Here is a 902,955-nt window from a genome sequence, read left to right on the forward strand (position 1 = left end):
GCGGCGCTTGTTCGTCTCGGGGCGGCCTCGGGCGGCCAGCACGGCCGCCGCGGTTCGCAGGGCGGCGAGGTGCGCGGTGGCGTACCGCTCGTTCGGATCGTGGAGCACGGCGGCCTCTTCGAGGCCGGAGCGGGCCTTGGCGAGCAGTTCGAGAGCGGCGGGCGGCGCCGTGCCGCGGCGCGGCACGGGGTGGACATCGCCGGCCGGACCGGTCAGTGAGGGGGCAGGGCTGCCTGCGCGGCGCCGCGGGGCGGCGGCTGCGGACGAGCTGGCCATGACGAACCTCCTGTCGTCGTGTGACGGCTTCGTGGCCGTCTGTGTCCATGGTGGCGGCCCCCACTGACAATCACCCTCGCCACTCCCCTGACCTGCCGTTTTGCTTCGAGCGCGCGTTCGGTCTACCTTTTCGCACTGACTGGTCAGTTCAAAAGGGGAGGGTCTGTGGAGAGCCCGCACGGCGCGGCTGTCGCCGCCGAGGACTTCGGACTGGAAGGACCGCGCGGCCGGGTCTTCCGGAACGTGACGTTCACTGCCGAGCCAGGAACGCTGGTGGCCATCGAGGGACCGTCCGGATCGGGCCGCACCTGCCTGCTGCTCGCCCTGACCGGCCGGATGCGCCCCACCGGGGGCCGCGCCGAGACCGGCGGGCTGCGACTGCCCGAGCAGGCCGCCGCCGTCCGCCGGATCGCCGCCCTGGGGCCGGTCCCCGGAGTCAGCGAGCTGGACCCCGCCTTCACCGTCGCCGAGCACCTGGGCGAACGCGCCCTCCTCCAGGGCCGCTACGGCGCCTCCCTGCGCACCCTGCTGCGCCCGCGCGCCGAACGCCGGGCAGCGGCCCGGGCCCGGGTCGACGGGGCCCTTGAGGCCGCGGGGCTCGACCTGGCCGCCCTGCCCAAGGCGGGGCGCACCTCCGTGCGGGATCTGGAGCGTCTTGAGGCGCTGCGGCTGTCCGTCGCGCTGGCGCTGATCGGCCAGCCGCGGCTGCTCGCCGTCGACGACACCGATCTCAAGCTCTCGGACACCGAACGCGACCGGGCCTGGGAGCTGCTGCGCGCCGTGGCCGACGCCGGGACGACCGTGCTCGCCGTGTGCAGCGAGGCCCCCGAGAACACCCAGGTCGTGAGTACCGCGCCCGTCACCGAGGAACCCACCACCGATGAGGAGACGGCCGATGCGTTCGCCGAAGCTGGCCGCGCTTGAGTTGAAGCGGTTCGGGCGGGGGAGGCTGCCGGCCGCCGCGCTGGTGGCCCTGCTGCTCCTGCCCCTGCTGTACGGGGCCCTGTACCTGTACTCCTTCTGGGACCCGTACGGAAAGCTCGACAAGCTGCCCGTCGCCCTGGTCAACGACGACAAGGGGGCCACCAGTGACGGGAAGCGCGTCGCGGCCGGGGACGAGATCAGCGAGAAGCTGCTCGAATCCAAGGTGTTCGACTGGCACGAGGTGAGCCCCGCCGAGGCCGAGAAGGGCGTCGAGGAAGGTACCTACTACCTCTCGCTGACCATGCCGTCGGACTTCAGCGAGAAGATCGCTTCCAGCGGCGGGGACTCCCCCGAGACCGGCGCGCTCCAGGTGCGGACGAACGACGCGAACAACTACATCGTCGGGCAGATCTCCAGGACGGTCTTCGGAGAGGTGCGCGTCGCCGCCTCCACGAACGCCTCCCGGGGCTTCCTGGACCGCATCTTCATCAACTTCTCCGATCTGCACGACAAGACCGCGGAGGCGGCCAAGGGCGCCGACGACCTCAAGGGCGGCATCTCGAAGGCGAAGCAGGGTTCCAAGGACCTCGCGGACGGTCTCAAGGACTCCAAGGCGGGCAGCAAGAAGCTCTCCGACGGGATCGTCAAGCTGAACCAGGGCTCGCGGGATCTCGCCACGGGTTCCGCCCGGGTGGCCGGAGGCACCCAGGTCCTGGCCGACAAGGTCAACGGGATCGCCGATGACGTGCGCCCCTTCTTCCGGGACAACGGGAAGTCCATCCGCGACACGGCCCGGCTGGTCGCCGACACCTCCGGGGCCGTACGGCACAACCTCGACCTGCTGGTGAAGAGCGCGCCCACCGCCGCCGTCGGCGCCGAGGAGGCGGCCGAGGAGCTGACCGAGATCCATCGCACCCGGTGCGAGGAGGCGGAGGAGCCCGACGCCGCGGTCTGCCCCCCGCTGGAGCGCGCGAAGGTCACGGCCGTCGACGTCGCGAAGATCGCCGCCGATGTGAACACCCTGGTCACCAACCAGAACGGCGACCTGAAGAAGTTGAGCACCCAGTTGACCGCCTTCCAGAAGCAGGCCGACGACCTCGCGAAGCGCGCGCCGACGCTGGACGACGACCTGGCGTCGGCCGTGGCCAAGGTCAACGAGCTGAACACCGGCGCCCAGAAGGTCGCCAAGGGCGCGCGGGCGCTGCACACCGGACTCGGCGGTGCGCAGACCGGCTCCAGCGATCTGGACACCGGCGTCGGCAAGCTGAAGACCGGCGCGGAGAACCTGGACGGCGGACTCTTCCGGCTCGGCGACGGCTCGACCGAGCTGGCCCGGGGCCTCAACGACGGCGTCGACAAGATCCCGGACTACGACAAGAAGGACCGCGACGCGCGGACCGACGTCATGGCCGACCCCGTACAGCTGGCCTCCAAGTCACTGCACGAGGCACCCAACTACGGCACCGGCTTCGCCCCGTACTTCATCCCGCTCTCCCTGTGGGTCGGCGCGATGGTGGCGTACATGCTGATCCAGCCGCTCAACAAGCGGGCGCTCGCCGCCGGGGCCTCCTCGTGGCGGATCGCGCTCGCCGGCTGGCTCCCGGTCGCCGCCATCGGCGCGCTCCAGGTCGGCGCCCTGATGGCCGTCCTGCACTGGGGTCTCGGCCTCCGGATGACCCACGCCGCCGGAACGATCGGCTTCCTGGCTCTGGTGACCTGCTGCTTCGCCGCGATCGTGCAGTGGCTGAACGCCTGCTTCGGAGCGGCCGGGCGGATCCTGGTGCTGGTGGTGCTGATGCTCCAGCTGACGTCGGCCGGGGGCACGTACCCCGTCCAGACCAGCCCCGGCTTCTTCGGCGCGATCCACCCGTACCTCCCCATGACGTACGTCGTCGAGGGGCTGCGCAGGCTGATCACGGGTGGCCCTCTCGGCCCGGTGTGGCTGGGCTGCGCGGTGCTGGGGATCTTCACCGTCGGCGCGCTGGCCCTGACCGCGTTCACCGCCCGCCGCAAGCAGGTGTGGAGCCTGAGCCGGCTGCACCCGGAGCTGAGCCTGTGAACGGGCCGGGAGCCGCGCCTGCGAGCGCGGCGGGGCCTGAAAGAATCGGCGTCATGGAAAGCAGTGGCACCACGCGCCGCCAGGCCACCCGGCAGAGGCTCTACGAGGCGGCGGTGACGCTCATCGCCGAGAAGGGGTTCTCGGCGACCACCGTCGACGAGATCGCCGAGCGGGCCGGGGTCGCCAAAGGCACGGTCTATTACAACTTCAAGAGCAAGACCGAGCTGTTCGAGGAGTTGCTCCGGCACGGCGTGGGTCTGCTGACGGCCTCGCTGCGGGCCGCCGCCGAGGAGTCCGAGGAGCGCGGCGGCACCCGGGTCGAGGCGCTGGACGCGATGATCCGGGCCGGACTCGCCTTCATGGACCGCTACCCGGCCTTCACCCAGCTGTACGTGGCCGAGCTCTGGCGCACCAACCGCGCCTGGCAGTCCACGCTGCTGGTGGTACGCCAGGAGGCCGTCGCGGTCGTCGAGGACGTGCTGCGGGAGGCCGTGAGCAGCGGTGAGCTGAGCGAGGAGATCGACATCCCGCTGACGGCCGCCGCGCTGGTCGGAATGGTGCTGGTGGCGGCGCTGGACTGGCAGGCGTTCCAGCCGGAGCGCTCGATCGACGAGGTCCACTCGGCGCTGTCCCTGCTGCTGCACGGGCGGGTCAGCGGGCACTGAGGCCGGCCGGGAACACCCGGTCCTGGGCGTTCTGGCGTCCGGGGCGTTCCGGCCGTCCGGGTCCGGAGACGTACCGGGAAAGCCGAAGACGCCGGCCGCTGGAGTTCGCATCCCCCGCGAACCTCACCGGACCGGCGTCTTCCGTGCTTCCGGAAACCCGTTCCCCGTGACCCCGTGTCCCCCGTGGTCCCCGGGCCTCCGTCGTACACCCCCGTTGCGTCGGGGGAACCGCGCCGTTCCGCCGCCCCGTGCCGGCGGTCCTGGCGCAGCGCCCCTTCCGTGGTCATCACTCTGCCGTCCCCGCAGGTGGGGGCCTATCCGCACAGCTACTCATCTCCGTCCCTGAGTACGGGTACTCAGGGCCCCGCGCCGAACCCCACCCGGGTCCCGCGCGGGGTCGTTACGATCGCCTGCGTGTCGGTCATCCCCCTGGTGTTCACAAGCGGCTGGGCGAGCGGAATCAACGCGTACGCGGTGGTCCTGCTGCTCGGTCTGTTCGGCGCGACCGGCGTGTCCGACGAGGTGCCCGCCGCCCTGCAGCGCACGGACGTCCTGTTCGTGGCCGGTGTGCTGTTCCTCTGCGAGGCGGTGGCGGACAAGATCCCCTACGTGGACTCGGTCTGGGACACCGCGCACACCGTGATCCGCCCGGTGGCCGGGGCGGTGGTCGCCGCGCTGCTGGCCGGGGAGAGCGGTTCGCTCCCGGAGCTGGCGGCGGGTGCGATCGGCGGGTCCACCGCGTTGATGAGCCATCTGGTGAAGGCCGGCACGCGGATGGCCGTCAACACCTCCCCGGAGCCGTTCAGCAACGTCGGGGTGAGCATCGCCGAGGACCTCGGGGTCGCCGGAGTCATCACGTTCGCCCTGTTCAACCCGGTGGCGGCCGCCGTGATCGCGGCCGTGCTGCTGGTGCTCGGCATCGTCACCGTGCTCTTCCTCGCCTCGCGGATCCGCCGCTTCCTGCGCCGCCGGGCCCAGGGCCGCGAGGGAAGGTGGCCGGCGGGCACGGGCGGACCCCGGCCTCCCGGCTGAGCTGTCAGTGCCGGTCGATAAGGTCACCGGCATGGCACGAATTGCGGTGATCGGCGCCGGGACGGGCGCGATGGCGGCGGCCGCCCGGCTGGCCGTGGCGGGCGAGACGGTGACGGTCTACGAGCGGTCCGCGAGTTACGGCGGTTCGGTCGGCCGCCATGAGCACGAGGGCTTCGTCTTCGACACCGGGCCCGGGCTGCTGCATCTCCCCGCCGTCCAACGGGACCTCTTCGTGAAGACCGGCAAGGAGTCGCTGGAGCAGTCGGTGACCCTGACGCAGGTCGATCCGGCGAGCCGCCATCTCTTCGCGGACGGCACGGCCGTGTCCCTGCCCAACGCCTCCCGGGCCGGGGTGGCCACGGCCCTCGACGACGCCCTCGGGACGGGCGCCGGGGCACGCTGGAGCGCCTTCATGGACCGGGCCCGGGACGCCTGGGACCGGTCGCGGCGGCCGCTCCTGGAGGAGCCCCTGCGGGCGGACCACGAGGTACTGGGGCGCGATCCCTATCCGGCGGTGCGGCAGCGCCGCCTGCTGCGCGGTTCCCGACAGGCGGCCACGGTCGCGGAGATCGGCGCGTGGGAGCTGGCGGACACCCGGCTCGCCGCCCTGCTCGACGGGTACGCGCTGTCCCACGGCCTCGACCCGCGCACCGCCCCCGCGAGCGCCGCGCTGCTGCCGTACATGGAGCAGACCTTCGGCAGCTGGTACGTGATGGGTGGGATGCGCGAGCTGGCGCGGGCGGTGTACGAACGGTGCGTGGCCCGCAGGGTGCGGTTCGTCTTCGGGACCGAGGTGGTCCGGGTCGTCGAGAAGGACGGCCGGGCGGCAGGCGTGGAGCTGGCGGACGGTGAGGTGGCCGAGGCGGACCGGGTGGTGCTCGGGGTCCGGCCGCGCCCGGGCCTGGTGCCGGGTCAGCAGGTGTGGGGCGGAGGCGATGTGACGGTCCGGCCGGGCTCCGGCGCGGGCGCGGCGGGCCGGTTCACGGTGCTGCTGTCGCTGCGCGGCGCCCGGGAGGCGGACGCGGTGCACCGGACCGTGGTGCACGGTGCCGACGGGGCGGCGGAGCAGGAGGCGGTGTTCGGGGGGCGGGTCGCCGGGAGCCCCACGGTGACGGTGCTGCGCCCCGACGATCCGGCGACCCGTCCGGACGCGGCGCACGAGGCGGTGACGCTCACCGCGACGGTGGCTCCGCAGGGGCCGGTCGACTGGCGGGACGCCGGGGTGCGGCAGCGGTTCGCCGAGGTCCTGGTGGAGCGGGCGGCGGCGGCCGTTCCCGGGCTGCGGGAGCGGATCCTGCACACCGAGGTCCGCACGCCCGCGGAGACCGAGGACGGGACGGGGGCCGAGGGCGGCGCTGTGCCGCCGCCCGCGCTGGCCGGGGCCGACGGAGCGTTTCTGCACCCGGGCAACCTCACGCGGCTGCCGGGGCTGTATCTCGTCGGCGGCTGGTCGCATCCGGGCGGCGGGCCGGCCCACGCCGGGATGTCGGGGACGCTGGTCGCCGGGCTCGTCGTGGAGGGCGACGCCTTCCGCGGCTCACGCTGAGCGGAGGGGGCTGCGCGTGTACCGCTGCCGGTGGGCCCTCCCCCGGCAGCGGCGCGGCCTCAGTGGCGGTACTGCTCGTTCTGCCCGGTGTCGTAGCCGTTGGCGTACGGAGCGGGCGTCGCGGGCTGCTCCGTCGGCATCGGGGGGTACTGCTCGGTGTCGCGCTGCTGCGGGACCCACACGCCGCCGGGCGGGGTGTCGGCGGCATAGCCCTGGGCGTAGGGGTCGGGGTAGCCCTGCTGCACGCCCTGGCTGTCGTAGCCGTCGCCGCCATGACCGTAGGCGTCGTGACCGCCGTAGGAGGGGGCTCCGGTGGTGGTGCCGATGTACGGGTCGGAGTAGGCGGCGTAGCTCTGCGGGTCGGTACCGTAGTCGTAGGTCCCGGCGTAGGGGTCCTGGGCCGGGGGCTGTTCGTAGCCGGTGTACGGCTCGTACGCGGCGTACTGCGGCTGGGCCGAGGGGTCGGCCTCGTGGCCGTGGTCCTGTCGGACGCCGCCGTTCGCGTCGTAGCCCGGGTCGCCGTACACGCCGTACTGGCCGGTGTCGTCGGGCAGGGGCTGCGGTGCGTAGACGGACTGGGCGGGCGGGCCGGCCGGCGGCTGGTCGTACCCGGGTCCTGTGACCTCCAGGTCCGAGACCTCCAGCGTGGGTTCCTTCACGGCGGCGCCCTCGCCGACGCCCCTGCGCCGACGGCTCTCCCCCGGACTGCCGCCGATGGCCCAGCCGGTGGAGAAGCCGCGCCGGAAGGACAGCGTCACGAAGGTCTGACCCGTGGCGAAGGCGAGCGTCCCGACGACGATGACCGGAACGGAGGCCAGCAGCACCCCGACCACCACGCCGAGGAAGCCGGCGAAGGCGAGGAGCCGCCAGCGCAGTCGTGCCTTGTACTGCAACAGCACCTCGCCGAGCAGCCACAGGGCCACCAGACCGAAAGCGATGTAGAGGACCGTCCAGCCCACGCCCGCCCCCTCCTTCGGCCGTAGCCGCATCGGCGGCGGGTACGACCGGTCACGACTGCTTGTGCAGTCCGAGTTTTTCGTAGATTTCGAGCGTAGCCGTCGAGTTGTTGAGCGTGATGAAGTGCAGTCCGGGCACACCCTCGGACAGCAGCTTCGCGCAGAACTCCGTTGCGAACTCGATGCCAATGGAGCGTACAGCGGCTGGATCGTCCTTGGCCGCGAGGATGCGCTCTTTCAACGACGCGGGCACGGTCGCGTTGCTGAGCTGGGAGAACTTTTCCAGTTGCTTCACGCTGGTCAGGGGCATGACCTCGGGGATCACCGGCGTTTCGCAACCCGCGGCGACCACACGGTCACGCATCCGGAGATAGTCCTCCGGGCGGAAGAACATCTGGGTGATCGCATAATCCGCGCCCGCCCGGCACTTGTCCACGAAATGAGCGATGTCCGTCTCCCAGTCGGACGACCGGGGGTGCATTTCGGGAAAGGCCGCCACGCCGACGCAGAAGTCGCCCGACTCCTTGATGAGACGGACCAGGTCGGCGGCGTACTTCACCCCCTGCGGGTGCTCGACCCACTCGCCCATCGGGTCGCCCGGCGGGTCGCCGCGGACCGCGAGGATGTTCCTGATGCCCGCGTCGGCGTACTGCCCGACCATGTTGCGCAACTCGGCGACGGAGTGGTTCACCGCCGTGAGGTGGGCGACCGGGGTGAGGGTCGAGTCGGCGGCGATCTGCTGGGTGGCCCGGACCGTCCCGGCGCGGGTGGAACCGCCGGCGCCGTACGTGACGGAGACGAAGCTGGGACGGACCGCCTCGACGCGCCGGAGCGCGTTCCAGAGGTTCCGCTCGCCCTTCTCCGTCTTGGGCGCCCAGAACTCGAAGGAGTACGACGTCTTGCCGGTCGCTAGCAGGTCACGCACGGTGCGTGCGTGATCCGTCCTGGTGGAGGGTGTGCCATGGGCCATAGGGGGAGGTTAACCAGGGGGTGGGTGCTCCCCCAACCGGACCAACCGGCTTTGTCTCGTTTTGCCGGACTGTTGTCCACCCCTCGGACACGCGCCCGAGATGTCGCGCATCGGCGTGCGGGCCGACAGGGGAGTCGGGTACGCGGGGCGGCGCGACGGTCGGCCCGCTGGGCGGGGCGCAGAGCGTCAGAGCGCGCGGGCCCTGACGCGTCGGGCCAGCTCGGCGGTGGCGGCGGCGGGATCGTCGGCCCCGGTGATGGCCCGGACGACGACGACGCGGCGGGCTCCGGCGTCCAGCACCTGGTCCAGGTTGCCCGCGTCGATCCCGCCGATCGCGAACCAGGGCCGCGACCCGCCGAGGGAGGCGGCGTAGCGCACGAGGCCGAGGCCGGGGGCGTGGCGGCCTGGCTTGGTGGGGGTGGGCCAGCAGGGACCGGTGCAGAAGTAGTCCACACCGTCCTGGGCGAGCGCCGCTTCGACCTCGGCCTCGGCGTGCGTGGAGCGGCCGATCAGCCGGTCGGCGCCGATGATCGCCCGGGCGGCGGGGACCGGGAGGTCGCCCTGGCCGAGGTGGAGCACGTCGGCGCCGATGGCGTGGGCGACGTCGGCGCGGTCGTTCACCGCGAGGAGCTTGCCGTGCCGACGGCAGGCGTCGGCGAACACGGCGAGGTGCTCCAGCTCCTCGGCGGCCTCCATGCCCTTGTCCCGGAGCTGGACGATGTCGACGCCGGCGGCGAGCACGGCGTCCAGGAAGGCGGGGAGGTCACCCTGGAGCTTGCGGGCGTCCGTGCACAGGTAGAGCCGGGCGTCGGACAGCTGCTCGCGAGGCGTGGACATGGGCGGACTCCCCCGTGGTCGTGACGGTGCGCGGGCCGCGCCGGGCGGCCCGCGCTCCGCTTCCTGTCGTGTCGGTCAGACGGCGAGCGCCTGGGCGCGGCGCTTCACCTCCGTACCGCGATTCTCGCTCAGCGCCTGCGCGGGGGTGCCGGGCAGGGTCGGGTCGGGAGTGAAGAGCCACTCCAGCATCTCTTCGTCGGAATAGCCGTCGTCCCTCAGGAGGGTCAGGGTGCCGGAGAGGCCCTTGACCACCTTGTCGCCGTCGATGAAGGCGGCGGGCACCTGGAGCGCCCGGTTCTCACCACGGCGTACGGCGATGAGCTGGCCATCCCTGACCAGCTGCCGTACGCGCGTCACCTGGACATCGAGCATTTCCGCGATGTCGGGAAGGTGGAGCCAGGCGGGGACGAGAGCATCGGTCTTTGCGTCAATCTCGGTCACAGGGACAAGCGTGCCATCCCGGACCGACAGCCGGTAGCCGGGCCGACCGTACGGGGCGGCCCGGCGGGTCACCGGCCCGTCACAGGGCGGCGGACTTCAGCGGCACGGCGGGGTCGGCCACCTTCTCCGGGTCGAGGGCGGCCCCCGACTCGATGAGCCTGCGGCCCTGGGCCAGATCGCGCGGGCGGCCCACGGCGAGCACGGCCACCAGCGCGCCGGCGCGCAGCCAGCACACCGACCAGGCGGCGTCCGCCCCGTCGCCGCGCCACACCAGGGTGTCGGCGTCCGCGTGGTGGCCGGCGTACTGCACGAAGCGGCCGAACTGCTCGGACCAGAAGTACGGGACGGGGTCGTAGACGGGGAGCGGCCCCCCGTCCTGTACGGCCATGATCGCGGCTGCCGCGGTGCGCGGGCCCTGGAGGGCGTTGTCCCAGTGGTGGACCAGCAGGCGTGTCCCGTAGCGGGTGGAGGGGAAGGACGCGCAGTCCCCGACCGCGTACACATCGGGGAGCGAGGTGCGCAGCGCGCTGTCGGCGGTGACCGAGCCGTCCGGGCCGAGCGCGACCCCGGAGCCGGCGAGCCAGCGGGTGGCGGGGCGCGCGCCGATGCCGACGACCACGGCTCCGGCGGGCAGGACCCGGCCGTCGTCGAGGACGACGGCCCCCTCCTCGACGCGGTCGACCCGGGTCCCGGTGAGGAGTTCGGCGCCGCTGTCGGCGTACCAGGCGGCCATCGGGGCGGCCACCTCGGCGGGCAGGGCGCCCGCGAGCGGGCGGGCGGCGGCCTCGACGACGGTGACGGCGCAGCCCGCGGCGCGGGCGGCGGTGGCGAACTCCGCGCCGATCCAGCCCGCCCCGACGACGACCACGTCGTGCTGCCGGTCCAGGACGGGCCGCAGCCGCGCGGCGTCGTCGAGGGTGCGCAGCAGGTGGACACCGGGCACGCCCTCGGCGCCGGGCAGGGTCCTCGGCTCCGCGCCGGTCGCGAGGACCAGGGCGTCGTAGGACACCGGCCCGTCGGCGGTGTCCAGCACATGGTCGGCGGCGCGCAGCCCGGTGACGTCCAGGCCGAGGCGCAGGGTGATGTCCAACCCCTCGAAGTCGACGTCGAAGGCGGAGTCCTCGGCCTTGCCCAGCAGGACGGCCTTGGACAACGGCGGCCGGTCGTAGGGCTGGTGGGGTTCGGCGCCGATCAGGGTGACGGGCCCGGTGAAGCCCGCCTCGCGCAGGGCCACGGCGCTCCGCACGCCCGCCATGCCCGCACCGACGACCACGACGTGCCGTGGTGCCGCCCGCTGTTCCGTCTGCTCGCTCACTCGTCCACCTTAATCACCTGACGGGCCGTCAGGCAGGGGGGTGCCGGGAAGGAAACCAGGAAGCGACCCAGCAGGGAGCTCAGGAAGGAAGCTGTTCCACCACGCTGGTGCCGCTGCCCTCCTGGGACTCCCAGGCCCACCGCTCCTCCAGCCGCACCCGGCCGTCGGCGAGCTCGACGACCGTGGAGAGGCAGTGCCCGGACGAGGTCGTTCCGTCCTGCTTGAGCTGCACGTAGCGGAAGTCCAGCGCGTCCCCGTCGCGGGTGCCGACGAGATGACCGCGCTCCACGTCGCCACCCGCGTACTCGGCCCAGATCCGACCGTCCAGCTCGTGGTACGTGAAGCGGGTGCGGGTGCCGACCTGGCCCGGGGCCTGGTCGGCGACGGGCGACAGGACGAGTCCGTCGAGCGAACGGGCCATGGCGGGCGCTCCCTTACTGGCCGCGGGCGAGGGGGTCTAGGCTGGCCACGGTAGAACACTCGCGGGAGCCCGGACGCACCGGGCTGAGAGGGAGGCTGGCCGGCCTCCGACCGTACGAACCTGCTCCGGGTCATGCCGGCGAAGGGAGGGGCTGCACACTCATGCGCGTCTCGGAGAGAAGCTCCGGATCCGATGCCCTCGTCAAGAGAGGCTCCGGATCCGACGTCCTCGTCATCGGGGGCGGAATCATCGGCCTGGTCACGGCGTGGCGGGCCACCCAGCGGGGACTGCGCGTCACGGTCGCGGACCCGGAGCCGGGCGGCGGTGCCGCACAGGTCGCGGCGGGCATGCTGGCCGCCGTCACCGAACTGCACTACGGCGAGCAGATGCTGCTCGGGCTCAACCTCGCCTCCGCCGCCCGCTATCCCTCGTTCGTCGCCGAGCTGGAGGAGGCGAGCGGCCAGGACACCGGTTTCCGGACCTGCGGCACGCTCGCCGTCGCACTGGACTCCGACGACCGGGCGCATCTGCGCGAACTGCACGCCCTCCAGGAGCGTTCGGGCCTGGAGTCGGTCTGGCTGAGCGGCCGTGAGTGCCGCCGTCTGGAGCCGATGCTGGCCCCGGGCGTCCGCGGCGGCCTCCGGGTCGACGGCGACCACCAGGTGGATCCCCGCCGCCTCGCCGCGGCGCTGCTGACCGCGTGCGAACGGGCCGGGGTCGTGTTCCGCCGGACGACCGCCGAGCGGCTCGCCCTGGCCGGGGACCGGGCCGTCGGGGCGCTGCTCGGCGACGGTACGGAGTTCGCGGCCGATCAGGTCGTGCTCGCCGCGGGCAGTCTCAGCGGTCGGCTCGCCGGGCTCCCCCCGGAGCTCGTGCCGCCGGTCCGCCCGGTCAAGGGCCAGGTGCTCCGGCTCACCGTGCCCCGGGCGTACGCCCCCTTCCTCAGCCGCACGGTGCGCGCCGTGGTCCGGGGCGGTCACGTCTACCTCGTGCCGCGCGAGAACGGCGAGCTGGTCGTCGGCGCCACCAGCGAGGAGATGGGCTGGGACACCACGGTCACCGCCGGCGGGGTCTACGAGCTGCTGCGCGACGCCCACGAGCTGGTACCGGGCATCACCGAGCTGCCGCTCACCGAGACCCGGGCCGGTCTGCGTCCCGCCTCGCCCGACAACGCCCCGCTGCTCGGCCCGACCGCCCTGCCCGGTCTGCTGCTCGCCACCGGCCACCACCGCAACGGCGTCCTGCTGACACCCGTCACCGGGGACGCGATGGCCGACGTCCTGACCACCGGCGAACTGCCCGGGGCGGCCCGCCCCTTCACCCCCCGCCGTTTCGAACCCGCCGCCCTCGCCGCCCTCGTACCCCAGGAGCAGCCCGTATGACCCAGCAGCGAGCCGTACCGGAACCCGCCGCCACCGTCCCCGTGTCCGCCGCCCCCGTCTCCGTCTCGGTGAACGGGGAGGTCCGCGCCGTTCCCGCCGGAACGGACCTGGACGCCCTCGTCGCCACGCTGACCCCGGCCCGCTCCGGGGTCGCCGCCGCCGTCAACGAGAGCGTCGTCCCGCGCGGCCAGTGGGCCGCGACGAGGCTCGGCGAGGGCGACCGCGTCGAGGTCCTGACCGCCGTCCAGGGAGGCTGACCATGTCGGACGACGTCTTCACGCTGGGACCCGCCACCTTCGGCTCCCGGCTGATCATGGGCACCGGCGGAGCCCCCAGCCTGGAGGTGCTGGAGCGCTCGCTGATCGCCTCCGGCACCGAGCTGACCACGGTCGCGATGCGCCGGCTGGACCCGACCGTGCGGGGCTCGGTGCTCTCGGTGCTGGAGCGGCTCTCCATCCAGGTCCTGCCGAACACCGCCGGCTGCTTCACCGCGGGCGAGGCGGTGCTGACCGCCCGGCTGGCCAGGGAAGCGCTCGGCACCGACTGGGTGAAGCTGGAGGTGGTGGCCGACGAGCGGACCCTGCTGCCCGATCCGATCGAGCTGCTGGACGCGGCGGAGGTCCTGGTCGACGACGGGTTCACCGTGCTGCCGTACACCAACGACGATCCGGTCCTGGCGCGGAAGCTGGAGGACGTGGGGTGCGCGGCGATCATGCCGCTCGGCTCCCCGATCGGCAGCGGGCTCGGCATCCGCAACCCGCACAACTTCGAGCTGATCGTCGAGCGGGCCGGGGTGCCGGTGATCCTCGACGCGGGGGCCGGGACCGCCTCGGACGCGGCGCAGGCGATGGAGCTGGGGTGCGCCGCTGTGATGCTCGCCTCGGCCGTGACCCGGGCCCAGGAGCCGGAGCTGATGGCGGGTGCGATGCGTCACGCGGTGGAGGCGGGCCGACTGGCCCACCGCGCGGGCCGTATCCCCCGTCGTCACTTCGCCCGGGCGTCGTCCCCGGTGGACGGCCGGGCGACGCTGGACCCGGAGCGGCCGGCGTTCTGAGAGCCGGTACGGGTTCGGGGGCGCCGCCCCCGGGCCCTCTTCTCCTCGATCGCCGGAGGGGCGTGCAAGGGCCCTCGGATGGGTCGCGCGCCCGGGCGCGCGACCGCAGGGCGTGTCCCTGTCACGGATCGGCTGCAAGACGGCCCCGGGAACGCCCTCGCCAGTCCGGGGTGTCGGCGGCGGCTCGTAGACTCCCGGTGTGGACACGACCCTCCAGGACCCTCTCGTCGGGCAGCTGCTCGACGGCCGGTATCGCATTGAGGCGCGCATCGCCGTCGGCGGGATGGCCACGGTCTACCGGGCCGTGGACACCCGCCTGGACCGGGTGCTCGCCCTCAAGGTGATGCATCCGGCGCTCGCCACCGACGTCTCGTTCGTCGAGCGCTTCATCCGTGAGGCCAAGTCGGTGGCCCGCCTGGCGCACCCCAATGTCGTCGCGGTCTTCGACCAGGGCGCCGAGGGCGCGTATGTCTACCTCGCGATGGAGTACGTGGCGGGCTGCACCCTGCGCGACGTGCTGCGCGAGCGCGGGGCCCTGCAGCCCCGGGCGGCGCTGGACATCCTGGAGCCGGTCCTCGCCGCGCTCGGCGCCGCGCACCGGGCGGGGTTCGTGCACCGGGACATGAAGCCGGAGAACGTCCTGATAGGGGACGACGGCCGGGTGAAGGTCGCCGACTTCGGCCTGGTCAGGGCGGTCGGCACGGCCACCGACACGACCGGCTCCCTGCTGGGCACCGTGTCGTATCTGGCCCCCGAGCAGATCGAGCACGGCAGCGCCGACACCCGCAGTGATGTGTACGCCTGTGGGGTCGTTCTCTACGAGATGCTGACCGGCGTCAAGCCGCACACCGGCGAGAACGCCGCCCAGGTCATCTACCGGCACCTCAACTCCGACGTCCCCGCCCCCTCCGCCGTCGTGCCGGGGCTTCCGGTCGCGCTGGACAGCCTGGTGGCGAGCGCGACCGCCCGCAATCCCGAGGTGCGCCCGCACGACGCGGTGCTGCTGCTGGCCGAGGCGCGTGAGGCCCGTGCCACGCTGACCGACGCCGAGCTGGACGCCGTACCGCCGGGGGCCCTGTCGGATGCCCATGACGGCGCGGACGACCGTACGAGCGTGATCCCGCGGGCCCTCCCGGCGGACGGCGACGGGGCCGGAGTGCACCGCACCAGCCGACTGGTGATGCCGCCCGCGGACCCTGCCGCTCCCCGGCGCGGGACCGGCCGTCGCGGCCCGTTCGGCGGGCCGCACCGCAAGCTGATCACGGTGCTCGCCGCCGTACTGCTGACGCTGGGCGTCGGGACGGGCGTCTGGTACATCAACTCCGGGCAGTTCACCCGGGTCCCCTCGCTGTTGGGCCAGACCCAGCAGACCGCCGAGAAGCGGCTCTCCGACGAGGGGCTCGGGCTGAAGGGCGTGGAGCGGGTCTTCAGCGACACCGTCGAGCGGGGCTCGGTCGTGAGCAGCGACCCCTCCTCGGGCGACCGGATCCGGGGCAACGGCTCGGTGAAGCTCGTCGTCTCACGGGGTCCGGAGATCGTGCGGGTGCCCGATGTCGTGGGCCGCTCCCTCGCGGACGCCCGGCGCTCCCTGAAGAAGGTGGGCCTGGCCCCCGGGATGGTGACCAGGGAGTTCAGCGAGGACGTGGCCCGCGGCGAGGTGATCCGCACGGATCCCCGCGCGGGCACGGGCCGCAACCCGGACACGGCCGTGGCGCTCGTCGTCAGCAAGGGCGCCCCGATCGACGTCCCGGACGTCACCGGGCTCTCCGCCGAGGAGGCCACCGCCGAGCTGGAGGCCGAGGGGCTGAAGGCCGAGGTGCTGCCGGGCCGGGTCCACTCCGCCGAGGCCGAGGGCGATGTGGCCGAGCAGTCCCCCGGCGGAGGGACCGAGGCCGCCGAGGGCGACACGATCGAGCTGACCGTCTCCCAGGGCCCCCGGATGCTGGACGTCCCGGACGTCACCGGCCGGGACGTCGACGAGGCGCGGAGCACCCTGGAGGAGGCGGGCTTCGACGTGAAGGTCGACCGGCCGTTCCTCTCCTTCAGCGACACGATCGCGAGCCAGTCCGTGGACGGCGGCGAGCAGGCCCCCGAGGGGTCCACGATCACGATCAAGACCAAGGGGTTCTAGAACCAGATGCACACCCTGCGCAATCCGGTGGGCGGACACGTGCCGGTCGCCGGCGGCCTGGCCAAGGTCGGCCTGGAGTACGCCCGGGAGCTGGCGGCGGAGACCGTGCAGGTCTTCGTGGCCAATCCGCGCGGCTGGGCCACGCCCGCCGGTAACCCGGCACAGGACGAGCTGTTCCGGGCCGGGTGCCGGGCGGCCTCGATCCCGGCGTACGTCCACGCCCCGTATCTGATCAACTTCGGCTCGCACACCGAGGCGACGGTCGAGAGGTCTGTGGAGTCCCTGCGCCACTCACTGCGGCGGGCCCGCGAGATCGGCGCGCTGGGCGTGGTGGTGCACACCGGTTCGGCGACCGGCGGACGGCCGCGCGCCGAGGCGCTGGCCCAGGTGCGCGAGCACATGCGCCCGCTGCTGGACGAGCTGACCCACGACGACTCCCCGGATCTGCTGCTGGAGTCGACGGCCGGCCAGGGTTTCTCGCTCTGCTCGCGGACCTGGGACTTCGGTCCGTACTTCGAGGCGCTGGACTCCCACCCGAAGCTGGGCATCTGCCTGGACACGTGCCACATCTACGCCGCCGGGCACGATCTGGCCGGCCCCTCGGGGATGCGGCAGACGCTCGACCTGCTGGTGGACACGGTCGGCGAGGGGCGGCTCAAGCTGATCCACGCCAATGACTCCAAGGACGTCGTGGGCGCCCACAAGGACCGGCACGAGAACATCGGCGCCGGTCACATCGGGGTGGAGCCCTTCCGGGAGCTGCTCGCGCATCCGGCGACCGAAGGCGTGCCGCTGATCATCGAGACGCCCGGCGGCAAGGACGGGCACGCGGCGGACGTGGCCCGGCTGAAAGGGCTACGGGAGACGGGTCAGAGCTCGGGGCCGTCCCCGGGCTCCTCCTGATAGGAGTAGCGCTGCTCGCCCCAGGGGTCGCCGATGTTGTGGTAGCCCCGCTCCTCCCAGAATCCGCGCCGGTCGGCCGTCATGTACTCGATGCCGCGGACCCATTTGGGGCCTTTCCAGGCGTACAGATGCGGGACGACGAGGCGGAGCGGGAAGCCGTGCTCGGCGGTGAGGAGTTCGCCGTCCTTGTGGGTGGCGAACAGGGTGTGCTCGGAGGCGAAGTCGTCGAGGCGCAGGTTCGACGAGAAGCCGTACTCCGCCCAGACCATCACATGGGTGGCGTCGGGGGCGGGCGGCGCCAGTTCGAGGACCGTACGGGCGGGGGTTCCGCCCCATTCGGCGCCGATCATGCTGAACTTCGTCACGCAGTGCAGATCGGCGACGACCGAGGAGAACGGCAGCGCCGAGAACTCCTGGTGGTTCCAGCAGTGCTTGTCACCGTCGGCGGTGGCCCCGAAGACCCGGAACTCCCAGCGGTCGGGCTTGAACTTGGGAACGGGCCCGTAGTGGGTGACCGGCCATCCGCGTTGCAGTCGCTGTCCCGGCGGAAGCTCGGACTGCTCTGTCCCGCGGTTTTCCCGGCTTTCCGGCTGACCCATGCCTCCATGGTGACAGACAGGCAGGGGTGGTCATGACCAGGGAGTACCCCATCCGGGCAACTCGTACTAAGCGTGCACTTACTGGACGGCCGCCGGGCGCGGTGCGAGGATCTCGCCAACTCGCCAGATCGATCACCGGTTGGAAGGAGCCTTTGCCATGCAGGGCGACCCCGAGGTCCTTGAGTTTCTCAACGAGCAACTGACCGCCGAATTGACTGCCATCAATCAGTACTTCCTGCACGCCAAGATGCAGGACAACTTCGGATGGACGAAGCTCGCCAAATACACCCGGGCCGAGTCCTTCGACGAGATGAAGCACGCCGAGATCCTCACCGACCGGATCCTGTTCCTCGAAGGGCTGCCGAACTACCAGCGGCTCTTCCATGTGCGGGTGGGCCAGACGGTCACCGAGATGTTCCAGGCGGACCGCCAGGTCGAGGTGGAGGCGATCGACCGCCTCAAGCGCGGTATCGAGGTGATGCGCGCCAAGGGCGACATCACGTCCGCGAACATCTTCGAGTCGATCCTGGCGGACGAGGAGCACCACATCGACTACCTCGACACCCAGCTGGAGCTGGTCGAGAAGCTCGGTGAACCGCTCTACATCGCCCAGCTGATCGAGCAGCCGGAGAGCTGACCCGGGCCACCCCCGGGGCCGAGAGCTGTTCGCGGGGTGCGCGGGGCGGTCAGGCGGCGTCGGAGAGCGTCACGTCCCGGATCGCGCCGATGGCGGCCGCCGATGCCGCGACGGTCGCGGCGACCGGGTGGCCGAGGGAGGCGGTCGCGGGTTCCGGTCGCTGGTCGAGCAGCTCGCGGCGGGGGCAGTCCCCCCGGCCCAGGAGCGCCTGGATACGGCGTACACATCCACCGCAGTCCGTCCCGGCCTTGCAGGCCGAGGCGATCTGCCGGGGTGTGCAGGCTCCGGCGTCCGCATGCTTCTTGACCTGTGCTTCCGTGACGCCGAAGCAGGAACAGACGTACATGCGGTTCGCCTCCCTGCGGATCGGTCACGGGCGCCGCCCCGATTTTCACGGTGAGGCTAACCTAACCTTACCCGTCGCTCAACCGGCGTAAAAGCCCGGATACGCCTGTGGGGCACGGATCACATGGATCCGTGCCCCACAGGCGCGACTGCCGGGAATTCTCCCGGCCTCCGGACTACTGGTCGCGGTACATCTCGGCGACGAGGAAGGCCAGGTCGAGGGATTGGCTGCGGTTGAGCCGCGGGTCGCAGGCCGTCTCGTAGCGCTGGTGCAGGTCGTCCACGAAGATCTCGTGGCCGCCGCCCACGCACTCGGTGACGTCGTCGCCGGTCAGCTCCACGTGGATGCCGCCCGGGTGGGTGCCGAGGCCCTTGTGGACCTCGAAGAAGCCCTTGACCTCGTCCAGGACGTCGTCGAAGCGGCGCGTCTTGTGGCCGGAGGCGGCCTCGAAGGTGTTGCCGTGCATCGGGTCGGTCACCCAGGCGACGGTCGCGCCGGAGGCGGTGACCTTCTCGACCAGCTCGGGGAGCTTGTCGCGGACCTTGTCGGCGCCCATCCGGACGACGAAGGTCAGCCGGCCCGGCTCGCGCTCGGGGTCGAGGCGGTCGATGTAGCCGAGCGCCTCGTCGACGGTGGTCGTCGGGCCGAGCTTGATGCCGATCGGGTTGCGGATCCTGGCGGCGAACTCGATGTGCGCGCCGTCCATCTGGCGGGTGCGCTCCCCGATCCAGACCATGTGGGCCGAGGTGTCGTACAGCTCGCCGGTGCGCGAGTCCGTACGGGTCAGCGCCGACTCGTAGTCGAGCAGCAGCGCCTCGTGCGAGGCGTAGAACTCGACCGCCTTGAACTCGGCCGGGTCGGTGCCGCACGCCATCATGAAGTTGAGCGCGTTGTCGATCTCACGGGCCAGGGCCTCGTAGCGCTGGCCTGCGGGGGACGACTTCACGAAGTCCTGGTTCCAGGCGTGGACCTGGCGCAGGTCGGCGTAGCCGCCGGTGGTGAAGGCGCGTACCAGGTTCAGCGTGGAGGAGGACGCGTGGTACATCTGCTTCAGCCGGGCGGGGTCCGGGATCCGGGCCTCCTCGGTGAAGGCGAAGCCGTTCACCGAGTCGCCGCGGTAGGTCGGCAGGGTCACGCCGTCGCGGGTCTCGGTCGACTTGGAGCGCGGCTTGGAGTACTGGCCCGCGATGCGGCCGACCTTCACCACGGGCACGGAGGCCGCGTAGGTCAGGACGGCGCTCATCTGGAGCAGCGTCTTCAGCTTGGCCCGGATGTGCTCGGCGGACACGGCGTCGAAGGCCTCGGCGCAGTCGCCGCCCTGCAGCAGGAACGCCTCGCCCTTGGCGACGGCTCCCAGGCGGGCGCGCAGCTGGTCGCACTCGCCGGCGAAGACGAGCGGCGGATACGACGCGAGGTCCGCGAGCACATCGCGCAGGGCCTCGGAGTCGGGGTACTCGGGCTGCTGCGCCGCGGGAAGGTCTCGCCAGGTGTTGCCACCGGCGACGGAGGTATTGGCGTTCACGGTCACGAACACAACATTACGGGGTCGCAAGGGGCGTCCAGCCGTGCGCTCACCAGATGAGACACGCGCTCCGATGCCGGGACCGGTCCGCTAAGGTCGGGGCATGTCGACGCGACTGATCGAGATCTCGATCCAGAACTGGTGGTGGACCGCTCATCCGGCGGCCCGCTGACTCATCGCGCTGACACTTCGCGAAGGCCGCCCGAGGGGCGGCCTTTCTGCGTTGCGGAGCCGTTCCTCCCCCTGTGAATCCCGTACGGAATGCCGTTCGGGCCCTCCGGAAGGAACCTGCTCCCATGTCGCAGACCGCGTCCCGCTCCGCCTCCGGCCTCATCCGCCGGCTCCTGGCCGACGACGCCCCGCCGTTCGCCCTCCTGCGCCGGCGCACGCCCGGCCGTGACCACGATCACGTCGAACTGCTGATCGGGAGGGTGCGGGAGGCGGACCGGCTGGCCGACCTGCCGGTGGGCACGGCTCCCGCGCTGGCCCTGGTGCCGTTCCGGCAGATCGCCGAGCGCGGCTTCGACGTGCGCGACGACGGCACCCCGCTGAGCGTGCTGGTCGCCGACGAGACGCACGAGCTGGAGCTCGCGGAGCTGCTGGCGGCGCTGCCCGACCATGACGTGCGGGTGGAGGACCGGGGCTTCGACGTGGAGGACGCGGAGTACGCGGACATCGTGCGGCGGGTGATCCGGGACGAGATCGGGCAGGGCGAGGGAGCGAACTTCGTGATCCGGCGGACGTTCCGGGGCGAGATCCCCGGGTTCGGGCGGAAGGACGCGCTGGCGCTGTTCCGGCGGTTGCTGGCGGGCGAGCGGGGCGCGTACTGGACGTTCGTGGTGCATACCGGGGACAGGACGCTGGTGGGTGCGAGCCCGGAGGTGCACGTGCGGATGTCCGGCGGGACGGTCGTGATGAACCCGATCAGCGGGACGTACCGCTACCCGGCCGGAGGGCCCACCGCGACAGGCCTGCTGGCGTTCCTCGGGGACCGCAAGGAGAGCGAGGAGCTGTCCATGGTGGTCGACGAGGAGCTGAAGATGATGTGCACGGTGGGCGACATGGGCGGGGTGGTGGTCGGGCCCCGGCTCAAGGAGATGGCGCACCTCGCGCACACCGAGTACGAGCTGCGCGGGAAGTCCTCGCTGGATGTGCGGGACGTGCTGCGCGAGACGATGTTCGCGGCGACCGTCACCGGCTCCCCGGTGCAGAACGCGTGCCGGGTCATCGAGCGGTACGAGTCCGGGGGCCGCGGCTACTACGCGGGCGCGCTGGCCCTGCTGGGCACGGACGCGAGCGGGGCGCAGACGCTGGATTCGCCGATCCTGATCCGTACCGCCGACATCGCCCCGGACGGCTCGCTGAAGGTGCCGGTCGGGGCCACCCTCGTACGCCACTCGAACCCGGAGAGCGAGGTCGCCGAGACGCATGCCAAGGCGGCCGGGGTACTCGCCGCGCTGGGGGTGCGGCCGGCCCGGACCGGGGCGGAGGCGGACCGCCCGCGGCTGGCGTCCGACCCCCGGGTGCAGGCGGCGCTGGACGACCGGCGCGGAGGGCTCGCGCCGTTCTGGCTGCGGATGCAGGAGCGCACCCGGGATCTTTCGGGGCACGCGCTGGTGGTGGACGGCGAGGACACGTTCACCGCGATGCTGGCCCATCTGCTGCGGGCGTCCGGTCTTGACGTCTCGGTGCGCCGCTACGACGAGCCGGGGCTGCGCGAGGTGGTCCGGGCACACGACGGGCCCGTGGTGCTGGGTCCGGGGCCGGGCGATCCGGGCGATCTCACCGATCCGAAGATGCGGCTGCTGCGGGAGATCACCGCGGAGCTGGTGCGGGACCACCGGCACGGGCTGTTGGGGGTCTGCCTCGGGCACGAGCTGATCGCGGCGGAGCTGGGTCTGGAGATCGTGCGCAAGGCCGTGCCGTACCAGGGGGCGCAGACCCGGATCGAGCTGTTCGGCCGGCCGGAGACGGTGGGCTTCTACAACAGCTTCACCGGGCGGTGCGACGGTCCGGCCGCCGTCGAGCTGGCCGCGCACGGGATCGAGGTGAGCCGCGACGAGGACAGCGGTGAGCTGCACGCGCTGCGCGGCCCCGGCTTCGCCTCGGTGCAGTTCCACCCGGAGTCGGTGCTGACCGTGCGGGGCTCGGTGATCGTGTCGGAGCTGCTGGCGGGGCTGCCGGTGGTGCCGAGCTGAGGAGCGGCCTCACACCCGCGGCACGAGGACGTTCTCGCTGTGGCGGCGGGCCAGGTAGTCGGTGACGTTCTTGACGGTCGCGTCGATGATCTGGCCCACCGCGTCCTCGGTGTAGTACGCCTGGTGGGAGGTGACGACGACGTTGGGGAAGGTCACCAGACGGGCGAGGGTGTCGTCGTCGATGCCCTCCAGGGACTTGTCGAGGAAGAACAGCCCGGCCTCCGCCTCGTACACGTCGAGTCCGACGCCGAGGAAGCGGCCCGCGCGCAACTCGGTGACCAGGGCGGCGGTGTCGATGAGGCCGCCGCGGCTGGAGTTGACGAGGATCGCGTCGTCCTTCATCGCCTTGAGGGCGACCGCGTCCAGGATGTGGTGGGTGCTGGGCAGCAGCGGCACGTGCAGGCTGATCAGGTCGGCCTCGGCGAACAGCCGCTCCTTGTCGACGTACTCCATGCCCAGCTCGACGCAGGCCGGGTTCTGGGCCACGTCCCAGCCGAGCAGCTTCATGCCGAAGCCGTGGGCGATCCGGGTGAACGCCTCGCCGATCTTCCCGGTGCCGAGCACACCCACGGTCCGGCCGCGCATGTCCCGGCCGAGCAGCCCGTCCAGGCGGAAGTCGAAGTCCCGGGTGCGGCTCGCGGCGCGGATGATGCGCCGGTTGACGGCCATGGCGAGCGTCCAGGCGAATTCGGCGACCGAGTACGGCGAGTAGTACGAGACCCGGGCGACGCGCAGCGCGAGGCGCTCGGCGACCTCCAGGTCGATGTTGTTGAAGCCGGTGGAGCGCTGCGCGATCATCTGCGTGCCGCCCGCGGCGAGTGTCTGGAGCACCTGGGGGCCGAGGTCGGCGTTGACGCTGGTGGAGACGATCTCGTGGCCGGCCGCGATGGGGGCGGTGTCCCGGTTCAGGAAGACGTCCAGGCACCGGACCTGGTGCAGCCCCGCGAAGGCCTTCTCGATCAGGGGCTTCTCGTCGGACTGCACACCGAAGGCCAGGATTTCCACCGGTACTCCCTCTGTTTCCGCGGGCGGGCCGCACATCGCGCATATCCGGACATCGCGAAGGGGCCGGACATCGCGAATATACGGGTCCGTCCCCGGACCCGCCGGTCAGACGTCGTCGAGGCCGCGCTCGATGGCGTACCGCACGAGCTCAACGCGGTTGTGCAGCTGGAGCTTGCCGAGGGTGTTCTGCACGTGGTTCTGCACGGTGCGGTGCGAGATGACCAGGCGTTCGGCGATCTGCTTGTACGAGAGTCCCTTGGCTACCAGCCGCAGCACCTCGGTCTCCCGGTCGGTGAGCTGCGGGGCCTTGGGCTCGTTCGACGCGACGGGGACGGGGTCGGAGGCGAGCCGGCGGTACTCGCCGAGGACCAGGCCCGCGAGGCCCGGGGTGAAGACCGGGTCGCCGGCCGCGGTGGAGCGGACGGCGTCGGTCAGCTCCTGGGTGGAGGCGGACTTGAGCAGATAGCCGGTGGCCCCGGACTTCACCGCCTCCAGGACGTCGGCGTGCTCGCCGCTCGCGGAGAGGACCAGGACCCGCAGGCCCGGGTGGGAGCCGACGAGCTCCTTGCAGACCTGGACGCCGGGCATGCCGGGGAGGTTCAGGTCGAGGACCAGGACGTCCGGGCTCACGGCCTTGGCCCGGCGGACCGCCTGCGGGCCGTCGCCGGCGGTCGCGACGACGTCGAAGCCGGACTCGGCCAGATCTCGGGCGACCGCGTCGCGCCACATGGGGTGGTCGTCGACGACCATGACCCGGATGGGCCGGTCCGCGACCCCCTGCCCGTCCTGTGCCGCGTTTGCTGTGTTTGCCGCGTTCGGCGTACTCATCGGGCCGATCCTGCCTTCCCCCGGGAAACCTTCGGTGCTTTGGGAACCTTCAACTCGACCTCGCAGCCCTGTCCGGGCACCGAGATCAGCTCTGCCGTGCCGCCCAGGTCGCGCAGCCGGCCGCGGATGGACAGCGCGACGCCGAGCCGCCCCTCCCCTTCCGCCTGGGCGAGCCGCCCCTCGGGGATGCCGGGGCCGTCGTCCCGGACGGTGACGATCACCTCGTCCGGCTCGTCCTCGACCAGGATCCATGCCTGGGCGTCCGGACCGGCGTGCACGGTCACGTTGTCCAGGGCTGCGCTGACGGCGGCGGCCAGCTCACGGGCCGACTCGGCGGGGAGCAGCACCGGGGCGCCCGGCTCCGCGAAGCTCGTCCGGGACCCCGCGTACGGGGCGAGCAGGGCGCGCAGGTCGCAGGCGGCCCCGGCGACTTCGTCGTCCACGTCGACCGTGCGGACCACGGCCCCCTCGGCGGCGTCCTCGGAGACCCGGGTCGGTGGGACCAGGCCGCTGGAGACCAGGGTGCGCAGGGCGACCTCCTGCTCCCCGGCCATCCGGCCCAGCTCGGCCGCCTCGCCGCCGATGGCGGTGCCCCGGCGCTGGACCATGGCGAGGACCTGGAGCACGCTGTCGTGGATGTCGCGGGCGAGCCGTTCGCGTTCGCGGGTGGTGGCCTCGATCTCCAGGGCGCGGGCCAGGGTGCGTTCACTGGCGCGGGCGACCTCGACGACGTACCCGATGGCGATGGAGGCGACCCAGACCAGCAGGACGTTGTGGTAGGTGTCCCGGCTGGGCTCGCCGCGCTGGATGATGTTGGCGGCGGCGACGAACGTGGAGGCGAAGGCCGCCCACCGCCAGCCGCCCTTGATCGCGAAGGCGAGGACCGCGCCGGCCGTCCAGATCGACGGCAGCGTCGGGCCGTCGAACGACTGGGAGTCGAAGTCGGCGAGCGGGGTGAGCAGGATGCCGGTCAGCGCGACGACGAGGTCGGCGACGAGGAAGCGTTTGGTGCAGCTCGCGGCCGAGCGGACCTTCGGCAGCGTGGCGAGCGTCCAGACGAAGAGGAACGCCAGATACGCGACGGCCACCCAGGGCCGCTCGAACCTCTGCTGGCCGAAGTTGTCCTTCCCGAAGATCGCGAGCAGCACCGCGTAGAGCATCGTCAGGACGCGGTAGCCCGTCAGCGCGCGCCAGAGCGGCAGCTCGACCGACATGCGTACGACCCGCTCACGCTTGGCCATGGCCCCACACCCCCCGGACGGTGAACGACGCGGTTACGCGCCGGACCGTTCCGTTCCGTTCTCGTTGTCCGCGGCGGCCTGCTTCTGGGCACGCTTGGCCTCTTCGGCCAGGGCCTTCGCCTCCTGGGCCCGGGCCTTCGCCTCGTCGGCGATCTGGCGCTTGGCGGCGGTGGCGTAGACGTCCACGTACTCCTGGCCGGAGAGCTTCATGATCTCGTACATGACCTCGTCGGTCACCGAGCGCAGGATGAAGCGGTCGCCGTCCATGCCCTGGTAGCGGCTGAAGTCCAGCGGCTTGCCGATCTTGATGCCGGGGCGCATCAGCTTGGGCATCACCTGGCCGGGCGGCTGGATCTTCTCGGTGTCGATCATGGCGACCGGGATCACGGGCGCTCCGGTGGCCAGCGCGACCCGGGCCAGACCGCCGGGCTTGCCCCGGTAGAGGCGGCCGTCGGGCGAGCGGGTGCCCTCGGGGTAGATACCGAAGAGGCCGCCGCTCTCGACGACCTGGATGCCCGCCTTGATCGCCGCCTCGCCCGCGCCGCGGGCTCCGGAGCGGTCGACGGGGAGCTGGCCGACGCCCTTGAAGAAGGCGGCGGTGAGCTTGCCCTTGACTCCGGGGGCGGTGAAGTACTCGGCCTTGGCGATGAAGGTGACCTTGCGGTCCAGCACGGCCGGGAGGAAGAACGAGTCGGAGAACGACAGGTGGTTGCTGGCGAGGATCGCCGGACCGCGCTCGGGGATGTTCTCCAGGCCCTCCACCCACGGCCGGAAGGCGAGCTTCAGGGACCCGCCGATGGAGAACTTCATTGCGCCGTAGATCAACTCTTGTGCCTCCTGTGTGCTGTCGTGGAGACCTTAGCCTGTGAGGCCGTCGCGGCCTGTGCCCGGCCTGGGCGGACCGGCTGCCCGGGCGGGCCGTGCGGGGCGGCCGCGGGGGCCGTGACGGCCCTGGTCGGTGTCGGTCCGGTCGCGTACGGTGAAGTCATCCGTCAAGCACTCCCCCAGGTGCCCGCCCGCCCCGTCCCACGAACAGGAGACCCTGGTGCCGGTCCTCCCTGGAGCCGAGCCGTTCCGCCACGAGGGCGGAGAGGTCGGCGTCCTCCTCTGTCATGGCTTCACCGGATCGCCGCAGTCGCTGCGCCCTTGGGCGGACTATCTCGCCGAGCGCGGGCTGACGGTCTCGCTGCCGCTGCTGCCGGGCCACGGCACCCGGTGGGAGGACATGGCGGTCACCGGCTGGCAGGACTGGTACGCGGAGGTCGACCGGGAGCTGCGGGTCCTCGGGGAGAAGTGCGAGCGGGTCTTCGTCTTCGGTCTGTCCATGGGCGGCGCGCTGAGCCTGCGGCTGGCGGCCAAGCACGGGGACACGATCAGCGGTCTGGTGCTGGTCAACCCGGCCAACAAGGTGCACGGCCTCTCGGCGTACGCCCTGCCGGTGGCCCGTCATCTGGTGCGGACGACCAAGGGCCTGGCCGACGACATCGCGCTGCCGGGCTCGCACGAGGTGGGCTACGACAAAGTGCCGCTGCACGCCGCGCACTCGGTGCGGAGGTTCTTCCGGCTGGTCGACGGGGAGCTGCCGCAGGTGACCCAGCCGGTGGTGCTGCTGCACAGCCCGCAGGACCATGTCGTGCCGCCCGCGGACAGCGCGCGGATCCTGAGCCGGATCTCCTCGACGGACGTCTCGGAGATCCTGTTGGAACAGAGCTACCACGTGGCGACGTTGGACCATGATGCGGAGCGGATCTTCGATGAGAGCTACCGGTTCATCGGCCGTCTCGCACCGAGCGTCGGGATGAAGGGGAGCACGTCCGGTGGCTGAGCACGACGCGGAACGCACAGGCAGCGACGAGGAGCGCGAACCGCGCCCCACGGAGCCCGCGGCCGTCCCCGAGGGGACGAAGCCGGCGGGGGCGGAGGGAGCGGAGCAGGAGCCGGCGATCGACGAGGACGCGGCATGGGCCGCGATCGTCGAGGGGTACGGGGAGGAGCCACCGGACCCGCCGGGCGCCAAGCCGTTCAAGGCCGTCGAGGACCTGGCCCTGCTGGAGGACGATCAGCGCAATGTGGTGGGGCCGAAGGACGGCTCCGCCGGTGATCCGGCGGACAAGGGGTCGGGCAAGACGCCCCCGAAACCGCCGGAGAAGAAGCCGCTCGGCAGCTCCGTGGTCTTCGCGCCCGGTGTCGCCGGCCCCCGCGACTACGAGCTGCCCGAGTCCAAGGACGACGGCGAGGGCCGGCCGGACGACGGGGACGAGGGCCATTTCGTGCCCCCGGAGCCGCCGCCGCTGCCGGAGGCCGACGTCACGGCGAAGTTCGCCTGGCTCGCGGTGATCGGCGGGCCGGTCCTGATGCTGATCGCGGTGATGCTCCGCTGGGAGATGACGTGGTGGCTCACCACACTCTGCGTCGGCGGCTTCCTCGGCGGCTTCGCCACCCTGGTGGCCCGGATGCCGCACGACGACGATGACGACACCTACGGCGACCCGGGGCGCGGCGCGGTGGTGTAAGGACTGTCCCGCTGTTCTCGGCGGGACAGCCCTAGGCCCTGTCGCCGAACTCCCGTCCCGGAGGGCGACGACGGGAGTTCGACGACAGGACCTGGCCCGCGGGAATCCTGAGGGCGGCCAGGACCGGCAGGTGGTCCGTGGCCGCCCTCAGGTCGTCTCCGCTCACCCCGTCCAGCCCGCTCGGCACACCGCAGCCGAGCACCTCGATGCCGGGGGTCGCGAAGACGGCGTCGATGCGCTTACGGGGTTCGTCGGGCGGGAACGTCAGCTCGCCGCCCCACGGAGCGACGGCCCGGCAGTCCTGGAGGGGCCCGGCCAGGTGCCGGAACGCCTTGCCGGTCGGTACGTCGTTGAGGTCGCCGCCCGCCACGGCGTGGTCCACGCCCATCGCCGCCAGCCGTTCCAGCAACAGGCCGGCCTGGGCGAGGCGTTCGTCGCGCCGGAGGCTCAGATGGCAGCTCAGCACCCCGAGCCTGGCTCCGGCGATCCGCACCACGGCGGTGGCGAAGCCCCTGCGGTGCAGGCCGGGGGTGAGCGGCAGCAGGACGTCCTCGGTGCGCTCGACGGCCACCCGGAGCGAGCACAGCAGCAGTGGTCCGGCGGCGGTGGCCCCGCCGCTCAGCACCACCAGGCCGCTGCTCTTGGCGAGCCTGGCCGCGGCCTTGCGCCAGCGGAAGAAGCGCGGGGCCTCCTGGACGAGGACCAGGTCGGGTGCGCAGGCGCGGATGACGCGGGCCAGCGCGGCGGTGTCGTCGTGCATCGACCGGACGTTGTAGCTCAGCACTCTGATGACGGCTGAACCGTCCGGCTCGGTACGGGAGACGGGCAGGGGCGTCAGGACCATGCGGGCCACGATACGACGGACGCCCGCCGTGGCCCGGGAGGGCGACGACGGGCGTCCGGTGGGTCGGGTGAAGCCGTTCTCAGCCCTGGCGGGCCAGGTCTGCCGCGCCCACGAGCCCTGCCTTGCCGCCGAGTTGAGCGGCCAGCACCTGGGCGTGCGGGCGCCATTCGCCGCCGATCAGCCAGCGCCGGAACGACTTGCGGATCGGGTCGAGGACGAGCTCGCCCTCGTCCGACACGCCGCCGCCGACGATGAACGCGGACGGGTCGAACAGCGAGGCGAGGTCCGCCAGTCCGGCGCCGGCCCAGCGGGCCAGCTCGCGGAACGAGTCGACGGCCACGGGGTCGCCCTGGCGGGCGGCCGCGCTGATGTGCTTGCCCTCGATGCCGTCCACCGAGCCGTCGCCGAGGCCGAGCAGCACGGCGGCGTTCTCGGGGGTGGCGTTGGCGCGCTGCTTCGCGTACCGGACGAGCGCGCGGCCCGAGGCGTACTGCTCCCAGCAGCCCTGGCTGCCGCACCCGCAGAGCAGTCCGTCCGGGACGACCCGGATGTGGCCGAACTCGGCGGCCACGCCGAAGCGTCCGCGGCGCAGCTTGTTGCCGATGATGATGCCGCCGCCGAGGCCGGTGCCGAGCGTGATGCAGATGACGTCGTCGTGCCCCTGGCCGGCCCCGAAGCGATACTCGCCCCAGGCCGCGGCGTTGGCGTCGTTCTCGACGACGACGGGCAGGCCGACGCGCTGCTCGACCTTGTCCTTGAGCGGCTCGTGGCGCCAGTCGATGTTCGGTGCGAAGAGCACGGTGGCGCGCTTGTCGTCGACGTAACCGGCGGCGCCGATGCCGACGGCCTCCACCTCGTGCCCCTCGCTCGCGCCGGCCACCGCCGCGCAGATCGCGTCGACGATGCCTTCGGCCGTCGGCGGGGTCGCCACCTTGAACGTCGAGAGGATCCGGCCCTCTTCGTCGACCACTCCAGCCGCGATCTTCGTGCCGCCGATATCGACGCCGATGGTGAGTCCCATGAATCCCTCAGTTTCGGTCGAGCCCCGCTAGGGGCAACCGTACCCGAGGCGGGGCCCTGCCCGGCCGGGGCCGGTCGGTCCCGGCCGATGTGTCCGGTCAATACCGGCCGGTCGCCCGGTCAGTCCAGGTCGATGCGTTCGGTGCCGGAAGGGCCTTCGTCCCGGGGGTCGGACGGGTCGTCGGCGGCCTTCTTCGAGGGGTCGGCGGGGCGCGCGGCGCCCGACGCTCCCTCGGTGGTGCGGGTCCAGCGGCTCTCCTGGCCCTCGACCGCGGAGCGGTAGGCGGCCAGCAGCTCGCTGCCCGCGGCGGCGAGGTGGTCGAAGAGCTGCGGGTTGCGTTCGATGACCGGTTCGACGGCGGACTTCGCCTGCCGGATGGCCTGCTGGACCGCGCCCTGCGCGGCGGCGCCCAGCAGCGGGGTCTGGAGCGAGGAGACCTTGTCGGCGACCGCGTCGACCAGCTTGCGCAGTTCCTCGGCGGCGGATCCGGGCTGGGGGCCGTACTGGGCCCGGCGGCGGGCCTTCTCGGCCGCGAGGTCCTCGGCGCAGGCGTCGGCCCACGCGTCGCCGTCGACGGGACGATCGGTGGCTTCACTCATGGCGGACTCCTGCTACGCGGGGCGGCCGACGGTCGGCCTGCGGTACACGTACCACCGACGTTACCCGAATGGCCGCGGGCCGTTCAGGAGGTGCGCGGCCACAGGGCCGGATCGGGCGTGAACCGTACCCGCAGCACCCCGTCGGCCAGGGCCGCGCCGGAGACGGTGCAGCGGCGCAGCGCGGAGGCGATCCGCACGACGCGGTGGAAGAGGCCGACGGTCAGGAGCAGTTCGTCGCCCCGGCGGACCAGGCGCAGGTGCTCCTTGGCGGCCCCGGGCAGGGGCAGGCACCAGGTGAGGGTGAGGGTCCCGTCCTCGGCCTCCGGGTCCTCCTCGACCCACCAGGGGTCCTCGGCCCGGCCGGGCGTCCGGTGGTCGGGGGCGGGTATCTCCAGCGCGGCCAGGTCGTCCGGGCCCTGCGGGTCGCGGCCCAGGTGGAGGGCCTCGTGCACGGGGAGGTCCGGAGCCGTGTCCTGGTGCCAGTGGTCCAGGCACTTCTCCTGCTGGGCGGCGAGCGCGGCGAACCAGGGGTCGGGCGAGTGCCGGGGCAGCACGCGGGAGGCGACCAGCAGGTCGGCGCGGAGTCCGTGCAGGGCGAGGCCGGTACGGGCCGCGCGCAGGGCGTCCTCGCCGGCCGGGCCCGGCTCCGCGACCAGGCGGAGCGTGGTGGCCCCGTCCTCGATCAGGGCCTGGACGGCGGCCAGCTCGGCGTCCTTGCGGGCGGCGGCCTCGTAGAGCCACTGCGCGGGCATCGGGACCCCGGCGAGCTGGGCGAGGACCGGGCGCAGGGCGCGGGCGGCCTGGCGTTCGGCGGGGAGCAGTCGGCGCAGGTAGCGGCGCAGCTGTTCCGGCAGGGCGAGCAGGGACAGGGCTTCGGCGAGCGGCGGGAGGTCGACGACGAGGGTGTCGTAGCCGGACCAGTCGCCCTCGGCGGCCCGGCGCAGGGTGTGCAGCAGGGCGAGCTGCGGGGAGCCGGGGAGTTCGGTGAGCTCCTCGCCGTCGAGCCGGCCGGCGCCGAGCAGGTCCAGGACGCCGGAGGCGCGCTTCTGGAGCTCGGTGAGTTCGGCGCGGAAGTGCTCGCCGGAGTCGATGCGGGCGTGGTCGAGGCGGTCGGCGGCCCGGGTCGGTTCCGGGGCGGCCGGGAAGCCGGGTACGGCCTCGGCGGAGACCAGGAGCGTACGGCTGCCGCTCGCGGCCGCGGCCAGTGCGGTGGCCGCGGCGACGGTGGTGCGGCCCGCGCCGCCGGGGCCGGTGACCAGGACCGTACGCACGGCCCTCAGCTCCCCGGTGCGGACTCGACGCGCTTCTTCAGGCCGGCGAGGGCGCGGTCGATGATGACCTTCTCGGCCTTGCGCTTGATCATGCCGAGCAGCGGGATCTTGACGTCGACGGCGAGCTTGTAGGTGACCTCGGTGCGCTCGCCGCCGCCGAGCGGGGCCAGCGCGTAGGTGCCGTCCAGGGAGCGCAGCATCTGGGACTTGACGAGGCTCCAGCTGACCTCGTTCGGTCCGGTCCAGGTGTAGGAGAGGACGTGGTCGTCCTTGATCGCTCCGGCGTCCAGGACGAGGCGGACCTGCTCGGCGCGGCCCTGGTCGTCGGTGGAGAGGACTTCGGCCTCCTTGACCTCGCCGGTCCACTCCGGGTAGCGGGCGAAGTCCGCGATCACGCCCATGACGTCGGCCGGTGCCGCCTCGATCGTGATGCTCGAGCTGGTGTGTTCAGCCATCGCCGTGGCCCTCCAGTGCGGTGTAACCGGTCGCGTTCGGCAGGAGCCTGCCGCTGTGCAGGCTATCGCGTGCCCGGCGCGCTCCGGTCCACGCCCCGGCCGCCCGCGGTCACCAGCTCAGGACCCAGGGTGTTCCGGTCGAGGCGAAGTGGCCGACGTTGACGCACTCGGTGGTACCGATCCGCATCCGGCGGACCAACGGCTGATGAACATGGCCGAAAAGCGCGTATCGGGGGCGGGTGGCGCGGATCGCCTCCAGCAGGGCGCGGCTGCCGCGTTCGAAGCGGCGGGCGACGGTGTCGTACGTCAGCTCGGGGACCTCGGGCGGGATGTGCGAGCAGAGGACGTCGACCGGGCCGATCGCCTCGACCTTGGCGGCGTACTCCTCGTCGCTGATCTCGTACGGGGTGTTCATCGGGGTCCTGAGGCCGCCGCCGACGAAGCCGAAGACCCGGCCGCCGATCTCGACGCGTTCGCCGTCGAGCACGGTGGTGCCGGGGCGGGCGTACTCGGGCCAGAGGTCGGGGACGTCGACGTTGCCGTAGGTGGCGTACGTCGGGGTGGGGAAGGCGGCGAAGAGTTCGGCGTACTGCTTGCGCACCGCGCCGAGGATCTCGGTGTCGCGGTCGCGGCCCGCCCACAGCTCGCGGCCGAAGGCGCGGGCCTCGTCGTAGCGGCGGGCGGTGCGCAGGGCGACGATGCGGTCGGCGTTCTCCTTGCCGAACAGGTCGGGGAAGATGCCGCGCGCATGGTCGGCGTAGTCGAGGAAGAGCACCAGGTCACCGAGGCAGATCAGGGCGTCCGCGCCGTCCCCGGCGCGGGCCAGGGCCTCGGTGTTCCCGTGTACGTCGCTGACCACGTGGATCCGGGTCGATCCTCCGGCCCGGCCCCGGCTGTCCGGTTCGCTGCCTCGCATGGGATCACCCTAGGGTGCGGCTTCCGTCGCTGGTAGACCGTCCGGACCTGCGGTTACTTCCACGTCGGGACGGCAGTGGACTACTGTGCGCGAAAGGGTCATTTATATGTGTGATGCATAAGACATCTGGCCGGAACCCCCTATCCGGAACCGAGTACCGGTGGGTAACGTCCGGGCAGTCCAGTCGTGCTCACCCCACGGAGCACCCCAGTCTTGGACCGCAGCCGGTGCGTCGCACAGAGCCGTGGCACCGGAGCCCGATGAGGAGCAGCAGTCTTGCGCGAGTTCAGCCTTCCGGCCCTGTACGAGGTCCCGACGGACGGCAACCTGACGGATCTCATCCGCCGCAATGCCGCTCAGCATCCCGAAGTCGCGGTGATGAGCCGCAAGGTGGCCGGCGTCTGGACGGACGTCAGTGCCACGCGGTTCCTGGCCGAGGTGAGAGCCGCCGCCAAAGGTCTGATCGCCTCGGGCGTGCAGCCCGGCGACCGGGTCGCCCTGATGTCGCGCACCCGTTTCGAGTGGGTGCTGCTGGACTTCGCGATCTGGAGCGCGGGCGCGGTGACCGTGCCGGTGTACGAGACCAGTTCCCCCGAGCAGGTGCAGTGGATCCTCGGTGACTCGGGGGCGGTGGCGGTGGTCGTGGAGAGCGACGCGCACGCCGCCTCCGTCGCCTCCGTACGGGACGCGCTGCCGGAGCTGGAGCACGTCTGGCAGATCGACGCCGGCGCGGTGGACGCGCTGGGCAGGACGGGGGCCGAGGTCTCGGAGGAGACCATGGACCTGCGCACCCGCAGCGCCAAGGCCGACGACCCGGCGACGATCGTCTACACCTCGGGCACCACGGGCCGCCCCAAGGGCTGTGTGCTCACCCACCGCAGCTTCTTCGCGGAGTGCGGCAACGTGGTGGAGCGGCTGAAGCCCCTCTTCCGTACGGGCGAGTGCTCGGTGCTGCTGTTCCTGCCCGCCGCGCACGTCTTCGGCCGACTGGTCGAGGTGGCCTCGGTGATGGCCCCGATCAAGCTCGGCTGTGTGCCGGACATCAAGAACCTCACGGACGAGCTCGCCTCGTTCCGGCCGACGCTGATCCTGGGCGTGCCCCGGGTCTTCGAGAAGGTCTACAACGCGGCCCGCGCCAAGGCCCAGGCCGACGGGAAGGGCAAGATCTTCGACCGGGCGGCCGACACGGCGATCGCCTACAGCCGGGCGCTGAGCACCCCGCAGGGCCCCGCACTCGGGCTGAGGCTCAAGCACAAGCTCTTCGACAAGCTGGTCTTCGGCAAGCTACGCGCCGTCCTCGGCGGCCGGGGCGAGTACGCGATCTCGGGCGGCGCGCCGCTGGGCGAGCGGCTCGGCCACTTCTACCGGGGCATCGGCTTCACGGTCCTGGAGGGCTACGGCCTGACCGAGACCTGCGCGGCGACCGCGTTCAACCCGTGGGACCGGCCGAAGATCGGCACGGTCGGCCAGCCGCTGCCCGGTTCGGTCGTGCGGATCGCGGACGACGGCGAGGTGCTCCTGCACGGCGAGCACCTGTTCACCGGCTACTGGAAGAACGAGTCGGCCTCGGCCGAGGCGCTGGCCGACGGCTGGTTCCACACCGGGGACATCGGCACGCTCGACGAGGACGGCTACCTCGCGATCACCGGCCGCAAGAAGGAGATCATCGTGACGGCGGGCGGCAAGAACGTCGCCCCCGCGGTGATCGAGGACCGCATCCGCGCGCACGCCCTGGTCGCGGAGTGCATGGTGGTCGGCGACGGCCGTCCCTTCGTGGGCGCGCTGGTCACGCTGGACGAGGAGTTCCTGAGCCGCTGGGCCGAGGAGAACGGCAAGCCGGCCGGCTCGACGGCCCTGTCGCTGCGCGAGGACGCGGAGCTGCTCGCCGAGGTGCAGCGGGCGGTGGACGACGGCAACGCGGCGGTCTCCAAGGCCGAGTCGGTGCGCAAGTTCCGTATCCTGCCTGCCCAGTTCACCGAGGAGGCAGGCCACATCACGCCGTCGCTGAAACTGAAGCGGAACGTGGTGGCGAAGGACTTCGCGGACGAGGTGGAGTCGATCTACCGCTCCTGAGGGGTATGCCGCTCCTGAGGGGGTGTACCGCGCCTGAGCGGTGTGACGCGTACGGAGGGGCCCGCGCCCGGTGACCAGGCGCGGGCCCCTTGGTCGTACGGCGTGGTCACAGCAGGGTCTTGAGCTTCTCCGCCAGCAGGTCCCAGCGCCACTTCTCCTCGACCCAGGCCCGGCCCCGCTCTCCCATCCGCTGCCGCAGCTCCGGGTCGCCGAGCAGCGTCACGATCCGGTCCGCCGACTCCTCGGCGCTGCCGCCGCGCACCACCCACCCGGTCTCGCCGTCGAGCACCGCGTCCGGGGCGCCGCCCGAGTCGCCGGCCACCACGGGCAGCCCGGTCGCGGACGCCTCCAGGTAGACGATCCCGAGGCCTTCCACGTCGAGCCCCCGCCGCCGGGTGCGGCAGGGCATCGCGAAGACGTCCCCGGCCCCGTAGTGCGCGGGCAGCTCGGCCCAGGGCACCGGACCGGTGAAGCGCACCGAGTCCTGGACCCCGGTCTCCGCCGCGAGCCGCTCCAGGTCCTTCGCGTGCGGTCCGCCGCCGACGATCAGCAGCACCGCGTCCGGGATCCGCGCGAGGATCGCGGGCATGGCCAGGATCAGCGTGTCCTGGCCCTTGCGCGGCACCAGCCGGGAGACGCAGACGACCACCGGGCGGTCGGAGAGCCCGAGGCGGGCCCGGACCCGGTCCCCGCCGGACGCCGGGTGGAAGGTCTGCTCGTCGACGCCGGGCGGCAGTTGGACCATGCGCCCGGCGGCCTGGGGGGTGAGGGCCCCGGCGATCCGGGAGCGGGTGTACTCACCGAGATAGGTGATCGTGTCCGTGCCGTCGCCGATCCGGCGCAGCAGCTGTCGGGAGGCGGGCAGTTGCGCCCAGCCGGCCTCGTGGCCGTGGGTGGTGGCGACGAGCCGCCTGGCGCCCGCGCGGCGCAGGGCGGGGGCCATCAGGCCGAGCGGGGCGGCGGCGCCGAACCAGACGGAGGTGCAGCCGTGTTCGCGCAGCAGACCGGTGGCCCGGCGGGTGACGCGCGGGGTCGGCAGCAGCATCGTCGTCCGGTCGCGGACCACGAGGAACGGCTGCTCGGCGTCGAAGGCGGCGGTGGCCGCCGCGCCCTCCTCACCGCGCTTCCAAGTGGAGGCGTAGACGACGACCCGGTCGGGATCCAGGCGCAGCGCCATGTTGTGCAGGAACGCCTGGATGCCACCGGGGCGGGGCGGGAAGTCGTTGGTCACGATCAAGGTCTTGTCCATCGTCGCCGACAGTACCGAACGGCCGCGCTTCACCGCTGCCGCGCTCTCCCGACGGCATCATGAGCCGCCGGGAACCCGGCCGGACACGAGCGACGAAGAGGCGGCGATGACGGCGACGACGGCACGAGAACCCATCGGTGCCGGGCCGTGGCCGTACGCACTGTGGGCGCTGACCCGGGCCTGGCTGCTGGCCTGTGTGTTCAAGGTGGTCACGGTGCCCGGCCCGGACGTCACGGTGGACGTGTCGGTGATCTACCGGAGCTGGTACGAGACGCTGCTGACCGGCACGTATCCGCTGTCCGACGTCACCTGGCAGTACCCGCCCGGGGCCGCCCTGGCGATCCTCTCCCCCGCCCTGCTGCCGTTCCTGGAGTACGCGACCGCGTTCTTCGTGCTGGTGCTGCTCTGCGACGCGCTGGTGCTGGGGCTGCTGCTGTACGCGGGCCGACGGCCGGGGATAAGGGAGGCGGGCGCGTGGGTGTGGATCGCGGGGGTGCCGCTGCTGGGTCCGACGGTCTACGCCCGCTACGACCTGATGGTGACGGCGGTCGCGGTGGCGGCGCTGCTGGCGGGGGTGCGCCGGCCCCGTGCGCTGGGGGCGCTGGCGGCGTTCGGGGCGCTGCTGAAGGGGTGGCCCGCGCTGTTGCTGGCCGGGGTGCGCAAGGGGCGTCCGACGCGGGCAGCGTGGACGTCGGCTGCGCTGACGGCGGCCGGGCTCGCGGTGGCGTTCGCGCTGTGGATGCCGGGGGCGTTCGCGTTCCTGGCCTTCCAGCGGGACCGGGGCACCGAGGTCGAGTCCCTGGGGGCGCTGGTCTTCCACGTGGCGCGGCAGTTCGGCTGGGAGGGGCGGGTGGAGCTGCGCTACGGCTCGCTGGAGTTCGTCGGCCCGCACGTGGAGCTGGTGTCGACGCTGGCGTTGGGACTCGGCGTCCTGGCGCTGGGCTGGCTGCTGCTGTGGCGGCTGCGGGCCCGGACGTTCGCCGCCCGCACCCCGGCCGAGGCGGCGTTCACCGCGGTGCTGCTGTTCACGGTCACCAGCCGGGTGATCAGCCCGCAGTACGTGGTGTGGCTGGTCGGGCTCGCGGCGGTGTGCCTGGTGTTCCGGGGAGCGGCGATGACGTTTCCGGCGGTGCTGGTGCTGGTGGCGGCGGGGGTGACGCTGCTGGAGTTCCCGGTCGGCTTCGGCCACGTGGTGGCGAGCGACGCGTGGGGTGTGGCGCTCCTCCTCGTACGGAACGGGCTGCTGGTGGCTGCCTCGCTGGCCGCGGCGCGGCGGCTGTGGCGGTCGACGGTGCCGGGAAGACCGCGTGCCCGGGGCGCTCTTCTCGCGGGCGGGGATCAGCCGAGCCGGGTGGCGAGGTAGTCGCGCCAGTCGGCCGTGAACTGTTCGGGGGTGGTGTCGAGCACCGCTTTCAGCGCCTGCTCCACCGCCCCCTCGCGCCCGTCGTGCGCGCCGACGGCCTCGTAGAAGGCGATCAGCTTCTCCTTGCCCCAGCGTTCCGCGATCAGCTCGCAGGCCAGCCAGCCGCCCTCGTAGGCACCCGCGAGCTTCGCCGGGTCGCCGTCGAAGCCGAAGTCCGGGTCGGCGGGGAGTTCGGCGGGGGTCCGGCCGCTGCGGACGGCGTCGGCCAACTCGGGGGCGATGGTGGCGGCGGCGCGGTCCTCGCCCCGGTAGGCGGTCCAGTCGGCGAAGCCCTCGGAGAGCCAGACCGGGGTGGCGGTGGAGGTGCTGGTCCGGGTGGCGACATGGGTCGTCTCATGGGTCAGGACGATCCGCTGCCCGAAGCTGCCCAGGGTGGCGTACGCCTGCGGGTTGACGATCACCCGGTCGGCGATGGCCGGGCGCTCGCCGGTGCCGCCGACCTCGCCGGTGGTGACGGCGGCGATGCCCCGGTAGTTGGCCTCCGGCGAGCCCAGCAGCCCCGCCATGTCCTTGACGGAGTCCGGGACGAGGACGACCACCCGGCGGGTCCAGGGGCGCGGCCAGGCGTCCGAGACGGCCGGCACGGCGAGGTCCACGGTGTCGGCGACCTGGCGCAGCTCGCTCTTCGACCGTCCGACGCCCAGAACGATGCTGTGCTCGCCCTCGACGACCTCGACGTCCCCCTGCTGCCACAGCTGCCCGGAGGCGCCCTCGGCGGGCCGGTCGGCGGTGATGTACCAGCGCTCGCCGTCGCGCATCAGCTCCAGGACGCGGCGGGTGGCGACCGGGGCGGTGTCGTACCCGTCGATGCGGTAACGCAGCTCCACGTCGGCGGTGGCCCACTGCCCGTCCTGCTGGGTGATGTCCTTGACGTCGTAGGTCCAGGACTTCAGGGGCACGTCGGCGAGCCGGTCCAGCTCGGTGCGCTGGGCGGCCCGCAGCTTCGCGGCCTCCGGCGCGAGGCCGTCGACGTAGCCCGCCGGGTCGTGGGCGAGGACGGCCGCCGCGCGGCGTTCCAGGGTGGCGTCGAGGGCGCCGGTGGTGAGGGAGGTGTCCGTGTCGGCGGGGGCCGTGCAGGCGGCCGCGGTCAGGAGCACGGCGAGCAGCGGGCCCGCCGGGCGCCGTCTGCCCCGGGGGCGTCCCCCTCGCGCGTCACGTCCTCGTACGGCCACCCTGCCGATCGTACGGTCAGATCCGGTCGTACGGTCAGATCCGGGTCACCGAGGAGACGGGCATCATGCCGACCGGATCGTAGCGGACCGGGGCGCCCGGGTAGGGGGCGTGGATGACCTGCCCGTTGCCGACGTACATGCCGATGTGGCTGGCGTCCGCGCGGTAGGCGACGAGGTCCCCCGGCCGCGCCTGGGAGAGGGGCACCATGCGGCCCGCGTGGCGCTGGGCCTGGGAGGTGCGGGGCAGGCTCACCCCGGCCTGGGCGTAGGCCCACTGCATCAGGCCGGAACAGTCGAATCCGGAGGGCCCGTTGGCGCCCCAGACGTAGGGTCTCCCGAGCGCCCGGTGGGCGGCGGCCACGGCGGACATCGCGCGGCCCGAGCCGGGGGCGACGCCGGAGAGGTCGGGCGGTCCCTCGCGGCCGGAGCGGGAGGCCCGGTCGAAGTCGGCGCGTTCCTCCGGCGGCAGCGAGTCCAGCAGCCGGCGGGCCTCGCGGAGCTTGCCCTCGACGGCGTGCTTGTGGCGGGTGACGGCGGCCCGGTTGCGCTCCAGCTCGGTCAGGGTGCGGGTGGTCTCCGCGCGGGTCTGGGCGAGCTTGCGCTGCGCGTGCCGCAGCCTGTCCAGGGTCATCGCCTGCCGGGCGCCGGCCCGGTCGAGGGCGGCGGCCCGCTCCAGATAGGTGTCCGGGTCGGCGGAGAGCAGCAGGGCCAGGGCCGGGTCGACGGCCCCGCTGCGGTACTGCGCGCCCGCCATCGCGCCCAGCGCGTCGCGCATCCGGTTGACGCGTTCCTGGCCCCGGGCCGTGGCGTCCTGATAGCGGTCCGCCTCGCCGCGCAGCCGGTCCACGCGTTCCCCGGCCTCGTTGTGGCGCTCGGTGGCCTGCTCGGCCTCCCCGTAGAGGCGGTCGACGGCTGCCTTGGCGCTCTCCCGGGTCTCCTTCGGGTCGGCGCTCGCCGGGGCCCCGGTCAGCGTCGCGGCCGCGGTGGCGGCGGCCGCCGAGACGACCGTGACCCGGACGCCTCTGGTGAAGCCGGACTGTGTGGAACGGCGATGGGACACCACAGGTAGCCGCACTCCCTTCCGCTGACGCGGTCGTGCGCAGCCCCTGCCGCCCGGGACGGGCGGACGGAGACCGGGAGCTGCGCGGCAGCCAGACAGTAATCGCGCGACTACGCACCGGCAAAAGACCGCGCCGGTGGCGGCGGAGGGGCAGACGCCGCCGCCCCGCCGGTGACCTTGGTCTCCGGCGGGGCGGGGCGTCAGTGCGGTGCCCGGCGATTCCCTCGTTCGGGTGCGCCGCGGGCATGTCGTGACGTCAGATGCGGACGCCGAACTGGAAGGTGCCCATGTAGTCCATCGACTCGTAGCGGACGTTGGTGCCCGGCTTCGGGGCGTGCAGGACCTGGTTGTTGCCGGCGTAGAAGCCGACGTGCGCCAGGTTGTTGAAGAAGACCAGGTCGCCCGGCTTGAGCTGGCTGCGGCCGATCTTCGTGCCGTCGTTGTGCTGGGTGAACGTGGTCCGGGTGATGGAGACGCCGGCCTGGGCGAAGGCCCACTGGGTCAGCCCGGAGCAGTCGTACGAGTTGGGACCCGTGCCGCCGGAGACGTACGGCTTGCCGATCTGCGTGGCGGCGGCGGCCAGGGCGGCGGCTCCACGGCCGGACGCGGGGGACTCGTTGCCGAGTTCGACCCGGTCGCCGGCGGCGCGGCTGGCGCGCTGCTCGTCGCTCTTCATCTTGTCGCGCTCGGCCTTGGTCAGCGTGTTGAGCAGCTGCTGGGCGTCGGCCAGTTTGCCCTGGTACTTCTTCTTGTTCTCGCCGAGCGCCTTGCGGACGTCGGCGAGGTCGCCGAGCTTGTCCTGGGCTTCCTTGCGCTGCTGGGCGAGGGTGCGCTGCTTGGACTGGATCTTCTGCAGCGACTCCGTCTGCTTGACCGTCAGCTGGTCGAGCGCGGAGGCCTGGTCGAGGAAGCTGTCCGGGTCCGAGGCGAGGAAGAGAGCCACGGAGGGATCGATGCCGCCGGAGCGGTACTGCGCGGTGGCGATCGAACCGAGTTCGGTACGCAGCGTGTTGAGCTCGGCCTGGCCGCGCGCGACCTTGTCCTGGAGCGCGTCGACTTCCTTCTTCAGGTTGTCCTGCTGCTCCTTGGCCCCGTTGTACTTCTCGGTGGCCGCCTCGGCCTCGTGGTAGAGCTTGTCGACCTTCGCCTTGACTTCGCTCTTGCTCGGCTTGGGGTCGGCGTGGGCGGCCTGGGAGGTCAGGGCCACGGCCGCGGCGGCGGTCGCGGTGAGCACGGTCACGCGGGTGCGGCTCGGCTGCTTGGGACGACGGTGGGACGCCACGAAGGCGAGCTCCTTCTTCCTCAGAGCCGCCTACCGGGCTGTGGGGGAAAGATTCCCCGGCTCCGTGCACATGACGGACTCGGCGGTTCCTTCGCCGTCACCCCCGATGGGTGATCAACCGTGCGAAGGTTCGAGGCCCGACCCTAGTGACCATCTTGTGATCAGTTCAAATCCTCACAGGATTTTTCTCGTCACACCAGGCACTTCTTTACTCTCACCCCACCGCGTGTAGCGGCGACTTGACGGTACGTTCCCAGAAATGCGGCATGCCACACATGCCGAACATATCCCGCTAGACGCGCGAAAGGCGCTTGAGGAGCAAGACGGACGCGACCGGTCGCGCACCGGCCTTGGCCACGCCGTCCGCCACCTCCCGGTCGGTGGAGACGACCACCACGGGCCGCCCCGGCGGTTCCGCGCGGGCCAGCTGGCGGATCAGCTCGTCCGCCGTGACCCCGGCCTTGCTGAACAGCACCCGTACGCCCCGGGGCGGGGCCAGCAGCACCGGGGCGGCCAGCTCGGCCCCGTCGAAGACGCAGGTCATCTCGGCGCCGGTCTGCGCCGCGAGCACCGAGAGCCCGCCCAGCAACCGCAACCGCTGCTTCTCCAGCGGCATCTGGGGATAGCCGGTCTTGGTGACGTTGTAGCCGTCCACGATGAGGTGGGCCTGCGGCAGCGCCAGCAGCTGGTCGAGCAGCGCCGGATCGGTATCCGAAAGGGCCCTGGCCGCAATGTCCTTGGGCGACATCCGGCCGGGCTCCACCGCGTCCACGGTGTCGGCGGGACGTGTCGTCGCCGGGGGGAGCGCCAGCTCCCGCCGCAGCCCGGAGGCCGCGTCCAGCACCGTGTCCAGGAGCAACCGCAGCCGCATGTCCTCCACCGAGCGGCCCTCACGGGCGGCCCGGCGGCTCGTCTCCAGGGCCGCCTCGGCCTCTCCCAGCCGCCCCTTGAGCCGGCGCGACTCGCTCTCCGCGGCGGAGAGCTGGGCCGCCGACTCGGCGCGTACGGTGTCGGCCTCGGCGGCGCCGCGGCGCAGGGCGGCCTCGCCGCGCTTCACCTCGCTCAGGGCGCTGCGCAGCTTGCGGTGGAGCGACTCGGCCTCCTTGCGGGCCGCCTCCAGCTCGGTGCGCAGCCGCTCGGTCTCGGCGCGGGTGTGGGCGCGGGCCCGGTCCAGCTCCTCACGCAGGTGCTCCAGTTCGCGCCGGGTCTCCTCGTCGGCCCGTTCCGCGTCGGCGCGCTGGACCTCCTCGCCGGCCGATTCGACCAGCTTGACCCAGCCGACCGGGCGCAGCACGTAGGCGGCCGCGGCCACATCGAGGGGATCGGCTGCGGCGGGCGGCGAGCCCGCCTCCAGCGCGCCGGTGAGCTCGGGCTGGGACTGACCGAGCCGCTCCCCGATGCGCTGCCGGAAGAGGGCGTCGCTCTCCAGCGCGGCGGCCATCGCGTTCCCCGCGAACTTCGCCCGCCGGGTCGGGGTGAACCGGGCGTACTGTCGTAGCTGGGCGGGCAGTTCGGAGACGGTCAGGCCACCGAAGGCGTCCGAGACCAGCGCGATCACCCGCCGTCGGACACCCTCGGGCAGCGGACGGCCGAGCACCTCCGCACCGCCGTCGGCCTCATCGGCCGGTCCGGCGCCGCTGGTCGGCTGATCCACCGTCCGTCACCCCATAGATGTGTCGAAGGGTGCGCTCCCTCAGGAAGCGGCACCCGGCCTGTCCACCAGTTCGATCTGGTCCACCGCGTTGCACCAGCGACAGCGGACCGACTCGATGGTCTCACTGACGACCTCCCGCTCCTCGACACTCGACTCACCGGCCAGGTCGAGATGCACGTACTCCACGACCTTGGAGGAGCGGGTCACGTCGAAGCGCGTGAGATTGCCGCACAGCGTGCAGCGCCAGCGGGTCCCGTCGGTCGGCAGGGGAACCGTCGTCATCGTTGCGTCCTCTTTCGTCGTCGCCGGGAACCCGCGCCGGGCACGCCGCCGCGTCTCCACCTGTCTACGTCAAGGATCTCGCGGTGCGCCGTCGAACTGCGGAAGTCCTGGCGTAACCCTACGGCCTCGCGTATAGGCATCGGTACGGCGAGGCGCTCCGTCCGGTTCTCCACCGGTACGCCATGCTCTGTCCATGATCGATGGGCGGCAGGCCGACCGGCGGACCACGGCGGGCAGGATCCGGGACGCGGCGTCGAGCGGCGCCCCGGTCACCTACGGCCTGATCGCCGTCTGCGGTGTGATCTTCCTGATCGGCCCGCTCTCCGGGTTCGGCGGCGCCGGCTACGGGAGCGAGGACGCGCTCCTCGCCGCGCAGGCCGGGTACTTCGAGCGGTGGGGAGTGATCCCCGCCGAGCTGTGGGCGGGGTCCACGCATGCGCTGATCACACCGTTCACCGCGCTGTTCGTGCACGGCAGCTGGCTGCACCTGCTGGGGAACCTGTTGTTCCTGTACGTGTTCGGCGCGATGGCCGAGGAGCGCATGGGCCGGTTGCGGTTCGCCCTGTTCTACGTGGGCTGTGGCTATGTGGCCCTGGTCTGCTACGCGGCGGCGCACGCGGACTCCGGGCAGACGCTGGTCGGTGCGTCGGGGGCGATTTCCGCGGTGCTCGGCGCGTTCCTCTACCTCTTCCCCCGGACCCGGGTGACCAGCCTGTTCCCGTTCCTCTTCTTCCTGCCGTTGCGCTTCCCCGCCTGGATGGTGCTGGTCTTCTGGTTCGGGCTCCAGTGGTCGGCGGCGCAGAGCGCGGGCAGCGGCCCCGGGGTGGCGTACCTGGCGCATGTGGCGGGCTTCGCGGCCGGATTCCTGTGCGCCTGGGTGAGTTATGGACGGAGAGCTAGAGTGAAGGTTCCAGCCACCGAGGGAGACAGCCAGCCGTGATCACCGCGATCGTGCTCATCAAGACCAGCGTGGACCGGATTCCGGAGATCGCCGAGGCCATCGCCGCGCTGGACAGTGTCAGCGAGGTCTTCTCCGTCACCGGCACCTACGACCTGATCGCCATGGTCCGGGTCGCCCGGCACGACGACCTCGCCGACGTCATCCCCGGCCGGATCAGCAAGATCCCGGGCGTCGAGGGCACCGACACGCACGTGGCGTTCCGTACGTACTCCCAGCACGACCTGGAAGCGGCCTTCGCCATCGGCCTCGACGCGTAGGCACACCGGCGACGCACCTCGGCCGGGGACGGGCGGCGCGCCTGTCCCCGGCCGAGGTGTTTCATCAGAACGTGTCAGACCCGGGCGGCTTCGCCCCGGTCCGGGACGCAGCGGCCGTCCTCGGTGCGGTAGTTCCACCGGGCGCCCTCGCGGACCAGTTCGGAGACCGCCCGCAGGAACCGGTCGATGTGCTCGTCGGGCGTACCGGCGCCGAAGCTGACGCGGATCGCGTTGAGCGAGCGCTCCCCCGGCTCCGCCTCCGGCGCGCCGCACTCGCCCGGGTCCTGCGGGTCGCTGCCGAGCAGGGTGCGCACCAGCGGGTGGGCGCAGAAGAGGCCGTCCCGCACGCCGATGCCGTACTCGGCGGAGAGGGCGGCGGCGAAGTGCGAGCTGTTCCAGCCGCGCACCACGAAGGAGATGACGCCGACGCGGGGGGCGTCGTCGCCGAACAGCGAGAGCACCCGCACCTCGGGTACCTCGGCGAGTCCCTCGCGGACCCGGCCCACGAGGGCCTGCTCCCGGGCGACCAGGCCCTCGAAGCCGGCCTCGGTCAGGGCCTTGCAGGCGGAGGCGATGGAGTAGACGCCGATGACGTTGGGCGAACCGGCCTCGTGGCGGGCGGCCGTGGTGTGCCAGTCGACGTCCACTCCGCCGTCGGCGCGCCGGGCGACCTTGCGGGACGCGCCGCCGCCGGCGAGGTACGGCTCGGCGGCCTGGAGCCAGTCGGCCCGGCCGGCCAGGACGCCGGAGCCGAAGGGGGCGTACAGCTTGTGGCCGGAGAACGCGACCCAGTCGACGTCCAGTTCGGCGATGTCCACGGGGTGGTGCGGGGCGAGCTGCGCGGCGTCCAGGACGATCCGGGCGCCGTGGGCGTGGGCGGCGGCGGCCAGTTCCCGTACCGGCCACAGCTCGCCGGTCACGTTGGACGCGCCGGTGACGCAGACGAGGGCGGGGCCGTAGGGGTCGCGATCGGCGAGCGCGCGCTCCAGGGTCTCGACGGCCTGGGCCGGGGTGCGGGGCGCGTTGAGGTAGGTGACCTGGGCGTCGCGCCAGGGCAGCAGGGACGCGTGGTGCTCGGTCTCGTACACGAAGACCTGGCAGTCGGCGGGGATCGCGGCGGCCAGCAGGTTGAGGGAGTCGGTCGTGGAGCGGGTGAAGACCACCTGGTCGTCCGCGCGGCAGCCGAGGAACTCCGCGACCGTGCGGCGGCTGTTCTCGAAGAGGTCGGTGGAGAGCTGCGAGAGGTAGCCGGCGCCGCGGTGGACGCTGCCGTAGTACGGGGCGTACGCGGCGACGTCGTCCCAGACGCGCTGGAGGGCCGGGGCGCTGGCGGCGTAGTCGAGCGCGGCGTAGGTCACCTCACCGCCGGTGACGAGCGGGACCGTGACGTTCTGCCCCAGAACGGGCAGGGGGGCACAAACCGACGAGTCGAGGGCAGCGGCGGGGACAGACATGACGAACTCCCGTAACAGGCAGGCGAAATCCATGCGCCGGCAGTACGCGGCAGCGCAGGGAGGGGAAGGGAAAAAGGGTGCGCGGAAGGAGGGCGATCAGCCCTAGCGCATTCGCTTGCTCACAGAAGACTCCCTAGGGACCAGGACCCCGGGGGTTGGCATCCGCTGGATGCCGAGGGGCCCGCGCTTGCCGCAGACCTCGCTGCCTACGGCCTGGTCTTCACCCGGGGCACCCCGCCACGGACGGAGGGTTGCCGGACAGCGGGCCGGGGCCGTAGTCGCTGTCACTCATGACCTGCGCAGCATCTTGCCATACGTGTGCAGACGCGCAAGGGCGCAGTCCGGTATCCGGACTGCGCCCTGTGTCACACCGCGCGGGCCGCGGGCGGCTCCGTCGCGCGTTCAGGCGTTGCTGGCCACCACCCAGCGCTCCAGGGCCCGCTTGGCGGCCCCGGAGTCGATGGCCTCGGCCGCGACGAGGATCTTCGCCGCGAGCTGTTCGGTCAACGTGCCGGGGCCGGGGTCCAGGGCGACCAGGGCCGCCGCCGAGTTGAGCAGCACCGCCTCCCGGACCGCGCCGCCCTCGCCGTCCAGCAGCCGGCGGGCCACATCGGCGTTGTACGAGGCGTCGGCGCCGCGCAGCGCCTCGACGGGGACGATGGGCAGCCCGACGTCGCGCGGGTCGAAGGGCTCCTCGCGGACCGCGCCGTCGCGTACCACCCAGACCCGGGAGGTGGCGGTGGTGGTCAGCTCGTCGAGGCCGTCGTCACCGCGGAAGACCAGGGCCGAGTTACCCCGGTCGGCCAGCACGCCCGCGACGATGGGCGCCATCCGGGCGTCGGCGACGCCGACCGCCTGGGCGCGGACCCGGGCCGGGTTGGTGAGGGGTCCCAGGATGTTGAACGTGGTCTGCGCGCCGAGTTCCTTGCGGGCCTTGGCCGCGTACCGCAGGGCTGGGTGGAACTTCACGGCGAAGCAGAAGGTGATGCCCGCCGCTTCGGCGACCTCGACGACCCGCTGCGGGGTCAGCTCCAGATTGACGCCGAGCTTCTCCAGTACGTCGGAGGAGCCGCTGGCGGAGGAGGCGGCCCGGTTGCCGTGCTTGACGACCTTGGCGCCGGTGCCGGCGATGACGATCGCGGACATGGTCGAGATGTTGACCGTCCTGGCGAGGTCGCCGCCGGTGCCGACGATGTCGACGGTCCGGCCCGGCACCTCGATGGTGTTGGCGTGGGTGTACATCGCGCGGACCAGTCCGATGACCTCGTCGACGGTCTCGCCCTTGGCCCGCAGCGCGACGGCGAACCCCGCGATCTGCGCGTCGGTCGCCTCGCCGCTCATGATCCGGTCCATGGCCCAGGCGGTCTCCTCGGAGCTGAGGTTCTCGCCGCGCAGGAGGGGGTTCAGGAGGCCGGGCCAGGAACGGTCCGCCACGCTGTCGCCGCCGTTCGGGGTCACAACGTTCATGGTCCGCTCCAGGGTCCACAGCCGGTCAGGAAAGATGGCTCCACCCTATCCAGCCGGGGGGACCGCGAAGAGCCCCGTCCATCGAATGGACGGGGCTCTCACGGTGGCGATCGGTTCAGGTGATCAGTGGTGGCCGTGGCCCTCGCTGATCTCCTTGTACTCCTCGGGGGTGGCCTTGGGGATCTGGTTCCCGTCGGCGTAGAACCCCTTGCTGAGCTTGGCGCGCAGCTTCTGCACCGGGGAGATCTTGCGCTTGACGCCGTTCTCGTCGACCGCGGGGCCGAGGTCGAGCGGCTGGTACTGCTCGTGCGCCGTGAGCGTGTGCAGCTGCCCGGGGCTGAGCGGCTCGTGGACCTCGACGAACTCACCGTGCGGCAGGCGCTTGATGATGCCGGTCTCGCGACCGTGCAGCACCTTCTCCCGGTCGCGGCGCTGGAGGCCGAGGCAGATCCGCTTGGTGACGATGAACGCGATGACCGGTCCGACGAAGAAGAAGATCCGGACGAACCAGGTGATGGCGTTGATCGACAGGTGGAAGTGCGTGGCCCACAGGTCGTTCCCACCGCCGACGAGGCCGATGAAGTACGCCGTGATCCAGGCGACGCCGAAGCCCGTACGGGTCGGGGCGTTGCGCGGACGGTCCAGGATGTGGTGCTCGCGCTTGTCGCCGGTGACCCAGGACTCGATGAACGGGTACACCGCGATCGCGGTGAGGACCACGCCGAAGCCGACCAGCGGGATGAAAACGCCCAGGGCGAGCGTGTGGCCCCACAGGTTGATCTCCCAGCCCGGCATCACGCGGACCAGACCCTCGGCGAAGCCCATGTACCAGTCGGGCTGGGCGCCGGTGGACACCTGGTCGACCCGGTACGGGCCGATGGCCCAGATCGGGTTGATCGTGGCGATGGCCGAGATGGCCGCGATGACGCCGAAGACGAGGAAGAAGAACCCTCCGGCCTTCGCCATGTACACGGGCAGCAGCGGCATGCCGACGACGTTCTTGTTGGTCCGGCCGGGACCCGCGAACTGCGTGTGCTTGTGGTAGAAGACCAGGATCAGGTGCGCCACCAGCAGTCCGAGCATGATGCCCGGCAGCAGGAGGATGTGGATCGAGTAGAACCGTGCCACGAAGTCGTGGCCGGGGAACTCGCCGCCGAACAGGAACATCGAGATGTACGTGCCGACGATCGGCACGGACAGGATCGCGCCCTGGGTGAAGCGGACACCCGTACCGGAGAGCAGGTCGTCCGGCAGGGAGTAGCCGGTGAACCCGGTGAACATGCCGAGCACGAACAGCAGGAAGCCGAAGAGCCAGTTGATCTCGCGCGGCTTGCGGAACGCGCCCGTGAAGAAGACGCGCATCATGTGCACGAACATGGCGGCCAGGAAGATCAGCGCGGCCCAGTGGTGGATCTGCCGGACGAGCAGACCGCCGCGGACCTCGAAGCTGATCTTCAGGGTCGAGGCGTAGGCCTCGGACATCCGGATGCCCTGCATGGGCTCGTACGGACCGTGGTAGACGATCTCGCCCATGCTCGGCTGGAAGAACAGCGTCAGATACACACCCGTGAGGATGATGATGATGAAGCTGTAGAGCGCGACCTCACCGAGCATGAAGGACCAGTGGTCCGGGAAGATCTTGCGCATGTTGGCCTTGGCGAGGCCGTAGATGCCCAGTCGGCCGTCCGCCCAGTCGGCCACCCGCTCGCCGGCCGGAGCCTTGCGTCCGCTCGCCGGTCCGGCGGCGGAGGGGTTCTTTGTCGCAGTACTCATCCGCGCTCCCAGAAGGCAGCACCGACGGGCTCGTCGAAGTCGCCGAGCGCCTCGAGGTTGCCCTCGCTGTTGACACCGATCCGCAGCTGCGGAAGGGGGTGGCCGGCCGGACCGAAGATGACGCGAGCGCCGTCGGAGAGGTCGAAGGTGGACTGGTGGCACGGGCAGAGGACGTGGTGCGTCTGCTGCTCGTACAGGCTGATCGGGCAGCCGACGTGGGTGCAGATCTTGGAGAACGCGACGATGCCCTCATGGGCCCAGTCACGCTGGCGCTTGTCCTTGATGTCGTCCGGCTCGATGCGGACGATCATCAGGGCCGCCTTGCCCATCTGCGTCTGGAAGTCGTGCGACTCCGGGTCGAGCCCCTCGGGCATGGCGAAGGCCAGCGATCCGACGGTGATGTGCTCGGGGCGCAGCGGCTTCATCGTGTTCATGTTGATGAGCTGCTTGCCCTCGGCCCACAGAGTGGTGCGGAGCTTCTTCTCCGGCAGCGGACCGAGGTCGCGCAGCAGGACCACGCCGGAGAGCGGCACCAGGGCCAGCGCACCGAACATGGTGTTGCGGATCAGCTTGCGCCGACCGATCGCGGACTCCTCGGCGCCGGCCTTGAAGTCGGCCAGGACCTGCGCCTTGACCTCGGGCGGGGCCTCGATCGGGTGACGGTCGGCGGCGACCTCGACGTCGGACATCAGGGTGCGCGCCCAGTGGACGGCTCCCGCGCCGATGAAGAAGAGCGCCGCGCCCAGGGTGAGCCCCAGGGAGAAGTTCAGCGCGCTCACATGGCCGAAGGGCCAGATGTAGACGATCTTGTCCACCGGGAAGATGACGTAGGAGGCGATGAAGCCCACCGTCGCCAGCATCGAGAGGGTGAACATGAACGCGACGGCGCGTTCCGAGCGGTTCGCGGCGCGTTCGTCGAGGTCCTGGATGCGCGGCTGGTGGGCCGGCAGTCCCGGGTCGGCGAACGGGTCGTCGTGACGCTCCACCGCGCCGTGCGCGGTCTCCTGCACCACAGGCAGGTTGTCTTCTGGAATCTGTTGGCTACTCATGACTTCTTGGCCTTAGCGGTGTGGGCCGCGACCCAAACGGCGACTGCGACGAGCGCACCGAGTCCGAAGATCCACGCGAACAGACCTTCGCTGACCGGACCGAGACCGCCGAGGGCCAGGCCGCCGGGGCTCTCCGTCTCGTCACCGTTCACGGTCTCGATGTACGCGATGATGTCCTTCTTCTCCTGCTCCGGCATCGTCGTGTCGGGGAAGGAGGGCATGCTCTGCGGGCCGGTCTGCATGGCCTCGTAGATGTGCTTCGGGCTCACGCCTTCGAGGTCGGGGGCGTACTTGCCCTCCGTCAGGGCTCCGCCCTTACCGGTGAAGTTGTGGCACTGGGCGCAGTTGGTGCGGAACAGTTCGCCACCGTTGGCGACGTCCGCGCCCGCGGGGTCGACCTGCTTGTCGGTCGGCGTGATGGGACCGGCGCCGAGCGACGCGACGTACGCCGCGAGCTGGTCGATCTCCGCCTGGGTGTAGATGACCTTCTTCTTCGGTACCTGGGCGCCCGGCTGCTGCGCGGGCATACGGCCCGTACCGACCTGGAAGTCGACGGCGGCGGAGCCCACGCCCACGAGGGACGGCCCGTCGGTGGTGCCCTGACCGCCGGTTCCGTGGCAGCTGGCGCAGCCTACGGAGTAGAGCTTCTTGCCCTCTTCGATGGCGAGGGACTGGGCGGTTTCATCGGCCTGCGCCTTGCCCGCAGGCGCGAACGCGGCGTACAGCCCCCCGGTAGCCGCCAGCGCGAGGAGTAGTACGACGACCGCCGCCAGTGGATGGCGTCGTCGTGCGGAGAGCTTTTTCACGGATTACCCCGGTGTCAGGATCTTCTGCGTCGATGGTGGGCGGGTGCGAACCCGGTTACTTGATCATGTAGATCGTTGCGAACAGGCCGATCCATACGACATCGACGAAGTGCCAGTAGTAGGACACGACGATGGCGGCGGTGGCCTGATCGTGGGTGAACCTCTTGGCCGCGTACGTTCTGCCGAGGACCAGCAGGAAGGCGATGAGACCGCCTGTCACGTGCAGACCATGGAAGCCGGTGGTCAGGTAGAACACCGAGCCGTACGGGTCGGACGACAGGGAGAGCCCCGCGTCCTTGACCAGCTCGGTGTACTCCAGGACCTGGCCGCCGATGAAGATCGCACCCATCACGAACGTGATGATGAACCAGGTGCGGAGCTTCTTCACATCGCCCCGCTCGGCTGCGAAAACGCCGAGCTGGCAGGTGAGTGAGGAGAGCACCAGGATCGTGGTGTTCGTCGCCGAGAACGGGAAGTTCAGATGATCGGACATCTCCTTCCAGTAATCGGGTCCCATCACCGATCGCAGGGTGAAGTACATCGCGAAGAGGGCCGCGAAGAACATCAGCTCGGAACTCAACCAGATGATGGTTCCGACGCTGGTGAGGTTCGGTCGATTGACCGACGGGTGCGCGTGCCCGGTTTCTACTGTCGTTGCTGTCGCCACGACCGACATTATGTCGGTCGCTTATCCCGCCCTCACCCCGGGGGGTGCCGTTCGGTGTGTCCGTACCGTCTGCAGGGGTCGCACCCTGCGCCGAACGGCCCATCGGAAGGTCGTCATTACCGGTGCTGACGGGCGGTCGGGCGGAGTACGATCCGCGCATCGGTTCATGCCCCGAGAGCCCCGACGACGTCGATGTCACGGAGGAACAATGCAGGCGACCGCCACGGTCCTGGTCTACAGCGACGATGCCAACATCCGCGAGCAGGTGAGGCTGGCGGCCGGTCGCAGGCCTGCCGCGGACGTGCCACCGGTGGAGTTCCTGGAGTGCGCGACGCTCCCGGCCGTCCTCAAGGCGCTCGACGCCGGCGGCGTCGACGTCTGCGTGCTGGACGGGGAGACGGCTCCCATCGGCGGGATGGGCGTCTGCCGCCAGATCAAGGACGAGATCTTCCACTGCCCGCCGGTGCTCCTGCTGATCGGCCGCCCGCAGGACGCGTGGCTGGCCACCTGGAGCCGGGCGGAGGCCGCCGTGACGCTCCCGGTGGACCCGGTGGAGTTCGCCGACGCGCTGGCGGCGCTGCTGCGCCGTCGGCTCGCCGTGGACGCCTGAGGGGCCCCTGCGGCCCGCTGAGGGACGTTCCGCGCCGCGAGGCACTCCCGGCCCGGGATCAGACGTGGGGACGCAGGCGGGCGGCCTGGAGCGTTCCCGGGCTGTCCGGCGCCCCCTCGTGGAGGGCGCTGCCCTTCTGCCACTTCTCCCAGGAGAGGTTCCAGTCGCCGAACCCGTTGCCGAACGGGTCCATGTCCTCGCCCTCGCTGCCGACGACCTTGACGATGTCGCCCTCGCGCACGGTGTCGAAGAACCATTCGGCGTTGTCGGTGCTCATGCCGGTGCAGCCGTGGCTGACGTTGGCGTTGCCCTGGGAGCCGGTGGACCAGGGGGCGGCGTGGACGTACTCGCCGCTCCAGGTCACCCGGGTGGCCCAGTAGACCGGCAGGTCGTACGACTCCGACGAGCCGGCGGCGATGCCGATGCTCTCCCCGCGCATCCGGACGAACTGCTCCTTGGCGAGCACCACCTTGACCCCGTTGCGGGTGGAGAAGCCGGGCTTGCCGGTGGTGACCGGAATGGTGTTGATCACTTCTCCGTTGCGGAGCACCGTGAGGGTGTGGTCCGCGGCGTCGGTGATGGCCTCGATCCGGTCGCCGGTGGTGAGCTTCAAGGGCTTGGCCTCGGCTCCGTAGAGCGCGTTGGTCACCTTGATGCCCGCCAGGTTGGAGCGGACCTCGATGGTGGCGTTCGCGGGCCAGTACTCCTTCGGGCGGTAGTGCAGCTTCTTGTCGTCGACCCAGTACCAGGAGCCGGTGACCGCCGGGGTGGAGCGGACCTTCAGGGCGCGTTCGACGGTGGCCCTGGCCGCCTTGTCGGTGATCGGAGCGCTGAGTTCCGCCGTGACGGGCTGCCCGACGCCGTAGGTGCCCGCCTCCGGGCCGAAGGCGACCTTCAGCAACTTCTTGGGCGAGGAGGTGTCGAAGGACAGCGTACGGACCCCTGGGGCGCCGTCGCCGTTCTCCGTGGCGACCCTGACGGTGTATCCGGTGCCGGCCGCGAGCGGGGCGGTGCTGCGCCAGCGCCTCCCGTCGGCGGAGAGCTCCCCCGCGAGGTGGCGGCCGCCGGTGTCCACGGCGCTGACGTCGGTGATGCGCCCGTCGTCGCCCTCGACGGTGACTTCCAGGGGCTTGTCGGGGTCGGCCTTCTCCTGGTCGGAGGGGCCGTTGAAGGAGACCTGGTCGCCCGCGTCGTAAGGCTTCGTGGAGAGCGGGTGGTCGTCGGGCGAGCCACAGGCGGTCGCACCCGCGGCGAGGGTCACGACCAGCAGGGTGCAGCTCACTACGGTGCGGATGCGCGGCGTGTGGTTCATGCCGTCCACGCTAAGAAGATTCATCCGTTGCAGCGCGTTCAGTGACTGCAAACGAGCGAAGGGCCCGCGTCGCTGTCGGCGATGCGGGCCCTTCGTGGTGTAGCGCGTGTCACCCGGGGTGCGGTGTCACGGGGTGCGGTGTCACTGGGTGCGGTTCTCGCCCCGGTAGTACTCGAAGACCCAGCCGAAGAGGCCGATCAGGAGCAGGGGGGCGGAGAAGTACAGCAGCCACCAGCCGAAGACGACGCCCATGAAGGCGAAGGCTCCGCCGACCGCCAGGGAGAGGGGCTGCCAGCTGTGCGGGGAGAAGAACCCCAGCTCGCCCGCCTCGTCGGCGACGTCCGCTTCCTTGTTGTCCTGGGCCATGGCGTCGACCCGCTTGGCCGTGAAGGCCAGGTAGAAGCCGATCATGATGGACAGCCCGAAGGCCAGGAAGAGCGCCGTGGTGCCGACCGGCTCCTTGGACCACACGCCGTACGCGATGGCAACGGAGAGGATGAAGACGCTCAGCCAGATGAACATCTGTCCCTGGATCTTCACTTGCCTGCCTCCTTGCCGCCGGCGAGGGCCTTGTCCGACTCGGAGAGGTGGTCGAGCTGTTCGAGCGCCGTGATCTCCGGGTGGTGCAGGTCGAACGCCGGGGATTCGGAACGGATCCGCGGCAGCGTGAGGAAGTTGTGCCGCGGCGGCGGGCAGGAGGTCGCCCACTCCAGCGAACGGCCGTAGCCCCACGGGTCGTCGACCTCGATCTTCTTGCCGTACTTCGCGGTCTTCCAGACGTTGTAGAAGAACGGCAGCATCGACAGGCCGAGGAGGAACGAGGAGATCGTCGAGATCGTGTTCAGCGCGGTGAAGCCGTCGGCGTCGAGGTAGTCCGCGTAACGACGCGGCATGCCCTCCGCGCCGAGCCAGTGCTGCACCAGGAACGTGCCGTGGAAGCCCACGAACAGCGTCCAGAACGTGATCTTGCCGAGCCGCTCGTCCAGCATCTTGCCGGTGAACTTCGGCCACCAGAAGTGGAATCCGGAGAACATCGCGAAGACCACGGTGCCGAAGATGACGTAGTGGAAGTGCGCGACGACGAAGTACGAGTCCGAGACGTGGAAGTCCATCGGGGGCGAGGCGAGGATGACGCCGGTCAGACCACCGAAGGTGAAGGTGATCAGGAAGCCGACGGCCCAGAGCATCGGTGTCTCGAAGGACAACGACCCCTTCCACATCGTGCCGATCCAGTTGAAGAACTTCACGCCTGTCGGCACGGCGATGAGGAACGTCATGAAGGAGAAGAACGGCAGCAGCACACCGCCCGTGACGTACATGTGGTGCGCCCACACCGTCACGGAAAGGCCGGCGATGGCGATCGTCGCGGAGATCAGGCCGATGTAGCCGAACATCGGCTTGCGGCTGAATACCGGGATGACCTCGGAAATGATTCCGAAGAACGGCAACGCGATGATGTACACCTCTGGATGGCCGAAGAACCAGAAGAGGTGTTGCCAGAGCAATGCTCCGCCATTGGCCGAGTCGAAGATATGCGCACCGAATTTTCGGTCCGCTTCCAGCGCGAAGAGCGCGGCGGCGAGGACTGGGAAGGCGAGCAGGACCAGGACACCGGTCAGCAGGACGTTCCAGGTGAAGATCGGCATGCGGAACATCGTCATGCCGGGTGCGCGCATGCAGATGATCGTGGTGATGAAGTTGACCGAGCCGAGGATCGTGCCGAAGCCGGAGAAGGCCAGGCCCATGATCCACATGTCGGCGCCGACACCCGGCGACCGGACCGCGTCCGAGAGCGGGGAGTAGGCGAACCAGCCGAAGTCCGCCGCACCCTGCGGGGTGAGGAAGCCGGCCACCGCGATGAGCGAGCCGAAGAGGTACAGCCAGTACGCGAACATGTTCAGCCGCGGGAACGCCACGTCGGGCGCGCCGATCTGCAACGGCATGATCCAGTTCGCGAATCCGGCGAACAGCGGCGTCGCGAACATCAGCAGCATGATGGTGCCGTGCATCGTGAACGCCTGGTTGAACTGCTCGTTCGACATGATCTGCGTGCCCGGACGGGCCAGCTCGGCGCGCATGAAGAGCGCCATGAGTCCGCCGATGCAGAAGAACACGAACGACGTGACCAGGTAGAGCGTACCGATCGTCTTGTGGTCCGTGGTGGTCAGCCACTTCACGACGATGTTTCCCGGCTGCTTGCGCCGCACGGGCAGCTCGTCCTCGTACGAGTCGTCTGCCGGAGCGGCACCCTGAGGTTCGTTGAGGATGCTCACAGTTGGTTCTTCTCCGCATTCCTGGCCGGGTCCGTCTGCGCGATGCCTGCCGGCACGTAGCCCGTCTGACCCTTCTCAGCCAGCTCCTTGAGGTGCTGCTGGTAACGCTCCGGGGAGACGACCTTCACGTTGAAGAGCATCCGGGAGTGGTCGACGCCGCAGAGCTCGGCGCACTTGCCCATGAAGGTGCCCTCGCGGTTGGGGGTCACCTCGAACACGTTGGTGTGGCCCGGAATGACGTCCTGCTTCATGAGGAACGGCACCACCCAGAAGGAGTGGATGACGTCACGCGAAGTGAGGACGAAGCGGACCTTCTCCCCCTTCGGCAGCCACAGGGTCGGACCCGGGTTGCCGTTCTGCGGGTTGCGGGTCCCGGGGATGCCCACGTCGTGGACGCCGCCGGCGCCTTCGGGGAAGTCCTTCTGGTACTTGTCGGGGATGGCGTTGAGCTCCTTGGGGACCCCGGGGCCCGCCGCGGGCTGGCCATCCACCTTCTCGATGTAGTTGAAGCCCCAGCTCCACTGGAAGCCGACCACGTTGATGGTGTGGGCGGGCTTGTCGGAGAGCTCGAGGAGCTTCGACTCATCTCGCGCGGTGAAGTAGAAGAGCACCGAGACGATGATGAGGGGAACCACTGTGTACAACGCCTCGATGGGCATGTTGTACCTGGTCTGCGGAGGTACCTCCACCTTGGTCCTGCTACGCCGGTGGAAGAAGACGCTCCAGAGGATCAGTCCCCAGACAAGGACACCCGTGACGAGCGCTGCCGCCCACGAGCCTTGCCAGAGGGAGAGGATCCGAGGGGCCTCTTCCGTAACCGGAGTGGGCATTCCGAGGCGGGGGAAATCCTCCCAGTTGTATGAACAACCGGAGGCCGTCGCCAGGACCAGGCCCGCAGTCAGCACCTGCGGCAGCTTCCGCCGCATCGGGCGCCGCGACGAGCGGTCGGAGCCGTTGGGACTCACGTAGCGCCTTCCCGAGAGTCTCGCCCGCACGGTCGGCGCGCCCGTATGTCTCTGGTCGGTCGCCGGCCCTGACGCGGGCAGGGGTTTGGATGTTTATGCGGACCAAACCCTACTGGACGCTATTTGGGGTCGCGCGGGGAGGGTGCCCAACGCGCCGCCCGACACGCCCATGGGGTGGAATCCGGGCCTCCGGCCCCCATCTGACGGCCACTCGCCCGGCCGGGAGGAACGGCCCCCGGCGAGGTGGGGCCGGGTGCGGGCTAGCGTGGCGGGGTGCCCTACTTCGATGCCGCCTCCGCCGCCCCCCTGCACCCCGTCGCACGCCAGGCGCTGCTTGCCGCGCTCGACGAGGGCTGGGCCGATCCCGCCCGCCTGTACCGGGAGGGGCGGCGGGCCAGGCTGCTCCTGGACGCGGCCCGGGAGGCCGCCGCGGAGGCCGTCGGCTGCCGCCCCGACGAGCTGGTCTTCACCTCGTCGGGGACGACGGCGGTGCACGCGGGAATTGCCGGGGCCCTTTCGGGGCGTCGGCGTGTCGGCCGCCATCTGGCCCTCTCGGCGGTCGAACACTCGTCGGTGCTCCATTCGGCGGCGGCCCATGAGGCGGCGGGCGGCTCGTCCACCGAGGTCCCGGTGGACCGCACGGGGGCGGTGGACCCGGCGGTGTACGGCGGGGCGCTGCGCGCGGACACCGCGCTGGCCTGCCTCCAGTCGGCCAACCACGAGGTGGGCACCGAGCAGCCCGTCGCCGAGGTCGCCGCACGCTGTGCGGACGCCGGGGTGCCGCTGCTGGTGGACGCCGCCCAGTCGCTCGGCTGGGGGCCGGTCCCGGCGGGCTGGTCGCTGCTGACGGCGAGCGCGCACAAGTGGGGCGGCCCGGCCGGGGTCGGGCTGCTCGCCGTCCGCAAGGGGGTGCGGTTCGCACCCCAGGGCCCTGCCGGGGAGCGGGAGTCGGGGCGGGCGGCGGGGTTCGAGAACCTGCCGGCGATCGTGGCGGCGGCGGCCTCGTTGCGCGCGGCACGGAGCGAGGCGGCGGCGGAGTCCGTGCGGCTGCGCGCCCTGGTGGACCGGATCCGGGCCGTGGTGGCCGAGAGGGTGCCCGATGTCGAGGTGGTGGGCGATCCGGAGCGGCGGCTGCCGCATCTGGTCACCTTCTCCTGTCTCTATGTCGACGGGGAGACCCTGCTGCACGAGCTGGACCGGCGGGAGTTCTCCGTGTCGTCCGGCTCGTCCTGCACGAGCAGCACCCTGGTTCCGAGCCATGTGCTCAAGGCGATGGGGGTGCTCTCGGAGGGGAACGTCCGGGTGTCGCTGCCGACGGGCACGACCGGGGCGGACGTGGACCGTTTCCTGGAGGTCCTGCCCGGGGTGGTCGCCGAGGTGCGCGAGCGGCTCGGCGCCCCGGCAGCATCCCACTCGGCACCTCGCTCCCCCGGGCCCGCCGCGTCCCTGGTGGTCGACGCGCTGGGCCGTCGCTGCCCGATCCCGGTGATCGAGCTCGCAAAGGTGATCGGGGAGGTAGCGGTGGGCGCCACGGTGACGGTGCTCGCCGACGACGAGGCGGCGCGGCTGGACATCCCGGCCTGGTGCGAGATGCGGGGCCAGGAGTACGTGGGCGAGGAGCCGGCGGACCGCGGCTCGGCCTATGTGGTCCGCCGGCTCGGCTGATCACACCAGGTGCTGGCGGACCTCGGCGGCGGCCTCGTGGCCGTACGCCTTGGTGAAACGGTCCATGAAGGGGGTGCGGCGCAGGGTGTACTCCTGGGTGCCGACCGTCTCGATGACCAGGGTGGCGAGCATGCAGCCGACCTGGGCGGCGCGCTCCAGGCCGACGCCCCAGGCGAGGCCGGAGAGGAAGCCGGCCCGGAAGGCGTCGCCGACGCCGGTGGGGTCGGCCTTCGTGTCCTCCTCGGGGCAGCCGACCTCGATGACCGGCTCGCCGACCCGCTCGATCCGGACACCACGGGCGCCGAGGGTGGTGACGCGGTGGCCGACCTTGGCGAGGATCTCCTCGTCGCTCCAGCCGGTCTTGGACTCGATGAGCCCCTTCTCGTACTCGTTGGAGAAGAGGTAGGTGGCGCCGTCGAGGAGGATGCGGATCTCCTCGCCGTCCATCCGTGCGATCTGCTGCGAGAAGTCCGCGGCGAACGGGATGTTCCGGGAGCGGCACTCCTCGGTGTGGCGGAGCATCGCCTCGGGGTCGTCGGCTCCGATGGAGACGAGGTCGAGGCCGCCGACGCGGTCGGCGACGCTCTTCAGCTCGATGAGGCGGGCCTCGCTCATCGCGCCCGTGTAGAAGGAGCCGATCTGGTTGTGGTCGGCGTCGGTGGTGCAGACGAAGCGGGCGGTGTGCAGTACCTCGGAGATACGGACCGAGCCGGTCTCGACGCCGTGCCGGTCGAGCCAGGAGCGGTACTCGTCGAAGTCCGAGCCCGCGGCGCCGACCAGGATCGGGTTGGCGCCGAGCAGCCCCATCCCGAAGCAGATGTTGGCGGCGACACCGCCCCGGCGCACATCGAGGTTGTCGACCAGGAAGGAGAGGGAGACCGTGTGCAGCTGATCCGCGACCAGCTGGTCGGCGAAGCGGCCGGGGAAGGTCATGAGGTGGTCAGTGGCGATCGAGCCGGTGACTGCAATACGCACGGGGAGGTTTCTCCTGCGGAAGGCGAAGGGCCGTGAGTGCGCCCTCCGGGACGACGTGACAGTTCACGCTACCGGGTGAGCCGAAGGTCAGGAAAAGGGAAAACTACCCGATAGTAGGGCTTTCTACCTGAGCGCGGCCGTGGTTACGGTGCGGATATGTCGAAGCACACCGCATTGCCCGAGTCGGAATTGAGCCTGGCCGCACTGCGCGGTGACTGCGCGCGGATGGCGCCGCACTGGAAGACGCTCGCGAAGAGCGCTCCGGTCCCGGTGAAGCCGCACCTGATCAGCGGGGTGACGGTCCCGCCCTCGTCGGCGCGGCTGATCGACGCGATGTCCGAGTACGGCGACTGAGCCCCGCGGGCCCGGGCCGGAGACATCATCTTTCGGCCTTTCCGTGCGGGCTCCGCAGGCCCCCCGGCTCCCGCGGCCCGGTCGCCCCCCCGGCCGTGGGAACCGCACGCTCCTCCGCTCCGTCCCACCGGTGTTCCCGTCCGGGGACACGCGGCAGGCACCGCGACGGCAACGCAGTCGAAGGAGCGATCCGGTGAGCACCGAGCGACCCGACAACGACGTGACCGGCCCCCGGCGGCGGCGTACGCCGCTCGCGGTGGCCTCGGTGGCCGCGGCCGTGCTGCTGGCCGGGGGCGGTGGGGCGTACTGGGCCTCGACCGCCGGCGACGGCGGCGCGGCGGACAGCGGTTCGTCGGCGCGGGGCGAGGCCCTGCCGCTGGCCCTGGACGCCCCCGTGGGCGACGGTCCCGGCTCCACGTCCGCCGCCTCCGACACCCCTCCCCCGGGCATCGCACCCGGCGAACCGGATCCGGGCGGCCCGCCCGTGGTCTACCGGGCCGCGGGCGAACTCCCGGACGGCCCGGACGAGGCGGCGGTCCACCACGCGAAGGGCACGGTCGCGTCGGCCGACGTCGCCCGGCTGGCGAAGGCGCTGGGCATCCCGGGCTCGCCGCGCACCGAGGGCACGTCCTGGGTGGTCGGCGACGACGACGGGCCCGGGGCGCTCCTGAAGGTGGCGAAGCAGGCCCCGGGCACCTGGACGTTCGCCCGCACCACCCCGGCCAAGCCCTGTGAGCCGGGGACGATGTGCGCGAACGGGGCCTCGGAGCCGGGCGGCGGCCCGGTGAGCGAGAAGGCGGCGAAGGCGGCCGCGGTCCCGGTGCTCAAGGCGGCCGGGCAGGACGACGCGGCGCTGAACGCGGGCCAGCTGATGGGCGACGTCCGCGTGGTGAACGCCGATCCGAAGATCGACGGGCTCCCGACGTACGGCTGGTCGACCGGTGTCCAGGTGGGTCCGGACGGCGAGGTGACCGGCGGCAGCGGACATCTGAAGGCGCTGGAGAAGGGCGACACCTACCCGGCGGTCGGTGCGGACGAGGCGCTGAAGCAGCTGAACGCGGCGAGCCGGGGCAAGGGCGACGCCGACCGGGACGTCGGCGGCTGCGCCACTCCCGTACCGCACCAGGGCGAGCCGAAGCCTTCGGACCCCCAGTGCGTGCCGTCGAACGGTAAGCGGGCACCGGTGGAGCAGACGGTCGAGGACGCGGTGTTCGGTCTCGCGCTGAACTACGTGGACGGCCGGCAGACGCTGGTGCCGTCCTGGCTGTTCACGGTCCGACAGGCCCCCGGCGGACCGGAGAACACGGTCACGCAGGTCGCCGTGGACCCGAAGTTCATCGAGAAGCCGGAGACGCCCGCGCCCTCCGGGGACCGGAAGGTGACGTCGTACGGCGCGGACGGGCGGACCCTCGAGGTGACGTTCTGGGGCGGCGTGTGCAGTACGTACACGGCGAGCGCGAAGGAGAGCGCGGGCCAGGTGGCGATCTCCGTGACGGAGAAGCCGCAGGAGGGCAAGAAGGCCTGCATCATGATCGCCAAGGAGCTGACCCGGACGGTGACGCTGGAGAAGCCGCTGGGTGACCGCACGGTGGTCGACGCGGCGTCGGGCGGTGCGGTGCCCCGCGGCTGAGCGGACGCGCATGCTGAACGGACGCGCATGTGAACGGACGTACATACGGAGGCGGCCCCGGGATGATTCCCGGGGCCGCCTCCGTACGCCGTGTGTTCCCGCTCTCAGCGCCTAGCTGAAGGAGTCGCCGCAGGCGCAGGAGCCGGAGGCGTTCGGGTTGTCGATCGTGAAGCCCTGCTTCTCGATGGTGTCGACGAAGTCGATGGAGGCGCCGCCCAGGTACGGGGCGCTCATCCGGTCGGTGACGACCTTGACGCCGTCGAAGTCCTTCACGACGTCACCGTCGAGCGAACGTTCGTCGAAGAAGAGCTGGTAACGCAGGCCCGAGCAACCGCCGGGCTGAACGGCGACGCGCAGCGCCAGGTCCTCGCGGCCTTCCTGCTCCAGCAGGCCCTTGACCTTGGCGGCGGCGGCGTCGGACAGGAGGATGCCGTCGCTCACGGTGGTGGTCTCGTCCGATACGGACATCTGCTTCTCTCCCGGGTTGTACGGACTGCTTGCCGACGGTTCAACCGCCAGACCCGCGGATTCATTCCGGGCCAAGCGCTTGTCTGTTCCTTTTCATGCTCGCACACCGGACCACCCGGGGGATGCGTCACATCGACGCTATCGGCATCGTCAAAGTGACACGAAGCGGCTATGATAGATAGCGTCAAATAGACGAAAAGGCGAGTTCGCCGAAGCTCTTCGCGGACGTTCGCGGAGTGACCTTGAGTTCGCAGACTAGAAAGGGTGCGTGACGTGACCACGGCCCAGCCCCTGGACGTACAGCCGACACCGCTCGCGCTGCTGCTGCTCGGCCGCGAGGCCGACCCGAGGAGCGAGCGCGGCGTCGAATGCCCCGGCGACCTGCCCTCCCCGTCCGACCCTGACCTGGTGGAGCGCGCCCGCGCCGCGAAGGAGAAGCTCGGGGACAAGGTGTTCGTCCTCGGCCACCACTACCAGCGCGACGAGGTCATCCAGTTCGCGGACGTCACCGGCGACTCGTTCAAGCTGGCCCGCGACGCGGCCGCCCGCCCGGAGGCCGAGTACATCGTCTTCTGCGGCGTCCACTTCATGGCGGAGTCCGCGGACATCCTGACCACGGACGCCCAGGCTGTCGTGCTGCCCGACCTGGCGGCCGGCTGCTCGATGGCCGACATGGCCACCGCCGAGCAGGTCGCCGAGTGCTGGGACGTGCTCACGGAGGCCGGGGTCGCCGATCAGGTGGTGCCCGTCTCGTACATGAACTCCTCCGCCGACATCAAGGCCTTCACCGGCAAGCACGGCGGCACGATCTGTACGTCGTCGAACGCGAAGCGGGCCCTGGAGTGGGCCTTCGAGCAGGGCGAGAAGATCCTCTTCCTCCCCGACCAGCACCTGGGCCGCAACACGGCCGTGCGGGACATGGGGCTGAGCCTGGAGGACTGCGTCCTCTACAACCCGCACAAGCCGAACGGCGGCCTCACCGCCGAGCAGCTGCGCGACGCCAAGATGATCCTGTGGCGCGGGCACTGCTCGGTCCACGGCCGCTTCTCGGTCGAGTCGGTGGAGGACGTCCGGGCCCGGATGCCCGGGGTGAACGTGCTGGTGCACCCGGAGTGCAAGCACGAGGTCGTCGCCGCCGCGGACTACGTGGGCTCGACGGAGTACATCATCAAGGCCCTGGAGGCGGCCCCGGCCGGCTCGAAGTGGGCCATCGGCACGGAGCTGAACCTGGTCCGCCGGCTGGCGAACCGTTTCGCCGCGGAGGGCAAGGAGATCGCCTTCCTCGACAAGACGGTCTGCTTCTGCTCGACGATGAACCGCATCGACCTGCCGCACCTGGTCTGGACCCTGGAGTCGCTGGCCGAGGGCAAGCTGGTCAACCGGATCGAGGTCGACCCGGAGACGGAGAAGTACGCGAAGCTCGCGCTGGAGCGGATGCTGGCGCTGCCGTAGAGCCGCACAGGTCCCCGAGAACCGAGAAGCCCCGGTATGCCGCAGGTCGGCGTGCCGGGGCTTTCCCGTACGCGAGGATGTACCGGCGTAACGGCCTACCGTGCACCGCGCACCGCGCACCGCGCACCGCGCACCGGCAGGAACGTTCCGGTCGGGTCGGTTCTCCCATACGACGACCGATGACACCACCGCGTAACTACGCTGCTACTCACCGCAGCGCTTCTTCGCGCGCGGAGCCGGTGGGGCCCGATGAGGCCGATCGGCACGAACGGCGAGATCGATGGGGCGGGTATGGGTTACGAGGACCGTGGGACGGGCGTCGGCGACGAGCCGGTGGGAGCGGGCGCGGGGCACGAGGTCCGGCAGAACGACGCCGCCTCCGACGTGTCGGCGCGTGCGGAGCTGGCGCGTGCCCGGGAGGAGGTGAGCGGTCGGCGGGCCGCCGCCGAGGAGGACCCCGCCACCGGCCTGCCCGCGCTGGCCGGGGCCCTGCACCGGCTGTCGGACCTGCTCGCCGCCGCCGGGGACCGCACCGGCGCCCTGCCCCCGGCGAAGGAGGCCGCGCGGATCTACGCCGAACTCGGCATGAAGCGCCCCGGCGACTTCCAGGCGGAGCTGGCCCTGGCCATGGGCGCCCTGGGTGACCGGGTCGCCGACACCGGGGACCGGGCGTCCGCCGTGCCGTTCGCGAAGCAGTCCGTGCGGCTCCAGCGCGAGCTGGTCGAGGAGGAGCAGCCGGGCGCGTCCGTCCCGGCGCTCGCCGCGTACCTCCTGAACTACGCCGCACGTCTGGCGGGCACCGGGGAGGCCGTGGAGGCCGTGCCCCACGCCGAGGAGGCGGTCGGCCTCCTCCGGGGCCTTGCCGAGGAGGATCCGGAGGCCTTCCTCCCCCGGCTCGCCGCGGCGCTCCACGCCCTCGGCAACCACCGCGCGGCCGTGAGCGACGTCTCCGGGGCGGTCGAGGCGGCTCAGGAGGCGTGCGGCCGCTTCCGCGCGCTCGCCGCGCGGCGACCGGACGTCTACCGCCCGGAGTTGGCCGCGGCGCTCGACGGCCTGGCCGGTCACCTCAACAGGGCCGGTGACACAGGGGCGGGCCTCCGGGCGGCGGAGGAAGCCGTCGCGCTCTGCCGCGAGCAGGCCGCCCGTCACCCCGCCGCCCACCGCCCCGGCCTCGCCGCCGCGCTGCGCACCCTCGCCCGGAGCCTGGCCGGCACCGGCGACCCGCAGGAGGCCCTGCCCCCGGCGCGGGAGGCCGTCGACCTCCTGCGCGAACAGGGGGACGCCGCCCTGGCCGAGCTGGCCGACTCCCTCCAGGTGCTCGGCACGTACGTGGAGCTGAACGGGGACGCCGAGGGGGCGGTGGAGGCGCTCTGGGAGGCGGTGGCCCTCCACCGGTCGCTGGCGCTGGAGGCTCCCGGCGCCCCCGACACCTCCCTGGTCTCCGCCCTCGACGACCTGACCCGGGCGCTCGCCCGTACCGGCGAGCACGCGGCGGCGATCGAGGAGTTCGACGAGACCCTCAAGGAGTTCGCCGGGGCCGCGCCGGCGACCGCCCGGCGTCTGGCCGTGGAGCGGAGCGCCTTCCTGCTGCGCTGCCCGGACCCGTGGCCCACCACCGGGGTGAGCGAGCTGGTGAACTGGCTCGACGAGGACGCGGAGAGCACCGTCGGCGCGGACACCGTGACCGTACGGGCCCGGCAGGCGCTGCGCTCGTACGGTGACATCGCGGCGGTGCACACGGCCTGGGAGGACGAGACCTTCACGCCCGTGCCGGACTGGCTCGCCCTGTCGCCGGGGACGCTGGACCTCGTCAGCGCCTGGATGTTCGCGCCCAACTGGCCCCGCTCACGCGACTTCTGGTCCGAGCACGCCGAGGTCCTCGGCGGCGAGGAGGCGGCGACGGCCCTGGACGAGCTGGCCGTCCTGGACCCGCACGGTGCGCGGCGGCACGCCCTGCTCCGTGAGGCCGTCCTCGCCCACGGGGTGACCGCCGCCTACGATCCGCTGATCCTCCAGGAGCAGTTGGCCCAGTGGCTGGAGTGTGCGGACTGGACGGAGTCGCGGGCCTACCTGGAGGAGCACCCGCGCCTGCTGACCGTCCAGCCGCCCGACGACACCCCGTTGGCCCACGTCGCGATGCTCGACATCGGCCGCGCCGACGGCCTGGACGCCGCCTACCGCCTCGTCGAGGACCGCGAGGCCCTCCAGGCGTACGTGGACCGGGCGTTGGAGGCCGGGGACGGCGTCGCGCTGATGCACGGCGGGGGCATCGAGGGCCAGGTCTTCGGCGACCGGCTCTCCTCGCTCGCCCACGCACAGGTGGCCCTGGTCCTCGCGGGGGCCACCGAGGGCTTCGAGCCGGACGACCTGTCCGCGCTCCTGCACAAGGCCTCCGAGGAGACCCGGGCCCGGCTGGTGCGGGAGACGGCGGCCCTCAGCGCCCGGCTCCCCGACCAGCGGGTGAAGTCGTGGCACCGGATCATTCAGGCGCTGGGCGGGGAGGCCTGAGGGTCACGCGCACCCCGCCGACTGACGGGCGTCAGTCGGCGCTCTCCAGCCGCCCGCCCCGGCTCGCCGCGATCCGCAGGGTGTCTCCCAGCGACTCGGCGAGCCGGGCGCCCGCGAACCGCAGCTCCCGTTCCCCCACCGCCGACTCCGCCAGCAACTCCCGCGCCTCGGAGAGCACTTCCTCGGCCGAGGCGATCATGGCGGCCTCCAGTTCGTCCGCCATCCGGGAGACGCGACTGCCCGGGTCCGTCGTGCTGAGCCAGCACGGCCCCCCGAAGTCGTTGGTCCACTGGAGCAGTCGCAGGGCCCGGCCCTTGCCGTCGAACATCATCTCGGTCGCTACCTCCGGAGAAGGCCCTCTGGTGCACGGCACGAAAGGGCGATTACGGTGTGTGCCGCAATCGTCGCCCTGAGGAACCTGACCTCAACAGAGCGAAGCTGTCCCGGCCTTGGGAACGGGACACACGAAAGGCACGCACCGTGACGTTCAAGCCCCAGCCCCTCACGCCCTATGTGTCCGCCCGCCACTACTTCGGCTCCGAGCAGCGCCGCCACCGCGAGCGGGCGGGCCTGTCCCTCGTCCAGCTCGCGGGCATCGTGAACTCCAGCAAGAGCACGCTGGGCCGCATCGAGACGGCGGAGTTGATGCCGCCGCCGGACATCCCGAGCCGCCTGGACATCGCCTTCGGGACGGACAAGCACTTCCACGGGCTCTACGAGCTGGCCCGGCGGGAGATCCACCCGGACCAGTACCAGCGGTACATGGACTTCGAGTTCCGGGCGGAGGTGATAGAGCAGTACGGGGCGCAGGCGTTGCCAGGGTTGTTGCAGACGGAGGAGTACGCGCGGGGCCTGCTCCGCTGCCAGGAGGAGTTGAGCCCCGAACAGGTCGAGGACCGTGTCACCGCGCGGATGTCCCGGCAGGCGCGGCTGCGTTCGGACAATCCACCGCTCCGTTGGGCGATCATCGACGAGGCGGTGCTGCGGCGGCAGGTCGGCAGCCCTGAGTGCATGCGCGAGCAACTGGCTTCGCTGCTGGAGCAGGTGGACACGCCGAGCAGTAAAGTGCAGGTGATGCCGTTCAGTGCGGGGCCGCACTCGTTGCTGGGTGGCGCGCTCACTCTGCTGACTCTGCCGGATGGCACTTCGGTGGCGTACGAGGAAGGCATCCAGGCCGGTCATCTCTACGAAGACCCGGTCGCGGTGAAGAAGTGGCGGCGGCAGTACGACGTGCTGCGGGCCAACTCCCTCACGCTGGGCGAGTCGGCGGATCGAATCCGTACCGCGATGGAGGGCTACCGACCATGACCCACTCCCCCGAGCTGAGCACCGCCACCTGGCGCAGCAGCAGCTACAGCAACACGAACGGGGGCGAATGCGTCGAGATCAGCGACGACTTCCCCGGGATCGTCCCCGTACGCGACAGCAAGAACCCCACCGGACCCGCACTCGTCCTCCAGGCCACCGCCTGGGACGCGTTCATCTCCTCGGTCAAGTAGGCGGGAAACGCGGAAGGGGCCTGTCCCACGCACCCGCGTGGGACAGGCCCCTTCCGTCGTGTCAGGCCTTCGCGGACTCGGCCTCGCGGGCCTCCTCCGGCTCGGCACGGTCCGGTACGCCCGTCTTCGCGGCGCGCTTGGCCGCCTTCTTCTTGGCGCGGCGCTCCTTGCGGAGCTCGACCATCGCGTACAGCGTCGGCACCAGCAGCAGGGTCAGCAGCGTGGAGCTGATCAGGCCGCCGATCACCACGACGCCCAGCGGCTGCGAGATGAAGCCGCCCTCGCCGGTGACGCCGAGCGCCATCGGGAGCAGGGCGAAGATGGTCGCGAGTGCCGTCATCAGGATCGGGCGGAAGCGGTGGCGGCCGCCCTCGATGACGGCTTCCACGATGCCGAGGCCCTGGGCGCGGTACTGGTTGATCAGGTCGATCAGCACGATCGCGTTGGTGACCACGATGCCGATGAGCATCAGCATGCCGATCATCGCGGGGACGCCCAGCGGGGTGCCCGTGATGAGCAGGAGGGCCAGCGCGCCGGTCGCCGCGAACGGGACGGAGACCAGCAGGATCAGCGGCTGGACGAGCGACCGGAAGGTCGCTACCAGCAGCATGAAGACGATCGCGATGGCCGCCAGCATGGCGAGGCCGAGCTGCGCGAAGGCTTCGTTCTGGTCCTCGGTGACGCCGCCGATGGTGGCGGTGGCGCCCTCCGGGAGGTCCAGGGCGTCGATCTTCTTGGCGAGATCGGTGCTGACCGCGCCGGTGTTGTCGCCGACGGGCTTGGCGGTGATCGTCGCCGAGCGCTGTCCGTCGATCCGGGTCATCGAGACCGGGCCGGGGACGACCTCCACGTCGGCGATGTCGCCGAGCTTGACCGGGCCGAGCGGCAGGGCCTTCAGCTCGGCCATGGTGGCGGCCGGGGTGGAGGACCGGATGACGACGTCGCGCTCGGTGTCGTCCAGCGTCGCGGTGCCGGCCGGCGTGCCGCGTACGGCTCCGGCGACGATGCCGCCCAGCGTGGCGGAGTCGAATCCGGCGGCGGCCGCCTTGTCGTTGGCGGTGACCGAGATGCGCGGGACGCTCTGCGCCAGGTCGCTCTGGACGTCGGTGACGTCCTTGATGGTGTCGACCTCGGCGCGGACCGCCTCGGCGGCCTTCTTCAGGACGTCGCCGTCGGCGGCCTTGACCACGACGCTCAGGTCCTGGGAGCCGAAGCCGTCGCCCGCGGCGATGGTGGTGTCGCCGATGCCGTCGAGCTTGCCGAGGGCCTCGTCGATGCGGTCCTGGGCGTTCTCGTAGTCCGCGGCGTCCTTCAGGGTGACCTGGTAGGAGGCCTGGTTGGCGCCCGTGCCGCCGCCGAAGGCGGCCATGAAGCCGGAGGAGCCGACGGTGACCTGGTAGTCCTTGACGCCCTTGTCCTGCTCGATGACCTTCTCGACCTTGCGGGCCGCCTCGTCGGCGGCTTCCAGGCTGGTGCCGGGCGTCAGCTCCTGCTTGACGGTCAGGACCTCCTGCTCGCCGGCGTCGAAGAAGTTCGTCTTCAGCAGCGGGACCATGCCGAAGGTGCCGAGGAGCACGGCGACGGCGATGACGAGGCTGGTGACCCGGCGGCGGGTCGCGAAGCGCAGGACCGGGACGTAGATCCGCTGGAGCTTGCTGGCCGCCTCCTTCTCCTCCGCGAGGCGGCGGGCCTCCGCCGCGTCCTCGGGGGTGCCCTTGGGCGCGCGCAGGAACCAGTACGACAGCACCGGGACGACGGTGAGCGAGACCAGCAGAGAGGCCAGCAGCGCCGCGGTGATGGTCAGCGAGAACGAGCCGAAGAGCTGGCCGACCATGCCGCCGACCAGCCCGATGGGCAGGAAGACCGCGACGGTGGTGAGCGTGGCGGAGGTGACCGCTCCGGCGACCTCCTTGACTGCGGTGATGATCGCCGCGTGGCGCTCCTCGCCGTAGCCGAGGTGACGCTTGATGTTCTCCAGGACCACGATCGAGTCGTCGACGACCCGGCCGATGGCGATGGTGAGCGCGCCGAGCGTGAGCATGTTGAGCGACAGGTCGCGGGTCCAGAGCACGATCAGCGCGAGGACGATCGAGAGCGGGATGGAGACCGCGGTGACCAGCGTCGAGCGGATCGAGGCGAGGAAGACCAGGATCACGACGACGGCGAAGACCAGGCCGAGCGCGCCCTCCGTGGTCAGGCCCGAGATCGACTTGGAGACGGCGGGGCCCTGGTCGGAGACGACCGTCACCTCCGCGCCCTCGCCGAGGTCCTTGCGGAGGTCGGGCAGCTTGTCCTTGACGGCGTCCGAGATGGTGACGGCGCTGCCGTCCTTGTCCATCGTCGCCATCACGGCGAGGCTCGGCTTGCCGTTGGTGCGGGTGATGGAGACCGCCGTGGACGGCTCCTGCTTCACCTCGGCGACGTCGCCGAGGCGCACCGGCTTTCCGGGCGCGCCGCCCGCCGGGTCCTTGGCGACGACCTGGAGGTCCTCGATCTGCTGCAGCGAGGTGTAGGAGCCGCCGACCTGGATGGTGCGGCTCTTGCCGGACTCGGAGAAGGAGCCGGCCGGGACCGTGGCGCCGCCCGCCTGGAGGGCCTGGGCGAGCGTGCCCGCGTCCAGGCCGGCCGCGGCGAGCTTCTTGTCGTCGGGGACGACGGAGACCTGGAGGTCCCGCACACCGTCCACCGCGACCTGGCCGACGCCCTCGATGTCCTCCAGGGCCGGGACGACCGTGCGGTCGAGCTGGTCGGCCAGGACCTGCTGGTCCTTGTCGGAGGTGACGGCGAGGACCACGGTCGGGATGTCGTCCGTGGAACCGGCGATGACCTGCGGGTCGACGCCGTCGGGAAGCTGGGCGCGGGCCCGGTTGACCGCCTGCTGGATGTCCGCGACGAGCTGCTTGGTGCCCTCGTCGCCGAAGTCGAAGGTCGCCATGATGAGGGCGTTGCCCTCACTGGCGGTGGAGGTGATGCCCTCGACGCCGTCGACGGCCTTGAGGGAGTTCTCCAGCGGCTCGACGACCTGCTTCTCGACCACATCGGGAGACGCACCCTGGTAGGGCGCCAGTACCGAGACCATCGGCAGTTCGATGGTGGGCAGCAGCTGCTGCTTGAGCTGCGGGATCGCTATCGCGCCGAAGACCAGCGCGACGATCGAGATCAGCCCGATCAGGGCCCTTTGCGCGAGGCTGAATCTGGACAGCCAGGACATGGGTGGGTCTCTCTTCTGTGGCGTAAGCGGCAGAGGGCGGGGAGGGGGAAACGTCAGGGACCTGCACCTCCAGCCCAGTACTACGATCTCCGCTCCGCGCCGCCGAAACGTCGCCCCCCCGGGCTGCTTTCTTGTGCCGCGCATACCGCAGGTGGAGTACACCGCAGTACGCCGAAACCGCACCCGGTCACTCCGCCCGGGGACGCACCAGACCCGATTCGTAGGCGATTACCACCAATTGGGCCCGGTCCCGGGCTCCCAGCTTCGCCATCGCCCGGTTCACATGGGTCTTGACGGTGAGCGGGCTGACCGCGAGCCGCTCGGCGATCCGGTCGTTGGAGTGGCCGCCCGCGACCTGCACCAGCACCTCGCGTTCGCGGCCGGTGAGCGCCGCCAGCCGCTCCGCGTACTCCGCGCTGTCCGGCCCCTCCTCCGAGCTGCCGCCCTGGGCCAGGAACGTGGTGATGAGCCCCTTTGTCGCGGCGGGCGAGAGCAGCGCCTCGCCGGCCGCGGCGATCCGGATGGCGTTGAGGAGCTCCTCCGGCTCCGCGCCCTTCCCGAGGAAGCCGGAGGCTCCGGCGCGCAGCGACTGGACCACGTACTCGTCGACCTCGAAGGTGGTGAGCATGACCACCCGCACCGCGGACAGCTCCGGGTCGGCGCTGATCATGCGGGTGGCGGCGAGTCCGTCGGTGCCCGGCATCCGGATGTCCATGAGCACCACGTCGGCGCCCGTGGCGCGGGCCAGCTCGACGGCCTGGGCCCCGTCAGCGGCCTCGCCGACCACTTCCATGTCCGGCTCGGAGTCCACCAGAACCCGGAACGCGCTGCGCAGCAGCGTCTGGTCGTCGGCGAGCAGCACCTTGATGGGAGCCTGCTGCGGCACGGTCGCCGGTGCCGGTGCGGGTGCTGGTGCGGGTGCCGGTGTCCGTGTCGGTGCCGGAGTCGGTGCCGGTATCGGTGCCGGTGTCGGCTGGGTCATCGGCAGAGCCTCGTTCCGCCCGCTGTGCCCGGCCGCTCCGGTTCACCCTTGCGGGCCTCGACGGGAAGGATCGCATGGACCCGGAATCCGCCACCGTACCGAGGGCCCGCGGTGAGGGCCCCGCCGAGTGCGGTGACGCGTTCGCGCATGCCGACCAGGCCGTGACCGCCGCTGTCCAGGTCGTCGCCGGCTCCGGCGCCGGGCCGTCGGGCGGCGCACCCCCGGCCGTTGTCGAGCACGGTGACCTCAGCGGTTGCGCCCACCCGTACGACGCTCACCTCGGCCCTGGCCCCGGCGCCCGCGTGCTTGCGGACGTTGGTCAGGGCCTCCTGGATGACCCGGTAGGCGGCCAGGTCGACGGCGGCGGGCAGCCGGTTCCCGTGGTCGGAGCCGGCCACCTCGACGGGGAGCCCGGCGTTGCGGAAGGTGTCGACCAGCTCACCGAGGACGGCGAGCCCGGGGGCCGGTTCGGTGGGCGCCTCGGGGTCGCCCTGCTGACGCAGGAGGCCGACGGTGACCCGGAGTTCGTTGAGCGCGGAGCGGCTGGCGTCGCGGACGTGGGCGAGCGCTTCCTTGGCCTGGTCCGGGCGCTTGTCCATGACGTGGGCGGCGACCCCGGCCTGGACGTTGACCAGGGCGATGTGGTGGGCGACGACGTCGTGGAGGTCCCGCGCGATCCGCAGCCGCTCCTCGGCGACCCGGCGGCGGGCCTCCTCCTCACGGGTGCGCTCGGCCCGCTCGGCGCGTTCCCGGATGGCGTCGACGAACGCGCGTCTGCTCCGTACGGCGTCCCCGGCGGCCCCGGCCATCCCGATCCAGGCGAACACGCCGAGGTTCTCCTGGCTGTACCAGGGCGTCGAGCCGAAGACCATGGAGGCCGCCGTGAGCGCCCCCATGGTCAGCAGCCCGACCCGCCAGGTGGTGGGGCGGTCGGTGTGCGAGGCGACGGTGTAGAGGGCGATGACCGTGCTCATGACGACCGGGGCGGGCGGGTCCACCAGGATGTACTCGGCGGCCGAGAGGATCCCGGCGGCGGCGAGCACCGCCATCGGCCGCCGTCGCCGCAGGACCAGGGCCACGGCGGCGAGGACCATCAGGAGCACGCTGAACGGCTCGGGCGTGCGGGTGCCGAAGGTCGGCCCGTGTCCGGCGCCCGGGTCCGCGAACGAACCGGCGATCATCGCGACGAGGGAGCCGAGGGCGAGGGTCGCGTCGAAGGCGAGGGGATGGTCCCGGAGCCAGCGGCGGGCGCGCGCGAAGCCGGACGAGAGGGTGGTCACGTCCAGCTACGGTACGCGGCCCCGCTCGGCGACGGGAGCCTCTCCCGGGAGGGGCCCGGAGCACCGCCGCCCCGCGTCCGGCGGACCGGGCACGGGGCAGGGGTGCGGGGTGCTGGTGCGGCGATCCGCGGGCCCGCCGGGGCCGGCCCGTGGATTCAGTTGGGGATGAGCCCTCCGTCGCTGAGCATGGCGGTGACGTCTTCGAGGGTGGCGTCGGGCGCCGGCAGGATCAGCTCGGACGGCTCCAGGGAGTCGTCCGGCAGCGGAGTGCCGAGCTCGCGCACCTTGTCCAGGAGCGCGTGGAGGGTCGTGCGAAAGCCGGGGCCGTCGCCGCTCTCCATCTCCTTGAGCAGGACGTCGTCGAGCTCGTTGAGTTCGACGAGGTGACTGTCGGCCAGTTCGACCTGGCCCTCCCCCATGATCCGTACGATCATGACGCTGCCTTACTGCTTGTCGAACTTGTGCGGGGACGACTGCTGCGACTGCGCACTGTCCTGTGCGCCGCCCTCGATGGCCTGCTGCGAGGACGAGGAGCCACCGGCCAGCTCGGCCTTCATGCGCTGCAGCTCCAGCTCCACGTCGGTGCCGCCGGAGATCCGGTCCAGCTCGGCGGCGATGTCGTCCTTCGCCGTGCCGGTCGGGTCGTCCAGGGCGCCGGAGGCGAGCAGCTCGTCGATGGCGCCGGCCCGCGCCTGGAGCTGCTGCGTCTTGTCCTCGGCCCGCTGGATCGCGAGGCCCACGTCGCCCATCTCCTCGGAGATGCCGGAGAAGGCCTCGCCGATCCGGGTCTGGGCCTGGGCCGCCGTGTAGGTGGCCTTGATGGTCTCCTTCTTCGTGCGGAAGGCGTCGACCTTGGCCTGGAGGCGCTGGGCCGCGAGGGTGAGCTTCTCCTCCTCGCCCTGCAGCGTGGTGTGCTGCGTCTCCAGGTCGGTGACCTGCTGCTGGAGGGCGGCGCGCCGGGACAGCGCTTCGCGCGCCAGGTCTTCGCGGCCCAGCGCCAGCGCCTTGCGGCCCTGGTCCTCCAGCTTGGACGACTGGCCCTGCAGCTGGTTCAGCTGCAGCTCCAGGCGCTTGCGGGACGTCGCCACGTCGGCCACGCCGCGGCGCACCTTCTGAAGCAGCTCCAGCTGCTTCTGGTACGAGTAGTCGAGGGTCTCGCGCGGATCCTCGGCCCGGTCAAGGGCCTTGTTTGCCTTCGCGCGGAAGAGCATCCCCATACGCTTCATGACACCGCTCATGGGCTTCGCGCGCCCCCTTCTGACGGACTGGACTCCAGCACTCCCGATAGAACCCACAGTACGGGCCCTGTCTCTATTACCGCACTGTTCGGACGTCGATGTGCTCCTCCCCAAGGACGACTGCGCCCCGTGAACACTCCCGCCCAGGGTGTAGGTGAGGCCCTGGAACATTCTGGTGACGGGCGCGGGAACGGGCGGTTGACACCCGTATCGCCCCGTCGGGACACCTGGGGGGACGCCGTCCGTTGCCGGATCGTTCCCGCCCGGGTCTCCGGGCCCGCGCGCCGACCCCGTACCCTTGGGTTTTGTGTTCCGTAGCCGTGCCAAGACAGAGAAGGCCCCCACCGACAAGGTGACGGCGGACCTCTCCCAGCAGCCCCGCGACCCGCAGGCTCCCAAGGGTCGCCCCACCCCCAAGCGCAGCGAGGCCCAGACGCAGCGCCGTCGTGCCGCGTCGAGTGCGCCGACCGATCGCAAGGCGGCCATGAAGCGCCAGCGCGAAGCGCGGCGCACCGACCTGGCCCGGCAGCGCGAGGCGCTCGCCTCGGGCGACGAGCGCTACCTCCCGGTCCGCGACAAGGGCCCGGTCAGGCGCTTCGTCCGCGATTACGTGGACTCGCGCTTCTGCATCGCCGAGTGGTTCCTGCCGCTCGCCGTGATCATCCTGATCCTCAGCGTGATCCAGGTGCAGAACATCCAGAGCATCTCGTTGCTGCTCTGGCTCGGCGTGATCATCCTGATCGTGATCGACTCGATCGGTCTGTCGATGCGCCTGAAGAAGCAGTTGCGCGAGCGCTTCCCGGACACGCCCAAGCGCGGAGCCGTGGCGTACGGCCTGATGCGCACGCTCCAGATGCGCCGACTGCGGCTTCCGAAGCCGCAGGTCAAGCGCGGAGAGCGGCCCTGAGTACGGAAGCCTCCGGCTTCACCGGGGTCTCCTCGGCGTGGCTGGCAGGTCTCGGGGGCGTACGCGACCGGGTCCGCCAGGAGCTCGTCGCGCGGCAGCTGGACGAGCAGATAGCCGGACGGTTCCGGGTGGGGCAGCGGCTGCGTGTGCTGGACGTCGGCATGGGCCAGGGCACCCAGGCCCTGCGCCTGGCACGGGCCGGTCACTCGGTGACCGGCCTGGAGTCGGACGCCGGAATGCTGACGGCGGCCCGTGAGTCCCTGGCGACCGAGCCGGACGGCATCCGGGAGCGGGTCAGGCTCATCGAGGGCGACGGCCGGGACACCGGTGTGCACTTCCTGCCCGGCAGCTTCGACGTGGTGCTGTGCCACGGCGTCCTGATGTACGTCGAAGAGCCGGACCCGATGCTGGCCGGGCTCGCCCGGATGCTGGCCCCCGGCGGACTGCTCTCCCTGCTCGTACGGAACGCGGACGCGCTCGCGATGCGCCCGGGGCTCGCCGGAGACTTCGGCGCGGCCCTGACCGCCTTCGACACCGCCACATACACCAACCGCCTCGGCCTCACCGTGCGGGCCGACCGGCTCGACGCGCTGCGGTCCACGCTCGCGGGGATCGCCGCCCCGCTGCACGCCTGGTACGGGGTGCGGGTCTTCACGGACAACGTGGCGGACGGGACGGAGCTGCCGGCCGAGGAGCTGGAGCGGGCCCTGGCCCTGGAGGACCGGGCCGGGCGCACCGACCCCTACCGGGGGGTGGCGGCGCTGCTGCACCTGTGCGGCGTGCGCGGCTAGAACAGGCGTGACGGGGGCGGCCCGTTCGGCCCATCAGCACGGGCACCCGAACGGGGCGGGCCCCAGACTCCGGATATGGACGTATCCCCCTCCCGCAGCCGGGCGCGCGGGCTGCTGCTTCCCCTGTCCGCGGCCGTCTGCGCCATCGCCCTGGCGGGCGGCTGCTCCGGTACGAGTCCGGCGGCTCCCGCCCCCGAAGCCAGTGCGTCCGGTACGGCGCAGGGTGCGGTGAAGCGCGCCCCCGACGACCTGGAGAACGCCTACCAGGACGTCATCAACGACGTACTGCCGTCGGTAGTGCAGATCGACGCCTCGGAAGGCCTCGGTTCCGGGGTCGTCTACGACGACAAGGGGCACATCGTCACCAACGCCCATGTGGTCGGTGACGAGGAGAAGTTCAAGGTCAGCGTCGCCACCGGGGAGGCGGTGCTGAGCGCTTCGCTGGTCTCCTCCTACCCGGAGCAGGACCTGGCCGTGATCAAGCTCGACGAGGTGCCGGACGGGCTGAAGCCCGCGAAGTTCGGCGACGCGGAGAAGGTCGGGGTGGGACAGATCGTGCTGGCGATGGGCTCGCCGCTCGGCCTCTCCAGCAGCGTCACCCAGGGCATCGTCTCGGCGCTCGGCCGGACCGTGAGCGAGAGCCGGGCGGGCGGCGGCACGGGCGCGACGATCGCCAACATGGTGCAGACGTCCGCGGCGATCAACCCGGGCAACAGCGGCGGGGCGCTCGTCGACCTCGACAGCCAGGTGATCGGCATTCCGACCCTCGCGGCGACCGACCCGCGGATGGGCGACAGCGCGGCGCCGGGCATCGGCTTCGCGATCCCCGTCTCGATGGTGAGGACCGTCGCCGACCAGATCATCAAGGACGGCAAGGTCACCGATTCGGGCCGGGCCGCGCTGAACATCACGGGCCGCACGGTCGTCGACGACAGCTACCGCCCCGCCGGGGTGGCGCTGGTCAGCGTGGAGCGGGGCGGCGCGGCGGACGACGCGGGGCTGAGGCCCGGGGACACCATCACGAAGATCGAGGACAGCGAGGTCACCACGATCACCTCGCTCTCCGAGGCGCTGGCGGGTGACGAGCCCGGCCAGAAGGTGACCGTGACGTACACGCGCGACGGCGACAGCCGGACGGCGGAGGTCACGCTCGGGGAGATCTGAGCCCCCTCCGACCGGGGAAAGGGCGGTACGGGCCTCCCGTACCGCCCTTTCGTGTCGGCCGAACCTCAGGTGCTGTCCGCCTCCAGGCTCATCGGGCCGTAGATCTTGGTGGTGTCCTCGAAGAGCGTCACCTGAGCGGCGCCGCCCTCCAGGAGCTCCTTCCAGAACTCACCGATCCAGGACTCCGCGTCACCCTGGGTGGTGAACTCCTCCGGCTGCAACGCCGGCTCCGTCTCCGTACCGTCGGACTTCTCGAACCGCCACGTCCACGCCATGCCAGCCTCCTGGGTCACGTTGCTTCCCGAAGCGTAGCCGGACGCGCACCTCACGCGGGGACACGGGAGGATCAAGGTGTGGAACTGACTCTGCTCGGCACCGGAGCCCCCGACGGGCTGCCCCGCCCCTCCTGTCCCTGCGCGGCCTGCGCCTCGGCCCGCGGCCCGTGGGCGCGGGCCGCGACGGCGCTGCTGGTCGACGACGCGCTGCTGCTGGACCTCACCCCCGGGGCGGTGTTCGCCGCCGCCCGTGCGGGGCGTTCACTGGGCGCGGTCCGGCAGGTGCTGCTGACGCACCCGCACGACGGGCCCGCCGTCGAGCTGCCCGCCCTGCTGCCGCCGGCCGGTCGGGTGCCGGACGGCCAGGTCCTGACGCTCATCAGCGGGCACCGGGTGCGGGCGACGGCGATGGACGCCCCGGGGACCGGTTACGAGGTGACCGCCCCGGAGGGCGAGCGGCTGCTGTACCTGCCGCCGGGGGCCGCCCCCTCCGGCCTGCCCGAGCGGCTGGACCGGCCCCTGGACATGGTCGTCCTGGATGTGATCGGGCGGCCCGACGCGGTGGCCCGGCTGCGGGCGGCCGGCGCGGTCGGGCCGGCCACCGAGGTGATCGCGGTCCACCTGGACCACGACGCCCCGCCGGGCCCGGCGCTGGACCGGCGGCTGGCGGCGGCCGGTGCGCGGGCGGTGCCGGACGGGACGACGCTGGTGGTGGGCGAGTACCACGCGGTGCCGGACGTGCCGCGCCGGGTGCTGGTGACGGGGGGCGCGCGGTCGGGGAAGTCGCTGGAGGCTGAGCAGCGCCTGGAGACGTTCCCGGAGGTGGTGTACGTGGCGACCGGCGGCCGCCGCGACGGGGACCCCGAGTGGGCGGCCCGGATCGGACTGCACCGGGAGCGCAGGCCCGGCGCCTGGCGGACCGAGGAGACCTGCGAGGTCGCGGAGCTGCTGCGGGCGGACGGGCCACCGCTGCTGATCGACTGCCTGTCGCTGTGGCTGACCGACGCGATGGACCGGGTGGGGGCCTGGGAGGACGAGCGGTGGCACGGGGGCGGCGAGGCGGCGTTGCGGGAGCGGGTCGTGGAGCTGGTCGCCGCGGTGCGCGGGGCCCGCCGGCCCGTGGTGCTGGTGACCAACGAGGTGGGGTCCGGGGTGGTGCCGGCGACGTCGGCGGGGCGGCGGTTCCGGGACGAGCTGGGGCGGCTGAACGCGGCGGTGGCGGCCGAGTGCGAGCAGGTGCTGCTGGTGGTGGCGGGGCAGGCGCTGGTGCTGCGGGGGTGATGCCGCTGCCGGGGGCCGCCGTGTCCCCCAGACGTCGCACCCTCTCGCGGTCACGGCACGGTTGTCGGCGTGGGCCGACCGGTACTGTTCCGGCTGGGGCGGACACGCCCTGGGGGCCCGCCGCCGGGTTCCCGGACCGGACCCGACGTGACGACCCGCGAGGCAGACCTCCGTGAACCTGGACGACTTCTCCGACCTGATCCAACGCCCCGACGGGGGTGTGCGGCGCGATGCCGAGGAGCGGCGCGAGCGACTGACCGTGCCCCCGGGGGCGCTCGGACGGCTCGACGAGCTGGGCGAGTGGCTCAGCGCCGCGCAGCAGTCCGTGCCGGTCAGGGCCGTCGAGCAACCACGTCTGGTGCTCTTCGCCGGTGACCACGGGGTGGCGGAACTGGGCGTCTCCGGCCGGCCCGCGGGAAGCGCGCACGAGCTGGTGCGCTCCGCCCTCGACGGGGCGAGCCCGGTCTCGGTGCTGGCGCGGCGCTTCTCGGTGCCGATGCGGATCGTGGACGTCTCCCTGGACTGCGATCCGGAGCTGCTGCCCGAGTCCGTGGTGCGGCACCGGGTGCGGCGCGGTTCGGGGCGGATCGACGTCGAGGACGCGATCAGCGCGGAGGAGGCCGCGCAGGCGGTCCGCCTGGGCATGGCGATCGCCGACGAGGAGGCGGACTCCGGCACCGATCTGGTGGTGCTCGGCGACCTCAGCGTGGGCGGGACCACGGCCGCGGCCACCCTCGTCGCGGCGCTCTGCGGAACGGACGCCTCCGTGGTGACCGGTCGCGGCGGTGCGGGCATCGACGACCTGGCGTGGATGCGCAAGTGCGCGGCGATCCGGGACGCGCTGCGCCGGGCCCGGCCGGTGCTCGGCGACCAGCTGGAGCTGCTGGCGACGTCGGGCGGGGCGGATCTGGCGGCGATGACGGGCTTCCTGTTGCAGAGCGCGGTGCGCCGGATGCCGGTGATCCTGGACGGGGTCGTCTCGGCTGCCTGCGCGCTGGTGGCGCAGCGGGCGGCGTTCCGGGCGCCGGACTGGTGGCTGGCCGGTCAGGTCAGCGGGGAGCCCGCGCAGACGAAGGCGCTGGACCGGATGGCGCTGACCCCGCTGCTGGACCACGGCGTGACGGTGGGCGAGGGCAGCGGTGCGCTGCTGGCCCTGCCGCTGGTGCGGGCGGCCGCGGCGCTGGCCGCCGAACTGCCGGAGCGGGAACCGGGGAAGACCGTGGAGGCGAAGGACTCGGAGGGCGCGGAAGCGCCGGAGTCGGGGCCGGAGGCGGCTGCCCTCGACGGCGTCTGAGGCTCCGGCTCCCCACCGCGCGGACGGGGAACCGAAGGCGGCTGCCCTCGACGGGGTCCGAGGCTCCCGGCTCCCCACCACGCGGACGAGATCGGCATCACTCGGGCGGCGCTCAACCGCGCCGTCTCCCGGTCCGTCTTCGAGGGGGATCGCGGCTCGGCGCGCTCTCTCGCCGTTGCCGCGTACCGTCCGTCCGACCGACCGGGGACCCCTTCCATGCTGTTGTTCGAGAAGAGCGGATGAGCCGTCTCCCCGCCCTGCGCCGGGCGGCGGTACGGGAGTGGGGCCCGCTGTTCACGGCCGTACGGCGGGGGCTCGCCGGACGCGGTGCGCGGGCGCTCGCGCTGACGACGGTCGCGGTGGCGCTGACCGCGTCCGTGCAGGTGGCGCAGGTCCAGGCCTGGGGCTACGGGCCGGTGCAGAGCCTCGGAGCCGTACGGGCCGAGGACCCGCTCTGGCTCGCCCTGGCGCGTACGCCGCTGTCCCTGTTCGTACCCGCGCTCGATCTGCCGGTGTGGGGTGCGCTGGCCCAGATCCTGCTGGTGTTCGGCGTCGCGGAGCTGTGCCTGGGGCGCCGGCACACGCTCGCGGTGGCGTATCTGGCGACGCTGGCGGGGACGCTGTACGCGCGGATCGGCATCGCGCTCGGTCCGGAGACGTTCCTCGGGCTGCCCGCCTCCGACGCGCAGGTGGTGGACACCGGCCCTTCGGCGGCCGTCGTGGGGCTCGCGGTCTACGTCTGCCATCGGCATCGCGCCTGGTTGACCGGGGCGCTGGTGGTCCTCGCGATGGTCGTGGAGGTCCTGGTCAAGGACAACCTGGCGGGCCGTGAGCATCTGGCCGCCATCGCCGTCGTCCTGGTGGTGTGTGGCGTACGGGAGTGGCACGGGCGGCGGCGCGTTCAGGATCCGGGCGCGGTCGGCGGCGGGACGCGGTCCGGGGCGCCGCCGATGAGGTCCTGGAACTTCCGGCGCGGCCCGGCCCAGCGCGCGTCGTGGTGGTAGGCCCGCAGCAGAGCCCGGGAGCGGGCCCGGTGACGGTGGCGGTAGAAGCGCCTGGCCCAGGGTGAGGTGGGGCGGGCCAGCCGGATCGCGCCGACCAGGGCGACGAACGGGACGAGGGTGCCGAGCACCGCCATCCGCGCCTTGCCCTTGAACAGGGCGGTCAGGACGAAGCAGAAGTTGATCACGTAGGTCGTGATGAGGCCGAGCCGCCCCTGCTGCTCCTCGTCGGTGACGTCGTCGACGCCGAGCGGCGAGAAGCCCGCCAGGACCAGCGCCACCAGCGAGACGGTCAGCACGACCACCTCCACGCTCCGGCGGCCCTCCTCGGTCCAGTACACGTCGTCCAGATGCAGGATCAGGGCGAACTCGTCCAGCACCAGACCGGCCCCCACCCCGAAGACCACCGCGCAGATCCCCGCGGCCACACCGTGCCGCCCGCCGGCCACCGCGCCGAACCCGCCGATCACCGTCAGCACGACCCCGGGCACCACATGGTGGATGTGCACCCCGCCCGGGGTGATGTCGCGGAACGGGCCCTTCCCGGCGCGGATCATGCGGGTGACGGTGCGGGTGATCGCGAAGGTCAGGACGAAGGCGGCCAGCGCGAGGAGCAGCGGCGTCTTGCCCGGCTCCGCGATGTTGTCGTGCCACCAGTGACCCATGCCACCCACTCCCGTTACGTCAGGTTTCGCGGCGATTGGCGCGTTTCGCCCAATCTATCGGCGGGGCCCAGCGGCTAGCCTGCGCGCGGTGACCTCCCTGAACAGCCACGGCATACGTTTCGCCTTCGGCACCCTGACCGTGCTGCCCGTCCGCGTGACCCGCTGGGACCGCGCGACCGCCCGCTCCGGCATGCTCTGCGCTCCGCTCGCCGGACTCGTGGTGGGGCTGCTCGCCGGGACCCTCGGCTCGCTGTCCCTGCTGGCCGGCTCGGGGCCTCTGCTCGCGGCGGTCGCCTCCGTCGCGGTGCCCGCCGCCCTCACCCGGGGGTTGCACCTGGACGGCCTGGCGGACACGGCGGACGGCCTCGGCAGCGGGAAGCCGGCGGAGGACGCGCTGCGGATCATGAAGCAGTCCGACATTGGGCCGTTCGGTGTCATCACGCTGCTCCTGGTCCTGCTGGCCCAGGTCGCGGTCCTCTTCGAGCTGTACGGGGAGGGTTGGGCGCACGGGGCTCTCGGGGCCGTCGTCGCGGGCGTCGCCGCCCGTCTCGCGCTGACCCTGGCGTCCCGTCAGGGCGTCCCGGCGGCCCGGCCGGAGGGGCTCGGCGCGGTGGTGGCGTCCACGGTCCCGGGCGGGCGGGCGCTGCTCGCGGCGGTGGTGACGGTGGCGCTGTGCGCGGCGGCGGGGGCGCCGCTGGGCCCGTACGGGGCGCTGCGCCACGCGCTCGCGGTGCTCGTCGCGCTCGCCGCCGCCGAACTGCTGCTGCGGCACTGCGTGCGGCGGTTCGGCGGGGTCACCGGGGACGTCTTCGGGGGCGTCGGGGAGACGGCGGCGACGGCGGCCCTGGTGGCGCTGGCGCTCGGGACCTGACGGCGGGGCGCACCGGCCGCCGTGCTTCCCGAGAGACGTTCCGGACCGCCGCAACGGTCGGAGCAGGTCCCGGGAAGCCCCGCCGCCGTCCCGGAGCAGGAACCGCGCGCGTAGGCTCATTCCCGGCACATCGTCGGGGCGTCTACGATGCGCCGGGCACGGTCGGCCCACCCCTCGACCGAACTCGAACTCAACGGAAGCGAGATTTCACCACCGTGACTGCTCTCACTCTCAGCACTGCCGGTGCGGCGACGCTGCGCGCCGACGCACTCGTCGTCGGCGTCGCCAAGGGCGCTGGGTCCAAGTCGGGCCTGGTCCTCGCGCCCGGCGCCGAGGCCGTGGACAAGGCGTTCGACGGAAAGCTCGCCGCCGTCCTCGCGACCCTGGGCGCCACCGGTGCCGAGGGCGAAGTGACCAAGCTGCCCGCCGCGTCCGGCCTCAAGGCCCCGGTCGTCGTCGCGGTCGGTCTCGGTCCGGTCCCGGACAAGGAGGACGCCTACGACGCCGAGGCGCTGCGCCGCGCGGCGGGCACCGCGGCGCGTGCGCTGCACGGCTCCAAGAAGGCCGGCTTCGCGCTGCCCGCCGCCTCCGTCGAGGACGCCGCCGCCGTCGCCGAGGGCGCGCTCCTGGGCGCGTACGCCTTCACCGCCTACCAGGGCGGCGAGAACAAGCTCGCTCCCAAGGACGCGAAGTCCAAGGACAGTGGCCCGAAACTGCCGCTCGCCGAGGTGGCCCTGCTCGGCGCCAAGCCGCGCGACAAGGCCTACAAGGCCGCCGTCGAGCGCTCGCTGGCGCTGGTCGAGGAGATCAACCGCGCCCGCGACCTGATCAACACCCCGCCGAACGACCTGTACCCGGAGTCCTTCGCCGCCGTGGCCACCGCCGCGGGCAAGGAGCACGGCGTCAAGGTCACGGTCCTCGACGAGAAGGCCCTGGTCAAGGGCGGCTTCGGCGGCATCCTCGGCGTCGGCCAGGGCGCCGAGCGCGGCCCGCGCCTGGTGAAGCTCGCCTACACGCACCCCAAGGCGGAGAAGACCCTGGCCCTGGTGGGCAAGGGCATCACCTACGACTCGGGCGGCATCTCGCTCAAGCCGGCGGGTCACAACGAGACGATGAAGTGCGACATGGCCGGCGCCGCCGCCGTGTTCGCCGCCGTCGTCACCGCCGCCCGTCTGGGTCTCAAGGTCAACGTCACCGGCTGGCTGGCACTGGCCGAGAACATGCCCTCCGGCAACGCCACCCGCCCCGGTGACGTGCTCCGCATGTACAGCGGCAAGACCGTCGAGGTCCTCAACACCGACGCCGAGGGCCGGCTCGTCCTGGCCGACGCGCTGACCCGCGCCTCGGAGGAGAAGCCGGACGCGATCGTCGACGTGGCGACCCTGACCGGCGCGATGGTGCTGGCGCTCGGCAACCGCACCTTCGGCGTGATGGCCAACGACGACGCCTTCCGCACCTCGATCCACGAGATCGCCGAGGAGGTCGGCGAGCCGTCCTGGCCGATGCCGCTCCCCGCAGACCTGCGCAAGGGCATGGACTCCCCCACCGCCGACATCGCCAACATGGGCGAGCGGATGGGCGGCGGCCTGGTGGCCGGCCTCTTCCTGAAGGAGTTCGTGGGCGAGGGCATCGCCTGGGCGCACCTGGACATCGCGGGCCCGGCCTTCCACGAGGGCGCGCCGTACGGCTACACGCCCAAGGGCGGCACCGGCTCCGCGGTCCGCACCCTGGTGCGGCTCGCCGAGCGCACCGCCGCGGGCGACCTCGGCTGAGTTCCCGCCTTCCGTCACGTACGGCCCCGGGCATAGGTCCGGGGCCGTACGTGTTCTCGGAGCGTAAGCGGCAAGGATGAGCGGAACAGGCGGGATGGGCGACGAAGGGCGAGCGGGTTTCGCTCTCGACGAACACCGGCCGAAACCGTAGGTATCTACGCAGCAGTAACCCTCCGGGACGGACGATCATCCGTCCCGGACCCGGGCCCCGCGTCCCGCCCACCGTCGACAAGTGCGAAGATGGGTTCTCGGCAGGACAGGGCCCCCACCACAGGGCCGAAGACAAAAGCGGCCGCACACCAGCCGACCGGCCGGTCACACCCCAGCCATGGGGCCCGGCGTACGGCGCACATGCATGGAGGACGTGACGTGGCGAACGACGCCAGCACCGTTTTCGACCTAGTGATCCTCGGCGGTGGCAGTGGCGGTTACGCCGCGGCCCTGCGCGGAGCGCAGCTGGGCCTGGACGTCGCCCTGATCGAGAAGGGCAAGGTCGGCGGCACCTGCCTGCACAACGGCTGCATTCCCACGAAGGCACTGCTGCACGCGGGCGAGATCGCGGACCAGGCCCGCGAGTCGGCCCAGTTCGGCGTGAAGGCGACCTTCGAGGGCATCGACATGGAGGCCGTCAACAAGTACAAGGACGAGGTGATCTCGGGCCTGTACAAGGGTCTCCAGGGACTCATCGCCTCGCGCAAGGTCCACTACATCGAGGGTGAGGGCAAGCTCTCCTCCCCCACTTCCGTGGACGTGAACGGCCAGCGTGTCCAGGGCCGCCACGTGCTGCTGGCGACCGGCTCCGTGCCGAAGTCGCTGCCCGGCCTGGAGATCGACGGCAACCGGATCATCTCCTCGGACCACGCGCTGAAGATGGACCGCGTCCCGAAGTCCGCGATCGTGCTGGGCGGCGGCGTCATCGGCGTCGAGTTCGCCTCGGCGTGGAAGTCCTTCGGCACCGAGATCACCGTCGTCGAGGGCCTCAAGCACCTCGTCCCGGTCGAGGACGAGAACAGCTCCAAGCTTCTTGAGCGCGCGTTCCGCAAGCGCGGCATCAAGTTCAACCTCGGCACCTTCTTCGACAAGGCCGAGTACACCGAGGACGGCGTCCGCGTGACGCTCGCCGACGGCAAGACCTTCGAGGCGGAGCTGCTGCTCGTCGCCATCGGCCGCGGCCCGGTCTCGCAGGGCCTGGGCTACGAGGAGCAGGGCGTCGCGATGGACCGCGGCTATGTCCTGGTCGACGAGTACATGCAGACCAACGTCCCGACGATCTCGGCCGTGGGCGACCTCGTCCCGACCCTCCAGCTCGCCCACGTCGGCTTCGCCGAGGGCATTCTGGTGGCGGAGCGTCTCGCCGGTCTGAAGACCGTTCCGATCGACTACGACGGCGTGCCCAAGGTGACGTACTGCCACCCCGAGGTCGCCTCCGTCGGCATCACCGAGGCCAAGGCCAAGGAGATCTACGGCGCGGACAAGGTCGTCGCCCTCAAGTACAACCTCGCGGGCAACGGCAAGAGCAAGATCCTGAAGACCGCGGGCGAGATCAAGCTCGTCCAGGTCAAGGACGGTGCCGTGGTCGGCGTCCACATGGTGGGCGACCGCATGGGCGAGCAGGTCGGCGAAGCCCAGCTGATCTACAACTGGGAGGCGCTGCCCTCCGAGGTCGCCCAGCTCATCCACGCACACCCGACGCAGAACGAGGCGATGGGCGAGGCTCACCTGGCGCTGGCCGGCAAGCCTCTCCACGCCCACGACTGATCCCCCGGTCCCGGGCGCGACGACCGACCACTTCCGCATTTTCGTAAGGAGCAACTGAAACCATGTCGGTTTCCGTAACCCTGCCGGCGCTCGGCGAGAGCGTCACCGAGGGCACTGTCACCCGCTGGCTGAAGGCCGAGGGCGAGCGCGTCGAGGCCGACGAGCCGTTGCTCGAGGTCTCGACCGACAAGGTCGACACCGAGATCCCGGCCCCCGCGTCCGGTGTTCTGGCCTCCATCAAGGTCGCCGAGGACGAGACCGTCGAGGTCGGCGCCGAGCTGGCCGTCATCGACGACGGCTCGGGCGCTCCGGCCGAGGCCGAGGCCCCGGCTGCCGAGGCCCCGGCCGCCGAGCCCGCCTCCACCCCGGCCCCGCAGGCCGAGGAGGCGCCCACCGCCCCGTCGACCGAGACCGAGGCTCCGGCCCAGGCCCCGACCGCCGAGGCGACCACCGGCGCTTCCTCCGCCGGGGGCACCGACGTCACCCTCCCGGCGCTCGGCGAGAGCGTCACCGAGGGCACCGTCACCCGCTGGCTCAAGGAGGTCGGCGAGGAGGTGGCCGAGGACGAGCCGCTGCTGGAGGTCTCCACGGACAAGGTCGACACCGAGATCCCCGCCCCGGTCGCCGGTGTGCTGCTGGAGATCGTGGTCGGCGAGGACGAGACCGCCGAGGTCGGCGCGAAGCTCGCCGTCATCGGCGCTCCGGGCGCGGCTCCGGCCGCCGCTCCGGCGCAGCCCGCCGCCCCGGCCCAGGAGGCCCCGAAGGCCGAGGAGCCGAAGCAGGAGGCCCCCGCGGCTCCCGCCCCGGCCCCCGCCGCTCCGGCCGCCCCCCCGGCTCCGGCTCCGGCCGCTCCGGCCCAGGCCCCGGCGGCTCCCGCCGCCCCGGCTCCGGCGCAGCCCGCCCCCGCCGCCCCGGCGCCGGCCGCCCCGGCCGCGCCCTCCGGTGACGACGGCGCGTACGTCACGCCGCTGGTCCGCAAGCTCGCGTCCGAGAACAACGTGGACCTGAGCGCGGTCAAGGGCACCGGCGTCGGCGGCCGTATCCGCAAGCAGGACGTCGTCGCCGCCGCGGAGGCCGCCAAGGCCGCCGCAGCCGCTCCGGCCCCGGCAGCCGCTGCTCCGGCGGCCGCCAAGGCGCCGAAGCTGGAGGCGTCCCCGCTGCGCGGTCAGACGGTCAAGATGACCCGCATGCGCAAGGTCATCGGCGAGAACATGATGAAGGCGCTGCACTCGCAGGCCCAGCTGACCTCGGTCGTCGAGGTCGACATCACCAAGCTGATGAAGCTGCGCAACCAGGCGAAGGCCTCCTTCCTCGCCCGTGAGGGCGTCAAGCTGTCCCCGATGCCGTTCTTCGTGAAGGCGGCGGCCCAGGCGCTGAAGGCCCACCCGGTCGTCAACGCCCGGATCAACGAGGACGAGGGCACCATCACGTACTTCGACTCGGAGAACATCGGCATCGCCGTGGACGCCGAGAAGGGTCTGATGACCCCGGTCATCAAGGGTGCGGGCGACCTGAACATCGCCGGCATCGCCAAGAAGACCGCGGAGCTCGCGGGCAAGGCGCGCGGTGGCGGCCTGACGCCGGACGACATGTCCGGCGCCACCTTCACCATCACCAACACCGGTTCGCGCGGTGCGCTGTTCGACACCGTCATCGTGCCCCCGAACCAGGCGGCCATCCTGGGCATCGGCGCCACGGTCCGCCGTCCGGTGGTCATCGACCACCCGGACCTCGGTGAGACGATCGCGGTGCGCGACATGACGTACGTCGTGCTCTCCTACGACCACCGCCTGGTGGACGGCGCGGACGCCGCCCGCTACCTGACGTCGGTCAAGGCGATCCTCGAGGCGGGTGAGTTCGAGGTCGAGCTCGGCCTCTGAACACCCCGGCTGTAACCAGCCTCACCAGCGGCGCCCCCGTCCGGAACTCATCCGGGCGGGGGCGCCGCCGTATTGTCTAACCACCACAGAAGGCCTACGCCGCCGTGATGATGTAGGCAGCACCGGTCTGCCCTGAAGGAGCCCTCCATGACCCCGCCCGTCGTCCACTCGCTGCGCGAACAGATCCGCGAGCACATCGTGGAGGGGATCGTCAGCGGGCGCTGGAAGCCGGGTGAGCGGATCGTGGAGCGCCGCATCGCCACCGAGCTTGAAGTCAGCCAGACGCCCGTGCGCGAGGCGCTGCGCGAGCTGGAGACGCTGCGGCTGATCGAGTCGGCCCCCAACAAGGGCGTACGGGTCCGCAACCTCACCGCGTCCGATCTGGAGGAGAGCTACCCGGTCCGGGCCGGCCTGGAGCAGATCGCGGCGGAGCTGGCGGCCCCGCGGCTCGGCCGGGACTGCTCGGCGCTGGCCCCGCACGTGGCCGCGCTGTACGAGGCGGACCGGCTGGCCGACGGCGAGGCGCAGGTGCGGCACACGGTCGGTTTCCACCGGGAGATGGTGCGGGCGGCCGGGAACGCGGTGCTGCTGCACACGTGGGAGGGGCTGGGCATCGAGGTGTTCACCGCCCTGTCGATCCGCTGGCTGGGCACGGTCCAGAAGTCGTACGCGGAGGAGCACCAGGCGCTCATCGACGCGTTCCTCGCCGAGGACCCGGCGATCGGCGCCCTGGTGAAGGCGCACGTGCTGGGCTGCGCGCCCCGCGCCTGAGCGTCCGGCGCCTGCGAGCGGTTCCGGTGCCTGCGAGCTGTCGCGGTGGCCGTGCCTGACCACTTCTGCGAGGCTTCGATCATCTGGCGCGCGGTCTGCTCTTTCGTGCAGGTCAGTGCCCTATTTGCACGCTATTTCGCGTCACTCCGTGCCCCCTTTCGAGGCACCCCATGCCACTTTTCTTCGTATCGAGAAGTTTTGCCTTCAATCCTTTGATCGATCATCGATCAGCGCCTTACAGTTCATCCGCGGGCCCACCGGCCCCATCGCCCTGTCCTGCCAGCCAGGGCCTTCTCCACCCCCCTCCTCTCCGGAAGGCGGCGATCATGACCGACCCCGTAGGAAAGCTTCCGAGCGAGCTCGACCAGCTCCCGGACCGTGACCCCGAGGAGACCGCCGAGTGGGCGGCCTCCCTGGACGCCGTCACCCAGGCCGCCGGCCCGCACCGTGCCGCGTACCTGATGCGCCGCTCGCTGCAGCACGCCGAGGGCGCCGGTCTCGCGCTGCCCAAGCTGCTGGAGACCGATTACGTCAACACCATCCCGACCGCCGCCGAGCCCGCGTTCGACGGCGACCTGGAGATGGAGTCGAGGATCACCGCGTGGAACCGCTGGAACGCGGCCGCGATGGTGACCCGGGGCGCCCGGTACGGGGTCGGCGGCCACATCGCCACCTTCGCCTCGGCCGCCTGGCTCTACGAGACCGGCTTCAACCACTTCTTCCGCGGCAAGGAGGGGGACGGCTCCGGCGACCAGCTCTACATCCAGGGCCACGCCTCCCCCGGCATCTACGCCCGCGCCTTCCTCGACGGCCGGCTCAGTGAGCAGCAGCTGGACAACTTCCGCCAGGAGACGGGCGGCGACGGTCTGCCGTCCTACCCGCACCCGCGGCGGCTGCCCTGGCTGTGGGAGTTCCCCACCGTGTCGATGGGTCTCGGCCCGCTCTCGGCCATCTACCAGGCGCGCTTCAACCGCTATCTGACCAACCGCAACATCAAGGACACGGCCAACTCCCACGTCTGGGCCTTCCTGGGCGACGGCGAGATGGACGAGCCCGAGTCGACCGCGGCCCTCGCGCTGGCCTCCCGTGAGCAGCTCGACAACCTGACGTTCGTCATCAACTGCAACCTGCAGCGCCTCGACGGCCCGGTCCGCGCCAACTTCCGCGTGGTCCAGGAGCTGGAGGCGCAGTTCCGCGGGGCCGGCTGGAACGTCGTCAAGACGCTCTGGGGCAACGCCTGGGACGAGCTGTTCCAGCTGGACACCACGGGCGCGCTGCTGCGCCGCCTGCGCGAGGTCCCGGACGCGCAGTTCCAGACGTACGCCACCCGCGACGTCGCCTACATCCGCGAGCACTTCTTCGGCGCCGAGCCCGCGCTCGCCGAGCTGGCGAAGCTGCTCACGGACGCGAAGATCGGCGAGTGTTTCTACACCTCGCGCGGCGGCCACGAGGCCCGCAAGGTGTACGCGGCCTACCGCGCGGCCGTCGAGCACAAGGGCGCGCCGACCGTGATCCTGGCCCAGACGGTCAAGGGCTACACGCTCGGCAAGGGCTTCGAGTCCAAGAACGCCAACCACCAGATGAAGAAGCTGTCGATCGACGAGTTCAAGGGCATGCGCGAGCTGCTCGGCCTCCCGATTTCCGACAGCGCCTTCGAGGACGGTCTCGTCCCCTACGGCCACCCCGGCGCCGACTCCCCCGAGGTCCGCTACCTCCAGGAGCGCCGTGCCGCCCTCGGCGGCCCGGCCCCGGCCCGCCGGATGCACGCTTCCGCGCCGCTTCCGCAGCCCGAGGAGCGCGCGTTCAAGGCCCTGTACAAGGGGTCCGGCAAGCAGGAGATGGCCACCACCATGGCGTTCGTCCGCCTGGTGAAGGACCTGATGCGGGACAAGGAGACCGGCAAGCGCTGGGTGCCGATCGTCCCGGACGAGGCCCGTACCTTCGGTATGGAGTCCCTCTTCCCGTCCGCCGGCATCTACTCGCCGCTGGGCCAGACGTACGACCCGGTCGACCGCGACCAGCTGATGTACTACAAGGAGGCCAAGGACGGCCAGATCCTCAACGAGGGGATCACCGAGGCCGGGTCCATGGCCGACTTCATCGCCGCCGCCACGTCGTACGCGACGCACGGCGAGACGATGATCCCGTTCTACATCTTCTACTCGATGTTCGGCTGGCAGCGGACCGGCGACCAGATGTGGCAGCTCGCCGACCAGCTCGGCAAGGGCTTCATCGTCGGCGCGACGGCGGGCCGCACGACCCTGACGGGTGAGGGCCTCCAGCACGCGGACGGCCACTCGCACCTGATCGCGGCCACCAACCCGGCCTCGCTCAACTACGACCCGGCGTTCGCCTACGAGATCGCGGTGATCGTCAAGGACGGCCTGCGCCGGATGTACGGCCCCGAGGCCGAGGACGTCTTCTACTACCTCACGGTCTACAACGAGCCGAAGCCCCAGCCCGCGATGCCCGAGGGCGTCGAGGAGGGCATCGTCAAGGGCCTGTACCGCTTCAAGGAGGGCACGCCCGCGAAGGCGGACTCGCCGCGTATCCAGCTGCTCTCCTCCGGTACGGCGATCCACTGGGCCCTGGAGGCCCAGGAGCTGCTGGCCGCCGACTGGGGTGTCACGGCCGACGTCTGGTCCGCCACCTCGTGGGGCGAGCTGCGCCGCGACGCGCTGGAGGCCGACGAGGCGCTGCTCCGCGGTGAGCAGCGGGTCCCGTACGTGACGCAGGCGCTCTCCGGCGCGCCGGGCCCGGTGCTCGCGGTCAGCGACTGGATGCGCCAGGTCCCGGACCAGATCAGCCAGTGGGTGGAGCAGGACTGGTCCTCGCTCGGCACGGACGGCTTCGGCCTCTCCGACACCCGCGCCGCGGCCCGCCGCCACTTCGGCGTCGACGCCCAGTCGATCGTGGTGGCCTCGCTGGCCCAGCTCGCCAGGCGCGGCGAGGTCCCGGCCTCCGCGATCAAGGAGGCCCGGGAGCGCTACGGGCTCTGAGCCCGCTCCCGTACGGACCACTCCTGTACGAAGCCGAAGCCCCCGGTCACCGGAGCGCGCGCGTCCGACAACGCGCCCGCCCGGCGGCCGGGGGTTCCGGCGTAGGCGCCGGGCGGGTGGCGGGCGGTGGTTCCGGCGTGCTCGGACGTGCGACCGGGGTTCCGGCGCGGTCCACCGTGCCGGTGCCGCCACAATGGGCCCATGCGTGCTGCCCGGCTGATCAAGATGGTGCTGCTCCTGCAGGCCCGCCCCGCGATGACCGCCGCCGAGCTGGCGGCCGAGCTGGAGGTGTCGGAGCGTACGGTCACCCGGGACGCGCAGGCGCTCTCCGACGCGGGGGTCCCGGTGTACGCGGAGCGCGGCCGGGCCGGCGGCTACCGGCTCGTCGGCGGCTACCGCACCCGGCTGACCGGCCTCGCCCGGAACGAGGCGGAGGCGCTGTTCCTCTCCGGGCTGCCCGCCGCGCTGCGCGAGATGGGGCTGGAGGACGCGGCGTCGGCCGCCCGCCTCAAGGTGTCGGCGGCGCTGCTGCCCTCCCTCCGCGACGCCTCCTCATCCGCCACCCGGCGCTTCCACCTGGACGCGCCCTCCTGGTACCACGAGCCGGAGACCCCCGAACTGCTGCCCGTCATCGCCGACGCGGTCTGGGACGACCGGCTGCTGCGGACCCGCTACCGCCGGGGCGGGGGCCGCGAGCAGGAGGGGACGGAGGTGGCGCGGGAGCTGGCTCCGTACGGTCTCGTCCTCAAGGCCGGGGTCTGGTACCTCTGTGCCCGGGCGGGCGAGGACTTCCGGGTCTACCGGATCGACCGCTTCACCGCCGTGGAGACCGCCGACGAACGCTTCGACCGGGACGAGACCTTCGACCTGCCCGGGTTCTGGGAGGACCGGGCCGCCGGGTTCGCCCGGTCCCTGCTGCGTACCGAGGTGACCGTACGGGTGTCCGAGCGCGGGGCGCGGATGCTGGCGTACACCGGTGACCGGGCGGCGGCCGCCACCGCGCTCGCGGAGGCCTCCGAGCCGGGTCCGGACGGCCTGCGCACCCTCACGCTGCCGGTGGAATCGCTGGACGTGGCCTACGGCCAGCTGCTGGCTCTGGGGCCCGAGTTGGAGGTCCTGGCGCCCGATTCGCTGCGGATCCGGTTCGCGGACGCCGCCGAACGCCTGCGCGAGATGTATCGCTGAAAGGCTTCAATTCGGTGTCTGCGCGTGCGGGAGGCCCCGGCAGGCTGGATGCTGGACCCGTGATGGACGAAACGGAATTCTGGGAGATCATCGACAGCACCCGCGAGGCCGCCGAGGGCGACCCCGAGGACCACGCCGACCTGCTGGTGGAACGGCTGGTGCAGCTCGATCCCGATTCCGTGCTGGACTTCGCCCGGCACTTCGAGGCCCGCTACAACCGCGCCTACCACTGGGATCTGTGGGGCGCGGCGGCCGTGCTGCTGGGCGGGGCGAGCGACGACGCGTTCGACTACTTCCGCTGCTGGCTGATCGGCCAGGGCCGGGAGGTCTTCGAGGGGGCGCTGCACGATCCGGACGGCCTGGCGGAGCTGCTGGACGACTTCGACGAGCAGATCGACGGGGACGGCGAGGAGCTGGGCTACGCGGCCGACGAGGCGTACGAGCAGCTCACCGGTGTGGTCGCGCCGGATCTGGGGCTGCCGCCGCAGGCCGCGGAGCCGCTGGGCTCCCCGGTCGACTTCGAGGACGAGGAGGCGCTCGCCGCCCGCTTCCCCGAGCTGTGGGACCGCTTCGGGTCCCGGTAGCTCCCGTCCGCCTCCGGCGCTCAGGCGGGGCCGAGCGAGCGCCCCATGCAGACGTCGTCGACGTAACGTCCGTTCAGGAAGAACTCCCCGGGCAGCACCCCTTCGACGGCGAAGCCCTCGGAGACGTACAGGGCGCGGGCGGGGCCGTTGTGCGCGAGCACCCGCAGCGTGATCCGGTTGGCGTCCTGGCGGCGGGCCTCGGCGAACGCGGCCCGCAGCAGGGTCCGCCCCACGCCGGCCCCGCGCGCCCAGGTCGCCACGGCGAGGCCCCGGATCTGGCGGACATGGGCGTTGGCGGCGAGCGGGGTGGGCGGGACGAGACGTATGTACCCGGCGACACGGGGTGCGCCGCCCGCCGTCTCCGCGTCCGCCTCCACCACCAGGAAGTCCTCCGGCGGACAACGCTCCCCGAAGAAGGGGTCGTACGGGGGCGCCGGCCGGGGCAGGACCGCGTGCAGCGTCGACCAGGTGGACCGGTCGAGCTCGGCGAGCTGGTCGTCGTCGGCGGGCGCGGCGGTGCGGACGGGGCGGAGGGTGAGTGCGGCCATGGGGTCACTTTGTCACGCGGTGCCCCCGGTGTTCGAGGCAATTCATGGGGCAGGATGGGCCCATGCCGAGCTCCCGTATCGCCGTCAGCGGATCGTCCGGACTCATCGGAGCGGCGCTGGTGCGCTCGCTGCGCGCCGACGGGCGCGAGGTGGCCCGACTGGTGCGCCGCCCCGCCAGAACCGGCGACGAGGTCGAGTGGGACCCCAAGCGGAGTTACGTGGACGTGGCCGGCCTCGTCGGCTGCGACGCCGTCGTGCACCTGGCCGGGGCCGGGGTGGGCGACCACCGCTGGACCGACGCCTACAAGCGGGAGATCCGGGACAGCCGGGTGCTGGGGACCGCTGCCGTCGCCGAGGCCGTCGCCTCGCTCGACACCCCGCCCCGCGTGCTGCTCGCCGGGTCCGCCATCGGCTTCTACGGCGACACCGGGGACCGCCCCGTGGACGAGGGCGCGCCGCCCGGGGACGGGTTCCTGCCCTCGGTCTGCGAGGAGTGGGAGGCGGCCACCGCCGCCGCCGAGGAAGCGGGCGTCCGCACGGTGCACGCGCGGACCGGGCTGGTCGTCGGCCGCGAGGGCGGAGCCTGGGGGCGGCTGTTCCCGCTGTTCAGGGCGGGGCTGGGTGGGAAGCTGGGCAACGGCCGCCAGTACTGGAGCTTCATCGCGCTGCACGACCATGTCGCGGCGCTGCGCCACATCCTGGACACCCAGGCGCTGACCGGCCCGGTGAACCTGACCGGGCCGAAGCCCGTCACCAACGCCGAGGTGACCGCCGCGATGGGGCGGGTGCTGCGCCGCCCGACGCTGTTCACCGCGCCGGCGCCCGCGTTGCGGCTCGCACTCGGTGAGTTCGCGGAGGACGTGCTGGGCAGCCAGCGGGTGATCCCGGCGAAGCTGCTGGACTCCGGCTTCTCGTTCGCCTTCCCCGGCATCGACGGGGCGATCCGCGCCGCGCTGCGCTGATCCGGCCGCGCGTCCACCGGTCCCTCGCGGTCATGCGCCGTGTCTCGCGGGGCCGACCGGCCGCGGTAGCGGTTTCTCGCGGGGGCCACCGCACGCGCTCGTGGTTTCTCACGGGGCCGACCGGTGGCGCTCACGGTCTTCTCGCGAGGCCGACCGGTCGCGCCGGGGGCGCGTGTGCGACCCCGTGCCCCCGTGCTCCCCGGCACGCGCGTCTGACCGAGTATCAGCCATCCTCCTAGCTTCGATGCCAACTCCGGCATTCCGGGGGCCTGTTGGGGGCAAGAGCCCCCCACCAGTCGCACCGACTCGGGGAGGGGCACGTGCGCAGCACGGCACACCACGCAGACGTGGTCATCATCGGGGCCGGAATCGCCGGCCTGTCAGCGGCCCACCTGCTCGTCCGGGCAGGGCTCGGCGTCAGTGTCCTGGAGGCCGAGCCGCGGGTGGGCGGCCGGCTCACCACCGACGAGAGGGACGGGTTCCGGCTCGACCGGCTCGGCCCGCTCCTCTGCACGTCCTGGCCGGAGCTGACCGGTACCCCGGGGCTCGGCGCTTTGGAGCTGCGGGAGTTCGCGCCGGGCGTCCTGGTCCACAGCGAGGGCCGCCGCCAGCTCACCGGCGACATACGGAGCGCGAGGGGCGCACTCAAGGCAGTACGCACCCGTTCGAGCGCCCCCCGAGTCGCCCGGACTTCCCGCGCGCCCTGGGCGGCGCAGAGCGCGTACGGGCACGAGCACGGCGCCCCGGCGCGCGGGGGCGGCCGGGGCGCCGTGGTGACCGGTGCGATCGACCGGGCCCGGCTGGGCGCGGCGCTGTCCCGGCTGGCGGCCACCCCGGAGACCCGGCTCCTGGCCCGCCCGGAGCGGACCACCGGGGGCGCCCTGCCCGGCGTGGGCCTGCCCGCCCGTACGGTGGACGGCGTCCTGCGCCCCCTGCTCACGGCCCTGCTCAGCGACCCCGCCCTCACCACGTCGAGCCGGCGCTCCGATCTCACCCTGCGGGACTACGCACGCGGCGGCCTGTGCGTACCGGCGGGCGGGTCGTCCGCGCTGCCGGAGCTGCTGGCGGCCGCGCTGCCGCCGGGCACCGTCCGCACCGGGGTGCACGTCACGGCCGCCGACATCACCTCCGTACGCACCAAGGAACACGGTGAACTGGGGTGTCGCTCCCTGCTGCTGGCGACCGGCGCGGGGGCCGCGGCCGAGCTGCTGCCCGGTCTCCGGGTGCCGTCGTTCCGTCCGGTGACGGTCCTTCACCACACCGCGCCCGCCCCGCCGCCGACGGGCAGGTCGCTGGTGCTGGACGGCGACCGGTCGGGCCCGGTGGCGTACACCGCGGTGATGAGCGAGGTCGACCCCTCACGGGCGCCGGAGGGCCGGACGCTGATCACCTCCACGGTGCTCGGGGCCCCGCCGCCGGACCTGGACCGCTCGGTGCGGACGCACCTGGCGGCGCTGTACGGGGTGCCGACGGACGGCTGGGAGCTGCTGGCGGCCCATCACGACCCGGAGGCGGTGCCCGCGATGGAGGCCCCGCACGACCCGCGCCGCCCGGTGCGGGTGCTGGCCGGGCTGTACGTGTGCGGCGACCACCGCGACACGAGTACGGTCCAGGGCGCGCTGCACTCGGGGCGGCGGGCGGCCGAGGCGATCCTGACCGACCTGGCGGCCCCGGGCGCGCACGAGGGGAGCCCGCGCCTGCCGGAGGCCGCGTGACGCGCCCGGCCGCACCCCTGGCCACGCCCCGACCGGGTCAGCCGAGGGCGGCGACCCGGTCGCGGTAGCCGCGTACGGCGACCGCGTCCCGGTAGGGCTCCAGGCTGCGCTCGAAGGCGCGTACGTACTCGGTGGCGCGCACCGAGCGCATCTCGGCCGCCTGCTGGGCCGCCTCCGCGCCCAGCAGGCAGGCCTGGTCCAGCTCCCCCAGGCCCAGCCGGGCCGAGGCGAGGACCACCCGGCAGAACAGCCTGCTCCGGGCGTACGCCGGTGCGCGCAGCTGGAGCGACCGCTCGGCGTGCTGGGCGGCGGCCCGGTACTGCTGGAGGTCGCGGTGGCAGTGGCCCAGCTCGTCGGCGAGCTGCGCCTCGTCGAAGGTGCGGGCCCAGTGCGGCACCTCGTCGCCGGGACGTGCCGTCTCCAGGGCGTGTTCGGCCCGGGTCAGGGCGGCGGTGCAGGAGCGCGCCTCGCCGAGCACGCCGTGGCCGCGCGCCTCGACCGCGTGCAGCAGCGCCTGGACGAGGAGCGGGGCGGCCGAGCCGACGCCCTGCTGGGCCACGCGGGCGAGCTGGACGGCCTCCCTGCCGTGCCCGAGGTAGACCGCCTGGCGGCTCATCGTGATCAGGACGTAGGCGCCGTACGCACGGTCGCCGGCGGCCTGGGCGAGCCGCAGCGCCTGGACGAAGTACCGCTGGGCCAGGCCGTGGGCGGCGATGTCGTACGAGGTCCAGCCGGCCAGCCGGGTCAGGTCGGCCACCGCGGCGAACAGCCGCCGCCCGGTGGCCTCGCCGTACGTGCCCCGGAGCATCGGCTCGGCCTCGTGCTCCAGATACCGCACGAGGGCCTGCCGGGCGTGGCCGCCGCCGTAGGCGTGGTCGAGGGTGCGGAACAGCTCGCCGACCGAGCGCAGCGCGGCGACGTCCCCGCCGCCGACCCGCTGGCCGGGGCCGCGGTCCGTCTGGCGCTGGCGCGGGACCATGGGCAGCGCCCCGGCGGCGGGCGGCGCCCCGGCGGCGGGCGGATGTGTGGAGGGCGGATGCGTAACGGACGCGTGCGTGGCGGACGGGCCCGGGGGCGTGGGCCGCCCCGGCCCGGCGGCCGGGCGCGGGAGCACCCGCCCTTCGGCGCGCGGCGCCCCGTCCGGGCGGCCGGGCGAGGGGGCCGCGGCTTCTCCCCCGGCCCGGCGGGCGGAGGCTCCGTCCCGGGCCACCCATTCGTCGGGCCGGCCGATCAGCCAGTCACGGCTGGGAACGACGAGTCCGGCCGGGGTGAAGGCGATCTTGCGCAGCTCGACGTGGGTGCCGGAGTCCTTGCGCCAGAGACCGCTGACGATGTCGACCGCCTCGGCGGGGGTGGCCGCGAACTCCAGCCCCGCGTAGACGGGCGCGCAGGCGTCGAGCCCGAGGTCCTGCGCGGAGAGCCGCCGCCCGAGCCGCCGGGTGAACACCTCGGCGATCAGCGCGGGCGTGGTACCGCGCGGCTGCTGCCCCCGCAGCCAGCGAGTGACCGAGGTTTTGTCGTACCGCAGGTCGAGGCCGTGTTCGAGTCCGAGCTGATCGACCCGGCGGGCCAGGCCGGCGTGCGAGAAGCCGGCTTCCGCGATGAGTGAGGCGAGTCTGCGGTTGGGCGTGCGCTGCGGGGGTCGTTCCGACATCAGCTGTACGGTCTCCTGCCTTCGGGGCCGGACGGGCAGCCCTCATGGGAACGGCGCGAATTTAGCGGCCACCGGAGCGGTCACAGCCACCCTTTGCTCCACGTTCATCCGATCGTGTGAGGATTCCGGGCGGAGCTGACGGAAACGTCCGCCCCGTGGACGGTCCGGGCCAGGGCCGCGGCCGGCCCGGGGCCGGGCCGCGCACCTGCCCCCGCACCTGCCGGGGGGCTGTTCGGGCGACGGTCGTACAGTGGATGCGGGCGCGATCAGTGCAGGGTTCCGTCACCCCGGGGACACCCCTCCGGGCACGCGGGACCCACGTAGGGAGGCATCGGTGAGCGAACTGCGGTTCGTCCGGCTGGGCTTCGGCGAACAGGCCGTCGAGTACACGGAGGCTTGGCAGAAGCAGCGCGAGGTGCACGCGGACCGGTTCGAGGACCGGGTGCCGGACACCTGTCTGCTCCTGGAACACCCGCCCGTCTACACCGCGGGGCGTCGCACGGCGGAGAGCGAGCGTCCGCTGGACGGCACTCCGGTCATCGACGTGGACCGCGGCGGGAAGATCACGTGGCACGGCCCCGGGCAGCTCGTCGGCTACCCGATCCAGAAGCTGCCGCGCCCGGTCGACGTCGTCGCGCACGTCCGTCGGCTGGAGGACGCGCTGATCCGTACGGCCGCCGACTTCGGCGTGGAGACCTCCCGGGTCGAGGGCCGCAGCGGCGTCTGGGTGCTCGGCGACCCGGTCGAGCAGCGCCAGGCGCTGGGCGGCCTCTCACTGGACTTCGACCCTCGGCTCCAGGACGAGGAGTTCGACCCGCGGCTGAACGGCCCCGAGTACGCCCCGTCCAACGCCGGGCAGCGCCGCGAGGACCGCAAGCTGGCCGCGATCGGGATCCGGGTCGCCAAGGGCGTCACGATGCACGGCTTCGCGCTCAACGTGAACCCGGACAACACCTGGTTCGACCGGATCGTGCCGTGCGGCATCCGCGACGCGGGTGTCACGTCCCTCTCGAACGAGCTGGGCCGGGAGATCACCATCGAGGAGGTGCTGCCGGTCGCCGAGAAGCACCTGCGGGACATCCTGGAGAACGCGGAGCTCGCGCCGCGCGCGGTCGAGCGGCCGGAAGCCGCGTCCCCGGCTGCGGCTCCGGCCCCCGCCTAGGGGCCCCGGGCCGGGCCGGCCCCACCGGCCGTACCGACCAGTAGCCCCGACCGCCGCCACCGGCCGGGGAATAGTCCCCGTCGGCCGCAGGTTGGGCAGGCGTAAGGCCGTTTGATGTACGGGCGTACCCTGGTGTTCGCCAAAGAATCCCAAGTGATTCCCTCGCGCAACGCTCGCGCATCCCACGCGAACCCGACGCGAATCCAACGCAGCAGAGAGCAAAGGGGAGCCGGAGTGTCCGCTGTCGCACCCGACGGGCGCAAGATGCTGCGCCTGGAGGTCCGGAACAGCCAGACCCCCATCGAGCGCAAGCCCGAGTGGATCAAAACGCGGGCGAAGATGGGCCCCGAGTACAAGCAGCTGCAGCAGCTGGTGAAGGGCGAAGGGCTGCACACGGTCTGCCAGGAGGCGGGCTGTCCCAACATCTTCGAGTGCTGGGAGGACCGCGAGGCCACCTTCCTCATCGGCGGCGACCAGTGCACCCGGCGCTGCGACTTCTGCCAGATCGACACGGGCAAGCCGCAGGCGCTGGACCGTGACGAGCCGCGCCGCGTCGGCGAGTCGGTCGTCACGATGGACCTGAACTACGCCACCATCACCGGCGTCGCCCGCGACGACCTGGAGGACGGCGGAGCCTGGCTGTACGCCGAGACCGTCCGCCAGATCCACACGCTCACCGCGGAGCGGGAGGCGGGCGCGACCAAGGTCGAGCTGCTGATCCCCGACTTCAACGCCGAGCCCGAGCAGCTCGCCGAGGTCTTCTCCTCACGCCCCGAGGTGCTCGCGCACAACGTGGAGACGGTGCCGCGGATCTTCAAGCGGATCCGCCCCGGCTTCCGCTACGAGCGCTCCCTGGAGGTCATCACCCGGGCCCGCGAGGCCGGTCTGATCACCAAGTCGAACCTGATCCTCGGCATGGGCGAGACCCGTGAGGAAGTCAGCGAGGCGCTCCAGGACCTGTACGACGCAGGTTGCGAGCTCATCACGATTACGCAGTACCTGCGCCCCTCCGTACGGCACCACCCGGTCGAGCGCTGGGTGAAGCCGCACGAGTTCGTCGAGCTGAAGGACGAGGCCGACGCGATCGGCTACTCCGGCGTGATGTCGGGCCCGCTGGTGCGGTCCTCGTACCGGGCGGGACGTCTCTTCCAGCAGGCGATGGAGGCGCGCGGCGTCGCCGCCGCCGGAAGCGCTCAGGCCGCACAGGCCGTGTGAATCCGCTCACGAGCCGATACCGAGCAGTAACCGCACCGTCGAAGCGGTCCGGACGCTCCCCGCAGGTCGGGGACGCGTACGGACCGCTTCGGCGTGCGCGGCGCCGGAATCAAGGCTTCATTGGTGTTTGACCACCCGGTCATGCACTGGTAACACCAACCAGTGACCCTGGGTACACATACGGCAGCGACTCCAGCGGCCGCCGCCGTCACCGCTTCATCACACTCATCCGCGCCGCCGAGGCGCATCCGTTCCGAGGGGGAACACCACGATGCAGGCCGCACCGGTCCGCGCCCACGCCCTTCCGTCCGTCACCACCGCCCTGCGGGCCGTCGAGTCGCTGCTGCTGAGCAGCGGCCAGCGCACCGCCCGCCGCAACGCCTGGACGGCCGTCCTGGAGGACCGCCGCCGCGCCAGGGACCGGGTGGAGGTCCAGCACGTGCTGGAAGCCGTGGCCGACCAGCGTTCCTAGGTCGCTCCCACGCCACGTAAACTTCAGTACATGGCGAGGAAGGCAAAAACTGAAGGCGCGGACAGCGCCGAGAACGCAGGGCGGCTCAAGCAGATCGCCCTGACCTACAAGATGACCAGGCGGACCGACAGCAAGATCGGTCTTGTCGTCGCGGGTGTCGGAATCGTCACGTTCGGTGTCCTCCTCGGCATCGGCTTCGCGATCGGACACCCGGTCTATCTGGGCATCCTGGGCTTCGTCCTGGCCGTCCTCGCGATGGCGATCATCTTCGGCCGGCGCGCCGAGCGGGCGGCCTTCGGACAGATGGAGGGCCAGCCCGGAGCGGCGGCCGCCGTCCTGGACCGGATCGGGCGCGGCTGGACCACCACGCCCGCAGTGGCGATGAACCGCAGCCAGGACGTCGTCCACCGGGCGGTCGGCAAGGCCGGCATCGTCCTGGTGGCCGAGGGCAACCCCAACCGGGTGAAGAGCCTGCTGGCGGCCGAGAAGAAGAAGATGGCCCGCATCGTGGTGGACGTGCCGGTGCACGACATCATCGTCGGCAACGGCGAGGGCCAGGTGCCGCTGAAGAAGGTCCGCACCAAGATGCTGAAGCTCCCCCGCGTCCTGACCGGCCCGCAGGTGACCTCCACCAACGACCGGCTGCGCGCGATGGGCGACCTGATGAGCAACATGCCGCTGCCGAAGGGCCCGATGCCCAAGGGCATGCGGATGCCGCGCGGCGGGAAGATGCGCTGACTACGGCGACAGACGTGAAACGGGGCGGCCCCGGACCGGTGAACGGTCCCGGGGCCGCCCCGTTTCCGATGTCCGTACCGGGGGTGTCACATCCGGACCTGCACGGCATGCGACAGCCGGTCGTGCAGTCCGCGCCCGTCGCGGTCCCAGACCAGCGCGGGGATGACGAGCAGGAGCAGGACGGTCCGCACGACGACCCGCACGAACCCGAGCCGCCCGCCGTCGTCGGCGACCACCCGGACGCCCAGGAGACGCTTCCCGGGCGTGCAGCCGATGGTGCCGACGGTCAGCAGGCTCATCACGAGGAAGACCCCGAGCGCCCAGTTCCCCGCCGCCTGCTGGTCACCGCGAGCGAGCAGCCCGTATGCGATCACCATGCAGAGCGACCAGTCGATGAAGAGGGCCCCGAAGCGGCGCCCGAGCGGAGCGACCGAGCCGGGCCCCTCCTCGGGCAGCCCGAGTCCCTTGCCGCGGTAGCCGAAGTCGGCGCCCATCTCCTCGGCGGCCGCGCGGGGCCCCGAGAGCCACGATCCGATTGCTTGCCTGTTGTCCACCCGTCCACGGTACTGCGCCCGTGTTTGCCCCCGGCCGGGTGGGGCACCGGAAACAGTCGCGGAGATGCCTCCCGCCACCGCCCCGGTTAACTTGGGCGAAACAAATGGGTCACGCTTGAGAAATCACGCCTGCCTATGGTCGGGTCCAGCGTGCGCCACCGCACTGGCCGCACCACGAGCTACAACCCCGTCCCTCCCGGGCCGGGAGTAGGAGGAGTTGGATGTTCCAGAACGCCGACGAAGTGCAGAAGTACGTAGCGGACAACGACGTCAAGTTCATCGATGTCCGGTTCTGCGACCTGCCCGGGGTGATGCAGCACTTCACGATCCCGGCAGCGACCTTCGACCCGGCCGAGGAACTGGCCTTCGACGGTTCGTCGATCCGCGGCTTCCAGGCCATCCACGAGTCGGACATGGCGCTGCGCGCGGACCTGTCGACGGCTCGGGTGGACCCCTTCCGCCGCGACAAGACCGTCAACATCAACTTCTTCATCCACGACCCGATCACGGGCGAGCAGTACAGCCGTGACCCGCGCAACATCGCCAAGAAGGCCGAGGCGTACCTCACCTCGACCGGCTTCGCCGACACCGCGTACTTCGGCCCGGAGGCCGAGTTCTACGTCTTCGACAACGTCCGCTTCCAGACGTCGGCGAACGAGAGCTTCTACCACATCGACTCCGAGGCCGGCGCCTGGAACACCGGGTCGGAGGAGAACAACCGCGGCTACAAGGTCCGCTACAAGGGCGGCTACTTCCCGACCCCGCCGGTCGACCACTTCGCCGACCTGCGTGCCGAGATCTCCCTGGAGCTGGACAAGAACGGCCTCCAGGTCGAGCGCCAGCACCACGAGGTCGGCACGGCCGGCCAGGCCGAGATCAACTACAAGTTCAACACGCTGCTCGCCGCGGCCGACGACCTGATGCTCTTCAAGTACATCGTGAAGAACGTCGCCTGGCGCAACGGCAAGACCGCGACGTTCATGCCGAAGCCGATCTTCGGCGACAACGGCTCGGGCATGCACGTGCACCAGTCGCTGTGGCAGGGCGGCGTTCCCCTCTTCTACGACGAGCAGGGTTACGCCGGCCTCTCGGACATGGCCCGCTACTACATCGGCGGCATCCTGAAGCACGCCCCGTCGCTGCTGGCCTTCACCAACCCGACGGTGAACTCCTACCACCGCCTGGTCCCCGGCTTCGAGGCCCCGGTCAACATGGTGTACTCGCAGCGCAACCGCTCCGCCGCGATGCGCATCCCGATCACCGGCTCGAACCCGAAGGCCAAGCGCGTCGAGTTCCGCGCCCCGGACCCGTCCTCGAACCCGTACCTCGCGTTCTCGGCCCTGCTGATGGCGGGCCTGGACGGCGTGAAGAACAAGATCGAGCCGGCCGAGCCGATCGACAAGGACCTCTACGAGCTGGCTCCCGAGGAGCACGCCAACGTCCAGCAGGTCCCGACGTCCCTCCCGGCCGTGCTTGAAGCCCTGGAGGCGGACAACGAGTACCTCCAGGCGGGCGGCGTCTTCACGTCGGACCTGATCGAGACGTGGATCGACTACAAGCGCACCCACGAGATCGCCCCGATCCAGCTGCGGCCGCACCCGCACGAGTTCGAGCTGTACTTCGACCTCTAGGACCGCCGCAGGTCAGAGGGGTTCTCCTCGCACCTGGGCCGTCTGTGGGCCGTCGGCCGTATCCCTCCGGGGGTAGGGCCGACGGCCTTTTCTCCTTCCGTCGCACCGCGACGGGCACCGCACCGTCGTCGCCCTCGTCCTCGGCGGCCGGACGGCGCGGCCGGCAGCGTCTATTCGGTGGTCGGGAAGGCCTCCGTGATCGATCATGAGGGCATGCCGGAGCAGCCGATCAACACCCTCAGCCTGCGCCACGTCCTCCCGCCCGCGGGGGCGGACACCTGGGTCGAGGTACGTCCATTCGTCGACGGGACCTTCTGAAGGAGTTCTACCCCGCCGGACTGGGAAACTGCCGCCAGGAGTGGGACGGCCCGGCGGAGAAGTGGCCGTTGACGCCGACGCAGGATTCCGGGCTCGTCATCGTGGGCGAACCCGACTGCTGTCCGGGGTGCTGCGGAGCGCTCTTCGTCGATATCCGGCGTGCGGGCGACCGGGTGCTCTGGTCGTCCTGGAAGAACACCAGCAGCATCCACGCCGCGCTTCCGGACGACCTCCACTTCGACGCCGCCCAGTACGGCGCCGAACTGGCCCGCGCAGCAGCCGACTTGCCGTGGGAGGAGCCGATGGACACCGTCGCCCGACTACTGGGGAGGACGCTGGTGGACAGTGGCTGGTTCGAGGGATGGGGATGTGTCCTGGAGCGGGTGCAAGCCTCGCGCGAGGAGCCCTGCGGCGTCGAGGGCCAGTTCACGCAGGAGCGACGGCCCGGCGACCACCCCAGCCGATTCAGTTACGAACTGCCCGTCACGTGGACCGAGCCCGCCGAGGACCAGGCCCTGCGGTTCGCGGCGGCGATCCTGGCGGAGGACCCGCGCAGCACCGCCGAGCAGTGGGCCGACTGAAGCTCCCCGTACGGTCGTCCCTGGACGGGCCTACGCCGCCGGCGGCACCGCCTCACCGCAACGAAGGCCGTGCCCGTCCCGCCCAGTACTCGTCCGCCGTGATGCCCAGCAGGACCACGTCGTGGTACGCGCCGGCGAAGAACTCGTGCTGGCGCAGGCGGCCCTCCTCCACGAAGCCGAGTTTGCGGTAGAGGGCCAGGGAGGCGTCGTTGAAGGCGTAGACCTCGACCTCGCACTTGTGGGAGCGCTGTTCGGCGAACATGTAGGTGAGGACCAGTTCGGAGGCCTCGGCCGCATAACCCTGGCGGCGGTGTTCCCTGGTGACCTCGATGCCCGTACGGAAGCGGCCTGCCCGGGCGTCCGTCTCGCCGACCGAGACCGCGCCGACGAAGGCGTGCTCGAAGCGGGTCTCGATGACCAGTTGGTACGCGGCCGGGTTCGGGGTGCGGCCGGCGCGCTCGGTGGCCCAGGCGCGGAAGCTCTCGTCCGAGCGGGGTGGCTCGACCACATCGGCGTTGCGGGCGTCCACGGTGTGCAGGGCCAGGGCCCGGAAGCCCTCCCAGTCCTGGGGTTCGATGCCCCGCAGGCGTACCCTCTCGCCGGTCCACAGGTCGGTCATCTCGCTCCAGCCAGGTAGGTGAGGTGCAGGGGCAGGTCGGTCAGTCGGTCGGTCGGGCTACGTGGGCCGCGATGGCCCGTGCGCAGGCCAGGGACTCCGTATGTGTCGTGTCCACCTCCACGTCGTACGACACCCCTCGGTGCACCTTCTCCGCCTGCGCTGCGGCCATGCCCCTCGGGCGGTCGCCCCGGGCGATCTCGCGGGCCCCGGCGACGCTGCTCTCGCACCGGACGCCCACCCAGAGGACGTCCAGGCCCGTGAGCGCCTTGCGCCACGGCTCCTGGGAGGCCGGGCCGCCGAGGAACACGTCGTCGACGATGACCCTCGCGCCCGCCCGGGCCATCGCGGCGACGCCCTCGCGCCAGGCCGCCTCCAGCCTGCGGAACTGCTCGCCGACGGCCACACCGCCGTCCGGGGCGAACGCGATGCCCGCCTCCGTCGTGCGCAGCGACGCGGGCAGCGAGTCCACGAACGTGTCGATCGCGGCGGCGAGCCAGGGGTCCGGCAGCTCCGCCTGGAGGCAGCGGACGATGCCGGACTTGCCGGAGCTGGACCCGCCGTTCAGCACGATCACCTGGGTTGTCACCCAGTCACAGTAGAGGGAACCGGGGCGGTGTTCGACGCGTTTTCGGGCGACGCGGGTCGGTCACGCGGGCTTGATCGTGGCCAGTTGCGCGAGGAGCAGGACCAGCCGGTACGCCGTCGCGCAGTCGGGGGACGTGAAGGTGACCGTACGAGCGCCCCCGGCGCGTGAGACGCCCGGCACGAGGGTCGCCAGATCGATGGCGTGGGGGCTCGCGAGGTCGACCTCCACGTCCAGCGGGGCGGGGGCGAGCGTCAGGGGCTCGATGGCCGCGCGGACGTGGTAGCCGACGAACAGCGCCGCGTCGGTCCCCTCGTCGAGCCCGGCGAGCATGTTCAGCGCGCGCGGCTTGCCCCGGACCAGGCGGGCCCGGCGGTCGAGCCGTTCCGGCAGGAGGTTGCGGAAGGTCCCGTGCGCGTCGGCGACCAGTACCTCGGCCGTGGGTTCGGCGTCCAGGACGCCCGCGATCACCGCGTTCGCTTCTGCCGTCATCAACTCCCGGCCGCGCTGGTAGTCGTAGCGCTCGGGGTTCGTCTCGGAGGAGTGGACGATCCCCGAGATGCCTTCCATGTCGACCGAGATGAGTCCCTTCATGGGTTCGGGAGCCTACCGGGGGCGGGTGGTGGGGGGGCAGGCCTGTGCCCCCGGCCGGACAAGCAGGCCGGGGACACAGGGCGATCGACGGGCCGGGCTGATCCGCTCCGGTCAGCGGCCGTAGCGGATCAGGGCGCGGACCATGCGGCAGGTGGTGTCGGACGGCGGGTGGATGCCCAGGCGCTCGGCGGTGACCCGTATCCGGTGGTTGCCGGCGCTGGAGGGCTGGTAGACCCCGCTGTCGAGCAGGGCGATGGCCAGGCGCATGGCCTTCAGGCGGCGGTTGTGGGAGACGTACCACTCGCGGGGGCGGCCCGCGGGCAGTCGCTTCTTCGTCGGCGGGGCGGGAAGCGGCGGGTGGAAGGGCATCGGGAGCTGTCGGTCGAGCGGCTCGGTCGTGACTGTGGCAACAGCCATTCGGCATCCTCCTGGCAGCGTGGTGGAACCCTCACGAACTCCCTCCATTTTACTGCCCCCCACTGACAATCGCCCCTGGCCAGAGGCGTTTTCGGTAGTCCCTCGCGTACCCTTGGCCCCATGGAGATCTGGATCAATCCCGCCTGTTCCAAGTGCCGCAGCGCGGTGACTCTGCTGGACGCCGAAGGGGCCGACTACACCGTCCGCCGGTACCTGGAGGACGTGCCCTCGCCCGAGGAGATCCGGATCGTGCTGGAGCGGCTCGGTCTGGAGCCGTGGGACATCACGCGGACGCAGGAGGCGGCGGCGAAGGAGCTGGGGCTGAAGGAGTGGCCGCGGGAGGCCGGTTCGCGGGAGCGGTGGATCGTCGCGCTGTCGGAGCACCCGAAGCTGATCCAGCGGCCGATCATCACCGCCGAGGACGGCACGGCCGTGGTGGCGCGGAGCGAGGAAGCGGTGCGGGACGCGTTGGGGCGGTAGCGGTCCCCGTGCTCCGCTGGAAGTGACCTCGGCGCCCGGCGCCGATCCGGGCCCGGCCGCCCGGGGCGGCCCCCGGCGGGGGCCCTCAGCGTTCGTCCGTGCCCGCACGCTTGGCGGTGGACAGGGCTATGCGGTTCCAGGTGTTGATCGTGAGGATCAGGGCCAGCAGGTGGGCCAGCTCCTCCTCGTCGAAGTGGGCCGCCGCGCGGTCGTAGACCTCGTCCGGGACGCCGTCGTCCCCGATCCGGGTGACCGCGTCCGTCAGGGCCAGGGCTGCCTGTTCCCGCTCGGTGAAGAAGTGGTCCGCCTCGTGCCACACCGCGACCATGTGCAGGCGCTCCTCGCTCTCGCCCGCCTTCCGCGCGTCCGTGGTGTGCATGTGCAGGCAGTACGCGCAGCGGTTCAGGTGCGAGGCGCGGATCTGGACCAGTTCGACCAGGGTCGGGTCCAGGCCCGCGCGGGCCGCCGCGTCCAGGCCGATCACGGCCCGGAAGACCTTCGGGGCGCTCTTCGCGAAGTCGAGCCTGCCGGTGGCGTCGTTGCTCCGGACGGTGGTGGCCGGGGTGGCGGTGCGGTCGTTCGTCTTGATCTCCGTCGTCGTCATGGGTACGAATCTAGGGCGACGGGCGACTGGGTGTGGGGTGCATTTCCATGACGGATTCATGGGTCAATTCCGCGGAGATCCTGGGCAGCGATCTGCCGCTGGAACTCTCCGGCACGGGCAACCGCCGGGCCCTGCTGATGGCGGCGCTGCGCGAGGCCGTGCGCAGCGGGCGGCTCGCCCCCGGTACCCGGCTGCCGCCCTACCGTTCCCTCGCCGCCGATCTCGGCCTCGCCCGCAACACCGTCGCCGACGCGTACGCCGAGCTGGTCGCGGAGGGGTGGCTGGCCGCCCGGCAAGGCTCGGGCACGCGCGTCGCCGAGCGGGCCGCCCCGGTCACCCCCGTGCACCGGCCGCGCACCCCCGAGCGCGCCGCCCGCCCGGTCCATGACCTGGTCCAGGGCCAGCCGGATCCCTCGGTCTTCCCGCGCACCGCCTGGCTGGCCTCGGCGCGGCGGGCTCTCGCCGCCGCCCCCGACGACGCGTTCGGGCCCGGTGATCCGCACGGGCGGCCCGAGTTGCGGCGGGCCCTCGCCGGCTATCTGGCCCGGGTGCGGGGGGTGCGGGCGGCGCCGGAGCGGATCGTGCTGTGCTCGGGGGCCGCGCACGGGCTGCGGCTGCTGGCGGAGGTGGTGGGTGGTCCGTGGGCGGCGGAGGAGTACGGCCTGCCCTTCCACCGTGCGCTGCTCGCCTCCCACGGGGTCGGCACCCGGCCGCTTGGCGTGGACGCGGACGGCGCCCGGGTCGACGGGCTCACCCGCCACGACCGTGCCGTACTCCTCACGCCCGCCCACCAGTTCCCCACCGGCGGACCACTGCACCCCACGCGGCGGGCGGCCGTCGTCGACTGGGCCCGGGCCACCGGCGGGCTCGTCGTGGAGGACGACTACGACGGGGAGTTCCGCTACGACCGGCAGCCCGTGGGCGCTGTCCAAGGGCTCGATCCCGAGCATGTGGCGTTGGTCGGGTCGGTGAGCAAGAGTCTCTCCCCCACCCTGCGGATCGGGTGGATGGTGCTGCCCCAGCGGCTCGTCGGCCCCGTCGTCGCTGCGAAGGGCGAGCGGGAGCAGTTCTCCAGCGCCACCGAGCAGCTGACGCTCGCGGACTTCGTCGAGTCGGGCGCGTACGACCGGCAGGTCCGGCGGATGCGGCAGCGCCACCGCCGCCGCCGGGACCAGTTGGTGGCGGCCCTGGAGCGGCGGGCCCCGCACGTCCGGGTCACCGGGATCGCCGCCGGCCTGCACGCGCTGGTGGAACTGCCGCCCGGCACCGAGCGTTCGGCGGTCCGGGCCGCGGTCTGGCAGGGGCTGGCGGTCGAAGGCCTCGCCGACTACGCGCATCCGGGCGCGGGGCAGGTCGAGCGGGCGGAGGGCTCCCGGGACGGACTCGTCGTCGGGTACGCGACGCCCGCCGAATCCGCCTACCCGGAGGCGTTGGAGGCCCTGTGCCGGGCGCTGCCGCCGGGGTGAGCCGGTGGCGCGGGCCGCGGGGTGCCGCACGGCCGGAGCCGCTGGAGGCCCCGGAAGGCCCCGCGGCCCGGATGTCGTGGAGGCCCGGCAGTCCCGGGAGGCCCCGCCGCGGGGTGCCGCACGGCCGCGCCCCGCGCTCCTCGCCCCGCGCCCCTCGCCCCGCGCTCCTCGCCTCGCGCCCCGCGCCCCTGCCGGTCAGCCTGCCTGTGCCTGCGTCTCCGCCGCCACCAGCAGCTCCGTGAGGTGGAGGCCGAAGCGCGCGTCGCAGGCGTGCGGCACCCTCGTGCGTACCGCTTCGGCCAGCGCGTCCACCGCTCCCCGAAAGGCGGTTTCCGCACCGTCCCAGCCGGGGACCGACGCGGTGCCCCGCTCGCCCCGGAACTCGATCTCGACGCCCGCCGCGCCGGGCGGTGCGCTGAGCCCGAGGGTCACCGTGCTGGACGCGCCGGAGGTGTGGCGCAGGATCAGGTGTGTGGTGTCGGCCGGCCCCCGGGCGGCAGTGAGGTGCTCCACGTCGCCCAGGACCGGGATCAGCACGGAGAGCGCGTGCGGGCCGACGTCCCACAGGCCGCCCTTCTCGCGCCGCCACAGGGAGTCCGCGTACGCGCTGGTCGAACCCGCCGCGTAGAGCGATCCCAGCCACTGGGCGCGAGCCGTGAACCAGCCTCCCAGCGCGGCCTGTTCGGCGATCCACGCGGAGGTCTCGGGCGCGAACCGGAGCGTGCAGAAGACGACCGAGGCGACCCCCGCCGTCTCCGCCGCCCCGGCCACCGCACGGGCCCCCGCCACCGTCGTGGCCACCGGCTTGTCCATCAGGAGGTGGCAGCCCGCCTCGGCGGCGCGGACCGCGAGCGGGGCCTGCACGTCCGGCGGCAGCGCGAAGGCCACCGCGTCGCTCGTCTCCAGGAGCGCGTCGATGCCCTCCTCACCCGTGTACGCGCGGGTGCCGTGGGCGGTGGCAAGGGCGTCGGCCGCCTCGGCCCTGCGGCCCCACACCCCGCTCAGTTCGACGCCGGGATGGGCGGCCAGCGCGGGGGCCTGGGTGTTGTGCGCCCAGGGGCCGGTGCCGAGGAGGCCGATGCGGAGAGGGTTCGTGGTGCCGGCAGGTGAGTCCATGGGGCCAGTGTGCCGGGTGCGCCGGCCGGCCGTGCGGGGGCCCGGACGGGGGCCCGGCGTCCGCCGCCCGAGTACGCGCCCGCCCGGGCAGGGGGAGCCGGCTCCTCGCGCGGGGTGTCGCCGGGCGCCCGAATGCGGTGGCGCGGAGCGGCCCCGCACCGTTACGTTTCCGGGGCCGGCCGCGGGACTCCGGTGCGACTTCCGAGACGTGCCTATGAAGCGATGATTTCGTTGTTCGTGCCTTCATTCCCCGGCCGGCTTCTCTGTTTCTCCCGGGGGATTTCATGAACACGCCCGAGTCAGTACGCGCGGCCGAGTCCGTACGAGCGCCCGAGACCGTACGGGCACCCGAGACCGTACGGGCACCCGAGACCGTACGGGCACCCGAGACCGTGGGAGCTTCTGGCTCCGCAGGCGCGGCCGAGACCGTACGCGCGGCCGGCTCCGTAGCCGAACTCGTCGCCGCCGAGGACGTCCTGCTCTTCGTGAACGCGGCGATCACCGCGACCGGGCAGCGCGAGTTCCGCTCGGGCGCCGCCGACCAGCAGCTGTCCCTGGACTTCCTGCACACCTACGTACGGGTCAACTACCGCCGGGTGTACGCCGCTTCACTGGCCCTGGACATCAACCACCACAACGCGTCCCTCATCGTGCGCCGACTGCTGGAGACGGCGGGCGAGGCGAGCCCCGCGGAGCGGCGTACCGAAGGGCGGCTCATCGCCGCCCGGCTGGCGTCGCTGCCGCCGCCACGCGTCTACCGGCTCTTCGGCGAGCTGCGCCGCGGCAAGGTCAACAACCGGCGCACCCGGGCGATCATGCGGGACTGGCTGGCGGCCCGGCCCGACCTGGGCCATGACGCGGTGAAGTACCGGGCCGGGCTGAAGACGGCCGTCCGGCACATCCACCTGCCCTGCCCTGACGGGGGTGCACCGCTCGCCGAGGTCGGGGCGTTCCTGTTCCGGCCCGGCCGGCTGCCGCGCTACGAGCACGGGATGCTCGACGCCTGGCGGCGCGCCCACTACGAGCAGGGGGCCGTGGCCGAGCTGCCGTTCACGGTGGCGGAGGGGTTCGCCGCCAAGCACGGGATGAGGCGCGAGGTCTTCCTGAAGCGGGCCGCGCCCCGGATGACCCGGCTGGAGCGGCTGCGCACCCAGGAGCAGCAGGCCGCGGGCGGGCGGCGGGGCGCCCCGGCGGTACGGGTGGATCTGACCGTGATGCCGCTGACCCGGCTCGCCCTGTACGTGCTGTCGCTCGGCTTCGAGCAGCGTGCCGAGCGGCGGGCCGAGCTGACCGGCGCCCTGCGCGCGGCGGCCGGCCGGGCGGCGGGCGGGCACGCGGGGAGCTGGGGGCGGGTGCACGCGGTGCTGGACGACAGCTTCTCCTCGTCCGGTTCGGGGCAGAAGCGGCGGCGGCCCCTCGCCGTGGCGCTGGCCTGCCACCACCTGCTGGAGGTGCTCGCCGCGCCCGGCGTGTACCGGGGGCTGTGGACCTCGGGCGCGGGCGACGCGCTGCTCGTGCGCCCGTGGGGGCCGACCCCACTGGGGACGCGGGTCCTGGACGCGCTGGAGCCGGGGCCCGGCGGCGCGGCCCCGGACCGGCTGGTGATCGTCTCGGACGGCTGGGACAACGCTCCGGCGGGCCTGGCGGGCGAGGTGTTGCGGGTGTGGCGGCGCCGGCTGGACCCGGAGCGGCGGACGGCGGTGGTGCACGTCAACCCCGTATACGACGCGGAGGGTTTCGACGTGCGGCGGCTGGCGGCGGGGGTGGCTACGGCCGGGATCAGGGACGCGGAGGATCTGCCCGCGCTGGTGGAGATCGCCCGGTTCGCTGAGGGGCGCACGGGGCCGGCGGAGCTTTACGCGTATCTGGACCGGCGAGTGGCCCGGTTCACCGGACCAGGCGGAGAAGAAGGAGTGGCCCCGTGAACCGGCTGGAGCTGACCGGGCTGACCGCCCGGCCCTCGCAGGTGTGGGGCGGCGTCCGTCTCGTCCCGCTGGTCCGCGAGGCGCCGGTGGAGGGGCTGCGGCTGCACCGCGAGGTGTACGAGGGTCTCGGCGCGGGGATCGTCGAGCTCGGGCCCCGGGCCCACTACGTCTCGTACATCCCGCACGGTCTGGTCGCCGACTGGTCGGGGGAGGGCGGCCCGGCACCGGAGGCGGGCCGCCGCCGGTCGGCCGCGTACGGTACCCAGTTCGGCGGGGGCGGGGCGCCCCGGGCCGTCCCGCTGCCGCCGCTGCCGCACCACCGGATGGCCAGGCGGAGGCCCGGCGACCGGCTGCGGTTCCTGCCGTTGCACCTGGCGCTGGAGGGGTATCTCGCCCTGCACTTCGGCGGTCCGTCGACCGCCTGGGAGGAGTGGTCGCGGACGGCCCTGCGCGACGGGCTCTCACCGCGCGCCGAGGACGCCTACCTCGGGCGGTCGGTGCGCGGGCTCGCGGACGCGCTGCGGATCTTCGAGATCCACCCGGGCCAGTGCGGGGTGATGGTGTACGTCTCCGACGCGCTCGCCGCCGCGTTCGTCGTCCCGCATCCGGACGACTACCGCCTTCTGCACGCCTCGCTGGTGGAGGACCTCTACGGGGAGCTGGTGCACCAGTACGCGCTGTACGGGGTTCCGGTGCCTCAGGTGCCGGTGCGGATCGGGGGCGAGGAGCACATCCGGACGCTCGGCGAGCTGCGGTCGGCGGCGCGGGAGCGGACGCGGGCGTGGGAGGAGGCGCACGACACCCTGTTCGCGCGGGAGCTCCTGGACACCTCGTACGCGTTCGACCGGGTGTACCGGATGAAGTCCTTCACCCTCTGGCGCTTCCTGCCGCCGTTCGTCCGGGACGGGGGCGGGCAGCACATCGGGGAGACGATCACCGATCACCGGGGGCGGGTCGCCTACCTCAAGACGTTCCGGCTCTCCGACGCCCAGATCCGCCGGGGGCATCTCCTGCGGACCGTGGCCGGGGCCGGCTGGGAGCTGGATCGGGCGGCCGCCGCCCTGGGGTCGAGCCGCCAGGAGCTGGTCCGCCGGCTGCGGGCGGCCGGGTTCTCGGCCCTGCTCAAGGGCAGTGTCTGAGCGTCTCCCGAGGCAGCACCGCCGTCGGCGCCCGCCTCGACGCCGCCCGGGTCGCCGCCGTCGACGGCACCCTCATTACCGCCGGGCCATGGGCGACGGGCCCGGACGCGGGCCCCCGTAACGCGGGAAACCTCGGTAACACGGGGTTCACACCGGGGCAACGGACGGGAAATCGCGTCTTGCCAAGCTGCGGCGCATAGACCGCTGCACCCGCGAAGGATGGCGTCCGTGACGTTCAAGGCTGAGTACATCTGGATAGACGGCACCGAGCCGACCGCCAAGCTTCGTTCCAAGACGAAGATCATGGACGGCTCGCCGTCGGGGGACGTGGCGGATCTGCCCCTCTGGGGATTCGACGGCTCCAGCACCAACCAGGCCGAGGGCCACGCGTCCGACCGGGTGCTGAAGCCCGTCTTCACCTGTCCGGACCCGATCCGCGGCGGCGCGGACATCCTCGTCCTGTGCGAGGTCTTCGACATCGACATGACGCCGCACGAGTCCAACACCCGGGCCGCGCTGCGCCCGCTCGCCGAGCGGTTCGCGGGTCAGGCCCCGATCTTCGGCATCGAGCAGGAGTACACCTTCTTCGACGGCCACCGGCCGCTCGGCTTCCCCGAGGGCGGCTTCCCGGCCGCGCAGGGCGGCTACTACTGCGGTGTCGGCGCGGACGAGATCTTCGGCCGCGACATCGTGGAGAAGCACCTCGACAACTGCCTGGCTGCGGGGCTCGGCATCTCCGGCATCAACGCCGAGGTCATGCCCGGCCAGTGGGAGTTCCAGGTGGGCCCGCTGTCCCCGCTGGAGGTCTCCGACCAGCTGTGGGTGGCCCGTTGGCTGCTCTACCGCACCGCCGAGGACTTCCAGGTCTCCGCCACCCTGGACCCGAAGCCGGTCAAGGGCGACTGGAACGGCGCGGGCGCGCACACCAACTTCTCGACCAAGGCGATGCGCGAGGGCTACGACGCGATCATCACCGCGTGCGAGTCGCTGGGCGAGGGCTCCAAGCCGATGGACCACGTGAAGAACTACGGCGCGGGCATCGACGACCGGCTCACCGGCCTGCACGAGACCGCCCCGTGGAACGAGTACAGCTACGGCGTCTCCGACCGCGGCGCCTCGGTCCGCATCCCGTGGCAGGTCGAGCAGGACCGCAAGGGCTACATCGAGGACCGTCGCCCCAACGCCAACGTCGACCCGTACGTCGTCACCCGGCTGATCGTCGACACCTGCTGCACCGCGCTGGAGAAGGCCGGCCAGGTCTGATCCCGACGCCGACCGGGAAGGAGGGGTCCGCCGGTTCGCCGGCGGGCCCCTCCCCCGTGGGCGGTGACGGCCGGGCGTGAGGAACGTTACGCACAGGGCCCGTATCGACGGGTGGGAGGAGTCTGACGCACGGCCGCGATGTCTGCTTGAATGGAGCACATGGCCGGCTACCAGCACATCGCGTCGGGTCGCAGCGACCTCGAACCGTTCTGGCCTTCCCGTCAGCACCATGATTTCGACCGGGTGTGTTGCCGCGCGTGGAACGCGCAGGCCCACTAAAGCCGCTCACCCCGGCCTTCGGTCCGCGCGCACGACGTAAGTCCGTCCCTGACGACTCCTCGCGCGAAAGAGCTGACCCTCATGGCGAACACCCGTACCTTCTCCGCCGCGTCCGCCGCCACCGCGGCGTCCCCGGCGCCCGCTGCGGCCCGCCCCACCGCCCGCACCCTCCCCGCCCACCCGAACCGGCACCGGCTGCGCGCGGTCGACCGTGACGAGGTCGCCGGGCCGCCGGCCGACGTCACGGACTTCCTCCCGCCCGGGGCCACCTGGCTGCCCGCCCCGCAGCACACCCTGCCCACTCTTCCCGGTCAGCCGCCGATGATCGGTTACCTGGTACTCGTGCCGGCCGATCAGCAGCCGGCGCTCGCGGGGGCCGTCGCGGCCTCCCGGCTCCGGCCGGGCGGCTCGCCGTTCCCCCAGCAGCCGGAGCCCGACCGGGCGGTCGGCGAGGGGGCGCCCGTCGGTCCGGTGCGGATCGACGCCACCCGGCGTACGGCTTCCGTCGACGGTGTCGCCCTCGATCTCACGTACCTGGAGTTCGAGCTGCTGTCGCATCTGGTGGCGCACCCGCACCGGGTGCACACCCGCGACCAGTTGGTGACGACGGTGTGGGGTTACGGGCACGTGGGCGACGGGCGCACCGTCGACGTCCATGTCGCGCGGCTGCGCCGCAAGCTCGGTGCGCGGTACCGCCGTTCGATCCAGACGGTCCGGCGGGTCGGGTACAAGTACACGCCCTGACCGGCTCGGTCCACCCGGAACGTCCGGCGGCCCCGGACCACGGTTCCTCCTCACCGTGGTCCGGGGCCGTCCGGGCGTCTCAGAGCTGCTGCCGCCCCGCCGGGGCGGGGGTGCTCACCGGGCCGGCCGGCTCGTCGTGTCCCCCGTGGTTCTCCTCCTCGAGGCTCGGCAGGCGCGAAAGGCCGCGGGGCGTACGCCAGTTGCGCTCGCCCAGCAGCAGCATCACGGAGGGCAGCAGCACCATCCGTACGACGGTGGCGTCCAGCAGCACCGCGACGGCGAGGCCGACGCCCATCTGCTGCATGTCCTGCATGGACAGGGTGCCGAACACCGCGAACACCGCGACCATGATGGCCGCCGCTCCGGTGACCGCCCCGGCCGTGCTCCGGATGCCGGTCTCGATCGCGGCCCGGTTGTCGAGGCCGCCGCCGCGTGCCTCCCGGATCCGGGAGACGACGAACACGTGGTAGTCCATGGAAAGCCCGAACAGGACGACGAGGACGAACAGCGGCATCCACGCCTCGATCGCCCCGACCCCCTCCGAGCCGATGAGCGACGCGCCCCAGCCGTGCTGGAAGACGGCGGTCATCACGCCGTAGGAGGCGGCCACCGAGAGCAGGTTGAGGGCGATGGACGTCACGGCGATGACGTAGCTGCGGAAGCAGAACAGCATCAGCAGGAAGGTGACCGCGGTGATGAAGGCGAAGACCGGGACGATGCCGCGCCGGAGCTGATCGTTGAAGTCGACCGATCCGGCGGTCTCTCCGGTGACGTGGGCCCTGGCCCCGGTGCCGTCGAACGCGGCGGGCAGGCGCTTGTCGCGCAGTTCGGTGAGGTCGGCGGTGCCGCCCGGGAGGGGGATCTCGATCTCGGCGACGTTCTTGGCCCGGTGGACGGTGACGTCCTCGAATCCGTCGAGGGCCTTGGTGACGTCCGGGGCGGCGATGTCGGGCGCGGTGACGACGACGAGGGCGGGGGCGGGACCGCCGGGGAAGCTCTCGGTGATCCGGCTGTGGGCGATGGAGAGCTGCGAGTCGGAGCCGAACTGCTTCTCCAGGCCGAGGGATTCGGTCTTCATGCCGAGGGCGGGCGCGGCGAGCGCGAGGAGCAGGACGGCGGCGGCGACGGCGAAGGCACGGGGCCGGGCGAGTACGGGGCCCAGCACCCGGCCGACGATGCGGCCGCTGCCGGCCCGGCCGCGCTGGGCGCGGCGGTTGAGCAGCGGGATGCGGCCGGCGTCGACGCGGTCGCCGAGCCAGGAGAGCAGGGCGGGCAGGACGGTGACCGAGCCGAGCATGGCGATGAAGACGACGATGATCGTGGCGAGCGCGAACCCCTTGAACAGCAGGAGCCCGGAGAGGAACATGCCGCCCATCGCGACCATCACGGTGAGGCCGGAGACGAGCACCGCCCGGCCGCTGGTGGCGGCCGCGATGCGCAGGGCGGTCTCGGCGTCCCGTCCGGCGGCGCGTTCGTCACGTTCGCGGCGCAGGTAGAAGAGGCAGTAGTCGACTCCGACGGCGAAGCCCATCAGGAACATCACCGAGTAGGTGGTCTGGAACAGGTGCAGCTGGTGGCTGGCGATGGAGAGGAGACCGAAGGCGGCCATGCACGCGGTGAGGGCGAGCCCGACCGGGAGCAGGGCGGCGACGACCGCGCCGAAGGCGACGAGGAGGATGCCGAGGGCGAGCGGTACGGCGGTGAACTCGGCCTTCTTGAAGTCCTCGGCCAGCAGGTCGCCGAGCCACTTGCCCGCGCTGGCCTCGCCGAACTGGTGGATCTCGGTGTCCGGGTGGTCCTCGCCCACGGCGGCGACCGCGTCCAGGACGGGCTGGACCCGGTCGGACGAGGTGGCGGCCTCGCCCTTCATCTCGAAGGCGATCAGGGCCTCCTTGCCGTCCTCGGAGGCGACGGGCGGGGCGATGTTCTGTGCTTCGCCGGTCTGCCGTACGGCGTCGGCGAGGGCTTCGGCGGCCGGCTTCCAGTCGCCCGCGGCGGGGGCGGAGACCATGACGAGTTCGCCCGCGGGCTTGGCGAGTCCGGCGTCGAGGAGGATCTGCTCGGCACGGGCGGACTCGCCCGCGCCGTTCTCCGCGTTGGTCATCTCGACCATGCCGGTGGCCCCGCCGATGCCCGTGGCGAGCACGACGAAGAGCAGCCAGCCGAATACGGCCGTCTTGCGATGGTGGGTGCTCCACACGCCGATGCGTGCGGCGAGATTGCGCCTCGTGCGGTTTCTGCGCCTCATGCGGTTTCTCCCCCGGAGGTAAGCGTCAGGTAAGTGATCGGGACGCTTCGAATCTAGAAATCGGACGGGTTCCGCCCCAGCCGTCGGGGCCCCCGGTCGCGGAGGCGTAGGAGGCGGACGCGGGGGTGGTGCCAGGTACACCCCCTCCGGGTGGCGGACCGGCTGACGCGGCGGGGTGGCGCCGGGTGAGACTGGCACCCGGACCGGGACCTGCCCGGCTCCGGCGAGGGGGCGAGACCTGCGATGAAGGTGTTCTCCGGACGGCTGCGGCCGGCGGCGCTGGCGGCGGGGCGCGGACTGTTCCTGTCGGTGGCCGGCCTGGCGGCGTCCATCACTCTGTTCGTGCTCGCGGTGCTCTCGATCGCCTTCATCCTGCTGGGCGTCGGCGTGTTCACCACCCCGGTGGTGCTGGAGGCGGTCCGCAAGCACGCCAACCAGCGGCGGCTGTGGGCGGCGACCTGGTCGTACGTGCGGATTCCGGTCCCGTACCGGCCGTTCCCCAAGGATCTGCGGCCGGGCGTCACCGGTCAGGTGGAGCGCACCACGCTGTTGCTGAAGGACCCGGCGACCTGGCGGGACCTGCTCTGGCTGCTGATGGACATGACCGCCGGCACGGTGGTGGCGGTCCTGGCGGCGGCCCTGATGATCTACCCCGTCGAGGGGCTGGTCCTGGCGGCAGGCCTGTGGCGGGTGTTCCGGGACGATCCGTACTGGTACGGCTTCGTGCCGGTGGACAGCCAGGCGACGGGGTTCGCGGCCCTGGCGCTGGGAATCGTGCTCTTCCACGTCGGGCTGTGGGCGAGCCGGCCGCTGCTGCGGCTGCACTTCGTGCTCGCCCGGACGCTGCTGGCGCCCACCCAGGACCAGGAGCTGGCGCAGCGCGTCCAGCGGCTCACCGAGACCCGGCACGAGGCCGTGGACACCGCCGCGTCCGAACTGCGCCGCATCGAGCGGGACCTGCACGACGGGGCGCAGGCCCGGCTGGTCGCGATGGGCATGAACCTGGGCACGATCGAGGCGCTGATCGAGAAGGACCCGGCGCAGGCGAAGAAGATGCTGGCGATGGCCCGGGAGTCGTCGGCGGAGGCTCTCACCGAGCTGCGCGACCTGGTACGCGGCATCCACCCGCCGGTCCTCGCGGAGCGGGGCCTCGGCGACGCGGTCCGGGCGCTGGCCCTGCGACTGCCGGTCGCCTCCGAGGTGACGGTGGAGCTGCCGGGGCGGGCGGAGGCCCCGGTGGAGTCGGCGGCGTACTTCGCGGTCAGCGAGGCCCTGACGAACACGGTGAAACACGCGGGGGCGGAGCGGATCTACGTGGACCTGCACCACGCGGAGGGGATGCTCCGGATCTCCGTGACGGACGACGGCAGGGGTGGTGCGGTCGTCGGATCGGGCTCGGGGCTGAGCGGAATCGAACGGCGACTGGGTACATTCGACGGCATCCTGGCCGTCAGCAGCCCCGCGGGCGGTCCCACCATGGTGACCATGGAGATTCCTTGCGAGTTGTCCTAGCCGAAGATCTCTTCCTGCTGCGCGACGGTCTGGTGCGCATGCTGGAGGCGTATGGCTTCGAGATCGCCGCGGCTGTGGAGACCGGGCCCGAACTGACCAAGGCCCTGGCCGAGTTGGAGCCGGACGTCGCCGTCGTCGATGTCCGGCTCCCGCCGTCCCACACCGACGAGGGCCTCCAGTGCGCCCTGGCCGCCCGCCGGGCGCGGCCAGGGCTTCCGGTGCTGGTGCTCTCGCAGCACGTGGAGCAGCTGTACGCACGGGAGTTGCTGGCGGACGGCGACGGCGGCATCGGCTATCTGCTGAAGGACCGGGTCTTCGACGCGGACCAGTTCATCGACGCGGTACGGCGGGTGGCGGCGGGCGGCACGGCGATGGACCCGCAGGTCATCTCCCAGCTCCTGTCGCGTCGTTCGCAGGACAAGCCGATGGGCGGCCTCACCCCGCGCGAGCGGGAGGTGATGGAACTGGTGGCCCAGGGCCGCTCCAACGCCGCCATCGCCTCGCAGCTGGTGATCACGGAGCGGGCGGTGGCCAAGCACACGTCGAACATCTTCGGCAAGCTCGACCTGCCCCCGTCGGACGACGACAACCGCCGGGTGCTGGCGGTGCTGGCGTATCTGGACCACGGCTGAGCCGTCGCGCGTGGGCGGGGCGCGTGGGCGGGGCGCGCGGCCGGGGCGCGCGGCCGGGGCGCGCGGCCGGGGCGCGCGGCCGGGGCGCGCGGCCGGGGCGCGCGTGGCGCTGGTCAGCCCGTGAACCAGCCCGCCGCGTCCAGCCGGAACGCCCCGCCGGGGGCCATCGCGCGCAGGTCCCGCTCCAGGGCGGCCAGCCGCTCCTCGCCGAGCGTCCGGGCCCATTCCGCCCGCAGCCGGTCGAAGCCCTCGGCGGACCGGGCCAGCAGGTCGCCGCCGTGCGGGGTGAGGCGGATCAGGGTGCGCCGGCCGTCGGCGGGGTCCGGGGCGCGCTCCACGTAGCCGAGCGCCTCCAGCTTCTCGACGGTCTTTCCGGCGGCCTGTTTGGAGACCCCGAGCCGCCGCCCGATCTCGCTGATGGCCGCGCCGTCGTATCCCACCGCCTGGAGGGCGAAGCCGTACGCGGGCCGGGTCTCGGGGTGTCCGCGCTCGGCCAGGTCCCGGTGCAGGGCGTCGATGATCGAGCGGAAGCCGGCGAAGAGCAGCAGCGGCAACTCGAAGCCCTTGCCAGGATCGACAACCTGGTTTACCTTTTTTTCGTCAACCATATTGTCGATCGTAGCCGGCCTGCCCAATCCGCCCCCGCGTAGTGAGGCCCTGCCATGCCCTTTCCCGATCTCACCCCCGAGACCGCCCCGCCCGGCTCCCGGCGTGCCATGGAGGCGGTGACCGAGCGGCTGGGCTACCGGCCCGCCGCGATCGCCCGGCTCGCCGCCTCGCCCCACGCCCTGGACGGCTTCCTGAGGATCAGCGCGATCTTCGAGGCCTGCACCCTGGACCCGCTCTCCCGCGAGGTCCTGATCATGACGATGGCCACCCGCAACGACTGCCACCTCTGCGTCGCGATGCACACCGCGAAGCTGACCGCCCTGGACGCCGATCCGGCACTCGTCACCGCCCTGCGCGACCACGCCGGGGCTCCGCTTCCGGACGAACGCCTCGAAGCCGTGCGGCGGTTCACATTGTCGGTGCTCGCCTCGGCGGGCGCGGTGGACGACGCCACTCTGCGGGACTTCCTGGCGCACGGCTACACCGAGCAGAACGCCCTCGAAGTGGTCCTGGGAATCGGCGCGTACACCCTGTCGACCCTGGCCAACCGGCTCACCGGCGCCCCGGTGGACGCCCCCCTGGCCGCCTTCGCCTGAGAGTCGGCGGCCCGCCCCGCACCCGGGACGGGCTCAGGGGTGAGCTACGGCAAGACTCACGACGTAGGCGTCCTCGACCTCGCCGTCCGGGAACATCGCGGTGAGCAGGGCCCGTTCCCGGTCGAAGAAGTCGCGGACCTCGACCGGGTCGCCGATCAGGAAGTCGGAGTGGGTGGCCAGGGTGGCGATATGGGCGTCGACCGGTACGCGGCGGCTCCACGCCACCTGCCGGGTGCGGAAGTCGAGCCCGTCGGGCAGTTCGGCCCGGAAGCGGGCCTCGTGGGACGGGGCGGGAGGAACCTCCACCCCGAAGAAGACCCGCATCCGGTTCTCCTGGTCGACGAGCCATTCCACGGACGGGTCGCCGTCGTTCCACCAGAGCGCCAGCGCCCCGCCCGGGCGCAGTACCCGGCGGGCCTCGGGTATCGAGCGTGCCGGGTCGGTCCAGTGCCAGGCCTGGGCGTACGTGATCAGGTCCATGGAGCCGGTCCGCAGCGGCAGGCTGTTCCCGTCGCCCCGGACCAGCGGCACGTCCGGCAGGCTGCGGCGGAACTGCTCGGCCATCCCGTCGCCCGGCTCCACCGCCGTGACCCGGGCGCCGCGCTCGTACAGCCGTGCCGTGCCGAGACCGGTCCCCGCTCCGACGTCCGCGACCCGGGCTCCGGCGAGCGGCACTCCGGCCAGCTCCTCGACGGCGTCGAACAGCGCGGGCGGGTAGGAGGGGCGGTGCGCGTCGTAGGCGGCGGCGACCGCGTCGAAGGATCGGGCCTGCTCAGGTTTCGTCATACACGCAATCATCGCGTGGGGCCCGGCAGAACGACACGGAAATCCCTGCACGCCTCTGGTCGCCCCGCATACCCGTCAGTACATTGACGCCATGTCTAACACGCAGCCAGCGGCGGTCGCGTCGGAGCGGACGCCCCTCAAGGCCCGCAAGGTGTCCTTCGCCTGGGAGAAGACCCCCCTGCACTGGGTGCCGGGCGACCCGTTCACCACGCACACCATCAACGTGCTCCACCTGCTGCTCCCGGCCGGGGAGCGCTGGTTCATCCACGTCTACCGGCAGATACTCCCCTACATACACGACGACCGACTGCGCGAGGACGTCATCGGGTTCATCGGCCAGGAGGCCGTGCACGCGCAGGCCCACGACGACGTTCTGCCGCACCTGCGGGAGTTGGGCCTCGACCCGACCCCGTACACCGCGCAGGTCGACTGGTTCTTCGAGAAGCTGCTCGGGGACCGGACGCTGCCGCCGGGGCGGGCCTCGCAGTGGTGGCTGATGGAGCGGGTGGCGATGATCGCGGCGATCGAGCACTACACCGCGTTCCTCGGCGACTGGATCCTCAACGCCGAGGCCCTGGACCGCCGGGGAGCGGATCCGACGATGCTCGATCTGCTGCGCTGGCACGGGGCGGAGGAGGTCGAGCACCGGTCGGTGGCCTTCGACGTCTTCCTGCACGTGGACGGCGGCTACCGGCGGCGGGTGCGCACCTGGGCGGCGGCGTTCTCCGCGCTGGTGTTCCTCTGGCAGCGCGGCATCCGCTTCTTCATGGAGAACGACCCCACGCTGCTGGGCGGCAAGGCCTCGTTCAAGGCGTTCCACGCGAGCGGAAAGCAGGGCACGCTGCCCAGCACGGGCGCGATCCTGCGGTCCGTGCCGAGCTATCTCAGCCGGTCCTACCACCCCTCCCGGGAGGGCAGTACGGCCCAGGCCGTCGACTACCTGACCCGCTCCCCCGCCGCGCTCGCCGCCGAGGCCGTCATGACGGAAGGGGCCTGAATCATGGCGCTGCCCCGTCTGCGTACCGTCGCCCTCGTCTCCGCCGCCGCCCTGCTCACCCGGCGCGCCCTCAAGCGCCGGATCGCCCGGTCACCACTGTGGCCGCTGCCCGCCCTGCCCGAGCCGGTATCGGGCCACTCGGAGCGGCGCGCGACGTCGGCCCGACGGCTGCTCATCACCGGGCGGAGCGAGGTCGCCGACGGTGTCGTCCAGCTCCGGCTGGAGGGGGCCGGTCTGCCGCGCTGGGAACCGGGGGCCCATCTGGACCTGGTGCTGCCGTCCGGTCTGGTACGGCAGTACTCGCTGTGCGGCGACCCGGACGACACCGGTGCGTACACGGTGGCGGCCCGGCTGGTGGAGGGCGGCCGGGGTGGTTCGCGGGAGGTGCACGAGCAGCTCCGGGAGGGCCTGGAGATCGAGGTGCGCGGGCCGCGCAACCGCTTCCCGCTGACCGAGGCCGGAGCCTACGTCTTCGTCGTCGGCGGCATCGGGATCACCCCGGTCCTGCCGATGCTGCGCTCGCTGGCCGCGGCGGGGGCCGACTGGCGGCTGCTGTACGGGGGCCGGTCGCGGGGGTCGATGCCGTTCCTGGCGGAGATCGAGAGGCTCGGCGCGGACGGGGACCGGGTCACGGTCGTCGCCCAGGACGAGGCGGGCCACCCGGACGTCGCGGCGGCTCTGGGCGGCCTCGCCCCGGGCACGGCGGTCTACTGCTGCGGGCCCGGGCCGCTGATGGATGCCGTGGCCGCCGCGCTCCCGGAGGGACTCCCCCTGCGTCTGGAGCGGTTCTCGGCCGCGACGGGGGACGCGGCGGGCCCCGGTTCCGGGGCGTTCGAGGTGGAGTTGCGGCGCAGCGGGCGGACGGTGCCGGTCGCGGCCGGGCAGTCGGTGCTGGCCGCCGTCCGCGCGGCGGCGCCCCATGTCGCGTACTCCTGCGAGCAGGGGTTCTGCGGGACCTGCCGACAGCGGGTCCTGGAGGGCGAGATCGATCACCGGGACGATCTGCTGCCCGACGACGAGCGGGGCGGCTCGATGCTGATCTGCGTCTCACGGTGCCGGGGCGGGCGTCTCGTCCTGGACCTCTGAACGCTACGGCGGAGTCACCTTCTGCGTGCCTTTCGGCGCGGGCGGCCGCCCCGCATCTGTACGGCCTCGTACAGATGCGGGCCCGGCACGCATCTATACGATGTCGTACAGATGGGTGGCCGAAGCGGAGCGGAGCAGATCATGGCGGTGGCTCGCACCCCGCGTCACAGGTGGATCGACGAAGGACTGCGCGCGCTCGCGACGGGCGGTCCGGACGCCGTCCAGATCGAGACGCTGGCGAAGGCTCTCGGCGTCTCCAAGGGCGGCTTCTACGGATACTTCGCCGGCCGGCGCGCCCTGCTGGAGGAGATGCTCGACCGCTGGGAACGCGAGATCACCGAGGACGTGGAAGCACGTGTCGAGCAGGAGGGCGGCGATGCGAAAGCCCGGTTGCGCCACCTGTTCGCGATCGTCGACTCGGGGGACGGGCTCAGCACGGACATCACGACCGACCTGGCGATTCGCGATTGGGCCCGGCGCGATCCGGCGGTCGCGACACGCGTTCGGCGCGTCGACAACCGCCACATGGACTACCTGCGTTCACTGTTCCGCGCGTTCTGCGCCGACGAGGACGAGGTCGAGGCGCGCTGCCTGATCACCTTCTCCCTGTACATCGCCGACCGGTTCGTGTTCGCCGAGCACGGCGATCGCGGCCGTGCCGACATCCACGAACTGACGACGAGGTGGTTGCTCGACTCCGGCGGCGACTGACGGGAGAGGGAGGGGGCGTACACACCCCGGATAGGCTGTCCGTATGACGACCGGGGCGCGGCGCAGGATGGGCGTCGACGAGCGCAGACAGCAACTGATCGGCGTCGCGCTGGACTTGTTCAGCCGCCGCTCGCCCGAGGACGTGTCGATCGACGAGATCGCCGCGGCCGCGGGCATCTCCCGTCCGCTGGTGTACCACTACTTCCCCGGGAAGCGGAGCCTGTACGAGGCGGCGCTGCGGCGGGCCGCGGACGAGTTGGCGGCCCGCTTCCTGGAGCCACTGGAGGGGCCCCTGGGCGCGCGGCTGCTCCGGGTGACGGGGCGGTTCCTCGACTTCGTCGACGAGCACGGTCCCGGCTTCTCGGCGCTGATGCGGGGCGGGCCCGCGGTCGGTTCCTCGACGGCGAACGCGATGATCGACGGGGTGCGGCAGGCCGCGTACGAGCAGATCGTCACGCACCTCGGAGTGACCGAACCACCGGCCCGGCTGGACCTGGTGGTCCGCTCCTGGATCTCGCTCGCCGAGGCGACGGCGCTGATCTGGCTGGACGGGCGGCGCATCCCCCGCGCCGAGCTGGAGACGCAGTTGGTGCACGACTTCGCGGCGCTCGCCGCGGTCAGCGCCGCGTACGACCAGGAGATGGCGGACATCGTGCTGCGGGTGCTGTCCCAGGAGCCGGCGGACGGCCCGTTCGGGGAGCTGCTCGCGCGGCTCTCCGCGTTCGCCCCGGACATGCCCGCCGTTCCCGCGCAACGCCTGCCGCGCTGAGCAATCCGGGCCGGAAGCGGGGTCAGGCCGGCAGGCCGTTGCGGTGGGAGACGCGGCGGGCGGCGGCCAGCAGGGCGTGGATCTGCGGGCCCGCCTGGTCGATCTCGGTGACCGGGCGGGGGAACGGCAGCCGCACGTCCTCGTGGGTGCTGGGGTATTCGAGCCGCAGGGTCACCCCGAAGCGGTCCATCGCCAGCGGCACGGCCCGTGTCATGCCGCGCCCAGGGCGGGGGTGGACGAGGCGCAGGAGCAGCGGGACGAGCTCGGCGTGGTCGTCCACCAGATGCGTGAGCATGCCCGCCTCACAGGCGGCGATCGGGTCGGTCTCCACCTCTTCGAGCTCCTCCAGGGTGATGAAGGCGCGCCCCTCGGCGTCCTCCAGGACGGCCTGCCCGAACTCCATGCAGGTGCTCTGCTCGGTGTCGGTGGTGTACGGGGCGGCCAGCAGCCCGGTGACCGTGACGCGGGCGCGCAGCCGGTCGCGTACGGGAGTGGGGGCGATGTCCGTGAACTCCAGGCGTGCCGGAACGCGTTCGGCGCTCGGCGCGTGGCCGCCGTCGTTCGGGGCGTGCAGGTGGATATGGCCCATCGCACAGGTGCCGTCGAGGCGGCGGACTTCGGTGTGCAGTCCGTCGCTGACCACCGTCATGGAGTGGGCGACGGTCAGGATCGACCGGACGCGCTCGGCGCGGGTCGGCCGCGAGGCGCGGGGGCGGGAAAGACGCATCCGAGTTCTCCAGTGAGGGTCAGCGGAACCCAAGCAGCAACTTAGGTATGCCTAACCTTACCTACTTGGCCCGGGTGTTGGTAGTCCGGGGCTCCATCCGTGCACCGGTCCCGGCCACGCACGGGTCAGAGCTGTAGCTCGGTGCGGAGGGCGGCGGCGAGGCCGACCTCCGCGTTGTCCGACCGGCCGCGCTCGAAGGCCCGCTGGTAGGCCTCGTCGCCGACGGCCGCCCGCGCCTGGAGCTCGCACCTCGCGCGGACCGGCCCCAGCTCGGGCGTGCCACGCCGGGGATGGCCGACCATGCACCAGTACGCGTGGCCGGTGCCGTAGACCCGGGCGGCCTGCGCGCCCGCGCCCTGGGCGGCGATGGCGGCGGCCAGGATGTCCAGCCCCAGCGCGATGCCGAAGCTGTCGCGGAGCCGGTGCTTGCCCGCGAGCATCGACCGGGCGTGCGTGGCGGAGGCTTCTGGGCGGCCCTGGAGCAGGGCGATCAGGGCGAGTTGGTAGTCCGCGTAGGAGCGGGTCCAGTGTTCGCCGCCGCGTTCGCAGGCCCGGCGCAGCGTGGTGGCCGCGGCCTCGGACTCGGTGAGCCGGCCGAGCGCGGTGAGCGCGAAGACGGTGATGAGGTGGCAGCGCAGCCGGTGGGGCGAGTCCACGGGCACGCCCTCGGTCATCCGCAGCACCCGCCCGACCGCTTCCAGCGCCGCCTCGGGCTCCCCGGTCATCAGCTGGGTGACACCGGAGAGATAGGCCGCGCAGAGCATGCCCTCGCCGTCCCGGTCGAACAGCGCGCCGGCTGTGCAGAGCGCGCCGCACTTCTCGGCGGTCGCGAAGTCGCCCTGGAGCAGGGCCGCGACGCCGAGAACCCATTGCAGCCTGGTCCGGTGGGGCCCTTCGACCGGGCCCGCGTCCAGGGCTCGCCGGGCGTAGTTCCGGGCCTCGGAGAGGTGGCCGCAGCAGGCCCAGAAGAAGCCGACGCGGCCCGCCATCTCCTGGGCCCCGCCGACGTCGTGGACGAGCAGATGCTCCAAGGCGGCGCACAGGTCGAGGTGGGCGTCGGACACCTTGTGGTACCAGGACACCTGGTCGGGGCCGGTCCAGCCGTCGTGGGCGCGGCGGGCGAGACCGAGGAAGCTTCTCGCGTGCCGGTCGGCGGCGGCGCGGGCCTCGCCCAGCTCGGTGAGCCACATCCGGCCGTATTCGCGGAGGGTGTCGAGCATCCGGTAGCGGTCGCCGTCACGCTGGACGACCGACTGGGCGACGAGGCCCTGGAGCGCCCGGTCCACCTCGTCCGGGGTGAGCGGGCCGCCCGCGCAGACCTCGCGGGCGACCGCCTCGTCGAAGTCGGTCCGCAGCGGGGTGAGGCGGGCCCACAGGAGGCGCTCCAGCGGGGTGCAGAGCTCGTGGGACCAGCCGATGGCCGTGCGCAGGGTGCGGTGGCGGCGGGGCCACACCGTCGCGTCGGCCAGGAGGTCGAGGCGGGCCGTGCCCGGATCCTCGTCGAACCCGTCGACTCCGTCGGCCCTGTCCAACCCGTCGGCCCCGTCGGCCCCGTCGAACCCGGGTGCGCCGCCGTCCACGCCGGGTGCTTCGAAACCGGGGGCTCCCGGGCCGGGAGCGAGGGCCGGGCGGCAGCCCCGGCCGGGCGCGCCGAAGCCGGCGCTGCGGGCGTCGAAGCGGATGCCGATCCGGGTGGCGAGCTGGGTCACGCTGTGCCGGCCGATGCCCGCGGCGGCCAGCTCGATGGCGAGCGGGATGCCGTCGAGGCGGCGGCAGATCTCGGTGGCCGCCGCCTCGTCGCCGGGGGTGCCGAGTGCGGCCCCGGGGTCGGTGGCGCGCAGCCGGTCGGCGAAGAGCTGGAGGGCGTCGGGCGCGCCGTCCACCGGGAGCGGCGACACCTCGACCACGTACTCGCCCCGGGTACCGAGCGGCTGTCTGCTGGTGACCAGGACGGTCAGGCCGGACGAGGTGGTCAGGATCTCGGCCAGCAGATGGGAGCAGCCGGCGCGGAGGTGTTCGGCGGAGTCGAGGACCAGCAGGAGGCGTTTGTCGCCGAGCCATTCGCAGAGCACCTCGACGGGCATCCGCAGGGTGTGGTCGGCGAGTCCGACCGCGTCCGAGACGGTGGGAAGCAGCAGCCCGTCGTCGGAGAGCGGGGAGAGGTCGGCCCACCAGGCGCCGTCCGGGTAGCGGTCGGCGGCGGCGCGGGCGGCCCGGAGTGCGAGCCGGGTCTTGCCGACGCCGCCGGGGCCGATCAGGGTGGTCATCCGCCGGGCGGCCAACGCGTCTCCCAGCCGGGCCAGTTCGGCCCGCCTCCCGACGAAGCTGCTCATCTCGTCAGGGAGGTATCCCACCTTGGTCATCATCACCGTCCGGGCGCTGGGGCAGGGTGCGCCGGCGAGCCGACCGCCCCGGGCGGGGCTCCTGCCGCACGCACCGGGCCGGTCCCGCTCCCCGAGAGGGGGAGCGGGACCGGCCCGGTGAACCAGGACGGCTGTCGCGGCTCCATTGCCGACGTCTGCCGTCACCGTAGTGCTGCCGGAGGTCAGCGCAGCGTGAAGACGGCCGCCGTGCGTCCCGGGACGGTGAAAGTGGCCGATTTCCCGTCGTACCTGGCTCGTTTGACAGTAGGGTCCGCGCCCTTGGCCTGGACGGGGTGCAGTGCGTACGTCTTCCCCGCCGGCGCGGCGAGCCGCTGGTCGGCGGCGGTCGGCGCGGCGTTGAGGACGACGACCAGCTCGCCGAGGCGCATGGTGATCACGCCGGGGGTCTCGGCCGTGCCGGAGAGCGGGAAGGACAGGGCGGCCCGCACGTGGCCCGCGGTGCGCAGGGAGAACTCCTTCTCGGTGGAGCGGATGGTGAGCAGGTCGCGGTAGGCGGCCGAGGCCCCGTCGATCTGCGCGCAGTCCGGCGCGATGGTGCCGGCGACGGCCAGGAGCGGCTTCGCGTACGCCCATTTGTCCTGGTTGTCGGCGGCGGGCGGCAGGCCCCGGCCGAAGCCGTTGCCGTCGCGGCAGTCCCAGTGCAGGGCGTTGAACCAGTCGCCGCTGTCGTAGGAGTTGCGGTCCAGGGACTTGGAGCGCAGCAGGTCGGTGCCCGCCTGGGAGAGCGAGGGTCCCTGGGAGAGGACGGAGGCGGCCATGGCCACCACCTGGGCCCTGGCCCGTTCGGCGGCCGTGGTGGAGGCCGGGAGCTTGAAGGCGAGGGTGTCGAAGAGGGTCTCGTTGTCGTGGGCGTCGGAGTAGGCGAGGGCGTCGCCGGGTGCGGCCGCGTATCCGGCGGGCGCACCGTTGTAGTCGACCTCGGAGCCCTTGACGGTGCGGCCGGAGGTGTCGGTGAACGTGTAGTCGGCGAGGTTGCCGGTGAGGCCGACCTTGATCAGGTCCTGGTAGTGCAGCAGCCGGGCCCTCTGCTCGGCTCGGCTGCCGTTGGCCGGGGAGGAGTTGGGGTCGGTGTAGAGGCCGGTGGCGAAGCCCTGGACGCCGGGGTCCTCGTCGAAGGGGCCGCCGCCGCGCACGGCGTCGCGGGCCCGGTCGGAGAAGGTGGCGATGCCGGTGCCGGCCATGTTCTTCTGGGTGGCCTGGACGAAGCGGGCGTCGTCCGCGATCTCGCCGAAGTTCCACCCCTCCCCGTACAGGATGATCTTCTTGCCGTCGACGCCGTCCTTCGCGAGGGTCAGTCCGTCCAGCGCCTCGCGGACGGCGAGGATGTTGTCCTTGGGGTGGTGGCCCATCAGGTCGAAGCGGAAGCCGTCGACCTTGTACTCCTTCGCCCAGGTGACGATCGAGTCGACGACGAGCTTGCCCATCATGGTGTTCTCGGGCGCGGTGTTGGCGCAGCAGGTGGAGGTGGCGACGCTGCCGTCCTCCAGGAGCCGCTGGTAGTAGCCGGGCACGATGCGGTCGAGGACCGACTTGTCGTCCTGTCCGGAGGCGACGGTGTGGTTGTAGACGACGTCCATGACGGTGCGCAGTCCGGCCTGGTTGAGGCCCTGCACCATCTGCCGGAACTCGACCGTGCGCCGGGTGCCGTCCGGGTCGGAGGCGTAGGAGCCCTCGGGGACGGTGTAGTGGAGCGGGTCGTAGCCCCAGTTGAAGCCGTCCTTGGCTGCGGCCCTGCTGACGCAGGCCTGCTGCTCCTCGGAGTCGGGTGCGTGGACGTGGAGGTCGCAGGCGGGCTTCTGCTGGTCCTTCTTCTTCTCCGGGACCGTCCCGAGGTCGAAGACGGGCAGCAGGTGCACGTAGCTGGTGCCTGCGTCGGCGAGCTTCTTGAGGTGCTTCATGCCCTTCGATCGGGTGTCAGTGAAGGCGAGGTATTCACCGGGGTGCTTGGCCGTGCGGTCCGTGATGGAGAAGTCGCGGACGTGCAGTTCCTGGATCTGGGCGTCCCGCAGCGGGGTGGCGACGGGCTTCCTCAGGCCGGACCAGCCGCGCGGGGCGAGCTTCGGGTCGGTGAGGTCGACGACGAGGCTGTGGGCGGAGTCGGCGGTCAGGGCGGTGGAGTAGGGGTCGGTGACCTTATTGGTGACCATCTTCTGGACGGTGCGGGCCCAGACGGTCACGGCGTACCGGTAGGGCTTGCCCCGCCAGCTCTTCTTTCCGGTGACCGACCAGACGCCGGTGCGGTCGTCGCGCTTCATCGGGTGGGTGCGCCCGTCGAGTTCGAGCGAGACGGTGCGGGCGGTGGGGGCCCACACGGAGAGCGTGGGCGTCGACCTGCGGAAGACCGGGCCGAGTTCGGCCGAGGCCGCCTTCTTCCCGTACAGGTCGTCCAGGATCCCGGCGGTCTGTACGCCGGTGGCGGCGAGCAGAGCGCCGTTGGCGGCGCGCTGGGTGGCGATGATCTGGCCGCGCAGGGACGCGCGGACCCGGTCCCGGTCGCGGGCGTCCACGGTGAACGCCGGGTAGTCCTTGAGGTGCGGGTACTTCGCCTTCTGCGCGTCACTCAGGGCGGACCGCGTGAGCCGCAGCCACCGGCCCTCGTCGGAGAGCGCCCCGTCGACGACGGAGATGCCGCCCTTCTCCTCGTAAACGAGCTGCTGGCTGGTGGCGTCGGTGGCCTTCACCTTCCAGACGACGGTGTCCTTGTCGAGCCACTGGGCCTCGGCCTTGGACAGGTCGGGGGCCGCGCCGCCGCCGGCCTGCGGGAGGAGGTAGCCGGGCGTGCCGCCGAGCATCCAGACCTCGTGGCCGTAGGTGGCGAAGTCCAGGGACTGGTCGGTGGGCAGGTCCTTCTCGTCGCCCTTGTGCAGGATGTAGCTGAGGGTGGTGGCCCCGTCCACGAGCGGCACTTCGAAGGTGACCCCGTAGGCGTCCTTCTTCACGGGCATCAGCGGCTTGGACCAGTCGGTGGGCTCCTTGGCCCCGGCCCAGGTGTGCAGCCCCCAGCCGTCGTAGTTCCCGTCCGGGCGGTGGTAGTTGAGGACGGCCTTGCCGGTGTCCTGCGGCGGGGCCTCGGGCGCTTCGGCCCGCTGCCCGTCCTTGCCCTGCTCGATCCAGACCTGACCGGTCACGCCGAGGTCGACGGTCCGCTGCGGACCGTCCGCCGTGCCGTTCTTCTCGACGGTGTACGGGACGGAGTCGGCGCCCTCCTCCAGGTCGAGCCAGGCGAACGCGCCGTAGGCGTCCCGGCCGATGAACTCGGCGGTCTTTCCACCGGATTTCAGCTGCCAGCCCTCGTAGTCGCCGTCGGGGCGCTGGTAGTGGACGACCGCCCGGTCGCGCTCGACGGCGACGGGCTTGGGCTTCGGCGGGGTCGCTCCCGCGGTGGTCGCGGCGAGGGCGCCGGCGGTGCGGCCCGCCCGGTCGACGACGACGGCCTTGTAGCGCAGCGGCGTTCCCGCCGTCACGGTCCCGTCGAGGTACTGGGTGACCTTGTACGGGGCGTGGTCGGCCGAACCGAGCGTCTTCCACTTCCCGTCGCCCACCTGGGCGGCGAAGACGACCCGGTTGAGCTGGCCGCCGTCCACGTCGGCCGTGATTTCGACGGTGCCGGTGGCGCCGGCGGCCGGGGCCTTCAGTGCGATCGTGGGCTCGCCGGCCGGGGAGCCGGCCGGCCGGTCCGCCTTCAGCACGACGCTGGAGAGGGCGGGCACGGTGACGGTGACCTTCTTGTCCTGGCCACTGCGGACGGCACCGGAACCGCCGTACAGCGTCCGGAAGTCCATGCCGGCCGACTCGGTGTCGAGCTGGACCTTCCGCGGGCTCGTGCCGTTGTTGGAGGCGACGAGATATTCGTGGGGCCGCTCGGTGTCGATGCGTGAGGTGGCGTACACCGAACCTTCCGCGAACCGCTCGATCTGGGTGCCGTCGCGCAGGGCCGGGTGGGCCTTGGTGAGCTGGGAGAGGGCGGCGATGGAGCGGTAGACCGGGTGCTCCGTGTCGTACGCGTCCGAGGCGTGCGTCCGGTCGGTGCCGAGCTGGTCGTCGTCGAGGTAGTCGGCGGTCTTCGAGGCGAAGAGCGTCTGGCGGGAGTCCTTGTCGCCGCCGGCTCCGGTGAAGCCCTGCTCGTCGCCGTAGTAGATCACCGGGTTGCCCCGGCCGAGGAACATCAGCTCGTTGGCGAGCCGGGCCCGCTTCAGCAGTTCGGCGTCGTCGGCCTTCGGGTTGTCCTGCTTCAGGAAGGTCCCGACGCGGCCCATGTCGTGGTTGCCGAGGAAGGTGACCTGCTCGTAGGCGTTGGCCTTGCCGGTGGTGTAGCGGTAGTCGTTCCCGTACACGGAGGCGAGCCGGTCGGCGGGCGCGCCCTGGGAGGCGAACTGCCGGGCGGCGTCCTGGAACGGGAAGTCCAGCGTGGAGTCCAGGCGGCCCCGGGTGACGTACGGGGAGGTGACCTCGGTGTCGGCGGAGTAGACCTCGCCGAACATGAAGAAGTCGTCCCGGCCGCGCTTCGCGGCGTACGCGTCGAGCGCGGTGGCCCACTGGGTCCAGAAGTCCAGGTCGACGTGTTTGACGGTGTCGATGCGGAAGCCGTCGATGTCGAAGTCGCGGACCCACTTCTCGTAGATCTTCTCCATGCCCTTCACGACCTCGGGACGCTCGGTCCACAGGTCGTCGAGCCCGGAGAAGTCGCCGTACTCGTTGGACTCGCCGGCCCACGTCGAGTCGCCCCGGTTGTGGTACATGGTGGGGTCGTTGAGCCAGGAGGGGACCTTCTCGCCGGTACCGGGCGCCTTCACCGGGGTGTACGGGAAGGAGTCCCGGTCCACCTTCTCGACGCCGTCGCGGTCGTCGAAGGGGCGGCCGTCCTCGTCGAGATAGGGGAAGGCGCCCTTGGGCTGGTAGCCGTAGGCCTTCTCCGCGTAGTCGACGGTGTCGGCGGTGTGGTTGGTGATGACGTCGAAGAAGACCTTCATGCCCTTGGCGTGGGCCTTGTCGATCAGCCGCTCCAGGTCGGCGTTGGTCCCGAAGTGCGGGTCGACCTGGGTGAAGTCGGTTATCCAGTAGCCGTGGTAGCCCGCCGAGGCGTCCTTGCCGGTGCCCTGCACGGGCCGGTTCTTGAAGATCGGCGCCATCCAGATGGCGGTGGTGCCGAGCTCCTTGATGTAGTCGAGCTTCTGGCTGAGGCCCTTGAGGTCGCCACCCTGGTAGAACCCCTTGTCGGCGGGGTCGTAGCCATGCTCCAGCCGCGAACCGGTCAGCCCGCCCCGGTCGTTGGAGGCGTCGCCGTTGGCGAACCGGTCGGGCAGCACGAAGTAGAACTGCTCGCGCGTGAGATCGTGCCGGTCCGCCTCACGGGCGAGTTTCGCGTCCGATGGCGGGGCCGGCGGCCGGGACGACGCGGCGGCGGTGGCCGCCGGGACGACGGGCAGCAGCGCCGCGCACAGGGCGGCCACCGTCCATCGTCCGAGGATGGTTCGGGACACGGAGGGTGCTCCTCAGGGCTTGATCGGTGGGTCGAGCGGGGGGCGAGCGATGGGGTCGGGCCATGGGTCGGGCCATGGGCCGCTCAGGAGAAGCGGGCCGGTGGCGGTGCCACCGGCCCGCCGGAGGTCGAGGTCAGCCGCGCCAGACGTCGGCGGTCAGCGTGACCTTCCCGGAGGCCGGGACGGTGGCGGTGCGGTTGGCGCCGCTCTCCCAGGTGACGTTGCCGGACGCGTCCTTGCGGACGTACTTGTAGGCGAACGTGGTCCCGGCGGGCAGGTTCACGTCCAGCTTCCAGACGGGGTACGCCGCCGGGTCGAGCTTCGGCGCGCTCGCCGGGTTCCAGTCGCCGAGGGCGGCCTGGTCGCCGGTGACGTGGATGTTCTGGCCGGGCCGGGTGGTGGCGTTGACGCCGAAGGAGGCGCCGGAGGTGCCGTTGCCGGGGCCCGGGCCGGGGTTCGTACCGCCTCCCCCGCAGGTCCGGGCATCGGCGTGCAGGGCGAGGGCGGTGCCGGACGGAACGGTGGCGGTGAACTGGCCGGAGCCGTTGACGCTTACGTCCTTGCCGGACTGGACGTCGCAGTAGTCGCCGGCGGGCAGCGAGGTCTGGAAGGTCCGGGTGAGCGCGGAACCCTCGTGGTTGAGGGCGACGTACGCCTTGTTCCCGCGGCCGAAGGCGATCCGGTCGCCGCCGTTGTCCCACCAGTCGGTGACTCCCTGGCCGCGCGCGGTGTTGCGGAAGCCGACCATGGAGGAGATCTCGCGCCAGGCGTGCTGGCACGTCCAGCCGTCGCTGTAGCAGGCGTTCACCTGGCCGCCGTTGGGCGGTCCGGCGTCGTGGTCGCTGAACTCGTAGCCGGAGTGGACGTCCGGGGAGCCGTAGGGCCAGGCCAGCATGAAGACACTGGCGAGCGTGTAGGCGGAGCCGTTCTTGTAGTTGAGGGTGTCGCCGCCGCGCTCGGTGTCGTGGTTGTCGACGAAGACGGCGGACCTGCCGGACTCCATGAAGCCCCAGCCCTCGCCGAAGTTCTTCAGGTGGGCGAGGTTCTCGTTGAGGAAGACCTGCTTGAGGCTCCGCCCGTACCGGAACTCCTGGACGTCTCCGCTCCCCAGGTACTCGGAGGGCGAGACGGCCTCACCGGCCCCGAAGATCGCCTCGTGCTTCCAGTAGACGTTCGGGTTGCTCAGCCGGGACTTGATGTTGGCGAGGTCGCCGGCGGGCATGTGCTTGGCGGCGTCGATCCGGAAGCCGTCGACGCCGAGCGAGAGCAGGTCGTTGAGGTAGCCGGCGATCCTGCCGCGTACGTAGTCCTCGCCGGTGTCCAGGTCGGCGAGGCCGACCAGCTCGCAGTTCTGGACGTTGCCGCGGTCGTTGTAGTTGTTGATCTGGGACCGGCAGTCGTCCATGTCGGCGCCGGAGTAGAGGCCCGGGTAGTCGTACTTGGTGTACGCGGAGCCTCCGGTGCCGGTGCCGCTGCCCGCCGACATGTGGTTGATGACCGTGTCGGCGATGACCTTGACGCCGGCCGAGTGACACGTGTTCACCATGGCGGAGAAGGCGGCCCGGTCGCCGAGCCGGCCGGCGATCCTGTAGCTGACGGGCTGGTAGGACGTCCACCACTGGCCGCCCTGGATGTGCTCCTGGGGCGGTGAGACCTGGACGTAGCCGTAGCCCGCCGGACCGAGGGTGTCCGTGCAGGCCTTGGCTATGGAGGCGAACTTCCACTCGAACATCACGGCCGTGACGTCCTTGTCGCCCGGGGCGGCGGCCTGTGCGGTGCCTGCGGCGCCGAATCCGGTGGGGACGACGAGGGCGGCGGCGCCGGCCACCAGGGCGAGCGCGGCAGACAGGGATCTGCGTGCCATGTCTTTCCTCCTGCGGGTGGGGGAAGCGGGGATGACGGTGCAGCCTCAGTCGACAACGCGCCGTGCCCTCAAGGCTCCTGAAGGTTCTTGCTGCAAGAATGCAAACCTTGCCGCGGGGCAGACCGTACGAGCCCTCCCGTCACCGGTCAACCCTTTGGACATCTCCCGCTCACATCCGTGAAACAGCGGAGTCTTCTTCCCGACCCCTTCGGGATTTCTCCCTGCAAGGTCTTTCGCAAGATATTGCGAGCCTGTTACGTTTCATCCCGACTCCGGTCCGGTCGGCCGGGGGATCCGGCACCGCTTCACGTCGTCGGACCCCACGCGCCCGGCCGGCCGGACCGGTCACGGCAAGAGAGGCACCCGGAGTCGCTACAACTCCCCGCCGGCCCGTCCTGGGCCGACTCCTGGTGCCTCTCCTGTACGTGCCCGTGTCTGCGGGAGCCCGTCCCGCACGAGCCCGCTTCGCGGTCAGCCGTGGCGTACCGCCGCCGTCGAGCCCCGTACGACCAACTCCGGCTGGAAGACGTACTCGGTGCGCTGCACCGGGCTGCCCCCGATCTCCTCCAGCAGCGCGCCCACGGCGGCCGCCGCCATCGCCTGCACGGGCTGGCGCACCGTGGTCAGCGGCGGGTCGGTGAACGCGATGAGCTGCGAGTCGTCGAAGCCGACGACCGAGACGTCACGGGGCACCTCCAGGCCCCTCCCCCGGGCGGCGCGGACCACACCGAGGGCCATCAGGTCGCTGCCGCAGACGATGCCCGTGCACCCCGCGTCCAGCAGGGCTCCGGCCGCCACCTGGCCGCCCTCGACGCTGAACAGCGTGGAGCAGACGAGCAGTTCGGCCTCGGCCCGGTCCATGCCGAGCAGCGAGACGGCCGCCTCCACGAACCCGTCGCGCTTGCGACGGGAGGGGACATAGCGCTGCGGGCCTATGGCCAGGCCGATCCGGCGGTGGCCGAGCTCGGCGAGGTGCCCCAGGGCCATCCGTACGGCGGCGTTGTCGTCGGGCGAGACGAACGGGGCGCTGATGCGCTCGTTGTAGCCGTTGATCAGGACGAACGGCACGCCGCGCTCGGTGAGCGCGGCGTACCGGCCCGGGTCGGCGGAGGTGTCCGCGTGCAACCCGGAGAGGAAGACGATGCCGCCGACGCCCCGCTCGACGAGCTGCTCGACGAGCTCGTCCTCCGTCGCGCCGCCCGGCAGCTGGGTGCAGAGCACGGGGGTGTAGCCGTGCCCGGCCAGCACCTGTTCGACGGACTGGGCGAACGCCGGGAAGATCGGGTTGGTGAGTTCGGGCGTCACCAGGCCGATCAACCCGGCGCTGCGCTGCCGCAGCCGTACGGGCCGCTCGTAGCCCAGGATGTCGAGCGCCGCGAGCACCCGCTGACGCGTGGAGTCCGCGACGCCCTGCTTCCCGTTCAGGACCCGGCTGACCGTCGCCTCGCTGACCGCCGCCTGTCCGGCGATGTCGGAGAGGCGGGGCGCCGTCGTGGTCCTGGGCGCGGGCAGTGTCACACCGTCCACCACACCGTGGTGTCGGCGGGCAGCTCGGCCTCGGCGCCGTCCACGGCGACCGGGGAGCTGGCGAGCAGCACCCGGCCGCGGGCGGCGATCCGGACGGGGGCGCCGGTGGTGTTGACGGTGCAGACGAAGCCGGGGCGGGAGAAGACGAGGACGCCTTCGGGGCTGTCCAGCCACTCGACGTCCGTGCCCGCGCCGAGGCCGGGGTGCTCCCGGCGGGTGGCGATGGCGGCCCGGTACAGCTCCAGGGTGGAGCCCTCCACGCCGGTCTGCGCCTCGACGGACAGCTCGCCCCAGCCGGCGGGCTGCGGGAGCCAGCTGCCGCCGTCACCGAAGCCGTACGAACCGCCCTCGCGGGTCCACGGGATCGGGACGCGGCAGCCGTCGCGGAAGCCGTCCTGTCCGTCGGCGCGGAAGAACGAGGGGTCCTGGCGGGCCTCGTCGGGCAGGTCGGTGACGTCGGGCAGGCCGAGTTCCTCGCCCTGGTAGACGTAGGCGGAGCCGGGCAGGGCGAGCATCAGCAGGGAGGCGGCGCGGGCCCGGCGCAGGCCCAGCTCGCGGTCGCCGGGGGTGCGGATCTGGGTGCCGAGGCCCGCCGGGTTGGCGAAGCGGGTGGCGTGCCGAGTGACGTCGTGGTTGGAGAGCACCCAGGTGGCGGGCGCGCCGACCGGGCGCATCGCGGCGAGCGAGGTGTCGATGACCTCGCGCAGTTCGGCGGCGTCCCAGGCGGTGGCCAGGTACTGGAAGTTGAACGCCTGGTGCATCTCGTCGGGGCGCACGTAGTTGGCGGTGCGCTCGACGGTCGGGGTCCAGGCCTCGGCGACGGCGATCCTCTCGCCCGGGTACTCGTCGAGGATGGTGCGCCAGCTGCGGTAGATCGCGTGCACGCCGTCCTGGTCGAAGAACGGCATGACGTCGTTGCCGAGCAGCCTGAGCTGGTCGTGGGAGCCGAGGTCGGGCAGCCCCTCGGCCTTGACGAGGCCGTGGGCGACGTCGACGCGGAAGCCGTCGACGCCCATGTCGAGCCAGAAGCGCAGGATGGAGCGGAACTCGTCGGCGACGGCCGGGTGCTCCCAGTTGAAGTCCGGCTGCTCCGGAGCGAAGAGGTGGAGGTACCAGTCGCCGGGGGTGCCGTCCGGGTTCGCCGTACGGGTCCAGGCAGGCCCGCCGAAGATGGACTCCCAGTCGTTGGGCGGGAGTTCGCCGGCCGCACCCTTTCCGGGGCGGAAGTGGTAGCGCTCGCGCAGGGCGGAGCCGGGGCCCTCGGCCAGGGCACGCTTGAACCACTCGTGCTGGTCGGAGGAGTGGTTGGGGACCAGGTCGACGATGACGCGCAGGCCCAGGCCGTGGGCCTCGCGGATCAGCGCGTCGGCGTCCAGCAGGTTGCCGAACATCGGGTCGATGGCCCGGTAGTCGGAGACGTCGTAGCCCGCGTCGGCCTGCGGGGAGGCGTAGAAGGGGCTGAGCCAGACCGCGTCGACGCCCAGGTCCTTCAGGTGGGGCAGGCGGGCGGTGACGCCGGCGAGGTCGCCCATGCCGTCGCCGTTGCCGTCGGCGAAGCTCCGCGGATAGACCTGGTAGATCACCGCGTCCTGCCACCAGCCGGTGCGGTGGCCCGGGGCGTCGTCGGACGTGCCGGTGGAGGGGGCAGCGAGGTGCTGGGTCATGTCGTCCCTGGGTGTCTGGGTGGGGAGCGGCGCCGGGGACCGGGTCCGGGTTTCCGGCGCCGCCGTGACGGGTGCGGTGGTGCGTGCGGGTGCTGGTGCGGGTGGCCAGGGGGCCTCTCAGCCCTTGACGGCTCCGGCGGACATGCCGGTGACCAGGTGCTTCTGGGCGAAGAGGAACACCAGGGCGGCCGGGATGGCGATGAGCACGGAGGCCGCGGTCATGGGGCCCCACTGGGCTCCATACTGGTTGACGAACTTCTGGAGTCCGCCGGCCAGCGTGAGGTTCTCGTCGCCGACCAGGAAGGCGGAGGCGTACGCCACTTCGCCCCAGGCGGTGATGAAGGAGTAGAACGCGGTGACCGCGAGGCCCGGCTTGGCCAGCGGCAGGATGAGCCGGAAGAAGGTGCCGAACGGGGTGAGGCCGTCGACCTCACCCGACTCGTCGATCTCGCGCGGGATGGTGTCGAAGAAACCCTTCATCATCCACGCGCAGAACGGCACCGAGATGGTGAGGTAGGTGATGACGAGCCCGGTGGGCTGATTGAGCAGCCCCAGGGTCGACATGATGTTGTAGATCGGCACGATGAGGACGGCGACCGGGAACATCTGGGTGATCAGCAGCGTCCACATCAGCCCGCGCTTGCCGGGGAAGCGGAAGCGGCTCACCGCGTATCCGGTGGTGGCGGCGACGAAGACGCCGATCACGGTGGAGAGCGCGGAGATGATCACGGAGTTGGCGAACCAGTTGAGGAACTCCGTGTCGCGGATCAGGTTCGTGTAGTTGACGAACGTCGTCTCGCGGAAGAAGTCCATGGTGGTCGCGTACTTGGCGGGCTTCAGCGAGGTCAGCAGGACCCACAGCACCGGGAAGACCGCGATCACCGAGGCGATGATCAGGGTGAGGTGCAGGGCGACGGAGGCGAGCGGGGAGCGTTCGCCGCGCAGTCTGACCCTGGGCACGGCGTGCCGGGCGGGGGCGTCGGTCACGGTGGTCACCAGTTGTCTCCCTGGGAGCGCAGGACTCGCCGGTAGACCACGGCGAAGAGCATCAGGATGACGAGGATCAGCACGCCCCACGTGGAGGACTGCGCGTAGTCGCGCGGGCTGATCTCGAAGGAGAACTTGTACGCCTGGGTCACCAGGATCTGGGTCGCCTCGCCGGGTCCGCCGCGGGTCAGCAGGAAGATCACCGGGAACATGTTGAAGGTCCAGATGGTGGAGAGCAGGACCACCGTGGTGGAGACCGGGCGCAGTCCGGGCAGCGTGATGTGGCGGAAGCGCTGCCAGGCGGTGGCGCCGTCCATCTCGGCCGCCTCGTACTGCTCGGAGGGGATGGACTGGAGCCCGCCGAGGAGGGCGACCATCATGAACGGGATGCCGAGCCAGACGTTGACGGCGATGACCGCGAACTTGGCCCAGGTGGGGTCGTTCAGCCACGGCACGGCGTCGATGCCGGCGCCGCCGAGGACCTTGTTGAGCAGACCGCGCTCCTCGTTGTAGAGGAAGCGCCAGGCGAAGACGGAGACGAAGCCGGGGATGGCCCAGGGCAGGATGAGGGCCATGCGGTAGGCGGAGCGCCCGGCGATGCGGCGGTTGAGCATGTTCGCCAGGGCCATGCCGAGGACGAACGTGACGCTCACGCAGGAGACGGTCCACACCAGCGTCCAGCCGAGCGTCCCGACGAACTGCGAGCCGGTCAGCGCGTCGATGTAGTTGTCCGCGCCGACGAACTCGTAGGTGGCGGGGATCTCGTTGACGCCGATGGAGCGGGCGACGTTGCGCTCGTCGGCGTCCGTCATCGAGAGGAAGATCCCGCGGACCAGCGGGTAGCCGATGATCACGCCGATCACGATGACGACCGGGGCGACCATGGCCCAGGCGTACCAGTGGACCGACAGCGCCCGCCTCAGACGGCCGGGCTTCGGTGGTGGGGTGCCAGTACCGCGGCTCCGGCCGCGGGCGGTGTTCCCGCCCGCGGCCTTCACCACCGACTGGCTGGTGTGGACAGCCATCAGTCGGCCAACCTTCCTGTTACTTCCAGCCCTCGAGGAGCTTGCGGTAGGAGTCGCCGGTGGCCTTGGCGGCCTTCTCCGGCGTGGTCTGGCCGGTGAGGACCTTGGTGTACTCGACGCGCAGCGGCTCGAAGAGGCTGCCGCCCTCGGGGATCCAGGGGCGCTCGACGGCGGTCTCGACGACCGGCTTGAAGAAGCCGACGATCTCGCTGTCCACGGCCTCCTGCTTGGCGTACGCGGAGGTGCGGGTGGGCAGCAGGTTCAGCTCGCCGGCGGCGGTGGCCTGGCTGTCCACGGAGGTCATGTACTCGACGAAGGCGTAGGAGGCGTCGAGGTTCTTGGAGCCGGCGTAGACGGCCAGGTTGTGGCCGCCCTGCGGGGCGCCCTGGGCGGCGGAGCCGGCCGGGACCGGGGCGACGCCCAGGTTGTCCTTGTCCGTGAACTCCTTGCCGGTCAGGGTGTCGGCGACGGCCCAGGGGCCGTTGATCATCATCGCGACGTCGCCGTTCTTGAACGCCTGCATCATGTTCTCCCAGCCGTCCGAGGCATCCGTCTTCGCGGTGCCGTCGTCGACCAGGTCCTTGACCGCCTTGAACGCCTTGACGCCCTCGGGCTTGTCGATGGTGACGCTCTTGGAGGAGGCGTCGACCATGTCGCCGCCCTCGCCGTAGAGGAAGGAGAGGAAGTAGTACGGGTCGTCGCCGCGGAGGTAGAGGCCGGTCTTCCCGGTCTTGTCCTTGATCTTCTCGGCCACGGTCTTGAGGTCGTCCAGGTCGGCGGGCGCCTCGACGCCGGCCTCCTTGAACAGCTTCTTGTTGTAGAAGACGCCCATGGAGTCGATGACCTGCGGGACCGCGTACGTCTTGTCCTCGTACTTCGTGGACGCGACGGCCTGCTTGAGGAAGTCGTCCTGGTTCTTCAGGGCGGGGGTGCCGTCCAGCGGGGCCAGGTAGCCGAGGTTGGCGAAGTCCGGCGTCCAGGCGACCTCGGAGCGGATCACGTCGGGGGCGCCGTCGCCGGCCTGGGCGGCGTTCTTGAACTTGTTCTGCGCCTCGCCGAAGGGCACGTTGACGTACTTCACGTCGACCTTCGGGTGCTTCTTCTCGAAGCCCTCGGCCAGCTTCTTGAAGACCTTGTCCTCACTGCCGACGCTGGAGGTGTCCCACCAGGTCACCGTGCCGGAGAGCTCGCCCGAGCTCGTGCCGCCGCCGGACTTCTCGTCGCTGCCGCAGGCGGTCGCCGCGAGCGCCAGGGCCGCGACCAGGGCGGTGGCCGTTATGCCACGTCGCATCTGAACTCCTTCAACTGCCGTACCGCTCCGTCGCGGCGCCGGGTCGACGTGAACGTAACAAGGATGAAAGACGACCGAAAGACCTTGCGGAAGATTTCTGCAAGCCCTGGTGATCGTTACATTCGCGTGTCCTCAAGGTTGCCGTCAAGCCCCTTGACGAGAGTCACTCGTCCCTGGCAGGGGCAGGCGGGACACGGCATATCCACAGTGCGACGATCCGACCGCAGCCCGCGATCCGGGGCCGCAAGTCCTTGCAAGACGTTGCCGGAGAGCCCTCCGGCACCCTCCCCCGCGCCGCCCCGCACACGGTGGGCAATCCGACACGGGCCCGGTACAGTCCCATCCCATGACCGCACGGCTTGCCGATATCGCAACTCAGGCGGGGGTCAGCGAAGCAACGGTCAGCCGGGTCCTGAACGGCAAGCCCGGAGTCGCGGCGACCACCCGCGAATCCGTCCTCGCGGCGCTCGACGTGCTGGGGTACGAACGCCCGGTGCGGCTGCGCAGGCGCAGCGCGGGGCTGGTCGGCCTGATCACCCCGGAGCTGGAGAACCCGATCTTCCCCGCGCTGGCGCAGGTCATCGGCCAGGCGCTGACCCGGCAGGGCTACACCCCGGTGCTGGCGACCCAGACGCCCGGCGGCTCCACCGAGGACGAACTCACCGAAATGCTGGTGGACCGGGGTGTTTCCGGCATCATCTTCGTCTCCGGGCTGCACGCGGACACCTCGGCCGATATGCAGCGCTACGAGCAACTGCGCGGCCAAGGCGTCCCGTTCGTCCTGGTGAACGGCTTCTCCGCCAAGGTGCAGGCGCCGTTCATCTCCCCGGACGACCGGGCGGCGATGCGCCTCGCGGTGACGCATCTGGTGGCCCTGGGCCACACCCGTATCGGCCTGGCGGTCGGCCCCAAGCGGTTCGTGCCGGTGCTCCGCAAGATCGAGGGCTTCCACGCGACGATGCGGGAGCAGCTCGACCTCGCACCGGACGAGGTGGAGGAGTTCATCCAGCACTCCCTGTACACGCTGGAGGGCGGCCAGGCCGCCGCCTCCGCCCTGATGGAACGCGGCTGCACGGCGGTCGTGTGCGCGAGCGACATGATGGCGCTCGGGGCGATCCGGGCGGCCCGCCGGCTCTCGAAGGATGTGCCGCGCGATCTCTCGGTGGTGGGCTACGACGACTCGCCGCTCATAGCGTTCACGGACCCGCCGCTGACGACGATCCGGCAGCCGGTGACGGCGATGGGCCAGGCAGCCGTCCGCACGCTCCTGGAGGAGATCGGCGGAACCCCCGCACCGCACAGCGAGTTCGTCTTCATGCCTGAGCTGGTGGTTCGCGGCTCGACGGCCTCGGGCCCCGCAGGCGGCTCAGGGTCGCCCTCTCGTCCTTGAGGAGCAGAATGTGCGACCGGAACCCGACCGGAGGATGATCGGGGGCAGGGGAATCACTATGGAAGACTCTCTGCCTATGGGTGAAACACAGGTGACCACGCACGAAGGCCGGTCAACGGCCGATCCTTCACCCATCGCGGCCCAGGCGGCCCCGGAAGCCGCCACCTCTTCCCACCTCCCTGCGGCGTCCGGGAAAACCGGCCGGCTCTCCGTCCGCCTGGGCTCCCTGCGGATGCCCCGCCGCCCCCGGCTCTGGTTCGAGATCCTGCTCATCGCGGTCAGTTACTGGCTGTACTCACTCGTGCGCAACGCGGTTCCGGAGCAGAAGGCCCAGGCGCTGCGCAACGCGGACTGGATCTGGTCGGCGGAGAAGTCCCTGGGCCTCGCCTTCGAGGAAACGGTCAATCACGCGGTCAATTCCGTGACATGGCTGATCGTGTCGATGAACTACTACTACGCGACACTGCATTTCGTCGTGACCATCGGCGTCCTCGTCTGGCTGTTCCGCCGCCACCCGGGCCGTTACGCGGCGACGCGGCTGGTCCTCTTCGCGACGACGGGCGTGGCCCTGCTCGGTTACTACCTCTACCCGCTGGCGCCACCCCGTCTGATGAACGGCGCGAACTTCATCGACACCGTGCTCCTCCACGAGACGTGGGGCTCGATGGCCTCGGGCAACTTCAAGAACATGTCGAACCAGTACGCGGCGATGCCGTCGATGCACATCGGCTGGTCGCTCTGGTGCGGCCTGACGATCTTCGCCCTGGCCTCGGCGCCCTGGGCCCGCATCCTGGGCCTGCTCTACCCGACGCTCACCCTGGTCGTCATCGTGGCCACGGCCAACCACTTCTGGCTGGACGCGGTGGGCGGCATGGCCTGCCTCGGGTTCGGCTACGCGGTCTCCCGCGTCTGGTACGGCTCACTGCCGCACCGGCTGCCGAAGTGGGTACCGGTACCAGCCGGCAAGAGCCGCCTGACCGCCCTGCGGACCAGACTCCCCCGCCCGGCATCGGAGCCGGAGCCGGAGCCGGCACCGCAGACGGCGGGCTCGCGGAGGCCGTAGCGCCGGACCAGATCCTTGCAAGCCCGTCCGGCGCTTGGGGACGTCCTTCCCAGCCCCTCCGGCGCTTGAGGAGCGGGGCCCGGGGCGGAGCCCCGAGGGGGCCCCGGGGCCGAGCCCCGGGAGCACGCCCTCAGGACGCCGCCCCGTAGAACCGCTCCTCCACCACCGCCCGCGCCCGCCGCGTGATCCGCCGGTAGTCGTCCAACATGTCCCCGACATGCCCCGGCTCGTACCCCAAATACCGCCCGACCGCCGCCATCTCCCGCGGGTCGGACGGAAACGTGTCACCCGGTCGCCCCCGCACCAGCATCACCGCGTTGCGGACCCGCGTCGCCAGGACCCACGCCTCGTCCAGCGTCTGCGCGTCCTCCGCCGGAATCAGCTCCGCCGCACACGCGGCGGCCAGCGCCTCACGCGTACGCGTCGTGCGCAGCCCCGGCTCCGCCCACCCGTGCTGCATCTGCATCAGCTGCACGGTCCACTCGACGTCGCTCAGCCCGCCCCGCCCCAGCTTCAGGTGGAGCGTGGGGTCCGCGCCGCGCGGCATCCGCTCGGACTCCATCCGCGCCTTGAGCCTGCGGATCTCCCGTACGGCGTCCTCGCCGAGCCCTTCCACCGGATACCGCAGCGGATCGACCAGCTCGATGAAGTCGCGCCCCAGCTCCTCGTCGCCCGCCACCGGCTCGGCCCGCAGCAGCGCCTGGCTCTCCCAGGCCAGCGACCAGCGCCGGTAGTAGGCCTCGTACGACTTCAGCGTGCGGACCAGTGGCCCGCTCTTGCCCTCCGGGCGCAGGTCGGCGTCGATCAGCAGCGGCGGATCGGCGGTCGGCAGCTGAAGCAGCCGCCGCATCTCTCCGATGACCGTGTTGGCGGCCCGGGCCGCCTCCTCGTCGCTCACACCCTCGCGCGGCCGGTGGACGAAGAGGACGTCGGCGTCGGAGCCGTAACTCAGCTCGTGCCCGCCGAAGCGGCCCATGCCGATGACGGCGAACCGGGTCGGCAGGGTGTCGCCCCACTGCGCGCGGACGGCGGCCCGCAGCGCGCCCGCGACGGTGACGGCGTTGAGGTCGCTCACGGCCGAGCCGACACGGTCGACGAGGGCCCCGTGATCCTGCTCGGCGGGGTTGTCCTCGGTGCCGTACGAGCCGATGAGATCGGCGGCCGTCGTGCGGAACAGCTCGCGGCGGCGCACGCCCCGCACCACCGCGACGGCCGACTCCGCGTCCCCGGCACGCCCCACCGCGGCCAGCACCTCCTGCTCCAGGTGGGCCCGGGTGCGGGGCGTGAGCCCCTCCGGATCGCCGAGGATCGCCACCGCTTCCGGCGCCCGCATCAGCAGGTCCGGGGCGAGGCGGCCGGCGGAGAGGACCCGGGCGAGGTTCTCCGCGGCGGCGCCCTCGTCGCGCAGGAGCCGCAGGTACCACGGTGTCTTGCCGAGCGCGTCGGACACCTTGCGAAAGCCGAGGAGCCCGGCGTCCGGGTCGGCGGAGTCCGCGAACCAGCCGAGCAGCACCGGCAGGAGGGTGCGTTGAATGGCTGCCTTGCGGGAGACCCCCGAGGAGAGGGCCTCCAGGTGCCGCAGGGCGGCCGCCGGGTCGGCGTACCCGAGGGCCTCCAGGCGGATCGCGGCGGCCTTCGCGCTGAGCCGGGACTCGGCGGGGGCCAGCTGGGCGACGGCGTCCAGCAGCGGGCGGTAGAAGATCTTCTCGTGCAGCCGCCGTACGACGGAGGCGTGCCGCTTCCAGGCCTTGTTCAGCTCGGTCACCGGATCGGTACGCATCCCGAGCGACCGGCCGAGCCGCCGCAGATCCGCCTCGTCGTCGGGGACGAGGTGGGTGCGGCGCAGCCGGTAGAGCTGGATGCGGTGCTCCATGGAGCGCAGGAAGCGGTACGCCTCGTCGAGCTGGGCGGCGTCCGCACGCCCCACGTACCCGCCCTCGGCGAGCGCCCGCAGCGCCTCGAGGGTGGAGCCGCTGCGCAGGGAGGCGTCGCTGCGCCCGTGCACCAGCTGGAGGAGCTGCACCGCGAACTCGACGTCGCGCAGTCCCCCGGGGCCGAGCTTCAGCTCCCGTTCGATCCGGTCGGCGGGGATGTTGTCGACGACACGGCGGCGCATCTTCTGCACGTCGGGGACGAAGTTGTCCCGGTCGGCGGCCCCCCAGACGAGCGGCGACACCGCCTCGACGTACGCCGCGCCCAGCCCGGGGTCGCCGGCCACCGCGCGGGCCTTCAGCAGGGCCTGGAACTCCCAGGTCTTGGCCCAGCGCTGGTAGTAGGCGAGGTGGGAGCTGAGGGTGCGCACGAGTGGCCCGTTGCGGCCCTCGGGGCGGAGGTTGGCGTCGACCTCCCAGATGGTGCCCTCGGCGGTGGTCTCGGAGCAGATCCTCATCATGTGGGCGGCCAGCCGGGTGGCGGCCTGCATGGCCTCGGTCTCGTCGGCCCCGTCGTGCGCCTCTCCGACGAAGATCACGTCGACGTCGGAGACGTAGTTCAGCTCACGCCCGCCGCACTTGCCCATCGCGACGACGGCGAGCCGGCACCGGGCCGCGTCCTCGGGTGCGGCCGTGCGGGCGATGGCGAGAGCGGCGCTCAGGGTGGCGGTGGCGAGGTCGGCCAGTTCGGCGGCGGTCTGCGCCAGGTCGGTCGTCCCGCACACGTCCCGGGCGGCGAGGGTGAGCAGACACCGGCGGTAGGCGACCCGCAGCGAGTCCGGGTCGCGGGCGTCGGCGAGCCCGCGCTCGAACTCGGCGACCCCGGGGTTCAGGTCGACCGCCTCGTAGGTGACGAGTGCCTGCCAGTCCCGCGGGTGCCGGGCCAGGTGGTCGCCGAGCGCCTCCGAGGCGCCGAGGACCCCGAGGAGCCGGTCGCGCAGGGGCTTGGCGGTGACGAGGGTGCCGAGCAGCACCTGCCGCTCGCTCTCCGTCTCGGCCTCGGCGATCCGGACCAGGCCGCGCAGGGCCAGGTCCGGGTCGGCGGTGGCCCCGAGCGCCTCCAGGAGGACGGGGTCGGACCGTACGGAGGCCAGCGCGTCCAGGCCGAGTAGCTGGTCCGCGGCGGACGGGTCGGTGAATCCGTGCCGCAGCAGCCTGGTGAACGTACTGCTTCTGCGCCCCGGCGCGGTCGTCATCCCGTGCTCTCCTGCCAGCCGAACCCGAACTGCGTAGCGTGGTGTCGCGGCGGCGCGGCCACGTCGCCGCGTCACAGCGCTTCGAGCCTAGTCCTGTGCGGGTCCGTTCGGGGCGGCGGCGGGGTCCCCCCACGGAGGAATCCCCGACTGCTCCGCGGCCCCGGCGGGGACCGTCCCGACGAGGACGGTGGCGTACAACTCCTCGGATACCAGGACCCGGGGGCTCAGCCCGGCGGCGCGCAGGATGTCGCCCGCCGTGTCCCGTTGCCGCTCGCTCGCCTCCACGAGCAGGCTGCCGCCGGGCGCGAGCCACCGGGGTGCTTCGGCGGCGACCCGGCGCATGACGTCGAGCCCGTCGCCGCCCCCGTCGAGGGCGACGCGGGGTTCATGGACGCGGGCCTCGGCGGGCAGCAGCTCGACGTCGTCGCTGGGGACGTAGGGGACGTTGGCGAGCAGCACGTCGACCCGGCCGCGCAGCGTGACGGGAAGCGGGGCGAACAGGTCGCCCTCGTAGACGTGCCCCAGGTCGCCGATGTTGCGCCGGGCGCAGCGCACGGCGGCGGGTTCGACGTCGCAGGCGTGCAGTTCGGCCGTGTCCGAAGCGGAGGCGAGGGCGGCGCCGAGCGCGCCGGAGCCGCAGCAGAGGTCGACGACGACGGCCCGGCCGGGTGCGAGGGCGGCGGCCTGCGCGACGAGGAACTCCGTACGGCGACGGGGCACGAAGACGCCCGCGTCCACGACGAAGCGGCGGCCGCGGAAATCCGCCCAGCCCAGGACGTGTTCGAGCGGCAGCCCGGCGGCTCGGCGCTCGACGAGGGAGGACAGTTCGTCGACGGACGCGGCGGCCTCGTGGAGGAGACGGGCCTCTTCCTCGGCGAAGACGCAGCCGGCGCGGCGGAGGGCGAGGACGGTGGAGGGGAGGTGGCTCAACGGGTGAACCGGCATACGAGCGAAGCCTTTCGGGAAAACCGATGGGCGCTCCGCGATCGACTTATGCCGTCCGGTCGGCTGCTGCCGGTCGTACGACGCGATCGCGCGGGGTGAGCACCCAGCCTGATCCAGCGGTAATGGGTCTCACCTCCTCGGTCGAACTCGTCGATCCCCGTGGCGTACGGGGGTGGTAACAGTACAACAGCCCGCTCCCGCCCCCGTACGGGCGCGAGAACGGGCTGCCGGACCGCATCCCCGGATCCGCGCCGGCTACAGATCGACGCTGTCCCGCAGCTTGGTGGGCGTCAGGAACAGGGAGGCGATCACACCGATCACGGCGATTCCGGCCGAGATGAGGAAGATGTGGCCGGTGGCCTCCCCGTACGCGGCCCGCACGATGTCCTGGACCGGGGGCGGCATGGCGGCGACGTCGAGGGTGGAGCCGCTGGAGCCGGACGCGGCCGGGTCGACGCCGAGGCTCGTCAGTCCGTCGGTGATCCTGGTCGCGACCTGGTGGGCGAGGACCGCACCGAGCACCGAGACGCCCATGGTGCCGCCGAGGGAGCGGAAGAAGGTGATCGCCCCGCTGGCCGCGCCGATCTCGCTGAGCGGGACGGTGTTCTGGAGGACGAGCACCAGGTTCTGCATCGACAGGCCGACCCCGACGCCCACGCCCAGCATCCCCAGCGACACCAGGACGAGCGAGGTCCGGTGGTCGATGAAGGACAGCCCGAGGAAGCCGAGGGCGAGCACGATCACACCCGCGACGATGAACGGCTTGACCTTGCCGGTCTTCGACACGAGGCGCCCGGCGACGGTCGAGGAGACGAGTACGCCGGCCATCAGCGGGATGGTGAGCAGTCCGGCCTCGGTGGGTGAGTAGCCCCGGCCGATCTGGAAGTACTGGCCGAGGAAGACCGCGCCGCCGAACATGGCCATGCCGACGGCGAGGCTGGCGACGATGGCGAGGGCGGGGTCCCGGCGGCGGACGACGTGCATCGGGACGACGGGCTCCTTGACCCGGGTCTCGACGAGAACGGCCGCACCGAGGATGAGTACGCTCCCGCCGACCATGAGGCCGCTCTGCCAGGAGATCCAGTCGAAGTCGGTGCCGACGAAGGTGACCCAGAGGAGCAGGAGGCTGACCCCGGCGGCGATCAGCGACGCGCCGAGGTAGTCGACCTTGGTGTCGGTCTTGCGGACCTCGGCCAGGTGCAGGGTGCGGGCGAGGATCACGGAGGCGACCAGTGTGAAGGGCACGGCGACGAAGAAGCACCAGCGCCAGCCGAGCCAGGAGGCGTCGGTGATGAACCCGCCGAGCAGCGGCCCGCCGACGGTGGCGACGGCCATGACACCACCGAGGTAACCGTTGTAGCGGCCGCGCTCCTTCGGGCTGATCATCGCGGCGATGATCACTTGGACGAGCACCTGGAGCGCGCCCATGCCGAGCCCCTGTACGGCGCGGAAGGCGATCAACTGCTCGGTGGACTGGGCGAATCCGCAGGCGACGGAGGAGACGACGAAGAGCCCGATGGCTATCTGGAGCAGCAGCTTCTTGCTGAACAGGTCGGCGAGCTTGCCCCAGACCGGGGTGGAGGCCGTGGAGGCGAGCAGGGTCGCGGTGACGACCCAGGTGTACTGCGACTGCGTGCCGTCGAGGGACCCGATGATCTGCGGGAGCGCGACCGAGACCACGGTGCTGCTGATCATCGCCACGAACAGCACGATGAGCAGTCCGCTCAGGGCCCGCAGGACGTGCCGGTGGTCCATGGGTGCGGCGGCGGGGGCCCCGGCCGGGGCGGTGGCGGTGTCTGCTGCGCTCACGCGCAACCTCCGAAAGGTTCGTACGAGAGGCCCGTACGGGCGTCCGCGCCGGACGGCTGCGCAGGAAGGGCGTACGGGAGGGAGAAGACTTCACCATACATGCACTCTGGGCAATTTTGCCCACTGCGCAACAATTCTCCGCCCGGGGGATAATGCCCCCATGGACAGCAGCACTGCGGGACCGGGGCCGGGACCCGGGCTCCGGGAACGCAAGAAGGAAGCCACCCGACAGGCCGTGCACGAGGCGACCCTGCGCCTGACGGTGGAGCACGGCTTCGACCAGGTGACGGTCGAGGCGGTGGCGGACGCGGCCGGGATCTCCCGCAGGACGTTCTCCAACTACTTCACCAACAAGGAGGACGCCCTCCTCTACGGCGAGGAACAGCAGATCAGGGCCCTGGTCCGTACGGTGAGGGGCCGCCCCGCCGACGAACCCGCCTGGCCGGCCCTGCGCGCGGCGGTGGCCCAGTTCGCGGAACGCGTGGCGCCCCCGGAGCGCGAGTGGGCGGTGCGCACACGGCTGGCGATGCGCCACCCCTCGCTGCTGGCGCGCCAGTTGGCCAACCACGCCACCCTGGAACGCGACCTGGCCGAAGCGGTGGCCGCCCGCCCCGGCCCGGCCTCGGCCCCGGTCCGCCCGATCGTCCTGGCGGCGGGCTTCCTCTCCTCGCTCCGGATCGCGATGCGCATGTGGATCGAGGAGGACCTGGCCCGCGAGCCGGCGGCGGTGATCGACGAGATCCTGGACGAGATGGGGCGGGGGTTCGCGTGAGGGGGGCGAGCCGGCCCACGTGGCCTCCCCGCTCAAGACTCACACGTCAGCGCCCCCCGGCGACCCGTCGGCGCCCCCCGGCGACCCGTCGGCGCGCCGCACGGGACTCCACCGGGAGCCCAACCCTCCACCCCCGGCTCAGGAGTCCGGCTGGTCGACGCGGATCTCGTAGGCGATCTCCCAGCGGATGTCCGGCACGATGATGTCGGCCGTCTCCACGGGGCGCCCCTCGCGGTCGAAGTACGTGCGCTCCACCTCGATGACCAGGTCACCGAGGGAGATTCCGAGCAGATTCGCCTGTTCCCGCGTCGCGCGGGCCGGACGGGGAAGCTCGATGCCGGTGGCGATGTTCACGCCGATGGACCGCATCCGCTCCACAACGCCGATCTTGCCGTGCGGGCCCATCTCGGGGAGCAGGATCGGAGTGCCGTCGGTGATGGCCATCGGCTCCCAGCTCTTGGCGAGCTGTACGGGCAGGCCGTCGGCGAGGAACTCGTAGTCGGTCACGACGCAGAGGTCGCCGGGCTCGATCGCCAGCCGTTCGGCGATGTCCTCCGGCGCGGGAACGCGGGCCGTGCTGGTGCACTCCCAGTCGGCCTCGTGGTCGAGCTCGCTCATGTCCGAGGCGAAGGGACTGTTGCCGCGCTGCTCGCGGTGGCGTGAGCGGACCATGCGCCGGCGCTCGCGGGCCCGGCGGACGTAGGTGCCGGAGCCGGCGCGACCTTCGAGGATGCCCTCGATGATCAGGCGCTCCATGGCCCGCTGTGCCACGGACTGACCGACGCCGTACTCCTCGGCGAACCGGGCCCGGGACGGCAGCTTGTCCCCCACCGCCCATTCACCGGCCCGGACACGAGCCCGCAGAGCATCCGCCACCTGCAAGTACGGCGTATCACGTGGCATTTGAGCAGCTCCGTGTGTTCGGCGTCGATATGGGCGTCGCTGTTGACAAAGCTAACCCATCAGGTTGAAGCTGAATACTCAGCATTACATGGAGTGACATTCGGTTCATCAGGGGAGAAGTGTGCGCTCTGCACAAGCGCGGGTCGCGGCGCTGACCGGCATGCTCGTCGCCGCCACGGGCACCGAACCGCGCCTCACCGCCGGCCTGGACACCTTCCGCGTCGAGGCCGATCTCCCCTCCGAGTTGAGCGCCACCGCACACTCGGCCGTCCTGGCCGCCCTGGCCACGGCGGACCGCTACGGCCACACGCTCAGCCGCACCGCCGAGTACGTATGGGCCGAGATCAGCAGAGAGGCGAACGTGACCACGACCGAATCCCCGGACACGGCGTACCGCGCCCTGCTCGGCCACACCATGACCTGTACCGCGTGCCGGACCGGCACGATCTGCCCCGACGCGACGAAGCTCGTCCGCGTCTGGCGGGAGACCCGCCGATGAGACGCGGAGCGGAGCGCCGGCGGGAACGGGCCCCGGCCGCGACGAACCGACGGCGCGCGGCCGGCCGAACCCCTTGATCCGACCCGGCCCCGGCCGTCCACTCCTCGGCAGAACAACGGTCGGGCCGGGTCGCCGCCACCCCCGCACCAGAGACGGAGGCACCTGATGCGCAGGACCCACCAGGCATTACCGGCACCACCCGGGAGGCCAGGATGATCACCCGCTCCACGACGGACGTCCTCGACTGCGAGGCATGCTGGAACGCCCCGGTCACGGCCGCCCGCCACACCCCCACCGGCCGCGACCTGCTCTGCGAGCAGTGCGCGGAGGGCGACTACCCACGTCGCGTCGACCTCTTCCCGCCGTTCGGCATCTACGGCCTGACGCCCCGAAAGGTCCTGAACGACGGCAAACACGGCAGCGGCCCCCCGAAGACCCCACCCGACCAGGGCCCTCCGCTGCCCAACCCGCCACCGGCGCCATCACCACCGGGTACACCGCCGGTTTAACCCTTCCGGCCACGCCTGGCCCGCGCCCGCCCCGGATGCCGAAGATCTGGCCCGCTACCGCCCACCACAGGCTCGCTTGCACCCCGGGCCGGCCGATCCTGTGGTGGGTCGCCAAAGGGTTCGGACGCAAAAGGTCATCCCCTCGAGCATTACCAGGAGTCAGGCCACAGTGCGGCGGCGGGCGCGGAGGAGTTCGAGGCCCCTCACGGCGTAGACGACGATCATGAGGGCAAAGCCGGCGAGGAGGAGCCAGAACCAGGACGCCGCCACTGCGAGACTCAGCACCAGGCCGGTCACGAGCATCAACGTGCTGACGGCGTCCAGCAGTTCGAGACGCGCCATGGAGCGCACGGCGCGGTCGGATTCGCGCAACCGGCGAATAATCCGGACAAGAGAGGCCGTCTGCAAGACGGCAAAGCCGAGAACGGCCCAGAGGAACCAGTCGGGTATGTCCACGACACGGACTGTAGCGCCCGCACGCGACCTCGGGACCAGAATCCCGGCCGATGGACAGGCAGAGCGCGGGCCGCCCCGGCATCAGCAGAGCGCGTCGAGGCCGACGGTCCGCGTCCCGACGTCGTTGATGTCAGCTGTGGATGTCAGGCTGCCCCTCGATACGAACTACAGGCGGGCTGGTCACTGCGGATCGCCGGGCCTGGTTGAACGGCCTCTCGCGGGCGAGAAAGGTCGGCCGCGGTCGGACAGGTTGCCGTAGCTCCCTGTCGTACCGCGGTGGATGTCCGGTGCGAGCGTTCAGGAGAGCCGCGAAGACACTTACACCGAAGAGTGCGAATACAACAAACCGCTCCCCGTCGACACGCCCTGGCAGCAGACGGACTACGCCAACGCCTCCCCATACCGCCAGGGGCAGGCATCGGTCTCTCCGGTCGTGGTGAATTCAGATGACGATAAACAGGGCAACTATGATGACCAAGAAGGCGCACCAGAAAACCGCGCCCTGCCGACCCGTCAGTGGTTGCATCTGCTGTCCAGACTGCACCAGGGCAAACTGACGGCTGAGATACTGCGCAAAAATGATCCTCAGCACCACAAAGGTGAGCATGATGACCGTGAACCAGACCACTGGATAAGCACTTTCGTCTCCCGCTGTATCAATAAAGAGGAAGGCGCCGCCGGCAAGGGGTATCAGGGGCAGGAGCAGCTTCTTTTTCACGGTGGTCGCTATGGGGTGTACGGCTATCATTAAGGCAACGCCGGAGATGACGGCGCCTATCCACCACTGCTCAGGGGGCAGTGTCCTTGTCAGCATGACTTCTCCCTTTACTCGCTCTCGCCCAGGGAAATCCGCCCGAACGGTTTTTGCCTATCTGCTCAAAGTTGCGATGGAGCGTACCGCACTGGCCAAATCCCGCCTCAACCCACCACTCGCCCCGGCTCCCATCCCGTCCGCCTTCGACCCACACTCCGTGGAGCGGTCGTGGTTCAGGGCGTCAAGGTGGAGCGCGCCACTGTACGAACGACCTTGACGCCCTGAACCACGACCGCTCGGCTCTGCCTGGGTCGAAGGTGGACGGGATGGAACCCCCACAACGCTCGCCCCGCTCCGGCCGACACTCGCGAACGGTGCCCCGTCCATCCCGGAGTCTGAGCGCCCCCGCCGGAGGCATCGTCGTGAAGACGCGGGCTTGGTTCTCGTCTCATGCCCCACGGGCCTATCCACTGCGGGCGCGCGTCGGCGGCGGCAGCGCCAAGCGGGCCGAAGGCAGGAGCGCGGGCGCAGCCAGAGCCGGGACGCGCGCCCGGCGGAGCGGAGCGCAGCCGGGTGCCTTGATGAAGTAGAGAAACCCGTGACAACTCCGGGCGACGTGAGCAGTCAGGTGCCCGGCAGGGGGCTGATCGCCTGGGCAATGGCTTGCATGGAGTCGGTAACCGCTTCGGCTCCTGCCTCGACGAAGAGTCGGTGCTTGTGCGGTTTGTCGGCGAAGCCGATGGCTGCACCACCGATCGTGTGGGCGGCCTGGATGTCTGTCAGTGAGTCGCCGATCAAGGCGCACAAGGAGACGTCGACGTCCAAACGTTCAGCCGCTGCGATCAGCGAGTGAGAGTTCGGCTTCATCAGCTCCGGATGCCCTTCGGGCCTTCCAACGACTGTGAGCACGCGTTCCGACAACCCATGTCGATCAAGGAATGCCCTGACGGCCTCCGGCGGCTTCCGCGTCGGCCGAAACTTCCGCTACGACCCCGTAGACGTACGCACCTGGGTCGCCTCCCTGCTGGAAGGGGCTGCCTGATAGCCGGACACATCCAAGACCGCTGGTACAGGACCGAGCCCGGCCCCACCGGCGAGCCCGTACGCGCCAAGACCGACCGCTACGGCATCGGTCTGCGGTACCGCGCCCGCTACGTCGGTCCGGACGGCGCTGAGAAGTCCAAGAGCTTTCCCGATAAGCAGAAGCGCAAGGCGGAAGCCTGGTTGACCAAGACCGCTGCCGACATGGACAGCGGGCAGTACGTCGACCCGAAGTTGGCGCAGACCACCTTCCGGGAGTACGCCGAACGCTGGCTCCAGGCGCAGAGCTCAGACCCGACGTCTCGGGAATCGGTGATCTCTCAGGTCCGGCTGCACGCACTGCCTTACCTCGGCTCGCGCCCTCTCGGCTCGTTCAAGCCGGAGCACATCCGAGATTGGCTAGCCGAGCTGGAGCGGGCTATCCCGGCTATGTCATACCGGCGCGTCATCTTCTCCAGCGTCTCAGCGATCCTGAACGCCGCTGTGGACGACGAGTACATGCGCAAGAACTGTGGCCGACGCTTTGAAGAAGCATCTGGCCGACTTTTCCACCGTGGCCGTGACTCTGCCGTGGGCACGCCCGGACGGGAAACCGGTCACGAAGCGTCTTCTCTTCATCCGGCCGGACGGGAAGGCCGCGGTACGGCGTACCGACTTCAACACTCGGCTGTGGAACCCCGCTCTCGTCGCGGCCGACGTCATCCCGCCGGCCGAACCGGGCAAGCGCCATACGGCCGCGCGAGAGCACGGAATGCACGCACTGCGGTACTTCTACGCCTCCGTGCTCCTGGACGACCGGAGAGAGCACCAAGGCGCTCGGTACGTACCTCGGGCACACCGGTCCCGGGTTCACCCTGCGGACCTACACCCACCTGCTTCCGAGCAGCGAGGGACGGGCCCGCATCGCCATGGACAAGCTGTACTTGAGCCGCTCGTCCGGGCCTCACGGCCCCTGGACGGCCCAGAGCTGATCATGACTGCGGGCGGGTCGCTTCGGTTGAACCGGGAGACCCGCCCGCTTTGTGCTCTCTAAGCCGCTGATCTGCGGCTACAGCACCGGCAACAAGTTCTTCAGCTCGAAGGCCGTGACCTCACTGCGGTACTCCTCCCACTCCTGCTTCTTGTTGCGGAGGAAGAAGTCGAAGACGTGCTCGCCCAGTGTCTCGGCGACCAGCTCGCTCTTCTCCATCAGCGAGATCGCCTCGCCCAGGTTCTGCGGGAGCGGCTCGATGCCCATCGCGCGGCGCTCGGCGTCGGAGAGGGCCCAGACGTCGTCGTCGGCGCCGGCCGGGAGTTCGTAACCCTCCTCGATGCCCTTGAGGCCCGCGGCGAGCAGGACCGCGTACGTGAGGTACGGGTTGGCGCCGGAGTCGATGGAGCGGACCTCGACGCGGGCCGAGCCGGTCTTGCCGGGCTTGTACATCGGGACGCGGATGAGGGCGGAGCGGTTGTTGTGGCCCCAGCAGATGTACGAGGGGGCCTCGCCGCCCGCGCCGGCCGCTCGGGACGAGCCGCCCCAGATGCGCTTGTAGGAGTTGACCCACTGGTTGGTGACGGCCGAGATCTCCGCGGCGTGCGTCAGCAGGCCCGCGATGAAGGAGCGGCCCACTTTGGAGAGCTGGTACTCCGCGCCCGACTCGTAGAAGGCGTTGCGGTCGCCCTCGAAGAGGGAGAGGTGGGTGTGCATGCCCGAACCCGGGTACTCCGAGAACGGCTTCGGCATGAACGTGGCCTGCACGCCCTGTTCCAGCGCCACCTGCTTCATCACCAGACGGAACGTCATGATGTTGTCCGCCGTGGAGAGCGCGTCCGCGTACCGCAGGTCGATCTCCTGCTGGCCGGGGGCGCCCTCGTGGTGGCTGAACTCGACCGAGATGCCCATCGATTCGAGCATGGTGATCGCCTGGCGGCGGAAGTCCATGCCGACGTTCTGCGGCGTGTGGTCGAAGTAGCCCGAGCTGTCCGCCGGGGTCGGGCGGGTGCCGTCGACCGGCTTGTTCTTCAGCAGGAAGAACTCGATCTCGGGGTGGGTGTAGAACGTGAAGCCGAGGTCGGACGTCTTGGCGAGGATGCGCTTGAGGACGTAGCGGGGGTCCGCGAAGGACGGGGAGCCGTCCGGCATCAGGATGTCGCAGAACATCCGCGCGGTGCCGGGGGCCTCCGCGCGCCAGGGCAGGATCTGGAAGGTGCCCGGGTCCGGCTTGGCGATCATGTCCGATTCGTACACGCGGGCGAAGCCCTCGATCGCCGAGCCGTCGAAGCCGATGCCCTCGTCGAACGCCTGCTCCAGCTCGGCCGGAGCCACGGCGACGGACTTGAGGAACCCGAGGACGTCGGTGAACCACAGCCGCACGAAGCGGATGTCGCGCTCCTCAAGGGTCCTGAGGACGAATTCCTGCTGCTTGTCCATTGCCACATCCTTGCAGTTCAGACGGTCCGTGCACCACCGCCCGGGGTAGGGGGACACTTCAGTATCGCGACCCGGGATTTCCCCCAGATTACGCACACGGTGTGAGAGAGAGCACTCGGCCACCCACTACGATCGGCGACCGTGGCGCACGGGGGCGGCAGCCGAGCAGTGGCCGCCTTTCCGCCTGGCTTCGCTCCCGGCTTTCCGCCCGGTTTTCCGCCCTTCCGCGCGCATCGGTTCACGGACCGTCCCCCCTCCTCCCGGCCCCTTCGCAGAAGGACTCGACGACATGAGCTTCGACACCCGGTTCCCCCAGCCGCAGGCCCCCGACCCGCGCGCCCGCGCCACCCGCAACCGGGCCATCGCCATAGGGCTGAGCGCTGCCGTCGTGGCCGGTCTCGTCGCCTTCGGCTCGTACCTGCTGCTGGAGAACTCCGAGGCGAACGAGAAGTCCGCCGACGCCTCGGCGGCCCAGGACGGCAAGCACCCGGGCGGTCACGGCGACTCCCACGGCACCGTCACGGGCGGGGCCATCGAGGGGCTGAAGTCCTGGGACGCGGCGAAGCTCGGCCGCCGGCACGTGGCGGGTTCGGTGGACTATCCGATGAAGCCTCCGGTCGGCGGCGACCACAACCAGTCCTGGATGAACTGCGACGGCGACGTATACGAGAAGGCCCTCCCGGACGTCAACGCGGTGCACTCCCTGGAGCACGGCGCGGTCTGGGTCACCTACAACGGCAAGGCCGCCGACGCCGATGTCGCCGCGCTGGCCGAGCGCGTCAAGAAGACCCCGTTCACGCTGATGAGCCCGTACGCCGGCCAGGAGGGCGCGATCATGCTCAGCGCCTGGGGCAAGCAGGTGGCCGTCGACTCCGCCGACGACAAGCGGGTGGACCAGTTCCTCGCCCAGTACGTCCAGGGCGCGCAGACCCCCGAGCCCGGCGCGCCCTGCACCGGCGGGCTGGCCACGGTGCCGCAGTGACGGCCGAGAAGCGGGCGGCCGAGGAGCGGGCGGCCGACGACGACGACGTCGAGGCCCCGCACGCCCTCGTGGAGCGGCGGAAGACCCGGCGTGTCCGCCGGGCGGCCGGTGCCGCCGTGGCCCTCGCCCTGCTCTTCGCGGGGGCGGCCACCGTCGCCTCCGCGCGGGGCGACGGGGACGGATCGGGAGCGGGGGACGCGTCTGTTCGCGTTCCGGGGGCCTCGTCCGCCGACGCCGGGTTCGCCCGGGACATGGCCGTCCACCATCAGCAGGCCGTCGAGATGTCGTTCATCGTCCGCGACCGTACGGACGACGAGGACGTACGCCGTCTCGCCTACGACATCGCCAACACCCAGGCCAACCAGCGCGGCATGCTGCTGGGCTGGCTCGACCTGTGGGAGTTGCCGAAGGTCGCCCCGGGCGGGGAGCTGCCCATGGCGTGGATGGCCGGTACGGGCGGGCACGAGCACGGCGGGCACGGGTCGGGCGGCACCGAGGCGGGTTCCGGCGCCGGTGCGGACGGGGTGCTCATGCCCGGCATGGCGAGCCGCTCCGAGCTGGCGCGGCTCGGCCGTCTCGACGGTGAGGAGGCCGAGGTGTTCTTCCTCCAGCTGATGACGGACCACCACAAGGGCGGCGTCGACATGGCCGAGGCCTGTGCGTCCCTGTGCACGGTCCCGGCCGAGCAGCGGCTCGCCCGGGGCATGGTCGAGGGCCAGCAGTCCGAGCTGGGGCTGATGCGGGACATGCTGGCCGAGCGGGGTGCCTCGCCTCGGTCCTGAGTCGGGGTCCGGGCCTTGGGGCCTGAGCCTGTGGGGGCCCGCGGCCGCGGCCCGTGCGACGGGTGCGTCAGTTTGCGTCCTTGCGTCGGCGCACCCGAACGGGTGATTGCGGTCGCGCGGCCCCGGCGGGCCGGTGACGATGGGTTGCGCTCGGGGCCGTACGGCAGTGCCATCGGCACGCAGGAGGAAATCCCCCATGACGACCGCCAAAGACATCATGCACAACGGGGCCCGCTGGATCCCGGCCCACGAGACGCTCGACCGTGCGGCTCAGCTGATGCGCGAGCACAACGTGGGCGCGCTCCCGGTGTCCGCCAACGGCGACTCCGACCGGATGGTCGGCATCATCACCGACCGCGACATCGTGGTCGGCTGTGTGGCCAAGGGCCACGACCCGGCGAAGGTCACGGCGGGCGATCTCGCGCAGGGCACGCCCCGCTGGATCGAGGCGGAGGCCGATGTGAACGCGGTCCTGGAGGAGATGCAGACCCATCGCATCCGCCGGCTGCCCGTCGTCGAGAACAAGAAGCTCGTCGGCATGATCAGCGAGGCCGACCTCGCGCAGCACCTCACCGAGGAGCAGATCGCGGGCTGGGCCGAGAAGGTCTACTCCCGCAGCTGAGCGCCCGTACGACGATGGCCCGGCGCCCTCCCCCGCTCCACCCGCTCCGGGCGGAGTGGCGGAAAGGCGATCAGAAGGTGCCGGGCCGCCCCCACTCCGGAGGCGTATACCCGCCAGGGGTAGGGTGGCCCGCATGGCGGGCAGGACGCGGAGCAGGAGCGTGACATACGGGCAGCTGATGCTGTTCGCCGCTCTGCTGTTCGGCATCGTCACCATGCATACGGTCGGACATCCGGCGGAGCACGGCGGTTCATCGACCCCGCCCGCCGCCATGGCGGAGCACCTGGCCCAGGCCCCTGGCCAGGATCAGGCCGCAGGTCTCGCCCCGGCTCCGGGCGTCGCCGACGCTCAAGAGGCCCAGCGGTCCCAGCGATCCCAGCAGGCCCAGCAGTCACCGCACGACTCCCCCGGCTCCGGCGCGCCCATGAGCGGCATGGATCCGCTCTCCGTCTGCCTCGCCGTCCTCGGCGCCTGGGGCCTCGCTCTCCTCGGTTCCTGGCTGCTCGGCCTGCGCGCCGACGGACGGCCCCTCGGTACGCCGGTGGGTGGGGGGCTGCTGCGGGCCCTGCGGCCGATTCCGCCGCCCCGGATATCGGTGCTCGACAGCGTCTCCGTGCTGCGTATTTAGGAGTGGGCGTCTCACCTCCGCCCTCTCTCCCAGCAGTAGCAGACCTTCAGTTCCTCAAGTTCTTCAGTTCTTCAGAGGTGTATTCGGCATGCCCACGCAACCCACTCGACGCGCCGTGCTCGGCGCCGCTCTCGCCGTCGCCGGCACGGGAGCCCTCGCCGCCTGTTCCGACGGTGGCGGCGGCGATCACGGCGGAGGCCACTCCCCCGGCGGAGCCCCGGACTCCGGTACGTACGTCTCGCCCGGCGGAAAGGAAGTCGAGGCGGCCGAGGCGGCGCGCGGCTCCGGCCCCGTGCGCAAGGTCTCCCTCACCGCCACCCGTGCCCGGCTCGACCTCGGCGGCGGGCGGACCGTCGCCTCCTGGGCGTACGGGGACCGGCTTCCCGGGCGCGAGGTGCGGGTGACCGCCGGCGACACGCTCGCCCTGACCCTCGCCAACCACCTGCCGGAGCCCACCTCCCTGCACTGGCACGGCCTCGCCCTGCGCAACGACATGGACGGGGTCCCCGGGCTGACCCAGCGGGACATCGCGCCGGGGGCCGACTTCGCCTACCGGTTCGCCGTACCGCACCCCGGGACGTACTGGTTCCACCCGCACTCCGGCGTCCAGCAGGACCGGGGGCTGTACGCGCCGCTGATCGTCGAGGACCCGAAGGAGCCGTTGGCGTACGACAAGGAGTGGGTCGTCGTCCTCGACGACTGGGTCGACGGGGTGGACGGGTCCACTCCGGACGCCGTCCTCAAGGAGTTGTCCGGGGGCACGGGCGGCGGGATGGACCACGGCGCCCACACCATGTCGGGCGAGAAGGACGAGGGGGACGGGAAGGACACGGCGGACGGGAGCGGTGACGGGCCTTCCCGGATGATGATGGGGGCCACCAGCGAGTTGCTCGGCGGGGACGCCGGCGATGTGGCCTACCCGCACTACCTGGTCAACGGGCGGGTGCCGCAGGACCCGTCCTCCTTCTCGGCGCGGCCCGGTGACCGCATCCGGCTGCGGATCATCAACGCCGGTGGCGACACCGCCTTCCGGGTCGCGCTCGGCGGGCACCGGATGACGGTGACGCACACCGACGGGTTCCCGGTCCGGCACACCACGGGTGACGCGCTGCTGCTGGGGATGGGCGAGCGGTACGACGTCCTCGTCACCGCCGGCGACGGGGTCTTCCCGCTGACCGCGCTGGCCGAGGGGAAGAAGGCCGGGAAGAAGGAGGCGTCGGCGCTGGCCGTGCTGCGGACCGGGAGCGGGGCCGCGCCCGCCGCCTCCGTGCGGCCCGAGGAGCTGGACGGGAAGCTGGTGGAGGCGGGGCGGCTGGCGCCGGACCCGTCGGTCGCGCTGCCCTCCCGCGCGCCGGACCGGACGATCCGGATCCGGCTCACCGGCGGGATGGCGAAGTACGACTGGGCCTTCGACGGGCAGCCGTACAGCGCGAAGCAGCGGCGGCCGGTGGAGGCGGGCGAGCGGGTGCGGGTCGTCTTCGACAACGGGACGGCCATGTGGCACCCCCTCCATCTGCACGGGCACACCTTCGCGCTCGGCGGGAACGCCGCCGGGGCCCGTAAGGACACCGCGATCGTGCTGCCTCACCGGTCGCTGACCGTGGAGTTCGACGCCGACAATCCCGGGCTGTGGATGGTCCACTGCCACAACGTGTACCACGCGGAGGCGGGGATGATGACGGTCATCGGGTATCGCGGCTGACCCTGCGATCCTCGGTGGGTCGAGGCTGATAGCAGCTTTGACCTGCGGTTTCGGTGGGCCGGAGCAGATTTTGCCCGGCCCGCCGGGACATCGCGTCAGAAAGACGATTACACTGGGCTCCGTGCCTCAACTACGCCTCGCACTGAATCAGATCGACTCCACCGTCGGCGACCTCGCCGGCAACGCTGAGGCGATCGTCCACTGGACCCGGCACGCCGCCGAGCAGGGCGCCCACCTGGTGGCGTTCCCCGAGATGGTGCTGACCGGATACCCCGTCGAGGACCTGGCCCTGCGGTCGTCCTTCGTCGAGGCCTCGCGTCAGGCGCTCCGCGCGCTGGCCGCCCGGCTCGACGCGGAGGGCTTCGGCGAACTGCCGGTCGTCGTCGGCTACCTGGACCGCTCCGAGCACGCAGCGGCGCGCTACGGGCAGCCCGCCGGCTCCCCGCGCAACGCCGCCGCCGTGCTGCACCGCGGCGGGATCGCGCTCAACTTCGCCAAGCACCACCTGCCGAACTACGGGGTGTTCGACGAGTTCCGGTACTTCGTGCCGGGTGACTCGATGCCCGTCGTCCGGATCCACGGCATCGACGTGGCCCTCGCGATCTGCGAGGACCTGTGGCAGGACGGCGGGCGCGTCCCGGCCGCCCGGTCCGCCGGGGCCGGGCTGCTGCTGTCGATCAACGCCTCGCCGTACGAGCGGGACAAGGACGACACCCGGCTGGAGCTGGTCCGCAAGCGGGCCCAGGAGGCCGGCTGCACGACGGCCTACCTGGCGATGATCGGCGGCCAGGACGAGTTGGTCTTCGACGGCGACTCGATCGTCGTCGACAAGGAGGGCGAGGTCATCGCCCGCGCCCCGCAGTTCTCCGAGGGCAGCGTCATCCTCGATCTGGAGCTGCCCGCCGCCGAGGCCGTGGCGCCCTCCGGGGTGGTGGACGACGGGCTGCGCATCGACCACGTGGTGCTGTCCGACCGGCCCGTGGACGCGTACGCGCCGGAGCTGGCGGGCGGGTACGCGGAGCGGCTGGGCGACGAGGAGGAGATCTACTCCGCGCTGGTCGTCGGGTTGCGCGCGTACGCCGCGAAGAACGGTTTCAGCAGCGTGCTGATCGGGCTCTCCGGCGGCATCGACTCGGCGATCTGCGCGGCCATCGCCTGCGACGCGCTCGGCGCCCAGCACGTGTACGGCGTCTCGATGCCGTCGAAGTACTCCTCGGACCACTCCAAGGGCGACGCGGCCGAGCTGGCGCGGCGGACCGGGTTGAACTTCCGTACGGTGCCGATCGAGCCGATGTTCGACGCGTACATGGGGTCGCTCCAGCTCACCGGCCTCGCCGAGGAGAACCTCCAGGCGCGGCTGCGCGGCACGATGCTGATGGCCCTGTCCAACCAGGAGGGGCAGATCGTGCTGGCGCCGGGCAACAAGTCCGAGCTGGCGGTGGGCTACTCCACGCTGTACGGGGACGCGGTCGGCGCGTACGGGCCGATCAAGGACGTCTACAAGTCGTCGGTCTTCCGGCTGGCGAAGTGGCGCAACCGGGCCGCCGAGGAGCGGGGGCAGACCCCGCCGATCCCGGAGGCCTCGATCACCAAGCCGCCGAGCGCGGAGCTGCGGCCGGGGCAGGTCGACACGGACTCGCTGCCGGACTACGACGTCCTGGACGCGATCCTGGAGATGTACGTCGACCGGGACCAGGGTCTTGACGCCATCGTGGCGGCCGGGTTCGACGCGGAGCTGGTGGCGAAGACGCTGCGGATGGTGGACGCGGCCGAGTACAAGCGGCGGCAGTATCCGCCGGGGACGAAGATCTCGCCCAAGGGGTTCGGGAAGGACCGGCGGCTGCCGATCACGAATCGCTGGCGCGAGTCGTCGTAGCGGGGCGGGGCGGGCGGGCGGTTACCGGGGGGCGTCCGGTGGCCGCCTCTGTCCTCAAGCGCCGGACGGGCTGGGTTGTGCGGCGGCCACACGTGGCTGCCGGGTCCGTCCGGCGCTTCGTTCTGTCCTCAAGCGCCGGACGGGCTGGAACGGCCGGGCGGGCTCGCGCCGACGAGGGTGCGGGCCCTCCCGCCCAGGGTTCCGTCCTCAAACGCCGGACGGGCTTGGGTGGGTGCCGGGCGGGGTTGAGTGGGTGCCGGGCCGGGCAGCAGGCTGACCCGGGGCTACTCGGCCGCCTGCCCGTCCGCCGTAACGGTTCCGTCCTCAAACGCCGGACCGGCTGGAAGGTGCGGGGAGGCCCCGGCAACCACTCGCGACGTCTTCGACGCGTCCCGGTCCAGGTAGCCCGCTGTCACCGCCACCGCCAGGCCCGCCACCGCCAGGACCGCGCCGACCAGGGCCGGGGACGTCCAGCCCCAGCCCGCCGCGATGGCCACGCCGCCCAGCCAGGCGCCGCCCGCGTTGGCCAGGTTGAACGCGGAGTGGTTGGAGGCGGAGGCCAGCGTCGGGGCGTCCTTCGCCTTGTTCATCACCAGCACCTGGAGCGGGGTCGTCGTCATGAAGCCGACTCCGCCCAGCAGCACCACCATCACCAGCGCCGCCCACGGGACGTGCACCGTGGAGGGGAACACCACCAGGATCACCGCGAGCGCGCCGAGCGATCCGTACAGGGTCGGGCGCAGCGCCCGGTCCGTGAGGGGGCCCGCGGCCAGGGCGCCGAGCGTCATCCCGATGCCGAAGAGGGCCAGGACCAGGGTGACCGAGGATTCGCCGAAGCCCATCGCCTTCGTGGTCATGGCCGAGAGGTACGAGTACACCGCGAAGACCCCGGCGAAGCCGAAGACGGCGGTGAGCAGGCCGAGGACCACCTGACGGTTGCCGAGGGCGCGCAGTTCGCGGCGGACGTCCTGGTGTGCCTCGACGGGGATGTGGGGGACCAGGCGTGTGAGGGCCGCCATCGCGGCGAGGCCGATCGCCGCGACCACGAGGAAGGTGGCCCGCCAGCCGAGGTGCTGGCCGAGCAGGGTCGCCGCGGGGACGCCGACGATGTTGGCGACGGTCAGGCCGAGGAACATCGTCGCGACGGCCCGCGCCTGGCGGCCCTCGGAGACCAGCCGGGTGGCGACGACCGCGCCGACGCCGAAGAACGCGCCGTGCGGGAGGCCGGCGAGGAAGCGGCCCGCGATCAGCCAGCCGAAGTCCGGGGCGAGCGCGGAGGCCAGGTTGCCGACGGTGAACAGGGCCATCAGGAGCAGGAGCATCCGTTTGCGCGGGACCCGTGAGCCGAGGCCGGTGAGCAGGGGCGCACCGAGCACGACGCCGATCGCGTACGCCGACACGAGGTATCCGGCGGTGGGGACGGAGGTGCCCAGGTCGTCCGCCACGTTGGGCAGCAGCCCCATCATGACGAACTCCGTCGTGCCTATGCCGAAGGCGCTCACGGCCAGGGAGAGGAGAGCCAGGGGCATGGGAACGGGACCTTTCACCGAAACGGGAGGCTGCGGAGGCGCGGAGGCGTGGGAGGGCTCGCAGCCGGGACAGCGGGAAGAGCCGTTGTCCGGCACCCGGGGTGCCGGACAACGACTCACGCCATATGTAAGCTACCGGAACAAATTGTCGCGGATGTTTGTGCCGGGGCGCCCACCGGCAGGTGAACGGCTCGTTGCGGCCGCCCCACCGGTCTTACCCGGCCCGTCGGACCCGCCCCGCCCCGGATGCGTCACAGCTCCACGCGGGCCGCGATCGGGAGGTGGTCGCTGTCAGTTGCCGCGAGGGTCCAGGAGGCCAACGGCTCGACGCCCTTGACCATGATCTGGTCGATCCGGGCCATCGGGAACGAGGCCGGCCAGCTGAACCCGAAGCCGTCGCCCGCCGCGCCCTGGGTGGAGCGCATCTGCGCGGTGACCGCGTTCAGGGAGCGGTCGTTCATGGTGCCGTTCAGGTCGCCGAGCAGGACGACGCGCTCCACCCGTTCGTCGGCGATGGCCTCGCCGAGCGCGTCGGCGCTGTTGTCGCGCTGGTTGGCGGTGAACCCGGCGTGCAGCTTCACGCGGACGGACGGCAGGTGGGCCACGTACACCGCGACCTCGCCCTGCGGGGTCCTGACCGTCGAGCGCATCGCCCGGGTCCAGCCCATCTTGATGTCGACGGGCCGGGTGTCGGCCAGCGGATACTTGCTCCACAGGCCCACGGTGCCCTGGACCGAGTGGTACGGGTAGCGGTCGGCCAGCGACTTCTCGTACGTGGAGACCTGCCTGCCCGGGAGTTCCTGGAGGGCCACGACGTCCGCTCCGGAACCGGCGACCTGCTGGGCGGTGCCGTCGGGGTCGGGGTTGCCGGCGTTGACGTTGTGGGTGGCGACGGTGAGGTCGCCGCCGCCGCCGGACTTGTCGGTGAGCAGGCCCCCGAAGACGTTGAGCCAGACCACGGCGGGCAGCAGCAGCGCGATCACGGCGGTCGCCGAGCGCCGCAGCAGGCCGAGGATCAGCAGCACCGGAATGAAGAGCGCGACCCACGGCAGGAACGTCTCGACGAGGCTGCCGAGGTTGCCGAGCCGGTTGGGGATCTGCGCGTGGACGACCATCAGCAGGGTCAGCAGCACCGAGCAGAGCGCCAGCACGATCCCCCGCCGCCAGACGCCCCGGTCGGACCTCAGCCTGTCCCACAGGCCCCGGAGGCGGGAGCCGCCGGCCTCCGGCTGCCCCGCGCTGCCGTGGTCCGTGTCCGCTCCGTACGCCTGCACCATCGCGCTGTCCTCACTGCCTTGCCCTGCACATCGCCGCGCCCTCGACCCTAGGTGATGAGCGGCGTCTTTCCGTCCGTCGGCCCAGAGACCCGCCCGGCGTCCCACGACCGTACGGAGTGCCCGTACGGAAAGCAGGACGACGGAGGCGGGACGCCGGGTTCCGGGGCGGGGCCGGTCAGGGGGCTGCTGTGACAGAACGGTCACACGCGTAGGGGGACGAGCCCTCCCGATACGAGGCGGTCCCGTACTGTCGAACGTTTCCCCGTCGGCCGCCGTGAGAACACGCGTGCGGGCCCACTTCCCGAGTAGCGGGGCGGGATGCCACCATGGAAGGGATCCGGGGACGCCGTCAGGGCGCCTCGAGATGACGAAGGAGCCACCGGCCATGTCGCTTCAGGCTGCACAGAATCCGACTTCCCCCACGGGCACCTCCTCCCCCGCAGGCGCGTCCGCCGACAGCAGCAAGGCGCTGTACGGAGGGAAGTCCACCCGCCGCATCACCGTCCACGACATCGCCGCCGCCACGGAGCGCGGCGAGAAGTGGCCGATGCTCACCGCCTACGACGCGATGACCGCGTCCGTCTTCGACGAGGCCGGCATCCCGGTCATGCTCGTCGGGGACTCCATGGGCAACTGCCACCTCGGCTACGAGACCACCGTGCCCGTCACGATGGACGAGATCGCCATGCTGTCCGCCGCCGTCGTCCGGGGCACCAAGCGCGCCCTCGTCGTCGGCGACCTGCCCTTCGGCTCGTACCAGGAGGGTCCCGTCCAGGCACTGCGCAACGCCACCCGGCTGGTCAAGGAGTCGGGCGTCGGCGCGGTCAAGCTGGAGGGCGGCGAGCGGTCCCACGAGCAGATCCGGCTGCTGGTCGAGGCCGGCATCCCGGTCATGGGCCACATCGGCCTGACGCCGCAGTCCGTCAACGCGATGGGCTACCGGGTCCAGGGGCGCGGCGAGGAGGCCGCGCAGCAGCTGCTGCGCGACGCCAAGGCCGTCCAGGACGCGGGCGCGTTCGCCGTGGTGCTGGAGCTGGTCCCAGCCGAGCTGGCCGCCGAGGTCACCCGTACGCTCCACATCCCGACCGTCGGCATCGGCGCCGGTTCCGCGACCGACGCCCAGGTCCTCGTCTACACGGACATGGTCGGGCTGACCGGCGGCAAGGTGCCGCGCTTCACCAAGCAGTACGCGAACCTGCGCCAGGTGCTCGGCGACGCCGCGAAGGAGTTCGCGGACGAGGTCGTCGGCTCCACGTTCCCGGCGCCGGAGCACACCTTCCACTGATGCCCGCGCACTGACCCGCAGGCCTTCCGACGCGTTTTCGTCCCGCGCCCACCAGCCATTTCCCGCACCACCGACAGCCCGCCGACATCCCCCATCGGCGGGCTGTCGCCCGTCCGGCGTCCGGTCCGGACCGTGTCGGCGGCCTGTCGGTGCGCTGTCGGTGGGCGCTGGTCTGCTGGTGGACATGGAACGAATCGACAAGAACCCCAGCAGCGGCCGGAACGCCGTCGAGGTGCGGGGGCTGGTCAAGCACTACGGCGAGACCAAAGCACTGGACGGCGTGGACCTCGACGTCCGCGAAGGCACCGTCCTCGGTGTGCTCGGCCCCAACGGCGCGGGCAAGACCACCCTCGTACGCTGCCTGTCCACCCTCATCACCCCCGACTCCGGCCACGCGGTCGTCGCGGGCTTCGACGTGGTGAGGCAGCCCCGGCAGCTCCGCCGCACCATCGGCCTCACCGGTCAGTACGCCTCGGTCGACGAGAAGCTCTCCGCCTGGGAGAACCTCTACATGATCGGGCGGCTGCTCGACCTGCCCCGCAAGAAGGCACGCGCCCGCGCCGACGAGCTGCTGGAGCGGTTCTCGCTCACCGAGGCCGCCAAACGGGCCTGCATGGAGTACTCCGGCGGGATGCGCCGCCGGCTCGACCTGGCCGCCTCCATGATCGGCAGCCCCGCCGTGCTCTACCTGGACGAGCCGACGACGGGGCTCGACCCCCGGACCCGTAACGAGGTCTGGGACGAGGTGCAGCGGATGGTCGCCGAGGGCGCGACCGTACTGCTGACCACCCAGTACATGGAGGAGGCGGAGCAGCTCGCCAAGGAGCTGACCGTGATCGACCGCGGGAAGATCATCGCCCGGGGCGGGGTCGACGAACTGAAGGCGAAGGTCGGCGGACGCACCCTCCAGATCCGGCCCTCGGACCCGGCGGAGCTGGCCGCGATGGCGCAGGCGATCCGGGAGGCGGGCCTCGACGGCGTCGCCGGCGCGCAGGCCGTGCCGGACGAGGGCCTGCTGTACGTGCCGATCCTCAGCGACGAGCAGCTGACCGCCGTCATCGGGCTGCTGGGCGTCCGGGGCTTCTCGCTCGCCCATGTCTCCACCGCCCTGCCCAGCCTCGACGAGGTGTTCCTCGCGATCACCGGCGACAAGGCCACGCCCCTCTCCGACCAGGCTCCCCAGGAGGTCGCCGCATGAGCACCACGACACTGACCCCCGCTCCCGCCGGGACCGCGGGCGCCGCGCCGTCGAAGCGGGCGGTGGCCGACGAGGGCCGGATCGGTCTGCGGGCCAATCTGCGGCACATCGGGGCGCTGGCGCGGCGCAATCTGCTCCAGATCAAGAAGGACCCGGAGTCGATGTTCGACGTCCTTCTGATGCCGATCATCTTCACGCTGCTGTTCGTGTACGTCTTCGGCGGCTCGGTCGGCGGCAGCCTCGGCGGGGACCGGCAGGACTACCTGAACTATCTGGTTCCCGGGCTGATGGCGATGATGGGCATGAACATCGCCATGGCCGTAGGCACCGGGGTGAACGACGACTTCCGCAAGGGGGTCATGGACCGGTTCCGGACGATGCCGATAGCCCGCTCCTCGGTGCTGATCGCCAAGATCGTGGTCGAGCTGGGCCGGATGATGGTCGCCATCACCATCCTGCTCGCGATGGGCTTCGCCCTCGGCATGTCCCTGGGCACGTCCGTGCTCGGACTCCTGGCGGCGGTCGCGCTGTCGGCGGTGTTCGGCGCCGCCATCATGTGGATCTTCATCGTGCTCGGGCTGGCCATGAAGACGGCCCAGGCGGTCCAGGGGATGGGAATGCTGGTGCTGATGCCCCTGCAGTTCGGATCCTCCATCTTCGCGCCGCCCACGACCATGCCGGGCTGGCTCCAGACGTTCACCGACTACAACCCGCTGTCCAATCTGGCCGACGCGGTGCGGGGCCTGATGATGGGCGGCCCGGTCGCGAACTCCGTCTGGGTGACGCTCGCCTGGGCGGCGGGCATCACGCTGGTGATGGCTCCGCTGGCGGTGGCCAAGTTCCGCAAGAAGGCCTGAGCAAGCGGGCCTGAGCGGATGAGCCCGCGCAAATGGGCCTGGGCAGGGAGCCTGGGCCAAGAAGGCCCGGGCAAGTGGGCCCGGGCGCAGAAGCGTTACGCCGGAGGGCTGCGCCGGTACGTCTCCGCCAGGGCGGTGGCCTCGTCGAGAGTGAGGCCGCCGCCCTGCGCGTACGCCGCCGCGAACGCCGCGCCGTCGTCGAGCCGGTCCCGGGCGGCCTGCTCGGCGAGGACCAGACTGCGGTGCTCCATCATGCTCGGCACGTGCCCCTTCGGGAGGAGCGTCGCCTGGAACGCCAGCAGCCGGGCGGCGTCCTCCGCCGCCCGGGCGTCGCCCAGTCCGGCGAGCGCGTGAGCGATGGCCGTCAGATGGGCCGACGGCATCTGCGGGGCCACCATCATCGACAGCGGCTCCAGCGCACTCTCCAGCGCGATCAGCGCGTTGTCGAGGGCGGAGGCGTGGGCGCCGTCGAGGTTGTCCAGCCAGGCCAGCACGCCGTAGACGAATCCGCCGAAGATGGCGACATCGCGGGACCGGAAGTCCTCGCGGACCAGCTGCGCCTCCCGGCGCGCCTCGTCGACCCGGCCCTGGAGCCCGAGAACGAACCCCAGGTGCATACGGGCCATCGGCGTCGCCTCGTGGCCCAGCTCCCGCCCGTTCTCGGTGACGTCGCGCAGGATGGTCTCGGCCTCCGGGAGCCGGTCGAGCTCGATGAGGGCGCCGGCGTACCGGGCCCACAACAGTGCCGCCTGGCTCTGGGCGCCGATCTTCCGCGCGTACTCCACGGCGGCTCGGTAGTCGTCCAGGGCTGCCAGGAAGTCCCCCGCGCGTTCGTTGGCCTCCCCCCGCGCGGAGAGAGCCTCGGCAGCGCCCCAGTCGTCGCCCAGCCGGGTGTAGATCTCCAGGCTCTCGTCGGCGTCGGCACGCGCGTCCGCCACCCGCTCGGGACTGTTGGACAGGAGGTTGGCGCGGGTGTGGAGCGCGGAGCCCAGCTCCCACTCGCCGCCGTGGACCCGGGAGGCCCGGACCGTCTCGTCGAGCACCGCGAACAAGCGGTCCATGTCGCCGGTGAGCATGACCGCGAACAGCCAGAACGATCCGGGCATGCGGCAGGTCTGGGGCATGCCGGGCCGGTAGGTGTCCGCGATGATCTTCAGGCGCGCCTTGCCTTCGGGAGTCGACCACTGGCTGATCGCGTTGTCCACGCCGGCCAGTTGGATCAGCGCCACCCCGCGCCGCGCCTCCGCGAGCTGTTCGTCGTCCATCGGCGGCGGCCGGTCGGTGGCCCCTTCCATGAGCACCGGAGCCAGGACACCGGGCGGGGCGAACGGGTCGGGGCCGAGCGAGGCGGCGAGCTCGCTCCACTGGCGGGCGTCCGAGCGCAGGTCCCGCAGCATCCAGTACCAGGCCAGCGACAGCACGATGCACAGCGCCTCGTGCTCCTCCCGGGCGGCGACGGCGTGACGGAGCGCGGTGCGGATGTTCTCGTACTCACGCCGGAAGACCGCGATGGCCTCCCGCTGTCCGAAGCCGCGCATCCTCGGTCCGGTGATCCGGGCCAGCTCCCGGTAGTGGACCAGGTGGCGCCGCTCGACGGCGTCCCGTTCGGCGGCCTCCTTCAGGCGCTCCGCGGCGTATTCGCCGACCGTCTCCAGCAGCCGGTACCGCATCTCCTCGTCGTCGCCGGGCACGGCGACGACGAGGGACTTGTCGACCAGCGACCCGAGCAGGGCGGCGACGTCCGGGGAGTCGACGGCGACGCCTTCGGCCGGTGCGGGCAGGGCGCAGACCTCCTCCGCGGCGGCGAGGAAGCAGCCACCGGCGAAGACGGAGAGCCGACGCAGCACGGCGCGTTCGGCGACGTCCAGCAGGTCCCAGGACCAGTCGACGACGGCGCGCAGGGTCTGCTGGCGGGGCAGGACGGTCCGGCTGCCGTTGGTGAGGAGGCGGAAGCGGTCGTCGAGCCGGTCGGCGATCTGGCGCGGGGTGAGCATCCGCAGCCGGGCGGCGGCCAGCTCGATGGCGAGCGGCAGCCCGTCCAGGCGGCGGCAGATCTCGGCGCAGGCGGCCGCGGTCGCCCCGTCCGCGTCGGTGCGGAAGCCGGGGCGGGCCGCCGCCCCGCGCTCGGCGAGCAGGCGCAGCGCCATCGGGTCCGGCAGCGGGTCGACGGGGCGGACGAACTCGCCCGGCACGCCGAGGGGTTCGCGGCTGGTGGCGAGGACGGTGAGCTGCGGGCAGTGGGTCAGCAGCCGGTCGGCGAGGGCGGCCGCCGCCTCGACGACGTGCTCGCAGTTGTCCAGCAGGAGCAGCATCCGGCGCGGGGCGCAGTGCTCGGTGAGGCGTACGAGGGGGTCGGCGGCGGTGCGGTCGGTGGCCCGCAGTTCCTCGGCCCCCGCCCCGCGCAGCACGGTCTCACGGGCGCCGAGGGCGGACAGGACGGCTTCCGGCACGCTGTCCGGGTCGTCGACCGGGGCCAGCTCGGCGAGCCAGACGCCGTCGGGCCAGCTCGCGGCGGCGGCCTCCGCGGTCTCCTGGGAGAGCCGGGTCTTGCCCGCGCCGCCGGGCCCGAGCAGGGTGACGAGCCGGCTCCGGGCGAGGTCGTCGCGGAGCGCGGCGATGTCGCTGTCACGGCCGACGAAGCTGGTGAGGCGGGCCCGGAGGTTCCCGGGCGGGGCGGCCGGGACGGGGGGTGGGGTCGCCGGGGAGAGGGCCGCGCCCACGGCGGGCGGGGCGCCCCGGGTGGGGCGGGGCGCGGGCGGCGCGGCCGGTTCCTGGTGGAGCAGTTCGGTGTGCAGGGCCCGCAGGCCCGGGCCCGGGGCGGTGCCGAGGCGGTCGTCGAGCAGGGTGCGGACCTCCTCGTACGCGGCCAGCGCCTCGGCGGGGCGCCCGGCGTCCCGCAGGGCCGCGATGCGCAGGACCTGGAGCGGTTCGTCGAGCGGGTGGGCGTCGCAGAGCACGGCCAGCTCCGGCAGTGCCTCCCCCGCTCTCCCCAGGGCGAGGAGGGCCCCGGACCCGGCGCGTCGCGCGTCGAGCCTGCGGGCCTCCCAGCGGGACGCCTCCGCCGCGCGGTCGGGCAGATCGGCGAGGGCGGGCCCGTGCCACAGGGCGAGGGCCTCTCCCAGGAGGGTGAGGGCACGCGACGCGTCGCCGTCCTCCAGGGCCCGGCTCCCCTCCCCCGCCAGGCGTTCGAAGCGGTGCAGGTCCACGGCGTCCGGCGGTGCGGCGAGCCGGTAGCCGCCCGCCACGGACTCGACGGCGCTCCGGCCCAGGGCCCGCCGCGCCCTCCCGACCAGTGCCTGGAGGGCGCCGGCCGCGTCGGCGGGCGGGTCGCCGTCCCACACCTCGTCGACGAGGACTCCGGCGGGGACGGTCCGCCCGGGGCGCAGCGCGAGCACGGTGAGCAGGGCGCGCAGCCGCGCCCCGCCGAGGGGGACGGCCGTGCCGTCGTCGCGGATGGCCCGGGTGGTGCCGAGGATGCAGTAGCGCACGGGCCCATTGTCCGTGACGGAGGGAACCGCGGCGATGACCGGGTGGAACTCCACGAGCGGTCTCCGCCGTTCCCGTCCTGTCGGACCGTACGATCCCCCTTCCCGCCCCGCGGCCGGGCCACACGCCGTACAGTCCCTCCCCCGCCCCCTCACCCCAGGAGCCGATCGCCGATGACCACCGCAGCCACCCGCGGCGACCGGAGGATCAGCCCGGTCTTCCTCGGTATCGCCGCTGTCACCGCGGTCGCGGGCTGGGCGGTGTGGACGGGTTTCGCGGACGCCGCCGGCTTCGCGGTGTTCCTGTTCGTCACCGGGGCCTGGATCGTCTCGCTCTGTCTGCACGAGTACGCGCACGCCCGGACGGCGCTGCACAGCGGGGACCTCTCGGTCGCGTCCAAGGGCTACCTGACGCTCAACCCGCTGAAGTACACGCACGCCCTGCTCAGCGTCGTGCTGCCGGTGCTCTTCGTGATCATGGGCGGGATCGGGCTGCCCGGCGGCGCGGTGTACATCGAGCGCGGCCGGATCCACGGACGGTGGAAGCACAGTCTGATCTCGGCGGCGGGCCCGCTGACGAACGTGGCGTTCGCGGTGGTGTGCACGGCCCCGTTCTGGCTGGACGCGCTCGACGGGGTGCCGCTCGCCTTCCGCTACGCGCTGGCGTTCCTGGCGATGCTCCAGGTGACGGCGGCGATCCTGAACTCCCTGCCGATCCCGGGTCTGGACGGGTACGGGGTGATCGAGCCCTGGCTCTCGTACCGGATCCGCCGCCAGGTGGAGCCGATCGCGCCGTTCGGGCTGATCGCGGTGTTCGCGATCCTGTGGATCCCCGAGGTGAACGTCGTCTTCTTCGACGCGGTCCACGCGCTGCTGCGTGGCCTGGGCGTCGAGGAGTTCCAGCGGTACTGCGGTTACGACCTGTACCGCTTCTGGCGGGGCCTCTTCGACGAGCAGGACCCGGGCTGCGCGGTGGGCTGACGACGTGGCGCAGCGTTCGGGCCTGCTCGTTCAGCCCAGCTCGTTGAGCCGTCTCGTTCAGCCGTCTCGTTCAGCTCGCGTCGGCGGCGACGGCCAGGCGGTGCCTGCGGATGTAGAACCAGGTCATGTTCGACGAGAGCCCCGCGACGAGAACCCAGACGATCCCGAGCAGGCTGCCCTGCGCGAAGGAGACCGCGGCCGCCACGACGGCGAGGACGCAGACGACGAGGGCGTAGAGAGCGATGCGGGGCATGGGGGTCGACTCCTGTCGGGAACGGGTCGCGGTCCCGTCCAGTGTCCCCCATGCCCCGTTGTGCCCCGACCGGGCCCGGCGGGGCCGGTCAGACGTCGGTGGTGCGCAGTCCGGCGTGGGCCTTGTAGCGGCGGTTGACCGAGATCAGGTTGGCGACCAGCGACTCGACCTGGTGGGCGCCTCGCAGCCGGCCCGCGAAGATGCCCCGCATGCCGGGGATCCGGCCGGCCAGCGCCTGCACGAGGTCCGTGTCGGCCCGGGCCTCGCCCAGGACCAGCACGTCGGTGTCGATCTCCTCGATGGACTCGTCCTGGAGCAGTACGGCCGAGAGGTGGTGGAAGGCCGCGGTGACCCGGGAGTCCGGCAGCAGGGCGGCGGCCTGTTCGGCGGCGCTGCCCTCCTCCGGCTTGAGGGCGTAGGCGCCCTTCTTGTCGAAGCCGAGCGGGTTGACGCAGTCGATCACGAGCTTGCCCGCGAGCTCCTCGCGCAGGGACTGAAGCGTCTTGGCGTGGCCGTCCCACGGCACCGCGACGATCACGATGTCGCTGCGCCGGGCGCACTCCGCGTTGTCCGCGCCCTCGACGCCGAAGCCCAGCTCGGCGGCGGCCTGCTCGGCGCGGGCGGCGTCCCGGGAGCCGAGGGTGACCTTCTGTCCGGCGCGGGCGAGCCGGTAGGCGAGGCCGCGCCCCTGCGGGCCGGTGCCGCCGAGCACGCCCACGCTCAGGCCGGAGACGTCGGGGAGGTCCCAGGGGTCCTTGGCAGGGGGCTTGGGCGCGCTGCCGCTCTCCTGTGTAGTCATGGGCCCGACCCTACTGCCAGGTAGCCCCCGGGAGGCCGTCGCTGCGGGCCCCCGGTCCGTCGGGCGTGACGGAATACCGGCTTGCCCGAAACGCCCGGCAGTGCGGATCATGGCCCTTCGTGACCTCAGCACCTCCCTCGCCCTCCCCCTCGCCCTCGCAGCCGTCGGCCCGGCTCCGCGCCCTGCTGCCGGACCTCTCGCCGTGGCGCTCCTCGGCGGACTTCCGGCTGCTGTGGGTCCAGGGCCTGATCACGTACTTCGGCAGCTTCATGGCGCTCATCGCGCTGCCGCTCCAGATCAAGGACCTCACGGGCTCCCCGCTCGCGGTCGGGGCGATGGGCGCGGTGGAACTGGTGCCGCTGGTGGTCTTCGGGCTGTACGGCGGGGCGCTCGCGGACTCGGTGGACCGCCGCCGGGTCATCCTGCTCACCGAGGCGGGGCTCGGGGTGCTCGCCGCGATCCTGCTGGTGAACGCCCTGCTCCCGGAGCCGCTGCTGTGGCCGCTGTACGTGGTGGCCGGCGGCGTGTCCGCGCTCGCCGGGCTCCAGCGGCCCGCGCTGGACTCCCTGATGGCCCGGATCGTGCCGCACGCACAGCAGACGGCGGCGGCCGCGCTGAACTCGTTGCGCTGGCAGATCGGGGCCATCGCGGGCCCGGCGCTGGCCGGTCTGGTGGTGGCGTACGCCGGTCACGGCACCGCGTACGGGGTCACGGTGTGCACGTTCGCCGCCTCCGTCGTCCTCTGCCTGCGGCTCTCCCCGGCCCCGCCCTCGCAGGACGCGCGGAAGCCGTCGCTGCGCGGGATCGTCGAGGGGGCGCGGTACGCCTGGAGCCGGCCGGTGCTGCTGGGGACGTACGCGATCGACATGGCGGCGATGTTCTTCGCCTTCCCCAACACGATCTTCCCGTTCCTCGCGGACGATCTGGACGCGGAGTGGTCGCTGGGCCTGATGTACGCGGCGGGCTCGGTCGGCTCGCTGGCGCTGGGGCTGACCAGCGGCTGGACGAGCCGGGTGCGCAGGCACGGGCTGTTCGTGGTGTTCGGTGCGACGGCGTGGGGGCTGGCCATCGCCGCGGCGGGCTGGTTCTCCAGCGTGTGGGTGGTGCTGCTCTGCCTGGCCGTCGCGGGGGCGGGCGACATGCTGAGCGGGCTGGGGCGGTCGACCATCTGGAACCAGACGATCCCGGAGGAGCTGCGGGGCCGGCTGGCGGGCATCGAGGTGCTCTCGTACAGCGTCGGCCCGCAGCTGGGCCAGGTGCGGGCCGGGGCGATGGCGGGCTGGACCGGGACCCGGTCGGCGATCTGGACAGGCGGAGTGGCGTGCGTGGCGTCGGTGGTGCTGCTGACCGCCGCGCTGCCGAAGCTGGTGCGGTACGACTCGGAGACGGACGAGGACGCGGTGCGCAGGAGGGGGGCCCGGGGGGAGGCGTGAGCCGGGGCCGGCCGGGTGGCCTGGCTTCCGGGGCTCCGCCCCCTACCCCGCTCCTCAAGCGCCGGAGGGGCTGGAAAAGATGTCCTCAAACGCCGGACGGGCTTGGACTACCCTCCGGACGGGCCTGGGTTGTCCCTGGGCCGGCTTGGATTGCCCTTGTCCTCGTCGTGCCATTTGGGGTCGGTGTCCCATTCCAGGTTCCGGTCGCGTGCCGTGTCCATCGCGTGTTGTGCCGCCTCGCGGGAGGTGTAGGGGCCGAACCGGTTCTGCGCCGGGCACTCCGGGCCCTCCTCGACCTTCTTGTGCTCCAGGCAGTAGTACCATTCGCCCGGTTTGCCTACCGTGCGCTTCTTGAACAGGGCCATCGACGGCTCCTTTCCTTATCGCCATGGTGCCCCGGGGCCGCTGGTTAGACTCGCTGGCATGTCTGGCCAGTCGCTTCTCGTACCAGGGGAGATCACTCCCGTCCGTTCCGTCCCCGGAAACATCCGGCGTCCCGAGTACGTGGGGAAGCCGGCCCCGACGCCGTACACCGGCCCGGAGGTCCAGGACTCCGACACCGTGGAGCGGATGCGCGTCGCGGGCCGCATCGCCGCCCGGGCGATGGAGGAGGCCGCCAAGCACATCGCCCCGGGAGTCACCACGGACGAGCTCGACCGGGTCGCCCACGACTTCATGGTCGATCACGGCGCCTACCCCTCGACGCTCGGCTACCGCGGCTTCCCCAAATCGCTGTGCACCTCGCTCAACGAGGTCATCTGCCACGGCATCCCCGACTCCACCGTGCTGCGCGACGGCGACATCGTGAACCTGGACGTCACCGCGTACATCAACGGCGTGCACGGCGACAACAACGCCACCTACCTCTGCGGCGACGTCGACGAGGAGTCGCGGCTGCTGGTCGAGCGCACCCGGGAGTCGCTGAACCGTGCCATCAAGGCGGTCAGGCCCGGGCGCCAGATCAACGTGATCGGCCGGGTCATCGAGTCGTACGCGAAGCGGTTCGGCTACGGCGTCGTCCGCGACTTCACCGGGCACGGGATCAACTCCTCGTTCCACTCCGGCCTGATCATCCCGCACTACGACAGCCCGCACGCCACCACGGTGATGCAGCCGGGGATGACGTTCACCATCGAGCCGATGCTGACGCTGGGCACCCACGAGTACGACCTGTGGGAGGACGGCTGGACCGTGGTGACGAAGGACCGGAAGCGGACGGCCCAGTTCGAGCACACGCTGGTGGTCACGGAGACCGGAGCGGAGATCCTCACCCTCCCGTAGATCACCTCGAGAATTCGCAGGACAGGACTCCTCCCTCCCTCTGCGCGTAGCCTTTTACCGACAGACAGTCGGGAACCAGTTGACTTAGGTAAACCTAAGTAGGAGGATCGGGCGTATCGGCACGCGCCGCCGCACCCATGCGACGGCCGCTGCCGATATCTCCGTCTCTTTCTGGACTTCCCGTCCCCCTCGGTCCCCGGAGGCCCGCCTTGGACGCAACCGCCACCGTCACTCCCTTCTCGACGCTCATCCGCACCGCGTCGCACGAGCAGCACACCGAGGCCGAGACCTCGACCTTCATGAGTGACCTGCTCGGCGGGCGGCTGGGAGTGGACGCCTACACCCGCTACACCGAGCAGCTGTGGTTCGTGTACCGGGCTCTGGAGGAGGGAGCGGAGGCCCTGCGCGAGGACCCGGTGGCCGGACCCTTCATACAGCCGGAGCTGATGCGCTCCACCGAGCTGGAGCGTGACCTGGCGCACCTGCGCGGGGCCGACTGGCGCGAGGGCGTCGAGCCGCTGCCCGCCACCGCCGCGTACGCGGCCCGGGTCGCCGAGTGCGCGCGCACCTGGCCCGCCGGGTACATCGCCCACCACTACACCCGCTACCTCGGCGACCTCTCGGGCGGTCAGATCATCCGCGACAAGGCGGAGAAGACCTGGGGCTTCGAGCGCAAGGGCGACGGTGTGCGCTTCTACGTCTTCGAGGGCATCACCAACCCGGCCGCGTTCAAGCGGGGTTACCGCGAGCTGCTGGACGCGGTGAACGCGGACGACCTGGAGAAGCAACGCATCGTCGAGGAGTGCAAGCGGGCCTTCGCCCTGAACACCGCGGTCTTCCGCGAACTGGGCGAGGTCTTCCCGCTCAGCGCGTGACGGCGCGCGGGCGCGCGTGTCCGTGAGCGGGCGGCTCCACCGGCTTCCGGTGGAGCCGCCCGTGCGTTCGGGGCGAGGACGACCCGGCAGCGGGACGGCCCGTTCCCGTTTCAGCCCTGGACGGCCATCAGGACGCGGCCACCGACCTCCACCGTGCCGTCCGGCGCGGGTGCGGTGAGAATCTGGGAGCCGCGTCCTTGGGTGATGTTCAGGGCCCGGCCGAGTCGCGCGCTGAGCAGCAGGGCCGCCGCGCCCGTCGCCTCGTCCTCGACGATCGCCTCCCCGCGCCTCGGGAAGGCCCGTGCGCGCACCCGCCCCGCCGCTTCGTCCTCCCACGCCCAGGCGTAGAGCCACCCCTCGCCGGGCGGCGGGCCCGGCAGCGCCTCGATCTCGGCGGCGTTCCCGTACTGCTGGAGCGTGCGCGGCGGGACCCACTCGGGGCGGGCGGTGATCCAGGTGAACTCCCCGTCCTGGCGCGCGAACACGTCCCCGACCGCCAGCTCCAGGACCTCCAGGTCCAGCAGCCACGCGGTGCCCACCAGCGGGTGCCCGGCGAACGGCAGCCGGAGTCCCGGGGTGTGGATGTCCACCCGCCCGCGCTCCGGGTCGTCGACGAACACGGTCTCGCTGAAGCCCAGCCGCCGGGCGAGGAGTTGCCGGGAGGCCTCGTCGGGGTGGTCGCGTCCGTCGCGCACGACGCCGAGGGCGTTGCCGTACCGGCCGTCGGGTCCGCAGAACACGCGCAGGACGTCGATGCCCCGGGGTACGTCGTAGTCGCTCACGGGGGCATTCAAGCACTGCCGGGCGACGGGGCGGGAACCGGCGGGGTACGGCGGCGGCGGGGCCGTACCGGCGAGCAACCGCTGCCGCCGGTACGGCCCCGGGCCGTTCTGATGGTGCGGGGCGGGTCAGGCGGTTCCGTCACGACGACGGCGCGCCGCGATCACGACGCCCGCGCCGGCCGCCACGACGACGCCCGAGGCCGCGATCAGGGCGCCGGTCGGGACGTCGGAGCCGGTGGCGGCCAGGGCGCCGGAGCCGCCGACCGTGGAGCCGGTGGAGCCGCCGCCGACCGTGCCTCCGCCGCCGGTGGTCGAACCGCCCGCCGTAGAACCGCCGGTGGAGCCCGAACCGCCCGTGGAGCCGGAGCCGCCGGTGGAGCCGCCCGGGAGCTGGGCGTCCTTGTCCAGGGAGACCGCGACGTTCAGGGCGTCGAGCGCCTCGCCCTTCTCGTAGAAGCCGCTGAAGGCCTTGGCGCCGTCCGTGGTGAGCGTCGCCGGAATCTTCTCGAGGTTCACGATGCCGCCCTTGGCGGCGAGCGCGCCGGCGGGCACCTTGAGGTCGGCCAGGGGCAGGCCGGTGAACTTGCTGACCTTGCCGGTCTTCTGGTCCTTGGCGGAGACGTCGGCGAGGAGCGTGCCGGAGGTGCCCCTGATGTCGACCTTCAGGTTGCCGAGGGACAGGTCGAGGACGTACTCGCCCTTGGTCTCGTGGCCGAGGAAGCGCACCTTGCCCTGGAAACCGGCGTTCAGCGTGTTCTTGTCGGCGTCGAGGTGGCCGGTGGCCTTGCTGAAGCGGTAGCCGTCGGTGACGGCGGTCGCGCCGCCGCTCGTCTCGACCTTGCCGTGCGCGATCGGGCCGACGACGTAGGAGCGGAACTTCTCCCTGACGCCCCAGTTCAGGGTGCCGTCGACGACCGGGCCGGTGACGGGCGCCGCGGGCTGGGAGGCGGTGGGCGTCGGGGCGGTGCTCGGCTCGCCGGTGGGCTTGCCGGTGGCCGGGGGCGTGGCCGGAGGAGTGGCCGGCGGTGTCGCCGGAGGGGTGGCCGGGGGCGTGGCCGGCGGGGTCGCGGGGGGCGTCGTCGGGGGCTTCGTCGCCTGCTTGACGGAGAGCGTGGCCGGGTCGAGTTCGGCGCCCTTCTCGTAGAAGCCGGCGAAGGCCTCGGAGCCGTCGGCGGTCAGCGTGGCGGGGATGCCGGAGAAGACCATCGCGCCGCCCGCTCCGCCGCCCCGCTCGGCCTTGGTCATGTCCAGATCGGCGATCGGGGCGTCGTTCTTGGTGACGACGGTGCCGTCCATCTTCTTGCTGGTGAAGTCGGCGGTGATGACGCCCGTCTCGCGGCCCGAGGCGACCTTGACGTCGCTGAGCTGGACGTCGAGCAGCCCGTGGTGGCCCTCGAACCGGACGCTGCCCTTGAACGCGGTGTCGGAGACGTGCGTCGAGACGTCGTACGAGCCCTTGCCGTCGGTGAAGGTGAACACCCCGTTGCCGGTGGCCTGCTTGGCGCCCCCCGCGACGGTGATCTTTCCTCCCGCGATGGGGCCCGCGATGTACGTGCGGAAGGACTCCTTGATGCCCCAGTCCAGCGTGCCGTCGACCAGTTCCAGCTTCGGGGCGGCGGGCGCGGCCTCGGAGGAGCCGTCGGCGGCGAGGGCGGGAAGGGCGAAGGTCGCGCCCAGGACGGCGGCCGTGGCGACGGCCGCGGCGAGCGTTATGGGGCGGCGGGTTGCTGCCATGTCGGTGGGTCTCCTTGCGGAACAGGGGGAGGGGGAAGAGAGGCGTGGGGGGAGGGGGTGACGACCCATAAGGCGCTCATGGGTGCCGCGTCAGGAGGTCTTGGGGGCGTCGGGGCCCGCGGTGACGTCGGCGTCGGGGCCCTGCGCGGACCCGCGGCGGCGCAGGGCGAAGAACGCCCCGGCCGCGACGAGCAGCAGCACACCGCCGCCGATGGCCGCCCAGGCGCCGGCGCCCGGGCCGGAGTCGGAGGAGGCGGCCGCCGGCGCGGCGGAGGGCTCCTCGGCGGCCTTCTCCGTGGGCTCGGCGGCGGCTGTCGGCTCACTGCCGAGGTCCGGCAGTGCGGGCAGTTCGGCCTTCTCGTCGACGGCCACGGCGAGCGAGACCGGGTCCATCGCGGTGCCCGCCTTGTACAGGGAGCCGAACGCCTTGGCGCCGTCGGCGGTGAGGGTCGCGGGAGCCTCGGTGAGGGCGGCGAGGCCGTCCTTCGGCGCGAAGTCCTCGGCGGCGAAGGTGATGAGCGGGACGTCCTCGGTGGTCGTGCCCGCGCTGGTGACGTCGGCCGACAGGGTGCCCTCGCCCCGGGCGACGGAGACGGTGACGCCGGCGAACTTCAGGTCGAGGTCGTGGGCGCCGGTGAAGCGGATGCTGCCGCCGAAGTCCGCGTCCAACGTCTGCTTCTTCGCGTCGTACGTCCCCTTGCCCTGCGGGAAGCGGAAGAGGGCCCCGCCGTCCTGGGCGCCGTCGGCGAGCGTCCACTCGCCCTGGCCGATGGAGCCGGTGACGTACTCGCGGAAGGTGCGGCGTACGCCCCAGTCGACGGCGGCGTCCTCGAAGCGGCCCGCCCTCGCCTCGTCCTTCTTCTCCGCCTTCTCCTTCTCCTTCTCTTTCTCGTCCTTCTTCTTCTCCGGGGCGGACGGCTTCGGCTGGGCGGCCGCGCCCTTGGTGTCGACGGAGAGGCTGATCGGGTCGAGCGGGGTGCCCGCGGTGTAGTAACCGGCGAAGGCGGAGGCGCCCTCGGCGGTGAGCGTGGTGGGGACGTCGGTGAGGGCGACGGGGGTGGAACCGCCCTTCATGTCGATCCCGCCGAGGCCGAGCCTGGCCAGCGGGACCTGGGAGCGGTGGGAGACCTTGCCGCTCCCCCGCTCCTTGCTCACCATGTCCGCGTGGAGCATGCCGCTGCCGCCGCTGATCCGGACCGTGGGGCGGCTGATCGTGAGGTCCAGCTCGTTGGTGCCGTCGGGCTTCTTGTGGCCGGTGAAGTGCACGCCGCCCGAGAAGCCGGAGGTGAGCGCTCCGGTGTCCGGGTCGTAGGAGCCGGTCGCCGAGTGGAAGCGGAACTGACTGCCGCCGACCGTGGCCGCGCCACCGGTCAGACTCCAACTGCCGCCCGCGATGGGGCCGGTGACATAGCTCTGGAAGGAGGACTTGATGCCCCAGTCCAGCCGGCCGCCCTGCACCGTACGGCCGGCCGCTTGCGCGGTGGCGGCGGGGAGCAGGGCTCCCAGCAGAACCGCGAGGAGCGCGACGGCGAGCGCGCGGGTGGATCTGGACGACGGCATGGAGGCCCCTCCGAGGACTGGATACTCAGGTAAGGCTAACCTAAGGTATTCCCAGCCCGGGCCGGAACCCCCTCCGGTCACGCCGTTACCGGCGAACGGCCGACCGCACGCCGCAGAACGACAGGACGGTGCCCCGTGCACATCTCGCAGGCCTTCGCCACGCGGAGCCCCCAGGGCCCCGAGGGCCCGGACGCCGGACGGGCCTTTCCCCGCCGCCCGGCCCGGGGCAGGGCGGCCGCCGCCCTCACCGCCGCTGCCACCCTCGCCCTGGTCCTGACCGGCTGCGGCGGAAGCGGAAGCGGCAACTCCGCGCCGAAGTCCGCCGGGAGCACCGCCGACGCCGACCGGGTCGAGCCGCTGGCCGCCCCGCCCGCGCCGAAACTGCCGGTGACGGTCGACTCGGCGGACGGCACGAAGGTCACGATCGGTTCCACCGACCGGATCGTGCCGCTGACCGGGGCGCTGAGCGAAATCGTCTTCACCCTCGGTTTCGGGAAGCAGGTGGTCGCCCGGGACATCACCGCCACCTTCGAACAGGCCGGGAAACTCCCGGTGGTGACCCGGGCCCACGACGTGTCGGCGGAGAGCGTGCTCTCGCTGAGGCCGACGATCGTCCTCGCCGACACCACCACCGGGCCTGCCGAGGCGATCGACCAGATCCGCGACGCCGGTATCCCGCTGCTCGTCGTCGAACCCGCCAAGGAGCTCGCCGACGTCGGCCGCCGTATCGGCACCGTCGCCGAGGCCCTCGGCGTACCGTCCGCCGGCACGGAGCTCAAGGAGCGGACCGAGTCCCGGATCGCCGCCGTCCAGAAGTCCATCCCGGACCGGGCGGGCGGCGAGAAGCCCCGGGTCGCCTTCCTCTACCTGCGCGGCTCGGCCTCCGTCTATCTGCTGGGCGGCGCGGAGTCCGGGGCCGGTTCGCTGCTGGAGGCGGCGGGCGCGGTCGACGCCGGCAAGGAGTCGGGCCTGGACAAGGACTTCACCGCCATCACCAGTGAGGCGCTCGCCAAGGCCGCGCCGGACGCGATCCTCCTGATGACCAAGGGGTTCGAATCGGTCGGCGGCATGGACGGCCTGGTGAAGATCCCCGGTATCGCGGAGACCCCGGCCGGGATGGACCGCCGGATCGTCACCGTCGACGACGGGGTGCTGCTCAACTACGGGCCGCGCACCGACCGGGTGCTCGCGGAGATCGTCGAGCAGCTGTACGCGACGGGCGGCACGGGCCGGTGACCACCGCGTACGAGGAACGCACCGGGGCCGGTCCGCAGGCCCCGGGCGAGGGAGCGGACGGCGTCGCCACCCCCGAGTCCCCCCGGAGCAGGGCGTATCTGCTCGCCGCCGCGCTCTCCCTCGCCCTGCTCGTCGGCTGTCTGCTCTCCGCGGCGATCGGCGCGTACTCCATCCCGCTCGGCGACGTCCTGTCCTCCGTGCAGCACCGGATCGGGCTCGGCGGCCAGGAGCTGGACCGGGTCGGCGAGAGCGTCCTGTGGAACGTACGGCTCCCCCGGGTCGTCCTCGCCCTGCTCGTCGGCGCGTCCCTCGGCTGTGCGGGCGCGCTGATGCAGGGCGTGTTCGGCAACCCGCTCGCCGAGCCCGGCGTGATCGGCATCTCGGCGGGCGCGGCCGTGGGCGCGGTCGCCTCGATCGCGCTCGGCCTGAGCTTCTTCGGCAACTGGACCATCACCGTCTGCGCGTTCGTCGCCGGACTGGTCACGGTCCTGCTCGTCTACACGCTCTCGCGGTCCGGCGGCCGGACCGAAGTGGTGACGCTGATCCTCACCGGCATCGCCGTCAACGCGTTCGCGGGCGCGCTGATCGGCCTGTTCATCTTCTTCGCCGACAACGCGCAGATCACCCAGATCACCTTCTGGCAGCTCGGTTCGCTCTCCCAGGCCACCTGGCCCAAGGTGCTCGCCGTGCTGCCGTGCGCGCTGGCCGGGCTCCTCATCGCCCCCTTCTACGCCCGCAAGCTGGACCTGCTGGCGCTCGGGGAGCGGCCCGCACGGCACCTGGGCGTGGACGTGGAGCGGCTGCGGATCGTGCTGGTGCTGGTGGTGGCGCTGCTGACGGCCGCCGCGGTCGCCGTCGCCGGGATCATCTCCTTCGTCGGGCTGCTCGTCCCGCATCTGCTGCGGATGGCCAACGGTCCCGGCCACCGCTTCCTCGTTCCGGGCAGCGCGCTCGGCGGCGCCCTGGTCCTGGTGGCCGGCGACCTCGCGGCCCGTACGGTGGCGGCCCCCGCCGAACTGCCGCTCGGGGTGCTGACCGCGCTCTTCGGCAGCCCGTTCTTCTTCTGGCTGCTGCGCAGGACCCGTCGTAAGCAAGGTGGTTGGGCATGAGGACACTGAGAGACCTGTTCGCGGTACGCCCCCGGGAGCTGCCCTCGCCCGTGGCCCCCGGCTCCCCCGGCGTCGAGGCGGTCGGTCTTACGGTCCGGCTCGGGCAGCGGCAGGTGCTGGACTCCGTCGGTCTGACCGCGCACGCGGGCGAAGTGGTCGCCCTGGTCGGCCCGAACGGCGCGGGCAAGTCGACGCTGCTGGCGGCGCTGGCCGCCGATCTGCCCGCCGCGAGCGGCGAGGTACGGATCGACGGGCGGCCGGCCGCCGCGTGGTCCGCGCCCGAACTGGCGCTGCGCCGCTCGGTGCTGCCGCAGTCCGCCGCGCTGTCCTTCCCGTTCCCGGTGGAGGACGTCGTACGGATGGGGCGGGCGCCCTGGGCCGGTACGGAGCGGGAGGACGAGGACGACGCGGCGGTGGCCGCGGCGATGGCGGCCACGGAGGTGACGCGGTTCGCGGGCCGGCCGTTCTCGGCGCTGTCGGGCGGCGAGAGGGCCCGGGTGGCGCTGGCCCGGGTGCTGGCGCAACGGGCCCCGCTGATGCTGCTCGACGAGCCGACCGCCGCCCTGGACCTGCGCCACCAGGAGCTGGTGCTGCGGATCTGCCGGGACCGGGCCGCCGCCGGGGACGCGGTGGTGGTCGTGCTGCACGACCTGGGCCTCGCCGCGGCGTACGCGGACCGGGCCGCCGTCCTGCACGAGGGGCGGATCGCGGAACTGGGCTCGCCGGACGAGGTGTTCAGCGGTGAGCTGCTCGGTGAGGTCTACCGGCAGCCGGTGGAGGTCTTCCCCCACCCCCGTACGGGCAGGCCGCTGATCGTGCCGGTGCGCGGGGTCTGACATGGCTGCCTCCGCCGCCGGATCACGGTGTGGGCGCTGTATCCGGTCCCCCGCCGCACGCCGTGCGCCGCCCCGGTAGGGTTTCGACGGTCAGTGCGGGCGACGGATCAGAAGGCGCGGAAGCAACGGATGACGAGACACCCTGGGCTGGGTCGGCTGACGGCGGGGCTCGCGACGGCGACGGTGCTGTGCGTGACGGCGAGCGGCTGTGTGACGGTGCACGGGGAGCTGGAAGTGCTGCCCGGGGCGAAGAAGCCGGAGGCCGCACAGGCACTCAAGGACTTCACCGACGCCTACAACGCCGCGGACAAGGCGTTCGATCCGGCGCTGGACGCGGACCGGGTGACGGGTTCGCTCGGCGCGATCAACCAGGCCGGGCTGAAGGCGCGGCAGACGTACAACCCCGAGGGCAACAAGGCGCACAAGCCGCTGGTGCTGGACGACGCGACGTACGTCGTCCCCAAGAAGGCGGGGTGGCCGCGCTGGTTCCTCGCGGACACCGACTCCAACCGGGACCGGGACGGCGGGAAGCTGGACACCCGCTGGCTGGTGGCGTTCGTACGGTCGGGCCCCGACGCGCTGTGGAAGGCGGCCTACCTCGCGGTCGTCCCGTCGTCCCAGGTGCCGGAGTTCACCCTGGACGAGGAGGGGTTCGCCACTCCGGTGGAGCCCGGGGACGACGGTCTGGCCGTGGCGCCCGCAGAGCTGAGCACCTCGTACACCGGCTATCTGCAGAGTGGCGCCCCGGATGTGTTCACACCCTCATCGGCGACCTCGGGCTGGCGCGAGACACGCCGCACCACACGGCGGGCGGGGTTCTCGTACCAGTACGTCGACCAGCCACTGACGCGTGCGGCGTTCGCGCCGCTCGGACTGCGCACCGAGGACGGCGGGGCGCTGGTCTTCTTCAGCAGCAAGCACTTCGAGCGGCAGACCGCGGCGAAGGGGCTGCGCCCCGAGGTCAACGCGGATGTGAAGGCGCTGCTCACCGGCGAGGTGAACAGCAGTCTCACCAAGGAGCGGGTCTCCAGCCAGCTGGTGCACGTCCCGCCGCGCGAGGGAGCGGCCGGATCCAAGTCCGGTTCCGGTTCCGGTTCCGGCGGCAAGGTACGGATGCTGAACCGGCTGCCCGGTCTGGTCGCGGCGAAGGGCGAGTAGGCAGGGCAGCGGCTCGGGCCGCCGCGCCGCGGGGCGGCCCGGCGACGTCCGACGGCGCCCGGCCCTGCGGCCGGGCGGTCGCGCGCCGGACCGGTGAGCCAGCGGCTCAGCGGCTCAAGGGCCAGGCGATCGAGTCGTGGTCCAGCTCGCTCTGCTCGGCACTGCCCGCGTACCGCGCGCACGCGTCGGTGAGCGTCTCCAGCAGGGTCAGCGGATCGGGCAGCTCGTGCTCGGGGCCCCGCACCCAGTGGACGTCCAGCTCACCGGGGAGCCGGGCGGGCGGCAGCAGGACGTAGCTGCCCCGGCAGTGCCAGCGCAGGCCCGGGTGGGCGTCCATGGTCTCGGGGTGGCAGTCCAGCTCGCAGGGCCACCACTCGTCCTCGTCCTCGGGGGTGCCGCGGGTGGCGGTGAAGAAGAGCATCCGGTCCTCGCCGGACTGGGCGACCGGGCCGACGTCGATTCCGGCGTCGAGAAGGCGCTCCAGGGCGCCGCGGCCCGCGGTGAGCGGCACGTCCAGCACGTCGTGGATCATGCCCGTCGCGGTGATGAAGTTGGCCAGTGGCTGACTGTCCGCCCAGCGCTCGATCTGGGCGCGGTCGGTGGTCGACTGGGTCTGCCAGGCGAAGGAGATGGGATGCCGGGCGGGGGTGGGACAGCCGATGCGTTCGCACGAACATCGGTATCCGAGGGGGTGGGCGGCGGGGGCGATGGGCATACCCGCGTCGGCGACCGCCAGGAGCAGCGCGACCCTGGCCGACTCGTCGGCCTCGGCCCCCGGCGATTTGGGACGTCGCCGCAGCCACTGGGAGATCCTGCTCTCTGTGCCGCGGAAACGGCCGGAATCGGCGCCCATCTATCCCCTCACCTCAGCAGTTCACCTCAGCGTTGCCTCTCCATCGTCGCACCATCCTGCGGTTCGGGTGGCCAGAGTTCACCAGCGGGGCCGAGTACCACCGCACCGAGTGAGCACCATCACGCCCGATGTCACCCATATCGGACGTCTCTCACTCGTGCCGCTGGACCCCGGGCCCCCCGCCGGGCCCTCGGGGTCAGGGTCGCGGGGTGAGCCCGCCGAGGGCGTAGTCGACGATCGCGTCGGCGTACGTGTGGGTGAGCGGCAGGGTCCGCAGCAGCCAGCGGTGCATCAGCGGGCCGATGAGCAGCTCCAGGGCGATCCGGGGGTCGGCGTCGGCACGCAGGTCCCCGGCCTCCTGGGCGGCCCGCAGGCGTGTGACGTACAGCGCGAGCTGCGGTTCGAGCAGCTTCGTGACGAATTCGGCGCCCAGTTTCGCGTCGACGATGCCCTCGGCGGTCAGCGCGCGGGTGGGGACCTCCAGCGCCGGGTCGTTCAGCTCGTCGACGGTGGCCCGCAGGACGAGCTTGAGGTCGGCGGTCAGATCGCCGGTGTCGGGGATGCCCTGCGCGGCGTCGCCGGACTGCGGCCCGGCGTCCTCGGCGGCCCGGCCCGCCAGGGCGAGGAAGGCGTCCATCAGCACGGCGGCCTTGGAGGGCCACCAGCGGTAGATGGTCTGCTTGCCGACCCCCGCGCGGGCGGCGATACCCTCGATCGTCGTGCGCTGGTACCCCACCTCTCCCACGAGGGCGAGGGCGGCGTCGTGGATCGCGCGGCGGGAACGGTCGCTGCGGCGGCTGGAGTCGGGTGCCTTGGTGGGTGCCATGCGTCCAATCTAACGCCCACCGAACCGATACGTATCGTCTTGCGGCGGCTACGGGTCGTGGGCCGGGCAGCGGCACATCGGGGCGGCGCCGGAGATCCGGACGGCGCGGCGCGTCCGGACGGCGCGGCGCGTCCGAACGGCGCGGCGCGTCCGAACGGCGCGGCGCGTCCGGGCGGGGGCCGCGATCGGGGGGTCCGGTGAACCACCCGATCGATCGACTGCGGATCCGGCGCGCACGGCGCACCATGGGCTCACGCACAGACCGTGCGCATCCCACCGTTCCGCGGCCCGGCCGCCGTTCGCGAGGAGCCAGAGTTGAACCGTGACGCCACCCCTCGTCGCTACCTGATGTGCGCCCCGGAGCACTTCCGGGTCACCTATTCCATCAACCCGTGGATGGACCCGTCCAAACCCGTCGACCTGCCGCTGGCCCGGACCCAGTGGGAGGACCTGCGCGACCGCTACCGGGCCCTCGGCCACACCGTCGAGCTGATCGCCCCCCGCCCCGACCTGCCCGACATGGTCTTCGCCGCCAACGGCGCCACGGTGATCGGCGGCCGGGTGCTGGGCGCGCTGTTCGCGTACCGGGAGCGGTACGCGGAGGCCGGAGCCCACCGGGACTGGTTCCGGGAGCACGGCTTCACCGAGGTCCATGAGCCGGAGCACGTCAACGAGGGCGAGGGAGACTTCGCCGTCACCGCCTCGTACCTGCTGGCCGGACGCGGCTTCCGGTCCAGTCCGCTCTCGCACATGGAGGCCCAGGAGTTCTTCGGGATGCCGGTCATCGGGCTCGATCTGGTGGATCCGCGCTACTACCACCTGGACACCGCGTTGTGCGTGCTGGACGCGGCGGCCGACGAGATCATGTACTACCCGGACGCGTTCTCCCCCGGCAGCCGGGCGGTACTGCGCCGGCTGTTCCCGGACGCGCTGCTCGCCCGGGAGGCGGACGCGGCGGCGTTCGGCCTCAACTCGGTCAGCGACGGGCGCCACGTCCTGCTGCCGCAGGGGGCGACAGGGCTCCTGGACCCGCTGCGGGACCGGGGTTTCGAGCCGGTCCCGATGGACCTGGGCGAGCTGCTCAAGGGCGGCGGCAGCGTGAAGTGCTGCACCCAGGAGCTGCGGGCCTGACCGGCCGCCGGGGCGTCCCCGGCGGATCGTGACCGGGCCCCGTCCTGATCCGCCGGACACGCCCTAACGGTCCGTGCTCTCCGGCGGCCAGGGATCGCCCCAGGCGACGTCCCTGGCCGCCCGGTACAGCTCGCCGTGGCGCTTGGTGACCGTGGAGCGGGCCAGGCCGTCGTCGCGGGTGCACAGCTCCAGCAGCACCTGGCCCTTGCGGATCTGCGGCCTGCGGATGACCCGGGCGGGCGTCGGGGCGGTGGGGAAGCGGGTGGCGACCACGTAACTGAACTTCTCGTCCTCGTGGCTCAGCGAGCCGCCCTTGACCTGCCGGTGCAGCGAGGAGCGGCTGACCCGGGCCGAGAAGTGGCACCAGTCGGCCCCGGGGGTGATCGGGCAGGCGTCGCTGTGCGGGCAGGGGGCCGCGACGCCCATCCCGGCGGCGGTCAGCCGGTCGCGGGCCTCGATGATCCGGGCGTAGCCGTCGGGGGTGCCGGGCTCCACGATCACCACCGCCTGTCCGGCCGCCGCCGCCGCGTCGACCAGGTCGGTCCTGGCCCCGGCGGTCAGCTCCTTGAGCACATAGCTGACGGTCACCAGGTCCACCGGGGCCAGCTCCAGCGCCGCTCCGATCCGCGCCTTCTCCCAGCGCGCGTCGCGGAGCCCCGGAACCCCGGACGCCTCGGCGAGTTCGCGGCCGAGCGCGAGGGCCGGTTCGGCCCAGTCCAGGACGGTCGTGGCCGGGCCCTCCCAGACCCCGGCCACCGCCCAGCTCGCCGCGCCCGTGCCGCCCCCGACGTCGGTGTGGGTGGCGGGCGTCCAGTCGGGGGCGGCCCCGGCCAGGGCGTCGAGGGCGGACCGTACGGCTTCGTAGGTGGCGGGCATCCGGTACGCGGCGTACGCGGCGACGTCGGAGCGGTCCCGCAGGATCGGGGCGTCCGTCGGGGTCTCCCCCCGGTAGCTGGCGATCAGCCGGTCGACGGCCTGCGCGGCCTGTCTGGGCGGCAGTCCGTCGAGCAGCCCGGCCAGCGCCGCGCGCAGGGACTGTGCGGTGGGGAGGGTGACGTTCACCGCCGAATTGTAGGCGGAGGCGACCCGGTGCACGCATTCCGCTTCGCCGGGCCACGGGAGGGTACGGAGAGACGTGCGCGGGCGGCACGGGTCCGCGACGGGTGAGCGACGGGTCGGCACCAAGGCTTCACGTAACCGGTACGGAACGGGAATCCGGCGAACTCCACACCGCCGTGGGCCTGTTGCTACGCTGGCCCGCGCGTGGACGGCACCAGGTCAAGATGGTCCAGCAGGGGAGCCATGAGGCAGAAGATCGTGCGGTTGACGCTCGTCGGCGGGGTGGTCTTTCTCGCCCTGCTCCTGCTGCTGGCCACCTGTGGCGGCAGCCCCGACGAGGACGACCGGAAGAACGGCGCGGCGGCCGGGACGGCGAAACCGGTGCTGCCGAGCGCCGGGCCGGTGACCCGGCTGACCGTTCCGCCGCAGTACGCGACGGACCGGGGGTGGGAGATCATCGGCTCCTCCCCCGACGTGGCCGTCTCCCACGCGACGGGCCTGCTGGCCTATCTGGAGCGGTCGAAGGACAACCGCTACCGGCTGCGTACCGTCGACACGGCCACCGGCGAACTGGGCTGGCGCGGCAAGGCCTGGCGGCAGCCGGACCCGCTGCACTATCCGAGGCTCGCCACGGTCGCCAAGGGCGACCGGCAGTTCTTCGTGACCTGGTCCTACGGGAAGGTCGGCGACGGGCTGTCGCCGTCGAAAACCTTCATCGCGCTCGATCTGTACGACGTGACGAACGGGAACCGGCAGCGCGTCGAGGTGCCGTGGTCCGGCGCCCCGGATGTCAACACGACCGGGCCGTCCATCGTGATCAGCGACGCGAAGGCGAACAGCACCTTGGTGGACCCGGTCACGGGTGAGGTGTCCGAGCTGGGCGCGGACAAGCTGAAGTACCCCAAGGGCTGCCCGGCCTGCAAGCAGCTCACCGAGGTGCACGGGCAGACCGCCGAGGGCCTGCTGCTGGGCGGGGCGCGGGAGTTCTGGGTGCTCGGCGGCTGGTTCAGCCGGAACGTCGCGCCCAAGGGCGCCGACAGGGGCAGCGGTGTGGTGACGTCGACGACCCCGGACCAGGTGCTGGCGAAGTGGGCGCCCGCGAAGAAGACGAAGCGGGCGGCGACCCACGAGCTGTGGGCGGTGCACGACGCGGCGACCGGTGAGGTCCTCACCTCGGTGGAGTGCCACAAGCCCGCCATAAAACCGGGGCGTTTCCCGCAGGCGGTCCTCTCCCCCTCGGGCGATTACCTGATCGCCGGGAACCTGGCCTTCGATCTGGAGGCGAAGCAGGGCCGCTGCTTCGAGGACGAGGACGGCGCCGCCCATCTGACGCTGGCCACGGTGACGGACGACGGCATCGCGTACGGGGCCGAGAACGCGCGCGACGCCTCGGAGGCGCTGTCCGGCGGGGGGCTCCCGGTCGCGATGGACTTCGCGACCTGGAGCACCGAGCGGCTGTCGCGCAACGCGCGGCTGCCGGGGACGGAGACCACGGGCGTCGGGGTGTTCCGCTGGACCGACCGGCAGGACCGTACGCATCTGATCGGGTACCCGCGGTCCGGCTGAGTCCTGCGCGGCGGGCGTCGGGGCCGCGGTGGCTTCAGAGGCCGCCGGCCTCGCGGCCCGCTCGCTGCCAGGGGCGGCACAGGAGCAGGAAGCAGGCCACCGCCGCCACCGCGCACACGACCTGGACCACGGCCATCGGGACGGCCGTGTCCTCGCCGGCGATGCCGACCAGCGGGGAGGCGACGGCGCCGATGAGGAACGAGGACGTGCCGAGCAGCGCGGAGGCGGAACCCGCCGCGTGCTTGGTGCGCATCAGGGCCTGGGCGTTGGTGTTCGGCATCGCGAGGCCCATCGCCGACATCAGCACGAAGAGCCCGGCCGCGACCGGTACGAGGCCGACCTCGCCGAAGACGCCGGCCGTCATGAGCAGCAGCGCGACGGCGGCCAGCACGATCACCGCGAGGCCGACGCCGAGCACCTTGTCGAGGCTGATCCGGCCCACGAGCAGTTTGCCGTTGATCTGCCCGACGGTGATCAGGCCGATCGAGTTGAGCCCGAAGAGCAGGCTGAAGGTCTGGGGCGAAGCCCCGTAGATCTCCTGCACGACGAACGGGGAGGCGGCGATGTACGCGAACAGGACGGCGAAGGCGAGCCCGCCCGCGACCATGTAGCCGGTGAACACGCGATCGGCGAGCAGCCCCCGCATGGTGCGCAGGGCGTCGGCGACCCCGCCGGTGTGGCGGTCGGCGGGCGGCAGCGTCTCGTGCAGCCACTTCCAGACGACCAGGGTGAGCACGACGCCGACGGCGGTCAGCACGACGAAGATGCCCCGCCAGTCGGTGATCCGCAGGACCTGGCCGCCGATCACCGGCGCGATGACCGGGGCGACGCCGGAGATCAGCATCAGGGTGGAGAAGAACCGGGCCATCTCCACGCCGTCGTAGAGGTCGCGCACCACGGCCCGGGCGATGACGATGCCGGCCGCGCCGGCGAGCCCCTGGAGGAGACGGAAGCCGATGAGGAGTTCGGCGGTGGGGGCCAGGGCGCAGATGGCGGTGGCGATGACGTAGACGACCATGCCGAGGAGCAGCGGTCTCCGGCGGCCCCAGCGGTCGCTCATGGGACCGACGACGAGCTGGCCCAGCGCCATTCCGGCCAGGCACGCGGTCAGGGTGAGCTGCACGGTGGCGGCGGGGGCGCGGAGGGAGTCGGTGACGGCGGGGAGCGCGGGGAGGTACATGTCCATGGACAGCGGCGGCAGTGCGGTGAGTCCGCCGAGGACCATGGTGACCAGGAGGCCGGTGCGCCGGGCGGTCTTCGCCGCCGGCCCGGGGAGGCCGGCGGGGGCGGTGACCTGCGGGGCGGCGGGGTCGACGGAGAGGGCGCCCGCGTCGCCGTGCGGGATCGTCCGGTCGTCGGCCCCTGCACCGGTCCCGGTGGCGGGTATGTGTGCTCGCTGGGCCCGGCTGCCGCCGCTGTCCGGCATTCTCTTCTCCACATCGTTGAATACGCATCTATGCTCTCAGCTAGGCCGGAGTGGTCGATACCTTTTTCGGGCGGGCTGGGGTGGCGGGCATGGGTGGGACGGTGCGTTGGGGTGTTCTGGCGACGGGCGGCATAGCCGCGAGGTTCACGGCGGACGTACAGGGGCTCCCCGACGCCGAGGTGGTGGCGGTGGCCTCGCGCACGGAGGCCTCGGCGCGGGAGTTCGCCGAACGGCACGGGATCGGGCGGGCCTACGGCGGCTGGGCGGAGCTGGTCGCCGACGACGAGGTCGACGTGGTGTACGTGGCGACGCCGCACTCGGCGCACCACGCGGCTGCCTCGCTCGCGCTGCGGGCCGGAAAGCATGTGCTGTGCGAGAAGGCGTTCACGCTCAACAGCCGGGAGGCGGAGGAGCTGGTGGCGCTGGCCCGGGAGCGCGGCCTCTTCCTGATGGAGGCCATGTGGACCTATCTCAACCCGGTGGTCCGCCGCCTCACCGAGCTGGTCCGGGACGGGGCGATCGGCGAGATCCGTACCGTACAGGCGGATTTCGGCTTCGCGGGCGACTTCGCTCCCGGGCACCGGCTGCGCGATCCGGACCTGGGCGGCGGGGCGCTGCTGGACCTCGGCGTCTACCCGGTCTCCTTCGCCCACCTGCTGCTGGGCGAGCCGGACCGGGTCCGGGCCGACGCGCTGCTGTCCCCGGAGGGCATCGACCTGAACACGGGGATGCTGCTCGGCTGGGACTCCGGTGCGACCGCGCTGCTGTCGTGCTCGATCGTCGGCCACCATCCGACGGCGGCCACCGTCATCGGCACGGCCGGGCGGATCGACCTCCCGCGCGACTTCTTCCATCCGGACCACTTCGTGCTGCGGCGCGCGGGCGCGGAGCCGGAGACGATCACCTCGGGGCCGGGATGCCAGGGGCTCTCGGGCATGCAGTACGAGGCCGTCGAGGTGGCGCGGGCGGTGCGGGCGGGCGAGACCGAGTCCCCGCTCGTCCCGCTGGAGGGTTCGCTGGCGGTGATGCGGACGCTCGACGCGGTACGGGACCGTATCGGCGTCCGCTACCCGGCGGACCGCTGAGCCCGGAGCGTGCGTGAGGCCTCCGGTGCGGGCGGGAGGTTCTACGCGGGGGTGAGCCCCGGGTTCCCGGCCTCGGTGACGAAGGAGGCCGCTGTGGCGAGGGGCGCGCCGGGGGTCGTGACGGCCGCCACCGTACGGAAGTCGGCGCGGGCCTCCTTCGTTCCGAGGGTGACGAGCGCGTAGCCGCGCCGCCCGTTGTAGTGCTTGAGGTGCGGGTTGGCGCGGGTCTGGTTCTCCCAGTTGGCGGGCCGGTCCGCGCCGTCCTTGCCGCTGCTGATGGACGTGGTGACGATCTCCGTGCCGACGGTCCGCGAGGCGGGGTCGTCGAAGTCCTTCTTCAGGTCGAAGGCGTAGGAGACGTGGACGTCTCCGGTGAGGACCATGAGGTTGGCCACCCCGGCGGCCTCGGCCCCGGCCAGCACCCGCTGCCGGGAGGCCGGGTAGCCGTCCCAGGAGTCCATGGAGAGCTTGAAGGCGTCGGTGGGCACATCGCGCCGCCGCGCGAAGGTGACCTGCTGCGGAACGACGTTCCAGGTGGCGTTCGAGGCCCGCCAGCCGTCGGTCAGCCAGCGCTCCTGGGCGGCCCCGGTCATGGTGCGCGCGGGGTCCTCCGACTCGGGTCCCGGGGTGCGCCACCCGTCGCCGTACGCCTGGTCGCTGCGGTACTGCCGGGTGTCGAGGATGTCGAACTGGGCGAGCCGCCCGAACTTCAGGCGGCGGTAGAGCCGCATGTCGGGTCCGGTGGGGCGCTGCGGGGTGCGCAGCGGCTGGTTCTCCCAGTACGCGCGGTACGCGGCGGCCCGGCGCAGCAGGAACTCCTCGGGAGGCACGTCGTTCTCGGGGGTGCCGCCCGCGTAGTTGTTCTCGGTCTCGTGGTCGTCCCAGGTGACGACGAAGGGGTGGGCGGCGTGGGCGGCGCGCAGGTCCGGGTCGGACCTGTAGAGGGCGTAGCGCAGCCGGTAGTCCTCCAGGGTGACCGTCTCGCGGTTGTAGTGCGCGGGAAGTCTGCGGTCGGTGTAGCCGCGGGCTCCGCCGGTGGCGGTGACGGCGTACTCGTAGAGGTAGTCGCCGAGGTGGAAGACGACGTTGACGTCCTCGGCGGCGAGGTGGCGGTAGGCGGTGAAGTAGCCGTCGTGGTACGCCTGGCAGGAGACGGCGGCCAGGGCCAGGGAGCTGGTGCGGGCTCCGGGGGCCGGGGCGGTGCGGGTGCGGCCGACCGGGCTGGTCCAGCTGCCGGCGCGGAAGCGGTAGTAGTAGACGCGGCCGGAGTCGAGGCCCTGGACCTCGGCGCGGACGCTGTGGGCGAACTCGGGGTGGGCGGTGACCGAGCCGCGCCGCTCGATACGGCGGAAGCTCTCGTCGCGGGCCACCTCCCAGCGCACCTCGACCCGGCCGCGCGGCAGTCCGCCGCCCGGCTCGTAGGGGCGGGGCGCGAGCCGGGTCCAGACGAGGACGGACGCGGGCTGCGGGTCGCCGGAGGCGACACCGAGGGTGAACGGGTCCTCGGTGATCCGGCGGGCGTCGAGTTCGGCGGCGCTCGCCGTGCCGGCGGCGGGCAGGTTCACGGCGAAGGCGAGCGCGGCGGCGGCTCCGGTGACGGTCAGGAAGCGTCTGCGTCCCACGCCCGGTTCGAGCAGCCGTGCGGCGGCGCGGAGCTCGGTGACCCGTGTGCTCTGATCGGGCGTCATGATGGTTCCTGCGGCTGTCATATGCCCCTCCTCAGCCCGGATGCTGTCGGGGTTCATGGCAGCCGCACGCGACGACGCACCGTTGTCGCGTGCACAACATCCGCATGGCGGGTCGATGAGCACCGCGTGCTCCGTGCGCCGAGCCGTCCCGTACGCTGCCGGGCCATGAACACTGAGCAGACCGGCCGGAAAGTCGCCGTCGTCACGGGTGCGGGATCGGGGATCGGGCGGGCCGTCGCGCTCGCCCTCGCGAGCGCGGGCTGGTCCCTCGCGCTCGCCGGCCGGCGGGCCGAGCCGCTGGCGGGGACGGCGGCCGCCGCCGGGGACACCGACGCGCTGTGCGTCACCACGGACGTGACCGACGCCGACGAGGTCGGCGCGCTCTTCACCGCCGTACGGGAGCGGTTCGGCCGGCTGGACCTCCTGTTCAACAACGCGGGCACGTTCGGCCCCGGCGGCGTACCGCTGGAGGACCTGGCCGTCGAGGACTGGCGGGCGGTCGTCGACGTGAACCTGACGGGCGCGTTCCTGTGCGCGCAGGCGGCGTACCGGCTGATGAGGGAGCAGGACCCGCAGGGCGGCCGGATCATCAACAACGGTTCGATCTCCGCCCACGCGCCGCGCCCGCACTCGATCGCGTACACCGCGACCAAGCACGCGATGACGGGGCTGACGAAGTCGCTGTCGCTGGACGGCCGGGCCTACCGGATCGCCTGCGGGCAGATCGACATCGGCAACGCGGCGACGGAGATGACCGAGCGGATGTCGACCGGGATCCTCCAGGCCAACGGGGAGCTGGCGGCGGAGCCGGTGATGGCGGCGTCCGACGTGGCGCGGACGGTGGTGCACATGGCGGAGCTGCCGCTGGAGGCGAACGTCCAGTTCGCCACGGTCCTGGCGACGAACATGCCGTACGTCGGGCGAGGTTGAGATCGAGGTTGTGCCCGGACCTGATCAGGCTCGTTCGAACTAGCCATTAAATGGCCGAATTTGCGGATTTCTCCGCGCCCGACCGAGCAAGCGCGTGCTGACCGTATGATCGCATGCTGTTACGCCTTCACCAGAACACCACAGAAGGAACACCGCATGCGCATACGCACCGCTGCGCCGATCGCCCTGGCCGCCGCCACCGCACTGGCCGGCTCGCTCCTCGCCACGGCCGCACCGGCCGCGGCCGCCCCCCACCAGGGCGGGCTGCACTTCGGGACCGTGCAGTACGACGGCCCCGGCAAGGACAACCGGACCACGAAGTCGCTGAACGCCGAGTGGGTGAACATCCACAACAACGGCAAGAAGAAGGTCCAGCTCAAGGGTTTCAAGGTGAAGGACAACACCGGCTACACCTACACCTTCGGCAGCTACACGATCGGTGCGGGCAAGACGGTCAAGCTCCGCACCGGCAAGGGCAAGAACGTCTCGGGCACCGTGCACTGGAACCGGGGCTCGTACGTCTGGAACAACACCGGTGACAAGGCGCGGCTGATCAAGCCGAACGGGAAGCTCCAGGACTCCTGCTCCTGGAAGAAGTCCACCAAGGCGAACAAGGGCGTCAAGAACTGCCACTGACCCGCCCCGGGAGGGCCGGTCGCGGAACGGGGGGCCGCGACCGGCCCTCCCGGACGCCGTATCGCTGCACCCCTGCACCCCTGCACCGCCGCACCGGGCGGGGAATGCCGGGAGCGGCGGCACGGTTGGACCCCTGCATGACACCAGATCCCGCGCCCGAGGTCCTGCGCTACACCGCCTTCTCCGCCGACCCCGCGGGCGGGAATCCCGCCGGCGTCGTCCTGGACGCCTCCGGGATGGGCGAGGAGGCGATGCTCGCCGTCGCGGCGGAGCTGGGCTACAGCGAGTCGGCGTTCCTGACGGAGCGGACCGGCGGAGGCGCGTACGGGATCCGCTATTTCAGCCCGAAGGCCGAGGTGCCCTTCTGCGGTCACGCCACGGTCGCCACGGCGCTCGCCCTGGCCGAACGGGACGGGCCGGGTGAGCTGGAGTTCGCCACGGCCGCGGGTCCGGTACCGGTGACCGTCGTACGGGAGGGCGGCGAACTCCGCGCCACCCTCACCAGTGTGGCCCCACACGTCGAGGAGATCGCGGCGGCCGACCTGACGGAGGCGCTGACCGCTCTGGACTGGGCGGCCGCCGACCTCGACCCGGCCCTGCCGCCCCGGATCGCCTACGCGGGGGCCCGGCACCTGGTGCTGGCCGCCGCCACCCGGGAGCGGCTGGCCGACCTGGCGTACGACTTCGCGCGCCTCGAAGCGCTGATGCACCGGCTCGACCTGACGACGCTGCAACTGGTGTGGCGCGAGGGGCCCGGGGTCTTCCACGTCCGGGACCCGTTCCCGGTGGGCGGGGTCGTCGAGGATCCGGCGACGGGCGCGGCGGCGGCGGCCTTCGGGGCGTACGCACGGGAGCTGGGGCTCGTACCGGACACGGCCGTCCTGACGCTGCACCAGGGGGCCGACATGGGCCGGCCCGGCACACTCACCGTCGAACTGCGCGCGGGAGACGCCAGGATCCGGGTCAGCGGGACGGGCACCCGGATCGGCTGAACCGCCTTCCGGGGGCGGCGAACCCCGGGGCGGTCCAGCCGGTGCCTCCTTCGGACGGCGGTTCAGCCGGTGACCTCCTTGGCCGGGGAGACGTGGGCGTACCAGCGCTCCGCCTCCTCCGGGTCGAGCGCGCGCTCCAGCAGGGCGTCGCCGCGCATGCCGGGGAAGAAGCGGCCCGCGGGCCAGGTACGCCGGTAGGACGGCTCGTCCAGGACCAGCAGCCGGACGCCGTCGACGACGGGGATGTCGGCGGGGGCGCCCTCGTTCCAGATGAGTTCACCGTCCGGAGCCACCAGGTCGAAGGAGCCCACGGTGTCCACCTGGCCGGGGGTCTCCCGGCAGACAGCCGCCTCCTGCGCCGACGGCGCGTGGCCCTCCACATGGCCGCCGCCTATGAGCGCGTCGGCGAGCAGGGTGTGCAGCTGGAAGTTGTCCCCGATGCCGGAGAGGCGCAGGAGGTAGCCGGTGCCGCTCGACCGGTGGAGGGCGACGAGCGGTTCGTCGTCCAGCACGAGGAGCGCGTGGGCGAGGGACTTCAACTCCGTTCCGGAGGCCCGCTCCACCGCACCGAGCAGCCGCAGCGCCTCGCCCCGGAAGCCGGTGGCCCGCCGCACACCGGGGTGGTTCAGCAGCGCGACGGCGGCCATCTCCCACTGGGGAAGGGTCCACCAGCCGACGGCCGCGTCGGCGCCGGCCCGCTCCACCACGTCCGGGCCCGGCTCGCCGCCGTCCGGGACGGGGAACGCGCCGCCCCCGGTCCCGATCCACGCTTCGCAGAACACCAGAGCCTGCTCCAGCGCCCGTCGCAGCCCGGCCAGCACTCCCGGCGCGCAGCGCTCGGCGTCCGCGCCGCGCTCGACACAGGCCCCGACAAGCACGGCGACGACGGCACGGGGGCCGGGCGGGACCTGCTCCAGCACGGCGGCGAGCCGCGGCCCGCCGTCCAGCAGCTCCGCCTCACCGGCCTGCCCGAAGGTCTCCTGCAACCGGACGAACGCCTTACCGGAGCGCTTGGCGTCCTGTGCGGTCACCGCCGCCTCGAAGTCGGCGACGGCTCCCCCGAACCCGGCTTTACCGAATATCATTCCAGCACCTTAACGACGCGCCGCCGACGCCACGAAGCCGGTCGCCCCCCAGGGCTCCCCACGCCCCTCACCGCACGTAGACCCCTTCCCGCGCGGCGGCGACCGCGGCGGCGGCGGCCCGGTCGGCGGCCGCCTCGTCCAGCGGAGCGCCGCTGGCCAGCAGCCGGTAGTACAGGGGCGCCGACACCGCGGCGATCACCTCGCCCGGGACCGTCCCGGCGGGCAGTTCGCCGCGATCGACCGCCGCCTCGACACAGCCGGACCATTCCCCGATCCGTACCGCGTAGAAGCGGTGCAGGGCCTCGGCGGTCCGCGGATCGCAGGTGGCGGCGGCGATGACGGCCGCGAAGAGAGCACCCTGCCGGGAATCGGTCAGCGTCCGGACCACGAGCCGGGCGTTGGCCCGGAGGTCCTCGGCCAGGGACCCGGTGTCCGCGCGCGGCAGCGACTGCTCCGCCATGTCCGAGAGCAGATCGGCCACCAGCCCCGCGGGCGCGGACCAGCGCCGGTAGACGGTCGTCTTTCCGACCCCGGCCCGCCGGGCGACATCGGCCAGGTCGAGCCGGTCGAAGCCGTGCTCGACCAGCGCGTCCCCGGCGGCACGCAGCACCGCCTCCCGCACCCGGGCGGTGCGGCCGCCGGGACGCACGGTGCCGGGCTCCCCCCCGTCGGCGTCGAGGCCTCCAGAGCCTCCGGGACTCTCGGAGCTTCCGGAGCCTTCAGCACTTTCAGAAGTCATAACGGGTCTCCAGTTCCATTAACAACGCTCCCCCTGTTACGGTGACACCCACCTTAACGGAACCACAGAACCATTAAGGATCTGCCGCCCAGGAAGGCGCCCTGCCATGTCCCGTACCGCACCCGCACCCGCACCCGCACTCACCGGACCGACGACCGCCCCCCGCGCCGCCGGCCCACGCATGACGAGACGCCAGAAACTCGTACTGGCTCTGCTGCTCGGCTCCCAGTTCATGATCGCGGTGGACTTCTCGATCCTGAATGTGGCACTGCCCGTCGTCGGGGAGGGGCTCGGCTTCTCCCTCGCCCACCTCCAGTGGATCGCCACGTCCTTCGCGCTCGCCGCCGCCGGGTTCACCCTGCTCTTCGGACGCGTCGCCGACCTCGTCGGCCGCAAGAACCTGTTCATCGGCGGCATGGTCGTCCTCGGGCTCTCCTCCGCGCTCGGCGGCCTCGCCACCTCGCCCGAGGTCCTCCTCGCCGCCCGCGTGCTCCAGGGCCTGGCCACCGCGGCCGTCACCCCCGCCGGGCTCGCGCTGCTGACCACCGCGTTCAAGGAGGGGCCGCTGCGCGAACGGGCGCTGGGGCTCAACGGAGCCCTGATGTCCGCCGGGTTCACCGCCGGAGCGATCCTCGGCGGCCTCCTGACGGACCTGCTCTCCTGGCGCTGGGCCTTCTTCATCAACGTACCGGTCGCGGCCCTGGTCGTGATCCTGGCACCTTCCGTGATCACCGACTCCCGGCCGGAGCGGCGGCCCCGGCTGGACGTGCCCGGCGCGGTCACCGTCACCGGCGGGCTGCTGCTGCTCGTCCTCGGGCTCACCCAGGCCGGCGAGACCGGCTGGACCACCCCCACCACGCTGGCCCCCCTGGCCGCCGGCGTCGCCCTCCTGATCGCGTTCGTCCGCATCGAGCGGCGGGCCGCCGCACCGCTCGTCCCGATGCACATCCTGAAGCGGCGGAGCGTCGTCTGGGGCAACGCCGCCGGGCTGATCGCCTTCGTCACCGAGACCTCGCTGGTGTTCCTGCTCACCCTGTACCTCCAGGAGGTCCTCGGCTACTCCGCGCTGGCCACCGGCCTCGCGTTCGGCGTGCTGGGCGTCGGCACCGTCGTCGGCGGGATGCTCGGCGGACGGGCGGTGGGCCGGTTCGGCAACCGGCGCGCCATCGTGCTGGGCGGGGTCGTCCAGGCCGTCTCCACCCTCTCCCTCGTCGCTCTCGGCACCTCCGGCTCCTGGATCTGGCTCCTGCTGGCGGCCACCTTCGTCGGTGGTGTGGGCAACATGCTGATGATCGTCGGGTTCATGGTCACGGCCACCTCGGGTCTGCCCGACGAGGAGCAGGGGCGGGCCACCGGACTGGCGACGATGACCCAGCAGGTCGGCATCACCCTCGGCATCCCGGTGATGAGCGCGATCGTCACCGCCCGGACGGGAGCCGCGACGGGCCCGGAGGCCGTACTGTCCGGCGTGTCCATCGCCATCCTCGTCAACTCCGCACTGGTCCTGGCCGGCGCCCTGCTCGCCGGGCACTTCCTGACCGAGAGGAACCGGACGGCATCGGCGGAGAGGTGAGCGGAGCGGGACCCCCCCCGGGAGCCGCACCGGTCGGTCCCGGGGGGCGGGACAGCATCGGCAGCGGGATGACACGGACATGCCCGAGCCCGAGCCGCTGACCGTGTACACCCCGCTGAACACCGACGGGCCCGTTGATGGCCGGGCGGTAACCGCACACTGAACACCGAGGCGTTACGATCGCGGGCACCGCAGCCGACCAGCAGCCGCACGGCAGCCGAGCCCAGGAGTACCGAACTTGTCCGCACCACGCATCGGCGTATCCATCGTGACCATGGGAGACCGCCCGCAGGCGGTCGAGGCGCTGCTGGCGTCGGTCGCCATGCAGGATGTCCGGCCCACCCGGCTCGTGATCATCGGCAACGGGACGGCGCTCCCGGACTTCACCGCGTTCCCCGGCCTGGAGGACCTCGACGGCGGGGTGACCGCCATCGAGCTGCCGGAGAACCTCGGCTGCCCGGGCGGCCGGAACGCCGGTCTGCGCAGGCTCGCCGAGATCGGCGACGTGGACGTGGTGATCGAGCTGGACGACGACGGGCTGCTGGTCGAGAAGGACGTCTTCCGCCGGGTGCGGGACCTCTTCGCGGCCGACGACCGGCTCGGCATCGTCGGCTTCCGGATCGCCGACGAGCACGGCGAGACGCAGCGGCGCCACGTGCCCCGACTGCGGGCCGGCGACCCGATGCGCGGCGGCCCGGTCACGGCCTTCCTCGGCGGCGGGCACGCGTTCTCCATGAAGATGCTGGAGCAGACCGGGCCGTGGCCCGCCGAGTTCTTCTTCACCCACGAGGAGACCGACCTCGCCTGGCGCGCGCTCGACGCGGGCTGGAAGGTGCTGTACGAGCCCGAGCTGCTGCTCCAGCACCCCAAGACGTCCCCGGCCCGGCACGCGGTCTACTACCGGATGACGGCCCGCAACCGCGTCTGGCTGGCCCGCCGCAACCTGCCCCTCCCCCTGGTCCCCGCCTACCTCGGCACCTGGACCCTGCTCACCCTCGCCCGCACCCGCGACCCGAAGGGCCTGCGCGCCTGGGCGGGCGGCTTCGCCGAGGGCGTCCGCACCCCGTGCGGCGAGCGGCGCCCGATGCGCTGGTCCACGGTGTGGCAGATGACACGGCTGGGCCGGCCGCCGGTCATCTGACCCGCCGCCCGCGGGCTCAGCGGTCCCCGGGGGCCCAGCGGTAGAGCACGTCCGGCTCGTTCTCCTCGTTGCGGGCACCGTCGTCGAACGCGACGGCGGTGAACCCGTGCCGCTCGTAGAAGGCGCGGGCGGCGGCGTTGCGCTGGAACACGTACAGCGTCAGGGCCCCCTCCACCGCGCCGCGCACCTCCGCCAGCAGCCGGCTCCCGATCCCCCGCCGCAACGCGTCGGGCCGCAGGTAGAGGTGATCGAGCTCGTCGCCCCCGGCGAGCACGGCGAACCCGAGCAGCTCCCCGCTCTCCACCGTCTCCTCGGCCACCCACACCGCGGTGCTGGTGGGCAGCACGACATGGGTGATCCACGCGAGGGTGTCCTCGTCGCTGTGGACCCGGGGCAGATACGGCATGGCGGCGGCCCGGGAGGCCAGGAAGACCCGGGTGACGGCCTCCGCGTCGTCCGGCGTGGCCGGGCGCAGCCGTACGCCCTGCTGGTCCGGCCGCGCGGCTCCGGTGCTTTCCGCAACGCTCATCGTCCTGTGCCCCGTTTCCGTCGACTCGGCGCCCGCCGGTTTCGGCCGACCCTCGATCACCGGTGATCAGAACACGCCGGGAGCCTTCCACGCAGCTGGGATAACGCGCGACGGCACAACGCGCCGCGCCGTGAGCGTGCTGGGGCGCGCGCCGGCCCGGGACGGGTGAGACGGCAGACGAGTCGGGCTGTACGCCGGGTTCTGTCTCCCGGTCGCCTCGCGGCGGCCGGGGAGACGGCCATCCATCTAGGGCCGGCATTGCTGCCGGCCTCGTGCGGTCTACCCGTGAACTCGGGCGAGCAGCCCTCGAACGTTCACGCAGGCGCGTCCCATTTCTGGGGCGCCCCCTCTTGACCTTGCTCCGGGTGGGGTTTACCTAGCCGCCTGAGTCACCTCAGGCGCTGGTGGTCTCTTACACCACCGTTTCACCCTTACCCGGGACCGAGGTCCCGGGCGGTCTGTTCTCTGTGGCACTGTCCCGCGGGTCACCCCGGGTGGCCGTTAGCCACCACCCTGCCCTGTGGAGCCCGGACGTTCCTCGGGAGAACCCCGAAGGATCCTCACGCGGCCGTCCGCCCGGCTCGTCTGCCGTGATCGCCATCCTACCGGGCCCTGCGGACCGAGGGCCCTGCCGGTCCGCCTCAGCCGAAGTCGCCGGTCTCCAGGTCGAAGGCGAAGGGCTCGGGCAGCGGCAGACATGGCAGTGGTGCTTGGCCTCGCGGCCGGCCTGCGGCTCGGTGGAGGTCATCACATCACCTCCACCACCAGGGCTATGCCTTCGGGGGCCATCCAGGATGCGGCGCCGCGGAAACGGCGGGGTTCCAGAGGGGCGAAGGCGCAGGCATCGGGGGGGACCGGCCGTCCATGAGAGCGGAGTCCTTCCCCCCGATCGTGGCACAGGCCGACACGGCGTGGACGGAAGCGCGGGGAAGGAGAGCGGTGCTTGACCTTGTCGCGGCGTCAACGTTTCTACTGGCCGCATGCGTATCGGAGAGATCGCCGCGCTCGTGGGAGTCACTTCCCGGGCCGTCCGGCACTACCACCACATCGGCCTCCTGCCCGAGCCCGCCCGGCAGGCCAACGGCTATCGGGCCTACACCGTCCGCGATGCCGTGCTGCTGGCCAGGATCAGGCGGCTGACCGAGATCGGGCTCTCCCTGGACGAGGTGCGCGACGTGCTCGCCGACGACGCGGGGCGGGAGCTGGCCGAGGTGCTCGGGGAGCTGGACGCCGATCTGGCGCGGCAGGAGCGGGAGATCCACGAGCGGCGGCAGGTGCTGGCCGCGCTCCTGGAGGCGCCCCTCACCTCCGGCGGGCCGCTCTCCCCCGCCCTCGCCGCGCTGTTGGATCGCGCGCCCGCCACCACGTCCCCGGCCGCGGCGAAGGACCGCGAGCATCTGTCGTTGCTGGACGCGGCGGGCGACGGCGCCGGGGCCGAGATGTACGCCGCGCTGCGTCCGCTGGCCGAGGACCCGGGCGTTCTCGCCCTGTACGAGCGGCTCGACGAGCTGGCCGGGGCCGGGGTGGACGACCCGCGCATCGCGCCGCTGGCGGCCGAGCTGGTCGCCGCCGTACCGGACGAGGTCCTGGCGGTGATCCCCGACGGCGAGCCGTCGACGACGGGGATGGGGCGGGCGCTGCTCGACGACTACCCGCCCGCGCAGCGCGCGGTGGTGCGCCGGGTGATGGAGGCGCTGGCCGAGCGGGTGCGGGGGAGGAACACGTGAGTACCGGGAGGGCGGTGGGCCTGCGGGTGGCGCGGGTCGCGATGTGGGCCGTACTGCCCGGGGAGGTCGCGCTGGCGGTCTGTCTGGTGGCCGGGGTCCGGATACCGGGTGCGGTTCTGCTCATGGCCGAGGCCCTGGTGGTGGGCGTGCTCGCCCTGGAGGCGTACGTGATGTGGCCGCTGTACACGGCGCGGCGGCGGGCCGGGGACACGCGGCGGGAGGCCGGACTGTCCGCGGTGCGGGCCGTGGTGCCGGTGGCCGTGCGGCGGCTGGTGGTGCACGAACTCCGGGCGCTGCACAGTCTCGGGCTGTGGGTCCTGCGCCGCCGCCACCGGATTCCGGCGGGGGCCCGGCCGTTCTCGTACACCGAACCGCAGACCGGGATCATGTGGGCGTTCGTCCTCGTCTCCGTCGTGGAGACCGTGGTGCTGGCCCTGGTGATCCCCTGGCCGCTCGTCCACGCGATCCTCCTCGTGGTGGACGTGTACGGGATCGTCATCATCCTCGCCCTTCAGGCGGCCTGTGTGACCCGGCCGCATCTCGTGGAGGCCGACGGTTCGCTGCGGTTGCGCTACGGCGCCCTGTTCGACCTGCGGGCGCCCGCCGCCGTGATCGCCTCCGCCCGGGTGGACCGGCGCTTCCCGGACGGGGGGCTGGTCCGGGTGGACGCGGACGGGACGCTCGATCTGGCGGTGGGAAGCCAGACCACGGTGACGGTGGAGCTGACGGAGCCGGTCGAGTTCGTGCGGCCGCTCGGCCGGCGCGGGAGCGCCCGGACGCTCCGCTTCCACGCCGACGACCCACGGGCAGCGGTCGCGGCGCTCAAGAAGGGCGCGGAGGGCGCGGAGGAACGGGCAGCGTCCTGCCCGCTCACGCCGGAGCGAACAGCACCGTCCTCGACGCCGGACCCGCCTGGGTGAGCCGGACCCGCAGCCGCTCCCCCAACGGGAGCGGAGCCGTGCCGCCCTCGATCCGGCCGACGATCGCCGGGTCCCGGAGGTGGACCGTGCCGACGGCGGGGTCGCGGTCCCGGACGTCGACCACGTACGCGTCGAAGAGCTCGCCCACGCGCCCCTCCAGCAGCGCCGCCTCGACCAGGTCGACGCAGCCCCGCTCCACGGCGCCCGCGCGGCGCGTCCCCTCGGCCATCTCCTTCGGAAGGGCGGGGAGTGCCTCCCGTACCCACTCGGGAGGTTCCGTCCCGGCGGTCGCGGCGAGGCAGAGTTCGGACGCGTACCGGTCGACGAGACGGCGCAGCGGCGCGGTGCAGTGCGTGTAGAGGTCGGCGACCGCCGCGTGCACGGCGGGATCGGGGAGTTCGCCGTCGTCGAAGACCGTGTAGCCCGCTCCGCGCAGCAGGGTGGTGCACTCCTGGAGGAACGCCGCGTGGTCGCTCCGCGTCGGGTCGAGGGAGCGGACGACCTCCGCGTACGGGACGTGGTGCGGCCAGTCGACGCGCAGGGCGTGGGCGGAGCGCCGCAGCCGGGCCACGGCTCCGTCCGGGGCGATCGGCAGGGTGCGCAGGACGCCGGTGCCCGTGTCGGCCATGAGGCGGGCAGCGGTCATGCCGGTGAGCAGGGAGATCTGGGCGTTCCAGCCCTCGGCGGGGAGCGTGGCGCGGTAGGCGAGGCCGTAGGAGCCGTCCCGTTGGACGATCTCCTGTTCGGGGACGTTCAGCGAGATGCCGCCCCGGGCCCGTTCCTGTTCCTCGCGCAGCCGCCCGATGTCCCGGAGCAGGGCGAGGGGTTCCTCGGCCGTGCCCGCGTCGATCCGCCGTTGGACGGCCGCGTAGTCGAGCTTCGCGCGGCTGCGGACCAGGGCCCGGGTCACGTCGGCGTGGACGGCCCGCCCGTCGCCGTCCAGGTCGATCCGCCACAGCGCGGCCGGGCGGGTCTCGCCGGGGAGGAGGCTGGCGGCGCCCTCGGAGAGGACCGGTGGGTGGAGGGGGATCCGGCCGTCGGGGAAGTAGAGGGTGGTGACCCGGCGGTGGGCCTCGGCGTCGAGCGCGCCGCCCGGCCGGAGGAACGCGGCGACGTCCGCGATGGCGTAGTGCACCCGGAAGCCGTGCGCGCGGCGCTCCAGGTGCATCGCCTGGTCGAGGTCCGTGGAGGCGGGCGGGTCGATGGTGAGGAGCGGCAGGTCCGTGGCGTCCTCGTGGGCCGACAGGTCCGGGGCCCGCGCCGCCTCGGCCGCCTCCGCGAGCGCCCCGGGCGGGAAGGCGGCGGGCAGGTCGAGCTCGGTACGCAGCGCCCGCAGGGCGGCCCCGAGAGAGCAGTCGGCTGCACCGGTGATACGCAGGTGGCGGCGGGGCATGGCCCGAGCGTAGGCCGGGCGGGGGCGGGCGGCATCCGGGGCGCTCGCGCCTCCCGTGAGCACGGGAGGCGCTGCCGTCGCCGTAGGGGGACCCCCGCCCCGTCCCCGTACCCTTGCCGGGGACCCGGAGAGCCCGCACGCCGACCGGGTCCGCGCTTGTGCCGTACGTACGAAGGAGAACCGCCGTGCTCGTGCTGTTGCCGCCCTCCGAAGGAAAGGCCGCCTCGGGGCGCGGGGCTTCGCTGAAGCTTGAGTCGCTGTCGCTGCCGGGGCTCGCCCCGGCCCGTGCGACGGTGCTGGACGAGCTGGTCGAGCTGTGCCGGGCGGACGAGGAGAAGGCCCGTGAGGTGCTGGGGCTGAGCGTGGGGCTGCGGGGCGAGGTCGGCAAGAACACCGGGCTGCGCACCGCCGGGACCCGTCCGGCCGGGGAGCTGTACACCGGCGTGCTGTACGACGCCCTCGACTTGGCCTCGCTGGAGGCGGACGCGCGGCGGCGGGCGGCGACGTCGCTGCTGGTCTTCTCGGGGCTGTGGGGCGCGGTCCGGATCGGCGACCGGATTCCGCCGTACCGCTGCTCGATGGGGGTGAAGCTGCCCGGTCTCGGCGCGCTCGGCGCGTACTGGCGCACCCCGATGGCGACCGTGCTGCCCGAGGCCGCCGGGAACGGGCTCGTCCTGGACCTGCGGTCGTCGGCGTACGCGGCGGCGTGGAAGCCGGCGGGCGAGGTGGCGTCGCGTACGGCGAGCGTGCGGGTGCTGCACTCCCAGCTGGTGGACGGGGTGGAGAAGCGGTCCGTGGTGAGCCACTTCAACAAGGCGACCAAGGGCCGGCTGGTGCGCGATCTGCTGGTGGCGGGTGCGCGGCCGAAGGGCCCGGCGCAGTTGGTGGAGGTGTTGCGGGACCTCGGGTACGTGGTGGAGGCCGAGGCCCCCGCGCGGGCCGGGCGGCCGTGGTCGCTGGACGTGGTGGTGACGGACCTCCACTGACCGACCCCGAGGGGATGCCTTCGCGGACGGTGCGGCGGCCCCTTCGGAAGGTTGTTGCGTTCTGCGCAACGCTCGTTGCAGATATTGCCTTGGGCGCGGCAGGATGACCCCATGACCTCCTCTGCCGCGCCCTCCGCCCCGTCCGACGCCTCCGTGCTGGATCTCGCCCCCGTCGTCCCCGTCGTCGTCCTGCACGACGCGGCCGACGCGGTGCCGTTGGCGCGGGCGCTGGTGGCGGGCGGGCTCCCGGCGATCGAGGTGACGCTGCGGACACCCGCCGCGCTGGAGTCGATCCGGGCCATGGCCGCCGAGGTCCCGGGCGCGGTGGTCGGGGCGGGCACGGTGATCTCGCCCGAGCACGTACGGGACACCGTTGCCGCCGGGGCCCGGTTCCTGGTCAGCCCGGGGTGGACGGACACGCTGCTGGAGGCGATGAAGGCGTCCGGGGTGCCGTTCCTGCCCGGTGTCTCGACCACCTCCGAGGTGGTGGCCCTGCTGGAGCGCGGGGTGCGGGAGATGAAGTTCTTCCCGGCCGAGGCGGCGGGCGGCACGGCCTACCTCAAGGCCCTGTCCGCGCCGCTCCCCCAGGCCCGGTTCTGCCCGACCGGCGGCATCTCCCTCGCCTCCGCGCCGTCGTACCTCGCGCTGCCCAACGTCGGCTGCGTGGGCGGCAGCTGGATGGTGCCGGGCGACGCGGTGGCGGCGAAGGACTGGGACCGGGTGGCTCGGCTGGCGGCCGAGGCGGCGACGCTCGGCGCGTGATCCCGCGGACCTGAAGAGCCCCCTCAGGGCGGGAGCTCCACGGCGTGAGACCCCTCAGGGCGGGAGTTGCGCTGCGTGAGCCCCTCAGAGCGGGAGTTGCGCTGCGTGAGCCCCTCAGAGCGGGAGCTCCACGGTGTCAGGCCCCTCAGCGCAGGAGCTGCACGGCGTAAAGCCCGCCGACGCCGAGTGCCAGCATCCCCAGCAGCAGCCGCAGCGCCGTCTCCGGGAGGCGGGGCTGGAGGCGGGCGCCGAGGTACCCCCCGCACAGTCCGCCGAGCCCGCAGGCCAGGCCGAGGGACCAGTACGGCGCGATGTCGCCGGTGGTGGTCAGGGACAGCAGGGCGTACGTCCCCGCGCCGACGGCCGAGGTCACGAAGGTGGCGGCCAGCGCGGCCGGGGCGACCTTCGCCACCGGCATGCCGCGCCCCACCAGAATCGGGCCGAGGAGCGATCCGCCGCCGATTCCGTAGATCCCTCCGGCCACGCCGACCGCCATGGCCAGCCGGGTGACGGCGCGGGCCGAGGGCTCCCGGGCGGCGGCCGTGCGGGAGGCGCGGCGCAGGGTCCGCAGGCAGAGCCAGCCGCCCAGCGGCAGCAGCAGGACGGCGATGAGCAGCCGGAACACCGACGGGCCCGGCACCGCGAACACCCGGATCACCGCGCCGACGACGACGCCGGGAACGGTGCCGAGGACGAGCAGCCGGGTCAGCGGCCCCCGCAGGGTGCCGGCCCTGTGGTGCCGCAGCAGGGCGCCGGGGCCCGCCACCACGTTGTAGAGCAGGTTGGTGGGGGTGACCGCCGGGCTGGGCACCCCCAGCACGCTGATCTGGACCGGCAGCAGGAACACCGCGCCGGAGACGCCGACCGGCGCGGTGGCCGCGGAGATCAGCAGACCGGCGGCGAACCCGAGCAGCCCGGTCGACCCGTCCATGCCCGGCCCGCTGTCAGCGCAGGTGGGACGTGTCGTTGAGCAGGCGTACGGAGGCGTTGCCGTCCCCGTAGTAGGCGACCGTGGAGATCGAGGCCGCCGACAGCTCCATTCTGAACAGCGCCTCGGGCGGGGCTCCCAGGGCGAGCCGGACGAGCGTCTTGATCGGGGTCACATGGGTGACGAGCAGGACCGTGCGGCCGGCGTACCGGGCGACGATCCGGTCCCGGGCGGCCGCGACCCGCCCGGCGACCTCCGCGAAGCTCTCGCCGCCGCCGGTCGGGGCGGTGTCCGGGGAGGCCAGCCAGGCGGTGAGGTCGTCCCCGTACCGCTCCCGTACCTCCCCGAAGGTCAGGCCCTCCCACGCGCCGAAGTCCGTCTCGCGCAGGCCTTCGTCGATCCGGACGTCGAGGCCGAGGCGGTCGGCGACGGCCGCGGCGGTCTCGCGGCAGCGGCGCAGCGGGGAGCTGACGATCGCCTGGACGGCGCCCAGGGCGGCGAAGTGCTCGGCGGCCCGGGCGGCCTGGTCACGGCCGGTGGCGGAGAGCTCGGGGTCGGTGCCGCCGCTGCCGGAGAACCGCTTCTCGGGCGTGAGGGCGGTCTCACCGTGCCGGAGCAGGACGAGCGTGGCGGGTGCGCCCAGGTCGGGGGCCGATCCCCAGCCGGTCCGCGGTGGCCCGGCCGGCTTCTGCTGCGAGGAGCCGGCCCCCTCCGGCGCCGTTCCGGCCGGCTGACCGGGGCCCGGCGTTTCGGCCGGTGCGGCGGGGACCGTGACGTCCGGCACCCCGGGCTCCGGCACCGGGAAGAGGGTGTCGGCCGCCGGGGCGGACGCGCCACGTGCGGCGGCGAGGGCCGCACGGGCCCTGGCCGCGCCGGCGACCTGGTCGCCGGGCGGGCCCTGGGCGGGGGGCGGGGTGCTCACGGTGCCGCGCGCCGGGGTGTCGAGGGCGGCCGTCGAGGCGGTCGCCTCCCACTGCCGGCCGTCGCGGCCCGCGTCCATCGCCTCGTTGGCGAGCCGGTCGGCGTGCTTGTTCTGCGCGCGCGGGATCCACTCGTACGTCACCGAGGACGGCGGCAGGACCGCGGCGGCGCGGGCCGCCAGCGGCTTCATGTCGGGGTGCTTGATCTTCCAGCGCCCCGACATCTGCTCGACGACCAGCTTGGAGTCCATCCGGACGTGGACCCGCAGCGCGTCCCCCGCGTCCGGGAACAGCGCCTTCGCGGCCGTCAGGCCGGCGATCAGGCCCCGGTACTCGGCGACGTTGTTCGTCGCGACGCCGATGTACTCGGCGGCCTCGGCGAGGGGTTCGCCGGTGGCCGGGTCGATGACGACCGCACCGTAACCGGCTGGCCCCGGGTTGCCCCGGGATCCGCCGTCGGCCTCGACCACCACGTGGCGCGCGGCGCTCATTACAGGCCCGACTCCGAGGTGCGGACCAGAATGCGGTGGCAGTTCTCGCAGCGCAGGACGGTGTCGGGGGACGCGGCGCGCACGTCGCCGACCTCGGCCATGTTCAGCTCAAGACGGCAGCCCTCGCAGCGACGCTGGTAGAGCCGGGCGGCGCCGACCCCGCCCTGCTGGGCGCGGAGCTTGTCGTACAGCTTCAGCAGGTCGGCGGGGATGACCTCGGCGACGACCTGGCGGTCCTTGGTCACCGTGGCGGCCTCGGCGTCCAGCTCGGCGGTGGCGGCGTCGCGGCGGGCGGTGGCGTCGTCGACCTTGGCCTGGACGGCGGCGACCCGCTCGGTCAGCTCGGCGACCCGTTCCTGGGCGCCCTCACGGCGCTCCATGATCTCCAGGACGACGTCCTCCAGGTCTCCCTGGCGCTTGGCGAGCGAGACGAGCTCGCGCTGGAGGCTCTCCAGGTCCTTGGGCGAGGAGACCGCGCCGGAGTCCAGGCGCTGCTGGTCGCGGACGGCGCGCTGGCGCACCTGGTCGACGTCCTGCTCGGCCTTGGTCTGCTCGCGGGTGGTGTCGCTCTCCTCGGTGGTGGAGGCGACCAGCAGGTCACGCAGCTGGGCGAGGTCGCTGCCGAGCTGCTCGAGCTCGGCGTGCTCCGGCAGCGAGGTGCGCTTGTGGGAGAGCTGGGCGAGCCGGAGGTCGAGGGCCTGGACGTCGAGAAGTCGGATCTGGTCGGCGGGCGCGGCGTTCAGTTGGGGGCTCCAGAGGAATGGTGGGTGGTCCAGGGGTCGGTGACCTGCTTCGAGACATGGACCCGCAGGTCCCATCCGTGGCGGTCGGAAAGCGCGTCGAGCTGGGCGGCCGCCTGCTCGCACCAGGGCCACTCGGTGGCCCAGTGCGCGGCGTCGACGAGGCCGAGCGGCGAGTGCTGCACGGCTTCGGAGGCCGGGTGGTGGCGCAGGTCGGCGGTGAGGAAGGCGTCGACGCCCGCGGCGCGCACGGCGTCGAAGAGGCTGTCCCCGGAGCCTCCGCTGACGGCTACGGTGCGCACGAGCGCCTCCGGGTCGCCGGCCAGCCGGATACCCTGCGCGGTGGCGGGGAGCCGGGCGGCGGCCCGGGCGGCGAAATCGGCGAGGGTCTCGGGGTGGTCCAGTTCGCAGATCCGGCCCAGTCCGCGCCGGCCCTCGGGATCGGTGGGGTCGGGGACGAGGGGCCCGGTGATCCGCAGGTCGAGGGCGCCGGCGAGGGCGTCGGAGACGCCGGGGTCGGCGGTGTCGGCGTTGGTGTGCGCGACGTGGAGCGCGATGTCGTGCTTGATGAGGGTGTGGACGACCCGGCCCTTGAAGGTGTCGGCGGCGACCGTCGTCGTCCCGCGCAGATAGAGCGGGTGGTGGGTGACGATCAGCTGGGCGCCGAGTTCCAGGGCCTCGTCGGCGATCTCGCGGACCGGGTCGACGGCGAACAGCACCCGGTCGATCTCCGCGTCCGGGTCGCCGCAGACCGTCCCGACCGCGTCCCATCCCTCGGCCCGCTCGGGGGGCCAGAGGGCGTCGAGGGCGGCGATGACTTCAGACAGACGGGGCACGGGGGAAAGGCTACCTGTCCGGGGTGGTCCGTCGCCCCTGGCCGCCGGACCTGTACGCCAGGACCGGCGGCCGGACACGAATCGTTACTTCACCGCGTCGGCGCCGGGCACGTACCGCGTCGGCCTGGCGCACGTACCCCGTCGGCCCGGGGCCGGCTACTTCACCAGGTCCGCGCGGAGGTCGTCGAGGACCAGGCCGGCCGAGGTGACGCCGAGGCCCAGGTACCAGGTCTCGTCGGAGACGTCCTTGGCCCGGCCCTCCTTGACGGCCTTCAGGTTCTTCCACAGCGGGTTGGAGCGGGCGGTGTCGCGCTGGGTGGCCTTCGGGTCGCCGTAGACGCCGGTGAAGATCCAGTCGGCGTCCGCCTCGTCGATCCGCTCCGGGCTGATCTCGGCGGCGAGGTCGTTGATCTGCTGGTTCTTCGGCCGCGGCAGACCGACGTCTTCGAGGATCGTGCCGATGAACGAGGCCTTGGCGTAGAGGCGGAGACGGTCGGGCATGTACCGGACCATCGAGACGGTCGGCTTGTCGGGGCCGATGTCCTCGCCGAGCTTCTTCGCCTTGTCCTCGTACGCGGCGAGCGCCGACTCGGCCTGCTCCGTGCGGTCCAGCGCCTGGGCGTTGAGGAGGTAGTTCTCCTTCCAGGTGAAGCCCGGACGGATGGAGAACACGGTGGGGGCGATCTTGGACAGCTCGTCGTACTTGTCCGCGGCGCGGAGCTGGCTGCCGAGGATCAGGTCGGGCTGGAGGCCCGCGATGGCTTCGAGGTTGAGGCTGTTGATCGTGCCGACGCTCTTCGGCTCGCCCGCGCCCTTCCTCAGGTAGGACGGGACGGCCGCGTCACCCTCGCTGGGCGCGTAGCCGACCGGCTTCAGACCCAGCGAGACGACGTTGTCGAACTCGCCGACGTCCAGCACGACCACGCGCCGGGGCGCGGTCCTGATCTCGGTCTTCCCCATCGCGTGGGTGACCGTACGCGGGAACGCGCCGGCCTCGGCGTCGGTGCCGTAGGCGGCGGTCTTCTTCGCCGCGTCCGCGAAGTCCTTGCCGCCGGTGGCGACGGCGGCCTTCTTGTCGCCGCCCGCGTCGGTCTTCGCCGCGTCCCCGCCGTCACCGCCCCCGCAGGCCGACAGGGAGAGGGCGGCCGCCACGGCCAGGGCGACTGCGGCGGTACCGCGGGGTCGAAGGGACATCGCTTGCTCCAGAGGGTCCGCGTACGTGCGTGGGCACGGTTCTTGGTTAGGGCCGCCTAACCATAGACGCGGCCACCTCCACCAGCACATCCACCCCCTCCACCTCAGGAGAATCCGGGCATCACCACCCTTATGTGTGAAGTCAGGTGGCTCGTGTTGTTCGGCTGGAAGTGCGAAAACTAGCTTTCGTAGCCGGAGGTGACGAGTCCATGACTGCCTGTGCCATCGAGGGGGGATCCGCCGGGGCCGCCGCGGCGGCGGAACCCGAAGCGGAATCCGGAACGGAACCCGACCCGAAGGAGTCCGGAGCGGAATCCGGCCTGAGGGAGTACGGGGCGGAACCGGAACCGGAGGGGTCCGGCGGCCCCGTGAAGTCCGCCGGGGCGGAGGCCCCCGGCCCGCCCGGATTCCGCGCGGGCGAGCCCGGTCCAAAGACGTCGTCCGCCGTCGGCGTCCCGGCGACGCCGGCCGGTGACGCGCCGCTGCCCGGCGGCTTCACGCTCACCGCGGACGGGGCCTATGCCGCCCGGCTCACCGCGGCTCCCGGCCCGCCGGGCGAGCGCGCCTGGTACCCGGAGCGGTGGACGCTGGACGGACCGGAGCCGTATGCGGTGTCCCTCCCCCTCGATCAGCCCGAGGAGCCGGATGCCGAGGTGGCGCCGCTCGCCGACGGGCGGGTGCTGATCCGGCGGCGGGTGGCGGACCGGCAGCAGTTCTCCCTGCTCTACCCGACGGGGCCCGGGACCGGCGAACTCCTGCTGGGAGCGGTCGAGTTCGCGGAGATGACACTGTTGCCGCCGTCGCCGGACGGCCGGTGCGTCTACGCCCTGTCTGCCGGCGACCTCTACGCGTCGCTCTGGCTGGTGGCGGGCGGAGCGTGCGGGCCCGAGGAGGTCGCGCGGATTCCCGGGCGTTGTTCGGGCGGGGCCTGGCTGGACCGGGAGGGCCGGCTGCTGGCGCTGGACCGGCGCCCGCCGGGCGGCGGACCGGTCAAGGCGGTCGCCGTCGATCTGGGGCGGGCGGGCGAGGTGACGCCGCTGCTCCAGATCGCGCCGGACAGCGACGACCGGCTGCTGCTCGCGGACGCGGACAGCGGGCTGCTGCTGATCCGCTCGGACGCCCCGGGGCAGGACCGGCTCGGCTGGGGGGTGCTGGGGAGCTGTCTGCCGGTCAGGTTCCCGGAGTGCCTGCGCCTCGCCGGCGCGGCGGTGACGCCGTTCGCGGTGCAGCCGGGCCAGATGCTGATGCCGGAGAGCTGCGCGGTGGCGCTGCGGATCGACGGGGCGGCGGGCAGCCGGCTGGGGGTCTGGCGGCCGGCGGGACGTCGGCTGCACCAGTTCGCCGCCCCGCTGGGCTGGGTGCCGGGGGCCGGGTACTGGAGCCGGGACGGGGTGCTGCGTCTCCCTTACGCGAACGGGGCGACGTCCTGCGGCGTGGCGATGCTGGACGCGCCCGGGGACGTGGAACCCTCTTGCGAGACCGGCCGTCCGGGTGACGCGGAGGGCGGAACGCAACCGTCCGCCGCCGTCTCCGTTCCCGCTGCGTGTAAGCCCGTTCCGTTGGGGCAGGCGCCCCTGCACCGAGGCGCTCGTTCTGATTAGGATCGGGATCCTGGGCTGCGCGGCCGTATCGGGCGGGTACCGACGGTGACCACGTCGGATGGCGGCGGCGGGGCCGGCGACACACGTAGGCGCGACACACGTAAGCGATCACAACGGGGTGACTTCCCACATGTCCGAAGCACGGATCGACACGAACCAGCAGCGCCCGACGGGGGCGGGCCAGGGGGCCGGAACCGGCGGGTCCGGAAGGCACCGAGGGGGTGCGTCGGCGGAGAACACGTCGGCACAGCCGCACGGCCGCCACCGTCGGCCCGCCGACGAGGAGTCCAGGGCGGCCTGAGAGCCGCTCGGCAGGCGCGTCTCAGCACGACGGGAGGGCCCGGACCGGCGGATGGCCGACGCTGTTGACACCAACAGCGTCCGGCGGCCGGCCGGGCCCTTCCGTGTGCCGCCCTCCCCTGCTACCGCCGCTTCAGGCCGAGGACTTCGGCGGCGGCGAAGGTCTCGTTCGGGGGCCGGTCCGCGTAATACGGGGTGAGCAGCCCGTCCAGCTCCGCGAAGGTGAAGGTCTCCTTCACCGCGTCGAACCGGGCGGCCACCCGCGGCCGTTCCACGACGGCGACCATCCCCCCGTGCACGACGAGCAGTTGCCCGTTGACCCCGGCCGCCGCCGGTGAGGCGAGATAGCCGACGAGCGGGGACACGTGCTCGGGCGCCAGGGGGTCGAGGGCGCCGTCCGCCGGTTCCTGGAACCCCGCGAACACGTCCTCGGTCATCCGGGTGCGGGCGCGCGGGCAGATGGCGTTGGCGGTGACGCCGTACTTGGCGAGGGCGAGCGCGGTGGAGGTGGTGAGGCCGACGATGCCGCCCTTGGCGGCGGCGTAGTTGGGCTGGCCCGCCGAGCCCGCGAGGAACGCCTCCGAGGAGGTGTTGACGATCCGCCCGTAGACCGGTCCGCCCGTCTCCTTGGAGCGGGCGCGCCAGTGGGCGGCGGCGAAGCGCGTGGTGTTGAAGTGGCCCTTGAGGTGGACGCGGACCACCGAGTCCCATTCCTCCTCGGTCATCGAGAAGACCATCCGGTCGCGCAGGATGCCCGCGTTGTTGACCAGGATGTCGAGCCGGCCGTAGGTGTCGGTCGCCAACGCGACGAGCGCGCGGGCCTGTTCGTGGTCGGAGACGTCGCCGAGGTGGGCTGTGGCCTGCCCGCCGGCGGCGCGGATCTCGGCGGCGACCTCCTCGGCGGGGGCGGCGGACGCCTCGCCGGAGCCGTCGCGGCCGGGCTGCCCGTAGTCGTTGACGACGACGGCCGCGCCCAGGCGGGCCAGTTCCAGGGCGTCGGCCCGGCCGAGGCCGCGGCCCGCGCCGGTGACGATCGCGGACAGTCCGTCCAGCGGAAGGGGAAGTGACATGGGAGTCCTCAACGTCGTTGGCCGGGCGCCGGGTTCAGAGCTCTATGCAGGTACGCAGCGACTCGCCCGTGCGCATCTGGTCCAGGGCGTCGTTGACGCCGTCCAGCCGGACCCGGTGGGTGATCATCGACTCCAGGTCGATGCGGCCCGCCCGCCAGAGCGCGATGGCCCGGTCGAAGGAGCGCAGGACGTCCCCGCCGCCGTACAGGGAGGGCAGGATGCGCTTCTCGTCGAAGAACAGCTCGAACATGTTGACCTGGAAGCTGTCGTCCATGGCTCCGGCCCCGACGACGCACAGGGTGCCGCCGCGGCGGGTGTTCTCGTAGGCGGTGCGGGCGGTGGCGGACTTGCCGACGACCTCGAAGACGTAGTCGAAGCCCTCGCCGCCGGTGATCCGCTGCTTGGCGTCGGCCAGCCCGTCGGGGGCGACGGCCTCCGTCGCGCCGAAGCGGAGGGCGGCCTCGCGGCGGGAGGCGACCGGGTCGACGGCGATGATCTGCGCCGCGCCCTGGACCCGCGCGCCCTGGATCGTGGAGATGCCGACGCCGCCGCAGCCGATCACGGCGACCGAGGAACCGGCCTCCACCTTCGCCGTGTTGATGGCCGCGCCGAGGCCGGTGGTGACCCCGCAGCCGATCAGTGCGGCGATCTCGAACGGTACGTCGTCGGGGATCGGCACGGCGGAGCCCGCGCCGACGACGACCTCCTCGGTGAAGGTGCCGGTGCCCGCGAAGCCGAAGACGTCGCCGCCGGGGCGCCTGAAGTTCGGGGTGCCCGCGTTCATGAAACCGGCGAGGCACAGCTGGGTCTGGCCGCGCTTGCAGGACGGGCACTCCCCGCAGGCGGGCAGCCAGCAGACGAGGACCCGGTCGCCGGCGCTCAGCCCGGCCACCCCGTCGCCGACGTCGACGACCTCGCCGGCGCCCTCGTGGCCGGGGATGAAGGGGGCGGGCTGCGGGAGGACGCCGCTCATCGCGGAGACGTCCGAGTGGCAGAGGCCGGTGGCGCGGACGCGGAGCTTGACCTTTCCCGGGCCAAAGCCCACCGCCTCGACGTCGTCGAGGACTTCGAGCTTCTCCTGGCCTGTCTCGTGCAGTACGGCTGCGCGCATGGGTTACGGCTCCCCTCACATCGTCATCTACATCAGGGTTCTGCTGTGCTCAGGCGTGTTCGACAGCAGGCTTGTCCATCGTCAGGAGTGTTCGACGACCGTGTCGGCGAGGACCGGCGCGTCGTCCCGCTCGGCGGCGGCGACCGTCACCCGGACGCGGCCGGCCCCGGCCCACATCCGGATCCGGAGGGTCTCGCCGGGGAAGACGACGCCGGCGAAACGGGTGCGGTAGGCGGTGATCCGGGAGACGTCGCCGTCCAGCAGGGTGTCGGTGACCGCCTTCAGCGTCATGCCGTACGTGCACAGTCCGTGCAGGATCGGCCGGTCGAAGCCGGCGAGCTTCGCGAAGGCGGGGTCGGCGTGCAGCGGGTTCCAGTCCCCCGAGAGACGGTAGAGCAGTGCCTGGTCCTCGCGGACGGCCCGCTCCACCGTGCGGTCGGGGGTCCGCTCCGGCGGGGCGAGGCGGTCGGAGGGGCCGCGTTCGCCGCCGAAGCCGCCCTCCCCGCGTACGAAGATCTGGGCGTCGTTGGTCCACAGCGGCCCGTCGCCGTCGCTCGCCTCGGTACGCAGCACGATGACGGCGGCCTTGCCCTTGTCGTACACCGCCGCGACCTTCGAGGTCTGCACGGCGCTGCCGGTCACCGGGATCGGGCGGTGGACGCGCAACGACTGTCCGCCGTGCAGGACCGCGGCGAGGTCCACGTCGATCCCCTGCGCCCCCATGCCGCCGAATGCGGCCGTGCCGGCGCCCGCGACGGTGGCGAAGCTCGGCAGCACCTGGAGCCGGGACTCCAGGGTGTAGCGCAGTTCGTCGGGGTCGGTGGCGGGGCTGCCCGCGCCGAGACCGAGGTGGTAGAGCTGGACGTCCTTGTGGTCCCAGCCGATCTCGGCTCGGCGGGGTTCGGCGGCGAGTGCCGCCCGGGCATCAATGGGCATGACGGAGCAGCTCCTTGATGGTCCTGGTCGCTGGGAAGACCTCGGCACGGCCGTCCGCACCGCCGGCCGCACCGAGGTCGTGCGGTGACCGGCAGGGCACGCCCTTCTAGAACGCGTTCTAGCCGATGGCCCATGTATAACGCAGGCCAGGAAAGTTGGGAAGACTGCTGACGTCTCGTCAGATCCATGGATGGGGTCCGGGTCACCCCGCGGTCGGGGCCTCGACCGGAAGGTCCGCCGGCGGGCGGGGCCTGCGGTGGTTCGGCAGCCAGATCAGCATCACGACCACCCCGGCCAGCAGGACCCCGGTCGCGGTGCGGAAGGCCAGCGCGTATCCGGCGGCGACCTCGGCCGCGTCACCGGAACCCGCGGTGCGCGCGGCGGCGACCGTGGAGAGCACCGAGAGGCCCAGCGCGCCGCCCATGGTGCGCGAGGTGTTGACCAGGCCGGAGACGAGTCCGGCGTCCCCCGGCTCCGCACCGGAGGTGGCGAGGGTGGCGAGCGGGGTGGAGGCGAGACCCGCGCCGGCCATCATCAGGACGCCGGGCAGACAGATCGTGGTGAGGTAGGAGCCCTCCACACCCATCGTGGACTGCCAGCCGAAACCCGCGGCGGTGATCAGGACCCCGGCGACGGCGAGGCTCTTCGCCCCGGCGCGCACCATGAGGCGGGGGGCCAGCTTGGAGCCGATGATGACGGCGGCCGAGGTCGGCACCAGCGCGAGACCGGCCTGCAACGGCGTGTAGCCCAGGACGTTCTGGGCGTACACGGTCATGAAGTACCACATGGAGAACGTGGCCGATCCCATGAGCAGCATCGACACGTTGGCCGAGGACACCGCCCGTACGGAGAACACGCGCAGCGGGATCAGCGGGACGGCGGTCCGCGCCTCGACCAGCACGAAGGCGGCCAGGAGCACGGCCCCGGAGAGCAGCGGCACCAGGGTGGCGGCGGCCGTCCAGCCCTCGACCTCGGTCTGGACGATGCCGTACGCGACGGCGGCGAGGCCCGCGGTGACGAGGACCGCCCCCAGGAAGTCGATGCGGCGGCGGTCGCCCGCGCGGCCCTCGGTGATCCGCAGGGCGGCGGCGACCAGGACGAGTCCGCCGACGGGCACGTTGATCAGGAGGACCCAGCGCCAGGAGAGGGCGTCGGTGAGGATCCCGCCGATGAGCCCGCCCGCCGCGCCGCCGCCGGCGCCGACCGCCATCCACGTACCGATCGCCTTCGTCCGGGCCGGCCCTTCGGGCACCGCCGCGGTGAGGATGGTGAGGGTGGCGGGAGCCAGGACGGCGGCCCCGAGGCCCTGTGCGGCACGGGCGGCGAGGAGCTGCCAGCCCTCCTGGGCGAGGCCGCCCGCGAGCGAGGCGGCGGTGAAGACGCCGAGTCCGACGAGGAACATCAGCTTGCGCCCGTAGATGTCGGCGGCCCGTCCGCCCAGGAGCATGAACCCGGCGAACGCGATCGAGTAGGCGTTGACGACCCACTGGAGGCCCGCCGCGCTCAGCCCCAGGTCGGCCCGCATGGAGGGCAGGGCCACGTTGACGACGGAGACGTCGAGGACGACGAGGAACTGGCCGGTGCAGGCGGCGAGCACGACGGCCCAGGTGCTCGGACGTATTCGGGAGGTGATCGACGGGGCGGAGGCGGGGGCGGAGACGTCAGGCATGAACGTCATGGTCGCAGGCGACAGGTGGCCCGTACATCAGGTATCGGGAGCCACATCCGGGCCGCCGACCGCCGGACACCGATCGCCATGGTGGCACATCCCCCATATCGCCGCATACGACCCTCATAGTGGTGGGTTATGAGTACGGAGAACGCTGACGTGTCCCCCGGCCGGTCTCCCTCCGGCCCCGCGGATTCCGGTGCGGGCCCGGGGACGGACTCCTCGCCGGACCGGGTGGTGGTGACGATCGGAGTGCTGGGCGTCGTCGGGATCGTCCTGTGGGCGGCCCTCGGCAAGGACACCTTCCAGAGCGCTTCGGACGCGGCCCTCCCCTGGGTGCTCGACAACTTCGCGTGGCTCTTCGTCATCGCCGCCGACGTCTTCCTGGTGCTGTGCCTCATCATCGCCTTCAGCCGTTTCGGCCGGATCCGGCTCAGCAGGGACGACTCCCCGCCGGAGTTCTCGAACTTCTCGTGGATCGCGATGATGTTCAGCGCGGGCATGGGCATCGGGCTGATCTTCTACGGCGTCGGGGAGCCCGTCGCGCACTATCTGAGCCCGCCGCCCTCCAGCGGGGCCGAGCCGCAGACGGCGGGCGCCGCGAGCGCCGCGATGGAGTACTCCTTCTTCCACTGGACCCTGACTCCGTGGGCGATCTACGGCATCGTGGGCCTGGCACTGGGCTACGCGAGCTTCCGCATGGGCCGGGGCAACCGGTTGAGCTCCGTGTTCGTGCCCCTCGTCGGCGAACGCAGGGCGAACGGCGTCCTCGGCAAGGTCCTGGACCTGCTCGCCGTCTTCGCCACGGTCTTCGGCACCGCGACGAGTCTGGGACTGGGCGCCCTCCAGATCGCCATCGGACTCGATCTGACGGCAGGTCTCGAACAGGGCACCGGCGTCGAGCTGACGGTCATCGCCGTGCTCGGCGCGGCCTTCGTGGTCTCCGCCTTCACCGGGTTGCACGGCGGGGTGAAATGGCTCAGCTCGATCAACCTCGTCATCGCCGCGGCCCTCATGGTCTTCGTGTTCGTCACGGGCCCGACCGTCTACCTCCTGGACGTGCTGCCGTCCTCGGTCGGCGGCTACCTGAACGACCTCCTCCCCATGGCCTCGCGCACCGGCGCCTTCGGCGGCCAGAGCTGGCTGGGCACCTGGACGATCTTCTACTGGGCCTGGTGGCTTTCCTGGGCGCCCTTCGTCGGTACCTTCATCGCGCGCATCTCCAAGGGCCGCACGATCCGCGAGTTCCTCCTCGCCGTTCTGCTCGTACCGAGCGGGGCGACCGCCCTGTGGTTCGTGGTGCTCGGCGGGACCGGTATCCGCCTCGCCGAGACAGGCGTCGTCGACATGGCCGAGAAGGCGAAGGAGGGGACGGAGGCGACCCTGTTCGCGATGCTCGACGCCCTGCCGGTCGGCACGCTGACGTCGTGGGCCGCGATGATCCTGATCATGATGTACTTCGTCACCAGCGCGGACTCCGCCTCCCTGGTCATGGGTTCGCTGACCAGCAGGGGAGCCCTGCACCCGCGGCGCTGGCTCGTCGTCACCTGGGGACTCCTCATGGCGTCGGTCGCGGCGGCGCTGTTGGTGGCCGGCGGGCTGGAGTCCCTCCAGAGCGCGACGATCCTGGTGGCCCTGCCCTTCGTCGTGGTGATGCTCTTCCTGTGCTGGTCCCTCCTGCGGGAGCTGCGCGCCGACCCGGCCGGCGGCCCCAAGCGCAGCGAGGGTCTGCACGGTATGCGCGACGCGGTACGGGTCATGGTCGGCGAGGAGCTGAGCAACCAACCGGGGTCCCGCCACCGCCATCTGCGGCGCGCGGCCTCGGCCCGCACGACGAACGCCGAGGACGACCGGGACGGGGAGGGCCGCCAGGCGGGCGGGACCTCCGGGCGGGAGAGCTGACGAGCGGCCCCGGGGCCGGGGGGCCGCCCCCCGGGCCGGGGAACCTCAGCAGCGCCGCAACAGCGTGACCACCGCCGCTCCGCCGAGGCCGATGTTGTGGGCGAGGGCGGTCCGTGCGCCGGGCACCTGGCGGGCGCCGGCCTCGCCGCGCAGTTGCCAGGTCAACTCGGCGGCCTGGGCGATGCCGGTGGCGCCCAGCGGGTGGCCCTTGGAGATCAGCCCGCCGGACGGGTTCACCACCCACCGCCCGCCGTACGTCGTCGCCCCGGACTCGACGAGCGTGCCGGACTCCCCCTCGCCGCACAGGCCGAGCGCCTCGTAGGTGAGGAGTTCGTTGACGGAGAAGCAGTCGTGCAGCTCGATGACGTCGAGATCGTCCGGGCCGAGGCCGGAGGCCGTGTAGACCTGCTGGGCGGCGGCCCGGGACATCGGGGCTCCGACCGCGTCGATGCAGCTGCCGGAGGCGAAGGATGCCTCGGTGTCGGTGGTCATGGCCTGGGCGGCGATCTCCACCGCCCGCTCCCCCAGTCCGTGCCGTTCGACGAACCGCTCGGAGACGACGACGGCCGCCGCCGCCCCGTCGGAGGTGGGCGAGCACTGGAGTCTGGTGAGGGGGCGGTGGACGGTGCGGGCGGCGAGGACCTCCTCGACCGTGTACGGGTCCTGGAACTGGGCGTACGGGTTGTTGACCGAGTGCCGGTGGTTCTTGGCCCCGACCGCGGCGAGCTGCGCGGGCGTCGTCCCGTAGCGCTCCATGTGCTCGCGGGCCGCGTTGCCGAAGATCTGGGCGGTGGGCGGGGACATCTCGAAGCCGTGGGCGGCGGCCATGATCCCGTAGTGACGGGCGACGGGCGAGGCCGCGAAGTCGCCGCCGGCGTCCGCGCCGCCGCCCAGCGAGCCGCGGGCCATCTTCTCGAAGCCGACGGCGAGGACGCAGTCGCTGCCGCCGCCCTCGACGAACTGCCGGGCCATCATCAGGGCGGTGGAGCCGGTGGCGCAGTTGTTGTTGACGTTGTAGACGGGGACGCCGGTCAGGCCCAGTTCGTAGACGGCCCGCTGTCCGGCGGTGGAGGCCTGGAAGCAGTAGCCGACGGGGACCTGTTCGACCTGGTCGTAGCGGACGCCCGCGTCGTCGAGGGCTGCGGTGCCCGCCTCGCGGACCATGTCCCAGTACTGCCAGTCGCGGGTCTCGGGCTTCTCGAACCTCGTCATGCCGACGCCGACGATGCAGGCCTTCATGGTGCGGCTCCTTCTTGTCCGGTGCGGTGGGTCCGGGGGGACGCCGTGCGCGGTCAGTCCCTGGGGAGGCCGAGGATCCGTTCGGCGACGACGTTGAGCTGGATCTGGGTGGTGCCGCCCGCGATGGTCAGGCAGCGCGACATCAGGAAGCCGTGGAGGGCCCGCTCCCCCGCCGCCGGTTCGTCCACCGCGCCGTCCGGGCCGAGGAGTTCGAGGGTGAGTTCGGCGACCTTCTGCTGGTGGAGGGTCTGGACGAGTTTGCGGACCGAGGCCCCGGCGCCCGGTCCGCGGCCGGAGACCTGCTGGAGCGTGGTGCGCAGCTGGACGCAGGCGAGCGCGTGGGCCTCGGCGGCGAGCGCGCCGATCCGGGTGCGGGTGGCCCCGTCCAGCCCGGCCGAGCGGGCGATCAGGGCTTCCAGTCCGCTGTCGAAGGTCATCTGGTCGGCCATGTGGACGCGTTCGTTGCCCAGAGTGTCGCGGGCGACCCGCCAGCCGCCGCCGACCTCGCCGACGACGGCGTCGGCGGGCAGCAGGACGTCGTCGAAGTACACCTCGTTGAAGAGGGCCTCGCCGGTGATCTCCTTGAGCGGGCGGATGTCGATGCCTTCGGCGTTCTTCATGTCGACCAGGAAGTAGGTGAGTCCGCGGTGCTTGGGGGCGTCCGGGTCGGTTCGGGCCAGCAGGATGCCGTGGTCGGCGGTGCGGGCGGCGCTCGTCCAGACCTTCTGCCCGGTGATCCGCCACCCCTCTTCGGTGCGTACCGCGCGGGTGCGCAGCGCGGCGAGGTCGGATCCGGCATCGGGTTCCGAGAAGAGCTGGCACCACTGGAGGTCGCCGCGCAGGGTGGCCGGCAGATAGCGCTCCCGCTGTTCCTCGGTCCCGTACGCGATGAGGGACGGCACCACCCAGGTGGCGATGGACAGGTCGCTGACGCGGATGCCCTGTTCCCTCGACTCCTGCTGGATCGCCAGTTGCTGTACGGGTCCGGCGCCCAGTCCGTACGGGGCGGGAAGGTGCGGGGCAGCGTAGCCGGTGCCGGCGAGGGCGCGGCGGGCCCCGGCCGGTGTCAGGCCCCGGGCGGCGGCGAGGTGGGGGCGGGCTTCGGCGCGGTGGCCGGTGGCCTCGGCGGGGAGTTCCAGGGCGAGTTCGCGGCGGGCTCCGGCCTCGGCCAGGCGGGCGGCGCGCAGCCGGTGCGGGTCGGCGGTGCCGAGGAGCTGGCGGGCGAGGACGGCCCGGCGCAGCTGGAGGTGGGCGTCGTGCTCCCAGGTGAAGCCGATGCCGCCGAGGATCTGGATGGCGTCCTTGGCGCAGGTGTACGCGGCCTCCGGTGCGGTGGCGGCGGCGAGCGCGGCGGTGAGCCCTCGCGCCCCGGGCCCCGTGCCATCGGGCCGGGCGGATTCGTCGGCGGCGCGGGCCGCGTCCCAGGTGAGGGCGCGGGCCTGTTCGAGGCGGACGAGCATGTCGGCGCAGAGGTGTTTGACGGCCTGGAACGCCCCGATGGGCCGTCCGAACTGCTCGCGTACGGAGGCGTGCGCGACGGCGGTGTCCAGGCTCCGGGCGGCACTCCCGCAGGCGTCGGCGGCGAGGAGGACGGCGGCCAGGTCGCGGACGAGCGCGGAGTCCAGGGGCAGCACCCGGTGCGCCGGTACGGGCACGGCGTCGGCGCGCACTTCGGCGGTGGGCCGGGTCGGGTCGGCGCTGCGGTGCGGGCGCACGGCGAGACCCTCGGCCCCGGCGTCCACGAGGAACCAGCGCCGGCCGTCGGGCGTGGCGGCGGGCAGCAGGAGCAGGTCGGCCGCCCCGGCGGTCAGGACGGGCGGGGCGGTGCCGTCGAGCCGGTGGCCGCCTTCGGCGGGGGTGGCGGCGAGGGTGCCGGGCGCGAGGGCGAGGGCGGCGGTGCGGTCCCCCGCGGCGAGCTCCCGGAGCGGTCCGCCCAGCTCCTCGGCCCCGGCGGCCACCGCGTGGCGCAGCACGGCGGAGGTGAGCGCGGTCGCGAGGTAGGGGCCGGGCAGCGAGGCGTACGCGGCCTCCTCCAGGACGACGGCGAGGTCGAGGAGGCCCCCGCCGCCACCTCCGTACGCCTCGGGCAGATGGATGCCGGTGAGCCCCTGCGCCGCGAGCGCCTCCCAGTGGGCCGGGCGTACGCCGGGGACGGCCGGGCTCTCCGTGTCGAGGAGTTCGCGTACGTCGCCGGGGGGCGCGGCGCGGGCCAGCCAGGCCCGTACGGAGTGCGCCAGCGCGCGGTGCTCCTCGGTGATCCCGATGCCGGTGCCGATGCGTGTGCCTGCGCCTGTGCCTTTGCCGATGCCCATGCGGGTCCTCGCCGGTCGGGGCCGTTGGAACGGCGCAAGAGTAGAACACGTTTCAATCCGACGGAAGGTCAGGAGACCCCTGGATCCGGACCGGAATAGGGCACGGCCGGGAAGCGTTCACGATGCACGCACTTGGGGGGAGCCCGGGTGATGGACGCTGCCCGGAGGCCCCACGTATGCGACGGACGAAACAGATACGGCACACCGGGGAGCTCTCCGGGCCGCGGCAAGCGCGCTCCGGCCCCATCGTGCCCGTCCTCGCCTTCGCGGGCATCACCGTCGCGGTCATGCAGACCCTGCTCGTCCCGGTCATCAAGGACCTGCCGGTCCTGCTGAGCACCGACCCGGCCAACGCCACCTGGGTGATGACCGCCACCCTGCTCGCGGGCGCCGTCTCGACCCCGATCATGGGGCGGCTCGGGGACCTGTACGGCAAGCGGCGGATGCTGCTCCTCTCCCTCGCCGTCATGGTGGTCGGCTCGCTGATCTGCGCGTTCACCGACGACCTGGTCGTGATGATCACCGGCCGCGCGCTCCAGGGCTTCGCCATGGGCGCCATCCCGCTCGGCATCGGCATCATGCGCGACGAGCTGCCGCGCGAGAGGCTCGGCTCGGCGATGGCCCTGATGAGCTCGTCGATCGGGGTGGGCGGCGGTCTCGCACTGCCCGCCGCCGCACTGGTCGCCCAGCACGCCGACTGGCACGCGCTGTTCCTCGGCTCGGCCGGGCTCGGACTGCTCGCGATGGCGCTCACGTACGCGCTGGTCCCCGAGCCGCCGCCGCGCGCGCCCGGTACCTTCGACGTCGTCGGCGCCCTCGGGCTCTCGCTCGGTCTGGTCCTTCTCCTGCTGCCGGTCACCAAGGGCAGCGACTGGGGGTGGACCTCGGCCCCGACCCTCGGGCTGCTCGCCGCGTCCGCCGCCACGCTGGTGCTGTGGGGCCTGTACGAACTGCGCATCCCCGCGCCGCTCGTCGACCTGCGCACCACCGCCCGCCGCGAGGTGCTGCTCACCAACCTCGCCTCGATCATGGTCGGGGTCGCCTTCTACGCGGTCTCCCTGGTCCTGCCGCAACTGCTCCAGCTGCCCACGTCCACCGGCTACGGCCTCGGGCAGTCCATGGTCGTCGCCGGGCTCTGTGTGGCTCCGCTCGGCGTCACGATGATGTTCGTCGCCCCGCTGTACGCCCGGATCTCGGCCCGCCGCGGCCCCAGGACCACGCTGATGCTCGGCATGCTGGTCATCGCGGTCGGTTACGGGGCCGGGCTCGGGCTGCTCAGCGCCGCCTGGCAGACCGTGCTGATCGCGGTGGTGCTCGGCGCCGGGATCGGCCTCGCCTACTCCTCGCTGCCCGCCCTGATCATCGGGGCCGTCGACCCGTCGGAGACCGGCGCGGCCAACGGTCTCAACACCCTGATGCGGTCCATCGGCACCTCGGTGTCGAGCGCCGTCATCGGCATGGTGCTGGCCGACACCTCCGTGACGACGGGCTCGGTCCAGGTGCCGTCCATGGAGGGCTTCCGGATCTCGTTCCTGATCGCCATGGGGGCGGTGCTGATCGGCCTGGTGCTGGCGGCGCTCCTGCCCTCCCAGCGCCCCTCCGCGCACCCGGTGCTCCTGGCGGGCAGCGCGGACGACGCGCGGGCCGCGCAGACCGCACGAGCCGCCGGGCCGGGCTCGGTCAGCGCACCGGGGCGTCGAACCGCGGCACCGTCGTGAGCAGCCGGGACACGTCGGACCCCGGCAGGAGTTCCTGAGGCCCGGCCGCGCGGGAGAACAGCCGGGCGGGGCGGGCACCCTGGACGTGGGCCCGCTCCCCGTCGACGCGGAGCCAGGAGCCCTCGCGCAGCCCGAGCACGGGTACGTCGTTCTCCTCCAGGAACTCGGTGAGCCGCTCCTCGCGGGTCTCGCCCTTGTGGGTGCTGGCCGGGTCCGGGTCCAGGTAGTGCGGGTTGATCTGGAACGGAACCAGGCCCAGCGTCTCGAAGGACGGCGGCTGCACGATGGGCATGTCGTTGGACGTGCGCAGGGTCGGGGCGGCCATGTTGGTCCCCGCGCTCGCGCCCATGTAGGGCAGCCCGTCCCGTACCGCGTCGCGGACGGCCTCGCGCAGACCGGTGCGGTAGAGAGCGGCGAGCAGCCGGAAGGAGTTGCCGCCGCCGATGAACACCGCGTCGGAAGCGGCGAGTGCGGCGACCGGGTCGGGGTTCTCGTGGACGCCGCGCACGGTGATGCCGGACGGCTCCAGCGCCTCGCGGACCCGGGCGGTGTACGCGGTGTGATCGGCGAGCGCGTACGGGACGAAGGCGAGTCGCGCGTTCGCGGGGAGGAACGCGGTGACGGTGTCCAGGGCGTGTTCCAGGTAACCGCAGCCGTACTGGGTGGAGTTGGAGAGCAGCAGCAGATTCACGGGGTTCCTCGGGTACGTCGGGCACATCGGGTCGGTCAGGCGCGCCGGGTCGGGTGGGCGGGTCGGTCAGGCAGGGCGGGGCGGTCGGGTGGAACGGATCGGTCAGGTGGTGGTGCGGGGCCGCCGGGCGCGGGGCTTCGGCCGCTGCGGCGGGTGGGTGAGGCGCTGCTCCAGCAACTGGGCCGCGTGGCGCAGCGCGTCGAGCCGGTCCTCGGGCGCCCCGCGGAACCGGTCCTCCCCGCCACCGAGGCTGAGGCTTCCGTACGGCTCGCGCCCCAGGAACACCGGTACGGCGACGGTCGCGATCCCGGTGTCGTACTCGCCGACCGTCCAGGCGTAGCCCTGGGCCCGGATCTTCATGAACTCCCGTTCCAGCAGGTCCGGTTCGGTGACGGTGCGGTCCGTGAAGCGTGCCATGGGGCGGCCCCGGAAGAGCCGGTGGCGCTGGTCGTCGGGCAGATAGGCGTAGTAGGACTTACTGGTCGCTCCCGCGTGCGCCGGGTAGAGCTCGCCGACCAGCGGGTAGTAGCGCAGCGGCCCGGCCTCGCCCTCCTCGGCGGCCACGCAGCGCATGTGGAAGCTGTCGGGAAGGCAGAACAGGACCGTGTCGCCGGTGGTCCGGCGCAGCTCCTCCAGGACCGGACCGGCCAGCAGCTCCAGCGAGCCCGAGCGCTCCCAGAGCCGGCCGAGCCGCAGCACGGCGGGGCCGATGCGGTAGCGGCGGGTGACCGGATCGGAGACCAGGAAGCCCCGGCCCGCCAGGGTGGCGAGCAGCCGCTGGGCGGCGGAGGTGTCCCAGCCGAACTCCTCGGCGACCTCGGTGACGCCCCAGTCGGGCCGGGTGCGCTCGAAGGCGAGCAGCACCAGGAGCGCCCGGTCGACGGTTTGCAGCGCCCCGGCGGGCGTACGCCGGTCCAGATCGAATTCGGCCATCGTCATCTCACCATTCAGACCAGAATTGCATATAGCGGGAAACAGTTGCGCTCAACGCTATCCGATCCCGAATGTTGCCTCAGCACCCCGCCCCGCGCTCTCCCCCGTCGAGCGCCGGGCGGGTGTCAGGATCAGGAGAAAGAGCCCCCATGTTGAAGTACGTACTGGACATCGTCGAGCTGCTGGACGATCCCCAGGTCAATGGCAAGACGGTCGTCGAGTACCTCGACGCCGCAGCGGGGGCCGAGGGCTCGTCCGCGCAGGTCACCACCGTCACGGGTGATCAGGGCTCGACGGACTTCGTGCTCGTCCGCATCCCCGGCTCCCAGGGCCGGACGGCGGGCGGCAGCGCCCGCACCCTCGGTGTGGTGGGCCGGCTCGGCGGTATCGGCGCCCGGCCCGAGGTGACCGGCCTGGTCTCCGACGCCGACGGCGCGGCCGCCGCCATCGCCACGGCGGCCAAGCTGCTCGACATGCGCCGTCGCGGCGACGTGCTGCCCGGCGACGTGATCGTCGCCACGCACATCTGCCCGAACGCGCCGACCGAGCCGCACGACCCGGTGCCGTTCATGGGCTCGCCCGTGGACATCGCCACGATGAACCGGCACGAGGTGACCGCCGACATGGAGGCCGTGCTCTCCATCGACACCACCAAGGGCAACCGGATCATCAACCACAAGGGCCTGGCCCTGTCGCCCACCGTCAAGGAGGGCTGGGTACTCCGGGTCAGCGAGCAGCTCGGCGAGCTGCTGGCCGTGGTGACGGGTGAGCCGTTGGTCACCTACCCGGTGACCACCCAGGACATCACGCCGTACGGTAACGGTGCACACCACATCAATTCGATCCTCCAGCCCGCCACCGCGACCGCCGCTCCGGTCGTCGGTCTCGCGGTCACCTCGGCCGCCGCGGTACCGGGCTGCCAGACGGGCGCGAGTCACGAGAGCGACATCGCGTCCGCCGCCCGCTACGCCGTGGAGGTCGCCAAGGGCTTCGGCGCCGGGCAGCTGGACTTCCACGACACGGTGGAGTTCGACAACCTCGTCAACCGCTACGGGTCGCTGGCTCACCTCCAGACCCTCGGCCGCACCACCCAGGAGTCCTGATGGCATCCGCCCCGCAGGCCGGCGCCACGGCCCCCGAAGCCAAGAGCATCGGCAGCGACGACTACTCGCTCTCGCGGGTCCCGCGCGACAAGCGCTTCGGCTTCTGGTCCATGCTCCTTCAGTGGCTGGCCCAGTCCGGCTCGATCTCCCAGTTCACCCTGGGCGCCACCATCGGCGTGGGCATGACCTTCGGGGACGCGTTCCTCGCCTTCACGCTCGGCGCGGTGATCCTGGAGATCGTGATCTTCGCGATCGGTCTGGCCGGTATGCGCGAGGGTCTGGCGACCCCGATGCTCACCCGCTGGACGGGCTTCGGCCGCAACGGTTCGGCTCTGGTCAGCTTCGTCATCGCGGTCAGCCTGGTCGGCTGGTTCGGCGTCCAGAACACCATCTTCGGCAACAGCGTCTCGGCGCTGGTCGGCGGACCGTCCTGGATGTGGTGCGTGATCGCGGGCGTCGCCATCACGGGCCTGGTGATCTTCGGCTTCAGGTACATGGCCCTCTTCGCCAAGATCGTCACGCCACTGTTCTTCGGCATGGTCGCCTGGTCGATCGTCACGACGCTCAACGACCACTCGATCAGTGAGCTGATCAGCTCGCCGCCGCCCGGCGAGGCGATCCCGCTGGCCGTCGCCGCCACCGCCATCGCGGGCGGCTACATGACCGGTGCCATCGTCTCCCCGGAGATGACCCGCTACAACAAGAAGGGCTCGCACGTCTTCGTGCAGAGCGCCTCCTCGATGATCCTCTCCGAGTACATCGTCGGCATGGTCGGTGTGCTGCTCGGCCACCTGGTGAAGTCGAGCGACGTCTCCCACATCGTGCTCTCCACCTCGGGCGCCTTCGGGGTGATGGTGGTCCTGATGTCCACCGCGAAGATCAACGACTGGAACCTGTACGGCTCCTCGCTCGGCGTCGTCAACTTCTTCCAGGTCGTCTTCCGCAAGCGGCTGCACCGCGGCGTGGTCACCGTCGTCCTAGGCATCGCCGGCACACTCCTGTCCGCGGTCGGCATCATGACCCACTTCACGGAGTTCCTCTCCCTGCTGGGCGTGATGATCCCGCCGATCGGCGGCATCATCGTCGCCGAGTACTGGGTCGTGAAGCGGATGCGCAAGCCGCTGGACGACACCCGGGAGGCGGAGACCCTGCCGCTCACCTCGCCCACCTGGGTGCCGATGTCCCTGGTCATCTGGGTCGTGGCGTTCTGCGTCGGCAAGTTCTACGACGGCGGCATCCCGGCCCTCAACTCGCTGGCCACCGCCTTCCTGCTGTACTGCGCCCTCGGCCTGCTGGGCTGGGTCAAGCCGTACGGCACCTCCACCCTGGACGACGAGGGCGGCGGCAGCCCCGCCCCCGCCGCCCGCGCGACCACTCCGGCAGGAGCAGCATGAGCCTCACCCCCGCCTCCGAGCAGGCCCAGACCGAGGTCGTCGACCTCTGCGCCGCACTGATCCGGTTCGACACCTCCAACCCGACCAGCGACGAGCGCGCCGCCGCCGACTGGGTGGTGGACCGCCTCGACGAGGCGGGCATCGCGTCCGAGCTGGTCGAGTCCGCCCCGGGCCGGGCCAGCGTCATCGCCAGGATCGCCGGGAGCGACCCCACCCGGGGCGCCCTGCTGGTCCACGGCCACCTGGACGTCGTACCGGCCGACGCCGCCGAGTGGCAGGTGCCGCCGTTCTCGGGCGAGATCCGCGACGGTTACCTCTGGGGCCGCGGCGCGATCGACATGAAGGACACGGTGGCGGTCATGCTGGCCACCGCCCGGCACTTCGCCCGCACCGGTACGCGGCCGGCCCGCGACGTGGTGCTCGCCTTTCTCGCCGACGAGGAGGCGGGCGGAAAGTTCGGCGCCCACTGGCTCGTCGAGCACCGGCCGGACCTCTTCTCCGGGGTCACCGAGGCGATCGGCGAGGGCGGCGGCTTCTCCTTCGCCCTCGACGACACGCGCCGGCTGTACCCGATCGAGAACGCCCAGCGCGGCATGGCCTGGATGGAGCTCACCGCGAACGGCCGGGCCGGCCACGGCTCGTCGCCCAACGACGAGAACGCCGTCACCGACCTCGCCGAGTCCCTCACCCGGATCGGCCGCGAGACCTTCCCGATCCGGCTGATCGAACCGGTCCGCGCCCTGCTGGAGGAGGCCGCCCGGCTCTACGGCGTCGAGTTCGACGAGAACGACATCGAGGCGAGCCTCGCCCGTCTCGGCCCGGTCGCGGACTTCATGCAGGTGGTGCTCCGCAACTCGGCGAACCCCACCATGTTCACCGCCGGCTACCAGACCAACGTGATCCCCGGGAAGGCCACCGCCCGCGTCGACGGCCGGTTCCTCCCCGGTCACGAGCGGGAACTGATCGACACGATCGACCGGCTCCTGCTCCCCTCCGTCAGCCGTGAGTGGGTCAACCACGACATCGCGATGGAGACGACGTTCGACGGCCCGCTGGTCGACGCGATGTGCGACGCCGTCCGCGCCGAGGACCCGGACGGCCACCCCGTCCCGTACTGCAACCCGGGTGGCACCGACGCCAAGGCCTTCACCCACCTGGGCATCCGCTGCTTCGGCTTCAAGGGCCTGAAGCTCCCGCACGACCTGGACTACGGCCGCCTCTTCCACGGCGTGGACGAGCGCGTCCCGCTGGAGGGCCTGCGCTTCGGCGTCCGTGTCATGACCCGTCTCTGGCAGAGCTGCTGACCCCAGGGCCACAGTTCGCCGGGGGCCCCGCCCCGACCCGGGCTCACCCCCCGTACGCCCCCGCCGATCCCTTCGGCGGGGGCGTACGGCACGATGGGGCGCCGTTCCGCACTCACCCCGCCCCACCTGGAGGAACCCCGTGACCGTCGAGTCCGCAGCCGGGCCCACGCCGGAGATCCTCGCCGCGTTCGAGGCCGCCAAGGGCTTCATGCCGGTACACGAGGGTCTCGCCCTGTACGCCGCCGCCACCGAGGCCGGCGCGCTCGGGCTGCCGCTGCTGGAGGTGGGCACGTACTGCGGGCGGTCCGCGATCCTGCTCGCGGACGCGGCGCGCGCCGCCGGGGTGAGCGCGCTCACCGTCGATCACCACCGGGGCAGCGAGGAGCAGCAGCCCGGCTGGGAGTACCACGACCCGAGCGTGGTGGACCCGGAGGTCGGGCTGATGGACACCCTGCCGACGTTCCGCCGCACCCTGCGCCGGGCCGGCCTGGAGGACCATGTGGTGGCGCTCGTCGGGCGCTCCCCGCAGGTCGCCGCCGTGTGGGCCGGGCCGCTCGGGCTCGTCTTCGTCGACGGCGGCCACACCGACGAGCACGCGAACGCCGACTACGAGGGCTGGGCCCCGCATGTCGCCGAGGGCGGGCTGCTGGTGATCCACGACGTGTTCCCCGACCCGGCCGACGGCGGACAGGCCCCCTACCGGATCTACCTCCGGGCCCTGGCCTCCGGGGCGTTCGCCGAGGTGTCGGTGACGGACTCGCTGCGCGTGCTGCGCCGCACGGGCGCCGGGATCTGAGCCGTACGGGAGCGGGGCCCGGGTCGCGCGGGCCGCGGTCCGAGCCCTCCGGACAGCCGGGTGGGTAGCATCGCCGCGTGCCGTACGACGACAGCCCTCTCCCCACCCGCCGCGCCCGGCCCCACTCCGTGGCCGCCGCGCTGGCCGCCGTATGCCTGACCGCCGCCGGATGCGGCGGCGGCCCGGAAGCCGATGGGACCGGTGCGGCCCCGCCCCGGCCCGGCGCGGACGCCTCCTCCCCGACGGCTCCGGCACCGGCCGGAACCGCTTCCCCCACCGACTCCGCGAAGCCGCTGCCGAAGGGCCCGCTGACCGGCCGGACCGTGGTGATCGACCCGGGGCACAATCCGCGCAACCGGGACCACACTCGGGAGATCAACGAGATGGTCGACATCGGCACCGGCCGCAAGGAGTGCGACACGACCGGTACGTCCACCGATGACGGCTACGCGGAGGCCCGGTTCACCCTCGACGTGTCCCACCGGCTGCGCACGCTGCTGGAGGCCGAGGGCGCCCGGGTCCGGCTGACCCACGACGGCGACCGGCCGTTCGGGCCGTGCATCGACGAGCGGGCCCGGATCGGGAACGAGGCGAAGGCCGACGCGGTGGTCTCGGTGCACGCCGACGGGTCGGCCGTGGGCAACCGGGGCTTCCACGTGATCCTGCCCGCGGGGGTGAAGGGCGGCGGGGCCGACACCTCCGAGATCGTGAAGAGTTCGGCCGATCTCGGCGCGGGGATCGCCGGACACTTCGCCCGTACGACCGGAAGCGAGCCCTCCAATTACGTCGGCGGAAAGACCGGTCTGGACACGCGTAATGATCTCGGCGGACTGAATCTGTCGACCGTGCCCAAGGTGTTCGTGGAATGCGGCAATATGCGTGATCCGAAGGACGCGGCCCTGCTCACCAGCGCGAGTTGGCGGCAGAAGGCGGCCCGGGGCATGGCCGACGGCATTGCCGGCTACCTGAAGGGGTAGTTCTGCGGTGATATTGGGGGGATAACCGCTCATGATCCGGGCACGGGCACAACCCGCCCGGGCAGACGATAGATTCATCCGTACGATGGGGAGCCGCTCCCGAGCCATGAGCCGCAACGGCGGCAGCGACGACCGCCCCGACGAGACGACCGACTAAGGACCTTCACGTGAATATCCGATCCCTCACTCGAGGCGACGGCGTGGTGATCGGAGCAGCGGTCGTGCTGTTCATCGCCTCATTCCTCGACTTCTCCAGCTACGACTGCCCGCAGGGCGTCGACTGCTCCCGGTTCGACAGCCCGAACGCCTGGGACTCGCTCGGACTCCTGATGAGCGTCTTCCTCGCCGGAGTCATCGGCGCGGCGCTGCTGATCGTCAGCCGTACGATGCCGGGCCGCAAGGTCGTCGGCCTCGACCTCGGCCAGTTCGGTGCGGCGCTCACCGTCTTCGCGCTGTGGACCGCCTTCTGGACGATTCTCGACGTCAACAGCGCCGGCGCGGGCCTGATCCTCGGCCTGCTGGCCACCATCGTGCTCGTCGCGGGCGCCGTCGCAGGTCCGATGATCCCCGCGCTCAAGGCCCCGCTCGTCAGCCCGGCCTCCCCCGCGCAGGGCGTAGGGGCCGGACAGGCCCCGTACGGCGCGGGCCCCGGCCAGGGCTACGGCTTCCCGGCCGGCCAGCAGCAGCAGCAGCAGCAGCCGTACGGTGCCCAGCCGAGCCAGGGTTACGGCTACCCCGGCGCTCCGCAGCAGGGCGGGCCCGCCCAGGCCGACCCGGCGCAGGCGCAGCAGGCGCAGGCCCAGCAGCCCTCGCAGGGCGGCGCGGCCCCGGCGGGCGACTTCACCCCGTTCTGGTTCGCCGTTCCGGTGGCCCGCCCGCTGTACGGCGAGGACGGTTCGCCGAACCCGATCGCCGAGCTGGCGCCGGGCACCTGGTACCTCGCGGTGGAGCAGCGCGGCCAGAGCCTCATCGCCCAGACGCAGGACGGCCGTCGTGGCGTTCTCCAGGACACCACGGGCATCCAGCGCGGCTGATCCGTCCGCCGCAGCACACGTCACGGCCCCTCGCCCTACCGGGCGGGGGGCCGTTGTCGTACAGTCCAACCCGGTCGACCTACCTGACGCCTAGTCAGCTATGGCTGGAGGAAACGGAATGCGGCTCGGACTCGCGCTCGGATACTGGGGCCGCGGCCCGGACCCCGGCCAACTCGCCCTGGTCCAGGAGGCCGAGCGGCTCGGCTACGACTCGGTGTGGACGGCGGAGGCCTGGGGGTCGGACGCCTTCACTCCGCTGACCTGGATCGCCGCCCACACCTCCCGGATCCGGCTGGGCACCGGCGTCGTCCAGATGGCGGCCCGGACCCCCACCGCGACGGCCATGCACGCCCTGACCCTGGACCATCTCTCCGGCGGCCGGATGCTGCTCGGCCTCGGCCTGTCCGGACCGCAGGTGGTGGAGGGGTGGTACGGGCGGCCGTTCCCCAGGAGCCCGCTGACCGCGACCCGCGAGTACGTCGAGGTGATCCGGCAGGTGCTGGCGCGGCAGGCTCCGGTGGAGCTGGCGGGCCGCTTCCACTCCCACCCGTACACCGGCCCGGACGCCACCGGGCTCGGCAAGCCGCTGAAGCCGATCACGCATCCGCTGCGGGCCTCGCTCCCCGTCCTGCTGGGCGCGGAGGGCCCGAAGAACATCGCGCAGACCGTGGAGATCGCGGACGGCTGGCTGCCGCTGTACTGGTCGCCGCTGCGCACGGACGTCTACGGGGCCTCGCTCGCCGGACTCCGTGACGGCTTCATGATCGCGCCGATGGCCCGCGCGCACGTCTGCGACGACGTGGCCGACGGGCTGTGGCCGGTGAAGGCGATGCTCGGCTTCTACATCGGCGGGATGGGGCACGCGGCCCGCAACTTCCACGCCGACCTGATGGCCCGCATGGGGTTCGAGGAGGAGGCCCGGCGGATCCAGGAGCTGTTCCTCCAGGGCCGCAAGGAGGAAGCGGTGCGGGCGGTGCCCGACGCGTTGGCCGACGAGATCTCCCTGATCGGGCCGCGCGCCCGCATCGCGGAGCGGCTGGAGCTGTGGCGTACGGGCCCGGTGACGGATCTGCTGGTCACCGCCCCGGACCCGGACACGCTGCGAGTCCTGGCGGAGCTGAACTCCTGAGGGACAGCCCTCAGGGGCGCGCCCGGGTTTCGACGCTCAGCCGAACGAGGACCGGTCCAGCCAGAAGTCCAGCAGCGCGGCGTCGCCGAGCACCTCGACCCGCGGGCTCGTCGGCTCCAGCCGGCGGTTGAAGACGAGCATCAGGTCGGTGAGCGGTCCGCGCAGCGCGACCGTGGCCCTGTCGTGCGCGTGCCGCCAGGTGAAGCGGTCGTCGCCGAACTCGATCAGCCACTCGGCGCCGGGCACGTCGGTGGCGTGCAGATGCAACGAGCGTCCGCCTCCGACCAGTTCGGCCGCCTCCGGGTCGCCGCCCTCCTGCGAGAAGGAGACGATGCGCAGCCATTCCTCGATGGTGTCGGCGGCCACGTCGGCGTCCACCGTGTACGGGGCACGGGCGGCGAGCGCCGCGTCCGCCCGGTGCACCACGGTCTCGTGCGTCATGCGCCGCGCCCAGAAGGCGGCACGCCGCTCCCACGCCCAGGTCCACACCCCGGCGTCGGGCCCCGCCTCCCGCAGCGCGGCGACCGTGGCCGCGGCCCCCTCGGCGAGCCAGGCGTCCAGCGCAGCCGGGGCGTCACCGTCCGGGCCTGCGATGCCGGGCACCTTGTCCTCGGGGACGTCATCGGTGGCGCGGGTGCGGACGATCTCGCCGACCCAGCGGTGCGCGCCGCCGACGTGCACGGCCAGCTCCCGCAGGGTCCAGTCGGGACAGGTGGGGACGGTCGCGGTGAGGTCGGCGCCGGTCAGCACCGCGCGCAGGGCGTCGGTCTGGGCCAGGATCTCGTCGCAGTAACGGTCGTGGGAGAGAAGCGTCATGGGGCGCACCCTAACCGGCGGGGCCCGGGATGATCATCCGGATTCCGCAGGACGACCGTGAGTCGAAGAGCCCCCGCCGACGGAGAGAGAATGAGGGCGATAACTGCTCCCACGCCAACGTGCCGAAGCCATCGCGAAGAACGGATACGTGACCCATTGATGAGGTTCTCCCCCGACGACGTGGTCTGCCGCGTCTTTCTGAACCTGCGGCGGGTGCGCACCGCCGAGGAAGCGCTGCGCGCCTGGCTGCCGTTGGTCACCGAACTCCGGCCGGTGTCAATGGCGTTCGAGGCGGCTGGTCCTGACGGATTGCGCCGGGGCTTCCTCGCCGATCTCCTCGTGGTCTTCCGGCCTCCGGAGGGCGGGACCGCGGGCGACCGGTTGCTCGCCCCGGTCGACGAGCTCGCCCGACGGCTCGGCCTGGACCCGGCGGAGTTCGAGACCGACGAGGACGGCGTCGGCGGAACGCTGAGCGTGAAGGACGAGCACGACGGCTCGTCCTACGGCGCCTATCTGATCCTCGCCCTGACCGGTGCGGACCCTCTTCGTCCCGAGGGCGAGGAGATGGATTACGACGGCACGGGTGACGATCTTCCCTGACCCCGTCGGGACACGCGGAGGCCACCGGCCCCTCTCAGGGGGCGGCGGCCTTCTCGCCGCCGCGGTCCCCCCGGTCGGGAGGCGGAGGGGGCCGTGTCCTCCACCTCGGCGCCCGCGCGCGGGCGCGTCACAGTGAGTGACGAGGAGTCGGCACTCCCGCTCCGCCTGGCCCGCGCCCTGGACGGCCGCCACCCGGTGCGGTCCGTACGGGTTTCACCCTGCGTAAAGCGGCAACCAGAGTTCCATGTCTCCCAGAACCCGTTCAGGAAGCAGTTCAGCGGCTCGTGTCGTCGCCGTCGTGGCCGACATTCTGGCCTTCGTCATCATCCTCTGGATCCTGATGTACCTGCTGGACGCCAACCGCGGCAACGACTTCGTGCAGTGGGTGCACGACGCGGCCCGCTGGCTGGCGGGCTGGTCGTACGACCTGTTCACGTTCGACAGGGCGTGGGCGAACGTCGTCACCGGATACGGCCTGGCAGCCGTCGTCTACCTCTTCATCGGCCACGCGGTGGCGGGCCGGCTCCGCCGCGGCTGAACAGGCCTCGTCCCACGGCGTGTTCGGTGGCGGGCCGGCGCTTTCAGCGGCAGCAGTCCGGCTCCAGGCCGACCGGCAGCCGCTCGCCGCCGAAGACCGCGGTGGTCGCCTCGTCCCCCCCGAGCGCGGCCACCGCGAGCAGCAGGGAGCCCGCCGTCCAGGTGGTGAGCTCTTCGGGCCAGAAGGCGCGGTCGCCCTCGAAGACGTAACCCGTCCAGTACAGCCCGCCCTCGGCGCGCAGGTGCTGGACGGACTGGAGGATCTCCAGCGCCCGGTCCGACTCCCCCGTCATCCAGAGGGCCAGAGCGAGTTCGCAGCTCTCGCCGCCGGTCACCCAGGGGTTGGGCAGCACGCAGCGCACCCCGAGGCCGGGGACGACGAAGCGGTCCCAGCCCTCCTGGATGCGGGCGGTGGCCTCGGCCCCGGTGACGGCGCCGCCGAGGACCGGGTAGTACCAGTCCATCGAGTAGCGCCCCTTGTCGAGGAAGCGCTCGGGGTGGCTGCGGATCGCGTGGGCCAGCGCGCCGGTCGCCAACTCCCAGTCGGGCTGCGGCTCCTCGCGGCGTTCGGCGATGGCCAGTGCGCAGCGCAGCGCCTGGTGGATCGAGGACGAGCCGGTCAGCAGCGCGTCGCCCACGGGCGTTCCGTCGGGCTCGCGCTTCCAGCCGATCTGCCCGCCGGGCTGCTGGAGTCCGAGGACGAACTCGACGGCCGCGAAGACCGTGGGCCACATCCGGTCGACGAACGCGTCGTCGCCGGTGGCGAGGTAGTGGTGCCAGACGCCGACGGCCACGTACGCGCAGAAGTTGCTCTCCCGGCCCCGGTCGGTCGGCTGTCGCGGATCGCCGTCGTGGTAGGCGGCGTACCAGGATCCGTCGGCGTTCTGGTTGCGCGCGAGCCAGTCGTAGGCGCGGGCCGCCGCCCCGTGCTCGCCGGCCGCGTCCAGGGCCATCGCGGCCTCGGTGTGGTCCCACGGGTCGAGGTGATGGCCCCGGAACCAGGGCAGCGCCCCGTCCTCGCACTGCACGGCGGCGAGCGCGGCAACCGTCTCGTTGGCCTGATCCGCCGTCAGAACGCCCGGCAGGACGAGGTGTTCGGTCTGTTCGGGAGGAGTGCTCACGCCTCGGCCTTCGGCAGGTGCGGCTTGGTGGCGTAGGCGACGAAGCTCTTGCCGACGACCGGGTTGAGGAGCTGCTCGGCGACCCGGGTGGCGAGCGGCTTCTTCATGATGTCCCAGACCAGCAGCTTGTGGTACGCCCGCACCGGCAGCGCCTTGTCGTTGTCCACGCCGAAGGCGCACTTGAGCCACCAGTACGGCGCGTGCAGGGCGTGGGCGTGGTGGGTGCCGTACGGCTTGAGTCCGGCCTCGCGGATCCGGGCGAGGAGCTGATCGGCCTTGTAGATGCGGATGTGGCCACCCTCGACCTCGTGGTAGGCGTCGGAGAGGGTCCAGCAGACCTTCTCGGGGCCGTAGCGCGGGACGGTGATCGCTATCCGGCCGCCCGGCCTGAGCACCCGGACCATCTCGGCGAGGACGCCCTTGTCGTCCGGGATGTGCTCCATGACCTCGGAGATGATCACGACGTCGAAGGAGTCGTCGGGGAAGGGCAGGTTGAGGGCGTCTCCCTCCATCGCGGTGGCGGTGGCGCCCTCGGGGGCCTCTCCGGCCTCCTTCATCGCGGCGAACCACCTGGCGACCTCGCGGATCTCCTCGGCGTTCCGGTCGAGCGCGACGACCTGCGCGCCGCGCCGGTAGCACTCGAAGGCATGCCGGCCGGCACCGCAGCCCAGGTCGAGCACTCGGTCGCCGGCGGCGAGCGGGAAGCGGGTGAAGTCGACGGTCAGCACGGGGGCCTGCCTTCGAGGTCGGAGGTACGGGTTGCGACGATCGGGTCCGCGGTCGCCCGGGGGCCCGCGGTCACCTGCGGATTCCGCGGGCGGTGATCGCCTGACGGTACAGCTCGGCCGTTCCGGCCGCCGCCCGGGCCCAGGTGAAGTTGGCCAGCACCCGCTCGCGGCCGGCCGCGCCGAGCCGGGCGCGCAGCTCCGGGCCGTCCAGCAGCCGGGCCAGTGCTCCGGCCAGCGCGTCCGCGTCGCCGGGCGGGACCGCGAGGCAGGTCTCCCCGTCGCGGCCGGAGACCTCGGGGATCGCGCCGCCGGTGGTCGCGACCAGCGGGGTGCCGGTGGCCATGGCCTCGGCGGCGGGCAGCGAGAACCCCTCGTACAGGGAGGGCACGCAGGAGACCTGCGCGCCGCGCACGAGGTCGACCAGCTCGGCGTCGCTGATGCCCTTGACGAACTCAACGGCGTCCGCGAGCCCGTGGCGCTCGATCGCGCGGGCGACCGGGCCGTTCTCGGCGCGCTTGCCGACGACGACGAGGTGGGCGGCGGGGTTCTCGGTGCGGAGCTTGGCGAGGGCGTCGACGAGGTGGACGAGGCCCTTGAGCGGGACGTCGGCGCTGGAGGTGGTGACGATGCGGCCGGGCACCTCGGGAACCGAGGGATCGGGGGACCACAGGTCGGTGTCGGCGCCGATGTGGACGACGCTGATCCGGTCGGCGCGTACGCCGAGGTCCTCGACGATCTCGTCGCGGGAGGAGCCGGAGACGGTGAGGACGGTGTCCAGCTTGCGGGCGACCCGCTTCTGCATCCGGGTGAAGGCGTACCAGCGGCGTACGGAGGCGCGCCGGCGGCGGCTCGGCGCGGCCGCCAGGTCGAGCCTGCGGTCCACGGTGATGGGGTGGTGGATCGTCGTCACGAGCGGGGCCCCGAGGTCGCCGAGGAGCCCGTAGCCGAGGGTCTGGTTGTCGTGGACGACATCGAACTCTCCACGCCGGGCCAGTAGATGGCGTCGGGCGCGCAGGCTGAAGGTGAGCGGCTCGGGGAAGCCGCCGGTCCACATGGTGGCGACCTCGGCCAGGTCGATCCAGTCGCGGTACTCGCCGGGCTTCGGAGTGCGGAAGGGGTCGGGCTGTCGGTAGAGGTCGAGGCTGGGCAGTTCGGTGAGCGGAACGCCCTCGTCGAGCACCGGGTAGGGCTGCGCGCCGATCACCTCGACGCTGTGGCCGAGGCGGGCGAGCTCCCGGCCGAGGTGGCGGACGTACACGCCCTGGCCGCCGCAGAACGGATTGCCCTTGTAGGTGAGGAGTGCGATGCGCAACGGCCGGTCGCCGGTCCCGGTGGAGCTGCCGTCGCCCGTGCGGGGGCCTGTCTCTATGGCCTCAGCGGTCACACTCGGCCCCCTTCTGACTGCGTGTTCGCCGGAGCGTAACCGGTCGCGCTAATCTAGAACAAGTTTCAGACTTGATAGAACAGGTCGCATACTTGATCGTTCGACGTGCATCGAATCTACCGGCAGGTAGCGTCGGCGCGAGAGCCGGATCAGGTGATTCGCGCCACGACGGACGCCCTGGCATGCTGTGCGCGCCCGCCCGGACCGCTTCGTCGTTCCGGGCGCGGGATCAGGCCATGGATCACGGATCGTGGATCGGGGACAGCATGACCGCGGACGCCAGACCGGCAGCGCCTCCGCTGACCGAGCGCCAGGAGGCCCGTCGACGCCGCATCCTGCACGCCAGCGCCCAGCTGGCCGGCCGGGGCGGGTTCGAGGCGGTGCAGATGCGGGAGGTGGCCGAGGCCGCCGGAGTCGCGCTGGGCACCCTCTACCGCTACTTCCCGTCCAAGATCCATCTGCTGGTCGCGACCATGCAGGACCAGCTCCAGCACCTGCACACCACGCTCCGCAAACGTCCGCCGGCCGGCGACGACGCCGCCCAGCGGGTGGCCGAGACGCTGATGCGCGCCTTCCGCGCCCTGCAGCGCGAACCGCACCTCGCGGACGCCATGGTCCGCGCCCTCACCTTCGCGGACCGCAGCGTGAGCCCCGAGGTGGACACCGTCTCCCGGCTGACCACGGCGATCATCCTGGACGCGATGGGCCTGGAGGACCCGACCCCGGAGCAGCTCTCCGCGGTCCGGGTCATCGAGCACACCTGGCACTCGGCACTGATCACCTGGCTGTCGGGCCGGGCCTCGATCGCCCAGGTGAAGATCGACATCGAGACGGTCTGCCGCCTCATCGACCTGACGGCGGAGCCGGGCCGGAGCTGAGGAGCGGCCCGTCGGCGGGGTGGGCCGCTCCTCAGCTCCGGCCCGGCCCGTCGGCGCCCGCGAGGGCCACCACGGCCGCACGGCGGTGGTCCGTCCACTCCGTCAGCCGCGCGTCGTCCCGCCCGGCCTTGAACAGCGCCTCCCGCCGGACCCACAACCGCAGCAGCGCCGGGCCGGGGTCCGGCTCGGCGCGGGCGGCGTCCACCTCGGCCTCGGGCAGCAGCCGCCGCAGGACGGACGGGGGCCCCGGCCGGCGCGTCAGGGGTTCCACGTCGATACCGACCGGGCCGGGTCCGACCGCCGCCGCGGCGAGTCCGTCGGCATGGCTGAAGCTCGCCCCCAGGCCGGGGTGGTCCGGGAGATACGGCCGGCCGTGCCCGTCCCTCCCGCACCCGGGGCAGCGCTGGGCCGGCTCCACCGCGTCCGGCGACAGCCCGGTGGCCCGGGAGGCGCACAGCCGCAGCAGCAGGCGGGCCGCCACCACGTCGTCGCGGCGGCGCGGCACCCGGATCCCCGCGAGCCGCCGCCGCTCCCACGGGGCGAGCAGACGCTCGTCGAGCTCCGGGTGTGCCAGCACCTCCGCGGTGGTCGCCACCAACGCGAAGGTACCGGCGGCCGCCGACGGCGCGGTGGCCGTGCCCTGTTCGCGGGGCGGCGGGGGAGGGGTCACCGGCCCGGACTCACCCGGCGGGTGCCTCCGCCAGGTCGCCGACGTCGAGGAAGCGCTCCTTGACACGGGCGAGGGTGCGGAAGTCGTCGATGGTGACCTCCTGCAGATCGATGCCGCTGCCCGAGATCTCCTCCAGGAGGTCGATGAACTCCAGGAAGTCCATCGAGTCGATGAGGCGGGCCTCGATGAGGTCCTCCTCGACGCCGATCGGGCCGTCGAGTCCGGGGTTCTTCTCGTTGAGCCACGCTACGACACGTTCCATGGGAGAAGTCGCTCCTCTTGCTTCTGTTCGGGTGACGGCCGGTCGGCCAGGGCTGAGGATCGGGTCAGGCACCGGCGGCGCGGAGCCGCTCCAGGGCCTGCTCGGCGGTGCCGTGCGCGAGGATCATCGCGTGCACCCAGCGCTCCATGCCGAAGGCGACGCAGGAGCTGTACGCGGGACCGTGCGAGCCGGCCCGGATGCCCAGCCGCTCGCCGAAGAAGTTGCGGTGCCGGTTGACGGAGGCGATGGCCGTGCCGTCGGGGGCGCTGTACTCGTACTTCACCGGGTCCAGGGCCATCAGGCGGGCCCGCGAGCCCCCGTTGTCGTAGAACGGGTCGTCGGCCGCCGCCCGGGTCAGGGTCAGACCGAGCCGTCCCGCTACCTCCTGGACGAACTCCCCGCCGCGCTCCTGGTGTTCGGTGGCCCCGTCCTTGGTGCCGAGGTAGATCACCTCACGCATGTGGAATCCCCACAGGCGGCGCAGGCCGTCGTAGTGGGTCTCGTTGCGGAAGCAGCGGCCGACCGCCGAGAGCCTCAGCCCGTCCTCGCCGACGTCCTCGCCCTCCAGGGAGAGCAGCAGCCCGTAACAGGTCGCGGACGGCAGCACATGGCCGGTCGGGTGCAACGGCAGGTCCTGGGGCGACCCGCCGGAGGCCAGACCGTCGAGCGCCTCCGGGCCGAACCGCCCTGCGGAAACGCCGAGATGGGGGAAGTTGCGGAAGAAGTCGAGCCGCGCCAGCCCCTCGACGGACAGCAGGGGCGGCCCCACCACCTCGGGGGCGGCGAGCCGCGCGGCGAGGCCGGTCAGCAGATCGTCCAGGCCCCGCAGCAGTGCGGTGCGGACCGGGTCCAGCGTGATCAGCCCGGCACCGGGACTCTTCAGCGTGATACCCGGCAGGGCCGTGATGCTGGATGTGTTCATGGAACCGCGTCTTTCTCGGTGTGGGCCGGCAATCGGGACACCCCTCGGGCGTACGGACCACATCGCCGTTTCGTCGGCGGTCCCGAACAGGTCCGTGACTGTCCGGAGTACGGGCAGAAGTACAGGAGACAACCCGGCACGAACCCGACCGCGCCCTTGGACATTAGGCCCGTCGCTCACGTGTTGTCTAGACCAAAAAAACCGAACGGCAGGTATTGATTCCGTGGCAGACGGGTAGCGAACGGCATCTCATATCCCCATATGTGGTTGGCACTTGACAGGCCGGGCGGTCTGGACCAATCCTGCTGAGCGACGTGGTCATGGCTCCTCCCGCCACGGCACTGCCATCCGTCCCGCCGCCCGCGGCGACCCCGCTCCCCCGGGGTCGCCGCACGGCCGGCCGAGGAGAAGGACCTGCCATCAACCTCATGACGACCCCCGCCCCTCGCCGTCGGCCCCGCCTGCACCGCGCGGCATCGGACATCCCGTACTTCAGCGCGGACGGCGAGGCCTACCTCGCGCAGACCGCCCTGCGGGAGCTCGACAAGTCACGCCCGCTACGGGTGCTCTCCGAGGAGGACTTCGCCCACTGGCAGACGTACGGATACGTCATCGTCCGGGAAGCGATCCCGGCCCCGGTGGCGCGTCGACTGCTGGACTTCACATGGGACTTCCAGGGCCTGGACCCGGAGCGGCCGGAGAGCTGGTACGAGGACCGGCCGCTGCGCTCCGAGCTGGACCAGCAACTGCGCATCTACGGCTTCGTGGAGGCCTACCACCACCAACTCCTCTGGGACAACCGGCAGTCGCAGCGGGTCTACGACGCCTTCGTCGACGTATGGGACTGCGAGGAGCTGTGGGTCACCCTGGACCGGCTCAACCTCAACCCGCCCAACCGGGGCAACCGTGACCGCGCCCTGATCGAGCCGACGGACCGGGGCTTCGACATCGAGCTCCACTGGGACATCGACACCACGCTCGCCGTCCCGCCGCAGCGAGTGCAGGGCATCATCGCGCTCAACGACACCCGGCCCGAGACGGGCGGCTTCCAGTGCTGTCCGGAGCTGTTCCGGCAGTTCGACACCTGGAAGACCGGCCAGCCCGGGGACCGGGACCCGCTGCGCCCCACCATCGACCGCGACGAACTCCCGGTCGTACGACCGGATCTGCGCCCCGGCGACCTGCTCATCTGGAACGGACTGCTGGCCCACGGAGTGGCGCGCAACCTCTCCGAGAACGGGGTGCGGGCCGTGCAGTACCTGTCGATGATGCCCGCGCTGGAGGAGCACGAGCGGCTGCGCAAGTCCCGCGTGGAGTCCTGGCGCCACCTGCGCACCCCGCGCTGGAACCGGACCCTGGTCGGCGACCCCGTGCTGCCCGAGGCCAAGCGCTACCCCACGGCCGAGCTGAACCCCCTGGGCAGCCGGTTGCTGGGGCTCGCCTCGTGGCAGGACCCGGTCGAGGACGCCGAGGACACGGCACCCGCCGCGCGGAGCGGGGAGCCTTCGTGCGCCGCGTCTGTCTGACCCTGCCCACCCACCGGGCCTGCGCCGGCACCATCGCGGCGGTCGCCGAGGAAGCGGCCTACGGGGCACGACGGTTCGGCGTCGAGGTGCACTTCCTGATCCTGGACTCCTCCCCCGCGCCGGTGCTCGCCGAGCACCGGCGGGCGGTCGCCGCGCTGCCCCCGTCCCCCGGTGTGACCGTCCACCACCTCGACGAGGACGGGCAACGGGACTTCCTGCGCGCGGTGATCGACCGGTCCGGCGGAGACCGGCCGGACCGGCTGCTGGAACTGATGCTGCCGTCCCGCGTCTCCTACGGTGCCTGCACCAACCGGGCGTTCCTCATCGCCGAGGCCCTCGGCTGCACGTCCGTGCACCGCAGGGACTCCGACAGCCGCTACCAGCGGTTCGACGGCGCACCGGTCTACCCGCTCCACGAGGAACTCACCTACCTCGGCCAACGCGCCGACGACGTACGCGGGTCGGCGACCCGGAGCAAGCTGCCGCCGGGGGCCGGGGGTCGGCGGGTGACGATGACCGGCGGCTCCTTCGTCGGGGAGATGTCGGTGGACGTCGCGGAGATCCGCGACCTCGACCCGGCCACGTACCGCGAACTGATCGGCCTGTCGATCCCCGAGGGATACCCGGAGATCTGGCGCGGCCATCTGATCGACGAGTCCTTCCGGGGCGCCGGGGACACGACGTTCGACGGCGACCGCACCACGCTCGCCCCCGTCAGCCCGATGCGCGTGGACATGTGCAACATCGCACTCGACCACGAGGTCTACCGCCGTGTCCCGCTGCCGCCCGCCACCGACACCATCGGCAGCGACTACTTCCTGATCCACCTCCTCCACGACGCCAGGATGCCCGGCGTCCAGCACAGCCGGCACATCGTCAACTTCCACACCGAGGAACGGCGTACGGACGACGGCTTCCTCGCGTACCAGGTGCGCTTCGTGAAGTTCCTGCTGTCCAAGGCGTATCTCAACGCCGTGTACGCGAGGACGGCGGCGGCGGGTGACGCGCTGCTCGACGCCGAGGGCCACATCCGGGCGGGCGAGATCGCCGGGTTCGTCCGGGACAGCACCGGCCTCGACCGCGCGTCGAGCGCCCACCGCCTGGACGTCCTCGACGACGCCTACCGGCGGCTCGGCGACCGCTACAAGACGGTCGCCGACATCCTGGTCGAACGCCGCTCCCGGCTCCTGGACGAGGCCCGCGACGACATGGCCGACTTCGCGCTCCTGATGGACCACTGGGAGGCGTTGACCCGTGCGAGCGCGGACGTGGGCCTGGCCGTGACCCGATGACCCCCGCCGCCGGCAAGGACACCATGCACCAGAACCCCCCGCACACCACCACGACCACGGTCACCGTCGCCTACGCGGGCGGTGAGGAGCGCCGGGGCCCCCTCACCATGGGCCAGGCCAACATGATCCGCTGCATCCAGCGGGACGACCCCACCCACATCAACATCCACGATGTGTGGCCCGCCCCCGAGGGCACCACCGTGGAGGCCGTCACCGACGCCCTGCGGGCCCTGGCCGGGCGCCACGAAGGGCTGCGCACCACGTTTCCGCATGCCCCGGGGTCCGCACCGGTCGAACAGGTCGTGGCGGCCGAGGGCACGTTCACGGTGACCGTCCTCGACCACGCCGAGTTCCCCGCTGATCCGGCGGGGTACGCGGAGTCGGTGGCGCGGGCCGCGCGGGCCGGGCGCTTCGCCCTGGAGCGGGAGTTCCCGCTGCGGATCACCCTGCTCACCGTGGCCGGAGCGCCGGTCCACGTCGCGCTGGCGTTCAGCCACGCGGTGGCGGACGGCAGCGCGATGGCCATCCTGCGCGAGGAGTTCGCCGAGCTGCTGGCGGGCAAGGAGCTGCCGGGGCTCACGTCCCTCCCCCCGGTCGACCTGGCCGCCGTGGAGGCGTCCCCCGCCGGGCTGCGGAAGTCGGAGGCTTCCCTGCGGTACTGGGAGCGGATCATCCGCACCGGGCCGCAGGAGATGTTCGCGGAGCCGCGCGGCAGGAGGCCGGGGACCGACGAGGCGGCCCGGCAGCTGACGCTCCGCTCCCGCCGGGGCGGCCGGGCGCTCGCCGGGACGGCCCGCCGCACCGGGCACCCCGAGGCCACCGTGCTGATGGCCGCCTGGTGCGCCCTGGTGGCCCACCGGGCGGGCCAGGACAGCTGTGTCACCGCCGTCCCGAGCGCCAACCGGTTCCACCCGAGGGTCGCCCGTTCGGTGACCACCACGTCCCAGGACGCGCTGCTCCACCTGGATGTCCGGGCGCCCGGCTTCGACGCCCTGGTCGCCCGTACCTGGGGGGCGGTGCTCAACGCCTACCGGCACAGTCAGTTCGACTCCGTACGGCTGTGGGAGATGATCGACCGGGTCACCGCCGAGCGCGGCAGCCACTTCGGCCGGGACGTGGTGTTCAACGATGTGAGCGCCCTGCCCGCCCCGCTCCTGGGCACCGACACGCAGGACCGCGACGACGCCGAGCAGGAGCTGACCTGGGGGCCGCCCCAGACGCTGCCGACCCGGCTGCTCGCCTTCACGTACCGGACAGCGCCCCAGCTGCACATCTCTCTGTGGGCCGCCCCCACGCTCTTCACCCCCGAGGAGGCGGAGGGGTTCCTCTCCGGGCTGGTCCTGCTCCTGGAGGCGGCCGCCGCCGGGGACGTGCCGATGGAGGCACTGTCCGAGGTCACGGGAGTCCGTCCCGCCGAACGCGGGCCCACGTGGCTCCGCGTGGACGGCTGCTGGGTCTCGCCCGCCGCCGTGCGCGAGACCCTCGGCCGGGCGGCGGGCGGACTGCCGGTGCGGGTGGTCGAGGAGCTCGGACCGGACGGGACGGCGGACGCCACCGCGGAGGGGGCGGCCGGCGCGGAACCGCGCCTCACGGCTTACATCGCCCGTGGTGACACCTCGCTGACGCCCGAGGAGGCCCACCGGGCGCTGACCGCCCTCATCCCGGCCGCCGGTTCGGGGGTCCTGGCACCCCACCGCTACGTACTCGTCGAGAACCCACCCGCCGAGCAGGACCGGAGCGACGCCTGGCGTCGACTGGAGATCATCGAGGAAGGGACCGGCAGAGGCCGGCAGGTACGACATGAGCGTTGACGACTCGACCCTTCCACAGAAGCGGGAATCACTGCCCAGCCCCTGGCGGTCGACCCGGTTCCGGCTGTTCTTCACGGCCCGCAGCGCGTCGCTGCTGGCCGACGGCATGCTGATGGTCTCCCTCACCACGGCCGTGCTGGGAGCGGGCCACGGGGCGACCGGCGTCGGCTACGCGCTGGCCGCCTGGATGACCCCGATCGTCCTGCTGGTGCTTTTCGGCGGGGTGCTGGCCGACCGGTTCACCCCGCAGCTGATGATGATCTGCGCCGACCTGGTCCGGATGCTGGCCATGATCACGCTGGCGGCGCTGCTCTTCTCCTCCGACCGCGTCCCGCTGTGGCAGATCATGGCGCTGATGGCGCTCAGCGGCGCCGCGACCGCGATGTTCCAGCCCGGTATGGCGAGCATGGTTCCCCGGGTCGCGGAGGACATCCAGAAGGCCAACGCGCTGCTGCGCATCTCCGAGGCCCTCAGCACGCTGCTGGGCCCCGGTCTGGCGGGCGTCCTCGTCGCGTACTGGCAGGTGTCGGGCTCGTACCTGGTCATCGCGGCGGCGTACGCGCTCAGCGCGGCGGTCCTGCTGCCCCTGCGCAAGCTGCACACGGTCCGCGACGAGGGCGACGCCCCGATGTGGCGCAGGCTGGCGACGGGCTGGCAGGAGTTCCGGTCCCGCCAGTGGCTGTGGGGCGTCATCGCGGTCTGGTCCGTCTACGGCCTGTTCGTGTTCGGCCCCGCGCTGCCGCTCGGCGCGGCGCTGATGATCGAGCAGCACGGGGCGAGCGGTTACGGCTGGATCGCCTCGGCGGACGGTGCCGGGACGATCATCGGCGGCCTGATCGGCATGCGGGTCCGCCCGAGACGCCCGCTGGTGGCCGGGGCCCTGGCCATGCTCTGTTTCGCGCTCAACCCCCTGGCCCCGGCGCTCGAATGGTCCTTCGCGGCCACGGCGATCGCCCACGTGATCGCGGGTTACGGCTTCGCGTTCTGGGGCGTGATGTGGGCGACCAGCGTCCAGTCGCACATCCCGCTGACGGTCCTGAGCCGCGTCTCCGCGTACGACGTCGCCGGCTCCATCATGGTCATCCCGCTCGGCCGCGCGCTGGCGGGCCCGGCGGCGGACGCGTTCGGCGCGAACGAGGTGCTGATCTTCTCGTCGGTCATGTCGTTCGTCCTGCTGGCGGTGATGCTCAGCGTCCCGGCGATCCGCGCGCTGCGCAGGGCCCCGGAGACCCTGCTGAGCAAGCCGGAGGCCGAACCGGCGGTCTGACCCGGCGCCAACGATGGAACGACGTACCGGTCAGACCCGCATGACCGGTACGTCGTACCGCGGGACCCAGTCGTTCCGGGTGACGAGGGCCGGGCGGTGGGCCTACGCCTGAGCGACGAGCAGCGGGGCGAAGGGGTCCTCGCGACCGCCACCCGAATGGTGGGTTGACGGTGACGATCACTCCGGACGGCACGTCGGCCGCCTTTCGTTCCCGTGCCGTGTCCCTCACAGGGGCTCGTGGGGCTGGTGACCCGATCCGAGTAGTCACCGTTTCCTCCGGAGGTGCTCTTCCAGATCGCCGGCACAATACGAGCGGTTGGCAGCCGAGCGGTGTGGGCCCCCTCACTCCTCCGGCGGAAAAACCACCTCCCCCGACCCCGCCAGCGTCAGCGTGATCGCCTCCACCGGGCAGCCCTCCGCCGCCGCGAGGACCTCCTCGCCCGCGTCCCGGTCCTCGGCGGTCGGGTGGGACTGGCGGGCCGAGTCCAGGTGGAAGGCGTCCCCCGCGTGGTTGACGCACATGCCCGATCCGATGCAGACCGAGCGGTCGACCTCCACGTGCCAGCGGTCGCCCATCACGCCTCCCGGTAGCCGGCGGGCAGGTGGATCATCTTGTGCTCGAGGAACTCGCCGTAGCCCTCGGGGCCGAACTCACGCCCCAGGCCGGAGTTCTTGTAGCCGCCGAAGGGGCCGAGCATGTCGAGGCTGAAGGTGTTCACGCTGTACGTGCCCGTACGGACCCGGCGGGCCACGTCGATGCCGCGTTCCGTGTCGGCCGTCCAGACGCTGCCGCTGAGGCCGTACGGGGAGTCGTCGGCGATGTGGACGGCCTCGGCCTCGTCCTCGTACGGGATCAGGCAGATCACCGGGCCGAAGATCTCCTCGCGGGCGACGCGCATGGAGTTGTCCACCGAGCCGAAAAGGGTGGGTTCGACGTACCAGCCCCGCTCCTGGGAAGGGGGGCGGTTGCCGCCGGTGAGGATCTTGGCGCCCTCCTCCTGGCCCAGCCGGATGTAGTCGAGGGAGCGTTGTCGCTGGCGTCGGGACACCAGCGGGCCCAGTTCGGTCGTGGGGTCGAGGGGGTCGCCGACGCGCAGGGCTCCGGCCGCCGCCGCGAAGGCTTCCGCCATCTCGTCGTAGCGGGAGTTCGGGGCCAGGATGCGCGTCTGGGCCACGCACGCCTGGCCGTTGATCATCCAGGCGAAGGGGACGATGCCCGCCACCGCCGCCTCCAGGTCGGCGTCGGGGAGGATGACCGCTGCCGACTTTCCGCCCAGCTCCAGGGTGACGCGCGTGAGGTTGCGGGAGGCCACCTCCATCACGCGGCGGCCGGCCGCCACCGAGCCGGTGAAGGAGACCTTGTCCACGTCCCGGTGGCCCACCAGGTATTCGCTGACCTCGCGGTCGGCCGGGAGGATGGAGAGGACCCCGGGCGGCAGACCCGCCTCCGCCGCGATCTCCGCCAGGAGGTAGGCGTCCAGGGGGGTTTCCGGTGAGACCTTCAGGACCGCCGTGCAGCCCGCCAGCAAGGCCGGGGCCAGCTTGGCGGCGGCCGTGAACTGCGGGACGTTCCACGGGACGACCGCCGCGACCACGCCGACCGGTTCGCGGCGGACCAGGAGGGGGCCGAGGACGCCGTCGCGTCGTTCCTCGTGCGGGAAGTCGCGCGCCACCGTGATCGCCGAGTCCCAGACCATCATCGCGGCCAGCGCCTGCACCATGACGCTCGAACTGTACGGGGTGCCGTTCTGGGCGCTGATCAGGCGCGCGAACTCCTCGTGGCGTACGGCGAAGGCGTCCTTGATCCTGGTGATCACCGCGATCCGCTCGTCCAGGCCCATCCTCGGCCAGGGGCCCTCGTCGAAGGCGTGGCGGGCTGCGGCGACCGCCCGGTCCACATCGCCCTCGGAGGCGTGCGGCACGCGGCCGATGACCTGTTCGGTGTGCGGGGAGACCACCTCGATGACCTGGGTGCCGAGCGGATCGGTGAACTCCCCGCCGATGAACAGTTGTCCGTGTTCCACGAGCTCCGTGGGTTCCGTAAGTTCCGTCATGGCTGTCGCCTCCCGCGAACCCGTGCACCCGAAACTGACTGTTCGTCAGAATTGATATCAGTTCTCATTCGAGGAGTCCACGGCGCGGACCGTACCCGGGGGCGAATAGTTGGCAGACCTGGACTCCCACTGGAACGAGTTCTCGTTACAGTGGAGGCCGATACGGAGATGGGGAGCCCATGACGCAGGTGACGCAGGTGACCGACCACGGCGGGGGCGTCCACAGCATCGAGGTCCCCATCCCCGACAACCCGCTGGGCCACACCCTGGTCCACCTCGTCGACACCGACCGTGGGCCGGTCCTCATCGACACCGGCTGGGACGACCCGGCCTCCTGGGAGACCCTGGTCGCCGGGCTGACCGCCCTCGGCACCGCCGTCGCCGACATCCACGGCGTCGTCATCACCCACCACCATCCCGACCACCACGGTCTCTCCGGCCAGGTCCGCGAGGCGTCCGGGGCCTGGATCGCGATGCACGAGGCCGACACCGCGATCGTCCGGCGCACCAGGGAATCCGAGCCCGGCGCCTGGCTCGACTACCTCACCCGCAAGCTCGCCGCCGTCGGTGCGCCGGACGAACACCTCGCCCCGTTGCGCGCCGCCCGCAGCGGAGGGCGGCCGGGGACTTTGCCGGGCCTGCGCGCCGCCCTGCCCGACCGGGAGATCGTGCCCGGCGAGCTCCTCGATCTCGCCGGGCGGCGACTGCGAGCCGTCTGGACCCCCGGACACACCCCGGGGCACGTCTGCCTCCATCTGGAGGAGCGGCATCCGGCGGACCTGGCGGGGCACGGGCGGCTGTTCTCCGGGGACCACCTGCTGCCGGGGATCAGTCCGCACATCGGCCTGTACGAGGACCCCGACGACACGACGGTCACCGACCCCCTCGGCGACTACCTCGCCTCGCTGGAGCGGATCGGCCGCCTCGGGGTCGCCGAGGTGCTGCCCGCGCACCAGCACGCGTTCACCGACGCGGACGGGCGGGTGCGGGAACTGCTGGCCCACCACGAGGAACGGCTGACCGGCCTCCTCGCGCTGCTCGCCACGCCCCTGTCCCCGTGGCAGCTCGCGGAGCGGATGGAGTGGAACCGGCCCTGGGAACAGATCCCGCACGGCTCGCGGTCCATCGCCGTCTCCGAGGCCGAGTCCCATCTGCGGCGGCTCGTGAAGCTCGGCCGAGCGGAGGCCGTGCCGGGCGGGCCCCCGGTGACGTACACCGCCGTCTGACGTCGCCGTCCGATCACCACGGTCCGATCACCGCCGTCTGATCACCGCCGCGGCGCACGCCCCCGGCGACGTCCGCCGCCGTCCGGTCACCGCCGTGGCCCCGCCCCAGGCCACGCCCCCGGGCCCCGGCCGCGGACCGGTAGAGTGGGCAGGTCGTCATCATGCCCGTACAGGGGGAAGCCGGTACGCATCCGGCGCAGTGCCCCAGCCGTGACCCGTCCGCCCGACGGCAGCCGGACCGCCCGCCGCGGAGCGTGACCGGCTCGGGCCACCGGAACCCCGGTGGCCGGCACCGTCGAGGCATACGGGGCCGGAGCCCGGGGACCTCGTGTGCCCGGGGAGTCCGGCCCTCGCAGGAGAGGCCCAGCCAGCCATGACCGTACGCCGCAGCGCAGCCGCGCTCGCGACCACCGCCGTGCTCCTGGGCGCGGCCGCGCCTGTAGCGGTCGCCGCGCCGAGTCCCTCCCCGTCGGCGGAGCTGCCGGCCGGGCTCTACGGCACCACGGACCCCACGTACGACGGGGTGTGGCGGCAGTCGCTGGCCTTCCTCGCGCAGAAGATCGAGTACGTCACGCCGTCCACCGCCGCCGTCGACTGGCTGGTGGGCCAGCAGTGCGACAGCGGCGCGTTCACCTCGTACCGCGACGCCTCCAAGCCCTGTGACGCCTCCACGGTGATGGACACCAATGCCACCGCCGTCGCCGTGCAGGCCCTCGTCGAGATCAACCAGCGCCGCGACGACGCCAACAACGGGGCCGACTGGCTGAAGTCCGTACAGAACGAGGACGGCGGCTGGGGCTACAACCCCGGCAGCCCGAGCGACGCGAACTCCACGTCCATCGTGATCGGCGCGCTCGCCCGGACCGGCGTCCCGGTCGGCGAGCTGACCACCGCCGACGGCAGCACCCCGTACACCGCGCTCCAGTCCCTGGCCATCCCCTGCGGGGACGAGGACGGCGGCGCGTTCGCGTACCAGCCGGGCAAGAAGGGCGAGCTGACCGCCAACCTGGACGCCACCGCGGCCTCGGTGCTCGGCCTGATGGGCAAGGGCATCGCCTCCGGCACGTCCAACGCGGTGAAGGACCCCTCCTGCACGAAGGGCGACGACCTGAGCCCGGAGCAGACCGCCCAGAACGGCTCGTTCTTCCTCGCGGACACCTTGGAGAAGTCGCCGTACCTGGAGCAGGCCCCGATGCCGGGCGCCGAGGACACCGCGCCGCAGCCCGACTACGGCAACACCGCGGACGCGGTCGTCGCGCTCGCCGCCTCCGGGCACACGGACAAGGCCGAGGCCTCCGTCGCCTGGCTCCAGAAGAACGCCACCGACTGGGCGAAGCAGGGCGGCCCGGCCGCCACCGCACAGCTGATCCTCGCGGCGCACGCCACCGGCGCGGACGCCCGCAGCTTCGGCGGCGTCAACCTCGTCAAGCAGCTCAACACGATGGGCCCCGCCCCGGCCGCCACCGCCCTCCCCTCGCCCACGCCGACCGGCCCGCAGCCCTCCAGCGGCACCGACAGCGACGACAGCGGGCTGAGCCTGGGGTGGCTGATCGGCTTCGGTCTCGTCGCCGGGGCGGGCATCGGCTTCGTGCTGAGCATGCGCCGGAAGAAGCAGCAGCCGTGAGCCGTACGCCGGTCCCGGCACGACCGCGGAACCCCGCCGTCGCCCTGCTTCGAATCCCCGCCGTCGCCCGGCCGCGGAGCCCTCTCGTCGCGCTGCTGGCCGCCCTGGTCGCCGCCTCGGCCGTGCTCCTCGGCGCGGGCAGCGCCGAGGCCGCCGGTTACCGCTACTGGTCCTTCTGGGAGGGCAACGGCAAGAACTGGGAGTACGCCACCCAGGGGCCGTCGCTGCTGCGCCCGGACGACGGTGCGGTGCAGGGCTTCCGGTTCGCCGTGAGCGAGGACTCGGGCGATGCCGCGCAGCCGCGCCGCGCCCCCGACTTCGGGGCGATCTGCGCGGGCACCCCGGCGAAGGACGGGCAGAAGCGGGTGGCGCTGGTGATCGACCCCGGTACGGCGGCGGACGCCCCTGACGGGGAGAAGCCGCCCGCCCCGCGCACGGCGTGCGCGCGGGTCGCACCGGACGCCAGCAGCGCGGAGGCGCTCGCCGCGGTGGCGAAGCCGCTGCGGTACGACAGCAGCGCCATGCTCTGCGCGATCTCGGGCTACCCGAAGGCGGGCTGCGGCGAGCAGGTGTCCGGCGAGGACGGCAGCGCGAAGCCGTCCGCCCCCGCGGAGACGGGCGACGTGTCGACGCCCGCCGACGACTCGGGCGACGGGACCTCGGAGGGTGCCGACGGTCCGTCCGTCGGGCTCCTCGTCGGCCTCGCCGCCGTCCTGCTGCTGGGCGTCGCCGCCGTGATCCAGGCCCGCCGCCGCCGGTGACCGCCTCCCCCGCCCCGGCTCCGGCCCGGCTGCCGCACCGCACCCTGCGCGCCCCCGAGGCGGACCGCGGCAACGCGCTGCCCGCCGGGGCGTGGTGGCTGTGGGCGCTGGGTCTGGCCACCGCCGCGTCCCGGACGACGAACCCGCTGCTGCTCGGACTGCTGGTCGGGGTGGCGGGCTATGTGGTGGCGGCGCGGCGGACGGATGCGCCGTGGGCCCGCTCCTACGGCGCGTTCGTCAAGCTCGGGCTGGTCGTCGTGGTGATGCGGCTGCTCTTCTCCGTCTTCCTCGGGTCGTCGATCCCCGGCTCTCACACGGTGTTCGTCCTCCCCGAGCTCCCGCTGCCCGACTGGGCGCAGGGCGTGCGGATCGGCGGCCGGGTCACCGCCGAGCAACTGGTCTTCTCGCTGTACCAGGGGATGAAGCTGGCCGCGCTGCTGATCTGCGTCGGTGCGGCGAACGCGCTGGCCAACCCGGCGCGGCTGCTGAAGTCGCTGCCGGGTGCGCTGTACGAGGCGGGGGTCGCCGTCGTGGTCGCGATGACGTTCGCGCCGAACATGGTGGCCGACGTGGTCCGGCTGCGCACCGCGCGCCGGCTGCGGGGGCGGCCGACCGGAGGTGTGCGGGCCGTGGCGCAGATCGGGCTGCCGGTGCTGGAGGGGGCGCTGGAGCGGTCGGTGGCGGTGGCCGCGTCGATGGACGCGCGCGGGTACGGGCGTACGGCGCAGGTCCCGGCCGCCGTCCGGCACACCACCAACGTCCTCACCCTCGGCGGGTTGCTCGGGGTGTGCGCCGGCACGTACGGGTTGCTGGCCGCGCAGGGGGCGGTGTACGGGCTGCCTTTGCTGCTGGCCGGTCTGGTCATCGCGATGGCCGGGCTGCGGCTCGGCGGGCGGCGCTCGGTGCGCACCCGGTACCGGCCGGACCGGTGGGGCGTTCGGGCGTGGCTGGTGGCGTCATCGGGCGCGGCGGTCGCGGCGGCGATGATCTGGGCGGGCGCGGTGGACCCGGACGCGATGCGCCCGGGTGTCGTACCGCTGGTCGCGCCGGTGCTGCCGCTGTGGCCCGCCGCGGCGGTGCTGATCGGGCTGCTGCCCGCACTGGTGGCCCCCGTGCCGCCGTCCTCGCACGGGACCGGGAAGCCATCCGCGCACGGGACCGGGAAGCCGTCCACGCACGGGGCCGGGAAGCCATCCGCGCACGGGGCCGGGAAACAGGCTCGTATCGGCAAGGAGCAGGCGTGATCAGGTTCGAGCGGGTCTCCGTGCGGTACGAGGGCACGGAGCACCCCACGCTGTCCGACGTCGATCTCACGGTCCCCGAGGGTGAACTCGTCCTGCTCGTCGGCCCCTCCGGTGTCGGCAAGTCGACTCTGCTGGGTACGGTCTCCGGGCTCGTCCCGCACTTCACGGGCGGGCTGCTCTCGGGGCGGGTCACGGTGGGCGGCCGCGACACCCGTACACACAAGCCCCGCGAACTGGCCGATCTGGTCGGCACGGTGGGCCAGGACCCGTTGGCCCACTTCGTCACGGACACCGTCGAGGACGAGCTCGCGTACGGCATGGAGTCGCTGGGGCTCGCCCCCGACGTGATGCGCCGCCGGGTAGAGGAGACGCTCGATCTGCTGGGCCTGGCCGAGCTGCGCGACCGGCCGATCGCGACCCTGTCGGGCGGCCAGCAGCAGCGGGTGGCGATCGGTTCGGTACTCACCCCGCACCCGCGGGTGCTGGTGCTGGACGAGCCGACCTCCGCGCTGGACCCGGCGGCGGCCGAGGAGGTCCTCGCGGTGCTCCAGCGGCTGGTGCACGACCTGGGCACGACCGTGCTGATGGCCGAGCACCGGCTGGAGCGCGTGGTGCAGTACGCGGACCAGGTCGTCCTGCTGCCCGCCCCGGGTGCCGCCCCCGTGATGGGGCCGCCCGCCGAGATCATGAAGGTGTCGCCGGTACGGCCGCCGGTGGCCGAGCTGGGACTGCTCGCGGGCTGGGACCCGCTGCCCCTGTCGGTACGGGACGCCCGGCGCGGGGCGGGCGGGCTGCGGGAGCGGCTGGCGGCGGCGTCGCCGCCCGTGCCCCCGGGGGCGCCGTCCGGTCGGTCCGTCGCGCCCCCGCCCGTGGCGCGTGTCCCCCGGCCCGGCCGGTTGGCCCGGCTCCTGGGGCGTTCGGCCGACGCCCCGGCTGCCCCGGTCGCCGATCCGGTCACCCGGGTCGACGGGCTCGGGGTGCGGCGCGGCCGGGTCGAGGCGCTGCGACGGGTGACGCTCACCGTGGCCCCGGGCGAGACGGTGGCCCTGATGGGCCGCAACGGGGCCGGCAAGTCCACGCTGCTCGGCGCGCTCGTCGGCATGATCGAGCCGGCGTCGGGCACTGTGCGCGTCGGCGGCCTGGCCCCGGCCCGGACGGACCCGCGGGCGATGGTGCGCCGGGTCGGCCTCGTACCGCAGGAGCCGCGCGATCTGCTGTACGCGGACACGGTGGCCGCCGAGTGCGCCGCCGCCGACCGGGACGCGGGCGCGGCGGAGGGCTCCTGCCGGGCGCTGGTGTCGGAGCTGCTGCCGGGCGTCGGGGACGACACCCACCCCCGGGACCTCTCCGAGGGCCAGCGGCTCGCCCTGGCCCTGGCGCTGGTGCTGACGGGCCGGCCGCCGCTGTTGCTGCTGGACGAGCCGACGCGCGGACTGGACTACGCGGCGAAGGCCCGGCTCGTCGGGGTGCTGCGCGGCCTGGCGGCCGAGGGGCACGCGATCGTCCTGGCGACCCACGACGTGGAGCTGGCGGCGGAGCTGGCGCACCGGGTGGTGATCCTCGCCGAGGGGGAGGTCGTCGCGGACGGCCCGACCGGACAGGTGGTGGTCTCCTCCCCCGCGTTCGCCCCGCAGACGGCGAAGATCCTGGCCCCGCAGGAGTGGCTGACCGTGTCCCAGGTGCGCGGCGCGCTGGAGGCGGGCGTATGAGCGGGAAGGAGGCCGTCGTCCGGGAGCGGGCGGCCCGGCCGGTGCGGCTCGGGGCGAAGTCGGTCGCCGTGCTGCTGCTCACCAGCGCCGTCGGCGTCGTCGCCTTCGGGTGGCCGTTGCTGGCGGACACCGGGTCCGGGCTCGCGCACGCGCAGGACGCGCCGTGGCTGTTCGCGGCGCTGCTGCCGCTGCTCGTCGCGGTGGTGGTGGCGACGATCTCCGAGTCCGGCATGGACGCGAAGGCCGTCGCGATGCTCGGGGTGCTGGCGGCGGTCGGGGCGGCGCTGCGCCCGCTCGGCGCCGGGACGGCGGGCCTGGAGCCGATGTTCTTCCTGATGGTGCTGAGCGGGCGGGTGCTGGGTCCGGGGTTCGGTTTCGTCCTCGGTTCGGTGACCATGTTCGCCTCGGCGCTTCTGACGGGCGGGGTCGGGCCGTGGATGCCGTTCCAGATGCTGTCGATGGGCTGGTTCACGATGGGCGCGGGCCTGCTGCCGGGGCCCGACCGGCTGCGCGGGCGGGCGGAGCTGGCGATGCTCGCGGTGTACGGCTGCGTTGCGGCGTTCGCGTACGGCGTGGTGATGAACCTCCAGGGCTGGCCGCTCATCACGGGGATCAGTTCGGGGATCTCGTTCGACGGGGACGACCCGCTGCACGAGAACCTGGTGCGCTTCCTCGCGTACTACGTCACGACCTCGCTGGGCTGGGACCTGGGGCGGGCGACGCTGACCGTGGTACTGACGGTCGCGCTCGGCCCGACGCTGCTCAGGGCGCTGCGCCGGGCCACCCGCCGCGCCGCGTTCGACGCGGGGGCCGTGTTCGGGGAGCCGGAGGAGCCCGAGAGGCAGCCCCGGAAGCAGCCGGGGAAGCAGTCCGAGGGGACGGCCCCGGGCTCACCGTGAAGTGCCGTCACGGGGTCACAGCCGTTGGATGATCGTGCCCGTCGCCAGGGCCCCTCCCGCGCACATCGTGATGAGCGCGAACTCCTTGTCGCGGCGTTCCAGCTCGTGCAGGGCCGTGGTGATCAGCCGGGCGCCCGTCGCTCCGACCGGGTGGCCCAGCGCGATCGCGCCGCCGTTGACGTTGACCTTCTCCAGGCCGTCGAGGTCCGCCTCGAACTCCTGCGCCCAGCTCAGCACCACCGACGCGAACGCCTCGTTGATCTCGACGAGGTCGATGTCCCGCAGCGTCATGCCCGCCTTGCCGAGCACCGCCCGGGTCGCGTCGATCGGGCCGTCCAGGTGGAAGTGCGGGTCGGAGCCGACGAGGGCCTGGGCCACGATCCGGGCCCGGGGCCTGAGCTTCAGGGCCCGGGCCATGCGCTTGGAGGACCACATGATCGCGCAGGCCCCGTCCGATATCTGCGAGGAGTTCCCGGCGGTGTGGATGGCGCTCGGCATGACGGCCTTGAGCCCCGCGAGCGCCTCCATCGAGGTGTCGCGCAGCCCCTCGTCCCGGTCGACGAGCCGCCACATGCCCTGGCCGGCCGCCTGCTCCTCCTCGGTGGTCGGGACCTGGACGGCGTACGTCTCGCGCTTGAAGCGCTCCTCCGCCCAGGCGGCGGCCGCCCGCTGCTGGGAGAGCAGCCCGAGCGCGTCGACCCGCTCCCGGGTCAGGCCGCGCTTTCGGGCGATGCGCTCGGCCGCCTCGAACTGGTTGGGCAGGTCGACGTTCCACTCGTCGGGCCAGGGCTTTCCCGGGCCGTGCTTGGAGCCGCTGCCCAGCGGCACCCGGGACATCGCCTCGACGCCGCAGCTGATGCCCACGTCGATGACCCCGGCGGCCACCATGTTGGCGACCATGTGGGAGGCCTGCTGCGAGGAGCCGCACTGGCAGTCGACGGTGGTGGCGGCGGTCTCGTACGGCAGCCCCACGGTCAGCCAGGCGTTGCGGGCCGGGTTCATGGACTGCTCGCCGGCGTGGGTGACGGTGCCGCCGACGATCTGTTCGACGCAGTCGGCCTGGATGCCGGTGCGCCCGAGAAGTTCTCGGTAGGTCTCGCCCAGCAGATAGGCGGGGTGCAGATTGGCGAGTGCGCCTCCGCGCCTGCCGATGGGAGTGCGTACGGCTTCGACGATGACGGGTTCCGCGGCCATGAGCTCGTCCTCTCCTCGCGCTTCCGCAGGGGGCGTCCCGGCGCCCGCGGAAGGAACTAGTACGCGTTCTAGTTCTGCTAGCAGTCTCGTGACGGCGACCCCGCTGCGCAAGGGGCGCGCACGCACCGCGCACGCGCCCCTCCGGCGGCTCGACGGACGGGCATCGCCCCCCGGGAGCAAGGGATCCGGCCGCGACTCTTGCCACTTGTAGAACTCGTTACTACCTTGCGGTCAACTTCTGATGGAGCGTCAGACAGTCGCGGCCGCCGGACGGTTCGCCGGCTGGTCTGGAGTGGAGAGGTGCCCATGCGCTGCCCCCATCTGCCCGACGGGTTCGACTTCACCGACCCCGACCTCCTCCAAGGCCGCGTGCCCCACCCGGAGTTCGCGATGATGCGGGAGACCGCGCCGGTCTGGTGGTGCACCCAGCCCCGCAACGTCTCCGGGTTCGGCGACGAGGGCTACTGGGCCGTCACCCGCCACGCGGACGTCAAGTACGTCTCCACGCACCCCGAGTTGTTCTCCTCGAACACCAACACCGCCGTCATCCGCTTCAACGAGACGATCAGCCGCGACCAGATCGACGTCCAGAAGCTGATCATGCTGAACATGGACCCGCCGGAGCACACCCGGGTCCGCCAGATCGTCCAGCGCGGCTTCACCCCGCGCGCGGTGCGCTCCCTGGAGGCGGCCCTGCGCTCCAGGGCCCGCTCCATCGTCGAGACGGCCCTGGCGTCCGCCGATGCCGACGGCTCCTTCGACTTCGTGACGAACATCGCGGTGGAGCTCCCGCTCCAGGCCATCGCCGAGCTCATCGGCGTACCGCAGGAGGACCGTTCGAAGATCTTCGACTGGTCCAACAAGATGGCCGCGTACGACGATCCGGAGTACGCGATCACCGAGGAGGTCGGCGCCGAGGCGGCGATGGAGATCGTGGCGTACTCGATGAACCTGGCGGCGGCCCGCAAGGAGTGCCCGGCCCAGGACATCGTGAGCCAGCTCGTCGCGGCCGAGGGCCAGGGGAACCTGTCCTCGGACGAGTTCGGGTTCTTCGTGATCCTGCTCGCGGTGGCCGGGAACGAGACGACCCGCAACGCGATCAGTCACGGCATGCACGCCTTCCTCACCCACCCCGAACAGTGGGAGCTCTACAAGCGGGAGCGCCCGAAGACCACGGCCGAGGAGATCGTGCGCTGGGCGACCCCGGTCGTCTCCTTCCAGCGGACCGCCACTCAGGACCTGGAGCTGGGCGGTCAGCGGATCAGGAAGGGCGAGCGGGTGGGACTGTTCTACTCCTCGGCCAACAACGACCCCGAGGTGTTCGACGGACCGGAGGCCTTCGACATCACCCGCGACCCCAACCCGCACCTCGGGTTCGGGGGCGGCGGCCCGCACTTCTGCCTGGGCAAGTCGCTGGCCGTGATGGAGATCGACCTGATCTTCAACGCCGTCGCCGACGTACTGCCCGACCTGCGGCTCCTGGAGGACCCGCGGCGGCTGCGTTCGGCCTGGCTCAACGGGATCAAACAGCTCCAGGTGACGACGGCCGCGGCCACCTGACACCGGCCGCACGGCGCTGTCCGGGTGGCGGGCGGCACCGGGCGGGCGGACCATGGAGGAACGCGGCGATCCATGTCGAAGGGGTGCCGGGACGCGTTCCAGCTGTCCCGGCACCCCTTCAGCTTGCGGCTCCTTCGGCCTGCCGCTACTTGCCGCCCACTCTTTCGGCGGGTTCGCGCTCGGGCACGAGGGCGGGTCCGGCGGATTCCGCGGATTCCGCGGATTCCGTGGATTCCGTGGATTCCGTGGATTCCGTGGATTCCGTGGATTCCGTGGATTCCGTGGATTCCGTGGATTCCGTGGATTCCGTGGAATCAGTGGCCTTGGAGGTTTCGGAAATTGTGGAGGTCTTGGAGGCCTCGGCCGCCGGTGGCTCCGCCGGTTCCGTCGTCGTCCCGGTCACCTGCTCCTGCCCGGTCACGAGCTGCCGCGGCCCCGACAGCAGATACGTCAGCCCGAAGCCCGACGCCACGACGAGTGCGCCGCCGGCCGCGTCGAGCACCCAGTGGTTGGCGGTGGCCACGATCGCGGCGATCGTGAAGAGCGGGTGCAGCAGGCCGAGCGCCTTCATCCACAGCTTCGGGGCCAGCATCACGATGACCACCCCGCACCACAGCGACCAGCCGAAGTGCAGCGACGGCATCGCCGCGTACTGGTTGGTGACGGTGGTCAGCGTCCCGTAGTCGGGCTTCGCGAAGTCCTGCACCCCGTGGACGGTGTCGATGAAGCCGAGGCCGGGCATGAGCCGGGGCGGGGCCAGGGGGTAGAGCCAGAAGCCGACGAGCGCGAGCAGCGTGGCGAAACCGATGGACGAGCGGACCCAGCGGTAGTCGGCGGGGCGGCGCGCGTACAGCACACCGAGGATCGTCAGCGGGACGATGAAGTGGAACGTGGAGTAGTAGTAGTCGAAGAACTCACGCAGCCAGGTGATCTGCACGACCGTGTGGTTGACCCAGTGCTCGATGTCGATGCGCAGCCACTGCTCGATGGCGTGGATCTGCCGGCCGTGCTCCTCGGCGAGCGGACGGCCCGCCCTGGCGGCGAGGCGGACCTGGGCGTAGGCGTCGTAGACGACCCGGATGAGCAGGAGTTCCAGCAGCAGGTTGGGGCGGGTGAGGACCCGGCGCCAGAACGGCAGGAGCGGCACGCGTCTCCAGCGCGCGGCGACCGGTTTCGCGTAGTCGGTGGGGACCGGGTGCTGCCAGTACGGCGAGGTGCGGGGCACGAACGGGGCGAGGCAGGCCGCGCCGAGCGCCACGAGGAGCAGCACGTTGTCGCGGACCGGGAAGAGCGCCTCGATGTTCGGCAGCAGCATCGTGCCCGGCAGGGTGACGGCCAGCAGCACCACGGACGGCCAGACCAGCCGGTCGGAGGCCCGCTTGCCGACCTTTCCGACGACCGCGAGGAGCACCCAGAGCAGTTGGTGCTGCCAGGCGGTCGGCGAGACGGCGACCACGACGCAACCGGTCACGGCCACCGCGAGGAGCAGCTGCCCGTCCTGCGCGTACCGCACCGCGCGCCGCACTCCGACGACCACGACGGCGGCGGAGAGCACGAGGAACAGGGCGATCTCCACGGGGCCTTCGAGACCGAGCCTGAGCAGCGCCCCGTGCAGGGACTGGTTGGCGAGGCTGTCCGGTCGCTCCCCCAGTCCGGCGCCCGCGAGGTGGTGCACCCAGTACGTCCATGAGTCCTGCGGCGACGCGGCCCAGGCGGCGGCCGTGGCGAGGGCGAAGGTCACGCCCGCGCTCAGCGAAGCTTGCCGTCTGCCGGTCAGCCAGAGCAGGGCGGCGAAGAGCAGCAGCACCGGCTGGAAGGCGGCGGCGAGACCGACGAGGACGCCCGCCGCTCGGTGCTCCCGGACGACGAACCAGGCCAGGAGCACCAGGAGGACCGGCAGGATGCTGGTCTGGCCCAGGTGCAGGGTGTTGCGGACGGGCAGGGACAGCATGAGCAGGCTGATCGCGACGGGGGCCGCGAGCAGGGCCGTCCGGCGCCCCACCGGTGAGGGCAGGGCCCGGGCCGCGACGATGCCGAGGGCGACGACGAGCAGCAGGGACCCGAACGTCCACGCCACGCCCAGGGCCTCCTGGGCCGACGCGGTGAGAGGTTTCAGGACCAGCCCGGCGAAGGGCGTGCCGGTGAACCGGCCGCTGTCGTACAGCGAGCCCGTCACGTGCAGGACGCCGTTCTCCCCGATCCAGGTCTCCAGATCGAGGAGTCGTTCCCCCGGTGGCTGCCGGAGCACCACCGCCACCTGCCGTACCGCCAGCGCGGCCACGACCAGCCAGAGCAGGGCCCGGATCAGCCCGGTCCCCCCTCCCGTGTCCGTCGCCGCGTCACCGCGCACACTGTGATCCGCATTCACCACGCTGCGCCGACCCTCCCACCGTTCCATGCATCTCCCCTTCGAGTGGGGCCATGCCGGATGAAGCCTCGCATTGCCCTACGAGGTAGACACAATCAACCCCCTCTTTGCCTGACTGTCATCCTGCTTCGGTCCGGAAGAAGTCGTCCGCAGGGATGACGGGGGCCGCTGACAGGCCTCAGGCGTTCGGGCCGGCCGGGGCCTGTGCCTGCCAGGCGGTGAACAGCGGGGTGTCCTCGGTCCCGGCCAGCACGACGACGCCGAAGGGGCGGTCGAAGGCGATGTGGCGCACCCGCTGGGGCCCGGGAGCGGCGCCCGGCCGCATCGCGACCACCGTCACGGCCGTGGCCTCCACCCCGTCCTCGGCGACTTTCAGCACGGCTTCCTGGACCACGTCGGAGATGGCGAGGCGTTCGGGCGAGAGGCCCGAGAAGTCCGCGGCGTCCGTCAGGGCCAGCCGGATACCGAGGGAGGCGAGTTGCCCGGTGACGGGCACCCGCGTCCGCAGGGCGAGCCGGGGCAGCCCGATGGTCACCCGGTCGGTGTCCAGCGGGACGCCCTCGGCCCGGGGTGCCCAGCCCACGCGCAGCACCCGCCCGGCCCCGGCCCCCGGCTCCCCCAGGACGAGGCGGACCCGCGCCCCGGGGCCACCGCCCGGTTCCGTCGCACAGCGCAGCTCTACGACGTGCGCCCCGCCGACCGTCCACGCGTCGGCCCGCGGCACGTCCTTGATCATGGTCGGCACCGGGCCGATCTTCCCGGCCGCGTCGGTGAACAGCAGGTTCCGGGTCCGCCGGGCCTCGAACGGCTTCTCCCAGCGGGCCTTCAGCGCCAGGACGTTGACCAGGGCGAGCAGGGTCGCGTCGGTGATCTCCAGCGGCAGCCGTTCGATCAGCCCTCCGGTGGCCTCGCGGACCCAGGCGTCGACGGCCGCCGGGTCCATCGCGTCGAGGCGGACGTCCGGCAGCACCTCCCGGTACGCGGGAAGGACGGGCGCCCGGCTCCAGACCCGGGTGGCCACGCCCAGCGCCCCGGTCCGGGCCAGCTCGCGGGCGACCGCCGTGACGGCCGGCGCGGCCTCCCGGTCCGCCGTGCCGAGGAGGGCCCGCAGTTCGTCCGCGGTCGTGCCGCGCGCACCGGCGGCCACGGCGGCCAGGGCGAGCCAGAGCCCGGCGGGAGAGCACACGAAGCTGGTGCCCGTCCCTGTTCCCGTACCGCCCCGGCCGTCTCCTGCCGCCATGCCGTCCCGTATCCATCGCTCGGCGAGACGCTGGACGGCTCCGGTCGTGGCCGTGGTCGTGGTCGTGACCCTGGTCGCGGTCGCGGTCGCGGTCGCGGTTTCGGTTTCGGCTTCGGTCGCGGTTTCGGTTTCGGTCTCGGACACACCGGTCACTGCTGCCCCCTACAGGTAAATCGCGTCGTCGCTCAGCCGTGCGGCAGCAAGAATGCCCCACATGACCTGGACCGTGACCGTCGAACGATTCGACTCCCCCGACGCGAGCGCCCTGCGCCGTGACTACTACGACGAGGTCGCGAGCCGCTACTGGCAGCGGCCCGCGACCGCCGCGGAGATCGACGACGGGCTCGACGGCGACGGAGCCGAGCTGCTCGCACCGCCGACCGGGCAGTTCGTCGTCGGCCGGTACGGGAGCAGGGCGGCGAGCTGCGCCGGGCTGGTGCTGACGGAATCCGCCGGTCCGGGCACGGCGGAGCTGACGCGGGTATACGTGCGCCCGGCGTTCCGGGGCACGGGCGGTGGCGGGCTGCTGCTGGCCTCGGTGGAGGAGGCGGCGAGGGCGTACGGCGTACGGCTGCTGCGGCTGGACACCCGCAACGACCTGGTCGAGGCACGCGGGCTGTACACGAAGCACGGATACCGGGAAGTGCCGGCGTTCCACCGCCGCAATCAGTACGCGGAGCACTGGTTCGCCAAGGAGCTGTGACGCCGGCGTCCGGCCTGTCGAGCGGCGCCCCGGCCCGGGTTCCGGTGCTCGGGTGGGCGGGGGACACGGCCGTGATCGCTACAGGTCGCCGGATCGCCGGTCGTGGCCCTCGCGCTCGTCGAAGCGCCGTTCGTGGCCCTCGCGCTCGTCCTGGCGCAGGTGGGCCTCGTGGTCACGGGGCGGCTGCGGCGCGTGGGGGCGCTCCCTGGTCGAGCCGCTGACCTCGGCGGTCAGTTCGCTGACGATTTTGACCAGGTCGGTGGGGCGCTCGGGGCCCCACCAGTCGCCGAGGAGTTCGGCGAGGGAGTCCTCGCGGGCCTGCGAGAGCCGGACGACCGCCTCGGCCCCGGTGTCGGTGAGGATCATTTGCAGGCCCTCCCGCCGGGCCAGTCCGCGTTCCTCGACCTGCCGGGCCGCATCGGTGATCACGTGCAGCGGTACGGGTGCCGTCTCGGCGAGCCGGGCGGGTTCGACGGTGCCGTGCCGCTTGATCCGCAGGAGCAGCCAGCTGGCGGCGGGCAGCAGGTCGTACCCCGCCCGCGCGGTGATCCTCTCGTAGATCTCACGGCGGCCCTCCCGGGTCGCGAGCACCGACAGGGCGCGGGCGCACTCGTCGTACGAGGAGCGCTCGACGGGGTTGGAGGCGAGCGTCTGACTGGTGTCGGGGGCGGTCACCGAGCCCCGGAGCCTGTCCTCACGGAGGAACCAGGCGAGGACGAAGGCCAGGAGGACCACCGGGACCGCGTACAGGAAGACGTCGGTGATGGAGGTCGAGTACGCGCCGAGGACGGACGGCCGCAGATCGGCCGGGAGCTGCCCGATGGCCCGGGGATCGGCGGCCAGCCGCCCCGCGTCGACACCCGGCGGCAGCGGCTGCCCGGTGAGCGCGTCCGTGAGCTGCCCGGTCAGCCGGTTGGCGAAGATGGTCCCGAAGATGGCCACGCCGAACGCGGAGCCGATGGACCGGAAGAACGTCACGCCGGAGGTGGCGACACCGAGGTCCTGGTAGGAGACGGAGTTCTGGGCGACCAGGACGAGGACCTGCATCACCAGGCCGAGACCGGCGCCGAAGACGAAGAAGAAGGCGCTCATCAGCCAGGTGGAGCTGTTCTCGTCGAGCTGGTGGAGCAGCAGCAGCCCGACGGCGGTGATGGCGGTGCCCAGAACCGGGAAGACCTTCCAGCGGCCGGTGCGGCTGACGATCTGGCCGGAGCCGGTCGAGGTGATCAGCAGGCCGAACACCATCGGCAGCATGTGCACACCGGACATCGTCGGGGTGATGTCGTGGACCACCTGGAGGAAGGTCGGCAGGTAGGTCATGGCACCGAACATGGCGAAGCCGATGACGAAGCTGATCACGGCGACGAGGGCGAAGGTCCTGATCCGGAAGAGTTTCAGCGGCAGTACGGGTTCGGCCGCGCGCCGCTCGACGGCGATGAAGGCCACCAGCAGCACGACGGCGAGCACCGCGAGCCCGATGATCCGCGGGGAGCTCCAGGCCCAGGTCGTACCGCCGAGGGAGGCGACGAGCACCAGGGCGGTGGCGACGGCCGCGATGAGGAAGGTGCCGAGGTAGTCGATGGTGTGCTTCTCGCGGCGGACCGGGATGTGCAGGACGGCCGCGATGACGACCAGCGCGACGACGCCGATCGGCAGGTTGATGTAGAAGACCCAGCGCCAGCTGAGGTGTTCGGTGAAGAAGCCGCCGAGGAGTGGCCCGAGGACACTCGTCACGCCGAAGACCGCGCCGAAGAGCCCTTGGTACTTGCCGCGTTCGCGCGGTGTGACGAGGTCGCCGACGATGGCCATCGACAGCACCATGAGCCCGCCGCCGCCGAGTCCCTGGAGGGCCCGGAAGCCGATCAGCTGGGGCATGTTCTGGGCGACCCCGCAGAGGGCGGAGCCGATCAGGAAGATCACGATCGCGGTCTGGAAGAGCTTCTTGCGGCCGTACTGGTCGCCGAGCTTGCCCCACAGCGGGGTCGCCGCGGTGGCCGCCAGCAGGTAGGCGGTCACCACCCAGGACAGGTGGTCGAGGCCGCCGAGCTCACTGACGATCGTGGGGAGCGCCGTGGAGACGATGGTCTGATCGAGTGCCGCGAGCAGCATGCCGAGGAGCAGCGCACCGATCGCCACCAGAACGCTCCGGTGGGACTGTCCCTCACCGGGCGCCAGGGGTGACGGGCTCAGCTGCTGGGCCATGGGCGTCTCCTCGATCCGCTGCGTCCACTGATCCGCTGATCCGCTACACCCCCATCCTGGACGTTTCGCCCCGTTATGGCCTGTCGGGGGCGGGCCGGGCCCCAGCGGGCCGTTGGGCTTCCCCGGAGCGGGCTGCATAATCGCAGGCAGCTCAAGGGGAGGGGACCCACCATGACCGGACACGCATGCCCGGAGTGCGGGAGACAGACGGCCGGGCAGCCCGGCACGGAGCACCGGGTGCCGTGCCGGTGCGGCGTCGGCGCGCCGTCGCGGCGGCTCACGGAGGACGAACAGCGCGCCGCCCGTACGGCGGAGATCGCCGCGGCCGAGGACTTCGACCCGCTGCGCATCCGGCCGTACGTGACGCTGACGGACCTCGCCGGGGCGGGCGGAGGCGAGGCCGGGGGGCCTCGTTCCGGGCCCGGTACGCGGGAGGGCGCGGCCACCGGTACGCGGGAGGGCATGGCCACCGGTAAGTGGGACGGCGCGCGGCACTCCGGGATGCGGGACGACGCGGCTTCCCGTACGTGGGAGGGCGCGGCCGCCGAGTCCGGCCCGTCGGCGCCCGACGCCGAGGGGAACGCGAGGGCCGCGATCGATCCGGGGGCGGCGGCGAGCACCATGCCGCTGTTCCTGGGCGGCGACGGCCCGGACGGCGGCATGGGCGTGGGCGTGGGCACGGGCTCCGTGCCGGACGGCAGTGGCACCGCACCGGACGGCAGCCGGAGGCGGATCGCGGGCGCACCCCCCGTCTTCGCAACCGACCCCGTACGACCGCGCCGCAAACGCCCCCTCGGGGTGCTCGCCGTGGGGGCGGCCGTGGCCGCGGTGGTCGGCACGGCGGCCTTCGCCGGCGGGCTGTTCGGCGGCGACGACAGCAGGGACGAGGCACTGCCTGAGGCCACCACGAGCGTCCCGGACACCGAGGACGAGCCGGCCGCTTCGGTGGCCCCGTCCCCCTCCGCGTCGGCCACGTCGTCCCGTACCCGGTCCCCCTCGGCCACCCCGTCCGCGACACCGTCCGCGTCCGCCTCGCCGACGAGGAGCCGGGAGCCCGAGCCGACCGCCACCGCGTCCCCGTCCGCGTCGCCGACGGCGAGCGCGTCGACCAGCCCGGGCGGCGGCGCTCCGACGGCCGCACCGCCCGCAGCCGATCCGCCCCCAGGGCTGGCCGGCTCCTCGCTGCGCCCGGGCGACCGGGGCCCGGAGGTCGCCGAGCTGCAGGTCCGGCTCGCGGAGGTGTGGCTCTACTCGGGGCAGCCTGACGGGAACTACGACGACCAGGTGAGGAACGCCGTGGCGGTCTACCAGTCGTACAAGGCGATCCAGGGCGATCCGGCGGGCGTGTACGGGCCGAACACCCGGCGCGCGCTGGAGACGGAGACCAACGGCGGCGGGCGTCACCGAGCCCGCTGAGGGCGCTGAGCGCAGCGGGACCGCCACCGCACCGGGGGATTGGCGTTCCGGCCCCGGTTTTTGTATCGTGATGGAACAAAGTAGCTCCCGCCCGCACTCCCTGACCGGCGGGCGGGGGTTGCTCTGGTCACCGCACGTGGTACCGCACACCGTGTACCGCCTCCCTTCCCAGCCCGCGTACGTCACGCCCCGCGGCACGCGCACCCGGGCTGTTCGCACACCTCCCCGCGTTCTGGAGCAGCCGATGCCTCCCACCGTCCTCACCGCACGAGCCCTCCTGCTGGACATGGACGGCACCCTCGTGAACTCCGACGCGGTGGTGGAGCGCTGCTGGCGGCGCTGGGCGATCGAGCACGGGCTGGACCCCGAGGCCGCGCTGAAGGTGGTCCACGGCCGTCAGGGGTACGCCACGATGGCCGTCCTGCTCCCGGACCGCCCGGTGGAGGAGAACTACGCGGACAACCGCGTGATGCTGGCCGAGGAGACCGCCGACGTCGAGGGCGTCGTGCCGATCGGCGGGGCGGCCGCGTTCATGGCCGCGATCGCCGGACTGCCGCACGCACTGGTGACCTCCGCCGACACCCCGCTCGCGACGGCCCGGATGGGTGCCGCCGCGCTGCCGATGCCCGCCGTCCGCGTCACCGCCGAGCAGGTCGGGGCCAGCAAGCCGGACCCCGAGGGCTTCCTCAAGGGCGCGGCGGAGCTGGGCTTCGACGCGGCGGACTGCATCGTGTTCGAGGACTCCGAGGCGGGCATCGCGGCCGGCCGGGCGGCGGGTATGCGCGTCGTGGGCGTGGGCCCGCGCGCCGCGGCCCTCGCGCCGGATGCCCATGTCGAGGACCTGACGCAGGTGCGCGTGGAGGCGGCCGAGGACGGCTCGATCCGCCTGCACATCGACGAGGCCTGAGCCACACCCCCGGCCCGCCCCCTCGCTCCGGAGCGGGGCTCACTCCCGGTGCAACAGCCCACGCGCGACCAGCTCCAGGACCGCCGCGACGGCAACCACCTGGACCGCCATCAGCGCCACCAGGACGAACAGCTGCACGGCGCCCGCCTCCACGGGTGAGGCGCCGCCCAGCAGCATGCCCACGAACGCCCCCGGCAAGGTGACGAGCCCGACCGTCCGGGTCTGGTCGAGCCCGGGCAGCAACGCGTCCGACGCCGCGGGCCGCACGATCTCCAGCCTGGCGTCCCGGTCGAGCAGCCCGAGGGCCATGCCCGCCTCCACCTCCCCGCGCCGGACGGCGAGTTCGTCCAGCGCGCGCCGCCCGCCGAGCACCGTCGCGGTGAGCGCCCCGCCGATGAGGATGCCCGCCACCGGGATGAGCGCCAGACCCCGGACCGGCACGAGCCCCGTCAGCAGCAGCGCCCCCACCACGGGCAGCACGCCCGCCCCGATCGGCACGGCCGCCCACCGCCAGGTGCGGTTGCCGGTGATCCGGCGACCCGCGGTCCACACGGCCACGGCGAACATCAGCGCCACGAACCCGAGAAGCGGTGCCAGGGAGCGGACCACCCAGCCGATGAGCAGGGACACGGCGGCGAGTTGGACGGCCGCCCGCACCCCGGCGACGAGGATCTCGCGCGACCGGCCCAGCGAGGCCCACGCGGCGACGGCGGCGGCGAGGGCCAGCAGGACGGCGAGCACGACGCCGAGGGTGGGGGAGACCGGAAGCAGCACGCGGCAACGATAGGGCCGCTTCCGGGGCCGCCCCGGGGGGGGCGCGCCCGGGAACGCGAGCGCCCCCGAGCCCTCGGCGGATACCCAACACCCCCCGGACAAACCGTCCGTGACGGCTCCGCGCGCTCCCGCGATCCGTCACTCCCCTTGCACACCCCTTGATGTGACGTGCACATGTCGCCACTCTGTTACCTGACGCCCACCCCACGGAAACCTGGCGTCGCCACGATGGCCGGGCCCCTCACGCCCGCCCAAGCACCCCCCACAACAAGGGAGTTCGCATGTCCGGTGTCTACGCGCGTCGCCTTTCCGTCGTCGCCGCAACCGCCGCGCTCGCCGCCACGTCCGCCCTGTTCACCGCCCCGAGCGCGCAGGCCGCCATGCCCACCCCGGTCAGCGCGGCGACCGCACGCACCTACCTCGGCCAGCTCACCGTCGGCGCGGAGGGCTCGTCCAGCGGCTACAGCCGCGACAAGTTCCCGCACTGGATCACCCAGTCGGGAGCCTGCAACACCCGCGAGGTCGTGCTCAAGCGTGACGGCACGAACGTCCAGCAGGACTCCTCCTGCGCCGCGGTCAGCGGTAGTTGGTACTCGCCCTACGACGGCGCCACCTGGAGCGCCGCGTCCGACGTGGACATCGACCACATGATCCCGCTCGCCGAGGCCTGGCGCTCCGGCGCGAGCGGCTGGACCACCGCGCAGCGCCAGTCGTTCGCCAACGACCTGACGCGCCCCCAGCTCATCGCGGTCACCGACAACGTTAACCAGTCCAAGGGCGACAAGGACCCGGCCGAGTGGATGCCGCCGCGCTCCTCGTACAAGTGCACCTACGTCCGCGCCTGGGTCCACGTCAAGAAGCAGTACAACCTGACCGTGGACTCCGCCGAGAAGAGCGCCCTGCAGTCCGCCCTGAACGGCTGCTGACCACCGCGCACGGCCGCTGACCACCGCACACGGCCGCTGACTCCCCGACCCGCCGCACGGGCCCGACCGCCGGAACCCGTGCACCCTCCTCCCGCTTTCTGTACGTTACGGACCCCATCCGTGACGGCGTCGCGAGGAGACATCACATGGCCGGGCTGCGCCTGGGACCACTGCTGCGGTACGTCGACTGGGAGTCGGGGGCCACCGCGACCGTCTGGGTCGAGGCGAGCCGTCCGTGCACCGTGGCAGTCCGGTGCGCGGACGGCGCCTCGGGGGCGTCGCCCACCTTCTCGGTGGCCGGGCACCACTACGCCCTGGTCGTCGTGGAGGGGCTGACCCCCGGTTCCACCACGGCCTACGAGGTGCTGATCGGGTCCCGGCGCGTCTGGCCGCCCGACGACACCCGCCTCCCGCCGAGCACCATCACCACGCCGCCCGCGGCGGCGGGGCCGACAGGCGCGGCGGGGAACGCCGGATCGGAGCCGGGCGGCGCCGGGACGGAGCCGCCCGGAATGCGGATCTCGTTCGGCTCGTGCCGGTGGGCGGCAGCTCCCGGCGGTGGGCACGACCCCGCGGGCCCCGACGCCCTGGTGACCCTGGCCGCTCACCTCGCCGCGGATCCGGCGGCCGCACGGCCCGACGTCCTGCTGCTCCTCGGCGACCAGGTGTACGCGGACGAGACCTCCGGGGCGACCCGGCGCAGACTCGCCGCCCGCCGGGACCTGGGCGAGCCGCCGGGCGCGGAGATCGCGGACTACGAGGAGTACACCTACCTCTACGACGAATCGTGGCGCGATCCGGAGGTCCGCTGGCTGCTCTCCACGGTCCCCAGCTGCATGATCTTCGACGATCACGACGTCATCGACGACTGGAACACCAGCGCCGCCTGGCAGCGGGACATGCGCGCCACACCCTGGTGGCACGAACGGATCGTCAGCGGGCTGATGTCGTACTGGGTCCACCAGCACCTGGGCAATCTCTCCCCCGTCGAACTAGCCGCCGACCCCGTGTACGCGGCGATCAGAGCATCGCCCGACGGCACCGAGACGCTGCGCCGCTTCGCCGCCGAGACCGACGCGGACCCCGCCCGCACCCGGTGGAGCTACCGGCGTGTTTTCGGCCGAGTACGGCTGGTGATGGTCGACACCCGCGCGGCCCGCGTCCTGGCCGAGAAGGAGCGGGCGATGCTCGACGCCGCGGAGGCCGACTGGCTGCGGAACGCGGTCCTGGACGACCCCTCTTCCTACGATCATCTCCTCGTCGGCAGCTCCCTGCCGTGGCTGCTGCCCCCGCTCGTCCATGACGCGGAGCGCTGGAACGCAGCCCTGTGCGCGGGCGTACGCGGGCCACGCTGGGCACGCTTCGGGGAGAAGCTGCGCCGCGCTTCCGACCTGGAGCATTGGGCCGCCTTCCCGGAATCGTTCGACCGGTTCACGGAGCTGTTGCGAGAAGCGGGGAGTGGCCCGGACGCCCCGGCGACGGTATGTGTCCTCTCGGGTGATGTGCACCATGCCTACCTCGCCGAGCCGCGGTGGCCGAAGTCCGATCCCGGGCCCGGTTCCCACCCCCGGACCGATTCCGGTCCCGGCTCCGGGAGCGCCCCGATCGCCCGTGTCCTTCAGCTGACCTGCTCACCCGTGCACAACTCGATCCCCCGGTCGATCCGAGCGGGTTTCCGTTTCGGCTGGAGCCGGGCGGGCCGGCGGATCGGCCGACTCCTGTCCCGCCACGGCCGTACGGGTGCGTCGCCGGTCAGCTGGAACAAGGCGGGCGGCCCCTGGTTCGGCAACCAACTCATGACGCTCACATTGCATGGCCGGAAGTCTGCGCTGACATTGGTCCAGGCCAAGGCGAGCAAGCAGGGAGACCAGCTCGAAGCGGTTCTTGAGCGTTCACTCACCCCTGAAGAGGGAGCGATTTTCAGCCACTCGACAGAATGTTGAAGTTGCAAGTATTGATGAGGTCTCCCTAACCTTTGGCGCTCAATCGGTTTACGTCCCCACCACGACCGAAGGAGCCCACCCCCCATGTTCATCCGCTTGCACCAGGCCCAGCCCTACGTCCTCAGCCTCTTCCGCTTCGTCGTCGGCCTGCTCTTCGCCTTCCACGGCGCCGCCACGCTCTTCGGAGTACTCGGCGGCAACCAGGCGGAGACCGGCGCCTGGCCCGGCTGGTACGCCGCGCTGATCCAACTGGTCTGCGGGTCCCTGGTCGCCCTGGGCCTGGGCACCCGCGCTGCGGCCTTCGTCGCCTCGGGGTCGATGGCCTACGCGTACTTCAAGGTGCACCAGCCCGAGGCGTTCCTGCCGCTCCAGAACGGGGGCGAGGGCGCGGCGATGTTCTGCTGGGCGTTCCTGCTCCTGGTCTTCACCGGACCGGGCAGCGTCGCTCTGGACCGCTTCTTCGGTTCGCGGAACACGGCGGTCGTCGCCGAGGACACGCCCAGGCGCGACAGGACCTCGGCCGCCTCGGTCTGACCTGGCGTCTCGCGCGCCCCCTCCTTCTCCCCCGGCCCTGTCGCTCGGGCCGACCCTGTTGCCTCGGCGTTGCCCCGCAGCCTCCTCACACGGAGCGGCCGGGACGTACGGCGGTGCCGGCCGCTCCGGTGACGCGGAGGGAGCGGGACACCGCCGTACGCCGTCGTCCGCCCGAGGGGGCGGAGCCCCGTCACTCCCGCCCGTGGGGCCCGAACGGCACCGTGAAGCAGGCCGCCCGCTCCCCCGCACCGCCCTGCCGGTCATGGATGATCACCGACCGTGCCCCGTCCGCGCGGAAACCCCAGGCGTGCAGGGCCTCCGCGCGCCCGTCACCCTCCTCGTCCGTCCGGAAGTCCAGCCACACCTCGTTGACCGGGTCCGCGGTCGCCGCCGGGCGGTGCTGGTAGTGGGGCCCGGCAGCGGCGGGGTCGACGCCGCAGGGGGAGGTGTGTACGTGCATTCCGTACGGACGGCCGGGCACGAGCCCCCGCAGCCGGGCACCGACCCGGGTGCCGGACGGACCCGCGAACTGGGTGACCTCGATCCGCGCGCCCGCCGGCACCAGCCCGGTGTCGTACGTCAGTGCGTCGGACGGGAGGAAGGAACCGGGCGGGGAGAAGACCCCTGCGGCCCGCATCCACGAACCGCCGCCCACAGGGACGCCGACGTCATCCGTGCGGCTCGGTTCTCCACCGCCGCCCGGCTCCCGCGCCGAGACCTCGGCCGGGGAAGCCCCGTGGCCGCCGGAGGCGTCCGCCGCGCCGCCGCCCGTTCCGTGGGCGACGCCGACGCCGCAGGCCAGCGCCAACAGGGCTGCCGTGCCCGCCAGCACGCCCGCGCCCCGCGAGACCCCCCGGCCCCGCGACATCGCCCCGCTCTCACGTCCCGCCGTCCCCCGCCTCCTCGAAACCGGGTGCGCCGGACCCCGTCCCGTCCGTACCATCCATGCCGTCATGCGCTGCTCCTCGCTCGTGCCGGTCGTTCTCCCCGCCTAACGGGCACAAGGCCTCCAGGTGTACGTGACCTGCACAACATCACCCGCTACGGGCGGCGTCCGGATGACCCTCACGCGTACGCTGTACAGCTGAACCTGCCGCCCATGCCGCTCCCCTGCGACGTCGCGGCGTTGACACGAACGGGGAGTAGTAGACGGTGCTCGAGAGTGTGGCCGCGCTGACCAGCAGCCCATGGATCTACGCGGTGGTCGCCCTCTCCGTCCTCCTGGACGTCTTTCTGCCCCTGCTACCCAGTGGCGTTCTCGTCATCACGGCCGCCACGGCGGCGGCAGCGGGCTCCACCACCGTCAGCGGCGCCGGTGAGGGCGCCGACGGGCAGGTTCCCTCGCTCGTCGTACTGATCCTCTGCGCGGCCACCGCCTCGGTGCTCGGCGACCTCGTCGCGTACCGGCTCGCCTGGCGCGGAGGCGACCGGCTGGACCGCGCCATCGCCCGCTCCCGGCGGCTCACCTCCGCGCAGGAACGTCTCGGCGCGGCCCTGAGCCGGGGCGGCGGCGCGCTGGTGGTCATCGCCCGGTTCGCACCCGCGGGCCGCTCCGTGGTCTCCCTCGGCGCGGGCGCGGCCCACCGCAGGAAGCGGGACTTCCTTCCCTGGTCCGCGCTGGCGGGCCTGGCGTGGGCGGGTTACAGCGTGGGCCTCGGCTACTTCGGCGGCCAGTGGCTGGGCTCGACGTGGTTCGGCACGGCCGTCTCCGTACTGGCCCTGTTCGTGGCTGGCGCGCTGGCCGCGTTCCTGGTGGAGCGCCCGGCGACGCGGACGGCGGCCGAAGCCAAGGCCGAGATAGCGGCCACGACCACGGCCACGGCTGCGGCTGCGGCTGCGGCTGCCGAGACAGTGTCGACGGCCACGGAGACACCGGCTTCCGGAGCCGGGTCCGCCCCGGGGCCCACATCCGCATCGGGGTCCGAGGCCGTGACGCCGAGGACGTCCCCGCTCGTGTCCGTGCCGTCTCCCGCCCCCGCCCCCGGCGCCCCTGCCCCGGGCGGACCGGCAGCCCTCGGCGGGCCGGGCCCCGTCTCGGCGCCCGCACCGGCCGCCCCCTGACCGGAGGGACTCACCGGCGAGCGGCGCGCCTCAGCCCCGGGCCGCGCCCCGTATCTCCAGGCCGTCGAGCAGCTTCGTCGTGGCTGCGGTGATCTCGTCGACGGCCCGGTCGAAGACCTCCCGGTTGTGCGCGGCGGGCGCGCGGAATCCGGAGACCTTGCGTACGTACTGAAGGGCGGCGGCCCGCATGTCCTCCTCGGTGGCCTCTTCGGGGAGGGCGGGCGGGCGGAGCGTCTTGATGCTGCGGCACATGACTCCAGTGTGTACCGCCCCACTGACAACGCACACCCGCGGCAGCCACCAGGACGGTTCGCCTGCCCGACCGCTCCTCGTTCAGCTGCTCCGCACCAGGTCGCTCGGGTTCGACCGGTCGGTGCACAGGGCCCAGATGATGAAGACGTCGATCGCGATGGTGACGATGGCCCAGACCGGGGTGTACGGCAGCCACATGAAGTTGGCGATGAGGTTCAGGGAGGCGAGAACGACACCCGCGCCGCGGGCCCAGGACGCGCCCTTGAGGATGCCCCAGCCCACGAGGACGAGGATCGCGCCGAGGATCAGGTGGATCCAGCCCCACGAGGTCACGCTGAACTTGAAGACGTAGTCGTTGATGCTCGTATAGACATCGTTCGAGGCGATCCCCGCGATGCCCTTCAGGACGCCGAGGATGCCGTCCACGAAGAGCAGGACGCCGGCGAACACGGTTCCCCCGGCCGCCCACGGACTGCCGGCGTTGCCGCCCGGACGGGGATCGGCGGGGCGCGAGGCGCCGGGTGCGGGGGTGCTGGGCTGCGACATGAGGACTCCTTAGCCGGAACAGGCGCCGGGCGCCCGCTGTCCTGACCTGCCCGGTAGTGCGTGCAGATCAGCTCCGACGCTCCTCCCGGCCCCTGCCCAGGGCCACCCGGACGCGCCCGTTCGGGTGACGCGTCACGGTGCGCCGACCGAGACGATGCGCCCCTGGGCGTCGACGGTGAGCGCCACCCGCTCGACGCGGTTGACCAGGGCGACGCCCGCCCACACGATCCCCCACGCCAGGCACGAGAAGACGGTGAGGAAGGCGTGCAGCACATGGTTCACCGGCTGCCCGCGCACCAGCACCACCTGGCTCTCCGAACGCGCCTCGACGCGCCAGCCGCCCGCGATGCGCCGGCTCACGATCCAGTCCAGGATCAGTGCCCGCTGCGCCGGGTCGGGGGGCTCGCCCCCGGCGACGTAATAGCCGGGCGGCGGTTCGATCGAGGCGCTGTCCCGTACCGTTCGACGACGCTTCACGGGATCACTCCCAGATGTCGAGGCACGGGATCACTCCCAGGTGTCGAGGTCGCCGCCGCGCCACTCGATCAGCCCCGGCCGGTCCAGCTCGACGACCTCGTCGGGCCCCGGGGCGAACCCCGCGGCCCTCAGCAACGCGGCCACCTCGCCCCGCCCGTGCGCCAGGCCCACGATCTGCCCGTGCACGGTGACCCGCCGCCCTCCGGTCGCGGAGGGCGGATAGACGATCACGGGCGGGTGCTCGGCCATGCCTCCACGGTGCCCCGAGCACCGCGTCCGCGCATCCCGGGAGGCGGGCCCCCGGCCCCTTCCGCTGACCTCGGCGGAACCGCCCGAGCGCGGCCGGTCGTCTCCGCATGCGTTCATATGATCATGAACCGCGACGGAGGAACCGCCCATGACGGCAACGGCTGCCCGCTACCTTTACCTCACCCGGCACGGTCAGGCCTCCGCCGACGAGAGCACGCTGACCGACGACGGCCGCCGTCAGGCCGCCCTGCTCGGGGAGCGGCTCCGCGGGGCCCCGATCACGGCGATCCACCACGGCCCGCTGCCGCGCGCCGAGCAGACGGCGCGGCTGGTCGGCGAGCGGCTGGCGGGAGTTCCTCTGCTGCGGTCCGAACCGGCCGGCGACTACATCCCGTACCTGCCGCGACGGGAGGAGCTGCCGGCGGAGTCGGCCGACGCGACGCTCACCCGGCTGGCCGGGTTCCCGGCGGCCGAGCGCGAGCAGGGGCCCGGTCTGGCCCGGCAGGCTCTCGCGCGGTTCACGGGAACGGTCGAGGGCGACGAACCCCGCCACGAACTCCTCGTGACCCACAACTTCCTCGTCGGCTGGCTCGTCCGGGCCGCCCTGGACGCCCCGGAGTGGCGCTGGCTCGGCATCAACCACGCGAACGCCGCGCTGACCGTCATCCGTTACGCCCCAGGCCGCGCCCCGGCCCTCCTCCTGTTCAACGACACCGGCCACCTACCCGTCGAACTCCGCTGGACCGACTTCCCGCCCGAGCTGCACGTCTGAGGGGGCTCGGCGCGTCGGGCACACCCCGGCTCGGGCCCCAGCCGGTGCGGTGGCTCAGGCACTCCGCCCGCCACCGCGGATCGACGACATCAGCAGCCCGTGCGTTCCGGCGTCCGCGGCCACGACGAGGCCACGGCCCTCCGGCCCGACGGGAGCACCGTCGACCCCGGTGACGACACAGCCGGCGGCCCGGCACAGGGCGATCCCGGCGGCGAAGTGCACGCTCCCGCTCAGGTCGCCCCCGTCGGTGACGTAGGCGGCCCTCCTGCCGGCCGCGACCCAGGCCAGGGCGAGCGTCGTGGAGACGACGCGCGGGCGGAAGCGTTCGACGAACCGGGGGTGGGCGAGCAGGTCGACGGCCCGGAAGGCGGGCGCACCGGGGAAGGGCGGGTCGAGGTTCACGTCCACCAGCCGGGTGTCGGCCGTCGGCGCCAACCGCTCCTCGCCGACCGGCCGTCGACGCGCGACGGAGCCGGAGGCATACCCGTCCGCGACGTGCCGGCCCCGGACGTCGGTCTGCCGCTGCCCGTACCCGTCCGCGTCGTACCGGACCCATGCGGTCTCGCCATCAGTCAGGAAGACCTCGCCGCTGAACGGATCGGCCACCGCGGCAGGACCGTTGCGCAGCGCCACGTTGACGGCGACCAGGTGGGAGCCGGTGGCGTAGTTGAGCGTCCCGCACAAGGGGTCCACCAACCACTCGCGCACCGCGTCGACCGCGCCTCGCCGGCCGCCCTCCTCGCCGTGCACCGCATCCCCGGGCCGGGCGGCACGGATGACGTCGAGGATCTCCTCCTCCGCCGCCACATCGACGTCGGTGGCGAAGTCCCCGGCGCCTTTGTCGATACGGGAGTACCGCCGGCCGTACCTGGCGCGCACGATCTCCGCCCCGGCCAGCGCCGCGGCTGCCGCCACCTCGGTGTCCGTCGGGCTCGCGGGTGAGTCGATCATGGCGAGCAGAGTAGCGGGAGGCTCCGCCGCCGTACGGGGAACCCGGCACAGCCGTCACTCTCCTCCGGCGTCCTGCGCCCGACCGCGGCCGAGCAGCAGCGCCTCCGAACCGACCGGCCGGAATCCGGCGGCCCGGAACGCCCGGATGCTGCGCGCGTTGCCCGCGGCCTGCTGCGACCAGAGCGGCTCGCCCGGGGGGACGAGGTGCCGTGCGGCGGTGGCGAGGGCGCGGCCGAGGCCCCGGTGCCGGGCATCCTCGTCCAGCTCGACGGCCACCTCCCACCGCCCCGCCACTCCCCACCCGAGCACGAGCACTCCCCCGTCGACCTCCCACATCCGCACCCCGTCCCGGCGCAGGCGGGCACTGATCACCCGTGGGTGCACGGGATCGGTGACCTCCCGCAGCTCCAGCCCCGGCTCACCGGGCAACGAGGACGTCACGGTCAGGAGGTCGATCGTGTCGGTGACCCGCCCGGTGCGGTCCAGGAAGGCCGTCAGGAAGCGGGGGTGCATCGTGGCGGCCAGCGCATCGCATTCCAGGGCGTCCAGCGTCGCGTGGACCCACTCGGGGTCCTCATCGGTGAACACGACCGAGTGCGCGGTGAAAGCGATCACCCCCGTGTCGCGACCGTTCGGCGCGGCGACCACGGTCGTCCCCCCGTCGGTCTCCGGAAACCGCCCGCACGCCGCTTCGTCCAGGGTCTCCGCCAGCGTGTGCTCCACGAAGTGCCCCCTCGTGCCTCGTCGTTCGGTCCGGCCGTCGTGTTTCCGCAGCCGCCGCGTCACCGCACGGGGTGATGGACGCCAATACGTTCATCCGCCCCTCTCGCAGCGTTCCGGCTCAGGGTAGGCCGGTCCGTCGCGCGGCAGGCGCGCCGGTACACACGCCCCGAGGAAGTACCCTCGCCGCAGCCGCCCCCTCTCATTTCCTCCCTCAGCGCCTCAGGCATTACCTCAGGCGTCATCGACCGCATGCACGCGCCCCGACAGGATCGAACCCATCGACGGGAAGCCCTGACGGGCCCCGCCCCAGCAGCGAGGAGAGCGCCATGTCCGTCACGCCCCCCACCCTCACGGCAAGCCCGGCCGACTCCGCACCTTCCCCCGCCGACACGACCCGGGGCGTGGTCCAGGAGTTCCTCGCCGCCCGGCTGGCCGGAGACATCGCGCGGCTCACGGCGCTCTTCGCCGACGAGGTCGACTGGTTGCTCGCCGAGAACCCGAGCGTGCCGTGGATCCGCCCCCGGTCCACGGCCGCCGAATGCGCGGCCCAGTTCACGGAGTTGCTGGAACACACCGTCCCCGAGGACGCACGCGCCTCCGTCGACGCCTTCCTCGTCGACGGCCCCGACGCCGTCCTGACGGGGCACCTGTCGGGGACCGTGCGGGCGACGGGCAGGTCCTTCGAGGGGCCTTTCGCGCTGCGCCTCACCGTGGAGAACGGCCGGATCACCCGGCACCACCTCTACGAGAACAGCCTGTCGATCGCGGAAGCGGTGAGTGACCACGTTCGTTGATGTCGCAAGCGGATGCCAAAGACCCCCAGCCATGATCGGCTGGGGGTCTTCGTCCTCGGTGGGCGCGGACGGTTTCGAACCGCCGACATCTGCTTTGTAAGAGCAGCGCTCTACCCCTGAGCTACGCACCCGTGGATGAGGCAACAGCGTACATGGACCGGCGCCCCTGCTCATAAACCGGTCGGACGTGGCCGGGCCGCCTCCACCGGGCCGGGGCGGGGCCGGGGGCCGGTGGAGGCGCGGGGGCCGGTGGAGGCGCGGGGGCCGGTGCGGGGGATAACCCCACCAAGAGACGGTAGCCGTCCGGATCCCGCCGGAGGGCTTCGGTGCATACGGTTTGAGTGCACCGGCAGCGACGTCCGGTGCCGCACCGTCCGGCAGCACGCACTGGGGGAACGATCACCGTGGACATCGTCAAGAGCGCAGCGACCCGCACGCTCCGTGGAGCGCCGGGGCGGGCCCTCGCTCTGGGGGGCGGGGTCGCGTTGCTGGTCCTGGCCCTCACCGGGTGCGGGAGTACGGACGTCGACGGCGCTCCCGTGGAGCGCAAGTCGTTCGCCCTGGAGGGGAAGACCCTGACCATCGACTCCGAGAACGCCACCGTGGATCTCGTGCCGGCCGACGTGCAGCAGGTCGAGGTGGAGCGGCAGGTCGACGGGTGGGTGGTGCTGGGCAGTGGGCCCGACCCCGTCTGGAACATGGAGGGCGACACTCTCACGCTCCGGGTGAAGTGCGACGCGCTGATCAACAACTGCGAGGCCCGGCACCGGGTGAAGGTGCCGCGTGGAGTCGATGTGACGGCCTCGTCGGACAACGGGACGATCAGCGCCACCGGCTTCGACCGCGCGCTGGAGCTTTCGTCGGACAACGGGGAGATCAATGTCCGGGACGCGAGCGGCGCGCTGAAGCTGAAGTCCGACAACGGGGAGGTGCGGGCGGACCGGATATCCGCCTCCTCCGTGGTCGCCCGCGCCGACAACGGGGAGATCCGGCTGGGCTTCAGCTCCGTGCCCGACCTCGTGGACACCGTGAGCGACAACGGGGGCATCACCATCGACCTGCCGCCGGGCGGCCAGAAGTACGCGGTGAACGCTTCCGCCGACAACGGGGACGTCTCGATCGGGGTTCCGCGCGGCAGCGACAGCGCCCACGTGGTGAAGGCGCGCAGCGACAACGGCCAAGTCACTGTGCGAAGCGCGAACTAACCGACCCGTGTGTTCGTCCTTACCTGGTGGGAGAATGTACCGGGCAGGGCGAATCGGCACGGGAGAGGGATGTGACGGCGACACACGCGCGGCCGGAGGCAGAAGCGGGTGGAAGTGCCGCCGTCCAGAGCAGTCAGGGCCGACCGGGGCAGCATGCCCCCGGCAGGCCCCGAAGGCCGGGCGGGCGGGGCGGTTCCGGCGGCCGGGATGTCCTGGCGCTGATGCTCCTGCCCGTGCCCCTCGTGCTCGCCGCGCTGCCCGCCGCCTTCGCCGGTGGCGGTACGCGCCGGTGGTTCGGCGGGCGCGGAGAGAACGAGCGGGCCGAGGCGCAGGCCGCGAAGGACGCCGCCGCCGAGGCGTTCTACGAGCTGGACAGCGCCCAGCGTGATCTCAGGATCTCCATCGAGACCATCAACGCCGTGGACAGCTCCTCGCGGGGCCGCAAGGCATCCGAGGACTTCGCCGCGCTCGGCCGGCGCATCGACGAGGTCAGTCACACCTACATCACCGCCGTCGACAGCCATGACCTGGACCGGGACGATCTGGAACCCGCCGTCGCCTCCCGGGCCCGCACCGAGCTGACCCGGGCCAAGGACGACCTCGTACGGGTCAAGGGCGAGCTGGATCGTTTCACCCAGGGGCTCGGGCCTCTGCTTGGCAGCGCGGAGACGCAGCTCGCCCGGCTCGCCCCGGCCGTCGAGCGGGCCCGGCAGGCGCTCCTGGGGGCGAGCAACGCCCTCGACGGGGCCCGGGCCTCGGGGCTGCGGGCCGATGAGCTGGCCGCCCGGCTCGCCGCGCTCGCCCCGGAGCTGACCAAGCTGAACCAGGGCGCGGGAACGCACGGCGTCGCGGAGACCCTCCAGCGGGCCGACGCGGTGCTCCGCGATGCCGAGGCCGTGCGCATCGAGGCGGAGCGGCTGCCCGAGCGGGCCGCCGAGATCGACCGCAGGCTCGTCTCGCTGCGGACCCGCGCCCAGGCCCTGACGACACGGGCGGGCTCGGTGGAGCCGGTGCTCAGCGAGTTGCGGCGGCGTTTCTCGGCCGCCTGCTGGCAGGACCTCCAGCCCGTCCCGGAGCAGGCCGCCGTCAACGTCCGGCAGGCCGAGGACAAGCTCGCGGAGGCGGCGAAGGCGCGCGACGAGCAGCGCTGGGCGGACGCCACGTCCCGGCTGTCCACGGTCCGCGCCCTCCTCAACGCCACGGACGAGGCGGTCTCCGCCGCCGGGGACCGGTTGCGGCAGTTGAACGCCGTGGCGAAGGACCCGCAGCAGGAGATCGAGCGGACCCGGTTCGCGGTGCGGGACGCCCAGCGCCTCGCCATGGCCGGCCGGCATACGCCCGACCCCCGGCACGCCCGGCCCCTGGACGACTCCGTGGCCCGGCTGGAACGCGCCATCGCCGGTCTGGAAGGGCGCCACCCCGACTACTGGCACTTCCTGACCGAGACCGAGGCCGTGCGGCAGACCGCCGCCCGGGTCGTCTCCGATATCCGCGAGGAACGCGGCACCGGGGCCTGAGGCGACCGCCGGGGGGGCGTAGCCCTCCGGCCTCGATGGCTCTAGCCTGAGCCCATGCCTCGCTATGAATTCCGCTGCCGCACCTGCGGAGACACCTTCGAAGTCAGCCGTCCCATGGCTCGGTCCTCGGACCCCGCCTCCTGCCCCGCAGGCCACGACGACACCGTCAAGCTGCTCTCCGCCGTGGCCGTGGGCGGTGGAGCCGGGTCCGCTCCCGCGCCCTCCGGGGGTGGGGGCGGGGGATGCTGCGGGGGCGGGTGCTGCGGCTGAACCCGGCCGGGAGAGGCTCCCGCAGCTCGTCGGTGACCGTGGTGTCGTCGTCCTTGGTCATGCCCCGACCTCGCGCAACGCACGCCCACCCGCCCGCAGGGGAAGTCAGACGGCCGCAGCCGCCAGGAACCGGCGCAGGATCTCCTCGCCGGCCGCCCCGCCCCGCTCCTCCAGGGCCACCACATGCGGGGCCCGCCAGCCCTCGTCGGCCAGTTCGCCGTGGCCGGGGCGCCAGCCGAGGTCGGCGGCGAGCAGCAGATCCGCGTCGAGGAGGGAGTCCCCGGCGGCGAGCGTGCGCGTGGCGCCGGTCCGGCGGGCGACCTCGCGCATGGCGGCGCTCTTGGTGAGCGGTGACGGGACCGCGTAGATCTTGCGGCCCTGGAGGGAGACCGTCCAGCCGAGCGGCCCGGCCCAGGCGGCCAGTTCCTTCACCCATTCCTCGGGCAACAGGGAGCGTTCGACGACGAGATAGGCGAAGAGGTTCTCGGCGACACGTTCCTTGAGGAGCCAGGCGGGGTCGGCGGTGGTGGCGAGGTGGGCCCGGATCTCGGTGAGCGGGGCGCACTCCGCCGCGATGCGGGCCTCCACCCGCTGCTGCCAGTCGCGGTCGGATACGCCGTCGACCAGGATGTGACCGCCGTTGGCGCAGATCGCGTACCGGGGAGCGGGGCCGGGGAGGTGGATGCGCCCGTACTGCTCGCGGGTGCGGGTGGTCGTCGGGACGAAGACGGTGGAGGTCGCCACCTCGGTGAGGAGGGCGGCGGCCGTCTCGGTCAGGTACGAGAGGGGCTTGTGGCCGTAGACCTCCACGCACAGCAGTCGGGGGGCCTCCGCGTCCGGCATCGACAGGTCGAGCGAGGCCGCCGAGTAGATCAGCGTGCGGTCGAGGTCGCTCGCCACGAGGGTGACCGGTGAAGTCGCCGCCGAGGCGGCCGGTGAAGTAGCCGCCACCGAGGTGGCCTGTGACGTCGCCGCCACTGGGGTGGCCTGTGACGTCTCCGCAGCCTGGGTGGTCTGTGAAGTCGTCGCCACCGGGGTGGTCTGTGATGTCGCGCTCATGCGCCCTGCACCGCCTTGCCGTCCGCGCCCGTCGCGCCGCGCGTGAACCGGGGGTGGATCAGACCGACACAGCTGTACGGGAGGTCGTCGACCTCCTCGACCGGGACGCCGCGCTGTTCGGCGAGCAGCCGGATGTGCTCCAGGTCCGCGCCGGCGCCGCGCTTCGCGAGGATCTTCCAGGGGACCCGGCGGAGCAGGACCCGGGTGGTCTCGCCGACGCCCGGCTTGACCAGGTTGACGTCGTGGATGCCGTACTCCTCGCTGATCCGCTCGACGGCCGCCCAGCCCTCCCAGGTCGGGGCGCGGTCGGCGGCGAGGAGTTCCTTGGCCTCGGCCTCGACCCGGCCCGCCACCTCGTCGAAGCGGGCGGCGATCGTGTCGAGGAAGAGTCCCGAGACGTCGGAGTCCGCCAGCTCCCGGTAGAACTTCCCGCCGTGGAAGTCGTCGGGGCCGACCAGGTCGGCGCGGAGCACCGTACGGGAGATGAGGCCGGACACCGTGGAGTTGAGGCAGGCCGAGGGGATGAGGAAGTCCTCGCGGGTGCCGTACGTCCGCACGCAGCCGCCCGGGTCGGCGAGCACCGAGATCTCCGGGTCGAAGCCGGCGGGTCCACCCGAGGCCTCGAACTCGGTGATGGCCGCGGCCAGTTCGCGGGTGATCGCGCCCTTCCCCGTCCAGCCGTCGACGAACACCACGTCGGCCGGGTCGTGATGGGCGGCCAGCCAGCGCAGGGCGGTGGCGTCGATGCCGCGGCCCCGGACGATGGAGATGGCGTAGTGCGGCAGGTCCAGGCCGTGCCGGTGCTGGGCCCAGCGGCGCATCAGCACGCCGACGGGGGTTCCGGCGCGGGCGAGCGAGACGAGCACGGGGCGGGGGCCGCGTTCGGCGAGGACCGTCTCGGTGACGGTGCCGACCGCGCGGGCGATGCGGGCGGCGGAGGTCTCCAGGGCCGCGGTGAACAGGGCCTGGTAGGCGGCGCTCGGCTGGTACTCGACGGGCAGCGACTCCGCGTAGTGCGCGCCGCCGCTCTGGATCGCCTCCTCGCGCTCCTCGGTGGGCGCTTCCAGTTCGGTGTCCGAGAGGTCCTGGAGCAGCCAGCCGACGTCGTCCGGCGCGTAACTGGAGAAGTCGGGGCCTCGGAGGGGCTCGGGCAGCACGGCGGGCTCCTGCCGGTGGGGAACGGGTGCGGGGGTGTACGAGGGGACGACCGCGAGGAGCACGCGGTCGGTGTGCTCGGCGAGTCGGGCCAGCAGCCCCTCAGGGGCGTGCAGTTCGGGGGTGTCGGCGATGGAGTCGACTACGGCGACCACCGCGTCGAAGCCGGCGCCCGCCACGTTGTACGCGTACCGGTCGCCGGGCCCGTCCGCCGGGTCGTCGTGGGCCGGGAAGACGAGGCGGGTGCGTATCGCGTAGCCGGGGTGGTCGACGGCCAGGACGGGTGAGCGGGTGGTGGTGGAGTAGCGGACCTCGGCATCGGTTCCCAGCGCGGCTTCCAGGGCGGTGCCGAGGCGCAGCGGGGCGTACATCAGCTCCTCGAATCCGAGCACCAGGATCCGGCGGGGGCGGGGGCCGGCGTGGCCGCGCAGCGTGGCCGCGACCCGGTCCGCCATGCCCGGGAGCGCCGCTTCCAGCGCCGTCCGGTGGGCGGGGGTGAAGCCGTGCCGTCCTCCGTCGGGCACGTCGGCCGGCCAGTCGAGGTCGACCCGGGTGACGGGGGCGGTGTCCGCGCCTCGGGCGGCCCCGGCGGGGTTCTCCGCCCGCCCGGCCCGTGCCGCCTGTTCCGCCTGCTCCGCCTGCTCCGCTTCCTGGGCCGCGACCAGGGCCTGGCCGCGTTCCAGCACGCCGTCCGGCAGGGCCACCGTTCCGGCGCCGCGCGTCACCAGGTCGACGCGGGCGCCGATCTCGGCGGCGAAGGCGGTCAGCCGGTCGCGGTCGCCGGCCGAGCGCATGTCGACCAGGGCGACGATGACGTACCGCTCGCGCGGGTGCAGGGCGTGCAGCGCGCGAATGGTGTTCAGGACCGTGTTGCCGGTGGAGAACTCGTCGTCGACCAGCACCAGCACAGAGGCGTCGGCCCCCGTCCCGTCGCTCGCCAGCAGGTCGCGGTCCTCCGGCAGCAGCAGGTGCGAGGTGGCGTGCGAGTGGGCCTCCTCGAAGCCGCCCGCCTGCTCGACGCCCGCCACCGGTCGGCGGGTGGAGTGCAGGTACGGGGCGTCCCGCAGGCCGTCCGCGACGGCGTGGCCGAGACCGGTGGCCGTCTCCGCGTACCCGAGGACCACCGCGCGGCGGGCCTCCTCGGCGCCGAGCAGCGCCCGTACCCGTTCACCCAGCTCGAACCCGGCCCCGTAAACGACGGAGGGCCGCTGGGGCACGTGCTTGCCCAGCACGTTGGACACCAGCAGATGCGCCCGCTTGGGGTTGCGGCGCAGGGCCAGGCCCAGCAGTTCCCGGAGTTCTCCGTCGCCTTCGAGGGCGACTCCCAGTCGCTCCGCCACCCAGCTGCCCGACCACACCACGTCCACGGTCTCTTCTCTCGTCGCGCGCTCGCTCATCGACGCGCGCTCATTTCGTCAGGCCGGCGGCCAGCAGGTCCACGAAGCCGACGTCTTCCTTCGCCACCCCGAAGACCTCGGCCCGCTGGAGCGTGCGCTCGGCCCAGGCCCGGTGGGGCTTCACTTCGTTCATCTTGTTCGTGTACGCCGAGCGCAGCACCCCGCCGCCCTCGCGCTCCGGGCTCAGGATGTCCTGGGCGTCGGTGTACTCCTCGTGGCTGACGACGGACAGTGCGTGGACCGGCGCCACGTGCGAGGGGTGGATGCAGGTCTTGCCGAGCAGGCCGTTGGCACGGTCGAGCTCGATCTCCCGGAGCAGTCCGTCGAGGTCGTGCTCGATGAGGGCCGTGCGCAGTTCCTCGGCCCGGCCCTCCAGGAAGGGGCTGCGGCGCAGCTGGGGCTTGAACATGCGCTCCTGGCGGCGGAAGTACTCCCAGACCGGTCCGGTGATCGTGAAGCCGGTGCCGTCGGCCCGGCCGAGCACGTTGACCACGTCGGCGATCACGGAGGCGACGATATGGACGTCGTACGCCGTCATGTCGGGCGCGCGGCGCAGTCCGTAGGCCGAGCAGAAGTCGGTGACGCCGAGCCGCAGGGCGAGCACCCGGTCCCGGTGCTTCTCGACGCTGCGGGCGATGCCCTGGAGGATTTCGCCGCGCGTCTCCAGGTGGAGCAACTCGGGGGATTCGAGGACGGGCATCGCGAAGAGCCGTCGTCCGCACTCCGACTCGGCCTCGTCGAGCGCCTCCAGGAACTGCCGGCCCCGCTCTTCGGTGAATTTGGGAAGTACGAAACCGGACAACATCCGAACCGAGTCGCCGAGGCGCCGCACCAGGTCGGTGATCTGAGCCGGTTCCCGTACCCGGATGAAGAGCAGCGGCACATCGGCGGCCGCGGCATCGCGCGGATCCCGCGGGGCGGCCGCCGAAGCCGCGCCCTGGGCCCCCGCTGCCGCGTCGCGGGCGGCCAGCTCGGCGAACTGCCTGATCAGATTGGCTTCGGCGCCGGTGACCTCGGCATCGTCGATGGAGTCCTCCAGGCACAGCACCATGGAGACGACGCCGCGCGCGGCCTGCTTGAGCACGTCGTCGGCGAGCGACAGCCGGGTCGCCGGGGAGTAGAGCGTGGCTCCCAGGGCGACGGAGAGCATCCGTGCCGGGGAGTGCGCGGTGAACGTACAGGGCTCCCTGAAGAACAGACCCTCGCGGGCAGTGGGCGATATGTGCCCGAAGTGACGCATGATTTTCCCCCGAACTGCCTGACCGGCCGAACAATGCATGGCCGGTAATAGTACGTACGGACGGGTGTCAACAGTTCCCCATGTACATGAATTTCCGGTTACCCGCCCCTTGTCCGGACCCTCGTCGCGGTATCTTCACGCCCTCCCCACACCGCCGCCGGGCACGGTCGTGCCGCCCCCCGCGTTGTCCGCGTGGGCCCCCAGCAGGCAGGATGACCGTCATGACGCACACGATGCTGAAGGGCTCGAACGTCCCCGTCGATGCCGCGGCCGTCCGGGCCGTGCTGCGCTGGACCCCGGGCGCCGGGGTTCCCGACGTGGACGCCTCCGCCCTGCTCCTCGGTGCGTCCGGCCGGGTGCGGTCCGACGAGGACTTCGTCTTCTACAACCAGCCCCGGCACCCCTCCGGTCTGGTCCGGCGGCTGCCGAAGCGCAGTGTCCCGGAAGGGCTGACGGACACGGTCGAGGCAGACCTCGGGGCGCTCGACGCGTCGGTGGACCAGGTGGTCATCGCGGCCTCCTCCGACGGGGCCGCCTTCGAGCAGGTCCTGGACCTGCGCATACTCCTTTTCGACGCCGCGTTCGCCGAGGGCGAGCCACTGGCGGTGTTCGATGTCCGGCCGGAGACCGGGGAAGAGACGGCGATCATCTGCGGCGAGCTCTACCGCCGCGGCGAGGGGTGGAAGTTCCGCGCGGTCGGCCAGGGGTATCCCACCGGCCTGATCGGCCTGGCCACCGCCTTCGGTATCTCGGTGGACGAATCGGAGGCCGTGAACGGGGCGCAGGCGGTGAGCGGGACGCAGGACCCGGCCGCTCCGGCGGCAGCGGGGCCCCTCCCGGCCGCCGTGCCCCCGCCGCCCGCCGTGCCGCCCGGCCCCGGGCCGGACTCCCAGGCCACGGTCCAGCACCAGCAGCCCTCCTACGGCTATCCGCCGCCGGTCGTGCCTCCCGCTGCCGCCGCTGTGGCCCACCAGCCGGCGTACGGCTATCCGCAGCCTGCCGCCGAGCCGCCCGCGTACGGCTATCCGCAGCCTGCCGCCGAGCCGCCCGCGTACGGCTATCCGCAGCCCGCGGCAGCCGCCGCGCACGCGCCCGACCCCCATTTCGTGCTGCCTCCACAAGGTCCGCAGTTCGTCCGGTCCTGAGCTGCCCGGGTCCGATCCCCGCGTACGCCCCGTCTCCCGCGTAGGCCCTGATTCCGGTGTGCGCTCTCGGGCTCTCACGGCTGTCCGGGCTCAGGTCCGGGACTTGTAGCCGCGCCCCCACTGCATGCCGTAGCCGTACAGCCGGTCCAGCTCCGACTGAAAGCCGTAGACGAACTTCACTTCGCGCCGCACGATCAGCTCGTCCTTGACGTTCTCCACGGTGAACACCGCGCACGAGCGGGCCTGCGGTGCGCGCTCGTCCAGCTCGATCTCGATGCGCGGGCCGTTGCCCGGGTAGAGCGTGACCTTGGCGTGCGTCCGGTCGAACGCGGGCGTCCGGTCGTAGATGTAGACGAAGAACAGCAGCCGCTTGATCTGGTCGCGCTGGTCGAGGTTGACGTAGACCGTCTCCCCCGAGGGCGCCCCGAACCGGTCGTCGCCGCTGAGCCGGACATACGGCGGCCCGTTGAGGTCGCCGATCAGGCTGCCCAGCGGCTGCACGACGCCCTTGGTGCCGTCCATCAGCTCGTACATGCAGCCGAGGTCCAGGTCGACGTTGACCACGCCCTGCGTGTGCGCCTGGACCACCTCGGGCTTGAAGAGCTGGAGAGGGCGCCGCAGCATGCCGCTCTGGCGCGACCGGCCCTCGATGTCCGAGGTCCGCATCCGCCAGGACAGGTTGACCCGGAGGTTGCCCGACAGGGCCCCCTGCTTGGTGAGCGAGATCGTGGCGTTCCGTTTGGTCAGCACGATGGTGCTCGACGTCGAGTTGCCCGAGTCGAACTGCGCCGCGCGCCCCGGCCACAGGCCGTCGAAGAACCCCATACCAACCCCCACCTGTTCGCACGCCCGGACATCGCTGCGGGGCGGCCGCCGGGCCGGGTCCGGGGGATCCCGGAGAGCCGTCGCCGTGTGAGCCGCCCCGCAGAGAGCGTTCCTCAATCCTTACCGGGTCACACCCCGGAGGACACTTCGGACTTGCTTCCCGAGCCGCCGCCCCCATCGGATTCCGCGGCGAGGGCGCGGTTGCGCCTGACCGAGGACCAGAAGGAGAGGGCGATCAGGATCACGCCGACCGAGCCGGTGATGAACTCGTTGATCTGGTGCTGGATGGTGATCAGCAGGATGATCGAGAGCGCGCCGATCGCGTAGTGCGCGCCGTGCTCCAGGTAGACGTAGTCGTCGAGCGTGCCCTCGCGCACCAGGTAGACGGTGAGCGAGCGGACGTACATGGCGCCGATGCCGAGGCCGAGGGCCATCAGCACGATCTCGTTGGTGATGGCGAAGGCGCCGATGACGCCGTCGAAGGAGAACGAGGCGTCCAGGACTTCCAGGTAGAGGAAGAGGAAGAACGCGGCCTTTCCGGCGAGGGCGACCCCGGTGACGGGCTTGCCCTTCTTCTTGGCCTCTTCCTCGGCCTCGTGCTCGCGCTCCTCCTCCTCTTCCAGCTTGCCCTCGAAGAATCCGGAGAGCCCGCCGACGACGAGGTAGGTGATCAGACCGGCGATGCCGGAGAGCATGACCGTGGCCGCCTTGTCGGCGTGCCCGCCACCGTGCTGGTGGGCCTGGGTCGCGAAGGTCGTGGCGGTGATGAGCAGGATGATCAGCGCGACGCAGACCGACAGCATGTCGACCTTGCCGAGCTTGGCGAGCGGGCGCTCGATCCAGCGCAGCCAGTGGATGTCACGGTCCTCGTCGAAGATGAAGTCGAGGAAGATCATCAACAGGAACATGCCACCGAAGGCCGCGATCGACGGATGGGCGTCCGTGACCAGTTCCTTGTACCTGTCCGGGTCGTTGAAGGACAGGTCGATGGCCTCGATCGGCCCGAGCTGGGCGCTCACGGCCACGATCACGACGGGGAACACCAGCCGCATTCCGAAGACGGCGATGAGGATGCCGATGGTGAGGAAGATCTTCTGCCAGAAGGCATTCATCTTCTTCAGGATTCCGGCGTTGATCACCGCGTTGTCGAAGGACAGCGAAATCTCCAGGACGGACAGGATCGCGACGATGCCGAATGCCTGCCACCCCCCGTAGAAGATCGCCGCGACCAGGCCGAGCGCGGTGACCGCGAACGACCAGCCGAAGGTTTTCAGAACCACTGGCTACCTCATCGTGTTGGTAAAGGGTCTCCCCCGGTGCGTCGGGGCTCCCCCGGCGCCTGGGGCCTTTCGTCGGGATCATGTCGGGCTCGCGGGGTCCGACGTGATCCGGACGAAAGGCCCGGGCGCGGGGTTATGAAACGTTGACGCCGAAGTCTAGAGCGATGCCGCGCAGGCCGGACGCGTACCCCTGGCCAACGGCACGGAATTTCCACTCGCCGTTGTACCGGTAGAGCTCGCCGAAGATCATCGCGGTCTCCGTCGAGGCGTCCTCGCTGAGGTCGTAGCGGGCCAGTTCCTGGCCGTCGGCCTGGTTGACCACACGGATGAAAGCGTTGCTGACCTGGCCGAACGCCTGGCCCCGGTTGTCCGCGTCATGGATCGAGACCGGGAAGAGGATCTTGTCGCAGTGGGCGGGAACCTGGTCGAGACGGACGATGACGGACTCGTCGTCGCCGTCGCCCTCCCCGGTGAGGTTGTCACCGGTGTGCTCGACGGAGCCGTCGGGGCTCGTGAGGTTGTTGTAGAAGACGAACCACTCGTCACCGAGCACGCGGCCCGACTGGCACAGCAGCGCGCTGGCGTCGAGGTCGAAAGCGGCTCCTGTGGTGGAGCGTGCGTCCCAGCCGAGCCCGACCAGCACCTGGGTGAGGTTCGGTGCGACCTTGGAGAGGGAGACGTTGCCTCCCTTGGCGAGCGTGACGCCCATGTGTGTCCTCCCCGAGTCGTGTAAAACGCTGCCGGGCGCTTTCGACGCCCGGGGCCGGGCGTCGAAAGCGCCCGGTCAGAGGGCGTCCGGCGCATCGGGCCGGCCACCCCCCGGCCCTGTCGTCGCACTCCCGCCCGCCCGCGGGCGACGCCGGGAGTGCGACGACAGGACCTGGGGCCCAGTGACGTCAGACGTTGACGCCGAAGTCCTGGGCGATGCCGCGCAGGCCGGAGGCGTATCCCTGGCCGATGGCGCGGAACTTCCACTCCGCGCCGTTGCGGTAGAGCTCGCCGAAGACCATGGCGGTCTCCGTCGAGGCGTCCTCGCTCAGGTCGTAGCGGGCGAGCTCGGTGTTGTCGGCCTGGTTGACCACGCGGATGTACGCGTTGCGGACCTGGCCGAAGCTCTGCTGGCGGCTCTCGGCCTCGTAGATCGAGACCGGGAAGACGATCTTGTCGACGTCGGCCGGCACTCCGGCCAGGTTCACCTTGATGACCTCGTCGTCGCCCTCGCCCTCACCGGTGAGGTTGTCACCGGTGTGTTCGACGGAGCCGTCGGGGCTCTTCAGGTTGTTGAAGAAGACGAAATTGCCGTCGGCGGCGACCTTGCCCTCGGCGTTCGCCAGCAGCGCGCTGGCGTCGAGGTCGAAGTCACCACCGGTGGTGGTGCGGGCGTCCCAGCCCAGACCGACGATGACCGCGGTCAGGTTGGGCGCGGCCTTGGTCAGCGAGACGTTGCCGCCCTTGCTGAGGCTGACTCCCACGAGTCCTCCAGTAGTTTTCTCAGGGGCCGGCGGACGCCGTCTTCCCCGTCGTTCATTGGCATCGGATCAACGAGTGGATCCTAGTGACCGGTTCCCGGCCAAAACAGGCTTTTGACCGGGCGTCGCCAGGAGATCGTCTCAGAGCGCTTCGAGCGCCTTGACGTAGTCGTTCAGGTCACGGGCGTCCGGGAGGCCGTTCACGACGCTCCAGCGGACGACGCCCGCCTTGTCGATGACGAAGGTGCCGCGCACCGCGCAGCCCTTGTCCTCGTCGAAGACGCCGTACGCCCGCGAGGTCTCCCCGTGCGGCCAGAAGTCGGACAGCAGCGGGTACTCCAGGCCCTCCTGCTCGGCGAAGACGCGCAGGGTGTGGATGGAGTCGTTGGAGACGGCGAGGAGCTGGGTGTCCTCGTTCTCGAAGCGGGGCAGCTCGTCGCGGAGCGCGCACAGCTCGCCGGTGCAGACGCCGGTGAAGGCGAACGGGTAGAACACCAGCACCACGTTCTTCTCACCGCGGAACTCCGACAGCCGCACGGTCCGGCCGTGGTTGTCCTTGAGCTGGAAGTCCGGGGCCCGACTGCCGACCTCGATCGTCATGGAACACGTATCCCTTCGCCGCTTCTCCGCTTCCCGGGCCGGATCCGCCCGGGTGACACCCACCCTACGCAGGGGCCCCGGGCCACTCCCGGAGGGGCCGTGGACCGGTCCCGAAAAGGCCGTGCCCGTGGACGCACGAAGGCCCCCACGGGCACGGCGTGCGCCCGCGGGGGCCCCGGATGGTGCGAAAGCGGTTCAGCGCTTGGCCTTGGCCCCCTTGGGGGTGACCAGACGGCTGCCCGTCCAGTCCTTGCCCGCGCTGATGCTCTTGGTCTGGGCGAGACCGGCTGTCTGGGCAGCCTCATTGATGTCGCTCGGTTCGACGTATCCGTCACGGCCGGTCTTCGGCGTCATCAGCCAGACCGTACCGCCGTCCTCGATCAGACCAATGGCATCCACCAGCGCGTCCGTAAGGTCGCCGTCCTCGTCGCGGAACCAGAGCAGGACGACGTCTGCGACGTCGTCGTACTCCTCGTCGACGAGTTCCTGGCCGGTAGTGGCCTCAATGCCCTCACGGAGCTCCAGCTCGACGTCTTCGTCGTAGCCGATCTCCTGGACCACTTGTCCGGGCTCGAACCCCAGGCGTGCTGCCGGGTTGGTTCGCTCCTCCGCGTGGTCCGCGGTCGCGCTCACGGGTTGCCTCCTGATCATGTCTTCGGAAAATGCTGCAGCCACGCGCGTGCGCGGGGCGTTGGCCGTAGTCCACACGGGCTCGGCGAATCGCGCAAGTACCCAGTGTGCGAGACCGCCTATACGGTGACGTTCCCTGCCACGTCGCCGCAAGTTCCGGCATGTCTCTCCGGCGGCTTCCCTGGGTCTCCCCCGGGTCACTCCATCCGTTTACGTCCTTCCTCAGCTTATGCGGTTTCGATCCGCCAATCGGAGTCGAACAGCCTTTGGGAACACTTGGACGCCTTGGGCGTAAGGTTGCGGTTTGCCCGTAGCCGGCCGCGTACTGCCCCCGCTCGTGCCCCGTGGACGTGTTTCGGAACCTCAGGGTTACCCCACGGTAGAGATGACGTTCGGGCCCTCGCGGTAGCACGATGGAGGCGGCGCACCCAGAGTTGTCCCCGGGGGCGTGTTCCCCGGAACAGGCCCCGTAGAGCACCACCGAACAGCGAAGGAACAGTGTGGCTTCCGGATCCGATCGCAACCCGATCATCATTGGCGGCCTTCCGAGCCAGGTCCCGGATTTTGATCCCGAGGAGACCCGGGAATGGCTCGACTCCCTCGACGCCGCCGTCGACGAGCGCGGCCGTGAGCGGGCCCGCTATCTGATGCTCCGGCTCATCGAGCGCGCGCGGGAGAAGCGCGTCGCCGTGCCGGAGATGCGCAGCACGGACTACGTGAACACGATCGCCACGAAGGACGAGCCGTTCTTCCCCGGCGACGAGGAGATCGAACGCAAGATCCTCAACGCGACCCGCTGGAACGCCGCGGTGATGGTCTCGCGGGCCCAGCGTCCCGGAATCGGCGTGGGCGGCCACATCGCCACGTTCGCTTCCTCCGCCTCGCTGTACGACGTGGGCTTCAACCACTTCTTCCGGGGCAAGGACCAGGGCGACGGCGGCGACCAGATCTTCTTCCAGGGACACGCGTCCCCGGGGATCTACGCCCGCGCGTTCCTGCTGGACCGGCTGAGCGAGGCGCAGCTCGACGCGTTCCGCCAGGAGAAGTCGAAGGCCCCGAACGGGCTGTCCAGCTATCCGCACCCGCGGCTGATGCCGGACTTCTGGGAGTTCCCGACCGTCTCGATGGGCCTCGGCCCGCTCGGCGCGATCTACCAGGCGCGGATGAACCGCTACATGGAGGCGCGCGGCATCGCCGACACCTCCAAGTCGCACGTGTGGGCCTATCTGGGCGACGGCGAGATGGACGAGCCGGAGTCCCTGGGCCAGCTGTCCATCGCGGCCCGTGAGGGCCTGGACAACCTGACCTTCGTGGTCAACTGCAACCTCCAGCGGCTCGACGGCCCGGTGCGCGGCAACGGGAAGATCATCCAGGAGCTGGAGTCGCAGTTCCGGGGTGCCGGCTGGAACGTCATCAAGCTGGTCTGGGACCGTTCCTGGGACCCGCTGCTGGCGCAGGACCGCACGGGCATCCTGGTCAACAGGCTGAACACCACGCCGGACGGCCAGTTCCAGACGTACGCCACCGAGACCGGTGAGTACATCCGCGAGCACTTCTTCGGCGACGATCCACGGCTGCGGGACATGGTCAAGGACATGACCGACCAGCAGATCCTGCACCTGGGCCGCGGCGGCCACGACCACCGCAAGGTCTACGCGGCCTACGCGGCGGCCAAGGCGCACAAGGGCCAGCCGACGGTGATCCTGGCGCAGACGGTCAAGGGCTGGACGCTGGGGCCGAACTTCGAGGGCCGCAACGCGACCCACCAGATGAAGAAGCTCACGGTCGAGGACCTCAAGCGCTTCCGGGACCGGCTGCACATCCCGATCACGGACAAGCAGCTGGACGAGGGCTACCCGCCCTACTACCACCCGGGTCGCGACTCGGAGGAGATCCAGTACATGCACGACCGCCGCCAGGGTCTGGGCGGTTACGTCCCGACCCGTGTGGTGCGTGCGAAGCCGCTTCCGCAGCCCGAGGAAAAGACGTACGCGGCTGCGAAGAAGGGTTCGGGCACACAGTCGATCGCCACCACCATGGCGTTCGTCCGTGTCCTGAAGGACCTCATGCGGGACAAGGAGATCGGCAAGCGTTTCGTGCTGATCGCCCCCGACGAGTACCGCACCTTCGGCATGGACGCGTTCTTCCCGAGTGCGAAGATCTACAACCCGCTCGGTCAGCAGTACGAGGCGGTCGACCGCGATCTGCTGCTCGCGTACAAGGAGTCCCCGACGGGTCAGATGCTGCACGACGGCATCTCCGAGGCGGGCTGCACGGCCTCGCTGATCGCGGCCGGCTCGGCGTACGCCACGCACGGTGAGCCGCTGATCCCGGTGTACGTCTTCTACTCGATGTTCGGGTTCCAGCGCACCGGCGACCAGTTCTGGCAGATGGCCGACCAGCTCGCGCGCGGCTTCGTGCTCGGCGCGACCGCCGGCCGGACGACGCTGACCGGTGAGGGCCTCCAGCACGCGGACGGCCACTCGCAGCTGCTCGCCTCGACGAACCCGGGCTGTGTCGCGTACGACCCGGCGTACGGGTTCGAGATCGCGCACATCATGAAGGACGGGCTGCGCCGGATGTACGGCGAGGCGAACGAGGACGTCTTCTACTACCTCACCGTCTACAACGAGCCGATCCAGCACCCGGCCGAGCCGGAGGACGTGGACGTCGAGGGCATTCTCAAGGGCATCCACCGCTTCAGCACCGGTGAGAAGGGCGAGATCCCGGCCCAGATCATGGCGTCCGGTGTGGCGGTCCCCTGGGCCCTGGAGGCGCAGAAGATCCTCGCGGACGAGTGGAACGTCAAGGCGGACGTCTGGTCGGCGACCTCCTGGAACGAGCTGCGCCGCGAGGCGGTGGACGTGGAGCGCTACAACCTCCTGCACCCGGAGGAGGAGCAGCGCGTCCCGTACGTGACGAGGAAGCTCGAAGCGGCCCGGGGCCCGTTCGTGGCGGTCTCGGACTGGATGCGCTCGGTTCCGGACCAGATCGCGCGCTGGGTGCCGGGCGCCTACCAGTCGCTGGGCGCGGACGGCTTCGGCTTCGCGGACACCCGGGGTGCGGCCCGCCGGTTCTTCCACATCGACGCGCAGTCGATCGTGCTGGCGGTCCTCACCGAGCTGGCCAAGGAGGGCAAGGTCGACCGGTCGGCCCTGAAGACGGCGGTGGACCGCTACGAGCTCCTGGACGTGGCCGCGGCCGATCCGGGCGCGGCGGGCGGCGACGCGTAAGCAGGGACCTCCGGGAGGGGCGGTGGCGCGGGAGCGTCGCCGCCCCTCCCGCGTGTCCGTGCTCAGTTCTCCCAGATCTTGAAGGCTCGTACCTGGTACGGGGAGCGGGGCGTCCAGGTGCCGCCGCCGGGGTACGTCTCGAACTCCCCCGTCTCGGCGCACTCGGCGGACTGGTAGGTGGTGACGGGCCGCCCGGTGCGGTTGGCGAGGGACTGGGCGTCGCCGCCCTTCGGCAGCGGGACGCAGCTCTCGATGTCCACGCCGGAGAGCTCGAAGGTGTGGCGGGCGCCGGTGAAGTCGGGCTTCTTCCAGAGGCAGAGACTGCCCGCCTCACAGGTCCCGAGGGCGACGCCCGGGGGCCGCTCGGGGGCGGCCGCCGCCCGGTCGTGGGCCAGGGCCTGGGGAACGAGTGCGGTGACGGCCAGGGCGGCCGCCGCGAGGACGGTCGTACGCATGATGGATCAACCCCCGTGGTTGGTCGGTGTTTTCTTCCGCCGCTCACTCTGTGTCACCGGGCGTGGTGTGCGGAAGGGGCGGCCGGGGGCGCCACCCTGATAGGCGAGAGCCCCGCCGAAAGGATTCGGCGGGGCTCCGGCCTGCGCTGTGTTGACGATCCGCGCCGCTTCGGGCGTCAGATGTGGCCGACTCCGGCCCCCGCCTCGGCGTTCTCGCCGCGCTTGGTGAGAGTGGCGACGAAGGCGGCGATCACGGCGACGATGCCCGCGACCGTGAAGGCCAGGCCCATGCCGGACATGAACGTGTCGTGGATGACGCCGCCGATGGTGTCGATGACGTCCGGCGTCATGTCGGGAGCCTTGGCGAGCTCCTCGGCCGGGACGATGCCGAACTCGGCGGCCTCCTCCAGCTTCGGGTCGGGTGTGCCGGGCAGGCCCGCGCCCGCCCAGTTGTCCGCGAACTCGGAGCTGACCTTCGAGGACATGACCGCTCCGAGGACGGCCGTGCCGAGCGCGCCGCCGACCTGCATGGCGGCCTGCTGGAGACCGCCGGCCACGCCGGACAGCTCCATGGGCGCGTTGCCGACGATGACCTCGGTCGCGCCGACCATGACCGGGGCGAGCCCGCAGCCGAGCAGGGCGAACCAGAGGGACATCGCGAAGGTGCCGGTGGAATCGCTGAGCGTGGTCATGCCGAACATCGCGGTGGCCGTGCAGACCATGCCTCCGACCAGCGGGACGCGGGGTCCGAACTTGGTGATCAGCAGGCCTGCGACCGGGGAGGAGACGATCATCATGGCGGTCAGCGGCAGCAGGTGCAGACCGCTGTCGACCGGGCTGAGGCCGTGGACGCCCTGGAGGAAGAACGTCACGAAGAAGAGGCCGCCCATGAAGGCGAAGGCCATCAGCATCATGAGGACGACACCGGCCGTCAACGGGACGGAACGGAACATCGTCAGCGGAACGAGCGGTTCCCTGACCCGCGTCTGCCAGAGGCCGAAGGCCAGGAAGAGAGCGACCGCGAGCCCGAGGAAGATCCAGGTCCAGGCGCCGCCCCAGCCCCAGGACTCACCGGCCTTGATGATGCCCCAGATGAGGGAGAACATCGCGCCCGAGAGCAGCACGATGCCGAGGACGTCGAAGGAGCGCGGCGCGTTGGCGGCGCGGTGGTCCTTGAGGATCACCAGACCGAAGATGAGCGCGACGACGCCGACCGGCACGTTGATGAAGAAGACCGACTGCCAGCTCACGTGCTCGACGAGCAGACCGCCGACGATCGGGCCGCCCGCGGTGGACGCGCCGATGACCATGCCCCAGATGCCGATGGCCATGTTCAGCTTCTCGGCGGGGAAGGTGGCGCGCAGCAGGCCGAGTGCGGCCGGCATCAGCAGGGCGCCGAACAGGCCCTGGAGCACACGGAAGAGAACGACCAGGACGATCTCCTGGGAGAAACCGATCGCGGCGGAGGAGACCGCGAATCCCGCGATACCGATCAGGAAGGTCTGACGGTGGCCGAACCGGTCGCCCAGCTTGCCCGCGGTGATCAGGGCGACGGCGAGCGCCAGGAGATAGCCGTTGGTGATCCACTGCACGTCGGCAAGCGACGCATCGAGGTCTTCCTTGATCGCGGGGTTCGCGATGGCGACGATGGTGCCGTCGAGGGCGACCATCATCACGCCGAGGGCGACGGCGAAGAGGGTCAGCCAGGGGTGGCCGCGAAGCCCCTTGACCGGGGCGGGTACTGCGTTGTCTTCCGGCTCCCGCGGCGCCTTCTCGACGGTGGTCTGACTAGTCATACGGCGAGACTAGTGACAGCTACTGACACTTGACAAACCAATTCACGTGACAGTAACGGTTGCGTAGCTCACACGTAGCTCACAGATATGCTGAGCTGGACAAACACGGGAAAAGAGGAACCGGTACGTGACCGACGGGCAGACAGTCGAGCCCCGACCCGGACTGCGTGAACGCAAGAAACAGCGCACCCGGGACGCCCTGGTACGCGCCTCCCTCGAACTGTTCACCACCCAGGGGTACGAACGCACCACCATCGACGAGATCGTCGACGCCGTGGAGGTCTCCCAACGCACCTTCTTCCGCTACTTCGCGAGCAAGGAGGACGCCACCTTCGCCGTGCAGGAGATGGTCGAGTCCCGCTTCATCGAGGAGCTGCGCCGCCGCCCCGCGGACGAAGCGCCCTTCGAGGCCATGCGCCGGGCGGTGCTGTGCGCGTGGAACAGCATCGGCGAGGCGATCGAGGAGGTCGTCTCCGTCGATCTCCACATGCGGACCTACCAGATGATCGAGTCGACCCCCTCCCTGATCGCCGCCCACATGCGACGCGGGGTCGCCCTGGAGAACCAGATCGCCCTGCTGATCGCGGAACGCGAGGGGCTCGACGTGGAACGGGACCCCCGGCCGCGGGTGGCCGTCGCCGCGTTCTCCGGGGTGATGCGGGTGACCGGTCAGCTGTGGGGGCGGGGGCTCGACCCGACCGTGGAGGCGCTGCGCGACCTGACCGAGGAGTATCTCGACCAGCTCGCCCCGGCCCTCGCCCGGGACTGGCGTCGGGGGTAGCGCGACTCCGGTTCGGGCGTCGCGAGTGGCGGGTCCGGAACAGGCGTCGGGAGTGGCGGGGTCCGGTTCGGGCGTCGGTAGCGACGGAGTCCGAAACAGGTCCGGAACAGGCGTCGGGAGTGGCGCGGCCACCAGGCGCTGGTGACCCTGTGTGAGAAATCCGTGATGAACCCTTCGCGGACGGGTGATGTACCTCACCCGCGCCACGGTGGTCGGCACGCGTCTCCTAGGGTGTGGCGCAGTGACTTCCTTCGACACCTCACCCACGTTGGCCGCATGGCGCGCTCTGCTCGCCGTGGCGGTGGTGTTCGTGATGCTGGCGACGACGGGGTGGAGCGCCGTCCGCGATCAGCACTCCCGCGGGGAGCGCGAGCTCGCGCTCGCCTCCTGGGCGAGGGACCGGATCGCCGGCCGCTCGCTGCCGGACGCCGACTCCCCCGCCTATCGGCTGGCCCACTTCTTCGCCACCCTCACCTCGGGACAGCGGGTCGCCCTCGCGGGCAAGTACCCGTCGGTGGTGGGGAATCTGAACGGCGCTCCGGTGACCCTGCGCTACCACGCCAACCGGGTGGCCCTCAGACGGGCCGTGGCCGTGGAGAGGACGCGGGCCCACGACGAGAAGCTCTCGCCGGACGGGCGCGGTGAGGCCGAGGCACGTCTCGGCCGGTTCCGGTCGATGCTCGCGGGTCAACGCCAGATCCTGGCCTTCGATCCCTCCGGGAAGGGCCGCGCGGCCGAGGTGTTCGGGGATCTCGACCGGGCCGCCCGGGTGTCCGTCGTCGTCCCGGGCGTCGACACCCATCTGCTGACCCTGGAACGCACCGCGCACGCGTACCGGGCCCCCGTCGGCATGGCCAAGTCCCTGTACAAGGCGGAGCGCTCGGCCTCCCCGGGCACCCGCACGGCCGTCATCGCGTGGGCCGACTACACGGCCCCGGCCGGCCTCGGCATGGACGCGGCGCTGGGCGGGCTCGCGGCGAACGGCGCGATCCGGCTGAACGCGATGGTCGGCGCGCTGCCAGGCTCCTCGAAGGTCTCGCTGTTCTGTCACAGCTACGGCTCCGTGGTGTGCGGGGTGGCCGCGCACCGGGCCCACGACCGGGTGGCCGACATCGCGGTCGCCGGCAGCCCCGGCATGCGGGCCGCCAGCGCCGGGCAGCTGGGGACCGGCGCCCGGATCTGGGCGACGCGGGACGGGGACGACTGGATCGGGGACGTACCCCATCTGGAGTTCGGCGGGATCGGTCACGGGGCCGACCCGGTGGACCCGGGCTTCGGCGCGCGGATCGTCTCGGCGGCCGGCGCCGCCGGGCACAGCGGATACTTCGAACCGGGCACCGAGAGCCTGGACAACTTCGCCGCGATCGGCGTCGGAGCGTACGGATCGGTCAGCTGTGCGAGTGCCGACGGCGCCTGCCACAGCGGTATTTCCGGTGAGCGGGACGGCTGACGCGCGTAGAGGCCGGTGTCGGGCGGATTAATAGCGACTTGCTCCGAGGGGGGACGCGGGCGACCGTGCCGCATACGATGAGGCCCATGGGTGATGTGCTGGCCGGAATTCATGCCACCTGGGAGTTCGACGCCGACTCCGTGCTCATCCGCTTCGAACGGGGCATCCGCACACCGAAGCTCTTCCAGAGCCTGCGGGAACGCCGCATCCCGTATGCGGCCCTGTCGTCGGTGACGCTGACCCCCGGCAAGCGGGGCACGGTGGTTCTGCGTGCCGTGCCGAGAGCGGGTGCCGATCCTCTGGTGGAGGCTGCCTCCGGGCAGCTCAAGGAGGGGTGCGACCCCTATCGCCTGGTGCTTCCGGCGGAGCGGGAGGTGCTCGCCGAGTACTACGCGGACGAGCTGCGGGCCCTGCTGGACCCGGCGTCCGGCGAGAGCTCCGACCGGTTCCTGGTGGCGGCCCCCGATGCCCCGATGAACTTCAAGGCGTACGACGGCCGGGCCAGCTTCGACGGCGAGCGGATCTCCTTCCGGTGGTCCTGGACCGGGGCCTCCAGCGCCAAGTGGAAGGCCGGCGACCAGAGCTTCCGGGTGAGCGAACTGGCCGGAATCGTGTGGCGCTCGCCCGAGGCGCTGGACGGCTATCTGCGTCTGGTACCCCGCGCGGCGGCCCCGGTCGACCACCGCACCGGTGGCAGCCTGGGCGATCTGCGCGGCGCCGGCGGCTGCGGGGGCCCGGACGGCGAGGCGCCCGCGGGCGTGCCCGCCGAGCCTCCGGCCGCCACCGCGGACCAGGATCCGGCGGCCGTGCTGTTCGGCCTGGGCTACGGGCCGGTGCACGAGTCGCTGCCCTTCGCCGCCGCCGTCCTGGAATCCGTACGCCGGACCCAGCCCGCACCCGCCGCCTCCGCCCCGGTCCTGGTGAACGCCGGGCGGCGCGATCCGGCGGACATCGCCGAGCGGATACATCACCTCGGCGAGCTGCACCGGGCCGGACTGGTGACGGACGCCGAGTACAGCGCGAAGAAGGCCCAACTGCTCGCGGAGCTGTGACCCCGTACGGGGCCCCTCCGGGCAGAGGCCCGTCGCCCACCCGGGGAGGGGGCCGGGCCGTACCGGGGTATGAGGCGGATGCGCCGGGGATCGGGACCCCGGTATGACGCCCCGCGCCCCCGGACTTGCCTAGGCTGACCGGGCCATGTCCACTTCCCCCGCCGGGCCCCCGCCGCCCGCCGACGGCCTGCTGAGCGCCGCCCGCCGCAATCTGCGCGAGCTCGCCCACGGGCTGTCCCACGCGTCCCATCCGTCCACCCCGCTGCTGGCGAACGCCCCGAAGCGGTGGCAGCGACTGCTGCCGTACGTCGTGGTGCTCGCCCTGACCGCGACCTTCATTCCGGTCACCATCAACGTCCTGACCTCGCAGTACGGCGTGCCGGGCGCACTGGCCGGGGCCCTCGGGGTGGCCCAGTCCGCCCCCCTGCTGATGCTGGCCCACCGGCCTCTCCACGCGTGGTGGATCATCTTCCCCGCCGACATCGTGGGCGCGCTGGTGCTGCTGGCCCACCCGGACGAGCGGCACGACGTCTGGCCGTGGATCCCCCCGGTGCTGGTCTCGTACCTCTTCCTGCTGCTGGCCCTCGGTCTGCGCGAGACACGGCGGACCTCGGTCGGCGTCTGGCTGGCGACGGGCGCGGCCGGTCTGGTGCTGCATCTGATCGCGCCGGCGGACCGCAACACCGGCAGCGCCCTGCTGCTGCCGATCCTCGGCGCGGTGGTCCTCGTGATCGGCGGTGCCGTACGGGAGCGGAGCGAGGCGACGCGGCGGCTGGCCGAGCAGGAGACCATCAGCGAGGCGGAACGGGCGCAGCGCACGCTGCTGGAGGAACGGACGCGGATCGCCCGGGAGCTGCACGACGTGGTCGCGCACCACATGTCGGTGATCACCGTGCAGGCCGACTCCGCGCCGTACCGGATCTCCGGGCTCTCGGAGCCGGCGCGGGAGGAGTTCGCCTCGATCGCGGCGGCGGCGCGGGAGTCCCTCGGTGAGATGCGGCGGCTGCTGTCGGTGCTGCGCAGCGACGGCACCGAGGGCGACCGGGCGCCGCAGCCGGGCCTGGACCGGCTCCAGCAGTTGGTGGAGGCGACCGTACGGGCCGGGCTGCCGGCGGAGCTTTCCCTCGCAGCCGAGTTGGGCGAGGTGCCGCCGGCGGTGGATCTGTCGGCGTACCGGATCGTGCAGGAGGCGCTGGCCAATGTGGTGCGGCACGCGCCCGGGGCGCGCACCCAGGTCTCGGTCCGGGTGGCCGACGGCCATCTGAACGTGCTGATCGTCAACGGCCCCGCGCCGAAGCCCGCAGCGCCGTTGGAGAGCGCGGGGACCGGGCACGGGCTGGTGGGGATGCGGGAGCGCGTACGGTTGACCGGCGGCACGCTGGACACCGGGCCGCTGCCCGACGGCGGGTTCCGGGTGGCCGCCCGGATGCCGCTGCCTCCGGCCGTGTCGCCGTCCGCCCCACCCCCTTCGGAGGATCTGTGACCATCCGCGTGATCATCGTCGACGACCAGGCCATGGTGCGGGCCGGATTCGCGGCGCTGCTGGCGGCGCAGAGCGACATCGACGTGGTGGGCGAGGCGGCTGACGGCCGCCAGGGCGTCGACGTCAGCCGCAACCAGCACCCCGACGTCGTCCTGATGGACGTGCGGATGCCGGAGATGGACGGACTGGCCGCCGCGCGCGAGCTGTTGAACCCGCCGGTGGGGGTGGTGCACCGGCCGAAGGTCCTGATGCTCACCACGTTCGACGTGGACGACTACGTGTACGAGGCGTTGCGGGCCGGCGCGTCCGGGTTCCTGCTGAAGGACGCCCCGCCCGCCGATCTGATCGCGGCGGTACGGGTGGTGGCGGCCGGGGACGCGCTGCTCGCGCCCTCGGTGACCCGGCGGCTGATCGCGGACTTCGCGGCGCAGCGGCCCTCCGGGGCGACGCGCGGCGGCCAGGCGCTCCGGCTGAACGGGCTGACCCCGCGCGAGAGCGAGGTGCTGGAGCTGATCGCCCGGGGGCTGTCGAACCAGGAGATCGCGGGGCGGCTGGTGCTGGCCGAGCAGACCGTCAAGACGCACATCGGGCGGGTGCTGGCCAAGCTGGACCTGCGGGACCGGGCGCAGGCGGTGATCTTCGCGTACGAGTCGGGGCTGGTGACGCCGGGGGACGCGGGGGCGTAGAAGCCCGCAAGGCCCACGTCTTCCGGCCCACCCCCTACCCCGGTATCACCTCGCGGTTGGCCCTCCGGTGTGACGCCCCCTCACCCGTCCTCTTCCTACCTTCCTCCCGGCCGCACCCATCGGTGCGGATCCGGAGAGGGAGGGCACGATGCGTCGCTACGCGAGGACCATGGTCGCGTTCGCACTGGCCACCAGTGTGGTGGCGGGGACCGCGGGCTGGGTTTCGGGGGATGCGCAGCAGGCGCTGACCGGGCCGCCGCCGGGCAGTGCGCAGTGGCGGGCGGACCGGGTGTCGGGGTCGGGGTTGCCCGATCCGGAGCGTGCCACGCCTGCCGAAGTCGCGTCGTTCTTCGCGGGGTTGAGCGCCGACGAGCGGCAACTCCTGCTCGTCCGCCACCCGTCCGTCGTCGGGAATCTCGACGGGGCGCCCCTCGAACTGCGCTACCGCGCCAACTCCCTCGCGCTGGCCGCCGAGGACGACCCCCGCTACCGCTCGCTCGCCGCCCCCGGCCGCCGGATCCTCGCGTTCGATCCGCGCGGACGCGGCCAGGTCGCCGAGGTCTACGGGGACCTGCGCACGGCGCACCGGGTGTCGGTGGTGGTGCCGGGGTCCGACAACGACGCCGGGACCTTCGACCGGACGGTCGCGAGCCACGGGGCTCCGGCCGGCATGGCCAGGACCCTGCACACCGCGGCCGGTCCGGGGACCGCCGTCATCGCCTGGGTCGGGTACACCACCCCGGTGGGCGTCGGCATCGACGCGGCCACCGGCGGCCTCGCGGAGGCGGGGGCCGGGCGGCTGACCCGGTTCACGGAGGGACTGACGGCGGACGGGCTGCCCGTGCCGGCCGTGTTCTGCCACAGCTACGGCTCGGTGGTCTGCGGCCTGGCCGCGCACCGCCTTCCCGCCACCGACCTGGTGGTCCTCGGCTCCCCCGGGATGCGCGCCGACGACGTGGGCGGGCTGCGGACGAGCGCCCGGGTCTGGGCGGCGAAGGACCCGACCGACTGGATCGACGACGTGCCGAACGTGCGCTTCGCGGGCCTCGGTCACGGGGTGGACCCGACCGATCCGGCGTTCGGCGCCCGCCGGGTGCCGGCGGACGAGGCCCGGGGGCATGCCGGCTACTTCGAGCCCGGGACGGATTCGCTGCGGACCTTCGCCGCCATCGCGCGCGGCGACGCGGCGGAAGTGGCCCCGGACACGGCGGAACCGGACCCGGCAGAAGCCGCCCCGGCCCTGGAGGCCGCCCCCGCACTGAGGGCCGCCCTGGCCCTGGAGGCCGCACCGGCCCTGGAAGGAGTGGCCCGATGAACGCCCTGCTGGAGAACGGCCGGCGGCTCGCCGCCCGCGTCGACGCGTCCACCCCCGCCCACCGCGACCGGGCGATCGACGGCCTGCGGGCGCTGGCGCTGCTCGCCGTGCCGCTCGGTCACTGGATGCTCGGCGGGTTCCGGCTGGACGCCGACGGCCTGCACAACGCGAGCCCGCTCTCGACGTTCGCCGGTCTCGCGCCCGCGAGCTGGGTGCTCCAGATGCTGGGCATCTTCTTCCTCGTCGGCGGGTACGCCTCGGTGCTCTCCTTCCGCCGCAGGGCCTCGACGACGGCCGCCTGGCTGGGCGGCCGGCTGGCCCGCCTCGGCCGGCCGGTGCTCGGGGTGACCGCCGTGTGGGCGGTGCTGCTGGCGGTGCTGTCCGCGCTGGGCGTGCCCGGCGACACCCTGCGTACGGGGTCGACACTGGTGATCCAGCCGCTTTGGTTCGTCGGGGTGTACACGGTGGTCACGGCCCTCACCCCGGTCTGCGTCACGCTGGCGCGGAAGCTCGGCGGATGGGCGGCACTGCCGCTGCTGGCGTCGGTCGCGGTGGTGGACTTCCTGCGCTACGGGCCGTTCGCGGAGGCGATGCCGTCGTGGCTGAGCGTGCTCAACATCCTGCCCGGCTGGCTCTTCGCGTATCAGCTGGGCGTGTCCTGGGGCGAGGGGCGGATCGGGAGGCGCGGGGCCCGGCTGCTGCTGATCGGCGGCGGGGCGCTGTTCGCCGCGCTGCTGCTCGCCTTCCACTACCCGGCGTCGATGGTCGGGGTGCCGGGCGAGGCCCGGACGAACTCGCACCCGCCGTCGCTGCTGGTGGTGGCATTGGCGGCGGCGCAGAGCGGGGCGGCGATCCTGCTGCGCGACCGGCTGGGGCGGCTGTTGCGCAAGCCGCTGCTCTGGGCGCCGGTCGTGGTGGTCAACCTGTCCGCGATGACGATCCTGTGCTGGCACCAGACCGCGATGCTGGCCGCCGCCGTACCGGCCTCGCTCGCCGGGGCGGGGACAGCGGTGGCGGGACTGACGACCGCCCCGGACACGGTGGGGTGGATCCTCGCCCGGATCGCCTGGCTGCCGGTGTTCGCGGGGCTGCTGGTGCTGATCGCCCGGTACGCGCGCCACTTCGAGGCCCCGTGGCAGGCGGGCACCCGCGCCGCGAACGCCCGCCGTGCGCTGGCGGGGCTGCTCGCGGCGGGGTTCGCGGTGTTCGCGCTGGGGCTGGCGTGAGGCATGGCCCGGGGCGCGGCCGGGGCGTCAGGAACTTCATGAACCAAGCGATCGCCGCGTACGGCTGCGGGCTACTCCCGGGCCTCGGACGTCAGGCTCATGTCCGGGTACCGGCCCCCGGCCACCCGGCCCGCGATCGGCTCCAGCAGGGCCAGCTCCTCGGCCGTCAGCGTCAGCCCGGTCGCCGCCACGTTCTCCAGCAGGCGGCTCCGCTTGCGGGTGCCGGGGATCGGGACCACGGTCAGTCCGTGCACCCGGGCCCGCTGGTGTACCCAGGCGAGGGCCACCTGGGCGGCGGTCGCCCCGTGCGCGGCGGCGATTGCGTGGACGGGCTCCAGGAGGGCCGCGTTGGTGCGGGCGTTGTCGCCGGTGAAGCGCGGCTGCTGCTTGCGGAAGTCGCCCTCGCCCAGGTCCTTGCCGGCGTCGGTGAAGGCTCCGGTGAGGAAGCCCCGGCCGAGCGGCGAGTACGGCACGAGGGTGACGCCCAGGTCCACCGCCGCACCGAGCGCGCTCTTCTCCACGTCCCGGCTGAAGAGCGACCATTCCGACTGGAGGGCGGCGATCGGGTGCACCGCGTGCGCCGCGCGCAGCTCGGGGCCCGTCACCTCGCTCAGCCCGATCTGCTTGATCTTGCCCTGCTGGACCAGTTCCGCCATCGCGCCGACCGATTCGGCGAACGGGACGGCCGGGTCGCGGCGGTGCATGTAGTAGAGGTCGATGACGTCGGTGTCCAGCCGGCGCAGGCTCGCCTCGACAGCGGTGCGGAGGTACGCGGGGTCGTTGCGCACGCCCCGGTACCCGGGACTGTCGGAGCGCACCAGCGCGAACTTGGTGGCGAGGGTGATCTCGTCCCGGTGGGCCCCGACGAACGGCGCGAGGAACTCCTCGTTGGCCCCGCGCCCGTAGACGTCGGCGGTGTCGAAGAGTGTGACGCCGGCTTCCAGGGCCGCGTCCAGGGTGTCCCGGGCGGAGCGCTCGTCGGTGCCGCCGTAGAACTCGCTCATGCCCATGCAGCCGAGTCCCTGGACGCCGACGCGCGGTCCGCCGTCGCCGCCCAGCTCCACGGTGGCGATCGTGTTCCTGTCGCTGTCGGTCATCAGGCGCTGTGCCTCTCCGGCGCCCTGCGGGCGCCCGCGTAGAACTCGATCTTGTGGTCGAGGACGGCGAGGGTGTCGTGGAGCTCCGCGATCCGCGTGATCACGTCGCGGCGCGTCGACTCCAGCAGTTCCTGCCGTGCCTCGAAGGTGGACGCGCCCTCGCGCAGCAGCTCCGCGTACCGCACCATGTCGGCGACGGGCATCCCGGTCAGCCGCAGCTTGCCGACGAAGGCCAGCCAGTCGAGGTCGCGGTTGCTGAAGCGGCGCTGGCCGGTGTGCGAACGGTCGACGTGGGGCATGAGCCCGATGCGCTCGTACCAGCGCAGCGTGTGCGCGGTGAGTCCGGTGAAGGCGACGACCTCGCTGATCGTGTAGCTGTCCCTGCCCGCGGGGCGCGGGTGCGGCTTCGGGGCGGCCGCGCAGGCGTCCACCGCCGGCGAGGGCGGTGGGTGTGCGATGGTCGCGGGAGTGCTCCGGGAGGTTCTGTCGATCACCGTCATGCCCTCCACGCTAAATCCTTGGAGTGCACTCGAAGCAAGGGGAATGTCTCGAAGCGAGCGGGAACGGCGGGAACAGCGGAAAACAGCGGGTCTCCCGGGGCGGGCGCTCCCACAGATGGACGGGAGGCGCATCGAAGATGAAGGATTGTTCATCTTGGCTTCATCTTCGTACCGCTCGGGACAGTCAGGGTGAATACATGGCTTTCTCACCTCGTCTGGCGGCCCTGGCAGCCGTCGTCGCCGTGCCCCTCGGCATAGCGGCCACCAGCTACGCCATGACCGACACCTCGGAAGCGCCGAAGGTGCCTCCCACCGTCCAACTGGAGGAGAGCCCGCGCGGCACACCGTCGCCGAGCGGTGTCACGTCGCCGACCGGCGCCCCGACGCCGAGCGGCTCCTCCACTCCGTCCCGTACACCGGACAGCTCCGTCGTTCCGGGCCCCTCGGCGGCCGACGACGACGATGACGACGACTTCGGTGATGACGGTTAGCCTGCCGAGGATCTCCGCCCGCGTACGGATCCTGCTGTGGTTGCTGGTCGTGATGGCGGTCGCGCTGGGCGCGGTCGCCGTCACCGTGCGTTCGATCCTCCAGCGGGACGTGGACCACCGCATCAGCCAGCTGCTCACCCAGGAGACCGGCGAGTTCGCGAACTTCGTGCCGCAGGGGGTGGACCCGGACACCGGCGGCCGGTTCGACACCGCGGAGAAGCTGCTCCGCGTCTATCTGCAACGGCAGTACGCGGACCCCGACGAGGAGCTGCTGGGCCTGTCCGGTCCGCCCGGCGACCGCCCCCTCGTCATCCGCCAGCGCCGCGAACTGCCCCCGGACACCGCCCTGTGGCGGGACCGCGCCGCGATCGACCGGATCCACGCCTCCAAGGACTCCTTCGGGACCCTGGAGCGCCCGCAGGGCGAGGTGCGCTGGGCCAAGGTCGTCATCGGGCCGTCCGCGGGCAAGCAGCCCGGCGCGTTCGTCGTCGCCTTCCACCCGGAGCGCGAACGGGCCGTCGCCGACAAGACGTTCTGGACGCTGCTCGCCCTGTCCGGTGTGGCGCTGCTGATGACGACCGGGATCGGCTGGGCCGTCGCCGGACGCATCCTCGCGCCCGTCCGGATCGTCCGGCAGACGGCGGCGGAGCTGACCGAGCAGGACCTCACCCGGCGCATACCCGTGGAGGGCCGGGACGACATCGCGGCCCTCGCCGAGACGTTCAACGCGATGCTCGACCGTCTTGAGCGGGCGTTCGCCGCGCAGCGGGTCTTCGTCGACGACGCCGGGCACGAGCTGCGCACCCCCATCACCATCGTCCGGGGCCACCTGGAGCTGATGGGCGACGACCCGGCGGACCGGGAGGAGACGGTGCGGCTGGTCACGGACGAGCTGGACCGGATGAGCCGCATCGTCGAGGACCTGCTCCTGCTCGCGGGGGCCGAGCGCCCCGACTTCGTACGCCCCGAACCCGTTCAGCTCGCGGAGCTGACCGCCGACGTGTACGTGAAGGTGCGGACCCTCGGCGACCGGGAGTGGCAGCTCGACGGCGTCGCGGACCTCGAAGTGCGCCTGGACGAGCAGCGGATGACCCAGGCGATGGTGCAGCTCGCGCAGAACGCCGTCCAGCACACCGTGCCCGGCCAGCGCATCCGGATCGGCTCGCGGGCCGAGGAGGACCGCGTCGAGCTGTACGTCGCCGACCACGGGCCCGGGATTCCGCCGGAGGACGCCGAGGTGATCTTCGAGCGGTTCCGCCGGGGGACGTCCCGGCGCGGGACCCGCACGAGCGGCGCGGGGCTCGGCCTCGCCATCGTCAAGGCCATCGCGGAGGGCCACCACGGCCGCGTCGAACTACGCCGGACCGAAGGCGGCGGAGCCACCTTCGTACTCACGCTGGAGACCGCCACATGAACCGCATCCTGATCGCCGAGGACGAGGAGCGCATCGCCTCGTTCGTCCAGAAGGGGCTGCGCGCCAACGGCTTCACCACGGTCGTCGCCGAGGACGGGGACCTGGCGCTGAGCCACGCGCTGTCCGGCGGGTTCGACCTGATGGTGCTCGACATCGGCCTGCCCGGCCGGGACGGCTTCACCGTGCTGCGGGAGATGCGCGAGGCGCGCGTCACGCTGCCGGTCATCGTGCTCACCGCCCGCGACTCCGTGCGGGACACGGTGGCCGGGCTGGAGGGCGGGGCCGACGACTGGATGACGAAGCCTTTCCGCTTCGAGGAGCTGCTCGCCCGGGTACGACTGCGGCAGCGCACCGCCGCCCGCGCGCCCGAGGTCACCATGTTGCGCAGCGGCAGCCTCGCTCTGGACCTGCGGACCCGCCGGGCCCGCGCGGGCGAGAAGACCGTGGACCTGACGGCACGCGAGTTCGTGCTGCTGGAGATGTTCCTGCGCCACCCCGGCCAGGTGCTGTCGCGCGAGCAGATCCTGTCCCATGTGTGGGGGTACGACTTCGACCCCGGATCCAACATCGTGGACGTCTATGTGCGCGCGCTGCGCCGGAAGCTGGGCGCGGAGCGGCTGGAGACGATCCGGGGCATGGGCTACCGCCTGCCCTGAGCCCCGGGCCTGCCCCCGGCCGGAGGCCCTGTCCCGCGTTGGCGGGCGGGGCCTTCCGCGTTCCCGGGATGCCTCGGGCTGCGGGCTTCGGAGCGCCGGCGAACTTGATGAAAAGGCCTTCACCGGACACTCATCAGGCGCTCACCCCGCCTTCGGAGGCTGTACAGCGTGCCTCTTCCACTCCGGCAGACCGTCGGCCTCTGTGCCGTCCTCGGACTCTGCGCTCTCCTCGCCGTCCCCGGCGCCGCCCCCGGCCTCAGCGTCGACGGGCGGATCTCCCTCGCCGTCTTCGCCCTGGCCACCGCCGCCTGGATCGCCACTCCGGTGGACGACGCCTACATCGCGCTCGGCGCGGGCCTGGCGCTGACGGTCACGGGGGTGATCAGCAGCGAGGCCCTGTTCGCCACCCTGGGCGACGAGACGGTGTGGCTGCTGATCTGCGCCTTCGTCCTGGCGGCGGCCGTGACCCGGACCGGTCTGGCCGGCCGGGCCGCCGTCTTCCTGGTCGGCGGGGCCAGGACCGTGCGCCAGCTGGTGCACCTGACCACGGCCGGGCTGGTCGTGACCGCGTTCGCCGTGCCGGCCACGTCGGGGCGCGCCGCCCTCGCGCTGCCGGTGTTCCTGGCGCTGGCCGCCGCCCTGCGCGAGCGCCGCCGTCTCGTGGTGATGCTGGCGCTGCTCTTCCCCACGGTCATCCTCCTGTCGGCCGTCGCGACCCTGATCGGCGCGGGGGCGCACCTGATCACCGTCGGGGTGCTGTGGGAGCAGACCGGGGAGCAGCTGAGCTTCGTGCAGTGGCTCGTCCTCGGGCTGCCGCTGGCCGTCGTCTCCTCCCATCTCGCCGCCGAACTGGTGCTGTTGACGACGACCCGGCGCTCCGACCGCAAGGGCCCGGTCACCATCACGGCGGCGCAGATCCAGGAGCACTCCGAGACCGCCGTCGAAGGGCCGTTCAGCCCGGAGGAGTCCCGGTGCCTGCTCCTGCTGGCGACGGTCGTCCTGCTGTGGTGCAGCGAGCCCCTGCACGGGGTGTCGCCCGCCGTGGTCGCGCTCATCGGCGCGCTGGTGGCGACCTCTCCGGCGCTGGGGACCGTGCGCTTCAAGGACGGTCTGAAGACGGTTCCCTGGCCGCTGCTGCTGTTCATGGCCGCCACCATGGCGATGGGTGTCGCCCTCTCCGACTCGGGCGCGGCCGACTGGCTGATGGACTGGATACCCCTGGGGGCGTCCACGCCGCCCTGGGTGTTCCTGACCGGCGTGGTCGTCGTCAGCACGGCCGCCCACCTGGCGCTCCAGTCGCGCTCCGCCCGGTCCTCCGTGCTGGTCCCGCTGGTGATCGCGGCGGCGATCGGTGCCGGGGTCAACCCGGTCACGGCGGCGCTGGCCTCCACGGCCGCCGCCGGCTTCTGCCACACGCTGCCCTCATCGGCCAAGCCGGTCGCGCTCTTCGCGGACGTGCCCGGCACCCCGACCTACACCCCGCGCGACCTGCTGCGGCTGTCCGCGTTCCTCGCCCCGCTCACCGCGGCCCTCGTCCTCGTTTTCGCCCTCGCCGTCTGGCCGTTGCTCGGCGTGCCCGTCCTCCTGGAGACCCAGCCATGACCCGCCCGACCCTCCGTACCCTCCGTACCCACCGCATCGCCATCGCCCCGAGCGGCTTCAAGGAGTCCCTCTCGGCCGCCCGGGTGGCCGAGGCCATCGCCGTCGGCGTACGGCGTGTGATTCCCGACGCCGATCTCGACCTCATCCCGCTGGTGGACGGCGGCGAGGGCACGGCGGAGGCGCTGGCCCTGGCGGGCGGCGGCCGGCTGGTCCCGGTCACCGCGACGGGCCCGGTGGGCGAGCCGGTCGCCTCGCACTTCGCGCTGCTGGGCGGGCCCGGTCCGCTGACCGCCGTCGTGGAGATGGCCGCCGTCGCGGGCCTCGCCCTGGTGCCGCCGGGCCTGCGCCACCCGGGCGCGACCACCACGTACGGCGTCGGCGAGCTGATCCGGGCGGCCCTGGACGCGGGGGCCCGGCGCATCCTCGTCGGCTGCGGCGACTCCGGTACGTCGGACGGGGGCGCGGGCGCCCTCCAGGCGCTCGGGGCCCGGCTGACCGACCGGCACGGCCGTGAACTGCGCAGGGGCGGCGGGGCGTTGCACGAGTTGGAGCGCGTCGACCCGTCCGGCCTGGACCCCCGGCTGGCCGACGCCGAACTGCTCGTGGCCTGCAACCCGTACAACGTGCTGTGCGGGAAGCGCGGGGTGGCCCGGGTCTTCGGGCCGCAGAAGGGGGCGACCCCGGCGGAGGTGGAGCTGCTCTCGGCCGGCCTGGAGCGGCTGGCCGACGTCCTCACCCGGGACCTGGCTCCGAGGTCCGGTGTCGCGATCGATCTGCGTACGGCTCCCGGCACGGGCGCGTCCGGTGGCCTCGGGGCCGGCCTCGCGGCCGTGGGGGCGCGCCTGCTCCCCCGCTACGACGTGCTGCTCGACGGTCTCGACCTGGACGCGCGCCTCGCCCGCGCGGACTTCGTGATCACGGCGGAGGGGGCGCTCGACCACCAGACCGTACGGGGGAAGATCCCGGCGGAGGTCGCCCGGCGGGCCCATGCCGCAGGGGTGCCGGTCCTGGTGCTGGCCGGGACGATCGGGCCGGGCGCGCAGGACGTGCGGGCGGTGGGCGTGGACGCGTACAGCTCGATCCTGCCCGCGCCGATGACGCTGGTGGAGGCGATCGGCCGGAGCGGCGAGTTCCTGGCCGACGCCGCGGAGCGCTCGATGCGGATCATGGCGCTGGGGACCCGGCTCGCGCCGCTGGCGGCCGCCTGACGGGCGCGCGCCCCGGCCGCCGGCACCCGGGGGCCGGGGCTACCCGGTCCCGGCGGCTCGGCCGGGGCCGGGGACGGGATGCCGGGCACGGCCGTTAGGCTCGGAGCCATGGAGAGCCTGCGCATCATCGACACCTGGCCGGTCACGACGGCGGCGGCCGCCGTCGTGCGGGCGGACGGCACGGTCCTCGGCACGCACGGGCCGGCCGACCACCGCTTCCCCCTCGCCTCGGTCACCAAGCCGCTCGCGGCCTACGCGGCGCTGGTGGCGTACGAGGAGGGGGCGGTCGAGCTGGACGAGCCGGCCGGGCCCGAGGGCTCCACGGTGCGCCACCTCCTCGCCCACACCAGCGGCCTCGCCTTCGACGAGCACCGGGTGACGGCCCCGCCCGGCAACCGCCGCCTGTACTCCAACGCGGGCTTCGAGGTGCTGGGCGACCACATCGCCAAGGCGTCCGGCATCCCGTTCGCGGAGTACCTGCGCCAGGCGGTCCTGGAGCCGCTGTCCATGACGTCCACGTCCCTCGACGGCTCCCCCGCCCGCGACGGCGTCTCCACCGTGGCCGACCTGGTCCGCTTCGCCGCCGAGGTACAGGCCCCGCGCCTCCTCGACCCGCGTACGGTCCTGGAGGCCCAGACCGTCGTCCATCCGGGCCTCAAGGGCGTCCTGCCGGGCTACGGCCACCAGAACCCGAACGACTGGGGCCTCGGCTTCGAGATCCGCGACGCCAAGTCCCCGCACTGGACGGGGAATTCCTCTTCCCCCGCGACCTTCGGGCACTTCGGCCAGTCGGGCACGTTCCTGTGGATCGACCCGGTGGCGGGCGCGGCCTGCGTCGCGCTGACGGACCGGGCCTTCGGGCCGTGGGCGGCGGAGGCGTGGACGCCGTTCACGGACGCGGTTCTGGCCGAGCTGTCCTGAACCGGCTGCCGCCCTTCTCCGGCGGCGTCAGGCACTCGAACCAGACGGTCTTCCCGCTGCCGTCCCACCGCTTGATGATGCCCCACTCGTCGGTGACGGCATCGACCAGGACGAGCCCCCGCCCCCCGTCGTCCAGCGGATCGCCGGTGATGGCGAGGGGCACGGCGGGGCTGCTGTCGGACACCTCGACGCGGACGCCCTCGCCGCGCGGCAGCCGGAAGATGAAGGTCTTGCCGCGCCGGTCGGGCACGTGCTGCACGACGTTGGCGATCAGCTCGGTGAGCGCCAGTTCGGCGGCGTCGGCGAGGAACATCAGCTCCCAGCCCTTGAGGTAGAGCCGCAGGATGCGGCGGAGATGCCGGGCGGAGTGCTCGCCGAGGGCGAAGTCGGCGCGGTAGACGGGCTCCCCGGGATTCCTCCGGGGGATAACTACGTGATTCATGTCACCAGGCTGCGATGTGATGGCTACGCTCGGCTACGTACCGAAACGAACGCCGCGAGGCGTTGCACCCGGAGGTCCATTCGTGGCCAACATCCAGACGCTCGATCCCGACGCCTCCCCGCTCGCCTACTACGGCGGGGAGTTGCGCCGCCAGCGTGAGGCGCAGGGCCTGACGCAGCCGCAGTTGGGCACCATCATCTTCTGCACGGGCTCGCTGATCGGCCAGGTCGAGACGACGAAGAAGATCCCCACCCGTGACTTCTCGGAGCGCGTGGACGCGGCGCTGGGGACGGACGGGACGTTCTCACGGCTGGTGGGGCTGGTGCTGCGGAGCCAGTTGCCGACGTGGTTCCAGCCGTACGCGGACATGGAGGCGAAGGCCGCGTACATCTCGACGTACCAGGCGCAGGTGGTCTACGGGCTGTTGCAGACGGAGGAGTACGCGCGAGCGGTCCTGGCCACCGGCATGCCCGACGGCCTGGAAGGTCTGCTCGCCGCCCGAATGGAGCGCCAGCGCATCCTGGAGCGGGAGAAGCCGCCGCTGGCCTGGGCGATCCTGGACGAGGCGGTGCTGTACCGGCCGATCGGCGGGCACGAGGTGATGCGGGCCCAACTCCAGAAGCTGTTGGATTACTCGGCGCACCGGTGGATGCGGATCCAGGTGCTGCCGTTCGAGGCCGGTGAACACGCGAGCCTGGATGGCTCGTTCACGGGCATGCGCTTCGAGGACGACCCGGATGTCATCTACACCGAGGACCTCATCTCCGGCCATATGACGGCCAACCCGGAGACGGTCAGGGAGGCCTCGCTCCGATACGCTCACCTCCAGGCCACCGCACTCTCCGTCGAGGAATCGGTGGCGCGGATCAGCCGCGTGATGGAGGAGCGTTATGGAGCACGGCCCTGACCTGAAGAGCGCGGAGTGGCGTAAGTCCAGCTACAGCGGAAGCACCGGCGGCGAGTGCGTCGAGTGCACCGTGACCGGCGGCGCGGCCTGGCGGACCTCCTCGTACAGCGGCAACACCGGCGGCTGCTGCGTCGAGGTCGCCGACGGCTCCCCCTGCGGGTCCGTCCCCGTCCGCGACAGCAAGAACCCGACCGGCCCCGCCATCGTCCTCGGAGCCCACGCCTGGCAGGCGTTCGTGGACGGGCTGCGCTGACACGACCTTGACCGGGAGCAGGGCGGTACGGGCAACTGGCCCCCGTACCGCCCTGCTCGGCGTCGCGCCGATACGTTGTTGCAGGGGGCGGTAAGCAATGGACGGGAACCAGGGAACCGAGATGAACGCGCGGGACGAAGACGACAGGACCGAGACTGCCTGCCGGATCTGCGGGCATGACGACGGCGAGCCCGTGTTCGACGCGTACGGCGTCCCTCGGTACGTCATCTGCCCGTGCTGCTACAACGAGTCCGGCATCGGGGACGACACCGTGACGCAGGTCCGTGAACTGCGTGGCTACTGGGTCGGCACCGGAGCCCCTTGGCATGATCCGAAGCTGCGGCCGTCCGACTGGGATCTGCTGAGGCAGTTGGCGAACATCCCGCCTCAGTGGCGCTGATCCGGACAGCCGCCCGCTGCCTGCCTCACGTCGTGAGCCGCCGCCAAAAAGAGATTGCCCGGTGGTCGGCCCGTGACATAGCTTCTCGCTGGCTCCGGGTGGTCCAGACCAAGCCTCGGGGTGTCGAGCCACGTCAACGGGACGTCCATGACTGCGGAACAGGCCCTCCGACCTTCACCGAGCGACTCGGGCGACACTCTGCCGGGCATCTTCTCCCGACCGTACGCGGCGGCCACGCTGACCTTCGCCACGGTGATGTTCCTGACCGGCTTCGCCGCGCTGGCCGTGGTGCCGACGCTGCCGACCGCCGCCGAGGACCTGGACGGGGTGTCGCTGTTCCCCCTGGTGGCGGGCAGCTTTGTGGCTGCCAGTCTGCTCGGCGGCGTACTGGGCGGGCACTGGGCGGACCGCGCCGGCGCCCGGCGTCCGCTGGCCCTGGGCATGATCCTCTCCGTGGTGACGCTGCTCGTGTCGGCGTCCAGCGTCTCGATCTGGCAGTTGGTGATCGGCCGCTTCGTCGACGGTCTGGCGGCCGGGATGGTGGCGGTGTCCGTGACGACCGCCATCGGCCAGTCGTATCCGGAGTATCTGCGGCCCAGGATGCTCGCGATGATGAGCGCGAGCTGGATCATCCCGTCCCTGGTCGGGCCGCCGGTCGCCGGAGTGGTCGCCGAGGTGTGGTCGTGGCGGACGGTCTTCTACGGCCTGGCCGTGCTGACGGCGCTGCCCGCGATCGCCCTGGTGGCGGTGCTCCGCAGGGCCCCCGAAGGCGATGAGACCCAGGCCCCGCCCGCCGAGGAGCGCGCCTCCCGGCCGCCGCTGGTGGTCGCCGGGATGCTCAGCCTGGGCGCGGCGCTCGGCCAGTACGGCGTCTCGGGGTGGGACGCGCGCCATCTGCTGTTCGTCGTCGCCGGCGTCGTACTCCTGGTGGTCTTCGCGCCCCGTCTGCTGCCGCAGGGCACCTGGCGCAGTGCGCGGGGCCTGCCCACCGCCGTTCTGCTGCGCGGGCTGACGTCCGGCACGTACTTCACCGTCGAGGCGCTGGTGCCGCTGATGCTGATCACCGAGCGGCGGGTGGCGGCGGTGACGGTCGGCGTGGCGTTCACCGCCTCGGCCGTTCTGTGGGCAGTCGCGTCCTGGGCGCAGGGGAAACTCCTCCAGGACGTCGCCCGGCACCGGCTCGTCACGGTCGGCGCCCTGATCATGGCGGCGTCCGTCGCCTTCGCCGTCGTGGGCAGCTTCTCCGGGGTATCCCCGGTGCTCGCCATGGTGGCCATGCCGCTGGCGGCTGTCGGGATGGGGATGCTCGATCCGTGCGTCACGGTGCTGTCGCTCTCGCACAGCGCACAGGACCGGCTGGGCCACACCACCAGTGCGATGCAGACCAACATGAACCTCGGGCAGGTCGTCGTCCTGGCGTTCGCCACCGCCGTCCTCAACGCCGGGCTGGCTGCCGGAACCAGCCGGCTCGGGGGCTACGCCATCACCTTCTCGCTCCTGCTCGTACCGACCCTGCTGGTCGCCGTCCTGGCCGTCCGCGCACGCAAGGACGTTCCCGGGCCCGGATGACCGGTCGAGACAGAGTGGCAGAGTGGGCCCATGTCGACCTACGAGACCATGCCCTACCACCTGGAGACCGAGCGGCTGATCCTGCGGCCGTGGGCCGAGTCGGACGCCGCCGCGTTCAGCGACCTGCTCGCCGAACGCGGCAAGGGGAAGCCCCCGGTCGAGCGCATCCGGACGTCCATAGGGGAGCTGCTGGCCGCGACGGAGACCACGGGGATCGCCCTGCTGCCCGTCCAGCGCCGCGAGGAGGGCGACTTCATCGGGTACGCCGGGCTGATCATCGGCCGTTCCACCCTGGAGGAGCCCGAGATCGCGTACGAGCTGTTCCAACGCGCCCACGGGCACGGTTACGCCACCGAGGCGGCCGGTGTGGTACTCGAAGCCGCCGTCGCGACCGGGCGGAAAAGGCTCTGGTCGACCGTCGCCACGTGGAACACCGCGTCGCTCCGCGTCCTGGAGAAGCTCGCGTTCGAACGGGACCACGTTTCCATGGAGGAGAACGGCGAAGTGGCTTGGCTCACCCGCACGTTGCCCTGAAGGGGATCGGCCCCGTCCCACGCTGCTAGATTCCTCCGCCATGCGATCACGAGAGTTCGACCTCGATTTCCGGCAGCGGTCCACCCGTATACGCGACTGCGGAACCGGCCTGCTGCTCCTGTCGGCGCTGTTGTGGGGCTGGTGCGCGATTCTGCTCCTGACGGACTACGAGGTCGAAACGCGCAACGGCCACACCGACGAGTGCGCGGCGCGCCTGTTCACGGAGGGTGGCACGGCCAACGAAGGGTTGTGGAAGGGCGATTACTGCGAGGCCGAACGCGACTGGCCCGAGGCGCTGCTCGTCCTGGGGCTCTCCCTTCCCCTATCGCTCGTGGGCACCGCGCTGTTCACGACCGGCCATGTGAGCCGGCGGATGAGCGGGCACTCCCAGGCGATGCGCGAGCTGGACCGAATCGCGGACGAGCGGGAGAAGCGGGAGAAGCGCTCCGAGGCATGACCTCCGGTTCCCGGCGGGCCACCGACCCACCCCGGAATTCGGTCGCGCGCCGCGAGGTGAGCCGTTAACTTCCCTCCGTGCGCCGTGGATCGCGTGGCGCGCCGACGAGGGAGCCCCGTATGAACGACCACGATCGACGGACCGACCGGCTGAGCATCCTGATCGAGCAGTTCGACCAGGCGCGGGAGATGGCCCAGGTCCGGCTGAAGGGCCTCGGTGACGAGGAGTACCTGTGGGAACCGGCCCCCGGCAGCTGGTCGATCCGGCGCCGGGAGGACGCGGTGACTCCCCGGGCGTACGGTCCCGGCGCGTGGGTCATCGACAAGGGGGCGCCGCACATCCCGGCGAGCGAGTACGCGGAGGTCGCGCGGCAGGCGGCGGGCGGCATGTCCGTCGCGAAGATCGCCGAGGACTGGAGCGTGAGCGCCGAACGGGTCGAGGAGGTCCTCGCGTTCACCGGTGAGCCGGAGCCCGACGTCGTGCCGATCACCACCATCGCGTGGCGGCTGGGTCACCTGCACTCCGACTTCGCGGGGCGCTGGGAGTGGACCTTCGGCGAACAGCGGCAGGACCCGCGTCTCCTGGTCGACTTCACGCCGTCCGCCTCCCTGGCGCTGGACCGCTTCTGGGAGACCATCGACCGGCACCGAGCGAGCATCGCCGCGCTCACCGACGAGCAGCTCGACACGGTCGGCCTCTCGCGGTATCCGTACGGCTCCGACCCCGACGACCCGTACATCGGCGTGCTGGCCAACGCCAATCTGGAACTCATCCACCACATGGCCGAGATCGCCCTGCTCCGCGACCTCTGGCGGGCCCGCCGCTCGCTGTGACACACGACCGGGCCGCAATGGTCCGCCGTCGCGACTCCGCCCGACGCCGCGTCCGCCGAACCTCCTGGACCCGTCGGGTGACCGGCCGGGCACCGGAACCGGCTACACGCTCCGGGTCAGCAGACCGGCGTCGATGACCTCGGCGATGAGGGAGGCGCCGCGGCTGTTCTGGTGGATGTGGTCGGTCGTGAGCACGAGACCCCGCCGCCGCGAGATCGTGTCGAGGCTGCGACGCAGTACCGCGTGCTGGACGAGGACGCCGACGGTTGCTGCGGCCGTCGCCTCCCGGTAGGGGACCGGCGGCGGGTCCGCTCGGCGCACTTCCTCGACCTGGCGTTCGTGGAGCGGAAGGCAGGCCACCTCGTTGGCGGCGGCGACCTCACCGATCATGCGGCTGTACGCCCGCGATGCCTGCGCCGCCGCTCCGTCGAGTTGTTGGCCGAGCACCGGTAGCGACAGCAGGCCGATCCTCGCGTCCGTCTCCGCGCGCAGCCGTGCGACGACTGCTCCCAGGCACTGCTGGAACCAGCCTGCCGAGGGGCGTTCGGGGAGATTCTTCCGCTTCATGGCCTGCTCGACGGGGTAGCCGGTAAGGCTCGCTCGGGCGTCGTTGGTCCCGATCAACACGGTGATCACATCGGGTGGGTCCGTGACGACGGCATCGATGCGCTGCAAGAGGTTATGGGCGAAGTCGCCGTTGACGCCGAAACGGGCAAGCCGCACGTCACCGGATGGGTGGCGACGTCCGAGGAGGTTCAGGTAGTCGACGCTGAACTGCGCGCGGGTGAGGCTGTCGCCGAGGCACGCGATGCGTGTCCTCACGGCGCTTCCGCCGGGCCGGGCGTGCCGACGCGTGCGGCCGGGCAGGTGCCGCCGTCCGCCGCGGCCGCGGCGCCGTAGGCCCGGAGCACCTGCGGCCCCCGGGCGGCACTTTCGACAGGTCTCGCTCGTGATCCCGGTACAGGGTGCACGGGTATGGTCCGCAGCTCCCGGGCAGGGCGTTCGTGGTTGGCGCGTCTCATGTCGCCGATCGTCCACGACGGGGACCGGGGGGTCTTGAAGAAAAGGGAACCCCCTCGGGGAGCGCTCCGGCGGGATCGCCGACCGGGCCGTCACTCTCCTTCGCGAGCGCCTCCGCGAGACCTCACCCCGCCAGCTCCCACACCAACAGCTCCACCGCCCCCGCCACCGCGACCGCCTCCACGCCCTCCGCTCCGGTGATCCGGGCGGCGTCGCCGGGGCCCAGCTCCTCGCCGTCCAGGGCGACCCGCCCGCGCACCACGTGGACGTAGGCGCGCACCGCGTCCGGCACCGCCGTGCGCTCGCCCGTGGCCAGGCGGCGGACATGGAGCATCGCGCCCGCGCAGGGCATGGCGTACGGGGTGGAGTCGGCGATGCCGGGGACGACCGTGTACGAGGGTTCACCGCCCGGCTCCAGGGGGGCCAGCCACATCTGGAGGAACGTCAACGGGTCGGTGCCGTCGTTGCGTTCGACGTGGCGCACCCCGGAGGCGGCACGCAGATGGGCCACGTCCCCGGCGCGGACGACGGTGGAGTGGCCGGCCGAGTCGCGGTGGGTCAGCTCGCCCTCGACGACCCAGGTGACGATCTCCGTATGGCTGTGCGGGTGTTCCTCGAAGCCCGCGCCCGGGGCGAGGCTCTCCTCGTTGCAGGCCAGGATCGGGCCGAAGCGGAGGTTCTCGGGGTCGTAGTGGGGACCGAAGGAGAGGGCGTGCCGGGTGACGATCCCGGCGGCCTCGTCCCCGCCCCGGTAACGGTCATCGGACCGGTGCACGGAAATCACCCGGCCACGGTAGCCCGGCCGCGCCCGCCGCAGGGCCGCGGGAGCGGGACGGTGGCGCGGCGGCATACGGCCTCGGGAACGGGACCGGGCGCGGCGGCATGCGGCCTCGGGAAAGGGACCGGGCGTGCCCGCCGTACGGCCGGGGCGGCGGAACCGCCACACCCGCCGTACGGCCGCCGGAGCGGAACGGTTGCGTCAGGTGTTCGTCTACCCGCCGGTACGGGGCACCATCGCCCCGGCCCACCGATCCCCCGGCCGGATAAGGCAGTCTTGTCCTCGTGCCCCGACCCGATCCTGAGCTGCCCCCCGCCCACGACGCCCACCTGCACGCCGCGACCCTGAAACGGCTGGAGCAGTCCTCCGGCCGGCTGGCCGCGAACGCGATTGCCCGCATGGACGAATCGCTGCCGTGGTACCGGGCGATGCCTCCGGAGAACCGGTCCTGGATCGGCCTGGTCGCCCAGGCCGGCATCGCCGCGTTCACCGAGTGGTTCCGGCATCCGGAGACCCCGCAGGCCATCTCGACCGATGTGTTCGGCACCGCGCCGCGCGAACTGACCCGGGCCATCACCCTGCGGCAGACCGTGGAGATGGTGCGCACCACGATCGAGGTCATGGAGACCGCGATCGAGGAGGTGGCCGCCCCGGGCGACGAGTCGCTGCTGCGGGAGGCGCTCCTCGTCTACGCGCGCGAGATCGCCTTCGCCACCGCCCAGGTCTACGCCCAGGCCGCGGAGGCCCGGGGCGCCTGGGACGCCCGGCTGGAATCCCTCGTGGTGAACGCGGTGCTCTCCGGCGAGGCCGACGAGGGGGCCGTGTCCCGGGCCTCCGCGCTCGGCTGGAACTCGCCCGAGCACGTGTGCGTGATCCTCGGCACCGCGCCCGACGGGGACAGCGAGCTGACCGTGGAGGCGATCCGGCGCGCCGCCCGGCACGCCAAGCTCCAGGTCCTCACCGGCGTCCTGGGCAACCGCCTCGTCGTCATCGCCGGCGGCAGCGACAACCCGCTCCAGGTCGCGAAGGGTCTGATCGGGCCGTACGCCGCCGGGCCGGTCGTCGCGGGTCCCGTGGTGCCGGACCTGCTGGCGGCGACCCGGTCCGCGCAGGCGGCGGCGGCCGGACTGAAGGCCTGCCTGGCATGGCAGGACGCGCCCCGGCCGGTTCTGGCGGACGATCTCCTTCCGGAGCGGGCGATGGCCGGAGACCCGGCCGCGCGGGACCAGTTGGTGGAGGAGATCTACAGACCACTGGAAGAGGCCGGATCGGCGCTGCTGGAAACGCTCAGCGTCTATCTGGAACAGGCGAGCAGCCTCGAAGGCGCCGCCCGGATGCTCTTCGTGCACCCCAACACCGTGCGCTACCGGCTGCGACGTGTGACCGACGTCACCGGATGGTCCCCTTCCGATGTGCGCTCCGCGTTCACGCTGCGGATCGCCCTGATCCTGGGGCGCTTGGCCGCAGCGGATCCTCAGTCCTAGACTTTTGTTGGACTTCAACAATTCCCCCGACGGTTCTTCGTCCCTGTCCCCACGGGCGTGCGGAGCCGTCCACAAGAGAGAGTGTGAGGGTGCTCGTACTCGTCGCTCCCGGCCAAGGCGCTCAGACGCCCGGCTTCCTGACCCCCTGGCTCGACCTCCCCGGTGCCGCCGACCGCATCGCTGCCTGGTCCGACGCCATCGGGCTCGACCTTGCCCACTACGGCACGCGCGCCGACGCGGACGAGATCCGCGACACCGCCGTGGCCCAGCCGCTCCTGGTCGCCGCCGGACTGCTCTCGGCAGCCGCCCTGGACGCCTCGCCCTCCGTCGTCGCGGGTCACAGCGTCGGTGAGATCACCGCCGCCGCGCTCGCGGGCGTCATCGACGACGAGGCCGCACTGCGCTTCGTCCGCACCCGGGGGCTCGGCATGGCCGAAGCCGCCGCGGTCACCGAGACCGGCATGGCGGCCCTCCTCGGCGGCGACCCCGAGGTGACGATCCCGCACCTGGAGAAGCTCGGTCTCACCCCGGCCAACGTCAACGGCGGCGGCCAGATCGTCGCCGCGGGCACCGCCGCCCAGATCGCCGCCCTGGAGGCCGACAAGCCCGAGGGCGTGCGCCGGGTCGTCCCGCTGAAGGTGGCCGGCGCGTTCCACACGCACCACATGGCTCCGGCCGTGGAGAAGCTGCGCGCGGCGGTGGGCGACCTCACGGTCTCCGACCCGACCGTGCGTTACGTTTCCAACGCCGACGGCCACACCGTGGCCACCGGCACCGAGGTCATCGCCCGGCTGGTCGGGCAGGTCGCCAACCCGGTCCGCTGGGACCTGTGCATGGAGACCTTCCAGTCGCTGGGCGTCACCGCACTCGTCGAGCTGAGCCCCGGCGGCACGCTGACGGGGCTCGCCAAGCGCGCGCTGCCCGGTGTGAAGACGCTCGCGCTCAAGACCCCCGACGACCTCGACACGGCCCGCGCGCTCATCTCCGAGCACGCAGGCGCCTAAGGAGCGAGCATGTCGAAGATCAAGCCCAGTAAGGGCGCCCCGTACGCACGGATCCTCGGGGTCGGCGGCTACCGTCCGACCAGGGTCGTGCCGAACGAGGTGATTCTCGAGACGATCGACTCGTCCGACGAGTGGATCCGCTCCCGCTCCGGCATCGTCACCCGCCACTGGGCCTCCGACGAGGAGACCGTGGCCGCGATGTCGATCGAGGCGTCCGGCAAGGCCATCGCGGACGCGGGCATCGATCCCGCGCAGATCGGCGCGGTGGTCGTCTCGACCGTCTCGCACTTCAAGCAGACCCCGGCCGTCGCCACCGAGATCGCCCACAAGATCGGCGCGGGCAAGCCCGCCGCCTTCGACATCTCGGCCGGCTGCGCGGGTTTCGGTTACGGACTCACCCTCGCCAAGGGCATGGTCGTCGAGGGCTCCGCGGAGTACGTCCTCGTGATCGGCGTGGAGCGGCTCAGCGACCTGACCGACCTGGAGGACCGCGCGACGGCCTTCCTGTTCGGTGACGGCGCGGGCGCGGTCGTCGTCGGCCCCTCGCAGGAGCCGGCCATCGGCCCGACCGTGTGGGGATCCGAGGGCGACAAGTCCGAGACCATCAAGCAGACGGTGGCCTGGAACGACCTGCACATCGGTGACGTCTCCAAGCTGCCGCTCGACTCGAAGGGCGAGATCAAGTTCCCGGCCATCACGCAGGAGGGCCAGGCGGTCTTCCGCTGGGCCGTCTTCGAGATGGCGAAGGTCGCCCAGCAGGCGCTGGACGCGGCCGGGATCGCCCCGGAGGACCTGGACGTCTTCATTCCGCACCAGGCCAACATGCGGATCATCGACTCGATGGTGAAGACCCTGAAACTGCCGGAGCACGTCACGGTGGCCCGTGACGTCGAGTCCACCGGCAACACGTCCGCCGCCTCGATCCCGCTCGCGATGGAGCGGCTCCTGGCGACCGGTCAGGCGAAGAGCGGCGACACCGCGCTCGTCATCGGCTTCGGGGCGGGTCTCGTCTACGCCGCGACGGTCGTTACCCTCCCCTAGGCACACCGGACCTTCCGGTCCGTACGCACGAACCCCGAAGAAACCCACCGAAGGAGCCCCAAGATGGCCGCCACGCAGGAAGAGATCGTCACCGGTCTCGCCGAGATCGTCAACGAGATCGCCGGCATCCCGGTCGAGGACGTCAAGACGGACAAGTCCTTCACCGACGACCTGGACGTCGACTCGCTGTCCATGGTCGAGGTCGTCGTCGCCGCCGAGGAGCGCTTCGACGTCAAGATCCCCGACGAGGACGTCAAGGACCTCAAGACGGTCGGCGACGCCGCCGGTTACATCCTGAAGCACCAGGGCTGACCCCAGCCCGGCTGTGTCGCCACCCGGCGGTGGCGCCGCTGATTCACGACCCTCTACACGTGGAGAAGATTTTCCAGTGAACTCGACCAATCGCACCGTGGTCGTCACCGGTATCGGCGCAACCACTCCGCTGGGTGGCGACTCCGCATCGACCTGGGAAGGTCTGATGGCCGGCCGGTCCGGCGTCAAGCCTCTCGAAGGCGAGCGCTTCGCCGAACTGCCCGTCCGGATCGCGGCCCTCGCGGCCGTCGACCCGGGCGACGTACTTCCCCGCCCGCTGGCCCGCAAGCTGGACCGCTCGGCGCAGTTCGCGCTGATCGCGGCCCGCGAGGCCTGGGCGGACGCGGGCTTCACCGCCAAGGCCGGCGAGGACGAGAGCATCGCCCCCGAGCGCCTGGGCTCGGTCATCGCCTCCGGCATCGGCGGCGTGACCACCCTGCTCGACCAGTACGACGTGCTGAAGGAGAAGGGCGTACGCCGCGTCTCCCCGCACACCGTTCCCATGCTCATGCCCAACGGCCCGGCGGCCAACGTCGGCCTGGAGGTCAACGCCCAGGCCGGTGTCCACACGCCCGTCTCCGCCTGCGCCTCGGGCGCGGAGGCGATCGGGTACGCCGTCGAGATGATCCGTACCGGCCGTGCCGACGTGGTCGTCGCCGGCGGCACCGAGGCGGCGATCCACCCGCTGCCGATCGCCGCGTTCGCCAACATGATGGCGATGTCCAAGAACAACGACGCGCCCGAGACGGCCTCACGTCCGTACGACACCGGCCGGGACGGCTTCGTCCTCGGCGAGGGTGCGGGCGTCGTCGTCCTGGAGTCCGCCGAGCACGCCGCCAAGCGGGGCGTGCGGATCTACTGCGAGGTGCTGGGCCAGGGGCTGTCGGCCGACGCCCACCACATCGCGCAGCCCGAGCCCACCGGGCGGGGCATCGCCGCCGCGATGCAGAACCTGCTGGACTCCAGCGACCTCAAGCCGTCCGAGGTGGTCCACCTCAACGCGCACGCCACGTCTACGCCGCAGGGCGACCTCGCGGAGATCAAGGCGCTGCGCAAGGTGCTGGGCGACGACCTCGACCACGTCGCGATCTCCGCGACGAAGTCGATGACGGGTCACCTGCTGGGTGGCGCGGGCGGCATCGAGACCGTGGCGACGGTTCAGGCGCTGCACCACCGCATCGCTCCGCCGACCATCAACATCGACAAGCTCGACGAGGCGATCGACGCGGACATCGTGCGCGGTGAGCCGCGGGTGCTGCCCGAGGGGTCGATCGCGGCGATCAACAACTCGTTCGGGTTCGGTGGGCACAACGTGGTGCTGGCGTTCCGGTCCGTCTGAGCCTGCCATTACGGCTGAAGCCCGCTTTCCCGCTCGTCCGGGAGGCGGGCTTCGTCGTTCTTCGGGGCTCCGGCCCCGACCCCGCTCCGCTATCGCCGGAGGGGCTTGATTCTGCCCGGGTGAAGGGCGCCGGTGGGGCTTTGCGTCACACCACCTGGTGGAGCCAGCGGACCGGGGCGCCCTCGCCCGCGTGCCGGAAGGACTCCAGCTCGTCGTCCCAGGGCTTGCCGAGCAGGGCGGCGATCTCGGTCTCCAGGTCGCTCTCGCCGCGCACCGATCGGGCCAGCGCGGCCCGCAGCCGGTCCTCGGGGATCAGGATGTCGCCGTGCATGCCGGTGACGGCGTGGAAGATGCCGAGGCCGGGGGTGGAGCTGTAGCGCTCGCCCTCGGCGGTGGGGCACGGCTCGGCGGTCACCTCGAAGCGCAGCAGGTCCCAGCCGCGCAGGGCGGAGGCGAGCTGCGAGGCGGTGCCGGCGCGGCCCTTCCAGGAGAATTCGGACCGCCAGGTGCCGGGCGCGGCCGGCTGTCTGATCCAGTCCAGCTGTACCCGCACACCGAGGACGCCCGCCACTGCCCACTCGACATGTGGGCACAGCGCGCGCGGTGCGGAGTGAACGTACAGGACTCCACGTGTCGTCACCGGAACCTCCCGTGTGGGACGAGGTACGCCTTCCCCAGCGGCCTCGCGCCCGTACCGCCTCTTTCCGGCCGGTTCCCGAGGTTGTCATCAGTAAACAGCATCGGGAGTTAATCTCCTGAAAAGGGACAGTATGTGACGTGACGTAATGTACCGGAGCCGCCCCTGTGTGCGCGGGCGGGCGGGAAGCCACTGGTTCGACGGGGAAAAGCTACCGTGCGCCGGGGCCGTCCGTGTGACGTACCGTCGGTCTCGGGCCCCTGATTCGCCGGCTTTCACCCGGCAGGGCGCGCAGAGCCCCGACCTGGGGATCGTGTGCTTGCCGGGGGCATGTCCCGAGGCATGTGCCAGGGGTGACCGGAGGGGATCAGAGTGATGCCGGAGCGTACGACACGCCCACGCATGCGTACCACTGCCGCCGCGCTGACGGCGCTCTCCTGCGTCGGCGTCACCGCGTTGGCCGGGTGCGCCTCCGACGGGGCGGAGGGCGGCGTGTCGCGGAACGCGCCGGCGGCCACGCGCGGCGCCTCGCCGTCCCCCTCCCCCACCCCGGACTGGAACCCGCGGCCCGGGTCGGTCGCGGCGGTCGGGGACTCGATCACCCGGGGCTTCGACGCCTGTTCGGTGCTGGCCGACTGTCCCGAGGTGTCGTGGGCGACCGGTTCGGACGACGCGGTGCGCAGTCTCGCGGTCCGGCTGCTCGGACCGTCCGGGGCGGCGGACCGCAGCTGGAACCACGCGGTGTCGGGGTCGCGGATGGTGCAGTTGCCCGAGCAGATGGCGCTGGCGGCGAAGGAGCGGCCGGAACTGGTGACGGTGATGACGGGCGCGAACGACGCGTGCCGGGACTCGGTACGGCTGATGACGCCGGTCGCGGACTTCCGGGCGTCGTTCGAGGCGTCGATGCGGCAGTTGCGGGCGGGGGCCCCGAAGGCGCGGGTGTACGTCTCCAGCGTGCCGGACCTGAAGCGGCTCTGGTCGGCGGGGCGGGTGAACGAGCTGGGCAAGAAGATCTGGCAGCTCGGCATCTGTCGGTCGATGCTCGCCGACGCGGACGATCTGGGCCCCGCGGCCGTCGCCCGACGGGACACGGTGCGGGAGCGGGTGGTCGCGTACAACGGGGTGCTGCGGGACGTGTGCGCGAAGGACCGGTACTGCCGGTACGACGGCGGGGCGGTGTTCGACTTCCGTTTCACCGGGACGCAGCTGAGCAAGTGGGACTGGTTCCATCCGAGCCGCGACGGCCAGGCCCGGCTGGCGGAGATCGCCTACCGCAACATCACGGCCCCGGAGCCGCCCGCGTAGGCCCGGTGGCGACGATCACCGGCGCGGGCACGGCGACGTGCACGGAAGACTCGGTGCTCCGCTCAGCGGGCCAGGCCCAGGGTGACACCGAGGCCGACCAGGACCGAGCCGATCGAGCGGTTGAGGGCCCTCTGCCGGCGCAGCATCGCACCGCGCAGCCGGGAGTGCGAGAAGAACAGCGCGACGAGGGCGAACCAGCCGAGGTGGGCGGCCGACATGAACAGGCCGTAACCCGCCTGCTGCCACAGGGCGGTGTCGGGCCGGACGACCTGGGTGAAGGTCGCGACGACGAACAGGGTCGTCTTCGGGTTGAGGGCGTTGGTGAGGAAGCCGCTGCGCAGCGCCCCGAACGGGGAGAGCCCCCGCCGGTCCGTCAGGTCGACGTCGAGGTCGGCGCGGGCCAGGAAGGTGCGCACCCCGATGTGGATCAGATAGGCGGCGCCCGCCAGCTTGACCGCCGTGAACAGGGCGGTCGAGGAGGCGATGAGCAGCCCGACGCCGAGCATCGTGTACGTGACGTGGACCAGGACGCCCGCCGCGACGCCGGTGGCCGCGAGGACACCGGTGGCGCGCCCGTACAGATAGCTGTTGCGCACGACCATGGCGAAGTCGGCGCCCGGCGAGACGACCGCCAGGACGGTGATGGCGGCGACCGCCAGCAGTTCGGTCACGCGGACCATGCCCGGGGGGACGGTGCGTCGCCGCTGTCGGCGGTGCCGGGGCCCGGGTCCGGGTCCGACGCCGCGTCCGGGTCCACCAGGTCGCGGGCGAGGAGGGTGGCCCCGGCGACGGCTCCCGGCATCAGGAACACCGCGACCACGGGGATGAGGAAGGCCAGGGTCAGCGGGACGCCGAAGCCGAGCACCAGCATCCGGCGTCCGCGCAGCAGGACGAGGCGGTCCTTGAGGACCATGCCCCGGCGCTGGAGCGCCACGGCGGTCAGCTCCTCGGCCAGGAAGTAGCCGGAGACGCAGAAGCCGATCGCGGGGACCACGGTCTGCCCGATGACGGGGATGAAACCGCAGGCGAAGAGGGCGATCCCGTACAGGGCGACGCGCAGCAGGATGCGCACGGAGTCGCGGGCGGAGATCCACAGTTCCCGCCAGAGCGGCAGTCCGGACTCGGGGACGTCGCCGCCCTCGCTGCGGTCGACCTCCTCGGAGAGCGACTCGTAGAAGGGCTGGCCGACCAGGAGGGTGACGGCGGTGAAGGTGATGACCGCGAGGAACAGGCCGAGGACGAAGACGAGAGCGGTCAGCCCGGTGCGCAGGATTCCCTGCCAGGGCGAGGACCAGTCGTCGGCGAACGGGGTCGCCCAGCCGACGAGGTCGTCGGCTCCGTAGCCGAGTCCGATCAGCGCTCCGGCGTAGACGACGAGGGTGACGAGTCCGGGCAGCAGCCCGAAGCCGAACCATCGTCCGTGTCGGGCAACCCAGCGTTGCCCCTTCATCAAGTAGCCGAAACCCGCCCCGAGATCACTCATGGGCGTCAGCGTACTGGCGGGGGAAAGCGGTGAGGACCGCGCCCCGGGGCGGGGTGCGGTCCTCACGCGGTGCCGCTTTCGACGGCGGCGGCGCTGTGGTCAGCGGCGCCGTGGTCAGGCGACCGAGAGCGCGACGTTGATGTTGCCGCGCGTGGCGTTCGAGTACGGGCAGACCTGGTGGGCCTTCTCGATGAGCGCCTGCGCGGTGGCGGCGTCGACGTTCGGGATGGAGGCGCTGATCGCGACCTCCAGACCGAAGCCGCCGGCCTCCGTCTTGCCGATCGAGACCGAGGCGGTCACGGTCGAGCCGGAGATGTCGGCCTTCTCCTGGCGGGCGACGACGCCCAGTGCGCCCTGGAAGCAGGCGCTGTAGCCGGCCGCGAAGAGCTGCTCGGGGTTGGTGCCCGCGCCGCTGCCGCCCATGGCCTTCGGCGGGTTGACGACGACGTCGAGCTGACCGTCGTCGGAGGAGACCCGTCCGTCGCGGCCGTTCTCGGCGGTGGCGACGGCGGTGTAGGCGACGTCGATCTTCTGGATGGTCATGGTGTGAGGATTCCTCCTGTTGGTGCGCCGCGACTCGCGCCCACGGATCGCGACGGCCTGCGGACGAGCCTAACGCGTGACCGCGACCGGCAGGGAGCGGGTCAGACCAGGGAGACGATCATCTTCCCGGTGTTCTCGCCGCGCAGCAGCCCGACGAACGCGTCGTAGCCCTTCTCGATGCCCTCGACCTTCGTCTCCCGGTACTTCAGCTCGCCCGAGGCCAGCCAGCCGGCCACGTCCCGGACGAACTGGGGCTGGAGGTCGGCGTGGTCGCCGACGAGCATGCCGGTCAGGCGCAGCCGCTTGCCGATGATCAGCGCCATGTTGCTCGGGCCGGGGGTCGGCTCGGTGGAGTTGTACTGGGCGATCATGCCGCAGATGGTGGCGCGGCCGTGCACGTTGAACGAGGAGATCGCGGCTTCGAGGTGGTCGCCGCCGACGTTGTCGAAGTAGACGTCGATGCCGTCGGGGGCGGCTTCCTTGAGCTGGTCGCGGACGGGCCCGTTCTTGTAGTTGAACGCGGCGTCGAAGCCGTACTCCTCGGTGAGGAGCTTGACCTTCTCGTCGGAGCCGGCGGAGCCGATGACCCGGGACGCGCCCTTGAGCTTCGCCATCTGACCGACCTGGCTGCCGACGGCGCCGGCCGCGCCGGAGACGAAGACCGCGTCGCCCTCCTTGAAGGAGGCGACGTCGAACAGGCCCGCGTAGGCGGTCAGTCCGGTCATGCCGAGCACGCCGAGGTAGGCGGAGAGCGGGGCGAGCTCGGGGTCGACCTTGACCGCGTGCTTCGCGGGCACGTCGGCGATCTCACGCCAGCCGAGGCCGTGCAGGACGTGGTCGCCGACGGCGAGGCCCTCGGCGTTCGAGGCGATGACCTCGCCGACCGCGCCGCCGTCCATGGGGCGGTCGAGCTGGAAGGGCGGAGTGTAGGACTTCACGTCGTTCATCCGGCCGCGCATGTACGGGTCGACCGAGAAGTACTTGTTGCGGACGAGGACGCGGCCCTCGGCCGGAGCGGCGACCTCGGCCTCGCGCAGCGCGAAGTCCTCGGCCTCGGGCCAGCCGTGCGGGCGGGCGACCAGGTGCCATTCACGGCTGGACGTGGGAAGTGCTGCAGACATGGGCTCGGGTTCTCCTCAATGTCATTCGAGGGGGTGTGCCTCCGCGCCCGGCGGCGCGAAAAGCTTCATGACATGAAACAACCATGCTCCTGAATATTTCATGATGTCAAGTAAATCGGTACGCTGTGACTCATGGCCACTCGCACAGACCCCCTGACCCTCGAGGTCGTCGAGCTCATCGGCGCCGTCGTGGCGCGCTACCACGAGGAGTACGACCGGGCCGCGGCCGAGCACTCCCTCACCGGGGCGCAGGCGCGGGTGCTCGGGCTGCTCTCGCTGGAGCCCCTGCCGATGCGGAAGATCGCCCTCAGGCTGAAGTGCGAGCCGTCCAACGTCACCGGGATCGTCGACCGGCTGGAGGCCCGGGAACTGGTCGAGCGCGGGCCCGATCCGGCCGACCGGCGGATCAAGCTGGCCACCGCGACGGAGAAGGGCAGGCGCACGGCCCGTGAACTGCGGGACGCGCTGGACTTCGCCCGGGAGCCGCTCGCCGGCCTCTCCGATGCCGAGCGCACGGTCCTGCGGGACCTGCTGCGCCGGATGCTGGGCGAGGCGCCCGTCTAGTCCCTGATCACGTGCCCCACCGCACAGCCCCCGGTCACGTGCACCACCACAGGAAGGGGGTGCAGGTCGGGGAGGGCGTCGGGGCGGGTGTCGGCTCCACCGGGGGCGGCGGGGGTGCGGGCGCGGTCGTCGACTCCCGGGGATCGTCCGGTTCCGGCGGATCGGCGGGCGGGCCGTCGGGGGCGTCGGAAGGTTCCGCGCCGTCGGGGTCCGGGGAGGCGGTGGGCCCGTCGGTGGGCGAGGCTTCGGGGCTCGGCGCGCGTGAAGGGTTCCCACGGTGCGTGCGCGCCGGTGAGGCGTCCTTCGCGGGGCGGGTGGTCGCCCCGGCCCGGGACCCGGTCGGGCCGGGATCGCGGGGCCCGTCGGCGGACGACTCCTCCGGCGCGGCCCCGGACGGGACGGACGGCGACTCACGTACGTAGTCGGCGGCGGTGTCGTCCCGCCCGGGTTCCCCGGCCAGTTCCGCCAGGCTCAGGGCGCCCGCCGCGAGGAGCAGCCCGAGCGCGCCGAGCAGGACGGTCCGGCCGCGCCGACGACGACCACCGCGGGCCCGCCGCCGCGACGCGGGCCGAACGTCGGGGCGGACGCCGGACCGGCCTCCGGCACCGCGTCGGGCGTCCAGCCGGGCATCGCGTCGGGCATCGCGTCGGGGGCTTCCCGGATCGCCGGGCGCGGCCGCCCCGGCCGGCCGTGCGGCCCCGCCCGGCGCGTCCCGCACGTGAGGGGCGGGCACGGCGGAGGGACCCGGTGCCTCGGCGGGCGTACCGCACCCGGCGCAGGCCAGGGCCCCGTTGAGATGCCGTCGGCACGGGTGGCAGTAATCCATGGCGCCCGCAGGTTAGGCGTGCGCGGAAGAACCAGGGAAGCCGCGCAGGTGAGGATCTTGTGACGAATCCCTGATTCCGGTGACGGCCGGTCCGATACGCCTGACACGCGGGAGGATGGGCGGCATGACCGCTCCCGCCCCCTTCGGCCCCCTCCAGTTCCAGCTCGTCCTGCTGCGCCGGATGGCCGACCACCAGCCCGGTCTGGTCGAGGAGGCCCGGCATGAACTGAGCGCCTCCCTCGCCGATATGCGGGAGGCCAACCGCCGCTGGCAGGCCATGGTCCGGGCGCCCCGGGGGCGGGGGGCGCTGCGGCGCTACCGCTCGGTGCTCGGCGAACCGGAGGCGATCCTGCCCCGCCGGGTCGGGGAGCTGGAGTGCGAGGCGCTGCTGTGGCCGGTGCCACTCTGGCCGGACCTGCGGTTCGAGGTGATGGCCGGGCCCGGCGGGGCCGTGTGGAACGAGTGGCTGGTGCGGGCCCCGGGCGCGGACGGACCGGAGCTGACCTCTCCGGACGCGCTGCTCCCGTGGTCGTGCACCGTGGACGAGGCGGCCCGCGCCTTTCCCCCGGCCCGGCCGATGGAGGGCAGCGCCCCGACCCGGTGGTCGCTGGCCGTCACCGACCCGGCCACCGGCGGGGAGCGGGTCGCGGAGTTCACCTGGGGCCTGTTCCAACGGCTGCTCCCGGCCCGCTGACACCGCGGCCGCTTGCGGCCCACCGACCTGAGGAGCCGTCAGCTCCGGCCCCTCTTACGGCGCAGCTCAGCGCGCGCGACGGGCCTGAGGGCGCGACCATGCAAGGAGAGACCGGCTGCCGCCGGTGCCCACCGTCCGCGCTCTCGGGAGAACCCGCCGTGACCGTCAGCCTTGAGCAGTTGCAGCGTTGCCACGTCGCCGTCGATCTCGGGGCCGCGAGGACCCGGGTGTACGTCAAGGGGCTCGGCCTCGTCGTCGACGAACCGAGCGTCGCCGCCGTCAACACCCGTACCGGCTCCCTCATCGCCGTCGGCGCGCTCGCCGAGCAGATGACCGGCCGCACCCCCGAGTACATCCGGGTGGCCCGCCCGGTCTCCGGCGGCACCGTCGTCGACATCGAGATGGCCCAGCGGATGCTGCGCCATCTGCTGGGCGACAAGCTCCGCCGTCAACTGCGCCGCAAGCCCCGGCTGCGCGCCGCCGCCTGCACCCCGCACGAGGCCGACCCGCTGGCCCAGCGCGCCACGGTGGAGACCCTGGTCGGGCTCGGCGCCCGTCGGGTCGAGCTGGTGGACACCCTGATCGCGGCGGCCGTGGGCTGCGGGCTGCCGGTCGAACAGCCGACGGCGACCATGATCATGGTGTGCGGGGCCGCCACCACCCAGATCGCGGTGCTCTCGCTCGGCTCGATCGTGACCGCCGTCCGGATCCCCGTGGGCGGCAACGCGATCGACGAGGCGATCATCCAGCACCTGCGCCAGCACCACGAGCTGGTGCTCCCGAGCCAGTCCGTGCGCCCGCTCCAGCTGGCGCTGCACGGCAACGGCCTCCAGCTGACCGGCCCCGCCCTCACCGAGATCCACGGCCGCGACGTGGCGACCGGGCTGGCCCGGTCGGTGCAGGTCGACACCGCCGCCGTACGGCAGGCCATCCACACGCCGCTCACCGCGGTGCTCGACGGGGTGGGCAAGGTGCTCCGCGACTGCCCGCCGGACCTGGTGGCCGACCTCGCGGACCGGGGCATCATGATGGTGGGCGGCAGCGCGCTGCTCCCGGGCCTCGACCAGATGCTGCGCGACGCGACCGGGATGCCGGTGCACATCGCGGAGCGCCCCGACGTCTGCTCGGTGCTCGGTCTGGGCGCGATGCTGGACGGCAAGATCCAGCCGATGGTCCTCAACCCGCTGGCGGGGTGAGCGCGTCGGCACGGACCGGGCGGGGGAACGGCCGACGCGGGCGGCGCGGGTGAACGGGCCCGTGGAGCCCGGCCCGGACGCCGCCGGACGGCTGCCGATGCTTCTGGAGGCGGTCCTCAACGTCGGCAGCGACCTGGAGCTGGGCTCCACCCTCCAGCAGATCGTGGACACCTCCACCGCCCTCACCGGGGCCCGCCACGGCGCGCTCGGCGTGCTGGACCCGGACCGCGACCGGGTCGAGGAGCTGTACACCGCCGGGATGACGGAGGCGGAGCGGCAGCACCTCGACCTCTTCCCGGACGACTCGTCCGCGGGTCCGGCCGCCCTGGTCGAGGAGGACCCACAGGACCCTCCCCCCGGCGGTCCCCCGGCGCGCGGCTTCCTGCGGGCGCCGATCCTGGTCCATACCGAGGTCTTCGGGCATCTCTGCCTCGCCGAGAAGCCGTCGGGGCCGTTCAGCGACACGGACCGGGCCCTGCTGCGGGTCCTCGCCGCCCAGGCGGGCATCGCGATCGGCAACGCCCGGCTGTACGGGACGGCCCGGCAGCGCGAGCGCTGGATCGCGGGAGCGGCGGCCGTCACCACGGCCCTGCTGACCGGTACCGACGCGGCCGACGCGCTGATGACGGTGGCCGAGCGGGCCCGGGCGCTGGCGGGCGCGTCCGCCGGGGTGATCCTCCAGCCGACGGAGCGGGGCGGGATGGAGATCGTCACCGCGTCCACCCTGGACGATCCGGCGGGCATCGTCGGCACGGTGATCGAGCCCGGCTCCGCGGTGCTGGTGCAGCTGCTCGGCGGCGAACCCGTCTTCATCGAGGACTCGGCCACCGATCCCCGGATGACCACCGGCGTACGCTCCCGCTTCGGCCCCAGCATGATGCTGCCGCTCCAGAGCGGCGGACGGCTCATCGGCACACTCGCCCTGCCCCGGCGGCGCGGTGAGCGGCCCTACACGGAGATGGACAAGCTGCTGGCGACCCAGTTCGCCTCGCAGGCGGCGCTGGCCCTGGTGCTGGCGGACGCGCAGGCCGACCGGGAGCAGCTCGCGGTGTACGAGGATCGTGACCGGATCGCCCGTGACCTGCACGATCTGGTGGTCCAGCGGCTCTTCGCCACCGAGATGATGCTGGAGTCGACCCGCCGCCGGGCGGCGTCGGAGGAGGCCGGCGACGACGGGGCGGCGGAGGCCGGCGGCGACGGGAGGGCGAAGAGCGGCGGCGGGGAGACCGAGACCGGCGCGCTGCTGGGGCGGGCCGTGGACGAGCTGGACTCCACCATCCAGGAGGTCCGCACCGCGATCTTCGCGCTCCAGCAGCCGCCCGCCGGGGCCCCGAGCACCTTCCGGGGCCGGGTGCTGCGGGAGACCGGGGGCGCGGCGGCCCTGCTGGGTTTCCCGCCGTCGGTGCGGTTCGCCGGGGCGGTGGACGCGCTGGTGGGCGAGGAGACGGGGCGGGAACTGCTGGCCGCCCTGCGCGGGGCGCTGGCCGCCGCGCACCGCAGGCCCGGGGTGTCGGCCATCGAGGTGGAGGTGGACGCCACGGTCCGGCTGCCGGACGGGCGGACCGGGGTGCGGCTGGTGGTCGCGGACGACGGGCGCGGCGAGGACGGCCGTCCGACGACGGTGACCTGGCAGGCCCCGGTCTGACCCGCGGGTGCCGACGGCTCAGCGCTCCGGCGTGGCCCACGGGTTCCGGTGGCTCAGTGCTTCGGGGTGGCCCGCAGGGCGATCCGGGTGTTGGAGTGGGCGATGCCCGCCTCCCGTTTCAGCCGGCGCAGCAGGGTGTCCAGCGCCCCGGGGTCGGCGACGGTGGCCCGTACGAGGTAGTCGTGGCCGCCCGTCACGTGCACCACCTCCGTGATTCCGGGCAGCATCAGCACCGAGCGTTCGAACTCCTCGTTCGTCGTGTCGAGCCGCAACGTCACATCGATGAAGACGACCAGGCCCGAACGGGTGTCGGCGGCCGGGTCGACGATGACGGTGAAGCCCCGGATGACCCCGTCGCGCCGCATCCGGCGGACGCGGTCGCCCGCCGCGTTGGCGCTGAGCCCCACGCGTACGCCCAGATCCCGGTACGAGATCCGGGCGTCCTCCTGGAGAATGCCGAGGATTTCCCTGTCCAGCCGATCCATACCGCGATTGTCCCAGTTCGCGGCGGTATCGGCTGGGGGAGGCCACCGGGAGTGCCGGGCGCCCACGGTCCCTCGGTCGGCGCAGCCCGGCGGGCCGTGCGGTGCCCCGCGCCCTTGACTGGCTGGTGTGGACACCTCCGTCAAGCAGTCCCCCGAGCCGCCCGCCCCGGCGGCAGCCGCACCTCCGGCGGCCGCGTACCGCAACCTGGTCCTGGCGACGGTCGGCTTCGCGCTGACCTTCTGGGCGTGGAACCTGATCGCGCCGATGTCGGGGGAGTACAAGGACCGGCTGGGGCTCAGCTCGTTCCAGCAGTCCTTCCTGGTGGCCGTGCCGGTGCTCGTGGGATCACTGGGCCGGATCCCGGTGGGGGCGCTGACGGACAAGTACGGCGCGAAGCTGATGTTCCCGCTCGTGTCGGCGCTGACGATCGTGCCGGTGCTGCTGCTGATCCCGGCGAAGAACTCCTACGGGGCGATGCTCGCGGTCGGCTTCCTCCTGGGGCTCGGCGGGACGACGTTCGCGATCGGGGTTCCGCTGGTCAACTCATGGTTCCCGCCCGCCAGACGGGGCTTCGCCCTGGGGGTGTTCGGGATGGGCATGGGCGGGGTGGCGCTGTCGGGCTACTTCACCCCGCGCATCGCCGAGCACAGCGACAACCTGCCGTTCCTCGTGGTCGCGGGGGCACTGGTGGTGTACGCGCTGGTGGCTGCCGTCCTGGTCAGCGACCACCCCGGCCGGAAGGTCCCCGCGGCCACGCTGGCGCACCGGCTCGGCGAGGCCGGGAGGCTGCGGGTGACCTGGGAGCTGTCGGCGCTGTACGCGATCGGCTTCGGCGGCATCGTGGCGTTCGGGGTGTATCTGCCGACGTATCTGAAGACCTGGTACGAGATGTCGCCGACCGAGGCGGGCACCAAGGCGGCCGGGTTCGCCCTGGTCACGGTGGTCTTCCGGCCGATCGGCGGCTGGCTCTCGGACCGGGCGCACCCGGCGCTGGTGACCTCGGTGGCCCTGCTGCTGGCCGCGCTGATGGCGATCGTGCAGGCCTTCGAGCCGCCGCTGAACCCGGTCGGCACGATCGCGCTGCTGGCCATGGCGGCCGGGCTCGGCACCGCGAGCGGCAGTGTGTTCGCCCTGGTCTCGCAGGTGACGCCGCAGCCGAAGGTGGGCAGTGTGACGGGCATCGTCGGGGCGATGGGCGGGCTGGGCGGCTTCGTGCCGCCGCTGGTGATGGGCGCGATCTACAGCGCCAAGGACAGTTACGCGATCGGCTTCATGCTGCTGTCCGATCTGGCGCTGGCGGGATGTGTGTACGCGTACGGGCGGATGCGGACCGCCCAGCGCGACGAGTGAGCCCCCCGGCACGGAAGAACGGCCGCCGCCGTCCACGTACTCCCTCGGTGCCGTACAGGAGGCGTCGGTCGGCGCTGCGTTCAGCGACGCGGCGGGCAGGGCGGCCCCTCCGCGGACCGGCCCGGAGTGACGCCGCCCTCATCGGCATCCGGGCCCGGGCGGGGCCCGCCCCGAGGCTCTAGGCTTCCCGGCGTGACCCTCCTTCTTCCCGCGCTCCAGTCCCCCACCGGTCCGGCGGCCTCCCGGGAGGCCGTCCGCTTCGGTGACCTGTCCCTGAGCTACGGCCGGCTGGCCGGAGCCGCCGACGCGCTCGCCGCCCGCATCGCGGACGCGGGCCGGGTCGCCGTCTGGGCCACCTCGACGCCGGAGACGGTGATCGCGGTGGTGGCGGCACTGCGGGCCGGAGTCCCGGCCGTGCCGCTCAACCCCCGTACCGGGGAACGCGAGTTGGCCCACATCCTGGCCGACAGCGCGCCCACGGCCGTACTGGCGGGCCCGGACGACGCGCTGCCGCCCGCGCTGGAGAAGCTGCGGCGCGTGACCGTGGACGCGCGGGCGGCGGGCACTCTCGCGGAGGACACGGCGGGCGGGGCCCTTCCGGCCGAGGAGGACCCCGAGTCCCCCGCCCTGGTCGTCTACACCTCCGGCACCACCGGCCCGCCCAAGGGCGCCGTGCTGCCCCGGCGGGCCGTCGCCGCGTCCCTGGACGCGCTGGAGGACGCCTGGGGGTGGACCGGCGACGACGTCCTGGTCCACGCGCTGCCGTTGTTCCATGTGCACGGGCTGATCCTGGGCGTCCTCGGCCCGCTGCGGCGCGGCGGCTCCGTCCGCCACCTGGGGAGGTTCTCCCCCGAGGGCGTGGCCCGTGAGCTGGCCTCCGGCGGCACCATGCTGTTCGGGGTGCCGACGATGTACCACCGGCTGGCGGAGGTGCTGGACGGCCCGGCGGGCGGGAGCGGAGACGGCTCCCCGCCGGGCGGCCACGGCTCCCCTGCGGCCGGACACGACTCCCCGGCGGGCGGCGGCGGACGGGACGGGCTGGCCGGGGCGCTGGCCGGGGCCCGGCTGCTGGTCTCCGGCTCGGCGGCGCTGCCCGTGCACGACCACGAACGCATCGCGGCGGCGACCGGGCGGCGGGTGATCGAGCGGTACGGGATGACGGAGACCCTGATGAACACGGGGATCCGGGCGGACGGCGCCCCGCGCCCCGGCACCGTGGGCCCGCCGCTCGCCGGGGTGGCGCTGCGCCTGGCGGAGGAGGACGGCACGGTGCTCGGCGAGCCGGGGGCGATCGGCGAGATCCAGGTCCGGGGCCCGAACCTGTTCACCGGCTACCTCAACCGGCCCGACGCCACCGCCGCCGCGCACACGGCGGACGGCTGGTTCCGTACGGGGGACGTCGGCACGGTCGACGAGGACGGGTACGTCACGATCGTCGGGCGCAAGGCCACCGACCTGATCAAGAGCGGCGGCTACAAGATCGGCGCCGGCGAGATCGAGAACGCGCTGCTCGCGCACCCCGGCGTCCGGGAAGCCGCCGTGACCGGCGAGGAGGACCCGGACCTGGGCGAGCGGGTCGTGGCCTGGGTGGTCGCGGCCGACCCCGGCTCGCCGCCCCCCGCCGAGGAGCTGGCCGACCACGTGGCGGCCCAGCTGGCCCCGCACAAGCGCCCGCGCACCGTGCACTACCTGGACGCCCTGCCCCGCAACGACCTGGGCAAGATCATGAAGAGGTCGCTCCGTGCCGGCTGACTCCCCCGCCCGGGCGACGGCCCGGGCGACGATCGCGCTGCTCACCGGCGCGGCGGGCTTCACCGAGCACCGCCCGCCGCCGCACCCCCTGCCGCCGGACGGTCCGCTCGGCTGGGCGGGGTACGACGCGGCGCGGGAGCGGGCCGCGGCACGGACCGGCGAGGAGGAGTCCGTGGTGTACGGCACCGGGGTCGTCGGTGACCGCGCGTGCGTGCTGCTCGCCTTCGAATTCGGTTTCCTGGGAGGCTCGTTGGGCCGGTCGACGGGGGACCGGCTGGCCGCCGCGTACGAGCTGGCCCTGACCCGGCGGCTGCCCCTGCTCGCGCTCGTCGCCACCGGCGGCAGCCGGATGCAGGAGGGCATGGTCGCGCTGACCCAGCTCCAGCGGGTGGCCGCCGCCTCCACCCGGCTGCGCGCGGCCGGGCTCCCGCAGATCGCGGTGGTCCGCGACCCGACGACCGGCGGCGGCTGGGCCACGGTGGGGGCGGGCGCCGACGTGGTGCTGGCGCTGCCGGGCGCGCAGGTCGGCTTCGCCGGTTCCCGGGTGCGGCCGGCGGACGCGGATCCCCACGCGTACAGCGCCGAGGGGCAGTTCGCGGCGGGCCAGGTGGACGCGGTCGTCCCGCCCGGCGAGCTGGCCCGGGCGGTGACGCACTGGCTGCGCGCGCTCGGCCCGCACACGGTGGCCGACATGCCCCGGTCCGGCCCGCGCGCGGTGGCCGGCGCGCCCCGGGCCGACGCACCCGGCGCGCTCCCCGCCGCCCCGTTGCCCCGCGCACTGTCGGCGGCCCGGCTTCCGGAGACCGGGCGGGAGGCGGTGGCGGCGGCCCGCGACCCTCGGCGACCTCGCGCGGAGGCGTATCTGGCCGACTACTTCGGCGTCCGGCTCCCGCTCCACGGTGACCGGTGCGGCGGTACGGACCCGGGGCTGCTGTGCGGCTTCGGGCTGCGCGCGGACGGACTGCCCGTCGCGTACGTCGCCCAGTGCGGGACGCCGATCCGCCCGGCCGGGTACCGCGCGGCGGCCCGGACCATCCGGCTGGCGGACCGGCTCGGCGTCCCCGTCCTCACCCTCGTCGACACCCCGGGCGCGGCCAACGACGCGGACGCGGAACGGGCGGGCGCGGGAGCGGCCATCGCGGACGCCTTCGCCGCCGTCGCGGGGGCGCGGGTGCCGGTGACGACGCTGGTGATCGGCGAGGGCGGCTCGGGCGGGGCACTGGCTCTCGCGGCGCCGGACAACACCCATGTCACGGCGGACAGCTACTTCTCCGTCATCGCCCCCGAACTGGCCGCCGCGATCCTCAAGCGGCCGCCGTCGGAGACCGGTGCCACCGCCGACCAGTTGCGGCTGCGCCCGCAGGACCTGCTGGAGCTCGGGTTCGCCCGCTCGATCGTGAGCTGAGCGGGCGGCACCGCCCGGGCCGGGGGGCCGGGGGCCGGGGGCCGGGGGGCCGGGGCTACGGCTGCGGGTCGTGGGCGTCGTAGCGGGCGAAGGCGCGCCACTTCAGCGCGAGCAGGGCCACGCCGGTCACGCACAGGACGCCGCCGCCGGTGACGGCGATAGCGGGGGTGGCGAGGTCGGCCACCGAGCCCGCCAGAAAGTCCCCGAGGCGGGGTCCGCCCGCCACGACGACGATGAAGACGCCCTGGAGCCGGCCGCGCATCTCGTCGGGCACGGCCGCCTGGAGCATCGTGTTGCGGAAGACCATGGAGATGGTGTCCGCGCATCCGGCGAGCGCCAGGAACAACAGCCCCAGCCAGAGGTTGCGGGTGAGCCCGAAGACGGCGATGGCGACGCCCCAGGAGCCGACGGCCAGCAGGATCGCGAGCCCGTGCCGCCGGATCCGGCCGAGCCAGCCGGAGAACACGCCGCCGAGCAGCGCGCCGAGGGCCGGGGCGGCGACCAGCATGCCGGTGGTCCGGGCGTCACCCCCGTACCAGAGGACGGCGACGACCGGGAAGAGGGCGCGGGGGTGGGCGAGGACCATCGCGCACAGGTCGGTGAAGAAGGTCATCCGCAGGTTCGGCCGGGTCCCGAGAAAACGCAGCCCGTCCAGGACGGAGGCCCGCTTGCCCGTGCCGCCGTCCTGTCGCTCGGGCAGCATCGAGGGCAGCCGCCACATCGCGTACAGGGAGGCGGTGAAGCAGACGGCGTCCACGGTGTACGCGGAGCGGTAGCCCCACCAGCCGACGATCAGGCCTCCCAGCATCGGCCCGACGAGCATGCCCGTCGTGCTGGTGATGGAGTTCAGCGCGTTGGCGGCGGGGAGCTGCTCGGCCGGGAGCAGCCGGGCGATCATCGAGGAGCGGGCAGGTGCGTTGAGGGCGAAGCAGACGGCCTGGAGGGCGACGACCGCGTACAGCAGTCCGACCCGCTCGACGCCCACGGCCGTCGCCGCCACCAGGACGACGGACAGGAGAAACGACCCGGCGGCGCTGAACAGGCCCAGCTTGCGCCGGTCGACGGTGTCCGCGACGGCCCCGCCGTAGAGCCCGAAGACGACCAGCGGCACGAGTGAGCAGAACCCGATGAGCCCGACGGAGAACGCGGACCCGGTGATGTCGTAGACCTGGAGCGAGACCGCCAGCGACGTCATGCCCTGGCCGATCCAGGAGACGGTGTTCCCGAACCAGAGCCGTCGGTAGTCGGGCGAGAGCCGCAGCGGGGTGAGGTCGGCGAATATGGGGGCGCGGCGCCCGGGCGGTTCGGTCGTTTCGGTCACAGGGGATGGTAGCCGCGCACCGTGGGGCTTCCGCACAGGGAGGCGGCCCTCCGCGGGTGTCCCCGGCACGGGGTCTGCCCCCGTCCGCGCCCGAGCGGCCCGCGGGAGCGTACCGGCGGGGCGCGCCGGGTGCGACGGGACGGGACGCGACGGGCCACCCGGAGCAGGACCACTGCACGGTGGGCGAGCCCCGCGGCTCCGGCGTCGACGACCCGGCCGCCACCGAGAAACTGCCCGTCGCCTGCACCAGGGCGGTCGAGAAGTCAGCCGCCCGCGATCGACCCCTCCCGCCGCACAAGCGGGCGTCCGGCGCTGGTGCGGCCCGGCGCCCCTCAGCGCTGTCCGGCCGGCTGTCGCACCAGGGAGTCCCACAGGGCCACGGCGTGGTCCACGGTGCAGCGGAGCCGTTCCAGCGGCACGCCGTCCCGGGCCTCTATCGACAGCCCGTGCAGAAGGGTCGCGTAGAAGGCGGCGATCGCGCGGACGTCCGTCCCCGGCTCCAGCTCCCCCTCCTCCACGGCCCGCGCCAGCCGCTTCTCCAGCTCCGCGACCGAGGCCCGCCGCCACTGGGCCAGGTGATCGGCGACCTTCCTGTTCTGGTGCGAGCAGTTCGTGGCCGACAGCACGACCATGCAGCCGCTCGGGGTCTCCGGGTCGGTGAAGGTGTCGATGTTGCCGCGCAGCATGGCCTCCACCGCGGCCCGCGCCGTCGGCGCCTCGCGCAGCGCGCGGTTGGTCGCCGAGCCCGCGGTGCGGTCGTAGAGGGCGACGGCCTCGCGGAACAACTGCTCCTTCGAGCCGAAGGTGTTGTACAGGCTGGCGGAGTTGATGCCCATGACGGCGGTCAGGTCCGTGAGCTTCGTGCCCTCGTAACCGAGTTCCCAGAACGTCTCCATCGCGCGCCGCAGCGCCGCGGCCCGGTCGAACGCGCGCGGTCGGCCTCGTTCGGCCATGTCTGCCTCCTCGGGGACGGGTTGACCCGTGGCCATCCTGCCTGTTTAGTATTTCTGGATCGTTCGACCCAGAAATAAATCCTAGCGTGAATGGAGCGATATGCCTCAGCTTGCGGGCAAGGTGGCACTGGTGACCGGGGGGAGCCGCGGCATCGGTGCCGCGACCGCCCTCCGACTGGCGGAGGAGGGCGCGGACGTCGCCCTGACGTATGTGAGCGCGGCCGACAAGGCCCAGGAGGTCGTCAAGGCGATCGAGGCGCTCGGACGCAGGGGCCTGGCCATCCGGGCCGACAGTGCGGACCCGGCGGCCGTCGTCCGGTCCGTCGAGCAGACCGCGGCGGAGCTCGGCCGGCTCGACATCCTGGTGAACAACGCCGGCGTCTTCCCCTACGGCCCGATCGAGGGCGTGACGCTGGAGGAGATCGACCGCACGCTGGCCGTCCACGTCCGGGCCGTCTTCCTGGCCACCCAGGCGGCCATCCCTCACCTGGGGCACGGCGGCCGCGTCATCAGCATCGGCAGCTGCTGGGCCAACCGCGTGCCGGTCCCCGACGTGACGCTGTACGCCATGAGCAAGTCGGCGCTGATCGGCTTCACCAAGGGCCTGGCCCACGACGTGGCGTCCAAGGGGATCACCGCGAACATCGTGGACCCCGGGCCCACCGTCACCGACATGAACCCGGACGGCACGGACGAGGCCGAGGAGGAGCGGCTGAGGACCGCGGCGAAGGTGCTGGGCGCGGGGGCCGACACCGCGAAGGCCGTGGCCTTCCTCGCCGGCCCGGACGCCCAGTGGATCACCGGCACCTCACTGGCGGTCGACGGAGGCTACACCGCCTGAACGCCTCCGGGCTCGAAGCACCGAGAGTGCCCGGCCCGTCGTCCTCTGCCGGACCGTGTGCGCACGGGCCGGAGCGTGGCCCCGGGTGAGTGAGCGGGGCGGCGCTGCCGCCAGGGCGCGGTCACTCGGCCGGGTGGGGGCCCGGCGGCAGCGGATCCGGAGCGTCCGGGTGCTTCCTCAGCCGGAGGATGGCGGCGATCAGCCCACCCCAGACGATGAGGATGGCGATGATCATCATGACGATGGCGCTGGTGGACATCAGCGGTCCTTCCGGTCGGCTGGCGACTCCATGTCCAGGTCGATGTCCTCACCACCGGCCGGCCACGGCATCAGGGTGAGGATCACCCCGACCAGCAGCGCTCCGATGGCGATGCTCCAGCCCGCGGAGAGCAGGAACCCGGTCGAGTAGCCCTCGTAGTTCTCCTCGAACTCGGTCCGCAGGCTGTCGACCATCATCCAGCCCAGCACCAGCGGTGTGATGACACCGAGGCAGATACGCCACCAGTGGCCGAGCCGGACGGCGGAGGTGGCGTCGGCGTTCTGCTGGAGGTCGGGCAGCTGCCGCAGCACCCAGACGACGACGATCAGCCCGACCAGGGCGGCCAGTGCGATGCCGTACTGGTTGATGAAGTGGTCGGCCGCGTCGAGCAGATAGATGCCGGACTCGTTCGGGAAGAGCAGGACCGACACCAGCGCGATCAGACCGCCGATGCCCAGGACCGCCGGCATACGACGCATGCCGGTCCGGTCCTGCACGGCGGAGACGACCACCTGCACGATGGAGATCAGCGACGAGAGCCCCGCGATCACCAGGGAACTGAAGAACAGCACGCCGAAGAGGCCGCCGAGCGGCATTTCCGAGATCACCGCGGGGAAGGCGACGAACGCCAGGCCGATGCCCGCGCCGGCGACCTCGTCGACGCCGACCCCCGAAGCGGTCGCCAGATAGCCCAGGGTCGCGAAGACCCCGATGCCCGCGAGGATCTCGAACGAGCTGTTGGCGAAGCCCGCCACCATCGCGGAGCCCGTCAGGTCGGCCCGGCGGCCCAGGTACGACGCGTAGGTGACCATGATGCCGAAGCCGATGGACAGCGAGAAGAAGATCTGCCCGTAGGCGGCGACCCAGACGCTGCCGTTGGCGAGTTCCGACCAGTCCGGCGTGAAGAGGGCGTCGAGTCCGAGGGCCGCCCCGTCCAGCATGAGCGCGCGGATCACCAGCGCGGCGAACAGGACGAAGAGCAGAGGGATGAAAATCTTGTTGGCTCGCTCGATGCCCCGCCGGATACCGAACGCCAGGATGACCAGCACCACCGCCCACACGATGATGAGCGGCCAGAACACCCCGGGGACGAAGCCGTCCAGGAAGCCCGGTTTCTCCGGTGCCCGCAGGAAGTCGCCGAAGAGGAACGCCTCCGGGTCGTCACCCCACTGCCGGCCGACGGAGAAGCCCACATAGCGCACGGCCCAGGCGATGATGACGGCGTAGTAGGTCGCGATCACGAAGGAGATCACGACCTGCCACCACCCGATGACCTCCGCCGGCCGCGCCATCCTGCGCAGCGCGGCGGGCGGCGAGAGCCGGTACTTCCGACCGATGGTGTACTCCATGATCAGCAGCGGGATACCCGCGGTGAGGAGTGCGATCAGATACGGCAGCAGGAAGGCCCCACCACCGTTCTCGTAGGCGATGGCGGGAAACCGCCAGATATTGCCGAGCCCGACGGCCGAACCGATGGCCGCCAGCAGAAAGCCGGTGCGGGTGGACCATTGCTCACGTGGCTGCACTGTCATATGCGGTCCTCAGGTCTCCTCATGCCGCTGCGCGTCGAGCTGATGGCACGTTAGCGCGGCGAGGGGCCCGACGGCGCGGTGACCGGGCCCGGGAGATGGCGTCCGCGGGGCCGGGTCCTGTCGTCGAACAGTTGTCGTCACCCGAAGGGCGGTCGCACCTGATCGTCGGCGCGGCCGGGTGCGGAGGCCGGCCGCGGCCCGGCGCGGGAGGCTCCGCGGGCCCGCCTGCGACGGGCCGCCCGGGGCGCCACGGCAGCGGGGTCAGGGACCCGGTCGGGGCGGCGGGGTCAGGAACCCGGTCGGGGCAGCGGGGCCGACGGGCTCCAGCGGCCGGTGGGCGAAGATGGGGTGCCCCGTCCTCAGCCCGCAAGGAGTGTCCGTCGATGCCAACCTCCGGTCCCGGCTCGCGGCCACCGACGATCGCCGATGTCGCCCGGCTCGCCGGGGTGTCGCGTACGACGGTCTCCCACGCCCTCAACGGGATCGGCAAGGTCGATCCGCGGACCAGGGAACGTATCAAGCGGGTCGCCGCCGAGCTCGGTTACCGGCCCAACCTCCGGGCCCAGCGGCTGCGCCGGGGGGAGGCGAAGGCCATCGCGCTGGCCTCCTCGATGCCGTTCGCGGTGGCCGGTGGGCCGTCGCGGCTCGGGTTCTACATGGAGATCGCCGCCGCCGCCGCGGAGAGCGCGTTGCTGCACGGCTACGCCCTGGTGCTCGTACCGCCCGTGCAGTCGGGGTCCGCCCTGTACTCCGTCGACATCGACGGCGCCATCGTCGTCGAGCCCGACGTGAACGACGCCGCCGCGGCGCAGTTGAAAGAGCGGGGCCTGCCCTATGTGTCGCTCGGCCGGCCGGTGTCGCCGGACGACACGTCGCCGTACGTCGATCTGCGCGGCGGACCGGTCGCCGAGATGCTGTTCGCGCATCTGCGTGAGCAGGGTGCCCGGCGGCCCGCGCTGCTCGTCGGCTCCGGATCACGCCACTCGTCGGTCGACGCGCTCGCCGCGTACGAGCGGGTCGCCGAGCAGTACGGCTGGGAGCCCGTCGTGGCGAGCGCCCCGGAGGCGGGCGGCGAGCAGGCCGGGTACGAGAGCTGTGCCGCCCTGCTGGCCGAGCACCCCGGGACCGACGCGGTCTGCGCGCTGGTGGACGCGTTCGCGGTGGGCGCGGTGCGGGCGATCCGGGACAGCGGGCGGACCGTACCGGGCGACGTCATGGTCGTCACCCGCTACGACGGGCTGCGTGCGCGCACCTGCGAGCCGCCGCTGACCGCCGTGGACCTTCATCTGGACCGTGCGGCGGCCGCCGCGGTGGAGCTGCTGCTCGGCCGGCTGCGCGGGGAGGGCTCCGCCGCCACGGTGGCGACGGCGCCCGAGCCGCGGGTCGTTCCGCGTGCCTCGTCGCTGCGGGTCACAGCCCGAGCATGAGGACCAGACCGGAGACCAGGGCGAAGACGAGGACGCACAGCCGCATGCGGCGCGCGTCCAGCCGGTGGTGCACCAGCCGGCTCAGCCACGCGCCCACGGCGATCACCGGCACCAGCGCCACCGCGAGACCCAGGTGTCCGGGCTCGCCCTCCCCGGTCGCGAACAGCAGGCCCAACGAGGCCACTTCCCCGACGAGGAAGCAGGCGGCGACGGTCGAGCGCAGTTCCGCGGGCGGCCGGTGCTGGTAGACGAGCGCGAGCGGGGGGCCGCCGACGCCGGTCGCGGTCTCCGTGAGTCCGGTCACCACGCCCGCCCCGAGGTAGGCCGCCCGGCCGGGGGTGAAGGCGGGGGCGACCAGGCTCACGACCGCGGCCAGCACGGTGGCGATGCCGACGAACAGGCCGATGCTGCGGTCCGGGATCAGCCAGAGGAGCGCGAGCCCGGCGGGCGTGGCGGCCAGCCGGGCCCCGGTGATCCAGCCCGCGCCGCGCAGGTCGATCGAGCCGCGTTCGCGCCAGGCGACGTACAGGTTGAGCGGGATCATGGCGGCCAGGACGAACACCGGGAGCAGACCGGGGTCGAGGATCCCGGCCACGGGCGCGACGATCAGGGCGAAGCCGAGACCGCTGCTGCCCTGGACGAACGCGGCGACGGCCACCGTGAGGGCGAGGACCACGAGTGCTTCGGTACTCACCGTGCGGCGCTCCCCTGCCGTGCCGCCGTGGACGTGGGGTGTACGCGGGTGATGGGCGCTCTCTCGACGGTTGTACGGGCCAGTTCGGCCGCCTGCCGTACGAAGGCGGGGCCGTCCCAGCCGGTGGGCAGGCCGCGCCAGAGCCGTAGGTCTCCGGCGACGAACACGGCGGTGATCTGGTCGCGGTTGCCTCGGCGTACCAGCTCCCACGGCACGTCCCGGGAGAGCGCGAGCTCGGGGGTGGTGAGGTCGACGAGGAGGAAGTCCGCGGCCAGCCCCTCGGCGACCGTGCCGGTGCGGGCGCCGAGGCCGACCGCGTCGGCGCCGCCGGCGGTGGCGTGTTCGAGCCAGGTCCAGCCGGCGCCGCACGAGGAGTCCCCGGTGGCCAGTCCGTAGGCGATCCGCTGGGCGAACTCGGCCGCGTCCGCGAGGCGGAACCCGTCGCCGCGGGTGCCGTCGGTGCCGAGCCCGAAGCGGACGCCGCGTTCGGCCATCGCGGTGGCCGGGGCGACGGCGTTGCCCTTCCAGGCGCTGGCCACCGGGTTGTAGCTGACGGCGGTCCCGGTGTCGGCGAGCAGGGTCAGTTCGCGGGGGGTGAGCAGGGTGGCGTGGGCGGCGAGCAGTTGAGGGCCGAGCGCGCCGATCCTGTGCAGGTGTTCGAGCGGGCGCAGTCCGTGCCGTACGAGGGAGCGTTCGACCCCGGCCAGGTGCTCGTTGACGTGGATCTGCACGATCGCGCCGGCCTCCGCGGCGAGACGTGCGGTGCGGTGGAGGGTCGTCGAGGTGGCCGCCTCGGGGATCGAGACGGCGAGGGAGGCGTGGACCAGCGGATCGCCGTCGTACCGGGCGAGGTGCTTCTCGGCGCTTTCGAGGACAGCGGTGGTGGTGGTCGCGGAGTCCTCGGCGGCGGTCGCGGGGTCGCCGGCGACGTCGTTGCACACGAGGCCGAGGACGCAGCGGATTCCGGCGTCACGAGCGGCCGAGGCGACGACGTCGACGTCCACATCGGCACGCGTACCGGCGTCGGTGACGGTGGTGAAGCCGCCGCGCAGGGCCTCCAACGCCGCCAGTTTGGCCGCGGCATAGGCCGATTCCTCGTCCAGCGCCCCCTCCAGCGGGACCCAGACCCTGCGGAAGATCTCCGACGGCTCACCGAAGGCGAGCGCGGAGCCGAAGCTCTGGGTCAGATGGTGGTGGGCGTCGACGAAGCCGGGCATCAGGAGATGGCCGGGCAGCGTGACGGCGTCCAGGTGCGGGTGCGTACGCGCCAGTTCCCCGGCGGGTCCGACGGCGCGGAAGGAGCCGTCGGCGACGACGACCGCGTATCCGTCGGCGGGCCCTTCCGGCAGCAGCACGGCATCGGGTACGAGGAGGAGGGGGCCGGGTGAGTCGAGGTGGTCGCGGGTGAGCTGGTTCATCGGTCGCTTTCCGTGCGTGAGGTGGTCAGCCGGGCGGCGATACGCGGCCTGACGTGGTGGAACAGGATGTTGAGTACGGCGGCGACGAACGCGCCGACGGCGACGCCGCTTTCGAGGAGGATGCGGACGTTCGGCGGGAAGCCGGCGTACACGCCGGGGATGAGGATCGGCAGCAGGCCCAGCGCCAGGGCGACGGCGCAGATGAACGTGGAGGTGTGCCGGTCGAGGTCGGAACGGCCGAGCATCTGCACGCCGAGCACGGTGATCACCGCGAAGACGACCATCGCCGTGCCGCCGACCACGGCGGACGGGACGACACTGATCGCGCGGGTCACCGGCGCGAGGAACCCGATGACGATGAGGACCACACCGGCGGCGGCGGTCACGTAGCGGCTGCGGACGCCGGTGACCCGGACGATCCCGATGTTCTCGCCGCTGGTCACCATCAGCGGCAGCCCGAAGAACCCGCCGAAGAGGGAAGTCAGCGCGTCACCGCGGACGGTCTTGGGGACGTCGGCGCGGGTGTCGATCTCCTTTCCGACGGCCTCGGCGTTGATGACCGTCTGGCCGGTGGCCTCCGCCATGGAGGCGAGGCTGTAGAGCATCAGCGGGAGGGCGGCGACCAGGCTGAACTGGGGCGAGCCGAAAGGCATCAGCTCCGGCACGCTGACCAGACCGCCTTCGGCTGCGCCGCCGAGGTCGATGCGGCCGAGGAGCCCGGCCAGCACCGTGCCGGCGACCAGGCCGAGCATGACCGCGAGTTGCCGCAGGATGCCGGTGAACAGCAGGTAGAAGACGACGGTGCATCCGATCGTCGCCATGCCGAGCGCGAGGTTCGTCGTGTTCGCGAATCCGGGCTCGCCGGGCCGGCCGGTGACGAGGACCGCCCCAACCTTCACCAGGTTGACCCCCACGATGACGATCATGGTGCCGATGACCAGGGCCGGGAAGAACCTGAGCAGCCGTGAGAAGACCGGCAGGACGACGAAGTAGAAGGCCGCGGTGAGAATGACCGCGCCGGTGGCGGTGCGCAGACCGTGCTGCTCGGCGATGGCGAGGAACAGGATGAGCGGCGCGCCGCCGGGCAGCATCACGAACGGCAGCCGGGGGCCGAACTTCCACGGCCCCAGCGACTGGATCAGGGACCCGACGCCGGAGAGCACGAACGCCGCCGAGAGCAGGTTGACGGTCAGGCCGGCGTCGAGCCGGAGGGTGGCGCTCATCAGGAAGATCGCCGAGATGGGGGTGGCGGCCATGACGAGGACGTGCTGAATCCCGAAGAGGACGATCCGCCCCAGGGGGCGCGACTCGTCGACGGGGTGCACGGCGGGGCACGACGCGTCGGCCGGGTACGGGGCGTCAGCGGAAGGCGGGGCGTCGGCCGGGTACGGGGCGTCGGCGGAATGCGGGGCGTCGTGCGTGACCGGCTCCGGCGTCGGTGGTCGGTGTTCCGCTCCGGGTGCGGGTTGGCGATGACTGGACACGTTGGAGCTCCATTCGGGCGTGAGAAACGCTCGGACATCAGCCGCGATCCAGCCCCGAACGGAGGGCCAAATCGATTTGGCCAAATCGATTTGGCCGTCAGTATGGGGAGCCCTCACGGCCATCGTCAAGAGCTGTGACGACGGCCCGCCCGGCCTTGCCCGGCGGATCCGCCGGGACGGAGACGACCGCGTGCTCGCTGCCGGTGGCGCTCACGCGAGGTGCGGCGGCGGACGGCCTCTTGACCTCCCTGACGGCAGCAACTACGTTGCCGTGAACCGCCCGACCCCGGCCCTCGAAAGGAGGCGACCAGCTGATGTTCACCTACTCCGACCTCGGTCGCCTCGCCGAGTGCACCGCCTGGGTCCCGGGGCGTATCGCGCACGGCTGCTGAGCGCGCCCCCTTCTCCTGTGCCCTTCCGCGGCACCTTTCGGCGGCCCCGCTCCGCCCCTTCTCCATCACTTCTTGCCGCGCACCGCTGTCGTGCGCCGCTTCGCGCCCGCTCCTCTCCCGTGGCGCGTCCGAATCAAGAGAGCAGTCCGACATTGACGAAGACATTGACGACGACGGTGAACCGGCCCGCCGCGCGACGGAACGAAGGCCTGTCGTGACGGCGCCCCGCGTCACGGTCAACGGGACCGAAGCCCTCATCTCACCGGCCGCGCCCCACACCACGGTGCTGGACTTCCTGCGCGAGCGCGGCCTCACCGGCACCAAGGAGGGCTGCGCCGAGGGCGAGTGCGGCGCCTGCGCGATCCTGGTCGCCCGCCCCGGGACGAACGAGCCCACCGACTGGGTGGCGGTCAACGCCTGCCTGCTCCCGGCCGCGGCGCTCGACGGACAGGAGGTGGTCACCTCCGAGGGGCTCGCCACCGTCGCCGCGGCCGGCCCGCCGGGCACGCTGCACCCCGTGCAGGAGGAGATGGCGGTCCGCGGCGGCTCCCAATGCGGTTACTGCACACCAGGGTTCGTGTGCAGCATGGCCGCCGAGTACTACCGGCCCGACCGCCGCGCCCACGCGGATCCGGCCGGGGGCGCCGACCCCGAGCACGGGCCGAACGGCTTCGATCTGCACGCGCTGAGCGGAAACCTGTGCCGCTGCACCGGATACCGTCCGATTCGCGATGCCGCGTACGCCGTCGGCGCCCCCACCGACGAGGACCCGCTCGCCCGGCGTCGCGCGCAGTCCCCGCCCGCGCCCGTCGCCACCGAGTACGTCCGGGACGGCAGCACGTTCCTGCGGAGGAACACCCTGGGCGAGACCCTGCGGTTGCTGCGCGAGCGGCCCGACGCGGTGGTGGTCGCCGGCTCCACCGACTGGGGCGTCGAAGTGAACATCCGCGCCCGCAGGGCGGATTGCGTGATCGCCGTCGACCGGCTGCCCGAACTGCGGCAGCTGCGCGTCGGATCCGACGCCGTCGAGATCGGGGCGGCACTGACGCTCACCGAGATCGAGCGCCGCCTCGACGGCCACGTCCCGCTGCTGGCACAGCTGTTCCCGCAGTTCGCGTCGAGACTCATCCGCAACAGCGCGACGCTGGGCGGCAATCTGGGGACCGGCTCCCCCATCGGAGACAGTCCGCCCGTGCTGCTCGCCCTGGAGGCGTCGGTGGTGCTCGCCGACGCCGACGGCGAACGACAGGTCCCCCTCGCGGAGTACTTCACCGGCTACCGGCAGAGCGTGCGCCGTCCCGGCGAGCTGATCCGCGCGGTACGCGTCCCGCTGCCGCTGTCGCCCGTCGCGGCCTTCCACAAGATCGCCAAGCGTCGCTTCGACGACATCTCCAGCGTGGCGGTCGCCTTCGCGCTCGATGTCGAGGACGGGATCGTCCGCAAGGCTCGCATCGGTCTGGGCGGAGTCGCCGCCACCCCGATCCGCGCCCGCTCCACCGAGGAGGCCCTGGAGGGCAGGCCGTGGACGGCCGAGGCCGTCGAGTCCGCGGCGCGGGTACTGCGGGCGGAGGGCACGCCGATGAACGACCAGCGCGCCAGCGCCGCCTACCGCTCCGCGATGCTGGGCCAGAGCCTGCTGAAGCTGTACGCGCAGACCACCGAGGCGGTTTCCTCATGAGCCAGCTGTCCCAACGCCCCGAGAAGCCGGTCGTCGGCGTGTCGATGCCGCACGAGAGTGCCACCCAGCACGTCACCGGCACCGCGCTCTACACCGACGACCTGGTCCATCGCACGAAGGACGTGCTGCACGCCTACCCGGTCCAGGTCATGAAGGCCCACGGCAGGATCAGCCGGCTCGACACCGGGCCCGCGCTCGCCGTGCCCGGCGTGGTCCGGGTGCTGACCGCCGCCGACGTGCCCGGTGTCAACGACGCCGGCATGAAGCACGACGAACCGCTGTTCCCCGACACGGTGATGTTCCACGGCCACGCGGTCGCCTGGGTGCTCGGCGAGACGCTGGAGGCGGCCCGGCTCGGGGCGGCGGCCGTCGAGGTCGACCTCGACGAACAGCCCTCCCTGATCACGCTCCGGGAGGCGATCGCGGCCGGTAGCTTCCACGGCGCCCGGCCCGTGATGCTCACCGGCGACGTCGACGCCGGCTTCGCCGACTCCGCGCACGTGTTCTCCGGCGCGTTCCACTTCTCCGACCAGGAACACTTCTATCTGGAGACGCACGCGGCGCTGGCCCTGGTCGACGAGAGCGGGCAGCTGTTCGTCCAGAGCAGCACCCAACACCCCTCCGAGACACAGGAAATCGTCGCGCACGTCCTCGGCCTGCACAGTCACGAGGTGACCGTGCAGTGCCTGCGGATGGGCGGCGGCTTCGGCGGCAAGGAGATGCAGCCGCACGGCTTCGCGGCCGTCGCCGCGCTCGGCGCCCGGCTGACCGGCCGGCCGGTCCGGGTCCGGCTCAACCGCGCCCAGGACCTGACCATGTCCGGCAAGCGCCACGGGTTCCACGCGCAGTGGAGGATCGGCTTCGACGCCGAAGGCCGTATCCAGGCCCTGGACGCCACCCTGACGGCGGACGGCGGCTGGAGCCTGGACCTGTCCGAGCCGGTCGTCGCCCGTGCGCTGTGCCACATCGACAACACCTACTGGATCCCCAACGCCCGGGTCGCGGGCCGTATCGCCAGGACCAACAAGGTCTCCAACACCGCCTTCCGCGGCTTCGGCGGCCCCCAGGGCATGCTGGTGATCGAGGACATCATGGGCAGGTGCGCGCCGCTGCTCGGCCTGGACCCGGCGGAGCTGCGCGAGCGCAACTTCTACCGGCCGGGGCGGGGGCAGACGACGCCGTACGGACAGGTGGTCACGCACCCCGAACGGATCTCCACGGTCTGGCAGCAGGTGTGCGCCGACGGTCGCGTCGCCGACCGGCGGCGGGAGATCGCGGCGTTCAACGCCGCCCACCCGAACACCAAGCGGGGGCTCGCGGTCACCGGGATCAAGTTCGGCATCTCGTTCAACCTCACCGCCTTCAACCAGGGCGGAGCACTGGTCCTGGTCTACAAGGACGGCTCCGTCCTGATCAACCACGGTGGCACCGAGATGGGCCAGGGCCTGCACACCAAGATGCTCCAGGTGGCCGCGACGACGCTGGGCATCCCGCCGCACAAGGTGCGGCTCGCCCCGACGCGGACCGACAAGGTGCCCAACACCTCCGCCACCGCGGCCAGCGCGGGGGCGGACCTCAACGGCGCGGCGGTGAAGAACGCCTGCGAGCAGATCCGCGACCGGCTGCTCCCGGTGGCCGGTGGCCGACTGGGGGCGAACGCCTCGGACGTGCGCATCGTCGAGGGCGTCGCGCGTGCCCTCGGCAGCGACGACGAGCTGGCCTGGGACGACCTGGTGCGCACCGCGTACCTCCAGCGCGTGCAGCTGTCGGCGGCGGGCTTCTACCGGACCGAGGGCCTGCACTGGGACGCGAAGGCGTTCCGGGGCTCACCGTTCAAGTACTTCTCCTACGGTGCCGCCGCGGCGGAGGTGGAGGTGGACGGCTTCACCGGCGCGTACCGCGTCCGGCGGGTGGACATCGTGCACGACGTCGGCGACAGCCTCTCCCCGATGATCGACATCGGCCAGGTCGAGGGCGGTTTCGTGCAGGGAGCGGGCTGGCTGACGCTGGAGGACCTGCGCTGGGACACCGGTGACGGGCCGGGCCGCGGCCGGCTGCTGACCCAGGCGGCGAGTACGTACAAGCTGCCCAGCTTCTCGGAGATGCCGCAGGAGTTCCACGTACGGCTGCTGGAGAACGCCACCGAGGAGGGCGCGGTCTACGGGTCCAAGGCCGTGGGTGAGCCTCCGCTGATGCTGGCGTTCTCGGTACGGGAGGCGCTGCGTCAGGCCGCCGCGGCGTTCGGGCCCGCCGGGGTGAGCGTGGAACTCGCCTCGCCCGCCACACCGGAGGCGGTGTACTGGGCGATCGAGGCGAGCCGTCGGGCCGCATCCGCCCCGACCGGTCACCACGGCGACGGGTCCACCGCCGGCGCCGGGACGCGAGCCGAGGCGGAAGCACTGAGCGGTGCCTGACATGACCTGGTTCGCCGCGGTCGCCCGGCTGCGAGCACGCCGGGAGGCCGGCGTGCTGGTGACCGTCGCGACCGTGCGCGGCCACGCCCCTCGGAACGCCGGGGCGAAGCTCGTCGTGGGGCGGAACGAAACCTGGGGCTCGATCGGTGGCGGCAACGTCGAGGCGGTCACGACCGACCGGGCCCGGGAGCTGATCGCCGCGGCCGCGCCCGAACCGGAGCTGCTGGATTTCGCCCTGAACGACAAGGTGACCAACCGGCACGGCGTCCAGTGCTGCGGCGGCACGGTCTCGGTGCTGCTCGAACCGCTCCCGGTGGTACGGGCGGTGGCGATCTTCGGCGTCGGGCACGTCGGGATGGAACTGGCGCGCGTCCTGGCACGGCAGGACCTCGACCTCCATCTGATCGACAGCCGCTCGGACATCCTCGCCGATGAGCGGCTCGCCGTCCTCGCGGACGCGGTGGCGGCGGTGCGGGTGCACCACACTCCACTGCTGCCCGAGGAGGTCCTCGACGCGCTGCCGCGCGGCACCCACGTCCTGATCATGACCCACGATCACGCGGAGGACGCCGCTCTCTGCGACGCCGCCCTGCGGACACCCCACCTCGGCTCGATCGGGCTGATCGGGTCGGCGGCCAAGTGGGGGCGGTTCCGCGCGCGCCTCCGCACGGAGGGGGGTCACGACGAGGCGGCCATCGGCCGGATCAAGACCCCGATCGGGCTGACCGACATCACCGGCAAGGACCCCGCGACCATCGCCGTGAGCGTCGCGGCCGACCTGCTGCGCACCTTCGAGGCCGAGGGGAGCGAGGAGCGGGAGCACCGCCGTGACGAGTCGTCGGCCGGCATCGACGAGAAGGCCCGCGCGGCCGCCCGGGGCGGGTGCGGCAACACCTTCACCGAGAAGTCACCCCCTGGGGATGGGTAGGCACCGGGCCCGCTCGGGTGGCGCCGTCGGGACGCCGCCGCGTTCATGGCCGTCGGCGTCGGCGGGATCCCGTCGCAGAGAGCCACCCGTGGAGCCGTGAATACTGGGCTCTGGGCGTGGGCACGCGATGGGTCCGATCGCCTCGGACCGGCGCTCGATCGAGCCGTCCTGGCGCTCGCAGGACGGATATCGGCGGACGACGTGGTCGGCGTCGGCGTCGCGACCGACGCCGACGCCACCTCGATCGTCGCCTGCGCGCACTCGCGGCATCATCTCGACCAGATGATCGCCGAGGGGACGGAGTTCGCCATCGCTGTGAAATGGCACCTCGGCGAGTGGCATCCGGACATCGTCGGACTTCAGGGAATCGACGACCCACTGGTGCCGATCCGCGCCGAGTCAGAACGGGCGAAGCAACGCTTCACCGGTACGAGCGCCGACCCCGTCGCGGTGCCGGGCCTTCGCGCATTCCGCAGGGCGGTGTGGGACTCGGTCTCACAGGCGTCGACGGACTCGGTTGCCCGTGGATTCTTCGAGCAGTGGCCGAGTGCTGTCCGGTTCTTCCTACCACTGACGCCGACGCCTCGGGTGAGGACATCGCGCGCGGTGGGACGCCGCACTGAACGATCAGGTCGGCACGGCGGAGTTCCGGGAGTTCCAGAAGACCGACTCCGTCGAGGCGGATCGTCCGCACGGCGACGCCTCGCTCGCCGCGACCGACGCGGCCTGATCCTCACCGACCCGGAACGGCCGCTGCGCGAGGGCGAGGAGAAGTTTCTCGTCAACGACTGGCAACTTGTCGAGGTGCCCCAGCCCGTCCTGACCCACGACGAGATGCCGTGACGTGACTCACCGCCTCGGCGGCAGCGGCAATTGCGTCGCTGAATTCATTCGCCGGGCGAGGGCGGCTCGGGCATCTCCCAGATGCGGCTGAATACGTCGGCAACCTGGGGCCAGACCAGCTGACGAGCATCTTCGACCGAGTCGACCTCATTGACCACGGGCCCGAGGACAACGAACTCGTGGGGGATGATTCTGCCGGCCCTGTCCTTACGTCCCAAGGGATCCGGGAAACGCAGCGCCCCCTTCTCGGCGACGCGCCGCCAGACTTCCGGCTCGTCCCCGACACCCGAGAAGGCGTCGTCGTAGACCTGGAGTGGATTCCCGAATCCCCCGTCACGGAGAAACCGGAAACCCCAGGTCCGCCCACGTGTAGCCCAGATGAGGCTCACTTGACGCTCCTCAGAAAGACCTTCTCCTCTTCTCCCCTGTCCAGGTCCATCCGGAAGCGGGTCAACGTGGCGGTGAGGTAGTTCTGTTTGGCCATCGCTTCGGAGTTGATCTTCTTGAGTTTATCCCCTGCCACCTTGGCCGCCTCGTTCAGGACTTCCTTCGAGAGCACGAGGCCGACGACGTTACGCAAGAGACCTACCGCACCGGGCAACTTGATCTTGCTACCGACCAGCGCAGCGGCGAAAGCTCCCGCCCCGCCCAGCAGACTCTCCGCCACCTTCACAGGGATTTGTTTCAACTGGGCCCATCGGACGTGGCGCTCGAATGGCAGCATGGCGGCCAGCGGGAGGATCAATTCCAGGCCGACGCGCTTGGTCACCTCAATCCTTTCTGCATCGAACTTCGCCGACGAGAGCAGCACGAAGTCCTCACCTACGGACAACGCGTCGCTGGCCTCCACCAATCCAGCGATCACCTTACGCAATTCGACCATGTCATCGCCAGCCTTCTCCACCAGGAGATCCCTGAACTTGAACACGTCCAAGTTCGGCAGCAGATCGGACTTTGACAATGCCATGATCCAGATACGCGGAAATTCAACGAGAGGCTTGCCGTCCTTGAGCAGATCACTCTTGATCGACAGCAGTCCGTTACGGAAATTGGTCAGCAGCGACTTCAGGTACCGCTCTTCCTCTCCGGCGTTGTCCAGCAACCGCTGACCGTCCACCAGCAGGAGGGCGACATCAGAGCCCAGCAAGGACATAAACGTGTCGACTCTGCGTTGGGCCTCTTCCGGCCCGCTCACGTCATCCTCGAACCACTCACCCGGGTAATCGTGCCAGACAAGGCGCAAGGCGTCGAAAGGCCTGGCCTTATTGGCCTTGGCGTCGGACCCTTCCTTCAGTCTGACCGAGAAAGCATAGGACGTGGCGGAGAAACGGTCGGCTGCGGGCAGCCGCGCCGACTCCCTCATACCGAGGTAGTTTCGATGCAGCCGAGTACCCTGCCCCATTTCGTCCGCCACGACATGGAACAGACTCTTCTGCAGGTACTGAGCCTCCTGCGTGGCTCCATAGAAGGAGGAGAGCATGACGGTCTTCCCGCTGCCGCTCTCGCCGAACACTGCAATGTGCTGCTCCAGCGCTGCTTTCTTTACTTGCATATGAGGAGCATACTGAGGTCCCCTCGCAGCGTGAAGGCCGTAACTGCAGGGGAATTCTGTGGGCGGTTCGTGATTCTTTGAGGGGTTCTGGCGTCGCCTGGTGGGGTGAGCGAAGCCGGAAGGTGCCGGTCCGGAGTCGGTGGGCCTGGGGAGCGGGTGAACGCAAGCTGCCCCGAAGCGACTTATCTGACGAGCGGTGAACGTTGATCGAGCCGGTGCTCACGGCCTGGAAGGCCCGGCATCGCTCTGTCAGTGGGCATCAGGGGCGTTATCCGATGCGGGAGATCGTGACCTCGATCCTCTACCAGCCCCGGACCGGCTGTCAGTGGGCCCTGTTGCCGAACGACCTGCAGCCGAAGAGCGCGACGTACCACTACTTCGCCGTCTGCACGAGGGCCTGACGTACGAGATCGCGGCCCTGGAATTCGCTAGGCAGACGCCTATCCGGACGCGGGGTCAGCCGTGCTCTGGCACGAGCAGTACGACCGATTCCTCACCCGCATGCAGAAGGCCCTGGGCAGGTCCGGCGACGAAGGCCGGGCCGGTCGGCACGAGAACCGCCCGTCGCGGTTCCAGCTCGCGGCGTGGCCCGAACGGAGCTCTGCCAACGCCGCTGTCGGAGCGGCAACAGCGGATCAACGCAGGATAATTCGGTGCTGCCCACCCTGGAAACTCGCGTGTCAGCGTGCAGACGAGACAATGAGCCAATGCCAGGACTGTCCCCCGTGACGGGTGTCCAACGCGTCGATCGTCTCCCAGTCCTTCATCCAACGACCACGACTGTGGAACTTCGCCCGGCAGGAACACGTACAGAAGGGTCCAAGCGCGTTCTTGCAGCGGGCGTTGCACCTCTCGCCGGGGTTGTACTGACGTCCCACCATGATCCGGTCATGACGCCGCAGCATCTGATTGGCCAGGTGAAGGAAGTGCGAACCAGGGACCGTCCAACAACCCCAATTGCCGTCGTGTGTGGCTCCAAGGCTGCCGGAGACCATCGCGTTGATCTTCTCCTGATGGTCCCAATCGGTGTGGCGTGGCAGGTAGATTCCGACGGCCCCGGATGCGCGGAGGGCAACTGAGGGAACATGGGCGTGCCTCCACTCAGGAAGCCACGGTGGGGCCTGGACGTAGACACGCTCCGGGAGCTTGTACTCCTGCGCGACAGGGGCGCGCTGACGTCCCACATCGCGTCGGCCGCCCTTGACGGGCCTGGCGTTCTCGGCGGCGGGGAGACCGGATGCGAAACAGGCGAACGGACTGTGCGGCCTCGTGTGCGCAGCGACTCCGCCGGTGGCGTCGACAGTGATGCGCTGGCCGCACGAACGGCATATATGGTTCTCGGCCAACGAGGATCCCCCACTGTCCCGCCCGGTCAAGCCAATCAGGGCCAGAGTACGCCCGCCGCTTGCCCAGGGGACCTGAAACCGCGTTCCTTCCCCCACCGCGTTGGTACAACCCCAGCTTCGTAGGCGATCCCGTGCTCAGCGCTGTACCGAACTGACGCACCCGCGCGCTATTCGAGGCGGTCAACCGGCGAGGCCTCGGATCGAGTCGACGACCCGCCGCTGGTCGGTCAGATCCTCCAGCACGAGATCGGCGCCGGCCGCCGCCAGCTCGTCGGCCGACGTCGTCCCGGACACCACTGCGGTGACTGAGGCGCCGCCCTCTCGGCCGGTGCGTACGTCTTCGAGCGAGTCTCCGATGATCACCGTCTCGGATCGGCCGAAGCTCTGCCCCGTGAGTGCCTCGGCCCGCTTCTGCGCGATGCCGACCAGGGAGGGGCGGTGCATGTCGTCCGAGGCGTACCCGCCGATGTCCGTATGAACGTGCCGGGTCAGGTCGAAGGCGGCGAGCTTCAGCAGTGCGTTGGGCTTGAGGTTCCCGGTGACGATCGTGGGCAGGAACCCCGGCTCGTCATGCACCGCTCGCAGCGCGGCGACCGCCCCCGGCAAGAGGACACCGTCGCGTCGGATGTCGTCGATGTGGCGGCGCTGGACCTGCGGCAGGAGATCGACCATGGCCGGCAGCAGGGAGGCCGCCTCGTCCTCTGCGATGCCGTTCTCCACCAGCATGCGCAAGGCCGCCAGGGGCATCGTCGTGCCGGTGCCCCGCTTGGGGAGGGATCCGGCGGTGCGACCGGTCAGCTCGTGGTACGTCTCCCGGTAGACCTGCCGGTCGATGTCTCCGACGTACAGCAGCGTCCGGTCGATGTCCCACAGCACGAGAACCTGTCCGCTCACGTCTTGTTTCCGTCCTCGCCAGAACCGCCTCCGCGTCCTTGAGGTCCTGAGCGTACGGGGCGGGCCCGCGTCGAGTTCGGCGGCGAGGGTGTGCAGATGCTCGTCGAGGCGGGCGGACTGGAGGTCGCCGGCCATCGCGAGCGCCTGGCGGCCCGTCGCCGCCGGCCCTGCTGTGCGGCTCACTCGCCGAACACCCCCGGGCGGCCACCTGATCCTCTGCGGCGTCCAGCCCCCGCTCGCATGCCTCCCGAAGCGGTCCAAGATCGCCGAGCACCTCGGCGAGAGACGGATCACCCCCGCTACGAAGGAACTGTTCGGCGCGCTCGACATGGCACTGGCCGAAGCCCGGAGAACCAGCGGCGCCGCCCCGGACAGACAGACCGCCATCCGACTGGCGCTCCGTTCCGTCGGCACGAGAACCGGGTCAGCGTGAGAGGCCATACGCTCCGGCCCCGGGCCGGAGCTGCTACGAGGTCAGCTTTTGCAGCTCGGGGAAGTACCAACGGAGTATTCTGCGCAGGCTATCGGCGCCGGGGCGGCCCCAGTCGCGCTGCAGTTCACAGGTCAGGGAGATGGCGGTTACCGGCTGGGCTCCGGCTTGCGTCATGCGCTGTACGGCACGTTCGTGGGCGTCACGGCTGAAACCGCCGATGGCGTTCGTCACCGGGTAGACGTCGTAGCCTTCGCGGAGCATGTCGAGCGTCGGGAACGCGACGCAGACCTCGGTCCACAGGCCGGTCACGATGAGCTTCCTCCGGCCCGTGGCCTCGACGGCGGCCCGGAACTCCGGGTTCTCCCAGGAGTTGAGGGTCGTCCGGTCGATCTCCTGGGCATCCGGCAGTTCGGCACGCAGGGCCTGGATCGTTCCGGTGTTCATGCCCAGTTCGACTCCAACGGTGCTCAGCACCACCGGAAGGTCATAGGCAGCAACAGCCCGGGCGACGGCCGTGACGTTGAGCATCATCAGGTCATGGTCGATCGACCGAACGGTGCCGACTCGCTCGGGCTGGTAGTCGATAAGGGGATCATCATGAATCCCGGCGGCGGCCCGACCGCCGACAAACCCGATGTGACACTGAAGCCGCCCGGCGACCCCCACACCACGTCGGCCTTCCTCAATATCCGTGTTGCTGACATCGAAGCCTGTTACAGGGACTGGAGCGCCAGGGGGGCGGAATTCCTGACCCCGCCCATCGACCGGAAAGCCGAGTTGCGCTGCTATCTCCGCGATCCCGACGGACACCTCATCGAGGTCGGTCAGGCGACCGGGATGCTGGAAGGGGTCTTCGCCGACCCGCCCGCCGGAACAGCGTGACCGGAGCACGTCCGGGACGGACGCAGCGCCGTGCCGACCTCGGGGTGCTCATCGGGGTCAGGCCGCTGATCGCGTCGCCGATGAACTTGGCCGCCTGGCCCGGTGTGAAGGTGTCGATGGCCTTCGTCCATCCGGGCAGCTTGGCCTCGTGGCCTTCGCGCGGACGGCGCTGCCACTGCTTGAGGCCCAGCAGCACGAAGCCCCCCGGCCGGCGCCTTTACCCAGGACACCCAGGAGGCCACGTGCCCGCCGGCACCGGAACCGAGCAGCACCACGACGGTGCTCAGCACGGCCAGGGTCACCACCCAGGCGAGTGTGAAGGCGATGCCGTTCACACGTGCGCGGGGTGTCGTCGGCATCAGCACCACCGCGATGATCGGCACGGGACTGATAGCGATCCCGACGGCCGGGGCCAGCACCTGCCCAAGGGTGGTGCCCATGATCAGCCCACCACGGTCAGAGGCGGCAACTGCCAGGTTCCGTTCAGGACAGCGGAAGCCCGTACACGCCCCGCGGAGCCCGCTACCGACAGTTCAGTCGGCTACGCTTCCAGCCCAGGGATGACCACATGACCACGGCTCTGTACGAGATCGGGACCCACACGGGCGACGACAGCAGCACTCATCCCGCCTCATGCACCTGGGCCCCGGCGAGGACGCGGAGGAAGTAGCGGAGACCCGCTTCCTCTCTCACCGCGGTCCGCACATCGCCGGGATCGATGACGGCACCCCCACCCGCTCGGCTTCCGTTCCTTGGCAAGTCGGCGTGTTGCGACCTGCCCAGTCAGCATCATCCGGCGACGGAACGGCGGGCGGTGGCGGTCGCCGCGTCCGGGTGAAGGGCGAAGACCTGGTCCAGGCCGACGATGCGCAAAATGCGGGCGGTGTTGGCGGGTACCGCGGCCAGGGCTATGTGGCCGCCGTTTTCGATGGCCGCGCTCCGGGCCGACAGCAGAGCGCTGATCCCGCTGGAGTCGCAGAAGTCCAGACCCGCCAGATCCAGGACCAGCAGCTGTCCTGCGGCAACTGTTACGCCGTCCACGGCCTTGCGCAGTTCGGGCGCCGTGTGGTGGTCGAGGTCACCGGTGATCTCCAGTACGGGACCGGTGGCGGCGTCTCGGGCGGTGATCGTGAGTGGGCTCATGTCAGGTCTTCGCTCGTGGTGGTGGGAAGGGAAGCGGGCACGCCGAGGGCGAGCAGCGCGGTGTCGTCATCAAGGCCGTCGCCGAAGGAGGCGAGCAGCCCGCTCAGGGCGGTGATCAGGGCCTCGGGGCCCGTCGGCGGGTGAGCGGCGGTGAAGGCGCGCAGGGCGTCCTCGCCGTAGAGCTCACGTTTGGGTCCGGTGCGGGCCTCGGTCAGGCCGTCGGTGTACAGGAGCAGGGTGTCGCCGGGCAGCAGGTCGGCGCGGGCGGCGGCGAACGGGGCCTGCGGCAGGACGCCGACGAGCATCCCGCCGGGAGTGGGGAGGTAGTCGGCTTGGCCGTCCGCGCGCTGGATCAGTGCGGAGGGATGGCCGCCGGAAGCCAGGTGCAGGCGTACGTGGCCGTCGTCGGCGGGTTGCAGGACGCCGAATATGGCGGTGCAGTAGCGGCCCTCGCCGCTGGCGTACCGCTCGTGCAGCACCGTGTTCAACGTGGCCAGCACGGTGACGGGGTCGGCGTCGTGCATGGCTGCGGCCCGCAGGGTGTAGCGGGCCAGCGAGGTGACCGCGGCGGCCTGGGGGCCCTTGCCGCACACGTCGCCGAGGAAGAACGCCCACCGGCCACCGGCCAGGGGGAACAGGTCGTAGAAGTCTCCGCCCAGCAGGTCCGGGGAGGCCGTGTGGTAGTAGGAGCCGGCCTCGAGTCCCGGCACCACGGGCAGCGCGGCGGGCAGCAGGCTCTGCTGGAGGACGGCGAGAGCTTCCTGGAGCCGGGCCCGGTCGGCATCGGCCTGCCGACGTGCCTCCTCGGCCGCCTGGCGGCCGCGCAACAGCTCCGTCTCGTAGGCGCGGCGGTCGCGGGCGTCGAAGACGGTGGTGCGGATCAGCAGGGGCTCGCCGTCCTCGCTGGTCTTCACCTTCGAGGTGACCAGCACCGGCATCCGCTGCTTGCCGACGGCCTTGATGTCCAGGGCGATACCGCTGACCTCGCCCTTCATCTGCAACAGCGGCGCGAAGTGCGTCTCGTGGTACAGCTTGCCGCCCACGGTGAGCAGGTCGGTGAACCGCATCCGCCCCACCACCCGGGACCGCTCCAGGCCCAGCCACTCCAGCAGGGTGGTGTTGATCTTCGCGATGGTTCCGTCCATCAGCGTCGACAGGTACCCGCACGGCGCCTGCTCGTACAGCTCCTCGGTACTGTCCTCCAGCAGCGAGGTGAACACCGCGTCCGTGGCATCCACGTCCTGCTCCTCACCCGGTTCGGGCTCCTGGTCGGTGCGGCACATCATCACGCCGCCCGGAGGAAGTCGGTGATCGCCTCCGCGGTGGCCTGCGGAGCGCTCAGCTGCGGGCAGTGCCCCGTCGCCTCCAAGGTCACCAGTCGGCTGCCGGAAATCGTGTCGCGGACGTAGGCGCCGACCTCGCGGGGAGCGATCACGTCCTCTCTGCACTCCAGGATCAGCGTCGGCACCGCGACCGTCTTCAGGTCCTGGCGGCTGTCGGAGAGAAACGTCGTGCGGGCGAAGACGCGGGCCATGCCCGGGTCGGTCGCGCAGAACGAGGTCGTCAGCTCCTGGCCGAGTTCGGGACGGTCCGCGTTGCCCATGATGGCCGGGGCCATCGCCGCCGACCAGCCCAGATAGTTCGACTCCAGCGACTCCAGCAGCTCGTCGATGTCCTCGGCGCTGAACCCGCCGCGGTAGCCCTCGTCGTCGATGTAGCAGGGAGAGGGAGCAACCATCACCAGCCGGGAGATCCTCTGCGGCACCTTCTCGGCCGCGAGCACGCCGACCATCGCGCTGACCGAGTGCCCCACAAACGTCACGTCCCGCAGGTCCAGCTCCTCGACCACCTCCAGCACGTCCCGAGCGTAGCCCTCCAGAGAGCTGTAACGCCGCTCGTCCCAGGCCGACGGGTCCGCCCGGCCCGAGCCCACGTAGTCGAAGAGCACCACCCGGTAGCTCTCGGCCAGCGTGGGAACCACCAGGCGCCACATGTTCTGGTCACAGCCGAACCCGTGCGCAAGCACGACCACGGGCCCGTCCGGATGGCCGGTGACGGTGACGTTGTTCCTGCGTCGGATATCCATACCCACCAGTTTCCCACCCTCCACCCCACCCTCAGGCAGGGCCCTGGCACCCAATGCCTCCTGCGGCAAGCCCCAGAACACTGGTTCGGCGTCGACCCCGCGCCCATGTGCCCGGAGGCTCGTGCGGTCCCAAGAGGAACGACGCTCGGGACCGGCAGCCGTAGCCGTGGCGCCGTGTTCTCGGCCGCGCAGCCGGGCGAGCTCCTCGTCCTTGTTTCGAACTCGTTGCCGAGGCCGGGGTGCCGCTCTTTGAGGGCACTGCGTGGAACTCGGGAGTCGGTCGGTGGCGAGCGCGCCGTTGGAGTGTTCGGGGCTGCCGGTCAGGATGCGCTGCATGGCAGCGCGTATGCGGTCGCGTTCGTGGGCCTCGGCGAGGAGCAGTCCTCCACCGCGCTCCGGGCCGGGTTGACACCCGCACATGAAGCCAAGCGGTCCCGCAGGTCGCCACCGTCCCGAGGTCGAGCCTCCACTGGCAGCCCCCTATCCGGGGTCACTCGGAAGGTAAGAACCGGGCCCCGCTCCTCACAACGACCACCAAGGTCGCCCGAGCAAGGCGTTTCGGCTCACCCCCACTTCCGGCGGTCGGCAGCCACGGTCACCGGCATCCTCACCACACCCCCGAGCCGTGCCTGCTCAACCCGGAGCGGGTCACCGAATTTCTTACTTTCTTACTGCGGCGCCGGTCGGGGTCGTCCGTCATGGGATGAGGCGAGCGAGGCCATGATGTCGGTGCTGTCCGTCAGGCCGTGACGGTTCGCCCCTCGGGGCTACTCTCGGCGCCCTGCTCGGGCCACCGCTCCCGGACGACCTCCCAGTCCTCGGCGATGCGCATGAGCCGTCCGTGCCCGCTCTCGTACGCGGTCCAGCCAGGGTCTCCGGTCGCGGCGAAGGCGATCCAGGCCGCGTGCGTGCGGGCGGCGAGTCCGGCCGACGGCGTCCCGGCACCGAGCAGGGCGTCGGGGCCGAGCAGACCGGACTGGTCGGTCACATCGAAGACGAACGGCACCTCGACGGCGTGCGCCGCGCCCAGTTGACCGCCCAGAGCGGGAGAACGCCAGGCGAACTCGTAGCGGAAGGTGCCGGAGCCCGGTTGTGCGGCATGCGCGTCGGCGAGGTCGCGGCTGCCGGCGGCGAACAGGGCCTCGGCCATGAGGGCGGAGCGCACCTCGCCCGCCGTGGCTCCGGGACGGCCACGGCGAAGGGACTCGACGTACCGCGCGGGGTCGGGTCGGAACAGGGCGGCCGTGGCCTCCGCATCCGCTGTCGTCGACGTGGCGAGCGTACCGAACGGGGCCAGGTAGAGGTTGCCCTCCTCGGCGTTCGTGCCGATCATCAGGTCCACGTTCGCGCCCCGCCCTTCGGCGACGGCGTCGGCGGGCTGCCGGTCCAGCACGACGCTGAACGGGCCGAGCCCGATGAGTGGATCGCTGTCGGTCGCCGTGCGCAGATCGATCCCCGACAGTGCGGACAGGACCTCGACGAGACGTTCGTCGGCGACCTGCGCGAACGCCTGGGCGTGCGGTGGCACGCCCAGCGCCTCGGCCGCTACGGCCGTCACCCGCGCCGCCTGCTCGGGAGTGAAGGCTCCGCGTCCGCTGCCGCTCTGGACGATCGCGCGCGTCATGAGTCCCTCCGCCACGGGATCGGCCAGGATCGCACCGGTGATGGTGGCACCGGCCGACTGACCGAACAGCGTGACGTTCCCGGGGTCCCCGCCGAAGGCCGCGATGTTCTCCCGAACCCAGCGCAGGGCTTCGAGCACGTCGAGCAGACCCCGGTTGCGGGGGGCTCCGGGCAGGTCGAGGAAGCCGGGGATGCCGAGCCGATAGTTCACGGTGACCAGCACGACGCCGTCCCGGGCGAAGCGGCTGCCGTCGTAGAGCGACGACCGGTTCGAACCGGCGACGAAGCCGCCGCCGTGCACGAACACCATGACCGGCGCACCGGGCCGCGTGGCCCGGGGCGTCCAGATGTTGACGGTGAGGTAGCCCGAGCCCCGGACCCATCCGGGCCCGAAGTAGGCCGCCATATCCAGGGTGCCGAGGCGGCGCGGTCCCTGCGGCGCAGTCGGCCCCGATTCCGTGGCCTCCATGACTCCCTCCCACGGATCGTGCGGTCGCGGGGACGCGAAACGGCTCGCGCCGACGGGAGGCGCGGCGTAGGGAACACCGAGGAATACGGCGTGGTCGTCGGTCCGGTTGCCGCGGACCGCGCCCTGCGCGGTCCGGACGACGAGGTCGCGGTCGGTCAACGAGCTTTCCTTGTCAGTCGGTCAGTCGGTCAGTCGATGTGGCGGGGTGGCGGGGTGGCGGGGCGCCGGTCCGGGGAGGCGAGGGTTTCTTCCGGCGGGGCCCGCCGGGTCGGCCGGCGTGCCCCGCCCGAGGGAGCGGCACATGCCGACCGGGCAGCCTCGGACCGCCGGGTGCGCGGCGGTGCGGTTCAGACCGCCGGGTTGTCAGCGATCCAGCCGGCCAGCGCCACGAGGGTGTCCTCCATGCCCTTGGCGGTGGCGTCCCGCAGGGCGTCGAGGTCCGCGTAGGTGGAGCCCAGGACGGGGTCCGCCGCGAGCAGTTGCCATGTCTGGGCGAGCAGGGCCCCCGACCTGTCGGGGGTGAAGGTCCAGCGCCAGCGGACGATGGGCACGGGCACCGAACCGAGGACGGTGTACGTGAACTCGGCCCCGCGCTCGGCCGTCCGCACCTGCGAACGGCTGTCCCACTCGTTGCCCCCGCGCTGGTTACGTCCCCGGAACCAGGCTCCCGCCCATGCTCCGGCGTCCTCCTCGTACTGGGCGCGGAGCGCGTTGGGACTCCACAGAGAGATGTTCGAAACGGCGCTCAGCAGGTCGTAGGCCCGCTCCGGGTCGGTCGCGACCCAGGCTCGCCGGGTGATGCCGTAGCCGGACACGTCGAGGGTCTGGGTCGTGTTCTCGGGGTTCTCGGGCAACGTGGTGGACATGCGGGCAACTCCTTGCGGGATGGGCGGTCGGATCAGGTGCGGGAGAACGGCGCCCAGTCGGTCAGCTCGAAGCCGGCGCCGTGGCGGCGCAGTTCGAAGGCACCGTGGCCGGGGAGGTGGGCCGGGAGCACGAGGGCGTTGGTGTCGGCGGCATGCGCGAACATGCGCGCACGGCTGGCGCGGGCGCCGTCCTCGTCCTCTTCGAAGCAGCTGTTGATGTGCGGCTCGTGCACCTGGATCGCGCCGTGCAGCAGGTCGCCGGCGAAGATCGCGCGGTCGCCCGCGGACTCCAGGTGGATGATCGAGGCGCCGGGGGTGTGGCCGGGGGCCAGTTCCAGGCGGAGGTTGGAGTCGATGGTGTACGACTCGTCCCAGGTCTTCACCAGGCCGGCCTCGATGACCGGGTCGATGCTGTCCTCGTAGACGTTCTGGTTGCCCCGCCCGAACACCGTGTTGTGGAGGTTCTCGGGCCTCCAGTACTCGACGTCACGCTGCGGCATGAGGTAGGTCGCGTTGGGGAAGGTGGGGACCCAGTCGCGGCCTTCGAGGCGTGTGTTCCACCCGACGTGGTCGTCGTGCAGGTGGGTGTTGATGACGACGTCGACGTCTTCGGGCCGTACCCCGACAGCGGCGAGGTTCGCCAGGTAGTCGGTGTTCAGGTAGGACCAGATCGGTTGCAGGGGGCGGTACTTGCCGTTGCCCGCACCGGTGTCGATCAGGATGATCTTGCCCTCGCTGCGCAGCACCCAGGACTGGGTGGCGGCACGGGTGAGGTCGGTGTCCGGCTCCCAGTGGTGCGGCGCCAGCAGCGCGGTGTGGCGCTGCCACTCCTCGGGCTTGCTGTTGGGGAAGAAGACATCCGTCGTCATCGGAGTGGTGTCGGAGTACTCCATGACGCGGTGGATCCGAACGTCACCGAGCTCGATGGTGCTGACCGTCGGCGTCCCGGTCTCGGATGCGGTGGGGGTAAGGGGGGACATGGTTCTCCTTCGAGGGTTTCGGACGTTTTCCAGGTTGTGCGCGGGGAGTGCCGCGGGGGTATCGGACACTTGACTGCACTTGTCCGGGGCCGAGGCCGTCCGCGGTGCGGACGGGCGGTCAGCATGGGGTGCGGGTGCGGAACGTGAGCAGCAGGGTGAGGACCCCCGTCATGTGACCGCACCCGGGCGGCTGTCCGGAATGTCCCGAGAACGCCCTGGTAGCGTCGATGCGTGGGATGCGGTGACCGGAGGCACCCGGCCCCGGAAGATCCCGCCAAGTCTGGAGAACCGGTGGACGAGTACACGGCGACAACCGCCGCCGGCCGCGGTGGCACCGCCGTGATCCGGCAGGCAGAGCTGGACCGGCTCCTCGCAGCGGTGACCGCGCCGCGCACGGCCGACGGCGTGACGAGGCCGAAGGACACCGTGCTGACCCTGGCGGGAGAGCCCGGAGCGGGCAAGACCACCCTGGTGGAGGCGGTCGTGGCACGCTTCGCCGCGGACGGCGGCCGGGTACTCAGGGCCGACAGCAGCACGTCCGAGACCGACCTGGCGTTCTCGGGGCTGCACCAGCTGCTGTGGCCGGTCCGCGGACGGATCGACGCCCTGCCCCCCAGGCAGCGTGGAGCACTGCACGCCGCTTTCGGAGCGGCGGAGCGGAGCGAGGCGCCGGACCCGATGCTCATCGGGACAGCGGCCCTGACCGTGCTGTCGGACCTCGCCACCAAGCGCCCGCTGCTGGTGGCCGTGGACGACGCCCAGTGGACCGACCGCGCCTCGCTGGACGCCCTCTCCTTCGTCGCCCGGCGCCTGGCCGACGAACCGGTGACACTGCTGGTCGTCACCCGGGACAGCGCGCCGCGCGGGCTCGCCGCGCAGGAGCCGACCCTCACCCTGGGGCCCCTCGACCGCGGCGCGGCGGAACGGCTGCTGGACCGTCAGCCGCGGGTGCCGACCGGGCTCACCCGGGCGCGCGTTCTCGACCAGGCGGAGGGCAACCCCCTTGCTCTGGTGGAACTGGCGCGGGCCGTCGGCGACAGCGACGACGCGACCCGTAGGACCGACGGCCCGCTTCCGGTCACCGACCGACTGGAGCGGATCTACGCCGACCGCTTGGCCGCATTGCCCACCGAGACGCGCCGCGCGGTGGTGCGCCTGGCCACCGCGGACACCGAGGACCCGTCGCACACCGTGCTGTCCTGGCTTCCCGACATCGGCGACCCGGTGTGGGCGCGGGCCGAGGAGGCCGGACTCGTCCGGCGCGGCGGGGGACGGCTGCGCTGCGGCCACCCGCTCTCCCGCCTCGCGATCTACCACGCGGCCCCCGCCGAGGAGCGGCGGGCAGCGCACCTGGAGCTGGCCGGGCTGTTCGGCGACCAGGACCCGGACCGGCACGCCTGGCACCTCGCCGCCGCCACCTCAGGGCTGAGCGCGGTGGTCTCGGCCGAACTGGAGGGCAGCGCCGACCGGGCACGTCACCGGAGTGGCTACGCGGCCGCCGCGCACATGTTGGAACGGGCCGCGGACCTGCACCCCGACCGGCGCGAGAGCACCCGGTTGCTGGCCGCCGCGACCAGCACGGCGGTCCTGACCGGCCGGCTCGACTCCGTCGAACGGCTGGCCGCACGCACCCGCGCCGGCACCGACGATCCGACGGCCGCGGCCCTCGCCGCCGTCCAGGTCGGCCGGCTCATGGCGCTGACCAGCTCGCACAGCGCCGCCTTCGGACAGCTGATGCGTCCGGCCGCCGCCCTGATCGGCACCGATCCCGGGGCGGCGTCGGAGGCCCTGGCCGCCGCCTCCGTGGTCCGCTTCTACTCCAGTGACGCGGACCAACTGCACGAGATCGAACGCCTCCTGCCCCTGGTTCAGCCGCACCCCGGCCACCGCCTCGGCGAGCGGAAGGCGCTCCTCGCGGCCTGGACCGGGATCGTCGCGCATCCGGACGCCGCCGATGCGGGCCTCGCCTTGCGATTGCCGGCCCTGGTCGCGGCGGCGCGGGAGGAACCGGAGACGCTGACCCTGCTCGCCGTCGCGGCCTGGCTGCTGGACGAGACGGAACTGGCCGCGCAGACCTTCGACGCGGCCCTCGCCTCGTGGACCTCGCAGGGGCCGCTGCCGGACGGCCTCGGTGGGGTCGCCGCCTTCGCCTACCTGGAACAGGGCCGCTGGGCCCGCGCGCAGACGGCTTGCGCCGAACTCGCGGCCGTCGCGTCCTCGGTCGGCCTCGACCATGCCGCGGCCTGCGCCGCTGCGACCGAGGCGCTGTTGCGCGCGCTGCGCGGCGACGTCGTCGGGGCCCGCACCCAGGCGCGGTACGCCCTCTCGCTCGTCGACCCGCAGGAGAGCCGTTCCGTCCTCGCTCTTGCCCACCGCGCACTGGGCGCCGCCGCCACCGCGGAAGGCGATCACGAGACCGCGTACCAGCATTACCGTGTGCTCTTCGACGGCCGGGGCAACCCCGCGCACTACCACCTCGCCTACCCGGCGCTGCCCGAGCTGGCGGTCGCCGCGGCCCGGGGCGGCCATCACGAGGAGGCCACCGGGATCGTGGACGGAGTCGAGAGGTCCCTGGCCGACGCGGGCGCGCTCGCGCCGCGCAGGACCGCGCTGGTCCGGCTGAGCCGGGCGGCACTCGCCCCCGCAGGCGAGGCCGAGCACCACTTCACGGCGGCGCTGGGGACCCCGGCGCTCGCCCGCCGGCCCTTCGAACGTGCCCAGGCGCTGCTGGCGTACGGAGAGTGGCTGCGCCGCCGCCGTCGTATCGCCGATGCCCGTCCGCCGCTGGCCGAGGCCGAGGCCGTCTTCCAGCGGCTCGCCGCGCAGCCCTGGGTGGCGCGGGCCCAGTCCGAACTCAGGGCCGCCGGAGCCCGGAGCGGCACCACGGAACCGGACGCCTTCGCCGACCTCACCCCGCAGCAGCAGCAGATCGTGCGGCTGGCGGCGCTCGGCCTGACCAACCGTGAGGTGGCCGAGAAGCTGTATCTGTCCCCGCGTACCGTCAGTTCGCACCTCTATCGGGCGTTTCCCAAGCTGGGCATCACCGTGCGCTCCCAACTGAGGCACGTGGTCGACGCCATGGCCGCCGACGGAGGTACGGGCTGAGACGTCCGCGCGCCGGTGAGGGGCTCCTGGATCGCTGGCATCGACCTGGACTCCGGCCTCGGGGTCACGGGCGATCGCGTTGCTCGGACCGTCGGAGCGGAACGTCATCATCACCTCCGTGGCCGAGCCGTTCCGCGACCTGCTGAGGTTGGCCGAACGCCTGCCGGCCGAGACGGCCGACGCCGTGTGCAGCGCGTCGGCAGCGTGCGCGGCAGTGGAGGCGATTGCCTGACGGTACGCCAGGGGGACGCGGAGCTCAGCACCTCAAGCACGAAGACGCCGCTTCCGGTGGAACGACATGAGCCCGCGATGTGGCCCACGTGTCGAGGACGGCCTCGCCACCGACGAGGGCCTCCCCAGCGAGATCGAGCCCGAGGTCCTCGCGTTCCTCTATGCCTCCGGGAGAGGTTGTCGCAGACGATCGCGGTACGGACCTGGGACGGGTAGAGGCTGCGCAGGTAGCGGCCGTCCAGGAACTGGGGGCGCTTCCTGACCGGCTTGACGTGCCCGTAGAGGCGGTCCCGGCTCAGGTCCGGTGCGGCGAACAGGTGCCGTACTCCGCCGTAGCGGTTGCAGGTCGCCCGGCGCATGCGGGGCTCCCGGTCGGGCCCCTGTGCTCGCCGCCGGGTTCGGCCCACTGCCGCCCGGGGTGGGGCATCAGGGTGAGAGGCCCGCACTCATCCATGCAGATGACGACTTCGCGCTCACCGGCCTCGGGTACGACTTGGCCGTCGGCGATCGCGCAGAGGTGCTCCACGTGGGCCTACTTGACCAAGTCCTACTGGCGAGGGGCCGCGAGTACGTCCCGGAGTACGTTCGCGAGCGTGACGCGGGCCAGCTCATGTCTCAGGGTCTCCTCGACGCCCTCGTAGATGCCCTGCATCACCGGCTGGATGCCGTGACCCACCACGCATCCCTGGTCCGGGGTGGTGCGGTGCATCGCGAACAGCGGGCCGGGTTCCACGGCCTCGTACACGTCGAGCAGGGTCATCGACTCCAGCTCGCGTGCCAGTGACCAACCCGCGCCCACACCCCGCCGGGACTCCACGAGCCCGGCCCTGCGCAGCTCGCCGAGCAGCCGTCTGATCACCACGGGGTTGGTGTTGGCGCTGGTCGCGATCTGCTCGGAGGTGGCGACCTCATGGCCCTGGCGCTGGTAGAGGCCGATCCAGGCCAGCGCGTGGGCGGCAATGGTCAGCCTGCTGTTGGCGCTCATGGACTCATCCTCTCAGCCGCAACGACTCATGTTACGACGGCGTTCACCGTCGTAACAGTGAAGGTTGCAACAGCTTGTCGTAACAGTTAGCGTTACGACTACTGGGAAGGGTCTATCAACGAGGTGAGAAGAATGAGCAAGCCACTCATGGGCAAGGTCGCCCTGGTCACCGGGGGGTCGCGCGGACTGGGAGCCGCGACCGTACGGCTGCTGGCCGATCAGGGCGCCGACGTCGCCTTCACCTACGTCAGCTCCGAGAATCAGGCGCAGGCCGTCGTCGACGAGGTGCACGGCAAGGGAGCCAAGGCCGTCGCCTTCCAGTCCGACCAGGCGGACACGAGCCGGGCGCCGACGCTGATCGACGACGTGGTCGCGCACTTCGGCGGCCTGGACATCCTCGTCAACAACGCGGCGATCTCCGTCGCCGGCGCGGTGGACGACCCGGACGCCGACACCGCCGCACTGGACCGGATGCACGCCACCAACTACCTCGGCGTGATCGCTGTCATCCGGGCCGCCTCCCGAGTGCTGCGCACGGGCGGCCGCGTCATCACGGTGAGTTCCGGACTGGGCTCCAGGGTCGGAGCCCCCGGCGTTGCCGACTACTCGGCGACCAAGTCCGGGATCGAGAGGTACACCATGGGCGTCGCACGCGACCTCGGGCCCCGGAACATTACGGCCAACGTCGTGGAGGCCGGACTGATGGAGGGCGGCATGCAACCGCCGGACCCCGAGACCCTCAAGGTCCTGGTCAGCTCGCTGTCCCTGCAACGCATGGGGCATCCCGACGAAATCGCCGCGGCGATCGCCTTCCTGGCAAGCCCCGCAGCGTCGTACGTCACGGGCGCGGTACTGGACGCCCACGGCGGCTACAACGCCTGAACTGGAACCCCTGCCGCGCGCCCCGAAGGAGATCGCGCCTTCGGGGCGCGCACCGCCGACGACCCGCGACAAGGCGTACGACTCCACGACGTCTTCTTCTCGTTGGCTTGAGCCTCATCTGCTCCACACGCCTCAAGGAGACCGGATCGTGCTCGCGTTACGAGCGCTGAAAAAGGCGGCTCCTGACGAGCGGTCTTCTCTGCGGACTGCCGCCCACGCCCAGGGCGAGCCCCCCGAGTACGGGTCACACCAGTCAACGTGTGGGACCGGTCCAACTGGGACTCCGGAAAAGCGACGACGTTCCCCGGTGGTGTCACCATTCCCGACGACGACATGGGGCGACTGCCCAAGGTGGGCTTCGCCCAGGAATTCGACATGCGCGGTAGCAGCAGCACCTACACCCAGGATCTGAACAGTGGCTCAGCCCCCCGGGGTGGCACCGGCGGACCCCGGGCGGGAAGGATCCCGCGGGGACGTCTCGCGCGGCGACGAGGAGAACCGGTGAACGACCGATCTGCCCTGGCCACGGCTGCTCGCGGTCCTCGGGGCCGCGCTGCTGCTCACCTCCTGCTCCCATGCCGACGGGGGTGATCACCGGACGACGGACGGGCGCGCCTCGCGCTGGGGAAAGAGGAAAACGCGTTTCCCCAGGTCAGAACGATTCTGCCTGGGGACGCTGAGTGGGGCGGGTGGGACTCGAACCTAAAAGGGAGACGCGTCTCACCTGCGGAAACGCCACAGAGGCGAACATTCGCATCCTGCTGCGTCCCGCTCCGTCCTCCTCGATCCCCGTCAACCACGGTGCCGTGCGGTACGTACCGCACGGCTACGGGGTACCCCTGGTGCCTACAGCAGGAGACGGCCGACCCGGCACACCCGCTGCGAGACAGCCAACCGCACGGCTCACCCGTGGTGCATGCTGCCGACTCCGATACCGCCTCTCCCCCTGTTCGGCACAGTCACGCTCTGCTACGAGCGGAGTCGGCCGAAGTGTCGCGCTCGGGAGGGGGATATCAGGCCCCATATAGTTCCGCGCTCTCGTGGATGGTCGTCCCGGGCCTTGCACGTCGTCGCCGTCCGCCGCGGCCCCTCGTGACCCGCACGACGTCCTGGTGGCACTCTCCCGAAAGGCTTGGGCACGCTATCCCCCGACCACTCCATAGAGCGCGGTCGCCACCCTACGTAAAAGAATGGCCCAGTGGCGCGGCTGGTTCCCCGCCGAAACCTCGACTGCTCCTACGCGAGGCTCTCCGCCACCGCGCGGAAGCGCTTGCCCGCCTCGTCCAGGTGGTCGGCGATGGACAAAGCGATCTCTCCAGGGGAACCGAAATCGTCAAGGGTCGCGGCGAGATTGGCTTTCAGGTCCAGGCTGACATTCGGCCTCTCCAGAAGTTCATCCACCGGGTACTGGCGGAAGCGCGGGGACGGGATGCGCCCTCGATGGTCGCTCTCGCCGGGCCGGTAGGCGGCGAGGAAGTCCGCGAAGCCGTCCTCCGTGAGGGGCCTGCCGGTGTCCGTGTGGTGGTTGTCGGTCCTGGCGTCATACACCCATAGCTCGCGCGTGGCAGGCTCGCCGGTTGGTCGAGGAACGGACTTGGTGAAGAAGAGAATGTTCGACTTGGGAGACGATTCACCCAGGGCATCTACCGCGAGGCAGGCAAACGCGCGGCTCACCCGCAGCGCATGCCGCAGACTCCGTTGCCCCCTCCCCTTGCCAGGTGCAGTCACACTCCGTATCGACCGGGCACCGGGAGCCGCAGACGTATCGGTTAGCCTTCCGCCCCCATCCGCCGGCATGGGGCCTGGGGTGGGTTGTTGGGCGGTGTGTTCGCGGGCGTCAGGTGACGTTGGTACCTGGGCGACCTTGTCTCCGGTAGAGCGGTTGCTGTTCCGCCAGTGTCGGACCGCGCGATCCAGGACCGGGCGGGAGACGCCGTTAAGGAGGTGGCGGGTCACGTTGCTAACCAGGACTTTGCGGGTGTCGTCGTAGAGGACCTTGCGGACCATGTTGCCGGCCTGCGTGAAGTCGTCGCCCGCGGAGTGCAGGGTTCAGGAAGTGTCCTGTGTCACCACCCGCCGTATCTCGAGGTGACCTCACCCCCAGTGCGGCAACCATTGGCCATGAGCCGCCTGCGCGGCCCTCCCGATCGAGCCGTGCAGGACAGCCACACGTCAGACACTCGGCAGCGAGCTTTTGGCCAGGCACCAACTGTCGCCTGAGCCACAGCATTCCGTATGTTCATCGGTAACGATCACGCTGATGGGGGGGCCATGGCCTGGGACGAGTGGAAGCAGATCAAGAACGATGTGGCCGCCCAGCGCACGGACTCCATGCGACTGAACAAGCTCGACCCGGGGGGAGGCGGCAGCGCCCCGGATCTCGCCTCAAGCCCGCAAAAGAAGCAGGCGGCGGCGAAGGCCATCAACGAGGATCTGGAACCCAGCGTCGAGAGGGATGGCAAGCACGCCACGGAGAGCGTGACAGCGGTGGTCAAGGAGTTCGGTGCCAGGGACGGGCACGGCTGGGACACTTCGGGTGCGTTGAGGAAAGCGCACAGGACGTGGGAACAACAGGTCAAGGCGCTGCTAGGTCGAATGGCTTGGGAGAAGCACGCCCTGAGCAAAACGGGCATCGACCTCGCGAACGACGACATCGGCATCGGCTCGCAAGTGGCTCCGCCGTCGCCGATCGACAAGTACTGACCAGCCGACCGACCGCCCGGGGGATGCGTGCCGACCTATCACGAAGTGATGAGCAGCGACCTGTCCAAACTCGCCGACGCCGCCGACAAGTGGGTAGAGATGGCGGGCAAGTTCAAGTCGATCGAGAAGCAGTACGAACGCGATGTCTATCGCATCTCGCTCGGACAGTCGTGGGTCGGCCAGAGCGCCGATGCCGCGAACTACAGGTTCAGCGTGACGCTCAAGGAGCTGCAAGGGGCTCAGAAGGAGGCCAAGGCGATTGCGTCCATCCTGCGGGATTCACACACCCAGCTGGCCGCCCTCCGTGGCAGGGTGAAGACCGTGTGCAGTGACGCCATCAAGGACGGCATGCGTATCTCCGACCAGGGCGTCGTTTCGTTCGATACAGAACAGCTCAGCCAGAGTGCACGCACTGCGTACGTGCATGACCCCGCCTACCAGGAAAGCGTGCGCGCTCAGGTGACCCGGTGGGCCGATCTCCTCCACCGGGCGGTCCAGGCGGTCACTGACGCCGACGACGGCATCAGGCTCGCCCTCGCGGCCGCCGTGGTCGACTCCGACATCATGGACGGGACCATGAACGGCTTCAACAGAAGCCCTGCAAGGAGCCCTTATCCCTCCCTGGAGGAGGCTGGCAAGGCCGCCAACATGCCGAAGGGGAGGGCCGCCGTGGCGGAGTGGTGGCGTGATCTCGATCCGGTGACGCGCGGCATCCTGCTGCGGGAGCGCGGCGACGACCTTCGAGAAGCAGGGATCATGGCCCCGCTGTACGAGTGGAGGCCGGCTGACGCGGGCTCGGGACCATTCGACACGGAGGCTCCCACCGCTCACGACCTCTGGGTCCTGACGCAAGCTCAAGCCATCGCCACGGGCGGCGATGTCACAGGAGAGGTCGCGGCATCCCGCAACATGCAGCACTATCTCAGTGGCACCGGCGAGCCGCTCGACCTCGATGTCAACCGCATCCTGCACGACGATTCCGGATTCCGGACCGACGTGGGCACGCTTCACATCGCCGAGAACCAGGAAGCATGGCGTCAGAAGGCCCTTGATGAGTTCGAGAAGGCCGGCGGCGACAGGACGGTCGTCGTTCCCGTGGAGAGCCAGGCGATCGGGCGGACCTTCGGTGAGGACGAATGGTTCCACGCGGTCGGGTCGCACCAGCAGAACGTGTCGGGCATGGTCACCGTCCGTCCGGGCGACGGCGGCAAGCCACAGGTCTCGCTCGACTACCAGGTCAACGTGTGGGACCGGTACAACTGGGACTCCGGAAAAGCGACGACGTTCCCCGGTGGTGTCACCATTCCCGACGACGATATGGGGCGACTGCACAAGGTGGGTTTCGCCCAGGAATTCGACATGTGCGGTAGCAGCAGCACCTACACCCAGGATCTGGACAGTGGCTCAGCCCCCGGGGTGACACCGGCGGGCCCTGGGCGCGCAGGGTCCCGCGGGGACGTCTCGCGCGGCGACGAGGAGAACCGGTGAACGACCGATCTGCCCTGCGGCCAAGGCTGCTCGCGGCCCTCGGGGCCGCCCTGCTGCTCACCTCCTGTTCTAGTGCCGGCGGGGATGATCACCGGAGGGCGGACGGGCGCACCTCACGCTGGGGAAAGGCCCTGGGCGCGCCGGAGGCATCGGCGTTCATGCAGCTGGAGGTGCCCAAGAGTGCGACGGAGGTGAAGGGCGCCGTGCAGATCAACCCTCAGGAGGACATCTACCTGCTCTCCTTCGTCACCGACGAGAAGACCGCGGTACGAGTGGCGGAGGACCTGCGTCCCGACAAGCCCCTGCGTGCCAGGAACGAGAACCCCCCGTCCCCCACGGAGCTCTTCGGACATCTCGGCCTCGCCGAGCCTCAGAGCAAGAAGGGCGTCCGTTGGGCCGGAGTCTGCCCGCCCTGCGCGGGAGACAGCCGCCGGACCGAGGTCCAGTGGATCGAGATCCACGTCCTCGAACTGGATGCCGGCACAACCCGGGTGTACTTGCAGGCGTTCTGACCGATCGGGAGAGGCCTGGGCCGCCTCGGAGCCCGGGGCCTGGCGGCCGGCTCGCGTGAGCCTTCCTGTCTTCGCCACGAGGACGAGCATCCCTGCTGCTGGGCACTGCCACTTCCCAGCAGTACGCGGTCACGCCAGCGGCTTCGAGCGCATCGACGGTGCTCGTGGGCCGGTCACCGCCCACGAGCACCGGCACCGGCATGAGGACAGCGTCTGTTGCCCGTCGGGCAAGGCCCCGTCACCGTCCGGCGGGTAGGCGACGACGGCAACCCTGAGGCGGGGACACCACGCGTCACTGCCTGAAACCCGCGCCCGGAGGACCCCGCGCCAGCGCATCCACCTCGATGAAGGTGCGGCGCACTCCACGGCGCCGGACTACGCGCCCGGGACGTTGGGCCCGCCAGCACCCCGCCGCCTTGCCGGACGAAGCGACCGCCGGTCCGGTCCGTCCCAACTCATCCCAGTGCCTGACGCCCTCAGCCACACGCTGACCACAAGCATCCAGCACTATTCGGACTCCAGCGACTGCCGGAGAACGCGCCGCGATGAGCGGACTCAAACTGACCAGCAGCCGTGGGACCGCGCCACGACGCCCCTCATGCACCTACCGTAAAGGACCAGGTCAGACGTACCTGAAGTGCACTGCAACAGTGCGGCAGCGGGTCAGTACCGCACGATGCGCGGCCAGTACCGCACGGAAAAAAGCCGCGAAATCCACGTTTCCCCAGGTCAGAACGATTCTGCCTGGGGACGCTCGGTGGGGCGGGTGGGACTCGAACCCAAAAGGGAGACGCGTCTCACCTGCGGAAACGCCACAGAGGTGGACATTCACATCCTGCTGCGTCCCGCTCCGTCCTCCTCGATCCCCTTCGACCACGGTGCCGTGCGGTACGTACCGCACGGCGACGGGGCTCGCTGGGCGAGCAGTGGGAAAGGCGTCAGCTGAGCACATCAACGGTCTGGCTCCGGTCGCCGACCACGGGCCGCGTACACCGCCGACTCAGCCCGACAGCTTTCCCAACACTGTCACCCGCAGTCCGTATCGACTGGAGACCTCTCAGGCCTGACGAGCGGGATCTCCAAAAGACCAGAGGCATGCATCGCGCGGGGAGCTGGGAAGAACGGGGCCCACCGGCTCGCAGTGTCTCTGCGAGCCGGCCGGGCCTCGGTGGCCATGCCCGCACCGGTTTGCTAGCCGTTGCAAGGGCTAGCCGGGTCCAAGGCGTCTCACAGGTGTCTCCCAGATATGACACAGATGATGTGCGGATGAGCTCGAAGGCCTTGCGGGACACCGCCCATGAGATACGCGCGTCTTTTGACGTGATTTACGCATATATCGAGCTCGCGCACCGCGGTGTGAACTCGGAGCAGGTGCAGACCATTCTGGAGAGGATCGAGGCCGAGGCGCAGCGCGGCAGCAGCGCGGCGCATGAGATGTGGCTGCACGCGCACACGCAACAAACTGCCCTGACAGCACAGCAACCGGATCAACCGCTCACTGATCTAGATAGTCAACAGCAGGGACGAGAGGGCCGGCAGCTGTTGGGCGGTGTCGCCTCGCGCCACCTCATCGGGCATACGCACGCCACCTGGCGTTGGAGCGTGGTGGACCGAGCGCCTTCATAGCTAACTCAGGGCTGACGCAAACGCGATTCTCATGCCGCATTCCTAGCGTCGCCTCATGGCATGCCACAGGCACTCTTCCCCGTCCCGGAGACCCCGCTACCTCGTGATAAGCGCGGTGCCGTGCTGACCGTTGCGATCGGTTTTGTCCACGCGGAGTCAGGGCCCCGGGCGGGTGGGAAGCCGGTGAGGACCGCTGCCGTGGTGACTGAGCAGCCGAGTCCGTCGGCGACGGTGTCCTCCCAGGGAGCCGACGTCCAGGCCGACCGGCGGGCTGGGCTTGCGGCGGACGTCGAAACTGCGGTCCGGGAGGCTGTGGAGGGGGCCGAGGGGAACGCGGCCCTGGCGGTGCTGGACTTGTCAAGCGGCGCAGGGGCGTCGGTGGGCACCGCTGAAGCGGACGATCATGAGTTTGATACCGCCAGCATCGTCAAAGTCGACATCCTGGCCGTCCTGCTGCTGCAGGTGGCCGACGAGGGGAGGGCGCTGACCGCACAGGAACGTCGGCAGGCGACGGTCATGATCGAGAACAGCGACAACACGGCGGCGGATGCCCTGTGGGACGCCATCGGCGGGGCGGAGGGGCTGGCGGCGGCGAATACGCGGCTGGGCCTGACCGAGACCGTGCCCGGCGACGGGCCGTACTGGGGACTCACACAGACCACGCCGGACGATCAGCTGCGTCTGCTCCAGGCGGTGTTCGGCGAGGACTCGGCTCTGTCCGCGGACGCCCGGTCCTATCTGCAAGGCCTCATGGGCTCTATCGCGGCCGACCAGGACTGGGGCGCATCCGCGGCTGCGGACGACCCGGGGTCCGCGCAGCTGAAGAACGGCTGGCTCGCGCGCAGCGGGACGGGGCTGTGGGTGACCAACAGCATCGGCCGGGTGGAGGTCGCCGGGCACACCCTCCTGCTGGCCATACTGTGCGACGGCCAGCCCTCGCAAGAGACGGGTATGGCCTTGGTCGAGGACTTGGCGGTGGCGGCGAGCCGCCCGTTCGCCGACAGCACGGGCACTGGCGGATGACCCGGCGGGGCGGGGCAGAACCCGCCCCTTCTTACGGATGGGAACCCGGGTCTGAGGCGTCGTCAGGGGCCGGCCGGCAGGCTCACGGGCCCTGGCGGGGCCGTGACGGCACCGTCCGCAGCTCGTCCCCGGTCTTCAGCGTGACGGTCTTCCCGTCGGACGTCTTCACGGTGACGGTTTCGTCGGACACCTTGGTGACGGTGCCCTGAAGGAGGCCGGGGTTCTGCCGGATACCGCCCGAGGCTTGCTGCCCGGGGGGCTGCCCCTGCCCGGAGCGTCCGGCAGACGCTCCGGGGCCGCCTGCGGTGTCCTTCTCTCCCCAGATGCGGTCGGCGTGGATGCCGGCGACGAGGCCGCCGACGCCGAGGACGCCGACGGCCAGGAACGTGGTGAGCAGGGGCAGCTTCTGCCGAGGTGGATGGGCGGCAAGCGCCTCCTCGAGGCTGCCCTCGAACGGTGAGGTCCTGAGGATGTCGTGAGGATCGGTCTGCTCGGGCATGGGCGCGACTATCGCCGAACTCCTTGTGAATCAGTTGGTCAGGAGCTGTGAGTTCGGTGAGAAAATCAGGCTTGAACCTCCACCGTCACCGCCTGACCCGCCCGCAGCGTCGCCGGGACGCTGTCGAGGGACACCAGGACGGTGTAGCGCACGACCTGCGTCGAGGACTGCTGCATCCCGCCGCCCGTACCGCTGCCCGAACTGTCCGACGCGACGGGAACGGGCGATACGGAGGAGACGGTGCCCGTGACGGAGGTGTTCGAAGTACCGAAGGACACTGTGGCCTTCTGGCCGCTCCTCAGCTTGACGACGTCCGCCTCGGAGAAGTCGGCACTGACTTGCAGCGCGGACAGGTCGGTGAGGGTGAGGACCGCCACTCCACGGGCCACTGTCTGGCCGGTCTCGGCATCGACAGCGGTCACCGTCCCGGCGAACGGGGCGATGATCTTCGTCCCGTCCACCGTGCGCTGGGCCTTGCGGTAGGCGTTGCGGGCCTGGATGAAGGACGCGTACGCCTTGTTGTATCTCTCGGTGCCGCTTTCGGCCTCTTCCAGGGTCTCGGATGCGGCGAGGTAGGACGCGTAGGCCGCCTCCTTGCTCTCGATGGCCTCGGTGGAGTCAACCTGGGCCAGGACGTCTCCCTTGGCGACCTTCTGGCCGGCTTTGACCTTGACCGTTGTGATCGTTCCCTCGGTCGTGAACGACAGCGCCCGGGAGGTGAGGCTCTCGATCGTTCCCGACGCCGAGGGGCCCGTGCCGGTTTCCGCGTCCGGGACGGCCGTGGACGGATCCTTGGCCGGCGGGGAGGAAGCTGCTCCGTCCGCGTGGGCCGGAATCGCCGCGCTGCCCATCAGCACGGCCCCGAGCACCCCGTACACGGCGGCCATCCGGCGTCCGCTTCCCGGCGGCGCCGTTCGGCGTCTTCTGCCTGTCGCCATGGTCAGTCTCCGTTCTGTTCGCCGTTGGTTCCGGGACCGCCGCCGCCCCGCTGGGGCCGCAGGGAGGCGCATGCCTGCAGGGCCTCCTGCTGTTTCTCCGACATGCTCGGCATGCCGGAGGGCCGTCCGGACGGCGCGCCCCCGGGGCGGCCGCCGGGCGCACCTTCGGGGCGGCCGCTGGGCATGCCCTCGGGCCGTCCGCTTGGTCTACCCCCGGGGCGTTGGCCGCCCCGGTCGGGGGTGGTCACGCCGTGCTGCTGGAGGCACTCCTGGAACGCCTGCATCGGGTCGGCCGCGGGCTTCGGGTCGGCCTCGTCACTGCCGCAGGCCACCGTGGCCAGGAGCATCCCCGCTATCGCAGCTGCGCCCAGCATCTGCTTGACCGCGCTCACTGCGATGCTCCTTGGGTCGGGGAAGGCGACTGGGGCTGGGGCCGGAGCACGACGGAGTCTCCGGTTTTGATCTCGACGGTCTTGCCGTCCGGGGTCGTGACCTCCACCACCCCGTCCTTGATCTTGCTGATCGTTCCGGAGGACATCCCCTGGCGTCCCTGGCCGCCGCCCCCGCCGGTCATGCCCGGCATCTGCCCCTGCCGGCCACCGGCCGCCGGGCCGCCACCGGCCGCCGGATCGCCGCCGGGCCTCTGGCCTCCGGAGGGGCGAGTACCGGCGGTGTCGCCGGCACCTTTCTCCACGTACATGCCGCCGATGAATCCGCCGACGGCCACGACACCCGCGGCCAGGAACAGCGCCGTCTTGGGCAGTCGCCGGCGTGCGGGTGCGGCTTTGAGGTCGGTGTCGAGGTCTCCTGCGAACGGGGAGCCTGCCAACAGGTCGGTGTCTTGATTCACTGCTCTGTCCTCACTCATGGCGCAGCGCCTCGATGGGGCGCAGGCCCGCGGCACGGTTGGCCGGGTAACTGCCGAAGAAGAGGCCGATGGCGACCGAGACGCCGAGCGCGAGGCCGATCGACCAGGGGGCGATCACCGGCTGGACGCCGACGATTTCGAACTGTCCGCCGATCACCCCTGCGGCGACGCCCAGGACGCCGCCGATCAGGGAGAGGATCGTGGCCTCGGCGATGAACTGGCCCAGGATCGCGCCGCGCGGGGCGCCGATGGCCTTGCGGATGCCGATCTCACGGGTCCGTTCCGTGACGGTGACCAGCATGATGTTGGTGACGCCGATGCCTCCGACCAGCAGGCTGATCGCCGCGACCGCGCCGAGCAGGACCGTGAACGTCTCGCTGGATTCCGCGACCGCCGACTGCAGGCTGGCCTGGTTGAAGACCTGGAAGTCGGTGCTGCCGTGCCGCTGGTTGAGCACGGTGGTGACCTCGGCCTGCGCCGCGTCGACCGCGCCCGCGGTCTTGGCCTGCACGACGATCTGACTGAGCGCGCCGTAACTGGTCAGCGTGCCCTGGACGGCGGTGTAGGGGGCGATGGCGATGTCTTCGGCGTCCTGGAACCCGCCCGAGGAGGAGCCCGACTCGGCCAGCACTCCGGTCACGGTGAAGAAGGCGCCGTTGACGTTCATCTTCATGCCGATCGGGTCGACCGGGCCGAAGAGCTGCTCGGCGACGGTCTGTCCGATGACGGCGACCTTCGCGCCGGAGGCGACCTGCGCGGCGGTGAAGAGCGAGCCGCTCTGCACCTTCTTGTTGCTCGCCTTGAAGTAGGCCGGGTCGCTGCCGACGAACTGGCCGATGCTGTGGCTGGTGGTCAGGTAGGTGGTGGTCTGGGCACTGGCGTTGACCACGGGTGAGGCGCTCTCGACGGACGGCGTGTTCACCGGGTCGACCAGGGCCTTGGCGTCGTCCACCGTAAGTTTCTTGGCCTGTGTGCGGGGGCCCGTGGCCGTCTGCTGCTGCCCGCCCGAGGCGGCCTGGCGTGCTCCGCCCGCCTGTCCGGTGGTCGAGGTGGAGACGGTCAGGGCGCCGGCGCCGAGCCGGGCGATGCTGTCCTGGATCTGCTGGGACGAGCCGTTGCCGACCGCGACCAGGAGGATGACGGCGCCGACACCGATGAGGATGCCCAGGGTGGTGAGCCCGCTGCGGAGCTTGTTGGCGCCCAGGCCGCGCAGGGCGAACCGGAGGATCTCGAAGGGGTTCACTGTCTGCGGTCCTCCACGATGTCGCCGTCGACCAGGCGAATGACGCGCTTGGTGCGCTTGGCGACCTCGTCCTCGTGGGTGATCAGGACGATCGTCCGGCCGGATGCCGAGAGCTGGTCGAGGATGTCGAGGACGTCGAGGGTGGACTTGCTGTCGAGGTTGCCGGTCGGCTCGTCGGCCAGCAGCAGGGCAGGAGCGGTGGCCAGGGCCCGCGCGACGGCGACACGCTGCTGCTGTCCGCCGGACAGCTCGTTCGGCTCGTGATTGGTCCGGTCGGCCAGCCCGACCATCTCCAGTGCCGCGAGCGCCCGCCGTCGCCGCTCGGCCGCTTTGACGCCGCCGTAGGCCAGCGGGAGCTCGACGTTGGCCAGTGCCGTCATCCGCGGTATCAGGTTGAAGCTCTGGAAGATGAAGCCGATCTTCCTGTTCCGCAGGATCGACAGCTGCGTCTCGCTGAGCCCGCTGACGTCCGTACCGTCCAAGAAGTAGTTGCCGTCCGTCGGTACATCCAGGCAGCCCAGAATGTTCATCAGCGTGGACTTCCCGGAGCCGGACTGGCCCATGATGGCCACGTAGTCGCCCTGCTGCACCGTCAGGCTGGTACCCCGCAGGGCGCGGACCTCGGTCTCACCCTGCCCGTAGACCTTTGTGAGGCCACGGACCTCGATGACCGGGGTACTCATCGGCCCCCACCGCCGCCCGGCCCACGTCCGCCACCGCCGCCTCCGCCACCGAGCCCGCCGCCGAGTCCGCCACGGGACGGCTGCGCATCGCTTCCGCCCGTGCCGGTGGCGACCGTGATCTGAACCTGCTCACCCTGCTGCAGACCGGATTTGATCTCGGTGCCCGAACTGCCGGCGATCCCCACGGTCACCCTCTTCACGACCGGCTTGCCGTCCTCGGCCACGGTCACCGTGCTCTGCCCGCCGGCGCTCGCAACCGCCGCGCTCGGCACATACAGTGCGTCCTTCACCTCGGAGACGGTCACCGTCGCACTGGCGGTCTGCCCGATCCGCACCTGCTCGGGCTTATCCCTCAAAGAGATCGTCACCCCGAAGCTCACGACGTTGCTCTCGGTCGTCGGCACGCTGTCGATCGCAGCGACCTCGCCTTGCGCCGTGACGCCCGACAAGGCGGCGAAGGTGACCGTGGCGGCCTGCCCGACCTTGAGACTGGCGGCGTCGGTCTCGGTGAACTTGCCCGTGACCTGGACCGCGCCAGGGTCGGCGAGCTCGATGAAGCCACCCGACGAGGAGTCAGCCGAAGCCGAGGGCGCAGAAGACCCCGAGGATCCGGAGGCCGATTCCCCGACGCTGCCGTTGACGGCCGTGACCGTCCCGCCGATCGGCGCGTACAGCACCGTCCCGTCAAGCGCCCGCTGTGCCGCGCTCACCGCGTTCTTGGCCTGCACGTAACTCGCGTTGCCCTCCGCGGTGCTGGTGTCGCCGTCGGCCGCCACGACAAACTGCGCCTCCGCGGCGTCGAGCTCTTCCTGAGCCTCGGTCCGGTCAAGCTCCGCCAGCTTCTGTCCCTTCTTCACCGTGGCACCGACCGCGACATGAATCTTTGTGACCGTGCCGGAGCCGCTGAAGACCAACGAGCGTTTCGTCGCGCTCTCCACCGCCCCGGAGGCGGACACCGAAGCGGTCAGGTCGCCACGCATCACCTGCGTGGTCCGGGTGGTGGCCGAGGCAGTGGCCTAGCCGTCGCCGAGCGACACATACGCGAAGCCGATGCCCCCGGCCAACAGCACGGCCAGCGTGCCATTGACCAGGACAGCCCGGCCTCTTTTCACAGATCTCATGGGCCGTAAGACTGGCCTGCCCTCCTGTAACCGCACATAGCGATTAGCTGTGAATGTCCTGAGAATCCACGCTGGGTGTCCTTGCTTGCTGCCCCAATGGGTGTGCCGCAAGTCGCACAGTGATCGTCAGGTCGAACGGCATCGAGCTCCCTGTGATGCTCCTCCAAAGGCGGGTTCGGCTCGACATTTCGCTGCTTGAGCCGGGTGATTCGACGTTCCACGCCGGCCCGCCGGATGCCTCAGCACTCCTCCCCGCCGCCTTGCCGGCCTGGAGCATCATCCGTCCCGTTCAGACTCTCGGCGTTCTCTCACACAACGCTCACGGTGCTGCCAGCCGGCACGCTTAGCGTGCGGCCCATGTTCTTCACCTATCTGCGCCGTGAGCTACGCCGCCGGAGAAAGTCGGCGCTGGTCGTCGCTTCCGGGCTGGCTCTCGGTATTGCTCTTGTCATCGTGGTCAACGCCGTCTCCACCGGCATGGGGAAAGCCCAGGAGCAAGTCCTGGAATCCCTCTACGGGCTCGGTACCGACATGACCGTCACCAAGGCCCCGGAGCCGCCGTCGGAGAACGGTGGCGAGCGGCCGCGGTTCCGCTTCGACGCCGGTGGCGACGAGGAGGGGGAAGGCGGTGAGCGGCAGAGCAGTGACCGGGTCATGGTGCAGGGCTTGCAGACTCTGGACGCCACCACGGTCTCGTCCGTGGCGAAGGCGGACGGTGTTGCAGCCGCCGTGGGCGGGCTCAGTCTCAATGTGGTGAAGGTCGATGGCGAGTTCAGCCGCGGCCAGTTCCAGCAGCGGCCGGGCGCTGGACGGGGCGGCGGCTCGGAGGGTGAGGTGACGGGCGGCGGCGCCGACTTCTCCATCGACAGTTTCACCGTGTACGGCACCGACGTCGCGCATCCGGAGATGGGCCCGCTGTCCTCCTCGGAGGTCACCGACGGGCGCGGCTTCGAGACGTCGGAGACGTCGGCGAAGGTGGCTGTGGTGGACAGCGCCTACGCTCAGGAGAAGAAGCTCACCACCGGTGACACGGTCACGGTGAGCGACACGAAGTTCGAGGTCGTCGGCGTGGCCACCGCGACCAGCGGGGAGGCCGCCGCGAACGTCTACCTGCCGCTCGCTCAGGCGCAGACCCTGGCTGACGCCAAGGGCAAGATCACCACCGTCTACGTGCAGGCCAACGACACGCAGCAGCTCGGTGCGGTGGAGTCCGCAGTGCTCAAGACGGTTCCGGACGCCACCGTGACCACGTCCGAGGACCTGGCGGACACCGTCTCGGGGTCCCTGTCCACCGCGTCCGGTCTCGCCGAGACGGTCGGCCGCTGGCTGTCCGTGGTGGTCCTGGCCGCGGCGTTCCTGGTCGCCGGCCTGCTCACCTCGTCCGCCGTCGCCCGGCGCGTGCGGGAGTTCGGCACCCTCAAGGCTCTGGGCTGGCGCTCGCGCCGGGTCACCGGGCAGGTCGTCGGCGAGGCCGTGGTAACGGGCCTGGTCGGTGGCGTCATGGGTATCGGGCTGGGCCTGGCCGGTGCGTGGGCGGTCACCGCCTTCGGACCCTCGCTCTCCGCTGAGCTGGGCTCTTCCGGCGGCGGCATGCGCGGCCCGGGGGGCGGTGGCGGCATGGGCGGTCCCGGAGGCGGTATGGGCGGTGGCCCCGGTGGCACCGCACAGGAGACCGCAGCACGGACGCTGGACGTGGTGCTCTCCGCACCGGTCAGCCTCTCCGCGATCATCCTGGCCATCGGCCTCGCCGTCGCGGGCGGCCTCGTCGCCGGGGCCTTCGGCGGGTGGCGCGCCTCCCGGCTCCGCCCCGCCGACGCCCTCTCCCGCGTCGCCTGACCCGTCTTCCACCCCTCCGCAGGAGCAACCACCATGTACGAACTCACCGGCGTCACCCGGCGCTACACCCGCGGCAAGGGCGTCGTCAACGCGCTCGCCGGAGTGGACCTCACCATCACCGCAGGCGACTACCTGGTCATCAAGGGCCCCACCGGCGGCGGCAAGTCGACCCTCCTGCAGATGCTCGGCGGCCTGGACCGGCCGACCTCCGGCAGTGTGCTGCTCGACGGTGTCGACCTGGCGAAGCTGCCCGAGGCCCGTCTGACCCGCCTGCGCAGCGAGAAGATCGGCTTCGTCTTCCAGAGCTTCAACCTCATCCCCACCCTCACCGCCCAGGAGAACGTCGAAACGGCCCTCGTGCCGCTGGGCGTCAAGGCGAAGGAGCGGCGCGAACTGGCGGCCGAGGCCCTCACCTCGGTGGGGCTGGGAGAGCGGCTGGGCCACGTGCCGAGCGAACTGTCCGGCGGCCAGCAGCAGCGGGTGGCCATCGCCCGGGCCCTGGTCAAGAAGCCGCAGGTGCTGCTCGCGGACGAGCCGACAGGCAACCTCGACGAGTCCACCCGCGACGAGATCATGGACGTCCTGCAGACCCGCTGCAAGGAGGACGGCCTCACCTTCATCATGGTCACGCACGACTCCCACCTGGCCAACAACGCCCCCCGAGCGGTAACCCTCCGCAAGGGCAAGCTGGCGGCCTGACACAACCCCGCTATGCCCCCGCACCGGGCCTTGCGCGCCCTTCACGCCGACGGCGCGCAAGGCCCGGTGCGGGATAGCCTCCAGGCGGGCACGGCGAATGCCGGGACCTGGTGAGAGAACGGATCGTAGTGCCGATATGACCGAGCGGACCGAAGAGAAGCGGCAGCACCGGCTTCTCGTCGTCGAGGACGAGCCCAGCATCCGCACACTGCTCGAATCGACGCTGAGTCTCACCGGCTACCACGTGCGGAGCACCGACACGGGAGCCGCCGCACTGGCCGAGGCCGCGCGGCTGCAGCCCGACCTGATCCTGCTGGACATCATGCTGCCCGACCTCGACGGCTACGAGGTGACCCGCCGGCTGCGCGCGGCCGGCAACCTGGTGCCGGTACTGCTCCTCACCGCCCGCACCGGCGTGGACGACCGCATCACAGGGCTGAGTCTGGGTGCCGACGACTACGTCACCAAGCCCTTCAACATCGAGGAGGTACTGCTCCGTATCCAGGCCATCCTGCGGCGGACCCTGGGTCTCGACGCCCGGCTGCCGGGCACCGTCGTGCGCTACGCCGACCTCGAACTCGACGAGATGGCACACGAGGTGCACCGGGCCGGCCAGTACGTACAACTCTCCCCGACCGAGTTCAAGCTGCTGTCGTACCTCATGGACAACGCCGGCCGGGTCGTGAGCAAAGCCCAGATCCTCGACCATGTGTGGCACTACGACTTCGCGGGCGACACCCGCGTGGTCGAGACCTACATCAAGTACCTGCGCAAAAAGATCGACCGCTTCGACCCACCGCTCATCCACACCGTCCGCGGCGTGGGCTACAGCCTGCGGGCACCGCGAACGAGTCACGGGACAGCAGAACGTTGACCAGCCTCCGCGCCCCCCGCTCACTGCGCCGACGTCTCGTCCTCGGAGTCACCGTACTGGCCACCCTGGCCGTGCTGGCCGCCGAGCTGGTCGGCTTCCTCGTCCTACGGTCCTGGCTCCTCGACGGCGTCGACCAGCGGCTCACCGACTTCCGGCCCATGCCCGCCACCGCTTTCCTCGACAAGCGCCGTCCCGGCAAACCGGAACCCGAGGCGCTGCCCTCGGACTTCCGCGTCTACTTCTACGACGCCCGCGGCAAGCGCCTGCCCCAGAAACTCGGCACGGACAACAGGCCCGGACCCCAGCTCCCCGACAGCACCGACCGCCTTCCAACCCAAGGCAGCCCGACCTCGGTGGCCGCCGACACCGGCGACGGAAACTGGCGCGTCCTGCGCCGGGACGGCCCCCGCGACCTGACCGTCGTCATCGCACTGCCGCTCGACACAGTGGACGGAGCCACGTCCAAGATCCTCTGGCTCAACGGCCTGCTGCTCATCATCACCATGGCGGCCGTATGGGCGCTGGGCCGTGAAGTGGTCCGCCTCAGCCTTCTCCCATTGACCCGGATGGAGCGCACCGCTGAAGCCATCACCGCCGGACAGCTCGACCTTCGACTGCCCGACACCGACCCGCACACCGAGATCGGACGGCTCGGCACCGTACTGAACACCATGCTCCACCGACTCCAGCAGGCCCTGCACGAGCGCGAGACCTCCGAGACACGCCTGCGCCGCTTCGTCGCCGACGCCGGACACGAACTACGCACCCCCCTGACCGCCATTCAGGGATTCGCCCAGCTCGCACTGCGCTCCGACCGCCGCACCGCGAAGGAACGGCAGGTAGCCGACCGGCACATCGCCCAGAACGCCGAACGCATGAGCCTGCTCGTCGACGACCTCCAACTACTCACCCAACTGGACCGGCACCCCGACTACCAGCAAGAAGAAGTGGACCTGCTCTCCCTGGCGGCCGACGCAGTGAGCGCGGCAGCCCTGCAGCGACCGGGCCACCCAGTGAGCCTGTCACCCCTGCCCGAACACGACACCGACGTCGACACGGGGGAAGGGAAGGGGGAACTGGACGTGGTGGAAGTCGTGGGAGACCCCCACCGTCTCCGGCAGATCGTCGATAACCTGCTGGCGAACGCCCACACCCACACCCCACCCGGCACCCGGATCAACGTGCGCGTAGGAGCGGGCCAGGCCGGCGCCCGTACCGGGGGGACCAACGCGCCAGGACGTGTGAGCATGGCACCGCCCTTTCCGGCCGGAACCCGAGTCGCCGTCGTCGAGGTCGAGGACGACGGCCCCGGGCTGACGGCCACCGACGCGGCACGCGTGTTCGAGCGCTTCTACCGGGCGGACCCCGCGCGCACCCGGGCACGAGGCGGCTCCGGCCTGGGACTGGCCATCGCCACCGCCATCACCCAAGGCCATGGCGGCCGACTCGAACTCGACCCAGGCGAAGACCGCGGGGCCACTTTCCGCCTCGTCCTGCCACTCCCCCCACCGAGCTGACAGCGCCCCCTTGGGCAGTCCGGCAGAACGCTTCGGCCCGTGCTGAAGTCCCGCTGAGCGGCTCGCAACGGCCCCCTCAGGACGCACGCGTCTGGCTCACCCGCCGCGACACCCTCCCCCGGCCCAGGACCGATGAACGGCAAACTCGGCATGCTCGTAGCGTCCCCGCCAGAATGCGCCCACTGCGGCCGTGGGAGCGTTCATGGCGCGCCCCTCAGGCAACGGTCACAAAAGGCCAGGTCAGACACATGTGAGGTGCGTCGGCACGCTGCGACAACGGGCCAGTACCGCACGAGGCGCGGCTAGTACCGCACGGAAAGTCGCCGCGAAATCCGCGTTTCCCCAGGTCAGAACGATTCTGCCTGGGGACGCTCGGTGGGGCGGGTGGGACTCGAACCCACGGCCGACGGATTATGAGTCGCCAGGTTGGAGACTGGCTCACTCTGGCTGACTCCGAATGCCCTGGTCATCGGGGGTGTTGCCGGTCCCTCACGCTGGCAGACTCCGGTAATTCTGGGAGTCTGCGGGACCTCCGCTCACGCACCGCTCACGCAATCCCTATGGGCTGCACGCGGGCTGACCTGCGCAGATTCCATTGTCTCGCACCCCGCCGTGCACGGCAATGGTGGACACGAAGCAGCCCCTGCCGCGTGCGAGGCAGGGGCTGCTCAGCCCGCCGGCCTGAGTCTCGCCGTGACTCAGACCGGCGGGAGATCAGCGGCGGTGGCACGTGCAGTCGCAGCGGCGTGTCTCGATCGGCCGCTCCCATGCCGGTGCCCCGGGGCGCCGTACCTCGCCGGGCCCCGGGCACTCAGCGTGCTCGCCGATCCGGCAGGCGGGCGCGTGCGCCACCGGTCCAGCCGGGGCGGTCACGGCTGCTGCGAGTACGGCACGAGGCGACGCTGCTCCCGGCACGGGGCGCACGCGTACCGGGTGATCCCGGGGCCGGAGCACTGCTCGATGACGCTGACCAGCACGGCTGTCCCGGACGGCCCCTCGTGCCAGTCGCACCAGCCGACCGGGACCTCTGCCGAGGCCGGGGCGGGGTGGGTAGTCTTCTGCATGGCGGTCGCTCCTCGAAGCGGTTGTCCGCACCCCCGGGCCGTGCCATCGGTCGCGGGGGTCATCTGTGTCTGTGCAGCGTAAGCCCACCGTGCTATGGCGTGCTAGGTATGCCACGTCTCGCGCACCACGCCATGGGGTACTTAGCGTGGCCACGTGATCGAGTTCGCCCCTGACCTGCCACGTTGGCGGCAGGTCGCCGACATCATCCGGCAGCGGATCGAGGACGGCACCTACCCGCCCCGCACCCGCGTGCCCTCGGTCCTCCAACTCCAGGCCGAGTTCGGCATCGCTGCGGCCACCGGGCAGAAGGTGCACCGCGCTCTCCGCGACGAGGGGCTGATCTATACGGAGCCTGGTCTCGGGAGCTTCGTCACCCGAACGGACGCCCGACCCGGGGCATGACGAAAGGCCCCCACCGCCGAGGCAGTGGGGGCGTGGTCACGGGTACTGGCGGCGCGGGTCGAGCGCCAGAGCAAGCGGGCCCGGTGACCCGGCCGGGGGCTCCGGCGGCGGCGCACCATCACGCCGGCACACCAGGGCGTCCGGGTCACCCGGCGGCGGCTGGAGGCTGTACCCGTCGGGGCAGGTCTGACCGTCCGCACCGTCGCGCCCGTTCGCCCCGTCCTTCCCGTTCGCCCCGTCCTTGCCCGCGGCCCCCGGAGGGCCAGCAGGACCCTGCGGACCGGCCGGGCCGGGGACGGTGGAGTCCGCGCCCGCGCGCCCGTCCGCACCAGGCGGCCCCGGTGACGGCGTCGCCGCCGACCCGGTCGCGCCCTTCTCGCCGGCCGGGCCCTGCTCGCCGCGGGCGCCGGTCGGGCCCGGAGGCCCGGGGATCGGCACTGGTACCTCGGCGCGGGCGGGCAGGTCGTCGACCGCTTCCGCCGGATCCGGGGCGTCCGGGGTCTCCCCGCCCGCCTTGATCTGGGCGCGCAGGGTGCGGACGTCCCCGGCGAGGGTGCTGACTGCGTCGCCCCGCCGGTCCGCCTCCGACGCCAGGTCGGTCGCCCGGCCCTCGGCCTGGTCGATCTGGAGGAACGCGAGTGCGAGGCCGCCGCCGAGGGCGAGCAGCGCGGCGGCGATCCACAGGAGGACCCGCCGCCGGTAGAAGAGGTGCTGTGTCCGTGTCACGGCGTCCCCCCGAGCTGGGTGACGAGGAGGCGCAGCCGTGCGTTCTCCAACTCCAGTGTCGCCGTCCGCGCTTCGGCGGTGGCCTGGTCAGCCTCGGCCTTGTCCCGCTCGGCTGCGAGCCGCGCGGTGAGGCTGTCGTAGGTGGTCATCAAGGTGCCCTCCCGGGACGCGCGTGTGGCGCCCCGGGATCCGTAGATGGCTGCTGCGGCTGCCACCGGCGAGGCCAGCAGTGCACCCAGCGCGGTGAGCATCGCAGCATCCACACGGTCCTCCAGCGCACTATGCGGTCAGGTCACAGACCCCGGCCGGGAACGGCCGCGTCGTCGGGCTGGCGGTTGGGCACGGCGTAGGTGATGCCGAGGGCGCCGAGGATGGCGAGCACCGTGGTGACCGTCTCCCCGGTGGTGAAGACCCCGTCCTGCACGGCGGTGGCGGCGGTGGCCGCACCGGCTGCGAGAGCGGCGACGAACGCCTTGGCGGCGCTGCTGATCTTCATGGTCACTCCGTTTCCAGGCGCACGGTGACGCCCTCGATGGCGGCCTTGATCCGGGTGATCAGGGCTTCGACGTCGACAGCGTCGTCCCGTGAGGCGAGCGCCTCGACGAGCGTGCGCACGGTCGCGTTGACCGCGGCCAACTCGGTCTGCGAGGAGCGGACCCTGGCGTGGATGTCCCGCAGGTAGCTGTCCGCGGTCCAGTGGGTGTTGCCCGTCGCGGCCGTGGACGGGGCGGCGAGGATGCCGTCGGTCTTCCAGATGGCCGAGACGTCGTCCTTGCTCAGCGGCATGATGGGGTCCTCCTTCGGGGGGTTGGTCGGGGCGGGGGTCTTGCCGGTGGCGCGGGCGACGATCCCCGGGAACACCACGCTCTTGAACTGGGCGATGCGGGCCTTGCCGGGGCACGCCGTGCCCGACGTCGACCACTGCGAGAACATCGAGTGGTAGCCGAACCCTGGGTCAGAGTGGCTACGGCAGATCCGCAGCGGGATCCCGTGCATCTGGTGCAGCCACACCCCGAGCCGGATCAGCTCCTCCACCTGCGCGTCCGTCCACGGATCCGAGCCCTGAAGGTTCGACGCGGTCTCGATGCTCACCGCGCCCGTGCCGTCCGCCCTCCGGTTCGCCCCGGCGTTCGCGTCAGCCCGGGTCTCCGTCCCGATGAACTGGCCGAGGTCGCCCTTGTACCCGAGCCCGAAGTGGCTTTCGAGGTTGGTGCTGTCCCGCCAGTACTCGAAGACCCGCTTCGCAGTCCACGGGGCGATGATCGAGTGGACGATGAACTGCGTCGGCTTGATGGCGGGCTGGCTGTCCGACTCCGGTTGCAGCTCGTACTTCTTGGCCCTCGGATACCAGGCCATACGGTCCTCCAGACATGACGAAGCCCCGGGCCAGACGGCGCGGGGCAGGGCGAGGCGGAGCTACACGGTCTCGGTGACTGTGACGGTGAAACCGCTGTAGATCTGGAACGTTCCGGCCCCGCCAGCGCTAGAGATAACTCCCTCCATCTGGAGCGTGTGAGATCCCGCAGCGGCGAACGTGCCGGACCAGAGCATGGCCACGGTGTCCCGGTCCAGGGTGTCCATCGCGTGGACTGCCAGCCCGGCCTGCGCCACCGTGTCGACGACGAGACGGCCGACCATCAGGTTGGTGGTGTGGGTCGTCGTGACCGAGCAGTCGAACACACCGGTGGCGGTCCATGCGGCGGTGGCGGCGGTGCTGGGCAGAGTGAGGGAGCAGCCCGGAATGAGGGCGTAGGTGGTGCTGGCCGACAGCGCCGACGTGGCGGCCGCCGAGAACTGCCGGGGCTGGAGCCGGTTGAGCTGCCCGGCGGTGACGATCTGGCCTGCGAGGATCGGCACGGGACCTCCTATCTAGAGCGCGGCGCGCATCGGGTGAGTGAGGGACAGCGCGGTACCGCCGGCGTGGCTCTTGACGATGCCGTTGCGGGACCGGATCACGGTCAGCGCCTGCGGGCTGGACGCGGACACCGTGGCGTCCGGCACCATGCGCAGGGCCCACCAGTAGCTGAGGTCCCCCGCTGTGGGGGACACGCCGATCCGCGCCCGCAGACCAGCGCGGGACGCGCCCGCAGGGGCGGTCGCCGTGAGACTGATGTAGGTCCACACTCCGGCGGGCACCGGGATGGCGACGGACGCGGTGGTCGACAGCATGGTGTCCGCCGCGGTGTACCAGTCGGCGAGGATGCGCATGTCCGGCCAGCCGCCCGGCGTGTACACCCAGGCGGACATGGTGTAGCTGGCCCCCGGGGTGACCGAGCCGACCGCACTGCGTGCCGCGGTGAGGAGGCTCGCGGACGATGCGCCGGACGGAGTGACCCGGATGCTCGCTGCCGCGTCCAGCCCTGTGTGCACCACCGTGGTGTCGAGTGCGATCGTGGACGACAGCCCGGACCACCCTGCCAGCCCGTCCAGCAGCAAAGAATTGCTGTGCAGCAGGGTCCCCGCGGCGGCCGCCGTGACGACCTCACCGCCGACCGTCAGGTCGAACGGGTACTCCCGCTGATCGGACACCCACACCGGGCCAGCCGTTGTCGCGATGGACATCGTGGTGGCCGACGCTGTCACGGGCGCAGCCAGCTCGCTGCCGTCGGTGTCCGCCCGGCCCAGCACCGGGTCCTCCACCACACCCACCGTCCAGGGGCGGGCCGGGACGCAGTTCAGCGCGAGTGTCCACTCGTGCTGGTCGAGGACCTCGGTGTAGCCGAGCATGTGCTGGTCGATCGTGTCCGGTGGCAGCCACGGCGGGGGGTTGCTGATCTGGACCCGGTCCCCGATGTCCATGGCGAGGACGTCGTCGATCAGGTGCGGGGCAGCGTGGAGCCACACGCTGATCACGGGGTAGCGGGCCTCGTCCCAGGTGCCGAGGTGCGTGCGCCACTGGGCGATCGAGGCGGGCTGGTCGTCGTCGTACAGCGACAGGGTCAGCGCCTCGTCATACGGGCCGACCCCCGCCGGCGGCGGCAGTACGGACAGCGGCCCCGTGGTGACCACGGAGCGCGCCGACGTCCCCCCGTCCCTCGTCACGGTGACGTCGTTACGCAGGCGCTGGTCGTCCTCCACCGGCTCCAGCGGCGGAGGCACCTCCCCCCGCGCGTTGTAGTCGAGGGCCAGGGCGACGGGCTGGTTGTACAGGGTCTTGCGGTCCCGGTAGACCAGGCCGGTGCGGTCGTGCCGCTCGTAGAGGATCCCGCCGTCGGCGTCCTGGATCTCCTCCAGCAGGGCGAGGAGGGTGTCGGGGCGTTGCGGGCCGAGGCGGGTGGACGGGACGGGGTAGTCGGATCCGCGTCCGACGAGGTCGACGGTGGCGGACTCCTCTCCGCCGAGCCGGGCGATGCGGGCCAGGGCGGTCTCGCCGAGGAAACCGTCGTCGGCCCCGTCGTAGATCAGGGTGGTCGGTGGGGAGCTGAGTACCCCGGTGCCTGGAGTGGTGAAGATGCCCATGTGCCCGATGGCCATGCCCTCCAGGAGAGAGTCCCAGGAGGCGGACACGGTGCTGATGCGACCCTGCCCGGTGGCGGGGGCGGTGGCCGCGTAGTACCGGACGTTGGTCGTAACGTCCCGCCAGGTCGCCGTGATGAGACTGGTGCCGCCGCCGTAGTCACCGCTGTAGAGCGTGAGCCGGTTCCACTTCCCGGCGAACGCGGCGAGGCTATCGGCGGTGCTGAGGGAGAACGCGCCGAGCACGGTCCCGTCCCCCGCGAGCACCTCGATGCGGATGGCGGAGGTGGACGCGTACAGGACCACCGACCGCATGATGGCACCCGCGATCGTGAGCCGCAGGACCTCCGCCTGCACCGGCGGCAGCGTGGGCAGGTTATACACCCACTCGATCTGCCAGCCGGTAGCCGTGGTCGCCGGGATACGGGCGTACAGTGCCGCCCCGGCCTTGACGACGGGCAGCGGGGCGGATCCGCCGAGGGTGTCGTCCGCAGCCCAGTCGACACCGGACAGGCGCAGCGGCTCTACCCCGGTCACCGGGCTGTACGCCAGGGAGTCCGCGGTCTCGGACTCCTCCATCGGCCAGTACGCCAGCAGCGACGGGGCCGACGGAACGCGCCGGCGAAGTGTCGACTCCAACGCCTTGCGCCCCTGGCCCAGGCGGCGGGTGGTGCCCGCGGCCTCGACCGGCACCCAGACGTCCTCACCGGAGACGTCCCACCGGGCCGGCCACGAGCTGATCTCGCCGATGAACCGGTACGCCCGGTCGTCGATGACCGCGGCCGCGCCGAGCGTCCACGTGCGGCCGGTGCTGTCGGTCCACCCGGTCGTCCCGGCGGGCAGGGCCCGAGCGTCAAGGTCGGCGACCAAGGGGCCGTTGATGCCGTTACGGACCTCGGCCCGGTGCAAGATGCCGCGCATGGGCGGCACTCCGGCGACAGCCTGCGGGGCGATCTCCAGCGGCGCGGTCCCCGCGTAGATGCTCGTGGGCGGGGTGCTGGAGATCGGGTCTCCCACCGGTGTCCACGGCCCGGCCATCGAGGTTGCCCAGTAGAACTGGATGGTGAAGCCGCCGGCCCCGTCGTTCACGTCCATCGTGGCCCGGAGTGCGGCCCGCCGGGGGAGCTCCGGCAGGGGACGCTGCCCGAACACCGACGCCGTTCCGGCGGTCGACCAGTTCAGGAAGACGTTCCCGCCCCCAATCCGCAACAAGTACGACCGCTGGTTGGTCGCGGAGTTCCACTTGCCGACGAGGGCCTGGCCCTGTGCTGCGGTCCAGTCGCACGTCGCCTCGACCCGCAGGTCGAGGTCCCCGGTGATGTCGAGGGCGGCCGCGTCCGGGGTGCTGGCCCAGGACGCGGCCGACCCGTCCACCTGGAGGTAGGACTCCGGGCCGGGGACGCTGACCCTCACCGGGGTGTTGCGGCCGATCAGCCCGTAGTACGGCGACATGGGGTTGCGGGGGCTGTAGCGGCCGTGCCGGTTGTTGAGTTCCATGTCGCACTTGCTGTGCTCCAGCGAGGACGACTCGTCGGCCGCGCCGCGGGTGATGGTGATCGGGGACCGGGTGTAGGTGTCGGCGGTGATGTCCGTCCAGACGACGCCGATCAGCATCTCGACCCGCACGTCCAGCGGAGTCTGCGGGAACGTCACGTTGTCGCCTCCTTCCCGTAGCCGAACGTCTTCTGCACGGACCCGCGGCCGTCCTTGCGGACCATCGCGCGGATCCAGCGCTTGCCCTCCTCGGGACCGACGAGTTCGATGCGCACCACCTGCTGGCCACCCGCGGTGAGGAGCGGCGCGGCGGGCCGCTGCACCATCGGGCCGCCGGCCCCGGGCGGGGGCGGCGCCTGGACAGTGCTGGCCATGGCCGCGTCCAGCGACCCCTGCCCGTCGGCGATGCCCGCCACGATCCCGGCCGGGACCATCGCCCCGACCTGGTCCGCCATCAACTGCGACGGGGACTTGATCTTCAGGGCCTTTTTGATGGCCTTCGTCATCGCGACGGCGATGCCCGCCATCTGCTTCTCGATCGCCTTCTGCTGGGACTTGAGCCCCTTCACCAGGCCCTGCGCTGCCTGGATCCCGGCCCCGTACATCGCCGTCCCCGCGGTCGACCCGGCGGCGGTAGCCGCGCCGACGAGCTGCGCCTGCGTTGAGTTGATCTGGGAGATCTGCCCCTTGCTCGCCATCGCCAGGGCGGTAGCCGCACCCGAGCCCTGTTCGACCCCGGCTTGCGCAATCTGCGCGATCAGGTCGCTCCTGATGCCCTTCTTACGGAGGGTGGCCAGCTGGGCGGCAAACTGGCGGGCCTGGTTCATCTTCGTTGTGAGCTGGGCCAGGATTATCTGCGCGCTGACCGGTCCGCCGCTGGTGTTGGCGGTGATGTTCGCCGAGTCCAGGACGCCCTTCTTCACGTCGGCGGCCAGCTTGTCGCGCGCCTTGATCTGGTCGGACAGCGACTTCGTCGCCACCTTGAGCTTCGCGGCCAGCTTCACCTCCTTGTTGGCCATGGCGACGAGGGCCTTGGACCCGGTGGACACCTTGGCGAGCGCGGCCGCGCGCCCCTTGCCGGGGGCGAGGGATTTGCGGATGATCCCGGCGACCTTGTCGGCCGCCGACTTCACTTGCTTCGCCGATCCGGTGAGCCCGACCGCGAGGCCCTTGGCGATCCACTTGCCCTGCTCGGTGGTCACTTTCGACGGCGAGGAGATCCCGAGCGCCTTCGCGATCGGCCCGGGGATCACGCTCCGGGCGAAACTCATCAGCTGTCCCTTGAGCCAGCCGCCCATGGACTGGATGCCCCGCCAGAGGCCCTGCACCACGGCGGTCCCCTTGGAGTACAGGAGGTTGTTCAGGGAGGACAGCGCACCGAGGATCCGGCCGGGCAAGCCCCTCACGAACGAGATCAGCCCAGCCACCTTGGCGACGGTGCCCGCCTTGATCCGGTCCCAGTGGTTCAGGAAGTACTTGACGATGACCCAGCCGGTGACCCAGCTCAGGATCGTGACGAGGGTGCCTTTGATCTTCGACCAGAGCCAGGTGAAGACCACGCCGGTGTAGTGCTTGATCTTGTCCCAGTTGGCGATGATCAGGATGACGAGGCCGATCACGGCGGCGATGACCCAGCCGATCGGGCCCATCGCGATCAGCCACTGTGCGGCCATCACGACCGCCCACGCGACCGCCCGTGCGGCCATCATCGTGAACTGCACGGCGGCGGTGATCCCGGCCCGGACAACTGCGGCGATCCACGTGCCGATGGAGACGAGAGCGCTGCCGACCCAGGCCGCCGCCGTGGTGGCCGCCGACACGACCGCGGCCCCGGCGATACGGACGTAGGCCATCAGGCCGACCGCCATCATCCGGGTCCACCCGGCGATGGCCCGGTACGTCGCGGAGTTCATGACGTTCGTCGCCACCGTGGCAATCGCCGAGTATGTGGCGTACACCTTCTGCGCGACGGCGACCGCCATGATGATCCCGGCCAGCGTGCCCAGCGTGTAGAGCAGCGGGACCACGGCCCCCTGGTTCTGCACCCCGAAGTTGATGAAGGCGGCGGAGACGTCGGCCAGCGTCGTCAGGGCGCTGTTCTTGAACTTGTTGAGGGTGTGAGTGGAGCTGCCCTCGACACGGTCGACCATCTCCTGTGTCGATCCGGCTGCGTCCTTGAGGCCGACCGCCGCGAATCCGCCGGCCTTGCCGAGTCCGATGAGGGAGGTCTTGGCGTCCTCGCCGGGGCCGCCCATGAGCTGCTGGGCGAGCCTCGTGGCGTCGGTCTGGTTCTTCACCTTCGACAACGCCACGACGATCTGGTCGAACGCCTGGGTGCCCTTGCCGGAGTTCACCAGGTGCTGGATGTCCTTGACGTCCAGACCCAGCTTCTTCAGTGGCTCGGCAACCGCGTCGGTGTCCGCGACGACCAGGTTGAACTCTTTGACCGCGTCGCCGAGCTTGTCGATCTCGAACAGCGGGTTCTTCGCCGCCTCGGTCAGCGCGCCCATCATCTGCGGGCCAGTGACACCGAGTTCCTGGAAGAACGAGCTGTACTCGGACACCATGGCGGGAATCTCATTGGCCATGCCGTCGGGAAGGCGCTGTGCAGCGGCGGCGATCAGGTCGAAGGCCTCGGTGCCGTCCTTCGCCATTCCGGCCTTCATCAGCGTGCCGGCCGCCTTGGTCGCCTCACTGACGTCGTAGTTGAGCGAGTCGGCCAGGACCTTCGCCTTGGTGGTCAGGTCCTGGAGCTCGGCCGAAGAAGTGTCGCCGACGTCCACCATGGAGGAGGCCACACCGCGCAGGGCTACAGCGACTTCATCCGTGGTGGCGGCAAATCCGTCGGCGAACACGGCACCGGTCACGCCGCCGATGCGGGCGGCCTCGGCCTTGTTCAGGTCCAGCTGGTTGGCGAGCTTCGCGTTTGCGCCCTCCATCGACAGGGACGTCGCCACCCCGACGCCGAGCGCCATGCCGATACCGGCGCCGATCGTCGCCGAGGCGGCGCCCATCCGCTCGCCCATGCGCTCGACGACACCGGACGCCCGGTCGCGGGCGACGAGGTTGAACACGAGAGAGGTGTCGGCCACGGGGGCACCCCCTCTCTGGTCAGGTCTTCACTTGTTCAGGGCCTCTTCGGTGTCCTTCTCGTACTGGTCCAGCCAGTCGAGCGCCGCGTCGGTCTGTTCGACCGTCATGAGCGGCCACTGCCACGGCTTGATGCCGAGGAGGTGGGCGGCGTTGCCGAGGTGTCTCAGCCGGCGATCGGCAGCTCCGCTTTTCCCGAGGCCTCGGTGTCGTCGTAGGCGTCCTCGATGGACTGGTCGATCTGCTGGAGGGCCGCTGCCAGTTCGTCGCCGTGGAGGGAACCGAGGACGCCCTCACGCATCGACTCGTACTCCTGCCGGGAGTACTCCAGCTTGAGCTCGTCCCACCCGAAGTCCACGTCCTCGAAGCGGGTCTTCGCGTGGTCGCGCCGCAGGTAGGTGAACAGCAACGCCCTGCGGCACAGCGAGTTCCCCTGGAGAACGTCCTGGGTGAACTGGCTGAAGTGGCGGCCGGTGCGGCGCTCGATGTCCTCCCTCTCGACGCTCATGAGCTTCTTCGGCTCGTAGCGCCAGCGGGTGGGTGTGTCCTCGCCCTCACGGTGCAGCACCAGGAACATGGGAATCTCCTATCGGGCCCGCGCCGCCAGACGCCGGGCCATGTCTTCCATCGCTTCGTGGACCGCCGCCAGGTGGCGGTCGGCATCGTTCTCGAACGCCTCGTCGAACCACTGCCGCTTGCCCACCTGCGTGCGCCACGGTTCGCGGCCGTAGGTGAGGGTGCGCCACCCGCCATCGCGGCGGTTCGTGCGCTTCGGGGCGTTGGCGAAGCCGCGCAGCCCGGGCGTCTTGAAGGCCTTGACCCTGGCCCCGGTCCACCGGCCGCCCAACTTGACCTCGGGCCTGATCTTCTTCGCGATCCCGGCCCGGAGCCCGGGGCCCATGCCGGTGCCGGCCGACGGCATCGACATGATCCCGGACTTCGCCATAGCGGCCCCGGGCCGGAGCGCGTCACGCATGTTCTTCGCGAGGTCCTTGCGCAGGAGCTTGCCGTCCTCCTCCTGCCGGATCGCACGGACCAGGGCTGTGAGCCCTTCGTGCGTGACCGTGAGGTCGAACGGCGGGCCGCCGGTGGCCATCAGGCGACCGCGCGGACCACGGCCCCTGACGTCGGGTAGCCGACCGACACGGACGCCTCGTCGCCGACCCCGCCTTCGATGGGGTTCCACCCGTTGATCAGTACGCTGCCGGTCCACTCGGGGTTGTTCGCCGACTTGGCGGCGGCGTCGAGGCGGACCACGAACGGCACGACGGTGCCGAGCAGCGGCCACATGATGCTGTCGACCTTCGTCGCGGCCACGTCCTGGAGCAGCTCCAGGGACAGCTCACCGGACTTGAGTCCGCCCAGGACTTCCTTCCACCCGAGCGACGCGTAGGTCGTGACGTCCTTGTCCTCGACCTCCACCGTCACCTCGGCCTTCCGGGCGTAGGAGGAGAGGTCGTTCCCGCCGACGCTGACGAAGGCCGCCAGCAGAACCATCTTTGCCATGAGGAGTCACCTGATTCCGAGAGAGACAGCGAACATGAACGAAGGCGTGGTGCCGGTCACCGACCAGGCGAGCCGGTAGTGGGTGTCGGTGATGGCCGTGCCGTCGGTGCGCAGGACCTGCCCGCCCGGGGCGGTGGCCGCAGCGAACGACAGGCGGGACGTGGGCGACGCCATCCCCGCGGCGTCGTCGGACTCGACGGCCACCGTGATGGATGGGGTGGTGCCCGACGCGGAGAGAACGTGCAGGGCGGCGTACAGGCGCTTGCCTGCGGGGATCGCGCCGAGGTTCAGCACGGTCCCGTTGCCGGTCGCGGTGCGGGCGGTGCCGGGCGGGTGGGCGATCTGCCCACGCACCAGCGGCCACGACGACTTGACCGTGCCGGTCCACGGGGCGACCTCGCCGACCGCGTCACCGATCTTGTAGTCGGTGCGCATCCCCGCGGTCAGGTACGCCAGCGCTCCGACCGTCGAGGTGTCCGGGCACACGGTGTACGGGCCGACCCCGCCCAGCGCGGACCAGGACGCGTTGTCGACCTTCGACGGGTCGCCTGCCTCCCACTGCCCTTCGGCGGAAATCTCCGCCGAGCCGAGGCCACCGATGATCTCCTTCCACCCGTTGCTGTAGTAGTTGGTGGTGTCCTTGTCCTCGATCTCGCTGGTCAGCTCGACCTTGTTGGAGGCGCCGGTCAGGTCCGCGCCCGGTGCGAACAACCGCGCGTTGAGCAGCACGAACTTGCCCACGGCTACCCCTCTCCGATGATTTTGATCATGAGTTCGGCACCCACGTAGTCGGTGCCGTTGTGCTCGTACCAGCGATAGCCCTGCATCCGCATCACGTGCAGGTCGTGCGCCAGGCCGCCGAGCGCGTAGTCCCCGGGGGCGCCCCGCGCCGCTTCGATCGCGGTCTTCAGTGACGAGGGCCCGGACCCGGCGAGCAGGGAGTCGAGGATCCGTTGTCCGGCCCGGTCGTCGGCCCGACTCACCAGGATCCGGCAGGTCAGCTCAACCACGTCCAGGCCGCGGCCCATGGCCTTGTCGTAGTCGACGGTGTACTCCCCGCAGAAGAAGTGCGGGGCTGTCACCGCGTCGGGCACGTACCCGGTGCAGGTCAGTTTGGCGATGCCCTCGGGCAGGACCACTACCCGGGCGGCGTCGGCGATGGCTTCACGGATTGGCGACGGTTCCACGGCGGCCCCCCTGCCTGCGCTTGCCGAGCGATACCGGGGGTGCCTCGTCGACCTGCTCAGCCACGCCGGCGCTGACGAGGTGGGCGGCGGCCGCGGTCGGCAGGTCCGCCTCTTCGCCCTGGGCGGGCCAGGGCTCGCCGTCCCTGGTGCCGTTCATCTGGACCAGCATCCGAATACGCATGGGGCCTCCTATCCGAAGCCGGGCAGGACGTAGGGCTCGATCAGGTTCCAGACGTCCGGGTCGCGGCGGGACAGCCGCACGACACCCCACTCGGCGCTGCCGGTGACGCCCTCGGGGCTGTTCCTGCGGCGGTAGAGCCGGGCGGCCTGGATGAGGGCTGCCTCGGCGACGTCGTCGGGGACGGACGGCCACCCGAAGCGGGCGGTTACCCGGATCCGGCTGGTGCCGGTGCCCCAGCTGGTGCGTAGCAGGAGCAGCCCGGTGATGGGGAGGTCGTCGGCCAGGGCGTTGTCTGGGGAGGTCTCGAACCCGGTGACCGTGGAGCCGGATCCGGTTTCGACGACGAGGCCGGTGGTGCTGCCGATGTCGTTGACGAGGAGCAGTTCGCCGTCGGGCCGGTCCACCACCCGACCGCGGGGGTTGTACGTGCGGGTCACCGGCTCGGCGGTGAGGTCGAACCGGCGGCCGGTGGCCCGGTCGATGGAGCGGGATGCGGCAGCCAGTGCGCTGTCGAGCGCCGAGTCCCGGGACGTGTCGCTGACTGGCAGGTCCAGCCGCTCTTTCAGTGCGGCGCGGGTGCCGTATCCCTCGGCCATGTCAGGCGGTCTCAGGGGGCCGCTGACGCCGGTTCTTCGGCGGCGTGGAGCGGGACACCGGGGCAGCCTCCGCAGCTGGCTTGTGGCCGCGCAGGGCGAGCTGCTCGTCGACCTGCGCGACGCGGTCGCCCATGCCGCGGCTGACGTAACCGGCGCGCTCACGCAGCAGCGCGGCGACCATCGGGTCTTGGGATTCCGGATCGGGCATCGCTTCCTCCAGCGAGAGTTGGGCACGCGCGGGGCCCGCCTCCAGACGGGCCCCGCAGCGTGAGGAATCAGACGCCGGTGAACGTCGGCGTGATCAGGCCGGTGCCCGCGATCTTCCGGGCGTGCGGCTGACGCTGGAAGGTGAAGGCGTAGTAGCCGTAGACCACCAGCAGAACGCCCAGCGTCTCCGCCTTGGCCTGCTCGGCACGGATGTACACCGGGGCGTCCGGGTCCTCCCAGAGGTGGCACTCCTGCCGGTCGACGAGGTAGATCTCGTCCTCGTTCGTGCCCGCGCCCAGGTTCGCCGCGATGTTGTTGTCGACGATGACCGGGGTGCCGTTGGGCAGGATGCCGCGCACGCCCCGCCCATACGCCTCGGCGTAGTTCGCGCCGAGGGTCTGGGCGACCACACCGGGCTGGGTGATCAGCGGGTACGAGGCGCCCATGGCGTTCTGCATCCAGTACCAGCGGCGGGAGTGCATGACCGCGAGGTTGTCACCGGAGGACTGGTCGAGCAGCGCGGCCTCCATCCCCGACAGGCCCTCGAGGACCTTGGGGTAGAGCTCGGCGGTGGTCGGGCTGGCGTCGGTGTACGCCACCGAGGTCGCCACGTTCGTGAGACCCACCGTCGCCACGTTCAGCATGGTGTTGTCGACGCGGCTGCCGTAGGCCCGGAACAGGTCGTCGAGGATGACGTCCTCGACGCCGGCCCCGCGCTCGATCGACTGCCGGGAAGCGGTCTGCTTACCGGCCGCCGTGCGCACGGGGATCGACAGCGCGGTGTCGTCCATGTCCGTCTCGGACAGGGCCCCGTTCTCGGAGGACTGGTTGTCGACGCTGGTCCCGGTCGTGACCCGGGAGATCTCCACCGTCATGCCCTGCGAAGGCAGGGTGTGCTTGCGGCACGCGTCGGCGAACGGCCGGTTGGTGCGGGCCTGCGGTGCGTACATGTCCGTCAGGTACTGCGGGATGACGAGGCCGCCGAACGCGCCGGTGCCGACCGCGCGCGTCTCACGGAGCCGGTTGCCCCGCTCGGTCCGCTCCTCGGTCATGTGCCGGGACAGGCGGGACTGCGCCTCGTAGTCGCCGAGGAACGCGGCCAGGACGTCGCCCTGGAACCCGGCACCACGCCGGTCCTGGTCGGGCCGGTAGGTGCGCTCCTCCGCCCCGACCCGGTGGACCTGGTCGTAGGCGGGCGCCCGGCTGGCGGCCGGTGCGGTACGGGCCGACAGGGCGGCGATCTCCTCGTCGCGGGTCTGCTCGGCGAGCAGCTCGTCGAGGGCGGCCTGGCGGCGGGTGACCTCGGAGTCCGCAGCGTCGCGGGTGGCGACCCTCGCGGTGACGGCGTCCTCGGTCAGGTCGGGCTCGGAGCGGAGCGCGACGAGCGCGTCCTGCTCCTGCGTGCGGGTGGTGATCGCGGTTTCCAGGGCGGTACGCGCCTGGGCGATCAGGTCGGCGAGCGTCATGGCTCGGCTCTCCCTTAGTCGATGTGGATTCCAGACGCCCCGTGTCCAGGTCAGACGGCCACCCGAGGCGATGCGCCGGGCGGTCTCGTGCGCGTAGAGCGCAGGGCTTTCAGATCCCGCCGGACGGCGGGAAGTTCAGGGGTCAGCGGGCGATGGACAGTTCGAGGAGGGCGCGGGCCCTGCTCGTTGTCGGCGCGGCCGGCTGACGCAGGGCTGCCCCTGCGGTGTGGGGGTTCGCTCCGTAGCCGACGATGGCGACGTCGCCGCGGTGGATGTCGTACCGGTTGATGCGGTACTCCGAGTAGTCCGGGGACCACTGGCCCGACTCGATGCGGAACGCGAACGACATCTCGTCGATGAGCCCGGCCCGGAGCTTCGGCGCGATGTACGCCACGTCGTAGTCGGACGCGTCGAGGTTCGGGGCGTGCACGGACAGGCCGTTTTCGTCCTCTGTGAGGACCAGACTGCCGGTCGTCGTGCGCGCCAGGCGGCGCAGCTGGTCGTGGCCCAGCACCAGCGGGACGTCCAGGTCGCTGCGGGCCAAGGACGCGGCGCCCGCACCCTCCGAGACGACCTCGGTGTACGGGCCGAACATGTCCCACATCTCGTAGCTCCGCTCGTACACCGAGGCGTGGCCGAGGAACTCCAGGCCGCCGGGCTCGGCGGTGTCCCGCACCTGGACCCCGGCCAGGGAGGCGCGGACCAGGGCGCGGGTGCCGGGCTGCTCGGCGCATCGGCGCTGAGAGGGGCGGTCCGCGCGCTGCCGTACCTGCTGTGCACGGGCGGCCGCCGCGTCGGCGAGCGTGGTGGTGGTCATGTCGTTGCTCCCGTTGCAGCGGTCGGAGGAGTGGTGGGGCGGGCGCCGAACAGACGGTCGAACTCCGCGTACTGCTCTTCGGTGAGCGGCGCCCGGTCGTCCAGGGCGCGGCCTTCGGAGGGTGTCAGGGTCCGTGCGGTGATCTGTGCGGCAATCGTCCGGGCGCGGGCTTCGGGGTCCATGCGGAGCAGGGCGTCGGTGTTCAGCTTCACGAAGCGGGGCCCGGAGACGAGGCCGCGGCTGAACGCGTCCTCGCGGCGGGTGATGGCCGGGCCCAGATGCATGATCAGGAACTGGAGGTTGCGCTGCGTGATGCTGGCGTAGGTGATGCTGCTGCCCGACACGGCGGCGTCGATCATGTCGCCGGGGCACCCGAAGTATCGGGCGATGTCGGAGATCCCCTGCTGGCGGGCCTCCAGGAACGCGGACTGCGACGCGACCGCCTGGATCGGCTTGTACTCCCAGTCGTTGCCGTGGACGAACAGGCCGCCGGTCTCGACCGCGGCCTCGAAGTTGTCCCGCGCGACCCGGGCCTGGCCCTGGTCGATCGTCTTGCCGGTGTTCTTCAGCTCGGCCATCGGGATCGCTCCGCCGGCGAACCAGTCGCGGGCGAACTGCTGGGCGTTGAGGGACTCCTCGATCGTCCACGCCGCATACGCCACCGGGGACAGGCCGAGCGGCATGCCCGCCACGGTGTACTGCTTCTCGTGCCAGATCTCCCACGGCTCGTACTCGGTGCCGCCGATGATGAACTTCGTGATCTCCGACCCGTTGGCCCTGATCGTCACATCGGCCAGGGCCACCAACTCGATGCGCGCGGGCAGACCGCGGCCGTCGGAACCGATGACCCCGGACCGTTCGGTGATGATGCCGAAGGTGTTGCCCGCCCGGTCGAGGTCGACCTGGCTGGAGTACAGCCATTCGATCATCCCGACCCGGGCGCCCCCGGGCGTCACCAGGACCGGCGGCTTGGCCACCTCGACCTGGATACCGTTGACACGGCGGTAGACGTCCACGGGCATCGTCGACACCAGGTCGGCCCGCAGCCGCAGACACGCCCACACCGCCGAGTGCCGCAGCGCGGTGTCCCCGGTGACGTGAACCTTCCCCGTCCGCTTGCCCCGGCGGGCATCGAGGAGATCCTCGGCACTGTTCAGCCCGCGGCGGGTGAAGGCACGCCGCAGCCGTGTCCATGCGCCCATGGCTACCCCCTCACCCGAACGAGTCGGCTACGTCGTAGTCGTCCAGTACGGCCGGCCCCTTGGCCAGCAAAGCCCAGCGGGCGATCGTCACCGCGAAGAACGGCGACACATCGGTGAGGGACTTCGTGCGGTCCAGCGTCCACGCGTCGCCCACCCTTCTCGTCCTGGCCCCGTTCACCGCAGCGGTCAGCGGCGGCTGCTCCAGGTAGCGGACCCTGCTCTGCGTCATGGCGTCGGCCATCTGCCCGCACGCCTCGACGATGTCGTTGGTCCGCAGCACCGCCAGGTGCCCGCGGTGCGGCTGCTCCTTGTCCTCCGGGACGGTGATCCCGGCCTTGACGAGGTTGTCGATCAGTGACCCTGCCGGGGCGCCGCTGCTCGCGATGGCGATGAGGAGCGGGTCGCGCCGTGCCTTGAGCCGGGCCAGGGCCGGAACGACCCACGCGGTCCCCGGGCGGCGGTCGGCCAGTTCCACGTGCACGCTGCCGTCCGGGAGCTTGGCCGCCACCCCGATCGAGGCGTGCGCCCGGTCCGCAGACACGTCCACGGCGAACACCACGTCGGCCCCGGCGGGCAGCACGCTGCCGGCCAGGCCGGGCCAGCTTGCCTTGGGCACGTTCGGGTCGGACGGCGGCGTCGGCTTTCTGGTGCGGTTGAGGTACGCCCGGTCGAACTCTGCGGCGTCCAGCTTCAGCAGTTCCGCGGCGATGACCTTCTCGGTGACCGTGTGGCCCAGCGCGGGCAGCGTCGCGCGCCACGTCGCTGGATCGTCGCGCGGCATGTCCTCGGGGGCGAACCACTCGAAGTAGCAGACGCCTGGCCACTCGCCCGTCTTCCAGGCGGCCTCGATCAGCGCGCGCCCGATGGCCCGCTTCTTGTTCAGCCAGGCTGACTTGGTAGTGCCGCCCGCGGATGCCCACCACAGCTGGGCCATCTCCCGTGTCGTCATCGCCGGAGAGAAAGCCTGCTCCAGCCGGTCGTCCTCGTGCTTGAACGCTTCGTCGATGATTCCGAGATCCAGCGGCGGGCCGTGGCCGGCGGACTCGGTGTTGGCGGTGATGCCCATGCGCGACCGGGTCGCGGGCCAGAGGATCTTCTCGTTGCCGTTCGACTTGCGGATCCGGGCCCGCTTCGCCAGTTCGGAGTCTGAGATCTTTTCCCAGAACTCGTCTTCCCAGCGCTGCCGGGCCATGTTTCGGTCCTGGGCCGCGTAGATGATGTTCTGCCTGTGCCAGGCCATCGCCCGGTGGACCTGGAGCCCGAGGATCAGCTCGGTCTTGCCCTGCTGCCGTGACACTGACAGGCCGGCCTCGCGGTGGACGAACACCCCGGTCTCCGGGTCCAGTTCGAGGGCGACGTCGGTCACGTACTTCTGCCACGGCATCGGCGGGGCACCGAGCTTGGTCATGATCTTCCAGAGCTTCGGGCCCAGCGACTGGCGGTCCGGGTTCCGGGGCGTGCCCCAGCGGGGCGGGCAGGTCAGCCCGTAGCGCTCCTTGAGGTCCTCGGCGAACTCAGTCGGGGCTTGCCAGGTCTCCGAGGTCGTCGTCGTCATCCGTCGCCCGCCCCTCCAGCAGCTGGGCGAGCGTCTGTCGTAGCTCGCGGTTCAGTTGGGTCAGGGTCCTCCCGTCATCGCCCTGGGGGACCGGCTCGCCGCAGGCGTCGCACTCGCCCGAGGTCGCCAGGTCGATCTGGTGGGCCAGGGCGTAGGTCATCTCGGCGAGGGACGGCTCGATGCCGGTCAGGTCGCCGAGCTGTTCGACGTCATTGCGGACCGTCGTTTCAACGGTGCCCATGCCGCCCCCTTCCATGATCATCGCCGGGCCATCAGCCCGGGGAGAGAAAAATAAAAGCTGGGCGCGGGGCTGGGAAGACGATCTTCCTAAAAAATCTGGGCGGCCGAGCCGCTGGCCTGCACCTATTTGCGCTGATCAGGTCAGGCGTACCAGTCGCGCGAGGTGTTGAGGCGGGGTGCTTTGACGCTGGCACCCTTGGTGCCGTTGCAGTTGCGGCCGCAGGTGGGGCAGCGGTGCACGCCGTGTGCGGGTGCCCAGTTGTCCTGGTCCCTCGGGTCGGCTCCGGCTGCGACGGGGCGGACGTGGTCGACGACGTCGGCGGCGGGGTGGCCGCAGATGTGGCAGATGTCGTTGGCGGCGAGGAACGCGGCGCGGCCCTTGCGGTAGCCGTGACTCGTGAGGTCCTGGCGTCCGGCCACGGCTACCTCCAGACGCACGGCGACCCGGCTGCACGCGAGGTGCTGGCCGGGCCGGTGAGGTCAGGCTGCGGGGCAGGTGGCCCCGTCGTTGGTGTCGAACTCGGTCGTGCCTTCGTCGAGGCCTGTGGTGGCTGCGCCCATGCTGCCGTTGGCGTACTGGCCGTTAGCGAGCCGGTTGTCGACCGTGGTGGTGCCACCGGTGGAGCAGTTGAGCATGACGTAGTAGCCGGCCTCGTCCTTGAGCCCGCGCACGACGTCGTCGAACACGGCCTTGAGGCCCTTGGTGGTGTCGACCTCGACCTCGACGTTGCGCTTGTTGCCCTGGGAGTCCTGCTTGGTGACCTTGTAGGCGGGCTTCGGGCCAGCGGCCTTGGCGTCCGGTTCGGGTTCGGTGCCGCAGGCGGTGAGTGTCAGGAGCATGCCGGCGGTGATGAGTGCGGCGGTGGTGGTGCGGGTGCGCATGGTCCCCCCAGGGATGTGCGTGATGAGGGGGACATCATCGGGCACCGGGGGGTGTGCTGTCTGGGATACGGCGAAGCCCCCGGGGCCGGTGGCCGTCTCGGGGGCTTGCGGGCATGCGTGTTGTGCCCAAATCGTGGCGCATGAATCGCTGCTGGTCAAGCCGCCTTGACGGCGCGCTGCCCTTCGCGTGTCGGCTTGGCGGCGTATCGGGCGGCCTGGACGTCGGCGACGCGGTACAGCGGGCGCTTCGGGGTGCCGCCGCAGCGGGCGAGGAGGCCACGGCGCACCCAGTCGCGGATGGTGGCGGGGGCGACGTCGGCGGACATGGCGGCGAGGCGGGTGGTGAGGGTGCCGATGGGCGGCAGTTGGTACTCCATGCGCCCATTGTGACGTGGTGAGGCCCCGGCCGTCGCGGTGACGGCCGGGGCCCGGGTGTAGCTACACCTCCAGGAGCTGGAGGTCCTTACAGACCGACAGGCGGTCGGTCAGTGGCCGTGGGGCGGGTACCACCAGCCGCAGACCGAGCAGTAGACGTCGTTGCGGAGGATCGCGAGGAGCCGACGGGCCATCACGCGGCCTCCTGTCGGGCGGGCTCTTCAGCGGAAGAGGGGGCGCTCTCCGGCTGCTCTTCGGGGGCAGAGCAGGCGGTCTCACCTGCGTCTTTCTCGATGGAGAGGGGCTGGTCTTCCTGAGAGGGGAGGGGGGCGGTCAGGTCGGTGAGGCGGACCCCTGAGCGGCCCCTGACGTCGCCGATGGTGAAGGCCCGGGTGATGGGGATATCGAGGGTGGTGAGGGCCTCTCGAAGGGCGGCCTCGTCGTGCTTCTCCATGCCGGGCAGGGCGAGCATCCGGGGGTACAGCTCGTAGAGGTGGATTCCGGGCCGGTCGCCGATGGCCTCGGTGAGCCACTGGACGATGGCGTCGCGGGGGGTTCCCGGGGCTGCGACGGGGGCGTCGAGCGGAGGGCCGGCGGGCGTCTCGTCGGGGGTGCCGACCATGTAGGCGGCGACGACCCAGCCGAGGGCGGATGCGGCGGTCGCGTAGGTGGTGTAGTCGGACACCGCGGTGACGTAGGCGCATCCGATCAGGAGCCCGACTCGCTTGAGGGGGGCCCGCTTGTCGAGGACGGGTTGCGGCTCCTCGGCGGGCGCCGGCTTCTTCTGGTCGCCCTTCGCCTCGGGGGCCTGGTCGCCCTTCTTGGGCTGCCCCTTGGCGGGCTGGGGCTTCTCGGCGGGCTGTTCGGGCTGTTCGGGGGTGCGGTACTTCGGGGAGCTGATCCAGGTGGTGATGCGGTCGTAGAGGATGACGGAGCCGTCGCCGAGGGGCTGGATGAGCGGCTTGAGGGGCTTGAGGTTCATCGGCCGGTCCCGATCGTGGTGACGCTGTCGCCGACCTGGTCGCCGATGTCCTGGACGCTGCCGAAGATGTCGGCGATGATCCCGCCGGCGCTTCCGGCGAGGAGGATGCACGCGATGGCGGTGATGATGATCGCCTTGCGCTCGGCGTCCTTGTAGACCCCGGACTTCCACTTCACGACGATGATCGTGCACATGATGAGGCCGATGAGGAGTGCGCCGAGGGCGCCGCCGTTGACGTCGAGGGCGGGGGCCTGTTCGGGTGCGGCGGCCATGGTGTTGCGGGCGGCGGTGTCGATCGCGGCGGTGAGGCTGGTGCGCATCAGGGGTGCCTTTCAGAGGCCGAGGAACTTGGCGATGGTGGTGGCGGACGCGGCGTAGATCGCCCAGATGGCGAGCCGGTCACTGCGGAGGAGCGCGGCGGGGACGCGGATGACGATGTACGCGATGAGGCCCCAGCCGAGGGCGTAGGCGATCACGCGTAGCCGCCTTCCATGGGGCGGTCGTCGGCGTCCGGCTCGGCCTTCTTCTCGCGGCTGAGGACGGTGCGGACGTAGTCGGGCTTCACGCTGATGCGGTTGATACGCCTCACGCGGTCGACGACGTCGGCGGCCTTGAAGGCGGGGCCGAGCACGGCGGCGGCTTCGAGGATGGCCTGTGCCTTGGTGAGGGCGGGACGCCCGGTGACCTGCGGCGCATCACCCGTATCAGTGGGCGTATCAGGGGCCGCATCATCCGTATCGTCGCGGTCGACGGTGACCTCGTCGGGCTGGCCGTGGAGGACGAGGGCGACCTGGACGGCGTCGACGATGACGCCGTAGGTGATGAGCATCGAGGCGAGCTCGGCGGGGGGCGTATCAGGGTGCGCATCATGGGCGATGCGGATGGCGTCGGCCGGGTCCATCTCGGCGAAGCGGCGCCGCAAGACCTCGGTGGCCGAGTGCTTCACCGGGGCATCCGCCTGCGTTACGGAGGCGGATGCCGGGAGGGCGTACATGTCGGCGAGAGCTGCGCCGGCCCCGCGGGTCAGCTGCTCCCGCTGGACGTCGACGAGGCTGGATCCGAGCTGGGCGTCACCGTGGCCGACGCGGCGGGCCAGACGCCACGAGGCGCGTTCGGACCGCTTCTTGACCCGCTTGTCGGGGTGCTTCGCCGCACGGGCCTGGTGGTAGGCCAGGCGCTGCATGGTGGCCGCGTTGTGGCGCTGGGCTTCCATGTCGGTGCCGGTGGTGTAGACGACGATCCGGCGGGCGAGGAAGCCGAGCCCTTCGGCGGCGGCGGACATGGCCAGGGGTGTCATGCCGTAGACGACGGCCTCGGTGTAGCCGTCGGCGACGGCCACCCCGGTGAGCCCGGCCCCGATGGGGGTGACCCACAGGCCGAGGCGGACGGGGGCGGGGGCGGCCTGGCCGAGCATGGTGACGCCGACCATGACGAGGGCGAGGACGAGGGTGACGCCTTCGCCGGCGGCGACGACGCCGATGGCGGTGGCGGCCCGGTCGAACTCGGCGACGATGTTGCTGTAGGTGCCCCAGCCGCCGAGGCCGCCGACGGCGACCATGGGCAGGGCGGCGGCGGACAGGATGATGACCTGCCCCTTGGTGAGCGTGGCGGTCACTGGCCCTCACCGGCCTTGAGCTTGACCAGGTGGCCGGCCATGAGGTCGATGTGGTGGGCCTGGTCCCGGAGGGCGGTGGCGATCCGGTGTGCACCCGTCGGGCCGACCTCCAGGAACCCGTCGTCCGTCTGGACACCGAGGAACACCTGCGGGCGGTCGCTGTACGGCCGCTGGACGAGGGAGACCTCGACGAGGCTGGTCGGCCCGTGCTCGGGGGTGTCGGCCAACGCCCAGACGGGTTCGCTGCGGTGGGTGATCTCCGCTTTCGCCGGCGGCACGCTGTATCCGTGCTCGACGAAGCACCACGTGGGGCAGGCGACCCGCACGATTCCGGCGTCCAGCGTCAGCACGCTGGTCGTGCCGTCCGCGTTCCTGCGGGGCTCGGGGGCCACGATGGGGCGGTCGGTGCTCATCGGCCGGCCTCCGTGCTCTGGTAGGCGCGGTAGCCGGTGGGCGGGTGCTCGGCGAGCTTCCTGCGGAGGTAGTCGGCGTTCCAGGCGACGCTGTCCGGCTCTTCCGCCAGGGCGGCGCGGGCGACCATGACGGCCAGGCTGAGGCGGCGGTCGAGGACAGCCCGGTAGGCGTTGTCGTCATCGATGGTGGCCGGGTAGGGAATGTCGATCGCGTCGAGTACCGCGTCGAGGAGGGCCCGGACGTCGTTGGTGGTGTCGCTCATCAGATGCCCCTCGCGATGTGGAGGAGGCGCAGCGCGTAGGCGTCGGCGGTCTCCCGGTCGTAGATGCTGGGGAGTGCACGGGCGGCGTGCTGGATGGCGTCGTCGGCGATGACGGCGGGCAGGCCGTCGGTGAGGACGAGGGCGGTGCCGCGCAGGTAGTCGTTGACCGTGTCGAGGGTGAGCGGCTCGAACGGGTCCTCGGACTGGAGGGCGCTGGCGACGGCGGTGAGGATCTGGTGGGCGCGGGACGGCTCGGTGAGGAGCTGGCGGAGCGCGGTGTCGAAGGCGTCGGTCGTCACTGGGCACCGCCGGTGCAGGTGCAGGCCTCGAAGATCAGGCGGCACGTGGGGCAGACGTTGGTGATGGTGCCGGTGACGCCGGCCTCGGTGGCGCGCACCGTGGTGGTGCGGCCGCCGTGGCGGGTGATGGTGCCGACGGCGACCAGGCGGCGGGGGGCGGCCGGGGCGGCGCTGCCGGTCGCGGCGGTGGTGTAGTAGCCGGCGGCGGTGGGGCCGAGGTTGCGGTTGGCGTACTGCCAGCTGCCGGTGTCGGCGGGCTTCTCGCACTGGTTCCGCTTGAGCCGGTAGTGGTGGCTGACGGACTGCCGGGCCATGACGCGGAGGAGGCCGCCGATGTTGCGGACCTCGGTGATGCGGTCGCCGTACCGGAGGAGGGCGAGGAACGTGTTCTGGGTGAGGTCTTCGGCGAGGTGGGTGTCGGGGGCCCCGTACTGGGTGAGGCGGCCGAGGATGGTGTTGCGGACCATGGGCCGGTACTGGTGGTACGCGGCGGTGAACAGGTCGATGGGGCTGATCGCGGTGGTAGCCGCGGGCATGGGAAGATTCCCGTGGTCCATGACGAGGTCCGATCTCGTTGATGGGCAAGTGCCGGGGCGCTGATACGCCCCGGTGCGTCAGGGAGTCGGTCGACGCGCGCGCCCCTCCGGTGTTCCAGCACCGGGGGGAGCTGTTGGCCGGCTCCCGCTCTGCGTTATGGAGTTGTGCCGGGGCGCGGCTTGGCCAGCCCGTGCTTCTTGATTGCCTGGTCCACGGTCGTCCAGGGCTTATCCAGCGCCTTGGCGACCTTGTAGACCGAGCCCAGCTCTGCGACTCCTTCAGCGAAGGCGGCCGCGCGTCGTTCGGCTGCTGCGGATGTCTGGGCTCGGAGCTGTTCCAGCAGCTCGTCCTCCTCGCGAACCCGTAGCCGCCAGGGCTTCGTGTTCATGAGGCAGACGCTATCACGTAGGTGCGTGATAGTCGAGCGTCAGGCCGCACTTCGGGCCTTCGTGTCCTCGTCGATCCACGACTTCAACTGCGCCCACACGTAGGGCGGGTAGGCAGTACCGCACCACTCGCACCGCACCGCCTTCTCCCCGGCCGCCAGACGCAGCACCGCGCCGCACAGGGCGCCCGACGGATCGACCGCCGGACAGTTCCCGATGCGGGCCCCGCGGTCCGGGGCGGGCGGCCGTATCATCGACGCCACCGACCGGGCCAGCTCCCGGATCTCTCCGGCGAACTCGCCAGCCTCCGGCCACGACACGGCGATCCACGGCATGTGGCCCAACAGCTCACCGCACGCCCGGTCGACCCGGCCCTCGGGGCTCCCGGTGTGCGCGGGCTCGGGGCGGCCGCGGTCGTGCCGGACGGCGTCGACCCAGGACTCCAGCAGCCCGGCCATGCCGCCGGGCCCGCGAACGTCGAGGACGTCGAGCGAGACAGGGATCGGTGCCGGGCCGCCCTTCCCCGTGCGGCCCTGGCCGACGCCGCCGGCCGGGGCGAGCAGCGCGCCGAGCCCGCGGTACAGGACGGGCAGGCCCTCCAGGCGGACTCGAGTGGACTTGGTGCAGCCGGGGCAGAGCATGCTGCCGGTCTCGTCGGGCTGGTCGCACAGCAGGCACACGTTCACGGCTGCTCCTCGATGGCGGCTCTGACCAGGTCCATGGCGGTGTCCCAGCCGATGTCGTACTCGCTGGTGGGTTCTTCCGGCGGGCCGGACGGGGTGTCCACGGCGGCGGACACCCTGGCGATGGCCTCGGTGGGGTCGGGGCTATCGAGCGCCTTGATGAGGTTGTCGAGGACTTCGTCGGTGTCGACCCAGATGAAACCGCCGCGCCACAGTTCGGGCATGGTGTCGTCGTCCGGGTCGATGTGGCGGCGCAACGCCAGGCGCAGCCGCTCCCGCAGGGGAGTTGTGGGCCTCTCGCCCACAACTGGGGTCCTCGAAGGGCCCCTGTCGTTTGCGGCACCCTTCGGGGGTGCCGCGACTGAGTTGTCTGAAGGAACGCTGTCGGTCGCGGGGCCACCGAAGGGCCCCGCGACCGTGGGCGGCTGCCCCAAGGTTGTGGGCTGCAGCCCCACGACAGGGGGACGGGCTGTCCCTCCGTTGGCTCCAGTCGTGTCGATACCGACACGACTGCCGGTTGCGGCCCCCTCGCAGGGGGGCGCAACCGTGTCGATACCGACACGGTTGGCCGGACCGCCTGTGTCACGCAGGTGGTTGTCGATCGTGTCGCGCAGCTGGACCAGGCGCTCCAGGGTAAGGCCGATCTCGACCGACCACGGCTCCACGTCGAGGTGGGTGATCTCCGGCAGGCGCACCATCACGCCGCCCCCAGGGGTACTCGCGATCTGAGTACCCTCCGGGTCGTAGTCGGCAGGGGGCCGCACGATCTGCTGACCCTTCTGCTCGCCCTCAAGGGTTTCGGTAGTAGCGAGACCCTTCTCGTCGTCGGTGTTCACGCGTCCCCCCACGTCCGGCTGCTGGTGTACGCAGGCCGCTCGAACCGCAGCGGCACATCGACCCGGTGACCCAGCCGGTAGGCCAGGAACTGCATGTAGAACCCGTCCCCGGCCGTCTCCCGCAGCGCCCGCCTGGAGGCGGCCCAGCCCTTCCGGTCGGCCCGCCTCCAGCCGATCTCGACCGCCGCACAGAACACGAGGATGCCGACCTCCAGGCCCAAGATCAGGGCGGTCGTGATGTTCATGCCGCGAGTCCTTCCATGTCGGGCCACTGGCACCCGGTGAGGCCGGTGGCGTTCTTCTCCGGGACGTCGGCGAGGGGGGTCCCGAGGTGGTGCAGGCCCATCGCGAGGAGGGTGTAGGCGTCGGCCATGTCGTAGCGGCCGACGCCGTCGAGCTCGATGCCGTACCGGGCCGCTATCTCGTCCCGCACCTGCCCCTTGGGGGCGGAGCCTTTTCCGGCGGCGTACAGGGCCCGGCAGGACGGCGGGACCAGGGCGTAGGGGATGCTGCGGCGCCAGCAGGCGTGGCGGACCATGACGCGGAGCCCGGCCAGGTCCTCGTGCCGGTGGGCGACGCCCCCGCCGAACGACGGGCCTTCGATGACGACGAGGTCGGCCTTCTTAATGAAGGAGGCGACCTCGTCGACGAGGTGATTGAGCCGGGGGTGACCCCGGAGGGTCTTCGGGCGGATGTAGTCGGCCCAGCCTTCGCCGGCGACACCGGTGCAGGTGAGAGAGAGGTCGAGTCCGATGACGAGCGGGCGGGCAACCGTGACCGTGTCGGTCATGGCTTCCTCCTTCTGTTCGCGAGGGGCCGGACCCGGCGGCAGTGGGCCCGGCCGGCTGTTCACGCTGCGACCGGTACGGCAGTGGCGCGGGAGAGGACTGCGGAGACGTTGCGGATGGCCTGGAGGTCGGACACGTCACCTGCGGTGCTGCCGCGCGGCACCCTGATGCCCTGGTGACGGCAGAACGCCAGCTGCTTGGGGCTCGGGGCACTGTTGCGCCAGCGGGCGGACCGCGACATCAGCGCAGGCGCCAGGCGGCGGGCGTGAATCTCGGTCCACGCCATCGCCTCGGACAGCGGCCAGGCCGGGTCCGGGTCCGGCGGCCTGATGCCGAGCCCGGCATCCCACCGCCGGACCCGATACAGCCCGGCCTCGTCGCGGACCAGGAAGAGGAACATGTCGTTGCCCAGCGGGATGAACCACGCGCCAGACTCGGTACGCAGCCATCGGGCCTTGGAGTTGTTGAACAGATCGATGTCCTCGAACTCCAGCTTGGCCAGAGCCGCCCGCTTCTCCTTCGCTTCCTGCTCGCGGACGGCGTCCTCGGCGGCATCGAGGAGCGACTGGTCGTCCTTCAGGGCCGCAAGGTCCCGGCCGGTGAGGTCGACGATGGACGCCAGTTTGTGCCGGGTCGAGGCCCCCATGACGTCGAGGACCAGGGCGTCACGTTTGCCCTCGTGGAGACGGAGGCCGCGGCCGACCATCTGGCAGTAGAGGCCGGCGGACTTGGTGGGCCGGGCGATGACGATGCAGGAGGTGTGCGGGGCGTCGAAGCCTTCCGTGAGGACCATGCAGTTCGTAAGAACCTGGAGGTTGCCGGACTTGTAGTCGTCCAGCGTCTTCGCCCGCTCCTCGCGCGGCATGTCGCCCCACACTGCCGCGGCCCTGATCCCGGCGGCGTTGAACGCGTCGGCCACCGTCTGCGCAGTGGCGACCGTCGGGGTGAAGACGACACCCGGGCGGTCGGCCGCGTGCTCCAGGTAGGCCTCGGCTATGACCTTGGCCGCCCCGGAGTCTTCGAGGGCCTGACCGAGCTGCCCTTCCTGAAGGTCGCCGTTGCGGGTCTTCACGTCGTCGAGGTTCAGTCCGTCGACGGTGACGCGCTTCCCCCGGACGTTGCACAGGTAGCCGTCACTGATCATGTCGAGGATGTCCAGGGTGTAGGCCACCTCGTGCCAGACGTCGGCGAGCCCTCCGTCGGAGCGAGTCATCGTGGCGGTGAAGCCTGCGGTAGGCACGCCGCGCCAGGCGCCGAAGTGCTCCAGGACTTCCTGGTAGCTGTCGGCAGCGGCGTGGTGGCACTCGTCCACGATGATCAGCCCGATGCGGCCGATGGCCTGTCGGCGCCGTTCGACGGCCAGGGTCTGGATGCTGGCAACGATGACGTCGACGTCGTGGTGCTCGTCCTTCTCGGCCTTGACGATGCCGACCTTGAGGTCCGGGCAGACGGCGCGGATCTTCTCGGCGGCCTGGAGGAGGAGCTCCTCGCGGTGGGCAATGACGAGGGCGCGTTCACCTGCTGCGGCCAGGGTCGCGAGGCGGGCGCGGATGAGGTTGGAGAACACGACGGTCTTGCCGGCCCCGGTGGGAAGGACGACGGCGAGGCGGGTGTGGGTGTTCTTCCAGCCGTCGATGAGGGCCTGGATGGCCGCCGCCTGGTAGGGCCGGGGCTTGAACGTTTCGGGCAGTTCAGACATGGCGGTCACCTCGGATCGGCAGTGGCGGGGTTTGCGGGGATGCTGCGGGGATGACTGCGGGGATGTTGCGGACGCAGAGAAGGGGTCCTGAGCTGGGTGGTTGCGGGGTTTGCGGGGTTCTCCGGAATGTGAGAGCAGGCCATACATATGGAGACCGGTGATTTTTGATGTGACGCATTGCGTTCTGCGTTGCGCATGGTGTGTGTTTCGCGTCCCCTATATGGGTGAGGTAGCGCCACTCCCCGCAATTCCCCGCAACCCCGTATACGCGCAGGTCAGAGCCGGTTTCGGCGTTGCGGGTAAACCCCGCAGCTTGCGGGGTTCTCCGCGCGGCGGTCACCGCTCCGCCCCCGCGGTGTCCTCCCTGACGTGCTGCTCGACCCGCCACGTGTTCTGCTTCCGGTGGCTGTCGTAGACCAGGACGACCTTGAGGTCCTCGAAGTAGCGGCCCTGCCGGGCCTTGAGCCAGTGCCCGAGCTGCTTTCCTGACGGCAGGTCCCCGTTGTGAAGCTGGGGCACGGTCTCCTTGAGGCCGAGGAGCTCCTTCACCGTGACGGCCCTGGTTCCGATCGAGGCGTGCCAGTCCGTGAGGAACGCGGCCCACTCCTGCGCCTCGTCGTCCAGGGCGGCGTTGGCCTGGCCTCGGTTGGCGAGCCAGCCAGGCACCTGGAGGTAGTCGAGGATCCCGGCGATGACGGAGGCCCATCGCGAGTAGTCGCCCATGCGGGTGTTGATGGTCTTGGCGCCCGCGGCGAGCCAGCCGCGGACCATGGTGACGAGTGCGGCGACGATGGTGGAGGCGTTCTCTTCGAGCCAGATCCGCAGGTCGCCGACGGTGAAGTTGTCGCGCTGGTCGGGGTTGGGGCAGTCGGGGTCGAGGCGGACCCACAGGGTTCGCCTCGCGTTGTCCCCGCCGGTGCGCAGGTTGTTGCCCGTGAGGACCCACAGCCTGTCGTTGGGCATGCTGACGCTGCTGCTGCTGCCGAGGAGCCGGTCGCTCCATACCGCGCTGGTGACGAGCGACGACAGGATGGGGCTCTTGATGATGTGCCCGTTGGGCAGGTTGTCCATGGCGATCACGGGGTCGCCGCAGTCCCACATTTTCGCCGTGATGGCTTTACGGAGTTCGGCGTCGTTCTCCGCCCAGGGGGTTTCGGCGAGCCCGTACAGCCGACCGAAGACGTCTTTGAGGAGCGTCTTGCCGGAGGCCTGCGATGTGCCGGTGATGACGACCAGCGGGGTCGGGCCCGGTACGTAGTGCCGGATGATCGGCGAGAGCAGCGCGCCGAGGTATTGGGCCCGGTCGGAGTCGTCAACGAAGGGGAAGTCGGCGAGCATCTGCCCGAGGACGATGTCCTTGGCCCGAGTCACGGACTCCTCGCTCACCTGCGGCTGGAGTCTGCGGAGCGGCACCTTGGGGTGCATGTAGAGGCCGGTGGCCTTGTCGTACTCGGTCGCCTGAATCAGTGACCCGTCGGGGCGGACGACCGGGGACGTGATGATGCCTCGCAGCGGGAGCAGCGGCCAGTCCTTCCGGCCGAGGATCGTGCTGCAGGTCTTCGGCATGAGGAGCTCGCGCACTTCGTCAAGCGTCTCCGTCAGCGGGTTCCTCACCATCTGGTAGGTGACGAGGTGCTCGGCGAGATAGGCCCGGAGGTTCTCGCTCGCCAGTTGCTTGACGAGGGGGTTGCCCTGGTCGTCCTCGTACACCCAGCAGGGTCCGCCGGACCGCTTGTACAGGCCGGGCAGTTGCTCGCTGGCCATGATGGCGAGCACGCCGTCGATGGCGTCGGCCTCGTTGGTGACGTCGAGCTTGGCCGTGCTGGAGACAACGCGGAGGTCGGGGCGGCCGTGCTCGTCTTCGGCGGCGTGGTGCTCGATGGCCGGTTCGAGGGCGGAGGATCCGTCGCTGAAGGGCCGGGGGCCCGGTACGGGTGCGGTGACGAGCCGACGCTGGGTTCCGTAGCCGCGGTTGCGGAGTTCTTCGGCGGCCCGCTTGAACGCCGGGCCGCTGGTGTCGCCCTGGGTGAGGTGGGTGTAGGCGGCGAACTTGTCGTAGGGCGTCCACGACTCGAAGGTGGTGGAGGTACTGAAGACGAACAGGCGGTCGCGGTCGGCGGCGTGCCCGGTCGTTGCGGAGATTCCGCGGGTCTTGCCCTTGCGTCGCCAGTAGGTGGTCGCCCCTCGGGTGAAGAGGAGGTCGAAGTCCGAACCGATGATCTGTTCCCAGTCGGTGCGGTTCTCGAAGTCGTCGCCGGCGCGGACGAATCCGTCGGGCAGCTCCCGCTTCGGGCGGGGGGCGGTTTTCGCCTTTTCGACTACCGGGAGGCTGTCGACCATGCGGCAGATCTCATGGATGGCGTCCATGGCTTCGCTGTCGATGGTGGGGATGCTGCTGGGGCCGCCCTCGACACGACGGTAGGGGCGTCCGGTGGGGTGGACGCTGCCGCAGGACGGTTCGACTAGCCCGTAGCCGCCTTCGCCGCGGGTTTCAATCTGGACGCGGACGATCTTCGCCTTGGGGTTCTCGGCAAGCTTCTGCCGCTCCTCCGGGGTGAGCTCGTCCTCGCGCGCCGGGCGGCTGGCCAGCTTTCGGTTCCCGCCCACGGGGGCCCCGTCAATGCGGGCCCGGAAGTGGCGGCCACCTCCGCCGGGCGACTCGGTTACCCAGCCAGTGAGGATGGCCCGCCATTCCTCTCCGAGCCCGGACGCCTCCATGATCTCGGTGACTTCCTCGAGGAGGCCGTCCGCGATGGCGTGGCCCTCGAACTCGATCATCTCGACGTTGCCGGAGACGGCGCCGTAGACAACGGCCACTCCGTTCGTTCCGCCCGGGGGGAACCACTGGTCGTGCTCGGCCGGGGTGGAGCGGTTGACCTTGTACGGGGTCCAGCTGCGCACGGCGGCGGCCTTGCTGCCGTCGGCCCGAACGGGGATCACGCACAGCCCGGCGTCGTCGTACTCCCGGACGTCGCCCCGCTGGTCGGGGATCTGCGCGTTGGTCACGGGTGGATCTCCTTGCAGCGGGCGTTGTGTGCGGTCTTGACGTTGGCGACGAACGCGGCGACCTGTTCGGGCCCGTGGACGGGGCCTTCGGTGGTCTGGCAGCGGGCGCATTCGTACTTGGCGCGCGGCGGCTGGCCCTCGTCGCCGAAGTCGACGAACAGGCAGGCGACTACGTGGCGGGCGGGAGCGCTCATGACTGGCCTCCTGCGAGGTGGCCGGCGGCGGTGTCGAGCCGGTCGGCGAGGTCGCGGAGCTGCTGAGCGAAGTCGCGGACCTGCTCGGGGCGGGTCATGTGGCGGCGCAGGTTCACGCTGTGGTGCTCGTAGCCGTAGGCGACGATGTACGGCTGGTGTCCGGTGATCGCGACGTACTCGACGGGCATGGCGTCGCCGTCGTCGAAGGCGAGTTCGCCGATCTCGACGGAGCAGGTGTCGTCGTAGTGCCAGTGGCCGTCGCAGCCGGGGATGCGGCAGCCCGGGGCCGGGCTGCCCAGGGAGTCCTGGGCCGCCACGGTGTTGGTCTCGGTCACGGGCGGGCCGCCTTCTCTGCGGTGCAGGCCAGCCGCTCGATGGCGTCAAGGTGACGGCGGAGCTCGGCGATCCGCGACCGGGCGCGGGCGGGGGTGTGGTCTTCGCCGAGCCATCCGACGAACACGGCACCGTCGACGGCCATGAGGTTGGCGGGGAGGACCCAGTCGCCGTCGCCGTCGCACATGACGGGGACGGCGTAGTCGGAGGCGTGCACCGCGTGCTGCCCGGTCTCGGCGCACCAGGGGTAGGCCATGCAGGCCTGGGTGCCGGTCATGCGCTGACCGCCTTGACCCAGGCGTTGCGGGCCTGCTCGGTGATGTCGGTGTACTCGACGCCAAAGGGGGCGGGGAGGTCAGCGACGTCGAGGTCGAAGGTCTTGGCGATGAGGAAGCGGACGAGGGTGTCGGTGACGCGCGGGTCCCGGCCGGGCGAGGTGAGGATGGTGATCTTCCCGCCGTTGCCGATGTGGACGCCGCCGTAGAAGTTGGTGTCGGTGATCGACGACTCGATGACCCGGATGTCCAGGCCGGTGAGGACCTGGTCGAGGGTCAGCCCCATGATCTGGGCGACGGTCGCGGTGGTCCGGGTGATGGCCGGTTCCGCCTGTCCGGGCGTCGCCTGTCGGGTGTCGGTGGGCTGTGACAAGATGTTCATGGACGTTGCCTCTCTACTGTTCACGCGGTCGGGGTGGGGCGTTCGCTCGAAGGCGTCGCAGTTACCGCTGCGGCGCTTTCGCTGTTTCCGGGCAGGAGCCCGAGGAATCGGTGGAGGTCGACGGTCCGCACGACTCGGCGTCGGCCGAGGCGGATGACCTCCAGGTCGCTGGGGAGCCGGTTCTCGGCGGCCAGTTGGTAGGTCGTAGATTCTGCGAGCCCAAGGGCACGGCCTACGGTCGGCCACAAGGGGACGAGCGCGGGCAGGTCGAGGATCTCGGCGACCGAGAGGCCGGCCGTCATGCGGACTTCTTGGTCTGCTCGTCGGCGAGGGCGAGCTCAAAGCGCTCGATCTCGGCCTGGGAGTAGAGGATGCGGCGTCCGACCTTGACGCCCTTCGGGCCGTAGCCGATGTGTCGCCAGTAGCGGACTGTGCTGGCGGCCGTGCGGTACCTGGCGGCCACATCGGCCGTGGTCAGGTATTCGCTTCCGCCGTTAGTGAGCAGCATGGACACCGCTCAACCCCCTCATGCTGTAAGCGGGCTGGACACCATGAGTATGTACCCGATGACGGCGTACTGGCAACACACAACGCCAGCGTGTAGCGTGCCTTGCATGAAAGGTGTTGATTGCGTTGGGTACTGATGAGGAGTCGGTGCCGATTCCGGCCCCCGAGGAGGCGGAGAAGCTGTTCCTCCGTCGCGTTCGGACTCGGCGGATTGAGATGGGCCTGTCGCAAGGGGACTTGGCGCAGCGCGCCAACACTCTAGGGGTGCCGCTATATCAGCAGACGGTTGCCAAATTGGAGTCCGGACACAGATCGCTGAAGTTCTCCGAAGCGGAGGCAATCGCCCGCGCGCTAGAGACCTCAGTGATTGAGCTCATGTCCTCCGAAGACGTAAGAAAGAGAGAGCCCTATCGAAACCCACCACTGAAGGCAGAAGAGCTGAAGTCCCGCATTCGCGCTTTTGAGCAGATGGTGGTCGCCCTAGTTGCACAAGGTTACAAGGCGTCTCTGGCCGAGGAAGATGCCAAGCAGCGGGCTGAACAGGCACAACATCTAGCCGCAGCAGCTTCGATGGAACGCAGACAGATCGAAGAGCGAACGGCCGTGGCGCGAACCGAGCTTCACATGGCACAGTTGCGACTCCAGCAACTGGAAGCAGCGCAAGCCTCCATTGGCTCAGCTATGCGAAATCGCCGACATGAGCTGAAGCTGAGTATCGAGGAGCTATCCGTCGCTACCAGGATCAGGCCCGAGGTCATCAAGGCGATTGAAGCCGAGGATTTCAGCTGGAGGCCTGCGGGCAATCCGAAGTCTGACGTTTACGTGCGCGGCACGATCCGCGTCCTAGCTGAATACCTTTCGCTCGACCGTGACGGCCTGGTCGATCTATATGATCGGGAGTACTCAAGCAGCGCAGATGGGATGTGACCCATGAAGGGTTCGACGTACCGCCGTTGCTACTGCCGCGACGACGACGGCAAGGCCCTCGGCAAGACGTGCCCGCAGCTGTCGTCGCGCCGGCACGGGGTCTACGCGGTACGCCAGGAGCTGCCCGCCCGCGGCGACGGAACCCGCCGGTCGTTCTCCCGCTCCGGGTACGAGACAGCGAAGAAGGCGCAGGAGGACCTCGACCGGGTCCGTGCCCTCCTCGATCTCCCCGACGGTGACGACGCCGACGGCCAGGTCCGCATCGGGGACCTGCTGGAGAACGTCAGCAAGGACAAGAAGGCGCCGCTGCCCGACCTGGAGCAGACCCGGCGCCGCTTCCGTGCCGGGCAGTCCCTCACCAGCCGCCTCACCGTCGGCGACTGGCTCGACGAGTGGCTGGAGGCGAAGCGCCGACGGAAGACGACCCTCACCGGGTACGCCTCCCACATACGGGTTCACCTGCGCCCCCGCATCGGGCACCTCCAGCTGGACCGGCTGAACGTCGGCCACCTGGTCGAGCTGTTCGACGCGATCAACGACAACAACGAGGCGATCGAGGCGGAGAACGAGGAGCGGCGCGAGCAGGAGCGCCGGGCGACGTGGGGGAAGAGGTCCCGGCCGCCGGAGTCGGAGACCGCGCGCCTGGCCGCCGAGCGGGAGAAGCTCGCCGCGATGCCCCCGTACCGCCGGGTCACGGGGCCGGCGACGCAGCAGCGGATCCGGGCGACGCTCCGCTCCGCACTGAACACGGCGATCTCGAACCAGATGCTGACGTTCAACCCGGCCTCGCACGTGGAGCTGGCGTCGGGGAAGCGGCCGAAGGCGCTGCTGTGGACGGCCGAGCACGTCGAGCGGTGGCGGGCCACGGGTGAGAAGCCGTCAGGGGTGATGGTGTGGACGCCCGTACAGGTCGGCGAGTTCCTCGACCATGCCGAGCAGGACCGGCTGTACGCCCTGTTCTGCCTGATCGCGTTCCGGGGGCTGCGCCGCGGCGAGGCGGTCGGGCAGGCATGGCCCGACATCGACCTGGCGCACGGCACTCTGCGCGTCTCGAAGACGATCATTCAGGACGGGTGGACTCCGGTGGAGAGCCTCCCGAAGACGGAGGACAGCCAGGCCGTCATCGCCCTCGGGCCCGCCATGGTGGAGACGTTGCGCGAGCACCGGGAGCGCCAGGCCCTGGAGCGGGCGGTGTGCGAGGAGAAGCGGCTGCCGTGGACGGACACCGGGAAGGTGTTCGTCCAGGAGGACGGGACGTGGCTGCACCCGGAGAAGGTGTCGGACGTCTTCCGCCGGCTCACCCGTGAGGCGGACCTGCCGCCGATCAATCTGCGGGACTTGCGGCACGTGGCGGCGACGCTGATCCACGCGGGCGGCGGGGACCTGCACGCGATCAAGGAGACGCTGCGGCACGGGACGATCCAGCTGGCCGGCGACACGTACACGAGCCTGCTGCCTCAGGTCGACCAGGAGGTGGCGAGGAAGGCCGAGTCGGTCGTCCCCCGCGCCCGCCGTTCGGGGGTATCTGACACGGCCGCTCACGCACCGCTCACGCAGGAGCCCTGAAACGCCGAAGCGCCCCACCCTGGTCTAAACCAGTTGGGGCGCTTCGATGCAGGTAGGAACGTTCCTGCCAGCAACCACATGTGTGGGGCGGGTGGGACTCGAACCCACGGCCGACGGATTATGAGTCCGCTGCTCTAACCGGCTGAGCTACCGCCCCGTTTCGGCGTGGCGCGTACAAGTGTGCGCACCGTCTGCCGCAGCATAGCCGGTCATACGATCTCTCGCTTCGAATGGCCGACTTCACCTGATCTTGAGACGGCGCTGCGTGCTGCCCGGTTGCAGGCGAGATCAAGGAGACCCGAAAGAGTCACTCCCCGGGGCCTCCGGGGCCCCGGGGAGGCATCGGCCGGGCACGCGAAAAAGGACCCCGAAGGGCCCTCTTCCGTTCCGCTCCCCCGACTGGACTCGAACCAGTAACCCTCCGGTTAACAGCCGAATGCTCTGCCAATTGAGCTACAGGGGATCGCGCTCCCCCGACTGGACTCGAACCAGTAACCTGCCGGTTAACAGCCGGCTGCTCTGCCAATTGAGCTACAGGGGATTGCTGCGTCGCTGCGAAATCGTACCTGCCTGGCGGCTGCCGGGCGGCGCGCGTTCGCTGCGACACATACATTAGCGCAAGCAGGGGGGTGCTCCGCCAATCGGTATCGCCCGGGGTGATCTCGGGTGGTCGCGGGTAGGCGGGCTGCACACGTCGCACCAAGCGTAGGCAAGCGTAGGAAGGGTGGCAGCCATGCGGTACCGGCTCACGTTCATCGCCGGAGTGGCCCTCGGTTACGTGCTCGGCACGCGAGCCGGGCGCGAGCGTTACGAGCAGTTGAAGAAGTCGGCCCGGCAGTTCACGGAGAACCCCGCCGTGCGCAACGCCGCCGAGAGCGCCGCGCACAGCGGACGGGACTTCGCGGGCAAGGCGTACCACTCGGTCAGCGACAAGGTCGGGGACAAGGTGCCCGCCTCCGTCGCCGAGCGGGTCCGGTCGCTGCGGGACCGCAGCAGTCAGAACGGCTTCGAGGACGACTGGGGGACCACCAATACCTAGGTTCCGGACCTCGTCGCGTCACGGCGGCGGTTACGGGAAACTCGCGGGGTGCGGCAGAATCACCCCATGGGCATAGTCGCGGGGTTGGACAGTTCTTCCGCCTTCACTCACATCGTCGTCTGCGACACGGACTCGGGCGCCGTGCTCCGGGAGGGGTACGCCGCCCATCCGGTCGAGGCCAAGGCCACCGAGGTCGATCCGCAGGCCTGGCTGCTCTCGCTCGGCGAGGCGGCCGCCGGTGGGCTGCTCGAAGGCGTACAGGCCATCGGGGTCTCCGCGCAGCAGCACGGGCTCGTCCCGCTGGACCAGCAGGGCAACCTCGTGCGTCCCGCTCTCCTCGGCAACGACCGGCGGGCGCAGGTCGCCGCGGCCGATCTCGTCGACGCGCTCGGCGGGCGGGGGGCCTGGGCGGAGGCCGTCGGGGCCGTGCCGGGGGCCGCGCAGCCGGTGGCGAAGCTGCGCTGGCTGGCGCGGACCGAGCCGGAGAACGCCCAGCGGGTGGCCGCCGTGCTCCAGCCGCACGACTGGCTCGTGTGGCAGCTGCTGGGCCGGCCCGCCCGGCGGACCACGGACCGGGGCGCGGCCTCGGGCACCGGCTACTGGTCGGCCGGGTCCGCCGCCTACCGGTCCGATCTGGTCGAGCTGGCCCTCGGCCACTCCGCCGGGCTGCCCGAGGTGCTCGGCCCCGCCGACTCCGCCGGGATGACCCCGGAAGGGCTGCTGATCTCCGCGGGCACCGGCGAGACCATGGCCGCGGCCTTCGGGCTCGGGGTCGCGGTGGGCGACGCGGTGGTGTCGCTGGGGGCCTCCGGGTCCGTGATGGCGGTGCACCACGAGGCGCTCGCCGACCCGAGCGGGATGATCACCTCGTTCGCCGACGCCACCGGGATGCACCTGCCGGTGGTGCACCTCTCCAACGCCGTGCGCGCGCTGCGCGGGACCGCCGAGATGCTGGGCGTGGAAGGGCTGGAGGAGCTGTCCGCGCTGGCGCTGAAGTCGACGCCGGGGGCCTCCGGGCTGGTGCTGCTGCCGTATCTGGAGGGCGAGCGCACCCCGCAGCTCCCGCACACCGCGGGCACGCTGAGCGGGCTGCGGCGCGAGTCGATGAAGCCGGAGCATCTGGCGCGGGCCGCGTTCGAGGGGATGCTGTGCTCGCTGGCCGACGCCCTCGACGTACTGCGGGGGCGGGGGGTGGAGGTGCGGCGCGTCTTCCTGCTCGGCGCCGCCGCCGAGCTGCCCGCCGTGCAGGCCCTGGCTCCGGCGGTGTTCGGCACCCAGGTCGTGGTGCCGCAGCCCGCCCAGTACGCGGCGATCGGCGCGGCCCGTCAGGCGGCGTGGGCGCTCGGGGTCTCGCAGGGCTCCCTCGACCCGCGCACTCCCCCGGCCTGGCAGGGTGCGGCGGCCCAGGTGCTGGAGCCCGGTGACGAGCTGGCGGTCGGCGGCGCGGTGCGTCAGCAGTACGCCGCGACCCGGGACCAGATCCACCCCGGGGCCTTCGGCGGCGCGCACCCGGCGTAGGCGGGCCCGGCCCGTACGCGTCGCACCCGATGCGCAACCGGCGCGGGCGGTCCGGTACGCGCCCGCACCCGGTGCGGGCCCGTCCGGCGCCCGCACCCGGCGCGCGCCCGGAGTGATCCCGGGCGAGGGCATGCCTCGGTGACGCCGGAGCGCGGGGGCCCCCGCGTGCTCCAGGTTTGACCTGGGCTTGGCGAAAAGGGTTCGCTCGCGGAGTACGGCGTACGCGAAACTGGGGCGGCCGCTGCCTTCCGCCGATTCCGAGAGACCCGCGTGCTCATAAAACTCCTGCGGGCCCATCTGGGCCCGTACAAGAAACCCGTCGTGCTGCTGGTGTTCCTTCAGCTGCTCCAGACCTGCGCCTCGCTGTATCTGCCCAGTCTGAACGCCGACATCATCGACAACGGTGTCGTCACGGGCGACACCGGCTACATCCTGGAGTTCGGCGGTCTGATGATCGCCGTCAGTGTCGTCCAGGTGCTCTGCAACGTGGGGGCCGTGTACTACGGGGCCCGGACCGCCTCCGCCCTCGGGCGCGATGTGCGGGCCGCCGTCTTCGACCGGGTGCAGTCCTTCTCGGCCCGTGAGCTCGGGCGCTTCGGGGCGCCCTCGCTGATCACCCGGACCACCAACGACGTCCAGCAGATCCAGATGCTGGTGCTGATGGCGTTCACCCTGATGGTGTCGGCCCCGATCATGTGCGTCGGCGGGATCATCATGGCGCTCGGGCAGGACGTGCCGCTCTCCGCGGTGCTGCTGGCGGTCGTGCCGGTGCTCGGCGTCTCGGTCGGTCTGATCGTGAAGAGGATGCGGCCGCTGTTCCGCACCATGCAGGAGCGGCTGGACTCGGTGAACCGGGTGCTGCGCGAGCAGATCACCGGCAACCGGGTCATCCGCGCCTTCGTCCGTGACGGGTACGAGGAGAAGCGGTTCCGGGGCGCCAACAGCGACCTGACCGATGTGTCGGTGGCGACCGGGCGGCTGATGGCGCTGATGTTCCCGACGGTGATGACGGTGGTCAACCTGTCGTCGGTCGCGGTGGTGTGGTTCGGCGCGCACCGCATCGACAGCGGCGGGATGCAGATCGGTGCGCTGACCGCGTTCCTCGCCTATCTGATGCAGATCGTGACGGCCGTGATGATGGCCACGTTCATGTTCATGATGGTGCCGCGCGCCGAGGTGTGCGCCGAGCGCGTCGAGGAGGTCCTCGGGACCGAGTCGAGTGTGGTGCCGCCCGTCGCTCCGGTGACCGAGCTGCGGCGGCACGGGCATCTGGAGGTGCGGGGCGCCGAGTTCCGCTACCCGGGCGCGGAGGAGCCGGTGCTGCGGGCCGTGGAGCTGGTGGCCCGGCCCGGGGAGACGACCGCGGTCATCGGGTCGACGGGGAGCGGGAAGTCCACGCTGCTCGGGCTCGTGCCCCGGCTGTTCGATGTGACGGACGGCGAGGTGCTGGTCGACGGCGAGGACGTGCGGACGCTGGATCCGGTGCTGCTGGCGAGGACGGTGTCCCTGGTGCCGCAGAAGCCGTACCTCTTCTCCGGGACGGTCGCGACGAACCTGCGGTACGGAAATCCGGACGCCACCGACGAGGAGCTGTGGCACGCGCTGGAGGTGGCACAGGCCAAGGAGTTCGTCGAGGCGCTGGAGCACGGGCTCCACGCGCCGATCGCGCAGGGCGGTACCAACGTGTCCGGCGGTCAGCGGCAGCGGCTCGCCATCGCCCGGACACTGGTGCAGCGCCCGGAGATCTATCTGTTCGACGACTCGTTCTCCGCGCTGGACTACGCGACCGACGCCGCGCTGCGGGCGGCGCTGGGACGGGAGACGGCCGGGGCGACCGTGGTGATCGTGGCGCAGCGCGTGTCCACCATCCGTGACGCGGACCGGATCCTGGTGCTGGACGAGGGCCGGGTCGTGGGGACCGGCACCCATCACGAGTTGATGGACGGCAACGAAACGTACCGGGAGATCGTGCTCTCCCAGCTGACGGAAGCGGAGGCCGCGTAATGGCCGGTCCGGGCGGACGGATGATGGCCGGGGGTGCGCCCACCGACCGGTCGATGGACTTCAAGGGGTCGGGCAAGCGGCTGCTGAGGCGGTTCGGCCGGGAGAGGTCCTCGCTGTGGCTGATGCTGGCAGCCGTGACGGTGAGCGTCGCACTGTCGGTGGCCGGTCCGAAGATCCTCGGGGAGGCGACCGACCTGGTCTTCGGCGGTGTGGTCGGGCGCGGAATGCCCGAGGGCACGACGAAGGCGCAGGCGATCGAGGAGCTGCGGGAGAAGGGCAGCGGCTCCATGGCCGACATGCTCTCGGGGGTGGACTTCACTCCGGGCGAGGGCATCGACTTCGGGGCGGTGGGGAACGTCCTGCTGGTGGCCCTGGTGATCTATGTGGGGGCCGGGCTGCTGATGCTGGTCTCCACGCGGCTGTCGATCCGGGTGATCAACCGGATCGTGTTCCAGCTGCGCGAGGACCTCCAGACGAAGCTGGCGCGGCTGCCGCTGTCGTACTTCGACCGGGCCAAGCGCGGTGAGGTGCTGAGCCGGGCGACGAACGACATCGACAACATCTCGCAGACGCTCCAGCAGACGATGGGGCAGCTCATCAACTCCCTGCTGACGATCGTCGGCGTGCTGGCCATGATGTTCTGGATCTCGCCGCTGCTGGCTCTGGTCGCGCTGGTGACGGTCCCGTTGTCGGTGGTCGTGGCGACACAGGTCGGCAAGCGGTCGCAGCCGCAGTTCGTGCGGCAGTGGCGGGTGACGGGGACGCTCAACGCCCACATCGAGGAGATGTACACCGGGCACACCCTGGTGAAGGTCTTCGGCCGGCAGGAGGAGTCCGCGCGGGACTTCGCCGAGCAGAACGAGGCGCTGTACGAGGCGGGGTTCAAGGCCCAGTTCGCCAGCGGGCTCATGCAGCCGCTGATGTTCTTCATCTCGAACATCAACTACGTGCTGGTCGCGGTGGTCGGCGGGCTCCGGGTCGCCTCGGGCACGCTGTCGATCGGCGACGTGCAGGCGTTCATCCAGTACTCGCGGCAGTTCTCGATGCCGCTGACGCAGGTCGCCTCGATGGCCAATCTGGTGCAGTCCGGCATCGCTTCGGCGGAGCGGGTCTTCGAGCTGCTGGACGCCGAGGAGCAGGACGCGGATCCGGAGCACGGCGAGCGTCCGGAGCGTCTTGAGGGTCGGGTCTCGCTGGAGAAGGTGGCCTTCCGCTACGACCCGGAGAAGCCCCTGATCGAGGATCTGTCGCTGAGCGTGGAGCCGGGGCAGACGGTCGCGATCGTCGGTCCGACCGGGGCCGGCAAGACGACACTGGTCAACCTGCTGATGCGGTTCTACGAGGTGACCGGCGGGCGGATCGCGCTCGACGGGGTCGACGTGGCGAAGATGTCCCGGGACGACCTGCGGTCCTCCATCGGCATGGTGCTCCAGGACACCTGGCTGTTCGGCGGGACGATCGCGGAGAACATCGCGTACGGCGCTTCGCGCGAGGTCACCCGGGAGGAGATCGAGGGGGCGGCCCGGGCGGCGCACGCGGACCGGTTCATCCGGACGCTGCCCGACGGGTACGACTCGGTGATCGACGACGACGGCTCCGGGGTCAGCGCGGGCGAGAAGCAGCTGATCACCATCGCGCGGGCGTTCCTGTCCGACCCGGTGATCCTGGTCCTCGACGAGGCGACCAGCTCGGTGGACACCCGGACCGAGGTGCTGATCCAGAAGGCGATGGCGCGCCTGGCCCACGGGCGTACGTCGTTCGTGATCGCGCACCGGCTCTCCACGATCCGGGACGCGGACGTGATCCTGGTGATGGAGAGCGGCTCGATCGTCGAACAGGGCACGCACGAGGGGCTGTTGGCGGCCAAGGGCGCCTACGCCCGGCTGTACGCCGCCCAGTTCGCGGAGGCGCTGGCCGAGGTGGACTGACGGCCCTCGCGTGGATCAGTCGAGGTAGCCGCGGAGTTGGTCGGCGAAGGCGTGGTCCCGCAGCCTGCTGAGAGTCTTGGACTCGATCTGGCGGATGCGTTCGCGCGTCACGCCGAAGATCCGGCCGATCTCCTCCAGGGTGCGGGGCCGCCCGTCCTCCAGGCCGTACCGCAGCTGGACGACCTTGCGTTCGCGTTCACCGAGGGTGGAGAGCACCGCCTCCAGGTGTTCGCGCAGCAGCAGGAAGGCGGCGGACTCGACGGGTGAGGCGGCGTCGCCGTCCTCGATGAGGTCACCGAAGGAGACGTCGTCCTCCTCGCCGACGGGGGCGTGCAGAGAGACGGGCTCCTGGGCCAGGCGGAGGACTTCGGTGACCCGCTCGGGCGTCAGGTCGAGCTCACCGGCGACGTCCTCGGCGGTGGGCTCGACGCCGCGTTCCTGGAGCATCCGGCGCTGGACGCGCACCACGCGGTTGATCAGTTCCACGACGTGGACCGGGACGCGGATGGTGCGGGCCTGGTCGGCCAGCGCGCGGGACATGGCCTGGCGGATCCACCAGGTCGCGTACGTGGAGAACTTGTAGCCCCGGGCGTAGTCGAACTTCTCCACGGCCCGGATCAGTCCGAGGTTCCCCTCCTGGACCAGGTCGAGCATGGTCAGCCCGCGGCCGACGTAGCGCTTGGCTACGGAGACGACGAGGCGGAGGTTGGCCTCGATGAGGCGGCGTTTGGCCGTGCGGCCCATCACGACCAGCCGGTCCAGGTCCCCGGCGAGGCGGGAGTCGAGGTCGGGGGTGCCCGCGAGGCGTTCCTCGGCGAAGAGCCCGGCCTCGACGCGGCGGGCGAGTTCGACCTCCTCGGCCGCGGTGAGCAGCGGGATGCGGCCGATCTCGCGCAGATACTGCCGGAACAGGTCGGAGGTGGGACCGCCGGAGTCCGCCCGGTTCCGCGGCTCCGGAGGGTCGGGGAGGTGCGTCGCTTCCACCATGACCGCCTCGGGTGCGTATCCGGGCGGTCCGGCTGGGGTCTCCGGGTGGCGCAGGGACCTGTTCTGCGCCGGGATGGCCGCCATGGTCTCGGTCGTGGTCGTCACGGTCCGGGTCTGCACGGGGGCGACCTCCAGGTGATCGCTGCCGGATGACGGGGGTGGAGGTCTGTCCGGCCCCGAGGTGCTCTCCTGCGGGCCGGTGTGCTCCGATGACTCAGACATTCCCCAGTGTGGGGTACGACACACGGCTGTCACGAGGGGTGTGCGGGGACTTTCTGGTTCCGTTCCGTCACCGGACGATTACCGCGGCCGGTGACAGGCGGGCTCCGAGGCTCTCGCGGGTGGGCTCAGCGGCCGGCGGGCGATCTCGGCGGCCGCTCAGAGCGCGGCGGCGCCGTGGGCGCGCAGGGACTGGGCGTACTGCTGGAGCACCCAGACCTCGTTCTGGGCGGCGGCCAGGTCCTGGGGCGCCACGTGGCTGCCGAGGCGGGCGAGGCTGCCCTGGACGTCGTTGATGCGGCGGTCCACGGCGCGCAGCCGGACCTGGACGAGCTGCATGCCGGCGTACGTCTCGTCGATGGTCTTGCCGATGAAGACCTCGACGGCGAGCTCGGTGACGAGACTGCGGACGGTGTTGTCGGGGGCGGCGTCCATGACGGCGACCAGATACTCGCGGTTGTCGGCGAGGCCCTGCTCGGCGCCGCCCGCCTGCTCGATGCACTGGCGCACGGCGGCGTAGGGCGGGGCGGTGAACTCGTCCACGCCGTACGCGTCGAAGGCCGGGGAGACCAGGGCGGGTTTCTGGAGGGCGAGCTTGAGCAGTTCGCGTTCGGTGCGGTGGGCGGGGCTGCGGAGGTTGAGCGCGGGTCCGGAGAAGCCGGGGGCGGGCGCGGGCTGCTGCGGGGCTCCCCCGCGCATGCCCGGGGCCCCGCCGCGCCGGCCGCCGCGCTCCGCGTGGTCGCCGCCCTTGTCGCGGGCCCAGCGGGCGAGCTGGGCGACGCGGTGGACGACGAACTCCTGGTCGAGGATGCCGACGAACCCGGCGAGCTGGACGGCGACCTCGCGCTGAACGCTGCTCGTCTTGATCTTGGCGACGACGGCGGCGGCCTCGTCGAGGGCGGCGGCGCGCCCGGCCGGGGTCTCCAGGTCGTACCGGCCGACGATCTGGCGCAGGGCGAACTCGAAGAGCGGGGTGCGCGGCTCGACCAGGTCGCGTACGGAGTCGTCGCCCTTGGCCAGCCGCAGGTCGCAGGGGTCCATGCCGTCCGGGGCGATGGCGATGTAGGTCTCGGCGGCGAACTTCTGGTCGTCCTCGAAAGCGCGCAGGGCGGCCTTCTGTCCTGCCGAGTCGCCGTCGAAGGTGAAGATGACGCGGGCGCTGCCGTTGTCCATGAGGAGGCGGCGGAGGATCTTGATGTGGTCGTTGCCGAAGGCGGTGCCGCAGGTGGCGATGGCGGTGGTGACCCCGGCGAGGTGGCAGGCCATGACGTCGGTGTAGCCCTCGACGACGACCGCGCGGCTGGCCTTGGCGATGTCCTTCTTCGCCAGGTCGATGCCGTACAGCACCTGGGACTTCTTGTAGATCGGGGTCTCGGGGGTGTTGAGGTACTTCGGGCCGTTGTCGTCGTCACGGAGCTTGCGGGCGCCGAAGCCGACGATCTCCCCGGCGGTGTCGCTGATGGGCCACATCAGCCGGCCGCGGAAGCGGTCGATGGGGCCGCGGCGGCCGTCCTGGGAGAGGCCGGAGGTGATCAGTTCCTTGTCGCTGAAGCCCTTGCCGCGCAGATAGCGGGTGAGGTGGTCCCAGCCGGCCGGGCTGTAGCCGACGCGGAAGTGGGCGGCGGCGTCCTGGTCGAAGCCGCGCTCGGCGAGGAACTTGCGGCCGATCTCGGCCTCGGGGCTCTCCAGTGCGCGTACGTAGAACTCGGCGGCGGCCTGGTGGGCCTCGATCAGCCGGATGCGTTCGCCGCGCTGGTGGGAGGGGTTGTAGCCGCCCTCCTCGTAGCGCAGGGTGATGCCCGCCTTGGCGGCGAGGCGCTCGACCGTCTCCGAGAAGGAGAGGTGGTCGATCTTCATCACGAAGGCGATCGTGTCGCCGCCCTCCTGGCAGCCGAAGCAGTGGAACAGGCCCTTGCCGGGGCTGACCTGGAAGGAGGGGGACTTCTCGTCGTGGAAGGGGCAGAGACCCTTCAGGTTTCCGCCGCCCGCGTTGCGCAGCTGGAGGTATTCGGACACGACGGAGTCGATCGGGACCGCGTCCCGTACCGCCTTCACGTCGTCATCGTTGATCCTGCCGGCCACGTGTGAAGTCTACGGGTGGGCGCGGACAGCCGGACGCGGGGCAGCAGCGTCGCCGGGGTGCGGGCGGTGCCGCCCGCACCCCGGCGGGGCTCCTCAGAGCAGGGAGTCCAGCGGGACCGACGGGTCGGCGAGGGCTTCCGGGTCGTGCTGCCGGCGGGCCCGGATCAGCTCCTGGATCGTTTCGGTGACATCCCACACGTTGACGTTCATCCCCGCGAGGACGCGGCGGTCCTTCAGCCAGAACGCGATGAACTCCCGCTTCCCGGCGTCGCCCCGGATGATCACCTCGTCGTAGGAGCCGGGCGGGGCCCAGCCGGAGTACTCGAGCCCCAGGTCGTACTGGTCGGAGAAGAAGTACGGGACGCGGTCGTAACTCACGTCCTGGCCGAGCATGGCGCGGGCGGCGGCCGGTCCGCCGTTCAGGGCGTTGGCCCAGTGTTCGACGCGCAGCCGGGCGCCGAGCAGCGGGTGGGCGGCGGCGGCGACGTCCCCGGCGGCGTAGATGTGCGGGTCGGAGGTGCGCAGGGAGGCGTCCACGGCGATGCCGCCGCCGTGGGCGCGGTCGGCCATCTCAAGGCCCGCGGCCTCGGCGAGGGCGGAGCGCGGGGCGGCGCCGATCGCGGCGAGCACGTCGTGGGCGGGGTGCTCCTCGCCGTCGTCGGTGCGGACGGCGAGCACCATGCCGTCCTGTCCGGTGATCTCGGTGAGGCGGGCCCCGAAGTGGAAGCGGACGCCGTGCGCGCTGTGCAGCTCGGTGAAGATCTGGCCCAGCTCGGGGCCGATGACCTGGTGCAGCGGGGTGGGCTCGGCCTCGACGACGGTGACCTCGGCCCCGTAGCCGCGGGCGGCGGCGGCGACCTCCAGGCCGATCCAGCCGGCTCCGGCGATGACCAGGTGGCCGTTGTCGCGGCCGAGGGCGGCGAGCACGTTGCGCAGCCGGTCGGCGTGGGCGAGGCGGCGCAGGTGGTGGACGCCGGCCAGGTCGGTGCCGGGGACGTCCAGACGGCGCGGTTCGGAGCCGGTGGCCAGCAGCAGCTTGTCGTAGTGGATGACGGTGTTGTCGCCGAGCTGCACGGTCTTCGCGTACCGGTCGAGCACGGTGACCGGCTGGCCGAGGTGCAGCTCGATGTCGGCGCCCGCGTACCAGGGGCGTTCGTGGGTGAAGACGCTGTCGCGTTCGGCCTTGCCGTCCAGGTAGCCCTTGGAGAGCGGCGGTCGTTCGTAGGGGTGGTCGCGCTCGTCGCCGATGAGGATCACCCGGCCGGTGAACCCTTCGGCGCGCAGCGTTTCGGCCGCCTTCGCCCCTGCGAGTCCTGCTCCGACGATGACGAACGTCTGGTGTGCGTCGACCACTTGATGCCTCCTCAGTGCTGTGCTGCGCGGCGCCCCCAGCTGCGAGCGTCCCGCACGCAGCGTGATGGCGAAAGAGGGTGTGCCCCGGACAGGTCACACCCCGTGGTCAGATGTCCGGCCCCTTCCAGTCTGCCGGTCACCCACGACGGGCGGTGAGCGCGGCGTGCAGGGATCGTGCGGAGGCGTCGGTGAGGGCGGCGATCTGGTCGACGAGGACCCGCTTGCGGGCGCGGTCGTCGGGCGCCTGGTCGAACAGGGCGCGGAAGTGCGGTTCCAGCCCTTCGGGGGCACGGGCGGTGAGGGCTGCGGCCAGCTCGGCGATCACGACGCGCTGGTCGGCGCGGATGGCCTCCTGTTCGGCGCGCTGCATGACGTACCGGTCGGCGACCGCCTTGAGCACCGCGCACTCGTGGCGCACCGCGCGCGGGACGACCAGCTCGGCGCCGTACCGGCCGAGGCGGCCGGGGCCGTACACCGCGCGGGTGGCGGTCTCGGCCTCCGTGCAGAAGCGGCCGATGAGCTGGCTGGTGGCGTCCTTCAGGCGGGCCTGGGCCACGGCGGAGCCGTCGTAGCCGTGCGGCCACCAGTCCTGGTCGATCAGCCGGTCCAGGGCCTCGGACAGCTCCTGCGGGTCGGTGCCGGCGGGGACGTAACGGCCGATGGCGACCGCCCAGATCTCCTCGCGCTCCGGCTCGGCGTAGAGGCAGTTGGGGTCGATGTGCCCGGCGTGCAGCCCGTCCTCGAAGTCGTGGACGCTGTACGCCACGTCGTCGGACCAGTCCATGACCTGGGCCTCGAAGCAGGTGCGGTCCTCGGGGGCGCCCTCGCGGGCCCACGCGAAGACCGGGACGTCGTCGGCGTAGACCCCGAACTTGGCGGAGTGCGGGTCGGTGGGGTGCCCACCGCGCGGCCAGGGGTACTTGGTGGCGGCGTCCAGGGCGGCCCGGGTGAGGTTGAGGCCGACGCTGACCAGGTCTCCGGTGCGCGGGTCGCGGACGAAGCGCTTGGGCTCCAGGCGGGTCAGCAGGCGCAGGGACTGGGCGTTGCCCTCGAAGCCGCCGCAGTCGGAGGCGAAGTCGTCGATCGCCTGTTCGCCGTTGTGGCCGAACGGCGGGTGGCCCAGGTCGTGGGCGAGGCACGCCGTCTCCACCAGGTCGGGGTCGCAGCCGAGGACCGCGCCCAGCTCGCGGCCGACCTGGGCGCACTCCAGGGAGTGGGTGAGCCGGGTGCGGGGGCTGGCGTCCCAGACGAGGGAGCGGGTGCCGGGCGTCACCACCTGGGTCTTCCCTGCGAGCCGGCGCAGGGCGGCGGAGTGCAGGACCCGGGCGCGGTCGCGCTGGAAGGCGGTGCGGCCGGGGCGCTTGTCCTCCTCGGTGTCGAAGCGCTCGGTGTCGGCGGGCCCGTAGGGGCTCGCCCCCGTCGTCCGCTGTGTGCCGTGCGTGCCGTGTGCCGGTTCTGCCCCGGGTGCGCCCTGTGTGCCGTCCATGGTTCCGACAGTAGCGACCGGGACGGACAACGTGGCGGGAGCGGGCCCGGGATGTCAGGCGGAAGCGAGCAGGCCCGCCGCGTCGGCCTGGGCGGGGGCGCCCTCCGAGGCGGCCCGTGCCTGGTCGTAGCGGTGCAGCACGAGGCGGGCCATCGCCGGGTGGGCGCCGAGCGGGGCGGCCGCCCGGTGCGGTACGGCGTCGGCGCAGGCGCTCGCGAAGCGGCCGGGGGCGGTGAAGTACGAGGCGACGAAGGTTCGGTGGCGGCCTCGGGCGGCCAGGGCCCGCAGGGCGACCGGGACGGTGGGCGTGGCGGCGGAGGCGTACGCGGGGACGACGGGTACGCCGAGGCGCATCGCGAGCGCGCGGGCGGTGCGCCGGGTGTCCCGGGCGGAGTCGGGGTCGCGGGACCCGGCGGCGGCGAGGACCACGGCGGCGTGGCGGCCACCCCCGTCGGCCGGGTTCCAGCCGGCCTCGACGAGCCGCCCGTACAGCGCCTCGACGAGCAGGGGGTGGGGGCCCAGCGGCGCGGCGATCCGGGTGCGTACGCCCGGGGCGGCGGCCGCCCCGGCGGGCAGGTCGTGCTTGACGTGGTGGCCGCGCCCCAGGAGCAGCGGTACGAGGACGGCGTCGGCCCCGCGCAGGCCGTCCAGGGTGTCCGGGAGCAGCGGCCGGTTCAGTTCGATGTGGCCGAGCCGGACGTCGAGGCCGGGGCGCAGGTCGCGCACCCGGTCCAGGAGGGCCAGCACGGTGCGCGGGGCCTCCGGGTCGCGGCTGCCGTGCGCCACGGCGACCAGGGACGGGGCCAGGGCCCCGCGCCGCTCAGCCCCGGGGTGGTCGGGCCGCCGGGTGCGGTGCAGGGGGCCGCGGGTTCCGTTCCGGGGGACGAGGCCGAGCTGGGCGCCGGGCCGGTCGGTGACGCGGGTGGGGAGGTGAGCGGTGCCGTCGGTCATCGAGGGCGACCGGTGGGGCTGTTCGGGGGGCTGCTCCGTCATGGGGCGATGGTGCCGGGCGGAGGTTGCCGGGGCGTTGCGCGAGGGTCACGGGCGTTTTCCGCCGCCTCACGGCGGGGGCGGGGGCCGTGTGCGTACGCGGCTCGGTCCGCGCCCCCGCCGGTGTCGGACGCCACGGACCGGGGCGGCCGGCGAACCTTCGCGGCATCCCGGTCGTCAGGTGGGGTGGGGGCAGGTGGCGCGGACGGCGCGCGACGGACAGAGGAACGACAGGGGGGTTCTGGTGCGCGGAAAGAACAGCGGGAGCGGGGCGTCGGCGTCGGGGTCGGCGTCGGAGGAGAGACGGACGGTGCGCGGGCGGTGGCCGCAGGGGCTCCGGCTGTGGGTACGGTCCGCCCGGCGGCAGTCGGCGCGGCCCGTCGCCCCGCCGGCGCGGGAGCGGTTCGCCCCGCTGGTGCCGCAGCGGTTCGCCTTGCGGCTGCCGGAGCGGTTCACTCTGCGGCCGCCCTCGTGGTTCTCTCTACGGCTGTCCGAGCGGCTCACTCCGCGGCTGCCCCGCACCCGGCGGGTGCAACGGCGGCTGGTGCAGGGGGTGGTGGCCGCCTGTGTGCTGGCCTTGGCGCCCGCGACCTGGATGCGGCTGGAGGCCGGCGACCGGGTGGGCACGACGGCCGACGCTCCGGCGCGGGAGGTCGCCGTGGTGTTCGGCGCCGGGCTGTGGGAGGGCCGCCCGACCCCGTACCTCGCGCACCGGCTGGACGCGGCGGCCGAGCTGTACCGCACCGGGAAGGTGAAGGTCGTCCTGGTCACCGGGGACAACAGCCGCGTGGAGTACGACGAGCCGGACGCGATGCGCACGTATCTCACCGGGCGCGGGGTGCCGGACGAGCGGATCGTGAGCGACTACGCCGGGTTCGACTCCTGGGACTCCTGCGTCCGGGCCAAGAAGATCTTCGGGGTCGACCGGGCGGTGCTGGTGAGCCAGGGCTTCCACATCCACCGGGCGGTCACCCTGTGCCGGTCGGCCGGGATCGACGCGTACGGCGTCGGGGTCGACGAGCCACGGGACGCCACCTGGTACTACGGCGGCGCCCGGGAGCTGGCGGCCTCGGGCAAGGCCGCGCTGGACGCCCTCCTCCGGCCCGACCCGCGTTTCCTGGGGCCGCAGGAGCGGGGCGTGACGGAAGCGCTGGCCACGGAGGCGCGCTGAACGGGCCCGCCCGAAGCCCGGAACCGTCGCCCGGTACGAACCCGGCACCACCGCTCCCCGCCGCAGAGGAGGTCGCCGCTCCCCGTCACCCCGGGTTCCGTCCTCCATCGCCGGACGGGCTCGAACGGGGCCCACCGGGAGTACCGCTGAGCACGGCGTCGGCCGCTTGCTCCGGGCGGGTGAGCCACACGCACACACCTGCGGCGTCGTCGTAGGTCGCCCATGCTCCGCAGTGACTCCCTCCTCCGCCTTGCAGGCACGCGCACCGGGCCCCGCTCCCTGATCCGGCCCGATCCAGACGGAAGGCCCTACGCGCCGCCCGCCGCGCGTCCGGTGCTCCACCGCCCCTCGGGGATGAGGACGCCGCCGGTCCGCAGTGAGCGGGTGACGGCGGTCGCGGCGAGGTAGACCCAGGCCCGCACGGACTCCCCGGGCTCCCCGGCTTCCCCGGCCTCCGCCGTCGGCCGCGCCGTCGACCGCGCCGGCAGCTCGACCTCGCGGACGACGCGTTCGTACAGGTTGCGCGGGTGGCCGGGGCCGAGGAACTCCTCCAGGTGGTCCAGCAGCCCCAGCAGTTCCCCGTACACCCCGTGCGCGGCGATCAGCAGGGTGCCGTGGACGCGGCCGTGGCCCTCGATCGCGTACGGGTAGCCGGGGCCTTCGTAGAGGAGGGCCCGGGGCAGCACGGCCGGCCGCTCCCCCGCCGTGCGGCCCCGGAGGAACAGGTCGTGGTTGGGTTCGCCCGGCAGCAGCGTCCCGTACACGAAGAAGGGCAGCTCGGCGGCGTCGGGGCCGCCGGGGACGGTCGTGGTCATGGCCGCCGTCACAGGGCCGCCGGGGGCGCCGTCTCCGCCGTCACCCAGCCGAGGTAGCGGGCGCTGCCCCGGATCACCGGCAGGGCGATGATCTCCGGCGTCTCGTAGTCGTGCTCCCGCTGGAGGTGTTCCTCCAGTTCGTCGTAGCGTTCCGCCGTCGTCTTGAAGAGCACCTGCCACTCCTCGGTCGCCTCGATGGCGTTCTGCCACCGGTAGACGGAGGTGACGGGGGCGGAGATCTGCGCGCAGGCCGCCAGCCTGGCCTCCACCGCCGACCGGGCCAGGGCGTCGGCCTTGTCCTCGCTGTCGGTCGTGGTCAGTACGGTCAGCCATGCCGGCGGCGCTGTCATCGTCGGTTCTCCTCGGAGTGAACGGCGGGCTCCTTGCCCGTGGGCCTTCGATGCGATTGTCGGCCCACGGCGGGTCAGGCGCCGTACGGACGGAGATTCCGGGCGTCGCGCAGGGCGGTGCCCCACCACACCAGCTGGTCCAGCAGGGTCTTGGCCGCCGCGTCGGCGGGCTCCGGGTCCAGGTGGCGTCCCTGGTCGTCGAAGAGGGCGCCGGCGTTGTGGAAGGACACGGTGTCGCGGACGGTGACGGTGTGCAGTTCGGCGAAGACCTGCCGGAGCTGTTCGACGGCCCGCAGTCCGCCGGAGATGCCGCCGTAGCTGACGAAGGCGACGGGTTTGGCCTGCCATTCCGCGCTGTGCCAGTCGATGAGCGTTTTCAGTGGTGCGGGGAAGGAGTGGTTGTACTCGGGGGTGAGGACGACGAAGGCGTCGGCCGCCGCGAGCCGGGCGGACACCGCGCCGAGCCGCGCTGCCTCCTCGGGCCCGGGACCGAAGGTGATGGCGGTGGGGAGGCCGGCCTCGGCGACGTCGATCAGTTCGGTCTCGATGCCGGGGTGGCCGGCCGCGCGGGCCAGGAACCAGTCGGCGACGACGGGACCGAAGCGGCCGTCGCGGTTGCTTCCGAGGATGACGGCCACCTGGAGGGGGACGGGCTCGGTGACGGGGACGGTGGATGACGTTGATGCGGCTGTGGTGTCCATGGCGTCGAGCTTTCTCCCTCAATCGTGGTTGAGGTCAAGCGCGTCCGTCCGAAGCCTCGCCTGCCCGGGTCCGGACGTCCCGTTTACGGTGGCCGGATGACGACGCATCGGCCGGACACGCCCCTCCCGCACATCGAGTTCGACGGCCGCCCGGCCACCGAGGAGGACCTGCGGATCCCCGCCCTGTACGGCTACGGCCACTTCACCGCCATGCAGGTGCGGGACGGCAGGGTGCGGGGCCTCGGCCTGCACCTCGCCCGGCTGGACGCCGCGAACCGGGAGCTGTTCGAGCTGTCCGTGGACGGCGACCGGGTGCGGGAGCTGATCCGGCGCGCCCTGGGCGGGGCGGGGCTGCGGGACGCCTCGGTGCGGGTGCACGGCTATCTGCCGCCCGGCGCGACGCACACGACCCTGATGGTGACGGTCCGGGAGCCCGCCGCCGGGCCGGCCGCGCGGAGCCTGATGTCGGTGCCGTACGCGCGCACGGCCCCGCACATCAAGCGGCCCGGCGAGTTCGGGCAGACGTACTACGGGATCCTTGCGGGGCGGGCGGGGTTCGACGAGGCGCTGCTGACCGCGCCGGGCGGCGTCGTGACCGAGGGCGCGATCACCAACATCGGCTTCTGGGACGGGAGCTCGGTGGTGTGGCCCGACGCTCCGGCGCTCGTCGGCGTCACGATGACTCTGCTGGAACAGGGTCTGGAGCGGGCCGGACGGCCGTCGGCGCGCCGCCCGGTGACGCTGGAGGGCCCGGACGGGGTGGCCCGCTTCCCGGCCGCCTTCGTCTGCAACTCGCAGGGCATCGCACCGGTACGCCGGATCGACGGCACCGCGTTCGCGATCGACGAGGAGCTGATGAGGGGGTTGGGCGCGGTGTACGACGGCGTCCCGGAGGACGCCGTGTGAGACACCGCACGGGGGGGGCGGGGGCGCCCGCACCGGCCGTGCCGGACCATAGGGGCATGCAGATCCATATCGAGGCATCGGCCCTCCCGGGCCGCGACTGCGGACCGGACAGCGACTTTCCCGGGTACGCGAACATCCACGTCGGCGTCCAGCGCAAGGACCGGCCGGGCGAACTGCTCGACCCGCACCCCGGGGACGCCCCCTCCGCCTCGTGGGTGCTCGACTGCACGGCCACCGCTACGGCGGACGGGGTCGAGGTGTCGGGGCCGTACGTCCAGAACCGGCTGGGCGGGCGGTTCGTCTACCTGTCGTGGGGCACGGTGGACGACGCCGGGGTCTTCACCATGTTCCGGCGCGCCAAGCTGATGTTCGACGACATCGCCCCGGACGTCCTCGAAGCCGCCGCGCGCTCCGGACACCTCACCGGGCGGCTCGGGCTGACCGACGCCAAGGGGCAGCCCCTGTGCGCCCGGGTGCGCCCGCCCCGGATCGCCTGGAGCGCCACGGACGGGACCTGAGAGGCCGGGAGGGGCGGGCGGAGCCCGAGGAGCGGGAGACGGCGGACGCCGGGAGCGGAACGGTCACGAACCGGGCGCTGGACCGGGAACGGTCAGGAGCCGGGCGCTGGAGCGGGAGCGGCCGGAGGCGGAGACGGATCCGACACCGCCCCCTCCGGTCCAAGGGGGGGGGGTGGACCGGAGGGGGCGGGTGCCGTGGGGGGCGGGGAATCCGTCCCGTGGGGGGTGTCATGCGTGTGCCCGGGGCCCGCGAGGTCATACATGTGACCTGCGTCACACATCTCTGGCCCGTCTCACCCGATCGGCACCCGGACCGGCAGCGCGGACCGAACGGCCCAGCCACACCGCCACGACCTGCGGTGATCCATTCCGGCAAGGGTGCCGCGCCGGTCCGTACGGGTGAAAGCTGACCCTGCGTCAGGAGGCGTGGCGGGCCCTGCCCCCGTTGGCTCGGGGGCAGGACACACCCGCTCGCGCCGTTCTGCCCGGAGGATCCCCATGCGCAGTCCTGCCCGCCTCGTGACCGGCACCGTCGGTGCCGCGTTCACCGTCATCGCGTTCGGTCTCACCGCCGCCGCCCCGTCCGCGTACGCGGGCGACTTCGGCCGTCTGGAGATCACCCCGTCGACCGCGGCACCCGGTGCCACCGTCACCGTGAACACCACCGCCTGCGGCAAGAAGGGCTCGGGCATCGGTGACGCGAACTCCCTGGACGCCGGGGACTTCGAGATGCGCCCCGGCACCCACAAGGAGGTCGTGGTCGGCAAGTTCACCGTGCCGCACGACACCAGCCCCGGCACCTACGAGATCATCGTCTCCTGCGACAACGGCAAGGACGCGGTCGGTGATCTGGAAGTGATCGGCGGCGGCAAGCACGAGAAGCCCGTCCACGACCGCCCGTCCGGCCATGTGCGGACCGGGGTCGGCGGCAGCGTCGAACCGAACTCCACGCAGGTCGCTCTCGGCGTCGGCGTGATCGGCCTGGCCGCCGTCGGCGGGCTGTGGCTGCTGCGCCGCCGCTCCGAGGGCGCCGAAGGAAGCTGAACCGCCGCTTCCCCCTGACCGGGCGGGGCGCGTCCCCGAGCGCGCCCCGTCCGCCCGGACCACCACCGAGGACGACGCCGTGTCCGCAAGCGCGCAGAAGGCCAAGGGCTGGCTGGTGGGCATCGCCGTGCTGTGCGGCATCTGGCTCATCCAGAACGGCCCCGGCGGCCAGCTGATCCCGCCGCAGCCCTCCAGCGCCCAGGCCTTCGCCGCCGGCCCCCGGCTCCAGCCCGGTTCCCCGGTCGCCGAACCGCTGAACCCCTCCGAGCCGGTCCGCATCCGCATCCCGAGCATCGAGGTGGACGCTCCGATGACCCGGCTGGGGCTGGCCGCCGACGGCAGCCTCGACGTACCGCCCGACGAGGACCGCAACCTCGCCGGCTGGTACGAGGGCGGTGTCCCGCCCGGCGCGCGGGGCACCGCGATCGTCGCGGGGCACGTGGACAACGCGGACGGTCCTTCCGTCTTCTACGCCCTGGGGGCCCTGACCAAGGGGTCCGCGGTCGAGGTGGTCCGCGAGGACGGGCGCACCGCCGTGTTCTCGATCGACGCCATCGAGGTCTACGACAACGACGACTTCCCCGACCAGCGCGTCTACGGCGACTCCCCGCACGCGTCGCTCCGGCTCATCACCTGCGGCGGCGGATTCTCGAAGGAGACCGGCTACCAGGGCAACGTGGTGGCGTACGCGCACCTCACCGAGGTGCGCCGAGACGACGGCCTGTGACCGTCACGCGTTCCACTGGTCGAAGCCCAACTTGGCGACCAGCGAGAACACCACGGTCAGCAGCACCGCCCGGACGAAGCCGCTGCCCCGGCTCAGCGCCATCCGGGCCCCGATCATCCCGCCCGCCAGGTTGAAGAGCGCCATCACGGCCGCGAGCTGCCACAGCACGGTGCCCTGGTACGCGAACATCGCCAGCGCCCCCGCGTTGGTGCACACGTTGACGATCTTCGCGGTGGCCGACGCGGTCACCAGGTCCAGGTGGAGCACGGCGCTCAGGGCCAGCACCAGGAACGTGCCGGTGCCCGGCCCGAACAGCCCGTCGTAGAAGCCGATGCCGCCGCCGACGAGCACGATCGCCGTGACGATCCGTCGCCGGGCGACCGGGCGGTCCGTGCCGTCGCCCGCCGCGGCGGTGCCGAAGGAAGGGCGCAGCAGCACGAAGGCCGCGACCCCCAGCAGCACGACCATGATCACCGGGCGGAGCACCTCGCTGCTGATCCCCGCGGCGAAGAACGCCCCGGTCATCGACCCGGCGAGCGCCATCAGCCCGACCCGCACCGCCAGCCCCACCCGTACCGGTGCTCGGCGCAGGAAGGTCACCGCCGCGCCCGAGGTGCCCACGATCGCGACGGCCTTGTTGGTGCCGAGCACATGGGCCGCCGGGACGTTCGGCAGGCCGAGCAGCAGCGCGGGCAGGAGCAGCAGTCCGCCGCCGCCCACCACCGCGTCGATCCACCCCGCGGCGGCCGCGGCGAGGCAGAGGAGCACCAGCGTGGTCAGGGTTATGTCAGGCACGACCCGACATTAGACGCCTGTCGTCGGCTCTCTTCCCCGAGGGCCTTCCGTTCGGATCCGACCTGATCCGACCTGATCCGGCCTGATCCGGCCCGATCCAGCCGAACGGAAGACCCTCGGCCCCTCACAGGGCCCCGGCGCCGTCGCTGAGCGCAAGGTTCCGCCCGGGAAACAGGCGGGATCCGGCCGGGTAACACCTCCCGCGCACGCTCGGGGCATGAGGACAACCGACGGAGGCCACTGAGATGCCGGAGCCCACCTTCGACCCGAGCGCCACCACCGCCGCACTGGAGACCACGCCGACCACCCTGGCGCACAGCGCCGTTCCGACGATCGTGGTCGTCGGGCACGGCATGGTCGGCCAGCGGTTCCTGGAGGCACTCGCCGACCGCGGGCTGACCCCGGCGGCCGGCGCCGCCCGGGTCGTCGTGCTCTGCGAGGAGCCCCGGCCCGCCTACGACCGGGTGCGGCTCACCTCGTACTTCGACGGGCGGAGCCCCGAGGAGCTCTCCCTGGTGGAGGCGGACTTCATGGACCGGCACGGCATCGAGCTGTACGTCGGCGACCCGGCGACGGGCGTCGACCGGACGGGGCGGACGGTGACCGCGCGGTCCGGTGCGGTGTTCCCGTACGACACGCTGGTGCTGGCGACGGGCTCGTACCCCTTCGTGCCGCCGGTGCCGGGGAAGGACGCCCGGGGCTGCTTCGTGTACCGGACCATCGAGGACCTGCTCGCGATCGAGGAGTACGCGAAGGGCGCGGCCACCGGTGCGGTGGTCGGCGGCGGGCTGCTCGGTCTGGAGGCGGCCGGGGCGCTGAAGGGGCTCGGGCTGTCCACTCATGTGGTGGAGTTCGCGCCCCGGCTCATGCCGGTCCAGGTGGACGAGGGCGGGGGCGCGGCGCTGCTGCGCACGATTCTGGGCATGGGTCTCGCGGTGCACACGGGGGTGGGCACGCAGGAGGTGCTGGCGGGCGCGGACGGTGCGGTGACCGGGATGGCCCTCTCCGACGGCTCCTCGCTCGACGTCGATCTGGTGGTCTTCTCGGCGGGGGTGCGGCCCCGGGACCAGCTGGCCCGGGAGTGCGGTCTGGCCGTCGGGGAACGCGGTGGGATCGTCGTGGACGAGGAGTGCCGGACGTCGGACCCGGTGGTGTTCGCGATCGGCGAGTGCGCGCTGGCCGCCGACGGCCGGGTGTACGGGCTGGTGGCGCCGGGCTACGAGATGGCGCAGACGGCGGCCGAGGTGATCGCGGGCGGCCGGTCCGCGTTCACGGGGGCGGACCTGTCGACGAAGCTGAAGCTGCTCGGCGTGGACGTGGCCTCGTTCGGCGACGCGCACGGGGCGGCCGACGGTGCGCTCGACGTCGTGTACTCCGACGCCCGGGCGGGGGTCTACAAGAAGCTGGTGATCGGGCGGGACGGGACGCTGCTGGGCGGGGTGCTGGTCGGGGACGCGGACCAGTACGGCACACTGCGGCCGATGACGGGCACGGTGCTGCCGGTCGCCCCCGAGCAGCTGGTGCTGCCGGCCGGGGCCGGCGGCCCGGTGGCGCTCGGCCCCTCCGCGCTGCCGGACGAGGCGGTGGTCTGCTCCTGCCACAACGTGACCAAGGGCGCGATCCACGGGCACACCACACTGCCCGAGGTGAAGAAGTGCACCAAGGCCGGTACGGGGTGCGGCAGTTGTCTGAAGGTGATCGGTCAGCTGATGCCGCCGCCGACGGACGCGGGGCTGTGCGGCTGCTTCCCGTACAGCCGCAGCGAGCTGTACGAGATCGTCCGCACCCTGGAGGTCACCTCCTTCGCCTCCCTGCTCGACTCGCACGGCCGCGAGGAGGCTCGCGGCGGGGACGGCTGCGAGGTCTGCAAGCCGACGGTCGGCTCGGTCATCGCCTCGCTCGCGCCGACCGTGGGCGCGAGCGGCTATGTGCTGGACGGCGAGCAGGCGGCGCTCCAGGACACCAACGACCACTTTCTGGCCAATCTCCAGCGCAATGGGTCGTATTCGATCGTGCCGCGCATCCCCGGCGGTGAGATCACCCCGGAGAAGCTCATCGTCATCGGCGAGGTGGCCCGCGACTTCGGCCTCTACACGAAGATCACCGGCGGCCAGCGCATCGACCTCTTCGGCGCCCGGGTCGACCAGCTGCCGCTGATCTGGACGCGGCTGGTGGACGCGGGCTTCGAGTCCGGGCACGCGTACGGGAAGTCGCTGCGCACGGTGAAGTCCTGCGTGGGGCAGACCTGGTGCCGCTACGGCGTGCAGGACTCCGTGCGGATGGCGATCGACCTGGAGCTGCGCTACCGGGGCCTGCGCTCCCCGCACAAGCTGAAGTCGGCGGTCTCCGGATGCGCCCGCGAGTGCGCGGAGGCCCGGGGCAAGGACTTCGGGATCATCGCCACCGCCCAGGGGTGGAACCTGTACGTCGGCGGCAACGGCGGGGCCACCCCGCGCCACGCGGACCTGCTGGACCAGGACCTCTCGGACGCCGAACTGGTGCGGCTGATCGACCGGTTCCTCATGTTCTACATCCGTACCGCCGACCGCCTGGAGCGCACCTCGGCCTGGCTGGAGCGGATCGACGGCGGCCTGGAGCACGTCCGGGACGTGGTCGTCCACGACTCGCTGGGGCTCTGCGAGGAGTTGGAGCGGATGATGGCCGACCATGTCGCCGGCTACCGCGACGAGTGGGCCGAGACCATCAGCGACCCGGACCGGCTGCGGCGCTTCGTCACCTTCGTCAACGCCCCCGACGCCCCCGACCCCTCGGTGAGGTTCGTTCCGGAGCGGGACCAGATGAAGCCGGATCTGGAGCTGCTCGCGGGACCCGTGCTCGCCGTCCGCACCCTGGAAGGGACCGCCTCCTGATGACCGCCGCGACGATCACCACAGCGCAGGACACCGGATGCGTCCGGCTCGCCCACGGGAAGGACTGGCTGACGGTCTGCGACCGGGCCCTGCTGATCCCCGGGCGGGGGGTGGCGGTGCTGCTGCCGGACGGGGACCAGGCGGCCGTCTTCACCGACCGGGCCGGCCGGGTGTACGCGATCGGCAACCGGGACCCGTTCACCGGGGCGTACGTCCTCTCGCGCGGCCTGCTCGGCTCGGTGGGCGGGCGGCCGTTCGTGGCCTCGCCGCTGCTGAAGCAGCGCTTCGACCTGGCGACGGGCGCGTGCCTGGACGACGAGGGGGCGACGGTGCCGGTCTTCCCCGTACGGGTGGACTGACCGACGTCGCCGGGGGCCGCCAGGTCGCGGGACGCGGCCTGTGCAACTCCTGCGCCGCCTGTTCACCCACGCGCGACGCCCCGTCAACTCACGTCTCCTACAGTCCTGACGCGCGACCCGCCGGTCCGTCCGGGGCGGCGGGCCCACACTCATGCGTGGAGTGATCGTGGAACGACGGACCTTCTTGCGCACCGCGGTGATCGGCAGCTCGGCGGCGGCCTTCGGCGGCACGCTGTGGCGGGGCGCCGCCTTCGCCGACCCGGCCCAGCCCGCCCCCGGCCCGTACGGCGCGCTCCAGGCGGCCAACGGCAACGGCATCCAGCTGCCCAGCGGCTTCACCAGCCGCATCGTCGCCCGCTCCGGGCAGACCGTGCCCGGCACCTCCTACCGCTGGCACAGCGCGCCCGACGGCGGGGCGACGTACGCCGACGGCTCGGGGTGGATCTACGTCTCCAACGCCGAGGTGTCCCCGAGCAGCGGGGGCGGGGCGAGCGCGGTGAGGTTCGACTCCTCGGGAACGGTGACGTCCGCTTACCGGATCCTGGGCAATACGAACAACAACTGCGCGGGCGGCGCCACCCCGTGGAAGACCTGGCTGTCCTGCGAGGAGGTCACCCGCGGGTATGTGTACGAGACCGATCCCTGGGGTGTGAACGCGGCGGTGCGGCGTCCGGCGATGGGCCGTTTCAAGCACGAGGCAGCCGCCGCCGACCCGGACCACGGGTACGTCTACCTCACCGAGGACGAGAGCGACGGCCGCTTCTACCGCTTCCGGCCCACGACCTGGGGGAACCTGTCGAGCGGCACCCTCCAGGTGCTGGTCGCGGGAACGGCCACCTCTGGTCCGGTGACCTGGGCGAACGTCCCCGACCCGGCCGGCTCCTCCACCCAGACCCGGTACCAGGTGTCCGGGGCGAAGGTGTTCAACGGCGGTGAGGGCTGCTTCTACGCGGCGGGCACCTGCTGGTTCACCACCAAGGGCGACAACCGGGTGTGGGCGTACGACGCGAACACCTCGTCGATCTCGCTCGCGTACGACGACTCGCTGGTGACGGGCGGCTCGGCCCCGCTGACCGGCGTGGACAACGTCATGCGGTCCGGGTCCGGCGACCTCTACATCGCGGAGGACGGCGGGAACATGGAGATCTGCCTGATCACGCCGGACGACACGGTGGCCCCGTTCCTCCGGATCACCGGCCAGTCCGGTTCGGAGATCACCGGGCCCGCGTTCTCGCCGGACGGCAGCCGGCTCTACTTCTCGTCGCAGCGCGGGACGAGCGGCAGCTCCTCCGGAGGCATCACGTACGAGGTGAAGGGGCCCTTCCGCAGCTGACGGGAGCCGCCTCACCGATCGGGCGGCGGGCCGGCCGGCGCGGGGTGCCGCGCCGGCCCGGCGTGCCCGTCCGCCGGCTCAGGCCTGGCCTTCGGCGGCGGCCGGGTCCATCCAGATGACCTCCCAGATGTGGTGGTCCGGGTCCTGGAACGAGCGGCCGTACATGAAGCCCATGTCCTGCGTCTCGCCCGCCGGGGAGCCACCGGAGGCCAGAGCGGCGTCCGCCAGCCGGTCGACCTCCTCGCGGCTGTCGCAGCTCAGCGCGAGGATGACCTCGGTGGTCTTCGAGGCGTCGGCGACGTCCTTCTTGGTGAAGTCCTTGAAGCGTGGCTCGGTCATCAGCATGGCGAAGATGGTGTCGCTGATGACCAGACAGGCGGTCTTGTCGTCACTGAACGCCGGGTTGAAGCCGTAACCCAGCTTCTCGAAGAAACCCTTGGTGGTCTCCAGGTCCTTCACCGGCAGGTTCACGAAGATCATCTGAGCCATGGTCGTTTCCTCTTCCTCTGTCCCGTGGCGCCCGCGGTGGTCCGCCCGGCGCTTTCGATGGTTAGACGGCGGGTCCGCGCCGAACTCATCGGCGTACGACAGAAGATTTGCACGGCCCACTGACAACGGCCCCCGGGCAGTCCTCAGGGCAGGGCGAGGGGGGCGCCGCCGCGCAGCAGGGAGCCGCCGAGCGGGGTCAGCGTGTGCAGGACCGAGCTGCCGTGGCGCAGCGTCAGGACCAGGCCCGCCTCGCGCAGCACGGAGGCGTGCTGGCTCGCGGAGGCCAACGACACTCCGGCACGGCGGGCGAGTTCGCTGGTGGTGCAGCCGTTGCCGATGGAGGAGAGGACGGCCGAGCGGGTGTGTCCGACGAGCCGACCGAGCCAGGGCCCCGGCTCGGCGAAGACCGGGGCTCCGGGGTTGGCCACCGGGTAGACGAGCACCGGCGGGAGCGACGGGTCGCGGTAGACCACGGGGGTGCCCCGGCAGAAGAAGGACGGCTGGAGCAGCAGCCCGCGCCCGTCCAGGTGCAGATCGCGGTCGACCGGGTAGTCCGCCTCCAGCACGGGCGAACGCCACCGGATCATCGGCGGCAGCGCGGCCAGGAGCCCGTCCGCCCCGCCGTCCAGCAGGGCCCGGCCGCGAACAGCCCGGTCCGCCTCGACGCTGGCCCGGATGTGCGGCCAGTAGGGCTCCACGGCCGCGTGGTGGTAGCTGCGGAGCGCCCCGATGAGCCGGGCGAGCGGCTCGGCACGGCCCTCCATGAGCGCGGCGGGCAGCGCCGCGCCCGCTCTCCCCGCTCCGGAGTCCTGTTGACGCGGGCCGGCGGACAGGCCGGCCCGCTGCCGTATCCGCCCGGCGGCCAGCAGCTCCAGCTCGGCGTGGACGCGGTCGGCGGGAGTGTCACGCAGCGCCTCCATTCCGACGTCGAGCCCGAAAGGCTCGGCGCCCTCCTGGGAAGGCGTCAGGAAATCCGGGAAATAGCCGCGGGGCGGGACGACCGCCGCCAGCAGCTGTGCTTCACCATTCAACCGCGCACGGGATTCCGAACGCCATTTTCCGAACACCGTCGAAGCACGCCGGTCCCTGATCCGGTGAAAACTGAGAATGGTTTCCCACAGCGCGTCCGGCCTCGTGGCCATCCGCACCCGCGAAAGGTCCAGCCTGGACACATGGATACGCAGCACCGCTCCCCCACCTGTTGCATCCGCAATTGCCCCCACCGAAGGGTATGCGGACCGTCACAGGAGGTCACCACGGGGTTTCGGCCAGAAGTGAAAGGTCTCGCCCCGTTCCGCTCCACCCGAAAGGCTGTACGGCGTCGGGTACGCATCCGGTGCCCACCGGATGAGCACGTGAAGGCCGTGGGGGGCTTTGTGTGTTCGGCGGCGGTGGGCGACGGTGCGGCTCCGTACCCGACGGGGGTAAGCCGGGTGCGGTCCATGGGTGGGGATCCATGGACCGCACCCCGGTCCCCCGGGCCCGTCACCCGACATTTTCTTTGCGCATTAAACGACGCAATGTGCTCTGCGCCACATTCTTGGAGCGGCATTCGGTGCGCGCTTCTGACGACTTCCCCGTATCGCCGGTCATTTCCGCACACGCCACTTCCGTGCCGTCGGCCGCTTCCGGTCAGCCGGTCGTTCCGTGCCGCCGGCCGCTTCCGGTCGGGCAAGGCGAAGCGGCGGCACCCCCGCACAGGGTGCCGCCGCTTCTGGGCGGGGCCTTCGAGGCCCTGGTCGGTGGGCAGGGCTGTTCGTGCAGCCCTGCCCATGAGGCCGGAGGCTGTTCGTGCAGCCCCGACCGGTGGGTCCGGGCCGTCCCTGCGGCCCCGACCCGGTGAGTCCGGATCAGCGGCTGTCACTGCCCCGGGACTCGGCTGCGGCCCGGCCGGCCTCAAGACGGGCGACCGGGATCCGGAACGGTGAGCAGGACACGTAGTCCAGGCCCACCTCGTGGAAGAAGTGCACGGACTCGGGGTCGCCGCCGTGCTCGCCGCAGACGCCGAGCTTGAGGTCCGGGCGGGTGGCCCGGCCGGCCTCGACGGCGCTGCGGACCAGCGCGCCGACGCCGTCCTTGTCGATCGTCTCGAACGGGGAGACCCCGAAGATGCCCTTCTCCAGGTACGCGGTGAAGAACGAGGCCTCCACGTCGTCGCGGGAGAAGCCCCACACCGTCTGGGTCAGGTCGTTCGTGCCGAAGGAGAAGAACTGCGCGGCCTCGGCGATCTGGCCCGCCGTCAGCGCGGCGCGCGGCAGCTCGATCATGGTGCCGATGGTCAGCTTGAGGTCGGTGCCGGTGGCCGCCTGGACCTCGGCGATGACCCGGTCGGCCTCCTCGCGGACGATCTCCAGCTCCTGGACCGTGCCGACGAGCGGAATCATGATCTCGGCGCGCGGGTCGCCCTTGGCGTTCTTGCGCTGGGCGGCGGCCTCGGCGATGGCCCGCACCTGCATCGCGAACAGACCGGGGATGACCAGGCCCAGGCGCACCCCGCGCAGCCCCAGCATCGGGTTCTGCTCGTGCAGCTTGTGCACCGCCTGGAGGAGCCGGAGGTCGTTCTCGTTGGCGTCCTTGCGGGACTCGGCGAGCGCGACGCGCACCGACAGCTCGGTGATGTCGGGGAGGAACTCGTGCAGCGGCGGGTCGAGGAGGCGGACGGTGACGGGCAGGCCGTCCATCGACTCGAAGAGCTCGATGAAGTCGGCCTTCTGGAGCGGGAGAAGAGCCGCCAGCGCACTCTCGCGCTCGTCGTCGGTGTCCGCGAGGATCAGCTTCTCGACCATCTCGCGGCGCTCGCCGAGGAACATGTGCTCGGTGCGGCACAGGCCGATGCCCTGGGCGCCGAAGCGGCGGGCCCGCAGCGCGTCCTCGGCGTTGTCGGCGTTGGCCCGCACGCGCAGCCGGCGCACCCGGTCCGCGTACGCCATGATCCGGTGCACGGCGGCGACCAGTTCGTCGGCGTCGTCGGCGCCGGCGTGCATCCGGCCCTCGAAGTACTCGACGACCGGGGACGGTACGACGGGTACCTCGCCGAGGTAGACCTTGCCGGTGGAGCCGTCGATCGAGACGAGGTCGCCCTCCTCGATCACCCGGCCGCCGACGGTCATCCGGCGTCGCTTGGTGTCGACCTCCAGGTCCTCGGCGCCACAGACACAGGTCTTGCCCATGCCGCGCGCCACGACCGCCGCGTGCGAGGTCTTGCCGCCGCGCGAGGTCAGGATGCCCTCGGCGGCGATCATGCCCTCGAGGTCGTCGGGGTTGGTCTCGCGGCGGATCAGGATGACCTTCTCGCCGGAGCGGGACCACTTGATCGCGGTGTACGAGTCGAAGACGGCCTTGCCGACCGCGGCGCCCGGGGACGCGGCGATGCCCCGGCCGAGCAGCTCGGTCTTCGCCTCGTCGTCGAAGCGCGGGAACATCAGCTGGGCGAGCTGGGCGCCGTTGACGCGCTGGAGGGCCTCGGCCTCGTCGATCAGGCCCTGGTCCACGAGCTGGGTGGCGATCCGGAAGGCGGCGCCGGCGGTGCGCTTGCCGACCCGGGTCTGGAGCATCCAGAGCTGGCCGCGCTCGATGGTGAACTCGATGTCGCAGAGATCCTTGTAGTGGTTCTCCAGGGTCTCCATGATCTGCATGAGCTGGTCGTACGACTTCTTGTCGATCGACTCCAGGTCGGCGAGCGGCACCGTGTTGCGGATGCCGGCGACCACGTCCTCGCCCTGCGCGTTCTGGAGGTAGTCGCCGTAGACGCCCTGGTGGCCGCTGGCCGGGTCGCGGGTGAAGGCGACGCCGGTGCCGGAGTCGGGGCCCAGGTTGCCGAAGACCATCGAACAGACGTTGACGGCCGTGCCGAGGTCGCCGGGGATGCGCTCCTGGCGGCGGTAGAGCTTGGCCCGGTCGGTGTTCCACGAGTCGAAGACCGCGTTTATGGCCAGGTCCATCTGCTCGCGGGCGTCCTGCGGGAACGCGCGTCCGGCCTCGGACTCGACGATCTTCTTGAACTGCTTGACGAGCTTCTTGAGGTCGGCCGCGGCGAGATCGGTGTCGACCGTGACCTTCTTCGCGTCCTTCGCCGCCTCCAGCGCCTCCTCGAAGAGGTCGCCGTCGACCCCGAGGACGGTCTTGCCGAACATCTGGATGAGCCGACGGTAGGAGTCCCAGGCGAAGCGCTCGTCGCCGGACTGGGTGGCGAGGCCGGCCACCGAGTCGTCGGAGAGGCCGATGTTCAGGACGGTGTCCATCATGCCCGGCATGGAGAACTTGGCGCCGGAGCGGACGGAGACCAGCAGCGGGTCGTCCGCCTGACCGAGCCGCTTGCCCATGCGCTCTTCGAGCGCCTCGAGGTGCGCACTCACCTCGTCGCGCAGTGCGGTCGGCGCGTCCCCGCTGTCCAGGTAGACCTTGCAGGCCTCGGTGGTGATCGTGAAGCCCGGAGGAACAGGCAACCCGAGGTTGGTCATCTCGGCGAGGTTCGCACCCTTGCCGCCCAGAAGATCCTTCAGATCCTTGTTGCCCTCGGTGAAGTCGTAGACGAACTTCTGGGGATCTTTGTTTTCCGACACGGGTCTCGACTCCTCGAGGACGCGGTGGCTGCCCTGACGGCGAGGAACATACCCAGATCGAAGGTGGATGGGTACGTCCACTTGGTCGTCATACGACCGCAACCACCCGTCCGCCCGCAGATCGAAAGGCTCGCGCGGTCGAAGGCCCTGACGCTCCGCCTTCACCTCCCGAATGCAGCATGGCCGAAACTTGACCATAGCCGCTCTTCTGAGCGAGTGGTTGACCAGATGATTTCACTTCTCGAATCCAGCGACGTGGCACTGAGTGCCACGTCTTCCAGAAGTGCAGCCACACCGAAAACGCTCATCTGAGCGCAACCCCGATCAAGGGTGGCGTGAATCACGCCCGTTTCGGACCCCGGATTTCAGGATCCGGACGCTCCGGGCCGTCGCTGGGAACCCCGGGGCCGACCTCTTCCAGGCTACGGGCGAAGGCCCGCCCCCGCGCGGGAACCGTCGGCGGCGGGGGCCTCACGGGCACGGAGCGGCTCCGACCCCACAGCGTGCGGTACGCGGCAGGGCGGCATGGCGGTACGGGACATGACGGCAAGCGCGAGAGGCCCCGCCGCTCACGGAACGCGGAGGGCCTCCCCCGTACGAACGAGGGAGGCCCCTTCTCCGTACGGGGTCAGCCGCCGGAGGTGTCCAGCTCCGCGTCGGCGCTGATGCCCGCGCAGTCGTACGGGTCCTTCAGCCAGCCGTCCGGCAGGACGACCCGGTTGTTGCCCGAGGTGCGGCCGCGCGGCCCGTCGGCGCCGTCCGGCCAGGGCTGGTCGAGGTCCAGCTCGTGCAGCTGGCTGCCCAGCTCCTCCAGCGAGGAGGTGACCGCCAGCTTCCTGCGCATCTCGGAGCCGACCGCGAAGCCCTTGAGATACCAGGCCACGTGCTTACGGAAGTCGATCACGCCGCGGGCCTCGTCGCCGATCCACTCCCCCAGCAGCGTCGCGTGACGCACCATGGCGTCCGCGACCTCGCGCAGAGCGGGCGCGTGCCGTTCCGGGCGCCCCTCCATGGCGTTCACCAGGTCGGCGAAGAGCCAGGGCCGTCCCAGGCACCCACGCCCGACGACGACGCCGTCACAGCCGGTCTCCCGCATCATGCGCAGGGCGTCGTCCGCGCACCAGATGTCCCCGTTGCCGAGGACGGGGATCTCCGGGACGTGCTCCTTGAGCCGGGCGATGGCGTCCCAGTCGGCGGTGCCGCCGTAGTGCTGGGCGGTGGTGCGCCCGTGCAGGGCGACGGCGGTGACGCCCTCCTCGACGGCGATGCGGCCGGCGTCGAGGAAGGTGAGGTGGTCGTCGTCGATGCCCTTGCGCATCTTGATGGTGACGGGGAGGTCCCCGGCGTTGGACACGGCCTCCTTGAGGATGGCCCGCAGCAGAGGCCGCTTGTACGGGAGCGCGGAGCCGCCGCCCTTGCGGGTGACCTTGGGGACCGGGCAGCCGAAGTTCAGGTCGATGTGGTCGGCCAGATCCTCGTCGACGATCATCCGGACCGCCTTGCCGACGGTGACCGGGTCCACTCCGTACAGCTGGATCGAGCGCGGGGTCTCGGTCGCGTCGAAGTGGATGAGCTGCATGGTCTTCTCGTTGCGCTCGACCAGCGCCCGCGTGGTGATCATCTCGCTGACGAACAGCCCCTTGCCGCCGGAGAACTCCCGGCACAGCGTCCGGAACGGGGCGTTGGTGATGCCGGCCATCGGGGCCAGCACGACCGGCGGCCGCACGGTGTGCGGGCCGATGCGGAGCTGCGGGAGGGCGGGGGCGAGCGTGGTCATGGCTCCATTGTCGCGTACGCCGAAGAGGTGACCGCCCCGGCGGGGTGAGCCCGTCGGCCGCCGGGCGATGCCGACGGGCCCGAGGCGGGGGTCCGTCTCGGGCCCGTCGGCATCGCCCGGCTCGCTCACATACTGGCGAATATGAGGCCGAGGACCATTCCGCCGACCAGTCCGACGGCACTGACCACGATGGCGGCCGTGGCGAGCCGCTCGTGCCGGACGGCCTTGGCGATGAGGGCCATGACCAGTCCGCCCAGGGCGAAGACGATCGGCAGGAAGATCAGCCCGATCACGCCCAGGACCATCGCGATGATGCTGAAGACGTTGCCTTCGGCACCGGCCCGCGGTGCACCGTGATGCCCCTGCCCGGTCGGCTGGTTGCCGTACTGCGTAGCCATCTGTCGCTCCTTCGGGACGTCGCGCCGGAATCCGGTCTCGAAGCGGACCGGCCTGTCGTTCGCGTGCCCCGAAGCCCTTCGCGTACACAGCTCCTCGCGTACGGCGTGCGGCGGCCCCCCGGTCAGAACGTCACCGCGTCACGGATCAGCGGACAGGTCATGCAGTGCCCGCCGCCCCGGCCCCGGCCCAGCTCCGCCCCGACGATGGTGATGACCTCCACCCCGGCCCGGCGCAGCAGCGCGTTGGTCTGGGTGTTGCGGTCGTAGGTGAAGACCACGCCGGGCTCCAGCGCCACCGCGTTGTTGCCGCTGTCCCACTGTTGGCGCTCCGAGGCGTAGACGTCGCCGCCGGTCTCGATCACCCTCAGCTGGGGAAGGCCGAGGGCGCGGGCCACGACCTCGGTGAACGGGGTGCCGCCCTCGTCGGTGATCTCGATCCCGGGCGGCAGGTCGGACGGCCGCAGCGAGAAGGCGTGGACGCCGTCCATGATGCGCGGGTACAGCGTGACGATGTCCCGGTCCGCGAAGGTGAACACCGTGTCGAGGTGCATCGCCGAGCGCAGCTTCGGCATCCCTGCGACGATCACGTGCTCGGCCGCCCCCTGCTCGAACAGGGCCGCCGCGACCTGCGTGATGGCCTGGCGGGAGGTCCGTTCGCTCATGCCCATGAGGACGACGCCGTTGCCGACGGGCATGATGTCCCCGCCCTCGAACGTGGCCTGGCCCCACTCCTTCTCGGGGTCGCCCCACCAGACGGTGGAGCCCCGGAAGTCGGGGTGGAAGGTGTAGATCGTCTTCATGAGCAGCGTCTCGTCCCGCCGGGCGGACCAGTAGAGCGGGTTCAGCGTCACTCCGCCGTAGAGCCAGCAGGTGGTGTCACGGGTGTACAGGGTGTTGGGCAGCGGCGGCATCAGGTACTCCCGCGCCCCGGCCCCCTCACGGGCGAGCGCCACGTACCCCGAGCGGAACGCGTCGGGGAGGTCGGCGGTGGCGAGCCCGCCGATCAGGTACTCCGCGAGCTGCCGCGGGGTCAGGGTCTCCAGGAAGGCGCGGGTGTCGTCGATCAGGCCGAGGCCCACCTCGTTGGCGGTGATCTTCCGGTCCAGGAGCCACGCCCGGGCCTCGGGGACCGCCACCGTGGCGGCGAGCAGGTCATGCAGTTCGACGACCTCCACGCCGCACCCGGTGAGCTGGGCGACGAAGTCGGCGTGGTCGCGCTGGGCGTTCTCCACCCACATCACGTCGTCGAAGAGCAGTTCGCCGGAGTTGGTGGGGGTCAGCCGCCGGTGGGCCAGTCCGGGGGCGCAGACCAGGACCTTGCGCAGACGTCCCACCTCGGAGTGGACGCCGAGGGCGGACGCGGGGGCGGTGCTGTTCACGGTGGGCCTTTCACTCGGTGACGGCGGAGGGTGTGCGGGGTCGCGCGGCGACGGCAGCAGGGGCGCGCGGCAGATGACGGCAGAGAGGTGTGCGGAGTCGCGCGGCAGCGACAGGGAAGTCAGCCGGGGGCCCGGAGCGGGGGCGTGCGGAGGTCGCTCAGAGCTCGATCCAGCCCGCGGCCAGCGCCACCACCCCCGCGACGGCGCCGGCGACCGAGACGGCGCAGATGACGGCCTCGCCAGGGGAGAAGGGCCTGCGCCCCTGTTCCCTGCGGGACTTGACGAAGAGGAAGGTGGCCGGGGCGTAGAGGATGAAGGAGACGAGGACGAACTTCAGCCCCGCCGCGTACAGCAGGAACGCGGTGTAGAGCGTGGCCACCACGGCGATCACCAGCTCGCGACGGGTACTGCGCCCCTTTACGTCGGACCGGCCGGGCCGCCAGGCGATCTGTACGGCGAAGCCGGCGGCCAGCAGGAAGGGAATCAGGCTGAGCGCGCTGGTCAGGTCGAGGGCGAAGTTGAAGGCGTCGTCGGAGAACAGCGTCACGACCAGGACGACCTGGCTCAGGCACGTGGTCATGAGCAGCGCGGCCTCGGGCACGTCCGCCCCGGTCGACCGCCCCAGGAAGCGGGGCATGTCCTTGTCCTTCGCGGCGACGAACAGGACTTCGGCGGCCATCAGCGTCCAGGCGAGGTAGGCGCCGAGCACGGAGACGATGAGGCCCACGCTGACGAAGACCTTGCCCCAGGTGCCGACCGCCGACTCCAGCACCTCGGCCATCGAGGGCTGCCGCAGCTCCGCGATCTCGGCCATGGGCAGCAGTCCGTAACTGACGATCGTGACGGAGGCGAAGACGGCGAAGACGCTGAGAAATCCGAGGACGGTGGCCCGCCCCACGTCCTCGCGGCGCTTGGCGTGGCGCGAGTAGACGCTGGCCCCTTCGACGCCGAGGAAGACGAAGACCGTCGCGAGTATCGTGCCGCGGACCTGGTCGAAGAGGGAGCCCGCGTAGTCGGCGCCGCCGAAGTTGTCCGCGAAGACCGAGGCGTCGAAGTAGAACAGCGCCAGGATCACGAAGAAGAGGATGGGCACGATCTTGGCCACGGTGACGATCCGGTTGATCGCCGCGGCTTCCTTGACGCCCCGGCGGATCAGCAGGAAGAACCCCCACAGACCGACCGAGGAGATCACCACCGCCATCACGGTGTCGCCGTCGCCCAGTGCGGGCGCCACCGCCCCGACCGTCGACATGATGAGCACCCAGTAGGTGACGTTGCCGACGCAGGCGCTGGCCCAGTAGCCGAAGGCGGAGAAGAAGCCGAGGTACTCGCCGAAGCCCGCTTTCGCGTACGCGTAGACCCCGGCGTCCAGGTCGGGGCGGCGGACGGCGAGCGTCTGGAAGACGAAGGCGAGCATCAGCATGCCGGTCCCGGCGACGGCCCAGGCGATCAGCGCTCCCGCGACGCCGGTCTCCTGCGCGAAGCGCCGGGGCAGCGAGAACACCCCGGCGCCCACCATCGAGCCGACGACCATCGCGGTGAGCGTGAGGAGCGTCAGCTTCACCGCCGGGCGCTCCGCGGCCTGAGGTCCGGCGTGCGTCATGACGTTCCCCTGTCGATGCGGTCATCGGCCAACCAGGGAAAGCTAACAATTCAATGGCGCAAAACAGCCCATATCCTCCCCGGCGGAGTGGTGCAGCCAGCCCTGCTCGCGAAGCTGGACACCACGGGGGACCCGACTCGTTCCGGGTGCACTTCCGAGGGGAGACGCCGGGAGGAATCTCTCGCCGCCACCCCAGGTTTCCTTGATCGGTGCCATGAGAGAGGCGTCAGCGGGCAGAAGCAGTCTCAACTTTGGGAGGCTGTGATGACCTGTGACCGGATGGGACTTGCTGAAGTGCTGGCGGCTGCGGAGAACGCGGCCCCGGTGGACTCGATCGATGTCGTGGCGCGCGATCTGCGCACGCGGTTCGGTGCGCGGTCCGTGTCGTTCCTCTTCGTCGACGTGGTCGGCAGCCGTCTGCTGCGGGTCAACGACACGGTCGGCGTCCCCCGGGAGCACCGGACCGAGAGACGGGCCGAGAGGGTGCCCCTGGCCGGCAGCGGCGTCTACGACAAGGTCCTGCGTGCCCAGAAGACGGTGCTCGCCGAGGAGGGCGGGCCGGGGCAGCGCGTGCTCGCGCCGGTCACCAACCGCGGTGACACCATCGGTGTGCTGGAGCTGTATCTCGACGTCGTGACCGAGAGCGTGCTGGAGCAGGTCGAGGAGGCCGCGCACGCACTGGCGTACATCATCGTCACCGACCGTCGCTTCACCGACCTCTACCACTGGGGGAACCGCACCACGACGGTCAGCCTGGCGGCGGAGATCCAGCGGCAGCTCCTCCCCTCGGCCCCCTCCTGCGAGGCGGCCGAGTTCACCCTCGCCGGAGCCCTGGTCCCGGCTTCCGACATCGCCGGGGACACCTACGACTACAGCCTCGACCACGACACCCTGCATCTGTCCGTCACCGACGCCATGGGCCACGACGTCGACGCTTCCCTCACCGCCACCCTGGTCGTGAACGCCTCCCGCGGCGCCCGCCGCGCCGGAGCGGACCTCGCCGAACAGGCCCGCCACATGCATCAGGCCCTCCTCGACCACGGGCGCCACGCCTACGCCACGGGCCAGTTGCTCCGCATCGCCCTGGACGGCAGCGGCGCCCACATGGTCAACGCCGGCCACCCCGGACCGCTCCGCCTGCGCGAGGGCACGGTCGAGGAGCTGGGCTTGGTCGTCAACATGCCGTTCGGATTCACCCCTCAGGGCTCTTACGAGGTGCAGGAGATCGACCTGCGCCCCGGCGACCGTCTCGTGCTGTTCACCGACGGGATGCAAGAACGTGAGGCGGAGACGGTCGACCTGCCCGGCCTTCTGCTGCGGACCGCGGCCGAGCATCCGCGCGAGGTCGTCCGCACCCTGGTCGCCGCGGTGGCCGACGCCTATGCCGGCCGGCCGCCGAAGGACGACGCCACCGCCCTGTGCCTGGACTGGCACGGCCCTCGCGGCGGGATCCGCCGGCCGGACGCCTGAGTTCGAACGTTCCTCAGGCGAGGCGGGAGGCCCCCCACGCCGCCTCGATCATCCCGAAGATCTCGTCCACCGCGGCCTGCGGATCGGCCGCCTCGCGGGCCAGCGCGTAGGCGTCGATCGCGAACCTCGCGATGGTCCGGCAGGCCGTCGACGTCTCCGGTACACCGAGGTCGGCGGCGATCGCGGCGGCGAGCGACTCCGCGTGGCGCAGCCGCATCGACTCCTCGTACTCCCGCAAGGACGGCGACGACTCGATCATGTTCCGGACCGGGGCGGCCCCGGGCGCCCCGCAGTGGCGTACCAGGGCGTGGATCTCGCGGCGCAGCGCGGGAATCAGCGGCTCGTCCGGCGTACGGTCGGCGACCGCACGGACGAGGCCCTGCTCGAAGCCCTGGTCCTGCTCGAAGACCAACGCCTCTTTCGAGGCGAAGTGGGAGAAGAGCGTGGTCACCGCTACGTCCGCCTCGGCCGCCACGTCACGGATGCCCACGGCGTCGTACCCGCGTTCCAGGAAGAGCCGCAGAGCGGTGTCGGCGATCTTCTGCCGGGTCGCGGCCTTCTTCCGCTCGCGACGCCCGATGGGCTCGTTCATGCGCTGACACTAGCAAATGCAAAAGCAGAACGGATGCGAAAAGCTAACCGTTAGTGTTACGTTCGGCGCATGAAGACCATGAAGACCATGAAGAAGGTCAGCTTCGCCTCGTTCGGCGGCCCGGACGTCCTGCGCCTCGTGGATGCCGAGGAGCCCCACGCGGGCCCCGGCCGGATACGCGTCCGCGTCCGCGCCGCCGGAGTGAACCCCGTCGACTGGCGCATCCGCGAGGGCCAGGTCCTGGGCGCCCATCCGGTCGAACTGCCGTCAGGAGTGGGCCTCGACGCCGCCAGAGTGGTGGACGAGGTGGGTGAGGGCGTCGAAGGAGTGGCGGTCGGCGACCACGTGTTCGGCGAGGGCTCCGACACCTACGCCGAGTTCGCCGTGCTGTCGGCGTGGGCCCGGATGCCGGAGGGCCTGACCTTCGAGGAGGCGGCGGGCTATCCGTCCGTGGTGGAGACCGCGCTGCGCGTCCTGCGCGAGGTCGGGGTCCTGCCCGGTCAGACACTGCTGGTCAACGGCGCGTCCGGCGGCGTCGGTTCGGCGGTGCTCCAGATCGCCCGCGACCGGGGCGTCACGGTCATCGGCACGGCGGGCGCCGCCAACCAGGAGTACCTGCGTGGCCTGGGCGCGCTCGCCACGACGTACGGCGAGGGCTGGGTCGAGCGGGTGCGGCTGCTCGGCCGGGTCGACGCCGCGCTCGATCTGGCGGGCTCGGGCGTGCTCGGCGAACTGGTCGAACTGACCGGTGACCCGCGGAAGGTCATCACCATCGCGGACCTGGGCGCGGCGGAGTACGGCGTCCGGTTCTCCGGCGTGGCGGGGAGTGTGCCGGACGCGCTGGCCGAGGCGGCGGCGCTGATCTCACGCGGCCGGCTGCACATCCCGGTGGAGAAGTCCTACCCGCTCACCGAGGCCGCCGCCGCGCACATCGACAGCCGGGCCGGGCATACGCGGGGCCGCCGTGTAGTGATCATCTGACCGGGAGGCGCGTCACGGCCCGTAGGGTACGCCGGGCACAGTGGCAGCCACCGGCGCGGTGACAGGGGACGAACGTGCTCGACTACGACGACGACGAGGCCCGGCACTACGACGCGTCCCGGGGTGGTGAACCGAGGGCCCGGGCGGCAGCGGACGCGGCGGAGCGGCTCCTGCCGCAAGGGCCCCGCACCGTCCTGGACATCGCGTGCGGTACGGGCATCGTGACGGAACGGCTGCGGCGTCCGGGGCGGACGGTGGTGGGTGTCGACCGTTCGCCCGGGATGCTGGGCCTCGCCGCGCGGCGGGCGCCGGGGGGCGTCGTGCGGGGCGACGGCACACGGCTGCCCTTCGCGTCGGACGCGGTGGACGCCGTCGTGATCGTCTGGTTGCTGCATCTGCTGCCCGACCCCCTGCCGGTCCTGACGGAGGCGGCCCGGGTGCTGCGGCCCGGCGGGACGCTGATCACCACCGTCGACAAGAACGAGGCGTACTTCGCCGAGGACAGCGACATCGCCGAGGTCACGGCGGACCTCCGCCGCCGGCACGCACCCCAAGTACCCGACCGATCCGCCCGGTTGCTCCGTTGGGCGGCGGAACAGGGCCTGGGGGCGGTCGGGCGGACGCGGTTCCCCGGCACGGGACAGGGCCGCAGCCCTCGCGGGTGGCGTGAGGTGATCGAGGCGGGCCGCATCTCCTGGTGCACCCACGCACCCCGGGACCAGGTGGCCGCCGTGCGGCGGCGGCTCGCCGCCCTGCCGGACCAGGACGCGCCCCGCCCGGACCCGCTGTACCGCCTCATCGCCCTGAAGTCGTGACGTCACGGGGGGCAGTTGGGAGCCACAGCGACCGAGGCCCCCGCACCGCTGGGTGACGGGGTGGGGGAAGATCGACCATGCCTGTGACCAACCCGTGGCTGGCCGGCCCCTCACCCGACAAGCGGCTCGATCGCGATCGGCTGGAAGAACGCATCCTCAACCTGCTGTCGACACAGAACATGTGCGTGCTCGCGACCGCGGGCCCGGAAGGGCCCCTCGCGACGCCTGTGCGGTACTTCCCCCTCGACTTCGCGGTGATGTTCAGCACGGCGCCCGGTTCCCCGAAGATGAGGAACCTCGCCGCCGACCCCCGTGTGTCGGTGGGCATCTTCGCCCCGCTGGTCGGACAGGCCAGCAGCCGGGGGGCCCAGCTCTTCGGGCGGGCTCGCGTGCTGTCCGAGGACGACCCCGACTTCGCACACTATTGGCCGGCCTTCCGATGGCAGTCCGACCACGTCGAGCGGTCACGCTCTCTCGACGAACCCCAGTCGGGCCCTCTCGTCGTGATCGACGCGGAGCGGATCGTCTATACGGAGCACTGGCTGCGGCGCGAGGGCTTCGCACCGCGCCAGTTCTGGACCAGGCCGGACCGGTAGCCCGGCCAGTTCTGGACCAGCCCGGACCCGTAGCCCGGCCAGTTCTGGACCAGCCCGGACCCGTAGCCCGGCACCTGTGTCAGAAGACGGAGAGCCCGGTCAGCGTGGTGAATCGGGCGAGGGCCGAGACGCCCGCCACCGAGTTGCCGCGCCGGTCGAGCCCCGGGCTCCATACGCACAGGGTGCACTCCCCGGGCACGATGGCGATGATCCCCCCGCCGACGCCGCTCTTGCCCGGCAGCCCCACCCGGTAGGCGAACTCTCCGGCCGCGTCGTACGTCCCGCAGGTGAGCATGACCGCGTTGACCTGCTTCGCCTGGCTGCGGGTGAGCAGCGCGGAGCCGTCGGCCCGAATGCCGTGCCGGGCCAGAAACCCCGCGGAGAGGGCCAGGTCCGCGCAGGACGCCTCGATCGAGCACTGGCGGAAGTAGGCGGCGAGCAGTTCGGGGACCGGGAGCGTGATGTTGCCGTAGGAGGCCATGAAGTGGGCCAGCGCGGCATTGCGGTCGCCGAAGGCCGCCTCGGAGGCGGCGACCTCCGGTACGAAGTCGATGGCGGCGTTGCCGCTCTCCGACCGCAGCAGCTCCCGCACCTGGCCGGCGGCGTCCCCGCTCAGCGCCTGGAGCCGGTCGGTCACCACCAGGGCCCCGGCGTTGATGAACGGGTTGCGGGGCACGCCGTTCTCGTACTCCAGCTGCACCAGGGAGTTGAACGGGTTGCCCGAAGGCTCCCGGCCGACTCCCCGCCATATCTGCTCGCCGTCCAGGGAGAGCGCCAGAGCGAGGGCGAACACCTTGGATATGGACTGCGTGGAAAACGGCTGCTGCCAGTCGCCGACGCCGTAGACGGTTCCGTCCGGCTCCGCGACGGCCATGCCGAAGCGCCGGGGGTCGGCGCCGGCGAGCATCGGGATGTAGTCGGCAGGAGCGCCGTGGTCGTCGAGTGCGGCCATCTCCTCGGCGATACGGCTGATGACGTGGCTGAAGCGGTGCGCGTCGGCGCGCGGAGCGGCACTGCTCGTCCGAGGGACGGCGGAGGGGTGGGACACGGCGATTCCTGACGGAGAACGGAGAGAGGAGCGAGGAGGCCCGGTGGGCGGAGCAGAAGTGGGGGGCGCTTCCAGGGTCTCTCACCCGGGCGGCCGGGAATCGCCTCAGGTGGTGGTCACTGATCCGCGAGGAGGCCGGGCAGTCTGCGCATGTCGTCGAAGACGACGGTGCCGGGCCCTTCGAGGCGGCCCACGGGAGTCATTCCCCCGTCGTAGGCGAAGGCGCGCATGCCTGCGGCCCGGGCTGCTTGGAGACCGTACTGACTGTCCTCGACCACGGCGCACGCCTCGGGCGCGACCCCCATCTGTCGCGCGGCGTGGAGGAACAGGTCCGGGGCCGGTTTGCCGTGCTCGACCTCGGTGGCGCTGAAGATGCGGCCTTCGAAGCGCGGGTAGAGATCGGTGATCCCCAGGGTGAAGCGCATCTTGTCGTGGCTCCCGCTGGATGCCACGCAGGTGGGAAGGTGCGTGAGCGCGTCGAGGGCGTCGACGATGCCCTCGACGGGGGTGAGTTCAGCGGCGAGCGCATCGTGGTAGAGGGGCTTGAACTCTTCCTCCCAGTCGGCCGGCAGACTGCGCCCGAGGTGCTCCTCCATCTGCCGCGTCATCGACCGGCTGGAGCGGCCCATGAACCGGTCGATGATCTCGGCTTCGGTGAGTTCCCAGCCCAGCTCGGCCAGGACGAGTGCGTCGACGCGCGCCGCGATCCGTTCGCTGTCGACCAGCACGCCGTCGCAGTCGAATATGACGAGTTCAATCGGTTGGATCATGCCCGCAGGATATGCGGGCCGTCCCCGTCACGCGGCAGCTCAGCAGGCCGCCGTGTGAGCGGCGGCGTCCTCACGGTGGCCCGGGTTCCTCACTGGTGCTCCGCTGCGAAGGCCCGGGCGACGGCCAGGCTGTCCTCGTAGACATGGTGCCGGGTGACGAGGCCGTCCGCGACGGTGAGATGCAGAGCGAACCGCGCCCGGTAGGCACGCCCCGTGAGCCGGGCGGTCTGACGGATCACGCCCAGCACGACCGCGTCGCTTCCGTCGACAAGGATGCGCTCGATCTCGGTCGCCACCTGCTCCGGCACGTGGTGCTCGGCCAGCTCGCGGTAGTGGGCGGCCGCGTCGGCCCGGGTGGACCGGTGGCGGATCCACGGTGTGGCAGTACGGCCGTGCTCGGCCTCCGGCCAGGAGAGCTTCCAATCGCCCTGCTCGGCATACATCTCGGCGATGCGCTCGGGGTTGCCCTCGCCGATTCTGCGCAGCAACTCCTCGATCACCGCGCGCGTGCTCGTAAACGTGGCTGTGGACATGACGACCTCTCCGTCCGGTCCGCGTCCTGCGACGCGGAGAGATCGCCAACCCTGCCAGCAGGGGCACGCCAAGACGATTACCTCGGAAGTAGGACGAGCGGATCATCCAAATCCACTTGTTTGCGCGGCTTGAGGGCGGCGACGGCTTCGCAGGAAGCCCGCCGGGTCACCGTTCCGCTGCACGCCAACCTCGGCGGGCACACCGGCGTCCCGGAGTTCGAGCTGGACACCGGGCCTCGGTTCTTCGCCCGGCACGTGCCGTAGAGGGCTCCGTCCAACAGGCTCGTGTGGACGGGCGGCTCCGGCAGTCCGGGCGCCACACCGGACGTCGATGACCCACGTCGCCCGGGGGGTCTCCCTACCCCGCGCGGACCAGCGGGCCCGACCTCAGGCAGGCCCGCTGGCCGGATGGATCAGCTGCTCTTGATCGCGGAGGCTGGGCATGTCGAACATGCTCAGCCGATCGGAGAACCAGTGTTCCGCTTGAAGTCCTCACGCCGTACGGTGGCGCGCGCCGCCGCCGTCGTCCTGGCCGGAGCGGCGTGCGCCGCCACGATGACCGGCAGCGCCGGAGCCATCGTCAACGGAAAGGATTCCACGCAGCGTTACCCATCCATGGTGTCGATCCCCGTGACGGGTGCGGACGACCCGACGTTCAAGGGGTTCTGCGGAGGATCGTTGATCGACTCCCGATGGGTGCTCACGGCTGCCCACTGTGTGGACCCGAAGCTTGTCACCCTGGACGGCACGGTCAGGGTCGGCAGCGAGTGGAAGGACTCCGGAGGCACGGTCCGGTCCGTCGCGAGGACGGTCTCCCATCCCGGCTACCGGAGCGGTGATGACACCGGCCCCAACCGCGACGACATCGCCCTGATCCGTCTGAACCGCCCCGTCGCGGAGAAGCCCGTCCGCATCGCCGATCGTCCGGGGCGGCCCGGCACCCCGACCCGGATCCTCGGCTTCGGCAGGACCGACGACGCACCCGACGCCCCGTGGGTCTTCCCCGACCGGCTCCAGGAACTCGACACCCGCCGGGCCGCGGTGACCGACTGCGCGCCGGGCTACGCGGACAGCACCCGCCTGTGCACCGTCAGCCGGATACCCAAGGCCATGGCGTGCAACGGCGACTCGGGCGGCCCCCAGCTCCAGCGGGACCGGAAGGGGCGCTGGGAGCTCATCGGCGTCACCTCGGGCCCGGGTGCGCCGGGCGTGCGTTGCAGCGATGGGCCGGGTCTGTACACCAGCGCGCCCGCCTACGCGGGCTGGATCCGTGAGGCGATAGGCCGCCGCGGCTGATTCGAGGCTCCGTCGTCATGGTCGACGTCACCGTCCGCCCCCGAAGTAGGCGGTGGCGGCGACCGCGAGCAGCAGGAAGCCGCCCGGGAAGGCGATGTTGTGGAAGACGCGGGCGCGGACGTGGGTCAGGACCGCGCCGACGAAGAACGCGATCAGGCCGACTCCCGCCGCCAGGCCCAGCCAGGGAACCCCGAACAGGCCGACGAGGAGGCCGACGGCCCCCGCGAGCTTGAGCGTCGCCAGATACGGCACCGCGGTCGGCGGGAGCCGGACCTCCGCCGAGTTCGCCAGGACGAAGGGCGCCCGCGCGTAGTCCGCGACCGCGATCAGCACGTTCACGACGACACAGCCCACCGTGGCGATGAACAGTACGGAAGTCATGTGATCACCAGTTGTAGGCTCATGGCGTTCTCATCTCTCGGGAGGCGGACAGGAATGGTTTCCCAACCACCCGTCCTGACGTCCGTCCGCCCCGGAAGGTGACACCCATGCCGATCACGGTCGAGGACTTCGAGACCGCCCGCCCGCGTCTCCTGTCCGTCGCCCACCGCATGCTGGGCTCGGCCCAGGATGCCCAGGACGCCGTCCAGACCGCATGGGTACGGGCCGCCACCGCCCGGTCGTCACCGCAGGTCGAGAACCCGGCCGCCTGGCTCACGACCGTCACCGCCCGGGTCTGCCTGGACGAGCTGCGCGCCCGCCGCCGACGCGACGAAGCGCCGCTGCTCGCGGACGCCGTCCCGGCGACGGACCTGGCCGCGGACGAGGCGGTCCTCCGCGCCGAGGACGTCTCCCGGGCGCTGATGGTCCTGCTGGGCCGACTGACCCCGCCCCAACGGGTCGCGTACGTCCTGCACGACCTGTTCTCCACCCCGTTCGACCGGATCGCGGAGGTGCTGGGCACGACCGTGCCCAGCGCCAAGCAACACGCCAGCCGCGCACGCCGACGCCTCGCCCCGGCACAACAAGACGCGGCGGAGACCGGCCGGGCGGATCAGCGGATCGTGGACGCCTTCATGGCGGCGGCCCGGACCGGGGACACGCGCGGGATGATCCAGCTGCTCGCGCCCGACAGCGTCCGCGACGCCGAGGCGGCGCTCCTGCCGCACGGCGGCCGCACCACCGTGACCGGCGCCGCCGACATCGCCGCCGAGACCACGCGGTTCCGCGACCGCATCCGGGCGGCGTGCCGCCTCACCGTCAACGGCCGGCCGATGTACGTCATCGCGCCCGGCGGCCGCCCCTTCGCCACGCTCGATCTCGACACGGCGGGCGACCGGGTCACCCGCATCACCCTGAGGTCTGCACGGACCGACGACCGTTTCGGGGCCCTGGAGCCACTGACGGCCCTCTGAACAGACGTCCTGCCGATCGGTCGTGGTCGGCCCTGGTCGGACGGGAACCACCGTGCCCGAGCGCGGCGACCGTACGGCACGGGAACCGCGGACCCGCACCGATGCCTCGGCCTCAGCCCACAGGAGGAGGTCGAGGAACCGGTCTCATCGGAGGTACGTCCGCTGCCACTCGATCGATGTCATGGTGAGCGCGGCCTCGGCGAGGGCCTGGGCGGAAGGCGTCTTGAGCTTGGCGATGCTGCTGTCGATCCAGGGCTGGACGTTGGCACAGCCCTGTTCGCGGTATTCGACGGCTTGGAGGAGGCATTCAAGCTTGTCGGCGTCGTGCGCGCAGACTACTTCGAGGGAGTCGCCGTTCTCGTACTCCTCCACGATCCGCTGGGCACCGGCCTTGACCGCCGGATGTGCGGCCGACACTTGGTCGGCGGTGACCTTCTCGTTCCCGGCGGCTTCGAGGTAGCGGCGGCCGATGTGCGGGATGTCGCCGACGCGAGTCTCCTGGGTGTCGTGCCACAGGCCGAGGAGCGCAGCCTTCGCCGGGTCGGCGCCCTCCATCATGGCGAGTACGGAGCCGATCAGCGCGACTCTGAAGCTGTGCTCCGCGATGGTCTCGGGGTCCTTCACTCCCGCGATCCACCACCCGGACCGCTTGGCGCGCTTGAGCATCCCCATTTCCAGCAGGAAGCCGGTAGTGCCCTTTGCCTGCTCCTGCTCCGTGTCCGCCATGAAGTGCGACCTCCGATATGTCATGTGCGGTTCTCGCGTAGAACGTCATGCACCGCGCTGAGTTCCCGCCTCGCCCTCGGAGAGATCCCCTCGTGGTCAAGGAGCTGGGCGGTCTGTGTGGCCAGACCATCCGCGAGAGCCGGGTCTGCGAGGGGCAGCCACCGGTTGGTGGTCAGCAGGGCCCACAGCGAGTGGACGTAGAGGTCCGTGTACGCCGGAGCCTGTTGGAGGCCGGCGGCGAGCCCGCGAAGGAGCCGTACGGGCTCCCAGTTGGCCGGGACGTGCCGCATAAAGCCGTCGTCCGGCTGCGCCTCTCGGATTGAACCGAACCAGCACGCCCAGTAGTTGAGGTTCGCGATCTCAGCAGAGTCGTCGCCCGCCAAACCCCTGTCAATGAAGTCCAGCAGAGGTCGATGGTGGCCAAGTCTCACCAGGGCGAAGGTAGTTGATCGCGCGGTGGCCCAGGACGGCACCGCCGAGGGCGCGATCATCGGCCGCAGCTCGTTCATGCAGGCCCGGTCCCAGGCGGAGGCACCCGTCGATGGTGACCTGTCGGCCCGCACTGCCTACGCCGACAGTCAGCGCGAGACCAAGGTGTCACCGCTCCTGCTGAAGGACTGGATGCCCGCGTTCCTGGCTCAGCTCGCGGCTCCAAGGGCGCGCTTCACCCGCGCGACATCGTCGGAGGGCAACCGGCTGCTGTACCTCTTCGACCCGGAGCGCGAGTTCTTCGCCTCGTTCACGGAGAACGACGGCACCTGGACGGTCCGCCAGGGAGGCCCCGTCGCCCTGTGGGACGCGATCGAGCAGGCCCTCACCGCCTGGCACGACTCGGACCGCCCCGACATCACCGAGGTACGGCTCCGCGTCACGAAGGAGGCCCACGTCTACTGGATCGACGGCCACCCCGCGCTCCACTGGCGGCACGACCTCGTCTGACCGGGCCGCACCGTCAGGATGCCCCAGTGTGCGCGGCGCGGTGGGGCATCCGGTTGCTCGGTTCGTTGTCAGACGGTGTCGAACGTCCCGCCCCGCACGCCCGCGACGAACGCCGCGAAGGCGGTGCCGGGGACGGCGACCACGGGGCCGTCCACGACCTTGGAGTCACGGACGGGGACGATGCCGCGCGAGGCGGCGAAGTCGGCTGCCACCTCAACGCAGTTGCCGCCGTTGTCGCTGTACGAGGACTTGAACCAACGGGGGGATTCGGTCATCACGGGGTGCCCTTTCGCAACTGGCGGATCTTGGCCACAGACGACGCCTTCGACAGCGCCTCGCTCTGAAATTGATGGTAGGCCGTGAGCATGGGCACCACGAACGAGGTTTCGCGCTCGACCCGTCCCTGCGCCTGGGATTCCGCGTACGCCACGATGGACCGGTCAGCAAGGGTGAGCAGATTCACCGGCAGATAGAACGCCCTGCGTGCTCCCAGGCTGAACGGTGCAACCTGGATGATCCAGTTGGGCAGCGTGGCCATCTCCTCCAACCGTTGCAGCTGAGCATCCATGACTTCCGGGCCGCCGACAGCCTGGTGCAGACAGCTCTCATCCATGACTACGAACACCATGGGTGGCCGAGGCCGCACCAGCGCTGCCTGCCGCTCCGCCAGGAACGCGACGCGCTCGTTGGCCTGTTCCGTGGTGATGGACCCACGGTGCACGTGCCCGTAGGCCACGGCCCTCGCGTACTCCGGTGTCTGCAACAACCCCGGAATGAGACCGACGTCGAACAGCCTGATCTCCACCGCCCGGCCCTCGTACCCCACGTACTCCGGGAAGCCCTCCAGCAGGTTGCCGTGCTTCATCTCCTGCCACTGGCGCTCGAACGCCTCGCTTGATCCGATGAGATCAAATAATCGGTCCGCTTTCCTCGCGAAAGGCAGAGTCGCCGGTTTGCGGCCAGTTTCGATCGCCGAGATGTGCCTGCCCGAGCAGCCGAGCAGTTCGGCCACCTGATCCTGAATCCAGCCACGCTCCTCGCGCATCCTGCGCAGACGAGCACCGAAGGCCGCTTGCAGGCTCGCCTTGGGGTTCAGTTCCTTGATGTTCACCAACGTGCCCTCCCAGATCCCCACGTTGAAGACGTTCCGACCCTAGGTCACGCTGAATCGCACCGGTAGCCGAACGGCTACGGAGAGGAGCGATCGATGTACGGCGAGAACGTACGCCCGAATACGCCCACGCCCTCCAACACCCCCGCCCCCGCCCTCGGAACCCTCCTGGTCGACACCAGCCGCGCCGACCGCGTGGGGGAGTTCCGAGGGGTCGCCGGCCCCTACTGGTCGCTGCGGCCCGTAGGGGGCGGCGCGGAGTGGGAGGTCGAGCCCCGCCATGTGCGGCCCGCAGTCCTGATAGAGCAGCTCCGCGCTCGTACCGCGCGCCTCAACGCCCGTAGCCGGGGTGAGGTCCTGTGAGCCCGCGTCCCCTTGCCCGGTTACGGGGCCGGCTCGCCCAACGCCGTCACCGGTACGCCCCACCGCTCGCCGAGCTCGTACGCATCGAGTCGGACCCCGCCTACCGGGCTCTGTTCCGGGCAGAGTTGGACGCGGCCGTCCAGGAACGCTTCGCGAGCCGCGCCGCCGTCGTGGCCGACGTCGAGGCAGCGGCCGACCGGCTGCGGGAGCTGATCCGGCACGGCGGACCCGGGCGGTCCGCATGACGCGCTCAGCGGTTTACGCGGCCGAGGTCACCCTCTCCGACGGGCAGCGGTTCGCCTCGCTCGGCGGGGTCGTCGTACGGAACCGGCGGCTCGTCCTCCTCTGGCTCCGGCGGCAGGCGCTCCGCCTGGCCAACGGCCACGGGCTGCCCGTCGTGGCCGAGCGCATAACACTGCCGACCGGCGACGTGTGCCCGGTCCGCTTCCACGGCGCCGACGCCCCCGAGGAGTTGCGTCGCTGGGCCACCGGCAGTGCGCATCAGGACCAGGCCATACGGGCCCTGGAGGCCGGGTTCCCCGCGCTGTTCACCGTGCTCGACCCCGCCGTCGGGCTGAGCCTGACGCTCGCCGGGTGGCGTGGCCGCCCGGCCGACCGGTAGTCCCGCCGCCCGAAACGGAGTTGAACGCCGTGCTCCAGTGCGCCGCCGTCACCCTTCTCCCTCCCGAAGCCGTACTGCGGCTCCGCACCCCCGGGGTGGAGGAGCCGGACGGTCCGGAGCCGTACGTCCTGTGCGAACTCGGCGAGCACGACGCCCCGCACACCGAACACGCCGCCTACCTCCGGCCGGGCCGGACGCCCGACTCACCGGCCCAGTGGTTCTTCTGGACCGGCGGCGGGCCCGAACGCGTCCACCGGACCGACCGCGCGCCTTGGTGCCCCGCCCTCCTCCGCCGGCTCGACACGGACGTCGTGCGGCGGTGCTCCTTCTTCGACCACCACACCGCGCCCCACTCCTGGGACGTGGACGATCCGCTCGGCGACCTGCTCGCGGAGCGGCTCGTACCAGGCGACTCCCCCGAAGGGTGACCCGTACCCATGAACCAGTGCACCGCCGTCGCGTTACTGCCGCCCCCGGAGCACGTGCTCGCCCTGTCGGTCCCGGATCGCCGCCCGGAGGCCGGATATCTGCTCCGCGAGCTCGGGGAGGGCCACGAGGACACGCACGCGACGATGCTGTGGGACGAGGGCGAGCGGCCGGGAAGCGCCGTCTGGGCGCCGGCCATGACCGGACCGCGCTCCCCACACGTCCCGCGGTACGCGGTCGCGTTCGGCCTCATGCGGCTCGGACTGCTCAGCCCGGACAACGGGCTGGTAGGGCAGGCGGAAGGTGTCAACGCCTTCACCGCTGCCGATCTCGGCAGCGACACCGCGTCCGCCTACTGCGCGCGGGACGCGCACCGCATCCCGGCCGAGGACACTGCGGAGAACTTCTCCTTCAGCGCCGCCTCCAGCCACCGCACCCAGCAAACGATCAAGGACTCCCCCTCCATCGCCCCGCAGCTCAGGCGCTCGCGGACACCGGCCATGCTGATGATCGCCGAGTGCTCTTCCCAGGTCCGGCAGTGGCAGACGACCATCCTCGCGAACAACCCCGCCATCCAGCACACACCCAGTACATGCCCGGCGTCGGCCACCACATGTGGAACGGGCTGGGTGACAACGACCGACGAGCAGCCGCCGCCGTCACCGCGTTCCTCCAGGACAACCCCGCACCGCTGCCCGACTACCCGACCCGAGCCGACATCCCGGCCCTTCTCCGGGGCCACAGGTAAGCGAGCAGACCCATCGCATCGCATCCACGGCGCGTGGCGGAGCAGACCCGGTCGTACCCGGAGGCCGTCGAAACGGCGCACGCCGGCTTTGCCTCCCTCCAGCAGCGCGACCGCAGCCCCACCCAAGCGCGTGGGCCCGGATCACGAATGATCCGGGCCCACGGTCGTACGGCACGCGGGACCCACGGGGTGCCCGCTCAGCTACCGCTCGGGCAGCGCTCGAATGTCAGCTCTGTGCGGGCGACGCGTCCTGGTCGCCGGGCTCGGCGGCGGCGGTGGTGGCCGCCTGGGCCTCGGCGCGCTCGCGCATCTTGCGCACCAGCTCCTGCTTCTTGTCCTCGGCGGCCTTGCGGTCGGCGCCTCGCGCGGAACCCGCGCCCTGCTGTTCGGCGCGGGACAGCTTCTTGCGCTGTCCGCCGACGCCGAGGAGGTTGTTGCGGCTCTTGGCCACGGCGTTCTCCCATGTGTGGAGGTGAGGTTGACGTAATCGGACGATCGAGATCGATCCGGTGGGCGACGGGTGCTGCGACCCGTCGCGCTCTCACTCGTAGATCTGGAAGAACGAAGACATGCCGAAACCGTACCCCGCCCCGCGAACGCCCCGCACCAGGTTTTCCGGCCGACCGGGCCGCTCCCCGATCCGATGCGACCCGATCCGTTCCGACCAGGGTCGTTCGTCGTCTTCCGCCACGTCTTCTACCCGCCTGCGGGGAGAAGACGTCCGCCGCTCCCGGTCGCGTTCAGACGCGGTGCCCCGGACCCGGTCGCGGTGGGAACGTCGGCGGGCTCAATCAAGTCCCCACGAGGTTGAGCATGTCGGCATGGCTGTTGACGAAGGAGCGGGTCTGGACCGCGCCGTGGCGCGGGCGCGGCAGATTCGGCGGGGGCGGGCCGCTTCGGCGGCGCGGTGTCCGGGGCGGTGATGAACGGAGCGGGTTGCGGTGGTGGAGACACGGGAGCAGGTGGGCTCCACCGGAACCGCCGCCCCGGGACCGGGAAATCACCACCGGCGAAGGAAGGTCTAGACCTAAAGACGGTGGGCAGACGGGCGGAAGAGCCCCGGGGCGCCCCCACAGGGTCTCGCCGGACAGCCCTCCGGCAGACCACCGCCCCGGGGCTCACCACCGCAATCGCCTTCACAGGCACACCCTGAACACCCGGTCAGGCCGGACTGGGCTACGAGGCGGTGGCATCCGCGACTGTCTGGCGGATCTTGAGGACGCTGTCGACGCCGGAGACCTGGAAGAGGCGCCGCACCTGTCGCGAGGGTGCGACGATGCACAGCGGTCCCGTCTGGTGGGCCAGTATCAGCAGGTTCAGGAACGCCGAGTCGGCGAAGGTGACGGCGGAGGCATCGAGGACGACCATCGGGTACTTCCTCGCCGCGGCCTGCAGCGCCTCCCGGAGCGGAGCGATCGAGGCCAGGTCGTACTCGCCGGACGCGGCGATCACCCAGGCCCCGCGGTACTCGTACTGCCGAGGCGCGGAACCGTACGAGGCGTCCACGGTGATCCGCTGCGGCGTCAGTATCCCGCCGACGCTGCTCGTGCACGTCGACAAGGCGGTCTCGTTGCAGAACACCTCGGGCTCCTCCTGTGCTTCTCCCGTACCGGGAACACGTCATTGGTGACAGGAAAAATATGTCATGCAACGTGCTTCCGGCAACCCGCGTCCCCTAAAATGGCGTCCATGGCCGCTGTACCTGACTCCCACACCGGATGGACGTTCATCACCAGCCACGCCCGCGTGCTGGCAGCCATCGCCGACAACCCCAACATCCGTATCCGCGAGATCGCCGCCCACTGCCGGCTCACCGAGCGCGCCGTGTCGCGGATCATCTCCGACCTGGAGCAGGACGGATACCTCTCACACACCCGTGAAGGACGCACGAACACCTACCGCATCGGCCCGGACAAAGTGCTGCGCCACCCCGCAGAAGCCGGTCTGCCCGTGGCCTCGCTGCTCTCCCTGCTCGTCCAGGACGAAACCGAGCGCACCGGCACACCGGCCACCCCCGAGCACCATCCGGTGGACATCACCGCCGCGGGGTAGCACAGGACCGCGCCGGGCCCCGCTCACTGCTCGCGACCGTCCTATGCGGCGGAGGCAACGGTGACGTACGCGTCGGCCTGGACCTGCGGCGGCTCGTTCGCCTCGTCGTCGGGCTGGTACACGTCGAAAGGGCCGCTCGTTCCGGGCACAGCGCCCAGGACGGGGCAGCACAGCGCGTCGAGCGCCAACTGCACGGCCCAGGCCATGAGCGCCGGGCGGGGCCGGGGCGGCGGCCGGCGAGCCGGTCGGCCCCGTGGACCGCGACCATCCCGGACTGCCCCAGCGGCACGCGAGGTGATGAGGGCTCAGACGCGGCGTACTGCGAGTACCGCGGGCGGCATCGATCGCATGCCCGTCACGCCTGTGTTCCGGGCGGGGCAGGCGCGGGTCGTCAGCTTGACCGGTCGGTCGTGCGGTGGCGTTCGGCGTTGACGCGCTGGGCTTCTTCGAGCTGGTCCTCGAGGATGACGATGCGGCAGGCGGCCTCGATGGGGGTGCCTTGGTCGACGAGTTCGCGGGCGCGGGCGGCGATGCGCAGCTGGTAGCGGGAGTAGCGGCGGTGGCCGCCTTCGGAGCGCAGGGGGGTGATGAGGCGTGCTTCGCCGATGGCGCGGAGGAAGCCGTGGGTGGTGTCGAGCATTTCGGCGGCCCGGCCCATGGTGTAGGCGGGGTAGTCGTCGTCGTCGAGACGGCCGAACGAGTCGTTTGCTGTCACTTGCACCTCTCTGTGGAACGCGCTTGAGGGGCCCTGGTGCCATACGGCACCAGGGCCCCGAAGGAACTGCTACACCATCGGCCGGCCGTGATCGGCTGCGCCGGCTCTCTGTTTCCGCAGGCCCGCCCCGGGAGAGGTCGGAGTCTGCGGGGATCGCGGTTGCTTGACCGGAGACCACCTCACTATCGATGTCCTGCGGTACCCGGGCCCACCTCCTGCACCCGGGCGATCCTGATGGCGGCCAACTCCTCCGTTCTTCCCTCTTGGTCAACTTCCGGCGTACTGCTTCCTGCTCGGTGACCTGTGGCAGCGTCACTCTTCGGCAGCCAGCCCCGTCGCCCGTCCTGCGTCTGCTCCGGCTTGGAACCCCGCTGCCGAACCTCCCGGCACGCGCGCCCGCAGCCGACGCCTTTACCGAGGGACCACACACTTCACTGCTGGTCCTGCGAACTGCTTTCGCGGGTACCGACGCCGCGTTCTCGCCGCGGCCCCGCTCGCGGCGGCCCCTGAACCCGCGGGCCACCCGGTCCGGCCGTCAGTCCCGTCGCCGTCCTGCAACCGCTGGCTTCGAAACTCCACCACCGCACCGCCCTGCCACTGCAACCGCGTGTACTGCTGCCCGCCAGTTCGTCTCTGCCGGGCTCTGCTGATCTCGGCTACGGGAGAAACCATAATCACGACCTCGCCGAATGTCTACCATGGCCGACATAGATTTTCCGTGGTCGAAAATTGAGGTAATCGATCGCTGCCGGGTTGAGGGCGGCGGGGCGGGGCACATCCGGCGGCTTCGGCCGGCGCATGGTCAACCACCTCGCCCGCACCACCGCGGCCATCCACCGGCCCGCCGGCGGCAGAACCGTCAGCGCCTTCCTCGCCCGATAGCACCACGCCCCCGGACGGCCACCGCCCCACATCGCTATGGGCCGGTAAACCGGGATGTGGCACCGCCGGGGCCAGCTGCAGCCGAGCAGGCGCAGAGTCCCGAGGAAGCCAACGCCAGATCACGCCCTCGAACTGATCCCGCAGCTTCACCGGATGGGGGGCCGCACTCGCCGACCGGCAAGTACGGCTGGATGAGTTCCGCCTGGCCGTCACTGAGCTGTCGGCGCGTCACACCAGCGTTCTACCGTGACCCGTCCCGGCACGGCAGCGGAACGCGGATATGGATCACGACCTCACACCGACCCCAGAACGAGCGGCCCGGGTCTCAGGCCGTGGGGTCGACCGTCGCCTGATGGGCCTCGGCCAGGTGCTCCTCGGCCTTCAGCCAGGGCAGGAACTGCGCCGGGCGCTGCCACGCGCAGGTGGAGCACGTCAGCTGGCGCGTCACGCTCGACTTCCTTACCTGCACGACGTGTTCACGGCCGTGCTGGTCCCATCTGCTGACCTTGCTGGTGGTGCTGGACGGCATCGCGTACCTCCCGGAACGGCGGCGGGGGCTCCGGTGGACTGTACGACGAAGCCCCCGGTTCCGTACCCGGAACCGGGGGCCTCACGCACGGGTGCGAGTGTCAGCAGCCGAGCAGACGCGAGCCGAGGTACGCCTGGATCTGGTCCAGGGAGACGCGCTCCTGCTTCATGGTGTCGCGCTCGCGCACGGTCACCGCGTTGTCGTCGAGGGTGTCGAAGTCGACGGTGACGCAGAACGGGGTGCCGATCTCGTCCTGGCGGCGGTAGCGGCGGCCGATGGCGCCGGCGTCGTCGAACTCGATGTTCCAGTTCTTGCGCAGGTCGGCGGCCAGGCCCTTGGCCTTCGGCGAGAGCTGCGGGTTGCGGGAGAGGGGCAGCACCGCGGCCTTGACCGGGGCCAGGCGGTGGTCGAGGCGCATCACGGTGCGCTTCTCCATGACGCCCTTCGCGTTGGGGGCCTCGTCCTCGACGTAGGCGTCCAGGAGGAACGCCAGCATCGCGCGGCCGACACCGGCCGCGGGCTCGATGACGTACGGCGTCCAGCGCTCGTTGGCCTCCTGGTCGTAGAACTGGAGGTCGGTGCCCGACGCCTCGGAGTGCGCCTTGAGGTCGTAGTCGGTGCGGTTGGCCACGCCCTCCAGCTCGCCCCACTCGCTGCCGCCGAAGCGGAAGCGGTACTCGATGTCGGCGGTGCGCTTGGAGTAGTGGGAGAGCTTCTCCTTCGGGTGCTCGAACCAGCGCATGTTCTCCTCGCGCATGCCGAGGTCCGTGTACCAGTTCCAGCGCTGGTCCATCCAGTACTGCTGCCACTCCTCGTCCTCGCCCGGCTTGACGAAGAACTCCATCTCCATCTGCTCGAACTCGCGGGTCCGGAAGATGAAGTTGCCCGGAGTGATCTCGTTCCGGAAGGACTTGCCCATCTGCGCGATGCCGAACGGCGGCTTCTTGCGCGAGGTCTGCTGCACCTGGCCGAAGTTGGTGAAGATGCCCTGGGCGGTCTCGGGGCGCAGGTAGGCGACCGAGCCGGAGTCCTGGGTCGGGCCGAGGTGGGTGGAGAGCAGACCCGAGAACTGCTTGGGCTCGGTGAAGGTGCCCTTGTTGCCGCAGTTGGGGCAGTTGAGGTCGGCGAGGCCGTTGACCGGCGGCTTGCCGTGCTTCTCCTCGTACGCCTCCTCCAGGTGGTCGGCGCGGTAGCGCTTGTGACAGGAGGTGCACTCGGTCAGCGGGTCCGAGAAGGTCGCGACGTGGCCGGAGGCGACCCACACGTCCGGGGCCAGGATGACCGACGAGTCGAGACCGACCACGTCCTCGCGCCCGGTGACCATGTAGCGCCACCACTGACGCTTCAGGTTCTCCTTCATCTCGACGCCCAGCGGCCCGTAGTCCCAGGCGGCCTTCTGACCACCGTAGATCTCACTGCAGGGGTAGACGAAGCCACGGCGCTTGCTCAGGCTGACGATGGTGTCGATCTTGTCGGCGGCCACGGTGCTCTCTTCATTACGACGGTGACGAACGGCGAATGCCTCAGATTACCGGCGGGCGCACCCCTGGGATCAAATCGGTGGGAGGTGAGGGATCTTCCTGGTGATCTCCCCGGTGCCCCTATGTGACCTTCCGGGCATCTCATCAGCCTTGTTGACAATCGTTTCCACTTTAGTTGAAAATGACTGTCATGAACGTACGCCGCCTCATACCCACCACCGCCGTCGCCGGAGCAGTCGTCCTCGGCCTGACCGCTCTCTCGGCCTGCTCCACCTCCGACGCAGCGGACGGGAGCAACGGCGACAAGCTGAAGGTGACGGCGTCGTTCTACCCGATGCAGTTCCTGGCCGAGAAGATCGGCGGCGAGCACGTCGCGGTCACCAGCCTCACCAAGCCGGGCGTCGAGCCGCACGACCTGGAGCTCAACCCCCGCCAGATCGGCTCCATCAGCGAGTCCGACTACGTGCTGTACCTCAAGGGCATCCAGCCCGCCGTGGACGACGCGATCAAGCAGTCCGGTGTGAAGAACACCGTCGACGCCGCGACCCTCACCACCCTGGAGAACCACGGCTCCGAGGTCAGCGGGCACAACCACGGTCACGAAGGCGAAGAGAACCACGCCGACGAGCACGCGGACGAGCACGGCCACGAGGAAGAGGCCCCCGAGGAGCACGAGGGGCACTCCGAGGGCGACGGCCACAACCACGGCGAGGAGGGCGGCGCCGACCCGCACATCTGGCTGGACCCGGTGAAGTACGCCGAGGTCGCCAAGGGCGTCGGCAAGTCGCTGGAGAAGGCCGACCCCGACCACGCCGCCGACTACAGGAAGAACACCGACGCCCTCGTCGCCGAACTGGGCGAGCTGAACACGGCGTACGAGACCGGGCTGAAGAACACCTCCACCAAGACGTTCATCACCACCCACTCCGCCTTCGGCTACCTCGCCGAGCGCTACGGGCTCACCCAGCAGGGCATCGCGGGCATCGACCCCGAGGCCGAGCCGAGCCCCGCCCGGATCCAGGAGATCCACACCATCGCGGAGAAGGAGAAGGCCACCACGGTCTTCTTCGAGACGCTCGCCAGCGACAGGACCGCCAAGACCCTCGCGAAGGACACCGGTCTCAAGACCGGCGTCCTGGACCCGCTGGAGGGAATCACGGACAAGTCCCAGGGCGCTGACTACATCGAGGTCATGGAGTCCAACCTCACCGCGCTGCAGAAGGCACTCGGCGCGAAGTGACCCGCACCACCCCGTGGACCCGCACCACCCCTGGATCGGAGGCGCTCATGCCGGAGCGTGAGAGCACCACCCGCGAGCCCGTGGCCACCGACCGCGCGCAGCCCGTCATCGCCCTGCGCGGCGCATCGGCCACCCTCGGCGCACGCCCCGTGCTGCGCGGGGTGGACCTGGCCGTGCACCGCGGCGAGGTCGTCGCGCTGCTGGGCGCCAACGGCTCCGGCAAGTCCACCGCCGTACGGTCCGCCATCGGGCAGGTCCCCCTGACCGGCGGCACCGTCGAGCTGTTCGGCACCGAGCTGCGCCGCTTCCGCCGGTGGGGCCGGATCGGCTACGTCCCGCAGCGCACCACGGCGGCGGGCGGCGTGCCCGCCACGATCCGCGAGGTCGTCGCCTCCGGCCGGCTGTCCCGCACGGGGCTTCGGTGGCCCGGGAAGGCCGACCGGGCGGCGGTGGACCGGGCCATCGCGCTCGTGGGACTCGCCGACCGCGCCAAGGACTCCGTGAGCGCGCTGTCCGGGGGCCAGCACCAGCGGGTCCTGATCGCCCGCGCCCTGGCCGCCGAGCCGGAGCTGCTGATCATGGACGAGCCGATGGCCGGGGTCGACCTGGCCAGCCAGGAGATCCTCGCCTCGACCCTGCGCGCGCAGGTGGCGCTGGGCACCTCCGTGCTGCTCGTGCTGCACGAGCTGGGCCCGCTGGAGCCCCTGATCGACCGGGCCGTCGTCCTGCGCGACGGCTGCGTCACCCACGACGGGCCGCCGCCCGAGGCGCTCGGCCAGCACGCGCTGCCCGGCCACGACCACGTACACCCCCACGCGGCCGCCGAGCCCGTCCGGACGGGACTGCTGACCTGATGCTCCTCGAATTCCTGAACCCTCCCTTCATGCAGCGGGCGCTCATCGCGGCCGTCCTGGTCGGCATCACGGCGCCCGCCATCGGCATCTACCTGGTGCAGCGCCGGCAGGCCCTGATGGGCGACGGCATCGGGCACATCGCGATGACCGGCGTCGGCCTCGGCTTCCTGCTCTCCACCAGCCCCGTCTGGATGGCCACCGCCGTCGCGGTGGCCGGCGCGGTCGTGATGGAGCTGATCCGCTGGTACGGACACACGCGCGGCGACCTCGCCCTGGCGATGCTGTTCTACGGCGGCATGGCGGGCGGCGTCATGCTGATCAACCTGTCCGACACCGGCTCCAACGCCAACCTGACCTCGTACCTCTTCGGCTCGCTGGCCACCGTCTCCGAGTCGGACGTCATCGCGATCTGCGCGCTGGCCGCCTTCGTGGTGCTGGTCACGGTGGGGTTGCGACGGCAGTTGTTCGCGGTCAGCCAGGACGAGGAGTTCGCCCGGGTGTCCGGGCTGCCGGTGCGGGTGCTGAACCTGCTGATCGCGGTGACCGCCGCCGTGACCGTGACCGTCGCGATGCGGGTCGTCGGTCTGCTGCTGGTCAGTGCGCTGATGGTGGTGCCCGTGGCGGCGGCGCAGCAGATCACCAAGTCCTTCAAGGTCACCTTCGTGCTGGCCGTGGTGATCGGCACGGCCGTGACCCTCACCGGCACCGTGACCTCGTACTACCAGGACGTTCCGCCCGGCGCGACGATCGTGCTGCTGGCCATCGCGGTGTTCGTGGCGCTGACCGCGCTCGCCGCTCCGCTCGCGAGACGCCGGGCACGGGCGAGCGAGGCGAAGGGGGCCGAGTGCACCCTTGAGGTACCGGGGGCCCGCCGGGAGCGGGACGACGTACGGGTGTGACAACGGTGCGGGTGGCCGAGTCGCACCGTACGTGTTCGCCGGCGGCACCCGGCCGGGCTGGCACAATGGCCCGACACATGTACGGGCGACACGAGGAGGCAGCTGTGGCCACGGCGCCGATCAGTGGCACGAACGCAGCGCCGGTACGCGGCCGGTCCACCCGGCAGCGGGCGGCGGTGGCGGCGGCGCTCGACGAGGTCGACGAGTTCCGCAGCGCCCAGGAGCTGCACGACGTCCTCAAGCACCGCGGCGACTCCGTGGGCCTGACGACGGTCTACCGGACCTTGCAGTCCCTCGCCGACGCGGGTGAGGTCGACGTCCTGCGCACCGCCGAGGGCGAGTCCGTCTACCGGCGGTGCTCGACCGGTGACCATCACCACCACCTGGTCTGCCGGCTCTGCGGCAAGGCGGTGGAGGTCGAGGGCCCGGCCGTCGAGCAGTGGGCCGAGATGATCGCCGCCCAGCACGGCTATGTGAACGTCGCGCACACCGTCGAGGTGTTCGGCACGTGCGCGGAGTGCGCCGCGAGCAAGGCGTAGCGAGCGAGACGAACGAGAAGAGGCGGGCCCGGGACGTTTTACCCGTCCGGGGCCCGCCTCTTTCACGTCACTTTTCGCGCCGATTTCCGCGTCGGGCCGGTGTCACTTCTTGGCGGCCTCAGCGGCCTTCGCCGCCTTCGCCGCCTCCACCGCCTCCGCCCCGCCGAAGCGGCGATCGCGCTGGGCGTACTCCAGGCAGGCCCGCCACAGGTCCCGACGGTCGAAATCCGGCCAGAGAACGTCCTGGAAGACCATCTCGGCGTACGCGCTCTGCCAGATCAGGTAGTTCGAGGTGCGCTGCTCGCCGCTGGGGCGCACGAAGAGGTCGACGTCCGGCATGTCCGGGTAGTACGTGTACTTCGCGAACGTCTTCTCGTTGACCTTGGACGGGTCGAGCTTCCCGGCCGCCACGTCCTGGGCGATGCGCTGCGCGGCGTCCGCGATCTCGGCGCGGCCGCCGTAGTTGACGCAGAAGTACAACGTCATTCTGTCGTTGTCCTTGGTCTGCTCCTGGGCGACCTGGAGCTCCTGGACGACGGACTTCCACAGCTTGGGCATGCGGCCCACCCAGCGGATGCGGATGCCGAGCTCGTCCATCTCGTCGCGGCGGCGGCGGATCACGTCGCGGTTGAAGTTCATCAGGAACTTCACCTCGTCCGGCGAGCGCTTCCAGTTCTCCGTGGAGAACGCGTACAGCGAGAGGTTCTTCACGCCCATCTCGATGCAGCCCTTGAGAACGTCCATGACGACGCCCTCACCGACCTTGTGGCCCTCGGTGCGCGGGAGACCCCGCTCCTTCGCCCAGCGGCCGTTGCCGTCCATCACGACGGCGACGTGCTGGGGCACCAGCTCGCCGGGGATCTTCGGAGGCGTCGCGCCCGTGGGGTGCGGCTCGGGGGTCTTGTACGTGCGCCGGTTACGGCCGCCGAGGATCCCGCGTACTGCCATGAGCTTCTCAGTCTCCCTGTGTCACTTCTCCACGCACCGCGCCGTCTGCCCGACGCAGCGCGTCACTTCTCCACGTACCGCTTCACTTCTCGACGCACCGCGTCACTGCTCGACGTATCACGTCACTTCTCGACGTACCGCAGCGAGCGCAGGCCGCGCTCCAGATGCCAGTGCAGATAGGCGGACACCAGCCCGCTCCCCTCCCTGACATGCCGTGCCTCGCACGCGTCCGCCGTCGCCCAGTCGCCGCTGAGCAGCGCGCTCAGCAGGGCCAGGGCCTGTGCCGAGGGTACGACGCTGCCGGGGACCCGGCAGTCACCGCATATGACGCCCCCCGCGGCGACGGAGAAGAACCGGTTCGGACCCGGCATTCCACACTTGGCGCAGTCCTCGAAGCTGGGCGCGTATCCGTTGACCGCGAGCGAGCGCAGCAGGAACGCGTCCAGGATCAGGTGGGGGGCGTGCTCGCCCCGGGCGAGGGTGCGCAGGCCGCCGACGAGCAGCAGATACTGCTGGACGGCCGGCTCGCCCTCGTGGTCGGTGAACCGCTCGGCGGTCTCCAGCATCGCGGTGCCCGCCGTGTAGCGGGCGTAGTCGGCGACGATCCCGCCGCCGTAGGGGGCGATCGTCTCGCTCTGGGTGCAGAGCGGCAGCCCGCGGCCGACCAGCTCGCTGCCGCGCGCGAAGAACTGCACGTCGACGTGGGAGAAGGGTTCCAGGCGGGCGCCGAACTTGGATTTGGTGCGGCGCACCCCGCGGGCGACGGCACGCACCCGGCCGTGGCCGCGGGTCAGGATCGTGATGATCCGGTCGGCCTCGCCCAGTTTCTGCGTACGCAGCACGATGCCGTCGTCCCGGAACAAGCTCATGGGCCCATTGTCGCCCACCTGGCGTCGACCCATGGCGGGCCCGGCGGCGCAGGCAGGCCGGGAGGCTCTACGAGGGCGTACGGGCGGCCGCCGCCAGCAGGCGGGCGGTGTCGTCGGCGGGGAGCTGGAGGGCGCTGCCCACGGTGGTCAGGACCTGGCGCTCGGCGGTGCGGTAGGGCCCGTCGGCCAGCGCGATCCTGGCGCCCTGGAGGAGGACGGACTCGCGGCCGGCGGTGGCCAGGTGCGGGGCGAGCGGGGCCAGCACCTCGTGCAGCTCGATGGCGAGGGTCGGGCCGCAGGCCTCGGCGGCCGGGTCGGAACCGGAGCCCTGCCCGGTGTCGGCGGCCAGCACCTCGACGACGGTGAACAGCTGCTCCTGGGTGCAGTCGTCGAGCCCGGCGTCGCGCACGGTGGCGACGGCGGCCTCCAGGACCGTGCGGGAGGTGGTGCCCCCGGCGGCGAGGACGGCCAGGGTGACGGTGTGGACGGCCTCGCGGAGCATCGCCGAGAACCGGGTCGTGGTGGGGTGGTCCAGCGCCTCGGGGGCGTAGTGGGCGAGGCAGGCGGCGCACTCGACGACGGGCTCGGTCTCGCCCCTGCCGACCAGCGGGACGCCGAGGACGGTGAGGCGGCGGCGGCCGGTGAGCCGGCGGTAGTTGCGGTCTCCCCCGCAGCCGGGGCAGAAGAAGGCGCCGTCGCCGACGGCGTCCCAGATGGTGCGAACGCCGCAGAGGACCGGCCTCAGAGCGCGTTGTCCTTTGGCTGACCGCACGTCGCACACCTCCGTAACGCTCCGGCAACATTGCCGTGTGTTGGACGTGATGTTAGCCACACACGCGAGGCGGCGTCAGCCTCTGGGACGTCACAACCCCCGGATATGGCCGAACCCCGACCACCCGGAGCGGGCGGTCGGGGTCCGTCAATGCCGTCGTACGGGGTCGAACCGGACGCCGGTACGACGTGGGGTACGCGAAGGGGCCGGTCGGGTCAGCGGGCCGCGCGGTTGACGGCGGAGACGACCGCCTTGAGCGAGGCGCGGGTGGTGTTGGCGTCGATGCCGATGCCCCACAGGACCTTGCCGTCGATCGCGCACTCGATGTACGACGCGGCCTGGGCGCTGGCGCCCTCGCTCATCGTGTGCTCGGTGTAGTCCAGCAGCCGGGCGTCGATGCCGATGGCCTGCAGCGCTTCGAAGAACGCGGAGATCGGGCCGTTGCCCGTACCGCTCAGCACGGTGTCCACGCCGTCGACGGTGGCCTCGACGGTCAGGGTGTCCCGGCCGTCGGTGTCGGTGGTGGTCTGGCCGGAGCGGAGCTGTACGCGCCCCCAGGCGTTTTCCGCGTTCGGCAGGTACTCGTCCTGGAAGGTGGTCCAGATCTGGCCCGGGGTGACCTCGCCGCCATCGGCGTCGGTCTTGGCCTGAATGATCCGGGAGAACTCGATCTGCATCCGGCGTGGCAGGTCCAGCTTGTGGTCGTTCTTCAGGACGTAGGCGATACCGCCCTTGCCGGACTGCGAGTTGACCCGGATGACGGCCTCGTAGGAGCGGCCGACGTCCTTCGGGTCGATCGGCAGGTACGGCACGGCCCACTCGATGTCGTCGACGGTCTTCCCCTGGGCGGCGGCGTCGCGCTCCATGGCGTCGAAGCCCTTCTTGATGGCGTCCTGGTGGGAGCCGGAGAAGGCGGTGTAGACCAGGTCGCCCGCGTAGGGGTGGCGCGGGTGGATCTCCATCTGGTTGCAGTACTCGCTGGTGCGGCGGATCTCGTCGATCTGCGAGAAGTCGATCTGCGGGTCGACGCCCTGGGAGAAGAGGTTCATGCCCAGGGTGACCAGGTCGACGTTGCCGGTGCGCTCGCCCTGGCCGAACAGGCAGCCCTCGATGCGGTCGGCGCCGGCCATGATGGCCAGCTCGGCGGCGGCGACGGCGGTGCCCCGGTCGTTGTGCGGGTGGACCGACAGGCAGACGAACTCGCGACGGGTCAGGTTGCGGGACATCCACTCGAAGCGGTCCGCGTGGGTCGAGGGCGTCGAACGCTCCACGGTGGCGGGCAGGTTGAGGATGATCTCGCGGCCCTCCTCCGGCTGCCAGACGTCGCAGACGGCCTCGCAGACCTCCAGGGCGAAGTCCAGCTCGGTGTCGGTGAAGATCTCCGGGCTGTACTGGTAGCCGAAGGTCGTCTCCGGGCCCAGGATCTTCTCGGCGTACTCCATGACCAGCCGGGTGCCGTCCACCGCGATCTGCTTGACCTCGTCGCGCGAGCCGCGGAAGACGACGCGGCGGAAGGTGGGGGCGGTGGCGTTGTACAGGTGCACGGTGGCCCGGCGGGCGCCGACCAGCGATTCCACGGTGCGCTCGATCAGCTCCTCGCGGGCCTGCGTCAGGACGGAGATCGTCACGTCCTCGGGGATCGCGCCCTCTTCGATGATGGAGCGTACGAAGGCGAAGTCGGTCTCGCCGGAGGACGGGAAGCCGACCTCGATCTCCTTGTAGCCCATCGCGACCAGCAGGTCGAACATCTCGCGCTTGCGCGCCGGCGACATCGGGTCGATCAGCGCCTGGTTGCCGTCGCGCAGATCGGTGGAGAGCCAGCGGGGCGCGACGGTAATCCGGTTGTCGGGCCAGGTGCGGTCGGCGATGTCCACGGCCTCGTAGCCGCGGTACTTGTGGACCGGCATCCCGGACGGCTTCTGGAGCTGCGTCGCGTTGGTGATCGGGGTGGGGCGGCCGACGGAATCGCGGGCGGGGTTCACGGGATTACCGGCAGGATTCACGGTGGTCATGGCGTAGGGCTCCTCGGTCCAGCGGGGGTCGGCCGACTGTGTCGCTGCAGCACCAGACTCCGCGGGGAGGGGGTCGGCCTACGACTACAGGCCCTCGCCGCGGCAGCTAAGGAGAAGCAGCCCGAAACGCATGATGCGACGAGCGTAACCGAGTGTGGCCCGTGGTGTCGGTGCGTATCAGTATGCGGGACCGGGCATCGATGACGGGAAAACAGTGACTCATCACTCCATTTCGTCAATCATCGTCGCAACCAGTGACAGAGCCGTGACGGAGTGCCACAGTCGTTGTATGCACCTTCGAACCGACGGCGATCTCCACCCCGTCTTCTGCACCATCGTTCCGCCCCACGTCCTCGACCACCTGTCCCGGTCCGCCGACGCCCGGCTGGCCGACCCGGCCCGCCGCACCCTGGCGGCCGACGGCCTCCGCCGCGACCGCCGCCGCACGACGGCCCTCGCTGCCGTCCCGAGCACCCCCGGCGTGAGCGCGGTCCCCACCAAGCCCCACCGCACCCTGTACGACTGCCAGAACGGCACCACCCTGCCCGGCCACCTGGTCCGCGACGAGGGCGACAAGCCCACCTCGGACGCCAGCGTCAACCGCGCGTACGCCGGCCTCGGCGCCACCTTCGAGCTGCTGCTCTCGGCGTACGGGCGCAGCTCGATCGACGGCAAGGGGCTGCCGCTGATCGGTTCCGTGCACTACGGCGAGGAGTACAACAACGCCTTCTTCGACGGCGAGCAGATGGTCTTCGGCGACGGCGACGGCGAGATCTTCCTCGACTTCACCGTCGCGGTCGACGTGATCGCCCACGAGCTGGCCCACGGCCTGACGCAGCACACCGCCAACCTGCGCTACGAGGGCCAGTCGGGCGCGCTCAACGAGTCGGTGTCCGACGTCTTCGGCTCGCTGGTGAAGCAGTACTCGCTGGGCCAGAGCGCGGAGCAGGCCGACTGGCTGATCGGGGCCGGACTGCTGGCGCCCCGGGTCAGCGGGGACGCGCTGCGCTCGATGAAGGCCCCCGGCACGGCGTACGACGACGACGTCCTCGGCAAGGACCCGCAGCCGGGCTCCATGGCGGACTACATCGAGACGGAGGAGGACAACGGCGGGGTCCACCTCAACTCCGGCATCCCCAACCGGGCGTTCCACCTCCTGGCCACCGCGCTGGGCGGCAACTCCTGGGAGCGTGCGGGACAGATCTGGTTCGACGTGCTGACCGGCGGCGAGCTGACGGCGAACGCGGACTTCGCGGAGTTCGCCCGGCTGACGGTCGCGGCGGCGGGCGACCGCTTCGGCGCGGCGGACGAGCGGGAGGCGGTCCTGAAGGCCTGGTCGGAGGTGGGTGTTCCGACCCGGGCATGACCCGGCCCGCCGAGGAGACGGCCACGGGGCGGCGGACAGCCGCCGCTCCGGCAGGCGGGGTTGAGCGTCCGCGCGGCCCCCGATAGACAGGACCCCATGCGTATTCAGGTCAGCAGGACCGGCGGTTTCGCCGGGATCTCCCGCCGCCATGAGGTCGACACCGGGGGCCGGGCGGACGCCGCGGAATGGCACGCGCTCGCCGAGGAGGCGCTCGACTCCGCGCGGGACACCCCGCCGACGGGGGTGCCGGACGGCTTCCGGTACGCGATCACCGTCGGCGAGCGCACCGTGTACTGCGCTGACCCCGATCTGACCGGGGCACAGCGCACGCTGATCTCACGCGTCCTCAAGGAGGGCGCGTGAGATCGGCACCCGTGCCGTACGAACGCTAGAACCCCAGCTTCCGCAACTGCTTGGGATCGCGCTGCCAGTCCTTGGCGACCTTCACGTGCAGGTCCAGGAAGACCGGCGTGCCGAGGAGTGCCTCGATGTGCTTGCGGGACTTGGTGCCGACGTCCTTCAGCCGCTGGCCCTTCGGGCCGATGATGATGCCCTTCTGGCTGGGGCGCTCGATGTAGACGTTGGCGTGGATGTCCAGCAGCGGCTTGTCCGCCGGGCGGTCCGTGCGCGGCAGCATCTCCTCGACGACGACCGCGATGGAGTGCGGCAGCTCGTCGCGTACGCCCTCCAGCGCCGCCTCGCGGATCAGCTCCGCGACCATGACCATCTCCGGCTCGTCGGTGAGGTCGCCCTCCGGGTAGAGCGGTGGGCTCACGGGGAGCAGCGGAGCGATCAGGTCGGCGAGCAGACTCACCTGCTGGTCCTTGACCGCCGACACCGGAATGATCTCGGCCCACTCGAAGCCGAGCTCGTCGGCGAGCGCGGAGACGGCGAGGAGCTGTTCGGCCAGCGCCTTCGACTCGACCAGGTCGGTCTTGGTGATGATGGCGATCTTGGGGGTCTTCTTGATCCCCGCGAGCTCCTTGACGATGTACTTGTCGCCGGGGCCGAGCTTCTGGTCGGCGGGCAGGCAGAAGCCGATGACGTCGACCTCGGCCCAGGTGGTCCGCACGACGTCGTTGAGCCGCTCGCCCAGGAGGGTGCGCGGCTTGTGGAGGCCGGGGGTGTCGACCAGGATCAGCTGCGCGTCGTCACGGTGCACGATGCCGCGCACCGTGTGCCGCGTGGTCTGGGGGCGGTTGGAGGTGATCGCCACCTTCTGACCGACGAGAGCGTTCGTGAGGGTGGACTTGCCCGCGTTGGGGCGGCCCACGAAGCAGGCGAAGCCGGCCCGGTGGGGGGAGGTGGTCTCCGCTTGCGCGGCAGCGGATTCTTGGTTCGGTCGAGCGCTCATGGCGACCATTCTCCCCGATCCCGGCGGCGCCGGAGCACAGTGGGCCGCGCGGGACCGGTCACGGCCGCCTCAGTCCGTACGGGTACGGCTTCTCAGTCCGTACGGGTACGGCGTCGGCGGGGCCGCGCCCACAGGGTCCCTCCGGCGGCGACGAGCACGGCCAGCACTCCGGCGAGGAGCCACGGCACGGCCAGGAACGTGACGGTCGCCGACTCCCGGGTCCCCTTCGCGGTGGCGGTGAGTTCGACCTCGGCCCGGTCCAGCTGCGGCGCCCCGTCCCAGGTCTCGGTCAGCCGGACCCGCTGGCGGGGCAGCAGCTCGGCGGGCAGTTTCGTCAGGCCGCGTTTCAGCAGGGTCCGGCCGAAGAGGCCCTCGGCGCGCAGGGCGACGGCGGGGGCGAGGGTGACGTTCCCCCGGTTGTGGAGGGTGTACGAGATGACGGCGCGGCTCGTGCCGGTGCCCGGGACCAGCGGGCGGTCCTGCTCGATCCGGATGTCCTCGACGGAGAGCGCGGGGACGGTGGGCCCGTTCACCCGCAGGTGGATCCGGGCGCCGACGGCTCTGCGGACCCCGACGGCCAGGGCGCCGCGGCGGGTGGCCTCGACGCGTTCGTCCAGGGCGATCAGGGCGCCGGGGTGGTCGCCCGGCTCGGCGTTCTCCGGGACGGTGATGGTCAGGGGCACGGTGACCGAGGCCTTGGGGCCCACGGTGACGGTGTCCCGGTCGGTGCGGGCCCAGGCGCCGACGGAGCGCTGCTTCTCGCTCCGGTCGCGGACCGCGAAGCCGCCGTCGCGCGGGGTGTTGTAGGCGTCGGCCGCGTACAGCCGCAGGGTCAGCGGCTTCGCGGTCTTGTTGGTGACGGTGACCCGGTCGGTGAGTGTCGTGCCGGGGGCGGCGGAGAGGTAGAGGGAGGGGCGTTCGCCGGACGGGCCGGAGGCCGGCCGGACGGACCAGCTGCCGTTGTCCGCAGGATGGGCGGCGGGCGCGCCGAGGAGCAGCAGGGCGGCCGTCAGGAGGAGCACGGGGAGCTTGCGCACGGTACGGGACCCCCAAGGTCGCGTCCGGATGGAGTGGGCCGGCCGGGTGCGCGCCCGGCCCACGGTGGATCAGGAGCGGACCTCACATCGGGCGGGGACCGGCACTCCCGGGCGGGAGAGGGGCCTCGTCCGGGGCGAGGACGGCACTCCGTGGAGCAGGGGGGCCTCAGGTGAGGGTGAGGGTCAGCACTCCCGCGTAGGAACCGGCCCCGGTGAAGGCGGGCACGTCCAGGGAGAGCCCCGCGTCGACGGCGAACTCCCCTCCGGTGGCCGCCCCGTCGGACGTGGACGCCAGGGTGGCCCCGGCGCTGCCGACCGATCCGGCGCTGCCGGCCGCGCAGGTGCTCGGGCTGCCGGGCTTCGTGGTGCAGGACGGGGTCCAGTCGAGGGCGTCGGCGCTGATCCGCGCCCCGCCCGGACCCGTGAAGTCGGTGACCTTGCCGGTGAGGGACCAGCCGGCGGGGCCGCCGCGGAAGTCCTCGACGGTCACCGTGCGCAGGTCGCCGGTGGAGGCGCCGCCCCGCCCGAAGTCGACCGCGGACAGCTGGACGCTGTCGCCGGCCTGGGTCATGGAGAGGGTGCCCGCCCGGACGGTCGTGGTGAGCTGCTGGCTGCCGTCGGGGATCTCGCCGCCCCCGATGACGGTGTACGCCAGCGGCCCGGCCCCCTTCGCCGCGTCCCAGGCGCCGCCCTCGTAGGCGACGACGCCGGTGGTGGCCGGGTCGCTGACGGCGAGCCGGGCGGTGAAGGCCCCGGATCCGTCGGCGGTGGCCGTGGCGGTGTCCCCGGTCTGCGCGTCGCCGTCGCGGCCCGCCACGGTGACGCCCGCGCCCGGGGTGAACTTGGTGCCGGTGACGGTGACCTCGTCGCCCGCCGCCCCGGAGGCGGCCGAGAGCTGGACGGTACGTTCGTTGACCTGGCCGCCGCCGGTGGCGACGACGGTCTCCGACACGGGGGCGGGCGGGCCCGTCACCGTGCAGGGGGTGTCCAGTTCCATGATGTAGCTGGTGTGGATGTTGTAGTCACCGGGCGACAGGGTGATCGCGCCGGGGGCGGTGACGGTGAACGTGCCCGTCATGGAGAACGACGGGAAGGCGCCCTTACCGGGGACCGGGGGGTTCTTCTTGGGCCCCGCGACGGTGACGTCGCCGCTCTGCGCGCCGCCGAGGGTGACCTTCCCGGTGGGCGTCATGATGTCGGCGGGCAGGGCCAGGTCGACCGGGTTGCTGGCGGCGGGCACGACCACGGTGTAGGTCACGGCGACGGTGTCGCCGACCTGCGGGGTCGCGTTGTCGACGGTGATCTGCGCGGTCGTGGTGCCGTCGATGGGCGGGATGCCCGCGATGGGCGGCGGGATGCAGTGGGTGGGGAAGTCCACCGCGACGGAGGCCGTCGCGGCGGCCTGCGCCGGGCCCCCGAGCAGCCCTCCCCCGGTGACGACGAGTGCGGTGATGCCCAGGGCGGCGGCCCAGCGGCGCCGCGGTTCGGTGGATCTTCGCGTGATCGGTCGCATGAATTCGGTGCCCTCCTGCGGAAAGCGGTACGGCGGCTCTTCCGTACCGGCAGGGGGCCATTGATGACCCGGGCGAAAAAGAAGTCAATGCAGACGAAACGCGGTGACTGATGGCCCATCAGGTGATGGCATGATCGGCGGCCCGGCGGGCGTCCCTCTTCGGCCGGCGGGTCGAGCGGGCCCGCTGGACCCGCCCTCACACACCGGACCGACCCGCCGCCGCCCGACGAACCGGCCGCCGTCGGACGGTCCGGCCGCCGTCGGACGGTCCGGCCGCCGTCGGACGGTCCGGTCAGCCCGCCGTGACGCGGACCCGCAGCGTGCCGTCCGGGCCCGCGAGCAGCACCGGGGTGTCCGGTCCGCCGAGGTCCCGCACCGCGGCCCGGTCGTCGTCCGAGGGCGTCTCGGCGGCGGAGACGACAGCGGCCGCCTCCAGCGAGGTGGCGCCGCTGGCCACCGCCATGGCGACGGCGGTCCGCAGGGCGCTGAGCTTCAGCGAATCGAGCGCCACCGTACCCGCGACATACGTACGTCCCGTCTCGTCGCGTACGGCCGCGCCCTCGGGCACCCCGTTGCGGGCACGGGCGCTGCGCGCCAGGGTGACGATCTTGCGGTCCTCGGCGTCGAGCTCCGTGGTGTCGGTCATGGCACGAGCATACGAAGCGGGCGGAGCCCCGCGCAGGTCACCCCCGGCGGGCCCGCGCAGGTCACCCCGGCGCCGGGTGCGTCCGGCCGACCGGGACCGGTCACCCCGGCACCGGGTACAACGAGCCGCGCCGCCCCTCGGGCGAGGCGAGCCACTGGAGCCTGGCCTCACAGCCGGTGCCGGGCAGCGGGGTGTGCAGCACGATCGCCAGGTCCGGCCGGGCGGGCACCCGCAGCTGGGTGGACTCCAGGACCAGGCTGCCGACGAGCGGATGCTCCACCTCCTTGCGGTTCTGGCCGGCGGGGGCGACGTCGCGCCGCTCCCACAGCTCGGCGAAGAGGCGGCAGGCCGCTTTCGCCTCGTCGATCACGGCCCGGAATCCGTCGTCGTCCGGGGAGTCCGAGCAGGCCGCCCGGAACTGGGCCACCACCCGGGGGGCCAGCGCGTCCCAGCTCGGCGCGGTGCGGGAGCGGTAGACCGGGTCGGTGAAGAAGGCGATCAGACAGTTCTGTCGCATCCCGGGCCGCATTCCGAGGACGGCGGCGGAGGCGTCGTTGTACAGAACGGTGTTCCAGTACCGGTCCATGACGTGGGCCGGATAGGGCATCCAGGCGTCGATGAGCCGGGTCAGCCCCTCGCACATGTCGGCGTCGGCGGGATCGACCTCGGGCGGGGGCGCGTTCAGTCCGGCCAGCACGTACAGATGGCGGCGCTCGGCGCTGCTCAGGCGCAGCACCCGGGCGACGGAGTCCAGCACCTGCGGGGAGACGGTGATGTCGCGGCCCTGCTCCAGCCACTGGTACCAGGAGACGCCCACCCCGGCGAGGACGGCGACCTCCTCGCGGCGCAGCCCCGGGGTGCGGCGGCGGGCGCCGCCCGGCAGCCCGGCCTCGTCCGGGGTGACGCGGGCCCGGCGGCTCCTGAGGAACGCGCGCAGTTCGGCCAGGCGGTGGGCCTTCGTGCCGTCCGTCGCGTGCTGGGCCGCTGTGGCCACGTACTCCCCCTGCTCTCCGTGCGTACGCCTGCCTGGTGGTGCGGGCAACAGGATAAGTTCCCGCTCCCCACGGTTATTCCGGCCGCCGCAGGGTGGGATCCATGGCGATCGAATCCCCCTCCACCTCTGCTGCCCCTCCTGTTTCCCCTGCTCCCCGGCTGTCCCCCGTACCCCCTGTGGCCACTCCGCCCCGGCTCTCCGGGCGGGCCCGGCTGGTCCTCTTCGTGCTGTGCGCCGCCCAGTTCATGGTGGCCCTGGACTTCTCCGTACTGAACGTGGCGCTGCCGGTGCTCGGCAGGGACCTCGGGCTGAGCACCACGGGCCTCCAATGGGCGGTCACCGCGTTCGCGCTGCCGTCGGGGGGCTTCCTGCTGCTCTTCGGGAGGATCGCCGATCTGTACGGGCGGCGCAGGCTGTTCCTCATCGGGCTCACCGTCTTCGGCGCCTCGTCCCTGCTGGCGACGCTGGCCTGGGACCCGGCGTCCTTCCTCGCCGCACGGGCGCTCCAGGGGCTGGGGGCGGCGGTGATCGTGCCGACCGGGATGTCCCTGCTGACGACCACGTTCCCCGAGGGGCCGTTGCGCGACCGGGCGCTCGGGATCAGCGGGACGCTCATGTCGCTCGGCTTCACGGTGGGCATGGTCGCGGGCGGTGTGCTGACCGAGACGCTGGGCTGGCGCTCCACGATGGGGCTGCTGGCGGTGGCCTCCGCCGTGGTGCTGGTGCCGGCCCCGAAGGTGCTGGAGGAGTCGCGCACGAAGGACCGGCCCCGGCTGGACGTGCCGGGCGCGGTGAGCGTCACCGGCGGTCTGCTGGCGTTGATCTACGCGCTGTCGACGGCGGCGGAGCGCGGCTTCGGCGGCCTGGACGTGCTGGTCACGCTCGTCCTCGGCGTCGTTCTGCTCTCCGCGTTCGTCGTGGTGGAGTCCCGCTCGGCGGCCCCGCTGGTGTCGCTGCCGATGCTGCGGCGGCGGACGGTGGCGTTCGGCAACCTGGGCGGTCTGGTGACCTTCTCGATGATGAGCACCGTCGTCTTCGTCCTGACCCTGTACCTCCAGGAGGTCCTGGACCTCTCCCCCTTCGCCACCGGTCTGGTCTTCGGGGTGCAGGGCGTGATGTCGGTGGTCGCGGGCATGTGCGCGCCGAAGGTGATCGGCCGGATCGGCGCCCGCCGGACCCTGGCGCTGTCCCTGCTCGGTCAGGGGCTGTTCATCGGCGCGCTGCTGGGCCTGGGCACGGAGTCGGGGGTGTGGCTGGCGACCGCCGCGGTGTCGCTGTCCAGCATGTTCCACCTGGGCGCCATCATCGCGTACGGGCTGACCGTGACGTCCGGCGTCCCGAACGAGGAGCAGGGCCTGGCGACCGGTCTGGTCACCACCACCCAGCAGGTCGGCCTCACGGTCGGCATCCCGCTGCTGGGCGTGCTGGCCACGACGCAGGACACCCTGTTCGACGGCGTACGGACGGTGGTGGCGGTCGCCGGGACCATCCTGCTGGCGGCGGGCGCGGCGGTGGCGGCGGGGCTGCGGCGGAGCTGACCGTACGGGAACGGGCCCGCCCCGACGGGGGGCGGGCCCGTTTCTCGTCTCCGCGCCTTGCCTACGGCCGGTCCAGGCGCAGCCGCTCCGCCTTCGGGAGTCCGGCGACCACCAGGTCGTAGGAGTCCTCGACCAGCTCGCGCAGCAGTCGGTCCGGGACGCCGGAGACGGTGACCGTGTTCCAGTGGCGCTTGCTCATGTGCCAGCCGGGCACGATCGCGGGGTGCGTCTCGCGCAGCCGGATCGCCTCGTCGGGATCGCACTTGAGGTTGACGGTGAGCGGCCGCCCGTCCAGCGCGGTGAGGGCGAACATCTTCCCGAGCACCTTGAAGACGGAGATCTCCGGGCCGAACGGGAACTCCTCGACGCTCGCGTTGAACTCCAGGCAGAAGGCCCTCAGCCGCGTCGGCGTCATTCCGCTTCCTCCTTCTCGCTCTCCTGGTGCTCCGGCTCCACGAGCACGGTGACGATCTTGTTCCGGCGGCCCGCGGGGGATTCCGCGGTGAGCCGGAGCCTGCGGCCGTCGGGCAGCTCGACGGCCGCGGACGCGCCGGCGATCGGGACCCGGCCGAGCGCCTTGGCGAGCAGGCCGCCGACGGTCTCCACGTCCTCGTCGTCGTACTCGTCGAGATCGAAGAGATCGCCGAGGTCCCCGATGTCGAGCCGGGCGGTGACCCGGTAGCAGCCGTTGTCCAGCTCCTGGACGGGCGGCAGCTCCCGGTCGTACTCGTCGGTGATCTCGCCGACGATCTCCTCCAGGATGTCCTCGATGGTGACGATGCCCGCGGTGCCGCCGTACTCGTCGATGACGACCGCGACGTGGCTGCGCTCCTGCTGCATCTCGCGCAGCAGGTCCCCGGCGTTCTTGGTGTCGGGGACGAAGGCGGCGGGCCGCATCGCGGTGGAGACCGGGTCGGCCTCGGACTCGCGGTTGATGTGCGTCTTGCGGACCAGGTCCTTGAGGTAGACGATCCCGACGACGTCGTCCTCGTTCTCGCCGGTGACCGGGATCCGGGAGAAGCCGGAGCGCAGGGCGAGGGTGAGGGCCTGCCGGATCGTCTTGTAGCGCTCGATGGAGACGAGGTCGGTGCGCGGCACCATGACCTCGCGGACCAGGGTGTCGCCCAGCTCGAAGACCGAGTGCACCATGCGGCGCTCGTCGTCCTCGATGAGCGACTCCGCCTCGGCGAGGTCGACCATGGCGCGCAGTTCGGCCTCGCTGGCGAACGGCCCCTTGCGGAACCCCTTGCCGGGGGTCAGCGCGTTGCCGACGAGGATCAGCAGCTGCGGGATCGGCCCCATGATCCTGGCCAGGGGCAGCAGGACGTACGCGGATGCGGTGGCCGTGTTCAGCGGGTGCTGGCGGCCGATGGTGCGCGGCGAGACGCCGATGGCGACATAGCTGACGAGCACCATCACGCCCATCGCGACGGCCAGCGCCTCCCAGGTCTCGGGCAGCTCCTGGAGACAGGCGTAGGTGACGAGGACGCCGGCCGACATCTCACAGGCGACCCGCACCAGCAGGGCGACGTTGAGATAGCGGGTCGGGTCGGCCGCGATCTGCGCCAGCTTCGCGCTGCCGCGTCGGCCGGACCGGACCGCCTCGTCCGCCCGGAAGCTGGAGGTGCGGGCGATACCGGCCTCCGCGCAGGCGGCCAGCCAGCCGACGACGACCAGCAGCACGGCCCCAGTGATCAGGGGCGCGCTCACGAGACGGTGGGGGCGGGGGACGCGCCGGTGAGCCCGTGCTCCCCGCGCCAGCCGTCCACGATGGCGGCCTGGAGACCGAACATCTCGGCCTTCTCGTCCGGCTCCTCGTGGTCGTACCCCAGCAGGTGCAGCACTCCGTGGACGGTCAGGAGCTGGAGCTCCTCGTCCATGGAGTGCTGCGTCGGGGCCTCTTCGCCCTGCTTCTTCGCGACCTCCGGGCAGAGCACGATGTCACCGAGGAGCCCCTGCGGGGGCTCCTCGTCGTCCTTGGCCGGCGGACGCAGCTCGTCCATCGGGAAGGACATGACATCGGTCGGACCGGGGAGGTCCATCCACTGGATGTGCAGCTGCTCCATGGCGTCGGTGTCCACCACGATCACCGAGAGCTCGGACAGCGGATGGATCCGCATCCGGGCCAGTGCGTAGCGGGCGATGTCGAGGATCGCCTGCTCGTCGACCTCGGTTCCGGACTCGTTGTTGACGTCGATCGACATGGTGCGCTGCGACTACTTCCCTTTACGGCGGTCGCGTCGGCCGTCTTCCCGGCCGTCCGCCTGACCGTCCTGCTGACCGTTTCGGCTGTCGTACTTCTCGTACGCGTCGACGATACGGCCGACGAGCTTGTGCCGGACGACATCCTGGGAGGTGAGCCGGGAGAAGTGCACGTCGTCCAGGCCCTCCAGGATGTCCTGGACCTGCCGAAGCCCGCTCTTGGTGCCGCTCGGCAGGTCGACCTGGGTGACGTCACCGGTGATGACGATCTTGGAGTCGAAGCCGAGGCGGGTGAGGAACATCTTCATCTGCTCGGCGCTGGTGTTCTGCGCCTCGTCGAGGATGATGAACGCGTCATTGAGAGTTCTGCCCCTCATGTACGCCAGCGGCGCGACCTCGATCGTGCCCGCCGCCATCAGCCGCGGGATCGAGTCGGGGTCGAGCATGTCGTGCAGGGCGTCGTAGAGCGGGCGCAGATACGGGTCGATCTTGTCGAACAGGGTGCCCGGCAGGAAACCGAGCCGCTCCCCCGCCTCGACCGCGGGACGGGTCAGGATGATCCGGCTGACCTGCTTCGACTGGAGCGCCTGGACGGCCTTCGCCATGGCCAGGTAGGTCTTGCCCGTACCGGCGGGACCGATGCCGAACACGATCGTGTGCTGGTCGATCGCGTCGACGTACCGCTTCTGATTGAGCGTCTTGGGGCGGATGGTGCGACCGCGGTTGGAGAGGATGTTCTGCGTGAGCACCTCGGCGGGCGTCTCGCCCCCGGGCTCTCCCCCGCCGCCGGCCGCCCTGAGCATGGCGATCGACCGTTCCACTGCGTCCTCCGTCATCGGCGCTCCGGTGCGGAGCACGAGCATCATCTCGTCGAACAGGCGTTGGATGAGAGCGACGTCGGCGGCCTCGCCCGTGGCACTGATCTCGTTGCCCCGGACATGGATGTCGGCCGCCGGGAAAGCCTCTTCGATCACGCGCAACAGCGAGTCACCCGATCCCAGGAGCATCACCATGGGGTGTGCGGCCGGGATCCTGATCTGGGCACGCGCCTGCGGCTGTGTGGGTGTCTGAGTCATGGGCCGGCCCTCGGGCCTGCACATACCTCCCGTTGCAGGGTTCTCGCTGCTCGACAACCTCTGGATAACCAAGCCTACGACCTGGCGGTGACAACGCAGAGTGCTTTTACCGCCCGTGTGTGCGACTCGGGCCGGAGGCCGGTCACTGGCGGAAGCCGATCGTGGGCACCGCGCGCCGCAGCGGCCAGGCGCGGGCCGTGGCGGGCAGGAGGTCGTCCAGGAAGGCGTAGCGCTCCAGGGCGGCGGGATCCTGGCTCGCGCAGGTGCGGATCAGCTGCCACCAGGCGGCGACCTCGGCCCAGCCGGGGGCGGAGAGGGAGCCGCCGAACTCCTGGACCGAGAGGGCGGCGGTGAGCCCGGCGAAGGCGAGCCGGTCGGCGAGCGGCCAGTCGGCGAGGGTGCCGGTCACGAAGCCGGCGACGAAGACGTCTCCGGCTCCGGTGGGGTCGAGCGCCTCCACCTCGATGGCGGGCACGGCCGCGGCGACGCCGGTGCGGCCGTCCACCGCGTACGCGCCCTCGGCCCCCAGGGTGACCACGGCGAGCGGCACCCGTTCGGCGAGCGCGTGGGCGGCGGCGCGCGGGCAGTCGGTGCGCGTGTAGCGCATCGCCTCCTCGGCGTTGGGCAGGAACGCCTCGCAGTGCGCCAGGTCGGGCAGGGCGTCCAGGTCCCAGCGGCCGGTCTCGTCCCAGCCGACGTCGGCGAAGATCAGCGCGCCGTTGCGGGCGGCGGCGGCCACCCAGGGCTCGCCCCGGCCCGGCGTGAGCGAGGCGATGGCGGCACGGGCGCGCGGCGGGCAGTGCGGGAAGGCCGGGGTGGGGGCGGTGGTTCCGGTAGGGGCGGAGGTTCCGGTGAGGGCGCCCAAACCGGTGGGAAGGCCGGTTCCGGTGAACGCGGAGGCTCCCGTGGGAACGCCGGCTCCGGTGGACGTTCCGGTCGGAGCCGGTGCCTCGTGGCCGTGCGAGACCATCGTGCGCTCGCCCTCGTACGCCATGGAGACGGTGACCGGGGAGTGCCAGCCGGGGACGGTGTGCGACATCGACAGGTCGATGCCCTCGCCCTGTTCGAGGGCGTCCCAGCAGTACGCCCCGTAGTGGTCGTCGCCGAAAGCGGCGGCGAGGGAGGTGCGCAGGCCGAGGCGGGCGAGGGCGGTGGCCATGTTGGCGACGCCGCCGGGGCTGGAACCCATCCCCCGGGCCCAGGACTCGGTGCCGCGCACGGGGGCGCTGTCCAGGCCGGTGAAGATGATGTCGAGGAAGACCGGACCCGTCAGGAAGACGTCGCAGGAGGGGTCCCGGGGGGCGCGCAGCGCCTGTAGCGGGTCGATGCCCGGAGTGTCTGTGCTCACCGTGCGCTCCCGGTGTCGTGCGGCGGATCTCGGCCGGATCCGGACCGTGTGAGATGCGGCCAGTCTGCCCGATACGCCCGGGCGAACGCAGTGTCCACGCCCATGTGTTCGCAGTACGCCTGACCTGCATAAACATGCGCTAATACCCGGGTTCGGCCTGCATAAACACATAAGTGGTCCAGATCACAGCGGGGCGACTTCCGGGGAGCTGGAAGCGCTTGATACAAATTGCCCCGCGAGCACCTTCGGGGGACCTTCTCCGACGAGAGCCGCATATCTCAGCATTTCGCTGTAAACCCCTGTCGTACCCGCGTGCCGTCGCCTGCCTTCGCATGCGCAGCTCGCTCCGCTGTGCCCCGCTCCACCCTCCCCCCTCCCTCTGCCTGCTCAGGCATGTCTTCAGGAACGCCCATGTCCTCGCGCCCTGGTGCCGCGTGGCCCCTGGTGGCCGTGTTCACCGCCGGTTACCTCGCCTCCTACCTGCTCCCCACGATCGTCGGCCGGCTCAGCGCCCAGCTGGGGCTGAGTCCCGCCCAGGCCGGCCTGGTCGGCAGCGCCCTGCTGCTCAGCTCGGCCGGTGCCGGCTTCTCCCTGGCGGGCCGGGTCGAGCGGTACGGGGCGCGCACCCCGGCCCGCCTCGGACTGGTGCTGGCCGCCATCGGTTACGGGGGCGCCGCGCTCGCCGCGTCCGTACCGCTGGTGGTGCTCGGCGTGGTGGTCGGCGGTTTCGGGTCCGGCACGGCGACGGCGGTCGCCGCGGCCGGGATCGCCGCCCGGCGCGACCCGCACCGGACGTCCTCGCTCGGGCTGCTCACCGTGTCCGCCACCGCGGGCGTCCTCTACCTGACCATCCCCCACCTGGGCGGCGGCCACCGGCTTCCGTTCGCCGCGATCGCCCTGGTCGCCCTGCTCGTCTGGCCCGCGACCGCCCGGCTCGGCGGTGCGACGACGGCGGAGGAGTCGGCCTCCCCGGTCACCGGCCGGCTCCCGCACCGCCGCTCCGGGCTCGTCCTGGCGGGCGGCATGCTCGTCTGGTCGATGGCGCAGAACGCGCTGTGGGGTGTGAGCAGTCGCATCGGCGTGGTCCAGGTGGGGCTGTCCGAGGTCACCGTCGGCGCGGTGTTCGCCGCCGCGCTCGGCGCGGGGCTGCTCGGTGTGACGGGCGCGGGGATCCTCGGCGCGCGGCTCGGCCGGGCGGTGCCGATCGGGCTGGGGACCCTGGTCATCGCGGCGAGCATCGTGCTCAGCTCATCGGCCCGGGATCTCGGATCGTTCGCGACCGGAGAGATCGTGTGGAACACCTTCTACCCGGTGGTCCTCTCCTACCTCATCGGTCTTGCCGCCTCCCTGGACGTGCGCGGCCGCTGGGCGGTGCTGGCGGGCTCCGCCTCCTCCGTGGGGGTGGCCTGCGGCCCGCTGCTGGGCAGCGTGCTCTCCACCGAGGCCGGCTATCCGACGATGGGGCTGATCCTGGGGGCGGCCACCCTGCTCGTCGCCGCCCCGGTGACCGCTGTGGCGCTGCACACCGGCGGCCGTCCGCTGGTGCCCGGCTCGGTGCGTCGTCGCGGTGGCGCCCCGGCCGCCCTGCTCGCCGCCACCACCGGAAGCCTGTCCGGCGCGGTGCCGAAGCTCGGCTCACCCGAGCAGGCCGTCACGGAGCTGCGGGTGCCGGCCCTGCGGCGCAGGCGGCTGGTGCGCAGCGCGATCCGGACGGCCGGTCCGGACGGCGGTTCCGGTCAGTCGAACGCGTACGCCTCGACCTCCGACAGGTAGCGCGCCCTGCGCTCCTCGTCGTGGTCGAGGAAGGCCGCCTCGAAGGAGTTGCGGGCCAGGGTGCGCAGCTGCTCCGACTCCAGGGCGAGGGCGTCGCGGACGGCGTCGAAGTTGTCCCCGGCGTACCCGCCGAAGTAGGCGGGGTCGTCGGAGTTCACCGTGCAGTGGAGTCCGGCGGCCAGCATCGCCGGCAGGGGGTGGTCCGCGAGCGTGTCGACCGTGCGCAGCCTCACGTTGGACAGCGGGCAGAGCGTGAGCGGCACCCGTTCGGCGACCAGCCGCTCCACCAGCTCCGGGTCCTCCAGGCAGCGCAGTCCGTGGTCGATACGCTCGACGCCGAGGACGTCCAGGGCCTCCCTGATGTACTCCGGCGGGCCCTCCTCGCCCGCGTGGGCCACCTTGCGCAGGCCGAGGGCGGTGGCCGCGTCGTAGACCTCGCGGAACTTGGCGGGCGGGTGGCCGACCTCGGCGGAGTCCAGGCCGATCGCGCTGATCCGGTGGAGATAAGGCTTCGCCGCTTCCAGGGTGCCGAGGGCCGATTCGGCGGACAGGTCGCGCAGGAAGCACATGATCAGCTGGGTGGAGACGCCGTGCTTCTCCTCGCCGCGCTCCAGGGCCCGGCCGATCCCCTCGATGACGGTGCCGATCGGGACGCCCCGGGCGGTGTGGGCCTGCGGGTCGAAGAAGATCTCGGCGTGCCGGACGCCCTGGGCCGCCGCGCGGGCGAGGTAGGCGTCGACGAGTTCGGCGAAGTCGTCCTCGGTGCGCAGGACGGCCATCAGCGCGTAGTACAGGTCCAGGAAGGACTGGAGGTCCTCGAACCGGTAGGCGGCGCGCAGTTCGTCGGTGGTGGCGTAGGGCAGGGCCACCCCGTTGCGCTCCGCGAGGGCGAAGGCCAGCTCGGGTTCGAGGGTTCCTTCGATGTGGAGGTGGAGTTCTGCCTTGGGGAGGTGCACGGTGTCTCGCAAACAGGGGTGGGGGCGGATCAGGGGTGGTGGCGGGTGGGGACCGGGATCCGGATCAGGTCCTTGGCGACGGTGAGTTCGCCGTCGAACCCGGCGGCGCGGGCCTGGGCCCCGAAGAGTTCGGGGTCGTCGTAGCGCTGGGAGAAGTGGGTGAGCACGAGATGGCGTACGCCCGACTCCTTGGCCACCCGGGCGGCCTGTCCGGCGGTCAGGTGCCCGTGGTCGACGGCCAGCTTCTCGTCCTCGTCGAGGAAGGTCGACTCGATGACGAGCAGGTCGCAGCCCTCGGCGAGCGCGTACACCCCGTCGCAGAGCCGGGTGTCCATGACGAACGCGAACCGCTGCCCGCGCCGTTCCTCGGAGACCTGCTCCAGTGTGACGCCGCCGAGCACGCCGTCGCGCTGGAGGCGGCCCACGTCCGGTCCGGCGATGGAGTGTTCCTTCAGCAGGGCGGGCAGCATGCGCCGGGTGTCGGGCTCGGTGAGGCGGTAGCCGTACGACTCGACGGGGTGCGAGAGCTTCGCGCTGTCCAGGGTGTACGCGGGGGTGGTGGCGAGGACTGGGCCGGTCCCGGCGACCGGGGCCTGGTTCAGCTCGACGGTCTCGCGGTAGGCGGTGGCGTACCGCAGCCGGTCGAAGAAGTGCTGCCCGCTCGCCGGGTAGTGCGCGGTCACCGGGTGCGGCACCTGGTCGAGGTTGATCCGCTGGATCACCCCGGCGAGCCCGAGGGAGTGGTCGCCGTGGAAGTGGGTGACGCAGATCCGGTCGATGTCGTGCGCGGCGACCCCGGCCCGCAGCATCTGCCGCTGGGTGCCCTCGCCGGGGTCGAAGAGGATGCCCTCGCCGTCCCAGCGCAGCAGATAGCCGTTGTGGTTGCGGTGCCGGGTCGGGACCTGGCTGGCGGTGCCGAGCACCACCAGCTCGCGTACGGACATGGTCGGGGGGTCCGTTATCCGGGGGGCCACTGGAGGCCGCGGCCGCCCAGGACGTGTGCGTGGGCGTGGAAGACGGTCTGGCCGGCGCCGGAGCCCGTGTTGAGGATGATCCGGTAGCCGATGCCGTCGACCTTCTCCTCGGCGGCGACCTCCCCGGCCTCGCGCAGGACGTCCGCGGCGATGAGCGGTTCGGCGGCGGCGAGGGAGGCGGCGTCCGGGTAGTGGGCCTTCGGGATGACCAGGACATGGGTCGGGGCCTGCGGATTGATGTCGCGGAAGGCGACGGTGGTCTCGCTCTCGCGGACGATGGTCGCCGGGACGTCTCCCGAGACGATCTTGCAGAACAGGCAGTCGGACTGCGGCTCTCCCGCCATGGCGCCGGGCCTCCTCGTTCGCTGGTGAGTCGGTACAGGGGATCAGGTGATCAGTACAGGGGCATGCTATCCCCGGCCCTCCGGACCCTGTTCAGCCCCAGCGCCCCGTACGCCCCAGCAGCAGCGCGGTCGCGGCGGTCCCGGCGGTGGAGGTGCGCAGCACGCTGCGGCCGAGCCGGTAGGGGCGGGCGCCCGCCTCGGCGAAGGCGGTCAGCTCCTGCGGGGAGACGCCGCCTTCCGGTCCGACGACGAGCACGATCGAGCCGCCGGCGGGGAGTTCGGCGGTGGCCAGGGGGGTGCTGTCGTGGTCGCGGTCCTCGTGGAGGACCCCGGCGAAGTCGGCGGCGGCGAGCAGGGCGGCGACCTGCTTGGTCGTCATGGCCTCGGCCACCTCGGGGAAGCGCACCCGGCGGGACTGCTTCCCCGCCTCCCTCGCCGTGTTGCGCCACTTCGACAGGGCCTTGGCTCCCCGGTCGCCCTTCCACTGGGTGATGCAGCGGGCCGCCTGCCAGGGCACGATCGCGTCGACGCCGGTCTCGGTCATCGTCTCGACGGCCAGCTCGCCCCGGTCGCCCTTGGGGAGCGCCTGGACGACGGTGATGCGCGGGGCGGGCGCGGGCTCCTCGTGGAGGGTGTCGAGGCGGGCGACCGTGAGCCGGTCCTTGCCCTCGGCGGCGTGGACGACGCCCTCCGCCCAGTGGCCGAGTCCGTCGGTGAGGACGACGTCCTCGCCGGGCTGAAGCCGCTTCACGGAGACGGCGTGCCGTCCTTCGGGTCCGTCCAGGACGAACTCCGGCCCGCGGGGCATCTGCTCGACGACGAAGACCGGTGCGGTCACCGGGGGCTCCTCATGCTCAGGGCCGACCGGGCGGCCTCCAGTTCGGCGGCGAGCAGCTCGATGAGCTCACCGGCGGGCAGTTCCCGGGCCATCCGGTGGCCCTGCCCGGCCCACAGGGCCATGCCCTGGGCGTCCCCGGCCTTGGCGGCGGCCTGGCGCAGCCCGCTGGTGACGTAGTGGACCTGGGGGTAGGCGGCGGGGGCGTAGGGGCCGTGCTCACGGACGAAGCGGTTGACCAGGCCGCGGGCGGGCCGCCCGGAGAAGGCACGGGTCAGCTCGGTGCGGACGAACAGCGGGTTGGTCAGGGCCTGCTTGTGCAGCGGGTGCGCCCCGGACTCGGGGCAGACCAGGAAGGCGGTGCCTAGCTGGGCGGCGTCCGCGCCCGCCGCGAGGACGGCGGCGATCTGCGCGCCGCGCATCAGGCCGCCGGCGGCGATGATCGGGATCTGCACGGTCTCGCGGACCTGGGTGATGAGGGAGAGCAGCCCGGTGCCCGTCTGGTCGAGCTGCGGGTCGTCGCGGTGGGTGGACTGGTGGCCGCCCGCCTCGACACCCTGGACGCAGACGGTGTCGGCGCCCGCCCACTGGGCGCTCTGGGCCTCCTCGGCGGAGGTGACCGTGACGATGGTGTGCGTCCCGGCCCTGGCGAAGGCGTCCAGGGTGTCGCGGGTCGGGCAGCCGAAGGTGAAGGAGACCACCGGTACGGGGTCCTCCAGCAGGATCGCGACCTTCGCCTCGTAGCCGTCGTCGCCGCCGCTGTCCGGGTCTCCGAGCGGGGTCTCGTACCAGGCGGCCTCGCCGGCGAGCTGGTGACGGTAGACCTCGACGGCGCTGGGGTCGGCGAGCGCGGGCTGCGGCATGAAGAGGTTGACGCCGAACGGTCCGGCGGTGAGCCGGCGCAGCTGCTTGATCTCGTTGTACATCCCGTCCGCCGTTTTGTACCCGGCGGCCAGGAATCCGAGCCCGCCGGCCTCGGCGACGGCCCCGGCGAGCTGGGGCCCGGACGTGCCGCCCGCCATGGGGGCCTGCACGATCGGATACCGGCAGAGATCGGTCAACTCGGAGGACATGACCGCATCGTGCCATGTCCTGTGCAACGGGGCCGAATCAGCCAGCGGCGCCGTGACCGGTTCTGCCGCCGCACGCCACACCGCCCGCCGGTTCGGGACCGGCGGGCGGTGCGGTGAAAGGCGGAAAGCGGCTCAGCGGCCGTTGAACGCGTCCTTCAGCCGGGAGAAGAGCCCTTGCTGACCTGGCTGAAACTGGCCGAGGGGCCGCTCCTCGCCGCGCAGCTTGGACAGCTCCCGCAGCAGCCGCTCCTGTTCCGCGTCGAGCTTGGACGGGGTCATCACCTCGACGTGCACGATCAGGTCGCCCCGGCCGCCGCCGCGCAGATGTGTGATGCCGCGCCCGTGCAGGGGCACGGACTGGCCGGACTGGGTGCCGGGCCTGATGTCGATGTCCTCCAGGCCGTCCAGGGTCTCCAGCGGACACTTGGTGCCGAGGGCGGCGGCCGTCATGGGGACGGTGACCGTGCAGTGCAGATCGTCGCCGCGCCGCTGGAACACGGCGTGCGGCAGCTCGTGGATCTCCACGTACAGATCGCCGGGCGGGCCGCCGCCGGGGCCGACCTCGCCCTCGCCGGCCAGTTGGATACGGGTGCCGTTGTCGACGCCCGCGGGGATCTTCACGGTCAGGGTGCGCCGCGAGCGGATGCGGCCGTCGCCGGCGCACTCCGGGCACGGGGTGGGCACGACCGTGCCGAACCCCTGGCACTGCGGGCAGGGCCGCGAGGTCATGACCTGGCCCAGGAAGGACCGGGTGACCTGCGAGACCTCGCCGCGACCGCGACACATGTCACAGGTCTGGGCGGAGGTGCCGGGGGCCGCGCCCTCGCCGCTGCACGTGTTGCAGACGACGGCCGTGTCGACCTGGATGTCCTTGGTGGTGCCGAAGGCCGCCTCGTTGAGGTCGATCTCCAGCCGGATCATGGCGTCCTGGCCCCTGCGGGTCCGCGAACGGGGTCCGCGCTGCGCGGCGTTGCCGAAGAACGCGTCCATGATGTCGGAGAAGTTGCCGAAGCCGCCGGCTCCGAAACCTCCCGCGCCGCCACCGCCGCCGCCACCGGCGGAGAGCGGGTCGCCGCCGAGGTCGTAGACCTGCTTCTTCTGCGGGTCCGAGAGCACCTCGTAAGCGGCGTTGATCTCCTTGAACCGCTCCTGGGTCTTCGGGTCCGGGTTGACATCCGGGTGCAGCTCGCGTGCGAGCCGACGGAATGCCTTCTTGATCTCGTCCTGAGATGCGTCGCGGCGCACGCCGAGTACGGCGTAGTAGTCCGTGGCCACTTACGACTCCGCCAGGATCTGTCCGACGTAACGTGCCACTGCGCGTACCGCTCCCATCGTTCCGGGGTAGTCCATGCGGGTCGGTCCGACCACGCCGAGTTTGGCGACTGCCTCGTCGCCCGAACCGTAGCCGACCGCGACGACGGACGTGGAGTTGAGCCCCTCGTGGGCGTTCTCGTGCCCGATCCGTACGGTCATGCCGGAGTCCGTGGCCTCACCGAGCAGCTTCAGCAGGACGACCTGTTCCTCCAGTGCTTCCAGCACCGGCCGGATCATCACCGGGAAGTCGTGTCCGAAGCGGGTGAGGTTGGAGGTGCCGCCGATCATCAGCCGCTCCTCCGTCTCCTCGACCAGTGTTTCGAGGAGGGTGGAAAGGACCGTGGAAACCGTCCCGCGGTCCTCGCTGTCGAAGGATTCCGGCAGCTCCTGCACCAGTTGCGGGACATCCGAGAAGCGGCGTCCGACGACCCGGCTGTTGAGCCGGGCCCGCAGATCCGCCAGCGATGTCTCGCCGAACGGCGCAGGACAGTCGATCATACGCTGTTCGACCCGGCCGGTGTCCGTGATCAGGACGAGCATCAGCCGGGCGGGGGCGAGCGCCAGCAGTTCCACGTGCCGCACCGTCGAGCGGGTCAGCGAGGGGTACTGCACGACGGCGACCTGGCGGGTCAGCTGCGCGAGCAGCCGCACCGTCCGGCCGACCACGTCGTCGAGGTCGACCGCGCCGTCGAGGAAGTTCTGGATGGCCCGCCGCTCGGGCGAGGACAGCGGCTTGACGCCCGCGAGTCTGTCGACGAAGAGGCGGTACCCCTTGTCGGTCGGGATGCGTCCCGCGCTCGTGTGCGGCTGGGCGATGAAGCCCTCGTCCTCCAGCACCGCCATGTCGTTGCGGACGGTGGCCGGTGAGACCCCCAGCCGGTGCCGCTCGGTCAGCGCCTTGGAGCCGACGGGCTCCTCGGTGCCGACGTAGTCCTGGACGATGGCGCGCAGCACTTCGAGTCTGCGTTCGCTCAGCATCGCGCACACCTCCAGCTGTGTCTCTCGGTGTCTGTCTGGCACTCGGTGCGTTCGAGTGCCAACAATCCCCGCGGTCAGTGTACGGGGGTGGGGTGGGGCCGGGGCAAGGGCGACCGGCCCGCTCCCGCGAGACCGCGCAGGTCGTTGCCGCTAGCGTCGTGGTATGGACGTCGCTTGGGAAGACTTCGGCTGGGAGCGGTTGGGCAACGGTATCGGCAGGCGGCGCCTCCCCGGCTGGGACGCCACCGCCGCGCTGGTCGCCGGGGAGGACTGCGCGTTGCTGTACGACACCGGCGCCACGCTGCGCGAGGGCGTCGAGCTGCGACGGCAGGCCGAGGCGCTGCTCGGGCGGAGAGTGACGCATATCGCACTGAGCCACCCGCACTTCGATCATGTGCTGGGCACCGCCGCGTTCGCCGGGGCCCAGGTGTACGGGGCGGTGGGCGTCGCGGCCCTGTTGCGCGGCGGGGCGGAGGGCCTGCGCGCCTCGGCGGTGCGCCACGGGGTGCCGGAGGGCGAGGCGGCCCGGTCGGTGGACACGCTGGTGGTCCCGCACCACGAGGTGTGCGGCGACTGGACGCTCGACCTGGGCGGCGGCCGTCAGGTGCTGCTGGCGAACGTGGGCCCCGGGCACAGCGGCCATGACCTCGCGGCGCTGGTGCCGGGCACGGCCGGGGAGCCTCCGGTGGTGTTCTGCGGTGATCTGGTCGAGGAGTCGGGCGAGCCGCAGGCGGGCCGGGACGCGATCGCCTCGCGCTGGCCGGCCGCGCTGGGGAGGCTGCTGGCGCTGGGCGGCGAGGACGCGCTGTACGTGCCGGGGCACGGGGCGGTGGTGGACGCGGCGTTCGTGCGGGCGCAGCGGGCGTGGCTGGCGGAGCGGTTCGAGGTGGACCTCGACGAGGGGTGAGCCCCGATGAGGACCCTGCATCACATAGGAACGTTCCGAGGTGCTCGGGTCTCACCGCCACACCGGAACGTTCCGGCGTGGTCCAGGGCCGTTACCGGGTGTCCCGCCGGTCACGGCCGGGTCTCCGGCGCCCGTCGGCGGTTCGGGCGAATATCGTCGTGCCATGCGCAGCTACCAGCCGGACCTGACCCCGCCGTGGAAGCGGTCCGCCCCCGTGCCCGAGGTGCCCGCCGAGCCCGATCTGGTCGTGGAGGAGGTCTCCACCGGCTTCTGCGGGGCGGTGATCCGCTGCGAGAAGACGGCCCAGGGGCCGACGGTGACCCTGGAGGACCGCTTCGGCAAGCACCGGGTGTTCCCGATGGAGCCGCGCGGCTTCCTGCTGGAGGGCAGGGTCGTCACGCTGGTGCGCCCGGGCCCCGGCGGGCCGGTGCGTCCCACCCGTACGGCCTCCGGTTCGGTGGCGGTGCCCGGGGCGCGGGCCCGGGTGGCGCGGGCCGGGCGGATCTACGTGGAGGGCCGGCACGACGCGGAGCTGGTGGAGCGGGTGTGGGGCGACGACCTGCGCATCGAGGGCGTGGTCGTGGAGTACCTGGAGGGGGTGGACGACCTGCCGGCGATCGTCGGGGAGTTCGCGCCGGGGCCGGACGCCCGGCTGGGGGTGCTGGTGGACCATCTGGTGCCCGGCTCCAAGGAGTCCCGGATCGCCGAGCGGGTGACCGGGGACCACGTGCTGGTGGTGGGGCACCCGTACATCGACGTGTGGGAGGCGGTGAAACCGTCCTCGGTGGGGATCGACGCCTGGCCGGTGGTGCCGAGGGGGCAGGACTGGAAGACGGGCGTGTGCCGGGCGCTGGGGTGGCCCCCGAACACCGGGGCGGCCTGGCAGCACATCCTGTCCAAGGTCCGCAGCTACAAGGACCTTGAGCCCCAACTGCTGGGCCGGGTGGAGGAATTGATCGACTTCGTCACTCTTCCGGACTGATGTCCGGGGCTTGGTTCCGGCCTGTTGCAGGACTGTCGAAGAGTATCTCGTACCGATCCCTATGAATGCCTGCGTCCCACACGCACCATCGGTTATTGAGGGGAGAAACAGGCAGGCGGTTCACGGGCCGAAGGGCTCACGGGGGAAGGACGGGAACCGATGGCGCGCGAGGTCTGGCGGGACAGTGCGGACAACGAGGCGGCCTCGGCCGTCTTCCACCTGATACAGCAGCTGATCGACCGGTACCGGGTCAACCGGCCGGTGATGCCGCTCGTGGTGGTCCAGGCGGCGGACGCCGGGGCCGGGCCGGAGATCGACGCGCGGGTGGAGCAGCTCGTGCACCAGGTGCACCGGGCCAACGAGTTGCGCCGGGTGCCGGTGCGGCTGCTGGACGGCGAGGGGGCGACCCCGTACGAGGCGGCGCTCGCCATGGTGCGCACGCTCTCCGAGAAGCCGTGGGAGACCCGTGAGAACACCCAGTACAAGACGTTCGCCTTTCCCCGCTCCCGGCTGCTCGGGGCGATCGAGCAGGCCACCGCGACGGTGGTCGAGCAGTCCGACGGGAACACCTCCGAGGTGCGCGAGGAACGGATCCTGGAGCAGCTGAGCCGGCTGCGCTGGCGGTCCGGCCGGCCGCGCGGGGGCACCCGGTGGGCCTCGCTGCGGCGGTCGGTGCGGCCCGAGACGTTCGTCGGCGCGCTCTTCATCGCCCTGCTCAGCGTGTTGCTCGGGGAGATCGACTGGCTGCTGACGGCCCTGGTGGCGGCCGTCGCGCTGATCGGGCTCGCCGTGGTCGGCCTGGCGAGCCGGGCCGCGCCGCCGCTGCTGTGGCTGCGCCGGGCCAGCCGGTGGTTCGCCACCACCTCGTCCCTGGCCGCCTCCAGCACCGGCTATCCGTCGGACGGCTGGTCGTGGCTGTCGCCGAGCGGTTCGTGGCGGGTGATCCGGGCGCGGGCGGCGGCGGTCGCGGAGCGGGTGGCGGACGCGGGGGCGGGCGACGAGTACGCGCGCCAGTTCCATCTGGAGCTGCGGGTGCAGGCGCTGCTGGAGGATCTGCGGCACAACTACCGCCCGCACTCCCTGGACTGGCGGCGCAGCAAGCGCACGGTCCCGCCGGTGGTGTTCCTGCCCCGGGCGACCCAGGACAACGGCGGCATCCTGCTGATCAACGCGATCAACAGCGTACGGTCGCGGCGCAGCGAGGTGGATCCGCTGCTGCTGCTCGCCTCGCTCCAGGCCCCCGAGATCATGCGGCACACGCCGCCGCTGCCCCCGGAGCGGCCGGGGCCCGGTGCGCCGTCCGGTTCGTCCGGGGCGCGGGCCCGCTACGAGCGCTGGGTCGACGATCTGAGTCTGGGCCAGTCGCCGGGGGCGGCGGCGACCCTGGCGTGGGTGCTGCTGCTGCCGCTGTCCACCGAGAAGCTGACCCACGAGCACGCGCACGCGCAGCTCGTCACCCACCGGGTGCGGCGGACCTGGGCGTGGTGGGTGATGTCGCGGGCGAGCATCGCCGTGCTCGTCGTGGGAAGTCTGCTGGGGGCGTTCCTGTGGGCCGGGCACTGGCGCGACACGTACTGCCACGGGCCGCTGACCGACCGGAACACGGACGCGATCTGGGCCGGGAAGGGGGACGACCGGGAGTGCGTGGGGGTGGCGACCGCCCCCGAGGTGCGCTTCGCGCGGGGCAACGACCTGGATCTGAACGGGGCCGGGGAGGGCATCACCTTCGAGCGGATCGAGCAGGCGATCCGGGACGAGAACGACGACATCGAACCGGACGACACGTACGTGACGGTCGTGTACGCCGGTCCGCTCACCGCCACGGGGAAGGACCGGGAGGAGACCCGCAAGGGCCTGGAGGAGCTGACCGGCGTCTATCTCCAGCAGCGGGAGGTGAACAAGACCGTGCGCCGGTCGGTGAAGCTGCGGGTGCTGACCGCGAACGGCGGCGAGGACATGCTGCGGCAGCTCACCGCCGTGCGGAAGATCATCGAGGTGGCCCGGCGGGATCCGACGGTGGTCGGGGTGGTCGGTCTCGGCCGCAACACCGACGAGAGCGACGACGCGGTGAAGCTGCTGCGCGAGGCCGGGCTGCCGGTGGTGAACACCACGAACTCCAGCAGCGACCTGCCCCGCGAGTTCCCCAACTACTTCGGCCTCGCGGCGACGGACGAGGAGCAGACGCACGCGCTGGGGCTGGTCGCCCGGCAGATCGCGAAGGACCTCGACCGTCCGCACGCGCTCGTGCTGTCGCGCGAGGACCGCAACGGGGACCTGGACCGGTACACCGCCGAGCAGCGGGACGCGGGCCGGCAGATGCTGCACGACGCGGGCTTCGATCTGGGCAAGGACGTGCCGTACGACCTGCCGGGCGGGGCGAGCCTGAACGCCCCGCTGACGACCATCTGCCGGGCCGAGCGGGTCCCCGACGCGCTGTACTTCGCGGGGCGGGTCGAGGACGTACCGACGCTGATGCGGGGCCTGTCGGTGACCACCGGGTGCTCGGACCGTCGGATGACGGTGTTCACCGGGGACGATCTGACGAAGGGGACGTTCGCCGCCAGCACGTCCATCGCGGCCAACGTCACGCTCTACCACAGCTCGCTCGCTCCGCTGGACCGGGGAAAGAACCTCGGTTTCTACGGGGACGCGTACCGCACGCTGCGGGCGCTGCACCCCGAGGGGGAGGTCACCGCGCTGGCGTCGGGGGGTCCGGCGTACGAGGACGGCCTGTTCGCCAGCGGGCAGACCGTCATCTCCTACAGCGCGACGGCCGCCCTGTACGACGCGGCGGCCCGCGGCGACCAGCGCCGGAGCGCGGCGGAGACCTGGGCGACCCTGCACACGGTGGACCTCAACAACATGCCGACGGGGACGATCTCGTTCAGCCGGACGCGGTCCTCGGTCTCCGACAACGTGCACGGCCTCAACATCGTCAAGGTGGTCCGTCCCAGGCCGAACGCCGATCGGACCGTGGTCTGCGGCAAGCCTGCCGGGGTCGCGCCCCCGCTGACGGTCAAGGACTGCCGGCCGTGAGGTGCCCCGGCCGGTTCAGTCGACGAGGTCGCGGACGACGGCGTCGGCCAGGAGCCGCCCGCGCAGGGTGAGGACCGCGCGGCCCTCCCCGTACGGCTCCGGGTCCAGCAGCCCCTCGGTCAGGGCGCGACGGGAGGCGGCGAGGCCGTCGGGCTTCAGGAGGGAGAGCGGGCAGCCCTCGCGCAGCCGGAGCTCCAGCAGGATGCGCTCGACCCGGCGGTCCTCCTGGCCGAGGATCTCGCGGCCCGCGCCGGGTGAGCGGCCCTCGGAGAGCGCCTGGGCGTACGCGCCGGGGTGCTTCACGTTCCACCAGCGGACCCCGCCGACGTGGCTGTGGGCCCCGGGGCCCGCGCCCCACCAGTCGGCGCCGCGCCAGTACAGCTCGTTGTGCAGACAGCGGCCCGCCTCGGTGGTGGCCCAGTTGGAGACCTCGTACCAGTCGAAGCCGGCGGCGGCGAACGCCTCGTCCGCGATGAGGTAGCGGTCGGCGTGCGCGTCGTCGTCGGTCATCGGGATCTCGCCGCGCCGGATGCGGCGGGCGAGCTGGGTGCCCTCCTCGACGATCAGGGCGTACGCGGAGACGTGGTCGGGTCCCGCGCCGATCGCGGCGTCCAGGGTGGCCCGCCAGTCGTCGTCGGACTCGCCGGGGGTGCCGTAGATCAGGTCGAGGTTGACGTGGTCGAAGCCCGCCGCCCGGGCCTCGGCGACACAGGCCTCGGGGCGGCCGGGGGTGTGCGTGCGGTCCAGGATCTTCAGGACGTGCTGCTTGGCGCTCTGCATGCCGAAGGAGACCCGGTTGAAGCCGCCCTCGCGGAGCGCGGCGAGGTAGGCCGGGTCGACGGACTCCGGATTGGCCTCGGTGGTGATCTCCGCGTCGTCCGCGAGCCCGAACTCCTCCCTGATCGCCGCCAGCATCCGCACGAGATCGGCGGCGGGCAGCAGGGTGGGCGTGCCGCCGCCGACGAAGACCGTGCGCACCGGGCGGGGGTCGTCGCCGAGGACCTTGCGGGCCTGGCGGACCTCCTCGATCAGGTGGGCGGCGTAGTTGTCGCGGGAGGCCAGTGCCCCGCCGGAGCCGCGCAGCTCGGTGGCGGTGTAGGTGTTGAAGTCGCAGTAGCCGCAGCGGGTGGCGCAGTAGGGGACGTGCAGGTAGAAGCCGAGCGGGCGGTCGGCTGCGCCTTCCAGGGCGTGGCGGGGCAGCGCCCCGTCGTCGGGCACGGGCTCACCATCGGGCAGTACGGAAGGCATACCGACCATTGTCGCTCGCCGCGGGAGTTCCCCGGACCGGGTGGCTTCCCGCCCGCCGGCCCGTCCGGTCCGTGCGGGTCAGTGCGCGTGCAGGACCAGCAGGGCCACGTCGTCGTCGGGGGGCTGCTCGGCGAACTCGTGGACGGCCCGCCGGATGCGCTCGGCCGTCACCTCGGCGGGCAGTCCGGCGCACCCGGCCAGCACCCGGGCCAGCCCGTCCCCGTCGTCGAACATCAGCGGGCCCGACCGGCGCTCGGTCACCCCGTCCGTGACGCAGAGCAGGGTGTCCCCGGGCGCGAGGTCGAAGCCCTGGCTCTCGTACGCCACGTCCTCGACGACCCCGAGCAGCACCTGGGGCTCGGCGGCCGGGCGTACGGAGCCGTCGGGGCGCAGCAGCAGCGGCAGGGGGTGCCCGGCGCTGGCCACCGTGCAGCGGACCCCGCCGTCGGGGAGCGGCACGACCTCCCCGTACAGCAGGGAGAGGAACCGTGACTGGGTGCCGTCGTGGAGCTGCTGGCCCCCGGCGGCGGCGACCATCAGGGCGGCGGCCTCGGCGGCCTCCATGGCGTCGTCGAGGAGCAGCCGGTTCAGCCGGTCCAGGACCTCCCCGACGCCGAAGCCCTCGCGGGAGAGCAGCCGCAGCCAGGGGCGGGCGAGGCCGGTGACGACGGCGGCCTCGGGGCCGCTGCCCTGGACGTCGCCGAGGACGAAGCACCAGCGGTCGCCGGGGCACGCGAAGATGTCGTAGAAGTCTCCGCCGACCACCCCGTCGTCGCTCGGTTCGTAGACGAGGGCGCTGGTGACGCCGGGGATCTCGGCGACCTTGCTGGGGAGCAGGCCGCGCTGGAGGATCCGGCTGATGGTGGCCTGGCGGGTGTAGGCGCGGGCCGCGCCGACGGCGAGGCCGAGGCGGCGGACGAAGTCCTCGATCAGCGACGCCACCGCCTCCGGCACCCGGGCGACGCCCTCGCGGCCGACGAGGACGGTGCCGAGCACCCGGCCGCCCGCGGTGATCCGGAACGCGAGCGCGGCCCCGTCGCGGCCGCCGGGGTGCGGGGGCGGCGCGGGAGCGGCCTGCCGGTCCCGCGGGTCCTCTCCGTCCTCCTCCCGGACCTCCGCGTCCCCCTCCCGGACCTCCTCAGCTGGGTGGGCGGGCCAGGGCACGGGGACGGATACGGATACGGGGCCGGATCCGACGTCGGCCGGGAGACGGAGGGGCTCCCGCTCCAGGGCGGCGCGCAGGGGCTCGGTGCCGGTCTCGTCGCTGTGCCAGACCCGTGCGAGCCGGGGTTCGGCGGCCGGTCCCCCGCCCTCGGCCTCCAGCCAGATCGCGCACCAGTCCGCCAGCCGGGGCACCAGGAGCTGACCGGCTATGGCGGCCACCAGGTCCTCGTCGAGCTGCCCGGCGAGCAGGTCGGAGGCCTCGGCGAGGAAGGCCGGAGCGCCCCGGCTGTCCCAGACCGCGTCGTCGCGCTCGGTACGCCTGGCCGCGGGGGCGAGGATCTCGGCGGCGCGCAGGCCGCGCCTGAGGGCCTCCCCGTCGGGCGGGGCGGGCGGGGCGCTCCAGTCGTCGACGGGGAGGCGGGCCCAGACGGTCTTGAGGCCGGTGCGGTAGGTGATGCCCCAGGAGTCGGCGAGGGTGGCGACGAGCTGGAGGCCACGGCCGTACTCCGCGGGATCGGGCAGCTCCCCGGGGCTCACCCCGGCCGGTCCGGGTCCCGCGCCGGGCTCGTCGCCGCTCACCGGGCGGGCCGGGTGGTGGTCGGTGACCTCCAGGACGAGGGCGGCGGAGGGCTCATCGCCGCCCTCCTCCTCCAGCCTGAGCACCAGGTCGACGGTGGTCCCGGCATGCACCACGGCGTTGGTGACCAGCTCGTTGGTGACAGTCACGGCGTCGTCGGCCAGCCGGTCGCTGAAGCCCACAGCCGCGGGCACCCCGATCCCGGTCCACTCCGCGAGCGCGGCCCGCACGAACCGACGGGCGGCGGACGGGGCGAGCGGTATGCCGGGCAGGCTGGTGCGGCTGGCCAGGCGCGGGCCGTGCGCGAGCCCGGCACGGGTGGTGCCGGGACGCTGCACGGTGTCCCGCTGCAAGGGAATGGGCGCCACGGTGCGGCTCCTACGGTCCGACGACACCGACAGAGTGACAGACCGGCCGCATCCATAAGCACCGAGTTACCGAAGTGGGCAGAAAATCGAGCGGATTCGAACGCAACGCTTCGGAAACGCGTCACCGCGCGGGCCGGAGCCGGATCGAGGGCGGAGCGGACCTCCGCCGACCGGATTCACGACGCTTCGGCAGCGGTGTCGCCGGAGGACGGAGCCGGCCTCCTTCTGCGGTACACCACCACTCCGCCCACCGCGAGCAGGAGCACCGCCACGGCAGACACCCCGAGGGCCGTCCGCTCGGCGAAGAGCCTTCCCAGGACCTCCAGCACGCCGAGCCCCGCGGTCGCGTAGATCAGCGCCCAGGCCGCGCCGCCCACGAACAGAGCGGGAAGGTAGCGCGGCAACGGCATGCGCATGCTGCCCGCGAGGAAGTTGACGGCGGTCTGGAACCCGACCGTCAGGAAGGAGACGGCGACCACCGGCGCGCCCCACCGCTGAATGGCGCGCTCGGCGCGCCGGAACTTCGCCGAAGAGGTCAGCCCCGCGAACCTGCCGCGCCGGGCGCCGGCTCCCGCGAGCCACCCGACAGCGAACGTCCCTCCGGCGCGGAGGAGGACGATGACGTACAGGGCTCCGGCCGCGAGCGCGATCCTCTCCACACTGCCCCCACCTCGCGCGCGGGCCCGAAGCCCGCGTTCTCCGTCACCCGCGTGTGCGGTCCCGCCCCACCGGGCGCACGACGCGCGCGTCCGGTCGACGCTCACCCGCGCCCCGCCCGAGTCCGTTCGGCCCGCCGGGTCTTCCGCCGTGGCGCCGGAACCCGGCCCCACGCGCCTCGAGCCCCACCAAGGAAGGCCAGCCTAACCGAATGCTCGCCCGGCGGACGCGGGGCGGTGGCCCCCGCCCGGACGCGGTGCGGTGGCCACCGCCGGCCGAGGAAGATACTTACCACTCGGTCGGGATTATTCGCCCGCAAGAGTGTACGTTCGTACACTCTGGGGCTGGGGTCCTCCGCATGACCGTCGACATCGAGGCACGCCCTCCCCGCGCCGGGCGGAACGCGCGGACCGCCGTAGCCGTCCTGTTCTTCACCAACGGGGCCGTGTTCGCCAACCTGACCGGCGGCCTGATCACCGCGTTCGGCATGGGACTCGCCCTGGCGGTGCCGACGCCGCCCGGAACCGTCCTGGGCTTCGCCCTGGCCGGATTCGGGGTGGCGACGCTGGTGCCCGCTGCGATGCACGAAGCCGACGCCCTGCCCGGCCTGAAACCGGGAACGGGTCTGACGATCGTCTCCTGGCTCATGCGCCTGGGTTTCCTGCTGTCCCCGCCGGTCGTCGGTTACGTCGCCGACGCGACCAGCCTGCGCGCCGGGCTGCTGGTGATCCCCTGCGCCGGACTGCTGGTGGTGGTGCTCGGCAGGGTCCTGCGGGGCCGGCGCGGCTGAAGCGGGCGCGGGGCCGCGAGGGTCGGCTGGGCTCGGAGCGGACCTGCGAGGTCGGTGCGAGGCCGGTGCGAGTGGAGTAGGCGCGCGGACCTCGACCACCGCGGCGAACGACCGGCGCATCGCGCACCTTGACGTCCGCGATGCGCCACTCGCGGCCAGAGCGGGACGGCCGGAACGGGCCGACCGGAACGGGCCGACCGGAACGCGGCGGCAAGACACCTCTGGTGTCCGGCCGCCCCGCCGGCGCCCATCCGGGGCCGAGCCCGCCAACGGCCGCCATGAGAGGCCGTGCCTCGCGCCGGCCTCGTGGCTCAGGCCTCGCGCGAGCCCGCGTACATCTCGTCGATGAGCCCCCGGTACTCCCGCTCGACGACCGGCCGCTTCAGCTTGAGGCTGGGAGTCAGCTCGCCGTGCTCGACGTCCAGGTCGCGCGGCAGGAGGCGGAACTTCTTGATGGTCTGCCAGCGCTGGAGGCCCTCGTTGAGGCGCTTGACGTACCCGTCGATCAGCTCGACGGTCTGCGGGGCGGCGACGACCTCCGCGTACGACTTGCCCTCCAGGCCGTTCTCGGCGGCCCACCCGAGGAGGGTGGGGCCGTCGAGCGCGATGAGCGCGGTGCAGAAGTTCCGGTCCGCGCCGTGCACCAGGATGTTGGAGACGAACGGGCAGACCGCCTTGAACTGACCCTCGACCTCCGCCGGGGCCACGTACTTGCCGCCGGACGTCTTGATCAGGTCCTTCTTACGGTCGGTGATGCGGAGGTAGCCGTCGACCGACAGCTCGCCGATGTCCCCGGTGTGGATCCAGCCGTCCGACTCCAGGACCTCCTCGGTCTTGTCGGGCAGGTTGTGGTAGCCCTGCATGACGCCGGGGCCGCGCAGCAGGATCTCGCCATCGTCGGCGATGCGCACCTCGGTGCCGGGGAGCGGCTTGCCGACGGTGCCGGTGCGGTACGCCTCGCCCGGGTTGACGAAGGAGGCGGCGCTGGTCTCGGTGAGGCCGTAGCCCTCCAGGATGTGGACTCCGGCGCCCGCGAAGAAGTAGCCGATGTCCGGGGCGAGGGCGGCGGAGCCGGAGATGCAGGCGCGCAGCCGGCCACCGAAGGCCTCACGGATCTTGGAGAAGACGAGGGCGTCGGCGACCTTGTGCTTGGCGCCGAGCGCGAAGGGGACGGAGGCCTTGCCGGTGCGGCGGAAGTTGTCCTGGGAGACCTTGGCGTACTCGCGGGCGACTCCGGCGGCCCACTGGAAGATCTTGTACTTGGCTCCGCCGCCCGCGCGGGCCTTGGAGGCGACCCCGTTGTAGACCTTCTCGAAGATCCGGGGCACCGCGGCCATGTAGGTCGGCTGGACGACCGGCAGGTTCTCGATGATCTTGTCGATGCGGCCGTCGATCGCGGTGACGTGGCCGACCTCGATCTGCCCGGAGGTGAGGACCTTGCCGAAGACGTGGGCGAGCGGCAGCCAGAGGTACTGCACGTCCTCGGCCGTGATCAGCCCGGTCGCCACGGTGGCCTTGGCCATGTACGACCAGTTGTCGTGCGGGAGCCGTACGCCTTTGGGGCGGCCGGTGGTGCCCGAGGTGTAGATGAGGGTGGCCAGCTGGTCGGGGGTGATCGCGGCGACCCGCTCGGTGACCGCGTCCGGGGTCTTGGCGAGGAGCTCGGCGCCCCGGGCCTCCAGCTCGTCGAGGGTGAGGATCCAGCCCTCGGGGTCGTCATCGGCGGGCTCGGCGCCGGCCGGGTCGATGACCACGACATGGGCGAGGTCCGGCAGGTCCGCGCGGGTCTCCCGCGCCTTGGCCAGCTGCTCGGCGTTCTCCGCGACGAGAATGCGGCTCTCGGAGTCGGCCAGGATGAAGGCGGACTCCTCGGCGTTCGTGGACGGGTAGACGGTGGTCGTCGCGGCGCCCGCGCACATCACCCCGAGGTCGATGAGGATCCATTCCACCCGGGTGGCCGAGGAGAGGGCGACCCGCTCCTCCGGCCGTACTCCGAGGGCGATCAGTCCGGCGGCGATCGCGTAGACCCGCTCCGAGGCCTGGCCCCAGCTCAGCGACCTCCAGTCGTCGGGACCCGAGCCCGAGGCCGACGGCACCGGATAGCGGTACGCCTCCCCGTCCGGGGTCGCCGCCACGCGGTCGATGAAGAGGGCCGCCACGGAGGGCGGCCGGTTATCGATCAAGGTCTGTGTGTCGCTCACGACGTCCTCCGGGCCTGCGGCATTGCTACGACCGGCTTCTTTGATACGGCGACTGGCTGCTGTGGTCCTACTGCCTACCGCCTACTGCCTACTGCTCCCGTGCTTCTGCGCAACCTGCTTGGTCGGGCTTGTTTAACTGACCAGTAACCATCGAGTCGTGATCAGAGTAGAGCGCGCGTGTCCGCCACGTAAGAGGCAACGGACCGCAGCTTTCATAACGAAAGGGCCCCCACGCCGGTACCGCGGCATGGGGGCCCCTGGAGAGCGGACTACTTCTTGCCCTTGCTCTCCCCCGCGGACTCGTCGGTCGACAGGACGGAGATGAAGGCGTCCTGCGGAACCTCCACGTTGCCGACCATCTTCATCCGCTTCTTGCCCTCCTTCTGCTTCTCCAGCAGCTTCCGCTTACGGGAGATGTCACCGCCGTAGCACTTGGCGAGGACGTCCTTGCGGATGGCGCGCACGGTCTCCCGGGCGATGACCCGGGCGCCGATGGCCGCCTGGATCGGCACCTCGAAGTTCTGCCGGGGGATGAGCTTCTGCAGCTTGGCGACGAGCCGTACGCCGTACGCGTACGCCTTGTCCTTGTGGGTGACCGCGGAGAACGCGTCCACCTTGTCGCCGTGCAGCAGGATGTCGACCTTGACGAGCTGGGCCGACTGCTCGCCGGTGGGCTCGTAGTCGAGGGAGGCGTAACCCCGGGTCTTGGACTTCAGCTGGTCGAAGAAGTCGAAGACGATCTCCGCGAGCGGCAGGGTGTAGCGGATCTCGACCCGGTCCTCGGAGAGGTAGTCCATGCCGAGCAGGGTGCCACGCCGGTTCTGGCACAGCTCCATGATCGCGCCGATGAACTCGCTCGGGGCCAGCACCGTGGCGCGGACGACCGGCTCGTGCACCTTGTCGATCTTGCCCTCGGGGAACTCGCTCGGGTTGGTGACGACGTGCTCGGTGCCGTCCTCCATCTCGACGCGGTAGACCACGTTGGGGGCGGTGGCGATCAGGTCCAGGCCGAACTCGCGCTCCAGCCGCTCCCGGACCACGTCCAGGTGGAGCAGGCCGAGGAAGCCGACGCGGAAGCCGAAGCCGAGCGCGGCGGAGGTCTCCGGCTCGTAGATCAGGGCGGCGTCGTTGAGCTGGAGCTTGTCCAGCGCCTCGCGCAGATCCGGGTAGTCCGATCCGTCGAGCGGATACAGCCCGGAGAACACCATCGGCTTGGGCTCCTTGTAGCCGCCCAGCGCCTCGGTCGCCCCGTTGTGCAACGAGGTGATCGTGTCACCCACCTTGGACTGCCGGACGTCCTTCACCCCGGTGATGATGTAGCCGACCTCGCCCACGCCGATGCCGTCGGCCGGGGTCATCTCGGGGGACGACACCCCGATCTCCAGCAGCTCGTGGGTGGCGCCGGTCGACATCATGCGGATGCGTTCGCGCTTGTTGAGCTGCCCGTCGATGACACGGACATAGGTGACGACACCGCGGTACGCGTCGTAGACCGAGTCGAAGATCATCGCGCGGGCGGGGGCGTCCGCGACGCCGACCGGGGCCGGCACGTCCCGCACGACCCGGTCGAGCAGCGCGTCCACGCCGACGCCTGTCTTCGCGGAGACCTTGAGCACGTCCTCGGGCTGGCAGCCGATGAGGTTGGCCAGCTCCTCGGAGAACTTCTCCGGCTGCGCGGCGGGCAGGTCGATCTTGTTGAGCACCGGGACGATGGTGAGGTCGTTCTCCATCGCGAGATAGAGGTTGGCCAGCGTCTGGGCCTCGATGCCCTGCGCGGCGTCGACCAGCAGGACCGTGCCCTCGCAGGCCGCGAGCGAACGGGAGACCTCGTAGGTGAAGTCCACGTGGCCCGGGGTGTCGATCATGTTGAGGACATGGGTGGTACCCGTGTCCTCACCCGTGTTGGGGGCCCAGGGCAGCCGGACCGCCTGGGACTTGATGGTGATGCCGCGCTCGCGCTCGATGTCCATCCGGTCGAGGTACTGAGCACGCATCTGCCGCTGGTCGACCACTCCGGTCAGCTGAAGCATCCGGTCGGCGAGGGTCGACTTGCCGTGGTCGATGTGCGCGATGATGCAGAAATTGCGGATCAGCGCCGGGTCGGTACGGCTCGGCTCGGGCACGTTGGAAGGAGTCGCGGGCACGCAGGGTCCTGATTCTTGAGACGCCGAACGCCGTGTCTCGGGTCGATGTCGGGTCGGTCGGATCGATACGTAGGCTCCATCGTCCCACGGCTGCGGGACAGCGACCGGTTTGGGCCGGTCGGAGGGTGGCTGCTACCGTGGACAGCTGTGCCTCGTGGCTCTCACGAGCGGCGCGGCTCACCTGGAAGATCCAACGAACCTGAAAAGGCTCTATTCGTGGCGAACATCAAGTCCCAGATCAAGCGGAACAAGACCAACGAGAAGGCGCGCCTGCGCAACAAGGCCGTCAAGTCGTCGCTCAAGACCGCGATCCGCAAGGCCCGCGAGGCCGCCGTTGCCGGTGACGTCGAGAAGGCCACCACGGCCGTCCGCGACGCTTCCCGTCAGCTCGACAAGGCTGTCTCGAAGGGTGTCATCCACAAGAACGCCGCCGCCAACAAGAAGTCGGCGCTGGCGTCCAAGGTTGCCGCCCTGCAGGCCTGAGCTTCTTCCCGAAGCTCACTGATGTGACCGCCGGAACGGACCAGACGGGCCCTCTCTCCCGCCCCTGACCGGCACCCCGCGCCGCACACCGAACCTGCGTTCGCCACGCGGGTGCGGCGCACCCGGAGTGTGACCCGGAAGCCCCGGCCCCCGATCTCCCCAGATCGAGGACCGGGGCTTCCGTGCGTGAGGCGACACCCAGCGCCGGGTCCGGGGCACATCCGAAGCCCGTTCCGGGGCACATCCGACGCCCGGTCAAGGGGTACATCCGCGCCCGGTACATCCGCGCCCGGTCGGGGGCACATCCGGCGCGTCCCCGGCGCCGGCCCAGCTTCTCCGGCGCTTGAGGACGGAACCGGGGCGCACAGGGTCCCGCGCACCGCGGCCGACCCCTGGCCGACCGCCCACCCCGCCCCGAGAGGCCTACCGTCCCGCCCGCGCGGCCCGCGCGACCACGACGACGGCCTTCTCCAGGGCGTACTCGGGATCGTCCCCCCCGCCCTTCACCCCCGCGTCCGCCGCCGCCACCGCCCGCAGGGCCACCGCGACCCCGTCCGGCGTCCATCCGCGCATCTGTTGCCGCACCCGGTCGATCTTCCACGGCGGCATACCCAGCTCCCGGGCCAGATCGGCGGGCCGGCCGCCCCGGGCCGAGGACAGCTTCCCGATCGCCCGTACTCCCTGCGCCAACGCACTGGTGATCAGGACGGGCGGGACGCCGGTCGACAGCGACCACCTGAGTGCCTCCAGCGCCTCCGCCGCGCGCCCCTCGACCGCCCGGTCGGCGACGGTGAACGACGAGGCTTCCGCCCGCCCGGTGTAATAGCGCCCGACGACCGCCTCGTCGATCGTGCCCTCGACGTCCGCGATCAGCTGGGACACCGCACTCGCCAGCTCCCGCAGATCGCTGCCGATGGAGTCGACCAGCGCCTGGCAGGCCTCCGGCGTCGCGGACCGCCCGTGCGCCCGGAACTCCGACCGTACGAAGGAGAGCCGCTCGGCGGGCTTGGTGGTCTTCGGGCAGGCGACCTCCCGCGCCCCGGCCTTGCGCGCCGCGTCCAGCAGCCCCTTGCCCTTGGCGCCGCCCGCGTGCAGCAGGACGAGCGTGATCTCGTCGACCGGCGCGCCGAGATACGCCTTGACGTCCTTGATCGTGTCGGCCGAGAGGTCCTGCGCGTTGCGCACGATCACGACCTTGCGCTCGGCGAAGAGCGAGGGGCTGGTGAGCTCGGCGAGCGTGCCGGGCTGCAACTGGTCGGACGCCAGATCCCGTACGTCCGTGTCGGCGTCGGCAGCGCGGGCGGCCGCCACCACCTGCTGCACCGCACGGTCCAGGAGGAGGTCCTCCTGGCCCACGGCGAGGGTGAGGGGCGCGAGCGGATCGTCGGTGGAATTCTTCCTGGTGGCCATCGCGATCCAGCATCCCACGCCCCGCTGACAGCCCGGACGGCCCCGGGCCGTCCCGGGCGCGGGGCCGGGGCGCGGGGCCAGGGCGCGGGGCACGAACGCTCGTACCGGAGAATGGCCGGGTGAGCGATGTGAGACATGTACTGGTCCTGCCCGACCGCGACGCCGCGGAGGAGGTGGCCGGGGAGCTGGCGGACCGCTTCGGGGTCGCCGAGGAGCCCCAGCTCGTACGGGACGCGCTGGCCGGCGAGGACGACGCCGAGGACGCCCAGTGGCTGGTGGTCGTGGAGGACGCGGCCGGACGCCTGGACCCGGCCGCGCTCGACGCGTTCGCGGAGGAGTACGAGGGCTGGCTGGAGAAGCCGTGACGCCCGGCAGGATCGGCCCTCGGGAACGGTCCGGCGCGCTCAGCCCTTGGGCACGATCTGGATGTCCAGGTCGATCACGATGCTCGGCCCCACCACGGCGATCCCGCGTGCCAGCATGGTCTGCCAGGTGAGGGTGAAGTCCTCACGGTGCAGTTCGGTGGTGGCCCGGCAGGCGGCGCGCGTCTCGCCCTCCAGGCCGTTGCCGATCCCGAGGTACTGCGTGTCCAGCGTCACGGTACGGCTGACGCCGTGCAGGGTCAGCGCCCCGGTGACACCCCACCGGCTGCCGCCCCGGTGGACGAAGCGCTCGCTGTAGAACTCCAGCGTCGGGTAGCGGCCGACGTCGAGGAAGTCGCCGGAGCGCAGGTGGTCGTCGCGCATCTGCACGTTGGTGTCGATCGAGGCCGCGTCGATGATCACGTGCATGGCGGAGTCCTCCATGCGGTCGGCGATCCGGACCGCCCCGGCGAAGGTGTTGAACCTGCCGTGGATGCGCGCCAGCCCGATGTGCCGGGCGGTGAAACCGATCTGCGAGTGGTTCGGCTCGATGTCCCAGTCGCCGGGGTCGGGCAGCTGCGGCGGCTGCGCCACCTGGAGGGTCACATCGCCCAGCGTGGCGTGCGCGCCCTCGGCCACCGTCACGGCTCCGTGGAACGGGGTGAAGCCCTCGGCCGTGATCGCCAGCCGGTAGTCGCCCGCCGGGACCGTGGCGAGAACACTGCCGAAGGGGTCCGTCTCCCCGCCGATCACCTTGCGGCCCGCGCTGTCGGTCACGACGAACTCGGCCTGCTGAACCGGTTCGTTGACCGGGTCCAGCACCCGGCAGTTGAGCACGCCCGCGGTGCGGGGCACGTGGAATCCGGCGAGGGACCCACCGCGCCGACCCGCCTGGCCTCTGTTTCCCAGCCAACGGCCGAACATCTCTACGTACCCCCAGGGGCGCTGCACGCTTCGGGCCCCTGACATGTGGACGTCTTTGTCGGATCAGCGGCCCGCCGACGAGTACGCATTCGATCACTATTGCGGCGTTCGAGGCAAACGGAGGACCTCGGAGGGTCTTGCCCGAAGCTGCCACAAGGTGTAATGGGGTGTACGGACCTATGGCGAAGTGAGCTGAACTGCGTCGAACCGCGCACGGGTGTTACCGAAGGCGCGGACGGCACGTTCCGCCGGTGCGGATCAGCCGCCCGCCGCGTTCGCCCTCGGCGTCCGTCCGCGACGTTCGTCCGTAGCGTGTGGCGTGTCACCGGTCGGCGTCGGGTCCCGGTGCCGCGACGGCCTCCCGGAGCTGGGGAACCCGGGAGAACCGCACCCCGAAGTGGTCCCGGTAGGCGGCGAGCACCTCCTCGTCCGTGGCCAGTTCCGAACGGTGCCGATCCCCGCCGACCGTGGTGACCAGGGTCCGCCCGCTCAGCGTCACCCTCCCGGTCTCCGTGTACCGGGAGCACACCAGGGACCGGGTGAAGTGCGAGTCCGGCGAGGTGCGGTGGTACCAGGCCCCTCCCCGGAACTCCGGCAGCGTCCGCGGCCTCAGATCGAGCCGGAACTGCCGTGAGCCTCCGCGCAGCAGGTCCAGGTCCCCTTGCGGCGCCTGACGGAGCCGGAACACGCCCCGGGGGTCCTCCTGCTCCACCCGGACGTCGAGCGCCAGCGGCCACAGCGCGTTGTCGCCGAACCCGACATCCGCCAGCCAGGGCCCCGTACCGTCCTCGGTCTCCACCCGCAGCGCCATGTGGTCGTACGGAATACCCAGGCGGCCGCCGTCGCCGAAGACCCGGGCCTGGAGCAGAGCCACCCGGAAGCCGAGGGCACGCAGCAACGCCCCGAACGCACCGTTCAGTTCGTAGCAGAAGCCCCCGCGTCCGCCGGTCACCTTGGCCATGAGCGCCCGTTCCTCCAGCACGACGTCCTCGCCCAGATGGACCGAGAGGTTCTCGAAGGGCACGGCGAGCAGATGCCGGTGCTGCAGGTGGCGCAGCGCTTCGATGTCGGCCCGCGCCGGACGGTCCGCGCCGATCCGGGTGAGATACGCGTCGACGACGGCGCGGGTGATGCCGTCGTCGCCGTGGTCGGTTCCCGGGACGGAGGCGCCGGACGTCGTGGGTGTCTGCGAGATCATGGGCCCAGTCTGTGCCCTCTCCCGCCGCACGGACCACCGGTCCCACGACGGGTCCTAGGACTCCTGACCGAGGCCCGTTGCCCGAGGTGCGCACGGTGATCGCGGTCTAGCCTGACGGGCATGAGCGAACCCGATCCCGCGCGCAGCCGGGAGCAGCGCAAGCAGGACACCCTGGACCGTCTGCGACAGGACGAGGACGCATGGGTGGCGACGGCCTCCGCGGACGGCGTTCCCACTCTGGTCCCGCTGTCGTTCCTCTGGGACGACGACACCGGCACTCTGGTCATGGCCACCCGGCGGACCAATCCCACCGCCGTCAACGTGACCCCCGACGGTCCGATCCGCATCACCCTCGGCCCCACGCGCGACGTGGTGCTGATCGAGGGCGGGGCGAGGATCCTGGAGGGGGCCGACCTTCCCCCCGCGGCAAGGGAAGCCTTCGCCGCGAAGCTCCGATGGGACCCACGCACCCCCGTCTGGGTGTTTCTCCACATCACCCCCCACACCGTGCGCGCCTGGCGCGAGGTGAACGAGCTGGCCGACCGCGACCTGATGCTCGCCGGAGCGTGGCTGGTCTGACCCGTGCGACGTCATGACCGGCCCACCGCTCGCAGCGCCTTCCCGGCGCCCGTCACCGCGATCGAGCCGTCGGTATCGGTGCGCAGGACCCGGGCCCCGGCGGCCCTGAGGGCGCCCACCGTGCGGGCCGAGGGGTGTCCGTACGGATTGTCCGCGCCGCAGGAGATGAGTGCCAGCCTCGGCCGTACGCCGTGGAGCAGCCCGGTGTCCTGGAACGCCGAGCCGTGGTGGGCCACCTTGAGGACGTCCACGGGACCCGAAGCCTCCCGGCCACGCAGCAACTCCCGCTGGGCCGGGGGTTCGAGGTCCCCGAGGAGCAGCAGCGTCAGCCCGCCGGCCGCCCGTACGCGCAGCGTGACGCTGGAGTCGTTCGGCTCGCGCGCCGGCGCCCCCGCTCCCCCGGTCCCTTCGCGCGGCCAGAGGACCCGCCAGTCGACCGGGCCCGCCCGGCGGCGCTCGCCCGCCACGGCCCGCATCGTCGGGACCCGCGCCGCAGCCGCTGTCCGCCGTACGAACGCGGCCTGCTCCGGCGGCTCTTCGAGGCTCGTCGTCTGGATCGCGCCCACCGCCCTGCCCCGGAGCACACCTGGCAGCCCGCGCACATGGTCGGCGTGGAAGTGGGTGAGGACCACGAGGGGGACACGGGTCACCGCGAGGTCGCGCAGGCAACGGTCGACCGCACGGGGGTCGGGTCCGGCGTCGACGACCACCCCCGTGCCCTCCCCCGCCCTGAACACCATCGCGTCGCCCTGCCCCACGTCGCAGAGGGCGAACGCCCAGTCGGGCGGCGGCCATCCGGTCATGATCCGGGTCAGCGGAGCCGGCCTCAGCACCGCCAGCACGAGGAGCAGCCCGGTAGCCGCGCAGATCCACGGGCGCCGGGCCAGCCTCGGCGCCAGGAACACGGCCAGCCCCGTGAGTCCGGCGAGCAGCGCCGCGCCGGACCACCCTCCGGGCCACTGGGCCTCCGCTCCGGGAAGCCCCGCCCCCGTGCGGGCGACCGCGGCGATCCACCCGACCGGCCAGCCGGCGATCCCGGCCAGCAGTTCGGCCACCGGCGGGGAGACCGGGGCGACGGCCAGGGCCGCGAACCCGAGCACCGTCGCCGGCGCCACCGCGAACTCCGCCAGCAGGTTGCACGGAACCGCCACGAGGCTGACCCGTGAGGCCAGGACCACTACCACGGGTGCGCACACGGCCTGCGCGGCCGCAGCCGCGGCCAGCACCTCGGCGAGCCTCCCCGGCACCCGTCGTGCCCGCAGGGCGGCGCTCCACCGTGGCGCGAGGGTCAGCAGCGCACCGGTGGCCAGCACCGACAGCAGGAAGCCGTAACTCCGGGCGAGCCAGGGATCGTAGAGCAGCAGGAGGACGACAGCCCCCGCCAGGGCGGGAATCAGGGACCTCCGTCGGCCCGTTCCGATCGCGAGGAGCGTGATGAGACCGCAGGCTGCCGCGCGGAGCACGCTCGGTTCCGGACGGCACACGACGATGAAGGCGAGGGTCAGGCCGCCACCGATCAACGCGGTGCCCCGCAGGGAGAGCCCCAACAGGGGTGCCAGCCCGCGCCGTTCCGCGCTCGACGCCAAGCCCGGTGGCCCGACGAGGAGGAAGAGCAGGATCGAGAGGTTGGCCCCGGAAACGCTCAAGAGATGCGTCAGATCGGTCGCCTTGAAGGCGTCGTGGAGTTCGGGCGGGACCCTGGAGGTGTCACCGACCACCAACCCCGGCAGCAGCGCACGGGCGTCCGCGTCCAAGTCGTCCGTCGCCTCCCGCAACCCGGCGCGCAGCTCCCCGGCCATGCGCTGGATCCGCGTCGGCGGACCGGTGATCCGAGGTGCCCCCTCGTCGTCCACCCGGAGGACCGCCGCCAGGCGTTCGCCCTCATGGGCGGGGGGCGAGAGCCTGCCGCCGAGCCGGAGCCGGGTGGACGGCAGCAGCTTCTGCCAGTCCGCCCGGTGGTCGCCCGCCGCGACCATGAGCAGCACCGGTGTCCGGACCCGGGTGCCCGAGCCGTCCGGCGTCCGCGCCTCCATGACCTCGGCGTCGATCAGGACAAGGGCCGGGGCGCTGTGGTTGCCACGGACCGCCGGGCGGGTCGTCCGGGGATCCGAGGTCACCCGTACGTCGGCGTCGATCCGCGCGTACTCCTCCGCCAGCCTGGGGACGGGACCCCGCCGCACATCGGCCCCGTGGAGTCCGGCCACGGCCGCGCCCACCGCCGCGCACAGCAGGACGGCTCCCCCGGCGGCGACGGCCCGGGACCGTCCGGCGGGCCGCCGCTCCCGCGAGGTGCGCGAGGCCACCACCAGCAGAACGACCGCCGGAACCAGGCAGGCGGCGACTGCGGCGGCCACCCACCGCCCCGGCAGCCCCAGGGTCGAGGCCGCAGCCGCCCAGACCGCCAGGGCGGGCGGAACGAGCCGCAGGTCGGCGGGCCCGTCCCCTCGCGCCCCGGCCCCACCCGGCGCACCCGAATCACTCGGCGTTCCCGGAACACCCGGCGCACCCGAATCGCTCGGCGCACCCGCCGAACTGCCCGCGGCATCGCCCGCTTCCCGGACGTGGGGCGGGGCCTCCCGGCTGCTCATGGCCGTACGAGCGGCTGGAGTTCGGCGAAGCGGCGGTCGCCGATCCCGTTGACCTGCCTGAGCTCGTCGACGGAACGGAATCCGTTGTTCTCCGTGCGGTAGTCGATCATGTGCTGGGCCAGCACGGGTCCGACCCCTGGCAGCGTTTCCAACTGCTCCGCGGTCGCCGTGGTCAGGCTCAGCGGTGCCGAGGGTCCGGGCCCGCCCGGCGCGCCGCCCGCCCCCTCGGCCCCGGCGCGCCCGCCACCGCCCAACCCGGGGACCGGCGGGCCGGGCGGCAGGCCCACGACGACCTGCTCACCGTCCAGCAGAACCCGCGCCCGATTGAGCCCCGTCACATCCGTGCCCGCGCGCACACCCCCCGCAGCGGCGAGCGCGTCCGCCACCCGTGAGCCCGCAGGAAGCCGACGGACCCCCGGCCGACGCACCTTGCCGCTCACGTCGACGACGATCTGCCCGCTCCCACCCGCCTCCACGTCCGGTGGCGCCCCTGCGGCCGGGCGTGCGGCCTGTCCGGGGCCCCCGGACCGTAACGGGTCCGGGGGCAACGCGGGCGCCGCCGCTTCGTCCGCGACCCGCTCCGGCGGGCGCACGGCCTGGGGGCGTACGGACCAGAAGTGGAACGCCGCGACACCCACGGCGGCGAGCAGCACCAGCCCGAGCACCACCGGCGTGCGCGGCCCCATCCCACACCTGAGCCGCACCCACAACGGCAGCCGCTCCCGAACGGCCGACACAAGACGGCCCGCCCTGGCCGCACCCCCGGGCCCCGCCTCAGGGGCTTCCGACACGGGCACGGGCACGGGCGCGGGCTCCGCCTCACGCACCGATACGGGTACGGGCTCCGCCTCACGCACCGAAGCGGGCGCTGTACCGCGCCCTGGCGCGGGGACGCCTGCCATCAGCGCGTCCGCCCGACGACGCGCGGCCGCCGCGGCACGGGCGGAACGTCCCCGCGCGGACAGCCGCCCACCATGGCGTGCACCGGAACGCGCGCCGGGGCCCACGCCCGCCCGGCCGCTCGGGCGCGTGCCGGAACCGCGCCGCACCCGTGCGGGCGTCCTCGCCGACAACGGGTCGGGCGGCGGAGGCGAAGGCGGAGGTGGGAACGTGGACGATGCATCGGATGACAGGGCAGAGGCGGAAAGAGCATCGGGAGCCGACGCCCGAGAAGATCGAAGGGCCATGCCTCATGACGTTAGGCACATCCGTCCGAACCCGCTGAGCAGCACCGATTCCTGTGGAAAGACCGGCGGTTGTGGATAATTCGGCCACTCCACGGAGTGAAACCCCGCTCACCGCCAGGAGATCACCGACAGGAGATCACCGCAGGGAGATCACCGCAGGGAGACCACCGCAGGGAGACCACCGCGCCGAGCAGCCCCGGCCCCGTGTGCGCCCCGATCACCGCGCCGACCTCGCTGACGTGGAGGTCGACCAGACCGGGGACACGCTCGCGCAGCCGCTCGGCCAGGCGCTCCGCGCGCTCCGGGGCGGCGAGGTGGTGGACGGCGATGTCCACCGGGGCCGCCCCCGCCCGCTCGGCGACGATCTCCTCCAGGCGGGCAATGGCCTTGGACGCCGTCCGCACCTTCTCCAGCATCTCGATGCGTCCCGCGTCGAGCTCCAGGATCGGTTTCACCGCCAGCGCGGATCCCAGCAGGGCCTGCGCGGTACCGATGCGTCCACCCCGGCGCAGATAGTCGAGCGTGTCGACATAGAAGTACGCCGAGGTGCCTGCGGCCCGCTTCTCCGCGGCCGATACCGCCTCGTCCAGGCCGCCGCCCGCCTCGGCGGTCTCCGCAGCCGCCAGAGCGCAGAATCCGAGGGCCATGGCGACCATGCCGGTGTCCACCACACGTACCGGAACGGGGGCGTCCGCCGCCGCGAGCAGCGCGGCGTCATACGTGCCCGAGAACTCCGACGACAGGTGCAGCGACACCACCGCGTCCGCGCCGCCCTCGGCCGCCGTCCGGTAGGCCGCGGCGAAGACCTCGGGGCTGGGGCGGGACGTGGTCACGGAGTGGCGTTTCTGCAGAGCCAGGGCGAGGGAGCGGGCCGAGATCTCCGTGCCCTCCTCCAGCGCCCGGTCGCCCAGGACGACGGTCAGCGGCACTGCGGTGATGCCGTGCCGTTCCATCGTCGGGCGCGGCAGATAGGCCGTGGAATCGGTGACGATAGCGACATGGCGGGACATGAGCCGGAGGTTACCTGGCGTGGTGGGAGTGCGGCAGCCCGGCCCCGGCCCTCTGATCATTCATGGCCGCTTCGGAGCGTATCCGGCCGGGTCGTGGATACGCCGGAGCAGTCGCGCGTGCGTCAGTTCGTCGTTTCCGGCCGGGTGGACTTCTGCCAGGGGTAGGTCGTGCGCAGCCGCGGGTCCGGAGCGGTGATCGCCTGCGGGCTCTCCTCCCGGGCCGGTCCTGACCACGCCTGGTCGGCCGTGCTGCTGTTCCCGGCCGAGGGGTCCGCCGAGGCGGCCGGCTCGGGCCAGTCCGTCCCGGGGCCCTGGGCCGTGGTCGAGGCGGGCGCCCCGCCGGGTGTCTGCGGCGGCTCCTCGACGGTCCAGTGCCGCAGTGCGCCGGCCTCGATGTCGATCTGCGCGTTCAGCGCGTCCAGGTCGTCGTCGGCGAACTGCCGCGCCCGGTCCCGCGCCGCCCAGCGCAGCGACTCCGCCGAGTGTGTGATCCGCTGCGTGCGTTCCCTCAGCTTGGGCAGCAGGCCCGCGACCGTCGCCCGGTCCGGCTCGCGCTCCAGCCGCTTCAGCTCGTCGTCCAGTTCGAGTCCATGCTCGCTCAGTCTCCGGAACAGTGCCACCGACTCCGCCAGGGAAGCGTCCTCGGCTGCACCGGCGTGCAGAGCGTCCTGCGTGGCGCGCATCGAGGTGCGCAGGGCGAGCCGAAGCTGCGCCAGCTCGCCGGCGACGCCCGTCTGCCCGAAGCTCTTGGCCCGGAGCGTGGTGTCCTCCACGGTGCGCCGGGCCTGCGTGATCGTGCGGTCCACGCCGCGCTTGGCCGCGCCGACGGCCTTCACGGTCGCGTAGACGCCCAGCGCGACGAACGCGACCAAGAGCAACGCCAGGATCGTGATCGCGGCTTCCATGAATGCCCCTCGATATCTCGATGCGGCCGCCGATACCGGTCGCCCCCTCCACCGTAAACGGAACGGGCAGGCCGAGGGTTCCTTCGGAACCCCCAACCTGCCCGTAGGGGATGGCCCTCACCACGCACAGGGACCGTCACACGGCTGCCACCGCCCGGCCGTCGTCACGCGGGGACGATGTTCACCAGCTTCGGCGCGCGCACGATCACCTTGCGGATCCCGGCCCCGCCCAGCGCCGCGACGACCGCCTCGTCGGCCAGGGCCAGCGCCTCCAGCTCCTCGTCCGAGATGGCGGGCGAGATCTCCAGGCGGGCCCGGACCTTGCCCTTGATCTGGACGACGCAGGTGACGGTCTCGTCCACGACGTACGCCGGGTCCGCCACCGGGAAGTCCTGGTGCACGACCGACCCGGTGTGGCCCAGCCGCCGCCACAGCTCCTCCGCGATGTGCGGGGCCAGGGGGGCGATCAGCAGGACCAGCCGTTCGGCGACGGAGCGCGACAGCGGGCCGCCGGCCTTCGTCAGGTGGTTGTTCAGCTCGGTGACCTTGGCGATGGCGGTGTTGAACCGCATCCCCGCCATGTCCTGGCCGACCCCGTCGATGGCCTTGTGCAGGGCGCGCAGTGTCTCCTCGCCGGGCTCCGTGTCGACGACGGTGATCTCACCGGTCTCCTCGTCGACCACATTGCGCCACAGACGCTGCAGCAGCCGGTACTGACCGACCACGGCCCGGGTGTCCCAGGGGCGCGACACGTCCAGGGGGCCCATCGCCATCTCGTACAGGCGCAGGGTGTCCGCACCGTACTCGGCGCAGATCTCGTCCGGCGTGACCGCGTTCTTCAGGGACTTGCCCATCTTGCCCAGGACGCGGCTGACCTTCTCGCCCTCGTAGAAGAACACGCCGTCGCGCTCCTCCACTTCGGCGGCGGGAACGGCGATGCCCCGGCTGTCGCGGTAGACGAAGGCCTGGATCATGCCCTGGTTGTACAGCTTGTGGAACGGCTCGGCGGAGGAGATGTGGCCCAGGTCGTGCAGCACCTTGGACCAGAAACGCGCGTACAGCAGGTGCAGCACGGCGTGCTCGGCACCGCCGACGTACAGGTCGACACCGCCGGTGGGCTGCCCCTCGCGCGGGCCCATCCAGTACTGCTCGATGGCCGGGTCGACCAGCTGCCGGTCGTTGTTCGGATCCAGGTAGCGCAGCTCGTACCAGCAGGAACCGGCCCAGTTGGGCATGGTGTTGGTCTCGCGGCGGTACTTCCGCGGACCGGCACCGTCGCCCAGGTCCAGCGTGACGTTGACCCAGTCGGCGTTGCGCGACAGCGGGGTCTCGGGCTGGGCGGTCGCGTCCTCCGGGTCGAAGGTGCGCGGCGAGTAGTCCTCGACCTCGGGCAGCTCCAGCGGCAGCATCGACTCGGGCAGCGGGTGGGCGATGCCGTCCTCGTCGTACACGATCGGGAACGGCTCGCCCCAGTAGCGCTGCCGGCTGAACAGCCAGTCGCGCAGCCGGAAGTTGACGGTGCCCTCGCCGACGCCGTGCTCCTTCAGCCAGTCGGTGATCCTCGCCTTGGCCTCGACGACGCCCAGGCCGTCCAGCGAGATCTCCTCGTTCGCGGAGTTGACCAGCTTCGCGTCGTACGAGCCGAAGGCGTCGTCCCACGTGGAGGGGTCGGTTCCGCGGTCGTCGGAGGGCTGGACGACGCAGCGCATCGGCAGCTCGAAGGCGCGCGCGAAGGCGAAGTCGCGCGCGTCGTGCGCCGGTACGGCCATGATCGCGCCGGTGCCGTAGCCCATCAGGACGTAGTCGGCGATGAAGACGGGGACCTTCTCGCCGCTGACCGGGTTGGTCGCGTACGCACCGGTGAAGACGCCGGTCTTGTCCTTGGCCTCGGCCTGCCGCTCGACGTCGGACTTGGCGGCGGCCTGCTTGCGGTACGCGGTGACGGCCTCGGCCGGGCTCGCGTGGCCGCCGGTCCACACCGGGTGGGTGCCCTCGGGCCAGGCGGCCGGGATGATCCGCTCGACCATGTCGTGCTCGGGCGCCAGCACCATGTACGTCGCGCCGAACAGGGTGTCCTGGCGGGTGGTGAAGACGGTGATGCCGCCGGCGCTGTCCACCGGGAACTCGACCCGGGCGCCCTCGGAGCGGCCGATCCAGTTGCGCTGCTGCAGCTTGATGGCCTCGGGCCAGTCCAGCCCGTCCAGGTCGTTCAGCAGCCGGTCGGCGTAGGAGGTGATGCGCATGTTCCACTGACGCAGCTTGGCCTTGAAGACGGGGAAGTTCCCGCGCTCGGAGCGGCCGTCGGCGGTGACCTCCTCGTTGGCCAGGACGGTGCCCAGCCCGGGCGACCAGTTCACCGGGGCCTCGGAGGCGTACGCCAGGCGGTACTCGCTCAGCAGGTCGGCGCGCTCGGTGGCGCTCAGCGCGCTCCACTCACGGCCGTCGGGGGTCGCGCGCTCACCGCTCTCGAACTGCTCGACCAGCTCGGCGATCGGGCGTGCCCGGTCGGCGTCGGTGTCGTACCAGGAGTTGAAGATCTGCAGGAAGATCCACTGCGTCCACTTGTAGTACGCGGACTCGATCGTCGCGAAGGAGCGGCGGTTGTCGTGCCCCAGACCCAGTCGGCGCAGCTGGGCCTTCATGTTCTCCATGTTGGCCTCGGTGGAGACCCGGGGGTGGGTCCCCGTCTGGACGGCGTACTGCTCGGCGGGCAGGCCGAACGCGTCGAAGCCCAGGGTGTGCAGCACGTTGTGGCCGGTCATCCGCTGGTGGCGGGCGTAGACATCGGTGGCGATGTAGCCCAGCGGGTGTCCGACGTGCAGCCCCGCACCCGACGGGTACGGGAACATGTCCATGATGAACTTCTTCGGCTTGGCGGCCAGCTCCGGGTCGCCCGCCAGGTCACCGGTGGGGTTCGGCGCCTCGTACGTCCCCTCGGCGTCCCAGAAGTCCTGCCAGCGTGCCTCGATGTCGGCGGCCATCGCCGCCGTGTAGCGGTGCGGCGCGGCCGTCTCGGCTGCGGAATTCGTCTCGCTCATGATCCTCAAAGCTCCATCGATCGTCATCTGCCGGGAAACGAAAAATCCCCTCGCACAGGAGGGGACGCCGCGCTGACTCCGACCAGGCGTTCTCACCGGTCGGGACTGTTCAGCGCGGCTCGCTAAGCAGAAGGCGTACGGCACGCATGGCGTCAGGGTACCGCACGGGCCCGGAGGCGAGCGGGGAGCACGGCTTCCGGGACGGCCGCCCCGGCGGAGGGAACGCCCGGCCACGGACCGGCGAGCGCTGGGCAGGGAGCGCGGCCGGTCCGGGCCGCGGCCGATCCGGACGCACGTGATCCGGAAAGGAGAAGCGGGCCACCCGATCCGGGTGGCCCGCTTCTTCACTGTCGATCTTGTGGAGCTAAGGAGAATTGAACTCCTGACCTCCTGCATGCCATGCAGGCGCTCTACCAACTGAGCTATAGCCCCTTGCCGCGTGCCGCCCGGTTTCCCCTGGCGACATCGAGAACATTACACGGTCCCCCCGGTGCTTCACCAAATCGTTTCCGGTCCGCACCGATACGCCCGAATTATCACGAACAGTGGATCGCCAGCCGCAGGTCAGGCGGTCGCGAAGGAGTAGAAGCGCTTGAGGGTGCAGTGCTCCTCCAGGAGCCGCCCGTAGATCGGCTCCCCCTCCAGCTCCCGGTAGGTCTCGATCGGGTCGCCTTTTATGATCAGCGCCCGCGCGCATTCCTCGCACCAGTACTGGTACTCCGCGTTGACCGGGTCCATGTCCCTGACGATGGGCGTACCGCTGCCGCACCAGTCGCACTTACGCCTGTGTGCACCCATCAGTCAGCTCCAGCTGTGGCCGCAGGCCGTGCACACGTAGGAGACCCCTCCGTTGTCACCCAGAACCTGGGCCACATGGGACGAACCGCAGGACGGGCAGCCGAGGCGGGATCGATCTTCGAACGGTACGGAGCCGGGGGACGGGGCGGCGACAAGAGGCTGGTCGGGGACGTGTTCGCGACTCGCAGGCATCGCGCTCCCTCCCGATCGGTACGTCGCCCCCTCCGGCGTTCCGATTCTGCCATGGCCCCGCAAGGGGGTCAGCCCGCTCGGTGCTCCCTATACAGAAGATCCCGCCCCCTGGTGGGGACGGGATCCTGATTGTGGAGCTAAGGAGAATTGAACTCCTGACCTCCTGCATGCCATGCAGGCGCTCTACCAACTGAGCTATAGCCCCGCTGTTCGCTGTTGTTTCCCTGCGTTTCCGCGCTGCGAACAAGAAGAACTTTAGCCTGCGACCGGCCGGAAAGTGAAATCCGGACCGCGCCGCCCGAGGACGGCCCGCGAGCGGCCTCTCAACTGCCTCCGGACGGCGTCTAGTCGTCGTCGCCGAGGACCGGCTCGGGGAGCGTGCCGGCGTTGTGTTCCAGCAGGCGCCAGCCGCGCGCACCCTCACCGAGGACGGACCAGCAGCAGTTGGACAGCCCGCCGAGCCCCTCCCAGTGGTGCGCCTCCAGGCCCAGCAATCGGCCGATCGTCGTCCTGATCGTGCCGCCGTGGCTGACCACGACGAGCGTGCCGTCCTCCGGAAGCTTCCCGGCGTGCTCCAGAACGACCGGGGCCGCCCGGTCGGCGACCTCGGTCTCCAGCTCGCCGCCGCCGCGACGCACGGGCTCTCCGCGCTTCCACGCCGCGTACTGATCACCGAAGCGCTCGATGATCTCCTGGTGGGTCAGCCCCTGCCAGGCACCGGCGTATGTCTCACGGAGCGCGGCGTCGTGGGCGACGGAGAGCCCGCTGACGGCGGAGAGCTCGGCAGCCGTGGCCGCCGCCCGTCGCAGGTCGGAGGCGACGATGGCGTCCGGCTTCAGCGAGGCGAGCAGCCGGGCGGCGCGGCGGGCCTGCCCGACGCCGGCCTCGGTGAGCTCGATGTCCGTGGAGCCCTGGAAACGGCGCTCCAGGTTCCACGCCGTCTGGCCGTGCCGCCAGAGAACGATCCTGCGGCCCGTGCCGCTGCTGCCGCCGTTCAGCTCTGATCGCCTTCCGTGCCGCCGTTGAGCTGTGCGTGCTCCTCGGCCTTGCCACGGGTCTTGACCGCGTCCTCGGGGAGGGCGATCTCCGGGCAGTCCTTCCACAGGCGCTCCAGCGCGTAGAAGACGCGCTCCTCGCTGTGCTGGACGTGGATGACGATGTCGACGTAGTCGAGGAGGATCCAGCGGGCGTCGCGGTCACCTTCGCGGCGCACCGGCTTGACGCCGAGCTCCTTCTGGAGCTGCTCCTCGATCTCGTCGACGATCGACTTGACCTGGCGGTCGTTGGGAGCCGAGGCGAGCAGGAAGGCATCGGTGATCGACAGCACATCGCTGACGTCGTAGGCGATGATGTCGTGCGCGAGCCGGTCGGCGGCCGCCTGAGCGGCGGCGTTGATGAGCTCGATGGAGCGGTCCGTGGCGGTCACATGCAGGCTTTCGTCGGCGGTCGGATGCAACCTCTAGGGTCTCACGGACCGCCGACAGAGCCTTACTGCGTTTCTCGACCGGGCTTCACCGGGTTTCCGGACCGGGGTTCACCGGGTTTCCGGACCGGGGTTCACCGGGCTTCCCGACCGGGCCTCACTGCGTTCCTCCGTCAGGTTCGGACGCGGGACACCGGCCGGCGCCGGAGCGCCGACCGGTGGTCCCGGGCGGGCTACGGGACCTCGTAGTCCTGTCCGAGGACCGCGGACACGTCGGCGTTGGCGGCCGGCTCGCCCTTCTTCACGTCACCCGTGGAGAGGCCCAGGGTCTTGGCCACCTCGACGGCCTTCTCCTTGTCCTCGGCGGACCGGTAGAGCACGACGGACGACGCCTCGGACCCTGCCTTACCACTGTCAACGAAGGCGTAACCGCCGTTGACCAGTTGCACCCGGGCGGCTTCCGCGGCCTTCTCGTTCCCGGTCGCGTTGCGGACGGCGACCCGGAGCGGAGCCCCCGCCTCGGGGGCCTTCACCGTGCCGCCGAGGATGTCCTTGACGACGTCGCGGGTGTCCGCCTCGGTGGGCGTGCCGTCCTCCTGGACCGGCAGCAGAGCCGTCTTGTAGTCACCGACCTTGGCACGCGAGGCCAGCTTGGCGAGCGAGGCCCCGAGGTCCTTCTCGGGCAGCGACGGGTCCAGCACCTGGAGCAGCGTCTCGATGGTGACGGTCGCGGCCTTGGGATCCTCGGAGATCTTGCGCAGCGTGGCCCGCATGACCTCGCCGAACCGGGCCAACTGCTTGGCCTCGGGCTCCCCCGGCGCACGGTACGTGGCGTACGCGACGGCCATCGCGCCGCTGAGCGTCTGGGCCTCACCCTTGTTCACCAGGGGCGATTCACCCTTCTTCGCGCCCGGCACATCGGTGTCGGTGTCGACCTCGATGTTGCCGACCAGCTCGACGAGGTTCTCCAGGTACGGGGTGTCCAGCCGCCAGGTGCCGGTGATCCGGGTGCCCAGGAGGGTGTCGATCGCCTCCCGGGTGCCGGTCCTGCCGTCGTCCTCGACGGACTTGCCGAGTGTGGTGGTGGTTCCGTCGTCGGAGGCGACGGCGAGGGAGTTCGGCAGCAGGACCGTGGTGCCCTGCTTGGTGGTGGCGTTGTCGACGAGCAGCGCCGTCGAGGTGCCGCCCGACTTCGTGTCGTGCAGGTGCACCACCATCATGTCGCGCTGCTGGGCGCCGGCGGCCACGGCCTTCTCCTCGTCCGCCCCGGACAGGCCCGGGATCATGTCGGCGGACCAGAGATAACCGGCCCCGCCGACGACGACGAGAACGGCGACGACCATCAGGGCGACCATCCGGTTGCGGCCCTTGCGCCGTGCCTCCTCGCGCCGCTCGCTGCGGCTCTCGGTGAACTTCAGCCAGTCGATGACGTCTTCGGAGTCCTCGTCGGGCTCCTCGATGAACGAGAACTGCTCGGTGCGGTAGTCGGGGGCGGGCTTGCGCTGCCCCGGCAGCCCGGGCTCCACGTCCGGCTCCGCCGCGTCTTCCGCCGACTGCTGTGACTGCTGTGACTGCTGCGGATGCTGCGGATGCTGCTGATGCTGAGCTGGAGGCTGCTGCGGGGCCTGTTCCGGCGCGGGGGCCGTCCCCTGCTGCGGGATGCTCCAGTGCCGGCCGGTGTCGACCGCGGCGGGCTGCTGCCCGGTGGCGTACCCGTAGTCGGTGTAGGAGCCGTAGCCGTACCCCTGGTCCGTGCCCTCGCCCTGCTGCGTCCGGGGCGGCTCGGGCGGCTGTCCCGGATGCGGGGCGGCGTAGGGGTCGTAACTCCGGGGCTGCTGCTGGGGGTTGCCGTACGCGTCGTAGCCGTAGCCGGCGTCCTGGGTCCGGTGTCCCTGACCCGGCTGCGCGGCGTAGGGGTCGTAACCCTGGCCCTGCTGGTCGTACTGCTGTTGCCCCTGCTGCTGGTAGACCGGCTGCCCGTACGCGTCGTAGCCGATGATCTGCGGCTCTTGGTGGTACGGGTCGTACGGGTTCTGTCGGTCGTTCACCGGTGCCCCTCTCCGTGGCTCATTCGCCGCGGTACAGCTGGCGCTTGTCGATGTAGCGGACCACGCCGTCCGGCACCAGATACCAGACCGGCTCCCCCTGCGCGACCCTCTCACGGCAGTCCGTGGACGAGATCGCCAGCGCGGGCACCTCCACGAGGGAGACACCGCCCTCGGGCAGTCCGTCGTCCGTGAGCACATGACCCGGGCGGGTCACACCGATGAAGTGGGAGAGCGAGAACAGCTCCTCCGCGTCGCGCCAGGTGAGGATCTGGGACAACGCGTCGGCGCCGGTGATGAAGAAGAGGTCCGCGTCGCCGTGGACCTCGCGCAGATCCCGCAGCGTATCGATGGTGTACGTCGGTCCGCCACGGTCGATGTCACTCCGGCTGACGGAGAACTGCGGGTTGGACGCGGTGGCGATGACCGTCATCAGATAGCGGTCCTCGGCCGGGGAGACCTTCTTGTGGCTCTTCTGCCACGGCTGCCCGGTCGGGACGAAGACGACCTCGTCGAGATGGAACTGGGCGGCCACTTCACTGGCCGCCACCAGGTGTCCATGGTGGATCGGGTCGAATGTCCCGCCCATCACGCCGATGCGGCGTTTGCCGGGGCCGGTAGGCACTTCCTGCTCTCCCATGCGTGCAGAGCCTACTGGCACAGCTGTACGCCTCTGACTCAGCGGTCGCGGTTGAAGCGGGTGGTGACCCACAGCAGGAACATCAGCGCGAGGAACGCCCCGGCGCCGACGAAGTAGGGGTTGAGGCTTTCGTGGTTGCCGCCCTCGCCGCCTTCGGAGGCGAGAGTGACCAGCTGGTGTGCGGTGCTCGTGAGGCTCATCTTCGGCAGGACCTATCGATCGTGAATCGGAAGGAAGACGTCGGTCACATCGTATGCGGGCCCCCCGGGCACGCTCACGGCGACTCAGTCGTTGTTGTCGTCGTTGCGGTATCCGCGCAGCAGGAACCACGCGAGCAGCACCGCTCCGAGGATCGAGACGAGCAACACGATCCGGAGAGTGTCACCCGGTCCCTGCTCCTCGGACGCGGCGGCGAGCAGTACGGCGGTGTGCGACATTTCAGGCGCTCCTCACAGTTGTCCACAGCCTGCCGCACACCGTAGCCCCAGCGCATACGCTGGGTTTTGTCCGGGGGACGAGCGACGTCTCGTACGAACAGGGGGCCATCCATGACCGACAACAGTCACGAGAACGTGCCGAGCAGGCAGCGCCGGCGATTCCCCGGGATCTCCTCCCGGGCCTACGAGCACCCCGCCGACCGTTCGGCCCTGGTGGCCCTGCGCAAGCTGACCGGGTTCGACACCGTGTTCAAGGCGCTCAGCGGGCTGCTGCCGGAGCGCAGCCTGCGGCTGCTCTTCCTCTCCGACTCCGTCCGGGTGAGCGACGCGCAGTTCACCCACCTCAACGACATGCTGCGGGACGCGTGTTACATCCTGGACCTGGAGAAGGTCCCGCCGATGTACGTGAAGCAGGACCCGCAGCCCAACGCCATGTGCATCGGGCTGGACGAGCCGATCATCGTGGTCACCACCGGCCTGGTCGAGCTGCTCGACGAGGAGGAGATGCGGGCGGTGGTGGGCCACGAGGTGGGCCACGCCCTCTCCGGTCACTCGGTGTACCGGACGATACTGCTCTTCCTGACCAACCTCGCCGTGAAGGTCGCCTGGATCCCGCTGGGCAATGTGGCGATCATGGCGATAGTGACGGCGCTGCGCGAGTGGTTCCGCAAGTCGGAGCTGTCCGCGGACCGGGCCGGGCTGCTGGTCGGCCAGGACATCACGGCCTCCATGCGCGGTCTGATGAAGATCGCGGGCGGCAACCACCTCCACGAGATGAACGTGGACGCCTTCCTCGCCCAGGCCGACGAGTACGAGAAGGGCGGCGACCTCCGGGACTCCGTCCTCAAGATCCTCAATGTGCTGCCCCGCACGCACCCGTTCACCACCGTGCGGGCCGCCGAGCTGAAGAAGTGGTCGGAGACCCGCGACTACCAGCGGATCATGGACGGCCACTACCCGCGGCGCGACGAGGACAAGGACACCTCGGTGACCGACTCGTTCCGGGAGTCCGCCTCGCACTACGCGGACACGGTGCGCACCAGCAAGGACCCGCTGATGAAGCTCGTGGGCGACATCGCCGGCGGCGCGGGAGACCTGGGCGGCAAGCTGCGTGACCGGTTCACCGGAACCGGCGGCGCGAAGGGCGGGGCGCAGGGCCCGTCCGGCGGTTCCGCTACGGACGGGGACGGGACGGCCGGTCGGCCACCCCAGGACCCTGAGGAGGGGAGCCCGGGGACGTCGTCGGGGCCGTCGGGGAGCTGACGGTCTCCAGGGTCCCGCACAGCGCCGCCGCGGGCCGGCCCGTCGTGTACGGGTCGGTGGCGGCGGGCCCGCGGGCGTCCGCCCGTTCCCCGGCGAGGAGCGGGCGGAGCATCCCGGCCGCGTCGGCCGAGCAGGAGTGCGGCCCGGCCTGGACATGGGCGGTGAGCACCTCCAGGCGGTGCAGTCGCAGGTCCTCCCGGTCGAAGCGGAAGTGCAGCTCGCGCCGCACGGTGAACAGGGAGGCGTCGTCGTCCCGGTGGGGCCCGTCGGCCGGGCGCAGGGCGTAGGTGAACGTGTGGTCCGAGACGACGCCGAGGACGCCCGGGGCCTCTTCCTCGTAGCCGAGGGTCCCCTCGACCCGGATCCGCGGGTCCGCGAGTTCCACCTGCTCCGGGTCGAAGCGCACCAGCCAGCCGGTGGCGGCGTGGCTCCCGTCGTCCGTCGGGCTGCTCAGGCTCTGTTCGAACTGGGCGCGCTGGTCCGGGTCGAGGAGGTGCTCGACGGGCCGGCGCACGGAGCCGGTGAGGACGTCGGGGTTCAGGGACGACTCCACCAGGTAGTCCTTGACCGTGGCGAGGGCGGCGGTGATCTGGCTGTCGGAGAAGTTCCGCGTGCGCTCCACGGCGGGGAAGTTGATGCCGTCGGCGCCCGTGCGGAATCCGGAGACCGGTTCGGCCCGGTACAGCCACTCGGGTGATCCGCCCGGTACGGCTCCCCGGGGGGCCAGGGGGACGACGGTGGTCCGCAGGGGTTCGGCCCGCCGGGTGGCCGGCTGGGGGTACGGGCTCCGGAATCCTATGTAGACGGCCACCGCGAAGGCCAGGGCGATGAGGACGACCAGGGCTATGGCGGCCCGGGAGCCGCCGCCGCTGCGGATGACCTGCGTGTCGGGCAGCGCCCGGACGGCGCGGGCGTGCTCGCCCATCCGTTCAGATGCCGAGTACTCCTGCATCCGCGCAGCCCGGACGAACGATTCGTCGAAGACGAGCGAGCGGTACTCGTCCTCGCCGCCCGCGGGGTTCTCGGGGGCACCGTCCGGTGGTTCTGAGCGGCCTGTCATGACTTCTCTCCCCATCTCCACACCGGTCGGTTCGGTGCGCAACGGTCTGCTTCGGCCGACTGGCCTCCGCAGCGAGAAGCCCCCCTGGGAACGAGGGGTCACATCTTGAGGGTAGGTCGATTGCGGCCCGCGTAAACGCCGAGACGGATGGGAAGTGCGGAAGCGCCTGGGGCGGCCGTCGGCGATCGGGTGACGGAGGGGGGCTCAGGGCAGCCGGGGCTCGGCGGAGACGGTGGGGCGGGAATGGTCCGCGGAGGCCGACGGGGCGGCGCCGGGCTTGTCCACGCCACTGGTGACGGGCGGCGGCACCTGGTCCTGTCGGTTGTTCGAGCCGCCCCGGTAGACCGCGGTGAAGGCGAGGGAGACCATGCCGACGCCCATCACCAGGGCGAGCAGCCAGGCCACCGGGCGGTGCCAGCGGGCGGAGTTGCGGTAGGGGCGCAAGGAGCCGCCGTGGCGGCCGTAGGGCCTCGGGGCACCGTCGTCGTCCCCGATGCCGTGATCGGGGTCGTAGTCGAGGTCCTGGGGGTCGTGGAAGCCCCGGGAGCCGCCGTAGGGGTCGTACGCGTCGTCGTCCGCGCGGCGGCTCCGACGGGCGCGGGCGGCGTCGGCCTCGGCACGGGCCTCGGCGGCGGCGAGCAGGCGCTCCACGGCGGTGGGCTCATGGACGGGCGCCGACCGGACGAAGTCCTCGTCGAACACCACGGAGGCGAAGTCCTCGTCCGCGCCCCCGCGGTCGTCGTCGGGCTCCCAGCCGTCAGGAAACGGCCTGCCCCCCACGTCGTCCGGCACGGTTTCAGGGTAGCCGGGCCGGGACCTTTTGGGCAGGGGCCCCGTGAACTCCCCGGGCGGCGCGGGGGAACGCGCGGTCGGCCCCTCGCGGCGGAAGGGGCCGACCGGAGGGGCCGGCCGGAGGGGCCGGCCGAAGGGGCCGGCCGAAGGGGCCGGCCGAAGGGGCCGGCCGGATCGGTCTAGCGGGTGTGCCCGTCCCCCGTGACGATGTACTTCGTCGAGGTCAGCTCGGGCAGGCCCATCGGCCCGCGGGCGTGCAGCTTCTGCGTGGAGATGCCGATCTCGGCGCCGAAGCCGAACTGCCCGCCGTCCGTGAAGCGGGTGGATGCGTTCACGGCGACCGTAGTCGAATCGACCAACTGGGTGAACCGGCGGGCGGCGGCCTGCGAGGTGGTGACGATCGCCTCGGTGTGGCCGGAGGACCAGAGCCGGATGTGGGCGACCGCCGCGTCCAGGGAGTCGACGACCGCCGCCGCGATGTCGTAGGAGAGGTACTCGGTCTCCCAGTCCTCCGTCGTCGCCGGGACCACCATGGCCTTGGATCCCTCGGCGCGGGCGAGGACGTGCTCGTCGCCGTGGACGGTGACCCCGGCCTCGGCCAGCGCGTCCAGGGCGAGCGGCAGGAAGGCGTCCGCCACGTCCTTGTGGACGAGGAGGGTCTCGGCCGCGTTGCAGACGCTGGGGCGCTGCGCCTTGGAGTTGATCAGGATGTCGACCGCCATGGCCAGGTCCGTCTGCGCGTCGACGTAGACGTGGCAGTTGCCGGTGCCCGTCTCGATGACGGGCACGGTGGACTCCTCGACGACCGTGCGGATCAGCGAGGCGCCGCCGCGCGGGATGAGGACGTCGACGAGGCCGCGGGCCCGCATCAGTTCGCGCACGGAGTCACGGCTCTCGCCCGGGACGAGCTGCACCGCGTCGGCCGGCAGGCCGGAGCCGCCGACCGCGTCGCGCAGGACCCGGACGAGGGCGGTGTTGGAGGCGTAGGCCGAGGAGGAGCCGCGCAGCAGGACCGCGTTGCCGGACTTCAGGCAGAGCGCGGCCGCGTCGACGGTGACGTTGGGCCGGGCCTCGTAGATGATGCCGACCACGCCGAGCGGGACCCGCACCTGCCGGAGGTCGATGCCGTTGGGCAGGGTCGAGCCGCGCACCACCTCGCCGACCGGGTCGGGGAGGGCCGCGACGTCCCGTACGTCGGCGGCGATGGCGCGGATCCGTTCCGGGGTGAGGGTGAGGCGGTCGATGATGCCTTCGCTCGTCCCGGCCTCGCGGGCGCGCTCGACGTCCTTGGCGTTGGCCTCGACGATCTCGCTCGTGCGCACTTCGAGGGCGTCGGCGATGGCCAGCAGCGCGTCGTCCTTGGCCGCGCGCGGAAGTGGCGCGATGTCGGCGGCGGCGGCGCGGGCCCGGTAGGCGGTCTGCGCGACCGGGGAGAGGTTGTCGTAGGGCGAGAGCGTGGTCATGCCCGCAGAGTAATGCGCACTCTGCGGGCATCCGGCACGTATCCCGTGATGCGAGACGCCCGACCCGAGGCGCGGACGCCGTCGGATCACCCCGAGGTCAGTAGGGGTGCACGCCCACGGGGGCCGCGGGCGGCGGCCCGTAGCCCTCGGCGATCCGCAGGTGGTAGGTCTCGCGGTCGATGACTTCCAGGCCGACGATCTCCCAGGGCGGGAGCTGGGCGCTGGAGCGGTGCTCGCCCCACAGCCGCAGCGCGACCGCGGCCGCGTCGTGCAGATCGCGGGCCTCTTCCCAGTAGCGGATCTCCGCGTGGTCGCTCGCGTAGCGGCTGGTCAGCAGGAAGGGGTGGTCGTGCGCGAGCTGTTCCAGGCCGCGTCTGACCTCCCCCAGCGGAGTCTCGGCGCCCGACACGCTGAGCGTGATGTGCCAGAGCTTGGACTGCGGGGACTCCTCCTTCGCCGTCGTGACCGACTCCCGTTCGACGGTGTCCGCCGGGGTCGGATTCTGGTCGAAATCCGCCCCCGCTCCGACACTCGTCAGGGTGCGGTTGGCCGTGCCTCGGGGCGGCGCCCCCGGGCGCGCTCGTCTCACCGGCGGCCTCCTGTGATGTGTTGCGGTGCGGTACCCCTGTTCCCCCACTACAAAGTGGACCAGTCCACAGGCCGACATGGGGTGGTTTTGGGGAAGGTCCCCGCTGGATGGCGGGACTTTCAGCCGTTTCAGGGGGTGAGGCGCGGCGCGAGGAGGACCAGATCGTCCCTGTGTACGACCTCGCGTTCGTAGGCGGGCCCCAGTTCGCGGGCGAGGTCCCGGGTGGAGCGGCCGAGCAGCTGGGGGATCTCCTTCGCGTCGAAGTTGACGAGTCCGCGGGCGACAGGGGTGCCGTGCGGGTCGCGCAGCTCGACCGGGTCGCCGGCGCTGAACTCGCCCTCGACGGCGGAGATCCCGGCGGGCAGCAGGGAGGTGCGCCGCTCCACCACGGCCCGTACGGCACCGTCGTCGAGGGTGAGCGCGCCCTGCGGGGTGGAGGCGTGGGCCAGCCACAGGAGGCGGTCGGCGGAGCGGCGTCCGGTGGGGTGGAAGTACGTGCCGGTGTCGCGGCCCGCGAGGGCGTCGGCGACGCGGCTGGCGGAGGTGAGGACGACGGGAACGCCGGCGGCGGTGGCGATGCGGGCGGCCTCGACCTTGGTGACCATGCCGCCGGTTCCGACGCCCGCCTTCCCCGCGCTGCCGATGGTGACGCCGGTCAGGTCGTCGGGGCCGGTGACCTCGGCGACCCGGGAGGCGCCGGGAGTGCCGGGCGGTCCGTCGTAGAGGCCGTCCACGTCGGAGAGCAGGACGAGCAGGTCGGCGTGGACGAGGTGGGCGACGAGGGCGGCGAGCCGGTCGTTGTCGCCGAAGCGGATCTCGTCGGTGGCGACGGTGTCGTTCTCGTTGACGACGGGGACGGCGCCCATCTCCAGGAGCTTGTCCAGGGTGCTGTAGGCGTTGCGGTAATGGCCGCGGCGGCTGGTGTCGTCGGCGGTGAGGAGCACCTGGCCGACGCGGACGCCGTAGCGCGCGAACGAGGCGGTGTAGCGCGCCACGAGGAGGCCTTGGCCGACGCTGGCGGCGGCCTGCTGGCGGGCCAGGTCCTTGGGCCTGCGGACGAGGCCGAGCGGGGCGAGTCCGGCGGCGATGGCTCCGCTGGAGACGAGGACGACCTCGCGTTCGCCGCCGTCCCTGACCTTGGCCAGGACGTCCACGAGGGCGTCGACGCGGTCGGCGTCGAGGCCGCCGGAGGCGGTGGTGAGCGAGGAGGAGCCGACCTTGACGACGATCCTGCGGGCGCCGGTCACCGCCGGCTCGCGGCCCGACGGCCTCTGCTCTGCCACGTGCTTCCTCGCTCTGGATCGCCCCGGTGTCCGACGCGGGGCCCGCTGTGCCGCCCCCGGCACAGCACAGTACGCGAGCGGCCGCCCCCGCCGCCTGCCCGTTCCGCTCGGTGGACGCCGGAGGACGGCGGGTGAACGGGGTGCGGGGTGGGCTGCGGGGGCGGCCGCGGTGGGCTCAGCTCTGCTGCTCGTCCTTGACGGCGAGCATCCGGTCCACGACCCGGGCGGCGGCGCGGCCGTCGGAGGGCTCGCAGAAGTCGACCCGGAACTGCGCGTACTTCTCCTTGTACTCCTCGCTCACCTGGTCGATGTTCCGGATCGCGGAGACGAGGTCCTCGGAGGTCTTGATCAGCGGCCCGGGGGCGCGGGAGGTGAAGTCGAAGTAGAAGCCGCGCAGGGTGTCGCGGTAGTGCTCCAGGTCGTACGTGAAGAAGAGCATCGGACGCCCGGAGTGCGCGAAGTCGAACAGCACCGAGGAGTAGTCCGTGATCAGCACGTCGGCGATCAGGTAGAGGTCGGCGATGTCCGGGTAGTACGTGACGTCGTAGACGAAGCCCTGTCCGGCGCCGGGGATGGAGTCGAGGACCTTGTGGTGCTTGCGGTAGAGCAGCACGTGGTCGTCGCCGAGCTCGCGCTTCGCGGCCTCGACGTCGATCTGGTTGTCCAGCTTGAAGCGGCGGCCGCCGTAGCGCTGGTCGTCGCGCCAGGTGGGCGCGTACAGGACGACCTTCTTGCCCGCGGGGATGCCGAGCTTCTCCCGTACGGCCGCGGCGCGCTTGACGCGGTCGGGGGCGTGGAAGACGTCGTTGCGCGGGTACCCCGCTTCCAGGACCTCGCACTGGAGGCGGAAGGAGTTGGTCATGATCGGGGTGGTGAAGGAGTTCGGCGTGATGAACAGGCTGTACTGGCGCGAGCGTTGCGGGAGGCTCGCGATGTAGGCCAGGTTCGCCTTCGGGGTGCCGAGCAGGTCGGCGCCGATGCGCTTGAGCGGGGTGCCGTGCCAGGTCTGGACGACGACCTGGCCCTCGCGGCGGACGAACCACTCGCGGATGCCGCCGTTGGTGACGACGTACCGGCTGCGGGCCAGTGCCTCGTACCACTCCTTGCTGCCCCACTCGACGCCGCGGACGCCGGGCGGCAGGACGACCTGCTGGTCGTGGACCATCGCGATGTGCTCGACCTCGGTGCCGCGGCGCTTGAGCTCCTCGTAGACCGCGCGGGGCGAGTCGGAGAACTGCTTGCCGCCGAAGCTGTTGTAGAGCACGGCCTCGCGCAGCGGCAGCTTGCGCTGCTCGGGGGTGTAGACGTCGCGCATCAGCCGCTGGCGGTAGGCGCCGCGCAGCTCCGGGTCGAGGACCGGCCCGGACTCCACGAAGATCCGGTCGAAGTCGAGCCGCTCGACGGTGTACGTGCGGTGCTCGCCGCGGTGGGCCAGCGGCAGCGTGTTCACGAGGTCGGGGCGGATCGTGACGGGGAGGTCGCGGGTGTGGTCCCACTCGGTGCGCAGGCGCAGGCGCGGCATCCAGCGGCCGGCGCGCAGCGGCACGGTGCCCTCGTAGGTGGGCATGGTGTCCGGGCGCAGGCGGGCGGTGAAACGGCCGTCGGCGAACTCGACGGGCAGCGGGCGGTCCTCGTTGCGGCCGGTGTGGCGCAGGACCATCTTCATCTGCTCGGCGGAGCCGGTGTAGACACCGGAGAGGACGAGCTCGCCGTCCGTGCCCCACTCGACGCTGTCGACGAGGGGCTGGACCGTGCGGACCTGAGGGGTGAAGTTCCCGGCGCCGTCAGTGAGGATCGCGAACTCGCGTCCCCCGGGCAGCGGGTGGACTCCGGTGACGGACTGCGCACCGTTGGTGGCGCGGCGGGTGGTGCCGTCGGCGAAGACGATCTGGGCGCGGTACTTGACGGACCTGCCGGGGCGTACGTCGTCGACGGGGAGGTCCGCGAAGTCGAGGCGGGCGGTGTGGCGGAGCCAGCCGTCGGCGCCGGTCTCGCCCTGCTGGAGCGGGAGATCGGTGGCGAAACCGCTCGGCTCGTGGTCGATGCGCAGGGCGGTGGGGTACTTGCCCGCGGGGGTGGTGACGCGGGAGCGCAGGGTGACGGTGAGGGTCTCGCCGTCGGCTTCCTGGGCGATGATCTCGGCGGGGACGACGTCCACGGAGAGCTTGAGCCGGTTGCGGTCGAAGCCGACGACGAGGCGTACGCCGTCGTCCAGAACCCGGGTGTAGCTGTGACCGGACGCGCCCGCGTTGTTCTTGGTGACACTGCCCACGGACATGCCGCCGGGGCGCGGGATACCGATGCCCAGGCGCCAGGTGCCGGGCTGCCACTGACCGCGTACACGCAGCCGGGACGGGTCGATGCCGAGCTCGAAGCCGGACCAGTCGTAGTTGTGCAGGGCGCCCTTGGCCTCGGCGGTGGCCCGGGGTTCCAGGACGGTGCGCATCCGCAGCGGGAGGGTGGAGCGGCTGCCCTGGCGGCGGAGCACGGCGACGCGCAGTGACCGCTTGCCGGTGGCCGAGGGGACGTTGGGGATGTAGGCGTAGCCCTTGACGAGGAGCTTGCCGTCCTCCCAGCCGAGATCGAGGAGCTTGCCGCGTACCGGCAGTTCGCTGCGGTTGAAGTTGCGTACCGAGGAGGGGAGCGAGGAGCTCTCGACGCCGGGCAGCTCGATGCGGGCGCGCCGCAGGCCGCGGACGGAGAAGGCTCCCGGGTTCTCGCGCTCGTAGTGCAGCAGGTCCACCAGCTCGTCACCGCGGCCGCTGGCCGCCAGGTGCCACTTGACCCGGGCCATCGGGGAGAACTGCCGTACGACCTTCGGGGCCGCGCGGTCCAGGAAGTCCTGGGCCGCTCGGTGGAATGCGGGGCGCTCCTCGACCGGAGTCTCCGGGAAGTACTTCATGAGCCGGCTGAGCTCGTCGGGGATCGCTTCGAGGGACGCCACGGGTGGAGGGCCTTTCCGGGGGGACGTGCAGATGATGAACCCCAGGAGGACGGGGCGTTAATGAGACGGCTCCAACGGTCTCATGGTTGCCCCACAGTATGACGTGACACCTCTCACAGGACGAACCGCCCCGGGCGTCACCGGGGCGGGAGAGGGGGCCTGTACTCCCCCGGCCCCGTCCGGTCAGACGCGGTGGGCGCGGGGGGTGCGCACGGCGCCGAGCAGCGCTCGGCGGGCCTTGCGGACCACGCGCCGGGCGAGGGAGAGGCGGGGCTTGTCCCGCGGTGCCTCGATCCGCCGTCCGCCGACCCATTCCGTGACGGTCACCTCGTAGGCCCGGTCGGGGAGCACGGAGCTCTCCCCGAAGTGCGGGTAGGCGAGGTGGAGACGGGGCGGGTTCCCCCGGCGGACGAGTTCGGGCTCCTCCTGGGCGCGCAGGAAGGCGACGATGTCCAGGAGCAGGTCGAGCCGGCCCTCGGCGAGACACATCAGCCGCAGCCGTTCGTTCACCTTGAGGTTGCGGCCGAGCTCCGGGGTCCAGTACGTCTTCATCAGCGGGGCGGCGAGCGCCATCTTCCGCTCGCGGACCTCGGGCTTCTGCTTCAGCAGTCCGGGGCCGAACTGGGGCAGCAGCGTGATGACGAACGGCCGCACCATCAGGACGTCGCGCCGGGGGCCCGGGGGCACGTACTGGGCGATGAGCCCCATGAGGGCGCGGGCCGAGTCGAAGCGGCGCTTGTAGCTGCCCTTCTTGGTCATCTGGTTGCGGTCCTCGCGGCCGACGAGGTAGTAGCAGGTGTAGTCGGCGACTACGGAGATCCCGTTGCCGCGGATGTACGCCTCCATCGTGAACAGGGCGTCCTCACCCGTCTTCAGCTTCTCGTCGAAGGTCATTCCGAGGCGTACGAGGAGGTCGCGCCGGAACAGTTTCTGCGCGCTCAACGTGAATTTGACGTTGGAGGAATACAGGTCGGCTCGCTCGACGGTCTCTTTCCACATCGATTTCGCGGCACCGCGATTGACGCCGACGATCTTCCCGAGCACCACGTCCGTGCCCGCCCGGTCTCCCATGGCGACCATGCGCTCCAGGGCTTCCTCGCCGAAATAGTCGTCCGCGTCGAGAAAGAACACGTACCGGCCGCGGGCGAGGGAGAGGCCCCGATTGCGCGGGCCACTGGGGCCGCCGGAATTCGCCTGCCGGACGACTCTCGTGGGAATCGCCGTCCTGGCGGCGAACTCCTCCAGGCAGGCGCCGGTGCCGTCGGTGGAGCCGTCGTCGATCGCGACGATCTCCATGCGGTCCGCGCCGATGGTCTGCGCCTCGACGGACTCCAGGCACCGGACCAGGTAGGGCATCGCGTCATACGCTCCGATGATCACACTGACATCGGGCTCGTCGTTCTTCCTGGGCATGTCAGCCATGTGCACCTGTCGATTTGATCACGAAAGAAGGCAGCTCGCCCGACTCTGCACCTTTTGCGCATCCGCATGCCGGACGACCCGTACGCCCTTCCCCAAGGAGAGACGTACGGGTCGCGGTCGGGGTTGCCTACTTTTCAGCCATTTCGATCAGTTGTGCGGCGCTCGTCCGTACGCACTCAGCGCACGGACGAGGACCCCTCGGCGAGGGCCTCCCGAGCCTCCGGGGCCCCGGCCTCCGGTGCGTCCGGGTCCGCCGTGGCGTCGGCCTCGGCCACCGCCTGCGGATCGCCGGCCCCGACGCCGCTGGTGACGGACTCCGCGTCAGGCACCGCCACGGACTGGTCGCCGAGCCGCTGGGCGACGCCCAGGTTGCGGGCCTCGGCCTTGGCGGCCAGCGCCCGTACGGCGGCGTCGAACTGCTCCATGGAGGTCGGCTCGTCCGGCCCCAGGAGGTAGGTCTTCAGCTCGCGGCGGGCGTCCGCCAGCGTGTCCGCCGCCGGATCGGCCACCGCGGCCAGCAGCGCGTCGAGCTCCTCGGCGCCGTTGGACAGGATGACCGCGGCGCGCACCGCGGTGTTCTGCCGCTTGAACTCCTCGGCTCCGAGCCCGGCGGAGTCGGTGACCGCGTACGGCTTGCCGCTCGCGATGAAGTCGGAGACCACACTGGAAATGTCCGAAACCATGGCGTCGGACTCGTTGAAGCAGTCGTACAGCTTGGGCTGTGCGCCGGTCACCGTTCGGTGCTCCCACCAGCCGAAGGAGCGCCAGTAGGCGTCGTTCCACTCGGCTCGCAGCCGGGCGGTCTCCGCCTCGCGGGCGGGGTCGGCGAGTGAGATCCGCGACTCCTCCGCCTCGTCGCCGCCCGAGTGGCCGGGGGCCGACAGCTGCGCGAGCCGCGTCTCGATCCGGGCCAGCTCGGCCTTGGCGGCGCTCTGCCCGGCGGCGGCCGACGACGCCTCCTTCGCCCAGCGGGGCTCGGCGGCGCGCTCGGCGGCGGCCTTCTCCAGCATCGCCCGGATCCGGGCGTTGACGGCCTTGGCCTTACCGCTGCGGATACCGGTGAAGGGGTGCGGCTTGTAGATGATCCGGACCGGGTCGGCGGCGTTCAGGAGCCGGCGCACGATGTTCTCGCCCGCCAGCAGCAGGGAGGTGTTGCCCGGGTTGTCGTCCCAGCCCTCCCAGGTGGGCGCGTACAGCACGGTCGGGATGGGGTTCTTGACGGCGCCCGTCCAGCTCCTGATGGGCTCCAGCTGCGGGCGGCCGACCTCGACGATGTCCTGGTCGAGAACGCCGACGTCGGCCAGCGCGTAGCGGTCGCGGCCGGCCCGGCCCGCGGTCCAGACCTCGTCGTAGACCTTGGAGTACGGGTTGACGCTGGCGAGCTTGTCGCTGTCACCGTGCCCGATGAAGACGTGCTTCATCGTCGGGACCCGCAGGATGTGGATGTTCTTGCCGACGTTGGCGGGATACAGGCAGACCCGGACGGTCGAGAGGTCCAGGTTCATCAGATGGGTGCCCGCCGGGACGCAGAGAACCGGGACGGAGGTCTCGGCCAGCTGCGGGACGAGACCGCGCTCCCGCATGATGATCAGCGGCCGGCCCTCGACCCTGGCCATGGTCTCCAGCCACATGTTGCCCTGGTAGGCGGACTCGTTGGAGCCGGAGAAGTAGAGCACCACGGTCGGCTGGTAGTCGCGCAGCCAGCTGTCGACGGCCTTGAGCACGGTGGTGGCCGGAGGCGCCAGCCGGCCGCGGCGCACGTACGGGAACAGCAGCGCGAGGTAGAACAGGGCCAGCAGCAGCGTCAGGCCGATGCCCACGTAGCCGATGACGTCCTCACCGGTACCGGCGGCGAGCATGATGCCCACCACGGCCGGGATGTCGAGGTGCAGCATCTTCTCGGCGGAGCGCCGCAGCAGCACGCCGGGCGGGGCGTCGGGGATGCGGACCGCGTGCAGGTCCACGTTGCGGGTGACGACCGGCATGGTGCGGCGGAGCCGGATCAGGGTCGTCAGGGCGCCGTGCGGCGCCTGGAGCCCGTAGAAGAGCAGGAAACAGGCCACCGCCGAGTAGAACAGCGGCGACTCGGCGAGATCCAGCCGGGCCAGCAGCAGGATGACCATGAGCTGCCGCAGCAGGAAGCGGATCGACAGCCCGGCGCGCACCTTGCCCAGGCGGTTGACCAGATAACTCCCCTTCTGGTGCAGGTACCAGTCGGCGGCGTACGTGACAGCGGTGGCCGCCGCGAAGAACCAGATGTGGGGAATGAGCGCGGCAAGCATGACGCAGGGATATCCCAGCCCCATCAACAACGCTGCCGCCAGTTCCGACCTGCTGCCCACACGGGCCAGGCGAATGGCTGTCGAGATCACGAAGAACCTGCTCCAGGGGGTGCCGGTTGATTCACGTATTGGCGGAAATGTGAAGGTGCGGCTTCACGCATTCGGGCCTCTGCCATCGCACAAAGCGACAACAGAGGCCCGGAAAAGCACATTTGTCAAGAATTATTACACATCTGCTTGGCGGTCCAGCACGGAGGCCAGGGCCTGCTCGAAACCGGAGGACTCGGCGGCTCCCGCCGTCGGGTCCTGCTGCCGTACGTCGATGACGTGGCCGGTCAGGGCGGAGAGCAGGACGTCCAGCGAGGTGCGGGCCACCGCCTCCGAGGAGAGCAGCGAGCCCTCGGGCTCCTGGCCGAACGCCTTGGTGCGCATCGGGGTCGCGGTGCGCTCCGGGTTCACGCAGTTGACCCGGATGCCCTCGCCCGCCCACTCGTCGGCGAGCGCCTGGGTGAGGTTGACCATGGCGGCCTTGGTGGAGGAGTAGAGGCTGTACTCGGCGCGGCCCCGGGTGTAGCTGCTGGAGGTGTAGAGCAGCAACTGGCCCTGGGTCTCCGCCAGGTACTTGTACGAGGCGCGGGCGATCTGGACGGGGGCCAGGTAGTTGACGTTCAGGGCTTCCTGGATCGTCGTGCTGTCCGTCTCGGCCAGCTTGCCGATCCGCAGCACGCCCGCGGTGTTGATGACGTAGTCGACCCGCCCGGTCTCGGCGTACGCCTTGGAGAGCGCGTCCTCCACGTGCTCCGGGTTCTCCACGTGCGTACCGGTGGTGGAGCGGCCCAGCGCGTAGACCTTCGCGCCGTAGCTCTCCGCGAGGGAGGCGATATCGGCGCCGATGCCGTACGAACCGCCGAAGACGACGAGGGTCTTGCCGGTGAGGAGCTCCCGGTAGGCGGCCTCGTCGGCCTGGCGGGGGGCGGCGGTGGAGGCCAGCTGGAAGAGCTTGTCGGTGATGAAGACGTCGACCGGCTGGGTCACCTTCATGTTGTACTCGTCGCCCGCGACCACGTAGATCGGCACGTCGGGGAGGTACTTGAGGACCACCGAACAGTCGTCGGTCGCCTGGAAGTTGGGGTCACCCGCCGCGACCTCGTACGCCCTGCGGATCGTGGAGAGCTTGAAGGCCTGCGGCGTCTGGCCTCGGCGCAGCCGGGAGCGGTCGGGCACCTCGGTGATGAACTCGCCGTCCTCCCCGTGGGTGCGGGTCACGATGATCGTGTCCGCGGACGGGATGGCGACGTCGACGGCCTGGTACCGGTCCAGCGCGTCGACGCAGTCCGTGATCACACGCTGTGACAGCAGGGGGCGTACCGCGTCATGGAAGAGGACGTTGCGGTCCTCGCCCTCGGCGAGGCCCTCGCCGAGCGCCGCGATGGCCCGCTCGGTGGTCTCGTTGCGGGTGTTGCCGCCCTCGATGATCCGGGTGACCTTGGTCAGTCCGGCCTTCGCGACGATCTTCTCGACGTCGGGCACGAAACCGGGCGCCATCAACACGATGACGTCGTCGATGCCCTCGGCGTTCTCGAAGATGGTCAGCGTGTGCTCGATGACGGCCTTGCCGGCGATCTTCAGCAGCTGCTTGGGGATCGACAGGCCCACGCGCTGGCCGGTCCCACCGGCGAGCACGACCGCTGTGGTCCGGGGCTTGGCTTCATGCGGCACAGACACAGACGACCTACCTTGCTATGACGGGGGAACAGTGTGATGGTCGCACTCTCCGTGACCGTCTCGCAAGGTGGACGTCGTCCGCCGATCGTCCTGCGGATACCCGCAGTTCACCCTCTGGCCAGGGAGTTGGGCGCTTCGGGGCGGTCGCACGGGGTGACCGACCCCACAGATGTGTTGCTCAATCCGCACATCCGCGGCGCGTGCACCCGGCGTGACCGGCGAAAACCACCGGCGCCCGGCCCCGAGGCTACCGGACGGCCCGCCTCCGGAGAGACGGGCCGCCGGCCATGGCCGGGGGACCCCCGGTCGGACACTCCTCAGAAGGGGTCGAACTCGTCGTATTCCTTCTCCGCGTCGTCCCGCTCGGAGTCACGGTCCCGGCGACGCTGGGCGGCGGGGCGCGGCTCCTCCAGGCGGTGGTCCTCGCCGCGGCGGCCGAGCATCTCGGCACCCGCGGTCACGGTCGGCTCCCAGTCGAAGACGACCGCGTTCTCCTCGGGGCCGATCGCGACACCGTCGCCGGCCCGGGCGCCCGCCTTCATCAGGGCGGCCTCGACGCCGAGCCGGTTGAGCCGGTCGGCGAGGTAGCCGACGGCCTCGTCGTTGTTGAAGTCGGTCTGGCGCACCCAGCGCTCGGGCTTCTCGCCGCGCACCCGGTAGATGCCCTCGTCGTCCAGGGCGACGGTGAAGCCCGCGTCGTCGACGGCCCTGGGACGGATGACGATGCGGGTCGCCTCCTCCTTCGGCTTGGTGGCGCGCGCCTCGGCGATGATCCCGGCGAGCGCGAAGGAGAGCTCCTTGAGACCCTTGTGCGCGATCGCGGAGACCTCGAAGACGCGGTAGCCGCGGGCCTCCAGGTCGGGGCGGATCATGTCGGCGAGGTCCTGGCCGTCCGGGATGTCGACCTTGTTGAGGGCGACGATGCGCGGCCGGTTCTCCAGGCCGCCGTAGAGCCGCAGCTCCTCCTCGATCATGTCGAGATCGGAGACGGGGTCACGGTCGGACTCCAGGGTCGCGGTGTCCAGGACGTGCACGAGCACCGAGCAGCGCTCGACGTGTCGCAGGAACTCCAGGCCGAGGCCCTTGCCCTGGCTGGCGCCGGGGATGAGCCCGGGGACGTCCGCGATGGTGTAGACGGTCGAGCCGGCGGTGACGACACCGAGGTTCGGCACGAGAGTGGTGAACGGGTAGTCCGCGATCTTCGGCTTGGCCGCGGAGAGCACCGAGATCAGCGAGGACTTGCCCGCGCTCGGGTAGCCCACGAGGGCCACGTCGGCGACGGTCTTGAGCTCCAGGACGATGTCCCGGCTCTCCCCCGGCTCGCCGAGCAGCGCGAAGCCCGGGGCCTTGCGGCGGGCCGAGGCCAGCGCCGCGTTGCCGAGGCCGCCGCGGCCGCCCTGACCGGCCACGAAGGTGGTGCCCTGGCCGACGAGGTCGGCGAGCACGTTCCCGGCCTTGTCGAGTACGACGGTGCCGTCGGGGACGGGCAGGACCAGGTCCTGGCCGTCCTTGCCGGAGCGGTTGTCACCGGCGCCGGGCTGGCCGTTGGTGGCCTTGCGGTGGGGGCTGTGGTGGTAGTCCAGCAGCGTGGTCACGGACTGCTCGACGACGAGGATCACATCGCCGCCGCGTCCGCCGTTGCCCCCGTCGGGGCCTCCCAGCGGCTTGAACTTCTCACGGTGGACGGAGGCGCAGCCGTGGCCTCCGTTACCCGCGGCGGCATGCAGCTCGACGCGGTCCACGAAGGTGGTCATGGTTGGTGCCTCCAGGTACAGCAGGAAAATACGGAATTGTCTCTGTCGTAACACGCCGAGGGCGGACCCGCTTCCCCGTTCGCCGGGAAAGCTGAGATCCGCCCTCGGAAGGTGCTGTGTCGTTCTGCGCGCGCTGAGAAGGTCAGACGGCGAGCGGAACGATGTTCACGACCTTGCGGCCACGGTGCGTACCGAACTCCACCGCACCGGCGGTCAGCGCGAACAGCGTGTCGTCGCCGCCGCGGCCGACGCCCGAGCCGGGGTGGAAGTGGGTGCCGCGCTGGCGGACCAGGATCTCACCGGCGTTGACGGCCTGACCGCCGAAGCGCTTCACGCCGAGCCGCTGAGCATTGGAGTCGCGCCCGTTCCGAGTGGAAGATGCGCCCTTCTTGTGTGCCATGTGTTCTCAGTCCCTTACTTCGCAGCCGCGGGGATACCGGTGACCTTGATCGCCGTGTACTGCTGGCGGTGACCCTGGCGACGGCGGTAGCCGGTCTTGTTCTTGTAGCGAAGGATGTCGATCTTCGCGCCCTTGTGGTGGTCCACGATCTCGGCCGTGACCTTGATGCCGTCCAGCACCCACGGGTCGCTGGTGACCGCGTCACCGTCGACAACGAGCAGGGTCGAGAGCTCGACCGTGTCGCCAACCTTGGCAGTGGAAATCTTGTCAACCTCAACGATGTCGCCGACAGCTACCTTGTGCTGGCGACCACCGCTGCGCACGATGGCGTACACGCGGATCTCTCTCTCGCTCGGAACGGATCCCCTGATGCCAGCCGCTCGCAAGGGCCGGGGCCCGGGACGATCCGGAAGGATGAGCGGCCTCTCCTGGCGGACGGCGCGAACACCGACCGTTACCGGGAGGGATGTGCTCAGGGGTAGGCGCGTTAAGGAAACACACCGAAGGGCAAGGTTACGGGGCGGGGGTGTGGGGGTCAAACCGCCCCCTGGGGAACAGCTCCGGGGCCGTAGGCGGGCCTCCGGTGGCGCCCCGACCCGCGCTCGACCGGCGGCGCCCATCACACGAGACCGGCCTGCCCGGCCCCGTACTCCAGTCTCCGGCCCAGGACAGCGACCCGATCTCCCTGACCGCCCCCGAGATCCGCCACCCGCTCACCGCGGTCTTCGTCCCGCCGGCCGCGACCTCAGCCAGGCTGCCGCACCGGACCATCTGGCGCCGACACCACCAGGCGACAGCCCGGCGCAGCCACTACCGAGACGGACTCACGGCGAACCTGCTGGACAGGCCACGAAACCAGACTGGAGTACTAGTCCAGCCAGCCTCGGCGTACCGCGCCCACTCCCGCCTCGAATCGGCTGCGCGCACCGAGACGCTCCATGAGTCCCGTCGCCACGCGGCGGGCGGTCCGGTGCGAGACGCCCAGACGTTTGGCGATGGCCTCGTCCGTGAAACCGTCGGCCAGCAGTCTGAGGGCCGTCGCCTCCGTATCGGTCAATCCGCTCTCGTTCTTCCTCTCGGTCTCACCGAACGGCTTCGCCGTCTCCCAGAGGGACTCGAACAGGGCGCACAGGGCCGTCAGTGTGCCCTGGCCGGTGAGTATCACCGCGCCGGCGGCGGAGTCATCGCTGTCGACCGGGATCACCGCGGTGCTGCGGTCCGTGATGATCAGGCGAATGGGCAGGGTGGGGGCGGTACGGGCTTGCCGACCCAGGCCACTCAGCCATTCGGCATAGGCCACGGTGTGCGGGCTGTTGCGGACGCTGTCGAGATAGACGGTGCGCATACGGACTCCCCGCTCCAGCAGGGACCGGTCGAGCGGCTTGGCGGCTTCCAGGTTGTCCGGCGACTGCTCCCTGTCCGGGGCCAGGATCATGACCTCGTCCTTCACCTCCCGCTGCAACAGGTGAAGCCGCTCCCGGATGCGGTCCAGGCCGACCACGTGCTCCACGCCGGGCTCGACGACCGACGGGCGCAGATCAGCGTATTCGGCGATCAGTTGCGCGGCGGCCGCCCGGGAGGCCTCGATACGGTGCTGCTGAGCGGCGAGCTCGGCTTCCTGACGGGTGAGCAGGATCTCCATACCGACGTCCGGGCTGACCGCCCGAAGCCGGCCGCGTTCCTCTCGCGAAGGCCGCACGAGGGCCAGTTCACTCAGACGATCAAGGCCGCCGCGAACTTCCTCCTCGGTCATTTCCAGGCGCTGGCAGAGATCGGCGACCCCGTCGTCCGGGTGCGACAGCAAGGCGCGATACACGGCTTCCACCCGTCTCTCCATGCCCAGCAAAGTCAGCACGTGCTCCCCCATGAAGCGACCTTCCCGTGAAGTGATCTTCACGATAATCGCACGTAGATCCGTCTCGATGGGGAGCGGGAAGGGGGTTGGCCTATTTCGTCCATGTCCCCAATGGGCCGGCAGCGAGAGCTGCTTGCTTCGGGTGCCTGGTTGCAACCTCAATGGCATGTATCTCATTCACGCCCGGCTGAAAGCGCCGCCCGGCGGCTGCCTGCCTTCCGACGCAGGCCGACGCGCCCTCGCCCTCTCGCGGCCCGGTGAACGGATAGAGCACGTCACCGCTCATCCGAACGCCGAACCGGACCCGATCATCGGGATCTTCGTGGTGGCGGAGTCCCTGCTCGCGGCCGAGGCCCTGGCAACGGAGTTGTGCCATCGGCTGCTGAACACCCATGCAGGGCTGGCCGGTTGGGGACTGCGCAGGGCGGAGGCGCCCTTGCTGGCCTCATGGGGACATGGCCCTTTGGGGCCACCGGAAGCCTCTTCCCACCCCTCCGACCTGCGGGGAGAGTAGTTCTCGCCGGAAGGGACAGCGACCGGCGAACGCGACAGACCGGCCTCACGTCCCCACGGAACCCACGGCCGGAACCACCCGCCGAGTCCATCTCCGCCGAAGGGTCAGCCGCCATGAGAACCATCCGTACCGCCAGAGCCGCCGTGATCACCGTCCTTGCCGCGGGATCACTGCTTCACGGCCTCGGGGCGGCTGCCGGAACCGTCCTTTCCGGAAGCCAGGACCCCGACCGGCAGAGCGTCGCCGCGGCCGACCTCCCCAGGAACGACTTCGGCTGGCAGTAGCCGCCCACTCGCTCAACAGCTGAGCCCATGGGCTGCCGCACCTCGTCGGGCAGGCACCAGGCCAGGCCCGCCCCTTCCCTCGCCTCTCCACGCTTCGACGCCTCCGCACGGAACGTTCACCTTCCCGCAGGCGGTCACTTCCGACTTCCACCACTTGAGCATCCAACAAGGAGCAATAGTCATGCCCGCGACAATTTCTGCGCGCAGCGCCGTACTCACCGTGGCCCTCGCCTCCGCCACCGTTCTCGGCGCCCTGGCCCTTCCCCCCGTGGCGACGGCCGCCCCTGCACCCGCCGGCACCGCGAGCACCGCCACCCAGGACGTCGAGAGACCTCAAGGCAAGGTGGGGCCGCTGAAGGCGGACTCCCCTCTCAGTGACTTCTCGTCGTCCCCCGCGGCCACGGCGGCGCCGATCACTCGTAGCGCGGTCATAGCCCGTGCGAAGACCTGGGCCGACGCGAAAGTGCCGTACAGCATGAACGACTACCGCGGCGGTTATCGCACCGACTGTTCGGGCCTGGTCTCCATGGCCTGGAACCTTGGCACCAACGCCTGGACCGGCAACCTCGACACCTACGCCACGCGCATTTCCAAGAGCGATCTGAAGAAGGGCGACATGCTCCTCTTCCATAACCCGTCCAACCCCACGAGCGGCTCCCACGTCGTCCTGTTCGAGCGCTGGGCCAACTCCTCGCGCACCTCGTACGTCGGTATCGAGCAGACCCCGCCGCACGCCGTGCGGCGCACGATTCCCTACGCCTACTTCAACAATTCCGGTTCCTATGTGCCGTACCGCTACAAGAACATCGTCGAGGACGTCACCGCTACCCGTGATCACGATTACACCGGTGACCTGAAGGACGACCTGCTGGGCGTCGACTCCACCGGGACCCTGCGCCTCTACTCCGGCAACGGCACCTCCGGAGTGAACTTCACCCGCGAGATCGGCGGCGGCTGGGCCGGCATGGACAAGGTGGCCGCCGCAGACTTCAACGGAGACGGCGACGGCGACCTCGTCGCGACGAAACGAACCACCGGCGAACTCTTCCTCTACATCGGCGACGGCGACGGCGGATTCAAGTCGACCAACGAGATCGGCCACGGCTGGACCGGAATCGAGCAGCTCGCCGCCGGCGACTTCACCGGCGACGGCAAGGCCGACATCGTGGCCGTCAACAAGACCGACGCCACCCTCAACCTCTACACCGGCAACGGCAACGGCGTGGCACACACCAAGCAGATCGGCAGCGGCTGGTCCAAGATGACCAACCTGGCAGCCGGCGACTTCAACGGCGACAACCGCGCCGACCTCATCGCCACCCGCGAAGACACCGGAACCCTGCTCCTCTACCCCGGCACCTCCGGCGGCAACATCGGCAACGGCATCGAAATCGGCTCCAGCTTCCACCTGATGAGCCACCTCACCCTGACCGACATCAACAGCGACGGACGCGCAGACGTCGTCGCCACCAACCGCAACACCGGCGACCTCCACCTCTACACAAGCAAGAGCAACAGCCTCAACTCCGGCACCGACATCGGCCACGGCTGGAACACCTTCAAACACCTCATCTGAGACCACGGCCGGACACTTCGGAGGGGCCTGCGCACGTAGGGGGCGGGCCCCTCTTCCGCGTCTCAACGACACTCCATCACTCGAAACGGAAGTGCGTCATGCCTCGCTCCGCCCTCGTCCGCCGACACCGCCCGGCATTCGCAGCCGTGATCGCCGTCGGCCTCGCCGTTCCCCTGCTGATGACCCAGCCTGCCGCAGCAGCCTCCATAGCCACCTGGGACAAGGTCGCGGAGTGCGAGAGTGGAGGGAACTGGTCCATAAACACGGGAAACGGCTACTACGGGGGTCTGCAGTTCTCGGCGAGCACCTGGGCCGGATACGGCGGCCGCGTGTACGCGTCCAACGCCCACCTGGCATCCAAGAAGCAACAAATCCTGATAGCCGAAAAGGTCTTGGCCGGACAAGGCGCCGGCGCTTGGCCACACTGCGGGGCAGTGGCCGGCCTGGCCGGCGACAAAGCCGATCCGTACCCGCCCGTCGAAGTGCACCGTGATCACGATTACACCGGTGACCTGAAGGACGACCTGCTGGGCGTCGACTCCACCGGGACCCTGCGCCTCTACTCCGGCAACGGCACCTCCGGAGTGAACTTCACCCGCGAGATCGGCGGCGGCTGGGACGGCATGGACAAGGTGGCCGCCGCAGACTTCAACGGAGACGGCGACGGCGACCTCGTCGCGACGAAACGAACCACCGGCGAACTCTTCCTCTACATCGGCGACGGCGACGGCGGATTCAAGTCGACCAACGAGATCGGCCACGGCTGGACCGGAATCGAGCAGCTCGCCGCCGGCGACTTCACCGGCGACGGCAAGGCCGACATCGTGGCCGTCAACAAGACCGACGCCACCCTCAACCTCTACACCGGCAACGGCAACGGCGTGGCACACACCAAGCAGATCGGCAGCGGCTGGTCCAAGATGACCAACCTGGCAGCCGGCGACTTCAACGGCGACAACCGCGCCGACCTCATCGCCACCCGCGAAGACACCGGAACTCTGCTCCTCTACCCCGGCACCTCCGGCGGCAACATCGGCAACGGCATCGAAATCGGCTCCAGCTTCCACCTGATGAGCCACCTCACCCTGACCGACATCAACAGCGACGGACGCGCAGACGTCGTCGCCACCAACCGCAACACCGGCGACCTCCACCTCTACACAAGCAAGAGCAACAGCCTCAACTCCGGCACCGACATCGGCCACGGCTGGAACACCTTCAAACACCTCATCTGAGGCCGTCACCACAGCAATCCGGGCCACTCCGTCCAGCACACGGGCCGGACGGAGTGGCCGACATCGACTCCTGGCGGCCGTGGCCCCGTACCGGGCCGCGAGGCGTCCGCTCCGGAGACCGTATGCTTTCCGGCGAAACCGCCTTCCGGAAGGTATCCGTACGTGAACTACAGGGTCCAGCCCACCGCCCAGGTCGACGAGACCGCCGAGATCGGGGCCGGCTCCAGTGTCTGGGAGCTGGCGCAGATCCGCGAGGGAGCCAGGCTCGGCGAAGGATGTGTCGTCGGCCGCGGCGCTTACGTCGGCACCGGTGTACGCATCGGTGACAACGTGAAGCTGCAGAACTACGCGCTGGTGTACGAGCCCGCCGAGCTCGGCGACGGTGTCTTCGTCGGCCCCGCCGTCGTTCTCACCAACGACCACAACCCGCGGTCGGTCGACCCGGACGGCAAGCAGAAGCGCGGCGGCGACTGGGAAGCGGTCGGCGTAAAGGTTGCCGAGGGCGCTTCGCTCGGCGCCCGCTCGGTCTGCGTCGCACCGGTGCGGATCGGTCGATGGGCCATGGTCGCGGCGGGCGCCGTGGTGACCAAGGACGTTCCGGACTTCGCTCTGGTCGTCGGCGTGCCTGCCCGGCAGATCGGCTGGGTGGGCCGCAGCGGGGTACGCCTGGTGGAGCGCGAGGGTGAGCCGATGGTGTGGCAGTGCCCCCAGAGTGGGGCGCTGTACGAGGAGAAGGACGGAGTCCTCGTCGAGTCGACCGCATAGCTCATGCGAACTCGGTCGCCTTTTGATCTCGATCCGATGCATTCTCCCCACAACGGGGCTTGAACCACCGACGATGAGTCGGTGAACTTTCCTTCCCCGTCAGCCAAGACCGACGCGCCCCCGCCGGGCGGGGCGCGATCGGAGATTCCGGCACCTGCCCCCGCCTCGGAGAACCAAGGCGGCCAGTCACGGAATCCGCCGCTACGCCTCTACGCACTCGATGCCCTGAGGGTCGTGGCGGCGCTGGCCGTACTCGCGTTCCACTTCGCTGGGATCGACAAAGCGTCAGCGGTGAACTGGGGCGAGAACCCCCGGGATTTGTTCCCCTGGCTCTTCCCCTTCGCGAAGTACGGCTCCTACGGGGTCCAGCTCTTCTTCATCATCAGCGGCTTCGTCATCTGCCTGTCGGCCTGGGGCCGCACTCCGGGGCAGTTCGTCCGCGCCCGGTTCCTGCGGCTCTTCCCCGCCTACTGGTTCTCCGTGATCGTCGCGCTCGCTGTGTACCGGCTGCTGCCGGACGGGATCCGCACGTCCCCCAGCTTCAGCGACGCCCTGACGAACCTCACGATGTTCCAGGTGCCGATGAAGGCACAGCACATGGTCGGCGCCTACTGGACGCTCTGGCTGGAGCTCTGCTTCTACCTGGTCTTCCTCGTCGTACTGCTGAAGCCGATCACCTTCCAGCGCGTCTACATCTTCTGCTGGTCCTGGCTGATCCTGTCCGTGCTGATCCAGCAGTACGCCAATGTGCCCCTGCTGCCCACGCTCGCCCCGGCCCTGAACACCTCTCTGTTCGTCGCCGGCATCACCATGTACCTGATGTACCGCTTCGGGCCCGACCTGAAGCTGTGGCTGCTCCTCGGCATGAGCTGGCTGACCATGCAGAGCGACCTCGTGGAACACGGGGACCGACTGCGGGACGATCTGGGCTTCGACCGGAGCCCGTACGTGGCCCTGGCCCTGGTGACGGTCTCCTATCTCCTCGTGCTCGCGGTGGCGCTGCACTGGTTCGACCGACTCCAGTGGCGCTGGCTCGCCACCGCCGGGGCACTGGTGTACCCGCTGTACCTGCTCCACGAGGAGCTCGGCTGGGCCATGATCCGCATCCTGTACGGCCGACTGGGCGCATGGCCCACGCTCGGCGTCACCGTGGCGGTCCTGCTGGTGCTGTCCTGGCTGGTGCACCGCTGGGTCGAAAGGCCCTCCGTGCGCTGGCTGCGCACGAAGCTCTGACGCGTCGCCGCCGGACATGCCGAGGGCCCCCGTACCGGATTCCGGTACGGGGGCCCTCGGCATATCACTCGGACGTATCCGTGACGGCTCAGGCCCGGACGTCGGCCCTGGGCTCGGAGGTCGCCGCGGGCACCCTGGGGCGGTCCGGCAGCAGGCGGCTGTAGATGCCGTCGAGCACCTCCGCCTGCGCCTCCCAGGTCCACTTCTCCAGCAGGCCCGGCTTGTCGTACGCCGCCCGGTAGCGCTCGGGGTCGGCCAGGACGGCCTTCACCGCACGCACGTAGTCGTCGGTGTCCTGGGCGCGGAAGACCTCACCCTGGCCCGTCGAGGTGACCATCTCGGACATCGTGCGGATATCGCTGACGATCTGGGGAAGCCGCGCCTGCGAGTACTCGAAGAACTTGTTGCTGAGCGCCAGCTCGTGGTTGGCGAGGTGGTGCAGCGGGCTGACGGCGGCGTCGGCCGGGGCCACGAACTCGGCGACCTGCCAGTGCGGGACGAACGGCAGGAAGTGCACCCGGTCGCCGACCCCGAGCTCGGCGACGAGCTTGCGGATCGTGGCCGTCGCCGCATACGGCTTGCCCGGCGGTACGGAGACCATGGCGACGTGCACGTCGGGCATCCGGGCGAGGCCCTCGATGATCGTCTCCACCCCGCGGACGGGGTTGATGCCACCGACGTACGCGAGCAGCGGGGTTTCCGGGCCGACGCCGCACAGCTCCCGCAGGTCCGGTACGGGATCCGCCCCCGCCACCTCGTCCGCGCCCGGCGAGATCACCGGGGCGTTCAGCACGACCGTGGGCAGCTCGGTGAGCTGGTGGCCCTCCTTGAGCAGCTCCGCGAGGGCCGGGGAGACCGTGACCACCGCGTCGGCGAACACGGCGTGCTCCTTCTCCCACGCCACGTGGGCGGGCAGCCAGCGGCCGTGACGCGGGGGGAGGCCGGGGACGTACTCATGGGCGTCCCAGACGAGCTTCACGGGTCGTCCGGCCGCCCGGGCGCGCACGGCGGCGCGAGCGCCGACACCGAGCATCTTGAAGTCGTGGGCGTGGATGAGGTCGGGCTTCAGGGCGTCGACGTGCTTGGCGAAGGCCAGCTCGAAGTCCCACAGGTTCGGCATCAGGCGGCGCCAGGAGCGCTGCCCCATCAGCTTCTGCCACAGGGCGGTCGTGCCCCGGTCGAGCGGGGCGTCCAGCATCGACCGGCGCTCTTGCAGGTTCGTCGTCTCACGGGCGCGCAGGGCGACCCACTTGCCGTAGATCTTGGCGCTCACCCGCGGCACCAGGAGCCGCCCCTTGGATCCGCTCGCGCTGCGGCCCGGGTGCCCGGCCGCCGCGGCCTTCGCGGCCGCCTGCCGGAAGCTCAGGTCCGAGCGCCAGGCCTTGGCCGCCTGCACCCGGTAGCGCGCCACCTGCGGCGACCGGTAGGCGAGCGGGCGGCGCGGGAAGGGGCGGCGCAGGTCGTGCCGGCGCGGCCTGAGCGGGTTGGGCTTGGGGATCAGGCGCACCTCGGCGTCGCCGATCTTCCAGGAGTGCTTCTCGCTGTTCGGGGAGACTCCGAAGAGCACGACGTCCCATCCGGCGTCCGCCGCGGACCTGGCCGCCTTCTGGACCCGGGAGTCGCCTTTGACCCCGTTGTCCACAAGCATGACGACTCGTCCCCGGGACTTGTGCCGCGTGGTGCTGTCGGGCTCCATGTACGCGCCTTTCCTGATAGCCGCCGTCACGGCCTTCTCCCCGCCGCAGACATACCGCAGCCAGCGAGCATACCGGCCTCGCGGCACCCTGCGGTGCCCCTGCCCCGCAAGGGCCCACGTACCATCGGGAGTGGCCCGCAACGGGCCCGGCAAGCCTCCAAGGAGTAGAACAACGTGAAGGTCCTCAGCGTCGTCGGAGCACGGCCGCAGCTCGTGAAACTCGCCCCCATCGCCGCGGCCTTCGCCGGCACGTCCCATCAGCACGTCATCGTGCACACCGGCCAGCACTACGACGCCGATCTGTCCGATGTGTTCTTCGACGGGCTCGGCATCCCCGCCCCGGACGTCCACCTCGGCGTGGGTTCCGGAAGCCACGGAGTGCAGACCGGAGCGGTGCTCGCCGCCATGGACAAAGTGCTGGAGGACGAACGCCCGGACTGGGTCCTGGTCTACGGGGACACCAATTCCACCGTCGCCGGCGCGCTGTCCGCGGTGAAGATGCATCTGCCGGTCGCCCACCTCGAGGCGGGACTGCGCTCGTTCAACCGCCGGATGCCCGAGGAGCACAACCGGGTCCTCACCGACCACTGTGCCGATCTGCTTCTCGCCCCCACCGAGGAGGCCATGCGCCACCTGGCCAACGAGGGCCTGGCGGAGCGTTCGCGGCTCGCGGGCGACGTGATGGTCGACATCTGCCTGCGTATCCGCGACGCGGTGGCCGCCGGGGACCACCCCGCACCGGCCCTGCCCGAGGGCATCGACCCGTCGAAGCCGTTCCTCCTCGCCACGCTCCACCGGCCGGACAACACCGACGATCCCGAACGGCTCTCGGCCATCCTGGCGTCGCTGGCCGCCCTGCCCGTGCCGGTGGCTCTGCTCGCCCACCCCCGGCTGGTGGCACGCGCCGAGGAGCACGGCATCAAGCTGGCCCAGGGCAGCGTGCACGTCGGCCGCCCGCTGCCGTACGCCGGTCTGGTCGCCGCGGTGATGGCGTCGTCCGGAGTGGTCACCGACTCGGGCGGCCTGCAGAAGGAGGCGTTCCTGCTCGGCAGGGCCTGCACCACGGTCCGCCCCGAGACCGAGTGGGTCGAGACCCTGGAGGGCGGCTGGAACGTCCTCGTGCCGGACCCGCACGAGCTGGCGTCCGACGCGTTCGCGGCGCTGGCCACCCGCCCTGCCCCGGGGACCGACCGCGGCACCCCGTACGGCGAGGGCACCGCGGCCGTACGGGTCGTGGAGCTGATGGAGCAGGCGCTGCGCGGCTGATCCCGGCGCTCTCACGCGGAGATGAAGAGGCTCCCCCGGCTGACGCGGCCGGGGGAGCCTCTTTCCGTGCGCCGGGATCGTCGGCGGGAGCGGCTAGCGGGTCAGGAAGCCGTCCAGGGCGCGAGCCGTGGCGGTGCCGTCGTGGTACTTCCGCGCGAACGCGGCCGACTCGACGCCGAGCCGCGCCGTGCCCTCACGGTCCGCGAGCAGGGCCTCCATGACGGAGTCCAGCGTCTCCGGTGTGGCGTTGACGATCGGCGGGGTCACCCCGCATGCCGCGATCGACTCCTTGTCGAGGTACGCGACGACGGGCTTCCCCGCCGCCATTCCCTCGCAGGCGAACGTGCCGTACGTACCGATGGCGAACTGGTCGATGATGATGTCCGCCTCCATCACCATCTCCCGGACCGTGTTCCAGGAGACCTGCTCCGCCAGCCGGAAGTCGATCAGACCGCGGTCGTGGAGGCCCTGGAGCACCGGCAGCACCCGGTCGGTGCCCTTGGTCCAGCGTGCGGAGGGAGCGTGCAGGACCACCGGACGCTCACGCTCCATGACGGGGCGGTCACAGGACCAGGCGTCGACGTCGACGACGAGCGGTGCCCAGGTCGCCATCGGCAGGTCGAGCAGCAGATCAGGGGTGGTGACGAAGACCGGCAGCCCGCTCTCCCGCGCGATGCGACGATTCTGCTCCGCGATGGCGGCGAGCTTCTCCTCGTAACCTTCCGGGGCGTCGAGGAAGAGGGAGTACGGGTTGCGCTTCCGGTGGAGCGCGGGGTCGCGGACCTCGCTGCCGTGGGCGAGCAGCGCGACCTTGACCTTTCCGTGGCGCAGCGCGGGCAGGTCACCCTCGATGCTGTCGCCGTTGAGCCCGCCGAAGACGGGACGGAAGGCATCGGCGATGAGGTGCGTGTAGCGCGGCAGGATCCGCTGCACCTGTTCGAGCTGGACGTCGAGGTTCTTGAGTGCCTTGCCCTCGACGTAGACGTCTGCCGGGTAGTCGTGGGTCCGCGCCGTACGGTGCTTGACCACTTCCGCCGAGACGTCCGCGCGTTCACGGGTGACGGCCTGCGCGAAGGCGGCGAGCTGTCCGGCGTAGTTCGCCGGGCCGAGACCGAGCTTGATCGGGGTCTTGCCGAGCGGGGTCCAGCCTCGTTCCAGCTGCTCGCGCGGCTCCTCGGCCTCGGCAGCGGTGACCGGTCGCTCGACGGCCTCCCAGGAGAAGCCCGCCTCGGCGGGAGGCGGCGTGAGGCCCGAGATCTCGCTGTAGAGCGCCATCAGGCCCTCGCACTGGTGTTCCCAGGAGAGCTCGGTGAGTATGGCTTCGCTGATGTTCTCCTTCATGTCCGCGGCGCGCGCGAGACCGCGGGTGACGGCTTCGACGAACGAGCCCGCGTCGCCGGAGACGAACACCTCGCCGACACCGTGCTCCCGCACGAACGCGCTGAGGGTCTTCACGTCGCTGGCGATGATCGGCAGTCCCGCGTGCAGGTACTCGGCCGTCTTGGTCGGCAGCGACAACTCGTAGTTGATCGTCCGCTGGGAGCAGATCAGTCCGAGGTCGGCGGTGGAGAGATAGTCCGCCACCTCGTGCTGGGCCACATAGGGCACCACGTGGATACGGTCCCGTACGCCGGTCTCCTCGGCCAGGGCGAGCAGCCGGACCAGCTCCGGGCTGCGCTTGCCCGCGACGATCGCCAGGTGGTAGCCGGGCAGCTGGGCCAGGCCCTCCACGGCTGTGCCGAGGCCGCGCTCGGAGGAGATCCAGCCGGAGTACACGAGCAGCGGAACGCCGTCGTCCAGGCCGCACGCCTGACGGACGGACACCCTGCCACCGGCCCCGCCGATCGTCTCGCGGATCGGGGTGTTGCGGACCACCAGAGGAGTCCTGGCCAGACCGTAGTCCTTGCGGATGACCTCGGCGATCTCCGGGGAGACCGTCACCACCGCGTCGGCCTTCGCGATGAACTCCTTCTCCACGGCGGGGAAGGCGCTGTCCATCCGGGGCTGGGGCCACTCGACTCCCGCGACGTACTCGTGGGCGTCGTAGAGCCAGACGCACGTGCGCCCGCTCGCCCGCAGCCGCGCGGCCGCCATGGCCCCCAGGTTGATGGCGGTGATGTCGTTCGCGTGGATGACGTCGGGCGCGAGCTTCTCGATGACGGGACCGAACGCGAGGTCCAGGTCGAGCAGGGCCGGCCAGTCCTTGCGCCACTCGCCGGTGGGCTGCTGCTCGGGCTTGCGGCGCTCTTCCCACTTGTACGCCTTCAACCGCAGCTTGTGCGCGCTGCGCCGGGCTCGCACCACTGCCTTGAGACCCACGGCGGCCGGGGCGCTGTAGGCCGGGGCCTGGCTCAGCCACCCGATCCTCGCGGTCGTCTCCCGTACCCAGGCGCCGTGCGCGGCACGCAACTGCTCCAGCGCGGCACGGTCCTTGATCCCGAACTGCGTCAGCTGAGCACGGGCACTCCCGTGGGCGGCCCGGGCCGCCACGCGGCGCTTGATGTGCGAGGCGACCGGTACCCGCACCACCTTGACGGGTCCGAACCAGGAACGCTCGGTGTGCTTGGACGAGCTGCGGCCGATGAGAGTGACGTCCCACCCGGCGCGCGCCGCGGCGAGCGCCGTCTTCTGCACCCGGGAGTCCCCGCTGATGCCGTTGGCGACGATGACGGCAAGTTTGGGGCGGGCTACAGATGTTGACATGCTTCAATCCTTACACGACAAACTGAGCTATCTCGGACATATCGGTTCAGCCGCCGATGACGACGCGGCGCACGCCCGCCCAGTTGGCCGGGTCCGTGGTGCGTCGGCCGTCGACCAGGACGCGGACGTCCGGGAGGTCGGCGGCGGACAGCTCGCGGTACTCGGCGTGGTCGGCCTGGAGGATCGCGGCGGTGACGGCCTGGTGGCCGTCGTGCGGGACGAGGCCGAGGGCGGTCAGCTCCTCGGGGGTGTACATCGGGTCCGAGACGAAGGGCACCGCGCCCCGCGCCTTCAGGGCCTCGACGACGCCGAAGACGCCGGAGAACGCGGTCTCCTTGACGCCGCCGCGGTAGGCCGCGCCCAGCACCAGGACCCCGGCGCCGTCCAGGTCGCCGTAGGCGGCGGCCAGCAGGTCGACGGCGTACGCGGGCATCGCGGCGTTGGCCTCGCGGGCCGAGCGCACCACGGTCGCCTCCGGGTCGTTCCACAGGTACATCCGCGGGTAGATCGGGATGCAGTGGCCGCCGACGGCGATGCCGGGCTGGTGGATGTGGCTGTAGGGCTGGCTGTTGCAGGCCTCGATGACCTTCTTGACGTCGATGTCGTTCTGGTCGGCGAACCGGGCGAACTGGTTGGCCAGGCCGATGTTGACGTCGCGGTAGGTGGTCTCGGCGAGCTTCGCCAGCTCGGATGCCTCCGCCGTGCCGAGGTCCCAGACGCCGTTGGGGCGGGGCAGGTCCTCGCGCTCGTCGAAGTCGAGGACGGCCTCGTAGAAGGCGACGCCGCGCTCGGCGGACGCCTCGTCGATGCCGCCGACGAGCTTGGGGTAGCGGCGCAGGTCGGCGAAGACCCGGCCGGTGAGCACCCGCTCCGGGGAGAAGACCAGGTGGAAGTCCTCGCCGGGGGTCAGGCCCGAGCCCTCGGCCAGCATCGGCGCCCAGCGGGTACGGGTGGTGCCGACCGGCAGCGTGGTCTCGTAGCTGACCAGGGTGCCGGGCTTCAGCCCCGCCGCGATGGCCTTGGTGGCGGCGTCCATCCAGCCGAAGTCGGGGGTGCCCTCGGCGTCCACGAAGAGCGGGACGACGACGACCACGGCGTCGGAGGCGGCGACCGCGGCCGTGGTGTCCGTCGTGGCGGAGAGCAGGCCGGCGCCGACGGTTTCCTTGAGCAGGCGGTCGAGGTCGTGCTCGCCGGGGAACGGCTCGGTGGCCGCGTTGACGAGTTCGACGACCTTCTCGTTGACGTCCGCGCCGATGACCTTGTGGCCCTTGGCGGCGAACTGCACGGCGAGCGGAAGTCCGATCTTGCCGAGCGCGACTACACAGATATTCATCGGGTTACTTCCTCTTCGACCTGGACAGCGTGCGGCGCAGCCGTGCGCTCACGCTGGGCTTCGGTTCCCGCAGGGGAGCCGTCGTGATCACGAGCCGGCCCTTGGTGTTGGTGTTCGCCGCCACGCGGTGGGGGTCGGTGCTCCCCCAGCGGCGTGCCAGCGGCATCGGCTGCCCTTCGGTGCGGACCGGGATCTCGTACGGGGAGCCCGCCACGTCCACGTACAGGCGGACGCCCCTCTTGGTGCGCGTGGGCTCCAGCGGGATACGGGCGGTCAGCAGGGTGCCGCCGTCCTCGGCCGGGCCGGCGGTGAGCGTACCGACGCGTTTCGGACGTGCGGCGTCCCCCGGAAGCCTGCGGGCGCCGGGCTTGTCGGCGCTCTGGGGCATGGCGCCATGAGCCAGGGCGACCACGGCCGAGGACGTGTCGCCGGTGATGCCGACGCGCAGCCTCACGACGCAGGACAGCTCCGTGCCGTGCTGCTCCCAGTCGGCCGACTCCAGCTTCGTGCCCGTCGCGAGCCGGCCGGCGACGGATTCGCCGAGCACTTCGTACTCCCTGTCGTCCAGGCCGACCGCGGGGTCCCGGAAGCCCGGGTACGCGGCGAAGGCGCGGTCGCCCTCGACGAGAAACGGCGGCGCCCCGTGCTCGGCCTCGTCCGTGATGGCACGGCACAGCTCTTCGACGGCACCGCGCCGGGCGAGAGCGAACCGGACGCGCCGCTTCACACCGGTGGCATCGCGCAGACCGTCGGTGAAGTAGGCGTCCAGAAGCTCGGCCAGGCCCTCGCACACCCGACGCCGGGTGCCGGCGTCGAGCAGGGGGAAGTCCTTCTGCAGAAGCTTGGACAGCTCCCACTCGAAGTGCCGCTTGAGGACGGCGTCCCGTCGCGGGCCCGCCTCGATCAGGCCGGCGGTGTGCCGCATGATCTGTGCGGTGCACCGGAGGCGGGCCAGATGGTCGGCCCGGTAGGTGATGTTGCTCGCGTCGCCGCGCTTGACCGCGTAGTAGCAGGTGTAGTCGGAGAGCACGGAGATTCTCCGGGCCCGTACGCATGCCTCGATGGTGAACGGCTGGTCGCTGCCGACCGGCAGGTCCTCGGGAAACCGGAGCCCGTGCTTCTCGACCAGCTCGCGGCGGAAGAGCTTGGTGTTCGCGAGTGTGTAGGGCAGGGCCGACTCGTAGAGGCTGATGTCGGGGTGGTTCCCGCTGTACAGCTTCTGATGGACGTACCGGCCGTTCGTGCCGACCATCTTCCCGATGACCACGTCGGAGTCGTGCTCGTCGGCGTAGGAGACCATGCGCTCCAGCGCCTCCTCGCCGAGGTAGTCGTCGGAGCCGATGAAGTAGACGAAGCGACCCGTGGCGATCTCCAGGGCGCGGTTGCTGGGAGCAGCCGGACCACCGGAGTTCTCCTGGTGGATGACCTTGACCGTGCCGGGATACAGCGCCGCGAACCGGTCCAGTTCCTGGCCGCTGCCGTCGGTGGAGCCGTCGTCCACGGCGATGACCTCGAGCCGCTCCCTGCCGATGCTCTGCCCCATGAGCGAGTTCAGGCACTCGGTGAGGTAGGGCATGGTGTTGTACACGGCAACGACGACCGTGACCGCCGGCTCGGTCAACTGGCCACCCCCGCCGAGGAAAGGTCCTCGTCCTTCAACGAGACCGAGAGCCCGGTCGACGCCGAACGCAGCACCGCCGCGGCCACCTCGACCGTACGAAGTCCCTGCCGCAGCGTGCAGATGTCGGCGGGCCCGCCCTTCACAGCATCGCGGAACAGCTCGTGCTCGACGAGCAGCGGCTCACGCTTGGGGATGGCGTACCGGATCATGTCGCCCTCGGAGACCCCGCGGAAGGCGCGCAGCGCCTCCCACTCGGTGGTGACCGCGGCGTTGGAGTGGAAGGTGAGGTCGGCGGTGAGGGTGTCGGCGATGAAGCAGCCGCGCTCGCCGGTGACCGAGGTGAAGCGCTCCTTGAGCGGGCTCAGCCAGTTGACCAGGTGGTTGACCATCGTGCCGTCGGACAGCTGGCCCACGGCGGAGACCATGTCCTCGTGCGGGCGGCCGGACTTGGAGACGGTGTGGGCGGCGATCGAAGTGTAGGCCTGACCGGTGACCCAGCCCGTCAGGTCGATGTCGTGGGTGGCCAGGTCCTTGACCACGCCGACGTCGGCGATCCGGTGCGGGAAGGGGCCCTGGCGGCGGGTGACGACCTGGTAGACGTCGCCCAGCTCGCCGGCCTCCAGGCGGGCGCGGAGCGAGAGCAGCGCCGGGTTGCAGCGCTCGATGTGGCCGACGCCGGCCACCAGGCCGCGCGACTCGAACGCGTCGACGAGGCGGCGGGCGCCCTCGACGGTGTCGGCGAGCGGCTTCTCGATCAGGGCGCTGACCCCGGCGTCGGCGAGCTGGAGGCCGACCTCCTCGTGCAGCGCGGTGGGGCAGGCCACGACGGCGTAGTCGATGCCGAGGGCGATGAGCTCCTCGACGGTGGACAGGACGGGAGCGCCCTGGGCCCAGCCGTTCTTGTCGCCCATCGGGTCGACGACGCCGACCAGTTCGACGCCGTCCAGGCTCGCGAGGACGCGGGCGTGGTGGCGGCCCATGGAGCCGAGGCCGACGAGTCCGGCCTTCAGTACGGCGGTCACAGGTTCTCCCCCAGCGAGTTCACGGCGGCGACGATCCGCTCCAGGTCACCCTCGGTGAGCGAGGGATGGACCGGCAGAGAGACGACCTCGGCGGCGGCCCGCTCGGTCTCGGGCAGGTCCCAGGTGCGGCCGGCCTTCTGGTCCGGCTCCCAGTAGGGCTTGAGCCGGTGGATCGGCGTCGGGTAGTAGACCGCGTTGCCGATGCCCGCCTCGGTGAGCTTCGCCATCGCCGCGTCCCGGTCGCCGCTGATCCGCACGGTGTACTGGTGGTACACGTGCCGGGCGCCCTCGGCCACCGGCGGCGTGGTGACGGCCGGGGCGGTGATGTGGGCGTCGAGGTACGCGGCGTTGGCGCGGCGCTGCTCGGTCCACGCCTCCACCTTGCCGAGCTGTACGCGGCCGACGGCGGCGGACACGTCGGTCATCCGCATGTTGGCGCCGACGATCTCGTTGGCGTACCGCTGCTCCATGCCCTGGTTGCGCAGGAGCCGCAGGGTACGGGCCAGTTCGGCGTCGGCCGTGGTGACCATGCCGCCCTCGAGGGAGTGCATGTTCTTGGTCGGGTAGAAGCTGAAGGTGCCGCCCGCGCCGAACGCGCCGACGGGGGTGCCGTTCAGCGCCGCGGCGTGGGCCTGGCAGGCGTCCTCGACGACGGCGAGCCGGTGCTTGTCGGCGATGGGCATGAGCTTGTCCATCGCGGCGGGGTGGCCGTAGAGGTGCACCGGCATGATCGCGGCGGTGCGCGGCGTGATCGCGGCTTCGACCGCGGCCGGGTCGAGGCCGAAGCTGCCCGGCTCGATGTCGGCGAACACCACGTCGGCGCCGACGAGGCGGACCGCGTTCGCGGAGGCGGCGAAGGAGAAGGAGGGGACGATCACCTCGTCTCCGGGGCCGATGCCCAGGGCGAGCAGCAGCAGGTGCAGCGCCGAGGTCCCCGAGTTGACGGCGACGCAGTGCCGGTCGTCGACCAGCCGGGAGAAGCCTTCCTCGAAGGCCGCGACCTCCGGGCCCTGCACGACGCGACCGCTGCGCAGCACGCGTACGGCGGCCTCGATCTCGTCTTCCCCGATGACCGGGCGGGCAGCAGGAATCGGCTGCTCGTTGATGCTCGTCATGAACGTCCTCCTTGAACACCGCAAGAGCTCGTTACCAGGCAGAGCTCCGAGGTGCGGGACGTCTTACCGAGGTCGCGCGTAACCCCACCGGCGCGATGCCGACGCCCTGCCGAGGAATCCGGCCCGGTCGGTATGTTCGCCGGGCCTTGTCACCAACCGTAGTTTTCGTGAAGAACGCTCACACGCATGGCAACCGTCGTCACATTATCAGGGATTTCTCAGCCCATTTCGGGCTCGTTAACCCGCTCTTGCATCAGTTCTGAAACAAAGCAGGTGTCCCGCCCCGATGTGCTCGGAGCGGGACACCTTTAGATGAACAACCGGTTACGCATTCACCGGTCGGCCGACGACTCGCCCTCCACGGAAGGCGCGGGAGCCGTTACGGACGGCGACGACTGCTCAGCGGCGACGGTCTTCTTCGTCGTCTTCTTCGCGGCCGTCTTGGCCGTCGTCTTCTTGGCGGCCGTCTTCTTCGCGACGGTCTTCTTGGCGGCCGTCTTCTTCGCGGGGGCCTTCTTGGCCGCGGCCTTGCGGGCCGCCTTCTTCGCCGGGGCCGGTTCCGCGGATTCGGATTCGGATTCCACCGTTCCGGATTCCGCGGCTCCCTGGGTGGCCCGGCCCTCGGATTCCGGGGCCTTCGCCTCGGGCGCCGAGGCGACCACGACGACCTCCGCGTCGTCCGACCCGGTGGGCGAGCCCGCCGGTGCGGTGACCTTGCGGGTCACCCGGCGCCGGGCGCGCGGCGGGGCGGCCGCCGGGGTTTCGGCCTCGGTGGCCTTCTCCTTCGGAGCCTCCGGAGCCTCGGGGGCCTCAGGGGCCGGCGTCTCGACGGCGGGCGCCTCGACGACCGGGTCCTCGACAGCGACCGGGTCCGTGGTGGGCTCGGCCGGGCGGACCGGCTCCGCGGCCTCGGACTGCTTCGGCGAACCCGCCGGAGCGGTCGCCTTACGGGTGGCCCGACGGCGCGGACGCCCCTGGGGCGCGGCCTCGACCGGAGCCTCGGGGACCTCGGCGGTCGCCGGGGCCTCCACAGCGGCAGCCTCGGCGGGCGCGTCGAGAACCGGCTCGGGCCGGGCCTCGACGGCGGGAGCCTCGACTGCCGGGGCGGACACCTCGGCCCTCGGAGCGCCGGCCGGGGCCGACGCCTTGCGGGAGGCCCGACGGCGGCCACGGCCGCGCGTGGCGGCGGCCTCCGCCTCGGCGGGGCTGCCGTAGAACTCCTCGTCGGCGGCCGGTTCCAGGTCCGCCAGGGACACCGGGGCGGCGACCTCCGCGGCCAGCTCGGCCTCGGACTCGGTCTCGGCGGGCTCGGCCGCGTGCTCGTCGTGGCCGTGCTCGTGGTCATGACCGTGCTCGTGGTCCTGGCCCGCGCCGCCGCGACCGCGCTTCTTGGACTTCTTGCCGCCACCGCCGCCGCCGACGGACGTCGGCTGCTCCATGTGGACGATGACGCCGCGCCCGTTGCAGTGGACGCAGGTCTCGGAGAAGGACTCCAGCAGACCCTGGCCCACCCGCTTGCGGGTCATCTGGACCAGGCCCAGCGAGGTGACCTCGGCGACCTGGTGCTTGGTGCGGTCGCGGCCCAGGCACTCCAGGAGCCGGCGCAGCACCAGGTCCCGGTTGGACTCCAGCACCATGTCGATGAAGTCGACGACGACGATGCCGCCGAGGTCGCGCAGCCGCAGCTGGCGCACGATCTCCTCGGCCGCCTCCAGGTTGTTCCTGGTGACGGTCTCCTCCAGGTTGCCGCCCTGGCCGGTGAACTTGCCGGTGTTGACGTCGACGACGATCATCGCCTCGGTCTTGTCGATCACCAGCGAACCGCCGCTGGGCAGGTAGACCTTGCGGTCCAGCGCCTTCATCAGCTGCTCGTCGATGCGGTACGTCGCGAAGACGTCGACCTCGGAGGTCCAGCGGGAGAGCCGCTCGGTGAGGTCGGGCGCGACGTGCGAGACGTAACCGTGGATGGTCTCCCACGCCTCGTCGCCGCTGACGATGACCTTGGAGAAGTCCTCGTTGAAGATGTCGCGGACGACCCGGACGGTCATGTCCGGCTCGCCGTAGAGCAGCGTCGGCGCGTTGGAGCCGCTGGTGCCCTTGGCCTTCCGCTGGATGTCCTCCCACTGCCCCTGGAGCCGCTCGACGTCACGGCGCAGCTCGTCCTCGCTCGCGCCCTCGGCGGCGGTGCGCACGATGACGCCGGCGTCCTCGGGGACGATCTTCTTGAGAATGGTCTTGAGGCGGGAGCGCTCGGTGTCGGGCAGCTTGCGGCTGATCCCGGTCATCGAGCCCTCGGGCACGTAGACGAGGTAGCGGCCGGGCAGCGAGACCTGGCTGGTCAGACGCGCGCCCTTGTGGCCGATCGGGTCCTTGGTCACCTGGACGAGGACCGACTGACCGGACTTGAGCGCGGTCTCGATGCGGCGCGGCCCGTGGGCCATGCCGAGCGCCTCGAAGTTGACCTCACCGGCGTACAGGACGGCGTTGCGGCCCTTGCCGATGTCGACGAAGGCGGCCTCCATGGACGGCAGCACGTTCTGGACCTTGCCCAGGTAGACGTTGCCGACGTAGCTGGTGGCCTGCTCCTTGTTGACGTAGTGCTCGACGAGCACGTTGTCCTCGAGGACGCCGATCTGGGTGCGCTCGCCGCTCTGGCGGACGACCATCACGCGCTCGACGGCCTCGCGGCGGGCGAGGAACTCCGCCTCGGTGATGATCGGGACCCGGCGGCGGCCCTGCTCGCGACCCTCGCGGCGGCGCTGCTTCTTGGCCTCCATACGGGTCGAGCCCTTGATGGACTGGACCTCGTCGAAGCCGGTGCCCGGCTCGCGCTCCTCCTTCTTGCGGGGCTCGCGGACCTTGACGACCGTACGCTCCGGGTCGTCGGTGGTGCCGTGGTCGGCCTCGGCGGCGGCGTCACCGCTGCGGCGACGGCGACGGCGGCGACGGCGGCTGCTGCTCGATCCGGAGGCCGAGGAGTCGTCGTCCTCGTCCTGCTCGTCGGCGTCCGGGGCCTGGCTCCGGCCCCGGTCCCGCTCGTCCTCGGAGCGGGGCTCCTCGGCGCGGGACGGCGCGGGCGCCTCGTCGGCGTGCTGCTCGTCGTCCGTGTCGTTGGCCTCGCCACGACGGCGGCGACGGCCGCCACGGCGGCGACGGCGCGAGGGGCGGTCGCCGTACTCGTCGGTGTCCTCGCCCTCGTGCTCGTCCGCCTCGGCCTCGGGGGCCTCGTCGGCGGGCTGCTCGGAAGGCGTCTCCACGGGAGCGGCGGGCTCGGCGGCCTGCTCGGTCACGTCGGCCTCGCCACGGCGGCGGCGACGGCGGCGCGAGCCGCCCTGCGGCGCGGCCTCGGCGGGCGGGGCGCTCTCGACCTCGGCGGTCTGCTGCTCCTCGACCTCGTCGGCCTCGTCGGGCGCCGAGGGGGAACCGGCCGCGGCAGCGGCGGCGGCCGCGGTCTCGGGGGTCTGGAACATCGGCTCGGCGAAGACCGGGGCCTGGAAGACGGCGACGGCGGGGCGCGTCGCGCGCCGGCCCTTGCGGGTCGGCTCCTCGGGCTGGGTGGTGAACTCGGGGCGACCGGCGGCTGCGGTGGCCCGGCGGCGCTGGCGTCCGCGCGGGGCGGCCTCCTCGACCTCCTCCACCTCGGCGGCGAGCTCCTCGGCGACGGCGGCGGGCAGGCTCTCGCCGGCCTCGACGGGCTCCGCAGGGGTCTCGACGGGCTCGGCGGCCGGCTGCGGCGTACCGGCGGGCGCGGACGCCTTCCGGGACGCGCGGCGGCGGGCGCGCGGGGCCGGGGTCTCCTCGACGGCCTCCGCCTGGGCCGCGGGGGCCTCGGCGGCGACGGGCGCCGGCTCGGTCACCGTCTCGGCGACGGGCGCGGCGGCTCCCGGCGTACCGGCCGGGGCCGAAGCACGGCGGCGGGCACGGCCGCGAGGGGCCTCGGCGGGCTCCGGCCCGACGACGGCAGCGGCGGGCTGGACCACGGCGGCGGGCTCGGCGGCGACGGCCGGCTCGACCACGACGGCTGCCTCGGCCGCTACCGGGGCGCCCGCGGGGGCGGTGGCCTTGCGGGAGGCGCGCCGGCGGCGGGGCGCCGGGGGCTCCTCGACGACCTCGACGACGGCCTCGGCCTCTTCCTCGGGCTCGGCCTCCTCGGCGGGCGCTACCGGAGTCTCGACGACCGGGGCCACGGTCTCGGCGGCCTCCGGCGCACCGGCCGGGGCGGTCGCCTTGCGGACCGCGCGGCGGCGGGCGCGCGGCGCGGGTGCGGCGGGCTCCTCCTCGGCGGCGGTCGGTGCGGGGGCCTCGGCGACCGGGGCGGGTTCGGTGTTCTCCACCGGCTCCGGGGCTCCGGCGGGCGCGGTGGCCTTGCGCACGGCGCGTCGGCGCGCACGGGCGGGCGGGGCGGTCTCGACGACCGTTTCGCCGGGCGTGTCGTCCGCGGCCGGGGCGGCGGACCCGTCGGCCGGTATGGCCGGCGTGACGTCCTCGGCGGGGGCCGCGGTCGCACCGGGCGGGCCCGCCGGGCGGGAAGCGGCGCGGCGCCTGCGGCGCGGCGGCAGCTTGTCCCCGGGGGCGTTCTCTTCGTTGTTCCCGGTCGTGCCGGGTTCGTTCGGCTGAGGCATGCGGGCGGTTCTCCCGTCGTGCTCCCGGGCGCCGCGTCTGGATTCCGGTCCGGCACGGTCCGCAGTGGTGCGATACCGCCGTCCGGGGCGCGGGCGCCGCACGGGAACTGATGTCTGGCTCGCCGGTTCCGTATGCGGTGTGCCTACGGCCTGGCGAAAGTCTTATGGGTCAGTGCGCGGCCCGACCCAGGTGGCTCCCGAGTCGGAGGGCTGCGCTACAACGACCGCCTTACGCGGAACCCGCGCCTTCCGGCGCCGTCGCGACGGCTGCCCCGGCGACCGCGGAACGCGCGGTCGGGGCGGCCTCGCGGTCAGGCGCGAGAGGGTCGGTCACCGTGCCGGACTCCTCGTCGAAGAGCCCCTGCGCCAGCCTCGTCACCGCGGCGGGGACGGTTCCCCAAGCTCTCGGCTGCGCTCGAACAGGGGAGACCTCATCCGCCAGGTCGGCCACAGCTCGGAGACCGGACAGGACGTCGTCGGGTCGCACGGCAGGTGTCACGTGCCGAACAACCAGGCGCAGTATCGCACAGGGCCGCTCGACCGGCCTATCGGCCGGAGCGTCGACGACCCGCAGGTCGGCGACGGCGGCGCGGGCGTCGAACGTCCGGATGCCGTTCTTCGCCTTGCGCTGGACCTCCACGGCCCCGGCGTCGTTGAACGCGGCCACGGCGGTGCGGACGTCCTCGGGATCGACGCCGTCCAGGCGCATCTCCCAGACGGACGCGGTGAGCCGCTCGGCCAGGCCCGAGGTGCGGGCCTCCACCGCGTCGATGATGTCGAGGCCGTCCGGCATCGACGCGTCGAGCAGTCCGCGCAGGACCTCGGGGTCCCGCGCCTCGGTGAGGGCGATCTCCAGGAACTCCGCCTCACTGCCCGTGCCGGTGGGTGCGGCATTGGCGTAGGAGACCTTGGGGTGGGGCGTGAAGCCCGCCGAGTACGCCATCGGCACCTCGGAGCGGCGCAGTGCCCGCTCGAAGGCCCGCTGGAAGTCTCGGTGGCTGGTGAACCGGAGGCGGCCGCGCTTGGTGTAGCGCAGGCGGATGCGCTGCACTGCCGGTGCGGGCGGCGGGCCTTCGGGCTGTCGCTTGCCCAGTGGTTCTTCTCCTCGGTGCGGGGCGGGCGCGGTGGCGCGCCGCCCACGAGATGCGGGTGACCCCCGGGTGCCGGTCCGGCTCACCCCCGTTCGACGAGTTTCTCGCCGAGCAGAGGGGTCTCGGACGCCTGCGCCGCGCTGGGGACAGTCGTTGTACTACCCAGAGTACGCGCAGGGATCCCCACCGGTTCCCGGGACCGTGCGCCGTCCGTGGAGCCGACCAGTGCCCGCCGGGCGTCGCGGCGCGCCTGGCGCACGCTTTCCCTGGCGGTCGCGAGGGCCGCGCGGGCGGCCCGCCGCGCCTCGGCGGCGGCGCGGCGGGCCGGGGCCCACACGGAGTCGCGCGGAAAGTGCCGGACAGGGGTGCGCGGGGTGCGGTACGTCCAGGAGACGGGCGCGACGAGCAGCGTCATGACCAGCCACGCTGGGGCCCGGCCGACGGCCCGGGAGACGTACCCGGCGAGCCGCCGGGCGACCTCGAACGCGGCGGCGATCTCCCGGCCGACCGGGCGAGCACGCGACGGTACGTCCAGGAGGCGGCCTTGCCCAGCGGTGTGAGGACTCAGGTGTACAGCCAGGTCAGCGGGGTCGGGACGAGGGCGTCGAGGAGCCGTGCCGGGGTCCGGCCGAGCGGGCGCAGCAGGGTGCGGTCGGCGGCGTGCCAGTGGGCGGTGAGTGCGTCCCAGACGATGCGGACGGGCAGGACGAGCACGACGGCCACGATCCGCACCGGGATCCTGATGAGCGTGGTCAGGACGGCTTCGCCTGGCTCGTATCCCTGGGGAGCCTGGTGCTTGCCGTGGTCCATGCCGTCAGGGACGCGACAGGCCCGGCCCGGGGTTGCCGGGCCGGGCCTGCGGGCCGTTCGGGGACGCGCTACTTGTTGACGACGCTGAGCGGCAGGAGCTTCTTGCCGGTCGGGCCGATCTGGATGTCCAGGTCGAGCTGCGGGCAGACGCCGCAGTCGAAGCAGGGGGTCCAGCGGCAGTCCTCGACCTCGGTCTCGTCGAGCGCGTCCTGCCAGTCCTCCCAGAGCCAGTCCTTGTCCAGACCGGAGTCGAGGTGGTCCCAGGGCAGGACCTCCTCGTAGGTGCGCTCGCGGGTGGTGAACCAGTCGACGTCGACCCCGAACTCGGGCAGCGTCTTCTCGGCGCAGTTCATCCAGAGGTCGTAGCTGAAGTGCTCGCGCCAGCCGTCGAAGCGGCCGCCGGACTCGTAGACCGCGCGGATGACGGAGCCGACGCGGCGGTCGCCGCGCGAGAGGAGGCCCTCGACGATGCCGGGCTTGCCGTCGTGATAGCGGAAGCCGATGGAGCGGCCGTACTTCTTGTCGCCGCGGATCTTGTCGCGGAGCTTCTTCAGCCGGGCGTCGGTGTCCTCGGCGCTGAGCTGCGGGGCCCACTGGAAGGGGGTGTGCGGCTTGGGCACGAAGCCGCCGATGGAGACCGTGGCGCGGATGTCGTTCTGGCCGGAGACCTCGCGGCCCTTGGCGATGACGTTGACCGCCATGTCGCCGATCTGGAGGACGTCCTCGTCGGTCTCGGTGGGCAGGCCGCACATGAAGTACAGCTTCACCTGGCGCCAGCCGTTGCCGTACGCGGTGGCGACCGTCCGGATCAGGTCCTCCTCCGAGACCATCTTGTTGATGACCTTGCGCATGCGTTCGGAGCCGCCCTCGGGGGCGAAGGTGAGGCCCGAGCGGCGGCCGTTGCGGGTCAGCTCGTTGGCCAGGTCGACGTTGAACGCGTCGACGCGGGTCGAGGGCAGCGAGAGGCCGACCTTGTCCTCGGTGTAGCGGTCGGCGAGACCCTTGGCGATGTCGCCGATCTCGCTGTGGTCGGCGGAGGAGAGCGAGAGCAGGCCGACCTCCTCGAAGCCGGTCGCCTTGAGGCCCTTCTCGACCATCTCGCCGATGCCGGTGATGCTTCGCTCCCGCACGGGGCGCGTGATCATGCCGGCCTGGCAGAAACGACAGCCGCGGGTGCAGCCGCGGAAGATCTCCACGGACATCCGCTCGTGCACGGTCTCCGCGAGCGGGACGAGCGGCTGCTTGGGGTAGGGCCACTCGTCGAGGTCCATCACCGTGTGCTTGGAGACCCGCCACGGCACGCCGGAGCGGTTGGGCACGACGCGGCCGATGCGGCCGTCGGGGAGGTACTCGACGTCGTAGAACCGCGGGACGTAGACCCCGCCGGTCTTCGACAGCCGGAAGAGCACCTCGTCACGGCCGCCGGGGCGGCCCTCGGCCTTCCAGGCGCGGATGATCTCGGTGATCTCCAGGACGGCCTGCTCGCCGTCGCCGACGACCGCGCAGTCGATGAAGTCCGCGATCGGCTCGGGGTTGAACGCGGCGTGGCCGCCCGCGAGGACGATCGGGTGATCGACGGTGCGGTCCTTGGACTCCAGCGGGATGCCCGCGAGGTCCAGGGCGGTGAGCATGTTGGTGTAGCCCAGCTCGGTGGAGAAGCTCAGCCCGAAGACGTCGAACGCGCCGACGGGGCGGTGGCTGTCCACGGTGAACTGCGGCACGTTGTGCTCGCGCATCAGCGCTTCGAGGTCGGGCCAGACGCTGTACGTGCGCTCGGCGAGGACTCCTTCGCGCTCGTTGAGCACCTCGTAGAGGATCATGACGCCCTGGTTGGGGAGTCCGACCTCGTAGGCGTCGGGGTACATGAGGGTCCAGCGGACGTCGCAGCTGTCCCACTCCTTGACGGTGGAGTTCAGCTCACCGCCGACGTACTGGATGGGCTTCTGCACATGCGGGAGCAGAGCTTCGAGCTGTGGGAAGACCGATGCGGCAGACATCTCGCGAACCTTCGTGAGCCGGCAGGGGTGACCATCCAGCGTACCCCGGTACTCACGTCCCCAGATCCGCGAGCGGTCCGGGGGCACTGGCGCGGGCCCAGACCTGGGGCAGTTCGCGCTCCCGGGCCTCGGCCGCGGCCTCCTCCTGTCCGTACAGGAGCCCCCAGGTGAACGCGGTCTCCCCCGCCGCGTGCGCCTGGATCGCCAGCGCGCGCAGGGCCTCGCGGGCGACGACGCTGTCCTGGTGGTCGCCGAGGACGGTCTGTACGGCCTTCACGCGCTTGGCGAAGCGCTTGGCGGGCTTGCCGAGCGCGGGGCGCGCCGCCTCGCCGGCGTACCGGGCGCGTTTGGCGGCCTTGCGGGCCTCGTGCAGCGCGGTGTCCCGCTCGGGGCCCGGCGGTTGCTCCAGAGCGTGGCTCATACGGCGCGCGAGCTTCTTGTAGTCCTTGAGCACCGCCTTGGGCAGGGCCTTGTCGGGTGCGCGGCCGGCGGCGGGGCGCAGGGGCGGGTCGGCGCTCAGTGCGTCGAGGGCGTCCAGGAGGTCCAGATACCGCTTTCCGTCGAGTACGTCGATGATCCTGCGGCGCGATCCGGTGCGGCGGGCGGCCGACCAGGCGCGGAGGCGGCCGCGCACCGGGCCGAGGGTCAGGGTGGCGGGCAGGGCCTCCACGCGGGTGCCGAGGCGTTCGTCCAGGACCTCCTGGTCGCGGTCGAGGCCCAGTTCGGCGGCGAGCCACTTGAGCTCCGCGCCGAGGGGGTCGGTGACCTCGCGGTCGAGGAGCCTCCGGTGGGTCTTGAAGGTGCTGCGCAGCCTGCGGGTGGCGACGCGCATCTTGTGCACGGAGTCGGGCAGATCGCGGCGGACGGCGGGGTCGAGGCGGACGATCGTGGAGATCTGCTTCCGTACGTAGGCGAGGACGTGGTCGCCCGCGGTGCGCGGCGCGTCCTTCTCCCGCCCTGCCCCGTCCCGTGCGGGGGTCGTCTCCGCCAGCGCCCGGGCGAGCTTCGAGGGTGACTCCGCGGGGCGCACCCCCGCCTTGCGCAGCCGCTTCTCGACGGCGTCCAGGATCGTGGGGTCGCCGTCGTCGGCCAGCTCGACCTCGATCTCGGTCCAGGTGGCGGTGGCGCCGCTCCCCTCCCCCGCGAGGCGTTCCGCGAGCACCTTGTCGACGCTGACTTCGGCGAGGAGGGCCCCGTCGGCGGCCAGCAGGTGGTGGACGTCCCGGGAGGAGAGCAGCCGGACGACGGGGGTGATCTCCGCGTGGCGGGCCCGGGAGCGGAGCAGGGCCGCCAGCGAGGGCGGCACGGCGTCGGAGAGCGGTTCGTGGATCTCGTCCCGGACGCCGACGGCGACGGGGAACTTCGCGTGCCAGCCCTCGTCCGCCCCGCCGGTCCTGCGGCGCAGGGTGAGGGAGTCGGCGGCGAGGCGGAGGTCGGCGGTGTCGTAGTAGACGGCGTCGAGCTCGGTCACACCGCGGTGGACCGTCCGGTCGACCCCGGCCGCCCGGGTCAGGTCGGGCAGCCGGGTGTCGTCGGTGGCTTCGTACTTCCGCTCTATCTCGCGCTTGGTGTCCGCCATGTAGGGACACCTACCCGGCGTGCGCCGGGTTCAGGCGGACATCGGCCGTTGGACCCGGATGGACTGCAAGAGACCGATCGCCACCCAGACGGCGAACATCGAGGATCCGCCGTAGGAGACGAAGGGCAGCGGCAGCCCGGCGACGGGCATGATGCCGAGCGTCATGCCGATGTTCTCGAAGGACTGGAAGGCGAACCAGGCGATGATCCCGGCGGCGACGACCGTGCCGTACAGCTCGGTGGTCTCGCGGGCGATCCGGCAGGCGCGCCACAGGACGACGCCCAGGAGCACGATGATCAGCCCCGCGCCGAGGAAGCCCAGTTCCTCGCCGGCGACGGTGAAGACGAAGTCGGTCTGCTGCTCGGGCACGAACTGGCCGGTGGTCTGGGTGCCTTCGAAGAGGCCGGTGCCGGTGAGTCCGCCGGAGCCGATCGCGATGCGGGCCTGGTTGGTGTTGTAGCCGACGCCCGCCGGGTCGAGCGCGGGGTTGGCGAAGGCGGCGAACCGGGCGATCTGGTAGTCGTCGAGCAGACCGAGCTGCCAGATGGCGACGGCCCCGCCCACGCCCGCGCCGAGGAGGCCGAAGACCCAGCGGTTGGAGGCGCCGGAGGCCAGCAGGACGCCGAGGACGATGACGGCCATGACCATCACCGAACCGAGGTCCGGCATCAGCATGACGATGGCCATGGGGATGGCGGCGAGGCCCAGCGCCTTGGCGACGGTCCGGTGGTCGGGGTGGACCTGGTCGCCCGCGTCGACACGGGCCGCCAGCAGCATCGCCATCACGAGGATGATGGTGATCTTCGTGAACTCGGAGGGCTGGATCGAGAAGCCGGCGGGGAGCTTGATCCACGCGTGGGCGCCGTTGACCGTGGTGCCGAGCGGGGTGAGGACCGCCAGGACCAGCAGCACGGAGATGCCGTAGAGGACCGGGACGGCCCCGCGCAGCGTGCGGTGGCCGAGCCAGATCGTGCCGATCATCAGGGCGAGGCCGATGCCGGTGTTGAGGGCGTGCCTCAGGAGGAAGAAGTACGGGTCGCCCTGGGTGAGGTGGTCGCGGTTGCGGGTCGCGGACCACACGAGCAGCGCGCCGAGGAACGAGAGCGCGAGCGCCGCCCCGAGCAACGGCCAGTCCAGCCGCCGCGCGAGGGAGTCGCGGGCGGTCAGCTTGGCCCAGGAGCCCTCGTCGGGGCCGTAGCGGGAGACGGAGAATCCACCTGCCATCAGGGCTGCCTCCCGTTCGACGCCGGCGATCCGGTGAGTCCGGGCTGGCCTCCGGGCGGCAGGGGCAACTGGGGTTCCTGTCCGCCCGGCTGTTCCTGGGGCTCGGCCGGAGTGGGGTCGTAGGGCTTGACCTTCGGCGCGTAGATCGAGCCGTCGGGCTGGATCTTCGGCAGCGCCTTCTGGGGCTTCGGCAGCAGGGCCTTCTTCTTGTCCTGGTTGCCCTCGGCGTCGAGTCCGTAGAGCGCGTTGTAGATGTTGCGGACGGCGGGCCCGGCGGAGCCGGAGCCGGTGCCGCCCTGGGAGATCGTCATGACGATCGTGTAGTCGTCGGTGTAGGTCGCGAACCATCCGGTGGTCTGCTTGCCGTACACCTGGGCGGTACCGGTCTTGGCGCGCATCGGGATCTTGTCCTGCGGCCAGCCGCCGAACCGCCAGGCGGCGGTGCCGCCGGGCTCGACCACCGAGCGCAGCCCCTTGTCGAGGTCCTTGATGGTCTGGGCCTTGACCGGCAGCTTGCCGCCGACCTTGGGCTTGATCTCCTGGACGGTCTTGCCGTCGGGGCTGATCACGGCCTTGCCGACGGTGGGCTCGTGGAGGGTGCCGCCGTTGCTGATGGCGGCGTAGGCGGTGGCCATCTGGATGGGCGTGACGAGCACGTCACCCTGGCCGATCGAGTAGTTGATGCTGTCGTAGGCCTTGAGCTGGTTGCCCTCGAGGCAGCTCTCGTACGCGATCTGCTGGACGTAGGTGCCGCCCTTCTTGCCCTCCTTGCACCAGGCGTCCTTGTTGGCCGCCCAGAAGTCCTGCTTCCACTGGCGGTCCGGGATGCGGCCCTTGACCTCGTTGGGCAGGTCGATGCCGGTCTCGGAGCCGAGCCCGAAGTCGCGGGCGGTGCGGTAGAACCAGTCCTTGGCGTCCTTCTTCGGCTTTATGCCGCCGTCCTTCGCCCACTCCTCGTGGCCGAGACGGTAGAAGACGGTGTTGCAGGAGTACTTGAGCGCGTCGCCGAGGGTGATGGGGCCGTGGCCCTGGGACTCGAAGTTGGCGAAGGTCTGGCTGCCCAGGCTGTAGGAGCTGCTGCACTGGTAGAGGTCGTCGAAGGCGTGGCCGGCGCGCACGGCGGCGCTGGCGGAGACCACCTTGAAGATCGAGCCGGCGGGGGCCTGACCCTGGATGGCCCGGTTGAGCAGCGGGTAATTGGACTTCTTGCTCGTGAGCTTGGCGTACTGCTTGCCGGAGATACCGCCGACCCAGGCGTTGGGGTCGTAGTCGGGCTGGGAGGCCATCGACACGATGCGGCCCGTCTTGGACTCCATCACGACGACGGCGCCGGAGTCGGCCTCGTACTTCCGGCCGGTGATCTTGTCGGTCTCGCCGCGGACCAGCTTCATCGCGGCGGCCAGCTCGTGCTCGGCCACCGCCTGGACGCGGGCGTCGAGGCTGGTGACGAGGGTGGAGCCGGAGACCGCCGGGTCGTTCTCCGCCTCGCCCATGACGCGGCCGAGGTTGTCGACCTCGTAGCGGGTGACGCCCGCCTTGCCGCGCAGCTCCTTGTCGTACGTGCGCTCCAGGCCGGAGCGGCCGACCTGGTCGGAGCGGAGGTAGGGCGACGGGCCGTCCTGCGCCTTCTGGATCTCCTCGTCGGTGACGGGCGAGAGGTAGCCGAGGACCTGTGCGGTCTTCGCCTTGCCGGGTGCGGCGTAGCGGCGTACGGCGGTGGGTTCGGCGGTGATGCCGGGGAAGTCCTCGGCGCGCTCGCGGATCTGGAGGGCCTGCTGGGTGGTGGCCTCGTCGGTGACCGGGATCGGCTGGTACGGCGATCCGTTCCAGCAGGGCTGGGGGGTCTTGGAGTCGCAGAGGCGGACCTTGTCCCGGACGTCGCTCGCCTTCATGTCCAGGACGTCGGCGAGGCGGGTGAGGACGCCGACTCCGTCGTCCTTCATCTTCAGCAGCTCGGTGCGGCTCGCGGAGACGACGAGGCGGGTCTCGTTGTCGGCGAGCGGGACACCGCGGGCGTCGAGGATCGAGCCGCGCACGGCGGGCTGGACGACCTGCTGCACGCCGTTGCCCGCGGCTTCGGCGGTGTACTCGTCGCCGTTGCGGATCTGGAGGTACCACAGCCGCCCGCCGAGGGTGAGCAGCAGCGAGAAGACGAGTACCTGGATGACGATGAGCCGGATCTGGACCCGCTGGGTCCGCCCGGTCTCGGGAATGTTGCTCACGCGGTGCCCCCGATGGTGGTCCTGCTGGGGGTACGGGGGTCGTCCCCCGGGAAACACGGCCTCACAGGCGCTTGACCCCCTTGATCCGGCCCGCGCGGGCGGCGCGGTTGCGGGCGGCCTTGACGCGCAGCCCGCCGCGCTGGTTGCCGATCCGCAGACCGGTGCCCGAGGCGAGCCAGCCGGCGGCGACGTCGTTGCCGCCGGACGAGGCCTCGGCGAGCGGATCGTTCTCGGTGCGTCTGGCCAGCGCCATGATCAGCGGCACCACGAAGGGCGCCAGCAGCAGATCGTAGATCGCGGCCGTGAACAGCAGGCTGCCCAGGCCCACATGGCGGGCGGCGGTGTCGCCGACGAGGGCGCCGACGCCCGCGTACAGCAGGGTCGAGCCGATCGCGGCGGCGACGACCACGGCCATCGGGGCGAAGGCGGACTTCAGTTGACCGTTCTCCGGCCGGGCCAGGCCCGCGAGGTAGCCGATGACGCAGAGCACCAGGGCGTAGCGTCCGGCGGCGTGGTCGGCGGGCGGGGCCAGGTCCGCGAGGAGGCCCGCGCCGAAGCCGATGAGGGAGCCGCTGACCGGCCCGTACACGAAGGCGAGGCCGAGGACGGTGAGGAGCAGCAGGTCGGGCACGGCCCCGGGGAGCTGGAGGCGGGCGAGGACGGAGACCTGGACGACGAGGGCGATGACGACCAGGACGATCGAGAGCAGAGTCCGGTTGATGCGCATGGGGATCAGCTCTACTCCTGGTCGTTGGCCGCGTTGTCGGGTTGGGCGTTGCCCTGCTGGTCGCCTGCCGCGTCACCGGCGGCGTCGCCGCCCTGCTGTTCGTTGACGTTGCCGACGACCTTGCCGGAACCGTCCACCAGGTCTCCGTTGGGCTGGACGGTGACGGTGACCGTGGGGGTCGGCTTCGGCTTCTTCTTGGCGGGCTGCTTGGGCAGGACCATGTCGCGCGGGTCCTCGCGGGGCGCCTGGACGACGACGCCGACGATGTCGAGCTTGGTGAACCCGACGTACGGCTTCACGTAGACGGTCCGGGTCAGTGCGCCGCCGGAGGGGTCGACGCGGACGACCTCGCCAACCGGGACGCCGGGCACGAAGGGCTTGTCCTTGCTGGAGCCGAAGGTGACCAGCCGGTCGCCGGCCTTCACCTTGGCCTTGCCGTTGAGGAACTGCACCGACAGCGGGCGGGAGCCCTGGCCGGTGGCGAAGCCGAGCTCGTCGGTCTTCTCCATCCGGGTGCCGACGGTGAAGTCCGGGTCGTTGGCGAGCAGGACCGTCGCGGTGTTGGGGCCGACGGTCGTGACCCGGCCGACCAGCCCCTCCCCGTTGAGGACGGTCATGTCGCGGCGGATACCGTCGTCGGCCCCGGCGTCGATGGTGACCGTCCAGGAGAAGCCCTGGGCCGCTCCTATGGCGATGACCTCGGCGCCCTTGATGCCGTACTGTCCGGCGCCCGCGTTCTTCAGCATGGCGTCGAGCTGACGGACCCGGCTGTTGGTGCGGTCGTCGCTGCCGAGCCTGGCCTTCAGCGCGGCGTTCTCCTGCTCCAGGGTGGAGATGCGGTCGTGCCGGTTGCCGGAGTCCCGTACCGCGCCTATGGCGTTGCCCACCGGGTCGACCGCTGCCGCCACGCCGTTCTCGACCGGCCCGAAGACGGTGGCCGCGGCCTGCCTCGCGCCGTCGACCGGTGACTCCTCGCCGCCTCGGATATCCACCGTGATCAGGGCGAATGCGATGGCGATCAGCAGCACCAGGAGCAGCCGGCTCTCTCGTGTGTCCCTCACGTGCGGCGGCCGTGCCTTCCTCGTCGGAATGTTCGTGCCTGTGTGTACGTCGCTGTGCGTGCGTCCGCCGCGTCGATGTGTCTCCGCGTCGGAACAGGTACAGCAACGATCTATATCAACGATCCGGCGGACGGAGCGTCAGCGTCCGCTCGCCGGATCGGGTGGTGTCCCCCGTGGGGGCCGCCTCCCGGAGACGCTCTAGCGGCGGGGCTGGGCGTCCAGCACCTGCTGGAGCGCCTCGAACTCCTCGACGCACTTGCCGGAGCCGAGCGCCACCGAGTCCAGCGGGTCCTCGGCGATGTGGATCGGCATGCCCGTCTCGTGGCGCAGCCGCTCGTCCAGACCGCGCAGCAGCGCGCCGCCGCCGGTGAGGACGATGCCGCGGTCCATGATGTCGCCGGACAGCTCGGGCGGGCACTTGTCGAGCGTCGTCTTCACTGCGTCGACGATCGCGTTGACCGGTTCCTCGATGGCCTTGCGGACCTCGGCGGCCGAGATGACGACCGTCTTGGGCAGCCCGGAGACCAGGTCGCGGCCGCGGATCTCGGTGTGCTCGTCCTTCTCCAGGTCGAACGCCGAACCGATGGTGATCTTGATCTGTTCCGCGGACCTCTCACCGAGGAGGAGCGAGTACTCCTTCTTGATGTGCTGGATGATCGCGTTGTCCAGCTCGTCACCGGCGGTGCGGATCGACTGGGCGGTGACGATGCCGCCGAGCGAGATCACGGCGACCTCGGTGGTTCCGCCGCCGATGTCGACGACCATGTTCCCGGTGGCCTCGTGGACCGGCAGGCCCGAGCCGATGGCCGCGGCCATCGGCTCCTCGATGATGTGCACCTGGCGCGCGCCGGCCTGCGTGGACGCCTCGATGACGGCGCGGCGCTCGACCCCGGTGATACCGGAGGGCACACAGACGACGACGCGGGGGCGGGCCAGGTAGCGACGCTTGTGGATCTTGAGGATGAAGTAGCGGAGCATCCGCTCGGTGATCTCGAAGTCGGCGATCACGCCGTCCTTCAGAGGCCGCACGGCAACGATGTTGCCCGGTGTGCGCCCGATCATCTTCTTGGCCTCGGAGCCGACCGCCAGAATTCCGCCGGTGTTGGTGTTGATGGCCACGACGGACGGCTCGTTCAGAACGATGCCGCGCCCCCTGACGTACACCAGCGTGTTGGCAGTCCCGAGGTCGATAGCCATGTCACGGCCGATGAACGACATTGAGTTCCCCTTGTTCCCCATGAGGATGCGTCGGGCCTTCCCAGGTAGCGAAGATGGCTTGTTCTGGTAGGCGAGGTTGGCGCTGCGGGCGTGGAAGCTTCCATCGTAGTGCCGTATGCACGGACACAGCGCGAGGGTCCTTCGCCAGTGTGAGCGGAACGGGTGCCCGTTCTACCCATGGTGACGTTACGTCGAAGGGATGCGTTCCCGCGATCCCAAACCCTATGCCGAGGGGCGACCGAATTACTTCGGTCGCCCCAGGCGTACAGCGCTGTTTGGCCGATCGGGTCAGGAAAGTCCCGGGAAGAAGAGCTTCAGTTCTCGCTCCGCGGACTCCTCGGAGTCCGAGGCGTGGATGAGGTTCTCGCGGGTGATCGTGCCGAAGTCACCACGGATGGACCCGGGCGCGGCGGCGATCGGGTCGGTGGGGCCGGCCAGGGCGCGGACACCCTCGATGACCCGCTCACCTTCGGCCACCAGGGCGACGACGGGGCCGGACTGCATGAACTCCATGAGCGGCTCGTAGAACGGGCGGCCCTTGTGCTCGCCGTAGTGCTGCTCCAGCGTCTCGTGGTCCAGGGTGCGCAGCTCCAGCGCGGTGATCCGCCAGTCCGCCTTGCGCTCGATGCGGCCGACGATCTCGCCGATCAGGCCACGGCGGACCGCGTCGGGCTTGAGCAGGACGAGAGTGCGCTGGGTCATGTACGGCTCCTTGCAAGGCCAGGCATACGGGTGCGGTGAGGGCGAGATTACAGGGGCTCGGGGGCGGGTCTGCGCCCGGGTTCACCCAGGGTCACCTTCGGGCCCCGGATGTCCGGGGGCCGAAGGAGCCGGCCGCGCGTGTCGGCGGGCCCGGCACGATCCGGAGACCCGGACGCGGCGAGGGCCGGCCCGGGCCCGAGAGATCAGGGCCTCAGGGCCTCAAGCCGTGGCCTCTTCGGCTTCCTGCCGGGCGGCCCAGTCGGCCTTGGCCTCGTCGATCTTGCGCCCGTAGTGGATCGAGGCCCACCACAGACCGCCGAAGGCCAGACCCAGGATGAACATCGTCGGGACCACGAACCCGCTCAGGACCAGAGCGACCTGGAGCGCCCAGCCCAGCTGGACACCGCCGGGCCGGGTGATCATTCCGCACAGCAGCACGGAGAGGGCCATGCCGATGCCGCACACCGTCCAGACCACGGCCATGGAGGCGTCGTCCAGCTTCATCGCGACGAGACCGGCGAAACCGATCACGAAGAACTCGCCGATCAGCGTCGAGGCGCAGAGCGTCCGCATCTCTCCCTCAGCCCCTTCCCAGCAGCAGCCGGGCTTCGCCGACCGTGATCACGGATCCGGTCACCAGCACCCCGGCGCCCGCGTACTCGTCTTCTTCCTCGGCCAGCGTGATCGCCGCCTCCAGCGCGTCGTCGAGACGCGGCTCGACCTGGACCCGGTCGTCGCCGAAGACCTCGACGGCGATCGCGGCCAGCTCGTCCGCGTCCATCGCGCGGGCGGTGGAGTTCTGCGTGACGACGATCTCCGCGAAGATCGGCTCGAAGGCCTCCAGGAGCCCGCGGGCGTCCTTGTCGCCGCTCGTGCCGACCACGCCGATCAGCCGGGAGAAGCTGAACGCCTCGGAGATTCCGTCCGCCGCCGCCTTGGCCCCCGCCGGGTTGTGCGCGGCGTCCAGCACGACGGTCGGGCTGGAGCGCACGACCTCCAGGCGGCCGGGCGAGAGCACCGAGGCGAACGCCTTGCGGATCGCGTCGATGTCGAGGGAGCGGGCCTGCTCGGCGCCGATGCCGAAGAACGCCTCGACGGCCGAGAGCGCCACCGCGGCGTTGTGCGCCTGGTGGGCCCCGTACAGCGGAAGGAAGATGTCCGTGTACTCACCGCCCAGCCCGCGCAGCGTCAGGAGCTGCCCGCCGACCGCGATCTCGCGGGAGGTGACGCCGAACTCCATGCCCTCGCGGGCCACGGTGGCGTCGACCTCGACGGCCTTCTTGAGCATCACCTGCGCGGCGTCCACCGGCTGCTGCGCCAGGATGACCGTGGCGCCCTGCTTGATGACCCCGGACTTCTCGCCGGCGATCTCGGCCGGCGTGGTGCCGAGCCGGTCGGTGTGGTCCAGCGAGATGGGGGTGACGACGGCGACCGTGGAGTCGATGACGTTCGTCGCGTCCCAGGCGCCGCCCATGCCGACCTCGACGACCGCCACGTCGACGGGCGCGTCGGCGAAGGCCGCGTACGCCATGCCGGTGAGCACCTCGAAGAAGGAGAGCCGGTAGGGCTGCTGGGCGTCGACCATCTCGACGTACGGCTTGACGTCCTCGTACGTCTCGATGAACCGCTCGGGTGTGATCGGGGAGCCGTCGAGGCTGATCCGCTCGGTGATCGACTGGACGTGCGGGGAGGTGTAGCGGCCGGTGCGCAGCTCGAAGGCGTTGAGCAGGGCCTCGATCATGCGGGCCGTGCTGGTCTTGCCGTTGGTGCCGGTGATGTGGATGGAGGGGTAGGCGCGCTGCGGCTCGCCGAGGACGTCCATCAGCGCGGCGATGCGCGTGACGGACGGCTCCAGCTTGGTCTCGCCCCAGCGTCCGGCGAGCTCCTGCTCCACCGCGCGCAGCGCCTTGTCGGTCTCGGGGTCGGCCGGGCGGGCCGGGACCGCTTCGCCCTGGGGCTGCCCCGAGTGGGCGCGCAGTGTGCGGCTCCCGGCCTCGATCACCGCCAGGTCGGGGTCGCGCTGGGTCGCCTCGTCGACGATCTCCTCGAAGGTGTCGTCGGGATCGGGCGCGTCGTGCCGGTCTGAAGGGCGGGGCTCACTCACGCGCCCAGTCTACGGATGGGTGCCGACATCGCGCGCAGCGCCCGGCGGAGCGGGGACGGGCGAGGCACGACAGGGCGTACGGCGAAGCCCCCGCGCCCCGGTCGGTCGGGGTGCGGGGGCTCCGGCTTCAGGACATCAGCTCTGCGGGAGGGCCGCCAGCTGGGTGCCGATCCGCTCGATGTCGGCCTCGGCCTTGGAGAGCCGGCCGCGGATCTTGTCGACCACGTTGTCCGGGGCCTTGGCCAGGAAGGCCTCGTTGCCGAGCTTGCCCTCCGCCTGCGCCTTCTCCTTGCGCGCGGCCTCCAGGTCCTTCGTGAGGCGCTTGCGCTCGGCCGGCACGTCGATGGTGCCGGAGAGGTCCAGGGCGACGGTGGCACCGGCGACCGGGAGCGACGCGGTGGCCTGGAAGTCGTCCCCGGCGGGCTGGAGACGCAGCAGCTGGCGGATGGCCGCCTCGTGCGGGGCGAGCTCCGTGCCGGTCAGGGTCAGCTCGGCCGGGACCTTCTGACCGGGCTGGAGGCCCTGGTCGTTGCGGAAGCGGCGGACCTCGGTGACGACCTGCTGGACCAGCTCGATCTCCTTCTCGGCGGCGTCGTCGCGGAAGCCGGAGTCGCCCGGCCACTCGGCGATGACGATCGACTCGCGCCCGGTGAGCGCGGTCCACAACGCCTCCGTGACGAACGGGACGATCGGGTGCAGCAGCCGCAGCATCACGTCCAGGACCTCGCCGAGGACCCGGCCCGAGACCTCGGCCGGGCGGCCGCCCGCGAAGAACGTGGTCTTGGACAGCTCGACGTACCAGTCGAAGACCTCGTCCCACGCGAAGTGGCGCAGCGACTCGCTGATCTTGGCGAACTGGAAGTCGTCGTAGAACGCGTCGACGTCGGCGACCGTCTTGTTCAGACGGGACAGGATCCAGCGGTCGGTGACGGACATCTCCTCGACCGGGGGCAGCTCGCCCTCGATCGTGGCGCCGTTCATCAGGGCGAAGCGGGTGGCGTTCCAGATCTTGTTGGAGAACTTCGCCGAACCCTGGACCCACTCCTCGCCGATGGGCACGTCGGTGCCGGGGTTGGCGCCGCGCGCGAGGGTAAAGCGCAGGGCGTCGGAGCCGTACTTGTCCATCCAGTCCAGCGGGTTGACCACGTTGCCGAAGGACTTCGACATCTTCTTGCCGTGCTCGTCGCGGACCATGCCGTGCAGGACGATGGTGGAGAACGGCGGGACGCCGTCGTTGACGTACAGGCCGAACATCATCATCCGGGCGACCCAGAAGAAGAGGATGTCGTAGCCGGTGACCAGGACGGAGTTCGGATAGAACTTCGCGAGACTGTCGGTCCGTTCGGGCCAGCCGAGGGTGGAGAACGGCCACAGGCCGGAGGAGAACCAGGTGTCCAGGACATCGCTGTCCTGGGTCCAGCCCTCGCCGGTGGGCGCCGCCTCGTCGGGTCCGACGCAGACGACCTCGCCGTTCGGGCCGTACCAGACGGGGATGCGGTGGCCCCACCAGAGCTGGCGCGAGATCGTCCAGTCGTGGAGGTTGTCGACCCAGTCGAAGTAGCGCTTCTCCATCTCCTGCGGGTGGATCTTGACGCTGCCGTCGCGGACCGCGTCACCGGCGGCCTTGGCGAGCGGGGCGACCTTGACCCACCACTGGAGGGAGAGGCGCGGCTCGATGGTGGTCTTGCAGCGCGAGCAGTGCCCGACGGAGTGGACGTAGGGCCGCTTCTCGGCGACGATCCGGCCCTCGGCGCGCAGGGCGGCGACGATGGCGGAGCGGGCCTCCAGCCGGTCCAGGCCCTGGAAGGGTCCGGGGACGGTGATGACGGCGCGCTCGTCCAGGACCGTGAGGAACGGCAGGTCGTGGCGCTTGCCGATCTCGAAGTCGTTCGGGTCGTGGGCGGGCGTCACCTTGACCGCGCCCGTGCCGAACTCCGGGTCGACGTGGTGGTCGGCGACGACGGGAATGGTGCGGTCGGTCAGCGGCAGGCTGATCTGCTTGCCGACCAGGTGCTGGTAGCGCTCGTCGTCGGGGTGGACGGCGACGGCGGTGTCACCGAGCATCGTCTCGGCGCGGGTGGTGGCGACGACGATGGTCTCGTCCCCGTCCCCGTACGTCATGGAGACGAGCTCGCCGTCGTCCTCCTGGTACTCGACCTCGATGTCGGAGATCGCGGTGAGACAGCGGGGGCACCAGTTGATGATGCGCTCGGCGCGGTAGATCAGCCCGTCGTCGAACATCTGCTTGAAGACGGTCTGGACGGCCTTGGACAGGCCCTCGTCCATGGTGAAGCGCTCGCGGGACCAGGCGACGCCCTCGCCGAGGCGGCGCATCTGGCCGGAGATCTGGCCGCCGGACTCGTTCTTCCACTGCCAGACGCGCTCGACGAAGGCCTCGCGGCCCAGGTCGTGGCGGGACTTGCCCTCCTTGCCGAGCTCGCGCTCGACGACGTTCTGGGTGGCGATGCCCGCGTGGTCCATGCCCGGCTGGTACAGCGCCTCGTAGCCCTGCATCCGCTTCCGGCGGACGAGGGCGTCGATCAGGGTGTGCTCGAAGGCGTGACCCAGGTGGAGGGAGCCGGTGACGTTCGGCGGCGGGATGACGATGCTGTACGGCGGCTTGTCGCTGTGCTCGTCGGCTTCGAAGTACCCGCGCTCCACCCAGCGCTCGTACAACTTCCCCTCTACGTCGGCCGGCGCGTACTGGGTCGGCAGTTCGGGGTTGCTGGCGCTTGGCTGCTGAGTGTTCTCGGTCACGGGAGACAGTTTAGGGCCGTCACAGGTCTGCACTGAAACGGGTTAGTTCAGTAACGGTGTCCGACCCGATCCCCCATGTCAGGACGGCTTCCGTCAGGATGTTCGCAACGCATAAGGAATTCACGAGGGGACACCGCAATGAGCTACAACCAGCCGGGCCCGTACGGCGGGCAGCCGCCGCAGGGCCAGCCCGGACCGTACGGACAGCAGCCGGGCCCGTACGGGGCCCCGCCGCCCCAGGGCCCCCCTCAGGGCCAGCCCGGCTACGGCTACCCGCAGCAGGCCCCTCAGGGCGTCCCTCCGCAGCAGCCGAACCCGTACGGGCAGCCGCAGCAGCCTCAGCAGGGTTACGGCTACCCGCAGGCCCAGCAGCCCGGCCCCTACGGCCAGCAGCCGCCGGCGCCTCCGTACGGCGGGCAGCCGGGGTACGACGGGCAACAGCCGCAGCAGCCGAAGAAGAAGACCGGCCTGATCGTGGGCGTGGCCGTGGTGGCCCTGGCGGTCATCGCGGGCGGGGTGTACTTCCTGACCTCGGGCGGCGGCAGCGGTGACGTGGCGGACTCCACGAAGGGGTACAAGCTGACGCCCCCGGCGTCCGTGGAGGATTACACGAAGAATCCCTCCAAGCCCGCGGCATCCGGCCCGGTTACCGGTGAGGACAAGGCCGAGGCCGAGGCCATGGGCGTCAAGGACGCCAACAAGGCGGGGGCCCAGTACCAGAGCGGCAGCAAGGACAATCCGCTGGCGCAGAAGGTGCTCATCTTCGAGGGCGTCTGGGGCGAGATCTCGGACCCTGCGAAGACGCTCGACGGCGCGTTCGCCAAGGCCGAGAAGAACATGACGAAGGACGCCGGCACCGGCGGCACCAGCGACGGCAACAAGGCCTCCTGGGTGGGCAGCCCCAAGGAGTTCAAGCCGGACGGCTTCGACGGTGCGCTGATGAAGTGCCAGGAACTCAAGGTGGACACCAGCCAGGGCAGCTCCGCCTCCACGAAGGGGCCGAAGGAGTTCGCCATGCCGGTCTGCATCTGGGCCGACTACAGCACGGTGGGCATCGTCGCCGGTCTCGACGTCGCCTCGGCGCTGACGGAGAAGTCCGTTCCGCAGGAGGAGATGGCCGACCTCGCCGCCAAGCTCTACGACACCTCCCGCACCAAGATCTGATCCGGTCCGATCTGATCGCTCAACGCCGAAGGGGCGCCCGCCGGTTCATCCGGCGGGCGCCCCTTCGGCGTGGTCGAGTCTTCTGCGGCTAGGCCGACTTCTCGTGCCGGCCGCCGTCGTTCTTGCCGATCGTGCGCGGCTCGCGCGGGACCAGCGTCGGGTTGACGTTGTTGCGGACGACGTCGGGAGTGATGACGACGCGGGCGACGTCCTTGCGGGACGGGACCTCGTACATCACGGACTGGAGGACTTCCTCCATGATCGCGCGCAGACCGCGTGCGCCGGTCTGGCGCAGGATCGCCTGGTCGGCGATGGCCTCCAGCGCCTCGCGCTCGAACTCCAGCTCCACACCGTCGAGTTCGAAGAGGCGCTCGTACTGCTTGACCAAGGCGTTGCGCGGCTCGATGAGGATCTGGAGCAGAGCCTCGCGGTCCAGGTTGTGGACCGAGGTCAGCACGGGGAGACGGCCGATGAACTCGGGGATCATCCCGAACTTCACCAGGTCCTCCGGCATGACCTCCTGGAACTGGTCGCTCGCCTGGATCTCCAGCTTGGAGCGGATCGTGGCGCCGAAACCGATGCCCTTGGCACCGGCCCGGGACTCGATGATCTTCTCCAGACCGGAGAACGCGCCGCCCACGATGAACAGCACGTTCGTCGTGTCGATCTGGATGAACTCCTGGTGCGGGTGCTTTCGTCCGCCCTGCGGCGGTACGGAGGCGGTGGTGCCCTCCAGGATCTTCAGCAGGGCCTGCTGGACGCCCTCGCCGGAGACATCGCGGGTGATCGACGGGTTCTCGCTCTTGCGGGCGACCTTGTCGATCTCGTCGATGTAGATGATCCCGGTCTCGGCCTTCTTGACGTCGTAGTCGGCCGCCTGGATCAGCTTGAGCAGGATGTTCTCGACGTCCTCGCCGACATAGCCGGCCTCCGTCAGCGCCGTCGCGTCCGCGATGGCGAACGGGACGTTGAGCATGCGGGCCAGCGTCTGCGCGAGCAGCGTCTTACCGGAACCCGTGGGGCCCAGCAGGAGGATGTTCGACTTGGCCAGCTCGATCGCGTCCTCGCGATGGGCGCCGCCGCCGTTCTCCCCGGCCTGGACCCGCTTGTAGTGGTTGTACACCGCGACCGAGAGGGCCTTCTTCGCGGGCTCCTGCCCGACGACGTACCCCTCCAGGAACTCGTAGATCTCACGAGGCTTGGGAAGCTCCTCCCAGCGCACCTCGCTCGTCTCCGCGAGCTCCTCCTCGATGATCTCGTTGCAGAGATCGATGCACTCGTCGCAGATGTACACACCGGGTCCCGCGATGAGCTTCTTCACCTGCTTCTGGCTCTTTCCGCAGAACGAGCACTTGAGCAGGTCGCCGCCATCACCGATGCGTGCCACGAGGTGAATCCCCTTCGCCTGGGAGACGCCTGGTTCAGCGACTCCTGGTGCCTCTGTCCGACGGTACCTTGCCTGGGCCCCCGTTCGGGCCCCCCTTGGCACGGTTCACACGGCCGTGGCCGCGCAAACGGAATGTGCCAAGGGGAAAGACCGACGTCAGAGCGATGCGCCCGCGGTGGTCTTGCGGGTGCTAACGATCTGGTCCACCAGACCGTACGCCAGGGCGTCCTCGGCCGTGAGGATCTTGTCGCGCTCGATGTCCTCGCTGATCTTCTCCAGCGGGGTCGTCGAGTGCCGGGCCAGCATCTCCTCCAGCTGCGTGCGCATGCGGAGGATCTCGTTGGCCGCGATCTCCAGGTCGGAGAGCTGCTCGCGGCCCGTCTGCGAGGACGGCTGGTGGATGAGCACCCGGGCGTGCGGGAGCGCCATGCGCTTGCCCGGGGTGCCCGCGGCGAGCAGGACGGCGGCGGCGGAGGCCGCCTGGCCCATGCAGACCGTCTGGATGTCCGGCTTCACGAACTGCATCGTGTCGTAGATCGCGGTGAGCGCGGTGAACGAGCCGCCGGGGCTGTTGATGTAGATCGAGATGTCGCGGTCGGGGTCCATCGACTCCAGGCACAGCAGCTGCGCCATGACGTCGTTGGCCGAGGCGTCGTCGATCTGGACGCCCAGGAAGATCACGCGCTCCTCGAAGAGCTTCGCGTACGGGTCGTACTCGCGCACGCCCTGCGAGGTGCGCTCCACGAAGCGCGGGACGACGTAGCGGTTGTCCACCTGCGGGCCGGTGTAGAGGCCGCTCGCGGAGGCGCCGGAGAAGTTGTTCATGTGGGTGTTCACCATCCTGGTGGCGTTCTGTGGGCTGGAGGTCTCGGCGTGCGAGAGGCGTGCGGGAGGTGGTGCGGCCGGTCCGGTGGGAACCGGATCAGGCACCGGTGCCGCCGCCGCCCGGGATGCCCGACGCGACCGTGATGATCTCGTCGATGAGGCCGTAGTCCTTGGCCTCCTCCGCCGTGTACCAGCGGTCGCGGTCGCCGTCGCGGATGATCGTCTCGACGGTCTGGCCGGAGTGGCGGGCGGTGATCTCCGCCATCCGCGTCTTGGTACGGAGCAGGTACTGGGCCTGGATCTTGATGTCCGAGGCCGTTCCGCCGATGCCGGCCGAACCCTGGTGCATGAGGATGTCGGTGTTCGGGAGCGCGAAGCGCTTGCCCGCGGCGCCGCCGGTGAGCAGGAACTGGCCCATGGAGGCGGCCATGCCCATGCCGATGGTGACGACGTCGTTCGGGATGTACTGCATGGTGTCGTAGACCGCCATGCCGGCCGTCACCGAACCACCGGGGCTGTTGATGTAGAGGTAGATGTCCTTGTCGGGCTCCGCGGCAAGGAGGAGAAGCTGTGCGGTGATCTTGTTGGCGATGTCATCGTCGACCTGCTGACCCAGGAAGATGATGCGCTCGCCGAGCAGTCGGCTGTAGACCTGGTCACCGAGGCCTCCACCGAGGGACGGCTCTCCGGCGGCGTAGGGCATCAGATTCGTCACGTATCCACCTGCTCGTCTCTGACGGCTCCGGCCGTCTCAGCGTCTTCGTACCGGGCGGGTGAAGTCACTGCCCCACCCTTCCTCTTCATGGACCCTAACGCGCAGGTGGGACAACGCCATCCCGCTTCCGCAACTGTTCGCTGGGAGCGCAAGGTCCGCAGTGGGCACAAGGGTTCCGGGGCTCGCACAGCGATACGGCACACCACGCCGCGATACGGCGACGGGCCCCGGACGCGTGGAGCGTCCGGGGCCCGTCGTGCCGGGCGGCGCGAAGGCCGCCCTGGGGATCGGGACGAGGCTCAGGCCTCGTTCTTCTCCTCGGCCTTGTCCTCGGTGGCGGCCTCGGCGGGCGCCTCCGTGGTCTCGGCGGTGGCCTCGGCGGCCTCTTCCTCGTCCTCCAGGTCGACGACCTCACCGTTGGTGTCGACGACCTTGGCGGCCTCGACGACGACGGCGAGCGCCTTGCCGCGGGCGACCTCGCCGACGAGCATCGGCACCTGGCCACCCTCGACGACGGCCTGGGCGAACTGGTCGGGGCTCATGCCGGAGGAGGCAGCGCGCCGCATGAGGTGCTCGGTGAGCTCCTCCTGGTTGACGTTCAGCTTCTCCTTGTTGACGAGCTCGTCAAGGATGAACTGGGTCTTGATGCCCTTGATGGCCTGCTCGGAGGTCTCGTTCTCGAACTCCTCCAGCGTCTTGCCCTGGATTTCGAGGTACTTCTCGAGGTCGAGGCCCATCTGGCCGAGCTGGTGGTGCTCCAGGTTGTGCTTGCGGGTCTGCACCTCGTCCGCGAGCAGCTTCTCCGGGATCGGGACCTCGGCGAGCTTCAGCAGCTCCTCCAGCACGCGCTCCTGGGCCTGCGTGGCCTGGTCGTACTGCTTGGTCGTCTCCAGGCGCTTGCGGCTGTCGGCCTTCAGCTCCTCCAGCGTGTCGAACTCGCTGGCCATCTGGGCGAAGTCGTCGTCCAGCTCGGGGAGCTCACGGGCGGCGACGGCGGTGACCTTGACGGTGACCTCCGCGGCCTTGCCCTCGGCGGAGCCGCCCTTCAGCTCGGAGGTGAAGGTGGCCTCGCCACCGGCCTCCAGGCCGGTCACGGCCTCGTCGATGCCTTCGAGGAGCTCGCCGGAACCGATGGTGTACGAGACACCGTCGGCCACGCCGTCCTCCAGGACCTCGCCGTCGACCTTGGCCTCCAGGTCGATCGTGACGACGTCGCCGTCGGCGGCGGCGCGCTCGACCGGGTTGGTGGCGGCGAAGCGCTCGCGGAGCTGCTCCACGGCCTTCTCGACCTCTTCGTCGGTGACCTCAAGGGCATCGACGGTGACCTCGATGCCGGAGTAGTCCGGGATCTCGATCTCGGGGCGTACGTCAACCTCGGCGGTGAAGGCCAGCAGCTCGCCGTCCTTCAGCTCGGTGATGTCGACCTCGGGCTGGCCGAGGACGTTCAGCTCACCCTCGTTGACCGCCTCGGTGTAGAACTTCGGGAGGGCCTCGTTGACGGCCTCCTCCAGCACCGCACCGCGGCCGAACCGCTGGTCGATGATCCGGGCGGGGATCTTGCCCTTGCGGAAGCCCTTCACCGTGACCTGCTGGTTGATCTTCTTGTACGCCGCGTCGAGGCTGTCCTTGAGCTCCTCGAAGGGCACCTCAATGCTGAGCCGAACCCGGGTCGGGTTCAGGGTCTCCACGGCGCTCTTCACGGTTCGGTCTCCTTGGTGGCTGACTTCTTGGGGTTCTGCTGGGCCGCCGATTGGCGGCTTCGCGGACCGAGCCCGGTACATCAGACACACGGGCACGCATTTTGCATAGTAACGGCAAGGGGGATGACTCCCACAATGCGATCTTGCTGGTGGTCGGGGTGGCCGGATTCGAACCGACGACCTTCCGCTCCCAAAGCGGACGCGCTACCAAGCTGCGCCACACCCCGTCGGTGCGACACGTAGGGTACATGCACCGGAGCCGTGGTTCCGCCGCTTTACGGAGCGGCGTCAGGGGGTACGGCCCGCGGCCGGACCGGCGGTCGGCACAACAGGTGTGCGGGCACCGCCGCCGACCCGCTACGATGCTCTTCGTGCCGCGGTCCACGGACCTGCGGTGCGACGCTTGCGGGCGTAGCTCAATGGTAGAGCCCTAGTCTTCCAAACTAGCTACGCGGGTTCGATTCCCGTCGCCCGCTCCACGCAGTCGAGGGCCGGGCCGGAGGATGATCCTCCGGCCCGGCCCTCGTGCGTCGCGCTGCTTCGGGAGCCCGGTCCGGGGCCCGACCGCCGACCCCGACCGCCGACCCCGACCTCAGAAGCTGATCTGGTTGATGGTGTCGGCTATCGAGTTCATGAACCTGTTGATCGACGGCGCCATGCCGGTCGACGCCAGGAAGAAGCCGAAGAGCACGGCGACGATCGCGGGACCGGCCTTGATGGAGCCACCACGGATCATTACCACCAGGATGACCGCGAACAGCAGCACCATAGACAGTGAAATAGCCACGCCTGATCACACCCTCGGTCGGTCCGCCTTGCCGGCCCGGAAGCGTGCACCACCGCGCGCCCCGTCGCCCCCATCGTGCCACCAACTCCCCCGTGGTTGCTGCCGGGTGACGGAACGGACTGACGGGATCCCGCCATCCTTCACGGGACGGCGCCACCCCCGCGACGGGCGCGGCACGACCCCCGCTCCGCACCGCACCGCACCGCAGCGCACCGGTCCGCACCGGGGAAGCGCGCAGGGGCCAGGGACTCTCGCGCCACCTGTGCGTCGGCTGTGACATTCCTGCGGCCGGATATCCACCACGATGATCGTTTCCGCATCCCCACACTTCATTCACAGGCAATTGACCGTGTGGATGCGACGTAATTCACTTCACCCAACACCCTGCCGATATGCACTATTTAAGCGGGATCAAGCATGCGATAGCGGGCGGTGTTCGACGGTTTCACATTCGAATAGAGGGGAACACGCGATATCTCCCGGCAGTTTTACGCGAGGCAATCGACCGGTCTAAGGTGCCTTAGATGTTCCAAGCTCCGAGCGTATTTCAGAGGGCCCCGCTCCCCCCGGCGACCCGGGAGTCGGAGCCCAGACACGAGCAGACGCTCACCGCCACCGCACCCCGGCCCGCACCCGGGCCCAGCGCTCGGGAAGCCGCCGCCCCGGCGCCCGCGGCGGCGAGGAAGCGCGATCCCTACTTCGACAATGTGAAGTATCTGGCCATCGTTCTCGTGGCGGTGGCGCACGCCTGGGAACCCGTGATGGACGGCAGCCGCGCCACCCGGGCGCTGTACATGATCGTGTACACGTTCCACATGCCGGCCTTCATCCTCATCTCCGGCTACTTCTCCCGCTCGTTCGACATGACACCGTCCAAGGTGAAGCGGCTGATCACCTCGGTCGCGGTGCCGTACGTGCTGTTCGAGACGGCTTATTCGCTCTTCAAGCGGTACGCGGACGATTCGCCCGACATGGCGATCAGTCTGATCGACCCGTTCTTCCTGACCTGGTTCCTGATCGCCCTCTTCATCTGGCGGGTGACCACGCCGATCTGGCGCGCGCTGCGCCATCCGCTGCCGGTGGCGCTCGCCGTCGCCGTGCTCGCCTCCGTCTCCCCCGAGATCGGCGACGACCTCGACCTCCAGCGGGTGCTGCAGTTCCTGCCGTTCTTCGTGCTCGGCCTGCTGATGAAGCCCGAGCACTTCCAGCTGGTCAGGCGGCGCGAGGTGCGGCTGCTGTCGCTGCCGCTGTTCGCCGGTGCGCTGCTCTTCGCGTACTGGATGGCCCCGCGCATGGAGCTCGGCTGGTTCTACCGCGCCAACAGCGCGCAGGAGATGGACGCGCCGTGGTGGTCCGGCGCGGTGATGACGCTCGCGATGTTCGGCTGCGCCCTGGCGCTGACGGTCGGCTTCCTGGCCTGGGTGCCCGGCCGGGCCCGGTGGTTCACGGCGCTCGGCGCCGGAACGATCTGCGGCTACCTGCTGCACGGCTTCCTGGTCAAGGGCGCCGAGTACGCGGGCCTGTTCGACCGCCACACCTGGCTCTCCGACCCGGTCGGGCTGGTCGTCGTCTCGCTCACCGCGGCGGCGGCGGTGACGCTCATGTGCACCCCATGGGTGGGGCGCGCCCTGAAGTGGGCCACCGAGCCGGAGCTGAAGTGGGCGTTCCGGAAGGATCCCGCGGGCCGCTGAGCCCGTGGCGGACCGGCCGTTCACGGAACTGCCGACGCCGCCCCCTCGCCGTTCTCCCTGATCCACCCGCCGGGCCGGCCGCGGGTGGATCAGTGCGTCTCCGGGTTGGCCGGATTCTTTCGGTCCGGGGGTGATTCGTCACCGGCCAGCCCCAGCAGCTCGCGTACCTGCGCATACTTCGCCGTCAGTCGGGTACGCGTCGCCGCGTCCAGGACCGCGAGACGCTCGGGATCCGCGTTGTGGGCGAGGTCCGCCTCCTTGACGAGCAGCGCGCCCGGAGTGGCCAGGATCCGCGCGGCGTACGAGGACAGCTCCTCGCCCGGCCGCTTGGTCACCGCCAGGACCATGTCCTTCACCTCCTGCGGCAGGGCGGCGGCGGCCAGCCACTCCGCCGGGAGCGCGGCGTCCTCGATCGCGTCGTGCAGCCAGGCCGCCGCGATCTGCCCGTCGTCGCCGCCGCGCACCCGCACTCCTTCGGCCACCGCCGCCAGGTGCTCCGCGTACGGTCGGCCCGCCTTGTCGGTCTGTCGCGCATGGGCCTCGCGGGCGATGGCCTCCACGTCGGCGACGCTCAGATCATGTTCGGTCATGGGCCGACCCTACGGCCGCGCGCGGCGCTACAGCCGGGGCCGTGCCCGAGCCGATTCCGGAGCCGAAGCCGAACTCGCGCCGTCCGCCGGGCTGTTGATGACACCGCCCGATGGCTCCCATAACGGGATCAGAACGACAAAAAATAACAATTCGGCAGAGCCATAGTTGCAGGGTCAATCATTCGGTAAACTAATTACTGATGAATCCTTAACGCCCCCTTGACCAGCTCTTGACCGACCCGAAGGATCAGGCTCATCGGACACGCAGACACCCTTCTCGCCATGGGCGGCGCCTTCCTGGCCGCTGCCGTCCTCGCCCGCCTCGGCGGCCGCATCGGACTGCCGACGATTCCCCTGTTCATCCTGGCCGGGATCCTCCTGGGCCCGCACACCCCCGGCTACACGCTCCTGAAGAACCCGCACGACCTGGAGATGCTCTCCGCGCTGGGACTCGTCCTCCTGCTCTTCTACCTGGGGCTCGAGTTCCACATGGACGACCTCAGGACGGGCGGCCGGAAGATGGCCATCGCCGGCGGGACGTACCTCCTGCTGAACGTCGGCGCCGGTCTCGCCTTCGGCTTCGCGCTGGGCTGGGGCACGGCGGAGGCACTGGTCCTCGCCGGTGTCCTCGGCATCTCCTCGTCCGCGATCGTCACCAAGATCCTGGTGGACCTCGGGCGCATCGGGAATCCGGAGACCCGGCCGATCCTCGGCATCATCGTCGTCGAGGACGTCTTCCTCGCCCTGTACCTCGCCGCCCTCCAGCCGATCCTGTCCGGTGCGGACAGCCTCTCGGCCGCGCTGCTCGACGGCGGCAAGGCCTTCGGCTTCCTGTTGCTGCTCGCCCTGGCGGCCCGGTTCGGCACGAAGCTCATCGGCAGACTCATGAACACCAAGGACGACGAGCTGCTCGTCATCTCCTTCCTTGGCGTGGCCGTCTTCGTCGCCGGTGTCTCCGAGATGTTCGGCGTCGCCGACGCGATCGGTGCGTTCATGGTCGGCCTGATGCTCGGCTCCACCTCGTCCGCCGACCGCATCCTGAAGCTCGTCCACCCGCTCCGCGACGCGTTCGGGGCGATCTTCTTCTTCGCCTTCGGCCTCTCCATCGACCCGGGCGACCTCCCGAGCGTGCTGTGGCCGGTGCTGGCCGCCGTGGTGCTGACGCTCGCCATGAACATCGCGGCCGGGCTCGCGGCGGCGAAGGTGTACTCCTTCGGCGCGCAGGCCACGTCCAACATCGCCACCACCCTGGTCGCCCGCGGCGAGTTCGCGCTCATCCTGGCCACGATGGCGGCGGCCGCCGGACTGGACGAGCGGCTCTCGCCGTTCATCGCCGGCTACGTCCTCCTGCTCGCCGTCCTCGCGCCACTGGCCGCCGGACGCTCCCACTGGCTGGCCCGCGTCCTTCCGGGCGGCCGCCGGAAGGACGACGACCAGGACCGGAAACAGGTATCGGTGTCGGTCTGAGCGGCAGCGAACGGCGGAGAGGCGCCCCGATACCCGGCCTCCGGGTGACGGGCGCCTCTCCGCCGTTCGGCGTCCCGGCCGAAGGGCGCTCAGGCCCGGCGGGAGAGGAGCAGCAGGGCCCGGTCGTCGTTGACGTCCTTGGCGCAGGCCTCGATCAGATGCCAGGCCGCGCCCTCGAAACCGGTGGAGACATAGCGGTCGGCCTCGCCCGTCAGCCGGTCGATGCCCTCGGACATGTCCCGGTCGGAGGCCTCCACGAGTCCGTCGGTGAACAGCATCAGTACGTCGCCGGGCGCGAGCGATCCCTTCACCGCGTCGAACTCGGCCCCGTCGTAGACGCCGAGCAGGGGCCCCTCCCCGGACTTCTCCTCCCACTGGCCCGTGCCCGCGTGGAGTTGGAGGGCTGGCGGATGGCCTGCGGAGAAGATCTCGTAGTCGCCCGATTCCAGGTCCAGCACCAGATGGATCGAGGTGGCGAAGCCCTCGTCCCAGTCCTGGCGCAGCAGGTAGCCGTTGGCGGCGGGCAGGAAGGCGTGCGGGGGCAGCGAGCCGAGCAGCCCGCCGAAGGCGCCGGACAGCAGCAGGGCCCGGGAGCCCGCGTCCATGCCCTTGCCCGAGACGTCGGTGAGGACGGCCTCCAGGGTGCGGCCCCCGTGAGTGCGGGCCGCGACGACGAAGTCCCCGGAGAACGACTGGCCGCCGGCCGGGCGCAGGGCCATCTCGCGGTGCCAGCCCTGGGGCAGCCGGGGCAGGGCGCTCTGGACCCGGATACGTTCGCGCAGGTCGAAGAGCATCGTGCCGCCACGCCGCCAGGGCACGCCGACCCGGGCCCGGAACTGGGCCAGGATCAGCCCGAAGAAGCCGCAGGCGGCGACGGTGAGCACCGTGCCGGGAGTGACCCGGGCGGGGCCGTCCAGGTACGGGCCGAGGGTGAGCGCCTCGACGATCAGGGCGCCGGCGGCCGTCGCGTAGAGGCCCAGCAGGCTGGCGGGGCGCAGCAGGAGGCCGCCCGCCACGATGGGCAGGGCGAGGGCGGCCGGGTCGATCCAGACCGGGCTCGCGACGGTGGCGAGGGTGATGGCCGGGATCGTCAGCAGCAGGCCGGCCAGGGCGATCCAGTCGGAGCCGTCGCCGCGGAAGTAGTCGACCCCGGATCTGCGCAGGCCGATGCGGGCCCGGTGCAGGTTTCTGCGCCACCGGGCCCCGAAGTCGTCTACTCCTCCGCTACGGGCCATTGCCGGGACCTTATCGACCCGAACGCCTCCGGTGCAGGGGGACCCCGGTGACAATGCGCTCGGAATGGGGGCGTCCACGCGGCGGGAACCGTTTTCGCGTGGCATATGACACGGATGCGTGGGGCTGGGACGTCAGTCGCCGGAGGGTCCCGGCGGCTGGCACCGGGGGCACCAGAAGAGGTTGCGGGAGACCAGGTCCGCGGTGCGGATCTCCGTACGGCAGATGTGGCAGGGAAGGTTCGCACGGCGGTAGACGTAGACCTCGCCGCCGTGGTCGTCCTCGCGGGGCGGGCGGCCCATGGCCTCGGGGAGGTGCTCGGGGCGGACGGTGTCGATCCGGTTGTTCCGCACGCCTTCGCGCATCAACTCCCCCAGGTCCGCCCAGATCGTGTCCCACTCGGCGCGGGTGAGGTCCCTGCCCGTGCGGTACGGGTCGATGCCGTGGCGGAAGAGGACCTCGGCGCGGTACACGTTGCCGACGCCCGCGATGACCTTCTGGTCCATCAGCAGGGCGGCGACGGTGGTCCGGCTGCGGGAGACGCGCTGCCAGGCGCGCTCGCCGTCCTCGTCGCCGCGCAGCGGGTCCGGGCCCAGCCGCTCGTGTATCGCGCGCTTCTCGGGCTCGGTGATCAGGGCGCAGGTGGTGGGTCCGCGCAGATCCGCGTGGTGGCCGGCGTTGACCAGCCGGAGGCGGACCGTGTCGGTGGGCGGCGGGGGCGGGGCGGCGCCGAAGCCGAGCTTGCCGAAGAGTCCGAGGTGGATGTGGACCCAGCCGGTGTCGCCGAAGCCGAGGAAGAGGTGTTTGCCGTGGGCGTCGGTGGCGGTCAGGGTCCGCCCGTCGAGCAGGGCCGCGCTGTCGGCGAACTTGCCCTGTGGGCTGCTCACCCGTACCGGCGCGCCCGCGAACCGTACGGCGTGGTCGTCGGCGAGGCGGCGGATGGTGTGTCCCTCGGGCACGGCGGGGCTCCTGCTGGATGGGCGGGCGGTGGTTCGAGGGCCGGGCCGGGCGGCGGCATGGCCGTGCCGCCGGGTCCGGGACCCGGCGGCACAGGGGGAGGGAGGAGGGTGGGTCAGCCCTGCTGCGGGTGGTGGGCGGGGATCGGGGGGAGCTCGCCGGTGTTCTCGTACGCCGCGAGCATCTCGATGCGGCGCGTGTGGCGCTCCTCGTTCGAGTACGGCGTGTTGAGGAAGATCTCGACGAACTTCGTGGACTCCTCGACCGTGTGCATCCGGCCGCCGATGGCGACGACGTTGGCGTCGTTGTGCTCGCGGCCGAGGGCGGCGGTCTGCTCGCTCCAGGCCAGTGCGGCGCGGACGCCCGTGACCTTGTTGGCGGCGATCTGCTCGCCGTTGCCGGAGCCGCCGATCACGATGCCGAGGCTGTCCGGGTCGGCGGCCGTCTTCTCGGCGGCGCGCAGGCAGAACGGCGGGTAGTCGTCCTGGGCGTCGTAGATGTGGGGGCCGCAGTCGACGGCCTCGTGGCCGTGGGCGCCGAGCCACTCGACGAGGTGGTTCTTGAGTTCGTAGCCGGCATGGTCGGATCCGAGGTACACGCGCATGGTGCGAAGTGTGGCACGAACTTCGCGGGGTATCGGTCAGCGGGGTCGGGGCCTCCCGCCGTGCTCGCCGGGGTCAACACCGTGCGGGCAACGATCAGGCAAACGATCCGGAAGAGGGGGTTCCACTTCCACCTCTTTCCGGGCTTGAATGCGTGGTCCTGTCTTCGCACCACCCCACGGCGGAGCAGGGCGCACCCTCACGCACCAAACGTAAGGATTCCCCCCATGACGTCGCAGACGACGCTGGCGAAGCCGGGCCAGGAGCCCGGTGAGCCGGACCGGCCGGACTCGTCGGGCGGGCTTCAGGCAGGTCTGAAGAACCGCCACCTCTCGATGATCGCGATCGGCGGTGTGATCGGCGCCGGGCTCTTCGTGGGTTCCAGCGCGGGCATCGCGGCGGCGGGTCCGGCGATTCTGCTGTCGTACGCGATGGTCGGCCTGATGGTCGTCCTCGTGATGCGGATGCTCGGCGAGATGGCCGCCGCCCGGCCGAGCTCCGGCTCCTTCTCCGCCTACGCCGACCAGGCCCTCGGCCGTTGGGCCGGTTTCTCCATCGGCTGGCTCTACTGGTTCTTCTGGGTCGTGGTGCTCGCCGTCGAGGCGACGGCGGGCGCGAAGATCCTGGAGAGCTGGATCCCGGGGGTCCCTCAGTGGGCCTGGGCGCTGATCGTGATGGTCGTGCTGACCGCCACCAACCTGGTCTCGGTGGGCAGTTACGGCGAGTTCGAGTTCTGGTTCGCCGGGATCAAGGTCGTGGCGATCGGCGCGTTCGTGGTCATCGGCTTCCTCGCGGTCTTCGGCTTCCTGCCCGGGTCGGACCACGCGGGGTCGGGTCTGGCGCATCTGACGGACAGCGGCGGGTTCTTCCCCGAGGGGCCGGGCGCGATCCTGACCGGTGTGCTGATGGTCGTCTTCTCGTTCATGGGCAGTGAGATCGTGACGCTGGCCGCCGGCGAGTCGTCGGACCCGCAGCGGGCCGTCTCCAAGGCCACCAACAGCGTGATCTGGCGTATCGCCGTCTTCTACCTCGGCTCGATCTTCGTGGTGCTGACGCTGCTGCCGTGGAACGACCCGTCGATCGTCGAGAAGGGCAGCTACGTCGCCGCCCTCGACGTGATCGGCATCCCGCACGCCGGGCAGGTCATGGACTTCATCGTGCTGACGGCCGTGCTGTCCTGCCTCAACTCCGGCCTCTACACCGCCTCCCGGATGGCGTTCTCGCTCGGCGAGCGGGGCGACGCGCCGAAGGCCTTCGCCAAGGTCGACAAGCGCGGTGTGCCGCAGGCGGCGATCCTGTCCTCGGTCGTCTTCGGCTTCGTGGCGGTGTTCTTCAACTACCAGTGGCCCGACACGGTGTTCCAGTTCCTGCTGAACTCCTCCGGCGCGGTCGCGCTCTTCGTGTGGCTGGTCATCTGCTTCACCCAGTTGCGGATGCGCGGGATCATCCTGCGCGAGACCCCCGGCAAGCTGGTCGTACGGATGTGGCTCTTCCCGTACCTCACCTGGGCGACGATCGCGATGATCTCCTTCGTCCTGGTCTACATGCTGACCGACGACGCCGCCCGCGAGCAGGTCGTGCTGTCGTTGCTGGTCGCGGCCCTGGTGGTGGGCGTCTCGCTGGTCCGGGAGATGCGCGGCCGCAAGGCCGTCGCCAAGTGATCCGCAGATGAACCGCACCCGTTCGACCGATACCTGACAGAGGTTGTCAGGTTTCCCGGGGAGGCTCTTCCTCGCACCGCCGACACGCGAGCGAAGGAGAGCCTCCCCCATGTCCTCCTGGTCCACCGGACCCACACCCGCCACCTTCCAGACCGGCTTCCCGATCCGGCCCGGCCGGCTGGTCGAGGCCGCCACCCCCGACGACGTACGGGAGGCCGTGGCGTACGCCGCCGCGCGCGGGCTCCCCATCGCCGCGCACGCCACCGGCCACGGGCTGCCGGGGGCGGTCGAGGGCAGCGTCCTCGTCGTCACCCGCGCCCTGGACTCCGTCGCCGTCGACCCGGTCCGCCGCACGGCCCGGATCGGCGCGGGCGCGACCTGGGGCGCGGTGACCGCGGCGGCGACCCCGTACGGGCTGGCCCCGCTCAACGGTTCGTCGCCCTCGGTGGGCGCGGTCGCGTACACGCTGGGCGGCGGGCTGGGCATCCTGGCCCGGGAGTTCGGGTACGCCGCCGACCATGTGCGGGCGCTGGAGGTGGTGACCGCCGACGGGGTTCCGCGCCGGGTCACGCCGGAGCGCGAGCCGGAGCTGTTCTGGGGGCTGCGCGGCGGCGGTCACCGGCTGGGGGTGGTGACGGCCCTGGAGATCGGCCTGGTGGCGGTGGAGCGGCTGTACGGGGGCTCGATCGCGTTCGCCGGGGAGCGGGCGGCCGAGGTGGCGGACCGCTATCTGGAGTGGACCCGGACCGTGCCGGATTCCCTGACGTCGTCGTCGGCCGCGCTCGTCTACCCGGACCTGCCCCAACTGCCCGAGGGGTTGCGCGGGCGGTACGTCATCTCGGTGCGGGTCGCCTTCACGGGGGACGCGGCCGAGGGAGAGCGGCTGGTGGCCCCCCTGCGGGGCATCGGTCCGGTGCTCGCGGACTCGTTGCGGGAGATGCCGTACGCCGAGAGCCCCACCATCCACAGCGACCCGCCGTTCCCGCACGCGTACTACGGGGAGGGGCTGGTGCTCCGGGGGCTGGACGCGGGGCGGGCGGCCCGGGTGCTGGAGCTGACCGGGCCCGGGGCCCCGATGATGACGGTGGTGCAGCTCAACCATCTCGGCGGGGCGTTGGCCGGGCGGCCGGAGGCGGCGAACGCGGTGCCGTACCGGGACGCGGGCTTCCTGCTGCGGCTGCTGTCGCCGCTGGACGGGACGGACGTGGCGGCGGTGCGCTCGCTGTACGGGGAGGTGTCCGAGGTGCTGGGGCCGCTCGTGCGGGGGCGGTCGCTGAACTTCTCCTTCGGCGGCGGGGACCGTACCGCCGGTTTCCATGAGCCGGAAACGGCGAAGAGGCTCGCCGGTCTGGTCTTCCAGTTCGATCCGGCGGGCCTCTTCGGCGGGTCCTACGAGGGCTGAGCGGGGGTCAGCCGCGGTGGCCCAGCAGCTTCCAGCTGGTCGGCAGGAGCCCCATGGCCAGCGCCGCCTTGAGGGCGTCGCCGATCAGGAAGGGGACGAGTCCGGCGGCGACGGCGGCGCTCAGCGACATCCCGGTGGACAGCGCGAGGTAGGGCACGCCGATGGCGTAGATGATCGCGGAGCCGAGGACCATCGTGCCCGCGGTGCGCAGCACCGAGCGGTCGCCGCCGCGCCGGGCGAGGGCGCCGACGACCGTGGCGGCCAGGAGCATGCCGAAGACGTAGCCCAGGGACGGTATCGACCAGCCCGAGGAGGCCTCGGCGAACCACGGCATGCCGGCCATGCCGACGAGGGCGTACAGCGCGAGGGAGAGGAAGCCGCGGCGGGCGCCCAGCGCGGTGCCGATGAGGAGCGCGGCGAAGGTCTGGCCGGTGACCGGGACCGGGGAGCCGGGGACCGGGAGCGCGATCTGGGCCGCGATGCCGGTCAGGGCGGCGCCGCCCAGGACGAGGGCCGCGTCCACGGCGTAGCGGTGCCGGGCTGCGGGCAGCAGGTCGGCGAGGACCGCTCCGGAGCGGACGGGGGCGGCAGCAGTGCTCATCGGGACTCCGCAGGTGAGGGCAGGTGGGCCGGGACGGCCCCCGCCGGGCAGGGTGGGGTCGGGCTCCCGCCGACGTTAGCCCACGGGTTAACGCTCGATCACCATCAGCCGCCCACAAAGCGGCGGTTGATGCCTTGGTGGGATTCGCACAAAGACCGGGCCGCAATCACTCTCCCGCGTGACGCTCGTCACGGAGGTGAGGGGCGCCTCGGTGCATTTTGGCGGAGAGGGCGGCGATCGGTGAGACTGTAGCTTCCCCATAAACGATCAGCTCGTCTGGTCGGCCCCCCGAACGACGTGATACGACCCGCCACGACCCGTCGCGGCTCGCTGATCCGAGAGTGACCCCTCCCCCATGCACGAGGCACCTCCCCCCATCCCGGCTTCTCCTCCTCCCTCCTCCGCCGTTCCGGCCGAGCCGCTGTCGCCCGGTCTCAAGCAGCGTCATCTGACGATGCTGGGGCTCGGCGGGGTGATCGGGGCGGGGCTGTTCGTGGGCTCCGGCGCGGGGATCGCGGTGGCGGGGCCCGCCATCGTCGTCTCGTACCTGATCGCGGGGGCGCTCGCGATGCTGGTGATGCGGATGCTGGGCGAGATGTCCGCCGCGATGCCCGCCTCCGGTTCGTTCTCGGTGCACGCCGAGCGGGCGCTCGGGCGGTGGGCCGGGTTCAGTGTCGGCTGGCTGTACTGGTTCCTGCTGGTGGTGGTCCTCGCGGTGGAGGCGACGGCGGCCGCGCAGATCGCCCATGGCTGGGTGCCGGGCGTCGAACCGTGGGCGTGGGTGCTGCTGTTCATGGTGGTGTTCACCGCGGCGAATCTGACGGCGGTGAAGAACTTCGGCGAGTTCGAGTTCTGGTTCGCCTCCTTGAAGGTCGGCGCGATCGTGGTCTTTCTGGTGCTCGGGCTGCTGGCCGTCCTCGGCTGGCTCCCGGACACGGACCCGGTCGGGATGACCAACCTGACCGGCCGGGGCGGCTTCCTGCCCAACGGCTGGAGCGGGGTCGTCTCCGGCGTGCTGACCGTGGTCTTCGCCTTCGGCGGTCTTGAGGTCGTCACCATCGCCGCCGCCGAGACGGACGACCCCGCGCGCGCGGTGGGGCGTGCGGTGCGCAGCGCGGTGGTGCGCATCCTCTTCTTCTACGTCGGCTCGATGCTGGTGATCGTGACCGTGCTGCCGTGGACCGCGCAGCGGGCGGGGCTGAGCCCGTACGTGAAGGTGCTGGACGCGATCGGGGTGCCGTCGGCCGGGCAGATCATGAACATCGTGGTGTTCGTGGCGCTGCTCTCGGCGCTCAACGCCAATCTGTACGGTTCCTCCCGCATGATCTTCTCGCTGGCGGAGCGCGGGGAGGCCCCGCGCGGGCTGCTGAAGGTCTCGGGCGGGGGCTCACGGAAGACGGCGGGCGGGGGCTCGCGGGAGACAGCGGGCAAGGGCTCGCGGGAGACGGCGGGCGGTGTGCCGCGCCGGGCGGTGCTGGCCTCGGTGGCCTTCGGCTTCGTCTCCGTGCTGCTCAACCTGCTGTGGCCGGACACGGTGTTCCTCTACATGCTCAATTCCGTCGGCGCGGTGCTGCTGTTCGTGTGGGCGCTGATCGCCGCCTCCCAGTTGCGGCTGCGCGCCCGGCTGGAGCAGGAGGCCCCCGAGGCGCTCACGCTGCGGATGTGGTGCTTCCCGTATCTGACCTGGGTGACGCTGGCCGGACTGTTCGGGGTGCTGGTGCTGATGCTGACCGACGAGGCGGCGCGCCCGCAGGTGCTGTGGTCGGCCGGGGCGACGGCGCTGGTGCTCCTGGTGGCGGTGGGGCGGCAGCGGCGGGAGCAGCGCGGGAACCCGACGATTACCGACCGGTAGGCGGGTGCACACCTTGTGTGAGCCTGGTGACCGTATAGCGGACACCTGTTCCCTGTGAGCGGTGGGGGTGCTCAGACTGTGGGCTCATCCCCTGTCTCAGCTACCGAACAGAGCCCGTCCATGCCTCGGACCTCCGCGTCTCCCCCCACCGCTGACTCCGCGGCCCCCGCCGGCCCCTCGGCGGACTCCGCGCTCACCCACGGACTCAAACAGCGTCACCTCTCGATGATCGCCCTCGGCGGGGTGATCGGCGCCGGGCTGTTCGTCGGCTCGGGTGCCGGGATCGCCGCCGCGGGGCCCTCGATCATCGTCGCGTACGCCATCTCCGGGCTGCTCGTCATGATGGTGATGCGCATGCTCGGCGAGATGTCGGCCGCCAATCCGGCGTCCGGTTCCTTCTCCGTGCACGCCGAGCGGGCGATCGGCCCCTGGGCCGGGTTCACCGCGGGCTGGTCCTTCTGGTTCCTGCTCTGCGTCGCGGTGGGCCTGGAGGGCATCGGGGCCGCGCAGATCGTCAGCGGCTGGCTGCCGGGGACGCCGGAGTGGGCGTGGGTCGCCCTGTTCATGGTGATCTTCCTCGGGACGAACCTGGCCGCCGTGAAGAACTTCGGCGAGTTCGAGTTCTGGTTCGCCGCGCTCAAGGTCATCGCGATCACGCTGTTCCTGGTGCTCGGCCTGCTGGCGATCCTCGGCGTCCTGCCCGACACGGAGGCGCCCGGCCTGTCCAACCTCACGGGGGACGGCGGCTTCCTCCCCCAGGGCATGGACGGGTTCATCATCGGGCTCCTCGCCTCCGTCTTCGCCTACGGCGGTCTGGAGACCGTCACCATCGCGGCGGCCGAGTCGGAGAACCCGGTGCGGGGCGTCGCGAAGGCGGTCCGTACGGCGATGTGGCGCATCGCGGTGTTCTACATCGGCTCGATGGCGGTCATCGTCACGCTGGTCCCCTGGGACGACCCGAAGGTCGCCGAGGTCGGCCCGTTCTACGCGATGCTCGACCACCTCGGCATCGGGTCGGCCGCGCAGATCATGAACGTGGTCATCCTCGTCGCCCTGCTCTCCGCGATGAACGCCAACATCTACGGCGCGTCCCGCATGGCCCGGTCGCTGGTCGCCCGCGGTCAGGGTCCCGCCGTCCTCGGGAAGATCTCCTCCGGGGTGCCGCGCAACGCCGTGCTGTTCTCCTCGGTCTTCGGCTTCGCGTGCGTGCTGCTCAGCTACTGGCGGCCCGACGACGTCTTCCCGTGGCTGCTGAACATGATCGGCGCGGTGATCCTGGTGGTGTGGATCTTCATCGCGGCCTCCCAGCTGATCCTGCGCGGCCGCACCGAGCGGGAGGCGCCCGAGAAGCTGGTCGTGCGGATGTGGTTCTTCCCCGTCGGCACGATCGTCGCCCTGGCGGCCATGGTGGGCATCTTCCTGCTGATGCTCCGCCAGCCCGACACCCGGGACCAGCTGCTGGCCACGGGAGCACTGACCGTGGTGCTGATCGGCATCGGCCTCGTACGTCAGCGGCGACGGGGCGGCGACGGCGGGAGCGGCGCCGAGGGCGGCGACGGCACGGCCGTGACCCCGGCGCAGCGGAAGTAGCTCCCGCTCCCGACCGCCTCGCGTTACCCGTTCCCTACCGCATCGCGTTACCGGTTCCCGGGCACCTCGCGGCAGCGGTTTCCGGGCGCCCTCCACGAACGCCGGGCTCCTCCTCGTACGATCGGGGCGGAGCCCGGCGTTTCGGCGTCCGGCGTTCCCGTGTGCAGTTCCGGCGCCGCGCGCACCCGTGGCCAACAGGACATCGCAGGGCCGGGTACCGTACGCCGGGCCGTCATCCGCCCTCGCTTCCGTGGTGGCTCCACCCACCCGAGGAGCCGTCATGTCCGTTGCCCCCAGGCGTCGTTCGATCCTCCTGGCCACCGCCGCCGTCACCGCCGCGGCCACCGCCCCGGCCGTCGCCGCCCCCGCCCCCGCCGGCCGGGGCCCCCACCGCCCGTCGGGCCCCCTGGTCATCGGGCATCGCGGGGCGGCCGGCTGGCGGCCCGAGCACACCGCCGACGCGTACACCTATGCCGTCCGGGCCGGGGCCGACTGGATCGAGCCGGACCTCGTGCCGACGAAGGACCACGTCCTGGTCGTGCGGCACGAGAACGAGATCGGCGGGACGACGGACGTCGCCGACCGCCCCGAGTTCGCGGACCGCCGCACCACGAAGACCGTCGACGGCAAGGCGGTGACCGGCTGGTTCACCGAGGACTTCCTCCTGCGGGAGCTGCGGACGCTGCGCACCGTGGAACGGCTTCCGCTGGTCCGCGACCGCAACACGGTCTTCGACGGGCGGGGCTCGGTGATGACCTTCCAGGAGGTGGTCGACCTGGCCCGGCGGCTCTCCCGGGGGTCGGGCCGGCGGATCGCGGTGTTCCCGGAGACGAAGCACCCGGCGTACTTCCGCTCGATCGGGCTGCCGCTGGAGGAGGAGCTGATCCGGGTGATCCGCCGGAACCGGCTGACCGCCCGGGACTGCGTCGTCCAGTCCTTCGATCCCGCGAGCCTGCGCCGGGTGGCCGCGGCCCGCCTCGGCCTCCCGCTGTGGCAGGCGCTGGGCACGAGCGGCGGCCCATACGGGCACGGGACCTCCTACCGGGACATGATGACCCCGGCCGGACTGCGCGAGATCGCCTCGTACGCGCAGTGGATCGGCCCGGACAAGTCCTCGCTCGTCCCGCCGAGCACCCTGCTGGCGGACGCGCACGCGGCGGGCCTGAAGGTCGGCGCGTACACCTTCCGGGCGGAGAACCAGTACCTCCCGGCCGCGTACCGCCGGGGCAGTGCGCCCACCGCCTTCGGCGACGCGTTCGCCGAGTACGCCTTCCACTACGGGCAGGGCGTGGACGCGGTGGTGACGGACTTCCCGGACCTGGCGGCGCAGGCCAGGGACGACCTGCGGGCGTGACTCCCGCCGGGCGGGGGGATGTGGAAACGTTCCGGCAACAGCGCTTCCTCCTGCCCGGAAGGGACCACGCCATGAGCGCCCCGCACGTCTTCCCCCTGGAGCCCACCCCGATCCATGTGTCCGACCAGGTCCTCGACGACCTGCGTGCCCGTCTCGCACGGACCCGACCGCCACTGGACGAGGGGAACGAGGACGGGTCCTACGGCGTTCCGGACCGCAGTCTGCGTGAGCTGGTCGCCCACTGGCGGGACGGCTACGACTGGCGCGCGGCCGAGGCCGCCATCAACGCCCACGAGCAGTACCGGGTGAGCGTCGGCGGGGTCCCCGTGCACTTCATGCGTGAGCCCGGCCGGGGCCCCCGCCCGGTCCCACTGATCCTCACCCACGGCTGGCCGTGGACGTTCTGGCACTGGTCGAAGGTGATCGGCCCCCTCGCCGACCCGGCGGCGTACGGCGGCGACCCGGCCGACGCGTTCGACGTCATCGTGCCGTCCCTGCCGGGCTTCGGTTTCCCCGGCCCGCTCACCGGCTTCCCGGACGTCAACTTCTGGAAGGTGGCCGACCTCTGGCACACCCTGATGACCGAGACGCTGGGGTACGAGAAGTACGCCGCCGGGGGCTGCGACATCGGCGGGCTCGTCTCCAGCCAGCTCGGCCACAAGTACGCCGACGAGCTGTACGGCGTCCACATCGGCTCCGGGCTGCCGCTCGACTTCTTCACCGGCCCCCGCGCCTGGGACTTCGCCCGGAACCGGCCCCTCACCGACGAGCAGCCCGCCGACGTCCGCGCCCGCATCGTCGAGCAGGACCGCCGCTGGGCGCCGCACCTCGCCGTACACATGCTCGACGGCGCCACCCTGGCCCACGGGCTCAGCGACTCCCCCGCCGGGCTGCTCGCCTGGCTGCTGGAGCGGTGGAACGCCTGGAGCGACAACGGCGGAGACCTCGCGTCCGTCTTCAGCGAGGACGACCTGCTCACCCACGCGACGATCTACTGGGCGAACAACTCCATCGCCACGTCGATGCGTTACTACGCCAACGCCAACCGCTACCCCTGGGCCCCGTCCCACGGCCGCACCCCGGTCGTGCGGGCCCCGGTCGGCCTCACGCTCGTCACGTACGAGAACCCTCCCGGCGTCCACACCGCCGACGAGCGCGTCCGGGCGTTCGAGAACGGCCCGCAGGCCGACTGGTTCAACCACGTCAACGTCAACGCCCATGACCACGGAGGTCACTTCATCCCCTGGGAGAACCCGGACGCGTGGGTGAGCGACCTGCGCCGCACCTTCCGCGGCCGAAGGCCCTGAACCGTCTCGTCCAGGGCCCGGGCCTCCTCAGCGGGTGGTGCGCCTGCTCGCCGTGGTCTTCTTGACCGCCTTCTTGGCGGTCTTCTTCGCCGGGGCGGGCGGCGCCGTCTTCTTGGCGGAGGTGCGCTTGGCGGCGGCCCGCTTCGGCGACGCCGCCTCGGCCGCCTCCTCCTCGGTGTCGGCGTCGGCGTTCGCCAGGGTGCCGGAGCCGGACTCCAGGTGGGCCCGGACGAACCACTGGAACTGCTCCAGACCGCGCAGGTGCTCGATGAGCAGGTCCTCGGTCACGGGGTCGATCTCGCCGGCCTTCTCGACCGCCTCACGATGGCTCTCGATGACGCCCGTGTAGACGAGGTCCAGGGCGCCGAGGTGGGCGATGGCGTCGGCGCGCCCGACGCTGTAGTCGTCCCACGTGCGCTCCCTGACCAGGGCGCCCGGGGTGCCGTTCGGCTCGCCGCCGAGGGCGGAGATGCGCTCGGCGGCGGCGTCGGCCATGTCGCGTACGGCTGCGGTCTGCGGGTCGAGCATCTCGTGGACGGCGATGAAGTGCGGGCCGACGACGTTCCAGTGGATGTGCTTGAGGGTGAGCGCGAGGTCGTTGAGCGCGTGCAGGCGCAGCGTCAGGAGCTCGATGACCTGTCGGCCCTCGTCGACGCCGAGGCCGGGGACGGTGTAGCGGGGAGTACGTGCGGGGGACATGGGGCTCCTCTGTGGGGTGAACAACGGAGATGGTGATGGGCTGGTGGGAGTGAGGTCGTCTAGCCGACGTCCCCGGTGCCTCCCTCGACCGGGGCCGCGCCGGGGCGCTCCCCGCCGGGCCGGACGGGTCCCGCGGCCGCGCGGATGCTCTCCCGCGCGGCGTCGGCGACCGCCCGGGGCGTGATGCCGAACTCCTCGTACAGGCGCTCGTAGGCGGCGGACGCGCCGAAGTGCTCCAGGCTCACCATGCGGCCCGCGTCCCCCACGACGTCGCGCCAGCCCTGGGCGACGGCGGCCTCGACGCTGACCCGGGCCCGGACCTCGGGCGGAAGGACGGCGTCCTGGTAGGCGTACGGCTGCTCGGCGAACCATTCGCGGCAGGGCAGGGAGACCACGCGCGCGTCATGCCCCTCGGCGGCCAGCAACTCCCTTGCCTCCAGCGCGATGTGAACCTCCGACCCGGTCGCGACGAGGATGACGTCGGGCGTCCCGCCCCGGCTGTCGGCGAGTACGTAGCCGCCCCGGGCGGCCCCCTCGGCGGGGGCGTAGGCGTCGTCCCCCCGCTCCAGGACGGGCAGCGGCTGCCGGGTCAGGGCGAGACCGGCGGGCCGGTCGTGGTGCTCCAGGACGGCGCGCCAGCACACGGCCGTCTCGTTCGCGTCGGCGGGCCGTACGACGTCGAGGCCGGGGATCGCGCGGAGGGCGGCGAGCTGCTCGACGGGCTGGTGGGTGGGGCCGTCCTCGCCCAGGCCGATGGAGTCATGGGTCCAGACGTAGGTGACCGGGAGCTTCATGAGGGCGGCGAGCCGGACGGCCGGGCGCATGTAGTCGCTGAAGATCAGGAACGTACCGCCGTAGGGGCGGGTGAGGCTCTGGAGCGCGACGCCGTTGAGAATCGCGCCCATGGCGTGCTCGCGAATGCCGAAGTGGAGCGTGCGGCCGTAGGGGTTGCCGGGGAACTCGCCGGTCTGCTTGGACTCCGGCACGAAGGACGGCTCGCCCTCCATGGTGGTGTTGTTGCTCCCCGCGAGGTCGGCCGATCCGCCCCACAGCTCGGGCAGCACGGGGGCCAGCGCGGAGAGGACATCACCGGACGCCTTGCGGGTGGCGATGCCCTTGGGGTCCGGGGCGAAGACGGGCAGGCTCTCGGCCCAGCCCTCGGGGAACTTCTGCTCCCGCAGCCGGTCGAGGAGTTCGGCGCGCTCGGGGTGGGTGGAGCGCCACTGCTGATACCCGGGCTCCCAGGCGCGGTGGGCATCGGCCCCGCGCCCGACGACCGCGCGGGCGTGTTCCAGTACGTCGTCCTCGACGGCGAAGTCGGCGTCCGGGTCGAAGCCGAGCAGCTTCTTGGTGGCGGCGACCTCGTCGTCGCCGAGCGCGGAGCCGTGGGCCTTGCCGGTGTTCTGTTTGGTGGGCGCGGGCCAGCCGATGATCGTGCGCAGCAGGATCAGGGAGGGCCGGCCGCGCTCGCTCTTCGCGGCTTCGACCGCGGCGAGCAGGGCGTCGACGTCCTCGACGTAGTCGCCGGTCCGGGTGAAGTCGACCGTCTGGACCTGCCAGCCGTACGCGGCGTAGCGGGCGGCGACGTCCTCGCTGAAGGAGATGTCGGTGTCGTCCTCGATGGAGATGTGGTTGGAGTCGTAGAAGACGATCAGGTTCCCGAGCTCCTGGTGTCCCGCCAGCGAACTGGCCTCGGACGTCACACCCTCCATCAGGTCGCCGTCGGAGGCGACGACGTACACGTGGTGGTCGAAGGGGCTCGTGCCGGCCGGGGCGTCCGGGTCGAGGAGGCCGCGCTCGCGTCGGGCCGCCATGGCCATGCCGACGGCGGAGGCCAGCCCCTGCCCCAGCGGCCCGGTGGTGATCTCGACGCCCCTGGTGTGCCGGTACTCCGGGTGGCCGGGCGTGGCGGAACCCCAGGTGCGCAGCGCCTCCAGGTCCGTCAGCTCCATGCCGTAGCCGCTCAGGTACAGCTGGATGTAGAGGGTGAGGCTGGTGTGGCCGCAGGACAGCACGAAGCGGTCCCGGCCGAGCCACTGGTCGTCGGCCGGGTCGTGCCGCATCACCTGCTGGAACAGCAGGTACGCCAGCGGGGCCAGGCTCATCGCGGTGCCGGGGTGACCGTGACCCGCCTTCTGCACGGCGTCGGCAGCCAGCACCCGCACGGTGTCGACGGCGCGGACGTCGAGCGGCCCCCAGCCCGCCGCTTCGGCGAGGGGCGGGGCAAGGCGCGGATCGCGACCGTCGTTCGGGCCGTTCGGCGTTTCGGCGGGTGCCATCAAGTCCTCCTGATCAGCGGGGCGAGCGGGCAGCGGACGACGCGACCGTGGTCCCGGCCCCGGACCGCCCGGCTGTTGGGCCGGGTCCCCCGGAACGGCGGGACCAAACGCGCGACGGTGGGCGCAGCACGGAATAAGGAGCAAATCACCTTTGCCGGTCAAACGGGAGGAAGAGGGCGGGATTCCACGGTCAGCGCCGCGAGTCCTAGGCCGAAGGGCTGATCACTTCGGAGCACTCCTGCTGTTAGCCTGCTCTTGCATATAACTTGCAATAACAACTGGACGGCATTCCCAGCAGTCGGAGGGCTCGCATCATGGCCACGTACACGCTCCCGGAACTCCCGTACGACTACGCGGCACTCGAACCGGTCATCAACCCGCAGATCATCGAGCTGCACCACGACAAGCACCACGCCGCGTACGTCAAGGGTGCGAACGACACCCTGGAGCAGCTGGAAGAGGCCCGCGACAAGGAGGCCTGGGGCGCGATCAACGGCCTTCAGAAGAACCTCGCGTTTCACCTCTCCGGCCACATCCTGCACTCGATCTACTGGCACAACATGACCGGCGACGGCGGCGGCGAGCCCCTCGCGGCGGACGGCGTGGGCGACCTCGCCGACGCGATCACCGAGTCCTTCGGCTCCTACGCGGGCTTCAAGTCCCAGCTGACGAAGGCCGCGGCGACCACGCAGGGTTCCGGCTGGGGCGTGCTCGCGTACGAGCCCGTGAGCGGGAAGCTGATCGTCGAGCAGGTCTACGACCACCAGGGCAACGTCGGCCAGGGCTCGGTCCCGGTCCTCGTGTTCGACGCCTGGGAGCACGCCTTCTACCTGCAGTACAAGAACCAGAAGGTGGACTTCATCGAGGCGATGTGGCGCGTCGTCAACTGGCAGGACGTGGCGAAGCGTTACGCCGCCGCCAAGGAGCGCGCCGACGTGCTGCTGCTCGCCCCCTGACCGGAGACCGGCATACCGCGCCACCACGGACGTCCTGCCTCGTGATCGTCTTCTCAACCTTCACCACGGCAGGCGGATGAACGGGGAGCCCCCGCGAGGACCTGACTCGCGGGGGTTCTCCCATGGGGTTGCCCCATAACGGCTGCCCCATGGCACCTGATTAGCTGCTTAGCTCATGTGCTAAACATGCACACATGGATTCACCCGCCCTTCCCGCCGACGAAGAGGCGAGCGCCTTCCGCGCGCTCGCCGACCCCACCCGCCGCCAGATCCTGGAGGATCTGCGGGGCGGCGAGCTGGCCGCCGGCGAGATCGCGAGCCGGTTCCCGATCAGCGCCCCGTCCATCTCGCGCCACCTGGGTGTGCTCAAGGGAGCCGGGCTCGTCACGGAACGCCGCGACGCCAACCGCATCCTCTACACCCTCGCCGAGGAACGGCTCGCCCTGTGCGTGGGGCGCTTCCTCAGCGCCGTGTGCCCCGAGCAGATCGTGCTCCGCAACACCAAGTGGCGCTCCGCGCCGGAAGGCGACGCCTCATGATCCGGGCCCGGCTCTCCAGCGTCATCGAACGCCGCCTCCTGGTGAACTACCGGGTCGACCCTCACGTCGCGGCGGCCCTGCTCCCCGCCCCACTGCGGCCCCAACTGGTGCGCGGCCAGGCGGTGGCCGGGATCTGCCTGCTGCGGATCGGTGGCGTCCGCCCCGCCTGGGCCCCCGCCGCGACCGGGCTGACCAGCGAGAACGCGGCGCACCGGATCTCCGTGGAGTGGGACGGGCCGGACGGCGTCGAGCGCGGCGTCTACATCCCGCGCCGCGACACCGCCTCCCGCCTCAACGCCTTCGCGGGCGGGCGGATCTACCCGGGCGAGCACGGCCGCGCGGACTTCACGGTGCGGGAGGACGCCGACTCCGTACGGGTGGCCTTCGCGACCCGGGACGGCGAGGTGGAGGTGGACGCGACCGTGGAGCCCGCCGACGAACTGCGCGGCAGCGGGCTGTTCACGGACCTGGCGGAGGCGTCGGAGTTCTTCCGCCTCGGCAGCCGGGGCCTCTCCCCCAACACCGGCGGGGACCACCTGGACGTCCTCGAACTGTCCACCGACGCCTGGAAGGTGACGGCGGGCCGGCCCCGTTCCGTACGGTCCTCGTTCTTCGAGGACCTGGACCGCTTCCCGCCGGGCAGCGCGGTGCTGGACAGCGCGCTGGTGATGCGGGGAGTGGCGGCGGACTGGTCGCAGGGGGAGCCGTTCCGGCTGGGGTGCGAGGCGGGGGCGGTGGCCGCGTAGGGGCGGCTGCGCAGGGGGCCGCGCACGGGGGCCGAGCAGGGGCGGCGGGCCGTCCCGGCCCGGGCCGGCGGGAAAATACCCGCGTTCCGCCAGGCCCGGATGCCACGATGATCCACGCCCGTCCGCCCGTACCCCGCCCCGGAAGCGACCTCATGACATCTGCCCCCGCGCCCGTCCCCGCCGATCCCACCGTCCTGCACCCGATGCCCGGCCAGCCGCGCGTGGTGCAGCTGAAGCCCCTGGTCACCTCACCGCTGATCGAGGCCGGGGATTACTCGTACTACGACGACCCCGAGCACGCCACGGAGTTCGAGACCCGCAACGTGCTCTACCACTACGGGCCGGAGCGCCTGGTGATCGGGAAGTTCTGCGCGTTCGGCACGGGGGTGCGGTTCATCATGAACGGCTCCAACCACCGTATGGACGGGCCGTCCACGTTCCCCTTCCCGACGCTCGGCGGCTCCTGGTCGGACCACTTCGACCTGCTGACCGGCCTGCCCAACCGGGGCGACACCGTGATCGGCAACGACGTCTGGATCGGCTACGAGGCCGTGATCATGCCGGGGGTCCGCATCGGGCACGGCGCGATCATCAGCTCGCGGTCCGTGGTGGTCTCGGACGTCCCGGACTACGGCATCGTCGGCGGCAACCCGGCCCGCCTGATCCGCACCCGGTACGAGGAGGCGGACATCGCGCGCCTGCTGGCGGTGGCCTGGTGGGACTGGCCGGCGGACCACCTGACGCGCCACATCCGTACCGTGATGTCGGGCACGGTGGCGGAACTGGAGGCGGCGGCGCCGGGCGCGGGCGGTGAGGACCCCCGACGCGACCGGTGACGCCGCCGCCTCCGGTCAGGCCATGGCCGCTGCCGGCTGGGCGCCGGACTGGTGGACCACCTTGGCGGCGCTGGCGCTGAGGTCGACCGAGTTCGGCAGCATCGCCTGCGGGCGCAGGAGATCCTTGAGCAGGTACTGCATCAGGTCGTCCCCGGACATGGACTTGAGGGCGTCGGCGAGCTTCGGGTTGACTTCCGAGAGGCGCTGAATCTCCACCACGGCCCGCTCCACGAGGCCCGGCACGATGTCGCTCCCCATCAGGGTGTTGGAACGCAGCTTCTCGGGGTAGACCTCCGCCTCGGGTCCGGGGGTTCCCCCGTAGGCCATGGTGCTGTACTTGTCGGCCGCCACCTGGCTCATGATGAAGATGATCTGGCTCCTGCGTTCGTTGTCCTGCTCCGCGTCCCTCTCCTTCTCGGCCAGGTTCATGTTGATCGAGGCGGAGCCCGCTCCCGCCTCGAATTTCCTTACCGGCAACGAGAAGCCGGGCGAGAACTCGTCCTCGCGTGTGGGGAGCTTGGACTGCGTCTGCGCCGGGTCCTCGGGCTTCGCCCGTACGGTCGGGTAGTCGCGCTGGGCGAAGTCGCTGAGCATCAGCCATCCCTGGCTCATGAGGGGGGACTGGGTCAGCGGGATCTCGATACGGGCCGCCTCCTCGCCACCGCTGAAACGCGTGCTGCGGAAGGGACTGCCCGGCACCTCCAGGAAGAAGAAGACGAAGCCCTCGTTGGCCAGGCCGTGCTTGTCGTACGCCTCCGAGTTGTTCTCCGCGTTCGGGTTCTCCCGGAGCAGTTCGCTCTTCGACTTCATCCGTCCCCCGGCCATCTGCGCGGCCCGGGACGCGGTCGTGTAATGGCACAGCACGCTCCGGTCCAGCGCGGTCGTCAGCTTGTTCTCGACACCGGCGACCCAGTCCTGTGTGCCCCGCCCGGCGATCTCCTTGGCCATCCCCGCCCGGTTCAGCTCCGAAAGCTCACGGAAGTAGGACGCCCCCTTCATGCCGAACGCATGGGAGCTGTCGGGCCATTCCTCGCGGTTCCACAGCATGCCGGTGTCCGTCATCGCCTCGTACGGGCCCAGCGCCCCGTCCGGGAAGGTGCGGTCGCGCTCTGACTGATGCGCAACCACGTTCAACTCCGCATCGACGACGCTCTTGGCACTCCGCAGGAAGGTCAGGACGGCCTCGCTCGCCCCCGTCCGGGCCTCCGCGATCTTCTCCTGGATGTCCATAAGCTTCGTCATGCAGTAGGCGGGGTCGCGTTTCCCATCACTGTCGTAGGCGACCACGGCGGCCCGCACCTGCGCCATGACGACGTCACCCGGGTCCGGCTGGGTACGGGTCAGCGCCTTCAACTTGCTCATCAGCCCTTCGGCGGGGGGCGCCTCGGCGGGGAGGCGCGGCTTCAGAGGATCGTGCCCCTTGCGCTGGACGACCGCCCCGCCGCCGGAGGCGGACGCCGTATCGCGGGTCCCCGCCTCGGCCTCGGCACACTGCACGGGCGCGGGCGCGGCCATGACCCGTGAAGCGTTGGCCTCGGCCTCGCGTTCGAACCGGTCACCGGGATCGCTGACCCGCAGCCCGTCCCCCGTGTCCGTCCCGGCGACCGGGCCCTGCCGCTGCTGGATGACATGGGTCAGCTCGTGGGCGAGGGTGTGCCTGTCCTTCCCGCCGTCCCCGACGACCACGTGCTCGCCCGAGGTGTAGGCCCGCGCGCCGACCTCGGCGGCGGACCGCTGGGCGACGGGATCCGCGTGGATCCGTACGGCGGAGAAGTCCGCGCCGAGCCGGCCCTCCATCTCCCGCCGCAACGGCTCCTGCATCGGCCGCCCCGGCGACCGCAGCACCTGGTGGGCCATCGCCCGCTGCACCGGCCGGTCCTCGCCCTCACCCTCGTCGCGGTCCTCCCGCTCCCTGGCGATCAGCTGCGCCACCGCCGCGTTGCCCAAGGATCTCTGAAGCCCGAGCAACGAAGCCGGGACGCCGGACGGCAGCCTCTCCTGCCCCTCCTCCGCCTGCCGGGGCCGGACCGCACGCCCCGCCCTGACATCGGTCGAACTGTCACGTGCGGGGGTATGCATGGCGATGCCTCTCGGAGGTGCGGCGGGACTTACCCCTGCCTACCCGCGAGCGCCTACGCGCGAAAGGGCCGCCCGGACATGGCCGGGGGAAGCAATCTCTGCCCCCCGGTCACGTCCGGCGGGTGAGCACCTCGAAGTCCGGCGCCTCACGGCCGGGGCAGCCTCCGGCGACGCCGACACCGACCGTCTCTGACCGTCTCTGACCGCCCGCTCAGGCCGACCTCAGGCTGGCCCCGTCGCGCCCGCCGGCCACCGCCGCGCACGCCTCCTCGTCGGTCACACCGTCCTCGGCCGTCAGCTCGATCAGCGCGTCCAGCCGGTCGCGGGCGGCCAGCAGGGCGGCGGCTGCCTCGTCGATGCGGGCGCGCTCGCGGCGCAGGTCGGGGAGCATGCTGGAGCAGGCGGGCTCCAGGATGCGGTCCTCGTCGACCATGCAGGGCAGCAGCTCGGCGATGACGGCCGTGTTGAGACCGGCGGCCAGCAGCATGCGGATGCCCCGTACGGTCACGACGTCCGCTTCCTCGTACTCGCGGTAGCCGCTCGGGCGACGGGCCGGGCGCAGGAGGCCCTGCTCCTCGTAGTAGCGCAGCAGACGCTGACTGACGCCCGTCCGTCGGGAGAACTCACCCATGCGCATATGACGACCACCACATTCGGTTGACTCTCTCACCGGTGTGAGACAGCAGCCTATTGCGCATGACACATCAGACTTCAACACGCTCGCAGGACAACCCCGATACCGTGATCGGCCTCGGCCCCATGGGGCTCGCCCTCGCCGGAGCCCTGCTGAAGAACGGCCATCCCACCACCGTCTGGAACCGCACCCCGGAGAAGGCCCGGGATCTCGTCGCCCGGGGCGCGCGGCTCGCGGCGTCCGTGGCCGACGCCGTGGCTGCCGGCCCTCTCACCGTCGTCTGCCTCAAGGACTACGCGACGCTGTACGAGGTGCTCGACCCCGCCGGCGACGCGGCGGCGGGCCGGACCCTGGTCAACCTCAACTCCGGTACGCCGAACGAGGCGCACGCGGCGGCCTCCTGGGCGGCGGAACGCGGTGTCACCTACCTGGACGGTGCGGTCATGGTGCCGCCGCCCCTCGTCGGGGACCCCGGATCCGTCTTCCTCTTCAGCGGTCCGCGCGAGGTCTTCGACGCCCACCGGGCCACGCTGGCGAGCCTGGGCGCCCCCCGGTACCTCGGTTCCGATCCCGGGCTCGCGGTGCTCCACAACGCGGCGCTGCTCGGCCTGATGTACGCGACGATGAACGGCTTCCTGCACGCCACCGCGCTCGTCGGCTCGGCGGGCGTACGGGCCGCGGAGTTCGCCGATCTCGCGGTGAACTGGTTCCTGCCCACGGTGGTGGACGCGACCCTCGTCGAGCAGGCGCCGGATCTGGACGCGGGCCACTACCCGGGCGACCTCGGCACCATGCACATGAACCTGAACGCGCTGGAGCACATCGCCCTCACCTGCGAGGAGCAGGGCGTGCACGCCGGGCAGCCGCGGCTGATGCGGGAGATCGCTGCACAGGCCATCGAGGACGGCCACGGCGGGTCGAACTACCTGGCCGTTTTCGAGGTGTTCAAGAAGGCGGCGGAGCGGGGCGCGCGGTAGCGGCGGTGGGGCCCGGCGGGTCGCGCGAGCCCCGTCGGGTCAGTCCCGGGAGGATCCCGGCAGCCGGCTCCAGAAGTGGTCGACGATGTTCTCGACGTAGCGGCGCCCGTCCTCGCCGGACGCCGTGGTGCCGCCGGCCCGGCTCAAGGTGGCCGCCATGAGGCCCTGGTACTCCTGGTGCATGGCGGACAGGGGGCTCTTCAGGTCGCGGCGCTCCATGGAGACGAGCTTGGCGATGTCGCGGATGTGCGCCTGCCAGCGCGTGGAGACCGCCTCGGTGAGGAGGCGGGCCAGCTCCTCCTCCAGCCTGGTGATGGCGATGAAGTCGCGCGGGGGGAGATCGAGGACCTCGCCGAGCTTGACGGACTGCCGTTTGTCACCGGCCCACAGACCGGCCTCCTCCATGGACAGATAGGCGTCGAGGGTGAGACCGGTGGCGCGCGCGACCTCCTCGGCCGGGACGCCACGCGCTATGCGGTGCTCCAGCAAGGTGCGCGGGTGGCCCATGAGTTCACTGGGCCGGCACCACAACGCGCCCGCCAGAGCGGTGAATTCCGTTGGGTCCGGCACATGGGTTCCGCGCTCCCACGCGATCACATGCTCGGGCCCGACGTGTGACGTGCCGAAGGACGCGCGCATGCCGTAGGCGACATGACCGGGTGCCATCCCGAGTTTCTCGCGCAAGGCGCGCGCTGCCCGCGCGTTGAAGGGGAGTGGTGGGTGCACATACGGAGCGTAGGGGAGCTGTCACCGCCAATTCCATACCCGCTGTCGGCTGCCTGCCGGTTTGGCGGAAAAGGTCACCGCTGATTCCGTAGGAAGCCACAGGGCCGAAAGGGGACCAACTACACGCTCTACGCGGGTAGTTGCGGTCCGTCCGCTGCCGCGTATGATCCGCTCGCACGGTGCCGCATGTGCGTTCGCACAGCGCCTGCAACCCACATCGGGCAGCACCGGCGAAAACCCCCTTCCCCATCATTCGCAGGCTCAGGAGACTCCGTCATGCACCCCAGTACGACCAACCCGCCGCCCGACGCGAAACCGGACGGATCGGGGGGCGCCGTCGACCGGTTCTTCCGCATCAGTGAACGCGGTTCGACGTACCTCCAGGAGATACGCGGCGGATTCGCCACGTTCTTCACGATGGCATACATCCTGGTGCTCAACCCGATCATCCTCGGCGGGGCCGAGGACAAGTTCGGCAAGCAGCTGGACAACGTGCAGCTGGTCACCGCCACCGCTCTGGTCGCGGCGGTGATGACGCTGATCATGGGTGTGGGCGGCAATCTCCCGCTGGCCCTGGCGGCGGGTCTGGGCATCAACGCCGTCGTCGCCTACCAGATCGCTCCCCTGATGAGCTGGGACGACGCGATGGGCCTCATCGTGCTCGAAGGGCTGCTGATCTGTGTTCTGGTGGTGACCGGGCTGCGCGAGGCGATCATGCACGCCATTCCGCAACCCCTCAAGCAAGCCATCAGCGTCGGCATCGGGCTGTTCATCGCCTTCATCGGCTTCGTGGACGCCGGATTCGTCACCCGCATCCCCGACGTCGCGGAATCCACCGTGCCGGTCCAGCTCGGCACCGGCACGCTCACCGGCTGGCCGATGCTCGTCTTCTGCCTCGGCGTGCTCCTGACGATCGTTCTGGTCGCCCGGAAGGTCAAGGGCGCGATCCTCATCAGCATCGTCCTGATGACCGTCGTCGCCATCGTCATCAACGAGGTCGCCCGCATCAAGTCCTGGGGCCTGACCTCGCCCTCGATTCCCAGCAACCCGGTCGCCGCACCCGACTTCGGGCTGCTGGGCCAGTTCGACCTGTTCGGTTCGTTCGGCCAGGTCGGCGTGTTGACGGTCGTCCTGCTCATCTTCACGCTCATCCTGTCCGACTTCTTCGACACGATGGGCACGGTCGTCGGTGTCACGGCGGAGGCCGGACTCCTCGACGAGCGGGGTCAGGTGCCCGGCCTCGGCCGCGTCCTGCTCATCGACGGCGCCGCCGCCGTCGCCGGTGGCGCCGCGTCCTCGTCCTCGGCCACCACGTACATCGAGTCCGCCGCGGGTGTCGGCGAAGGCGCCCGCACCGGCTTCGCCAACGTGATCACCGGTGGACTGTTCGCGCTCGCCCTCTTCCTCACGCCCGTCCTGACGATCGTGCCGATGCAGGCGGCGGCGCCCGCACTCGTCGTGGTCGGGTTCCTGATGATGACCCAGGTCAAGCACATCGACTGGGACCGCTACGACGTCGCCATCCCGGCCTTCCTCACCATCGTCGTCATGCCGTTCACCTACTCCATCACCAACGGCATCGGCGCCGGCTTCGTGGCCTACGTGGTCATCAAGGCGTGCCTGGGCAAGGCTCGCGAAGTCCACTGGCTGCTGTGGGGCACCGCCGCGCTCTTCCTGGTCTACTTCATCATCGACCCGCTGGAGCAGGTCCTCGGGCTCAAGTAGCGGAGCCCAGCGCCGGTGACCTCCGGGTCAGTGGCTTCCGGGTCAGTGGCTTCCGGGTCGTTGGCGGCTTCCGGGTCAGTGGCTTCCGGCGTCGGCGAGGCAGAACTCGTTGCCCTCCGGATCCCTGAGGACCGTCCAGGACATGCCCTGCATCGACTGCTCGCCGACGACGGTCGCGCCCAGCTTCGCCAGGCGCTCCACGTCTGCCGGGCGGTCGGGTGAGGAGAAGTCGATGTGCACCCGGTTCTTGGCGGCCTTGGCCTCGGGCACCCGCTGGAAGCCGAGGACCAGCGGGGTCGCCGCGAGGACGACGAACGCGTCGTAGTCCTGCGGCGTCTCCTCGACGCCCAGCGCCTCGGCCCACCAGCCGGCCAGGGCCTGGGGGTCGGCACAGTCGATCGTGATCATTTCCGGTGAGATACGCATGCCTCTCACCGTACGACCCACCACCGACAACGGGCCGGAGGTCGGCCCTCGGCCCGTTGTCGGCCCGCCTCAGGCCGGCGCGATCTCCAGCAGCGGGAGTTCGCGGCCCGGGATGGAGCCGGACGGGGTGACGCCGATCCGGACCGCGCCCATGGCCCGGTAGAAGCGCTCCGCGTTCGGGTCGGCGTCGATGGTGAGGCGGGTGAAGCCCAGGCGGCGGGCCTCGTCCATGGTGTGGGCGAACAGCCGTCGCCCGACCCCCCTGCCGATGGCGTCCGGTTCGACGAACATCATGCCGAGCGCGCCCCTCGGCGGCTCTCCGTCCAGGGTGGTGAAGCCCAGGACCCGGCCGTCCTCCTCGGCCACCGCCGTCCGCCGGGCCGCCACATCCGCGGGGTGGACCGTCAACTCCTCGCGGCAGGCGGCCAGGAACTCCGCGTCGTACCCCCAGTGGCCCTTCGACCGGAGGGCCAGTTCGGTCAGTGCGGCGGCTTCGGCCGCCTCGCCCGCGCGTATCCGCATAGAGGTCATCTTCCCCCGTACGGATACGCGCGGCCACGGACGTGCGTGGGTGCGCGCGGCGACGGACCCGGCCGACGTCAGTCGAAGATCGGGCCCTGCGTCCGGGTCCGCTTGATCTCGTAGAAGCCCGGGATGGAGGCGACCAGCAGCGTGCCGTCCCAGAGCTTCGCCGCGTCCTCGCCCTTGGGGGCGGGGGTGACGACCGGGCCGAAGAAGGCGATCTGCTCGCCGTCCGCGCCGGGAACGGCGATGACCGGGGTGCCGACCTCCTGGCCGACCTTGTCGATGCCCTCCTTGTGGGAGGCGCGCAGCTCGGTGTCGTACCGGTCGGAGTCGGCGTAGTCCGCGAGGTCGGCGGGCAGGCCGACGTCCTTCAGCGCGGCGGCCACCGCCTCGCGGGTGGGGCCCTCGCCGTTGTTGTGGAAGCGGGTGCCGAGTGCGGTGTAGAGGGGGCCGACGACCGCGTCGCCGTGGAGCTGCCGGGCGGCGACGACGACCCGGACCGGGCCCCAGGCCTTGTTCTCCAGGAGGTCGCGGTACTCCTCCGGCAGCTCGTCCAGCTTGTCCTCGTTCAGGACGGCCAGGCTCATCACGTGCCAGCGGACCTCCACGTCGCGGACCTTCTCCACTTCCAGCATCCAGCGCGAGGTCATCCACGCCCAGGGGCAGAGCGGATCGAACCAGAAGTCGACCGGGGTCTTGCCGTTGGCCGGGGTGTTCTCGGACATGTCTCTCCTCAGAAGGGCGTGTGACATCTGCGGGCGAGAACGCCTCCGGACGGGCGGCCATTCCCTGCATGCGGCCCCGAGAAGGCGCGTGCAAGGATCAATGGGTTCGAACACGACACATAACGCGCGTCACGAAGGAGTGCCCGTGCCCGGTGAAAACCTGTCCCGCGACGAGGCCCAGAAGAGGGCCGAGCTGCTGACCGTCGACGGATACGAGGTCGAACTCGACCTGCGGTCCGCCGTCGGCGAGCCCGAGGGGGCCGACGGGGGCGACGGGGAGTCCGGTCCGCGGACGTTCCGGTCGCTCACCACGATCCGGTTCCGCTCCGCCCGGGCGGGCGCCTCGACCTTCGCCGACCTGGTGGCCCCGGGTGTGGACGCGGTGACGCTGAACGGGACGGCCCTCGACCCGGCCGTCGTGTTCGACGGGACGCGGGTGGCGCTGGACGGGCTCGTCGAGGGCGAGAACGTCCTCGTGGTCGACGCCCGCTGCGCGTACAGCCGGACCGGCGAGGGCATGCACCGCTTCGTCGACCCGGAGGACGGCGAGGTCTACCTCTACACGCAGTACGAGCCGGCCGACGCCCGCCGGGTCTTCGCCAACTTCGAGCAGCCCGACCTCAAGGCGCCCTACCGCTTCCGGGTGGCCGCCCCCGCCGGCTGGCGGGTCTGGTCCAACGGGGCCGAGGAGTCGGAGAAGGACGGGGTGTGGACCTTCGCCGAGACGCAGCCGATCTCCACGTACATCACGGCCGTCGTCGCCGGCCCGTACCACTACGTCAGCGATCACTACAGCCGTACGTTCGATGACGGCACCACGCTGGAGATCCCGCTCGGCGCGATGTGCCGCAAGGGGCTCGCGAAGCACTTCGACGCGGACGACGTCTTCCTGATCACCAAGCAGGGCCTGGACTTCTTCCACGACCACTTCGACTACCCGTACCCCTTCGGGAAGTACGACCAGGCGTTCGTGCCCGAGTACAACCTCGGCGCCATGGAGAACCCGGGCATGGTCACCTTCCGCGAGGAGTACATCTACCGCGGCAAGGTCACCTCGGCCGCCTACGAGCGGCGTGCCAACGTCATCCTGCACGAGATGGCGCACATGTGGTTCGGCGACCTGGTCACCATGGAGTGGTGGGACGACCTGTGGCTGAAGGAGTCCTTCGCGGACTTCATGGGCTCCTTCTCGATGGTCGAGGCGACCCGCTTCACCAACGGCTGGATCACCTTCGCCAACAACCGCAAGGCGTGGGCCTACCGCGCCGACCAGCTGCCCTCCACGCACCCCATCACGGCGGACATCCGTGACCTGGAGGACGCCAAGCTGAACTTCGACGGGATCACGTACGCCAAGGGCGCCTCCGTGCTCAAGCAGCTGGTGGCGTACGTGGGGCGCGACGCGTTCCTCGAAGGCGCCCGGCGCTACTTCAAGAGCCACGCCTACGGCAACACGCGCCTGGGCGACCTGCTGTCGGTGCTGGCCGAGACGTCCGGCCGCGACATGACGGCCTGGTCGCGCTCGTGGCTCCAGACGGCGGGCGTCAACGTGCTCACCTCCGTGCCGACGTACGACGCGGACGGGGGGCTGGCCGAGCTGGCCGTCGTCCAGGAGGCCGCCGCCTCGCACCCGGAGCTGCGCCCGCACCGCGTCGCGGTCGGCCTGTACCGGCGTACGCCGGAGGGCGAGCTGACGCGTTACGCGCGCGCCGAGGTGGACGTGGCCGGTGAGCGGAGTGTGGTGGAGGCCCTCGCCGGCTCCGAGCGGCCCGATCTGATCCTGGTCAACGACGACGACCTCACGTACTGCAAGGTCCGCTTCGACGAGGGGTCGCTGGCCACGCTGCGCGACCACCTGGGCGAGATCACGGACCCGCTGGCCCGCGCCCTGTGCTGGTCGGCCCTGTGGAACCTGACCCGGGACGCGGCTCTGCCGGCCCGCGACTTCGTCGCGCTGGTACTGACGCACGCGGGGCGGGAGAGCGACATCGGCGTCCTCCAGATGCTGCACGCCTGGGCGCAGTCCGCGCTGGTCCACTACGTGGCCCCCGACTGGCGCGAGGAGGGCGGCCGGGCGCTGGCCGACGGCGCGCTGCGCGAGCTCCGGAGCGCCGAGCCGGGCAGCCAGCACCAGCTGACCTGGGCCCGCTTCTTCGCGGCGGTCGCCTCGTCCGCGGAGGACTTCCAGCTGCTGGGCGGGCTGCTGGAGGGCTCGGCCCGGATCGACGGTCTCGACGTCGACCAGGAGCTCCGCTGGTCCTTCCTCTCCCCGCTGGCCTCGCACGGGGTGGCGAACGAGGCGGCGATCGACGCCGAGCTGGCCCGCGACGACACGGCCTCCGGCAAGCGCCACCACGTACGGTGCCTGGCCTCGCGCCCCTCGGAGGCGGTCAAGGCGCAGGCGTGGGCGGCGGTCGTGGAGTCGGACAAGCTGTCCAACGCGCTGGTGGAGGCGACGATCTCCGGCTTCGGACAGCCCTCCCAGCGGGAGCTGCTCGCGCCGTACACGAGCCGGTACTTCGAGGTGATCGAGCGGATCTGGGCGGAGCGGTCCATCCAGATCGGCATGCACGTGGTGCGGGGGATGTTCCCCGGCCTCCAGGACAGCCCCGCGACCCTCGCGGCGACCGACGCCTGGCTGGGCGAGCACGAGGACGCCGCCCCGGCGCTGCGGCGGCTGGTGCTGGAGGCCCGGGACGATCTCGCGCGGGCGCTGCGCGGCCAGGAGTGCGACCGGTCCGCCGGCTGAGCAGCCACGGACGAGGGGGCGCGCGGGCGGGGCGCGCGTGCGGCGTGAAAGCGGCGCTCGTACACCCGCCCGGGACGCCCCTCCCCCGATTCCCGGCGTGACAGCCCTTTTCGGTTGTCGAACGTCCGTACTTTAGGACGGCGTTGTCCGGGATTGTCGACGGGCGTGTAACAGGGGTTAGGGCCCCCTCCACGGGCGGGAAACCCCGGGACATGACCCAGAACGCCCCGCTCTCCCCCCGTCTCCCCGGCCTCCCCCCTCACTCCGAGGACGTCACGCACCGTGTCCTGTCCGCCGCCCAGTTGAGGGCGCGGGGTGTGTCCGCCGCGCAGACGTCCGCCCAGTGCCTGCCCGGTGGCCCCTGGCAGCACCTGCTGCCGGGGGTCTATCTGCTGCGCCCGGCCCCGCCCACCGGCCGGGAGCGGCTGCGCGGGGCGCTGCTCTACGCGGGGCGTCCGACGGCCTCCGCGCGGCGCGTCGCTCCGGCGGACCCCGCGGACACGGGGTACGGCGCGTCGATGCTCACCGGGGTGGCCGCGCTCGCGCTGCACGGCTTCGCCGCGGCCGGGGACGTGGAGACGCTGCACCGGATCGACGTGCTGGTCCCGCGCACCCGGCGGCTGCGGTCCACCCGGTTCGTGGAGGTGCTGCGGACCGCCTCGATGCCGCACCCGGTGCGGGTGGGCGAGGTGCCCGTCGCCCCGGTGGAGCGGGCCCTGGCGGACGCGGTCGCGGGGACGGCCGACGCGGGCGTCGTCCGGCGGCTGCTGACCGAGGCGGTACGCGACGGGCACTGCGAACCGGCGGCCTTGGTAAGGGAGTTGAGTGAGGCGAAGCTGCTGGGGCGGCCCGCCGTGGTGGGTGCGGTCGATGCGCTGCTGGCCGAGGGGCGGGCGGTGGCGGAGGAGCGGCTGTACGCGATGGTGCGCAAGCACGGGCTGCCGGAGCCGCTGTGGAACGTGGAGCTGCGGCTGCCGGGCGGGCCCCGGCTCGGCGGGGTCGACGCCTACTGGCCCGACCAGGCCGTGGCGGTGGAGCTGGACGCCCGGGCGCCCCGGTACGGCGTGCCGAGGCTGAGGGGCCGGGCGGAAGCGGACCCGCAGTGGTCCTCGCACGCCGCGAAGCGGGAGCATCTGGAACGGCTCGGGATCACGGTCGTCCACCTCTCGCCGAGGAAGCTGCGCGAGGCGGCGGACCAGCAGGCGACGGTGGTACGGACGGCGCTGATGGCGGCGGCGGACCGGGAGCCGGCGGCGTACGTGATGGTGCTGCCGCGCTGAGAGGGGCCCCCGGGCCCACGGCTGTTCCCGGCCACCGACCCGTACGCCGTCGGCCGCCGACCCGTCGGGCCTCGGCCACCGACCCGTACGCCGTCGGCCACCGGCCCGTCCGGCCTCGGCCACCGACCCGCCCTGTCTCGGCCACCGACGCGTCTGGTCCGGACCACAGCCGCCGCCACCCGCGTCGCCAGGCGTCACGGCCGCACCGTTTGGCCTCATTCATCCCGCGTGGCACATCGCGCCCCGTGGCGGATCTATGCCATGTCCCTGACTCACCTCCGTCAACTCTCCACAAACCCCTGTCATTTACGACAGGCTGAGCGGTCATCCGGTACCGAATTCCGGACTCTCTCTTTCAATTACAGGGATGCTGATGACCAAGGAATCCCCCAGCTCCATACCCGGGGCCAGACGCGCGGCGCGTATCGCGGCCGCTGCCGGACTGGCGGCCGCACTCGCCGCCTCCGGCGCCGCACCGGCGTTCGCCGCCGAGGACCCGGCACCGGCACCCGTCAAACCGGCCGCCACGAGCGACCGGGGCGACAAGCTCGGCAAGGCCGACGCCGATGTCCTGGCGAAGGCCGAGGCCAAGGGCGAGAAGAGCGTCACCATGATGGTCGCCACCACCCCGGGGGCGACCGAGCAGGTCAGCAAGCAGCTGGACGCCGTCGAGGGCTCCGTGCTCGGCCAGACCTACGACAAGCTCGGCTACGTCCGGGCGACGGTTCCGACGAAGAGCGCCGAGTCCACCATCAAGGCGGCCTCCAAGCTCTCCTCCGTCCTCGGCATCGATCTCAAGCAGGAGATCAAGCTGGACGACCCGACGCCCAAGGGCGACCGGGCCGCCGGAGCGAAGCAGCCGAAGGCCACGGGCAGTTACGCGGCGCCGAACAAGAAGACCCCGGCGAAGAACCCGTACAACCCGTCGTTCGAGACGGGCGCGGTCGACTTCGTCGAGAAGCACCCGACGGCCGACGGCCGCGGGATCACCATCGGCGTCCTGGACTCCGGTGTCGACCTCGGTCACCCGGCCCTGAAGAAGACCACCACCGGCGAGCGCAAGATCGTCGACTGGGTGACCGCGACCGACCCGGTGAGCGACGGCGACGGCACCTGGCTGGAGATGTCCGCGTCGGTGGCCGGCCCGACGTTCACGTCCGGCGGGAAGACCTACTCGGCGCCGGCGGGCAGCTACAAGTTCGCCACGTTCGCCGAGGCGGCCACCACCGGTGGCGAGATGGCGGGCGACCTCAACCGCGACGGTGACACCACCGACGTCTGGGGCGTGCTGTACGACCCGGTCACCGGCACCACCCGGGTCGACCTGAACAACAACGCGGACTTCTCCGACGACAAGGTCCTCAAGCCGTACAAGGAGAAGTTCCAGGTCTCCTACTTCGGTGAGGACGACCCGCGCACCCAGGTCGTCGAGCGCATCCCGTTCGTCGTCGAGACCCGTAAGAACGTCGTCCTCGACTCCTCGGGCGCGAAGGCCGACTTCGTCAACATCGGCGTCATCGAGGGCTCGCACGGCACGCACGTCGCGGGGATCACCGCGGCCAACGGGCTGTTCGGCGGCGAGATGAACGGCGCCGCCCCCGGTGCCAAGATCGTCTCCTCCCGTGCCTGCACCTGGTCCGGCGGCTGCACCAACATCGCGCTGACCGAGGGCATGATCGACCTCGTCGTCAACCGCGGCGTCGACATCGTCAACATGTCGATCGGCGGCCTGCCGCCGCTGAACGACGGCAACAACGCGCGCGCCGAGCTCTACAAGCGGCTCGTCGACATCTACGGCGTCCAGCTGGTCATCTCGGCCGGCAACAGCGGCCCGGGGCTCAACACCATCGGGGACCCGTCGCTCGCCGACCACGTGATCTCGGTCGGCGCGTCGATCTCCAAGGAGACGTGGGCGGCCAACTACGGCTCCAACGTCACCAAGAAGTACGACATGCTGCCCTTCTCCTCGCGCGGTCCGCGTGAGGACGGCGGCTTCACGCCGATCATCTCGGCGCCGGGTGCGTCCATCAACACCACCCAGACCTGGGCGCCGGGCGGCCCGGTCAAGGAGGCGGGTTACGACCTGCCGGCCGGCTACTCCATGCTCCAGGGCACCTCGATGGCCTCCCCGCAGGCGGCGGGCGCCGCCGCGCTGCTGCTGTCGGCCGCGAAGCAGAAGGACATCGAGCTTCCCCCGGCCGACCTGCGCTCGGCGCTGACCAGCACCGCGGGCCACATCAAGGACGTGCCCGCGCACGTCCAGGGCTCCGGTCTGATCAACATCGTCAAGGCGTGGAAGCAGATCGCCAAGCAGGGCAAGCCCGCCCACGAGTTCTCGGTGAAGGCCCCGGTCGACACCGCGATCGACTTCGCACTCAAGGACCCGGGCTTCGGCACCGGCCTCTACGACCGCGAGGGCGGCCTGAAGACCGGCGAGACCAAGGTCTACGACGTCGTCGTCACCCGCACCACGGGCCCGGACCGCAACGTCCAGCACAAGCTGTCCTGGAAGAACAACGACGGCACCTTCGAGCTCAGCAGCCCCCGGTACGTCTCGCTGCCGCTCGACACGCCGGTCAAGCTCAAGGTCAGGGCGAAGGCGAAGTCCGCCGGCGTCCACAGCGCCATCCTGCGGGTCGACGACAAGAAGACCTCCGGCGTGGACCACCAGATCATGACCACGGTCGTCGTCGCCCACGAGCTGCGGCAGCCCGGTTACGCCTACAAGGCGTCCGGCTCGGTCCAGCGCAACGGCACCACGTCGTACTTCGTCAACGTGCCGGAGGGCGCGAAGACCCTCGAGGTCGCCCTCAGCGCCCTGCGCTCGGGCAGCCAGACCCGGTTCGTCTCCCTGCACCCGTACGGGACGCCGGTCGACCCGACCTCCACGATCAACTGCTACCCGAACTACGAGAACCCGGCCAACACCTGCCGCCCGGACGCGCGTTCCTACAAGGACCCGCAGCCCGGCGTGTGGGAGATCGAGGTCGAGGCGCGTCGTACGTCGCCGCTGCTGGACAACCCGTACAAGCTGGACGTCTCGCTGCTCGGCGCGACCTTCGACCCGGCGGTGCAGACCATCGCCGAGGCGAAGATCGGCGCTCCCGCCCCGGTGAACTGGACGGTCACCAACGGTGCCGCCGCGCTCCAGGGCAAGCTCCAGGGCGGCTCGCTGGGCTCGGCCAAGGTGGCGAAGCCGTCGATCTCGACGGGCCAGACCCGTGAGACCACGGTCACCATCGGCGCGGGTGTCGAGAAGCTCGACATCGCCGTCGGCGGCACCTCGGACGCCAACGCGGACATCGACCTGCTCGTCTTCCGGGGCGCCACGCAGGTCGGCAGCTCGACCTCCGCCGGTTCCGAGGAGTCGGTCAGCCTGGTCAAGCCCGCCGCGGGCACGTACACGGTCGTCGTGGACGGCTACTCGGTCCCGTCCGGGACCACCACGTACGACTACCGCGACGTCTACTACTCGGCGTCGCTCGGCACGATCAAGGTCGACTCCGCCAAGGCCGTGAACCTGGCCAACGGCGCGTCGGCCCAGGTCGGCGCCGAGGTCGTGGTCGCCGGGGCGGCTCCCGAGGGCCGTCAGTTCTTCGGCGAGGTCAAGCTGGTCAACCCGCGCGGCACCGCCGCGGGCACCGGCAGCGTCGTGATCGAGAAGGTCACGCCGTAGCGGATCCAGTAACGGGTCCCCCGGGGCCCTGACGGACCCCATCGGCACGACGGCGGGGCGGGCGCTCTCACGGGCACCCGCCCCGCTGCGCGTGTTCCTCGTCACACCCCCGGGCCGCCGCCGCAGATGTTTCCCCCCGTACGCGCGGAGGTTGCAGAATCTGCGGTTCTCGCGCGAAGAGTCCGCAGGTCGGACAATGGATTGGACAAGGCGGGCCAGGACATACGCATCATGGAGCGGCAAACGGGCCGCACAGCCGCACGGGCGGGCAGCCGCCGGACGTGCAGAACAGAGGAGTCCTCGTGAAGGTCGGAATCGTCGGCGCCACCGGTCAGGTCGGCACAGTCATGCTCAGGATCCTGGCCGAGCGGGACTTCCCGGTCGACGAGCTGCGGCTGTTCGCCTCGGCCCGGTCCGCGGGCTCCACGATCGACTTCAAGGGCTCCGGCGTCACCGTCGAGGACGCCTCCGCGGCCGACTACACGGGCCTGGACATCGTGCTGTTCTCCGCCGGCGGGGCGACGTCGAAGGCGCTGGCCGAGAAGGTCGCCGCCCAGGGCGCCGTGGTGATCGACAACTCCTCCGCCTGGCGCAAGGACCCCGAGGTCCCCCTCGTCGTCTCCGAGGTCAACCCGCACGCGGCCCGGGTCCGCCCGAAGGGGATCATCGCCAACCCGAACTGCACGACGATGGCCGCGATGCCCGTGCTGCGCCCGCTGCACGACGAGGCCGGTCTCGAAGCGCTGACCGTCGCCACCTACCAGGCCGTGTCCGGCTCCGGCGTCGCCGGTGTGGCCGAGCTGCACGGCCAGGCGGCCAAGGTCGTCGCCGAGGCCGAGAAGCTGGTCCACGACGGCGAGGCCGTGGACTTCCCCGAGCCGACCGTCTACAAGCGCCCGATCGCCTTCAACGTGCTGCCGCTGGCGGGCTCCATCGTGGACGACGGTTCGTTCGAGACGGACGAGGAGCAGAAGCTCCGCAACGAGTCCCGCAAGATCCTGGAGATCCCGGAGCTGAAGGTGTCCGGCACCTGCGTCCGGGTCCCGGTCTTCTCCGGCCACTCGCTCCAGATCAACGCCCGCTTCACCCGTCCGATCGGCGTCGAGCGCGCCCTGGAGCTGCTGAAGGACGCCGAGGGCGTCGAGCTCTCGGAGATCCCGACCCCGCTCCAGGCAGCCGGCAAGGACGCCTCCTTCGTGGGCCGTATCCGGGTCGACGAGACGGTGGACAACGGCCTCGCGCTGTTCGTCTCCAACGACAACCTCCGCAAGGGCGCCGCGCTGAACGCCGTGCAGATCGCGGAACTGGTGGCGGCCGAGCTGAAGGGCTGACCCGCGGCGTCACGCGTACGGGGAAGGGGCGGCCACCGGTGATCGGTGGCCGCCCCTTCGCCTGCTCGGGCTCAGAGCGCGAGGTGGCGGCGGAGGGCCGCGTCGATCTCGGCCATGCGCTGGCGGGGGACCTCACCGATGCGCTTCAGTACCCGGTCGGGGGAGACTGCCCGGATCTGTTCGCACTGGACCTTGGAGTTCTGCGGAAGGTGGCTCTCTTTCGCTGCGAGAAGGACCTGGAAGCTGAGGATCCGCGAGGTGTTCGAGGTCAGGGGGACCACGGCGACAACGCCCCTGCCGGTCAGCTCGACCGACCGGTTGGCGGCGTTGTTGGAAACGATCACTGCCGGGCGCACCTTGTTGGCTTCGCTCCCCCGCGCAGGTTCCAGGTCCACGAGGTGGATGTCACCCCTACGCATCGGTGAGCCCATCGGCCACGGTGCGGTCCCAGAGAGCGGCGTCCTCGCTGGCGTCCCACTCCTGGAACGCCTCTGTGTACTCGTCTTCGAGACCTGCGGTGCGCAACAGCTCGATGGCGGCGTGTATGACAGCGGACCGAGAATCCGCTTCGGTCTTCGTCGCGTACTCGTCGACGAAGGCGACATCCTCCTGCGGCAGACTCACGCTAATCTTCATACCGACGATCCTACCCGAGTAGGAAGGAGAGCGCTACCCACCGTCGGGCGGGGCCGGACATGGAAGGATGATCCGAAACGTCACTATCGAAGGAGATGGCCGCGTGCCTGGCACGAATCTGACCCGCGAAGAGGCGCAGGAGCGGGCGCGCCTGCTGACCGTGGACGCGTACGAGATCGATCTCGACCTCTCCGGAGCGCAGGAGGGCGGCACCTACCGGTCCGTGACCACCGTGCGCTTCGACTGCGCGGAGGCGGGTGCGGAGTCGTTCATCGACCTGGTCGCCCCGGCCGTCCACGACGTGGTGCTGAACGGCAAGGACCTGGACGTGGCCGCCGTGTTCCGCGACGCGCGGATCGCCCTGCCGCACCTGCGGGAGGGAGCCAACGAGCTGAAGGTCGTAGCCGACTGCTCGTACACCAACACCGGTGAGGGGCTGCACCGGTTCGTCGACCCGGTCGACGAGCAGGCCTATCTGTACACGCAGTTCGAGGTCCCGGACGCGCGCCGCGTCTTCGCCTCGTTCGAGCAGCCCGACCTGAAGGCGACCTTCGCGTTCACCGTGAAGGCCCCGTCCGGCTGGACCGTCATCTCGAACTCCCCGACGCCGGAGCCGAAAGACGACGTCTGGGCCTTCGAGCCGACGCCGCGCATCTCCACGTACATCACGGCCCTCATCGTGGGCCCGTACCACGCGGTGCACAGCAGCTACGAGAAGGACGGCCAGTCCGTCCCGCTCGGCATCTACTGCCGCCCCTCGCTGGCGGAGTACCTGGACGCGGAGGACATCTTCGCCGTCACCCGGCAGGGCTTCGAGTGGTTCCAGGAGAAGTTCGACTACGCGTACCCGTTCGCCAAGTACGACCAGCTCTTCGTCCCCGAGTTCAACGCGGGCGCGATGGAGAACGCGGGCGCGGTCACCATCCGCGACCAGTACGTCTTCCGCTCCAAGGTGACGGACGCGGCGTACGAGGTGCGGGCCGAGACCATCCTGCACGAGCTGGCCCACATGTGGTTCGGCGACCTCGTGACGATGGAGTGGTGGAACGACCTCTGGCTGAACGAGTCGTTCGCCACCTACACCTCTATCGCCTGCCAGGCGGACGCGGCGGGCTCCAAGTGGCCGCACTCCTGGACCACGTTCGCCAACTCCATGAAGACCTGGGCGTACCGGCAGGACCAGCTGCCCTCCACACACCCGATCATGGCGGACATCCAGGACCTGGACGACGTCCTCGTCAACTTCGACGGGATCACGTACGCCAAGGGCGCGTCCGTGCTCAAGCAGCTCGTGGCGTACGTCGGCAAGGACGCGTTCTTCCAGGGCGTGCAGGCGTACTTCAAGGCGCACGCCTTCGGCAACACCCGCCTCTCCGACCTGCTGGGCGCCCTGGAGAAGACCTCCGGCCGCGACCTGAAGACCTGGTCGAAGGCGTGGCTGGAGACGGCGGGCATCAACATCCTGCGCCCGGAGATCGAGACCGACGCCGACGGGCACGTCACCTCCTTCACCGTGCTCCAGGAGGCCCCCGCGCTGCCCGCCGGCGCGAAGGGCGAGCCGACGCTGCGCCCGCACCGGATCGCCATCGGCTGCTATGACCTCGACGCGGCCGGCAAGCTGGTGCGCACCGACCGGATCGAGCTGGACGTCGACGGCGAGCGGACCGACGTGCCCGCCCTGGTGGGCAAGGCCCGTCCGGCGGTCGTCCTGCTCAACGACGACGACCTCTCGTACGCGAAGGTCCGCCTCGACGCCGAGTCGCTGCGGGTCGTCACCGAGCACCTGGGCGACTTCACCGAGTCGCTGCCGCGCGCCCTGAGCTGGGCCTCGGCCTGGGACATGACGCGCGACGGCGAGCTGGCCACCCGCGACTACCTCGCCCTGGTGCTCTCGGGCATCGGGAAGGAGTCGGACATCGGGGTCGTGCAGTCGCTGCACCGCCAGGTGAAGCTGGCACTCGACCTCTACGCGGCGCCGGAGGCCCGTGAGACCGCGCTCAACCAGTGGACCGACGCGACGCTGGCGCACCTGCACGCGGCGGAGCCGGGCAGCGACCACCAGCTGGCCTGGGCCCGCGCCTTCGCGGCCACCGCCCGCAACCCGCAGCAGCTGGCCCTGCTCCAGTCGCTGCTGGACGGCACGGAGACCATCGAGGGCCTGGCCGTCGACACCGAGCTGCGGTGGGCGTTCGTGCAGCGGCTGGCGGCCACCGGGCTGCTGGACGAGGAGGACATCGCCACCGAGTACGAGCGCGACAGGACGGCGGCGGGCGAGCGCCACGCGGCCTCCGCGCGGGCGGCCCAGCCCACGCAGGAGGCCAAGGCCGAGGCCTGGGCCTCGGTCGTGGAGTCCGACAAGCTGCCCAACTCGCTCCAGGAAGCGGTCATCGGCGGCTTCGTCCAGACGGACCAGCGCGAGCTGCTGGCCCCGTACACGGAGAGGTTCTTCGCCGCGGTGAAGGACGTCTGGGAGTCGCGCAGCCACGAGATGGCCCAGCAGATCGCGGTGGGCCTCTACCCGGCCCTCCAGGTCTCCCAGGAGACGCTGGACGCCACGGACGCCTGGCTGGACTCGGCCGAGCCGAGCGCGGCCCTGCGCCGGCTGATGTCGGAGTCGCGGTCCGGTGTGGAGCGCGCTCTGAAGGCCCGGGCGGCGGACGCGGCGGCGGCCACCGCGTAGCGGCACGTACGGCCCTGGGGGCGCCCTCTTCGTCGCGGCGGACACGTCGCGGCGGAGGGGGCGCCCCCTTTCCCGTGCGCCTGCGACCCGCTACTCCGGCCGTGGCGTGAGGACGAGCGGCCCGTGCGCACCGGTCCGGACCCACTCCACGGCCTGCTCGGCCGGGGTCCCGGCGGGCACGGTCAGGACGAGGGTGACCTCCGAGGCCCGGTCGTACGTCCCGGGGTCGACGCGCACCGCCACCCGCAGCAGCCGCAAAGCCGCCGGGTCGCCCGAGGAGCGTTCGGTGAACCGCTCCCGGTCCACCTCCAGCCCCCCGAGCAGGGCGGGGTGGGCGACGATGTCCACGGTCAGCAGCTCGCCGTCCAGCCGCCGTTCGGCCCAGCCGTCCGTCTGCACCAGGTAGAGACAGTTCTCCCCCTCGTACCCGTACGTCCCGAGCCGGGCCACGGCGCGCTCGTGATCGTCGGCGACGTCCGACACGACCACGACGACCGTGACGGCGTCCGGATCATCCGGATCCAGTCCGTCGCACAGCACGGCCTCTGCCACCTGCTCCTCCCCCGGGGAGTGCGGTATCGGGTGCGAACGTCCGCAAAGCCCGTACCGCGCGCCGCCCGTTCGGCCCTCGCGCATTCGGCCCTCGCGCATTCGGCCCTCGCGCGTTCGGCTGCCGCCCGCGCGCGACCGGGTCTCCCGTGGCCTACGGTCCGAAGGGTCGTCGCAGGAAGCTTCGGTCGCAGGCCACGGGAGGGTTCGGATGCCCGGCTCCGCCGTCGTGCCGGTCGCGCTGGCGCTGTGCGCGGGTCTGCTGTCGGGCCCCGCCGCCCCGGTGACCGGCCGGCCGGACTGCCGGGCGGGTCCGGCGGGCTGCTACGACCTCTACACGTACGGCTACGGCCTCGGGCTGCATCCGCTCACCGGCGCGGACGAGGTCCGGGAGCAGCTGACCGACCACTTCTGGCTGTTCCCGGTCAGCGGCGGCTGTGCGGGGCGGATCCGGGCGGGGGCGCGCTGCGAGCTGCTGGGCGGCAATCCGGTCGAGGTGGAGCACATCGGGAACGACTTCTTCCAGATCAACACGCTGCCGGGGCACCAGCTGGGCCGGGGCATGCACATCCGCTTCGCGTTCTCGCGGACCCTCGGCTTCCACTCCCTGACGGTCCGGGCCTGGCAGGACCGGCCCACCGACTGCACGGGCGAGGCCTTCTGCAACACGGTGAACCGGGTGTTCGCCCGGGGGACCTGGCGGGTGCTGGCGGAGACGCTGCGCTTCTCCGCGTACGTCGCCTGAGCCGCCGCCCGGAGTGGAGACCGCCCGGCGGGCGGGCGCGGGAGCGCAACCGTCCGCCGGGCGGGAGCTGGGGCCGACCCGAGGGTTACGGGGTCACGCGCCGGACTCCTCGTAGCGCCGGGTCAGCTCGGCCGCGCCGGACTCCGTGAGCGTGCCGTGCAGACGCATCCGGGCCACGCCGCCGTCGGGGAAGGCGTCGAGGCGGACGTGGGTGACGACGGCCTGGGCGCGCAGCACGAAGCGGTGGAGGGTGTCGGGCTGGAGGCGGGTGCGCGGGACGATCTCGAACCACTCGCCGGTGTCGCCGTTGCGGCCCTGGAGGGCGATCCAACCGGCGGAGTTGCCCTTGAGGTAGGCGGTGTCGATCTCGATCGCGCGGACCGCTCCCTGGGCGGGGAGGCGGAAGCGGACCCAGTCGTTGGTGTCGCGGACGCGGCGGCGGCGGTTCTCCCAGCCGTCATCCATCTTGCGGGAGGTGCCCGGCAGGATGATCTGGGTGGGCGAGGAGTAGAAGCGGTCGGAGGCGTCCTCGTACGTACCGCCGTTGAGCACCGAGATCAGGTCGATGGTGCCGAGCGCGGCGAGCCAGGCCGGGTCCGGGACGACCTCGCCGTGCACGCGGAGGCGGGCGATGCCGCCGTCGGGGTGCTGGCAGAGGCGCAGGTGGGTGTAGCGGCGGCCGCCGGTGATCTCGAAGGCGTTGGCCGCGTGGCCGCGTACGGGGGTGGGCGGGAGGATCTCCTCCCACTTCACCTCGTCGGCGAGCAGCTGCTCGGGGCTCGGGGCGCCCTCGACGGAGGTGGCCTGCACGGATACGCGCTGCGGGTAGTTGCCGCGGAAGTGGGCGGTGTCGACGATCAGGCCGCGGACGATGCCGGGCGCGCCGAGGCGGACGATGGCCCAGTCGTGGTCCTCGGGGGCCGGGAAGGGGGTCGCGGCGTCCGCGCCCCTGCGGCGGCGGGTCTCCCAGCCGTCCATGATCTTGCCCTTGTGCCCGAAGTGCTCGGGGTCGAAAACGGCGCGCTCACGGATCAGAAGGTTCTCGCGCTCGGCGAAGAACTCGTCGTTGGCGGCGATCACGCCCGCGCCGAGGCGGCGGTCGGCGAGGTCGACCAGCTCGGTGAAGGGGAGGTCTCCCGCTTCGCGGTAGTCGGCGTAAGGGTCGCCGCCGCCGTAGGGCGCGGCGTCATTGGCGTGGGGGTCGGTGTCGGGGTCCTGGAATGTGGTCTCGCTCGCGTCGAAGGTCATGGCTCCTACCTTCGCCCCCATGGACCCGTCAAGTCCATCGAAAGTTTTCGCAGGTATCTTTCAGCTCAGCTGAATGATGCGGCTGTCTGGGTGAGCGCCGCGAGGACCCGGGCCACCGCCGGTCCGCTCTCCGCCCCGTGCCGGACCGCCGCCACGACATGGCGGCGCGGCCGGTCCGTCTCCAGCACCCGCATCACCACGCCCTCGCGCCGCTCCCGGGCGGCCATCCGGGGGACCAGCGCGACGCCCATGCCCGCCTCGACCAGGGCGAGGATCGCAGTCCACCCGGCGGCGCTGTGGGCCTGCTCGGGGACGAAGCCCGCCGCCTCGCAGGCGGCGGTGGTGATCTCGGACCAGGGGCCCGAGCCGCCGAAGATCCAGCGGTCGGCGGCCAGGTCCGCGAGGCGCGGCGCGGGTGCGCCGGCCAGCGGATGGTCGGCGGGGAGCGCCACGTCCAGCGGGTCGGCGAGCAGCGGGAAGAGGCTGAAGCGGGGGTCGCGGGCGGTGGGCGCGTGGGCGGCCAGCGACAGGGCCAGGTCCACCTCGCCCGCGGTGAGCAGCTCGTAGGCCTGGGCGGCCTCGGCCTCCCGTACGCGTACGTCGGGCCCCGGGCGGTCCTCGGCGCGCAGCAGCCGGACGGCGGGGACCACGAGGGCGGGCACGGCGGTGGAGAACGCGGCCACCCTGACCTCGCCCGCCTCGCCGCGCAGATAGCCGGTCAGTTCGGCCTCGGCCCGCTCCAGCTGGGCGAAGACCGCCTCCGCGTGGCGCAGGACGAGGTGGGCGGCGTCGGTGAGACGGACGCGGCGGCCCTGGGCCTCCAGGAGGTCCACGCCGAGCTGCTTGGCCAGGTTGGTGAGTTGCTGGGAGACGGCGGAGGGGGTCATCAGGAGTGCCTCGGCGGTCGCCGTCACCGTGCCCCGGTCGCGCAGGGTGCGCAGGATGCGGAGCTTCTTGACGTCCCACTCGGTCATGGACGCAACCTACCGGCCCGGCGCGGGCCGTGGTCCCGCCCCTCGGCCGTGCACACGTCGGCGTCCGGGGCCGGACGCACGAATGCGCCGCGCGGTGGTGCCCACCGGCGGCGCATCCTTCGCGCAGGGCGTACGGGTGCGGGTCAGATCTGCTTCTTGGACTTGTCCAGGACCATGACGAGGCCCGTGATCACCACGAACAGGGCGATGGGCGCGACGACGTAGAGACCGATGGTCTCGACCGCGCTCAGGCGCGGAGCCGGGTCGTCACCGTCGTCGGGCGTGAGCGCGAGCGCCGGGCTCGACATGAGCAGCATCATCAGCGTCGTCCCGGCCGCAACGACGCCGGCGCGCATAGCGTTCATCTTTTCCACGGTGCCAACGTAGCGAACGGCTGGGGACGGCGCTCGCCCGGGGGTGCCGTACGAGGCTTTCGGGGCCGCAGGACGTCCATCAGCGCGTGCAGCCGGGGCGAGGCGGTGATCTCCTCCAGGGTGACCGGATGCCCCTCGGCGTCGGCGATCGGGAGGCGCCAGTTGGGGTACTGGTCCCAGGTGCCGGGGAGATTCTGCGGGCGGCGGTCGCCGACGGTGTCGGGGAGCCAGACGCCGGTCATCCGGGCGGGGGTGCGCACCAGGAAGCGGTGGACGGCCCGGACGGCGGCCTCCTCGTCGCCGTCGCCCTCGGGGAGCATCCGCAGCCGGGCGAGGAGGGCCAGCCACTCGGCGGTGTCGGTGGCGTCCTCGGCCAGCTCCTCCTCCAGGGAGCGGGTGAGCAGGCCGAGACGGTGGCGCAGCGTCACGTGGTCGCCGGTCAGCCGGGCGGCGGTGGAGGGCAGGTCGTGGGTGGTGGCGGTGGCCAGGCAGTCCCGGCGCCATTCCTCCGGGGCGAGGGGCCGTCCGTCGCCGTCCCAGTCGCGTTCGAACCAGAGCACCGAGGTGCCGAGCACGCCGCGCCGGGCGAGCGCCTCGCGGACCCCGGGCTCGACGGTGCCGAGGTCCTCGCCGACGACGACGGTCCCGGCCCGGTCGGCCTCCAGGACGAGGACGGCGAGCATCGCCTCGGCGTCCTGCGCGACGTACGTGCCGTCGGTGGGCGGACGTCCCTCGGGGACCCACCAGAGCCGGAACAGGCCCATGACGTGGTCGATGCGCAGGGCCCCGGCGTGGGCCAGCAGTCCGCGCAGCAGGCCCCGGTAGGCGGCGTAGCCGGTGGCGGCGAGGACGTCGGGGCGCCAGGGCGGCAGGCCCCAGTCCTGGCCGCGCGCGTTGAAGGCGTCGGGGGGCGCGCCGACGGACATGCCGTGGGCGAAGGCCTCCTGCTGGGCCCAGGTGTCGGCGCCGGCCGGGTGCACGCCGACGGCGAGGTCGTGGACGATCCCGACGCCCATCCCGGCGTCCTCGGCGGCCCGCTGGGCGTCGGCGAGCTGGGTGGCGGTCAGCCAGGCGAGACGGCAGTGGAAGTCGACCCGGTCCAGCAGCTCGGTCCGGGCGCGGGCGGTTCCCGGGGAGCGGGGGTCGCGCAGGGCCTCGGGCCAGGTGTGCCAGTCGGGGCCGTGCACCTCGGCGAGCGCGCACCACAGGGCGTGGTCCTCCAGCGCCTGGCCCTGCTCGGCCAGGAAGTCGCAGTAGGCGGCGCGGCGGCCGGGGGTGAGCGGCACCTCGACGACCAGCTCCAGGGCCTGCCGCTTCAGCTCCCGCACGGCGTCCCGGTCGATCAGCGCGCCCTTGCGCAGCACGGCGTCGCTGAGGGCCGCGGCGTCCTGCCGGAGGTCGTCCAGGGTGACCCGGTCGCGGACATGGCCGTATTCGGGGATCGACTCGACGCGCAGGTGCACCGGGTCGGGGAAGCGGCGCGAGGAGGGGCGGTACGGGGACGGGTCGGTGGGGTGCCCGGGGACGGCCGCGTGCAACGGGTTGACCTGGACGAACCCGGAACCGAGGGTCCGCCCGGCCCAGGCGGCGAGGTCGGCCAGGTCGCCTAGGTCGCCCATGCCCCAGGAGCGGGCGGAGAGCAGGGAGTAGAGCTGGACCAGGAAGCCGTGGGAGCGCTCGGGCGGCTGCGGGACGCGGGCCGGGGCGACGACGAGGGTGGCCGTGGCGCCGCGGTGGTCCGGCGTACGGACGTGGACGCGGTGGACGCCGGGGGGCGGCGGGATCCACCAGGCGGGGACGGCGGCCGGAGCGCCGGGCTCCCCGTCGGCGCGGTGCGGGTGCGGCGCGGAGGCGGACGCGAAGGCGGTGGCGGCACCCGCGGGAGGCGTCACGGACGGGACGGAGTCCGCACCACCCGGAGGCGTCACGGACGGCGCGGTGGTACCGGGGGCGACGGACGGCGCGGTGGAGGCGACGAGTGGGGCGGTGGCTCCGGCGACGCCCCCCGGAGACATCGGAGGCGCGGCAGCGGTGCCCGGCGGCGGCACGGGCGGCGCGGTGGCCGCCGCCCGGACCCGCATGGTCAGCGGGTCGGGCGGGCGGCCCGGGGGAGGTCCCGGGGTATCGGCCGGCTCCGGCTCGACCGTGACGGTCGAGCCGGGGGGCAGCCCGGCGAGTGCGGTCGGCAGGGGCTCGCCGGCCCAGACCACCACGGTCGGCGGCAGCAGGCGCGAGCGGGACTCGACGGCGACGAGGCACTTCCGTACGTCCGCCGGAGTGCCGGCGTCGACGCCCAGCGCGGCGAGCACGGCGATGACCGTGTCGTCGGGGACGGACACCGTGACATCCGGCGACGGGGAGTAGGAGGTGGCGACACCGTGCAGTGCGGCGAGCCGGGACAAGCCCATTCAGACTCCTGGGAACTCCATGCCCCCTGCGGTGCCGGGTGCGGTCGGCTCGCTGGTCAGAGGGGCGACGGCGGCGAGCGGAGGCTCGCTCGTGAGAGGGGTGGCATCGGCGAGCGGAGGCTCGCTGGTCAGCGGCGCGGAATCGGCGAAGGAGGATGCGCCGAGCAGGAGGGAGACATCGGCGAGCGGTGGCCCGCTGATCAGGTGGGCGACGTCGGCAAGGGGGAGTTCGCTGGTCAGCGGCGCGGATTCGGACTGCGTGGGTACCTGTTTGGAGAGGGCGGAGAGCAGAAGCTGCGCGGCAGCGGGCATGGGTGGCCTCCTGGCCATGGAGAACAGGACACAGCAGGCCTACCCAGGCCTCGCCGTGGCAGACGTGGACGTGACGCAGGCGTTATGACAACGAGCCCAACGTGCTCCGGGTCACACTCCGTTCCCCCGAACGGCAGGTATGGGCCGTTTTCGGCCACTCACGGCCGCCACACCAGCCCCAGAGAGCTCGAAGGCGTCGCTATTCCCGGCAAATACGACAGAACGGCCACGCGCATTGACACCCTCGTGCCCGGGTGGTGGGCTCGGAGCCCGCCGGGGCCCACCGCCCGCGGTCCGAGGGGTCGGCACGGCGGTCCACCACCGGCAGTTGGTACGTACGAAGGGGAGCGCGACGTGCGGATCGGGCGCAGAGGGCAGGCAACGGCCGTGGCCGCCGCCGTGATCGGCGGACTCCTCGGATCCGTCTCCGTCGCTCCGGCCGCGACGGCCGCTCCCGCCGATCCCGGCAGGCCCGCGGTCGGCTCCGCCGACCGCGCCGACAGCGCGCGGACCCCGTCCGTCTGGCCCCGGCCGCAGAGCCTGAAGACCACCGGGCCCGCCGTGCCGCTGGGCTCCGAGGCCACGCTCGTCGCCGCGCCGGACGCCGATCCGTACGCCGTCGAGCAGGCGCGCACCCTGCTGCGCGGGGCGGGCGTCCGGACCTTGCACGAGACCCTGCCGGGCGGCGGGCCCGTCGTCCACGTCGGCGGCAGCGGAGCCGCCGACGCACTGCGGTCGCTACGCGCTCCCGACCGGGCCGATCTGCCGTCGGGCGGCTACCGCATCGCGGTCGGCCGGGTCTCCGGGCGCGCCACCGTCGCGCTGGACGGGCTCGGCGCGGACGGCCTCTTCCACGGCGTCCAGACCCTGCGCCAGCTGATCGCCGACGGCTCGGTGGCCGGCGTGACGGTACGGGACTGGCCGGGAACCGCCGTACGCGGCATGGCCGAGGGGTTCTACGGAGAGCCGTGGACACGCGAGGAGCGGCTCGCCCAGATCTCCTTCATGGGCCGCACCAAGCAGAACCGCTATCTCTACGCGGCGGGCGACGACCCCTACCGGCTGGCGCGCTGGCGCGAGCCGTACCCGGCCGACAGGCGGGCCGAGTTCCGGGCGCTCGCCGAGCGGGCGCGCGCCGAGCACGTCACGCTCGGCTGGGCGGTCTCTCCCGGCCAGGCGATGTGCATGGCCTCGGACCAGGACGTCCGGGCGCTGACGAAGAAGATCGACGCCATGTGGGCGCTGGGCATCCGGGTCTTCCAGCTCCAGTTCCAGGACGTCAGCTACAGCGAGTGGCACTGCGACCTGGACGCGGAGACCTTCGGCAGTGGTCCGAAGGCGGCGGCCCGCGCGCAGGCCCGGGTCGCGGGCGCCCTCGCCCGGCATCTGGAGGAACGGCACCCGGACGCGGCCCCGCTGTCGGTGCTGCCGACGGAGTTCTACCAGGACGGGGCCACCGACTACCGCACCGCGCTGGCGGCCGAGCTGGACGACCGGGTGCAGGTGGCCTGGACCGGTGTCGGTGTGGTGCCGAAGAAGATCACCGGCGGTGAACTGGCCGGGGCCCGCGCCGCGTTCCGCCACCCGCTGGTGACCATGGACAACTACCCGGTCAACGACTACGCCCAGGACCGTATCTTCCTCGGCCCGTACACCGGCCGGGACCCGGCCGTGGCGAGCGGTTCGGCGGCGCTGCTGGCCAACGCGATGGAGCAGGCGTCCGCCTCGCGGATCCCGCTGTTCACCGCCGCCGACTTCGCCTGGAACCCGAAGGGGTACCGCCCGGACGAGTCGTGGCGGGCTGCCGTCGAGGATCTGGCGGGCGGGGACGCGGGCGCCCGGGAGGCGCTGCTGGCGCTGGCCGGGAACAGCGCGGGCTCGGTGCTCGGCGCGAAGGAGTCCGCCTACCTCCAGCCCCTGTTCGACGCGTTCTGGAGCTCCCGCGCGGACGCCCCCCGCCGCGACCGGGCGGCAGCCGAGCTGCGCGCGGCCTTCTCCGTGATGCGCGGGGCCCCCGAGCGGCTGAAGACCCCCGCCGACGGCCGGCTGACCGAAGAGGTGCGCCCCTGGACGGAGCAGCTGGCCCGCTACGGCCGGGCCGGTGAGCTCGCGGTGGACCTGCTCCAGGCCCAGGCCGCCGGGGACGGCGCCGCCGCCTGGCGCGTCCAGCTGGCCCTGGAGCCGCTGCGCGAGGAGATCGAGGCGAGCCGGGCCACGGTCGGCGAAGGGGTGCTGGACCCGTTCCTGGACAGGGCGGCGAAGGTGGCGGCCGGATGGAACGGCACCGACCGCGCCTCGGGCCGGGTCACGAAGGACGCGCACAGCTATACGGTCCGGCTGGCCGCGCCCCGCCCGGTGGAGGCCGTCACGGCGCTCGCCGAGCCCGGAGCCGCCCTCACCGACGCGGTCGTGGAGGCCCACGTGCCCGGTGAGGGGTGGCGGGCGCTGGGGAAGCTCTCGCCGAGCGGCTGGACCCAGACCGCCGCGAAGGGGCTGCGCGCGGACGCCGTACGGGTCACGGTGCCGGAGGCCGCCCGGACCGCCCCGCCCTCGTACCTCAGCCCCACCCTGCCCCCCTCCCCCGCCGTCGTGGCGGGGTCCCCGCAGGTACGCGCCCTGGTGCCGTGGTTCGGCGACGAGCCCGCCGCCACGCTCGACCTGACGCGCGGCGAGACGGACGCGGAGATCGGCGGCGAACCCCAGCGGGTCGCGGCCCGGCTGGCCGGGCGGCGTCCGGTCGAGGTGAAGGGCAAGCTCACCGCGAAGGCCCCCGAGGGGATCGAGGTGCGGGTCCCGAAGCAGACGACCGTGCCGCGCGGATCGCGCACCGATGTGCCCGTGGACATCACGGTCCCGGCGGACACCCCGGCGGGCGCGTACGAGGTTCCGCTGACCTTCGGCGACCAGGAGTCCACGCTGACCGTGCGGGCCTTCCCGCGTACGGGCGGCCCGGATCTGGCGCGTACGGCGAAGGCCTCGTCGTCCGGCGACGAGACCCCGGACTTTCCCGCGTCGGCGGCCTCCGACGGCGATCCGGAGACCCGGTGGTCCTCGCCGGTGGAGGACGGGGCCTGGTGGGGGGCCGAGCTGCCGGAGCCGGTGCGCCTGGGCCAGGTGGTGCTGAACTGGCAGGACGCGTACGCCTCCCGCTACCGGATACAGGTCTCCGCCGACGGCCGCGTCTGGCGCACCGCCGCGACGGTGACGGAGGGCCGGGGCGGGCGCGAGTCGGTCCGGATGGACGCGGAGGACGCCCGGTTCATCCGGGTGCAGGGGGACGGCCGGGCGACGGAGTACGGCTACTCGCTCTGGTCGGTGGAGGCGTACGCGGTCGTGGAGGACTGACCGCGCGCGTACGGACTGACCGCGCACCGGACTGACCTCCTACGAACAGCTGACCCTGTACGTACGGACTGACCCCGTGCGTACAGGGAAACGACGAAGGCCCGGGTCTCAGGCGGACACGCCGTCGATCCGGGCCATCACGTCGTCCGCGCCGAACGGTTGCAAGTACGGCAGCCAGCGCGGGTCGCGGTGTCCGGTCCCGATGATCCGCCAGGCCAGGCCGGTCGGCGGGGCGGGCTGGTGGCGCAGCCGCCAGCCGAGCTCGGGCAGGTGGCGGTCGGCCTTGACGTGGTTGCAGCGGCGGCAGGCCGCCACCACGTTGTCCCAGGCGTGCTGTCCGCCGCGGCTGCGCGGAATGACGTGGTCGACGCTGGTCGCGGCGGCCCCGCAGTACATGCAGCGCCCGCCGTCCCGGGCGAACAGCGCCCGCCGCGTCAGGGGGACGGGCCCCCGGTAGGGGACCCGGACGAAGCGCTTGAGCCGGACCACACTGGGTGCGGGCACGGCACGGGTGGCGCTGTGCAGAAAGGAGCCGGACTCTTCAAGGCAGATGGCCTTGTTCTCCAGGACGAGGACGAGCGCGCGGCGGAGCGGTACGACGCCGAGCGGCTCGTACGACGCGTTGAGAACCAGGACGTGCGGCACGGTGGATGCCTCCTTGTACGCCGGCGGCGCGTGGCTCGCGCCGGGACGATCCGATCTCAGTCTCTCCTCATGCCTGGTCAAAGCGCCACCACGTACGGGTAACGGGCCGAGAGGATTTTTCTCACTCCGGGCTCCACACGCCGTTCGGCAGGACCGAACAGGTGTTTCACCTGGGCGGCCGTCCGCACTGTGCGATCGGCCACAACGCAGGTGTTCCCGGTGAGACCTCTCTCTCCTCCCGCGACGGCAACGATCCACTCCCCCGGCTTCGTTAGGGTTACGACCAGCCGTCGTCCCCCTGGAGGTCCCTGCCGTGTCGCTGTCCGTCCTCTTGGCCGCAGCCCCGTCTCCCGAGCCGGGCGGCTCGCTGGGCGACGCCGCCGAACAGGCCGGGAACGCCGCGGGCTGGGTCGAGGAGAACTGGTCCATCTGGCTGAGCACCGGGTTGCGCATCCTGCTGATCGTGGCGGTGGCGGTCACCCTGCGTTATCTGATCCGGCGCGCCCTGACCAATCTGATCGAGCGGATGAACCGCAGCGCCCAGGCGGTGGAGGGCACGGCGCTGGGCGGGCTGCTGGTGAACGCCGAGCGCAGACGCCAGCGCTCGGAGGCGATCGGCTCGGTGCTGCGCTCGGTGGCCTCGTTCGTGATCATGGGAACGGCCGCCCTGATGGTCCTGGGCGCCTTCAAGATCAACCTGGCACCCCTTCTCGCCTCCGCCGGCGTCGCGGGTGTGGCCCTGGGCTTCGGCGCCCGCAACCTGGTCACGGACTTCCTCTCCGGCGTCTTCATGATCCTTGAGGACCAGTACGGGGTCGGGGACAGCATCGACGCGGGGGTCGCCTCCGGCGAGGTCATCGAGGTGGGACTGCGCGTCACCAAGCTGCGCGGCGAGAACGGCGCGATCTGGTACGTCCGCAACGGCGAGGTGAAGCGGATAGGCAACCTCAGCCAGGGCTGGTCCACCGCCGGGATCGATGTCACGGTGCGCCCGACGGAGAATCTGGAGCACGTCCGCGAGGCGATCGCCACCGCCGCCGCCACGATGACGAAGGAAGAGCCCTGGTCGGAGCAGCTGTGGGGCCCGGTCGAGGTGCTCGGCCTGGACGCGGTGCTGCTGGACTCGATGACGGTCCGGGTGACCGCGAAGACGATGCCGGGCAAGGCGCTCGGTGTGGAGCGCGAGCTGCGCTGGCGCGTCAAGCAGGCGCTGGACGACGCGGGCATCCGGATGGTCGGCACGGTGCCGCTCCAGACGGAGGGGGAGGGCCCCGACCCGACGGCCGGGATGGCCGCCCCTTCCGCCTACGCCTCGGCCGTCTCCCCGCAGTCGCTGGCGGCGACCCCGATCCCCCCGCCGACGAACCTGAGCAAGTAGCCGCCGAACCCGCACAAGCAACCCGTGCCGCAGCGCCCCCGGCCGCCCCCTGGACCCCAGGGTGGCGACCGGGGGCGTCGCGATGCCGGGTAACACTTTGATTGCCGGACGGGGGTCACCCATTGACGCCCCGGTGACCTGCGGCCTACCGTCCTCTCAACCAAATAGGAAACTTTCCTAACAGAGTCACGGGCGTGAGTCCCTGACAGAGGGCGGTGCATCCACCATGGCGGGACCCACTCCCGGCGCACCCGGCACCCCGGGCACACCACGGGTGCTGCGGGCCATGAACGACCGGGCCGCCCTCGATCTGCTGTTGGAGCACGGGCCGCTCTCCCGGACCCGGATCGGGAAGCTGACCGGCCTCTCCAAGCCCACCGCGTCCCAATTGCTGGCCCGGCTGGAAGCGGCGGGACTGGTCGTCGCCACCGGGACCAGCGAGGGGCGCCCGGGGCCCAACGCGCAGCTCTACACGGTGAACGCGCGGGCCGCCCATGTGGCCGGGCTCGACGTGAACGGCCGACGTATCGTCGCCGCCGTCGCGGACGTGACCGGTCGCACCGTCGGGGAGTTCGAGCTGGCGACCCCGGGCCGACGCGCCGACAGCGTGGTGCGCCAGGTCGCCGACGCGCTGGACGGGGCGGTGAAGGACGCCGGGCTCACCCGCGCCGACGTCCACCGGGTCGTCATCGGCACGCCGGGCGCCTTCGACCCGGGCACCGGGCGGCTGCGGTACGCCTCGCACCTGCCCGGCTGGCACTCCCCCACCCTGCTGGACGAGCTGGCCGCGTTCCTGCCGATGCCGGTGGAGTACGAGAACGACGTCAACCTGGTCGCCGTCGCCGAGCAGCGCCTGGGCGCGGCCCGCGGCCACGAGGACTTCGTCCTGCTGTGGAACGAGGAAGGCCTCGGCGCCGCCCTCGTCATCAACGGCCGGCTGCACCGCGGCTTCACCGGCGGCGCGGGCGAGGTCGGCTTCCTGCCGGTGCCGGGCACCCCGCTCGTGCGCCAGGTGGTCAAGGCCAACAGCGGCGGCTTCCAGGAGCTGGCGGGCGCCCAGGCGGTGCCCCGGCTCGCGAAGGCGCTGGGCGTCGACACCCCGCAGCAGCCGTACGCGAAGGTCGCCGCGGACCTGCTGGCGCGGGCGGCCGACGCGTACGAACGGGACGAGGCGCTCACCGAGCTGCTGCGCCAGTACGCCCAGCGGCTCGCCACCGGCCTCGCCTCCGTCACCGCCGTCCTGGACCCCGGGCTGATCGTCCTCTCCGGCCGAGCGGTCGCGGCGGGCGGCGAGATCCTGCGCTCCCTGATCCAGTCCGAGCTGGCCGAGCTCGCCGCCTCCCGGCCGCGGCTCGTGGTCGGCGAGATCGACCGCACCCCCGTCCTGCGCGGCGCCCTGGAAAGGGCGCTCGCCGACACCCGCGACGAAGTGTTCGACACCTCGCGCTGAACCACGCTCCTCCCCCGTTCCCCGTCGTCTGCCTCTTCCCCGTCCCTGGGAGTTTTGTCATGCGCACAAGCCGTCTCACCACCACCGCCGTCGCCGTCGCCGCGATATCGGTGCTCGCCACCGCGTGTACCGGACAGTCCGAGGCCGGCGCCTCCGACGACCCGGACGCGAAGACCACGATCAACTTCTGGCACGGCTGGAGCGCGCCCGCCGAGGTGAAGGCGGTCGAGGACAACATCGACCGGTTCGAGAAGGCCCACCCGAACATCACGGTGAAGGTCTCCGGCAACATCAACGACGACAAGCTCAACCAGGCGCTGCGCGCGGGCGGTTCGGACGGGCCCGACGTGGTCTCCTCCTTCACCACCGCCAACGTGGGCAAGTTCTGCTCGTCCGGCGCGTTCGCCGACCTGAAGCCGTTCATCGAGAAGTCGAAGCTCGACCTGGAGAAGACCTTCCCGAAGGTCCTCCTCGACTACACCCAGTTCGAGGGCAAGCGCTGTGCCCTGCCGCTGCTCACCGACGCCTACGGCCTCTACTACAACAAGGACGCCTTCGAGAAGGCCGGCATCACCGCGCCGCCGAAGACCATGTCGGAGCTGGCGAGCGTCGCGAAGAAGCTGACCGTCGAGAAGGGCGACAGCTACGAGCAGCTCGGCTTCATGCCGACCTTCCACGGTTACGAGACCGTCGCCAGCCACTACATGTCCTCCTGGGACCACACGTACTTCGACGAGAACGGCAAGTCCAACATCGCCAAGGACCCGGCGTTCGCGGAGATGTTCACGTACCAGAAGAAGCTCGTCGAGGACCTCGGCGGCTACGACAAGCTGGAGAAGTACCGCGGCACCTTCGGCGACGAGTGGGGCGCCAAGCACCCGTTCCACACCGGGCAGGTCGCCATGCAGCTGGACGGCGAGTGGCGGCTCGGGATGGCCGAGAGCGCCAAGGCCGGCTTCGAGATCGGCGTCGCGCCGATGCCCGTCGCCGACGACGAGGCCGACAGCTACGGCAAGGGCTTCCTCTCCGGCACCATCGTGGGCATCGCCCCCGCCAGCAAGAAGCAGAACGCCGCGTGGGAGCTGGTGAAGTACATGACCAGCGACACCGAGGCGGTCGTCGCCTTCGCCAACGGCATCCGTAACGTGCCGTCCACCCTCGATGCCCTGAAGTCGCCCGACCTGAAGTTCGACCCGCGGTTCAAGACCTTCCTGGACATCGCCCAGCACCCCGAGTCCAGCACCTCGGACGGGGCCGTCAACGGGTCGACGTACCAGCTGACGCTCCAGGACTTCGGCTACCAGTACGAGAAGGGCGCGGTGAAGGACCTGAAGGCCGGTCTGGAGAAGACCGCGCAGCAGATCGACACCGACATCGCCAAGGCCAAGTAGCCCCCGATGACGACGCACACACTCCGCTCCAAGCGTCGCAGGTCGGCGCTGCGCACCGCGGCCTTCATGTCGCCGTGGCTGATCGGGTTCTCGGTCTTCTTCGCGTATCCGATGATCTCGACCGTCTACTTCTCCTTCACCCAGTACGACGGCTTCGGAGCGCCGGTCTTCAACGGGCTGACCAACTGGACCTACGTCTTCGGCGACTACCCGATGTTCTGGCCGTCGCTGCGCAACACCCTGTGGCTGGTCCTCGTCATGGTCACCTGCCGGGTCGTCTTCGGCCTCGGCATCGGGATGCTGATCACGAAGATCAAGACGGGGACCGGGGTCTTCCGGACCCTGTTCTACCTGCCCTATCTGGCCCCTCCGGTCGCCGCGACACTCGCCTTCGTCTTCCTGCTCAACCCCGGTACCGGGCCCGTCAACGCGATCCTCGGGGACCTGGGGCTGCCGACGCCGGGCTGGTTCAACGACGCCACCTGGTCCAAGCCGGCGCTCACCATGCTCGCGGTGTGGGGCATCGGGGACCTGATGGTCATCTTCATGGCCTCGCTGCTGGACGTGCCGACCGAGCAGTACGAGGCGGCCGAGCTGGACGGCGCGTCCGCCTGGCAGAAGTTCCGCTTCGTGACCCTGCCCAACATCTCGCCGATCGTGCTGTTCGCCGTGGTGACGGGCGTCATCCAGGCGATGCAGTACTACACGCAGCCGCTCGTCGCCGGAAAGGTCGCCTCCGGGGTCATCGGCGGCTCCGGGCAGTCCTTCGAACCCGGCTATCCCGACAAGTCGACACTGACACTGCCGCAGCTCGTCTACAACCTGGGCTTCCAGCGCTTCGACTACGGCGCCGCCTGTGTCGTCGCCCTCGTCCTGTTCGCCCTGGCCATGGCCTTCACCGCGCTGCTGATGCGGGGCCGCAACAACCTGATCCAGGCCGGTGACTGAGCCATGACCCAACTCCTCCACGCCGTCGACAAGACCGCCACCGCCTCGCCGGAGAACTCCCCGCTGACCCCCGCCGCGCGCACCGCCCGCCGCAAGGCGCTGCTGCACTGGATCGCCGTGCACTCGCTCGGGATCGCCGCCGCGCTCTTCTTCGTGCTGCCGTTCGTCTTCGTGGTGCTGACCTCGCTGATGAGCGACCAGCAGGCGCTGACCCGCGACCTCACCCCGAACACCTGGGAGTGGGGCAACTACGAGCGGGTCTTCAACACCCCGGGCTTCCTGACCTGGTGGCGCAACACCCTGCTGTACGCGGGCGTCGGCACCGTCCTCACCGTCGTCTCGTCCGTACCGGTGGCCTACGCGCTGGCGAAGTTCCGCTTCCGGGGCCGCAAGCTGTCGCTGATGCTCGTCATCTCGATGATGATGCTGCCGCCGCAGGTCGTCATCATCCCGATGTACCTGTTCTGGGCGAAGCAGATGGACCTGTCCGGCACCCTGTGGCCGCTGATCATCCCGATGGCCTTCGGCGACGCGTTCTCCATCTTCCTGCTGCGCCAGTTCCTGCTGACCATCCCGAACGAGTACCTGGACGCCGCCAAGGTCGACGGCTGCGGCGAGTTCCGCACGCTGATGAAGGTCGTCCTGCCGATGGCCAAGCCGGGCATCGCGGCCATCGCCCTCTTCCAGTTCTTCGCCGCCTGGAACGACTACTTCGGGCCACAAATCTACGCCTCCGAGAACCCGGCCGCCTGGACGCTCAGTTACGGCCTCGAATCCTTCAAGGGCGCACACCACACCGACTGGAACCTGACCATGGCCGCGACCGTTCTGGTCATGGCCCCCGTGATCGCCGTCTTCTTCTTTGCCCAGAAGGCATTCGTCGAGGGCGTCACACTGACCGGAGTAAAGGGCTGACTATGAAGCTCGCAGTAGTGGGTGGCGGGTCCACCTACACCCCCGAACTGATCGACGGATTCGCCCGGCTGCGGGACACGCTGCCGATCGAGGAGCTGGTGCTCGTCGATCCGGCGGCCGACCGCCTGGACCTGGTGGGGGGCCTCGCCCGGCGGATCTTCGCCAAGCAGGACCACGCCGGGAGGATCACGACCACCACCGACATCGACGCGGGCGTCGCCGACGCCGACGCGGTCCTGCTCCAGCTGCGCGTCGGCGGACAGGCCGCGCGCAACCAGGACGAGACCTGGCCGCTGGAATGCGGCTGCGTCGGCCAGGAGACCACCGGCGCCGGCGGCCTCGCCAAGGCCCTGCGCACCGTGCCGGTCGTCCTGGACATCGCCGAGCGGGTCCGCCGCGCCAACCCGGACGCCTGGATCATCGACTTCACCAACCCCGTCGGCATTGTCACCCGCGCCCTGCTCCAGGCCGGGCACAAGGCCGTCGGCCTGTGCAACGTGGCGATCGGCTTCCAGCGGAAGTTCGCCCGGCTGCTGGACGTGAACCCCTCCGAGGTGCACCTCGACCACGTCGGGCTCAACCACCTGACCTGGGAGCTGGGGGTTCGCCTCGGCGGCCCGGACGGCGAGAACGTCCTGCCGAAGCTGCTCGCCGAGCACGGTGACGCCATCGCCGACGACCTCCACATGCCCCGGCAGCTCGTCGACCGGCTCGGCGTCGTCCCCTCCTACTACCTGCGCTACTTCTACTCCCACGACGAGGTGGTCAGGGAGCTCGGCACCAAGCCGTCCCGGGCCGCCGAGGTCGCGGCGATGGAGAAGGAGCTGCTCGCGATGTACGGCGATCCGACGCTGGACGAGAAGCCCGAGCTGCTCGCCAAGCGCGGCGGCGCGTTCTACTCCGAGGCGGCCGTGGACCTGGCGGCGTCCCTGCTGGGCAACGGCGGCTCTCCGGTCCAGGTGGTCAACACGTACAACAACGGGACCCTGCCGTTCCTCCCGGACGACGCGGTGATCGAGGTCCAGGCCCGGGTCGGGCACGACGGCGCGACACCGCTGGCCGTGCCGGCGCTGGACCCGCTGTACGCCGGACTGATCGCCAACGTGACGGCGTACGAGGACCTCGCCCTGGAAGCCGCGCTGCGCGGCGGCCGGGACCGGGTCTTCAAGGCGCTCCTCGCCCACCCGCTGATCGGCCAGTACGCGTACGCCGAGGGGCTCACCGACCGGCTGATCGCGCACAACCGGGAGCACCTTTCGTGGGCGTGAACGTGTCGGTCGTCGCCATCGACGCCGGCAACAGCAAGACCGACGTGGCGCTGATCGGCGAGGACGGCACGGTGCTGTCCTCGGCGCGCGGCGGCGGCTTCCAGCCGCCCGTGGTCGGGGTGGAGGCCGCGATCGACGTGCTGGCCGCCGCGCTGGAGCGGGCCGTCGCGGAGCTGCCGGACGCCGGTGGCCCGTTCGGCGCGTCCGCCCATGTCTCCGCGTGCCTGGCCAACGCCGATCTGCCGGTCGAGGAGGCCGAGTTGGCCGGGGCCCTTCAGGCCCGCGGCTGGGGCTCCTCGGTGGAGGTGCGCAACGACACCTTCGCGATCCTGCGCGCCGGGGTGGACGAGCCCCGGGGCGTCGCGGTGGTGTGCGGGGCCGGGATCAACTGCGTCGGCATGACCCCGGACGGGCGGACCGCCCGCTTTCCGGCGATCGGGCGGATATCCGGTGACTGGGGCGGCGGTTCGGGGCTCGCGGAGGAGGCGCTGTGGTTCGCCGCGCGCGCCGAGGACGGGCGCGGCGAACCGTCCGAGCTGGCCCGTGCGCTGCCCGGCCACTTCGGGCTCGCCTCGATGTACGCGCTCATCGAGGCGCTGCACCGGGGCGGGATCCCGTCGGCGCGGCGGCACGAGCTGACACCGGTGCTCTTCGCGACCGCCGCGGGCGGGGACCCGGTGGCCCTCGCGCTGGTGGAGCGGCTGGCCGAGGAGGTGGTGGCGATGGCCTCGGTGGCGCTGGGGCGGCTCGGTCTGCTGGCGGAGGAGGTTCCGGTGCTGCTGGGCGGCAGTGTGCTGGCCGCCCGCCATCCGCAGTTGAACGACCGGATCACCGCGCTCCTGGCGGCACGCGCCCCGAAGGCCGAGGTGCGCGTCGTGTCCGAACCGCCGGTGCTGGGCGCGGCGCTGCTGGGCCTGGACCGTACGGGCGCGGCGCCGGAGGTCCACCGGAGGCTGCGCGCGCAGTACGTCTGAACGCCTCCGCGACAACGCCGTACGTCAGGGAGCGTCCCTTCACGCGATGTGCGTGGGGGGACGCTCCTCGTACGGGTGAACGCCGGGCGCACACGGGGTGCGAGGGAACCGATCGGACCTCCGGAACGTGTACCTGATGGGGAGTCCGTTCGTCGACGTCCGTACGCCGAAGTCCGTTCGCTTATGGGGATGTATCCGGGCACGTTGCGCCGCTTGCCTTGATCGGTCGCGCCCGCCCTGATCGAATGCGGGGGCCGGTCAGGGGACTTGCCGTCAGTGACCGAGGGGGAGGTCGAGTGACACACCCGCCGAGCGGCGGCACGCAGACGCTGCGCACGCCGGACCCGGTGTCCGCGCACGTCGACGTGGACGCACAGCGCCGCACCACGTGGGCCGCGCAGACCGAGCGCCTGCGCGCCGCGGCGACGACCGAGCCCGGCCGGCTCCGGATCATCGGGGCCGTCCTGGCGCTGCTGGTCGTGGCGTTCGGCGCGGTGACCACCCTGGAGATCTCGTCGCGGGCCTCGTCGGCCGACGACGTGGTCAACCGCAGTCAGCCGCTCAGCGCCGACGCGGCGGACATCTACCGCTTCCTGGCGGACGCGGACACGACGGCGGCCAGCGGGTTCCTCGCGGGTGCGCAGGAGCCCGAGGCCGTGCACGAGCAGTATCGGAAGGACATCGAGGAGGCGGCCCGGCTGCTGGTGAAGGCGTCGGGGAGCACCGACTCCGACAGCGCGTCCAGCCGTGAGATAGCCACCCTCAACAAGCTGCTCCCGGTCTACACGGGCCTGATCGAGCGCGCCCGCGCCAACAACCGCCAGGGTCTGCCGCTGGGCGGCGCCTATCTCCGGTACGCGAACCAGAAGATGACCGGCGAGATGCTGCCGGCCGCCGAGCGGCTGTACGCGGCGGAGACGGGCCGGCTGGAGACGGACTCCGCCGACGCCCGGCAGTGGCCGTTCCTGTCGCTCGGCGCCGGGATCCTGGTGCTCGGCGCGCTGGGGTGGATGCAGCGGCGCACCTACCGCCGGACGAACCGGGTGCTGAACCACGGGCTGCTGGCGGCGACGGCCGCCGCCTCGGTGGTGGTGCTCTGGCTGGCCGTGGGGCACGCGGTGGCCCGTACGGAGCTGCGGTCGGCGATGGTGCACGGCCAGGCGTCCCTGGATGTGCTCAACGACGCGCGGATCAACTCCCTGAAGGCGCGCGCCAACGAGAACCTCACCCTGGTGGCGCGCGGTGCGGTGCTGACCCCCGACGGCTCCGCCGACCAGTACGAGGCGGACTACGGCACGGGGATGAAGGCGTTGAAGGACCGGTTGGAGAAGGCCGACCGGCTCGCGGACGACGAGAGCGGCAACGCGCCGGTCCTCGACGCGGCCAAGGGCGTGTCCGAGTGGCAGGGCCGCCACCGCGAGGCGCGTGCCACGGACGACCGCGGCGACTACGACGGCGCCCTGGAGCAGATCATCGGGACCGAGGGCTCCACCGGGCAGTCCTTCCAGCGGGTGGACGCCGCGCTGGAGAAGGCGCTCGCGCATGAGCAGGACGAGTTCACCGCGGCGGCGGAGGACGGGCGGGGCGCCCTGCGGGGCCTGCCGATCGGCGCCGCGGCGCTGGCGGTCATCGGGGCCGCCGCCGTGATCGTCGGGGTCAACCGCAGGCTCGCGGAGTACCGGTGAGAGGGGCAGCGATGCGCAGGGCGAAGGAGCGATCCGCACGCGGCGGCCTGCGCGGCTGGGGCGGCGTGGCGGGGATGGCGGCGGCGTGCGCGGTCACCGCGGCGGTCACCCTGCTGCCGCTGGCCCACCACGGGGGCGGGGCGGACGGGGCGGACGCCCCGGGCGGAGCCGTGACGGCCGAGCAGGCACGGGCCGAGGAGTGCACCGAGCCGGAGGCGAGCCTGCCCGCGTCGAGCGCCGACGGCCCCAGCATCGAGAAGATCAAGGAGCGCGGCAAGCTGATCGCGGGCGTCGACCAGAACAGCTTCCGCTGGGGCTACCGCAATCCGGAGGCCCGGGAGCTGGAAGGGTTCGACATCGATCTGGTGCGGGCCATCGCCAAGGACGTCCTGGGCGACCCGGACGCGGTGATCTTCCGCGCGATCCCCACCAACCAGCGCATCGCCGCCCTGGAGAACGACCGGGTCGACGTCGTCGTGCGGACGATGACGATCAACTGCAAGCGGCTGGAGCAGGTCTCCTTCTCCACCGCCTACTTCCAGGCCGGGCAGCAGGTGCTCGCCCCGAAGGGGTCGACGATCACCGGCTACGACGCGTCGCTGAAGGGCAAGCGGGTCTGCTCGGCCGAGGGCTCCACGGCGTACGAGGCGCTGGAGAGGAAGTCGTTCGGCGCGCTCTACAAGGACGACTTCGACGGCACCGAGCGCGACCGGGACCTGCTGACCGTGCCCAACCAGCTGGACTGCCTGGTGCGGCTCCAGCTCGGCGAGGTCGACGCGATCGTCACGGACAACGCCCTGGCGGCCGGTCAGGCGGCGCAGGACCCGGCGGTGGAGCTCAAGGGGAAGGCCCCGTTCACCACGGAGTACTACGGCGTGGCGACGAAGAAGGGCGCCGACGATCTGGTGGCCCGGGTGAACAAGGTCCTCGTCGACTACCGGGCGGGCGGTGACAGCAGCCCGTGGATGACGTCGTACCGCAAGTGGCTGGCGGCCGGACTGCCCGGCATAGCGGGCCCGCCCGCGCCCAAGTACCGCGGCGACTGACCCGGGGCGCACCCCCGCGCACGGACCGGCGCGAGCAGACCGGGACAGGGCCGGCAGACCGAGACAGACCGATCCCGCCGGGCCCACCGGCCCGGCGGGGAGAGCGGAGAGGTGATCGATGGGCGTCGCGGGATCCTTCCCCGGCTTCACGGGGAGGCCCCCCGGCCCGGTCATGGACCGGGAGGAGGCGGACCGTGCGCTGGCCCGGCTCGGTGCGGAGCACGAGGCCATCGAGACCTCGCTCCTCGCGCTCCAGGACCATGCCGGCCGCCGGCTGCTGGAGGGCGCCGAGCTGACCGGCGTCACCCGGGAGCGCTGGGCCGTGACCGAGCAGTCGATCACCCTGCTGTGGGGCTATTTCGACGCGTACGCCGGCGCGCTGTCCGAGGCCCGGGAGATCCGTGCGCGGCGGCGCCATCCGAACCGGGAGGACCTCACCGCGCTGACCGGACTGCTGCGCGGCGAGGCCGTCACCGTCGCCAACCAGGGGGCCGTGCCGCCGCCTTCGGTCGCGGGCCCGGCCAGGCTCTCCGAGCGGTTCTCCCTCCAGGAGCTGGTCGCCCGGATGAACGAGCTGTACGCCAGGTCCCTGGACATGGTCGTCTCCGCCGACTCCGTGTGGTCGGCGCTGCCCGCCCGGATCGATCTGCTCGCCGCCGAGCTGCACCGGACGCGTTCGCTGGCGCACTCCGTGGGAGTGCGGCCCGGTGAGCATCCGGCCGGGGACGACCTGGCGGAGATCACCGAGGAGCTGGCCACCCTGCGGGTGCAGGTCATCTCCGACCCGCTGGCGTTCTGGCTGCCGGGGCCCGGCAGCGCCGCGCCGGGCGGCGGCCGGCCCGACACCTCGCGCTACGACCGGGCGGCCCGCGCCCTGGAGGACGTACGGCGGGAGATCGAGGCGGTGCTCGCGGTCCGGCAGGACGCCGAGGCGCGGCTGGTGCGGCTGCGGGACGTGCTCTCGCGGGCCGACCGCACCCTGACGGAGGCGAGGGCGGCGCGCGGCGAGGTACTGGCCAAGATCGCCGCCTCCGAGGTGCCCGCGGTCAGCGGCCCCCCGACCGCCCTCCAGGAGCGGCTGGCGGCGGCGTCGGACCACCGCAGGTACGCCCAGTGGCACCGGCTGTCGCCGCTGCTGGAGTCGCTGGAGCAGGAGGCCGAGGACGAGCTGCTGCGCGCCCGGGAGTCGCTGACCTCGGTGACGGCCCCGCTGGCGGTCCGCGCGGAGCTGCGCGGCCGGCTCGACGCGTACAAGGCGAAGGTGGCCCGGCACGGCCTGGCGGAGGATCCGGTGCTGATCGAGCGGTACGACGCGGCGCGGCGCATGCTGTGGAGCGCGCCGTGCGATCTGCGGGTCGCCGAGCAGGCCGTCCTGCGCTACCAGCACGCGGTCGCGGAGATGCTGACGCCGAGCCGGCCCGACGGACCGCAGGACCGGCGGTCCACGGGTGCCGGCCCCGGCACCGGCACCGGCACCGGCGAAGAGGGGGAGACACGATGAGTACGCAGTGCCAGCGCCCCGCGTGCGAGGGGAACTACGAGGACATGGGCGGCGGTGAGCTGTACTGCGACACCTGCGGGCTGGCCCCGGTCGTCTCACCGACGGGCATGGTCTCCTCGCCGCCGACCGGGATCGCCGGGGGCGGCCGGGTGAGCAGCCGGGACAGCTCGTCGGCGCGGTCCGGCTCCCGCGCCTCCGGACGCGCCTCGTCCCGTTCGTCGACCTCGCGCCGCTCGGTCTCCGGCCGGCTGTCGCGCTCCCTGTCCGGAGCGTCCACCTCCCGTTCGGTCTCGGTGCGTTCCTCCGGCTCGACGTCGGCGGCCTCGGCCCGGGGGCGGCTCGGCGTCGGACTGGTGGACATCCCGGACGTGCCCCGGCCCGATCCGCGCACGGCGGTGATGGAGAACCCGGAGGTGCCCGAGCGCAAGCGGTTCTGCTCCCGTTCGGACTGCGGTGCGCCGGTGGGCCGTTCGCGCGGTGAGCGTCCGGGACGCACCGAGGGGTTCTGCACCAAGTGCGGCCACCCGTACTCCTTCGTGCCGAAGCTGACCGGCGGCGACATCGTGCACGGCCAGTACGAGGTCGTGGGCTGCCTGGCGCACGGCGGGCTCGGCTGGGTCTATCTGGCGGTGGACCGGGCCGTGTCGGACCGCTGGGTGGTCCTCAAGGGTCTGTTGGACACCGGCGACCAGGACGCGATGGCCGCCGCGATCTCCGAGCGCCGCTTCCTCGCCGAGATCGAGCACTCCAACATCGTCCGGATCTACAACTTCGTCGAGCACCTGGACCAGCGGACCGGCTCGCTCGACGGCTACATCGTGATGGAGTACGTCGGCGGCAAGGCGCTCAAGGAGATCGCCAACGAGCGCCGCACCCCGGCCGGGAAGCGCGACCCGCTGCCGGTCGAGCAGGCCTGCGCGTACGGGATCGAGGCGCTGGAGGCGCTCGGCCACCTGCACAGCCGCAACCTCCTCTACTGCGACTTCAAGGTCGACAACGCGATCCAGACCGAGGACCAGCTCAAGCTGATCGACATGGGCGCGGTGCGCCGGATGGACGACGAGGAGTCGGCCATCTACGGCACGGTCGGCTACCAGGCCCCGGAGGTCGCGGAAGTGGGCCCGTCGGTCGCCTCCGACCTGTACACGGTGGCCCGGACGCTGGCGGTCCTCACCTTCGACTTCCAGGGGTACACGAACGTCTTCGTGGACTCGCTGCCGGACCCGGACAACATCGAGGTGTTCCGCGCCTACGAGTCGTTCTACCGGCTGCTGGTGCGCGCCACGGACCCGGACCCGGCCCGCCGGTTCGCCTCCGCCGCGGAGATGGCCGAGCAGCTGACGGGGGTGCTGCGGGAGGTCGTGGCGCTCCAGACGGGCCGGCCGCGTCCCGCCCTGTCGACGCTGTTCGGTGCGGAACTGCGCGTGACCGACACCGAGTTGTTCGCCCGGCAGACGGACGACGTCTCTCGTCTGGGCGGCCGGGAGACCGGCTCCGGGCGTGGCGGGCTCCGGGGCGGCCGCAAGGGCCGCGGCAGCCCGCCGTCCGGAGTTCCGGCGCAGGGCGGCACGTGGCAGCCCCACGGCGGCGCGGCTCCGGTCGCGCCGGGGGCCGTGACGTCCGCGGTGGCCGGGGCGCTGCCGGTGGGAGCCCAGCCGCCCGGCCCCGCGGGGGCCCACCCGCCGGGTCCGGCGGGGGCCTCTCCGCTGGCGGCGCCGCCGACCCATGTCCGGGGCTCGGCGCAGGGCGGCGCCCCGCTCGCGTCCGCTCCCCCGGCGCAGGCTCCGGTCCCGGCGCCCCGGGCGGCCGAGCCGGCCCCGGGCGCCTCGGCCGGGCCGTACGTCGCGACCGGACCGTACGGCCCCTTCGGGGCGACCTCCGGTGGCGTCCTGCTCGCCCTGTTCGACACACGGGCCACGGCACTGGCGCTGCCGGTCCCCCGGGTCGACGCGATGGACCCGAACGCCGGTTTCCTCGCCGGTCTCATGGCCTCCGCCCCGGCCGAGCTGATCACCGCCCTGCGCACGGTGCCGGCCCCCTCGCTGGAGACCCGCCTGCGGGAGCTGCGGGCCCGGCTGGAGATGCGGGAGCTGGACGCGGCCGCCCGTGCGCTGACCACTCTGGAGGGTGAACACCCGGACGACTGGCGGGTCGTCTGGTATCGGGGCGTCACCTCGCTGGTCACCGGTGACCACGAGTCGGCGGCGCTCTCCTTCGACGCGGTCTACGACGCGTTCCCCGGGGAGATGGCGCCCAAGCTGGCGCTCGGGATCTGTGCGGAGGTGCTGGGCCAGCTGGACAACGCCGCCGAGTACTACCGCCTGGTGTGGGCGACCGACCCGGGGTTCGTCAGCGCCGCGTTCGGCCTGGCCCGGGTGCGGATCGCCGCCGGTGAGCGGGCCGGTGCGGTGAGCACCCTGGAGTCGGTGCCGGAGGCCTCGATCCACTACACGGCGGCCCGGGTCGCCGCCGTCCGGGCACGGCTGCGCGAGCGCTCGCACCGGGAGCCGCTGCTGGCCGACCTGACGGCCGCCGGCGTCCAGGTGGCGGCGCTGGCCGCCTTCGGTCTGGACCCGGTGCGTCACGAGCAGCTGTCGACCGAGGTACTGGGCAAGGCGCTCGACTGGGTACTCTCCGGTAGTCCCGGTGTGCCGGGGCTGGGCGGACCGGCCGCCGGTTCCTCCGGGGCAGGCAAGCTGCTCGGCGCCGAACTGAACGAGCGGGGGCTGCGGTTCGGGCTGGAACGCTCGTACCGGATGCTCGCCCGGCTCGCGCAGCGGGGCCACGAGAGGATCGAACTGGTGGAGCGGGCCAACCGTTTCCGCCCCCGGACGTGGGTGTGAAGATGTCACAGAGCCACCAGCAGCCCGCCCTGTCGAAGTGCCCGGGCTGCGAGGAACCGCCGGCTGCGGGCGATCTGTTCTGCGGGGTGTGCGGCTACGACCTCTCAGCCGTTCCGGCGCGCCCCGACGACCGGCCCACGATGGCCATCACCGTGCCTCCGGCGGCTCCGGCGGCCGGTGCGGTGCGGTGGCCCGCCGCCGAGGAGACCGACAGCTCGGACGTGCCCGCGCCCGTGGTCCGCCCGGCGGACGTGCCCGGGACGGACTCCGGCGGCAGACCCCTGACGGAGTCGGACACGGTGTCCGGGCGGGGCGCGGCGTCCCCGCCCGAGCCGGTGCGGGCGGGCGGGCCGGAGGCGGCGGCCGTCCAGGTGCGTCACGACGACCGGGCGGACCCGGGCGGTGCGGAGGCCTCCGGTGACTTCGCGCTGGCCGCGCCCGATCCCCGGGCGGCGGAACACGCCGCCGCTCCCGCCGCAGCTCCCGCCCCCGGGGCGAAGGTCTGTGTGGCCTGCCGCTCCGGACGGGTGGACCCCGACGGCTACTGCGAGAACTGCGGGCACGCCCAGCCCCGCGAGCGCGACCACATGGAGCAGGAGCTCGACGCGGTGGCCGCCGTCAGCGACCGGGGCCTGCGCCACCACCGCAACGAGGACTCCTTCGCGGTGTCCTCCACCGCGCTGCCGGACGGCTCGCCCGCCGTCGTCGCGATCGTCTGCGACGGCGTCTCCTCGGCGAGCCGTCCCGACGAGGCCTCGGCCGCCGCCGCGAGCGCCGCCAACGAGGCACTGCTGGAGTCCCTGCCGCGCGGTACGCATCCGCAGACGGCGATGCACGAGGCGATCGTCGCCGCGTCCGAGGCGGTCAACGCCCTGGCGCAGGAACCGGCCGGGGCGAGGGAGCACGACACGCACCGCCACCAGAACGCCCCGGCCTGCACCCTGGTCGGCGCGATCATGGCGGGCGGTCTGCTGATCGTCGGCTGGGTCGGCGACAGCCGGGTCTACTGGGTGCCGGAGGACCGGACCCGGCCGACCGCCCGGCTCACCGAGGACGACTCCTGGGCCGCGCAGATGGTGGCGGCCGGCCTGATGAACGAGGCGGAGGCGTACGCCGACGAGCGCGCCCACGCCATCACGGGCTGGCTCGGCGCCGACGCGTACGAACTGGAGCCGCACACCGCCGCGTTCAAGCCGGACCGGCCGGGCCTGGTCGTCGTGTGCACGGACGGCCTGTGGAACTACGCGGAATCCGCCGAGGAGATGGCCGCCGCCGTCCCGGCCGACGCCCGGGAACAGCCGTTGCGCGCGGCCCGGACGCTCGTCGGACACGCTCTCGACGGCGGGGGCCACGACAACGTAACAGTGGCGCTTCTGCCGTTCGCCGTAGTGCCGCAGGGGGCAGGATCGGCGTGCGACACCGTTTGAGCCGGTTCTCCGTCCTCGCCCCGACCCCGTGTCAGCCGCCCGTGTCCCCCTTCACCTGATTCCCTGTGGAGCCTCAAGGAGCCGACCAGATGGCCAACTTCTCCAAGTCGAACGTGCCGCAGTTCTCCGTCGAGGTGTACCAGAACGCGTTCCTGCCCGAGGGCGGCCGTGAGGTCAACGCGATCGTCACCGTGACCTCGACCGGCGGTGGCACCACCGGCGGCATACCACTGGCGGGTTCGGCGCCGGTGGCCGCGTACGGGCCCGGGCAGGGTCCCGACGCGGCCGTGGTGCTGATGGTCGACTGCTCGGGCTCGATGGACTACCCGCCGACGAAGATGCGCAACGCGCGCGACGCGACGGCTGCGGCCATCGACGCCCTGCGCGAGGGCACCCGGTTCGCGGTGGTCGCCGGGACGCATGTGGCCAAGGACGTCTATCCGGGCAACGGGCGGCTCGCGGTCGCCGACCAGCAGACGAAGGCCGAGGCCAAGGACGCCCTGCGGAAGCTGAGCGCGGGCGGGGGCACCGCGATCGGCACCTGGCTGCGGCTGGCCGACCGGCTGCTGGGCGCGGCCGAGGTGGATATCCGGCACGGCATCCTGCTGACCGACGGCCGCAACGAGCACGAGGCGCCCGAGGACCTGCGGGCGGCCCTGGACTCCTGCGCGGGCCGGTTCACCTGCGACGCCCGGGGAGTGGGCACCGACTGGGAGGTGAAGGAGGTCACCGGCATCGCCGCCGCCCTCCTCGGCACGGCCGACATCGTCGCCGACCCGGCGGGCCTGGCCGCGGACTTCACGCGGATGATGGAGAACGCCATGGGCAAGGAGGTCGCGGACGTGGCGCTGCGGCTCTGGACGCCGGTGGGGGTGGAGATCCGGTTCGTGAAGCAGGTCGCGCCCACGGTCGCGGATCTGACCGGGCGGCGGACCGAGGCAGGTCCCCGGGCCGGGGACTACCCGACCGGTTCCTGGGGCGACGAGTCCCGCGACTACCACGTGTGCGTCCTGGTGCCGGAGGCCGGGATCGGCCAGGAGATGCTGGCCGCCAGGGTCTCGCTGATCCTGCCCGACCCCTCGGGCGCGGGCGCTCCGCAGACGCTGTCGCAGGGCCTCGTACGGGCCGTGTGGACGGACGACATGGTGGCCTCGACCTCGATCAATCCGCAGGTCGCGCACTACACGGGTCAGGCGGAACTGGCACAAGTCATCCAGCAGGGCCTGGACGCACGCAAGTCGGGCGACTTCGACGGCGCGACGGCGAAACTGGGCCGTGCGGTGCAGCTGGCGTCGGCGTCCGGGAACCAGGACACTGCGAAACTGCTTTCGAAGGTGGTCGACGTCGTCGATGCCGCGACAGGTACTGTGCGACTGAAGGCGAAGGTTGCGGAAGCGGACGAGATGACCCTCGAAACGCGCTCCACCAAGACCGTTCGCGTCAAGAAGTAGCACGGCACGGTCATCGGACGACCACCGGGCCGTGAGCACAGAGCAACCCTACGTATGCGTTGGGCAAGGACGCCCACGATCGACAGCATGACGGCCTCCGGGGCCGGAAGAGGAGAGGGGGAAGCGCCGACATGCCGACCTGCCCGAACGGACACCAGTCGGGTTCCGAGGACTGGTGCGAGGTCTGCGGACACCGCATGGCCACCGGCGGTGCGCCCGCGGGCGCGGTGCCCCCGCCGCCTCCTCCGCCGCCCGCGCCCGGTTACGGCTACCCGCAGCAGGGTTCCGGCGGTGGCTCGCCCACCATGCAGGCGGAGCTGTGCCCGCAGTGCCGCACGCCGCGTGAGGCGATGGCGCCGTACTGTGAGGAGTGCCGCTGGAACTTCCTCACCAACACGGCGACCTCCTACACCCCGCTGGCCCCGCAGCACGGCACTCCCGGCGGCCCTCCGCCCGGCCTCAACCTGCCGCCCGGATTCCAGTCCCAGGGGCCCGGCTCCGGCGGACCCGGTGGCCGGCCCGGCCCCGGTGGCCCCGGCGCCCCTGGTGGCCAGGGCGGTCCGCCCGGCGCTCCCCAGCCGCGCGACCCGTTCGACTACCAGGGCTCGCGCCCCTCGCAGATGAACCGTCCCGCCGAGCCGCTCGCCCCCGAGCAGAGCGGTCCGCACGGGAACGGCGGTCCGCACGGGAACGGCGGCCAGGGCGGGCCTCCGTCGCATGCGTTCCAGCAGGCGCCCCCGCCGCCGCCCTCGTTCCAGCAGGGCCCTCCGCCGCAGCAGTCCGGACTCTCGCCGTTCGACCCGCAGCAGTCGGCTCCCTCGCCGTTCGAGCCCCAGCAGGCCTCGCCCTTCGCGCCGCCGCAACAGCAGCAGTCGCCGGGGCCCACCGCGGGCGGGGATGACTGGCTGCTGCCGCCGCCCTCCCAGGCCCAGCAGCAGCCGCAGCAGCCGCAGCCACCACAGGCGTTCCAGCAGCCCGGCCCTCACCAAGGAGGGCCCCACGGACAGGACCAGGGGCAGGGCCAGGACCAGGGATACGACCAGCAGGGCCAGCAGGGCCAGCAGGGCCACGGTCCGCAGCACGGCCAGGACCATGGCTACGACCAGGGTCAGCAGCACGGCGGGGTGCCTGGTCAGGGCCGGTCCCAGCAGTCCACCTCCTGGACCGCCGTGATCGCTCCCGACCGCGCGTACTTCCTCGCGATGATGCAGCGCAGCGGCCCCGAGGCGACCGGGCTGAACCTGCCCGCGTACTCCCCGGAGCAGCGGCTTCCGCTCACCGGGAGCCAGATCACCATCGGGCGTCGCCGGCACAGCACCGGCGAATCCCCCGACGTCGATCTGTCGGTGCCCCCGGAGGACCCGGGCGTCTCGCACCAGCACGCGGTGCTGGTGCAGCAGCCCGACGGCAGCTGGGCGGTCGTGGACCAGAACTCCACCAACGGCACCACGCTGAACGGCGCCGAGGACCCGATCCAGCCCTACGTCCCCGTACCGCTCCAGGACGGCGACCAGGTACACGTCGGGGCCTGGACGACGATCACGGTGCGCCGGGACTGACCGGACCGGCCGACGCGCGACGCCTCACCCGGCGGCGAGCGGCCAGGTGTACGGGCCCTGCGGGTCGTCGAGCCAGGCCCATTGCCGGCCCTGGCCGACCGTGATGCCGTACCTCTCCCGCCCCGGGCGCTCCTCGCGCTCCCAGAGCGAGAGTGCCTCGTGCGGATCGAGGATGCCCGCGGTCAGGGTCAGGAGGAACCGGAACAGGTCGTCCCCGGCGACCCGGCGCGGCAGCCCGCCCGGGTGCGGCGGCACGCCGGGGCCCGGGAGCGCGCCGCGCAGCGGCACGAAGTACGCCGGGGTGTGCAGGAAGTTCCCCTCGGCGCACGGACCGTGCTCCGTCGCGCGGACCTGGAGCAGGACCAGGCCGGTGGCGAGCGGCGCGAGGATGCGCGCGCCCGGACGGCACTGCTCCGGCCAGGTCGCCGGTACGGAGGGCAGGGTGCACGTCGCGATGATCCGGTCGTACGGGGCGCGCCGCGGGCAGCCACGGGCCCCGTCGCCGGTGACCACCGTCGGGTGGTACCCGGCCGCGGCGAGGTGGCGCCGGGCCGACTCCGTGATCTCCGGGTCCAGGTCGACGCTGGTCACCGCGGAGGCACCGAGCCGGTGGGCGAGGAGCGCCGCGTTGTAGCCGGGGCCGGTGCCGATCTCCAGGACCGTGTGTCCGTCCCGTACGTCGAGGGCGTCGAGCATCAGGGCCATCAGGGACGGCTGGCTGGAGGACGAGACGAGTTCGCCGTCCTTGAGGCGGGTGGCCAGCGCCCCGTCCGCGTACACCCCGCGCAGCCAGCGGGAGCGCCGTCCGGGGTCGGGGTCCTCGCCCCAGAGGCGCTCGAAGCCCCGGATTCCGTGCACGTAGTAGAACGGCACGAACAGATGGCGGGGCACCTCGGCGAAGGCCGTGCGCCAGGCGGGGTCGGTGAGCTCGCCCCGCGCGACGAGTTCCCGCACGAGAGCTTCCCGCGCCGCGTCGGCGTCGGCGTCGGGCGAGGAGGAGCCTTGCCGGTGTGCACTCATGTCTCCACTGTCCTGCGCCGGGGCCGTGCGGGCGAGCGGGCTTTTCGGCCCTTGGTCCTAGGACCCCCGTCCTCGGTCGGCGCGTCTGCGACCATGGACGGGTGACTGAGATTCCGCGCGACACGCTTCAGGAGCAGACCTTCTACGAGCAGGTCGGCGGCGAGGCGACCTTCCGGCGCCTGGTCCATCGGTTCTACGAGGGCGTGGCGGGCGACGAGCTGCTGCGGCCGATGTATCCGGAGGAGGATCTGGGCCCGGCCGAGGAGCGGTTCGCGCTGTTCTTGATGCAGTACTGGGGTGGCCCGCGTACCTACAGCGACCGCCGGGGCCACCCGCGGCTGCGGATGCGGCACGCGCCGTTCCGGGTGGACCGGGCGGCGCACGACGCCTGGCTCGCCCATATGCGGGTCGCGCTGGACGAGCTGGGGCTCGCGCCCGAGCACGAGCGGCAGCTGTGGGACTACCTGACCTACGCCGCCGCCTCGATGGTCAACACCGCCGACTGATCACCGTGGTCAGCACCGCCTGATCACCGCATGGCCAGCGCCGCCGACCGATCACCCGGTGGTCAGCACCGCCGACCGATCACCATCCACAGCACCAACTGATCGCACGTGCACGATGCGTGACCGGGCAACTCCGAAATTCGACACTTCACCTCCGCATAACGATCACGATCGCATCAAGGTGTACCTGTAAGCGGTTACCAGAACCCTGTTGCCTCTGAAAGCATCACCGGTACGCCGGGGGGCGTACGCACGGTGTTTCCGGGGCTGGGGGATCAGGTGACGGGTTTCGTCCTTCTGCGGGTGAGGGCTCATCGCCTCCTGCTCTCCGCGGCCGTCCTGGCCGTCCTGCTGACCACCTCCGTCCTGGCGGCGCTCAGCGCGTTCTCCGGTTCCGTGGGCGACGCGGCCCTGCGCCACTCGCTCACCCACGGGTCGGCCGCCTCCGCCGCCCTCGTCGTCTCCGCGTCCGTGGACCACGAACAGCGCGCGGAGGCCGACGACGCCGTCCGCAAGGCCTCCCGCGACGCTTACGACGGACTGCCCGTGACCGTGGGGAAGCTGGAGAGTTCGGGGTCGTACGCGCTGCCGCGGAGCCTCCAGGACCCGGCTGCCCGGCGGGGCAAGGAGCCGGACCTCACCCACTTCGCCGCCCTCGACCCGAGCCGGGTGCGGATCACCGGGGGCAAGGCGCCCGCGGCCCCCGACGGCGCGGGCCCCGTCCAGGTCGCGCTGCCCGTCGTCGCCGCCGAAGCGCTGAAGCTGAAGCCGGGTGCGCGGCTCACCATCACCGACCGGCTGCGCGACAAGAAGCAGCGGGTCCTGGTCACCGGCGTCTACGAGGCCGCCGACCAGTCCGACCCGTACTGGCAGCTGGACCCGCTGGGAGGGCGCGGGGTGCGCAAGCTCGCCTTCACGACGTACGGCCCCCTGCTCACCGCTCCCTCGGTCCTCGCCTCCGGTGTACTCGCCGACGGCGAGACGTCCTGGCTGGCGTCCGCCGACTTCGCCGGGCTGACCACCGGCTCCATGAGGGGGCTGCGCGAGGCGTCGGCCGGCGCCCCGAAGGCCCTTGCCGCCGCACCGGTGTTCGCCTCCGGGGTCACCGCGAGGACATCGCTGCCCACCGTGCTCGACCAGCTCGACCGGGCGCTGCTGGTCTCCCGCTCCACGCTGATGATCGTCGCGGTGCAACTGGTGCTGCTCGCCGCGTACGCCCTGCTGCTCGTGGCCCGGCTGCTGAACAGCGAGCGCGACGGGGAGCGCGAACTGCTGCGGGCCCGGGGCGGTTCGCGGGGCCGGATCACCTCGTTCGCGGCGATCGAGGCACTGTTGCTCGCCGTACCCGCCGCGGTGGTCGCACCCCTGCTCGCGGGCCCGCTGACCGGGCTGCTGGCCGAGCGCAGCGCCCTGGCCCGGATCGGGCTGAAGGTCCAGGAGACCTCGACCGGCACCGTGTGGCTGGTCTCCGCCGCCGTCGCGCTGGCCTGCGCCCTGGCCGTGGTGGCTCCGTCCCTGACGGCCGGGGCCGGCGGGCGCAGGGCCCGGGCCGCTTCGCTGCCCGGGCCGGTGCGGGCGGGCGCGGACCTCGGGCTGCTCCTGATCGCGGCGGTGGCGTACTGGCAGTTGGACCGGCAGTCCGGCAGCGGGGCGCTCAGCGGCGACCAGGCGGGCAACCTCGGGATCGACCCCCTGCTGGTCGCCGCCCCCGCGCTGGCACTGCTCGCCGGGACCGTCCTCACGCTGCGCCTGCTGCCGCCGGCGGCGAAACTCGCCGAGCGGCGCGCGGCGAGGGGCCGGGGGCTGCCCGCGGCCCTGGCGGGCTGGCAGTTCAGCCGGCGCCCGTTGCGCGGGGCGGGGCCGGTGCTGCTGCTGGTCCTGTCGGTCGCGATGGGCATGCTGGCGATCGGGCAGAGCGCCTCCTGGAACCGCTCGCAGTCCGACCAGGCGGACTTCGGCTCCGGCGCCTCGGTCCGGTTCGTCGGCGGGCAGGGGAGCGGTCCGGCGACGGCAGGCTCGTACAGCGCCCTGGAGGGGGTGCGGCAGGCGGCCCCCGCCTACCGGGCGGACGTGGAGGTCTCCGGCGGGCGCACCGCGGAGGTCCTCGCCCTGGACACCGCGCACGCGGACGAGCGGATGCTGATGCGCTCCGACCTCGCCGGCGGAAGCCCGCGGGAGCTGTTCGGGGCCATCGCCCCGGAGCGGGCCCCGCGCCCCGGGCTCGTCCTCCCCGAGGACAGCACCCGGGTGAGGCTGGACCTGCGGATCACCACGGTGTCGAAGCCCTCCGGGGACACCCCGCAGCCGGAACCGCCGGTGGTCACCGTGCTCCTGGAGGACCGCTACGGTCTCCCCTACCGTGCTCTGGCCGGTTCCGTGCCGGTGGACGGCCGACCGGTCCCGGTGTCCTTCCCGGTGTCGGCGGCGGGCGGTCTGGCCGTGATCGGCATCGAGGTGGACGCCGCCGCGCCGTCCGACTACGCGCGCGAGCACCGGGTCTCGGTGAGCGACGTGCGGGTGGTCGCCGGGTCGGGCCCCGAACGCCCGGTGCCGGCCCCGGAGTCGCTGCGCTGGGACGCGGCCATGACGCTCACCGAGTACGGCGAGGACCGGCCGGGCAAGCCGCCGGTGCGCAACGGCGCGTCGGGCCTGCCGGACTTCACGTACGACACCGGTGTCGACAACGAGGAGAACTGGGAGCCGACCAGCGGCACCCTGCGGGTCACCGCCGCCCGGCCGAAGGCCGCCGCGGTCAAAGCGGTCGTGACGGACGCCTATCTGAAGAGCACCAACGCGAAACTGGGCGACGAGATCGACGTCACCCTGGCCGGGAACACCATCCGGGTGACCCTGGCGGAGGCGGTGCGCCGACTGCCGACCACCGGGGCCGACGGGTCCTCCGGCGCCCCGGACCCGGTGGCGAGCGGCGGCGCCCTGCTGCTGGACCTCAAGGCCGTCACCGAGGTCCTGGCCCACCGGCCGACCGCCACGATCGAGGCGACCGAATGGTGGCTGAGCGCCGCCCCGGGCGACGCCGCGAAGGTGGCGGCCGCCCTGCGCGCCCTGCCGGACACCGATCCGGCCCAGGTCCTGGTCCGGGCGGAGGCCGCCCAGCGGCTGACGGACGATCCGCTGGGGGCGGGGCCGCAGTCGGCGCTGCCGGCCGTGGCGGTGGTCGCCGCCGCGCTCGCGGCGGTCGGCTTCGCGGTCAGCGCCTCCGGGTCCCGGCGGGAACGCTCCGCCGAGCTGGGCGTGTTGCGGGCGCTCGGCGCGCCGCGCCGCCAGCTGGCCCGCATGATCGCCGCCGAACAGGGCGTACTGATCGCGCTCGCCCTGCTCATCGGGCTCGGCATCGGCACGGTACTGACCCGGGCGGTCGTTCCGCTCATCGTGCTGACCGGACAGGCCGACCGGCCCGTTCCGGCGGTGCTGGTCGAGCTGCCCGCCGGGCAGGTCGCCGCGCTGCTGGCCGGGGTCGCCGCGCTGCCGCTCGTGATCGTCGCGGCGATGGCGCTCCGCCGCGGGGATCCGGCGGTCACACTGCGCCACCAGGGGGACCACTGACATGCGTCACAACAACCGGGCGGCCACCGCCCCCTGGATCCGTACCCGGCTGCGTACCGCGCCCGGTGCGGCGACGGCACTCGCGGTGCTGGTGCTGGTGACGGCGTTCCTCGCCGCGGCGTTCCCGCGGGCCGTGGACGCGTACGAGACGAAGGGGCTGCGCCACGACATCCGGACGGCGGACGCGGGTCGCAGCGTTCTGGAGGTCGCCCGCCCGCAGCCCGGTCTCGAACTGCCGCAGGCGCAGCGGGACGCCGAGGTGCGGAGCCCCGAGCTGGGGCGGGTCGGGGCCGGGCTCCTGAAGGCACTGCCCGCACCGCTGCGCGCCGACACGTCGTCGGTCGCGTACGGGGTGCGCACCACGAAGCCGGCCCTCGCGGACGAGCCCTGGCTGCCGAGGCCCGACGCGGTTCCGCCGAAGCTCTCCTACGTGGCTCAGTCGGGGCTGAAGGACCACGCCACCCTGGCCTCGGGCGCCTGGCCGACGACGCCGCGGGAGGTCACGTCGGACTCCCGTGAGGTGCAGGGCGCGGTCACCGAGGAGACGGCGGCCGAGCTGAAGGTGAAGGTCGGCGCGACCGTCGAGCTGCTCACCGCGGCCCAGGAACCCATCACCGTGACGATCACCGGCATCGTGACCCCGCGCGATCCGCGCGGCAGCTACTGGTCCTCCGATCCGCTGCTGCGCACCCCGTCCCTGGTGCCGGACCCAGAGGCCCCCTTCCCGGTGTACTACTGGACCGGCACCGTCCTGCTGGCCGAGGACGCCGGTCCCGTGCTCCTGAGCACGGCCACCGAGCCGGCCCTCTTCTGGCGGATCCCGCCCGACCCGGCCGGGCTGACCGGCCGCGACGGCGCCCGGCTGACGGAGGTCATCGCCTCGCTGGAGAGCGGCCCCGGGCTCCTGAAGGTGCGGGAGACCGCCGGAGAGACGGCGGCGTTCGCCACCGGACTCGGCCACATCGTGGGGGCCAACGCGCGGATGCGCGACGCGATCAGCCCCGTGATCGCGGTCGCCGCCCTCGGCATCGGCTCCGTGGCCGCCGTCGTGCTGCTGATGACGGGCGCCCTGATCGCCGCCCGCCGCCGCGCCGAACTGGCACTGATGCGCTCGCGCGGCGGCTCGCTGCGCGGCATCGGCGGGCGGCTGCTGGCGGAGACCGCGGTGACCGTGCTGCCCGCGAGCGCGCTCGGGCTGCTGCTCGCGGTGCTGGCCGTGGGCGAGGGCCGGTGGTGGCCGGGAGCGCTGGCGGCCGCCGGCGTCGGCCTCCTGGTGTGCGTCGCCCTGCCGCTGCGGACGACGCTCCAGCACATCCGGCCCATGCTGCACGGGGCCCGCGAGGACGTGGTGAGCGCCCGGCCCTCGCGCCGGCGGACCGTGGCCGAACTGACCCTGCTCGTGCTGGCGATCGGCGCGGTGACGGCGCTGCGCCGTCGCGGTACGTCGTCCGACAGCGGCACCGACCTGCTGGTCAGCGCCGCGCCGGTGCTGGTCGCGCTGATCGCGGCGCTGGTGCTGGTGCGCCTCTATCCGCTGCCCCTGCGGCTCGCGACGCGCCCGATGGCCCGGCTGCGCGGGGCGATCGGCTTCCTCTCGCTGGCCCGCGCCGGCCGTTCCTCGGCGGGCGGGGCGCTGCCGCTGCTGGCCCTGCTGCTGGCGCTGGCCACGGCGGCGTTCGGCGGCTCGGTGATCGCCGGCATCGGGGACGCGCGGGACGACGCGGCGCTGGCGACCGTCGGCGCGGACGCCAGGGTCAGCGGCGTGGGCGAGCGGACGACGCTCCCCGACGAGCTGGTCCGCACGGTGCGCGACCTCAACGGCGTACGGGGTGCGGCACCGCTGCGGATCGAGCACAGCGTGGCCCTGCCGGAGGCCGTGGCCGGTGCCGACGGTGCCGGTACGGATACGCGCACGGGTGCCGGTACGGCCGGCGGCAGCGGCGACGTGGCGGCAGCGGCCATGGTGGGCGTCGATCCCGCCCGGTACGCCGAGCTGGCCCGCGCGACCGGGCTGCCGGCCTTCCCGGCCGCCCGGCTGACGGCCGCCGGCCCCTCGGCCCCCCTGCCCGAGGGCACGGAGTCCGGCCAGGACCGCGTCCTGCCGGCCATCGCCTCCCCGGCGGTGGCGGCCCGCCTGGGCGAGGAGCCGCAGGCGCTCGACACGCTGTCCGGCAACTTCAAGGTCCAGGTCGTGGGGACCGCCCCGCGCGTCGCCTCGCTCTCCACCACGAACTTCCTGATCGTGAACTCCGCAGCCCTGGAGCAGCGGGCGCCCACCACGCTGCTCCTCACCGGCGCACCGGATCCCGGGAAGCTGCACGCGGCGGTGGAGGGAGGCGGCAAGGAGTACGCCGCGCACCTGCGTTCCGAGGAGCGCGCGCGGTACGTGAACACGCCGATGCAGGCGGGGGCCGAGCGGATCTACCTCGCGGCCGTCGCGGCGGGCGCCGGATACGCGCTGCTGGCCGTCCTGCTGTCGCTGCTCCAGACCGCGCCGGAGCGCAAGACGCTGCTGGCACGGCTGCGCACGATGGGGCTCACCACCGGGCAGGGCAGGCGGCTGCTGGCCTTCGAGGCGACGCCGCAGGCCCTGCTGGCGGCGGGCGGCGGGCTGTTCACCGGCTGGGCGACCATCGTCCTGCTCTCCCCCGGCGTCGATCTGGTGCCGCTGGCCCTCGCGGGCGTCGCCGGATCGGACACGAGCCCCGTCCCTCTGCGCACCGACCTCTGGTCGCTGGGGCTGCCGGCCGCCGGGGTCGTGGCACTCGCCGCCGCGGTCGCGGGCGTTCAGGCGTGGTGGGCGAGCCGCCGCGGATCGATCACCGAACTCAGGGCAGGAGACTCCCGATGACCTCGTCCACCGAGACGGACGGCACGGCCCGCGCGGCCGAAACGACGCTGGCGGAGCTGGAACAGCGGGCCGCGGCCCGCCGGGACCGCCCTTCCTACGGGCACGACGCGCTGATCGCCTGCGACCGCGTGGTGCGGATCTTCACCACGGACGGGGTGGAGGTGCAGGCCCTCCAGGGCCTCGATCTGCTGGTCACCGAGGGCGAGTTGATGGCTCTGGTGGGGGCGTCGGGCAGCGGCAAGTCGACGCTGATGAACATCCTGGCAGGCCTGGACGTGCCGACGGCGGGGTCGGCGAAGGTCGCGGGCTGCGATCTGCTGTCGATGGGCCCGAAGGAACGGCTGCGCTACCGCCGGGACGTGGTCGGGTTCGTCTGGCAGCAGACCGCCCGCAACCTTCTCCCGTATCTCACCGCGATCCAGAACATCACCCTGCCCATGCAGTTGCGCGGTGGCGGGAGCAAGCGCGAACGGGCCACCCGCGCCGAGTCATTGCTCACCATGCTCGACATCGCGGACTGCCGCGACCGGCGCCCCCAGCAGCTGTCCGGCGGGCAGCAGCAGCGGGTGGCCATCGCGGTGGCGCTGGCCAACTCCCCGTCCGTGCTGCTCGCGGACGAGCCGACCGGGGAGCTGGACTCGGCCACCGGGGAGCAGGTCTTCGCCGCGTTCCGGCGCGCCAACGAGGAGTTGGGCACCTCGATCGTGATCGTCACCCATGACCAGGCGGTCGCGAACGAGGTGCGGCGTACGGTCGCCATCCGCGACGGCCGTACCTCGTCCGAGGTGCTGCGCCGCACGGAGGTGGACGCGGCGACGGGCCAGGAGTCGCAGGTGGCCCGGGAGTACGCGATGCTCGACCGGGCGGGGCGGCTCCAGCTGCCCGCGGACTACACGCGGACGCTGGGGATGGAGCACCGGGTGCTGCTGGAGCTGGAGCCGGACCACATCGGCGTCTGGCCGGACGCGCACGGGGCGGCCCCGGAGAAGCGGGGCGAGTAGGCCGGTACTCACGGCGGCGACACGGCATGCGCCCGTGGCGTCGATCGGCGGGCGTCCGGGGGGCGCGGGCCTTCGGGGGCGGAGCCTTCGGGTCAGCGGGTGCCGACGGTGAAGGGCAGGGCGCCGAGCTCGCCGCTCGCCGCGCGGCGCAGGGCGATCGAGCCGTACGGGCTCCGCAGCCGGAGCCAGCTGCCCGAGGACAGCAGCGAGAGGGGGAACCGCGGGTCGGCCCGGAGGAATCCGAGGGACTGGGCCGCGTGGACGGCCCGGAGCGGAAGATCCGTGGTCCCGACCGGCCGGGACCAGATCTCCCGGCCGATCCGGTCACGCTCCGCACGGGTGCGCCGCTCCTCGGGCAGGGCCTCGTCCCGGGTGCGGAACTCGGTGACGGCTCCGTCCAGCACGGCGCGCAGGGCGTCCGGTCCTGGCAGTCCCTGCTGCTCCCGCCAGGGCCCCCGGGGCGGCAGGACACCGGTCCAGGGCGGCCCGGTGACCGGGGCGGGCAGCACACCGGCGCCCGGCTCCAGGGCCCCCGCGGGGCCGCCGGGGCCGGGAACGTCGAGCGTTTCCAGCAGTTCCCCGGCCGACACCGTGACGTCGAGCGTCTCGGGGCGGGCCAGGCGGGCGGCACGGATGGCGAGGACCTCGAAGGAGGGCGGGCGGCCGAACACGGCCAGTGCGTCGCCGCCGCCCGCCTGCAACCGGACCGCTGCGGCCCGGTCGTAGTGGAGCAGCCGACCGAGGAAGGCGGCGAGATCCGCCGCCTCCCTCGCGTCGGCGAACCGCAGCGACTGCACAGGCACGCTCATGCCGCGGCGGGCTCCTCTGCCAGGTACTGCTGAAGGAAGAGCTTCTCCTCGGCGGAGATCCGCCGAGGCCGCTCCGCCGCCAGGTCGTACGGCACGACGACGGTCGAGGCGCGCACGTACACCTGGTCGGCGTCCTTGATCTCATAGGCGATCGTCAGGGACGCGGCGCCTATCTTCGTGACCCACGACTCGACGGTCACCGGCTCGTGCCGGTGGACCAGCGGCCGTACGTAGTCGATCTCGTGACGGGCCACGACGGACCCGCCCGCGAACGACGGCGAGCCGTCCCCGGGCGCCAGCCGGAACATGAAGTCGATGCGCGCCTCCTCCAGGTAGCGGAGGAAGACCACGTTGTTGACGTGGCCGAAGGCATCCATGTCCGACCAGCGCAGGGGGCAGCTGTAGACGTGACGAGCCAAGACGATCAGCCTCGCGTGAGCTTCTTGTACGTGGCACGGTGCGGGCGGGCCGCGTCCGCGCCGAGCCGCTCGATCTTGTTCTTCTCGTACGACTCGAAGTTGCCCTCGAACCAGTACCACTTGGAGTCACCCTCGTAGGCGAGGATGTGCGTGGCGACGCGGTCCAGGAACCAGCGGTCGTGGGAGATGACCACAGCGGCGCCCGGGAACTCCAGGAGGGCGTTCTCCAGCGAGGAGAGCGTCTCGACGTCGAGGTCGTTGGTGGGCTCGTCGAGGAGCAGCAGGTTGCCGCCCTCCTTGAGCGTCAGCGCCAGGTTGAGGCGGTTGCGCTCACCACCGGACAGGACGCCGGCCGGCTTCTGCTGGTCCGGGCCCTTGAAGCCGAACGCGGAGACGTAGGCGCGCGAGGGCATCTCGACCTGGCCGACGTTGATGTAGTCCAGCTCGTCCGAGACGACGGCCCAGAGGGTCTTCTTCGGGTCGATGTTGGCGCGGGACTGGTCGACGTAGGAGATCTTGACCGTGTCGCCGACCTTGATGGCGCCGCTGTCCGGCGTCTCCAGGCCCTGGATCATCTTGAACAGCGTGGTCTTGCCCGCGCCGTTCGGACCGATGATGCCGACGATGCCGTTACGGGGCAGGGTGAAGGACAGATCGTCGATGAGGACCTTGTCGCCGAAGGCCTTCGAGAGGTTCTCGACCTCGACGACGATGGAACCGAGCCGCGGGCCCGGCGGAATCTGGATCTCCTCGAAGTCCAGCTTCCGCATCTTGTCCGCCTCGGCCGCCATCTCCTCGTACCGGGCGAGTCGGGCCTTGGACTTGGTCTGGCGGCCCTTGGCGTTGGAGCGGACCCACTCCAGCTCTTCCTTGAGCCGCTTCTGGCGCTTCTCGTCCTTGCGGCCCTCGACCTTGAGACGGGTGGCCTTGCGCTCCAGGTACGTGGAGTAGTTGCCCTCGTAGGGGATCGCGCGGCCGCGGTCGAGCTCCAGGATCCACTCGGCGACGTTGTTCAGGAAGTACCGGTCGTGGGTGACGGCGACGACGGCACCCGGGTACTTCGAGAGGTGCTGCTCCAGCCAGTTCACCGACTCGGCGTCGAGGTGGTTGGTGGGCTCGTCGAGGAGGAGGAGGTCCGGGGCCTCGATGAGCAGCTTGCAGAGCGCCACGCGGCGCTTCTCGCCACCGGAGAGGTTGGTGACGGGCCAGTCGCCGGGCGGGCAGCCCAGGGCGTCCATGGCCTGCTCCAGCTGCGCGTCCAGGTCCCACGCGTTGGCGTGGTCCAGGTCCTCCTGAAGCTTGCCCATCTCGTCCATGAGCGCGTCGGAGTAGTCGGTCGCCATCAGCTCGGCGACCTCGTTGAAGCGCTTGAGCTTGCCCATGGTCTCGGCGGCGCCGTCCTGGACGTTCTCCAGGACGGTCTTCTCCTCGTCCAGCTTCGGCTCCTGCATGAGGATGCCGACGCTGAAACCGGGCGAGATGAAGGCGTCACCGTTGGACGGCTGCTCCAGGCCCGCCATGATCTTCAGCACCGTGGACTTACCGGCGCCGTTGGGCCCCACGACACCGATCTTCGCGCCGGGCAGGAAGTTCAGGTTGACGTCATCGAGAATCACCTTGTCGCCGTGCGCTTTGCGCGTCTTGCGCATGGTGTAGATGTACTCAGCCAAGAGAAACCGTCCGGCAGCAATAGAGGTGTGGGCAGATACACCCCATCTTGCCTGACAGCCCTCCCCGGACGGAAACCCGTCCGGGGATCGACACGGGAACGACGTCACTTCCCGCGTACGGGCGGTCACTCACCGCCGGTCTGCGGTGCCTTCCGGCGGAGGAGGAAGACCGCGCCGCCGCCCACGACCAGCAGTCCGATGGCGACCGCGGCGAGCATCGGGGTGGCGCTGGAGCCGCCGGTCTCGGCGAGGTCGCCCGCAGGCCCGGAGGCGACGGAGCCGGTCGTGGCCGGGACGGACTGCTGGGCGCTTCGCGTGCCGATGTCGTTGCCGGCCTGGCCCGCGCCCTCACGGTCCAGGACGCTGCCGCTGGTGGCGCAGTCCAGCACCCCCGTGAAGGTCCTGGCGAACCCGCCGGGCCCGGTGATGGTGAAGTCGTACGCCTGGTCCTCGGCGACGGGGACCGTCACCGTGCGGGTGGCCCCGGCGGCGATGGTGTGCTCGGTGCCGGCCAGCTCGAAGGTGAAGGGCTCGTCGCCCCGGTTGGCGGCCGTGATGTCCACGCCGCCCGCCGCGCAGTTCTTCCGCGCGCTCAGCGCGGGGGCCGCGCCCTTCTCGGCCCAGGTGGCGCCGGCCCGCGCGGAGACCGTGGACTCGCTGGAGCCGGCCAGGATCTGGGTCTGGGTGCGGCCGGTCCCGACGAGGGCCCGGCCGACCGGCACGGAGGTGGTGGCCTGGACGGTCAGGGAGGCGGTGCCGTCGGCGGTGTCCTTCGGCACGGCGAAGTAGAGCCGGTCTCCGTCCGCCGCGGCGGTGACGGGGACGCCCTTTTCGTCCGTGACCGCGATGCCGCTGGCCGCCGCGTCCACCGGGGGTGACACCGAGACCTGGTCCGCTGCGGTGCGGACGGTCACGGGGCCGAGCCGTTCACCGGCCCGGCCGGAGACCGCGGCCGGCTCCAGGGTCAGTGAGGCCCGGGGCTCCTTCGTCTTGCGCGCGTTGCGGTGCAGCCAGTCGGCGAGCTTCTCCGCCTGCTTGTCCGCCGCCGTGACGTCAGCGTTGTCCGAGTAGCGCCAGATGGCGACCTGGGTCCCGGCGGCGGCGGTCCGCTCGGTCAGCGGGCCGGTGCCGGCCTGGTCGGCGAGCGCGGCCAGATCGTCGACCTGGGGGTAGGAGTGCTGGAGGATCCAACGGATCTTCCCCGCGTTCCGGTTGGTGCTCAGCGAGGTCTCGGCCCAGGGTGTCTCCAGATACCTCGCCTGGTCCTGGGTGGGGTTGTGGAGGTCGATGCAGTAGGTCTTGAGCTTGCCGCCGCCGTCCACGGTCATCTCGAACAGTCCGGCGGGCAGCTCCTGGGTCCGGGCGGGCGCACCGTCCTTCCCCGCGACGCGGAGCACGGCGCTGTCGAAGGTCTTCAGCCCGTCGAGCACCGCGGCCGCGCCGCCGTGGTGCCGGCCCGGGTCGTCGGCCGCCGCCGGTCCGGCGCCGACGAGCGCGGCAGCCGCGACGAGACCGGAGAGCAGCAGCGCGATGACCGGGCGGCGGGCGCCGCGGCCGGGGGGCGCAGCTGTCGTACCGGACGACGCGGCGGACGCTGAAGACGCAGAAAACACAGAATTCCCCTCCGGGCGAGGCCCTCGCGCATGGTGCGCGTGTGGGGAATGCCTCGCCAGCAGACCCAAGTGACCCGTGAGCACTGGGAATCCTAAAGAACGGGGCAAGGGCAGTCCCCCGTACTGCCCTTGCACAACCATTCCGAATCGGAATCGTTATCGCGCGACGGCAGGTCGCGCTTGTCTTCGACCAGCATTTTCAGGACACCGCGGCCATTGCGTCGACGTGTTCCCGCTGTTTCGGCGACGTGTGCGCATCGCCGTCCGTGACACTTTCCGGACGCTGCGTCAGGACGGGTTCCGCTCTGGCCGCTCGGCGGAAGGCGGCCGTTCCCCGGCTCAGGTCGTGGCCGACGGCAACGGCCTCGACATCGACGAACGTCCTTCGCTGACCGGCCTGTTCCTCCTCACGGACCTTCAAACGGCCGTGCACGACCAGAGGTTCTCCGACCGAAACGGAACCGGCCAGATTCGCGGCGAGCGTCCGCCAGGACCAGACCGTGTAGAAGCTGGTGCGGCCGTCGGCCCAGAGCTGCTTCTCACGGTCCCAGCGCCGCGGAGTCACGGCGAAACGGAATCGCGCCATTCCACCGGTGGCCGTCTCGCGGAACTCCACCGCCGTCGCGGCGTTACCCACCAGTGTCACCAAGGTCTCGTTCATTTCCCGCCCCCGCTTTCCCCTGTCGTACCGGATCGCACCGCTCGTACCGCATCGCACCGCTCGTATCTCTCCGGGCGGCGGTGGGGTGCGGACTCCATGGTGGACGCCGGGCGGGAAGCGCGTCGGGGCCTGTGGACTACCGGCCGGTTGTGGAGAACTCCGTCACCGTCACGTACCGCTCGCGCACTTCCCGGTAGCGCACCAGTTCGGCGGCGACCGGGTCCAGGACCCTGGCCCGGCCGCATGCGGCGGCCGCGTCACGCAGCCGCCGCTCGGCGTCCTGCCCGTACCGCCTGGCCGGCCCCCTGATGGCCGCCGCGCAGGACCACTCCACGAGCGGGCCGCCGACGACGCCGGCCAGCATGATGAGCGCGGGCGTGACGAGCCCCGGCTCCAGGACGCCGATGATCTGGCCGACCAGCCACAGGCCGCCGAAGATCTGGAGGAGCGTCATCGACACCTGGGCCAGCACCGCGGCGGGCCACCACTTCGGCCGGGGCGGCTTGGCCGGACGCCCGCCGAGCGGGGCTCCGAGAGAGGTTCCGGCGCTGGCGCCCTGTCCCGTCTCCGATCCGCCGCCCCGCTTGGACGCGCCAGGAGACCCGGCCCTGACCGCCAGTTCGTCCAGCGCCTCGGACAGCCCCTTCGCCCCGTTGAACGCGGCCTCGCGCACCGCCTGCGCCCAGGGTCCCGGCAGCCCGTCGGCGGCGTCGTCCGCGACGATCCGCACCGCCTGCTCGACCCGCTGCCGGGCCGTCAGTTCCTCCTCGGGCGGGGTCAGCGCCTGGCCCATCCGGTCCAGGCTGCCGGGCAGGCCCCGGTTCTCGTACCAGCGCCAGAGCCGCAGCCACGGCGTCCCGCAGGCCCGCCCGGCGTTCCTGCGCCACTCCCGCTCGGCGGCCTGTCCGGTGGCCGCCGCGCCGACGGCCTCGGCCAGCCGGTCGGTGAACTCGTCGCGGGCCCGCTCGCCGAGCCCGGGCCGGCCCTCGGCCACGTAGACCGGGCGCAGCCGCGCCGCCGCCGCGTCGACGTCGGCGGAGAGGCGGCGGGTGGCGGCCGTACGGGCCTGGACGAAGCGGCCGACCATCTCTCGGAGTTCGGGCACCCCATCGCCGGTGAGCGCGGACAGGGACATGACGGTGGCGCCGGGTTCGCCGTGCTCACCGAGCGCGATGCCGTCCTCGTCGAGCAGGCGGCGCAGGTCGTCCAGGACGAGGTCGGCAGCCTCGCCGGGCAGCCGGTCGGTCTGGTTGAGGACGACGAAGGTGACTTCGGCGTGCCCGGCGAGCGGGCGCAGATAGCGCTCGTGGAGGGCGGCGTCGGCGTACTTCTCCGGGTCGACGACCCAGATCACCGCGTCGACCAGGGCCAGCACCCGGTCCACCTGGTCGCGGTGTTCGGTGGCCGCCGAGTCGTGGTCGGGCAGATCGACCAGGACGAGTCCCTGGAGCGCCTCGTCGGAGGCGGCGGGCCCGGGGTGGGGCCTGCGCCGCAGCCGGCCGGGGACGGCGAGGCGGTCCAGCAGCCCGGCGGCCCCGTCGGTCCAGCTGCACGCGATGGGCTGGGAGGTGGTAGGCCGGCGCAGCCCGGTGTCGGAGATCGGGGCCCCGGCGAGTGCGTTGAACAGGGTCGACTTCCCGCTGCCGGTGGCTCCCGCGACGGCGATGACCGTGTGCCGTGAGGAGAGCCGCTGCCGGGCGGCGGCCTCGTCCAGCACGCGTCCCGCCTCGGCGAGGGTGTCCCGGTCGAGCCGGGCGCGGGAGAGCCCGACGAGCTCGCGCAGGGCGTCGAGCCGGGGCGGCAGCGGCCCGCCGGAGGGGACGTACGCCTCGACCTGCGGCTCCACGTCGTCCTCGGTGGGCGTCCGGGGGCCGGCTCCCCCGGCCTCACGGGCCTCGGCCGCCGCCGCGCGCCGGGCGATGAGCCCGTCGTCCCAGCGCCCGTCCCCGCCCCTGCCCGGCACCTCCCCGTCCGACTTTCCGCTGCCGCCGCGGCTGCTGTTGCTGTTGCTGTTGTCCTGGTCCGTGACGGCGGTCATCGCTGCCACCTCTCCTTCTGCAGTACGGAAAGCGCGGCGATCAGTTCGGCCTGGGGTTCGGGGGCGACGTCGAACGCGTCGAGCGGGGCGAGGCGGCGGTCGCGTTCGCCGCCGAGTACCTGGTCGAGGTAGGTCGTCAGCAGATCACCGCCCTTGTCGCGGAGGCGCAGCGCGCCCTGCGCGCCGATGCGTTCGGCGAGCTGCTCCCCCGCCGAGCGGGCGCGCCGCCCGCCGAGGAGGGCGGCCGCGAGCAGTGCGGCGACGGTCTCGGGGGCGGGCGCCACATTGCGTTCGAGCTGGCGCACCTCCTCCTCGGCCAGTTCCTCCAGGACCCGCCGCCACCGGCGTACGGCGACCGAGATCCGGCCTTCGATGTCCTCGGCGGGCCCCCAGCCGCCCGCCTCCCGTCCGGCGCCCTCGAACCGGAACAGGGCCCCGGCGGGCTCGCGGCGCCACTGGGTGCGGATCTGTTCGTCGGCGGCGGAGACCGAGCACTGGAGCAGGGCCACCAGGCTGTCGACGAGGGATTCGAGGAGCTCCTCGGGCGAGCTGTAGAGCGGGTAGCCGCGCCACCGGGTCCGCGCGTCCCCGGAGAGCACGGCGCCGCTCTGGAGCCGGCGCCGGATCCGGGCGGCCTCCTTGCCGTACGCGTCGTGGACCACCCCGGTCAGCCGTACGGAGGCGGCGTACTGGGCGGCGACGGCGGAGGCCAGCGAGGGCATCCGCACGTTGAGCGACTGGATGACGCCGGAGGCGGTGCGCGCCACCGCCTGCTGGCGGGCGGCGGGGTCCTGGGCCCGGTGGGCGAGCCAGGCGCGCAGCGGGGCGACGGCGGTGGTGGGAAGCAGCCCGCTGCCGCCGCCCGTGGACTCGGGCAGCTCCGGGATGGTGAACCGCGGTACGTCCCCGAGCCCGGCCCGGGTCAGCAGCGCCGCGTACTGCCGGGAGACCTCGGCGATCACCTGGTGGGGCACCCGGTCGAGGACGGTGACGAGGGCCGCGTCGTACTCCTTCGCGGTACGCAACAGGTGCCAGGGCACGGCGTCGGCGTAGCGCGAGGCGGTGGTGACCATCACCCAGACGTCGGCGGCACAGATGAGTTCGGCGGCGAGGACCCGGTTGCGCACGACGAGGGAGTCGATGTCGGGGGCGTCCAGGAGGGCGAGCCCGCGGGGCAGGCTCACGGCGGTCTCCACCCGCAGCGCGGTCTCCCCGTCCTCGCCCCGGGCCGCGAGGTCGTCCAGCCCGTCCGGGTCGGGCGTCTGACCAGGCGGCAGCCAGATCCGGGTCAGCTGGGGCAGCACCCGCACCCCGGCGAACCAGTGGTGATCGTCCGGGTGACAGACCAGCACCGGGGTCCTCGTGGTCGGCCGCAGCACCCCGGCCTCGCTGAGTCGGCAGCCCACCAGTGAGTTGACCAGGGTGGACTTACCGGCCCCGGTGGATCCGCCGATCACGGCGAGCAGCGGCGCCTCGGGGTCCTTGAGGCGTGGCAGGAGGTAGTCGTCGAGCTGGGCGAGGAGTTCGACCCTGGTCTGCCGGGCGCGTTCGGCCCCCGGCAGGGGCAGTGGAAGACGCACGGCGGCGACACGGTCGCGCAGGGCGGAAAGTGCGTCGATGAGCTGAGGCCGTACGTCCATGGTCACCACATGCGAAGAATGCCCAATTTTGAAGCCTTTTTGAAGCGTATAACCCCCTCTGCGCGGCGGTTCCACCCTCTGGACAGAGTCAGGACAGAGGGGACGAGTGGGGGCAGGGGCATAACGAGTGCACAACACCCGGCGCGAGGGGAGCGAAAACCGATGCAGGAATCGCACCTACCTGCGATTATCGGTTCGCTTCACCGAACCTCCACATCGTGCCACGCAGGTGAAGCACCCGGGTCCAGGGGATCGGAGCCCTATCCTTGTCCCGGCACGGCCACGGAACCACCGATCAGGACTCCCGGCCCCCGTAGCTCAGTGGATAGAGCAGGCGCCTTCTAAGCGCTTGGCCGCAGGTTCGAGTCCTGCCGGGGGCGCACATTCATCCGGGCCAGAGGCGACTTCAGCCCTCCGCAAGATCACTTACGGAGGGCCTCCGGCCCTTCCGTCGCCGACAGCGCCCCTCGGGGACGACAGGCCTCGGGTCCGCATCGCGTCCGTCGCACCGGCCCCCCGGCCCGCTTCCCCTCTCCGCCCTCCTCGGCTTCCGCACGCCGCCGCACCGCGAGGCGGCCGCGCGCACCTCCTCCGCGCCTGCCGGGCGCCGTCCTGCGCGGGGCCCGGCCTCGCCCATCGCGGTTCACGCAAGGACGAACGGAATGAACAGCGATCAGGCGCACCGGCGGAGCTGTCGGCGCGGGTCGACGGGGGTGGAAAGGCGGGAGGCGCCCGGGCCCGTACGGGTCGGTGGCACCAGGGCCGTACGGTCCGGTGGCACCAGGGCCGTACGGTCCGGCGCTACGGGACCTCACGGGTCGCGTCAGTGCGTGCTCGGCGCCGGCTTCGTCACCTTGTGGTTCTCCCCGGCGGCCGCCCCGCCGCCGGAGTCGCGAGGCTTGACGAACAGCGTGGCCGCGAGCGCCAGGAGCAGCAGCCCGGCGCACACGTAGCTGGACACCTCGATCGCGTCGGCCATCGCCCGGCGTGCGGCATCGGCGGCGGACGAGGTCCGCGGGTCCGCGGCGAGGCCCGGAATGACCGAGCCGGCGCTGTCGGTCACGACACCGCTCAGCTCCCGGGCCTGTTCGTCGGGAACCCCGGAGCCGGTCAGGCTGTCGCGCAGATGGGAGGTGATCGTGGTGAAGAACAAGGTCGTCAGCACGGCGATGCCGAGGGCGGCGCCGAGTTCGCGCGACGCGCTCTGGATACCCGACCCCTGTCCGGCACTCTCGGCGGGCACGTCCACGAGCACGATGTTGGTGACCTGCGCGGTGGCGAAACCGACCCCGATGCCGTAGACGAACAGCGCGATCGCGATCAGCCACCAGGAACTGTCGGTGGCCGCGATCAGGCCCAGCATGGCCAGGCCCGCCGCTTCGAGGCCCAGCCCGAGGCGCACCAGGGTGAGCGGTGTGCTGGACATCGAGAAGCTCGCACCGCTCGCGCAGAAGCTGCCCGCCGCGAGGGCGACGAGGGCCAGGCCCGCCTGGAGCGCGCTGTAGTCGAGGGCGAACTGCAGCCAGAGCGGCAGCACCGCGATGATGCCGAACTCGCCGAGTCCGACGACCAGCGTGACGACGTTGCCGTTGCGGAAGGAGGCGATGGAGAACAGCCGTACGTCCATCAGCGGCTCCTCGTCGCGCCGGCTGAGGGCCGCCTGACGCCGCCAGAAGACCACCATGACGAGGGCGGACACGAGGAACGCGACGAACACCGGGGAAGGGCCGCCGTTCCAGGAGACGCCGCCGACGTCCAGCGGTTCGACGGTCGTGAGCCAGCCATACGTACGGCCCTCGATCAGCCCGAACGCGAGGAAACCGAGCCCGACCGCCGACAGGACGCCGCCGAGGACATCGACGCTGCCGCGCGTACGGGGGGAGGCGGGCAGGTAGGCGAGAGTGCCGACGATGATCACCGCCACGAGCGGGATGTTGATGCCGAAGGCCCAGCGCCAGGAGAAGTCCGCGAGCCAGCCCCCCAGCAGCGGACCGACGGCCGCCGCGGCGCCGATGGTCGAGCCCCAGACGGCGAACGCCTGCCCTCTGGCCTTGCCGGTGAACGTGGCGTTCACCAGAGCCAGCGAGGTCGGCAGGATCATGGCCCCGCCGATGCCTTGCAGGAAGCGGGCGAGGATCAGCAGGCCTCCGTTGGGAGCGACCGCCGCCACCAGGCTGGTGAGCCCGAAGACGACGAGGCCGACGAGGAAGATCCTGCGGGCTCCGTGCAGGTCGGACAGGCGCCCGGAGATCAGGAGCAGCGCCGCGAAGATGATCGCGTAGGACTCCTGGACCCACTGGGCCTCGACCGAGGTGACCTCCAGGTCCTCGATGATCGGGGCGAGGATCACGTTGACGATGGTGATGTCGACAACGATCAGAGCCACACCCAAGGACACGGCGACGAGGCCGAGCCATTGGCGCATGGACGGGGTTTGTTCTGCTGCGCTCACGGTTCCTCCACCCTGGTGTATCTTCACTGTGAAGGTAACTTTGGGCTCTGCGGCTGTCAACTCGAGTGGAGGAGTGGTGGGGTGACCGGCGGTGGGGTCGATCCGCCGGCCCCGCGACCGTGATGCGGGTACTCGTTGGACAGGCCCCGTCGGCGTCCGCCGCCTGCCCGTCGGGGAGACCGGCGGCCGCTCCCGGCAACGCGGTGAGCGCCTTCGGGTCCGTGTCAGGTACGCGGTTTCCGGACCGCCATGCCCGAGCTCTCCGACCGTCTCCGCGGGCCGATGTCCCGGCTCACCGACCTGGCCGTCGACTGACCGCGCTCGGCGCGGCGGCCGTCGGCACACCGCAGGTCGTGCTCCACCGGTTCGCGGCGATCCGGTCCTCGCTGCGACTGCTGGAGCAGCAGGGCCCGGGCCTGGTCCCGCACCGCGAGGGGCGGCTCCCCCAGGGCACGTTCGAGGCGTGCGGCACCACCCTGTCCGACGAGCGCTGCGCCCTCCAGGCGCGGGAACTCGCCGCCGGGCTCAACTCGTTGCCGACGCCCGACGACGGGGTCGCCGCCCAGGAGAGGCCGACGCGGTCATGAGCCCGGACCACCCGGTCGGGTCCGCGGGGGAAGCGCCCGCGCGTGCTGACGCTCTCCATGAGCTGTCGCCGTCGTCCCGTTCCCTGTGTGGGAACCCCTCGGGCGGCGTTCGTCGTACTCGTCGGCGAGCAGGGAGTCCATGGTGGCGCGGAGCTGGGTGACGAAGTCCTCGAACTGCTGGAGCTGTGCGGGGCTGTACCGTGCCATGGTCACGGCCATGCGCTGGGCGTAGGGGCCGAAGAACTCCTCGGCCCGCGGCCTGACGTCGGGGCTGCTGCGCAGCGTCACGATGCGGCGATCGGTGTGCTCGCGGGTCCGCACGATGTGCCCGGCTGTCTCCAGGCGGTTCAGCAGGCTCGCGGTGGCACCGGACGAGAGGGAGATCCGCTCGCTCAGCCGGGCCGGCGACAACGGCACCCCTTGGTCCTCCGCATAGAGGATCTCGGCCAGCGCCGCGGCGTCCGTGGAGTGCAAACCGAGCCAGGTCGCGAAACGCTGCGTGAACTCGGTGTAGTTCGCGCCGAACGCCCGGAGTCCGTCCATGAGGCGGTCGCGCTGGGCCTCAAGTGCGCCGGGGTCCGCTTCCTCCATCGACATGCTCCGACTTCCCCATCTGCCTGGGTGACACGCTCCGTCACCGGGTTGGACAACTTACCCTTCATACGTCCCGCCGTCGGAGCAGCCCCAGCGCCCCGAGAGTGAGCGCCGCCGTGCAGGCGGCGACCAGGAGCAGGGAGGGCCAGGGGCCCAGGCTGCCCACCGTGGCGTCGACGGCGTCCGAGGTCTGGGTGAGCTTCTCCAGGGCGGCCGTCGGGGAGAGTCCGGCGACCCAGCGTTCGGCGTCGCCGAAAAGGGGGCCGAACAGGGAGGGCAGGAGCAGCAGACCGGTCACCGTGGTGACCGCTCCGGCGGAGTGACGTACGAGGGTGCCGACGGCGAGGCCGAGGACGGCGGCCGCCGAGAAGGAGGCGGCGACGCCGAACAGGGCGGGCAGCGGCTCGCCCTGGGCGTACCGGCCCTCCGGCAGCATGGCGTCCCCGACGAGGTAGGCGGCCGTGCAGGAGGCCAGGGCGAGGAGGTACATGACGCCCCCCACCAGCGCCGCCTTGGCGGCGAGGACCGTGCCCCGGCGGGGGCAGGCGGCGAACGTCGTGCGGATGGTGCCGCCGCTGTACTCCCCCGAGGCGACGAGCGCCCCGACGACCGCGGCCAGCATCTGGGCGACGACGGTGAGCGTGAGGCTGCCGCCGAGGACGGTGTCGTCGGGTTGCAGGCTGCCGGTGGCGGCGATGAACACCGCGCCGATGACGGGGAGTACGGCGGTGGCCGTAGTCGTCCACAGCGTGGAGCGCACGCTGCGGAATTTGATCCATTCGTAGGCGAGGGCCTCCCGGAAGCCGGTCCGGTCCCGGTCCTGGTTCCAGCTCCCGTTCCGGTTCCGGTTCCGGTTCCGGTTCCGGTTCCGGTTCCGGTTCCGGCGGTTGCCGGACAGCGCGGTCGTGGTCGTGGTCATCGGGCTGTCTCCTTCCGAAGTGTCGACGAGCGCCTGTCCTCGGCCCGGTATTCCACCGAGGACCGCGAGAGCGTCGTGTAGGCCTCCTCCAAGGAGGAGTGAGCGGGGGTGAGTTCGTGGACGGCGACCCCGTGGTCCCGGGCCAGGTCGCCGATGGCCGGGGCGTCGGGGCCGTCGACCCGCCAGCCGCCCCGGGCGTCCAGCCGTACGCGCGCCCCGGCCGCTTCCAGCAGGGTGCGCAGCCGTTCCGGTTCCGGGGACCTGACGAGGGTGTGCGCGCGGGAGCCGGTCCCGATGAAGTCGCGCATGGTCGTGTCCGCGATGAGCCGGCCCTGTCCGATCACGATGAGGTGGTCGGCCGTCAGTTCCATCTCGCTCATGAGGTGGCTGGAGAGGAAGACCGTGCGCCCCTCCGCCGCCAGTGACTTCATGAGTTCGCGGATCCAGCGGATGCCTTCGGTGTCGAGACCGTTGACCGGCTCGTCGAGGATCAGGACCTCCGGGTCCCCGATCAGTGCCGCCGCGATGCCCAGCCGCTGGCCCATGCCGAGCGAGAAGCCCTTGGTGCGCCTGCGGGCCGTCTCCGCGGGGAGGCCGACCAGGTCGAGCACCTCCTCCACGCGGCGGCGCGGGATGCCGTTGCTCGCGGCGAGTCCGGCCAGATGGTGGTAGGCGGACCGGCCGCCGTGGACGCCCTTGGCGTCGAGCAGGGAGCCGACCGCCCGGAGCGGCACGGGCAGGTCCGCGTAGGCCTTGCCGCCCACGGTGACGCGCCCCGCGCTCGCGGAGTCGAGGCCCAGGATCAGGCGCATGGTGGTCGATTTGCCGGCGCCGTTCGGGCCGAGGAAGCCGGTCACCCGGCCCGGCCGGACCGTGAACGACAGCCGGTCGACGGCGGTTCGCCCGCCGTAGCGTTTGGTGAGTTCCGTTGCCTGGATCATGCGGCCGACGCTACGAGCGGGGGGCCGATGGCGAATCCTCCGCAGGAAGTCGCCGCCTGCTCCCGCCGGAGTAGGGCGCCTCTGGTGCCATTCCGCGCGTTCGCGGAGGGGTCAGCCGGCGCCCGGGCAGGTCGGCGGGGAAGCCGGGCCGGCGGGAGGGCCGAGGAGTGCGGCGGTGCACTCCTCCGCGAGGTCCTCGGCATGGGCGGGAAGGGGCAGGCCGGCCCGGAGGTGGCGGCGGACCACCGAGAGCGGCAGGTCGACCACGGCGAGGGTGACACGTTCCCGGGCCCGGGGCCCTTCCGCGCCAAGACCCCTGGCGAGGGAGTCGAGGGTCGCTCGTACCCGTCGGTTGCCGCGGTCCGCGCGGTGGACGTGCTCCTCGGACCAGTCGGCGCGCCCGAATTCCTCGGCGCCGTGGAGGAGCAGGGCGGCTTCCTCCGGGTGGGCGCGGCTCCAGGCGATGACGTGGCGTGCCGCCGCGCGACCGGCGCTCCACGCGTCGCCCTCGGCGCCGATGGCCGCGAAGTAGCCCTCCTGGAAGCGCTCGACCGTGCGCAGCCACACCTGGGCGAGCAGGGCGGCCCTTCCCGGGAAGCGGTGGTACACGGAACCGCTCGGGGCTCCGACCCCTTGGGCGACGGCGGACATGGTCACCCCGGCCGGGCCCGAGGCGGCGGCCAGTCGCACGGCGGCGTCGAGAAACTGGTCGGTGTCGAACCGGGGTGGTCTGGCCATGAATCAGAGAGTACCCTCCACAATATTAGAGAGACTTCTCTACTAGGACTTCGGGGAGGGACGCATGGGCGTCTACAACGTGCACGAACGCCTGCTGGTCGCGAGGAGCGGCGAGGTGGGGGCCCTGTTGGACACCCTGGCGAGCGGCGGGGACGGGGACGGTCTGTGGCCCCACCGGAATTGGCCGCCGATGCGGCTCGACCGCCCGCTGGCGCCCGGCGCGGCGGGCGGCCACGGACCCGTCCGGTACACCGTCACCACGTACGTCCCCTCCGCCTGGGTGCGCTTCGCCTTCAGCGGGCCTCGCGGATTCCACGGGTTCCACGAGTACGTCGTCCTGCCCGTCGACGAGGAGCGCACGGTCCTGCGCCACACCCTCGCCATGAACACCGCCGGCCCGGCCCGGCTCACCTGGCCACTCGTCTGGCGCCCGCTCCACGACGCCTTGCTGGAGGACAGCATGGACCGCGCCGAACGGGCGTGCACGGGCACGGTGGCGCTCCCGGCGCGCCGGGGACCGTACACCCGCCTTCTGCGCCGCCTACTGCGCCGGCCGCCGGGCGTGATCGGCAAGCCCCGGGGGATTCGCCTGACCGGACACCGCTAGGGTTCTCCCGCCCTGACCAGGCCCGTTTCGTAGGCGAGGACCACCAGCTGGGCCCGGTCGCGGGCGCCGAGCTTCGTCATGGTCCGGCTGACATGGGTCTTCGCGGTCAGCGGGCTCATGATCAGCGCCTTGCCGATCTCCTCGTTGGACAGCCCGGTGGCGACGAGCGCCATCACCTCACGCTCCCGGCCGGTGAGCACGGCGAGCCGTTCGGCGCCCACCGCCTCGGGGGCCTTCAGCCGGGCGAACTCCTCGATCACCCGACGGGTCACGGCGGGGGCGAGCAGACTCCGCCCCGCCGCTACCGTGCGGATCGCGGCGCGCAGGTCGTCCGGCTCGATGTCCTTCAGCAGAAAACCCGCCGCGCCGTGCCGGAGGGCTTCGAAGACGTACGCGTCGACCTGGTACGTGGTGAGCATGACGACCCGGACCCGGTCGAGGGAGCGGTCCCGGACGATCCGGCGGGTGGCCTCCAAGCCGTCGACGCCGGGCATCCGGACGTCCATCAGCACGACGTCCGGACGGGTCGTCCGGACCGCCTCGACGGCCCGGGCCCCGTCCGCGGCCTCCGCGACCACGACCAGGTCGTCGGTGAGGTCGAGCAGGGCCCGGAACCCGGCCCGTACGACGGTCTGATCGTCGGCGAGGACCACGCGGACGATCCCCGGCGGTCCCGCCGCGTTCTTCGCCCGCTCGCTCACGCGGCCGCTCCCCGGGTTCCGTACGGCACCTCGTTCATGAGTCCCTCCCGGTTCCGTACAGCGTCCTGCCCAGGGGGTCCGGGATCCCCGGTTCCGTACCGCGCCGCGTTCACGGGGCCGCTCCCTCTGTCGGCAGTTCGGCGCGGACTCGGAATCCGCCGCCCGGCACCGGACCGTACGTGACGTCGCCGCCCACCGCGACCGCTCGCTCCCGCATGCCGATCAGGCCGAAGCCCCGGTCGGCGGCCGGGTCGGCGGGCGGCGGCGCCGGGGGGCCGTCGTCCACGACCTCGACGGTCAACCGGGTGGCGTCGCGGGTCACCGACACCGCGGCGTGGAGCGCCGCGGAGTGCTTCACCACGTTGGTCAGCGCCTCCTGCACGATCCGGTACGCCGTGGCCTCGACGACCGCGGGGAGGGCGGCGCCCCCCGTCTCCCGACGCAGGCTGACCCGCACGCCGCCCGCCTCGACCCCCGCGACCAGTTCGTCCAGCTGGCCGAGGCGGGGGGCCGGTGCCGTGGGCTCCGTCGCGCGCAGGACGGACAGCGTGGCGCGCAGTTCCCGGACGGCCTCCTTGCCGGAGGCGCGCACCTGGGTCATCGCCTGCCGCGACACCTCCGGCGCGGCGTCCAGCGCGTCGAGGGCGACCCCGGCCTGCACGGTCATCGCGCTCACCGTGTGCGCGAGGATGTCGTGGATCTCCCGGGCGACCCGTGCCCGCTCCTGGCGGACCCGGCGGGCGGCCTCCCGCTCGCGGTCCTCCTCGGCCCTCGCGGCGCGCGCCGCGTACTCCGCCAGCAGTTCCCGCCGGGTGCGCACCACCTCGCCCAGGAGGAGCGGGACGAGCGGCCAGACCATCTCCAGGACGGGCAGACCCTGCGGGTTGACCACGTCCCGGCCGACCTTCAGCGCCACCGCGCCCGAGACCGTCGCGGCGATCACCCCGGTCCACAGGGTGCGCCGGCGGTCTCCCAGCACCGCCACCGTGTAGAGCGCCACGATCACCGGGAGGTTCAGCAGTTCGCCGATGTGCCCGTGCAGCGCCCACCCCGCACAGGCCGCCCCGGTCACACAGACCACCGGAACGGGCCAACGGCGGCGGCGGGCGAGCGCCGCCAGCGAGACCACGAGGAGGGCCCAGGTCAGCGCGTCGGCCTGCCGGTAACCGGGCTCGTTGCCGGCCGCCTCGGCGGTGGTCAGTACCCCCACCACCGCCACCACCACCAGATCCGCGACGATCGGCGGCAGAGCCCGCGCACGGGCGGCCAGGCGGTCGAAGGTCATCACCCCCTCACGTTAGGAGGCGGGAGGCCGGGCCGCATACGGCAGCGGGAGTACACCGGGGCGGGGCCGGTGGCGAGCGTCTCGGCACGGACGCGGGCACTGCGGCGAGCGCCTCAGCACGGACGCGGGCACCGCGGCGAGCGCCTCAGCACGGACGCGGGCACCGCGGCGAGCGTCTCAGCACGGACGCGGGCACCGCGGCGAGCGCCTCAGCACGGACGCGGGCACCGCGGCGAGCGCCTCAGCACGGTTGCGGGCACCGCGGCGAGCGCCTCGACGCTGGGCGCATCGGGCAGGAGTTCGGACGTACGCGGACGGGAGTTCGGGCACGGCGCAACCTTCCGTCCGGCGGGACGTTCGGCAGGGCACGGGAGCGGGCAAATCGATCAGGTGGGCCCGAAGGCGGAATCCCCGCCGCAGGGCGCTCCCGACCGTCCCGTCACCCGGCGGGCAGACGCGGCTCCGCGCCGCCGCCCGCCCGCCGGTCCCGCCGACCCCACCGAAGCGCCCGCGTGAACTACGCACCATCAGGGAAAGGAGCGCCGCGATGGCGACGCCGCTGTCTGCAGCCAGGCTGCTCAAAGCCCTCCGCGACGAAGGTCTCCACGTCGTCGAACACCGGAGCTGGCGTACCAACAACCGGAATCACAAGGGACCCTGGGGGCCGACGCACGGCGTGATGATCCATCACACCGTCACCTCGGGCACCGCCTCCTCGGTCGAACTCTGCTACAACGGCCACTCCGCCCTGCCCGGCCCGCTCTGCCACGGGGTCATCGCCAAGGACGGGTCCGTCCACCTCGTGGGGAACGGCCGGGCCAACCACGCCGGGCTCGGCGACGACGACGTCCTGCGCGCCGTCATCGCGGAGAAGGCACTGCCCCCGGACAACGAGGCCAACACCGACGGCAACCGGCATTTCTACGGCTTCGAATGCGTCAACCTCGGTGACGGCAAGGACCCCTGGCCGGCGGCCCAGCTGCTGGCGATCGAGCGGGCCGCCGCCGCCGTCTGCCGGGCGCACGGCTGGTCGCAGCGGTCGGTGATCGGGCACCTGGAGTGGCAGCCGGGCAAGGTCGATCCGCGCGGGTTCACCATGAACTCGATGCGCTCGCGGATCGCCAAGCGGCTGGGCGGTTCCCCTGACGGGCCCTCCGATCCGCCGCCGAAGCCGAGGTACGAGCCGTTCCCCGGGGCCGCGTTCTTCAAGGTCGGCCGCAACAGCGCGGTCATCACGGCGATGGGCAAGCGTCTGGTCTCCGAGGGCTGCGGCCGGTACACGGTGGGTCCCGGCCCGGCCTGGTCCGAGGCCGACCGGAAGTCGTACGCCGCCTGGCAGCGCAAGCTGGGTTACACGGGCGGCGACGCCGACGGCATTCCCGGCAAGAGCAGTTGGGACCGGCTCAAGGTACCCAACGTGTGACCTTGACGCGTCCGGCTCCTCCCTCTCGCCGCCGGAGGCGAAGGAGCCGGACCATGCGGATGAGGGGGACGAGGGGAAGAGGAAGAGAGGAAGAGGGGAAGATCAGGCAGGTGGTCGGGTTTGCTCGCTCCGGCGATCGAGCCCCGGTGATCCGCCGATGGATCGCCGACGAGAGCCGAGGAGCGGTGCGATGACGGCCGAGGTGCGAACGGTGGCGGCCGGGGAGCTGGACCGGTACGCCGACGGGATCCGCGATGTCTACGCGCGGGCGTTCGCGGCCCCGCCCTGGAACGAGGATCCGGCGCAGGCCGACGGTTATGCGGAGCGGCTCGCACGGGACGCGCTCCGGCCCGGTTTCACGGCGGCGGTGGCGACGGACGGGGGGACGCCAGTGGGTTTCGCCACCGCCTGGATCACCCCGGAGGTCTTTCCCGCCGAGCGCAGCTACGGGCCGGTCGCCGAGGCGCTCGGGCCCGGGCGGACACGGGCGTGGCTCTGCGGTGCGCTGGAGGTGAACGAGCTGGCGGTGGCCCCGGAGGCGCACGGTACGGGGATCGGCGCGGCGCTGCTGCACGCGGTGACGGGGCCCGCCCCGCACGGCCGTTGCTGGCTGCTGACCTCCGTGCGGGCCGAGGCGGCGCTGCGCCTGTACGAGCGGGTCGGCTGGCAGCGGGTCGCCGCGCCCGTGCCCGGCGCGGCCGCTCTCGTGGTGCTGCTCGGCCCCCGCCACCCGCAGCGGGCGGAGGCGGAGGCCGAGGCGGGAGACCGGTGACCCCCGCGTACGAGGAGGCCCTGAGCTACAGCGCGACGGCCAGCAGGACGCACGCCACCAGCGCGAACGCGGTGCGCACCTGGTGGAGGGTGTTCCAGCGGGATTCGAAGGCCACGCGGGCCGCACGGTCGTCGCCGCCCTCGGAGGCGGCGAGGGCGTTGTTGAGCGGAATGTTCCCGACCACGGTCACCAGGTGACCGGCGACCACGCAGATCAGCGCCCCCAGGATGGCGGGCCCCGCCGCCTCGCCGTGCTCGCCCAGGCCGGTGAAGAACGCGGCGGCGGGCAGCGCGACGACGCCGAGGAACAGGACCAGGAAGACCGGGCCGGGGACCTTCTCGTTGAAGCGGCGCATGGCCGTCGTGAACTGCTCGTCCGTCAGGTCGGCGAGGCCGGGCATGATCGCGATCAGGAAGGTCAGCATGAAGCCCGCGTAGAGGCCGTTGACGATCGTGGCGAGCACGAGGAAGAGGGAGGTCATGGCGGACATCATGACCCGGAACGGCGTTTCACCGGACCCACTTTTCGAATGACCGTGCGAAGAGCTTCGGCCTCGGCCGCACCGTGGCCCCGGGCCGGGCGGGCCGAGCCGGTCTCGGGCCGCGCTGACCGCACCGGCCGCGCCGGCCGCCCAGGACCCAGGTCCCGCTCGGCCGGCCCGGTCTCCTCCCCCCTCGCCCCTCGGCCCCTCGGCCTCCGGCCGCTCCGCCTCAGCCGATCTCGCCCTCACCCTCGCCCGATTCCGGCTCGTCGTCCGTTCCGGATCCCCGCTCGATCCGGTCCGCCTGTCCGATGGCCTTGGCCAGCTTCGTGACGGAGCTGTCCTCGGTCGTCTCCGCCAGCCCGGCGGCCCGCGAGGCCAGTTCACCGAGCCCCGGTGCGCCGGGCAGGTCGCCGTTCCGCAGGTGATCGGCGAAGTAGGCTGCCACCGCCGCTACTTGGAGCCGGTCACCTCCACCGCCCCACAGGGAGCCGTCGATCGCCCCGGTCGTCGCGGTCCCGGTCTCCTCCTGGGCCTCGCGGGTCTTGGGGTCGAGCCAGCGCACGGTGGCCTTGGCCACGGTGCCGGACGCGCCCTCGCGCAGCCGTACGGCGTACAGAGCGGTCACCGTGTGGCCGGGGCCCACCTCGCCGCCGTCGACGCTGTCGTCGCGGAAGTCCTCGTCGGCGACCTTGCGGTTCTCGTAGCCGATCAGCCGAAAACTCTTCACGGTCTTCCGGTCGAACGCCACCTGGGCCTTGGCGTCGCGGGCCCGGATCTCCAGGTGGGCGGGCAGCTGGTCGACGAAGACCTTGCGGGCCTGCGCCTCGTCACCGACGTACGTGGTGTTCCCGTCGCCCTTGTTGGTGAGCCGCTCCATGAACGCGTCGCCGTAGTCGCTGCCGACGCCGACGCCGAAGAGGGTGATGCCGTACTCCCGGCGGTTGGAGTCGATCTTCTCCAGGATCCCGTCGGCCTCCGTGTCGCCCGTGTTGGCCAGCGCGTCGGAGAGGAGCACGACCCGGTTGGTGGCGCCCTTGCGGTGGCCCTCGACCGACTCCTCGTAGCCGCGGGTGATACCCGCCTCGACGTTGGTGGACTGGTCCGGCCGCATCTCCCCCACCACGTCCTTGATCCGGTTCCGGTTGTCCTTGATCCGGGTCATCGGCAGCCTGGTCTCGGCCTCGTCGCTGAAGGTGACCAGGGAGAGGGAGTCGTCGTCGCGCAGTTCGTCGGTGAGGAGGGTCAGCGACTTCCTGACCAGGTCCAGGCGGCCGGTCTCGGCCATGGACCCCGAGATGTCGACGACGAACGTGAGGGCCGCGGGTGGCCGTTCAGCGGTCGACGGGGCGGCCTCGGTAGCCAGGCCGACGCGGAGCAGCGACCAGTCGGAGGCTCCGGTTCCACCGCCCCCGCCCTCCCCGGAGCCGATGCGTGCCCCGTCGACGTTCACCGAGAAACCGGGGCCCTTCGGCCGTTCGTACCCCTGGCGGAAGCTGTTGACGAACTCCTCGGGGCGCACCTCCTCGGGAGAGGGCAGCCTGCCGTCGCCGAGGGTGCGGCGCGCGTAGCCGTAGCTGGCGGTGTCCACGTCCAGGGCGAAGGTGGAGAGGTAGTCGGGCGGCTGGACATCCAGCCTGGCCACGTCCCCGGCCTCGCCCGCCGGTGCGCCCGACCGGCCCTTCTCGGGCGCCGCCCCGTCGGGCGCCGGCTGCCCGCCGCCGGTCGACCCCTGGCCCTCGCGGGTATCCGAACTCACGGCGCGCCGGTCGCCCGAGGCGCTGTCGCCGCTGCCGCAGGCGGTGAGGGCCATGGCGCCCGCCAGAAGGAGCGCCACGGCTCCCGCCCGGCCCCCTGCCCCGCCTTCCGTTCGCTTCTCGTGCCGTCGGCCTGCCTGGTGCATGTGTAACCCCCCACGTCGTCACGATGTCCTCGACATCTGTGAATGTGACGTACGGGGTCGCCGACCGGAGTCGACGAAAGCGTTGCGGAACCATCTCGATGCGGCAACAGCGGACAGAAAGCGGCAGGAAACCGGCGGAACATCAGGTTCAGGACACGATGTCCTTACGACTGAACCCGCGGAAGGCCAGCGCGAACAGAATCAGGGCATAGGTCACCGAGACGGCCGTGCCCTTGATCATGCCGCCCCACTCCAACTGCGGCTGGAGGGCGTCGGCCCAGGCGAACTGCCAGTGCGCGGGCAGGAAGTCGCGCCAGGAGCCGAGCGCGGTGACCGCGTCGAGCACATTGCCGACGATGGTGAGGCCCACCGCGCCGCCGACCGCGCCCAGCGGGGCGTCCGTCTTCGTGGACAGCCAGAACGCCAGGCCCGCGGTGACCAGTTGGGAGACGAAGATGAACGCCACGACGATCGCGAGACGGGGCACCGCGTCCCCGGCGGACAGCGCTCCCCCGGTGGGTAGTTTCAGCGGCCCCCATCCGTAGGCCGCCGTGCCCGCCACCAGGGCGACGAGCGGCAGCAGCACCATCGCGGCCAGGCTGAAGCCGAGGGCGACGACGAGCTTGGACCAGAGCAGCCGGACGCGCGGCACGGGAGCGGCGAGCAGATAGCGCAGCGAGGACCAGCTCGCCTCGGAGGCGACGGTGTCCCCGCAGAACAGGGCCACCGGCACCACCAGCAGGAACCCGGCCGAGACGAACAGGGAGGTGGCGGCGAAGTTGGCGGCGGACTCGGTCGCCACGTCCATCAGGTTGATCCGGCCGCCGCCGCCACCCCCGCCGCCGCCGTCCTCGCCGTCCGGTGTGCCGCCGATCGCGAAGGCGATGATGAGGATGAAGGGGAGGGCAGCGAGGATGCCCCCCATCAGCAGGGTGCGCCGTCTGCGCAACTGCCGCATGGCCTCGACGCGGAGGGGAAGGGTGCGCCCGGCGCGGTAGCCGGGAGCCTCCGGGTGTTCGGTCTCCACCCGGGCCTCGGAGGGGTGGACGGGGGCGCTCATGCTGCTCCTCCGGAGATGAGAGTGAGGAAGGCGTCCTCCAGGCGGCGGTGCGGTCCGACGCCGGTGACCGGGACGTCGAGCCGGACGAGATCGGCGACGAGCCGGGAGGTGGTGGCCCCGTCGAGGCGGACGAGGAGTCCGCGCCCGTCGTCGGTGCGGACGGCGGAGCCGATGCCGGGCAGGGCGGCGACCTTCTCCGCCAGCGGCTCGGACACCTCGTCCGCCGTGGTCACCAGGATCATGTCGCCGGAACCGGTGATCTCGGCGACCGGACCGGCCTGGACGAGCCGGCCCCGGTCCATGACGACCAGGTGCGTGCAGGACTGTTCGACCTCGGAGAGGAGGTGGCTGGAGACGATGACGGTCCGGCCGCCGGCCGCGTACCGGATCATCACGTCCCGCATCTCGCGGATCTGCGGCGGGTCGAGCCCGTTGGTCGGCTCGTCCAGGATCAGCAGGTCCGGCATGCCGAGCATGGCCTGGGCGATGGCGAGCCGCTGCCGCATGCCCTGGGAGTACGTCCGTACGGCACGGGCGAGCGCGTCGCCGAGTCCCGCGATCTCCAGGGCCTCCTCGATGTGCGCGTCCTCGGCGGGGCGGCCGGTGGCCTGCCAGTACAGGTCGAGGTTGGCGCGCCCGGAGAGGTGGGGCAGGAACCCGGCCCCCTCCACGAACGCCCCGACCCGGGACAGCACCGGCGCGCCCGGCCGGATGGCCTGCCCGAAGACGCGGATCTCGCCCTCGTCGGGGGTGATGAGCCCCATGAGCATGCGCAGGGTGGTCGTCTTGCCCGCGCCGTTGGGCCCCAGCAGCCCGAGGACCTGGCCCTTCTCGACGCGGAACGACAGCCGGCGCACGGCGTACCGGTCGACGGACTTGGCGTACTTCTTGGAGAGACCGGTGATCTGGAGCGGTACGTCGGTGAGCACGGGGTCCGGGGCGGGCGTTGCGGTCCGGCGGCGGGCGGTGAGCAGCAGACCGGCCGCGATGACGAGGGCGGCGGCCGGGAGGCCCCAGGTCCACCACGGGAGCGTGGCCGCCGCGGTCTTCACGGCGGGCGCGGTGGGGATGGTCAGCGGTCCGTCGGCGGTGACGGTGTACGTGGCGGGCTCGGCCGGGGACGCGTAGCCGAGGTCGGTCGCGGAGAACACCAGCCGCAGCCGGTGTCCGGCGTCGAACTCGTGGTCCACGGCGGGCAGCGCCAGCTCGACCGGCTTGCCCTGCTGGCCGGGGGTGATCCGGTAGGGGGCGACGAGTTGGTGGGGCAGCACCTGCTGCCTGCCGTCCGGCGACACGTCGTACACCTTGCCGAAGAGCACCGCGTCCCGGCCGCCGTCGGCCCTCACGTTCACCTTCACGGTGGGCGTGCCGGTGACGCGTAGGGAGGTGTCCAGCGGGGCGGACTCGAAGCGGGCGAACTGTCCGGGGAAGTCGAGCGAGAGCCCGACGCCGAGGGAGGAGAGCCGGGCGAGTCCGCCGCCGACGCCGGGCACGGCGGAGATGGCGGGCGGTGCGGCGCCGGCCGGGTTGCGGAAGGTCTTCGTCCCGCCGTCGAGCGCGATGTCCCGGCCGCCGCCGCGCAGCCCCGGGTAGGTGTCGCCGCTCGCGCCGCGAAGGAGGGCGGCGCCGTCGGTGGAGTCGACGCCTCCGGTGCGGGTGACGCGGAAGGCGGGCCCGGTGCCGGCGCCGGTGTCCTCCTTGAGATAGCGGTCGAACCAGGAGCCGACCCGGCCCTGGACCCGCCCGGTCTCGTTGTCGCCGCCGTCGTGCCCGCCCGCGATCCAGTCGACGGAGACGGGGGCGCCGTTGGCGCTGATGGCCTTCTGCATGGCGTCGGCCTGACCGAGCGGGAAGAGGGAGTCGGACTGCCCCTGGAGGAGGAGCGAGGGGACCTCGATGCGGTCGGCGACGGCGGACGGCGAACGCTCGGTGAGGAGGTCGATCGCCTCGGCGTCGGGCTTGCCGCTGACGGCGACGCGCTCGTACATCTCGCAGAGCCGCTTCTCGAACTTCTCGCAGCCGCCGCCGGTGGTGACGAAGATCCCGGCCCAGAGCTTCTTGAAGACCCCGTCGGGGAAGAGGGCGTCGGCGAGGTTCCAGTAGGTGATCACGGGCGCGATGGCGTCGACCCGCTCGTCGTGACCGGCGGCGAGCAGGGAGACGGCCCCGCCGTAGGAGGCGCCGGTGAGCCCGACCCGGGGGTCGCCCTTCTTGTCGAGCTCCACCTCGGGCCGTTCCGCGAGCCAGTCGATGAGCCGCGAGACGTCCCTGACCTCGTGGTCCGGGTCGTTGAGGGAGATCTCCCCGCCGGACTCGCCGAAGCCGCGCGCCGACCAGGTCAGCACGGCGTACCCGTCGGCGGCCAGCTTCTCGGCCTGGGCCCGTACGTCGTTCTTGCTGCCGCCGAAGCCGTGTCCGATGAGCACGGCGGGCCGCTTGCCGGAGCCTTCGGCGTGGAAGTACGAGGTGTCGATCGGCACCCCGTCCATGCGCAGCGTCCGGTCCTCGCGCTGCACGGCGGGCGTGCCGTCGTCGGCGACGGCGGTCCAGGTGCCGCCGCCCACGAGCACGGCGAGCGCGGCGCCGACCGCCGCCCACCGGCCAGGTGTACGGGGCAGCAGGCGCCGCCATCGGGCAGTAGAGGTCTCCATCCCCCGACCCTAAACGGAGGATGCGAGCCGGTTGCGTGCCACCGGGGGGAGGCGGGCGGCCTCCCTGAGAGGTACGTGCGCACCCGCCGTACTCCGGACGCGGTACAGAATGCCTGCACGACCCCTCGCCCCGGGAGGCCATGATGGACATTCGGCGCGCTACGACCGTCAGGGAACTCCTGGCCGCGGGCCACCTCTACGACGCACCGCCCCGCGAGGAGTGGGCCGCCCGCTTCCTCGCGGCGGACGGCCATGTGCTGCTGATCGCGTACGTGGACGGCGTCCCGGCCGGCTTCGTCACGGGCATCGAGATGCTCCACCCGGACAAGGGCACGGAGATGTGCCTGTACGAACTCGCCGTCGACGACCCGTTCCGACGCCGGGGCATCGGCAGGGCCCTGACGCTGGCGCTCGTGGACATCGCCCGGGAGCGGGGGTGCTACGACGTGTGGGTCGGCGTGGAGGGGGGCAACGAGGCGGCGCTCGCGACGTACCGGTCGGCGGGGGCGGGGGACGACGGCGGCTTCACGATGCTGACGTGGGAGTTCGGGGACGGTGCCGCACACGCGTAGGGCACCTCGTACGGGATGCGGCCGGGGCGCTCCCGGGCGTCAACCCCGACCTTCGTCGGGGGCCGCTCCTGCCGTTCGGCCCCCGCGCCGGGACGCCGTGGCTCCGTACGTTCGCCGTATGGCTAAGCACACACATCAACACCACTGGCCCGCGCGGCTGTTCGGGGCGGCCGCGCTGCTCGCGACGGCGGCCGCCGTGATCGGGACGCTGTCGCCCGGGGGCCTGGGGCGGCCCGGGCCGACCGAGGTCACGGAGGGGGCTTCGGTATCCCTCTACCGGTCGCTGACGGGAGCGGTCGGGGACGGTCCGGGGTGGCTGGGGCACCTCCTGGAGCTTTCCTCCGAGGCCACGCTGATCGTTCTCGGCCTGCTGCTGCTCGCGGTCTGCCGGCCGGCGGTGCGCCGGAGGGACACGGGCGCGGTGGCGGGGGCCGTACTCATCGGCGCCGGGACCGTCGTGGCGTACGCCGTCAGCGAGGCGCTGAAGCTGATCGTCGACGAGGAGCGTCCGTGCCGGGCGCTGGACGGCGCCCGGGCGGTCGCCGCGTGCCCCGAGCCGGGCGACTGGTCGTTCCCGAGCAACCACGCCACCCTGGCCGCCGCCCTCGCGGTCGGGCTGGCGGTGCGGCGGCCCCGACTCGCCTCCGTGACGCTGCCGTTGGCCGTGGCGGCGGCACTGCTGAGGGTCCTGGTGGGGGTCCACTACCCGCACGACGTGATCGCCGGCGTCCTGCTCGGCGGGGCGGTCGTCGCCTCGGTGCTCCTCGTGCTGGGCCGTCCGGCCGAGCTGCTCGTCTCAGCGCTGCTCCGACGGTGGTGGGGGTGGGGGCGGGATCCCGGCCTCGTGGGCGACGACGGCGGCCGCGGCCCGGTTGTCGACGCCGAGGCGGGCCAGGACGGAACTGACGTGCGCCTTGACCGTGCCTTCGACCAGGTGCAGCCGCCGGGCGATCTGCCCGTTGGACAGCCCGCCGCCGAGGTGCGACAGCACTTCGCGCTCTCTGGGCGTCAGCCCGGCGACCCGCTTCCGGGCCGCGTCCCGCCGGCCGGCCAGGGCCCCGGCCTCGGTGGACGCGAGGTGCGCCACCACGCGGGCGGCGACCTTCGGTGACAGATAGGCGGCGCCTTCGGCCACGGCCCGCACCCCGGCGACGAGTTCCTCGGGCTCGCCGGACTTGATCAGGAATCCGGCGGCCCCACAGCCCAGCGCCCGCAGGATGTAGTCGTCCTCGCCGAACGTGGTCAGCATGACGACACCGGTGGCGGGCAGGGTGCGGCGGATCTCGGCCGCGGCGTCGATCCCGTTGGTCCCCGGCATCCGTACGTCGAGGACGGCCACGTGCGGGCGGTGCGCCCGGGCCAGCTCCACCGCCTCGGCCCCGTCGGCCGCCTCGGCGACGACCTCGATGCCCGGGTCGGTGGCGAGGACGGCGCGCACGCCGGCCCGGATCATGGGCTCGTCGTCGGCGACGAGGACCCGGATCGTCCCGGCCGGGGCCGGGGCCGGGGCCGTGTCCGCCGCCCGGGCCGGGTGCGCGGGGGCCATGTCCGCCGGAGACGCGGCCGCCGCCCCGGTCGCGTCCGCCGGGTTGGTGTCCGCCGCCCGGGCCGCGTCCGGGCGGCTCATCGGGCGCTCACGGTGTCAGCGCGTCGCGGGAGACCAGCCTGCCGTCCCGGAAGCAGAGCCGGTACGCGTCTCCGGACCGGTCGTCGAAGCGGTCGGCCGTCATCGCGTAGAACTCGCACGTCGCACCTCGTTCCTCCGGCCCGGCGCCCGCCGGCCGCTCCACCGACTGCCGGTCCGGCAGCGCCTTCCGTATGTCGGCCCGATCCTGCCCCACCCGCAGCCGGGCGTAGTCGCGCGGGTCGAGCACGGACCGGGACGCGGCCACCGTCTCCCACATCCCCACCCCGGCGAGCAGCACCGCGCCCGCTGCCAGCGGCACCGACAGCGCGGTGAGCAGGGTGCGGCGGACCCGCCGCCGCGCCCGCCGGTATCCGGCCGGCCCGGGGCTCACCCCGCCGGCGGCGGGCCGGGGCGCGGGGTGGGCGGGGGCGTGGTGGGGCAGCCGGGCTTCGACGGTGAAGCCGCCGTCGCGGGGGCCGTGGTCGAGGGTGCCGCCGACGAGCCGGACGCGCTCGTCCAGCCCGATGAGGCCTCGCCCCCCACGCCCGGGGAGCGCCCCGCTTCCGTGCCCAGCCGGTCCACGTTCCCCGTACCCGGCGCGTCCGCGCTCCCCGTACCCGGCACGTTCTCGGCCCCCGTGCCCGGCCGGCGGTTCGCCCGGGGCCCCGGGCGGTGTCGCCGGATCTCCGTCGCGGACCACCACCCGGGTCTCGGTCGCCGTGCGCGAGAGCTCGACGCTCACGGACCGGCCCGGCGCGTGCTTGGCCGCGTTGGTCAGGCCCTCCTGCACGACCCGGTGCGCGGCGCGTTCGACGGCGGGCGGAAGACCCGCCGACGCCTCTCCGGCCACCGTCAGTTCGACGTCGAGCCCCGAGGCGGCCGCGTCGCCGACGAGCCGGGCGATGTCGGAGTCCTGCGGCCCGTCCGGCGGGCCCTCGCTCTCCTCGCGGAGGACGCCGATCACCTCACCGAGCCGCTCCACCGCCGCGCCGGCCCTGCCCCGGATGTCCTGGGCGGCCCGCCGGTGCCGCTCGTCCAGGCCGGGCGACAGTTTCAGGGCCCCGGCGGACAGGGCGATCAGGCTGAGGTCGTGGCCCAGCACGTCATGCATGTCCCGGGCGATCCGGGCCCGCTCCAGCAGCCTCGCCTGCTCGGCGACCAGCTGCTTCTCCCGCTCCAGCTGTTCGGCCCTCTCCCAGCCGGCCCGGACCAGCTCCCGGTACTGACGTGAGAACCGCCCCACGAACCAGGGCACCAGCACGGCGAGGACGACCACCGCCACGAACTGCGTCCCGAGAGCGAGCAGGGACGGCGCCACCGCCACCGCCACCGCCCCGGCCACGAGCGTCCCGGCCAGGACAAGGACGACGGTGCGGCCGCGCCCGGGACCCCGCCCCGCGACGAACGCGGCGATCGCGGTCGGCAGGCCCCACCACCAGCCGACCAGACTCAGCGCGCCGAAGGCCGCCGCGGCGGGCACCAGCAGGCCACCCGGGTCCGCCCACCTGGGGCCGGGCCCACGAGCGGTCCTGTTCCTGGGGAAGAAGCTGTTCACGAAGGAGAGGCTACGGAGACCGGGAGCCTTCCGGCACTGTCGAAAGTCACATCTCCGGCACCGGGGAAGCGCCCCGTACCGGCCGGGGCGCGGCGAGGTCGAGCGGTGTCTCCACGGGCAGCAGGGCCGCAGCCCTCTCGCGCTCCCCCGCCCGGACCGCCGCGTGTACCTCGCGCGCGAGCGGGGTGACGTCGCGGACGGACACGGTCCACTCGTCCGCGTACCGCCGGGCGGCCTCACCGCTCAGCCCGAGCTGGAGGGAGCGGTACGGGAGCGGGTTCAGGTCGAGGTCGCGTTCGGGGTCCCACTGGACCCGGGCGGGGGCGGTGCGCAGGCTCCGCTTCCAGGACGCGGCGTCGGCGTGCACATCGCGTACGTAGTGGGAGAGTTCGGCGTGGGCGAGGGCCCATTCCAGGCCGTCACGGTCGATCTCGACGGCCAGGACGACCTCCTGCCCCTCCTTCGTGCCCCAGCCGCAGCGGTACATCATCCACAGGAAGCTGGGCTTGATCCAGGTCATCCGGTCCCGCTTCCAGGCCTCGGGGAACCGCCCGTCGCGTGCGGCGGGCAGCCCGATGGCGGGGCGGTACGCCTGGTAGACGGTGACGGTGGCGGCTGTCTGCCGGGCGCGGATCTCGTAACGGGGCGGGAGGGCCGGGGCGTTCATGGGTCACAGGATGCCGGGCGGGGCGGTGCCCGGCATCCGCTTTTCGCCGGGCGGTGCGGTCCCGCCGACACACCGGTCCCCGCCGACACACCCCGCCGACGCACCGGCCCCCGCCGGCACCGGGGTGCGGGCGGGGACCGGTGAGAACGGCGGGGGCGGCCCTCAGTGGTTGCGCGGGAAGCCGAGGTCGACGCCGGCGGGGGCGTCGGCCGGGTCGGGCCAGCGGGTGGTGACGACCTTGCCGCGCGTGTAGAAGTGCACGCCGTCGTTGCCGTAGATGTGGTGGTCGCCGAAGAGCGAGTCCTTCCAGCCGCCGAAGGAGTGGTAGCCCACGGGGACCGGGATCGGGACGTTCACGCCGACCATGCCGGCCTCGACCTCCAGCTGGAAGCGACGGGCCGCGCCGCCGTCGCGGGTGAAGATCGCGGTGCCGTTGCCGAACGGGGAGGCGTTCATGAGGGCGACGCCGTCCTCGTACGTGTCCACGCGGAGCACGCACAGCACCGGGCCGAAGATCTCGTCCTTGTACGCGTCGGAGTCGGTGGAGACCTTGTCCAGGAGGGAGAGGCCGATCCAGTGGCCGTCCTCGAAGCCCTCGACCGTGTGCCCGGTGCCGTCCAGGACGACCTCCGCGCCCTGGGCGGCGGCGCCCGTGACGTAGGAGGCGACCTTGTCGCGGTGGGCGGCGGTGATCAGGGGGCCCATCTCGGAGGCGGGGTCGTTGCCGGGGCCGATCGTGATCTTCTCGGCGCGCTCACGGATCTTCGCGACCAGTTCGTCGCCGATCGCGCCGACCGCGACGACGGCGGAGATCGCCATGCAGCGCTCGCCCGCGGAGCCGTACGCCGCCGAGACCGCCGCGTCGGCGGCCGCGTCCAGATCGGCGTCCGGGAGGACGAGCATGTGGTTCTTCGCGCCGCCCAGCGCCTGGACGCGCTTGCCGTTGGCGGAGGCGGTGGCGTGGATGTGGCGGGCGATGGGGGTGGAGCCGACGAAGGAGACGGCAGCCACGTCGGGGTGGTTCAGCAGGCCGTCGACGGCGACCTTGTCGCCGTGCAGGACGTTGAGGACGCCGTCCGGGAGGCCGGCCTCCGAGGCCAGCTCGGCCAGCAGGTTGGCGGCCGAGGGGTCCTTCTCGCTGGGCTTCAGCACGAACGTGTTGCCGCAGGCGATGGCCAGCGGGAACATCCACATCGGCACCATGGCCGGGAAGTTGAACGGCGTGATGCCCGCGACGACGCCCAGCGACTGGCGGATGGAGGAGACGTCGACCCGGTTGGACACCTGGGTGGACAGCTCGCCCTTGAGCTGGGTGGTGATCCCGCACGCCAGCTCGACGATCTCCAGACCGCGGGCGACCTCGCCCAGCGCGTCCGAGTGCACCTTTCCGTGCTCGGCGGTGATCAGCGCGGCGATGTCGTCGCGGTGGGCGTCGAGCAGCGCGCGGTAGCGGAAGAGGACGGTGGTGCGCTGGGCGAGCGAGGAGGTGCCCCACGTCGCGTACGCGGCCTTCGCCGCCGCCACGGCCGCGTCGACCTCCTCCACGGAGGCGAGCGCGACCTGTGTGGTGACGGCGCCGGTGGAGGGGTCCGTGACGGGACCGTACTGGCCCGACGTGCCCTCCACTGTCCTGCCGCCGATCCAGTGGTTGACGGTCTTCGTCATGACGTACTCCTTCAGGCTTCTGGCCGCTCGGGCAGGTGCGAGTGGCTTCGCGCCGGTTCGAGCTGGTTCAGGCGGGCTTCACAGATGGCGGCGTCGGGCGGCGACCTGCCGGTCGTACTCCTCCCGGGCCTTGACCGCCGCCGGGCGGCTCGCGGTCTCGGCTACCGGAACATCCCACCACGCCTGTGCCGGAGGGGGGCCCGACACTGTGTCGGGCGTTTCGGTCTCGACGTAGACACAAGTGGGGGCCTCCGCGTCACGGGCCTCGGAGAGTGCTTCGCGCAGGTCGTCGACGGTGGTGGCGCGCAGGACGTGCAGGCCGAGGGAGGCCGCGTTGGCTGCCAGGTCGACGGGGAGCGGCGGGCCGGTGAAGCCGCCGTCGGCGTCCCGGCGGCGGTAGGCCGTGCCGAAGCCTTCGGCGCCGACCGACTCGGAGAGGCCGCCGATGGAGGCGTATCCGTGGTTCTGGAGGATGAGCAGTTTCAGCGGCAGGTTCTCCTGGACGGCGGTGACGACCTCGGTGGGGTTCATGAGGTACGTGCCGTCGCCGACGAGCGCCCAGACGGGGCGGCGCGGCGTACGGACTCCGTCGGCCAGCAGGACGCCGATCGCGGCGGGGATCTCGTAGCCCATGCAGGAGTAGCCGTACTCGACGTGGTACTGGTCGCGGGAGCGGGTGCGCCAGAGCTTGTGCAGGTCGCCGGGGAGGGAGCCCGCGGCGTTGACGATGATGTCGTCCTCGGTGACCAGGGCGTCCAGCAGGCCGAGGACCTGGGCCTGGGTGGGCCGTGCGGTGGGGTCGGGGGTGGCGAAGGATGTCTCGACCCGTGCCTCCCACGCTTCCTTCGCGCCGGTGTACTCCGTCTCGTACGCCGGATCGACCCGGTAGCCGCGTCCGGCGAGCGCCGCCGTGAGCGCCTCCAGGCCCGCGCGGGCGTCGGCGACCAGCGGGAGGGCGGCCAGCTTGTGGGCGTCGAAGCCGGTGATGTTGAGGTGGAGGAAGCGGACGGCCGGATCGGCGAAGAGCGTGCCGGAGGCGGTGGTGAAGTCGGAGAAGCGGGTGCCGACGCCGATCACCAGGTCGGCGGTGCGGGCCAGTTCGTCGGCGGTGGCGGTGCCGGTGTGGCCGATGCCGCCGACGTCGGCCGGGTGGTCGTGGCGGAGCGCGCCCTTGCCCGCCTGGGTGGAGGCGACCGGGATGCGGGTCGCGGCGGTGAACGCGGCGAGCGTCTCCTCGGCGGCGCTGTGCCGGACCCCGCCGCCGACGACGATCAGGGGGCGGCGGGCGGAGCGCACCGCCCGTACCGCGGTCTCCAGTTCGTGCGCGTCGGGGGCGGGCCTGCGGACATGCCAGTCGCGCTCGGCGAAGAACTCCTGCGGCCAGTCGTACGCCTCCGCCTGCACGTCCTGCGGCAGCGCGAGCGTGACCGCCCCGGTCTCGGCGGGGTCGGCGAGGACGCGCATCGCCTGCAACGCGGCCGGGATCAGCGCCTCGGGCCGGGTGATCCGGTCGAAGTAGCGCGAGACGGGGCGCAGACAGTCGTTGACCGAGACATCGCCGGCGTAGGGCACTTCCAGCTGCTGGAGTACGGGGTCGGCGGGGCGGGTCGCGAAGGTGTCGCCGGGGAGGAGGAGGACGGGCAGGCGGTTGATCGTCGCGAGGGCGGCTCCGGTGACGAGGTTGGTGGCCCCCGGTCCGATGGACGTGGTCACCGCGTGCGCGGAGAGCCGCCCCGACTGGCGGGCGTATCCGACGGCCGCGTGCACCATGGCCTGTTCGTTGCGGCCCTGGAGGTAGGGCATGCGGTGCGCGGCCCCGTTCCCGCCGTCGCCGTTCTCGCCGCCGCCGTTCCCGTCGCCGCTTCCGCCGCCGCCCGCCTCGACGAGTGCCTGGCCGATGCCCGCGACGTTCCCGTGCCCGAAGATGCCCCAGGTGGCGCTGATGAGCCGCTGCCGCCGGCCGTCGCGCTCGGTGTACTGCCGGGCCAGGAAGGCGACCAGGGCCTGAGCGGTGGTCAGTCGGCGGGTCGGTCCGTGGGGGTGCACGGGACGCGCCGGGCTCGCTGGACTCGTCGGGCTCGTCGGGCTCGCGGGACTCGTCGGGCTCAAGGCGTTACCTCCGGGCCGGGCGACGGATGCGCCGTGTACAGCGGGAGTCTGGCGTCGATCGGCTCGTCCCGCCAGGTGTCGCGGATCCAACGGTGGTCGGGGTGGTCGCGGATCAGCCAGGCGCGCTCCTCCCCCGGCCCGGCCATCACGTTCAGGTAGTAGAGCGTCCGGCCGGGCGGGGCGATGGACGGGCCGTGCCAGCCGTCGGGGATGAGGACGGCGTCGCCGTCGCGCACTTCCGCGAGGACGTCCGTACCGCCGTCGCGTGACGGGGAGACCCGGTGGTAGCCGATCCCGCCGTCCGCGACCTCGAAGTAGTAGATCTCCTCCAGTGCGCACTCCTCGCCCGGCACGTGCTCGTCGTGCTTGTGGGGCGGGTACGAGGACCAGTTGCCGCCGGGGGTGAGCACCTCGACGGCGATCAGCCGGTCGCAGTCGAAGGTGTCGGCGGCGGCGAAGTTGTTCACCTGGCGCGAGCAGGTCCCGGAGCCGCGCAGCTCGACGGGTACCTCCGGCGCGGGGCCGTAGCGAGCGGGGAGTCGTCGCTCGCACTTCGCTCCTGCCAGGGCGAAGCGGCCACCTGCGCCGGAGGCGATCTGTGCGTGGGAGTCGCGCGGTACGTAGGCGAAGTCGGAGACCCCGCTGAACACGTTCTCCCGGCCCAGCAGTTCAAAGGTCTCGCCTGCCGTACGCACCGTACATGCACCGGCCAACGGCAGGACGATCCATTCACTTCCGCCGGTGTCGAGCGTGTGAACTTCTCCCGGTTCCAGCTCCAGCACCCGCAGGGCCGAGCGGTCCCAGCCGGCCCGCTCGGGGTCGATGTCGACGGCGTACGCCCCGCGCGCGACGCTGCCGGCCGGCAGGTGGTACCGGTGAACCCGTTCAGGGGGGTGATGCTTCGTCATGGCTCTTCCCTACCCGTGCCGAGCAGCGATACGGCGGTGTCGACGGCACCCGTCACGTTCCCGTCGGCCGGGTAGAGCAACGAGCGGCCCACCACCAGCCCCCGCACGGTGGGCAGCCGCAGCGCGTCGCGCCATTTCCCGTACGCGGCGTCCTGGTCGTCGCCGACCTCGCCGCCGAGCAGGACGGCGGGCAGCGTGGAGGCCTCCATCGCCCGGGCCATGGCGTCGGGGTCGTCGGTGACGGGGACCTTCAGCCAGGTGTACGCGGACGTCCCGGCGAGGCCCGACGCGATGGCGATGGAGGTCGCCACGGCGGCGGCCCCGAGATCGTTGCGGAGGCGGCCGTCGACGCGCCGGCAGAGGAAGGGCTCCACGAAGACGGGCAGCCGGTGCGCCGCCATCGCGTCGATGGTCCGGGCGGCGGTGTGCAGGGTGTCCAGCGAACCGGGGTCGTCGTGGTCGATGCGCAGCAGCAGCTTCCCCGCGTCGAACCCGTGGCGGGCCAGGTCGTCGGGGCGGTGGCCGGTGAACCGGTCGTCGAGCTCGAACGCGGCGCCGGCCAGCCCGCCGCGGTTCATCGAGCCCATCACGACCTTGTCCTCCAGGGCTCCCAGCAGGAGGAGGTCGTCCAGGACGTCGGCGGAGGCCAGCACTCCGTCGACGCCGGGGCGGGAGAGGGCGAGGCAGAGCCGTTCCAGCAGTTCGAAGCGGTTGGCCATGGCCAGGGGCCGGTCGCCCACCGCGAGCGCGCCGCGCGCGGGGTGGTCCGCAGCGATGATCATCAGCCGGTCGCCGGGGTGCCGGATCAGCCGCCGCCGTTTCCGTCGCGCGGCGGCCTCGGCGACGGCTTCGGGACGCTCGGCGCGCAGCCGCACGAGCTCGGCGACGGAGGGAGCGAGAGACGTCACGAGCCGGCTCCGCCCGGGGAATCTCCGCCCGGGGAATCTCCGGCCCGCGAATCCTCGGCCCGGGAATCTGCGGCCCGGGAATCGGCCGGGAAGCCCGCCGGAGCACCCGGGCCGGCCGTCACGGCTCCGGCCGCGAGGGCCCCCTCGACCTCGTCCGGGAAGGGCATCGCGGAGGAGCAGGCGAGCCGGGAGGCGACGATGGCGCCGGCCGCGTTCGCGTACCGCACGAGGCGGTCCAGCGGCCACCCGGCGAGCAGCCCGTGGCAGAGAGCGCCCCCGAACGCGTCCCCCGCGCCGAGTCCGTTGACCACGTCCACCGGCAGGGGCGGGCAGTCGGCGGTGGTGCCGTCGCGGTGTACGGCGAGCACGCCCTTCGGGCCCTGTTTGACGACGGCGAGCTCCACCCCGGCCGCGAGCAGGGCCCGGGCCGCGGCGTACGGTTCGCGTTCGCCGGTCGCGATCCGGCACTCGTCGACGTTGCCGACGGCGACCGTGGCGTGGGCCAGCGCTTCGCGGTACCGCGCGGAAGCCTCGGCGCTGTCGTCGCCGCCGTCCCAGAACATGGGCCGCCAGTCGAGGTCGAAGACGGTCGCCGTACGGGGCGCACCGGCGGGGCGGGCGTCGGTCGGGCGGGCGTCGCGCGCCGCGAGGGCGGCCAGGGTGGCGGAGCGGCTGGGCTCGGCGCTGAGTCCGGTGCCGGTCATCCAGAAGATCCGGGCCTCGCGCACCGCGTCCAGGTCGAGCTCCGGCGCGTGGATCTCCAGATCGGGGGCCTTGGGGTGCCGGTAGAAGTAGAGCGGGAAGTCGTCCGGCGGGAAGATCTCGCAGAAGGTGACCGGGGTCGGATACTCCGCCACGGCCGTCGCCCAGCGGGCGTCCACCCCGAACCGTTCCAGTTCCTGGTGGAGATAGGCGCCGAAGGCGTCCCGTCCGGTCCGGGTGATCACGGCCGTCCGCCGCCCCAGCCGGGCCGCCGCCACCGCGACGTTCGTCGGGGAGCCGCCGAGGAACTTGCCGAACGTCTCGACCCGGGCGAGCGGCACCCCGACCTCCAGCGGGTAGAGGTCCACCCCGATCCGCCCCATGGTGATCACGTCGTACGGCTCAGGCATGCCCATCCCTTCGACCCACCGGTGGCCGGCTGGTCCCAGGTCTAGCCCCCTCCCGGGAACCGTGTCAACATTTTGTCCGGACATTCGGACGAACCCTTGACACTCTTCCTCGCGGGCCCTGAGGCTGGGCGTTATGACCCCCTCCGTCCGCTCCTCGGCCCGCATCCGTATCGGCTCGGCCCCCGACTCCTGGGGTGTCTGGTTCCCCGACGACCCGCGTCAGGTGCCGTGGCAGCGCTTCCTCGACGAGGTGGCCGAGGCCGGGTACGCGTGGATCGAACTCGGCCCGTACGGCTATCTGCCCACCGACCCGGCGCGGCTGGCCGACGAGACCCGCGAGCGGGGGCTCACCGTCTCGGCCGGGACCGTCTTCACCGGACTGCACCACGGCCCGGACGTCTGGGACCGGACGTGGGCGCATGTCGCGGACATCGCCGGACTGACCCGGGCGATGGGCGCCGAGCACCTGGTCGTCATCCCGTCCTTCTGGCGCGACGACAAGACGGGCGAGGTGCTGGAGGACCGGGTGCTCACGCCCGCGCAGTGGCGTGAGCTGACCGCGCAGACGGAGCGGCTGGGCCGGGAGGTCCGGGAGCGTTTCGGGCTGCGGATCGTCGTCCACCCGCACGCCGACACCCACATCGACACCGAGGAGAACGTCAACCGCTTCCTGGACGCCACCGATCCGGATCTCGTCTCGCTCTGCCTGGACACCGGGCACTACGCCTACTGCGGCGGCGACAGCGTCAAGCTCATCGAGACGTACGGGGAACGCATCGGCTACCTCCACCTCAAGCAGGTCGATCCGGAGATCCTGGCGACGGTGGTGGCGGACGAGGTGCCGTTCGGCCCGGCGGTGGCCAGGGGCGTGATGTGCGAGCCGCCCGGCGGGGTGCCCGCGCTGGAGCCGGTCCTGGAAGCGGCCCGGGCCCTGGACGTCGACCTGTTCGCGATCGTGGAGCAGGACATGTATCCGTGTGCGCCGGACAAGCCGTTGCCCATCGCCCGCCGCACCCGGGAGTTCCTCCGCTCCTGCGGAGGGCCCGGCGCCCCGGCCTGAGCCCGCCGGACGCGTCGGGCTCCGGCCCTCGGCTGCCGTACCGCCCCGACTGCCCCGGGTCAGATCCCCGTGCTTCCGTCGACGCGTTCGCGGATCAGGTCGGCGTGGCCGCAGTGCCGCGCGTACTCGCCGATCATGTGGGTGTAGATCCACCGCAGGGTGACCTGTGCGCCCATGAACGGGCTGGTGTCGTCGAGCGCCCGGGCCGCGCAGTTCTGCCGGGCCCGTGCCACCTCGGCCTCCCACTGGGCGAGCGCCCGCTCGTGGGTGGCGTCCTCGGCCAGCTCCCAGCCGCCGTCACGGCCCTCGGCTCCGTCCCCGCCACCGGCCGGAGGGGCGTGGAGCGGCGGGGCGTCCTCCTGCGCGAGCACGCGGCGGAACCAGTTGCGCTCGACCTCCGCCAGGTGTTGGAGCAGTCCGAGCAAGGTGATCGGCGACGGTGCGGCGGACGCCTCGCGCAGCCCCTTCTCGGGCAGATCCGCGCACTTCTGGGCGAGGGTGGCGCGGTAGAAGTCGAGCCAGCTCTCCAGGGAGACGCGTTCATCGGCGACCAGAGGGGGCATCGGGCGTTCGGAAGTACTCATGCCCCCCATCGTGGCAGCCGGGTCCGACAACGGCCCCGGCCCGCACCACCGGGCCGGTTCATCCCTTCTGCCACAGCAGTAACCGTTTTGACACACATATCTCGGTTACGCGTGGTTTCTGTCACAGTCGGTCGACAGCCCCACGCCGCCAGCCGCCCGGGTCGTTCAACCGGGCACGGGCTGAGTGATCGTCAGCCCGTGCTGCGGAGCGCAGCAGAGAAGCCCTGAGAGGTGTCACTGATGACCGACAGAACGCTCTGGTCCTACAAGGACATTGCCGCGCACATCCAGGTCCAGCCGGACACCGTCCGCTCCTATCGCAAGCACGGGCTCCTGCCCCCGCCCGACCAGGTGAAGAACGGGAAGCCGTACTGGTACGGAGACACCGTCCGCGCGTGGGTCGCCTCCCGCCCCCGCGACCGGGGCCGCTGACACCCCGCCCGCACAGTGCCCCCCGCCCTCCCCGGCCCGGGCCCGTCAGTCCCGGGCGGGCGCCCGGAAGAGGGCCGTCCAGAGGAACGACTTCCCGAAGAGCGGGGAGGGGGGATCCTCGTCGTTCATCCGGCGCAGCTCGATCTCCGTCAGGCCGGAGAAGACGTGGCGCAGCGCCTCGGGCGAGTAGGCGAGTCCCCCCTGGAGGCCCCCCGTCCGGTAGAGCTCGGCGTCCGGCAGCTCCGAGCCCATTCCGCCCTCACCGGCGGCGAAGCAGGTGAGCGCGAAGTGGCCGCCGGGCGCGAGGCAGCGCTCCAGGAGGGCGAGGTAGCTGATGCGCCGGTGGGGCGGCAGGTGGTGGAAGCAGCCGGAGTCGTGGATCAGGTCGTAGGGCCCGGCCAGGGCGGCCCCCGCCGCCGTCAGTGCGAACGCGTCGCCCCGGTGGAACCGGACGCCGTGGGCTCCCGCGCTCTCCGCCCGCTCCCGCGCCCAGGCGATCGCCTCCGGCGAGAGGTCGACCCCGTCGACGTCGAAGCCGAGCGCGGCCAGGTGCAGCGCGTTGCGGCCTGGTCCGCAGCCGAGGTCGAGCGCGCGGTCCGGGGTGATCAGCCCCTCGCGGAGATACCCGTCCAGACTCTCGTCGGGCTTGTCCACGAAGAACGGCACCGTCCTCGAACGGTCCGCGTAGAAGTCGTCCCACCAGGACGCCCCGCCGGCCGTCCACCGGTCCGCCGCCGGGGCGAACAGCCCGTCCATCAGTGCCAGCACATCGTCCGTCGTCGTCACGTTCCGGTCCATCCGGGCCCCCTTCTCCGATGGAGTAATTCTAGCCAGCTGGAGCATAAAACCCCAGGTCAGCGGTGTTTCGCCGATGCCGTGGGCAGGCCCCTGGCGGCTTCCGGGGCGGGCGGGGAGGCGGGCCCACCGACCTCCACCCGTTCGGTGCCCCGCGGGCCCTCCGGGGCCTGCTCCGGGGGTGTTCCCGGCTTCCCCGAGGGCTGTTTCCGAACGGCTTCCCCGCTCCCTTCGCTGAGGCCGAACCTGCGGTGGAGGGAGCGCAGAGGCGCGGGGGCCCACCAGGTGGAGCGGCCCATCAGCTTCATCACCGCGGGGACCAGCAGGCCCCGTACCACCATGGCGTCCATCAGGACGGCGAGGGCGATGCCGAGTCCGAGCATCTTGGTGTTGGTGACCCGCGAGGTGCCGATGGCCACCATGACGACCGCGAGGATCACGGCGGCCGCGGTGATCAGTCCGCCGGTGTGCCGGAGTCCGAAGGTGACGGAGTGCTCGTGGTCGCCCGTGCGGTCGTGCTCCTCCTTGATCCGGGATATCAGGAAGACCCCGTAGTCCATGGAGAGTCCGAAGGCGACGCAGAACATCAGGACGGGCAGCGTCGTCTCGATGTCGCCCGTGCTGGTGAAGGCGAGCGGCCCGGAGAGATTCCCGTCCTGGAAGACCCAGACCACCGCTCCGAACATCGCGGTCAGGCTGAGGGCGTTGAGCACGACCGCCTGGAGCGGGATGAGCACACTGCCGGTGAGCAGGAAGACCAGGAGCAGGGTGACCACCACGATGATCCCCACCGCCCAGGGCAGCCGGTCGGCTATGGCGTCCTTGGAGTCGACGAGGACCGCGGCCGTGCCCGTCACCGAGGTGTCGAGGGAGGGGGCGGACTGCACGGCCCTCAGGTCCCGTACGAGCTGCTGGGCCTCCTCTCCGACGGCTGCCCCCTCGGGCAGCACGCCGAAGAAGGCGACGGAGTCCCCGGTGACCGGGCCGTCGACCCGCAGGACGCCGGGGAGCCGCTCGATCCGGCCCTTCAGCTCCGCGTACTCGGCGGGGGACCCCTGCCCCTCGGCCAGCACCTCCAGGCCGCCGCCGGGGCTGCCGGGGAACCCGTCGCGCATGTGTTCCTGGACGACCCGGGACTCCGCTCCGGCCGGCAGCTGGCGGTCGTCCGCCGTGCCGAACTTGACGCCCAGGAAGGGCAGTCCGAGCAGCAGGAGCCCGACGGTGGTGACGACGGCGAAGACGGGCGCCCTGCGCATCACCAGAACCGACAGCCGCGCCCACCCCCTGCCGGGCGACGCACCGGCGCCGGCGGCCGCCTTCTTCCGGCGGCGGAAGAGGCGGCGCAGATCCAGCGAGTTGACCCGGTGGCCGAGCAGCACGAGAGCGGCGGGCAGCAGGATCAGCGCGGCAGCGGCGGCCAGGAGGACCACGGCGATCCCGGCGTAGGCGAAGGACCGCAGGAAGTACTGCGGGAAGACGAGCATGGCCGACAGGGACACCGCCACGGTCAGCGCCGAGAACAGCACCGTACGCCCGGCGGTCCGCAGCGTCGCGCCCACCGCGGCCCGGGGGTCCGCACCTCCGGCCAACTCCTCGCGGAAGCGTCGGACGATGAACAGGGCGTAGTCGATGGCGAGTCCGAGGCCGAGCGCCGTCGTGAGGTTCATGGCGAAGACCGAGACGTCGGTGAACTCCGTCAGGCCCCGCAGTACGGCGTTGGTGCCGAGGATGGCGACGATGCCGACACCCAGCGGCAGCATCGCGGCGACGGCGCTGCCGAAGACCATGACCAGCAGCACGAGCGTCACCGGCAGGGCGATCAGCTCGGCCCGCAGCAGATCCTCCTGGATGATCGTCTGCATCTCGTGCTGCACCGCCACGGGCCCGCCGAGGGAGACCGTCACCGGCCCCCGCTCCCCCGCGAAGGCCGGGGCGATCCGGTCGAGGGTCTCGCCCGCGGTCTTCTCGTCGCCCCCGATCCGGGCGGCGATGACCGCCTCGTGACCGTCCTCGGAGCGCAGGGTGGGGGACGCGGTCTCCCAGTAGGACCCGATGCCCGAGATTCCCGGCTCGGCCTTCAGCCGCTCGACCAGACGGGTGGCTTCGGCGGCCACCGCCGGGTCGTCGACGGTCGCGGAGCCGCTGTCCACCAGCAGGAGCAGGTTGGGCTGGGAGGCGGGGAACTCCGTCGCCAGCACCTCGGTGGCGTAGGTCGACTCGGCGTCGGGGGCCTGCCAGCCGCCGCTGCCCATCCGGTCCGCCACCCCGCTCCCCGCGAACACGGCGAGCGCGGTGATCACCAGCGCGGCCAGCAGCGCGAGCCGCGGCCGGGCGGTGACGAGCCGGGACCAGCCGCCGATCGAGGGCGGCGCGGAACGGTTGACTTCGGACATGGTGCGGTGTCCCCTTCACCGAGACCCGGGCAGCACAAGGCAGCATGGGTCGGTCGTTGCCACGTACCTTGGCAAACACGAGTGGTCGCTCGCGTTTCACTAGAATGCGAGCGGGCACTCGCGTTTGTCAACCGCATCATGAGAGCCGGGGATTGACCGTGTCGGAGGCCAAAGCCACCAAGGGCGCCGCAGCGGACGGAGCGGACGGCGGATCCACCGTCGGAGCGGATGGCGGAGCGCCGGGATCCGCCCGCCCGCGGCGCCGCCAGGCCCGCGGCGAGGCCCGCATCGCCCAACTGCTCCAGGCCGCCGCCAGCGTCTTCTGCACCAGCGGCTACACCGCGTCGAGCACCAACGCCATCGCCCGCGAGGCCGGGGTGTCGCCGGGCACTCTCTACCAGTTCTTCCCGAACAAGGAGGCCATCGCCGTCGAGCTGGGGGACCAGCTGCTCAACCGCTGGCGGGACACCTACGGCGCCGCCTTCACCCAGAGCCATATCGAGCTGCCGCTCGACCGCATGCTGGACGCCGTCCTCGACCCACTGATCGCCTTCAACTGCGAGAACCCGGCCTTCTCCGTCCTGATGCACGGCTCGGAGATCCCCGGCCGGATCACCGAGGAGCACGACACGCTGCACGCCACGATGCTGACGCGGGTCGAATCGGTGCTCGCCGGCTACCTCCCGGACGTACCGGGCGACCAGGTCCGTCGCATCGCCGACATGACCTTCATGCTCTTCAAGGCCGGGCTGGACCTGATCATGGCCCACGAGGGCGAGGAGCGCGCGGCCTACGTCCAGGAGCTGAAGACGATCATGTTCCGCTACCTGGACCCCCTGGTCGGCGACGATGTGCGCCGCCGGGCCCAGCAGACGCCGTAGGCGACCCGCACACACCCGGGACGACCACGGGACCGGCGCACGGTGCCACCGGATCGCATTTATACCCCCTAGGGGTATAGTGTGGATACGGCGGATCGCCGGGGCCCTCCATGGCCCCCCGCGCCCCGCCACGCCGCCGTAACGTGTTCGCGAAGAGGAGAACGCCATGACCGCCGAGACAGAGACCACCCAGTCCACCGGTTCCTGCTGCACGCCCACTGGTTCCTGCCACGACGGCGCGACCGACGTGCGGATCGACCAGACCGACGGGATCACCACCGTGTACCAGGTCAAAGGCATGACCTGCGGCCACTGCGAGGGCTCCATCGCGGAGGAGATCTCCGGGATCGCGGGCGTGACCTCGGTCGCGGCCGTCGCCGCCACCGGCCTGGTCACCGTCACGTCCAAGGCCCCGCTGGCCGAGGACGCCGTCCGCGCCGCCGTCGACGAGGCCGGGTACGAGCTCCTCGGTCCGGCCGCCTGAAGACCGGCCGGAGCAGCCACCACCCCGTTCGCCCGCCGTCGGGCCGCACCTCACCGGTCGACATCGGTGGGGTACGGCCCGATCCGCGTCTCCCGGCAGCCCGGCCTCCCGCACATCACGATGACGGGACGAGGTCCGCGGGCGACGGGCACCGGGGCGGACCTGGCGACCGGGGCGAGCGACCTCACACCGGTTCGTGGAGATCTCAAGGTGACGGCTGACGAGATCCGCCTTTCCAGGCGTACGCTGGCCACCATCGGGGGCAACCCCCTCAGGGCCCGCGGAGGCAACGTCGCGGCCTTGCCCCTGGCTGCAAGTGACCTGCTCAACCCTGTGATCGGGGGAGCCGTCATGGCGTTTACGTCCATGTTCGTCGTCACGAACAGCCTACGGTTGCGTGCCTTCACGCAACTTCCACAAAGAGATTTAGATCACACCGGTTTCAGGGTAACCATCCGGTGGGTTCGTGAGTCTTAGAGTGCGAGCCAAGGATGTCTTGGGGGACGTCCGATGGAGTGTCTTGGGGGACGCTCCTGTGGCAAGCGGTGGCCGGGGCACGTGCACCGGGGAGCTTTGAGCGGCCCTCCCGTGCGTACGGACCCCGGCGGACCGCGGCACAACAGAAGAACGGGAGCTTCGGCTCCGTACAGACGCCCGGCCGGATCCCGTGGGGGGAATCCGCTCCGGGATATGGGAAACGCCCCGACCGTCGACCCGTGGGGGGATCGGCGGCGGGGCGTTTCTCGCTTTCCCGCCCACTCGGTCGAGCCCCGTACGCGCCCCGCATGAGCCCGCTCGACCGCCGTACGCGCCGCGCGACGGCCCGTACGACGCCGAATCGCCCCGGACACCGCGCTCTGTGCGAAGCGCGGTACGCGGGGCGAAGACAGTCGGCCGAAGAGGCCGGGCACTACCGGGGGGTACGAGGTGCGGGTCAGCGGCCCTCGACCGGGACGAAGTCGCGCAGGACCTCGCCGGTGTAGATCTGACGCGGGCGGCCGATGCGAGAACCCGGCTCCTTGATCATCTCGTGCCACTGGGCGATCCAGCCGGGAAGCCGGCCGAGCGCGAAGAGCACGGTGAACATCTCGGTCGGGAAGCCCATGGCCCGGTAGATCAGACCGGTGTAGAAGTCCACGTTGGGGTAGAGGTTGCGCGAGACGAAGTACTCGTCGGAGAGCGCGTGCTCCTCCAGCTTGAGCGCGATGTCGAGCAGCTCGTCGGACTTGCCGAGCGCGGACAGCACGTCGTGGGCGGCGGCCTTGATGATCTTGGCGCGCGGGTCGAACGACTTGTACACCCGGTGGCCGAAGCCCATCAGGCGGACGCCGTCCTCCTTGTTCTTCACCTTGCGGATGAAGGAGTCGACGTCGCCGCCGTTGGCCTGGATGCCTTCCAGCATCTCCAGGACCGACTGGTTGGCGCCACCGTGCAGGGGGCCCCACAGCGCCGAGATGCCGGCGGAGATCGAGGCGAACATGTTCGCCTGCGAGGAGCCGACCAGACGCACGGTGGAGGTCGAACAGTTCTGCTCGTGGTCCGCGTGCAGGATGAGCAGCTTGTCCAGCGCCGAGACGACGACCGGGTCCAGCTCGTACTCCTGGGCGGGGACCGAGAAGGTCATGCGCAGGAAGTTCTCGACGTACCCGAGGTCGTTGCGCGGGTAGACGAAGGGGTGCCCGATCGACTTCTTGTAGGCGTACGCCGCGATCGTCGGAAGCTTCGCCAGGAGGCGGATCGTCGAGAGGTGACGCTGCTGCTCGTCGAACGGGTTGTGGCTGTCCTGGTAGAACGTGGAGAGCGCGCTGACGACCGAGGACAGCATGGCCATCGGGTGGGCGTCGCGCGGGAAGCCGTCGAAGAACCGCTTGACGTCCTCGTGCAGCAGCGTGTGCTGGGTGATCTCGTTCTTGAAGGTCGCCAGCTCGTCGACCTTCGGCAGATCGCCGTTGATCAGCGTGTACGCGACCTCGAGGAACGACGAGCGCTCGGCGAGCTGCTCGATCGGATATCCGCGGTAGCGCAGAATGCCCTGCTCACCGTCGAGGTACGTGACGGCGGATTTATAGGCGGCGGTGTTGCCGTATCCGCTGTCCAGCGTCACCAGGCCGGTATTGGCCCGGAGCTTCCCGATGTCGAAGCCCTTGTCGCCGACGGTGCTGTTGATCACCGGGTAGGTGTACTCGTCATCGCCGTACCGCAGTACTACAGCGTTGTTGGTGTGCTCGCTCACGTCATCCCTCACCGACGTAGTGCCTCTTCTTCGAGGTGCCCTGACTGTCTTCCACCCTCCCCCATTCGGCTCAGGAGAGTGCACTCGGGGTCGTCCATTGGACTCATTGGCGGCACTGAGTGCCGCCAACTTACTCATCCTGCCCCCTTGACTGCGGTTCCGGAAGACCTCCGTGATGTTTCCCACCGATTTGATCGATCATTTTTGCCACGGCTCACACGAAGTCTTCTCCCGAGCCGCCCCGGAGCCGGAAATCCAGTGCCGTACAGCGTCTGCCTGCGGAAACCGTGCGGACCGCCTGGCCGATCGCCTTACGGGAGCCGACCAGGACCACCAGCTTCTTGGCCCTCGTCACGGCCGTGTAGAGCAGGTTGCGCTGGAGCATCATCCAGGCGCTGGTGGTGACCGGGATGACGACGGCCGGGTACTCGCTGCCCTGGGAGCGGTGGATGGTCATGGCGTACGCGTGGGCGAGCTCGTCCAGCTCGTCGAAGTCGTACCCGATCTCCTCGTCCTCGTCGGTGTGGACGGTGAGCTTCTGTTCGTCCAGGTCAAGGCCGGTGACAACGCCGACCGTGCCGTTGAAGACGCCGTTCTCGCCCTTGTCGTAGTTGTTTCGGATCTGGGTGACCTTGTCGCCGACCCGGAAGACCCGGCCGCCGAACCGCTTCTCGGGGAGGTCGGGGCGGCCCGGGGTGATGGCCTGCTGGAGCAGCCCGTTCAGATTCCCCGCACCCGCCGGGCCCCGGTGCATCGGCGCGAGTACCTGCACGTCACGGCGGGGATCGAGGCCGAATTTGGCCGGAACGCGACGGGCCGCCACATCGACGGCGAGCTTGCCCGCGTCCTCCGTCTCGTCCTCCACGAAGAGGAAGAAGTCGCTCAGCCCCTCCGTGAGCGGCGGCTGCCCGGCGTTGATCCGGTGGGCGTTGGTCACGACGCCGGACTGCTGGGCCTGGCGGAAGATCCGGGTGAGCCGGACGGCGGGGACCGGGCCGCCCTCCGCGAGCAGATCGCCCAGCACCTCCCCCGCGCCGACCGAGGGCAGCTGGTCGACGTCGCCCACGAGGAGGAGGTGGGCACCGGGTGCCACCGCCTTCACGAGCTTGTTGGCGAGCAGCAGATCGAGCATCGACGCCTCGTCCACGACGACCAGATCCGCGTCCAGCGGGCGGTCCCGGTCGTAGGCCGCGTCCCCGCCCGGCTTCAGCTCCAGGAGCCGGTGCACGGTGGACGCCTCGGCCCCGGTCAGCTCCGAGAGGCGTTTGGCGGCGCGCCCGGTGGGGGCGGCGAGCACCACCTTGGCCTTCTTCGCCCGGGCCAGCTCGACGATGGACCGTACGGTGAACGACTTCCCGCAGCCGGGGCCGCCGGTCAGGACGGCCACCTTCCGGCTGAGCGCGAGCCGTACGGCCTGCTCCTGCTCGGGCGCGAGGGTGGCCCCCGTACGGGTGGCGAGCCAGGCCAGGGCCTTGTCCCAGTCCACGTCCCGGAAGGCCGGCATGCGGTCCTCGCCGGTCTTCAGCAGGCGGCGCACCTGCCCGGCGAGGGACAGCTCGGCCCGGTGGAAGGGGACCAGGTAGACGGCGGTGACCGGTTCACCGCCCTCGGGGGACGGCACCTTCTCCCGTACGACGCCCTCCGGATCGGCGGCCAGCTCGGCCAGGCACTCGATGACCAGCCCGGTGTCGACCTGGAGCAGCTTGACGCCGTCCGCGATGAGCCGTTCCTCGGGGAGGTAGCAGTGCCCCTGGTCGGAGGACTGGGACAGGGCGTACTGGAGGCCGGCCTTGACCCGCTCGGGGCTGTCGTGCGGAATGCCGACGGCCTGGGCGATCCGGTCGGCGGTGAGGAAGCCGATGCCCCAGACGTCGGCGGCCAGCCGGTAGGGCTGGTTCTTCACGACGGAGATCGAGGCGTCCTCGTACTTCTTGTAGATGCGGACGGCGATGGAGGTGGAGACCTCGACGCTCTGGAGGAAGACCATGACCTCCTTGATCGCCTTCTGCTCCTCCCAGGCGGTCGCGATCATCTTCGTGCGTTTGGGGCCGAGGCCGGGGACTTCGACCAGGCGTTTCGGCTCCTGCTCGATGATGTCGAGGGTGTCGACGCCGAAGTGGGTGGTGATCCGGTCGGCCATCACCGGCCCGATCCCCTTGATCAGCCCGGAGCCGAGATAGCGGCGAATGCCCTGGATGGTGGCGGGCAGCACAGTGGTGTAGTTCTCCACGGTGAACTGCTTGCCGTACTGCGCGTGCGAGCCCCAACGGCCCTCCATCCGCAGCGATTCGCCGACCTGCGCGCCGAGCAGCGCACCGACGACGGTGAGGAGGTCACCGGCCCCGCGTCCGGTGTCGACGCGGGCGACCGTGTACCCGTTCTCCTCGTTGGCGTAGGTGATCCGCTCCAGGACCCCTTCGAGGACGGCCATGTTGGACATGACCCGACGCTACCGGGTGGCACTGACAGGGCGGTTCGCGGCCCGGGGCCCGTCGGGCGGCGGCCGTGGGCCCGCTGCTGGGCGGATGGCCCGCCGCCTCGACACGGTGCTGGAGTCCCTCGCCTCCACCGCCTCGTCCGGCTCGTTCGACGCCCCGGGCGCCGAGGTACTCCTGACGGTCGCCGACGCGGTGCGCCACCGCAGACCGGTCGCGGTCAGGCACACCGACCGCGTGGGCCGGCGCAGCGACCGCACGCTGCATCCGTACGGGATCGTGGCCCACTCCGGCCGGTGGTACGTCACCGGCGGCGGCCCGGCGAGCGGGGAGGACCGGAACCTGCGGCTCGACCGCATCCTGGACGCCAGGGCCCTGCCGGGGCCCTTCGAGGAACCCGCGGGAGCGGACCCTGCGGAGCGGCTCCTGGCCGGCCTCGCCACGGCGGCCTACCGGTACGAGGTGACCGTGCGGGTCCACGGGACGGTCGAGCAGATCCGTGCCCGGCTGCCCGCGAGCATCGCGGGGGCGGAGGACGCAGAGGCGGTGCGGGTGGAGGGCATGGCCCCGTGACCGAGCGTCGGTCGCGCGTCGAGATCCGAGCGGAGCGGCTCGACTGGCTGCCGGTGGTACTCGCCTCCCCCGACCGGCCGTTCGTCATCGACCGCCCCGCCGATGTGCGCGACCGGGTCGCCGCGTTCGCGGACCGCCTGGCGAGCAGCGCGCGGCGCACCTGACAGGGGTTCGCGTTTCGCCCCCTACCCCGGTAGCACTTCCCTTTTGGCTCCCCGGTATGACGCCCCGTGCCCGGCCGTCCCCGCACCCTGCCTCTCGTCGGTACAGCGCTACAAGCGGATCGCGAGAGGGCGGAACGGAACATGAGGCTACGCAGGGACAAGCGGCACACGGCGGGCGACCGGCCGGAGCCCCCGGCCGCCACACCCGGGCTCGCCGTCGAACTGCGCGGCGTCCGGCGGCAGTACGGGCGCGGCGCGGGTGCCGTGCACGCCCTCGCGGGCGTCGATCTCGCCCTGCCGCGCGGTACGTTCACCGCGATCATGGGGCCGTCCGGGTCCGGCAAGTCCACCTTCCTCCAGTGCGCCGCCGGGCTCGACCGGCCCTCGGCTGGGTCCGTGCGCCTCGGCGGTACGGAGATCACCGGGATGAACGAGAACCAGCTCACCGAGGTGCGCCGCAGCCGCCTCGGCTTCGTCTTCCAGGCCTTCAACCTGCTGCCCTCGCTGACCGTGGAGCAGAACGTCCTGCTGCCCCTGCGCCTCGCCGGAAAGCGCCAGGACCGCCGCCGGGCGGCCGGGGTGCTCGCGCAGGTCGGCCTCGCCGACAAGGCGCGGCGGAGGCCCGGCGAGCTGTCCGGCGGCCAGCAGCAGCGGGTGGCCGTGGCCCGCGCCCTGGTGACCGCCCCCGACGTGGTGTTCGCCGACGAGCCCACCGGGGCCCTGGACACCGGCACCGCCGCCGAGGTGCTGGGCCTGTTGCGGCACGCCGTCGACTCCGCCGGGGCCACCGTCGTCATGGTCACCCACGACCCGACCGCCGCCGCCTGGGCCGACCGGGTGCTGTTCCTCGCGGACGGGTCGTTCGCCGGGGGGCTGGAGCGCGGTTCGGCCGAGCAGATCGCGCAGCGGATGAGCGCGCTCACCGCCCGTACCGCCGGTGCGGGCGCGATGGCGGGAGCGGGGGCGGCGGCGTGATGCGTCCCAACGGGCTCGCCCGCGCGGCCGTCCGCTTCAAGCCCGCCTCCTTCGCGGGGACCTTCGTGGCGCTGATGATGTCCGCGCTGATCGTCACGGCCTGCGGGATCCTGCTGGAGACCGGGGTGCGCGCGTCGGTGCCGCCGGAGCGGTACGCGGACGCACCGGTCGTCGCGGCGGCGGACCAGTACAGGTACGTCGTCACGGGCAGCGGGGAGGACCGCGAGGAGGAGGCGGTCCCGCTGCCCGACACCGCACGGGTGGACGCCGGGTTGGCGGCGAAGGCCGCCGGGGCTCCCGGCGTGGCCGCCGCCGTCGCGGACTTCACCTTCCCGGTGCGGGCGGCGGGCCCCGGGGCCGACCGGGAGGGCCGTGAACTGCCCGTCGCCGAAACCGCGTTCACCGCGCACGGCTGGGGCTCGCACGTCTTCACCGGTACCGCGCTGACCGCCGGTTCCGCGCCCCGTACGGGCGAGGTCGTCCTCGACGCGGGGACGGCCGGCACGGCGAAGGTCGCCGTCGGCGACACCCTCGCCCTGCACACCGCCGCCGGACAGCGGGACTTCCGCGTCGCGGGCGTCGCGGAGGCCGGGCCTGCGGAGAGCGCCCGGAGCACCGGTACCGCACAGCCGCTCGCCTGGTTCTCCGACGCCGAGGCCGCCACGCTGGCCGGGCATCCGGGCAAGGCGGACGCCGTCGCCGTCCTGGCGGAGCCCGGCACCGGTGCCGACGCCCTCGCCGCCTCCGTCGAGCGGGCCCTGGCCGGCTCCGGGGCGCAGGTGCGCACCGGCGACGACCGGGGCGCGGTCGAGGACCCGGGCCTCGGCTACGCCAAGGAGACGCTCTTCGGGCTCGGCGGCTCCTTCGGCTCCATCGCCACCATCGTCGCCGTCTTCACCGCGGCAGGGACCGTGGCCCTGTCCGTGTCCCAGCGGGCCCGGGAGTTCGCGCTGCTGCGCGCCGTGGGAGCCACCCCGCGCCAGGTCCGGCGCGCGGTCGCCGCCGAGGCGCTGCTCATCGCACCGCTCGCCGGGCTCGTCGGCTGCCTGCCCGGTATCGGGCTCGCGTACTGGTGGTTCGGGCAGTTGCAGGACCGGGGCGCGATCCCGGAGGCGGTCCAGGTGCACGTCTCCGGCATCCCTCTCCTCGTCGCCGTCGCCGTCGGACTGCTCACCGCGCTCGGCGCGGGCTGGGCGGCCGGGCGCAGGCCCGCCAGGATCAAGCCGGGCCAGGCGCTGAGCGAGGCCTCCATGGAGCGGCTGCGGCCGGGCGTGATCCGTACCGTGCTGGGGATCGGTGCGCTGGTCGGCGGCGCGTTCCTCACCGGCGTCTCCGCCAACTCCACCGGGGACGACGCGGCGGGCTCGGCGCTCGGCGTCGTCATGTGCTTCATGCTCGCCGTCGCGCTGCTCGGCCCGCTGGTGGCCCGGCTGTGCGCGGGCCTCTTCGGTCTCCCGCTGCGCGGGGCGGGCCCGGCCGGGGAGCTGGCCGCCGCCAACTCCCGTACCAACGCCAAGCGGTTGGCCTCCGCGATCACCCCCATCGTGCTCGCCATGGCCTTCGCCTCGACGCTCGTCTTCCTGCACACGAGCGAGAGCCACATCGCGGACGGGCAACTGCGCGCGGGCATCACAGCGGACCATGTGGTGACGGATCCGGCCGGGCTCCCGGTGGACGCGGCGGAGCGCGCGGCGCGAACACCGGGCGTGGACGCGGCCGTGGGCCTGCTGAACACCCAGGTGCTGGTGCCGGTGGGCTCCGGGGAGTTCAGCTCGCTCCAGGGCGCGGCGGCGCAGGGCGTCACCGGGACCGGCGCGGAGCTGGCGAGGGTGCAGGACCTGGACGTGCGCGAGGGGAGCCTCGACCGGCTCGGCGAGGGGCGGATCGCCATCGACCGGACCCTGGCGAACTCGGCGGACGCAGGCGTCGGCGACCGGCTCCCGCTCCACCTCCCCGACGGTACGAGGACCGCCCCCGAGATCGTCGCCGTGTACGGGCGCGGCCTCGGCCTGGCCACGGTGACTCTGGACCGGGAGACCCTGGCCGGCCACGTCTCGTCCGGTTTCGGCAGCACCCTGCTGGTGCGCGGCGGATCGGGGAAGTCGCTCACGGCCCTGGGCGAGGTCACCGACGCCTCCGGCTTCGCCACGGAGCGGAGCCTCGACGCGAAGTTGGGCGCGTGGTCCAACAACACGATGGCCGGGGTCCTCGGCGGCTTCGCCGCGATCGCCGCCGTCAACACCCTGGTGATGACGGTCCTCGACCGCCGCCGCGAACTCGGCACGCTGCGCCTGGTCGGCTCCACCCGCCGCCAGGTGTTGCGGATGCTCCGCTGGGAGAGCCTGCTGGTGTCGACGGTCGGTGTGGTCCTGGGCTCGGCGATCGCCGCTGCGACGCTCGTCCCGATGGTGCGCGGCACGACGGGCGAGGCGCCGTACGTACCGCTGTTGCTGTACGGGTCCTTCGTGGCCGCCGTCGGCGGACTGGGCCTGCTCGCCGTCACTTTGCCGGCCCGGGCGGCGCTGCGCCGGTGGTCGTAGCGCGTGCGGAGGGGCGGGGGGCCGGGGCTCCCCGCCCGCCGTGGTGCGCGCGTCCGTCGACGAGGCGTGAGCACGCGCTCCTCGAGCGGTTCTTTGGAGCCGCCCCGCGCTCAGCCCATGCTCGCCGCGACCTCACTGCGGAGCTGCGGCAGCTTGTCGTGGAGTACGCCCGGGCAGAGGGTGTCGCCGAAGTCCTTGTGGCCGTAGATGCGGCTCGGCGCGATGCCGTACTGGCCGCAGGTGTACGCGCAGAGCGCCACCAGGACCTCCCACTGCGCCCGGGGCGGCTGTGCGCCGTCGTGGTACGCGCCCTCGTTGGCGATCCCGATGCCCGCTCCGTTCTGGCCGGAGGTGTGCGCACCCAGGACGAAGTCCCGGCCGGCCCGCAGCGTGCCGAGGCTCTGGTGGCGGCCCTCGGTGATCCAGCCGCCCCGGCTGACGAGGAAGTGGTAGCCGGTGTCGGTCCAGCCGTTCTTGTCCATGTGCAGGTCTTGCACCCAGTGGGCGTGTTTGTGGGCCTGGGCGCGGGAGACGTCGGAGGTGTTGGCGCTGACCGTGTGGTGGACGATGATCATGGTCGGCCGCTTTCCCACCAGCTCGACTGGGCTCCGCGGCGGGCGGGCGTTCCACCGGGACGTGGCGTCGATGTCCGGTTCGACGGCATCGAGGGCATGGGCCGTGCCGGGTAGGGCGGCTGCCGCCAGGCCGCCGGCACCGGCGAGCAGGACGTGGCGGCGGGACGGCTGCGGAAGGTTCACGGCGGGCTCCTGGCGTGTGCGGGCAGTAGGAGTGACAACGGCGGTGACTGCGACGGGGGGCGGCGGTGCGGCCGGGTGAGCCGCCGTGCTCACCCGGCCGTGCCGAGGGCGGGGCCTCTACGCCGTGTTGTTGGCGAGCGCCTGGAGGCGGGTCATGGAGCCGTTGAACTTGTTGCGGTCCACGTCGCCGGATATCCCGGCGACCCGGCCGGTGGCCGTGTACTGCCAGATCGTCCAGGTGGGGAAGCCGCTGGGGATGCTCGGACTACTGGTGCCCCAATGGGCCACCCAGAGAGGTGACTTGGCGGCCATGCCGGTCCAGTTCCCGGTGCAGGTGTTCCACCAGCCGGCCGTCGTGTAGATGACGACGTCCCTGGTGGTGCGCGCCTTGTACGTGTTGTAGAAGTCGTTGATCCACGTGCGCATCTGGGTCGTGGAGAGCCCGTAGCACATGGCGCCGTACGGGTTGTGCTCGATGTCCAGCACCCCGGGGAGGGTCTTGCCGTCCTTGGACCATCCTCCGCCGTTGCCCGCGAAGTAGCCTGCCTGCGTCGCCCCGTTGGAGACGTCGGGGCGGGCGAAGTGGTAGGCGCCCCGGATCAGGCCGGCGTTGTAGGAACCGGTGTAGTTCGCGCTGAAGCGGCTGTCCTTGAAGGACGTGCCCTCGGTGGCCTTCATGTAGGCGAAGTCGATGCCCGCGGCCTTCACCGAGCCCCAGTTGATCGCCCCCTGCCAGTGGGACACGTCGATGCCCTGGACGCCGCTGGTGTCCATCGGCGTCACGCCGCCCGTCGCCGAGGACGCCGGACCCTGCTCGATGCGGGTCCCCGCCCCCATCCACGCCTGTCCGGACCGGACCGGCTCATCGGGTGCGGGAGGCGCGGCGGCGGCCGTGCCCGTGGCGGACAGGATCAGCGCCGCGGCGCTGCCGAGAGCTCCTGCGAGCAGCGCCCCTCGGGATCTCTTGAGCCGACGGGACGGAGAACGGTACGCGGGCATAGCAACCTCCGGGCACGTTGACGGGAAGAGGTCCATGGCATCCGATTAACGGACGCCATGGACATGACATGAGTAACGCACGGGCGGCGAGAGGCGTAAAGAGGCCGTTCGGTCTAGACCTGTGTCGCCACACTCCACCTGCGAAGACGTCGCCGGAGCGGCGAGAACTTTCACTTCTGAAGGTCCCCGACGCCCGGTCCCGCCGGGCAGGAACATCAGGACACGCAGGCGCGGCGGCCGGACTCCGGCCACCCCTTTCCTCTGGTATTCAAATTTGACTATGCTGCCCGTATGACCGAGACGACCATCCCGATGCTGCCCTGCCGTACCTCGCTGATCGAGACCACCGTCGACTTCTACGCCGCCCTGGGCTTCGAGACGACGTCCCTGCAGAAGAGCCCGTACGCGTACGCCGTCGTCGAGCGGGGATCGGTCGAGCTCCAGCTGTACGGCATCAAGGAGTACGACCCGGAGTCCTCCCACTCCGGGTGTTACGTCCTCACCGATGACGTGGACGGCCTGCACGCGGCGTTCCGGGCGGGCCTCAAGAAGACCTACGGGCGCGTCCCGGAGCGGGGGTTGCCGCGCATGGGTCCGCTGAAGGACATGTCGTACGGGGTGCGGCAGTTCCTGGTGACCGACCCGACCGGGAACACGATCCGGATCGGGCAGCCGATCAGCGAGGACCAGAACCACCGGCCCGCACCGAAGGAGACCTTCGCCCGCGCCCTGCACATGGCGGACCTCTTCGCGGACTCCAAGCAGGATCTGCCGGGCGCGGCGAAGATCATCGACCGGGCGCTCGGGTTGACGGACGAGCGGCCGACTCCGGTGCAGAGGCTGCGCCTTCTCGTCCTGCGCGGGGACATCGCGCAGCGGACGGGGGACATGGAGCGGGCGGCGGGGCTGCTCGAAGAGGCCGCGGGGATCCACCTCGCCGCCGAGGAACGGGACGCCGCCGCCGACACCCTGTCCAGGCTCGCCGAACTGCGGAGCTGACGCCCCGGTCCCGCCCGGCGGGGGTCAGCTCCGCAGTTCGTGCGGCTCGCCGCTCGCCGGGTCCGCCCGTGCCGCGCTCCGGCTCACCTCGGCGGGCCCTCGCCCGTCAGACCGTCGACCGACTCGCGGATGAGCTCGGCATGGCCGACGTGGCGGACGTACCCCTCGATGAGACGCCGGCGAGGGGCGGCTCGGGCCAGGCTTCCGCCGCGCCCTCCGCCATGGCTTCCGCCGCGCTCTTCTCCATGGCTTCCGCTGCCTCCTCCGTCATGGCAGAACCGTAACGCGGGGCCGGAGAAGCGAAATGGGGCCCGGCCTCGCGGCCGGACCCCCCTCGTTTTCCCCTCCCGTCGGGCCTTCCCGTTCCCCCCGGACCCCTCCCCGGAAGTCCCGACGCCATGTGTGACACGGGAGGGTACGCAAAGGTTGCATCCCTTTGCGATCTCTTTACCAGAGGCTCGGCGCACGGCTCTCAGCAGGCGTGTTGCACAAAGCGCTCCGCGACTTCCGCCAGCGCCTCCGCCCCGTCGCGGGCCCACAGCGCCTCGTTGAAGATCTCCACCTCGATCGGGCCGTCGAAGCCTGCGGCCTCCACCTGGCGACGGAACGCGCGGAAGTCCACGCTGCCGTCCCCCAGTTGACCGCGGCCCAGCAGGACCCCCGCCGGGAGCGGGGTGACCCAGTCGGCCAACTGGAAGGAGTGGATGCGGCCGCCCGCACCCGCGCGGGCGATCTCGGCCGGGGCCCGGTCGTCCCACCAGAGGTGGTACGTGTCGACGACCACGCCGACCTGCTCGGCCGGGAAGCGTTCCGCGATGTCCAGGGCCTGGCCGAGCGTGGAGACGACGCAGCGGTCGGAGGCGTACATCGGGTGCAGCGGCTCGATCGCCAGGCGTACGCCGCGCCCCGCCGCGTACGGGGCCAGTTCCGCCAGCGCGTCGGCGACCCGCTCCCGGGCTCCGTGCAGGTCGCGGCTGCCGGGCGGGAGACCGCCGGAGACCAGGACCAGGGTGTCGGTGGACAGGGCCGCCGCCTCGTCGATCGCCGCCCGGTTGTCGTCCAGGGCGCGGGCGCGCTCCGCCGGGTCGATGGCGGTGAAGAACCCGCCCCGGCAGAGGCTGGTGACGGAGAGCCCGGCATCCGCCAGGAGCCTGGCCGTACGCTCGACGCCGTACGCCTGCACCGGCGCCCGCCACAGGCCCACCATGCCGATGCCCGCCTTGACGCAGCCCTCGGCCAGCTCGGGCAGCGGCCACTGCTTGAGGGTCTCCTGGTTGAGCGAGAGGCGGGAGAGGTGGTCGTCGCTCATCGTGCGCCTCCGTGGACCGCGAGCAGGGAGCCCATCCGGTGTTCGGCCAGCTCCGGGTCCGGGAACAGGCCCAGGCCGTCGGCCAGTTCGTACGCCTTCGCCAGGTGCGGGAGCGAGCGCGCCGACTGGAGTCCGCCCACCATCGTGAAGTGGTCCTGATGGCCGGAGAGCCAGGCCAGGAACACCACGCCCGTCTTGTAGAAGCGGGTCGGCGACCGGAAGAGGTGGCGGGAGAGTTCGACCGTGGGGTCCAGGAGCGCCCGGAAGCCGTCCACGTCTCCCGTGTCCAGCACCCGTACCGCGTGCGCCGCCAGGGGGCCCAGCGGGTCGAAGATGCCCAACAGAGCGTGGCTGAAGCCGCGTTCGTCGCCCGCGATGAGCTCCGGGTAGTTGAAGTCGTCGCCCGTGTAGCAGCGCACCCCGCCCGGGAGGCGCCGACGTACGTCGATCTCGCGCGCCGCGTCCAGGAGGGAGATCTTGATGCCGTCGACCTTGTCGGGGTGTTCGGCGATGACCTTGAGGAAGGTGTCCGTCGCCTCGTCGAGGTCGGGGCTGCCCCAGTAGCCCTCCAGGGCCGGGTCGAACATCGGACCCAGCCAGTGCAGGACCACCGGCTCCGACGCCTGGCGCAGGAGGTGGGCGTAGGTGGCGAGGTAGTCCTCCGGGCCCCGCGCGGCGCGGACCAGCGCGCGGGAGGCCATGAGGATCGGCTGGACACCGTGTTCCTCGGCCAGGGCCAGCTGCTCCTCGTACGCCGCCCGGACCTCGGCCAGGGTGGGCGCAGGACCGTCGCCGGGCAGTTGGTCGGTGCCCACGCCGCACGCGATCCTGCCGCCCACCGCCTTCGCCTCGGCGGCCGAGCGGCGGATCAGTTCGGCGGCGCCCGCCCACTCCAGGCCCATGCCGCGCTGCGCGGTGTCCATGGCCTCCGCGACGCCCAGACCGTGCGACCACAGGTGACGGCGGAAGGCAAGCGTGGACTCCCAGTCGACGGCGGCCGGGTCGTCGGGGCTGATGTCCGCGTACGGGTCGGCGACCACGTGCGCCGCCGAGAAGACCGTACGGGAGGTGGGGGCCGGCGCTCCCGGAGCGAGGTCGAGCGGGGTGGCGCGGGGCGAGTAGGGGCCCTGCGGGAGGTGGATCGTCATGTCAGCGGCCTCCGGCGGCGCCGCGAACCGGCCGCGCGGGTCACAGGGTCAGCTCCGGGACGTCGAAGCGGCGGCCCTCGGCGGACGACTTCAGCCCCAGCTCGGCCAGTTGGACGCCCCGGGCGCCGGCCAGCAGGTCCCAGCCGTACGGCTCGTCCAGCACCACATGGCGCAGGAACAGCTCCCACTGCGCCTTGAAGCCGTTGTCGAACTCCTGGTTGTCCGGGACCTCCTGCCACTGGTCGCGGAACGACTCGGTGACCGGGAGGTCCGGGTTCCAGACCGGCTTGGGGGTCGACGAGCGGTGCTGGACACGGCAGTTGCGCAGTCCCGCGACGGCGGAGCCGTGGGTGCCGTCGACCTGGAACTCCACCAGCTCGTCGCGGTTGACCCGCACCGTCCAGGAGGAGTTGATCTGTGCGACGGCCCCGCCCGCCAGTTGGAAGATGCCGTACGCCGCGTCGTCGGCGGTCGCCTCGTACGGCTTGCCCCGCTCGTCCCAGCGCTGCGGAACATGCGTCTGGACGTGCGCCGTTACGGAGGTGACCTGACCGAACAGCTCGTGGAGCACGTACTCCCAGTGCGGGAACATGTCGACGACGATGCCGCCGCCGTCCTGGGCGCGGTAGTTCCACGAGGGGCGCTGGGCCTCCTGCCAGTCGCCCTCGAAGACCCAGTAGCCGAACTCCCCGCGCACGGAGAGGATCTCGCCGAAGAAGCCGCCGTCGATCAGGCGCTTCAGCTTCAGCAGGCCCGGCAGGAAGATCTTGTCCTGGACGACGCCGTGCTTGATGCCCGCGTCCCGGGCGAGCCGGGCCAGGTCGAGGGCCCCCTCGACGTCCGTGGCGGTCGGCTTCTCGGTGTAGACGTGCTTGCCCGCCGCGATCGCCTTCTTGATCGCCTCCACCCGGGCCGAGGTGACCTGGGCGTCGAAGTAGACGTCGATCGTGTCGTCCGCGAGGACCGCGTCCAGGTCGGTCGACCACTCGGTCAGGCCGTGGCGTTCGGCGAGCCGCTCCAGGGCGTGGGCGCGGCGGCCGACGAGCACGGGCTCGGGCCACAGCACCTCGCCGTCGCCGAGATCCAGGCCTCCCTGCTCGCGGATCGCGAGGATCGAGCGCACCAGGTGCTGCCGGTATCCCATGCGTCCCGTGACGCCGTTCATGGCGATGCGCACTGTCCTGCGTGTCACGAAGGTCCCTCCATACAACCGTAGCAAGCGCTTTCTATCGGAGATGACGCTAGCCTGCCGACAGCGGCCGGACAAGAGGGGGCCGCACGTGATCTCACGGAGGACAGCGATGACAGTCACCCTGGCGGATGTGGCGGCCCGCGCCCGGGTGTCCCCGGCCACCGTCTCGCGTGTGCTGAACGGCAACTACCCGGTGGCGGCGTCGACCCGGGAGCGGGTCCTGCGCGCGGTGGACGACCTGGACTACGTGCTCAACGGGCCCGCGAGCTCGCTCGCCGCGGCCACCTCGGACCTGGTCGGCATCCTGGTCAACGACATCGCCGACCCGTTCTTCGGGATCATGGCGGGGGCGGCCCAGACGCAGATCGGCGGCCCCGGGGACGGTTCCGGACGGGCGGGCGGCGAGAAGCTGGCCGTCATCTGCAACACCGGCGGCTCCCCGGAGCGCGAACTCACCTATCTCACCCTCCTCCAGCGCCAGCGCGCAGCCGCCGTCGTCCTCACCGGCGGCGCGGTCGAGAACCCGGCCCACCAGGCGGCGATGTCCGCGAAGCTGACGAAGCTCGCGGACGCGGGCACCCGGATCGTCTTCTGCGGGCGGCCCCCGCTGCCCGAGGGGGACGCCCTCGTCGCCGCGCTCACGTTCGACAACCGGGGCGGCGGACGCCGGCTCGCCGAGCACCTCGTCTCGCTCGGCCACCGCAGGATCGGCTATGTCGCCGGGCCCCCGGAGCGCACCACCACCCGGCACCGGCTGGAGGGTCACCGGGAGGCGCTGAGCGCCGCCGGCCTGGCCGCCGCCCCGGGCGGGGCCGACGGGGGCCTGGGCTCCGACGACCAGGAGCTGCTCACCGTGCACGGCCCCTACGACCGGCGCTCCGGCTACGAGGCCACCCTCGAACTCCTGCGCAGGGCACCGGACGTGACCGCGATCGTGGCCGCCAACGACACCGTGGCGCTCGGCGCGTGCGCGGCCGTCCGGGACCAGGGGATGCGGATCCCCCAGGACATCTCGGTCGCGGGCTTCGACGACCTGCCGTTCTCGGTGGACGCGGTGCCGGCCCTCACGACGGTGCGGCTGCCGCTCTTCGAGGCGGGCGCCCGGGCCGGGCGGCTCGCGATGGGCAAGGAGGACCCGCCACCCGGCGGCATCGCGACCATCGCGGCCGAGCTGATGATCCGGGGGTCCACGGCTGCGCCTCGGGGGTGAGCGGACGGCCCGGCGGGGGCCGGGGGCCTGCGGGGCTCGGGGCCTGCGGGGCTCGGGGCCGGGAGCCTGCGGACAGCCCTTAGCCCAGCAGTCCGAGCAGCCGTCCCAGCGCGTCCGCGACCGGCTGGGCCACGGGCCCCAGGCTGTTGGCGATCTGCCCGAGCCGCGCCAGGGTGAGGCCTCGCTCGGTCATGCCCTCGCGGTCCAGGGCGAGCACGGGGAGGGTCTCTTCGACCGTACGGGCCTGGTCCGGGGTGAGGTGGGCGGTGAGAGTGCGGAGCTGGGACTTCAGCTCTTCCACGGCCGCATGGAGTTCCGGGTCCTGGGCGGCGCCGACATAGCCGTAGTTGACGCCGATGTTCTGGCCGCCGTTCTGGTTGAACACGGGGCCGTTGTAGGTCGAGTGGTGCGTCGGTTCGGTCATAGCCTGATCCCCGTGTTCTGACCACCGTTCTGGTTGAACACGGGGCCGTTGTAGTTGTTCAACTGGTGCACGTGTGCCGTGAACTCGGCTTCCGGATGGTCGATCGCGTGCACTATCTGCCCGGCGATCACCCGCAGTTCGTCCACGCTCGGCAGGGTCACGAGCACCAAGGAGCCGCCGGCCGTCTCCACGACCAGAACCGGCCTCTCCGGCGCGATGAGCGCCTTGACGAAAAGGACGACCAGGACGATCAGCAGGACGAGAACCGGCGCCCAGTCGGTCATCGAATAGACGAAGGCGACCACCCCCAGTCCCACCAGGAAGCGGATCACGTTCCGCTCCGGTTTGATCTTGATTGCCTCGACCCGGGTGAGGTTGTGCAGCGGCAGGGCCGCCGCTCCTATCCAGAGCATCCGGCGCTTGACCGAGATCTCCAGGATGCCTCCCGGACGCGGCAGCGGCGGTAGCGGCGGTGGCTGCGAAGGAGGTCCGGCCGGAGGGTCCGGTGGTGGTGAGGCAGGCGGTCCAGACGGTGGCGTCGGCGTCGATGGCGGCGGCCCGAAGTTGCCGGTGGTGTTCATGCGATCCCCCGTGCACTCGTCTCTCACCCCGCATGCGCGGGAGCCCTATTAAGCATCAGCCCACCCCTGAGCGGCAGGCGAGAAACCGCCAATTCAGGTGCCATGGCGACGCGTTACCGGCGTCTGCGGGGCCGGAGGGCGAAAGATGGGGGCGACTCCCCCATGCGCCCCCACCCGCTCCCCCGCCACGATGGATGCGGGCGGCCCGACCGGGGCCGGCCCGGGACCGGGGAGGTGCGGAGCTGTGGCGGAGAAGGATCTGATCGACAGAGGCGCGAGCCGTCGCCCTGCCCCTGCTGTATCCGCCGATCCGGTCCCTGCCCTTTCCGTGGCGTCCGCTCCCGCCGCTTCCGTCGAGTCCGTTCCCGCCGTTGCCGTGGCGTCCGCTCCCGCCGCTTCCGTCGAGTCCGTTCCCGCCGTTGCCGTGGCGTCCGCTCCCGCCGCTTCCGTCGCGTTCAGGGACGCGGCAGGAGCGCCCTGGTGGCTTCCCGGTGTGGTCGGCGGCAGCCCCGCCGGCGAACCCGGCTGGGCGGTCTTCGCCCGGGAGGCCGTCGCCTCGGCGCCGCGTGACGTGGTGGTGGCCGACCGGCCGTACCCCGGGCTCAGCGGCTTCGGGCCGGTCGTCGCACCGTTCGTCGACGCGGCGGTCAGGCGGCTCCGGGACGCGCTCGCGAAGGACGGCTCGGCGGTCGGCGGCCCAGCGGCCGGCGGCCTGGTGAACGGCTCGCGGACCGGCCGAGCGGCCGGCCCGGCGGCAGAGAGCCCGGCGGCAGAGGGCTCCTCGCCCCTTCTGGCGGACTTCCGGCGGCAGCTGACGCGCCGGCTGTCCCGGATCGCGGCGCGCACCCTCGTCACGGAACTGCACGAGTCCCGGCGGCTGGGCCGGCTCAGCGGCGAGGGGTCCGAGGAACGCTTCCGGGACTTCGTACGGCGGACCGCCCGCCGCGACGGTCTCGCCCTGCTCGTCACCGGCTACCCCGTGCTGGCCCGCCTCCTCTCGACGGCCTGCCTGAACGCGGGCGACGCGTTCGCGGAGATGGCCGCGCGGCTCGCCGCCGACCGGCACCTGCTGACCCCTTCGGGGGTGCTCGGCGACCGGGCCGGTTCCCCGGAGGGCGGGCGCGGCGGGAGCGCGGGGCCCGGGGCGCTGACCGGTGTCGAGGCCGGGGCGGGCGACAGCCACCGCGGCGGCCGGTCGGTGATGCTGCTGCGGTTCGCCGACGGCGCCCGGCTGGTCTACAAGCCGCGTCCGCTCGCGGCGCACCGGCACTTCAACGCCTTGGCCGAGTGGTTCGGTGCGCTGTCCGGCGCCCCGGATCTGCGGGTGCTGCGGGTCCTGGACCGGGGGGAGTACGGCTGGGCCGAGTTCGTCGAGGAGCGGCCCTGCGCCTCGGCCGCGGAGACCCGGCAGTTCTACCGGCGCCAGGGTGCGCTGCTGGCGCTGCTGCACACGCTGGACGGTACGGATCTGCACCACGAGAACCTGATCGCCTGCGGCCCGCACCCGGTGCTGGTCGATGTGGAGACGCTGTTCCACCCGCCGCTGGGGCCCGCCCGGTCCGCCGATCCGGCCGCCCGGGCCCTGCACGACTCGGTCCACCGGGTGGGCCTGCTGCCCCAGTTGCTCGTCGGGGACACCACCGCGCTCGACATGTCCGCGATCGGCGGGGGTCGGGCCGCGTCGTCGCCGATCGAGACCGCCGACTGGGCGGACGCCGGTACCGACCGGATGCGGCTGGTGCGGCGGGCGGGCCGGTTCACCGAGTCCGCCAACCGGCCCCGGCTGGGGGGTGTGGCGGCCGACCCCTCCGCGTACACCGAGGCCCTGTGCGGCGGCTTCCGCGCCGGATACACGGCGATCAGCGATCATCGAAGCGAACTCCTGGGCAGCGATGGCCTGTTGCGCATCTTCGCGGGAGACGAGGTGCGCGTCGTGCCCCGGCCCACCTGGACCTACACGACGCTGCTGGACGAGTCGACCCACCCCGACCTGATGCGGGACGCCGCCGAACGCCACCAGGTCCTCTCACTGCTGCGCACCCCACTCCTGGGCATGCCCGCGCTGCCCGGCGTGGAGGACGAGGAGGTGGCGGAGCTGTGGCGCGGTGACGTGCCGGTGTTCGGCACCCGGCCGGGAGGCACGGAGCTGTGGAGCGGCACCGGCCGTACGGTTCCGGGGCAGCCCGGCGTCGGCCCCGTCGGCCCCACCGGGCTGGCCCGCGTCGAGGCGAAGGTGCGCGCGATGGACACCGTGGACCGCCAGGACCAGGAACGGATCATCCGGGCCGCCATGGTGAGCACCTCGCCCGAGCCACCGCACCGGGCGGCGCCGGGCGGCCGGTCGCGGAGCGCGGCGACCGCGCCGGAGCCCGAGCAACTGCTGTCCGCCGCACGGTCGGTGGGCGACCAGCTCGTCTCCCTCGCCTACCGGCACGAGCGCCGCACCAACTGGATCGGGCTCGAACTGCTCGGCGAGCGCTACTGGCGGCTCACGCCGATGGCGGCGGACCTCGCGGGCGGTTACACGGGGCCCGCGCTCTTCCTGGCGCAACTGGCCGCGCTCACCGGTGCCTCCCGGTACGCGGAGGCGGCCCGCGAGGCGCTCGCCCCGGTCCCGGGGTTGCTGGACACGTTGCACGGGCGGGCCGACGAGCTCGGCTCCCTGGGCTCCGGCGCCTTCGCGGGACTCGGCGGCATCGCGTACGCGCTGACCGAGGTGGGCACCCTGCTGGGCGACCGGGAGGTACTGGACCAGACCGGTCCCGCCGTGCGGCTGAGCTGCGCGGCGAGCACGGCCGAGGACGGGCACGGGGTGCGCGGCGGGGCGGCGGGCGGGCTCGTCTCGCTGCTCGCGGTGCACCGCGCCACCGGCCGTCCCGAGGCTTGGCGTGGTGCCGAGCGCTGCGCCGAGCGGATCGCCGCCGCCCCGCTCCCTCGGACCGGGGGCTTCGCCGACGGGGCGGCGGGGATCGGCTGGGCGCTGCTGCGCTTCGCCGGGGCCGGGGGCGACGCCCGCCACCGGAGCGCCGGGCTGGCGGCCCTGCGCCGGGCGACGGCCGGAGCGAACCGCGTGACCAGCGCCGGAGCGCCGCACGGAGCGACCGCCGGGCCGGTTCACGGATCGGCGTCCGAAGCGGCTGCCGGAGCGCCTGCCGGACCGGCCTGGTGCGACGGGGTGGCCGGCATCGCGCTGGCTATCGCGGACAGCCCCGACGCGCTGGCGGACCCGGAGCTGTCCGGCTGGCTCGCGGCGCGCTCCGGCGAGCTGGCGGGCATCGGTCCGCTCGCCGACGACAGCCTGTGCCACGGGGAGTCGGGGCTGCTCGAACTGCTCGGCCACCACGCGCTCCCCGCGGCGCGGCCCGCGTGGATGCGCCGGGCCGGGACGCTGCTGGCCTCGGCGGACCGGGCGGGCCCGCAGTGCGGGACGCCCGGCCGCGTACCGCACCCGGGGCTGCTCACCGGACTCTCGGGGATCGGGCACGGGCTGCTGCGGGCCGGGTTCCCCGACCGGATCGGGTCCGCGCTGCTCCTGCGCCTCTCCGAGGCCCCTTGACCGAACCACGGCTTTCACGACGACGACCGCATCGTCACCATCACGGTCACCACCACCACGGTCACCACCACCATCGTCACCGTCACCGTCACCACCGTCACCGTCACCACCCAAAGGATGAGGCAGAGATGAAGCAGTTCGGCGAATCGGCCCTGCAAGCGTCCGGCGAGATCGCGCACGAGGGCACGCCCGAGCACCCGGCCGGGCAGATCTTCTTGGGTTCCACCGGAGGCCTCGGTGCGCGCGGCAGACTTCTCAGCGCCTCCGAGGGCGAGAGCGGCTACAGCCACGACCTGCCGTGGACCACCATGACGGCCCCGTGGTGAACGGCTTCCAGCCAACTCAACCGTAAATGAGCCGAATTGGCCCGCTGCCGTAGGGGTTGGGGCTCCAGTAGCCTGCGGCCATGCGAGCCACTTCGCCGGTCATCGTCGGGCGGGACGAGGAGATCGGACTGCTGAGCAGCGCCCTGGACGCCGTACGACGGCGTTCGGGGCGCGCGCTGTTCCTCCTCGGGGAAGCCGGTATCGGCAAGTCCCGGCTGGTGGGCGAGTGCGCCTACCGGGCGTACGGGCTCGGTATGCCGGTGCTGCGCGGCCGGGCCACCTCGACCGGGCTCGTGGTGCCCTTCCGTCCGCTCGCGGAGGCGCTGGCGTCCCGGTTCCGGGCCGCGGGCACCCCGACCGATCCGGAGCTCGCGCCCTACCACCCGGCGCTGGCCCGGCTGGTCCCGGAGTGGCGCAAGGACGGGTCCCCCGGCTATCCGGAGACGGTCGTGGAGCTGGCCGAGGCCCTGCTGCGGCTGCTGTCCGTGCTGGGCCGGGAGGCGGGCTGCGCGATCCTGCTGGAAGATCTGCACGACTGCGACACGGAGACCGTCGCGGTCGTCGAGTACGTCATCGACAACCTGTCCGATCTGCCCATCCTGTTCCTGGGCACCCTGCGTCCGGAACCGGGCGCCGCCCTGGACCTCGTACGCTCCGTCGAGCGCCGGCACGCCGCGACCGTACGGGAGCTGGGCCCTCTCCGCGAGGACCGGGTGCGGGCGCTGACGGGCGCGTGCCTGGAGGCGCGGCCGGAGGAGGTACCCGAGTCGGTGCACCACCGGCTGGCCGAACGCGCCGCGGGCAACCCGTACTTGCTGGAAGTGCTGTTGGCGGACCTGCTGGACACCGGCCGGCTCCGGCGGACGGACGACGGGTGGCAGGCGGTGGAGCAGCCGGGCGGTTCGGTCCCCTCGGACATCGTCCGCAGCTGGGCCCGCAGGCTGGAGCGGCTGGACGAGCCGGTGCGGGACCTCTTACTGGCGTCGGCCACCCTGGGCAGCCAGTTCTCGGTGACCGTGCTCCAGACCGTCACCGGATTCGAGGACCGGGCCCTGTTCGCACATCTGCGGTCGGCGGTGGAGGCCGGTGTGATCGCCCCGGACGGCGCGGCCCCCGACCGCTACACCTTCCGGCACTCGCTGACCGCCGAGGCCCTGATCTCCTCGCTGGCGCCGGCCGAGCGCGCCTCGCTGGCCCGCCGCGCCGTGGGGGCCATCGAGCACGCGGGGCAGCCGCTGGACGAGGACGGCCGGCAGCTCGTGGCCGCGCTGCAACTGGCCGCGGGCAACCGGGCCGGGGCGGCCCGCCAGTTCGCGGAGGCGGGAAGACGGATGCTCGCTTCGGGGGCGCACGGCTCCGCCGTGGTGCTGCTGGAGCGGGCGCACCCGCTGGCCGCCGAGACCGACCGGGCCGCCGTCGCCGAGTCGCTGGCGGTCGCCCGTGCCGAGGGCGGCGATCTGGACGGCGCACTGGCGCTGGCGGACGCGCTGCCGCCGGTTCCGGCGCGTTCCGAGGCCGCCGCCCGGCGCGGCCTGATCCACATCGAGCTCGCCTGGGCGGCGGTCATGGCGGAGCGCACCGCCGAAGCGGCGCTCCAGGTCGAGGCGGCCCGCGTCCTGCTGGGCCCGTCACCGCCGCCGGGCCGCCGGGCCGCGCTCGTGGTGGTCGACGGGTACCTGGCGCTGCTTCCCGGGCACGGCCAGAAGCCCCGGGATCCGGCGGATTCCGAGCGGGCCGTGCGGGAGGCCGCGGAGACCGCCGAGGCCGAGGGGCTGCCCGTGGTGGCCTGTCAGGCCTGGCAGTTGCTGGCGCTGCTGCGGCGCGAGGAGGGTTTCGACGCCGCGGACGCGGCCCTGGAGCGGATGCTGTCGATCTCCGCCGAACACGCCCTGCCGGTCTGGCGGGTGGAGGCGCTGGTGCGGCTCGGGGCGAATGCCTTCATGCGGACCGGGGACGCCGCCCGGCTGCTCTCCGCGCGGGCGGCGGCCACCGAGCTGGGGGCGCTGCTGCTGACCCGTACGGTCGACGGGCTGCTCGCGATGAACGCGGTGATGTGCGCCCGGTGGGAGGAGGCGCAGGAGATCATCGACCGCTCGGCGGAGGCCAGTGCCCGGGTCGGTGACCGGTCCGCCCACCGTTACCTGCTGCTGGCCGGGGCGACGATGGCCGCGCACCGGGGGCGGCGGCGGGAGATGGACCGGGCGCTGGCCGCGTTCCGGCGGGCCGGGGGCGAGCAGTCGCTGCTGGTGCCGCTCCGGTCGGGCCTGTGCCGGGCGTTCGGCGCGCTCCTGGAGGAGGACCGGGAGCGGGCGGCGGCGGGGCTGGACGAAGCGCTGGCCTGGGAGGCGGACCACCCGAGCTACTACTACCTGAGCGGGCGGTACGGTCTGCGCCCGCTGCTGCGGGTGCTGGCGGGCGACGCGGACCGGGCGGAGCTGGCCCAGGCGCGGGCGGCGCCCGGGGCGTGTCTCGCCTGGAACCGGCAGTTCCTGGAGCTGGCGGACGCGGTGCTGCTGGGCCGGGAGGGGGATCCGGCCGGGGCGGCCCGGCTGATGGCGTCGTTCGACGTGCGGTCCGCGCCCTTCCCGGTCGCCCGCCACCTGGGCCTGCGGCTGGTCGCGGACGCGGCCCGCGCGGACGGGTGGGGCGATCCGGTGGCGTGGCTGCGGTCCGCCGAGGAGTACTTCTACGGGGCCGGGGTGCAGCCGGTCGCCTCCGCGTGCCGGGCGGCGCTGCGGCAGGCCGGGGCCAGCGTGGGACAGCACCGGGGCGGCTGGGACCGGATTCCGTCGCCGCTGCGGGCCGGCGGGGTGACCCCGCGCGAGTACGAGGTGTTCGTGCTGCTGCCCGAGCGGCCCGGGAACCAGCAGATCGCCCGGCGGCTGTCCATCTCGCCCCGCACGGTGGAGAAGCACATGGCCAGTCTGCTGAGCAAGACCGGGCGCGCGGACCGGGCCGCGCTGTGCGAGTTCGCCGCCGAGTGCGCCGCCGAACCGGCCTGAGGCGTCCGCCCGAACCGGCCTGGGGCGTCCGCCCGAATCGTTCTGAGGCGGGGTCCGCCCGGCCCGACGCGGGGCCCGCCCGGCCCGAGGCGGGACCGTCCGGCCCGAGGCAGGTCCGCTGGGCCTGAGGCAGGATCCGTCCGGACCGGCAACCGCCGGCTGAGGCGGGGGCCGTGGGGGCCGGGGCGGGCAACATGGGGGCGCCGGGCGGTTTCGGTCGGGGGGCCGGGCGGAAAATGCGTGCGGGGCCCCGATGTGCGGGGGTCGGGGCGGCAGCAGGATCGGGACGTGTGCACGGCCCAGCCCGCCGCCCGTCCCCGTTCCGGAGGCCCGCCGATGACCCGACCTCCCGCCCGCACCGGTTCCGCAGGTGCGGTGTACGTCTCCCTGCTCGGCCCGCTCACGGCCCGGCTGGACGGCCGTGAGCTGCCGCTCGGCCCGCGAAAGCAGCGCCTGGTCCTCGCCACGCTGCTGGCCCGCCCCAACACCCCCGTGCCGGTCGGTGTGCTGATCGACGCGGTGTGGCCGGACGGCCCGCCCCGTACCGCCCGCAAGAACCTCCAGGTCTACGTCAGTGCCGCCCGGGCCCTCCTGGGGCCGGCCGGGGACGGGGCCCGGCACCGGGTGGTGCACGGCTGCGGGGGCTACCTCCTGCGTATCGCCGAGGGCGAGCTGGACTCGCTGCGCTTCGGGGCGCTGGCCCGCGCGGGGCGGGCGGCGGCCGGGCGGGGCGACCTGCCGGGCGCGGCCCGGCTGTTGCGTGAGGCGCTGGACCTGTGGGAGGGGCCGCCGCTGAACGACCTGCGGGACTCCGCCGAGGTCGCCGAGGAGGCCGACCGGCTGGAGGCCCGCTGCCTGACGGTGTTCGAGGACTGGGCGGAGGCCGAGATCGAGCTGGGCCGGGCCGCTGTCGCGGCGGACGGGCTGCGGGATCTGGTGGAGCGCCATCCGCTGCGGGAGCGGCTCCGGGCCGCCTGGATGAACTCCCTGCACCAGTCGGGCCGGCAGGCCGAGGCGCTGGCGGTGTACGACGACTACCGGCAGCTGCTGGCGCGGGAGCTGGGTCTGGAGCCGAGTCCGGCGATGGCGGCGCTGTACCGCTCGATGCTCGGCCGGGGGCGCGAGGCCCGGCGGCCGGCCGCCGCCCGGGAGACGGTGAGCGCGGTGGCGCTGCCCGCCTGTACGGGGGCCTTCACCGGCCGCCGCGACGAACTGCGCGGCCTGCTCGACGTGCTGGGCGGCGGCGAGGAGCGGGTGGTGGTCGTCTCGGGCCCGGCCGGGGCGGGCAAGTCGGCACTGGCGGTCCGGGCGGCCCATCTGCTCGCCGACCGCTTCCCCGACGGCCGCGTCCAGGTCCGGGTGCGCCGGGAGGACGGTACGGCGCGCGGCCCGGCGGACGTCCTGGCGGAGCTGGGGCGGCTGTGCGGGGTGGCGGGCGCCGCCCCTCCGGGGCCGGAGGCCGGGCGGGGGGACGTCCGGGCGGCGGAGGCCCTCGCGGACGCTTGGCAGGAGTGGCTGGCCCGGCACCGGGCGCTGATCGTCCTGGACGACGTGCCGGGCGAGGCGGCCGTACGGGGGCTGCTGCCGCGGTCCGGGCAGTGTTCCGTGCTGGTCACCGCCCGGGGGCAGTTGGCCGGACTCGCCCCGGTGCACCGGATCGCGTTGCCCGCGCCGGCGGACGGCGAGGCCCTGGAGCTGCTGGGGAAGCTGATCGGGGCCGGGCGGCTGCGGACCGACCCGGGTGCGGCGTTGCGGATCGTCCGGGCCTGCGGGGCGCTGCCGCTCGCGGTGGAGGTGAGCGGGATGCGGCTGGCGGTGCTGCGGCATCTGCCGCTGGCTGAGTACGCGGCCCGGTTGGAGGACCCGTCGGCCGCACTGGACGAACTGGTCGCCGGGGACGTCTCCGTACGGGATCGGCTCGCGTCCGGCTGGCGGGATCTCGCGGACGGCGAGCGGCGGGTGCTGGGGCGGCTGGCGGGGCTCGCCGAGGACGGGGGGTTCACCCTGGACAGCGCCACGGCGGCGCTGGGCTGCGGGGAGCGGGCGGCGATCCGGGCCGTCGAGTCGCTGATCGACGCCGGCGCGGTGACCTCGCCCGCCGGGGAGGTCACCGCGCACGCCGCGCTGTACGAGGTGCCGAGGCTGCTCGGCCTTTACGCCCGCGAGCGGGAGGCTCCCGCGCCCGGCGGCGCGTCCGCCGGCGCCGGCGTACCGGTCACGCCCGCGCACCCCGGCGTCCCCGCCCCCGCCGGGTCCGGATGGGGGCCGGGGCCGGCCGGCGTGCCTGCCCTGCTCCCGGACCTACCCCCGACGCCGGCCCCGGATCTCACCGGCGTACCTGCCCGCACGGTGGTGACGGCCGGTCCGCTCAGCCCAGCGTGAGCAGCTTCAGCAGGTCGTGCGGACGGGCGTCGGCGGGGGTCCCGTGGGAGGACCCGTCGGCTTCCGCCGCGGCCAGGAAGTGCAGGGCCAGCAGCAGTCCGGCCGCCCCGGTGGCCAGGTCGGCGGAGCAGCGCCGCAGCCCCGCCCCGGGCACCAGCAGCCGGTCCCCGTCGGCGACCAGGTGCCAGGACAGGTTGCGTACGGAGGCGAGGACCCCGGGGCCTGCCGGGCCCCGCTCCAACTGGCGTGCGGTGGCGACCAGTCCGGCGCGTCCCGTGAACAGCCCCGGTTCGCGGACGAACTCGTTGGTGCACCCCTTGTGCACGCCGGGCAGCAGGGCGGCGAGCGCGGGCCCCTCGTGCCGGGCCAGGTAGGCGCGGGCGACCAGGGCGAAGCCGCCGCTGCCCTGGTCGAGGTAGAGCAGGTGGCGGCGGCCGTCCTTGACCTGGACGGTGCCGTCGGGCATCGCGGTGCAGTGACCGGAGTCCCGGTACAGGGCGGTGCGGGCGGCGCGCGGCAGCCACTCCTCGCCGGTGAGCGCGTGCAGTTCGAGGTGCAGCAGGGCGACGCCGCTCAGACCGCGCAGCAGCCCCGCGGAGGGCGGGGCCGCCGGGCCGCCGCCCTGCACCGATTCGCCCCGGACCAGGCAGTCGAGGTCCCAGGCGGTGCGCAGGGCCGCGTCCACCAGCTCCGGGTCCGGGGCGGACGTGCCGGCCGTCGCCAGCCGCAGCGCGGCCAGGGCCGTGCCCGCGCGGCCGGTCAGGAGGTCGGCGGAGGCGGAGGGGTGTGCGGCGACGGTGGCCCGGGTGAACAGCTCCCGCGCCTCGTCCGGCCGGCCGAGCAGCGCCAGCACCGCCGCGGTCCCCGGCAGTCCGTCGAACAGGCCGCCGGGTGACGCGGGGTCGCGCCGGTGGGCGGCCGCCACGAGCCAGTCCGTCCAGGCGTCCGGGACGGGCGCCCCGATGCGGTGGAGGGCGTACAGGACGCCGGCGGCCCCGTGCGCCAGGTCGCTTCCGCCGGTGGCGAAGGCCTTCGGGTCGCCGGGGAAGAGCCGGTCGCGGCGCTCGGGCGTCGCGCCCGCGTGGATTCCGGCGAGCAGCCGGGTCCGCAGGCCGGCCCAGTCGGGGGCGGGGCCGTCGAGCAGGGCCGCGATCTCGCCCTCCCGGCCGTCCTCCACGGTCCGCAGGGCCGCGGGGCGGCGGGGCCCCGCGTCGGCCGCCAGGCCGTACCTGCGCCGCGCCCAGCGTTCCAGGGTCAGGGCCTTGGCCCGGTCGTGCCCGGCCATCTCCATCAGGGGCATCAGCATGGAGAGCCAGGTCGCCCAGAGCGCGTAGGCGTCGGCCTCGGCGCCGGAGGTCCCGGCGGGCGCCTGGAGGCCCGGCGCGCCCGCCGTCGGGGTGTCCCGGTCGTCGAGACCGGTGGCGTACTCGAAGTCGATGAGGGCGACGCGGCCGTCGGGGCGGACGATGATGTTGTTGGGGTGCAGGTCGCCGAAGCGCAGGCCGCGCCCGTGCACGGCCGCGAGCGCCCGCGTGAGCTGTTCGGTCACGGAGTCCACCCACGCGGTGTACGGGGCGAGTTCGGCGGCCGTGCCCGCCCCGCGGACGAGGGCGAAGCGGGCGACGATCTCTTCCAGGAGGGTGGTCCCCTCGATGTGCTCCTCGATCAGGAAGTGGTGCTCCCACACGGTCGTCACCCCGTGCACCCTCGGTACGCAGTCCAGTCCGGCCAGCGCGGTCAGGGCCCGGTGTTCGCGGTGCAGACGCGTCACCGCGTCGTCGCCGGCCCCGTCGAGCCCGCAGTGCGGCCGGGCCTCGCGGAGCACCACCTGCCGGCCGGTCTCCCGGTGCCGGGCCAGGTAGATCCCGCCCGCGTTGGAGAACTGGAGGGCCGAGAGGACGGTGTAGGGGAAGGCGGCGTCCCCGGCGGCGGCGCGGGCCGCCAGGTGCGGGCGCAGCGCCCCGGGGACGGTGACCCACGGCGGCACCCGGAACACCACCCCGCGCTCGTCGGGCACCAGTTCGCCCGAGGGGTGGCGCAGGGCGGGGACGCTTTCGCCGTCCGCGTCCCGGCACCAGCGGGCGGTGAACGCCCCGTACCGGACGTGCACCGGGGTGTCGCCGATCCGGAGGTCGCTGAGGATGTACGGGCCGCGCCGTCCGGCGAGGGCACGGGTCAGGTCGTCCAGGACCCGCAGGAAGACGGTCTCGTCCGGCGGATAGAGCGTGAGGAACTTCCCCGCGCCGGAGCGGGACATGTACTTGCCGGACATCAGCAGAAGCGCCTGCTCGCTGCGGAGGAACTTGAACGGCACCCTGTGGGAGAGGCAGACGCCGGTGGTGTCGCGCAGGGTCGCCTCCGCCTCCTCCGGGACGGTGGAGACATGGATCTTCCACCCCTGCTCGGCCGGTTCACCGTGGTCGGGCAGCATCGAGGTCCACAGCCCGCCCGGGGTCCGGCGCCAGCCCTCGGGGGGCGGGGCGGCGTCCAGCGGGTAGCGGGTCTCCTCGTCCCGCAGCCGGGCCGGGGTGTCGTAGTACGTACGGTCGGCGAGGCAGTAGAGCTGGGTCTGCTGCGGTCCGGGCACGGCGGTCCTCCTCAGAGCGGGCCGGGACGACCGGCGGTGTCGGGGGTGGGTCGGGCCGGGGCTTCCTCCACGGCGGCCCCCCGGTGGGCCCGGGCGGCTCCGGCCGGTTCGGGAGCGGGTGCCCCGGGCGTCCGCGGACCGGGAGGCGTCTGCGTCACGCCAGGCGTCTGTGTCGCGTCAGGCGTCTGTGTACCGGCGGGCGACGGGACCGCACCGGCCCGCACGGAGGGGGCGAACGTCACCACCGCCGCCGAGACGGCCAGCACGCACCCGGTCACCCCGAAGGCCGCGCGGCTGCCCAGGGCGGTCAGCAGAGCGCCGCCCGCGAGCGGTCCGAACGGCTGGACGACGGAGGACAGGAAGCTCGCCGCGCTCTGCACCCGGCCGAGCCGGTCCTCCGGGGTGACGACCAGCAGGGTCGAGAGGAAGCCGATGCTGGCGATCGTCGACAGGCACATGCAGAGCGCGCACAGCAGACCGGCCAGCAGCGGGCTGCTGAGCCAGGCCAGCGCGGCGGCCGTCCCGACGCAGCTCCAGCAGGTGATGACGATGAGTGTCCGGACGTGGCGGTCGGGTGCGAGCCGGGGCGCGAGCAGCGCGCCGACGAGGGCGCCCGCCGAGACGCAGGTGATGACGAAGCCGCCGCCGAGACCGGAGCGTCCGCCCTCGGAGAAGACGGCGAGCGCGGTGAAGGTGAGGGCGCCGAAGGCGAAGTTCATGCCCAGGCCGAAGACCAGCAGCACCGTGCGCAGGTAGGGCAGTTGCCACAGGAAGGTGAGGCCGGCGGTCAGCTCCCGGCGGCTGAACACCGAACCGGCCTTGGTCCTGGCCTCCGAGCGGGTCCGCACGAGGGCCACGCAGACCGTCGAGAGCAACAGTCCGAGGAACTGCGCGGTGAAGGGCAGCGCTTGGTGCACGCCGAACAACGCGCCGCCGACGAGCGGGCCGACCAGCCGGACGGTGGAGGTACGTGCCTGGAGGCGTGCGGTCGCCGTGCCCATCTGGTCCGGCGGCACCACCGCGCGCATCAGGCCGAAGGCGGCGGGGGCGTAGACGCTGTTCAGCACGGCCCCGGCGGTCGCGACCAGCAGGACGAGCGCCATCGGGGCGCTCCCGTTCCACACGGCGACGGTCAGGGCGGTGACCGCGGCCAGGCTCCCCACGTCGCACAGCCGCATCAGGCGGCGGCGTTCGACCCGGTCGGCCATGACCCCGCCCGGCAGCATGGTGATCAGCACGGCGCCGACGGACACCGTCCCCACGAGGCCGGCCTGCACGGCGGAGCCGGTCTCCTTGAGGATGAGCAGGGGCAGCGCGAGGGCACCCATCTGGCTGCCCAGAACGGCGAAGAGGCCGCTCATCCAGAGCAGCCGGAAATCCCGGTTGGAGCGGAGCGACGCGGCCATCGGAGGGCTCCCGAAGATCGGCGGGCAGGACGGTGGTCGGGCAGGGCGGGGTGAGGGGCGCGCACCCCGCTGTGCCGAAGCGGGTCATGTGGCGGGGCGGGGTGCGGCGGGGCGGCTCCCGTCTTCACGGAGCCTCCCCCGCACCGCCTGTCCGCCGTCCGGGCGCCGCGGCGACGAGGCGTCGGCCTCGTCGCCGCGGCGCACGGCCCGGTGGGATCAGCGCTGCGCTTCGACGACGCTCAGCACGCTGATGCAGTTGCCGTCGGTCTGGTCGCCGCCCTGGGCGGCGGTCTCCTGGAGGTCCAGCACGGAGTGCGCCTCGACCTCGGGGGTCTCGTCGGCGGCGGGCTTGGTGTTCTCGGACATGGCGATCTCCATCCACTCGTCACTGCGATGACAGGAAGCTGCGGGACGACCGGGCCCCCGGGGAGCTGCCCCTGGGCGTCCGGTGCGGGGATCAGTTCTCGACGACGCTCAGCACGCTGATGCAGTTGCCGGGGGGCGCGATGATGTCGCGGTCGACGTTGACCGCGGTCTCCTGGAGGTCCAGCACGGAGTGCGCCTCGACCTCGGGGGTCTCGTTGGTGTCGTCGCCGGCGGGCTTGGTCTTCTCGGACATGGCGGTCTCCATCCACTCGTCACTGCGGGTCCGGGGTCCGTGGGGCGCGCCCCTCGGTGTCCGGTGCGGCCGGCCGGTGCCTGCCGTTGCCGAGAAAGTTAGGAAGCCGGGCCTGGCGATCGCTTCGGCGGCGGTATGGCGTCGGTATCGGGCCAGTCCGGAGGGAGGGAAGCACTGCTTTCCGGCCTCGCCGACGGCCCGGGTCCCCGCCCCCACCTGGGCCCATACCGCCGCTGAAGCCCCGCCGGACCGTCCGTGAACCGGTGGCGCGCAGCCTGGGTACGCGCCCGACGCGCCCCGGTCCCGAAGGAGGCGGCCCGCATGGAACTCGCCGAACTCGTCGCACAGCGGCCCTACCCGGCCGCCGGTCTGCTTCTCGGCCTCACCCGGCGCTGCCCCCTGCGCTGCGCGCACTGCTCGACCGGGTCGGACCTGTTCACCCGGGAAGAGCCGGACGGCGGTCAACTGGAGCGCTTCGTCGGATCGTTCAGCGAGGAGAACCGGCCCGACGTCGTCATGCTCACCGGCGGGGAGCCGCTGCTGCTGCCCGCGCTCGCCGAACGGCTGAGCGCGCTGGCGCACCGCGCCGGGTCCCGTACCGCGCTGCTCAGCGGCATGTTCTTCGCCCGGTCCTGGGACACACGGTCGGGAGGCAACCCGTCCGGGAGCCGCCGGGACCGCGGGGACGCCCGGGGCGGTCGGACCGGTCGGGGCGGAGAGGCGATTCCCCCCGCGATCCTGCGCGCGATCCGCTCCGTCGACCATTTCTCGGCCTCCCTCGACGTCCACCACGAGCGCGAAGTCCCGCGCGCCGACGTCTTCCGGGCCCTGCACCGGATCCGGGACGAGGGCGTGGCCGTGAGCTTCCACCTCACCGGGACCGGCGCGTCCGACCCGTATCTGGCCGACATCACCCGGGCGGTGGAGAAGGAGTTCGGCGGCCGGGTCCCCTGCCTGGTCAACGAGGTGCGGCCGTTCGGCCGGGCCGCCTCCTGGGCCAGGCCCGCCCGGATCGGCCCCGACCCGGCGGCGGCGTCGCCGTGCTCGATGGCCGCCTGGCCCGTGGTCGCCTTCGACGGGCGGGTGCTGGCCTGCTGCAACCAGGACACCGTCGACCAGCGGCCCGTCCCGGCCCATCTGGACCTCGGGCACATCGGCGTCGACGACTGGGCGACCGTGCGCCGCCGGGCGCTGGAGTCGCCGGTGCTGCGCATGGTCCGCACGGTCGGGCCCGCGCATCTGGCCGCCCGGTACGGCTCCGGCCCCCGGGCGGGCTCCTACTGCGACGGCTGCCGGGCGCTGGGCGGCGACGAGGCGGCGGCGGCCGGGGCCCGTGCGGTGGCGGGCGGGGCGGCCGGAGCGCTGCTGGACCTGGCGGCCGCGGTGCGCGGCTCCCAGGAGGGTGCGCAGGGTGTCGTGCGCCGCCACGGCTGCGCGGCGTACGCGCCCCTGGTCGTCGCGGGCGGGTCGCCGGCGCCGGAGCCCGACGCGCCGGACGTCCGATGAGCGCGGTGTCAGGCGGTACGCGGCTCGGGGGCGCGGGGGCCTCCGCACGCCTGCGGGTCAAACTTCTCCTCCTGGAACCGGAGTTCCGGGCAGCGACGCACCATATGTGGCGTTCCGAGGGGCTGTTGCCCCGCTACCGGACGTATCTGTGCACGATGCACGCCGTCATCCGCGCCTCCGTCCCGCTGATGGAACTGGCCCTTGGCCGGGCCCGCGCCCGGGCCGCGTCCGGCGATCCGCTGGCGGCGCCGCTCGCCGCGTACCTGGAGGAGCACATCCGGGAGGAGGAGGGCCACGACGCCTGGCTGCTGGAGGACCTCCGGGCGGCGGGCGGCGCTCCCGAGGACGCGCTGGGTCCGCTGCCCTCCCCCCTGGTCGCCTCGCTCGTCGGATCCCAGTACTACTGGATCGAGCACCACCACCCGGTAGCTCTGCTCGGCTACATCGCCGTGCTGGAGGGCTACGCGCCGGCAGCCGGCCTCACCGGCCGCATCACCCGGCTGACCGGGCTGCCCGCCGCCGCACTGCGCACGGTTCGGGAGCACTCGGTGCTCGACACGGAACACCTGAACGAGCTGTACGCGCTGCTGGACCTGCTGCCGCTCGGCCGGGGGCCCGAAGCGGCCGTGGCGGTCAGCGCGCTGCACTCCCTCGACGCGCTCACCCAGCTGTTCGTCCGGCTCGGGCGCTCCGCACCGGCGCCGTCGCTGCGGGGAGCCGGACCCGTCCCACCGATGGGAGCCACACCATGACCGGACCACCCCAGAACGGCGAACGACCAGCGCTGCCCGACGCGTTGTACGAGGCGGGCTTCCCCGTGGACCTGCTCACCGAGGAGCAGCGCGAGGTCCTGAGCGGGCTGACCCCGCAGGAACTTGACGTCCTGCTGGACATCAGGAGGCGGCTGGACGCCGTGGGGCCGGAGGTCCAGGCGCACGGCGAGATCGCCGGCGGAGCCCTGTTCTGACCGGAGACCGATCAGCGGTACGGGCCCGGCTCCGGCGACCGGCACCGGGCCCGTACCCGCCCGGGGGCACGACGTCACCACGTCACCACGTCGCGCTGTCACCACGTCACGGCCTCAGGACGTCCCCGGTACCGCCGCCCGCCCCGTTCGCCCGACCGCACGCGCCCGGTGCGCACGACCGCCGGCCGCACGACCGCCGGCCGCACGACCGTTGACCGCGCAGCCGTCGACCGCCCAACCGTTGACCGCACAACCGTTGACCGCACGGCCCCGGGAGAGAAGGACCGCCATGAACTGCCCCTCGTGCCAGCAGGATCTGCCGCCGACGGCCCGGTTCTGTTCGTCCTGCGGGATGCCGTGCGCGACCGCCGCCGACGGGACCGGACCGGCCCCCGCCGTGCCGCACGGTGACGAACGCAAGCCGGTGACCGTGCTGTTCTGCGATCTCGTCGGGTCCACCGCGCTGTCCGGGGTGCTCGACCCGGAGACGCTGCGCGCGGTGACCCTGCGGTACTTCGAGGCGATGAGCGCGGAGATCGTGGCGCGGGGCGGCACCCCGGAGAAGTTCATCGGGGACGCGGTGATGGCGGTGTTCGGCGTACCGGTGGTCCGTGACGACGACGCCCGCCGGGCGCTGGCGGCGGCGCTCGGGATGCGCAGGGCGCTGGCCCGGCTGAACGAGGAGCTGGAGGCCACCCTGGGCATCGAGCTGGCCACGCGGATCGGCGTCAACACCGGCCAGGTGGTGGCGGGTTCGGACGCGACCGCGCGTCAGGCCCTGGTCTCCGGGGAGACCGTCAACATCGCCGCGAGGCTGGAGCAGAACGCGGGCCGCGGCGAGATCCTCATCGGCCCGGGGACTCTGCTCGCCGCCGGCCCGACGGTGAGCGCGGAGCCCACCGGGCCACTGCGGCTGAAGGGCAAGCGGGACAGCGTGGAGGCCTACCGGCTGCTGGCGCTGGGCGCGGACGACCCCGAGCTGCTGCGCCGCTTCGACGTCCCCTTCGTCGGCCGCGACGCCGAACGGCAGGCGCTGGACGCCGCCCTGGAACGGGCCGCGCACGGTGGCGGTGCCGGACCGCTGCGGGTCACCGGGGAGGCGGGCATCGGCAAGACCCGGCTGGTACGGGAGTGGCTGGCGCGGCGGTCGGCGTCCGGAGTGCTCGCGTACGGCGCGGGGCGGTGCCGCAGTTACGGGGACCACGGCACCCTCGCCCCGCTGGCCGACGCGGTGCGTTCGCTGGTGGCGGCCGGGCCCGCGCCCGAGCCCCCGCCCGAGCCAGGTCCCGGGCCCGCGCCCCGTCCCGCGGACGACGCGAGGGACACGGCGGGCGGGCTGGCGGTCGACGACGCGATGGCCCTGCTGTCCGGGGGCCTGCTGCGCGACGGCACGCCGAACGCGCCCTTCGAGGACATGTGCGCGGCTCTGACGGCGGTCCTGGAGCGGGCCGCCCGGTCCCGCCCGGTCGTCCTGGTGCTGGACGACTGGCACGCGGCGGCCCCGCTGCTGGTCCGCACGGTGCACCGGCTGACGGACGGCCCGGGGTGCGCGGGGGTGCTGGTGCTCTGTGCCGGGCGGCCCGACGGGCCGGATGGCGCGGAGGGTGCGGACGGGCCGGACGAGGGGGGCGGGCTTCCCGCCGGCGCGGGGCGCCTCCAGCTCACCGGACTGCCGCCCGAGGAGGCGGCGCGGCTCGCCGCCGGTCTCGCCGGTCCGGACGGCGGGCCCGCCCCGGTGGACGACCGGCTCCTTGCCCGGGCCGGGGGCAATCCGCTCTACCTGGAACAGCTCCTGGTCGGCGACCGCCCGGAACCGGCGGTCGCCTCCCGCCCGGGGGGACCGACCGCCGAGGAGGACCTGCCGCCCACGCTCCAGGCCCTGCTGGGCGCGCGCATCGGGGCCCTGGCCCGGGCGGAGCGCGGAGTGGTGGACCTGGCCGCGGTGATCGGCCGGGAGTTCACCGCTCCGGAGCTGGTCCGGCTGGAGCTGTCCGTACGGGCCGGGGAGGGCCACGGGGCCGGGCAGCCGGCCGGGACGACCGGTGCGGCCCCCGAGCACCGGCGGCGCGTCGAGGAGGTGCTGGCGGTGCTGGGCCGCCGCCGTCTGGTGGAGTCGGGGCCGCCGGGGGGCCGGGAGGCGGCGGCGTACCGGTTCAGCAGCGGACTGGTGCACGAGGTCGCGTACGCCTCGCTGTCCAAGCGGGCCAAGGCGGAGCGCCATGCCTGGGCGGCGGAGCTGCCCAGTGTGCTGCGGAGCGGCGACGGCGCGGTCGGCGGCCATCTGGAGCGCGCCTATCGCTACCGCGCGGAGCTGGGCCTGCTCGACGATCCGGCCCGGCGGCTGCGCGAGCGGGCCGCCGCCGCGCTGGGCCGGGCGGGGGCCCAGGCCGCCGCCCGGTCCGACCTGCACTGGGCGCACGGCCTGCTGGAGCGGGCGGTGGACCTGTGCCCCGGGGATCCGGCGGCGACACGGCGGCTCGGCGAGGTACGGGTGGCGCTGGGCCGCACCGGGGAGGGAGCCGAACTGCTGCGCCTCGTGAGGGACTCGGGGTCCGACCCGGTGGAGGCCGCGCATGCCCGCCTCGCGCTCGCGGTGCTGGATCCGGGCGGTCCGGGCCCCGGCCCCGCCACCGTGGCCCGGGCCGTGCTGCCGGTGTTCGAGGCGGCCGGGGACTCGGCGGGCCGGGCGCGGGCCCATCTGCGGCTCGCCCAGCAGTTCCAGCGGTCCGGGCGGCACGAGGAGGCGGAGCGGGACCAGGCGCGGGCCCTGGAACACGCGGTGCTGGCCGGTGCGGAGCCGGAGCGGGCCGGGGCGCTCGGCGCGATCGGCGTCTCCCTGTGGCGGGGGCCGGTTCCGGTGCCCGCCGCGGTGGTCCGCTGCCGGTCGCTGCTGGCGGCGCACGGGGCGGGCCGGCCCACGGTCCGAGTCACCCTCAACTGCCCGCTGGCGGTGCTGTACGCGCTCCAGGAGCGGCCGGACGAGGCGTACCACTGCCTGGCCGAGGCGGAACGACTCGCGGGGAAGCTGGGGTTCGCCGAGGCGGAGGTCTTCCTCCCGGTGTTCCGGGCGACGGTGGAGGGGCTGCTCGGCAACGGCACGGTGGCCCTGGACCTGCTGGGCCGGGCGGACGCGGCGGCCCGGCGTACGGGGGCGGCCGGGATGCGGACGGCGGTGGCGCTGGACGCGGCCCGCCTGGAGCTGGACGCGGGCCGGGAGGCTCCGGCGGCCGCCCGGCTGGCAGGCGTCGGCGACACCTCGGGGCTGAGCCGGGCGGACGCGGTGGACCTGGCGGGGCTGCGGGCCCGGCTGACGGTGCGGGACCGACCGGAGGAGGCGGCGGAACACGCGGAGCGGGCGGTCCGGGCCTCGCTGCTCACGGATTCCCCGCTGGTGCAGGCGACGGCCGAGCTGGACCGGGCGCACACGCTCGCCGCCCTGGGCAGGTGGCCGGAGGCCGGGGCCTCGGCCCGGTCGGCCGGGGCGCACTTCACGGGCAAGGGGCATCTGCCGGGGGTGCGCCGGGTCTCCGGCTTCCTCGCGCACCCGCCCCGGCCCCTGGCCACGACGAGGGAGAGGAGCTGACCGATGACGACCACGGAACCGGAACGGCCGCGGACGGAACGGGAACGGGCACGGTCGGAACCGGAACGGCCGAGGGCGGGAACGGGGGCGGGCCAGCCGCGGACGGCCCCGGGAGCGCGCGGGGCCCCGGGGCAGGGGCTGACCTGGAGCCTGCGCGGCCGCGGCCCGGAGGACGTGCCGGTGCTGGCGGACCCCGGGCCGCCGCTCGGCCGCCCCGCCGGGCCCGCCACCGGGCGCGGCGTCCGCGTGTGCGTGGTGGATTCGGGCGTGGAGCGGGACCATCCGCTGATCGGCCCGCTGGCCGGTTCCTGGGTGGTCGTGAAGGACGCGGAGCGCGGGGAGATCACGGTCGAGCCGACGACCACCGGGGACACCTGCGGGCACGGCACCGCGTGCGCGGGCATCGTCCGCCGGACCGCCCCGGAGTGCGAGATCCACAGCGTGCGGGTGCTCGGGGAGCGGTTCTCCGGCACCGGCGACGTCCTGATGGCCGGGCTGCGCTGGGCGGTGGAGCAGGGCTTCGACGTGGTCAACCTCAGCCTGTCGACGACCCGCACGCGGTTCGCGCAGGAGCTGCACAGTCTGGCCGACAGCGCCTACTTCGCCCGTACGGTGATCGTCGCCTCGGCCCACAACACCCCGGTGGAGAGCTTCCCCTGGCGGTTCGCTTCGGTGATCTCGGTGGGCAGCCACCAGGAGGACGACCCCCAGCTGCACCTGTACAACCCGGAGCCCCCGGTGGAGTTCTTCGGTCCCGGCCAGAACGTGACCGTGCCGTGGCTGGGCGGCCGGACGATCCGCACCACGGGGAACAGCTTCGCCACGCCGTACGTCGCCGGGCTCTGCGCCCGCCTGCTGTCCGCGCATCCGCGCATGACGGCCTTCCAGCTCAAGAACGCCCTCTATCTGTCCGCGGCCAATGTGCGCCACGCGCCGCGTCCTTCCACTGCGGCAGGAGATACCCGCGATGACTCCGAGAACTGATCCCGCTCCCTCCCTCTCCCCCGGCTCCGCCCCGGTCGCCGACGCCCGGACCGCCGACGCGCCGCGCAGCGAGTTGCTCCAGTCGGTCGTCGACGTGGCCCGCGCCATCTTCGGGGCCGAGGCCAGCTCGGTCTTCCTGCTCGACGAGGAGGCGGACGAGCTGGTCTTCCAGGCCGTTTCCGGGCAGGGCGAGGAGTTCCTCGTGGGCCGCCGGTTCCCGGCCGGCCGCGGGATCGCCGGGTGGGTGGCGACCTCCGGCGAGCCGATGGTGGTGGACGACCTGAGCGCCGATCCGTCCTTCGACCGCTCGCTGGCCGAGTCGACCGCGTACGTGCCGAACGCCCTGATGGCGGCCCCGCTCATCAGCGACTCCCGGATCCTCGGCGTGCTGGAGGTGCTGGACCCGTCCCCCCAGGCCAGGTCGGGCGTCCGGGAGCTGGACCTGCTCGCGATGTTCGCCCGCCAGGCCGCCGCGGCGCTGCGGGTGGTCACTCCGGAGCGGGTGCGGGAGGCCGAGCGGCGCGCGGCGGCGGGGACCGGCGCGCTGGAGGGTGCGCGGCGCGAGGACGCGCTGAAGCTGCTGGGTAGCCTGGAGCGACTGCTGCGGGGCGTCGGCTGAGAGAGGCCGGGGGCCGCACCCGTCGCCCGGAGGGGCGTAGCCACCGGCCCGGCGGGCAGGAGCGGGGCGTCGGCACAAGGGAAGGACACGCACGATGAAGCTCGCTTTCTCCACCCTCGGGGTGCCGGGAACGCCGGTCTCCGAGGTCGTCCGGCTCGCCGCCGGGAACGGCTACCAGGGGGTGGAGCTGCGCGTCCACCCCGAGGAGCCGGTGCACCTGGGGCTGTCGTCGTTGGAACGGGCCGATGTGGTCGAGGCGTTCAAGGCCGGCGGGGTGGAGATCCTGGGCCTCGCCGGGTACGTGAAGGTGGCTGCCGAGGGGGACGACGAGCCGGTTCTGGCCGAGCTGTCCGAGCTGGTGAAACTCGCCCGGGACCTGGGCGCGTCCTCCGTCCGGGTCTTCCCGGGCGGCGGCGACCAGGAGGAGGCGGAGGCCGACGCGACGGCCGCCCGGCGGCTCGGTGCGGCGGCGCCGACCGCCGCGGACATGGGTGTGAGCATCCTGCTGGAGACCCATGACTCGCACCGGGCGGGCCTCGATGTCGCCCGGATCGTCGCCGCGGTCGGGCACCCCCGGGTCGGCGCGATCTGGGACGTGCTGCACACCTGGCTCGCCGGTGAGGAGCCGGCTGCCAGTCATGCGGTGCTCGCTCCGCACCTGGGCTACGTCCAGGTGAAGGACGTCGCCTCGGCGGACGATCTCACTCCGGTGGCGCTGGGCTCCGGGGTGGTTCCGCTGGCGGACTGCCTGGACCTGCTCGGCCCGGACACGTGGGTGTGCTGGGAGTTCGAGAAGCGCTGGCACCCGGGGGCGGCGGAGCTGCCGGGTCTGCTGGGCACGGGGCGCGAACACCTGCTGCGGCTCGGAGCGCCGAAACAGTAGGGGCGAAGCAGTAGGGGCGAAGCAGTAGCGCCGGGGCGGCAGCGGCGGGACGGTACGAGAGCGCGGGGGCCGACGCGGGACGGCGCACCCCGCGCTTTCGTGTGCGTACGGGGACGGCGCACCCCGCGCTTTCGTGTCCGTACGGGGACGGCGCACCCCGCGCTTTCGTGTGCGTACGGGGACGGCGCACCCCGCGCTGTCGTGTCCGTACAAGGGGGCGCGCCCGGGTGCTTCCGGGCTCGTGCGGGGCGGCGCGCCCGTGCTGCCGGTCCGTCCGTTCGTGTCCCTCCGTTCGCGTGCGGGGCGTGTCGCGGGCGGCCCGCCCTCTTGACCGGAAGTTATTTTCCCTATAAGCGTACTCACTTGAAAGTTTCTTTCACCCCGGGAAGGAGCTCACGTGCCCCACCGCACCTCAAGACGCACCCTCCTCACCGCCACCGCGGCCGCCACGGCGGCGGCGGCCACCGGCGCCCTCGCCACCCCCTCCGCCGCGTCCGCGCCCACCACGAACGCCTCCACCGACCGCAGGCTGCGACGGATCATCGCCGGGATGAGCCTGGAGGAGAAGGTCGGCCAGCTCTTCGTGATGCGGGTCTACGGGCACTCCGCCACCGACCCCGACCAGGCCGACATCGACGCGAACCTCAAGGAGATCGGGGTCCGTACGGCCGCCGAGCTGATCTCCACCTACCACGTCGGCGGGATCATCTACTTCACCTGGGCGCACAACACCCGCGACCCCCACCAGATCGCCGACCTCTCCAACGGCCTCCAGCGCGCCGCGCTCGCCGGGCGCTCCCGGCTGCCGCTGCTCGTCTCCACCGACCAGGAACACGGCATCGTCTGCCGGGTCGGCGAACCCGCCACCCTCCTTCCCGGCGCGATGGCGCTCGGCGCGGGCGGATCGCGCTCCGACACCCGCCGGGCGGCCTGGATCGCGGGCGCCGAGCTGGCCGCGCTCGGGATCAACCAGAACTACGCGCCGGACGCCGACGTCAACGTCAACCCGGCCAACCCGGTCATCGGCGTGCGGTCCTTCGGCTCCGACCCCGCCGCGGTGGCCGCTCTGGTCGCGGAGCAGGTGAGGGGCTATCAGGGCGCGGGCATCGCATCGACCGCCAAGCACTTCCCCGGCCACGGCGACACCAGCACCGACAGCCACACCGGGCTGCCCGTCATCAACCACACCCGCGCGCAGTGGGAGGAGCTGGACGCCCCGCCGTTCCGCGCCGCGATCCGGGCCCGTATCGACTCGATCATGACCGCGCACATCGTGGTCCCCGCCCTCGACCCGTCCGAGGACCCGGCCACGCTCTCCCGGCCGATCCTCACCGGCATCCTCCGCGAGGAGCTGGGCTACGACGGGGTGGTGGTCACCGACTCGCTCGGCATGGAGGGGGTGCGCACGAAGTACGGCGACGACCGCGTGCCGGTCCTCGCGCTACTGGCGGGCGTGGACCAGCTGCTGAACCCGCCGAACCTCTCGGTCGCCTGGAACGCCGTGCTGAAGGCGGTGCGGGGCGGTGAGATCAGCGAGGCGAGAGTCGATGAATCGATCCTGCGGATCCTGCGGCTGAAGAGCCGACTGGGCCTGTTCCGCGACCCGTTCGTCAGTCGGCGGGGCGTCGAGCGCACGGTCGGCAGCCGCGCCCACCGGGCCGCCGCCGACCGGATCGCCGAGCGCACGACGACCCTGCTCGCCGACCCGGGCGCCCTGCTGCCGCTATCCCGCCGCAGCCACCGCGATCTGCTGGTGGTGGGGGCCGACCCCGCCTCCCCCTCCGGGACCACGGGTCCGCCGACCAGCACCCTGCGAGACGCCTTCGCCGAACTGGGCTTCGCCGCGACGGCGTTGTCCACCGGGACGGCCCCGAACCAGGCGAAGATCGCCGAAGCGGTCGCCGCCGCCGAAGGCAGGGACGCGGTGGTCGTGGCGACGTACAACGTCACGGCGACCAGCTCGCAACGCACCCTGGTCAGGGCGCTCGTGGCGACCGGCGTCCCGGTGGTCGCCGTCGCGGTCCGCAACCCGTACGACGTCGCCCACCTCACCGGGACCGGAGTCGCCGCGAGCCTCGCCGCGTACTCCTGGACCGACGTCGAACTGCGCGCCGCCGCCCGGGTGATCGCGGGCCACGCCGATCCGGAGGGCACCCTCCCGGTCCCGGTGCAGCGCGCGGACGACCCGACGCAGGTGCTGTATCCGGTGGGTCACGGGCTGTCGTACTAGGGCGACCGGACGGCACCGCCCTCCGGCCACGGACGCACCCCGTACACCTGGTGCGGCCCCGCTCCGGCGGGCCGCGCCGGGCGTACGGGGCCGCGCCCGCCGGTCACCGGGAGAGCGACCGAAGGACGCAGCCCCGTGTGGGATGCTGCGAGAAGAACCGCGTGCGGCTCCTATGGGCGCAGGGTGGCCTCGTCGCGCTCGACCTCGCCGTTGCGCTTGTCCAGCTTCTTGTCGAACTTCGCCAGCGGCTTCGCCTTGGCGGGGTCCGCCTCGACGGCTGCCGGGGCGACGCCCGCCCAGCGCAGGATCGCGGCGGTGGCCTTCGCCTTCTCGTCGGCGACGAGACCGGAGACCTTCGCGCCGTGGTTGCCGCCGGGGACGGTGTAGACGTAGCTGTCCTTCGCACCGCGTCCGAGACGGAACGGCTCCGCGCTCCACGGGTCGTTCTCGCCGTTGACGTACATCATCTGCCGGGCGTTGCGCTTGACCCAGCGGTCGATGTCCCGCATCGCGCCCCGTTCGAACTTCATCGGGATGGAGCGGGGCACGAAGTTGCGCGGGGGCTGGTAGCCGTAGCGGCTCAGATCGCTCAGCCAGGGCTGCTTGATGTCCGGCGACCCGAGCTGGGTGCCCGCCTGGTAGTAGTACGGGGTGTACCTCTCCAGGCCCTGGTCGACGTAGGCGGAGAAGCCGGAGATGGCGTCGACGGAGTTCCAGATGTCCTCGTCGGTGGCCTCCTCGGCGTCGGCCGGGATGTCCACGCAGTCGGCGACCAGGCTGTACTGCCAGAAGGCCCACCCGTAGTCCATGACCGTGGCCTCGTAGGCGCGGTCGAGGGAGCCGATGGTGTTGAAGGTCCAGCCCTGCGCCGCGGCCAGCTCCTTGTACTTCTTCTGGAGCGGGGCCCGGCGGATCAGCGCCTCGCGCTGCACACCGGCCAGCTTGTCGCGGCACTCCTGGGTGCCGACGTTCTCGAAGAACCGGTCGTACGCCGAGTCCTCGTCGTTCACGACGTCGTTGGGCGCGACATAGGCGACGACGCCGTCCATGTCCTTCGGGTAGAAGCGCTCGAAGTACGTGGCGGTCATGCCGCCCTTGGACCCGCCGGTGGCCAGCCACTTCTTGTCGTAGATCTTCTTCAGCGCCGTGAACACCCGGTGCTGGTCGCTGGCGGCCTGCCAGATGTCCAGCTTGGACCAGTCGGCGGGGGCCGGCCGGGACGGGGTGAAGTAGCGGTACTCCATCGAGACCTGGTTGCCGTCGATGATCTGCGTCGGCTCGCTGCGGCTGGGGTTGGTGGAGACGTTGTAGCCGCTGGTGAAGAAGACCGTCGGGCGGCTCACGTCCTTGTGCAGCAGCGTCAGGCGCTGCTGGAACGTGCCCTTGGACGGGCGCCGGTGGTCGACGGGCTGGGTGTAGTTGAGGACGAAGTAGCGGTAGCCCGCGTAAGGCTTCTCCTCGATCAGACTCATGCCCGGGATGGCCAGGATGCGGTCCTTGACGTCCTCGTTGCTCGCTTCGCCGCCCTTGGCGGCGGCGCTGCTCCGCTTCGCGGCCGGCTCCGCGGCGGTGGCCGCACCGGCCGAGGCCCCCGTGGCTCCGACCGTGCCTATGAGCACGGCGAGCGAGAGAACCCCTGTGAGTGACTTGCGCATGCACGCTCCCCTTGATTCACGACAGTCGCCGTGAACTTATCGGGGCAACACACGCCACGCCAGACCCGGTTGCCCGTGTCAGTGGAGAAGTCGGCGGAGAAGGGGAGGAGTCGGCGGAGAGCGGCGGAGAAAGGGAGGAGTCGGCGGAAAGGTCAGCAGAGAATCCATCCGGTGGAGGTGGATTTCCTGCCGATCGCGCCGGTGGCCCGTACGCAGCGGTTGAGCGCGTTGACGGTGACCGGGCCGGCCGTCTTCGTGTAGGAGCCCTTGTCGGTGACGGCGCGGCCGCCACGCGCCTGGAGCGTGACGCTCATCGTCCGTCGCTTGCCGGGCTTCTTGGCGACGGTCACCGCGCACGCCTGCGCGCGGCTCTTGTAGACGCGTAGTTCTCCCGTGGAGAACTCGACGGTCTTCGCGGGGCGGCCGGAGCAGCCGGAGGCGGCCCGGGCGACGCCGGGGGCGCCGAGAAGGGGCACGAGTCCGGCCAGCAGGAGCAGGACGAGGAGGCGGACCAGCAAGGGCCGTCCCGCCGGCCCTGTCGACCCCGCCGCTGTCGTCGATCCTGTCGGTCCTGGCCGTCCCGACGGTCCCGGCGATCCTGTCGGTCCTGGCCGTCCCGCCGCTGCCGGCGATCCTGTCCGTCTCATGGGTCTCACCGGCTCCGCAGCCCTGTCGAACACCTTCGCCCCCACCTGACGTCTGTACGCACCAGTGCGTCTCCGGTTACGACGCAGCAGACGGGCGGGAGGTTGCACGCGGGGGCCGCCGCCTCCCCTCAGACGCCCGCCGGCTCGTCCTCCCCTATGCCCTCGCCGATGAAGGTGCGCCACAGCCGGGCGTACCGCCCGCCCCGGGCGAGCAGCTCGTCGTGCGTGCCGTCCTCGACGACGCGCCCGTGGTCCATGACCACGACCCGGTCGGCGCGGGCGGCGGTGGTCAGCCGGTGGGCCACCACCAGCGTGGTGCGGCGGCCGGCGAGGCGGTCGGTGGCCTGGTTGACCAGGGCCTCGGTGGCGAGGTCCAGGGCGGCGGTGGCCTCGTCCAGGAGCAGGATGTCCGGGTCGACGAGTTCGGCGCGGGCCAGGGCGATGAGCTGGCGCTGCCCGGCGGAGAGGTTGCGGCCGCGCTCGGCGACCTCGTGGAGGTAGCCGTCTTCCAGCGTGGCGATCATCTCGTGCGCGCCGACCGCGCGGGCCGCGGCCTCCACCTGGGCGTCGGTGGCGTCGGGCAGTCCGTAGGCGATGGCGTCGCGGACCGTGCCGGCGAAGAGGTACGCCTCCTGCGGGACAACGCCGAGGCGGTGGCGGTAGGCGGTCATGTCGAGGGTGCGCAGATCGGTTCCGTCGGCCGTGACCCGGCCGCCCGTGGGGTCGTAGTACCGGGCGACGAGCTTGACGAGGGTCGACTTCCCGGCCCCCGTCTCCCCGACGAACGCCACCGTCTGGCCCGCCGGGATGCGCAGGTCGACACCGGTCAGGGCCTCCTCGTCGGAGCCGTACGCGAAGGAGACGTCCTCGAACGCGATCTCGCCGCGCAGCGAGAGCACGTCGAGCGGCTCGTCCGGGTCGGCGGTCGAGGTGGGCTCGCGCAGCAGTTCCTGGATGCGGCCGAGGGAGACGGTCGCCTGCTGGTAGCCGTCGAAGACCTGGGAGAGCTGCTGGACGGGGGCGAAGAACAGCTCGATGTAGAGGAGGTAGGCGACCAGGGCGCCGACGGTCAGCGTGCCGTTGTCGACGCGTCCCGCTCCGACGATGATCACGGCGGCCGCGGCGACGGAGGCCAGCAGCTGGACGAACGGGAAGTAGACGGAGATCAGCCACTGGCCGCGTACCCGGGCCTGGCGGTAGTGGTCGCTGTGCTCGGCGAAGCGGACGGCCCCGTCGTGCTCGCGGCCGAAGGCCTGGACGATACGGAGGCCGGAGACGGACTCCTGGAGGTCGGCGTTGACGGCGCTGATGCGGGTCCGGGCCAGCTCGTACGCCTTGACGCTGCTGCGTCGGAAGAAGACGGTGCCGATGATCAGCACGGGCAGGGTGGCGAAGACGACCAGGGCGAGCTGGACGTCCAGGACGAGCAGGGCGGCCATGATGCCGAAGAAGGTGACGACGGAGACGAACGCGGTGACGAGCCCGGTCTGGAGGAACGTGGCGAGCGCGTCCACGTCCGTCGTCATCCGGGTCATGATCCGGCCGGTCAGCTCCCGCTCGTAGTAGTCGAGGCCGAGCCGCTGGAGCTGGGCGAAGATCTTCAGGCGGAGCGCGTAGAGGATCCGTTCGCCGGTCCGGCCGGTCATCCGGATCTCGCCGGTCTGCGCGACCCATTGGACGAGCACGACGACGAGCGCGATCGCGGACGCCGCCCACACCGCACCGGTGGAGAGCTGGGAGACGCCCTCGTCGATGCCGTGCCGGATCAGGACCGGCAGCAGCAGGCCCATGCCGGCGTCGACGGCGACGAGCCCGAGGCTGACCAGCAGGACCGCGCCGAAGCCGCGCAGCAGCCGGCGCAGCCCGTAGGAGTCCTCCGGCCGCACGGCGGCGGTCTCGTCGACCTCGGGGGTGTCGGTGGCGGGCGGCAGCGCCTCGACCTGGGCGAGCAGCTCGGGCGTCGCGGGCATGCCGGCGACGGTGGTGTCCCGCTCCTCCTCCTCGCGGATCCAGAGCGCGGGGGTGATGCCGCGCTCCGCGTCGAACTCGGCGTCCAGTTCCTCCTGGAGCGCGCGGTCGTCCTCGGGGGCGGCCTCCGGGAGCGGCGGCCGGTGGCCGGGCGAGGTGCCGCCCAGCTCGTCGGGGTCGGTGAGGAGGCGGCGGTAGAGCGCGGAGGTGCGCTCCAGCTCCTCGTGGGTGCCGATCGCGGCGAGCTTCCCGCCGTCCAGGACGGCGATGCGGTCGGCGAGCTGGAGGGTGGAGCGGCGGTGGGCGATGAGGAGCGTCGTACGGCCCGCCATCACCTGCTTGAGGGCCTCGTGGATCTCGTGCTCGACGCGGGCGTCGACGGCGGAGGTCGCGTCGTCGAGGAGGAGGAGCCGGGGGTCGGTGAGGATGGCGCGGGCGAGGGCGACGCGCTGGCGCTGGCCTCCGGAGAGGGTGAGCCCGTGTTCGCCGACGGTGGTGTCGTACCCCTGCGGCAGGTCGGCGATGAACCCGTGGGCCTGGGCGGCGCGGGCGGCCTGTTCGATCTGGTCCTGGGTGGCGTCGGGGAGGCCGTAGGCGATGTTGGCGCGGATGGTGTCGGAGAACAGGAAGCTGTCCTCGGGGACGAGCCCGATGGCGGAGCGCAGGGACGCCTGGGTCAGCTCGCGGACGTCGTGGCCGCCGATGAGGACGGCCCCGTGGGAGACGTCGTAGAAGCGGGGCAGCAGGAGCGAGACGGTGGACTTGCCGCTGCCGGACGCGCCGACGACGGCGACGGTCTCACCGGGTTCGACGGTGAGCGAGAAGCCGTCGAGGACGGGGCGCTCGTCGTCGTAGCCGAAGCGGACGTCGTCGAACTCGATGCCGGCCGGGGCGTCGGCGGGCAGCTCCTTGGTGCCGTCCCGCATCGAGGGCTCGGTGTCGATGAGCTCCAGGACGCGTTCCACACCGGCCCGGGCCTGCTGGCCGACGGTGAGGACCATGGCGAGCATCCGGACCGGGCCGACGAGCTGGGCGAGGTAGGTGGAGAAGGCGACGAAGGTGCCGAGGGTGATCTCGCCCCGGGTGGCCAGCCAGCCGCCGAGGGCGAGCATGGCGACCTGGCCGAGCGCGGGCACCGCCTGGAGGGCCGGGGTGTAGCGGGAGTTCAGCCGGATGGTGCGCAGCCGCCCGGCGAACAGCCGGCGACCGACCTCGCGGAGCTTGCCGGTCTCCTGGTCCTCCTGGCCGAAGCCCTTGACGACGCGGACCCCGGAGACGGCCCCGTCGACGACTCCGGCGACGGCGGCGGCCTGGCTCTGGGCGTACCAGGTGGCGGGGAAGAGCCGGGTGCGGGAGCGGCGGGCGATGAACCAGAGGGCGGGGGCGACGGCGAGCGCGACGAGGGTCAGGGGCAGCGAGAGCCACGCCATGATCACCAGGGAGATGACGAAGAGCAGCACGTTCCCGATGGTCATCGGGAGCATGAACAGCAGCCCCTGGATCAGCTGGAGGTCACTGGTGGCCCGGCCCACGACCTGCCCGGTGGACAGCTCGTCCTGCCGTTTCCCGTCGAGCCGGGTGATCGTCGTGTACATGTCCGTACGGAGGTCGTGCTGGACGTCCAGGGCGAGCCGGCCGCCGTAGTACCTGCGGATGTAGGTGGCTATGTAGACGAGGACGGCCGCGCCGATGAGCAGCCCGGTCCAGACGGCGAGGGAGCGGGTGTGGTCGGTGACCACGTCGTCGATGATCACCTTGGTGATGAGCGGAACGAGGGCCATGACGGCCATTCCGGCGAGCGACGAGCCGAGAGCGAGCACGACGTTGCGCCGGTACCGCCACGCGTACCCGGTCAGCCGCCGGCCCCACCCCTGTTGCTCTGCGCCCGTCACGCGTTGCCTCCCGTTTCGGCCTTCTCCTCGGCCTGTCCGCCGGTCCGGCTGTGCCACCGGTGATCCGGCTCCGATCCAGCTGTTCCGCCTGTCCTACCGGAAGGCACCAACGCCCGGGGCTGCGGATTTCATCCCGCCGCGACGAAGAGGGCGGCGAACGGGGCCGATGGTCGGGGGTGTGCGGTACCGGGGTCCCAGGACCGGTTCGGGGCCCGGGCCGGGCGGCGGCCCGGGCCCGCCCTGCCGCCACGGCACCCGCCACCCACCGCCACGGCAACCACCGCCACGGCACCCGCCGAGCCGGAGGCGTACGGCTTACAGGTGCGTCGGCTCGAACATCCGCAGCAGTGCCGGGAGCACGACGACGGACGGGCCCGGGGCCGCCAGCGCCTTGCCGAGGTCGGCGGCGAGGGACTCCGGTGTCGTACGGACGGCGGGGACGCCGAAGGACTCGGCGAGCGCGACGAAGTCCGGGCGGGAGAGCTCGGTGGCCGTGGCCGCGCCCTCGCCGAAGGCGTCCGTCATGTACTCGCGCAGGATGCCGTAGCCGCCGTCGTCGACGATCAGCCAGGTCAGCGGCAGGTCGTACTGGCGGGCGGTGGCCAGTTCCGCGATGGAGTACATCGCGCCGCCGTCGCCGGAGACCGCGAGCACGGGCTTCGTCGGGTCGGCGACGGCCGCGCCGATGGCCGCGGGGAAGCCGTAGCCGAGGCCGCCCGCGCCCTGGGCGGAGTGCATGGTGTTGGGGCGGCGGGCGTCGAACGCGGACCAGGCCCAGTACGCCAGGATCGTCATGTCCCAGAAGCTGGGCGCGGTGTCGGGCAGCGCCTCGCGGACGGCGGCGAGGACCTGCTGTTCCAGGGTCAGTTCCTGGGCGTCGATCCGGACCCGTACCTTCTCCAGCACCGTGGCCACGCGCTCGGCCGCTCCCGCGTCCTGGCGGGGCTCGACGGCCTCCAGGAGGTCGGCCAGGGCCTCGCGGGCGTCGGAGTGGATGCCGAGCGCGGGGTGGTTGGACTCCAGCTTCCCGGCGTCCGCCTCGATCTGGATCACCCGGCCGCGCGGGCGGAAGGTGTGGTAGTTCGAGGAGAGTTCCCCGAGCCCCGAGCCGACGACGAGGAGGACGTCCGCGTCCTCCAGGAAGTCGGTCGTGTGCCGGTCCTCCAGCCAGGAGCGGAGCGAGAGCGGGTGCTCCCACGGGAACGCGCCCTTGCCGCCGAAGGTGGTGACGACGGGGGCGTCGATCTTCTCGGCCAGCGCGCGCAGCTTGCCGGAGGCGTCGGAGCGGACGACTCCGCCGCCCGCGATGATCACCGGGCGCTCGGCGTTCGACAGCAGGTGGGCCGCGGCGATCGTCAGCTCGGGGCGCGGGTAGAGGTCGCGCGGGGCGGCGTCCATGGCGCTGACGACCGGCAGGGTCGTCCCGGCGAGCAGCACGTCCTGCGGGATCTCCACCCAGACCGGTCCGTGCGGGGCGGTGAGTGCGGACTCCCAGGCGGCGGCGATCGCGGAGGGGATCTGCGAGGCGGACCGCACGGTGTGCACGGACTTCACGATGTCACGGACGGAGGCCTGCTGGTCGCGCAGCTCGTGCAGATAGCCGTGCCGCCCGCCGCCGAGCCCCGCCGAGGGGATCTGGCTGGAGATCGCGAGCACGGGCGCGGAGGCGGCGGCCGCCTCCTGGAGCGCGGCGAGCGAGGTCAGCGCCCCGGGACCGGTGGACAGGAGCAGCGGCGCGACCTCCCCCGTGATCCGGCCGTACGCGTCGGCGGCGAAGCCCGCGTTGTTCTCGACGCGGAGCCCGACGTACCGGAGGGAGGAGCGGCGCAGCGCGTCGAACACGCCGAGCGCGTGCTGACCGGGGAGCCCGAAGACGGTGGTCGCGCCGAGCCCCTGGAGGGACTCGACGACGAGGTCACCGCCGTTGCGGCCGGCCGGCGGGTTCAGGACGGCGGCGGCCTGGGCGGCGGTGAGCTGCGGCCGGTCGTCGTGGTCGTGGCTCACTTGGCGTCCTTGGCTTCCTTGGCTTCCTTCTGCGCGGCGATCTGGCGGGACATGATCGTCGTCAGCTCGTACGCGGCGTGCGAGGCGGCCACGGAGGTGATCTCGGCGTGGTCGTACGCGGGGGCGACCTCGACCAGGTCGGCGGAGACCAGGTGGCAGGAGGAGAGGCCGCGCAGGATCTCCAGCAGCTCGCGGGAGGTGAGGCCGCCGGCCTCGGGGGTGCCGGTGCCGGGGGCGTGCGCCGGGTCCAGGACGTCGATGTCGATGGAGATGTACAGCGGCCGGTCGCCGATGCGCTGCCGCAGCTGGTCGGCGATCTCGTCGACGCCGCGCCGCATGACGTCGGCGGAGGTGACGATCCCGAAGCCCATCTTCTCGTCGTCGGTCAGGTCCTGCTTGCCGTAGAGCGGGCCGCGGGTGCCGACGTGCGAGAGGGCGGAGGTGTCGAGGATGCCCTCCTCGACGGCCCGGCGGAACGGGGTGCCGTGGGTGTACTCCGCGCCGAAGTAGGTGTCCCAGGTGTCCAGGTGCGCGTCGAAGTGGAGCAGGGCGACGGGCCCGTGCTTCTTGGCGACGGAGCGCAGGAGGGGCAGGGCGATGGTGTGGTCGCCGCCGAGGGTCATCAGGCGTGCGCCGGTGCCCAGGAGGTCGTCGGCCGCGCCCTCGATGGTCTCGACGGCCTCGTTGATGTCGAACGGGTTCGCCGCGATGTCCCCGGCGTCGGCGACCTGCGCCAGGGCGAACGGGGAGGCGTCCTGCGCCGGGTTGTACGGGCGCAGCAGCCGGGAGGCCTCACGGATGGCGTTGCCGCCGAAGCGGGCGCCGGGGCGGTAGGAGACCCCGGTGTCGAAGGGCACGCCGACCACGGCGACGTCGGTCCGGCCGACCTCGTCGAGCCGGGGCAGCCGGGCGAACGTCGCGGGCCCGGCGTACCGCGGGACGCGGGAGGAGTCGATGGGGCCGCGCGGCGACTCGGTGCTGCTCATGAGGGGGTGCCTTTCCTTCGGTTCGTACGGTGTCGAGCGTGCGGGCCTCCCAGCCCGTCCGGCCCGGACCCCCGGAAGACGGTAGGTGACCCAAAGCCAACTCTGAAGTGTACGTTTCCTCCATTCGCGACGCACCGACCGGAGGAATCGTCCATGCCGAACCCTTCCGGGGGCACCCCGCCGACGGCTCTGCCCGCCGGCCCGCCGACCCCGCCCGTCCCGCTGGCCGAGCTCCTGGCGCGCGAGGAACTGGGCCTGCGCCGGATCGCCGGTCCGGGCGACGCCGATCTGCTCTGGGTGCACACCTCGGAGATGGCCGACCCGTATCCGTATCTGCTCGGCGGCGAACTGCTGCTGACCGCGGGCGTGCTGCTGACGGACCCGGACCACTACGTCGGCCGGCTGGTGGAGGCGGGGGCGGCGGCGCTGGGTTTCGGGGTCCGGCCGGTGCACGAGACGGTGCCCCGGGCCCTGATCGAGGCGTGCGACCGGGAGGGCCTGCCGCTGCTGGAGGTGCCTCCGGAGATCCCGTTCACCGCGATCGCGCGGGCGGTATGGCGGCTGATGGCCGAGGCACGCCACCGCGAGCTGCGCCGGGTGGCCCGCGCCCAGCAGGCGCTGGCGACGGCGGCGGCCCGTCCCGACCCCGTACCGGCGGTCCTCCACCAGCTCGCGACGCGGCTCGGCGGCCGGGCGGTCCTGCTGACGGCGCGGGGCGAGGAGGTCCACGCGGCGGGCCGCCGCCCGGGCCCGGAGGCGGCGGGGGCCCTGGCCCGGCTGGCCCGCGTGGTCGCCCGCGAAAGCCCCGGCTCCCCCTCCTCGGCCACCGACACCCACGGCGGCACCCACCTGTCCGCGTACGCACTGGGCGGCGACGACGGCCTGGCCCTGGCGCTGGCGACCCGGCGACGGGAGTCAGGCGACCACACGGTGGCGGGCATCGCGGTGGTCCTCCTCTCCCTCCTGGCCGCCCCCCACCAGGGCGCGGACGCGGCGGGCCGTTCGGCGGCCCTGGTCCGCATGCTCCTGGGGGCCTCCCCCGCCGAGGTGGCGCCGCTCCTCGGCTCCACCGGCCCCTGGACGGTGATCCACGCCCTGCGCACGGACGGCACCCCGGCGGACGCCCTGACGGCGGAGGCCCTGGGCGCGTCGCTGGGCACGGCCCTGGTCGACGCGGGACGCGGGGCGGGCGAGGCGGTCCGGCTGCTGCTGGGCCCGGGCGGCGGGGCAGGCTCGGCGGAGGGCCCGGCAGGCTCGGCGGAGGGCGGGACGGGCTCGGCCGAGGGCGGGGAGCCGCTGACCGACGGTCCTGCGGGGACGGGCCCATCACCCCGCTCCGCCCGGCTCACCCCGAGGCCCGGCTGGACGCTCGGCGCGGCCGCGCCCACCCCCGTCACCGCTCTCGCCGCCGCCGACACCCTGGCCGCCCGCGCCTTGGCCCACGCGCGGGCGACCCGCGCCCCGTTGACGGTGGACGCCCCCACGAGCGGCCTCGCCGCGCTGGTACCGCCCGAACAGGCGGCCGCCCACGCCCGCGCCCTCCTCGCCCCGCTCACCGCGCCGCTGGCCGACACCCTGCGCTGCTGGCTCTCCCTCCACGGCAGTTGGGACCGTACGGCGGTGGCCCTCGGCGTCCACCGCAACACCGTCCGCCAACGCATCGGGCGGTGCGGGGAGTTGCTGGACGCGGACCTGGACGACATGGACGTACGGACGGAGTTGTGGTTCGCGCTGCGGCAGACATGACGACCGGGCCGGGCCCACCGAACACCCTGAACACCAAAGGCACCACAGGCACCACAGGCACCACAGGCACCACAGGCACCACAGGCACCACAGGGACCACCCCAGGGACCCCAGGGACCCCGGGGACAAAAGCCTTCGCGTCTCCGTGGCGTGCTGACTAGTCTCCGCGCATGGCCTCACTCGCGCGGCACCGCCTGTCCCCTGCCGACACCGGCCCGGCGCTGCGCGCCCTGCGTGCGTGGACACCGCCCGACGCCCCGTCCGGGAGCCTGCACCCCGGGGACGTGGGCTGGCTCCTGCGTCTGGACGACGCGACCGTCTACCTCTGGACCGACGCACGGACCTCCGCAGGGACCGACTCACGGGCCTCCTCGCAGGCCGAGGCCCGGTCCAGCGGCGATGCGGCGAAGGCCGCACCCGTGGCGGTCGGCTTCCTCGACGGCCCCGTGCTGCGCGTGACCGCCGCGCCCGACGCCGACCTCGGAGCGCTCGCAGCGGACGCGGAGGACCTGCTCGTACCCGGCAACGACGCGACCGACGGCCTGCCCGTGCCCGGTTGGGAGCCGGACACGGAGGAGCCCTGGCTCGTCTTCTCCTGGTCCCCGGGGCCGGGGACGAGCCGCGCGGTGCAGGTCACCGGGTCCGACGCCGACGACCGGGCGCTGGTGCACCGGGCCGCCTTCGCGGGCTCGACGTTCTCCGTCGACCACTGGCGCAGGATGAAGGAGTCCCCCGCGGGCCACCTCGCCGTGGAGACGCTCGTCCGCACGCCCGCCGGGGACCCCGCCGCCGCCGCGACCGGCTGGTTCGGCGGTACGGGCCGATGCGGCCTGCTCGAACCGGTCGGCACCCATCCGGAGCACCGCGGTCACGGCTACGGGCGCGACGCCGTACGGGGCGCGTGCGCGGCGCTCGTCGACCGGGGCGCGAGCGCGGTGGCCGTCCTGACGCCGGCCGGCAACGAGGCGGCGGCAGCGCTCTACCGGTCGGCAGGATTCACCCTCGTACGCGAGAACCACGACTGGACGCGCCCCGGCCGCGTGTGAGCACCGCTTCCCTCACATCACGTCACGTCCCCCTGGGGTGCAACTCCACCACCACCCCCTCGGTATGTTGCAGCGGCAAAGGGGGATGGTGTGGTGGCACGCAATTACGACGGTCAACTGCTGGAATCGGTCGGGGATACGCAGGACGCAGGACGCGGGACGCTCTACTCGTCGGCGTGGCGCGCGCACGGCGCACCGCCGACGAGCGGCTCGGAAAGGTATGCGCCGGCATCGCCATCACCGCCGCGCTCTGCGCCGGGTGCGTCGGCTGGTCCTTCCTCCGGCACACGCTGGGCATACAGGAGGCCGAGCAGGAGGAACAGCAGCGGCAGGCGCAGCGGTACGAACTGCCGACGCGTTCTCCCGGCCCGGCGAATCGAACCCGGACAAGTTCCTACAATATTCGACGGTGAATATGGGCGGACTTCTCTACCGCTGGCGCACTGACGAGGAGCCAAACCATGAACATTGCCGGTTTTTTCGAGGAACTTTGGCCGCCACCCTTCGGGACCCCGGTCGGGAGCATAAAAGATAACGTTGCTGCACATCGCCACGGCGATGCCAAAGAGATTATCCAGTACCTCTCTTCAGGGCACGACCTGTTCAGCGTGATGGGATCTTCTGAGGACGTGATGGGTTCAGGGGAAACCGTACTCGGCGGGGACTCGATCCACAGCGACGGCGCATGGATCTGGCGAGGCGATCTCTGCTTTTACCTGCGGAAATACCATGTGCGACTGCCGAACACATTTCTTGCGCACGTGAGAGAGAAACAATATTCGATGTCCGCCGGGAAGGAAATCGAACTCAGGAAGCTGGCCCAGAAGGTACAGGACGGCCTTACGGCAGGCAACAATTCTCCGAGTAAACATACGAACCAAAGGCCAAATGGTCCGTATTGAGCATTTCGGAAATTCTTCAAAGTGTGTCTGGATCTTGAGCGAGGGTACGAGAATGCAGGCGAACTGAGGCCCGCGTTACTGAGCTTCAGCGATTCCTACGTGCAATTGATCCGCGAGGGATTCGAGCGCATCATGGCGGACGACTCCTTCGGACTGGACGAGTACGAAGGGACGAATGCAAGGAGTTCGCGACCGTGCTGATGCGCGCGCCGAGAGAGAGTGGCTCGTGGTCCTGGAACCTGGAGGACGTCGGGGAGCCCGGTCTGGAGTTCGCGCTCATCACTGAGGCACGCGTGAGCGGGGTACTGGAGAAGCACGACCTGCTGGTGCCGTCCTCACTTGAGTGGGCCTGGTTCCAGACCGGCAGGGGCGGCCTCGGTGTCCACAGCCGCCTGGACCTCGGCACGCGTTCGCTCGATAGTCCCGCGCTGCCCGACGCGCTCCGCGCCTGCCCACCGACCGGTCATCCGCGGGCAGAGATCGGCGGACTCCTCGTGCTGGGATCGGGCGCCTGGTTCGACGCGGACGGGGAACGGCACGGGGCAATCACAGCTGCTCCACCGGCAACATCATCACCCCCTAGCCGGGCGGCCCTCGGAACGCCCTTCGCCGGGAACCGGTCCGAGCGTCGGCGTTACGCACTCGGACCGGCGGCCCGTCAGCGGTTGAGTACCGTCTCGATCTCGGCGGCCACGCGCTCGGCCTGGATGTCACGGCCCTTCTCGTTGGGGTGTGCGCACCAAGGGACCTGCTGGCCATAGAGCTCGACCTGGGAGTTCTCCAGCAGGCCGCCGATGCCCCGGTCCGCGCCGTCGCAGGCCGTGTTGCCTCCGGTGTGGCCGTAGAGGTCCACGAAGGCGGCGCCGGTGTCCGCGGCGGCCTTCTTCATGACATCGTCCAGCCGCTTCTGGACCTGGTCCAGGATGGGCAGCGCGTCCTTGGGGATGTCGGCGAACGGCAGTTCCGTCTGGCCGGGGGCCGGGGTCAGGCACTTGGCCGTGTCCTGGGGCACGAGCCTCGGATAGCCGACCAGGACAGGCTCGGCGTCCCAGGAGGATTCGCTCATGTCCTGGAGCATCCCCTCCAGTTGCGACTTGACCTCCCAGAGCTGGAACTCCAGCCACGTCTTTCCGCCTCCGGACGTGAAGTAGTCCGCGCACTCACCGGCCGGCTGGTCCGGGTCCACCGGCTGTCCGGGCAGCCCCCCTCCCTCGCCGCCCCGGAGCTTGGCGGAGCACTGCTTGAGGATGTCGGTGAAGCCCAGGGTGTTGCCGCCGATGCTGCCCACGATCAGCTGGGTATCTTCCTTGAGCGCGTTCCGCTGCGCCGGGACCTTCCCGGGGTAGAAGGGCAGCTGCTGCTCCTTCCAGACGTTCTCGATGAGCGCGCCTCCGCAGGAGACGTCCGCCTGGACGTCCAGCGTGATGCCCTTGCCCGCCAGGTGGCGGGTGGCGGCGGCGGGATAGTTCTCCTTGGCCTGGAAACACCAGCCCCGGGGCTGGTTCTCGTCGTTCACCGGAGTGATGCCGAAGTTGGCGGTGTAGGAGTCGCCGAAGAAGACGGTCGGCACCGGATCGGCGGGCGCCGCGCCCGCGGTACCCGCCGGGGCGGCGAGCGCCAGACAGCTGCCCAGCGCGACGGCCGCAGCGGCCAGCCGTCGCGTCCGCGGAGTCGTCGTGGTCTTATGCATGGCCGAAGACATGACTGTGCCCTTTCCAAGGGGACGCAATGAGGAACAAACGGAATCCAATACTCCGTAATCACACATGCGCATGTCGTGACGCCTAGCGGGTTCACGCCGCACCAGGCGATCTCGGCGACTTCGTCGCACCAGGGGCCTTTCCGCTACTACCGGGTGCTGCACATTACGTAGAGGTCCGTGGCGAACGGATCGTCGCTGAGGACTCCGGCCTGGATCCACCAGCCGTCACGGGTAGCGCCTTCGCTCGCCAGGCCGGGCCTGGACGAAGACAGGACGGACGCGGTCCCGTTCGACGAGGCCCCGCCACCGGATACGTACCGCCCGGTCGGGCACATGAGGAACCCCCCGGACGGAGTGGGCAAGGTGGCCGTGTAGGTCGTCCAGGTGACGTCGGCAATGGGGTCGGCGCAGATCACGTAGCCGGCGACGCCGACGGTGCCGTTGCTCCTGGCGTGGCCGGCCACCGTCCACTGGCTCGGCTGCCCGGCCGCCGTCCACTTCGGGAACGACTTGGATAGCGAGGTGCCATCGCCTTGGATCTCACCGCCGCCGCCGAGCGCGGTCTTGCCCGCCGGATCTGCGACTTCTCGTCCACGCAGAGAACCAGAGCCTTCTCCGGCGGGTCGAGATAGAGGCCGTGACCTGCCGGAACGCTACGGGCCGTGGCAGACGGCTTATGAACGGTTCGCCCGCTGGGAGGCGGACGGCACTTCCATCCGTCTGCTCGAACAGGTCCAGGTCCGCGCTGACTCCGTCGGGGCCGTGGAGTGGACGGTGTCGGTGGACTCCACGATCAACCGGGCCCATCAGCACGCCGCCGGTGCCCGAAAAAAGGGGCGGCGGGGGACGAACTGGAGGGTCCGGCACGCGTGTCGGCTGGCCAGGCGCTGGGCCGGCCCCGCGGCGGGTTGACCACGAAGATCCATCTCGCCTGCGACGGCCGGGGCCTGCCCTTGGCCGTCGTAGTCGCACCCGGCAACGTGAACGATTCCACCGTCTTCGACACGGTCATGGACGAGCTGAGGGTGCCCGGACCGGTGCCGGGCGGCCCCGCCGCAGACCCGACGCGGTCATCGCGGACAAGGCGTACTCCTCCCGCGCGATCCGCCGGGCCCTTCGCCGACGAGGCATTCAGGCCGTGATCCCGGAACGGGCCGACCAGAAGGCCAACCGCCTGCGGCGAGGGACGAGGGGCGGCAGACCGCCGAGCTTCGACCGTGAGCTGTATAAAACCCGCAACGTGGTCGAACGCCGCTTCGCCCGGATCAAGCAGTTCCGGGCGATCGCGACCCGCTTCGACAAGCTCGCCGCTCGCTACCACGCCGGGCTTCACCTCGCCTCACTCATCCTCTGGCTTCGCGAGCCGGTAACGCAGCCCCGAAGGGTCCCGGCGGCTGGTTGAATGCTTCACCAGTGCCACTGCGAAACTGGGGGAGCTTTGAGGGTGCAGGACACGATCGCTTACGACGGCATCGCGATTTTTCTCATGCTGGTCGTGGTTTGGCAGATGCGGCGACGGATGACGCTTCGCTCCCGGGGCGTCGAGGTCATCGCTCGGTGCTTCGATCGTGATTGGCGTGGGAAGGGCGGCCCGCAGTTCCTTCTGAGCTACACGACGCCAGACGGTGTCAAGCGGACACACAGTGCAGGTGAAGACCACGTCCCCGCCGGCACCCGCGAAGGGGACAGCGTTGCAGTCCTCTATGACCCCATGTCCCCTGGGCGCGCGGAGACGGCACTCGCTTCCCGCAAACCATTCTGGAAGCACTACGACATGGCGGGCCTGGTGGGAGTTGCTCTCAGTATCGTGCTGATGGTGCACGTCCTCTAGATCGGCTGCTATGCATCGAAAGCGGTCCAGCCCGCCCTCACACGACGGGGCCAGCGCACACCCGATACATCAGAGCCCTCTCACTCACGCAGTACTTGTCAGACACGGCCTAGCCCGCGATCACCTCTGGAGGACCTTGTTACCCGTCCATACGTCGGTGATGCTGATGCTGCTCACGTGGATCAAACCGGAGTTTCGCGCGGGCGCGCTGACGACGCTCGGTTCATCGTCGTCGTCTGGTTCCGACAGGACGATCAGGACCCAGATCATCCCGTGGTCAGAGCGCAGGCGGCGCACGACCTGCAGCCTGTAGGTGAAATCTCCGCCGCCTTCGCGCCACTACAGCACCACGACATCGGCAGGCCCCTCCTCCGCTCCGTGAGCCTCTGGGGCGAGTACCCCCTCACCGGTGCGCTCCGAGATCTCGACCACCGCCCTGTCGCTGTCCTGGCGCGGTCAGGTGCGAAGCCAGATGACGAGGGCGGCTGCGGGGATGGTGCCGAGAAAGACGTAGCAGCGCTTGTCGTAACGGGTCGCGACGGCGCGGTAGTTCTTCAACCCGTTGATAGCCCTCTCGACGGTGTTGCGCTTCTTGTACCGCTCCTCGTCGAACCCGGTGACCGGCCACCTCGCGATCCTTTTGCGCAGGCGGGCGGCCTGACTGTCGGCCTTCTCCGGGATCGTGTGGTGGATGGCTCCGCGCCGCCGCAGGTACTGGCGGCAAGGACCGTTGCTGTATGCCTTGTCGGCTGCGATGCTGTCGGGCTTCTTGCGGGGCCTGCCAGGACCGAACCGGAGGATCCGGATCTTCTCCAGCACCGGCCGGCAAGAGCCAGTGGTGGATCGATGCGGGCGCCAGCCGCGTGCTGGTGCGCTCGCACAATGGTGGAGTCCGCCGAGATGTCCCAGTCGATCTCCCCTGCCGCGTCGGCCGCGGCCTGAACCTGCTGCAGCAGCCTTTTCCAGGTCCCATCGGCAGACCAAAGCCGATGGCGCTAGTAAACCGTCCTCCACGGCCCGAACCGCTCTGGCAGGTCACGCCAGTGAACCCAGGTCCGAACCCGGTGAAGAATTCCGTCAATCACCTGTCGTTGGTCACGCCACCGCCCACACCGACCATTGCTCACCGGCAGGAACGGACGTAGCCGCTCCCACTCGGCGTCCGACAGATCGCCGCGTTCACCCCAACCCGTAACGGAAACAACGAGCGGATCAGGTGACAGTTACATGATCGGCCGGACAGCTCCCAGGTCCCGATCCGGCCCACATCACCCTTCGGCCGTCTTCTCCACGAGATCGGAAGCGTCCTGCACCGGTCAACGTTTGCGCGCCGACATCGACTTGACGCGACACCACCTTGACGCAGGTCGCCACCACGTCCCCCGACGTGTGCGACTCCGGAACCCCTCAGCCCAGCCAGGCCCCGAAACGGACCGCCGACGGCTTCACGCCCAGGCTCGACTCGCCGAAGGAGACACTGCCCTTCACCACCGGGCCCGTACGGCTGCCCTTGAAGAGCCAGACGCCTCCCTGGTCGGTGTTCTCGCCGGGGGCGGCCAGAGCCAGCGTGGCCGGTACGCCCTTGGCCGACGCCGCTACGTGGACCTCGCCGCCGAACGCGTCGCCGCTCTCGTCGACTCCGGGCACGTTCGCCGTGGACTGGCCGATCACCTTCGTGCCGGCGCCCGTGATGCCCGAGGTGCGGCCCTTGAAGACCAGGACCCCGCCGGCATCCTTGGCCGGGCCCACGTCCTCTCCCGGCAGGCCGACGACGACCTCGCCGTAGCCGTCGCCGTCCAGGTCTCCCACCGCGGCGCTCGCGCCCATGGCGTCGCCCTTCTCGTCGGCGCCCGGCACTCCCGTGGTGGCCTGGCTGATCCACTTCGGCTTCACGGCGGTGTTCTGGCCCTTGGGGCCTCCGAGGACGACCGCCACCGCGCCGCCCTTGCTCGGGAAGTCCAGGTCGCTGTCCAGGCCGGTGGGCCGACGGGTGAAGACCAGGTCCGGGTACGCGTCGCCGTTGACCGAACCGACCGTCACCGTGGAGTGGTCCAGGCACGTTCCCGGCGCGGTGACGATGGGCGTGCGGGTGAAGCCCGTACCCGTCGACAGGTGGAGCGACCGCCCGCCGCAGTCCGGCTCGTCGTTGCAGCCGGTGCTCACCAGCAGATCGTCCTTGCCGTCGTTGTTCATGTCCACGGCCTGCACGTCCTCGAAGACGGTGGCGCCGTTGTTCACGGTGAGCGCCGTGCGGGTGCCGCCGACCGAGCCGTCCGCGCCGATGTTCTCGTCCAGGACGACCTTCCCGTCCCACTCGACGGGGTCGATCCAGGCCGCGTCCGTCCGGCCGTCACCGTCGAAGTCGCCCACCGCGTACCCCTGGCCCCGGTACGCGACGGCCCGGGTTCCGAGGCCGCTCCTGCCGCCGAACAGGATGACCCGCGGGCCGTTGCCGGCCGAGACCAGCAGGTCGGTGTACCCGTCCCGGTCGATGTCGGCGGGCGTTCCCGCGCCGAAGCGGGCGTTCGCGGCGGCCGTGCCGGGAACCCCGGACGTGTTCTGGTCGATCACACGGTGGCGGGCCGGGCTGATGCCCTTCGCGTCGCCCGGGTAGACCACCAGGTACCCGGCCTTCTTGAGGCCGGACACGCTCCCGTCCGGCACCGAGGCGTACATGTCCTGGTATCCGTCCCCGTTGAAGTCGACCTGCTGACGCGCGGCGGCGACCGGCGCGGCCGCCACCGCCGTACCGGAGAAGGCCGGTGCGGCGGCCGCCGTGGTCGCGAGCGTCACGAAGATCGCCGAAACGGTACGGAGTCGAGAAGTCTTCATCGTTGTTCATCCCCCTGATGTGCGCACGTGCTCACTGCTGAGGAAGACCATCCGTACCGCGAATGGTTGCGTACCCCGGGACCCGATTCCTTGCGTACGTGGGTGGCTCCGGCGCCATCTTCTTGCGTTAGCGGCAAGGTTGCATGCACGTCGCGCAAGGGCCCGTACGCTCGATCTCATGGCTCACGAACACCAGCACCAGCACCAGCACGGGCATGCGGCCCACTCCTCGCACGCCCACACCCATGGATCCGCCGCGACGCCGAGCGGTCTCCCCGAGATCCTCGACCTCGACGCCGCCCTCTTCGCGCCCCACCTGACCGCGCTCACCGGCCGTATCGCCTGCCTGGCCGGTGACGACGTCCGGAACATCGTCGACCTCGGCTCGGGCACCGGGACCGGCACGTTCGCCCTGCTGGAGCGGTTCCCGACCGCCCGGGTGACCGCTGTCGACAGCTCCCCCGAGATGCTGGAACGACTCGCCTCGGCAGCCCGGGACCGAGGGCTCGGCGACCGCGTGCACACCCTGGAGGCCGACGCCGGGGCGGGGCTGCCCGGGGTCGTCGACGCCGACCTCGTCTGGGCGTCGGCGTCCCTGCACCACCTGGACGACCCCGCCACCGCCCTGGCCGGCATCCGCGCCGCGCTGCGCCCCGGCGGGCTGCTGGCCGTCGCGGAGGTGGCCGGGATGCCGACCTTTCTGCCGGAGGACGGGGAGCCGGGCGCGCTGGAGCGCCGCTGCCGTGAGGCCCTCGACGGCCTGCACGCCGAGCAGTTGCCGCACCGGGGAGCCGACTGGGGCTCCCTGCTGGCGGCCGCCGGCTTCTCCGTCGAGCAGGAACGCGCCGAACCGTGGGAGCTGCGCGCCCCGCTGCCCGAAGGGGCGGGCCGTTACGCCTATCTCGTCTTCGAGCGCATCCGCGGCAACCTCGTCGGGCGCGTCTCGCCGGAGGACCTGGCCGCGCTCGACCGGCTCGTCGACGGCGGACCCGAGGACGTACGCCACCGGGACGACCTCGTCGTACGGTCGACCCGTGAGACGTGGATGGCCCGTCGCCCCGCCTGAGCCACGGCCACGGCCCCGCGCAAGGGCCCGTTCATTCCCCGCGACGGGTGGCCCTTCGAAGTCAGGACTGATCACGCTCCCGGAGAGGACATGCACAACCTCGCCTGAGAACTGCGCGGCTTCCTGGAGGTGGATCCGCTGGGATGATCCGAGGTGACTGACCGCCGCTCCCCCACGTACAGCCATGCCCGCCCACACCTCCAGGGCACAGCCGGGTTGCGAAGGAGTTACCTTCTCGGGCATGGATCATCAGGGAGAGTTTCGTCGGGCAGCGCTTGAGTTGGGCATCCCGGACGACGAGATCAGCAGATTCAGACAGCACCTTCGTTTGTCGATCGGACTGTCCGTGGGCGGTAGTCCTCCGGTCGGCCAGTTCGGCGGGTTGCCCCGGCTGCCGGTGGGTATGAAGTGGCCGTCCGCCGGGGACATTCCGTTGCCGTTGCTCCTTTCCGTCGATTGTGGGGCGCTGCCGGGAGTCGACGGCTTCGACCTGCCGGCGGACGGGACACTGCTCTTCTTCGTGAACCAGGAGATGGACCATGAGGACAGTTCCGGGAGGTACGCGCGAGTCGTGTATGTACCGGACGGTACCGAAACCGCGGTCGCGGAAGCCCCCAGCTCCAAGTGTGTCCGCGAGCAGCTCGACGTCAGCGCCGAGCTCAGAGCCGAACTGCCCCTCTGGCTCCAGGAGGGCGAGGACGAGGACTGGCACGAGTTCTGGGAGGATCTCGAATGGGAGGACATGTCGCCCTTCCAGCAGCAGTTGGTCCGGTACATGGAGTGCGATTTGCCACACCTGGACGAACTTCGGGCTCTGGCCCACGACCTCTGGCCGTCTGACGCTGACGTTGCCATCGGCGGGTATGCCGATGATGAGGTGATCAACAGCATTGCGGAGCAGACCCTCGCGGGACGCGAGAAGGCAGGCGGGATTCCAGGCATCCCGATCGCGAAATGGTATTCCCACCTGGAGAAGGAAAAGCACCGGATGACGAGCGAATGGATATCACTCGCCAGTGAAGCCCGGGGCTACGAGGAGTACTACACGAGTTTCGTGATCCGTCACGACGACTTGGCCGCCGCTCGGGTGGACAAGGCGCTAGCCGTGACCAATTTCGTGGCCCCGTGACCAGGTGCAATGCACCTCTACCCTGGCCAAGCCCGCCACCTGGCCCCGAACCGGAACGGCACCACGGCCATGGAGACCGCCCGCTGCGGCGCCACCGCCCAGAGCTGGGACGGGATCCACCCCCGGCTGACCCACCGCACCTGCTGGCTCGACCACGACCGCGAACTCCCGATCGTCGCTCACGTGGATGGATCGGGCACCGCGTGATCACATGACGGGCAGAGCGGTGTGGGCTGTCACCACTGTTCATGACAGACGTCATGAACAGTCCGGCGCTCGTCGTCGTGTGTCCCCGATGAGTTTTCCCGCCCGCCTCGGTCCTACTGGTGAACGGCAGTGGCGACAGCCCTTCTCGTCGAAAGCTCCTGGACAGGCGGTATCCACGATGAACAGCACGACGAACAAGCTGAACAAGCAGTTCACCGCGACCCTGCGGAAGAGTCCGGAGAAGGGTGGCTGGGCCTACGTGGTGTGGCCCGAGTCGGCCGAGTTCTTCCGCACCCGCGGCCTGGTGAAGGTCCGGGGCACCATCGACGGGCACCCGTTCCGCAGTTCGTTCATGGCCCTGGGCGACGGCACGCACAAGCTGCCGGTGAAGGCCGATGTGCGCAAGGCGATCGGCAAGGAGGAAGGGGACAGCGTGACCGTCCTCCTGGAGGAGCGGGTGGACGCTTGACCTCCGCCCCACGATCCGCCGCTACATTGACTGCCGGGCTGGGCAGGCCGGGTCGGCCAGGACGACGGATGAGGAGCGACGCGTGCGATTCGCGCTGGAAGCACTGCTGGTCGACGTGCCGGACGAGCAGGTCGCCGAGGCTCGCGCCTTCTACCGGTCGAGGGTGGCAGGCCGCGGGCCCGGCTCGTACGAGGAGCTGAAGGAGGCCCGCGCGAAGAAGCCCGCTCCGCGTGCCGCCGTTCCGCCTGCCGTCGAGGAGAGGGTCGAAGCCGCCGGCGTACGGGTCCCGGTCCGGATCTTCCTCCCTGCCGGCGGCCCGCCCCGCGCTGTCTACCTGGGCATCCACGGCGGCGGCTTCTACATGGGCTCCGCGGCGCAGGGCGACGAACGTCACCGCGAACTCGCGGACGCGCTCCAGATCGCCGTCGTCGGCGTCGACTACCGGCTCGCGCCCGAGCACCCCTGGCCGGCCGCGCCCGATGACTGCGCAGCGGTTGCGCTCTGGCTCGTCGACGAGGCCGGGGCCCGTTTCGGGACCTCGCGGCTCGCGATCGGCGGAAGCTCGGCCGGGGCCACCCTCGCCCTGGCGACCTTGCTCCGGCTACGGGACCGGGGCGTCGTCGACCGGTTCGCAGCGGCCGCGCTCCGCTTCGGCACCTACGACCTGAGCGCACAGACTCCCGGCGGCCGCCGCATCGCGGACGAGTACTTCATCCAGGCCTACGTCGGCCAGGTCGCCGACCGCACCCTTCCCGACATCTCGCCCCTCTACGCCGACCTGAGCGGGCTGCCCCCGGCCCTGCTGGTCGTGGGAAGCGAGGACGTGCTGTTGGAGGACAACCTGACGCTGGCCGGCCGCTTGTCGGCGGCCGGCAACGATGTGGAGCTGCGCGTCTATCCCGAGTCGCCCCACGGCTTCACCGGCCACCCCACCGCCCTGGCCGCAACGGCGCTCGAAGGCATCCACTCCTGGCTGTGCGACCGGATCAGTCGCCCCTGACCCGGGCGTGCAGATGCATGTCGTGCCGGCCGTCGTCGTGCACGGCCGCGCTGCGCTTGGTGCCCTCCAGTCGGTAACCGGCCTTCGTGGCGACCCCGCACGAGGCGTGGTTACGCGTCGAGTGGTCCAACTCCAGCCGGTGGAAGCCGATGTCGTCCAGCGCCCACGCGCTGACCGCCGCGAGTGCGCGGGAGGCGACCCCAGCGCCGCGCGCTGCCGGGAGCACCCAGTACGCGCCGTTCGCGACACCGTCGTCGAAGTCCAGGCCGCGCAACGCCATCCGGCCGAGCACCTCGCCGCTGTCGCGGGCAACGGCCCAGTGGCAGCCCTTCTCCCGCTCCCAGTCCTCCCGGTAACCCTCGAACCACTCCCGGACCTGGGCCTCGGTCGAGGGCCGGTGTGTGTGCCAGCGGCGGGTCTCCTCGTCCCGGTAGGCGGAGAGGAACGCCGCCGCGTCGGTCCGTTCCCAGGGGCGCAGCAGCAGGCCGTCGCCGCCGCTTACCGGGAGCACGGGTTGCGGAGCACCGGCGAGGCAGCCGGAGACCATCGCGGGCGGTGTCGACAGGACGCGGGTCATGGCTCCCATTCTCCTTATGCTCCCTGCATGAACACGTTCCACGGCGGTAACGGCCGATACCTGGAGATGACCAACGGCGGCACGGGGGTGTTCGTGGACGTGCTGATGCTCGCCGTGTCCACGCTCGCCCACGACCCGTGGGACTTCCGCTTCGCCGCTCTGCTGACGCTCCAGGACCAGAGCATCATGGGGCGCGGGGTGGTCGGCTTCGGCCTGGCGGACCTCGACTGGGGGGACACTCCGCAGGAGCGGGCCGCGGCGAAGGACTTCCTGCTCCGCGTCCTCGATCTGGCGCTCTCCCGCCACCGGTGGGAGGAACTGACGTACGAGCCTCCCCGCGCCGAGGGGTACCTGCGCACGTACCGGTCGATGGTGGAGGAGTTCGACCCTGCGACAGCGAAGGCCGACGCGGCTGCTCTGCCCGGGCCGGAGAGCGCCGCGATGGCCTCGTGCGTACGTCATCGGGTGCTGGACGCGTTGCCGTTCTGGGACGTGTGCGTGTTCTGCGCGGCCGGGGCCTGAGCGCCCGCTTCCCGCCCTCTCAGGAGCGTCCGCCGCGCTGCCAGCGCTGCGCACCGAGGGTCACCGGTCCACCGGCGAGCTGATCCGCGAACGGCTGGACCAGGCGCTGCGCCTCGTCCGGGAACGCCTGCACGGCTGCGACCACTCCCCTCGTGCGGGCTCCCTCGTCGTCGACCAGAACAGCCACGAAGCTCAGTCGTCCGTCCGGCTCCGCGCCCAGCAGCCCCTGCTCGACCGGGACCGAGGCACGGTCCCGCACAGGCCACCGGGCGGTGAGCAGCGTGTACGGGGCATCCGCCGCCGGTTCGCGGCGCAGCAGCACCACCGTCGCGACCGCCGTGAACGCCCGGTAGAGACCGGCCTTCCAGAACGGCTCCTCGGTCGCGAACCGCTCGGCGGCGGCACGGTCGGCGAGGTCGACGACGTGGACGCTTCCCGTGTGCTCCTCCCCGTCGTCGGACAGGGTGGGCCCGCGGAGTATCAGTCGACTGTCGAAGCGGTCCATGTAGGACCAGTGCTCCTCGGACAGCTCCATCAACTGGTCGGCGACATCCGGCTGATCCTCAGCATGAACGTAGAACGGCATGACGCGACCGTATCGGAGCGCCCGGAGCGTCCCCGGACGACCGTCCACGCCCACGCCTCACGGCCGCAGCCTCACCAGCCCGGGGCCCGACGGGTGACCGGGCTCGAAGGCGTCGGGAATCCCCAGCCTGAGGCCCCGGCTCCGGGCGACCCGGTGGACGTCCCGCAAGGAGTGCGCCAGGGCGGCGGCGACATGGCGGAGCTGGACGGCCGTGGACCCGTCGTCCGCGACCATGTCGTCGGCGTGGTCGAGGAGTTCGTACGCCATGCCGAGCTGCATGGCCTCGACCTGTCGGCCTCACGCGAGACCTTGCCGTTGCCGTCGCCGGCTACGTAGCAGGGCCTGCCGTCCGTTCCCGCCCAGGGGAGCAGGCGTGCGGCGTTCTGGGGCTGTTCCTTCATGGGGTCGTCAACTCCGTGCACGGTGGGGGTGAATTCATCGCTGCGTAGCGATCCACTCACAGTGTGCGAGCGGTACAGCTAGGCTCGCCAGGGGGTTCGGGGTGACATCGCGCTCGTCGCACGGGAGTTGGCTGTGAGTAATACCTATGGCAAGTGGTTGAAAGCTCAGCGTGAATCCGCTGGGCTGACACAGCAGCAGCTCGCGGACCTGGCTCTGATGACGCGGTCACATATCTCGCACATCGAGGCGGGGCGTCGTATGCCGAGCGAGGAGGATGCCCGGCGGCTCGACATGGCCCTGGGAACGGGCGACGTGCTGACCACCTTCCGGCCTGGCGCGGACAAGGACGCGGTCGCGGACTACTTCGCACCTGTGCAACACCTTGAGCAGCAAGCGGCGGTCATCCGTGAGTTCGCGCCCTCGCTGGTTCCGGGAATTCTTCAGACCGAGGCGTACGCCCGTGCGGTTATCGGCAGGTCGTTCCCCTCGATGAGTCCCACCGAACGTGACAGGGTGGTTGTCGCACGCCTGAAGCGCGCCGAAATCCTCAAAAACCTGGTCACGCCTGTGGTCTGGGCAGTACTCGATGAGGCAGTGCTACGACGCCCAGTCGGCGGTGCCGCAGTCATGGCTGAGCAGATCGACCACATCGTCGTCCTGACGGAATCGGAACGCATCCGCACGCATGTGATTCCGCTGGGCCTCGGGTATCACCCGTTGCTGGACGGGATGCTGACGTTGATGTGGTTCGACGACCAGCCTCCGGTCGCCTACAGCGAAGGGCTGCGGATGGGGAAGCTGCACGATTCGCCGTCCGTGGTCGAGGCGTTCCAGGGCGACTACACTCTCAGCCTGAGCGACGCGCTGCCGCTGAAGGAGTCGCTGGCAGCGATGAAGGCGACATCGAAGGGCTTCAGAAACCATGGATAGCGAAACCGTCCCGCCGACGTCGCTCCTCAATGACTGGCGCAAGTCGTCCTACAGCAACGGTGACGGCGGCAGCTGCCTGGAGGTCCAGGACCACCACCCCACCGCCGTCCCCGTCCGCGACTCCAAGGTCCCCGGCGGGCCCGCCCTGCTCATCCCCGCCGCCGGGTGGGCCTCCTTCGTGGACGCCGTCAAGAGCGGGGCCTTCTCCGCCTGACCGAAGGACAGGCGGAGAAGGCCCGACGCCTCACTCCCCCACGTACTCCGCCAGGTGCTCGCCCGTCAGCGTGGAGCGGTCGGCCACCAGGTCGGCCGGGGTGCCCTCGAAGACGATCTGACCGCCGTCGTGGCCGGCGCCGGGGCCGAGGTCGATGATCCAGTCGGCGTGGGCCATCACCGCCTGGTGGTGCTCGATGACGATCACCGACTTTCCGGAGTCGACCAGCCGGTCCAGGAGGCCGAGGAGCTGCTCCACGTCCGCGAGGTGCAGACCGGTGGTCGGCTCGTCCAGGACGTAGACGCCGCCCTTGTCGGCCATGTGCGTGGCCAGCTTCAGGCGTTGGCGTTCGCCGCCGGACAGGGTGGTGAGCGGCTGGCCGAGGCTCAGGTAGCCCAGGCCGACGTCCACGAGGCGGTCGAGGATCTTGTGTGCGGCCGGGATGGCCGCCTCGCCGGAGCCGAAGAACTCCTCGGCCTGCGCGACCGACATCGCGAGGACCTCGCTGATGTCGCGGCCGCCCAGGTGGTAGTCGAGCACCGAGGCCTGGAACCGCTTGCCCTCGCAGTCCTCGCAGGGGCTGGAGACGCTCGCCATCATGCCGAGGTCGGTGAAGATGACGCCCGCGCCGTTGCAGGTGGGGCAGGCGCCCTCGGAGTTGGCGCTGAACAGGGCAGGCTTCACGCCGTTGGCCTTGGCGAAGGCCTTGCGGATCGGCTCCAGGAGGCCCGTGTACGTCGCCGGGTTGCTGCGGCGGGACCCCTTGATGGGGCTCTGGTCGACCGAGATGACGTTCTCGCCCGCCGGGATCGAACCGTGGACGAGCGAGCTCTTTCCGGAGCCGGCGACGCCGGTGATGACGGTGAGGACGCCGAGCGGGATGTCGACATCGACGTCGCGGAGGTTGTGCGAGCTCGCGCCGCGGATCTCCAGCGCGCCGGTGGACTTGCGCACCTCGTCCTTGAGGACGGCCCGGTCGTCCAGGTGGCGGCCGGTGACGGTGTCGGAGGCGCGGAGTCCTTCCAGGGAACCCTCGAAGCAGACGGTGCCGCCCGCCGTGCCGGCCCCGGGGCCGAGGTCGACCACGTGGTCGGCGATGGCGATGGCCTCGGGCTTGTGCTCCACGACCAGGACGGTGTTGCCCTTGTCGCGCAGGCGCAGCAGGAGGTCGTTCATGCGCCGGATGTCGTGCGGGTGCAGGCCGATGGTCGGCTCGTCGAAGACGTAGGTGACGTCCGTGAGCGAGGAGCCGAGATGACGGATCATCTTGATGCGCTGCGCCTCGCCGCCGGACAGGGTGCCCGACGGGCGGTCCAGGGCGAGGTAGCCGAGGCCGATCTCCACGAAGGAGTCAAGGGTCTGCTGGAGGGCTTCGAGGAGCGGGGCGACCGAGGGTTCGTCCAGGCCGCGGACCCATTCGGCGAGGTCGCGGATCTCCATCGCGCAGGCGTCGGCGATCGAGATCTTGTCGATCTTCGACGAGCGGGCGCCCTCGGTGAGCCGGGTCCCCTCGCACTCGGGGCAGGTAGTGAAGGTGACCGCGCGGTCGACGAACTCCCGGATGTGGGGCTGCATCGACTCGCGGTCCTTGGAGAGGAACGACTTCTGGATCTTGGGGATCAGCCCTTCGAAGGTGAGGTTCGCGCCCTCGACCTTCACCTTGGTCGGCTCCCGGTAGAGGAAGTCCTGCATCTCCTTCTTGGTGAACTTGGCGATCGGCTTGTCCGGGTCCAGGAAGCCCGACTCCGCGTACGTCCGCACGGTCCACCAGCTGTCCGACTTCCAGCCGGGGATGGTGAACGCGCCCTCGGCGATCGACTTGGAGTCGTCGTAGAGCTGGGTGAGGTCGATGTCGGAGACCGATCCGCGGCCCTCGCAGCGGTTGCACATGCCGCCGGTGCGGCTGAAAGTCGCCTTGACCGCCTTTTTGTTGCCCCGCTCGACGGTGATCGCGCCACTCGCCGTCACCGAGGGGACGTTGAAGGCGAACGCGCCGGGCGGGCCGATGTGCGGATCGCCCAGCCGGCTGAAGAGGATGCGCAGCATGGCGTTGGCGTCGGTGGCCGTGCCGACCGTGGAGCGGGGGTCGCTGCCCATGCGCTGCTGGTCGACGATGATCGCGGTCGTCAGTCCGTCGAGGACGTCGACGTCGGGTCGCGCCTGCGTGGGCATGAAGCCCTGGACGAAGGCGGGGTAGGTCTCGTTGATCAGCCGCTGGGACTCCGCGGCGATCGTGGCGAAGACCAGCGAGCTCTTGCCCGAGCCGGAGACTCCGGTGAACACCGTCAGCCGGCGCTTCGGAAGCTCGATGCTGACGTCCTTCAGGTTGTTCTCCCGCGCACCGTGCACACGGATCAGGTCGTGGCTGTCGGCAGCGTGCGGCGCGTCCGGCTGCTGGGTCTTCGTTCGCGGAGCCATGCTCGTCGTCTCTCCATTACTGGTGCGCGGGACCTGCTGATGGGTGGAGCCCGTTGGATGCGGGGGCCTTGCCGGTGCGGCTCGTGGCGGGTGATGCGGCTCGTGGCGGGTGATGCGGCTGGTGGCGGGTGATGCGGCTGGTACGGGCGGCCCGCTGGTGCGCGGAGCCTACTGGTCGTGCGTGAGGGCCGGGGCGTGTTTCGGCCCCGGCCTCTCATGGGCCGGGGCCCGTTTCGGCCCCGGCCCCGGCCCTTCGCGGGCTGGTGCTACTTCTTGGCCTGGGTGATGCGGAGCATGTTGCCGGAGGGGTCGCGGAAGGCGCAGTCGCGGACGCCGTACGGCTGGTCGATCGGCTCCTGGAGCACCTCGCCGCCCGCCGCGCGGACCTTCTCGAAGGCCGCGTCGACGTCCTCGGAGGAGAGGATGACGCCGCGCAGCATGCCCTTGGCGAGCAGCTCGGCCATGGTCCGGCGGTCGGCTTCCGGGGCGTTCGGGTCCGCCAGCGGGGGTTCGAGGACGATCTCCACGTCCGGCTGTGCGGGGGACCCTACGGTCACCCAGCGCATGCCTTCGAATCCGACGTCGTTGCGCACCTCCATTCCCAGGGCGTCGCGGTAGAAGGCGAGCGCCTTGTCGTGGTCGTCGACGGCGATGAAGCACTGCGAGAGCTTGATGTCCATGCGTTTCACGCTACGGGCGGGGCTTGCGATCCGCTTCTCCATTCCTGACCGGTCGGGTGAGCATCTTGGCGACGCACGCCGGGATGGTCTCGCCCGCTTCGTGGGGGCGGGCCCGGTAGGCGCTCGGGCTCTCCCCGACCAGCTCCGTGAAGCGGGAGCTGAACGAGCCGAGCGACGTACAGCCGACGGCGAAGCAGACGTCCGTGACCGACAGGTCGCCCCGGCGCAGCAGTGCCTTGGCCCGCTCGATGCGGCGGGTCATCAGATAGCTGTACGGGGTCTCGCCGAAGGCGGCCCGGAAGCTGCGGGAGAAGTGGCCGGGCGACATCAGCGCGGCACGGGCCAGCGAGGGCACGTCGAGCGGTTCGGCGTACTCGCGGTCCATGCGGTCGCGGGCCCGGCGCAACCGGGCCAGGTCCTCCAGCCTCACTCCTGCCTCACTCCTTCGCCCTCCCGCCCCCTTCACACTCCCACGGCCGCCGGCGCCCGGCCCGTCCCGCGGAGGCGTGACCCGGTCACCACTCGCGCTCGGCGATCAGCTTCTCCGGGTCCGCGTCCACGAAGCCGTACGCCGTCGCGATGATCCAGAAGGCCTCGCCTATCTCCTCCCGGGCGACTGTCTCGATCTCGCTGCCCGCCGCCTCGAACTCCGCCTCCAGGTCGTTGAAGGCCCGGGTCGGCGCGACGGTCAGGGCGTACAGGGCGGTGAGGTCCGCGGGCTCCTCGGCCTCGATCCGCTCGCACAGGGCGCGCAGGACCGCCGTGCCCTTGTCCAGGAGGTGGTCGGGGAAGTAGTCGTCCTCGTACAGCAGGGCCAGGAACCTGTACTGCGCCAGCTGCTCGTTCGTGATGGTCACGGTGGTGGTCTCCCCCATGCGTTCCGTACGTTCCGTCGCCGTCGTTCCGATACTCCCCCACGCCACTGACAATCGGGCCGCACGCGGGTGGCGGGGGTTCGGTGCGCACCGGGCGTCCGCGTGCCGAGCATCACCCTGGACAGCGGCCACAACCGGCGGGTAACTTCGAAGCGAGTCTGAGCAAGCGCTTAGCCGAGTGCGACGAGAACAACGCGATCGAATCGACTGCCGACCTAGGAGGCATCCCGTGCGCCGTACGGTATTCAACGAGGACCACGAGGCGTTCCGGGAGACCATCCGCGCCTTCATCGCGGCCGAGGTCGTGCCGGTCTACGACGAGTGGTTCGCCGCCGGTCAGGCGCCGCGCGACTTCTACCTCAAGCTGGGCGAGCTGGGCGTCTTTGGCATCGAGGTCGACGAGGAGTACGGCGGCGCGGGCATCGACTCGCACAAGTACGAGGCCGTGATCTACGAGGAGACCGCCCGCGCGGGCGTCTCCTTCGGCGGCTCCGGCGTGCACACGCTGCTCGGCCTCCCGTACATCAAGATGCTGGCCACCGGCGATCAGAAGAAGCGCTGGCTGCCGAAGTTCGCGAGCGGCGAGGAGATGTGGGCCCTCGCGATGACCGAGCCGGGCACCGGCTCCGACGTCGCGGGCATGAAGACCACGGCCAAGCTCTCCGAGGACGGCACGCACTACGTCCTCAACGGGTCGAAGACCTTCATCACCGGCGGCGTCCACGCCGACCGCGTGATCGTCTGCGCCCGCACCGCCGCCCCGCGCGAGGACGACCGCCGCTTCGGCATCTCCCTCTTCGCCGTCGACACGAAGTCCGAGGGCTACTCGGTCGGCCGCAAGCTCGACAAGCTGGGCCTGCGGGTCTCCGACACCGCCGAGCTGGCGTTCGTCGACGTCAAGGTCCCGGTCGAGGACCTCATGGGCGAGGAGAACAAGGGCTTCGGCTACCTCGGCACCAACCTGGCCTCCGAGCGCTGGGGCATCGCCTTCGGCGCGTACGCCCAGGCCGCGGCCGCCGTCCGGTTCGCCAAGGAGTACGTGCAGGACCGCACGGTCTTCGGCAAGACGGTCGCCTCGTTCCAGAACACCAAGTTCGAGCTGGCCGCCTGCCAGGCCGAGGTGGACGCGGCCCAGGCCGTCGCCGACCGCGCGCTGGAGGCCCTGGACGCCGGTGAGCTGACGGCGGCCGAGGCCGCCTCCGCGAAGCTGTTCTGCACCGAGGTCGCCCACCGCGTCATCGACCGCTGCCTCCAGCTGCACGGCGGCTACGGCTTCATGAACGAGTACCCGATCGCCCGCCTGTACGCGGACAACCGGGTCAACCGCATCTACGGCGGCACCAGCGAGGTCATGAAGTCGATCATCGCCAAGTCCATGGGCCTGTAAAGAGGTTACGTTCCCTCCATGAACGAGAGTCCCGATCCCCTGCTCGATCTGCTCCACCTGCTCGACCTGGAGCGGATCGAGCGGGACATCTTCCGGGGCGTGAGCCGCAGCGCTGTCGTGCCCCGGGTGTTCGGCGGCCAGGTCGCGGCCCAGGCGCTCGTCGCCGCGGGCCGCACCGTCCCCGCCGACCGGGCCGCCCACTCCCTGCACGCGTACTTCCTGCGGGCGGGCGACCCGGGCGCGCCCATCGTCTACAGCGTCGACCGCATCCGCGACGGGCGGTCCTTCACCACCCGCCGCGTCGTCGCCGTCCAGCACGGGCAGCCGATCTTCCACCTCTCCGCCTCCTTCCAGAGTCACGAGGAGGGCATGGAGCACCAAGCGCCGATGCCCGCCGCGCCGGACCCGGAGACCCTGCCGACCGCCGCCGAGATGCTGCCCCGGTACGCGGACCGCTTCAGCGATCCGGAGGTCGTGGACCGGCTGATCGAGGCGCGGGCCGCGGTGGACCTGCGGTACGTGGACGCGCCGCCGTTCGGCACGGTGGGCGAGGCGCGCGAACCCCGGTCCCAGGTGTGGTTCCGGACGAACGGCAAGCTCGCGGACGACCCGCTGCTGCACGTCTGCCTGGCGACGTACGTCTCCGACATGACCCTGCTCGACTCGGTGCTCCTCGCCCATGGGCGGGGCGGCTGGGCGGTCGGGGACGTGGTCGGCGCGAGCCTGGACCACGCGATGTGGTTCCACCGGCCGTTCCGGGCGGACGAGTGGCTGCTGTACGACCAGGAGTCGCCCTCCGCCTCCGGCGGCCGCGGGCTCGGCCAGGCCCGCATCCACACCGCCGACGGGCGCCTCGCGATCACCGTCATCCAGGAAGGCGTCGTCCGTATTCCCCGGGGGTGACGGGTTCCGGGGGCTGGCGTGCCCCTGGGGGCTCACACGCCCCCGGGATGAGCGCCATCTGATGCGCCATTTCGGACATACTCCCCACCATGAGTGACGCGAAAGCGGGCAGTGGGACCGATGGCGGAGAGTCCACGTTCACGGTGATCGTGGCGGCCGTCGCCAATCTCGGCATCGCCGTGGCGAAGGCCGTCGCCGGGCTGATCAGCGGCTCCAGCGCGATGCTCTCCGAGGCGGCCCACTCGGTCGCCGACACCGTCACCGAGGTCATGCTCCTCGCCGCGCTCAAGCGGAGCGGGAAGCCGGCCGACGAGGACCACCCGCTCGGTCACGGCCCCGAGCGCTACATCTGGGCGATGCTCGCCTCCATCGCCACCTTCGTCGGCGGGGCCGTCTTCTCCCTCTACGACGGCATCCACACCCTGGTCGAGGGCGAGGAGCTGGGCGATCCGCTCGTCTCCTACCTCGTCCTCGGCGTCGCCTTCCTCCTGGAGGGCTACTCGCTGCGCACGGGCGTCAAGCAGGTGCGGCGCGAGGCGTCCCGGCTGCGGGTGCCGGACGCGTACTACCTGCGCCACACCCCGGACACGGCGGTGAAGGCCGTCGTGATGGAGGACTCGGCGGCCCTCATCGGACTGTTGCTGGCGGCGGGCGGGCTGCTCGGCGGGCAGCTCTCGGGCTCGGGGGTCTGGGACGGGGTCGCGTCCTGCCTGATCGGCCTGCTGCTCGTGTACGTGGCCTGGGTGCTCGGCCGCACCAACGCGCAGCTGCTCATCGGACGGCCGCTGCCCCCGGCGATGCGGTCCGGGGTGCGCGAGGAGCTGCTGTCGGTGCCGCACATCGTGGACGTACTGGAACTGACCACGCTCATCCAGGGGCCGTCCGAGATCCTGATCGCCGCGAAGATCGACTTTCGGGACATGGCCACCGCCACGGAGGTGGAGTGGGCCTGCGAGGAGGCGGAGGCGCAGTTGCGCGAGCGGTTCCCGTCGGTGCGGCGGGTCTATCTGGACCCGACGCCGGGGCGGGCGCAGCGGCTGCGGCGGCAGCGCCCCGGTGCCTGAGGCCGGCGGCGTCGGCTCCTGACGCCGGCGGCGTCGCTCCGCCACCGGCCCCTGACGCTCACGGCGTCAGCTCCGCCACCGTCTTCTCGATCCGCCGCTCCCGTGTCTCCTGCGCCTTCGCTCCCTCGACCGACGTGACGTACGCCTTCTGCCGGCTGGGCGAGAGCGCGGCGAACGCCTCCGCCGCCCCGGGGGCCGCGGCCAGCGCCGCCGCCAGGTCCTCGGGCGGCTCCACCGTGCGGGACGCGGTGTCGAGGGCCAGCTCCACCTCGATGGCGTCCCCGCCGCCGATGCCGGTCTCCGCGCGCTTGTCGGCGCTGAACGGGATGAGGTACCGCCCGCCCATCGGGGCGATCGTCGAGCGGTAGGCGTACCCGTTGACCGTGACGTTCACCGGGGGGCGCTTTCCCGCGCCGAGGGCCTCGATCACGGCCTCCGGCACCTCGATGCCCGTGTTGTTCCCGGTCCGGAACATCGTCGTGCTGAACTTCATGGCCTGCCCCTTACGTTACGTCTGCGTCGTGTCAGTGAAGACGCCCGCCGGGACCGAAACTCATCGCCCCCTACGCGGCGGGTTCATCCGCAGACCCCAGCGGCTCCTCCACCGGCTCCTCTTCCAGCAGCCCCGCCGCGTGCAGCAGGTAGTCCGTCATCGGGTCGTAGAAGCGCGGGTCGGTGACGTGGTCGTCCAGCGGGACCGTGACCTGGAGGGTGCCCTCCGCCTCGCCGAGGAACAGGGCCGGGTCGTTGCAGTCCGCGTAACCGATCGCGTCCAGCCCGCGCTGTCCGGCGCAGCCCGCCCAGCCGTGGTCGGCGACGACCAGGTCGGGCAGCGGGCGGCCGAGGTGGGCCATGGCGTCCAGGATGGCGGCCATCGGGGCCGGGGAGTGGGTGTGCCACAGGGTCGCCCCGCGTTCCAGCATCGCGACGTCGGCGAACTGGAAGACCATGCCCTCGTCCGCCATCAGCCCGGACGGGATGCGGACGATCTCGCAACCCGCGCGGCGCAGCGCGTCCGCCGTCTGCCGGTGCACGTCCAGCAGGCCGCCGGGGTGCCCGGTGGCGAACAGGACCCGCTCGCGGCCGTCCGCGGCCTTGCGCAGCCGGGCCGCCATCCGCTCCAGGGCGTCGACCGTCAGCTCCGGGTCGATGGTGTCCTGGCCCTGCCGGTGCGCCGGGTCGTCGTTGACGCCGCAGCGCTCGGCCATCACGGCGAGCACGTCCTGCTCGTCGGTCCAGCGGTCGCCCAGCTCCAGGCCCAGCCAGTAGTGGCGGTCGCCGTTGGCGAGCTTGCGGTAGTGGGAGAGGTTGTTGTCGCGTGGCGTGGCGACGTCCCCCGCGATACGCGTGCGGACGAGGTGGTCGACGAGGGCGGCGCGGCTGGGTATCGGCATGGCCCCATTGTGCCGTCCGGTGTGCGGGGTGTGCCCGGTGTCCTGCCCGACGGACGGGTGTGCCGGGTGTTCCGTCCGGCGGAGGGTCCGCTTCCCGCCGGACGTGCGCGCCGACAGCCGTTGACGGGTCCGGCCCGCACGTCCGGCCCGGCAAGTCTTCCGGGACTGTTCACCCCCGCGTGACCTGCTTCTTCCCCCGCCGGGCGGGCGTCGGGCTCGAATGGAACCACCCAGAGGTCTGGACCAATTGAGTCGCGCCAATCCGGTGTCCGATTCTCTCCGTCGGGGCGCTCTCGAGTGAGTGGTCTATACCTTTGACATTAGGGTGGGCCACCTGAAACGGGTACATACACAGCCGTGGGGGGCTTTATGACCGTGCATCACCTTCCGCAACCTCCGTCCGACGACGAGCTCTACTGGTACTTCGGGCCGCAGCGCCGGTGGGTGCTGGTGAGCAGTTCGCTGGCCTTCGTCTTCACAGCGGCCACGATGTTCACCTTCGCGTTACGGACCCCCGCGCTGTGGGCCTTCCTCGCGATCCTCGGGCTGAACGTCGTGGCCCTGCTGCTGTCCTCCGTGAACAGCCTCCGCCAGCGCCGGCTGACCCGGTCCTCGCACGAGGTGCTCGTCCGCGCCTGGCGGCCCGCCGGGCTGCCGGGCGTGGACCTCTATCTGCCGACCTGCGGCGAGCCGCTGCCCGTCCTCGCCAACGCCTACCGCGCGGTCGCCGCCCTCGACTGGCCCGACGCGCTCACCGTCTGGGTGCTGGACGACGCCGACCGGGCCGAGGTGGCGGCCCTGGCGGCCGAGCACGGCTACCGGTACGTCGTACGCCCCGACCGGGGCCACCTGAAGAAGGCGGGGAACCTCAACCACGCGCTCACGCTGTCCGGGGCCGAGTACATCGCGATCCTGGACGCGGACTTCGCGCCCCGGCCGGACTTCCTGCGCCATCTGGTCCCGTACCTCGCGGACCCGGCCGTCGGCATCGTGCAGAGTCCGCAGTGCTTCGACACCGACGCGGGCATGGACTGGATCCAGCGCGCCGCCGGGGCCGCACAGGAGTGGTTCTTCCGCTGGATCCAGCCCTCCCGGGACGCCAGCGACGCGGCGATCTGCTGCGGCAGCAACGCCGTCTACCGCCGCTCCGCGATCGACCTGGCGGGCGGCTTCGCCCGGCTCGACCACAGCGAGGACCTCTACACCGGACTCGCCCTGCACGAGCGGGGTTTCCGTACCCAGTACGTCCCGGTCCTGGTCGCCAAGGGCACCTCGCCCGACACCGTCACCTCGTTCGTCAACCAGCAGTACCGGTGGGCGATGGGCAACCTGCACCTCCTCGGCACCCCGGTGCTCAAGCGCATGGGCGCGCCGTGGCGGATGCGGCTCTGCTTCTACGAGGGCGTCGTCGGCTACCTGACCACGGCCGTGAACACCTTCGCCGCCCCGCTGCCGCCGCTGGTGATGATGTTCTGGTACCCGGACCACATCCGCCCCTGGCACGTGCTGCCGCTGCTCGCCCCGCTGTGGCTGTGGCATGTGCTGCTGCCCCGGATCAGCCGCACCCGGTGGCGGGTCGAGGTCATCCGCGCCAACGTCCTCACCAGCGTGGCCGCCGCCACCGCGTTCTGGCACACCCTGCGGGGCCGCAGCGCCGCCTGGGTGCCCACGGGCGTGCGGAGCAGCGGGAGTCCGGGCTCGATGGCCCGCCGGGTCGTGGGCGTCTCGCTGGTCTGGCTGGTCCTGTCCAACGGGGCCGCCGCCGGGGGCCTCGCGCTGGTGGTGGCCCGCAACGGCTGGGAGCCCGCCTGGGGCCTCGGTCTCTACCTCCTGGTCCAGCTCCAGATCAACGTGCCCCTGATCCGGGACCTGCTGACCGAACTGCGGCCGGACGGCCGGGCACCCGCCGAAGCCGTCGACGTGCAGTCGCCCGCCGTCCACCGTTCGCTGACCGAGCCCCGGACCCGGGCCCGGACCCGGCCCCGGACGGGTGTGCTGCCCCGCCGCTGGCCCGAGGCCCTCGCCGCCTCCGCCGTCCTCCTGCTCACCGCCCTGCTCGCCTCCGGGTGGGTCGACCCGATGCTCCCGTGGCTGAGTTGAGCCGCACCGAAAGGCGCCACCCGATGCCGTTCCTCCTCGCCCACGGCCCCCGCCGGAAGCGGTCCGCTCCCCAGCCGCCATCGGCCACGCCGCCGCGTCCGGGGGCCCCGGTCGGCCCGGTTGGCCCAGTTGGCCCGGCCGGCTCGGGCAGCTCGGGCAGCGAGTCCGGGCCCAGTCCGCACCGGTCCACGTTCCGCCCCGACATCGAGGGGCTGCGCGCCGTCGCCGTCCTCGCGGTCCTCGCCTTCCACGCGCAGATACCCGGGACGGCGGGCGGCTTCGTCGGGGTGGACGTCTTCTTCGTCATCTCCGGCTATCTGATCACCGGGCTCCTGGTCCGGGAGGCGATCACCACCGGCCGGATCCGGCTCGGCGACTTCTTCTCCCGCCGGGCCCGCCGACTGCTGCCGTCCGCCGCCGTCGTCCTCGCCGCCGTCGCGGTGGCCGGGGCGTGGCTGACCGTACCGCTGCTCCGCGCCGACCTGGAGCAGGACGTCCTCACGGCGGCGCTGTCCGTCGCCAACTGGCGGTTCGTCTCGCAGCAGACCGACTACCTGGCCGCCGGGCACGACCAGAGCCCGCTGCTGCACTTCTGGTCGCTCGCCGTCGAGGAGCAGTTCTACCTGTTCTGGGCCCCGCTGCTGGCGGTGATCGTGCTCGTCGCCGCCCGTGCGGTCCGCCGGGGCCGGGCCGTGCGCGCGGTCGTGGCGCTCACCACCGCCGCCGTGGCGCTCGCCTCGTTCGCCCTGTCCTTGCACTGGACGCGGGACTCCGTTTCGCTCGCGTACCTCGGAACCCCCTCGCGGGTCTGGCAGTTCGCCGTCGGCGCGCTGCTGGCACTGCTGCCCTGGCACCTGTTGCGCGGGCCGCGCCCGCTGCGGCTGGTCTGCGGGTGGGCGGGGGCCGCGGCGATCGTCTGGTGCGTCGTGTCGTACGACGCGTCGACCCCGTACCCCGGCTACGCGGCGCTCGTCCCCACTCTGGGCACGGCCGCCGTGATCCTCGCCGCGATCCCGGGCCGGGGCGAGCGCGAGGTCCAAGGAGCCCATGGTGTCGGGCGGTTGCTGGGCGGCCGGGCCCCTCGGGCGGTCGGGCGGCTCTCCTACAACCTCTACCTGTGGCACTGGCCGGTACTCGTCCTCGCCGAGGCGCGCCTCGGGGCTCTCGGCTGGCCCGCGAAGACGGCGCTGACGCTGGCCGCCGCGCTGCCCGCCCTCGCCACGATGCGCTGGGTCGAGCAGCCGCTGCGCCGCAGCCGTACGGTCTCCGAACTCCCGCGCCGGGGAATGGCGGTGGGGATCTCCGCCATCGTCCTGCCGGTCGTGCTCGCGCTGGTCGTCGGCACGACGACGCTGCACCTGATGGGCCCGGCCACCCCCGTCGACGCCAAGGGCCTCCCGCCGGGTGCGGCCGCCGGCCCCTCGCTGCTCGCCCGGGCCGACGGCTCCCCGCTCGCGGACGGCCCGCTGGTGCCGGGACCGGCCCAGGCGCGGAAGGACTTCCCGCCGGACGGGGCCTGCCAGGTCGCCCCGGCGGTGACCCGCAGCCCGAAGTGCCTGTTCGGGGCGGTGGACAGCCCCGACCGCGTCGTCCTGCTCGGCGACTCGCACGCCGGGCAGTGGTTCTCCCCGCTGCTCGCGCTGGCCTCCCAGCGCGGCTGGGCCCTCCAGGAGCTGGTGAAGCAGGGCTGCCCGCTTCCGGAACTGACGGTGAAGAACCCCCAGTTGGGGCGCGAGTACCGGGAGTGCGACACCTGGCGGGCCGACGCCCTGGACCGCCTGCGTACGGGGCCGAAGCCCCGGCTCATCGTGATCGCCTCGCTCAACCGGTACACCGCCGACCGCGAACTCCTCTCCGCCGCCTGGGAGAAGACGCTGAAGCCGCTGCGGGCGACCGGCGCGCCGATCGTGTACATCGAGGACACCCCCGTACCGGGTACGGACGTTCCCGCGTGCGTGTCCGGCGCTCCGGACTCCACTGCCGCCTGCGCGTTCAGCCGGGCGGAGGCGGTCCCGGCGGACGAACTCGCACGGCGGATCGCGGCGGGCGCGGTGCCGGGCGTGCGGTCCGTCGGCGTGAACCAGGTGCTGTGCCCGGGGGACGGCCCGACGTGCCCGGCGGTACGGGACCGGGTCCTGCTCTACCGGGACGACGCCCATCTGACGAACGTGGCGGCCATCGTGCTGGCCCCCCGGCTGGAGCGGCTGCTGACGGAGTCGGGCGGGCTGCCCCCGGCCGGCGGCCCCGCTCCCGCGCCTTCCGCCGGGCCCGGGGCGGACGGCTGGACCGAGCTGCTGCGGGACGACTTCGACGGGCCGGCGAACAGCCGCCCCTCCCCCGCGCACTGGAGTCACGACCTCGGCACCTGCTACCCCGGCTGCCCGGCCCCGCGGTGGGGCACCGGCGAGATCGAGACCATGACCGACTCGACCGACAACGTGCGCCTGGACGGGAAGGGCGCCCTGGAGATCGTGCCCACCAGGGAGGGCGGGCAGTGGAGTTCGGGCCGGATCACGACCGTGCGGTCCGACTTCGCGCCGCCGCCCGGCGGGGTGCTGCGGATCGAGGCGTCGATCGCGCTGCCGGACGTGACGGGGCCGGAGGCGGCGGGCTACTGGCCCGCGTTCTGGACCCTGGGCGCGGACCTGCGCGACGGGTACACCGGCTGGCCCGGGGTCGGCGAGCTGGACGTGATGGAGTCGGTCAACGGCCGGGACGCCTTCTTCGGCTCGATGCACTGCGGGGTCCTGGAGGGCGGCCCGTGCGAGGAGCCCGTGGGGCTGACGTCAGGTCCGCAGCCGTGCGCGGACTGCCGTGGGGCGTTCCGCACGTACGCCGTCGAGGTCGACCTCTCCCCCGGGGCGGAGGAGGTGCGCTGGTATCTGGACGACCGGGTGTACCACCGGGTGCGGGCCGACACGATGGACGCCGGGACCTGGAAGCGGGCCGTGGACCACGGGGTGTTCCTGATCCTGAACGTGGCGGTCGGCGGCAAGCTGCCGGAGGCCGACGGGGCGACGGTGGGCCCCGCGACCGAGCCGGGTCACGCGATGCGGGTCGACCGGGTCAGGGTCTCGGTCAGGGGCCGGGCCGGCTGACCGGGGGGCCGTGGGCCGCCTCTCGCCCCGGCCCGCCAGGGCTGGGCGGCTCCGGCCGGCTGACGGGGCGGGCCGGAACGGGATGGGCCGGAACAGGGGGGCCGGCCACGTCCGGGGCCCGGTCAGGGCCCGGGCCGGCCGACCGGGGGCGCTCCGCCGCCCGGCCTTCACGGACTGGGGCTGAGGCCTTCGACCGCGAGCGTGAAGAGGCGGTCGGCCTGGACCGACGGTTCGGCGTGGTGCTCGGTGGCCAGGGCGATGCCGACGACCAGGGTGATCAGGTCGTGGAAGGTGACGCCCGGCCTGACCGTCCCGTCGCGCAGCGCGCGCCGGAGCAGGGGGGCGGCCGCGCTGTCGAGCACCGCGCCGCAGGAGTGCGGCGCGTCACCGGCAGGCGCGTCACCGGCACGCGCATCGGTCGCGGGCGCATCGGTCGGCGGCTCGTAGGTCAGCGCGTCCGCGAACCCCCGGGCGGAGACGGCGTACTCCACGAAGGCGCGCAGCCAGTCCAGCAGGGCGGTGCGGCTGTCCTCGGTCCGGCTCAGCTCGGCCGCACGCCCGCAGAGGGCCTGGATGCGCTCCTGGAAGACCGCGTCCAGGAGGGCCTGCCGGGTGGGGAAGTGACGGCGCACGGTGGCGGAGCCGACGCCTGCCGTGCGGGCGACCTGTTCGAGGGAGGCGGCGGCTCCGTGCCGGGCGACCTCGGCCTCCGCCACGGCGAGGATGCGGCTGTAGTTGCGGCGGGCGTCCGCGCGCTGACCGGTCACGTTCTCACTCCAGTTGCTAAGTGGTGGGCCCCGCCATATCGTAGCCGGGAGGAAACGGCGGGCCCCGCCGTTTTGCGTTCCCCGGTTCGCGAGGAGATACCCCCGTGGCATCACGTACCGCCCCCGTCCTGGTCACCGGCGCCACCGGCCGCCAGGGCGGGGCCACCGCACGGGCCCTGCTGGCCGCCGGCATCCCGGTGCGCGCCCTGGTGCGCGACCCGCACACGCAGCGCGCGAAGGCCGTCGAGGCGTTGGGGATCGAGCTGGTGACCGGGGACCTGGCCGACCGGTCCTCGCTGGACGCGGCCTGCGCGGGGGTCCGGGCCGTGTTCTCGGTGCAGATGCCGCCGATGAGCGGGAGCGGCGTCGACTTCGCCGGGGAGCTGGCGCAGGCGACGCACCTCATCGAGGCGGCACGGGCCGCGGGCGTGCCGCAGTTCGTGCAGTCCTCGACCAGCGGGGTCGGGGTGCACACTCAGGCGCCGGGCTGGGCGGAGGGCCGCTGGGCGGCGATGGAGCCCTACTTCGACACCAAGCAGGCCATCCTGGAGGCGGTGCGCGGGGCGGGCTTCGCCCGCTGGACCGTGGTCAAGCCCGCGTTCTTCATGGAGAACCTGCCCCAGCTGGCGCCGGACGGCCCCGGCGGCGGTCTCGCGACGGTGATCCGGCCGGACACGACCCTGGCGCTGGTGGCCTGCGAGGACATCGGCGCGGCCGTCGCCCGCGCCGTACGGGACCCCGACCGCTTCCACGGGGTGGAGCTGGAACTCGCGGGCGACCGGCTCACGATGGAGCAGGTGGCCGGGGTGCTGTCCACCGCGTGGGGCGTGCCGGTCAAGGCCCCGTCCATGGATCTCGACGAGGCCCTCGCGGCGGGGATGCCGGCCTGGGGCGCCGGACACCTGTGGAGCAACGCCATCACGCAGCCGGCCCGTCCCGAACTCGCCACGGAGCTGGGGATTCCGGTGACCTCGTTCGCCGCCTGGGCGGACCGGCACCTGACAGCTGCGCGGGCCTGACAGCGCGGGACTGACGGCCGCCTCGGCCCGGGCGCTTCCCCGGGTGCGGCCCAGATGCGGCCCGGATGCGGCCCAGATGCGGCCCGGATGCGGCGGGGATGCGGCCCTGGCACGGCCCGGATGCGGCGGCCCTACGACACCACCGAGAGCACCGTCACCACGGTCACCGTGGAGATCGCCGCCTGGAGGTTGCGGATCGCCTCGCCCACGCTCACGCCCGCCCAGTGCCCTTCGGCGATGTGGGCCATGCGCGGGGCGACCTGCTTCCTCGGCAGGCCGGGGAAGGCCTGGGGGTGCATGCCCGTGGCGTGCAGCAGGGCGACGAGGGAGCTGGTGCGGGCGTCCAGCTCTGCCCCGTGCAGCACCGCGGCGGCCAGCCGGGCGCGCAGCTCCCGCTCGACGGTCCCGTCGGCCTCCGGGTAGCGGCGGACGGGGAAGACGCCGAGGGCCCGGTGCTTCTCCTCGGTCACCAGACCGCGGGCGCAGAGGCTCTCCACGACGTCCTGCGAGCCCTTGGCGTGGTCCCGGGTCAGCCAGTCGGTGACCTTGCGGCTGCTGGACGCCCCGTGGACCCAGCGCGCCAGCCGGTCGAGCCGTCCGTCCAGGAGCGGGTCGCCCGTGGGGGACGGGTCGAAGACCTCGACACGGCCGCCCTTCACCGTGACGCGGCCCGCCATGACCAGTTCCAGGAGCATCCCGGCCGCCACGCCCCAGCGGGCGGCGGTCTCCCCCTTCGCCGCGCCGGTGGTGTCGTCCAGCGACAGCAGCATGATCTCTTCGCCCAGTGAGACGGCCATGGTGCGACTCCCCGCATCGTTAGGTGTCGACCGGACAGACGCGCGAACCCCGTCCGAGGTTGCTCAGGAGGCGAAGCCGCTGCTCAGGAGGGTTCCGCGGCGGCGAAGGCGCCCCGGGCCAGCCGGTGCAGCAGGGCGGCGGTCACGGCGCGGCCGGGCAGGGTCTCGGGGCGGGCCAGGTGCGGGGTGGAGTTCAGCAGGCCGAAGACGGCGTGCACGGTGACACGGGCCCGGTTCTCGGGCAACGACGGGTAGAGGGCGCGGACGACGCCGACCCAGACCTCGACGTACTCCCGCTGGAGCCGGCGCACCCGCTTGCGGTCCGTGTCGCGCAGCCGGTCCAGCTCGCGGTCGTGGAGGGTGATCAGGGGGCGGTCGTCGAGGGCGAAGTCGATGTGACCCTCGATGAGCGCGTCCAGGAGGGCCTCGGGGGAGCCGTCGCCCCGGGCGGCGTCCTCCGTCACCCGCATGCGGCCGCCTTCCAGCAGACGTTCACTGATGCCCACCAGAAGCTCGGCGAGCATCGCGTCCTTGCCGGGGAAGTGGCGGTAGAGACCGGGACCGCTGATCCCGACGGCGGCGCCTATCTCGTCGACGCCGACGCCGTGGAAGCCGCGCTCGGCGAAGAGGCGGGCGGCCTCCCGGAGGATCTGCTCGCGGCGGGTGGGGGCCGCGACGCGGGCGGCGGCATGGGTGCTCATGAGGATTCATTCTAGACAGGGTCGTTAGCGCTCGTTAACCTGAGGGAAACGCGTTAACGATCACTAACAGCAGTGTCAGCGGTAGACAAGTGTCAGCAGAGACAGCAGCGGTTGACTATCGCGGTACGGGCAAGGGGGCTCGACACGATGCAGCAGGCACCGGTCCTGGCGAGCGCGGCCGATCCCGCCTCGGAGGCCTGGCAGGCCAACGAGGCGGCTCATCGCGCGCTCTCCGACGAGCTGGCGGGACGCCTCGCCACGGCACGGCTGGGCGGGGGTGAGAAGGCGCGGGCCCGCCACGAGGCGCGCGGCAAGCTGCTCCCCCGGGACCGGGTGGACACCCTCCTCGACCCGGGTTCGCCGTTCCTGGAGCTGGCCCCGCTGGCCGCCGAGGGGCTGTACGGGGGCGCCGCCCCGGCCGCCGGGGTGATCGCCGGGATCGGGCGGGTCAGCGGCCGGGAATGCGTGATCGTCGCCAATGACGCGACCGTCAAGGGCGGCACGTACTACCCGATGACCGTGAAGAAGCACCTGCGCGCCCAGGAAGTCGCGCTGGAGAATCGTCTCCCCTGCCTCTATCTGGTCGACTCGGGCGGCGCGTTCCTGCCGATGCAGGACGAGGTCTTCCCCGACCGGGACCACTTCGGGCGGATCTTCTACAACCAGGCCCGAATGTCGGGGGCCGGCATCCCGCAGATCGCGGCGGTGCTGGGTTCCTGCACGGCGGGCGGGGCGTACGTCCCGGCGATGAGCGACGAGGCCGTCATCGTCCGCGACCAGGGCACGATCTTCCTCGGCGGCCCGCCGCTGGTGAAGGCCGCCACCGGCGAGGTCGTCACGGCGGAGGAGCTGGGCGGCGGCGTGGTCCACTCCCGTACGTCGGGGGTCACCGACCATCTCGCGGAGGACGACGCGCACGCCCTGCGGATCGTCCGCAACATCGTCGCGACCCTCCCGGACCGTGCCCCGCTCCCCTGGTCGGTCGAGCCGGCCGAGGAGCCGAAGGTGGACCCGGCCGGGCTGTACGGCGCCGTCCCGGTGGACTCCCGCACCCCGTACGACGTACGCGAGGTGATCGCCCGGGTGGTGGACGGCTCCCGGTTCCAGGAGTTCAAGGCGGAGTACGGGCAGACACTGATCACCGGCTTCGCCCGCGTCCACGGCCACCCGGTCGGGATCGTCGCGAACAACGGGATCCTGTTCTCCGAGTCGGCCCAGAAGGGCGCGCACTTCATCGAGCTGTGCGACCAGCGCGGCATCCCGCTCGTCTTCCTCCAGAACATCTCCGGCTTCATGGTCGGCCGGGACTACGAGGCGGGCGGCATCGCCAAGCACGGGGCGAAGATGGTCACGGCCGTGGCCTGCACCCGCGTGCCGAAGCTGACGGTCGTGGTCGGCGGTTCGTACGGCGCGGGCAACTACTCGATGTGCGGCCGGGCCTACAGCCCCCGCTTCCTGTGGATGTGGCCGAACGCCAAGATCTCGGTGATGGGCGGCGAGCAGGCCGCCTCCGTGCTGGCCACCGTCAAGCGCGACCAGCTCGGCGACGGCTGGAGCGCCGAGGACGAGGAGACGTTCAAGGCCCCGATCCGCGCCCAGTACGAGACCCAGGGCAACGCCTACTACGCGACCGCCCGGCTCTGGGACGACGGTGTGATCGACCCCGTGGATACCCGGCAGGTCCTGGGCCTCGCGCTCACGGCCTGCGCCAACGCCCCGCTGCCCCAGAAGGACCCGGCCGGGCCCGGCTTCGGCGTCTTCCGGATGTGAGGAACAGATGACGATGTTCGACACCGTTCTGGTCGCCAACCGCGGCGAGATCGCGGTCCGGGTGATCCGGACCCTGCGGGAGCAGGGCGTGCGCTCGGTCGCGGTCTTCAGCGACGCGGACGCGGACGCCCGGCATGTACGGGAGGCGGACACGGCGGTCCGGATCGGCCCGCCGCCCGCGTCCGAGAGCTATCTGAACGTGGCCGCGCTCCTGGAGGCGGCCCGCCGCACGGGCGCGCAGGCCGTGCACCCCGGGTACGGCTTCCTGGCGGAGAACGCCGGCTTCGCCCAGGCGTGCGCGGACGCGGGGCTGGTCTTCATCGGCCCGCCCGCCTCCGCGATCTCCCTCATGGGCGACAAGATCCGCGCCAAGGAGACGGTCGCGGCGGCCGGGGTCCCGGTCGTGCCCGGCTCCTCCGGAAGCGGCCTGACCGATGCCCAACTGGAGGAAGCGGCGCGGGAGATCGGCGTGCCGGTGCTGCTGAAGCCGAGCGCGGGCGGCGGCGGCAAGGGCATGCGCCTGGTCCGCGACGCGGCGGTGCTGGCGGAGGAGATCGCGGCGGCCCGCCGCGAGGCGCGGGCCTCCTTCGGCGACGACACCCTCCTCGTGGAGCGGTGGATCGACCGGCCGCGCCACATCGAGATCCAGGTGCTGGCCGACGCCCACGGCAACGTGATCCACCTCGGCGAGCGCGAGTGCTCGCTCCAGCGCCGCCACCAGAAGATCATCGAGGAGGCCCCTTCGGTCTTCCTCGACGAGGAGACCCGGGCGGCCATGGGCGAGGCGGCCGTACAGGCGGCGCGCTCCTGCGGGTACGCGGGCGCCGGCACGGTGGAGTTCATCGTCCCGGGCGACGACCCGGCCTCGTACTACTTCATGGAGATGAACACCCGCCTCCAGGTCGAGCACCCGGTGACCGAGCTGATCACCGGTGTGGACCTGGTGGAGTGGCAGCTGCGGGTGGCGTCCGGCGAGCGACTGCCGTACGCGCAGGAGGACATCACCCTGACCGGCTGGGCGATCGAGGCCCGCGTCTGCGCCGAGGACCCCGCCCGGGGTTTCCTCCCCTCCGGCGGTACGGTGCTGGCCCTGCGCGAGCCGCAGGGCGGCGGGGTGCGGACCGACTCGGGGCTCAGCGAGGGCGTGCCGGTGGGCAGCCTGTACGACCCGATGCTGTCGAAGGTCATCGCGTACGGCCCCGACCGCGCGAGCGCGCTGCGCAAGCTGCGGGCGGCCCTCGCGGACACGGTGATCCTGGGCGTCCCGACCAACGCCGGTTTCCTGCGCCGTCTGCTGGCCCACCCGGACGTGGTCTCCGGCGACCTGGACACCGGTCTGGTGGAGCGCGAGGCGGAGGGCCTGGTGCCGGACGGGGTGCCGGACGAGGTGTACGCGGCGGCGGCGGCGGTCCGCCGGGAGGCGCTGGAGCCCCGGCCGGACCCGGGCGGCTGGACGGACCCGTTCTCGGTGCCGAACGGGTGGCGGACGGGGGGAACGCCGGCACCGCTGCTCTTCCCGCTGCGGGTGGCGGGCACGGACCCGGTGACGTACGGCGCTCCGGCCTCCGCGACGGTCACGGCGGACCGGGTCACGGTCGAACTCGACGGCTCGGTGGGCCACTTCCACCGCTCCGGGGACTGGCTCGGCCGGGACGGCGACACCTGGCACGTCCAGGACCACGATCCGGTGGAGGCGTCCCTGAGCGGGGCGGGCCGGGCCGGGGCGGACACCCTGGCGGCCCCGATGCCGGGCACGGTCACCGTGGTGAAGGTCGCCGTCGGGGACGAGGTCGAGGCGGGACAGAGCCTGCTCGTGGTGGAGGCGATGAAGATGGAGCACGTCATCTCCGCCCCGCACGCGGGAACCGTCACCGAGCTGGACGTCACGGCGGGCGCGACGGTCGCGATGGACCAGATCCTGGCGGTCGTGGCCCCCGTGGCGGCTGCTTCGGTCGAGGAGGGCTCATGACCACGCGCACGCTCCCCATGGAGGTGCCGGCCCCCGGACTGCCGGCCCGGGTCCGCATCCACGAAGTAGGCGCGCGGGACGGCCTCCAGAACGAGAAGGGGACCGTCCCGACGGAGGTGAAGGCGGAGTTCATCCGCCGCCTGGCGGTGGCCGGCCTGACCACGATCGAGGCGACGAGCTTCGTGCACCCGAAGTGGGTGCCCCAACTGGCGGACGCGGAGGCCCTGTTCCCCCTCCTCGGGGACATCGCGGACGTGGGCGACGTCTCCCTCCCGGTGCTCGTGCCGAACGAACGCGGACTGGACCGGGCGCTGGCGCTCGGGGCCCGGTCGATCGCGGTGTTCGGTTCGGCGACGGAGACGTTCGCCACGCGCAACCTGAACCGGACCGTGGACGAGTCGCTGGCCATGTTCGAACCGGTGGTGGCCCGCGCCAAGGCGGAGAAGGTGTACGTGCGCGGGTACCTGTCGATGTGCTTCGGCGATCCGTGGGAAGGCGCGGTGCCCGTGGCACAGGTGGTCAAGGTCGCGAAGGCGCTGCTGGACCTGGGCTGCGACGAGCTGTCGCTGGGCGACACGATCGGGGTGGCGACGCCGGGCCACGTGACCGCCCTGCTGACAGCGCTGAACGAGGCGTCCGTCCCCACCCGGTCCATCGGCGTCCACTTCCACGACACGTACGGCCAGGCGCTGTCCAACACCCTGGCGGCGCTCCAGCACGGAGTGAGCACGGTCGACGCCTCGGCGGGCGGCCTGGGCGGCTGCCCGTACGCGAAGAGCGCCACGGGCAATCTCGCCACCGAGGACCTCGTGTGGATGCTCGACGGCCTCGGCATCGAAACAGGCGTCGACCTCGCCGAGTTGACCGCCACCAGCGTATGGCTGGCCGGACACCTGGGCCGACCGAGCCCATCCCGCACGGTCCGCGCCCTGACACCTTCCTCCCCTTCCCCCTCCCACAAGGAGTGAGCCACCCATGTCCCTGGACCACCGGCTGACCGCCGAGCACGAGGAACTGCGCCGCACGGTCGAGGCGTTCGCGCACGACGTGGTCGCGCCGAAGATCGGCGACTTCTACGAGCGCCACGAGTTCCCGTACGAGATCGTGCGGGAAATGGGCCGCATGGGCCTCTTCGGGCTGCCGTTCCCGGAGGAGTACGGCGGTATGGGCGGCGACTACCTGGCGCTCGGGATCGCCCTGGAGGAGCTGGCCCGGGTCGACTCCTCGGTGGCGATCACCCTGGAGGCCGGGGTCTCGCTGGGCGCGATGCCGCTGCACCTGTTCGGGACGGAGGAGCAGAAGCGGCAGTGGCTGCCGAAGCTGTGCGCGGGCGAGGCGCTGGGCGCGTTCGGCCTGACCGAGCCGGACGGCGGCTCGGACGCGGGCGGCACGCGCACGACGGCGGTGCTGGACGAGGCCACGAACGAGTGGGTGATCAACGGCTCGAAGTGCTTCATCACCAACTCCGGTACGGACATCACCGAGTTGGTCACGGTGACGGCGGTGACGGGCCGCAAGGAGGACGGCCGCCCCCGGATCTCCGCGATCATCGTCCCCTCCGGCACTCCCGGCTTCACGGTCGCCGCCCCCTACTCCAAGGTCGGCTGGAACGCCTCGGACACCCGCGAGCTGTCCTTCTCCGACGTCCGCGTCCCGGCGGCGAACCTCCTGGGCGAGGAGGGCCGGGGCTACGCGCAGTTCCTGCGGATCCTGGACGAGGGCCGGGTCGCGATCTCGGCGCTGGCCACGGGACTGGCACAGGGCTGCGTGGACGAGTCGGTGAAGTACGCGGCCGAGCGCCACGCGTTCGGCCGGCCGATCGGCGCGAACCAGGCGATCCAGTTCAAGATCGCCGACATGGAGATGCGCGCGCACATGGCCCGGGTGGGCTGGCGCGACGCGGCCTCGCGGCTGGTGGCGGGCGAACCGTTCAAGAAGGAGGCGGCGATCGCGAAGCTGTACTCATCGACGGTCGCGGTGGACAACGCCCGGGAGGCGACCCAGATCCACGGCGGCTACGGCTTCATGAACGAGTATCCGGTGGCGCGGATGTGGCGCGACTCGAAGATCCTGGAGATCGGCGAGGGAACCAGCGAGGTGCAGCGGATGCTGATCGCAAGGGAGTTGGGGCTGCCGGGCTGATCCGCCGCCTCCCGACACCCGGGCTGCCGGCCGGCCGCCGTGGAACATTGCGTGGCGGCCGGTCAAGCCCGACAGCCCCATGGGCCATGTCACGGGGTGCCACGCAGCACAGGGCGCTCAACACCCTGCGGCCCGACTTCCGCGACGCGCGAGCGTCTGCCGGCAGCCACGCCGCATCCGAGACTTCTTCCCTTCGAAGCGCGCCGCCGTCGGCCGCCTCCCTCGCAGACGCCGCCAGGGCACAGGCACTGAAACGCGGAGCGGCTGGTCGGTCGTACCGTGCCGGCGTGGTGGGGCGCGACCCGCGTACACACTTCGCAACGGGCAGGACCGGCGCATCGGCCTTCGCCCTGGCCGGGTGAACCGCACTGCACTCTCCTGCGAGCAGTGGGCGACGCCGGGCTACACGAAGCAGGGCCTCGCCCCACCGATCAGAGTGAGAACCTGCTGTCGACACGCGGGGACTGGACCACGTCGCCGAGTGCGTCGGCGGGTGCGAGGAGGGCGGACATGGCGAACGGGTTGCGGTGGATATCGACCGCGTACGACTTGGGTTACACCTTCACACTGTGCGAAGGCATCGGGCCGCGGGATCTGCTCGTGCGGATGGGCGCGGAGCCGCATCACGTCCACGAGTTGTCCGATGACGTGGTGGCCGAGCTCCGGATGCGGCCCGAGGACGGTCATCTGAGTGACCTGGACTTCCTCGACCGGGAGGACGAGAGCCTGGTGGCCCGTCTGACGGCGGCTGGGTTTCTCTCGCATCCGGGGGTACTCGTTCGCGCGGGCGCGGTTCCCGGCTGGGCCTACGCGATCGAAAGCATCACCAGCCGTGCCCCTGACCACCTGGCGGCGCTGTCCCAGGGCACTCGCGCGTACACCGTCTTCCGCAGCGTGAACGGCGAACACGAGGTCGGCTATGCCGTCGACGGCCGGGTACTGGCCTACTACGAGCCCGGCGTGCGCCATTCGGCAGACGCCGACGAGCGAAGGGTGCCGGGGTTCGCGTATACCGGCGAGGAACCTCCCGACGCCGCCTTCCTCCGCTTCCTCGAGAGCGCGCACGGAATCCGGGTCCCGTGGGCGGACTTCCAGGCTCCGCTTCCCACCGCCGCCTTCGCGTAGGCCGCCCGGGGTGGGGCCCGCCCGGGGCCGGCGCGTTGCGAGTTCGAGATCCCCACCGGCTTCCGGAGCATCCGCGCGACCGAGTTCGACCGGGTTCTGGACGCGGCCGCCTCAGCGCCGGGCGTGGCGGATCCTCAGCCGGCCGTATCCGACCGCCCCCGAGAAGCGGATACGCGGCGCGCCGGGCCGGGTCGGCTGCCGGGGCCTGTAACGCAGGTCCTTCCAGCCGGTCGTCAGACCCTCGACCTCGACGATCGCGTCGCGCGGCACCGTGATGCTCGCGTTGCCGGTGCCGAGGCTCAGCTCGATGTCGACGACCGGGTACTCGATGATCGCCCGGGACAGGTCCAGCCGCAGCCGCCCGAAGGCGGACTCGACCTTGAGGACGCGGGGGACCCGCCAGGCGCCCCGTCGCTTGATCCGTCCGCCGGCGGCGGCGATCGTCGCCGTGGTGCCCGGGTCCTCCGCCGGGAGCAGGTCGACGGCCGCCGCGAGCTCGCCCCGCGTCGTGGCGGCCAGCACCCGGCCGAGGCGCTCGTCCATCTCCTCGTGCCCGATGTGCTCGTCGGCGTACGCCTCCCGCACACGCCGCACGGCGCTCTCGCGGTCGTCCTCGCTCACGCGCGAAACGGCGTTTTCCCGGGGTGAGTTCACCGCTTCACTGTAGTGCGGTACCGGTGCGGCGGGCCTGGTGAAGACCCACGGTCTCAGGAGGCCGACACCTCGGCTTCCTTGCGGGCGTCGTAGTCGGCACGCGCCTGCGCGATCTCCTGCTGGTGGCTCTCGGTCCAGTCGACCAGGGTTCTGATCGTCGTGTGCAGCGTCGCGCCGAGTTCCGTCAACTCGTACTCCACACGGGGCGGGACGACGGGGTAGACCGTGCGCCGCACCAGGCCGTCGCGTTCGAGCTGGCGCAGAGTCACCGTCAGCATGCGCTGACTGATGCCTTCGATCAGCCGGCGCAGCTCGGAGAAGCGCAGCGTGCGGCGTTCCAGGTGGGCGATGGCGAGGAGCGACCACTTGTCCGCGACGCGGTCGAGGATCTGCCGCACCTCGCATCCCTCGCGGACGTCCCACTGGCTGATGTCGTAGTCCTGACCGACGCCGGTATCCGCGCAGTTACTCGGTGACTTCGAAGTGCCTTCTTCCATACCTCCCCACGGTGCCGCAAGCTTCGAGTGGTTACAAGAGGGAACCGACCGGCGCATCGGTAACTCGACGCCGACCTTGGCTGCTTGACGCCTGCGTTCGCCAACCCTGTTCCTGCCGGACGCCGTCGCGGCGTCTCGCCATGCCCGTTTCGCCCGCACTCAAGGAGAGACCCCATGCCCTCATCACCGCCCCTTCCGGGATCGAGCAGTGACCGCATGACCGGCCGCGCCCGGGGTGTGCTGCTCGTCCTGTGCGGCGCGATCTTTCTGGAGGGCATCGATGTGGCCATGCTCAACGTCGCCCTGCCCGCGATCCGCGAGGACCTGGACCTGTCCACCGGCACGCTCCAGTGGGTGATGAGCGCGTACGTCCTGGGCTACGGCGGTTTCATGCTGCTGGGCGGGCGGGCGGCCGACCTGTTCGGCCGCCGCCGGATGTTCGTCCTCTGGCTCGTGGTGTTCCTGCTCTTCTCCGGTCTGGGCGGGCTGGCCACCGAGGGCTGGATGCTGGTTGCCGCCCGCTTCGTGACGGGGATCGCGGCGGCCTTCATGACCCCGGCCGGACTGTCGATCATCACCACTGGCTTCCCGGAGGGGCGGCAGCGCGACAAGGCTCTGCTGGTCTACGCGGGCACTGCCGCCGGGGGCTTCTCGATCGGCCTGGTCGTCGGCGGGCTGCTCTCCGCCATCGACTGGCGCTGGGTGTTCTTCGCCCCGGTCGTCCTCTCGTTCGGCATCCTTCTCGCCGCGCTGGCGCTCGTCCCCGCCTCGCCCCGCCCGGAGCGCGCCGGGCAGGGCGTCGACCTGGCCGGAGCGGTCGCCGTCACCGCGGGGATCCTGCTGCTCGTCTTCGGCGTCGAGCGGGCGACGCACGTGCCGGCCGTCTGGACCGTCGGTACGATCGGCGCGGCCCTGCTCCTCTTTCTCGCGTTCGTCCTGATCGAGCGCGCCTCCTCCTCACCGCTGGTGCGCCTGGGCCTCTTCCGCAGCGGGGCGCTGGTCCGCGCCAATGTGTCGGGACTGCTTTTCGCCGCCGGGTTCTTCGGCTTCCAGTTCATCGCCGTGCTGTACCTCCAGGAACTGCGCGGCTGGTCGCCCCTGCGGACCAGTCTCGCGCTGATCGTGATCGGCGTGGACGCGGTCCTGTCGCCGCTCCTCACTCCGAGGCTGGTGGCCCGGTTCGGCAACGCCCGGCTCATCTTCGGCGGGCTGCTCGTCGCGTCGCTGTCGTACGCCCTGTTCCTGCCGCTCGCCGCGGACTGGACGTACGCGGCGATGTTCCCGGGCCTGCTCCTCCTGGGCGTGGCCTTCTCCCTGGTCTACGGGCCCCTCACCATCGTGGCCACCGGCGGCATCGCCGAGGAGGAGCAGGGGGTGGCGGGCGGGCTGCTCTACACGTCCTTCCAGTTCGGGGCCGCGCTGGGGCTGTCGGCGGTGGCCGCCGTCAACACCGTTGCCACGGAAGGAACCTCACCTGCCGCCCTCCTCGACGGGTACCGGGCGGCCCTGGCCGTCCCGCTGGCCGCCGCCCTGACCGCCGCCGCCGTCAGCGCGTTCGGTCTCCGCGCGCGGCGGACGGCCGCGACGGGCGGGCCCTCGTCCGGCAACGGCGGTGGGGGCGGCTCGGCCGCGCCGGGCGGGAACGGCGCCACGACCGGCGTCGAGCGGCCCGCCGCGATCGGCGCCTGAAGACGCGGACGGGAGGCACTGCCGCTGGGTGCGGGCGAGCCCCGCTCGCACCCGGCAGCCGTACGCCGCGAGCCCCCGCTCGCACCCCACAGCCGTACGCCGCCCCGCCCCGTATTGCGGTCGACACCTCGCGCGCAGGTCCGGCAGAGTCTGCTCATGGATCTCACGGGCCACCACTGGCCCCTCTACGGACTTCGCCTCCGCACTCCGCGCCTCGAACTGCGGCTCCCCGACCTCGGGCTCCTGGACGAGCTGGCCTCGGTGGCGGCTCACGGTGTGCACGACGCGGGCCGCATGCCGTTCAACGTGCCGTGGACCGACGGGACGCCCGAGGAGGTGGGGCGGTCGGTCTTCCAGCACTTGCTGGGGACCGTGGCCGGCTGGACCGCCCAGGACTGGACGCTCAGCCTGGCCGTCCTTCACGAGGGAAACGTCATCGGCCGACAGGACCTGATGGGGCGGCAGTTCGGGGTACTTCGGCAGGCCGAGACCGGGTCGTGGCTCGGGCTCCCGCACCAGGGCCGGGGGCTCGGTACGGAGATGCGCGCCGCCGCCCTTCACCTCGCGTTCGCCGGGCTCGGCGCACGGTACGCGGTCTCCGCCGCCATGACCGACAACCCCCGTTCGCTCGGGGTCTCGCGGCGGCTGGGGTACATGGACGACGGACTGGAGACGGGTGTCGTACGGGGGGCTCCCGTCACTCTGCGGCGGTTGCGCCTGGACCGGGCCCGGTGGGAGGCGCACCGGAAGGTGGACGTGACCATGGAGGGACTCGCGGCCTGCCGGGCGGAGTTCGGGGTCTGAGGCGGCGCTCAGGGGCATCACACCACTCCGCCAAGCAAGGGTAGGCTAACCTTTCCTTGGATCGCCCCAGTCGGAAGCCGGGCCCGTCCGTCCGCCGCTCCGGCCTGCCCCGGAGGAGCCCCGTTGACGTCGACGACCGCCACCGCCCGCGAAGTCGCCCCGTTCCGGCTCTTCGGGCTGATCGTCCTGCGGACCAGACGGCTGGGCCCGTCCGTCCTCCGGGTCACGCTCGGAGGGCCGGGAGCCGACGGCTTCAGCGGCGGGGGCCGCGACCAGAGCCTGTCGATCCTGCTGCCCCGCCCGGGCGCGAGCGAGGCGGCGGCCCCGGCGGACGGCAGCGGGGCGCGGCACGCGGAACGGCGGGCGGTGCCCGAGGACGACCGGGCGGTGACGCGTTCGTATGCCGTGCGGGCCCAGCGGCTGCGGGCGGACGGCACCACCGAGGTCGACCTCGACTTCGTGCTGCACGACACCGGCGGCCCCGGCTGCCGGTGGGCGATGGCGGCCTCCCCCGGCGACCGGCTCACGGTGCTGGGCCCCACGGCGGCGGAGAACGCGGCCGTGCGCTTCCGGCCGCCGGCCGACACCGACTGGGTGCTGATCCGGGCCGACGAGACCGCCCTGCCCGCCGCGGCCGCTGCCCTGGAGTGGCTTCCCGCGGGGCTGCCGGCCCGGGTCTGGCTGGAGGTACCGCGCACCGAGGACCGGCAGGCGCTGAACACGGCGGCGAAGGCCCGGATCAGCTGGCTCGTCCGGAACGAGGGCGCCGCCTGTGGTGTGGAGACCGTGCGCGCCGCCGAACTGCCCGGCGGCACTCCGTACGCGTGGATCGCGGGCGAGGCGTCCGGGGTACGGGCGCTGCGTCACCACCTCGTCCAGGAGCGGGGCTTCGACCGTGAGCGGGTGACGTCCACCGCGTACTGGAGGCGCGGACTCCCCGAGGAACAGTCCCGGCAGGCCGAAGCGGAAGCGGGGCTCGTCACCGCCGGTGGCCCCTCCGACGAGCCGGAAGAGAGGGCCGCCGGTGATGACGGCGGCGGTCTGGGCGACCCGGTCACGGGCGGCCTGTAGGGCGATGGCGAAGGAGCGGCGGTCCGGGGCGGTGCCCGGCGGCGACTCCACGGCCTCGGCCGTCACTGGTCGAAAGGACGTGACAGCACGGCGACGGACCTCTTCGGGAAGCAGCCGTCCTGGACGGCTGTCCGCACCACCGCGCTCCGTTGCGCCACGCCGAGAGACTCTCGACGGGCCTGCGTGACCAGCGAAGACGCTCACTGCCCGGTCACCGGCCAGAGCTCCGTCCGAGGATCACCCGTTCCGGTGGTCGTGCCCGGAATCACCGCCCGACGACGCCGGGCCACCCATGATCGGCCCGGTGATCACCCACCCACGTCCCCCGCCTCCGGGCACCGGGTGGCTCGGGCCGTCGAGGTCGGCGTGGCTGTGACGGTGACACGCAGCGATATGCGTAACTCTGAGTCATGGAACGCGATCGGCGCGAGCCATGCGAAGTGTTTTCCACTGGAGGCGAAAGAGTGTCACGTCAGCGTCTGAGGCTGGGAGTACTGGCCCTCGCGGCACTGGTTCTGTCAGGTCCCGCGGTCGCCCCGACCGCGGCGGTAACCTCCTGGCCGGTCACAGCGAGCATCCACGGGCAGGCCGCCCCGGCGGGCCCGTCGGCCGACGAGGACCCGGGGTTCCTCAAAAGGCGTCAGAAGGCTCAGGCCGAGGGGATCATCGACGCCGACGGCAGAGTCCCGGGAAGCCAGAGCGAGGGAAGCCGCGCATGGCCGCACGATGACACGGGATACCGCGTCCAGCCACGGGACCTGGAATTCCTCGGGCTGACGCGGCAGCAGGTCAGGTGGTGGCGTCACTATCGGGCGCCGTTGGGTACGACTCCCCACCAGTTCAAGCGCATGTCGGCCGCCCTGTTCAGGGCCCTGTGCTCCGCCTGCGAGCGCCCCCAGGACTATGACGTACGGCTCCAGGGGTCATGGGCGTTCTTCTTCTCGGGCCGCCACAAGGACTTCCCGACCGAACGGGACCTGGCGGGGCAGCCGGTGGCGCTGGCGAGGTTCCAGGAGTGGATGGGCTCCACACCTCCCGCCGAGCGCCCGGCACGCCGCCCGTTCGGCGCGTTGCACAAGCTGGGGATGCTCGACGAGAACGGGAAGCCGTTCGGACCCAGCGACGGGGACTTCCAGATCTCCTCCGACGTCATGGTGGCCGAGGCCCGAGCGAAGTGGGACGAGCTGAAGAGCGCGGGAAAGCTCAGCGACAAGGACCTCCGCGCGGGGTTCATTCATCAGAAGTACAGCTTCGTCAACCGGACGGCGGTCCAGGAGGCCTTCCCGGAGCTCGAGAAGTGGTCGACCGTATGGGAGGAGCGGCTGGGCCGGCCCATCGCGCCGTCGCTGTTCCCCGGTTCCGGGCCCCCCGACAAGTCCCAGGAGGGGAACGGGATCTCCACCCACTTCCGGAACTCCGACTGGGTGGTGTCAAACCCGCCGAAGCACTGACCCTGCTCCGTCCCGGCCGGCCCGGACGCGGCCCACGCTCCGTCCCGGCCGGGACGCGGTCCACGCCCCGGCCCTGAACGCCCTGCCCGCGCAGACGGCCGCCGCCGCTCCCACTCCGACGGGAGCGGCGGCGGCCGTTCGCGATGTCGGCTGAGGAGAACAAGCCGCCCCGGACGACCGCCCACGAACCGACGAGCTCCCTCGCTTCACGCCGAGCGCCCCTCACGGGCCTGCGTGACCGGCGACGACACCTGCTGCCCGGCCTTGGGGACAGAGGAGGGAAAGCGGACAAGCCGTGCACCCGAGGGGGTGAGAGGAATGACCCATTCCGAGTTAGGTTAGGCTCACCTTACTTCGACATCGCGCCCTCGTCCCCCCTTCCTGCCCGGAGGGCCGCGATGAAGTTCCCCTCACCCGGGAGGCCCCCCATGCGTTCGCACCTGCTCAACAACACGACCGCGGAGCACTATCGGCACACCGTCTCCGCGGGAGTGGAACGGGTAGCGGCCACGCTCGCCGCCGCCGAGCGCCCCTTCAGTGGGATCGGTGTCGACGAGCTCTCCCCCGTCGTCGACGCGATCGACCTCGACCGGCCGCTGGGCGACGCGGCCGCCGCCCTCGACGAGCTCGGCGAGGTCTACCTCCGTGACGCCGTCTACTTCCACCACCCCCGCTACCTGGGCCACCTCAACTGTCCGGTCGTCATACCCGCCGTGCTCGGCGAGGCCGTGCTCTCCGCGATCAACTCCTCCCTGGACACCTGGGACCAGAGCGCGGGCGGCACCCTCATCGAGCGTCGGCTGATCGACTGGACCACCGAGCGGATCGGGCTCGGACCGGCCGCCGACGGCATCTTCACCAGCGGCGGTACGCAGTCCAACCTCCAGGCCCTGCTGCTGGCGCGGGAGGAGGCGAAGGTCCGCCCGGAGCACTTCACCCGGCTGCGGATCCTCACCTCCGAGTGCAGCCACTTCAGCGTGCAGAAGTCCGCCAAGCTCCTCGGCCTCGGACCGGAGGCCGTCATCTCCGTCCCCGTCGACCGCGACAAGCGGATGCGGGCCGTGGCCCTCGCCCGCGCGCTGGAACAGTGCGTCGCCGAGGGATCCGTCCCGATGGCCGTCGTCGCCACCGCCGGCACCACGGACTTCGGCTCCATCGACCCGCTGCCCGAGATCGCCGCGCTCTGCGAGCAGTTCGCCGTCTGGATGCACGTGGACGCCGCGTACGGCTGCGGACTGCTCGCCTCCCGTGCGCGGGGCGCGCTGCTCGAAGGCATCGCGCACGCCGACTCGGTCACCGTGGACTACCACAAATCCTTCTTCCAGCCGGTGAGTTCATCGGCCCTGCTGGTCCGCGACCGGGCGACCCTGCGGCACGCGACGTACCACGCGGAGTATCTGAACCCGCGCCGGATGGCCGAGGAACGGATACCCAACCAGGTCGACAAGTCGCTCCAGACGACCCGCCGGTTCGACGCGCTCAAGCTCTGGATGACGCTCCGCGTCATGGGCGCGGACGGTATCGGGGAGCTGTTCGACGAGGTCTGCGACCTGGCCGCGGAGGGGTGGCAGCTGCTCGCCGCCGACCCGCGCTTCGACGTGGTCGTCGAGCCGCGGCTCTCCACGCTCGTCTTCCGCTGCGTCCCGGCCGGTGTCACCTCCCCCGACGCGATCGACCGGGCGAACCTCCACGCCCGCAAAGCGCTGTTCGCCTCCGGCGAGGCGATCGTCGCGGGCACCAAGGTGGGCGAGCGCCAGTATCTGAAGTTCACCCTGCTCAACCCCGAGACGACCGTGCACGACATCGCCGCGGTCCTCGATCTGATCTCCGGCCACGCCGAGAAGTACCTGGGAGACTCCCTTGACCGCGCTTCCTGAACCCCACGACTTCATCGGGATCGGGCTCGGCCCGTTCAACCTCGGCCTGGCCTGCCTGACCGAGCCGATCGACGAGCTGAACGGCGTCTTCCTGGAGTCCAAGCCGGACTTCGAGTGGCACGCCGGGATGTTCCTCGAAGGGGCCCATCTCCAGACGCCGTTCCTGTCGGACCTGGTCACGATGGCCGACCCGACCTCGCCGTACTCGTTCCTGAACTACCTCAAGGAGCGCGGCCGGCTCTACTCCTTCTACATCCGGGAGAACTTCTACCCGCTACGGACCGAGTACAACGACTACTGTCGCTGGGCCGCCGCGAAACTGAGCAGCATCCGGTTCGACGAGACCGTCGAGACGGTGACGTACGACGAGGGCTCCGGGCTCTACACGGTGCGCACCGCCTCCGGTGAGCTGTTCCGCTCCCGGCACCTGGTCCTCGGCACCGGCACCCCACCGCACATACCGGACGCCTGCCAGGGGCTCGGCGGGGACTTCCTGCACACCTCCCGTTATCTGTCGGGGAAAGCCGACCTCCAGAAGAAGAAGTCGATCACTCTGGTCGGCAGCGGGCAGAGCGCGGCGGAGATCTACTACGACCTGCTCTCCGAGATCGACACCTACGGCTACCGGCTCCACTGGGTCACCCGCTCCCCGCGGTTCTTCCCGCTGGAGTACACCAAGCTGACGCTGGAGATGACCTCCCCGGAGTACATCGACTACTTCCACGCGCTGCCCGAGGAGACCCGCTACCGGCTGGAGACCGGCCAGAAGGGGCTCTTCAAGGGCATCGACGGGGAGCTGATCGACGCGATCTTCGACCTGCTCTACCAGAAGAACATCGCCGGGCCCGCGCCGACCAGGCTGCTGACCAACTCGGCCCTCGTCAGCGCGCGTTACGACGCCGTGGGTGGCGCGTACAGCCTGGGGCTGCGCCAGGAGGAGCAGGGCAAGGAGTACTCCCTGACCACCGAGGGCCTGATCCTCGCCACCGGTTACCGGTACGAGGCGCCCGCCTTCCTCGCGCCCGTCACCGGACGGCTGCGCCACGACAGCCGGGGCCGCTTCGACGTGGCCCGCAACTACAGCATCGACACCACCGGGCGCGGGGTCTTCCTCCAGAACGCCTCGGTGCACACCCACTCGATCACCTCGCCCGACCTCGGCATGGGCGCCTACCGCAACGCGTACATCATCGGCGAGCTGCTCGGCCGCGAGGTCTACCCGGTCGAGAAGTCCATCGCCTTCCAGGAGTTCGCCGTATGAGCCGCCCCGGCGACCGGCGCCCCGGCACACTCGGCGCCTTCACCGTACGCCCGCTGGAGCCCGCCGCCGACGCCGCACTGGTGCACGGCTGGGTGACCCACCCCAAGGCCGCTTACTGGCTGATGGGCGACGCCGAACTCGCGGACGTGGAACGGGAGTACCGGTCCATCGCCGCCCACCCGCACCACGACGCCTTCATCGGGCTGCACGACGACGTGCCCGCCTTCCTGATCGAGCGCTACGACCCCACCGAGGTCGAGCTGAAGGGGCTGTACGAGGCGGAGCCCGGCGACATCGGGATGCACTTCCTGGTCGCCCCCACCGACACCCCGGTGCACGGCTTCACCCGGGCCGTGATCACCACCGTGATGGATTTCCTGTTCGCCGATCCGTCGGTGCGTCGGGTCGTCGTCGAGCCCGACGTCACCAACAGCGCCGTGCAGGCCCTCAACAAGGCCGTCGGCTTCGACGTGCTCCGGGAGATCTCCAAACCGGAGAAGGACGCCCTGCTCAGCGCCTGCACCCGTGCGCAGTTCCAAGCAGCAACCGGAGGTAACGACCGATGACGACCACCCTCACCGACAGCGTCGCCCACCTCACCCCGGGGCGCTGGGCCACCGCAAACCGACTGCTGGTGCGCAAAGCACTGGCGGAATTCAGCCATGAACGGCTGCTGACCCCCACGCCGCTCGGCGACGGCCGCTACACCGTCCGTAGCGACGACGCCTCCACCGAGTACCGTTTCACCGCGCGCCTCTTCGCCCTGGACCACTGGCAGATCGATGCCGACAGCATCACCCGGCACCGGCATGGCTCCGAACTCCCGCTGGACACGGCGGAGTTCCTCATAGAGCTGCGGCACACCCTCGGAATCTCCGCGGAGGTCCTGCCGGTCTACCTGGAGGAGGTCTCCTCCACCCTGGCCGGAACCGCCTACAAACTCACCAAGGAACCGGTCACCTCCGGCCGGCTCGTCGCCGCCGGCTTCCAGGCCGTCGAGACCGGGATGACCGAGGGCCACCCCTGCTTCGTCGCCAACAACGGGCGGCTCGGCTTCGGCGTGGACGAGTACCGGGCGTACGCACCCGAGACGGCCTCGGAGATCCGGCTCGTCTGGCTGGCCGCCCACCGGGACCGGGCCACCTTCACCGCGGGCGCCGGCCTCGACCACGACGCGCTGATCGAGGCCGAGCTGAGCGAGGCGACCCGGGAGCGGTTCGACGGCACGCTGCGCGGGCTCGGTCTCGACCCGGGCGACTACTTCCTGCTGCCCGTCCACCCCTGGCAGTGGTGGAACAAACTCGCGGTCAGCTTCGCCGGAGAACTGGCGGCACGGCACCTGGTGGTGCTCGGCGAGGGCGAGGACGGGTATCTCGCCCAGCAGTCGATCCGCACGTTCTTCAACGCCGACCACCCCGGGAAGCACTACGTCAAGACGGCGCTGTCGGTCCTGAACATGGGCTTCATGCGCGGCCTGTCCGCCGCGTACATGGAGGCCACGCCCGCGATCAACGACTGGCTGGCCGGTCTGATCGAGCGCGACGACCTGCTGCGCGGCGTCGGGTTCTCGATCATCCGGGAGCGGGCCGCGATCGGCTACCACCACCGGTCCTACGAGGCGGCCACCGTCAAGGGCTCCCCGTACCGGAAGATGCTGGCCGCCCTGTGGCGCGAGAGCCCCGTGCCGGGCCTCCGGCCCGGCGAGCGGGTCGCGACGATGGCCTCGCTGCTCCACACCGACCACGAGGGCGGCTCGGTGGCCGGGGCGCTGATCGCGGAGTCGGGCCTGGAGCCGCGGGTGTGGCTGCGACGCTACCTGGACGCCTATCTGGTGCCGGTGCTGCACAGCTTCTACGCCTACGACCTCGTCTACATGCCGCACGGCGAGAACGTGATCCTGGTCGTGGAGGACGGGGTCGTCACCCGCACGATCTTCAAGGACATCGCCGAGGAGATCGCGGTGCTGGACCCGGACGCGGTGCTGCCGCCGCAGGTCGAGCGGATCCGGGTCGGGGTCCCCGAGGACATGAAGGCGCTGTCGGTCCTCACCGACGTCTTCGACTGCTTCTTCCGCTTCCTGGGCGCGGGTCTGGACACCGAGGGCGTCCTGGACGAGGAGACCTTCTGGCGGACGGTCGCCGCCTGTGTGCGCGACTACCAGGCATCGGTGCCGTACCTCGCGGAGAAGTTCCGGAGTCACGACCTGTTCGCGGCGGAGTTCGCACTCTCCTGCCTCAACCGCCTCCAGCTGCGCGACAACCAGCAGATGGTCGACCTCGACGACCCGGCCGGAGGGCTCCAGTTGGTGGGTCGCCTGAAGAACCCGATCGCCGGGTTCTGAGCCCGGCCGCCGGATCGCGGCGGCCTCCCTACCGGTGAGCGCCCGGGGACGGTCCCCCGGGCGCCCACCTTCTTCGGCACCGCCCGGAGGCGGGCTGGCAGAATCACGGGCATGGCAGAAATCATCCAGCGGGACGGAACATGGACGTTCGACGGGGACACCGTGCGCATCGTGCCGGGGGGAAAGGCTCACCCGGTCCGGCAGGAGCTGGGTGAGATAGCCGTACCCGTGCAGGCGGTGGCGGGCGTCTCGTTCGAACCGGACCGCAAGGGCGGACGGCTGCGGCTGCGGCTGCGCGGCGGGGCCTGCCCGGTGCTGCGGGCCGCCGACGGCCGGCTCAAGGACGGCGCCGACCCCTACGCACTGACCGTGGAGAAGGACCGCACGGGGGTCGCGGAGTACTTCGTCGACGAGCTCCGCAACGCCCTGCTGATCGAGCAGGTGCCGGACGGCCCCGTGGACCGCTTCCTGCTGCCGGGCCCCGCGCTTCCCGTCTCCGGCGGGGGCGGCGACGGGACGGCGTCCTTCGACGGCGAGAGCGTCCGGCTGACCTGGAACTGGAAGGCCGAGGAGTCCAAGACCGCCGGCGGTCCGACCACCTTCCCGCTGTCGCGGATCGCGGGCGTGCGGTGGATGCCGTCGATCGGCCTGGAGAACGGCTATCTGCGCTTCGAGCCGGTCGAGGGGCCCGTCTCGGCCCCGCCGAAGTACGACACGTACGCCCTGGACCTGTGGGGGATCTCCAAGAAGGAGCACACCGCGGTCCTGGTCGCGGCGGCGGTGCTGATGCGGCTGCCCGGGGCCCGTGCGGCACTGGACGCACCGGAGGCGCCCGCGGCCCTGACCAAGGCGGCCGAGCCCGCCGCTCCCGCGGGCGACCACGACGCGCTGCTGCGACGGCTGCGGGAGCTGGGCGAGCTGCACCGGGCCGGGGTGCTCACCGACGAGGAGTTCAGCACCGCGAAGCAGGCCGTTCTGCGCAGCATGTGACGCGACCGGGCGACCTTTCCCGCCCGCCCTGCCCGATATCGGGCAGATTTCTTGCGCAAGCGCGCCCTGGCAAGCAATATCGACGAGTGCTTGAACGCCGCTCGTCGCATGACGACCTCATCGATCACCTCGTACGCTCCACCGCGCTCCAGCGCGGCGAGGCGGCCCGGGTGATCCTCGACGTGCTGGCGTACTTCGACGAGAGCACCGACGACTTCGTCCGGCGCCGCCACCGCGAACTGCAGTCCGGCGGCCTGGTCAACACGGAGATCTTCGAGCGGATCGCGGCCGAGCTGCCGCACCGCGCCGTGGCGCCGCCGGAGCTCTCGCTCCGCCAGCTGCGCCGCATCGTCTACGGCTGACCGGCCGGGGCCGGCGACCGGGCGCCCGTGCGGGGCGCCGAACGGAAATGCGTGTACGTCGATGGAGGGGCAGAGAACACATGTGCGGGATCGTCGGATACATCGGTAGGCGTGACGTCGCTCCGCTGCTGCTGGAAGGCTTGCAGCGGCTGGAGTACCGGGGGTACGACTCCGCGGGCATCGTCATCACCGGCAAGGCGGCGGCGGGCAAGCCGGGCGCGCTGAAGATGGTCAAGGCCAAGGGCCGGGTCCGCGAGCTGGAGGCCAAGGTCCCCAAGCGCTTCGCCGGCACCACCGGCATCGCCCACACCCGCTGGGCCACCCACGGCGCGCCAAGCGACGAGAACGCCCACCCGCACATGGACGCGGAGAACAAGGTCGCCGTCGTCCACAACGGGATCATCGACAACGCCTCCGAGCTGCGCGCCAAGCTCACCGCCGACGGCATCGTCTTCCTCTCCGAGACCGACACCGAGGTGCTGGTCCACCTCATCGCCCGCGCCCGGGCCGAGACCCTGGAGGAGAAGGTCCGCGAGGCGCTGCGCCACGTCGAGGGCACCTACGGCATCGCCGTGCTGCACGCCGACTTCAACGACCGCATCGTGGTCGCGCGCAACGGCTCCCCGGTCGTCCTCGGCATCGGCGAGAAGGAGATGTTCGTCGCCTCGGACGTCGCCGCGCTGGTCGCCCACACCCGCCAGGTCGTCACGCTGGACGACGGCGAGATGGCCACCCTGAAGGCCGACGACTTCCGTACGTACACCACGGAGGGCTCGACCACGACGGCCACGCCGACCACCGTGGAGTGGGAGGCCGAGTCGTACGACATGGGCGGCCACGACACGTACATGCACAAGGAGATCTCGGAGCAGGCCGACGCCGTGGACCGCGTCCTGCGCGGCCGGATCGACGACCGGTTCTCCACCGTGCACCTCGGCGGGCTCAACCTGGACGCCCGCGAGGCGCGCGGGGTGCGCCGGATCAAGATCCTCGGCTGCGGCACCTCGTACCACGCGGGCCAGATCGGCGCCCAGCTGATCGAGGAGCTCGCCCGCATCCCCGCCGACGCCGAGCCGGCCTCCGAGTTCCGCTACCGCAACCCGGTCGTGGACCCCGACACCCTGTACGTCGCGGTCTCCCAGTCGGGCGAGACGTACGACGTGCTGGCGGCCGTCCAGGAGCTGAAGCGCAAGGGCGCCCGCGTCCTCGGAGTGGTCAACGTGGTCGGCTCCGCCATCGCCCGTGAGGCCGACGGCGGCACGTACGTCCACGCGGGCCCGGAGGTCTGCGTGGTCTCCACCAAGTGCTTCACCAACACCGTGGTCGCCTTCGCGCTGCTCGCCCTGCACCTGGGCCGGATCCGTGACCTGTCGGTCGCGGACGGCAAGCGGATCATCGACGGGCTGCGCAGGCTGCCCGAGCAGATCAGCGAGATCCTCGCGAACGAGGACGAGATCAAGCGGCTCGCGGCGGAGTACGCGGACGCCAAGTCGATGATGTTCATCGGCCGGGTGCGCGGCTACCCGGTGGCCCGCGAGGCCTCCCTGAAGCTGAAGGAGGTCTCGTACATCCACGCCGAGGCCTACCCGGCCTCCGAGCTGAAGCACGGCCCGCTCGCGCTGATCGAGCCCGCGATGCCGACCGTGGCGATCGTGCCGGACGACGACCTGCTGGAGAAGAACCGCGCCGCGATGGAGGAGATCAAGGCCCGCAGCGGCCGCATCCTCGCCGTGGCCCACCAGGTGCAGGAGAAGGCCGACCACACCATCGTCGTGCCGAAGAACGAGAACGAGCTGGACCCGATCCTCATGGGCATCCCGCTCCAGCTGTTCGCGTACCACACGGCCCTCGCGATGGGCCGCGACATCGACAAGCCGCGCAACCTGGCGAAGTCCGTGACGGTCGAGTAGACGGCGGTACACAGACCTTGGGCCCCGTACCGTCGCGAAGCCGGTACGGGGCCCAACGCGTGCCGTTACAGGGCTTTCTGGCGCCCCCTCAGGAAACCCGGGCGGCGGCCCTTCGGGGTTTTTCGGGGTTTCTCGGGGTCCCCCCGGTCAGGGAATGACGATGACGGGGCGTTGCGCCCGGCGGGCGAGGCGGCCGGCCACGGACCCGAAGATCCGGCCGACGATCCCGTGCGTGGAGCCCACGACGATGGCGTCGGCGGCGTACTCCCGGCCGACCTCCTCCAGTTCGTGGCAGATGTCGCCCCCGCGCTCGACCAGCACCCAGGGCACCTCGGAGAGATAGTCCGCGCAGGCCAGCTCCAGGCCGAGGACCTCGGTGCGGTGATCGGGGACGTCGACGAAGACGGGGGGCTCGCAGCCTGCCCAGACCGTGGTCGGCAACCGGTTGGCGACGTGGACGATGATCAGGCCCGAGCCCGATCGGCCGGCCATGCCGATGGCGTAGGCGAGAGCCCGCTCGCTCGACGTGGAGCCGTCGAAACCGACCACGACTCCGTGCCGGAAGGCGGGATCGCACGCATGGCGTGCTTCTTCGACCGTCCGCGGCTCCGACCCTGGGTCGGCTACCGGCTTGCGGTCTTTGGGTTCAGGGATTTCGTGACCGGCCATCGGTGTCTCGGCGAAGAGAGTCCTCGTGAGGAGGGAACGGTTTCGAGAGGTGCATCAGCTGGTGGTGAAGCTCTGTCCGGGAATCATCTTCCCAACCCCATACCCCCAAGGGTACGGCGTCACTCCTCCACCGCCCAGACCCCCGCAAAAGCGTGCGCGACGCTGGAGGGAGCATGCCCGAGCCCGTCCGTGATGGCAATGCCGGTTGTGTCGTACACGGGCCTCGGAGGGGGCGAACACTGTCGGCCGTCCTGTTTTTCGCGCCGATCGGCGGTCGCCCGGCGGACCCCGCGGCGAGGCCCTCACCCGGTCCCTGTTGGCCACACCGTCACCGGTCCATCACCGCGGGACAGGAGGCCGCGGCGGGCCACCCGTGACCGCCCGTCGAGCCGAACCCGGCGACGACGCCCGGACCGGCGGCCGACCGGACCCGCCGGACCGCCCCCGGTCGACGCCCGACACCCGCGGTTCTCGTGCCACACGGCCCATCGGTCGGTAATCCGGCCCTGCGGAGCCTCGCGCCCGGCCACGCCGCACCGGCCTGCCACGCCCCTTCGCGGCGGTCCGAACGCGCCATGGTTCACGGCGACGAGGGAGCGCACCGGCGCGGCCGTCAGGCGGCGGTTGTGCGCCCGGCGTGACCGGATCCAGCACACGCAACCGATGGTTTCAAGCCAACTTCGCCTGAGTGCCGAACCCTTCACGGGATGGCCGGAGACCCCACCGCCCACCAGGCAGGAACGGACCGCGCGGTACGCTTTCACCCGACGCGGACGGGCCACGTTGTCGAAGGGCACTTCCCTGTGCGCTTCGCGAGTGAAACGCTTCGTGATCGAACGCTTCACGCCACGTTTCCTTATCGACATTGAGCTGGTGGGGGAAGGTGTCACGGCGGGACCACGCGACGCAGTAGATTCGATCTTGGAAATCGGAGACTGGGGACACGTGCGACACCGAGGGGAAACGTGCAGGAGCGACAGGCCCGTAAGGACCAGGGAGACGCGAACACCGAGGGGGGCTTAGCGTCATGAGCCAGGACTCCGCCGCCGCGACGGAGGCCGCACGCAAGCTGACCGGGCGGCGACGCCGGGAAGTCGTTGCCGTGCTGCTGTTCAGCGGCGGCCCTATCTTCGAGAGCTCCATCCCGCTCTCCGTTTTCGGAATCGACCGGCAGGACGCGGGAGTTCCCCGCTACCGCCTGCTGGTCTGCGGCGGCGAGGAAGGACCGCTGCGCACCACCGGTGGGCTCGAACTCACCGCGCCGTACGGCCTGGAGGCGATCAGCAGAGCCGGCACCGTGGTGGTGCCCGCCTGGCGGTCGATCACCTCGCCGCCGCCCGCCGAGGCACTGGACGCGCTGCGGCGCGCCCACGAGGAGGGCGCCCGCATCGTCGGTCTGTGCACGGGGGCCTTCGTGCTCGCGGCCGCCGGCCTGCTGGACGGCCGGCCGGCCACCACGCACTGGATGTACGCGCCGACGCTGGCCAAGCGCTACCCGTCGGTGCACGTCGATCCGCGCGAACTGTTCGTGGACGACGGGGATGTGCTCACCTCCGCCGGCACCGCCGCCGGGATCGATCTCTGCCTCCATATAGTCCGCACCGACCACGGCACGGAGGCCGCGGGGGCACTCGCCCGCCGGCTCGTCGTGCCGCCGCGGCGCAGTGGTGGGCAGGAGCGCTACCTGGACAGGTCTTTACCGGAGGAGATCGGCTCCGACCCGCTCGCCGAGGTCGTGGCCTGGGCCCTGGAGCACCTGCACGAGCAGTTCGACGTGGAGACGCTCGCCGCGCGCGCCTACATGAGCAGACGGACCTTCGACCGCAGGTTCCGTTCGCTCACCGGCAGCGCACCGCTGCAGTGGCTGATCACCCAGCGGGTTCTCCAGGCGCAGCGGCTGCTGGAGACCTCCGACTACTCGGTCGACGAGGTCGCCGGCCGCTGCGGCTTCCGCTCCCCGGTCGCGCTGCGCGGGCACTTCCGCCGCCAGCTCGGCTCCTCCCCCGCCGCGTACCGGGCCGCCTACCGGGCCCGTCGTCCGCAGGGGGTGGCGGAGAGCGCCGCGACGGTGGTCGAGACGATGGTGCCCAGCCAGGGGCCACCGTCCGGACGCCGGGGCTCGCCCCTGTCCTCCGCGGCCGTCGCCGTGGCGGCATCGGTGGGGTCCGGGGAGATGTCCCTGCCGGGCCCTGACGCGTACGTTCCCGGACGCCCGGCCCTGCCGGGACAGCGGAGCGCCCCGTAGGGTGGGGCGCATGAACGACCGCATGGTGTGGATCGACTGCGAGATGACCGGGCTCTCGTTGACGGACGACGCACTCATCGAGGTGGCCGCCCTGGTCACCGACTCGGAGCTGAACGTGCTCGGCGAAGGGGTGGACATCGTGATCCGCCCGCCGGACGCGGCCCTGGAGACCATGCCCGAGGTGGTGCGGCAGATGCACACCGCCTCGGGCCTCCTCGACGAGCTGGCCGGGGGCACCACCCTGGCGGACGCCGAGGAGCAGGTCCTGGCCTACGTCCGTGAGCATGTGAAGGAGCCCGGAAAGGCCCCGCTCTGCGGAAACTCGGTCGGTACCGACCGGGGGTTCCTGGCGCGGGACATGCGGAAGCTGGAGGGTTACCTCCACTACCGGATCGTGGACGTGTCCTCGGTCAAGGAGCTGGCCCGACGCTGGTATCCCCGGGCGTACTTCAACAGCCCGGCCAAGAACGGCAACCACCGGGCGCTGGCGGACATCCGTGACTCCATCACGGAGCTCCGCTACTACCGGGAGGCGGTCTTCGTGCCGCAGCCCGGCCCGGACTCCGAGCGCGCCAAGGAGATCGCGGCGCGCTGGTCGGCTCCGGCCGCACCGTAGGAACCCGCTGGTCACGGGCGCGAAAGCGCCCGTGGACCGGCCCCGGGAAACGGGGGCGCGAGCACCCTCCCGGACCCTGTACACTTTTTCTCGGCCGGTCGGAAACGACCGGGCGACATGGTGGGTATAGCTCAGCTGGCAGAGCACCTGGTTGTGGTCCAGGATGTCGCGGGTTCAAGTCCCGTTACTCACCCTGAGGGAAGGGCCCCGGTCTTCGGACCGGGGCCCTTCGTCATGGGGCGCGGGGCGGCGTGCCGCCCGGTCGCCCGGTCGGCTCAGAAGGTGACGTCGGAGCAGGCGTAGAAGGCGTTGCCGGTGTCCGCGATGGTCCAGACGCCGAGGATCAGGTGCTTGCCCGACTTCTGCGGCAGGTTGCCCGCGTGCGTGACCGTCGATCCCGGCTGCCGCCCGCCGAACGGCACGGTGAGGAACGGCTGCGGATCCAGGTCGGCCCGGGTCAGGGGCTTCGACGGGTCGTAGCCGTCCTTGGTGACGTAGTACCGGAAGTCGGTGGTGGCGTGCCGGGCGGTGATCCGCCAGCGGAACGTGTGGCTCGCCCCGGCGCTCACGTCGGAGGCGGGCCAGGCTCCCCCGCGCGGGTCGTCCAGCTCGGCGAACCGCTGGTTGCCCCCGGCGCAGATCAGACCGTCGCGGGGACCGCGCGCCGGGAAGCCCTTGGGGCCCTCGACGCTCGGCGGCTCCCACTGGATCTGCCCGCAGCCGCGGACGGTGCCGTTGCCGCAGAGCTGCTGCCGACTGATGGGCGAGTCGGTGTACCCGTGGCTCTGCGCGCTGCCGGAGGTGGCCAGCAGGGAGACCCCGGCGATGCCGAGGCCGAGGAGTAAGGAGGTGATCTTTCTGCGCATGTGGTGCTCCTGGGGTGAGGGGTGGAGCTTGCGGACAGATGGACCGGCGCGGCGGCTCACCGCGTCTTGGTCTAGACCAAGACGGAGGCTAGTCCCGTCTTTTGGTCATGTCCATACCACTGAAGGGCACCCGAACGACCGGCCCGGCCGGCCGTCACGACGAGTCGCGGACCACCAGCTCCGTGGGCAGCATCAGCGAAGGGCGCTCGTCGCCCGGGGTCCGGCCCGCGATCTCGTCCAGGAGGACCCGCGTCATCCGGCGGCCCATCTCCTCGATGGGCTGGCGGACGCTGGTGAGGGCGGGGTGCATGTGGCGGGCGACCACCGAGTCGTCGAAGCCGATCAGCGCGACGTCCTCGGGGATGCGGCGGTCCGCCTCGCGCAGGACCTGGCGGGCGCCGGCGGCCATCACGTCGGAGGCGACGAAGACCGCGTCGAGGCCGGGGCGGCGGGCCAGGAGGTCGCGCATGGCCCGCGCGCCGCCCTCCTCGGTGAAGTCGGCGGGGGCGATGAGGCGCTCGTCGGGGGCCAGGCCGGCGGCGGAGACCGCCGCGCGGTAGCCGTCCAGGCGGCGCTGGGCACCGTAGACCTCCAGGCGGCCGGTGATCGTGGCCACCTGGCGGCGGCCCCGGGAGACCAGGTGCTCGACGGCGGCCCGCGCGCCCGCGAAGTTGTCGGAGTCGACCGAGGGCAGCGTCTCGGCCGCGTGCCGGGCGCCGCTGATCACACAGGGCATGCCCAGCTGCTCCAGGAGCTCCGGCAGCGGGTCGTCGGCGTGCACGGCGACCAGGAGGACCCCGTCGACGCGGTGGGCGGTGAGGTACTGGGCGAGGCGGCGGCGCTCGCGGTCGTTGCCGACGAGGGTGAGGAGCAGCTGCATCTCGGTGTCCGCCAGGGCCGCGCCGACGCCGCGCACGATCGCGGAGAAGTACGGCTCGGCGAAGAAGCGGGTCTCCGGCTCGGGCACCACCAGCGCGATGGCGTCGGTGCGGTTGCCCGCCAGGGCACGGGCGGCCCGGTTGGGGACGTACCCCAGGTCGGCCACGGCCGCCTCGACCGCCTGCCGGGTCGCTTCGCTGACCCGGGGCGAGCCGTTGATGACCCGTGAGGCGGTGCCCCGGCCGACCCCGGCCCGTGCCGCCACCTCTTCGAGCGTGGGCCGCCCGCCGCTCCGTACTCGCGCTGCCGCCATGGCCGCCTCCCCGTTCCCGGTCAATTTCTCACAGCCGTACAGTCAATCCAAGTCCTGGACCGATCACCCCGACGAGCGTACGGACAGTGTATTGGGAGCGCTCCCAAGCGTGGCACGAAAAGGCGGTGGGCCCGGTCGGGGTCGACCGGGCCCACCGCTCTCACCGGGTCAGGCGTCCGGGCCCTCGGCCGGGGGCAGCGCGTGGCGGGCGATCACGTCGCCGTACCAGTGGGCGCTGGACTTCGGCGTACGGCGCTGGGTCGCGTAGTCGATGTACACCGCGCCGAAGCGCTTCGCATAGCCGTAGCCCCACTCGAAGTTGTCCATCAGGGACCAGAGGAAGTAGCCCCGTACGTCGGCCCCGTCGGCCGCCGCCCGGCGTACCGCCTCCAGGTGGCCCCGCAGGTACGCGATCCGCTCCGGGTCGTGGACCCGCCCGTCCTCGTCCGGGGCGTCGTCGAAGGCCGCGCCGTTCTCGGTGACCATCAGCGGCAGGTCCGGGTGCTCGCGCGAGACGTCCATGAGGAGGTCGTACAGGCCCTCCGGCTGGACCGACCAGTTCATCGCGGTGACCGGCCGGCCCTCGGCGAGGTGGAAGGCGACGTGTTCCGAACCGGGCCACGGGGAGTGCTCGCTGCTGCCGTGGCCGTCGTTGCGGGTGTCCCCGGCGCCGGAGGGCGACGCGCTCACGATGGTGGGCGTGTAGTAGTTGACGCCGAGCACGTCGATCGGGGCGGCGATGGCGGCGAGGTCTCCGTCATGGATCAACTCGGGCCAGTTGACGATGCGTTCGGTATCGGCCAGCAGGTCTTCCGGGTACGCGCCCTTCAGCATCGGGCCGGTGAAGACGCGGTTGCCCACCGCGTCGATCCGGCGGGCCGCGTCCGCGTCCGCCTCGCTGCCGGTCAGCGGGCGCACCTGGTGGAGGTTGAGGGTGACCGAGGTCTGCGCGGCAGCGGGGAGGTTGGCGCGCAGCGCCTCGGTCGCCCGGCCGTGGGCGAGGTTGAGATGGTGGGCGGCCCGCAGCGCGGCGGCCGGTTCGGTGCGGCCGGGGGCGTGGACCCCGGAGCCGTAGCCGAGGAAGGCCGAGCACCAGGGCTCGTTCAGCGTGGTCCACATGGACACGCGGTCGCCCAGGGCGCGGGCCATGATGGCCGCGTAGTCCGCGAACCGCTCGGCCGTCGCCCGCTCGGGCCAGCCGCCCGCGTCCTCCAGTTCCTGCGGCAGGTCCCAGTGGTAGAGCGTGGCGACGGGCTTGATGCCGGCGAGGAGCAGCTCGTCGACGAGCGACCGGTAGAAGTCGAGACCGCGTTCCACGGCGGGCCCCCGGCCGGTGGGCTGGACCCGGGACCAGGAGACGGAGAAGCGGTACGCCTGGAGCCCGAGGCGCTTCATCAGGGCGACGTCGTCGCGGTAGCGGTGGAAGTGGTCGGCCGCCACGTCCCCGGTGTCCCCGCCGAGGGTCCGGCCGGGCGTGTGGCTGAAGGTGTCCCAGATGGAGGGCGTGCGGCCCAGCTCGGCGGCCGCACCCTCCACCTGGTACGCGGCGGTGGCCGCGCCCCAGAGGAAACCGGTCGGGAAGGGGGCCGTGGCGGCGGGGGCCTGCTGCGGGACCGTGTCAGGTCGGACGGCTGTCATGTGGGAGCGCTCCCTGGAGGAAGTGAGGGGTGAGAGGTGAGGAGGAAGGGGGGTCGAGAGGGGGATCAGCCCTTCACAGCGCCGGACATGATCCCGCCGACGATCTTCTTGCCGAAGACCACGAACACCACCAGCAGCGGCAGCGTGCTGATCAGCGCGCCCGCCATCACGATGGACTGGTCGGGGGTGTACGAGGCGCTGAGCTGGCCGAGGGCGACCTGAAGGGTCGGGTTCTGCTGGTTGAGGGCGAGGTAGGGCCAGAAGAAGTCGTTCCACGCCTGGACGAAGGTGAGCATCCCGAGCACCATCATCGCGGGGCGGGCCACCGGCAGCACCACGCTCACCACGATGCGGAGGTTGTTCGCGCCGTCGATCTTGGCCGCCTCGATCAGCTCGTACGGCAGCGCCTCGATCAGGTACTGCCGCATGAAGAACACACCGAACGCGCTCACCAGCGTCGGGAAGATCACCGATTCGAGCTGCCCGCCCCAGCCGAGGCCGGACATCATCATGAACAGCGGGACGACGCTGAGCTGCGGCGGGATGGTGAGGGTGGCGATGACCGCGGTCATCAGCCAGCCGCGGCCCCGGAAGCGCATCTTGGCGAACGCGTAGCCGGCGAGCGTGCAGAAGAAGAGCGTGGCAAGGGTGATCGAGGACGAGACGATGACGCTGTTGAGGATCGCCTTGCCCAGGTTGGCCTGTTCCCAGGCGGTCTGGACGTTCTCCAGCAGCTTGCCGCCCGGGAGGAACGGCGGGGTGGAGGCGAGGACCTCGTCCTGGGTGCGGGAGGCCGCGACCAGGGTCCAGTAGAGCGGCAGCAGGGAGCCGAAGCCGACGACGGCGAGCGCGATGTACGCGAACGGGCCGCCCTTCATCTGCTGTCCGGCGCCCATCTTGAAGCGGCTCGGGCGCCGCGGGGCGCTGCCCTCCGGGGTCGGCGCGAGCTTCACGGGGGCGGGGTGCGTGGGGCTAGTCATGGTCATGGATGCGCTCCCGGTCAGACCGCGGACTTGCGGACGAATCGGCCGATGAACCAGTTGGCCGCGGCGATGAGGAGGAGAAGGGCGAGCATCGCCCAGGCGACGGCGGCGGCCGGACCGAGATGTCCGAGGTTCCAGCCGTAGTTGTAGAGGTAGATGCTGAGCGTCTCGTACTGGTTCTCGTTACCGCCGGTGGCGCCCAGCGCGCCGCCCTCCAGCAGCAGCGGCTCGCCGAAGAGCTGCATGGAGCCGATGGTGGAGATGACGATGGTGAACAGGATCGTCGGCCGCAGCGAGGGGATGGTGACCTTGCGGAACTGCTGCCAGCGCGAGGCGCCGTCCAACGAGGCCGCTTCGTAGAGGTCGTTGGGGACGGCCTGCATCGCGGCGAGGTAGATCAGCGCGTTGTAGCCGGTCCAGCGCCAGATGACGATGATCGAGATCGCCAGCTTCGACGTCCAGTGCCCGTTGGCCCAGTTGACCGGATCGAAGCCGACCAGGCCGAGCGTCCAGTTCAGCAGTCCGCCGTCGGCCCGGAACACCAGGGCGAAGACGAGGGCGGCCGAGGCGACCGAGGTCGCGTACGGGGTGAGGATGATCGTGCGCCAGAACGTGCTCGCGCGCAGCTTGTAGTTGAGGAGGTGGGCCAGGCCGAGGGCGACCAGGAGCTGCGGGACGGTGGAGATGACGCCGATCAGGAACGTGTTGCTGACGGAGGTCCAGAACTCGGGGTCGTGCAGGATCTTGTCGAAGTTCTCCCAGCCCACCCACTCCATCGAGTCCAGACCGGTCATCTCCACCCGGTGCAGGGCGATCCAGCCGGTGTAGAGGAGGGGATAGAGCCCGAAGGCCCCGAAGACGAGGAAGAACGGGGCGATGTACGCGTACGGGGACGCCTTGTCGTCGAACCGCCACAGCCGGCTGCGCCACAACTGCCGCCGTTCGCTGGGAGGTTCCTTCTTCGGGTCACGGGGCGGGGTCGCGTACGCATCCCGGGTGGGGGTCGAGGTTGCCACGGGCGGGGAGTCCTTCCCTGGGTGCGCCGACGGACGGCCGGGGCGGCTGGAGGGGGCGGCTGGAGGGGGCGGGTGGGCGGCGGGGCGGGCGGGTGTCGCCCGCCCGCCCCGGCGCGGGACCGGCTCGGGCCGGTCCGGTCACGTGCGGAGGGTCAGCCGATGGCCTTGTCGATCGTCCGCAGGGCCGCGTCCCAGGCGTCGTCGGGGCTGGTGCCGCGCTGCTCCATGTTGTTGATCTGGGTGGAGATGGAGTCCTTGATCACGCCGTCCTTCGGGCCGAGGACCGCCTCGGGGATGGACTTCGCGCCGTCGGCGTAGATCTGGCCGATGGGGGCGTTGTTGAAGTACGGCAGGGTCGCGTTCTTCACGTCGGGCAGCTCGTACGCGCCCTGGTTGGACGGGAAGACGCCGATCGTCTTGAAGACGGCGGCCTGCTGCTCGGGGGCGGTCAGCCACTTGACGAGCTTGGTGGCCTCGGCGACGTTCTTCCCGGACTTCGGGACGGCGAGGAAGGAGCCGCCCCAGTTGGCGGAAGTGTTGCCGGGGGCGCTGGTGATGTCCCACTTGCCCTTGTTGGCGTCACCGGCGTAGGTGGAGATCTGGCCGGCCATCCAGGCGGGACAGACGACGGTGGCGACGGTGCTCTTGCGCAGGGCCGCCTGCCACTGGTCCTCGAACTGGGCCAGGCCCTGCGTCAGCTTCTTGGACGCGGCCTCGGCGGCGAGCTTCCAGCCCTTCTCGACGCTGGCGCTCTTCTCGTAGATCGGCTTGCCGCTCGCGTCGTAGTACTGCTCGGGGCTGGAACTGACCACGGCGTTGAACATGGCGCTCGCGGAGTCCATGAAGTACGTGCCCTTGGGGGCCTTCTTCTTGTACTGCTCACCCAGGGCGAGGAAGTCCTCCCAGCCGCCCTCGGTCAGCTTCGCGACCTCGGCGCGGTCGGTGGGCAGTCCGGCCTTCTCGAACAGCTCACGGTTGTAGCAGAGGGACATGGGGCCGATGTCGGTGCCCGCGCCGATGACCGCGCCGCTGGGGGCGGTGGCCTGCTTCGCCTTCCACGACACCCACTCGTCCACGCCGATGGCCTTGGAGAGGTCGGCGAAGGAGTCCGCCTTGGTGTCGACGATCTCCTTGATCCGGCCGACCTCGATGCCCTGGACGTCGGCGAGGCCGCTGCCGGAGTTCAGCTGCTGGAGGAGCTTGGGGTAGTAGTTCTTCTCCTCGGCGGTGGTGTCCTCCTTGACCGTGATCTTCGGGTTCAGCTGGTGATACTTCTCGAAGAGCCCGGCCTCCTTGTAGCCGAACTGCCCGAAGTCGGCGAGGGTCAGGGTGATGTTCCCGTCCGCGTCGGCTCCCTTGTCCGAATCGGACGAGCCGCCGCATCCGGTGAGGAGGAGGGCGGTGACCGTGAGGCCCGTGGTGGCCACGAAGGCGGTTCTCCTGCGTCGACCGGCAACGCTGCGGGTGATGCGCATTCCACTGCTCCTTGTTCCGGGAAGGGGAAGCGCGCGAGACCTTCCCCCAGAGTGGGAGCGCTCCCATGCGCCGTTGCCGGAAGGTTGCTGCCTCAAGGGGGTGGGTGTCAAGAGTTGAAGACGATTCCGTTGCCGAGGGATGTCCAGCGGGTCACCGAGGGGATGTTGGGCCGCCCTCCCGTCGGAAGGTGAACGGGGGCAGGTCGGGCCGGGCGAGCTGCCGGAGGGGCCCACCCCTGTTAATTTCTCCCTTATGTACCTTTCGATCGTCCCGGTCGTCGACACCAGCCCCGGTGAGTGAGTCGGGATGGGCGTACTGCGCGACCATCCCGAACTGGCCCTCTTCTTCTGCCTCGCGGCCGGCTACCTGGTCGGCAAGCTTCGCGTCGGCCCGATCACGCTCGGCGGCATCTGCGGCACCCTGATCGTGTCGCTGCTGATCGGCACCCGGCACGTCAGCGTCGACGACGACGTCAAGACCGTCTTCTTCGCGCTGTTCATCTTCTCGCTCGGCTACCTGGCCGGACCGCAGTTCTTCGCCAACCTCAACCGCAAGAGCCTGCGCTTCTTCACGCTCTGCCTGATCGAGGTGGTCTGCGTCCTGGGCATCGCCTACGGGCTCGCCAAGGCCTTCGACCTGGACGTGGGCACGGCGTCCGGAATCCTCGCCGGAGCGGCCACCGAGTCCGCCGTCGTGGGGACGGCGACCGAGGCGATCGGCAAGCTGGAGGACCTGACCTCCGAGCAGATCAACCAGTACCAGGGACACGTGGCCACCGCGTACACGGTCTGCTACCTGTTCGGCCTGATCACCATCGTGCTCTACACCAGCCAGATCATGCCGATGCTGATGCGCGTCAACCTGGCGGACGCCTCCCGCGAGCTGTGGGAGAAGATGCGCGGCGGCCAGGGCGGGCTGGAGTCCGACGAGCGCGAGGCGCTGCCCGGCATGGTGGGCCGCACCTATCTGGTGACGCTGGCGGACGGGCGGACCGTCGGTGGTCTGGAGAGCGCTCTGGGCGGCCGGATCACCGTCGAGGGCGTCAAGCGCGGCAGCAGGCTGCTGACGCCCTCGCCCGGTCTTGAGCTGACGCTCAGCGACCTGATCCAGGTGGTCGGTGAGCGGGCGGCCATCATCGAGGCGGGCCGGGAGATCGGCCCGGAGACACCTGCCGTGCCGGGGCTCGACACCCCGCTGGCCACCAGTCAGGTCGCGGTCACCGAGAAGGAGACGATCGGCGCCACGATCGACCGGCTGGAGAAGCGCCATCCGGAGTTCCGCAGGGACGGCGTCTACGTCACCGACGTGCTGCGCAACGACCAGCACCTGCCCGCCAGCGGGGAGACGGTCCTCGCCCGGGGCGACGTGCTCACCCTGGTCGGCGCCCGGGGCGGGCTCAACCGGCTCGTCGCGAAGCTCGGCGCGGTGGTGAAGAACGACGCCACCGACTTCATCTACCTCGGTTTCGGCATCGTGGCGGGCTCCCTGCTCGGCCAGATCGTCGTGAAGCTCGGGGACATCCCGATGTCGCTCGGCACCGGCGGCGGCTGTCTGATCTCCGGCCTGGTCTTCGGCTGGTTCCGCTCCCGCAGCCAGACCTTCGGGGCGTTCCCGCCGCAGGCCGCGACCACGCTCAAGGACATGGGGCTGGCCGTCTTCATCGCCTGTACGGGGCTGGCGGCGGGGCCCCAGGCCTGGCCGCTGCTGAAGGAGTACGGCGCGCTGCTGCCGTTCGCGGGCATCGCCATGGTGCTGGTCCCGGCGACGATCTCCCTGATCGTCGGGCGCAAGCTGCTGAAGATCGAGAAGCCGCTGCTGATCGGCGCGATCGCCGGACAGCAGTGCTCGACCCCGGCGATCACCTCCATCACCCAGGTGGCCCAGAGCTCCGTACCGCTTCTCGGCTACACGATCACGTACACGCTCTCCAACTTCCTGCTGCCGCTGACCGGGCCCATCCTCGTCGGCGTCCTGGGGGCCTGACGTGATCGACTTCCTGAACCGGAACGTCTTCCAGCCCCACCCCGAGCTGCTCGTCTTCCTCGTCGTCGCGTTCGGCTTCCTGCTCGGGAAGGTCCGCTACCGGACGATCGCGCTCGGCGCGGTGACGGGCTGTCTGGTCGCCGGGCTGCTGCTCGGGGCCCAGTTCGAGGTCCGGATCGACGACACGGTGAAGAACCTGTTCTTCATCATGTTCCTGTTCGCCCTGGGCTACCGGGTCGGCCCGCAGTTCTTCCGGGGGCTGAAGAAGGACGGGCTGCCGCAGGTCGTCAACGCGGTGGTCGTCTGTGTGACCGGGCTGCTGGTGTCGTGGCTCTTCGCCAACCTGCTCGGTTACGGTCCCGGGCTCGGCGCCGGCCTCATGAGCGGGGCGCTGACCCAGTCGGCCGCGATCGGCGTCGCCCAGGACGCGATCGGCACCCTGCCCGGCCTCTCCCCCGCCGAGGTGAAGACCCAGGAGAACCTGGTCGCCGTCGGGTACGCGGTGACGTACCCGCTCGGCACCATCCTGTGCGCGATGCTCCTGGCCGACGTGCTGCCGAGGCTCTACCGCCGTGACCTGGCGAAGGAGAGCGCGGAGCTGGCGGCGGAACTGGACGCGCCGGACGAGAGCCCGGACGAGGGCGAGGGCTACTACGAGGTGGTGCTGCGCGCGTACAGCGTTCAGCGGCCCGATCTGGTGGGCCGCTCGGTGGCGGACTTCGAGGAGCAGCAGAAGGCGCTGGGCCGCCGGCTCTACCTCACCGGGATCCGCCGCGACGGCACGGTCCTGGAACACGACCAGTCCCGCGTCCTGCGCCTCGGCGACACCGTCGCGGTCAGCGCGATCCGGGGCGACCTGGTGGAGTTCGACGCGGTGACGCACATCGGGCCCGAGGCCGACGACGTGACGCTGCTGGGTTACCGCACCGAGACGCTGCACGTCGTCGTCTCGGAGAAGGCGCAGCTGGGCCGGACCGTGGAGGAGGTGCGGCGGGAGCCGTTCATGGTCGGCGTGTACATCGACAAGCTGTACCGGGCGGGGGCCCTCTTCCCCTACCGGCTGTCCACGAAGCTGGAGCGCGGCGACACACTCGTCCTCACCGGGCCGGAACGCCTGGTCGGCCCGGCGGGGAAGGCGCTGGGCAAACCCGTCCCGACGAGCTTCGCGACGGACATGGTCTGGGTCGGGCTCGGCATCTTCCTCGGCGGCTGCGTCGGTATCCCGGCGCTGACGGCGGGCGGGGTGCCGATCTCCCTGTCGACCTCGGGCGGCGGCCTGATCATGGGGCTCGTCTTCGGCTGGATCCGCGGCAAGTACCCGACGTACGGGAACGTGCCGCCGGGCGCGCAGTGGTTCATGGACACGCTCGGGCTCTGTCTGTTCGTGGCCGTCGTCGGCATCAACGCCGGGCCCGGTTTCACCAGCGGCCTTTCCTCGGCCGGCTGGGGGCTGCTGCTCCTCGGCGCGGTCGCCACCGTCGTGCCGCTGATCGTCGGGTTCCTGGTCGGGCACCACGTGCAGAAGATCCGCTTCCCGATCCTGATGGGCGTCCTGGCGGGCGGCCAGACCACCACGGCGGCGATCGGCGCCGTCAACGAGACCTCGAAGTCCCAGATCCCCACCCTCGGCTACACCATCCCGTACGCCGTCGGCAACGTCCTGCTGACGGTGTGGGGCGCCGTGATCGTCCTGCTCAACCACTGACCTGCTACGGAGTGGACCCCACCATGCACAGGACCAGCATCAGCCGCGAAGAGATCCGGTCGTTCGCCCAGCTCTCCCCGTTCGAGCTGAAGGACAAGTTCATCCAGATCGCGACGGCCGCACAGAGCGATCAGCCGGGCCAGAAGGGGAAGTCGACCCGGACGATGCTGAACGCGGGCCGCGGCAACCCGAACTGGGTGGCCACGGGGCCCCGGGAGGCGTACCACGCGCTCGGCTACTTCGCGATCTCGGAGTCCCGGCGGGTGTGGACGGCCGACAACCTGGGCGGCATGCCGGAGGAGGCGGGGTGTGCGGAGCGCTTCGAGCACTTCGTCCGTACGCACCCGGAGCTGCCGGGCATCGAGCTGCTGAAGGCGAGCGTGGACCTGGCGGTGAAGCGGTTCGGTTTTGACCGGGACGCGTTCGTGCACGAGCTGGCGGACTCCTCGATCGGCGACAACTACCCCGTACCGGACCGGATCCTGCACCACACCGAGCAGATCGTGCGCGGCTACATCGCGGACGAGATGTTCGACCACCGGCCGCCGGAGGAGCAGACGTTGAGCCTGTTCGCGACCGAGGGCGGCACGGCGGCGATGTGCTACGTCTTCGACTCGCTGATGAAGAACGGGATCCTGGCGAGGGGCGACCGGATCGCCCTGATGGTGCCGGTGTTCACCCCGTACCTGGAGATCCCGGAGCTGGACACGTACGACTTCGACGTGGTGCGGGTGGAGGCGAGCCTGTTCACGGAGACCGGGGTGCGGCAGTGGCGCTACCCGGAGGAGGAGATCGCCAAGCTGGCGGACCCGTCGGTGAAGCTGGTCTGCTGTGTGAACCCGAGCAACCCGCCCTCGCTGGCACTCTCCACCCGGGTCTCCGAGCAGATCGTGTCCATCGTCGGCGAGCGGAACCCGAACCTGATCATCGTGACCGACGACGTGTACGGGACCTTCGTGGAGGGCTTCCGCTCGCTCGCGGCGGACCTGCCGCGCAACACGATCCTCGTCTACTCCTACTCCAAGCACTACGGGGCGACGGGGTGGCGGCTCGGGGTGATCGCGCTGCACGACGACAACGTGATCGACGCGATGCTGGCGGAACAGGACCGAGAGCAGAAGGACCGGCTGGACAAGCGTTACGGAACGCTGTCGTTGGAGCCGGAGAAGATCCGCTTCATCGACCGGCTGGTGGCGGACTCCCGGCAGGTGGCGCTGAACCACACGGCGGGTCTGTCGCTGCCGCAGCAGATGATGATGGCGCTGTTCTCGCTGTTCGACATGTTGGACGAGGGCCAGGCCTACAAGCACCGGATCCGGGCGATCGTCCAGCAGCGGCTGGAACTCCTCCTGGAGGGCGCGCACATGAAGGTCTCGGAGGACCCGAAGCGGGCGGCGTACTACATCGAGCTGGACCTGCTGGCCGAGGCGGAGCGCGTGCACGGGAAGCCGTTCGCCGACTTCCTGGAGGAGAACTACGAGCCGGTCGACCCGCTGTTCCGGCTGGCCGAGCAGACCTCGGTGGTGCTGCTCAACGGCGGCGGCTTCGACGGCCCGGAGTGGTCGGTGCGGGTGTCGCTGGCCAACCTGGACGATCTGGATTATCTGAAGATCGGCCACCATCTGCGGGCGATCTTCGACGCGTACGCCCAGGAGTGGCGGGCCCGGGCCGGGTGAGGTGCACGCTCCGGCCGGAGGTGGGGTGGGGTCCGGCCGGAGCGCGCGGTGGGGGGCAAGGTGTGGTCCGGGGCCCGAGGGGGGAACACGGGCTGCTGGTGCCGGTTTCCCCGCCGTCACCGGGGCGACCGGTGGCGGCGGGGGCCGGCGTGGGGGTCTGTACCGCCGACGAGGAGGTACGACGAGAACGCTAGCGGCAAGGGAACGGGCGAAGAGGGCATTACGGGCCTCGCTCGACGTTCTTAGGGCGGGCTTAAGGAACCCATCGGCGCGGGTTAATGCTGGGGCCCTGGGACGGTCGTGGTCCGGGGTTCCTTGCGCCGCTGCCAGCCGGCCCGGCGGCCGACCCGGCGGCCGTGACCGCGCCGGCCGCGCTCGGGGCGGCTGCCGTACAGGCCGATCCAGATCCGGACCTCCGTGCCACCGAGGACGGACCGGCCGATGCGCAGGTCGCCGCCGGTGGACTCGGCGACCCGGCGCACGATGTCGAGGCCGAGGCCGGTGGAGCCGACGGACCCGCTCGCGGCGTCGCGCCCGCTGGCGCCCCGGGCGAGGGCGGCCTCCGGGTCGGAGATCCCCGGGCCGGCGTCGGAGACGAGCACGATGACCGCGTCGCCGCTGTGGTGGACGTCGACGGAGAAGGCGGTGCCCTCGGGGGTGTGGCGGAAGACGTTGCCGAGCAACGCGTCCAGGGCGGCCGCCAGTTCGGGGCGGGCCACGGGGATGCGCACCGTACGGTCGACTCCCGCGAGGCGCACCTCGCGGCCCTCGTCCTCCGCGAGCGCCGACCAGAAGCCCATGCGTTCACGGATCACCTCGGAGGCGTCGCAGCCCGCCCCCGCCTGCCCGCCCGGGGACTGCGGGCGCTGCTCGCGAGCGGTCCGGATGATCGTGTCGACCTCGCGCTCCAACTGCTGGACCGCCGCCCGGGTCTGTTCGGCCGCCGGACCCTCGCCGAGGGACGCGGCGTTCAGCCGGAGCACGGTGAGCGGGGTGCGCAGCCGGTGCGAGAGGTCGGCGGCCAGCTCGCGCTCGTTGGCCAGGAGCTGGACGACCTGGTCGGCCATGGAGTTGAACGCGATGGCCGCGGAGCGCAGTTCGGTGGGGCCGTCCTCGGGGACCCGGGTGCCCAGGCGGCCCTCTCCCAGGTCCTGGGCGGCGCCCGCGAGGCGCTGCGCGGGCTGCACCATCCGTACGCCGAGCCGGTCGGCGACCGCGACCGAGCCGACGATCAGCGCGACGCCGACGCCCGCCAGCGTCAGCCACGCGGTGGCGACCCCGTGGGAGACCTCGGCCTCGGGGACGAACACCTCGACGACGGCGATGTCCCCGGTGCCCAGCGCGGTCGGCTGGAGGAGCGCGAAGCCGCCGGTGACCTCGGTGATGGAGGCGCGCCCGGCCCTGCGTACCGTCGCGACGTCCTTGGGGGTGGCGCGCCGGGTGCCGATGTCCGGAGCCCCTCCTCCGACGGGGACATGGACGGCGAGGTGTCCCCGGTCGCCCGGTTCGGTGGACAGGACGGCCCGGGTCAGCTCCTCGCGGTCGGTGGTGATGGAGAGCGTCGGGGCGATCATCGCGGCCTGGCGTTCGGCGTCGGAGAACGCCCGGTCGCTGGCCATCTCCCGGATGACGAGTCCGAGCGGCACGGCGAAGGCGATGACGACCATGGCGGTGACCGCGAGGCAGACCTTGACCAGGGCCCATCTCATGCGGGCGGCTCCGTGAGCGGCGTATCGACCGGAGTACCGGCCGGGGCGTCGGCCCTGGCATCGGCCGGGGCGTCGGCCGGCGGCTGGAGCTTCACGCCGACGCCGCGCAGCGTGTGCAGATAGCGCGGCCGGGCGGCGGTCTCGCCGAGCTTGCGGCGCAGCCAGGACAGATGGACGTCGATGGTCTGGTCGTCGCCGTAGGACTGCTGCCAGACCTCGGCCAGCAGCTCCTTGCGGGCGACGACCACGCCGGGCCGTCCGGCCAGGAAGGTGAGCAGGTCGAATTCGCGGCGGGTCAGGTCGAGTTCGGACCCGTTCAGCTCGGCGGTGCGGCGCAGCGGGTCGATGGAGAGCCCTCCGACGCGGATGACCCTGGGCGGCGGCGCCTCACCGCCGGCGGCGCGCGAGCGGCGCAGCACGGCGGCCATCCGGGCGGAGAGGTGCTCGACGGAGAACGGCTTGGTCAGGTAGTCGTCGGCGCCGTCGTTGAGCAGCCGGACGATCTCGCTCTCGTCGTCCCGGGCGGTGGCGATGATCACGGGCACATCGGTGATGGACCGCAGCATCTTCAGCGCCTCGGCGCCGTCCAGGTCGGGCAGCCCGAGGTCGAGGATGACCACGTCGAAGCGGAAGTGCGCGACCTCGCGCAGGGCTTCGAGCGCGGTGCCCACGCTCCGTACCGTGTGGGAGGCCTCACTGAGGTGCCGGATGAGGGCGGAACGTACGAACTGGTCGTCCTCGACCACGAGCACACTTGCCATGGGCGGCACCGTACGCCATGCCGGCGGGCCCGGTCCCGGTGCCGCCGGAAACCTCCGTAAAGGCCGGAGAAGAGCGGTTGTTCACGACCTCCGGGGCCGACGGGGCGGGCCGGGTGGGGCAGGATGTGCCGATGCGACGAGGACTCGTACACGCGCTGGCGTGGTTGCTCGCCACCGGCGCGGCGGTCACGCTCTCGTGGTGGGGTGTGCACACGGTCATGACGGGGACGGCCTACGACCCGCCCCGGGCCGTGCCGGTCTCGATGGGTTCGGGACCTCCTCAGCGCATCGGACAGAGCACCGGGGAGCCGCTCGTCTCCTCGACACGTCGGACCTCCCCCTCCCCCTCCCCCTCCGCCTCCGCCTCGTCGCGCACCGGCGGGGCGAGCCCGTCGCCGTCGGCCCCACGCCCCTCCCGTACGCCGTCGGCCACCCCGGCGAAGCCGCCCGCGCCCGCGACCTCGGGCGAGGTGAAGAGCTATCGCACCGACGGCGGCCGGGTGGTGTTCGAGCTCGGCAGGCGCTCGGCGAAGCTTGTCTCGGCGACGCCCGAGCCGGGCTGGTCGATGCAGGTGTGGACGAACGACGCGTGGATCCGGGTGGACTTCAGCGACGGGGGCGGGAGGGACGGGAAGACGTACTCGGTGTTCTGCACCTGGAACGGGACGCCGCCGACGGTGCAGGTCGTCGAACCGTGATCCGGGTCTGACCAGGGGCGGGTCACGGGTTCTCGAAGACGGACGGCGGCGGCGCGGGCGACGGTCTGGCCGCGGCGTCGGTCACGACGGCCGCGCCGCCGGTGAAGTCGGTGAGCGCGCGGCCGTGTTCGACGCGGCCGGGGTGCGGGTCGCTCGCCACCCGCCGGGTGAACTCCGCGACCGGGAGCGCCACGGCCGAGGCGAGCAGGACCGCGTTGCCGAAGCGGCGGCCCCGCCACACCACCGGGTCGGCGGCCAGCGCCAGTTCGGGGAAGACAGCGGCGGCGGTGGCGACCTGGCCGCGCAGATGGGCGAGCGGGGGGCCGTCGGCGAGGTTGGCGGCGTACCGCCCTTCGGGCTTCAGGACCCGGCGGACCTCGGCGAGGAATTCGGCGGAGGTCAGGTGGGCGGGGGTACGGGCGCCGCTGAACACGTCCGCGATGATCAGGTCGGCCCAGCCGTCCGGGAACCTGCCGAGCCCCTCGCGGGCGTCGGCGGCCCGGACCCGGACCCGGGCCTGGGGGTCCAGCGGGAGGTGGTCGCGGACGAGCTGGACGAGGGGCGCGTCGAGCTCGACGATCTGCTGGGTGGAGCGGGGGCGGGTCGCGGCGGTGTACCGGGCGAGGGTGAAGGCGCCGCCGCCCAGATGCAGGACGTGCAGCGGCTGGGGCGGGGGTGCGGCGAGGTCGATGACGTGGCCGAGGCGGCGCTGGTAGGCGAACGAGAGGTGCCCGGGGTCGTCGAGGTCCACATGGGACTGCGGAGCGCCGTCGATCAGGAGCGTCCAGGCACCCGGGCGTTCCCGGTCGGGTATGAGCTCGGCGAGTCCGCCGCCGACCTGCTGGGAGACCGGCTCCCGCTCGGCCCGGCCGGATCCCCGGCCGCCGCCCTGACGCCCCTTCGCGCCGTCGGCTCCGCCTTTGCCCGCGGCCTTGTTCCGGCCGGCTGCCCTGCCCTTGTCCGCGGCCTTGTCCTTGCCTCGGGCCGGCGCTCCTCGACGTGCCACGTTCGCTGGTCCTTGCTGGTGGGGGCCCGGGTCGCCGGCCGCGCGGAGGTGTTCCCCCGTCCCTCCATTATGGGCTCAGCAGCAGTTGTCGGCCGCCTCGATCAGCCGGGCGGCCTGGTCGAGGGCGGCGCGGAGCACGGCCGGATCGGTGACCGGGGCGTCCTCGGCGGGCGGGAGCAGCCAGCCGGAGCCGGGGCCGGGCGGCTCGGCGGGGATGCGCAGCCCACGGCCGTCGGTCCGCGTACAGGCACTGCCCGGTACGTCCCAGGCGTCGGCGGTGCCCGGCGGTACGAGGAAGCCGAGGGTGTCGCAGGCGCCGTCGTGCAGGACCGGGCCGACGGGCTCCTGGTCCCGCCCGCGGCGGAGGATGTCGACGGCCTCCAGCCCCTGCCGGGCGGGGACCGTGACGAGGTCGCAGGACTGGTCCCCCTGCGCCGGGGCCATCGGTTTCGTCGAGGTCGTCCGTGAGCCGGTCTCCCTGCCGAGATGCAACAAGGGAACCCCTCCTCTCATCGCCGAACGGAGCCACGCTCCGTCTCCACGTGGACCAACGCCCCCGGTACGTCAAGGGCTACGGGCCCACACCGCCGCAAAGGGTGGCAGTTCATGGCAGATCAGGGGTGGTATGCCCCCTTTCGCGACGAAACGCTGTGTGTGCGTCCCGTCACAACAGGTACGTTCTTGCTCCGCCGGGCTCCGGGATCCACGGGCCTCGGCCGCACCAGAGAGGGGCCGGCCATGGCGGCGACAGCGGCAGTTCCCAACCTCGCCTTCCGTCAGCTGCGCGGGCAGCGGTCCGCCGGGGAGTTCGCGGCGGCCGTCCGCAGAGCGGCGCGGGAGATCGGGGAGCAGGTCGCGTGCGACGCCCGCTACATCGGGCGCGTGGAGTCCGGGGAGATCCGCTGCCCCAACTACGCCTACGAACGCGTGTTCCTGCACATGTTCCCGGGGGCATCCCTGGCCGACCTGGGGTTCTCGGCCCGCGAGAGCGTACGGGGGCGGGGCGCCCGGGTCGTGTCCGAACCGCCGCCCGCGACGGAGGCGGCGGCTTCGGGCCCTCCCCCTTCCTCTTTCCCTTCCGGCCCCGCCCTTCTCCACCGCGACACCGAAACCGACGACATCCCCGAGGAGAGCGACGTGCTGCGTCGCGTGTTCATGACGAGCGGCACCACCACGGTGGCGGCCGCTTCCCTGGGTCTCGGCGGGGCGCCCGCCTCCGCCGCCCGGCTCTCTCTGCCCGCGCAGCGCCGGGTCGGCGAGGCGGAGGTGAACGCCGTCGAGAAGGCCGTACGGCAGATCCGGCTGCTGGACGACCGGCACGGCGCGGACGGGCTCTACCGGCGGGCCGCGCAGCCGCTGCGCGCGGCGTACGAGCTGCTGGACGCCGGGACCACCGCACGGCGCGCCACCTCGGACCGGCTGCACGCGGGCGCGGGCGAGCTGGCCATCTCGGTCGGCTGGCTGGCCCACGACTCGGGCCGCTTCGACGACGCCCGCTCGCACTACGCGGAGGCGCTGGCCACGGCGCGGCTGGCCGGGGACGCGGGGCTTGAGGCGCACGCGTTCTGCAACACGTCGTTCCTGGCCCGGGACGCGGGGCGGCCCCGGGAGGCGGTACGGGCGGCGGAGGCCGGCCGGCGGGCCGCGCGCACGCTGGGGTCGCCCCGGCTGCTGGCCCTGCTCGCGCTGCGGGAGGCGGGGGGCCGGGCGGGGCTCGGGGACCGGACGGGGTGCGACCGGGCGATCGGGCGGGCCCGGGCGGCGTTCGACCGGGGCACGGCGGCGGCTGATCCGGAGTGGATGAGCTTCTTCCGGGAGGCGGAGATGGAGCTGCTGGAGGCGCAGTGCTGGTCGGCGCTGGGCGACTGGTCCCGTGCCGCGCGGCACGGGCGGCGGGCGACGGCGCTCCAGGACGCGCACTTCACCCGGAACCTGGCCCTGTACCGGGCCCAGCTCACGGGTGACCTGGCCCGGGCGGGGCGGGTGGACGAGGCGGCGGCGACGGGGCACCAGGTGCTGGACCTGCTGGCCCGGGTCCAGTCCTCGCGGATCCGGGGGATGTTGGCGGGGGCGGCGCGGGTGCTGGAGCCCCGGGCCGGGGCGGGCCCGGTGGCCGCCTTCCTGACCCGCCACCGGGAGTCGGCCCCGGGCCCGGCCGGCACCCTGCCCGGCGCGGGCGGCGGCCACCCCGGCCGGTAGCGCCCCCTCGGCCCGTCTCGGTCCAGCCCCCCGCCGAGCCCCCTTGGCCTGTCCGCGGCCACCTCGGCACGTTCCGGGGTGCGAAACCCTCCTGAGGTGCGGAAACCCAGCCCGTCACCGGCGCTTGAGGACCGAACTGACCAGCACCTTCCGGGGTGCGGAAACCCAGCCCGTCCGGCGCTTGAGGACAGAACCGACCAGCACCTTCCGGGATGCTGATCAGGGCCTCCCGCGCCACGGGACCCGTGAAGATCCCGCCCACGGGACGAAGGGTTCCGTCCTCAAACGCCGGACAGGGCGGGACGGGCTTCGGCCCCAAGCGCCGGGCCGGCCGGGGGCCGGGCACGGTTTCGGCCCCGAGCGCCGCGCCGGACAGGGCCCGGAGGGCGTCAGCGGTCCAGGTGGCCCGTGTCGTTCCAGCGCTCCACGGCCGGCAGGCCGTACGCCCAGCCCAGGACCGACAGCGACGTCGGGTCCAGGCGGATGCGGGCGCCGAAGGACAGGTCCTCTCCCAGCCATCGCGCGCCCAGCGCCCGCAGGATGTGGCCGTGGGCGAAGACCAGGACGTCCCGGTCCGCCGAGCGGGCCCAGGCGACGATCTCGTCCGCGCGGGCGGTGACGTCGGCGACGGACTCGCCGTCCGGGACCCCGTCGCGCCAGATCAGCCAGTCGGGTCGGTCCGCCTTGATCTGGGCCGGTGTCAGGCCCTCGTACGCCCCGTAGTCCCATTCCATCAGCGCGTCCCACGGCACGGCCCGCTCCTCGAACCCGGCGAGTCGGCAGGTCTCGGCGGCCCGGACGAGCGGGCTGGTGCGGACCTCGACGCCGGGCAGCCCCGCCCAGGGCGCCCGGTGCAGCCGCTCGCCGAGGAGCTTCGCGCCCTCGCGCCCGTCGTCCAGGAGCGGGATGTCCGTCCTGCCGGTGTGGTTGCCCCGGACCGACCACTGGGTCTGGCCGTGCCGGGCGAGCAGGATGCGCGATGCCATGAAGGCTCTCTCCCTGGAACGTTGGTGCTGTTGGGCCCTTCCATCATCCCGTACCGGCCCGGCAGGCAACCTCCCGGGCCGTGCGGGCGTCCCATCCTGAGCAGCGCCCCGGCCGGGAGTTCGGACCAGGGCGGGGACCGCTGCGTGCGGGATGTCCGGCAGGGGACCCCCGGGGGAGACGGCGGCACGGTGCCGCCGTACGGTTGAACGTTCGTCGTCGGCCGCATGAACATGGGGAGAGCTACCGGATGCCGCACGCCACCGCGCCGCCCGCAACCGGTCATCGGCCCCGCTGGTGGACGGAGCTGCCACTGATCGCGGTGGTGTACGCGCTGTATTCGGTGGGCCGGCTCCTGGTGCGCGGGGACGTGTCGACGGCGGTCGACCACGGCCTGGCGATCCTGCGGCTGGAACAGGCGCTGTACCTCAACGCCGAGCACCCGCTGAACCGCCTCTTCACCAGCACCCCGGCGCTCGGGATACCCGCCGACTTCGCTTACGCGTCCCTGCACTACGTGGTCACCCCGGCCGTCCTCATATGGATGTTCCGGCGCAGGTCGGCCGCGTACCGGGCGGCCCGGGTCTGGCTGATGAACTCCACGCTGCTGGGGCTGGTCGGCTTCACGCTGATGCCGACCTGCCCGCCCCGGCTGCTGGACGCGAGCCACGGCTTCGTCGACACGATGGCGCAGTACAGCGCGTACGGCTGGTGGGGCGCGGGGGCGAGCGCCCCGCGCGGGCTGAGCGGGATGACCAACCAGTACGCGGCGATGCCCAGCCTGCACGTCGGGTGGTCCCTCTGGTGCGGGATCCTGCTGTGGCGGCACGGCCGCCGTCCCCTCGTGCGGGCGGCGGGCGTCGCCTATCCGCTGGTCACCACGGTCATCGTGATGGGCACCGCCAACCACTACTTCCTGGACGCCGTCGCGGGCGCCGCGGTGATGGGCGTCGGAGCCCTGCTGGTCAGGCCCGTCGTGCGGGTCGCCGACCGGTTCAAGGCGTGGGGCGCGGCGCGGTTCACCGGGCCGGCCGCCGTCCTGTTCGCGAGCGGCGGCGGGGGCGGCCGGAGCACCGTCGCCGGCTCCGTATCCGCGGGCGTGCCCCCGAATGTCAGTACCGGATGCAAGACTTCCCCGGGTGAGCGAATCCCCGGCCAGCGGACCACCTCCGCAGATCCCCCCGGCACGGCAGTCAGCGGCACCACAGCCGGCGACGACGCCGACGCGGCCGCGAGCGACGACGCTCCGGCAGCGGCTCGCTGAGCTGCGCGGCCCGTCCGTCCCACCGCACCCGCTCGACGCGAGAGCTCTGGCCGCCCTCGCCGCCAATCCCGGCTGCAGGCGGCGGGCCCTGCTCGACGGCGCCGGGGTGGACAAGGGCGTGCTGGCCACCGCGCTCGGCTCCCCCGCCCCCTTCGGGCAGTCCCAGTTCGCCTTCATGCGGGGCAACGCGTTCGAGGCGAAGGTCAAGGCCGACGGCGGGGCGGAGCTGCTGCGCCTGCTGTACGAGCGGCTCGGCGGCGGGGCCGAGGCCCCGGCCGGGGACGCCGCCACGCCCGATCTGAGCGCCGCCGGTCCCGAGGGCCGCGCCGCGCGCACCGCGCTCGCGCTGCGGGAGGCCACGGCGGCGGGCGGCTGGACGCTGCTGGACCATCCGATGCTGGCCCTGGAGGTGGCGGGCTCCCCCGCCTATCTGGAGCCCGACGCGGTCGTGGTGCACCCCGACGGCCGGTGGACGGTGGTCGAGATCAAGTCGTTTCCCATGATCGACGCGTCGGCCGACCCGTCGAAGGTCGGGGCCGCCGCCCGGCAGGCCGCGGTGTACGTGCTGGCGCTGGAACGGGTCGCGGCGGTCACCGAGGGTGCGGAGGTCGGGCACCGGGTGCTGCTGGTCTGCCCCAAGGACTTCTCGAACCTGCCGACCGCCTCCGTCGTGGACGTACGCAAGCAGCGCGCCGTGACCCGCCGGCAGCTGACCCGGCTGACGCGCGTCGAGGACATCGCGACGGGGCTGCCGGAGGGGACGACGTTCGATCCGGCGTGTCCGCCCGAGGAGCTGGGCGCCGCCGTGGCGGCGGTGCCCCCTGCCTACGCCCCGGAGTGCCTGGCCGCGTGCGAGCTGGCCTTCCACTGCCGGGCGAAGTCCCGGGCCGTGGGGGCCGTGGAGGCGCTGGGCCGGAGCGTGCGGGGTGAACTGGGCGGGCTGACCACGGTGGCCGGGGTGCTGGCCGCCGCCGCGGGCAAGGAGGGCGATCCCGCCGATCCGACGGTCGCCGCGCTGCGCCGGGCCGCCGCCCTGCGCGCCGAGGCGCTGGAGAGCGCCTCCGCCGCACGCGCCGGGGCCGATGTGCCGGAGGGTGCGGCCCCATGTCGCTGATCACCACCCTGGCCCGGCTGGAGGCCGTCGACACCGGCCGCGCCCAGCCGCTGGCCACCGTCCGGCACCGCCATCTCACCGACCGGCCCCTCGTGCTGGTGCCGCTGACCACCGCCGGTGAGGCCGGGGCCCCGCTCGGGGCGCTGGTCGGCACGGACCGGGAGGCGCCCCGGCTGCTGGCCGTCGCCCAGCCCCGGGACCGGGACCTGCGCTTCGCGTTCCTGGCCGAGCTGGCGGAGGCCGTCCTCCCGCACATCGAGGCGTACGCGGACGTCGTCGAGCCCGCCGAGCGCAACGAGACGGACCCGGTGACCGGCAAGAAGGCCAAGGTCGAGGTGGAGCTGTGCACGGACGCCGCGCAGCTGATCGTGCCGAGCCGGGCGGGCGTCGAGTTCGTCCGGCTGCTGGGCCGGTCCATGCGGTTCCGCCGTACCGCCGAGGACGATCCGGACACCCCGTATCCGGCCCCGGCCCGGGTGCCGCTGCTCGGCCGCTGGCTGACGCACTACGGGGAGCGGGCCCGGGTGCCCGGCTCCTCGCTGCTGCCCGCCGTCACGGATCTGCTGAACCGGCACTGGGCGACCGGGCAGAGCAGCCTGGAGGACCAGCACCTGGGCGCGCTGCTGGCCTGGATCGACCCGCCGGCCGGCTCGTCGGGGGCCGAGGCCGCGCTCCGGGCGGAGCTGGCCCGGGACGAGGAGGGCCAGTTGCTGTGCCCGCCGGCGGGCCCGGCCACCGACCCGGAGTTCGACAACCGCCTTCTCGCCCCGGCGATCGAGCGGTACGACCGGGCGCGCACGGCGCTCGCGTCCGCCGAGGACGGACTCGCCGCCGATGCCCGCCTGGGTGAGCTGAGCGCCGCCGAGCGGGAGATCCGCTCGCTGCTGGCGCGGGTCATGCTGCCGACCTGGGACGCGGTCTGGCGGGGTCTCGACCTGCTGCGGGAGCTGCCCGAAGGGGCCCGGGCCGAGGACCGCTGGACCCGGGACCGGTGGTCGTTCACCGCGCACCGGGACCGGGTGCGTTCGGGCGAGCCGCCGCAGCCGCGCCGCGACGACGCGGTGACGGCGGCCCAGAAGCTGGCCTCCCGGGAGACCGCCCAGGCCCAGCTGGAGGCGCAGGAGGCGCTGGACGATCCGCTGGTGCTGGCGGGGCGGCGGCTGGCGGGCGAGGCGTTCCTCGCCACGGTGTCCGGGGTGGAGATGGTGTACACCGAGTCCAAGCGGCCCTCCCCGCGCCCGCTGGTCACCGTCCGCACGGACGAGCGTCCGCACCTGGCCGAGCGGACGAAGGTCTACCGCTCGCTGGCGGGCAAGCCGCAGACGGCGGAGTTCGTGCGGTACGCGGACGGGCCCCCGGCCGACGACGGCGAGGTCCCGCTGGTGCTGCGGATCCTGGACCGGATGGGCCGGGGCAAGGAGCCCGCGCCCGGTTCGGTGCCGGAGCCCGGCGAGCGGATCGCCTGGACCCTGTTCGAGCATGACCAGCGCGGCGGCCCGAAGCTTCCGGACCCGGAGGAGACGCCGTGGACCCACGGCGGCCCGCCGGGCGCGGACGCCACCGAGCGCCCGGAGCTACCCGACCCCGTGACCCCGGAGGACCTGCTGTGAGGACCGTCTTCGACCCGGGCGCGGAGGCGGCGCGCGCGACCGGCGCGATCCTCGACGACACCCTCCGCGGCAGTGCCCGGGGCATCGTCGTGGACTCGCCCCCCGGTGCCGGGAAGTCGACGCTGGTGGTCCGGGCGGCCCTGGAGCTGGCCGCCGCCGGGCACCCGCTGATGGTGATCGCGCAGACCAACGCCCAGGTCGACGACCTGGTGGTGCGGCTCGCGGAGAAGGACCCGGAGCTGCCGGTGGGCCGGCTCCACAGCAGCGACTCCGATCCGTACGACAAGGTCCTGGACGGGCTGGCGAACGTCAGGAAGTCGGCGAAGGCGGCGGATCTGGCCGGGCTCGACGTGGTGATCTCGACGGCCGCCAAGTGGGCGCACGTGAAGAACGTGGAGCCGTGGGGGCACGCGATCGTCGACGAGGCGTACCAGATGCGCTCCGACGCGCTGCTGGCCGTGGCCGGGCTGTTCGAGCGGGCGCTGTTCGTCGGGGACCCGGGCCAGCTGGACCCGTTCTCGATCGTCGGCGCCGACCAGTGGGCGGGACTGAGCTACGACCCGTCCGCGAGCGCGGTGTCCACGCTGCTCGCGCACAATCCGGAGCTGCCCCAGCACCGGCTGCCGGTGTCGTGGCGGCTCCCGGCGTCGGCCGCCCCGCTGGTGTCGGACGCGTTCTACCCGTACACGCCCTTCCGCAGCGGTACGGACCACGGGGACCGGCAGCTCTCCTTCGGAGTGGCGTCGGACGGGTCGGGGCCCGACCGGGTGCTGGACGAGGCGGCGGAGTCCGGGTGGGGGCTGCTGGAGCTGCCCGCCCGGCACACCCCCCGCACCGACCCCGAGGCGGTACGGGCGGTGGCGCAGGTGGTCCGGCGGCTGCTGGACCGGGGCGGGGTCGCGACGAGCGAGCGGGCCGAGGAGCCGGTGCCGGTGACGGCGGACCGGGTGGCGGTCGGCACGGCCCACCGGGACCAGGCGGCGGCGGTGCGGGCGGCCCTCGCGGAGCTGGGCGTCACCGGGGTGACGGTGGACACGGCCAACCGCCTCCAGGGGCGCGAGTTCGACGTCACGGTGGTGCTGCACCCGCTGTCGGGGCGGCCCGACGCCACCGCGTTCCACCTGGAGACGGGCCGCCTGTGCGTGCTGGCCTCGCGGCATCGGCACGCCTGCGTCGTGGTGTGCCGGGAGGGGGTGGCGGACCTGTTGGACGAGCACCCGTCCACGGAGCCGGTCCAGCTGGGCGTCACGGTGAAGTTCCCCGACGGCTGGGAGGCGAACCACGCGGTGCTGGCCCACCTCTCGGAGCGCCGGGTCCGGTGGCGACCCTGAGCCGGGGACACGTGCCGGCCACCCTGGGCCCGGTGCGCGTCTCGGCCCTGCCGCCCCGCGTGGGAGGCGCTCCCCCGCGCCCCCGCCGTACGCCCCGGCCCCCTTGCGCGGGGTTGGACAATGGAGGGTGGCCGTCCGGATCTTCCGGCCATCAGGTCGTCCGAGGAAGGAACACCCCATGACACAGTCCGAGCGGAACGAACGGCAGCGGCTGCGCCCCGCGCCGCTGCTTTTCGAGCCGTCTCAGGCCACGGCGGATCCGGAGCACTTCTTCGACCTGGAGTCGGTGGAGGACCCCCGTGAGCTGCTGGCCCGCGCGACCGAGCTGACGCAGGCCTTCCGGGCGGCCACGGACCGGTCGGTGGAGTTCCAGGCGATGGCGGCGGCCCAGCTCGCCGACCCGCGCCGGTTCGACCGGCTGACCGCGGCGGACGTGGCGGAGCGCGCGGAGTGGACCGAGGACTACGCGAAGAAGATGATCGAGTTCGGCCGCTCCCTGCTGGACGCGCCCGGAGCCTGACCCACGTGGCCCGGGGCTATGGCCCGGGGCTCGTGGCTTATGGCCCGGGGCTTATGGCGCGTGGCCCGTGGCGCCCACGAGGCCGTTGGAGCCGGTGGGACCTCTGGCGCCGATGTGACCTGTGAGAGCGGGCGAGTTCGGTGGGCCGATGGAAAAGCCCATGGGGCGGATGGGGCCTGTGAGTCCTGTGGGTCCTGTGGGTCCTGTGGGTCCTGTGGGGCAGATACCGGTACGCCAGGCCGGGGGTCAGGTCCCGTGGCATATTCCGGCGGGCAAGATACCCCTCCCCCTCCCGGCCTGTCCCGGTTTCCGGCAACTCTCGGAACCCTTCCCGTCACTCCGGGTAGACCTTGCTCCATGAGCGCATGGCTGAAAGACGAAACGACCCTGCAAGCCGGTGCCGCCCCGCGCCACGGCGTCGACATCTTCGCCCTGCTGCGGGACCAGTCCGGCCCCCAGGCCGCACGGGTCACGGCGGCCGGCGCCGCCTGGCTGGCGGGGGCCGCCCCCTATCCGCGCAGCACGCTCGCCCACTGGGAGGAGCGCCCCAAGGCCCCCGGCGTGCTTCCCTGCGGTTCCGCTTTCGACGTCGTGAACGTGCCGGCGCTGTTCGGGCGGCGGATGCTGGAGCAGCTCTGGGCCGAGGGGCCCGGCTCCGGTCCGGTCGCCACGCACCGGGGCCGGATGCTGCTGTTCGCCGCCCCCGGAACGGCCCAGCGGCTGCCCTCGCTGCTCGCCTGGGAGGAGTGGGGAACCAGCGGTTCCGGGGGCGCCGGAGACTCCCGGAAGCAGCGCGGCACGGTGCCGCCCCTGCTCTGTCACGGCACCGGCGACGCCGTGACCGTACCCCCGCTGACCTGTGCGTCGACCGAGGGCGGGCCGCGTTGGGTGGTCGCCCCCGACACCCGCAATCCCTGGCTCCCGGGCCCCGATGTGCTGCTCTGGGCGTGTGTGCGGGTGAGCCGGTCCGCGTCGCCCCCGAGTGCCGGGCATTCGATTTTTCCTCGGGCGGATCAGGGTGCTAATGTCTACGACGTCACCAGGCGCCGTTAGCTCAGTTGGTTAGAGCAGCTGACTCTTAATCAGCGGGTCCGGGGTTCGAGTCCCTGACGGCGCACAGACGGAAGAAGCCCCCCGCGGAAGCGGGGGGCTTCTTCGTTCACCCGTGTGCCGCGAGATCCTCCCCGGGACTCTCCGCGGGACCGTTCCGGACGCCGGTGGTGATCCGGACGGTCCAGGAGCCGGACGGGGTGCGGTCGGCGACCTCGACGCGGGTGTCGTCGCCCGGCACGGTGAAGGTCTCCCCGACGGCGAGCGGGGCGTCGGCCAGCGGCGGGTAGACCGAGCGGTCCCAGCAGGCCCCGGTGTCCGGGTGGGTGTCGACCACCTCTACGGGCCCGCCGCCGGAGGCCGTCTCGCTGCGGACGCGGTAGATCAGGATGCCCTCGGCGCAGGTGTCCCGGTCGTTCCCGATGGCGCTGCGGGCCTCGATGGCCAGGACGCTGCCGGCACCGGTGCGGACGACGGCGAGCCGGGTCCCGATCGACCCGCCGGGGACCGGGGCCGCGGCGACCGGTTCGAGGGTGAGGTCGGCCGAGCCCTGGACGCAGACGACCTGGCGTCCGCCGAGCCAGCCGAGCTTCCACTTGTGCCAGCCGAACAGGTCCGGGGCCAGGCCGAACTGGCTGCCCATGACGTCCCAGTCGCCGACGTGGGTGTCCCAGTCGCCCTTGCCGTCGGTGGGCCGGTGGTAGAGGTCGGCGAGGTCGAAGACGTGTCCGGTCTCGTGGGCGAGGACGTTGCGGTCGGGCGGGTGCTGTTCGAAGACGGTGACGACGCGCCGGATGTCGCTGTCGTCGGCGCGCAGCGGCCGGTCGAAGTTGACGACCTTGGTGGCGTCCGAGTCGACGCCGGGGGCGTCCGGGTCGGCCACCAGGTAGACGACGTCGTACCGGGAGAAGTCCACGTCCGCGTCGGCGGCGTCGATGGCGTCGCGCAGGTAGGCGGTCCGCCGCTCGGCGTTCCAGTCACGCTCTATGCCGTACCAGGTGGAGTCGCGCGGCATCCGCGTCCAGGTCCGCTGCGGATGGGGGCGCAGGGTGAACCGGCCATAGCTGGCGCGCTCGAAGAAGCGGGTCGTGGCGGGGAAGTGGTCGGCGGTGAGCGCCTCGGGCGTGAGGGTGGGTTCGGAGTCCGGGAAGGACAGGAAGATCATGACCGCATCAAGCCCCCGGTCGGGGCGCGGGTACGCCCCGTTCCAGGTGTCCAGGCCGAGCGAGTGGTGCGCCGCCGTCCGGGGCAGGGCGCAGGGGGTGGCGTCCTCCATGGCGGCCGCGGCGGGGCCCGCGACGAGGGACGTGGCGGCGAGCGCCAGGAGGGAGGTGGCGGCGGCGGCCAGACTGCGCAGTGGCGGCCGTTCCGCTCCCCCGGGTCCGCGACGGCACGGCACATCGACCTCCGGGTGGGGAAACACGGTCCATCCCGTCCACCCTGTGCCGCTTCACCACGCCACGCCCTGTTGTGCTGCCCCACACGGGTTCAGCGGAACAGGATCGCCACCCACACCTTCACGGAACGTCACCGCCGACCATTCGAGCCAACCAATGAAACAGATCCGCACAGAAATGATCAGAATTGGGCAAAGCGGAATGCCTGCTCCCGATCTCTCGCGGACCCGCGCGATGGCCCGGACCGGATGGTGAGCTGGAAGGGCCGACGCGGCACCCTCTATGCTTCACCACGCTTTCCCGCGTGGAACGGGCCCGTTAACAGGCCCGCCACTCGGTGGCCAGTCCGACCCCACCAGTTCACGACGACCTTCACAGCGGGAGCGAGCGGTGAGCGGAACCTCCGAAGGGCTGGGCGCCCCGGCAGGCACGGCCTCCGGCGCGCCCCCCGCGCCGGTCACGGAGCGTCATATGACGGCGATGGACCCAACGGTCACCGGCCCGCAGGCCGTGGACCCAACGGTCACGGACCCGCCGGTCACGGACCCGCCGGTCACCGACCCGCAGGCCGTGGACCCGCCGGTCGCGGACCCGCAGGTCGTGGACCCAACGGTCACGGACCCACCGGTCACGGATCCGGTGCCCCGGGGCCCGGGCGCCGGGCCCCCGCCCCCCGCCGACGGGGGCCCCACCAGCTGCGAACTGCGCGACTACCGGGCCGCCTTCAACGCCGCCACGCTCCCCATGGGCGTCGTCGACGGCCGGGGCCACGTCGTACGGGCCAACGAGGCGCTCGGCGGGCTTCTGGGCGCCGCGGCGGCGGTCCTCGCCGGGCGGCAGGCGAGCGAGCTGCTCGATCTCGCGTCCGACGACCGCACCTGGCACGCCTATCGGGAGGTCCTGCTGGGCCGCCGCTCCCGGTTCCGCTGCACCCGCCGGCTCAAGCACCCCGACGGGCGCTCCTTGTGGGCCGAGATCACCGTCGTGCCGGTGACCGGAGCGTCGGCGGCGGAGCCGGCCCGGGTCCTGCTGACGGTCGCTGACGTCAGCGACCGGCGCGAGCTCCAGGAACGGCTGCGCCACCTCCAGATGCACGACCCGGTGACCCGGCTGCCCAACCGGACGCTGTTCTTCGAGCGCCTCGCCTCGGCCCTGGAGACCCCGCCGTACCAGGACGACTCCCTGCCGCCGCGGCAGCACGCCCGGATCGGGCTCTGCTACCTGGACCTGGACGGCTTCAAGGCGATCAACGACACCCTGGGGCACCGGACCGGGGACCGGCTGCTGGCCGCCGTCGCCGCGCGGCTCACCGACTGCGCCGAGAACGACGCCTCACGCCATTCCGGCGGCAGCCGACTGGTGGCGCGCCTGGGCGGCGACGAGTTCGCGATCCTGGTCGAGGACTCGGCGGGGACCGAGGAACTCGCCGAGCTGGCCCGCTCGGTCCTCGCCGCGCTCCAGCAGCCGTTCGATCTCGCGGGACAGCGGCTTTCGGTCTCCGCGTCGATCGGGGTGGTCGAACGGGCCGCCGCGGGCACCTCGCCCACCGGGCTGATGCAGGCCGCCGACACCACGCTGTACTGGGCGAAGGCGGACGGCAAGGCCCGCTGGACCCTGTTCGACCCCGAGCGCAACGCCCACCGCATGACCCGGCAGTCCCTCTCCTCCACGCTCCGGCCCGCCGTGGAGCGCGGCGAGTTCACGCTGGAGTACCAGCCGCTGGTCGGGATGGCGGACGGGGTGCTGCGCGGCGTCGAGGCGCTGGTGCGCTGGAACCATCCGCAGTTCGGTGTGCTGCCGCCGAATCGGTTCGTCCAGATCGCCGAGGAGGACGGATCGATCGTCCAGCTCGGCCGCTGGGTGCTGCGCACCGCGTGCCGGCAGGCGCGGCGCTGGCAGCTCGACCACCCGGACGAGCCGCCGCTGTTCATCAGCGTCAACGTCGCCGTACGGCAGGTCTGGGACTCCGACCTGGTCGCCGACGTGGACCGGATCCTGGCCGAGACCGGGCTGGCCCCGGGGCTGCTCCAGCTGGAACTGACCGAGTCGGCGGTCATGGGCTCGGGCGGCCGTCCGCTGCGGGCGCTCCAGGCACTGAGCGACATGGGCGTACGGATCGCCATCGACGACTTCGGGACCGGCTATTCGAACCTCGCCTACCTCAGTCGGCTGCCCGTCTCCGTGCTGAAGCTGGACGGGGCGTTCGTGAAGGGCTTCCGGTACGAGGACGGTACGCATCCGAGCCCCGCCGACGAGACGATCGTGGAGGCCATGGTGCAGCTGGCGCACCGCCTGGGCCTGACCGTCACCGCGGAGTGCGTGGAGACGGCCGGGCAGGCGGAGCGGCTGCGGCGGATCGGCTGCGACACCGGGCAGGGGTGGCTGTACTCGCGGGCGGTGGCACCGGAGCAGATCGCCGGGCTGATCGGGTCCCGGCCGCTGGAGGGCTGAGCGTGACCGGTCGGATCCCGGCCGCTGGAGAGCCGAGCGTGACCGGTCGGATCCCGGCCGCTGAAGAGCCGGGGTGACCGGTCGGGCCCCGGCCCCCTGAAAGCCGCGCGCGACCGACCGGGCGGCCCCGGCCGATGGAGGGCTGACACCGCCGGTCGGGACCCCGCACCTCCTACGGAGCGGTCGGCAGGCCGTACGCGTCCGCGATCAGGGCGTAGCTGCGCAGCCGCGCCTCGCCGCCATGCGCGTTGGCGGTGATCATCAGCTCGTCGGCGCCGGTCCGCTCGGCCAGGTCGTCGAGGCCGCCGCGGACCTCGTCCGCGGTGCCGTGGATCACGTTGGCGAGCCACCCGTCGACGAACTCCCGCTCCATCGGCGAGAAGTCGTACGCCGCGGCCTCCTCGGGGCTCGGGATCAGCCCCGGGCGGCCGGTGCGCAGCCGGACCATGGACAGGGCCCCGGTCAGGACCTGGCGGCGGGCCTCGCGTTCGTCGTCGGCGGCCAGCGCCGAGACCCCGATGGCGGCGTACGGGGCGTCCAGCACGGCGGAGGGCCGGAAGGACTCGCGGTACAGGTCGAGCGCGGGGATGGTGTTCTGCGCGGAGAAGTGGTGCGCGAAGGCGAACGGCAGCCCCAGCGTGCCGGCCAGCCGCGCGCTGAAGCCGGAGGAGCCCAGCAGCCAGACGGGCGGTCGGTGCGCGGACTGCACACCGCCGGGGGCGGTCGCCTGGACCGGGCCCGGCACGGCGTGGATACGGGCGTAGGGGTGGCCGTCGGGGAAGTCGTCGTCCAGGAACCGGATCAGCTCCATGAGCTGCTGCGGAAAGTCGTCCGCGCCCTCGTTGAGCCGCTCGCTGCGCCGCAGGGCCGCCGCCGTCGCGCCGTCCGTGCCGGGGGCCCGGCCGAGCCCGAGGTCGACCCGGCCCGGGGCCATCGCCTCCAGGGTGCCGAACTGCTCGGCGATCACCAGCGGTGCGTGGTTGGGCAGCATCACCCCGCCGGAGCCGAGGCGGATGCGCTCGGTGTGGGCGGCGATGTGCGCCAGGATCACGGCCGGGGAGGACGAGGCGACCCCGGGCATGGAGTGGTGCTCGGCGACCCAGAAGCGGTGGAAGCCGCGGCTCTCGGTGAGCTTCGCGATGTCCACGCTGGTGCGCAGGGCCTGCGTCGCGGTGCGGCCCTGCCCGACGGTGACCAGATCGAGGACGGACAGCGGAACGGCGGCCGTTCCGGCTGCGGCGCCCCGGATCCCGTCGGCGTCGGACGGGCCGCCGCTCGCGCCTGCGGTCGCGTCACCACTCGTGTCGCTGCGGGTCTCGTCGCCTCGGATCTCGTCCACGTGTCGGCCTCTCCCGGTGCTGCTGTCGTACGGCTGCGTATCGGAGGAGTACAACAGGAGGATGACTCCGCTTATTCCCGCACCTCACCCCGGGCACCGGGGCGGCTCCCGTACCCCGGATTCCTGACGGCCCTACGACCGGGCGCCGCGTTTACTCCCGCACCTCGATGCCCTTCGGCTCAAGCGACCTGAGCACCGGCTCACGGGTGGCGAACAGGGTGCCGAGCAAGGGGGCCCACGTCCGGCGGTCGGTGAGGCGCAGCCCCTCCCACACCGTTACCTGGTTCGCCGTGAGCACGGGCTTGCCGAGCAGTTCCTCCAGCTCCGGGACGTACGCGGCGGTGTGCAGGGAGGTGTCCGGGATCAGCACCACCTCGGCGTCCGGGTGGTCGGCCTCCCGTGCCAGTCCCTTCACCCGCTCCGGGACCCAGGCCCCGGCCTCGGCCGAGGACGCGGCCCCGCCGGACGCCGCGGCCACCACCTCGACGCCCGCCGACGCCAGGAAATCCGCGAAGAGCCCGGTGACGTCCTCGGGGTAGGGAGCGGCGACGGCGACCCGGCCGGCGCCCAGCTCCCGCAGCGCGTGGACGAAGCCGATCGAGGTACTGGACGCGGGCAGGCCCGCGCTGCGGGCGAGGGTGGCGACCTGCGCGTGGGCGCCCTCCCAGCCCTGCCCGAAGCTGCCGGCGCTGGAGGCCCACAGCAGCGCCTCGGCCCCGGCGAGACGCAGTTCCTCGACGCCCTCGGCGATCCGGGCGGGGGCACCCTGATCGCGCAGCGCGTCGGCACGGTAGGCGCCCTCCGCCTCCTCCCCCGTCCCGGTGGAGAACAGGGGCAGCCGGATGTCGGTGTCGAGCAGGATCTCGGTCCGTGGGTAGTCGTCCTCGGCGGCGTGGCCCGGGTAGAGAAGTCCTACGGTCGTCATGTCCACCCTTCCCGTACGTCGACGGGCTCGCCGCACTGTGCGGCGGCCCCGCCAGGGGGTCGCTGCGGGCCCCTCCGGACGCTCCGGCGGCCGTGTCCGCGCGACCCGGTCTCTCGTGCCCCGACGTCTTCCCAGTATTCCCCCGGGCGAGCACCGGGGCGCGCGGCCGGGCCTCGTTGACGGCGGGGGAGCCTGCTGCGAGCGTGGGCGGATCCCGTACGTCCGTTCCGTCACGGAGGGCCGACCAGCGATGCCGGATCCCGTCCTGCTCGTCCTCGACGCCACGCCCTCCCCGCGGCTCGGCCGGCTGACCGGCCGGGTGGACGTGCGGCACGCGGACGCCTCCTCGCTCGCCGGGCTGCTCCCGGCCGCCGACGTCCTGCTCGTGTGGGACCTCGCGTCCGACGCGGTGCGGAGGGCCTGGCCCGGTCCGGGGGCGCGGCCGCGCTGGGTGCACACGGCGAGCGCGGGAGTGGACCGGGTCCTCTGCCGGGAGCTGGTCGCGTCGGACACCGTCCTCACCAACGCGCGGGGCGTCTTCGAGCGGCCGGTCGCGGAGTGCGTGGCGGGTCTGGTGCTGGCCTTCGCCACGGATCTCCCCGGCGTCCTGGAGTGCCGGCGGCAGCGGCGCCCGCACGCGCGGGAGGGACAGCGGGTCGCCGGTTCGCGGGCGCTGGTCGTGGGCGCGGGACCGATCGGCCGGGAGATCACCCGGCTGCTGCACGGCCTGGGGCTCACGGTGGCTCTGGTGGGGCGGACGGCCCGGCGCACGATCCACGGGGTGGCGGATCTGGACCGGCTGGCCGCGCGGGCGGACTGGGTGATCGCGGCGGTCCCGCTCACGGAGTCGACGCGCGGGATGTTCGACAGCCGGTTCTTCGGGCTGCTCCAGCCGTCGGCGCGGTTCGTCGGTGCGGGGCGCACGGCGACGGTGGTCGAGGCCGACCTGGTGGACGCCCTGGACCGCCGCTGGCTCGCGGGGGCGGCGCTCAGCACCTTCCAGGAGGAGACACCGGCCCCCGGGAGCCCCTTGTGGGAGGCCCCGGGACTCGTCCTGACACCGGCCCTGGGCGGGAACACCGCGGGCTGGCGGGACCGGCTGGGCGAGCGTTTCGTGGCGATGTACGAACTGTGGTCGCGTGGACTGCCCTTGCCGAACACCGTCGACAAGGCCCTCGGTCACGTGCCGTCGACCGACCTCCCCGAGGGCGGCCGCGCACACTGACGCGCGCACGGAAGGCCCGGCTCCTCACTGACTGGCCGTCATGAACCCTTCGCCATCGGCGAACACACCCCGCACACTCCCGGTCGCGCTCCGCCGCCTTGGGGCACGGGAAGGTCACCCTCCGGCCACTGTTGGGTTACATGCCTCCGGCTTCCTGCATAGACGTACGGGATCGGGCAGGGGGTCACTCTGTCCGGACTGTTCGACCTCCAGGAGATTGCGAACCATGGCTGAATTCCCGAACCTGTCCCGCCGGGGTTTCCTCAACGGATCGGCGGCCGTGGGCGGCCTCCTCGTCGTTCCCGGCCTCCTCACCGCGTGCAGCAAGACCGACTCCGGCTCCGCGACCGGCGAGGGCGCCCTGGACAAGCTCCGCAAGCAGGGCTTCGTCAGGGTGGCGTACGCGAACGAGGCCCCGTACGGGTACCTGGAGGGCGAGGAGCTCAAGGGCGAGGCCCCGACGCTGCACCGGGAGATCTTCAAGGCGCTAGGGGTGGACGAGCTGAAGCCGACGCTCTCCGAGTGGGACGGGCTGATCCCCGGACTCCAGGCCGGGAAGTACGACGTGGTCAGCGCGGGCATGGCCATCACCCCGGAGCGCTGCGGCAACGCGATCTTCTCCGAGCCGGAGTTCATCTCGCCGACCGCGCTGATGGTGAGGAAGGGCAACCCGAAGAAGATCACCGACCTGGCCTCAGCGAAGGAGGCGGGAATCACCGTCGGCGTGATGTCGGGTGCGGTCGAAGGCAGTTACGCCAAGGGCGCCGGCATCGCCGAGGACAGGATCAAGACGCTGCAGAAGCCGCAGGACGGAGCCGACGCCGTCAAGGGCGGCCGGGTCGACGCCTTCCTGCTCACCGGTATCTCGCTCCGCTGGCTGGCGAAGACCAACCCGGACACCGAGGTCACCGAGGCGTTCGTGCCCCAGCTGGACGGCAAGGAGCAGTTCTCCCCCGGCGGCGCGGTGTTCCGCAAGGGCAACGAGGATCTGCGGGACTCCTTCAACCGCGAGCTGAAGAAGATCGTGTCGGACCGCTCCCGCTATGTGCAGCTGCTGGAGCCGTACGGGTTCGGGGAGACGGAGATCCCGCCCGCCGACCTGAAGACCGCGGATCTGTGCAAGGGCTGACGGGGCGGACGCGCACGCATGAGTGACTTCTTCTCCCTCCTCGCCGAGGAGTTCCCCCGGGTCCGCTCGGGTCTGTGGGTGACGCTCCAGGCCACGGTCCTGGGCGCGCTGCTGGCCGGGGTGCTGGCCTTCGCGCTCGGGCTGATGGCGGGCAGCCGGCTGCTCCTGGCCCGGGGGGTCTCCCGGGTGGTCGTGGAGTTCTTCCGCGGCACCTCGCTCTACATCCAGCTGTTCTGGCTCTACTACGCGATGCCGCTGCTGACCGGCTACGAACTGACCCCGATCGTCTGCGGCGTGGTCGCGTTCGGCCTCAACTTCGGCGCCTACGGGGCGGAAGTGGTCCGGGGCGCGATCAACTCCGTGCCGCGCGGGCAGTACGAGGCGGCGATCGCGCTCAACCTGAGTCCGTCCAGGCGGCTGTGGAAGGTGATCCTGCCGCAGGCCTGGGTGCAGATGATCCCGAGCTTCACCAACCTGCTGATCCAGTTGCTGAAGGCGACGCCGCTGCTGTGGCTGATCTCCGCCGCCGATCTGATGACGGTGATCCAGCAGCTGCGCGACCGTACCGGTGAGACCCTCACCGCCTATCTGACCCTGTTGGCCGCCTACTTCGTCCTGGCGTACGCGCTGACGATGCTGATGAATCTGCTGGAGCGGAGCGCCAAGCGGCGGCTCGGCCTGGACACCGGCGCGAAGAGCCTGTTCAAGAGCCGCAGCGCGTCCACGACCGCCGTGGGAGGTACCCGGTGAACGGCTTCGACTGGAACGCCGTCGGGGACTCCCTGCCCCTCCTCCTGGAGGGGTTCAAGGTCACCCTGCTCGCCACGGTGCTCGGCACCCTGGTGGCGGCCGTGCTGGGACTGGTCGTCGCGATGGCCGGGCGCGCGCCCAGCAGGTTCGTGACGGTCCCGGTGCGGCTCGTCACGGAGTTCGTCCGCTCCACCCCCCTGCTGGTCCAACTGGTGGGGGCGGCCGCCCTGTTCAACACGGTGGAGCCGCTGTACATCGGCATCACCGTGCTGGGCGTCCACTACGCCGCGTACACCTCCGAGGTCTACCGGGCCGGGATCGACGGTGTGCCGAAGGGCCAGTGGGAGGCGTGCCGCGCGCTGTCGCTGTCGCCCCGGCGCACCTGGCAGGCCGTGATCCTGCCGCAGGCGGTGCGCAACGTGCTGCCCGCGCTGGGGAACTACGCGATCTCGATGTTCAAGGAGACGCCGTTCCTCGCCGTGATCACGGTGCAGGAGATGGTCTTCGAGGCCCGGAAGTACGGGGCCGAACAGTTCGCGTACACCGAGGTGTTCACCCTCGCCGGCCTGATCTTCCTGGTCGCGAGCTACCCCACGTCGCTGTTGATGAGAAAGCTGGAGAAGCGCCTTGGCCACTGAACCCCTCCCCCTGAAGAAGACGGAGTCGCCGGGGCCGGCCGCAGCTCCTGAGGACGCCGCCCCGGCCGCCGCGCGCACGGGCACACCGCTGGTGCGGTTCGACAAGGTGGTGAAGCGCTACGGCGACCATGTGGTCCTGGACGAGCTGGACTTCACCGTGGACCGCGGTGAGCACGTCACCCTGATCGGGCCCAGCGGCTCGGGCAAGACCACGATCCTGCGGCTGCTGATGACGCTGGAGAAGGTCAGCGACGGGGTGATCTGGGTCGACGGCTCCCCGCTGACCCACGTCCGCGCCCCGGACGGTTCGCTGAAGCCCGCGGGCGAGAAGCAGCTGCGCGAGTCCCGGAAGAAGATCGGGATGGTCTTCCAGCAGTTCAACCTCTTCCCGAACATGAAGGTGATCGAGAACATCACCGAGGCCCCGGTCAGCGTGCTCGGCAAGAGCCGCGAGGAGGCCGAGGCGCGGGCCCGGGAGCTGCTGGACCTGGTCGGCCTCTCCGCCAAGGTCGACGCCCATCCCTCGCAGCTCTCCGGCGGCCAGCAGCAGCGGGTCGCCATCGCCCGCGCGCTGGCCATGGAGCCGGAGATCCTGCTCCTGGACGAGGTGACGTCGGCGCTCGACCCGGAGCTGGTGGCGGGCGTGCTGGAGCTGCTGGGGGACATCGCCCGGAACACCGACATCACCATGCTCTGCGTGACCCACGAGATGAACTTCGCCCGGGACGTCTCGGAGAAGGTGCTGATGTTCGACGCGGGACGGGTCGTGGAGGCCGGATCCCCGGAGAAAATCTTCTCCGATCCGTCACACGAACGTACGCGCGAGTTCCTCAACGCGGTGCTGTGACCTCGCGGTTGAGACCCCGCTCATGACACTGGCATATGCCAGACGGGTGCGCCCCAGTTGACAGCTCCGGGGCGCGCCCATTGGCTCGGCAACTGCCGCCCCGTACGGGGGTTTCGGCGGCTATCGTGGGGCGAAAGCTTGCGGTCACAACCTGGTAGGGGGCACCGTGGCATTGAAGCCCGAGCCGACCGCGCCGTTCCACTCGGTGCAGTACGCCCTGCGCGTGCTGGAGACGGTTTCCCGGCACGGCAGCGGCGTGACCGATGCCCGGATCTCCCGCGAGACGGGGCTGCCCACCGGCCACCTCGCCTCCCTGCTCCTCACCCTGCGCCGCGAGGGTTACGTGGAGCAGATCAGCGACGGGGCGTACGTCATCGGCGCCTCGCTGCTGCTGCTCGGCTCCGGGGCGGCCCGCCGCCAGGCCCTGGAGGACCGCCTCCAGCACGTCCTGACCGAGCTGCGCGACTCCGTCGGCGCGGCGGTCTATCTCAGCCGGTACGTCGACGGCGAGGTCAGCGTGACGCAGGTCGCGGACGGGCCGCTGACACCGGCCGTCAACGAGTGGGTGGACTTCCGCTCCTCCGCGCACGCCAGCGCGGTCGGCAAGTGCCTGCTGTCCCAGCTCGACCACGACGGACGGCGCGACCACATCTCCCGGCACCGGACGGCCCGGCTCACCTCCCGGACGATCACCGACGAGAAGGTCCTCTTCTCCCAGCTGGACGCCCAGTCCGCCACGGTTCCGGTGCTGGATCTCCAGGAGTACGCGGTGGGCACCGTCTGCGCGGCCGTGCCGCTGACGGCCGGCTCCGCCGCGGGCTGTCTCGCCCTGTCGCTGCCGATCGAGGACGCGCACCGGCTGCGGGCGGCGGCCGACACCCTCAGCCGCCGGGCGGCGCCGATCCTGCTGTCGCTGGCGCTGTAGCGGCCAGGGGCCGGTGTGCGCCGTAGCGGCCGGGGCCCGGTGCTCACGGGCGGCAGCGTCACCGCCGACTCACGGGCGGTAGCGTCACCGCCATGTACGCACCGATTCCCGCGCTGAACCTCCTCAAGGAGTTCGAGGACGGCGTCGACGACTACTTCGCGCCCGGCTTCGAGCTGATCGCCTTCGGCGACGACGACGGTGGCTACCCGCTGCTCTCCGACCGGATCCGCCCCTTCGCCCAGGCCACCGGCTCCGGCTCCACGTACGCGATCTGGCTGCTGGACGACCGCGCCGACCTCGCCACGCTGCCCGTGCTCCTCCTGGGGGACGAGGGAGGCGTCCATGTCGTCGCCCGTGATCTGCCCGAGCTGCTGCGCGTCCTCGCCTCCGGCTGGTCCCCGATGTGCGGCTGGGACCACGTGGACTACTACGACGAGCGCGAGGAGGAGGGCGGGGACGAGGAGGGCGGATACGACCCCTGCCCACGGAACCCCGCGTTCCGGGCCTGGCTGCGCGAGCACTTCGGCCTGGAGGCAGCCGAGGACCCGAACGCGGTCGTCCGTGCGGCCGGGGCCGAGCTGGGCAACGCCTTCGCCGCCTGGATCGGCCCGCTGGTCCCGGACGCGGTCGCCGCCCGCGGGACGGCGTAGGGGCGCGGCACGGCGGCCTCTTCCGGGGCTCGGAAGGCGGGGCGACGAGGGGTGTCATCAGCACTCATCCGGACCGGGTATTATTTTCGAGTCAGCAGGCGCCGTTAGCTCAGTTGGTTAGAGCAGCTGACTCTTAATCAGCGGGTCCGGGGTTCGAGTCCCTGACGGCGCACGACACCCAGTGGGCGGTCTCCTTCACGGAGGCCGCCCATTGTGCTTTCCTCCCCGCCTTCTCCGCGCTTCCCCCTGCTTTCTCCCTGGTCAGAGCGGTCTGCCGAGCTCGGAGCAGCGGGCGAGCGGGGACTCCCGGCCCTCGGGCGTCGAGCGGCGCGGGGCAGAAGCGGGGGCGCAGCGCTGTCGCTGCTCCGGCGGCCGGGGCGGGGAACCGGTCGGCGAGGACCGCGTCGCCGTGGAACATCGGCATGCAGATGCGGGGGACGTCGTCCGGCCGTACGCCGGAGTGTCCGGCGAGGGACGCGCCGGCCCCCGCGGGCCGGCCCTGGACGCGGATCGCGGCCTTGGGCGCGCGCCGGTGGAGCCGGAGGTGAAGCAGAGGAGCATGCGGCCGTCGGCGCCGACCGGGGCGACGACGGCGTCGCCGGGCCGGGCGCCCGCCCAGGGGGCGAGCAGGGCGGCGTACGCCTCGGTGTCGGTGACCAGGACCCGTGCCCCCGGCAGCTTCGGGCCGTCGAGGAGCGGCAGGCGGGGCGCGCTCGGTGATCAGGACCCGGCTTCGGTGTGCAGGATGTCGCGGGCCGGCTCGGGGCCGCGCCGGGTCGGGCTGATCCCCGCGACGGCGGCCCCGGCCAGGGCCGCCGTGCTGAGCCACAGCGGGAACTCGGGGGTGTTGTCGAGCAGTATGCCGAGGTGCGGCTCACCGCCTCGCGGAAGAAGGTCCGCGAGGGGCGCCGCCCGTGCGGCGGCGCCCTCGACCACCTGGTGATGACTGAGCACGGTGGGGCCGTGCTTCAGGGCGGGCCGGTGGTCACCCCATTGACGTCGTACGAGCTCCGCGACGGTGCCGGTACCTCTCATGGCGCCGCACGATAACTGAAGGAGCGTCAGAACTTGACGTCGGAGCAGGCGTAGAACGCGTTGGGGGTGTCCGCGACGTTCCAGACGGCGAGAATGATGTGCTTGCCGTTCTTCTGCGTGGGGATCGTGCCCTGGTGGGTCAGGGTGGACGGCGGCTGCTTGTTGCCGTACGGCACGGTCATGAAGGGCTGCGATTCGAGAGCGGCCCGGGTGAGCGGCTTGGTGGAGTCCCAGCCGTCCTTGGTGATGTAGTAGCGGAAGTCGCTGGTGGAGTGGCGGGCGGTGAACTGCCAGCGGAAGCTGTAGCCCTGTCCTCCGGTGACCTGGGTGGCGGGCCAGTTGCCGCCACGCGGGTCGTCGAGCTGGGCGAACTGCCCGTTGCCGCCGGCGCAGATCTTGCCGTCCGCCGGTCCTGCCGCCGGGAAGCCCTTGAGCCCCTCGACGCTCTGCGGCTCCCACTGGATGTTGCCGCAGCCGGTCACCGTCTTGTTGGCACAGAGTTTCTGACGGCTGATCGGGGAGTCCGTGTAGCCGTGGCTGCTGGCGCTCGTGGTCGCGAGCACCGAGACGCCCGCTATCGCCAGACCGATCACGGCCGCGCTTGCCTTTTTCCGCATGGGCTGTCGCTCCTCTAGAACGTGGGGGAGGTTCCATGAGCATTGCTCGACTACTGCGCGCTTGGTGCGTGGTGCTGTGCATGCGAGGTACTGCGGTCTAGACCAAGTCTTAGATTATTGACGCCACGTGAACATGTCCAGACCAATGAGGGGTCATATTCCAGCGGGCCGGAGACTGCCCCTGTCCGCCGCCGCATCCCTCTCCGACCTCGCCCGGCACCCCCCGAGCAGCTCAGGCCCCGTCTCCTCCCCCGCTGCGACCGGTATAGAAGGCGACGGTCAAGTCCTTGACGAGCGCCTTGCGTTCGTAGTCGTCGAGGTCGACGATGCCGCGCGTGGTGAGCCGGTTGACGGTGTCGTCGACCGCGTCCACCACGGACGTGAGCACGCTGTCCCGGTGTTTCGAGTCGATCGCGGCGATCCGCCGCCGCTGCATCGCCGCCGCGACCTCGGGGGCGTACTCGATGCCGGTCGGCTGCGCCGAGTACACCTCGACGCCCACGGGTTCGCAGTCCGCCTTCAGCATCCGGGTCAGGGCGTCGCCGACCGCCTCCGCGTCGCGCAGGCTCGGGGCGTCCTCGTGGAACGCGTCGGCGGGCAGCTGCGAGAGGACCCGGGCCATCGCGGCCTCCACCTGTGCGCTCAGATACGCCTCGTGGTCCTCGATGCCGAGGACCGCCCGGACCGTGTCCTCGATCCGCCACACCACGAGGACGACCACGCGCAACGCGGTGCCGTTCGCGTCGACGGCGGGCAGCGGCTCGCTGCGCCAGTGCCGCAGCCGTACGTCGACGCGGCGGCGCAGCAGGAGGGGCGAGACCCAGACGAGGCCGGTGCGCCGGACGCTGCCCCGGTAGTCGCCGAAGAGCGTCAGCACCCACGCGTACCCGACCCGGCCCCGGCCGAGGCCGCCGAGCGCGAGGAGCACCACGGTGGCGAGGACGGCGAGCAGGGCCCAGGCGCCGAAGCCGATCCCGAGGTCGGCCCGGGGGGCGAGACCGACGGCCGTCTGCCAGGCGGCGGGCAGCGCGCCGCGCCACCACAGGACGGCCAGTCCGCCGGCGATTCCGGCCGCGCCGACGAGGAGGGCGGCGGAGCCGGGCAGGGCGGGGCCGGGCCGTTCGGCGAGGCGGGGGTCGGCGACCGGGGCGGGCCGGGTCGACGGCTGGACCCGCGTCCGCGACGAACGCGGCACGGGGGGCCGCCGGGTGGCGGGCGAGCGGTCCCCGGTGGGGGGGCGGCGGACGACGGCCGCGGGCAGCGCCGCCGCGGCGCCCGGCTCGGCCGGCTCGTGGTCGTCGCGGAAGAGGAGGTGTACGGGGATGGAGGCGGTGGTCTCGTTGGCGATGACGGAGTGGCGGCGGCCGGGGTACGAGGGCGTCGCCGCGGCGGGTCCGGTGGTCGCGGCGGCGGCCGGGGACGCGGGCACGGGAAGGGATACGGGCACGGAGAACGTGGCGGAGGCGGCCCGGTCGCCGGAGGCCAGGTCCAGGACGAGGTCCAGCTCGGTGTCGGGCCCGGGGTCGTCCACGGGTCCCCTGGCCGCGGCGCCCTGGGTCCCGCGTCCGGGCGGCGCCTTCCGGGTGGGACTCTTCCCGCCCTCGGGCTCAGCTCCGTAGGAGGGGTGCGGGGTCCACTCCGCCGAGGTTTCCGTCCGCAACCGCCGGACGGGCTTGAGGTGCAGGTTCCCGTCGAGCGGCACGGGGCGCACGGGGGCGGAACGGTCACCGACAGGACCACCGGACGTGGCGCGGTCACCGACAGGACCGCCGGACGTGGGGCGGCCGCCGACAGCACCGCCGGAAGCGGGGCAGTCACCGACAGGACCGCCGGACGTGGGGCGGCCGTCGGGAGCGGCGGCCGGGGCCGGCCCCTGCGTCCGGCCGTCCGGGGACGGGCCGAGGTGCAGGCTCGTGTCCGGGGGCTCCGGGGCTCCGGTCCGGGGGGTGGCGGGCGGGACGCTGCCGACGTCCGGTGGCGCGGAGCCCCGGCCCGCACCACCGAACAGGGGCGGCGCGGGCTCGACGCCCGGCCGGTGCGGAGGCTCACCGTCCGGCGGGAGGGCCTCGTCGACGGCCGGACCGAAGAGCGGGGGCGGGGAGCCCTCGCCCGGTGAGGCGAAGAGGGACGGCGGGAGTTGGTCGTCCAGGGGGTGGGGGGTGAGGCTGGTCCGGGGAGTCTGGTCGTCGTTGGGGGTCACCGGTTACCGCTTCCTTTCCGTCACGTCCGTCACGCGAAGAGCCGGCGCCAGGTCTCCGGCCCCGGATAGCCGTCGGCCGCCCCGCCACGCCAGCCCTGGGCCCGCTGGAACGCCTCGACGTTGCGGCGGTCGGCCTCGGTCCAGCGCGGGTCGGGGCCCGACACGTAGTGCTTGCCGTATCCCTTCTTCACCAACTGTTCGCCGAGCCGGTCGACATGGCTGTTGGACTGACCCGGCTTGAAATAGCCGCGCCCGGGGAACGCGACGGCTGTATGCGGGCTGCCGCCCGCATCGGCGGCCGGAATGCTCCGCCCGCCGACGGTGGCCAGCAGGCGCCAGGTGTCCGGGCCCGGGAGGCCGTCCGCCTCCCTGCCCTGCCAGCCCTGCGCCCGCTGGAACGCCTGGGTCGCCCGCCGGTCGGCCGCGCTCCACACGGGCCCGGGGCCGACCGCGTAGAAACGCCTGCCGCCCCGCTCGACCAGCATCCGCCCGAGCCGGGTCACGTACTCGTTGTCGGTGCCGGGGCCGAACCGGTCGGCCCCGGGGAAGGCGGTGGACGATCCGGAACCGGGCGATCCACCCGTGACCCCCTTGTACCGGTACGCCACGTAGCGGTCGGAGTTGTTCCAGTACGCCAGGGGCGTCGACTGCTTCCGCGTCCGCGGGCGCGCCTGCTCGTAGGCGACGTAATGGGTGCGCGTGGCGTCGGTCCAGCCGCCGAAGATCGTGACGTGCGAGCCCTGGGAGGGGTCGGCCGGGTTGTGGAAGAGGAGGATGTCGCCGGGCTGGAGGTCGGCTCGGGCGATCCGGGTCCCGTAGGCGGCGAGGCTGCCGGTCCACTCGTTGCTGCCGAGGTTCCAGGCCATCGAGACATAGCCCGAGCAGTCCTGGCGGTAGCCGTCCGACCAGTACTTCTCCATGCTGTACGGGACCTTCGCACCCACCCACCGCCTGGCCCGGTCGATGATCTCGGCCCGCGTCGTCTTCGGTGCGGCCGATCCGGCGGACGGCGGGCCCGAGGCGCCGGCGCCCCGCAGCGGGCCCTTCTCACCCTGCGGGGTCGACGGTTCGGGATCGGCTCCCCCGTCGGCGCGCGGGGGCCCGGGGGCCTGCCCGGCCGCGGCCGCACCCGCGGCTCCGCAGGAGAGCACCACCCCGGCGGCCGTGGCCAGCACCAGGGCGCGGCGCGCGCCGTGCGCGGCGGGGTGGCCACCACGCCGCACCGGCAGGGCCCTCGCGGCGGAGCGCCGCCGCACGGCGCACCCCGCGCATCCGCAGTCGACAGCGGGTTCGTACTCCTCGAAGACCGGCACACTCATGCGATTCCCCTCCGCACTCGTCATTCGTCAAGATCTTTTGGCGCAGCCGCAACGGGCGTCAGTGTCTCAACTCTCCTGACATATCGCATTTTGACGGAACAAAGGAAAAAAACGACTATCTAACGGGGCGTGGCGGCCGGTAAATGGTTCGGAGCACGCCTGGGAGTCGGGTAGAGTTCTCCAGGTCAGCAGGCGCCGTTAGCTCAGTTGGTTAGAGCAGCTGACTCTTAATCAGCGGGTCCGGGGTTCGAGTCCCTGACGGCGCACGCACAGTCAAGGCCCTCTCACGCTCAGTGAGGGGGCTTTGATCATTCCCCGTCCGACATCCGGCGACACCCGACGGCCGCGCGCACGCACAGCTACGCGCCGAACTCCGGACCGTCGCGGAGCGGTGACGGAGCGGCGGCAGAGAGGGTGCGAGCGCCGGTCTCCACTTCGTCACACCCTCTCCACAAGGTGCGGTCAAATCGTGCGTATGGCTGACAAACAGAACGTTTCATCCTTGCGATCCCGTTCGGTCTCGGACAATCTGTCTGAAGACCGTCAGGTCCAAAGCGGCTGCTGATCCGTACAGTTGGCGCAGCAGACTGTGACGTTCCGGTTGCCTGCGCCGCGGGGTGGGGTCCCGCTCGAGGGCTGACGCCGAGGGGGCATCATGCAACCGGAAGGCCGCTGATCCATGTCTGTGGGGACGTGGTCCGCCACCGTGTGCGTGCCCGGTGAAGAACGGGGGCCCACCGCGCACGAAGAGAGACCGAACAGGCACGCACCAGCATGCGTGCGGGGGGATGTACCCATGACGTCGACGCCGCCAGGTGACCGGCAGGAGAACGACGCTTCCCGGACGACACAGCTCCGGATACCCGCGGGACTGCGGGCCGGCGCGGCGCGGCGGCGTGCCAAGAAGGAGCTGCCGCGCTACGACTACGAGCACTACAGCCGGCTCGCCGGGCCGCTGACGCAGCCCCCCGCGGGCAAGCCGTACAAGGTCCAGTACCGCTCGCTCATATCCCAGGAGCCGCACCGGGTGCGCGCGGCGCTCCTGCTCGGCGCGGCTCCCCTCGTCTCGCTCGGACTCTTCGCCTGGCTGATGCAGCCCAGCCACTGGACGGACCGCGATCCGAACCTGGACAACGACCTCCTGCTGGTCCTCGACATCGTCATGCTGGTCTCGATCGGTCTGATCGAGCTGTTCCGCACGATGAACGTCCTGTCGAACGCGCACGCCACCCTGGTCGCCCGCGACCCGGTCCCGGTGATCCCGGAGTCCGGCACCAAGGTCGCCTTCCTCACCTCCTTCGTCCCCGGCAAGGAACCGCTGGAGATGGTGACGAAGACCCTGGAGGCGGCCGTGAGGATCCGCCACCGCGGCCTGATGCACGTGTGGCTGCTGGACGAGGGCGACGACCCGGCGGTCAAGGAGGTCTGCGCCCGGCTCGGCGTGCACCACTTCTCCCGCAAGGGCGTGGCGCACTGGAACCAGGCCAAGGGTCCGCACCGCGCCAAGACCAAGCACGGCAATTACAACGCCTGGCTGGACGCGCACGGCGGCGACTACGACTTCTTCGCCTCGGTCGACACCGACCACATCCCGATGGCGAACTACCTGGAACGGATGCTCGGCTACTTCCGCGACCCGGACGTCGGCTTCGTCATCGGCCCGCAGGTCTACGGCAACTACGACACCTTCGTCACGAAGGCCGCCGAGTCGCAGCAGTTCCTCTTCCACGCCCTGATCCAGCGCGCGGGCAACCGCTACGGCTCGCCCATGTTCGTCGGCACCAGCAACGCGGTCCGCATCTCGGCGCTCAAGCAGATCGGCGGCCTGTACGACTCGATCACCGAGGACATGGCCACCGGGTTCGAGATCCACCGCCACCGCAACCCGGCAACGGGCAGGAAGTGGCGCTCGGTCTACACCCCGGACGTGCTGGCCGTCGGCGAGGGCCCGACCGCGTGGACGGACTTCTTCACCCAGCAGCTGCGCTGGTCCCGGGGCACCTACGAGACGATCATCGGGCAGTTCTGGAAGGGCTTCGGGACCATGCCGCCCGGCAAGCTCTTCAACTACACGATGATGATCATCTTCTATCCGATGTCGGCCATGAACTGGATCCTCGCGGCCCTCAGCTGCGCGCTGTTCCTCGGCATGGGCGCCTCCGGCGTCCAGATCGACCCGACGGTCTGGATGATGCTGTACGGCAACGCCTCCGCCCTCCAGATCGGCCTGTACATCTGGAACCGCCGCCACAACGTCTCGCCGCACGAGCCCGAGGGCTCCGGTGGTCTGGCCGGCATGGTGATGTCCGCGCTCTCCGCGCCGATCTACGCCCGCTCGCTGATGGACGCGGTGCTGCGCCGCAAGAGCTCGTTCGTGGTGACCCCCAAGGGCGACTCGTCCAGCCCGGACACGCTGTTCGGCACCTTCCGCATCCACCTGTTCTTCATCGTCGTGTTCGCCGCGTCGATGATCTCCTCGTTCTTCCTGGGCCACAGCCACCCGGCGATGATCACCTGGGCCACGCTGGCGCTGCTGATCACGGCGGCGCCGATCATCGGCTGGCGGTACACCATCCGCGCGGAGAAGAAGAAGCGCCGGGCGGGCGGCTCCCACCGCGGCGGAGGACCGGCCCCGCAGCCGCGCCCCGCACCCCTGCCCGGTACGCCGGGCAATGACCAGACCATGCAGATCGCCCGGATCGCCCTTGGGGGACGTAAGAAATGAAGTACCGTCCGAGCCGCCGTACCCGCCGCCTGGCGATCAGTACGGCGGTGGTTCTCGCGCTCGCGGGGGCGAACGGGCCGTGGCTGTACCGCTTCAGCACCGAGCGCTACCACGAGTACAAGATCAACCAGCCGGAGTACAAGGCGGCCAACGGCCACTGGGACTTCCTGGACGTCCCCTCCGAGCACCGGATCAACACGATCCACGCGGCGCTGCTGCACACCGGCAAGGTGCTGCTCGTCGCGGGATCCGGGAACGACCAGAAGAACTTCGACGCGAAGAGCTTCCGCTCGGTGCTGTGGGACCCGAAGACGAACGTCTTCAAGGACATCCCCACGCCCAAGGACATGTTCTGCGCCGGGCACACCCAGCTGCCCGACGGCAAGCTCCTCATAGCCGGCGGCACCAAGCGCTACGAGAAGCTCCAGGGCGACGTCACCAAGGCCGGCGGCCTGATGATCGTCCACAACGAGAACCCGGACAAGCCGATCACCCTCCCCGCGGGCACCCGGTTCACCGGCAAGGAGAACGGCAAGACGTACGTCTCCAAGGACCCGGTGCTGGTGGAGAAGGCGAAGAAGGTCTTCGACAAGCGGACCGGCGCGTTCCTGCGCAACGATCCCGGGCTCGGCCGGATCTACGTCGAGGCGCAGAGGACCGGCAAGAAGTACGAGACCGGCACCGAGGACAACTACCGGGTGGCGGGCCTGTCCGGCTCGGACACCCGCAACGTCTACGGCATCGCGCAGAAGCTAGCCCTGGACAAGAAGGACTTCCAGGGGATCAAGGACGCCTTCGAGTTCGACCCGGTCGCGGAGAAGTACATACCCGTCGACCCGATGAACGAGGCCCGCTGGTACCCGACGCTGACGACGCTGGAGGACGGCAAGGTCCTCGCGCTGTCGGGTCTCGACGAGATCGGGCAGATCGTCCCCGGCAAGGACGAGATCTACGACCCGGAGACCAAGGAGTGGGAGTACACCGGCATCGTCCGGAAGTTCCCCACCTATCCGGCGATCTTCCTGCTGAACGACGGCAAGCTCTTCTACTCCGGCTCCAACGCCGGGTACGGTCCGGCGGACGTGGGCCGTGACCCGGGCGTCTGGGA

At 71.9% G+C, this 902,955-nt stretch carries 796 protein-coding genes, 13 tRNA genes, 1 other RNA gene, 16 pseudogenes and 2 riboswitches (2 of these 828 only partly in view); of the genes and pseudogenes, 373 read left to right on the top strand and 453 right to left on the bottom strand.

Going from position 1 to position 902,955, the window contains the following annotated elements; translation table 11 throughout:
* Positions 1–276 carry the 5' portion of an SAV_6107 family HEPN domain-containing protein gene (locus ACH4RG_RS12445; RefSeq protein ID WP_397916400.1) on the bottom strand. 252 nt of this gene lie to the left of the window's left edge, so 276 of the gene's 528 nt are visible here — the first part of the coding sequence; it begins with the start codon at positions 274–276; its stop codon lies off the left edge, out of view.
* A 165-nt stretch (positions 277–441) separates the two neighbouring features.
* Here ACH4RG_RS12445 and ACH4RG_RS12450 point away from each other — a divergent pair, with 165 nt between their 5' ends.
* The 5 genes from ACH4RG_RS12450 (at position 442) to ACH4RG_RS12470 (ending at position 6,502) form a co-directional block, all read left to right on the top strand.
* Positions 442–1,200, top strand: coding sequence for an ATP-binding cassette domain-containing protein (locus ACH4RG_RS12450; protein WP_397916401.1), 759 nt, complete (start codon positions 442–444; stop codon positions 1,198–1,200).
* Positions 1,172–3,259: a YhgE/Pip family protein gene (locus ACH4RG_RS12455; RefSeq protein ID WP_397930491.1), complete on the top strand. Its 2,088-nt coding sequence runs from the start codon at positions 1,172–1,174 to the stop codon at positions 3,257–3,259. The genes ACH4RG_RS12450 and ACH4RG_RS12455 overlap by 29 nt, the downstream gene beginning before the upstream one ends.
* A gap of 53 nt (positions 3,260–3,312) precedes the next feature.
* Positions 3,313–3,924, top strand: coding sequence for a TetR/AcrR family transcriptional regulator (locus tag ACH4RG_RS12460; protein WP_397916403.1), 612 nt, complete (start codon positions 3,313–3,315; stop codon positions 3,922–3,924).
* Positions 3,925–4,338: 414 nt separating this feature from the next.
* The gene (locus tag ACH4RG_RS12465; RefSeq protein ID WP_397916404.1) at positions 4,339–4,956 is read left to right on the top strand and encodes a DUF4126 domain-containing protein; all 618 of its coding nucleotides are present in this window, start codon (positions 4,339–4,341) and stop codon (positions 4,954–4,956) included.
* 31 nt (positions 4,957–4,987) lie between these two features.
* Entirely contained in the window at positions 4,988–6,502 is a 1,515-nt protein-coding gene (locus tag ACH4RG_RS12470; RefSeq protein WP_398539476.1) for a phytoene desaturase family protein, read from the top strand.
* Between the two features lie 59 nt (positions 6,503–6,561).
* On the opposite strand, the gene ACH4RG_RS12475 is transcribed toward ACH4RG_RS12470, so the two are convergent.
* From ACH4RG_RS12475 to ACH4RG_RS12500, 6 genes are all read right to left on the bottom strand, one after another.
* Positions 6,562–7,461, bottom strand: a complete 900-nt coding sequence (locus ACH4RG_RS12475; protein ID WP_397916406.1) for a hypothetical protein — start codon at positions 7,459–7,461, stop codon at positions 6,562–6,564.
* Between the two features lie 49 nt (positions 7,462–7,510).
* The gene (metF, locus tag ACH4RG_RS12480) at positions 7,511–8,428 is read right to left on the bottom strand and encodes a methylenetetrahydrofolate reductase [NAD(P)H] (RefSeq protein WP_397916407.1); all 918 of its coding nucleotides are present in this window, start codon (positions 8,426–8,428) and stop codon (positions 7,511–7,513) included.
* 186 nt (positions 8,429–8,614) lie between these two features.
* Positions 8,615–9,265: a thiamine phosphate synthase gene (gene thiE, locus ACH4RG_RS12485; RefSeq protein ID WP_397930484.1), complete on the bottom strand. Its 651-nt coding sequence runs from the start codon at positions 9,263–9,265 to the stop codon at positions 8,615–8,617.
* 75 nt (positions 9,266–9,340) lie between these two features.
* On the bottom strand, positions 9,341–9,706 hold the full coding sequence (locus tag ACH4RG_RS12490) for an Rv2175c family DNA-binding protein (protein WP_007451303.1): 366 nt from the start codon (positions 9,704–9,706) through the stop codon (positions 9,341–9,343).
* 79 nt (positions 9,707–9,785) lie between these two features.
* A complete protein-coding gene (locus ACH4RG_RS12495; protein WP_398539477.1) occupies positions 9,786–11,021 on the bottom strand; it encodes an NAD(P)/FAD-dependent oxidoreductase in 1,236 nt (411 codons plus the stop codon).
* A 79-nt stretch (positions 11,022–11,100) separates the two neighbouring features.
* Positions 11,101–11,442, bottom strand: coding sequence for a hypothetical protein (locus ACH4RG_RS12500; protein ID WP_274345499.1), 342 nt, complete (start codon positions 11,440–11,442; stop codon positions 11,101–11,103).
* 51 nt (positions 11,443–11,493) lie between these two features.
* Positions 11,494–11,606, top strand: a riboswitch (TPP riboswitch).
* Here ACH4RG_RS12500 and thiO point away from each other — a divergent pair.
* The 5 genes from thiO (at position 11,604) to ACH4RG_RS12525 (ending at position 16,912) form a co-directional block, all read left to right on the top strand.
* Positions 11,604–12,824: a glycine oxidase ThiO gene (thiO, locus tag ACH4RG_RS12505; protein ID WP_397916410.1), complete on the top strand. Its 1,221-nt coding sequence runs from the start codon at positions 11,604–11,606 to the stop codon at positions 12,822–12,824. Its footprint overlaps the riboswitch before it by 3 nt.
* Entirely contained in the window at positions 12,821–13,081 is a 261-nt protein-coding gene (thiS, locus tag ACH4RG_RS12510; protein ID WP_398539478.1) for a sulfur carrier protein ThiS, read from the top strand. The genes thiO and thiS overlap by 4 nt, the downstream gene beginning before the upstream one ends.
* Before the next feature lie 2 nt (positions 13,082–13,083).
* Positions 13,084–13,878, top strand: coding sequence for a thiazole synthase (locus tag ACH4RG_RS12515; RefSeq protein WP_397916412.1), 795 nt, complete (start codon positions 13,084–13,086; stop codon positions 13,876–13,878).
* 199 nt (positions 13,879–14,077) lie between these two features.
* Positions 14,078–16,009, top strand: coding sequence for a Stk1 family PASTA domain-containing Ser/Thr kinase (gene pknB / locus ACH4RG_RS12520; RefSeq protein ID WP_398539479.1), 1,932 nt, complete (start codon positions 14,078–14,080; stop codon positions 16,007–16,009).
* A gap of 6 nt (positions 16,010–16,015) precedes the next feature.
* A complete protein-coding gene (locus tag ACH4RG_RS12525) occupies positions 16,016–16,912 on the top strand; it encodes a deoxyribonuclease IV (protein ID WP_397930474.1) in 897 nt (298 codons plus the stop codon).
* Here the strand turns inward: ACH4RG_RS12525 and ACH4RG_RS12530 are convergent.
* The gene (locus ACH4RG_RS12530; RefSeq protein ID WP_397916415.1) at positions 16,879–17,511 is read right to left on the bottom strand and encodes a sulfite oxidase-like oxidoreductase; all 633 of its coding nucleotides are present in this window, start codon (positions 17,509–17,511) and stop codon (positions 16,879–16,881) included. The genes ACH4RG_RS12525 and ACH4RG_RS12530 overlap by 34 nt on opposite strands.
* Positions 17,512–17,668: 157 nt before the next feature.
* On the opposite strand from ACH4RG_RS12530, the gene bfr reads away from it, so the two are divergent.
* Positions 17,669–18,148 (top strand): bacterioferritin, encoded by a 480-nt coding sequence (gene bfr, locus ACH4RG_RS12535; protein ID WP_307667293.1) that lies wholly within the window; start codon positions 17,669–17,671, stop codon positions 18,146–18,148.
* Positions 18,149–18,197: 49 nt separating this feature from the next.
* Here bfr and ACH4RG_RS12540 read toward each other — a convergent pair whose 3' ends face one another.
* Both ACH4RG_RS12540 and ACH4RG_RS12545 read right to left on the bottom strand, forming a co-directional pair.
* The gene (locus ACH4RG_RS12540; protein ID WP_397916416.1) at positions 18,198–18,494 is read right to left on the bottom strand and encodes a bacterioferritin-associated ferredoxin; all 297 of its coding nucleotides are present in this window, start codon (positions 18,492–18,494) and stop codon (positions 18,198–18,200) included.
* A gap of 175 nt (positions 18,495–18,669) precedes the next feature.
* Positions 18,670–20,016, bottom strand: coding sequence for a class II 3-deoxy-7-phosphoheptulonate synthase (locus ACH4RG_RS12545; protein WP_397917209.1), 1,347 nt, complete (start codon positions 20,014–20,016; stop codon positions 18,670–18,672).
* A 103-nt stretch (positions 20,017–20,119) separates the two neighbouring features.
* Between ACH4RG_RS12545 and ACH4RG_RS12550 the strand changes: the two genes are divergently transcribed.
* Positions 20,120–20,188: a trp operon leader peptide gene (locus ACH4RG_RS12550; RefSeq protein WP_106431529.1), complete on the top strand. Its 69-nt coding sequence runs from the start codon at positions 20,120–20,122 to the stop codon at positions 20,186–20,188.
* Between the two features lie 124 nt (positions 20,189–20,312).
* Positions 20,313–22,214: an anthranilate synthase family protein gene (locus ACH4RG_RS12555; protein WP_398539480.1), complete on the top strand. Its 1,902-nt coding sequence runs from the start codon at positions 20,313–20,315 to the stop codon at positions 22,212–22,214.
* A gap of 9 nt (positions 22,215–22,223) precedes the next feature.
* Here ACH4RG_RS12555 and ACH4RG_RS12560 read toward each other — a convergent pair whose 3' ends face one another.
* From ACH4RG_RS12560 to ACH4RG_RS12575, 4 genes are all read right to left on the bottom strand, one after another.
* Positions 22,224–23,219, bottom strand: coding sequence for a 2-hydroxyacid dehydrogenase (locus ACH4RG_RS12560; RefSeq protein WP_397916418.1), 996 nt, complete (start codon positions 23,217–23,219; stop codon positions 22,224–22,226).
* Between the two features lie 105 nt (positions 23,220–23,324).
* Positions 23,325–23,969, bottom strand: coding sequence for a response regulator transcription factor (locus ACH4RG_RS12565; protein WP_365541170.1), 645 nt, complete (start codon positions 23,967–23,969; stop codon positions 23,325–23,327).
* Between the two features lie 74 nt (positions 23,970–24,043).
* A complete protein-coding gene (gene macS, locus ACH4RG_RS12570) occupies positions 24,044–25,288 on the bottom strand; it encodes a MacS family sensor histidine kinase (protein WP_397916419.1) in 1,245 nt (414 codons plus the stop codon).
* A 33-nt stretch (positions 25,289–25,321) separates the two neighbouring features.
* Positions 25,322–26,113, bottom strand: coding sequence for a lysophospholipid acyltransferase family protein (locus ACH4RG_RS12575; RefSeq protein ID WP_397916420.1), 792 nt, complete (start codon positions 26,111–26,113; stop codon positions 25,322–25,324).
* A 220-nt stretch (positions 26,114–26,333) separates the two neighbouring features.
* Here ACH4RG_RS12575 and ACH4RG_RS12580 point away from each other — a divergent pair, with 220 nt between their 5' ends.
* Complete coding sequence (locus ACH4RG_RS12580) at positions 26,334–27,113, top strand: alpha/beta hydrolase (protein ID WP_397916421.1); 780 nt, start codon at positions 26,334–26,336, stop codon at positions 27,111–27,113.
* Complete coding sequence (locus tag ACH4RG_RS12585) at positions 27,106–27,801, top strand: hypothetical protein (RefSeq protein WP_397916422.1); 696 nt, start codon at positions 27,106–27,108, stop codon at positions 27,799–27,801. The genes ACH4RG_RS12580 and ACH4RG_RS12585 overlap by 8 nt, the downstream gene beginning before the upstream one ends.
* A 31-nt stretch (positions 27,802–27,832) precedes the next feature.
* On the opposite strand, the gene ACH4RG_RS12590 is transcribed toward ACH4RG_RS12585, so the two are convergent.
* The 6 genes from ACH4RG_RS12590 to ACH4RG_RS12615 form a co-directional block, all read right to left on the bottom strand.
* Positions 27,833–28,645: an endonuclease/exonuclease/phosphatase family protein gene (locus ACH4RG_RS12590; protein ID WP_397916423.1), complete on the bottom strand. Its 813-nt coding sequence runs from the start codon at positions 28,643–28,645 to the stop codon at positions 27,833–27,835.
* A 79-nt stretch (positions 28,646–28,724) separates the two neighbouring features.
* Positions 28,725–29,666, bottom strand: coding sequence for an ROK family glucokinase (locus ACH4RG_RS12595; protein ID WP_397916424.1), 942 nt, complete (start codon positions 29,664–29,666; stop codon positions 28,725–28,727).
* Between the two features lie 119 nt (positions 29,667–29,785).
* Positions 29,786–30,265 (bottom strand): DUF5304 domain-containing protein, encoded by a 480-nt coding sequence (locus ACH4RG_RS12600; protein ID WP_018957441.1) that lies wholly within the window; start codon positions 30,263–30,265, stop codon positions 29,786–29,788.
* Between the two features lie 83 nt (positions 30,266–30,348).
* Complete coding sequence (locus ACH4RG_RS12605) at positions 30,349–31,536, bottom strand: ArsA-related P-loop ATPase (RefSeq protein WP_397930463.1); 1,188 nt, start codon at positions 31,534–31,536, stop codon at positions 30,349–30,351.
* A 5-nt stretch (positions 31,537–31,541) separates the two neighbouring features.
* Positions 31,542–31,991, bottom strand: coding sequence for an SRPBCC family protein (locus ACH4RG_RS12610; protein ID WP_397916426.1), 450 nt, complete (start codon positions 31,989–31,991; stop codon positions 31,542–31,544).
* Positions 31,992–32,100: 109 nt separating this feature from the next.
* A complete protein-coding gene (locus ACH4RG_RS12615) occupies positions 32,101–32,907 on the bottom strand; it encodes a metallophosphoesterase (RefSeq protein WP_397916427.1) in 807 nt (268 codons plus the stop codon).
* Positions 32,908–33,183: 276 nt separating this feature from the next.
* Between ACH4RG_RS12615 and ACH4RG_RS12620 the strand changes: the two genes are divergently transcribed.
* Complete coding sequence (locus ACH4RG_RS12620) at positions 33,184–34,980, top strand: AMP-dependent synthetase/ligase (protein ID WP_398160947.1); 1,797 nt, start codon at positions 33,184–33,186, stop codon at positions 34,978–34,980.
* A 106-nt stretch (positions 34,981–35,086) separates the two neighbouring features.
* Here the strand turns inward: ACH4RG_RS12620 and ACH4RG_RS12625 are convergent, their stop codons facing one another.
* Positions 35,087–36,229 (bottom strand): glycosyltransferase family 4 protein, encoded by a 1,143-nt coding sequence (locus ACH4RG_RS12625; RefSeq protein WP_398539481.1) that lies wholly within the window; start codon positions 36,227–36,229, stop codon positions 35,087–35,089.
* Between the two features lie 106 nt (positions 36,230–36,335).
* On the opposite strand from ACH4RG_RS12625, the gene ACH4RG_RS12630 reads away from it, so the two are divergent.
* Positions 36,336–37,592 (top strand): glycosyltransferase 87 family protein, encoded by a 1,257-nt coding sequence (locus ACH4RG_RS12630; RefSeq protein WP_398161069.1) that lies wholly within the window; start codon positions 36,336–36,338, stop codon positions 37,590–37,592.
* Here the strand turns inward: ACH4RG_RS12630 and ACH4RG_RS12635 are convergent.
* The 5 genes from ACH4RG_RS12635 to ACH4RG_RS12655 all read right to left on the bottom strand — a co-directional run bounded on the left by ACH4RG_RS12635 (position 37,568) and on the right by ACH4RG_RS12655 (position 43,102).
* Complete coding sequence (locus ACH4RG_RS12635) at positions 37,568–38,824, bottom strand: hypothetical protein (RefSeq protein ID WP_397930460.1); 1,257 nt, start codon at positions 38,822–38,824, stop codon at positions 37,568–37,570. The two genes, ACH4RG_RS12630 and ACH4RG_RS12635, sit on opposite strands and share 25 nt — an antisense overlap.
* 34 nt (positions 38,825–38,858) lie before the next feature.
* The gene (locus ACH4RG_RS12640; RefSeq protein ID WP_398160943.1) at positions 38,859–39,887 is read right to left on the bottom strand and encodes an NlpC/P60 family protein; all 1,029 of its coding nucleotides are present in this window, start codon (positions 39,885–39,887) and stop codon (positions 38,859–38,861) included.
* Between the two features lie 253 nt (positions 39,888–40,140).
* A complete protein-coding gene (locus ACH4RG_RS12645; RefSeq protein WP_397916432.1) occupies positions 40,141–41,166 on the bottom strand; it encodes an NlpC/P60 family protein in 1,026 nt (341 codons plus the stop codon).
* 292 nt (positions 41,167–41,458) lie between these two features.
* The gene (locus tag ACH4RG_RS12650; protein ID WP_397916433.1) at positions 41,459–42,820 is read right to left on the bottom strand and encodes an NYN domain-containing protein; all 1,362 of its coding nucleotides are present in this window, start codon (positions 42,818–42,820) and stop codon (positions 41,459–41,461) included.
* 39 nt (positions 42,821–42,859) lie between these two features.
* Positions 42,860–43,102 (bottom strand): hypothetical protein, encoded by a 243-nt coding sequence (locus ACH4RG_RS12655; protein WP_015608051.1) that lies wholly within the window; start codon positions 43,100–43,102, stop codon positions 42,860–42,862.
* A 193-nt stretch (positions 43,103–43,295) separates the two neighbouring features.
* On the opposite strand from ACH4RG_RS12655, the gene ACH4RG_RS12660 reads away from it, so the two are divergent.
* Together ACH4RG_RS12660 and ACH4RG_RS12665 are read left to right on the top strand one after the other, a co-directional pair.
* The gene (locus ACH4RG_RS12660; RefSeq protein ID WP_397916434.1) at positions 43,296–44,042 is read left to right on the top strand and encodes a rhomboid family intramembrane serine protease; all 747 of its coding nucleotides are present in this window, start codon (positions 43,296–43,298) and stop codon (positions 44,040–44,042) included.
* Positions 44,039–44,320: an Lrp/AsnC family transcriptional regulator gene (locus ACH4RG_RS12665; protein ID WP_003969641.1), complete on the top strand. Its 282-nt coding sequence runs from the start codon at positions 44,039–44,041 to the stop codon at positions 44,318–44,320. Before ACH4RG_RS12660 ends, ACH4RG_RS12665 begins: the two co-directional genes overlap by 4 nt.
* Before the next feature lie 74 nt (positions 44,321–44,394).
* Here ACH4RG_RS12665 and ACH4RG_RS12670 read toward each other — a convergent pair whose 3' ends face one another.
* The 6 genes from ACH4RG_RS12670 to ACH4RG_RS12695 all read right to left on the bottom strand — a co-directional run bounded on the left by ACH4RG_RS12670 (position 44,395) and on the right by ACH4RG_RS12695 (position 51,545).
* Positions 44,395–45,774, bottom strand: coding sequence for an aminotransferase class V-fold PLP-dependent enzyme (locus tag ACH4RG_RS12670; protein ID WP_398160939.1), 1,380 nt, complete (start codon positions 45,772–45,774; stop codon positions 44,395–44,397).
* Between the two features lie 178 nt (positions 45,775–45,952).
* Positions 45,953–46,070: riboswitch (SAM riboswitch) on the bottom strand.
* A 106-nt stretch (positions 46,071–46,176) separates the two neighbouring features.
* Positions 46,177–47,241 carry an anthranilate phosphoribosyltransferase gene (gene trpD, locus ACH4RG_RS12675; RefSeq protein ID WP_397916436.1) on the bottom strand — a complete coding sequence of 355 codons (1,065 nt, stop codon included), beginning with the start codon at positions 47,239–47,241 and terminating at the stop codon, positions 46,177–46,179.
* A 123-nt stretch (positions 47,242–47,364) separates the two neighbouring features.
* A complete protein-coding gene (locus ACH4RG_RS12680; RefSeq protein ID WP_397916437.1) occupies positions 47,365–49,014 on the bottom strand; it encodes a cytochrome bc complex cytochrome b subunit in 1,650 nt (549 codons plus the stop codon).
* On the bottom strand, positions 49,011–50,063 hold the full coding sequence (locus tag ACH4RG_RS12685) for a ubiquinol-cytochrome c reductase iron-sulfur subunit (protein WP_215102947.1): 1,053 nt from the start codon (positions 50,061–50,063) through the stop codon (positions 49,011–49,013). The genes ACH4RG_RS12680 and ACH4RG_RS12685 overlap by 4 nt, the downstream gene beginning before the upstream one ends.
* Positions 50,060–50,869 (bottom strand): c-type cytochrome, encoded by an 810-nt coding sequence (locus ACH4RG_RS12690; protein WP_018957425.1) that lies wholly within the window; start codon positions 50,867–50,869, stop codon positions 50,060–50,062. Before ACH4RG_RS12690 ends, ACH4RG_RS12685 begins: the two co-directional genes overlap by 4 nt.
* 55 nt (positions 50,870–50,924) lie before the next feature.
* Positions 50,925–51,545, bottom strand: coding sequence for a heme-copper oxidase subunit III (locus tag ACH4RG_RS12695; protein ID WP_003969635.1), 621 nt, complete (start codon positions 51,543–51,545; stop codon positions 50,925–50,927).
* Positions 51,546–51,744: 199 nt separating this feature from the next.
* Here ACH4RG_RS12695 and ACH4RG_RS12700 point away from each other — a divergent pair, with 199 nt between their 5' ends.
* Complete coding sequence (locus ACH4RG_RS12700) at positions 51,745–52,146, top strand: hypothetical protein (RefSeq protein ID WP_397916438.1); 402 nt, start codon at positions 51,745–51,747, stop codon at positions 52,144–52,146.
* A 58-nt stretch (positions 52,147–52,204) separates the two neighbouring features.
* Here the strand turns inward: ACH4RG_RS12700 and ACH4RG_RS12705 are convergent, their stop codons facing one another.
* The 4 genes from ACH4RG_RS12705 to coxB form a co-directional block, all read right to left on the bottom strand.
* Positions 52,205–53,458 carry an Ig-like domain-containing protein gene (locus ACH4RG_RS12705; protein WP_397916439.1) on the bottom strand — a complete coding sequence of 418 codons (1,254 nt, stop codon included), beginning with the start codon at positions 53,456–53,458 and terminating at the stop codon, positions 52,205–52,207.
* Between the two features lie 141 nt (positions 53,459–53,599).
* Entirely contained in the window at positions 53,600–53,998 is a 399-nt protein-coding gene (locus ACH4RG_RS12710) for a cytochrome c oxidase subunit 4 (protein WP_265602098.1), read from the bottom strand.
* A complete protein-coding gene (gene ctaD / locus ACH4RG_RS12715) occupies positions 53,995–55,731 on the bottom strand; it encodes a cytochrome c oxidase subunit I (protein ID WP_397916440.1) in 1,737 nt (578 codons plus the stop codon). The genes ACH4RG_RS12710 and ctaD overlap by 4 nt, the downstream gene beginning before the upstream one ends.
* The gene (coxB, locus tag ACH4RG_RS12720; protein WP_397916441.1) at positions 55,728–56,696 is read right to left on the bottom strand and encodes a cytochrome c oxidase subunit II; all 969 of its coding nucleotides are present in this window, start codon (positions 56,694–56,696) and stop codon (positions 55,728–55,730) included. The genes ctaD and coxB overlap by 4 nt, the downstream gene beginning before the upstream one ends.
* A 273-nt stretch (positions 56,697–56,969) precedes the next feature.
* On the opposite strand from coxB, the gene ACH4RG_RS12725 reads away from it, so the two are divergent.
* Positions 56,970–58,361 carry a cysteine desulfurase/sulfurtransferase TusA family protein gene (locus ACH4RG_RS12725; RefSeq protein ID WP_397916442.1) on the top strand — a complete coding sequence of 464 codons (1,392 nt, stop codon included), beginning with the start codon at positions 56,970–56,972 and terminating at the stop codon, positions 58,359–58,361.
* Here the strand turns inward: ACH4RG_RS12725 and ACH4RG_RS12730 are convergent, their stop codons facing one another.
* On the bottom strand, positions 58,362–59,336 hold the full coding sequence (locus ACH4RG_RS12730; RefSeq protein ID WP_397916443.1) for a carbohydrate kinase family protein: 975 nt from the start codon (positions 59,334–59,336) through the stop codon (positions 58,362–58,364).
* 156 nt (positions 59,337–59,492) lie between these two features.
* Between ACH4RG_RS12730 and ACH4RG_RS12735 the strand changes: the two genes are divergently transcribed.
* Together ACH4RG_RS12735 and ACH4RG_RS12740 are read left to right on the top strand one after the other, a co-directional pair.
* Positions 59,493–59,690, top strand: a complete 198-nt coding sequence (locus ACH4RG_RS12735; protein ID WP_398160937.1) for a hypothetical protein — start codon at positions 59,493–59,495, stop codon at positions 59,688–59,690.
* A gap of 193 nt (positions 59,691–59,883) precedes the next feature.
* Positions 59,884–61,320: a hypothetical protein gene (locus tag ACH4RG_RS12740; RefSeq protein WP_397916445.1), complete on the top strand. Its 1,437-nt coding sequence runs from the start codon at positions 59,884–59,886 to the stop codon at positions 61,318–61,320.
* Between the two features lie 111 nt (positions 61,321–61,431).
* Here the strand turns inward: ACH4RG_RS12740 and ACH4RG_RS12745 are convergent, their stop codons facing one another.
* Positions 61,432–61,788 carry an iron-sulfur cluster assembly accessory protein gene (locus ACH4RG_RS12745; protein WP_007451212.1) on the bottom strand — a complete coding sequence of 119 codons (357 nt, stop codon included), beginning with the start codon at positions 61,786–61,788 and terminating at the stop codon, positions 61,432–61,434.
* Positions 61,789–62,052: 264 nt separating this feature from the next.
* Here ACH4RG_RS12745 and nadA point away from each other — a divergent pair, with 264 nt between their 5' ends.
* Positions 62,053–63,240 (top strand): quinolinate synthase NadA, encoded by a 1,188-nt coding sequence (gene nadA, locus ACH4RG_RS12750; RefSeq protein ID WP_397916446.1) that lies wholly within the window; start codon positions 62,053–62,055, stop codon positions 63,238–63,240.
* Positions 63,241–63,531: 291 nt separating this feature from the next.
* On the top strand, positions 63,532–65,748 hold the full coding sequence (locus tag ACH4RG_RS12755) for a tetratricopeptide repeat protein (RefSeq protein WP_398539775.1): 2,217 nt from the start codon (positions 63,532–63,534) through the stop codon (positions 65,746–65,748).
* Positions 65,749–65,779: 31 nt separating this feature from the next.
* Here ACH4RG_RS12755 and ACH4RG_RS12760 read toward each other — a convergent pair whose 3' ends face one another.
* The gene (locus ACH4RG_RS12760) at positions 65,780–66,079 is read right to left on the bottom strand and encodes a hypothetical protein (RefSeq protein WP_398539482.1); all 300 of its coding nucleotides are present in this window, start codon (positions 66,077–66,079) and stop codon (positions 65,780–65,782) included.
* Positions 66,080–66,228: 149 nt separating this feature from the next.
* Here ACH4RG_RS12760 and ACH4RG_RS12765 point away from each other — a divergent pair, with 149 nt between their 5' ends.
* Positions 66,229–67,056, top strand: coding sequence for a Scr1 family TA system antitoxin-like transcriptional regulator (locus ACH4RG_RS12765; protein WP_397916449.1), 828 nt, complete (start codon positions 66,229–66,231; stop codon positions 67,054–67,056).
* Positions 67,053–67,247, top strand: a complete 195-nt coding sequence (locus ACH4RG_RS12770) for a DUF397 domain-containing protein (protein ID WP_397916450.1) — start codon at positions 67,053–67,055, stop codon at positions 67,245–67,247. The genes ACH4RG_RS12765 and ACH4RG_RS12770 overlap by 4 nt, the downstream gene beginning before the upstream one ends.
* Before the next feature lie 61 nt (positions 67,248–67,308).
* Here the strand turns inward: ACH4RG_RS12770 and ACH4RG_RS12775 are convergent, their stop codons facing one another.
* The 5 genes from ACH4RG_RS12775 to ACH4RG_RS12795 form a co-directional block, all read right to left on the bottom strand.
* A complete protein-coding gene (locus ACH4RG_RS12775; protein ID WP_398539483.1) occupies positions 67,309–70,458 on the bottom strand; it encodes an efflux RND transporter permease subunit in 3,150 nt (1,049 codons plus the stop codon).
* Positions 70,459–70,645: 187 nt separating this feature from the next.
* Positions 70,646–71,320 carry a response regulator gene (locus ACH4RG_RS12780; protein WP_397917211.1) on the bottom strand — a complete coding sequence of 225 codons (675 nt, stop codon included), beginning with the start codon at positions 71,318–71,320 and terminating at the stop codon, positions 70,646–70,648.
* A gap of 116 nt (positions 71,321–71,436) precedes the next feature.
* Entirely contained in the window at positions 71,437–72,720 is a 1,284-nt protein-coding gene (locus tag ACH4RG_RS12785; RefSeq protein WP_397930440.1) for a sensor histidine kinase, read from the bottom strand.
* A 155-nt stretch (positions 72,721–72,875) separates the two neighbouring features.
* Positions 72,876–73,154 (bottom strand): hypothetical protein, encoded by a 279-nt coding sequence (locus ACH4RG_RS12790; RefSeq protein WP_397916453.1) that lies wholly within the window; start codon positions 73,152–73,154, stop codon positions 72,876–72,878.
* Positions 73,155–73,163: 9 nt separating this feature from the next.
* On the bottom strand, positions 73,164–73,946 hold the full coding sequence (locus tag ACH4RG_RS12795) for a PspA/IM30 family protein (protein WP_397916454.1): 783 nt from the start codon (positions 73,944–73,946) through the stop codon (positions 73,164–73,166).
* A 319-nt stretch (positions 73,947–74,265) separates the two neighbouring features.
* Between ACH4RG_RS12795 and ACH4RG_RS12800 the strand changes: the two genes are divergently transcribed.
* The 3 genes from ACH4RG_RS12800 (at position 74,266) to ACH4RG_RS12810 (ending at position 76,820) form a co-directional block, all read left to right on the top strand.
* Positions 74,266–74,865 carry a DUF3043 domain-containing protein gene (locus ACH4RG_RS12800; protein ID WP_007451204.1) on the top strand — a complete coding sequence of 200 codons (600 nt, stop codon included), beginning with the start codon at positions 74,266–74,268 and terminating at the stop codon, positions 74,863–74,865.
* A 98-nt stretch (positions 74,866–74,963) separates the two neighbouring features.
* Entirely contained in the window at positions 74,964–75,656 is a 693-nt protein-coding gene (locus tag ACH4RG_RS12805) for a class I SAM-dependent methyltransferase (protein ID WP_397930547.1), read from the top strand.
* A gap of 75 nt (positions 75,657–75,731) precedes the next feature.
* Positions 75,732–76,820, top strand: coding sequence for a S1C family serine protease (locus ACH4RG_RS12810; RefSeq protein WP_397916455.1), 1,089 nt, complete (start codon positions 75,732–75,734; stop codon positions 76,818–76,820).
* A 65-nt stretch (positions 76,821–76,885) separates the two neighbouring features.
* Here ACH4RG_RS12810 and ACH4RG_RS12815 read toward each other — a convergent pair whose 3' ends face one another.
* Positions 76,886–77,095: a hypothetical protein gene (locus ACH4RG_RS12815; RefSeq protein WP_398160923.1), complete on the bottom strand. Its 210-nt coding sequence runs from the start codon at positions 77,093–77,095 to the stop codon at positions 76,886–76,888.
* Positions 77,096–77,173: 78 nt separating this feature from the next.
* Here ACH4RG_RS12815 and ACH4RG_RS12820 point away from each other — a divergent pair, with 78 nt between their 5' ends.
* The 3 genes from ACH4RG_RS12820 to ACH4RG_RS12830 all read left to right on the top strand — a co-directional run bounded on the left by ACH4RG_RS12820 (position 77,174) and on the right by ACH4RG_RS12830 (position 80,674).
* Positions 77,174–78,376 carry a bifunctional adenosylcobinamide kinase/adenosylcobinamide-phosphate guanylyltransferase gene (locus ACH4RG_RS12820; RefSeq protein ID WP_398160921.1) on the top strand — a complete coding sequence of 401 codons (1,203 nt, stop codon included), beginning with the start codon at positions 77,174–77,176 and terminating at the stop codon, positions 78,374–78,376.
* 172 nt (positions 78,377–78,548) lie between these two features.
* Entirely contained in the window at positions 78,549–79,670 is a 1,122-nt protein-coding gene (gene cobT / locus ACH4RG_RS12825) for a nicotinate-nucleotide--dimethylbenzimidazole phosphoribosyltransferase (RefSeq protein WP_397916457.1), read from the top strand.
* A 239-nt stretch (positions 79,671–79,909) separates the two neighbouring features.
* Positions 79,910–80,674 carry a hypothetical protein gene (locus tag ACH4RG_RS12830; RefSeq protein ID WP_398160919.1) on the top strand — a complete coding sequence of 255 codons (765 nt, stop codon included), beginning with the start codon at positions 79,910–79,912 and terminating at the stop codon, positions 80,672–80,674.
* Here the strand turns inward: ACH4RG_RS12830 and ACH4RG_RS12835 are convergent.
* Positions 80,572–81,336, bottom strand: coding sequence for a hypothetical protein (locus ACH4RG_RS12835; RefSeq protein WP_397916459.1), 765 nt, complete (start codon positions 81,334–81,336; stop codon positions 80,572–80,574). The two genes, ACH4RG_RS12830 and ACH4RG_RS12835, sit on opposite strands and share 103 nt — an antisense overlap.
* An 88-nt stretch (positions 81,337–81,424) precedes the next feature.
* Between ACH4RG_RS12835 and ACH4RG_RS12840 the strand changes: the two genes are divergently transcribed.
* The 8 genes from ACH4RG_RS12840 (at position 81,425) to ACH4RG_RS12875 (ending at position 93,156) form a co-directional block, all read left to right on the top strand.
* A complete protein-coding gene (locus ACH4RG_RS12840) occupies positions 81,425–82,207 on the top strand; it encodes an adenosylcobinamide-GDP ribazoletransferase (RefSeq protein WP_397916460.1) in 783 nt (260 codons plus the stop codon).
* A gap of 215 nt (positions 82,208–82,422) precedes the next feature.
* Positions 82,423–83,979 carry a leucyl aminopeptidase gene (locus ACH4RG_RS12845; protein ID WP_397916461.1) on the top strand — a complete coding sequence of 519 codons (1,557 nt, stop codon included), beginning with the start codon at positions 82,423–82,425 and terminating at the stop codon, positions 83,977–83,979.
* Positions 83,980–84,348: 369 nt separating this feature from the next.
* Positions 84,349–85,737, top strand: a complete 1,389-nt coding sequence (gene lpdA, locus ACH4RG_RS12850) for a dihydrolipoyl dehydrogenase (RefSeq protein WP_397916462.1) — start codon at positions 84,349–84,351, stop codon at positions 85,735–85,737.
* A gap of 62 nt (positions 85,738–85,799) precedes the next feature.
* Positions 85,800–87,617 (top strand): 2-oxoglutarate dehydrogenase, E2 component, dihydrolipoamide succinyltransferase, encoded by a 1,818-nt coding sequence (gene sucB, locus ACH4RG_RS12855; RefSeq protein ID WP_397916463.1) that lies wholly within the window; start codon positions 85,800–85,802, stop codon positions 87,615–87,617.
* A gap of 147 nt (positions 87,618–87,764) precedes the next feature.
* Entirely contained in the window at positions 87,765–88,388 is a 624-nt protein-coding gene (locus ACH4RG_RS12860; RefSeq protein WP_397916464.1) for a GntR family transcriptional regulator, read from the top strand.
* Between the two features lie 326 nt (positions 88,389–88,714).
* Positions 88,715–91,387 (top strand): pyruvate dehydrogenase (acetyl-transferring), homodimeric type, encoded by a 2,673-nt coding sequence (aceE, locus tag ACH4RG_RS12865; RefSeq protein WP_397916465.1) that lies wholly within the window; start codon positions 88,715–88,717, stop codon positions 91,385–91,387.
* Positions 91,388–91,588: 201 nt separating this feature from the next.
* Positions 91,589–92,572: a helix-turn-helix transcriptional regulator gene (locus ACH4RG_RS12870; protein ID WP_397930427.1), complete on the top strand. Its 984-nt coding sequence runs from the start codon at positions 91,589–91,591 to the stop codon at positions 92,570–92,572.
* A 62-nt stretch (positions 92,573–92,634) separates the two neighbouring features.
* Complete coding sequence (locus ACH4RG_RS12875) at positions 92,635–93,156, top strand: DUF4240 domain-containing protein (RefSeq protein WP_397916467.1); 522 nt, start codon at positions 92,635–92,637, stop codon at positions 93,154–93,156.
* A 20-nt stretch (positions 93,157–93,176) separates the two neighbouring features.
* On the opposite strand, the gene ACH4RG_RS12880 is transcribed toward ACH4RG_RS12875, so the two are convergent.
* On the bottom strand, positions 93,177–93,704 hold the full coding sequence (locus ACH4RG_RS12880) for a GNAT family N-acetyltransferase (protein ID WP_398539484.1): 528 nt from the start codon (positions 93,702–93,704) through the stop codon (positions 93,177–93,179).
* A 62-nt stretch (positions 93,705–93,766) separates the two neighbouring features.
* Here ACH4RG_RS12880 and ACH4RG_RS12885 point away from each other — a divergent pair, with 62 nt between their 5' ends.
* Both ACH4RG_RS12885 and ACH4RG_RS12890 read left to right on the top strand, forming a co-directional pair.
* A complete protein-coding gene (locus ACH4RG_RS12885; protein WP_398539485.1) occupies positions 93,767–94,666 on the top strand; it encodes a TIGR01777 family oxidoreductase in 900 nt (299 codons plus the stop codon).
* 320 nt (positions 94,667–94,986) lie between these two features.
* Positions 94,987–96,381 (top strand): FAD-dependent oxidoreductase, encoded by a 1,395-nt coding sequence (locus ACH4RG_RS12890; protein WP_398539486.1) that lies wholly within the window; start codon positions 94,987–94,989, stop codon positions 96,379–96,381.
* Between the two features lie 37 nt (positions 96,382–96,418).
* On the opposite strand, the gene ACH4RG_RS12895 is transcribed toward ACH4RG_RS12890, so the two are convergent.
* Positions 96,419–98,035: a regulator gene (locus ACH4RG_RS12895; RefSeq protein ID WP_397916471.1), complete on the bottom strand. Its 1,617-nt coding sequence runs from the start codon at positions 98,033–98,035 to the stop codon at positions 96,419–96,421.
* 334 nt (positions 98,036–98,369) lie between these two features.
* Here ACH4RG_RS12895 and lipB point away from each other — a divergent pair, with 334 nt between their 5' ends.
* The 4 genes from lipB to ACH4RG_RS12915 all read left to right on the top strand — a co-directional run bounded on the left by lipB (position 98,370) and on the right by ACH4RG_RS12915 (position 101,622).
* Positions 98,370–99,197 carry a lipoyl(octanoyl) transferase LipB gene (lipB, locus tag ACH4RG_RS12900; RefSeq protein WP_397916472.1) on the top strand — a complete coding sequence of 276 codons (828 nt, stop codon included), beginning with the start codon at positions 98,370–98,372 and terminating at the stop codon, positions 99,195–99,197.
* 234 nt (positions 99,198–99,431) lie between these two features.
* Positions 99,432–100,412, top strand: a complete 981-nt coding sequence (gene lipA / locus ACH4RG_RS12905) for a lipoyl synthase (protein ID WP_003969592.1) — start codon at positions 99,432–99,434, stop codon at positions 100,410–100,412.
* Between the two features lie 271 nt (positions 100,413–100,683).
* A complete protein-coding gene (locus tag ACH4RG_RS12910) occupies positions 100,684–100,884 on the top strand; it encodes a hypothetical protein (RefSeq protein WP_397916473.1) in 201 nt (66 codons plus the stop codon).
* Positions 100,885–100,914: 30 nt separating this feature from the next.
* Positions 100,915–101,622, top strand: a complete 708-nt coding sequence (locus ACH4RG_RS12915) for a DUF4191 domain-containing protein (RefSeq protein ID WP_397930418.1) — start codon at positions 100,915–100,917, stop codon at positions 101,620–101,622.
* A gap of 86 nt (positions 101,623–101,708) precedes the next feature.
* Here the strand turns inward: ACH4RG_RS12915 and ACH4RG_RS12920 are convergent, their stop codons facing one another.
* Positions 101,709–102,116, bottom strand: a complete 408-nt coding sequence (locus ACH4RG_RS12920) for an RDD family protein (RefSeq protein ID WP_397917213.1) — start codon at positions 102,114–102,116, stop codon at positions 101,709–101,711.
* A 281-nt stretch (positions 102,117–102,397) separates the two neighbouring features.
* Here ACH4RG_RS12920 and glnA (ACH4RG_RS12925) point away from each other — a divergent pair, with 281 nt between their 5' ends.
* Both glnA (ACH4RG_RS12925) and ACH4RG_RS12930 read left to right on the top strand, forming a co-directional pair.
* Complete coding sequence (gene glnA, locus ACH4RG_RS12925; protein ID WP_397916475.1) at positions 102,398–103,807, top strand: type I glutamate--ammonia ligase; 1,410 nt, start codon at positions 102,398–102,400, stop codon at positions 103,805–103,807.
* 386 nt (positions 103,808–104,193) lie between these two features.
* Positions 104,194–104,706: a hypothetical protein gene (locus ACH4RG_RS12930; protein ID WP_398539487.1), complete on the top strand. Its 513-nt coding sequence runs from the start codon at positions 104,194–104,196 to the stop codon at positions 104,704–104,706.
* A 52-nt stretch (positions 104,707–104,758) separates the two neighbouring features.
* Here ACH4RG_RS12930 and ACH4RG_RS12935 read toward each other — a convergent pair whose 3' ends face one another.
* The 4 genes from ACH4RG_RS12935 to ACH4RG_RS12950 all read right to left on the bottom strand — a co-directional run bounded on the left by ACH4RG_RS12935 (position 104,759) and on the right by ACH4RG_RS12950 (position 106,919).
* Positions 104,759–105,325 (bottom strand): GNAT family N-acetyltransferase, encoded by a 567-nt coding sequence (locus tag ACH4RG_RS12935; RefSeq protein ID WP_397916477.1) that lies wholly within the window; start codon positions 105,323–105,325, stop codon positions 104,759–104,761.
* A 40-nt stretch (positions 105,326–105,365) separates the two neighbouring features.
* Positions 105,366–105,911 carry a chloramphenicol phosphotransferase CPT gene (gene cpt, locus ACH4RG_RS12940; RefSeq protein WP_397930414.1) on the bottom strand — a complete coding sequence of 182 codons (546 nt, stop codon included), beginning with the start codon at positions 105,909–105,911 and terminating at the stop codon, positions 105,366–105,368.
* A 60-nt stretch (positions 105,912–105,971) separates the two neighbouring features.
* A complete protein-coding gene (locus ACH4RG_RS12945; RefSeq protein ID WP_398539488.1) occupies positions 105,972–106,502 on the bottom strand; it encodes a M55 family metallopeptidase in 531 nt (176 codons plus the stop codon).
* Positions 106,503–106,613: 111 nt separating this feature from the next.
* The gene (locus ACH4RG_RS12950) at positions 106,614–106,919 is read right to left on the bottom strand and encodes a hypothetical protein (protein WP_215108922.1); all 306 of its coding nucleotides are present in this window, start codon (positions 106,917–106,919) and stop codon (positions 106,614–106,616) included.
* Positions 106,920–107,039: 120 nt separating this feature from the next.
* Between ACH4RG_RS12950 and ACH4RG_RS12955 the strand changes: the two genes are divergently transcribed.
* The gene (locus ACH4RG_RS12955; RefSeq protein WP_397916479.1) at positions 107,040–107,399 is read left to right on the top strand and encodes an ArsC/Spx/MgsR family protein; all 360 of its coding nucleotides are present in this window, start codon (positions 107,040–107,042) and stop codon (positions 107,397–107,399) included.
* Positions 107,400–107,484: 85 nt separating this feature from the next.
* Here the strand turns inward: ACH4RG_RS12955 and ACH4RG_RS12960 are convergent, their stop codons facing one another.
* Complete coding sequence (locus ACH4RG_RS12960) at positions 107,485–108,003, bottom strand: carboxymuconolactone decarboxylase family protein (RefSeq protein WP_397916480.1); 519 nt, start codon at positions 108,001–108,003, stop codon at positions 107,485–107,487.
* Positions 108,004–108,050: 47 nt separating this feature from the next.
* On the opposite strand from ACH4RG_RS12960, the gene ACH4RG_RS12965 reads away from it, so the two are divergent.
* Complete coding sequence (locus ACH4RG_RS12965) at positions 108,051–109,469, top strand: PLP-dependent aminotransferase family protein (RefSeq protein ID WP_398539489.1); 1,419 nt, start codon at positions 108,051–108,053, stop codon at positions 109,467–109,469.
* A gap of 195 nt (positions 109,470–109,664) precedes the next feature.
* Here ACH4RG_RS12965 and ACH4RG_RS12970 read toward each other — a convergent pair whose 3' ends face one another.
* On the bottom strand, positions 109,665–110,585 hold the full coding sequence (locus ACH4RG_RS12970) for a Gfo/Idh/MocA family protein (protein WP_398539490.1): 921 nt from the start codon (positions 110,583–110,585) through the stop codon (positions 109,665–109,667).
* A 284-nt stretch (positions 110,586–110,869) separates the two neighbouring features.
* Here ACH4RG_RS12970 and ACH4RG_RS12975 point away from each other — a divergent pair, with 284 nt between their 5' ends.
* The 4 genes from ACH4RG_RS12975 to ACH4RG_RS12990 all read left to right on the top strand — a co-directional run bounded on the left by ACH4RG_RS12975 (position 110,870) and on the right by ACH4RG_RS12990 (position 115,935).
* A complete protein-coding gene (locus tag ACH4RG_RS12975) occupies positions 110,870–112,510 on the top strand; it encodes a hypothetical protein (RefSeq protein WP_398539491.1) in 1,641 nt (546 codons plus the stop codon).
* The gene (locus ACH4RG_RS12980) at positions 112,507–113,649 is read left to right on the top strand and encodes an ARPP-2 domain-containing protein (RefSeq protein WP_397916484.1); all 1,143 of its coding nucleotides are present in this window, start codon (positions 112,507–112,509) and stop codon (positions 113,647–113,649) included. Before ACH4RG_RS12975 ends, ACH4RG_RS12980 begins: the two co-directional genes overlap by 4 nt.
* A gap of 228 nt (positions 113,650–113,877) precedes the next feature.
* On the top strand, positions 113,878–114,912 hold the full coding sequence (gene glnII / locus ACH4RG_RS12985; protein ID WP_397916485.1) for a glutamine synthetase: 1,035 nt from the start codon (positions 113,878–113,880) through the stop codon (positions 114,910–114,912).
* Between the two features lie 360 nt (positions 114,913–115,272).
* Positions 115,273–115,935 (top strand): winged helix-turn-helix domain-containing protein, encoded by a 663-nt coding sequence (locus ACH4RG_RS12990; RefSeq protein WP_397916486.1) that lies wholly within the window; start codon positions 115,273–115,275, stop codon positions 115,933–115,935.
* Between the two features lie 79 nt (positions 115,936–116,014).
* Here ACH4RG_RS12990 and ACH4RG_RS12995 read toward each other — a convergent pair whose 3' ends face one another.
* Positions 116,015–118,183: an MMPL family transporter gene (locus ACH4RG_RS12995; RefSeq protein ID WP_398539492.1), complete on the bottom strand. Its 2,169-nt coding sequence runs from the start codon at positions 118,181–118,183 to the stop codon at positions 116,015–116,017.
* A gap of 243 nt (positions 118,184–118,426) precedes the next feature.
* Between ACH4RG_RS12995 and ACH4RG_RS13000 the strand changes: the two genes are divergently transcribed.
* Together ACH4RG_RS13000 and ACH4RG_RS13005 are read left to right on the top strand one after the other, a co-directional pair.
* Positions 118,427–119,695, top strand: a complete 1,269-nt coding sequence (locus tag ACH4RG_RS13000; protein WP_397916488.1) for a sensor histidine kinase — start codon at positions 118,427–118,429, stop codon at positions 119,693–119,695.
* Positions 119,680–120,327, top strand: coding sequence for a LuxR C-terminal-related transcriptional regulator (locus ACH4RG_RS13005; RefSeq protein ID WP_398539493.1), 648 nt, complete (start codon positions 119,680–119,682; stop codon positions 120,325–120,327). Before ACH4RG_RS13000 ends, ACH4RG_RS13005 begins: the two co-directional genes overlap by 16 nt.
* 113 nt (positions 120,328–120,440) lie before the next feature.
* On the opposite strand, the gene ACH4RG_RS13010 is transcribed toward ACH4RG_RS13005, so the two are convergent.
* Complete coding sequence (locus ACH4RG_RS13010) at positions 120,441–120,935, bottom strand: MarR family winged helix-turn-helix transcriptional regulator (RefSeq protein ID WP_398539494.1); 495 nt, start codon at positions 120,933–120,935, stop codon at positions 120,441–120,443.
* Between the two features lie 54 nt (positions 120,936–120,989).
* Here ACH4RG_RS13010 and ACH4RG_RS13015 point away from each other — a divergent pair, with 54 nt between their 5' ends.
* Positions 120,990–121,532: a carboxymuconolactone decarboxylase family protein gene (locus ACH4RG_RS13015; RefSeq protein ID WP_397916491.1), complete on the top strand. Its 543-nt coding sequence runs from the start codon at positions 120,990–120,992 to the stop codon at positions 121,530–121,532.
* A 33-nt stretch (positions 121,533–121,565) separates the two neighbouring features.
* On the opposite strand, the gene ACH4RG_RS13020 is transcribed toward ACH4RG_RS13015, so the two are convergent.
* On the bottom strand, positions 121,566–122,318 hold the full coding sequence (locus ACH4RG_RS13020) for a class I SAM-dependent methyltransferase (RefSeq protein ID WP_397930392.1): 753 nt from the start codon (positions 122,316–122,318) through the stop codon (positions 121,566–121,568).
* Positions 122,319–122,409: 91 nt separating this feature from the next.
* On the opposite strand from ACH4RG_RS13020, the gene ACH4RG_RS13025 reads away from it, so the two are divergent.
* The 4 genes from ACH4RG_RS13025 (at position 122,410) to ACH4RG_RS13040 (ending at position 125,881) form a co-directional block, all read left to right on the top strand.
* The gene (locus tag ACH4RG_RS13025; RefSeq protein WP_398160887.1) at positions 122,410–123,315 is read left to right on the top strand and encodes a metal-dependent hydrolase; all 906 of its coding nucleotides are present in this window, start codon (positions 122,410–122,412) and stop codon (positions 123,313–123,315) included.
* Between the two features lie 3 nt (positions 123,316–123,318).
* A complete protein-coding gene (locus ACH4RG_RS13030; protein ID WP_397916494.1) occupies positions 123,319–124,401 on the top strand; it encodes a PDR/VanB family oxidoreductase in 1,083 nt (360 codons plus the stop codon).
* Between the two features lie 141 nt (positions 124,402–124,542).
* Complete coding sequence (locus ACH4RG_RS13035; RefSeq protein WP_397930539.1) at positions 124,543–125,112, top strand: TetR/AcrR family transcriptional regulator; 570 nt, start codon at positions 124,543–124,545, stop codon at positions 125,110–125,112.
* A 43-nt stretch (positions 125,113–125,155) separates the two neighbouring features.
* Positions 125,156–125,881 (top strand): TetR/AcrR family transcriptional regulator, encoded by a 726-nt coding sequence (locus ACH4RG_RS13040; protein WP_397916495.1) that lies wholly within the window; start codon positions 125,156–125,158, stop codon positions 125,879–125,881.
* 22 nt (positions 125,882–125,903) lie between these two features.
* Here ACH4RG_RS13040 and ACH4RG_RS13045 read toward each other — a convergent pair whose 3' ends face one another.
* The 9 genes from ACH4RG_RS13045 to ACH4RG_RS13085 all read right to left on the bottom strand — a co-directional run bounded on the left by ACH4RG_RS13045 (position 125,904) and on the right by ACH4RG_RS13085 (position 142,830).
* Positions 125,904–126,608, bottom strand: a complete 705-nt coding sequence (locus ACH4RG_RS13045) for a DUF2470 domain-containing protein (RefSeq protein WP_397916496.1) — start codon at positions 126,606–126,608, stop codon at positions 125,904–125,906.
* A 125-nt stretch (positions 126,609–126,733) separates the two neighbouring features.
* Positions 126,734–128,974 carry an NB-ARC domain-containing protein gene (locus ACH4RG_RS13050; RefSeq protein WP_397916497.1) on the bottom strand — a complete coding sequence of 747 codons (2,241 nt, stop codon included), beginning with the start codon at positions 128,972–128,974 and terminating at the stop codon, positions 126,734–126,736.
* Positions 128,975–129,153: 179 nt separating this feature from the next.
* Positions 129,154–134,472 (bottom strand): pullulanase-type alpha-1,6-glucosidase, encoded by a 5,319-nt coding sequence (pulA, locus tag ACH4RG_RS13055; RefSeq protein ID WP_398539495.1) that lies wholly within the window; start codon positions 134,470–134,472, stop codon positions 129,154–129,156.
* 133 nt (positions 134,473–134,605) lie between these two features.
* The gene (locus tag ACH4RG_RS13060) at positions 134,606–136,336 is read right to left on the bottom strand and encodes a carbohydrate-binding module family 20 domain-containing protein (RefSeq protein ID WP_397930377.1); all 1,731 of its coding nucleotides are present in this window, start codon (positions 136,334–136,336) and stop codon (positions 134,606–134,608) included.
* A 471-nt stretch (positions 136,337–136,807) separates the two neighbouring features.
* Entirely contained in the window at positions 136,808–137,866 is a 1,059-nt protein-coding gene (locus tag ACH4RG_RS13065) for a LacI family DNA-binding transcriptional regulator (protein WP_397916500.1), read from the bottom strand.
* Positions 137,851–139,527: a glycoside hydrolase family 13 protein gene (locus ACH4RG_RS13070; RefSeq protein WP_397916501.1), complete on the bottom strand. Its 1,677-nt coding sequence runs from the start codon at positions 139,525–139,527 to the stop codon at positions 137,851–137,853. Before ACH4RG_RS13070 ends, ACH4RG_RS13065 begins: the two co-directional genes overlap by 16 nt.
* A 117-nt stretch (positions 139,528–139,644) precedes the next feature.
* Positions 139,645–140,523 (bottom strand): sugar ABC transporter permease, encoded by an 879-nt coding sequence (locus ACH4RG_RS13075; protein WP_397916502.1) that lies wholly within the window; start codon positions 140,521–140,523, stop codon positions 139,645–139,647.
* Positions 140,520–141,539, bottom strand: a complete 1,020-nt coding sequence (locus ACH4RG_RS13080; RefSeq protein ID WP_397930371.1) for a carbohydrate ABC transporter permease — start codon at positions 141,537–141,539, stop codon at positions 140,520–140,522. The genes ACH4RG_RS13075 and ACH4RG_RS13080 overlap by 4 nt, the downstream gene beginning before the upstream one ends.
* A 19-nt stretch (positions 141,540–141,558) precedes the next feature.
* Positions 141,559–142,830 carry an extracellular solute-binding protein gene (locus ACH4RG_RS13085; protein WP_397916504.1) on the bottom strand — a complete coding sequence of 424 codons (1,272 nt, stop codon included), beginning with the start codon at positions 142,828–142,830 and terminating at the stop codon, positions 141,559–141,561.
* Positions 142,831–143,176: 346 nt separating this feature from the next.
* Between ACH4RG_RS13085 and ACH4RG_RS13090 the strand changes: the two genes are divergently transcribed.
* Both ACH4RG_RS13090 and ACH4RG_RS13095 read left to right on the top strand, forming a co-directional pair.
* Entirely contained in the window at positions 143,177–144,220 is a 1,044-nt protein-coding gene (locus ACH4RG_RS13090) for a LacI family DNA-binding transcriptional regulator (RefSeq protein WP_397930365.1), read from the top strand.
* A 76-nt stretch (positions 144,221–144,296) separates the two neighbouring features.
* Positions 144,297–145,283: a phosphatase PAP2 family protein gene (locus ACH4RG_RS13095; RefSeq protein WP_398539496.1), complete on the top strand. Its 987-nt coding sequence runs from the start codon at positions 144,297–144,299 to the stop codon at positions 145,281–145,283.
* A gap of 130 nt (positions 145,284–145,413) precedes the next feature.
* Here ACH4RG_RS13095 and ACH4RG_RS13100 read toward each other — a convergent pair whose 3' ends face one another.
* From ACH4RG_RS13100 to ACH4RG_RS13110, 3 genes are all read right to left on the bottom strand, one after another.
* Complete coding sequence (locus tag ACH4RG_RS13100; RefSeq protein ID WP_398539497.1) at positions 145,414–148,410, bottom strand: bifunctional [glutamine synthetase] adenylyltransferase/[glutamine synthetase]-adenylyl-L-tyrosine phosphorylase; 2,997 nt, start codon at positions 148,408–148,410, stop codon at positions 145,414–145,416.
* A gap of 87 nt (positions 148,411–148,497) precedes the next feature.
* Positions 148,498–149,355 (bottom strand): putative protein N(5)-glutamine methyltransferase, encoded by an 858-nt coding sequence (locus tag ACH4RG_RS13105; protein WP_397916508.1) that lies wholly within the window; start codon positions 149,353–149,355, stop codon positions 148,498–148,500.
* 255 nt (positions 149,356–149,610) lie between these two features.
* Positions 149,611–151,110 (bottom strand): MFS transporter, encoded by a 1,500-nt coding sequence (locus ACH4RG_RS13110; protein ID WP_397917216.1) that lies wholly within the window; start codon positions 151,108–151,110, stop codon positions 149,611–149,613.
* A 214-nt stretch (positions 151,111–151,324) separates the two neighbouring features.
* Here ACH4RG_RS13110 and ACH4RG_RS13115 point away from each other — a divergent pair, with 214 nt between their 5' ends.
* Entirely contained in the window at positions 151,325–151,936 is a 612-nt protein-coding gene (locus ACH4RG_RS13115) for a TetR family transcriptional regulator (protein ID WP_274345445.1), read from the top strand.
* Positions 151,937–152,074: 138 nt separating this feature from the next.
* On the opposite strand, the gene ACH4RG_RS13120 is transcribed toward ACH4RG_RS13115, so the two are convergent.
* Positions 152,075–152,839 (bottom strand): GntR family transcriptional regulator, encoded by a 765-nt coding sequence (locus tag ACH4RG_RS13120; RefSeq protein WP_397930355.1) that lies wholly within the window; start codon positions 152,837–152,839, stop codon positions 152,075–152,077.
* A gap of 160 nt (positions 152,840–152,999) precedes the next feature.
* Between ACH4RG_RS13120 and ACH4RG_RS13125 the strand changes: the two genes are divergently transcribed.
* Both ACH4RG_RS13125 and ACH4RG_RS13130 read left to right on the top strand, forming a co-directional pair.
* On the top strand, positions 153,000–153,338 hold the full coding sequence (locus ACH4RG_RS13125; RefSeq protein WP_397917217.1) for a hypothetical protein: 339 nt from the start codon (positions 153,000–153,002) through the stop codon (positions 153,336–153,338).
* A gap of 212 nt (positions 153,339–153,550) precedes the next feature.
* On the top strand, positions 153,551–153,847 hold the full coding sequence (locus ACH4RG_RS13130; protein ID WP_397916510.1) for a hypothetical protein: 297 nt from the start codon (positions 153,551–153,553) through the stop codon (positions 153,845–153,847).
* Between the two features lie 159 nt (positions 153,848–154,006).
* Here the strand turns inward: ACH4RG_RS13130 and ACH4RG_RS13135 are convergent, their stop codons facing one another.
* From ACH4RG_RS13135 to ACH4RG_RS13145, 3 genes are all read right to left on the bottom strand, one after another.
* The gene (locus ACH4RG_RS13135) at positions 154,007–154,303 is read right to left on the bottom strand and encodes a hypothetical protein (RefSeq protein ID WP_397916511.1); all 297 of its coding nucleotides are present in this window, start codon (positions 154,301–154,303) and stop codon (positions 154,007–154,009) included.
* 442 nt (positions 154,304–154,745) lie between these two features.
* A complete protein-coding gene (locus tag ACH4RG_RS13140) occupies positions 154,746–155,117 on the bottom strand; it encodes a hypothetical protein (RefSeq protein WP_397916512.1) in 372 nt (123 codons plus the stop codon).
* A gap of 564 nt (positions 155,118–155,681) precedes the next feature.
* Positions 155,682–155,966: an HAD family hydrolase gene (locus ACH4RG_RS13145; protein WP_398539498.1), complete on the bottom strand. Its 285-nt coding sequence runs from the start codon at positions 155,964–155,966 to the stop codon at positions 155,682–155,684.
* Between the two features lie 132 nt (positions 155,967–156,098).
* Between ACH4RG_RS13145 and ACH4RG_RS13150 the strand changes: the two are divergent.
* A pseudogene (locus ACH4RG_RS13150) lies at positions 156,099–157,069 on the top strand (site-specific integrase).
* Positions 157,070–157,146: 77 nt separating this feature from the next.
* Here the strand turns inward: ACH4RG_RS13150 and glnA (ACH4RG_RS13155) are convergent.
* Positions 157,147–158,508 carry a type I glutamate--ammonia ligase gene (gene glnA, locus ACH4RG_RS13155; RefSeq protein ID WP_003969536.1) on the bottom strand — a complete coding sequence of 454 codons (1,362 nt, stop codon included), beginning with the start codon at positions 158,506–158,508 and terminating at the stop codon, positions 157,147–157,149.
* A gap of 289 nt (positions 158,509–158,797) precedes the next feature.
* On the opposite strand from glnA (ACH4RG_RS13155), the gene ACH4RG_RS13160 reads away from it, so the two are divergent.
* The 6 genes from ACH4RG_RS13160 (at position 158,798) to ACH4RG_RS13185 (ending at position 165,100) form a co-directional block, all read left to right on the top strand.
* On the top strand, positions 158,798–159,490 hold the full coding sequence (locus tag ACH4RG_RS13160; protein WP_397916514.1) for a DUF3105 domain-containing protein: 693 nt from the start codon (positions 158,798–158,800) through the stop codon (positions 159,488–159,490).
* A gap of 68 nt (positions 159,491–159,558) precedes the next feature.
* Positions 159,559–160,272, top strand: coding sequence for a DUF305 domain-containing protein (locus tag ACH4RG_RS13165; RefSeq protein ID WP_397917218.1), 714 nt, complete (start codon positions 159,559–159,561; stop codon positions 160,270–160,272).
* 196 nt (positions 160,273–160,468) lie between these two features.
* Positions 160,469–160,894 carry a CBS domain-containing protein gene (locus ACH4RG_RS13170; protein ID WP_397916515.1) on the top strand — a complete coding sequence of 142 codons (426 nt, stop codon included), beginning with the start codon at positions 160,469–160,471 and terminating at the stop codon, positions 160,892–160,894.
* Between the two features lie 133 nt (positions 160,895–161,027).
* Entirely contained in the window at positions 161,028–161,522 is a 495-nt protein-coding gene (locus tag ACH4RG_RS13175) for a hypothetical protein (RefSeq protein WP_397916516.1), read from the top strand.
* An 88-nt stretch (positions 161,523–161,610) separates the two neighbouring features.
* Positions 161,611–163,224, top strand: coding sequence for a multicopper oxidase family protein (locus tag ACH4RG_RS13180; protein ID WP_398539499.1), 1,614 nt, complete (start codon positions 161,611–161,613; stop codon positions 163,222–163,224).
* A gap of 121 nt (positions 163,225–163,345) precedes the next feature.
* Positions 163,346–165,100 (top strand): NAD+ synthase, encoded by a 1,755-nt coding sequence (locus ACH4RG_RS13185; RefSeq protein WP_398539500.1) that lies wholly within the window; start codon positions 163,346–163,348, stop codon positions 165,098–165,100.
* 284 nt (positions 165,101–165,384) lie between these two features.
* On the opposite strand, the gene ACH4RG_RS13190 is transcribed toward ACH4RG_RS13185, so the two are convergent.
* A complete protein-coding gene (locus ACH4RG_RS13190; protein WP_398539501.1) occupies positions 165,385–166,629 on the bottom strand; it encodes an MFS transporter in 1,245 nt (414 codons plus the stop codon).
* A gap of 251 nt (positions 166,630–166,880) precedes the next feature.
* Complete coding sequence (locus ACH4RG_RS13195) at positions 166,881–167,906, bottom strand: endonuclease/exonuclease/phosphatase family protein (RefSeq protein ID WP_397916520.1); 1,026 nt, start codon at positions 167,904–167,906, stop codon at positions 166,881–166,883.
* A gap of 385 nt (positions 167,907–168,291) precedes the next feature.
* Between ACH4RG_RS13195 and panB the strand changes: the two genes are divergently transcribed.
* The 3 genes from panB to ACH4RG_RS13210 all read left to right on the top strand — a co-directional run bounded on the left by panB (position 168,292) and on the right by ACH4RG_RS13210 (position 171,246).
* Entirely contained in the window at positions 168,292–169,191 is a 900-nt protein-coding gene (gene panB / locus ACH4RG_RS13200) for a 3-methyl-2-oxobutanoate hydroxymethyltransferase (protein ID WP_397916521.1), read from the top strand.
* Between the two features lie 184 nt (positions 169,192–169,375).
* Positions 169,376–170,389, top strand: coding sequence for an ATP-binding cassette domain-containing protein (locus ACH4RG_RS13205; protein WP_398539502.1), 1,014 nt, complete (start codon positions 169,376–169,378; stop codon positions 170,387–170,389).
* A complete protein-coding gene (locus tag ACH4RG_RS13210; protein ID WP_397916523.1) occupies positions 170,386–171,246 on the top strand; it encodes an ABC transporter permease in 861 nt (286 codons plus the stop codon). The genes ACH4RG_RS13205 and ACH4RG_RS13210 overlap by 4 nt, the downstream gene beginning before the upstream one ends.
* 95 nt (positions 171,247–171,341) lie before the next feature.
* On the opposite strand, the gene ACH4RG_RS13215 is transcribed toward ACH4RG_RS13210, so the two are convergent.
* Positions 171,342–174,734, bottom strand: a complete 3,393-nt coding sequence (locus ACH4RG_RS13215; RefSeq protein WP_398539503.1) for a BTAD domain-containing putative transcriptional regulator — start codon at positions 174,732–174,734, stop codon at positions 171,342–171,344.
* A 171-nt stretch (positions 174,735–174,905) separates the two neighbouring features.
* Here ACH4RG_RS13215 and ACH4RG_RS13220 point away from each other — a divergent pair, with 171 nt between their 5' ends.
* Entirely contained in the window at positions 174,906–175,712 is an 807-nt protein-coding gene (locus tag ACH4RG_RS13220) for a site-2 protease family protein (protein WP_397916525.1), read from the top strand.
* Between the two features lie 70 nt (positions 175,713–175,782).
* Here ACH4RG_RS13220 and ACH4RG_RS13225 read toward each other — a convergent pair whose 3' ends face one another.
* Positions 175,783–175,965 carry a hypothetical protein gene (locus ACH4RG_RS13225; RefSeq protein WP_265601989.1) on the bottom strand — a complete coding sequence of 61 codons (183 nt, stop codon included), beginning with the start codon at positions 175,963–175,965 and terminating at the stop codon, positions 175,783–175,785.
* 88 nt (positions 175,966–176,053) lie between these two features.
* Complete coding sequence (npdG, locus tag ACH4RG_RS13230; protein ID WP_398539504.1) at positions 176,054–176,764, bottom strand: NADPH-dependent F420 reductase; 711 nt, start codon at positions 176,762–176,764, stop codon at positions 176,054–176,056.
* 119 nt (positions 176,765–176,883) lie between these two features.
* Between npdG and ACH4RG_RS13235 the strand changes: the two genes are divergently transcribed.
* Positions 176,884–178,197 carry an MFS transporter gene (locus ACH4RG_RS13235; protein ID WP_397916527.1) on the top strand — a complete coding sequence of 438 codons (1,314 nt, stop codon included), beginning with the start codon at positions 176,884–176,886 and terminating at the stop codon, positions 178,195–178,197.
* Positions 178,198–178,304: 107 nt separating this feature from the next.
* Here the strand turns inward: ACH4RG_RS13235 and ACH4RG_RS13240 are convergent, their stop codons facing one another.
* Positions 178,305–178,562: a hypothetical protein gene (locus tag ACH4RG_RS13240; protein ID WP_398539505.1), complete on the bottom strand. Its 258-nt coding sequence runs from the start codon at positions 178,560–178,562 to the stop codon at positions 178,305–178,307.
* Between the two features lie 58 nt (positions 178,563–178,620).
* On the opposite strand from ACH4RG_RS13240, the gene map reads away from it, so the two are divergent.
* Entirely contained in the window at positions 178,621–179,478 is an 858-nt protein-coding gene (map, locus tag ACH4RG_RS13245; RefSeq protein WP_397916529.1) for a type I methionyl aminopeptidase, read from the top strand.
* A 209-nt stretch (positions 179,479–179,687) separates the two neighbouring features.
* Complete coding sequence (locus ACH4RG_RS13250; protein ID WP_397916530.1) at positions 179,688–180,353, top strand: heme oxygenase (biliverdin-producing); 666 nt, start codon at positions 179,688–179,690, stop codon at positions 180,351–180,353.
* A gap of 110 nt (positions 180,354–180,463) precedes the next feature.
* Here ACH4RG_RS13250 and ACH4RG_RS13255 read toward each other — a convergent pair whose 3' ends face one another.
* The 3 genes from ACH4RG_RS13255 to ACH4RG_RS13265 all read right to left on the bottom strand — a co-directional run bounded on the left by ACH4RG_RS13255 (position 180,464) and on the right by ACH4RG_RS13265 (position 184,429).
* A complete protein-coding gene (locus tag ACH4RG_RS13255) occupies positions 180,464–181,135 on the bottom strand; it encodes a PhzF family phenazine biosynthesis protein (protein WP_397930337.1) in 672 nt (223 codons plus the stop codon).
* A 126-nt stretch (positions 181,136–181,261) separates the two neighbouring features.
* Positions 181,262–182,869: an HtaA domain-containing protein gene (locus tag ACH4RG_RS13260; RefSeq protein WP_398539506.1), complete on the bottom strand. Its 1,608-nt coding sequence runs from the start codon at positions 182,867–182,869 to the stop codon at positions 181,262–181,264.
* Positions 182,870–182,959: 90 nt separating this feature from the next.
* Complete coding sequence (locus tag ACH4RG_RS13265) at positions 182,960–184,429, bottom strand: HtaA domain-containing protein (protein WP_398539507.1); 1,470 nt, start codon at positions 184,427–184,429, stop codon at positions 182,960–182,962.
* A gap of 135 nt (positions 184,430–184,564) precedes the next feature.
* Here ACH4RG_RS13265 and ACH4RG_RS13270 point away from each other — a divergent pair, with 135 nt between their 5' ends.
* The 4 genes from ACH4RG_RS13270 (at position 184,565) to ACH4RG_RS13285 (ending at position 188,768) form a co-directional block, all read left to right on the top strand.
* Positions 184,565–185,665 (top strand): hemin ABC transporter substrate-binding protein, encoded by a 1,101-nt coding sequence (locus ACH4RG_RS13270; protein WP_397930328.1) that lies wholly within the window; start codon positions 184,565–184,567, stop codon positions 185,663–185,665.
* On the top strand, positions 185,662–186,774 hold the full coding sequence (locus ACH4RG_RS13275) for a FecCD family ABC transporter permease (RefSeq protein WP_398539508.1): 1,113 nt from the start codon (positions 185,662–185,664) through the stop codon (positions 186,772–186,774). The genes ACH4RG_RS13270 and ACH4RG_RS13275 overlap by 4 nt, the downstream gene beginning before the upstream one ends.
* Positions 186,771–187,610 carry a heme ABC transporter ATP-binding protein gene (locus ACH4RG_RS13280; RefSeq protein ID WP_397930323.1) on the top strand — a complete coding sequence of 280 codons (840 nt, stop codon included), beginning with the start codon at positions 186,771–186,773 and terminating at the stop codon, positions 187,608–187,610. Before ACH4RG_RS13275 ends, ACH4RG_RS13280 begins: the two co-directional genes overlap by 4 nt.
* Before the next feature lie 129 nt (positions 187,611–187,739).
* Positions 187,740–188,768 (top strand): hypothetical protein, encoded by a 1,029-nt coding sequence (locus ACH4RG_RS13285; RefSeq protein WP_397916537.1) that lies wholly within the window; start codon positions 187,740–187,742, stop codon positions 188,766–188,768.
* Positions 188,769–188,874: 106 nt separating this feature from the next.
* Here the strand turns inward: ACH4RG_RS13285 and ACH4RG_RS13290 are convergent, their stop codons facing one another.
* Both ACH4RG_RS13290 and ACH4RG_RS13295 read right to left on the bottom strand, forming a co-directional pair.
* A complete protein-coding gene (locus ACH4RG_RS13290) occupies positions 188,875–189,621 on the bottom strand; it encodes a bifunctional DNA primase/polymerase (RefSeq protein WP_397916538.1) in 747 nt (248 codons plus the stop codon).
* A 196-nt stretch (positions 189,622–189,817) separates the two neighbouring features.
* Complete coding sequence (locus tag ACH4RG_RS13295) at positions 189,818–190,447, bottom strand: TetR/AcrR family transcriptional regulator (protein ID WP_397916539.1); 630 nt, start codon at positions 190,445–190,447, stop codon at positions 189,818–189,820.
* Between the two features lie 315 nt (positions 190,448–190,762).
* On the opposite strand from ACH4RG_RS13295, the gene ddaH reads away from it, so the two are divergent.
* On the top strand, positions 190,763–191,578 hold the full coding sequence (gene ddaH / locus ACH4RG_RS13300; protein WP_397916540.1) for a dimethylargininase: 816 nt from the start codon (positions 190,763–190,765) through the stop codon (positions 191,576–191,578).
* A 63-nt stretch (positions 191,579–191,641) separates the two neighbouring features.
* On the opposite strand, the gene ACH4RG_RS13305 is transcribed toward ddaH, so the two are convergent.
* Positions 191,642–192,640, bottom strand: a complete 999-nt coding sequence (locus ACH4RG_RS13305) for a small ribosomal subunit Rsm22 family protein (protein WP_397916541.1) — start codon at positions 192,638–192,640, stop codon at positions 191,642–191,644.
* Positions 192,641–192,880: 240 nt separating this feature from the next.
* Here ACH4RG_RS13305 and ACH4RG_RS13310 point away from each other — a divergent pair, with 240 nt between their 5' ends.
* A complete protein-coding gene (locus tag ACH4RG_RS13310; RefSeq protein ID WP_397916542.1) occupies positions 192,881–194,203 on the top strand; it encodes a hypothetical protein in 1,323 nt (440 codons plus the stop codon).
* Positions 194,204–194,237: 34 nt separating this feature from the next.
* Here ACH4RG_RS13310 and ACH4RG_RS13315 read toward each other — a convergent pair whose 3' ends face one another.
* Positions 194,238–195,629: a multidrug effflux MFS transporter gene (locus tag ACH4RG_RS13315; RefSeq protein WP_397916543.1), complete on the bottom strand. Its 1,392-nt coding sequence runs from the start codon at positions 195,627–195,629 to the stop codon at positions 194,238–194,240.
* A gap of 89 nt (positions 195,630–195,718) precedes the next feature.
* Here ACH4RG_RS13315 and ACH4RG_RS13320 point away from each other — a divergent pair, with 89 nt between their 5' ends.
* Positions 195,719–196,714, top strand: a complete 996-nt coding sequence (locus ACH4RG_RS13320) for a Gfo/Idh/MocA family protein (RefSeq protein WP_397930320.1) — start codon at positions 195,719–195,721, stop codon at positions 196,712–196,714.
* Positions 196,715–196,755: 41 nt separating this feature from the next.
* Here ACH4RG_RS13320 and ACH4RG_RS13325 read toward each other — a convergent pair whose 3' ends face one another.
* A complete protein-coding gene (locus ACH4RG_RS13325) occupies positions 196,756–198,423 on the bottom strand; it encodes an alkaline phosphatase D family protein (RefSeq protein WP_398539509.1) in 1,668 nt (555 codons plus the stop codon).
* A 144-nt stretch (positions 198,424–198,567) separates the two neighbouring features.
* Between ACH4RG_RS13325 and ACH4RG_RS13330 the strand changes: the two genes are divergently transcribed.
* The 3 genes from ACH4RG_RS13330 to ACH4RG_RS13340 all read left to right on the top strand — a co-directional run bounded on the left by ACH4RG_RS13330 (position 198,568) and on the right by ACH4RG_RS13340 (position 200,960).
* Positions 198,568–199,332 (top strand): SDR family oxidoreductase, encoded by a 765-nt coding sequence (locus tag ACH4RG_RS13330; RefSeq protein WP_397916546.1) that lies wholly within the window; start codon positions 198,568–198,570, stop codon positions 199,330–199,332.
* A 156-nt stretch (positions 199,333–199,488) separates the two neighbouring features.
* Complete coding sequence (locus ACH4RG_RS13335) at positions 199,489–199,968, top strand: lamin tail domain-containing protein (protein ID WP_018958201.1); 480 nt, start codon at positions 199,489–199,491, stop codon at positions 199,966–199,968.
* Between the two features lie 137 nt (positions 199,969–200,105).
* The gene (locus ACH4RG_RS13340) at positions 200,106–200,960 is read left to right on the top strand and encodes a PhzF family phenazine biosynthesis protein (protein ID WP_397930317.1); all 855 of its coding nucleotides are present in this window, start codon (positions 200,106–200,108) and stop codon (positions 200,958–200,960) included.
* Between the two features lie 62 nt (positions 200,961–201,022).
* Here ACH4RG_RS13340 and ACH4RG_RS13345 read toward each other — a convergent pair whose 3' ends face one another.
* Complete coding sequence (locus tag ACH4RG_RS13345; RefSeq protein ID WP_397916548.1) at positions 201,023–202,045, bottom strand: hypothetical protein; 1,023 nt, start codon at positions 202,043–202,045, stop codon at positions 201,023–201,025.
* 67 nt (positions 202,046–202,112) lie between these two features.
* Positions 202,113–202,694, bottom strand: a complete 582-nt coding sequence (locus tag ACH4RG_RS13350; protein ID WP_397916549.1) for a TetR/AcrR family transcriptional regulator — start codon at positions 202,692–202,694, stop codon at positions 202,113–202,115.
* A gap of 271 nt (positions 202,695–202,965) precedes the next feature.
* Here ACH4RG_RS13350 and ACH4RG_RS13355 point away from each other — a divergent pair, with 271 nt between their 5' ends.
* Both ACH4RG_RS13355 and ACH4RG_RS13360 read left to right on the top strand, forming a co-directional pair.
* The gene (locus ACH4RG_RS13355; RefSeq protein WP_398539776.1) at positions 202,966–204,357 is read left to right on the top strand and encodes an MFS transporter; all 1,392 of its coding nucleotides are present in this window, start codon (positions 202,966–202,968) and stop codon (positions 204,355–204,357) included.
* Positions 204,358–204,595: 238 nt separating this feature from the next.
* Entirely contained in the window at positions 204,596–205,498 is a 903-nt protein-coding gene (locus ACH4RG_RS13360) for a glycosyltransferase family 2 protein (protein WP_397916551.1), read from the top strand.
* A 16-nt stretch (positions 205,499–205,514) separates the two neighbouring features.
* On the opposite strand, the gene ACH4RG_RS13365 is transcribed toward ACH4RG_RS13360, so the two are convergent.
* Together ACH4RG_RS13365 and rnpB are read right to left on the bottom strand one after the other, a co-directional pair.
* A complete protein-coding gene (locus tag ACH4RG_RS13365) occupies positions 205,515–206,027 on the bottom strand; it encodes a GNAT family N-acetyltransferase (protein WP_397916552.1) in 513 nt (170 codons plus the stop codon).
* Between the two features lie 174 nt (positions 206,028–206,201).
* Positions 206,202–206,611: RNase P RNA component class A (gene rnpB, locus ACH4RG_RS13370), an RNA gene on the bottom strand.
* A gap of 396 nt (positions 206,612–207,007) precedes the next feature.
* Between rnpB and ACH4RG_RS13375 the strand changes: the two genes are divergently transcribed.
* Positions 207,008–207,754 carry a MerR family transcriptional regulator gene (locus tag ACH4RG_RS13375; protein ID WP_397916553.1) on the top strand — a complete coding sequence of 249 codons (747 nt, stop codon included), beginning with the start codon at positions 207,008–207,010 and terminating at the stop codon, positions 207,752–207,754.
* 41 nt (positions 207,755–207,795) lie between these two features.
* Entirely contained in the window at positions 207,796–208,674 is an 879-nt protein-coding gene (locus tag ACH4RG_RS13380) for a hypothetical protein (protein WP_397917219.1), read from the top strand.
* Here the strand turns inward: ACH4RG_RS13380 and ACH4RG_RS13385 are convergent.
* On the bottom strand, positions 208,625–210,067 hold the full coding sequence (locus tag ACH4RG_RS13385; protein WP_398539510.1) for an RNB domain-containing ribonuclease: 1,443 nt from the start codon (positions 210,065–210,067) through the stop codon (positions 208,625–208,627). The two genes, ACH4RG_RS13380 and ACH4RG_RS13385, sit on opposite strands and share 50 nt — an antisense overlap.
* Positions 210,068–210,252: 185 nt before the next feature.
* On the opposite strand from ACH4RG_RS13385, the gene yaaA reads away from it, so the two are divergent.
* Complete coding sequence (gene yaaA, locus ACH4RG_RS13390; protein WP_397930308.1) at positions 210,253–211,053, top strand: peroxide stress protein YaaA; 801 nt, start codon at positions 210,253–210,255, stop codon at positions 211,051–211,053.
* Positions 211,054–211,164: 111 nt separating this feature from the next.
* Positions 211,165–211,815 (top strand): bifunctional 4-hydroxy-2-oxoglutarate aldolase/2-dehydro-3-deoxy-phosphogluconate aldolase, encoded by a 651-nt coding sequence (eda, locus tag ACH4RG_RS13395; protein WP_397916556.1) that lies wholly within the window; start codon positions 211,165–211,167, stop codon positions 211,813–211,815.
* Positions 211,816–211,960: 145 nt separating this feature from the next.
* Here the strand turns inward: eda and ACH4RG_RS13400 are convergent, their stop codons facing one another.
* The 5 genes from ACH4RG_RS13400 to ACH4RG_RS13420 all read right to left on the bottom strand — a co-directional run bounded on the left by ACH4RG_RS13400 (position 211,961) and on the right by ACH4RG_RS13420 (position 216,924).
* Positions 211,961–212,746: a TSUP family transporter gene (locus ACH4RG_RS13400; RefSeq protein WP_398160860.1), complete on the bottom strand. Its 786-nt coding sequence runs from the start codon at positions 212,744–212,746 to the stop codon at positions 211,961–211,963.
* A 13-nt stretch (positions 212,747–212,759) separates the two neighbouring features.
* A complete protein-coding gene (locus ACH4RG_RS13405) occupies positions 212,760–214,154 on the bottom strand; it encodes a bifunctional RNase H/acid phosphatase (RefSeq protein ID WP_397930302.1) in 1,395 nt (464 codons plus the stop codon).
* The gene (locus tag ACH4RG_RS13410) at positions 214,154–214,897 is read right to left on the bottom strand and encodes a zinc ribbon domain-containing protein (RefSeq protein ID WP_397917220.1); all 744 of its coding nucleotides are present in this window, start codon (positions 214,895–214,897) and stop codon (positions 214,154–214,156) included. Before ACH4RG_RS13410 ends, ACH4RG_RS13405 begins: the two co-directional genes overlap by 1 nt.
* Positions 214,894–215,730 carry a Nif3-like dinuclear metal center hexameric protein gene (locus ACH4RG_RS13415; RefSeq protein ID WP_397916559.1) on the bottom strand — a complete coding sequence of 279 codons (837 nt, stop codon included), beginning with the start codon at positions 215,728–215,730 and terminating at the stop codon, positions 214,894–214,896. The genes ACH4RG_RS13410 and ACH4RG_RS13415 overlap by 4 nt, the downstream gene beginning before the upstream one ends.
* 156 nt (positions 215,731–215,886) lie before the next feature.
* On the bottom strand, positions 215,887–216,924 hold the full coding sequence (locus tag ACH4RG_RS13420; RefSeq protein ID WP_398539511.1) for an ABC transporter substrate-binding protein: 1,038 nt from the start codon (positions 216,922–216,924) through the stop codon (positions 215,887–215,889).
* Positions 216,925–217,133: 209 nt separating this feature from the next.
* Between ACH4RG_RS13420 and ACH4RG_RS13425 the strand changes: the two genes are divergently transcribed.
* Positions 217,134–218,525 (top strand): hypothetical protein, encoded by a 1,392-nt coding sequence (locus ACH4RG_RS13425; RefSeq protein WP_397916561.1) that lies wholly within the window; start codon positions 217,134–217,136, stop codon positions 218,523–218,525.
* Positions 218,526–218,947: 422 nt separating this feature from the next.
* On the opposite strand, the gene ACH4RG_RS13430 is transcribed toward ACH4RG_RS13425, so the two are convergent.
* From ACH4RG_RS13430 to ACH4RG_RS13445, 4 genes are all read right to left on the bottom strand, one after another.
* A complete protein-coding gene (locus ACH4RG_RS13430) occupies positions 218,948–219,895 on the bottom strand; it encodes a 3-oxoacyl-ACP reductase (RefSeq protein ID WP_398539512.1) in 948 nt (315 codons plus the stop codon).
* Positions 219,896–219,929: 34 nt separating this feature from the next.
* A complete protein-coding gene (locus ACH4RG_RS13435; RefSeq protein WP_397930294.1) occupies positions 219,930–221,006 on the bottom strand; it encodes a Zn-dependent alcohol dehydrogenase in 1,077 nt (358 codons plus the stop codon).
* An 81-nt stretch (positions 221,007–221,087) separates the two neighbouring features.
* Positions 221,088–221,942: a MaoC/PaaZ C-terminal domain-containing protein gene (locus ACH4RG_RS13440; RefSeq protein ID WP_397930291.1), complete on the bottom strand. Its 855-nt coding sequence runs from the start codon at positions 221,940–221,942 to the stop codon at positions 221,088–221,090.
* A 202-nt stretch (positions 221,943–222,144) separates the two neighbouring features.
* Positions 222,145–223,620, bottom strand: coding sequence for an MFS transporter (locus ACH4RG_RS13445; RefSeq protein WP_398160850.1), 1,476 nt, complete (start codon positions 223,618–223,620; stop codon positions 222,145–222,147).
* 129 nt (positions 223,621–223,749) lie between these two features.
* On the opposite strand from ACH4RG_RS13445, the gene ACH4RG_RS13450 reads away from it, so the two are divergent.
* Entirely contained in the window at positions 223,750–225,513 is a 1,764-nt protein-coding gene (locus ACH4RG_RS13450; RefSeq protein WP_397916566.1) for a BCCT family transporter, read from the top strand.
* 45 nt (positions 225,514–225,558) lie between these two features.
* On the opposite strand, the gene ACH4RG_RS13455 is transcribed toward ACH4RG_RS13450, so the two are convergent.
* Positions 225,559–226,752 (bottom strand): lipid-transfer protein, encoded by a 1,194-nt coding sequence (locus ACH4RG_RS13455; protein WP_398539513.1) that lies wholly within the window; start codon positions 226,750–226,752, stop codon positions 225,559–225,561.
* A 53-nt stretch (positions 226,753–226,805) separates the two neighbouring features.
* Complete coding sequence (locus ACH4RG_RS13460; protein ID WP_398539514.1) at positions 226,806–229,064, bottom strand: acyl-CoA dehydrogenase; 2,259 nt, start codon at positions 229,062–229,064, stop codon at positions 226,806–226,808.
* 176 nt (positions 229,065–229,240) lie between these two features.
* Here ACH4RG_RS13460 and ACH4RG_RS13465 point away from each other — a divergent pair, with 176 nt between their 5' ends.
* A complete protein-coding gene (locus tag ACH4RG_RS13465; protein WP_398539515.1) occupies positions 229,241–230,782 on the top strand; it encodes an MFS transporter in 1,542 nt (513 codons plus the stop codon).
* Here ACH4RG_RS13465 and pepE read toward each other — a convergent pair.
* A complete protein-coding gene (gene pepE / locus ACH4RG_RS13470) occupies positions 230,745–231,473 on the bottom strand; it encodes a dipeptidase PepE (protein ID WP_397930276.1) in 729 nt (242 codons plus the stop codon). The two genes, ACH4RG_RS13465 and pepE, sit on opposite strands and share 38 nt — an antisense overlap.
* Positions 231,474–231,575: 102 nt before the next feature.
* Positions 231,576–232,406 (bottom strand): IclR family transcriptional regulator, encoded by an 831-nt coding sequence (locus tag ACH4RG_RS13475; RefSeq protein WP_397916571.1) that lies wholly within the window; start codon positions 232,404–232,406, stop codon positions 231,576–231,578.
* A 149-nt stretch (positions 232,407–232,555) separates the two neighbouring features.
* On the opposite strand from ACH4RG_RS13475, the gene ACH4RG_RS13480 reads away from it, so the two are divergent.
* The 7 genes from ACH4RG_RS13480 to ACH4RG_RS13510 all read left to right on the top strand — a co-directional run bounded on the left by ACH4RG_RS13480 (position 232,556) and on the right by ACH4RG_RS13510 (position 240,143).
* Positions 232,556–233,509, top strand: a complete 954-nt coding sequence (locus ACH4RG_RS13480; protein WP_397916572.1) for a DUF1177 domain-containing protein — start codon at positions 232,556–232,558, stop codon at positions 233,507–233,509.
* Entirely contained in the window at positions 233,509–234,903 is a 1,395-nt protein-coding gene (locus ACH4RG_RS13485) for a cytosine permease (protein WP_397916573.1), read from the top strand. The genes ACH4RG_RS13480 and ACH4RG_RS13485 overlap by 1 nt, the downstream gene beginning before the upstream one ends.
* Positions 234,900–236,207 carry a M20/M25/M40 family metallo-hydrolase gene (locus ACH4RG_RS13490; RefSeq protein ID WP_398160846.1) on the top strand — a complete coding sequence of 436 codons (1,308 nt, stop codon included), beginning with the start codon at positions 234,900–234,902 and terminating at the stop codon, positions 236,205–236,207. The genes ACH4RG_RS13485 and ACH4RG_RS13490 overlap by 4 nt, the downstream gene beginning before the upstream one ends.
* A gap of 139 nt (positions 236,208–236,346) precedes the next feature.
* On the top strand, positions 236,347–237,003 hold the full coding sequence (locus tag ACH4RG_RS13495; protein ID WP_398160844.1) for a class I SAM-dependent methyltransferase: 657 nt from the start codon (positions 236,347–236,349) through the stop codon (positions 237,001–237,003).
* Between the two features lie 77 nt (positions 237,004–237,080).
* Positions 237,081–237,980 (top strand): N-acetylmuramoyl-L-alanine amidase, encoded by a 900-nt coding sequence (locus ACH4RG_RS13500; RefSeq protein WP_397916576.1) that lies wholly within the window; start codon positions 237,081–237,083, stop codon positions 237,978–237,980.
* Between the two features lie 167 nt (positions 237,981–238,147).
* Complete coding sequence (locus ACH4RG_RS13505) at positions 238,148–239,014, top strand: hypothetical protein (RefSeq protein ID WP_397930268.1); 867 nt, start codon at positions 238,148–238,150, stop codon at positions 239,012–239,014.
* A 118-nt stretch (positions 239,015–239,132) separates the two neighbouring features.
* On the top strand, positions 239,133–240,143 hold the full coding sequence (locus ACH4RG_RS13510) for an LLM class F420-dependent oxidoreductase (RefSeq protein WP_398160840.1): 1,011 nt from the start codon (positions 239,133–239,135) through the stop codon (positions 240,141–240,143).
* 36 nt (positions 240,144–240,179) lie between these two features.
* Here the strand turns inward: ACH4RG_RS13510 and ACH4RG_RS13515 are convergent, their stop codons facing one another.
* Positions 240,180–240,959: a maleylpyruvate isomerase family mycothiol-dependent enzyme gene (locus tag ACH4RG_RS13515; protein ID WP_397916579.1), complete on the bottom strand. Its 780-nt coding sequence runs from the start codon at positions 240,957–240,959 to the stop codon at positions 240,180–240,182.
* A 159-nt stretch (positions 240,960–241,118) separates the two neighbouring features.
* Between ACH4RG_RS13515 and ACH4RG_RS13520 the strand changes: the two genes are divergently transcribed.
* Positions 241,119–241,559, top strand: coding sequence for a hypothetical protein (locus ACH4RG_RS13520; protein ID WP_397916580.1), 441 nt, complete (start codon positions 241,119–241,121; stop codon positions 241,557–241,559).
* A 244-nt stretch (positions 241,560–241,803) separates the two neighbouring features.
* Positions 241,804–242,097 (top strand): hypothetical protein, encoded by a 294-nt coding sequence (locus tag ACH4RG_RS13525; protein ID WP_397916581.1) that lies wholly within the window; start codon positions 241,804–241,806, stop codon positions 242,095–242,097.
* Positions 242,098–242,140: 43 nt separating this feature from the next.
* On the opposite strand, the gene ACH4RG_RS13530 is transcribed toward ACH4RG_RS13525, so the two are convergent.
* The 3 genes from ACH4RG_RS13530 to ACH4RG_RS13540 all read right to left on the bottom strand — a co-directional run bounded on the left by ACH4RG_RS13530 (position 242,141) and on the right by ACH4RG_RS13540 (position 245,329).
* Positions 242,141–243,217 (bottom strand): prenyltransferase, encoded by a 1,077-nt coding sequence (locus ACH4RG_RS13530; protein ID WP_397916582.1) that lies wholly within the window; start codon positions 243,215–243,217, stop codon positions 242,141–242,143.
* The gene (locus ACH4RG_RS13535; protein ID WP_397916583.1) at positions 243,214–243,945 is read right to left on the bottom strand and encodes a class I SAM-dependent methyltransferase; all 732 of its coding nucleotides are present in this window, start codon (positions 243,943–243,945) and stop codon (positions 243,214–243,216) included. Before ACH4RG_RS13535 ends, ACH4RG_RS13530 begins: the two co-directional genes overlap by 4 nt.
* A 70-nt stretch (positions 243,946–244,015) precedes the next feature.
* A complete protein-coding gene (locus ACH4RG_RS13540) occupies positions 244,016–245,329 on the bottom strand; it encodes a glycosyltransferase family 4 protein (RefSeq protein WP_397916584.1) in 1,314 nt (437 codons plus the stop codon).
* A 266-nt stretch (positions 245,330–245,595) separates the two neighbouring features.
* Between ACH4RG_RS13540 and ACH4RG_RS13545 the strand changes: the two genes are divergently transcribed.
* The gene (locus tag ACH4RG_RS13545) at positions 245,596–246,207 is read left to right on the top strand and encodes a TetR family transcriptional regulator (protein WP_397917221.1); all 612 of its coding nucleotides are present in this window, start codon (positions 245,596–245,598) and stop codon (positions 246,205–246,207) included.
* Here ACH4RG_RS13545 and ACH4RG_RS13550 read toward each other — a convergent pair.
* The 3 genes and pseudogenes from ACH4RG_RS13550 to ACH4RG_RS13560 all read right to left on the bottom strand — a co-directional run bounded on the left by ACH4RG_RS13550 (position 246,173) and on the right by ACH4RG_RS13560 (position 248,061).
* Positions 246,173–246,877 (bottom strand): annotated as a pseudogene (locus ACH4RG_RS13550) (4'-phosphopantetheinyl transferase family protein). The gene ACH4RG_RS13545 and the pseudogene ACH4RG_RS13550 overlap by 35 nt on opposite strands.
* A 10-nt stretch (positions 246,878–246,887) precedes the next feature.
* Complete coding sequence (locus ACH4RG_RS13555) at positions 246,888–247,139, bottom strand: acyl carrier protein (protein ID WP_397916586.1); 252 nt, start codon at positions 247,137–247,139, stop codon at positions 246,888–246,890.
* Between the two features lie 64 nt (positions 247,140–247,203).
* Positions 247,204–248,061, bottom strand: a complete 858-nt coding sequence (locus ACH4RG_RS13560; protein WP_397916587.1) for a hypothetical protein — start codon at positions 248,059–248,061, stop codon at positions 247,204–247,206.
* A 428-nt stretch (positions 248,062–248,489) separates the two neighbouring features.
* Here ACH4RG_RS13560 and ACH4RG_RS13565 point away from each other — a divergent pair, with 428 nt between their 5' ends.
* From ACH4RG_RS13565 to ACH4RG_RS13580, 4 genes are read left to right on the top strand one after another with little or no spacing between them, the layout of a single operon-like run.
* Positions 248,490–249,587, top strand: a complete 1,098-nt coding sequence (locus tag ACH4RG_RS13565) for a phytanoyl-CoA dioxygenase family protein (protein ID WP_397916588.1) — start codon at positions 248,490–248,492, stop codon at positions 249,585–249,587.
* On the top strand, positions 249,569–250,879 hold the full coding sequence (locus ACH4RG_RS13570; protein ID WP_397916589.1) for a DUF6271 family protein: 1,311 nt from the start codon (positions 249,569–249,571) through the stop codon (positions 250,877–250,879). The genes ACH4RG_RS13565 and ACH4RG_RS13570 overlap by 19 nt, the downstream gene beginning before the upstream one ends.
* A complete protein-coding gene (locus ACH4RG_RS13575) occupies positions 250,876–252,690 on the top strand; it encodes a condensation domain-containing protein (RefSeq protein WP_397932134.1) in 1,815 nt (604 codons plus the stop codon). The genes ACH4RG_RS13570 and ACH4RG_RS13575 overlap by 4 nt, the downstream gene beginning before the upstream one ends.
* On the top strand, positions 252,680–253,957 hold the full coding sequence (locus tag ACH4RG_RS13580; protein ID WP_397932137.1) for an MFS transporter: 1,278 nt from the start codon (positions 252,680–252,682) through the stop codon (positions 253,955–253,957). The genes ACH4RG_RS13575 and ACH4RG_RS13580 overlap by 11 nt, the downstream gene beginning before the upstream one ends.
* Positions 253,958–254,299: 342 nt before the next feature.
* Here the strand turns inward: ACH4RG_RS13580 and ACH4RG_RS13585 are convergent, their stop codons facing one another.
* Both ACH4RG_RS13585 and ACH4RG_RS13590 read right to left on the bottom strand, forming a co-directional pair.
* The gene (locus ACH4RG_RS13585) at positions 254,300–254,533 is read right to left on the bottom strand and encodes a ferredoxin (protein WP_018958253.1); all 234 of its coding nucleotides are present in this window, start codon (positions 254,531–254,533) and stop codon (positions 254,300–254,302) included.
* Positions 254,533–256,011, bottom strand: coding sequence for an aldehyde dehydrogenase (locus ACH4RG_RS13590; protein ID WP_397932151.1), 1,479 nt, complete (start codon positions 256,009–256,011; stop codon positions 254,533–254,535). The genes ACH4RG_RS13585 and ACH4RG_RS13590 overlap by 1 nt, the downstream gene beginning before the upstream one ends.
* 179 nt (positions 256,012–256,190) lie before the next feature.
* On the opposite strand from ACH4RG_RS13590, the gene ACH4RG_RS13595 reads away from it, so the two are divergent.
* The 6 genes from ACH4RG_RS13595 (at position 256,191) to ACH4RG_RS13620 (ending at position 263,474) form a co-directional block, all read left to right on the top strand.
* Positions 256,191–257,237, top strand: a complete 1,047-nt coding sequence (locus tag ACH4RG_RS13595) for an MBL fold metallo-hydrolase (protein WP_398539516.1) — start codon at positions 256,191–256,193, stop codon at positions 257,235–257,237.
* A gap of 373 nt (positions 257,238–257,610) precedes the next feature.
* Positions 257,611–258,861 carry a prenyltransferase/squalene oxidase repeat-containing protein gene (locus ACH4RG_RS13600; protein WP_397916601.1) on the top strand — a complete coding sequence of 417 codons (1,251 nt, stop codon included), beginning with the start codon at positions 257,611–257,613 and terminating at the stop codon, positions 258,859–258,861.
* The gene (locus ACH4RG_RS13605; RefSeq protein ID WP_397916602.1) at positions 258,858–259,622 is read left to right on the top strand and encodes an SCO2322 family protein; all 765 of its coding nucleotides are present in this window, start codon (positions 258,858–258,860) and stop codon (positions 259,620–259,622) included. The genes ACH4RG_RS13600 and ACH4RG_RS13605 overlap by 4 nt, the downstream gene beginning before the upstream one ends.
* Entirely contained in the window at positions 259,619–260,866 is a 1,248-nt protein-coding gene (locus ACH4RG_RS13610) for an energy-coupling factor transporter transmembrane component T (protein ID WP_398539517.1), read from the top strand. The genes ACH4RG_RS13605 and ACH4RG_RS13610 overlap by 4 nt, the downstream gene beginning before the upstream one ends.
* Entirely contained in the window at positions 260,863–262,575 is a 1,713-nt protein-coding gene (locus ACH4RG_RS13615) for an ABC transporter ATP-binding protein (RefSeq protein ID WP_397916604.1), read from the top strand. The genes ACH4RG_RS13610 and ACH4RG_RS13615 overlap by 4 nt, the downstream gene beginning before the upstream one ends.
* Complete coding sequence (locus ACH4RG_RS13620; RefSeq protein WP_398539518.1) at positions 262,572–263,474, top strand: ECF transporter S component; 903 nt, start codon at positions 262,572–262,574, stop codon at positions 263,472–263,474. Before ACH4RG_RS13615 ends, ACH4RG_RS13620 begins: the two co-directional genes overlap by 4 nt.
* A 15-nt stretch (positions 263,475–263,489) precedes the next feature.
* Here the strand turns inward: ACH4RG_RS13620 and ACH4RG_RS13625 are convergent, their stop codons facing one another.
* The gene (locus ACH4RG_RS13625; protein WP_329358084.1) at positions 263,490–264,668 is read right to left on the bottom strand and encodes a steroid 3-ketoacyl-CoA thiolase; all 1,179 of its coding nucleotides are present in this window, start codon (positions 264,666–264,668) and stop codon (positions 263,490–263,492) included.
* A gap of 306 nt (positions 264,669–264,974) precedes the next feature.
* Between ACH4RG_RS13625 and ACH4RG_RS13630 the strand changes: the two genes are divergently transcribed.
* Positions 264,975–266,228 carry a cytochrome P450 gene (locus ACH4RG_RS13630; RefSeq protein WP_397932156.1) on the top strand — a complete coding sequence of 418 codons (1,254 nt, stop codon included), beginning with the start codon at positions 264,975–264,977 and terminating at the stop codon, positions 266,226–266,228.
* Between the two features lie 145 nt (positions 266,229–266,373).
* Here ACH4RG_RS13630 and ACH4RG_RS13635 read toward each other — a convergent pair whose 3' ends face one another.
* Positions 266,374–268,626 (bottom strand): bifunctional glycosyltransferase 87/phosphatase PAP2 family protein, encoded by a 2,253-nt coding sequence (locus ACH4RG_RS13635; protein ID WP_398539519.1) that lies wholly within the window; start codon positions 268,624–268,626, stop codon positions 266,374–266,376.
* A gap of 148 nt (positions 268,627–268,774) precedes the next feature.
* Entirely contained in the window at positions 268,775–269,980 is a 1,206-nt protein-coding gene (locus ACH4RG_RS13640) for a serpin family protein (protein WP_398539520.1), read from the bottom strand.
* Positions 269,981–270,050: 70 nt separating this feature from the next.
* On the opposite strand from ACH4RG_RS13640, the gene ACH4RG_RS13645 reads away from it, so the two are divergent.
* On the top strand, positions 270,051–270,539 hold the full coding sequence (locus ACH4RG_RS13645; RefSeq protein WP_397916609.1) for a GNAT family N-acetyltransferase: 489 nt from the start codon (positions 270,051–270,053) through the stop codon (positions 270,537–270,539).
* Positions 270,540–270,617: 78 nt separating this feature from the next.
* Here ACH4RG_RS13645 and ACH4RG_RS13650 read toward each other — a convergent pair whose 3' ends face one another.
* The gene (locus tag ACH4RG_RS13650) at positions 270,618–272,741 is read right to left on the bottom strand and encodes a DHA2 family efflux MFS transporter permease subunit (RefSeq protein ID WP_398539521.1); all 2,124 of its coding nucleotides are present in this window, start codon (positions 272,739–272,741) and stop codon (positions 270,618–270,620) included.
* 171 nt (positions 272,742–272,912) lie between these two features.
* Here ACH4RG_RS13650 and ACH4RG_RS13655 point away from each other — a divergent pair, with 171 nt between their 5' ends.
* Both ACH4RG_RS13655 and ACH4RG_RS13660 read left to right on the top strand, forming a co-directional pair.
* The gene (locus tag ACH4RG_RS13655) at positions 272,913–274,157 is read left to right on the top strand and encodes a peptidoglycan-binding protein (RefSeq protein WP_398539522.1); all 1,245 of its coding nucleotides are present in this window, start codon (positions 272,913–272,915) and stop codon (positions 274,155–274,157) included.
* Positions 274,158–274,401: 244 nt separating this feature from the next.
* Positions 274,402–275,064 (top strand): HAD-IA family hydrolase, encoded by a 663-nt coding sequence (locus ACH4RG_RS13660; protein ID WP_398539523.1) that lies wholly within the window; start codon positions 274,402–274,404, stop codon positions 275,062–275,064.
* A gap of 39 nt (positions 275,065–275,103) precedes the next feature.
* Here ACH4RG_RS13660 and ACH4RG_RS13665 read toward each other — a convergent pair whose 3' ends face one another.
* The gene (locus tag ACH4RG_RS13665) at positions 275,104–275,838 is read right to left on the bottom strand and encodes an ABC transporter permease (RefSeq protein ID WP_397916613.1); all 735 of its coding nucleotides are present in this window, start codon (positions 275,836–275,838) and stop codon (positions 275,104–275,106) included.
* Between the two features lie 281 nt (positions 275,839–276,119).
* Between ACH4RG_RS13665 and ACH4RG_RS13670 the strand changes: the two genes are divergently transcribed.
* From ACH4RG_RS13670 to ACH4RG_RS13680, 3 genes are all read left to right on the top strand, one after another.
* A complete protein-coding gene (locus ACH4RG_RS13670) occupies positions 276,120–276,764 on the top strand; it encodes an HNH endonuclease family protein (RefSeq protein ID WP_397916614.1) in 645 nt (214 codons plus the stop codon).
* A gap of 146 nt (positions 276,765–276,910) precedes the next feature.
* On the top strand, positions 276,911–278,707 hold the full coding sequence (locus tag ACH4RG_RS13675) for an alkaline phosphatase D family protein (protein WP_398539524.1): 1,797 nt from the start codon (positions 276,911–276,913) through the stop codon (positions 278,705–278,707).
* A gap of 84 nt (positions 278,708–278,791) precedes the next feature.
* On the top strand, positions 278,792–279,241 hold the full coding sequence (locus tag ACH4RG_RS13680) for a DoxX family protein (protein ID WP_397916616.1): 450 nt from the start codon (positions 278,792–278,794) through the stop codon (positions 279,239–279,241).
* Positions 279,242–279,431: 190 nt separating this feature from the next.
* On the opposite strand, the gene ACH4RG_RS13685 is transcribed toward ACH4RG_RS13680, so the two are convergent.
* Positions 279,432–280,109: a superoxide dismutase family protein gene (locus tag ACH4RG_RS13685; RefSeq protein WP_398539525.1), complete on the bottom strand. Its 678-nt coding sequence runs from the start codon at positions 280,107–280,109 to the stop codon at positions 279,432–279,434.
* Positions 280,110–280,393: 284 nt separating this feature from the next.
* Here ACH4RG_RS13685 and ACH4RG_RS13690 point away from each other — a divergent pair, with 284 nt between their 5' ends.
* Positions 280,394–281,302 carry a DedA family protein gene (locus ACH4RG_RS13690; protein WP_398539526.1) on the top strand — a complete coding sequence of 303 codons (909 nt, stop codon included), beginning with the start codon at positions 280,394–280,396 and terminating at the stop codon, positions 281,300–281,302.
* A 30-nt stretch (positions 281,303–281,332) separates the two neighbouring features.
* Here ACH4RG_RS13690 and ACH4RG_RS13695 read toward each other — a convergent pair whose 3' ends face one another.
* From ACH4RG_RS13695 to ACH4RG_RS13710, 4 genes are all read right to left on the bottom strand, one after another.
* Positions 281,333–281,554, bottom strand: coding sequence for a DUF2277 domain-containing protein (locus ACH4RG_RS13695; RefSeq protein WP_265601905.1), 222 nt, complete (start codon positions 281,552–281,554; stop codon positions 281,333–281,335).
* Between the two features lie 81 nt (positions 281,555–281,635).
* Positions 281,636–282,100: a hypothetical protein gene (locus ACH4RG_RS13700; RefSeq protein ID WP_398539527.1), complete on the bottom strand. Its 465-nt coding sequence runs from the start codon at positions 282,098–282,100 to the stop codon at positions 281,636–281,638.
* 132 nt (positions 282,101–282,232) lie between these two features.
* Positions 282,233–282,577 carry a hypothetical protein gene (locus ACH4RG_RS13705; RefSeq protein WP_398160824.1) on the bottom strand — a complete coding sequence of 115 codons (345 nt, stop codon included), beginning with the start codon at positions 282,575–282,577 and terminating at the stop codon, positions 282,233–282,235.
* 30 nt (positions 282,578–282,607) lie between these two features.
* Positions 282,608–282,826 (bottom strand): hypothetical protein, encoded by a 219-nt coding sequence (locus ACH4RG_RS13710; RefSeq protein WP_397916621.1) that lies wholly within the window; start codon positions 282,824–282,826, stop codon positions 282,608–282,610.
* A 148-nt stretch (positions 282,827–282,974) separates the two neighbouring features.
* On the opposite strand from ACH4RG_RS13710, the gene ACH4RG_RS13715 reads away from it, so the two are divergent.
* Positions 282,975–283,598 (top strand): histidine phosphatase family protein, encoded by a 624-nt coding sequence (locus ACH4RG_RS13715; RefSeq protein WP_397916622.1) that lies wholly within the window; start codon positions 282,975–282,977, stop codon positions 283,596–283,598.
* Positions 283,599–283,652: 54 nt separating this feature from the next.
* Here ACH4RG_RS13715 and ACH4RG_RS13720 read toward each other — a convergent pair whose 3' ends face one another.
* Both ACH4RG_RS13720 and ACH4RG_RS13725 read right to left on the bottom strand, forming a co-directional pair.
* Positions 283,653–284,549, bottom strand: coding sequence for an inositol monophosphatase family protein (locus ACH4RG_RS13720; RefSeq protein ID WP_398539528.1), 897 nt, complete (start codon positions 284,547–284,549; stop codon positions 283,653–283,655).
* 54 nt (positions 284,550–284,603) lie between these two features.
* A complete protein-coding gene (locus ACH4RG_RS13725; RefSeq protein ID WP_397916624.1) occupies positions 284,604–285,272 on the bottom strand; it encodes a GNAT family N-acetyltransferase in 669 nt (222 codons plus the stop codon).
* A gap of 326 nt (positions 285,273–285,598) precedes the next feature.
* Here ACH4RG_RS13725 and ACH4RG_RS13730 point away from each other — a divergent pair, with 326 nt between their 5' ends.
* Positions 285,599–286,066 carry a nuclear transport factor 2 family protein gene (locus tag ACH4RG_RS13730; protein WP_397932193.1) on the top strand — a complete coding sequence of 156 codons (468 nt, stop codon included), beginning with the start codon at positions 285,599–285,601 and terminating at the stop codon, positions 286,064–286,066.
* Between the two features lie 59 nt (positions 286,067–286,125).
* Here the strand turns inward: ACH4RG_RS13730 and ACH4RG_RS13735 are convergent.
* Positions 286,126–286,197: transfer RNA gene (locus ACH4RG_RS13735), tRNA-Val, on the bottom strand.
* 273 nt (positions 286,198–286,470) lie between these two features.
* Between ACH4RG_RS13735 and ACH4RG_RS13740 the strand changes: the two genes are divergently transcribed.
* From ACH4RG_RS13740 to ACH4RG_RS13750, 3 genes are all read left to right on the top strand, one after another.
* Positions 286,471–287,271: a DUF4097 family beta strand repeat-containing protein gene (locus tag ACH4RG_RS13740; protein ID WP_398539529.1), complete on the top strand. Its 801-nt coding sequence runs from the start codon at positions 286,471–286,473 to the stop codon at positions 287,269–287,271.
* Between the two features lie 71 nt (positions 287,272–287,342).
* Positions 287,343–288,788 carry a hypothetical protein gene (locus tag ACH4RG_RS13745; protein ID WP_398160818.1) on the top strand — a complete coding sequence of 482 codons (1,446 nt, stop codon included), beginning with the start codon at positions 287,343–287,345 and terminating at the stop codon, positions 288,786–288,788.
* Between the two features lie 54 nt (positions 288,789–288,842).
* Positions 288,843–289,058, top strand: coding sequence for a zinc ribbon domain-containing protein (locus tag ACH4RG_RS13750; protein WP_397916628.1), 216 nt, complete (start codon positions 288,843–288,845; stop codon positions 289,056–289,058).
* A 105-nt stretch (positions 289,059–289,163) separates the two neighbouring features.
* Here the strand turns inward: ACH4RG_RS13750 and ACH4RG_RS13755 are convergent, their stop codons facing one another.
* The 3 genes from ACH4RG_RS13755 to ACH4RG_RS13765 all read right to left on the bottom strand — a co-directional run bounded on the left by ACH4RG_RS13755 (position 289,164) and on the right by ACH4RG_RS13765 (position 293,909).
* Positions 289,164–289,958, bottom strand: coding sequence for an HAD family hydrolase (locus ACH4RG_RS13755; protein ID WP_398539777.1), 795 nt, complete (start codon positions 289,956–289,958; stop codon positions 289,164–289,166).
* A 155-nt stretch (positions 289,959–290,113) separates the two neighbouring features.
* Positions 290,114–292,669: a phosphoribosyltransferase gene (locus ACH4RG_RS13760; RefSeq protein ID WP_398539530.1), complete on the bottom strand. Its 2,556-nt coding sequence runs from the start codon at positions 292,667–292,669 to the stop codon at positions 290,114–290,116.
* A gap of 10 nt (positions 292,670–292,679) precedes the next feature.
* Positions 292,680–293,909, bottom strand: a complete 1,230-nt coding sequence (locus ACH4RG_RS13765) for an HpcH/HpaI aldolase/citrate lyase family protein (protein WP_397916631.1) — start codon at positions 293,907–293,909, stop codon at positions 292,680–292,682.
* Positions 293,910–294,121: 212 nt separating this feature from the next.
* On the opposite strand from ACH4RG_RS13765, the gene ACH4RG_RS13770 reads away from it, so the two are divergent.
* A complete protein-coding gene (locus tag ACH4RG_RS13770) occupies positions 294,122–295,054 on the top strand; it encodes a TerD family protein (protein ID WP_397916632.1) in 933 nt (310 codons plus the stop codon).
* Between the two features lie 90 nt (positions 295,055–295,144).
* On the opposite strand, the gene ACH4RG_RS13775 is transcribed toward ACH4RG_RS13770, so the two are convergent.
* The 6 genes from ACH4RG_RS13775 to ACH4RG_RS13800 all read right to left on the bottom strand — a co-directional run bounded on the left by ACH4RG_RS13775 (position 295,145) and on the right by ACH4RG_RS13800 (position 299,861).
* On the bottom strand, positions 295,145–295,879 hold the full coding sequence (locus ACH4RG_RS13775; protein WP_397916633.1) for a Tellurium resistance: 735 nt from the start codon (positions 295,877–295,879) through the stop codon (positions 295,145–295,147).
* Positions 295,880–296,007: 128 nt separating this feature from the next.
* Positions 296,008–297,159: a DUF475 domain-containing protein gene (locus ACH4RG_RS13780; protein ID WP_397916634.1), complete on the bottom strand. Its 1,152-nt coding sequence runs from the start codon at positions 297,157–297,159 to the stop codon at positions 296,008–296,010.
* Between the two features lie 133 nt (positions 297,160–297,292).
* The gene (locus ACH4RG_RS13785; protein WP_397916635.1) at positions 297,293–297,868 is read right to left on the bottom strand and encodes a TerD family protein; all 576 of its coding nucleotides are present in this window, start codon (positions 297,866–297,868) and stop codon (positions 297,293–297,295) included.
* A gap of 187 nt (positions 297,869–298,055) precedes the next feature.
* Complete coding sequence (locus ACH4RG_RS13790) at positions 298,056–298,631, bottom strand: TerD family protein (protein WP_003969402.1); 576 nt, start codon at positions 298,629–298,631, stop codon at positions 298,056–298,058.
* Positions 298,632–298,769: 138 nt separating this feature from the next.
* The gene (locus ACH4RG_RS13795) at positions 298,770–299,228 is read right to left on the bottom strand and encodes a peroxiredoxin (RefSeq protein ID WP_397916636.1); all 459 of its coding nucleotides are present in this window, start codon (positions 299,226–299,228) and stop codon (positions 298,770–298,772) included.
* Between the two features lie 195 nt (positions 299,229–299,423).
* Entirely contained in the window at positions 299,424–299,861 is a 438-nt protein-coding gene (locus tag ACH4RG_RS13800; RefSeq protein WP_030585952.1) for a DUF3052 domain-containing protein, read from the bottom strand.
* 497 nt (positions 299,862–300,358) lie between these two features.
* On the opposite strand from ACH4RG_RS13800, the gene aceE (ACH4RG_RS13805) reads away from it, so the two are divergent.
* Positions 300,359–303,091: a pyruvate dehydrogenase (acetyl-transferring), homodimeric type gene (aceE, locus tag ACH4RG_RS13805; protein WP_397916637.1), complete on the top strand. Its 2,733-nt coding sequence runs from the start codon at positions 300,359–300,361 to the stop codon at positions 303,089–303,091.
* Between the two features lie 62 nt (positions 303,092–303,153).
* On the opposite strand, the gene ACH4RG_RS13810 is transcribed toward aceE (ACH4RG_RS13805), so the two are convergent.
* The gene (locus tag ACH4RG_RS13810; protein WP_397916638.1) at positions 303,154–303,546 is read right to left on the bottom strand and encodes a peptidase inhibitor family I36 protein; all 393 of its coding nucleotides are present in this window, start codon (positions 303,544–303,546) and stop codon (positions 303,154–303,156) included.
* 176 nt (positions 303,547–303,722) lie between these two features.
* Positions 303,723–305,219: an MFS transporter gene (locus ACH4RG_RS13815; protein WP_397917222.1), complete on the bottom strand. Its 1,497-nt coding sequence runs from the start codon at positions 305,217–305,219 to the stop codon at positions 303,723–303,725.
* 250 nt (positions 305,220–305,469) lie between these two features.
* On the opposite strand from ACH4RG_RS13815, the gene ACH4RG_RS13820 reads away from it, so the two are divergent.
* The 7 genes from ACH4RG_RS13820 (at position 305,470) to ACH4RG_RS13850 (ending at position 313,335) form a co-directional block, all read left to right on the top strand.
* A complete protein-coding gene (locus ACH4RG_RS13820) occupies positions 305,470–306,123 on the top strand; it encodes a TetR family transcriptional regulator (protein WP_397916639.1) in 654 nt (217 codons plus the stop codon).
* A 241-nt stretch (positions 306,124–306,364) separates the two neighbouring features.
* Positions 306,365–307,573 carry an alpha/beta hydrolase gene (locus ACH4RG_RS13825; protein WP_397916640.1) on the top strand — a complete coding sequence of 403 codons (1,209 nt, stop codon included), beginning with the start codon at positions 306,365–306,367 and terminating at the stop codon, positions 307,571–307,573.
* 86 nt (positions 307,574–307,659) lie between these two features.
* Complete coding sequence (locus ACH4RG_RS13830) at positions 307,660–308,625, top strand: DUF4429 domain-containing protein (RefSeq protein ID WP_397916641.1); 966 nt, start codon at positions 307,660–307,662, stop codon at positions 308,623–308,625.
* Positions 308,626–308,770: 145 nt separating this feature from the next.
* Positions 308,771–310,108 (top strand): sensor histidine kinase, encoded by a 1,338-nt coding sequence (locus ACH4RG_RS13835; protein ID WP_397916642.1) that lies wholly within the window; start codon positions 308,771–308,773, stop codon positions 310,106–310,108.
* On the top strand, positions 310,105–310,794 hold the full coding sequence (locus ACH4RG_RS13840; protein WP_050361318.1) for a response regulator transcription factor: 690 nt from the start codon (positions 310,105–310,107) through the stop codon (positions 310,792–310,794). Before ACH4RG_RS13835 ends, ACH4RG_RS13840 begins: the two co-directional genes overlap by 4 nt.
* A gap of 148 nt (positions 310,795–310,942) precedes the next feature.
* Positions 310,943–312,109, top strand: coding sequence for an alpha/beta hydrolase (locus tag ACH4RG_RS13845; RefSeq protein WP_398539531.1), 1,167 nt, complete (start codon positions 310,943–310,945; stop codon positions 312,107–312,109).
* Positions 312,106–313,335, top strand: a complete 1,230-nt coding sequence (locus ACH4RG_RS13850; RefSeq protein ID WP_397932210.1) for an acyltransferase — start codon at positions 312,106–312,108, stop codon at positions 313,333–313,335. Before ACH4RG_RS13845 ends, ACH4RG_RS13850 begins: the two co-directional genes overlap by 4 nt.
* A gap of 71 nt (positions 313,336–313,406) precedes the next feature.
* On the opposite strand, the gene ACH4RG_RS13855 is transcribed toward ACH4RG_RS13850, so the two are convergent.
* Both ACH4RG_RS13855 and ACH4RG_RS13860 read right to left on the bottom strand, forming a co-directional pair.
* Positions 313,407–314,432, bottom strand: a complete 1,026-nt coding sequence (locus ACH4RG_RS13855) for an aldo/keto reductase (RefSeq protein ID WP_398539532.1) — start codon at positions 314,430–314,432, stop codon at positions 313,407–313,409.
* Positions 314,432–314,932 (bottom strand): MerR family transcriptional regulator, encoded by a 501-nt coding sequence (locus ACH4RG_RS13860; protein ID WP_397916646.1) that lies wholly within the window; start codon positions 314,930–314,932, stop codon positions 314,432–314,434. The genes ACH4RG_RS13855 and ACH4RG_RS13860 overlap by 1 nt, the downstream gene beginning before the upstream one ends.
* Before the next feature lie 197 nt (positions 314,933–315,129).
* Between ACH4RG_RS13860 and ACH4RG_RS13865 the strand changes: the two genes are divergently transcribed.
* From ACH4RG_RS13865 to ACH4RG_RS13890, 6 genes are all read left to right on the top strand, one after another.
* Positions 315,130–315,423, top strand: a complete 294-nt coding sequence (locus ACH4RG_RS13865) for a small hydrophilic protein (protein ID WP_397916647.1) — start codon at positions 315,130–315,132, stop codon at positions 315,421–315,423.
* The gene (locus tag ACH4RG_RS13870) at positions 315,413–316,837 is read left to right on the top strand and encodes an ATP-binding protein (RefSeq protein WP_397916648.1); all 1,425 of its coding nucleotides are present in this window, start codon (positions 315,413–315,415) and stop codon (positions 316,835–316,837) included. The genes ACH4RG_RS13865 and ACH4RG_RS13870 overlap by 11 nt, the downstream gene beginning before the upstream one ends.
* Entirely contained in the window at positions 316,834–317,493 is a 660-nt protein-coding gene (locus ACH4RG_RS13875) for a response regulator transcription factor (RefSeq protein WP_018958322.1), read from the top strand. Before ACH4RG_RS13870 ends, ACH4RG_RS13875 begins: the two co-directional genes overlap by 4 nt.
* 168 nt (positions 317,494–317,661) lie before the next feature.
* On the top strand, positions 317,662–319,095 hold the full coding sequence (locus ACH4RG_RS13880) for an SLC13 family permease (RefSeq protein WP_397916649.1): 1,434 nt from the start codon (positions 317,662–317,664) through the stop codon (positions 319,093–319,095).
* Positions 319,092–320,303 (top strand): glycerate kinase, encoded by a 1,212-nt coding sequence (locus ACH4RG_RS13885; protein ID WP_397932216.1) that lies wholly within the window; start codon positions 319,092–319,094, stop codon positions 320,301–320,303. Before ACH4RG_RS13880 ends, ACH4RG_RS13885 begins: the two co-directional genes overlap by 4 nt.
* A gap of 108 nt (positions 320,304–320,411) precedes the next feature.
* Positions 320,412–321,224: a serine hydrolase domain-containing protein gene (locus ACH4RG_RS13890; protein ID WP_398539533.1), complete on the top strand. Its 813-nt coding sequence runs from the start codon at positions 320,412–320,414 to the stop codon at positions 321,222–321,224.
* Here the strand turns inward: ACH4RG_RS13890 and ACH4RG_RS13895 are convergent.
* Entirely contained in the window at positions 321,193–321,666 is a 474-nt protein-coding gene (locus tag ACH4RG_RS13895; RefSeq protein WP_398539534.1) for an ATP-binding protein, read from the bottom strand. The two genes, ACH4RG_RS13890 and ACH4RG_RS13895, sit on opposite strands and share 32 nt — an antisense overlap.
* Before the next feature lie 82 nt (positions 321,667–321,748).
* On the opposite strand from ACH4RG_RS13895, the gene ACH4RG_RS13900 reads away from it, so the two are divergent.
* The 7 genes from ACH4RG_RS13900 to ACH4RG_RS13930 all read left to right on the top strand — a co-directional run bounded on the left by ACH4RG_RS13900 (position 321,749) and on the right by ACH4RG_RS13930 (position 326,619).
* Entirely contained in the window at positions 321,749–322,573 is an 825-nt protein-coding gene (locus ACH4RG_RS13900) for a helix-turn-helix domain-containing protein (RefSeq protein ID WP_398539535.1), read from the top strand.
* Positions 322,557–322,826, top strand: a complete 270-nt coding sequence (locus ACH4RG_RS13905; RefSeq protein ID WP_398539536.1) for a DUF397 domain-containing protein — start codon at positions 322,557–322,559, stop codon at positions 322,824–322,826. Before ACH4RG_RS13900 ends, ACH4RG_RS13905 begins: the two co-directional genes overlap by 17 nt.
* 121 nt (positions 322,827–322,947) lie before the next feature.
* Positions 322,948–323,226: a hypothetical protein gene (locus tag ACH4RG_RS13910; RefSeq protein WP_398539537.1), complete on the top strand. Its 279-nt coding sequence runs from the start codon at positions 322,948–322,950 to the stop codon at positions 323,224–323,226.
* Between the two features lie 147 nt (positions 323,227–323,373).
* Complete coding sequence (locus ACH4RG_RS13915; RefSeq protein WP_398539538.1) at positions 323,374–324,795, top strand: MFS transporter; 1,422 nt, start codon at positions 323,374–323,376, stop codon at positions 324,793–324,795.
* A gap of 30 nt (positions 324,796–324,825) precedes the next feature.
* Positions 324,826–325,329 (top strand): GNAT family N-acetyltransferase, encoded by a 504-nt coding sequence (locus ACH4RG_RS13920; RefSeq protein ID WP_398539539.1) that lies wholly within the window; start codon positions 324,826–324,828, stop codon positions 325,327–325,329.
* Between the two features lie 40 nt (positions 325,330–325,369).
* The gene (locus tag ACH4RG_RS13925) at positions 325,370–325,786 is read left to right on the top strand and encodes a hypothetical protein (protein ID WP_398160790.1); all 417 of its coding nucleotides are present in this window, start codon (positions 325,370–325,372) and stop codon (positions 325,784–325,786) included.
* A gap of 119 nt (positions 325,787–325,905) precedes the next feature.
* Complete coding sequence (locus tag ACH4RG_RS13930; RefSeq protein WP_398539540.1) at positions 325,906–326,619, top strand: DinB family protein; 714 nt, start codon at positions 325,906–325,908, stop codon at positions 326,617–326,619.
* Positions 326,620–326,721: 102 nt separating this feature from the next.
* Here ACH4RG_RS13930 and ACH4RG_RS13935 read toward each other — a convergent pair whose 3' ends face one another.
* Together ACH4RG_RS13935 and ACH4RG_RS13940 are read right to left on the bottom strand one after the other, a co-directional pair.
* On the bottom strand, positions 326,722–327,441 hold the full coding sequence (locus tag ACH4RG_RS13935) for an SGNH/GDSL hydrolase family protein (protein WP_397916660.1): 720 nt from the start codon (positions 327,439–327,441) through the stop codon (positions 326,722–326,724).
* Positions 327,442–327,763: 322 nt separating this feature from the next.
* Positions 327,764–328,423, bottom strand: coding sequence for a pirin family protein (locus ACH4RG_RS13940; protein ID WP_398539541.1), 660 nt, complete (start codon positions 328,421–328,423; stop codon positions 327,764–327,766).
* Positions 328,424–328,701: 278 nt separating this feature from the next.
* Here ACH4RG_RS13940 and ACH4RG_RS13945 point away from each other — a divergent pair, with 278 nt between their 5' ends.
* The 5 genes from ACH4RG_RS13945 to fabF all read left to right on the top strand — a co-directional run bounded on the left by ACH4RG_RS13945 (position 328,702) and on the right by fabF (position 333,597).
* Positions 328,702–329,901: a PucR family transcriptional regulator gene (locus ACH4RG_RS13945; protein ID WP_397916662.1), complete on the top strand. Its 1,200-nt coding sequence runs from the start codon at positions 328,702–328,704 to the stop codon at positions 329,899–329,901.
* Between the two features lie 89 nt (positions 329,902–329,990).
* The gene (locus ACH4RG_RS13950) at positions 329,991–330,905 is read left to right on the top strand and encodes an ACP S-malonyltransferase (RefSeq protein ID WP_397916663.1); all 915 of its coding nucleotides are present in this window, start codon (positions 329,991–329,993) and stop codon (positions 330,903–330,905) included.
* 9 nt (positions 330,906–330,914) lie between these two features.
* Positions 330,915–331,946 carry a ketoacyl-ACP synthase III gene (locus tag ACH4RG_RS13955; protein WP_397916664.1) on the top strand — a complete coding sequence of 344 codons (1,032 nt, stop codon included), beginning with the start codon at positions 330,915–330,917 and terminating at the stop codon, positions 331,944–331,946.
* Between the two features lie 63 nt (positions 331,947–332,009).
* Complete coding sequence (locus ACH4RG_RS13960; RefSeq protein ID WP_397916665.1) at positions 332,010–332,258, top strand: acyl carrier protein; 249 nt, start codon at positions 332,010–332,012, stop codon at positions 332,256–332,258.
* Between the two features lie 76 nt (positions 332,259–332,334).
* Positions 332,335–333,597 (top strand): beta-ketoacyl-ACP synthase II, encoded by a 1,263-nt coding sequence (gene fabF / locus ACH4RG_RS13965; RefSeq protein ID WP_397916666.1) that lies wholly within the window; start codon positions 332,335–332,337, stop codon positions 333,595–333,597.
* A 145-nt stretch (positions 333,598–333,742) separates the two neighbouring features.
* Here fabF and ACH4RG_RS13970 read toward each other — a convergent pair whose 3' ends face one another.
* Complete coding sequence (locus ACH4RG_RS13970; protein WP_361877036.1) at positions 333,743–334,237, bottom strand: DUF3145 domain-containing protein; 495 nt, start codon at positions 334,235–334,237, stop codon at positions 333,743–333,745.
* 399 nt (positions 334,238–334,636) lie between these two features.
* Here ACH4RG_RS13970 and ACH4RG_RS13975 point away from each other — a divergent pair, with 399 nt between their 5' ends.
* A complete protein-coding gene (locus tag ACH4RG_RS13975; protein ID WP_397916667.1) occupies positions 334,637–335,539 on the top strand; it encodes an SGNH/GDSL hydrolase family protein in 903 nt (300 codons plus the stop codon).
* Positions 335,540–335,601: 62 nt separating this feature from the next.
* Here the strand turns inward: ACH4RG_RS13975 and ACH4RG_RS13980 are convergent, their stop codons facing one another.
* The 4 genes from ACH4RG_RS13980 to ACH4RG_RS13995 all read right to left on the bottom strand — a co-directional run bounded on the left by ACH4RG_RS13980 (position 335,602) and on the right by ACH4RG_RS13995 (position 338,686).
* The gene (locus ACH4RG_RS13980) at positions 335,602–336,210 is read right to left on the bottom strand and encodes a LysE family translocator (RefSeq protein ID WP_398539542.1); all 609 of its coding nucleotides are present in this window, start codon (positions 336,208–336,210) and stop codon (positions 335,602–335,604) included.
* Positions 336,207–337,022 (bottom strand): EI24 domain-containing protein, encoded by an 816-nt coding sequence (locus ACH4RG_RS13985; RefSeq protein ID WP_397916668.1) that lies wholly within the window; start codon positions 337,020–337,022, stop codon positions 336,207–336,209. The genes ACH4RG_RS13980 and ACH4RG_RS13985 overlap by 4 nt, the downstream gene beginning before the upstream one ends.
* A 114-nt stretch (positions 337,023–337,136) precedes the next feature.
* Positions 337,137–337,565, bottom strand: a complete 429-nt coding sequence (locus ACH4RG_RS13990) for an organic hydroperoxide resistance protein (RefSeq protein ID WP_069754619.1) — start codon at positions 337,563–337,565, stop codon at positions 337,137–337,139.
* Between the two features lie 101 nt (positions 337,566–337,666).
* On the bottom strand, positions 337,667–338,686 hold the full coding sequence (locus ACH4RG_RS13995) for an NADP-dependent oxidoreductase (protein ID WP_398539543.1): 1,020 nt from the start codon (positions 338,684–338,686) through the stop codon (positions 337,667–337,669).
* Between the two features lie 132 nt (positions 338,687–338,818).
* On the opposite strand from ACH4RG_RS13995, the gene ACH4RG_RS14000 reads away from it, so the two are divergent.
* Positions 338,819–339,250 (top strand): MarR family winged helix-turn-helix transcriptional regulator, encoded by a 432-nt coding sequence (locus ACH4RG_RS14000; RefSeq protein WP_397916670.1) that lies wholly within the window; start codon positions 338,819–338,821, stop codon positions 339,248–339,250.
* A gap of 34 nt (positions 339,251–339,284) precedes the next feature.
* Here the strand turns inward: ACH4RG_RS14000 and ACH4RG_RS14005 are convergent, their stop codons facing one another.
* A complete protein-coding gene (locus ACH4RG_RS14005) occupies positions 339,285–339,983 on the bottom strand; it encodes a hypothetical protein (protein ID WP_398539544.1) in 699 nt (232 codons plus the stop codon).
* 217 nt (positions 339,984–340,200) lie between these two features.
* Here ACH4RG_RS14005 and ACH4RG_RS14010 point away from each other — a divergent pair, with 217 nt between their 5' ends.
* From ACH4RG_RS14010 to ACH4RG_RS14020, 3 genes are all read left to right on the top strand, one after another.
* Positions 340,201–340,770 (top strand): hypothetical protein, encoded by a 570-nt coding sequence (locus ACH4RG_RS14010; protein ID WP_398160774.1) that lies wholly within the window; start codon positions 340,201–340,203, stop codon positions 340,768–340,770.
* A 158-nt stretch (positions 340,771–340,928) separates the two neighbouring features.
* The gene (locus ACH4RG_RS14015) at positions 340,929–341,966 is read left to right on the top strand and encodes a rod shape-determining protein (RefSeq protein WP_397916673.1); all 1,038 of its coding nucleotides are present in this window, start codon (positions 340,929–340,931) and stop codon (positions 341,964–341,966) included.
* Between the two features lie 97 nt (positions 341,967–342,063).
* The gene (locus ACH4RG_RS14020; protein ID WP_398539778.1) at positions 342,064–343,611 is read left to right on the top strand and encodes a GAF domain-containing protein; all 1,548 of its coding nucleotides are present in this window, start codon (positions 342,064–342,066) and stop codon (positions 343,609–343,611) included.
* Positions 343,612–343,664: 53 nt separating this feature from the next.
* Here ACH4RG_RS14020 and ACH4RG_RS14025 read toward each other — a convergent pair whose 3' ends face one another.
* On the bottom strand, positions 343,665–344,096 hold the full coding sequence (locus tag ACH4RG_RS14025; protein WP_397916674.1) for an Lrp/AsnC family transcriptional regulator: 432 nt from the start codon (positions 344,094–344,096) through the stop codon (positions 343,665–343,667).
* 127 nt (positions 344,097–344,223) lie between these two features.
* On the opposite strand from ACH4RG_RS14025, the gene ACH4RG_RS14030 reads away from it, so the two are divergent.
* The 3 genes from ACH4RG_RS14030 to ACH4RG_RS14040 all read left to right on the top strand — a co-directional run bounded on the left by ACH4RG_RS14030 (position 344,224) and on the right by ACH4RG_RS14040 (position 348,604).
* The gene (locus ACH4RG_RS14030) at positions 344,224–345,447 is read left to right on the top strand and encodes a nitrate/nitrite transporter (RefSeq protein ID WP_398539545.1); all 1,224 of its coding nucleotides are present in this window, start codon (positions 344,224–344,226) and stop codon (positions 345,445–345,447) included.
* 192 nt (positions 345,448–345,639) lie between these two features.
* Positions 345,640–347,199 carry an acyl-CoA synthetase gene (locus ACH4RG_RS14035; protein ID WP_398539546.1) on the top strand — a complete coding sequence of 520 codons (1,560 nt, stop codon included), beginning with the start codon at positions 345,640–345,642 and terminating at the stop codon, positions 347,197–347,199.
* On the top strand, positions 347,189–348,604 hold the full coding sequence (locus ACH4RG_RS14040) for a carboxyl transferase domain-containing protein (RefSeq protein ID WP_397916677.1): 1,416 nt from the start codon (positions 347,189–347,191) through the stop codon (positions 348,602–348,604). Before ACH4RG_RS14035 ends, ACH4RG_RS14040 begins: the two co-directional genes overlap by 11 nt.
* 55 nt (positions 348,605–348,659) lie before the next feature.
* Here ACH4RG_RS14040 and ACH4RG_RS14045 read toward each other — a convergent pair whose 3' ends face one another.
* On the bottom strand, positions 348,660–349,925 hold the full coding sequence (locus ACH4RG_RS14045) for an MFS transporter (RefSeq protein WP_397916678.1): 1,266 nt from the start codon (positions 349,923–349,925) through the stop codon (positions 348,660–348,662).
* Between the two features lie 332 nt (positions 349,926–350,257).
* A complete protein-coding gene (locus tag ACH4RG_RS14050; protein ID WP_397916679.1) occupies positions 350,258–350,878 on the bottom strand; it encodes a TetR/AcrR family transcriptional regulator in 621 nt (206 codons plus the stop codon).
* A 100-nt stretch (positions 350,879–350,978) separates the two neighbouring features.
* Between ACH4RG_RS14050 and ACH4RG_RS14055 the strand changes: the two genes are divergently transcribed.
* Positions 350,979–351,719 (top strand): SDR family NAD(P)-dependent oxidoreductase, encoded by a 741-nt coding sequence (locus ACH4RG_RS14055; RefSeq protein WP_397932247.1) that lies wholly within the window; start codon positions 350,979–350,981, stop codon positions 351,717–351,719.
* 121 nt (positions 351,720–351,840) lie between these two features.
* Here ACH4RG_RS14055 and ACH4RG_RS14060 read toward each other — a convergent pair whose 3' ends face one another.
* Positions 351,841–351,978: a methionine/alanine import family NSS transporter small subunit gene (locus ACH4RG_RS14060; protein WP_397916681.1), complete on the bottom strand. Its 138-nt coding sequence runs from the start codon at positions 351,976–351,978 to the stop codon at positions 351,841–351,843.
* Positions 351,978–353,510: a sodium-dependent transporter gene (locus tag ACH4RG_RS14065; protein ID WP_398539547.1), complete on the bottom strand. Its 1,533-nt coding sequence runs from the start codon at positions 353,508–353,510 to the stop codon at positions 351,978–351,980. Before ACH4RG_RS14065 ends, ACH4RG_RS14060 begins: the two co-directional genes overlap by 1 nt.
* 383 nt (positions 353,511–353,893) lie before the next feature.
* Between ACH4RG_RS14065 and ACH4RG_RS14070 the strand changes: the two genes are divergently transcribed.
* Complete coding sequence (locus tag ACH4RG_RS14070) at positions 353,894–354,937, top strand: substrate-binding domain-containing protein (protein ID WP_397932249.1); 1,044 nt, start codon at positions 353,894–353,896, stop codon at positions 354,935–354,937.
* Here the strand turns inward: ACH4RG_RS14070 and ACH4RG_RS14075 are convergent.
* The 3 genes from ACH4RG_RS14075 to ACH4RG_RS14085 are packed head-to-tail and all read right to left on the bottom strand — an operon-like array spanning position 354,921 to position 358,374.
* Positions 354,921–355,631 (bottom strand): sulfite exporter TauE/SafE family protein, encoded by a 711-nt coding sequence (locus ACH4RG_RS14075; protein WP_397916684.1) that lies wholly within the window; start codon positions 355,629–355,631, stop codon positions 354,921–354,923. The two genes, ACH4RG_RS14070 and ACH4RG_RS14075, sit on opposite strands and share 17 nt — an antisense overlap.
* On the bottom strand, positions 355,628–357,049 hold the full coding sequence (locus tag ACH4RG_RS14080; RefSeq protein ID WP_398539548.1) for an amidohydrolase family protein: 1,422 nt from the start codon (positions 357,047–357,049) through the stop codon (positions 355,628–355,630). Before ACH4RG_RS14080 ends, ACH4RG_RS14075 begins: the two co-directional genes overlap by 4 nt.
* On the bottom strand, positions 357,046–358,374 hold the full coding sequence (locus ACH4RG_RS14085; protein WP_397917225.1) for a uracil-xanthine permease family protein: 1,329 nt from the start codon (positions 358,372–358,374) through the stop codon (positions 357,046–357,048). Before ACH4RG_RS14085 ends, ACH4RG_RS14080 begins: the two co-directional genes overlap by 4 nt.
* A gap of 765 nt (positions 358,375–359,139) precedes the next feature.
* On the opposite strand from ACH4RG_RS14085, the gene ACH4RG_RS14090 reads away from it, so the two are divergent.
* The 4 genes from ACH4RG_RS14090 to ACH4RG_RS14105 are packed head-to-tail and all read left to right on the top strand — an operon-like array spanning position 359,140 to position 364,788.
* Positions 359,140–360,603, top strand: coding sequence for a xanthine dehydrogenase small subunit (locus tag ACH4RG_RS14090; protein WP_397916686.1), 1,464 nt, complete (start codon positions 359,140–359,142; stop codon positions 360,601–360,603).
* Positions 360,600–363,017: a xanthine dehydrogenase molybdopterin binding subunit gene (gene xdhB, locus ACH4RG_RS14095; RefSeq protein ID WP_397932255.1), complete on the top strand. Its 2,418-nt coding sequence runs from the start codon at positions 360,600–360,602 to the stop codon at positions 363,015–363,017. Before ACH4RG_RS14090 ends, xdhB begins: the two co-directional genes overlap by 4 nt.
* A 1-nt stretch (position 363,018) precedes the next feature.
* Positions 363,019–363,945 (top strand): xanthine dehydrogenase accessory protein XdhC, encoded by a 927-nt coding sequence (gene xdhC / locus ACH4RG_RS14100; protein ID WP_398539549.1) that lies wholly within the window; start codon positions 363,019–363,021, stop codon positions 363,943–363,945.
* Between the two features lie 45 nt (positions 363,946–363,990).
* Positions 363,991–364,788: a hypothetical protein gene (locus ACH4RG_RS14105; protein WP_398539550.1), complete on the top strand. Its 798-nt coding sequence runs from the start codon at positions 363,991–363,993 to the stop codon at positions 364,786–364,788.
* A gap of 44 nt (positions 364,789–364,832) precedes the next feature.
* Here ACH4RG_RS14105 and ACH4RG_RS14110 read toward each other — a convergent pair whose 3' ends face one another.
* Both ACH4RG_RS14110 and ACH4RG_RS14115 read right to left on the bottom strand, forming a co-directional pair.
* Entirely contained in the window at positions 364,833–365,177 is a 345-nt protein-coding gene (locus ACH4RG_RS14110) for a hypothetical protein (protein ID WP_397916690.1), read from the bottom strand.
* On the bottom strand, positions 365,174–366,340 hold the full coding sequence (locus ACH4RG_RS14115) for a hypothetical protein (protein ID WP_397916691.1): 1,167 nt from the start codon (positions 366,338–366,340) through the stop codon (positions 365,174–365,176). The genes ACH4RG_RS14110 and ACH4RG_RS14115 overlap by 4 nt, the downstream gene beginning before the upstream one ends.
* A 203-nt stretch (positions 366,341–366,543) precedes the next feature.
* Between ACH4RG_RS14115 and ACH4RG_RS14120 the strand changes: the two are divergent.
* Positions 366,544–366,723, top strand: a pseudogene (locus ACH4RG_RS14120) (transposase); the annotation flags it as partial.
* A 1,143-nt stretch (positions 366,724–367,866) separates the two neighbouring features.
* Here ACH4RG_RS14120 and ACH4RG_RS14125 read toward each other — a convergent pair.
* The gene (locus tag ACH4RG_RS14125; protein ID WP_398539551.1) at positions 367,867–368,763 is read right to left on the bottom strand and encodes a haloacid dehalogenase-like hydrolase; all 897 of its coding nucleotides are present in this window, start codon (positions 368,761–368,763) and stop codon (positions 367,867–367,869) included.
* A gap of 283 nt (positions 368,764–369,046) precedes the next feature.
* A complete protein-coding gene (locus tag ACH4RG_RS14130; protein WP_398539779.1) occupies positions 369,047–369,544 on the bottom strand; it encodes an isochorismatase family protein in 498 nt (165 codons plus the stop codon).
* Here ACH4RG_RS14130 and ACH4RG_RS14135 point away from each other — a divergent pair.
* On the top strand, positions 369,500–369,895 hold the full coding sequence (locus ACH4RG_RS14135; RefSeq protein WP_398539780.1) for a VOC family protein: 396 nt from the start codon (positions 369,500–369,502) through the stop codon (positions 369,893–369,895). The genes ACH4RG_RS14130 and ACH4RG_RS14135 overlap by 45 nt on opposite strands.
* On the opposite strand, the gene ACH4RG_RS14140 is transcribed toward ACH4RG_RS14135, so the two are convergent.
* The 7 genes from ACH4RG_RS14140 to ACH4RG_RS14170 all read right to left on the bottom strand — a co-directional run bounded on the left by ACH4RG_RS14140 (position 369,838) and on the right by ACH4RG_RS14170 (position 377,062).
* Positions 369,838–370,335 (bottom strand): GAP family protein, encoded by a 498-nt coding sequence (locus ACH4RG_RS14140; RefSeq protein ID WP_398539552.1) that lies wholly within the window; start codon positions 370,333–370,335, stop codon positions 369,838–369,840. The genes ACH4RG_RS14135 and ACH4RG_RS14140 overlap by 58 nt on opposite strands.
* Before the next feature lie 349 nt (positions 370,336–370,684).
* A complete protein-coding gene (locus ACH4RG_RS14145) occupies positions 370,685–371,038 on the bottom strand; it encodes an STAS domain-containing protein (RefSeq protein WP_397916694.1) in 354 nt (117 codons plus the stop codon).
* Positions 371,035–372,321, bottom strand: a complete 1,287-nt coding sequence (locus tag ACH4RG_RS14150) for a PP2C family protein-serine/threonine phosphatase (protein ID WP_397917227.1) — start codon at positions 372,319–372,321, stop codon at positions 371,035–371,037. Before ACH4RG_RS14150 ends, ACH4RG_RS14145 begins: the two co-directional genes overlap by 4 nt.
* Positions 372,322–372,323: 2 nt before the next feature.
* Positions 372,324–373,124: an alpha/beta fold hydrolase gene (locus tag ACH4RG_RS14155; RefSeq protein ID WP_397916695.1), complete on the bottom strand. Its 801-nt coding sequence runs from the start codon at positions 373,122–373,124 to the stop codon at positions 372,324–372,326.
* Between the two features lie 739 nt (positions 373,125–373,863).
* Complete coding sequence (locus tag ACH4RG_RS14160; RefSeq protein ID WP_398539553.1) at positions 373,864–375,375, bottom strand: carboxylesterase/lipase family protein; 1,512 nt, start codon at positions 375,373–375,375, stop codon at positions 373,864–373,866.
* Positions 375,376–375,563: 188 nt separating this feature from the next.
* A complete protein-coding gene (locus ACH4RG_RS14165) occupies positions 375,564–376,082 on the bottom strand; it encodes an SRPBCC family protein (RefSeq protein ID WP_398539554.1) in 519 nt (172 codons plus the stop codon).
* Positions 376,083–376,114: 32 nt separating this feature from the next.
* A complete protein-coding gene (locus tag ACH4RG_RS14170) occupies positions 376,115–377,062 on the bottom strand; it encodes an MBL fold metallo-hydrolase (RefSeq protein WP_398539555.1) in 948 nt (315 codons plus the stop codon).
* A gap of 291 nt (positions 377,063–377,353) precedes the next feature.
* On the opposite strand from ACH4RG_RS14170, the gene ACH4RG_RS14175 reads away from it, so the two are divergent.
* On the top strand, positions 377,354–380,167 hold the full coding sequence (locus ACH4RG_RS14175; protein ID WP_398539556.1) for an ATP-binding protein: 2,814 nt from the start codon (positions 377,354–377,356) through the stop codon (positions 380,165–380,167).
* A gap of 401 nt (positions 380,168–380,568) precedes the next feature.
* Here ACH4RG_RS14175 and ACH4RG_RS14180 read toward each other — a convergent pair.
* Positions 380,569–380,930 (bottom strand): annotated as a pseudogene (locus ACH4RG_RS14180) (IS630 family transposase); the annotation flags it as partial.
* 15 nt (positions 380,931–380,945) lie between these two features.
* Positions 380,946–381,383 carry an Rrf2 family transcriptional regulator gene (locus tag ACH4RG_RS14185; protein WP_397916700.1) on the bottom strand — a complete coding sequence of 146 codons (438 nt, stop codon included), beginning with the start codon at positions 381,381–381,383 and terminating at the stop codon, positions 380,946–380,948.
* 132 nt (positions 381,384–381,515) lie between these two features.
* On the opposite strand from ACH4RG_RS14185, the gene ACH4RG_RS14190 reads away from it, so the two are divergent.
* A complete protein-coding gene (locus ACH4RG_RS14190) occupies positions 381,516–382,265 on the top strand; it encodes an SDR family NAD(P)-dependent oxidoreductase (RefSeq protein WP_398160756.1) in 750 nt (249 codons plus the stop codon).
* Between the two features lie 1,236 nt (positions 382,266–383,501).
* Here ACH4RG_RS14190 and ACH4RG_RS14195 read toward each other — a convergent pair.
* On the bottom strand, positions 383,502–383,939 hold the full coding sequence (locus ACH4RG_RS14195) for a hypothetical protein (RefSeq protein ID WP_398539557.1): 438 nt from the start codon (positions 383,937–383,939) through the stop codon (positions 383,502–383,504).
* 192 nt (positions 383,940–384,131) lie between these two features.
* Positions 384,132–384,311: pseudogene (locus ACH4RG_RS14200) on the bottom strand (catalase-related domain-containing protein); the annotation flags it as partial.
* A gap of 225 nt (positions 384,312–384,536) precedes the next feature.
* On the opposite strand from ACH4RG_RS14200, the gene ACH4RG_RS14205 reads away from it, so the two are divergent.
* From ACH4RG_RS14205 to ACH4RG_RS14225, 5 genes are all read left to right on the top strand, one after another.
* The gene (locus tag ACH4RG_RS14205) at positions 384,537–384,968 is read left to right on the top strand and encodes a hypothetical protein (RefSeq protein WP_398539558.1); all 432 of its coding nucleotides are present in this window, start codon (positions 384,537–384,539) and stop codon (positions 384,966–384,968) included.
* A gap of 48 nt (positions 384,969–385,016) precedes the next feature.
* Complete coding sequence (locus ACH4RG_RS14210) at positions 385,017–386,456, top strand: hypothetical protein (protein ID WP_398539559.1); 1,440 nt, start codon at positions 385,017–385,019, stop codon at positions 386,454–386,456.
* A 203-nt stretch (positions 386,457–386,659) separates the two neighbouring features.
* Entirely contained in the window at positions 386,660–386,968 is a 309-nt protein-coding gene (locus ACH4RG_RS14215) for a hypothetical protein (RefSeq protein WP_398539560.1), read from the top strand.
* Between the two features lie 1,266 nt (positions 386,969–388,234).
* Positions 388,235–388,594 (top strand): hypothetical protein, encoded by a 360-nt coding sequence (locus tag ACH4RG_RS14220; protein ID WP_398539561.1) that lies wholly within the window; start codon positions 388,235–388,237, stop codon positions 388,592–388,594.
* 198 nt (positions 388,595–388,792) lie between these two features.
* Positions 388,793–389,617 carry a serine hydrolase gene (locus ACH4RG_RS14225; RefSeq protein ID WP_398539562.1) on the top strand — a complete coding sequence of 275 codons (825 nt, stop codon included), beginning with the start codon at positions 388,793–388,795 and terminating at the stop codon, positions 389,615–389,617.
* An 82-nt stretch (positions 389,618–389,699) separates the two neighbouring features.
* Here ACH4RG_RS14225 and ACH4RG_RS14230 read toward each other — a convergent pair whose 3' ends face one another.
* The 7 genes from ACH4RG_RS14230 to ACH4RG_RS14260 all read right to left on the bottom strand — a co-directional run bounded on the left by ACH4RG_RS14230 (position 389,700) and on the right by ACH4RG_RS14260 (position 394,828).
* Complete coding sequence (locus ACH4RG_RS14230; RefSeq protein ID WP_398539563.1) at positions 389,700–390,116, bottom strand: hypothetical protein; 417 nt, start codon at positions 390,114–390,116, stop codon at positions 389,700–389,702.
* Between the two features lie 65 nt (positions 390,117–390,181).
* Positions 390,182–391,003 carry an efflux RND transporter periplasmic adaptor subunit gene (locus ACH4RG_RS14235; protein ID WP_398539564.1) on the bottom strand — a complete coding sequence of 274 codons (822 nt, stop codon included), beginning with the start codon at positions 391,001–391,003 and terminating at the stop codon, positions 390,182–390,184.
* Between the two features lie 53 nt (positions 391,004–391,056).
* On the bottom strand, positions 391,057–391,446 hold the full coding sequence (locus ACH4RG_RS14240) for a hypothetical protein (protein WP_398539565.1): 390 nt from the start codon (positions 391,444–391,446) through the stop codon (positions 391,057–391,059).
* The gene (locus ACH4RG_RS14245; RefSeq protein ID WP_398539566.1) at positions 391,443–391,904 is read right to left on the bottom strand and encodes a hypothetical protein; all 462 of its coding nucleotides are present in this window, start codon (positions 391,902–391,904) and stop codon (positions 391,443–391,445) included. Before ACH4RG_RS14245 ends, ACH4RG_RS14240 begins: the two co-directional genes overlap by 4 nt.
* A 10-nt stretch (positions 391,905–391,914) precedes the next feature.
* A complete protein-coding gene (locus ACH4RG_RS14250; RefSeq protein ID WP_398539567.1) occupies positions 391,915–393,165 on the bottom strand; it encodes an ABC transporter permease in 1,251 nt (416 codons plus the stop codon).
* Entirely contained in the window at positions 393,162–393,848 is a 687-nt protein-coding gene (locus ACH4RG_RS14255) for an ABC transporter ATP-binding protein (RefSeq protein WP_398539568.1), read from the bottom strand. The genes ACH4RG_RS14250 and ACH4RG_RS14255 overlap by 4 nt, the downstream gene beginning before the upstream one ends.
* Complete coding sequence (locus tag ACH4RG_RS14260) at positions 393,845–394,828, bottom strand: efflux RND transporter periplasmic adaptor subunit (RefSeq protein WP_398539569.1); 984 nt, start codon at positions 394,826–394,828, stop codon at positions 393,845–393,847. The genes ACH4RG_RS14255 and ACH4RG_RS14260 overlap by 4 nt, the downstream gene beginning before the upstream one ends.
* A 498-nt stretch (positions 394,829–395,326) precedes the next feature.
* Between ACH4RG_RS14260 and ACH4RG_RS14265 the strand changes: the two genes are divergently transcribed.
* The 4 genes from ACH4RG_RS14265 (at position 395,327) to ACH4RG_RS14280 (ending at position 399,895) form a co-directional block, all read left to right on the top strand.
* A complete protein-coding gene (locus tag ACH4RG_RS14265) occupies positions 395,327–396,805 on the top strand; it encodes an ABC transporter permease (protein WP_398539570.1) in 1,479 nt (492 codons plus the stop codon).
* A gap of 33 nt (positions 396,806–396,838) precedes the next feature.
* A complete protein-coding gene (locus ACH4RG_RS14270; protein WP_398539571.1) occupies positions 396,839–397,504 on the top strand; it encodes an ABC transporter ATP-binding protein in 666 nt (221 codons plus the stop codon).
* A 136-nt stretch (positions 397,505–397,640) separates the two neighbouring features.
* Positions 397,641–398,378, top strand: a complete 738-nt coding sequence (locus ACH4RG_RS14275) for a response regulator transcription factor (protein WP_398539572.1) — start codon at positions 397,641–397,643, stop codon at positions 398,376–398,378.
* Entirely contained in the window at positions 398,375–399,895 is a 1,521-nt protein-coding gene (locus ACH4RG_RS14280; protein ID WP_398539573.1) for a sensor histidine kinase, read from the top strand. The genes ACH4RG_RS14275 and ACH4RG_RS14280 overlap by 4 nt, the downstream gene beginning before the upstream one ends.
* Positions 399,896–400,764: 869 nt before the next feature.
* Here ACH4RG_RS14280 and ACH4RG_RS14285 read toward each other — a convergent pair.
* Positions 400,765–400,959 carry a hypothetical protein gene (locus tag ACH4RG_RS14285; RefSeq protein WP_398539574.1) on the bottom strand — a complete coding sequence of 65 codons (195 nt, stop codon included), beginning with the start codon at positions 400,957–400,959 and terminating at the stop codon, positions 400,765–400,767.
* A 154-nt stretch (positions 400,960–401,113) separates the two neighbouring features.
* Here ACH4RG_RS14285 and ACH4RG_RS14290 point away from each other — a divergent pair, with 154 nt between their 5' ends.
* Positions 401,114–401,362 carry a GntR family transcriptional regulator gene (locus ACH4RG_RS14290; RefSeq protein WP_398539575.1) on the top strand — a complete coding sequence of 83 codons (249 nt, stop codon included), beginning with the start codon at positions 401,114–401,116 and terminating at the stop codon, positions 401,360–401,362.
* Between the two features lie 36 nt (positions 401,363–401,398).
* Here the strand turns inward: ACH4RG_RS14290 and ACH4RG_RS14295 are convergent, their stop codons facing one another.
* The 44 genes from ACH4RG_RS14295 to ACH4RG_RS14510 all read right to left on the bottom strand — a co-directional run bounded on the left by ACH4RG_RS14295 (position 401,399) and on the right by ACH4RG_RS14510 (position 433,541).
* Complete coding sequence (locus ACH4RG_RS14295) at positions 401,399–402,088, bottom strand: collagen-like protein (protein ID WP_398539576.1); 690 nt, start codon at positions 402,086–402,088, stop codon at positions 401,399–401,401.
* Positions 402,085–402,351, bottom strand: a complete 267-nt coding sequence (locus ACH4RG_RS14300) for a hypothetical protein (RefSeq protein ID WP_398539577.1) — start codon at positions 402,349–402,351, stop codon at positions 402,085–402,087. The genes ACH4RG_RS14295 and ACH4RG_RS14300 overlap by 4 nt, the downstream gene beginning before the upstream one ends.
* A gap of 29 nt (positions 402,352–402,380) precedes the next feature.
* Positions 402,381–402,584: a hypothetical protein gene (locus tag ACH4RG_RS14305; RefSeq protein WP_398539578.1), complete on the bottom strand. Its 204-nt coding sequence runs from the start codon at positions 402,582–402,584 to the stop codon at positions 402,381–402,383.
* A gap of 2 nt (positions 402,585–402,586) precedes the next feature.
* Positions 402,587–403,444 carry an N-acetylmuramoyl-L-alanine amidase gene (locus ACH4RG_RS14310; protein ID WP_398539579.1) on the bottom strand — a complete coding sequence of 286 codons (858 nt, stop codon included), beginning with the start codon at positions 403,442–403,444 and terminating at the stop codon, positions 402,587–402,589.
* Between the two features lie 60 nt (positions 403,445–403,504).
* Complete coding sequence (locus tag ACH4RG_RS14315) at positions 403,505–403,945, bottom strand: hypothetical protein (protein WP_398539580.1); 441 nt, start codon at positions 403,943–403,945, stop codon at positions 403,505–403,507.
* A gap of 12 nt (positions 403,946–403,957) precedes the next feature.
* A complete protein-coding gene (locus ACH4RG_RS14320) occupies positions 403,958–407,197 on the bottom strand; it encodes a hypothetical protein (protein WP_398539581.1) in 3,240 nt (1,079 codons plus the stop codon).
* A complete protein-coding gene (locus ACH4RG_RS14325) occupies positions 407,194–410,130 on the bottom strand; it encodes a hypothetical protein (RefSeq protein ID WP_398539582.1) in 2,937 nt (978 codons plus the stop codon). The genes ACH4RG_RS14320 and ACH4RG_RS14325 overlap by 4 nt, the downstream gene beginning before the upstream one ends.
* Before the next feature lie 164 nt (positions 410,131–410,294).
* Positions 410,295–410,705: a hypothetical protein gene (locus ACH4RG_RS14330; protein ID WP_398539583.1), complete on the bottom strand. Its 411-nt coding sequence runs from the start codon at positions 410,703–410,705 to the stop codon at positions 410,295–410,297.
* A 9-nt stretch (positions 410,706–410,714) separates the two neighbouring features.
* On the bottom strand, positions 410,715–411,224 hold the full coding sequence (locus tag ACH4RG_RS14335) for a hypothetical protein (RefSeq protein ID WP_398539584.1): 510 nt from the start codon (positions 411,222–411,224) through the stop codon (positions 410,715–410,717).
* Entirely contained in the window at positions 411,224–411,634 is a 411-nt protein-coding gene (locus ACH4RG_RS14340) for a hypothetical protein (protein ID WP_398539585.1), read from the bottom strand. Before ACH4RG_RS14340 ends, ACH4RG_RS14335 begins: the two co-directional genes overlap by 1 nt.
* Positions 411,635–411,640: 6 nt before the next feature.
* The gene (locus ACH4RG_RS14345; RefSeq protein ID WP_398539586.1) at positions 411,641–412,375 is read right to left on the bottom strand and encodes a hypothetical protein; all 735 of its coding nucleotides are present in this window, start codon (positions 412,373–412,375) and stop codon (positions 411,641–411,643) included.
* Between the two features lie 2 nt (positions 412,376–412,377).
* On the bottom strand, positions 412,378–412,821 hold the full coding sequence (locus ACH4RG_RS14350; protein WP_398539587.1) for a hypothetical protein: 444 nt from the start codon (positions 412,819–412,821) through the stop codon (positions 412,378–412,380).
* Positions 412,799–413,002, bottom strand: coding sequence for a hypothetical protein (locus ACH4RG_RS14355; RefSeq protein ID WP_398539588.1), 204 nt, complete (start codon positions 413,000–413,002; stop codon positions 412,799–412,801). Before ACH4RG_RS14355 ends, ACH4RG_RS14350 begins: the two co-directional genes overlap by 23 nt.
* Positions 413,003–413,010: 8 nt before the next feature.
* Positions 413,011–413,598, bottom strand: a complete 588-nt coding sequence (locus ACH4RG_RS14360; protein WP_398539589.1) for a phage gp6-like head-tail connector protein — start codon at positions 413,596–413,598, stop codon at positions 413,011–413,013.
* A 1-nt stretch (position 413,599) separates the two neighbouring features.
* A complete protein-coding gene (locus ACH4RG_RS14365) occupies positions 413,600–413,806 on the bottom strand; it encodes a hypothetical protein (RefSeq protein WP_398539590.1) in 207 nt (68 codons plus the stop codon).
* A gap of 67 nt (positions 413,807–413,873) precedes the next feature.
* Positions 413,874–415,271: a phage major capsid protein gene (locus ACH4RG_RS14370; RefSeq protein WP_398539591.1), complete on the bottom strand. Its 1,398-nt coding sequence runs from the start codon at positions 415,269–415,271 to the stop codon at positions 413,874–413,876.
* Positions 415,272–415,413: 142 nt separating this feature from the next.
* Entirely contained in the window at positions 415,414–416,088 is a 675-nt protein-coding gene (locus tag ACH4RG_RS14375) for an HK97 family phage prohead protease (RefSeq protein WP_398539592.1), read from the bottom strand.
* Complete coding sequence (locus ACH4RG_RS14380; protein WP_398539593.1) at positions 416,085–417,290, bottom strand: phage portal protein; 1,206 nt, start codon at positions 417,288–417,290, stop codon at positions 416,085–416,087. The genes ACH4RG_RS14375 and ACH4RG_RS14380 overlap by 4 nt, the downstream gene beginning before the upstream one ends.
* A 10-nt stretch (positions 417,291–417,300) precedes the next feature.
* Positions 417,301–418,845 (bottom strand): terminase large subunit domain-containing protein, encoded by a 1,545-nt coding sequence (locus tag ACH4RG_RS14385; RefSeq protein WP_398539594.1) that lies wholly within the window; start codon positions 418,843–418,845, stop codon positions 417,301–417,303.
* On the bottom strand, positions 418,805–419,086 hold the full coding sequence (locus ACH4RG_RS14390) for a hypothetical protein (RefSeq protein ID WP_398539595.1): 282 nt from the start codon (positions 419,084–419,086) through the stop codon (positions 418,805–418,807). The genes ACH4RG_RS14385 and ACH4RG_RS14390 overlap by 41 nt, the downstream gene beginning before the upstream one ends.
* Before the next feature lie 140 nt (positions 419,087–419,226).
* On the bottom strand, positions 419,227–419,505 hold the full coding sequence (locus ACH4RG_RS14395) for an HNH endonuclease (RefSeq protein WP_398539596.1): 279 nt from the start codon (positions 419,503–419,505) through the stop codon (positions 419,227–419,229).
* A 60-nt stretch (positions 419,506–419,565) separates the two neighbouring features.
* Entirely contained in the window at positions 419,566–419,967 is a 402-nt protein-coding gene (locus ACH4RG_RS14400; protein WP_398539597.1) for a hypothetical protein, read from the bottom strand.
* A gap of 155 nt (positions 419,968–420,122) precedes the next feature.
* Entirely contained in the window at positions 420,123–420,344 is a 222-nt protein-coding gene (locus ACH4RG_RS14405; protein ID WP_398539598.1) for a hypothetical protein, read from the bottom strand.
* Between the two features lie 191 nt (positions 420,345–420,535).
* Entirely contained in the window at positions 420,536–421,324 is a 789-nt protein-coding gene (locus ACH4RG_RS14410) for a hypothetical protein (RefSeq protein ID WP_398539599.1), read from the bottom strand.
* The gene (locus ACH4RG_RS14415) at positions 421,321–421,644 is read right to left on the bottom strand and encodes a hypothetical protein (protein WP_398539600.1); all 324 of its coding nucleotides are present in this window, start codon (positions 421,642–421,644) and stop codon (positions 421,321–421,323) included. Before ACH4RG_RS14415 ends, ACH4RG_RS14410 begins: the two co-directional genes overlap by 4 nt.
* Before the next feature lie 12 nt (positions 421,645–421,656).
* Complete coding sequence (locus ACH4RG_RS14420; protein WP_398539601.1) at positions 421,657–421,800, bottom strand: hypothetical protein; 144 nt, start codon at positions 421,798–421,800, stop codon at positions 421,657–421,659.
* Positions 421,797–422,939 carry a conjugal transfer protein gene (locus ACH4RG_RS14425; protein ID WP_398539602.1) on the bottom strand — a complete coding sequence of 381 codons (1,143 nt, stop codon included), beginning with the start codon at positions 422,937–422,939 and terminating at the stop codon, positions 421,797–421,799. The genes ACH4RG_RS14420 and ACH4RG_RS14425 overlap by 4 nt, the downstream gene beginning before the upstream one ends.
* The gene (locus tag ACH4RG_RS14430) at positions 422,936–423,352 is read right to left on the bottom strand and encodes a DUF6907 domain-containing protein (protein ID WP_398539603.1); all 417 of its coding nucleotides are present in this window, start codon (positions 423,350–423,352) and stop codon (positions 422,936–422,938) included. Before ACH4RG_RS14430 ends, ACH4RG_RS14425 begins: the two co-directional genes overlap by 4 nt.
* Entirely contained in the window at positions 423,349–423,615 is a 267-nt protein-coding gene (locus tag ACH4RG_RS14435) for a hypothetical protein (protein WP_398539604.1), read from the bottom strand. Before ACH4RG_RS14435 ends, ACH4RG_RS14430 begins: the two co-directional genes overlap by 4 nt.
* Positions 423,615–423,914 carry a hypothetical protein gene (locus ACH4RG_RS14440; protein ID WP_398539605.1) on the bottom strand — a complete coding sequence of 100 codons (300 nt, stop codon included), beginning with the start codon at positions 423,912–423,914 and terminating at the stop codon, positions 423,615–423,617. The genes ACH4RG_RS14435 and ACH4RG_RS14440 overlap by 1 nt, the downstream gene beginning before the upstream one ends.
* Positions 423,911–424,450 (bottom strand): RNA polymerase sigma factor, encoded by a 540-nt coding sequence (locus ACH4RG_RS14445; RefSeq protein ID WP_398539606.1) that lies wholly within the window; start codon positions 424,448–424,450, stop codon positions 423,911–423,913. The genes ACH4RG_RS14440 and ACH4RG_RS14445 overlap by 4 nt, the downstream gene beginning before the upstream one ends.
* Before the next feature lie 155 nt (positions 424,451–424,605).
* On the bottom strand, positions 424,606–424,839 hold the full coding sequence (locus tag ACH4RG_RS14450; protein WP_398539607.1) for a hypothetical protein: 234 nt from the start codon (positions 424,837–424,839) through the stop codon (positions 424,606–424,608).
* A 39-nt stretch (positions 424,840–424,878) separates the two neighbouring features.
* On the bottom strand, positions 424,879–425,523 hold the full coding sequence (locus ACH4RG_RS14455; RefSeq protein WP_398539608.1) for a hypothetical protein: 645 nt from the start codon (positions 425,521–425,523) through the stop codon (positions 424,879–424,881).
* Complete coding sequence (locus ACH4RG_RS14460; RefSeq protein ID WP_398539609.1) at positions 425,520–425,825, bottom strand: hypothetical protein; 306 nt, start codon at positions 425,823–425,825, stop codon at positions 425,520–425,522. The genes ACH4RG_RS14455 and ACH4RG_RS14460 overlap by 4 nt, the downstream gene beginning before the upstream one ends.
* A gap of 527 nt (positions 425,826–426,352) precedes the next feature.
* A complete protein-coding gene (locus ACH4RG_RS14465) occupies positions 426,353–426,601 on the bottom strand; it encodes a hypothetical protein (protein ID WP_398539610.1) in 249 nt (82 codons plus the stop codon).
* Positions 426,598–427,146 carry a hypothetical protein gene (locus ACH4RG_RS14470; protein ID WP_398539611.1) on the bottom strand — a complete coding sequence of 183 codons (549 nt, stop codon included), beginning with the start codon at positions 427,144–427,146 and terminating at the stop codon, positions 426,598–426,600. Before ACH4RG_RS14470 ends, ACH4RG_RS14465 begins: the two co-directional genes overlap by 4 nt.
* Positions 427,147–427,205: 59 nt before the next feature.
* Complete coding sequence (locus tag ACH4RG_RS14475) at positions 427,206–428,843, bottom strand: DEAD/DEAH box helicase (protein WP_398539612.1); 1,638 nt, start codon at positions 428,841–428,843, stop codon at positions 427,206–427,208.
* Positions 428,844–429,179: 336 nt separating this feature from the next.
* Positions 429,180–431,849 (bottom strand): bifunctional DNA primase/polymerase, encoded by a 2,670-nt coding sequence (locus ACH4RG_RS14480; RefSeq protein WP_398539613.1) that lies wholly within the window; start codon positions 431,847–431,849, stop codon positions 429,180–429,182.
* On the bottom strand, positions 431,846–432,043 hold the full coding sequence (locus ACH4RG_RS14485) for a hypothetical protein (protein WP_398539614.1): 198 nt from the start codon (positions 432,041–432,043) through the stop codon (positions 431,846–431,848). Before ACH4RG_RS14485 ends, ACH4RG_RS14480 begins: the two co-directional genes overlap by 4 nt.
* Entirely contained in the window at positions 432,040–432,378 is a 339-nt protein-coding gene (locus ACH4RG_RS14490) for a hypothetical protein (protein WP_398539615.1), read from the bottom strand. The genes ACH4RG_RS14485 and ACH4RG_RS14490 overlap by 4 nt, the downstream gene beginning before the upstream one ends.
* A complete protein-coding gene (locus tag ACH4RG_RS14495) occupies positions 432,375–432,653 on the bottom strand; it encodes a hypothetical protein (protein ID WP_398539616.1) in 279 nt (92 codons plus the stop codon). Before ACH4RG_RS14495 ends, ACH4RG_RS14490 begins: the two co-directional genes overlap by 4 nt.
* On the bottom strand, positions 432,650–433,033 hold the full coding sequence (locus tag ACH4RG_RS14500; protein WP_398539617.1) for a hypothetical protein: 384 nt from the start codon (positions 433,031–433,033) through the stop codon (positions 432,650–432,652). The genes ACH4RG_RS14495 and ACH4RG_RS14500 overlap by 4 nt, the downstream gene beginning before the upstream one ends.
* A gap of 20 nt (positions 433,034–433,053) precedes the next feature.
* The gene (locus tag ACH4RG_RS14505; RefSeq protein WP_398539618.1) at positions 433,054–433,335 is read right to left on the bottom strand and encodes a DNA-binding protein; all 282 of its coding nucleotides are present in this window, start codon (positions 433,333–433,335) and stop codon (positions 433,054–433,056) included.
* A complete protein-coding gene (locus ACH4RG_RS14510; RefSeq protein WP_398539619.1) occupies positions 433,332–433,541 on the bottom strand; it encodes a helix-turn-helix transcriptional regulator in 210 nt (69 codons plus the stop codon). The genes ACH4RG_RS14505 and ACH4RG_RS14510 overlap by 4 nt, the downstream gene beginning before the upstream one ends.
* A 125-nt stretch (positions 433,542–433,666) precedes the next feature.
* Between ACH4RG_RS14510 and ACH4RG_RS14515 the strand changes: the two genes are divergently transcribed.
* Both ACH4RG_RS14515 and xerC read left to right on the top strand, forming a co-directional pair.
* Entirely contained in the window at positions 433,667–434,467 is an 801-nt protein-coding gene (locus ACH4RG_RS14515; protein ID WP_398539620.1) for a helix-turn-helix domain-containing protein, read from the top strand.
* Between the two features lie 3 nt (positions 434,468–434,470).
* Positions 434,471–436,033, top strand: a complete 1,563-nt coding sequence (gene xerC, locus ACH4RG_RS14520; protein ID WP_398539621.1) for a tyrosine recombinase XerC — start codon at positions 434,471–434,473, stop codon at positions 436,031–436,033.
* An 83-nt stretch (positions 436,034–436,116) separates the two neighbouring features.
* On the opposite strand, the gene ACH4RG_RS14525 is transcribed toward xerC, so the two are convergent.
* The 3 genes from ACH4RG_RS14525 to ACH4RG_RS14535 form a co-directional block, all read right to left on the bottom strand.
* Positions 436,117–436,190, bottom strand: a tRNA-Ile gene (locus tag ACH4RG_RS14525).
* A 233-nt stretch (positions 436,191–436,423) separates the two neighbouring features.
* Positions 436,424–436,496: transfer RNA gene (locus tag ACH4RG_RS14530), tRNA-Asn, on the bottom strand.
* Positions 436,497–436,501: 5 nt separating this feature from the next.
* Positions 436,502–436,574, bottom strand: a tRNA-Asn gene (locus ACH4RG_RS14535).
* 192 nt (positions 436,575–436,766) lie between these two features.
* Between ACH4RG_RS14535 and ACH4RG_RS14540 the strand changes: the two genes are divergently transcribed.
* The 4 genes from ACH4RG_RS14540 (at position 436,767) to ACH4RG_RS14555 (ending at position 442,522) form a co-directional block, all read left to right on the top strand.
* The gene (locus ACH4RG_RS14540; RefSeq protein ID WP_361883877.1) at positions 436,767–437,072 is read left to right on the top strand and encodes a YtxH domain-containing protein; all 306 of its coding nucleotides are present in this window, start codon (positions 436,767–436,769) and stop codon (positions 437,070–437,072) included.
* A 66-nt stretch (positions 437,073–437,138) separates the two neighbouring features.
* On the top strand, positions 437,139–438,590 hold the full coding sequence (locus tag ACH4RG_RS14545) for an FGGY family carbohydrate kinase (protein ID WP_397916715.1): 1,452 nt from the start codon (positions 437,139–437,141) through the stop codon (positions 438,588–438,590).
* A 270-nt stretch (positions 438,591–438,860) separates the two neighbouring features.
* Positions 438,861–440,594: an ABC transporter ATP-binding protein gene (locus ACH4RG_RS14550; RefSeq protein WP_397916716.1), complete on the top strand. Its 1,734-nt coding sequence runs from the start codon at positions 438,861–438,863 to the stop codon at positions 440,592–440,594.
* On the top strand, positions 440,594–442,522 hold the full coding sequence (locus tag ACH4RG_RS14555) for an ABC transporter ATP-binding protein (protein ID WP_397916717.1): 1,929 nt from the start codon (positions 440,594–440,596) through the stop codon (positions 442,520–442,522). The genes ACH4RG_RS14550 and ACH4RG_RS14555 overlap by 1 nt, the downstream gene beginning before the upstream one ends.
* Before the next feature lie 15 nt (positions 442,523–442,537).
* On the opposite strand, the gene ACH4RG_RS14560 is transcribed toward ACH4RG_RS14555, so the two are convergent.
* The 5 genes from ACH4RG_RS14560 to ACH4RG_RS14580 form a co-directional block, all read right to left on the bottom strand.
* Positions 442,538–443,629: an RNA polymerase sigma factor gene (locus ACH4RG_RS14560; protein WP_397916718.1), complete on the bottom strand. Its 1,092-nt coding sequence runs from the start codon at positions 443,627–443,629 to the stop codon at positions 442,538–442,540.
* A 258-nt stretch (positions 443,630–443,887) separates the two neighbouring features.
* The gene (gene dnaG / locus ACH4RG_RS14565; protein ID WP_397916719.1) at positions 443,888–445,810 is read right to left on the bottom strand and encodes a DNA primase; all 1,923 of its coding nucleotides are present in this window, start codon (positions 445,808–445,810) and stop codon (positions 443,888–443,890) included.
* A 93-nt stretch (positions 445,811–445,903) separates the two neighbouring features.
* Positions 445,904–447,163 carry an NAD(P)/FAD-dependent oxidoreductase gene (locus ACH4RG_RS14570; protein ID WP_397916720.1) on the bottom strand — a complete coding sequence of 420 codons (1,260 nt, stop codon included), beginning with the start codon at positions 447,161–447,163 and terminating at the stop codon, positions 445,904–445,906.
* Positions 447,164–447,299: 136 nt separating this feature from the next.
* Positions 447,300–448,649 carry a deoxyguanosinetriphosphate triphosphohydrolase gene (locus ACH4RG_RS14575; RefSeq protein ID WP_398539622.1) on the bottom strand — a complete coding sequence of 450 codons (1,350 nt, stop codon included), beginning with the start codon at positions 448,647–448,649 and terminating at the stop codon, positions 447,300–447,302.
* A gap of 54 nt (positions 448,650–448,703) precedes the next feature.
* Positions 448,704–449,642, bottom strand: coding sequence for a sirohydrochlorin chelatase (locus ACH4RG_RS14580; RefSeq protein WP_398539623.1), 939 nt, complete (start codon positions 449,640–449,642; stop codon positions 448,704–448,706).
* Positions 449,643–450,096: 454 nt separating this feature from the next.
* On the opposite strand from ACH4RG_RS14580, the gene ACH4RG_RS14585 reads away from it, so the two are divergent.
* Positions 450,097–450,810, top strand: a complete 714-nt coding sequence (locus ACH4RG_RS14585; RefSeq protein ID WP_397917228.1) for a vancomycin high temperature exclusion protein — start codon at positions 450,097–450,099, stop codon at positions 450,808–450,810.
* Positions 450,811–451,118: 308 nt separating this feature from the next.
* Here the strand turns inward: ACH4RG_RS14585 and ACH4RG_RS14590 are convergent, their stop codons facing one another.
* The 3 genes from ACH4RG_RS14590 to ACH4RG_RS14600 form a co-directional block, all read right to left on the bottom strand.
* Positions 451,119–451,625: a gamma-glutamylcyclotransferase family protein gene (locus tag ACH4RG_RS14590; protein WP_398539624.1), complete on the bottom strand. Its 507-nt coding sequence runs from the start codon at positions 451,623–451,625 to the stop codon at positions 451,119–451,121.
* Between the two features lie 8 nt (positions 451,626–451,633).
* Positions 451,634–451,975: a divalent-cation tolerance protein CutA gene (gene cutA, locus ACH4RG_RS14595; RefSeq protein WP_397932771.1), complete on the bottom strand. Its 342-nt coding sequence runs from the start codon at positions 451,973–451,975 to the stop codon at positions 451,634–451,636.
* A 74-nt stretch (positions 451,976–452,049) separates the two neighbouring features.
* A complete protein-coding gene (locus ACH4RG_RS14600) occupies positions 452,050–452,676 on the bottom strand; it encodes an NADPH-dependent FMN reductase (protein WP_397916725.1) in 627 nt (208 codons plus the stop codon).
* 96 nt (positions 452,677–452,772) lie between these two features.
* On the opposite strand from ACH4RG_RS14600, the gene ACH4RG_RS14605 reads away from it, so the two are divergent.
* From ACH4RG_RS14605 to ACH4RG_RS14620, 4 genes are all read left to right on the top strand, one after another.
* The gene (locus tag ACH4RG_RS14605) at positions 452,773–453,582 is read left to right on the top strand and encodes an aminotransferase class IV family protein (protein ID WP_397916726.1); all 810 of its coding nucleotides are present in this window, start codon (positions 452,773–452,775) and stop codon (positions 453,580–453,582) included.
* Between the two features lie 56 nt (positions 453,583–453,638).
* Positions 453,639–454,100: a DUF5990 family protein gene (locus tag ACH4RG_RS14610; RefSeq protein ID WP_397916727.1), complete on the top strand. Its 462-nt coding sequence runs from the start codon at positions 453,639–453,641 to the stop codon at positions 454,098–454,100.
* Positions 454,101–454,598: 498 nt separating this feature from the next.
* On the top strand, positions 454,599–455,144 hold the full coding sequence (locus tag ACH4RG_RS14615) for a hypothetical protein (RefSeq protein WP_397916728.1): 546 nt from the start codon (positions 454,599–454,601) through the stop codon (positions 455,142–455,144).
* Between the two features lie 79 nt (positions 455,145–455,223).
* Complete coding sequence (locus tag ACH4RG_RS14620; RefSeq protein WP_397916729.1) at positions 455,224–455,871, top strand: class F sortase; 648 nt, start codon at positions 455,224–455,226, stop codon at positions 455,869–455,871.
* A 3-nt stretch (positions 455,872–455,874) separates the two neighbouring features.
* On the opposite strand, the gene ACH4RG_RS14625 is transcribed toward ACH4RG_RS14620, so the two are convergent.
* Positions 455,875–456,666, bottom strand: coding sequence for a TSUP family transporter (locus tag ACH4RG_RS14625; RefSeq protein ID WP_397916730.1), 792 nt, complete (start codon positions 456,664–456,666; stop codon positions 455,875–455,877).
* 245 nt (positions 456,667–456,911) lie between these two features.
* Between ACH4RG_RS14625 and nirB the strand changes: the two genes are divergently transcribed.
* The 3 genes from nirB (at position 456,912) to ACH4RG_RS14640 (ending at position 461,228) form a co-directional block, all read left to right on the top strand.
* Positions 456,912–459,536 carry a nitrite reductase large subunit NirB gene (gene nirB, locus ACH4RG_RS14630; protein WP_398539625.1) on the top strand — a complete coding sequence of 875 codons (2,625 nt, stop codon included), beginning with the start codon at positions 456,912–456,914 and terminating at the stop codon, positions 459,534–459,536.
* Positions 459,536–459,895 (top strand): nitrite reductase small subunit NirD, encoded by a 360-nt coding sequence (gene nirD, locus ACH4RG_RS14635; protein ID WP_398539626.1) that lies wholly within the window; start codon positions 459,536–459,538, stop codon positions 459,893–459,895. The genes nirB and nirD overlap by 1 nt, the downstream gene beginning before the upstream one ends.
* A 166-nt stretch (positions 459,896–460,061) precedes the next feature.
* Positions 460,062–461,228, top strand: a complete 1,167-nt coding sequence (locus tag ACH4RG_RS14640; RefSeq protein ID WP_398539627.1) for an alkaline phosphatase PhoX — start codon at positions 460,062–460,064, stop codon at positions 461,226–461,228.
* A 78-nt stretch (positions 461,229–461,306) separates the two neighbouring features.
* Here the strand turns inward: ACH4RG_RS14640 and ACH4RG_RS14645 are convergent, their stop codons facing one another.
* From ACH4RG_RS14645 to ACH4RG_RS14675, 7 genes are all read right to left on the bottom strand, one after another.
* Positions 461,307–461,717 carry a VOC family protein gene (locus tag ACH4RG_RS14645; RefSeq protein WP_007449495.1) on the bottom strand — a complete coding sequence of 137 codons (411 nt, stop codon included), beginning with the start codon at positions 461,715–461,717 and terminating at the stop codon, positions 461,307–461,309.
* Positions 461,718–461,860: 143 nt separating this feature from the next.
* Complete coding sequence (locus ACH4RG_RS14650; RefSeq protein ID WP_397916734.1) at positions 461,861–462,904, bottom strand: ArsR/SmtB family transcription factor; 1,044 nt, start codon at positions 462,902–462,904, stop codon at positions 461,861–461,863.
* A 663-nt stretch (positions 462,905–463,567) separates the two neighbouring features.
* The gene (gene ppdK / locus ACH4RG_RS14655; RefSeq protein WP_397932783.1) at positions 463,568–466,279 is read right to left on the bottom strand and encodes a pyruvate, phosphate dikinase; all 2,712 of its coding nucleotides are present in this window, start codon (positions 466,277–466,279) and stop codon (positions 463,568–463,570) included.
* A 628-nt stretch (positions 466,280–466,907) separates the two neighbouring features.
* On the bottom strand, positions 466,908–468,056 hold the full coding sequence (gene dusB / locus ACH4RG_RS14660) for a tRNA dihydrouridine synthase DusB (protein ID WP_397916736.1): 1,149 nt from the start codon (positions 468,054–468,056) through the stop codon (positions 466,908–466,910).
* A gap of 125 nt (positions 468,057–468,181) precedes the next feature.
* Entirely contained in the window at positions 468,182–468,454 is a 273-nt protein-coding gene (locus tag ACH4RG_RS14665) for a hypothetical protein (protein WP_397916737.1), read from the bottom strand.
* A 122-nt stretch (positions 468,455–468,576) separates the two neighbouring features.
* Positions 468,577–469,833 (bottom strand): arginine deiminase, encoded by a 1,257-nt coding sequence (locus ACH4RG_RS14670; RefSeq protein WP_398539628.1) that lies wholly within the window; start codon positions 469,831–469,833, stop codon positions 468,577–468,579.
* Positions 469,834–469,990: 157 nt separating this feature from the next.
* A complete protein-coding gene (locus ACH4RG_RS14675) occupies positions 469,991–471,436 on the bottom strand; it encodes a basic amino acid/polyamine antiporter (RefSeq protein WP_398539629.1) in 1,446 nt (481 codons plus the stop codon).
* 264 nt (positions 471,437–471,700) lie between these two features.
* On the opposite strand from ACH4RG_RS14675, the gene ACH4RG_RS14680 reads away from it, so the two are divergent.
* Positions 471,701–472,906 carry a PP2C family protein-serine/threonine phosphatase gene (locus ACH4RG_RS14680; protein WP_397928170.1) on the top strand — a complete coding sequence of 402 codons (1,206 nt, stop codon included), beginning with the start codon at positions 471,701–471,703 and terminating at the stop codon, positions 472,904–472,906.
* A 13-nt stretch (positions 472,907–472,919) separates the two neighbouring features.
* Here the strand turns inward: ACH4RG_RS14680 and ACH4RG_RS14685 are convergent, their stop codons facing one another.
* A complete protein-coding gene (locus tag ACH4RG_RS14685) occupies positions 472,920–473,498 on the bottom strand; it encodes a TetR/AcrR family transcriptional regulator (RefSeq protein ID WP_397916741.1) in 579 nt (192 codons plus the stop codon).
* A gap of 87 nt (positions 473,499–473,585) precedes the next feature.
* Between ACH4RG_RS14685 and ACH4RG_RS14690 the strand changes: the two genes are divergently transcribed.
* The 3 genes from ACH4RG_RS14690 to ACH4RG_RS14700 all read left to right on the top strand — a co-directional run bounded on the left by ACH4RG_RS14690 (position 473,586) and on the right by ACH4RG_RS14700 (position 475,890).
* On the top strand, positions 473,586–474,479 hold the full coding sequence (locus ACH4RG_RS14690) for an NADP-dependent oxidoreductase (protein ID WP_398539781.1): 894 nt from the start codon (positions 473,586–473,588) through the stop codon (positions 474,477–474,479).
* 74 nt (positions 474,480–474,553) lie between these two features.
* Complete coding sequence (locus ACH4RG_RS14695; RefSeq protein WP_398539630.1) at positions 474,554–475,294, top strand: class I SAM-dependent methyltransferase; 741 nt, start codon at positions 474,554–474,556, stop codon at positions 475,292–475,294.
* Between the two features lie 77 nt (positions 475,295–475,371).
* On the top strand, positions 475,372–475,890 hold the full coding sequence (locus ACH4RG_RS14700) for a pyridoxamine 5'-phosphate oxidase family protein (RefSeq protein ID WP_397916743.1): 519 nt from the start codon (positions 475,372–475,374) through the stop codon (positions 475,888–475,890).
* A 79-nt stretch (positions 475,891–475,969) separates the two neighbouring features.
* Here ACH4RG_RS14700 and ACH4RG_RS14705 read toward each other — a convergent pair whose 3' ends face one another.
* From ACH4RG_RS14705 to ACH4RG_RS14715, 3 genes are all read right to left on the bottom strand, one after another.
* Positions 475,970–476,938 carry a glutaminase gene (locus ACH4RG_RS14705; protein WP_397916744.1) on the bottom strand — a complete coding sequence of 323 codons (969 nt, stop codon included), beginning with the start codon at positions 476,936–476,938 and terminating at the stop codon, positions 475,970–475,972.
* 116 nt (positions 476,939–477,054) lie between these two features.
* The gene (locus ACH4RG_RS14710; protein ID WP_398539631.1) at positions 477,055–477,708 is read right to left on the bottom strand and encodes an HAD family hydrolase; all 654 of its coding nucleotides are present in this window, start codon (positions 477,706–477,708) and stop codon (positions 477,055–477,057) included.
* Between the two features lie 89 nt (positions 477,709–477,797).
* Complete coding sequence (locus ACH4RG_RS14715; protein WP_398160730.1) at positions 477,798–478,241, bottom strand: nuclear transport factor 2 family protein; 444 nt, start codon at positions 478,239–478,241, stop codon at positions 477,798–477,800.
* A gap of 120 nt (positions 478,242–478,361) precedes the next feature.
* Here ACH4RG_RS14715 and ACH4RG_RS14720 point away from each other — a divergent pair, with 120 nt between their 5' ends.
* Together ACH4RG_RS14720 and ACH4RG_RS14725 are read left to right on the top strand one after the other, a co-directional pair.
* Positions 478,362–478,505 carry a hypothetical protein gene (locus ACH4RG_RS14720; RefSeq protein ID WP_397916747.1) on the top strand — a complete coding sequence of 48 codons (144 nt, stop codon included), beginning with the start codon at positions 478,362–478,364 and terminating at the stop codon, positions 478,503–478,505.
* 144 nt (positions 478,506–478,649) lie between these two features.
* Positions 478,650–479,537: a S1 family peptidase gene (locus ACH4RG_RS14725; RefSeq protein ID WP_397916748.1), complete on the top strand. Its 888-nt coding sequence runs from the start codon at positions 478,650–478,652 to the stop codon at positions 479,535–479,537.
* A 27-nt stretch (positions 479,538–479,564) separates the two neighbouring features.
* Here ACH4RG_RS14725 and ACH4RG_RS14730 read toward each other — a convergent pair whose 3' ends face one another.
* On the bottom strand, positions 479,565–479,918 hold the full coding sequence (locus tag ACH4RG_RS14730; RefSeq protein WP_397916749.1) for a DoxX family protein: 354 nt from the start codon (positions 479,916–479,918) through the stop codon (positions 479,565–479,567).
* Positions 479,919–480,025: 107 nt separating this feature from the next.
* On the opposite strand from ACH4RG_RS14730, the gene ACH4RG_RS14735 reads away from it, so the two are divergent.
* Positions 480,026–480,892, top strand: coding sequence for a sigma-70 family RNA polymerase sigma factor (locus ACH4RG_RS14735; protein ID WP_397916750.1), 867 nt, complete (start codon positions 480,026–480,028; stop codon positions 480,890–480,892).
* A gap of 144 nt (positions 480,893–481,036) precedes the next feature.
* On the opposite strand, the gene ACH4RG_RS14740 is transcribed toward ACH4RG_RS14735, so the two are convergent.
* Together ACH4RG_RS14740 and ACH4RG_RS14745 are read right to left on the bottom strand one after the other, a co-directional pair.
* The gene (locus ACH4RG_RS14740) at positions 481,037–481,618 is read right to left on the bottom strand and encodes an HD family hydrolase (protein WP_397916751.1); all 582 of its coding nucleotides are present in this window, start codon (positions 481,616–481,618) and stop codon (positions 481,037–481,039) included.
* A 20-nt stretch (positions 481,619–481,638) separates the two neighbouring features.
* The gene (locus ACH4RG_RS14745; protein ID WP_397916752.1) at positions 481,639–482,049 is read right to left on the bottom strand and encodes a hypothetical protein; all 411 of its coding nucleotides are present in this window, start codon (positions 482,047–482,049) and stop codon (positions 481,639–481,641) included.
* 25 nt (positions 482,050–482,074) lie between these two features.
* On the opposite strand from ACH4RG_RS14745, the gene ACH4RG_RS14750 reads away from it, so the two are divergent.
* On the top strand, positions 482,075–482,557 hold the full coding sequence (locus ACH4RG_RS14750) for a hypothetical protein (protein ID WP_398539632.1): 483 nt from the start codon (positions 482,075–482,077) through the stop codon (positions 482,555–482,557).
* A gap of 68 nt (positions 482,558–482,625) precedes the next feature.
* Here ACH4RG_RS14750 and ACH4RG_RS14755 read toward each other — a convergent pair whose 3' ends face one another.
* Both ACH4RG_RS14755 and ACH4RG_RS14760 read right to left on the bottom strand, forming a co-directional pair.
* Positions 482,626–482,835, bottom strand: coding sequence for a DUF397 domain-containing protein (locus tag ACH4RG_RS14755; RefSeq protein WP_397916754.1), 210 nt, complete (start codon positions 482,833–482,835; stop codon positions 482,626–482,628).
* The gene (locus ACH4RG_RS14760) at positions 482,832–483,671 is read right to left on the bottom strand and encodes a helix-turn-helix domain-containing protein (protein ID WP_397917230.1); all 840 of its coding nucleotides are present in this window, start codon (positions 483,669–483,671) and stop codon (positions 482,832–482,834) included. The genes ACH4RG_RS14755 and ACH4RG_RS14760 overlap by 4 nt, the downstream gene beginning before the upstream one ends.
* A gap of 93 nt (positions 483,672–483,764) precedes the next feature.
* Here ACH4RG_RS14760 and ACH4RG_RS14765 point away from each other — a divergent pair, with 93 nt between their 5' ends.
* The 5 genes and pseudogenes from ACH4RG_RS14765 to ACH4RG_RS14785 all read left to right on the top strand — a co-directional run.
* Complete coding sequence (locus ACH4RG_RS14765) at positions 483,765–484,031, top strand: hypothetical protein (protein WP_398539633.1); 267 nt, start codon at positions 483,765–483,767, stop codon at positions 484,029–484,031.
* Positions 484,028–484,276, top strand: a complete 249-nt coding sequence (locus tag ACH4RG_RS14770; protein WP_397916756.1) for a hypothetical protein — start codon at positions 484,028–484,030, stop codon at positions 484,274–484,276. Before ACH4RG_RS14765 ends, ACH4RG_RS14770 begins: the two co-directional genes overlap by 4 nt.
* A complete protein-coding gene (locus tag ACH4RG_RS14775; RefSeq protein ID WP_397916757.1) occupies positions 484,273–484,653 on the top strand; it encodes a hypothetical protein in 381 nt (126 codons plus the stop codon). The genes ACH4RG_RS14770 and ACH4RG_RS14775 overlap by 4 nt, the downstream gene beginning before the upstream one ends.
* A gap of 29 nt (positions 484,654–484,682) precedes the next feature.
* Positions 484,683–485,081, top strand: a complete 399-nt coding sequence (locus tag ACH4RG_RS14780) for a hypothetical protein (protein ID WP_398539634.1) — start codon at positions 484,683–484,685, stop codon at positions 485,079–485,081.
* 9 nt (positions 485,082–485,090) lie between these two features.
* Positions 485,091–485,270, top strand: a pseudogene (locus tag ACH4RG_RS14785) (hypothetical protein); the annotation flags it as partial.
* Positions 485,271–485,431: 161 nt separating this feature from the next.
* On the opposite strand, the gene ACH4RG_RS14790 reads toward ACH4RG_RS14785, so the two are convergent.
* Positions 485,432–485,653, bottom strand: coding sequence for a hypothetical protein (locus tag ACH4RG_RS14790; protein ID WP_398539791.1), 222 nt, complete (start codon positions 485,651–485,653; stop codon positions 485,432–485,434).
* A gap of 18 nt (positions 485,654–485,671) precedes the next feature.
* Here ACH4RG_RS14790 and ACH4RG_RS14795 point away from each other — a divergent pair, with 18 nt between their 5' ends.
* A complete protein-coding gene (locus tag ACH4RG_RS14795; protein WP_397928196.1) occupies positions 485,672–485,827 on the top strand; it encodes a hypothetical protein in 156 nt (51 codons plus the stop codon).
* Between the two features lie 226 nt (positions 485,828–486,053).
* Here ACH4RG_RS14795 and ACH4RG_RS14800 read toward each other — a convergent pair whose 3' ends face one another.
* Complete coding sequence (locus tag ACH4RG_RS14800) at positions 486,054–486,278, bottom strand: DUF6243 family protein (protein ID WP_397916759.1); 225 nt, start codon at positions 486,276–486,278, stop codon at positions 486,054–486,056.
* A 725-nt stretch (positions 486,279–487,003) separates the two neighbouring features.
* Positions 487,004–487,408, bottom strand: coding sequence for an STAS domain-containing protein (locus ACH4RG_RS14805; RefSeq protein ID WP_397916760.1), 405 nt, complete (start codon positions 487,406–487,408; stop codon positions 487,004–487,006).
* Between the two features lie 108 nt (positions 487,409–487,516).
* Here ACH4RG_RS14805 and ACH4RG_RS14810 point away from each other — a divergent pair, with 108 nt between their 5' ends.
* Entirely contained in the window at positions 487,517–487,879 is a 363-nt protein-coding gene (locus ACH4RG_RS14810) for a helix-turn-helix transcriptional regulator (protein ID WP_397916761.1), read from the top strand.
* 41 nt (positions 487,880–487,920) lie between these two features.
* On the opposite strand, the gene ACH4RG_RS14815 is transcribed toward ACH4RG_RS14810, so the two are convergent.
* The 4 genes from ACH4RG_RS14815 to ACH4RG_RS14830 form a co-directional block, all read right to left on the bottom strand.
* Positions 487,921–488,085, bottom strand: a complete 165-nt coding sequence (locus tag ACH4RG_RS14815; protein WP_397916762.1) for a hypothetical protein — start codon at positions 488,083–488,085, stop codon at positions 487,921–487,923.
* Positions 488,086–488,270: 185 nt separating this feature from the next.
* Positions 488,271–488,594, bottom strand: a complete 324-nt coding sequence (locus tag ACH4RG_RS14820; RefSeq protein ID WP_397916763.1) for a MerR family transcriptional regulator — start codon at positions 488,592–488,594, stop codon at positions 488,271–488,273.
* 1,207 nt (positions 488,595–489,801) lie between these two features.
* Complete coding sequence (locus tag ACH4RG_RS14825; RefSeq protein ID WP_018961191.1) at positions 489,802–490,005, bottom strand: hypothetical protein; 204 nt, start codon at positions 490,003–490,005, stop codon at positions 489,802–489,804.
* Positions 490,006–490,105: 100 nt separating this feature from the next.
* Positions 490,106–491,488, bottom strand: a complete 1,383-nt coding sequence (locus ACH4RG_RS14830) for a glycine--tRNA ligase (RefSeq protein ID WP_397916764.1) — start codon at positions 491,486–491,488, stop codon at positions 490,106–490,108.
* A 188-nt stretch (positions 491,489–491,676) separates the two neighbouring features.
* On the opposite strand from ACH4RG_RS14830, the gene ACH4RG_RS14835 reads away from it, so the two are divergent.
* From ACH4RG_RS14835 to ACH4RG_RS14850, 4 genes are all read left to right on the top strand, one after another.
* Complete coding sequence (locus ACH4RG_RS14835) at positions 491,677–492,726, top strand: metal ABC transporter substrate-binding protein (RefSeq protein ID WP_398539635.1); 1,050 nt, start codon at positions 491,677–491,679, stop codon at positions 492,724–492,726.
* Positions 492,727–492,773: 47 nt separating this feature from the next.
* Positions 492,774–493,580, top strand: coding sequence for a metal ABC transporter ATP-binding protein (locus tag ACH4RG_RS14840; protein WP_398539782.1), 807 nt, complete (start codon positions 492,774–492,776; stop codon positions 493,578–493,580).
* Positions 493,580–494,479 (top strand): metal ABC transporter permease, encoded by a 900-nt coding sequence (locus tag ACH4RG_RS14845; protein WP_397928158.1) that lies wholly within the window; start codon positions 493,580–493,582, stop codon positions 494,477–494,479. Before ACH4RG_RS14840 ends, ACH4RG_RS14845 begins: the two co-directional genes overlap by 1 nt.
* A gap of 104 nt (positions 494,480–494,583) precedes the next feature.
* Positions 494,584–495,018, top strand: a complete 435-nt coding sequence (locus ACH4RG_RS14850) for a Fur family transcriptional regulator (protein WP_003969280.1) — start codon at positions 494,584–494,586, stop codon at positions 495,016–495,018.
* Positions 495,019–495,120: 102 nt separating this feature from the next.
* Here ACH4RG_RS14850 and ACH4RG_RS14855 read toward each other — a convergent pair whose 3' ends face one another.
* The 4 genes from ACH4RG_RS14855 to leuA form a co-directional block, all read right to left on the bottom strand.
* Entirely contained in the window at positions 495,121–495,966 is an 846-nt protein-coding gene (locus ACH4RG_RS14855; protein ID WP_018961196.1) for an isoprenyl transferase, read from the bottom strand.
* A gap of 122 nt (positions 495,967–496,088) precedes the next feature.
* A complete protein-coding gene (gene recO / locus ACH4RG_RS14860; RefSeq protein WP_026237355.1) occupies positions 496,089–496,835 on the bottom strand; it encodes a DNA repair protein RecO in 747 nt (248 codons plus the stop codon).
* A 67-nt stretch (positions 496,836–496,902) separates the two neighbouring features.
* On the bottom strand, positions 496,903–497,607 hold the full coding sequence (locus ACH4RG_RS14865) for a TerB family tellurite resistance protein (RefSeq protein ID WP_018961198.1): 705 nt from the start codon (positions 497,605–497,607) through the stop codon (positions 496,903–496,905).
* Between the two features lie 215 nt (positions 497,608–497,822).
* Complete coding sequence (gene leuA / locus ACH4RG_RS14870; RefSeq protein ID WP_397916767.1) at positions 497,823–499,619, bottom strand: 2-isopropylmalate synthase; 1,797 nt, start codon at positions 499,617–499,619, stop codon at positions 497,823–497,825.
* 289 nt (positions 499,620–499,908) lie between these two features.
* On the opposite strand from leuA, the gene ACH4RG_RS14875 reads away from it, so the two are divergent.
* Positions 499,909–500,985 carry a M4 family metallopeptidase gene (locus tag ACH4RG_RS14875; RefSeq protein WP_397928156.1) on the top strand — a complete coding sequence of 359 codons (1,077 nt, stop codon included), beginning with the start codon at positions 499,909–499,911 and terminating at the stop codon, positions 500,983–500,985.
* 96 nt (positions 500,986–501,081) lie between these two features.
* Complete coding sequence (locus ACH4RG_RS14880; RefSeq protein ID WP_397916769.1) at positions 501,082–501,348, top strand: protealysin inhibitor emfourin; 267 nt, start codon at positions 501,082–501,084, stop codon at positions 501,346–501,348.
* Between the two features lie 25 nt (positions 501,349–501,373).
* Here ACH4RG_RS14880 and era read toward each other — a convergent pair whose 3' ends face one another.
* The 5 genes from era to ACH4RG_RS14905 form a co-directional block, all read right to left on the bottom strand.
* Complete coding sequence (gene era / locus ACH4RG_RS14885; RefSeq protein ID WP_372456464.1) at positions 501,374–502,348, bottom strand: GTPase Era; 975 nt, start codon at positions 502,346–502,348, stop codon at positions 501,374–501,376.
* An 83-nt stretch (positions 502,349–502,431) separates the two neighbouring features.
* On the bottom strand, positions 502,432–503,376 hold the full coding sequence (locus tag ACH4RG_RS14890) for a WxL protein peptidoglycan domain-containing protein (RefSeq protein WP_398539636.1): 945 nt from the start codon (positions 503,374–503,376) through the stop codon (positions 502,432–502,434).
* Between the two features lie 166 nt (positions 503,377–503,542).
* Positions 503,543–504,889, bottom strand: a complete 1,347-nt coding sequence (locus tag ACH4RG_RS14895; RefSeq protein WP_397916771.1) for a beta-xylosidase — start codon at positions 504,887–504,889, stop codon at positions 503,543–503,545.
* Between the two features lie 292 nt (positions 504,890–505,181).
* Positions 505,182–505,535 (bottom strand): cytidine deaminase, encoded by a 354-nt coding sequence (locus ACH4RG_RS14900; protein ID WP_397916772.1) that lies wholly within the window; start codon positions 505,533–505,535, stop codon positions 505,182–505,184.
* 100 nt (positions 505,536–505,635) lie between these two features.
* Positions 505,636–506,529 carry a helix-turn-helix transcriptional regulator gene (locus tag ACH4RG_RS14905; protein WP_398539637.1) on the bottom strand — a complete coding sequence of 298 codons (894 nt, stop codon included), beginning with the start codon at positions 506,527–506,529 and terminating at the stop codon, positions 505,636–505,638.
* A gap of 101 nt (positions 506,530–506,630) precedes the next feature.
* Here ACH4RG_RS14905 and ACH4RG_RS14910 point away from each other — a divergent pair, with 101 nt between their 5' ends.
* Positions 506,631–508,067, top strand: a complete 1,437-nt coding sequence (locus tag ACH4RG_RS14910) for an MFS transporter (RefSeq protein ID WP_397916774.1) — start codon at positions 506,631–506,633, stop codon at positions 508,065–508,067.
* A gap of 61 nt (positions 508,068–508,128) precedes the next feature.
* On the opposite strand, the gene ACH4RG_RS14915 is transcribed toward ACH4RG_RS14910, so the two are convergent.
* The 5 genes from ACH4RG_RS14915 to ACH4RG_RS14935 all read right to left on the bottom strand — a co-directional run bounded on the left by ACH4RG_RS14915 (position 508,129) and on the right by ACH4RG_RS14935 (position 512,693).
* The gene (locus ACH4RG_RS14915; RefSeq protein ID WP_397916775.1) at positions 508,129–508,482 is read right to left on the bottom strand and encodes an MmcQ/YjbR family DNA-binding protein; all 354 of its coding nucleotides are present in this window, start codon (positions 508,480–508,482) and stop codon (positions 508,129–508,131) included.
* Positions 508,479–509,777 carry a hemolysin family protein gene (locus ACH4RG_RS14920; RefSeq protein ID WP_397928151.1) on the bottom strand — a complete coding sequence of 433 codons (1,299 nt, stop codon included), beginning with the start codon at positions 509,775–509,777 and terminating at the stop codon, positions 508,479–508,481. The genes ACH4RG_RS14915 and ACH4RG_RS14920 overlap by 4 nt, the downstream gene beginning before the upstream one ends.
* Positions 509,774–510,271: an rRNA maturation RNase YbeY gene (gene ybeY / locus ACH4RG_RS14925; RefSeq protein ID WP_003969265.1), complete on the bottom strand. Its 498-nt coding sequence runs from the start codon at positions 510,269–510,271 to the stop codon at positions 509,774–509,776. Before ybeY ends, ACH4RG_RS14920 begins: the two co-directional genes overlap by 4 nt.
* A 12-nt stretch (positions 510,272–510,283) precedes the next feature.
* Positions 510,284–511,345: a PhoH family protein gene (locus ACH4RG_RS14930; RefSeq protein WP_397916777.1), complete on the bottom strand. Its 1,062-nt coding sequence runs from the start codon at positions 511,343–511,345 to the stop codon at positions 510,284–510,286.
* Between the two features lie 142 nt (positions 511,346–511,487).
* Positions 511,488–512,693, bottom strand: a complete 1,206-nt coding sequence (locus ACH4RG_RS14935) for a carbohydrate kinase family protein (protein ID WP_397928150.1) — start codon at positions 512,691–512,693, stop codon at positions 511,488–511,490.
* Between the two features lie 411 nt (positions 512,694–513,104).
* On the opposite strand from ACH4RG_RS14935, the gene ACH4RG_RS14940 reads away from it, so the two are divergent.
* Positions 513,105–514,466 (top strand): MFS transporter, encoded by a 1,362-nt coding sequence (locus ACH4RG_RS14940; protein ID WP_397916779.1) that lies wholly within the window; start codon positions 513,105–513,107, stop codon positions 514,464–514,466.
* Here ACH4RG_RS14940 and ACH4RG_RS14945 read toward each other — a convergent pair.
* The 7 genes from ACH4RG_RS14945 to hrcA form a co-directional block, all read right to left on the bottom strand.
* Complete coding sequence (locus ACH4RG_RS14945) at positions 514,430–515,422, bottom strand: adenosine deaminase (protein ID WP_398539638.1); 993 nt, start codon at positions 515,420–515,422, stop codon at positions 514,430–514,432. The genes ACH4RG_RS14940 and ACH4RG_RS14945 overlap by 37 nt on opposite strands.
* A 29-nt stretch (positions 515,423–515,451) precedes the next feature.
* On the bottom strand, positions 515,452–516,366 hold the full coding sequence (locus ACH4RG_RS14950) for a ribonuclease Z (protein WP_397916781.1): 915 nt from the start codon (positions 516,364–516,366) through the stop codon (positions 515,452–515,454).
* 14 nt (positions 516,367–516,380) lie between these two features.
* Positions 516,381–516,740: a histidine triad nucleotide-binding protein gene (locus tag ACH4RG_RS14955; protein WP_398539639.1), complete on the bottom strand. Its 360-nt coding sequence runs from the start codon at positions 516,738–516,740 to the stop codon at positions 516,381–516,383.
* 91 nt (positions 516,741–516,831) lie between these two features.
* Positions 516,832–517,578, bottom strand: coding sequence for a 16S rRNA (uracil(1498)-N(3))-methyltransferase (locus ACH4RG_RS14960; RefSeq protein ID WP_397916783.1), 747 nt, complete (start codon positions 517,576–517,578; stop codon positions 516,832–516,834).
* Complete coding sequence (locus ACH4RG_RS14965; protein WP_397928144.1) at positions 517,575–518,648, bottom strand: nitronate monooxygenase; 1,074 nt, start codon at positions 518,646–518,648, stop codon at positions 517,575–517,577. Before ACH4RG_RS14965 ends, ACH4RG_RS14960 begins: the two co-directional genes overlap by 4 nt.
* Positions 518,649–518,780: 132 nt before the next feature.
* On the bottom strand, positions 518,781–519,923 hold the full coding sequence (gene dnaJ, locus ACH4RG_RS14970; RefSeq protein ID WP_397916785.1) for a molecular chaperone DnaJ: 1,143 nt from the start codon (positions 519,921–519,923) through the stop codon (positions 518,781–518,783).
* Entirely contained in the window at positions 519,924–520,940 is a 1,017-nt protein-coding gene (hrcA, locus tag ACH4RG_RS14975; RefSeq protein WP_397916786.1) for a heat-inducible transcriptional repressor HrcA, read from the bottom strand.
* 163 nt (positions 520,941–521,103) lie between these two features.
* Here hrcA and ACH4RG_RS14980 point away from each other — a divergent pair, with 163 nt between their 5' ends.
* The 3 genes from ACH4RG_RS14980 to ACH4RG_RS14990 all read left to right on the top strand — a co-directional run bounded on the left by ACH4RG_RS14980 (position 521,104) and on the right by ACH4RG_RS14990 (position 525,865).
* Positions 521,104–521,847 (top strand): MBL fold metallo-hydrolase, encoded by a 744-nt coding sequence (locus ACH4RG_RS14980; protein WP_398539640.1) that lies wholly within the window; start codon positions 521,104–521,106, stop codon positions 521,845–521,847.
* 163 nt (positions 521,848–522,010) lie between these two features.
* Positions 522,011–522,829, top strand: a complete 819-nt coding sequence (locus ACH4RG_RS14985) for a DUF3097 domain-containing protein (RefSeq protein ID WP_397916788.1) — start codon at positions 522,011–522,013, stop codon at positions 522,827–522,829.
* A gap of 159 nt (positions 522,830–522,988) precedes the next feature.
* Positions 522,989–525,865 (top strand): ABC transporter substrate-binding protein, encoded by a 2,877-nt coding sequence (locus ACH4RG_RS14990; RefSeq protein WP_397916789.1) that lies wholly within the window; start codon positions 522,989–522,991, stop codon positions 525,863–525,865.
* 15 nt (positions 525,866–525,880) lie between these two features.
* Here the strand turns inward: ACH4RG_RS14990 and hemW are convergent, their stop codons facing one another.
* The 3 genes from hemW to ACH4RG_RS15005 all read right to left on the bottom strand — a co-directional run bounded on the left by hemW (position 525,881) and on the right by ACH4RG_RS15005 (position 529,881).
* On the bottom strand, positions 525,881–527,122 hold the full coding sequence (gene hemW, locus ACH4RG_RS14995; RefSeq protein ID WP_398160705.1) for a radical SAM family heme chaperone HemW: 1,242 nt from the start codon (positions 527,120–527,122) through the stop codon (positions 525,881–525,883).
* 69 nt (positions 527,123–527,191) lie between these two features.
* Positions 527,192–529,222, bottom strand: coding sequence for a SpoIIE family protein phosphatase (locus tag ACH4RG_RS15000; RefSeq protein WP_397916791.1), 2,031 nt, complete (start codon positions 529,220–529,222; stop codon positions 527,192–527,194).
* Positions 529,223–529,398: 176 nt separating this feature from the next.
* The gene (locus tag ACH4RG_RS15005) at positions 529,399–529,881 is read right to left on the bottom strand and encodes a DedA family protein (protein ID WP_398160701.1); all 483 of its coding nucleotides are present in this window, start codon (positions 529,879–529,881) and stop codon (positions 529,399–529,401) included.
* A 458-nt stretch (positions 529,882–530,339) separates the two neighbouring features.
* On the opposite strand from ACH4RG_RS15005, the pseudogene ACH4RG_RS15010 reads away from it, so the two are divergent.
* Positions 530,340–530,669: pseudogene (locus tag ACH4RG_RS15010) on the top strand (MFS transporter); the annotation flags it as partial.
* A 311-nt stretch (positions 530,670–530,980) separates the two neighbouring features.
* On the opposite strand, the gene ACH4RG_RS15015 reads toward ACH4RG_RS15010, so the two are convergent.
* Complete coding sequence (locus tag ACH4RG_RS15015) at positions 530,981–532,870, bottom strand: AMP-dependent synthetase/ligase (protein ID WP_397916793.1); 1,890 nt, start codon at positions 532,868–532,870, stop codon at positions 530,981–530,983.
* Positions 532,871–533,139: 269 nt separating this feature from the next.
* A complete protein-coding gene (gene lepA / locus ACH4RG_RS15020) occupies positions 533,140–535,014 on the bottom strand; it encodes a translation elongation factor 4 (protein WP_097866787.1) in 1,875 nt (624 codons plus the stop codon).
* Positions 535,015–535,230: 216 nt separating this feature from the next.
* Between lepA and rpsT the strand changes: the two genes are divergently transcribed.
* The gene (gene rpsT, locus ACH4RG_RS15025) at positions 535,231–535,497 is read left to right on the top strand and encodes a 30S ribosomal protein S20 (protein ID WP_018961227.1); all 267 of its coding nucleotides are present in this window, start codon (positions 535,231–535,233) and stop codon (positions 535,495–535,497) included.
* A gap of 423 nt (positions 535,498–535,920) precedes the next feature.
* On the opposite strand, the gene holA is transcribed toward rpsT, so the two are convergent.
* A complete protein-coding gene (gene holA / locus ACH4RG_RS15030; RefSeq protein ID WP_397916794.1) occupies positions 535,921–536,907 on the bottom strand; it encodes a DNA polymerase III subunit delta in 987 nt (328 codons plus the stop codon).
* A 119-nt stretch (positions 536,908–537,026) separates the two neighbouring features.
* On the opposite strand from holA, the gene ACH4RG_RS15035 reads away from it, so the two are divergent.
* Positions 537,027–537,272 carry a hypothetical protein gene (locus ACH4RG_RS15035; RefSeq protein WP_032791316.1) on the top strand — a complete coding sequence of 82 codons (246 nt, stop codon included), beginning with the start codon at positions 537,027–537,029 and terminating at the stop codon, positions 537,270–537,272.
* 39 nt (positions 537,273–537,311) lie between these two features.
* On the opposite strand, the gene ACH4RG_RS15040 is transcribed toward ACH4RG_RS15035, so the two are convergent.
* Positions 537,312–538,193, bottom strand: a complete 882-nt coding sequence (locus ACH4RG_RS15040) for a YceI family protein (RefSeq protein WP_398161045.1) — start codon at positions 538,191–538,193, stop codon at positions 537,312–537,314.
* Positions 538,194–538,515: 322 nt separating this feature from the next.
* Positions 538,516–539,391, bottom strand: a complete 876-nt coding sequence (locus ACH4RG_RS15045; RefSeq protein WP_398539641.1) for an arylamine N-acetyltransferase — start codon at positions 539,389–539,391, stop codon at positions 538,516–538,518.
* A gap of 120 nt (positions 539,392–539,511) precedes the next feature.
* Here ACH4RG_RS15045 and ACH4RG_RS15050 point away from each other — a divergent pair, with 120 nt between their 5' ends.
* Entirely contained in the window at positions 539,512–539,970 is a 459-nt protein-coding gene (locus ACH4RG_RS15050; protein ID WP_397916796.1) for a pyridoxamine 5'-phosphate oxidase family protein, read from the top strand.
* Positions 539,971–539,981: 11 nt separating this feature from the next.
* Here ACH4RG_RS15050 and ACH4RG_RS15055 read toward each other — a convergent pair whose 3' ends face one another.
* The 15 genes from ACH4RG_RS15055 to ACH4RG_RS15125 form a co-directional block, all read right to left on the bottom strand.
* Positions 539,982–542,558 (bottom strand): ComEC/Rec2 family competence protein, encoded by a 2,577-nt coding sequence (locus ACH4RG_RS15055; protein WP_398539642.1) that lies wholly within the window; start codon positions 542,556–542,558, stop codon positions 539,982–539,984.
* Positions 542,555–543,244, bottom strand: a complete 690-nt coding sequence (locus ACH4RG_RS15060) for a helix-hairpin-helix domain-containing protein (RefSeq protein WP_397916798.1) — start codon at positions 543,242–543,244, stop codon at positions 542,555–542,557. The genes ACH4RG_RS15055 and ACH4RG_RS15060 overlap by 4 nt, the downstream gene beginning before the upstream one ends.
* 623 nt (positions 543,245–543,867) lie before the next feature.
* Positions 543,868–544,755 (bottom strand): DegV family protein, encoded by an 888-nt coding sequence (locus tag ACH4RG_RS15065; protein WP_398539643.1) that lies wholly within the window; start codon positions 544,753–544,755, stop codon positions 543,868–543,870.
* Between the two features lie 122 nt (positions 544,756–544,877).
* A complete protein-coding gene (locus ACH4RG_RS15070; RefSeq protein ID WP_397928135.1) occupies positions 544,878–545,660 on the bottom strand; it encodes a hypothetical protein in 783 nt (260 codons plus the stop codon).
* Positions 545,661–545,824: 164 nt separating this feature from the next.
* Complete coding sequence (gene leuS / locus ACH4RG_RS15075) at positions 545,825–548,698, bottom strand: leucine--tRNA ligase (protein WP_397916801.1); 2,874 nt, start codon at positions 548,696–548,698, stop codon at positions 545,825–545,827.
* Between the two features lie 359 nt (positions 548,699–549,057).
* Positions 549,058–549,130: transfer RNA gene (locus ACH4RG_RS15080), tRNA-Ala, on the bottom strand.
* A gap of 132 nt (positions 549,131–549,262) precedes the next feature.
* The gene (locus ACH4RG_RS15085) at positions 549,263–549,496 is read right to left on the bottom strand and encodes a hypothetical protein (protein ID WP_003969224.1); all 234 of its coding nucleotides are present in this window, start codon (positions 549,494–549,496) and stop codon (positions 549,263–549,265) included.
* 3 nt (positions 549,497–549,499) lie between these two features.
* Complete coding sequence (locus ACH4RG_RS15090) at positions 549,500–549,688, bottom strand: hypothetical protein (protein WP_397916802.1); 189 nt, start codon at positions 549,686–549,688, stop codon at positions 549,500–549,502.
* A 132-nt stretch (positions 549,689–549,820) separates the two neighbouring features.
* A tRNA-Ala gene (locus ACH4RG_RS15095) sits at positions 549,821–549,893 on the bottom strand.
* Between the two features lie 139 nt (positions 549,894–550,032).
* Positions 550,033–550,686 (bottom strand): histidine phosphatase family protein, encoded by a 654-nt coding sequence (locus ACH4RG_RS15100; RefSeq protein WP_397917233.1) that lies wholly within the window; start codon positions 550,684–550,686, stop codon positions 550,033–550,035.
* Positions 550,683–551,114 carry a ribosome silencing factor gene (rsfS, locus tag ACH4RG_RS15105; RefSeq protein ID WP_018961239.1) on the bottom strand — a complete coding sequence of 144 codons (432 nt, stop codon included), beginning with the start codon at positions 551,112–551,114 and terminating at the stop codon, positions 550,683–550,685. The genes ACH4RG_RS15100 and rsfS overlap by 4 nt, the downstream gene beginning before the upstream one ends.
* A gap of 230 nt (positions 551,115–551,344) precedes the next feature.
* Complete coding sequence (locus tag ACH4RG_RS15110) at positions 551,345–553,159, bottom strand: LCP family protein (protein WP_398539644.1); 1,815 nt, start codon at positions 553,157–553,159, stop codon at positions 551,345–551,347.
* A gap of 19 nt (positions 553,160–553,178) precedes the next feature.
* Positions 553,179–553,796, bottom strand: coding sequence for a nicotinate-nucleotide adenylyltransferase (nadD, locus tag ACH4RG_RS15115; RefSeq protein ID WP_026291102.1), 618 nt, complete (start codon positions 553,794–553,796; stop codon positions 553,179–553,181).
* A gap of 38 nt (positions 553,797–553,834) precedes the next feature.
* The gene (locus tag ACH4RG_RS15120; RefSeq protein WP_018961242.1) at positions 553,835–553,996 is read right to left on the bottom strand and encodes a hypothetical protein; all 162 of its coding nucleotides are present in this window, start codon (positions 553,994–553,996) and stop codon (positions 553,835–553,837) included.
* A gap of 84 nt (positions 553,997–554,080) precedes the next feature.
* Positions 554,081–554,233 carry a hypothetical protein gene (locus ACH4RG_RS15125; protein WP_018961243.1) on the bottom strand — a complete coding sequence of 51 codons (153 nt, stop codon included), beginning with the start codon at positions 554,231–554,233 and terminating at the stop codon, positions 554,081–554,083.
* Between the two features lie 111 nt (positions 554,234–554,344).
* Between ACH4RG_RS15125 and ACH4RG_RS15130 the strand changes: the two genes are divergently transcribed.
* The gene (locus tag ACH4RG_RS15130; RefSeq protein ID WP_397916804.1) at positions 554,345–555,496 is read left to right on the top strand and encodes a M48 family metallopeptidase; all 1,152 of its coding nucleotides are present in this window, start codon (positions 554,345–554,347) and stop codon (positions 555,494–555,496) included.
* Here ACH4RG_RS15130 and ACH4RG_RS15135 read toward each other — a convergent pair.
* The 13 genes from ACH4RG_RS15135 to ACH4RG_RS15195 form a co-directional block, all read right to left on the bottom strand.
* Positions 555,408–556,556, bottom strand: coding sequence for a hypothetical protein (locus ACH4RG_RS15135; RefSeq protein ID WP_397916805.1), 1,149 nt, complete (start codon positions 556,554–556,556; stop codon positions 555,408–555,410). The genes ACH4RG_RS15130 and ACH4RG_RS15135 overlap by 89 nt on opposite strands.
* 204 nt (positions 556,557–556,760) lie before the next feature.
* The gene (locus tag ACH4RG_RS15140; RefSeq protein ID WP_397916806.1) at positions 556,761–557,348 is read right to left on the bottom strand and encodes a hypothetical protein; all 588 of its coding nucleotides are present in this window, start codon (positions 557,346–557,348) and stop codon (positions 556,761–556,763) included.
* A 179-nt stretch (positions 557,349–557,527) separates the two neighbouring features.
* Positions 557,528–558,811 (bottom strand): glutamate-5-semialdehyde dehydrogenase, encoded by a 1,284-nt coding sequence (locus ACH4RG_RS15145; RefSeq protein ID WP_397916807.1) that lies wholly within the window; start codon positions 558,809–558,811, stop codon positions 557,528–557,530.
* A 97-nt stretch (positions 558,812–558,908) separates the two neighbouring features.
* Complete coding sequence (locus ACH4RG_RS15150; protein WP_397916808.1) at positions 558,909–559,400, bottom strand: hypothetical protein; 492 nt, start codon at positions 559,398–559,400, stop codon at positions 558,909–558,911.
* 128 nt (positions 559,401–559,528) lie between these two features.
* Positions 559,529–560,683, bottom strand: a complete 1,155-nt coding sequence (gene proB / locus ACH4RG_RS15155; RefSeq protein ID WP_397916809.1) for a glutamate 5-kinase — start codon at positions 560,681–560,683, stop codon at positions 559,529–559,531.
* Between the two features lie 175 nt (positions 560,684–560,858).
* On the bottom strand, positions 560,859–563,627 hold the full coding sequence (locus tag ACH4RG_RS15160) for a CDP-glycerol glycerophosphotransferase family protein (protein ID WP_398539645.1): 2,769 nt from the start codon (positions 563,625–563,627) through the stop codon (positions 560,859–560,861).
* Between the two features lie 183 nt (positions 563,628–563,810).
* Entirely contained in the window at positions 563,811–565,049 is a 1,239-nt protein-coding gene (locus tag ACH4RG_RS15165; RefSeq protein ID WP_397916811.1) for a glycosyltransferase family 2 protein, read from the bottom strand.
* A gap of 176 nt (positions 565,050–565,225) precedes the next feature.
* On the bottom strand, positions 565,226–567,331 hold the full coding sequence (locus ACH4RG_RS15170) for a hypothetical protein (protein ID WP_398160688.1): 2,106 nt from the start codon (positions 567,329–567,331) through the stop codon (positions 565,226–565,228).
* Between the two features lie 225 nt (positions 567,332–567,556).
* On the bottom strand, positions 567,557–569,056 hold the full coding sequence (locus ACH4RG_RS15175; protein ID WP_397916813.1) for an SDR family NAD(P)-dependent oxidoreductase: 1,500 nt from the start codon (positions 569,054–569,056) through the stop codon (positions 567,557–567,559).
* Between the two features lie 317 nt (positions 569,057–569,373).
* The gene (obgE, locus tag ACH4RG_RS15180) at positions 569,374–570,810 is read right to left on the bottom strand and encodes a GTPase ObgE (protein ID WP_398539646.1); all 1,437 of its coding nucleotides are present in this window, start codon (positions 570,808–570,810) and stop codon (positions 569,374–569,376) included.
* A 142-nt stretch (positions 570,811–570,952) separates the two neighbouring features.
* On the bottom strand, positions 570,953–571,210 hold the full coding sequence (gene rpmA / locus ACH4RG_RS15185) for a 50S ribosomal protein L27 (RefSeq protein ID WP_164612097.1): 258 nt from the start codon (positions 571,208–571,210) through the stop codon (positions 570,953–570,955).
* Positions 571,211–571,224: 14 nt separating this feature from the next.
* Complete coding sequence (gene rplU, locus ACH4RG_RS15190) at positions 571,225–571,545, bottom strand: 50S ribosomal protein L21 (RefSeq protein ID WP_003969204.1); 321 nt, start codon at positions 571,543–571,545, stop codon at positions 571,225–571,227.
* Between the two features lie 533 nt (positions 571,546–572,078).
* Positions 572,079–573,065, bottom strand: coding sequence for a LuxR C-terminal-related transcriptional regulator (locus ACH4RG_RS15195; protein WP_398161043.1), 987 nt, complete (start codon positions 573,063–573,065; stop codon positions 572,079–572,081).
* A gap of 166 nt (positions 573,066–573,231) precedes the next feature.
* Here ACH4RG_RS15195 and ACH4RG_RS15200 point away from each other — a divergent pair, with 166 nt between their 5' ends.
* The 6 genes from ACH4RG_RS15200 (at position 573,232) to ACH4RG_RS15225 (ending at position 578,672) form a co-directional block, all read left to right on the top strand.
* Positions 573,232–573,579, top strand: coding sequence for a hypothetical protein (locus ACH4RG_RS15200; RefSeq protein WP_398539647.1), 348 nt, complete (start codon positions 573,232–573,234; stop codon positions 573,577–573,579).
* 113 nt (positions 573,580–573,692) lie between these two features.
* Positions 573,693–573,863: a hypothetical protein gene (locus ACH4RG_RS15205; RefSeq protein ID WP_397916816.1), complete on the top strand. Its 171-nt coding sequence runs from the start codon at positions 573,693–573,695 to the stop codon at positions 573,861–573,863.
* A gap of 181 nt (positions 573,864–574,044) precedes the next feature.
* Complete coding sequence (locus tag ACH4RG_RS15210) at positions 574,045–575,439, top strand: FG-GAP-like repeat-containing protein (RefSeq protein ID WP_398539648.1); 1,395 nt, start codon at positions 574,045–574,047, stop codon at positions 575,437–575,439.
* Between the two features lie 98 nt (positions 575,440–575,537).
* Positions 575,538–576,674: a transglycosylase family protein gene (locus tag ACH4RG_RS15215; RefSeq protein ID WP_398160682.1), complete on the top strand. Its 1,137-nt coding sequence runs from the start codon at positions 575,538–575,540 to the stop codon at positions 576,672–576,674.
* A gap of 162 nt (positions 576,675–576,836) precedes the next feature.
* Positions 576,837–577,439, top strand: coding sequence for an acyltransferase (locus ACH4RG_RS15220; protein ID WP_397916818.1), 603 nt, complete (start codon positions 576,837–576,839; stop codon positions 577,437–577,439).
* Positions 577,440–577,520: 81 nt separating this feature from the next.
* Positions 577,521–578,672 (top strand): acyltransferase family protein, encoded by a 1,152-nt coding sequence (locus tag ACH4RG_RS15225; RefSeq protein WP_397916819.1) that lies wholly within the window; start codon positions 577,521–577,523, stop codon positions 578,670–578,672.
* Positions 578,673–578,760: 88 nt separating this feature from the next.
* Here the strand turns inward: ACH4RG_RS15225 and ACH4RG_RS15230 are convergent, their stop codons facing one another.
* On the bottom strand, positions 578,761–580,368 hold the full coding sequence (locus ACH4RG_RS15230; protein ID WP_397916820.1) for a glycosyltransferase family 4 protein: 1,608 nt from the start codon (positions 580,366–580,368) through the stop codon (positions 578,761–578,763).
* A 174-nt stretch (positions 580,369–580,542) separates the two neighbouring features.
* On the opposite strand from ACH4RG_RS15230, the gene wecB reads away from it, so the two are divergent.
* A complete protein-coding gene (wecB, locus tag ACH4RG_RS15235; RefSeq protein WP_397916821.1) occupies positions 580,543–581,634 on the top strand; it encodes a non-hydrolyzing UDP-N-acetylglucosamine 2-epimerase in 1,092 nt (363 codons plus the stop codon).
* Positions 581,635–581,727: 93 nt separating this feature from the next.
* Here wecB and ACH4RG_RS15240 read toward each other — a convergent pair whose 3' ends face one another.
* The 19 genes and pseudogenes from ACH4RG_RS15240 to ACH4RG_RS15330 all read right to left on the bottom strand — a co-directional run bounded on the left by ACH4RG_RS15240 (position 581,728) and on the right by ACH4RG_RS15330 (position 611,542).
* Positions 581,728–584,337: a glycosyltransferase gene (locus tag ACH4RG_RS15240; protein ID WP_397916822.1), complete on the bottom strand. Its 2,610-nt coding sequence runs from the start codon at positions 584,335–584,337 to the stop codon at positions 581,728–581,730.
* Positions 584,338–584,383: 46 nt separating this feature from the next.
* Entirely contained in the window at positions 584,384–585,670 is a 1,287-nt protein-coding gene (locus tag ACH4RG_RS15245; RefSeq protein ID WP_397916823.1) for a nucleotide sugar dehydrogenase, read from the bottom strand.
* A 4-nt stretch (positions 585,671–585,674) separates the two neighbouring features.
* Complete coding sequence (locus ACH4RG_RS15250; RefSeq protein ID WP_397916824.1) at positions 585,675–587,291, bottom strand: glycosyltransferase family 2 protein; 1,617 nt, start codon at positions 587,289–587,291, stop codon at positions 585,675–585,677.
* Positions 587,288–588,313, bottom strand: coding sequence for a Gfo/Idh/MocA family protein (locus ACH4RG_RS15255; protein WP_397916825.1), 1,026 nt, complete (start codon positions 588,311–588,313; stop codon positions 587,288–587,290). The genes ACH4RG_RS15250 and ACH4RG_RS15255 overlap by 4 nt, the downstream gene beginning before the upstream one ends.
* Entirely contained in the window at positions 588,310–589,428 is a 1,119-nt protein-coding gene (locus ACH4RG_RS15260) for a DegT/DnrJ/EryC1/StrS aminotransferase family protein (RefSeq protein ID WP_012380986.1), read from the bottom strand. Before ACH4RG_RS15260 ends, ACH4RG_RS15255 begins: the two co-directional genes overlap by 4 nt.
* Before the next feature lie 332 nt (positions 589,429–589,760).
* Positions 589,761–594,050, bottom strand: coding sequence for an Rne/Rng family ribonuclease (locus ACH4RG_RS15265; protein ID WP_398539649.1), 4,290 nt, complete (start codon positions 594,048–594,050; stop codon positions 589,761–589,763).
* Between the two features lie 229 nt (positions 594,051–594,279).
* Entirely contained in the window at positions 594,280–595,101 is an 822-nt protein-coding gene (locus ACH4RG_RS15270) for a TIGR03936 family radical SAM-associated protein (RefSeq protein WP_397928117.1), read from the bottom strand.
* 122 nt (positions 595,102–595,223) lie between these two features.
* Positions 595,224–595,951 (bottom strand): annotated as a pseudogene (locus ACH4RG_RS15275) (hypothetical protein).
* A gap of 68 nt (positions 595,952–596,019) precedes the next feature.
* Positions 596,020–597,948 (bottom strand): TIGR03960 family B12-binding radical SAM protein, encoded by a 1,929-nt coding sequence (locus tag ACH4RG_RS15280; protein ID WP_398539650.1) that lies wholly within the window; start codon positions 597,946–597,948, stop codon positions 596,020–596,022.
* A gap of 52 nt (positions 597,949–598,000) precedes the next feature.
* Positions 598,001–599,527 (bottom strand): CHAD domain-containing protein, encoded by a 1,527-nt coding sequence (locus tag ACH4RG_RS15285; protein ID WP_398160674.1) that lies wholly within the window; start codon positions 599,525–599,527, stop codon positions 598,001–598,003.
* 30 nt (positions 599,528–599,557) lie between these two features.
* Positions 599,558–600,751, bottom strand: a complete 1,194-nt coding sequence (gene rodA / locus ACH4RG_RS15290; protein WP_397916831.1) for a rod shape-determining protein RodA — start codon at positions 600,749–600,751, stop codon at positions 599,558–599,560.
* Entirely contained in the window at positions 600,751–602,973 is a 2,223-nt protein-coding gene (gene mrdA / locus ACH4RG_RS15295) for a penicillin-binding protein 2 (RefSeq protein ID WP_397916832.1), read from the bottom strand. Before mrdA ends, rodA begins: the two co-directional genes overlap by 1 nt.
* Positions 602,974–603,034: 61 nt before the next feature.
* A complete protein-coding gene (gene mreD, locus ACH4RG_RS15300) occupies positions 603,035–603,700 on the bottom strand; it encodes a rod shape-determining protein MreD (protein ID WP_397916833.1) in 666 nt (221 codons plus the stop codon).
* A gap of 11 nt (positions 603,701–603,711) precedes the next feature.
* Complete coding sequence (gene mreC, locus ACH4RG_RS15305; protein WP_397916834.1) at positions 603,712–604,761, bottom strand: rod shape-determining protein MreC; 1,050 nt, start codon at positions 604,759–604,761, stop codon at positions 603,712–603,714.
* A gap of 198 nt (positions 604,762–604,959) precedes the next feature.
* Positions 604,960–605,979 carry a rod shape-determining protein gene (locus tag ACH4RG_RS15310; RefSeq protein ID WP_018959187.1) on the bottom strand — a complete coding sequence of 340 codons (1,020 nt, stop codon included), beginning with the start codon at positions 605,977–605,979 and terminating at the stop codon, positions 604,960–604,962.
* 288 nt (positions 605,980–606,267) lie between these two features.
* On the bottom strand, positions 606,268–606,681 hold the full coding sequence (ndk, locus tag ACH4RG_RS15315; protein WP_397916835.1) for a nucleoside-diphosphate kinase: 414 nt from the start codon (positions 606,679–606,681) through the stop codon (positions 606,268–606,270).
* Positions 606,682–606,900: 219 nt separating this feature from the next.
* Positions 606,901–607,254, bottom strand: a complete 354-nt coding sequence (locus ACH4RG_RS15320) for a DUF4233 domain-containing protein (RefSeq protein ID WP_397928112.1) — start codon at positions 607,252–607,254, stop codon at positions 606,901–606,903.
* A 7-nt stretch (positions 607,255–607,261) separates the two neighbouring features.
* Positions 607,262–608,785 carry a bifunctional folylpolyglutamate synthase/dihydrofolate synthase gene (locus ACH4RG_RS15325; protein ID WP_397916837.1) on the bottom strand — a complete coding sequence of 508 codons (1,524 nt, stop codon included), beginning with the start codon at positions 608,783–608,785 and terminating at the stop codon, positions 607,262–607,264.
* A gap of 135 nt (positions 608,786–608,920) precedes the next feature.
* The gene (locus tag ACH4RG_RS15330) at positions 608,921–611,542 is read right to left on the bottom strand and encodes a valine--tRNA ligase (protein WP_398539651.1); all 2,622 of its coding nucleotides are present in this window, start codon (positions 611,540–611,542) and stop codon (positions 608,921–608,923) included.
* Between the two features lie 138 nt (positions 611,543–611,680).
* Between ACH4RG_RS15330 and ACH4RG_RS15335 the strand changes: the two genes are divergently transcribed.
* Positions 611,681–612,706: a hypothetical protein gene (locus ACH4RG_RS15335; RefSeq protein WP_397916839.1), complete on the top strand. Its 1,026-nt coding sequence runs from the start codon at positions 611,681–611,683 to the stop codon at positions 612,704–612,706.
* 88 nt (positions 612,707–612,794) lie between these two features.
* On the opposite strand, the gene clpX is transcribed toward ACH4RG_RS15335, so the two are convergent.
* The 5 genes from clpX to ACH4RG_RS15360 all read right to left on the bottom strand — a co-directional run bounded on the left by clpX (position 612,795) and on the right by ACH4RG_RS15360 (position 617,560).
* Positions 612,795–614,093: an ATP-dependent Clp protease ATP-binding subunit ClpX gene (clpX, locus tag ACH4RG_RS15340; RefSeq protein ID WP_097866919.1), complete on the bottom strand. Its 1,299-nt coding sequence runs from the start codon at positions 614,091–614,093 to the stop codon at positions 612,795–612,797.
* Positions 614,094–614,249: 156 nt separating this feature from the next.
* A complete protein-coding gene (locus tag ACH4RG_RS15345; RefSeq protein WP_006124415.1) occupies positions 614,250–614,933 on the bottom strand; it encodes an ATP-dependent Clp protease proteolytic subunit in 684 nt (227 codons plus the stop codon).
* An 82-nt stretch (positions 614,934–615,015) separates the two neighbouring features.
* A complete protein-coding gene (locus ACH4RG_RS15350; RefSeq protein ID WP_169808568.1) occupies positions 615,016–615,621 on the bottom strand; it encodes an ATP-dependent Clp protease proteolytic subunit in 606 nt (201 codons plus the stop codon).
* 311 nt (positions 615,622–615,932) lie between these two features.
* Positions 615,933–617,333, bottom strand: a complete 1,401-nt coding sequence (gene tig, locus ACH4RG_RS15355; RefSeq protein WP_397916840.1) for a trigger factor — start codon at positions 617,331–617,333, stop codon at positions 615,933–615,935.
* 150 nt (positions 617,334–617,483) lie between these two features.
* Positions 617,484–617,560, bottom strand: a tRNA-Pro gene (locus tag ACH4RG_RS15360).
* A gap of 178 nt (positions 617,561–617,738) precedes the next feature.
* On the opposite strand from ACH4RG_RS15360, the gene ACH4RG_RS15365 reads away from it, so the two are divergent.
* Positions 617,739–617,812: transfer RNA gene (locus tag ACH4RG_RS15365), tRNA-Gly, on the top strand.
* 113 nt (positions 617,813–617,925) lie between these two features.
* Here ACH4RG_RS15365 and ACH4RG_RS15370 read toward each other — a convergent pair.
* Complete coding sequence (locus ACH4RG_RS15370) at positions 617,926–618,120, bottom strand: hypothetical protein (RefSeq protein WP_026290750.1); 195 nt, start codon at positions 618,118–618,120, stop codon at positions 617,926–617,928.
* Between the two features lie 524 nt (positions 618,121–618,644).
* Between ACH4RG_RS15370 and ACH4RG_RS15375 the strand changes: the two genes are divergently transcribed.
* Complete coding sequence (locus tag ACH4RG_RS15375; RefSeq protein WP_397916841.1) at positions 618,645–619,811, top strand: acyltransferase family protein; 1,167 nt, start codon at positions 618,645–618,647, stop codon at positions 619,809–619,811.
* Between the two features lie 89 nt (positions 619,812–619,900).
* Here the strand turns inward: ACH4RG_RS15375 and ACH4RG_RS15380 are convergent, their stop codons facing one another.
* Positions 619,901–620,401 (bottom strand): HD domain-containing protein, encoded by a 501-nt coding sequence (locus ACH4RG_RS15380; protein ID WP_397916842.1) that lies wholly within the window; start codon positions 620,399–620,401, stop codon positions 619,901–619,903.
* A 282-nt stretch (positions 620,402–620,683) separates the two neighbouring features.
* Here ACH4RG_RS15380 and ACH4RG_RS15385 point away from each other — a divergent pair, with 282 nt between their 5' ends.
* Positions 620,684–621,868, top strand: coding sequence for a cation:proton antiporter (locus ACH4RG_RS15385; protein WP_397916843.1), 1,185 nt, complete (start codon positions 620,684–620,686; stop codon positions 621,866–621,868).
* An 89-nt stretch (positions 621,869–621,957) separates the two neighbouring features.
* Here the strand turns inward: ACH4RG_RS15385 and ACH4RG_RS15390 are convergent, their stop codons facing one another.
* From ACH4RG_RS15390 to ACH4RG_RS15400, 3 genes are all read right to left on the bottom strand, one after another.
* Complete coding sequence (locus ACH4RG_RS15390; RefSeq protein ID WP_397916844.1) at positions 621,958–623,103, bottom strand: PP2C family protein-serine/threonine phosphatase; 1,146 nt, start codon at positions 623,101–623,103, stop codon at positions 621,958–621,960.
* A 132-nt stretch (positions 623,104–623,235) separates the two neighbouring features.
* The gene (locus tag ACH4RG_RS15395) at positions 623,236–624,060 is read right to left on the bottom strand and encodes an Fpg/Nei family DNA glycosylase (RefSeq protein WP_397928105.1); all 825 of its coding nucleotides are present in this window, start codon (positions 624,058–624,060) and stop codon (positions 623,236–623,238) included.
* A 113-nt stretch (positions 624,061–624,173) separates the two neighbouring features.
* Positions 624,174–624,662, bottom strand: a complete 489-nt coding sequence (locus tag ACH4RG_RS15400; protein ID WP_397916846.1) for a ribose-5-phosphate isomerase — start codon at positions 624,660–624,662, stop codon at positions 624,174–624,176.
* A 225-nt stretch (positions 624,663–624,887) separates the two neighbouring features.
* On the opposite strand from ACH4RG_RS15400, the gene ACH4RG_RS15405 reads away from it, so the two are divergent.
* Together ACH4RG_RS15405 and ACH4RG_RS15410 are read left to right on the top strand one after the other, a co-directional pair.
* Positions 624,888–626,321 carry an amino acid permease gene (locus tag ACH4RG_RS15405; RefSeq protein ID WP_397916847.1) on the top strand — a complete coding sequence of 478 codons (1,434 nt, stop codon included), beginning with the start codon at positions 624,888–624,890 and terminating at the stop codon, positions 626,319–626,321.
* A 109-nt stretch (positions 626,322–626,430) separates the two neighbouring features.
* Positions 626,431–627,723: an FAD-binding oxidoreductase gene (locus ACH4RG_RS15410; protein ID WP_398539652.1), complete on the top strand. Its 1,293-nt coding sequence runs from the start codon at positions 626,431–626,433 to the stop codon at positions 627,721–627,723.
* 7 nt (positions 627,724–627,730) lie between these two features.
* Here ACH4RG_RS15410 and ACH4RG_RS15415 read toward each other — a convergent pair whose 3' ends face one another.
* The gene (locus tag ACH4RG_RS15415; protein ID WP_397916849.1) at positions 627,731–628,324 is read right to left on the bottom strand and encodes a biotin transporter BioY; all 594 of its coding nucleotides are present in this window, start codon (positions 628,322–628,324) and stop codon (positions 627,731–627,733) included.
* A gap of 355 nt (positions 628,325–628,679) precedes the next feature.
* On the opposite strand from ACH4RG_RS15415, the gene ACH4RG_RS15420 reads away from it, so the two are divergent.
* The 4 genes from ACH4RG_RS15420 (at position 628,680) to ACH4RG_RS15435 (ending at position 634,427) form a co-directional block, all read left to right on the top strand.
* On the top strand, positions 628,680–630,176 hold the full coding sequence (locus ACH4RG_RS15420; protein ID WP_397928102.1) for an amino acid permease: 1,497 nt from the start codon (positions 628,680–628,682) through the stop codon (positions 630,174–630,176).
* A gap of 120 nt (positions 630,177–630,296) precedes the next feature.
* Complete coding sequence (locus ACH4RG_RS15425; RefSeq protein WP_397916851.1) at positions 630,297–631,766, top strand: amino acid permease; 1,470 nt, start codon at positions 630,297–630,299, stop codon at positions 631,764–631,766.
* 280 nt (positions 631,767–632,046) lie between these two features.
* A complete protein-coding gene (locus ACH4RG_RS15430) occupies positions 632,047–633,120 on the top strand; it encodes a glycerophosphodiester phosphodiesterase family protein (protein ID WP_397916852.1) in 1,074 nt (357 codons plus the stop codon).
* A 71-nt stretch (positions 633,121–633,191) separates the two neighbouring features.
* Positions 633,192–634,427: an epoxide hydrolase family protein gene (locus tag ACH4RG_RS15435; protein WP_397916853.1), complete on the top strand. Its 1,236-nt coding sequence runs from the start codon at positions 633,192–633,194 to the stop codon at positions 634,425–634,427.
* Between the two features lie 27 nt (positions 634,428–634,454).
* Here ACH4RG_RS15435 and ACH4RG_RS15440 read toward each other — a convergent pair whose 3' ends face one another.
* Together ACH4RG_RS15440 and tkt are read right to left on the bottom strand one after the other, a co-directional pair.
* Positions 634,455–635,126: a Dps family protein gene (locus tag ACH4RG_RS15440; protein WP_397916854.1), complete on the bottom strand. Its 672-nt coding sequence runs from the start codon at positions 635,124–635,126 to the stop codon at positions 634,455–634,457.
* Between the two features lie 59 nt (positions 635,127–635,185).
* On the bottom strand, positions 635,186–637,405 hold the full coding sequence (tkt, locus tag ACH4RG_RS15445) for a transketolase (protein ID WP_398539653.1): 2,220 nt from the start codon (positions 637,403–637,405) through the stop codon (positions 635,186–635,188).
* Between the two features lie 314 nt (positions 637,406–637,719).
* Here tkt and ACH4RG_RS15450 point away from each other — a divergent pair, with 314 nt between their 5' ends.
* The 4 genes from ACH4RG_RS15450 (at position 637,720) to ACH4RG_RS15465 (ending at position 640,482) form a co-directional block, all read left to right on the top strand.
* Positions 637,720–638,361, top strand: a complete 642-nt coding sequence (locus ACH4RG_RS15450; RefSeq protein WP_018959211.1) for a superoxide dismutase — start codon at positions 637,720–637,722, stop codon at positions 638,359–638,361.
* A 194-nt stretch (positions 638,362–638,555) separates the two neighbouring features.
* Positions 638,556–638,900 (top strand): metalloregulator ArsR/SmtB family transcription factor, encoded by a 345-nt coding sequence (locus tag ACH4RG_RS15455; protein ID WP_397916856.1) that lies wholly within the window; start codon positions 638,556–638,558, stop codon positions 638,898–638,900.
* Positions 638,897–639,646: a DUF2071 domain-containing protein gene (locus ACH4RG_RS15460; RefSeq protein ID WP_397916857.1), complete on the top strand. Its 750-nt coding sequence runs from the start codon at positions 638,897–638,899 to the stop codon at positions 639,644–639,646. The genes ACH4RG_RS15455 and ACH4RG_RS15460 overlap by 4 nt, the downstream gene beginning before the upstream one ends.
* A 152-nt stretch (positions 639,647–639,798) precedes the next feature.
* Positions 639,799–640,482, top strand: coding sequence for a CatB-related O-acetyltransferase (locus ACH4RG_RS15465; RefSeq protein WP_397916858.1), 684 nt, complete (start codon positions 639,799–639,801; stop codon positions 640,480–640,482).
* Between the two features lie 15 nt (positions 640,483–640,497).
* Here ACH4RG_RS15465 and ACH4RG_RS15470 read toward each other — a convergent pair whose 3' ends face one another.
* Positions 640,498–642,561 carry a DUF4157 domain-containing protein gene (locus tag ACH4RG_RS15470; RefSeq protein ID WP_398539654.1) on the bottom strand — a complete coding sequence of 688 codons (2,064 nt, stop codon included), beginning with the start codon at positions 642,559–642,561 and terminating at the stop codon, positions 640,498–640,500.
* A gap of 211 nt (positions 642,562–642,772) precedes the next feature.
* On the bottom strand, positions 642,773–643,198 hold the full coding sequence (locus ACH4RG_RS15475) for a MerR family transcriptional regulator (RefSeq protein WP_398539655.1): 426 nt from the start codon (positions 643,196–643,198) through the stop codon (positions 642,773–642,775).
* Between the two features lie 59 nt (positions 643,199–643,257).
* Here ACH4RG_RS15475 and ACH4RG_RS15480 point away from each other — a divergent pair, with 59 nt between their 5' ends.
* The gene (locus ACH4RG_RS15480) at positions 643,258–644,172 is read left to right on the top strand and encodes an NAD(P)-dependent oxidoreductase (RefSeq protein ID WP_398539656.1); all 915 of its coding nucleotides are present in this window, start codon (positions 643,258–643,260) and stop codon (positions 644,170–644,172) included.
* Positions 644,173–644,211: 39 nt separating this feature from the next.
* Here ACH4RG_RS15480 and ACH4RG_RS15485 read toward each other — a convergent pair whose 3' ends face one another.
* Positions 644,212–644,838: an XRE family transcriptional regulator gene (locus ACH4RG_RS15485; RefSeq protein WP_397917235.1), complete on the bottom strand. Its 627-nt coding sequence runs from the start codon at positions 644,836–644,838 to the stop codon at positions 644,212–644,214.
* Between the two features lie 336 nt (positions 644,839–645,174).
* Between ACH4RG_RS15485 and ACH4RG_RS15490 the strand changes: the two genes are divergently transcribed.
* Positions 645,175–646,623: an NCS2 family permease gene (locus ACH4RG_RS15490; RefSeq protein WP_398160660.1), complete on the top strand. Its 1,449-nt coding sequence runs from the start codon at positions 645,175–645,177 to the stop codon at positions 646,621–646,623.
* A gap of 75 nt (positions 646,624–646,698) precedes the next feature.
* Here ACH4RG_RS15490 and ACH4RG_RS15495 read toward each other — a convergent pair whose 3' ends face one another.
* From ACH4RG_RS15495 to ACH4RG_RS15505, 3 genes are all read right to left on the bottom strand, one after another.
* Positions 646,699–647,049: a VOC family protein gene (locus ACH4RG_RS15495; RefSeq protein ID WP_397916863.1), complete on the bottom strand. Its 351-nt coding sequence runs from the start codon at positions 647,047–647,049 to the stop codon at positions 646,699–646,701.
* Positions 647,050–647,118: 69 nt separating this feature from the next.
* Positions 647,119–647,571 carry a GNAT family N-acetyltransferase gene (locus tag ACH4RG_RS15500; RefSeq protein WP_397916864.1) on the bottom strand — a complete coding sequence of 151 codons (453 nt, stop codon included), beginning with the start codon at positions 647,569–647,571 and terminating at the stop codon, positions 647,119–647,121.
* A 77-nt stretch (positions 647,572–647,648) separates the two neighbouring features.
* Positions 647,649–648,299, bottom strand: coding sequence for a DsbA family protein (locus ACH4RG_RS15505; protein ID WP_397916865.1), 651 nt, complete (start codon positions 648,297–648,299; stop codon positions 647,649–647,651).
* A 145-nt stretch (positions 648,300–648,444) separates the two neighbouring features.
* Here ACH4RG_RS15505 and pepN (ACH4RG_RS15510) point away from each other — a divergent pair, with 145 nt between their 5' ends.
* The 4 genes from pepN (ACH4RG_RS15510) to ACH4RG_RS15525 all read left to right on the top strand — a co-directional run bounded on the left by pepN (ACH4RG_RS15510) (position 648,445) and on the right by ACH4RG_RS15525 (position 657,335).
* The gene (gene pepN, locus ACH4RG_RS15510; protein ID WP_398539657.1) at positions 648,445–651,048 is read left to right on the top strand and encodes an aminopeptidase N; all 2,604 of its coding nucleotides are present in this window, start codon (positions 648,445–648,447) and stop codon (positions 651,046–651,048) included.
* Between the two features lie 212 nt (positions 651,049–651,260).
* Positions 651,261–652,328: a hypothetical protein gene (locus tag ACH4RG_RS15515; protein WP_398539658.1), complete on the top strand. Its 1,068-nt coding sequence runs from the start codon at positions 651,261–651,263 to the stop codon at positions 652,326–652,328.
* A 367-nt stretch (positions 652,329–652,695) separates the two neighbouring features.
* The gene (locus ACH4RG_RS15520; protein WP_397916868.1) at positions 652,696–656,004 is read left to right on the top strand and encodes a S8 family serine peptidase; all 3,309 of its coding nucleotides are present in this window, start codon (positions 652,696–652,698) and stop codon (positions 656,002–656,004) included.
* A gap of 302 nt (positions 656,005–656,306) precedes the next feature.
* Positions 656,307–657,335, top strand: a complete 1,029-nt coding sequence (locus ACH4RG_RS15525) for an aspartate-semialdehyde dehydrogenase (protein WP_398539659.1) — start codon at positions 656,307–656,309, stop codon at positions 657,333–657,335.
* Between the two features lie 71 nt (positions 657,336–657,406).
* Here ACH4RG_RS15525 and ACH4RG_RS15530 read toward each other — a convergent pair whose 3' ends face one another.
* Positions 657,407–657,766 carry a type II toxin-antitoxin system PemK/MazF family toxin gene (locus tag ACH4RG_RS15530; protein WP_397916870.1) on the bottom strand — a complete coding sequence of 120 codons (360 nt, stop codon included), beginning with the start codon at positions 657,764–657,766 and terminating at the stop codon, positions 657,407–657,409.
* Complete coding sequence (locus ACH4RG_RS15535) at positions 657,747–657,971, bottom strand: ribbon-helix-helix protein, CopG family (protein WP_018959233.1); 225 nt, start codon at positions 657,969–657,971, stop codon at positions 657,747–657,749. Before ACH4RG_RS15535 ends, ACH4RG_RS15530 begins: the two co-directional genes overlap by 20 nt.
* A 103-nt stretch (positions 657,972–658,074) precedes the next feature.
* Here ACH4RG_RS15535 and pepN (ACH4RG_RS15540) point away from each other — a divergent pair, with 103 nt between their 5' ends.
* Positions 658,075–660,651: an aminopeptidase N gene (pepN, locus tag ACH4RG_RS15540; protein ID WP_397916871.1), complete on the top strand. Its 2,577-nt coding sequence runs from the start codon at positions 658,075–658,077 to the stop codon at positions 660,649–660,651.
* Positions 660,652–660,741: 90 nt separating this feature from the next.
* Here pepN (ACH4RG_RS15540) and ACH4RG_RS15545 read toward each other — a convergent pair whose 3' ends face one another.
* Entirely contained in the window at positions 660,742–661,203 is a 462-nt protein-coding gene (locus ACH4RG_RS15545; RefSeq protein WP_398539660.1) for a hypothetical protein, read from the bottom strand.
* 208 nt (positions 661,204–661,411) lie between these two features.
* On the opposite strand from ACH4RG_RS15545, the gene ACH4RG_RS15550 reads away from it, so the two are divergent.
* On the top strand, positions 661,412–661,945 hold the full coding sequence (locus tag ACH4RG_RS15550) for a hypothetical protein (protein ID WP_398539661.1): 534 nt from the start codon (positions 661,412–661,414) through the stop codon (positions 661,943–661,945).
* 93 nt (positions 661,946–662,038) lie between these two features.
* Here ACH4RG_RS15550 and alc read toward each other — a convergent pair whose 3' ends face one another.
* The 5 genes from alc to ACH4RG_RS15575 all read right to left on the bottom strand — a co-directional run bounded on the left by alc (position 662,039) and on the right by ACH4RG_RS15575 (position 667,261).
* Entirely contained in the window at positions 662,039–663,193 is a 1,155-nt protein-coding gene (alc, locus tag ACH4RG_RS15555; RefSeq protein WP_397916878.1) for an allantoicase, read from the bottom strand.
* A gap of 65 nt (positions 663,194–663,258) precedes the next feature.
* Entirely contained in the window at positions 663,259–664,167 is a 909-nt protein-coding gene (locus ACH4RG_RS15560; RefSeq protein WP_397916879.1) for a LysR family transcriptional regulator, read from the bottom strand.
* A gap of 143 nt (positions 664,168–664,310) precedes the next feature.
* A complete protein-coding gene (locus ACH4RG_RS15565; RefSeq protein ID WP_397917236.1) occupies positions 664,311–664,523 on the bottom strand; it encodes a hypothetical protein in 213 nt (70 codons plus the stop codon).
* A 5-nt stretch (positions 664,524–664,528) separates the two neighbouring features.
* Positions 664,529–666,949: a 4-alpha-glucanotransferase gene (malQ, locus tag ACH4RG_RS15570; protein ID WP_398539662.1), complete on the bottom strand. Its 2,421-nt coding sequence runs from the start codon at positions 666,947–666,949 to the stop codon at positions 664,529–664,531.
* Positions 666,950–667,261 (bottom strand): hypothetical protein, encoded by a 312-nt coding sequence (locus ACH4RG_RS15575; protein WP_397916881.1) that lies wholly within the window; start codon positions 667,259–667,261, stop codon positions 666,950–666,952.
* A 354-nt stretch (positions 667,262–667,615) separates the two neighbouring features.
* Between ACH4RG_RS15575 and ACH4RG_RS15580 the strand changes: the two genes are divergently transcribed.
* Entirely contained in the window at positions 667,616–670,606 is a 2,991-nt protein-coding gene (locus ACH4RG_RS15580; protein ID WP_397916882.1) for a beta-N-acetylglucosaminidase domain-containing protein, read from the top strand.
* 108 nt (positions 670,607–670,714) lie between these two features.
* Here ACH4RG_RS15580 and ACH4RG_RS15585 read toward each other — a convergent pair whose 3' ends face one another.
* Positions 670,715–671,251 carry an HNH endonuclease gene (locus ACH4RG_RS15585; protein ID WP_003969129.1) on the bottom strand — a complete coding sequence of 179 codons (537 nt, stop codon included), beginning with the start codon at positions 671,249–671,251 and terminating at the stop codon, positions 670,715–670,717.
* Positions 671,252–671,564: 313 nt separating this feature from the next.
* Here ACH4RG_RS15585 and ACH4RG_RS15590 point away from each other — a divergent pair, with 313 nt between their 5' ends.
* From ACH4RG_RS15590 to ACH4RG_RS15655, 14 genes are all read left to right on the top strand, one after another.
* On the top strand, positions 671,565–672,629 hold the full coding sequence (locus tag ACH4RG_RS15590) for a mechanosensitive ion channel family protein (protein ID WP_397916883.1): 1,065 nt from the start codon (positions 671,565–671,567) through the stop codon (positions 672,627–672,629).
* A gap of 226 nt (positions 672,630–672,855) precedes the next feature.
* Entirely contained in the window at positions 672,856–674,079 is a 1,224-nt protein-coding gene (locus ACH4RG_RS15595) for an ROK family protein (protein ID WP_397916884.1), read from the top strand.
* Positions 674,080–674,138: 59 nt separating this feature from the next.
* Positions 674,139–675,470, top strand: coding sequence for an ABC transporter substrate-binding protein (locus tag ACH4RG_RS15600; RefSeq protein ID WP_397928088.1), 1,332 nt, complete (start codon positions 674,139–674,141; stop codon positions 675,468–675,470).
* 6 nt (positions 675,471–675,476) lie between these two features.
* Entirely contained in the window at positions 675,477–676,418 is a 942-nt protein-coding gene (locus tag ACH4RG_RS15605; RefSeq protein ID WP_397916886.1) for a carbohydrate ABC transporter permease, read from the top strand.
* Between the two features lie 3 nt (positions 676,419–676,421).
* Entirely contained in the window at positions 676,422–677,333 is a 912-nt protein-coding gene (locus ACH4RG_RS15610) for a carbohydrate ABC transporter permease (protein WP_397916887.1), read from the top strand.
* 2 nt (positions 677,334–677,335) lie between these two features.
* Complete coding sequence (locus ACH4RG_RS15615; RefSeq protein WP_397916888.1) at positions 677,336–678,601, top strand: 6-phospho-beta-glucosidase; 1,266 nt, start codon at positions 677,336–677,338, stop codon at positions 678,599–678,601.
* A complete protein-coding gene (locus tag ACH4RG_RS15620) occupies positions 678,592–679,575 on the top strand; it encodes an N-acetylglucosamine kinase (RefSeq protein WP_398160648.1) in 984 nt (327 codons plus the stop codon). Before ACH4RG_RS15615 ends, ACH4RG_RS15620 begins: the two co-directional genes overlap by 10 nt.
* A 296-nt stretch (positions 679,576–679,871) precedes the next feature.
* Positions 679,872–681,260: a hypothetical protein gene (locus ACH4RG_RS15625; RefSeq protein ID WP_397916890.1), complete on the top strand. Its 1,389-nt coding sequence runs from the start codon at positions 679,872–679,874 to the stop codon at positions 681,258–681,260.
* An 11-nt stretch (positions 681,261–681,271) separates the two neighbouring features.
* Positions 681,272–682,306: a glutamate ABC transporter substrate-binding protein gene (locus ACH4RG_RS15630; RefSeq protein ID WP_398539663.1), complete on the top strand. Its 1,035-nt coding sequence runs from the start codon at positions 681,272–681,274 to the stop codon at positions 682,304–682,306.
* A gap of 118 nt (positions 682,307–682,424) precedes the next feature.
* A complete protein-coding gene (locus tag ACH4RG_RS15635) occupies positions 682,425–683,807 on the top strand; it encodes a hypothetical protein (RefSeq protein ID WP_398160646.1) in 1,383 nt (460 codons plus the stop codon).
* Positions 683,804–686,650: a tetratricopeptide repeat protein gene (locus ACH4RG_RS15640; protein WP_398539664.1), complete on the top strand. Its 2,847-nt coding sequence runs from the start codon at positions 683,804–683,806 to the stop codon at positions 686,648–686,650. Before ACH4RG_RS15635 ends, ACH4RG_RS15640 begins: the two co-directional genes overlap by 4 nt.
* A gap of 2 nt (positions 686,651–686,652) precedes the next feature.
* Positions 686,653–688,077 (top strand): PP2C family protein-serine/threonine phosphatase, encoded by a 1,425-nt coding sequence (locus ACH4RG_RS15645; protein WP_397916894.1) that lies wholly within the window; start codon positions 686,653–686,655, stop codon positions 688,075–688,077.
* 89 nt (positions 688,078–688,166) lie between these two features.
* Positions 688,167–689,528 carry a VWA domain-containing protein gene (locus ACH4RG_RS15650; protein WP_397916895.1) on the top strand — a complete coding sequence of 454 codons (1,362 nt, stop codon included), beginning with the start codon at positions 688,167–688,169 and terminating at the stop codon, positions 689,526–689,528.
* A 131-nt stretch (positions 689,529–689,659) separates the two neighbouring features.
* Positions 689,660–691,087: an FHA domain-containing protein gene (locus tag ACH4RG_RS15655; RefSeq protein ID WP_398539665.1), complete on the top strand. Its 1,428-nt coding sequence runs from the start codon at positions 689,660–689,662 to the stop codon at positions 691,085–691,087.
* A gap of 24 nt (positions 691,088–691,111) precedes the next feature.
* On the opposite strand, the gene ACH4RG_RS15660 is transcribed toward ACH4RG_RS15655, so the two are convergent.
* Positions 691,112–692,107: a methyltransferase domain-containing protein gene (locus ACH4RG_RS15660; RefSeq protein ID WP_398539666.1), complete on the bottom strand. Its 996-nt coding sequence runs from the start codon at positions 692,105–692,107 to the stop codon at positions 691,112–691,114.
* Between the two features lie 101 nt (positions 692,108–692,208).
* Between ACH4RG_RS15660 and ACH4RG_RS15665 the strand changes: the two genes are divergently transcribed.
* The 4 genes from ACH4RG_RS15665 to ACH4RG_RS15680 all read left to right on the top strand — a co-directional run bounded on the left by ACH4RG_RS15665 (position 692,209) and on the right by ACH4RG_RS15680 (position 700,029).
* The gene (locus ACH4RG_RS15665; protein ID WP_030586895.1) at positions 692,209–692,613 is read left to right on the top strand and encodes a globin; all 405 of its coding nucleotides are present in this window, start codon (positions 692,209–692,211) and stop codon (positions 692,611–692,613) included.
* A gap of 279 nt (positions 692,614–692,892) precedes the next feature.
* Positions 692,893–696,177: an FtsX-like permease family protein gene (locus ACH4RG_RS15670; RefSeq protein WP_398539667.1), complete on the top strand. Its 3,285-nt coding sequence runs from the start codon at positions 692,893–692,895 to the stop codon at positions 696,175–696,177.
* 1 nt (position 696,178) lies between these two features.
* On the top strand, positions 696,179–699,028 hold the full coding sequence (locus ACH4RG_RS15675) for an ABC transporter permease (protein ID WP_398539668.1): 2,850 nt from the start codon (positions 696,179–696,181) through the stop codon (positions 699,026–699,028).
* The gene (locus tag ACH4RG_RS15680) at positions 699,025–700,029 is read left to right on the top strand and encodes an ABC transporter ATP-binding protein (RefSeq protein WP_397916900.1); all 1,005 of its coding nucleotides are present in this window, start codon (positions 699,025–699,027) and stop codon (positions 700,027–700,029) included. Before ACH4RG_RS15675 ends, ACH4RG_RS15680 begins: the two co-directional genes overlap by 4 nt.
* 92 nt (positions 700,030–700,121) lie before the next feature.
* Here the strand turns inward: ACH4RG_RS15680 and ACH4RG_RS15685 are convergent, their stop codons facing one another.
* The 7 genes from ACH4RG_RS15685 to ACH4RG_RS15715 all read right to left on the bottom strand — a co-directional run bounded on the left by ACH4RG_RS15685 (position 700,122) and on the right by ACH4RG_RS15715 (position 708,879).
* Positions 700,122–700,838 carry a hypothetical protein gene (locus tag ACH4RG_RS15685; protein ID WP_397916901.1) on the bottom strand — a complete coding sequence of 239 codons (717 nt, stop codon included), beginning with the start codon at positions 700,836–700,838 and terminating at the stop codon, positions 700,122–700,124.
* The gene (locus ACH4RG_RS15690; RefSeq protein WP_397916902.1) at positions 700,835–701,257 is read right to left on the bottom strand and encodes an acyl-CoA thioesterase; all 423 of its coding nucleotides are present in this window, start codon (positions 701,255–701,257) and stop codon (positions 700,835–700,837) included. Before ACH4RG_RS15690 ends, ACH4RG_RS15685 begins: the two co-directional genes overlap by 4 nt.
* Before the next feature lie 5 nt (positions 701,258–701,262).
* Positions 701,263–702,927, bottom strand: coding sequence for an energy-dependent translational throttle protein EttA (gene ettA / locus ACH4RG_RS15695; RefSeq protein ID WP_397916903.1), 1,665 nt, complete (start codon positions 702,925–702,927; stop codon positions 701,263–701,265).
* A gap of 125 nt (positions 702,928–703,052) precedes the next feature.
* On the bottom strand, positions 703,053–704,540 hold the full coding sequence (locus ACH4RG_RS15700) for a Cys-Gln thioester bond-forming surface protein (RefSeq protein ID WP_398539669.1): 1,488 nt from the start codon (positions 704,538–704,540) through the stop codon (positions 703,053–703,055).
* Between the two features lie 199 nt (positions 704,541–704,739).
* Positions 704,740–705,201 (bottom strand): single-stranded DNA-binding protein, encoded by a 462-nt coding sequence (locus ACH4RG_RS15705; protein ID WP_398160634.1) that lies wholly within the window; start codon positions 705,199–705,201, stop codon positions 704,740–704,742.
* Positions 705,202–705,337: 136 nt separating this feature from the next.
* Positions 705,338–707,239: a GTPase gene (locus ACH4RG_RS15710; protein WP_398539670.1), complete on the bottom strand. Its 1,902-nt coding sequence runs from the start codon at positions 707,237–707,239 to the stop codon at positions 705,338–705,340.
* A complete protein-coding gene (locus tag ACH4RG_RS15715; RefSeq protein ID WP_398539671.1) occupies positions 707,236–708,879 on the bottom strand; it encodes an ATP-binding protein in 1,644 nt (547 codons plus the stop codon). Before ACH4RG_RS15715 ends, ACH4RG_RS15710 begins: the two co-directional genes overlap by 4 nt.
* A 307-nt stretch (positions 708,880–709,186) precedes the next feature.
* On the opposite strand from ACH4RG_RS15715, the gene ACH4RG_RS15720 reads away from it, so the two are divergent.
* Positions 709,187–709,259 (top strand) — tRNA-Arg (locus ACH4RG_RS15720).
* 443 nt (positions 709,260–709,702) lie between these two features.
* Here the strand turns inward: ACH4RG_RS15720 and ACH4RG_RS15725 are convergent.
* Complete coding sequence (locus ACH4RG_RS15725; protein ID WP_397928191.1) at positions 709,703–711,304, bottom strand: DHA2 family efflux MFS transporter permease subunit; 1,602 nt, start codon at positions 711,302–711,304, stop codon at positions 709,703–709,705.
* 380 nt (positions 711,305–711,684) lie between these two features.
* Between ACH4RG_RS15725 and ACH4RG_RS15730 the strand changes: the two genes are divergently transcribed.
* Positions 711,685–711,918 carry a hypothetical protein gene (locus ACH4RG_RS15730; protein WP_397928066.1) on the top strand — a complete coding sequence of 78 codons (234 nt, stop codon included), beginning with the start codon at positions 711,685–711,687 and terminating at the stop codon, positions 711,916–711,918.
* Here ACH4RG_RS15730 and ACH4RG_RS15735 read toward each other — a convergent pair.
* From ACH4RG_RS15735 to ACH4RG_RS15750, 4 genes are all read right to left on the bottom strand, one after another.
* Complete coding sequence (locus ACH4RG_RS15735) at positions 711,913–712,515, bottom strand: MarR family winged helix-turn-helix transcriptional regulator (protein ID WP_398539672.1); 603 nt, start codon at positions 712,513–712,515, stop codon at positions 711,913–711,915. The genes ACH4RG_RS15730 and ACH4RG_RS15735 overlap by 6 nt on opposite strands.
* Before the next feature lie 61 nt (positions 712,516–712,576).
* Positions 712,577–713,431, bottom strand: a complete 855-nt coding sequence (locus ACH4RG_RS15740; RefSeq protein WP_398539673.1) for an ABC transporter permease — start codon at positions 713,429–713,431, stop codon at positions 712,577–712,579.
* Complete coding sequence (locus ACH4RG_RS15745; protein WP_398539674.1) at positions 713,428–714,372, bottom strand: ABC transporter ATP-binding protein; 945 nt, start codon at positions 714,370–714,372, stop codon at positions 713,428–713,430. Before ACH4RG_RS15745 ends, ACH4RG_RS15740 begins: the two co-directional genes overlap by 4 nt.
* A gap of 111 nt (positions 714,373–714,483) precedes the next feature.
* Entirely contained in the window at positions 714,484–715,110 is a 627-nt protein-coding gene (locus ACH4RG_RS15750) for a TetR/AcrR family transcriptional regulator (RefSeq protein WP_398160628.1), read from the bottom strand.
* A 64-nt stretch (positions 715,111–715,174) separates the two neighbouring features.
* On the opposite strand from ACH4RG_RS15750, the gene ACH4RG_RS15755 reads away from it, so the two are divergent.
* Complete coding sequence (locus ACH4RG_RS15755; RefSeq protein WP_397916913.1) at positions 715,175–715,717, top strand: SRPBCC family protein; 543 nt, start codon at positions 715,175–715,177, stop codon at positions 715,715–715,717.
* Here ACH4RG_RS15755 and ACH4RG_RS15760 read toward each other — a convergent pair.
* Together ACH4RG_RS15760 and ACH4RG_RS15765 are read right to left on the bottom strand one after the other, a co-directional pair.
* On the bottom strand, positions 715,714–716,379 hold the full coding sequence (locus ACH4RG_RS15760) for a response regulator (protein ID WP_397917238.1): 666 nt from the start codon (positions 716,377–716,379) through the stop codon (positions 715,714–715,716). The genes ACH4RG_RS15755 and ACH4RG_RS15760 overlap by 4 nt on opposite strands.
* 148 nt (positions 716,380–716,527) lie before the next feature.
* Positions 716,528–717,703, bottom strand: coding sequence for a sensor histidine kinase (locus ACH4RG_RS15765; RefSeq protein ID WP_398539675.1), 1,176 nt, complete (start codon positions 717,701–717,703; stop codon positions 716,528–716,530).
* A gap of 547 nt (positions 717,704–718,250) precedes the next feature.
* Here ACH4RG_RS15765 and ACH4RG_RS15770 point away from each other — a divergent pair.
* Positions 718,251–719,126, top strand: coding sequence for a peptidoglycan-binding protein (locus ACH4RG_RS15770; protein ID WP_397916915.1), 876 nt, complete (start codon positions 718,251–718,253; stop codon positions 719,124–719,126).
* A gap of 190 nt (positions 719,127–719,316) precedes the next feature.
* Entirely contained in the window at positions 719,317–719,898 is a 582-nt protein-coding gene (locus tag ACH4RG_RS15775) for a GNAT family N-acetyltransferase (protein WP_398539676.1), read from the top strand.
* A 25-nt stretch (positions 719,899–719,923) separates the two neighbouring features.
* Here the strand turns inward: ACH4RG_RS15775 and ACH4RG_RS15780 are convergent, their stop codons facing one another.
* From ACH4RG_RS15780 to ACH4RG_RS15795, 4 genes are all read right to left on the bottom strand, one after another.
* Positions 719,924–720,391: a DUF1772 domain-containing protein gene (locus tag ACH4RG_RS15780; RefSeq protein WP_398539677.1), complete on the bottom strand. Its 468-nt coding sequence runs from the start codon at positions 720,389–720,391 to the stop codon at positions 719,924–719,926.
* A 217-nt stretch (positions 720,392–720,608) separates the two neighbouring features.
* Entirely contained in the window at positions 720,609–722,282 is a 1,674-nt protein-coding gene (locus ACH4RG_RS15785) for a von Willebrand factor type A domain-containing protein (RefSeq protein ID WP_397916918.1), read from the bottom strand.
* 148 nt (positions 722,283–722,430) lie between these two features.
* Positions 722,431–723,342, bottom strand: a complete 912-nt coding sequence (locus ACH4RG_RS15790; protein WP_398539678.1) for an ABC transporter permease — start codon at positions 723,340–723,342, stop codon at positions 722,431–722,433.
* On the bottom strand, positions 723,339–725,993 hold the full coding sequence (locus ACH4RG_RS15795; protein ID WP_398539679.1) for an alpha/beta fold hydrolase: 2,655 nt from the start codon (positions 725,991–725,993) through the stop codon (positions 723,339–723,341). Before ACH4RG_RS15795 ends, ACH4RG_RS15790 begins: the two co-directional genes overlap by 4 nt.
* A 143-nt stretch (positions 725,994–726,136) precedes the next feature.
* On the opposite strand from ACH4RG_RS15795, the gene ACH4RG_RS15800 reads away from it, so the two are divergent.
* Together ACH4RG_RS15800 and ACH4RG_RS15805 are read left to right on the top strand one after the other, a co-directional pair.
* Positions 726,137–726,565: a GNAT family N-acetyltransferase gene (locus ACH4RG_RS15800; protein WP_397916921.1), complete on the top strand. Its 429-nt coding sequence runs from the start codon at positions 726,137–726,139 to the stop codon at positions 726,563–726,565.
* A 118-nt stretch (positions 726,566–726,683) separates the two neighbouring features.
* Positions 726,684–727,319: pseudogene (locus ACH4RG_RS15805) on the top strand (phosphatase PAP2 family protein); the annotation flags it as partial.
* A gap of 42 nt (positions 727,320–727,361) precedes the next feature.
* Here the strand turns inward: ACH4RG_RS15805 and ACH4RG_RS15810 are convergent.
* From ACH4RG_RS15810 to iolC, 8 genes are all read right to left on the bottom strand, one after another.
* Entirely contained in the window at positions 727,362–728,192 is an 831-nt protein-coding gene (locus tag ACH4RG_RS15810) for a response regulator (protein WP_397928051.1), read from the bottom strand.
* Between the two features lie 7 nt (positions 728,193–728,199).
* Entirely contained in the window at positions 728,200–729,672 is a 1,473-nt protein-coding gene (locus ACH4RG_RS15815) for a sensor histidine kinase (protein ID WP_398539783.1), read from the bottom strand.
* Between the two features lie 121 nt (positions 729,673–729,793).
* Positions 729,794–730,414, bottom strand: a complete 621-nt coding sequence (locus ACH4RG_RS15820; protein ID WP_398539680.1) for a DUF4291 domain-containing protein — start codon at positions 730,412–730,414, stop codon at positions 729,794–729,796.
* 162 nt (positions 730,415–730,576) lie between these two features.
* Positions 730,577–732,079 (bottom strand): CoA-acylating methylmalonate-semialdehyde dehydrogenase, encoded by a 1,503-nt coding sequence (locus ACH4RG_RS15825; RefSeq protein WP_397916923.1) that lies wholly within the window; start codon positions 732,077–732,079, stop codon positions 730,577–730,579.
* Positions 732,080–732,157: 78 nt separating this feature from the next.
* The gene (iolD, locus tag ACH4RG_RS15830; RefSeq protein WP_398539681.1) at positions 732,158–734,125 is read right to left on the bottom strand and encodes a 3D-(3,5/4)-trihydroxycyclohexane-1,2-dione acylhydrolase (decyclizing); all 1,968 of its coding nucleotides are present in this window, start codon (positions 734,123–734,125) and stop codon (positions 732,158–732,160) included.
* A gap of 59 nt (positions 734,126–734,184) precedes the next feature.
* Complete coding sequence (iolB, locus tag ACH4RG_RS15835) at positions 734,185–735,096, bottom strand: 5-deoxy-glucuronate isomerase (RefSeq protein ID WP_397916925.1); 912 nt, start codon at positions 735,094–735,096, stop codon at positions 734,185–734,187.
* Positions 735,093–736,004: a deoxyribose-phosphate aldolase gene (locus ACH4RG_RS15840; protein ID WP_397916926.1), complete on the bottom strand. Its 912-nt coding sequence runs from the start codon at positions 736,002–736,004 to the stop codon at positions 735,093–735,095. Before ACH4RG_RS15840 ends, iolB begins: the two co-directional genes overlap by 4 nt.
* Positions 736,001–737,116, bottom strand: coding sequence for a 5-dehydro-2-deoxygluconokinase (gene iolC, locus ACH4RG_RS15845; protein WP_398539682.1), 1,116 nt, complete (start codon positions 737,114–737,116; stop codon positions 736,001–736,003). The genes ACH4RG_RS15840 and iolC overlap by 4 nt, the downstream gene beginning before the upstream one ends.
* Before the next feature lie 133 nt (positions 737,117–737,249).
* Between iolC and ACH4RG_RS15850 the strand changes: the two genes are divergently transcribed.
* The gene (locus tag ACH4RG_RS15850; RefSeq protein WP_397916928.1) at positions 737,250–738,176 is read left to right on the top strand and encodes a sugar phosphate isomerase/epimerase family protein; all 927 of its coding nucleotides are present in this window, start codon (positions 737,250–737,252) and stop codon (positions 738,174–738,176) included.
* 59 nt (positions 738,177–738,235) lie between these two features.
* On the opposite strand, the gene ACH4RG_RS15855 is transcribed toward ACH4RG_RS15850, so the two are convergent.
* Positions 738,236–738,760 carry a DinB family protein gene (locus tag ACH4RG_RS15855; protein ID WP_397916929.1) on the bottom strand — a complete coding sequence of 175 codons (525 nt, stop codon included), beginning with the start codon at positions 738,758–738,760 and terminating at the stop codon, positions 738,236–738,238.
* 240 nt (positions 738,761–739,000) lie between these two features.
* On the opposite strand from ACH4RG_RS15855, the gene ACH4RG_RS15860 reads away from it, so the two are divergent.
* Positions 739,001–739,192, top strand: coding sequence for a helix-turn-helix transcriptional regulator (locus tag ACH4RG_RS15860; RefSeq protein ID WP_398539683.1), 192 nt, complete (start codon positions 739,001–739,003; stop codon positions 739,190–739,192).
* A 45-nt stretch (positions 739,193–739,237) separates the two neighbouring features.
* On the opposite strand, the gene ACH4RG_RS15865 is transcribed toward ACH4RG_RS15860, so the two are convergent.
* Positions 739,238–739,990, bottom strand: a complete 753-nt coding sequence (locus ACH4RG_RS15865) for a class I SAM-dependent methyltransferase (protein ID WP_398539684.1) — start codon at positions 739,988–739,990, stop codon at positions 739,238–739,240.
* A 56-nt stretch (positions 739,991–740,046) separates the two neighbouring features.
* Positions 740,047–742,380, bottom strand: coding sequence for an MMPL family transporter (locus ACH4RG_RS15870; RefSeq protein ID WP_398539685.1), 2,334 nt, complete (start codon positions 742,378–742,380; stop codon positions 740,047–740,049).
* Between the two features lie 158 nt (positions 742,381–742,538).
* Between ACH4RG_RS15870 and ACH4RG_RS15875 the strand changes: the two genes are divergently transcribed.
* The 3 genes and pseudogenes from ACH4RG_RS15875 to ACH4RG_RS15885 all read left to right on the top strand — a co-directional run.
* Entirely contained in the window at positions 742,539–743,261 is a 723-nt protein-coding gene (locus tag ACH4RG_RS15875; RefSeq protein ID WP_397916931.1) for a TetR family transcriptional regulator, read from the top strand.
* Positions 743,262–743,427: 166 nt separating this feature from the next.
* Positions 743,428–743,745, top strand: coding sequence for a heavy-metal-associated domain-containing protein (locus ACH4RG_RS15880; RefSeq protein WP_397928040.1), 318 nt, complete (start codon positions 743,428–743,430; stop codon positions 743,743–743,745).
* A gap of 141 nt (positions 743,746–743,886) precedes the next feature.
* Positions 743,887–744,153, top strand: a pseudogene (locus ACH4RG_RS15885) (heavy metal translocating P-type ATPase); the annotation flags it as partial.
* A 526-nt stretch (positions 744,154–744,679) separates the two neighbouring features.
* Here ACH4RG_RS15885 and ACH4RG_RS15890 read toward each other — a convergent pair.
* A complete protein-coding gene (locus ACH4RG_RS15890; RefSeq protein WP_397916933.1) occupies positions 744,680–745,978 on the bottom strand; it encodes a citrate synthase in 1,299 nt (432 codons plus the stop codon).
* A 214-nt stretch (positions 745,979–746,192) separates the two neighbouring features.
* Positions 746,193–748,418, bottom strand: a complete 2,226-nt coding sequence (locus tag ACH4RG_RS15895; RefSeq protein WP_397916934.1) for an ATP-dependent RecD-like DNA helicase — start codon at positions 748,416–748,418, stop codon at positions 746,193–746,195.
* A 4-nt stretch (positions 748,419–748,422) separates the two neighbouring features.
* Here ACH4RG_RS15895 and ACH4RG_RS15900 point away from each other — a divergent pair.
* The 3 genes and pseudogenes from ACH4RG_RS15900 to ACH4RG_RS15910 all read left to right on the top strand — a co-directional run.
* A pseudogene (locus ACH4RG_RS15900) lies at positions 748,423–749,150 on the top strand (helix-turn-helix transcriptional regulator); the annotation flags it as partial.
* Positions 749,151–749,291: 141 nt separating this feature from the next.
* Positions 749,292–750,125: an ABC transporter ATP-binding protein gene (locus ACH4RG_RS15905; protein ID WP_397916935.1), complete on the top strand. Its 834-nt coding sequence runs from the start codon at positions 749,292–749,294 to the stop codon at positions 750,123–750,125.
* Positions 750,125–752,665, top strand: coding sequence for an FtsX-like permease family protein (locus ACH4RG_RS15910; protein WP_398539784.1), 2,541 nt, complete (start codon positions 750,125–750,127; stop codon positions 752,663–752,665). Before ACH4RG_RS15905 ends, ACH4RG_RS15910 begins: the two co-directional genes overlap by 1 nt.
* 110 nt (positions 752,666–752,775) lie before the next feature.
* Here the strand turns inward: ACH4RG_RS15910 and ACH4RG_RS15915 are convergent, their stop codons facing one another.
* Positions 752,776–753,423, bottom strand: a complete 648-nt coding sequence (locus ACH4RG_RS15915; RefSeq protein WP_397916936.1) for a peptidoglycan recognition family protein — start codon at positions 753,421–753,423, stop codon at positions 752,776–752,778.
* Positions 753,424–753,540: 117 nt separating this feature from the next.
* The gene (locus ACH4RG_RS15920; RefSeq protein WP_397928037.1) at positions 753,541–754,422 is read right to left on the bottom strand and encodes a lysozyme; all 882 of its coding nucleotides are present in this window, start codon (positions 754,420–754,422) and stop codon (positions 753,541–753,543) included.
* Positions 754,423–754,713: 291 nt separating this feature from the next.
* On the opposite strand from ACH4RG_RS15920, the gene ACH4RG_RS15925 reads away from it, so the two are divergent.
* Positions 754,714–755,421 carry a VOC family protein gene (locus ACH4RG_RS15925; RefSeq protein ID WP_397916938.1) on the top strand — a complete coding sequence of 236 codons (708 nt, stop codon included), beginning with the start codon at positions 754,714–754,716 and terminating at the stop codon, positions 755,419–755,421.
* Positions 755,422–755,527: 106 nt separating this feature from the next.
* Here ACH4RG_RS15925 and ACH4RG_RS15930 read toward each other — a convergent pair whose 3' ends face one another.
* The 4 genes from ACH4RG_RS15930 to ACH4RG_RS15945 all read right to left on the bottom strand — a co-directional run bounded on the left by ACH4RG_RS15930 (position 755,528) and on the right by ACH4RG_RS15945 (position 759,070).
* Positions 755,528–755,692 (bottom strand): hypothetical protein, encoded by a 165-nt coding sequence (locus tag ACH4RG_RS15930; RefSeq protein WP_398539686.1) that lies wholly within the window; start codon positions 755,690–755,692, stop codon positions 755,528–755,530.
* Positions 755,693–755,893: 201 nt separating this feature from the next.
* Entirely contained in the window at positions 755,894–756,730 is an 837-nt protein-coding gene (locus ACH4RG_RS15935) for a sugar phosphate isomerase/epimerase family protein (RefSeq protein WP_398160600.1), read from the bottom strand.
* Entirely contained in the window at positions 756,727–757,878 is a 1,152-nt protein-coding gene (locus ACH4RG_RS15940) for a dihydrodipicolinate synthase family protein (protein WP_398539687.1), read from the bottom strand. Before ACH4RG_RS15940 ends, ACH4RG_RS15935 begins: the two co-directional genes overlap by 4 nt.
* Before the next feature lie 40 nt (positions 757,879–757,918).
* Positions 757,919–759,070, bottom strand: coding sequence for a Gfo/Idh/MocA family protein (locus ACH4RG_RS15945; protein ID WP_397916942.1), 1,152 nt, complete (start codon positions 759,068–759,070; stop codon positions 757,919–757,921).
* A 109-nt stretch (positions 759,071–759,179) separates the two neighbouring features.
* On the opposite strand from ACH4RG_RS15945, the gene ACH4RG_RS15950 reads away from it, so the two are divergent.
* The gene (locus ACH4RG_RS15950) at positions 759,180–760,280 is read left to right on the top strand and encodes a LacI family DNA-binding transcriptional regulator (protein ID WP_397928032.1); all 1,101 of its coding nucleotides are present in this window, start codon (positions 759,180–759,182) and stop codon (positions 760,278–760,280) included.
* 79 nt (positions 760,281–760,359) lie between these two features.
* On the opposite strand, the gene ACH4RG_RS15955 is transcribed toward ACH4RG_RS15950, so the two are convergent.
* Both ACH4RG_RS15955 and ACH4RG_RS15960 read right to left on the bottom strand, forming a co-directional pair.
* Positions 760,360–760,704, bottom strand: coding sequence for a hypothetical protein (locus tag ACH4RG_RS15955; RefSeq protein WP_397916944.1), 345 nt, complete (start codon positions 760,702–760,704; stop codon positions 760,360–760,362).
* Positions 760,701–761,162 carry a DUF6232 family protein gene (locus ACH4RG_RS15960; protein WP_397917242.1) on the bottom strand — a complete coding sequence of 154 codons (462 nt, stop codon included), beginning with the start codon at positions 761,160–761,162 and terminating at the stop codon, positions 760,701–760,703. The genes ACH4RG_RS15955 and ACH4RG_RS15960 overlap by 4 nt, the downstream gene beginning before the upstream one ends.
* 313 nt (positions 761,163–761,475) lie before the next feature.
* Between ACH4RG_RS15960 and ACH4RG_RS15965 the strand changes: the two genes are divergently transcribed.
* The 4 genes from ACH4RG_RS15965 (at position 761,476) to ACH4RG_RS15980 (ending at position 770,551) form a co-directional block, all read left to right on the top strand.
* The gene (locus tag ACH4RG_RS15965; RefSeq protein ID WP_398539785.1) at positions 761,476–764,841 is read left to right on the top strand and encodes a type 2 lanthipeptide synthetase LanM family protein; all 3,366 of its coding nucleotides are present in this window, start codon (positions 761,476–761,478) and stop codon (positions 764,839–764,841) included.
* A gap of 128 nt (positions 764,842–764,969) precedes the next feature.
* Positions 764,970–765,167 carry a hypothetical protein gene (locus ACH4RG_RS15970; protein ID WP_397916946.1) on the top strand — a complete coding sequence of 66 codons (198 nt, stop codon included), beginning with the start codon at positions 764,970–764,972 and terminating at the stop codon, positions 765,165–765,167.
* Between the two features lie 80 nt (positions 765,168–765,247).
* On the top strand, positions 765,248–768,169 hold the full coding sequence (locus tag ACH4RG_RS15975; protein WP_397928028.1) for an AAA family ATPase: 2,922 nt from the start codon (positions 765,248–765,250) through the stop codon (positions 768,167–768,169).
* 336 nt (positions 768,170–768,505) lie between these two features.
* Positions 768,506–770,551 carry a BTAD domain-containing putative transcriptional regulator gene (locus ACH4RG_RS15980; RefSeq protein ID WP_397928027.1) on the top strand — a complete coding sequence of 682 codons (2,046 nt, stop codon included), beginning with the start codon at positions 768,506–768,508 and terminating at the stop codon, positions 770,549–770,551.
* Here the strand turns inward: ACH4RG_RS15980 and lanKC are convergent.
* The 4 genes from lanKC to ACH4RG_RS16000 form a co-directional block, all read right to left on the bottom strand.
* Complete coding sequence (gene lanKC / locus ACH4RG_RS15985) at positions 770,538–773,138, bottom strand: class III lanthionine synthetase LanKC (protein ID WP_398160595.1); 2,601 nt, start codon at positions 773,136–773,138, stop codon at positions 770,538–770,540. The genes ACH4RG_RS15980 and lanKC overlap by 14 nt on opposite strands.
* 11 nt (positions 773,139–773,149) lie before the next feature.
* A complete protein-coding gene (locus tag ACH4RG_RS15990; protein WP_398539689.1) occupies positions 773,150–774,544 on the bottom strand; it encodes an MFS transporter in 1,395 nt (464 codons plus the stop codon).
* A 216-nt stretch (positions 774,545–774,760) separates the two neighbouring features.
* Complete coding sequence (locus ACH4RG_RS15995; RefSeq protein ID WP_397916951.1) at positions 774,761–774,910, bottom strand: hypothetical protein; 150 nt, start codon at positions 774,908–774,910, stop codon at positions 774,761–774,763.
* 91 nt (positions 774,911–775,001) lie between these two features.
* Positions 775,002–775,163, bottom strand: a complete 162-nt coding sequence (locus tag ACH4RG_RS16000; protein ID WP_397916952.1) for a hypothetical protein — start codon at positions 775,161–775,163, stop codon at positions 775,002–775,004.
* 321 nt (positions 775,164–775,484) lie between these two features.
* Between ACH4RG_RS16000 and ACH4RG_RS16005 the strand changes: the two genes are divergently transcribed.
* The 8 genes from ACH4RG_RS16005 to ACH4RG_RS16040 all read left to right on the top strand — a co-directional run bounded on the left by ACH4RG_RS16005 (position 775,485) and on the right by ACH4RG_RS16040 (position 785,935).
* Entirely contained in the window at positions 775,485–776,669 is a 1,185-nt protein-coding gene (locus ACH4RG_RS16005) for a radical SAM protein (RefSeq protein WP_398160593.1), read from the top strand.
* Positions 776,666–777,421 carry an iron-containing redox enzyme family protein gene (locus ACH4RG_RS16010; RefSeq protein WP_397916954.1) on the top strand — a complete coding sequence of 252 codons (756 nt, stop codon included), beginning with the start codon at positions 776,666–776,668 and terminating at the stop codon, positions 777,419–777,421. Before ACH4RG_RS16005 ends, ACH4RG_RS16010 begins: the two co-directional genes overlap by 4 nt.
* The gene (locus ACH4RG_RS16015) at positions 777,418–777,636 is read left to right on the top strand and encodes an aroma-sacti cluster domain-containing protein (protein WP_397916955.1); all 219 of its coding nucleotides are present in this window, start codon (positions 777,418–777,420) and stop codon (positions 777,634–777,636) included. Before ACH4RG_RS16010 ends, ACH4RG_RS16015 begins: the two co-directional genes overlap by 4 nt.
* A 289-nt stretch (positions 777,637–777,925) precedes the next feature.
* Positions 777,926–781,219 carry an AAA family ATPase gene (locus tag ACH4RG_RS16020; protein ID WP_398539690.1) on the top strand — a complete coding sequence of 1,098 codons (3,294 nt, stop codon included), beginning with the start codon at positions 777,926–777,928 and terminating at the stop codon, positions 781,217–781,219.
* A 3-nt stretch (positions 781,220–781,222) separates the two neighbouring features.
* Complete coding sequence (locus ACH4RG_RS16025) at positions 781,223–782,203, top strand: S8 family peptidase (RefSeq protein WP_398160589.1); 981 nt, start codon at positions 781,223–781,225, stop codon at positions 782,201–782,203.
* A complete protein-coding gene (locus ACH4RG_RS16030) occupies positions 782,187–782,822 on the top strand; it encodes a GAF domain-containing protein (protein WP_397916958.1) in 636 nt (211 codons plus the stop codon). The genes ACH4RG_RS16025 and ACH4RG_RS16030 overlap by 17 nt, the downstream gene beginning before the upstream one ends.
* A gap of 94 nt (positions 782,823–782,916) precedes the next feature.
* On the top strand, positions 782,917–783,705 hold the full coding sequence (locus ACH4RG_RS16035; protein WP_397916959.1) for a sugar phosphate isomerase/epimerase family protein: 789 nt from the start codon (positions 782,917–782,919) through the stop codon (positions 783,703–783,705).
* Between the two features lie 397 nt (positions 783,706–784,102).
* The gene (locus tag ACH4RG_RS16040) at positions 784,103–785,935 is read left to right on the top strand and encodes a glycoside hydrolase family 3 protein (protein WP_398539691.1); all 1,833 of its coding nucleotides are present in this window, start codon (positions 784,103–784,105) and stop codon (positions 785,933–785,935) included.
* Between the two features lie 170 nt (positions 785,936–786,105).
* Here the strand turns inward: ACH4RG_RS16040 and ACH4RG_RS16045 are convergent, their stop codons facing one another.
* The 5 genes from ACH4RG_RS16045 to speB form a co-directional block, all read right to left on the bottom strand.
* Entirely contained in the window at positions 786,106–787,590 is a 1,485-nt protein-coding gene (locus ACH4RG_RS16045; protein ID WP_397916961.1) for a S28 family serine protease, read from the bottom strand.
* A gap of 152 nt (positions 787,591–787,742) precedes the next feature.
* Positions 787,743–788,282, bottom strand: a complete 540-nt coding sequence (locus tag ACH4RG_RS16050) for a hypothetical protein (protein WP_397928016.1) — start codon at positions 788,280–788,282, stop codon at positions 787,743–787,745.
* An 83-nt stretch (positions 788,283–788,365) separates the two neighbouring features.
* Positions 788,366–792,097: an ABC transporter ATP-binding protein gene (locus ACH4RG_RS16055; RefSeq protein ID WP_398539692.1), complete on the bottom strand. Its 3,732-nt coding sequence runs from the start codon at positions 792,095–792,097 to the stop codon at positions 788,366–788,368.
* A gap of 315 nt (positions 792,098–792,412) precedes the next feature.
* A complete protein-coding gene (locus ACH4RG_RS16060) occupies positions 792,413–794,101 on the bottom strand; it encodes a thiamine pyrophosphate-binding protein (RefSeq protein WP_398160583.1) in 1,689 nt (562 codons plus the stop codon).
* Positions 794,098–795,087 (bottom strand): agmatinase, encoded by a 990-nt coding sequence (speB, locus tag ACH4RG_RS16065; protein WP_398539693.1) that lies wholly within the window; start codon positions 795,085–795,087, stop codon positions 794,098–794,100. The genes ACH4RG_RS16060 and speB overlap by 4 nt, the downstream gene beginning before the upstream one ends.
* Before the next feature lie 153 nt (positions 795,088–795,240).
* On the opposite strand from speB, the gene ACH4RG_RS16070 reads away from it, so the two are divergent.
* From ACH4RG_RS16070 to ACH4RG_RS16085, 4 genes are all read left to right on the top strand, one after another.
* Entirely contained in the window at positions 795,241–796,833 is a 1,593-nt protein-coding gene (locus ACH4RG_RS16070; RefSeq protein ID WP_397916966.1) for a PucR family transcriptional regulator, read from the top strand.
* A 170-nt stretch (positions 796,834–797,003) separates the two neighbouring features.
* Entirely contained in the window at positions 797,004–797,879 is an 876-nt protein-coding gene (locus ACH4RG_RS16075) for a GNAT family N-acetyltransferase (protein ID WP_397916967.1), read from the top strand.
* Between the two features lie 176 nt (positions 797,880–798,055).
* Positions 798,056–798,292, top strand: a complete 237-nt coding sequence (locus ACH4RG_RS16080; RefSeq protein ID WP_397928011.1) for a hypothetical protein — start codon at positions 798,056–798,058, stop codon at positions 798,290–798,292.
* A 48-nt stretch (positions 798,293–798,340) separates the two neighbouring features.
* Positions 798,341–798,781: a hypothetical protein gene (locus tag ACH4RG_RS16085; protein WP_397928010.1), complete on the top strand. Its 441-nt coding sequence runs from the start codon at positions 798,341–798,343 to the stop codon at positions 798,779–798,781.
* A gap of 658 nt (positions 798,782–799,439) precedes the next feature.
* Here the strand turns inward: ACH4RG_RS16085 and ACH4RG_RS16090 are convergent.
* Positions 799,440–800,471 (bottom strand): SGNH/GDSL hydrolase family protein, encoded by a 1,032-nt coding sequence (locus ACH4RG_RS16090; RefSeq protein WP_397916970.1) that lies wholly within the window; start codon positions 800,469–800,471, stop codon positions 799,440–799,442.
* A 158-nt stretch (positions 800,472–800,629) separates the two neighbouring features.
* Positions 800,630–800,947 (bottom strand): hypothetical protein, encoded by a 318-nt coding sequence (locus ACH4RG_RS16095; protein ID WP_397928008.1) that lies wholly within the window; start codon positions 800,945–800,947, stop codon positions 800,630–800,632.
* A 172-nt stretch (positions 800,948–801,119) separates the two neighbouring features.
* Between ACH4RG_RS16095 and ACH4RG_RS16100 the strand changes: the two are divergent.
* Together ACH4RG_RS16100 and ACH4RG_RS16105 are read left to right on the top strand one after the other, a co-directional pair.
* Positions 801,120–801,885 (top strand): annotated as a pseudogene (locus ACH4RG_RS16100) (IS5 family transposase); the annotation flags it as partial.
* Positions 801,886–801,927: 42 nt separating this feature from the next.
* The gene (locus ACH4RG_RS16105) at positions 801,928–802,314 is read left to right on the top strand and encodes a DUF3592 domain-containing protein (RefSeq protein WP_397916971.1); all 387 of its coding nucleotides are present in this window, start codon (positions 801,928–801,930) and stop codon (positions 802,312–802,314) included.
* 120 nt (positions 802,315–802,434) lie between these two features.
* On the opposite strand, the pseudogene ACH4RG_RS16110 reads toward ACH4RG_RS16105, so the two are convergent.
* From ACH4RG_RS16110 to ACH4RG_RS16120, 3 genes and pseudogenes are all read right to left on the bottom strand, one after another.
* A pseudogene (locus ACH4RG_RS16110) lies at positions 802,435–802,641 on the bottom strand (DUF3052 family protein); the annotation flags it as partial.
* Positions 802,642–802,770: 129 nt separating this feature from the next.
* Positions 802,771–803,537 (bottom strand): annotated as a pseudogene (locus ACH4RG_RS16115) (IS5 family transposase).
* Between the two features lie 184 nt (positions 803,538–803,721).
* A complete protein-coding gene (locus tag ACH4RG_RS16120) occupies positions 803,722–805,146 on the bottom strand; it encodes an FG-GAP and VCBS repeat-containing protein (protein ID WP_398539694.1) in 1,425 nt (474 codons plus the stop codon).
* Positions 805,147–805,324: 178 nt separating this feature from the next.
* On the opposite strand from ACH4RG_RS16120, the gene ACH4RG_RS16125 reads away from it, so the two are divergent.
* The 5 genes from ACH4RG_RS16125 (at position 805,325) to ACH4RG_RS16145 (ending at position 809,017) form a co-directional block, all read left to right on the top strand.
* On the top strand, positions 805,325–806,212 hold the full coding sequence (locus tag ACH4RG_RS16125) for a methyltransferase (RefSeq protein WP_398539695.1): 888 nt from the start codon (positions 805,325–805,327) through the stop codon (positions 806,210–806,212).
* Positions 806,213–806,453: 241 nt separating this feature from the next.
* Entirely contained in the window at positions 806,454–807,341 is an 888-nt protein-coding gene (locus tag ACH4RG_RS16130) for a DUF1963 domain-containing protein (protein ID WP_398539696.1), read from the top strand.
* A 9-nt stretch (positions 807,342–807,350) separates the two neighbouring features.
* The gene (locus ACH4RG_RS16135; RefSeq protein WP_397928003.1) at positions 807,351–807,548 is read left to right on the top strand and encodes a hypothetical protein; all 198 of its coding nucleotides are present in this window, start codon (positions 807,351–807,353) and stop codon (positions 807,546–807,548) included.
* 178 nt (positions 807,549–807,726) lie between these two features.
* Complete coding sequence (locus tag ACH4RG_RS16140) at positions 807,727–808,017, top strand: DUF1905 domain-containing protein (protein WP_398539697.1); 291 nt, start codon at positions 807,727–807,729, stop codon at positions 808,015–808,017.
* A gap of 82 nt (positions 808,018–808,099) precedes the next feature.
* Entirely contained in the window at positions 808,100–809,017 is a 918-nt protein-coding gene (locus ACH4RG_RS16145) for an alpha/beta hydrolase (protein ID WP_398539698.1), read from the top strand.
* Here the strand turns inward: ACH4RG_RS16145 and ACH4RG_RS16150 are convergent.
* A complete protein-coding gene (locus tag ACH4RG_RS16150) occupies positions 809,004–809,594 on the bottom strand; it encodes a GNAT family N-acetyltransferase (RefSeq protein WP_397916977.1) in 591 nt (196 codons plus the stop codon). The two genes, ACH4RG_RS16145 and ACH4RG_RS16150, sit on opposite strands and share 14 nt — an antisense overlap.
* A gap of 27 nt (positions 809,595–809,621) precedes the next feature.
* On the opposite strand from ACH4RG_RS16150, the gene ACH4RG_RS16155 reads away from it, so the two are divergent.
* Positions 809,622–810,116: a hypothetical protein gene (locus tag ACH4RG_RS16155; RefSeq protein ID WP_398539699.1), complete on the top strand. Its 495-nt coding sequence runs from the start codon at positions 809,622–809,624 to the stop codon at positions 810,114–810,116.
* Between the two features lie 19 nt (positions 810,117–810,135).
* Here the strand turns inward: ACH4RG_RS16155 and ACH4RG_RS16160 are convergent, their stop codons facing one another.
* Both ACH4RG_RS16160 and ACH4RG_RS16165 read right to left on the bottom strand, forming a co-directional pair.
* A complete protein-coding gene (locus tag ACH4RG_RS16160) occupies positions 810,136–810,702 on the bottom strand; it encodes a YciI family protein (protein WP_398539700.1) in 567 nt (188 codons plus the stop codon).
* A gap of 57 nt (positions 810,703–810,759) precedes the next feature.
* Positions 810,760–811,103, bottom strand: a pseudogene (locus ACH4RG_RS16165) (hypothetical protein).
* Between the two features lie 133 nt (positions 811,104–811,236).
* Here ACH4RG_RS16165 and ACH4RG_RS16170 point away from each other — a divergent pair.
* Together ACH4RG_RS16170 and ACH4RG_RS16175 are read left to right on the top strand one after the other, a co-directional pair.
* Entirely contained in the window at positions 811,237–812,034 is a 798-nt protein-coding gene (locus tag ACH4RG_RS16170) for a helix-turn-helix domain-containing protein (protein WP_397916981.1), read from the top strand.
* Positions 812,027–812,248, top strand: a complete 222-nt coding sequence (locus ACH4RG_RS16175; protein ID WP_397916982.1) for a DUF397 domain-containing protein — start codon at positions 812,027–812,029, stop codon at positions 812,246–812,248. Before ACH4RG_RS16170 ends, ACH4RG_RS16175 begins: the two co-directional genes overlap by 8 nt.
* 30 nt (positions 812,249–812,278) lie before the next feature.
* Here the strand turns inward: ACH4RG_RS16175 and ACH4RG_RS16180 are convergent, their stop codons facing one another.
* From ACH4RG_RS16180 to ACH4RG_RS16195, 4 genes are all read right to left on the bottom strand, one after another.
* On the bottom strand, positions 812,279–814,666 hold the full coding sequence (locus ACH4RG_RS16180) for an ATP-binding cassette domain-containing protein (protein WP_398539701.1): 2,388 nt from the start codon (positions 814,664–814,666) through the stop codon (positions 812,279–812,281).
* A 266-nt stretch (positions 814,667–814,932) separates the two neighbouring features.
* Positions 814,933–815,346 (bottom strand): VOC family protein, encoded by a 414-nt coding sequence (locus tag ACH4RG_RS16185; protein WP_097963851.1) that lies wholly within the window; start codon positions 815,344–815,346, stop codon positions 814,933–814,935.
* Positions 815,347–815,356: 10 nt separating this feature from the next.
* Positions 815,357–815,776 (bottom strand): helix-turn-helix transcriptional regulator, encoded by a 420-nt coding sequence (locus ACH4RG_RS16190; protein ID WP_397916984.1) that lies wholly within the window; start codon positions 815,774–815,776, stop codon positions 815,357–815,359.
* 85 nt (positions 815,777–815,861) lie between these two features.
* Entirely contained in the window at positions 815,862–816,203 is a 342-nt protein-coding gene (locus ACH4RG_RS16195; RefSeq protein ID WP_397916985.1) for a DUF5713 family protein, read from the bottom strand.
* Between the two features lie 247 nt (positions 816,204–816,450).
* Here ACH4RG_RS16195 and ACH4RG_RS16200 point away from each other — a divergent pair, with 247 nt between their 5' ends.
* The 3 genes from ACH4RG_RS16200 to ACH4RG_RS16210 all read left to right on the top strand — a co-directional run bounded on the left by ACH4RG_RS16200 (position 816,451) and on the right by ACH4RG_RS16210 (position 819,575).
* Complete coding sequence (locus ACH4RG_RS16200) at positions 816,451–817,608, top strand: acyl-CoA dehydrogenase family protein (RefSeq protein WP_274345102.1); 1,158 nt, start codon at positions 816,451–816,453, stop codon at positions 817,606–817,608.
* 18 nt (positions 817,609–817,626) lie between these two features.
* On the top strand, positions 817,627–818,511 hold the full coding sequence (locus ACH4RG_RS16205) for an acyl-CoA thioesterase (RefSeq protein ID WP_397916986.1): 885 nt from the start codon (positions 817,627–817,629) through the stop codon (positions 818,509–818,511).
* 89 nt (positions 818,512–818,600) lie between these two features.
* Complete coding sequence (locus ACH4RG_RS16210; protein WP_397916987.1) at positions 818,601–819,575, top strand: cation diffusion facilitator family transporter; 975 nt, start codon at positions 818,601–818,603, stop codon at positions 819,573–819,575.
* Between the two features lie 58 nt (positions 819,576–819,633).
* Here the strand turns inward: ACH4RG_RS16210 and ACH4RG_RS16215 are convergent, their stop codons facing one another.
* Both ACH4RG_RS16215 and ACH4RG_RS16220 read right to left on the bottom strand, forming a co-directional pair.
* Positions 819,634–820,068, bottom strand: a complete 435-nt coding sequence (locus tag ACH4RG_RS16215) for a YdeI/OmpD-associated family protein (RefSeq protein WP_397916988.1) — start codon at positions 820,066–820,068, stop codon at positions 819,634–819,636.
* A 70-nt stretch (positions 820,069–820,138) separates the two neighbouring features.
* Positions 820,139–820,969 (bottom strand): phosphatase, encoded by an 831-nt coding sequence (locus ACH4RG_RS16220; RefSeq protein ID WP_397916989.1) that lies wholly within the window; start codon positions 820,967–820,969, stop codon positions 820,139–820,141.
* A gap of 369 nt (positions 820,970–821,338) precedes the next feature.
* Between ACH4RG_RS16220 and ACH4RG_RS16225 the strand changes: the two genes are divergently transcribed.
* Together ACH4RG_RS16225 and ACH4RG_RS16230 are read left to right on the top strand one after the other, a co-directional pair.
* Positions 821,339–823,069, top strand: a complete 1,731-nt coding sequence (locus ACH4RG_RS16225) for a glycosyltransferase family 2 protein (protein WP_397916990.1) — start codon at positions 821,339–821,341, stop codon at positions 823,067–823,069.
* Between the two features lie 23 nt (positions 823,070–823,092).
* Positions 823,093–826,167 carry an acyltransferase family protein gene (locus ACH4RG_RS16230; RefSeq protein WP_398539786.1) on the top strand — a complete coding sequence of 1,025 codons (3,075 nt, stop codon included), beginning with the start codon at positions 823,093–823,095 and terminating at the stop codon, positions 826,165–826,167.
* Positions 826,168–826,334: 167 nt separating this feature from the next.
* Here ACH4RG_RS16230 and ACH4RG_RS16235 read toward each other — a convergent pair whose 3' ends face one another.
* Entirely contained in the window at positions 826,335–826,934 is a 600-nt protein-coding gene (locus tag ACH4RG_RS16235) for a TetR/AcrR family transcriptional regulator (RefSeq protein ID WP_397916991.1), read from the bottom strand.
* A 104-nt stretch (positions 826,935–827,038) separates the two neighbouring features.
* On the opposite strand from ACH4RG_RS16235, the gene ACH4RG_RS16240 reads away from it, so the two are divergent.
* Positions 827,039–827,953 carry an NmrA family NAD(P)-binding protein gene (locus ACH4RG_RS16240; protein ID WP_398539702.1) on the top strand — a complete coding sequence of 305 codons (915 nt, stop codon included), beginning with the start codon at positions 827,039–827,041 and terminating at the stop codon, positions 827,951–827,953.
* Between the two features lie 131 nt (positions 827,954–828,084).
* Here the strand turns inward: ACH4RG_RS16240 and ACH4RG_RS16245 are convergent, their stop codons facing one another.
* Entirely contained in the window at positions 828,085–828,750 is a 666-nt protein-coding gene (locus ACH4RG_RS16245) for a GPP34 family phosphoprotein (RefSeq protein WP_398539703.1), read from the bottom strand.
* A gap of 83 nt (positions 828,751–828,833) precedes the next feature.
* Entirely contained in the window at positions 828,834–829,451 is a 618-nt protein-coding gene (locus ACH4RG_RS16250; RefSeq protein WP_397916994.1) for a TetR/AcrR family transcriptional regulator, read from the bottom strand.
* 147 nt (positions 829,452–829,598) lie between these two features.
* Here ACH4RG_RS16250 and ACH4RG_RS16255 point away from each other — a divergent pair, with 147 nt between their 5' ends.
* From ACH4RG_RS16255 to ACH4RG_RS16275, 5 genes are all read left to right on the top strand, one after another.
* Positions 829,599–831,221, top strand: coding sequence for a carboxyl transferase domain-containing protein (locus ACH4RG_RS16255; protein ID WP_397916995.1), 1,623 nt, complete (start codon positions 829,599–829,601; stop codon positions 831,219–831,221).
* A gap of 7 nt (positions 831,222–831,228) precedes the next feature.
* Positions 831,229–833,190 (top strand): acetyl-CoA carboxylase biotin carboxylase subunit, encoded by a 1,962-nt coding sequence (locus ACH4RG_RS16260; protein ID WP_397916996.1) that lies wholly within the window; start codon positions 831,229–831,231, stop codon positions 833,188–833,190.
* Positions 833,187–834,158 (top strand): hydroxymethylglutaryl-CoA lyase, encoded by a 972-nt coding sequence (locus tag ACH4RG_RS16265; RefSeq protein WP_397916997.1) that lies wholly within the window; start codon positions 833,187–833,189, stop codon positions 834,156–834,158. Before ACH4RG_RS16260 ends, ACH4RG_RS16265 begins: the two co-directional genes overlap by 4 nt.
* Before the next feature lie 7 nt (positions 834,159–834,165).
* Positions 834,166–835,332, top strand: coding sequence for an acyl-CoA dehydrogenase family protein (locus ACH4RG_RS16270; RefSeq protein ID WP_097934155.1), 1,167 nt, complete (start codon positions 834,166–834,168; stop codon positions 835,330–835,332).
* A 510-nt stretch (positions 835,333–835,842) separates the two neighbouring features.
* Positions 835,843–836,457 (top strand): DUF6461 domain-containing protein, encoded by a 615-nt coding sequence (locus tag ACH4RG_RS16275; RefSeq protein ID WP_398539704.1) that lies wholly within the window; start codon positions 835,843–835,845, stop codon positions 836,455–836,457.
* Between the two features lie 111 nt (positions 836,458–836,568).
* Here the strand turns inward: ACH4RG_RS16275 and ACH4RG_RS16280 are convergent, their stop codons facing one another.
* A complete protein-coding gene (locus ACH4RG_RS16280; RefSeq protein ID WP_398160561.1) occupies positions 836,569–837,078 on the bottom strand; it encodes a DUF1707 domain-containing protein in 510 nt (169 codons plus the stop codon).
* Positions 837,079–837,164: 86 nt separating this feature from the next.
* A complete protein-coding gene (locus ACH4RG_RS16285) occupies positions 837,165–837,608 on the bottom strand; it encodes a winged helix-turn-helix transcriptional regulator (protein WP_397917000.1) in 444 nt (147 codons plus the stop codon).
* A 216-nt stretch (positions 837,609–837,824) separates the two neighbouring features.
* Between ACH4RG_RS16285 and ACH4RG_RS16290 the strand changes: the two genes are divergently transcribed.
* The 11 genes from ACH4RG_RS16290 to glmS all read left to right on the top strand — a co-directional run bounded on the left by ACH4RG_RS16290 (position 837,825) and on the right by glmS (position 851,364).
* Positions 837,825–839,297 (top strand): MFS transporter, encoded by a 1,473-nt coding sequence (locus ACH4RG_RS16290; protein WP_397928182.1) that lies wholly within the window; start codon positions 837,825–837,827, stop codon positions 839,295–839,297.
* Between the two features lie 156 nt (positions 839,298–839,453).
* Positions 839,454–840,101, top strand: coding sequence for a GNAT family N-acetyltransferase (locus tag ACH4RG_RS16295; protein ID WP_397917001.1), 648 nt, complete (start codon positions 839,454–839,456; stop codon positions 840,099–840,101).
* Between the two features lie 123 nt (positions 840,102–840,224).
* Complete coding sequence (locus ACH4RG_RS16300) at positions 840,225–841,172, top strand: siderophore-interacting protein (protein WP_397927990.1); 948 nt, start codon at positions 840,225–840,227, stop codon at positions 841,170–841,172.
* An 818-nt stretch (positions 841,173–841,990) separates the two neighbouring features.
* On the top strand, positions 841,991–842,623 hold the full coding sequence (locus tag ACH4RG_RS16305) for a hypothetical protein (protein WP_397917003.1): 633 nt from the start codon (positions 841,991–841,993) through the stop codon (positions 842,621–842,623).
* A gap of 428 nt (positions 842,624–843,051) precedes the next feature.
* The gene (locus ACH4RG_RS16310) at positions 843,052–844,500 is read left to right on the top strand and encodes a pyridoxal phosphate-dependent decarboxylase family protein (protein ID WP_397917004.1); all 1,449 of its coding nucleotides are present in this window, start codon (positions 843,052–843,054) and stop codon (positions 844,498–844,500) included.
* Positions 844,484–845,761 (top strand): lysine N(6)-hydroxylase/L-ornithine N(5)-oxygenase family protein, encoded by a 1,278-nt coding sequence (locus tag ACH4RG_RS16315; protein WP_397917005.1) that lies wholly within the window; start codon positions 844,484–844,486, stop codon positions 845,759–845,761. The genes ACH4RG_RS16310 and ACH4RG_RS16315 overlap by 17 nt, the downstream gene beginning before the upstream one ends.
* Complete coding sequence (locus tag ACH4RG_RS16320) at positions 845,758–846,327, top strand: GNAT family N-acetyltransferase (protein WP_397927989.1); 570 nt, start codon at positions 845,758–845,760, stop codon at positions 846,325–846,327. Before ACH4RG_RS16315 ends, ACH4RG_RS16320 begins: the two co-directional genes overlap by 4 nt.
* Positions 846,324–848,102 carry an IucA/IucC family protein gene (locus ACH4RG_RS16325; protein WP_398539705.1) on the top strand — a complete coding sequence of 593 codons (1,779 nt, stop codon included), beginning with the start codon at positions 846,324–846,326 and terminating at the stop codon, positions 848,100–848,102. The genes ACH4RG_RS16320 and ACH4RG_RS16325 overlap by 4 nt, the downstream gene beginning before the upstream one ends.
* A gap of 111 nt (positions 848,103–848,213) precedes the next feature.
* Positions 848,214–849,092, top strand: coding sequence for a DUF4429 domain-containing protein (locus ACH4RG_RS16330; RefSeq protein WP_397917008.1), 879 nt, complete (start codon positions 848,214–848,216; stop codon positions 849,090–849,092).
* Between the two features lie 86 nt (positions 849,093–849,178).
* Positions 849,179–849,454, top strand: coding sequence for a hypothetical protein (locus ACH4RG_RS16335; protein ID WP_003968990.1), 276 nt, complete (start codon positions 849,179–849,181; stop codon positions 849,452–849,454).
* An 80-nt stretch (positions 849,455–849,534) separates the two neighbouring features.
* On the top strand, positions 849,535–851,364 hold the full coding sequence (gene glmS / locus ACH4RG_RS16340; protein ID WP_397917009.1) for a glutamine--fructose-6-phosphate transaminase (isomerizing): 1,830 nt from the start codon (positions 849,535–849,537) through the stop codon (positions 851,362–851,364).
* A 147-nt stretch (positions 851,365–851,511) separates the two neighbouring features.
* Here glmS and ACH4RG_RS16345 read toward each other — a convergent pair whose 3' ends face one another.
* Positions 851,512–852,033: a universal stress protein gene (locus ACH4RG_RS16345; RefSeq protein ID WP_026290787.1), complete on the bottom strand. Its 522-nt coding sequence runs from the start codon at positions 852,031–852,033 to the stop codon at positions 851,512–851,514.
* A 1,027-nt stretch (positions 852,034–853,060) separates the two neighbouring features.
* Here ACH4RG_RS16345 and ACH4RG_RS16350 point away from each other — a divergent pair.
* The 3 genes from ACH4RG_RS16350 (at position 853,061) to ACH4RG_RS16360 (ending at position 855,087) form a co-directional block, all read left to right on the top strand.
* The gene (locus ACH4RG_RS16350; RefSeq protein WP_397917010.1) at positions 853,061–854,278 is read left to right on the top strand and encodes a helix-turn-helix domain-containing protein; all 1,218 of its coding nucleotides are present in this window, start codon (positions 853,061–853,063) and stop codon (positions 854,276–854,278) included.
* Positions 854,279–854,288: 10 nt separating this feature from the next.
* Positions 854,289–854,894: an oligoribonuclease gene (gene orn / locus ACH4RG_RS16355; RefSeq protein WP_397917011.1), complete on the top strand. Its 606-nt coding sequence runs from the start codon at positions 854,289–854,291 to the stop codon at positions 854,892–854,894.
* 120 nt (positions 854,895–855,014) lie between these two features.
* Positions 855,015–855,087 (top strand) — tRNA-His (locus ACH4RG_RS16360).
* Positions 855,088–855,169: 82 nt separating this feature from the next.
* Here ACH4RG_RS16360 and ACH4RG_RS16365 read toward each other — a convergent pair.
* The 6 genes from ACH4RG_RS16365 to ACH4RG_RS16390 all read right to left on the bottom strand — a co-directional run bounded on the left by ACH4RG_RS16365 (position 855,170) and on the right by ACH4RG_RS16390 (position 862,064).
* Positions 855,170–855,760: a lytic polysaccharide monooxygenase gene (locus ACH4RG_RS16365; RefSeq protein ID WP_397917012.1), complete on the bottom strand. Its 591-nt coding sequence runs from the start codon at positions 855,758–855,760 to the stop codon at positions 855,170–855,172.
* Positions 855,761–855,914: 154 nt separating this feature from the next.
* Positions 855,915–856,952, bottom strand: coding sequence for a LacI family DNA-binding transcriptional regulator (locus tag ACH4RG_RS16370; RefSeq protein ID WP_398539706.1), 1,038 nt, complete (start codon positions 856,950–856,952; stop codon positions 855,915–855,917).
* 168 nt (positions 856,953–857,120) lie between these two features.
* The gene (locus ACH4RG_RS16375; RefSeq protein WP_398539707.1) at positions 857,121–858,590 is read right to left on the bottom strand and encodes a GH1 family beta-glucosidase; all 1,470 of its coding nucleotides are present in this window, start codon (positions 858,588–858,590) and stop codon (positions 857,121–857,123) included.
* Between the two features lie 65 nt (positions 858,591–858,655).
* Positions 858,656–859,576: a carbohydrate ABC transporter permease gene (locus tag ACH4RG_RS16380; protein WP_397917015.1), complete on the bottom strand. Its 921-nt coding sequence runs from the start codon at positions 859,574–859,576 to the stop codon at positions 858,656–858,658.
* A gap of 14 nt (positions 859,577–859,590) precedes the next feature.
* Entirely contained in the window at positions 859,591–860,589 is a 999-nt protein-coding gene (locus ACH4RG_RS16385) for a carbohydrate ABC transporter permease (RefSeq protein WP_397917016.1), read from the bottom strand.
* 152 nt (positions 860,590–860,741) lie between these two features.
* Positions 860,742–862,064: an extracellular solute-binding protein gene (locus ACH4RG_RS16390; RefSeq protein WP_398539708.1), complete on the bottom strand. Its 1,323-nt coding sequence runs from the start codon at positions 862,062–862,064 to the stop codon at positions 860,742–860,744.
* A gap of 307 nt (positions 862,065–862,371) precedes the next feature.
* Here ACH4RG_RS16390 and aspT (ACH4RG_RS16395) point away from each other — a divergent pair, with 307 nt between their 5' ends.
* From aspT (ACH4RG_RS16395) to ACH4RG_RS16405, 3 genes are read left to right on the top strand one after another with little or no spacing between them, the layout of a single operon-like run.
* Positions 862,372–864,048, top strand: a complete 1,677-nt coding sequence (gene aspT, locus ACH4RG_RS16395) for an aspartate-alanine antiporter (RefSeq protein WP_397917018.1) — start codon at positions 862,372–862,374, stop codon at positions 864,046–864,048.
* A gap of 1 nt (position 864,049) precedes the next feature.
* Entirely contained in the window at positions 864,050–865,753 is a 1,704-nt protein-coding gene (aspT, locus tag ACH4RG_RS16400; protein WP_398539709.1) for an aspartate-alanine antiporter, read from the top strand.
* Positions 865,754–865,776: 23 nt separating this feature from the next.
* Positions 865,777–867,429 (top strand): bifunctional aspartate transaminase/aspartate 4-decarboxylase, encoded by a 1,653-nt coding sequence (locus ACH4RG_RS16405; protein WP_398160547.1) that lies wholly within the window; start codon positions 865,777–865,779, stop codon positions 867,427–867,429.
* A 275-nt stretch (positions 867,430–867,704) separates the two neighbouring features.
* Here ACH4RG_RS16405 and ACH4RG_RS16410 read toward each other — a convergent pair whose 3' ends face one another.
* Positions 867,705–869,138 (bottom strand): ATP-binding protein, encoded by a 1,434-nt coding sequence (locus ACH4RG_RS16410; protein ID WP_397917021.1) that lies wholly within the window; start codon positions 869,136–869,138, stop codon positions 867,705–867,707.
* Positions 869,135–869,899: a response regulator transcription factor gene (locus ACH4RG_RS16415; RefSeq protein ID WP_397927983.1), complete on the bottom strand. Its 765-nt coding sequence runs from the start codon at positions 869,897–869,899 to the stop codon at positions 869,135–869,137. The genes ACH4RG_RS16410 and ACH4RG_RS16415 overlap by 4 nt, the downstream gene beginning before the upstream one ends.
* A gap of 131 nt (positions 869,900–870,030) precedes the next feature.
* On the opposite strand from ACH4RG_RS16415, the gene ACH4RG_RS16420 reads away from it, so the two are divergent.
* On the top strand, positions 870,031–870,597 hold the full coding sequence (locus ACH4RG_RS16420) for a hypothetical protein (protein WP_398539710.1): 567 nt from the start codon (positions 870,031–870,033) through the stop codon (positions 870,595–870,597).
* A gap of 22 nt (positions 870,598–870,619) precedes the next feature.
* On the opposite strand, the gene ACH4RG_RS16425 is transcribed toward ACH4RG_RS16420, so the two are convergent.
* Positions 870,620–871,603 carry a spermidine synthase gene (locus ACH4RG_RS16425; protein WP_397917024.1) on the bottom strand — a complete coding sequence of 328 codons (984 nt, stop codon included), beginning with the start codon at positions 871,601–871,603 and terminating at the stop codon, positions 870,620–870,622.
* A 75-nt stretch (positions 871,604–871,678) separates the two neighbouring features.
* The gene (locus ACH4RG_RS16430) at positions 871,679–872,047 is read right to left on the bottom strand and encodes a hypothetical protein (RefSeq protein ID WP_397917245.1); all 369 of its coding nucleotides are present in this window, start codon (positions 872,045–872,047) and stop codon (positions 871,679–871,681) included.
* A gap of 294 nt (positions 872,048–872,341) precedes the next feature.
* On the opposite strand from ACH4RG_RS16430, the gene ACH4RG_RS16435 reads away from it, so the two are divergent.
* Positions 872,342–873,802, top strand: a complete 1,461-nt coding sequence (locus ACH4RG_RS16435) for a tetratricopeptide repeat protein (RefSeq protein WP_397927979.1) — start codon at positions 872,342–872,344, stop codon at positions 873,800–873,802.
* A 389-nt stretch (positions 873,803–874,191) separates the two neighbouring features.
* Here the strand turns inward: ACH4RG_RS16435 and ACH4RG_RS16440 are convergent, their stop codons facing one another.
* Positions 874,192–874,788, bottom strand: coding sequence for a histidine phosphatase family protein (locus ACH4RG_RS16440; RefSeq protein ID WP_397917026.1), 597 nt, complete (start codon positions 874,786–874,788; stop codon positions 874,192–874,194).
* Positions 874,789–875,036: 248 nt separating this feature from the next.
* On the opposite strand from ACH4RG_RS16440, the gene ACH4RG_RS16445 reads away from it, so the two are divergent.
* The 7 genes from ACH4RG_RS16445 to ACH4RG_RS16475 all read left to right on the top strand — a co-directional run bounded on the left by ACH4RG_RS16445 (position 875,037) and on the right by ACH4RG_RS16475 (position 881,742).
* The gene (locus tag ACH4RG_RS16445) at positions 875,037–876,050 is read left to right on the top strand and encodes a phosphatase PAP2 family protein (RefSeq protein ID WP_398539711.1); all 1,014 of its coding nucleotides are present in this window, start codon (positions 875,037–875,039) and stop codon (positions 876,048–876,050) included.
* A 106-nt stretch (positions 876,051–876,156) separates the two neighbouring features.
* Positions 876,157–877,164 (top strand): hypothetical protein, encoded by a 1,008-nt coding sequence (locus tag ACH4RG_RS16450; protein ID WP_398539787.1) that lies wholly within the window; start codon positions 876,157–876,159, stop codon positions 877,162–877,164.
* Positions 877,155–878,774 (top strand): hypothetical protein, encoded by a 1,620-nt coding sequence (locus tag ACH4RG_RS16455; protein WP_397917029.1) that lies wholly within the window; start codon positions 877,155–877,157, stop codon positions 878,772–878,774. The genes ACH4RG_RS16450 and ACH4RG_RS16455 overlap by 10 nt, the downstream gene beginning before the upstream one ends.
* Positions 878,771–880,105 (top strand): AAA domain-containing protein, encoded by a 1,335-nt coding sequence (locus tag ACH4RG_RS16460; protein WP_397917030.1) that lies wholly within the window; start codon positions 878,771–878,773, stop codon positions 880,103–880,105. Before ACH4RG_RS16455 ends, ACH4RG_RS16460 begins: the two co-directional genes overlap by 4 nt.
* 178 nt (positions 880,106–880,283) lie before the next feature.
* Positions 880,284–880,625, top strand: a complete 342-nt coding sequence (locus ACH4RG_RS16465; RefSeq protein WP_003968962.1) for a hypothetical protein — start codon at positions 880,284–880,286, stop codon at positions 880,623–880,625.
* A gap of 357 nt (positions 880,626–880,982) precedes the next feature.
* A complete protein-coding gene (locus ACH4RG_RS16470; protein WP_397917031.1) occupies positions 880,983–881,678 on the top strand; it encodes a bifunctional DNA primase/polymerase in 696 nt (231 codons plus the stop codon).
* Positions 881,669–881,742 (top strand) — tRNA-Lys (locus ACH4RG_RS16475). Before ACH4RG_RS16470 ends, ACH4RG_RS16475 begins: the two co-directional genes overlap by 10 nt.
* Before the next feature lie 42 nt (positions 881,743–881,784).
* Here the strand turns inward: ACH4RG_RS16475 and ACH4RG_RS16480 are convergent.
* Positions 881,785–883,074, bottom strand: a complete 1,290-nt coding sequence (locus ACH4RG_RS16480; protein ID WP_397917246.1) for a M6 family metalloprotease domain-containing protein — start codon at positions 883,072–883,074, stop codon at positions 881,785–881,787.
* A gap of 388 nt (positions 883,075–883,462) precedes the next feature.
* Between ACH4RG_RS16480 and ACH4RG_RS16485 the strand changes: the two genes are divergently transcribed.
* Positions 883,463–885,523 carry an EAL domain-containing protein gene (locus ACH4RG_RS16485; RefSeq protein WP_398539712.1) on the top strand — a complete coding sequence of 687 codons (2,061 nt, stop codon included), beginning with the start codon at positions 883,463–883,465 and terminating at the stop codon, positions 885,521–885,523.
* Positions 885,524–885,695: 172 nt separating this feature from the next.
* On the opposite strand, the gene ACH4RG_RS16490 is transcribed toward ACH4RG_RS16485, so the two are convergent.
* Together ACH4RG_RS16490 and ACH4RG_RS16495 are read right to left on the bottom strand one after the other, a co-directional pair.
* On the bottom strand, positions 885,696–886,862 hold the full coding sequence (locus ACH4RG_RS16490; RefSeq protein ID WP_397917033.1) for an LLM class flavin-dependent oxidoreductase: 1,167 nt from the start codon (positions 886,860–886,862) through the stop codon (positions 885,696–885,698).
* A gap of 151 nt (positions 886,863–887,013) precedes the next feature.
* Positions 887,014–887,787, bottom strand: a complete 774-nt coding sequence (locus ACH4RG_RS16495) for a decarboxylase (protein ID WP_398539713.1) — start codon at positions 887,785–887,787, stop codon at positions 887,014–887,016.
* Between the two features lie 250 nt (positions 887,788–888,037).
* On the opposite strand from ACH4RG_RS16495, the gene ACH4RG_RS16500 reads away from it, so the two are divergent.
* The 8 genes from ACH4RG_RS16500 to ACH4RG_RS16535 all read left to right on the top strand — a co-directional run bounded on the left by ACH4RG_RS16500 (position 888,038) and on the right by ACH4RG_RS16535 (position 894,123).
* Entirely contained in the window at positions 888,038–889,012 is a 975-nt protein-coding gene (locus ACH4RG_RS16500; RefSeq protein ID WP_397927976.1) for a D-2-hydroxyacid dehydrogenase, read from the top strand.
* A gap of 226 nt (positions 889,013–889,238) precedes the next feature.
* Complete coding sequence (gene ehuB, locus ACH4RG_RS16505) at positions 889,239–890,141, top strand: ectoine/hydroxyectoine ABC transporter substrate-binding protein EhuB (protein WP_397917036.1); 903 nt, start codon at positions 889,239–889,241, stop codon at positions 890,139–890,141.
* Positions 890,142–890,159: 18 nt separating this feature from the next.
* Positions 890,160–890,891: an ectoine/hydroxyectoine ABC transporter permease subunit EhuC gene (gene ehuC, locus ACH4RG_RS16510; RefSeq protein ID WP_397917037.1), complete on the top strand. Its 732-nt coding sequence runs from the start codon at positions 890,160–890,162 to the stop codon at positions 890,889–890,891.
* Positions 890,888–891,529 (top strand): ectoine/hydroxyectoine ABC transporter permease subunit EhuD, encoded by a 642-nt coding sequence (gene ehuD, locus ACH4RG_RS16515; protein WP_397917038.1) that lies wholly within the window; start codon positions 890,888–890,890, stop codon positions 891,527–891,529. Before ehuC ends, ehuD begins: the two co-directional genes overlap by 4 nt.
* Positions 891,519–892,376 (top strand): ectoine/hydroxyectoine ABC transporter ATP-binding protein EhuA, encoded by an 858-nt coding sequence (gene ehuA / locus ACH4RG_RS16520; protein ID WP_397917039.1) that lies wholly within the window; start codon positions 891,519–891,521, stop codon positions 892,374–892,376. Before ehuD ends, ehuA begins: the two co-directional genes overlap by 11 nt.
* Before the next feature lie 166 nt (positions 892,377–892,542).
* Positions 892,543–893,301, top strand: a complete 759-nt coding sequence (locus ACH4RG_RS16525; protein ID WP_397917040.1) for an IclR family transcriptional regulator — start codon at positions 892,543–892,545, stop codon at positions 893,299–893,301.
* A 92-nt stretch (positions 893,302–893,393) separates the two neighbouring features.
* Complete coding sequence (locus ACH4RG_RS16530; protein WP_397917041.1) at positions 893,394–893,951, top strand: hypothetical protein; 558 nt, start codon at positions 893,394–893,396, stop codon at positions 893,949–893,951.
* 98 nt (positions 893,952–894,049) lie between these two features.
* A tRNA-Lys gene (locus ACH4RG_RS16535) sits at positions 894,050–894,123 on the top strand.
* Positions 894,124–894,288: 165 nt separating this feature from the next.
* On the opposite strand, the pseudogene ACH4RG_RS16540 reads toward ACH4RG_RS16535, so the two are convergent.
* From ACH4RG_RS16540 to ACH4RG_RS16555, 4 genes and pseudogenes are all read right to left on the bottom strand, one after another.
* A pseudogene (locus ACH4RG_RS16540) lies at positions 894,289–894,986 on the bottom strand (AMP-binding protein); the annotation flags it as partial.
* A 26-nt stretch (positions 894,987–895,012) separates the two neighbouring features.
* Positions 895,013–895,603, bottom strand: a complete 591-nt coding sequence (locus ACH4RG_RS16545; RefSeq protein ID WP_397917042.1) for a lytic polysaccharide monooxygenase — start codon at positions 895,601–895,603, stop codon at positions 895,013–895,015.
* A 232-nt stretch (positions 895,604–895,835) separates the two neighbouring features.
* Entirely contained in the window at positions 895,836–897,803 is a 1,968-nt protein-coding gene (locus ACH4RG_RS16550) for an SPFH domain-containing protein (RefSeq protein ID WP_398539714.1), read from the bottom strand.
* Positions 897,804–897,832: 29 nt separating this feature from the next.
* Positions 897,833–899,122: a peptidoglycan-binding protein gene (locus ACH4RG_RS16555; RefSeq protein WP_397917044.1), complete on the bottom strand. Its 1,290-nt coding sequence runs from the start codon at positions 899,120–899,122 to the stop codon at positions 897,833–897,835.
* 192 nt (positions 899,123–899,314) lie between these two features.
* On the opposite strand from ACH4RG_RS16555, the gene ACH4RG_RS16560 reads away from it, so the two are divergent.
* From ACH4RG_RS16560 to ACH4RG_RS16570, 3 genes are all read left to right on the top strand, one after another.
* Positions 899,315–899,388, top strand: a tRNA-Lys gene (locus ACH4RG_RS16560).
* A 530-nt stretch (positions 899,389–899,918) separates the two neighbouring features.
* A complete protein-coding gene (locus ACH4RG_RS16565) occupies positions 899,919–901,847 on the top strand; it encodes a glycosyltransferase (protein ID WP_397917045.1) in 1,929 nt (642 codons plus the stop codon).
* Positions 901,844–902,955 carry the 5' portion of a galactose oxidase-like domain-containing protein gene (locus ACH4RG_RS16570; protein WP_397917046.1) on the top strand. 826 nt of this gene lie beyond the right edge of the window, so 1,112 of the gene's 1,938 nt are visible here — the first part of the coding sequence; it begins with the start codon at positions 901,844–901,846; its stop codon lies beyond the right edge, outside the window. Before ACH4RG_RS16565 ends, ACH4RG_RS16570 begins: the two co-directional genes overlap by 4 nt.

The organism is Streptomyces sp. NPDC021019 (genome assembly GCF_044333295.1).
Taxonomy (GTDB): domain Bacteria; phylum Actinomycetota; class Actinomycetes; order Streptomycetales; family Streptomycetaceae; genus Streptomyces.

What these genes read in the sequence shown, in the direction of transcription:
- ACH4RG_RS12455 (WP_397930491.1), top strand. Translation starts at nt 1,172, where the DNA reads ATGCGTTCGCCGAAGCTGGCCGCGCTTGAGTTGAAGCGGTTCGGGCGG.
- ACH4RG_RS12460 (WP_397916403.1), top strand. Translation starts at nt 3,313, where the DNA reads ATGGAAAGCAGTGGCACCACGCGCCGCCAGGCCACCCGGCAGAGGCTC.
- ACH4RG_RS12470 (WP_398539476.1), top strand. Translation starts at nt 4,988, where the DNA reads ATGGCACGAATTGCGGTGATCGGCGCCGGGACGGGCGCGATGGCGGCG.
- metF (WP_397916407.1), bottom strand. Translation starts at nt 8,428, where the DNA reads ATGGCCCATGGCACACCCTCCACCAGGACGGATCACGCACGCACCGTG.
- thiE (WP_397930484.1), bottom strand. Translation starts at nt 9,265, where the DNA reads ATGTCCACGCCTCGCGAGCAGCTGTCCGACGCCCGGCTCTACCTGTGC.
- ACH4RG_RS12500 (WP_274345499.1), bottom strand. Translation starts at nt 11,442, where the DNA reads ATGGCCCGTTCGCTCGACGGACTCGTCCTGTCGCCCGTCGCCGACCAG.
- thiO (WP_397916410.1), top strand. Translation starts at nt 11,604, where the DNA reads ATGCGCGTCTCGGAGAGAAGCTCCGGATCCGATGCCCTCGTCAAGAGA.
- thiS (WP_398539478.1), top strand. Translation starts at nt 12,821, where the DNA reads ATGACCCAGCAGCGAGCCGTACCGGAACCCGCCGCCACCGTCCCCGTG.
- ACH4RG_RS12515 (WP_397916412.1), top strand. Translation starts at nt 13,084, where the DNA reads ATGTCGGACGACGTCTTCACGCTGGGACCCGCCACCTTCGGCTCCCGG.
- ACH4RG_RS12525 (WP_397930474.1), top strand. Translation starts at nt 16,016, where the DNA reads ATGCACACCCTGCGCAATCCGGTGGGCGGACACGTGCCGGTCGCCGGC.
- ACH4RG_RS12530 (WP_397916415.1), bottom strand. Translation starts at nt 17,511, where the DNA reads ATGGGTCAGCCGGAAAGCCGGGAAAACCGCGGGACAGAGCAGTCCGAG.
- bfr (WP_307667293.1), top strand. Translation starts at nt 17,669, where the DNA reads ATGCAGGGCGACCCCGAGGTCCTTGAGTTTCTCAACGAGCAACTGACC.
- ACH4RG_RS12540 (WP_397916416.1), bottom strand. Translation starts at nt 18,494, where the DNA reads ATGTACGTCTGTTCCTGCTTCGGCGTCACGGAAGCACAGGTCAAGAAG.
- ACH4RG_RS12555 (WP_398539480.1), top strand. Translation starts at nt 20,313, where the DNA reads ATGTCGCAGACCGCGTCCCGCTCCGCCTCCGGCCTCATCCGCCGGCTC.
- ACH4RG_RS12565 (WP_365541170.1), bottom strand. Translation starts at nt 23,969, where the DNA reads ATGGTCGTCGACGACCACCCCATGTGGCGCGACGCGGTCGCCCGAGAT.
- macS (WP_397916419.1), bottom strand. Translation starts at nt 25,288, where the DNA reads ATGGCCAAGCGTGAGCGGGTCGTACGCATGTCGGTCGAGCTGCCGCTC.
- ACH4RG_RS12590 (WP_397916423.1), bottom strand. Translation starts at nt 28,645, where the DNA reads ATGGTCCTGACGCCCCTGCCCGTCTCCCGTACCGAGCCGGACGGTTCA.
- ACH4RG_RS12595 (WP_397916424.1), bottom strand. Translation starts at nt 29,666, where the DNA reads ATGGGACTCACCATCGGCGTCGATATCGGCGGCACGAAGATCGCGGCT.
- ACH4RG_RS12600 (WP_018957441.1), bottom strand. Translation starts at nt 30,265, where the DNA reads ATGAGTGAAGCCACCGATCGTCCCGTCGACGGCGACGCGTGGGCCGAC.
- ACH4RG_RS12610 (WP_397916426.1), bottom strand. Translation starts at nt 31,991, where the DNA reads ATGGCTGAACACACCAGCTCGAGCATCACGATCGAGGCGGCACCGGCC.
- ACH4RG_RS12615 (WP_397916427.1), bottom strand. Translation starts at nt 32,907, where the DNA reads ATGCGAGGCAGCGAACCGGACAGCCGGGGCCGGGCCGGAGGATCGACC.
- ACH4RG_RS12625 (WP_398539481.1), bottom strand. Translation starts at nt 36,229, where the DNA reads ATGGACAAGACCTTGATCGTGACCAACGACTTCCCGCCCCGCCCCGGT.
- ACH4RG_RS12630 (WP_398161069.1), top strand. Translation starts at nt 36,336, where the DNA reads ATGACGGCGACGACGGCACGAGAACCCATCGGTGCCGGGCCGTGGCCG.
- ACH4RG_RS12655 (WP_015608051.1), bottom strand. Translation starts at nt 43,102, where the DNA reads ATGACGACGGTTCCCCTGCCGACCGACGGGACCCGCTGGCGCTGCACG.
- ACH4RG_RS12660 (WP_397916434.1), top strand. Translation starts at nt 43,296, where the DNA reads ATGATCGATGGGCGGCAGGCCGACCGGCGGACCACGGCGGGCAGGATC.
- ACH4RG_RS12670 (WP_398160939.1), bottom strand. Translation starts at nt 45,774, where the DNA reads ATGTCTGTCCCCGCCGCTGCCCTCGACTCGTCGGTTTGTGCCCCCCTG.
- trpD (WP_397916436.1), bottom strand. Translation starts at nt 47,241, where the DNA reads ATGAACGTTGTGACCCCGAACGGCGGCGACAGCGTGGCGGACCGTTCC.
- ACH4RG_RS12680 (WP_397916437.1), bottom strand. Translation starts at nt 49,014, where the DNA reads ATGAGTACTGCGACAAAGAACCCCTCCGCCGCCGGACCGGCGAGCGGA.
- ACH4RG_RS12685 (WP_215102947.1), bottom strand. Translation starts at nt 50,063, where the DNA reads ATGAGTAGCCAACAGATTCCAGAAGACAACCTGCCTGTGGTGCAGGAG.
- ACH4RG_RS12695 (WP_003969635.1), bottom strand. Translation starts at nt 51,545, where the DNA reads ATGTCGGTCGTGGCGACAGCAACGACAGTAGAAACCGGGCACGCGCAC.
- ACH4RG_RS12700 (WP_397916438.1), top strand. Translation starts at nt 51,745, where the DNA reads ATGCAGGCGACCGCCACGGTCCTGGTCTACAGCGACGATGCCAACATC.
- ACH4RG_RS12705 (WP_397916439.1), bottom strand. Translation starts at nt 53,458, where the DNA reads ATGAACCACACGCCGCGCATCCGCACCGTAGTGAGCTGCACCCTGCTG.
- ACH4RG_RS12735 (WP_398160937.1), top strand. Translation starts at nt 59,493, where the DNA reads ATGTCGAAGCACACCGCATTGCCCGAGTCGGAATTGAGCCTGGCCGCA.
- ACH4RG_RS12745 (WP_007451212.1), bottom strand. Translation starts at nt 61,788, where the DNA reads ATGTCCGTATCGGACGAGACCACCACCGTGAGCGACGGCATCCTCCTG.
- ACH4RG_RS12755 (WP_398539775.1), top strand. Translation starts at nt 63,532, where the DNA reads ATGGGTTACGAGGACCGTGGGACGGGCGTCGGCGACGAGCCGGTGGGA.
- ACH4RG_RS12760 (WP_398539482.1), bottom strand. Translation starts at nt 66,079, where the DNA reads ATGATGTTCGACGGCAAGGGCCGGGCCCTGCGACTGCTCCAGTGGACC.
- ACH4RG_RS12770 (WP_397916450.1), top strand. Translation starts at nt 67,053, where the DNA reads ATGACCCACTCCCCCGAGCTGAGCACCGCCACCTGGCGCAGCAGCAGC.
- ACH4RG_RS12775 (WP_398539483.1), bottom strand. Translation starts at nt 70,458, where the DNA reads ATGTCCTGGCTGTCCAGATTCAGCCTCGCGCAAAGGGCCCTGATCGGG.
- ACH4RG_RS12790 (WP_397916453.1), bottom strand. Translation starts at nt 73,154, where the DNA reads ATGATCGTACGGATCATGGGGGAGGGCCAGGTCGAACTGGCCGACAGT.
- ACH4RG_RS12795 (WP_397916454.1), bottom strand. Translation starts at nt 73,946, where the DNA reads ATGAAGCGTATGGGGATGCTCTTCCGCGCGAAGGCAAACAAGGCCCTT.
- ACH4RG_RS12810 (WP_397916455.1), top strand. Translation starts at nt 75,732, where the DNA reads ATGGACGTATCCCCCTCCCGCAGCCGGGCGCGCGGGCTGCTGCTTCCC.
- ACH4RG_RS12815 (WP_398160923.1), bottom strand. Translation starts at nt 77,095, where the DNA reads ATGGCGTGGACGTGGCGGTTCGAGAAGTCCGACGGTACGGAGACGGAG.
- ACH4RG_RS12830 (WP_398160919.1), top strand. Translation starts at nt 79,910, where the DNA reads ATGAGCCGTCTCCCCGCCCTGCGCCGGGCGGCGGTACGGGAGTGGGGC.
- ACH4RG_RS12835 (WP_397916459.1), bottom strand. Translation starts at nt 81,336, where the DNA reads ATGGGTCACTGGTGGCACGACAACATCGCGGAGCCGGGCAAGACGCCG.
- sucB (WP_397916463.1), top strand. Translation starts at nt 85,800, where the DNA reads ATGTCGGTTTCCGTAACCCTGCCGGCGCTCGGCGAGAGCGTCACCGAG.
- ACH4RG_RS12860 (WP_397916464.1), top strand. Translation starts at nt 87,765, where the DNA reads ATGACCCCGCCCGTCGTCCACTCGCTGCGCGAACAGATCCGCGAGCAC.
- aceE (WP_397916465.1), top strand. Translation starts at nt 88,715, where the DNA reads ATGACCGACCCCGTAGGAAAGCTTCCGAGCGAGCTCGACCAGCTCCCG.
- ACH4RG_RS12870 (WP_397930427.1), top strand. Translation starts at nt 91,589, where the DNA reads ATGCGTGCTGCCCGGCTGATCAAGATGGTGCTGCTCCTGCAGGCCCGC.
- ACH4RG_RS12875 (WP_397916467.1), top strand. Translation starts at nt 92,635, where the DNA reads ATGGACGAAACGGAATTCTGGGAGATCATCGACAGCACCCGCGAGGCC.
- ACH4RG_RS12880 (WP_398539484.1), bottom strand. Translation starts at nt 93,704, where the DNA reads ATGGCCGCACTCACCCTCCGCCCCGTCCGCACCGCCGCGCCCGCCGAC.
- ACH4RG_RS12885 (WP_398539485.1), top strand. Translation starts at nt 93,767, where the DNA reads ATGCCGAGCTCCCGTATCGCCGTCAGCGGATCGTCCGGACTCATCGGA.
- ACH4RG_RS12895 (WP_397916471.1), bottom strand. Translation starts at nt 98,035, where the DNA reads ATGTCGGAACGACCCCCGCAGCGCACGCCCAACCGCAGACTCGCCTCA.
- ACH4RG_RS12910 (WP_397916473.1), top strand. Translation starts at nt 100,684, where the DNA reads ATGCAGGCCGCACCGGTCCGCGCCCACGCCCTTCCGTCCGTCACCACC.
- ACH4RG_RS12915 (WP_397930418.1), top strand. Translation starts at nt 100,915, where the DNA reads ATGGCGAGGAAGGCAAAAACTGAAGGCGCGGACAGCGCCGAGAACGCA.
- ACH4RG_RS12920 (WP_397917213.1), bottom strand. Translation starts at nt 102,116, where the DNA reads ATGGGCGCCGACTTCGGCTACCGCGGCAAGGGACTCGGGCTGCCCGAG.
- glnA (WP_397916475.1), top strand. Translation starts at nt 102,398, where the DNA reads ATGTTCCAGAACGCCGACGAAGTGCAGAAGTACGTAGCGGACAACGAC.
- ACH4RG_RS12935 (WP_397916477.1), bottom strand. Translation starts at nt 105,325, where the DNA reads ATGACCGACCTGTGGACCGGCGAGAGGGTACGCCTGCGGGGCATCGAA.
- ACH4RG_RS12945 (WP_398539488.1), bottom strand. Translation starts at nt 106,502, where the DNA reads ATGAAGGGACTCATCTCGGTCGACATGGAAGGCATCTCGGGGATCGTC.
- ACH4RG_RS12950 (WP_215108922.1), bottom strand. Translation starts at nt 106,919, where the DNA reads ATGGCTGTTGCCACAGTCACGACCGAGCCGCTCGACCGACAGCTCCCG.
- ACH4RG_RS12955 (WP_397916479.1), top strand. Translation starts at nt 107,040, where the DNA reads ATGGAGATCTGGATCAATCCCGCCTGTTCCAAGTGCCGCAGCGCGGTG.
- ACH4RG_RS12960 (WP_397916480.1), bottom strand. Translation starts at nt 108,003, where the DNA reads ATGACGACGACGGAGATCAAGACGAACGACCGCACCGCCACCCCGGCC.
- ACH4RG_RS12965 (WP_398539489.1), top strand. Translation starts at nt 108,051, where the DNA reads ATGACGGATTCATGGGTCAATTCCGCGGAGATCCTGGGCAGCGATCTG.
- ACH4RG_RS12970 (WP_398539490.1), bottom strand. Translation starts at nt 110,585, where the DNA reads ATGGACTCACCTGCCGGCACCACGAACCCTCTCCGCATCGGCCTCCTC.
- ACH4RG_RS12975 (WP_398539491.1), top strand. Translation starts at nt 110,870, where the DNA reads ATGAACACGCCCGAGTCAGTACGCGCGGCCGAGTCCGTACGAGCGCCC.
- ACH4RG_RS12990 (WP_397916486.1), top strand. Translation starts at nt 115,273, where the DNA reads ATGGCGAACACCCGTACCTTCTCCGCCGCGTCCGCCGCCACCGCGGCG.
- ACH4RG_RS12995 (WP_398539492.1), bottom strand. Translation starts at nt 118,183, where the DNA reads ATGAGGCGCAGAAACCGCACGAGGCGCAATCTCGCCGCACGCATCGGC.
- ACH4RG_RS13000 (WP_397916488.1), top strand. Translation starts at nt 118,427, where the DNA reads ATGAAGGTGTTCTCCGGACGGCTGCGGCCGGCGGCGCTGGCGGCGGGG.
- ACH4RG_RS13010 (WP_398539494.1), bottom strand. Translation starts at nt 120,935, where the DNA reads ATGGTTGACGAAAAAAAGGTAAACCAGGTTGTCGATCCTGGCAAGGGC.
- ACH4RG_RS13015 (WP_397916491.1), top strand. Translation starts at nt 120,990, where the DNA reads ATGCCCTTTCCCGATCTCACCCCCGAGACCGCCCCGCCCGGCTCCCGG.
- ACH4RG_RS13020 (WP_397930392.1), bottom strand. Translation starts at nt 122,318, where the DNA reads ATGACGAAACCTGAGCAGGCCCGATCCTTCGACGCGGTCGCCGCCGCC.
- ACH4RG_RS13025 (WP_398160887.1), top strand. Translation starts at nt 122,410, where the DNA reads ATGTCTAACACGCAGCCAGCGGCGGTCGCGTCGGAGCGGACGCCCCTC.
- ACH4RG_RS13030 (WP_397916494.1), top strand. Translation starts at nt 123,319, where the DNA reads ATGGCGCTGCCCCGTCTGCGTACCGTCGCCCTCGTCTCCGCCGCCGCC.
- ACH4RG_RS13035 (WP_397930539.1), top strand. Translation starts at nt 124,543, where the DNA reads ATGGCGGTGGCTCGCACCCCGCGTCACAGGTGGATCGACGAAGGACTG.
- ACH4RG_RS13040 (WP_397916495.1), top strand. Translation starts at nt 125,156, where the DNA reads ATGACGACCGGGGCGCGGCGCAGGATGGGCGTCGACGAGCGCAGACAG.
- ACH4RG_RS13045 (WP_397916496.1), bottom strand. Translation starts at nt 126,608, where the DNA reads ATGCGTCTTTCCCGCCCCCGCGCCTCGCGGCCGACCCGCGCCGAGCGC.
- ACH4RG_RS13050 (WP_397916497.1), bottom strand. Translation starts at nt 128,974, where the DNA reads ATGATGACCAAGGTGGGATACCTCCCTGACGAGATGAGCAGCTTCGTC.
- ACH4RG_RS13060 (WP_397930377.1), bottom strand. Translation starts at nt 136,336, where the DNA reads ATGGCACGCAGATCCCTGTCTGCCGCGCTCGCCCTGGTGGCCGGCGCC.
- ACH4RG_RS13070 (WP_397916501.1), bottom strand. Translation starts at nt 139,527, where the DNA reads ATGACCCAGCACCTCGCTGCCCCCTCCACCGGCACGTCCGACGACGCC.
- ACH4RG_RS13080 (WP_397930371.1), bottom strand. Translation starts at nt 141,539, where the DNA reads ATGGCTGTCCACACCAGCCAGTCGGTGGTGAAGGCCGCGGGCGGGAAC.
- ACH4RG_RS13085 (WP_397916504.1), bottom strand. Translation starts at nt 142,830, where the DNA reads ATGCGACGTGGCATAACGGCCACCGCCCTGGTCGCGGCCCTGGCGCTC.
- ACH4RG_RS13090 (WP_397930365.1), top strand. Translation starts at nt 143,177, where the DNA reads ATGACCGCACGGCTTGCCGATATCGCAACTCAGGCGGGGGTCAGCGAA.
- ACH4RG_RS13095 (WP_398539496.1), top strand. Translation starts at nt 144,297, where the DNA reads ATGGGTGAAACACAGGTGACCACGCACGAAGGCCGGTCAACGGCCGAT.
- ACH4RG_RS13100 (WP_398539497.1), bottom strand. Translation starts at nt 148,410, where the DNA reads ATGACGACCGCGCCGGGGCGCAGAAGCAGTACGTTCACCAGGCTGCTG.
- ACH4RG_RS13105 (WP_397916508.1), bottom strand. Translation starts at nt 149,355, where the DNA reads ATGCCGGTTCACCCGTTGAGCCACCTCCCCTCCACCGTCCTCGCCCTC.
- ACH4RG_RS13110 (WP_397917216.1), bottom strand. Translation starts at nt 151,110, where the DNA reads ATGGACCACCGGCACGTCCTGCGGGCCCTGAGCGGACTGCTCATCGTG.
- ACH4RG_RS13115 (WP_274345445.1), top strand. Translation starts at nt 151,325, where the DNA reads ATGGACAGCAGCACTGCGGGACCGGGGCCGGGACCCGGGCTCCGGGAA.
- ACH4RG_RS13120 (WP_397930355.1), bottom strand. Translation starts at nt 152,839, where the DNA reads ATGCCACGTGATACGCCGTACTTGCAGGTGGCGGATGCTCTGCGGGCT.
- ACH4RG_RS13125 (WP_397917217.1), top strand. Translation starts at nt 153,000, where the DNA reads ATGCTCGTCGCCGCCACGGGCACCGAACCGCGCCTCACCGCCGGCCTG.
- ACH4RG_RS13130 (WP_397916510.1), top strand. Translation starts at nt 153,551, where the DNA reads ATGATCACCCGCTCCACGACGGACGTCCTCGACTGCGAGGCATGCTGG.
- ACH4RG_RS13140 (WP_397916512.1), bottom strand. Translation starts at nt 155,117, where the DNA reads ATGCTGACAAGGACACTGCCCCCTGAGCAGTGGTGGATAGGCGCCGTC.
- glnA (WP_003969536.1), bottom strand. Translation starts at nt 158,508, where the DNA reads ATGGACAAGCAGCAGGAATTCGTCCTCAGGACCCTTGAGGAGCGCGAC.
- ACH4RG_RS13160 (WP_397916514.1), top strand. Translation starts at nt 158,798, where the DNA reads ATGAGCTTCGACACCCGGTTCCCCCAGCCGCAGGCCCCCGACCCGCGC.
- ACH4RG_RS13170 (WP_397916515.1), top strand. Translation starts at nt 160,469, where the DNA reads ATGACGACCGCCAAAGACATCATGCACAACGGGGCCCGCTGGATCCCG.
- ACH4RG_RS13175 (WP_397916516.1), top strand. Translation starts at nt 161,028, where the DNA reads ATGGCGGGCAGGACGCGGAGCAGGAGCGTGACATACGGGCAGCTGATG.
- ACH4RG_RS13180 (WP_398539499.1), top strand. Translation starts at nt 161,611, where the DNA reads ATGCCCACGCAACCCACTCGACGCGCCGTGCTCGGCGCCGCTCTCGCC.
- ACH4RG_RS13190 (WP_398539501.1), bottom strand. Translation starts at nt 166,629, where the DNA reads ATGCCCCTGGCTCTCCTCTCCCTGGCCGTGAGCGCCTTCGGCATAGGC.
- ACH4RG_RS13195 (WP_397916520.1), bottom strand. Translation starts at nt 167,906, where the DNA reads ATGGTGCAGGCGTACGGAGCGGACACGGACCACGGCAGCGCGGGGCAG.
- panB (WP_397916521.1), top strand. Translation starts at nt 168,292, where the DNA reads ATGTCGCTTCAGGCTGCACAGAATCCGACTTCCCCCACGGGCACCTCC.
- ACH4RG_RS13205 (WP_398539502.1), top strand. Translation starts at nt 169,376, where the DNA reads ATGGAACGAATCGACAAGAACCCCAGCAGCGGCCGGAACGCCGTCGAG.
- ACH4RG_RS13210 (WP_397916523.1), top strand. Translation starts at nt 170,386, where the DNA reads ATGAGCACCACGACACTGACCCCCGCTCCCGCCGGGACCGCGGGCGCC.
- ACH4RG_RS13220 (WP_397916525.1), top strand. Translation starts at nt 174,906, where the DNA reads ATGACCACCGCAGCCACCCGCGGCGACCGGAGGATCAGCCCGGTCTTC.
- ACH4RG_RS13225 (WP_265601989.1), bottom strand. Translation starts at nt 175,965, where the DNA reads ATGCCCCGCATCGCTCTCTACGCCCTCGTCGTCTGCGTCCTCGCCGTC.
- npdG (WP_398539504.1), bottom strand. Translation starts at nt 176,764, where the DNA reads ATGACTACACAGGAGAGCGGCAGCGCGCCCAAGCCCCCTGCCAAGGAC.
- ACH4RG_RS13240 (WP_398539505.1), bottom strand. Translation starts at nt 178,562, where the DNA reads ATGGCCCTGTTCAAGAAGCGCACGGTAGGCAAACCGGGCGAATGGTAC.
- map (WP_397916529.1), top strand. Translation starts at nt 178,621, where the DNA reads ATGTCTGGCCAGTCGCTTCTCGTACCAGGGGAGATCACTCCCGTCCGT.
- ACH4RG_RS13260 (WP_398539506.1), bottom strand. Translation starts at nt 182,869, where the DNA reads ATGGCAGCAACCCGCCGCCCCATAACGCTCGCCGCGGCCGTCGCCACG.
- ACH4RG_RS13265 (WP_398539507.1), bottom strand. Translation starts at nt 184,429, where the DNA reads ATGCCGTCGTCCAGATCCACCCGCGCGCTCGCCGTCGCGCTCCTCGCG.
- ACH4RG_RS13280 (WP_397930323.1), top strand. Translation starts at nt 186,771, where the DNA reads ATGAGGACACTGAGAGACCTGTTCGCGGTACGCCCCCGGGAGCTGCCC.
- ACH4RG_RS13285 (WP_397916537.1), top strand. Translation starts at nt 187,740, where the DNA reads ATGACGAGACACCCTGGGCTGGGTCGGCTGACGGCGGGGCTCGCGACG.
- ACH4RG_RS13290 (WP_397916538.1), bottom strand. Translation starts at nt 189,621, where the DNA reads ATGGGCGCCGATTCCGGCCGTTTCCGCGGCACAGAGAGCAGGATCTCC.
- ACH4RG_RS13295 (WP_397916539.1), bottom strand. Translation starts at nt 190,447, where the DNA reads ATGGCACCCACCAAGGCACCCGACTCCAGCCGCCGCAGCGACCGTTCC.
- ACH4RG_RS13310 (WP_397916542.1), top strand. Translation starts at nt 192,881, where the DNA reads ATGAGGCAGAAGATCGTGCGGTTGACGCTCGTCGGCGGGGTGGTCTTT.
- ACH4RG_RS13315 (WP_397916543.1), bottom strand. Translation starts at nt 195,629, where the DNA reads ATGCCGGACAGCGGCGGCAGCCGGGCCCAGCGAGCACACATACCCGCC.
- ACH4RG_RS13320 (WP_397930320.1), top strand. Translation starts at nt 195,719, where the DNA reads ATGGGTGGGACGGTGCGTTGGGGTGTTCTGGCGACGGGCGGCATAGCC.
- ACH4RG_RS13325 (WP_398539509.1), bottom strand. Translation starts at nt 198,423, where the DNA reads ATGACAGCCGCAGGAACCATCATGACGCCCGATCAGAGCACACGGGTC.
- ACH4RG_RS13330 (WP_397916546.1), top strand. Translation starts at nt 198,568, where the DNA reads ATGAACACTGAGCAGACCGGCCGGAAAGTCGCCGTCGTCACGGGTGCG.
- ACH4RG_RS13335 (WP_018958201.1), top strand. Translation starts at nt 199,489, where the DNA reads ATGCGCATACGCACCGCTGCGCCGATCGCCCTGGCCGCCGCCACCGCA.
- ACH4RG_RS13340 (WP_397930317.1), top strand. Translation starts at nt 200,106, where the DNA reads ATGACACCAGATCCCGCGCCCGAGGTCCTGCGCTACACCGCCTTCTCC.
- ACH4RG_RS13345 (WP_397916548.1), bottom strand. Translation starts at nt 202,045, where the DNA reads ATGATATTCGGTAAAGCCGGGTTCGGGGGAGCCGTCGCCGACTTCGAG.
- ACH4RG_RS13355 (WP_398539776.1), top strand. Translation starts at nt 202,966, where the DNA reads ATGACGAGACGCCAGAAACTCGTACTGGCTCTGCTGCTCGGCTCCCAG.
- ACH4RG_RS13365 (WP_397916552.1), bottom strand. Translation starts at nt 206,027, where the DNA reads ATGAGCGTTGCGGAAAGCACCGGAGCCGCGCGGCCGGACCAGCAGGGC.
- ACH4RG_RS13375 (WP_397916553.1), top strand. Translation starts at nt 207,008, where the DNA reads ATGCGTATCGGAGAGATCGCCGCGCTCGTGGGAGTCACTTCCCGGGCC.
- ACH4RG_RS13380 (WP_397917219.1), top strand. Translation starts at nt 207,796, where the DNA reads ATGTGGGCCGTACTGCCCGGGGAGGTCGCGCTGGCGGTCTGTCTGGTG.
- ACH4RG_RS13385 (WP_398539510.1), bottom strand. Translation starts at nt 210,067, where the DNA reads ATGCCCCGCCGCCACCTGCGTATCACCGGTGCAGCCGACTGCTCTCTC.
- eda (WP_397916556.1), top strand. Translation starts at nt 211,165, where the DNA reads ATGACCTCCTCTGCCGCGCCCTCCGCCCCGTCCGACGCCTCCGTGCTG.
- ACH4RG_RS13400 (WP_398160860.1), bottom strand. Translation starts at nt 212,746, where the DNA reads ATGGACGGGTCGACCGGGCTGCTCGGGTTCGCCGCCGGTCTGCTGATC.
- ACH4RG_RS13405 (WP_397930302.1), bottom strand. Translation starts at nt 214,154, where the DNA reads ATGAGCGCCGCGCGCCACGTGGTGGTCGAGGCCGACGGCGGATCCCGG.
- ACH4RG_RS13420 (WP_398539511.1), bottom strand. Translation starts at nt 216,924, where the DNA reads ATGTCCCTTCGACCCCGCGGTACCGCCGCAGTCGCCCTGGCCGTGGCG.
- ACH4RG_RS13425 (WP_397916561.1), top strand. Translation starts at nt 217,134, where the DNA reads ATGACTGCCTGTGCCATCGAGGGGGGATCCGCCGGGGCCGCCGCGGCG.
- ACH4RG_RS13430 (WP_398539512.1), bottom strand. Translation starts at nt 219,895, where the DNA reads ATGTCACTTCCCCTTCCGCTGGACGGACTGTCCGCGATCGTCACCGGC.
- ACH4RG_RS13435 (WP_397930294.1), bottom strand. Translation starts at nt 221,006, where the DNA reads ATGCGCGCAGCCGTACTGCACGAGACAGGCCAGGAGAAGCTCGAAGTC.
- ACH4RG_RS13440 (WP_397930291.1), bottom strand. Translation starts at nt 221,942, where the DNA reads ATGCCCATTGATGCCCGGGCGGCACTCGCCGCCGAACCCCGCCGAGCC.
- ACH4RG_RS13445 (WP_398160850.1), bottom strand. Translation starts at nt 223,620, where the DNA reads ATGACGTTCATGCCTGACGTCTCCGCCCCCGCCTCCGCCCCGTCGATC.
- ACH4RG_RS13450 (WP_397916566.1), top strand. Translation starts at nt 223,750, where the DNA reads ATGAGTACGGAGAACGCTGACGTGTCCCCCGGCCGGTCTCCCTCCGGC.
- ACH4RG_RS13455 (WP_398539513.1), bottom strand. Translation starts at nt 226,752, where the DNA reads ATGAAGGCCTGCATCGTCGGCGTCGGCATGACGAGGTTCGAGAAGCCC.
- ACH4RG_RS13460 (WP_398539514.1), bottom strand. Translation starts at nt 229,064, where the DNA reads ATGGGCATCGGCAAAGGCACAGGCGCAGGCACACGCATCGGCACCGGC.
- ACH4RG_RS13465 (WP_398539515.1), top strand. Translation starts at nt 229,241, where the DNA reads ATGCGACGGACGAAACAGATACGGCACACCGGGGAGCTCTCCGGGCCG.
- ACH4RG_RS13475 (WP_397916571.1), bottom strand. Translation starts at nt 232,406, where the DNA reads ATGGCCGAATTCGATCTGGACCGGCGTACGCCCGCCGGGGCGCTGCAA.
- ACH4RG_RS13480 (WP_397916572.1), top strand. Translation starts at nt 232,556, where the DNA reads ATGTTGAAGTACGTACTGGACATCGTCGAGCTGCTGGACGATCCCCAG.
- ACH4RG_RS13485 (WP_397916573.1), top strand. Translation starts at nt 233,509, where the DNA reads ATGGCATCCGCCCCGCAGGCCGGCGCCACGGCCCCCGAAGCCAAGAGC.
- ACH4RG_RS13490 (WP_398160846.1), top strand. Translation starts at nt 234,900, where the DNA reads ATGAGCCTCACCCCCGCCTCCGAGCAGGCCCAGACCGAGGTCGTCGAC.
- ACH4RG_RS13510 (WP_398160840.1), top strand. Translation starts at nt 239,133, where the DNA reads ATGCGGCTCGGACTCGCGCTCGGATACTGGGGCCGCGGCCCGGACCCC.
- ACH4RG_RS13515 (WP_397916579.1), bottom strand. Translation starts at nt 240,959, where the DNA reads ATGACGCTTCTCTCCCACGACCGTTACTGCGACGAGATCCTGGCCCAG.
- ACH4RG_RS13520 (WP_397916580.1), top strand. Translation starts at nt 241,119, where the DNA reads ATGAGGTTCTCCCCCGACGACGTGGTCTGCCGCGTCTTTCTGAACCTG.
- ACH4RG_RS13525 (WP_397916581.1), top strand. Translation starts at nt 241,804, where the DNA reads ATGTCTCCCAGAACCCGTTCAGGAAGCAGTTCAGCGGCTCGTGTCGTC.
- ACH4RG_RS13545 (WP_397917221.1), top strand. Translation starts at nt 245,596, where the DNA reads ATGACCGCGGACGCCAGACCGGCAGCGCCTCCGCTGACCGAGCGCCAG.
- ACH4RG_RS13555 (WP_397916586.1), bottom strand. Translation starts at nt 247,139, where the DNA reads ATGGAACGTGTCGTAGCGTGGCTCAACGAGAAGAACCCCGGACTCGAC.
- ACH4RG_RS13560 (WP_397916587.1), bottom strand. Translation starts at nt 248,061, where the DNA reads ATGAACACATCCAGCATCACGGCCCTGCCGGGTATCACGCTGAAGAGT.
- ACH4RG_RS13565 (WP_397916588.1), top strand. Translation starts at nt 248,490, where the DNA reads ATGACGACCCCCGCCCCTCGCCGTCGGCCCCGCCTGCACCGCGCGGCA.
- ACH4RG_RS13575 (WP_397932134.1), top strand. Translation starts at nt 250,876, where the DNA reads ATGACCCCCGCCGCCGGCAAGGACACCATGCACCAGAACCCCCCGCAC.
- ACH4RG_RS13580 (WP_397932137.1), top strand. Translation starts at nt 252,680, where the DNA reads ATGAGCGTTGACGACTCGACCCTTCCACAGAAGCGGGAATCACTGCCC.
- ACH4RG_RS13585 (WP_018958253.1), bottom strand. Translation starts at nt 254,533, where the DNA reads ATGGGCGACCGCTGGCACGTGGAGGTCGACCGCTCGGTCTGCATCGGA.
- ACH4RG_RS13590 (WP_397932151.1), bottom strand. Translation starts at nt 256,011, where the DNA reads ATGACGGAACTTACGGAACCCACGGAGCTCGTGGAACACGGACAACTG.
- ACH4RG_RS13595 (WP_398539516.1), top strand. Translation starts at nt 256,191, where the DNA reads ATGACGCAGGTGACGCAGGTGACCGACCACGGCGGGGGCGTCCACAGC.
- ACH4RG_RS13600 (WP_397916601.1), top strand. Translation starts at nt 257,611, where the DNA reads ATGACCGTACGCCGCAGCGCAGCCGCGCTCGCGACCACCGCCGTGCTC.
- ACH4RG_RS13620 (WP_398539518.1), top strand. Translation starts at nt 262,572, where the DNA reads ATGAGCGGGAAGGAGGCCGTCGTCCGGGAGCGGGCGGCCCGGCCGGTG.
- ACH4RG_RS13625 (WP_329358084.1), bottom strand. Translation starts at nt 264,668, where the DNA reads ATGGCCGCGGAACCCGTCATCGTCGAAGCCGTACGCACTCCCATCGGC.
- ACH4RG_RS13630 (WP_397932156.1), top strand. Translation starts at nt 264,975, where the DNA reads ATGCGCTGCCCCCATCTGCCCGACGGGTTCGACTTCACCGACCCCGAC.
- ACH4RG_RS13635 (WP_398539519.1), bottom strand. Translation starts at nt 268,626, where the DNA reads ATGGAACGGTGGGAGGGTCGGCGCAGCGTGGTGAATGCGGATCACAGT.
- ACH4RG_RS13645 (WP_397916609.1), top strand. Translation starts at nt 270,051, where the DNA reads ATGACCTGGACCGTGACCGTCGAACGATTCGACTCCCCCGACGCGAGC.
- ACH4RG_RS13650 (WP_398539521.1), bottom strand. Translation starts at nt 272,741, where the DNA reads ATGGCCCAGCAGCTGAGCCCGTCACCCCTGGCGCCCGGTGAGGGACAG.
- ACH4RG_RS13655 (WP_398539522.1), top strand. Translation starts at nt 272,913, where the DNA reads ATGACCGGACACGCATGCCCGGAGTGCGGGAGACAGACGGCCGGGCAG.
- ACH4RG_RS13660 (WP_398539523.1), top strand. Translation starts at nt 274,402, where the DNA reads ATGCCTCCCACCGTCCTCACCGCACGAGCCCTCCTGCTGGACATGGAC.
- ACH4RG_RS13670 (WP_397916614.1), top strand. Translation starts at nt 276,120, where the DNA reads ATGTCCGGTGTCTACGCGCGTCGCCTTTCCGTCGTCGCCGCAACCGCC.
- ACH4RG_RS13675 (WP_398539524.1), top strand. Translation starts at nt 276,911, where the DNA reads ATGGCCGGGCTGCGCCTGGGACCACTGCTGCGGTACGTCGACTGGGAG.
- ACH4RG_RS13680 (WP_397916616.1), top strand. Translation starts at nt 278,792, where the DNA reads ATGTTCATCCGCTTGCACCAGGCCCAGCCCTACGTCCTCAGCCTCTTC.
- ACH4RG_RS13685 (WP_398539525.1), bottom strand. Translation starts at nt 280,109, where the DNA reads ATGTCGCGGGGCCGGGGGGTCTCGCGGGGCGCGGGCGTGCTGGCGGGC.
- ACH4RG_RS13695 (WP_265601905.1), bottom strand. Translation starts at nt 281,554, where the DNA reads ATGTGCCGCAGCATCAAGACGCTCCGCCCGCCCGCCCTCCCCGAAGAG.
- ACH4RG_RS13700 (WP_398539527.1), bottom strand. Translation starts at nt 282,100, where the DNA reads ATGTCGCAGCCCAGCACCCCCGCACCCGGCGCCTCGCGCCCCGCCGAT.
- ACH4RG_RS13710 (WP_397916621.1), bottom strand. Translation starts at nt 282,826, where the DNA reads ATGGCCGAGCACCCGCCCGTGATCGTCTATCCGCCCTCCGCGACCGGA.
- ACH4RG_RS13715 (WP_397916622.1), top strand. Translation starts at nt 282,975, where the DNA reads ATGACGGCAACGGCTGCCCGCTACCTTTACCTCACCCGGCACGGTCAG.
- ACH4RG_RS13720 (WP_398539528.1), bottom strand. Translation starts at nt 284,549, where the DNA reads ATGATCGACTCACCCGCGAGCCCGACGGACACCGAGGTGGCGGCAGCC.
- ACH4RG_RS13730 (WP_397932193.1), top strand. Translation starts at nt 285,599, where the DNA reads ATGTCCGTCACGCCCCCCACCCTCACGGCAAGCCCGGCCGACTCCGCA.
- ACH4RG_RS13750 (WP_397916628.1), top strand. Translation starts at nt 288,843, where the DNA reads ATGCCTCGCTATGAATTCCGCTGCCGCACCTGCGGAGACACCTTCGAA.
- ACH4RG_RS13760 (WP_398539530.1), bottom strand. Translation starts at nt 292,669, where the DNA reads ATGAGCGAGCGCGCGACGAGAGAAGAGACCGTGGACGTGGTGTGGTCG.
- ACH4RG_RS13765 (WP_397916631.1), bottom strand. Translation starts at nt 293,909, where the DNA reads ATGCGTCACTTCGGGCACATATCGCCCACTGCCCGCGAGGGTCTGTTC.
- ACH4RG_RS13770 (WP_397916632.1), top strand. Translation starts at nt 294,122, where the DNA reads ATGACCGTCATGACGCACACGATGCTGAAGGGCTCGAACGTCCCCGTC.
- ACH4RG_RS13775 (WP_397916633.1), bottom strand. Translation starts at nt 295,879, where the DNA reads ATGGGGTTCTTCGACGGCCTGTGGCCGGGGCGCGCGGCGCAGTTCGAC.
- ACH4RG_RS13785 (WP_397916635.1), bottom strand. Translation starts at nt 297,868, where the DNA reads ATGGGCGTCACGCTCGCCAAGGGAGGCAACGTCTCCCTCTCCAAGGTC.
- ACH4RG_RS13795 (WP_397916636.1), bottom strand. Translation starts at nt 299,228, where the DNA reads ATGACGATCGAGGTCGGCAGTCGGGCCCCGGACTTCCAGCTCAAGGAC.
- ACH4RG_RS13810 (WP_397916638.1), bottom strand. Translation starts at nt 303,546, where the DNA reads ATGCGTACGACCGTCCTCGCGGCGGCCGCCCTGGCCGTCACCGCACTC.
- ACH4RG_RS13815 (WP_397917222.1), bottom strand. Translation starts at nt 305,219, where the DNA reads ATGATGGTCGCCCTCGACGGCACCATCGTCGCCATCGCGAACCCCGCG.
- ACH4RG_RS13830 (WP_397916641.1), top strand. Translation starts at nt 307,660, where the DNA reads ATGGGTGATGTGCTGGCCGGAATTCATGCCACCTGGGAGTTCGACGCC.
- ACH4RG_RS13835 (WP_397916642.1), top strand. Translation starts at nt 308,771, where the DNA reads ATGTCCACTTCCCCCGCCGGGCCCCCGCCGCCCGCCGACGGCCTGCTG.
- ACH4RG_RS13845 (WP_398539531.1), top strand. Translation starts at nt 310,943, where the DNA reads ATGCGTCGCTACGCGAGGACCATGGTCGCGTTCGCACTGGCCACCAGT.
- ACH4RG_RS13850 (WP_397932210.1), top strand. Translation starts at nt 312,106, where the DNA reads ATGAACGCCCTGCTGGAGAACGGCCGGCGGCTCGCCGCCCGCGTCGAC.
- ACH4RG_RS13855 (WP_398539532.1), bottom strand. Translation starts at nt 314,432, where the DNA reads ATGACCGACAGCGACAGGAACACGATCGCCACCGTGGAGCTGGGCGGC.
- ACH4RG_RS13860 (WP_397916646.1), bottom strand. Translation starts at nt 314,932, where the DNA reads ATGACGGTGATCGACAGAACCTCCCGGAGCACTCCCGCGACCATCGCA.
- ACH4RG_RS13865 (WP_397916647.1), top strand. Translation starts at nt 315,130, where the DNA reads ATGGCTTTCTCACCTCGTCTGGCGGCCCTGGCAGCCGTCGTCGCCGTG.
- ACH4RG_RS13870 (WP_397916648.1), top strand. Translation starts at nt 315,413, where the DNA reads ATGACGGTTAGCCTGCCGAGGATCTCCGCCCGCGTACGGATCCTGCTG.
- ACH4RG_RS13875 (WP_018958322.1), top strand. Translation starts at nt 316,834, where the DNA reads ATGAACCGCATCCTGATCGCCGAGGACGAGGAGCGCATCGCCTCGTTC.
- ACH4RG_RS13885 (WP_397932216.1), top strand. Translation starts at nt 319,092, where the DNA reads ATGACCCGCCCGACCCTCCGTACCCTCCGTACCCACCGCATCGCCATC.
- ACH4RG_RS13890 (WP_398539533.1), top strand. Translation starts at nt 320,412, where the DNA reads ATGGAGAGCCTGCGCATCATCGACACCTGGCCGGTCACGACGGCGGCG.
- ACH4RG_RS13895 (WP_398539534.1), bottom strand. Translation starts at nt 321,666, where the DNA reads ATGAATCACGTAGTTATCCCCCGGAGGAATCCCGGGGAGCCCGTCTAC.
- ACH4RG_RS13905 (WP_398539536.1), top strand. Translation starts at nt 322,557, where the DNA reads ATGGAGCACGGCCCTGACCTGAAGAGCGCGGAGTGGCGTAAGTCCAGC.
- ACH4RG_RS13910 (WP_398539537.1), top strand. Translation starts at nt 322,948, where the DNA reads ATGAACGCGCGGGACGAAGACGACAGGACCGAGACTGCCTGCCGGATC.
- ACH4RG_RS13915 (WP_398539538.1), top strand. Translation starts at nt 323,374, where the DNA reads ATGACTGCGGAACAGGCCCTCCGACCTTCACCGAGCGACTCGGGCGAC.
- ACH4RG_RS13920 (WP_398539539.1), top strand. Translation starts at nt 324,826, where the DNA reads ATGTCGACCTACGAGACCATGCCCTACCACCTGGAGACCGAGCGGCTG.
- ACH4RG_RS13925 (WP_398160790.1), top strand. Translation starts at nt 325,370, where the DNA reads ATGCGATCACGAGAGTTCGACCTCGATTTCCGGCAGCGGTCCACCCGT.
- ACH4RG_RS13930 (WP_398539540.1), top strand. Translation starts at nt 325,906, where the DNA reads ATGAACGACCACGATCGACGGACCGACCGGCTGAGCATCCTGATCGAG.
- ACH4RG_RS13955 (WP_397916664.1), top strand. Translation starts at nt 330,915, where the DNA reads ATGTCGAAGATCAAGCCCAGTAAGGGCGCCCCGTACGCACGGATCCTC.
- ACH4RG_RS13960 (WP_397916665.1), top strand. Translation starts at nt 332,010, where the DNA reads ATGGCCGCCACGCAGGAAGAGATCGTCACCGGTCTCGCCGAGATCGTC.
- ACH4RG_RS13975 (WP_397916667.1), top strand. Translation starts at nt 334,637, where the DNA reads ATGCGTACCACTGCCGCCGCGCTGACGGCGCTCTCCTGCGTCGGCGTC.
- ACH4RG_RS13985 (WP_397916668.1), bottom strand. Translation starts at nt 337,022, where the DNA reads ATGAGTGATCTCGGGGCGGGTTTCGGCTACTTGATGAAGGGGCAACGC.
- ACH4RG_RS13990 (WP_069754619.1), bottom strand. Translation starts at nt 337,565, where the DNA reads ATGACCATCCAGAAGATCGACGTCGCCTACACCGCCGTCGCCACCGCC.
- ACH4RG_RS13995 (WP_398539543.1), bottom strand. Translation starts at nt 338,686, where the DNA reads ATGTCTGCAGCACTTCCCACGTCCAGCCGTGAATGGCACCTGGTCGCC.
- ACH4RG_RS14000 (WP_397916670.1), top strand. Translation starts at nt 338,819, where the DNA reads ATGGCCACTCGCACAGACCCCCTGACCCTCGAGGTCGTCGAGCTCATC.
- ACH4RG_RS14010 (WP_398160774.1), top strand. Translation starts at nt 340,201, where the DNA reads ATGACCGCTCCCGCCCCCTTCGGCCCCCTCCAGTTCCAGCTCGTCCTG.
- ACH4RG_RS14020 (WP_398539778.1), top strand. Translation starts at nt 342,064, where the DNA reads ATGCTTCTGGAGGCGGTCCTCAACGTCGGCAGCGACCTGGAGCTGGGC.
- ACH4RG_RS14025 (WP_397916674.1), bottom strand. Translation starts at nt 344,096, where the DNA reads ATGGATCGGCTGGACAGGGAAATCCTCGGCATTCTCCAGGAGGACGCC.
- ACH4RG_RS14050 (WP_397916679.1), bottom strand. Translation starts at nt 350,878, where the DNA reads ATGGCCGAACGAGGCCGACCGCGCGCGTTCGACCGGGCCGCGGCGCTG.
- ACH4RG_RS14055 (WP_397932247.1), top strand. Translation starts at nt 350,979, where the DNA reads ATGCCTCAGCTTGCGGGCAAGGTGGCACTGGTGACCGGGGGGAGCCGC.
- ACH4RG_RS14060 (WP_397916681.1), bottom strand. Translation starts at nt 351,978, where the DNA reads ATGTCCACCAGCGCCATCGTCATGATGATCATCGCCATCCTCATCGTC.
- ACH4RG_RS14065 (WP_398539547.1), bottom strand. Translation starts at nt 353,510, where the DNA reads ATGACAGTGCAGCCACGTGAGCAATGGTCCACCCGCACCGGCTTTCTG.
- ACH4RG_RS14070 (WP_397932249.1), top strand. Translation starts at nt 353,894, where the DNA reads ATGCCAACCTCCGGTCCCGGCTCGCGGCCACCGACGATCGCCGATGTC.
- ACH4RG_RS14080 (WP_398539548.1), bottom strand. Translation starts at nt 357,049, where the DNA reads ATGAACCAGCTCACCCGCGACCACCTCGACTCACCCGGCCCCCTCCTC.
- xdhB (WP_397932255.1), top strand. Translation starts at nt 360,600, where the DNA reads ATGAGCCAGCTGTCCCAACGCCCCGAGAAGCCGGTCGTCGGCGTGTCG.
- xdhC (WP_398539549.1), top strand. Translation starts at nt 363,019, where the DNA reads ATGACCTGGTTCGCCGCGGTCGCCCGGCTGCGAGCACGCCGGGAGGCC.
- ACH4RG_RS14105 (WP_398539550.1), top strand. Translation starts at nt 363,991, where the DNA reads ATGGCCGTCGGCGTCGGCGGGATCCCGTCGCAGAGAGCCACCCGTGGA.
- ACH4RG_RS14115 (WP_397916691.1), bottom strand. Translation starts at nt 366,340, where the DNA reads ATGCAAGTAAAGAAAGCAGCGCTGGAGCAGCACATTGCAGTGTTCGGC.
- ACH4RG_RS14130 (WP_398539779.1), bottom strand. Translation starts at nt 369,544, where the DNA reads ATGATGCTCAACGTCACGGCCGTCGCCCGGGCTGTTGCTGCCTATGAC.
- ACH4RG_RS14140 (WP_398539552.1), bottom strand. Translation starts at nt 370,335, where the DNA reads ATGGGCACCACCCTTGGGCAGGTGCTGGCCCCGGCCGTCGGGATCGCT.
- ACH4RG_RS14145 (WP_397916694.1), bottom strand. Translation starts at nt 371,038, where the DNA reads ATGAGCCCACTCACGATCACCGCCCGAGACGCCGCCACCGGTCCCGTA.
- ACH4RG_RS14150 (WP_397917227.1), bottom strand. Translation starts at nt 372,321, where the DNA reads ATGTGCCGCACCGACCAGGAGCCCGAACCGGGTGAGGAGCAGGACGTG.
- ACH4RG_RS14155 (WP_397916695.1), bottom strand. Translation starts at nt 373,124, where the DNA reads ATGGATATCCGACGCAGGAACAACGTCACCGTCACCGGCCATCCGGAC.
- ACH4RG_RS14165 (WP_398539554.1), bottom strand. Translation starts at nt 376,082, where the DNA reads ATGTCCACCACGTTGCCCGAGAACCCCGAGAACACGACCCAGACCCTC.
- ACH4RG_RS14170 (WP_398539555.1), bottom strand. Translation starts at nt 377,062, where the DNA reads ATGTCCCCCCTTACCCCCACCGCATCCGAGACCGGGACGCCGACGGTC.
- ACH4RG_RS14185 (WP_397916700.1), bottom strand. Translation starts at nt 381,383, where the DNA reads ATGAGCGCCAACAGCAGGCTGACCATTGCCGCCCACGCGCTGGCCTGG.
- ACH4RG_RS14190 (WP_398160756.1), top strand. Translation starts at nt 381,516, where the DNA reads ATGAGCAAGCCACTCATGGGCAAGGTCGCCCTGGTCACCGGGGGGTCG.
- ACH4RG_RS14205 (WP_398539558.1), top strand. Translation starts at nt 384,537, where the DNA reads ATGGCCTGGGACGAGTGGAAGCAGATCAAGAACGATGTGGCCGCCCAG.
- ACH4RG_RS14210 (WP_398539559.1), top strand. Translation starts at nt 385,017, where the DNA reads ATGAGCAGCGACCTGTCCAAACTCGCCGACGCCGCCGACAAGTGGGTA.
- ACH4RG_RS14220 (WP_398539561.1), top strand. Translation starts at nt 388,235, where the DNA reads ATGAGCTCGAAGGCCTTGCGGGACACCGCCCATGAGATACGCGCGTCT.
- ACH4RG_RS14230 (WP_398539563.1), bottom strand. Translation starts at nt 390,116, where the DNA reads ATGCCCGAGCAGACCGATCCTCACGACATCCTCAGGACCTCACCGTTC.
- ACH4RG_RS14235 (WP_398539564.1), bottom strand. Translation starts at nt 391,003, where the DNA reads ATGGCCGCCGTGTACGGGGTGCTCGGGGCCGTGCTGATGGGCAGCGCG.
- ACH4RG_RS14255 (WP_398539568.1), bottom strand. Translation starts at nt 393,848, where the DNA reads ATGAGTACCCCGGTCATCGAGGTCCGTGGCCTCACAAAGGTCTACGGG.
- ACH4RG_RS14260 (WP_398539569.1), bottom strand. Translation starts at nt 394,828, where the DNA reads ATGCGTGGCGACCTGACCGCTTCGGTGTCCGCCTCCGGGGCGGTGGAG.
- ACH4RG_RS14265 (WP_398539570.1), top strand. Translation starts at nt 395,327, where the DNA reads ATGTTCTTCACCTATCTGCGCCGTGAGCTACGCCGCCGGAGAAAGTCG.
- ACH4RG_RS14270 (WP_398539571.1), top strand. Translation starts at nt 396,839, where the DNA reads ATGTACGAACTCACCGGCGTCACCCGGCGCTACACCCGCGGCAAGGGC.
- ACH4RG_RS14275 (WP_398539572.1), top strand. Translation starts at nt 397,641, where the DNA reads ATGACCGAGCGGACCGAAGAGAAGCGGCAGCACCGGCTTCTCGTCGTC.
- ACH4RG_RS14285 (WP_398539574.1), bottom strand. Translation starts at nt 400,959, where the DNA reads ATGCAGAAGACTACCCACCCCGCCCCGGCCTCGGCAGAGGTCCCGGTC.
- ACH4RG_RS14305 (WP_398539578.1), bottom strand. Translation starts at nt 402,584, where the DNA reads ATGAAGATCAGCAGCGCCGCCAAGGCGTTCGTCGCCGCTCTCGCAGCC.
- ACH4RG_RS14310 (WP_398539579.1), bottom strand. Translation starts at nt 403,444, where the DNA reads ATGGCCTGGTATCCGAGGGCCAAGAAGTACGAGCTGCAACCGGAGTCG.
- ACH4RG_RS14330 (WP_398539583.1), bottom strand. Translation starts at nt 410,705, where the DNA reads ATGTTCCTGGTGCTGCACCGTGAGGGCGAGGACACACCCACCCGCTGG.
- ACH4RG_RS14335 (WP_398539584.1), bottom strand. Translation starts at nt 411,224, where the DNA reads ATGGCCACCGGCGGCCCGCCGTTCGACCTCACGGTCACGCACGAAGGG.
- ACH4RG_RS14340 (WP_398539585.1), bottom strand. Translation starts at nt 411,634, where the DNA reads ATGGCAAAGATGGTTCTGCTGGCGGCCTTCGTCAGCGTCGGCGGGAAC.
- ACH4RG_RS14355 (WP_398539588.1), bottom strand. Translation starts at nt 413,002, where the DNA reads ATGCGTATTCGGATGCTGGTCCAGATGAACGGCACCAGGGACGGCGAG.
- ACH4RG_RS14360 (WP_398539589.1), bottom strand. Translation starts at nt 413,598, where the DNA reads ATGGCCGAGGGATACGGCACCCGCGCCGCACTGAAAGAGCGGCTGGAC.
- ACH4RG_RS14365 (WP_398539590.1), bottom strand. Translation starts at nt 413,806, where the DNA reads ATGCCCGATCCGGAATCCCAAGACCCGATGGTCGCCGCGCTGCTGCGT.
- ACH4RG_RS14370 (WP_398539591.1), bottom strand. Translation starts at nt 415,271, where the DNA reads ATGACGCTCGCCGACCTGATCGCCCAGGCGCGTACCGCCCTGGAAACC.
- ACH4RG_RS14375 (WP_398539592.1), bottom strand. Translation starts at nt 416,088, where the DNA reads ATGACCACCACCACGCTCGCCGACGCGGCGGCCGCCCGTGCACAGCAG.
- ACH4RG_RS14380 (WP_398539593.1), bottom strand. Translation starts at nt 417,290, where the DNA reads ATGGGCGCATGGACACGGCTGCGGCGTGCCTTCACCCGCCGCGGGCTG.
- ACH4RG_RS14385 (WP_398539594.1), bottom strand. Translation starts at nt 418,845, where the DNA reads ATGACGACGACGACCTCGGAGACCTGGCAAGCCCCGACTGAGTTCGCC.
- ACH4RG_RS14390 (WP_398539595.1), bottom strand. Translation starts at nt 419,086, where the DNA reads ATGGGCACCGTTGAAACGACGGTCCGCAATGACGTCGAACAGCTCGGC.
- ACH4RG_RS14400 (WP_398539597.1), bottom strand. Translation starts at nt 419,967, where the DNA reads ATGCGCACCCGCACCACCACCGCCGCACTCATCACCGCCGGCATGCTC.
- ACH4RG_RS14405 (WP_398539598.1), bottom strand. Translation starts at nt 420,344, where the DNA reads ATGGAGTACCAACTGCCGCCCATCGGCACCCTCACCACCCGCCTCGCC.
- ACH4RG_RS14410 (WP_398539599.1), bottom strand. Translation starts at nt 421,324, where the DNA reads ATGAACCTCAAGCCCCTCAAGCCGCTCATCCAGCCCCTCGGCGACGGC.
- ACH4RG_RS14415 (WP_398539600.1), bottom strand. Translation starts at nt 421,644, where the DNA reads ATGCGCACCAGCCTCACCGCCGCGATCGACACCGCCGCCCGCAACACC.
- ACH4RG_RS14430 (WP_398539603.1), bottom strand. Translation starts at nt 423,352, where the DNA reads ATGAGCACCGACCGCCCCATCGTGGCCCCCGAGCCCCGCAGGAACGCG.
- ACH4RG_RS14435 (WP_398539604.1), bottom strand. Translation starts at nt 423,615, where the DNA reads ATGAGCGACACCACCAACGACGTCCGGGCCCTCCTCGACGCGGTACTC.
- ACH4RG_RS14445 (WP_398539606.1), bottom strand. Translation starts at nt 424,450, where the DNA reads ATGCCCGCGGCTACCACCGCGATCAGCCCCATCGACCTGTTCACCGCC.
- ACH4RG_RS14450 (WP_398539607.1), bottom strand. Translation starts at nt 424,839, where the DNA reads ATGAACACGAAGCCCTGGCGGCTACGGGTTCGCGAGGAGGACGAGCTG.
- ACH4RG_RS14465 (WP_398539610.1), bottom strand. Translation starts at nt 426,601, where the DNA reads ATGAACATCACGACCGCCCTGATCTTGGGCCTGGAGGTCGGCATCCTC.
- ACH4RG_RS14470 (WP_398539611.1), bottom strand. Translation starts at nt 427,146, where the DNA reads ATGACCGACACGGTCACGGTTGCCCGCCCGCTCGTCATCGGACTCGAC.
- ACH4RG_RS14475 (WP_398539612.1), bottom strand. Translation starts at nt 428,843, where the DNA reads ATGTCTGAACTGCCCGAAACGTTCAAGCCCCGGCCCTACCAGGCGGCG.
- ACH4RG_RS14485 (WP_398539614.1), bottom strand. Translation starts at nt 432,043, where the DNA reads ATGAGCGCTCCCGCCCGCCACGTAGTCGCCTGCCTGTTCGTCGACTTC.
- ACH4RG_RS14495 (WP_398539616.1), bottom strand. Translation starts at nt 432,653, where the DNA reads ATGACCGGCACCCAGGCCTGCATGGCCTACCCCTGGTGCGCCGAGACC.
- ACH4RG_RS14500 (WP_398539617.1), bottom strand. Translation starts at nt 433,033, where the DNA reads ATGAACATCTTGTCACAGCCCACCGACACCCGACAGGCGACGCCCGGA.
- ACH4RG_RS14505 (WP_398539618.1), bottom strand. Translation starts at nt 433,335, where the DNA reads ATGACGGCCGGCCTCTCGGTCGCCGAGATCCTCGACCTGCCCGCGCTC.
- ACH4RG_RS14510 (WP_398539619.1), bottom strand. Translation starts at nt 433,541, where the DNA reads ATGCTGCTCACTAACGGCGGAAGCGAATACCTGACCACGGCCGATGTG.
- xerC (WP_398539621.1), top strand. Translation starts at nt 434,471, where the DNA reads ATGAAGGGTTCGACGTACCGCCGTTGCTACTGCCGCGACGACGACGGC.
- ACH4RG_RS14540 (WP_361883877.1), top strand. Translation starts at nt 436,767, where the DNA reads ATGCGGTACCGGCTCACGTTCATCGCCGGAGTGGCCCTCGGTTACGTG.
- ACH4RG_RS14545 (WP_397916715.1), top strand. Translation starts at nt 437,139, where the DNA reads ATGGGCATAGTCGCGGGGTTGGACAGTTCTTCCGCCTTCACTCACATC.
- ACH4RG_RS14555 (WP_397916717.1), top strand. Translation starts at nt 440,594, where the DNA reads ATGGCCGGTCCGGGCGGACGGATGATGGCCGGGGGTGCGCCCACCGAC.
- ACH4RG_RS14575 (WP_398539622.1), bottom strand. Translation starts at nt 448,649, where the DNA reads ATGGACGGCACACAGGGCGCACCCGGGGCAGAACCGGCACACGGCACG.
- ACH4RG_RS14580 (WP_398539623.1), bottom strand. Translation starts at nt 449,642, where the DNA reads ATGACGGAGCAGCCCCCCGAACAGCCCCACCGGTCGCCCTCGATGACC.
- ACH4RG_RS14590 (WP_398539624.1), bottom strand. Translation starts at nt 451,625, where the DNA reads ATGACCACGACCGTCCCCGGCGGCCCCGACGCCGCCGAGCTGCCCTTC.
- cutA (WP_397932771.1), bottom strand. Translation starts at nt 451,975, where the DNA reads ATGACAGCGCCGCCGGCATGGCTGACCGTACTGACCACGACCGACAGC.
- ACH4RG_RS14600 (WP_397916725.1), bottom strand. Translation starts at nt 452,676, where the DNA reads ATGGACACCACAGCCGCATCAACGTCATCCACCGTCCCCGTCACCGAG.
- ACH4RG_RS14605 (WP_397916726.1), top strand. Translation starts at nt 452,773, where the DNA reads ATGACGACGCATCGGCCGGACACGCCCCTCCCGCACATCGAGTTCGAC.
- ACH4RG_RS14610 (WP_397916727.1), top strand. Translation starts at nt 453,639, where the DNA reads ATGCAGATCCATATCGAGGCATCGGCCCTCCCGGGCCGCGACTGCGGA.
- ACH4RG_RS14615 (WP_397916728.1), top strand. Translation starts at nt 454,599, where the DNA reads ATGCGCAGTCCTGCCCGCCTCGTGACCGGCACCGTCGGTGCCGCGTTC.
- nirB (WP_398539625.1), top strand. Translation starts at nt 456,912, where the DNA reads ATGCCGGAGCCCACCTTCGACCCGAGCGCCACCACCGCCGCACTGGAG.
- nirD (WP_398539626.1), top strand. Translation starts at nt 459,536, where the DNA reads ATGACCGCCGCGACGATCACCACAGCGCAGGACACCGGATGCGTCCGG.
- ACH4RG_RS14645 (WP_007449495.1), bottom strand. Translation starts at nt 461,717, where the DNA reads ATGGCTCAGATGATCTTCGTGAACCTGCCGGTGAAGGACCTGGAGACC.
- dusB (WP_397916736.1), bottom strand. Translation starts at nt 468,056, where the DNA reads ATGACCACGCTCGCCCCCGCCCTCCCGCAGCTCCGCATCGGCCCGCAC.
- ACH4RG_RS14665 (WP_397916737.1), bottom strand. Translation starts at nt 468,454, where the DNA reads ATGGCTACGCAGTACGGCAACCAGCCGACCGGGCAGGGGCATCACGGT.
- ACH4RG_RS14675 (WP_398539629.1), bottom strand. Translation starts at nt 471,436, where the DNA reads ATGACGCACGCCGGACCTCAGGCCGCGGAGCGCCCGGCGGTGAAGCTG.
- ACH4RG_RS14680 (WP_397928170.1), top strand. Translation starts at nt 471,701, where the DNA reads ATGACCTGTGACCGGATGGGACTTGCTGAAGTGCTGGCGGCTGCGGAG.
- ACH4RG_RS14685 (WP_397916741.1), bottom strand. Translation starts at nt 473,498, where the DNA reads ATGAACGAGCCCATCGGGCGTCGCGAGCGGAAGAAGGCCGCGACCCGG.
- ACH4RG_RS14690 (WP_398539781.1), top strand. Translation starts at nt 473,586, where the DNA reads ATGAAGAAGGTCAGCTTCGCCTCGTTCGGCGGCCCGGACGTCCTGCGC.
- ACH4RG_RS14700 (WP_397916743.1), top strand. Translation starts at nt 475,372, where the DNA reads ATGCCTGTGACCAACCCGTGGCTGGCCGGCCCCTCACCCGACAAGCGG.
- ACH4RG_RS14710 (WP_398539631.1), bottom strand. Translation starts at nt 477,708, where the DNA reads ATGATCCAACCGATTGAACTCGTCATATTCGACTGCGACGGCGTGCTG.
- ACH4RG_RS14715 (WP_398160730.1), bottom strand. Translation starts at nt 478,241, where the DNA reads ATGTCCACAGCCACGTTTACGAGCACGCGCGCGGTGATCGAGGAGTTG.
- ACH4RG_RS14725 (WP_397916748.1), top strand. Translation starts at nt 478,650, where the DNA reads ATGGATCAGCTGCTCTTGATCGCGGAGGCTGGGCATGTCGAACATGCT.
- ACH4RG_RS14730 (WP_397916749.1), bottom strand. Translation starts at nt 479,918, where the DNA reads ATGACTTCCGTACTGTTCATCGCCACGGTGGGCTGTGTCGTCGTGAAC.
- ACH4RG_RS14735 (WP_397916750.1), top strand. Translation starts at nt 480,026, where the DNA reads ATGCCGATCACGGTCGAGGACTTCGAGACCGCCCGCCCGCGTCTCCTG.
- ACH4RG_RS14740 (WP_397916751.1), bottom strand. Translation starts at nt 481,618, where the DNA reads ATGGCGGACACGGAGCAGGAGCAGGCAAAGGGCACTACCGGCTTCCTG.
- ACH4RG_RS14765 (WP_398539633.1), top strand. Translation starts at nt 483,765, where the DNA reads ATGTACGGCGAGAACGTACGCCCGAATACGCCCACGCCCTCCAACACC.
- ACH4RG_RS14775 (WP_397916757.1), top strand. Translation starts at nt 484,273, where the DNA reads ATGACGCGCTCAGCGGTTTACGCGGCCGAGGTCACCCTCTCCGACGGG.
- ACH4RG_RS14790 (WP_398539791.1), bottom strand. Translation starts at nt 485,653, where the DNA reads ATGGCGGGGTTGTTCGCGAGGATGGTCGTCTGCCACTGCCGGACCTGG.
- ACH4RG_RS14795 (WP_397928196.1), top strand. Translation starts at nt 485,672, where the DNA reads ATGCCCGGCGTCGGCCACCACATGTGGAACGGGCTGGGTGACAACGAC.
- ACH4RG_RS14810 (WP_397916761.1), top strand. Translation starts at nt 487,517, where the DNA reads ATGGCCGCTGTACCTGACTCCCACACCGGATGGACGTTCATCACCAGC.
- ACH4RG_RS14815 (WP_397916762.1), bottom strand. Translation starts at nt 488,085, where the DNA reads ATGGCCTGGGCCGTGCAGTTGGCGCTCGACGCGCTGTGCTGCCCCGTC.
- ACH4RG_RS14825 (WP_018961191.1), bottom strand. Translation starts at nt 490,005, where the DNA reads ATGCCGTCCAGCACCACCAGCAAGGTCAGCAGATGGGACCAGCACGGC.
- ACH4RG_RS14835 (WP_398539635.1), top strand. Translation starts at nt 491,677, where the DNA reads ATGAACGTACGCCGCCTCATACCCACCACCGCCGTCGCCGGAGCAGTC.
- ACH4RG_RS14840 (WP_398539782.1), top strand. Translation starts at nt 492,774, where the DNA reads ATGCCGGAGCGTGAGAGCACCACCCGCGAGCCCGTGGCCACCGACCGC.
- ACH4RG_RS14845 (WP_397928158.1), top strand. Translation starts at nt 493,580, where the DNA reads ATGCTCCTCGAATTCCTGAACCCTCCCTTCATGCAGCGGGCGCTCATC.
- ACH4RG_RS14855 (WP_018961196.1), bottom strand. Translation starts at nt 495,966, where the DNA reads ATGGCAGTACGCGGGATCCTCGGCGGCCGTAACCGGCGCACGTACAAG.
- recO (WP_026237355.1), bottom strand. Translation starts at nt 496,835, where the DNA reads ATGAGCTTGTTCCGGGACGACGGCATCGTGCTGCGTACGCAGAAACTG.
- leuA (WP_397916767.1), bottom strand. Translation starts at nt 499,619, where the DNA reads ATGACCACCGTGAATCCTGCCGGTAATCCCGTGAACCCCGCCCGCGAT.
- ACH4RG_RS14875 (WP_397928156.1), top strand. Translation starts at nt 499,909, where the DNA reads ATGCACCTTCGAACCGACGGCGATCTCCACCCCGTCTTCTGCACCATC.
- ACH4RG_RS14880 (WP_397916769.1), top strand. Translation starts at nt 501,082, where the DNA reads ATGCGTATTCAGGTCAGCAGGACCGGCGGTTTCGCCGGGATCTCCCGC.
- era (WP_372456464.1), bottom strand. Translation starts at nt 502,348, where the DNA reads ATGGTCGCCATGAGCGCTCGACCGAACCAAGAATCCGCTGCCGCGCAA.
- ACH4RG_RS14895 (WP_397916771.1), bottom strand. Translation starts at nt 504,889, where the DNA reads ATGCGACCGATCACGCGAAGATCCACCGAACCGCGGCGCCGCTGGGCC.
- ACH4RG_RS14900 (WP_397916772.1), bottom strand. Translation starts at nt 505,535, where the DNA reads ATGACCGACACCACGGAGCTCGACGCCGAGGACCGCAAGATCGTCACC.
- ACH4RG_RS14910 (WP_397916774.1), top strand. Translation starts at nt 506,631, where the DNA reads ATGGCGATCGAATCCCCCTCCACCTCTGCTGCCCCTCCTGTTTCCCCT.
- ACH4RG_RS14915 (WP_397916775.1), bottom strand. Translation starts at nt 508,482, where the DNA reads ATGACGCCGACGCGGCTGAGGGCCTTCTGCCTGGAGTTCAACGCGAGC.
- ybeY (WP_003969265.1), bottom strand. Translation starts at nt 510,271, where the DNA reads ATGTCGATCGACGTCAACAACGAGTCCGGAACCGAGGTCGACGAGCAG.
- ACH4RG_RS14930 (WP_397916777.1), bottom strand. Translation starts at nt 511,345, where the DNA reads ATGACTCAGACACCCACACAGCCGCAGGCGCGTGCCCAGATCAGGATC.
- ACH4RG_RS14940 (WP_397916779.1), top strand. Translation starts at nt 513,105, where the DNA reads ATGTCCTCGCGCCCTGGTGCCGCGTGGCCCCTGGTGGCCGTGTTCACC.
- ACH4RG_RS14950 (WP_397916781.1), bottom strand. Translation starts at nt 516,366, where the DNA reads ATGTCCGTACGCGAGCTGGTGGTGCTCGGCACCGCCAGCCAGGTCCCG.
- ACH4RG_RS14955 (WP_398539639.1), bottom strand. Translation starts at nt 516,740, where the DNA reads ATGGCGGGAGAGCCGCAGTCCGACTGCCTGTTCTGCAAGATCGTCTCG.
- ACH4RG_RS14965 (WP_397928144.1), bottom strand. Translation starts at nt 518,648, where the DNA reads ATGTCCTCCGAGTTGACCGATCTCTGCCGGTATCCGATCGTGCAGGCC.
- hrcA (WP_397916786.1), bottom strand. Translation starts at nt 520,940, where the DNA reads ATGCTGAGCGAACGCAGACTCGAAGTGCTGCGCGCCATCGTCCAGGAC.
- ACH4RG_RS14980 (WP_398539640.1), top strand. Translation starts at nt 521,104, where the DNA reads ATGGACGTCGCTTGGGAAGACTTCGGCTGGGAGCGGTTGGGCAACGGT.
- ACH4RG_RS14985 (WP_397916788.1), top strand. Translation starts at nt 522,011, where the DNA reads ATGCGCAGCTACCAGCCGGACCTGACCCCGCCGTGGAAGCGGTCCGCC.
- ACH4RG_RS14990 (WP_397916789.1), top strand. Translation starts at nt 522,989, where the DNA reads ATGGCGCGCGAGGTCTGGCGGGACAGTGCGGACAACGAGGCGGCCTCG.
- hemW (WP_398160705.1), bottom strand. Translation starts at nt 527,122, where the DNA reads ATGGTCGGTATGCCTTCCGTACTGCCCGATGGTGAGCCCGTGCCCGAC.
- holA (WP_397916794.1), bottom strand. Translation starts at nt 536,907, where the DNA reads ATGGCCACCAGGAAGAATTCCACCGACGATCCGCTCGCGCCCCTCACC.
- ACH4RG_RS15040 (WP_398161045.1), bottom strand. Translation starts at nt 538,193, where the DNA reads ATGTTCGGCCGTTGGCTGGGAAACAGAGGCCAGGCGGGTCGGCGCGGT.
- ACH4RG_RS15045 (WP_398539641.1), bottom strand. Translation starts at nt 539,391, where the DNA reads ATGATCTCGCAGACACCCACGACGTCCGGCGCCTCCGTCCCGGGAACC.
- ACH4RG_RS15050 (WP_397916796.1), top strand. Translation starts at nt 539,512, where the DNA reads ATGAGCGAACCCGATCCCGCGCGCAGCCGGGAGCAGCGCAAGCAGGAC.
- ACH4RG_RS15055 (WP_398539642.1), bottom strand. Translation starts at nt 542,558, where the DNA reads ATGAGCAGCCGGGAGGCCCCGCCCCACGTCCGGGAAGCGGGCGATGCC.
- ACH4RG_RS15060 (WP_397916798.1), bottom strand. Translation starts at nt 543,244, where the DNA reads ATGGGGCCGCGCACGCCGGTGGTGCTCGGGCTGGTGCTGCTCGCCGCC.
- ACH4RG_RS15065 (WP_398539643.1), bottom strand. Translation starts at nt 544,755, where the DNA reads ATGTCCCGCCATGTCGCTATCGTCACCGATTCCACGGCCTATCTGCCG.
- ACH4RG_RS15070 (WP_397928135.1), bottom strand. Translation starts at nt 545,660, where the DNA reads ATGGAAGCCGCGATCACGATCCTGGCGTTGCTCTTGGTCGCGTTCGTC.
- leuS (WP_397916801.1), bottom strand. Translation starts at nt 548,698, where the DNA reads ATGAGCGAGACGAATTCCGCAGCCGAGACGGCCGCGCCGCACCGCTAC.
- ACH4RG_RS15085 (WP_003969224.1), bottom strand. Translation starts at nt 549,496, where the DNA reads ATGGGTGCACACAGGCGTAAGTGCGACTGGTGCGGCAGCGGTACGCCC.
- ACH4RG_RS15090 (WP_397916802.1), bottom strand. Translation starts at nt 549,688, where the DNA reads ATGCCTGCGAGTCGCGAACACGTCCCCGACCAGCCTCTTGTCGCCGCC.
- nadD (WP_026291102.1), bottom strand. Translation starts at nt 553,796, where the DNA reads ATGGGAGAGCAGGAAGTGCCTACCGGCCCCGGCAAACGCCGCATCGGC.
- ACH4RG_RS15120 (WP_018961242.1), bottom strand. Translation starts at nt 553,996, where the DNA reads ATGAGCCTCACGAGCACCGCACACCAGCTGGTCACTCTCGCCTCCGAA.
- ACH4RG_RS15125 (WP_018961243.1), bottom strand. Translation starts at nt 554,233, where the DNA reads ATGTCGCACACCGCCGTACTGCTCGCCGCCGCGTCCGAGGAGCAGGGA.
- ACH4RG_RS15130 (WP_397916804.1), top strand. Translation starts at nt 554,345, where the DNA reads ATGACCGACAACAGTCACGAGAACGTGCCGAGCAGGCAGCGCCGGCGA.
- ACH4RG_RS15135 (WP_397916805.1), bottom strand. Translation starts at nt 556,556, where the DNA reads ATGACAGGCCGCTCAGAACCACCGGACGGTGCCCCCGAGAACCCCGCG.
- ACH4RG_RS15145 (WP_397916807.1), bottom strand. Translation starts at nt 558,811, where the DNA reads ATGACCACGCTCTCGCCCTACGACAACCTCTCCCCGGTCGCGCAGACC.
- ACH4RG_RS15165 (WP_397916811.1), bottom strand. Translation starts at nt 565,049, where the DNA reads ATGGCTGACATGCCCAGGAAGAACGACGAGCCCGATGTCAGTGTGATC.
- ACH4RG_RS15170 (WP_398160688.1), bottom strand. Translation starts at nt 567,331, where the DNA reads ATGCTTGCCGCGCTCATTCCCCACATCTGGTTCTTCGCGGCGGCCACC.
- obgE (WP_398539646.1), bottom strand. Translation starts at nt 570,810, where the DNA reads ATGACCACCTTCGTGGACCGCGTCGAGCTGCATGCCGCCGCGGGTAAC.
- rpmA (WP_164612097.1), bottom strand. Translation starts at nt 571,210, where the DNA reads ATGGCACACAAGAAGGGCGCATCTTCCACTCGGAACGGGCGCGACTCC.
- ACH4RG_RS15200 (WP_398539647.1), top strand. Translation starts at nt 573,232, where the DNA reads ATGTATCTCATTCACGCCCGGCTGAAAGCGCCGCCCGGCGGCTGCCTG.
- ACH4RG_RS15205 (WP_397916816.1), top strand. Translation starts at nt 573,693, where the DNA reads ATGAGAACCATCCGTACCGCCAGAGCCGCCGTGATCACCGTCCTTGCC.
- ACH4RG_RS15210 (WP_398539648.1), top strand. Translation starts at nt 574,045, where the DNA reads ATGCCCGCGACAATTTCTGCGCGCAGCGCCGTACTCACCGTGGCCCTC.
- ACH4RG_RS15215 (WP_398160682.1), top strand. Translation starts at nt 575,538, where the DNA reads ATGCCTCGCTCCGCCCTCGTCCGCCGACACCGCCCGGCATTCGCAGCC.
- ACH4RG_RS15230 (WP_397916820.1), bottom strand. Translation starts at nt 580,368, where the DNA reads ATGGAGCCCGACAGCACCACGCGGCACAAGTCCCGGGGACGAGTCGTC.
- ACH4RG_RS15240 (WP_397916822.1), bottom strand. Translation starts at nt 584,337, where the DNA reads ATGTCAACATCTGTAGCCCGCCCCAAACTTGCCGTCATCGTCGCCAAC.
- ACH4RG_RS15245 (WP_397916823.1), bottom strand. Translation starts at nt 585,670, where the DNA reads ATGAATATCTGTGTAGTCGCGCTCGGCAAGATCGGACTTCCGCTCGCC.
- ACH4RG_RS15260 (WP_012380986.1), bottom strand. Translation starts at nt 589,428, where the DNA reads ATGACGAGCATCAACGAGCAGCCGATTCCTGCTGCCCGCCCGGTCATC.
- ACH4RG_RS15265 (WP_398539649.1), bottom strand. Translation starts at nt 594,050, where the DNA reads ATGCCTCAGCCGAACGAACCCGGCACGACCGGGAACAACGAAGAGAAC.
- ACH4RG_RS15280 (WP_398539650.1), bottom strand. Translation starts at nt 597,948, where the DNA reads ATGTCTGCCGCATCGGTCTTCCCACAGCTCGAAGCTCTGCTCCCGCAT.
- ACH4RG_RS15285 (WP_398160674.1), bottom strand. Translation starts at nt 599,527, where the DNA reads ATGGCGGACACCAAGCGCGAGATAGAGCGGAAGTACGAAGCCACCGAC.
- rodA (WP_397916831.1), bottom strand. Translation starts at nt 600,751, where the DNA reads ATGGCAGGTGGATTCTCCGTCTCCCGCTACGGCCCCGACGAGGGCTCC.
- mreD (WP_397916833.1), bottom strand. Translation starts at nt 603,700, where the DNA reads ATGCGCATCAACCGGACTCTGCTCTCGATCGTCCTGGTCGTCATCGCC.
- ACH4RG_RS15310 (WP_018959187.1), bottom strand. Translation starts at nt 605,979, where the DNA reads ATGTCGTTCATCGGCCGTGACATGGCTATCGACCTCGGGACTGCCAAC.
- ndk (WP_397916835.1), bottom strand. Translation starts at nt 606,681, where the DNA reads ATGACCCAGCGCACTCTCGTCCTGCTCAAGCCCGACGCGGTCCGCCGT.
- ACH4RG_RS15320 (WP_397928112.1), bottom strand. Translation starts at nt 607,254, where the DNA reads ATGCGGACGCTCTGCGCCTCGACGCTGATCGGCGAGTTCTTCGTGATC.
- ACH4RG_RS15335 (WP_397916839.1), top strand. Translation starts at nt 611,681, where the DNA reads ATGAGCTACAACCAGCCGGGCCCGTACGGCGGGCAGCCGCCGCAGGGC.
- ACH4RG_RS15345 (WP_006124415.1), bottom strand. Translation starts at nt 614,933, where the DNA reads ATGGTGAACACCCACATGAACAACTTCTCCGGCGCCTCCGCGAGCGGC.
- ACH4RG_RS15350 (WP_169808568.1), bottom strand. Translation starts at nt 615,621, where the DNA reads ATGCCCTACGCCGCCGGAGAGCCGTCCCTCGGTGGAGGCCTCGGTGAC.
- ACH4RG_RS15375 (WP_397916841.1), top strand. Translation starts at nt 618,645, where the DNA reads ATGTTCCAAGCTCCGAGCGTATTTCAGAGGGCCCCGCTCCCCCCGGCG.
- ACH4RG_RS15380 (WP_397916842.1), bottom strand. Translation starts at nt 620,401, where the DNA reads ATGACCGAACATGATCTGAGCGTCGCCGACGTGGAGGCCATCGCCCGC.
- ACH4RG_RS15385 (WP_397916843.1), top strand. Translation starts at nt 620,684, where the DNA reads ATGGGCGGCGCCTTCCTGGCCGCTGCCGTCCTCGCCCGCCTCGGCGGC.
- ACH4RG_RS15390 (WP_397916844.1), bottom strand. Translation starts at nt 623,103, where the DNA reads ATGGCCCGTAGCGGAGGAGTAGACGACTTCGGGGCCCGGTGGCGCAGA.
- ACH4RG_RS15400 (WP_397916846.1), bottom strand. Translation starts at nt 624,662, where the DNA reads ATGCGCGTGTACCTCGGATCCGACCATGCCGGCTACGAACTCAAGAAC.
- ACH4RG_RS15405 (WP_397916847.1), top strand. Translation starts at nt 624,888, where the DNA reads ATGACGTCGCAGACGACGCTGGCGAAGCCGGGCCAGGAGCCCGGTGAG.
- ACH4RG_RS15410 (WP_398539652.1), top strand. Translation starts at nt 626,431, where the DNA reads ATGTCCTCCTGGTCCACCGGACCCACACCCGCCACCTTCCAGACCGGC.
- ACH4RG_RS15415 (WP_397916849.1), bottom strand. Translation starts at nt 628,324, where the DNA reads ATGAGCACTGCTGCCGCCCCCGTCCGCTCCGGAGCGGTCCTCGCCGAC.
- ACH4RG_RS15420 (WP_397928102.1), top strand. Translation starts at nt 628,680, where the DNA reads ATGCACGAGGCACCTCCCCCCATCCCGGCTTCTCCTCCTCCCTCCTCC.
- ACH4RG_RS15425 (WP_397916851.1), top strand. Translation starts at nt 630,297, where the DNA reads ATGCCTCGGACCTCCGCGTCTCCCCCCACCGCTGACTCCGCGGCCCCC.
- ACH4RG_RS15430 (WP_397916852.1), top strand. Translation starts at nt 632,047, where the DNA reads ATGTCCGTTGCCCCCAGGCGTCGTTCGATCCTCCTGGCCACCGCCGCC.
- ACH4RG_RS15435 (WP_397916853.1), top strand. Translation starts at nt 633,192, where the DNA reads ATGAGCGCCCCGCACGTCTTCCCCCTGGAGCCCACCCCGATCCATGTG.
- ACH4RG_RS15440 (WP_397916854.1), bottom strand. Translation starts at nt 635,126, where the DNA reads ATGTCCCCCGCACGTACTCCCCGCTACACCGTCCCCGGCCTCGGCGTC.
- tkt (WP_398539653.1), bottom strand. Translation starts at nt 637,405, where the DNA reads ATGGCACCCGCCGAAACGCCGAACGGCCCGAACGACGGTCGCGATCCG.
- ACH4RG_RS15450 (WP_018959211.1), top strand. Translation starts at nt 637,720, where the DNA reads ATGGCCACGTACACGCTCCCGGAACTCCCGTACGACTACGCGGCACTC.
- ACH4RG_RS15455 (WP_397916856.1), top strand. Translation starts at nt 638,556, where the DNA reads ATGGATTCACCCGCCCTTCCCGCCGACGAAGAGGCGAGCGCCTTCCGC.
- ACH4RG_RS15460 (WP_397916857.1), top strand. Translation starts at nt 638,897, where the DNA reads ATGATCCGGGCCCGGCTCTCCAGCGTCATCGAACGCCGCCTCCTGGTG.
- ACH4RG_RS15465 (WP_397916858.1), top strand. Translation starts at nt 639,799, where the DNA reads ATGACATCTGCCCCCGCGCCCGTCCCCGCCGATCCCACCGTCCTGCAC.
- ACH4RG_RS15470 (WP_398539654.1), bottom strand. Translation starts at nt 642,561, where the DNA reads ATGCATACCCCCGCACGTGACAGTTCGACCGATGTCAGGGCGGGGCGT.
- ACH4RG_RS15475 (WP_398539655.1), bottom strand. Translation starts at nt 643,198, where the DNA reads ATGCGCATGGGTGAGTTCTCCCGACGGACGGGCGTCAGTCAGCGTCTG.
- ACH4RG_RS15480 (WP_398539656.1), top strand. Translation starts at nt 643,258, where the DNA reads ATGACACATCAGACTTCAACACGCTCGCAGGACAACCCCGATACCGTG.
- ACH4RG_RS15485 (WP_397917235.1), bottom strand. Translation starts at nt 644,838, where the DNA reads ATGGCACCCGGTCATGTCGCCTACGGCATGCGCGCGTCCTTCGGCACG.
- ACH4RG_RS15490 (WP_398160660.1), top strand. Translation starts at nt 645,175, where the DNA reads ATGCACCCCAGTACGACCAACCCGCCGCCCGACGCGAAACCGGACGGA.
- ACH4RG_RS15495 (WP_397916863.1), bottom strand. Translation starts at nt 647,049, where the DNA reads ATGCGTATCTCACCGGAAATGATCACGATCGACTGTGCCGACCCCCAG.
- ACH4RG_RS15500 (WP_397916864.1), bottom strand. Translation starts at nt 647,571, where the DNA reads ATGCGGATACGCGCGGGCGAGGCGGCCGAAGCCGCCGCACTGACCGAA.
- ACH4RG_RS15505 (WP_397916865.1), bottom strand. Translation starts at nt 648,299, where the DNA reads ATGTCCGAGAACACCCCGGCCAACGGCAAGACCCCGGTCGACTTCTGG.
- ACH4RG_RS15515 (WP_398539658.1), top strand. Translation starts at nt 651,261, where the DNA reads ATGACCCAGAACGCCCCGCTCTCCCCCCGTCTCCCCGGCCTCCCCCCT.
- ACH4RG_RS15520 (WP_397916868.1), top strand. Translation starts at nt 652,696, where the DNA reads ATGCTGATGACCAAGGAATCCCCCAGCTCCATACCCGGGGCCAGACGC.
- ACH4RG_RS15530 (WP_397916870.1), bottom strand. Translation starts at nt 657,766, where the DNA reads ATGGGCTCACCGATGCGTAGGGGTGACATCCACCTCGTGGACCTGGAA.
- ACH4RG_RS15535 (WP_018959233.1), bottom strand. Translation starts at nt 657,971, where the DNA reads ATGAAGATTAGCGTGAGTCTGCCGCAGGAGGATGTCGCCTTCGTCGAC.
- ACH4RG_RS15550 (WP_398539661.1), top strand. Translation starts at nt 661,412, where the DNA reads ATGCCCGGCTCCGCCGTCGTGCCGGTCGCGCTGGCGCTGTGCGCGGGT.
- alc (WP_397916878.1), bottom strand. Translation starts at nt 663,193, where the DNA reads ATGACCTTCGACGCGAGCGAGACCACATTCCAGGACCCCGACACCGAC.
- ACH4RG_RS15560 (WP_397916879.1), bottom strand. Translation starts at nt 664,167, where the DNA reads ATGACCGAGTGGGACGTCAAGAAGCTCCGCATCCTGCGCACCCTGCGC.
- ACH4RG_RS15565 (WP_397917236.1), bottom strand. Translation starts at nt 664,523, where the DNA reads ATGCGCGCCGGCGTCGTTGCGGCCGGGACGACGCTGATGATGCTGCTC.
- malQ (WP_398539662.1), bottom strand. Translation starts at nt 666,949, where the DNA reads ATGGGCTTGTCCCGGCTCGCCGCACTGCACGGTGTCGCCACCTCCTAC.
- ACH4RG_RS15575 (WP_397916881.1), bottom strand. Translation starts at nt 667,261, where the DNA reads ATGCCCGCTGCCGCGCAGCTTCTGCTCTCCGCCCTCTCCAAACAGGTA.
- ACH4RG_RS15595 (WP_397916884.1), top strand. Translation starts at nt 672,856, where the DNA reads ATGGCGGGACCCACTCCCGGCGCACCCGGCACCCCGGGCACACCACGG.
- ACH4RG_RS15600 (WP_397928088.1), top strand. Translation starts at nt 674,139, where the DNA reads ATGCGCACAAGCCGTCTCACCACCACCGCCGTCGCCGTCGCCGCGATA.
- ACH4RG_RS15605 (WP_397916886.1), top strand. Translation starts at nt 675,477, where the DNA reads ATGACGACGCACACACTCCGCTCCAAGCGTCGCAGGTCGGCGCTGCGC.
- ACH4RG_RS15610 (WP_397916887.1), top strand. Translation starts at nt 676,422, where the DNA reads ATGACCCAACTCCTCCACGCCGTCGACAAGACCGCCACCGCCTCGCCG.
- ACH4RG_RS15615 (WP_397916888.1), top strand. Translation starts at nt 677,336, where the DNA reads ATGAAGCTCGCAGTAGTGGGTGGCGGGTCCACCTACACCCCCGAACTG.
- ACH4RG_RS15630 (WP_398539663.1), top strand. Translation starts at nt 681,272, where the DNA reads ATGCGCAGGGCGAAGGAGCGATCCGCACGCGGCGGCCTGCGCGGCTGG.
- ACH4RG_RS15635 (WP_398160646.1), top strand. Translation starts at nt 682,425, where the DNA reads ATGGGCGTCGCGGGATCCTTCCCCGGCTTCACGGGGAGGCCCCCCGGC.
- ACH4RG_RS15640 (WP_398539664.1), top strand. Translation starts at nt 683,804, where the DNA reads ATGAGTACGCAGTGCCAGCGCCCCGCGTGCGAGGGGAACTACGAGGAC.
- ACH4RG_RS15645 (WP_397916894.1), top strand. Translation starts at nt 686,653, where the DNA reads ATGTCACAGAGCCACCAGCAGCCCGCCCTGTCGAAGTGCCCGGGCTGC.
- ACH4RG_RS15650 (WP_397916895.1), top strand. Translation starts at nt 688,167, where the DNA reads ATGGCCAACTTCTCCAAGTCGAACGTGCCGCAGTTCTCCGTCGAGGTG.
- ACH4RG_RS15655 (WP_398539665.1), top strand. Translation starts at nt 689,660, where the DNA reads ATGCCGACCTGCCCGAACGGACACCAGTCGGGTTCCGAGGACTGGTGC.
- ACH4RG_RS15660 (WP_398539666.1), bottom strand. Translation starts at nt 692,107, where the DNA reads ATGAGTGCACACCGGCAAGGCTCCTCCTCGCCCGACGCCGACGCCGAC.
- ACH4RG_RS15675 (WP_398539668.1), top strand. Translation starts at nt 696,179, where the DNA reads ATGCGTCACAACAACCGGGCGGCCACCGCCCCCTGGATCCGTACCCGG.
- ACH4RG_RS15680 (WP_397916900.1), top strand. Translation starts at nt 699,025, where the DNA reads ATGACCTCGTCCACCGAGACGGACGGCACGGCCCGCGCGGCCGAAACG.
- ACH4RG_RS15685 (WP_397916901.1), bottom strand. Translation starts at nt 700,838, where the DNA reads ATGAGCGTGCCTGTGCAGTCGCTGCGGTTCGCCGACGCGAGGGAGGCG.
- ACH4RG_RS15705 (WP_398160634.1), bottom strand. Translation starts at nt 705,201, where the DNA reads ATGAACGAGACCTTGGTGACACTGGTGGGTAACGCCGCGACGGCGGTG.
- ACH4RG_RS15710 (WP_398539670.1), bottom strand. Translation starts at nt 707,239, where the DNA reads ATGACCGCCGTCACGGACCAGGACAACAGCAACAGCAACAGCAGCCGC.
- ACH4RG_RS15715 (WP_398539671.1), bottom strand. Translation starts at nt 708,879, where the DNA reads ATGGACGTACGGCCTCAGCTCATCGACGCACTTTCCGCCCTGCGCGAC.
- ACH4RG_RS15725 (WP_397928191.1), bottom strand. Translation starts at nt 711,304, where the DNA reads ATGCGCCAATGGCTCGGCCTCGTCGCCGTGTCCTTGGGTGTGGCTCTG.
- ACH4RG_RS15735 (WP_398539672.1), bottom strand. Translation starts at nt 712,515, where the DNA reads ATGTCGATGGAGGAAGCGGACCCCGGCGCACTTGAGGCCCAGCGCGAC.
- ACH4RG_RS15740 (WP_398539673.1), bottom strand. Translation starts at nt 713,431, where the DNA reads ATGACCACGACCACGACCGCGCTGTCCGGCAACCGCCGGAACCGGAAC.
- ACH4RG_RS15745 (WP_398539674.1), bottom strand. Translation starts at nt 714,372, where the DNA reads ATGATCCAGGCAACGGAACTCACCAAACGCTACGGCGGGCGAACCGCC.
- ACH4RG_RS15750 (WP_398160628.1), bottom strand. Translation starts at nt 715,110, where the DNA reads ATGGCCAGACCACCCCGGTTCGACACCGACCAGTTTCTCGACGCCGCC.
- ACH4RG_RS15755 (WP_397916913.1), top strand. Translation starts at nt 715,175, where the DNA reads ATGGGCGTCTACAACGTGCACGAACGCCTGCTGGTCGCGAGGAGCGGC.
- ACH4RG_RS15765 (WP_398539675.1), bottom strand. Translation starts at nt 717,703, where the DNA reads ATGACCTTCGACCGCCTGGCCGCCCGTGCGCGGGCTCTGCCGCCGATC.
- ACH4RG_RS15770 (WP_397916915.1), top strand. Translation starts at nt 718,251, where the DNA reads ATGGCGACGCCGCTGTCTGCAGCCAGGCTGCTCAAAGCCCTCCGCGAC.
- ACH4RG_RS15775 (WP_398539676.1), top strand. Translation starts at nt 719,317, where the DNA reads ATGACGGCCGAGGTGCGAACGGTGGCGGCCGGGGAGCTGGACCGGTAC.
- ACH4RG_RS15780 (WP_398539677.1), bottom strand. Translation starts at nt 720,391, where the DNA reads ATGATGTCCGCCATGACCTCCCTCTTCCTCGTGCTCGCCACGATCGTC.
- ACH4RG_RS15785 (WP_397916918.1), bottom strand. Translation starts at nt 722,282, where the DNA reads ATGCACCAGGCAGGCCGACGGCACGAGAAGCGAACGGAAGGCGGGGCA.
- ACH4RG_RS15790 (WP_398539678.1), bottom strand. Translation starts at nt 723,342, where the DNA reads ATGAGCGCCCCCGTCCACCCCTCCGAGGCCCGGGTGGAGACCGAACAC.
- ACH4RG_RS15795 (WP_398539679.1), bottom strand. Translation starts at nt 725,993, where the DNA reads ATGGAGACCTCTACTGCCCGATGGCGGCGCCTGCTGCCCCGTACACCT.
- ACH4RG_RS15800 (WP_397916921.1), top strand. Translation starts at nt 726,137, where the DNA reads ATGGACATTCGGCGCGCTACGACCGTCAGGGAACTCCTGGCCGCGGGC.
- ACH4RG_RS15810 (WP_397928051.1), bottom strand. Translation starts at nt 728,192, where the DNA reads ATGAGCCGCCCGGACGCGGCCCGGGCGGCGGACACCAACCCGGCGGAC.
- ACH4RG_RS15820 (WP_398539680.1), bottom strand. Translation starts at nt 730,414, where the DNA reads ATGAACGCCCCGGCCCTCCCGCCCCGTTACGAGATCCGCGCCCGGCAG.
- ACH4RG_RS15825 (WP_397916923.1), bottom strand. Translation starts at nt 732,079, where the DNA reads ATGACGAAGACCGTCAACCACTGGATCGGCGGCAGGACAGTGGAGGGC.
- iolB (WP_397916925.1), bottom strand. Translation starts at nt 735,096, where the DNA reads ATGACGAAGCATCACCCCCCTGAACGGGTTCACCGGTACCACCTGCCG.
- iolC (WP_398539682.1), bottom strand. Translation starts at nt 737,116, where the DNA reads ATGCCTGAGCCGTACGACGTGATCACCATGGGGCGGATCGGGGTGGAC.
- ACH4RG_RS15850 (WP_397916928.1), top strand. Translation starts at nt 737,250, where the DNA reads ATGACCCCCTCCGTCCGCTCCTCGGCCCGCATCCGTATCGGCTCGGCC.
- ACH4RG_RS15855 (WP_397916929.1), bottom strand. Translation starts at nt 738,760, where the DNA reads ATGAGTACTTCCGAACGCCCGATGCCCCCTCTGGTCGCCGATGAACGC.
- ACH4RG_RS15860 (WP_398539683.1), top strand. Translation starts at nt 739,001, where the DNA reads ATGACCGACAGAACGCTCTGGTCCTACAAGGACATTGCCGCGCACATC.
- ACH4RG_RS15865 (WP_398539684.1), bottom strand. Translation starts at nt 739,990, where the DNA reads ATGGACCGGAACGTGACGACGACGGACGATGTGCTGGCACTGATGGAC.
- ACH4RG_RS15870 (WP_398539685.1), bottom strand. Translation starts at nt 742,380, where the DNA reads ATGTCCGAAGTCAACCGTTCCGCGCCGCCCTCGATCGGCGGCTGGTCC.
- ACH4RG_RS15880 (WP_397928040.1), top strand. Translation starts at nt 743,428, where the DNA reads ATGACCGCCGAGACAGAGACCACCCAGTCCACCGGTTCCTGCTGCACG.
- ACH4RG_RS15895 (WP_397916934.1), bottom strand. Translation starts at nt 748,418, where the DNA reads ATGTCCAACATGGCCGTCCTCGAAGGGGTCCTGGAGCGGATCACCTAC.
- ACH4RG_RS15905 (WP_397916935.1), top strand. Translation starts at nt 749,292, where the DNA reads ATGAGGCTACGCAGGGACAAGCGGCACACGGCGGGCGACCGGCCGGAG.
- ACH4RG_RS15910 (WP_398539784.1), top strand. Translation starts at nt 750,125, where the DNA reads ATGCGTCCCAACGGGCTCGCCCGCGCGGCCGTCCGCTTCAAGCCCGCC.
- ACH4RG_RS15920 (WP_397928037.1), bottom strand. Translation starts at nt 754,422, where the DNA reads ATGCCCGCGTACCGTTCTCCGTCCCGTCGGCTCAAGAGATCCCGAGGG.
- ACH4RG_RS15925 (WP_397916938.1), top strand. Translation starts at nt 754,714, where the DNA reads ATGACCGAGACGACCATCCCGATGCTGCCCTGCCGTACCTCGCTGATC.
- ACH4RG_RS15930 (WP_398539686.1), bottom strand. Translation starts at nt 755,692, where the DNA reads ATGACGGAGGAGGCAGCGGAAGCCATGGAGAAGAGCGCGGCGGAAGCC.
- ACH4RG_RS15935 (WP_398160600.1), bottom strand. Translation starts at nt 756,730, where the DNA reads ATGAGCGACGACCACCTCTCCCGCCTCTCGCTCAACCAGGAGACCCTC.
- ACH4RG_RS15940 (WP_398539687.1), bottom strand. Translation starts at nt 757,878, where the DNA reads ATGACGATCCACCTCCCGCAGGGCCCCTACTCGCCCCGCGCCACCCCG.
- ACH4RG_RS15950 (WP_397928032.1), top strand. Translation starts at nt 759,180, where the DNA reads ATGACAGTCACCCTGGCGGATGTGGCGGCCCGCGCCCGGGTGTCCCCG.
- ACH4RG_RS15955 (WP_397916944.1), bottom strand. Translation starts at nt 760,704, where the DNA reads ATGACCGAACCGACGCACCACTCGACCTACAACGGCCCCGTGTTCAAC.
- ACH4RG_RS15965 (WP_398539785.1), top strand. Translation starts at nt 761,476, where the DNA reads ATGGATGCGGGCGGCCCGACCGGGGCCGGCCCGGGACCGGGGAGGTGC.
- ACH4RG_RS15970 (WP_397916946.1), top strand. Translation starts at nt 764,970, where the DNA reads ATGAAGCAGTTCGGCGAATCGGCCCTGCAAGCGTCCGGCGAGATCGCG.
- ACH4RG_RS15975 (WP_397928028.1), top strand. Translation starts at nt 765,248, where the DNA reads ATGCGAGCCACTTCGCCGGTCATCGTCGGGCGGGACGAGGAGATCGGA.
- ACH4RG_RS15980 (WP_397928027.1), top strand. Translation starts at nt 768,506, where the DNA reads ATGACCCGACCTCCCGCCCGCACCGGTTCCGCAGGTGCGGTGTACGTC.
- ACH4RG_RS15990 (WP_398539689.1), bottom strand. Translation starts at nt 774,544, where the DNA reads ATGGCCGCGTCGCTCCGCTCCAACCGGGATTTCCGGCTGCTCTGGATG.
- ACH4RG_RS15995 (WP_397916951.1), bottom strand. Translation starts at nt 774,910, where the DNA reads ATGTCCGAGAACACCAAGCCCGCCGCCGACGAGACCCCCGAGGTCGAG.
- ACH4RG_RS16000 (WP_397916952.1), bottom strand. Translation starts at nt 775,163, where the DNA reads ATGTCCGAGAAGACCAAGCCCGCCGGCGACGACACCAACGAGACCCCC.
- ACH4RG_RS16005 (WP_398160593.1), top strand. Translation starts at nt 775,485, where the DNA reads ATGGAACTCGCCGAACTCGTCGCACAGCGGCCCTACCCGGCCGCCGGT.
- ACH4RG_RS16010 (WP_397916954.1), top strand. Translation starts at nt 776,666, where the DNA reads ATGAGCGCGGTGTCAGGCGGTACGCGGCTCGGGGGCGCGGGGGCCTCC.
- ACH4RG_RS16015 (WP_397916955.1), top strand. Translation starts at nt 777,418, where the DNA reads ATGACCGGACCACCCCAGAACGGCGAACGACCAGCGCTGCCCGACGCG.
- ACH4RG_RS16020 (WP_398539690.1), top strand. Translation starts at nt 777,926, where the DNA reads ATGAACTGCCCCTCGTGCCAGCAGGATCTGCCGCCGACGGCCCGGTTC.
- ACH4RG_RS16025 (WP_398160589.1), top strand. Translation starts at nt 781,223, where the DNA reads ATGACGACCACGGAACCGGAACGGCCGCGGACGGAACGGGAACGGGCA.
- ACH4RG_RS16030 (WP_397916958.1), top strand. Translation starts at nt 782,187, where the DNA reads ATGACTCCGAGAACTGATCCCGCTCCCTCCCTCTCCCCCGGCTCCGCC.
- ACH4RG_RS16035 (WP_397916959.1), top strand. Translation starts at nt 782,917, where the DNA reads ATGAAGCTCGCTTTCTCCACCCTCGGGGTGCCGGGAACGCCGGTCTCC.
- ACH4RG_RS16045 (WP_397916961.1), bottom strand. Translation starts at nt 787,590, where the DNA reads ATGCGCAAGTCACTCACAGGGGTTCTCTCGCTCGCCGTGCTCATAGGC.
- speB (WP_398539693.1), bottom strand. Translation starts at nt 795,087, where the DNA reads ATGAGCAGCACCGAGTCGCCGCGCGGCCCCATCGACTCCTCCCGCGTC.
- ACH4RG_RS16070 (WP_397916966.1), top strand. Translation starts at nt 795,241, where the DNA reads ATGCCGAACCCTTCCGGGGGCACCCCGCCGACGGCTCTGCCCGCCGGC.
- ACH4RG_RS16075 (WP_397916967.1), top strand. Translation starts at nt 797,004, where the DNA reads ATGGCCTCACTCGCGCGGCACCGCCTGTCCCCTGCCGACACCGGCCCG.
- ACH4RG_RS16085 (WP_397928010.1), top strand. Translation starts at nt 798,341, where the DNA reads ATGAACATTGCCGGTTTTTTCGAGGAACTTTGGCCGCCACCCTTCGGG.
- ACH4RG_RS16090 (WP_397916970.1), bottom strand. Translation starts at nt 800,471, where the DNA reads ATGCATAAGACCACGACGACTCCGCGGACGCGACGGCTGGCCGCTGCG.
- ACH4RG_RS16120 (WP_398539694.1), bottom strand. Translation starts at nt 805,146, where the DNA reads ATGAAGACTTCTCGACTCCGTACCGTTTCGGCGATCTTCGTGACGCTC.
- ACH4RG_RS16125 (WP_398539695.1), top strand. Translation starts at nt 805,325, where the DNA reads ATGGCTCACGAACACCAGCACCAGCACCAGCACGGGCATGCGGCCCAC.
- ACH4RG_RS16130 (WP_398539696.1), top strand. Translation starts at nt 806,454, where the DNA reads ATGGATCATCAGGGAGAGTTTCGTCGGGCAGCGCTTGAGTTGGGCATC.
- ACH4RG_RS16135 (WP_397928003.1), top strand. Translation starts at nt 807,351, where the DNA reads ATGCACCTCTACCCTGGCCAAGCCCGCCACCTGGCCCCGAACCGGAAC.
- ACH4RG_RS16140 (WP_398539697.1), top strand. Translation starts at nt 807,727, where the DNA reads ATGAACAGCACGACGAACAAGCTGAACAAGCAGTTCACCGCGACCCTG.
- ACH4RG_RS16150 (WP_397916977.1), bottom strand. Translation starts at nt 809,594, where the DNA reads ATGACCCGCGTCCTGTCGACACCGCCCGCGATGGTCTCCGGCTGCCTC.
- ACH4RG_RS16155 (WP_398539699.1), top strand. Translation starts at nt 809,622, where the DNA reads ATGAACACGTTCCACGGCGGTAACGGCCGATACCTGGAGATGACCAAC.
- ACH4RG_RS16160 (WP_398539700.1), bottom strand. Translation starts at nt 810,702, where the DNA reads ATGCCGTTCTACGTTCATGCTGAGGATCAGCCGGATGTCGCCGACCAG.
- ACH4RG_RS16175 (WP_397916982.1), top strand. Translation starts at nt 812,027, where the DNA reads ATGGATAGCGAAACCGTCCCGCCGACGTCGCTCCTCAATGACTGGCGC.
- ACH4RG_RS16180 (WP_398539701.1), bottom strand. Translation starts at nt 814,666, where the DNA reads ATGGCTCCGCGAACGAAGACCCAGCAGCCGGACGCGCCGCACGCTGCC.
- ACH4RG_RS16185 (WP_097963851.1), bottom strand. Translation starts at nt 815,346, where the DNA reads ATGGACATCAAGCTCTCGCAGTGCTTCATCGCCGTCGACGACCACGAC.
- ACH4RG_RS16205 (WP_397916986.1), top strand. Translation starts at nt 817,627, where the DNA reads ATGAACGAGAGTCCCGATCCCCTGCTCGATCTGCTCCACCTGCTCGAC.
- ACH4RG_RS16210 (WP_397916987.1), top strand. Translation starts at nt 818,601, where the DNA reads ATGAGTGACGCGAAAGCGGGCAGTGGGACCGATGGCGGAGAGTCCACG.
- ACH4RG_RS16215 (WP_397916988.1), bottom strand. Translation starts at nt 820,068, where the DNA reads ATGAAGTTCAGCACGACGATGTTCCGGACCGGGAACAACACGGGCATC.
- ACH4RG_RS16220 (WP_397916989.1), bottom strand. Translation starts at nt 820,969, where the DNA reads ATGCCGATACCCAGCCGCGCCGCCCTCGTCGACCACCTCGTCCGCACG.
- ACH4RG_RS16225 (WP_397916990.1), top strand. Translation starts at nt 821,339, where the DNA reads ATGACCGTGCATCACCTTCCGCAACCTCCGTCCGACGACGAGCTCTAC.
- ACH4RG_RS16230 (WP_398539786.1), top strand. Translation starts at nt 823,093, where the DNA reads ATGCCGTTCCTCCTCGCCCACGGCCCCCGCCGGAAGCGGTCCGCTCCC.
- ACH4RG_RS16245 (WP_398539703.1), bottom strand. Translation starts at nt 828,750, where the DNA reads ATGGCCGTCTCACTGGGCGAAGAGATCATGCTGCTGTCGCTGGACGAC.
- ACH4RG_RS16250 (WP_397916994.1), bottom strand. Translation starts at nt 829,451, where the DNA reads ATGAGCACCCATGCCGCCGCCCGCGTCGCGGCCCCCACCCGCCGCGAG.
- ACH4RG_RS16255 (WP_397916995.1), top strand. Translation starts at nt 829,599, where the DNA reads ATGCAGCAGGCACCGGTCCTGGCGAGCGCGGCCGATCCCGCCTCGGAG.
- ACH4RG_RS16260 (WP_397916996.1), top strand. Translation starts at nt 831,229, where the DNA reads ATGACGATGTTCGACACCGTTCTGGTCGCCAACCGCGGCGAGATCGCG.
- ACH4RG_RS16265 (WP_397916997.1), top strand. Translation starts at nt 833,187, where the DNA reads ATGACCACGCGCACGCTCCCCATGGAGGTGCCGGCCCCCGGACTGCCG.
- ACH4RG_RS16270 (WP_097934155.1), top strand. Translation starts at nt 834,166, where the DNA reads ATGTCCCTGGACCACCGGCTGACCGCCGAGCACGAGGAACTGCGCCGC.
- ACH4RG_RS16275 (WP_398539704.1), top strand. Translation starts at nt 835,843, where the DNA reads ATGGCGAACGGGTTGCGGTGGATATCGACCGCGTACGACTTGGGTTAC.
- ACH4RG_RS16285 (WP_397917000.1), bottom strand. Translation starts at nt 837,608, where the DNA reads ATGGAAGAAGGCACTTCGAAGTCACCGAGTAACTGCGCGGATACCGGC.
- ACH4RG_RS16290 (WP_397928182.1), top strand. Translation starts at nt 837,825, where the DNA reads ATGACCGGCCGCGCCCGGGGTGTGCTGCTCGTCCTGTGCGGCGCGATC.
- ACH4RG_RS16295 (WP_397917001.1), top strand. Translation starts at nt 839,454, where the DNA reads ATGGATCTCACGGGCCACCACTGGCCCCTCTACGGACTTCGCCTCCGC.
- ACH4RG_RS16310 (WP_397917004.1), top strand. Translation starts at nt 843,052, where the DNA reads ATGCGTTCGCACCTGCTCAACAACACGACCGCGGAGCACTATCGGCAC.
- ACH4RG_RS16320 (WP_397927989.1), top strand. Translation starts at nt 845,758, where the DNA reads ATGAGCCGCCCCGGCGACCGGCGCCCCGGCACACTCGGCGCCTTCACC.
- ACH4RG_RS16325 (WP_398539705.1), top strand. Translation starts at nt 846,324, where the DNA reads ATGACGACCACCCTCACCGACAGCGTCGCCCACCTCACCCCGGGGCGC.
- ACH4RG_RS16330 (WP_397917008.1), top strand. Translation starts at nt 848,214, where the DNA reads ATGGCAGAAATCATCCAGCGGGACGGAACATGGACGTTCGACGGGGAC.
- glmS (WP_397917009.1), top strand. Translation starts at nt 849,535, where the DNA reads ATGTGCGGGATCGTCGGATACATCGGTAGGCGTGACGTCGCTCCGCTG.
- ACH4RG_RS16345 (WP_026290787.1), bottom strand. Translation starts at nt 852,033, where the DNA reads ATGGCCGGTCACGAAATCCCTGAACCCAAAGACCGCAAGCCGGTAGCC.
- ACH4RG_RS16350 (WP_397917010.1), top strand. Translation starts at nt 853,061, where the DNA reads ATGAGCCAGGACTCCGCCGCCGCGACGGAGGCCGCACGCAAGCTGACC.
- orn (WP_397917011.1), top strand. Translation starts at nt 854,289, where the DNA reads ATGAACGACCGCATGGTGTGGATCGACTGCGAGATGACCGGGCTCTCG.
- ACH4RG_RS16365 (WP_397917012.1), bottom strand. Translation starts at nt 855,760, where the DNA reads ATGCGCAGAAAGATCACCTCCTTACTCCTCGGCCTCGGCATCGCCGGG.
- ACH4RG_RS16370 (WP_398539706.1), bottom strand. Translation starts at nt 856,952, where the DNA reads ATGGCGGCAGCGCGAGTACGGAGCGGCGGGCGGCCCACGCTCGAAGAG.
- ACH4RG_RS16375 (WP_398539707.1), bottom strand. Translation starts at nt 858,590, where the DNA reads ATGACAGCCGTCCGACCTGACACGGTCCCGCAGCAGGCCCCCGCCGCC.
- ACH4RG_RS16380 (WP_397917015.1), bottom strand. Translation starts at nt 859,576, where the DNA reads ATGACCATGACTAGCCCCACGCACCCCGCCCCCGTGAAGCTCGCGCCG.
- ACH4RG_RS16390 (WP_398539708.1), bottom strand. Translation starts at nt 862,064, where the DNA reads ATGCGCATCACCCGCAGCGTTGCCGGTCGACGCAGGAGAACCGCCTTC.
- aspT (WP_397917018.1), top strand. Translation starts at nt 862,372, where the DNA reads ATGGGCGTACTGCGCGACCATCCCGAACTGGCCCTCTTCTTCTGCCTC.
- ACH4RG_RS16405 (WP_398160547.1), top strand. Translation starts at nt 865,777, where the DNA reads ATGCACAGGACCAGCATCAGCCGCGAAGAGATCCGGTCGTTCGCCCAG.
- ACH4RG_RS16410 (WP_397917021.1), bottom strand. Translation starts at nt 869,138, where the DNA reads ATGAGATGGGCCCTGGTCAAGGTCTGCCTCGCGGTCACCGCCATGGTC.
- ACH4RG_RS16415 (WP_397927983.1), bottom strand. Translation starts at nt 869,899, where the DNA reads ATGGCAAGTGTGCTCGTGGTCGAGGACGACCAGTTCGTACGTTCCGCC.
- ACH4RG_RS16420 (WP_398539710.1), top strand. Translation starts at nt 870,031, where the DNA reads ATGCGACGAGGACTCGTACACGCGCTGGCGTGGTTGCTCGCCACCGGC.
- ACH4RG_RS16430 (WP_397917245.1), bottom strand. Translation starts at nt 872,047, where the DNA reads ATGGCCCCGGCGCAGGGGGACCAGTCCTGCGACCTCGTCACGGTCCCC.
- ACH4RG_RS16435 (WP_397927979.1), top strand. Translation starts at nt 872,342, where the DNA reads ATGGCGGCGACAGCGGCAGTTCCCAACCTCGCCTTCCGTCAGCTGCGC.
- ACH4RG_RS16440 (WP_397917026.1), bottom strand. Translation starts at nt 874,788, where the DNA reads ATGGCATCGCGCATCCTGCTCGCCCGGCACGGCCAGACCCAGTGGTCG.
- ACH4RG_RS16445 (WP_398539711.1), top strand. Translation starts at nt 875,037, where the DNA reads ATGCCGCACGCCACCGCGCCGCCCGCAACCGGTCATCGGCCCCGCTGG.
- ACH4RG_RS16455 (WP_397917029.1), top strand. Translation starts at nt 877,155, where the DNA reads ATGTCGCTGATCACCACCCTGGCCCGGCTGGAGGCCGTCGACACCGGC.
- ACH4RG_RS16465 (WP_003968962.1), top strand. Translation starts at nt 880,284, where the DNA reads ATGACACAGTCCGAGCGGAACGAACGGCAGCGGCTGCGCCCCGCGCCG.
- ACH4RG_RS16470 (WP_397917031.1), top strand. Translation starts at nt 880,983, where the DNA reads ATGAGCGCATGGCTGAAAGACGAAACGACCCTGCAAGCCGGTGCCGCC.
- ACH4RG_RS16495 (WP_398539713.1), bottom strand. Translation starts at nt 887,787, where the DNA reads ATGACGACCGTAGGACTTCTCTACCCGGGCCACGCCGCCGAGGACGAC.
- ACH4RG_RS16500 (WP_397927976.1), top strand. Translation starts at nt 888,038, where the DNA reads ATGCCGGATCCCGTCCTGCTCGTCCTCGACGCCACGCCCTCCCCGCGG.
- ehuB (WP_397917036.1), top strand. Translation starts at nt 889,239, where the DNA reads ATGGCTGAATTCCCGAACCTGTCCCGCCGGGGTTTCCTCAACGGATCG.
- ehuC (WP_397917037.1), top strand. Translation starts at nt 890,160, where the DNA reads ATGAGTGACTTCTTCTCCCTCCTCGCCGAGGAGTTCCCCCGGGTCCGC.
- ACH4RG_RS16530 (WP_397917041.1), top strand. Translation starts at nt 893,394, where the DNA reads ATGTACGCACCGATTCCCGCGCTGAACCTCCTCAAGGAGTTCGAGGAC.
- ACH4RG_RS16545 (WP_397917042.1), bottom strand. Translation starts at nt 895,603, where the DNA reads ATGCGGAAAAAGGCAAGCGCGGCCGTGATCGGTCTGGCGATAGCGGGC.
- ACH4RG_RS16555 (WP_397917044.1), bottom strand. Translation starts at nt 899,122, where the DNA reads ATGAGTGTGCCGGTCTTCGAGGAGTACGAACCCGCTGTCGACTGCGGA.
- ACH4RG_RS16565 (WP_397917045.1), top strand. Translation starts at nt 899,919, where the DNA reads ATGACGTCGACGCCGCCAGGTGACCGGCAGGAGAACGACGCTTCCCGG.